The organism is Synechococcus sp. KORDI-52, assembly GCF_000737595.1.
Classification (GTDB): domain Bacteria; phylum Cyanobacteriota; class Cyanobacteriia; order PCC-6307; family Cyanobiaceae; genus Parasynechococcus.
The window spans coordinates 732238-1623404 of the sequence record NZ_CP006271.1; the positions used below are offsets into that span (position 1 = coordinate 732238).

Here is an 891167-nt window from a genome sequence, read left to right on the forward strand (position 1 = left end):
AAGCTGGTATCCGCCTTCATATTGATGACTTTGGTACTGGTTTTGCTAGTCTTTCCAGTCTTCTTTCCTTGCCAATTCACTCCCTCAAGCTTGATCAGAGTTTCGTTGCAAATATGCATTCTGCCAATCACAGAGAGCATAGTTCATCTGAACCTGCAGAACCTTCTGTCGCTATCTTGAATGCGAGTCTTGCTCTTGCATCGTCGATTGGGGCTTCTGCGATCGTTGAAGGGGTTGAGACCGCAGAGCAATTCAGTGTTCTTCGCGACATGGGATATCAAGTGTTTCAGGGCTATTACTTTTCTCGGCCAATCGAGTTTTCTGAATATTGTCTGCTTCTGGAACATCAGACCGACAAAGCCTTGCTTTTTTCTTTGCCTGAAGATGGAGCAAATAACCAGAGTTGATGTGACTTAACTTGTTGTTCGGCTCATGTAATTTAGTTGCCACTTTTGTCATGAATTTTGGACTTCCTGTTTTAAGTTGATCGCTAGACCGGCTTGTTGTGACTTGATCTTTAGGCCTTGTTGTCTAATAGCTGTATTTGGCTTGGCTTGAGGCGTTCCTCGGATTCTGTGTTATTCCGTGCTGATGCTTACATTGTTTTGGCAGCATTGAGGAGCTCCTCCGTTGGAGACGCTATTGAAAATTGCGTTTTGACTGGCATCGGTTTCTAGTGTGTTCTGGGCATATCTCGTGGCTCCGGTTTCAGTGCAACGGGATACAGCCTTGAATAATATTTGTCTTTCCAGGTTCTTGATCGGCGGAGCCTGGTAAGGCCAGTTTGTCTGCTCGTTTTGGTGTTGATGGGCAGGGGGTGGCTCTGAGTATGGTTGATTTGGTCCGGCTACAGGGTGTGCCTTGGACAGGCTAAAGGTTATTACTCCGATAGCAGTGATTAGACCAGTAATGCCAATAATCAATCCAGTCGTGCTGTTAACTATCCAGTAAGCCCTGATGCTTCCTGGGTTTTTTCTCATCGATTGCCCCCCCCCCCCCCCCTGTAGGTATGGGTGGGCTTTGGATTGGTGTCGAGAACACTTGTGCGCCGCCTCTGTTTATTGAATTGCATTAATGGTGTTTAGCTATGTTGTTAATTCTTCTGCGTTAAGGATTTTTGTGCATTTGGAGACTCATGGCAAATAATTGTCTCTCCTGGGTTGGCTTTCGAGATCTTCGCATTGTGTTTTCCATCTGTCGCTTCGTGCCTGACCTTTCTCCACTCGAGGCAATAACTGCTTAGGCTTTTTTAGGCGCTTTCTCGCCACCAGTCTGCTATGTCGTTTATAGGCGTCTGTGACGTTCTTTCTCGCACAATTGTCGTAAGGCTTTGTGAATGTTGCTGTTCATCGGCTGACGTTGATCGCCCGTATGTTCATGGTTATGGAGTCGTGATTCATCGGATTTGACGCTCATGGGGTTGTACCCGTTAGCACTGGCGACGTTCAGTATCGACAGTGTTTCCGCTCTCATCGTTCCTTTTCTGTTCAAACTTCTCGGTGCTGCTGCCCTTTGGATTGTTGGCGGCTGGCTGATCGGTTTGGCGATCCGTCTGCTTCGCCAGTTCTTCAGGAAGGGTGCACTTGATCCCACTCTTGTGAATTATCTGTTGAGCATCATCGGTGTGGTGCTCAGGGTTGTTCTTGTTGTTGCCATTCTCGGCTTCTTCGGCATCGAAACCACCAGTTTTGCCGCTCTGCTCGCTGGTGCTGGTATTGCCATTGGTGCTGCCTGGAGTGGGATGCTGGGCAATTTTGCCGCTGGGGTCTTTCTTCAGTTGTTTCGCCCGATCTCCGTTGGTGACTACATCGAGGGCGGAGGAGTGGTTGGTACTGTGAAGGAGCTAGGCATGTTTGTTACTTCGATCACTTCTGACGACAATGTGGTGAACATTGTCGGTAATGCCAAGCTGTTCGGAGACACAATCAAGAATTATTCAGCGACGCCATACCGTCGCGTTGAGCTTGTTGCGCAACTCGACAACAGTGCCGATGTGCCGCAAGCGATCAGTGTGCTGAAGGCTGGTCTCAAGAACGTCCCGAACCAAGCCAGTGGCGTTGATGCTGATGTTGAAGTTCTTGAGTTCAGCGAGCGTGGGCCCCGTTTGGCCGTCCGCCCTTACACCCACACCAGCAATTATTGGCAGGTTTATTTCGATACCAATCGCATGATTGTTGATGTGCTGGGTCAGGCTGGGTTTCCCGTGCCCCGAATTCCTGTGGAGATGCAACGCAATTCATTGAACTAATCCGTCTCTGGTCTTGAAAGCATATTTCTTTGCTCCAGGATGATGCTCAGCCGCCCCGGGCGATGCGTGCCGTTGCTGGAGCCCCGCTCCAGGGGCTCCCGACATTTGATCCGATTGAACTGACGATCTGCCACGTCGCTCAAGCGTTTCATGTCTCCATGTCATCCCGATGATTGGCGCTGTTCAATCGCGCCAACATTGAGGGTGGGCCCAGTTGGTTCAAGTTGAACTGTGATCCATAGCTTGGCGTCGCTCGCTCTGAGAAAAAGCGTCGTCTCCTGGGAGTTCTGAACTGGCGAGTTGCTCTCAGGATGAGGCCGCGGTACTGGAGTGCCATTCGAACGGTTTTGCTTTGCCACTCAGGTGCCTTTGGCCAGTTGAGGCTCCGCAGTGTCTTTGGATCCAGCAGGCTGCACACAATGGATCGCAGCCATGGATGCATTGGAGCGGGCCAGGGGGTTAGCAGCATCGTTACCGTGGCATCCGCGATGTGTTGGTTGCTTGCAGCACAGCCAAAGAGTTCAACATCGGCGTTCTGATTGAGCTCCATCAACTCCCGCAGACTGCGTGGACGTTGCTCGATCTGCATCAGGCTGCCCACATGATCCCAGAACAGGAACAACGCCTTTTGTTCCTCCGGCTGTAGAGCTCTCCAGCCGTAATTCTCGATCCAGCGAATGGGCTCGGCCACGAAACCTGAGAGCACGTAGGCGTAATCCGACTGGCGAATGGCGTAGCTGCCATGAATTCGATTGAGGCGCTGGATGATGGCCTTGCCCCCGGGACTGTCCGGACCGAGCCGTACCAGTTCTGCCACGATCAGGGCCGTGTCGTCGTAGCGCTTTCGAGGGCGTTGTTCGAATTCGCCGGTCTGGTGCAGCAACCCTGAAATCGATGGAAGACAGAAGGTCTTCAGCAAGGCCAGCTCCAGTGCCCGGTTCATGTCCCACGGGAAGAGGAGCCCCACCAGATCCCTGCACCGTTCCAGAATGATGGGATCCAATGTCCTGTCCATGTCTTGATCCGAGCTTCGCTCTGACCCAGAACGCGTCATGGAAAGGATGTTCGTAACCCGCCTGTTCACAAGCTTTACTCTAACGATATGTGCTGGCTCTAGTGCAAGAAAGATCTGGCAGTTTCTTTCTTCAGGTCGCTTTTTATTTTCGGCAAAGCTCTCTTTTGTTTCAAGTGTTGAGTTTCTGGAGGTGGTTCTTCGAGTCTGTATTTGTCAGCCTTTTTCTCCATAGGACTCCGTCCGTTTGTGTTGCTGGTAACTGTTTCATGTGGCTAAGATAGCATCTTTTACGTTTTGCCTGGAGTTATATCCTAATGCGGGACGCCAGCATGCTGGTCTTCTCAACATGGATGGTTTTAAATTTCCATCCCCTGTTCTTGATTCCCTCTTGGATTGAGCGGTTCGAAGCTTCGCTCTTGAATGCCTTTCGTCTTGATCAGATGCTTCACTGTTGTCAATGTGTGCCTTGCTGTGTTCGAAGACCAGCTCTTCAGGCTCCTCAAGTCTTCTTTGTTCAGCGGTCCCGCTTTGCTTCCCATAGGAAAAATCAGCGGCCGCGTTGGTAGCGCGATCCGCTGATTGCTTTGACATGTTGGAATCAATCTCGATTCACCTAAGCCAGGACCTATCGCTGGCCGATGCGCCGCACAGTCCCATCGAATGTCGGCACAGAGAGAACAAAGGGGTCTGTCTTGTAGCAGAGGGCTTGTTCTTCGAGGATGCCCAAGGCAATTTCCTCTCCCAGTCGTAGGCTGTCGTAGTAATCCGAGAAGTAGTGCACCCCGGCCATGTTGCGGCCAATGGAGATGTTTGCTGCCAGCTTGTTGAGTTCACCCTCCAGGGTCAGAGGAGAGCAAGGTTGGTTGGCTTGCCCATCTGGCTTGAATGTGGCGTACTTTTCATCGTTCAACTGGAACGAACCACAGCGTTTGAACTCCAGTCTCTTGCCGCAGTCTGTGACTTGATAAGCCCCTGCTTCGACTGAATCACCACACTTGAGGCGAGCAATGATGTGTTGCTTGCTGTAGAAGCCAGCTGCGTCATTGATCTTGACGAACAGTGCGGACGTGTTGAAGAAAGCTTTCAGAATGGTCACACAAGCACCGGCAACGGTGGCATGTCCGGCCCCATAGGCAGGGTGCATTGGCGAACCTTCCGCGAAGGCCATCGGCAACAGGGCCGTGGCCTCTCCAGCGAGCGTCTGGTTGTGATCGCGAATCAACGCCACCGTCTCGCCCAACGCCCTGGCCATCCCGCTGAAGCAACCACAGGCCTCTGGGAAGCGGGTTTCAATCTCCTGCGCTTTTTCAATTCGTGCAGCCAAGGCTTCCGGGCGCAGACGCAGATGATTGTTGAACTTCTGGTAGCGCACGGCCTTGAGTCCGCGTGTTGCCACCTCCGTCACCAGGCTGAGCACATGGGGGCCGCCCCAAAGGGCAAAGCCACCGGCATTCAAGGCAACTTTCTGCCCACTGGCAGGGTCATGCAGCAGGCCTTCTCCGCCACCCGAGAGACGATCGAAACCTGGATCAAACGGTGTTCCGTTGCCAAGCAACAGCAGGCAGGCGTTGAGGTAGGCCTGATACAGCGCATCCACGTGCACATAGGTCGCCAGATCACGGGGGGTGTGAATGAAGCGACGCTCGCCCGTGAAGGCCTGCCCTGCAGTTTGGGGTTTGCAGGGATCGAAACGATCGGATCGGACGTCATAACCCTGCTGAACCCGGTGCCATTCAGCCCACCTCATCATGTAGTCGTCGTGCTGCTTCGCCTCCAGCACGCGCTGGTCGATCCTCTGGGCACCGAAGTTGATAAAGCCTTGCTCCGGCGTGATGCCCTCACTCGGACTGGCATTGCCGATGAGCATGAATTGGGAGAGGTAGGGGCCGCGATCCACTCCCGGACTCGAACCGCGAAAGACGGTCTGTGCGTCGAGCTGATCGCTGCTGTTGGTGGTGCGCGGCCTGCTGTTGAAGCCCTCCTGGGCGTAGGCAAGGCTATTGAGGCGTGTGGTCGCACCAGTCAGTGCAGCTGAGCCACCCCCCGCAACGAAGGCGTTGAAAGGCACATCGCGCAACAACGCGAGTTCGTAAACCTCCGCCATTTCAAAGGTCAGTTCATCGCTGCACAGTGCTGGAGCAGGCGGGATGGTGACCGCCTGGGGGTCAGGCCCTTGAAGTTCGTAGACCGTTCCCGCCGTGGGGGCCTCCCATTGACGGCGCGGTTCATCACGTGGAACCGCCACCTGACGGGTGAAGTCTTCGGCAAAGCCGTTGTCGATCGCGGAACGGAACGCCTTGAAATCACCTGATCGCTCCACCAAGCCAGTTGTGACGTCGTGAGCAAGCCCTTTGGTGAAGCTCATCGGGTAGTGCGCGGATTCATAGCGCTGCTCATCGCCGTTCGCTTGATGGAGTGGATGATCGCGGCGGGCAGCGAGATCGGTCGCGTCCTGCCGGACCCGTTGCGCCGTCAGCTTGCGTTCGTCTGTCATTTTCAAAAGTGCAAATGGTTGAATCGAGCGGACGTAATGCCCCGCTGCATGCACCATTGCTGGTTCAAATGATCACTTGATGATCCCAATCAGTGCAGGTTGTGATTCTGCTCACAGGGGTAATCGAACATAGCTCTTGAGATGAGTCGTTCTTTTGCTCTCTGTTCGTTGGCTTGGAAATGGCACCCATAAACATATTCTTTGTTCAAAAGTGAGTGGCAGAGTCCATCTGCAGTGCTGTGCTTTTAATACGTGCTTCTAACGGTTCATGAAATTCTTTTCGTCATAAGGTTGCCAAATTGTCGTTCGCTCGACGGCTTCGGCAGGGCTTGGCTTTGGTGAGCGGTGTGATCTTTCTTGGCAGCCATGTCTAAAAGCCTCAAGTCCAGCTTAAAAGCACCCCCAGAGAATCCAGTGAGAGCCATAAGGTGGTTCCGGATGGACAGTTGTTCAATTTTTCACCTGATGGGCTTAATGCCCTTACGTACTACGAGGACGACAACCAGTATGTCTTGTCGAACCCTTCTTTGGATCGCTAGCCGCTCAGTAGGTTGAGCTATCTGATTCAGTGCCCTGGGAAAACGATCGGCTTTCCTGTTGCATAGTTGATTCGATCGAGCGACTCTCCTTTGTATTGGTCAACCAGCAAGTTGACTACCTGATCTCCATATTGCTGAAACCAGAATTCACCCATATTTCTTAGTTTCGTGATGTTTTCTGGGGTCACTTCGTCCATTTCTTCTTTGGGGGCGTCGTCGTCGTGCAACCCATGATGATATTTGATCTGCGAATCAACCCGAATGTAACTTCCTGGCTCGGCAATTGTGATGGCCTGATAGGCCACAACGTGCTCATCACTCAGGATGTCGAGAATTTTCCCTCGCGTAAACCATCCTATTGCTCCCCATCTCTGAGATTTTTTCCCGTCAACTGTTTTCGATCGATGGCCTGTTCCAATGGAAACCACTTTCAGCTGTTCAAGCGGAAGCTTCCAGGTCCGCTTCGCTTCGGCGATGGCGCACATGGTCGGATTGTTGGCGGTCACCCCACCGTCAACCAGCCAGGTGCTCTCGTCTTCGTGTGATAGTTGAACTTCTTTGGTTGGGAAAAATGTTGGAGCCGCGCTTGAGGCGTCTGCGGCTTGATAAGCAGCCAATCCGTGATATTTGTCTTTCGTTGACTTGATGACCTTTGGCCTTCTGTCCTCGAGAGAGTACGCCATGACGAGGATGTGCTTGCCTTCTTCCACTGAATTAATTGTGCGATCACCCAGGCATTCTCGAAGGACTCTTGTCTTCCCTGATGCTTTGTATTTAGGCATTGAATAACCTCGGCTGACCAGTCGACGTGCAAAAATCTCAGAGGCGTTGTTATAGCTGTAAAGTTCATCGATTTTTCTGGTGGAAAGATCTGTGGTCGCAAGCGCCAGCGCAATGATGCTGCCGGTGCTGGTTCCCGCATAGAAATCAACGCAGTCGCGCAGCGATTTGTTGTGGTCTGCCTCAAGTTTTTCCTCCACTCGCTTGAGGAACCGTGCGCTTGCTGCTCCCCTGATTCCACCCCCATCCAGCGACAGGATCAGTTTGCTTGTCACGCTCAATTGCGAATCTGAATGTTCTTCTTTAATCGCCTTCGTGTCGATGCCTTCTTCGTCTAAGAAATTTTTTAGTTTCTTGATTGTCTGATCTGGCTAGCTGATTTTGAACGTCTCCTGTTCGACGACTGCGTCGCTCCCGCTTCCACCGGCTGACTTGATCCTTGGATCCTCATTCCTCCAGGCTGCTTGGCGGACCGGGCGCACTGTTCGTCGGCAAGACACTGCTTCAGACTTCCCATGATGGGCGACTGCACCGATGGCCATGCCTGAACCTGCCGCGACTGGGGGCACCTCTGCTGAGCCTGGTAAGTGCGTTCCCCCGGCGCGTCCTGAGGTGGAGCGGCTGAAGGCCTATAGCGCGCCGTTGGAGGGGCGTCGGGGCATGTTGCGGCTTGATTTCAACGAAAACACGATTGGCCCCAGCCCTCTGGTGGCCCAGGTGCTGCGCAACTTCAGCACCGAGGAGATCGCCGTTTATCCCGAATACGACGGACTGCGGGAGGCCTTGGTCCAGAACCTGCTGGAAACCGGCTGCCGCCCCGGTCTGCTGCCCGAGCAGGTGGGCCTGTTCAACGGCATTGATGCTGCCATTCACGCCGTGTTCCAGGCCTATGGCTCTGCCGGAGAGACGTTGCTGACAACATCACCCACCTTCGGCTACTACACACCCTGTGCCGGCATGCAGGGCATGACGATCGAGGCGATCCCCTACCAAGGCGAGACGTTCGACTTTCCCCTGGCTGCAATTCAGGAGGCATTGGCGGCTCGTGCGCCGCGGTTGCTGTTGATCTGCAACCCCAACAATCCCACTGGCACGCGTCTGCCAGCGGATCAGCTGATTGCTTTGGCGGCCTCAGCTCCGGGCTCGTTGGTGGTGGTCGACGAGCTCTACGAGGCCTTCACTGGAGACAGCGTGCTGCCGTGCGCTGATTTCACGGCCACACCAAATCTGCTGGTGTTTCGCTCCCTAGCCAAGACGGCCGGTTTGGCGGGTCTGCGTATCGGTTTTGCCATCGGCCATGCCGATGTTGTTGATCGGGTGAGCCGTGTCACCGGCCCCTACGACGTGAACAGCGTGGCGGTGGCGGCGGCCTTTGCCGCCTTGGCCGATCAGCCCTATGTGGATGCCTACGTGGCGGAGGTGTTGCGGGCCCGCGACTGGACCCTGGAGGCGCTGCGCCAGGCCGGTGTTCGCCACCACTGCGCTGGTGGCAATTACCTGTTGATCTGGCCCCAGCGCCCGGTGGCTGAGGTTGATGGGGCCCTACGTCGTGAGGGCATCCTGATTCGCCCCATGGCGGGCAAGCCACTGATCGATGGCTGTTTCCGGGTGAGCATCGGCACCACCAGCCAGATGCAGCGCTTCATGGCGGCCTTCCTCCCCCTGGAGCGATGAAGCGCCTGCTGCTGCTTGCCACCGGCGGCACCATCGCCGGCTGCGCCGACGACCGGGCAACGCTGAACAACTACACCGCGGGCGTGCTCGGGGGTGATGCCCTGCTGGCAGCGGTGCCTCAGCTTCGGGAGCTGGCGGCGATCGACGTGGAGCAGATCGCCAATGTGGACAGCGCTGATCTGCTCTTCGAGCATTGGCGCCTGCTGGTGGGGCGCATTCGTGAGGCCTTGGCAGCAGACCCTGAGCTGAGCGGGGTGGTGATCACCCATGGCACTAACACCCTCGAGGAAACCGCTTGGTTGCTGCAGTTGTTGATCGAGGATCCCCGGCCGGTGGTGCTGGTGGGGGCCATGCGACCGGCCACCGCCCTCAGCGCTGATGGTCCGTTGAATCTTTATCAGGCGGTGCAGGTGGCCCTGAGCCGTGAAGCCCGCGGCCATGGTGCGCTGGTGGTGATGGATGGCCAGATCCATGCTGCTCAGTGGGTCAGCAAGCTGGCCACTCAGGGGGTGGGCGCTTTTGCCAGCCCCGGCAGCGGGCCTTTGGGTTGGGTGGATGACGTTGGCGTTCATCTGCCCATGGCGAGCGGATCCCGGCAGGTGCCCTTCGCCAATCTTGATTTACCCGAGCAATGGCCCCAGGTGCCGATTGTCTATGGGTGTGTGGAGCCCGAGCCGCTCCTGCTCACGGCATGTCTCAATGCCGATGTTGCGGGTCTGGTGCTCACCGGCACCGGCGCCGGCCAGTTGTCGGCGGCTGAGCGTTCGGCTCTTCAGGATTGGTCAGGACGGCGGCCGTTGATGCTGCGGGCCAACCGCTGTGGGTCTGGCCCCGTGCACCACCATCCCGGGGATGAACGTCTTGGGCTCCTGCCCGCAGGCAGTCTCAATCCCCAGAAAGCGCGGGTGTTGCTGCTGCTGGCGTCGATCGCAGGCTGTGATGGTGTGGCTTTGGCAGGGTTGATTGCTCAACGTCAGCTCATCAGCTGATGCCCGGCAGTGGCCAATGTTGAAGGTACCGCCGCAGGACTGGGGTCTGGAACTTGAAGGCATCGGCTGGTTTTTTTGTATGGAACAGCGCTGGAGCGCGAGGGTGAGGCGAGCCTGCCGGTGGGCCATGAAGTTGCTGAAAAGTTGTGCAAGATAGATGTCTCTAAGTCAATGGAACTTTCGACTCGACCTGGATAATGTGATCAACTGAAAAAAGATGAGAACACATAAGGCTGAAATTCCAGCTAGCCCTGCAATAGGCTTGTTCTGCGGACCAATTAGCCATAAGGGAGTGGTGGGTGACCAATCAAGAAGTCCAGATTGAAGTGCATGCCATCCTCCAGCTAGTCCTCCATGGAGCCCTATGGACCCCCAAAGAGAGTATTGGTTTTGACGTCGTCTGATAGCCAAAACCATTGCAAATAGAAAGAGTCCAACTATAGATCCCAGCTTCCAAATTCCTTGTATGTTGGGATCGGTGAAGAACAAACTAAAGATGATTGCCTGGGCTGGTAATGCACGCTGCGGCCCAATTAACAGGTTGAGCTCGCCCCATAGCCAGCCACGGAATACTATTTCTGCGGCCATCCCCATGCTTATTCCCAGTACTAAAGCGTTCACTAATTTAGAAATTTCAATATCGCTGATCCAATTGGCCCAGCTTCCGCCTAGGCCGGCTATGCAGATTTTTAAAAGAAATGCTGCGGCTATGCAAAGTCCCGTCAGGAAGTAAGTTAGTGAGCTAAGGCGAGGAACATTCCTTAATCCCAGTTCGCTCCATGGGTCTTTCTTGTTCCAGCGAATTCGCAGCCAATTGGGTAAGATTAAAGCAAATATCGTAAGGCTAATTGTTTTGCTTAGAAGATCATGATTAGCGGTTGCTATAGAGCTTGAAAATTGAATCGAAATCTTTCTGGCGATTAAATCCAGGGCGTAAAGGGTTGGAAGTGCTGTAGCAATGGGAATCCATCGGGATCTTTGGAATAGCCAACTCGCCCCAATAGACTTCAAGTGCTGGAAAAAAGATTTGACCATAGAGCAGAGGTTTTGCCTCAGGGGGCTTTATTGGTGAAATCTCTGAAAGTGACTTTGCTGAAAGTGGATGAATGAACTCAGTGGCAAATTTGTTCAAGAAATCATTGTGATTGATATCACCCGTGGAGTTGTGCTGATTGGGTTGTTTCTTTGACTCAGAAAAGATGAAGATGGCTCAATAAGCTGCCCGATTGAGGCGCCCCAAGGAATTGCCAGGGAACGAATAGCATTGAAAAAATTAGAACAGAAAGGAGAGTTATTGCGGGGAAAATATTTTCTTTTAGGCGTCCAATTATCGAAAAAGGAATAACAATAAATGCTATTAGGAGTAGATAAGTGATTATTCCGGCTGCGTCGACAGGGGCCTGAGTTGAGGTTGTAAAAGAATGGCCGCTAAGATGAATGAACAAGCATACGAAGCGATATAAGGCTGCAGAGCAAAGCATAATAAAAGCCGAATAAGTGTAATCCAAGTGAGAGGTATAGTTGCCTTTGATTGCCCTTCTAATTGAAGTTATCAAGCAGCCTGATATGATCAGTGGAAGGGCGCCATATGTTACTTGGTTGAAGGGGGTAAGTAGCACATAAATGGTACTCAGGATTCCAGATGCCGCCATGGTCGGGAGAACGATAAATGCTGTGAATGTGCCAATACGTCGATGCCATAGAATAGTTTGGGGGCTCCTATGCTCGCGCAGCATAATGATCCACTGAAAAGTTATCAGACAAGCAAGAAGTATGGCGCTGAATGCGTGGATTGTGACCATGTGCTCGCTATCGATGGGAATGCCCAGTGGATAAACGGTGCGGGAGGGCACGTAGAATTGATTGACACCCCAAACATTTGTGTCATACCAGTGTTTTACTGATGGAATAAAAATGATATTGCTGTACCCGGCTACGCCCATGAAGGCTAGAGCTGTTGGCGTAATGGCTGATCCCTCGTGATTGCCCGACTTTCTCATGGCAATCAAAGTCAGGGGCATGATGATAAATCCTGCAAATCCGAGCCAATGCCACGAGCCTTTGAGGGGAGTAGCCCAGAGCATTCCACAGATAAATATGACGAGCCCTAGATATACGGCCAAGGCTGAGCGCCAGCTTAGTAAAGGCAAAGATGCGGTGGTCTTAGCCATTAGAAAAATAGTATTTATAAATTCAAGCTAATAAAAGGTTTCAGGTAATCAACCTATTGGTTTGAATAAACAACAATGTAAGTGCTGCTAGGTATTAGGTCAGCTCGTGATTGAGTGAACGCTTACCGCTCCATTCAGATCCCGTTATTGCATCACTGTGATCACGGTGGTGTCGTCAAGGCTGCCCGGCAGAGTCTGCGTCCGGCCCACACGGCGCACGGCGGTGCCGCCCATGGCATTGAGGAAGGGTTGCACACCCTCTTGATCACAGCCTTCGGGGGCCTCGCCGTTGACGTACTGCACTGGAATCACCCGCTTGGGATTCAACTGGTTCACCACCGCCGCGGCTTCTTCGGCGTTGTAGATCTTGCTGCCGCCGCCCACGCCGATGATCAGCACATCGGGGTTGCCCAGCAGCACCCGGTCAGCGGCGCTGAGTTCACCAGCGGTGGCACCAAGGTGGGCAAAGCTGAGGCCCCCTTGCTGCCAGCGCCAGAGGGTGGCATTGCCAAACCGACGTCCGCCGATCCGGTCGTGGGGGCTGGAAAAGCCCTCCAGGTTCAGGCCGCCGATGCGATACGACCCCGGTTCCGCCAGAAAGCGGCCGCCGGCGACGTTGCGGGCCCCCTCATCGGCAAGTTCGGAGTTGGCCAGCACAACGCCCGCCGTCAGCCGGGGTTCCGGCAGGCCAGCGGCACAACCCACCGACTTGTAGGGGTTGAGCAGCACCGACTGGCCGCCGCCCTGGATCAGCAGGGCCCGTTGCCCGTAGCTGCTAATCGACACTCCACCGCCCGCGAAGGCCGTAGATGTGAGGCTGATTGCCAGGCCTGCAGCGGCGGTCACAGCGGAACGCAGGACGGACATGGGCGGCAGTGAACTGGCTCTGGACGCTAACAGCGTTATCCCTCGGCTTCCCGCAGAAAGTTCGCCAGCAGTTGGTGGCCCTGATCGGTGAGCACGCTTTCGGGGTGGAACTGCACCCCCTGCAGGTGGTGATGCTCCCGGTGCCGCAGGCCCATGATGGTGCCGTCCTCGAGCCATGCGGTGACCTCGAGGCAGTCCGGCAGGGTGTCGCGTTCGGCGATCAGGGAGTGGTAGCGGGTGGCCGTCAGCGGTTGGGGAAGGCCGGCGAACACGCCGTCGCCCTTGTGCAGCACCGGTGAGGTTTTGCCGTGCATCTGCTGCTGGGCGCGCACCACCCGGCCGCCGTACACCTGGGCGATGGCCTGATGGCCCAGGCATACCCCCAGCGTGGGCACCGTTGCTGAAAGCTCTTTGAGGATGTCGAGGCAGACGCCCGATTGATCCGGGTCGCCAGGGCCCGGCGACAACAGGATCGCGTCCGGCTTCAGGGCACGGATCTGCTCGAGGCTGATGGCGTCGTTGCGATGCACCTGCAGATCCGCCGCCAGCGGATGCTGGGCGGCGAGTTCACCGAAGTACTGCACCAGGTTGAAGGTGAAGCTGTCGTAGTTGTCGATGACCAGCAGCATCAGCGAATCGGGAGTCAGAGCCCCAGGCGGAGCAGGAGCGGCGGAAGCAGGAGAAACAGAGCGATCAGCAAGGAGCTGATGGCAGCTGTCAGCACGGCGGCAGCAGCACAGTCTTTGGCGATGCGGGCCAAGGGGTGGTAGCGCCGGCCGATGGCCAGATCCACCACCGCTTCCATGGCTGTGTTCAGCAGTTCCAGCACCAGCACGGCCGCCACCGTAAGCACCAGCACGGCCAGGCGGATCAGATCCAGTTGCAGCCAGGCGGCCAGACCAAACACCACCACGCCCGTCACCACATGGATGCGGAAGTTGCGCTGGGTGAGGAAGGCATAGCCGAGGCCCTGGGCGGCATAGCGAAAGCTCGCCGGGAGGTCGCCAGCGATGCGCCAGCTGCCCCGTCGTCGCATTGCGTTGGGCACCATGGCCACCTCCTCCGATGCTGCATCTGCGGATGGGGTCCGGGGCGATTCGGTGGTCATCGGAACGGAACTCGGCATCCGCAGGCGCACGCCCGCTGGTTGAAGACTACCCGGGTTGTCCAGGCCATCCATCCGCCAGAAGCCCCTCCTGCAGGGCGAGCATCGCCGCGAGGCTGTCGTCATCGGGATGGTCCCAGCCCAGCAGATGCAGCAGGCCATGGCTCACCAGCCAGCGCAATTCCCGCTGCAGGCTGTGGCCCTGCTCCTGGGCCTGTCGCCGGGCCGTCTCTAGGGAAACGACGATGTCCCCCAGTTCGATGCTGGGGCCTTCCATCCAGTTGCCGGCGTCGTCGAGGGCTGCAAACGACAACACATCCGTGGGGCCTGCTTTCTGGCGCCAGGCGTTGTTCAACGCCGCAATGCTGGTGTCGTCGGTGAAGCGCAGCCCCAGGCTCAGCTCCTCTGCCGCCCGAACCAGGGTTGGGCAGTTGAGGCTCAAATCCCCGCAAACGCGGTTCAGCCAATGCTCCAGCTGCTGGCGCCAGGCCGTTTCATCAAGCAGATCAGTGCTATCGGAGGGTTGCAGCACCGTCCCCTCCAAATCCAGTGCGAGGTCGAGCTCCATGCCTAGCCCGGCAGCGTCGGTCGCCCCAGCCAGGCCACGAGGGTGATGAAGCCGAGGAATCCCATGGCGGTGAGGCCGAAGTGAAACAGGCTTTTGCTGCCCTTGCGCACCATGTTGCGCATGGCCTGTTTGACGAAGCTCGGCGGTGGGGTGCTCTCGCTGGCCATGGGATCAGGAATCGGCGTCGGCGCCGGGGCTGTCGACACCCTGGCGTAAGGAGGCGTCGATGAAGGGGTCGAGGGCCCCATCCATCACCGCTTGCACATCGTTGGTTTCCTCGTTGGTGCGCAGGTCTTTCACCATCTGGTATGGGTGAAACACGTAGTTGCGGATCTGGTTGCCCCAGGCCGCTTCCACGATGTCGCCACGGATGTCGGCGATTTCGGCCGCCCGTTGCTCCTGGGCGATCACCAGCAGCTTGGCCTTGAGCAGGGCCATCGCTTTCTCCTTGTTCTGGAGCTGGGAGCGTTCCTGGGTGCAACGCACGGCCAGGCCGGTGGGGATGTGCAGAATCCGCACGGCGGTCTCCACCTTGTTCACGTTCTGACCGCCGGCACCACCGGAGCGTGAGGTGGTGACTTCGAGGTCCTTTTCGGGAATGTCGATGTCGACCTCCTCTTCCAGTTTCGGCATCACCTCGATGCCGGCAAAGCTGGTCTGGCGTTTGTCGTTGGCATTGAAGGGCGAGATCCGCACCAGGCGGTGCGTGCCCTTTTCGTTGCGTAGATAGCCGTAGGCGTAGCGCCCCTCCACTTCGATCGTGGCGCTTTTGATCCCCGCTTCCTCCCCTTCCGAGAGTTCGTCCACCGTTACCTTCATGCCGCGGTCTTCCGCCCAGCGGGTGTACATGCGCAGCAGCATCTGGGCCCAGTCCTGGGCATCCGTGCCGCCGGCACCTGCATTGATGCTGAGCACGGCACCCTCTTTGTCGTATTCGCCGCTGAGCAGACGCTCCAGTTCCCAGCGGTCCAGCCCCTGACGCAGCTGGTTCAGACCGTTCTGAGCCTCCTGCAGCAGGTCCTCGTCAGGCTCCAGCTCGTAGAGCTCAAGGGTGGCCTGGGCGTCATCGACAGCACCGCGCCATCCGGCCAGCTGAGACAGCTGTGCCTTCACCTCATCCAGACGCCGCATCTGCTTCTGGGCGTTCTGCTGGTCATCCCAGAAATCGGGCTGGGCCGCGAGTTGTTCGAGATCCTGTTGCCTGGCGTTCAGTGCAGGAACGTCAAAGACAGTCCTGGGCATGGCCCAGGCGGTCAGTGAGCTCGGAGAGGTCGCGTTTGAAGTCGGTGAGATCCAGCAAGGACTCGGTCCTGATCAGCCTCTGACGCTATCAGCGCAGTTGCTGCATAGGATCCGACCACTGGCATCACCAACGCAATGGCCAAGGTTGAGATCTACACCTGGCGCACCTGCCCGTTCTGCGTCCGCGCCAAGGGGCTCCTGGATCGCAAGGGGGTGAGCTACACCGAGCACAGCGTGGATGGGGATGAGCCCGCTCGCGATGCGATGGCGGCCCGGGGTGATGGTCGCCGCAGTGTTCCGCAGGTTTACATCGATGATCGCCACATCGGTGGCTGTGACGATCTCCATGCCCTGGACCGCGCCGGTGAGCTCGATGCACTGCTGAAGGCCTGATCGATGCGCCAGCTGTTCGTCCTGGATCCGCTGGGGCAGATCAATCCAGCCAAGGATTCCTCCGCTGCGCTGATGCAGGCCGCCCATCGCGCCGGCGATGATGTGTGGGCCTGCACGCCTTCCGATCTGATTGCCCGGGGCGATGAACCCCTCGCCATCGCCCTGCCGGTGACGCCGGAGCCCTGGATCACGGCTGGGGCGGGCGAACGTCAGGTGCTGGCTGGATTTGACGTGATCTGGATGCGCAAGGACCCGCCGGTGGATGAGGCGTATCTCTACGCCACCCATCTGCTGGAGGTGGCGGAGCGGGCTGGGGTGCGGGTGCTCAACCGCCCCAGTGCGCTGCGCAGCTGGAACGAAAAGCTGGGGGCGTTGCGCTTCAGCCGTTGGATGGCCCCCACGCTGGTGGCGGGGCGGGTCTCGGAACTGCTGCTGTTTGCCCAGGAGCAGCAGGAGATCGTGCTCAAACCCCTGGGGGGCCGCGCTGGGCTGGGGGTGATTCGGGTGAATGGCCAGGCGCCGGGCTTGAAGGCCCTGCTGGAGCTGGTGACGGAGCAGGAACGCCTGCCGGTGATGGCCCAAGCCTTTCTGCCGTCCGTGAGCGAAGGCGACAAGCGCATCCTGCTGGTGGACGGCGATCCCCTGGGGGCGATCAACCGGCGCCCCTCAGCGGGGGAGTTCCGCAGCAATCTGGCCGTCGGCGGCCAGGCGGAGGCCACGGAGCTCACCGAGCGGGAGCGTCAGATCTGTGCTGCCCTGGCCCCGGCGTTACGGGCGGAGGGATTGTTCTTCGTCGGCATCGACGTGATCGGCGGCATGCTCAGCGAAATCAACGTCACCAGCCCCACCGGGGTGCGGGAAGTGGAGCGGCTGATGAACCAGCCCTTGGCCGATCAGACGATCGAGCGGTTGCGTGCGCTGGTCTGAAGCTCCAGCTGGTCCGCCAGCACCGCCAGCTTTAGCCCCACTTCCTGCAGCTCCCGCTCGGCAACGGACCCCCGCACCAGGCCGGCTCCGGCGGTGAGGTCCAGCTCGCAGCCCCGGGCATGGCCGCAGCGGATCGCCACCCGCAGTTCCGCATCACCGGCACTGTCGATCCAACCGATCGGCGCGGCATAGCTGCCGCGTTCGAAGGGTTCGAGGGTGCGCAACCAGGCCATCGCATCTCGGCGTGGCAACCCGGCAACGGCGGGGGTGGGGTGCAGTTGTTCGGCCAGCGCCAGCACGGGCTGGCCCTGGGTTTCCGCCGTGATCGGGGTGTGCAGGTGGGTGAGATTGCCGTGACGGGCCAGTTGGGGTTGGCGGCGGCGGCGCGGGGTCAGTCCGTTGCGGCGCAGTTGGTCGGTGATGGTTTCCACCACCAGCTCGTGTTCGCGGCGGTCCTTGTCGGAGCGCAGCAGCTGAGCGCCGGAATCCCCCTGCCCCGCCGTACCGGCCAGGGCGTCGCTGCGGAGCCATCCGGCGCGCAGGCTGAGCAAACGTTCCGGCGATGCACCGAAGAAGGCATCCCCGGCGTGGCGCTGCCAGAGGAAACGGCAGCTGCCGGCCTGCTGCCGCCGCAGCCGTTTCAGCAGCGGCAAGGGGTCGAAGGTGTGGGCCAGAACAATGCGGTGCCGCACGGCCAGCACCAGTTTGTGCAGGTCGCCGCTGTTCACCAGATCGATCCCGCGGGTGAGGGCTGCGGCGTAGCGCTGCCGCCAGGTTTCCGCTTTCGTCGCCGCCACCAGCGCCTGGGGCTTCAGCGGGCTGGCCATGACCGGCGTCTGGAGCAGCTGCTCGTGCTTGAGCCAGAGCTGTTCGGCCAGCACGCGGCAGTCCGCCGCACTGCCCACCACCCCGTTCAGCCGCAGCCAGCCGCGGCGTCCCTGACGGCTGAGCTGCCAACGGGGCAGCACCGCCTGCACCGATGGCACCACCGCTTCACTGCGGCGGCGCTCGCTCACCTGATCGAAGAAGCGGAAGCGCAGCAGCACCCGGGGGCGCGCATGGGCCGGGCTGCCTACTGCGGTGTCGTGGAGGCGACTGAGGCAGAGGTCGGCGAAGCGCTGGGCCTGCTCAAAGCGACGGCTGCCCGCCAGCTCCAGCTCCTGGCAGGGCCCTGCGGCAGCCAGGCAGAGGCCCGGCGCGCTGTCCCACAGCACCTGCAGGCTTTCCTGTTCCGCCAGCTGCGGCAAGGCCAGAAGCGGGTCGATCCCTTCGATCGGCAGGGCCAGACTGAGCAGCGCTTCATCGCCGTCACAGGCCAACCATCCCCGCTGGGCAGCGGAGAGGAGGGTGCTGAAACAACAATCAGCCGACATCCGCGGCGTTTCCGACCAGGGTTACTGCTCAAATGTATGGGTCTTCGCCCTGTGGGAACGGGTCCTGTCCATGTCTGAGCCGCAGGCTGTCGCATCCCGTTACGCCGACCGGCGCCGTTTGTGGAAGGCAGCGATCAAGTGGCCGATGTATTCCGTCGCCGTGATGCCCGTGCTGCTGGCGGCTGGATGGCAGTTCGGGGTGGCGGGCTCCCTGCGATGGCTGCAGTTGGGGGGCTTTGTGCTGGCGGCCATCCTGCTGTTGCTTTGGGAAAACCTCAGCAACGATGTTTTTGATGCGGCCACGGGTGTGGATGCCACCGGCAAGCCCCATTCCGTGGTGAACCTCACCGGCCGCCGCGACCGTGTCGCCCAGGGAGCGACCGCTGCGCTGGTGTTGGGGTTGCTGGTGATGGGCGGGTTGGCCTGGAACAGCAGCGGGGCGGCGTTGGGCCTGGTGCTGGTCTGTTGCGGCCTGGGTTACGTGTACCAGGGGCCCCCGTTCCGCTTGGGTTACCGCGGCCTGGGTGAGCCCCTGTGTTGGCTTGCCTTTGGCCCCTTTGCCACCGCCGCCGCTCTTGTGGTGCTGCAGCCCATGGGGGCAGCGTCGATTCCTTGGGGCACCGCCTGGGTGTTGGGGGCCGGCCCCGCGCTGGCGACCACCCTGGTGTTGTTCTGCTCCCACTTCCATCAGGTGGAGGAGGACGCCGCCCACGGCAAACGCTCGCCGGTGGTGCGTCTGGGCACGGGTCGGGCGGCGGCGTTGGTGCCCTGGTTTGTGGCCTTGACCTTGGCGCTCGAGTGGGTGCCTGTGCTGCATGGCGACTGGCCCCCGACGGTGCTGTTGAGCGCCGTTGGACTCCCGGCGGGCGTGCAGCTGATGCGTCTGCTCCAGCGCCACCACGACAGGCCGGAGCAGATCAGCGGCTGTAAGTTTCTGGCCTTGCGCTTTCAGGGCTGGAATGGTCTGGGGCTGAGTGCGGGCCTGGCTCTGGCGCGCTTCTGGACTGGCGGATGACGCTCCGGCTGCAGCGTCGCCGCTTCCGCTTTGCCCTGCTGCAGCCGCTGCGCACGGCAGCCGGCGAGCTGCGGGAGCGCTGTGGCTGGTTGCTGCGGCTGGACGACGGTCAGGGCGCCGTGGGCTGGGGCGAAGTGGCCCCGCTCCAGCAGCATCAGTTCACGGCCTGTGAGCAGGCTCTCGCGTCGCTCCCGGACGAGCTTCCGCAGGCTCAGCTGGAGGCTGTGTTGCGGAAGGTGCCAGGGGCGGTCGGTTTTGGTCTTGGCGCGGCGCTGGCTGAGCTGGAGGGCGTTGTGTGCGCTGCCTCACCCCAGGGCTGGCTGAAGGCCCCGCCGCCGGCGCTGTTGTTGCCGGCTGGCGAGGCCATGCTCACGGCCCTGGCGGCTGAGGAGGCGTCGGCGAGTGGTCTGGAGGGACGCACCTTCAAGTGGAAGGTGGCCGCAGAGTCGGATCCTCTGGAACGTCAGCTGCTCGAGCAGCTGCTTCAGCGGCTGCCGCCCACGGCCCGGTTGCGTCTGGATGCCAACGGCGGTTGGGACCGCAGCACGGCCCAGGCCTGGATGCAGCGGTTGCGCGATGACCCGCGCCTGGACTGGTTGGAGCAGCCGCTGGAGGTGGAGGATCTGCCCGGCCTGGAGCAGTTGGCGGCGCTGGGGCCGGTGGCCCTCGATGAATCCCTCGACCAGCAGCCGGAGCTGCGCCGTAGCTGGAGGGGCTGGCAGGTGCGCCGGCCCGCGCTGGAGGGAGATCCCCGCCTGCTGTTGCGGGAGCTTCAGGCGGGGCTGCCCAAACGCATGCTGAGCACGGCGTTTGAAACCGGCATTGCTCGGCGCTGGCTGGAGCATCTGGCCGGTCTTCAGGCCCAGGGCCCCACGCCGGTGGCACCGGGCCTGGCCCCCGGTTGGACACCATCTGGAGCCTTGTTCTCCAACGATCCAGAGCAGGTCTGGGCCGCGGCGGCATGAGCGAGTTCGAGCGGCTGGAGCAGCAGCTGGCGGCAGGGCAGTGGGTGCCCCTCTCGCCTGAGGTGGACGCAGCCCCCATTGCTCAATTGCCGCCGGGGCCAGGGGTGGTGGTGCGCAGTGGTGGCAGCGGTGGCGGCAGCCGTTGCTGCGCCCAACCGTCGCTGCATCTGGATCGTTCAGCCGCCGCCACCGCCCATTGGTTGACGGGCATTGGCGTGGACCCCGCCTCCACCCTGCTGCTCAACCCACTGCCGCTGGCCCATGTGAGTGGTCTGATGCCCTGGTGGCGCGCCCGCTGCTGGGGCGCGGCGCATCAGCAGCTGTCGCCTGGGTTGATGAAAACCCCCACCGAATTGCTCGCGTTCTGTCGGGGCCTGCCCACCTGGGGCAAGAACCCTGCCGTGTTGTCGTTGGTGCCCACACAGCTGGCGCGGCTGCTGGCCCATCCAGACGGCGTGGCTGTCCTGCAGCAGTTGCAGTTGATCTGGATCGGTGGCGCTGCTCTCCCGGCTCCATTGGCGGATCAGGCGCGTGCTTTGCAGCTGCCGCTCGCGCCCTGTTACGGGTCGACGGAGACGGCGGCAATGGTGGCGGCCCTCGCACCGGCACGATTTTTGGCCGGTGAGCCGGGGTGTGGGGACCCGCTGGTGGATGTGGAGCTGCGGCTGGCCGCTGATGGGGCGCTTGAGGTGCGCACTGATCGGTTGGCCCTGGGCCGTTGGCAGGAGGATCAGCCCGAGGGTTGGGAACCGCTCAGGGATGCCAATGGCTGGTGGCGCTCCGGTGATCAGGCCGCGTTGGCCCCAGGCCTTCAGATTGTGGGGCGCATCGATGGCGCCATTCACTCCGGGGGGGAAACAGTGTTCCCCGAGCAGCTGGAGCAGCGCTTGATGGCGGCTCTGCAGGCGATATCGCTTCCGGTGAGTGCCGTGCTGTTGCTCGGTGTTGATGATCCGGAGTGGGGGCAGCGGCTGGTGGCGCTGGTGGGCAGCACTGACGCTGCGGTGCTTCAGCGCCTTGCGGCCCTCACGGGGGCCTGGTCGCCGGCGGAGACGCCACGGCGTTGGCTGTTGTGCCCCGAGTTGGCCCCCTCGGCCTTGGGAAAATGGCAGCGCCAGCGCTGGCGGGAGTGGTTACAGCGGTTGGATTCGGCCGAGGCTTGAGGCTTCCAGCCAACGGTCCACGCCATCGGGCAGGGCACAGCGCCGACGGGTGTGGGCGTCGATGGCCACATGGCGCAGGCAGCCGCAGGCGACCAGCTGGTCCTCCAGCCGCACCTGGCTGTTCACTTCAAAACTGCTGGGATCGAGCCGTTCTGTGTCCAGATGGATCAACAGTTTGTCGCCCACCTGCACGGGGGCGCGGAAATCGGCATGGCAGTGCACGATCGGCAAGGCCACGCTGGGTTGTTTTCCGCGGCCGCCGGGGAAGACTGAACCCGCCGGCAGGCCAAAGCGTTCCAGGCTTTCTTCCCAGGCCTGGTGGCACCAGCCCAGCAGCTGCTGAAAGTGCATCACGCCGGCGGCATCGGTGTCGCTGAAGCGCACGGTTCGGCTCAGCTCCAGCCAGGGGGCAGAGGTCATGGCCATGTGTTGTTGAAGCCGGTGCCGACTGTCACCCTGACAGAAATTCAGCCCGAACCATGGCCGCGCCGATCGCTCATGAGCCTCCGTCCATCCAGAAGGCCTGGCAAGCCTTCCTTCAGCACATCCCTGTGGTGCTGGTGATTTGGGTGGGCTCCATCGTGCTGTCGCTCGTTGGTGTTCTCGCTTATGCCCTGATCATCGTTGTGGTTTCCGCGACCCTTGGCAACAGCGAGGTGGCGCTGGGCTTCGGGGCGGTTCTGGCCCAATTGGTTCAGCTGCCCTTCTCGCTTCTGGTCAGCCTGTTGTCGGTGTTGCTGGTGGCTGTCCCTGCCGTCTACTACGAGCGCGGTGAGGTGGTCACGATTTCGGCGGCCGCTCAGCTGCTCACCGGCCATTGGTGGCGTTATCTCCTCGCAGGCCTGTTCTTTTCGCTCGCCATGACGATTGGCTTTCTGCTCTGCATCCTTCCCGGCATTGCGGTTGCGCTGGTTGCTCCGGTGTTTGTGAATCGCATCTTCGTCACCGACATGGGCATCGGAGAGGCGTTCGCCCAGTCGTTTCAGGTTGTGTATCGCTCGGAGAACGGGTTGAGCTTCGTTGGGCTTGAGGTGTTGACGGGCATGGTTGTGGCGTTTCTGGCCCTGTTGACTTGTGGCCTGGGCGGTTTTGTGGTGATCCCCATGGCCAGCTTCTTCCTGCAGAACGTTGCCTATGAGCGCGGTCTGTTGCGTTGAGGGCTTAGCCGCCGGGCCAGTTGTTGGTGCTCAGGCGCAGTAGCCAGTAGCTGATCAACGCTCCACCAATGATGGGAAGGGGCCAGACGGGCAGGCCCTTGGGGATGATCCGCCGTTGCTTGAGGGCCTGAATACTCCAAACCAACAGTCCCACAGCCGTGACTGGGCCGAAGAGATGCCATTGCAATGATCCGTTCAGATCACCGGTGAGGGCTGCCGCCGTTGCGCGGGTCAGAAAGCAGGTGGGGCAGGGCACCCCTGTGAGCTCACGAAGCGGGCAGCTCAGGCCGGGAAGGCCCGGATGAAGGCCCTTCAGCCATAACGTGCCCGTCAGGGTCGCGGGAAGCACGTAACCCGTGCGTTGCAGTCGACGAAGAAAACGGTTCAGAGCTTGATGCCACTAACCGGTCTTGTCACAGTCTGCTCGGTGCTGCCGCAACAGGTGATGGACGTTCTGATTCGAGCCCTGCTGGCCCATGTCTATGTATGGACCTTGGTTCTCGCCCTACTGCTGTCTGCCCTGCAGACCCGACGGGGCTGGCGGCTTGAGCGATGGGCCGAGGCCTCGCTGCTTTGGATCGCCTTTTGGGTGCTGGGCGTCGCCGGCGTTTATGGGTTCATCGTGCACATTGCCTTTGGCCCCTTCATTGCTGAGCAGATCGGCTGGCCCAACAGTCCCTTCCAGAATGAGGTGGCCTACGCCAATCTGACCATCGGCATCCTGGGCCTCACCAGCTTCTGGTATCGACGTCGCGACTATCTGCTGGCAGCCATGGTCGCTTTTGGCAGCTGGTTCTTTGCCGATGGTGTAGGCCATGTGGTGTCGTTGTTGGTGGACAACAACACCGCACCCTCCAATGCCGGTTCAGTGCTTTACACCGACTTGTTGACCCCTTTGTTGGTGGTGCTTTTGCTTTGGCTCAGCCGGAAAGAGCGTTGCAGGTTGCATTGATCAGCGATCCACGGATCCCATGATCACGTCGATGGACCCAAGAATGGCCATGATGTCGGCCACCTTGTGTCCTTTGAGGATGTGGGGAAGGATCTGCAGGTTGTTGCTGTCGGCAGCGCGGATCTTGAAGCGCCAGGGGGTGACATCGTTGTTGCCCTGGATGAACACACCGATCTCGCCCTTGCCGGATTCCAGGCGGGTGTAGAGCTCGCCGTTCGGAATCTTGAAGGTGGGGGCCACTTTCTTGGCCACGTACTGGAAGTCGAACCCGGCGGCGTCGCTGCCTTTGCCTTCGTTGAGGCGCTTGGCCTCGAGATTTTCGGTGGGGCCGCCGGGGATCATGTCGCAGGCCTGGCGCAGGATCTTGAGCGACTGGCGCATTTCCTCGATGCGCACGCGGTAGCGGGCGTAGCAGTCGCCTTCCTTTTCCCAGGCCACCTGCCAGTCGAAGTCGTCGTAGCACTCGTAGTGATCCACCTTGCGCAGATCCCAGGGCACACCGGAGGCGCGCAGCATTGGGCCGGAGAGGCTCCAGTTGATGGCGTCCTGCTTCTCGATCGTGCCCAGGCCCTCGATCCGGCGACGGAAGATCGGGTTGTTGGTGATCAGCTTCTCGTATTCGTCGATCTTGGGACCGAACCAGTCGCAGAAATCGCGACATTTTTCCAGCCAGCCCCAGGGCAGGTCAGCGGCAACGCCGCCGATGCGGAAATAGTTGTTGTTGATCAGCCGCTGGCCAGTGGCGGCTTCCCAGAGGTCGTAAATCATCTCCCGCTCCCGGAAGATGTAGAAGAACGGGGTCTGGGCCCCCACGTCTGCCAGGAAGGGTCCAAGCCAGAGCAGGTGATTAGCGATGCGGTTGAGTTCCAGCATCAGCACCCTGATGTAGCTGGCCCGCTTGGGCACCGGGATGTCCGCCAGCTTCTCCGGGGCATTCACCACGATGGCTTCGTAGAACATGCCCGCCGCGTAATCCATGCGGCTCACGTAAGGCACGAACATGACGTTCGTACGGTTTTCAGCGATCTTCTCCATGCCCCGGTGGAGGTAACCAATCACCGGTTCGCAGTCGACCACGTCCTCACCATCGAGGGTGACCACGAGCCGCAACACCCCGTGCATCGAGGGGTGGTGGGGCCCGAAGTTCACCACCATGGGCTCCGTGCGCGTTTCCAGCTGCGTCATGGGAGCGGTGGTCCGATCGATGAGTAGATCTTAAGGAGTCTTCGCCTGTGGCTTGTGCCCCCCTTCAGCCATGTGCCCGTGCTGGCCGATGCGGTGCTGGATGCGGCCCGGCAGATCCCGCGGCCGGAGGGCCTTTTGATTGACGCCACCCTCGGTGGCGGCGGCCACAGCGCCCTCTTGCTGGACCAGCATCCCCGCCTGCGCCTGATCGGCCTGGACCAGGACGCCACGGCCCGGGCCGCGGCGGCGCAGCGTCTGGCTCCCTATGGAGATCGTGTCTCGATCGTGGCCACCAACTTTGCCGACTACGTGCCGCCCGAACCCGCCGTGATGGTGCTGGCGGATCTGGGGGTGAGCAGCCCCCAGCTGGATGTGGCGGAGCGGGGCTTCAGTTTTCGCCTCGATGGTCCCTTGGACATGCGGATGAATGCAGGCGGCGCGGGGGAGACCGCGGCTGAGCTGATTGACCGCCTGGAGGAGAACGAGCTGGCGGATCTGATCTATGGCTATGGGGAGGAGCGGCTCTCCCGCCGAATCGCCCGGCGGATCAAGGCCGACCTCAAGGACAAAGGCGCCTACAGCGGAACGGCAGCCTTGGCCTATGCCGTGGCCGGTTGTTATCCCCCCAAAGCGCGGCGGGGGCGGATTCACCCGGCCACCCGCACCTTCCAGGCCCTGCGGATTGCGGTGAACGATGAACTGGGAGTGCTGGATCGCCTGCTCCAGCAGGCTCCCGATTGGCTGGAGCCTGAGGGTCTGCTGGGGATCATCAGCTTCCATTCCCTGGAAGACCGCCGCGTCAAGACCGCCTTCCTGCGGGATGAGCGCTTGCAGCGGATCACCCGCAAGCCGGTGGTGGCCACCAAGCAGGAGGAGGAGGCCAACCCCCGCAGCCGCAGTGCCAAATGGCGGCTGGCCCAAAGGCTCAGCGGTTGCTGAGCAGGCCGCTGTTGTCGTCCTGGCCGAAGAGTTGTCGGTAGGCCGCGCCGGTGATGCAAACGCAAACCGGAGCAGCGGCCACAAGCCCCACCAAACAGGCCAGAACCCCCAGCAGCAGGATCAGCGCCTGAAGGATCAACAGCCCCAGCACTTGCCACCACTGGTCCTGCACCACAGTGATGCCCCGCTGGATCGTGGCGATCGGGTTCAGGTCGTCCAGCAGGGCAATGAAGCCCAGGAAACTTTGGTTCACCTGGATGTAGATCACGAACAGCATCCCGATGGCCATGGTCAGCAACGCCAGGGGGCTGCGGCTGAAATTGAGCCCCAGCTCCAGGGCAGCCGCCCTGCCCGCCTCCGCCAGCTGCGGGTCGTTGGGGTCCACCGTTAAGGCCAGATTCATCCAGGGACCAAGAACGCTCCAGGCATCGGAGGCATTGAGGGTCACGACGATCACCAGCAGGGCGATGGGCAGCAGCAGAAGTGTCAGCGCCACCTGCCGGCTGCACAGGCGCCAGATAGCAGTGCCGTTCCAGTGGGTGAAATCGTTGAAGCTGGGGACGGTGCCCTCCAGGGCCATCCAGGAGCCGCGGATCAGGCCGACGCCGCCCCACAGGTTCACCACAGCCGACAGCAGCGGACCCAGGAGAGGAAGGACATTGGCCACTTGGGCCAGCAGTGAGCTGAGCAGCACAAAACCCACAAAGGTCATGGGGGCCAGGCGAAAGGCATGCCAGCCGTCCTGGACGGCGCTCCCGACGGAGAGTTCGGCCCTGCTGTCCATGGATTCAGATCTGTCGACTGGAAATTAAAGGGATCAGACCTGGGCCGCAGCGGCGGCGTCACCGATCGCCATCACGGCCTGGCGGATGTCTTCAGGTGTGGTGTCGCGCCCCAGGCTGAGGCGCAGGGAGGCTTCCGCTTCGGCACGGGTGCGGCCGATCGCTTGCAGCACGTGGGACGGGGCACCGTTGCTGCAGGCGGAGCCACTGCTGCAGGCCAGCTGCGGGCGCAGGGCCCGGTGCAGACGGCTGCCATTCACCCCGGGCAGGCTGATGTTGAGGTTGTGGGGCAGGCGCGGCTCCATGGCTCCGTTGAGCAGCACGCCGGGGAGCCGCTGCTGCAGGCCCTCCCAGAGCTGATCCCGCAGGCCTTGCAGCCGGCAGTTGCGCTGATCCCGGTCTTGCAACGCGCTTCGGGCTGCGGCCGCAAACCCCACGATCAAGGCGGTGGGCAGGGTTCCGGCCCTTAGCCCCTCCTCTTGGCCGCCCCCCCACTGCAGCGGTTCGATCACGATGCCGTCGCGCAGCACCAGCGCGCCGATGCCCTTGGGCCCGTAGAGCTTGTGGGCACTGAGGCTGAGAAGGTCAACGCCCAGGGCATCGGGGTTGAGCGGCACTGTCCCGAAGGCCTGAGCCCCGTCGCTGTGCAGGGTGATGCCATGGGACCGGCAGAGGGCACCCAGCTGCTCGAGTGGTTGGAGCACGCCGATTTCGTTGTTGGCTGCCATCACGCTCACCAGCCGCGTTTCGGGGGTGATCGCTGCCTCCAGCTGCTGGGGGGTGATCAATCCATCGGGGCCTGGCGCCAGCAGGGTGACGCTGAACCCTTCCCGCTGCAGTTGCTTTAATGGATCGAGCACGGCGTGGTGTTCGGTGGCCACGCTGATCAGATGCCCCTTCCCCAGGGCGCGGGCATGGCCCAGCAGCGCCAGGTTGTTGGCTTCGGTGGCACCACTGGTGAACACCAGCCGTTCCGGCTTCACCCCCACCGCCTCTGCCAGCTGGCGCCGTGCCATCTTCACCGCCGCAGAGGCGCTGAGGCCGAGCCGATGCTGACGGCTGGAGGGATTGCCCCAGTCCGCACTCCAGAAGGGCGCCATCGCCTCTACCACCTCAGCCGCACAGGGGGTGGTGGCCTGGAAATCAAAGGCGAGAGCCGAGCCGCTCAGGACGAGTCAGGCAGATGTTGCGATCATGGTGCTGCATTGCGTACAGCACCGGCATGGGTCTGCGATTGCCGATGGCTCTGCTGGGCTTGGGCTGGCTGCTGAGCGCGCAGCCCGCCAATGGTTTCGATCGTGAGCAGGTGCTGGAGCAGATGCGCCAATCGCGCCCTGCTGATCTCAAGGTGTTGCTTGAACGACCGGCCCCCGTCGGCACCCTCTCGATCGGGATCTACGGGGTCAAGCCAACGCCGTCGGATCCCAACACCCGCAGCTACCGGCTCTGGGAAGAGTCGGCGTCGGATCTGAACGTCTATGTCGAGAGCGTCAACTGTTCCACCGCCAAACCTCTGCGAGTGAAGCGCACGGCGTTGTTGGTCTACGTGCGCACCCTCAACCCCGGCGGCCCGATCACCGATATCAACCGGGAAGATCACCTGGTGTGGTGGGCGGCTTGCGTGCCCGAGGTGGCGGGAACCGACCCTGCCACGTTGCGCCAGAAGGCCCTCGATCTGGGCTTTTCAACCCTGATTCCCGAACGGCAGGAGCAGTTTCCCGCACTGGCCCGTTGAGCTTGCTCTCCATACATTGCAACCAGAGCGATTCCGGCCATGAGCGACGCGCCCACCCCCACCGCTGAATCCGCAGAGGCCGCGGCGCCCGCCCCGCGCCTGTTGCTCGTGGACGATGAGCCGGGGCTGCGGACAGCGGTGCAGGCCTACCTGGAAGACGAAGGCTTTGATGTGTCCACCGCAGTGGACGGGGAAGAGGGTTTCAGCAAGGCCCAGCAGATGCTGCCGGATGTGGTGATCAGCGACGTGATGATGCCGCGGCTCGATGGCTATGGGCTGCTGCAGAAGCTGCGCGCCGATGAACGGCTTGGCGGTACTCCGGTGATCTTCCTCACGGCCAAGGGGATGACGGCTGACCGCACACAGGGCTATCTGGCTGGGGTGGACGACTACATCCCCAAGCCCTTCGACCCTGATGAGTTGGTGGCGCGGGTGCGCAACGTGGCCCAGCGTCAGCAACGGCTGCTGCAGGAAGCGGCCCGCTTTGCCGACACGGATATGGGTCAGATGGCCAAGCAGATCACCGAGATCCGCTCGCTGTTGGCCCAGGCGGAAGCCCTGCCCTCCACCGAGCCCGTGGTGCACAGCTTCACGCCGCGGGAGGCGAGTGTGCTTCAGCTGGTGGCAGAAGGCTTGATGAACAAGGAGATTGCCCGTCAGCTGGAGACCTCGATCCGCAACGTCGAGAAGTACGTGAGCCGCTTGTTCAACAAGACGGGCACCTCCAGCCGCACGGAACTGGTGCGCTATGCCCTGGAGCACCGTCTGGTGACTTGAAGTCTGGCTGGCGCGAGGCCGCGTTCAACGACGGCTGGACCTACCGCGACCGGGTGCCGCTGGCCGATGCCGGCCTGCTGGTGAGTGCATGGCTGGCACATCGCTACCGCCACTCCGATGCGGCGGTGTGGCGGCAGCGGATTGCGGCTGGCGAGCTGGATTGGAATGGTGAGCTTCTCAGCAGCGATCGAGCCTTGCAGGGTGGGGACACCCTCTGCTGGCGGCGTCCCTCCTGGGTGGAGGAGGCGATCCCCGATCAGTGGCAGACCATCCACGACGACGGTGATCTGTTGGTGATCAACAAGCCCTCGGGCTTGCCGGTGATGCCCGGAGGTGGTTTTCTGCGCCACACGCTCACGGCCTTGCTCGAACCAACCGGAGCCCGGCCTGTGCACCGCCTGGGGCGCTTCACCTCCGGTTTGCAGGTGTGTGCCCGCACAGCGCACACCCGCGCCCTCTGGTCGAAGCAGTTCCGTCCGGAGGGTGGTTGCCGCAAGGTGTATCAGGCCTGGAGCCAGCGGGTGCCTGGCTTGGAGCTTGGGCAGTGCTTGAGGGTGTGCAGTGATGTGGTGGAACGGCCGCATCCGTTGTTGGGTTGGATCTGGGGGCCGGAACCGCTCGACAATGGGCCGATCCGTAAGCGGCTCTCCGCCCATTCTGTGCTGGAGTTGCTGGAGCGAACGGCAGCGGGCGATCGCCTGCAGGTGACGATCACCACAGGGCGGCCCCATCAGATCCGCATTCATCTGGCGCAGCTCGGCAGTCCGCTGCTGGGGGATCCGCTGTATCTCCGCAATCGTGAGATTTCAGCAAGCGCAACCCCCGGGGATGGTGGCTACCGGCTGCATGCCTGGAGGCTGGATGGCGGAGAGTTTTCTCTGCAGTCTTCTTTTTCCATCGATTGGGGGATTCTCTAGGTCCGCTCAATCCCTCGCCTGAGGGAAGTTTAATTGCAACTAATATGCGACTCGATTCATATTTGGTCGTATTTATTTAAGTTTATATGGCCTCTTTTAGTGGCTTTTAAGAAAGAATGATGCTTGAATTTTGATGATTTAAACGAGTTAGGAATTGTTGTTTTGGCGCTGCAAGGATCTGTTTCAGGCAGTCTTTATTGGGGAGGTATGTCAGGTCAGTTGACCCTTGTCAACTCCGGTGACACCCCTCTGACGGATTGGTCCTATACCTTTCGTACTACGCAAAAAGATGTTCAGGTTTGGTCGTCCAGCTATGACGTTGTTGATCTGGGGGATGGCACTTACGAGGTGACCGTTCGCCCCCCCGAGTGGGGTGCGTCTATTCCTGCCGGTGACTCCCTCAGCCTGAGTTTCAACGCCGTCAGCGTGGATCTGCCCACCAGCGGACCATTGACGGACGAGATGTTCTTTGCTGATGCATCTGTTGACGTCTCAGTGCCTGAAACTGAGCCGGACACGTCTCCCGACTCTCAGCCCGAACCGGACTCTGCTCACGAGCTCGAGCCCGAATCTGAACCAGCACCTGAGTCCCTGCAAGAGGTTGAAGCTCCAACCAGCGATGCACCAGCGCGCGTCTTCAAGGTGGATGTCTATTCAGGGGAGGTCAGCGACTTCCGCCCCGGCATCGACCGTCTCGACTTTGGCGGTCAGTCTGTTCACAACTTGATCCTCGGCAAAACGGAAGAGGGCTACGTCACGTTTCTCAGCCCCTGGAATGACACCCAGAAGATGACTCTCGTGGGAGTGACCTACGACCAGCTGGCCCTTGATGATTACGGCGTTGTCGGTAACGAGCACCTGCGTCAGGACCTGGGTGGCGTTGTGTCTTGGGAGTTGGGTATTGGCCAGAAGGATCCCAACACCACTTACATCCGTTCGCACGAGTACGGCAAGGTCGAGACCATCACCGACTTTGATCCGACCACCGACAAGATCAGCTTTCTCTATTACGGCACCCGCGAGCGTCTTTCGGTGACGCAGGACGGTGCCGATTTGGTGATTTCAACCGAACCCACCGGGCAGACCTTCATCTTCCAGAACACCAACCTGGCTGACATTCCTGGGGCCAGCCTGGAATTCCACTTCGACCAGATCGTCGAAGACAACCTCGAGATCCCCTTTGGTCGCTCGGTGGACTCGTTGACCCTCAAGGACCGCACGTCTTTGCTGACCCCTGCAGCGCCTGACGGTGAGCTGACGGATGGTTTCCAGACCCAGTCGGGCGATGCGGCGGTGAATGAGCAGCCTCCCCACGACAGCCATTCCATGGGTGACGACGGCTCCATGGACATGGATCCAGAGATGGAGATGGATGGCGAGATGGGCATGGATTCCGGCATGGACATGCCCAGCGATTCCGAGCCATTAAGTCCTGAGCCTTTGGTTGAGACTGAACCCAGTGCTTCCGGCTTGGTGGTGTCCGCCACGATCACTGGTGGTTGGTCGGGGACCTTCGCTGGCAATGTCACGGTGACGAACACCACCGGTGCTTCGGTCGGAACCGACTGGACGGTGAGCTTTGTCTCTGATGCACCCTTGAAGACCGTCAGTAATTTCGAGTTCACCAACACGCTCCGTGACGATGGCCGTTATGTCGTCACCTTGAGTCCCAAGTCTTGGTCAGCTCCTTTGGCCGCCGGTTCGGCCCAGAGCTCCTACTACCAGGGTTCCGGAGACTTCGTTGATCCGAATCAGGTGTTCGACCTCGGCTTCACGAGCGCCGAGGTGCCTCAGCAGCAGGCTGAGTTGGAGACTGATCCGTCTGTGATGGAGCAGCAGCCCGAAGCTCCCCAACAACCCGACTCCAGCGATGGTGTCGAGCCCTTTGATGGCGATACAACGGCCATTGAGGGCGCCACCCCGACCGAAGACACACCTGTAACGGAGAGCGGCACCGTCATCATCGACTACGAACGCCCCAATGGCACGACTGACAAGCGGGTGGTGACCTACTTCGAGGAGTGGGGCATCTACAGCCGTGACGTGAATCTGTCGGACGTCGACGGCCAGTCGATGACCCACATGAACTACAGCTTCTTTGATGTGAGGGCGGATGGGTCGATCACTCTGTTCGACGAATTCGCGGCCCTCCAGAAACGATTTCCTGAGGCCGATCAGGTCAGCCGCACCTTCAGCTCCAGTGAGTACGCCGCCATGGCACCGGAGCTGCTCGACATCTATGAAAATTCAGGGCGCTACACCACCAGCCAGAACGGTGATGCCATCACCGTGACGTCGGTTCCGGTGGGTTGGAACGGCGTTGGTACCAACGATGCCGGCAACTTTGAGCAGTTGCGTCGTTTCAAGGAACTCAATCCGGAGGTCAACCTCGGCTTTGCCCTAGGCGGTTGGACGCTGTCGGATGAGTTCAGCACCGCCTACGCCACCCAGGAGGGTCGCGACAAGTTCGTCAGCGAGACCGTGCGCATTTTCGAGACCTACGACTTCTTCACCGTGGTCGATTTCGACTGGGAATACCCGGGCGGCGGTGGCAAGGCGGGCAATGCAGTCTCCGCCAGCGATGGGGCGAACTTTGAGTTGGTGTTGCGCGACCTGCGCACGGCTCTCGATGATCTCTCGGCCCGCACCGGGCGTGACTTTGAGGTGTCGGTAGCCACGGCGGGTGGCCAAGAGAAGCTGGCCAACCTCAATCTCCAAGGGATCGATCCTTACGTCGATTTCTACAACGTGATGACCTACGACTTCCACGGTGGATGGGAGAACGTCACTGGGCATCAGGCGGCCATGACCGGTGATGCCAACAACTACGACGTCACGGGAGCGGTCGACGTGTTCGAGAACGCGGGGATCGAGCTCAGCAAGGTTGTGATGGGTGCCCCTGCCTACACCCGCGCCTGGGGGAACGTTGCTGATGGCGGAACCTTCGGCTACCAACAGCCCGGCTCCGGGCCTGATTCCACAGGGTCCTTTGAGGCGGGCATCTACGACTACAAAGATGTCCTCAACGACGTCATTACGGGGACGCGCAACCTCTACTGGGACGACGACAACAAGGCGGCGTTCCTCTACGACGGAGACGAGTGGAGCTCCATGGAAACCACCGCCACCATTGCTGGCAAAGCGGCCTACGTGGAGGAGAAGGGGTTGGGCGGAATGATGTTCTGGGCCCTCAGCAACGATACTGAAGGCGAGGCCAGCCTGGTGGAGGCTGCCGATGACCTGCTGCGCAAGGGGGCGAGCTATGCCGAGGTGATCGAACGCGCCCCTGAGTTCGATGCGATTATTGGCGGCAATGGCGATTTCAGCCTGACGGATTTCACCGGCCTGGTTTGATCCGAATCTCCCTTGAGCTGAGGGAGGGTTTTGTTCTCGAGGGGGAGGCTCAGACCTGATCAGGTCTTGCGGAACTCGATCAAGCGCGAGAAGTAGAAGGGAGCTTTGTTCAGGCTGCGGCGCACCAACTTGAAGCCGCAGGCTTCCGCTGCTTTCACGATGCCGTCTTCCTTGAGCGTGTAAGCCCGGGTCGTTTTGCTGGGGCCGGGGAACAGCTGGCCGATCCCCTTCAACAGCGCCAGCAGTGGCGTGTAGGGCGCAAAACTCACGATCAGCCGTTCTTCGGTGAGGCTGCAAAGGTGCTTCACCATCTCCTCGGCCGGTTGCTGGGGGTAGTGGATGAACACGTCCAGGCAGCACACCGTGTGGAAGGAGCCGCTCAGGCTTTCCAGGTCGCTGGCGAAGAAGTTCAGCTTGGCCATGTCGAGGCCGGCCTCGCGGGCCCGGCGCTCGGCTTCCTGGGCCATGGCCTCGGAAATGTCGCTGGCGCTGATCGACCCCGCTCCCATCGCCGCCAGCGGCAGGCTCAGGCTGCCCACTCCGCAGCCGGCGTCGCAGAAGCTCGCCTGGCTGAGTTCGCCGCTTTCCTTGATCCAAACCAGCACTTCATCCACGGTTTTCTGGTGACCGATGCGGATGTTGCGCTGCACCTTGTTCACGTCATCGCTGTCGCTGTAGATGCGGTTCCAGCGGTCGAAACCCGTGGTTTCGAAGTAGCCCTTCACCTCCTTCTTCTCGGCCTGTTTCTGCTCTAACAGCTGATCGGGGGCCATGGCGAAAGGGTTTGCGTGGGCGGGATCCTAAGCAGCGCAGGCCCAGTGCAGATCACCCTCCTTCTGGTGCCAGCGCAGCAGCTGCGTCAGTGGCCGTCCCATCAGGGCATCCATGCACCCCGTTGCATCGCCAATCACCCGCCGCGGCGCCACCGTGGCGCTCCAGATCGCAGCACTGGGGGCGTCACTCCAGCGGGCCAGCCGTTTCACCCCCTCCAGTTGCGGCAGGGTCACCCCCGCCAGGGTGCCGTCTTCGAGCCGGCAGGTGCCTTTCTCCACCAGCAGCAACCGCTCATCCCAGCGGTGCTCCCCATCGGCCAGGCCGTAGGGGGCTAGCGCATCGCTCACCAGCACCGTCTGCTCCAGCGCCAGCCGTTGCAACAGCACCGCCATCGTGGGGTGAACGTGCACGCCATCGGCAATCAGGCCTAGGGCAATGCCTCCGCGCCGGCAGGCCTCACCGAGAGGGCCTGGCGCCCGGTGGTGCAACCCCGGCATGGCATTGAAGGCGTGGGTGAGCATGGCCACCCCCTGATCGAAACCGGCGCTGGCCTGTTCGGCATTGGCGGCGCTGTGGCCGAGAGCCACGCTGATGCCCAGGTCCCGCAGCCGCCCGATCACCGCAGCGGCCCCCTCCAGTTCGGGAGCCAGGGTCACCAGGGCAATCTCCGTTTCGAACCCACCAATGCGTTCGTTCAGGGCCTCCAGGCTGGGGCGGGCCAGGTGTTCACGGGGATGGGCACCGCGGCGGGTCTCTGCCAGAAATGGACCCTCCAGATGGGCCCCCAGCAGCCGGCAACGGCCGCGCCGGTGTTGCTGCCGCGCCTGCCGCAGCACGTCCAGGGCTTGGCGCAGCGGCGCGATGCCGCAGGTCACCAGGGTCGGGGCGATCGCTTCGACCCCATCGCGCCACAACAGCTCGAGGAGTTCCTCCAGCCGGGGCAAATCCATCTCGCTCAGTTCCGGGAAGGCCAGTCCCAACCCGCCGTTAATCTGCAGGTCAACACCCCGGGGGCTGAGCCAGTCGCCGTTCCAGTCCGCATAGGGTTGTTGAGCCTCTTGTTGCGCATCGGCGCCCATCGCGTCGATGCGGCAGATCAGCCCCTGCTCGTCGAGGTCGACGGAATAGCGCTGGTCTCCGTCCCCAGGCAGGGGACCCGGCAGTCGAACGTTGGTGATTCGGTGCATCAACGCAACACTGGCTTCGGCAGCCATGGGGGGAGACGATGGCAGTCTTGCCCCTCTGCGTTGTGCCGCCAGTGCTCCCCCGAGTTGCCGTTGTGATGGGAAGTGACTCCGACTTGCCCACCATGGAACCGGCTGCCCTCATCCTGCGTGAGCTGGGGGTGGAGGTGGAGGTTCGGGTGCTCTCGGCCCATCGCACCCCCCTGGAGATGGTGAGTTTCGCCCAGGCAGCCCGGGATCAGGGATTTGGAGTGATCGTCGCCGGCGCCGGCGGTGCTGCCCATCTCCCGGGCATGGTGGCCGCCCTCACCACGTTGCCCGTGATCGGTGTGCCGGTGAAAAGCCGTGCGCTTTCGGGTGTCGATTCTCTCCACTCGATCGTGCAGATGCCCGGCGGGATTCCCGTGGCCACCGTTGCCATCGGAGGTGGCCTCAATGCAGGTTTGCTGGCGGCTCAGATTCTTTCTGTGGCGGATGCAGGTTTGGCCCAGAAACTTGAGGGTTACCGCAGCACCCTCCACGATGCTGTGGTGGCCAAGGATGCGCGTCTGGTTGAGCTGGGCAGCACGGATTACCTCTCTCAGATGGATTCATGAGTGTTCCCGTTCGTTCCACCCTGCGTTCCACGTTGCTTTGGGCGGTGGTTCCGGCGGCCGTCGTCTATGCGGTCGCCCTGGTCTGGAGCGCCTCAGAGGGGATCAGCGCCAAATTGGTGTTGAAGGATTTGGCCCAGTCCTGCAAGGCGCCTCTGGGGGAGGGCTTCCTCTCCAGCGTGGGCTATCTGCTCTGGATGGCAGCAGCTGCCATTGCCTTGTTTGCGGCTTCCACCCGGCAGATCCAAGGTTCCGTCCTGAACCGTCAATTCGCCTTCTGTGGGGGTGGTTTCTCGCTCTGGCTCTGTCTCGATGACATGTTTCTGGTGCATGACCGTTACCTCGGTGAGGCGTTCCTCTACATCACCTATGCCTTCTTCACCGGGTTGCTGTTGTTCCGGTTCCGTGGGCCCCTCCAGCGCTTCGGCGGTGACACCTTTCTGGCTTCCGTTGTGCTGTTGGGCTTGTCGGTTCTGACCGATGCTCTTCAGGGCCTTTGGCCGAACTCCTACGAGACGGTGCAGATTTTTGAAGAGGGATTCAAGTTCCTCGGGATTGCCGCCTGGCTCAGTTTTTGGTGCCATTACGTCAGTTCCTCCTCCAAATCGTCTCCCCTTGAGCAGCACTGATCGATCTGCGTTTTCGCCTCGATGACGCCCTGGCCGGCCTGGTTGCGACTCGGTCTACTGCTCCCCGTGCTGGGTTTGAACGCCTTTGTGCTGAAAGGTCTGTTGGTGCAGTTCGCGCCCTTCCCTGGGTTGTTCCTGACCGCAGCTCTGCTTGCGTTCCTTTTGGACCTGCCCTGCCGCTGGCTCACCCGGCGAGGCCTGCCCCGTGCCTGGGCCATGGTCAGCGTGGTCCTGGTGACCTTGGGGCTTTTGATCTGGGCAGCCGTGGGCTTGGTGCCGTTGTTGATTGAACAGCTCAGCCAATTGATCAGTGCTTCGCCCACCTTGTTGACGGCTGCCGAACAGTGGATCGACCGCGGGCAGCTTTGGGCGCTGGACCATGGTTTGCCCGCTGATTTCGCTGATCTCAGCAGCGATTTGGTGTCCCAGTTCAGCCGTCTGGCGACGCAGCTGAGTCAGCGCTTGTTGGGGCTGTTGGGGGCAACGGTGGGCACCACGATCAATGTGGTGATCGTGTTGGTGCTGGCGGTCTTCCTGTTGCTGGGGGCGGATCCGATTGTTGAAGGCCTGGCCCGTTGGTTGCCAGACCGCTGGCGGGCGTTGGTGCAGACCACAATCGAGCGCACGTTTCGTGGCTACTTCGCTGGTCAGGTGGTGCTGGCGCTGATCCTCAGCGGAGGTCAGCTGTTGGTGTTCACCGCCTTGAACATTCCCTATGGCGTGTTGTTTGCGGTGCTGATCGGCTTCACCACCCTGGTGCCCTACGCCAGTGCCCTGTCGATTGTCTCGGTCAGTGCGGTCCTGGCGGTACAGGATCCCCGCACAGGCCTTGAACTGCTTGCCGCGGCGATCGTCGTCGGTCAGATCGTGGATCAGGTGATCCAACCGCGTTTGATGGGAAGCATTGTGGGTTTGCAACCGGCCTGGTTGCTGATCGCGTTGCCGATCGGAGCTCGGGTGGGTGCTCTCTATGGAGTGGGGGATCTGCTGGGCCTGCTGTTGGCGGTGCCTGTGGCCAGTTGCATCAAGACCCTGGCTGATGCCGCCAGGGCCGGTGATCTCAGGCCGCCGGAATCACCCCCCGCTCCTGGAGCGCTTTGATCACCAGCTCCACGCAATCGGCCAGATCCTGCTTGCCGGTGTCGATCTTCAGTTCGGGCGCCTCAGGGGCCTCGTAGGGGCTGGAGATTCCGGTGAAGTCCTTGATCTGGCCAGCCCTTGCTTTGGCGTAGAGACCTTTGGGGTCACGGGATTCGCAGACGTCGAGATCGGCGGCGCAGAACACCTCGAGGAAATCACCGTCCTCCACAAGGCCGCGGGCCTTGTCACGGTCGGCGCGGAAGGGGGAAACGAAGGCCGTCAGCACAATCACGCCTGCATCCAGGAACAGCTTGGCCACTTCACCGATGCGGCGAATGTTTTCTTCGCGGTCGGCATCAGAGAAGCCCAGGTCCTTGCAGAGTCCATGGCGGATGTTGTCCCCGTCCAGCACATAGGTGGCAAGCCCCCGCTCGAACAGAGCCGCGTTCACGGCATTGGCCAGGGTGCTCTTACCGGAACCGGACAGTCCGGTGAACCAGAGGATGGCGCTGCGGTGGCCACGCTGCTTCGAGCGCTCGTCGCGGCCCACGGAGGCCTCATGCCAGGCAATGTTGGTGGACGCACCCTTGTTGGTGAGTTCTCCGTAGGTGGGGCTGGCTGTCATGGCCATGGCATGAAGTGGCGGCCATTCTCCCTTAACCCCCAGCCCGTTTCGGCCGGTATCCCTCCTTGCTGAGCAGCTCGAGCGTCAGATCCACCTGATCGCCTTGCAGTTCGATCACGCCGTTCTTGGCGGTACCACCACTGCCGATGCGTGTTTTGAGCGTCTTCAGCAGCGCCTTGAAGCCCGCTGCATCCAGCTCCAGGCCACGGATCACGGTCACGGTTTTGCCGCCCTTGCCGCCGCGGGTGGGCTGGACCCGCACCATTTGCTGAGACTTTGCTGTGGGCTCCGTCGTAGGCCCGCTCGGTCGCTGCAGACTGTCGATGTTGCTGAATTCCTGCCAGCCTCCCTTCGGCATCAACCCGTCGCAACCGCCTTGCATTGTCGATGACCACCGCCACTCCTCGCTGGGCCGATTCCACCCGTGGCCTCGGCCGTCTGATTGAGATGTTGATCGGCATCGGTCTGCTGCGCCGTCCTCTTTTTTTCCAGGCCCGGCAGTTGATCATCCGCACAGCAGAGCGCAACGGCATCCCCTGGCGTGCCCGGCGCCGGGCGCTGCAGCAGGCGGCGGAACCGCTTCTGGCTGCCAGCGCCACGGCCGGGCTCACCCCACCGGCCTATTACCTGTCCCGCTTCCATGCCTATGAGCAGGGCAATCTCTGCTGGCAGGCCGCTGCTGAAGCCGAGCAGGCCACAGATGCCATGGCCCTGCGGGTGTGGCCAGATGAGCAGCTGAAGCCGGCCGAGGCCCAGGCCCGGCTCCGCGATGCCATCCATGCCGTGGCGGAGCCGTTGCTGCCCGCGTTGATCGATCGTGTGGTCGATCTGGGCTGTTCCGTCGGGGTGAGCACCCAGGCCCTGGCCCGCTGGCTGAATGCCCGTGCCGCGGCGAATGCCGTCGATCCTCCAACGCTGATCGGGCTGGATCTGTCGCCGGAGATGCTGTCGGTGGCCCGTGTGCGTGACGGCCAGGGGCTCGTGCAGGACTGGCGCCATGCCGCCGCGGAAGCCACCGGACTGGCTTCGGCTTCGGTGGATCTGGTCAGCCTGCAGTTCGTTTGCCATGAGCTTCCGCAGGCGGCGACCCACGCTGTTCTGGCCGAAGCAGCTCGGCTGCTGCGCCCTGGTGGTGTGCTGCTGATGGTGGATCAGGATCCCGGTTCGTCTGTGCTGCAACGCTTGCCGGCGCCGGTGGCCACATTGCTCAAGAGCACAGAGCCCTTCATTGAGCAGTACTTCGCCTTGGACATGCCTGCCGCGCTGCGGGAGGCTGGGTTCCGGAATCTCAGCATCCGTGCCTGCGACCCACGGCACCGTGTGATCGCCTGCTTACGCTGAGCCGACGCTCCGCCTTGGATCCGTGACCAGCACCCTGCCCAACGCCAGCACTCCGGATCCCTCCAACCTGCAGCCATCGGTGCGTCCTGGAGCCCACGGCCGCTTTGGTCGCTTCGGGGGTCAGTACGTGCCGGAAACCCTGATGCCGGCCTTGGCGGAACTGGAGCAGGCCGCCGCCCAGGCCTGGAACGATCCGGCCTTCACCGCTGAGCTCAACCGCCTGCTGAAGAACTACGTCGGTCGGGCGACACCTCTCTATGAGGCTGAGCGTCTGACAGCCCATTACCGCCGTGCCGACGGTGGCCCCCGCATCTGGCTGAAGCGGGAAGACCTCAACCACACCGGGGCCCACAAGATCAATAACGCCCTGGGGCAGGCTCTGCTGGCGCTGCGGATGGGCAAGAAGCGGATCATCGCCGAGACCGGTGCGGGGCAGCACGGCGTCGCCACGGCCACGGTCTGTGCCCGCTTCGGTTTGGAGTGCGTGATCTACATGGGCGCGGAAGACATGCGCCGCCAGGCCCTCAATGTGTTCCGCATGCGCCTGCTCGGGGCCACGGTGCAACCGGTGACGGCCGGCACCGCCACCCTCAAGGACGCCACCAGCGAAGCCATCCGCGACTGGGTGACCAACGTCGAGACGACCCATTACATCCTTGGCTCCGTCGCCGGCCCGCATCCCTACCCGATGTTGGTGCGCGATTTCCATGCCGTGATCGGTGAGGAATCCAAGCAGCAGTGTCAGGAGGCCTTCGGTCGACTGCCGGACGTGCTGATGGCCTGCGTTGGCGGTGGCTCCAATGCCATGGGCCTGTTCCATCCTTTTGTTCAGGACACCTCCGTGCGTCTGATTGGAGTTGAGGCCGCCGGTGATGGTGTGGCCACCGGCCGCCACGCCGCAACGATCACCGAGGGTCGTGCCGGCGTCCTCCACGGGGCGATGAGCCTGTTGCTGCAGGACGGCGATGGCCAGGTGATGGAAGCTCATTCGATTTCTGCTGGTCTCGACTACCCCGGCGTGGGGCCGGAGCACAGCTACCTGCGGGAGATCGGTCGGGCCGAATATGCGGCAGTCACCGATCAGCAGGCCCTTGATGCCCTGCGCCTGGTGAGTGAGCTTGAGGGAATCATTCCGGCCCTGGAAACGGCCCACGCCTTCGCCTGGCTTGAGCAGCTCTGCCCCACCCTGGCCGATGGCACGGAAGTGGTGATCAACTGTTCCGGCCGCGGCGACAAGGACGTCAACACCGTGGCGGAAAAGCTGGGGGATCAGCTCTGAAGCTCAAGCTTCACGCCAGCATCAATTCCAGGTGGCGGGCTACCCGCTGCACGGCGGCGCGGGCCGTGGCGTAGGCCATACGCATCGGGCCCACCAATGCCACGTGGCCGAGCCCCTCGTTGCAGCGGTAGGGAGCCTGCACCACCGCACAGGCTTCCAAGGCCGGCTGGGGATGCTCGTCGCCGATCCAGACCCGTGCGGATGCACCGCGGCTGATCAAGGTGCCGGGTTGGTCGTCGATCAGTTCCAGCAGCGGCCGAAGGCTGGCCGTGCTTTCGAATTCCGGTTCGCTCACCAGCCTTGAGAGGCCATGCACCACCACCGATGCGGGGTTCGTAGGGGTGGGTTGGTCGAGGGCGTTGCGCAGCACCGAGCCGCTGCGTTGCAATTGCCTCGGCAGCGCCTCCCAGTTCAGCTCCCCCTGCTCGAGCTGGTCTGCGGCCCACCGTTCCATGGCTATGAGTTCGGCGTCTGCCCCATGCGGCAGACGCAGGTTGAGATGGCTGGCGCGGCCATTGGCTTCCACCAGCATCACCAGCAAGCGATCACCGCTGGGCACCAGGCGGATCGTCTCCAGCTGGCGGTTCTCCAGCTGCGGTTGGGTGATCAGGCTCATCAGACCGGTGAAATCAGTCAGCCGCCGGGCCACATGCATCAGCAGGTCGTCCAGGTCGGCCCAACGCAGGCTGAGGCCGGTGAGCTCCCGCTCCAAGTGTTGAACAGCAACGCCGGGTTCCGGCAGCAGCGCATCCACGTAGTGCCGGTACCCCATCGGGCTGGGAATGCGTCCGGCCGATGTGTGGGGCTGATGCAGCAGTCCACGACGCTCCAGAGCCCCCATGGCGGAACGAACGGTGGCGGAGCTGGCGGGGATGCCGAAGCGTTGCACCAGGGTGCGGCTGCCCACTGGTTCCATCGTGTCGACGTAGTGGTGCACCGTCGCCTGAAGCACCTGTTCTTGCCGAAGGGACAGGGGCTTGCTCATCAGTAGCGGGGGACGCTGGGATCCACCTGAAGGCTCCAGGCATCAATGCCTCCCTCAAGGTTCCACACCTCGAGGCCCCAGGGTTGGTCCAGCAGCCACAGACCGAAGTGGTAACTGCGGACGCCGGCATGGCAGACCACCACAACGGCCTGATCGGGCTGGAGGTCCTTTTGCAGGGTCGCCAGCCAGGCATTGGATTGGCTCAGGGGCCGGTGCAGCACCGCGCCGGGGAAGGGGGCGATGGCAATCTCAGCCGCCTCGCGCACGTCCACCACTTGGGGTGACGGTCGTTCGCTTTGCAGCCATTGCTGCAACTCGGGCGCTTGGATGGGTTGTGGTTTGGATTGGCCCATGGCGCCATTCTGCGGTGATGGACAAAGATGAGGCGATCCGAGAACGCCGGCCCATGAAGGCCCGCCCCTTCCTCAGCGCTGCCGGAGCTGCGCTGCTGTCGCTGCTTCTTCTGGCCGCTGGTCTGCTCTGGACCATGGATCGCCAGAGCCCCCTTCAACTGGCAGAGCAGCCGTTGCATCTGCCCCGGGCGGCCCGGTTCGTGCCCCGGGATGCCGATTTGTCCCTTCACTGGCTGGCCGATCCCGTGCGGTTGCCGGCCTATGCCCAGGCTGTGGCCCCTGCCTCCCAACGCCGCGATGCCCGTGATGGTGCAAGGCAGTGGCGTGAAGGGGTCTTTGCCTTGGCGGGCCTGCAGTTCGCTGTTGAGCTGGAGCCCTGGCTTGGAGAGGAGGTCAGCCTCACCCTCACCGATGGGGTCTCCCACGCTGGTTGGGTGTTGGCTTTGACCAGTCGGGATCACGACGGCGCCCGGCGCTTTCTGCAACGGTTCTGGCAGACCCGCAGCCTGGCGGGCACCGACCTCCAGATCAGCAGTTACCGCGGAATCGGTGTGATCAGCGGTCAGGGGGCGTTGGTGGGCCATGACCCCCAACCCCTGGCGACGGCCTTGATCGATGACGATCTGCTTCTGGTGGCCTCAGGCCGGGGCGTGCTGGAGCAAGCCCTCGATGTCTCCCAGCTGCCGGATCAGCATCAGCTGGGGGATCAACGCCTGCAGCGTCAGGTGGCTGAGCTCGGTCAAGGCGTGGCTCTGCTTACGGCCTCTCCCCACGCCCTTGAGCATTGGTTGCAGCTGCCCGAGCGGGTGGCCCAACGGGACGATCTGAGCGGACTTGTGGCATCGCTTCGGCCGGAGGGGGCCACCCTGGCGGTGGATGGGCGCCTCGGATTCCGGCAATCCCTTGGCGCCGACCCCTGGCCTGGCCTGAAGGATCTGACCGCCTCGGCCGGAGGCCATGCCCGCTGGCTGGCTCAGCTGCAGAGTCCAGCCCGTCTGTTGGATCCCAGCGAAAGTCATCCGCTGGCCCAATGGTTCGGTCCGGAGCTGGAGAAGCGCTTGGCGGACCAGCCGTCGGCAGAGGCTGTTGTGGGGGCCGATGACGGTCCTCTGCTTTGGCAGGACCAACCCGAGGGCTGGCTGCTGGCCACCCGCCCGCAAAGCCCCGCCAGGGATGTGGTGGATGCGCGTCTGCAGGAGCAGGGTCTGACCCGCTCTGAGCTGGAAGGCGATGGCGAGGTGTTGAGTGTGTGGACGCGTCTGGTGCGCCAGCGAGGCCGCCAGCCAGGGGTGGATGCCCAGTTGGCCGCGGCTCAGGTCCGCGACGCTTCCCTGAACTGGTGGGGTGAGTCCTTGGTGGCGCTGGCGCAGCGCCAGAACGGCCGTGCCCTTCAGCCCCGCTTGAACCAGTGGCAGGAACTCACAGCGTCTTCCCAACCAGCGCAGGCCCTCCTGCTGGCGGAGGACCCGGCCCGATCCCTGTTGGGGCGATGGCGGCCCTGGGCCCTGCTGCAGGTGATGGCGGGGCGGCCCCTGCTGAACCAGGTCCGCGGGCTGGCGGTTGCCGTTGATGCTGATCGCCAGGAGGAGGGCGGCCCCGAGATTCCGTTGCATGCCCGGCTCCAACTCGGTTGACCTGCTCCTGCTGCGGCATGGCATCGCCGAACCCCGCCTGGCGGGGCGGGATCATCCGGATCGTCCCCTGACCGCCGCCGGCCGTCAGCGCACGCAGCTGGTGATGGCGGCCCTGGTGCGGCGGGGGGTGCGGCTGGATCGTCTGCTGTCCAGCCCTTACCGCCGAGCTCTGCAAACCGCTGAACTGGCCCTGGAGGCGGGGCTTGCCTCAGAGCTTGCGGTGGACGAACGACTCGAACCAGGAGGAGCCCTCGAAACGCTGCTGACGGCAGCCGATGGGCGCCTCGGTCTGGTGGGCCATGAGCCGGATCTGGGCGATCTGGCCTGCGGTCTTCTGGGGTGTGCTCCGGGTGCCCTGGTGCTGAAGAAAGCCGGTGTGATCCAGCTGCGTCATTCCACCGGCCAGTGGCAGGTGCAGGCCTTGCTTCGGCCATCACTGCTGATTGACGATTTAGGTTGCTGTTAGAGGCAATCAGGCGGTGGCCCAGCAGCAGACAGGCGACCTGCGCCATGCGCGGACCGGGATCGAATTGCGTCCAGGCCTGGATGGCGTGCCTGCAACCCAGTCGGCGATCTGCGACATCGATGGAGAGCAGGGGCTGCTCACCTATCGCGGCTACCCGATGCAGGATCTGGCGGCCAACAGCAGCTTCCTGGAAACCGCCTATCTGCTGATTTGGGGAGAGCTGCCCAGCCGCAAGCAGTTGGCGGAGTTTGAGCACGCCGTGCAGATGCACCGGCGGGTCAGCTTCCGGGTGCGGGACATGATGAAGTGCTTTCCGGCCAGCGGCCATCCGATGGACGCGCTGCAGTCCAGTGCCGCCTCCCTGGGGCTGTTCTATTCGCGCCGGGCGATCGACGACCCGCAGTACATCTATGACGCGGTGGTGCGGCTGATCGCCAAAATCCCCACGATGGTGGCGGCCTTTCAGCTGATCCGCAAAGGCCAGGACCCAATTCAGCCCAGGGATGATCTGGCCTACTCCGCCAATTTCCTCTACATGCTCACGGAACGTGAGCCGGATCCCCTGGCGGCGAGGATCTTTGATCGATGCCTGATGCTCCATGCCGAGCACAGCCTTAACGCCAGCACCTTCAGTGCCCGGGTCACCGCCAGCACCCTCACCGACCCCTATGCCGTGGTGGCCTCAGCCGTCGGCACCCTGGCGGGCCCGCTCCACGGCGGCGCCAATGAAGACGTCCTCGCCATGCTCGAGCAGGTGGGCAGTCCCGAGAATGCCGGCGCTTTCCTGGATGAGGCCATCGCAGCCAAGCGCAAAATCATGGGCTTCGGCCACCGGGAATACAAGGTCAAAGATCCCCGTGCCGTGATTCTCCAGGCCCTGGTTGAGGAGATGTTCGCCAGCTTCGGCCACGACGACCTCTACGACGTGGCCCGGGCGATTGAAGAGGAAGCGGCGTCCCGCCTCGGCCCCAAAGGCATCTATCCCAACGTGGATTTCTATTCGGGCCTGGTGTATCGCAAGCTCGGTATCCCCAGGGATCTGTTCACGCCGGTCTTTGCCATTGCCAGGGTCGCCGGCTGGCTGGCCCATTGGCGGGAGCAGCTCGGGGCGAACCGGATTTTCCGGCCTTCGCAGATCTACTCCGGATCCCAGCCACGCTCCTGGATGCCCATTGAGGAGCGCGTCCCGGCTCCGGCCGCCTAAGTTGCACCCACTTCCGTCGACACCATGGTGAGTCCGGGACTGGACCTGGAATTGAGCTTTAGCCAGGCCCTGCAAGGGTTTGGCTTCTCTCCCGAGGTGGCGAGGCTGCTTTGGCTGCCGCTGCCGATGCTGCTGGTCCTGGTGGCTGCGGTGGTGGGTGTGCTGGTTTCGGTATGGCTGGAACGCAAGATTTCCGCCGCTGTCCAGCAGCGGATCGGTCCTGAATACGCCGGTGCCCTGGGCGTGCTTCAGCCCCTTGCTGATGGCCTCAAGCTGTTGGTCAAAGAAGACATCATTCCGGCGCGGGCCGACAGCCTGTTGTTCACCCTCGGCCCGGTGTTGGTGGTTGTGCCGGTGATCATCTCCTGGCTGATCATTCCCTTTGGCCAGAACCTGCTGATCAGCAACGTGGGCGTGGGGATCTTTCTTTGGATCGCCTTCAGCAGCATTCAGCCGATTGGCCTGCTGATGAGCGGCTATGCCTCCAACAACAAGTATTCGCTGCTCGGGGGGCTGAGGGCCGCGGCTCAATCGATCAGCTACGAAATTCCCCTTGCTCTGGCGGTGCTGGCCATCGTCATGATGTCCAATTCGCTGAGCACGGTCGACATTGTGGGTCAGCAGACCGGTGCCGGCATTTTGAGCTGGAACATCTGGCGTCAGCCGGTGGGCTTCCTGATTTTCTGGATCTGTGCCCTTGCTGAGTGTGAGCGGCTCCCCTTCGACCTTCCCGAAGCTGAGGAAGAACTGGTGGCTGGCTATCAGACCGAGTACGCGGGCATGAAGTTCGCCCTCTTCTACCTTGCGGGTTACATCAACCTGGTGCTCTCGGCCGTTCTGGTCAGCGTTCTGTATCTCGGTGGTTGGGGCTTTCCGATCCCTGTGGAGTGGCTGGCCGGCTGGTTGAATCAGCCCATCGATGCTCCCGTGGTCCAGGTGATCACGGGCACCGTCGGCATCGTGATGACGGTGCTCAAGGCTTATTTGCTGGTGTTCGTGGCGATCCTGCTGCGCTGGACCACCCCTCGCGTGCGCATCGACCAGCTGCTCGACCTGGGCTGGAAGTTCCTTCTGCCCCTGTCCTTGGTGAACCTTCTGGTGACAGCAGCCCTCAAGCTCGCCTTCCCGGTTGCTTTCGGCGGCTAGGTTTTCCTACCTAGGATTCTTGCTCTCGGCTCCGCTTCGTTCTCTCCCTTTCAGACCATGTTCGGCTTCCTCAAACAGGTCGGTGATTACACCCGGGATGCAGTCGATGCAGCTCGGAATCTGGCCCAGGGCTTCTCGGTCACCTTCGATCACATGCAGCGCCGTCCGGTCACGGTGCAGTACCCCTACGAGAAGCTCATTCCTTCCGAGCGCTACAGGGGCAGGATTCACTACGAATTCGACAAGTGCATTGCCTGTGAGGTGTGTGTGAGGGTCTGCCCGATCAACCTGCCGGTGGTGGATTGGGTGATGAACAAAGCCACGAAGAAGAAGGAGCTGCGCAATTACTCGATCGATTTCGGCGTCTGCATTTTCTGCGGCAACTGCGTCGAGTACTGCCCCACCAACTGCCTCTCGATGACGGAGGAGTATGAGCTGGCGGCCTTTGATCGTCACAGCCTCAATTACGACAATGTCGCCCTCGGACGCCTTCCCACCAGCGTCACCACCGACCCTTCGGTCGTGCCGTTACGGGAACTCGCCTATCTGCCTGCGGGCGAGATGGATCCCCATAATGTGCCTGCAGATCGGCCCCGAGCTGGCCAATTGCCGTCCCAGGTGCTGGAGACCCTCACCCCTCCAGCCAAGCCCGCTGCCAAGAATGAGGGACAATCCTCCAGTGAGGCCAAGGAGGGCGACGCATGACCATCGCGACCACCACTGAGCTGATCTGTTTCCTGGTGCTGTCCGCCGTTGTGGTGATTGGTGCCCTTGGTGTTGTGCTGCTCAGCAACATCGTCTATTCCGCCTTCCTGCTGGGCGGGGTGTTCACCGCCGTTGCAGGGCTCTACCTGCTGCTGAACGCCAGTTTCGTGGCCATGGCCCAGATCCTTGTGTACGTGGGTGCGATCAATGTGTTGATCCTGTTCGCGATCATGCTTGTCAACAAGCGGGAAGACCTCAAGGCCATCGCCAACCTCACCACCCGTCGGGTGGTGTCTGCCGGCGTCTGCGCCGGTCTGCTGGCATTGCTGGTTCGTGTGGTGGTCACCACCCCCTGGTCGCTCCCCGGTCCTGCCGCTGTGGGTGAAGAAGCCACAGCCCGCATTGGTGAACATCTGTTCACCGATTACCTGTTGCCGTTTGAGGTGGCATCGGTCCTTTTGTTGATGGCCATGATCGGCGCCATCGTGCTGGCCCGTCGTGATGTGCTGGCCACCGATGTGGTCACCGGTGAAGTGGCCGATCAAGGCCTGATTGAAAAGGCCCGAACTCCCCTGTTGATGAATCGAGCGGACTGATGAGCGATTTCCTTGCCACGCTTCCATCCCTCCAGGCCTACCTCCTGGTGGCCGCCATGCTCTTCTGCATCGGCGTCTGGGGCCTGATCAACAGCCGCAATGCGGTGCGCGTGCTGATGAGCATTGAGTTGATGCTCAATGCCGTGAACATCAACCTGATGGCCTTTTCCTCCTTTGTGGATGGTGATCTGATTCGCGGTCAGGTGTTCGCGGTGTTCGTGATCACGGTGGCCGCTGCTGAGGCCGCCGTTGGTCTGGCGATCCTGCTGTCGCTTTACCGCAATCGCGTTACCGTCGACATGGAGCAGTTCAACCTGCTGCGCTGGTAACCCCCGCACACCTGGGTCATGCGTCTCGATCGGGTCTGGGTGATCTATCGGGCCGACAGCCAGCCTGCCCAGCGTGAAGCCCGCCAATGTGCCAAGGAGCTGAAAGCCCTTGGATCCCATGTCGTGACCGCAATGTCCGGCCCTCGTGTGAACCCTTTCCCCGGCTTGCTGGCTGTTGAAGAGTCGTTGCCCGACCTGGCCCTTGTGCTGGGTGGTGACGGCACAGTGCTGGGCGCTGCCCGCCACCTGGCGGTGTACGACATTCCAATCCTGAGCATCAATGTGGGGGGGCACCTTGGCTTTCTCACCCATGACCGCCGGGTGTTGCGCGGCGATCAGATCTGGCAACGCCTTCAGGACGATCAGTTCGCGATCGAACGGCGCATGATGCTTCAGGCGATGGTGGATCGCCGCTCTGCTGAGGACCGTGCGGCCTCCCCCGGTCCGTTGCAACAGCCGGATCTTGAAGACGATGAGGAGCACCATTGGGCCCTCAACGACATCTACCTGCGGGCCTATCGCGATGAGATTTCGCCCACATGCACCCTGGAGCTGGAGATCGATGGGGAAGTGGTCGATCAGGTGCGTGGTGATGGTCTGATCCTCTCCACGCCTACGGGATCAACTGGTTACGCCCTTGCGGCAGGGGGACCGATCCTGCATCCCGGCATCGATGCCATCATCGTCGCACCGATCTGTCCGATGAGCCTGTCCAGTCGAACGCTGGTGGTGCCGCCCAGGGCCAGGTTGGCGATCTGGCCCCTGGGGGCTGGTGATCACCGCATCAAGCTGTGGAAGGACGGTGTGGGCTGCACGGTTCTGGAACCCGGGGAGTGCTGTGTCGTTCAGCAGGCCCGTCACCATGCCCTAATGGTGCTGCTCAATCAAAGTCCTTCGTATTACAGAACCCTGTCCCACAAGCTTCATTGGGCGGGAAGCCTGAATGCGGCGCAGCCGTCCCAGAATTGAGCCATGGCCCTGGAAATTGAACGGCGCTTTCTGGTGCGGTCTGATGCCTGGCGCAGCTGTGCCGGCCCGGCACAGGCGCTGCGCCAGGGCTACCTGGCCGCCAGTGCCGAGGGAGTGACGGTTCGGATGAGATTGCGCGGCACCGATCAGGCCTGGCTCACCCTGAAGGCGGCGGCGGATGCCGCTGGCCTGGTGCGCCATGAGTTCGAATATCCGATTCCGGTGGCGGATGCCGAAGCTCTCTGGGAGCTGGCACCGCACCGGCTGGAGAAGGTCCGCTATGTCCTCGATCACCCTGGCGGAGACTGGGTTGTGGATTGTTTTCATGGGGGGAATGCCCCTCTGCTCCTGGCAGAGGTGGAGCTGGCATCGGCCCAGGTGGATCTGTTGATTCCAGCCTGGTGTGGCGAGGAGATCACCGGACAGTCCCGCTGGAGCAATGCGGTGCTGGCGCAGCACCCTGTTCAGTCCTGGCCGGAGCAGGAGCGCCGCCGTTGGGATCTGGTTTGAAACCGGACTGGATTTGTCTTCAGGTTTCCTTTAGCTTTAAGGAGTTCTGATCTGGTGGCTGTTTCCAGTGGTGGGTCTGTACGACACAACTGGAATGCTCCGCTTTGCGGGCTCAAGCGTTGAAGCGTGCCTTGAATACGCCACGCTGTTTCAGATTCCCGTCGGCCCCACATCCCTGCAAAGTCTGCCGGAGCCGCTCAGCTCCACCATCAGGGTGAGGGGGGATCGTTTTCTGGAAGGACGCAACAGTTGAAACCGTCCCGACAGATCTTGCCGTTGTCCATGGCCCAGTTCAGCAACGCAACCCTGTTCTTGGAACCGGTTTTGGTGAACACGTTGCTTACATGGTTGTCGACGGTGCGTTTGCTGATGGTGAGACGATCAGCGATCTCCTGATTGGTCAGTCCCTCGGCCACAAGCTCGATGATCTCGATCTCCCTTGCAGAGAGGGAGATCTCCAGAGGATCCGTGCCGTCGAGGGAGGACATAATTGACCACCGTTGGATTCATGCTAGTCCGGACGACCGGTCTGATCCTGCATAGTGGGCCGGTGAAATGGAACGAGATTTGAGGACGGCGCTGCAGCGCGCGATTGAGGCCGGGGATCAGGTGCTCACCGCCGAGGTGATGCCTCCCCGTGGAGCCGATCCCTCGCACATGCTGGCCATGGCTGCATCGCTGCAAGGCCGTGTTCATGCGGTGAATGTGACCGATGCCAGCCGGGCTGTGATGCGGATGAGCAGCCTGGCCTCCTGCAAGTTGCTGCTGGAGGCCGGGCTGGAACCGGTGTTGCAGATGGCCTGCCGCGATCGCAATCGCATCGCCCTCCAGGCGGATCTGCTCGGTGCCCATGCGTTGGGGATCCGCAACCTGTTGTGTCTCACAGGCGATCCGGTGCGGGCGGGAGACCAGGCGAATGCTCGGCCGGTGAATGAGTTCGAGTCGGTGAAGCTTTTGCAGCAGGTGGACGCCCTCAATCGGGGCGTGGATCCCGTGCAGGGCACCCTGCCCGATGGGGCGACCACGCTGTTCGCAGGTTGTGCCGCTGACCCGCAATCCAGGAGCTGGAGCGGTCTCCAGCGCCGGTTGCAGCGCAAGCAGGGGGCGGGAGCCCGCTTCGTTCAAACCCAGATGGTGATGGACCCTGAAGCGCTCGAGCGCTTCCAGCGCGAGCTGGCCGGCCCCCTGGACCTGCCCGTGCTCGCTGGCGTGTTTCTGCTGAAGTCAGCCAAGAATGCCCGGTTCATTAACCGGGTTGTGCCGGGAGCCTGCATTCCCGATGCGTTGATTCATCGGCTGGAGTGCGCCGAGAATCCAGCCATGGAGGGTGTGGCCATCGCTGCTGAACAGGTGAAGCGCTATCTCGGCATCGTTCGGGGCGTGCACCTGATGGCGATCAAGTCGGAGGAGCGCATTCCAATGATCCTGGATCGCGCCGGCGTCAGCTCGCTGCCTGGGTGAGGTCGGTGCCCAGCAGCTCCGCCATGGCTTTCTGCTGTGGGGAAGGCTCCACCAGGTCTTGACGACGGGCATCGGTGATCAGCCAGTCGAGCGAGGCCTCCTGCAGATCGAAGTGATCACCGTCCTTGCCCACGCAATAGCGGCCGAACACCAGCTTCTCGAGCAGTTGCACGCCGGGGCCGATGCGTGAGTAGTCGAAGATGATCGAATTGTCGATCGTGGCGCCTTCACAGATGTGGCAGCTGGGGCCGATCATGGTGGGTCCAACGATCGTTGCGCCGTCTTCAATCTTGGTCATGCCGCCCACGTACACGGGGCCGCTGACGTTGATCTTGTCCCAGTTGGCGGCCACATTCAGACCGGTGTAGACACCTGGGAGAACCTCCTTTCCGGGAATGCCAACTTGCCGAACATCGCCCATCAACACGCTGCGGATGGCTTGCCAGTAGTCGGGAACCTTGCCGATATCCACCCATTCGAAATCCATTGGAATGGCATAGAAGGGTGCCCCGAGCTCGGCCAGTTTCGGGAACAGATCCGAGCCGATATCGAAGGACTGACCCGAAGGGATGTGCTCAAAGATCTCCGGCTCGAAGATGTAGATGCCGGTGTTGATCGTGTCGCTGAGGGCTTCGTCGACGCTGGGCTTTTCCTGAAAGCTTGAAATTCTGTTTTGGTCATCGGTGACCACAACGCCGTAGCTGCTCACCTGATCCTTGGGGACCCGTTTGGTGACGAGGCTCGCGATGGCGCCTTTCTCACGGTGCAGACGAACCGCTTCGCTGAGATCAAGATCGATCAGTGCATCACCGCAGAGCACCACGAAGGTGTCGTCGAAGAAGTGCTGGAAATCTTGGATCTTCTTGAGTCCGCCGGCAGACCCGAGGGCACTGCCAATCAGTTCACCTTCCTCAATGCGGCCTTCGAAGCTGTACGCAATCTCAACCCCGAAACGCTGGCCATCCCGAAAGTAATTTTCGATCTCTTCGGCCAGGTGGGAGACGTTCACCATCACCTCGGTGAAGCCGTGCTCCTTGAGCAGTTCCAGCAGAAATTCCATCACCGGCTTCTGCAGGATCGGAATCATTGGCTTGGGGATCACATGGGTGATCGGTTGGACCCGCGTCCCCTTGCCAGCCGCCAGAATCATCGCCTTCATTGGCGTTCGGTCGGGTCAATAGAAGGTAGTGACCATAGACCCGGTCTTAGGCCGCCATGGCCGTCCGGGTCGGCGATGGATCTGGCCCCTGCAGGCTGCTGATCGGAAGTTGTGTTGCGGTGCCACTAGCAGGGATGAATTTCAGCCGCAGCGGGCCATGAAGCCAGCCCTCCTGCTCCAGTTCAACCCGGCCCTGGGAGGAGAGAAACAGCAGGGCCCAGAACACGCCGACGCGGTCGCGGTCCAGGTCTGTGGCCGCGGCGATCTTCCACTGGTCAACGAGCTGATCGAAGCCCACCCAGTCCAGGGCGGTCTCCCAGCTGTTCAAAAACACCCCCAGTGCTGCGGTTGTTTCCGGGAGCTTTTCGCGGTGGGCCAGCCCGGCCACCTGGGCGATGGCTTCACGGTTGCTGTAGCGCTTCTGCCGTTTGCGGCGGCGCGCTTCAAGTTCATCTGATTCCAGCTGCTCAGCAATCGATTCCAGCTGTTCGATCAACTCCCCGAGAGTGACGGGGCGTCGTAACGGTGGTGGCGCCACGGGACGCCGCTGCAGATGGCGTTCCGGCCGTCGCGGCAGATCAAAGGCAGGATCCAGCCAACCTTGCTCATCGAAGTCGGCGTCGAAGTGATCTTCGACCTCTGGCGCAGGGGGCAGCATGCTGGTTTCGAGCATCTCGGCCTTCAGTCCCACGAGCACGGAGGCGGCGAGGAAGGCTTCGCTGCTCTCGGCCAGGTCCCGCTCGTAACTGCCGCCCCGACCGGCCAGGGCGGCCGCCACCTGCCCGGGAACTTCAATGCGTTGCCGCAGTTGATCCAGAAAGCCGTCGATGACGGCAATCACATCAACATCCCAGGGATCGAGATCCCCCCGTTCCGCTGCGTCCTGAAGCAGCCGAATCGCAAGGCGGGCTCCAGCATCAGCGCCGTCATTGGGGGCCACCTGGAGCAAGTCAATTCACCCTCTCCGGGCAAGGTATCGGGCGCAAACGGGTGCTGCCAGGGGGCGTTTAGCGATTGTTCAGCGCCGTCAGCTCTCATTCGGCTGAGCTGCCATCGGCCTCATCGCTATCGCTTTCGGTGGAACGGCTGGTCACCGTGGTGGCAGGCAGGAGACCCAGCTGGGTTTCAACAGTGGAGCGGTAACGGCTGAGGTCGGTCTCCAGCTCCTGGATGCGCACCTGCTGGGCTTCGTATTCGTTCGCCTTGCTGAACTGTTCAACGTTGTTGAGCATGCCGGTCCAGGCCGCGAAGAACCAGGCCGACACGGCTCCCAACCCTGATGCCAGCAGCAGCAGACCCGCCAACGGCAGGGTGTACTCGATCCCCGGAAGCACGTGAACCGTCGTGGGGCTGGTGTTCTCCAGGGTGAAGAACACGGTGATCAGTCCGAAGCTGAAAATCAGGCCGAAGTTGATCTGACGCATGGCAGGGGAGCGCTCTTTCGGACCCTACGGACGGTTGGGTGGGAATGAATCGGAATCGATACGTGATTTATGACGCGCCCACGGCAGGGGCTCGAATCGCCGCTGGAACCGGCGCCTGACTTCGAATCAGGGGGGCCGTTGGTGAGATCACCTGTTCCATCGCACCCAGGTTTCGGCTCACCAGGGCTTCGATCGAGCTGCGGTAGCTGTCGGTCATCAGCTTGGGGTACAGCCCGATTCCGATGATCGGCACCAGCAGGCAGCCGATGATGTAGACCTCGCGAGGCTCCGCATCCACCAGGTTGGTGTGGGACACCAGCTCCTCTTTCTCCTTGCCGAAGAAGATCTCCCGCAGCATCGAGAGCAGGTAGATCGGTGTGAGGATCACCCCCACAGCGGCCAGCCCGCAGATCACCACGCGGAAGGGCAGGGTGTAAGCCTCATCGGTGGCAAATCCGGCGAACACCATCAGTTCGCTCACGAATCCGCTCATGCCGGGCAGGGCCAGGGAGGCGAGGGCACACACCGTCCAGAGCGCGAACATGATTCGCATCTTCTGGCCAATGCCTCCCATCTCATCCAGCTGAAGCGTGTGGGTGCGGTCGTAGGTGGCACCCACGAGGAAGAACAGGCTGGCGCCGATTAAGCCGTGGCTGATCATCTGCAGCATGGCTCCACTGGTGCCCAGGGCACTGAAGCTGCCCACGCCGATCAGCACGAAGCCCATGTGGCTGATCGAGCTGTAGGCGATCTTTCGCTTGAGGTTGCGCTGGGCGAAGGATGTGAGCGCGGCGTAGATGATGTTCACCACCCCCAGCACGATCAGCAATGGTGCGAACTGGGAGTGGGCCGCTGGCAGCAGTTCACAGTTGAAGCGCAGCAAGGCATACCCGCCCATCTTCAGCAGGATGCCGGCCAACAACATATGCACCGGTGCTGTGGCTTCGCCATGGGCATCCGGTAGCCAGGTGTGCAAGGGCACGATGGGCAGCTTCACGCCGAAGGCGATCAGTAGCCCGGCATAGCAGAGCAGTTGAAAGCCCGTTCCGAAGTCTTTGGCCGCAAGAGCGGTGTACTCAAAACTGGGGGTGCCGCCGCCGAAGAAGCCCATGGCCAGGGCGGCCAACAGGATGAACAACGAGCTGCCGGCGGTGTAGAGGATGAATTTGGTGGCGGCGTACTGACGTTTCTTGCCGCCCCAGATGGCCAACAGCAGATACACCGGGATCAGTTCCAGCTCCCAGGCCAGGAAGAACAGCAACATGTCCTGCACGGCAAAGACAGCGATCTGGCCGCCATCCATGGCCAGCAGCAGGAAATAAAACAATCGAGGTTTGAAGCTCACCGGCCATGCCGCCAGGCAGGCCAGGCTGGTGATGAAGCTGGTGAGCAGAATCAGCGGCATGGAGAGTCCATCGGCTCCCACCGCCCAGGTGAGGCCAAGATCCGGCAGCCAGCTCACCCGTTCGGACAGCTGCAGGCCGCTCAGGCTGGGGTCATAGCCGGTGAGGTAGGCCGCAACGGTGATCAGGAAGGTGATCAGCGTCACGATCAGGGCGTACCAGCGCACCTGCTTGCCGTCGCCTTGGTCGGGAACCAGCGGAACCAGAAGGGCTCCAACGATCGGCACCAGGATCGACAGGCTCAGCCATGGAACGGTGGCCTGCACCGGATCGCTGAGACCGGCGACTGCGAATTCGAACACGCTGTGATCCGATCCTCACTGGCTGGATCGTAGAAATCATGGGCGCTGTGTCATCACCTCGATAGGCGATGACACACATGTGTGATGGGCTCAAGCGATTGGACCGCCGATCACTCCGAAGAGAACCACCAGACCAATCACTCCAGCGAACACAATCAGCGCATAGAACTGGGCCCGTCCGGTCTCGAGATATTTGAGACCTTCGCCGCTGCCGAGGGTGAGCAGTCCGGTGAGGTTGACCACGCCGTCCACCACTTTGGCGTCCACCTCGAGAACCTCCCGCGCCAGTTTGCGGCTGCCCCGCACAAACAGCTTTTCGTTCACCACATCGAGATACCACTTATTGGCGAGGAAGGCATTCACCGCCGGGAAGCGTCCTGCCACCAGCTGCCCCAGATCGATCCGACGCAGGGCATAGGCCAGAACAGCCAGGGTGATGCCGGCAACGGAGATGGCCACGGAGGCGCCAGCCAGAGGCAGAAACTCGCCCCAGCTGAACTGTTCCGCCATTTCAAGGGCTTCCTCAGGATTCAACAGCTCTGCGAAGCGGCTGTTCCAGGGGGTGCCCAGCAGGCCAATCAGCACGGAAGGCACCGCCAGCACCGCCAGAGGGGCCGCCATGGGCCAGGCCGACTCATGCACGCTGCCCCCATGGGCATGGTGCTCGGAAGGATCCTTGCCGGCTGCGGTCAGCAGCTGGGCTTGTATGGCGGTGTCGTTGCCGCGGAACTCCCCTTCAAAGGTGAGGAAATAGAGGCGGAACATGTAGAAAGCGGTCATCCCTGCCGTCAGGAAGCCCACCACCCAGAGCAGGGGATAGCTGTTGAAGGCCTGGCCAAGAATTTCATCCTTGCTCCAGAAGCCGGCCAGGGGCGGAATGCCGCTGATGGCGATGCAGCCGATGAAGAAGGTGATCGAGGTGACGGGCATCTTCTTGCGCAGGCCGCCCATCAGGCGCATGTCCTGGGCGAGGACGGGCTCGTGGCCCACCACCTCCTCCATGGCATGGATGACGGAGCCTGATCCCAGGAACAACATCGCCTTGAAGAAGGCGTGGGTCACAAGGTGGAAGATGCCGGCGACCGGGGCACCGCAACCCATGGCCAGCATCATGTAGCCGAGCTGGGAAACGGTGCTGTAGGCCAGACCCTTCTTGAGGTCCATCTGGGTGAGGGCAATGGAGGCTCCCAGGAAGCAGGTGATCGTGCCAACGACGGCGATCACGGTTTGAACGACGGGGAACTGGGCGTAGAGGGGATCAAGGCGAGCCACCAGAAACACCCCTGCGGCAACCATCGTGGCGGCGTGAATTAAGGCTGAAATCGGCGTCGGGCCCTCCATGGCATCGGGCAGCCAGACGTGGAGGGGGAACTGGGCCGACTTGGCCATCGGACCCATGAACACCAGCAGGCAGAGCAGCAGCGCAGCCCATGGCGCCACCGTTCCAGTGCTCAGGCCGTTCTGCAGACCATCGGCGATTCCCTGGAAATCGAAGCTCCCGGTGGCCCAGAACAGGCCAAGGATGCCCAGCAGCAGGCCGAAGTCACCCACCCGGTTCACCACAAAGGCCTTCTGAGCAGCGTGGGCGGCACCGTCGCGGTCGTACCAGAAGCCCACCAGCAGATAGGAGCACATCCCCACCAGCTCCCAGAAGACGTAGATCTCGAGGAGATTGGGGCTGATGATCAACCCCAGCATCGAGCTGCTGAACAGCGCCAGGTAGGTGAAAAAGCGCACATAACCCTTGTCGTGAGCCATGTAGCCGTGGGAATACACCAGCACCAGCAGCGCGATGGTGGTGACCAGCGCCAGCATCACGGCCCCTAGGGGGTCCACCACGTAGCCCATCGGCAGGACGAAGCTGCCGGCACTGGCCCAGACGAAAAGATGCTCGACCGGTGGGGCGCCATTCAGCTGGTTGAACAGGATGCTGTAGCTGAGGGCCGCAGCTGCACCAACACAGGAGATCAACAGCAGCGCAACGGGTTTGCGCAATCGGTTGATCGTGCGGTTGAAGCTGATCAATCCCAACCCGGTCAGCACAGCGCCGAACAGGGGTAGAACGGGAATGAGCCAGGCGAGTTCCTCGGCCGAGGGCATCCGCAAACAGCAGGTTGAAGCGAGTGTAGGCAGCTCAGCCCAGCAGGTTCTGGAGTGCTGAATTGCGCATCAACTCGGCAGCCGTAGGAATGAAGCGATGGGCCCACCAGAACACGCCGACGGCGATGGCGATGCCCAGTTGCGCTGGTCGAACGAATTCCTGCCACTGCAGCTGCTGGCGTCCATCCAGCACCGCCGCGAAGGGCACGATCGAGGTGCTGGCCTTGAGCTCATCAAAGGCCTCGCCGAAGCGGGCCTTCAGGCGCCGGTCGCCATGCCAGACGGCGAAGAGGTGATGGCCGATCAGGCCCACGCAGGTCACCAGCATGAAGCTGCTTCCGATCCAGAGGGCGTGGGTGAGGCACCAGAGAACTTGGCCGATGGCCTGGGGATGGCGGCTGATGCGGATGATCCCTGTGGCGTAAAGACGCACCTGCGGCTTCAGCACCGCCGGGATCTCCAGCAGGTTGTACGTGGCGGGATACAGGAACAGAAAGCTGATGGCGGTCCCGATCCAGATCAACGGAATCACCCCCGGCACGCCCTGGACGTTCCACAGCCGCACCCCGTCATAGCGATGGGCCAGGAACCATCCGATCACCACCACGGCCGAGGGAATGCTCACCGCCGCGAAGATCAGGCGCCAGGCTCGTGCTCCGATCAGGGCCTCAGCGCGGCTGCGCAGGGCTGCGCCACCGCTGTGAATCACCGCAAACAGGATCAGCAGCACCAGCATCACGATGCTGCTGTGGTGGGTTGAGGCCATGGCCGCTGCATTGGGAGGGCGTGATTCTGGCTGGCGACCCCGGCAGTCCTACATTTCAGCTGTTCCTCCGGGTGTCCCGCGGTGGCCGACCTGCCGTTCACCCTCGACCAGCTGCGGATCCTTCGCGCGATTGTGAGTGAGGGCAGCTTCAAGAAAGCCGCCGACAGCCTCTACGTCACCCAGCCCGCCGTCAGTCTTCAGATTCAGAATCTGGAGAAGCAGTTGGAGGTCTCGCTGTTCGACCGCGGTGGGCGCAAGGCCCAGCTCACGGAAGCCGGCCATCTGCTGCTGAGTTACTGCGATCGGATCCTCAGCCAGTGCCACGAAGCCTGCCGGGCGCTGGATGATCTCCACAACCTCAAAGGAGGATCCTTGATTGTGGGGGCAAGTCAGACCACGGGCACTTATCTGATGCCCCGGATGATCGGTTTGTTCCGCCAGAAGTACCCGGAGGTGTCGGTGCAGCTCCAGGTCCACAGCACCCGGCGCACCGGTTGGAGTGTGGCTAATGGCCAGATCGACCTGGCGATCATCGGTGGTGAATTGCCGGCGGAACTCAACGAACTGCTTCAGGTGGTCCCCTACGCCAGTGATGAGCTGGCGCTGGTGTTGCCGGTGAAGCATCCGTTGGCCCGACTGGCTGAACTCACCAAGGAAGACCTGTATCGCTTGGGTTTCGTCTGCCTCGACGCGCAATCCACCACCCGAAAGATGGTCGACCAGCTCCTGGCCCGCTCCGGCCTCGATGTGCAGCGCCTGCGTATCGACATGGAGCTGAATTCGCTGGAGGCCATCAAGAATGCTGTTCAGGCGGGCCTTGGTGCCGCCTTTGTTCCGGTGGTGTCGATCGAGCGGGAGTTATCGGCCGGAACGATTCACCGGCCCCAGGTGGCTGATCTGCAGGTGCGCCGCCAGCTCAAGTTGATCACCCATCCCGCCCGCTACTGCTCACGGGCTTCGGTGGCTTTCCGCAATGACGTCTTGCCCGTCTTCGCCAGCGCGGACAGCCCGATACGACAGGCACCGAAAGCCGTACCTGGGGCGATCGGGGAGCCGCTGATTCAGAACTGATCGGCTTCCGGAGTCAGACCAACCGTGTCGTCAGCCACGCCTCGGGTCAGGAATTTGTTCTGACTGATATCAGTTTGGTAGACGCAGCGCACCACAGGTTTGTCCCGAACGGAGCCGATGTAGGCAAAGGTGTTCATCCGTTGTTTGCATTCCCGCTCCTGTTCGGAGGTGATCGCTCCTTCCTTGCGCAGCACCGACCAGTTTTCCCGACGGATTACGCAACCCGGTTGCAGCGTGGGCTGGGTCACGAAGCTGCTGGAGGGGTTGAGCGTCGTGTACATCTCGATGTCCATGACGAAGGCGCTCGCCCCCCACTGCCGGCAGAATTCCGGATCGGGCACAGCCATGTCCAGTTGTTGGGAACTGGCGATGTTGCCCTGGTCGCCCTGGGTGGTGCTGGTGACAGCGCTGCCGATGCCAATTCCCACCACAAGAACCCCAGCCAAAACGGCCACGGTGAGGGTGCTGAATTGGAAGGGACCTTGCCCTCCAGCCCCAGGCGGTGGGCCGGGAGGACGGCCGTATCCGCCCCGGGGTGGAGCGTCATAACGGTCACGCTCACCGCGGTCGTAGCGGCCATCCCGTGGTCGGCGGCCGCCGCGGTCGTAGCGCGAGCCGGTCACAGCAGTTCAGGGGTGCGAGGCAGGCCCATGGAGAAGTTCTGCACGCGTCCATCGGGGTTGTAGCTCAGTTCGCCGGCCTGAAGCAGTTGCCTGATGAAACCCTCCAGGTCGGTGCCGATGCGGCGCAGGGTGTAGTCACTCAGCTCGCCGCCGGCCGCGCCATCCACCAGCTCTTTGAATCGACCTTGAACCTTGGTGAGGCTGGCGTCGTCCCACAGAAATTCGTTGTCGGGATCCAAATCCAACGTCAGCTGGTCGTCCGAAGGAACCAGGTCTTCGTCCTGCAGGGCTGCTGTGAATAGGCGCACGTGGCGGGTGGTGCACTTGAGAAGGGTGTCAGCCAAGACGCGCCCACGGGAAAGCTGCCAAGACTTTAAGAAGCGAACGGGGCTCAAGCCCTTTTAAGGTTGGTTTCACTTTTGAGACGGCCGCATGCGCGTCGCTATCGCCGGAGCTGGTCTTGCCGGGCTCTCCTGTGCCAAGTACCTGGCGGATGCCGGCCACACCCCAATCGTTGTGGAAGCCAGGGACGTGCTGGGCGGCAAGGTCGCAGCCTGGAAAGACGAGGACGGCGACTGGTACGAAACCGGCCTGCACATCTTCTTCGGGGCCTACCCGAACATGTTGCAGCTCTTCAAAGAGCTGAACATCGAAGAGCGGCTGCAGTGGAAGAGCCATTCGATGATCTTCAACCAGCCCGAGGAGCCCGGCACCTACAGCCGCTTTGATTTCCCTGATCTGCCGGCACCGGTGAATGGTGTGGCGGCGATTCTGGGCAACAACGACATGCTCACCTGGCCGGAGAAGATCAGCTTTGGCCTTGGACTGGTTCCCGCCATGCTCCGGGGCCAGGGTTATGTCGAGGAGTGCGACAAGTACTCCTGGACTGAGTGGCTGCGGATCCACAACATCCCAGAGCGGGTGAACGATGAAGTGTTCATCGCCATGAGCAAGGCGCTGAATTTCATCGATCCCGATGAGATCTCCGCCACCGTGGTGCTGACGGCTCTGAACCGCTTCCTGCAGGAGAAAAATGGCTCCCAGATGGCGTTCCTGGATGGTGCACCGCCGGAGCGCCTCTGCCAGCCGGTGGTCGAGCACATCGAATCACTGGGTGGTGAAGTGCACCTCGACAGCCCCTTGCGGGAGATCAAGCTCAATGCGGATGGTTCCGTGGCGGCCTTCCACATCGGTGGTGTGAAGGGCAAGGAGAGCTTCGATCTCACGGCCGATGCCTATGTCAGTGCCTTGCCGGTGGATCCCTTCAAGCTGCTGCTGCCTGAGCCCTGGAAGCAGATGGAGGTGTTCCAGAAGTTGGATGGCCTCCGGGGTGTCCCCGTGATCAACCTGCACCTCTGGTTCGATCGCAAGCTCACCGACATCGACCATCTCTTGTTCAGCCGCTCCCCCCTGCTCAGCGTGTATGCCGACATGAGCATCACCTGCAGGGAGTACGAAGACCCCGACAAGTCGATGCTCGAGCTGGTGTTTGCTCCCGCCAAAGACTGGATCGGTCGTCCCGACGAAGAGATCATCGAGGCCACCATGGGCGAGCTCAAGAAGCTGTTCCCGATGCACTTCAGTGGTGACCATCCCGCCACCCTGCGCAAATACAAGGTCGTGAAGACCCCGCTGTCCGTTTACAAGACGACCCCCGGCTGCCAGGAGCTGCGCCCGGATCAAACCACCCCGATCAAGAACTTCTTCCTTGCGGGCGACTACACGATGCAGCGCTATCTCGCCTCGATGGAGGGCGCTGTTCTGAGCGGCAAGCTCTGTGCCGGTGCGGTGGACCGCAAGACAGGTCAGCTGGCATCATCGTCCTCATCCAGTGAGCCAGTGACGGCCTAAGCCATGCCCCTCGCCTCCCCGGATCTCGACGCAGCCTTTGAGGCCTGCCGTCGGGAGACCGCCGAGTGGGCCAAGACGTTCTATATCGGTACCTTGCTGCTCCCTCCGGAGAAGCGGCGGGCCATCTGGGCGATCTACGTATGGTGCCGGCGCACCGATGAGTTGATGGACAGCCCGGAAGCCCAGGCCCGTCCGGTGGATGAGCTTGCCGATCGGCTCGACCGCTGGGAGGAGAAAACCCGGGCTCTGTTTAAAGGCCGGGTGGAGGACGACCTGGATGCGGTGATGGTGGACACCCTGGAGCGCTTCCCCCAGGGCATTCAGCCTTATCTGGACATGATTGAGGGCCAGCGGATGGACCTCACCTGGACCCGCTACCCCCGCTTTGAAGATCTCAAGCTCTACTGCTATCGCGTGGCAGGCACCGTGGGCTTGATGACCCAGGGGGTGATGGGTGTCGACCAGGCCTACACCTCAGCCCCCTGGAGTGATTGCCCCGACACCTCCGATGCCGCCGTCGCCCTGGGGATCGCCAACCAGCTCACCAACATCCTCCGTGATGTGGGTGAGGATCGGGGCCGTGGTCGAATTTATCTTCCACAGGAGGATCTCAAGCGTTTCGGCTATTCCGAGGATGAGCTGATGGCTGGAATCCTCAACAACTCCTGGCGCGCGCTGATGCGTTTCCAGCTCGAGCGGGCGCGCGATTGGTTCACTCGCTCCGAAGCTGGAGTCCGTTGGCTGTCCGCCGATGCGCGCTGGCCGGTGTGGACGTCGTTGCGGCTGTACCGCGGCATTCTGGATGAGATTGAACGGGTCGATTACGACGTGTTCAATCACCGTGCCTACGTGGCCAAGGTGAACAAATTGCTCGATCTGCCCCGGTCCTTTCTATTGGCCCAGTCACGCTAAAACCCCCAGCCGCTTCGACCGGCTGGGGGTGATTGGTGTTTGTCTCGATCAGATCACCGACGGATCAAACGGCCGTCTTCTGGTTGGCCAGCAGATCTTTGAGCTTGGAGAGTTCACCGGCCCAGCGGGGGTCAGGAGCTCCCTCACTCTTTTCGTCGCTGTGCACCACCTTGTTCACAGCCTTGCGAGCCACCTGAGGCTGGCCTGCTGCATTGAGGCCTCCACGGCGACTGCCACCGACGTTGTTGTCGCGTCGCTCGGAGCGCTCGACCCGCAGGGAGCTGCCACCGAACTCCTTGCCGTTCAGCGCTTCAATCACGGCATCGGCGAGCTTGGGATCGTCGACGTTGGCGAAGCCGAATCCGCGGCAGCTGCCGGTTTCGCGGTCGAGAACTGATTTGAACCGAATCCCCTCTCCCACTGACTTGAGCAGAGCCACCAGCTCCTGTTCTTCAAAGGTCTGCGGCAGGTTGCCGATGTACAGGCGGATGCTCATGAAAGAAAGAAAATGCGATCTGTCGGTGTCTGACCGTCATCATTGACACCTGCAAAGTTAATCACAGAGCGTCGCTCTCACGGGTTAAAAAACGTTGGGCCTCTCCAACCGCCTCGGCTTTGGTCTGGATTCGCTCGAAGGCATGTTCCAGCTTCAGATGATGCAGCAGCCGTCCCAGACGAGGCCCGGGTTGCAGTTCCAGGGCCTGGACCAGGCTGTTTCCATCGATTGGGGCTCTGGGATGGAAGAGGGGATCCTCAGCATTCCGCCATCGTTCCAGCCAGATCTCCCTCACGGGCTTGGTCAGTTGCAGGGCCAGGGCGGGGAGATCCTCGTCCAGCTCTTCATGCAACTGCAGCCGATCGCTCTCGGCTAACGATTCCGGTGCCTGACCGAGGCGCTGCTGCCAGACCCGCAGCCGTTTGCAGCGTTGACGCAGGCCGCGACTGGCGCGGAGTTGGATGAGGCCCTCATCGCTCACCAGGGCCGTCAGCCTCGCCAACGGCACCGCAGCGGCGGCTTCTTCGCTGCTCAGGCCTTCGATGTCGGCGGGTGCGGGGGGTTTCCCCCCGGCGGCCCAGGGGCGTAGCAACGGCCCCCTCCTCAGGATTGCAATAGCGGTATCGGCGTGGTTGCCCCGCACCAGGCGCTGCAGTTCCGAGAGGATCCGCTCCGGTGCCGCCTCCGGCAGCCGAGCGGCATGGCGCTCAATCCAGCCCATGGTCTGGCTGCAGATGGTGAGCGGGATCTCCGCCGCCAGCCGCACTCCCCTCAGCAGCCGCAGAGGATCGTCGGTGAGGTTGGCTTCCGAGACGGCTGTCAGGCGTCCCTGCCGGAGATCGTTCACTCCTCCTGTGGGGTCCCACAGCTGTCCCCAGGGCTGGAGCGATACGGCGATGGCATTGAGTCGGTAGTCGCGCCGCCAAAGGTCGTCTTCGATGCGGTCTCCGTCCTGGCGGGCGATGTCCACCGTCCAACCTCCAAGCACCAGCCGGGCGATGCTGCGTTCTTCGTCGAGCACCACGCAGGTGCCGTGCAGCTCTTGGGCCAAGGCCTTGCTCAGGGCGATGGCATCCGTCGGGACCACGAGGTCGAGATCGGGTTCATCCGGCAGACGATCCAGCAAGCCATCCCGCACGGCGCCGCCCACCAGCACCGTGCCTTGGGGGAGTCGTGCCAGCGGCAGTGGCCATTGCGCGGGGGCCAGTCGTGCTCGCAGTTGTTCAAGCAGGGCGTCGCTGGAGCCTTGGGCCATCAGAATGGGGGAATGATCGGCCATGGGAGGCATGTGCATCTGCGTGGATTGCAGCTGGGTCGACCGTTGTCAGGCCTATCACGCAGTTGAGCGTCAGCATGGTGTTCCGCACCTGGCGGAGTTGCCGGATTTTGAGCCAGAGGCGCCCCGTATTCACGTGTCGGTGATGGACCTCCCCGATGGCCAGGCGGGGATTGAGTGGGATGTTCGCTCCTGCTCCAGCTTTCAGGCGGATCCCGGACGGTGGCAGCGTTGCTGTCCTGGCCAGGAGCTGCCCCGATGACGGCTCTGCCGCTGCTGCTCGCCCTCCACAGCTGTTCCGACGGCTTCGGCCTGGCGCTGCTTGATCCCCAGCAACCTGGAGACGGCCCTTTGGTGCAGGTTCATCCGGATGGCCGGGGTCTGTCGAACAGTCTGATTTCGCGGGTGCAGGCGCTCCTGCCCCCTGAGCGTTGGTCTCAGTTGCAGGGTCTTGCCGTGGCGACGGGACCCGGCGGCTTCACCGGCACCCGCCTCACGGTGGTGATGGCCCGCACGCTGGCTCAACAGCTGGATTGCCCCCTGCTGGGGGTGAGCAGCTATGCCCTGATGGCACCACGCCTGGAGCGGCAACTGCCGCACTCCAGGCAGGGGAAACCGTTCTGGATCACCCAGGAGCTACCGCGTCGGGGGGTGGTCGGTGGTCAGTACCGGATCAGCGAGGGCGCAGTTCATGAACTCAGCCTGCCGGCGTTGCTGCCTCAGGGATCTTCCCCTCAGCCTGCCGTTGAGGCGCAACTCGATGTGGCGGAGGATGTGGCGCGGTTGTTGCAGTTGTTGCAGCGCAGCCATGGGGCTGGGGCCGCGATGCCTTGGGCCGAGGTGTTGCCGATCTACCCCACCTCTCCCGTCGGACAGGTCTGATGGCGGGCGTGCGTGCAGGGCTGCTGTTGGGTGCTGGTCTGATGGCTTGGCTGTTGGGGCCAGGTCCGCTCTCGCCCTATCGGCGGGCACTGTTGGACCACAGTCCACCGCAGCTGGTGCTGGTGCTTGGGGGGGATGTGGACCGGGAACGGATGGGAGCCCGGTTGGCACGTCAGCTCGATCTGCCTCTGCTGGTGAGCGGAGGCAGCAATCCCGAGTACGCCGAATGGATGCTCAGTGAGGAGCGCTTCAATCCCGACCGCGTCACCTTGGATTACAGGGCCCGTGACACCCTCAGCAATTTCACGTCTGTGGTGGATGAGCTGCAGGCGGATGGCGTTCGCCACGTGCTGCTGGTGACCAGCGAAGACCATTTGCCCCGCTCCATGGCCGTGGGCCAGGTGGTGGCGGGCAGCCGCGGAATTCAGCTCACCGGAGTCCCGGTGGCCTGCCGCGAGGACTGCACTCAGGAGGGGCCCCTGAAGCAGTGGAGTGACTGGGTGCGTGCCGTGGCGTGGGTGATGACCGGTCGCGATCTCAGGGATGCTGCGGACCCTGATCCAGCAGAGCGTTGATGCGCTCCTGCAGCAGGGCGGTGGTCGCATCCAGATCGGGCCTGCGGCGACTGGCGGGAGCTGGGATGGGATCACCGATGCGCAGCTGAATCGGCACAAGGCGTGGCCAACTGCGCCCGGTTCCCAAGGCACGGTGGCTGTTATGGATGGCCACCGGCAACAGCGGGGCTCCCGTGCGTGCGGCCAGCAGGGCCGCTCCAGGGAGTGGGTTGTTGATCCGACCGTCGCTTTGTCGGGTGCCGTCCAGAAACACGCCGGTGGCCCAGCCCTCCTCGAGCCGTGCCGTTGCGGTTCGGATCGCCTCGCGATCACTGGCTCCCCGCCGCACGGGGTAGGCACCACAGGCCCGGATCACGCGGCCCAGCAGCGGGATGTTGAACAGTTCAGCTTTGGCCATGAAGGCCACGGGGCGTCCCAGGGCATGGCCCAGCAAGGGTGGGTCCAGATGGGAACCATGGTTGGCGACCACCACGAGGGGCCCTTGCATGGGCACCCGGTCGTTGCCGGCGGTCGATCCGCAGAACAACAAGCGAAAGACCGGGAACACCAGCAGACTGCTGACCAGCCGGTAGGTGAGGCTCGGCTTGGGGGTGCGGACGAGGCTGGAGTGACTCACTGACCGAGATCTCCCGCTCCGGCGATCTGGGCGGTGGTGACCCCCCTCATGCTGCGTTTGGCCAGGCCACTGAGCACGTTCCCCGGACCGATTTCCACCAGGGTGTCCACGCCGCTGTCGGTCATCGCCGCCATGGTTTCGCGCCAGCGCACGCCTGTTGTCATCTGCTGTTTCAGGCGCTGCTTGAGCTCGTCCGCGCTGGTGCTGGCGCTGGCGGCGCTGTTGCTGAGCACCGGAACGCGGGCATCCTGAAATGGCACGTTGTTCAACTCTGCGGCGAAGCGTTCAGCCGCGTCTGCCATGAACGGGGAGTGGAAGGCTCCGGAGACGACCAGAGGGATGGCGCGCTTGCATTTCAGGGCTCCACTCACCCTCTCCACGGCCTTTGGAGAGCCGGAGATGACCACCTGTGCATCGCTGTTGTCGTTGGCGATGCTGACGCCGTCCGTGGCGGCCACCAGGTCGTCCAGCTGAGCGCGATCGAAGCCGATCACGGCCGTCATGGCCCCGCCCCCGGCGCTCGCCATCAGTTCTGAGCGGGTTTTCATCAGCTGCAGACCGGTCTCCAGCCCAAACACCCCTGCGCTGTAAAGGGCGACCAGCTCGCCCAGGCTGTGGCCTGCCACCAGTGCCGGCTCGCGGCCCTGCTGCTGAAGGTTGTCGGCCAGCACCGATTCGATCACGAACAGGGCGGGCTGGGTGTTGCGGGTGTCATTGAGATCATCCGGTCCCTCACCGCTGCCGCTTTCCCCTTGGCAGATCGCCAGCAGGTCGCGTCCCAGCAGCTCGGAGGCCATGGCGAAGCGCTCGCGGGTGCCATCGATGCTGAGCAGCGCTTCTGCCATGCCCACCTTTTGAGAGCCCTGACCGGGAAAGACCCAGGCGATCGCCATTGCTGTGTTGTGCTGACCGTGCCGGAGATTACGCGGGCCCGCTCCAGCGGAAGAGGGCTGCACCCCAGCTCAAGCCCGCTCCGAAACCGCTGCTGGCGATGCGGTGGCCGGGTTGGATGCGTCCATCGCGTACGGCTTCATCCAGCATCAAAGGGATGGTGGCCGCGGATGTGTTGCCGTAATGGGCCAGGTTGCTGAGTACTTTCTCGGACGGCACCGAGAAGCGTTCGGCCACCGCATCGAGGATGCGCTGGTTGGCCTGATGCAGCAGCAGCCAATCCAGGGAATCTGCGGCGACACCACCCTGAGCGAGCAGCTTCTCGAGAATCGCCGGCACTTCGCGCACCGCGAATTTGTAGACCTCCTGCCCATTCATCTGAATGGGGTCGAAGCCGCCGCACTGATGGGTTGCGTCTCCCACCAGGGGCTGCCGCTGGCTCACCTGGGGAAGCTGGAGCACCTCGCCGCGGCTGCCATCGGAGCGCAACAGGAATCCATCGAGATCGTCCTGACCGTTTTCTGAAGCCTCCATTACCACGGCACCGGCCGCATCACCGAACAGAACACAGGAGCGTCGATCGTCCCAGTTCACCCAGCGGCTGAGTTGATCGGCCCCCACCACAAGAATGCGGCGCATCGCACCACTGCGCAGGTACTGGGAAGCGGTGACGACAGCAAAAAGAAAGCCACTGCAGGCCGCGGTCAGATCAAAGGCCACGGCATGGGTGGCACCGAGGCGAGCCTGCAGTCGTGGCGCGGAACCGAACAGGTCGTCCGGGGTGGAGGTGGCCAGCAGAATCAGATCGAGGCTGTCGGCAGACCAGCCGGCCATTTCGAGAGCCCGTTCCGCCGCCAGTCCGCCCAGCTCAGCAAGGGATTCATCGCTGTTGACCACCCGACGCGCGGCAATCCCAGTGCGACTGCGGATCCAGTCGTCACTCGTTTCCACCCGCTTGCCGAGTTCAGCGTTGCTGATCGAGCGGCTGGGCGTTGCGCTGCCAGACCCTCGGAACAACACCCCGCTGGTTGTGCTGAGCGGCTCGACCAAAGCGGAGGTTGATTGACGTCGCGTCAGTCAATCACAACCCTGTTGCAGCGTGGCGAGATCCTCCATCACCCCATGGCTGGCCGCGGAGTGGGCAATGCGCAGGGCACTGACCACCGAGAGGGCCTTGCTGCTGCCGTGACCGATCACGGAGATGCCGTTCACCCCGAGGAGCAGGGCGCCGCCGTGCTCGGCATGGTCCAGCCGCTTTTTGATGCGTTTGAGGTTGCTGCGCAGAAACGCTGATCCCACCTTGCCTCGACGGCCGCGGGGCAACTCCGCCCGCAGCACCCCCAGCAGAACACTGCCAACGGACTCCAGGAACTTCAGCAGCACATTGCCGGTGAACCCATCGCAGACCACCACATCGAAGTCGCCCGAAAGCACATCCCGGCCTTCGCAGTTGCCGGCGAAATGGAGCCTGGATTCGTCCCGCAGCAGTTCGTGGGTTTTTAAGGAGAGATCGTTCCCCTTGCATTCCTCCTCACCGATGTTCAGCAGCCCGATGCGCGGGCGTTTCACCTGCAGCACATCCCGGCTGTAGATGTTTCCCAGCAGGGCGAACTGGTGCAGGTAGGTGGGTTTGCAGTCCATGTTGGCGCCGACGTCGAGCACCAGCACCGGCTGGCCCGGATCCTTGGTGGGGAACAGGGCGCCGATGGCGGGTCGGTCGATGCCCTTCAGCCGCCCCAGCCGAAAAATCGCCGAAGCCATGACAGCCCCGGAATTGCCGGCGGAGTAAACCGCCAGGGCCTCGCCTGTCTTCACGAGGTCCATGGCCACATTGATGCTGGCGTCCCGTTTGCGCCGCACCGCCGTGGCCTCGTCATCCATGCCGATGGAGGGGCCACTGGCCACCAGATCGAGATGTCCGGCGGCCCGCGCACTTTCCAGAGATTCGCGCAGGCCGAGGCTGTTGGCGGCGGCCATCACCCGGTCGATTTCCCCCACGAAGCGGATCTTCAGAGGCAGCCGGTCAATGGCGTCCAGGCATCCCTCCAGGATCGGTCCCGGCGCGTGGTCACCGCCCATGCCATCGACGGCGACCCAGAGGCGCTCCGCATCGTCGATCTCATCGGTATCGGCGCCCCCCTGCAGCCAGCGCAGGGGATCGAACACCAACGGTTGAAGCACGCTGCTGGCCACCGTGCCTGCTCCTGACACCACGGTTTCCGCCACGGTGCCGGCCATCGAACCCGCTGCCGTCGCTGAGTTGGCAGCGCCATCAACGATGGTTGTGACGGCGGCATTGCGCCGATACCAGATCACCAGGCGACGGATCGCCCGAGGACGGTTGGTCTTGTGCCGCGGCTGAGGGGCCGGGGTGGGATCAGGGACCTTCTGAGGCAACGGAATCGACGATGCGCTGGAACAGGTAGCCGGTGCCCCGAGCCGTGAGGATCAACTCGGGATTGGCAGGATCATCCTCCAATTTGGAACGCAGGCGAGAGATATGAACATCAACCACCCGGGTGTCCACGTGGCGCTCTGGGGTGTAACCCCAGACCTCCTTGAGGATCTCGCCGCGGTTGAACGGTTCACCGGAACGGCTCACCAGCAGTTCCAAAAGGCTGAATTCCATCCCCGTTAGGCGGATGCGTTCATCACCGCGGAACACCTGGCGTTTGTTGGTGTCGATGCGCAGGTCGCTGACCTGGATGACGCCGGAGTTGGGAATGCCAGCAACCTGCTCCTTCTCGACCCGGCGCAGCACGCAGCGGATGCGGGCCTCCAGCTCCTTCGGGCTGAAGGGCTTCACCACGTAGTCATCCGCGCCGAGCTCAAGGCCTGTGATCCTGTCGGCCACGTCGCCGAGGGCCGTCAGCATCACGATGGGAACGTCCGATTCCTTGCGCAGCTCCTGGCAGACGCCATAGCCGTCAAGCTTCGGCATCATCACGTCCAGTACCACCAGGTCAGGCATGCAGGTGGGGAACAGTTCCAGAGCTTCGGTGCCGTCACAGGCGGTCACGACGTTGTACCCGATCATGGATAAACGGGTTTCCAGGATCCGTCGGATCGATGCCTCGTCGTCGACCACGAGGATCGTTTCCTTGGTGGGAGCCGTGGCCGTCATGGGCACCGAGGCGTTAGTCACTTCTCGCCACAAATAAAAGGGCAGCCCCCTGCTCCGTTCATTCAACGGCAACTTTCTTCACAGTTCGCAGTGCCCAAGTCCACCGCTGTTTTCATCTGTCAGGCCTGCGGAGCCCGTGCCCGACAGTTCTTTGGTCGTTGCCCGGAGTGTGGCAGCTGGAACTCGTTGGTGGAACAAACCCAGCCTGCCGCCGATGGTCGTCGTCGCCGCAGTGCCCCGGATCCAGAGATGGCCGCTGCACCACGACGCTCCACGGCCATGGCCTCCCTGGAGGATCAACCGCTGCAGCGTCTGGCTACGGGGTCGGCGGAATTTGACCGCGTCCTGGGGGGTGGCCTGGTTCCCGGTTCGCTGGTGCTCGTGGGAGGTGATCCGGGCATCGGCAAGAGCACATTGCTGCTGCAGAGCGCCTCTGCGATGGCGGCCGGAGCATCGGTGCTCTACGTGAGTGCTGAGGAATCAGCGCAGCAGGTGAAGCTGCGTTGGCAGCGGCTCGCTGGAGGGGTGTCGGAGCTGCAGTTGCTGGCCGAAACCGATCTGGAACTGGTGCTGGAGGAGCTGGAGGCGCTGCGCCCCGCTGTGGCGATCATCGACAGCATTCAGGCGTTGCATGACGCCAATCTCACCAGTGCTCCGGGGTCAGTCGGCCAGGTGCGCGAATGTGCGGCTGCCCTGCAACGGCTGGCCAAACGCCAGAACATCTCCTTGCTGTTGGTGGGGCACGTCACCAAGGAAGGCATGCTGGCCGGCCCGAAAGTGTTGGAACACCTTGTGGATGCGGTGCTCACCTTCGAGGGAGACCGGTTTGCCAGTCATCGCCTGCTGCGCGCTGTCAAGAACCGCTTCGGCGCCACCCATGAGTTGGGCTTGTTCGAGATGCAAAGCGGTGGCCTGGCCGAGGTGGGCAACCCCAGTGAGCTGTTCCTCAGCGATGCCCGTGCCTCCGGTGTCGCCACGATCGTGGCCTGTGAGGGCACCCGTTCACTGGTGGTGGATCTACAGGCCTTGGTGAACGTCACCAGCTACGCCAGTCCGCGTCGCACGGCCACAGGGATCGGCACCAACCGTCTGCATCAGATCCTTGCAGTGCTGGAGAAGCACATGGGACTGCCGTTGTCCCGCTTCGACTGTTATCTCGCCGTCGCGGGGGGGCTTGAGGTGGAGGAACCGGCGGCGGATCTGGGGGTTGCTGCGGCGGTGGTCGCCAGCTTCAGAGACCTCACCCTGCCTGCGGGCACGGTGTTGATCGGCGAGCTCGGTTTGGGGGGACAGCTGCGCCCTGTGGGGCAGCTGGAGCTTCGGCTTCAGGAAGCGGCCCGCCTGGGGTTCCGGCGAGCTGTCGTGCCCGGGGGCAGTGGCCTGGGGGATCTGGCCTCGGGGCTGGATCTGGAGCTTCTGGAGGCCGACAGCGTCACCGAGGCCCTGGTGCTGGCGCTCGGTGAGGCCATGCAGCCCGACCAGGACTGATTCAGAAGTAAACGTCGACGTTGCTGCGGCCCGTTGACTTCAGCCAGTTCTCGATGTCGAGATAGCCACCGGGATTGAGGCGCACGGCCTGGGTCCAGACGTCGGCCGCCTGGTCAAACCAGCGATCCGCCTCGTCCTGCTGACCACCTTCCTCGGCGATGCGGCCCCACTTCTCGTAAATCAGACCCATGTTTTTCAGGCATGAGGGTTGCTTCGGGTTTTCCTCGAGAGCCTTGCGGTAGGTCTCGATCGCCCGGTCTTCCTCGCCGTTGGACATGTAGATGATGGCCATGTTCTTGAGGGTTTCGCTCCGGTCGGTGGAGTTCTCCTCAAGCTTCAGGGCCTCCTCGTAGTTCTCCAGTGCCTCGGCGTAGTCACCATCGTTCTGGGCGGAGAGGCCATCGCGGTAATACACGTAGGCCTCCTTCGAGCGGGCATTGATCGGCAACAGCTTGACGATCAGGTCCGCCATCACCGTGAAGCTCTTGTCAATGAAGTTGTCGTTGCGGTTGCTGCGGGGCACGGCGCTCCGGCGGACGGACCCCCATCCTGACGGGACCGGAGCCCGACCTAGCCTGCTCGTAAAGATCCCTGTTGCGTAAACACCTGTGAGCCCTGCGGTTCAGACCGTCGTCCTGGATGTGGAAGGGATGAAATGCGGCGGTTGCGTCCGCGCTGTTGAAACCACATTGCTGGATCAGCCCGGTGTCCAGCGCGCCGATGTGAATCTGGTCACCCGCTCGGCCTGGCTTGATCTCACCGCCGGTGAGAGTGATGTGAATGGTGTTCTGAAAGCCCTCGCAGAAAGGGGCTTTCCGGCCAAGGAGCGCTCGCTGGATGACCCGATCGGAGGGCTGGCTACCGCGCCGGCGCTGCCGGGCTGGTGGCAGCAATGGCGACAGCTGATGGTGGCCCTGGTGCTGCTGCTGCTGTCGGTGCTGGGGCATCTCAGCGAGGCAGGTCAACTTTCGCTTCCCCTGATCGGCTCCTTGCCGTTTCACGCCACGCTTGCCACGGTGGCTCTGCTGGGGCCGGGCCGTCCGATCCTGGTGGGTGGTGTTGCGGCAGCTCGAGCAGGGGCTCCCAGCATGGATTCCCTCGTGGGCCTGGGGGTGAGCAGTGCCTATGTGGCCAGCCTGGTGGCCTTGGTCTGGCCCCAGGTGGGTTGGCCCTGCTTTTTCAATGAACCTGTGATGTTGCTGGGGTTCGTCCTGCTGGGACGTTTCCTCGAGGAACGGGCCCGTTTTCGGACCGGTCAGGCCCTGCAGCAACTGGCCCAGCTCCAGCCGGACAGCGCACGCCTGCTGTTGAGCGACGGGACGATTCGTGAGGTGCGTGTTGGCGCTCTGAGGCCAGGCGAAACCGTGCAGTTGCTGGCCGGTGACCGCATTCCAGTGGATGGGGTGGTGCTTGAGGGGGCCTCGGCCGTTGATGTGTCCCCCCTCACCGGTGAGCCCTTGCCGCTGCAGGCGGAGCCCGGCACGGAGTTGTCGTCCGGCAGCCTCAATCTGGAGGCCACCCTGGTGCTGAAGGTCACCCGCGTTGGTGCCGAAACCGCCCTGGCCCGGATCATTTGTTTGGTGGAGCAGGCCCAGGCCCGTCGAGCCCCCATCCAGGGCCTGGCCGATCGTGTGGCGGGCCGCTTCTGCTTTGGCGTCATTGGCTTGGCCTTCGCCACATTTCTGTTCTGGTGGTTGTTCGGTGCCGAACACTGGCCCGAGGTCCTGCAGGCATCAGCTCCTGGAATGCCCACGACCCATGAGATGAGTCATGGCATGCATCACGGCGGTTTGGGCAGTGGAGCCAGCACCCCGATGGGTCTGGCTCTGCAACTCTCGATCGCGGTGCTGGTGGTCGCCTGCCCCTGTGCCCTCGGCCTGGCGACCCCCACCGTGATCACGGTGGCCACCGGCCTGGCGGCGCGGCGCGGCTGGCTTTTCCGTGGTGGTGACGTTATCGAAACCGCCGCCCGTTTGGATCATGTGGTCTTCGACAAGACCGGCACTCTCACTCTGGGTCGCCCTCTGGTGACCGATGTGTACGGGGACGACCCGGATCATTTGTTGCAGCTCGCAGCCAGCCTGGAGCAAACCAGCCGGCACCCCCTGGCCTACGCCCTGCTGCAGGAGGCTCAGGGCCGGGAGATCGCTCTGCTGGAGTGCAACGAGGTGCGCACCGTTTCCGGTCAGGGGCTGGAGGGCCATGTGGACGGTGCATCGGATCGGGTGCGTGTGGGCAAGCCCGACTGGTTGGTCGAGCAGGGTGTTGCCATCGCCCCTGATGCCCAGAGCTGGCTCTCCGCCGCAGCAGGCTCGGTGGTGGCTGTGGCGGTTGGAGATGCCCTGATGGGTCTGGTGCAGATCGAGGATCAGCTTCGTCCGGATGTAGCTCCGGCACTGCAACGCCTGCGCTCTCATGGTCTGGCGCTTTCGGTGTTCAGTGGTGATCGGCAGGCCGCTGTGCAGCGCCTTGGTCAGCAGCTGGGCTTTGCTGCCCAGGATCTGGGCTGGCAGATGCTGCCGGAGCAGAAGCTGCAACGCCTCGAGCAGCTGCGGCAGGTGGAGCGGGTGGCGATGGTGGGCGACGGCATCAACGATGCTCCGGCCCTGGCCGCGGCTGATCTTGGGATTGCCATTGGCACCGGCACCCAGATCGCTCAGGACTCCGCTGGCCTGGTGTTGCTTGGCGATCGCCTCGACAACCTGCCCGAAGCTCTCGGCCTGGCCCGCCGCACCCTGGTGAAGGTGCGGCAGAACCTGTTCTGGGCCTTCGGTTACAACCTCATTGTTCTCCCGGTCGCCGCCGGTGCTCTGCTCCCCAGCCATGGGGTGCTGCTGTCGCCTCCGCTGGCGGCCCTGCTGATGGCCTTGAGTTCGATCACCGTGGTTTTCAATGCCTTGGCTCTGCGGCTGCCATGACAGGTCGTTTCATTGTTCTCGAGGGCATCGATGGCTGCGGCAAGACCACGCAGATCCAGCATCTGGTGGACTGGTTGCCCAACAGCGGTCTGATGCCTAAGGGCGCTGCTCTTGTCTGCACCCGTGAGCCCGGCGGCACTCCCCTGGGGCGCTCGATCCGTGAACTCCTGCTGCACACGGCAGACCAGGAAGCACCAGCTCCCACCGCTGAGCTGCTGTTGTATGCCGCTGATCGGGCTCAGCATGTTGAAACGTTGATCCGCCCGGCTCTTGTGCGTGGCGACTGGGTGATCAGCGATCGTTTCTCGGGATCGACCCTCGCTTATCAGGGCTATGGCCGTGGTTTGGATCGGGACCTGATTCAGCGGCTGGAACAGATCGCCACCACGGGGCTGCAGCCGGACCTCACCCTCTGGCTGAGACTTTCCATTCGAGAGAGCCAGCAGCGCCGCCTCGGGGACAAGGACGACCGCATCGAAGCCGAGGGGGCCGCATTCCTGGAACGGGTCGCACAGGGTTTTGCCCAGTTGGCCGAGCAGCGCTCCTGGTGCACCATCGCTGCAGACCAGTCAGCCAGCGCTGTTCGTGCTGCTCTGGAACGTCAGCTTCAGGAGCAACTGGCTTGAGCGCGCTGTTCGAGGATCTGATCGGCCAGCCCCTCGCCGTTGATCTGCTGTCTGCAGCCCTGGCCCAGGAACGCGTGGCTCCTGCCTACCTCTGTGCCGGTCCTGAAGGGGTGGGGCGTCAGTTGGCGGCGGTGCGTTTTCTGGAGGGGCTGCTGGCCAATGGCCAGCCCTCTGCAAGGGAGCGTCGACGCCTGCTGGAGCGCAATCACCCTGATCTGCTTTGGGTGGAACCCACCTATCAACACCAGGGCCGTTTACTGACCCGCGCCGAAGCCGAGGCAGCGGGGCTTAGCCGCCGCACTCCGCCCCAGTTGCGCTTGGAGCAGATCCGCGACATTGGCCGTTGTCTCGCCCGGCAGCCGGTGGAGGCGAAGCGCGGCATGGTCGTGATTGAGGCTGCCGAGGCGATGGCGGAGGCAGCGTCCAACGCCCTGCTGAAAACGCTGGAGGAACCTGGACATGGGGTGTTGATTTTGTTGACGTCAGCCCCCGAGCGGCTGCTCAGCACGATTCGGTCCCGGTGTCAGTTGATCCGGTTCCTCCGGCTCAACCAAGAGGCCATGGCACAGGTGCTCGAGCGCACCGGTGCCATGGCTCAGGATGCCCCCGAACTTCTGGCCCTGGCCGCCGGGTCTCCAGGCGCTCTAATCCACCATCGCCGCAGCCTGGCTGGTCTTCCTGAAGAGTTGGTTCAGCGCCTCGATGCCCTTCCTGCCAACCCCATGGAGGCGCTGGCGTTGGCACGCGATCTCTGCGAAGCCCTCGACGGCGAGCAGCAGCTGTGGTTGATCGGCTGGTGGCAGCACCGGCTCTGGAGTTCCGGCAGTTCCGCAGCAATTCTCAAGCGCCTGGACACGCTGCGGGGCCAGCTGCTTTCGTTCGTTCAGCCGCGATTGGCCTGGGAGGTGGCGCTGCTCGACCTCACACCATCCGTCTCCTAGGCCGCCTGACGGCGATCATGCCGAGGCGCGATCGCCTTGTTGCTTGCGTTCTTCGCGGGCCATGGCCACCACGTCTTCAAGGCCATCCATCTGGGCGCTGGTGGGCAGTTCGAGGCAATAGCCCGCTCCGTACACCGTTTTGATGAAGCGCGGCTTGCGGGGATCGGGTTCCAGCTTGGTGCGCAGGTGCCTGACGTGCACGCGAATGGTCTCGATGTCGTCATCGGGCTCGTAGCCCCACACCTCTTTGAGGATCAACGAGGGCGCCACGGTCTGACCATGACGCTGCAGCAGGCAATGGAGCAGTTCGAACTCAAGGTGGGTGAGTCGTACCGGTTGGTCGAACCAGATGGCCTCAAAGCGCTCGGGCACCAGCGTGAGGGGGCCGTAACTGAGGATTTCGTTGTGATTCGTGGATCCAACAGGGGCACGGTCGCTGCGTCGCAGCAGAGCCTTGACCCGCGCCTGGAGCTCCTCCAGATCGAAGGGCTTGGTCAGGTAATCATCGGCTCCAGAGTTGAAACCGCTCACTTTGTCTTTGGTACCTCCCAGAGCGGTGAGCATCAGGATTGGAATGGCCGCTGTGCGGTCGTCGCGCCGCAGGCGTTGACACAAGGTGAGACCGTCCACCTTGGGCAGCATCAGATCGAGCAGGATCAGATCCGGGGTGTATTGCAGGGCGAGGGCCTGACCTTTGATGCCGTCGTCAGCGCGCTGCACGTCGAAGCCGCTGTGCTCTAGGTGACCACTCACCAGGTCGCGCATGTCCTGGTCATCTTCGATTAGCAGGATGCAGGGCTTCATCGGTTCGGCGGCAATTCGGCTTGAAAAAAAGGAGCGCTTGTCTGTAGGGATTAACGCTGAACGGATTCTCTCAAGCTTTTCAACTGTCTGCAGATTTCCGAAGACGAGCCTGAGATGCTCATGGTTCGCGCAGATCAATTGCGGTGACAGCGATGCGGAGGTTTTTTGAGTTCTCTTCCGCCGTCAGCTGTTTAGGAAGTCTTCCGCTTCGGGCAATCCCCCGTCACGAAATTTCTCTTTTGGTCAATAAAAAAGCCACAGCTTTTGCTGTGGCTTCAAAGCTCCCCGGGCGGGATTCGAACCTGCGACCAATCGATTAACAGTCGACCGCTCTACCGCTGAGCTACCGAGGAATGCGACCCGAAGAGATTACCTCTCAAATGTGCCGCCCTGCAAGCGCCGCTGCAGTTCTGTTCCTCGGGTCAATGGGCCAATCCGACCGTCCTGCATGCGGGCTGCTCCATCGGCGAAGGCCAATTCACCCAGCCTGTGAGTGATCCAGAGTGCCGTGATTGGGTTGAGGGGGTCTTTGCACAGCCGTTGCACGGTGGTAAGCACCGTGGTCTGGCTGTCGGGATCCAGGAGAGCTGTCGGTTCATCCAGCAGCAGCAAGCCTGCGTCACTGGCCAGGGCTCCAGCGATCGCCAGGCGTTGTTTCTGGCCCCCGCTGAGGCTGTGAATGGGCCGGTTCTCCGTTTGGGCAAGGCCGAATTGGCTCAGCAGGTCTCGCACGGTGTTCCGGCGGTGCTGCTGAGGTCCTTCAGGATCCATGCCCAGCATCAGGTCGCTGCCGCAACTGGGAAGCAAAAGCTGGTGGTCGGGGTTCTGGAACACCAGAGCTGTTTTCGTGTGGCAGACCATGCGTCCGCTCTGCGGTTCCAGCAACCCGGAGATCAGGCGGAAGAGCGTGCTCTTGCCGCTTCCGTTGCTGCCCACCAGCATCCAGAGGCCTGGGCCAGGGATAACCAGGTTGCATTGATCGAGAGCTAGTTGGCCGTTCGGCCAGCGGTGGCTGACGGCCTCAACGCTCAATACAGCGGTTGAGATGTCAGGAATCAAGGGAAAAGCCGGGACGCTTGCTACCACCCGACGCCGAAGCTTTCTCATAAAGCTGAACGGCGAGAACCTCACTGACCAGCAGCGTCACTTTCTTGCCTTCCACTTTCTCGCAGGTGAGCTCCAGCAGGCGAGGCTGACCGTTTTCGAGGGCCTGACGGATCTGCTGATACAGCGCATCAGCATCCGCATGTTCCTTGCGCTGAACAGACACCGGGACAGGACTCATGCGCAGGGCCAGTTCGATGACGTACACAGCGTTGGAAAACAGTGATGCGTCATCTTCGCGGAGGGGACAGCAACCCGTCGGTACAAAAATGCGCATTTCTACTTATCGCCTCCAAATGGGTGCGGAGAGCCGCCCCATTTCCGTGATCAGCCCCTAGGCTCACCGATGTAACGGATCATGAAGTTCCTCTCATGACGATCGCTGTAGGACGCGCGCCTCAGCGGGGATGGTTCGACGTCCTCGATGACTGGCTCAAGCGCGACCGCTTCGTTTTTGTCGGCTGGTCCGGCATTCTTCTCTTCCCAACGGCCTACCTGGCCATCGGTGGCTGGCTCACCGGCACCACCTTTGTCACCTCCTGGTACACCCACGGCATTGCCTCTTCGTACCTGGAAGGTTGCAACTTCCTCACCGCTGCTGTGTCCACCCCCGCTGATGCGATGGGTCACAGCCTCCTCCTCCTCTGGGGTCCGGAAGCCCAGGGTGACTTCGTTCGCTGGTGTCAGCTCGGCGGCCTCTGGGCCTTCGTGGCTCTGCACGGCGCCTTCGCGCTGATCGGCTTCATGCTCCGTCAGTTCGAGATCGCTCGTTTGGTCGGCATCCGCCCCTACAACGCCATCGCCTTCTCCGGCCCGATTGCGGTGTTCGTCAGCGTCTTCCTGATGTACCCCCTCGGCCAGAGCAGCTGGTTCTTCGCGCCCTCCTTCGGGGTGGCTGCGATCTTCCGCTTCCTCCTCTTCCTCCAGGGCTTCCATAACTGGACCCTGAACCCCTTCCACATGATGGGCGTCGCCGGCATCCTCGGCGGTGCACTGCTTTGCGCCATCCACGGCGCCACCGTGGAAAACACCTTGTTTGAGGACGGCGAGCAGGCCAACACCTTCAAGGCGTTCGAGCCCACCCAGGAAGAAGAGACCTATTCCATGGTCACCGCCAACCGCTTCTGGAGTCAGATCTTCGGAATCGCCTTCTCCAACAAGCGCTGGCTGCACTTCTTCATGCTTTTCGTGCCTGTGATGGGCCTGTGGACCAGCTCCATTGGCATCATCGGCCTGGCCCTCAACCTGCGCGCCTACGACTTCGTGTCCCAGGAAATCCGCGCTGCAGAAGATCCCGAATTCGAGACCTTCTACACCAAGAACATCCTTCTGAATGAAGGTCTGCGTGCCTGGATGGCACCGGCTGACCAGCCGCACGAAAACTTCGTCTTCCCTGAAGAGGTTCTGCCCCGCGGCAACGCCCTCTGATCAAAAGTTCACAATTTCCTTTCACCGCCCACTTGGGCGGTTTTTTTTTTGCTCATTGACGGTCTGATTCTCTGATCAGACGAAACGTGAGGGCGACACTGCCGTTTTGGTCAAGCAGCTCTCGCAACAGCGCATCAATCAGCAAGATGATTCCGAACAGTTCCAGCGTTTCTTCCAAGCCTGTGATGGCGCCGTACCACGGGCTATGCAGGCGGATCAGGCTGGATCGAACCGCAAAGCTGCCGATCATCTCCATGCCGATGGCGCCGCCGATGTAAACGGCACCTGATTGCAGCAATCGTGATGCCGTTGCTTTGGAGATTGAGCCGAGGAAGCTGCGAAAGCGCCACAGCAGGATGAGGGCGAGAACGGCATAGGGCACCACCCAGGTGGAGGCCAATGCCGGGTGCACCTGGTGCCGCAAGCCCGGAATGATCAGGATCTCGTGAATCTGCAGTGCTTCGTCGAGCGCCAGAAAGATGAAAATCTTCGCCAGCAGGCGCCAGTCCCGGCCAGGGACGTGATCGCTGCTTGTTCCCAGCCTCTGCATCAACACAGCCGCCATCAGCAACAGGGCGCTGCTGAAAAGGGTGGGCAGGTTGAGTTCCCGGTCCATGTTGAGGCTCTCGAGCCAATGCTTCTTGGCTCCGAAGCCGTAAATGCCCACTTGAACGACGCTGTGGGCCATCAGAAATCCTGCGGTGATGCTCGTCAGCAGCTTGCGGATTGCCTTTGGTGTGAGCGGGATGATCCCGATCTGGCTTGGATCCGCTGCAGTGGGTTGCTGAATCACGGTTGGCTTGTGCGGAGGATGAACCCCGGTTTCAGACCTCGGTTCTAAGCCTCTGCCTAACCTGCGCTTCGCGCGTGGGAAGGCTTGGTGGCTGTGATCTACACACGGGGTCGCGACCTCAAGACCGCCATTGCTGGCTTGTTTGTTGTGGTCGCCGCAGCGTCACTGCTGACGGTGCTGGCGCAACTGGTGATTGCAGCGTTTGGAGGATCTCCCCTTGATCGGGGCTGGGGTGTCGTGGCTGGGGTGAGCACGGGCCTGGCGGTGTGGGCCACCCGTTCCCAGGGGCTGATGCGCTTGCTTTCGGTTGCTGATCCTTTGGCCCACCAAGGTCGTACCCGCGCCGTTTGGGGTCTGCTCGCGCTTGTGGTTCTGCTGGTTGTGGGCTTGAAAACCGGCTCGGCGGACCGTGACGCCTACAAAAATCTGGTGTTTGGCGAGGGTGGCCTGGTGGAGTGGAGCCAGGTGCTGGTGCTGGTGCTCGCCACCCGGACGGCCTGGTTGATCGGCTCCGATTTGAATGCGCGTTTGCAGGAACGCCGTCCCGGTCGGCTGTTCCAGTTTGGAGCAGGATGCCTGGCCCTGGTTTTGATGGAGGAGCTCGCCTGGGGCCAAGTGATCTTCAGTTGGCGGACCCCGCCCTTGTTGAACGAGATCAACGCGCAGAACGAGACGACCCTGCACAACATCGGTTGGTTTCAGGATCGACTGGATCTGGGCACCTTCCTGGCGACCCTTGGAGTTTTGGCTGTTGTGGTTCTCGCGCCTCGCTGGATGCGAGCGCTCACCAGGAACTGTTCTCAATCGATGGCGGCCGTGACCCGGGCCCTCACTCCTGCGTTCTACAGCTGGCCGCTGTTCCTGGCGGTTTCTGCCCTGGCGTTCTGCATTGCCACCCGCACCTTATCCGATCTGATCCTCAATCGGGATCAGGAGTGGGGTGAGCTGGTGCTCTACGCCTCCATTTATCTGTTGTTGCTGCGGACGCGGGTGCTGCTTGGCCCCGTGCAGCACGATCCTTAACCTTCCCGAAATCCTTCAAGGACGGCTGCATGCGTCGACCCAGCGGCATAGATGCGCCCTCCCCAACCCGGTGGCCACGCAAGGTGTTAGCGATGGCGGGTCTGTTTGCCCTGACCTGTTTTGGGCTTCAGGCCTGGCGGCTCTTCAGCCTCAGTGCCACCTATGACCAAGCCCTGTTTCTGCAGGAGCTCTGGGCGACCGCGCAGGGGAGGCCCTTTGAAAGCAGCCTCTCATCGGTGTTGTCGGGGGCGGTGGTGGTCGGCGATGGCCTCCCGTCCATCGATTACCTGCACCTGGGGCAGCATGCCAACGTCTTGACCGTGCTCATGGCCCCCCTGGTGGCTGGGTTCGGGATGTGGGCGTTGCCTTTGCTTCAGGTGGGCCTGCTCGCTGGCGCAGGTCTGGTGCTGTGGAGATTGGCCGACTCCCGACTTCCGCGGCCCCTGGCTGAGCGAATCACCCTCGCGTACTTCCTCAGCGGTGCGGTGATAGGCCCGGCTCTCGAGAACTTTCACGATCTGGTCTGGCTGCCCTTGTTGGCGTTTCTGGTGGTGGGAGGTCTCCTCGACGGCTGCCATTGGCGGGTGTGGCTGTTTGGTGCTCTGTTGCTGTTGGTGCGAGAAGACAGTGGGCTGCTGTTGTTTTCCCTCGGGCTCTGGGCCCTGGTGCGTCGTCCCGGCCAACGGCTCACCGGAGCCTTGCTGATGGGCGTCTCCTTCGCCTGGGTCGTGCTGGTCACCGGCTGGATTCAACCGATGGTGGACTCCTCCTTGTCGGATCGCTTCCTGAAGGAGAAGTTCGGCCATTTGGTGGATGACCCGTCGGGGGGAACGGTTGCTGTGCTTTGGGCCATGCTGCGCCAGCCCTTGGCGTTGATCGAGGCGCTGGTGTCGCCGCCGGGGGCAACACTCGGCTTCGTGCTGGCGTTGAGTTTGCCGCTGGTGCTGGTGCCCCTGCTCTCGGTGGATGCCGCTTTGCTGATGCTGGCTCCGCTGTTGATTGCCTTGCTCTCCCAGGGGCGATCCGCCTTGTCCGTCACCCTCCGCTATGTGCTGGCTTTGGTGCCCGGCCTTTATCTCGGTGCTGTGCTCTGGTGGCAACGGCACCCGGAGGGATGGTCGAAGCCATGGCTGCGCCGCTGTTGGACCGCGGCCCTGTCTCTTGGCCTTGTGCTCACGCTGGTAGGGAACCCCCACCGCACCCTCTCGGCCGTCATCCCCGACAGCTTTTCTCCTTGGGCGTACGTGTCTCCTCAGCAAATGCTGAACCGCCGCCAGGCGGCGGTTCAGGCCGTGGCGCTGATTCCAGCGGATGCCAGCGTTGCTGCCGATACGCCTTTGCTGCCGTTGTTGGCCCAACGGGAGGCGGCGATTCGTTTCCCTCGGCATGTTCAGTACCGCGATCGCCAGGGACACGTTCAACCGGTGGATTGGGTGGTGGCCCTGCCCGGCTATCACACGCCATTGGCTCCAGTGTTCAAAGGGTCCCGCAACAAACAGCAGCGCATTCAGCGGGAACTGCGGAAGCTCAAGGCGTCGGGCGACTATCGCTTGGTGCAGTGCCAAGGCGGCGCTGTTGTTTTGCAGCGGCAGGTGCCCGACACAGCTCCAGGCCCGATGGCCAGCTCCGGCAGCTCCAATTCATGTCCCTGGCTTGAGTGAGCAATCGTTCCTGCACCTTGCGGCTTGATCCCCAGCCCGGGTCAGTGGGATTGAGCAGCAGCACGTTCCAGGGGCCAGCCTTGGGCAATGGACTCACTTTTTTCTTGGGGAAGCCGATGCTGGTGCGCTGGCTGAGCTGAGGCACCAGGTAACTGGTGGTGAGCACGGCGTCCTGCGGTTGGATCAGAGCCTGGGCCTCATTGACCCCTTGCAGCTGGGGCACTCGGGTCAGGTAGGGCCCGGAGAAGAACCAGGGCTTGGCCAGCGCCAGCCAGCAGGCCATGGCCCAGCACAGCATCCAGGGAAAGCCCCGCTGGGGTTGGGGTCGCCCCTGCAGGCCATCGATGCAGGCCACCACGGCCACCACCGCCAGGGGCAGGCTGTAGTGATGCACCAGGGTGCGGTAGCTGGCGGATGAAGAGAGCAGATTCACCAGCACCAACGGCAGCCCGATCAACAATGTGGTGAGGGAGTTCCGCCGCCAAAGGGCGATGCTGGGCAGACAAAGCAGCAGCAGATATTCCGCACCGCCGCCCCAATCCAGGCCACTGACAATGGTTAGCGGATCACCGTTCAAGTGGCTGAACATCCGCGCTGCGGCCTTCGGGCCGTCCCCATTTCGAAGCAGTGGATAAAGCCAACGGCTGAGCAAGAGCAGCCAGCTGGCGCTGAGGCCCCCCGCCGCCAGGCTCCACCGCCAACGCCGGCGCCAGGCAAGATCGATGGCCATGCCTGCTGTGATCAGCACCAGGCCATCGCGGCAGCCCAGCATCAGCAGCAGCAAGCCAAACCAGAGCCGTGGTCGGCCTTCTCGCTCGGCCCAGACCGCGAAAGCGAAGGCCGGCATCACCCAGGTTTCGGGGTGGAAATCAAACAGAGCGGCGTTGAACACCACCGGCTGCAGCCACCAGAGGCCGCAGGCCAGCCAGCACTGCCGTGATCCCAATCCCGCCTGCTGCGCCACCCACCAGATCGGCAGCGCGGTGCAGCTCAGGGCCAGGGCCTGACTGGCCAGGAGCCACTGCAGGCTGGGCAGGATCCGATAGGCCCCGCCCGCCAGATAGAGCATCCAGGCTCCGTGGTCGGCCAGCACATGCACCTGCTCCATCGAGGAGATCGGTGCCGCTCCCGATCCGATCAGCCAGGCCCACTGATCGAACAGCCCCAGGTCGTAGGCATTGCTCTGTAGCAGCCCATGGCGTACCGCTGCGACGCCCCAGAACAGCAGGCCCAGCCCTGCGGCCAGCACCAGCAACAGCGGGGGACAGACCTGCGGGCGCGATGGCCGGGAATCAGCGCTGGGGCTGGAGGTCATCGATCGGAATCAGGTAGGTCTGGCTGCTTGGGTCCACCCAGGCACGGGGGCTGGCCTTCACCATCTCCCGCAGGAGTTGTTGCCGTTGTTCCGGCATCGGCCGGTAGGTCTTGTCCCACACGAAGCTGCCGGCCAGATGGCTGGCTCCAGCCCGTTTCCAGCGCTGCAGTCGCTCCGGCGTCAGTTGTTTGCTGGAGATCAGCCAGCCCTGACGGCGGGCCAGGTTGAGCAGGGTGGGATCGGTGCTTGTGACGCTCACAATCTTCGCGTCGCTGGGCAGATCCCTCCGGATGGTGAGGGCCAACGGCAGCCAGGCTTCTCGTTGCCGATGCTCCACCGCCCAGTAATCCACCGACAGCACCGTGAGGCTCACCAGTAGGGCAAGGCCGAGCAACAGCCGAGGCTGCCAGCGGGGCCGCCGCTGACGCCAGCTCTGCCAGCCCAAACCGATCAGTGGGGAGCTGAACAGCAGCAACGGCAGCTGGTAATACTCGTGAATCGTGCTCGAGCGCATGGTGGCGATCGTGCAGAGCAGCACACCCACCAATCCGCTGATGGTGATCTGCCCGCCGCCGCTGCGCCAGCTCGCCCCGAGTCCGATCAGCAGGAACGGGACCCCCACCACAGCCAGGAGCCGCAGGCTTACCCGCAGCAGCAGGTTGATCCAGCCGTTGAGGTCCAGCAGAAGACTGAGGCTGCTGCGATCGGCTCCCGAGCCCCAGAAGCCGAAGCTCAGTCCACTGGCCTGTCCCAGTTGATGGGCATGCCAGTACCAGCCGGCGATCGCCATCAGGCTGCTGCCCACGTAGATCCAGAAGCCCGGACGCCCCAGCAGACGAAACATGCGCCAGGGCAGGGTCTGGAGGGGCGCGGCCTGGTCTTCAGGGTTGGAGGTGAGTTGCACCATCAGTAGGGGCAGCCCCAGCCAGAGCAGCGGAATCACCTTGATCAGGCCAGCGCTGGTGAAGCACAGCCAGCTCAGAGCCAGGGTCCAGGGCAAGCGTCGCTCACGCCAGAGGCTCAGGCTCTCCAGCGCGCCTGCGGCACAGAGCAGCAATAGGGCTTCGCCCTGAAAGGCGCGCCCGAAATACACCCCCAAGGGTGCAATGGCAAAGGCCAGGCCCGCCCACCAACCGGCTTCGGGGTTGAACCAACGCCGCCCCAGGCGCATCACCAGCCAGATGGTCAGTGCGCTGAAGAGCACCGAACAACCGCGGCCCAGCCATTCCTGCACGCCCATCAGGCCGTACAGGCGGCTCACCAGAAACGGGTACAGGGGAAATTCCGACTCCACGAAGCCGGCACTCGCACCGCCCCAGTCGATCTGCGGCAGCCAGATCGGTGTGCCCGCCTGGCTGAAATGCCTTGCCATGGCCGCGGTGTCGGCCTGCCGCCAGCTGTGAACACCGAGCACCGGCATCCAGATCTGCACCATCCGCAGCAGGCTTCCCAGGCCGATGGGCAGCCAGATCGGCTTAGGGGCTGTTCCAGACAAAGCGGGATGAGGCCGCATAGTTCCAGACGTAGACGACAACAATGCCCGCGAGTTGGGCCCAGAGCGCATGGGCCTGGATCAGGGTGTAGAAACTGGTAGCCAGGCCAACGTTGGCAAGGGCCGGTAGCGAGGCCACCAGCAGAAACTTCAGCAGCCCCCGGATCAACTGCCGTCCGCTCTGGCGCCGGTCGCGGAAGGTGAGGGCGTTGTTCACCAGATAGTTCGAGCTTGCGGCTGTGATCACGGCCACCGGAAGCGCCTGCTGAAACGCCAGGTTGAACAGGTCCATCAGCAGTGCGGTGGAAAGCAGTTGAACCACCACGCCCGAGGCGCCCACAAGCCCGAAGCTGATGGCCCGCCGCGGCAGCAACCGCAGGGTTGCGGTGTGAATCAGGGACACCACGAAGTCCCAGAGGACGGCGAGATCGAGCTTGGAGCTGCCATGCAGCCGTGGCTGGAAGCTCAGCGGAATTTCTCCCACCTGCAGGCGGCCGTGGCTGATGGCCAGGAGCTCGTAGAGGAATTTGAAACCGTTCACGTCCACCTGACGCACCAGCGGCAGGCAGCGGTTGAGACGCAGCACGATGAAGCCGCTCATGCAATCGGTCAGGTGCTTGTAGGACCTTGGCAAACTCCAACGGGCCAGACGGTTGGCGAGGGTGGAACCATCAGTGCGTCGATCGCTGAGGCCTCGGATTTCGGAGCGGTCGAGGAAGCGACTCCCCGCCACCAGGTCCAGTCGTTCGCGCTCCAGGAGTTGCACGGCCTCTCCAACGGAGGCAGGCTCGTGCTGGCCATCGCTGTCCATCACCACGGCGGTGGGATACAGGGCTGCAATCAGACCTTCCTTGATGGCGCTGGCCAGTCCAGAGCGTCCCACCCGTTGAATGATCCGGATCCTGGGGTCCTGGCGGGCTAAAGATCGCACCAGATCAGGGGTGCCATCCCGGGAATCGTCATCAACGACCAGGATTTCGAGCGGGTGATTCGTGCCCAGGCGCAGCAGGGATCCGATCACCTGACGGATGGAGCCGCCTTCGTTGAAGGTGGGCAGCACGATGGACAGGCCGCTGTGGCTTGTCGGTCCTTCACGGCCCTCGGTGGACGACACAGTGCGCTCCAGTCGGGCTCAGGCTACCGACAGTCGGCCAGGGTCCATCGCCCAGCTTTGCTTTTGATACTGCAGTTCTCCTGGGGTTTGTCGCTGAGACGCCGCCCTGGGCCCCCTTTGAACCGTGGGATGCGTTGTTTGGCGTACCAGTTCAGGCTGGGACGTTCGTCGTAACCCTTAAGTGTCAACGCAGCTCCCGGGTTGTTTCTGGCCAGGGCTGCTACTGGTTGCACGGGCCAGGTTTCGTTGAGTTCCCACAGCCACAGGGGCGAGTGAAACAACAGGGCCAGTGCTGCCAAATTGCCGCAGCTGAGGCTGATCACCCCGAGGCGTCGCCGCTGCGGTACGGCGGAGCGCAGCCACCATCCACCGCCACACCAGCCGAGGCCCAGCACAACCGCCAGGCCGCGATAGGGCACAAGGCTGCTGCCGATGCTGCTGAAGCTGGCCAGCCCCAGCAGCAGGAGCAGCAGTCCGAGCCCGCACCAGAAAATCGGAAGCCGCAACAGCAGCCAGCGGCAGGGGGGATTGGGGCTCTCCGGTGCACGTTTGGAAGACAAGGGTCGCTCCACCAGCCAAGCGAGCAGCGGAGCGCAAATCAGGGCCAACGGCAGCCAGAGCGGGTGGCTGTACCAGGGGAGTTGGGTGCGCAGCGGAAGAATGGCCCCGGCCAGGGTGAGCAGGCAGGCCAGGGACCAGCGGCCCCAACGGCTCTGACGCCATCGCCAGGCCCAGATCAGGGCGAAGGGGATCAGCGGCAGCCAGGGCCAGCCCCCCTCCAGCACTTCGATCATGGGGACCCGCCAGCCCAGGTCACTGCCTTCGCCGGCATCCAGAAGAACCCGCCCGGCGCCATCTCCACCCCATAGCCAGAGCGCTTCGCTCCCCCGGATGTGGGCATGCCAGAGATGCCAGCCGACTCCCGGTGCCAGGCCCAGCAGCATCCCGCAGCCAGCCGTGGTGCGGTTGTTCCAGGTTCTCCATTCCCGGCCCCAGGCCAGCGCCAGTCCGGCGGCGGCCCCCGCCGGCACCAGCAGAGGGGCCTTGAGCAGCAGCATGGCGCTGGCCATCAGGCCGGCGACGGCTCCCCAGAGGCCGCTGCAGCGGCTGCGGTTCAACTGCAGCAAGGCCAGCCAGAACAGAGCCATGGTCGTCAGCTGGGTGCCATCCAGCATTGCCAGACGCCCGTGCCGGGCCACCGGCAGCAGCGTCAGCAGGATCACACTGGTGGCGATGGCGCTGGAGCGATCCCCTGGCCGCAGCGTCCATTGCAGCCAACCCCCTAAGGGGACGACCAGGCATGACAGCAGCGCCGGTGCAAGGCGGATGCTCCACTCCGCAGGGAGCTGTTCGGGCCGCGTGGTTGCGCCGATCACAAGGGCGATCAGGCTGTGCAAGCCCGGCGCCTTGTTGAGGTACGGCTTGTCCCAGAGGGTGGGCAGCAACGGGGCGTCCCCGAGCCCGTGGCGAAGTTCGAAGGCCACTCTGGCCACGGTGGCTTCATCGAAGTCCCGCAGAGGAAGATCACCGAGCCCGATCAGGGCCAGGCCGGCGGCGGCCAAGCCGAGCCCAATCCATGCGTTCCAGGGGGCTGCGTCAGGAGCGGAGCCGGAGCGCATGCTTCCCCTCATTACATCAAAAACTGAGTATGGTCCGGGTGTTCAGGATGCAGTGGCGTGGAGATGTGAGTGCTTCCTTAGGGGGGTGGTTACAACTCCGAAGGCGTTGCCGGCATTCACAATCCTTCAGGAGGAGGTGTCCATGATTTCCAGTTGTTTGATCCAGGGTCTGCTGATCGCGGAGAACGCCGGCTGAACGGCGCCTTCTGACTGATCATCCGGTTCCGCGGCAAAAGCGGACCCGGCGAGAGCCCCCGTCCGGTTATCCGGTCGGGGGCATCGTTTTGGCTTGTGTGCTTCTCAATAGTCTTGATTGATACATGTCGATGTAGGGACCGGCACACGTCGACTTGGGTCTTGAGTGACCACCCCCCACAATCTGGAAATGGCGTAGTTGCGCCTATTTCCTGTGTGAGGAATCCAATGAAGCTTTTCCAGCAACTGCTGGTGGCTCCTGCCGCCCTTGGCCTTCTGGCCACCGGCGCCAATGCCGCCGAGCTGAACATCAACGGTGTTTCTGAGTACGCATCGGCTGACCAAGTCACCAGCGTCACCCAGTTCTCCGACGTCTACCCCACCGACTGGGCCTATCAGGCTCTGGCCAACCTGGTGGAGCAGTACGGCTGCGTGGCCGGCTACCCCAACGGCACCTTCCGTGGCAACCGGGCGATGACCCGCTACGAAGCGGCTGCCCTGCTGAACGCTTGCCTCGACCGGATCACCGAAGTGACCGACGAGCTGCGTCGCCTGCTCAAGGAATTCGAAACCGAGCTGGCCATCCTCAAGGGTCGCGTTGACGGCCTCGAGGCCCGCGTCGGCGAACTGGAAGCCACCCAGTTCTCCACCACCACCAAGCTCAAGGGTGCAACCCAGTGGGTTCTCGGTGCTGCTGCCTTCGACGGCAAGCGCAGTGGTTTTCTCACGAGAACTTCTGGCGGTACTTCCTTCAGCTACAACCTGAAGCTGGACCTCGACACCTCCTTCACCGGTAAGGATCTGCTGAAGACGCGTCTGCGTTCCGGCAACATGGCCAACGTCTATGGCGGCGACGGCCTCTTTGCTCAGGAGTACGGCTTCGACTCCGACAAGGCTGTAGTCATCAACCGTCTGTACTACAGCTTCCCCATCGGCGACTCGTTCACCGTTGTGGGTGGTCCCGTCGTTCGTATGGACGACATGCTGCCGGTGTGGCCCAGCGCCTATCCGTCTGACATGACGTACGACTTCTTCACCTATGCCGGCGCACCTGGTGTTTACAACCTGGCCCTCGGCGGCGGTGCTGGTATCTACTGGAAGTCTGAAAACGGTTTCAGCATTTCCACCAGCTACCTGTCCACAGATGCTGAGCTGAGTGACCCCAACTTCGGTGGCATCGGCACCGATGGCTCCGGTGACAGCGCAACCACCCAGATCGCCTATGCGGCTGACAACTGGGGAATCGCTGGTGGTTTCACCTATGCCTCCGGTAACGAAGGTGGTGGTTCTCTGTACATCGGCAACGCCAACCTTGGTGCTGCAGACCTGTCCCAGAGCGGTACCACTTACAGCTACGGCCTGAGCGCCTGGTGGATGCCTGAGGAGTCCGGTTGGATGCCTTCCATCTCCGCTGGTTGGGGCCTTTCTGACATTCCTGATCCCGCGATCAAGAACATCAAGAGTGCTACCACCCAGTCCTGGTACGTGGGTCTTGAGTGGGACGACGTCTTCCTCGAAGGCAACTCCCTGGGCATTGCCACAGGTCAGCCCACCTTCATCACCGACATCGACACCAAAGGCAAGACCGGCGGTTTCTACAAGACCGGTGGTGGCTGGGCCTGGGAACTCTTCTACAAGTTCCAGGTCACCGACAACATCACTGTCACCCCTGCTCTGACCTACCTCACCCAGCCTTTTGCCAACAGCACCAGGCTGCGCGGTATCGATGCAGTCAGCGGTCTCGTCAAGACCACTTTCAAGTTCTGATCACTGGCTTGAGGTCCCTTACGGGGCCTCTTTCCTCTCAGATTCTTCAGCTCTCCACTTCGGTGGAGAGCTTTTTTTGTTTCTGCGGTTGGTCTTAACCGATATATAAACGACCCTTGGTGAGCCCTTACCGACACTGCGATGTCACGGCCGTAGCGTTGAGCCGCTGGCATGTCTTGCCGGCATTTTCTCTTGGTGTGAGAACCCCCATGAAGCTTTTCCAGCACCTGCTGGTGGCTCCTGCCGCCCTTGGCTTGATGGCCAGTGGCGCCAATGCCGCCGAGCTGAACATCAACGGCATTTCTGAGTACGCATCGGCTGACCAGGTCACCAGCGTCACCCAGTTCTCCGACGTCTACCCCACCGACTGGGCCTATCAGGCTCTGGCCAACCTGGTGGAGCAGTACGGCTGCGTTGCCGGCTATCCCAACGGCACCTTCCGTGGCAACCGGGCGATGACCCGCTACGAAGCGGCTGCCCTGCTGAACGCCTGCCTCGACCGGATCACTGAAGTGACCGACGAGCTGCGTCGTCTGCTCAAGGAATTCGAAACCGAGCTGGCCATCCTCAAGGGTCGCGTTGACGGCCTCGAGGCCCGCGTCGGTGAACTGGAAGCCACCCAGTTCTCCACCACCACCAAACTCAGCGCCAAAACCGTTTGGGTGACAGGTGGCACCCAGGCGATTGGTGATAACTACAGGACCGGTGGAGCGAAGCGTGCCCGTTCTGCGTATAACGCTGAGTACGGTGCTTTTTCCTTCAGTTACGACCTCCGTTTAGGCCTGAAGACCTCCTTCAGCGGAAAGGATCTGCTTTACACCCGTCTGCGCGCCGGTAACCAAGGCGATACCAGCGTCTGGGATGGCAATGGCGTGAGTCTGAACAAGCTCGATACGGCAGCCCCGGGCGGCAACATCGTCGAGGTTGATCGGCTCTATTACCGTTTCCCACTCGGCGACAGCTTCATCATCCAGGCCGGTCCTTTGACCCGGAACACCGAGATGATGGGCTACAAAGCCACGGCGTATGCCAAGGGCGGCACCAAAGTTCTTGATTTCTTCGGTGGTTCCTTGGGAACACCCGGCGTGTGGAACAAGGAAACCGGCGGCGGTTTCGGTGCGATCTATACCAACAAAAAGCAGGTTGAGAAGGGCAACCCCTACTTCACCGTTGCTGCCAACTACGTGGCTGATTCCGGTGAGGCGAACGACAGCAACCCCAACACGGGTGGCTTCATGACGGATAACTCGGAAGGCAACATCACCACCCAGATTGCCTATGGCAACAAGCAGTGGGGCTTGGCCGCCGGTTACCGCTACGGCCAGTGTGGTGCCAAGTTCCGCACCGGCACGGAGTTCGCCGTTGATGACAAGTTCGGTACGCCGTGCACCGTCGCCAACAACAAGCGCACCGACGCTGACAGCCACAGCTGGTCTGCGCACGCCTTCTGGCGTCCTGAGGAGTCCGGTTGGATGCCGTCGATCAGCGCGGGTGTCGGTGCGTCGTACCTCAACGGCAACAAAGCGTGGGAGAACAACACCACCAAGCGGGCGATGGCCAGCTGGATGGTGGGTCTCACCTGGAACGATGTGTTCCTGGAAGGGAATGCTCTGGGCTACGCGGTGGGTCAACCCCAGTTCGTCTATGAGGTCGACAACAACAAAGGCGACTTCGTTGCTGATGGGGGTTACGCCATGGAGCTCTGGTACAGCTTCCAGGTCACTGACAACATCCAGATCACCCCTGCGGTGTACTGGCTGAGCCGACCCTTTGGTGACAACACCCAGAATGTCAATGGCAACTACAAGTCTCTCGGCGTCTTTGGCGGCCTGGTTCAGACCACCTTCAAGTTCTGATCTCTTGGCCCGACTTCGGTTGGGCCTTCAGAACAACCTTCCTCACCTACACCCACCAAGCCCTCCCGATCTGGAGGGCTTTTTTTCTGGGCGATCTCCGGGCAAGCTTCAGCCATGGGCATCGCTCCGGACATCACAGCTTTGATCGGCGGGACGCCTCTGGTGCGCTTGAACCGTCTGCCCCAGGCCTGCGGTTGTCAGGCCGAGATCCTGGCCAAATTGGAGAGCTTCAATCCATCCGCCTCGGTCAAAGACCGCATTGCCAGCGCCATGGTGCTCGAGGCGGAGCAGGCCGGCACGATCGTTCCCGGCCGGACGGTGCTTGTTGAACCCACCAGCGGCAATACCGGAATCGCCCTGGCCATGGTGGCGGCGGCCCGGGGGTACCGGCTGATTCTCACCATGCCAGACACGATGAGCACCGAGCGTCGGGCCATGCTGCGGGCCTATGGCGCCGAGCTGCAGCTCACCGACGGTGCCCAGGGCATGAAGGGGGCAATTGCCCTCGCCCAGGAGTTGGTCGCGGAGATCTCCAACGCCTATCTGCTTCAGCAGTTCGACAATCCCGCTAATCCAGCCGTGCATGAACGCACCACGGCTGAAGAGATCTGGCGCGACACCGAGGGGCAGATCGACGCTTTTGTGGCCGGGGTGGGCACAGGCGGCACGATCACCGGTTGCGCCCGTCTGCTGAAGGAGCGCCAGCCGCAGCTTCAGGTGATTGCCGTGGAGCCGGAGGCCAGTGCTGTTCTATCCGGCCAGCCCCCAGGGGCCCATCGCATCCAGGGCATCGGGGCGGGCTTTGTGCCTGCGGTGCTGGATCTGGAGCGGATTGATGCGATCCGCACGGTGAGCGATGAGGAGGCGATGCAGGTGGGACGGCGGCTGGCCAGGGAGGAAGGTCTGCTCTGCGGCATCAGCAGTGGTGCTGCCATGGCAGCGGCTCTGCGCGTTGGCCAGAACCCCGCCATGGCAGGCAAACGGCTGGTGGTGATGCTGGCTAGTTATGGCGAGCGATACCTCTCCACCCCAATGTTCAGCGCCGCGTCCCAGCTTCCTGCCCGGAGGGATGGCCAGCTGTGAGCGACCCCTATGCCGTGCTTGGAGTCAGCAGCACCGCCAGTAACGACGAGATCAAGGCGGCCTATCGCCAGCTGGTGAAGCAGCACCATCCTGATGCCGGCGGAGACGATCAGCAGATGCTGGCCCTCAATGCCGCCTGGGAAGTGCTGGGTGATGCCGAACGGCGTCGAGCCTTTGATCGCACGCGCCCCCAGCCGGGCCGTGCCGCATCACCGTCAGATCTCCGCCGCGCCAGCCGCGCCCATGACCGTGCTGTGGCGGCGGATGATGCTCTGGTGGAGTGGCTGCGGCGGGTCTATGCCCCGATCGACCGCATGCTCGGTGAGGTGATCAATCCCTTCCCCAAGCAACTCAAAGCCCTGTCGGCTGATCCCTACGACGACGAGCTGATGGAGGCGTTCTGCAGCTATCTCGAGGCGAGCGGACGCCGAATGGAACGGGTCAAGCAACTGTTCCAGTCGTTGCCCACGCCGGCCTCGGCCCGTGGCTTCGGTCTGAGCCTCTATCACTGCCTTTCTGAGGTGGAGGACGCTCTCGCGGAGCTGGAGCGCTACACCATGGGCTACGTGGACGGCTATCTCCACGATGGTCGTGAGATGCTGCGGGAGGCCAAGCAGCGACGCAAGCGGCTCCAGGATGAACGGCGTCGGTTGGAGATCGTGTGAAGCAGCGCTGGCGTTTCTGGGCTTCGGTGGCCTTGATCTGGGTGCTCTCAACCCTGGTGGACCGGCTCTGGTGGACGCTGCAGACCGGTGTTCCCGCCTGGGATCAGGCCGACTACCTCAACAGCGCCATGGACCACGGCCGCGCCTTGGGGTTGCTGCCCGGCGGTGGTTGGCAGGGTTGGCAGGCGTTGCTGGATCTATCGCCGAAGATTCCTCCCCTCGCTTCGCTGGTGAACGGCAGCGTGATGGCCTTCAGTGGCGATGCCCCGGCACAGGCGGCCTGGAGCCTCAGTCTCTGGCACGGGTTGCTCCTGCTGGTGATGGCAGGCTGGGGACGGCGGTTGCAGGGGGATGGCTTGGCCCTGATCGCTTGCCTGTTGGCGGCATTGACGCCGGCCTTCCTTGATCTGCGCACGGATTACGTGCTGGAGATGGCCCTGGTGGCAAGTTGCAGCCTGGCGATCTGGCGTCTCGGGGTTTGGTGTGATCCTGAGAGTGGAGGGCGCTGGGGGCAGGCCTGGGGTTGCACCCTGGCAGCCATCGCTGCAGTGCTCGTGAAGCAGAGCGCCCTGCTTGTGCTTGTTCCTGCGGGGCTCTGGGCTGCGTGGATGGCGTTGCGGCGGGGCGGTCCTTGGTTGCGGCAGGCCCTGCTGCTGCCTCTGCTTATGGCGGCGTTGATTGGTCCCTGGTTACGTCACAACTGGATCACCAGCCTCGGCGGCACCAACCGGGCTGTGTTCGAGTCGGCGGCCCGGGAAGGGGATCCCGGCGTGTTCAGCCTGGCCAGTTGGTTGTGGTACCCGCGCCTGTTACCCGAGCAGCTCGGCAGCATTCTGTTGCTGGTGGGGTTGTCGGGGCTGCTGCTTTGGTGCTGGCAGCGCCGGCAGCCCTCCACCGACGATGCCTGGTCCTGGCGCTGGCTCCTGATCAATCTGGTGGCGGCGTGGCTGCTGACCACGTTGAGCCCCAACAAAGGCGACCGCTACATCGCCCCTCTGCTCCCCTCCCTGTTGTTGCTGCTGGCCCGGGGTTGGTGGCAGTGGGGGCACTGGTTGCAGGCCAGGCGTTCCGTCTTGGTGTGGCCCCTTTTCGGTGCTGGGCTGCTGGCCTGTGTTCCGGCCGGCTGGGCCCATCAGCGGCATCGCTTTGACGACCGGCCCCGTGGTCCGGTGGAGGCGCTGGTGAAGGCTGCCGGTGGTGGAGATCCCAACACGCCTCCCTCCACCTTGATCGTGGTGCCCAGCACCTCCGATCTCAACCAGCACAACGTCAGCTTCTATGGCCGTCGCCACGGCGGGCAGACCGTTGGCAGGCAGCTGGGGGGCAGCCGCCAGGACCGTGAGCCTGTGCTGGCGCGGGCGCAATGGGTGGTGTTGGCGGAAGGGAACCAGGGATCGGTGCGCAAGGCGGCGTGGCGTCTGGATCAAGCGGTGCGCAGCAGCGGCGTGTTTGAGCTGGTGCATCAATTTGAGCGTCCCAAGGGGGGGAGTTATTCCCTCTGGCGCCGCCGTGCCACGGAACCGATTGCAGGCCCGTCCTTTGCGCAGCGCTTCCCCGACCTTGCCGCTGGCTTGGCGGCGGGGCCGATCGGGCTGGATCCGGTGTTCGCTGCGGTGGGGCAGGAGCACATGCTCGATGGTCATTTCAGCTATCGGGAGCCTGTGCGCTCCAAAGCTCTGGAGGCCTTGGCCCAGGATCCCGATGCTGTACAACCGCGTTGGACCCTTGCGTTGCTGGCGGTGCTGGACAACCGCCCGGTGCAGGCAGCAGAGCAGTTCGAGGCCCTGCAACGGCTGTTGCCCGATAACCCCTGGCCAGCGGCTTACCGCAGTGTGGTCAACCTGGCGGGTTGGAACCCCTGGCAGGCCGCCGCTGCAGCTGATGGGGCCAGCGTTTCGAATCCTGTGTTGGCGGCGCTGGGGGATCTCAGCGGCGTGCTGTCCGGTGCTGTTTGGCGCATCCCCGCCGCCATCACGTCAGTTCCAGCGGCCGTCACGTCCGTGGAGGAGGCCCTGGAGCCCGCCTCCCACCAGGATCAGGAGCAGGCTTCGAGCTGATCCATGCGCAGCCACACATCGGGCACCGGACGGTTCCAACGCACCTGGCCGTAGTCCCCCTTCACCACCAGCAGTTCGCCGGGGCCTTCGAAGATGTAATCGGGAGTCGTGGGGTCGCTGGCCCCAGCTTCAAGGCTGGCGCTGTAGGCGGCCTTGTTCACCTTGACCAAGGCACCTTTGCGCAGCGCAGCAGGCTTGGCCTTGGCGGGGGCAGCGGCGTCGGATTCGGCCATGACAGGGGAAGGTGATGGCACCAGGCTAAAACCAATCACCCATGAACCCCCTTAGCCTCCCAGCCGCACCGCCCCCGCTTTCATGCGTCTGCTGCTGTTTGGTTGCACTGGTTTTGTTGGCCGCGAGCTTCTGCCGCTCCTGCTCCAGGCCGGGCATCAGCTCACGGTGGTCAGCCGCCGCCTGGCCCGCGGCTACGACGCTGAACGGGCGGACGGTCGACTGACCTGGATGCAGTTCGACCCCGCCAGCAGCAGCACCTGGGCCGATGCCGGGCTGCTGGATGCCCTGAACCAGGCCGATGCGGTGGTCAACCTGGCGGGAGAACCGATTGCCGAGAAGCGTTGGACCCCGACCCACCGCCAGCTGCTTGAAACCAGCCGTCTGGAGACGACCTCCAAGTTGGTGACAGCGATCCAGGCCTGTGCGACGCCACCGAAGGTGCTGGTGAATGCCTCGGCCATCGGCATCTACGGCTCCAGCCTTGACAAGCGTTTTTCCGAATCGAGCACCCCAGGCGACGACTTCCTCGCAAGCCTGTGCGAGCGCTGGGAGGCGGCTGCGGCGGCGGTGCCTTCTGCGGTGCGGCAGGTCACCCTGCGCATCGGCATTGTGCTGGCGGCCGACGGTGGCGCCCTCGGGAAAATGCTTCCGGTGTTCCGCACAGGGTTTGGCGGTCCGATCGGCAGCGGCCGGCAGTGGATGAGCTGGATCCACCGCAGTGACCTCTGCGCCCTGATTCTTCAATCCCTCACGGACGAGCGCTGGAGTGGCGTGATCAATGCCGTGGCTCCAGAGCCTGTCTCGATGACGGCCTTCTGCAAACAGCTTGGGCGCAGCCTGGGGCGTCCCAGTTTGTTGCCGGTGCCAGCTCCAGTGCTGCAGGTGCTTCTGGGGGACGGCGCCAAGGTGGTGTTGGAGGGCCAGCAGGTTGCTTCGGAGCGGCTTGACACCCTGAACTTCAGTTTCCGCTACCCCGATCTGGCTTCAGCACTCGCCGCTGCCACCAGCTGAAGATGCCGCTCACCAGGGCGGCCATGATCAGCAGGCTGATGGCTGGGGCGAACAGGGGTTGCCACAGCACTTGAACCTGGTCCATCAGCCAGTCATGGCCCTGGCCCTGTTGCACCACGGCAACGGCGAAGACCCCTGCACCGATAAACACCAGCAGCACATTCACCATCAGCAGCCTGTCGAGCCAGCGCTTCCAGGCCGGTTCCGAAGGGGCACTCATGGCAGCAGGGCATCGATCGCTGCTGCCATTCTCAGGCCTCCACCAGCTTCCCCGAGGCGCCATTTGGCCTCCTCTCGGCATTGCTGTTGCAAGCCAGGATCCCGTCGCGCACGATCCAGCAGAGCCATGGCCAGCTCCGCCGTTTCCTCCAGAGCCTCACGGCTGCCACTCTCTCCGTTGGCGCAGAACACCGTGGGCCCCAGCAGGCGCCGTTGGGCTTCAGCGAATGCCGCTGTGAATTGCGGCCCTTGGCCCGGCACCTGCAGCACTGGTTTGGCCAGGCCCACGGCCTGCTCGATGGCGGTGCCCGCCATGCCGATCACCAGATCGCTGTGCTGCAGCACGGCACGGAAGGCCCCGCGGCGAACGTTGATCGCCCGGGCCCCCTCACGTTCCAGCACGCTGTTTTCCAAGTGCCAACCGCTCCTGTGGCTGAGCCGCTGCAGGCTGTTGTCATCCAGGCTGGACACCAAGGCCAGATCCACGCTGCAGATCGGAGAGGAGGGCATCAGCTCGATCAGCAGCAGCAGTTGCTGCAGGTTCTGCTCCAGTTCCGGTCGGCGGCTGCCAGGAAGCAGCGCGATGCGCTGGGTGCTGCTGGGCACCGGGGCGTCCGCTGTGAGCACCGAATCCATGAATGGATTGCCCAGGAAGGTCACCGACCTTTGCAGTTGCCTGCTGAGATCCTCGGCGGTGCGTTGATCGCGGCTGTACACCGCTTTGAACCGGCGGCTTTTCAGCAGCGTGGCGCAGGGCCAGGGCAGGCGCAGCGTTCCTTCGTAATGGCTGGAGTAGGCCACCAGGTAAGTCGCCACAGGACGGCGGCTGAGCCATGCCGCCATCACGGGAATCACATCTCCCACAACCAGGATCAGATCAAAGCGACGCCGGTGCCGCAGCAGACGCGTCAGGCGTCGGAGCAGATACAGCACTTGCCCCTGAAAGATCTCGGTGAGGCGACCGCGAAGGCTGGTGTAACCAATGCCGCCAGTGCTGAATTCATGGCTGCGTCCCAGCAGTGGCACGCCGGCTTTTTGGTAGGCGCTGCCAAGGCCCACCAGTGGGAGCGCCTGCACCCTGTGGCCTTGCTGCTGAAGCTCCTGGGCCAGCAGGGCGCCGGAGAGGTCTTCGCCATGGCCATTGCTCAGCAGCAGGATGCGTGCCATCGCCGAAGAGCCCCTCACCACATCCAGGTGCTCGGGTCCGGGATGCCGTTGGCGCGCCTGGCCAGTTGCAACCGTCGCGCTTCGCCGGCCAGGCGTTCCTGCCGCAATAGAGCCGAACGATCCGCTGGAGGCCGCACGCGAACCTGGGACGGCAGACGGGTGATGGTCCAGGTGGCTGTCATGCAGGGGCTGTCATGCAGTCAGAGTGAGCTTTTGGATCAGAGCTCTAGCCAGGCTTTCACTTTTTCGAGGGCCTTCCAGCCGGGTTTGCGCTCGAGCCCGTCGGCGATCGAGGCTTTGAGTTCGCTGGACACCTCTGGGGCCAGGGTCATCACCTGCTGCACCACCTGGATGTGGTCGCGCACGCCCTTGGATTGGGTCTCCAGCAAGGCAAGGCTCAGGTTGATTCTGGCCTGGGGGTCCTGGCCGTTGAGTTTCACAGCGAAGCGTGCTGACCGCAGCGCTTCCTCCGGCTGGTCGCAGAGCAGCTGCAGCCAGGCCAGACAGGTCCAGCCCGCCGATTGGCGAGGAGCAGCTTCGACGATGCGGGCGAAATCAGGGAGCACCTCGTTGGCAGCGGCGCCGGCCTGATAGCGCGCCATGGCCTGCTCAAACAGGCTGTCCTGGGAAGTCTCCATCAGCAGGGAGAAGGCAGTGGTCTCCCCTCAGATTCCCATGTGGCTTCGCTCACACGGCGAAGGAGCTGCCGCAGCCGCAGGTCTGGCTGGCGTTGGGGTTGGTGAAGTTGAAGCCGCCACCGATCAGGGCGGTGCTGAAGTCCAGCTGCATTCCGTAGATATAGAGCAGGCTTTTCGGATCGCAGATCACCCGGAAGCTCTGGCCATCAGCCGCCACGTAGTCGTAGGTCTCGTCGTCGTCGAGGGTGTCTGAGGCGGGCACGAAATCCATCGTGTAGCTCATGCCGCTGCAGCCTCCGGAGCGGACCCCGACGCGCAGCACCTGGTTGTCGCCCTGTTCGCCGCACAGCTTCGCCAGCTGCTGCATCGCCGGTTCGGTGATCAGGATGCCCTTGCCGTCTTTGGCGGTATGGGCCGGCGCGGTTTCGGGGGTGGAGGTCATGGTCGACGCAGGCTCGTGTCCTCACTCTATGAACGCTCATACATAGAGTCGCTTCAGTTGACCAGATCTTGTGCAGGTCGCGATCGTTGGTTCCGGCCTCGCCGGTCTTTCCGCTGCAGTGGACCTCGTGGACGCAGGCCATGAGGTGAATCTCTACGAAGCCCGCCCCTTCATGGGCGGCAAGGTGGGCAGCTGGGTGGATGAGGGGGGCAACCACATCGAGATGGGGCTGCACGTTTTCTTCTTCAACTACGCCAACCTCTTCGCGCTGATGCGCAAGGTGGGGGCGTTCGAGAATCTTCTGCCGAAGCAGCACACGCACCTGTTCGTAAACAAGGGCGGCGACTTGCGGGAGCTGGATTTCCGCTTCCCCATCGGTGCGCCGTTCAACGGCCTCAAGGCGTTCTTCACCACCCCGCAGCTCAGCTGGATTGACAAGCTGCGCAATGCCCTGGCCCTGGGCACCAGCCCGATCGTCCGGGGTCTGGTGGATTACGAAGGGGCGATGCGCACCATCCGAGCTCTCGACTCCGTCAGCTTTCAGGATTGGTTTGTGGGCCATGGCGGCAGCCCAGAAAGCATCCGGAGGATGTGGAATCCCATTGCCTACGCCCTGGGCTTCATCGACTGCGAGGCCATCTCCGCCCGCTGCATGCTCACCATCTTCATGATGTTTGCGGCCAAGACGGAAGCCTCCAAACTCAATCTGCTGAAGGGATCACCCCACCGCTGGCTCACGGGCCCGATCCTCGATTACATCCAGAAGCGTGGCGGCAAGTTGCATCTGCGTCACCGGGTGAAGCAGGTGGAGTACAGCGAGGCTGAATCCCCTGAAATCACTGGCCTTCTGCTGGGAACGCCCGAAGGAGACATCCGTGTTGAGGCCGATGCCTACCTGGCAGCCTGTGATGTCCCCGGGATCCAGAAGCTGTTGCCCGAGGCCTGGAACCGATACCCCCAGTTCGAGGCGATTCATCAGCTGGAGGCCGTGCCGGTGGCCACCGTTCAGCTTCGCTACGACGGCTGGGTGACCGAGCTGGGCGATGGTCAGGACGCCCAGCGCCGGGATGTGGCCACACCCACTGGGCTCAACAACCTGCTGTACACGGCTGATGCCGATTTCAGCTGCTTTGCCGATCTGGCTCTGGCCAGTCCGGAGGACTACCGCAAGGAGGGAGAAGGCTCCCTGCTCCAGTGCGTGCTCACCCCAGGTGATCCCTGGATTCCAAAGTCGGTGGATGAGATCGTGGCCCACACCGACCGTCAGGTGCGTGAGCTGTTCCCCTCGTCCCGCAACCTCAAGCTCACGTGGAGCAATGTGGTCAAATTGGCCCAGTCGCTGTATCGGGAAGCTCCGGGCATGGAGCCCTACCGCCCTGCGCAGCGCACGCCGATCCGTAATTTCTTTTTGGCCGGCAGCTACACCCGCCAGGACTACATCGATTCGATGGAGGGAGCCACGATGAGTGGGCATCTGGCGGCGGCAGCCATTCTTGATCAGCCTGTGAAGCTGGCCACCAATGCGGCGGTGGCCTGATGGGACGCTGGCTCGAACACACGGTCACCGCCGAGGTGCGGGCACCGGCCGCCAGGGTCTGGGAGGTCTGGAGTGATCTCGAAGCGATGCCCCGTTGGATGCGCTGGATTGAGTCGGTCAAGCCCCTTGATGATCCCGATCTCACCGACTGGACTCTGGCGGCTCAAGGTTTCCGCTTCAGCTGGAAAGCCAGGATCACCCAGCGGGTCGAAGCCCAGCAGCTGCATTGGGAATCCGTGGGGGGACTCCCCACCAAGGGGGCCGTGCGCTTTTACCCCGAAGCCGACGACCGCACGGTGGTCAAGCTGAGCGTGACCTACGAATTGCCGAGGGTCTTGGCACCGCTCATGGAACCCAGCATCCTGGGGGGAATTGTGACCAAGGAGCTGCAGGCGAATCTTGATCGTTTCCGTGACCTGGTGGAAGCAGGCGTCTAAGCGCTGTTTGGCTCCTGTTGCTGCGCTGGTTTTTTTGGGTGGCTGTGGACAGGACACCCCAACGGCCACCGCACTGCCTCCGGCGCCAGTGCAGCCCGCGTTGCCCGAAACATCCGCTCCCACAGCCCCAGCTATCGGGCTGATTCCTTTGCCTTCGATCGCAGAGGTGCAGCAGGCTGCACCCGGGGGACGGGCTGATCCGTTCAGTCCCCTCTCCATGTCTGATGGGCAGGCCGATTCGACACTGACCCTCACGGGCATTCTCACTGTGGGGAATCAGCAGAGAGCTCTTGTGACCTCCGCCGCTGGTACTGGAGTGATCTGCGTTGGCGCTCAGGGCCGCTGCGGGGCGGACGTTCCAATGGTTCTTCCAACAGGATTGTCGGTTCTCAGCATCGATGTGGAGCGGGGCTGCATCCACCTGGCGCTCAATGGTGAGCCTCAGGCTCCCGTCTGCATGGCCTGAGCACAGGCGTCGGCCAAACCCTCGAGATCGTGGGGATCGGCCTCAGCATCCACCCGGCCGAAGCATTGGCGGCAGCTGCGGCTGGTCTGGGGGCCAATCGAAATCACCTTCACTCCCTCCAACCGTTCAGCCCAGCCTGGGCCGAAGCGTTGTTCCAGCAGCTGCGCGGTGTGCTCCGCTGTCTTGCCGCTGCTGAAGGCGATGGCATCGACCTTGCCTTCCTCAAGAGCGATCGCTGTTGGCTCCGGCATCGCGGCGGGGCAGCCGGACTCATAGGCCGCCACCTCCACCACCCGCACCCCCGCTTCACCAAAGGCGTCCGCCAGCAGGGTGCGACCACCGCTCTGCACCCGTGGCAGGAGCATCTTGAGACCCCATCCCGACACTGGGAAGTGATCGATCAAACTGTCGGCCACGAAGCTCGGCGGCACGAAATCAGCGGCCGCCCCTAGGTCGTCCAGCACTTGCGCTGTTTTGCGGCCCACCGCCGCAATCTTGAGACTGGCGGGGCGCCTGGCCAGGCAACGGCCAAGGCGTTGCAGCCGCTGTTCCACGGCCTGCACGCCATTGGCACTGGAGAACACCAGCCAGTGAAAGCTCTCCAAGTCCTCGAGGGCGTCATCCAGCGGCCCCCAGTGGTCGGGGGGGGTGATCACAAGGGCAGGAAGGTCCAGCACCGTTGCTCCCCGCTGCTCCAGAAGTTGGCGCGCGGCCCCCTGCTGGTCGGCCGCGCGGGTGACGACCACCGTTCGGTTGTGCAAGGGATGGCTCAAGCGACCGCCTCCCCGTCCAGCTTCACGACCCCCTGCACCTGTTCCCGGAGCTGGTCGGCCGCGTCGGATTGGCCCTGTGCCTGAAGCAGGCTGATGGCGCGGATGAAGCTGCTGCGGGCGGCATCAATGTTGCCGCCCAGCAACTGCGCAACGGCATTGTTCTGATGGCACGCAGCGTTGTTGGGATCCAGAGCGAGTGCGCGCCCGTAGGCCTCCAGGGCCGAGGCGAGGTCGCCGCGCCGCCGTTGCATCAGTCCCAGGTTGTACCAGGCGAGGGCCACTTCTGGAGCCCGCTGGGTGGCGGTTTGGGTGAGGCTGATCGCTTCCTCCAGGTTGCCCTGCTCCATCAGTCGCGCCGCCAGGTTGAGGCGGGCTCCAAGACTCACCCGTGTGTCCAGGGGAATCTCCAGGGCTTGCCTGTAGCAGCTCACCGCCTGGTCGGGATCACTGGAGGTCAGGGCCAATCCCAGGTGCAGCAGCAGTTCATAGCGTTCGGCACCGGCTGAACCGCACTGCTTCAGGCCGTTTTGAAGCAAGGGAATGGCGTCTTCGTTTTTGCCCTCACTGATCAACAGTCCCCCGAGCTTGGCGCTGGCGTAAGGATCACCGGGACGCTCCTGCAGATCAGCTTCCATGGCCTGCCGCAGCCGATCGGCCTTGTCGCTGCCCGCCAGCAGTTCCGGTCGGTAGCCGTCATGGAGGATTGCCGGCTCACTGCAGTCGGCGATGCGCCATTGGGGTTCCGCGTCCAGCAGGGCGCGAACGCTGTCGTCGATCATCGAGTGGTAAGGGCGGCTCCACCGGATCGAGGGGTGGCGGCGGAACAGACGACTGACGCTGGAATAGGGCGCCATTGCAGCTCCGACCTCGTAGCGCAGCAGGTTGATCACCAGCACATCGGGCTGGGCCATCAGGGCTTTGAGTGCGGGGATGGCCTCAGGACGAAGCTGCTCGTCCGCGTCCAGCACCAGAACCCAGTCACCGTTGAGAAACCCCAGGGCCTGGTTCCGGGCTGGCGCGAAGTCCCCCGGCCAGCTGATCTGTTCAACCCGGGCTCCAGCCGCCTCGGCAATGCCCACCGTCGCATCGGTGGAGCCGGTGTCCACCACCACCATCTCGTCGGCAAAGCCCTGCACGGAGGACAGACATTCCCCGAGACGCGCTTCTTCATCGCGCACGATCATCGAGAGGCTGAGCATGACCGGCCGGCTGGAAGTTGGCGCGAGATTAGATGCGGTTGGCCGGTGCGGTTGGTTGGCTGTGGTCAGTCGGTGAAGGCACCGCCGCCACCCCCCGCTGTAGCAGTAGGGAACAGTGCGGTGAGCACCTGGCGCTGGGCTTCCTGCATCTGGCCGGCGGAATAGGCGGCAGGGCAGCTGTTGGGCAGAAGCGGCTGCAGGCTGTCCCAGAGGTAAGGGCTGCCGTAGACCACCACTCCGGCCAGGCGGTTGAGGTCGGCCAGTTGTTGGATCGCTGCGGCCCAGGGTTCTTGGGCATCCCGCCCGGCGCGGAAGGGGTTGCCCCGCAGGAACAGCTGCAGCAGCACCGCTCCGTCGCCGAAACGGTCCAAAGCCAGGGGGGCCTCCGGCTGGCCGCTCCAGGGCGACAGGCCCTTGCCATGCAGCACGATCGAGCGAAATCCTTGTGCTTCCGGGATGCGCAGGGCCGGTGACCAGCCGCTGAGGGCGGCTGCGCTGGGCACCATGGCATCCACACGCACCAGGTTGATTCCTGCCTGCGGGTGAACTGCTGCATCGCTGACCGTGATGCTGTGGCGCACCAGCTCAGCCTCAAGGGCTTGCTCGGCTGCGGTGGCCATCGGATCTGAAGGGGTGATGGTGGGGCTCGATGCCAGCGCATCGGCCCGGCGCTGCAGGCTCTCCTCCAACCTCGAGAGGCAAAGCCGCCCACTGCTGAAACCGTCGCAGAGACCATCGATAGCGGCATCCGCATCCCCCGGCATCAGGATCAGGTCGGCCCCGGCTTCAAAGGCCAACACAGCTGCTTCGGCAGCGCCGTGCCGTGCGCTGATCGCTTCCATCACGAGGGCATCGGTCACCACCAGCCCGTTGAACCCCATCTGGCGCCGCAGCAGATCGGTGAGTACGGCTTTGGAGAGGGTCGCCGGCTGCTGTGGATCCAGTTCCGGCAGCACCAGATGGGCCGTCATCACGCTGTCCACACCGGCGGCAATGGCGGCCCGAAAGGGCGGCAGTTCGATCTGATTGAGCCGTTCGCGGCTGTGGGGCAGCACCGGCAGGTCCAGGTGGGAGTCGCTGGTGGTGTCGCCGTGACCGGGAAAGTGCTTGGCGCATCCGAGAACACCCGCTTGCTTCAGGCCCCCCAGGAAGGCCACAGCCAGGGCGCTGGCACTGTTGGGATCTTCGCCCCAGGCCCGCACATTGATCACCGGGTTGGCGGGGTTGTTATTGACGTCGCACACCGGGCCCAGCACCCAGTTCAGGCCACAGCGGCGAGCCTGTTCGCCGGTGCAGCGGCCATAGCGTTCACTCAAAATCAAGGCCCGTTCGGGGTCCCGCTGGTGGAGACGCCCGAGGGCCAGGGGCGGCACCAGCCAGCTGGCCCCCTCGAAGCGCTGACCCACGCCCTCTTCCACGTCGGCGCAGAACAGCAACCGATGCTCACTCCAGCCCTGCAGTTGCTGGGTGCGCTGCTGCAGCTCCACGGCGCTGCCCCCCAGCAGGATCACGCCGCCAACACCTTCCTGCAGCAAACGCTGCAGTTCGCTGTTCGGAAGCTCCCACTGCGGGTAGCGACGCTGCTGGTCGCTCAGATGACCACTGGCCCGAAGCACCAGCAGCTCCGCCACTTGGCGCCGCAGGCTGTCTGCCCCTGGATGGTCAGTCGCCGGGCTGTTCATCATTGCCTGGCTGTTGATCACTCCCCGGTGGAATGTCGCCCCGCTGCTGCCGTTCGTCTTCGAGGCGATTCAGCAGTCCCAGCACAGAGGTGCCGCGCTCCAGCCCTCGATCCAGCTGGAACACCACTTCGGGGGCGCGCCTCATCTGCAGCCGTCGCCCCAGTTCTCCCCGCAGGAAGCCGCTGGCGGCCTGAAGCCCCTCGAGCACCTGGTCGCGCTCCTGAGCTTCCCCAAACACGCTCACGTAGATCTTGCAGTGCTGCAGATCGCCGGACACTTCCACTTCGGTGATGCTCACCATGCCTTGATGCACCCGTTCGTCCCGGATGCCGTTGATCATCAGTTCACTGACTTCTTTGCGGATCAGGGCGGCCACCCGCTCCACTCGACGCCCCTGTGCCATCACGCCATCGGTGTTGAATTCACCATGGCACGCAGCACCAAGGTGAGGCTGATTCCACCGCTGATCAAGGCGCCGATCAAGGCCACGGCCGTGACGGGATTGCTCCGGCGTGCGGCCAGGGGTTCGGCGACGGAGTTCATCACTCCAAGGGTGAAGGCCACCAGGTAGCGCGGGTAGCGGGAGACGTTGAGGAAAAACTCCCGCATGGTTCTGGCGCGCTCGCAAATCTGCTGGCTACTCTGCCGGGCCCATGGCTGTTTTGGACATGTTGGAGCTGCATCAATTCCGCCATTCCGCGTTTTGTCTCAAGGTGCGGATGGTGTTGCAGGCCAAGGGGTTGAGTTTCCGCACCGTGGAGGTGACCCCCGGCGTCGGTCAGGTGGCCGTGTTCCGGCTGTCAGGCCAACGGCAGGTTCCCGTGCTGGTGGATGGGGATCAGGTGATTGCCGATTCCAGCGCCATTGCGCTGCATCTGGATCAGCGGGAACCGGATCCTGCCTTGATTCCTGCTGATCCGCGTCAGGCGGCCCAGGTGCATCTGCTGGAGGACTGGGCCGACACCACCTTGGCAATGGCTGGCCGCTCCTCTCTGGCTCAGGCTGCGGCACTGGACCCTGAGCTGCGGGTTGCTCTGCTGCCAGACGATCTGCCGGACCCCGTGCGTTCGGTGATGGGTGTGATCCCAGGCGGTTGGGTCAGCAACATCACCGAACTGGTCAACCAGAAGGAGCGCACCGAGCTGCTGGCCAGCCTGGAGCAGCTCGCCACATCCGTGCAGGCCAGTCCCTGGTTGGTGGGCGACAGCATGACCCTGGCCGATATCGCCGTTGCCGCTCAGTTGTCTCTGCTTCGCTTCCCCTCCTCTGCGGGTTCGGCCCTGGCCGGCAAAGGGGTGCCTGGGCTGAGCGATCATCCCAAGCTCCGGCCGCTGTTCCAGTGGCGCGACCAGATCGAACTCAAATTGATGGAGCGGACCCTGGAAGAGGTGTGAAGCGCAACTGGTAGTGGTGCTGGGCGATGGCCTGATCCCGCAGGCTCTCGCCCGGTGAGGCATAGCGTCCTTGCCACTGCTCGGCGCAGATGTCCTTGCCGCAGCGGTTGTAACGGCTCAGAGTTTCGATCCGGCTCAGCCGCGGTGGGCCGGGGGCATGCAGGATCTGTAGCACCAATTCATCGGCCAGGAAGGTGTTGTCGCTCGGGCTCTCCTGCCGGCGGCCCGTCACCGTTGTTTCGAGATAAAGATCGCCCTTGAGTCGGGCGATCTGTCGGTTGGCGGAGTCGGGGTCTTCTTCAACCCTCAGCAGCTGATCGCCAAGCACGGCATGGCCGATGGCCGTGGCGTTGAAGCTGCGGTCGCCGATCAGTCGACCGCGACGGTCGGCTTGAAACCGTGCTTGATGCAGCAGGGGCGGCTCGTCGGGGGCATCGAGATCAACGCTCTCCACCTGCCAGAGCCCGGCAAACCAGTCGGGATAGATCAGGTCGTCCCGATTTGAGGGCCGCGGCAACGGTGCCGGCAGGCTCCACTCGGGCCAACTGTTCAATCTCTGCTCAAGACCTGTCTGTGCCCAGGCGGGGCCGCCGCTGAGCAGGATGGTGAGGCCGATCAGCAGCATCCACAACCACCGTTCCATGTCTGATCCCCTAATCCGTGCCCTTGATGACTATGTGGTGCTGGAGCCCGGCAAGCCGGAGCAGCTGCTCAGCGTTGCCGACACGTTGACATGGTTGAGCGGTTGGTTGCGCAGCCTTGATCAGTTGCCGGCTGATCTGGTGGATCAACCTGATGTGGAATCAGCGGCGCAGCGGTTGATCGATACGGCCTGTGATCTGGAGATCAGCCCCGGGGTGACTTTGCAGTGGTTTGCGGTGCGGTTGGAGCCGCCCACCGCTTGAGATCAGTCGGTTCGGCGTTGGGCCGGATCCTTCAGCAGGCTGGGCAGCAGTTGCAGGATCCCTTCAGCGACGGCCTCTGGAGTTTCGTCGTTGATCACCACCGTGAGATCGGCTTCGCCATAGAGGGGGCGGCGCTCGTTCAACAGCGCGTTGAGAGCCGCCTCGGGATCGGTGGTCTGCAGCAGCGGACGGACGGTTCTGTCGGCGTTCAGCCGGTGCAGCAACTGATCGGGAACCACATCGAGCCAGATCACGATGCCGCTGTGCAGCAATCCCCAGTTCTCCGGCTGGGTCACCACACCTCCTCCGGTGGCCACCACCAGGGAGTGGCGTTGACTGATCGCACTGAGCACCTGGCTTTCCAGGCTGCGGAAGCCTGCTTCGCCATCCCGCTCAAAGATCTCCGGGATGCTGCAGCCAGCCGCCTGTTCGATCACGGCATCGGCATCCACAAAGCCGTAGCCCAGGCGTTCGGCCAGGGGACGGCCCGTGCTCGTCTTGCCGCTGCCCATCATTCCCACGAGGTAAAGGCTGCGCCCGCTGAGGCGTTGCTTGAGGGTGGGGGTGGAATCCGCCATGACTCGGAAATGGCATTAGCTCATTAGGATGCCTCGCGGCCGGAACGTCACATGACTGAAACGAAGTCACCAGCACGGCACGGCCAGGGTCGTGGTTGTGTCATCACCAGGCGGGCCTGTTTCAGTGCCAGCCATCGCTATTGGCTGCCCGAGCTGTCTGCCGATGACAATGCTGCCCGTTTCGGGCCCTGCGCGTTGGCTCCTGGCCATGGCCACAACTACGAGCTGATCGTGTCCATGGCCGGTGGTCTGGATGCCGACGGCATGGTGCTCAACCTCTCGGAGGTGAAGCATGCCATCCGCAACGAGGTGACGGGCCAGCTCGATTTCCGTTTCCTCAATGAGGCCTGGCCGGAATTTGACGTTTCCACCCCTGCAGGTTGCCTCCCCACCACCGAGGCCCTGGTGCGGGTGATCTGGCAGCGCCTCAGCCCTCATCTGCCGATCACGGCGCTGCGCCTCTACGAACAAACGGGCCTTTGGGCCGACTATCTCGGACATCCCATGGACGCCTTCCTCACCATTCGCACCCACTTCGCCGCCGCTCACCGACTTGCCCGCCCGGAGCTCAGTCAGGAGGAGAACGAAGCGATCTACGGCAAGTGCGCCCGTCCCCACGGCCATGGCCACAACTATCTGGTGGACGTGACCGTGCGCGGTGAGATCGATCCCCGCACCGGCATGGTCTGCGACCTCTCCGCGCTGCAGCGCCTCGTGGATGATCTGGTGGTCGAGCCCTTCGACCACACTTTTCTCAACAAGGATGTGCCCTTCTTCGAAGAGTGCGTGCCCACGGCCGAGAACATCGCGCTGCACATTGCCGACCGTCTCTCCAGTCCGATCAAGGCCATCGGCGCCAGCTTGCACAAGGTGCGGCTGCAGGAGAGCCCGAACAATGCGGCCGAGGTTTACGCCGAAGCACCTCAGTTGGAGATGTCTCCTGCCGCGCTCGATGCCGTGGCTGCCGTCTGATCGACGGTTTGATACCTCAACGCTCCACCGCTGTACGCCCCCTCGTCCGGCTGGTGCTGGCCATCAGCCTAGATGGCCGCTTGGCGCCGCCCGAAGGAGGTGCAGCCCAGCTGGGTGGTGAAGGCGACCGTCGCGCTTTGGAGCAGGCGCTCGCCTGGGCGGATGCCTGCCTGATCGGTGCCGGAACCCTGCGGGCCCATCAGTCCACCTGCCTGATCCGCAGCCCTCAGTTGCTTCAGCAACGCCGAAGCGAGGGGCGTGCCGAACAGCCAGCCGCTGTGGTGGTCAGCCGATCCCCCGACTTTCCAAGCACCTGGCTGTTTTTTGATCAGCCGCTTCAACGTTGGCTGCTGGCTCCTGAACCTGTGGATCAAGGTTTCGATCGTTGGTTCCCCTTGGCACCAACCTGGCCGGAGCGGCTCAAGGCGCTTGGAGCGGCTGGGATTCAGCGTCTGGTGCTCCTGGGTGGCGCCCAGCTCAGTGCCGATCTGTTGCAAGCCGATTGCGTCGATGCGCTCCAGCTCACATTGGTGCCCCAGCTCCTAGGCGGCCGCTGCAGTTGGTTGCCTTGCACCGACGCGCCGTTGCCAGTTGCCCTGGCGCAACCGGGTGCTTGGCAGTCCGATGGCGCTGAGGACTTAGGGGGCGGTGAGTGGCTTGTTCGCTACCGACGGATCCGACCTGGTTAAGGTCGTCGCACATGGGCCTATGGCACCGTCGCAATGACGTCACTCACGGCCCGCTGGCACCGCTCCATCAACGAAATCCCGGAGCAGCAGTGGAACAGCCTGGTGGGAGCCGATGCGATTCCCTTTTACCGCTGGAGCTGGCTGGAGGCTTTGGAAAGCTCAGGCAGCATCATTCCCGAGCAGGGCTGGCAGCCCCTGCATCTGGCCCTCTGGCGTGAGGACACTCCGATTGCGGTGGCTCCGCTGTTCCTCAAGGGCCACAGCTATGGCGAGTTTGTGTTCGATCAGACCTTTGCCCGTCTGGCGGCGGATCTGGGGCTGCGTTACTACCCCAAGCTCCTGGGCATGAGTCCGGTCAGCCCAGTGCTGGGCTACCGCTTCCATGTGCGATCTGGAGAAGACGAAGCTCTGCTCACCCGAGAGTTGCTGCGGGCGATCGATCGCTTCTGCGAACAGAACGGCATCCTCAGCTGCAATTTCCTCTATGTGGATCCGCAGTGGCGACCCCTTGCGGAGGCCGCCGGCTGTGCCGCCTGGCTCAACCAGCAGAGCCTGTGGAGCCGCGGTGACGACCAGACGTTTGAGGATTACCTCAAGGGCTTCAATGCCAACCAGCGCCGCAATATCAAGAGGGAACGCAAGGCTGTGGCCAAGGCCGGGATCACCGTGACACCCCTCAGCGGCGATCAGCTGGATCTGGCGCTCTTGCAATCCATGCATCGTTTCTACGAGCAGCACTGTGCGCGCTGGGGACCGTGGGGCAGCAAGTACCTGGAAGAGGGCTTTTTTGAAGCGTTGGCACGGCTGCACCGCGACCAGTTGGTGCTTTTTTCTGCTCACCGCGGTGACCCGCGCGATCCGGTGGCGATGTCGATGTGCGTACAGGACGGTCGTCAGCTCTGGGGCCGCTACTGGGGCAGCCACGAGGAGGTTGATTGTCTTCACTTCGAAGTCTGTTATTACGCTCCGATCGAATGGGCCCTGGCCAACGGCATCGTCAGCTTTGACCCTGGAGCCGGTGGCAGCCACAAACGCCGGCGAGGCTTTGTGGCCCGTCCTCACGCCAGCCTGCACCGCTGGTACGAGCCCCAGATGAATCAGTTGATCCGCACCTGGTTGCCCAAGGTGAATGGCTTGATGCTGCAGGAGATCGACGCCATTAACGCGGAGCTGCCCTTCAAAGCAGAACCCCCGGCCTTGGCTTTGTAGGTTGAAGGCATGACCACAACCCCGGAAGCACCGGCATCCACCGCTGCGGCGATGGATGCTCTTGATCAGCGCCTGTCTCAGCGGTTCATCGCTCTGGATCCCAGTGGCTATTTCTTGATCAAGTTGGATCGTGATGCCGCCGAACTGGTGCTTGAGCACTACGGCAACACCATCGACGACAAAGGGTTGGCCCGAGATTCTGAAACCGGTGAGGTGTTGCGCTGCGACGGGAGCAGTGCTCCTCGGCGCCCTTCAGCCGTTTACCGAGGCAGTACGGCCAAACAGCTGGGTATCCAGCTCACGGAAGGGGAAGCCCCACACCCGGTCAGTCGCCTCGACCATGCCCTCTACCTGGGGCGGGAGTTGCAGAAGGCCGAGCAGTGCCTGCGTGACGGCACGCTCTACGTGCAGGACTGAGGATCAGGCCGGCTGCAGCTCTTTGGCTGCCGTGGGTTCTTCAGGGGGCAGTGATTCCAGCTGTTCGCGGATCTCCTGCTGAACGATCGAGCGGTATTCGAGGAAGTGCTCGTTGTGGGCCAGCACCGAGAGGAACTGTTCAAGCAAGGCGGGGTTGTTGCGGGCCATGCCGAACAGGTAACGCCAGAAACGGGTTCGGGTGTTGCGCTTGATGCCCTGCCGCCACACCACGATGCTCAGCGCCTTGAGGTCCACCAGGCTGGGCAGTTTGGCCGCGGCTTTCCAGCGGGGTGCGCCCATTTTCAGGTAATAGCTGTAAACCCGGTCCATGTAGGCATTGGGTTCGTACAGCGCGCAGAACGCGTCCACGTACTCGTTGGCAATGTCGCGGATCGGTCGGGTGGGCTTGAAGTTCAGCAGGTTGGTTTGGTTTACGCCCCTGGCGGCGTCTTCCCCTTGAATCAATCGCCCTTCCCGCTCCAGCCGAGCCCAGAGGGCTGTCTTGGGCAGGGCCTGCAACATGCCCATCATCGCGGCGGGGATACCGGTGCGGGTGACAAAGTCCACGATGCGGTGGCCTGCGCCATCCTTCTCGCCGTCGAAACCGATGATGAAACCCGCCATCACGCGGATTCCGTTGGCGGTGATCCGGTCCACCGCGGCATCCAGTGGGTTGCGCGTGTTCTGCACCTTGCGAGCCGTTTCCAAACTGGCTTCGTCCGGGGTTTCGATGCCCAGAAAGACGCTTTCAAAGCGGGCGTCGTGCATCATCCGCATCATTTCCTCGTCGTCGGCCAGATCCACAGAGGCTTCGGTGGAGAAGCTGAAGGGGTACCCACGCTCCTCCTGCCAGGTGCGGATCTGCGGCAGCAGCAACTTGGCGTTGCGCTTGTTGCCGATGAAGTTGTCGTCCACCAGAAAGATCGAGCGCCGCCAGCCCAGGTCGTGCAGATATTGCAGCTCTGCCACCAACTGCTCGGGGGTCTTGGTGCGGGGCTTGCGGCCGTAGAGAACGATGATGTCGCAGAACTCGCAGTTGAAGGGGCAGCCCCGCGAGAACTGCACGCTCATCGAGTCGTAGGCCTCGAGTTGCAGCAGATCGAAGCGTGGAATCGGGGTGGCGGTGACATCTGGCTTGTCTCCCTCGGCGGTGAAGCGACCACCGGTTTCTCCCCGTTCCAGGGCATCCAGGAACATCGGCAGGGTGATTTCCCCTTCATCGAGGATCTTGAAATCCGCCAGATCCAGTTCCGGTGCATCCGGTGTGGAGCTCGCGAAGGGGCCACCAACGGCCACTGGCAGGCCTTTCTGCTTGGCTTTGCTGATCTGCGCGGCCATGTCGTCCTTTTGGACGATCATTCCTGAAATGATCACCAGCTCGGCCCAGTTCCACTCCCCGTCCGTCACCTCACGCACGTTCCGGTCCACAAGTTTCATCTCCCACTCCTGCGGGAGAAGTGCTGCCACGGTGACCATCCCCAGGGGAGGCAGCAGCACTTTGCGGTTCACCAACTCGAGAATCTTTTCGTAACTCCAGAAGGTCTTCGGGAATTCGGGATAAACGAAAAGAGTGCGCATGGCGTCGGGCGTTGGTGGATGGACGTCCGGTCAGCCCGGCTGGAGATACCTCTCAATCGGTATCAGCTGTTCACAAACCCTAAGCGCAATGGCCTGAACCCAGGCCAGTGTCTGATCTAATGGTGGTCACCTCCGTACTTGCACATGGGCGTCGGCATCTATTTCGGCCTGGTTGGTTCCGGTCTGGTGACGGCTTTTGTGCTCACCAAGCTGCTGAAGGGAATCAAGCTCATCTGAGCGGTTCCAGCGTCTTCGTTCCTCGCTTTCGCATCCAGAGCAAAGCCACAGCAGCGCTGAGGCCCCCGGTGAGGGCGAAAGCGGTGGAAAGGTTTGTGGTCATCACCAGCAAGGCCACAATCAACCCACTGATCCCGCCTCCGCCCAGGAAGGCGATCTGGCTAAGGCCGGCCATCCGACCACGCATCACCTGTGGTGAGCCGATCTGACTGATCAGGTTGCAGCTGCTCAACAGCCCGGCTGTGCCGGCGCCGATCAGAAAGGCCATCGCCAGGCTGAAGACAGGCCCCGGCGTTCGGGCCATTCCCAGCTGGGCCACTGCGGTAATCAAGCCAAAGCTCCCGAGGGTGAGGAAAGGGCGCCGGCAGAAACGCTGACTGTTGCGTTGCAGAACAAGGCCGCCCACGATGCTGCCGCCCGCCAGCACGCTGGTGAACAGCCCCAGATCCGTGGGCTTGGGCCCCAGTTGATCGAAGGCGATTAATGGGGCCAGTCCAGGGTGATAGAACCCGATCAGACACAGCACAGCGGTGAAGCTGAGCACCCCCTGCAGGGTGCTGCCGCAGTGGTGCCAGGCGTTGAGCAGGCTGGCGTCGTCGCCCCCGCTGCTGCGCACCTCCCGATCCCGATTGGGGTTGAGCAAGAAGATCACACTGGCGATGGGCAGCAGATAGCTCGCCGCATCAATGCCCAGGGCCCAGGCTGGGCCAGTGGCCGCCAGCAACAACCCGCCGATCGGGGGGCCCACCAGCTTGCCAACGTTGAAGACCACCGAAAAACTGGTGAGGTAGCCCGCCAGCTGTTCCGGCCGCTCCACCAGGATCGAGCAGTACTTGTTGCGGGCCGTTAACTCATAGGCACCGGCGATGCCCACCAAAAGGGTGCTGCAGAGCAGCAGCAGCACCTGGGCCGTGCCCTCCAACAGGGGAATCGCCAGGGCCCCCAGGCCAGAGGCAGCCAGCAGTGCCCATTGCGCCTGCACCAGCACCCGTTCACAGCCAACCCGGTCGGTGCGCACTCCTGCTGGACCACTCACCAGCAGGGTTGGAAGTGACAGAGCGGCGAAGTTCAACGCCAGCACAAAGGGGTCAACGCCCCCTTTCATCAGAATCCAGCCCTTGGCGGTGATGCCGGCGAAAGAACCCGCCGTGCTCACGCCGGAGGCGATCAGAAAAAGCTGGCGTTGCTGTTCGGCCCGCAGTTGGAGAAGGGTCAACCCTGGCGTCTCGCTGCGGCCACCATGGCGCGGGCACCAACAATCCGCCCGCTGAGGTCGTAGATGTCGGCCCCGGTGATCTCCACCGGCACCAGGCTGCCCGGCGCGGCCTGCTGACCATCGGCGCCGGGTAGCACCCGAACTTCACCGTCCACTTCGGGCGCAAAGCGGGCGCAGCGACCGATCATCTCGCCGGTTTGCGGATTGTGCTGTTCGATGAGCACGTCAACAGTGCGCCCCACCCAGCGGCTGTTCCGTTCCGCCGAAATGGGTTGTTGCAGAGCCATCAGGGCATCCTTGCGGGTTTGGGCTATCTCGGGATCGACGCGATCAGGCAGGTCCGCCGCTGCCGTGCCGTCCTCCGGCGAGAAGGTGAATACCCCCACGTGATCGAAGCGTTGGCGCTCAAGGAAACGCATCAGGTGCTGGAAGTGCTCCTCGGTTTCGCCGGGGAACCCCACGATCAGCGTGGTGCGCAGCACCGCGTCGGGGAGTTGGTCGCGGATCTGATCCAGCAGGCGGTCGTTCACATCCGCTTGCCAGGGTCGGTTCATCGCCCGCAGCACCTCCGGATGGCTGTGCTGCAACGGCAGATCCAGATAAGGCACCACATTGGGCACTTCCCGGTAAGCCGCCAGCACGTCTGGGGTCAGCCCGGTGGGATAGGCGTAGTGCACCCGGATCCAGGGGATTTCAACCTCGCCCAGGGCCCGCAGCAGATCCGCCAGCTTGGGTTTGCCGTAGAGGTCCAGGCCGTAGTTGGTGGTGATTTGGCTGATCAGGATCAGCTCCTGCACCCCCTGTTCCGCCAGTTGGTGGGCCTCGGCCACGATGGATTCGATCGGTCGGCTGCGCTGATCCCCCCGCAGCTTCGGAATGATGCAGAAAGCGCAGCGGTAGTCGCAGCCTTCGGCAACCTTGAGGAAGGCCACCGCCTGGTCGGTGGTGCGTTGGCGTGGCAGGTGTTCGTCACCCACAAAGGTGGGAACGGCGCTGACCTGATTGACACGCTCCCCCGCTTCCACCCGCTGCAACACATCCACGATGTGCTGGTAGTCGCCGGTTCCCACGATGGCTTTGGCCTCGGGGATCGACTCCAGCAACTCCTCCTGGAAATGTTGGGCCAGGCATCCCGCGATGATCAACTCCTTGCCCTGTTCCGCCAGTCCCACCAGGGTGCGCACCGATTCCTCGCGGGCGTCCTGGATGAAGCTGCAGGTGTTAACCACCACCACGGCGGCATCGCATTCATCGGTGCTGACGCCGTAGCCCGCTTCCGCCAGCAGCCCCACCATGTGCTCGGTGTCCACTCGATTTTTCTCGCAGCCCAGGTGGGCGAAGGCGACCGTCGGTTTCGTCGGGGTGCTTGTCATCACGTCGCCGGCAGGCCAAGGATCAGCCTACGAAGCGGCCTGATCACGCCGGAACTGACAGAATCCGATCACTTGAAGATCAAGGATGGGCACCACCCGTCTCGTGAGCCGACGACGCCAGGATTCCGGCGCCAAATGGGCACGCATCGCCATGGCGGTGCTGGCCACTGCGGGGCTGATCGACACCGGTTCGATCACCCTGAAGCGCTGGGGTTTGCTCGGCAATCTCACCTGTCCGATGGGGGCCGACGGTTGCGACAAGGTGCTCAACAGTGCCTGGGGGACGGTCTTCTCAGGGATTCCGTTGTCGATGGTGGGGGTGCTGGCCTACGGCGCCGTGCTGCTGATGGCCTTGCTGCCCTTGCTGCCGGGCTTGCAGGAAAACAAAAGTGACCTGTCGCGCCGCACCTGGTGGGGCCTGTTCACGGTCTCCCTGGCCATGGCTGTTTTCAGCGGCGTGCTGCTGGGGGTGATGTTGCTCAAGATTCAGGCCTTCTGCTTCTTCTGCGTTCTTTCTGCAGGCCTTTCCCTGGCCTTGTTCGTGTTGTCCATCGTTGGTGGCGGTTGGGACGACCTGGGCCAGCTGCTGTTCCGAGGTGTTCTCCTGGCTCTGGCGGTGCTGCTGGGGGGCTTGATCTGGGCGTCGGTGGTGGATCCGAATCGACCCGAGGCCGTGGCCAGCGGATCCCGGGCTGCTCCGCTCGTCACCACCGAAAGCACGCCCGCCTCGATCGCCTTGGCTGAGCACCTCACCAGCAGTGGTGCCGTGATGTATTCCGCCTACTGGTGCCCCCATTGCCATGAGCAGAAGGAACTGTTCGGCAAGCAGGCCTCGAAGCAGCTCAAGGTGGTGGAGTGCGCGCCGGACGGTGAGAACAACCAGGCCGATCTTTGTCGCAGCAAAGCGCTGGAGGGCTTCCCCAGCTGGGAGATCAACGGCAGCATCGATTCCGGTGTGAAAGGGCTCGACACCCTGGCGGAACTCAGCGGCTACAAGGGTGACACCGACTTCTGAATCAGGGATGTCCTAGTCCCGGACGGCACGGGTGATGATGGCCTTCTGACGCTGCTGCCGCGAATGCTGGCGCCATTGCGGCAAGGGCGCAGGTGCATCACTGCGGAAGTGTCCTCCACGGCTTTCGCCGCGAAACAGGCAGGCTTGCAGCATCAAACGGCTGGTCAGCAACCTGTGGTGGAGATCCAGCAACAGGTTCAGATCGCGTCTGCTGTTCTCCGCTAACAGGCGGGGTGCGCTGGGCTCCTGCTGCAGCAACGCCTGCAGCAAAGCCTGTTGCTCTAACCGCTGTTCGTCCTCCTGCACCGTGGCCAGTGCCTCACGCAGGCCAGCGGAGGATCGCTCCACCCCAGCCCGTCGCCAGCAGAGTTGTCGCAGCCGTTCGATCGCGTCGATCAATTGCGAACTGCTGCTGCCGTCGAGGTCCAAGGTGAGCGGCTGCACTGAGCTTGTGGCGAGGGCCGTGGGGGCGGGGCCGAGTTCGATCTCCTTGAGACGATGGGCGAACACCAGGCACTCCATCAGGGAATTGCTCGCCAGCCGGTTGGCGCCATGCAGGCCGGTGCAGGCCACTTCTCCTACGGCATAGAGACCAGGCAGCGTGGTGGCGGCCTGCAGGTCTGTGGCCACCCCTCCCATCCAGTAGTGGGCTGCTGGGGCCACGGGGATCGGCCGTTCCAATGGATTGAGTCCGAGTTCGTCGCAGCGGTCCAGGATTGTTGGAAAGCGTCTCTCCACCTGGTCGCGCGGGATGGTGGCGAAGTCGAGCCACATCTGTTTCACGCGCTGCCGCTGCATGGCCTGCATCAAGGCCCGGCTCACCTGGTCCCGCGGTGAGAGGTCGCGTTGGGGCAGGTGGGCCACAGGGCTGCCCCCCTGGGCATCCACCAGCACCCCGCCCTCACCGCGAACGGCTTCGGAGATCAGAAAGCAGGGGGCGTCATCCAGGCGGATGGCGGTGGGATGGAACTGCACGAATTCCAGATCCTCCACGGCTGCGCCCGCTTGCCAGGCGAGGGCGATGCCTTCGCCGCAGGCCTGGGCAGGGTTGGTGGTGTTGGCGAACAGATGGCCGCCGCCGCCACTGGCCAGTACCACGGCCCGGGCTTCGATCCCGTGCAGATGTGCTCCATCCAGCACCTGCACGCCGCAACAGCGCCCATCGCGCACCAGCAACTGGGTGACGCGAACGCCGCGACGATGCAGCAACCCTGGCCGTTGCTCAACACGGTCTCGAAGCACATCCACGAGCGCCCGTCCTGTGCGGTCCTGCACGTGCAGCACCCGTCGGTGGCTGTGGGCCGCTTCCAGCGTGGTGGACAGACCGTTTTGATCCCGGTCGAAGGCCATGCCCAGTTGCCCCAGGCGTTCCACGCAATGGGGTGCCTCCTGCACCAGCAGCCGTACGGCATCGCCGTCGCACAGCCCTGCCCCTGCCAAGACGGTGTCTTCGGCATGGCTCTCGGCGCTGTCTTCCTTGCGGGTTACCGCAGCGATACCCCCCTGGGCCCAGCGGCTGGAAGAGCGTCGCCCCGTGTTGCGATTTAGCAGAAGGACCTTGAGCCCAGGGGGCAGGTCAAGGCAGGTCATCAAGCCTGCAGCCCCGGCACCGATCACCACCACGTCCCAAGGACCTGAAGGGATGGGATCAGAGCTGCGGGGCTGGGCCATCAAGGGGACAAAAAAACCGCCGGTTGTCCGGCGGTTCAAACAGTCACAGTCAATGTGACGGAGTCATCAATCAGCGGTACTGGCCATCGTTGATGCGGTCGTCTCCTTCATTCAACGCAATGGAGGGGGGTGTGACGGTGAAGTTGTCGCGGTATTTGGCGAAAAGTTCCTGCTGACGCTCGGTCAGATCAAGAGAGAGCACGTCATCCACGCTGTCATAGGGACCGCCGAGAACGATTTTTCCAGCCATCGTCGGGTACATCCCAGGGAATTGCTGGAAGCGCCGTACGGAGGAATTGTTCAGGTCGACCTTGCCTTCACGTTCAGCAATCTTGTCGTCAACAACGTTGCGGATCACGTTGCCGGAATACTTGTCGCGAAGGTCGTCGTCGGCATAGACACTGCTTGGAAGCACAAGACCTGCCATCAGACTTGCCATCAACAGTGCGCCGGTCAGCCAGCTCAGAAGCCGCTTCATCTCAACTCTCGATCAGGGGTCAGAACGGGTCGACCGGCAATGCCGGCAGAGGAAGACTACAAGTCCTAGCGCCCCTGCCTCCCCTGCTCGGAGGTAGTTTTTGCAGTTCGTTTCACTCGATCAGGCCACTGAGCCCGGGTTGCACCAATGCTGAGAGCAGGAACAAGCCATCCACCCAAAGGGTGGTGATCAACACAGCCGCCGCCATGGTTCCGGCCCCAGCCACCAAGCTCTGGCTGCTCCTGTTCAGCCAACGCCCGGCCATCAGAACCAGACCGGCGGCCACGACAAGGATGGCCAGAGGAAGGGGGTGAAGAAGATGTAAGCCTGCTTGATGCAGAAGCAGTGGTGCTTGGTCAAGAGAGGCTGTGACCACCTCCGGCCAGAACTGCATCACTCCGGTGGCCGCCATCGCCAGATCCGTGCAGGCTGTGCCCACCAGAGAGGACAAATAAAACGTCGCTGCAAGGCGCCAGCGTCCCTGAAGGCCGCCTAACGCCAAGGGCAGAGCGAAGGCTTCCACCGGGATGTGCAGGACGGGGTGGGCTCGCAGCCATCCCCAGAAAATGCAACCCGCCAGCCAGCTGCCGCTGAAGCCGATCAAGATGGAACCCAGCTCAGAGGTCGTTTCTGAGCGGCTCTGATGCATCACCAGGCCAGCTGCGATCAAGACGCCCGTGAACAAGGTGGCCGAAAAAGGATTCAGACGAACCCAGGGGGCCTGTAGGAACACCGGCAGCACCACCATTGCAGCGGCAATGCGAGCCACGGGGAAGGACCACGACCGAGCGGGGGCTGTGGTTTGCCAGGTGCCGCCGATCAAGTCCCTCTTGTGAAGAAAGTCCCGGAACCTTAGAAGACATCATCAAGTGGCGCGGCTGACATTCCCTCCTCGTGCGCTGGGGATACCGTCAGGGCGACATCTGTTGTGTTGATGGCGGACCCCTCTGCATCCATCACTCTGCTGGAGGCCTGCTGGCGCGATCTGGTGTTGGGGGTGGTTCAAGGACTCACCGAATTTCTGCCGATCAGCAGCACGGCCCACCTGAAAGTGGTTCCTGTGCTTTTGGGGTGGGGCGACCCGGGTGTCTCCGCGACCGCCGCAATCCAGCTGGGCAGCATCGTTGCCGTCGTTGCCTATTTCCGCATTGATCTCTGCCAGGTCCTGCGGGGCATCAGTCGCGCCATTCGCCATGGCCAGTGGCGGGAACCCGAGGCCCGTCTGGGACTCGCCATGGCCGTCGGCACCCTGCCGATCCTGGTGGTCGGTCTTGCGATCAAATTTGCCTGGGCCGGGGGTTACGAACAGTCGCCGATGCGCAGTGTTCCCTCCATTGCCATCGTCTCGATCGTGATGGCGTTGCTGCTGGCCCTGGCTGAACGGGTTGGGGCGCGGCGCAAGCCCCTTTCAACCGTGTCGGGCCGGGATGGCCTCATGGTGGGGTTGGCCCAGGCGTTCGCCCTGCTCCCGGGGGTGTCGCGCTCCGGCAGCACCCTCACGGCGGCTTTGTTCGACGGTTGGCAGCGGGCCGATGCAGCACGCTTTTCCTTTCTATTGGGCATCCCCGCCATCACCATTGCGGGGCTTGTGGAGCTCAAGGATGCTCTGGCTGCCAGCCCTGGCACTGGGCCCCTGCCGTTGCTCGTCGGAATTGTTTCGGCTGCGGTGGTGTCGTGGCTGGCAATCGATTGGTTGCTGAAGTTTCTGCAGCGCAACAGCACGCGGATCTTTGTTGTTTACCGGCTGCTGTTTGGGCTGCTGCTGCTGGTCTGGTGGGGCGTTCACGGCGCACACTGAGTTCAGATGAAGCCGGCTTGTGTGGAATGAGCCATCCGCCGGGGTTGCTGTTGCAGCTCTGGATCCAAACAGCAGTGGTCGTCAACCGCAGCCCGCGGTTGTGGCCTCCGTGGAAGCCGACTCGATCGGGGAGGAGCTGGGTTTTGAACCGGGCGATCAGTTGCTCAGCATCAATGGAATCCGACCGCGGGATCTGATCGATTACCGCTACCTCTGCGTGGACGAGGAGCTTTGCCTGGAGGTGCGTGACGCGAAGGGTGCGTTGCATCGGGTGGAGTTGGAGAAAGACGCCGATGACGGTCTCGGCCTGGCGTTCACCGAGGCTCTGTTCGACGGCTTGCGCCAGTGCAACAACAACTGTCCGTTCTGTTTCATTGATCAGCAGCCTCCAGGTCGGCGCGACAGCCTCTACCTCAAAGACGACGATTACCGGCTGAGTTTTCTTTATGGCTCTTATCTGACCCTGACCAACCTGGGCGAGGCCGACTGGCAGCGGATTGAGGAGCAACGTCTGTCGCCGTTGTTTGTTTCGGTGCATGCCACGGATCCCGAGCTGCGCTCTCGCTTGCTTGTGAACCCGCGTGCCGCCCAGGTGATGGATCAGCTCGCCTGGTTTGACCAGCGTGATCTTCAGATCCATGCCCAGGTTGTGGTCTGCCCGGGGCTGAATGACGGTCCTGCCCTGGAGAGAACGCTTAACGACCTGGCCTCCTTCGCGGCTGGCCCTTGGCCGGCGGTGCTGTCTGCAGCGGTGGTACCGGTGGGACTCACCCGTTTCAGGCCTGCGGACGATGGCCTTGTTCCTGTCGATCCCGCCTGCGCCCGCAGGGTGATAGCTCAGGTTGAACCCATGCAGCAGCGCTTCCAGAAGGTTTTGGGCACCCGTTTTGCCTGGCTTTCGGATGAGTGGTACCTGGTGGCGGGGTTGCCATTGCCGCCCAGGGATGACTACGAAGATCTTCCGCAGCAGGAAAATGGCGTGGGCAGCATCCGCGCGTTCCTCGAAGCCTTGGACGTTGCCACTGAGGATTTGCCCCGTTCAGTTCCCCAAACCCGTCGTTGCAGCTGGGTGGTCGGTCAGATCGTGGCTCAGGCGTTGCAACCCGTGGCCGATCGGCTGAATGGCATTGAAGGTGTTGAGTTTCATCTGATCGGGCTGCCGAGCCCCTACTGGGGGCAGGAGCAAGTGGTGACCGGCCTGCTGACGGGCCAGGATCTGCTCAGTGGCTTGCAGGGCCGTGATCTGGGTGATGAACTACTCCTGCCGTCGGTGATGTTGCGGCAAGGGCAGCCCCTGTTTCTGGATGACATGACCTTGGAATCCTTGGCCGCGCAGCTCCCGGTTCCCATTCGGATCGTGAAAGGGGCGGCTGATGTCGTGGCCTCTGTTCTGGGCGCCGTAGGAAAAAGTCCTTATGCTCCGTGAAATTCTTCAAGTCTTGTGCGTCGGATCACCGCTGGTATTTGTCTCATTGCAGGCGTTTTCTCCACAGGTGTTTCCCCTGCTCTCAGCGATGAGGTCACTGAAGATCAATCAGCGTTGACGGACCAATCCACACTGCCTGATGCCATCGAGTTGAAGGGTGGTCGGCCTCAAGCCGATCCATCCGTCGTGGCACCGCCCCTTGATGTTTTGCCGCCTCCTCTCGACCAATTGGCGGCTCCCCCTTCCCTGGCGCTCCCTGATGAAACGTCTCAGGTGCGCATCAAGGAATTGCGTCCTCTCACCCTGGAGGAAGTTCTGCAGCTGGCCGAGGTCAATAGCCCAACCCTGAAGGCGGCCGCCAGCCAAGTGGATCAGGCCAAGTCTTCTTTGCGCGAAGCAATTTCCGCTTGGTATCCCACCATTGATCTCACGGCCTCCGCTCTTCCTGAATATTTCAACTCGTATTCCTACCAAAATCCGGATTTCGTTCCGGACCGTGTTGTCAGGAAGCCCACAGGCCGGGTGAATCCTGTCACCGGTGAGGAAATCACCCGTCCCGTTAGGAAGGATGGTTTCAATGAGCGTTACGGCCGTGAGTGGCGCGTTAATGCCAGCCTGGAAGTGAGATGGGATCTGATCAATCCCCGACGGGTTCCTCAGATTGCTGCAGCTCGGGATCGCTTCGAGCGGGAGAGGAACACGTATCTCATCGCTTTGCGTGATCTTCGGCTTGACACGTCGACGGCTTACTTCGATCTTCAGGAAGCCGATGAAGGGGTACGCATTGGTCAGGCAGCCGTCAGATCGTCTTTGGTGAATCTTCGCGATGCGCGTGCTCGTTACAACGCAGGTGTGAACACGAAGTTGGAGGTTCTGGAAGCGGAGACCCAGTTGGCTCGCGACCGCAACACCCTGACCACCAACCTCGGCAGGCAGGATTTGAGCCGTCGCAATCTGTCAAGAGAGCTTGATCTCCCTCAGGACATCACTCCAACCGCCGCGACACCTGCACGACCTTTCGGCCTCTGGGAGCCCTCTCTCCAGGAAAGCATTGTTGCTGCCTACAACTTCCGAGAGGAACTCGATCGCTTGATTCTGGATATTTCGATCAACAACAGCCAAGCCAATGATTCTTTGGCTGCGGTACAGCCCGTTCTCAGTTTCGTTAATACCACCACGGCTTCCCGCAATGAGGGCCAAACCAACCAGCCATCCCGTAGTGACATCGACATGGGCGATTTCACCTACGGCGTTCAGAACGCCACGGCATTGACGGCGTCCTGGCGATTGTTTGATGGTGGTCGTGCTCGCGCCGGTTACCGACGTTTCAAGCAGGCCGCTGAACAGAGTCGCTTCAATTTCGCTAACACCCGTGATCAGATCCGCTTTGAGGTAGAGGAAAGCTTCATTGGTTTGCGAACCGCCATGCAGAACATCGAAACCACCTCCAGCGAGGTGATGTCCTCACGGGAGTCTCTGCGTTTGTCCCAGCTTCGGGTTCAGGCTGGCGTCAGCACGCAGCGTGAAGTTGTGGACAACCAGCGTGATCTCACCCAAGCAGAGTTTCGTTACGCCGGGGCGATTCGCGACTACAACACCAACCTGGCTCGGTTGAGACGCCGTACAGGTCTGGATGCCTTGATTGCCTGTGATGCCGTGTCGAGACCTTCCACCAAGCCTGAACCTGGTCAACTATCGATTCCCATTGAGCCAACACCACTGAAGTCAGCCTGCCCCTTGGCGATCGCTCCAGAGTCGTCGCTCAATCAGAATGAGAGCAGTCCTGTTCAGCCTCTGTGGTGACGTTGGTGCTCAGTGACGATCAACTGAGCGCCGTCCATCTTTTGCTGGATCGCATTCGTGCCCGTCAGCTTGATGACTTTGGCCAGATTGGATCCGATGTGAAGCCAGACGGTTCCCTGATCACCGACTGTGATCGTTGGAGTGATGCGGCTTTGGTTCAGGGTCTGGCCAGGATTGCGCCAGGTGAGGGGGTCCTCAGCGAGGAGGGCAGCAAACTAGTTCCGAACACGCAGGCGTACTGGGTGGTGGATCCCCTGGATGGCACCACCAACTTTGCGGCGGGTATTCCCTATTGGGCGATTTCGGTGGCTCGCTTCACTGAAGGCCGTCCCAGTGAGGTGTTTCTGGATGTTCCAGCACTGGGGCAGCGCTTTGTTGCATTGCGGGGGCGTGGCGCCACACGAAACAATCAACCGCTCACAACTGAGACACGGGCGTTGACCACCAGTGCCTGTGTTTCCCTGTGCAGCCGCTCGATTCGTGTCTTGCAGCGCAAACCCGATCAGCGATTTCCCGGCAAAATTCGTTTGTTGGGTGTCGCCAGCCTCAATCTGGTGAGTGTGGCCATGGGGCAGACCATCGCTTCATTGGAAGCAACTCCAAAAATCTGGGATCTGGCGGCAGCCTGGTTGGTGCTGGATGAACTGGGCTGTCCGATTCGCTGGTTGGATGCGGATCCAGCACAGCTGTCTGCAGGCGAGGATGTTGCTGAACGTGGTTTCCCCGTTCTGGCTGCCGGTTCGTGGGCCCAGTTGGCGCGTTTCCTCCCTTGGGGTGAGGCTCTGTTGCAGCCTTGAACAGCGCCCATTGCGCAAGCGTGGATATTGGTGTTAGTGTTTTGTCTTGCGCAGGAGCCGCGAGGCTGTTGTGCAAGCCGAAGCGCTAGAGGCGAAAGTCTTGAGGTGTCTGAGGCGTCTTACGAGACCAAGAGGGAGCGATCCCACGGTGTTGTAAGTTCTTCAAGCGGTCGCGAGAGGCCGCGATGACCAGCCAGCCGAACTCCTGAGAGGGAGTGAAGACAGGTTTGGTCGTACCTGGACAATTGAAAAGTTTAGGAACTGACGCTTTCATCGCGTTTGGTTCTGAGCCGAGCTGCAAGGTGAGGCGAGGGACTGAATGAAAGAGCGATGAAGGTGTGAGGTCCCGTCAACAATTTTTTTGTTGCTGAGAAGCAGTTTGCTGCAAGGGGAAGTTTTTCACGAAGCTTCTTTTTGCCGGTGTGCAAATTGTGGAGCGACAACCGGATCTGAGATCCTGGAAAGTCATTGACAGAGAAATCTAGAGATGCACTCTTAAGAACCCTTTTTGTGTCAGCGAAGAGGAGGCCTCAACTGTTGCCAGTTTGAACTGAGTGATGGGTGATGCAAATCATTTTGAGAATGTGAAAGCATTCAAGAGGGAATGATCTACAACGGAGAGTTTGATCCTGGCTCAGGATGAACGCTGGCGGCGTGCTTAACACATGCAAGTCGAACGAACCTTCGGGTTAGTGGCGGACGGGTGAGTAACGCGTGAGAATCTGCCCTCAGGAGGGGGATAACGGTTGGAAACGACCGCTAATACCCCATATGCCGCGAGGTGAAATGAATTTCGCCTGAGGATGAGCTCGCGTCTGATTAGCTAGTTGGTGTAGGTAATGGCTCACCAAGGCATCGATCAGTAGCTGGTCTGAGAGGATGATCAGCCACACTGGGACTGAGACACGGCCCAGACTCCTACGGGAGGCAGCAGTGGGGAATTTTCCGCAATGGGCGAAAGCCTGACGGAGCAACGCCGCGTGAGGGATGAAGGCCTCTGGGCTGTAAACCTCTTTTATCAAGGAAGAAGATCTGACGGTACTTGATGAATAAGCCACGGCTAATTCCGTGCCAGCAGCCGCGGTAATACGGGAGTGGCAAGCGTTATCCGGAATTATTGGGCGTAAAGCGTCCGCAGGCGGCCCTTCAAGTCTGCTGTTAAAGCGTGGAGCTTAACTCCATCATGGCAGTGGAAACTGTTGGGCTTGAGTGTGGTAGGGGCAGAGGGAATTCCCGGTGTAGCGGTGAAATGCGTAGATATCGGGAAGAACACCAGTGGCGAAGGCGCTCTGCTGGGCCATCACTGACGCTCATGGACGAAAGCCAGGGGAGCGAAAGGGATTAGATACCCCTGTAGTCCTGGCCGTAAACGATGAACACTAGGTGTCGGGGGAATCGACCCCCTCGGTGTCGTAGCCAACGCGTTAAGTGTTCCGCCTGGGGAGTACGCACGCAAGTGTGAAACTCAAAGGAATTGACGGGGGCCCGCACAAGCGGTGGAGTATGTGGTTTAATTCGATGCAACGCGAAGAACCTTACCAGGGTTTGACATCCTGCGAATCTCTTGGAAACGAGAGAGTGCCTTCGGGAACGCAGTGACAGGTGGTGCATGGCTGTCGTCAGCTCGTGTCGTGAGATGTTGGGTTAAGTCCCGCAACGAGCGCAACCCACGTCTTTAGTTGCCAGCATTCAGTTGGGCACTCTAGAGAGACCGCCGGTGATAAACCGGAGGAAGGTGTGGATGACGTCAAGTCATCATGCCCCTTACATCCTGGGCTACACACGTACTACAATGCTACGGACAAAGGGCAGCAAGTTCGCGAGGACAAGCAAATCCCATAAACCGTGGCTCAGTTCAGATCGTAGGCTGCAACTCGCCTACGTGAAGGAGGAATCGCTAGTAATCGCAGGTCAGCATACTGCGGTGAATACGTTCCCGGGCCTTGTACACACCGCCCGTCACACCATGGAAGTTGGCCACGCCCGAAGCCGTTACTCCAACCCTTGTGGAGGAGGACGTCGAAGGTGGGGCTGATGACTGGGGTGAAGTCGTAACAAGGTATCCGTACCGGAAGGTGCGGATGGATCACCTCCTAACAGGGAGACAACACAATGATTTTGATGCCTGAGTGCTTTTATTCTTAGGCCGAAATCCTGTCACCTTAGGTCGATCGGTACCTCAGCATTAAGAGCAATGATTGATGAGCAATCATCAAAAGATTGAAGGAGATGTTCAGTTCCTAAACTTTGTCTAGGTCACACCCCAAAAGGGATGAGACTCCTGGGCCATTAGCTCAGGTGGTTAGAGCGCACCCCTGATAAGGGTGAGGTCCCTGGTTCAAGTCCAGGATGGCCCATTCGGTGTTGGGGGTTTAGCTCAGTTGGTAGAGCGCCTGCTTTGCAAGCAGGATGTCAGGAGTTCGAGTCTCCTAACCTCCACTGACCGAACTTGATTCCCATCTCCAAATATTTGGAGTTGAGCTCGATTGGGTTGTGATTTAGATGTGTCCGCTGGATGACCCCAGCTTCCTGTCATTCCAAGTTTTAGGTGTAGAGCCTTGAATTTGGTTGATAAGATGCTGGGCTCAGATCAAGTGATCAAGCAATTGATGATTTGATTTGAAGTTCTAGCAGAACCTTGACAACTGCATAGGTGAGTCTGGAAAAAAACAAAGCATCTTACAGATGCATTGTTTTGAATCTGATCTTCTGAAAGGGAGATTAGATCCAGGACAATGAAAATTCTTTTGAGCAAGAGCCGAGACTCTTGAGCGTTCTTTGATTCGTGTCGAGCGAATCAGAGTTTGATCTTGTTTTAGGAGTCAGCAAAAGTTGATGATTAAAACTTGAGAATCTGCTTTCAACGGCGGTAAGCGTTCAGGAGGTTAATTGGTCAAGCTACAAAGGGCTCACGGCGGATACCTTGGCACACAGAGGCGATGAAGGACGTGGTTACCTGCGATAAGTCTCGGGGAGCTGGAAGCACGCTTTGATCCGGGAATTTCCGAATGGGGCAACCCTTAATACGGCCAGCTGAATCCATAGGCTGGCACGAGCCAACCCAGCGAACTGAAACATCTTAGTAGCTGGAGGAAAGGAAAGTAAAAACGACTCCCTAAGTAGCGGCGAGCGAACGGGGAAGAGCCTAAACCGATACTTTCGAGTATCGGGGTTGTGGGACAGCAACGTGTATCAGGGAAGTTAGGAGAAGTGCTTGAATGGCACGCCACAGAGGGTGAAAGCCCCGTAACCGAAAACTGAACTGAGCTAGCTGTATCCCGAGTAGCACGGAGCACGTGAAATTCCGTGTGAATCCGCGAGGACCACCTCGTAAGGCTAAGTACTACTGTGTGACCGATAGCGAAACAGTACCGCGAGGGAAAGGTGAAAAGAACCCCGGGAGGGGAGTGAAATAGAACATGAAACCGTGAGCCTACAAGCAATGGGAGCCCTACTTATAGGGTGACCGTGTGCCTGTTGAAGAATGAGCCGGCGACTTATAGGCACTGGCGGGTTAAACCGGAAATGGTGGAGCCATAGCGAAAGCGAGTCTGAATAGGGCGTTTGTCAGTGTTTATAGACCCGAACCCGGGTGATCTAACCATGGCCAGGATGAAGCTTGGGTGATACCAAGTGGAGGTCCGAACCGACTGACGTTGAAAAGTCAGCGGATGAGCTGTGGTTAGGGGTGAAATGCCAATCGAACCCGGAGCTAGCTGGTTCTCCCCGAAATACGTTGAGGCGTAGCGTCTCGTGCTCCAGCAGGGGGGTAAAGCCACCATTTCGGTGCGGGCTGCGAGAGCGGTACCAAATCGAGATGAACTCTGAATACCCTGTGTGTAGCGAGGCAGTCAGACTGTGGGGGATAAGCTCCATGGTCGAGAGGGAAACAGCCCAGACCGCCAGCTAAGGTCCCCAAATCAACACTAAGTGATAAAGGAGGTGGGATTGCATAGACAACCAGGAGGTTTGCCTAGAAGCAGCCATCCTCAAAGGAGTGCGTAATAGCTCACTGGTCGAGCGATCCTGCGCCGAAAATGAACGGGGCTAAGTGTTGTACCGAAGCTGCGGATTTTTATGGTAGGGGAGCGTTCTATGTGGGGCGAAGCGTTAGCGTGAGCGGGCGTGGACTGCATAGAAGTGAGAATGTCGGCTTGAGTAGCGAAAACATGGGTGAGAATCCCATGCACCGAAACCCTAAGGGTTCCTCCGGCAGGCTCGTCCGCGGAGGGTTAGTCTGGACCTAAGGCGAGGCCGAAAGGCGTAGTCGATGGATAACAGGTCAACATTCCTGTACCGGTCATGTTTTGGGAAGAGGGACGGAGAAGGCTAGCCAAGCCAGATGTTGGTTACTGGTTCAAGCGTTCGAGGCGTTGAGGAGCGGTGAAAACGTTCCGAGCTGAGGCGTGAGTACGGGCTGCTACGGCAGCGAAGTTGGTGATGTCAAGCTTCCAAGAAAAGCTCTATACCCGTTAAGGCATGACTGCCAGTACCCGAAACCGACACAGGTGGGGTGGTAGAGAATACCGAGGTGCGCGAGGTAACTCTCTCTAAGGAACTCGGCAAAATGGCCCCGTAACTTCGGGAGAAGGGGTGCCACCGCAAGGTGGTCGCAGTGAAGAGGCCCTGGCGACTGTTTACCAAAAACACAGGTCTCCGCTAAGTCGCAAGACGATGTATGGGGGCTGACGCCTGCCCAGTGCCGGAAGGTTAAGGAAGCCGGTCAGCGTAAGCGAAGCTGGCGACTGAAGCCCCGGTGAACGGCGGCCGTAACTATAACGGTCCTAAGGTAGCGAAATTCCTTGTCGGGTAAGTTCCGACCCGCACGAAAGGCGTAACGATCAGGGCGCTGTCTCGGAGAGAGGCTCGGCGAAATAGAATTGTCTGTGAAGATGCGGACTACGTACACCTGGACAGAAAGACCCTATGAAGCTTTACTGTAGCTTGGTATTGTGCCCGGGCTCTGAATGCGCAGGATAGGTGGGAGACGTTGATCTCATGCTTGTGGGTATGAGTTAGTCACTGGTGAGATACCACTCTTTCAGAGCTAGGGTTCTAACGTTCACCCGTTATCCGGGGAGCGGACAGTATCAGGTGGGCAGTTTGACTGGGGCGGTCGCCTCCTAAAAGGTAACGGAGGCGCGCAAAGGTTTCCTCAGGCTGGTTGGAAATCAGCTGACGAGTGCAAAAGCAGAAGGAAGCTTGACTGTGAGACCTACAAGTCGAACAGGGACGAAAGTCGGCTTTAGTGATCCGACGGTTCTGAGTGGAAGGGCCGTCGCTCAACGGATAAAAGTTACTCTAGGGATAACAGGCTGATCTCCCCCAAGAGTTCACATCGACGGGGAGGTTTGGCACCTCGATGTCGGCTCATCGCAACCTGGGGCTGAAGTCGGTCCCAAGGGTTGGGCTGTTCGCCCATTAAAGCGGTACGCGAGCTGGGTTCAGAACGTCGTGAGACAGTTCGGTCCATATCCGGTGTACGCGTAGGAACATTGAGAGGATTTCTCCCTAGTACGAGAGGACCGGGAGGAACGCACCTCTGGTGTACCAGTTATCGTGCCAACGGTAAACGCTGGGTAGCCATGTGCGGAGTGGATAACCGCTGAAAGCATCTAAGTGGGAAGCCCACCTCAAGATGAGTGTTCCCATGGGGTAACCCAGTAAGGTCACGGGAAGAACACCCGTTGATAGGCTCTACGTGGAAGTCCAGTAATGGATGCAGCGGAGGAGTACTAATAGACCGAGGGCTTGACCAACAATTTGGTTCTTGCCTGAAGACTCAAAACTTTGTTTGATTCAGACGTGCAGCGTAAGCTGTAGATCCTATGCAGTTCTCAGGGTTCATCCCTTGAGAATGTTGAACTATCCTGGTGTCCATGGCGGTGTGGTCCCACTCCGATCCATCCCGAACTCGGTTGTGAAACGCATCAGCGGCGACGATATTTGGGGGGTAGCCCCCTGAGAAAATAGCTCGATGCCAGGTAAAACATTCTCTCCATAGGTTGATGATGTGCTGATTGCTGAAGCAATTACCGTCACCACCCCCGAAGAAGCCACCTCATCATGAGGTGGCTTTTTTGTTGGTTATTTGACTTGAGTAAATCTCTCCTGTTGAGATTTAAGGCATTACTCTTCTAAATAGATACATCGTGCAGAGATTGAGGCTTCTTTACCGTTCAACTTGTATCTGTCGCCAGATCGTCCTGCAGTGTTGTCAGATCCGTGTTTTATAGCGACGGGCGTTATGGTTTCTGCCTGCAGAAGCTTCTGGTAAAGCTGCAGCTGCTTATGGCTGACCATCAATGCATTGCCGCTTCAGCCAGCGTGGATTCTTGTTTTCTCAGTCACGCTGGCTGAAGCGGAACGGCGTCGCCATTCTTTGATGGCTCGAGGCTGCAGCGCTGTAAAGCGAACCCTTCCATAAGGTGCCTATCGCGCTCAACAACGCAATATCTGATGCCATGGATGAGGCTTTGCTGTAGTTGTCTCAGTATCCCTGGCAACGAGTTCTGGTTGCTGGACAGGGTGCCTTGATTGCGTATGCAGGCGCTTAGCCCCGTTTTTGGGAAACATCTCGTCTTTCTTTTCTGTGCTTCGCCGTCTGATCAGATCTCAAATTTGTGTGTTGAGCGCCCTTCATGAGTGTTCGCTTGCCTCCGGTTCAATCCTCGCTTCGTTCAATTTCCGTGCTGTTCGGTGGCCCTGATGTGGTGTTGGCATGGATCGCGTTGCAATGTTGTTCGTTCCACCACTTCCCTGTCAGGCCAGGCTTTATGAGCGGTTTCTCGTTGTACTGCACTCACGGACATCTCCAATTGGTTGACCTAGGCCAGTCGTGGTGTTAGTGTTTTGTCTTGCGCAGGAGCCGCGAGGCTGTTGTGCAAGCCGAAGCGCTAGAGGCGAAAGTCTTGAGGTGTCTGAGGCGTCTTACGAGACCAAGAGGGAGCGATCCCACGGTGTTGTAAGTTCTTCAAGCGGTCGCGAGAGGCCGCGATGACCAGCCAGCCGAACTCCTGAGAGGGAGTGAAGACAGGTTTGGTCGTACCTGGACAATTGAAAAGTTTAGGAACTGACGCTTTCATCGCGTTTGGTTCTGAGCCGAGCTGCAAGGTGAGGCGAGGGACTGAATGAAAGAGCGATGAAGGTGTGAGGTCCCGTCAACAATTTTTTTGTTGCTGAGAAGCAGTTTGCTGCAAGGGGAAGTTTTTCACGAAGCTTCTTTTTGCCGGTGTGCAAATTGTGGAGCGACAACCGGATCTGAGATCCTGGAAAGTCATTGACAGAGAAATCTAGAGATGCACTCTTAAGAACCCTTTTTGTGTCAGCGAAGAGGAGGCCTCAACTGTTGCCAGTTTGAACTGAGTGATGGGTGATGCAAATCATTTTGAGAATGTGAAAGCATTCAAGAGGGAATGATCTACAACGGAGAGTTTGATCCTGGCTCAGGATGAACGCTGGCGGCGTGCTTAACACATGCAAGTCGAACGAACCTTCGGGTTAGTGGCGGACGGGTGAGTAACGCGTGAGAATCTGCCCTCAGGAGGGGGATAACGGTTGGAAACGACCGCTAATACCCCATATGCCGCGAGGTGAAATGAATTTCGCCTGAGGATGAGCTCGCGTCTGATTAGCTAGTTGGTGTAGGTAATGGCTCACCAAGGCATCGATCAGTAGCTGGTCTGAGAGGATGATCAGCCACACTGGGACTGAGACACGGCCCAGACTCCTACGGGAGGCAGCAGTGGGGAATTTTCCGCAATGGGCGAAAGCCTGACGGAGCAACGCCGCGTGAGGGATGAAGGCCTCTGGGCTGTAAACCTCTTTTATCAAGGAAGAAGATCTGACGGTACTTGATGAATAAGCCACGGCTAATTCCGTGCCAGCAGCCGCGGTAATACGGGAGTGGCAAGCGTTATCCGGAATTATTGGGCGTAAAGCGTCCGCAGGCGGCCCTTCAAGTCTGCTGTTAAAGCGTGGAGCTTAACTCCATCATGGCAGTGGAAACTGTTGGGCTTGAGTGTGGTAGGGGCAGAGGGAATTCCCGGTGTAGCGGTGAAATGCGTAGATATCGGGAAGAACACCAGTGGCGAAGGCGCTCTGCTGGGCCATCACTGACGCTCATGGACGAAAGCCAGGGGAGCGAAAGGGATTAGATACCCCTGTAGTCCTGGCCGTAAACGATGAACACTAGGTGTCGGGGGAATCGACCCCCTCGGTGTCGTAGCCAACGCGTTAAGTGTTCCGCCTGGGGAGTACGCACGCAAGTGTGAAACTCAAAGGAATTGACGGGGGCCCGCACAAGCGGTGGAGTATGTGGTTTAATTCGATGCAACGCGAAGAACCTTACCAGGGTTTGACATCCTGCGAATCTCTTGGAAACGAGAGAGTGCCTTCGGGAACGCAGTGACAGGTGGTGCATGGCTGTCGTCAGCTCGTGTCGTGAGATGTTGGGTTAAGTCCCGCAACGAGCGCAACCCACGTCTTTAGTTGCCAGCATTCAGTTGGGCACTCTAGAGAGACCGCCGGTGATAAACCGGAGGAAGGTGTGGATGACGTCAAGTCATCATGCCCCTTACATCCTGGGCTACACACGTACTACAATGCTACGGACAAAGGGCAGCAAGTTCGCGAGGACAAGCAAATCCCATAAACCGTGGCTCAGTTCAGATCGTAGGCTGCAACTCGCCTACGTGAAGGAGGAATCGCTAGTAATCGCAGGTCAGCATACTGCGGTGAATACGTTCCCGGGCCTTGTACACACCGCCCGTCACACCATGGAAGTTGGCCACGCCCGAAGCCGTTACTCCAACCCTTGTGGAGGAGGACGTCGAAGGTGGGGCTGATGACTGGGGTGAAGTCGTAACAAGGTATCCGTACCGGAAGGTGCGGATGGATCACCTCCTAACAGGGAGACAACACAATGATTTTGATGCCTGAGTGCTTTTATTCTTAGGCCGAAATCCTGTCACCTTAGGTCGATCGGTACCTCAGCATTAAGAGCAATGATTGATGAGCAATCATCAAAAGATTGAAGGAGATGTTCAGTTCCTAAACTTTGTCTAGGTCACACCCCAAAAGGGATGAGACTCCTGGGCCATTAGCTCAGGTGGTTAGAGCGCACCCCTGATAAGGGTGAGGTCCCTGGTTCAAGTCCAGGATGGCCCATTCGGTGTTGGGGGTTTAGCTCAGTTGGTAGAGCGCCTGCTTTGCAAGCAGGATGTCAGGAGTTCGAGTCTCCTAACCTCCACTGACCGAACTTGATTCCCATCTCCAAATATTTGGAGTTGAGCTCGATTGGGTTGTGATTTAGATGTGTCCGCTGGATGACCCCAGCTTCCTGTCATTCCAAGTTTTAGGTGTAGAGCCTTGAATTTGGTTGATAAGATGCTGGGCTCAGATCAAGTGATCAAGCAATTGATGATTTGATTTGAAGTTCTAGCAGAACCTTGACAACTGCATAGGTGAGTCTGGAAAAAAACAAAGCATCTTACAGATGCATTGTTTTGAATCTGATCTTCTGAAAGGGAGATTAGATCCAGGACAATGAAAATTCTTTTGAGCAAGAGCCGAGACTCTTGAGCGTTCTTTGATTCGTGTCGAGCGAATCAGAGTTTGATCTTGTTTTAGGAGTCAGCAAAAGTTGATGATTAAAACTTGAGAATCTGCTTTCAACGGCGGTAAGCGTTCAGGAGGTTAATTGGTCAAGCTACAAAGGGCTCACGGCGGATACCTTGGCACACAGAGGCGATGAAGGACGTGGTTACCTGCGATAAGTCTCGGGGAGCTGGAAGCACGCTTTGATCCGGGAATTTCCGAATGGGGCAACCCTTAATACGGCCAGCTGAATCCATAGGCTGGCACGAGCCAACCCAGCGAACTGAAACATCTTAGTAGCTGGAGGAAAGGAAAGTAAAAACGACTCCCTAAGTAGCGGCGAGCGAACGGGGAAGAGCCTAAACCGATACTTTCGAGTATCGGGGTTGTGGGACAGCAACGTGTATCAGGGAAGTTAGGAGAAGTGCTTGAATGGCACGCCACAGAGGGTGAAAGCCCCGTAACCGAAAACTGAACTGAGCTAGCTGTATCCCGAGTAGCACGGAGCACGTGAAATTCCGTGTGAATCCGCGAGGACCACCTCGTAAGGCTAAGTACTACTGTGTGACCGATAGCGAAACAGTACCGCGAGGGAAAGGTGAAAAGAACCCCGGGAGGGGAGTGAAATAGAACATGAAACCGTGAGCCTACAAGCAATGGGAGCCCTACTTATAGGGTGACCGTGTGCCTGTTGAAGAATGAGCCGGCGACTTATAGGCACTGGCGGGTTAAACCGGAAATGGTGGAGCCATAGCGAAAGCGAGTCTGAATAGGGCGTTTGTCAGTGTTTATAGACCCGAACCCGGGTGATCTAACCATGGCCAGGATGAAGCTTGGGTGATACCAAGTGGAGGTCCGAACCGACTGACGTTGAAAAGTCAGCGGATGAGCTGTGGTTAGGGGTGAAATGCCAATCGAACCCGGAGCTAGCTGGTTCTCCCCGAAATACGTTGAGGCGTAGCGTCTCGTGCTCCAGCAGGGGGGTAAAGCCACCATTTCGGTGCGGGCTGCGAGAGCGGTACCAAATCGAGATGAACTCTGAATACCCTGTGTGTAGCGAGGCAGTCAGACTGTGGGGGATAAGCTCCATGGTCGAGAGGGAAACAGCCCAGACCGCCAGCTAAGGTCCCCAAATCAACACTAAGTGATAAAGGAGGTGGGATTGCATAGACAACCAGGAGGTTTGCCTAGAAGCAGCCATCCTCAAAGGAGTGCGTAATAGCTCACTGGTCGAGCGATCCTGCGCCGAAAATGAACGGGGCTAAGTGTTGTACCGAAGCTGCGGATTTTTATGGTAGGGGAGCGTTCTATGTGGGGCGAAGCGTTAGCGTGAGCGGGCGTGGACTGCATAGAAGTGAGAATGTCGGCTTGAGTAGCGAAAACATGGGTGAGAATCCCATGCACCGAAACCCTAAGGGTTCCTCCGGCAGGCTCGTCCGCGGAGGGTTAGTCTGGACCTAAGGCGAGGCCGAAAGGCGTAGTCGATGGATAACAGGTCAACATTCCTGTACCGGTCATGTTTTGGGAAGAGGGACGGAGAAGGCTAGCCAAGCCAGATGTTGGTTACTGGTTCAAGCGTTCGAGGCGTTGAGGAGCGGTGAAAACGTTCCGAGCTGAGGCGTGAGTACGGGCTGCTACGGCAGCGAAGTTGGTGATGTCAAGCTTCCAAGAAAAGCTCTATACCCGTTAAGGCATGACTGCCAGTACCCGAAACCGACACAGGTGGGGTGGTAGAGAATACCGAGGTGCGCGAGGTAACTCTCTCTAAGGAACTCGGCAAAATGGCCCCGTAACTTCGGGAGAAGGGGTGCCACCGCAAGGTGGTCGCAGTGAAGAGGCCCTGGCGACTGTTTACCAAAAACACAGGTCTCCGCTAAGTCGCAAGACGATGTATGGGGGCTGACGCCTGCCCAGTGCCGGAAGGTTAAGGAAGCCGGTCAGCGTAAGCGAAGCTGGCGACTGAAGCCCCGGTGAACGGCGGCCGTAACTATAACGGTCCTAAGGTAGCGAAATTCCTTGTCGGGTAAGTTCCGACCCGCACGAAAGGCGTAACGATCAGGGCGCTGTCTCGGAGAGAGGCTCGGCGAAATAGAATTGTCTGTGAAGATGCGGACTACGTACACCTGGACAGAAAGACCCTATGAAGCTTTACTGTAGCTTGGTATTGTGCCCGGGCTCTGAATGCGCAGGATAGGTGGGAGACGTTGATCTCATGCTTGTGGGTATGAGTTAGTCACTGGTGAGATACCACTCTTTCAGAGCTAGGGTTCTAACGTTCACCCGTTATCCGGGGAGCGGACAGTATCAGGTGGGCAGTTTGACTGGGGCGGTCGCCTCCTAAAAGGTAACGGAGGCGCGCAAAGGTTTCCTCAGGCTGGTTGGAAATCAGCTGACGAGTGCAAAAGCAGAAGGAAGCTTGACTGTGAGACCTACAAGTCGAACAGGGACGAAAGTCGGCTTTAGTGATCCGACGGTTCTGAGTGGAAGGGCCGTCGCTCAACGGATAAAAGTTACTCTAGGGATAACAGGCTGATCTCCCCCAAGAGTTCACATCGACGGGGAGGTTTGGCACCTCGATGTCGGCTCATCGCAACCTGGGGCTGAAGTCGGTCCCAAGGGTTGGGCTGTTCGCCCATTAAAGCGGTACGCGAGCTGGGTTCAGAACGTCGTGAGACAGTTCGGTCCATATCCGGTGTACGCGTAGGAACATTGAGAGGATTTCTCCCTAGTACGAGAGGACCGGGAGGAACGCACCTCTGGTGTACCAGTTATCGTGCCAACGGTAAACGCTGGGTAGCCATGTGCGGAGTGGATAACCGCTGAAAGCATCTAAGTGGGAAGCCCACCTCAAGATGAGTGTTCCCATGGGGTAACCCAGTAAGGTCACGGGAAGAACACCCGTTGATAGGCTCTACGTGGAAGTCCAGTAATGGATGCAGCGGAGGAGTACTAATAGACCGAGGGCTTGACCAACAATTTGGTTCTTGCCTGAAGACTCAAAACTTTGTTTGATTCAGACGTGCAGCGTAAGCTGTAGATCCTATGCAGTTCTCAGGGTTCATCCCTTGAGAATGTTGAACTATCCTGGTGTCCATGGCGGTGTGGTCCCACTCCGATCCATCCCGAACTCGGTTGTGAAACGCATCAGCGGCGACGATATTTGGGGGGTAGCCCCCTGAGAAAATAGCTCGATGCCAGGTAAAACATTCTCTCCATAGGTTGATGATGTGCTGATTGCTGAAGCAATTACCGTCACCACCCCCGAAGAAGCCACCTCATCATGAGGTGGCTTTTTTGATGTAAAGTTTACAAAGTCTTCCGCGCAACCTCGTGCAAAGACGCTCCTTTTCTCGACAATTCAGTACGCGCATTTGGCGAGCCTGTCAGCGATGGAATAACGCTGAATGTGTAGATCTGAGTGCCGCATTTGCCTATTACGTCCTTCAGTCTTTTTTCCCTCTGCTACTCATTGCTTTGTCTGTGGCAGCCAGGCTTTTTGGGCGACCTGACAGTTTGGATAATGTATTGGCTTCGGTGACGCAGGTGCTGCCACCGTCCGTCACCACTCTGGTGGATTCCACCTTGCGTGGCTTGGTTGAGCAAGGTTTCGGGGCTGGAATTCTCGGTGTTGTCGTTCTTCTGCTCACTGCAAGCAATGCTTATCTCACCCTTCAGCGTGGTGCGGATCGGCTTTGGTCTGAGATTTTGCCTGAGCCTTCCACAACACGATCATGGTCGCAGCAGCTGCTGTTGTTTTGCCGAAACCGCATCGAAGCGTTTCTTACGGTTTTTGCAATCTCAATTTTAATTGTGATTGAGCAGTTGTTGCTGAGCGTCCAACGTCTTCCCGAAGGCATTCTGAATGTGCTGGATGGCTTCATTCCTGGGTTGATCAGTCTGGTTAGAAGTAGTCCGATTCTTCCCGTGGGGCGCATTCTGATTCCCGCCTTGATCCTCTCCTTCTTGGCGTTGCTGCTTCAAAGTCTGTTGCCGAGTCGGAGAGTTCCAATCATGCCGCTCATTCCCGGTTCATTGTTGATCGGGTTTGGTTTGGCTTTTCTCAATTCGACTCTTAGCCTAAGTATTGTTTCGCTTGGGAATCGTTTTCAGGCCTACGGTGTGATTGGTGGTGTTTTGGTGTTGACATTCTGGGTGTGGTTGGTCGGTGTCATTCTTTATTTTGGCCAATGCTTAAGTGTTGAACTTGCTGAAGTTCGACTGAATCAATCTCGGCCCGGGGAACCGAACAGCCTGATGCCTTGAACTTCGTTTCAACTCTGCGAAGCTGAATTGACGGACGCTTTCCGTTGATGTCAATGAATCGACCACCAGCAGTGTTGTGGATTGCAGTCGTCTTGCTGCTCCTTGTGCCAACAGCTGCTGGACGCTTGTTGCTGGACCTGGCAGGCGGTCTGTTGCTTACCTTGCTAGCCCTCCCCTTGATTCTCTCCGGTCTGGGTTGGATTGGTTGGAAACTCTTGCAATCCAGGCTGATCATTTGTTCAGCTTGCGGCGCCACCGGCTTCAAAGGTTCACCGGTCTGTGGAGTCTGCGGAACGCCCTTCGCCGCAGGTGTAGACGGCCCAGGAGCATCGTCCGTCGCGTCGACTCCGGCCAGCGACTGCACGATTGATGTGATCGCTCAGGACGTGGATTCCGACTCCTGAGCCTGCAGTTGCCGTTCCCGCAAGAACAAGAAAAACGGAGCAGCACAGGCAAACGCCACGCCGAAACTCAGGGGTATGGCCAGCCACCAGCCTTTGATCTTCTGGCGTGGCCCTTCCACGCAGATCCAGAGAGTGACGGCACTTGCACCCACCAGCAGATCAGCGCTCAACGAGCGCGATGCCGCTGTACTGCTGGCATCGGAGATGAACCGCGCCAGATCGAAAGCCTGTCCACCGCTCTCAGCGATGAATTCCAGGTTGGCCTTCCAGGGCAGGATCGCTCCCAACAGGGCCAGCAGTAGATAAATCCAAGGCAGGGCTTTACGCATCGTTTGTGGCTTTCAGGGTTGTGGGATCGAGCTCGACAATCGACTGTTCCACGCTGTCGAGCAGGGTCTGGCAGCGGCACAGATACACCTCGCCGTGGAGCACTTTTTGCTGCAAGTCCGCCAAAGGAACACTGTCGTTCTGCAGCTCAGCAAGCAGCAGATCCAGAGCCTGCATGGCTTCTTCGTAGCTCAGGCCTTCGGCATCCTTGCGCCACGCCTCGATGCGATCACGCTGTTCTTTGTTGACTTGGCGCTTGCTCATCAGGAGTTGGTGTTGGGTGCACTGCGCTGGATCTGATCGACCCGGGCCTCAAGGCTTCCGTCGCTCATTCGAATGTTGAGCTGATCACCGATCTTGACGGATTCCAGGTCTGAAATGGGATCGCCGGCGTTGGTGCTGACCAGGGCCAAGCCGCGTTTCAGCCAGCGTTCCGGTGAAAGCGCCTTGAGCAATTGGTGCTTCTGGGCTAGTGCCTGCCGATGGCGTTTGATCTTCTCCAGTGGAGACTGTTGCTGAAGGCCAACGGCCCGATCCTGCAGGCGCTGACGCTCCCGAAGGATTCTCCCCAGCAGCGCGTCTTTCAATCGGTTTTGTCGTTGCGCCAGTCCCTGGCGTTCCGCCTCGCGGTCAGGCAGCAGCGCCACGATCGCTGCCGTGGGTGTGGCTGCGCGATGGTCTGCCACCAGATCGGCGACGGTGAGATCGTCCTCATGCCCCAGGCCTGTCACCACAGGTATGGGGTAGTTCGCCAGGAGGCGGCAAAGCACCTCGTTGTCGAACACCGCGAGGTCTTCCCGGCTGCCACCGCCGCGGGCAAGCACCAAAGCTTCCAGTCCCAACTCGTCTGTGCGCTCGGCCAAGGCTTCCAGGGTGCTGATGATCGCCGGTGCCACGGAACCCTGCACCGGAATCGGCACCACAATCAGTTGCGTCAGGGGCCAGCGTTCTGCCGCGGTACGGAGCATGTCGGCCAGGGCGGAGCTCGGCACGCTGGTGAGCACCGCGATGGAGGCAGGTTGGCTTGGAAGCGGCCTTATACGGCTGGGGTTGATCACCCCCTCCTGTTCCAACACTTGCCGCACCCGTTCAAAGTCGCGGAGCACCGTGCTGAGGCTGGGGCGGATGTCCAGCGCCTGAACCGTGAGGCTGGCCCGCGCTGCCCAGAAATTGAGCTTGCCCACCACCGTGACGCCGTCACCGTCCTTGGGTTGATAGCTCAATTGGGCCAGTTTCGAAGCCCACACCACACCGGAAATGCTGGCGGAGCCGTCCGTGAGGGTGAGCCAGAGGTGGCCCTTTTTGAGTTGAGGTCGGGAGACAGTGGCTTCCAGTAAAAAACGCGGCGCAAAACCGCGTTCGAGCAGGCTTCCGATGGCTGTGTTCAGCTCAGCAACGGAATAGGTCGGAAGACGATCAACGCTCAAGGCGGCTGTAGGCGTAACCCCAGTAGATGCAGACAATGGCCGAGATGCTGGTCAGCAGAATGCCCCAGTGCTGGTGGATCTGGGTGGCACCAATCGTGCAGATCACCAAGGCGCTGCTGAGCAGCCTTGATCCATCACGTCTGTTCTGAACGTAAAGCGGTGCCAACGATTGCCTCGGTGGAATCCTCCCCACTGTGATGCATCAGCGGTGGCTGGTGGAGAGGCAACAAAAAACCCCCCGGCGAGCCAGGGGGTTCTGTGAATCCGCGAAGCGGAATCAGCCGAGGCCGATCTGGGACAGGATGCCTTGGCCGGTCAGGAGCTCGGTGCCGAGGCCGATCACGATGCCCAGCATGGCCAGACGACCGTTCCAGGTTTCAGCGAAGTTGACGAAGCCGAAGCGTGCGTTGTCAGACATGGATGGGAACCAGTTGGGTTGGGACAAATGTAACAAAGGTTGGAGTTTTGTTGAGTGTGTTAACGGCTACGTGCCGGGCTTTTCCTGGTCAGGGTTGCTGGCCGCTCGACCGACGTTTGGTTCGGGCCGTCGGCAGCGCTTGCCGGGGATCGTCGGGCCAGGGGTGCTTGGGGTAACGCCCCCGCATCTCCCGGCGTACCTCCTGGTAGCTGCCTTGCCAGAAACCTTTGAGGTCGCGGGTGCGTTGCAGGGGACGTCCGGCTGGTGAGAGCAGTTCCAGCGTGACGGGGATGCGGCCATGCAACACGTGGGGGCCATTGTCAGATCCGAACATCTCCTGCAATTTCACGGCAAGGATCACCTCGTCAGCGGTGTAGAGAAGTGCCGCTTGCCGGCCGGAGGGGATCGGGATGCGGCGCGGCAGCAGACCATCCAGCTGTTGCCTGAGGCTCCAGTCCAGATCGCCCCAGAGTGCTTCTTCTAAGACTGTCGCGCTGATGTCGCTCCAGCCCAGGCAGCCCTCCAGGCTCGGACCAAGCCAGATGTCGGCCTGCTTCAGCAGCGTTGTCAGATCGCGATCAGGCCAAGGGGGGCCCACCTGTTGGTGCATCCATGCCAGCCGTTGGCGCAGCTGAGTGCTGCTGTCCGTCCAGGGCAGCACATCAAGGTTGCCATGCCTCTCCAGCTGCTCGATCAACAGGGTGCGGCACAGCGCTGCGGATGGCGAAGCCTGTGGCGTGCGGCGCACCACCAACGCCCCTAGTTGGAGCAGGCGTTCGGCACGGACCCGCTGGCGTTCGGGATCCCAGCTGGCCTCGTCCTGCCAGTGGCCGTCGCGCTCAGCGATGCTCTCTAGGGTGCTTTGGCTCAGGGCCACGGCCATCTGGATCCGCGTGTCCCGGCCGCCCATGTCCACCCTGGCGACGGCCAGGGCAGGACTGCCTTGGAGCGGATCCCAGGGCAGCAGGGTTGCTCCGCGGCCCTGACGCAGCTGATAGCGACCGGTTTGCTGCGGGCGCTGTTGCGCCAACCATTCCGGAAAGGCCGCCAGGATCAGATCGCCAGCATTGACGGCAGCCTTTCGCTCCTTGGGTGAGGTGCCCAGTTGCTTCAGTTGGCGGCGGAGTTGCTGACTGAGCGTTCGCAGGGATGGATGGCGCTGGATGCTGTTGAGCCGGGCCTCGAGATCGCTGCCGATCTGGCGGCGATCGAAGGGATCCCGTTCGCTGAGGATGGCCGCCAGATCACATCCCAGCTGGGGGGCGCCCTGTTCATGGGCTTCCAGCAGCAGCATGCCGAGACGGGGGTGAACGCCAAGGCTGCTGATCAGGCGACCCCGTTCACTGATGCGGCCGTCCTCTTTCAGTAGCCCGAGCTGCTGCAGCCCGTGCTGTCCTTCCTTCATGGCCGCTGCTGGAGGGGGATCCAGCCAGGGCAGGTCGTCGCCCAGTCCCGCTCCCCACTGGGCCAGTTCCATCAGAACGGGCTGGGGATCGGCCAGCAGCAGGTCAGGGGGGTGAAAGGGTGGCCGTCGCTGTTGCTCCGCGGGAGACCAGAGGCGGATGCAGCGGCCCGGGCATTGCCGGCCTGCCCGGCCCCGGCGCTGCTCCGCACTGGCCAGGCTGGAGGCGGTGGTTTCCAGGCCCTCCATGCGGGTGTTGGGGTCGTAGCGCAGTTGACGGCTGAGGCCGCTGTCAATCACCAGACGCACCCCGTCGATCGTCAAGGAGCTCTCGGCAATGGCGCTGGCCAGGATGATGCTGCCGTCCTGGTTTGGGTCGCAGCGGTGCAGAGCTGAACTCTGCTGCTGCAAGGGCAGTTGACCATGCAGCGCCTGAATCTTCCAGTTCTGCAGTGATGGGGCGGCCGTCAGGGTCTGCCTGCAGCGTTCAATCTCCGCCAGTCCCGGGAGGAAGACCAGAACACCGCTGCCTCGTGGTTGGTCGAGGGCGTGCTCTTCGATGGCGCGTAACACTTGCTTCGGCAGGGGTTCGTCCGGCCGTGGTGGTTGGTGGTGGGTGTCCACCGGGTAACAGCGTCCTGGGCTTTCCAGCACCGTCGCTTCGGGCAGTCGTTCCTTCAGATCGGAAAGATCCAGCGTGGCTGACATCAAGATCACGGCCAGGTCTGGATTCAGCAGCGGGCGTGCTTCCCGCAGCAGGGCGAGGGACAGATCCGCATCACGCCCCCGCTCATGAAATTCATCGAAGATCACGCACCCCACCCCATCCAGCGAGGGGTCGCGTTGCAAGCGCCGCAGAAAGAGCCCGTCTGTGATCACCTCCACCTGGGTGCGGCTGGATCGCTTCTGTTCCCCGCGCACCGCGTAACCAATGCGTGCGCCAACCTCTTCTCCCAGGCTCGCGGCGAGGCGGGCGGCTGCGGCTTTGGTGGCGAGCCGTCGCGGCTCGATCATCCAGATGTTCTTTTCATGCCCAAAGACGCTTGTTCCTTCGTTGACAGCTCCGATCAGCGCCAGGGGAACGCGTGTGGTCTTGCCTGCCCCTGGGGGTGCCTGCAGCAGAACCGTTTGCCCCGGCCGAACTTCGGAACAGATCCGTGCCAGCAGGGCGTCAATCGGAAACTGACTCAAAGCGGTGAGGCCGCTCGATTCACGGCACGAGATTCATCAGGCCCAGCAGAAGCAGGCTGCTGATGGCGCCGACGGCAGCCAGCAGCCGCACCAGGGGACCGATGGAAACAGCAAGGGAGGCCATGAAGGGTTTCTTAAAGGCCGGAGTGACTCCGGTCTAGCCCCCTTGCCTGTCACGCTGCTGCATTCATTCGCACGCCTTCACACAACCCATGCGCTGGATCAGCGCACGTGGCGGGTTCCATCCACGGGGTGGTACTCCTCCCCGGTGAGCTCTTCAAACACGATCGCCGGCAGGCCAGTCTCGAACATGGTCTGGAGCGCTTCTTTGAGATACGGGTTCCAGCCTCCAGTGCTCACCTGGCCGTGGCGGACGGTCCAGTCCCAGGTGCCCTGAAGGTCACGGGGGATGCGACCTTCCCGGTCGCGACGGGCCACCAGGTCGAGTGATTCCACAAGCCCCACGGTGATGGGGTCTTTGCCGTAGGCCGGGGTCAGACTCAGTTCCAGGCGAACTGGATCTTCTTTCATCAGCCGAAGCCGAAACCGGGGAGGCAGTTTGAGGCCCTTAATGACCGCAGCAACGATGCGTGTTCTCTGATCCACTCAGGCGACCCCTGTCGACTCCAAGCGCCCAATTTATTCAGTGTCGGGTCCGGTGGCTGTCGAGGCCTCGTCATCGTCACTGCCAAAGCGCACCGTCAGCAGGGCTTCTTCAGTAATGCGCCCATCGCTGTCCAGCAGCTCCGGGTGGACGGTGACCTGGCCGGTGCGATCACTGGGGCTGTCGCCGATCGGACCGCTGGCAGCTCGAAAACCCTTGCCCATCACCCGGAAGGCCTGCCACAGCAAGGCCACGAACAACGCTCCGTAGATGAGGGGAAACAGCGAACCGATCATGACCCTCCTATCCGACTGAACCTCTGCATTCTCACGCTATCGGGATCCCGGTTGCATGCGGTCACAGCTTTGACATGGACCGGGGCTTTCTGGCGATCTGGACCTACGTAGCGTCGAGGCATTCGATCGCTCTGCAGCTGTGATCTTGTCCCAGTCCCGTTCGCTCGTCGCCTCCGCCCTGGCGGGGGGATTCCTGGTGGCCGGAGTGTCGTCGATTCCCCTGGTTGTGCGTCCTCAAGAAGCGGTGGCACGTCCGGCGATCCATCGCGACTCGTTCGTGGCTGACGCTGTCAAGCAAAGCGGGCCGGCTGTGGTCACCCTGGAGACGTCTCGGACTGTGAACCAGTCCACTGCTGCAGGTGTCCCCCCTGCCCTGATGCAGGATCCGTTGTTTCGCCATTTTTTCGGCATTCCACGCTCCAGTGGAGCGCGCTCCAGGATCCAACGCGGTCAAGGGAGTGGGGTCATCTTCGATGCCAAGGGCCTTCTCCTGACCAATGCCCACGTGGTGGAGGGTGCTGATCAACTCACCGTGGGCCTCTCTGATGGCAGACGTGTGTCTGCTCGGGTGGTGGGCAAGGACGAACTCACCGACCTGGCGGTGGTGCGTCTGGAGGGATCTGGTCCATGGCCGGTCGCGGCTCTCGGAGATTCCGATCGGCTCAGTGTGGGCGATTGGGCGATTGCCGTTGGCAATCCGTTCGGCTTGGAGAGCACGGTGACCCTGGGAATCATCAGCAACCTCAACCGCAACGTTGCCCAGCTTGGAATTTCAGGCAAGCGTCTCGATCTGATTCAGACCGATGCGGCGATCAATCCCGGTAATTCGGGTGGTCCACTGCTGAATGCCGATGGGGAGGTGATCGGGATCAACACCCTGGTGCGATCAGGGCCTGGAGCGGGTCTTGGTTTTGCTATCCCCATCAATCGCGCCCGCACCATTGCAGAGCAGCTGGTGACCCGGGGCAAGGCTCGTCATCCGGTGATTGGTATCCGTCTGTCTCCGGTGCCAAGACCCACCCCCACATCCCCGGTGCCGCCAGGAGCAGTGATTCGTTCGGTCCAACCCGGGGGGCCGGCCGACCGTGCCGGACTCAAGGTTGATGACGTGATCACCAGTTTTGATGGTCAGCCTGTAGCCGATCCCGCAGCTGTGGTCAGCGCCATCGAACGGCGCGGCGTGGGTGCCACGGTTGCGCTGGAGGTGAAGCGTGGTCTGGCGCTTGTCACGCTTGACGTCAAGCCGGTCGATCTCTCGGAGTTGGCCCCCGGTTGAAGGCTTGGCGTCAGGCGTCTTCGGCGTCCCTCAGTTGTTCAACGCACTGGGTGATGCAGTCGCCATCGTCGAGCGAACAAGTGGTGATGCACTGGAAATAGGTTTCTACGGCGTCCGAGATGTGCTCATGGGGTGCCGGGCCTTGGGCTGATGAACCGACAAGGGGTTCGCTGTTGCCTGGGCCGGAAACCATGCTCATCGGGGCTGCGGGTCAGTTTTGTCAGCCTATGCAGACGAAAACAGCAGGTAAAGAGAAATAAGTCTTCCTGCCTAAGGCTGTGTGAAGTTTTCGGTGCTGCGCTCTGATGCCAGTCAGGCCGCCTTTTTACGGCGGGCGTCCCGTGCCTTCTGCTTCTCCTTGTTCGCCTTCCGCTTGGCCTCCCGTTCTGCAGCCCGTTCTTTCTCCTTGGTGGCTGCCCTTTCCTCCTCCTTTTTCTCGAGGTAGTAGTTGTAATCACCCCGATACATCACCAGTTCGCCGTCCCGCAGTTCAACGATCCGGTTGGCGACGCGGGAGATGAAATAGCGGTCGTGGGAGACCAGCAGCGCTGCTCCTTCGTAGACCATCAAGGCGTCCTCGAGCATTTGCTTGGCCGGGATGTCGAGATGATTGGTGGGCTCATCCAAAACCAGCAGATTGCAGGGAGTGAGCAGCATCAGGGCTAGGGCTAGGCGAGCCTTCTCGCCTCCGCTCAGCTTCCCGACCTCCTTGAACACCGTGTCGTTGCTGAAGCAGAAACTGCCCAGCAGTGAACGAACCTGGGTCTGGGTCCAGTCGGGAACCGCTTCGTACATCGTGTCGATCACGGTTTTGGACAGGTCCAGGGCTTCGGCCTGGTTCTGTTCGAAATATCCCGCAATCACGTTGTGCTCCCCAAGCCGAGCACTGCCTTCATCGGGGGTTTCAACCCCCATCACCAGACGCAGCAGGGTGGACTTGCCTGCACCATTGGGGCCGACAAAGGCGATGCGGTCGCCTCGCTCGACTTCCAGATCAGCCCCCAGGAACAGGATTTTGTCCCCATAGCTGTGGGTGACGTTGTCGATCAGGGCGACCTGCGCTCCGGATCGCGGGGCAGGTGGAAACTGAAAACTCGGTCCGGCCACGGATTCAATCGGTGCTTCCACCCGTTCCACCTTGTCCAGTTGCTTCTCGCGGCTTTTGGCCTGGGTGCTGCGGGTGGCACTGGCGCGGAAGCGATCGATGTACGCCTGTTGGGTGGCGATCTCCTTCTGCTGCCGTTCGAAGGCCGCCTGTGTGGCCTCCTGCTCCAGTTGTTTCTGCTCCAGGTGGGCGGTGTAGTTGCCGAGGTAGCTGCGGGACACCCCCCGTTCGGTGGAGACGATCTGATTGCAGACCCGGTCCAGGAAGGTGCGGTCGTGGCTGATCACCACAAGGGCTGCGCTCTGCTCCAGCAGGTAGTTCTCTAGCCACTGGATGGTCTCGACGTCGAGATGGTTGGTGGGTTCGTCCAGCAGCAGCAGATCCGGTTCCTGCAACAGGATTTTTCCCAGGGCGATTCGCATCTGCCAGCCCCCGGAATAGTCCTTCACCTGCAGCTCAGCGCTCTCCGGGGTGAAGCCGATCGTGGGCAGGAGCTTGTCGATCCGGGCATCGAGTTCGTAGCCATGCAGCGCTTCGAAACGGCTTTGCAGCTGTCCCAGTCTTTGGATCAGCTCGTCCAGATGATCGGGATCCTCCGCAGCCCGTTCGGAGCCCATCGCTTCTTCCACCTGCTTCTGCTCATTCATCACCTCGGCCGCTTCGCCGAAGGCTTGAAACAGCTCCTGGCGCACCGTGCGCTCCAGGTCCACGTCGAATTCCTGCTGGAGGTAGGCGATACGGGGCTCCCCTTGCCGGACCACCTGGCCGCTGGTGGGCTCTTCGTGTCCGGCGATCAGACGCATCTGGGTGGACTTGCCAGCGCCGTTCACCCCCACCAGGCCGATTCTGTCTCCCGGTTTTACCTCCCAGGTCACGGCCCGGAGCACTTCTCCCGTGGGGTAAATCTTGCTGACGTTTTCGAGTCGCAGCACCGGCGGAAGGCGTGATGCCTCCCATCATCCCTGTCGGCACACTGGTGAGGGTTCCCGAAGGCTGGTCACCATGCTGAAACTGGAGCAGCTGGCCGCTCTCGTGGTGGCCGCAGGTTTGGCGATTGTGAGTTACCTGCTCTTCTTCAGTTGGGCCGGAGGTGGCGGCTATGAACGCCGTGAGCGGGCTGCGCCCCAGGCGTTCCTGACGTCCGACGCTTCCGAGTTCAAAGGCCGCCTCTCGCCTTGACCAGCCAGCGCTTGCTGTCGTCATCGTCGAGGCTGGCCAGATGCTCGCGCACCTCCTGGGTTGTGACGGGTAGCCCAAGTTGTTCGCCCAGGCTGCAGATGCTGGCCATGGCGCCGTTGGGATCCTGCAGCGCCTGACGGAACAGCGCCTGGGTCTGCTCCGGATTGCTGCTGATTCGGGCGTACAGCGATGCGGCGTTGGAAGCCATCGCGATCAGGGCTACTGCTTAAACGCTATTCAGGGCTGAAGGTCTTGTCAGGCGGCTTGTTCGATGCCGTCATCGTGTTGCCCCAGAGCCGAGGCGTCCTTCATGCTGCGGGCATCCATGCAGAGCACCTTGCGCAGTTGGGCGTAGTTGGCGGCCTGGGTGCTTCGCCCTTCCTGGGAGGCGCCGTATTCGGCCCGTTGCAACACGTGGTGCAGGTGGGTCAGCAGATAAGTGCTGATCACGGCTGACACCAGCACGTCGCTGTTTTCAGCGCTGCGGCGGGGGCGTCGGGACCGAGCGCGGGATCCGGCTGGGCTGCGACGGGAGCGGGGTGTGGCTTGTGTCATGGGGTACTCCGAGGAGGACCAATGCCCCCACCATAGTCATGGATACTACCCTTGACCATCTCTGTACACTTTTTAGTAGCAGAGCCTCTCCCAGGGGATCCGGTCGTGCCCACCCGTCAGACCTCATCCAGCGGGAAGCCCAAGTCCCCGAGAATTCAGGTGGTGTTGCCTGAGGATCTCTGCGCACGTCTCACGGCGATGGCGGAGCTGGAATCCCGCACGGTGAGCAACATGGCGCGGGTGCTGATCCAGCAAGGCGTGCAACGCCATGAGCAGGAGTTGGAGGCGTCCACTCCGGCCTCGACTCGCGAGGAGCGCCTGCGCTCTGCCTTGGAATCACAGCAGCCACGCCGTCTGCGCGGTGCCCCCCGGCGCTTGCGCTTGCACAGGCCCGGTTAGGCCGGATTCACCCGCACGCCAAGCACGCTTTCACGGCAAGCCCCGGTGACGGAGGGCGCATTGCCGGGATGCTCCCTCTTGTGCCACCAGGCCAGCAAGGCGAAGACCAGGGCTTCTCGGGCCTCACTCGGTACCCCCAGGCTGCTGCTCTCGTCCAGGTGTACACCTCGGCAGCGCCGGCGTAGCTCATCGATCAACACCGGGTTCTGGCTGCCACCTCCAGCGATGATCAGTTCGATCGGTGCGATTCCGCATCTCTGGCGCAGCTGCATCAGATCCTGGGCAACCACAGCCGCGGAAAAGGCCGTCAGGGTCGCGATGGCATCGGCCGCTGAGGCTCCACCGAGCTGATGCAGGCGCCGGTTGAGGTTGTCCTGTCCGAAACACTCCCGTCCGGTGGACTTTGGGGGTGCCAACTGGAAGTACTCCTCCTGGAGCCAGCGCTGGATCCAGCCCTCATCCGCACGGCCCTGCGCTGCCATCGCTCCACCCTTGTCGAAGAGTTGGGCTCCATTGGTGAAGTGGCGCATGCCCAGGTCGATCAGGCTGTTGGCCGGTCCGCAGTCCCATCCCAAGACCGTGGCATGGCGGTCGCTTCCACTGCAGGGTGGGATCAGGGTGAGGTTGGCAATGCCGCCCAGGTTCAACAGTGCCCGCCAGCCCTGTGTGCTTCCCAGCAGCGCCGCATCGGCCCGAGGCACGAGCGGTGCTCCCTGCCCACCAAGCGCCAGATCAGCAGCGCGGAAGTCATGAACCACCGGCCTCTGCAGCCGATGGGCCAGCAGTGGGGCCTGCAGCATCTGCCAGCTGGCCCCCCGTGCCCCCTGGGCCGGGGGGCGGTGCCAGATGGTCTGCCCATGGCAGCCGATCAACTCAGCTTTCCCATCAGGGTCACAGGCCCATGCTGCTTCTGCTTGCTCCTCCGTGATCGCTTCCGCCAGCTCCAGCCAGAGGGCTGCCGGCATGGGTGCGCCCTGGCCGGCAGCCACCACCTGCTGCTGCAGTTCGGGCGGATAGGGGTGATGGTGATGGCGAAGCAAGGACCACTGCGGCCGCTGGGCGGCCCCGTCGAAGTGCGCCAGCACGGCATCGACACCGTCTGCACTCGTTCCGCTCATGAGCCCGAGGCAGTGCATCAGCTCAGGTCTTCGGCAACCGTTGCAGGTCGTCCACCAGTCCCATCACCACCAGCAGGTGCCCCTCCTCCAGCACGTGGGATGCCGGTGGGTTCACCATCAGGCTGCTTTGAGGGCCTGCCGCCAGCACATTGACCCTGAAGTTCTTGCGCAGATTCAGATCCCGGAGCGACCGCCCCACAAACGGTTCAGGAACCTTGATCTCCTCGATGCAGTGCTGTTCATCCAGGGCCAGCCGCTCCATCAGGTTGGGGCGCACCAGTTCAAGGCCCAGGCGCTCACCCTGCATCCGCGAGGGAAAGATCACCCGGTCGGCTCCCACCCGCATCAGCATTTTTTCGTGGAGGTCGCTCGTCGCCCGTGCGATCACCTGGCGTACGCGGCTCCCCTCACTGTCTTTGGCGATCAAGGTCGCGGTGATGCTGGCCTCAATCGGTTCACTGATCGCTACCACGACGGTGCCCATCTCGAGCACGCCGGCCTCGCGCAGAGCCTCTTCGTCGGTGCAGTCCACGACGCGGGCCTCCACGCTGGGCTCCACTTGACGCAGTTCCTCCACCGCTCGCTTCGAGCGGTCCACAGCCAGAACATCTGCTCCGTTCTGGAGCAGTTCCCGGCAAACGGCAATGCCGAAACGGCCCACGCCGATGATCGCGAAGCCCAGTCGATCGCTGCCCTGCTGGGCTGGGCTCCACTGCCACCATTCCTTCATGGTTCGATCCTCGGCTGATCGCCTTCAGACATACAGATCCTCGTCGGGATAACCGATTCGATTCTGGCGATTCAGGTGGATTTGTTCCTGGGTCATCGCTTCCCAGATCGCACTCAGCAGCAGCAGGATTCCCAGCCGTCCCACAAACATCCCCACCATCAGCACAGCTTGGCCGAAACGGGGAAGTTCAACAGTGACTCCGAGGTCCAAACCCACTGTGGCAAAGGCGGAGATGCAGGTGAACAGCATTTCCATGAAGGTGAAGGAATCCTTCCCGTTCAAATTGCTGGCGATGCTGATCAGCATCGCCATGGCCATTACGAACAGCAAGGAGCCCATCGTGATTCCGACGGCCCGGAGCACCACCTTGTCGCTGATGGTTCTGTTGCGGATCACCACCACCTCCCGTCCCCGCAGGGTCGTGCGGGTGGCCGCCATCAAGGCAGCCACGGTGGTGGTCTTGATCCCACCTCCGGTGCCGCCGGGGCTGGCCCCGATGAACATCAGCACCATCAGCAACAGCAGGCTGGATTCGGTGACGGTCTCCAGCGACAGCGGAACAGTGCTGAAGCCCGCCGTTCGCGCCGTGACGGATTCGAACAGGGCCGTCAGCCAACGTTCAGACCAGGGCATGCCTGCGAAGATGGCGCCCTGGTTCAACCATTCGGTAAGGGCCAGTCCCACCCCCCCGACGCCGATCAGCAGCACGGTGGTGCGGAGCACCAGCCGGGAGTGCAGGCTCAGGCGACGACGTCCGCGCCGTCGTCTGAGCAGCTGCGTGCTCAGATCGCTGGTCACCCGCCATCCCAGGCCGCCGGTCACGATCAGCAGCATCACCACGGCATTCACAACACCGTTGCTGCGGTAGCCCTCGAGGCTGTCACTCCACAGCCCGAACCCCGCGTTGTTGTACGCCGAGATGCTGTGGAACAAAGCGGCCCAAAGGCGTTCGCCGGGGTTGGGAATGTCATCGAAGCCGAATTGGTACAGGATGACGGCACCCACCAGGATCACCAGGGTCGCTGTCAGGGCAATGCCGCGAAAGGTGCGCCCCACGCCTCCCACGCCGAATTCATCGAGGGTCTGGCCCCGGTCCAGGCGGCGCCGCAGGGCTGTTCCCTGCACCACAAATCCCTGTAGAAACGTGGTGATCGCCATCAGGCCAAGGCCCCCCGCCAGAATCATCAGGGCCAGCACCACCTGGCCCAAGGTGGTGAGGTCGGTGCCGATATCGATGATCGACAGCCCCGTCACGGTGATGGCGGACGTGGCGGTGAACAGCGCTTCCCAAATCCCAACGCTGCTCGAGGAGCACAGCGGAGTGGTCAGCAGCAGCGTGCCGATCAGCACCACTAGCAAACCAGTCACCACCGTGAACTGGGGAACTGTGAGCCGACGATGCCAGCCCTGGCTGCGTTCGATGGCCCTTCCGATTGGCACAGGCGTGTGCGGGATCTGACCAGTGTTGTTCAGGATCCGCCGTAATGCCAGAGGATCAAGGCCGGCACAAGGATGGTCATGATCAACGTCAGGCCAAGCCCGTAGCGGGTGACATCCAGAAAGCGATAACGGCCCGGGCCGAACACCATCAGATTGGTTTGATACCCAACTGGGGTGAGAAACGACTGACTGGCGCCGAACAGCACCGTGATCAGCAAGGCGGTGGGAGAAAGCTGCAGTGCGGGAGCCAGTTGCACCGCTACAGGGGCCAACAGAGCCACCGAGGCGGCATTGCTCATCACCTGGGTGAACAGCGTGGTGCCGATAAAGACCACCATCAAGGCGGCATAGCTCGGCCAGCCCGCCAGCCCCCGCTGGAGCATAAGGGCGAGGGCATCGGCCAGGCCTGTGCTCTGCATGGCAACACTGAAACTGGTCAGGGACCCCAGCAGCAGGATCACGTCCAGCCGGATGGACCGCTGCAGTTCGCCGAGACGAAGACAGCCTGTGGCCACCACGCTCACCATGGCCAACAGCACAGCTGCCACCAGAGGGATGGGGGTCAGGCTCGGCAGAAGCAGCATCGCCAGGGCGATGCTGACGGCCACGGGCTTGCGCCGCACGGTGGGCAGGTCGTCCTCCAGGCGATCCAGAACCAGGAGGTCATTGCTGGCCTGCAGACCGCGGATGGAGTCAGTCGGAGCCTGCAGCAGCAGCACATCGCCTTCCCGCAGGATCACCTGGCCGAGGCGTTCCTGGACGGTTTCCTGGCCGCGGCGCAGGGCGAGCACTGTGGCGTTGTGACGTTGCCGGAACCGCAATTCCCGCAGGCTGGCGCCGGCCAGGGTGGAGCCAGCCGGCAACAACACTTCCACGGTCTTCTGACCGCTGGCCTCTTCGCTGTTCAGGCTGAACCCGGCGTTTTGGCCCTGGGTTGTGAGCTGAATCGTGTGGTCCTGCTGGAGACGCAGCAGATCCGGGCGGGTGACCCGCAGCAGCAGATGGTCGCCGGCTTCAAGACGACGGTCCGCCAGGGGTGGCAGCAGTCGCTCTCCACCGCGTTGCAGTTCCAGCACGTCAACGTCGAAACGACGTTGCAGTCGACTGTTCAGCAGTGAGCGGCCCACCAGCTCTGAGTCGGGAGGGATGCGCACTTCCGTGCAGTAGCTGCTGGTCGTGGTGGCGTTGCCCAGGTCATCCGAACTGGCACCACGGTCCGGCAGCAGCACCCTGGGAGCCATCACCAGGTAGAGGGCCCCGGCGAGCCAGACCGGCAGGCTGACCAGGGTGAAGCTGAACAGATCGAGGGAGCCGTAGCCCAGTTGCTCGCTGATGTCGCTCACCAGCAGGTTCACGGAGCTGCCGAGCAGCGTCAGGGTGCCCCCCAGAACCGTTGAAAACGACAACGGCAACAGCACCCGGGATGGAGAGATGCCACGCCGTTGGCACCAGCCCTCCACCACGGGCAGCAGCGACGCCACCACGGGCGTGTTGGGCACAACCCCCGACACCGGGGCGATCACGAAGGCCATCAGGGCGATCAGACGACGCGGGGAACGGATCCGCTCCGAGGCGATCAGGGCCCGCAGTCGATCAAGGGCGCCGCTTTTGAACAGTGCAGCGGAGACAGGAAACAGGCCCAGCAGGGTGATCAGGGCAGGACTGCCGAACCCCGCCAGGGCCTCCTGGGGCTGGAGCACCCCCGTGGCGATTAACAGACCCAGGCTCAGCAATCCGGTGAGCTCAGGTGCAATCACGCCGGTGATGAACAGCACCACCGCCAGCCCCAAAACGGCCAGGGTGATCAACGCTTGAGGGGTCTGAAGAGCGCTGCTCAGCTCGGCCATGGCGGCGAGTCGCCGGTTGTGAATTGCGGCGATTCTGCCCCGGGATCAAAAAATTGCTCGCGCAGCCACTGCTGCAGGCCCTGCAGTCCGTCCCCGCGCATGGCGGAGAGGAAGAGGGCATCGGCTTCCCTCTGATGAATCGCCTCGATCGCGCTCGCCTCGCAGCGGTCGATCTGATTAGCGATCACCCGGCGCAGGGCGGTGCTGCCAAGGTCATCGAGCAGGCGATGCACGGTGTCCAGATGGCCCTGCCAGTCGGGGTCGGCAAGATCCACCACCAGCAGCAGCACATCGGCGTCCAGTGCCTCCTCCAGCGTTGCGCGAAAGGCTTCCACCAATGGGGCGGGGAGATCGCGGATGAAGCCCACCGTGTCGGTGAGCAGCAGCCGTTGGGGGCGCGCTCCGGGGCAGGGCAGGTCGAGTTTGCGGGTGGTGGGATCCAGGGTGGCGAACAGCTTGTTCTCCGCCAGCACGCGGTCGCTGGCCCGTTTCCCACACAAGGCGTTGAGCAGGCTCGATTTGCCCGCGTTCGTGTAACCGACCAGGGCCACCCGCGGTAGACCACGCCGCTGATCGCGCAATCGGCTGCGGTGGGATTGAAGTTGGCGCTGATCCCGCAGCAGCCGTTCGATGCGTCGGCTGATGGCCCGACGGTCTTTCTCCAGTTGTGTTTCGCCCGGGCCACGCGTGCCGATGCCGCCGCCTTGCCGCGAGAGGCTGCTTCCGCGTCCCAGTAGGCGCGGCAGTCGGTAGCGCAGCTGAGCAAGTTCCACCTGAAGCCGCCCTGCCGCACTGCCGGCCCGCTGGGCAAAGATGTCGAGGATCAGCTCACTGCGGTCGGAGACCGGGCAGCTGAGCAGCCGCTCCAGATTGCGGGCCTGCACCGGGGTGAGCTCCCGGTCGGTGATCACCAGGGAGGCCTGGAAACGGCGGATCTCGAGAGCGGCTTCCTGCAGTTTTCCGGAGCCCCAGAGCGTCTGAGGATTGGTTTGGCCCCGTCGCTGGCTGGTCCGGGCCACCGGCTCGGCGCCGGCACTTCGCACCAGGCCTTCCAGCTCGGCCAGATCCCGCTGGTCGCGCTGTTCATCTCCGCTGGTCAGCGTGAGCAGAAGTACCCGCTCGTTTCCGGCCGCGGCGCTGATGCTTTCGGGTTGGGGTTCGTCTGGTGTGAGGACGCAAAGATCCCTCAGGTCGCCCTGTTCAAACGTCCTCCAGCCATCGGTTTGCGCCGGGTCAGGGATCAACAGCTCGGCTGGGCGGGCTCCATCGGCAGCCGGGCACGGTGCAAAGCGCAGCCAGTGAAGAGGCGCGATGTCGAGGGCAACCACAGCGTCTCGGGGATCGTGGGGCAGCCCTTTGCGAGCGAAAGGGCAGCTGATCAGTCGCCAGCCCCCGCTGCTCCGCCGCGGGGTTGCCGGCAGATGCTGCAGCAGCGAATCGCGGCCGCTGAGTGGCCCCAGCCAGAGCAGGCGGCAAAGCCCACGGCCGTCGAGCACCAGATGCAGTGGCATCTCCAGATCCAGCACCAGATCGGCCAAGCGTTCGAGGCTCAGCAGATCGGCGCCGCAGTCTTCGGGATGACGGCGATGGCTTAACCGATCCAGCTGACGTTGCTGGCTGGGGCGCAGACCACGGCAACGCCCGCCGAGGTGGGATTGTTTCAACGGTTCAGCAACCAGGCGCCTGCCGAGCGCAGACCCAGGGAGAGCCCTGGCAGGCGTGTGAGATACGTGGCCCGTCGAAGTTGAAAGGCCAAGGGGCCAGCCAGGGTGAGTCCCATGCCCGTGAGGGTGGCGTCCCCGACACCGAGGCTGAGCATTTCGCCTCGGTCCTCGAACTGAAAGGGTTGAGGCTCTTCCTTCACCCGCAGCTTCGTGATGGCTGCGGCAGTGGCATCGCCCTGTTGCATCGCCACCTGGGCGCTGGCGGGCCATGGGCTGCCGGGCCGGGCTGAGAGATCCCCGAGGGCGAACGTGTTGGCGTTCCCCACAAGGCGCAGGTCATCGTCAACGGCCAGACGCCCCCGCTCCAGCACAGGTGTGGGTGAGATGGCGGGGATGGAGGGGCTGCTTCCTGCGGTCCAGACCAAGCCTGCGTGACGCAGAACAGCACCATCGGCAAGAACAGCAGTGCTGGATTTCACTTCGCTCACGCTGGTGTTGAGTTGGAGCACCACCCCTTTGCGTTCCAGCGCCGCTTGGGCCCTTTCCCGATTGAACGCCGTGCTTCCGGGAAGGATTTCATCGCCCGTCTCCACCAGTTGAACGCTGGCAGCACCGTCGATCAGATCCGCCAACTTGCAGGCCAGCTCCACGCCGGTGGGTCCCGCGCCGACAATGATCAGTCCGGCCTCTCCACCCCCTTGCTGGTGCAGGTTGTTCAGCCATTGCTTGAGGCGCCTCACATCGCTGAGGTCGCGGAAGCCGGAGCTGTGTTCCTTGACGCCTGGAATGCCGAAATCATTGGCTTTCGAGCCCGTCGCGAGCACCAGTTGAGCCCAGCTCAATCGGTCTCCGGAGGCCAATTCGATGCTTTGGCTGGTTTGATCGATCCGAACAACGCTGTCTTGGATCCAGCAGATGCCGTTGTTCAGCAGTTGGTCATAGCGGGGAGCAACCTCCCAGCCTTGAAGTTCATCGCTGAGCAGTTCGTACAGCAGCGGTTGAAACAGAAAGCGATCCCGCGGTTCGATCAGAACGATGGGGCAGTTGGGCTGTCGTCGCTGAAGAGCCAGTGCTGTGAACAGTCCTCCGAATCCACCGCCAACGATCACCACGGCATCCGAAGGGGACGAGGGTGAACGCATGAAGAGAACTGCCGGTTTCCAGACGATAGGAACCACACCCGGTCCCACGACAGGGGAAGATGGCGTGATGACGGAGGCTCCCGAAGCCATGGTGCCCATGGCGGTGCAAAACGAGTTGCTCGAAGGGCGCAAGCTGCTGGAGTCGATGGAGCCGCAGCAGCGTCTGGCCTGGGGGTTGGAGCAGTTCGGTGAGAATTTTGCTCTCACCACGAGTTTTGGGATCCAATCGGCTGTGCTGCTGCACATGTTGAGCACCCTCCCGGGGGGTGATGCTGTGCCGGTGATCTGGATCGATACCGGTTATTTACCTCCAGAGACCTACACCTATGCCGCTCAACTCACCCAGCAGCTCGGGATTCGTCTGGTGGTGAGCCAGAGCGAGATGTCCCCGGCTCGGATGGAAGCCCTGCATGGGCGGCTTTGGGAGTCCGGTCGCGTGGACGATCTGGAGACCTACCACCGGATCCGCAAGGTTGAACCCCTGGAGCGAGCGCTCAACGACCTCGAGACGCGCTGCTGGGCCAGCGGCGTGAGGCGCGGGCAGACCGATCACCGCCGCTCCATGACCGCGTTGGATCCCATTCGGCAGCGTTGGTCCCTCAGGCCTTTGCTCGAGTGGACGCAGCGCGACGTTTACTACTACATGCAATCGAACAACCTCCCCCAGCATCCGTTGTTCGAGCAGGGCTATTCCACCGTTGGCGATTGGCATTCCAGCGGCCCGGACGTGGGAGATCTGAGTGGCCGCGACACCCGTTTCGGCGGGTTGAAGCAGGAGTGTGGAATTCATCTGCCCCAGGAGGCCAATGAAGGCCTGATGGGTGAAGGCATCTGAGTGACGGGGCTTGAACGGGGTGGTGCTCGCGCTCTGCTGATTGGCAACAGCCGTTGGCATTGGGCTCAGTGCGATGGCCACGCTGTTCATGTTGACCACGGATCTCCAGACCCTGGTCGCATCGGTGCCGACCCTCCGATCTGGGCGGCGGTGGGGCCTGTGCCCAAGCAGCTCATGGCTCACCAGGATCTCCGCATTTCCCTGGGGGATGTGCCCTTGCGGCAGGCGCCACCGTGGTTGGGGGTGGATCGGGCTCTCGGGGCCTGGATGGCCTGGCGCTGCAGTCAGGAGCGACAGCTCGACTGTTCCAGGGGGTTGCTTCTGGTGGATGCCGGCACCGTGTTGAGCCTCACCCGGGTCACGGCAGATGGTTGTTTTGGCGGCGGCCAGCTGATCCCGGGCTATCGGCTCCAGCTTCGGGCCATGGCCGCGGGAACCCTTGGCTTGCCATCAACCCCTAAGGAGCTCACTAACGACGCTCTGCAAGAGGTCTTTCCACAACAGACCGTGGCTGCCATGCAGCGCGGTGTGCTGGAGGCGATGTTGGCCTCCATTGCAGCGGCTCAGCAGCACGCCCAGGGCTTGCTGTGGATCTGCGGTGGTGATGCTGCCCTGTTGAAGAAACATTGGGCCGGTGCAACGGAGCTGTTGCAGCCAGAGGTTGAACTTCAGTTGCAGGCGCTGCTGAGCCTGGGTGCTGGGCTCAGCTCAGGCCGAGATCGCTGATCAGTGTGTCGGCCATGGTGGCCGCTTTCACCTTGAGATATATCCGCTCAAGTTTTCCCTCCTCATCAATCAAGAAGGTGTGACGCATCATTCCCATGTATTCGCGCCCCATGAACTTCTTCAGCCCATAGCTCCCATAGAGGCTGGCCACGGCACAGGGCTCCTCGTCGGTGAGCAGGGTGAAAGGGAGCTCATGCTTGTTGATGAATTTGCTGTGGGAGGTGGCTCCGTCCTTGCTGACTCCCAGAACATTGATGTTGTTGGCTTTCAGCAGATCCCAGCGATCGCGGAAATTACAGGCTTCCTTGGTGCATCCAGGAGTGTCGTCCTTGGGATAGAAATACAGCACAACTTTCTTCCCGCGAAGCGACGAGAGACTGACGGAATCACCGTTCTGATCGGGAAGGGTGAAGTCGGGGGCGGCGTCGCCGATTTGCAGACTCACTGGGTGGATTGAGGCGGTGGCGGCAGCGTACGGCGTCCAGGACAAGACTGTCTGTGGTGCCTACGTTGCGACCAATCTGAAGCTGTTGGGTCATGGTCTCGCGGACCCGGTGTAACCAGATCGGACGTTCCTTGGCAGCTCTTGGACTGTTGGCCATGGGGGTCAGTGCATTAGTCGCTCCACGTCATGGCTTCTTGCTGGATCACGGAGTTCTCCCCCATCCCAAGGCGAATCTCAGCCGCCAGCTGCTGCAACGAGAAATCACTCTGCATCAACGCAGCGAAGCCGAAACCCTGCTCATGGACTTCACTCGTGCACAGATGGCTCGTCATTACTGGGGGGAATTCGCAGGTTCCCTGCAGGACCTTGGACTGTCTGTGGAGCCGCAGCTTGGGGCAACGGTGGATCGCGATGACTTTCGGACCCGGCTGTGGCTTCAGCCTCATCGCGGCACGGAGGCTTACCTGGCCGAGGTGGAACGATTGGATGGTCGCCTGCGGATGCGGCACTGCCGCGGTGATCAGCACAGCGGAGACCTGACCCATGCTGGCCGTTGTCCGGATGGATGGCAGAGGATCCATTTGAACTGATTGTCGATTTCCCGCCTCCTGAGACTTGGAAAGGTACAAAATGAGCTGAAATATTGAGTCTCACGGGACGCCTGATGTGAAAGTGAGCCGCAGGCTTGATGTCTGTTTTTAGGGCAAATCGATTTTTTTGGCTGTTTTTTCTTTCGAGGGCTATTTTTTAGTTGACGTCCTCTTTTGTCGTCCGTGTTTTCTCGTCTCGCCGCTGGTCTTCTGGCCGGCGCCTCCCTCGCCGCTCTGGCAGCTCCCGCTGAAGCCGGCACAACCCGTCCCGTTCGTTGGAACACCGGCGGTGCCGTGTGGACCACCACCTCCTCTGAATTCAAAACCTTCCTGAGCACCGGTGACGTCACCGACCGTGCTCTGGATGCCGGCATCAACAACTCCGGTTGGACTGCCGAGGAAATCCAGGAAGGCATGACCAAGACCTATGCCGTCGACATCGTCGGTGTGTCCCGCTTCCTGTATTCCGACGACGGCGTCAAGTTCCTCAAGGATCAGACCCGTTCCTACTTCCCCTACTGGAAGATGAAGTCCACCTCTGTGGTGGCCCTGCGCTCCGCGATCATCGCCGACTCCGTCGACGGAGAGATCTCCTCCGCCAGCATCATGGCTGAGCTGCCCGTCGACTTCCGCCTGGCTGACACCTGCGGCACCTACGACGGCATCCAGAACGTCTGCGCTCCCGACAAGTGCGAAGGCGACGCCCAGTGCACCTCCTTGCTGTCCTGGTATGTCTTCCTGCCTGCTTGTGTCCAGGCCAACTCCGTGCTGCCCGAGCCCGCTCCTCGCGCCGTCACCCCTGTTCCAGCTCGTCCCCTCTGGTGATCAGGCTCTGAGCTTGATGACCTCACCCCGGCCTCGGCCGGGGTTTTTTATGGCGTTTTTCGCCGGCCCTGGATCAGCTGATGGCGCATCGGCAGTCGCAGGCCGCCGTCGCCAAGGCCGTTCAACGACCGGCGTAATTCTTTCAACACTTCAGCCTCGATCTCCCCCATGGCCCGCCGGTAGGGCGACCCCTCGGCGAGCCATCGATCGGCCAGTTGCGAGCCACCAGGAAGGGTCAGGTGTTCCAGCCACTCCTCACAACGGAGCTGCCAGCCCGCATCCGCCAACAGGTTCTCCGGTCGCTGCTGCCGCTCAAGCCAGTGTTGTTCCTGGGCGACAAGTTCGTTGAACAGCTCCGCTGCAGCTCCGTTTTTCTGGAGAGCACCGGCCGGACCCAGCTCGGCGCGGCTCACCAGCAGTCGTAAGCCTGTTGTCGGGTGGGTGTGCCTGTTGATTGCCTCCAGCAGCACCATCCAGTTCTGCCCTTGCAGGTCGGCCGCGGCGAGTCGTCCCCCGATCCAGTCGAACACTTGGCTCGATGGAAGGCCATCGAGGTTTCCCGTCAGCAGGTCAGGTCGATGCTCCGGTTCGAGCAGATCCATCTGTGCTTCTAACCGGCTGCGGTCCGCTTCGTCGTCGCAGAGCACAGCCACGCCCCCCTCCGGTGCGGCTTGCAAAGGATCGAGGACCCAGATCAGCGATCGCATCCCCAACAGCAGCACCCGATCCCTGCGGTTCCAGGGGGTGTCGCGCCAGAGTCGTTCGCGCAGGCGTTGCAGCCGTTCCCCTTCTTGGCCGAGTTGGCGCTGCACCCAGCGATCCACACCGGGACGGTCGGGTCCACTGCTGAGTAGCAAAGGCTGGTCCGCTGCCAACTCTGCGGCTGCGGCGAGTTGGGCCGCTCGGCGTTCCGCCATTCGGTCTCGTCGTTGCCCCTCCCATCCGAGTTGACCGGGCTGCCAGAACACTTCCCCCTGCAGTGCGGAGGGGAGGTATTGCTGCTCCACCCAGTGCTCGGCGTAGGCGTGGGGGTAGCGGTAGCCCGCGCCATCGCCAAAGGCGGCTCCATCCCGGTTGGCATCCCGCAAATGTCCGGGCACGTCCTGTTTTTGCGCATCGCGCACGGTTTTGAGAGCATCAAAGAAGCCCAGAACGCTGTTGCTTTTTTCGGTGCCTGCCAGGTAAAGAGCGGCCTGGGCCAACGGATACAGCCCCTCCGGAAGACCCACCCGTTCGAAGGCCGCGGCACAGGCTTCCACCACAACGATGGCCTGCGGGTCGGCCAGGCCGATGTCTTCCCCCGCTGCGATCAGCATCCGCCGGAAAATGAAGCGCGGGTTCTCGCCGGCCTCTACCATCCGCGCCAGCCAGAACAGCGCCGCATCGGCATCCGAGCCCCGCAGGGACTTGATGAAGGCGCTGATGGTGTCGTAGTGGGCGTCGCCGTGCTTGTCGTAGAGCACAGCCCGCTGCTGGATGGATTCCTCGGCGATGGCCAGATCGATCTGAATGACGCCATCGCCATCGGGCTCGGAGCTCTCCACTGCCAGTTCCAAGGCATTAAGCAGGCTGCGGGCGTCTCCTCCCGCCACATCCACGAGGTGGTCGGCGGCATCGCTGTTGATGGCGATCGACCGGTTGCCGTAGCCCCGTTCTTCATCGCTGAGGGCGCGTTGCAGCAGCCGTTGCAAATCGGCTGGTTCCAGCGGCAGCAGACGAAACAGTCTTGAGCGGCTGACCAGGGCTTTGTTGACTTCAAAATAGGGGTTTTCCGTGGTGGCACCGATCAGGGTGACGGTGCCGTTTTCCACCCATGGCAACAGGGCGTCCTGTTGGGCACTGTTGAAGCGATGCACCTCGTCGATGAAGAGGATGGTTCGCAAGCCATGCCGCTCCAGCCGTTGGCGTGCTCCATCCACCTCGATCCGCAGATCTTTGACGCCCGCAAGCACCGCGTTGAGGCTGCTGAAGTGAGCGCGGGTGTGGTTGGCAATGATCCGCGCCAGGGTGGTCTTGCCGACCCCCGGTGGCCCGTGCAGGATCAGGTTGCCGACCCGATCGGCCTTGATGGCGCGGCGCAGGAGCCGTCCGTCGGCCAGGATCCCGCTTTGACCCTCGAATTCCTCCAGCGTGCGTGGACGCATTCGGTCGGCCAGGGGGGCCAGCCGTCGCCGTTGTTGTTCACCGTGAAAAGCGAAGAGGTCCTGACCCAACGGACGATCGGCGTTGACCCAGTGTCCATTACGTTCTGAATCTGCGCTGAAGTTGGTCCGAATCGAACGTTTTTGACGTGCCGGTTTGGCCAGATGTCAGCCTTTTGGGCCAAGGCGTCAGCACCGTTGCATAATCCCGTTCAAAGCGTTTTTGCCGTGCGTCATCCGCAGCGACTCCTGCTCACTCTCGCCGCCTTGATCACGGTCAGTTCCTGCAAGGGTGAGGCCACGAAGCAGCCGCCGCCGCCGAAAGTGCAGGCTGTTTCCACCCAAATGGCTGACTTCACCGAGGGTGTCGACACCGTCAGCACATTGGAAGCCAGCAACCTCGTCGAGCTCGCCGCCCAATCAGGAGGGCGGATTCTGGAGTTGAAGATTCGTCAGGGCGATGAAGTTGAAGCCGGCCAGCTGCTGGTGGTTCTCGATCAGGAGCAGCAACGGGCACTGCTAGCGGAAGACAAAGCAAAGGCGGACACCGCCAAGGTGAACTACGAGCGATATCAGTATCTCGCCCAAACCGGAGCGGCCTCTCAGAAGGAGCTGGATTTTTATCGGACGCAGTTCATTGCGGCCCAGGAGAAGGTGAAATCCACAGAAGCCACGTTGAGCTACAACAACTTGATCGCCCCTTCAGCGGGGATGGTGGCGGACGTCACCGTCAAGGTCGGTGATGTGATTCAGCAGGGGCAGGTGTTCACCAGCCTGGTGCAGAACAACGAACTCGAAGCCCGTGTTGAGGTGCCCGCAGTGTTCTCCTCGCGTCTGTCCCTTGGACAGCCCGTGCTGTTGAGTGCACCGGGCAGTTACGAGCTGATTGCCACTGGATCAGTGGGCTCGATTGATCCCAGGGTCAACAAGCAGACCCAGGGTTTGCTGGTGAAGGCTGTTTTCCCGAATGAGGATGGAAAACTGCGGGATGGTCAGCGCCTGCGCACGCGGGTTCAGATCAAGGCCCAGGAAGAATTGGCTGTTCCCTTTGCCGCCGTCACGCAGACCTCAGGCCAGAGCTTTGTCTTCCGCCTCGGCACCTTTGACGAGCTCAAGCAGAATCCCGGCAAGGCTGATGTTGAGAAGTTGGAGAAGGGCATCAAGGCAGGCAAGCTTCCTGCGGATGCCATGTTCGCCCTCCAAACTCCCGTCACGGTGGGGGAGCTGGAAAACCAGCTGTATCCGATCACCAAAGGCTTGGAAGCCAATCAGATGGTGGTCACCACCAACTTGCTCAACCTGAAACACGGTATGCCGGTTCAGGTGCAGCCCGCCAAGGCGAACTGAGGTTGAACGATGTCTGCTTCCAATAACTTCATTACCCGGCCGGTTCTCAGCACGGTCTGCAGCCTGTTGATCGTGATCGTCGGTTTGATCGCCATTCCGATCCTGCCGATCGAAAACCTCCCGGATATTGCTCCCCCCACGGTGAAGGTTCAGGCCACCTACGTGGGCGCCGATGCCGTTGCCGTTGAGCAGGGCGTGACCTCCGTGCTCGAGCAGCAGATCAACGGGGTGGAGAACATGGACTTCATCACGTCCAACAGCTCGTCTGATGGTGTGAGTTCGATTTCCGTGTCGTTCGACAGTGGCACCGACGGCAACATCAACCAGGTGAACGTGCAGAACCGCGTTTCCTTGGCGGAGCCTCAGCTGCCCGAGGAGGTGCGCAAATCGGGTGTGACGGTGAACAAGGCCTCCAACTCGATCCTGCTCGTTTACAACTTCGTCAACGAAGACACCTCCAAAACCGAATATTCGGTGGAAACGATCAGTGGGTATCTCGACAAGAACCTCACCGATAACGTCAAACGGGTGAAAGGTGTTGGCGACGTTACCTACTTCGGCAACAGGAAGATCGCCTTTCGGCTCTGGTTGGACCCGGAGAAACTCGCGGCCAATAACCTTTCGGCCACCGATGTCGTCAACAAGCTGCGCAGTCAGAACCGTCTTGTGGCTGCCGGCAAGATCGGCGGTGCCCCTGCACCTGAGGGCCAGGAGTACACCTTCACTGTTCAGTTGCAGGGACGTCTGACCAGCACCCAGGAATTCGAGAACATCATTCTCAGAACCACCGGTGCCGGAGGCTTGGTTCGGTTCAAGGATGTAGGTCGAGTTGAGCTTGGCGGTGAGACCTATGGCATTGATGCCATGGATCTCAAGGGCACACCTTCGGTCGGCATCGCGATCTACCAGCTCTCCGGAAGTAATGCCATTGAGGTCTCCAATGGCGTCAAGCAGGTGCTGAACGATTTCGAGCAAACCCTGCCGGTTGGCCTCGGGGTCCAGAAGATTTACGACACCACCGACTTCATCAACCAGTCGATCAAGGGTGTGACCAACTCCCTTCGGGACGCGGTAATCCTGGTGGTGCTGATCCTGTTCCTGTTCCTGCAGAACTGGAAAGCCACGTTGGTTCCTGCCATTGCGATTCCGGTGGCCTTGATCGGCACCTTTGCTCTGGTGCTGGCATTCGGCTTCTCGCTCAACCAGCTCACCCTCTTCGGCCTGGTTCTGGCCACCGGTTTGGTGGTTGATGACGCCATCACGGTGGTGGAAGACACCTCCGCCAAGAAGGCAGAAGGCATGACCTCGGTGCAGGCCGCCATGGAAACCATGGATGAACTGTTCGGGGCTGTGATCGCCACCTCCCTGGTAAAGATGGCGGTGTTCCTTCCGGTGCTGTTTTTCCCGGGTGCCACCGGCACCATTTACAAGCAGTTCGCTGCCACGATCCTTTTCTCGATCGGCATCTCCACCTTCAACGCTCTGACCTTCTCGCCGATGCTGTCGGCTTTGTTGCTGTCCCGTGAGACCAAGGAGCTCAGCCGCAATCAGTACGCCACGGCCGGTGTGGTTCTTGGTTTCATTTACGGCTTGCTCAGTGCTGGCAATGGAGCCGCCGCAGCGCTGATCCCAACCGTGATTGGTGCGCTGATTGGCTTTATCGCCGGCAAGATCAGTGGTCTGCCCCTGCGTCTTCCCTTCACTGCTGGTGGTGCCGCGGTGGGTCTTATCACCACGGGGGTGATCTTCAGCAATCCGATTCCGGTGGTGTTGTTCACCGCCATTGGTGGCGGTGTTGGCTACTTCATTCCGGTGATCTTCACCAACTTCAATCGCCTTTATGGCGGTTTCGAGAAGCGCTACGCCACGATCCTCGATGGCGTTCTCAAGGCGCGCCCGATCGTTATGGCAGCCCTGGCGGTCGGCATCCTGCTCACGGGATTCGCCTTCACCCGCATTCCTGGTGGGTTTGTGCCGATCGAAGACCAGGGCTATGCCATCGGTTTTGTTCAGGCTCCTGAGGGTGTCTCCAACGAGAAAACCTTGGCGATCAACCGTCAGGTGGCGGAGGTGCTGCGCTCGGAGGAAGACATCGCATCAGCGGCCCTGTTCAGCGGCGCCAGCCTTGATGGCAACGCCCCCAACAAGGGTCTGTTCTTCATCGGCATGAACCACTGGGATGAGCGCCCCGGTAAGGACCACACCGTGGGAGCGGTGGTGAAGCGTCTCAACGCGAAGTTGTACGGCGCGATTGATGGGGGTCGTGTGTTTGTTGTGGAGCCTCCGTCGATTCCCGGTTATGGCACCGGTGGTGGATTTGAGTTCCAGCTGCTCGACCAGAGCAGCGGTGTGTATTCGTTGAATGAGTTTTTCGGATCTGCCCAGCAGATCATTCAGACGGCGAACACCGATCCCGTTCTCAATCAGGTTTACACGCTGTTTTCCCCCCAGGCTCCGCAATACAAGATTGATGTCGACAGGCAGCAGATGGCCTCGCTCGATGTCGATTTCGGTTCAGCCATGTCTGCGTTCAGCGTCAACTTCGGTGGTGCCTACGTGAACGACACCTTCCAGGAGGGCAAGGTTCGCCGCGTCTACGTTCAGGCCGATGAGGTGAGCCGGGCCACTCCACAACGGCTGTCGGCCATCTACGTCGCCAATGCCAAGGGCGAGCAGATTCCCCTCTCTGAGTTCTTCACCGTGAAGCAGACGGTGGGCCCCAGCGTCATTCCCCACTTCAACCTCTACCGCTCGATCAAGATCGACGGAACTCCCAAGGAGGGCAACAGCTCCGGACAGGCAATCGGAGCGATGAAGCAGATTTTCAACGCTGGCAGTTACCAGGGTCTTGGTTTCGACTGGACCGGTATCTCCCGCGAGGAGGTGAAGGCCGGATCTCTGGCTGTTGTGATCTTTGCCCTGGGCATCCTTGCGGTGTTTCTGGTGCTTTCCGCCCAGTACGAGAGCTACACCGATCCGATCATCATTCTTCTGACGGTCCCGACGGCCTTGCTGGGAGCTCTGGTGTTCCTCGGCGGTGCCGGCCAGGTGCTCAACATCTACGCCCAGGTGGGCCTGGTGATGCTCATCGGTCTTGCGGGCGGCAACGCGATTCTGATTGTCGACCTGGCGAACCAGAAGATGGCAGAGGGTGAGTCGGCTTTAGAGGCCGCCAAGTTCTCAGCCAAGTCGCGACTGCGGCCCATCCTGATGACGGCGATTTCTTCCCTGACCGGTTTCCTTCCCTTGATGCTCGCCACCGGTGCCGGTGCGCAGAGCCAATCATCCCTGGGCTTGGTGGTGTTCGGTGGTCTGCTGGTGGCGACCTTCCTATCCACCCTGGTGGTGCCAGTGTTCTACGTGGTGATGAAGAGCCTGCTGGGAGAAGCCGACGCCAAACCGCCTGAAGACGGCCCCACACCAACTCCTCAACCGAGCTGATGCCTGAGCAGAAACCCGAGGTGAATCAGCGCAAGCCCTTCAGTGGCATGCGCGTCTTGATTGCTGTAGCCATCGGCGCCAGCTTCGGTCTTGCTGTGGCCTATTTCCTCAAGGTGCTCATCGACAACACCCCCGCCGAGATCGATCTGAGCCGGTTGCGTCTCTTCTACCTGATGGTGATCACTTCGGGAGGTCTCGGTGGATTTGCTTTGGAGACCATGCGTCAGCTGCAGGATGAGGCCACGGATCCTGCCTATCGCCACAACAACCCCCATCGTGGACGTCGTCGCTGAGGGTTAGCAACACAACAGCCATCAAAAAAAGCCACCCCGAAGGGTGGCTTGCGCTTGTCAGGCGTGTTGCCCAGATTCAGGTGATCACGGTGGGCTGATCCATGCCCGTGCGTTGCTGGATCTCCGCCAGGTCATTGATGGCACTGATCATCTCGGCCAGGGCGACCTGGGGATCCTGGTTGAGGTCGCCGCTGCTGGGCACGTAGCTCTCCAGGTAGACGCGAATCGTCGCTCCCTTTGTGCCTGTGCCGGAGAGCCTCACCACCACCCGGCTGCCGTCGTCCAACAGGATGCGCAGACCCTGTCCCTTGGTTACGGACCCATCAACGGGATCGGTGTAGCTGAAGTTGTCCGCTGTGCTGATCTTGCGCCCTGCAAAGGATTGGCCCACCAGGCTCGGCAGCATGGTTTCAAGGCGGTCGTAGAGACCGTGGGCGGCGTCGCTGGCGACGGCCTCGTAGTCGTGACGGGAGTAATAGTGGCGTCCGAAGCGCTTCCAGTGCTCGGCCATGATTTCGGCGACGCTGCAGCGGCGCACGGCCAGGATCTGCAGCCAGAACAGCACGGCCCAGAGCCCGTCTTTCTCGCGCACGTGGTTGCTGCCGGTGCCGAAGCTTTCTTCCCCGCAGAGGGTGATCTTGCCAGCGTCAAGCAGGTTACCGAAGAATTTCCAGCCCGTTGGGGTTTCGAAGCAGTCAATGCCCAGCTCGTTGGCCACCACATCCACCGCAGCGCTGGTGGGCATGGAGCGGGCCACACCCGCCAAGCCTGAGGCATAGGCCGGCGCCAAGGTGGCGTTGGCAGTGAGCACAGCCAGGCTGTCGCTGGGGTTCACGAAGCAGCGCTGGCCCAGGATCATGTTGCGATCGCCGTCTCCGTCGCAGGCGGCACCGAAACGGTAGTCGTCACCCTCCAGAAGCAGGTCGGCCAGGTCGTGGGCGTAGGTGAGGTTGGGGTCGGGGTGACCGTTGCCGAAATCTTTCAGGGGTGTGCCGTTGCGCACGCTTCCCGCCGGTGCACCCAGCAGCCCCTCGAACAAGCGAGTGGCGTAGGGCCCGGTGACGGCATGCATGGCGTCAAAGGCCAGCGGGAAGTCGCTGCGGATCAGGTCACGGATCTGATCGAAGTTGAACAGCTCCTGCATCAGGGCAACGAAATCATCGACGCCGTCGATTACCTCCACTTGCATCGCCCCGATGCTGTGCAGACCAGGGGCATCCAGTGGGATTTCTGGAGCTTCAACAATCGTGTACTGCTCCAGGGTCTTGGTGCACTCGAACACCGCATCAGTGAAGGAGGCGGGGGTGGGGCCACCGTTGGCGCCGTTGACCTTGACGCCAAAGTCACCGTTCTCACCACCCGGGTTGTGGCTGGCGGACAGGATGATGCCGCCGATGGCCTGACGCTGCCGGATCAGGTTGGAGGCGGCAGGCGTGGAGAGGATGCCGCCCGTGGTAACGATCACCTTGCTGAGGCCGTGGGCGGCGCCCATCCGCAGGATCACATCGATGGCCCGGCGGTTGCCGTAACGGCCGTCGCCCCCCACTACCAGGGTGCCGCCCTGCACGCCAGGCAGGGTGCGCAGTGACGCTTCGATGAAGCTCTGCAGGTAATGGGGCTCCTCGAACTGGCGACTGCTCTTGCGTAGGCCGGAGGTCCCTGGCTTCTGATCGGTGAAGGGGGTGGCCAGGGGCACCTGGCGTTGGGTCGGTTCCGCAGGGGCCGAGGTGGTCATCACGACGGATGGGGGGTGTATGGGGAACCTAAACATGGAAATCCATTCCCATGGCGTCGGTCGCGACCAGTTGACGCCGCTACCCTTTGGCCCGCACCAATTTCGACGACCATGCATCGCTGTCTGCTGCTGTTGTTCGTCGGAATGGCATGCACAACCTCTTCAGTTGTTGCATCACAGAGCTGGAAACGGGCCCTACCCCTGCCGGAGGCCACTGAGGAGGCCGTGACTGCCGCCAATGCTGTAATCAATCAGTCAGGTTCGGAAGAATGCCTGCGCGGCAAGCTTTCCAATGCCATCGTGCAATTGTCCAACAGTTGCGATGTCTCCGGCCACTCCTCCACGGCGTGTGAGCTGGCCTCCGAACTTGCTGGTCAGGACAGCGAACTCAGCCTGGGCGAGATGCTCGCTACATCCAAGACGCTGCTTGATCTGCTCGGTGAACCGGCGACATCCCGCTGATCTCCTCTGTTTCTTCGATGGACGTCACCCATCCCGGTTCCAAGCCCCTCGACGCTGATCAGAACATTCTTCTGGAGAGTTTCCGCAGGAAGGTGGATTCCCGGATTTCAAGTCATGGGCTCACCGCTGCTGATGTGCAGATGTTTGTCGATGAGATCAAGAGGCACCCTGATGTGAGCGTTTCGCTCCTGGATGCTGTTCGCGGGGAGGTCGCAACGCTGATGCAGGGCCAGCGCTTCAGCTTTGATTTTGATTGAGTTGCAAGCAGGCTCAGGCCTGCCGTGATTGGGTCTTCTCATTGGTCTTGACCGGTTTGGCGCAAACCCCTGGAATGCGTCGAGCTGTTTTGGTGATGGAGTCTTTGCGTCGGAAGTCGTTGTTGGTGGCCACCTCGGCTTCGCCCATCAAGGCCCACAACACGTCTTTGCAAAGCCCAGGCAGCCTTTGATGGTCCATCAGAGGATCGGCGAGCTCACGAACGCGCGCGCACGCTTCGCGTGTGTTGTCACGCGAGCAGGCATAGGCGGCTTGTTCGATGCTGCGCAACTGGTCCTTGCTTGGCCAGGGCACGAAGGGCTCGGCGGCCATGGATGGAGTGGCCATGGCCAACACCAAACCGACGGGAATCAGACGAGGGCATTTCATGCTGACCATTGTCTCCCGTGTGACCAGGATTTCAGCCCCTTGTCACCCCATCCCCGCATCGGATTTTTTGACGGTCGAGTTTGCGTTGGATGTGCGGTGTGATCCCCAGTTCAGCGGTGTCCCAGAGGCGATCCATTTCTCGGGTGAAGTGTTGGGCGAGTTGGGGTGAGTGGATCACCAGCAGGGTTTCGTCATTGATGTGAGCGGCAGAGGGCGACCAGTTGAAGGATCCCGTGATCACGGTTTTGTTGTCGATGACGGCGAACTTGTGATGCAGCTTGTCGCCGCGCGCGAGGCGGGGGGTGCCGATCGCATTCAGACCCTGCTCCAGGGGGTGATTGCCAGCTTCCACCTTGCAGGCGTGATCCGGCAGGGTGACCCCAAGTAGATCGAGCACTTCCGAGAAGGGGCGGCTCGCAAAGCCAGGATCCGCGACCAGCCGGATCGTTACCCCTTGCTCGATCTGTTCTCGCAGCACGTTCGTTAATTGCTGTGCGGAGAACACAAACAGGGCCAGATCAATGCGCTTCTTTGCTGTTTTCAGCTGCCTGGTCAACAGGTTGAGCCCGTGATTCCGATCTCTTTTGGGATGGGGGGAGAACAGCACCTCCACCGGGATGCCACCGACCTGCAGCCTTCGCACGCCTCCGCCTGCCTTCTGCAGTCCGAAGCGACTGTCCTGCTTACCACCGGGGCCATCGCCCCACATCTGGGCGAATTCCTGCCGGAACAACGCAGCCAGCTCAGAGCTGTTGAGCCTCAGCAGATGGTTCACATTGCCGCGGCTGGAGGGTCGCCCCGCATCACCGTGCAGGCCGGAACTGGTGAGATTGGCGCTGCCTGTAATCACTGTTGTTTGGTCAATTACCAGAAACTTGTGGTGCATCAGGCCGCTGCCGCTGCTGCCGTCTTCGGTGTCATCCAACAGTGGAATATGCGCGGCTCGCAGCAGCGCAACGGCATCACCGCGGAAGGCTTCCTCCGGACTCGTGCTGCCATCCCCATCGCTGTCGGCGAGGCGGTTCAGTTGATGCCAGCGCTGTCGGTCCCGCTCGTTCAACCCGCTGGGCCGTTGTTCGCTCCAGGCAGGGCTGTAGTTGTTTTCCAGCAGCACAGCAACGTGTACGCCTCGTTGTTGTGCTGCGATCAGCGCTGCGGCAATCCTTGACAAGCTGAGCTCCTGCACAGCCACCAGCACCTCTTCATTGGCGGTGTTAATGGCTGTAATCAGCCACTGCTCCAGGTCATCGCCATTGCGCCAGGAGCCTGTAAGGGGTGAGCGGTATCTCGATGTGGCGTGGTGATTGAAGACCACGTCGATCTGGTCGGGCAATGCCAGGTCGGCAGGGCCATGGCCTACGACTGAGCCTGCTTGGCTGCAACCACCGCAAAGGAGGAGCGATGCGATCAAGCCCAGCCTGCTCTGCAGCATCCACACCAAGAACGTTGCCTTGATTCAGAGTTCCCCGGTTTTCAGTGGGGCATCTCCGATGTCTTCAGCATCGCCACAAACCAGAGTGCACTCAACACAAGGGCTACGCCGACACCGGCTCCAATGCCAACCCGTGCCATCACCAAAGGCACCACCAATGGAAACACCATCGCCCCCGCGAGGGGGGTGATGGCCACGAACCAGCGCAGAGAGGCTGGAGCTTTGGAATCAGTATTCAGAACCACTCGGCGCGGGCTTCGCTGGCGGGGTTGCTGTTGTCTTCGGGTGTTTCACGCTTGAAGTTGAGCGTGATGTTGCGCTTCTGTTCTCCATCGGAAGCCGTGGCCTCGATGGCGTACATCTGCTCGCCATCGCGGAAGGGGACTTGAATCCGGAAGGTGCCGTCGGTGGAGAGAGGCACCTCCTCCCCGCCAATGGTGAGGCGAGCAGAGGGATCAGTGGCGCCATAGACGATCAGTTCGGCGTCAGCCACAAGCCAGAAGGAGCGTTGGCGAGGTGCAACACCACCAAGTCCAGATTCGCTGCGTCCGCTGGCCCAGAGACCAACACCCGAATCATTCAAACCAATGCTTTCGCCCGACGTGTCGAATCCTTCCTGGAATTCTTCGGAGCCGACCCGGCGCCGGCGGAAGTGAACCGTGGCGCTTTGGTAGAGGCGTTCATGCAGGCCGCTGTTGCTGGATTCGATTGGTGCGACGGGAGCAGCTGCCGGTTCTGCTGGGGCGGTGTCGAGGCTGAAGGGCACGAACTGATCAAGAATCTGTTCGCTGGGGTGAAGTGCCGGCACGCGGGCCACCGAGGAGAAGGCCAGCGACATCCAGGTGGCGCCGATGCGATATCCCAGTTCGACCCGGTAATCCCGGTCACAGAGAGGTACTGGCAGGTACCACTCTGTGCTGTGGCTGTCGACGGGCACTTCCTGGAGGGTGTGCGGATGGGCATTGCCGTCCTGCATGCCCGTGACGTCTGCCAGGCGCAGGCAGAGACGGCTGGCACCTTCCTTTTGCGCCATGTTGCGATCGGCGTCCGAGATCTCCCAGAACACATAGGCCCATTGGGGATCACGAGGGAGGAACACAACGCGGGTTTCCGTTGTGTTCACCACAGGAGCGGTGAGCTCCTCCTTGATGGCTTTCAGGTCCCCACCCCGCTTCTGCTGGCGCTGGGCAACCTCATCAACGAGGGTTTCCTTGCTCTTGCGGCTGTAAAGCGGCACGCCCAGGTCACTGGCGATCTGACGCAGTTGACGAAGGGTGAGACGTGCCAGTGATGAAAGGGTTTGGGACACGTCCAATAACTCCAGGTTTCGTTTGGGATCATTGTGATCCGAAAAATTCCTTTTCGAAGCGTGAAGGGTCCAAGGGTCAGTGGATGCTGACCGCTGTCTGCGACGCGATCCCGGGGATCACTGTCTCTCACACAAAAAAAGCGGAGCCGAAGCTCCGCTTTTTGGAACATGGTTGGTGTCGGGATCAGCGGCCGATGGTCCGGTAAGGCACCTTGGCCAAATAGTCCATATCGGCACTGGTGCTCGGTCCGATTCGGCGGGGATTGCCGATTTCGCTCACCCATGCCACGTAGTCCTGCGGAGAGCCACCCTTCTTGATCTTCGCGCGTTCCGGCAGTCGCTTGGCAGGCCCACCAATGAAAACGAGTTGGGGGAAGCCAAGAATGTTCCGGTAGTACTCGTCGTAGCGGGGGGTGGTGATGTTGAAGGGAGTGTCGCCGAGTTCGCGGCCAGGAAGTACGCGGTTGCGTTGGTAAGGAACCGTGTCGTAGCCGAAGGCGTCGAGATACTCGGCGCTGTCGAGCAAAACATCCACCAGGCCTTCTAGGCCTTTGGTCGCAATCACGATGGACCAGGAGAGCTCTTCGCCCTTGCCGTTCACTTTGCGGCCGAGGATCCGCTCGCAGAGGTGACGGACAACTTTGTAATTACTGTTGAATCCGTAGAAGGTGCGCTTGAAGGTGTCAGAGAGCACCAGGCTGCGAATGAAATCGCGAACGGTGATCTGGCCGTCCTTCAGCTGGGACTCAAGGTTGACGTCCCGATCGGTTTTGAAGGCGTGGAAAAAGATCTGCCGATAGCCGGCTTCCACGACGGTGTCGAAGTTGTCGCGATCGTCTGCGATTTCCAGGGAGTAAGCCCGGGATCCCTCATCGGAGCCGACACGAAGGTTCGGAACACCTGATCTCAGAGAGTTCTGAGTGATCGGTGCGTACTCCAGAAGAGGAATGGCCACGCGAGCTACAGCATCCACTGAGGGCGATCGTAGAAGTGCTGGGTCGTGCCCCCTTCAGCTGCTGTTGCAGCGATTACATGCCGTAATACTTGCTGTAAGTATTTGTGCTTACCAGCCGAAGGGGGCGAGAGCGGCTCCGTTCGAAGCCATCGCTGGGCTGGTCTGATCAACATCGTCCAGTTGACGGGTCTCGATGCAGAAGGAGGCGTTGTTGGAGAGTCCTTGCACCGTGCTGGTGCGCAGTCGCACGTTCTCGCCGGCGAACCAGAAGCGCTCCAGGGAGCTCATCATTTCGTAATCCGTGGTGAGGATCAGGCCGTTTTCGTCGTCCATGCGGAACTGGCCCGCCACCGGCGCTTTCTCGGCGTAGCCGCGATCGCGCAGCAGAAGTCCCCGTCGCCCGGAGTCGTCCTCGGGGATCAGTCCGAACATGGTCTGGTCTTCATGGGATTCACCGGCCCGATCCCAGGCCATCGATCCACTCCAGCGCACCCAGCATCCGCCCACGATCTGCTCGACGCTGGCGTTGTTGCGCTTGGCGATCTCCGCGAGCCGCTCGTCGCCCTTCAGCAGCTCCTCCACCACGATGAAGGAGGCGCCGGCTTCGGCGCGGCGATGCAGCAGGTGGTGTTGGCTGCGCTGTGAGGTCCAGCGGCCACAGCTCAGGCGAAAGAAGCTGAGGGCGTCCGAGATCTCAAGCATCGCCGGCGTTGAGGAAGTGGATTGATGATGGCAGCCCGACCTAGTCATTCACGACAGCCGAGTCATTCACGACAGCCATGTCAGCCACGGCAGCGGGCTTCGGCGGCATTGATCAGATCATCGAGGGTCAGCGCCAGGGGCGACTTGCCCAGTTCAAGCGCCAGTTGATCCAGCTGATCGGCAGCAGCGTTGAGCTGAAGCAGCAGGGTGTCGAGGAATGCCGGATCGTCAGCGACCACGGGTTGCTGCTGGCACCAGCGGCGCCGTTGGGTCTCGTCGGGGATCGCGCCAGTGCTCTCTGGCGCAGCCATGACTTGAAAGCTGTCCAGGCAGTGGCTCAGCACCCTCAGGTGATGGCGATCCAGCTGGGGCAGCAGGGTGGAGTCGATGCGTTCAATGGTTGCCCTGTCGATGGCCATCAGCCCTGCGCCAGCGGGGTGATGCGGAAGCCGCAGGCGTGGCCTCCCTCGAGCCGCCAATGCACCCGTTCCACCCGGCAGTCCGGCACGGTGCGGCGGATCAGCAGCAATTCCTGGTCGCACACCGCAGGAAACTCTTCGGCGATGCGCTGCACAGAACAGTGGGCCTCCTCGAGCCGCCAGCTGATGCCGTCGTCATCCCGGCTGCAGACGGTGACATAGCCCTCGTCGCGCCGCAGCCGTGCCAGATGTTGGATGCGGGTCTCCAGGGAGGCTTCGCCGATGCTTTGGCGGTATTGGCTGGCCTTCGACTCCGCCTGCTGGTTCAACAGCTGGCGCAAGGTCGCTTCGGGGAGATGGCTTCGCATCGAATCCAGCAGCCCCAGAGCGAAGCGACCGCTCCCGTCGGGAAACTGGGCCCGTCCTTTGTCCGTGAGGCACCAACGGTTGCTCGGGCGCCCCGGTCCGCTGGCGTTGCTGCTGGCGCAGACCAGGCCGCTGTCAGCGAGGGAGCGCAGATGCCGCCGCATGGCCTGAACTGAAATGCCCACGGCGCCGGCCAGGGTGCCAGCGTCCTCCTCCCCACGCTCTAGCAGCAGGGAGAGCACGGCGTCGCGGGTGCTGGCGGGGGCCGAGGCGCTCATGACGAGGCGAAACCTCCCCACACGATGCCATCGAATTGCCTCGGCATGCCGGCCGGGTTGAGGGTCACAATGGGGAGCCCGCTCACCGGAGGCCTGTTGGCCTAGGCTTCCAGTAAGGAAACCGCGGGGTTTCGTAATCCGCCGCTCCCTCCACTTCCATGTCCGACGCCCCTCAAGAGCCGACAGCAGAAAGCCTGGAGGTCATCCGCAAGTTCGCTGAAACCTACGCACAGCGCACCGGCACCTATTTCTGTGCGGACCCCAGCGTCACCGCCGTTGTACTGAAGGGTCTGGCGCGTCACAAGGACGATCTGGGGGGAGCGCTGTGCCCTTGCCGCCATTACGAAGACAAGGAGGCCGAGGTCTCCCAAGCCTTCTGGAACTGCCCATGCGTTCCGATGCGCGAACGCAAGGAGTGCCACTGCATGCTCTTCCTCACCGAGGACAACCCCTTCGCTTGCCCTGAGAAGACGCAGACCATCACCACCGAAACGATCAACGCCACCGCCGGCTGAGCTGAATGACCAGTACCTCCACACGGGATCTCGTCAGCCAGCCGTACAAGTACGGCTTCGTCACCGAGATCGAGACCGACAAGATCGCCAAGGGTCTCAGTGAAGAGGTCGTTCGCCTGATTTCGGCCAAGAAGGAGGAGCCGGACTTCCTTCTGCAGTTCCGGCTCAAGGCGTTTCGCCACTGGCTCACCCTCGAGGAGCCCGACTGGGCTGCCCTGGGTTATTCAGAGATCGATTACCAGGACATCGTTTATTACGCGGCTCCCAAGCAGCAGGAGAAGAAGGCCAGCCTCGATGAGGTGGATCCGAAGCTGCTGGAAACCTTCGACAAGCTCGGCATCCCGCTGAGCGAGCAGAAGCGCCTCAGCAACGTGGCGGTGGACGCTGTTTTCGACAGCGTTTCGATTGCCACCACTTACAAGGAGAAGCTGGCGGAACACGGGGTGGTGTTCTGCTCCTTCAGTGAGGCGGTCAAGGAGCACCCCGAGCTGATCGAGCGCTACCTCGGCACGGTGGTTTCCAGCAACGACAACTATTTCGCCGCCCTGAACTCAGCCGTGTTCAGCGACGGATCCTTCGTCTTCATTCCGAAGGGCGTCGAGTGCCCGATGGAGCTGTCCACCTACTTCCGGATCAATTCCGGCGACACCGGACAGTTCGAACGCACCTTGATCGTGGCCGAAGAAGGTGCCTCGGTGAGTTATCTCGAGGGATGCACGGCACCGATGTTCGACACCAACCAGCTGCATGCGGCGGTGGTGGAACTGGTGGCCCTCGACGACGCCTCAATCAAATACTCCACGGTTCAGAACTGGTACGCCGGTGATGAAAACGGCGTCGGCGGGATCTACAACTTCGTTACCAAGCGCGGCCAGTGCCGCGGTGATCGCAGCCGCATCAGCTGGACCCAGGTCGAGACCGGTTCGGCCATCACCTGGAAGTATCCAAGTTGCGTGCTGCAGGGTGCTGATTCGGTGGGTGAGTTCTATTCTGTGGCCCTCACCAACAACTGCCAGCAGGCCGACACCGGGACCAAGATGGTCCACGTCGGACCACGCACCCGCTCCACGATCGTGAGCAAGGGCATCAGTGCCGGGCGCTCCAGCAACAGCTACCGCGGGCTCGTGCAGATGGGGCCCAATGCCAAAGGTGCCCGCAACTACAGCCAATGTGATTCGATGCTGATCGGCGATCAAGCGGCTGCGAACACCTACCCCTACATCCGTTCGCAGCAGCCGCAGGCGGCCATCGAACATGAGGCCAGCACCTGTCGCATCTCCGAAGACCAGCTCTTCTATCTGCAGAGCCGTGGCATCGGGTTTGAAGAGGCCGTCTCGATGATGGTCAGCGGCTTCTGCCGCGACGTCTTCAATCAACTGCCGATGGAGTTTGCCGCTGAGGCCGACAAACTGCTGGCCCTCAAACTCGAGGGGTCCGTGGGCTGATCCCCTCCCGACCTTGTCTCTGTTTTTTTAACGACGCCTTCCGTGATTCGCCCTGACGCTGAGCTGCTGCTCGACATCCAAGACCTGCATGCCTCCGTTGAGGACAAGCCCATTCTCAAGGGGGTGAATCTGCAGGTGCGGGCTGGTGAGGTGCATGCCGTGATGGGCCGCAACGGCAGTGGCAAGAGCACGCTCTCCAAGGTGTTGGCCGGGCACCCGGCCTATCGGGTCACGGGCGGCACCGTTCGTTATCGCGGCCAGGATCTGTTTGAGCTGGAGCCCGAAGAGCGGGCGCGGCTGGGGGTGTTCCTCGGATTCCAGTACCCCGTTGAGATCCCTGGCGTCAGCAACTTGGAATTCCTGCGGGTTTCCACCAATGCCCGGCGCGAGAAACAGGGTCAGGAAGAGCTCGATACGTTTGCCTTTGAGGACCACGTGAACGACAAGCTCAAGGTGGTGCAGATGGACCCTGCTTTCCTCGAGCGCAGCGTGAATGAAGGCTTCTCCGGGGGCGAGAAAAAGCGCAACGAGATTCTGCAGATGGCGCTGCTGGAGCCCGTGGTGGCGATCCTGGATGAAACCGATTCCGGCCTGGATATCGATGCCCTGCGCATCGTGGCCGGTGGTGTGAACCAGCTGGCGACGGAAGACAACGCCACGCTGCTGATCACCCACTACCAGCGTCTTCTCGATGAGATCACACCGGACTATGTGCATGTGATGGCGGCAGGCCGGATCCTGCGCACCGGAGGCCGGGAGCTGGCCCTTGAGCTGGAGCAGACCGGATACGACTGGGTGGATCAGGAACTGGCCGCCCAGGGAGCAGCTTGACCATGGCGAGCAGTGTGCTGGCGCCAGTGCAGGAGCGCGGTCGAGCCGCGCTTGAACAGCTTGGTCTGCCCAACCGCCGCCAGGAGCCCTGGCGTCTCACCGACCTCAAACGGCTTGCAGCTGTCTCGGAATTGCCCGCCAGTGCCTCGCCACTGTCTGAGCCCCTGCCGGCCAGCCTTGACGGGGTGACCCGTCTGGTGCTGAATGGTTTTGATGATCCCCTGGCCGGCCAGATTCTTCCGGAGGGAATCACGGCGCTGAATGCTGAAGAGCTGGAGCAGGCCCTCGGCCACACCCTTGATCGCTGCGGTTGTGCCCAGGTCTGGCCCGTAGAGTTCAACCATGCCAAAGCCCAGCAGATCCTGGCCCTCAGGGTGCGGGGACGGGTCGGCCCGTTGGAGCTGGTGCTGGCTGCCGGTGCCGGCTTGAACGCCACGCGGGTGCTGCTGCTGCTGGAGGAAAAAGCTGAACTTGAGTTGATGCAGGTGCTGCTGGCTGAGGGGGCATCGGCCCACAGCCATGTGCTGGAAGTGCATCTGGGGCAGGAAGCCCAACTGCGCCATGGCGTGCTGGCCACGGCGGATGGCGCGTCATCGCTGATGGCTCATCTGGCTGTCGAGCAGGAGCCCCGCAGCTCCTATGCCCTTACTTCGGTGGTTCAGGGTTGGAACCTGGGACGGGTGGAGCCTCGGGTGGTGCAGGTGGATGGCCAGGCAGAGACCGTGCTCAAAGGTCTGGCTGTCACCGGCGCCGAGCAGCAGCTGGCCACCCACACCGCGGTGCGCTTCGACGGGCCGGAGGGGGAGCTGGATCAATTGCAGAAATGCCTGGCCGGCGGCCAGTCCCACGCGATTTTCAACGGCGCCATCAGTGTTCCCCGCGATGCTCAGCGCACCAACGCTGCGCAGTTGAGCCGCAACCTGTTGCTGTCTGATCGGGCCCGGGTGGACACCAAGCCCGAGTTGGAGATTGTGGCTGACGATGTGCGCTGCGCTCACGGCGCCACCGTGTCGCAGCTTCAGGACGACGAGCTCTTCTATCTCCAGAGCCGGGGCATCGCTGCGGGGGATGCAACGGCGCTGCTGCTGCGCGGGGCCTGCCAGGAGGTGATCGCCCAGCTTCCTGCTGCTGCGCAGGTTTGGCGCCCCCTGGAGCGCGTGATGGAGAGCCTCGCCCCATGACGATCGCCGCCGAGGCACGATCCAGTGCTGATTTCGTGGATTTATCGACGCGATATCGTGCCGACTTTCCGATTCTCGAGCAGCGGGCCCCCGACGGTCGGCCGCTGATCTACCTCGATCACGCGGCCACCAGCCAGAAGCCCCGTCAGGTGCTGGAGGCTCTGCAGCATTACTACAGCTGCGACAACGCCAACGTGCATCGTGGTGCGCACCAGCTCAGTGCCCGCGCCACCGATGCCTTTGAGGCGGCCCGAACCACGACGGCGGCTTTCGTGGGCGCTGCCAGTTCCCGCGAGATTGTCTTCACCCGCAATGCCAGTGAAGCGATCAATCTGGTGGCGCGCACCTGGGGTGACGCCAACCTCAAGCAGGGGGACGAAATTCTCCTCACGGTGATGGAGCACCACAGCAACCTGGTGCCCTGGCAGCTGTTGGCGCAGCGCACCGGCTGCGTGCTGCGCCATGTGGGCATCACCGAATCCGGTGAGCTGGATCTGGAGGATTTCCGGGCCCAGCTCAACGAGCGCACACGGTTGGTGAGCCTGGTGCACATCAGCAATTCCCTCGGTTGCTGCAATCCCCTGGATCAAGTGATCCCCGCGGCCCATGCCGTTGGTGCCTGCGTGCTCGTGGATGCCTGCCAAAGCCTGGCCCACAAGCCGATTGATGTGGTGGCCCTGGATGCCGACTTTCTTGTCGGCTCTTCCCACAAGCTCTGTGGTCCCACCGGCATGGGATTCCTCTGGGCGCGGGAGTCGCTGCTGGAGGCGATGCCTCCCTTCCTGGGCGGCGGGGAGATGATTCAGGACGTTTTTCTGGACCACAGCACCTGGGCGGTGTTGCCCCATAAGTTTGAAGCGGGCACCCCTGCCATTGGTGAGGCGGTGGGCATGGGGGCTGCGATTCGCTATCTGCAGATGGTGGGTCTGGAGGCCATTCAGGCCTGGGAGGCGCAGCTCACCAGGCATCTGTTCAACCGGCTGCAGGCGATTGATGGCGTGCGTTTGCTCGGGCCCACGCCGGATCAGCAGCCCGAACGCGGTGCGCTGGCCACATTCCTGGTGGATGGCGTGCATGCCAACGACATTGCCGCTCTGATCGATGCGTCTGGGATCTGCATCCGCAGTGGTCACCACTGCTGTCAGCCCCTGCACCGTTTGTATGACGTGACGGCTTCAGCGCGGGCCAGCCTCAGCTTCACCAGCACCTTTGAAGAAATCGACCGCTTCAGCGATGAGCTCGCTTCCACGGTCGCTTTCCTGCACGAACACAGCTGATCTTGCTTCTTGCTGTTCCAGCTTGATTGGCACGTCGACCAACATATCGTTGCCAATCAACTTCGTTGTGGTTTTTGCCCGTCAGGAAAGCCAAATGGCCGAGCGAATCTTGAAGTTCAACTGTGGACCCGCCACTGCAGAACATTCGTCTTCAAGGTTGAGTGCTTTTGCTGTGCCGTGAAAATATCTTTTCCTCCAGGCTTTTGATCAACACATACATCGGTGGTACAACCAGCAACGACAGTGTTGTGCCCATCAAAAGGCCTCCAAAAACAACAGTACCAATGGATTGTTGGGCATTGGCACCCGCATTTTGAGCAATCACAAGAGGAAAAAAACCAGCCAGCGATGCGATGGATGTCATAAGAATAGGCTGAAGTCTTTCCCGACCTGCCGCTGCAGCGGCATCAATTATCTCTGCATCACTGGCGACATGCTGGTCTGCTGCTTCGACAACAAGAATTGAATTTTTGGCGGCCAGTCCGATTAGAATCAAGAGGCCAACCTGCGAGTAAATGTTGTTGTCTATTGATCGTGCCTGAAGAAAGATAAGGCTGCCAAATATTGCGATTGGCACGGTGATCATGATGGTGATCGATGTGATGTAGCTCTCGTATTGAGCTGATAGCACCAGAAATACAGCCAGTGCAGCCATCAGAAATAGGAAAAGGATTTGATCGCCAGAATTTTCCTGAACCCTGGATAGGTTGGTGAATTGATAGCCTACATCTTTGAAGTTGAGAGAAGTGAAAGCATCTTTGGCTGCCTGGATAACCTCTCCAGTTGAATAGTTTGGGTTGGGTGAGATTTTGTATTCAATTGAGCGATTAAAGTTAAAATGGTCGATGGTTGCTGGACTTGTAATCAGCTGATAGTCAGACACCTCTCTTAAAGTTACAAAATCTCCATTGGAGTTTTTGATCGCATAATTCATTAATTCATCGATTGTACTTCTTTCTTCGGGTTGACTGATAATGACCACATCTTTAGGCCCTCCCTCTAGTGATGTTTGGTTAACGCGTGTGCCGCCAGCAAAGGTATTAACTGTGCTGACAACATCTTTGTATTCAAGGCCAAGAGATCCAAGCAAAGAACGGTCGATATTGATTTGATAAGATGGGTTGTCAGGAGAAAATTGCGTTTGAATGGTCTGAATTGATGGTTGTTGTGAGGCTTTGGCTGAAAACTGCTGAGTCAAAGCAAAAAATTCATCAATTGAGTATCGGCTATTGCTTTCGTCGGTTAAAGACAGTGTGATGGAGCTGTCTTGGCCAAAGCCTGGAATCATTGGTTCTTGGAATATTTGTGGAGGAAACCTTGTCGGAAGGCCTGCAAGACGTGCCGATAGATTTGAGGATATTTTTTCAATTTGTTGGCTTGCTTTGCGGCGTTGATCGAGGGGTAAAAGCTGAATGTAAAAATAAGAATATCCCTGATTGGAGTCAACCACTAAAAAATCAGATATCCCCGATGACTCTTTTTCTTTTACTTGATTTAAAATACTTCTTGCCTGTTTGCTCACAGGCTCATAGCTTGTAATTGATGCACCGGGGTTCAGCTGAAAGACGCCACTCAAGGTTGCCATGTCCTCCTGAGGAATTAACCCCTGTGGCACAATCTTGAACAGGAAAAATGTTGCGATTGCAAGAGGTAACAATGAAATACAAACGAGTTTTCGTTGCTTTAATGACCAATCCAGCAATTTTGAGTATGTGGAGGCCACCTTTGAATAGAACTGTTCAAATGTCTTGAAAACTGCTTCGAGATTCAGCCCAATCAAAGTAAACACTGCTGTGCTAATCGGAAGAGCCAAATTTCCAAAACTAGATTTAATAAACCAACCCATTAAGAATCCAACTGCGGCACCTAAGGTTGTTGTCAACCATTTAGGCATTGGCCCCATTTTGTCTGAACGGAGCAGCAATGCTGACATCATTGGCGAAAAAGTCAGCGCGTTAAATGTAGAGATTGCAATCGCACACATGATTGTAATTGCAAATTGAATATAGATGTTTCCAATGGGACCGCTGACCAAGGCAACTGGGAGAAACAAAGAAATCAGCACCAAAGAAGTGGATATAATTGCTCCGGACAAATCATTCATGCATGTAACTGCCGCTTCTTTTGCAGACATTCCTTTTTGAATATTTGCTGTGACAGACTGGACGACAAGAATCGCATCATCAACAACTAGGCCTGTCGCCAGCACAAGAGCCGTCAGAGTCATGAAATTCAATGTGTATCCGAAGAGCTGTAAGAATCCAAATGTTCCAACAATTGAGATGGGAATCGCGAGCCCAGGGATTAATATTGTGCGCCAATTTTGTAAAAATAACAGCAGGACAAGAATGACTAATATGATGGCCAATCCCAATGCATCTTGAACATTGGAGATTGAATCTAGGATAAATGCCTTACGATCTTTGAATTGTACAATTTTGATTCCTGGGGGTGCCATTGACTTGAATTTTTGAATGAGTTGATCAACCTGATCCCCAACTTCAACAGCATTGCTGCCAGCCTGGAGAGAAATATCGATGAACACACCTGGGAATCCGCTGCTTGATTTAATCGAGGACTCAGGGCTTGCTATGTATTTAACAGTGCCAATATCTTTGATTCGCAGAACAGCTCCCGAATTCAACCGTTTAACAACAATGTCTTCAAAACCCTCTGTCGATTGAATAAAGCCACTCCCTTCAATGATCAATGAATAGTTGTATGTTGATGAATCGCCCACACGGCTCGCTCCTACGGATCCGCCAGCTGCGGGGAAATTTGTTGCTTTGATTAAATCATCGATGTTTTCGACGGTTAAACCATAGGAGCGCATCAAATTTGGATCGATTGAAATTTCAAAAATAGGTTTCTGTGGGTATAGAGTTAAGTTGCCAACTCCGTCGATGAGTTGGAGTTGTTTTTGCAGTTGATTTTTGGCCAGGGAGCTTAAATACGCAGAGTCGTATTGCCCCTTGGTTGACGTGATTAAGTACGAGCTGAGTGATGTATCTGTTGTCTGTGAGATATTGATCCCTTGGCTTTGGGTTTCGGCTGGTAAATTTGACTTGGCCTGTTGTACGCGATTTTGTACATCTAATGATGCCGTATCCGCTGACGTGTCAGGTTCAAGGTGCAGGGTGATTGACGTTGTACCAGTGCTCGAGGTTGAGGTGATGTAATCAACTCCCGGCGTATCAGATAATATATCTTCCAGCTGCTCTGTAATCGATAGCTCCACGAATTCCGCATTTCCGCCCGGATATGTTGCTGTTACAACGATTTGAGGTTGTGCAATATTGGGTAGAAATTCAATGGGGAGATTGCCAAAGGATTGCCAGCCGAGAATAAATATCACCAAGCTGCATACACTTGTGAGGACTGGCCTTGAGATGAATCGATCGGATAAAGACATTGCTCAACTCGTTATGATTCAGTTCAGTTTCCAGGCTTAATGGACACTGGCGTGCCATTTGTAAGCATCAAAGAGCCGCTAAGCGGAATTAAGTCCCCGGCCTTGAGGCCAGCTTGCACCGGAAAATAATTGTCTTGTATGTCTCCGAGCTTGAGAGGTGTCTCAAGCGCGATGAGCGTTCCTGAGGGTAATGAGTTCATTGTTTGTTTTTTCTGAGGGTTGATATCTATATTTTCGAGGAAGGTTTTGACGGGTACCAATTTATATGTGTAGGGTTGCTGCGCTTTGAATAACGCTGCTTCTGCTGGTAGGCCAGGATATTGGTTGTTGCCAATAATAATTTGCGAACGAATCAATTGATTGGGGCGTAAGCCCGCTGACTTGTTAACAAACACTGCCCGCACTCTAATCGTATTTGAGGCCTGATTGGTTTCACTGTCTAAATCAAAATATGGGGGGATGAATGCGATTTTTCCTGTTCCGATGGGATTTTTCTTAGTCTCATCAAACATTTTGACGTCTTGATTGATCTTGACTTGTCGTGCCAGCAGTGCAGGGATGGACAGATCAATGGAGAGATTTTCATTGTTGACGACAACGAATTGCGTCTTTCCCACCTCTGCATATTGCCCAGGGTTAATGCCGCTCAGATCTCCAACGACACCATCAATGGGAGAGCGCATTGACCTTTTGTCGAGCGCTTCTTGTTTTGAGACGGCCTTGCTCTTGGCGCGAATAGCGTTGATCTGCATCTCTTCGGCTTTCTCTTTGTCGGCGGCGCCAACTTTCTCCAAGTAGATATATCTTTTAGCTTTGATGAGTGCCTCATTCAGTTCTGCTTGGGCTGTCTGCAGGTTGGCCCGTTCTTCCCTATCATCTAGAACAATCAGTACATCCCCAGCTTTGACAAGGTCGCCTTCCTTAACCAGTACTTGGGTAATCAAGCCACTTGTTTGTGGTGTCACTCTGATGTATCCAGGATTTGCAAGTGTGCCCTCGGCCTGAATGGCTTCTACAAAATTTCGGGATTGAATTGTTGTCGCGTCAATCGGAAGAATAAAAGGAGCCTGTGTTTTTTGATGACAGCCTGCTGCCAAGTAAATCAGCCCGCCTGCCATGCCTGTTGCAAGTGCAAGCCGCGTTTGCGTGCCGAGAATAGGCAAGATTGCGGAAATAATTCAATGCAATCTAGTTCGTTGATGCTGCTTTGTGCAGTCATCAGTTCCGCACTTCATGTTGTTAGCGCATGCTGACAACATCGCTTGTTTGACGTTCCTGTGCCCTGGAAAATTCGTTGAGTCTGTTGCAGGGCATCAATTCTCATCTCTTCGGACACCGCTGTTCTTTGATTGCCACTGCTGGAGCTCGCGTCACTGATGTTTTGTCCGTTCAACTTGCTGTGTTTTTGGCCGTGCTCAGGCCTGTATGCGGGGAGTCGCTGATTGGATTGATTTTTTGGTTTGACCCGCTCTCAGTTGTGGATTCTTGATGCTCCCGTTGTTTCGGTGGCGACGGTTGGCGATTTGTATCGCTCCTGATTGGGTGATCTTTCTGCTGTTCAGTGCGGTTGTTCCTTCAGTCCCAATTCGCGTCGGAAAAAGGCCTCGGTTTCTTCCAAAACCGCGATCTGGGTGGCCTGGTCGCGGAATCCATGGCCTTCCTCCTTGAACAGCCGCACTTCCACCGGGATGCCGTTGCGGCGCAGGGCCTCGGCCATGCGTTCCGTCTGCTCCGGAGGCACCACCTTGTCTTGTAACCCTTGAAAGAACAGCACCGGACAGCGAATTTGATCGGCATGCAGCAGTGGCGATCGCTCTTCGTAGAGAGGACGTTCTGCTGGCCATGCGCCCACCAGACCATCCACATAGCGGGCCTCAAATCTGTGGGTGTCTTCGGCCATGGCTGTGAGATCACACACCGCATAACGGCAGGCTCCGGCGCGAAACACGTTGGTGAAGCAGAGGGCCGCCAGGGTGGTGAAGCCGCCGGCGCTGCCGCCTTCTATGGCGATCTTGCCGGGATCGACTCGACCGGCCTCAACCAAGGCCTGGGCTGCTGCGGCGCAGTCATGGACATCCACCACGCCCCAGCCCCCGTTCAATCTCTCCCGGTAGTCCCGGCCGAAGCCCGTTGAGCCGCCGTAATTCACATCCACCACGCCCCAGCCCCGGGAGGTCCAGTACTGAATTGCCAGGCTGAGGCCGCGGCGGGCCATGGCCGTTGGTCCGCTGTGGCTTTTCACCAGCAGTGGCGCTGCGCCTGAAGGCTTGCTGCTGGGGGGGTAGTACCAGGCATGGGTGCGTTCCCCCTGGTGGCCGTTGAACCACAGCGGTTCAGCCACGCTGATTGCTTCAACCGCCAAAGGCGAAGCAATGGCGGGGCTGTGGCTCCAGAGCGGGGTGGCTGGCCGCAAATCGAGCTCCAGCAGCCCGGCCACGCTGTTGCTGTTGCTGGCCACGGCCACGGCGCGGCCATTGCAGGCGCTCAATCCCGCCAGGTCATCAAAGGGTTGCGGCAACGCCTGCACCGTTCCATCCAGGCTCAGCCGTTGCAACGACCAGGTCCCGCGGCTGCAGACGGCAGCGATCAGCTGCTCGCCATCCCACGCTGTGGTGCTCATCCCATAGATCCATTGGGGCATGGCCGTTTCAGCAGCCATTGGCCAGGGCCTCTCCCAAGTGGCGTCGGCGCTGGACTGGAGCATCAGGTTCCACCAACCCGTGCTGTCCTCCGCCACAACCAACTGCCCGTCAGGCAGCCACTGAGGTTGAAACACCGAGACGCCCTCGCCTCCGGCCAGCTGACGGGGTTGGAGCAGCTCGCCCGTGTCGCTGAACTCCGCGCACCAGAGACGGCTGCTGTCCCAGGGCATGGCGGGTTGCTGCCATTCCACCCAGGCGAAACGGTGACCATCGGGGCTCAGGCAGCCGTAACCGGCAAAGTCCGTCGGCTGGTGAAGCAGCAGCGGTGTCTGATCGGTTCCGCTCAGCGCCAGGCTCACCAGCTCGTCACGGCCCTCGATTTCACGGATTCCGATCCAGCGCTGCCTGGGCAGATCGAGCACGCCATCCGCCAGCTCCCAGTCGCCCTCCCGGCTGAGCCGTTGGGCTGCTGTAAGTGGGGTGGGTCGGTCTGTACGGGGCTGGGGCAAGCGCCAGTCCTGACGCCAGAGGCAGCCGTGCTCGATCCAGGCCAGGATCAGCCTGTCCTGCTCCACAGCGGTGGCGAGCACGCCGCCGCCGTAGTCATGCACGCGACTGCGCAGATTGCTAGGGGCCGGCGTCAATTCCGTTGGCGTTGTATCGGAATCGCCGAAACGCCGGATCAAGGCTGTGGTGCGGCCGCGTTCCTGGGGGCGCTGCTCCAGCCAGATCAGCCACACCGTTGCATCGTGCCCGCTGACCAGTGCCGGTTCCTTAAGGCCCGGCAAACGGCCGACGGCGTGTTGCGCGGATAACGGAATGGCTCCCATGACGGCTGAATCAGGCCGCTTACCATGCTGAATCAACGCGGCGTTGGTCTTGGCTGGAAGCTTTGCAGAGTTGGCCCGTCAGGCCGACAAGGCGCGGGACACGATGCTGGTGCCCAAGACCGCTCTTGAAACACCGCCACTGGAGATCCACACCTTGGGCAATGAGGTGTTGCGGCAGCCTGCCCGTCGCATCGGCAAGGTGAATGAACAGGTGCGGGACCTGGCCCGCGACATGCTGCGCAGCATGTACACCGCCAAGGGCATCGGCCTGGCGGCACCCCAAGTGGGGATCCACCAGCAGCTGCTGGTGATTGATCTCGACCTTGAGAATGCGGCCACCCCTCCCCTGGTGTTGATCAACCCAGAGATCACTTCGGCCAGCGCCGGCCTCGATACCTACGAGGAAGGCTGTCTCAGCATCCCTGGTGTGTATCTCGATGTGGTGCGCCCGACGGCGATCGAAGTGAGCTTCCGCGACGAGATGGGTCGGCCCCGCAAGATGAAGGCCGATGGCCTGATGGCCCGCTGCATTCAGCACGAGTTGGATCATCTCAATGGCGTGTTGTTCGTCGATCGCGTCACCGATGAAGACGGTCTTCGGAAGGAACTGAAGGAGAAGGGCTTCGAGCGCCAACATGTTCGGAGCGTCGCCTGAGCCATGCCGATGAAACCCCTCGCCGGCGTTTTTCTGGCCCTTGCCTGTGTTCTTGGCATTGCCAGCACGGGTTGCGTGTTTGAACTGGCCTACGGCGATCCCGATCTCGGGGTCAAAACCACCAGCTGGATCCTGGCCCTGGCGGCTCCCGGGACCGTGGGGACTCTCCTGGTTGCCATACGCCTGAACAAACCGGCCTGATCGGGGGCGACCGATCGCGGCATCACTTTTACGATCCGCTCAGTTCCTCCATGGACGTGATGGCACGCTTTCGAATCGTGGCCGCTGTCAGCCTCGCTCTCGCAGCGACCTCAATACCCGCTGCTCTGGCGCAGGGTTCGCTCTTTACAGCGGTGCCTGTGGAGATGAGCAATTTCATTTTGGTGTCGGCCCCGATCGGCCAGGGCCAACGCTCTCAGTTGAACATCTACGAGCAGCGGACCACGAAACGCCCCTGTTATGCAGTGGATGCGGGTGTGCCAGCCCAGGTGGATCCCCTGCTGTCCACATTTGATTTCACCGGGGTCTGCAACCGCTACATCGATGGCAACGGCTACTCCCTGCGCATCGGTGGTGATGACCTGGGCACCCGTTATCGGCTCAGCGTGGTGAACACCGGTCGTGATATCGAACTGCTGGCGACACCCACGCGTAATCCCTCCCAGCCGACCTTGTTGGTCGCTCGGGCTGGCGGTTCCGCCAGTGGTTTCATTCAGCTGAAGCTCGAGCCTGGATGGACCTTGAAGCGACGTGCCTACGGCAAGAAAAGCCTGGGTCACCTCTATGTGTATCGCGATCATTCACCGGCAAGCAGTGCACCAGCGGCTAATGCAGCACCGGCCAGTTCCAGCACAGTACCGGCTGAGACGGCACTGATCGAACGTGCACCAATCGACACTCCAGCGCTCGACGATCCAACATCCGACAACGTAACGACTCCGTCGTACTGAGCTGGGCGCAGAACCGGTGAAAACACCTGTTGTCGTCCCGTGTCAGTGATTTCACACTGAAGGAAGACCCAGGAGGATGTGATGAAAACAATGGTTGCGCAGTGGTTTCAGTGGTTCGGTGAAGCGATGACCCATGCGCTTGGGTCGTTCAACGATCGCCATCTCCAGCCCCCGCCGATTGGTACCCAGCCCTACCGAGACACCCCGGATAAGCGGGCCCGTGACTACTGAGGTCCAGGCTGCTTGAGCAGATCGGTGCAGCGGTAGCAACTCGCTTCCGCCACCGTTTGGCGATCGACCGTGATCCGGTCATTCAGATCGGCAATGGTGCGTGCCACGCGCAACAGCTGAAGACTGCTGCGCATGCTCAGGCCGCGCTGTTCGATCAGCTGTTCCCAGAGGTTGAGGCCTTCTGCTTCGATGGCCCCGCTTTGGCGCAGCGCTGACGCCGACAGTCTCCCGTTGCTGGCTCCGCCAGGATTGCGTTGTTGCATTCGCTGCCGGGCCCGTTGTATTCGCGCGGCGTTGCACCAGAACGCTGAGGCTTGCGTTGGGCTGGCCTGCTTCAGCACCGCTGTCATTGCCTTGGCGGAGCGCCGTTCCAGCCGCAGTTGAAGATCGAGTCGATCCAAAAGCGGGCCCGACAGCCGCTGCCAGTACCGCCGGCGTTGGTTGATGCTGCAGCGACAGCCGTGGTCCCGGTCGCCATGCCAGCCGCAGGGGCAGGGATTGGTGGCTGCCACCAAGGTGATCAAGGCGGGGAAGACCGTGCTCTGTTGGGCACGGCTGATCCGCACGGCACCGTCCTCCAGGGGCTGCCGCAATTGATCCAGCACCGTACGCGGAAATTCCGCCAGCTCATCGAGGAAGAGCACTCCACCGTGGGCCAGGCTGACTTCACCAGGACGGGGTGAGCGTCCGCCGCCCAGCAAGGCGACTGCGGAGCAACTGTGGTGGGGCGATCGAAAGGGACGCTGCTGCTGCAGTTGATCAATGCCATGCAGATGGCCGGCGACGGAATGGATGCGCGTGATGGTGAGCGCCTCCTTTCGGTTCAGGTCCGGCAGCAGTCGCGGCAGATGGTGGGCCAGGCGGGTCTTGCCGCAGCCGGGGGGACCCACGAGCAGGAGATGGTGGCCGCCGGCCGCCGAAAGGGCCAGGGCCCGTGAGGCCAGGCTGTTGTCCAGGCAAGGCCAGGGCTCCGGGTTGGCTGCGCGCTTGAAGGGTTGGGAGCGGCTGCCACTGATCACTGGCCAGGCTTGCTCGCCTTTGAGCTGCTGAACAAGAGCGCGCAGGTTGGGCGCGGTGCGGACCGGCAGCCCATCTATCAAGCTGGCTTCAGGGGCATTCTCAGGAGGGATCACAAGGGCCTGGGCCTGCTGCTGATGGGCCTTTTCGGCAAGGGAAATCACCCCGCGGCAGGGCCTGAGGCTCCCGTCGAGCCCCAGTTCGCCCGCACACCAGAGGCCCTCGAGTTGGGGGCGGGCGAGCTGCCCGCTGGCCACCAGAAGAGCCAGGGCGATGGGGAGATCAAACGAGGGGCCTTCCTTGCGCAGATCCGCAGGTGCCAGGTTGATTACCACGCGCACCAGAGGGCCGCGGAAGCCGCTGTTGCGCAGGGCGGAGCGGACCCGCTCCCTTGCTTCCTGAATGGCCTTGTCCGGCAGGCCCACCAGCTGGACACCCGGCAGGCCTGGGGCAAGGTCCACCTCCACCACCACCGGTCTGGCCTCCAGGCCTTGCAGGGATGCACTGAGACAACGTGCCAGCATTCTGTGGTGGGTGACGCAGGACATTCATGCCCCTGCTGTCACACCGGTCCGGCTGTTCCGTTGTTCTCAAGGCCCATGGCAGACGACACCATTTTCGGCAAGATCCTTCGAGGCGAGATCCCTTGCGATGAGGTCTACAGCGATGAGCAGTGCCTGGCCTTTCGTGATGTCGCCCCCCAGGCTCCGGTGCATGTGCTGGTGATTCCACGCCAGCCGATTGAAAGTCTGCGGTCCGCTGCCGCTGAGGATGCGGCCTTGCTGGGGCATCTGTTGCTGGTGGCTGCGCGCGTGGCCAAGCAGGAGGGGTTGGACGACTTCCGCACCGTGATCAACAGCGGCGCCGGTGCGGGCCAGACCGTCTTTCATCTCCATGTGCACGTGATCGGTGGACGTCCCCTTGCCTGGCCCCCCGGCTGAGCCTGAGCTGGTCAGAATGGGCCTATGACTGTTTCTGCAACGGGTTCGAGCGCCGGGCTTCGCGGCCAGCTCAACAAGCTCCGCAACCTGGCTCAACCCTTCTTTCTCCCCCTCGATCAGGCCACGGGGAGGCAATTCACTGGTCTGTTAATTGCCCTGCTGTTCTGTGTGGGCGGCCTTGTGCTTGTCGCTCTCACTGGGTTGACAGGCTTATCACAACAGATACTCCCGGATTTCACCGACAAATACTTCGGGGGTGTCGCTGAAACGATCAACACGATCTGGAGTGGTTGGTGGGGAATTGCATTCAGCGCTCTTTTCCTGATCGGCGTCGCTTCATTCATCGTGATGCGTCAGCAGCTGCGTGGTCGTCGTTGGCTGCACTGGCTGATGCTTGGTGCGATTGTGCTGATGCTGCTCACTGTGAATGGGATCAATGCAGGAATTGGCTTTATTGCGCGTGATTTGACCAACGCCCTCGTTGCGAAGCAAGAAGAGGGTTTCTATCGAATTCTGATTATTTATGCCTGCTGCTTTGTCGTTGCTCTCCCGATTCGCACGGCGCAGATTTTTTTCACGCTGAAGCTTGGTTTGGTTTGGCGTGACTGGCTTTCGCGCAGTCTTATTGGTGATTACATGCGTAATCGCGCCTACTATGTACTGAATCCAAACGATGAGCAGGCGACTGATCTTGACAACCCAGACCAGCGCATAACTGATGATACGCGGTCTTTTACTGCCCAAAGTCTTCAATTCACGCTTGGGATCTTCGACGCGCTTTTGACCTTCTCTCTGAATATTTTGATTCTGTGGAGTATCAGCCAGAAGCTCACTCTTGCCTTATTTGCCTACGCCATAGTATCGACAACAGTTCTTGTGGTTGCGGGTCGACGGTTGGTCAGGATTAACTACGACCAGCTGCGCTACGAAGCTGATTTTCGATATGGTCTTGTCCATATAAGAGATAATGCTGAATCCATTGCTTTTTATTCGGGTGAAGAGCCTGAGCGGCAAGAGACAAGCCGGCGTCTGGGTTCAGTTGTCCGCAACTTTAATCTTTTGATTGTTTGGCAGGTCATCATCAGCGCGATGCAAAGATCTGTTGGATATGCGGGTGTGTTCTTCCCGTATTTGGTGATGGCTGGACCATACTTTTCTGGTGAGGTTGATTATGGACGATTTATCCAGGCAGGTTTTGCCTTCAATATGGTTGAGGGCTCCCTTTTGTTTGTGGTCAATCGAATTGATGAATTGGCCCAATTCACTGCTGGTGTAGGCCGTCTTGAAGGTTTTCAGAGCAAAGTCGAGCAGGTCGGTCGTGAGGTCGAACCTGCTGTTTCAACGGGATCAGACGCCATCGTCGTTCGACATGCGGATCTCACGCCTCCAGGGGGGCAGCAGCCGATTCTCCGGGATTTGAGCTTGAGCATTGGAGAAGCAGACCGTCTTTTGGTGGTCGGTCCATCCGGTTGTGGCAAGACGTCCTTGCTGCGGATGATCAGTGGTTTGTGGGCGCCCAGCCATGGATCGGTTGAGCGCCCGGAAACAGGCGAGCTTTTGTTTATCCCGCAAAAGCCTTACATGCTGTTGGGCACGTTGCGGGAGCAGCTCTGTTACCCCACGGATGAAACCCGCTTCAGTGATGACCAGCTGCATCACGTTTTGGAAGAAGTCAACCTCGGGAGTCTCCTGAAGCGCTATCCCGATCTGCAGGTCAAGCAGGATTGGCCTCGGATTCTCTCTTTGGGCGAGCAGCAAAGGTTGGCCTTCGGTCGCCTCCTGCTCAATGCTCCCCGCTTTGTTGTGTTGGATGAAGCCACAAGCGCCTTGGATGTGGCGACTGAAGAGCATTTGTATTCCTTGCTCCATCAGCGGGATCTTGCTGTGGTCAGCATTGGTCATCGCCCCACGCTGAAGTCATTTCATGACTCGGTTCTTGAGCTGAGTGGACATGGAGACTGGCGGCTGATCCCGGCGACCAGCTATGACTTCGGGCGTTCCTGAACCGGCCGGATGACCTCCACCCGCCAGACCCCTGACACCACGTCCGTTCCGGAGACGTCTGCCACCACCAACGATGTCCCGGCCTTCGGCTGGAGTGGCTACGCCGAGCGGGTGAATGGCCGCTTCGCCATGGTGGGTTTTGTGGCGGTGCTGCTGATCGAGGTGCTCAGCGGAGACACCTTTCTGCACTGGGCGGGGCTGCTGCCCTGATCAGGGCAGCCGGATCAGATCCACGTCCCAGCGTCCGTTGCGGCTCACCTGCACCGCCAGTCGCCGCCCGGATCCGTCCAGGCTGACGCTGCGGGGCACACCCGGTGGATCCAGGGGCAACCGTTGCGTCGCCCCGGCGTCGCGCCGGTAGAGCACCAGTTCCGTGCGGTCCTCCCGTTGCTGGACCACGGCCAGGCGTTGCCCATCGGCACTCACGCTGACGCTGATCGGTTGAGCATCAGCACGGTTGAGGCCCGGCAGGGGCACGGGGCTACGGCGGCGCAGGTCGATCAGTTCGACCCGCTCCCGTCCGTTGCGTTGGCCCAGGCTGGCCAGCCAGCGTCCCCCCAGGGAGGGATCCCGCCGGCTGTTCACGGATTGCCGCAGCAGGCCGTTGAGATCAGGCCGGGGGGTGGGCCTGGGGCTGCTGCATCCGGTCACCAACGCCAGGCTGAAGAGCAGAGCTACGCGGATCATGGCTCTGATGGCAAGACCGGTGTGGAGAGGCTCTGCCCCGGAGGACGGTCCGGCTCGAGCAGATCACTCAGATCCAGCAGCTCCACGCGCCACCGGCCCTGATCCGTCACCTGCAGGGCGATCTGCTGGGCATCCGGCGCCAGGCTGAGCTGCACTGGGTCTCGGCCCCCCGGCAGCGGCAGGGGGTGGATCCGTCCGTTCAGACGGTCAGTTACCACCGCAAGTCGCCGACGCCCCCGCTGGGTAATCGCTGCGAGGTAACGACCGTTCCAGCTCAGGGAGGGGGAGCTGTGGGGCTGATGACGGCTCAGCTGAGGAAGAGACACCAACGATCCGTCGCTCAGGCGGCGGAGCTGCACCGTGAGCCGGCCGCCGCGATCGCTGACAACCGCCAGCCACTCACCACTGCCACTCAGGGCTGGGGCCTGCTGACTGGCGGCGAGTAAGCCACCACCGGCCCGTTCACTGCGACCGTTGCAGCCCGCCAACGCCAGGCTGGCGAGCAGGATGAGCAGTGGGCGAGGCAACTGGTTCAGTCGTCGAAGCGGGAGCTGTTGTCCCGCGGTCGTTCAGACGCGGGCCGTGAGCTGCGGGGGGGTTGGCGGTTGCTGCTGGGCCGGTTCGAGGCCAGCGGCGGCTCAGCGGATCGTCTGGAGTCGTTCCCGGCGCCTGGGCTGGAGCTGGGGCGTCCGCGGTTTGGCGCTGTGCCGCTGCGGCTTGGGCTGAAGGCTGCATCCTCAGCTCCGGACACAGCAGGCTTACCGGCGGGCCGTTCGGATCGGCCCAGTGGACGGCTGCCGCGGCGTTGATCGTCCCGTTCCGTACGCCTGGATCCGAAGTCGGGTCGACGCTCATCTTGAGCTTCACCGGCCCGGAAGCGGGCCATGCGGCGGGAGCGTTCGTCGTCTTGGTTCCAACCGGTATCGCCTTGCTCGCGTCCTGAGGAGCGACGGCTGGCCGCTTCCTCTGGAATGGCTGCACGGCTTGTGCGCCGTGGTCTGTAGAACTCCTCTTCGGGCCTTTCGTCGGCGTCGTTGTCTCGGCCGGAGAAGCGCCGCCGCACCGGCTGGGGTTCGTCAAAACGGTCGTAGCCACCGTCATCCCAGCCGCCTCTTAGGCCTCCTGGGTTGTCGCCGCGGACCGGGGCGGGTTCGTCATCGAAATAGGCGGAGCGCCGCGCCTGTTCGGTGGCGACGCCGCGCAGGCGCACGCTTTCGTAGGCAAAGAACACCGTGGTGCCTGCAAGCAGGAACTGGCCGAACTGAAGAATCGGGTCGAGGCGCCATCCCTGGAAAAAAAGGATTCCGCCGCACAGCAGCCCGATGGCGGCGAAGAAGACGTCGTAATCCCGTGCGAGGGCGGGCTTGAACGACCGCATGAAGTAGAGCAAAGCACCGCCAACGGCCAAGACAATGCCGACGATGCTGGCCCAGTTGAGACTGGCGTTAACCAAAGCTCTGCTCCCGCTTGGGACTCAGTCTACGAGGGCCGCCAGGGGCGGATCAGAGCTTGCGGTCGACGCGGTCGGTCTGGCTCAGCAGGATCAGGGCGATGGTGGCGGGAATTACGACGATCACACCTCCCCAAACGAGGCTGCTCAGAAAGTTGGAGAGGGAGGGGGTCATGGGGTTGCTTCTGTCTGCGTCAAAGCCGCGATGATCTTAAGGAGCGATGCCGTCTTTCTACGATGAGGGGACGATTTGCTTTGAGGTTTGTGACGCCGCTGCTGCTCCAGGCCTTGCCAGCCCTTCATCTGATCCTGGGCATCCTGTTGACGGCCTGGACCCTGGCCTTCCTGCTACGCATCGTGCTCACCTGGTATCCCCAGGTCGACCTGAGCCAGGGCTCCTGGCCCCTGGTGGCCTGGCCGACGGAGCCGGTGCTCTCGCTCAGTCGTCGGATCATTGCCCCGATCGGTGGAGTTGATGTCACTCCGGTGATCTGGGTTGGATTGATCAGTCTCGTGCGCGAGCTGCTCGTCGGTCAGCAGGGCCTGCTCTCTCAAATCCTGATGCATGCCCAGGCGGTTGCCTGAGCTCAGGGCAGCATTTCCTGCTCCACGAACTTGGTGTGTACATCGCCGTTGATGAACTCCGGCCGATCCAGCATCTCAAGATGGAACTCCACTGTTGTGGGAATTCCGGTGACTGCACACTCATTCAGGGCCCGCTTCATCCGTGTCATGGCGTGTTCGCGGTCCTTGCCCCAGACGATCAGCTTGCCGATCAGCGAGTCGTAGAAGGGAGGGATGTCATATCCCGTGTAGACGTGGCTGTCGACCCGAACGCCTGGACCTCCGGGCGGTAGCCATCCCGTGATGCGTCCGGGGGCGGGACGGAAGTTGTGCCGGGCATCTTCGGCGTTGATCCGGCATTCGATCGCATGGCCGCTGAGCTGGATCTCCTCCTGTCGGACACTGATCGGTTCGCCACCAGCAATGCGCAACTGCTCGGCGATCAGGTCAACACCGGTGACCATTTCGGTCACCGGATGCTCCACCTGGATCCGGGTGTTCATCTCCATGAAGTAGAAGCCACCGCTGCGATCCAGCAGAAATTCCACCGTTCCGGCACCTTCGTAGTTGATGCTTCGGGCGGCAGCAACGGCGGCTTCGCCCATGCGGCGGCGAAGGTCGGGATCCAGGGCCGGGCTGGGGGCTTCCTCCAGCAGTTTCTGGTGACGGCGCTGGATCGAGCAGTCCCGTTCACCAAGGTGCACCACGTTGCCATGGCGGTCGGCCAGCACCTGCACTTCCACGTGGCGGGGCCGATCGATGAATTTCTCCATGTAGAGGCCTGGGTTGCCGAAGGCGGCTTCCGCTTCGCCTTGGGCTGCTTTGTACAGGCTCTCCAGCTGACTGGCGTCTGGCACCAGGCGCATGCCGCGACCACCGCCGCCGGCGGTGGCCTTGATCATCACGGGATAGCCCATCTCCTCGGCCAGGGCGGCGGCTTGGTTCGTACTGCTGAGCAGACCTTCACTGCCGGGCACCGTGGGAACGCCCACCGATTGCATGGTCGTTTTGGCGGTCGACTTGTCCCCCATCGAGCGGATCGCGTGGGGTGACGGTCCAACGAAGGTGAGGCCGTGATCCCGGCACATTTCGGCAAACTTGTCGTTCTCCGCCAAGAAGCCGTAACCGGGGTGGATGGCATCAGCTCCGCGGGAGGTGGCGGCCGCCAGGATGTTGGGAATGTTGAGGTAGCTCTTGCTGCTCAGGGCCTCGCCCACGCAGACCGCTTCATCGGCGAGCTGCACGTGCAGAGCGTCCTTATCAACGGAGCTGTACACCGCAACCGTGGCGATGCCGAGCTCGCGGCAGCTTCGAATGATCCGGAGGGCAATCTCGCCGCGGTTGGCGATCAGCACTTTGCCGATGGGCATCCCGCAGCATGTTCAGGCTTGACGCCGGATCGTATCAGCGACGACCGATGAACCAGAGGGGGGCTCGCCCCCGCCCGGTATGATCTGGTCTCGACGACGCCCGAGCGGCGCAGTCGACCACGCGGATGTGGTGGAATTGGTAGACACGCACGTTTGAGGGGCGTGTGGCTTCGGCCTTGCGAGTTCAAGTCTCGCCATCCGCATTTTTTCCTTTGGTTCGTCCCCACGCACCTGAACCAGGACCGGCCGTTGTTCTTGTTTCGAACGGTCCTGGTGAACTGAGCACCTGGGTCCGCCCCCTGGCCCAACGGCTGCACGCCAATCTCCGTCTGCGCCCCCGGTCGTCAAAGGCACCAGCATCCCTGCATCTGGTGTTGGTGCCCTGCCCCAACGCCACCGGCCAGGAGCGGGCAGCGGCGGAACCCTGGGGCTTGTTCGAGCGCATCGTTCCGGCAGGACGCTTCTGGTCGCTGCTGTTGCGCCCGCAGCGCTATGGCCCTTGGCCGCAGAAGGGTGTGGTGGTGTTCCTGGGTGGTGATCAGTTCTGGACTGTGCTTCTTTCGGCTCGTCTCGGTTACCGCCACATCACCTATGCCGAGTGGGTGGCGCGTTGGCCGGGCTGGAACGATCGGATTGCGGCGATGTCGGACGCGGTGCGGCGCCAGCTGCCGGTCCGTTATCAGCACCGATGTCGCGTGGTTGGTGATCTGATGGCGGATCTGTCGTCCTTCGCGCGCCGGGAGGATCCTTTGCCGGAGGGCCAGTGGGTGGCTCTGCTGCCTGGATCGAAGCCGGCCAAGTTGAGCGTCGGCATGCCGTTTCTGCTTGATACCGCTGATCGTCTGGCTCGGTTGCAACCCGGATGTCGCTTCCTGCTGCCGCTTGCCCCCACCACCAGTGTTGATGAGTTGCTGCGTTTCGCTAGCACATCCAACCCGATTGCTGCCCGCTACAGCGCCTCTGTGGCGTCGGTGGAGCAGGGGGAGTTGGTGACGGGGGTGGGGACGCGGATTCGTCTGCTGGAGCAGCATCCGGCCCATGGCCCCCTGAGCCAGTGCGCTCTGGCCCTGACCACGGTCGGTGCCAACACGGCCGAGCTCGGCGCTCTTGCCGTGCCGATGATCGTGATTGTTCCCACCCAGCACCTGGAGGTGATGCAGGCCTGGGACGGCGGGCTGGGGCTGCTGGCGCGTTTACCGGGTCTGCGGCATCTGATCGGGGTTCTCTTGACCCTCTGGCGTCTGCGTAACAACGGGTTGATGGCCTGGCCCAACATCAGTGCAGGCCGTGCTGTGGTGCCGGAGCGGGTGGGGGCAATCACCCCTGAGGAGATTGCGAGGGAGGCCTGCGATTGGCTGGACGCCCCCGAGCGGCTTGACGGCCAGCGCCAGGACCTGCAGGCCTTGCGGGGGGAACCAGGGGCGGTGGCGGCATTGGCCGCTGAGGTGAGGGGGTTGCTTCCCCGAGAGCTGAACGCTTCCTAGGCTGCGGTGACACCTGGTTCCGACGACCATGTCCCCGTCCAATCCGGCCGAACGCAGCGCCGAGGAGTGGAAGCAATCCCTGACGCCGGAGCAGTTCCAGGTGGCCCGCTGCGGCGGCACGGAGCGGGCCTTCACAGGGGCTTACTGGAACAACAAGGCCACGGGGATGTACCACTGCGTCTGCTGTGGTGCGCCGCTGTTCAGTTCCGACACCAAGTTCGATTCGGGCACGGGCTGGCCCAGTTTCTGGGACGGTGTGAGTTCCGAGGCGATCACCACCAAAGAGGATCTGACCCACGGCATGGTGCGCACTGAAATCAACTGCGCTCGCTGTGACGCCCATCTCGGACACGTCTTCTCCGATGGCCCTGCCCCCACAGGCCAGCGCTACTGCGTCAACAGCGCATCGTTGGATTTCAAGGCGTCCTGAGCCCCTGCCAGCCCCTCAGGCCCGATCACCAGGGATCGTCGAGATCCCGGTCCTGCCGTTGGGGAGTTGCATCCTGCATCGGTTCAACATCCAAAGGCTCGTCGGACTGTTGAACAGCACGGCGGGAAGCAGGCATGGCCCGCCTCGGCGGCTGTTCGTCATAGACAGGCTGTTCTGCATATGCAGGCTCCTCGTCGTAAGGCGCTGGTTCGTCGTAGGCCCGTGTTCGCTCAGGCGGCCGCTCCTCGTAGCGGGCAGGTTCGCTGTAGCGCTGCTCGTCGTACCGCTGGGGCTCGTCAAGGTAGCGGCGTTGCGGCATGGCCTCCTGACGCCGATCCTCCAGTTCCACGTATTCCAGTTCTGCATCGGCTTCAAACCGCTCGGCCTGGGAGGCCTGGAGGCGCCGTTGTTCCTGCTCCTGGGGTTGTCCCGAGGTGAGCTGGTTTTCCACGGGGACCAGGTTCACCCTGTAGCGCTCCCGCTCCTGCTCTTCCCAGCTGGGACCACCAACCCCCAGTTTCTCCAGCACGCCGCTGTTCAGCTGTTTGAGCTTGTCTTCGGCTCCCTCGTAAACAATGATCCGATCCGGGCCGCTGCTCACGATCTCCTCCACAGGCATCTCCCAGGTGCTCAGCACCCCTTCCCCCAGCAGGGGTACGCCGAGGGCCCCCATCACCAGGGTGGTCAGTTCCCCGGTTTCGATGTCGAATGCAAAGCCGAGCACCCGCCCCAGCTGCTCGCCTGACTCGGTGATCACCTGGCAGTTGATCACCCGGCTGTAGCGCTCAGGGTTGAAGTTCTCACTGAGGGAGTCGGCGGAATCCACCAGGATCACGTCGCCCACCTGACGGATCCGGTCCAGCGGCATCCACCGCGGCAGGCCCGGCAGAAAACGGGTCAGAGGGTTGTCCCGCAGCCCCACGGCCACCACTTCACGGCGGTCGATGTCCACGATCACCTCACCCACCACCCCCAGGCGGCGGCCGGTGTCACGGGTGATCACCTGGGTGCCCATCAGTTCGGAGCGCAACCAGAGGCGATCGCTGGGTACGCCAGTGGTGATGGCGTCGTTGGGGGTAGGGGTCGGGGTCAAGCGCGGGCCCTCGGCCATGGACATTCAAACCATTGTGGCGCAGGGGTTCCGCCTGTCACGTTCAGATTGCACAGCGAAAACCCCGATCGTTCAGGCGGCATCCGGTAGACCCACCACCTGGGTGTGTGCACCTCGGGCCTGTGTGACGCCAATGGTGCGCTGGGCTGCACCGATCATCGGGCGGCGGTGGCTGACCACCATGAACTGGGCTGCCTCCGCCTGACGGGCGATCAGGGCGGCGAGACGCTCCACATTGACGCCGTCGAGGAAGCTGTCCACCTCATCGAGCGCATAGAACGGCGACGGCCGGAAGCGCTGCAGGGCAAACAGAAAGCTCAGGGCGGTGAGTGATTTCTCCCCACCCGACATCGAGGCCAGACGCCGCACGGTCTTGCCCTTGGGATGCGCCACCAGGGTGAGGCCACCCTCCAGGGGCTCATCCGGGTTCTCCAGTTGCAGGTGCCCATCACCATCGGAGAGCGAGGCAAAGATCTCGCGGAAGTGGCCATCCACGGCGGTGAAGGCTTCCATAAAGGCGTCCTGGCGCAGGGTGGCCACGGTTTCGATGCGCAGCAGCAGTTCCTCCCGCTCGCTGTTGAGCACCTCGAGCCGCTCGTTGAGTTCATTGAGGCGCTCATCCAGGGCCTCCAGTTCTTCGAGGGCCAGCATGTTCACGGGTTCCAGCGCTTCCATGCGTTGCTGGATCGCCTGCAGATCGGTCTGCAACGCCTCCAGGCCCGCAAGGCGCAGAGCCTCAGGGATCTCGGGTCTCGGGTCCGGCAGGGCCTGCTCCATTTCCTGCAGGCGCACTACACCGCTGCGCTGCTCTTCGATCAATCCTTCGCGGTCTTCCTTGAGCCGTTCCAGATTCCACTCAGCCTGCTGAAGGGCCTGACGCTGCCGGCCCACCTCGGCTTCCGCGGCATCCCGGGCCCGGCGTTGGCTGCCGAAACGCTCCTGGAGGTCGGTCTGCTGCCGCTCCAGTTGTTGTCGCTTCTCCTGGAGGTCGCTCTGTTGCTGCCGCCAGTTGCCATGGGCGCTGGCCAGGGCCTTCACCGCCTCCTGCAGCCGGGCTTCTTCGGAGGCCAGGGCCTTTTCTTGGTCCCCCAGGCGTTCGATCGCCAGCTGCCGCTCGCGGCGGGCGTTCAGCAGCTGGTCACGTTCGCGGCGGGCCGCCTCCAACCGTTGGTCGGCGGCTTCCTGTTCCGTCTGCAGTTGGGCCCAGGCGGCGGCATCGTCGTTGTTGCCGCTGTTGCGCTCCGCCTCATCCAAGGCCTGGAGCTCCGCGGTGAGTGGGGTGAGTGCAGCGCTAATGGCTTCGAGCCGCTGCTGTTGCTCGGTCTGATCCTGCTGCAATTTGCTGAGCCGTTCGGCCCGCTGGCGGCTGCGCTCGAGCAGAGGGCCGTGGTTACGCCGGGCGGCATTGCGCTCGGCGATCAGGGCCGCCTGTTGCTTTTCCAGTTCGCGCAGCCGGGGTTTCTGCTGCTCGATCAGTTGGGCCAGCTTCGACTCCTCCCGCCGGCAGGCCACCAGGGATTCCCCCAGTTCCAGCAGGCGCCGCCGCAGGGGTTCGGCTTCGTCCTGATCGCTGCTGCGGCCGAAGCTGAGGCTGCTGCTGCGCTGGGAGAAGCTGCCGCCGGTCATGGCGCCGCTCTTTTCCAGCAGCTCCCCATCCAGGGTCACCGCCCTGGAACGGCCCAGCTGTTGGCGGGCGCTGGCCAGGTCGGAGAACACCAAGGTGTCGCCGAAAACGTAGGCAAACACCTGGTCATAGACCGGCTCGAACCGCACCAGTTCCACGGCCCGGCCGATCAGTCCAGCGCCGCTGTCGCCACCGGGGCGTGCTCCCCGTGCAAAAGCGGCGGATGATCCGCCGCCCCCTGGTGCGCGGATCTTGTTCAGCGGTAGGAAGGTGAGTCGGCCGGCACGGCGGCTCTTGAGCAGGTCGATGGCGCGGGCGGCGATGCGGTCGTCGTCGACCACCACCTGACCGAGACGGGCCCCCGCGGCCACTTCCAGGGCGAGGCGATGGCGGTCCTCCACCTCCCCCAGCTGGGCCACAGGGCCATGGATGCCATCGAGGCCGGCCTCCAGCAGCAGGCGCAGGGCCCCTGTGCCCCGGCTTTCCTGAAGGGCATCCCGCCGGCTCTCCAGACGCGCGATCTCCCGCTCCAGGCGGGTCTGCTCCTGCTCCAGCCGGCTGCGGGTTCTCTGCTGGATGGCCAGGGAGTCGGCGGTCTGCTGAAGCTCCTGTTTGCCGTCGGCAATGGCTTGCAGCAGGGTTTGCCAGGTTTCCTCCAGGGTGGCGAGTTGCTGCTGCACGGCGTCACCATCGGCGCCGTCCTGGTGCTGCTCCTGGGTGAGCTCCTCCAGCCGCTCCCGTTCCTGGCGCAGCCGTTCCTGCAGCTGCTGCTGTTCTTCCAGCAAGGGGGCGACGCTGCTTTGCAACTTCTGACGGCGACCACTGCGGCGCTTCTGCTCCTCCACCCAGGCTCCGGAGCGGCCCGCCACATCCGCCAGCCGGCGGCGGGACATCTCCACCGCCGCTTCAGCGGATTTGCAGGTGTCGTCCGCGGCGGTCAGGGCGTCCTGATGGGGATCGCGTTCCAGCTCCCGTGATTGCAGCTGCCATTGCTGGCGACGGGTGGCGAGGTCATGGCGCTGCGCCTGCAGTTTCTGGCCTTCCTCCTGGTGGAGGTTGGCCTGGCGTTCCAGTTCTCGGCTGCTGGTGTCGAGGCCAGCCAGTTCCGCCTGAACCGCCAGCAGCTGGTCTTCCCCAAGGGCCTTCACCTGCTCCTGCAGCAGCTCCAGTTCGGCCACAGCCCTGTTCAACTGCTCCCGGCCGCTGGCAATGGCCGCGGCATCTCTCTGCTCCTGGGCCTCCAACGCCTGTTGGCGTGTGGCCAGATCCTTGAGGGCCTGCTGAGCGGCTTCGTAGGCCAGCACCATTTCCTGGCGGCGGCCCAGTTGCAGCCGTTCCCTGAGGTCCTGGTACTGCCGGGCCTTGGCGCAGTCCTTCTCCAGGCGTTGCCGGCTAGCCAGCAGTTCCTGCTCAATGATCCGGCAACGCTCCTGGCGCTCCTGCACGTCATCGAGCTTGCGGCGGGTCTGTTCGATCCTGGTGTCGAACAAGGCAACACCGGCCAGTTCATCGATCAGGCCGCGGCGGTCCCGGTTGCTCATCGAGACGATGCGGGTGACATCCCCCTGCATCACCACATTGCTGCCCTCGGGATCAATCCGGAGTCGCCGCAGTTGGGTCTGCAGCTGCTGCAGATTGCAGGCCTCCCCGTCGGCGCTGTAGCTGGAGCTGTAGGAGCCCCCCGGCATCACCCGCAGTTTGCGGGTCACCGTCCATTCCCTTTGCCCCGGCTGGATCCAGGGGCCTTCTGCAGGTGCCTCCAGGCCTTCTTCGGCGGCATCAGGCGTCCAGTCGCTCAGATCGAAGCGAACACTGACGATTGTTTCTGCGGCCTTGCCGGCCCTGAGCATGCCGCTGTTCACCAGGTCCGGCAGGCGGTCGGCCCGCATCCCTCGGCTGGTGGCCAGGCCCAGGCAGAACAGAACACCATCAAGAATGTTGCTCTTGCCGGAGCCATTGGGGCCGGTGACGACGGTGAATCCCTCCTCAAGAGGGATGGTCATCGCCCCACCGAACGACTTGAAGTGCGTCAACCCAACCTGATTGATGTGAACCAACAGGATCTGGGGCTGTCAGCAGATTGAAACTAGCGGACCTCACGAAAAGCTCAAGGGTTCGATAAGCAGCAGTAACCCTCTGCGATGTGAAGGCGGCCTTGAAGGTCCCCTTTGAGCTGCAGGGTGACTGCAGCATCCGTGGCGATGGGGAGCACGCCGCTGTAGCTGCCGGAATGGATCCGTTCAGCCCATCCCCTGTTGCCTGAAACGGCAGCACTGCGTGGTTCCAGCCAGACCAGCCGATGCGGCGGCAGGGGAACTGCCGGTTGCCGCTCTCTGTTCAACAGCGGCACCGTCACGAGCCGCCAGGTTCGGCAGGTGTCCCCATCCTCAAGCAGCAGATCGACATGGCATCCAATGGGGTCGTCCGGTGCTCCGGTGTGACGCAGGAGGGCGTATCGCGGCAAAGACTTTCCCTCAGGCTTCAGTCTCCCTACCCTTTTAACGGTTTCTGCCAACGGTCTTTATGGCCTCGTCACCTCCGCAGTCCAACGGCAGATTCGAGCACCACTTTCGTGAGCGGTTCGACAGCCTGCTGCCCACGATCCAGGAGCGCTGGCCTGATCTGGCCCATCACACCCTGGAGGCCACACGGGGAAGTGTTGACGAGCTGGTTCGTCTTATTGAGCAGAGCACAGGCCTGACGCCCCAAGGGGTGCGCGATCAGCTTGAGGAGCTTCTCCATGGCGCGGGTGATCGCAGCCGTGACTGGTCCGACAGTCTTGATCCCCTGGAAGAGCAACTCGAACAGCTTCTGGATGAGTTGAACAGCACGCTGCGGCCGAAGATCGAGGCGCCCGTACGCCAGCGACCACTCCTCGCCGTGGGAGTTGCCCTTGGCGTTGGTTTGCTGCTGGGCAGCATGCTTCGCGGAGGACGGCGCGCCTGATGGCCGATCAGAACTCTCCACGGGGATTCGGAGCAGCAGCCCGGGTGACGGCGTTGGCAGCGTCAGTCATGGATCTGCATGTGCGGATTGCCTTACAGGAAGTGGATCGGGAGAAACGTCGACTGATCAGTGGTGGTCTGTTCCTCGTCATCGGCGGAACAGCCATGTTCCTGGCTTTGCTGGCGGGGGAAGCGTTATTGCTGCTCTGGATTCAGGCCCAGTGGGAGTTGGACTGGATGCGTGCTTTGCTGACGCTCTGCATGGCCAATCTGTTGCTGGCCGGCATCAGCTTGCGCATTGGCGGACAGGTGTTGAAAGGACCGTTCCTGCCTCAGACGCTGGAAGGAATCAGCCGAACGATGAGGGCTGTGTTGGGGCGCTGAGTGCTCTGCAAAGAGGAGCAATTGAAATTCCCTGAAACAGAAGATTGAGGATGACAACAATGAAGATAATGCCCTGCGAATTCTGTGCCAGCTGGGCCGCGGCCAGCGGTTCCAGACTGGGGTAGGTGGAAATGGCCTCCTGCACATTGAAGGACAGCGCAAGGGGGACAGCCCCGCGAAGTCCGCACCATGCGATCAAAACTGACTCTCTTCGATTGAAGGGTGAAATGCTCTGAAAGCAGACAACACTTATTGGCCTTGCGATCAGCATCAGTGCTGCAGCGGCGGCCAGCCCTGCAGGAAGACAAGGAGCAAGATCAGCGGGGTGAATAAGGAGGCCGAACAACAGAAAAATACTGATTTCTGTCATCGTGTTGAACGGAAGGAGCACGTCCTGAATGCTTTGGTGGTTGAGTTCCGGATCGTTGTAATGCAGGTTGGCCATGAAGGCTCCTGTGACGTAGACCGAAACAAAGCCTGAGCCACCCAGAAAAAAAGAACTCCCGTAATCTATTAATGCGATAGACATCGCAACGATCAAAAGTTGTTCTTTGTCTATGACGAAACTGTCGATTGTCAGTTTTGAGATGTAGCCGAAGGCAATGCCGATCAGAAGACCAGACCCAAGTTTCTGCAGCAGTTCGCTCGACGCTGCGATGGCCAGTGATGGGAACGAATCGTGAGTGTTGTTTGAGGCGATGAATAGGCTCAGAAAAATGCTGAAAATGATCAGTGCCGAGGGATCATTCAGGGCGGATTCAAATTCCAGCAGCTGCAGCACCTTGCGTGGAATATGGCCTCGAACTTTGCGTAGCACGCTCAAGGTTGCGCCAGCATCGGTTGATCCAAGGCAGGCTGCGATCAGGAATGCAGCCCCAAGGGGCATCGTTTCACTGATGCCCGGAGCCAGTGCAGTGCCTGTTGAGGAACTCAACCAGTAGATCGAGATCCCGAGAAGGATCGTGCAGATCGCCACTCCTCCGACGGCAAGCAACAAACCGTATTCCAGAAATCCCCGGATCGATTTCAGGTCTGTTTTGAGTCCTGCGTAGAACAGAAGAAGCGCCAGGGCGAAGGTGTGAAGGTTGTCAACTTCGGCATGACTGACATCCAGAACATGAATATTGATCATCAAACCAAGGGCTAGCACCCCCAGGATTGCTGGGATGCCGATACGGATTGAAAAACGGTTGATGATCAGCGTGCCGAGAAAGATCGCTCCGATAAACAGCAGTTGTGCTTCGACGGGCACGCTGTGCAGCGATGACGGGCCTGCATGCGCAGCTGTTCCAAAGGGCAGCAGCAGAGGAGGCATATGAAGATGTGACCAGGCGTTCATTGTGACCAGGTTGTTGATGCGCTTTGCTCAGCGCACCTGGTACTTCAGCCAGCGGCAGTCGATTCCCCCATTGTTGACCGGGAATTTGCGAGAGGCTTTCATCCGCAGTGCACCAGTTACTTCAGCATTGCCGCTCAGCACCCAGGCCTCCCATCCCGAGGCCTGGTCTTTGAAGGTTCGGCCCAGGTCGCCGTAGAGAGCATCCATTTGATTTCGTTCGCCGATCCGAACGCCGTAGGGGGGATTGCAGACCACCGTGCCTTGGGCACCGGGGAAGACAAGCTCGCGGAAATCGCCGCAGCGGATGGTGATGCAGTCAGCCAAACCGGCCGCATCAACATTGCTGCGGGCCTGCGCTGCGATGTCGGGATCCTCCTCATTGCCAATGATGGGAGGGAGCTGTCGTTGATGGTGTTGGCGGCTTCTGGCGCGTTGTCTCTCCTGTTCCCAAAGCTCAGGTTGGAAATCCGCCCAGCTCTCGAAGGCAAAGCCTCTCTCCAATCCCGGGGCTTGCTGCAACGCAGCCAGGGCGGCTTCGATCAAGAGCACTCCGGATCCACAGCAGGGGTCAACGAGGGGCCGGCTTCCATCCCAGCCCGTCAGGCGGATCAGGCCCGCAGCCAGATTCTCCTTCAGGGGGGCGGTTCCCATCGCGGCTCTGTAGCCGCGTCGGTGCAGGCTGCTGCCACTGCCATCGAGGCTGAGCTGTGCCTCTCCCCGGCTCAGATGGAGGTGCAGGGAGAGATCGGGGTCGTCGAGATCGATGGAGGATCGCTCTCCCCAAAGATCCCGTTGTGCATCCACAAGGGCGTTTTTGACCTGCAGGGCCGTGAAATGGCTGTGGTTCAGACCGGGTGCCGTTCCGGTCACATCCACCCGAAAGCTCATCGACGGATGCAGCCAACGCTCCCAGTCGAGGGCTCGGCGGATTCCCTCGTAGAGGTCGTTCCGGCCTTGGCAGGGAAAGCGCGCCACCTGTCGAAGTAAGCGGAAGGGCAGCCGAGCCTGAAGGTGCAACCGGTAGAAGCAGGCCAGGTCGGCCTCGAAGCTGACGGCACGCCTGCCGGGTTTTACGGCGCGGGCCCCGAGGGCGCTGAGTTCCTCGCCGCCAACTGCTTCCAGGCCCTGGGGAAGAACGGCAACAGCAGATAGCCGGTTTGTTCGACCCAAGGGCGCTGTGCTCCTGGTCACCACTCCTGTCAGAATGACAGGGTCCGGCTTCGCTGGACTAGGTGATCCACACCAGTGTTTCGGACAGCGGTTCGATTCCGCTCAGCTCCATTCTCCCCTCAGGGGGCTGCAATGGTTTCGACGGGGCATGAGGAGGGTGACTGAAGCCTGCTCGGTAAGAGCAAACCCGTAACTGCGAACAACATCGTTCGTTTCTCCCGTCAAGCAGCCCCTGTTGCTGCCTGACCCTTTAAGGGAGATGGGGTGAAGTCAGCCTTATCACCCAATTGACTCACGGGGGCTGGAAGGCCCCCTCAACAGCTTTCAACAAGGGATCTCAGAGATTCGCTCCTCGCCAAGGTGCCCAGCACAGGCGCATTGTGGTGGCCACCATTTCAGCCTCGCCAGACGCTCTGTCATCGACCCATGCTCCCCTCAGGCTTATTCGATCGGACAGACCCTGCCGGCCCGTCGTGACGACGTTGCCCCGGCCTGAGGCCTCATAAGGAGAGGGATGGCTGGTGAGTCCTGAGCAGCAGCTGAAGTGACAGTTCAAACCCGAAACGGCGGCGTTTCACAGCTTCTTCGGTAAGTACGTGATGGGTTATGTCAGTCTTTGCAAGCTATCTGAATATGCCACCCAGTAAAAAGTGAAAGCAGATATACAAAGTAATCCCAAGTGAGAGCGTTGGAATGGTGAATCCCATGGACATCTTTCAAGCTGTCTCGACCTTGAATGGGCCGGCTCAGTAGATTCTGTGTCAACGGGCACGTAAAAATACAAGCAGCATTATTGCTTAGCTTGATTGCCGAGATTTCTGATGCTTGCTGGTGGCATTTGGCACATTTATTCCGTGCTCACCGGAGCCATGATTTCTGTATCAATGGTTGGTTGACCCATGGACTTCCCGCAAAAGGAATGCCACGAGCTGAGCAAACAGCTCTCCGTCTATCGGGCGTTCAACAATCAGAGCGCAGTAGCAGCAATCTTGCGTCAGATGGCCATCTCACACTGCCCTGTTGGAGCATCGAAGCCTCAATGAGAGACGTTGGCTCGGTCTTGAGCGCCCAGTGCATGCGCCGATGAACCTTTTGGTCTCGCGGCAACCAACGCGCGGAAGCGGAGAGGTGCCCATCTCTCCTAAATTCAGGCCACGGAAGGGATCAACATGGAACCCATCACTTGGCTCGTGATCACCTGGGCGACCTATGGCGCCCAGCGAACCACCGCTGCACTGGAGAAGATCCCCCAGGCATCGATGGAGCAATGCACAGTGAATGCCGGCTTGATCACTGAGTGGCAACCCAAGGCGAGCGTCAAGTGCATCGAGGGCATTCGCGGCTTCTGATTCAGTAACTCAGTGAATCGAGCCCCAGTCCCCCTGCTTCGAGAGAAGCCCCCTGTGAAGCGTGATTGAGGTAGTCAGGCCCTGCAGGCGAACAAAGGCATTCCTTCTGACAGAGGTGGACCAAACGGAATGGATTAAGACCTCAATCTCTTCATTTCAGCGTTGATCTCATCCTCTTTAATTGGCCTTGGGCGATGGTTGAACGAAATCGCTTGCCAGATCAATGACATCCCCCAGAAAGCGATCGACCAGATTGGCCAGAAGTCACCACCTCCAGAGAGGCCCCAAATCACCACAAGCGTGATGTTGGTGATGGCGTAAATCTTGAGCTGCTTCTCAAGCCCCCGCCGATGCTTAAGGCGTCCGAGGGCAGCCTCTCTCAGATTCTGGTCGTTCATTGCTGAGGGCACCCATTTTGTTCAGAGGTATAGCAATGGTCGACTCATCTCATATGGCTACCACCCCATTGATCCCCGAATCGCCCATGAATGTGCAGCTTGCTGTTTTGCCAAGCAATCCATAGATCGTTTGAACTCAAACCCTTTTGGTCATTGATTCGGCTGTTCTGCTCCTGTTCAGCATGTCCTGTCCTGTGAGGCTGGTCCTCCAGAGCTCCACAGAGGTGATGGATCGGAGCGGGTTGCTGCGAAGCAAAGCAGCGGTTGCTCCCTTTGACGCTGAGGATGATGGAGTGAGGTCAGTGTCGAGGGTCTCAAGCGAATCAATGGACGGCAGTTGAGATTCGCAAGGTCACTGGGGGCAGCTCAACAGCTGACCGAGATGTGGGGGCTCCACCTTGATCGGCAATTCAGGGTCGGTATAAATCGCTCGGTGCAGACAAAAAACCGCCCCACAATTGGAGCGGTCTTCTAAGCCGTAGTAATCCCCATCACCCGGCCATCTGCACCACACAATGATGCGTTGCGCAAATAGTACTCATAGACCACCTAGATGTGGTGCTCTCAACAGTCACTTAAGACTTTGGTGGTTCGGATTGCCAATGCTTCTCAGCCATCTCCAGCACTGCATGTAGCGGCTTCTGAGACTGTTTTTCGTTCCCCATCACCCGGCTTGCTCCGGGAGTGGTTTTTTTATGGCTCGACACCAGATGTGGTGTGTCTGGATTGATTGACAAATGATTGACTACCTCAAGACAGAGGAAGAGGCCTTGTTTCCTTGGGTACGGTCCCCCTACCCCTCCAATGGAGTCGCCCTTCATGGGACGAGTGGACACAGAAGTATTCGGCTCTCCTGTTGCTAGGGCAGATTTCAGAGTGTCACCGATCACGATAGACATCGAAATCCACTCAAGAACCCTGAAGCATCTCTCCTTATGGCAACCACCAGGGGAACGATCCGCGTGAAATCAGCAAGCCGAATTGTTTTCTGCCTGGCTGTGGTATTTGGAGCTTTGCCCTCAATTGTTTGGTTTCCCTGTTGCCATACGGGGGGCTGTCCATCATCCTGAAGTCACCATGGCAGCACTGGCTGCCTCTTGGAGTTGGGTCCGAATGAACAGCACCACACTCATCTCTGTTGCGCTGACATTCGGATCCCTTGTCGCGCCCATTCATGTCCACGCGCATGAAGTCGAACACAAGGATCAAATCGCTTCAGAAGTGTTGCTTCAGGCAAGTCAATCATGGAAAGGGGATAAGTATCAGTATCCCCAAGGCACACCCTTGATCACTGTAAAAACAGTTGTTTTTCAGCCAGGAGCTAAATCCAAGCCGCATTCCCACGATATGCCTGGTGCGGCATTGATCCAAGAAGGAGAGCTTCTATGCCAGGTTCCGACGACGGGTCTTTCCAAACTCTTTGTGAAAGGAGATGTTCTCCCCACTACTTTTAAAAATGATCTGCACACCTGTGAAAATAAAGGAAGTGTTGTCGCTAAGGCGTTGGTTTTTTATGCCGGTGCCGTAGGTCTTCCAACCTCGTACTACATTCAAAAATAAATTGCTTTTACCTGCAAGGCAATGAATCAAGGCCAAGTGGTCCGCGTCACATGCTCTGCGCCAAGCCTTGCCGATAGAGATGACATCTGCCGCGACGCCACCCAGGCGATGTGAGCTGCTTGTATCGACAGCGTGTTCTGGGCATTCATCTTTTCCCGCGTTGCCCTTGTCTTAGAAGGGTGGGATGATTTACGAACCCGGTGGATTCTGATTTTGACTCCTATCCATCGTTGACCTTCCACAGCTACGAGCTGAAGCGGATGCTGATTTCGATGGTTTGGTCGGCAGGGGATAGCCGTGTACCAAGAAGTCAGAAAACACAATTGGTTTTTCATTCTGTGACTCAAGAACTCCTCTAGCTTTTCTCTTTTGCATTAGTAGATGTAATTTGATGCTTGGTTGTCTGTCGTTCTCTGTCGTTGTCCGTCATTCGTTGACGTCTTTGCAGCGGTCTGTTTAGGCTTGGTTGTAATTGTAATTTTGTGCTTCTATATGCTGCTATGGTATGGCGGTTTCTATTCAAAGTTTTTGGTGCTAGAGGCACTAATAGCTTTTACGCAAGAGGTTGTTTAAAAATCAAAGTTACTCCTGCTGCCCGTTGCATTGTCCTGAATGTAGTCCATTTGATGACAGGGCTTTGTTGCTCCAGTTGTAAAGGGTATTTCTTTTTCGCTGACCATATTTTGCTCGCACTGGAAGGCAAGTCTTGTCCACTCCATACACTCCGGGCTTGAGGATGAACAGACACGGTTAATCCCTCGCCGTTCGATAAGTCGACTTTTCATGTCTTGGTGTGTCAGGCCTTTTTCTTGGGTGGTCTGTACGCAGCCGCTGATAAACAAAAGGCATGATGTGAGGATCAGGCGAGTCATGGCTTGTTTGCCCTCTTGAGGAAATTTCAACACGCTTGGTGTATAGCCATGATTGCATCAGAACTCGAGAAAAACTTGAATTGATCACCCTTCGCTGTCGGGCTGATGTCTGGATTCTTTGCGCCATTGGCAGCACGCCTTAATGAATGTGCGGGTTTGCTTGGTGTAATTTCATATTGAGGTTATTTTTTCTTGTGAGGCATCTGTAGGTTCGTCCATCATTTTTGAATGTGATTCATGTTCTTCGGTTTGGTGATTTTTAGTGACTAGAATCCCCGTCTTGACCTATGGCCCATCCGTTGGAGATGGCTGGCTGTTCAGCATCTTGTCGTGAATCCTGATCGCAAGATTTTCAATTTCAGGATCGCTGAGTCAGATCTGGTGGCCCTTCAGGTGAAGAACCACGATTGATGAGTGAGCCCTCGCGATTACAGTTAACACAGGGTCGATTCTGGTGAACAGTTCACGAAGCGCTGAGGGCTCATGGCCTGAGGTCCGGACGTCAGGAGGGTTCCTTTTCAGTCTCGTTGTCCTTGGAGTCATCCGTCACGGGATCGTCCTCCACATCAATGCAAACGGTGGTCGCAGCCAGCTGTTCGCGCGCTGCCAGAACCGGTGCAGCCTTGCCCTTGAGTTGCTCTGCAGCTTCAGCAAGAGTGAGAGTTTTGTCTTTTTTAACCTCTTTGACGGCTTCGCGGAAAATTTCCACCTGGTCGCGGTATTCCTTCACCTCCGCCTTCACCAATTGCTCCTCTGCCATGTTCAGTGAAGACAGGGCCTTGTCAAGTTTTTCACCCGCTTGTTCAGCATCGGCAACGGTGGATTCGGGTGTGAGGGCATTCACAGCAACAACAGCCGCATCCACCTCAGCCTGGGCGGCGCAAACCATTTCAATGCCATTGATCACTTTCACTTCATCCGTGGTCGCCTTCTTCTCGGCGGACTGGCAAGCAGCCAGTGCAACGCCGAGAGCCAAGGCCGCTGGGAAAGCACGCAGTGAGGACATGGGATCGTCCGATGAACTCTTGAAATGTAGTCACGATGACAGCTTCAGGCCATCATGGTTCTCAGTCCGCCTATTGTTTCTGTTGAAGTTAGTCTTTTCAATTCAACCCCTACGCGTTGAGCAGAGAGTGTGAGTTGGCGAAATATAGAGAAGGGAAATTATGATCCATGGGCAAAGCAGATCATGTCTTCATCGAGATGATCAGTATCAATCTGTTGTGATTAATTTTCATTGTTTATCTTGTAACTGTGCTTGTAGTTGTGAATTATTGTGGGTTTAAGGGGGTGCCAGTCCTAAATGGATATTGTTTTCTCAGGCGCGGTGTCGACGGATGTTGTTCGCAGTATCCTTCCAGTTACGTTATGGAGGTTGAATGAACAGAATCCCAGGTCGCTTGCTCAGCACGATGTAATATTCTGAAAACAGTGATTGTTGAAAATATCCAGAAGTATATTTTCGTTGGATGAGGATTCTCTCGTTCGTGCTAACTCGGCCTTTTATCTCTTGCCTGCGCGGGCGTCGTGTGAGCCCAGGGATGGCCAGAAAATCCATCATTCAACAGGTCTGCAGGCAGGGCGCAAACCCCTTGGTCACCGCATCAAGCACCATTCGTTCCTGTGCTATTTGCAGATTGTTGATACGGCCAGCCACAACACGACAATCTTCAATTTTCGCAGTCATTGGCATCGCATCACAAATCTGAATGCTGTCAGAAGTCCAATGGATTGATCTGTCTTGCGTGGTGTGCTGGCGATGCTGTGTGCCTTCGCGTCTTGGTCGAAGGCATTCCGCTCAGGCTTAGGCTCATTTTGCGTCTGGTGCGTCCCGTTTGCTGTTTTTTCGTCTCCTGCTCCCCGCGGCGCTGCTGGTTGGCTGGAATCCTTCTGCTGGCGCTGCATCGCCTTCCGCGCGCACGGATCTTTTGATGGATCAGCTTCAGCAGCTCGGTGTTGTGATCGATCGTCTCGACCGTTGTGGCCCTGGGGCCGAGCAAGCGGCATACAACATGGGTGTGAACCGTCTTTGCTTGTCCGAGGGGCTCAAGGATGAGCCAGGGCTTCAGTTAGACGTCCTCACCCATGAGGCCATCCATGTTGTTCAGGATTGCCTTGATGGCTTGGAGACACCTTCTTCGTCCACCATCAGTTTGATGCTGCAGAAGCACGGTGGCTTCAGCCGTGCTCAGGTTGACAGGTTTTTTGCTCATTATCTGGATTCGTCAACAGCTGAGCACGTTCTGCGCGTGACCCAGTCGCTAGGGCCGCTGCAGCGCCGACGTGAACTTGAGGCCTACGCGCTTCAGGGCCAGACCGGCATGGTCGAAACCATGTTGGCCAGGCATTGCTGAAGCAGGGGGAGGGGCCATCCCTTGGCCTGCCATGTTGTTCTAAATGCCATCGCTAATCTTTTCGCAGCCGCCGGCACATTCAGGTGAAGCAACAGTTGACTGCGATGCTTTTGCTGGCTCCGATCGTGTTGTTGCAGGCGCCACTGCTTGCACAATCGTTGTTTGATCGTCCTCCAACGCGGGTGATGATTCATAACCCTGAAGCCACCGAAGGGAAGCGAAATCGCACCACGATCACCGTCGAGGTTCCTGAGGATGCAGGCAATGCCTTGGCATCAATCGTTTTGACGCAGCTGCCCAACATTGATCAGTGGGACTGGGGCCGCTCGGAACCCCGGGTCTACATCGGTGACTACTCACTTCGCGGCAAAGGAGTCAACGGCTTGGCCTCCGCTGTTGTCTCAGATTCTGAAGGGGTCGTGAGCATCCAACTCACTCCAGCGGTTTCGCCAGGGACGACCGTGAATGTGGTGTTTCGGGGCTTTAATCCCGAGGCCGGCATCTATCAATGGTCTACAGAACTTCTGGCCGAAGGCGACCAGCCTGTTCGTTACGACGGGCCAACCTTGCGGTTGACCGTGTATGAGCAGGACCCTTTTCACTAGTTGCGAAGGTCTAGAGCATGTTGGGGTAAGCATTGAAGACACCCCAGATCACAAGTGCGGTGATCGACGCAAAGATCACCGCTGTCCATGCCGCAAGATCAGCACTGGTGCTGGACCCCTGCAGAAGCTGAAGTAGGCGGGCCATCCGGACAAATGCAAGCCCTTCGGTTCTGGCTCAGGTGACTGACAAATTCCAGCCTTGTTTGCGACTCCTCATCGGCCCAGAAGATCGAGCAGATTCAAATCGTTGCGTCTCAGCAGCGCGAATGTTGTTCCTGCGTTTCCACGACAAATCCGTAGCTGCTCATCCAGCACGGTGATGTCGAGCCAGGCCGGAGTGCTCTGCTGAACCTGTCGCATCAGGCTCAATGGATGGCGATTCGGCAGGGAAGGCCCCATCCAGCCCCCCTGTCGAAAGCGCACCTCGACCCGCTTGCTGTCGGCGATCTCCAGATCGGCCTGCACGCTGATGCCTCCAAGGGCGGAAAAGGGCCCCCGGAGCCGCAGCAGATTGCAGCCGCGCCCTTGCTCTGGATCCAGGATTTGGAGGTTCTCCAGCCCGGCGGTCTGTTTCAGCCAGGGTTGCCGGGAACTGCTCCAACGCAGCTCCCAGACCCCACGCAACAACCCTGCTGAGCTGCTGAGGTCAGTGGGATTCTCGAGTTCCACACGGTTGACCAGCCCGTGCAGTTCTGGATCGCTCGGTCTCGCCCGAAGCAGATTCACCAGTTGGTTGCGGTGATAACCCACGGGATGGTCGGCAACGCTGCAACAGTTCTAGTGGTATTCGCCGGGATGCTGAATCTTGGTGACGCTGACGCCCGAGGCACTCTGGCCGGAGAACCGCAGCAGTTCATCGCCGGACACTTTGTAGCCCAACTCCTGGGCAATCAGGGCCGCAGCGTCGGCACTCACGGCCTGCAGCACCTGTTCCTTGAGGGAAGGATCTCTGGAGATGTGAGCAAAAAAATTGCCGGAGTTGGTCCGTGCTCATGTGGCTTGGGATATCAGTCTGATTCTGGCTGGCCTGATCTTGCCCCTTGACTGTTGACTGGTGTATCGATCAGCTCCGATGAGATGACCCAACTGGCTGTGTCAGGCGCCTCCGGCAAAACCGGCTGGCGCGTTGTGGAGGAGGCGCTCCAGCGCGGTCAATCGGTCCGAGCCATCGTTAGGCCCGCCTCCGTGCTTCCCCATGCCTTGGCCCAAGCTGAGCAGGAGGGGCGCCTTGAGATACGACGGCTGGAGCTGGATTCAGCGGAAGCTTTGCTTCATGCGTTGCAGGGCTGCACGGCTTTGGTGATCGCCACAGGTGCTCGTCCTTCGATCAACTTGGCGGGACCCTTGCAGGTGGATGCCTGGGGGGTTGAGGCCCAGGTGCAGGCCTGCCGCTCTCTGGGTTTGAAGCGCGTGGTGCTGGTCAGTTCCCTCTGTGCAGGCCGGTGGCTGCACCCCCTCAACCTGTTCGGCTTGATTCTGGTCTGGAAGAGGCTGGGTGAGCGTTGCCTGGAGCGGAGTGGTTTGGATTGGACCGTGATCCGACCCGGAGGCCTCAGTGAAGACGACAGCCGGAGCCTTCTTGAGGGTGTGCTGGTGACCGACGCGGATCAACAGCAGAGCAACAGCATTCCCCGGCGCCTCGTCGCGCAGGTCTGCCTGGACGCTCTGGAGCAGCCGCGTGCTTTCGGGCGAATCCTGGAAATCACCAGTTCCCCTGCGCAGCCCCAGCAATCGCTGGGCCAGTGGTTGGATCAGCTCGGTTGATCCAGGCGTGGCGTCAGTCCCAGGACCATGTGTTGCCGGGCCGGCCTGTGGCCTTCAGGAAGCGTTCGCTGTCGGGGCGAATCAAGTCAATCGTTTGTTGCTTGAGCTCATCGCTCCAGGTGGGTGTCGCCACATCCCGCCGCCCCTTGGATCCCGCCGGATTCATCAGCGGCAGTTCGCCCCTTTCCAGTAGCCCGGAGCTATCCGGCGTAGCGCCGATGAAGCGCAGGATGCGATGCAGGCTCGTTTGGGGGTGGGCACTGAGTTCCTCGGTGGTGATGCTCAACATCGACTGCAGCGGAAACCAGCGCCTGTAGCGTTTCCATTGCTGGTGGTAGAGCGAGGCATCCACAACGCGTTGCCTCAGGCGAGGTGAGCGCAGCAGCTGATCAAAAGCCGGGCAGTCCTTGATGCGTCCATGCCAGTGGCGCCAGTGGGATTCAATCCGGCGCAGGGGGTGGCGCACCAGATAAATCAGCGGGATAGGGCCGAGGTGGTGGCGGATCAATTCCGGAGTTCTGATGTAGGAGCCATACGACGATGAATACATCGTGCTGGCTTCACCCCGCAGGGGGCGCTGCGGATCCGCTGCGAACTGATTCGCGTACCATTCCCAGCCGCGGAGATAGTTGCGGCCGAAGAATTTCGGCTCCATCGACCTGCTGATCTGGATTTCGGGATGACGTTTCAGTGCCGTAGCCAGGCTCGTCGTGGCCGACTTCGCTGCTCCGATGATGATGAAGTTGGGCAACTGAGTGCGGTAGACCTCCGCGATCCGATCATGGTGCCCCTGCAGGCTGTGATGGATCTGTCGCTGGCAACGCCAGCGTTCAAGCCAGCTGCTCCGATCAGCCCCAGAAGCCATGGGATCGGAGCCAGTTCGACAGCTTGAGCCCCTTGCTGTGGAGAGGGTTGATGGCCGGCAGCGGTGTGTTTTGGATCAGATCCTCCACAGAAACATCGTTGTAAAAAAGATGTACGTCGTCGCCGTAAATTTGCATTGTTTTATTGATTAGTGAATCGTTATTAAAGTAATTCTGCAGGCTTCCGCGATCGCTGCGTCGTACATTTTTCTGCGGCAATGACTCCATCACTTCGATTCCGCGTCGGGCCAGAATGTCGCGAAGTTCAGCCCAATGTTCATTGATTTGTTCAACGCGTCCTACGAATTTCGGCACGATCTGATTGCCAATGCAAAGTAGTTGGTTCTGGGGTAGAACATGAACGTCATAGTGCTTGAACGGCGTCTCAATCAGGACGTCGAGAAAAGTGTCAAATGACATGCCATGGGTGATTCCCATGTTCTGCATGGGCAAAGGTGGCTCCTCGATTTCAATCACTTTGTTGTTGTAAGCGGCGATCAACCGGTCGAATGGGTTGCGCACGAAGCTGAAGCTGAAATGGCTGCGCCGGTACTTGCGGGCGCGGCGCAGGGTGATCAGTTCGGTTTCCTGATTGGTTTCGTGTTGCCAGAACCTGTCCGATGTCGTTTTGGTCCCCTTGGGGGGCCTTTCGCTGAGCAGACGGCAGAGGGCTGCCTTGATCGAGGAATTCGCTGCCTTGGGAACCCGCCCGTAGAGCAGGTTGTGGCGTTTCATGCGGATGAAGTGATGCGGTTGAGCCATGGAATTAACGGCTTTTGGCGAAATTTTTTTCCAGGAATTTTCGAAACAGCTTCCATTCGCTGCGCTTGAACAGGGGGCGCGCCTGGATAGCCAGTTCAAGCCCCCGTTCGTTAAGGCCCGGATTGGTGGTTTTGCTCAGGTTGCCGTTGTCTGTGTTCGCTTTCAGCTGCTGCTTGAGCAGATCAGCCTGCTGGGGCAGCGCTTGTTTCAGCACATTCCATAACAATGTGCTCGGCTCTTCAGGGTCGCTGGCCTGTTCATAGTCGATGACCTTGATCTGAACATCGCGTTTGCTGCTCAGTTTCAAGAGAGCGTGCTGCAGTGTTCGGGGATCGGTATGGGAGAAATCGGCTGTTTGTCGGAAGGTCTCGAACTGGCCCGTTTCAGGCGTGTGCCGCCCTTCCTTGAGCAGCTGGGTGTGGCAGGAGCGGATGAAGCCCTCTTGATCTCTGCTGGCAAACAGCACAGTCCAGGTGATTGATCGATGCCCAAGGCCGTCTTCCAGCCCGATCATCAGCCGTTTGGTGCGCGATTTGGCGTAGCGATACAGGCCCGCCTTGTGTTCCTTGTTGCGTGGTGGTCGGCGTGGTGGTTCGGCCAAGCCGCTGCGCAGCGTTCCGAAAAGGGCTTCGAACGACAGAACAATGGTGTGGATGGATTCTGGATGCTCCCCCGCCAGCTCCAGCAGGGTGGCTCTTGTTTGTGATCTCAGGCGTTTGGACGTTGGGCAATCCCAGCGACCCCATTGCAGGTGTTTCCACAACTCGGAGCAACGCTTTTTGAAGGTGTTGGGCCCGAGGTAGAGCACCCCCTGCTTCAGCAGCAGCTCGCGGTTGGTCTGCAGGTTCCGCTGGATGTAGGTGCTGCCTGTTTTGTGCAGCCCGCAATGCAGAACAATGCGGTTCGGCTTGAGCTGACTCACGCGACCTGCCGTTGCGGGGTGGTGGACTCGACACAGCCTTCCAGGCGTTCGAGGGCGAGCCAGGCGCCTTCGCCGTTGTTCTTATGGCCCTGCCAGATTTCGGGGATGAAGCTTGCCTTGGGGGCGAGCTGGTCCATCAGGGCAAACAGCTGGATCCAATCGATTTCACCATCGTGGATCTGCAGGCCTTCTCCATCGACGCCCTTGGCGTCGGCCAAGTGCAGGTGTGCGGTGAACGGAAGGATGGCCTTGAGGAACCCACTGAAGGAGCCATTGAGGTGGGTGCAGGCGAGCTTGGAGTGAGACACATCCAGGCAGACGCGCATGCCGGTGTCTTCGCAGAACTGCCTGATGAAGTCGGTGTCGACGAACAGGTTGTGATAGCGCTGACCGCCGAAGTGCCAGGGGAAGGGGGGCATGGTCTGGGGAATGATCTCCACCTCGCCAGCGCTGTCGATCTGCTGCAGGCTGTCGATCAGGCGTTGCCGCAGCGGCTGCAATTCCCGTCGTTCGAGATGGTGGTGCTCGGAGAAGCCACCGACGTTGGTCACCAGCAGAACGGGATCGGGGCAGTCGAAACGACGGCGCAGGTCACGGGAGATGTCGACCACGCGCTGGAGTTCTTCAATCGAATGGCGGCGGTAGTCGTCATCATCGCTGCATAAATCGAGGGTGTGATCGCCGGCGAAGAGTTCGGGGGCATGCACCACCAGTCCGATCTGCTGCTTTCTCGGCAGCACCTGATCAAGGTTGACCTCGAGATCCTTGTAGCTGAGATGGATTTCAACAATGTCCAGATTGCTGCTAGCAGCAAAGCTCTCAATGTCGTGGTAGCGAACCGGTAGGCCAAAGCGGTGTTGGAATCGATAGGTGCGCGGGGTGGCAGCGGGGGTCTCGAGATCGGAGGGGAAGAAGAAGTCGCCGGCCGCTTTGCTCACCGGCAAGGTCTTGCCGATGAGGTCGCCCAGGCGATTGGGCTGCAGCCCCTGCCCGGGGCTCTGGATGCCCACCATGACCTCGGTGATCTCCGTGCCGGCGGGGACGTCGCATGTGGCGACCAGGCTCTTGGCCAGCACCTCCCGGTTCATCATTTCGCCCTGGCTGATGCTGCGTTCGCCGCTGCTGCCCATCGATTCCTCCACCCGGCGAATGCCTTGGATCATCTGGGTGAATTCATTGGGCAACAGGCTCACCTTGTGGTCGTTGCCCTCCATCGAGCGATCCAGGGTGATGTGTTTCTCGATCACCACCGCGCCGAGGGCGGCGGCGGCAATGGGCACTTCGATGCCACGCTCATGGCCGGAATACCCCACAGGAGCCTCGGCCAGGTCGCGCAGCCGCTCGAGGTAGCGCAGATTGACGTCCTTGAACGGGGTGGGATAGGTGGAATTGCAGTGGAGCAGCACGTAGCCGGCACCTTCGTTCTGCAGATGACGGATGCCGGAGCGGATCTCCACTTCTGAGGCCATGCCGGTGGAGCAGATCAGCGGCTTGCCGGTGGCTGCCAGGCTGGAGAGCAGGGCGTGGTTGGTGAAATCCGCTGACGCCACCTTGAAGCCTTCCATCCCCCAGCGGTTGAGCTTGTCGAGGCTGGCTTCATCCCACGGGGTGCAAAGAGGAACGAGGCCTTTGCTGGCGGCGTGGTCGAAACAACGGAACAGTTCGTCGTCACTGAGCTGAAAGCGCTCGAGCAGATCCAGGGTGTACTGGGTGCCCAGATCGGAGGCCATGTCGTTGCTGTCGCCAGCATTGCGGTACAGCCGGCTCATGTCCCGCATCTGGAACTTGGCGCAGTCCGCTCCCGCGGCGTGAGCCGCATCAATCAGTTGGAGCGCGATGTCGAGATCGCCGTTGTGGTTGTTGCCGATTTCGGCAATCAGGAAGCAGGGGGCGTCATCGCCGATGCGGCGTGAGCCGATCTGAAGCCCATCGGTGGCGCGTCGGGCCACCGCAACAATGCGGCCGTGGCTGTCCAGCAGCGGCAGCGCCGTGATTCGCGAATTCAGCAGGGCGTTCAGGTCACCAGCGCTGGTGCCTTCGGCGGCCGAGCGGCAGTTGGAATTCATCGCCGCGGTGACCGGCCGGTTCAGGTCGATCTCGCCGCAATTGGCAATCCAGCGGCGGAAGTCGCCATCAGTGAGCACGCCCTGGAGGATTCCGCTTTCCGAGACAACGAAGATCAGCCGCGACTGGTTGGCCGTGATCTTGCTGAGCGCTGAAAGAATGCTGTCTTCTGCGAAGACAACGAACTGGGTGAAATTTCGCTCAATCAGGATGCCTCTCACCGTTCTTTCAGGCCGCCTGGGTTGAGTCGCCGTTGAACCTACTTCAGATCTCTGTAGGAGATCAGGAGTGCCAACTGTCGTAGCAGCGGGTTGGGCTGGCCGACGGCCCAATGGCGGTAGGCGACACCGCGGTGGAGCGGGCGCATCGAGGTCGCCTGGCAAAGCAGTTCCCGCGCACTGCTCCAGTCGCCATTGGCAATGGCGGTTTCGGCTCCCAACCGCAGTTGGTTGAAGCTGGATTGAGCATTCCCCGGATAGCCGATGCTGCTTGAAAGGGGCTGCCGCGGTTGCTGTTTGAGTTCGATCAGGGCCTCGAGCAGGGCGGAGGGGCTGAACCGCCCTCCGTAGCCCATCCATTCCAGCCAGTGTGGATCCGGGAATGGCCCTTCGGCATCAAGGGCATCCAGGTGGGAGATGGCCTCGAGGGACCGCCACACGCCGCTGCCGGCATAAACGTGGCCTCCATAGTCCGGCTGCAGGCCCAGGTCGCTGATGGCAATCGCTCGGCAACCGAAGTCGAGGGCGTCGAAAAAAGCTGTGGAGGAAAGGGTGGCAAGCAGCCGGGCCTGTTTCAACAGCACCGGCAGGGGGCGATAGTCCAGCCGCAGATTGGCGGGAGGCACCCCCAGGGTCTGCTTCAGGGTCGTGCTGATGTGGGTGTCGACGTCATGAAAGGTGGCGTCACCGGGGGCGATGCGGGGTTTGATCAGCACCTCCCAGTTGGGAGAGCGGCTGGCCAGATCACTCAGGAGCCGTACGAGTCGGGCCCGTTCGCTGGGCGACGCGGGCATGATCACCTGCTCGGCGAACACAAGGCGCCGCGGACGTTCGGAGACCGGGGGCAAGTCTGTGCTGGGGGCGTTGCGCCGGAGACCGGTGAGCACGGTGCGTTGCTGGTCAAACGGGGTCCCGCTGATCAGTTGGGCCAGCGTCTCCTGATCGCGCGGACCGCTGAGGCAGATGAGGTCATAGCCCAGCCGCCAGCTCACCCCCTCGATGAAGTGATCCAGCACCACGCCGTTGAAACCACAGAACAGCAGGGGGCGCTGACGATCCTGTGCCAGAGCGAGCCGGATGTCATTGAGCTTGCTTCCCGTCAGGAACACGCCGATGGCATCAAAGCTCTGCAGGCGTCGATTGCGCAGGAGCTGAGCCAGGTTCTGATGGCGGAGAGTGGCCTGCCTGGACAGGCGTTGCAACAACGCCTCGGGGGTCCCATTCCGTGGAATCACATTGATGCTCCAGTGCACGGCCACTGCGCTTGGAGCACTGCAGAGGGCCTCGCAAGCCAACAGTTGGCTGTCACTGTCGGCGATCAAAAGCACGGTGAGATTGGGCCTGGTTGGGGACGTCGTCATGACTTCTCCCGTCGCGGAAGTTTGCGCAAGGCTTCGATCAGGCGGTTTGGGCCGTCGGTGATGTCAGCGCCCATGCCGTCGAGCCAGGTTTGGTTCGCCGGGGGCAGTTCGCTGATGGCGTCGAGGTGGGGGATGCTGCGCAGACGATGCATGGCCCCGCACCCGAAGAACCCCGTCGTGTTCTGTTGATCGTGGATTCCGTAGTCGCCCACGATGATGGGGATCCGGCCCCATGTCATCGCCGCCAGGCTCCAGGGTGAGCTCACCGTCAGGCAGGCGGTGCAGGATCCGATCAGTGGCAGCAGCTGTCCGGGGGTGGCTTCCAACAGGTTGTCGGCCAGGGTGTCGTCGCTGGGCATCAGCGGGGTTGTCGTGGTCCAGCTGTGGTCGCGTTGCAACATCACGGTCCAGTCCGGTCGTTGTCTTGCCCAGGTGTTGAGTTGGCGCAGCAGTTGATCGCGGGCACCGATGTGGGTGGGAATCTGCTCCTGGATCAATGCGAGCAGGAGGTGCTCTGGGGCGGGAGCGCAGGGTGCAGCCTGAGGGAACCAGAAGCCTGTGCTGATCATGGGCGGCACCGGCAGGCTGGCGGGCCAGTTAAACGTGAGCGATCGCAGCTGACGCCGTTGGTGTTCGCCGCTCACCAGCAGCAGATCACAGCCCTGGCGATGGGTGAGATCGCGGATCAGGGCATCCCCCACCAAGGGAACCAGGGCGCCACTGAAGATTGTTGCCGCAGGCCGACCGCGCATGCCGCAGAGGGCCCGATAGGCCCTGACGAACTGCTGCACCTGCTCTGCGTTCTGCAGGAACAGGCCAATGGCTGAGACTTGGTCCAACACGGGGTGTGCCGGTAGTTGTCCCAGGTCGATGGTCAGCTGCGGTGCAGCAGTGACAAGGGGTTGATGTCCGTGGAGCCATGGCCCTGCTGTGATGCAGCGCTCACCCTGTTGTTCCAGGGCATCGGCCATCAGCAGGCAGGCGGAACGCTCCAGCCCTCCGTCGCTGATCAGCAGGAGGGTCATCGTTCCCGCAGCAGTTTGGAGAGCCAGCCAAACCCCACCACGCCGTCGCGCAGGCTGCGCAGCAGGCGGCGGGTGCGGTGACGTTTGCGTTGGCTGGATCGGGCGCCTCCACTGCTCAGCATCCTCCGGCCCCCGTTGCGTAAGGCAGCCTTCTGCCAGGCACTGCTGCCCCAGCTCAGGGGACCATGGCTGGAGATCCCGAGGGGTTGAGCCGGGCTGTTCAGTCGGTCCACCAAGGCCGTGATGAAGCGATCCTCACCGTCCCGCTGCAGACCTTGCCGCTCAAGCCACTGAGCGTCATGGATGACCTCGAAGGGGTTGGCCTTGATCTGCGCGAAGCTGCTGATGGCACCGGAACTCGCGAAGAAGTGGTTGCCGAGGGTTTCGGTCACCCCCAGATCACCGACGATGCGGGTGCTGATGCCCATTGACATCGATTCCATCGCGGCCGTAGACGAGACGGTGATGGCACAACCGCAATGCCGCAGCAGTCGGGTGGCGGGCTTGAAACTGAGGCGCAGATTCGGTTGATCACGCGTCATCTTGTCGATCACGCTGGCCATTTCCCCGTGGCGCCGATGCAGGGTGCTCTCGATGCTTGATGTTCGGGGTTTGAAGATCACCTGGTGATCGGGCCAGGCCGCGGCCAGCTCTTTGAGCTGATCACAGAGAAACCGGCGCTGCAGTGGGTGCACCGGAATTGAAGGCTGTTCGAAGAAAACGATGGAAGGGTTTGGAGGGGCTTCCGTGCGGCGTTTTGTGCGCCAGAGAATCGGCAGGCCCGTGACCAAGGCGTTGCTGCTGTCAAGGCCCAGGGCCTTGCGTCCACGGCCATACAGGGCCAAGTCGTCTGCACTGTTGAGGCAGAACAGGTCGGCTCCCGAGCGATCCATCATCCCCTCGAGGCCGAAGCGAAACAGGATGCCCGGGTAAGCGCTGATCAGGCGTGGGCGTTGGTCTTGATCCGCCCAGATGTTTTTCAGTCGCAGCAGCGCGTCGCGGCTGCGCTGGCCATCCAGACCGAGGATCAGGGCGTCGACCTTCCCCGCCATGGCGCTGCAAAGTGATGGCAGATCGTTCCAGTTGTGTTTTTCGATCCTGGTCTTGGGGTCGATCCGTCGAATTTCGAGACGTTGTCGCCGGGAGAGAGACCTGTTGTTGAGCTCCAGCAGCAGCAGAGTGGTTTCGGCTCCCTCACGCCGGCAAGCGGCCAGCATGGTCATCGCCAGCTTGCCGAAGGAGTCGAAGCAGGCGACGGCAGTGACCTTCCGGCCGATGAGGCGCTTGGATTCTGCGGACGCCATCGACACCGACACTGTGCTGAGCAAAATTACTCGGCCTTAAGGGCGGCAATGCGGCGGCAGAGGGCAAGATCCTCGGGCGTGTCGATTTCTGGTCCCACCTGCTCCAGCACCACAGGATTGGTTGGTGGGCAGAAGCGGCTGCCGCAGCGCCGGAAGTCCGCGAGGTTCATGGTGTAAATCGCGCCGGTCTCCAAAAATGCCGGTTCCAGGTCCTGGCGTCGTTGGCGGGGTTTCCCAGGGTCGTGGTTGATCCCTCTCCCATCGGCCCGCCAGAGGAAGCCGTGCCAGGGGGTGACGGCGAAGCTGCTGTTGCAGTGCCCCGGCTTGAGTGCGGCCAGCACCGCATCGATCTGAGCTCCGGTCGTGAAGGGGGAGGTGCATTGCAGGAACACCAGCTTCGCTTCGAGTGGTCCCTGTTGTTCCAGTGCATCGAGGGCATGCAGCAGCGCCGATTCCGAGCTGGCCGTGTCGCCGGCGATGGCTGCGGGGCGTCGAATCACGATGGCGCCTTCGGCGGCGGCAGCGGCGGCGATGGCGTCATCGTCGGTGCTCACCACCACTCGGCCCACGCCCTTGCTGGCCTGGGCCGCATGGATGCTGCGGCAGACCAGGGGCACACCGTCCACCATTTGAAGGTTCTTGCCTGGAATGCCCTTCGATCCACCGCGAGCGGGGATTAAGGCCAATGCGCCATGGGGGACTGCCATCGGTGAGGATTCAGTGCGTCATGTCTTACCCGATGACCAGGCCTGCTGCTCTGCGGCTCGGTGTTCCGGCCCGGGGGATGCTTGCGCACCGCACACTGGCGCAGTTGCTGGCACCGGACCGTTTGGTGCCGGGCCGCCGCCGCGATGTGAACGTGCTGTTGGCCTGGGGACGGCGGCCCAGTGCGCTGCGAGTGGAGCGCCTCGCTCGTCAGTGGGATCTGCCGGTGTGGCATCTCGAGGATGGCTTGCTGCGCTCGGTGGCCAAAGGTCGAAATCATCCACCGCTTGGTCTGCTGGTGGATGAGCTTGGAGTGCATTTCGATGCAACTGTTCCCAGCCGGATGGAGCAGTTGATCGCCACGCCGATCACGATGGCTGAGGCCAACCGCGCGCGAGCCCTGCAGAGGCTCTGGTGTGAGCAGCGTCTGAGCAAGGTGAACCCTCCAGCGGAGGCGGTAGCTCCGCCGGAGCCCTTCGTGCTGGTGGTGGATCAATCCGCTGGGGATCGATCGATCGCGCTGGGCTTGGCGGATGGCAGCTGTTTTCAGCGCATGCTCCAGGCGGCCTTGGTCGAGCATCCGGAGTGCACGGTGGTTCTCAAGGTGCATCCGGATGTGATTGCCGGCCGCGCCCGGGGCCATTTCAATGATTCGGATCTGAGACACCCCCGCGTTCGCCTGAGTGCGGATGCTGGTCACCCCGCGGGGCTGCTCGAGCGGGCCCGGGCGGTGTACGTGGTCACCTCCCAGATGGGGTTTGAGGCCTTGCTCTGGGGCCGCCCCGTCCACTGCTTCGGCATGCCCTTCTACGCCGGGTGGGGGCTGACCCATGATCATTGCCAAGCACCGGTTCGGCGATGCCGGGGCGCCAGCCTTGAGGCCTTGGTGCATGCCGCCTTGGTGGGAGCCTGCCGATGCATTGATCCCCACCGGCATCAACCTTGCAGCATCGAAACCTTGATGCGTGCGATCGGTTTGCAGCGGCGCCTCCAGGGGCAACAGCCACGGCGGTGCGTGGCGTTCGGCTTCACCCCCTGGAAACAGCGCAGTCTGCGGCGCTTCCTGGCGGGCAGTCAGCTGAGATTCCGCGCCCCTTGGCGGCGGATTCCGCTGGGGGTTGATGCCGTGGTGGTCTGGGGACGGCGGGCCCGGCCGCGGCTGCTGGAAGCCGCTGCGCGTCGGAAGTTGCCGGTGTTGCAGGTGGAGGACGGCTTTCTTCGTTCCGTCGGGCTCGGGGCGGATCTGGTGGATCCGGTGTCCTGGGTGGTGGATCACCAGGGGGTTTATTACGACGCCACCCGGCCCAGCGATCTGGAAACATGCCTGGCGACGGGGCAGTGGACGCAGGCCCAACGCCAGAGGGCCGCGGCGTTGCGTCAGCGGTTGGTGAAGGAGGCGATCACCAAATACAACCTCCAGGCTGAGCCATGGGTTCGCCCTGCTGGGCAGCGACGGGTGGTGCTGGTGATCGGTCAGGTGGAGAGCGATGCGTCGATCCGCTACGGCGCCCCTGGGCTGCGCAGCAACCGAGCTTTGTTGTCAAAAGTGCGGTCGGTGGAGCCGGAGGCTTATCTCCTCTACAAACCGCATCCAGATGTGGTGGCCGGGCTCTGCCGTGCCGGTGCCGGTGAGGACGATGCCGCTGCGCTGTGCGATGAGGTGTTGCCGCAGGGGTCGATTCAGCAGCTGTTCACCCAGATCGATGCCGTGCACGTCCTCACCTCGCTGGCAGGGTTTGAGGCATTGCTGCGGGGGCTGGAGGTGCATTGCTGGGGCTTGCCCTTCTATGCCGGCTGGGGCCTCACCCAGGATCGCGAGCGTTGCTGTCGTCGACAGCGTCAGCTGTCGCTGGATGAGCTGGTTCATGCCTCCTTGATCGACTATCCCCGCTATGTCAGCCGCGACAGCGGCTGGTTCATCACGCCGGAGCAGGCCATCGATGAGCTGGTGGCCTGGCGCGCCGCGCCACCACAGCGACGCACGCTCGTGCAGGCCCTGTTCCGCCACTGGGGCAGGCTGCGGCGCCGTTGAGGCGTGCCAGGATTTCGCCCATTGATGGGCGGGACGCAGTTTGGGAAGAGGTCGGGCGCCAGCTCTGGTACAGGTGCGGATCGACGGACCAGTGCTGCTGTTGATGGGCCCAATTGGTCTGTTTTTCGCTCGTTTTTGCCGTTATCTACAGGGATGTGGCATTCCCGTCACCAAGGTGGCCTTTCCATTGCGGGAATTCGGCTTCCCGGCCGATGTATGTGTGCCGTACAGCAAGGGGATGGATTCCTGGCGTCCTTTCCTGCGACGTTTGCTGGAAGAACGGGGAATTCGCCACATCTTCATGTACGGCGACTTCATCATTCCCCACCGGATTGCCATCGAAGAAGCTCGCGACCTCGGCATTGAAGCCTGGGTGTTTGAGCTGGGGTATCTGCGCCCCAATTACGTGACCTTGGAACGGGATCGGGTGAATGCCCGCTCCAACCTCAACAAGCCAGCGGCTTTTTACCGGGGGCTGCCCGAATGTGATCAGCTGCCCCAAAACATCGTGCTGGATCCAGGCTGGCGCTGGCGCAAGGCCTGGAAAGCGCCGACCTTCATTCAGCACGCTTTCACCCGATACCCAATCATCGAAGGTGAGCACAAGCTTCAACCGTCCCCAGGTTTTCTTTGGTGCCAGGTGCGCGGCACCTGGCGTTACTGGCTCTACCGTTGGCAGGAGCGGCTGCTGAAGCAGCGGTTGCTGGAACACTTCTCCTTTTTCCTGGCGGTTCTGCAGGTTTCCAGTGATTCCCAGATTCAGATGGGGTCGCCTTACAGAGGCATGCACGACTTCATTGAAGATGTGATCAGATCCTTTGCTGGCCATGCCCATGCTTCAGACCATCTGGCCTTCAAGCACCATCCTCGGGATCGTGGTTACAACAACTACGCCGCTTTGATTCGGCTGCTGGCTCAGCAATATGGCGTCTCCGGCCGGGTTCACTATTTCCATGACGGCCCCCTCAGCCGCTACCTCAGGACCTGTCGAGGGGTGATCACGGTGAACAGCACCGTGGGGCTCCAGGCGTTGTTTCATGCCGTGCCCACCAAGACGATGGGGGACACCTTCTACAACTTGGAAGGTTTGACGGATCAGAAACCACTTGATGCATTTTGGTGTGATCCCCAGCCCAGTGATCGAGCTCTCTTCTATCGCTTCTACAACCACTTGGTGCTCACCACCCAGGTCAATGGAAATTTTGACGGTGATTTCCCCTTCAGAACCACGTTCCCGATTGGTCAAGATGCCCGTCAACTCCCATCCAACTTCAGGGTGCCCAGCTTGAAGCTCGAGGTATCCGTGAACCCCTTGCAATTGCTGGGGAGGATCGTTGTCCGTCTTTACTGGGCGATCTCTGCCCTCATCTTGGATCTTTTGCAGTCTGCACTGTTTCGGATGGGATTGATAAAAATCAACAGAAAGCTCATCAGCCTGATTCCTTTGTCCGCACTGAGAGCGCTGGGTGTTCGCGTGATTGTTGATGACAGCCAGCCCAGTGAAGAAAAAGGAAATCTCGTGATTCATGTTCACGACGACTCTCACCCTATTGATTTCCTCATCGGTCGAGCTTTGCTGGGCTTGAACTCATCGGTGGCCGCATCGGGTTGTCTGTTCTGGCAGGGTTTGTTTGATCAAGATTGCAGGCTGAAAGGATTTGAAAACAGTGAAGTTGGTGCGGAAGTGCTTTCGAGAACTGGTCAAATTGTTCTTCCGATTTCAGCTTTTTCTTCTCCACTATCTTTGCTGGCCCGGTCCACTGTGCGGGGCCAGGTTTCGATTGTGCCTTGGTTTTTTTCCTATGATAAAAGTGGCAGTATTTTTGTTAGTGGACATTGTGGAATTCTGAGAATGTTTTTTATACGTCTTGCTTCGCCGATCTTGGTGGTTCGGTGCAAGCGTGGGCGTTCATTTCTGATGGGAGGCAGCGGGGCTGTGTTGGAGCAAGAGTTGTCGGCTAAGGTTCACGACCTATACCGGTCATGGGGCCGATAGGGATGGCTTGGTTGAGGCGAATTGAACGTATTTTGTTGGGTATTGGGGCTGTGACTTTTAGATTGATTTGTCGTTTCTTTTGGCTTTTCAGTGCTTATTTGAATTACTTTTTGCAATTTCCTGCGCTGCTTTTGGGTAGAAAAAGGTTAGCTGCGCTGTTGCTTTCGGCGTATTGCCGTCAGTTGTTGAAGTTTTTGGGCGTGAGAGTGCTGCTGCGCAGTGATTTCGATTGGGAGAATTCGAGGAAAGGCATGGTCCATATCTGGAATCATGAAAATCCTCTGGATCTATTTGTTGTGCAAGGTTATATAAAAATTCCAAGTATCACGACGGGAGGGTTGCATCTAGGTGTGGTTATGCCTTTTTTTCGTCTTACTGCGAGTAATGCTGGTCACATCATGCTTGATCATAGGGATGCATCGTCTAGAAGGCGATCAGTCTACAAGTCGTTTGAAACTATGGAGAAATATGGCGAGATGATCATTGCTCCCAATGGTTCTCTTGTGACGTCGATTTATCAGCGTGCGTCGAGGAGTCCTCAAATGCTGGCGAAGCGATTTTCGACATGCATTGCTCCATGGATCTTTACCTATGAAGGTTCTCAAATCATGCCGGAAGATCTCTACAGCCCACTTTCCATACTTCTCAAAAGGCTTGTTGCGCCTACGGTGACGATTACGTGTTCTTTGTGGAGTGAGGATCTAGACGCAATACCTGTTGATTCGGATAAGCAATTGTTTGAAGGCAGCGTCAAGAATTTCTACAAATTGCGGAAATTATCAGGCTGATGTTGTGGCCTCCAAAGCCAAATGCATTTTTCAGCATCACCAGTTCTGATCCTGTTTTTCCTAATTCAATCTGCTTGGTTGATGTGACAGCAATGTCGATGTCTTCGTCGAGTGGATCAGCATTCATTGTTTTCGGCAAGACGCCCGCTTGAAGCGCTTGAAAACTGATGATTGTCTCCACAGCCCCTGCTGCACCGAGCAGATGCCCCAGTTGCCCCTTGGGGGCATAGACGGGGATGTGGTCGGCGGCAGGGCCAAGGCTTCGCCGAAGTGAGCGCGCTTCAGCCAGATCACCCAGCTTGGTCCCTGTGGCATGGGCTTGAACAGCGCACAGGTCTCTGGCTTCAATTCCAGCTCGATGGAGAGCATCTTCGATGGCACGACTGGCCTGAATACCCTCTGGTTCCGGAGCAACGATGTGATGACCGTCGCTACTGCTGCCACAGGCCAGCTGCCAGCCCAGAGCAGCTCCGCTGGGAGTGTCCTCCTCACGCATCATCGCCAGCACGCCGGCCCCTTCGGACAGCACAAAACCGTCGCGCTCCTTGCTGTATGGCCTGGAGGCCTGTTCAGGGGCGTCGTTCCGGGAGGACAGAGACCGCATGGCTGAGAAGCCAACGAGTCCCAGCCGGTTCACCGGTGCTTCGGTGCCGCCGGCCAGCACGAGATCAGCCCGCCCGTCGTTGAGCAACATTTGGGCCAGCATCATCGCTTCAGCCCCTGATGCGCAGGCTGAAACAGGGGTATGTGCACCTCCATGCAGGCCCAGATCGATGGCGACTTGGCCTGCAGCCGCATCGGGAATCAGCATCGGTACCGTGAGTGGGTTGACCTGGCTGGGTCCTCCAGCTGCCAGCTGATTGTGCTGTTCATGCATGGTGTGGAGCCCGCCGATACCGGTGCCCAGCACCACGGCGACCCGATCTGGATCAAGTCCAGTGATGGATCGATTGGCCATCCCCCAGGCCTCTCTGGCGGCGAGGAGGCCTAGCTGGGTGCAGCGGTCGGAGCGCCTCAGCAGTAAAGGCCCCAGGGATTGGGTGGCTGCATCGGGCACTCGGCCCGCAATGCGAACCGGCAAATCATCGCTCCAGGGCGCTGTCAGGGCTCGGATGCCGGAACGGCCCGACAACACACTCTCCCAGGTGGATGCTGCGTCGCTGCCCAAGGGGGAGACGGAGCCCCAGCCGACGATCGAAACACGCTGGGAGCGTTGCTGCCGAACTGCCACGGTCAGGCTGTTGGAGAACTGGGGGGGACGAGGTCCAGTGACTCCAGATGGCGCTGTATGTCTCCCACCGTTTTGAATTGCAGAAGCTGGTCCTCCTGAATGCGGATGCCGAAGCAGCTGTCAGCTTCAATCAGAATTTCGTAGAACCCCAAGGAGTCGATTCCGACGTCCTCCATCAGACGCGCCTCGGGAGTGATTACAGCAGGATCTGCGCCGGAAATGCGATGCAGGATCTCAACAAGGCGTCCCTCCACATGCTGCTTATCGGGGCTTCCCTCGGTCAATACCCACACCCATCTGATCCAGCCAAAGTACCAGCGTGGTTACGTTTTCCTGTCGCCCCGGTACCAGCTGAATTGCTGGTAGACGGGGTGGTGATCAACGTCAATGAAGAAGGAGAGCCGATCGTTCGGGAGACTAGAAATGTCGGCGGCCATCAGGATTTCCGTGATCTGGTTGAAATCCCGAGCCAGAGAGAGGTCGCACACCTTGGCCTCCATCAGATTGAAGTACTGACGGAGCAGCACCGGCAGGCGGAAGTTGTCGTTGTGCTCCTTTCGGATCGCCACTTCCAAGGCCTGAACGTTTGCGATCGGATGGGCGGTGTCGTTGGGCTGAATGCTGTTGATCGGGTGACGCGGCGGCGGCAAGGCTGGACTCGTTCTCCTGTAAGGAGGCCTCATCAAGGCACTGAGAAAGGCTGTATTGACCTCATCGCTATGGGCGAAGTGGTTATACGAAACCAGTCCGTGCAGGATGCTGAACCCCGAGCGGGCCGCGATCAGGAGTCCTCCCCGGAACAGGGCCATCAAGGAATGCGGTTGGCGCTGGAAGCGGGGAGCCAGGGCGACTCGACCAATTTCCACATGGTGGGATCGCTCCGCCAGCATGGCTTTGATGCCGGGATAGACGTGCTCCAAATAAGACTGCTGACTGCCGGGTAGCTCATCAACTGCCATGAACTGAGGAACGAACTGCAGCCGTGCGGATCCCGCCAGAGCCCCACTGCAGGGTTCCACCAGGATCAGATGCTCGTAGGCCGCATCACGGCCGTCCAGGTCCCTGGCGTTGCCGGAGCCGGACAATTGCTTCCGGTAGGTCGACTCCCGCAAGGTGCCGACGGCATCCGCGACGGCTTCAAATCGCGACCCGGGGATCAGGTGAAGCTCAAGACCGTCGAGGCGGAACAGAAGGCTGTCGCCCTGGATGGTTTCGCTCCAGTCCTGAGGAAGCAGAACGTCATGTTGTGCCGCTGGTCCGTTCTGCGTCATGGGCTATGTGCCTGGACCGCATTATGCGGGAAGATTGGCGTCCATTTGGCTGCTGTTTCAGTTCCACCCATGGTTGTGCCCTCAAGGACCGGTCTTTCCGCAGCTGTTTCCGCAGCGGTGGCGTTGTCGGCTCCCGTGCTGCTGGTCGGTGAACTGAATGCTGAAGAACGGATCAACTGGCTGAAGAGTCCAGCGCAATCCACCACAACTCCCCTGCAAGCGCCTCCGCCGCTGCCCGTCCCGCCAAGCCTGCCACCACAATCTTTCCGTTATCGCCTGGGGCCTGGGGACCAGTTGGTGACCTCAGTGTTCAAGATCGAGGGTTATGAGGCTCAGGTTCAGGTGTTGGGCGACGGCACCATCAACCTGCCGAGGCTTGGCACCGTTGAAGTCTGGGGGCTGACCCTTGAGGAAGCGCGTCAGAGGATCACCGATGGCTATCGCCAATTTCTGCGACGCCCCTTGGTGTATCTCGACCTGGTCAAGCCGCGTCCGGTTCGGGTCACCGTGACGGGGCAGGTGCTGCGGCCCGGGGTCTTCACCCTGCCTGTCGACAGTCAGGGATCTGTAGATTCATCTGGCGATCCCACCGCCGTCGGTTCCGATGGCGGTGGTTGGCCATCCATGGTGGAAGTGATCCAGAAAGCTGGCGGCATCTCCGCGACTGGGGATCTGGGTCATCTGGAACTGCTCCGCCCTTCCCCCATTCCTGGTGGACCAACCCAGAGCTACGTCTTCGACTATCTCACCGTGCTCAAAAACGGAGGATTTGCCCCCAATCCCCTGATTTACGACGGTGACAGCATCCGAGTCCGCAAGTCAACATCTCCCATCAATGTGGACCTGCTGACGACCGCAGCCTCAAACTTCGCCCCGGCGGCGATCAATGTGCAAGTTGTGGGGGAGGTCTTTTCCCCAGGAGTCGTTCAGGTCGGTTCCAATGCTCCCTTGTCCAGTGCGATCCTCGCCTCCGGAGGAGTCACCCGCCGTGGCAGCGTGAAGAGGGTGGATCTGATCCGTGTGGACCGCCAGGGACGCAGCATGGTGAAGCAGCTGCGCTACGACCCCCATGCCGTGCTGAGCAGTGCCAACAACCCTCCGCTGCGCAATGGGGATGTGGTGGTTGTGGACCGCAACACCTTCACCAAGGTCACGGACACGATGACCGATGCCATGCTTCCGTTTGAGCCGATTGTGGATGCGGTCTCGGTTTACCGGTTGCTCGGTCTGCCGGCTCCGACAAGCGTTGGTCGCTGATCAGATCCCCAGTCGCTCCCAGATCACGCCCAGGTTCTCCTGATGCAATGCGGTGCTGAAGCAGTCGGCCAGCTCCGTTGCGGAGAGCCGGCTGGTGACATCACCATCCGCTTCGAGGTTGGCGCGGAAGTCGCCGCCGGCGATGTTCCAGGCCGTGTGGGCATTGCGCTGGACGACTCTGTAGGCCTCCTCCCGGCTCATGCCGGTCCCCACAAGAGCCAGCAGCACCCGCTGGCTGAACACCACGCCGCCATACACATTCATGTTGCGGCGCATGTTCTCGGGATAGATCCCGAGGCCCTTCACTACGCTGGTCATCTCCCGCAGCATGAAGTGCAGGGTGACCGAGCAATCGGGAAGCATCATCCGCTCAGTGGAGCTGTGGCTGATGTCGCGCTCGTGCCAGAGGGCCACGTTCTCAAGGGCAGCAATGGTGTAGCTGCGCAGCACCCTGGCGAGACCGCTGATCCGTTCGCTGCGGATCGGGTTGCGTTTGTGGGGCATGGCTGAGCTGCCCTTCTGGCCCTTGGCAAAGTTCTCTTCCACTTCCAGCACGTCGGTGCGTTGGAGGTTGCGGATCTCGGTGGAGAAGCGTTCCAGGGAGGCCCCCACTAGGGCCAGGGTCTGGATGTAGTCGGCATGGCGATCGCGGGAGATCACCTGGGTGCTGGCGGTGTCGGGGGTGAGGCCGAGGATTTCGCAGGCGATAGCTTCCACCTGGGGATCAGTGTTGGCGTAGGTGCCCATGGCACCACTCACCTGGCCCACGGCCACATCCTGCTCAAGCCGTTCCAGGCGGGTGCGGTTGCGTTCGGTTTCCGCCAGCCAGCCGGCCACTTTGAAGCCGAAGGTGATCGGCTCACCGTGGATGGCGTGGGAGCGGCCGATCATTTCGGTGCCCTTGTGGGCCCGGGCCAGGTCGCGCAGGGCATTTGCCAGGGCATCGAGTTCGGTGCGCAGCAGGGCCACGGAGCGTTTCAGCTGCAGCGCCACGCCCGTATCCAGCACGTCGCTGCTGGTCATTCCCACATGGATGTGGCGCCCGGCGTCACCAACGTGTTCGTTCACATTGGTGAGAAAGGCGATCACGTCGTGGCGCACCTCGGCTTCGATTTCGAGGATGCGCTCCACTTCGAAGCTGGCCTTGGCTTTGATGGTGTCCAGAGCCTCCTGTGGCACCCGGCCGAGCCGGCAATTGGCCTCGGTGGCGGCGATTTCCACATCGAGCCAGCTCTGGAATTTCGCCTGCTCACTCCAGACGGCTCCCATCTCAGGAAGGGTGTAACGCTCGATCACCGGCGCGCTCGGTTGAACAACCCGACAAATCTATGGGGCCGCCTCCGTGCCCGAACATCAGCTCAGGAACCGTGCGCGTTCCGATGTGACGCATAATCCATCGCTGTTGCCGTGGTCATCCCGTTCAGTAGGACGGCCCTGGGCTTGGGATGGCCGCCGTTACCGTGTGCTGATCAGGGTCATGAAGCCAGCCCCAGGTTATGCAGATGGCATACCGGCTCAGGTGGGCTGGCTGTTATTTCAGCTGTGGCGTCAGAGCAGCTCAGAGGGCCGTGCTGTCGCGGTCGCCGGTGCGGATGCGAATAACCGACTCCACTGGGCTGATGAAGATCTTGCCGTCACCGATTTCACCGGTTCGTGCGGCATCGGCGATCGACTTGACCACCTCTTCAACGCGGTCGTCCTCGACCACCACTTCAATCTTCAGTTTCTGTAGGAATTCCACGGTGAATTCCGAACCTCGGTAGCGCTCCACCTGACCTTTCTGGCGGCCGAAGCCCCGCACTTCACTTACGGTCATGCCGATGATGCCGGCCTCCACCAGCGCCACCTTCACGTCTTCCAGCTTGAAAGGACGAATGATTGCTTCGACCTTTTTCATGGGGGGAGTATCGAGCTGGTTTCAAGGATGACGCGGTTCCCAGAGCCGTGCGTGGCCGCTGTTACAGAACGCTGCCGAAGCTTGACTTCCTAGGGTCGCCGATCAGAACTGGACCACTCAACCCCTTGACCCAGACCCCCCTCTACGGCGAACGCGCTATCGCCGAAGCTGAGCTGATCTGCTTTGACAATCCCCGGCCTGGGCGACCCTATGAGGTGTCGATTGAGTTGCCGGAATTCACCTGCAAATGCCCCTTCTCCGGGTATCCGGATTTCGCGGTTCTACGTCTGATTTACCAACCTGGGCCGCGGGTGGTGGAGCTCAAGGCGATCAAGCTGTACGTGAACAGCTACCGCGACCAGTCGATCTCCCATGAGGAGGTGACCAACCGCATCCTCGATGATCTGGTGGCGGCCACAGCCCCGGTGTGGATGCAGCTGGAAGCTGATTTCAACCCCCGTGGCAATGTCCACACCGTGGTGCGGGTGAGTCACGGCACCCGTCAGCCCTGCTGATCGGTTGTTGGTGCAGTGTTGACGTCTGGAGCCCTCACCTGTTGGAGCAGCTGAGGCAATTCAGTTGCAAAGGCCGCGAGATTGCGGTTGCAGAGGCCGCCCACGCTGAGGGTTCCATCAGCAGCGATGGCCCACAACTGTCGGGTGGCCACGAGGCTCAATCCGCCTCCCACCAGCAGCACCGCGAAGCCTAAGTACACCAGTGGTACACCAGGATCACGCTTGAGTAGCAGGCCGCTGGCCGGCAGCACCGCGTCCACCCGCATCGGTAATCCCTTCACGTCGACGGCCGGACCACCCGGCCGCAGTCGAGCGATCTGCTGGCCGTCTGCGTCGAACACTGTGGCGGGCCCTTGTTCACTTTCCAGGCTCAGAAACACCGGTTCGCTTCCATCAGGGCGGGTCGGCAGGACCAGCCCCCATATTTGATCTCCAAGCTCTGGATAGGCCTGTAACGGCAGCTCCAGCACGGGGCTGCGTCCGATCTGCAGGCTAATCGTCGCCAGCGACCAGTCAGCCTGGTAGATCGTGATGCCCCGGTGGCGCAGGGGGTGATTAACGCTGATCTCCGCATTCAATGCCTGACTGCCCCCTTGCAGGTGCAGAGCGGACCGGAACTGTTCGGTGCGGCCAGCTGGATCGCGATCGATGGCGAAACGGTCGAGAGTGATGGTCAACTGACTGGTGCCATCACGATCCAGGAGGTCGAGGCTGCGGCCGGGGGCGAGAAAGCGCTCAAGGCGGTTACCGGCAAGGGCGCCCCAGGCGGCTCCAAGCATCAGCAGCACCAATCCGGTATGCACAAGCAGCGGCCCCGCCCGTCCGATGACTCCGCGCCGCGCCGCCAGCCTCTGCGGCTGGCGTTGTACCTGCCAGCCGTTTGTTCGTAGCACTGTTTCCAGTTGAGCTAAGCCTTGATTGCCGTTCGGACAAGGCAGGCTCTCGGCGATGGCCAATTTGCTCAGCTGGCGCGGGGTGCGGTAGTCGATCCACCGCCGGGCTGCCACCAGGGCCGGCCACTGGCGCCGCCAGCTGCAGAGGATCAGGGCGAGGCCGAGCCAGGCCAGCAAGGCCAGAAACCAACTGCTGGAATACACATGATCGAGCTGCAGCTGCAGCACCTGTTCGCCGTGAAGCAGGCCTAGCCATGGAGTGCTGCTGTAGGCATCGATGTAACTGACGGGGGAATCACCCTGTGGGATCGCGGTACCCACGGCACTGGCGAGGGCGATCAGCAGCAGCAGCACGATGGCCAGCCTCAGATCGCTGAGCCAGGCTGCCAGGCGTTTCAGCGGGGCCATGGCCATCAACTCCAGCGGGCCAGAAGGGTAAGCAACCCAGTGGTGAGTAGCACCAGACCACTGGCTGGCGGAACCCAGCGGCTGATGCCCCGTAGGGCCAACAATTTCGGAATGGTTGCTGCAAAGGTGCCTGCGAGCAGCAGGGGCAGCACCTGGCCAATGCCGAAGCTGCTGAGCAGGGCCACTCCCACCAGGGGACGACCGCTCTGGGCAATCCAGCCCAGCAGTACTGCCAACACCGGTGTGGTGCAAGGTGAGGCCGCCAGCCCAAACGCCAGTCCAGCCGCGACCGGCGCCAGTGGGGTCGGCACCTTCTGGCGCCATCGTTCTGGATCTGGACCGCTGGGGAGCGGAATGCGCAGCACTCCCAGCAAGTTGAGACCCATCGTCACAGCCAGGATGGCCACCAATGTGGGGATCAGTGCCGGCACCTGGCCGTAGATCCGGCCCAGCAGACCGCTGATGCTCCCCAGCACCACCAGGGCACCGACGATCCCGCTTGAGAAGGCCAGGCTGCGCTGCCAGGGCTGTTGGCCATCGTCAAAGCCTGCGAGATAGGCCAGGGTCACCGGCAACAACGACAGCGAACAGGGCCCCAGGCTGGTGAGGGCACCGCCAACGAACACCAGCGCCAGGGTCAGGGGGCCAGGATCCTCCAAGGCGCGTTTCAGCAGCTGCTCGCTGCTCTGGGCCAAATCGGAGAGCAGCAGCAGGTCCACGGGTGCCCTTGAGTACGCCAAGCCTATCCAGGCAAGACGATGGTCAGACCAGGCTCAGCGTTGGCGCAACGACCGTTGTCGCCTGTTCGGGCGTCCCCCGATCAAGCCGGTGGATTCCAGCGAGCAGCGGATCAACAGCCCCATGATCACCAGGCTCGACATCAGCGAGTTGCCGCCATAACTGATCAAGGGCAGCGGCAGACCTGTGGTGGGCATGGCTCCGGAAGCCACGGCGATGTTCAGGATCGACTGGCCCACCAGGATCGTGGTGCAACCGATGGCCACTAGCCGTGCCTGATTGCTGCGACAGCGCAGAGCCACCCGCAGCCCGACCCAGGCCACCAGCATCAGAAAGAGCAAGAGGAGTATTGAGCCCACAAAGCCGAATTCTTCTGCGAACACCGCATAGATGAAATCGGTGCTCTGGATCGGCAGGTATTGAAGCTTTTGGGTGGAGAGACCGTAGCCCTGCCCCATCCATCCGCCGGATCCAATCGCCAAAAGGCTCTGCACGAGTTGATAGCCATCACCCATGGGATCGTTCCAGGGATCCAGAAACGACACCACCCTTAAGCGTTGATACTCGTTGATCAGGATGCTGGCGGTGCCCAGAAGCGAACCGGCCAAGGCGGTGCCCAGCAGGCTGCGCCAGCGCAAGCCTGCCCCCATGGCCACCATCCAGAGCGTGAGTCCTATCAGGGCGGCGGTGGAAAGATTGGGTTGCTTGAGGATCAGCAACAACAATCCGCCGAAGCTGCCGAGCCAGAGCAACTTCTGGTCCAGGCTCATCCGACCCCAGGGTGCGAACAGGTTGGCAGCCTGCAACACCACAAAAGGTTTCACCAGTTCCGACGGCTGCACTTGCAGCGGGCCCAGCACCAGCCAGCGGCTGGCGCCATTGACGGTGGTGCCCATCACCAGGGTGGCGGCGATCAGCAGGCAGCCCATCCACAACCCTGGGCCTGACCAGCGCAGCCACTGCCGCATGTTGGTGGAGATCGTGATGCCGAGCAGGCTCCAGCTGACGATCAGCCAGAGCGCCTGTCGTTTCAGATAAAAGCCACCGTCGCCCATTTCCCGCAGGGCCACCCACCAGCTTGCGGATGCCAGCACGACCAGGCCTGCCACACTCCAGAAGCCGGCAAGTCCAATCAGCAAGCGAGCTTCCGACGGCCAGAGCTGCCAGGGAAGCGGCAGCAGTCGCTGAAACCGTGCTTTGTTGCGACTCCCGCTCTTCTGACCCCTGGTGGAGATGGACTTGTGCGCTGTGGCGTTCACCTGGGCTGAACAAGGGGAATCGGTATGACCCATTGAGCCGTGAAAGCGTTCCTTTGCCAAGCCAAACGTTCTGCCCTCTAGGCAGATCTCAGGCGTTCATGCTCCACTTCCCATTGCACGTGAGACCCCCAGGATTGCTGGCGCACCCAGCAGCGGCCCCCGTGACAGCGCAGCAGCTGGAACGGCGGAAGATCGGAGGGCTGGTTATCGAGCCGCACGAAGCTGCCTGGCTGCAAAAGTGCTACCACCTTGGCGGGTTGGGGGCGGTGGCTGGACACGAGTCTCAAATCTTGTTGGACAAAATCCTCCCGGGAGAATCGGTTGCAACCGCTGGATCGCCGGTTTTCTTCGGGATCGGTCTGCTTTTATGTCGTAATGGCGTCCAAACAGCGTCTTGATCTGGAACTCCTGACCCGTGGCTTGGTCAGTTCACGGCAACAGGCACAGCAGCTCATCCGTGCAGGCAAAGTGCGCGACGGCGCTGGCATGTTGCTGGACAAGCCCGGAACGGAAGTTACGCCCGATCGGGAACTGCAGGTGGAACAGCCCCCCCGCTTCGTCTCTCGGGGTGGCGAAAAACTGTTGGCCGGCTTGAAGGCTTTTCCTGTGAGGGTGGAGGGTCGCGTCTGCCTGGATGGCGGCATCTCCACGGGGGGGTTCACCGACTGCCTGCTGCAGCACGGTGCCACACGTGTTTATGGCGTTGATGTGGGCTATGGCCAGACAGCCTGGAGCCTGCGTACTGACGACCGGGTGGTGCTGCGGGAACGCACCAACCTGCGGCATCTCCAGCCTGATCAGTTGTATGGCGAGAACGATCACTGGCCCACCCTGGCGGTCACTGATGTGTCGTTCATTTCCCTGCGGTTAATCCTTCCGGCGTTGCGCCGGTTGTTGCGGGGCTCCGACACCGATGCGCTGGTGCTGGTGAAGCCGCAGTTTGAGGTGGGCAAAAGCCGCGTTGGCAAGGGGGGCGTGGTCCGTGATCCAGCAGCCCACCGAGATGCCATTGAATCAGTCATTGCAGCGGCGAGAGAGTCGGGTTGGCAGCCCAAGGGCCTGGTGGCTTCCCCGATCACTGGACCTGCCGGCAACCACGAGTACGTGCTCTGGTTGGGGGAGGGAAATGCCGCTGTTTTGCCGGATCTCGATGCTTTGGTGGCGCAAACCCTCCAGAGTTGACGGCCAATAAAAAAGCCCGGTGTTGAACCGGGCTTGAAATTTGCTTTGGAGCAGAGTTCAGTTGCCGACGTTGACCTGCCGACCCCCGGTGCAGAGCTCCACCTTGATAATGCGGCCACCCTGCTTTTGGATGCGCTGTTGTTCAGCGAACCAGCTGTCGTAGGGCACCCACTTGGTGAAGAAGGTGTTCTGCAATTCGCGTTGCGTCCGAACCTTTTCAGGGCTGGGGATGCAAGCGGTGACTTTGAACAACCGCATGGGGCTCAGTTGCCGAGACCGGAGCAGATGTAGTCGAAGTAGACACCCATTTCCTTGCCGGCATCAGGGCCGACGAGTCCGGCTGTCACTTCCTTCATGGCCTGGATGGCCTGAACGGTGGCGCCGATGGGAACACCCAGTGAGTTGTAGGTCTCCTTAAGGCCGTTCAGAACACGCTCGTCGAGGATCGAGGTATCGCCAGCCAGCATTGCGTAGGTGGAATACCGCAGGTAGTAGTCCAAGTCGCGGATGCAGGCTGCGTAGCGGCGGGTGGTGTACATGTTGCCGCCGGGACGGGTGATGTCCGAGTACAGCAGAGCCTTGGCCACAGCATCGCGAATGATGGCCGAAGCATTGGCGCTGATGGTGGCGGCAGCGCGCACGCGCAGTTCACCGCTGGCGAAATACGACTCGAGGCTGCCCATCGATGCCGTGTCCAGGTAGAGACCCTGGACGTCCGACTTGTTGATGACGTTGGTGATGGCGTCTTGCATGGATCCGTGAGGAGGCGAGGGAGAAAATCAGCGTGCGGTTCAGGCGAGGGCGCCAACCACATAGTCGAAGTAGGTGCCGGCTTCCTCTGCGTCGGCTCCTGTGAGGAGGCCCATGGCGACGATCTTCATTTCGCGCACGGATTCAGCCAATGCTTCCAGGGGAGTACCCAGGGAGCGGTAGAGCTCTTTCGCGCCAATCACACCGATCTCTTCGATCGGAGTGACGTCACCGGCAACGATGCCGTAGGTGACGAGACGGAGGTAGTAATCCATGTCGCGCAGACATGTGGCAGTCATCTCTTCGCCGTAGGCATTGCCGCCGGGGGAGATGACATCGGGACGCTTCTGGAACAGCTGACCACCAGCCTGCTTGACGATGCGCTCGCGGCTCTCGCACAGGACCTGGGCCACGCGCAGACGGCGTTGACCGCCGGTGACGAAGGCTTTGATCTGGTCGAGTTCGCCAGGGCTGAGGTAGCGGGCTTCGGCGTCCGCGTTGATGATCGAGTTGGAGACGATGCTCATGCAGTTCTGCCTCGAAACAAGCGGCCGCCCGTAGGAGACCGGTATCCGGTGAATAAGGGGTGATCCCGAGGGATCGCGTCTCAGACTAAAGGCTGGGACAGGGGGTCGAAGCGTTGGGAGTGAGACTTGTTCACATCGGTCAACACTGACCGGGGTGAGCTCGCTCCTTTGGATTCGGCTGATGCATTCTGCGCTGACGATGGCCAGGGAAATTTGGCCAGGTAACAGTTCTTCACGGCGCATCTGTTTTGAGGAGAAGCCCTGGCATTACTGCGATCTGCGAGATCGCCCCTGATGTGGTTACGACGCACAAAAATGATCCCGATGAGGCCTTACTTCACCGGGATCGGATCACAAAAAACACCGTGATTTGTGGGGGCTGTTTGTCAGCGAAATGGAAACCTGAGGATCAGATCGCGTCGCCCGTGGGGGGATTCAGGCCGGCATTGCCGCGGTAAAGCGAGGCCGTGCGCTGGATGGTGGCTTGGTTGACCCCTGATGCGGTCGCCATGCCGTCGATGCGGGGCACCGTCGTGCTGATCCGTTCCGCCAATAGTTCAGTCACGGCAGCGCCATGACCCGCTTGAGCGCGGGTGATCAGGAAGCGGCTGGTTTCCGCTGGGGTTGTGGCCCGTCCCAGCAGAGCCAAACCTGCCGCGGACGCGGCCCGAAGGGGCGCCATCGTGGCGATTCGGTTCTGGAACGCTTCGCTCATCGCCACTTCAGCAATGAACTCGGTCAGGTCAATGTCTTGATTGCGCAGCCGTGATTCCGCGCTGATCAGACGCTCATTCCCTGTGGGGACACGGTTGAGAAGTTGCTTGTAAGTTGCATTCACAGCAGTCTGGAGCTCATCTTCGCTGCACGGCTGTTTCAGCTCCAGCGTTGCGGGAAGTCCACCCCGCAAGCGGAATCCTGCAGCCCCTCCCGTGACAAGAGCCATTCCCATGCGTGGGAGCGCTTGCCCGCTCCGCGCATTGGAAGAAATCAGCTCAACGCTCCATGTCCGGCCACCAATGCTGCTTGGCGTTGAGTTGCTGGCTCGCCGCATCGGGAAGCCAGTCTTTTTGGACGCAAGACCTTGTTGACGCACCATCGACAGCCAACTGGGCGCTGCGGCGTTTCCGAACGTCGTTGTCGAGAAGTCTTGGGTGGCTGTCTTTTGCGTGTCCGGCAGGTTGCGTGGCGTTACATCGCCACTGCTGCGGAATGCTTCGGACCGCTTTGTTTCAGGACGGCTTCCGAGGCTGAGGTCAGCGGCAGCTTCAAGCTTGAGAGCACGTGACCAGCCTGGAGTTCGGCGTGCAGTCACATCACCGGGTGTGATGAAACGTTCGTAGGGGACTGTGTCGGCCCCAAAAGCTTCGCCGTAGTCCTTGCTGTCGATTAATGCATCCACCACTCCATAGAAACCTTGGCGTGCGGCTGTATCGAAAAGCGCGTCGATTTCCCAGCGACCGAAGGTGGGTCTGCCCAGCAAACGGCGATGCATCACTTCGATCGCCTTCACGATGTAGAGGCCGCTCCAGTAGCGGCGTCGGAAAGCATCGGATTTGGCGACTGCCCGAACAAAATCCTTCAGCGAGATATCTCCGTTTTCGAGGCGGGCTTCATCAGAACTCATGCGCTCTCCCGCATAGCCGCCGTTGCCGAGCACTTGCACGTACACAGCCTTGATCACGGCTTGGGTGCTGGCCTCAGTCGTGCGAACGCTGGGCTGACCACCTCGCCCTGGATTCACAGTGCCACCCGTGGCGATCTGCTGAAGTCGCATCACGCGTGGACCACCCTTGCGGGGGCGGCTTTTGCGGAAACTGTCGCTGTCCAGTTGGCCAGGGCTGTTGAGGCCGTTGCTCACGAGCAATCGGCGGCTGTCGTAGCCGTAGGGGGCTGGTCGGGTGGCCACTGAGGCGGTTCCACTCGGGAAGATGGCTCCGAATTTGTTCGCCACCGGATCATTGCCACCGCCGTAGACGTGCTGGTCGGCAAAGGGCTGGCGGTAGGAGGCGTAAAGGGTGACGTATTGCGGCGCGCCATCGAAGGGAGCGCTGAAGTTGAACAGCTTGCGGTTGGAGCCCCATCCGGCACTTTCCTGGGCCTCGGTGCCGAGATCCCGCAGGTAGGGAACGGTCTCCTCCCCGAAGGCTTGGGCGTATTCGGAGGAATTCACCAGCACATCCACGAGACCATTGAGGCCTTGGTCGCTGAGGATCGCGAACGACTTGCGGAATTCCTCAAGGGAGCTGATGCCCCGGCCAAGGAAGTGGCGGTAGGCCAGTTCCACCACGCGACTGTTGACGAAACCGTCGTGGAATTGCTGGCGGTATTCCTTGCTGCGGCCAAGGGCGCGAATGAATTCGCGCATTGAGATCTGGCCTTGGGCAACGGCGCTGGCCTTGTCCGAACAGGGGGTCTGGGAATAGCCCTTGGCGATGTCGCGCTCAAACACCTGGCGGTAGGCGGCGCGGATGATTTCCGCCTTCTCGGCACCGGAGAGACCCGGCCGCATCTCAAACAGCTGGCGTCCCTCGGAAGCCAGGGCGTAGATCGCCGGCAGCTGCAGACCTTGTTGAACAGGGCTTCCCTGACGTTGCTTGGTGCTGGGGGTGGGGATGGCCAGCTCCTGCAACAGCACGTTGAAGCAGTCGATGGTCATCTGACGCGCTTCAGGACGATCGCGCAGCAGCTGGGCTGAGGCGGCGCGCATCTCCTGAAGAGCCACGTTGGTCGCGGCTAGAGAGCAATTCTCGAGAAGGATGTCCCGCAACCCGCGGGTGTTCACCGCAAGGATGCTGGGGTCGCCGGCGACCAGGGCGTAGCCCACATAGCGCAGGAACCAGCCCATGTCGCGTACCGACTTGCGCATGAACGCCGGGCCGTATTTGGCCACGCTGATGGCGTTGAAGCCAGTGGGGAGCACCACACGAATATCGGCATCCCCGCCGGCCCCTTCGAAAAGACGGGTTAGAAAGTTTCCTCTTTTTGTAGTGCCGCTGTCGCCAGTGAAGGTACGTACCGATTGTTCAAAAGCAGCCTGGTCAGATGCCATTGGTGTTACTTCCCGGCCACTGGCACGTCCGGTCTCGCCCGTCGTCAAGGGCGCTTCCAGGAAGGAGAGGGGCGTGCCGCCCACAAAAATTCTGTTAGCGGCACGGGCCACGATGGCCTCGGCGTTGGCCGCAATGATTCGGGACGCTTCGATCCGGTCCTGACCGGTGCGGAAGAAGGTCACAAGACTGTCCAGTTCCCCATTGTCAGGGAAACGGTCCTGCTGCTCTGCCTGACGGACGCTGGAGAGCGGCAGCGTGTCGAACAGTTGGGGAGACACGCGCGGGCTGCCGCTGCTGGCGGTCACTGTCATCGACGAAAGCAAGCCGGATCGCGCCACGTTACGGCTGCCGGGATGGTGCTCCGTGGCCCCATGAACAAATGTTTGCAGGCGTTGAGGGGCCGCTGCTGCTCGACGGGTTTGGCGTGAAAAGCTCGCAGGCGCGAAATCTGCGCTGCATGACCCACTCCAACCCCAGTGATGCTGCGACCCCCGTGGTGAGTGCGTTCTATGACCGCTTTCCTTTTCCGGGGGATCCGCTTCAGGACGGACCGCCACCTGGATACAACTGGCGTTGGTGTCACCGCAGCGTTCTGGCCGCGGTGCACGGATCGATCCCAGCTGGCATGGAGGTGCCGCGGATCCTCGATGCCGGTTGCGGCACCGGCGTTAGCACCGACTACCTCTGCCATCTCAACCCGGGTGCAGACGTGCTCGGGGTGGACATCAGTGATGGGGCTCTGGCGGTGGCGCGGGAACGCTGTCAGCGCTCTGGAGCGGCCCAACAGGTGAGCTCTTTGCGTCAGGAGCAGCGCAGCCTGCTGGACCTCGATGGGGAGGGTTCCTTTGACTACATCAATTCGGTGGGGGTGCTGCATCACCTGGATCAGCCGGAAGCGGGCCTGCGCTCCCTCGCAGATCGCTTGGCACCGTCCGGTCTCCTTCACCTCTTTCTTTACTCCGATGCGGGGCGCTGGGAGATCCATCGGACCCAGAAAGCGCTGAGTCTTCTGAATGCCGGCACAGGGTCGGAGGGCCTGCATCTGGGCCGGGAGCTGTTCGAGACCCTGCCCGAGGGCAACCGCCTCGCCCGTCATCACCGCGAACGCTGGGCCGTGGATTGCGCTCCTGATGCCAATTTCGCCGACATGTACCTGCACCCGCAGGAGACCAGCTACAACCTCGAGCGTCTCTTCGCGTTCATCGAAACGGCGGGTTTGCATTTCGCCGGCTTCTCCAATCCGGAGGTCTGGGATCCCGCTCGCCTGTTGAAGGGTGAGTTGCTGGAGCGAGCCCAAGCCTTGCCGCCGCGTCAGCAGTGGGAGCTCATCGAGCAGTTGGATCCCGACATCAGCCATTTCGAGTTCTTCCTGTCTGCTGCGCCCGTGGAGCGAGCTCGGTGGAGTGATGAGGCCCTTGGTCTGGCCAGGGCCTTGGTTCAGCCCTGCCTCTGGGGGGAACCCGATCCAATTCTTGGTCGCAACATGGAACCGATCCAGCTCAGCGATGCCGACCGCACTCTGCTGCGGAATGTTGCTGAACAGCCAGAGCAAACGCTGGGGGCCCTTGCATCCCCCGATCTGATCCGCGATCTTGTGGATCGCCAGCTGCTGCTGCTGAAGGAATAACAGCAGCGAACGCGTGATAGATTCCGCGCGCCATTTCAGGCAGCGCTTGGAAGATTTTTACCGTCTTCAACGTCGCCTGCTGTTGGCCACCGTTCTGGTGTCTCTGGTCACGGTTCCGATCGTGGCCCTCACCATGAATATCTCGGTGGCCAGCAGTGTTCTTGTGGGTTCCTGCGCCGGACTTCTGTACGTGCGCTTGCTGGCTCGCAGTGTGGCCCGGCTCAGTGACCAGTCCCGTGGACTGGGGCGTTTTCAGCTCATCGTTCCAACCCTGCTTGTGGTTGGTTCGGCCAAGCTGCCTCAACTCGATCTGTTGCCGGCCTTCCTGGGATTCCTTCTCTACAAGCCCGCCCTGATTCTTCAGCACGTTTTTGACGACCGCTGAGTCTGAGCACTTTTCTCTGCACCCATGGCTTTGTTGCCCCTACCACTCCCGTTCGCAGAACTGGAAGTGGGTCACCACCTGTACTGGCAGATCGGCGATCTGTATCTGCATGGCCAGGTGTTCCTGAGCTCCTGGATCCTGATCGGCATCCTTCTCGCTGTGGTGCTTGTCGGCACCCGCGGGATGAAACGTGACCCGATCGGTCTGCAGAACCTGCTCGAATTCCTCTGGAACTTCATCCGCGACATTGCCCGCGACAACATCGGCGAGAAGTACTACCGCGACTGGCTGCCGTTCATCGGCACCCTGTTCCTGTTCATCTTCGTGAGCAACTGGGGTGGAGCCCTGATCCCCTGGAAGATCTTTGAACTCCCTGAGGGTGAGCTCGGCGCTCCCACCGCAGACATCAACACCACTGTGGCGATGGCTCTGCTGGTTTCACTCGCGTACTTCTATGCCGGCCTGAGCCGTAAGGGTCTTCGCTTCTTCGAGCTGTACGTGGAGCCGACCCCGATCATGCTCCCGTTCAAGATCATCGAGGAATTCACCAAGCCTCTCTCCCTCTCCTTCCGTCTGTTCGGAAACATCCTTGCCGACGAATTGGCTGTGGGCGTGCTGGTGTACCTGGTTCCGCTGATCGTGCCCCTGCCTGTGATGCTTCTGGGTCTGTTCACCAGTGCGATTCAGGCTCTGATCTTCGCGACCCTGGCGTCCTTCTACATCGGTGAAGGCCTCCACGAGGCCCACTAAAAACCGATCTCCTCTATCGCCTGAGAACGGCGATCTGCTAAACACATCCGCGCGCAGGTCCGGCATTGCACCCGGGCCCGTTCCTTCGGGAATGTCCCTGCGCGGGGGGAACCGATCCCCAAGTCCATTCCGTACAGCGCTCCCCAGCGCTTCCCCTTACACCACCCAACATGGATTCCATCACCTCCGCCGCTTCCGTTGTGGCTGCTGGCCTGGCAGTCGGCCTCGCCGCCATCGGCCCTGGTATCGGTCAGGGCACCGCGTCCGGCGGCGCTGTTGAGGGCATCGCCCGTCAGCCCGAAGCCGAAGGCAAGATCCGCGGCACCCTGCTGCTGTCCCTGGCGTTCATGGAATCGCTGACCATCTACGGCCTGGTGGTGGCTCTGGTGCTCCTGTTCGCCAACCCCTTCGCCGGCTGATCAGTGCAGGGGGATCGCTGATCCCCCTCCTGAACTCCTTGTATCGATTCCTTCCCAGCGCACCTTTCCATGACCTGGCTTCTGCTCGCTGAAGCAGGTGTTCCGGAGGGAGGTCTTTTTGACCTCGATGCCACCCTTCCGCTGATGGCGGTTCAGGTGGTTCTCCTCACCTTCCTGCTCAATGTCCTCTTCTTCCGTCCGGTCGGCAAGGTCGTGGAAGATCGTGAGGGCTACATCTCCACCAGTCGTGCTGATGCCAAGCAGAAGCTCGCCCAGGTTGAACGCCTGGAGGCTGATCTGGCTGAACAGCTGAAAGGTGCCCGTCAGGCCGCTCTGGCCGTGATTGTTGAGGCGGAACAAGAAGTTGACCGTCTTTACCGCGAAGCTCTGGCCCAGGCGGAAGCTGAAGCCAACCGCACCAAAGAGGAAAGCCGGCGTGCCATCGAGGCCGAGCGTGAATCTGCCCGCACCCAGCTCAAGGGGCAGGTGGATCAGCTGAGCTCCACGATCATCAACCGTTTGCTGGCCGCGTGATGACCCTCAATCTCAATCCGCTCGAAACTAATCTGGTCAACCTGGTCATCGTGATCGGGCTCCTGTTTTGGTTCCTTCGCGGTTTCCTGGGAGGAATCCTGGAACGCCGCCGCGCCGCCATTCTTCAGGAGTTGCAGGACGCTGAGTCCCGCCTGAAAACCGCCACCGAAAACCTGAGCCAGGCCCAGTCCGAGTTGGCTGCTGCCCAGCAGAAAGCCGAGAAGATTCGTGCTGATGGCCAGGCCCGCGCTGCAGGCATTCGTGCCGAAGGCGAGAAGCGCACCATTTCTGTGATGGCAGCCATCAAGGCCGGTGCTGATGCTGATGCAGAGGCCGACGCTGCTCGGATCAAGGACAGCCTGCGTCGTGAGGCCGCTCTTGAGGCAATCGACAAGGCCCTTGCAGAACTGCCGGGTCGTCTTGATGCCAGCGCTCAGGCCAAGTTGATCGATTCCACCATCAAAAATCTGGAGAACGCCTGATGCCTCTCCTCAACTCTCTGGCCACCCCCTACGCCGAAGCCCTGCTTCAGGTCACCGAGGCCCGTGGTGAGTCTGAAACCGTTGCCGATCAATGCAAACAATTGCTTGTGATCTGGAACGACTCGCAAGATTTCCGCCACGCCATGGTGTCCCCGGTTCTCGAACCGGACGCCAAGAAGAAAGCTCTCAAGGTGTTGGTTGGTGAGGATGTAACGCCTTCCGTTCTCAACCTTCTCAAGGTGTTGGCGGATCGGCAGCGACTCCTTGCCTTCGATGCGGTATTGCTTCGCTACCTCGAGCTTTATCGCGAGCAACAGGGCATCACCCTGGCTCAGGTCCGCTCAGCCCAGGCTCTCAGCGAAGAGCAGCAAGCTGCTCTTTCCAAGAAGGTGCAGGCCATGGCCGGCACCAACAAGGTCGACATCGACCTCAGTGTGGATCCGTCCCTAATCGGCGGTTTCGTCGTGAGTCTCGGATCTCAGGTGATCGACGCCAGCCTGTCTGGCCAGGTTCGTCGCCTTGGTCTGGCACTCGCTAAGGCGAGCTGACCTCACCCCTTCCTCCACCGCTCCTTCCTCCCCCACTCCCAGCTGGGATCACACGCCATGGTTTCCATCCGTCCTGACGAGATCAGCGCCATCCTCAAGAAGCAGATTGAGGACTACGACAAGTCGGTTTCCGTCAGCAATGTCGGCACCGTTCTGACCGTGGGCGACGGCATCGCCCGCGTTTACGGCCTGCAGCAAGCCATGGCTGGCGAACTCATTGAATTTGAGGACGGCACCGAAGGCATCGCCCTGAACCTCGAAGACGACAACGTCGGCGCGGTGCTGATGGGTGAGGGATACGGCATTCAGGAAGGCAGCACGGTGAAAGCCACCGGCAAGATCGCCGCTGTGCCCGTGGGTGAAGCCATGCTGGGCCGGGTGGTGAACTCCCTGGGCCGCGCCATCGACGGCAAGGGCGAAATCGCCACCAGCGAGACGCGCCTGATCGAATCCATGGCGCCCGGCATCATTCAGCGCAAGTCGGTGCACGAGCCGATGCAGACCGGCATCACCGCCATCGATGCGATGATCCCCGTCGGCCGTGGCCAGCGCGAGCTGATCATTGGTGACCGCCAGACCGGCAAGACCGCCATCGCGATCGACACGATCCTGAACCAGGCGGATCAGGACATGATCTGCGTTTACGTCGCTGTGGGTCAGAAGGCTGCTTCCGTGGCCAACGTCGTTGAAGTTCTGCGCGAGCGCGGTGCCCTCGACTACACCGTGATCGTGGCGGCCAACGCCTCTGAGCCCGCTGCGCTGCAGTACCTGGCTCCCTACACCGGCGCCACCATCGCCGAGTACTTCATGTACAAGGGCAAGGCCACCCTGGTGATCTACGACGATCTGTCCAAGCAGGCTGCTGCCTATCGCCAGATGTCGCTGCTGCTGCGTCGTCCGCCCGGTCGTGAGGCCTACCCCGGCGACGTCTTCTACTGCCACAGCCGTCTGCTGGAGCGTGCAGCCAAGTTGTCGGATGCCATGGGCAAGGGTTCCATGACCGCCCTGCCGATCATCGAAACCCAGGCCGGTGACGTTTCGGCCTACATCCCCACCAACGTGATTTCGATCACGGACGGTCAGATCTTCCTCAGCTCCGACTTGTTCAACTCCGGTCTGCGTCCTGCAATCAACGTGGGTATCTCCGTGAGCCGGGTCGGCGGTGCTGCCCAAACTAAGGCCATCAAGAAGATTGCCGGCACCTTGAAACTGGAGCTGGCCCAGTTTGACGAGCTGGCCGCCTTCTCCCAGTTCGCTTCTGACTTGGACGCCTCCACCCAGCAGCAGCTGGAGCGCGGCAAGCGTCTGCGTGAGCTGCTCAAGCAGCCCCAGTTCAGCCCCCTGATCCTGGCTGAGCAGGTCGCCATCGTTTACGCCGGTGTGAAGGGCCTGATTGACGACGTCCCTGTCGAGAAGGTTGTCGATTTCTCCCGTGAACTGCGCGAGTACCTCAAGTCCAACAAGGCTGAGTTCATCACCGAGATCCAGGAGAAGAAGGTGATGAGCCCTGAGGCGGAGGCGATCCTCAAGGACGCCATCACCGAAGTCGTGTCCACCATGGTCGCTTCCGCGGCCTGACGGAGCTGCCGACATGGCGAATCTCAAGGAAATCCGAGACCGAATTAAGTCGGTTAAAAACACCCGCAAGATCACCGAGGCCATGCGCCTAGTGGCTGCGGCCAAGGTGCGCCGCGCCCAGGAGCAAGTGCTCCGCAGCCGTCCCTTCGCGGATCGTTTGGCGCGGATCCTGGAAAACCTCCAGTCCCGCATGCGTTTCGAAGATGCGGCATCTCCCCTGATGCAGCAGCGCGATGTGGAGACCATCACCCTGGTGGCGGTCACCGGCGATCGCGGCCTGTGTGGTGGCTACAACGCCAACATCATCAAGCGCACGGAACAGCGTTTTGCTGAGCTGAAGGGCAAAGGCTTCGATGTGAAGCTGCTGCTGATCGGCACCAAAGCCATCGGCTACTTCACCCGTCGGGACTACCCGATCCAGGCCACCTTCTCCGGCCTGGAACAGGTGCCCACCGCCGATGAAGCCAACACGATCTCCACAGATCTGCTGGCTGAATTCCTGGCTGAAAGCACCGATCGCGTTGAACTGATCTTCACCAAGTTCATCAACCTGGTGAGCTGCAAGCCTGTTGTTCAGACCCTGCTGCCCTTGGATCCCCAAGACATCGCTGATCCAGAGGATGAGATCTTCCGTCTCACCACCAAGGATGGCCTTCTCACCGTTGAGCCAGGTGCAGGCCCTGCCAACACCGAGCCGAAGATTCCTTCGGACATCGTGTTTGAGCAGACTCCCGAACAGCTGCTGAATGCACTGCTTCCCCTGTATTTGCAGAATCAGATGCTGCGTTCCCTGCAGGAATCGGCAGCCTCCGAGCTGGCCAGCCGGATGACGGCCATGAACAACGCCAGCGACAACGCCAAGGAGTTGGCCAAGACCCTCACCCTTGACTACAACAAGGCCCGTCAGGCTGCGATTACCCAGGAGATCCTGGAAGTTGCAGGTGGTGCTGCCGCTGTTGGCTAACGATTTCGGCTGATCCTTTCGATCGATTGATCCATCCATCGAATGCCGGTCCTTCGGGGCCGGCTTTTTTGTGCCGTGTTAACGGTGAAGCGGAGCGGTTTGAGGGTGTGGGCGTGCTTCAGCTTCATCAGCTCTTCCCCACCGTGGTGGCAACAACGCAACTGCCTCTCGACGCCCTGCAGCAGGCGTCTTGCATGCAGGCTCTGCTGGAGCTTCGCGGCGAGGCCGAGGGCAACCCCAGCGAGGGTTGTGCCTGGACGGGAGATCTGCAAGGGGTGTGGCAGTTGCATCAACAGCAGCCCTTTCAGTCCCTGGCCCAGCTGGTGGCCGATCAGGCCTGGAGCTATCTCGATTCGCTTGGGTTTGAGCGAAGCCAAGTGGCCATGCATCTGCAGCGTTGCTGGCCTGTGATCAGTGATTGGGATCAAGCGGTTGGCCGCCATCACCACCCCAATGCCCATCTCAGTGCTGTGCTCTACCTCACGGGTACGGGCTCGGGAGAGGAGGGCGTGTTGCGGCTGCATGCGTCCCAGCAATCCAATGAGTTGGTGCCGGGTTTGGCGGTGGGTTATGGCGGCCCGATTGCTGAAGGCCACCTGTTGAACCAGTCCCACTGGGATCTGGCCCCACGCCCGGGGTTGCTCGTGTTGTTTCCGTCGAGCCTGCAGCACAGCGTTCTGCCCAACGACGCCCCAGACGAGCTGCGCTGTTCCATCAGTTTTGATTTCGTGCTGACTGCACCAGTGCAGGGTGGTTCGCCGGAGTATCTGGCGCCCCATCCCTGCCATTGGGACTCGCTGGCCGAGCCCATTGCCTGAGAGAATGCGGCCTCTTCCTTGATGAGCCCGGCATGACCGACGTGGCCACATACACCGTCCGCGCCGAGTTCGAAGGCGAAACCCACAGCTTTTCCTGCCGCGCCGATCAGACGGTGCTGAATGCTGCTGAGGCCGCTGGCATCACCCTTCCCAGCTCCTGCTGTTCCGGGGTGTGCACCACCTGTGCTGCGGTGATCAGCGAGGGCAGAGTTGAGCAGCCCGATGCCATGGGTGTGAAGGGTGAGCTTCAGCAGCAGGGCTACAGCCTGCTGTGTGTGGCTTTCCCGCGGGCCGATCTCACCCTCAAGGCGGGGCAGGAGGATGCGCTTTACGAAGCTCAGTTCGGTCAATACCAGAAGTGAGGCTCATCAGCCTGCAACGCCAATTCCTCTGGCCTGCTGATGTGCCATTGGTGGAGCTGCGCAGCTGGATTCGCCAGCAGTTGGCGGCAGATGGTGATGTGTTGCGTTGGGCCCTCACTTCGGTTCGCTCCAGCGCCGATGGTGGCCGAATTGTTGACGTGGAGGCGGTGATCAGCGCATGAGCTCGGCCCCGATGCCAACGCTGATGCTGGTGCCGACGGGCATCGGTTGTGACATTGGCGGCTATGCCGGTGACGCCCTGCCGTCAGCGCGTTTGCTGGCTGCAGCGAGTGGCTGCCTGATCACCCATCCCAATGTGATGAACGGGGCTTCGCTGTACTGGAGCGATTCCCGCGTGCACTACGTGGAGGGCTATGGCCTCGATCGTTTTGCCATGGGTGAGTGGGCCCTGCGGCCGGTGCGGAGGCAACGGATCGGTTTGCTGTTAGATGCCGGGATCGAGCCCGAGCTGGCTCATCGCCAGATTCAGGTGGCCGAAGGCTGCCGCGCCAGCTTGGGACTGGATATCGGTCCGGTGATTTCAACGGATGCACCGCTCGAGGTGACGCTCGAGCGTGGTGCCAGTGGTGCCAGCTGGGGACGATTGGGGTGTCCCGATGCCTTGCTGCGGGCCGGTGAACGCTTGAAGCAGGCTGGGGCGACGGCGATTGCGGTGGTGGCCCGCTTCCCGGAGGATCCCGAGAGTGAGGAGTTGGCGGCTTATCGCCAGGGCAGTGGCGTGGATGCTCTGGCCGGTGCTGAAGCGGTGGTCAGCCACCTGCTGGTGAAGCACCTGCAGACCCCCTGTGCCCACGCGCCAGCTTTGGACCCATTGCCCCTGGATCCTCAGCTTGATTCGAGGGCGGCAGGCGAGGAGCTCGGCTACACCTTCCTGGCCTGCGTGATGGTGGGGCTGAGCCGGGCACCGGATCTGGTGAGCGGCGATCGGCAGCCCGGCGATGTTGACGCGGAGCAATTGGGGGCGGTTGTGGTTCCCGAAGGCGCCCTGGGGGGCGAGGCGGTCCTGGCCTGCGTGGAGCGCAATCTGCCCGTCGTCTGCGTCGCGAATCCATCGGTGCTGTCGGTGACGGCCGATGCTCTTGGCTTGAGCCAGAGCGTTCTTCAGGCCAGCAGTTACAGCGAGGCCGCCGGCTTGGTGCTGGCGCTGAGGGAAGGATTGAGTCCGGTGGCCCTGGGCCGCCCACTACCAGCGTTGCAACGGTTGGATTGATGCCTGGCGGTTTCGGTGGAGCCCTCGATCAGAGCCCTTGCCCCTGTGGGGGTGGTGCTTATCGCAGCTGCTGCGGGCCCCTGCATTGCGGTGAGCAGCGGGCTGAAACGGCTGAACAGTTGATGCGCTCCAGGTATTCAGCCTTTGCGCGCAGCGACGTCGACTATCTGCTGGCCACCCATCCTGAGCCTGATGTTCCAACACAGCAGCGGCGCCGTTCCCTGGAGCGGAGTTGCCGGCAGACCCGTTGGCTCGGCTTGACCGTGCTGGCTGTCAGCGCGGGCGGCCCGCGTGACCTGGAGGGAACGGTGCAGTTTGAAGCTCGCTACCGCGGTGGGGTGTTGAAGGAAACATCCCTGTTTCAGCGCAGTGATGGCGCGCGCGACGGTCCATGGCTCTACGTGGGAGCGCTCAGGCTGGAGGGCTAACGCAGGCAGGCCATTGGATGCCGTGGAGGCAGGCCAAGAGCTTTGGCCACGCCGGGATGACACACCGATCCCTGCACCGTGTTCAGGCCGGAGAGCAGTTCCGGACGTTCCGTCACCGCTTCCTCCAGGCCTCGCCCTGCGATGCCCAGGATGTAGGGGAGCGTCACGCTCACCAGGGCTTCGGTTGAGGTGAACGGCACCGCTCCCGGCATGTTGCCCACGGCGTAGTGCTGCACGCCGTGGATGGTCACGGTGGGAGCACGGTGGGTCGTTTCCTGGCTGGTGGCGATGCAGCCGCCCTGGTCGATGGCCACGTCCACGATGACCGATCCCGGGCGCATCTGCTGCACCATGTCCTCGTCCACCAGGGTGGGGGCGCGCCCGCCGGGGGTCAGCACGGCACCGATCACCAGATCCGCCGTTGGCACCAACCGCTCCAGCAGCCCGCGACTGCTCACCACACTCATCAACCGGCCGCGCCGGTCGGCCTCAAGGCTGCGCAACCGCTGGGGCGAGCGGTCAAGCAGCAGCACCTCGGCATCCATGGCAGCGGCAATACGAGCGGCGTTCCAGCCCACGGTGCCGGCTCCGAGTACCACCACCCGGGCCGGTTGCACGCCGGTGCAGCCCCCCATCAGGACTCCGCGGCCGCCGTGGGGTTTCTCCAGCAGGTGAGCTCCCACCTGGGCGGCCAAGCGCCCGGCGATTTCGCTCATCGGTGCCAGCAATGGCAGGCTGCCGTTTTCCAGCTGCACGGTTTCGTAGGCGATGGCGGCGGTGCCCGCCTCAAGCAGGGCTTCGCCAACGCTGGGATAAGCGGCCAGGTGCAGGTAAGTGAACAGCACCATGTCCTTCCGCAGGTAAGCGAATTCCTCCGCCTGCGGTTCCTTCACTTTCACCACCAAGTGGGCGCCCCAGGCCGCGTCGCGGCTCACCAGTTGGGCACCGGCGGCGGCGAAGGCGTCGTCACCGATTCCAGCTCCGGCTCCAGCTCCGGTTTCGATGCGCACCTCCAGGCCCTGGCTTACCAGCTCCCGCACCGCATCGGGAGTCAGCGCCACGCGCTGCTCATCGAGCTTGATCTCCTTCGGCACACCGATGCTGGCCATCGGGGCCGAGAGGACGGAGGCGGCCATAGCGGCTTCAAGGGGATCTCTTCAATGTGGCTCCGCCGCGCGCAACCCGCCACATCTCACGGGCGGGACTGCCTTAGGCCGCTGCAATGGGCAACCGCCAGCCGCTGCCGAAGGCCTGGGGACTCACTTTGAGCAACGGTGCTGCTTGGCGCCGCTTGAACTCGGCCCGTTTCAGCAGCCGTTCCACCCGCTCCACCAGGTCGGGATCATGGCCGGCGTTCACCAGGGTTGTTCCGGACTGGCGCTCCTGGATCAAGGCTTTGAGCAGGGCATCCAAGGCGTTGTAGTCGGGCAGGGAGTCGCTGTCTTTCTGGTTGGGCCGCAGCTCGGCGCTGGGGGGTTTGCGTCGAATCGCTTCCCCCACCAGATCCCCCTGCTGCGGCAGCCCCAAAGCCCGGCGGCAGTTTTGGGCCGCAGCGCTGTCGAGCCAGTCGCACAGTGCAAACACGCTGGTTTTGTAGAGATCGCCAATCACCGCCAGCCCGCCGTTCATGTCGCCGTACAGGGTGCAGTAGCCCACGGCCAGCTCGGATTTGTTGCCGGTGGTGAGCAGCAGTTGGCCCTGCTGGTTGGCCACGGCCATCAGCAGGGTGCCGCGAATCCGTGATTGCAGGTTCTCCGCCGTCACGCCCTGGGGCTCTTCCCCCAGCGGTGCGGTGAGGGCCAGGTCGTAGCCCTCCATCAGGCCAGCGATGGGCACCGTGTTGCTCTGCAGCCCCAACCGTGCGGCCAAGGCCAAGGCATCATCAATGGATCCCGCCGAGCTCCAGGGGGAGGGCATCAACAGGGCTGACACCGCTTCGTTGCCCAGAGCGGCAGTGGCGATCACTGCCACCAGCGCCGAGTCGATGCCGCCGCTCAACCCCAGCAAGGCCTTTTTGAACCCGCATTTCTGGGCGTAGTCGCGCACCCCAAGCACCAGGGCTCGGAACAGCCGTTCCAGGGGATCAATCGGCTGGAACTGGATCGGGGCCGGCTGGTCGCTGTCCCAAACCGCAAGATGCTCCTCACAAACGGGAAGCTCAAGCTGCACACTGCCACCGGCTCCCACCACAAAACTGGCCCCGTCAAACACCAGCTCGTCATTGCCCCCCACTTGATTGAGGTAAATCAGTGGGCAGTTCAGGCGTCGCGCCGCCGCCGCCGCCAACTGTCGGCGCAGGGCCGGCTTGGCGGCATCGAAGGGGGAGGCCGCCAGATTGATCACAAGATCCGGCTGTTCGGGGATCAGCTGATCGATGGGGTCCGGCCCGGCCAGGCGCTCGCGCTGCAGGCCGTCATCCACCCAGAGGTCTTCGCAGATGGTGAGGCCCAACCGTTCTCCGCTGGGCAGGGTCAGCAGGCAGGGCCCATGGCCAGGCCGGAAGTAGCGCCGCTCATCAAAGACGTCGTAACTGGGCAACAGCTGTTTGTGGGCAATCGGCCGCCAGCCCAGCCGGTTCACCAGCACCACACCATTGAGCAGCCGTGGACTACGGGCATCTTCTGCCGGTAGCGCAGCACCCACCAAAAGAGTGACGCTGCTTTTGAGTTGGTTCACCAGCCACTGCAGCACCGTGTCTTGCTGCTGAATGCGGCTCGGCTCAAGCAACTGGTCACGGGGCGGGTAGCCCCAGAGGGAGAGTTCAGGGGTGAGCACCAGCTCAACGCCCTGCTCTTCTGCCTTGCGTACGGCCTCCAGAATCCGCTTCGCATTGCCCTCGAAGTCGCCGACCACGGGATTGAGCTGGGCCAAGGCAATGCGCATCAGCAGGGGCTCCCTGAAAGGCCATAAAGATTGTGCTGGAGCAACAGGGGCCACACCGCTTCAGGGATCTGAGCTTCATTGGGCTGCTGGCGTAGCTGCGAACTGGCGGTGGCGGGAACCTCGAGATCCAGCAGGTCCACCCGTCCGCCCAAGTCGCGCAGGGCCTGCACCGTGGCGTCCTCGAGGGGCCAACCTTTACGGGGGGCGATCGCCAAGCGGCACTGCGGCAGCCAGCAATCGCTCTGTTTCCAGCGGGGAATCTGGCCGGCGAGGTCACTGCCCACCACAAACACCAGGTCGCGATCAGGCCAATGTTTGGCTGCCCGTTGCAGGGTGATCAAGGTGTAAGGGCTGCTCAGATGCTGGGCTAGTTCCAGCCGTTCATCCTGAAGCTGTTGCACCAGATGGCCCAGCAGCATCGCCCGTAACTTCAGAGGAGCATCGTGCTGTTTCAAGGGGTTGTCGCTGGCCCAGGTCGCTACGTGGCCATAGCGGTTCAGCAGCCCTTCCAGCAGCAGCTGATGGCCGCGGGTGGGTGGATCGGCGCTGGTGCCCAGCAAGGCGATGGCAGCAGCAGACATCTCAGGGCAGGAGTGGTTGGAGATCTTGCTCCAGGGCTTTGGGCCAGCGCAGCAGCCAGTGGTGCACCACGGGATCCCTTTCGGCCAGGCGCTGCAGTAGCGCTCCGGGTTGACCGCCACGTCGTCGCAGCAATTGCTGTGCCACCAGACGCCCTGTTTGGCGGCTGGCGTGCACCGCCAGGGCCGCCTGGGCCAGGGCCACGGGAGCGGCTGGAGCCAAACTGCCGCCTCCGCTCACCGGCACCAGCAGCAACAGTGCCTGCTTGAGGGCCGCCAGCCCCAGCTGAACGCCGCCGAGCAGGGCGTTGTGGCTGGAGAGTCGGGTGAGCAGCACTCGTGCCGCTGCTGGCGTCATCGGCAGGTTGTACAGGCGGCTGAGCTGCAGCACCAGGGCGGTGTCACAGGCGATGCCGCCGGCCATGTCCAGGGCCATCACCGGGTTCACGGCCACACCGGTGGCCTTGGCGGCCGCGTAGCGACCGATCAGACTCTGGGCCGTGCGGCGGTGCTGCTGCAGCCGCAGTTGTTGGCAGGATCCCTGAAAGCGATCGGCCTGGCGCAGCGACTGGATTGCCAGCAGCAGGGTGCCTTCGTTCTCCAGCTGTTGGCAGAGCTGCTGGCGCAGCTCCTGCACTCGCGGCGCTGTGATCGTGCTGCGTACCCGGCCATCGGCCTGGAGCTGGGGACGACGGGGCGCCGCGGCTGCGGCGGTGATCGGGAGATCCGCCGGCAGGCGGGCGCGAATGCTGCGCAGCAGCTCAGCACGCTCGTGTTCCGGCCATCGGTCACTGCGGTTCAGCACCAGCTGCAGGGGCTTGCCACTGTCCAGCAGCGTGCCCAAGGCCTCCAGGTCGGCCCTGGTGAGATCGCTGTCCACCACCAGCAGCACCAGATCGGCTCCCATGGCCACGCGGGAGGCCAACCGCGCCCGCCCGGCGGCATCAATTTCGTCGATACCAGGGGTGTCCACCAACTCCACCCTTGTCAGCCCTGAAATCTCTACGGGCCAGTCCACCGCCTGTTGCCGCCGGGTGCTGCCATTGGCGACATCGGTCTTCAACAGCGGCCGTCGGATCAAGGCATTGATCAGGCTGGATTTGCCAACTCCCACCCGTCCAAACAGGGCGACGCGCAAGCGCCGTTGCTGCAGCCGTTGCAGCTGACGATTCAACAGCTGCAATTCACCCCCCAGGAGGCCCCGCTCGCGGGGGCTCAGCTGGAGCTGGCTCTGCCAGCGCTCCAGCAGCAGCTGGCAGCGTTCAACCGTGTGGGGCGGGGTTGGTTGCATCCCGCTCATGCTGCCGGCTTGCGCCACCACCCGGCCAGTACTGCTAACACTGATTCGGCGCCGATCACGCCAACAAAGCCCCCGAATTCATCCACCACCACGCGCACGCCACCGCTGTCGCGTCGGAAGCCCGTCAGCAGCCGATCGGCACGAATCATCTCCGGCACGTATTCCACCGGCTCGCAAAGGTCAACGGGGGTGAGCAGTCCGCGGTTCTCCAACAGGGCGGTGAGCACCCGCTCGCGGCTGGCCACGCCAAGCACCTTGTCCACTTGATCGCCGAGCACCACCCACCAGGGGTCGTTGGTGCTCATCAGCTTGGCCCGCTGGGCTTCGATGCTCAGGCCGCCGTCCAGGGTGGGAGCCGCCACCCTGGGCGTCATCAGGTCGCGGGCGGTGAGGTCGTTCAGCTGAAACACCTTGCCGATCATTGCTGCTTCGTCGGCTTCGATCTCTCCCTTTTGGGAGCCCAGGCGAGCCAGCAGTCGGATCTCTTCTTCATTGGTGCTGAGCTCAGCCTCGGCCGTGATGGCCGGCAGCATCCGTTCCAGCAGCAGCACCAGGGGCCGCAATGCCAAACCAAGCCAGTGAAGCAAGGGTGCGCTTGCCAAAGCAACCGGCAGGGCCAGGCGGCTGCCGAGGGCCTTGGGCAGGATTTCCCCCAGCAGGATCACCAGCACGGTGAGCCCCACAGAAAACACCGGCAGGGCCACACCACTGATGTTGCGTTGCTCGAACACCCAGGCGGCATAACCGCCCAGCATCAGGCTGCCGAAAATGTTGAAACCGTTGTTGGCGATCACCAGCGCCGACAGGGTGCGTCCCAGGCGCTTGCGCAGCTGGGCAAGCCGCCGTGCCCCCGCCACGGGGCGATCCCGGGCCGCCAGCTCGTGCACCCGGATGGGGCTCACAGTGAGCAGGGCCGCTTCCACGCCGGAACAGAGGGCCGAGCCCAGCAGCACCACCAAAACCAGCAGCAACAGCACCAGGAGATCGGAGCTCATTGCCGTCTGAAACTCCTTGCATCGTAGAGGCCCTGGCCAGTTCGGCCCTGCCAACTGCCATCCTGTTTCCTTCAATGCTTTGCTGTTGTGAACGGCTTCGACTCCGGCATCCACGCGCGCCGTCGCGCCCTGTTCCTGGAGCAACTCGGTGCCGCGGCTGCGGTGATTCCGGCCGCGGCGCTGGCCACCCACCACGCCGACTGCGAGTGGCCCTTCCGGCAGGACAGCGATTTCTTTTACCTCACCGGTTTTGATGAACCGGATGCGGTGGCCCTGCTGCTGCCGCATCGGCCTGAGGGTGAGCGTTTTGTGCTGTTCGTACAGCCCAAGGACCCGGCTGCTGAGGTTTGGACCGGTTTCCGCTGGGGCACTGAGGGAGCGGTGGAGCGCTATGGGGCGGATGTGGCCCATCCGCTGGATCAGCTGGGCGAAAAACTTCCGGAGTACCTCGCTGGTGCCGAAGCCATCGCCTTTCGTGTTGGCCGCCACGCATCGGTGGAGTCGAAGGTGCTTGGGGCCTGGGGGCGACAGCTTGATACCTATGCCCGCACGGGTACGGCGGCCCTGGGCCTGGTGGCGCCGACGCCGATCCTGCATCGCCTGCGACTGCGCAAGGAGCCCCACGAGCTGGAACGTCTGCGGGAGGCCTGCCGCATCTCCGCCGAAGCCCATGAGCTGGCCCGTTCGATCACCCGGCCGGGCATGAACGAAGCCGAGGTGCAGGCGGCGATGGAGGCCCATTTCCGCAGCAACGGGGCTCGCGGTCCGGCTTACGGCTCCATCGTTGCCGGCGGCGACAACGCCTGCGTGCTGCACTACACCGCCAACACGGCCCCGTTGCAGGACGGCGACCTGCTGCTGATCGATGCCGGCTGTTCCCTGGAGGATTACTACAACGGCGACATCACCCGCACCTTCCCGGTGAATGGCCGCTTCACGGCCGAACAGCGGGACCTCTACAGCCTGGTGCTGGCGGCCCAGGAAGCGGCTGTGGCGGTCGTGGCACCCGGCGGCACCGCTTCAGCGGTGCATGCCACAGCTCTGAGAATTCTTGTTGAGGGGCTGGTAGACCTGGGCCTGTTGATCGGGGATCCGGACGGGATCATCGAGCGGGGCGACTACCGCCACCTGTACATGCATCGCACGGGCCATTGGTTGGGCCTGGATGTGCACGACGTGGGTGCCTACAGGCTCGGTGAGCAGCCCGTGCCGCTGGAGCCGGGCATTGTGCTCACGGTGGAACCGGGCCTCTACGTCAGTGACCGCCTCAACGTGCCGGAGGGTCAGCCGGAGATTGACGATCGTTGGAAAGGCATCGGCATCCGCATCGAAGACGACGTCGCTGTCACCGAGACCGGCCATGAGGTGCTCACCGCTGGCGCCCTCAAGAGCGTTGCCGCGATGGAACGCTGACCTCACTGACCTCACTGACCTCAATCGCTGATCGAGGTCAGCTCACAACCTGCAGAGCCACCCAGACCACGCCCACGGTGAGCAGCATCAGCCCATCCATTTCGCTGACGCGTCCACTGATCGGCCGCACCAGGATCAGCGTCAGCACCAGCAGCACCGACTCCAGTGGATCCAGCCCGAGGATCACATCGGTGCCCGTGAATTCGCCGATGGCCAGCACCGCCGGCACCGTCAAGCAAAGGGTCGAGAGGGACGACCCATAGAGGGTATTGAGCGACCGCTGCAACTCTCCTTTCCCAGCAGCCTGAAAGGCATTCAGAGCTTCCGGTGCCACCACCAGCAAGCCCACCAGCAAGCCCCCCAGGGAACTGGGCAGGCCAAGGTCGCTGATGCCGGTTTCGATCAGGCTCCCCATCGATTCCGCGATCAGCACCAGCACCAGCAGCCCGGCCGCCATCAGGCCTCCGTTTTGCAGGATTGAACTCTGCTGTTCGTCCGGCGGTGTGGGTGCTTCCGCAGGGCCATCAACCAGGGACACCGTCCCGGAGGCCTGTTGCTGGGGGCTTTCAACGAACAGGTTGCGGTAGCGGCCAACCTGGCCGCGCAGGAAAATGCCGTAGAGGCTGATCGACACGAAGGTCAGCAACCAGTTGATCGGCAGGGAGAAGTTGGCCTCGAGGCTGTCCTGGCTGAAGTTGGGAAGCACAAGCGCCAGAACGCTGATGGTGGTGATCAGATTGATGTAAGCACTCGAACCGCTCTGGTTCACAGCCGCCAGGTCTTCCAGCTGCATCGGTTGGGTGCGCCCCTGACGCTGCACCCTGGCGGCCACGATCAAGGTCAAGCCCTTGATCCCCGTCAGCACGATCATCAGCACCGAGAACATCGAGTCGCGGGCCAGGGTCGGGTTGCTCTCACCCGTCAGCATCGTGGAGGCGATCAGGGCCAGTTCAATCACGATCACGGACCCCGTCAGCACCAGGGTTCCCAGAGGCTCCCCGAGGCGCTCCGCCAGTTGATCGGCGTGGTGTGCCACCCCCCGTGCCATCAGCAGCACCAACAGGCTCAGCAGGCCCAGGCCTGTTAGCACATGCAGGGCGGGCTGGAGCAGCAGCCAGTCGAGCAGGTTGGTGGTCTCCAGGCCGATCAAGGCCATGATCCCGATCAGCAGGGGGGCCTCGCGCAGTACGGCCGCCCTCATGCCGCCGCTCCCTCCCAGCTCAAGACCGCTGCGGTGTTGCGCAGCACCCGATCAGCGCCGGCCTCCTGCAGCCGTTGTTCATAGATTCTTCGGGCCGGCGCCTGCTCTGCGGTCTGCAGGTGCGGTGGAACCACCGCAAGACTGATGAACGTTTGTTCCGGCCAGCTTTCCCGGGCTTTCATCACGGTATGTACATCGGCCACGGTGTCGCCGAGATAGGCCACCTGTGCCTCCTTGCCCTCAGCCCCCAGCGCTTTGGCCAGGTGGATCAAACCCTTGGGGTCCGGTTTGTCGGGGGCATCGCCCATGGCGATCAGGGGCGGATCCACAAGCCCCAGGCGCTGCTCCAGCACGAAGCGGGCTGAGGGCGGTTCAGCTCCACTCACAAATCCCCAGCGCAGCTTCCGCTGCGTCAACGTTGCGAAAAAGCTGGCGTCCACCAGCAGCGGCTCATCGCCGATGAATCCGGTCCACTGGCTGGGGTCCCCCTCCGGATCACCGCCGAAGTAGAAGGCGCTGAACACGTCGATCAGTGCGGCACGATCCGGTAGGTCAGTCCCATGTCGCCGCAGCAGTTCAAGGCTGGCGTCCCAGTCGTTGTTCCAGGATCCTTCGGCCTTCAGCGCATCGATCTCAGCGCTGCTGGGCTGCCAACCGCAGTAGTGCTGAACGGTGCATTGCAGGGCCCGTCGGTAACTGCCCGCTACATCGCGGATCACACCATCGATGTCGAACAGCAGGATGGTTGGAGATCCCAGAACGTCTGATGGGGAGCGGCTGGTAGGTTAGTTGTTTGTATTTCTGTCTTGAGCGCTGACACCATGACGGTCACCGAAGGCGCTGCCCCCACCGACCAGGAGGTCGCGACTCCGTCCGCCGACGCGGCTGAAGGCGCCACCCAGGCAGCTGAAACCACTGAACAGCCTGCAGCCAGCGAAGGCGAAGGCCGTCCTGTTTTGAAGGGCGCAGCCGCGGCTCTGGCCACGGCCACCATCGATGCTGATGGTGTTCCCTCCGGCTACACCCCCAAGGCCGATGAGGGCCGATTCCTGCTGAAGATCCTCTGGCTTCCCGACAACGTCGCCCTGGCTGTGGATCAGATCGTTGGCGGTGGCCCCAGCCCCCTCACCTCCTACTTCTTCTGGCCCCGTGAGGACGCCTGGGAAAGCTTGAAGACCGAGCTTGAAGGCAAGAGTTGGATCACCGACAACGAGCGTGTTGAAGTGCTCAACCAGGCCACTGAGGTGATCAACTACTGGCAAGAGGAAGGCAAGGGCAAGAGCCTCGACGAGGCCAAGGCCAAGTTCCCCGACGTCACCTTCTGCGGTACCGCCTGATTTTTCCCCTCAGTTTGTCGATTCAAACCTGCCTTCCGGCAGGTTTTTTTGTGCTCTTCTGAAGGGTTTGGCGTCACTGATCATCGTCATCGATCACAGAGCCACCATGAAAAAAGCCAGAGGCGGGAGCCCCTGGCTTTTGAAACGTCAACCGTTGGACAGCGGATGAATCAGTCGGCGGTTTTACTGGCCTGCAGGCGAGCCCGGGCTTCATTCATCTGTTGCTGTGCTTTGAGCTTTTCCGGAGAAGCCGGTTGGCCTTCCATGCCTGCCACCACGGTGGAGGCCTTCTGGAAAGCGGCTTCAGCGGCACCGGCATCGATGGCGCTGCCCAGTTCGGCCTTATTCACCAGAACGGTGACTTCATCAGCGTCAACCTCGGCGAAGCCACCCATCAGTGCGATGGAGTTCCAGGCACCGTTGGTACGCACGCGCAGTACACCGATGTCGATGGCGGTGAGCAACGAAATGTGGCCTGGCAGGATGCCGAGTTGGCCGGTGGTACTGGGCAGGATCACCTCGTCGGCGCTGCCATCAAAGACGTTCTGGTCTGTTGCCAGCACGCGGAGGGTGAGGGACATGAACCTTGGTTCGAAAAGAGAACGGACTGTCGATAAACACGTGATCGGGGGTGTGAATCACCCCCGCAGCGATCACTTGGTTTCGGCGGCGATCTTCTCGGCCTTGGCTTTCACTTCCTCGATGTTGCCCACCAGGTAGAAGGCGGCTTCGGGAAGGTTGTCCAGCTCACCGGAGAGGATCTGGTTGAAACCAGCGATGGTCTCGTCCAGCTTCACGTACTTGCCGGGCATGCCGGTGAAGATCTCAGCCACGAAGAAGGGCTGTGAGAGGAACTTCTCAACCTTGCGGGCACGATCCACGGTGCGGCGGTCGTCTTCCGACAGTTCGTCGAGACCCAGAATCGCGATGATGTCCTGGAGTTCCTTGTAGCGCTGCAGGGTGGACTGCACGGCGCGCGCCGTGCGGTAGTGCTCATCACCCACCACAGCCGGCTGCAGCATGGTGCTGGTGGAATCCAGAGGATCCACGGCTGGATAGATGCCCTTGGAGGCCAGGGCACGGTTCAGCACCGTGGTGGCATCGAGGTGAGCAAAGGTGGTGGCGGGAGCGGGGTCCGTCAGGTCGTCAGCAGGCACGTAGACGGCCTGGATCGATGTGATCGAACCTTCAACGGTGGAGGCAACACGCTCCTGCAAGGCACCCACATCGGTGCCCAGGGTGGGCTGGTAGCCCACAGCGGAAGGCATGCGGCCCAGCAGTGCAGACACCTCAGAACCCGCCTGCACGAAACGGAAGATGTTGTCGACGAACAGAAGCACGTCCTGCTTGTTCACGTCGCGGAAGTGCTCCGCCATGGTCAGAGCGGAGAGACCCACGCGCATCCGGGCACCGGGGGGCTCGTTCATCTGGCCGTAGCAGAGAGCCACCTTCGACTTGGATAGGTCATCGGCGTTGATCACGCCGGATTCCTTGAATTCCTCGTAGAGATCATTGCCCTCACGGGTGCGCTCACCCACACCACCGAACACCGACACACCGCCGTGCTCCTTGGCGATGTTGTTGATCAGTTCCTGAATCAACACGGTCTTGCCCACGCCGGCTCCGCCGAACAGGCCGACCTTTCCGCCTTGGCGGTAGGGAGCCAGAAGGTCAATCACCTTGATGCCGGTCTCGAACACCTTGGGCTTGGTTTCAAGCTCAGTGATGTTGGGGGCATCCCGGTGGATGGGAGCGGTGGCTGTTGTGTTCACAGGGCCCTGCTCGTCGACGGGCTCGCCCAGCACATTGAAGATCCGGCCGAGGGTGCCTTCGCCCACGGGCACGGAGATCGGTGCACCGGTGTCGACGGCTTCCATGCCGCGAACCAGGCCATCGGTGCCACTCATGGCAACGGCGCGAACGCGATGATCTCCCAGAAGCTGTTGAACCTCAGCCGTCAGGGCTACGTCATCACCAGCTGGGTTTTTACCCTCGATGCGCAGGGCGTTGTAGATCTTCGGCAGTTTCCCTGCGGGAAATTCCACGTCCAGAACCGGGCCGATCACCTGACGGATCACACCCTTGGTGCCAGCAGATGCAGGAGCAGAAGCGACCATAGGAAGGAGAAATGCGGGAACAGGCGCAGCGCGCTCGGACCCATTCAGAGCGGCGCAACCATACCACTGCTGTGGTTTGCCCCCACCGGTTCGGTCACCCGCACAGCTTGAGGTCTGGCCCGAGGGGTGGTCGGTTGCATACGTTGGCACTCATCGGCATCGAGTGCCAACTCGCGTCGATGCGTGGCGCTTTGCGCCCTGTCCCTGCTCCTGCAAGTACCCATGGCTGCTGTTTCTCTCAGCGTCTCGACTGTCAAACCCCTTGGCGATCGCATCTTCATCAAGGTGTCCGCTTCTGAAGAGACCACTGCCGGCGGCATTCTTCTGCCTGACACCGCCAAAGAAAAGCCCCAGGTGGGTGAAGTGGTTCAGGTGGGCCCCGGCAAGCGCAACGACGACGGCAGCCGCCAGGCTCCCGAAGTCGGTGTGGGCGACAAGGTCCTCTACAGCAAGTACGCCGGCACCGACATCAAGCTCGGCAGCGATGAATACGTGCTGCTGTCCGAGAAGGACATCCTGGCCGTCGTCAACTGAGATCAGCCCCGCTGCATTGCGGTCTGAGCCTCGGCTCAGCTTTCCCTTTTCATCCTCTTCACTAGGAACCGCCTTCCATGGCAAAGCGCATTATCTACAACGAGAACGCCCGTCGCGCACTCGAGAAAGGCATCGACATCCTGGCCGAATCCGTCGCGGTGACCCTCGGCCCCAAGGGGCGCAACGTGGTGCTCGAGAAGAAGTTCGGCGCTCCTCAGATCATCAATGACGGCGTCACCATCGCCAAGGAGATCGAGCTCGAAGACCACATCGAGAACACCGGCGTAGCCCTGATCCGTCAGGCCGCCTCCAAAACCAATGACGCCGCCGGCGACGGCACCACCACCGCCACCGTCCTGGCTCACGCCATGGTCAAGGCCGGCCTGCGTAACGTGGCTGCTGGTGCCAATGCCATCACCCTGAAGAAGGGCATCGATAAGGCCTCCGATTTCCTGGTCAGCAAGATCGAGGAAATGGCCAAGCCCATCGCCGACAGCAACGCCATCGCTCAGGTCGGCACCATCTCAGCCGGTAACGACGAGGAAGTCGGCAAGATGATTGCTGATGCCATGGACAAGGTCGGCAAAGAAGGTGTGATTTCCCTGGAAGAGGGCAAGTCCATGGAGACCGAGCTTGAGGTCACCGAGGGCATGCGTTTTGACAAGGGCTACATCTCCCCTTATTTCGCCACCGACACCGAGCGGATGGAAGCCGTCCTAGACGAGCCCTACATCCTGCTCACCGACAAGAAAATCGGTTTGGTGCAGGACCTGGTGCCCGTCCTCGAGCAGATTGCCCGCACCGGTAAGCCTCTGCTGATCATTGCTGAGGATATTGAGAAGGAAGCCCTCGCCACCCTGGTGGTGAACCGTCTGCGTGGCGTGCTGAATGTGGCTGCGGTGAAGGCCCCTGGTTTTGGTGATCGCCGCAAGGCCATGTTGGAAGACATGGCTGTTCTGACCAACGGTCAGCTGATCACCGAGGACGCCGGCCTCAAGCTGGAGAACGCCAAGCTGGAGATGCTGGGCACCGCCCGCCGCGTCACCATCAACAAAGACACCACCACCATCGTTGCCGAGGGCAACGAGGCGGCTGTCGGCGCCCGCTGCGAACAGATCAAGAAGCAGATGGACGAGACCGACTCCACCTACGACAAGGAGAAGCTGCAGGAGCGTCTGGCCAAACTGGCCGGTGGCGTTGCTGTGGTGAAGGTGGGTGCGGCCACCGAAACCGAGATGAAGGACAAGAAACTCCGTCTCGAGGATGCCATCAACGCCACCAAGGCGGCTGTTGAGGAAGGCATCGTTCCTGGCGGCGGAACCACCCTGGCGCACCTGGCTCCGGCCCTCGAGCAGTGGGCAGCCTCCAGCCTGTCCGGAGAGGAACTGATCGGCGCCAACATCGTGGCGGCTGCTCTCACCGCACCGCTGATGCGCATCGCTGAAAACGCAGGTGCCAACGGCGCTGTTGTGGCTGAGAACGTCAAGGCTCGCGCTGGTGCCGAAGGCTTCAACGCTGCCTCCGGCGAGTACGTCGACATGCTGGCTGCTGGCATTGTCGACCCGGCCAAAGTGACCCGCTCCGGTCTGCAGAATGCCGCCTCCATCGCTGGCATGGTGCTGACCACCGAGTGCATCGTGGCTGATCTGCCTGAGAAGAAGGAAGCAGCTCCTGCCGGCGGCGGCATGGGTGGCGGCGACTTCGACTACTGATCGATGCGTGGGTGGTCCAGCGACCACCCGATCACTTCAAATCAAGTCATAACAAGAGGCCCTGCGGGGCCTCTTTTTGTGCAACCCACGCGTCTTGTAAGGTCTAGATTCTGCAAGACATGTGACCAGCGAGGGCCAGCGTCAGTTGCAGGGCATGAAGCATTTGAGGTGCAGGCGTGCAGCGGCTAGGGTCTTGTTGTGTATTGTTGAGTCGGGACAAATGCCCCAGCGCCCCGGTGCTTTTGCTGCTCAGTTCGCCCCTGAGACGCTGCAGCGTTTTAAAGCTCTCTGTCGACAGCAGGACAAGGCTTATTCCAAGGTGTTGGAGCGTCTTGCTTTGCTGTACGTCGAAACGGAGGGAGGAATTCTTTCAACAGCCGGCTCTGCCGGACCTCCATTGAAAGGCGCCCAAAAAAGGCAAGTCCAGGTTGAATCTCTGCAAAACAAGTTGTTGGAAGATCTGTTGAAGCGGGTTGAGATCCTCGAAAAGAAGGAAACAAAAACGTTGTACGAATTAGATCGACTTCACAAGGACCTTGCCTTTTTCACGTCAGGATTAAAAGAGCCAGAATCTTGATCAGGTCAATTCTCAATGCTTAGCAGTTTCACATTGCTTGAATGCAATGGTTCATTTTTTTAACGTCAACATTTGTATGATCATGTCGATGACGATTTGAGTATTGATGCTGTAGCTGATAAGTCCAGATCCAGCCTTCTGGACTTGTGTATTATTTGCGAACAAATTTCCTACATCTTTAACAAGAGATTTGTCAACTAGTTTAACGGAAGTATTGTTAATGCCCGTCGGGAAAACGCAATGCTTCTCATTGGAATGCAGAATCCCTGGCTTTCTGCAAAAACGATGCGGAACAAGTTGCCCGGCACCTGCATTCGCAATGAAAAAATCGATAAATTGGCATTGTTGGATTTTTTCTCGGTAGGTTTGACCCACCAAGCTCACAATTGAAATATTTGAATAAGGCAATAATTTCTCTCGAATAGAATCGACCACTTCAAGATCTTGGCAGACTGGTGTCGCTTTGCTTCCACGAAGGGGAATTTGACTTGAATTTTCGTATTCGGTAAAGCCGTCAATCAAGAAGACAAATGAATCAAAGTATGGTGTTAGTTGTTCTACGAGTGCTGGGAGAAAGTCTTCTTGTTCGACCCATATTCTTTTCTGGCCTGAGATTCCAAACCAGAGAGTTAAGGTTTTGTTGCCTCCAGCTAAAGACCTCAATTTTTTGACAACTTTCCCCCAGATTCTGGTCGCTAACTTTCCTCGGCATTCATTATATACGGCGTTTTCCATCTCTTCAGTATATTGATCTAACTTCATTCCCAGTTGATTGGATCCAATAATGGTAGGAAAGACTGTAATTCTAGCGATATCTTTGGTTCTAGGGTGGATTTTTTTGCTTAAGCATTTAGGGCTGAAGAAAGATTTTTTGCTTAAAATCGGCTTTTTGTCTTGTAGGTAAATAAACCATTTTAGCTGGTCATAAAAGTGATGATATGGCCTTAATTGATCGAGCAAATAGCCGCCCATTATTGCTTTTTGGGGCTCAGGTTGTTTTGAACTTTTTTTAATTTCATTCCGCATGATATTTCGTAATGGGTTGAGTATTGTTTCGTCGCTTATTGAAGATTTGTGCTTTCCTGAAAATGTGGTCGAAAAAATAGCATCTACAAATGAAGTGCATTGACACAATATCCATTTGTTTTTTCCTTTTGAGTCATAAAAGAAGATGAAATTGCACATTCCTTTTCTTATGCTTTTGGACGCAAATGTTTCCAGGCTTTCCATAAAAGGGTGTGGCATGCAAAAAGTGCCTTCTTGCTTGTATATCGGCTCTATGATGTCGACAAGTGTTTTGAGGTCGCGTTTTTCGATTGAGTTGATAATCTTTATCCATAATGGATTGCAGACTTTTTGAGCAAGAGAACTGGGTAGTTTTTTTGATGGAATGTTGAACTTGTTTTTGGTCGGCTTCTTAGGCTCTTGATTCTTTCGCACTTGGCTTGTTTGTTTGCATCCTGGTATTCTACATGCCTCTATGCATGTTCAAAGCATATGTTGTTTTCAAGCATAGAGTAAGTAGAGCATGCGCTCAAGTTCTTATGGAAATTTAGTGGTATTTGGCACATATTTTTCGTCTAAGTAGTTGCTTTGGACGAGAGCTGCGACAAGATTTCTTGGCATGGATTCATGCCGAACAACCCTCTCTCTTGCTTTGCTTTGTAACATCAAGCGTGTTTAATTGATGTTTCTGAATGATTTTTGATGTTATGGCTTTCCACTAGCGAGTTGTGCCTTTGCTCGCTCCAGAAGTTTGGCTAATTTTTGCCCTTGGGGCCGATTTTCTTTAGCCACGTCCAGCAATTCTACCTCTGTGACTTTTGACACTTTCCCGGATTGGCTTAATGCAATGATGGCATCGACAGTTTCGTTTGAGAGTTTACGCTTTGACTCATGGGTGAATGCTTGAAGCAGTTCATCTCCGATGAGTTGCAAGGATATAGCTTCTTCTTGGCGAATTCTGTGAGCTTGCTCTGGATTGATAAGTTGTGATTTGGGTTCTTTGAGGGTTGCGATCGAAGTTAGTTGTTCGTTTGGATCGAGACTTGCATTGATGATTTTTAGAAAGCTATCATTTTTTTCGTAAATTTTTTCAAGCTGCTGCTTGTTGATTTTGCATTGCTTCGCTTCGATTTTTGGTTGACTTTTGATCAATGCATCTGAAATCCTTGTGCTAATCCATGGGTATTTGTTGTAGTATAGAGCATTGATAATGATTAGGATCTCAAGTTCTTTCCCGCTAAGACTCCGGTTGATGATGGCTTCTGAAACCTGATCTTCTGGATAGAGTTTTTCGGCACCGATCAATTTGAAAATTAATTTTGAAATATCTCGTTTATGCTGGGAGTAGTTAATGATTGTATTTGAAATGTTCGCTTGAGACATTAGTGAGATGATCTCGGCGGCTTTTTCGTGATGGGATGAGATAAAATGTCTTGCGCGAATAAATTGCTCTAACGGCATTGAATCGCCGTGCCGCTTGACGCGTTGTTGGTATTCAGAAGACAGCATCTCCTCGATCTCTCGTACTGCCAGGATGATATGCAAATCAATATACTTTTCCCAGTTGCTTTTGTTCTGGATCAGCTCTGGGACTAACCAAAATAGTGATTCTGAGCTCAGGATTGTTTTTGATTGATCGTGATTGCTTTCGCCAATCGCGATCAATTGATCACTCAGGCTCGCCTCAGGATTCGGCTGCCAATTCCCAGATGTGATTTCGAGGCGCGATGCTCGATCTCGTAGCGACGGATCAATGGGATAACTTATCCCTTGCTTGTTTAAATCGTCTGATGCGATTGCTAGTGAAGATTGAATGGCTGAAGTGCCCGTTTTTCCGTGGCCAATGTGCAGGAAAAGTTTTGTTTTCTTCACTGCACTCCCTGATGATCCAGTGACTTTACCATTATTTCTGCCATTGGCCTATGCATGCTGCAGCGAAAACTTTAGCCGTCGCATGAAGTCACTATCCTGATCTAGTCTTAGGGGAGGTGGTCAGTTCCGATGTTTAGGCGGTCCCGAAGGCTTGTCATCCACATTGGAGCTCAGAAGTGTGCGTCTTCTTCGCTGCAAGCTTCCCTTGAGCTTGTTGCAAAGGCGGCAAAAGGTCGCTTTTGCTTTTGTCATCTACAGTCCGAGCTGCTTCGGGGTGTCAACCAAGCCTTGGAAGATAAGGATGGTGAACCCTTTGGATATATTGACGGTGTTCTTTCCACTCAGGATGCTTATCAGGTTGTTGTTAGCCATGAAATGATGGGCAATCGTCCAAAATTGGTGTGTGCAATTGCGGGTCGCGCTTTAGAGAAACATTCTTTTAATCATGTGGTGATATCGGGTTACTCAAGGTTGCAGTCTAGTTATTATATTTCTGAATTCTCTCAATGGGGGTTTAGAGGCAGAGCAAAGCTATATGCCGATATGGAAGCCATGTTGGCACATAATTTAGATTGGCGAAAGTTTACAGCTCTTGAGCGCAGCCTTTTAGCTTTTTCTCTTGAGGGAAATGACCGAGATTGGTTCGCTGACTATCAAGGCTTTTGTCGAGCTTCAGAACTTTTTGGGGAATCTGTCAGTGTAGTGAGTTGTCATATTCCAACTCGCCATCATCCCTATTCATTGTTGAATCATTTCATGTCTTCCTGTGGCCTGTCTTTTGGTCTCAGCGATCTAGAGTCATTGGATGTTCGTGAAAATCTTTCGTTTCAGCCCCTGTTGATTCATGCAATCTCCAGTCATCTGTGCGCATTGCGGCCATGGCGGCAGTCGTTTTTCCCTAGGCCCCACGCAGGAAATCAATGGCTCTTTTCCATTGGCAAGCGTATGGCTGGTGCGAAGAATATGTTGCTTGAATTCAATAAGTTATTTTCTTGTGATCTCCAGCGAGCTTTGGTTGGTCACCTTGACTGCCGATCGTCTGAGAGTAATAAAAAATACTGTGATCTGATGTCTGTAAATTTTAATTACTTTCAGCCTTCGGAGGGCGCGTCGTTGTTGTCAAAATCGGAATTGTTGTCGCTTGCGAGGCAAACCACTCAGGATCGAGATCTTGAAGACATAAAGCATCTCAATCGCAGGATCGAAGACGCTTGCATGCAGAGTATTCAAGCTGAAATTGAGTGTTCTTAATTTGATTCTTCTAGGCCAACCAGCCAGCACTCAGGATCACGGCTAAAGACAGGAAGAGAGCCAGGCACGTCCATGTCAGTCGATTCAATGTTGCTTCTGCACTGCTGGCGCTGCTGAACATCGAGCTGCCGCTGGCGGCCAATCCACCCATGCCATCACCCTTGGGGCTGTGCAACAACACCAAGATGATCAGCAGGATGCCTGTGCCAATCCAGCTCCAGGACAGAATTGAGGTCAGCATCAGACGGAAAGAGGCAAGCGAGCGGTCATGGGGGTGGGGTCCATGTTGGAGATTGGAGCGATCAGACTGACACCAGTCATCGCCTCCGGCTGCGGCAGATCAAGAATCTGAAGCAAGGTTGGTGCGATATCAGCCAGCCCTCCGTTTTCACGCAGCGTGATTCCGTTGCCGTGGCCAGGCAACTTGCGCCGCTCCCCCTCGATCAGGATCACAGGCACCGGATTGGTGGTGTGGGCTGTCCAGGCCTGGCCATCCGGACCCTGCATCAACTCTGCATTGCCGTGATCGGCCGTGATCAACATGGTTCCTCCCTGGCGTCCTACGGCATCCAGCAAGCGGCCAATGCAGCGGTCAACCGTCTGGATGGCTTCCATCGCGGCATCCATCACACCGGTGTGACCAACCATATCGGGATTGGCGTAGTTGATCACAATCAGCGCATAGTCTGCTTTTCCGATAGCTGCGATGCAGCTGTCGGTGAGTTGCTCGGCAGACATCGCCGGTGAGAGGTCATAGGTGGCGACCCTCGGTGACGGCACAAGGTGGCGCTCTTCCCCCTCCAGTGGCTGTTCGATGCCCCCATTCATGAAGTAGGTGACATGGGGATACTTCTCCGTCTCTGCTGTGCGGTACTGCTTCAGCCCCGCGTCGGCCACCACCTGGCCCAGCAGTTGATCGAGCGGCTCTGGAGGGAAGGCGACCTGGACGGGCAGGTCCTGTTCCACCTGGGTGAAGGTCACCACGTCCAATGTCGGAACGTGGCTGCGCTTGAACGCCTCGAAGTCTGCAAGGCACAGCGCTTGCACAATCTGGCGGGCACGATCCGGTCGGAAGTTGAACACCAGAACACTGTCGCCGTCCTTGATCACGCCGTTCTGCAGGCGGACCGGTTCGAGGAACTCGTCGGTGATTCCCTCGGCATAACTGGCCGCCAGCACCTGCTCGGGCGTTCGGTTGTCCACCGCGATGGCAGGGTCGGTGTAGAGGTTGTAGGCCTTCTGGGTTCGCTCCCAGCGCTGGTCTCGATCCATGGCCCAGTACCGGCCGCAGAGGCTGGTGAGCTGGCCCACGCCGCATTGGTTCAAGGCGGCTTCCACCTGGCTGATGTAGCTCGGTGCGCTTTGGGTGGGGGTGTCGCGGCCGTCGGTAATGGCATGGACGGCGAGATCGGAGATGCCGCTGTCGGCAGCCCAGCGGATCAGTCCACAGAGGTGGTCCACATGGCTGTGAACACCGCCGTCGGAACAGAGGCCCAGCAGGTGCAGTGTTCCTCCCCGCTTCTGGATCCGTTCCGCCAGTGACGTCAGCACGGGCATGTCCCCCAGCTGGTTGCTGCGTACGGTGTCGCTGATCCTCACCAGCTCCTGGCGGATGATCCGGCCCGCACCGATGGTCAGGTGACCGACCTCGGAATTGCCCATCTGCTGATCGGGCAGCCCCACATGGGATCCGCTGGCCTCAATCAGCGTGTGTGGATAGGCATGCCACAGGGCATCCATCACCGGTGTTCCGCTTTGCTGAATGGCGTTGTGCTCGCTTGCGTCCCGATGCCCCCACCCATCCAGGATGGTAAGGACCACAGGTGCCACTGAGCCGGAGCGACCTGAACCGTTGGTTGTGTTTTTCCCCACGTTCACCCGCGACCGACGGTTCTTAAGGACTTTTGCAGAATCAACCTAACGCTCCGTCAGCCCTCAGGCTGCAGTTTCGTCCAATCACCACATCCCCGCATCGCTTGCTGTCCATGGCCGACACTGACCGGATCGAAATTCTTTCGGCGCGAGAGCTTGGCCTCACCCTGGCCCGCTTGGCGTCACAGGTTCTGGAAAGTGCTGAGGACAGCCGAAAGCTCATCTTGCTGGGCATACCCACGCGCGGCGTTCAGTTGTCAAAGGTCCTTGCACGGGAATTGGAGCGGCTGACGGGCCATGCGATCGCGCAGGGCTCAATTGATCCCACATTCCATCGCGATGACCTGGAGCGTATCGGTACTCGACTTCCTCAGCTGACCACATTGCCCACAAGCATTGAAGACCGTTTGGTCATCCTGGTGGATGATGTGATCTTCACTGGTCGAACGGTGCGTGCAGCGCTGGAGGCCCTTCAGAGCTGGGGACGTCCGCAACGCGTGATGCTTTTGGCCATGGTGGATCGTGGCCATCGTGAATTGCCCATCCAGCCCGATTTCTGCGGTCGCGTTGTTCCTACCCGACGCAGCGAAAGCATCGAGCTGCGCCTGCAGGATGTGGATGGCGAAGAGGGAGTGTTCCTGAATCGGGCTAGTCGATCATTTTGAGTTCATCGGCGCGGAAATGGGCCTTGTAGCGGCCGAAGGCAACGATCACTGGAAGCGTTGGGCTGATCACACGTCCCTTCCAGTCGTTGAGCACATTCACCACGTCACCGCACTGGCCCTTCATGTCGAAGGCTTTACCCCTGTGCTCGGGATGGTTGAACACCACGACGGATGCCTCAACCGTCACCCTGTCGCCCGCCTTCATCGCACCTGAATCATCCACGGGCTCATCTTGTCACGGGCTCGGGGATGAACGCCTGCAGAAGCTCTCAGGCCCATCTTCCTCAATGCGTCCACCGAGGTTGCTGCATCCCGTGGAAAAAGCTGTCCAGGGGTCCAGCCCTCGGCGTAATTGATCCTGCACAGCGGCATCCAGCGCGTCACCACTGATGACGTCGGGATGCGCCGCGGGATGCTGTTGATGTTCCTGGGCCGTGTCGAGAGCCCGTATTGCAGTCTCCACCTGTTCTCGGGTGGCAAGGGCCTGCTTTTGCCACCAGGGATGGTCGAGTTTGTTGAGGCTGTCGAGGGCCTCCCACCAGCGTTCCTGTTCGACCAGTTGGACCAGCCGACGCTGTTCCAGACGATTGCGGTTCCAGATCTCCATCAGCGTTGCACTGAGTTGGCTGATCGAACTGCGCGCATGGCCTTTCAGGGGGTCCAGCAGGTTGAGTGCCTTCTGAAGTTCCCCTTGGCGAAACAGAGCAACTGCCTGATCCTTCAGAGCTTCTTGCCAGCTTTTGAGCGTCTCGCGATGAGCATCGAGGTCGCCATGTCCCGATGCGACCAGTTGTTGCTGCAGCGCAATGGCGGCGATGAGTTCACCCTGGTCCCAGAGCTCTTCGGCGTGCTTTTGGCGGCAGAAAGCCTGCTCTTCCGGTGCTCCATCTCCCAACCAGCGCAGGGCTGCCAGTTGCTCGCTGGTGCGAATGCAGGCTTCGTAATCCTTGGCGATGAGGGTGTTCTGCAGCCGCTCTGGCAATTGTTTTTCCCACCAATAGGCGCCTGCTGCCATCGCAAGCACCAGCCCAAGGGTCCCCAGACCCCAGAGCCGCAGCAACAAATGGCGCGGTGCCGCCAAGAACCCATGAGCCAAGAGCTAAGTCTGTTTTATGGATGGACAGCTGCTGTTCCAGGGACCTGTGGACGGACGTGCTATCGGACGGCACCCAGCGTTGGGTAAGCCCACGCTTGTCCGGAGCGCAGGTCGTTGATCTCAAGTTGGAGCTGCGCCTGCCCATCAATGCTCCAGCGCAGCCTCAGGCAATCCTCACCCCGTTCGCCGGCGGGGTCCAGAGGTAGGACCAGGGGGGCGCCGGGCCAGGCTTGATGGGAGACCTCCCCTGCGGTCTGCTCCTGAAGGGTTGGCAACCCATCGATGAAGACCACGCTGTGGCTGCCCTGGGGGCTCGGTTCCCCCAGCACCAGCTCCAGGCTCCGTTGCCCGGTCTGGCTGGCGGCCAGCACGAGATCGAGGGGGGAAGGGCTCGGCCAGGGTTGCCCTGCAACGAACAGTGGATGCCAGCGGTGGCTGTTGCTGCGCTGATCCCAGAAGCGCAGGGAAACACCGTGCTGGAGCACATCCCGGATGGCAACGCCGGGGGTGAGTTGCAGGGCGCCGAGGGCCACGGCCTCCACTGGTGGGGGGGTGAGCAAGCGTGCTGGAGCCGTGTTCTCGGAGAGCCATTGGCGCAGGAAGGGCAGCTGGGCTCCGCCTCCGACGGCCACAACCCCCTCAAGATCCTCAAGGCTGCAGTTGTTGCGGCGACCGCCAGCCAGGCAGCTCTCCAGCAGTCGTTCGAGCGCGTCTCCGAATCCGCGCTTCAGCAGCAGCGTGTTGAGGTCGCTGCGTGCCAGGCGAAGAACATGCTCATGGTCATCCACCGCCAACTCCATGAGCTTTTCGCGTTCGCCCAGAGTGGTGTCGCTCAGCCGGCATTTGAGTCGTTCGGCGGCATTGAGCAGAGGGGCGCTGGCGGCTTGTCCCGGGCAACAGTGGTCCACGATCCAGCGATCAATCTCGCGGCCACCGAGGCGCAGCCCTGCCTTGCCCAGCACCTTTGCCGTGCGCAGCATCTGTCGGCTGTTGTCCCCCAGGCTGCGTCCCCCCAGCCGCAGTAGTTGTGCGATTGGTGCTGCACGACCTTCGCCGCCTTCCAGGGCCACCAGGGCCAGATCCAGGGTGCTTCCCCCCAGGTCGACCACCAGCAGGGTGGATCCTGCCGGGAGGCCTGCGCCCATGGCTGCTGCGGTGGGTTCATCGACCAGGGCTATTTCGTCCACCGGCAAGGCTCTGCAGGCCTGCAGCAACCAGCTTCGGTAAGTCCGATAGCACTCCACTGGGGCGGTGAGCACCAGGCGTTTGATCGCGAGGTCGGGGGGGAGGCGGCTCCAGATCTGCTGGATCAGCTGCTCTCCTGCCCAACAGGCTTCGTCCTGATCAGGGGCGTCTGCTTGACCGATACGGCCCTTGAAGTCCCGATGCAGTCGGCCGTCACGGCTGTCGCATAACCCCGATTCGACCACCTGCCGACCGATCAGCGGTCGTTGCGTCGCCCTCCACACAAGGCTGGGAATTTCACCGGGCCGGCTGCAGATCGCTGACAGGTTCAGCAGCTCGGGTTTGGTTGATGTCGAACCTTGATAGGCCACCACCGTGGTGGTGCTGCCCAGGTCGATGGCGAGTGTTCCGCCCCGATGGTCCGAATGCTGAAGCTTTTCTTCGCCCACGCGATCTCTGACCGTGCTCTGGGCACGGTGAAGTCAGGATGAGACTAAAGGGACTGGAGGCGATGGATCGATTGCAACAGCTGATCTTTTCCTTCTACCGGGAAGATCCTGAACTGCAGGAGAGGCTGGAGCCACTGCGGAGCTGTCGCATGCGTCGCAGCTGGGGCAGCATCCGCATCGAATGCCTCGATGAAGCCCATCTTGAGGAGTTGAGTGGACTGGTCGCTGATCTGCGTTTGCCTCTGGCGGCCTTGGGGATTGGGCGCCAGATCGTGTTGCGGGTTCCAGGCTCCCGTCAACGGGCCTATCCCATGCACGTGCCCTTCCACACCGATCAGCTGGCCTGAGAAGGCTTGCAACTAGCCTGGAGCTGTTTGATTCAAGCCTGTGCTTTCTGCCGGAGTGAACCCCAAGGACCTCGCCAAACGTGGCGAAAGTTTGATCCGTCAATCCAGTAATCGTTATCTGACCACGGTGCGGATTGCCTTTCGGGCTAAACAGCGGCGTTTCGACGACTTCGATGGTCTGCTGGAGGAATCCAGTGTCAAGCCGGTTCAGCGGGCCATCGTGGAATTGAGCGACGAACAGGACCAGCCCGATCTGCTGCCTGGTTGATCGATCGGGTGTGATTCAGCAGGAGGGAGCCGGTTGGCGTTTGTCTTTGGATCCCTCCCGAGGGCAGTACTGCGTTCTTGTTGGCGGAGAGCGCTGGGCGTTTGAGTTGACCGAGCCGGAGTGGCGGGATCTGGTGGATCTCGTGGCGACCCTGGAGCAGCAGCATCGGGGCCTGGTTGACCAGCTGATGCCGGAGGAAGTGATTGAGCTGGAGTTAGACCGTGACCTCTGGTGGGGATGTTTGAGCGGCGATCGCCACCAATGGGAGTTGCGCATCCTGCTGACGCCGCTGGAGGGGCGGGCTGCTGAGGGTGAATGGCCTGCCCCTGCAGCAGCAGCGGTGGTGGCTGCGATGAGAACGTTGTGGGACTCGCAGCATTGATAAGCGTGGCTAATTGTTTCTGGGCTATTGATTTCCCCCGCCCATCGCCGGCGGCTCTGCACAGCTTTTCCACAGGCTATGGGTCGCGAGCGCCGTTGTGGCGGGCTGCTGTGGAAAACGGCTGGTTTTTGTTGTTTTCGCTTGACGATGGTGGCGGGCTGCGCGGATCCGTCTATGCCTGCGTTGCGGCCAGTGCAGGAGACGCTTCCAGGCAGGAATCTCGCCTGGAGATGAATGAGAATGAGTCCATGTTGCTGGTCCTTGACGCTGGCGCCGCGATGTGGAGAACTAGTGGTCGTTTCGTAAAGACAAGATGCCGGAAGGCCTTGAGCAAGCCGCGGCTGAGACCAGTGTTGTGAGTTTCCAGTCGGAACTTCCACAGCCCCTTCAGCAGGCCATGACCCAGTTCATCGAGGGGCATCCGAATTGGGATCAATACCGATTGGTTCAGGCGGCATTGGCCGGTTTTCTCGTCCAAAACGGCAAGCCCTCACGAGAGATCACTCGGGTTTATGTCGGAAACATGTTTCGCCGGGAGTCATTGCTCAATGGGGTCTGAGGTCTGCAGCAGGCCATCAGCACCAGGGCGCTGAAGGGGAGGCTGAGCAGGAGTCCCAAGGTGGCGCCGATCAGCCCCAGCAGGTTGATCCCCAGCAGCATCCCCAGCAGCGCCAGAACCTGGAAGCCATTACGGTGCACCAACTGGCGGCTGAGGTCCATCGCCTGAAGTGCGCGGCAACGCTCGTGGACCAGCAAGGGAAGGGCCATGATCTGGCTGAACAGCCAGCTCAGCAGAATCAATCCACCCAACACAACGCTCAGGCCGGCCAGGGCGGTGCTCCAGCGTCCGAGCATCCAGCTCAACGACTGAACCAACCCGACACCACCCAGCACGAGCAGCAGTTCCAGCAGCACCAGGGTGAAGGCTTGCCGCAACAGCCGTCGCCAGCTCTGCTTGGGCCGCTCGCCGCGTCGATCGGGGAGCAGACCATCCGTGAACTGCAGCAAAGCCAGAATCGGCAGCAGGGGAAGCACCAGACTCACCAGCACAGAGAGATCCCCAAGTCGGTTCAGCCATGGGGATCCCGCCAGGCGCAGGTCGTGACCGACCACCGCTGGGCCACTGGCGCTGATCAACACCAACGCCGCCAGGCCGACACACCGCCAGGGCCCGCGGCTGAAGCCGATCCATGCCCGGGGCAGCAGGGTGACCAGTGGGATTTCAGTGGAACTGGCCAAGCCGTGAGAGGAGGTCGTTGGCGGTGTCGACGGGAACCGGAAGGATCGAGAGCCTGTTGCCGCGTTTGATCACGGGCAGCTGCTCTTCGGTATAGAGGTCCCGCAGCTGATCGAGACTGAGCAGAGTGTCGAACTCTCCAAGAAAGCGCAGACGGGCGCAGTCCCAGCGCGGTTTCTCGGGGGTCGACTTGGGGTCGTAGTACTTGGCTGTGGGATCAAATTGAGTGGGATCCACCAGACCGGTCTCCATCACGTCCATCAGCCCGATGATCCCGGGTGGTTTGCAATTGGAGTGGTAAAAAAATGCTTGGTCGCCCACCTCCATGCTGCGCATGAAATTGCGCGCCTGGTAGTTGCGAATGCCGTCCCACAGCGTGGTGCCCTCGCGACGCAGATCATCGATCCCGTAGGCGTCGGGTTCGCTTTTCATCAACCAGAAGGCCACGTCTCATCGCTTGTTTCCCACCATCATCGGACCGTCAGGCCCGGATTCATCCCATTGCGTTCGTTTGGTCTCAGGCGACGTCCAGCAGGGGCTGGATCAGGGCGCGGAAGTGTTCCCCTCTGGCCTCGAAATCCCGGTATTGATCAAAGCTGGCACAGGCCGGTGACAGCAGCAGCGACGAGGCCTGATGCCGCTGCACGGCCTTTTCAGCCAGGTTGACAGCGCTTTCGAGCCCTGGGCACTGCAGCAGTTCGCCTGGGTATCCAGCCGCTTTGGCAAGATTGGCCAGCTCATCGGCCCCCGCACCGAACAGGATCAGGCTGCAGGCCTTGGTGTGCAGCTGCTTCATCCATCCACTGGCATCACCCTGTTTGGTCTGCCCCCCGGCCAGCACCACGACGGGGCGCTGCACGGCCCTCAAGCCCACCTCGGCTGCGTCGTAATTGGTGGCTTTGCTGTCGTTGAACACGCTGGCTCCCGCCAACGTGCCCAGCTGTTCAAGCCGGTGTGGCACGCCCGGAAACGTGCGCAAGGCGTCGGCAATCTCCTGGGGGGATAGGCCCACCTCCAGGGCGGCAGCGGTCACCAGCAAGAGGTTTTGGCGGTTGTGGCGGCCCGGCATCGCCAGGACATCAGCCGCAAACAATCTCGTGGTGTTGTTGCGCACCATGCCCTCGTCATCAATCCAGAGGTCGACGGGCTGGTTGTCCGGACGCGCCCCCTCACTGCTGACCCAGGTGCCGCGGCCCCAGCTGCTGCGTTGCTTGCGCAGGTCTGGATCATCGGCATTGAAGAGGGCGCACGCTGAGCGTTCGAGCAGCCCGCGTTTGATCGCCCGGTAGGCCTCAAGGGTGCCGTGGCGCTCAAGATGGTCTGGGGTCAGCGTGGTCCAGATGCCGATCTTGGGGGCCACAGCGGGCGCCGCCTCGATCTGGTAGCTGCTCAGTTCCATCACGAGCCAATCGGGGCGGGGTGTGGCCCCTGAGCTGATCTGGCAGGCCAGCTCTGCTGCGGAGAGGCCCATGTTTCCCCCCATCGGTGCCATGAGGCCTGAGGCCTCCAAAACGTGGCTGAGCAGATGGGTGACCGTGGTTTTGCCGTTGGTTCCTGTGATGCCGATCCAGGGGATCTGCTGGAGGGCATCCCAGGCCAGATCCATCTCTCCGCGCACCTGGACGCCCTCGGATCGCAGCTGGACCAGAGTTGGGTGATCCCAGGGAATGCCAGGGCCGATCACCACAGCGCCCAGGTTGTCTCGCCAGGTGTCAAAGCTTTCCGGGGTGAGGGGCTGCCCCAGGACCACCTGAATGCCCTCTTCGGCGAGTGTTTTGGAGGTGTGTTGGAGGGCTTCGTTATCGCCCCGTTCGAACACAATGACGTCGAGATTCTGCTGCTTGAGCAGACGTGCAGCCCCCAAACCTGAACGACCCAAGCCAACGACAATCGTGCGTGTCATCGCAAGGTTTGAAGCTCGTAAACGCAGTTCCAACAGGGAAAGTGGGCGATACTGGATTTGAACCAGTGACTCCTACAATGTCAATGTAGTGCTCTACCCCTGAGCTAATCGCCCGACCTCGATCAAGCTGAAATCTTGTGATTTCATCGACCGAGGCTGAACAGTAGCAGCTGGTGGGCAGCTCAACTCAACTGCGGCGCAGTTCGACGCGCCAGCGCTCCCGTTTGGTGCGGGTGAGTGAGAGCACCTCCACAGAGCCGCGATCCTGCAGCTGCAGCCGGTCGCCCACCACCAGTTCACGGCTGGCTTGACGCACGTTGTCCCAGTTGAGCCGTAAACGCCCAGCTTTGACGTGGGTCACGATCTTGGCCCGGGACAGCCCGAATCCTGCAGATGCAATCGCATCCAGGCGACAGGAGGCCTCCACCGTCTGCAGGGTGCGGACGCTGCGTTGCACAGGGTGCTGCAATTGCTCCATAGGGCGGGATTCGCAGCGAATCTCCACCTCGCGCACGGCCCCCAGGCGGCCATGCAGGGCTTCGGCAGCGCTGGGGGTGCAGACCCCTTGCCCACCGCGATCGCCGCGCACCCAGAGATCGCCGATGTTGTCTGCGTCGACGCCCATGGCCTGCAACGCTTCGCGCAGATCCTCGGGGGAAAGGGGGTCGAAGAGGAAATTGCCTTCGATCAGCAGGCCTTGAACCGGGGCCGCTACATCAGGGTTGTCGTCGCGACGGTGGCAGAGCAGCCGTTGGCGTTCGGCGCCTGGATAACCACCATCACTGACCCAGGTCAATTCACTGAGGCTGCCCAGGCGAGCCAAGGCTTCCTCCCGCAGCGGTGCACTGAGGAAGGGGCTCCAGGCCGGTTGCCAGGTGCGCAACACCTGCTCCGCGAGATCGACGAGGAGCGTCAATCCTTCCGGGTTCTGGGCCCCCTCTAGCAGCTCCTCCCTGGGCAGCATCACAGGTCGTCGAGGCGAACCACCTGTTGCGGCCGCGACTTTTGAATCACTTGCCAGGGGGCTTCGATGCCATTGGGGGTTTCCAGCAGCACCAACCAGCGTCCTTCGTCGCGGCGGTTGCGCAGGATCCGCACGCCTGCATCGTTGTCTGAATCCACACTGGCGGCCGCGGCGTAGCTCCCCATCAGGCCGGAGCCCATGCCCAGCAGGCCACCGATCAGCGTTTCACCCCAGGGGCCAAAGCTGGCGAAGGTGGTGAGGTTGGTGATCTTGGTGAAGGTCACTCCAGCCAGGAAGCCGAAGGGCATCAGCCAGCGGGCCATACCCCGTTGACGTTGCTGGCGGGTCAGGTTGGGGTTCAGCAGGGCGACTTTGTCGATCGCATCCCCGTCAGGGGGAATCATCAAACATTTGAGCAGCGGCAGATCGGTGTCCCGGAGCCGCTGGATCAGGCCCTCTGCCGCTGGGGCATCGGTCATCACCATCACACAGACGGGCATGGGGCATTCAGATCCAGTGCGCTGAATTCTGAACCCTGTGCTTCGAACTGGAGGGGGTGGTGGGTGTCGATCTCTACAGTTCTCCGCGGCAGTTCTGCGCCTTTCGATGACGAAAGTTCTTGTCTCCGATCCGATCGACCAGGCCGGGATCGACATTCTCGGCCAAGTGGCGCAGGTGGATCAGCGCACCGGCCTCTCGGAGGAGGAGCTGATCGGGATCATCGGTGAATACGACGGATTGATGATTCGTTCCGGCACCCAGGTGACCGCAGCGGTGATCGCTGCGGCGAGCCGGCTCAAGATCATCGGCCGCGCCGGCGTCGGCGTGGATAACGTTGATGTTCCTGCGGCCACCCAGAGGGGTGTGCTGGTGGTGAACTCCCCCGAGGGCAACACCATCGCAGCCGCGGAGCACGCTCTGGCGATGATGTTGACCCTCTCGCGGCACATTCCCCAGGCCCATGGCGGCATGCGGTCCGGCAAGTGGGATCGCAAGAAATACGTCGGCAACGAGCTCTACAAGAAGACCCTTGGGGTGGTCGGTCTGGGCAAGATCGGTTCCCACGTTGCCCGGGTTGCCCAGGCCATGGGCATGGAGGTGATCGCCTACGACCCCTTCATCGCCGCCGATCGCGCCCAGCGGATGCAGGTGAAGCTGCTCGAGTTGGATGAGCTGTTTCGCGCCGCCGACTACGTCACCCTGCACATCCCCCGCACCAAAGACACCGAAAATCTGGTCAATGCGGAGCTGCTGCGCACGATGAAGCCCACGGCGCGGATCGTGAACTGCGCCCGCGGTGGCGTGGTGGATGAGGCGGCGATCGCTGAAGCCATCAACAACGGGGTGATCGCTGGTGCTGGCCTGGATGTGTATGCCAGTGAGCCCCTGGCGGAAGACTCCCCCCTGCGGTCGGTGGAGCGTGGTCTGGTGCTGACGCCCCACCTCGGTGCATCAACGGAAGAGGCCCAGGAGAATGTGGCGATCGACGTGGCGGAGCAGATCCGTGATGTGCTTCTGGGTCTGCCGGCCCGCAGCGCAGTCAACATCCCCGGCCTCAGCGCCGAGATCATGGAGCGGCTCAAGCCCCATCTCCAGCTTGCTGAAACCGTCGGTCTGCTGGTCAGTCAGCTGGCCGGCGGTCATGTGAAGGAGATGGAACTGCGCCTGCAAGGTGAATTCTCCAGCCATCCCTCCCAGCCTCTGGTGATTGCTGCTCTGAAGGGTCTGCTCAGTGCTGGCCTTGGCGACAGCATCAACTTTGTGAATGCCTCGCTCGAGGCCAAGGCCCGCGGCATTCTGGTGCTGGAGGTGAAGGATGAGAGCAGCCGCGACTTCGCCGGTGGCTCACTGCAAATCACCACTCGCGGCGATCAGGGCAGCCGTAGCGTCACCGGTGCCGTCTTTGCCGATGGGGATCTGCGTATCACCAGCATTGATGCCTTCCCGGTCAATGTGACGCCGAGCAACCACATGCTGTTCACCCGTCACCGGGACATGCCCGGCATCATCGGCCACCTGGGCTCGCTGTTGGGTGAACACAACGTCAACATCGCCTCGATGCAAGTGGGCCGCAAGATCGTGCGTGGTGATGCAGTGATGGTGCTCAGCATCGATGATCCGATCCCTGCCGATCTGTTGAAGACGATCACGGCGATCGAGGGCATTCAGGAAGCCCACCCGGTCACGCTCTGATGTGGTGGCGTCTGACACTCCCGTGTCCTCCGGAGCTGGAGGAATCGCTGGTGTGGAAGCTGACGGATCTGGGCCTGCACCGCCATGCGGTGCAGCATGCGCCTGAAACGCCTGACCGCAAGACGCTGTTGGTCTGGCTCCCGAAGCCGGAGTGGCCGGAGCCTCAGCGGCGGGAGCTGATCGCCAGCCTGCAGCCGCTGGCGGAGCCCTTTGGTCTCAGCCTGCCCGATGGGCACTGGGACGATGTGGCGGATGAGGATTGGAGCCTCAGCTGGAAACAGCACTGGCAGGCCGATCCTGTCGGTGCTGGGCTGTTGATCCTGCCGGCCTGGCTGGAGGTTCAGCCGGAGCATGCCGACCGGCTGGTGATCAAGATGGATCCGGGCAGTGCCTTCGGCACTGGAAGCCATCCCACCACCAGGCTCTGCCTGGAAGCTTTGGAGCAGTCGCCTCCTTTGGGGTCGCTTGTGGCCGATCTGGGCTGCGGCAGCGGGGTGCTGGGCCTTGCTGCGCTGGGCCTGGGGGCGGAGTCGGTGGTGGCCGCTGACACCGATTCCCTGGCGGTGCGTGCCACGGCGGACAACCGCGGCCTCAACGACCGATCGGAGGCTGAGCTTCAGGTGGCTCTCGGTTCAGTGGAGACCCTGAGCGAGCTGCTCGCCCCCCGCCGCGCTGATCTGCTGCTCTGCAACATCCTGGCTCCGGTGATTGAAGCCCTCTCCCCGGGGTTTGAGGGGCTGCTTCAGCCCGATGGGCGCGCTCTGCTCAGTGGGCTCCTGGTGGATCAGGCACCGCGCCTGAAGGAGGTCCTGGGGGGTTTGGGCTGGTTGGTCACCGTCGAGGCGGCACAGGGCCGCTGGGGGCTGTTGGAGATCCGCCGCCGCTAGGCCTGCCCGTATAAGCCAGGCTTATCAGAGTGGGGTCTCCGATTGGTCCTCTTCCCTAGTGGCCCAGGAATCGTCAGGTTGAGCACCTATTTGAAGTAAAAATGTGGCGTTCTGCAGGACCGGGTTTTCCGGAACCCTGTACGCATTCATCAATCATGGCTTCCTACAAGGTCACCCTGGTCTCCGAGAGCGAAGGTCTGAACAAGACCATCGAAGTGCCCGACGACCAGTACATCCTCGACGCTGCTGAAGAGCAGGGCATCGACCTCCCCTACTCCTGCCGCGCTGGCGCTTGCTCCACCTGCGCCGGCAAGATCACTGCTGGCACCGTCGACCAGTCCGACCAGAGCTTCCTGGACGACGACCAGATCGAAGCTGGTTTCGTGCTGACCTGCGTCGCCTACCCCACCAGCGACTGCACCATCAAGACCCACGCCGAAGAAGAGCTCTATTGAGTCTCTGTCCTTCAACATGTGGACGAGTCCTCAACCACCCCTGCGGGGGTGGTTTTTTTTGGTCTGGTCGTCTTCCATGCGTGTCCCTTGTCTTCTCCTGCCGTGAGCCGCCCCGAAGTCGACGATCTTCTGGAGCCCGGCAGTGTTCACACCAGCCCCGGCGGTCAGTACAGCTTCCGCGTGATCGGGCCCTGTTGCCGGTTGTTTGACCGTGAAGAACTGCCCTGGCCCTGCTGTCGTCTGGCCTGGCGCAGCAAGGAGCCGAGCTGGAGACGAATCGGACGTCGGTTTGTGCCCGACCTGGCTGCCCGGCGCTGCCCCTCCTACGCGGTGGAACTGCTGCAACCGGGCGGACGACCCACGCCCACGGTGCTGACTCTGTTCTCCGTTCGCTTCAGCCGGGATCTGCAGGAGTGGTGGTACAGCCGCCATCCCAGCTCCATGGCCCCTGAGCATGTGAGTCCTGAACAAAAAGCCCCGATGGCCTAAGGCCACCGGGGTCGATCGCTGGCTGAGAGCCGGATGGAATCAGAAGTAGATCTTTCCTCCTCCCCAGGCACTGCCCTGGACTTTGGGTGACACCAGGATGTAGCCGGCCATCAGGCGGAGATCTTCATCGTCAAGGTCGCGCATGGCGGGGTACAGCTCGGCGTCGCGCATGCTGGGGTGAAGGTCGGCAATGCTGTATTCACCGTCGTATGACGTTGGATCCTTCATGTAGTCAACCAGGGCCTCGACGTTGTCTCGGGCCGGGGTGGCCAGGGCCAAGGTTTCCGGATCCAGGCCGACGTTGTGGTTGGTTTTGGTGATGCCACCGGCGTGGCAGGTGCCGCAGCTGGTGTTGAACACCTTGCGGCCGGCATCGATTTCGCGATCGGTGAAGGTCACCTCTGATCCGGACGGGTCAGCCGGAACGGTAAGGGTTTCGGCGTCCCACTGGGCCGCCTGAGCCGGGGAGATGACGCTGAGACCGATCAGCACCGGGACAAGGATCAGAAGGCCCTTCAGGGACCGTCGCAAAGAAGAGAACACAGTGGCCATGAAGGTGTGGGGGGTGTGACGCATTCACCGCACCAAGCTCTTGTATCACGGGGAAGTGACCCTCCGAGGCCGGATCACAAACTGTTGCAGCGTGGTTTGACCTCAATGCTGAGGAAGTCCTTGGCCAGCAGCGTGTTGGGGAAGATCGCCTTGGCCTCGTCCAGCAGGTTTTGAGGGGTCACAAGATTGCCCGGTGCATAACGCGGGCTGAGGTGGGTCAGCACCAGCTGCCCAACACCAGCTTCAGAGGCCGTCTGGGCGGCCATGGTGCTGGTGGAGTGCTGTTTCTGGAAGGCCATCTCTGCCTCCCCATGGGCAAAGGTGGATTCGTGGATCAGCAGGTCCGCGCCTTGGGCGAGCTCCACGGCCGCATCGCAGAACACGGTGTCGGTGCAATAGACGACGCTCACGCCGGGTCGTTCTTCTCCGCAGAGGCTGGTGCCGTCGATGCTGCGACCGTCCTCAAGGGTCACCGTTTCGCCCCGCTTCAACTGGGCGTAGACCGGGCCGGGAGGAATGTTCAGCTCCCTGGCTTTCTGAATATTGAACCGTCCGGCCAGGGGCTTCTGATCAATGCGATAGGCGTAGGCCGGCACGCGGTGGGTGAGCGGGGTGCAGCGCACGGTGAAGTCCTCGTCCTCGAACAGCAGCGTGCCCTGCTCGGCGGCAGCCCTCACCCGATGCACCTCCAGGGGATAGCCAATGCGGGTGGAGCTGCTGCGCAGCACCCCGTTCAGGTAGCTCTCCAGTGGATCCGGTCCATACAGGTCCACCCCTGCGGGGCTGCTGCCGGCAAGGCCGAGGCTCGCCAGCAGCCCTGGCAGCCCGAAAATATGGTCGCCATGCATGTGGGTGATGAACACCCTGCGCAATTGGGACAGTCGCAGGTCACTGCGCAGGAATTGATGCTGGGTCCCCTCACCGCAGTCGAACAGCCACATCTCAGAGCGCTGCGGCAAGCGCAGAGCCACAGCTGAAACGTTGCGGGCCCGGGTGGGCACCCCTGAACTCGTACCGAGAAAAGTGACCTGCAAGGCCGGTGCTCCTCAGGGCTCATGCTGCCATCTGGCTGAACGTGGGATCAGGCGGCACACTGGGTCGCCTTTTGATTCTCAGCGTGCGTTGCACCTCCGTTGCCGTCGGGCTGGTGCTCGTCGCTTTGATCGCTCCAACACCAGCGGCGTGCGCCCGCGGTCGGGAGCCACAGATGCGTGTTCTGCTGCTTGAGGACACCCAGCTCAGCCTTCGTTCCGACGGTGCAAAGCCCTTGCTGGTGCAGGGGCTCCCCGGCGGCGAACGACAACCGCAACGCCTGCAGCTCAGTCTTCAGGGCAGGCGTCTGAGCGCCACGGTTGATGGCCGTTCGATGGCGCTGGGATCCAGCACCCTGCTCACGGTGCAGAACGATGATCCACGGGGCATCTGGCTGGGCTCCCGTCGTTACCGCGGGGTTCTGCGCATCAGTGGGCGGGGCGGAAGCCTTCGGGTGGTCAACAGTCTGGGAATCGAGACCTATCTCGCCAGTGTTGTGGGCAGCGAAATGCCTCATCGCTGGCCTCTGGCGGCCCTGCAGGCCCAGGCGGTGGCGGCCCGCACCTATGCGCTGAAACAACGCAGCCGTGGTGGCGCCTGGGATGTGAAGGCCACGGTGGCGAGTCAGGTGTACCGCGGCGTGGAGTCCGAAACCCCAAGCACCCGGCAAGCGGTGGCCAGCACCCGTTCCCTGGTGCTTGTGCATGGCGGTCGCCTGATCGATGCGGTGTTCCACAGCAGTTCCGGCGGGGTGACCGAGGCGAGCGGAATGGTTTGGCGCCGGCAGCACCCCTATCTGGTCAGCGTTCCCGACCACGACCAGCACAGTCCCGTGCACCGATGGGAGCAATGGTTTGATCCGGCTGGCCTACGCCAGCGGCTGCCGGAAACCGGTGGGCTTGAGGCTGTTGAGGTGCTAAGTCGGTCCGATAGCGGTCGCGTCCGGCAGGCCCGGTTGCGCGGACCACGCGGATCGCTGGTTCTCAGTGGTGGTGAGCTGCGCAAACGGTTGGGTCTCAAAAGCACCCTGGTGAGCTTCGAGATGGTGAGCGGGGCTCAGCGGCCGCCCGTGGATCTTCCAGTGGGGAGCGTGACCACACCCGCCAGCAATGCATCCCGGATCAGTCGGATCACAGCGTCCGTGGCGCGTCAGAAGCCACGATGGCGGCCGCTCCTGGTGGCTCCGCCGCCGCTGCTGGTGAGCAAGACCTCGATCCGTCGTTGGTCTGCCGGCGGACTCCAGCTGCTGGTGAAGGGCCAGGGCTATGGCCATGGCGTCGGCATGAGCCAGTGGGGGGCCCACGGTCTGGCGGAGCAGGGCGCGGACTTCCGCGCGATTCTTCAGCACTATTACCGCGGTGCGGAGCTCATGCCCTACCGGCCGCATTTCGACCCGTCGCTGGCGCTGAAGCCTCCGATCAAGCCACTGTGGAAGGAGACTCCGGTTTTGCCCTTTGGCACGGTTTCCCTGTCATCTGCAGCGTCATTCCAGTGACACGGATCTCTGCGCTGTACTGGCGGCTCATCTGGAGCGTCATTTGCGCAGCTGGCAGGGGCCTCACCTCCTGAAGCCGTTGGGTCTGGCCACGGGGCGAACCATGGAGCCGCTGTACCGGACCCTGGTGGAACGGCTGCTGTTGTGGTCTGCCGATGAGCTGGAGGGGCTGCGTGCCCGTTGGTGCAGTTTCAACCTGGACGAATATCTCGGGCTGTCCGCCGAGGATCCCCGGGGGTACAGGGCGTACATGACCCACCACCTCGCTGCACCGCTGGGGTTGCCCCCTTCAGCGGTGCACCTTCCCGACAGCACCGCCGCTGACGGAGAGGCTGCCGCACAGCTTTACGGGGAGCAGCTCACGCGCTGCGGGGGCATCGGACTGCAGCTGCTGGGGCTCGGCAGCAATGGACATGTCGGTTTCAATGAGCCGCCTTGTTTACCCGACCAGCACTGCCACGAGGTGGTTCTGACGCCTGCAACGCGGCATCAGAACGCGGAGCTTTTTGACGGTTGCGTGGAGGCCGTGCCCCAGCGGGCCATCACCCTTGGTCTTCAGGAGATTCTTGAGGCTGCTGAGATTCATCTGGTGGTGACTGGCGCCGCCAAGGCAGGCATCCTCAAGCGTTTGCTGGCCCTGACGGAGCCTGACTCTTCGCTGCCCGCCAGTTGGCTGCTGACCCATCCGAATGTGTGGCTCTGGTGCGATGCGGCGGCTCTAGCCTGAAGAGCCGAGATCACAGGCGATGGGCATCGACCCCGTGGAACGGCGTCTCGAACAGAACTTTGAAGCGGAACGCTGGACGCGTTTCATTCAGGACTGTCAGGACCTTGAGCAGTTGCGCGAGACGGCTCTTGCGCTGGTGCAGCAGCTGGCCCAGCAGAAGGCGGCCAGTGCCTGGATGGCCACCCGGGCCTCTGAATCGGAAAACGCCAAGTTGCAGATGCTGGCGCGGATGATCCGTCAGCAACCCGATGGCGAGGAGGAGAAGGCGACTGAGTCCCCCTAAGGGGGCTCCAGCCGCCGGCCTGGTCAGGTGTCAGTGTTCCTTTTGCCAGCGGCTCAGGTGGGCCGGTGAGAACTTGTGACCGTGTTTGGCTCCGACCTTGACCACGCATGAGTTGTCCTTGCCGCAGCGCTGCACCTCATCGCGGATTGAATCGTTGCTCTGCACCCGCGACATGAACGTCTCCAGCTGTTTCATGGACATGGTGATCCTCCAGAAGGGATGTCTTCGGCCTAGCGGTGGGGATGCATGGGGCTCAGGGACGCAAGCTTTCGTGCGGATTTGCTGACAATAAACTTCAGATCATTGCCAATCGCTCTCCAGTACTGTCGGGATAGCGAGGTTGGAGCTGAAGCTCCGCCTTGTCCAAGGTTTGGCTGTGACCCTGCTCCAGTCCCAAAAGCCGAAGTTCTGAGGGGCTGTCTTTGTCATTGGAGGAGGTGTCGATCCATCCATGGCAGTCGTCTTGGAGAAGAAACTCTGCTGATTGGTTCAGGACATCCATGCGTCGCGGGGGAGCTTGCCGAAGAAGCGTGTGGGGGTAATTGAGGTCACACCCAGATGGAGCAACATCAGTCGCCGCAGCTTGACTCTGCCGATCCCTTGGTGATGTGCTTCAGCCCACCAGTTGTTTGTTGGCCTTGGCCTTGGTCAGGGCAGATCGCAGGGGTTGATTCTGGTGCCATCGGGTAGAGGTCACGGTTGCTGTGGCGGCGATGATGATGACGTCTTCTGACCACCAAATCTTTCAAATGATATTGATGCAATTGATTTTTTTGGTAAAAAGAATCGCATGGTGAAAACTGTCCTAGCCTGAGGTTGATGGGCGGAGTCATGCCATCTTCAAAATTTCAACGGTGAATACATCATCCACTTGTATTTGTAGGTATCCGCGAAAAGAATTGGAGAGCTGAAGCACCGGCTTGGTTGTCTCTTCAGGGCATGGGAGGACGTCAAAGTGGTCTACTCCACCATTGATCTGAAACTTAAAAAGCAGTCAGCAAGTGTGTTTGCCGTTCTTTCAAGGCTTTTTATTTTTTTATCAAAAATCTACAGCTATTTCTAGGCATATTTAGTTGTAAAGCGGCTTCAATGTCAGCCCCGTCTTTTGTCTCGGGGTGTCGTTGACGGTTTCTTCTGTTCCCCTTTTGTTTGTAGGTAGACACTTTTTGCTGCGAGAGTTGGGATTGTTCTCGTTTAGACAAGAAACCCAATGGGGTAGTGGATGCATCTCCAGGGCTCGGTTTTAGCTCTCGGATCACACCACATCCCGAAGAAACCCACCTACGCTGCTAAAGGTGATCCGGCGATCAGGACCAAATTCAGCATCACGAGTCGGCGAAGCTGTCCTTGGCGAGCCTTTATATTTTCATCGAAATGAGTTCAAGTCGCATCCCCAAAAAGGACGAGACGATGACCTCCATGCGCTCCTCCAGGAGACGGTCCAGCAACAGATGTTCACTGAATATTCCCCTTGCTGTTGCACAGCCACAGCTAATCATGGCTTCAACAGCGCAGGGTCGTTTGCTTTTAGGGCAGTCATCTGTTCTCCGGCCAGAAACAGAGCAACGCGGGTGTTTTGAGCTACGGGTTGGTCGTGACTGCCTTGAATAATCTCCTTTTGTGGGCTCGAACAAATGCTGCTTCCATTGTCAGCTCCCCCCTGCGCAGCCGTTCCATTCGTTACAGGGTCTTTCCCAGAACACTCTCAGCTGCCCCCTTGGTGATTTGAAGACAAGTCCACCTTCATCGGCAACGCGCTCGTAGCTTTTGCCATCCTGTTCAGAAGCGAAGAAGTAATCGACGCTGCCGCGATAAACCCTGACATTGCCTTGTCGTTGGCTGAAGCCGCACGGCTTCAGTTCAGTCGGTGGGAACCCATTCTCCTGGGTGAAACACCAAACATCAGCAGTGTCGGCTTGTGCTGGTGTAACCAGGGCACCGATGGCGATGGTGGTGGCGGTAAGTGTGGTGCGAATCGCTGCTTTGGCTCCCCTGATGGACATGGGCAGTTCGAGTTTAGAAATCATGTTCAGTTTTTACTTGAAGTAAATTTAGGCATAAGCTAGTGATGAACAGCTAGAAAAACCAGCCTCCAGGTCCGAAAAGGCCCCCACAGGTTGCAATCCGAGATGAATCAGCGCGGTTGCCACAACAAGAGCTGCCAGAGACGTGATAGTGGCTGGAAAATATTTTCTTTTTTGCTTGAAGTGCGCCCATGGATGCTTGCAGATCAGGCAAGAAATCGGGGCGGCCCAAAGGACCAGGGGCGTTAGAGGATTGTTTTTTCGCCAATGGTTGGACCAGTCCACATTAAACCCATAATTAACTTGTATAAAATTTTCTTTGGTATATCGATGTTGTTTGACCGTCTTAACACGTTGCTGAGGAAGATGTTGTTTGCATGAGGGCAATGTTGTTCTGAAAAAAATCAGATCCCACCTTTACCGGTTGATCAAGTGCTTTGGTTTTGTTTTTCCGCCGGAAACGCAGTTTTCTGGTCATTGTTCGCAGCGTTGCGTCTTGTGCCTCCAGGCTCACTGCTACGGCCTGATGGAGTGCAGGACTCAGCCAGATCCAGGCTTCGACGGTTTCAGGTCCAGGCAGGCAATAAAAAAGGAAAGGGCCCTCAGCCCACCCCTCTTGGGGTCGACGCATTGAAGGAACAACTTTTCTTCTCCCAAATCTGCCTCAGAGGCCGCCTCGCTTCTGTGTATTCCGCACCAAATTAGGCATTTCAGCCTAGTGGGCATTCTTTCCGGATCCCTGATGATTCACAGGGCGCGAGCACCACTTCAAACGCTTTGGGAGCTGGAATGATCGCGGGTTCCCTAGCCCGCTTCTCCCTCAACATCTGATTAGAGATATGCGCCTCGCCATCCTTCGCCAGGGTTGCTGAGAGCGACCATCGCTTCCGAGTCGGAGGAGCCGACCACCTCGATGTCAACTGAACGTTGATTACGTCTGAACCATCTGCTCAGCCCTTGGGAATCGAAGGCTTTTGAGAGGATGGTTGCAGCTCTGCCTCAAGGCCCCAGGCCGTCAAAATCCGGTTTCGGCGATAGAGCTGCTGATGCCCGCTAGACCTCTGCTGCCTTGCACCAGGCAGGGTTTTTCAGCAGTGTCCAGCCCTGCCTTTGGAGTGACTGCCACAACTGGTCGGCAGCTTCTTTGCCGAGGTAGCGGCGTTCTTTGAGCAGCGGTGGGCCATCGGGCATGGTCCGCCCCCGATCCGCGAAGACCTTTGGGTCACGGATCCATGCCTTCTCGTCGCGGTGGAAGCGCCAGATCCAGTAGTTGTCGCGGTCGATCAGCCAGCCTTCGCGCATCAACCATCAAGCAAGTACGCCCGTACTAGCGACGGGTGTGGTGGCGCTGCAATGCTGTCGCCTGAAGAAAACCTGTGGAAGTGTGCCACCACCCACCAGCTGCTGGCCATGGTGATGGTGTGGGTCTGGCAGGGAAACCGGCCGCCACGCGGGGATCGAGGCCTAACGGACTCTCCCCAACCCTGAGGGGGATCGAGGACCACCTGGACTCTCCCCCACAGCATTCACTGTCGAATCAGCCGCAAATATCGTTTGATTCCGATGACTTGCCTCTGTTTCTGGTTTTCAGTACTCCGGAAGTGATCTGCGTGAGTGAAATGACGTGAGTTATTGATCTGCATCCTCGTGTGGACAGTTTTGGCTTCACGTTCCGTGCGATCTGGTGCCAAGGTCATTGCCCTGTCCCTGCTGAGACACGTTGTCCAGGCAGGGACGGGGCAGTACAGGCGTTGTTGGGTAAGGGTGCAGACATTTTTGATATGAGTGTTCATGCTTCGAACCAGCACAAGCCTGATTTGATGTGAGAAATGGATTGGGAGTTTTTGATTTTAGTTATTGGGTCTTGGTCTTAGTTTCCAATTATCATCACAATAAGTTCGATGCTGACTACTGCTATTAAAAGGAAATAAATCCACTTTTTAATCCAAGGTTGTAGGGCAACTTTTGCTGCCCACCATGACCCTAAAGCGCCTCCAGCGGCTAATGTGATGCCAGGTACCCAGTCAATCTTGCCTTCTAAAAAGAAGATGGGGATGGAGAGTATTGAAGCCGTCAGCAGAAATACTGCCTTTATGGGATTTGCTTCGGTAACATCCATGGAGCCAAGCATCACCAATGCAAGAATCATGTATGTGGCGGAGTCTAAGACTATGAATCCAGTCCAAAAGCCCACCAGGAAAAGTGCTGGAAGTATGAAGCGACTTTCTTTGTCTTGACGAGATTCTTTTAAAAAAATAAATCTCTTTGATCCAATGACAAGAATGGCCAATGCGGTAAATATTGCGATATTGATCACAAGCTGTATTCTGTCGTCATTCAGATATGTTGCAGCTCTGGCCCCTAGGATTGCTCCTGTCGCGAGAGGCGCCGACAGTACGAGGGTTTTTCTCCAAGGTATAGATTTTGCTTTTTGAAAGCTGATTACAGCTGAGAAAGATCCGAGTAAAACGCCAAGTCGATTCGTCCCGTTGGCGATGCCGGGCGGCACTCCCAGTAAAATCAGAAGAGGAAGCGTTATCGCTGATCCGCTGCTGGCAAGGGTGTTGAGGGCTCCTGCAAATGCTCCACCTATGAGAAGCATTGGTATCTCCCATGCGTTCATTCCCTGTCTCCAGATGTTCAGTAGACCTTCTGGTAGCAACATTTGGTCGCGCGCGACAATGAATTTAACTTTTTGAATCTTATGAGGTTTGTGCGCTCAGTCAGGTGATTGGTCTGTGCTCTTGGTGTGATGTTGAATTTGAAGAATATCTCTGTAGATGCTTCGGGCCTGCTCAGCACCAAATGCGTCAGATTCGTCGTTTCGACGTGTTGCAATCAGTCCTCTCGGCAGGAACGCAATGCGGTAGTTGCCGGTCATGGGTTCAGATATTTCTGAGATGAGGGTTCCCTACTTCTCTCAGGCGAAAAAACAGATTGCCTTTAAAGCCTGGGTTACATCACTCCTTGCTCTTTCAGTGGGCGAGCATTGATGAGATTTGTTCTGATGCTTCGATGAGAGTTTTGTTGCTTCAGACCGTCTCAGCTTTGTTCACGAGCTTTTTTGGCTGCGAGCCCGGCTTCCACTGATGTGCCAGCAGCGAGGGCGACGGGTCCAAGTAAGCCAATCAATTGGTTTTGGATGTCTCCGGCGCCCTGTGCTCCTTCTCCAAGCACTGCACCAAGGACAAACCAGGTCATTGCCAGAGCACATGTGATCCAGTACGCCTTCCAGCGGCGCTGGTGCAGGTACCCGGCGCCTCATCCCGGAATCACGTTCAAGGTGATGACCACCCAGCCTGCTGATGCTGCGCTAATCACGCCTTGCTGTCCTCTGCACCCTGAGGTTCAACACCGTCAACTCAAAGCCGAAGCCATGATCCGCGAGCAGGGCGAAACGTCCCCGTTCATGAGCCATAGGGTCCAAATCGCGTTGCACAGGCGGCACCACACTGGGCGCCCAAGGCGATGGCCTTCGCCAAGGACCAGCGCGCAGCAAGGCCGGTGACCACCCCCGCTGCAAAGCTGTCACCGCAGCCGTAGCTCTCCACCAAGGGCCCGTGGAGGAGGGCAGGGGCATAGCGACCGCCCGGATGGCTGAAGCCCCCTGCGGCACCTTCGGTTTGAATCAGCGTGTGGGGGGCTGTGTTCAACTGTTCCGGCTCCACCCGCTCATCCGGATCAAGGCCACTGCCAATCAGGGCGTCGAGGGCTACACCGGCCTCCTGAAGCACAGGCAAACCAATCCGCGGAGTCGCGGCCAGGACTGCAGCCGACCGGCAGGCTTTCAATAGAGGCGCATCAGCTGCGGTGGCGAAGAGGCCGTCGCATTCGCCGAGGGCCTCCCAGGGCAGGTCATCGTCGAGCGTTGGGGTCAGCCGCTCGCCGATCACGGTGATCGCCCGGTCCCCTTCGCGATCCACCAAGCTCAGACCTCGCCGGGTTGGTGCCTCCCTCCAGGCGACATGAACATCAAGGCCCAGATGTTCGAGCCGCTTGATGCAGGCTTCGCCGACCGAATCGCGACCCAGGGCCGTAAAGAACTGGACGGGCTGCTGCAGCAACCGCGCCATCTGCACAGCAACGACGGCGCCACCTCCAGCAGGTTCCTGCAGGGTCTGCAGGGCGTGACCAATGGCCCCGGGACGGGGCCACTGATCCACCGCCAGAAATTCCACCCACTCGACATGGCCGACGACGGCCAAGCGCAGGGGCGGCAGGGCGGAGGCGGAAGACAACGGCAGTCCATGACGGCTGAAAACCCATCAAACTCCCCCAACGGGATGCCCAGAGTCTTTGGGGCCTGCAGGCCATTCCCAACGGGTTGCCTATGACGCTGGCCGCGGCCGTGAATTCATTGATGTCAGTCGATCTGCAGGTCTGGCGCCAGTTCGAGATTGGCGCTGACGCTTCGCACGTCATCGAGTCCATCGAGGGCGTCCAGCAGCTTCAGGCAGCTTTGAGCGGTTTCGGGATCACTGACTGAGACGCTGGTCTGGGCGGACCAGTGATGACCCCATTCCCGCACATCCCAGCCAGCCCGGTGCAAGCCGTCCTGAAGGCTCTCGAGAGCTTCAAAGGAACCGTGCACCAGTACGGCTTCGTTCACCATTTCATAACCATCGGCGGCCAGCTCCAGGAGGCTGTCCAGCAGCCGCTCCTCGTCGTCGGGGCCGGCATTGAGGATCACTTCGCTGCGGTGTTCGAACAGATAGGCCACGCAGCCGTTTTCGCCCAGGTTGCCGCCGTTCTTGCTGAAGGCCAGCCGCAGATCCGCCGCGGTGCGGTTGCGGTTGTCGGTGAGCGCCTCCACCAGCACCGCCATGCCACCGGGGCCATAGCCCTCGTAGCGCACCTCTTCAAGCTGGGCTCCATCGCCCGCCTGGCCTGAACCCTTGGCGATGGCGCGTTCGATGTTGACGGCGGGGACTCCCGCCGCTCGGGCTTTGCTGATGGCCGTTCGCAACTGGAAATTCCCGGCGGGATCGGCTCCGGCCCTGGCCGCCACCATGATCTCTCGCCCCAGTCGGGTGAACACCGCACCCCGTTTGGCGTCAACGACGGCCTTGGTGCGTTTGATCTGGGACCATTTGCTGTGGCCAGCCATCGCGTCAGCTCAGCGCGGGATGAGCTCGGAGAGTACTGAGCGATCGGGTGTGTTCAGCCTGCTGCATCGAACACCACTTTGGGTCGCAACAGATCCTCGTCCTCTCGGTGGCCGATGCCGGCCAAACTTCCATCCGCATTGCACACCACAACAGTCTCCCCAGCACCACGCTCCATCGCGATGCGCCGGCCGCAGCGCCAGTCGATTTGTTCGTTTTCGCTGAGATTGCGCCGGGGCAGAGCGCCCAGAGCCAGCAGTGGAGAGACGGGATCGGGCGGCGGAGCGTCTCGCTCCGGCAAAGGATGGGCCTGGTGCGCATGGAACCCCAGGGCCTGGGTGCGACGCAGGGAGGCCAGGCAACCTCCACAGCCGAGGGTTGCCCCGAGATCCCTGGCAATCGAGCGGATGTAGGTGCCGGCGGAGCAGTGCACCTCAATGTTCAGTTGCCCCAGCGCGGCATTCCAGTGCAACAGCTTCAGCCGGTGCACGGTGACGGCCCGCAGCGGCAGCTCCATGGCTTCGCCGCGCCGGGCTCGGGCATAGGCCCGTTCGCCATTCACATGGATGGCGGAGACCTGCGGTGGACGTTGTTCAATCGCGCCCCTGAACGGCTCCAGGGCGGCATCGAGCTCGTCTGTGCTGAGGGAAGGCCAGACCTGTTGTTCCAACAGCTTTCCCTCCAGGTCGTCGCTGTTGGTGCGCCTGCCCAGCTGGATGACGCCCTTGTAGGTCTTGTCTCCGGGGAGGTATGGCAGCAGTCGGGTGGCCGGCCCCAGGGCGATGGGGAGCACCCCGGTGACAGCAGGGTCGAGGGTGCCGCCATGGCCCACGCGCTTGAGGCCGTAACTGCGGCGCAGGCGGCTGACGCAAGCGTGGGAGGTGAGGCCTGCGGGCTTGTCGATCACCACGAAGCCGAAGGGGCCGTTCACCGATGCTGGAGCGGGATGCCCTGACTGTTGCATTCCGCCGGCTGCGTAGGTTGGCCGCGCCCTGACGTTCATCCATGCCCCAGCTCCGCAGCAGCACGGATGTGGACGTTTCCGCCTTTCTGGAGGACGGGCTGGGCATCAAGCAGCACCTCAGCCGTTATCTCGATCTCACGACGGAGCAGCTGGAGCAGCGTCTGCCCAGCAGCACCGACGAGCTGGCGGATCTGCATCCCGGTGCGTTCCGTCCTGAGGATGCCACCGCCTTCTACGAAGACACAGTCGGAACGGGGCACCTGCTGGAGCTGGCGGCCTGGCATCTTTCCAGTGCGGACTACATCGCCGACACCCTGCGCTTGCAGGGCATGGCGGTGCAGGGCCAGGTGCTCGATTTCGGTGGTGGCATCGGCACCCATGCCCTCTCGGCGGCGGCGCTGTCGGAGGTCGATCACGTCTGGTTTGTGGATCTCAATCCCCACAACCAGGCCTTTGTCCAGCAACGGGCGCAAAGCCTCGGTCTGGCGGACAAGCTTTCGGTGCATCGGGACCTCAGCAGCACGGGCGATGTGCGTTTCGATGCAGTCGTCTGCCTCGATGTGCTGGAACATTTGCCGAATCCCTCGGCGCAGTTGCAGGAGTTTCACCAGCGCATGGCTCCCGGGGCCATTGCTCTTCTCAACTGGTACTTCTTCAAGGGCCATCAGGGGGAGTACCCCTTCCACTTCGACGATCCAGCCCTCGTGGACGGGTTTTTCAGCACCCTGCAGGCCCAGTTCCTGGAGGTGTTTCACCCCCTCTTGATCACGGCCCGTCTGTACCGCCGCTCCTGAGGGTCAGGCAACAAAAAACCCGATGCCACAACGGCATCGGGCCTTGAATTCGTGCTTGAGACGAAACTCAGACTGCTGCGGTGATGTTGATGCGCTTGCGATTGCGCAGGCCGCGGCGGATCGATTCGAACTTAACGACGCCATCGGTGAGGGCGAACAGGGTGTCGTCCTTGCCTTTGCCCACGTTGATGCCGGGCAGAACGGAGGTGCCGCGCTGGCGGATCAGGATGGATCCGGCGGTGACGGTTTCGCCGCCATAGGCCTTCACGCCAAGGCGTTTGGCGTTTGAGTCGCGGCCGTTACGGGTTGAACCTGTGCCTTTTTTATGTGCCATGAGAAGAAAAAGGAGGTGGGTGGGGCGGTCGATGAGGCGAGCGGGAGCTGTCAGCTGATGGCCTTGCCGCCCACGGAGATGGACTCAACCATCACCCGGGTGAGTTCCTGCCGATGACCATTCTTGCGGCGAGTTTTCTTTTTGGGGCGCATCTTGTACACGATCACCTTGGGGCCACGGCGATGGGCCATCACCTTGAGGGACACAGAGGCGTCCTTGACGTAGGGCTGGCCCAGGGTGGTGCCCTCGCCATCCTTCACGAGCAGCACGTTCTCAAGCTTGATCGTGTCGTCCACCTCGGCCTGAAGCCGGTCGATGTCGTAGTAGCGGTTGGGCTGCAACCAGATCTGGGTGCCCGACGCCTCAACGATGGCGTAGGTCCCGCTCTGTTCCGCGGCTGGTTTCGTGTCGGCCATAGGGTGAAAAGACGCGCTCAGGCTCGGCGAACCGATTCAGGCCTGAGCCGCAATCGAAAGACAAACAAAGATCTTCGGCTCTGAAGCGCCCCATCGTCAAGATCTAGATACGTCGACGCTTCGGACGCTCGGATGGCCAGGCCGGCCCTCACTGTTGCTCTCGTCCTGGGTAGCCCTGCTCTGGTGGACTCCTGCCGCCAGTGGCTGCCATCCAACCGTTATGAGCACGTTGTTCTGACTGTTGCTTCCGGGGAGACTCTGGCCGTTGTTCTCGGACCCCGGCAGGACGACGTTGATGCTGTGGTGATTGAACAGACCCTGCTTGATGCTGAGGCCAAGGAGCAACTGCTGGCGTCAGGTCTGCTCTTCCCCGCCGTGATCGTTGGGGAGGTTAAGGGGCAAGTGGATTACCACCCCGAGGAGCTGCATCTTCCACACGACCAGCTGGCCCAGCTGGGATACAACGTGGATGCGGCCATTTCCCGCTTTCTACGCCAGGGCCGCGCCGATGGCCGCCAGGAGGACAGCAGTTCCTCATCACGCGCCGTCAGCAATCTCTCCGATCGTCTGCAGGAGCGGCTGGGCTACCTAGGGGTCTTCTACAAACGGGATCCATCCCGCTTCCTGGGCAGCCTGCCCCCTGAGGAACGCCGGGATCTGCTGCTGTCGCTCCAACGCACCTACCGGGATCTGCTGGCGAGTTACTTCAGCGATCCGGCGACTGCGAATCAGGCGCTGGAAAGCTTCGTGAACACCGCTTTTTTCAGTGATCTGCCCATCACCCGCACCGTTGAGATCCACGTGGATCTGATCGATGAATTCTGGAAACAACTGAGTCTGGAGGGTCACAAACATGACTTTCTTCAGGATTACCGCCTTGCGCTTCTCGACGTGATGGCGCATTTGTGTGAGATGTACCGGCGCTCCATTCCGCCGGACCTTCCTCTGTCGGGCACGGCCTCCAGCCGTGTACGTCGCCCGACGGATCAGCTCGATGCCTCGGAGGAGTCGTCATGAGTCCCCGCAAGACCTACATCCTCAAGCTTTACGTGGCGGGTAACACCCCCAACTCGATGCGGGCCTTGAAAACGCTGCGCAACATCCTCGAGACCGAATTCCGCGGCGTCTATGCCCTCAAGGTGATTGACGTGCTGAAAAATCCGCAATTGGCGGAGGAGGACAAGATCCTGGCCACGCCCACGTTGTCCAAGATTCTTCCTCCGCCGGTGCGGCGCATCATCGGCGATCTTTCCGATCGGGAGCGGGTGCTGATCGGCCTGGATCTGCTCTACGACGAATTGTCCGACTCGGCGCTCAACTCGACCCTGATCGACGCGATTGATGAGGAGGTCGACACGGCGATTCCCTCAGATCCTTAAGCGACATGGTTCTCTCCAGCACAGTCCATGTCCTGCTCACTACGGTCCAGTCATAGGTGGTTGCCATGCAGTTCCCTCCGACCAGCGGTCAGCCTCAGATGCAGGTTCAAAAGCTCCCGACAGGGATCGAGGGCTTTGATGATGTGTGCCAGGGCGGCCTGCCGATCGGCCGCAGCACGCTGATCAGTGGCACGTCCGGCACCGGCAAGACGGTCTTTTCACTGCACTTCCTCCACAACGGCATCAAGCAGTTCGACGAACCCGGCATCTTTGTCACCTTCGAGGAATCGCCCCTCGACATCCTTCGCAACGCCGCCAGTTTCGGTTGGAACCTGCAGGAGATGGTCGAGCAGGACAAGCTCTTCATTCTTGATGCCTCCCCGGATCCCGACGGTCAGGACGTGGCGGGAAGTTTTGATCTCTCCGGTCTGATTGAGCGAATCAACTACGCCATCCGCAAGTACAAGGCCAAGCGTGTCGCCATCGACTCCATCACGGCGGTGTTCCAGCAGTACGACGCTGTGTTTGTCGTGCGTCGTGAGATCTTCCGCTTGATCGCCCGGCTCAAGGAAATCGGCGTCACCACGGTGATGACGACTGAGCGCATCGACGAGTACGGACCGATCGCTCGTTATGGCGTTGAGGAATTCGTCTCCGACAATGTGGTGATTCTGCGCAACGTTCTCGAGGGAGAGCGGCGGCGGCGCACCCTTGAGATTCTCAAGCTGCGGGGCACCACCCACATGAAGGGTGAGTTTCCCTTCACCATGGGGGCTCACGGCATCAGCATCTTCCCGCTTGGGGCCATGCGCCTGACTCAGCGGTCGTCCAACGTTCGGGTCAGTTCCGGTGTGCCCCGGCTCGACGACATGTGCGGCGGCGGCTTCTTCAAGGATTCGATCATCCTGGCCACCGGTGCCACTGGCACGGGCAAGACGATGCTTGTCTCCAAGTTCATTGAAGACGCCTGCCGCAACAAGGAACGAGCCATCTTGTTTGCCTATGAGGAATCGCGCGCTCAACTGCTGCGCAACGGCACCAGCTGGGGGATCGATTTCGAGCAGATGGAGCAAGACGGTCTGCTGAAGATCATCTGTGCCTACCCCGAATCCACAGGCCTCGAAGATCACCTGCAGATCATCAAGACAGAGATCAGCCAGTTCAAGCCCTCGCGGATGGCGATCGACTCCTTATCAGCCCTGGCACGCGGTGTGAGCCACAACGCCTTCCGTCAGTTTGTGATCGGGGTGACCGGTTACGCCAAGCAGGAGGAGATCGCGGGCTTCTTCACGAACACCTCCGAGGAGTTCATGGGCAGCCATTCGATCACCGACTCCCACATCTCCACGATCACCGACACGATCCTGCTGCTGCAGTATGTGGAGATTCGCGGTGAGATGGCCCGCGCCTTGAATGTGTTCAAGATGCGCGGCTCCTGGCACGACAAGGGCATCCGGGAATTCGTGATCACGGGCAATGGACCTCAGATCAAGGATTCCTTCTCCAATTTCGAGCGAATCATCTCCGGTGTGCCCCATCGGGTGACCACGGATGAGCGAAGCGAGTTGTCACGCATCGCCCGAGGCGTGTCCAGCGAAGACTGAGTTAAGGGTCGACGGCTTCGGCGATGGCATTGCGGCTGCGTCGTTCTGCCTGCAGCTGAAGCTCATCTTGGTCGGCTTCCGCCAGGGGCAGGTCAAACCAGAAGGTGGTGCCAACGTCGGGCTCACTGGCCATGTACACCTTTGAACTGTGTTTCTCAAGAATGCCCCGCACGATTGAAAGGCCCAGTCCGGTGCCCACTTCCGTGTGAACGGCATTTTCGACCCTGAAGAAGCGATCGAAGATGCGTTCCTGGTCGGCATTGCTGATGCCGCAGCCCGTGTCGGCAATCTCAATCCTCAGTTTGGGCAGCGGTGAAGTGAGGGCACATGTGGGTCCGTCACTGTCGCTGATCGCCATTCCCTGCACCGTGCAGGCATCGGGCCAGGGATAGGCACGCAGGGCTAGAGGCCCTCCGGGGCGGCTGAACTTGAGGGCATTGCCCACCAGGTTGTCGAGCACCTGGAGCAGAAGGTCCCAATTGCCCAGCACTTCAGGCAGATCTTCAGGAACATCCAGCACCAGCTCCACCTGACGATCATCGGCATTCAACCGGTAAGTGCGCAGGGTCTGCTCCATGGCCGGGCGCATGCTGATCGGTTCGAATTGCAGCGTTCGCCCCGACTCCAGTCTTGAGAGATCCAGCACGTCGTTGACCAGTCGGGTGAGCCGATCGGTTTCGTCGTTGGCGACGCCGAGAAACTCCTTCTGTTCGTCGGGGCTGAGCTGGTCGCCCAGGTCGTGCAGGGTTTCGACATAGCTCTTGATGTTGAACAGCGGAGTGCGCAGCTCATGGGAGACGTTGCTGATGAAACGGCTCTGGGCCGCATTCAATTCCACCTCGCGGGTGAGGTCCTGAATGGTGACGGCGATGCCTTTGAGGCTTTCTCCGTTGGCATCACGCACCGCCTGCAGAACGATGCGCAGGGTGCGGGCCGGCTCCCCAACGCTGCAGCGCAGATCTTCACTGTCTGCAGAGCCACCAAGCAGGGCATCGAGGGGGCTATGCAGTTCCATCGCCAGAAGTTCGGGCAGTTCCCCCACCAGCTCATGGCCTTCCAGGCTGCGTCCTTCCCAGCGGAACAGGCGTCTCGCCGTGGGATTGGCCAGAACGATGCGGCCGTCGGAATCCAGCAACATGGCGCCATCGGCCATGGTGGCGATCAACGACTGCTGCTTCACTTGGGCTGCCGTGAGCTCCTCGATGTTGGCCTCGTCGTAGGCCTCGAGCTGGGAGGCCATGGCATTGAAGCCAGTGAGCAATTCCCCCAGCTCTCCGCCCACCGGCAGGTCGACACGGGCTCGGAAGTTGCCAGAGGCGACGGAGCGCACCCCCCGCAGCAGCTCTTTCACCGGGCGGGTGATGGTGAGGGCGTTGAACACCGCACCCAGAATCACCAGCACCCAGATCGAAATGAACACGGCCACCGTCACCTCACGGGTGAGAGCTGCACTGGCCAGTGCGGTCTCGTTCGGGTTCACCCCAAGGCCGAGAACGCCGTAGTACTGGCCTCCCCGGATCAGGGGAACAAACACATCGGTAACGGCGCCCTGGGGCGTCAGATGTTGCCGCACCAGTGGATTCTGGGGGCGTCGACGCAGCTCTTCGGGGAGCTCGAGCCGTCGGTTGAGACGCAGTTCACCGTCACCATTGCTCGGGGTGCCGCTGATGGGAATCCCCAGGTAGACAACACCATCCGGATCGGCGAAGAAGATGTAGCGAACGCTGCGGCTGGAGCGCCAGAATTTTTCGGCGACATTGGCCAGCTCCCGGTCCTGCCCCTGTGCCACCAGTTCGGTGACATTGCCGGCGAGCAGCAGGCCCAGATCCCTGGCGTAGCGCGTGTCGTTCATCACGGCATCACGCTGAATTCCGTTCAGAGCAAAAAAGGTGATGCCTGTCATCATCAGGCTCACCACCAGGGTGGCAATCGCCAGCAGCTTGGTCTGGAGGGTGAATTCAGCCCACCAGGCGGTAATGCGGTCCCAGAGGCTTTGATCCTCACCAGGTGGTTGACCGTTGGGAGGAAGGGCCCAATCAGCGATTGCTGCTCCGCTGCCGCTGCTCATCTGCCCGAGCGCACTTGATGGCCGATATCGCGACGGTAGGTGATCCCGGCGTAGTCCAGCTGATTGAGACCGTCGTAGGCCCCGGCAAAGGCCGCATCGAAGTCATCGCCCTGGGCGACGACGGCCAGCACCCGGCCCCCTGCTGTCCGCAGCTCGCCAGAGCTGTCGCGGCGGGTGCCGGCGTGAAACAGCTGATGATCAGGGTTGGGCGCGAGGTCGATGCGGATGGCATCGCCTTTGCGCGGGGCCTCCGGGTAGCCCTCTGCGGCGGCTACAACGCAGGCGCTGCAACGCTGGATGATGCTCAGCTGCGGGGCCAGATCGAGGCGGCCCAGGGCGCAGGCTTGAAGCACCGCGGCGATTTCGGGGCCGAGCAGGGGCATCAGCGTCTGGCATTCGGGATCGCCGAAGCGACAGTTGAATTCGATCACCTGGGGCCCATCGGAGGTGAGCATCAGGCCGGCATAGATCACGCCTCGGTAATCGATACCGCGTTGGCGCAGGGACTTCAGGGTGGGCTCGAGCACGATGCGCCGTACCTCCGCCAGACCGTCTGCATCCAGAAGTGGAGCGGGGGCATAGGCACCCATGCCGCCGGTGTTGGGCCCTCGATCGCCTTCGTTGAGCCGTTTGTGATCCTGCGCCGGTGGCAGCAGCACCATCCGCTCCCCATCGCAGAGGGCGAACACCGACACCTCAGGACCTTCGATCCGCTCCTCCAGCACCAGCTGGGAGCCTGCAGCACCGAAGCGCCCTTCGAAGGCTTCGTGGATGGCGGTTTCCGACTCCTTCACCGTGTTCGCCACCGTGACGCCCTTGCCGCCGGCCAAGCCATCGGCCTTGACCACCAGGGGGCGTTGCACCTCACGCAACACCGCCAGAGCCTCCGCTTCATTCGCCACCGCCCAGTGGCCAGCCGTGGGGACCCCTGCGTCTTGCATCAGCTGCTTGGCCCAGGCTTTGCTCGCCTCCAGCTGGGCACCCTCCGCTCCAGGACCGAACACAGCAAAGCCCGCATCGCGCAGGGCATCGGCGACGCCAGCGGCCAGCGGCGCTTCCGGACCCACCACCACCAGGTCGACGGCGTTCTGCTGGCAAAGCGTAATCAACCCCGCGCGATCGGTTTCGCCCACCGCCATGGCGCTGCCTTCAGCGCCGCCGTTGCCAGGGGTGATCCAGACCGTCTCCAGGCCGGGGCAACGGCCCAAGGCCCAGGCCAGGGCCTGTTCCCTGCCGCCACCACCGACGACGAGGGCACGTTTGAGGGCGGGCAGCGTGTTGGGACGGGTGGTCGAAATGGCCATGGTTGCGGGAGGAACGGTTTGGGCCTCGTAGGTTTTCCTTTGTAGACCGCAGCCCGCCATGGGGACTCCCCTTTTCCCCTTCGCCCTCACCCTTCTGGCTGCTGTCACGGCAGCCCCTGATCCGCAGGTGATGCGCGAAGAACGCTTTCAGAGCGTTCTCGCTGAGATGGATGTGGCCGCGGCGGAGCAGGCCTGTCTTGACCCCCGCATCGCGAACTCCGATGGCCGTCGGCAGGCCTTGCGCGATCGGCTTCTGGCGCTTCATCCGGTCATCGACTCGTTGGCGCTGTTGCTGGCGAACGCCGAAGCCCTGATGAGCTGCGGTGCACCCGAAGCTTCAGCAGTGGTGATGAACCGCTACAGCCCCGGGACGGGAGATGAACGGCGGCAGTGGTTGTTGCTGCGCTGGCGTGCTGCCGCAGCGGCCCTGGATCATCGCCAGGCGGCCCTTGCGTTGCGGCGCCTGGTTGCCGGAAACCTGAGCGCCCTGGACGCGCCACTGTTGCCAGGTCAGGCCAACGGCTTGGATCAGCTGGCTCTTCACGAGGCGGCCCAGGGGCGTCGTGCTGTGGCCGTGGAGGTGCAACTGCAGGGGGTGCTGGCGGGTGTGCCGGGGGCAAGGCGGCTGGCGCGGGCTGCCCAATGGCTCGACGCCGATCAATTTGAGCAAGCCGATCAATTGCTGGAAACCGCCTTGGAGCAGGCGGCGGCAGGGGAAGCCTGGGGCTTGGCCATGGAGCTGTTGCGTCAGCAGCTGCAACTGCAGCTGGCGGCAGGGGGTGATGGTGAGCGGCCGCGCCAGCGGATGCAGCGCCTGGCCACTGTTCTCGATGACCGCTATGCGCTCCAGCAGCTGCAGCCTGAGGCCGAACCCGATCCCCTGCTGCGCTCACCGCGGGATCCTGGAGGCCATGCTGATGTAAGACCATCAGCCGTTGCACCGTCGCCATGACGCCCGATCACGGAGAGCTGCTGTACGAAGGCAAGGCCAAGCGGGTGTTCGCGAGCACGGATCCCGAGCGGGTGCTGGTGGAGTTCAAGAACGATGCCACCGCCTTCAATGCTCAGAAGAAAGCTCAGCTGAATGACAAAGGTCGGCTGAACTGCCAGATCTCAGCGCGGTTGTTCGAGCTGCTGGAGCGTGAGGGGGTGCCGACCCACTACTGCGGTCTGGCCGGTGAGACCTGGATGCTGGTGCGACGGGTGGAGATCATTCCCCTGGAAGTGGTTCTTCGGAACATCGCCACCGGATCGCTCTGCCGTCAGACGCCGATCGCGGAGGGCACCTCCATCGATCCAGCTCTGTTGGATCTCTATTACAAGGACGACACCCTTGGTGACCCGCTGCTGACCGAGGCCCGCGTGCAGCTGCTGGGGGTGGCGGACTCCGCCCAACTGTCAGCGATTGAACAATTGGCCCGCCGCGTGAACGCGGTATTGACTTCCTTTTTTGCAGAAATTGATCTGCAGCTGGTCGATTTCAAACTGGAGTTAGGGCTGGTGTCCGATGGAACACTGCTGCTTGCCGATGAGATCAGCCCTGACACCTGCAGGCTCTGGGACCGCCGCAACAGCAACGCCGAAGACCGAATTCTGGATAAGGACCGTTTCCGCAAGGATCTCGGCGGAGTGATGGAGGCCTACGGGGAGGTCCTCAAACGGGTCCAAGGCACCTGCCCGAACCCCCGCAACTGCCTGTAAGGTCGGCGCACGTTTTTGTGGCTTCGGCCCAGCCTGCGCCTCGATGACCCGCCGTTCGTCCCACCGCTCCTCGGTTGCCGTTCGTCGCACGGTGTTGGGCCTGATGCTGGGGATACCCCTAACTGCGCCGTCCATGCTGGCCCAGGAGGCCACCCCTGTTGACGGCCCTTTCGAGGAATCAATCACGGAAACCGAGACCTATGAGGTTGAGGAGACCGTGGTGGAACAGCCCCGGGTCTTGATCTCTGAGGTGCTAATTGAGGGGATTGAGGGCCATCCGGAAGAAGAGCGTCTCCAGATTTCCACCTACGACGCGATGCAGGTGCGTCCGGGCATGCGTGTCACCCGGGAGGAACTCCAGAACGATCTAAACAGCATTCAGGCCACAGGTTGGTTCTCTGATGTGCGGATCGTTCCCCAGGACGGTCCCCTGGGCGTTCAGCTTGTTGTTCAAGTGGAGCCTTTCCCTCCGCTAACGGCTGTCGATGTCAGCGGCGACGAAGGTGATCTTTTGTCGGATGCAGTGGTGGAGGAGACGTTCGCGTCGGATTACGGCCGCACCCTCAACCTCAACGACCTGCAGCAGCGGATGAAGTCACTCCAGGCTTCCCTTGCCGATAGGGGCTTTTCTCTGGCTCGGGTGTCTGGTCCGGAGAGGGTCAGTCCGGAGGGAGTGGTCACGCTGAAACTGCTTCAGGGTGGCGTGGCTGGCATCGAGGTCAAATTCCTCAACAAAGAGGGTGACGACACCGATGAGAATGGCAATCCCATCAGGGGCAAGACCAAGGAGTGGGTGATCACTCGGGAAGTCTCGATTCAGCCGGGTGATCCCTTCAACCGCACCCAGTTGGAGAGCGATATCAAGCGCTTGTACGGCACCCAGTTGTTCAGTGATGTGAAGGTGACCCTGCGTCCTGTGCCCGAGCAGCCTGGGGATGTGGTGATTGTTCTTGGCATCGTCGAACAGTCCACCGGTCAGCTCTCCGGCGGTCTCGGCTACAGCCAGAGCCAGGGCGTGTTCGGTCAAGTGCAGCTGCAGGAGACCAATCTTCTGGGCCGTGCCTGGAATCTCGGAACGAATGTCAACTATGGCCAGTTCGGCGGCTTGGCCGATCTCAGCTTTTCAGACCCCTGGATCTACGGCGACAAGCACCGCACCAGTTTCCGCACCTCGGTGTTCCTAAGCCAGCAGGTTCCTCAGGTTTTTCAGAGCGAAGACAACGGCAACATCCGTACAGCGAAGGATTACGTCGATAACAACACCAAAAATGCTTATCGGACCGGCCGGAAGTTTGGCTTCACAGACGGAGATAAGGCCCCGGGCAGCGTCAACAAAGCCGATAAGGAATATCCCAATCGCAGTTGGTTCGACTACGAGGGTGACACCGTCGTACTGCGCAAGGCCGGCGGAAGTTTCTCATTTGCCCGTCCCTTGAACGGTGGTGATCCGTACAAGGATGCCAAATGGAATGTTCTGGCCGGCATGTCCTTCGCTGAGGTGCGGCCGATCAACTTTGCCGGTGATTCAAGGCCTTACGGCGTCTCCACCAAAAAGCTGGGTAAAAAAATTAAAAACGACAACGTCATTTGCGTTTCATACAACTGCGCTGATAGCAACACCCTTGTGGGGATGCGTTTCGCTACCACCTACAACAACTTCAATAACCCCCGGAATCCAACCAGCGGCAACTTCTTCACGGCTGGCACTGAACAGTTCCTGGGGGTTAACAACGATTCGCCCACCTTCAATCGGCTGCGGGCCAGTTACACGCAGTTCTTCCCTGTGGATTGGCTCAAAATCCATAAAGGTTGCCGTCCCAAGCCTGGTGAGGAGGCCGATTGCCCCCAGGCCATCGGTGTGCAGGTCAAGGGCGGAGCCATCATGGGTGAAGCTCCCCCCTATGAGGCGTTCTGCATGGGCGGCTCCAACTCAATCCGAGGTTGGTTTGACTGTGATCTGGCGGTCTCCACGGCCTTCACCGAGCTCACGATCGAGTACCGCTTCCCCCTGATCAGCATCTTTTCAGGGGAGGTGTTCATGGATGCGGGTACTGATTTCGGCACCCAGAAGAATGTGCCCGGCAAGCCAGGTCTGCTGCTGGACAAAGACGGTTCAGGTGTCTCCGTCGGTACTGGCGTGATCGTCACCACCCCGGTTGGTCCGATCCGCCTTGAAGTTGCCAGCAAAGACTTTGCCTCCGACTGGCGCTTCAATCTTGGAGTTGGCTGGAAGTTTTAGTGACCAGCTGGCCTGAGGATTACTCCGCAGCCTGGACGTTGGCTGCAGAGACATCACGTTCCGGCGTCGGCCTCCACACGGGGGTTGAGGCCACCGTGCTGCTTCGGCCGACGGACCATCCGGGGTTCCACATGCGTTTGCCCGGGATGGATCAACCGATCCAACTGCGACCGGATCAGGTGCGTGACAGCCCCCTTTGCACCACCTTGGATCTGGGTTCCAGCAGGGTGGCCACCGTGGAGCATCTCCTGGCTGCCCTGGCGGGTTGTGGCTTGAGTCATGTTGAGATCGAGCTCAGTGGCCAAGAAGTCCCTCTGCTTGATGGCTCGGCCCTGGGCTGGGTGGAGGCCATTTCTGCTGCTGGGTTGGTCCCCGCTGCTACGCCGAAGCCTGCTTCACCACAGCTGAAGCAACCGCTGCTGCGCACTCGTGGCAGGAGCGTGATCACAGCCACTCCATCGGAGCGCTTTGGTGTGGTGGGCATTATCGATTTCCCTCAGGCGGCCATTGGCCGCCAGCACTTCGCGCTGGAACTCACACCCAAGGGGTTTGTCGATCAAATCGCCCCTGCACGCACCTTCGGCTTCCGGGAGCAGGTGGAGCAGCTTCGTGATGCCGGTTTGATCCAGGGTGGTGCCCTGGACAACGCTCTGGTCTGTGATGGAGACCGCTGGATGAATCCGCCGCTTCGGTTCGCCGATGAACCGGTGCGCCATAAGCTCTTGGACTTAATCGGCGACCTGGCCCTCGTCGGTTTTCCCCAGGCACAGGTTCTTGTGTACAAGGGATCCCATGGTCTTCACACTGATCTCGCAGCCGCTTTGTGACTGAATCCTCCACCCCAGATGTTGTGCTCACCAGCGAGCAGATCGCCGGTCTGTTACCGCACCGTTACCCTTTCGCTCTGGTGGATCGGGTCATTGCCCATGAGCCTGGGGTCTCGGCCACAGCGATCAAGAACGTGACCATGAATGAGCCCCAGTTCCAGGGGCATTTCCCAGAGCGCCCGTTGATGCCTGGGGTCCTGATCGTGGAAGCCATGGCGCAGGTGGGCGGATTGATCGTCACCCAGATGCCCGATCTGCCGAAGGGCCTGTTCGTTTTTGCCGGCATCGACGGGGTACGCTTCCGGCGCCCTGTGGTTCCAGGAGACCAGCTGGTGATCCACTGCGAACTCCTCAGCCTCAAGCGGAAACGCTTCGGCAAGGTCAAAGCTGAAGCAACAGTGGACGGCGATCTGGCCTGCTCCGGCCAGTTGATGTTCTCCCTGGTGGATTAGGCGCGATGTCGCAGCAGACGGCGTCACAGCAGATTCACCCCACGGCCGTGGTGGACCCGAAAGCCAAGCTCGCCCCAGGAGTGGTGATTGGGCCTGGTGCCGTGGTGGGTCCCCAGGTGGTGATCGGAGAGAACACGACGGTTGGCCCCAACGCGGTGTTGGATGGTCGCCTCACCCTGGGCCGCGATAACAAGGTGTTTCCGGGCGCTTGCCTTGGTCTGCCGCCACAGGATCTCAAATACCGCGGTGCTGAGACTGAGGTGGTGATTGGAGATGGCAATACCCTTCGGGAGTGCGTGACGATTAACCGTGCCACCGAAGAGGGCGAGGTGACCCGCATCGGCAACGGCAATCTTTTGATGGCCTATTGCCATCTGGGCCACAACTGCGATCTCGGCAACAACATCGTGATGTCCAATGCCATTCAGGTGGCGGGCCACGTGGTGATCGAAGACTGTGCCGTCATCGGTGGCTGTCTGGGCATTCACCAGTTCGTCCACATTGGTGGGATGGCGATGGTGGGCGGCATGACCCGGGTCGACCGTGATGTTCCGCCCTACTGCCTGGTGGAGGGGCATCCGGGACGCGTGCGGGGGCTGAACCGGGTTGGCTTGCGTCGCAGCGGTCTGGCCACCAACCACGATGGCGCTGAACTCAAGCAACTTCAGCAGATCTGGACCCTGATGTATCGCTCCGACCTGGTGATTGCCGATGCGCTTCAGCAGGCCCGGAGCCAGCTTTTATTGCCGGCTTCCGAGCACTTCTGCCGGTTCCTGGAGTCCTCCACCGGTCAGGGTCGACGGGGCCCGATGCCGGTGCAGGGTCGCTGATGGTTCGGCTGCTGATCAGCACCGGGGAAGTGTCCGGTGATCTGCAGGGCAGCCTGTTGATTCGCGCCCTGCGCTCGGAGGCGGAACGGCGGGGGCTGAAGATTGAGGTGCTGGCCTTGGGTGGGCCGCGAATGGAGGCTGCCGGTGCGGTGTTGATCGCCGATACTGCGCCGATGGGGGCGATCGGCCTATGGGAGGCCGTGCCGCTGATTCTCCCCACGCTGCGGCTGCAGGAACGGGTGGATGCGTTGCTGCAGGAACGGCCCCTGGATGGGGTGGTGCTGATCGACTACGTGGGCGCCAATGTGCGGCTGGGCACTCGATTGCGGCGGCAGCGGCCCGAGTTGCCGATCACGTATTACATCGCCCCCCAGGAATGGGCATGGCGCTTCGGTGATGGCAGCACCACCCGTCTGCTCGATTTCACCGACAAGATTCTGGCGATTTTTCCGGCGGAGGCCGAGTTCTATGCCGCCCGTGGTGCGGATGTGGACTGGGTGGGCCATCCCCTGTTGGACAATTTTCAGAACCTTCCCGAGCGCGGCAGAGCCCGCCAGCAATTGGGCCTGGATCCTGAGGTCCCGGTGCTGTTGCTGCTGCCGGCCTCGCGTCCTCAGGAGTTGCGCTACCTGATGCCATCGTTGGCTCAGGCGGCTGCCTTGCTGCAACAGCGTCACCCTGATCTGCAGGTGCTGCTGCCCGCTGGACTGGCGACGTTCGAAAAGCCTCTGGCTGCGGCGCTGCAAGAGGCCGGCGTGCGCGATGGCCGGGTGATTCCCGCCGCTGAAGCCGATGGGTTGAAGACCACTCTCTGTGCTGCAGCTGATCTCGCTTTGGGAAAATCCGGCACCGTGAATCTCGAACTGGCCCTGCAGGGGGTTCCCCAGGTGGTGGGCTACCGCGTGAGCCGACTGACGGCATGGGTCGCCCGCCACGTTCTGCGGTTTCATGTGGACCACATCTCTCCAGTGAATCTGCTGCTCAAACAGCGTTTGGTGCCGGAGCTCCTGCAGGACGAACTCACGCCAGAAGCTCTGGTGGAGATGGCTCTCCCTCTGTTGACCGATACCCCAGAACGACGCGCCATGCTTGAGGGCTATGAGCGGCTACGGGCCAACTTGGGGGATCCTGGGGTCACCGACCGAGCTGCTAAAGCTATTTTTGATCAGGTGATCGGATGACACGAACGCTGCTGCTGCTGGTCACCTGCCTGGTTCTGCTGTGCGGGCCCCGGCCCGCCATAGCCGAGCTGGAGACCGCGGTGTTTGCAGGAGGCTGTTTCTGGTGTCTGGAGCATGACCTGGAGGATCTCCCTGGGGTACGGGATGCCGTGAGTGGCTACAGCGGCGGGCACGTGGAACGCCCCACCTACCGACAGGTGAGCAGTGAGACCACTGGGCATCAGGAGGTCGTTCAGGTGCGTTTTGATCCGGATCAGATCAGCTATGCCGAGCTGCTGCGCAGTTATTGGCGCAATGTGGATCCCCTCGATGGCGGTGGCCAGTTCTGTGACCGTGGGGATTCCTACCGGCCTGTGATTTTCACCGCTGATGCCGCCCAGGCCCGAGCTGCTGAAGCCAGTGCTGAGGCGGCGGCCCGAGAGTTGAAGCAACCACGCTCCGCGCTGAAGGTGGAGCTCAGGCAGGCGGCACGATTCTGGCCTGCTGAGGGCTACCACCAGAACTATGCGGAGAACAACGCGATCAAGTACAGCTTCTACCGCTTCAGTTGTGGGAGGGACCGTCGATTGGATTCGGTCTGGGGCAATGAGGCGCGAGGCGGTCGTCCATGGCGTTGATCCATCAAATTCCGACGAATTCCTTAAGAAACAAACACTCAACCTGTTGAAAAGATTAAGCGGGATGACCTGATTGATTCAGCAAGTTCTCAGTGAACAGAAGGGTTCTCCCTAATCGACCTAACTTATGCCCATGCTTACGATCAGGCAGTAAGAGGAGAGTTGTATGTATCTGCTGACCATTAAGGATGGTCTTGGCACCCGTCACATCGGTCCCTACCCGTCGCCTAAGCATGCGTCGGATGATCTTGATCGGGTGTTGGAAACCTGCTCTGAACGAGCACGGTGGCAGATCCATGCGCTTGAAACCCCAAACCGTTCGCTCGAGCTTCAGGCTGTTGCCTCCTGATCAACTCTGACCTCGCCCAGGAAAACCTCGGCTGAGCCCACTGTCGATCATCAGGCCGATGCCGGCGTTGATGCAGATCAAGCTGAGGGTTCCGTACCAGAACCAGGGTCCTCCGTCCTTGCCCAGCATCTGAACCACCTTGCGGCTCACAGCTTCGCCGAACAGGCAGAGACCCACCGGGAGCAGAAGCACCCCCAGTTGGGCCTTGATGTACCAGCGCACCGGGGAGCGGCTCATGACTGGGCAAGAACCCAGTTCACCAGGGTCCGCACGCCGTAGCCCGTGGCGCCAGCTGGGTTAACGCCTTTTCCTTTGTCACTCCAGACCGGCCCGGCGATGTCGATGTGGGCCCAGGCTGTGTCCTGGGCCACGAACTCCTTCAGGAACAGCGCGGCCGTGATTGAACCCCCCGGCCGTGGGCCGGTGTTCTTCATGTCGGCCAGCAACGATTTCAGGCCGTCCTTGTAGGAGTTACGCAGCGGCATGCGCCAGAGGCCTTCACCGCCCATCTGAGCAGCGGCATCCAGAGATTTCGCAAGGCCGTCGTTGTTGGACCACAACCCGGCCATCTCATCACCCAGGGCGATCACACAGGCTCCGGTGAGCGTGGCCAGATCCACCACCGCATCAGGCTTTTGCTCGCAGGCATAAAGCAGGGCATCGGCGAGAGTCAAGCGGCCTTCCGCGTCGGTGTTGTTGATCTCGATCGTCATCCCGTTCGCTGCCGTGACGATGTCGCCGGGGTGAACGGCAGAACCGTTCACCATGTTTTCGCAGGACGCCACCACCATATGAACCTCAACCCCGGACGGTTTGAGTTCAGCGATGCTGCGCATGGCGCCCAGTACGGCGGCGCTCCCACCCATGTCGAACTTCATCATGTCGATCTGGGCTGCGCCCACCTTGAGGTTGTATCCGCCGGAATCGAAGGTGAGACCCTTGCCCACAAGAGCGATGCGGTGTTTCACCTCGCCCTCTGGGCGGTAGATCAGGTGAATGAACTTGGGGGGCAGATCGGAGCCTTGGCTGACGGCCAGAAAGGCCCCCATGCCCCTGGCTTCACAGTCGCTCCGCTCGAGCACCTTGAGCTCAAGGCCATGGTCCCCAGCGATACCGGCGGCCGTGTCTGCCAGAGCGGCTGGAGTGACAACATTTGGGGGTGCGGCCACCAGCTCCCGGGCCAGCTCCACGCCGGCACAAGTGGCATTGACCGCCGCGAAACCGCTGATGGCGGCGGGGTCGAGGTCGATCAGCTCAAGGGCATCGGGGCTCCTGCGCGGATCTGACTCTTTCCTGAAGCGTTGATCTGTGTAAAGGCAAAGCCGTACGGCTTCAGCACTGATGCGGGCGGCTTCCGCGTCTGCGTCGGCTGTCCCCGTCCACGGCAGCTGAAGTCCCAGAGTGCCGTCACAGCCGATCGATGCCTTGGCCGCTCGGGCAGCGGCGCCCCGCAGGCTGTCGGCGTCGATCCCATCGGCGTCTCCCAGGCCCAGCACCACAAGGCGTTGAGGACCCTCACTCAGGGGCGTGATGACGAGTTGATCACTCGGCTTCCCCTTGAACTCCTGCTGCTTGAGAATTTCGGTGATCCCAGCAAAGCGTCGTTCAAGAGCGGTTGCGGTGGAATCGACATCGCCCTTGGGCAGCCCCACCGCCAGCACATTGCCATTCCACTCCTGCAGACCGGTGGAGGACAGGGAGAAGCGCATGACTGGGGGCATGAACAGAAAATGAGCGTAGCGATCCTGCGCGATGGGTTTCCCCTTCGCTCATCAGGGTGAACAGCGCTGGTTCAGGGCGTTGATGATCAGCTGCTCGGCATCCGGCTGGCTCTGGATGACGAAAGCTTCCTGTTCCAGGGCGACGCTGTTGGGTTTGTAGTGGTTGCGCAGCAGGTAGCGAATCTGGCTCCCCACGGCCGGATCGACCGGGCGTTGCACGCCGATCAGCGAGAGCGCTCCTGTGGGACAGCTCTGGGCGGCATGCACCGCTTCGTGCAGCAGCACGGGGCGTGTGATGCCGAGCTCCCCCACGAGTGGCGAGATCTCCAGCCGTCGTTCTGCGGGGATAAAGCGTCCGTAGGCCCGGCCCGGGGGCTGCTGGACGTCGATCGTGAAGCCATGGCGAAGAAGACTTCGCTGGAGCTGGACGAGGTCGGCTGCGGGGGCTGGCAGGGCCAGCAGCAGCAGGGCGACAGCTGCTTTCACTGGAATCACAGCTCGGCGGTGAAGGGGGTGGCCCAGCGTTGGCGGGTTTCCTTGTTGAACGGCGGCCACCAGCGTTGAATCAACTGCTGTTCTAAGGCGCGCCTGGCCCGGGTGGCCCGGGGTACATCACAACTGAAGCGGATGCTCAGTTGGGCACTCAGCTCACAGCTCTGCAGGGCTTCGCCGTAGGCGGCGAGGTAGGCCTTGCAGTCGTGATCCCCTTTCCAGCGGCGCTCGGCGGCCAGGGTTTCGCCCACATAGAGCAAAAGCGGCTGCTCCAGCTGGGCTGGCCTGTCCATCACCAGATAGATCGCTGCCCCGCGGTGAGACGGTTCCGGCCAGCGCCAGAAACTCATCGCCAGGGGGGTCAGGGCCAGTGGATCGATGGCCGCAGCGTCGTCGTCGGGGCTGCCGCCGAACAGATCTCCCTGGGCAGCGCCGGCGCTTTCTCCGCGGAACAGCGGCGCCTGATGGGCATGCAGCCGCTGTTGCCAGGCGAGCAGCTGCTCCCGTTGCAGGGGCAGGTCGGGCCCGTTGCTGACGGCCAGCGCACCGGTGGAGAACAGATCCCCCTGCATTAGGGCAGCGGCAGGCTGGGCCCGGCACGGCGGTTGCCAAAACTCACCCGGCCGATCAGGGCTTCCACGCTGCTGGCAGGAAGGCAGAGCCGGTCCTGCAGATCGGCCAGATCCTTGAAACCGGCGTGTCGGCGCTCCCGCATCAGGTTGGCCAGCCGTTGTTCTGGCCAGCCAAGCAGCGCCAGCTGATCGGCGCTGGCGTTGTTGAGGTCGATGGGAGCGGCCTGAGGCTGCGGTGGAGTGTCCCCATGCCACCGGAAGACGAGATGAGGGGTCCAGATCCTGACCAGATCGTTCGGGAGCTCCAGCAGCCGGAAGAGATCATCGGCGCAGGCGAATTGCACACCACCTTGTTGCAGTCGCACCAGCAGATCGGCCGTGTCCTGGCTGCAGCCTGGCAGCTGCAGCCACTGATCGCGGCTGGCGCGATTCACATCCATCACCCACGCAGGAGGCTCGGGCGCGATCGGTTCAGGCTGCGGCAACGCCGGCCGGGGTGGCGCTGGCAGCTGCCCAGTGGCCTGCAGCACCCTCCTGGCCAGGGGATCCAACCAGTGGCTGCGGGGCATGCTGCTCAGCAGGAGTGGGCTGACATTAACGAGGGCGCAAGGGCTGCGTCAGCGCAGCTGGCGCACGAGATCCTCACAACCCCCCTGTTCGTCGATGTAGCGGCGCATCAGATCGTCGTAGCCCGGAGCGCTTTGCACCTCCTCACGGTCAGCGTCGCTCACTCCTTTGCTGGTTAAAAAGCGATTAGCGATGTCTTGGGCCTGGACGGCCTTCATTTGATTGGTTTCGATCAGGCAGCGGGCATTGGCCTCAGCGATGGTCACCAGGGCGGTGGTGCGTTCGCTTGCGGCGAAGACTGCCTGTTGAATGAGGCTGCTGACGCTGAGAGCCACCAGGGCTGCGGTGGCGGCGCGTTGGACCATGGCGTCAGGACCGCTCGAAGTCCCCTCAGGATGGTCCTTCAGGTGGAGGGGGTCCAGCGGGGAATCGGCAGTGGTGGATCTACCAGGTTCCGCTGAAACGCCATCAGCACCGCCTGGGTGCGACTTTTGGCATCGAGTTTGCGCAGCAGCCCAGTGACGCAGTGCTTGGTGGTTTCAACCGAGAGGTGCAGCTGATCGGCAATCTCCCGATTGCTGAGGCCTTTGCAAAGACCGCGCAGCACGTCTTCCTCCCGCAGGCTCAGCACATCACTGAGGGGATGACCGACGCCTTTGACGCAGCGGTCGTGGTTGGCCACTCCGGCAATCACTGGATCCATGTGGCTGCCATCGCTCTCCATGGCGCGCAGAACGCTGAGCAGCCCGCCATTGCCGATCCGCTCATGGCTGCAGAGCCCCTCGCATTGCGCCTTGGCCGCGGCGTGAATTGTGCTGAGTAACGGCCGTTGAATCAGCATCAGGCAACGCAGGGACGGCTGCTGGGCCTTGACGGCCGCCACCAGGGAGGGGCCATTACCGCGCTCGAGCTGGTCGCTGCAGATCAGCAGATCAGCGGCCGTGCTGCTGAGGCAGGCGAGGGCTTCCGCTTCGGTGCTGGCGGCTCCTACCAGGGAGCCGATGCCATCGAGGCTGTGCACCAGGCCGCTGATCAACACGCGATCGGCGCTGGCAACCATGATGCGACGCCCCTCTAACAGGGGTCGGTGACGCTGGGGAAGCTCACGCATCGCGCCGAGCTGAGCTGTGAAGTCCACATCCTGAGGGCGGCCCGAAACTCACCATGAATGGGATGCCGCCGGAGGGTGGTGCGGGTCAGCAAGACCGTACAAAACCTCTCCGCTGATGCCAAGACAAGGTGCGGCGATCACCCCCGTTGCCGCTGGTGAATCCTTGGCAGACTTCCCTGAAGCAGTGCGCGACGCCGACGATGGCCTTCTTCGATTCCGACATCGTTCAGGACGAAGCCAAGCGCCTGTTCAGCGATTACCAGCAGCTGATGCAGCTGGGCAGCGAGTACGGCAAGTTCGACCGTGAGGGCAAGAAGAAGTTCATCGAGACGATGGAGGAGCTGATGGGCCGCTACCGGGTGTTCATGAAGCGCTTTGAACTCTCCGAGGATTTCCAGGCCAAGCTCACCGTGGAGCAGCTGCGCACCCAGCTCAGTCAGTTCGGCATCACCCCTGAGCAGATGTTCGACCAGATGAACTCCACACTGGAGCGGATGAAGGCGCAGATCGAGCAGCCCCCCTCCAGCTGAAACTGCCCCAGCTGAACCAGCACTCGTACGATCGCCAGCACCCGCTCGCTGCGCCCCCCATGCCGGACTCCACCCCGTCGTTGCCGGATTGGCTGTCGCGGGGCATGGCCGACCTCTTCCCGGCCGGGGATCCCAGTGATGCGGATCAGGCGCTGGCAGCCCGGTTGGCCCAGGCCGAAAAGGAAGGCCGGCCGCTGCGGGTGAAGCTGGGCATCGACCCCACCGGCAGCAACATTCATCTGGGCCACAGCATCCTGTTCCGCAAGCTGCGGGCCTTCCAGGACGCGGGCCACACGGCGGTGCTGATCATCGGTGATTTCACGGCGCGGATCGGCGATCCCACGGGCAAGAGCGCCACGCGGGTGCAGCTGAGCAAGGAGCAGGTGGCCGCCAACGCCTCCACCTACCTGCGTCAGCTGGGGCAGGACCAGCCGAAGGAAACGGCGCTGCTCGATTTCGAGACCCCGGGCCGGCTGGAGGTGCGCTACAACTCCGAGTGGCTGGAGGGGATGGACCTGCCGGCGGTGATCGGCTTGCTGGGCACCGGCACCGTGGGCCAGATGCTGGCCAAGGACGACTTCTCCAAGCGCTACGGCAGCGGCACCCCGATCGCCCTGCATGAGTTCCTCTACCCGCTGCTTCAGGGCTACGACTCAGTGGCGGTGAATGCGGATGTGGAGCTGGGCGGCACCGATCAGAAGTTCAACGTGGCCATGGGCCGCGACCTGCAGCGCCACTTCGATAAGGGCACCCAGTTCGGCCTGCTGCTGCCGATCCTGGTGGGCTTGGACGGGGTGCAGAAGATGAGCAAGAGCCTCGGCAACGTGGTGGGGCTGGAGGAGGACCCGCTCTCGATGTATTCCAAGCTGGAGAAGGTGGGCGATGGGGCGATCGATGACTACGTCACGTTGCTCACTGACCTGGACCTGGCTTCGTTGCCGGAGAACCCACGCGAGAAGCAGAAGGCGATGGCCCTGGCGGTGACCGCCAGTCGCCATGGCCTGCCGGCAGCCCAGAAGGCCCAGAGCGATGCCGCTACCCTGGTGGGCGGCAGTGGTGATGCTGGCGCTGATGTGCCCGAGGCGTCGCTGGCGGATGTGAATTTCCCGGCCAAGGCCTTTTATCTGTTCAGTGCGGTGGGGATCTGCGCCAGCAGCAGCGAAGCCCGCCGTCAGATCAAGGGCGGTGCGGCGCGGCTGGAGGGGGAGAAGATCACCGACCCCAATCAGGAGTTCGCCTCAGCAGCGGAACTGGAGGGCAAGGTTCTGCAGCTGGGTAAGAAAACCTTCCGCCGCCTGGTGGCTTGAGTCGCCGGATCTCCCCCTTTTGGGGGATCCGCCGCAAGAGATCTGGCGCGATGGTGCGTTCATCCGAGCGAAGAACGATGCCAGCGCTAGCCCTTGAAACTGAGTTCAGATCCGATCAGCAAATCACTGCTGATTTCTTGTCTTACATGCAATCGAAATCGTCAGGCCGCGTCGCTTATGACGTTGAACCGTCGCGGCTGACCGGGGGGTTCGATGCCCGGCTGTATCGCTTCAAGCTTGTTGGTCAGGAACCAAGAGTGCTTCGGATTCTGCGTCCAGCGCGTGAGGTGGAGGAGCTTTTGCATCATCAGGTTGTTCATCAGATCCTGAATCAGCAGGGCCTGAAGGTTCCTGTGATTCATCACGTGTGTGCAGATCAATCAGTCCTGGGGGGTGTCTTTGCGGTGATGGATCTGGTGCCGGGTGACCCGTTGTTTGAGCAGAAACCGGAGGTCTTTGCCTCGATCTTGGGGGAGTCGATGGCCCGCATGCATGAGCTGGATGTGAGGCCTATTGTTGAGTCGTTCAGGCGGGCTGGTGTTCCGGATGAGCGGTTTCTAAGCCCTGTTGTTCATCAAAAGGCATTGGATTTTGTTGAGCAGACGACCCCCTGGGCTGCTGATCTGATGGTTTGGCTTCGTGATCATTTACCCCTCGATGGTGACGATCTTGCTGTGATTCATGGTGACTATCACGCAGGTAATGTGATGTTTAGAGATGGTGCTGTTTCAGGCTTGCTGGATTGGGACTTTCGGATCTCTGATCCTGCTTTGGATCTGGCCTCGACGATGAATATTCATCTGATTTTTACTCGCCAGATTGATCCGACAGTTTCACCTCATCTTTGTGAACAGTTCGTTGATGGAGTTCTTGGGGCGTATCAAGTGATCAGGCCCCTGAATCATCAGCGCATCAAGCTTTTTCGTGTTTTTCACATCTTCCGGGTGTTAGCCCTCGGTGTGGCTGGTATCGGCCCCGAATTCCTGCGCAAGCCGTCATCACAATGCGAGTATCTGGCCTTCATTGAGCGAATGACCGGCCTCACGTTGTCACCATTAGCCTGACTATCCGGTGAGATTGAACAACCGTTGAGATGCGCTGGTCGGCGCGACAGGATGGACTTTGGATCATTCGCTTGCCTTGGCTCCGTCGCTCTCTGCTGACCCCGCCGATCGGATCATCGTGGCCCTCGATGGAATGGCCCCGGATCAGGCGCTGCGCTTTGCCGCCCAGGTGGATGGGCTGCGCTGGGTGAAGGTGGGCCTGGAGCTGTTCGTGCAGGCGGGGCCTGAGGTGGTGGCCCAGCTGCGTGAGCAGGGGCTGCGGGTGTTCCTCGACCTCAAATTTCACGACATCCCGGCCACGATGGCCGGTGCTTGCCGGCGGGCAGCGGCGCTGGGGGCCGAGCTGATCACGGTGCATGCCTGCGCCGGCAGGGAAGCGCTCCAGGCAGCCCAGGCCGCGGCAGAGGAAGGAGCCCAAGGTGCCGGTCAACCCGCACCCACCTTGCTGGCGGTGACGGTGCTCACCAGCTGGGAGGAGCAACGGCTGCAACGGGAGCTCGCCATTGCTCAGGGCATCGCCGAACGGGTGCCGGCGTTGGCGCAGCTGTCGGCGACTGCCGGAATCGGCGGTTGTGTGTGCTCACCCCTGGAGGCCGCGGTATTGCGGTTGAAGCACCCTGAACCGTTCGCGCTGGTGACGCCGGGGATTCGTCCCAAAGGTGCTGCTGTTGGTGATCAAGCCCGGGTAATGGCGCCGGCTGAGGCGATTACCGCGGGGGCCAGTCAGCTGGTGATCGGCCGGCCGATCACCAAAGCCGACGACCCCAGCGCCGCATTTGCAGCCTGTTGTGGGGAGCTTTGATCGGCGCGCTCCAATTTGTTGTGTGAGCTCGTTGTGATCAAGGAGCCAGCTCAGCCCTTGGCTTTCGCACCAATCTTGGGTTCGGTGCCCGCCAGCAGCCGCTCGATGTTGCTGCGGTGGCGCCAGAGCACCATCAGGCTGGCCACAAGCGACACCGCCACATAGGCGCTGCCGCCGCCGGAGAGCCCCATCATCACAGGCAATCCGATGGCGGCCACAACGCTGGAGAGCGACACGACCCGGAAGATCGAGATTACGGCCATGAACAGGCCGAAGCAGGCCAGCCCCACCGGCCAGGCCAGGCCCAGGAACATGCCCAGGCCGGTGGCCACCGCCTTGCCCCCCTTCCAGCCCAGCCACACCGGCCAGATGTGACCCGCCAAGGCCGCCAGGCCCGCCAGCACCTGCACCCAGTCGTTCAAGCCAACGGTTTTGGCCAGCAGCACCGCCAGGGTGCCTTTGCCCACATCGATCAGGAACACCACCAGGGCGGGCCCTTTGCCCACGTTGCGCAGCACGTTGGTGGCGCCGGTGCTGCCGGAGCCGCAGTGGCGCAGGTCGATGCCTTTGAGCCAGCGGCCGGCGAGGTAACCGCTGGGGATGGCTCCCAGCAGGTAGCCGATGGCCAGGAGCAGCAGTGAGGTTAGAGCTGTTTGGATCACAGCAGATCGTCGTCGTCGAGGCGTTCACCCGGTCCGGCCGCGAAGGCCAGCCAGAGGGGGAACTGAAGCACAGGAATGTCCACGCTGCGCTCTGCGGCATCGATCAGGATCAGCGGCACTTCGCCCCGCTCCTCCAGCCTGTCGGCCCGTTCCACCAGGGCTTCGGGGCGTTCGAACAGCACGATGCCGCTGCTGGGGCCAAAGTCTTCTCGGCCAAGGCCGAGGGCGTCCTGAAGTCCGCGCCGCCATTCACCGAGCCGTTCGGGCCCACCAGCCAGCACCAGGCACTGGAACTGATCGCCGTAGAGCTCACCGATCACCGCGATCAGGGCGGCACTCACCAGGATGTTGCGCGGCCGGGTGCCGCGGCTGGGCTGGGCGCCACGTCCGCCTTGATTGAAGAACCAGTCCTCCAGCAGGGTCGTGTCGCGCGCGTCGATACTGCGCCGCAGGTTCCACGGGTCGGCGTAGACGTCGGGCTGTTTGAGGAACCGCTCCAGGGTCTGGCGGATCAGGGCTTCGTCGGGGCGGAAGGTGTCCGCCACCGCTGGAGGTGGTGTGCTCTCAGCGGTATTGACCGGCGTCGTAGTGCTGCCTGCTGCCTGATCCAGAGGCGAGGGCTGCACCACCATCGGCTGCACCACCAGCTCCAGGTTTTCCACGCTCTGCACCAGGTCCTGCAGGGCGCCACCCAGGTACTCCTGGAAGCCCTTCACGCGGCGCGCAATGGCATCGGATTGGCCGGCGAAGTTGGCCTTCAGTTCGGTCTCGAGTTGCTCTTTGCGGGAGGTCAATGCAGCGATCTCCGCCTTGAGGGCATCACGGCGCTCTTGCAGATCGTTGAGCGCCAGCTCCATCACAGGATTGGCTTCTGCCGCGGTTGGATTGGAGTTGGTTTCGAACGGTGCTCCGCTGCTGGATTGCGCAGGGGCCTGCTCCGGCTCGGGTTCTGGCGCCTGAGGTGTCAGGTCGGTGTTGTCGGGCATTGCGTCAGCTGCCGTGCTCTCCATCCCTCCATTCCAGCCGACCAGACCGCAGAAAAACAGCTGGCATCACAACTGAGATATGGGTGCACGAAATTGGATGGATATTCTCACGAATTCAACACGAAATCGTGCTATTGCTGGCTTGCGTTCGTGTTGTCTTTCGGCACTTCCAGTTTTCCCACCCGCAGTTCCAGCTGTTCCCGCAGCTCCTTGGAGCTGAACAGGATCGGCAGGAAGTGAATGCTCTGGGTTTCGCGGAAATAAAAAAGGCCCGGCAGCCAGGGGGCGAACAACCGCCAGCTCAGCCATTGGTCGTAGGGGAAGCGGCGCAGCTCGCGGCTGTTCTGCCAGACGACCAGAGCATCCTCCTTGAATTCCAGCCGCAGGCTGGCGCTCTGGATCAGCAGAAACAGGCCGAACAGAGCCACCACCAGGGTGGGCCAGGGGGAGAGTGGCAGCGGCAGCAGGGCCAGGCCAAGGGCTACAACCAGCAGCGGCAGCCGCATATCCGGTTCGAGGGTGACGGGGGCGGGGGGTGAACTCATGCTCCGAACAGCACCTGGGTAAGAACAACATCCATCAGGGCCACCAGAATCAGGATCATCACCACCGCACCGGTGGTGCTGGTGCCCACCTCCTTGGGGCCGCCTCGGGTGGTGAGGCCCCAGCCGCAGGCCACCGTGGCGATGATCAGCCCGAACACAATGGCTTTCACCAGCATGAATGGCAGGTCGAGCGGGTCCATCCAGGTGCGCACCGAGGTCCAGAAGACTGCCGGAGGGATGTTGTAGAGGGCCGTGCTGGTGAGTTGGCCCGACCACACTGCCACGAGAAAAAAGAAGAAGCACTGCACCGGTGCCATCACCACCATCGCAATCATCCGGGGCACCACCAGGTACTCCACTGGATCGGTACGCAGCATCGTGATGGCATCGATCTGTTCGGTCACCTTCATCGTGCCCAGCTGCGCGGCGTAGGCGGTCGCCACCTTGCCCGCCAGAAGGCAGGAGGTGAGCAGGGGGGCAATCTCCCGGGCCAGGCCGATTGCCAGGATCCCCCCCACTGTTGATCCCGCTCCTTGGCGGGTTAGTTCTGCGGCCACCTGAATGTTGAACACCGAGCCTGCGGCTACGGAGATGATCAGCACGATCAGCACGCTCCCTGGGCCTGCCTCCAGCAATTGATCGAAAAGCTCGCCACGGTTGATTCGGCCGCGCAGGGTCGCGGCCACGGCCTGGCCCCCGATCAACAGGCTGGAGCCCAAGCGTTTGATCGAGCGTGGCGTGTTCATCCGGCAACCTTCTGCAGGTGAGCTCCACGGTCGGGCCAGCCTCGCATCACTGCAAGGCCCAAAAGCACAAAAATGGCCGGCAGCAGACCCATGCAGATGCGGATCGCCAGCAGGGCTGAATCCGGTTGCTCGATGAAACTCAACGCGCCGCTGCAGTTTCCGTCCTTGGCAGAGATGTACCCCGTGAGAGAGAGAAGACTGCCGAACACCGACATGGTCAGGCCGATAATCAGCTTTTGGGCGAACACCATCCAGGCGGTGTAAAGCCCGGCAGGTTTGCTGGGATCGGCGTCGATCGCGTCGGGCAGAAGCGACCAAGGAATCAGGTAAGCGGTGGCGGCACCCACCCCCACCAGAGCAATCAATCCCACCAGCGGCAGAAGTTGCAACAGGCCGGGGTCGGAGGGGAGGGGAGGGAACACCATTGAAAGAAGGCAGGCCGTGATCCACAGCCCCGCGCCCCAGCGCAGCGTGGCGACGCGGCCATTGCGGTTGCTGAGGGTGCTCCAGAGCTGAAGGCCCAGCAGTGCGGAGATCTGGAAGGGCAGGAGGATCCAGGTGGACAGGTTGGTTGGCACATGTACCACCTGCACCAGCCAGATCAGGGCCACCACCTGCATCAGTTGCAGGCCGAACCAGAGCAGCAGATACAGCCCCAGCACCTGTCGGAAGCGCGGGTTGGCCAGCACCCGTTTCAATTGCTGCATGGGCGCCTCTCTGTTGGGGACAGGGCGCTGGGCCTGCTTGGCATAGGGGGCTAGGCCCCAACAGCAGAGAAGCGTGGCGGCGGCGGCGATGCTGCCCGTGATCCGGCCCATGGCCAGATACCCTCCGCCTCCATCGCTCAGCACCACGGAGGCCACGATCAGGCCGCTCAGGCCCGCAAGAATCGATCCCGTGAACCGCGCTGCATTAAGTCGGGTGCGAATGGCGGTGTCCGGCGTCAGTTCGGTGCTGAGGGCGGCGTAGGGCAGATTGACGCTGGTGTAGGCGCTCATGAGCAGGATTGCCATCAGCACGTAGTACCCCGTGCGTTGCCAGGTGTCCCCCGGGGGGACCCACCACATCGCCGCCAGGCTGATGCCCAATGGCAGGGCTGCGGTCAGCATCCAGGGCAGGCGGGGACCCCAGCGGCTGTGGGTGTGATCGCTGAGCCAGCCGATCAGCGGGTCATTCAGCGCGTCCCAGACTTTGATCACCGTGAGCAGGGAGCCGGCGACGATGGCCGGCAGGCCTGCGGCGCAGGTGAAAAAGGGAAAGAGGTAAAAGCCCAGCTGGGTTGCGGCAAGCCCGGTCCCGGCATCCCCCAGGCCGTAGGCAAGCATCAGCCTGCGGCGGGATCCCTTCAGGGATGCGTCGGTCGGTGTCACGCGGAAGCTTGGAGCAGGCGGATTGCCATAATGAATGCGTGCTTACGACACCACCAGTCCAGAGGGGGCAGTGGTTTGTTTGTACTACGCGGGTGTTGTGTAATGGTAAGACCTCAGCCTTCCAAGCTGATGACACGGGTTCGATTCCCGTCACCCGCTCTGAATCACAACGGAAGGCCAGTCGTCTCCTCCTCGGCAAGCAGTAGCACCAGGCTCCGGCTCTGCAGGGGGATCTCCACGCCGCTGAAACTGGCCGGCTCCGTGGGGAAATCCTTGGGGCTGGGCAATGAGGTGTCGATCACTCGCTTCCAAGGGGAGGCGGGAATCGGCAATTCAAAACTGAGGCTCTCCTTGTAGGCGTTGAAGCCCATCCACAGCAGGGCACCGCGGCTGCCGCTGTGGAGGCTCGTGGCTGTGGTACGGCTCCAGGCCGCCCAATCGGGTTTGGCCAGGCTCACCCCGTGCCATTGACGCCAGAGATCGCTCTGCTGCTGCGTTGCTTTGCGGTTGCTTTCGCGCGGCGGCACCAGCGGATTGAACAGCTGTGGCAGGGCCTGGCGCAGACGCAGCAGCCGCTGCAGGAACTGCTTGAGCTCCATGTCGCAGTGGTCTTCATCCCAGACCATCCAACCGAGTGGGCTGTTCTGGCACCAGCTGTTGTTGTTACCTCCCTGGCTGCGGCCCACTTCATCGCCCATCAGCAGCATCGGCACGCCACGGGCCAGCAGGAGCGAGCAGAGCAGGTTGCGTTGCTGTCGCTGCCGAAGGGTATGTATCAGGGGATTGCTGCTGGGGCCTTCGATGCCGTGGTTCCAGCTGTTGTTGTGGTTTTCGCCGTCGCGGTTGTCTTCACCGTTGGCCAGGTTGTGCTTGCGGTTGTAGCTCACCAGATCCGCCAGGGTGAAGCCGTCGTGGGCGGTGATGAAGTTCACCGAACGCCCCAGGGCCACGGGCTTGCCGTCATAGAGATCGGGGCTGCCTTTGAACCGTTGGGCCAGCGTCCAGGTGCTGTGGTCGTCCCCTTTCCAGAACCGCCGCACCCCATCGCGGAAATGGCCGTTCCAGGTGCCGATCCGCTCGGCGGGGAAATCCTCCAGGCGATACAGACCGCCGCAGTCCCACGGTTCGCTCACCAATTTGAGGTCGCTCAACTGCGGGTCGGCCTCCATCGCTGTGAACAGGGGCGGATCATTGAGGGGCTTGAGCTGGTCGCCGCGGCTCAGGGCGATGCCCAGGTCGAAGCGGAAGCCATCCACCCCCAGTTCCAGGGCCCAGCAGCGCATGGACTCAAGGATCAGCTGGGTGCTGATCGGTGCATTGGCGGCGATCGAGTTGCCACAGCCACTCACATCCTGATAGTCGCCAACGTCGTTCTGGTGGTAGTAGACGTCATCGGCACAGCCGCGCCAGCTCAGGGTGGGGCCATGCCGGTTGCCCTCGGTGGTGTGGTTGTAGACCACATCCAGCAGCACTTCGATGCCGGCGTCATGGCAGGCGGCCACCAGTTGGCGCACCTCATGGCGGGCCTGCAGCGGATCGCCACTGCTGCAGTAGCCGTGGTGCGGTGTGAACCAGCTCAAGGGGCTGTAGCCCCACACGTTGTCGCGCCCCGGGGGGGCATCGGCCGGGTCGAAGCAGAACACTGGCAACAGCTCTACAGCTGTGATGCCCAAATCCTTGAGGTAGGGCAACTTCTCGATCAAGCCCAGGTAGGTGCCGCGGTGTTCCACGGCGACCCCTGCATCCTCACGGCGGGTGAAGCCCCCAACGTGCAGCTCGTAGATCACCGTGCGTTGCCAGCTGTGGCGCGGCCTGGGATGGGCCTGGAAATCGAACAGATCCCGTTCGCACACCACCGCCTTGAGGCAGGCATGGGCGTTGGGTGAGGGGCCGGTGGCCAGCACCCGGTCGTAGACGTCCCAGCCGCTGATGGCGCGCGCGGCTGGGTCCAACAGCACCTTGGAGGGGCGGAAGCCGTGACCCCCGGGAGCCAACGGGCCGAAGACGCGGTAGCCGTAACAGGATCCTTCCCTGAGACCCTCCACCTCAACGTGCCAGTAGTTGCCCGAGCGGTGACGTCGACCATCCAGTTCGATCACCCGTGTCGGACTCCGATCGTTGCCGTTGCTGTAGAGCAACAGTTCAATCCTGGCGGCCCCGGGCGCTGCCAGCACAAAGTTCACGCCGCGACTGGTGAGGCTGCTGCCGAGGGGCCAGGGGGAACCGGGGTGAATGCCACTCAAGGCCTGCTCGGGCATCTCGACTTCAAACTAGTGGTTTGGTCCGTTGTTTGAACCAGTGGCGATGACCACCACACTTGAGGCCGGTCGGCCACCGCAGCAGCTGCGTGACGACCTCTGGTTGTTTCCACCCAACCGCGACAGCCAGGGCGGCAGTTCCTGGTGGTTGGATGTGGATCCGGAGCCGGTGCTTGTGGACTGTCCGCCGTTGACGGAGGCCAGCCTCAACGCCCTGTGCCAGCTAGCGGGAACGCGCCGTCCCAGAATCCTGCTCACCAGTCGTGAAGGGCATGGGCGCCTGCGTCGCCTCCAGGAGCGCCTGGGATGGCCGGTCCTGGTGCAGGAACAGGAGGCCTACTTGCTGCCCAATGTTCAGCCGTTGGAGACCTTTGCTGAAGAGCACACCACCACCAGTGGTGTGCAGCTGTTGTGGACGCCGGGGCCAACGCCAGGAAGCTGTGTGGTGTTCGCGCCGGCACCAAATGAGCTGTTGTTCTGCGGGCGTTTGCTGACGCCATGGGCTCCAGGTCAGCTCGCACCCATGCGCCATGCCCGCACCTTTCACTGGCCCAGACAGCTGAACAGTCTGGCCAAACTCAGAGGATGGATCCCCCCAGATGCCAGTCCACAGCTGCTATCTGGGGCTGCGCTTGGAGCACTGCGTGGGGAGAGGCTTGTGCCTTTCCAAGGGTGGAGTGAAGCGGCTCAGAACGGCTAATGCGTTGCGGCACAAGACATTTCGCTTGCAGCAACCGGTTGCTCTCCATACGATTGGGCCGCTTGGGGAAGGCAGCGGCGAGCCCACGACGCCGTATCTGAGCCGTCTCCCGCCTCCCGACTCTCTCGAACCAATGAACAAAGCTGATCTGGTGAATCTGGTTGCTGCTCGCACCGAGCTCACCAAGACCGACGTTTCCATGGTTGTTGACGCCGCCATCGACACCATCATCGACTCCGTCGTGGAAGGCAAGAAGGTGTCCATCCTGGGTTTCGGTTCTTTTGAACCACGTGAACGCTCCGCTCGTCAGGGTCTGAACCCCAAGACCGGCGAGAAGATCGCGATTCCCGCCAAGCGCGTTCCCGCCTTCACTGCCGGCAAGATGTTCAAAGACCGCGTTCAGGGCTGATCACGCCTTTGCCTCGTTCTTCAGGCGGCCCAGTGGGTCGCCTTTTTTGATGGCTGTTCCGGAGCATCTGCAGCAGCATCTGACGGCGGGTCGGGTCCTGGCTGCCGCCTATGGCTACCGGGACCGTTTCGCCCCGTCGCCCACGGGGGTGCTCCATCTGGGCAACCTGCAGACCGCCCTGCTCTCTTGGCTGGCGGCTCGGCAAGCCGGTGGTGGCTGGATGTTGCGCATCGACGACCTCGATACACCACGCAATCGTGCTGGGGCAATCGAGGCGATCCAACGCGATCTGATCTGGCTGGGTCTGCATTGGGATGGCCCCCCCGTGTTGCAGAGCGAACGACGTGGCACTTATCACTCTTGGTTGTCCTGGTTACGCCGTTCCGGTCGGCTTTTCGCCTGTCGCTGCTCCCGGCGGGAGCTGGCCGGTCAACCGATTTATCCTGGCGTCTGTCGGCAGGCTCGCCACTCCTGGGGCATGCAGCAGCAGCGGCTCCCCAGTTGGCGCTTGCGGGTTGCCGATGACGACCCCCACGGCAGTGGCGATGTGGTTCTTCGCAGGGCCGATGGGTTCATCGCTTATCAGCTCGCCACGGTGATCGACGACATCAGTTTCGGCATCACCGATGTTGTGCGTGGCGCCGATCTGCGCGAAGCGTTGCCGGCTCAGCACAGCCTGTTCGCGGCCCTTGGGGAAGATCCGCCCAGGTTTCGGCATGGGCCGCTGTTGCGCGATGCCCGTGGCCGGAAACTCTCCAAACGTGAGGCCAGTGCAGGCCTCGAACCACTCCGTGCCGCAGGGATGGATGCGCCCGCGGTGATCGGATGCCTGGCTTCAGGTCTCCAGCTGGTGCCACCCGATGCACGACTCAGTGCAACAGAATTGCTTGACGACTTGACGCATAAAGACATCACTGCATTGATTTCTTAAGAAACACTTCGGGATCGGTCGAAGGTTTTCGCCCCACACTGACTGCATCGTCTGATCCTCTGGATCATGTGCACGTGCACTGTGTGTGGTGGCAGTGGAATGCAGCGGGTTTCGGGGGACCGATTCCGTACCTGCATCGTATGCCTTGGAACCGGACAAATCAGCTCAGCTGTGCAATCCGCACCGCTGAATCACCAGCCACTCAATGCACCTGGCCTGGCCAAAATCAGTTGTCCGACCCGGCCGATCGCTTGATTTGTTTGGAGTTGAAACTCAGCCCAGAGGCGTTTTCTGGTCGTTCTGGATCACGAAATATGTGGCCGTTGCCACGACGATCAACAGAGGTACAGCGGTGAACAGCAGTAGGGCAATGGCAGACCAGTCGGTGTACACGGCAGGGTGATTGATCGAGATTGCGGCATCATCTCAGTAAATCGTCCCCCTGAACCCTGCTCGCTCGCTCCGTCACACTCCTGTTGGCCCTCAGCATGGCGTCACCCGGGGGCAAAGCCTCGCCCTTGGCCGCCTTTCAGGCTCGAGCCCAGCGTTGTCTTGAAGGCAGCAACGATCAGCTCTGCGAACAGGCCTTGCTTGAGGCGGAGGCACTGCAGAGAAGGGCCTCCGCTCGCAGTGCTTACCCGTGTCAGTCCCTCCTGCTGGGCGTCCAGGCGGATCTTGTGATGCAGCAGCTGAAGGCAGGTCGTGGAGCCCAGGCGGTTGCCGATCTGCAGGCAGCCGCCCGTGGCTGCCCAGGGCTCTGAAGGCAAGAGGCTGGTCTCCACCATGGGACCCAAGCCTTCAGCGACTGACTCATACTGACGTTCAGTCTCGACCCGCACTCAATCGACCGGCGATGAAGCCAACGCTGCCGGCGACCATGGCAGCCTGCAGTTGCCAGATCAGTTGGCGGTTTCGCCAAGCGGTGCGGTTGATCCAGATTCCGCTGCCGACCGCCAGGATCAGCAACATGATCAGACCGGCTCGGCTGAGGGCGTTCATGGATGCTCAGCTTCTGCTTTCTCGGTGCATCCAGCTGATCCAGTCCGCTGAAATCTCCTGCGGACAGACCGCCTCGCATTCGAGGTTGCTGCTGCAGCTGCCAAAGCCCTCTGCCTCCATCTGGCGTTGCATGGTGTCGGCGCGGCGGGCCCGTTCCGGTTGTCCTTGCGGTAGTTGCCCCAGGTGCGCCAGTTTTGCGGCCACGAACAGGCTTGCTGAGGCATTGCGGCAACTGGCGACGCAGGCGCCACAACCGATGCAGGTTGCCGTGCTGAAGGCGCTGGTGGCCTGCTCCCGGCCCACGGGCAGGGCGTTGCCATCCGGTGCCTGTCCGGTGCCCGTTGAGCAGTAGCCGCCGGCGGCGATCAGCCGGTCAAAGGCGGAGCGGTCCACCATCAGATCCTGGATCGGAGGAAAGGCCTTGGCTCGCCATGGATCCAGGGTCAGCACCGCACCATCGTTGAACTCCCGCAGGTAGAGCTGGCATACGGAGGTGGCGGCCCGCGGTCCATGGGCCTGGCCGTTCACCAGGAAGCCGCAGCTGCCGCAGATGCCTTCGCGGCAGTCGTGCTCGAAGCTCACCGGACGTTCTCCGGAGCTGATCAGTTGTTCGTTGAGCTGATCGAGGGCCTCCAGCAGAGAGAGGTCGGGGGAGACGTTCTCCAGCTGATGGCTCTGGTAACTACCAGGTTGATCGGCGCTGCTCTGGCGCCAGATGCGGAGGGTGAGTTTCATTTGTAGCTCCGGGTGCTGGGTTGCAGTGCCGTGAACTGCAACGGTTCGCTGTGGCGGATCGGCTCACCGTTGGTGTTGTGCTGCCAGGCGGCGATGTGGGCGAAGTTCACGTCGTCGCGCCTGGCTTCGCCGTCGTCACTTTGGTGTTCCTCGCGGAAGTGAGCACCGCAGGACTCCTCCCGGGCCAGGGCATCCCGCAGCATCAGCTGGGCCAGCCCGAAGAAGTCTTTGACCCGTAAAGCCTTCTCCAGCTCGGCATTGGGGCCGCTGGCTTCGCCGGGTACCCGCACTTCGGCCTCGAACCGCTCCTCCAGTGCCTTCACCTGCTCCAGCCCCACCCGCAGACCATCGGCATGGCGGCTGATGCCGCAGCGGTCGATCATCACGCTGCCCAGCTCGCGATGGAAGCTGTCGACAGGGGTCTTGCCTTCGCTGTTGATCAATTGGCTGATGCGGCGGCGGGTGCTCTCCAAGGCCTCGCGGCAGGCCGGGTGATCGGTGGCTACATCCTGCGCAGGGTTGCCCGCCAGCCAGGCTGTGACCGTGGACGGCGCAATGAAGTAGCCATCGGCGAGCCCTTGCATCAGGGCGCTGGCGCCCAGGCGGTTGGCGCCATGTTCGGAGTAGTTCGCTTCCCCCAGAACAAACAGGCCGGGGATGGAACTCATCAGGTGGTAGTCCACCCAAAGGCCGCCCATGGTGTAGTGGGGTGCGGGATAGATCCGCATCGGCTTCCTGTACGGGTCATCGCCGCTGATGCGCTCGTACATCGTCATCAAGTTGCCGTAGCGGGCGGCAATGGCGTCTTTGCCTTCGGCTCTGATGGCATCGGTGAGGTCGAGGTAAACAGAGCGTCCCCCTGGGCCTACACCCCGCCCCGCGTTGCAGAGTTCTCTGGCCCGCCTGGAGGCGACGTCCCGCGGCGTCATGTTGCCGTAGGTGGGATAGAGCCTTTCGAGGAAGTAGTCGCGTTCCTCTTCCGGTATCGCATCGGGTTGGCGTGTCTCGCCGGTGTTCTTGGGCAGCCAGACGCGCCCGTCGTTGCGCAGGCTTTCGCTCATCAGCGTCAGCTTGCTCTGGAAGACATCGCCACTGGGAATGCAGGTGGGATGAATCTGGGTGAAGCAGGGATTGGCGAACAGCGCCCCTTTCCGGTGAGCCCGCCAGATCGCACTGGTGTTCGACTTCAGTGCATTGGTGGAGAGAAAGTAGACGTTGCTGTAGCCACCGGTGCAAAGCAGAACCGTGCGGGCGGTGTGCACCTCCAGCTCACCGCTCAGCAGATGGCGCGCCACCACACCACGGGCCACCCCATCCACGGTGATCAGCTCGAGCACGTCCCGGCGGGTGAGCATTTGAACGCGGCCCAGCTCCACCTGGCGCATCAAGGCCTGGTAGGCGCCATAAAGCAATTGCTGACCGGTCTGCCCCCGGGCATAGAAGGTGCGGCTCACCAGGGCTCCGCCAAAGCTGCGGGTGGCCAGGCTTCCTCCGTATTCGCGCGCGAACGGCACCCCCTGGGCCACGCATTGATCGATGATGCCGCTGCTGATCTCCGCTAGCCGCTGGCAGCCCGCTTCCCGGGCTCGGAAATCGCCGCCTTTGAGGGTATCGGTAAAGAGGCGACTGACGCTGTCGCCATCCACCGCCACAGAACGAGCGGCATTGATGCCCCCCTGGGCCGCCACCGAATGGGCACGCCGCGGGCTGTCATGAAAGCTGAGCACCGTGACCCGGTAGCCCTGTTGGGCCAGAGTCGCCGCGGCGGAAGCGCCCGCCAGGCCGGTGCCCACCACGAGCACGTCCATCTGCCCTTTGCGCAGAGGGCTGATCAGCGGCAGTTCTTCGCGGGTCCGTCGCCAGGCATCGGCGAGCGGACCCGCGGGAATCCTGGGATCAGGCAGTCCGTTGCTCATGCCAACCCTCCGAGGGCCAGTCCCAGGCTGATCAGCAGGAAGCCTCCCCCGATCCCCGACGCCAAGAGGCGACCTCCCCAGCGGATGCTGGAGCCATTGGCCGGGCTGAGCAGACCCAGGTTGCGGTGGGCTGCTTCCGCTCCGTGGAGCAGATGCAGGCCGATGGCCAGGCTGCCTGCGGCATAAACCACCAGGCTGATCGGTTGCAGCAACACCTGCTGCAGCACCTCCCGTTCCAGCCCATCGCTCGGGCGTGGCCAGCGCAGTTGTTGCAAGTGCAGGGCCAGAAATCCAAGGGTGATCACACCGGCCGCCATCTTGCTGCGGCTGGCCAGAGCCTCGAGTGGTCGACCGCGACGGCTGCGTAGAGCAGCCGCATTCCCCGCACGACGATTCCGAAGTGTTTTCGCGACGGTGAAGATCAGATGAATGGCGGCAGTGGCGGCCAAACTGACCTCCAACACGGGGAGCCATTGCTGGTGGTGCAGCCCCGTGGCGTAGAGCTCGAACTGGCTCGGTGCGATCACGGCGGGCAGCAAACCGGCCAGATGCACAACGAGGAACAGAACCAGGAACAAACCGCTGAGGGCGGATCCAAGACGCATCAGAGTTGATTCCTGCACCAATCCAAGAACACAGGATTTCGACTTAGATGATACCTTCCTCGATCTATTTTGCCGGTATCGGGTTTGGCTGAATCGAACCTATTCGTCTGCATGGTTGCTGAACAGCTGTCATGCTTCTTGTTGCGTTCTCTTTAACATCCGCCCTGGCTGGCTTTCATGCAAAGTCCTTAGTGAGTCTGGGCAGTAGCACACTTGATGAATGCTAGTACTGTATGAATGCCTGAATGTTTCGTTTTAATTGACGCTTTGAAGGCGTCTTCTGCAGTTGATTGGTGAAGAGCTCGTCGTCAGCGAAAGGCATTAGTATCATGCGCACCTCAATGTTTTCAGTCAAGCCGAGTATGCATTTGCTCGTATGGTTGATTTTGGTTGTCACGAACTTTTCGTATTTGTACTGCCTCGTCGAAAGCTTGATGGGTGTTGAGTGTCTTCAGTTCTCGCTGCTGTTTGATAGTGTTGGCTGGTCTTGGTATTTGCTACGAAGTATATGCGTTCAGGGGGGAAGGGCGATTGATGGCGAGGGATTGGTGTCTTCAGATGGGGTTGCTGTGCCGTCGGTAATGGTTTAGAGGATCGTGAGCTGTCTGGATCAGAATTGACTTTGACAATGGTGTTGATGGGTGGAGTTGGGTGGTGACGTAAGTTGAAAATATTTGCTAAAAGAAAATACTTTCACTCTGTTTTTTTGATCATTTCGTTTTAATTTAGAATCTCAAGAGGTGTTCCGATCTTGACGACATTAAACAGCTTTCGTATGTCTTTGTTGAGCATTCGGATGCAGCCATTGCTGACTGCGGCTCGAGTTTCGACCCAGATTGGCCAGCGCGTTCCGTGGATTGCAAAGACTCCTCGATCATTGCGGTGAAACTCCAGGTAACGATCTCCGATTGGACTGGTAGGGCCTGGCGCGTGCCGGATCTTTTCCCCTGATTTGGTTACTGCATAAACAGGATTAACAATCTTCTTGGTGATTTTGAACTCTCCGTATGGTGTTGGTGTTCCGGGTGCCCCAATGGCTACAGGCCATGGGCCAAGCTGCCAGCGACCTTTCATGACCTTGATTTCGCGATTTTTCAGGTCAAGAACGATGCGTGGAGCCTTCGGGGTTGAAGGGCGAGTCCCAGCATCAATGGTCTGCCCAGGAGTGATATGGGCGATCGCCATCAGGAGTGAAGTAAGGGTCAGGTCAACACTTCGGTGGATTCTCATGGATTATTTGTTGATGCCAATGCTTGATGGGGTGACCGGAAAAGGTTTTGCATGTTCTGTGAGTCCTGCATCAGTCTTAATGGGCCTGTCGTATTCGTTGGTCTTTGTTCCCGATAAGACTGGTATGGGCTCCATTTGAGGCGAGTGATGAACCTTGTCTCGTTATGGCTTTTGTCATGTGCTCTGCAGGCTTCCATGGTTTTGTTTCACCGCATCGTAGACAGGGCGGTATTTAATCATGTGCTCCAGTCTGGCCTGCGTTGTCTGCGTCTGATCAATGAGCCCACTTCAGCCTTGCTCTGGGCATGTCCAACAAAAGGTGTCTATAGAGGCGATCAATCGCCTTGCCGGCTCAATGTTGTTTTCATTGCTTATCAGTCTTTGACAGTCAAGATGTGACCTGTCTCGGGCTCACGTCAAACTTTTGTCTGATGCTTCTGGGATTCTCTTGGATTCTTATAGGCCAAGCTTTGTGTTTTTTCGGCTTTTGTTTGGCATATCAAAGTGCCGAGCTTTGTCATCGGAATGGTCTCCGCTATGGATTCACTGCTTGGATCTGGAAATCTCGAGAATGTTGACGTTTTCATCATTTCCAGTTCGATAATGTGCTCAAGACATTTCGGATGGCATCAATCCTTGTGGCCATTGCTGGCTGCTCTGGGCCGAGTCGTTGGCTTCGCTTCGGGTTGCTTTCCCATGATCTTGAGTGAAGGCATTGGCCGCAAAAGACCTGAGTTCTCTCAGTTGATGCAGCCCTTTGCTCCATGCTCCAGTTGATTCAATTCCGACAGCTTCCGCCTGCAGGCGTTAGCACATACATCCGTTGCGCGCGATTCAGTAACCAGTCAGGTGCGTTCTGGCGCTGGGGGGGGAGTCAAGTCGTGGCCAACTTCAGCGGCCATCTCTGGTCATGCTGGGCTCAGCGGGGAGTGACGTTGTGATCAGCGGGTTTTTGGGTTGCTGATCGTCAACTCCCTCGATCGGATCGCCAGGATGGCCCTTCAGTGAGCTTTGTTGATCATGGCTGAAATCCTCCTGTTATCGGTTCCGGTTTTCGGTCACGTCAAGCCCATGTTGGCCATCGCTCGAGAGCTGGTCCGTCGAGGTCATCGGGTGCGCTGGCTCTCAGGTGCAGCGTTCCGGGAGCGGGTGGAGGGTACCGGTGCGACGTTCTGTGGCTTTGTTGAGGGGTTCGATTACTCCCGCTCGGAGCTGGTCCCTGCTCGTTTACAGGCTGATCGTGATCGCCTCAGCGGCATGGCCAAGTTGCGCTTTGATCTGGCGACATTCTTCATCGAACCCTGTGAGGGGTTTTGCAGGGATTTGCTTCGGCTCCATCGGGAAACTCCTGCGGACATGTTGATCTGCGACAGCTTTTTGATGGCTGGTGCCTGGTGGGCGGAAAAGACCAATCGGCCCTGGTCTCAGTTGTCCTGCACGGTGCTCACCTTGCCCAGCAGAGCTCTGGCGCCATTTGGTTTGGGCCTTCAACCCGATGATTCGTGGCGTGGGTGGATCCGAAATCGACTCTTGAGGGTCTTGACGCGGTCGGTGCTCTTTCGTTCCCTGCGGCGGCGTGCAGATCAAGCGCGCCAGGCTCTGGACCTCCCGCTACATCGCCCTTGGCTTTTTGATGTGGTTTCACCGCATCTGGTGATCAGCAGTTCGGTGCGCAGTTTTGAGTACCCCCGGCCCGATTGTCCGCCTCAGGTTGTCTATGCGGGCCCGTTACTGGAGCACAGCAATGAAGCGTTCACCCCTCCGCCTTGGTGGGCAGATCTTGATCACACCACGGTTGTGCATGTCACCCAGGGCACCATCAGCAACGACCCCACTCAACTGATTGGCCCCACGCTGGAGGCCTTGGCTGATGAGCCTGTGTTGGTGGTGGCTTGTACTGGGCGGAGCGATGGAGGGCTTGAAGCGCTTGGATCGTTGCCGGCCAATGCAAGGGTTACGGGATACATCCCCTACGGAGCACTGCTGCCGAAAACCTCTCTTGTGATCACGAATGGGGGGTTTCAGGGGGTGCAGGCTGTTCTGTCTCATGGGATCCCGATGGTGACAGCCGGACAGAGTGAGGACAAACCAGAGGTGTGCGCGCGTCTGCAGCGAACCGGTGCTTCGATTGATTTGGCGACTGCGAATCCGGAACCGTCAACAATTCGCGCCGCTGTCCGTAGGGTGCTCAATGAACCTGGGTTCCGTTCAGCCGCTGTCGCGATTTCCAGGGAGGCCGAGGCTGCTAAGGGGGCCGTGGGGGCCGTGGATGCGATTGAGGCTGTGCTCAATCGCTGATTCCACTGCACATCTGGAAGGTGCCTGAAGATGATCCAAGCCACATTCATTGCTGCAGTCATTCTCGGTGGAGCTCTGGTTTGTCCTGCTCAAGCAGATAGCGCCGTGGCTTATTGCATGACCAGTTTTCACAAGCTGCGTCGTGGGCCAACACCGCTGCGGGCCTGTCACTTCGCCCAGTATCAGGGCAATACCTACATTCGGCTTGCCGATGGCACGCGTTATCAGTTTTCAGAGAAAGACCAGGGGACAAGCACTACCGTCAAGCCACCATTGATGCCATTGCCTTCACGATCCCGTACGACCGCACCATCCATGTGATCTGGCCCGATGACGGCATCAGCTGCAGCCTCGAGGAGAGCTGAGGTCGATTGGTCGTTAAGCTGAAGGTCTCATTGCGCTTGAGCGGGCTTGGGGGCTCTCGCAGCATCCGCCGTTGCCTCTTGTGTGTCGGAGTGATGCATTGCTGTATTGCGTTGTCAACATGCATCTCCTGGACCCGGGCATCAGCCATGAAGGAGCATTTGATGGGAAAAGATCTGATGATGAACAGTGAAGTGCTCGTTTTTGGGCTAAACAGTGTTTTTAATCAAACCTATGTCGTGGCAAAGCTTCAACAAGCAAATTGCACTTTGGGTGACGGAAAAAGTAGGCACAATGTGGTGTGCGTATGCGTTCTGCTTGTTGGCATTTATTTCGCTGCCTGAAGCGCTAGCTTCAGAAGACCCCCTGAAGATTGTTTCCTGGACTGCGCAGACGTTTCTTCAGTTGGTGCTTCTGCCCATTATTATTGTGGGTCAAAATATTCAAAGTGAGATTGCAGAACGTCAGGCTGACACTGACAGTAAAACGTTGGTTGCTATCAGGCGTCTGGCCGAGGAGATTCATGAGGCCACCCGTAAGTCGGATCGCTCTTGAGCATGAAGAATAAAAATAATATTTTAAGCCCAACTGTAGTGAGATTGTCCGTTCGGGTGTTCAAATGTCATCCAGAAATGAAATGACGAGCTGCTCCGAAGGGGCTTGACGGTGTCAGTCAGGTTGTTGTTGCCCTGGGCCAGGGCCGCTACAACTGGAGTCCTGATCAAGGTTGAGATGTCAAAAGCGCGTGACATGATTAATGCCCATCTTTTCCCCGTGCTGGGAATCGTGGCTACGGCCAGCGTCACCTCCATCGCTATCTCCTTGTTGCCTGTTGCCAGACATTCGGAGCGGTGGAATGTTTGTTATGACGACGCTATCGCCTGGTACGACGCCGCCAAGCCCGATTGGACTGTTCAGGATAAAGAGGTTTTCGCTTCGAATTTCTGCAATGGGGGTATTCCTGTCAAGGGAGGTCCCGGGTTCAAGTTGGCTCTCTAATTTGGGCCGTTCTGATGGGGAGAAGACGGAGCTGATCTCCTGTCATTAAAATTCCTGCTGCAATGAAAGCCAATGACCTGACTTGAACAGGCGACCCACGCTTTACGAAGGCGTTAGGGAGCCTAGCCAGGGACTGAAGAATCCAGTCATAGAGTCAATCTTGGTCAACGCTGCCAGCTCCTGCCGGCACGGTTTTCGCCAAAAGTGGGCACGCGTGCCCACTCTCTGAGACCCCTGTAGTGGCACCGTTTGGCACGGTTGACGCCTGTTCTGCGAGCAGGGAAAGCACCACCAGATCACGTTGCAACAGGTGCAGCGCAGCACCCATTCGAGCCACTCCTTCGGGGAGGTTTTGTTCAGCGATCAACGTGAGGGCTCTGGCGATGTCCAGGTGCTCAGCCCACATACGCCACGTGAATCAGCACTCAGTCTGATCCGGCCAGACAACCTGGTAGCCACCATCCCGTAGCAGCTCGCAGGCCATGGCCAGCAGGTCGTCATCAGTCGATTGATCCAGCAGCTCCAACAGCTCATGCGCAGTGGGTTGTTGTCGAGACCAGGCCATTTCGGGGCTGTGGTCAGCCAGTCATCAGACGCATGCTGCGCCATAACGCCATCGAAGCCTGGGGGACTATGCAGAAGTCAGGTGGCTGGTTAAAAGCAGTGCCCGCCCAGGCTTGAAATTCCAGGAAGTGTGAAGAGGTTAAGCGAGTTCAACTTCCTGGAATAAACGCTACTACCGTATTCATAGCTTGACCGTCAGGTAGTGTCTTAGATCGGCAAAATAGAGAAGTGGCAAATCGATCTTCTTTGACTGAGCAAGTGGAATTTAGAAGGAATTTAGATGCTCCTGACGCGCTAACAACTCGAAGGCCACTGGAGCTATTTGTTATGTTGACAGTCCCAATTAAATCCTGTTTTTCAAGATCACACCCTAATCCTCCGCAGCGTGTATATCTGCCCAGAGGGTCTTTGTGAATTGCGCGGTAAATTGAAATCTTTTCTCCTACAGGCTCTAAAAAAACAACGCTCTTATAAAGGACTTTGTTGTCCTCAGCTCTGCCCAGTAAGTATGTATAATAACCTGTGATAGGAAGCAATGGCTTCGCGACAGCCGTGACGCCAATCACGCTTAAAGCAAGCGAACTAATTAACGAGGCTTTCATAGCAAGCAAATGCATGATTGATAGTCATATCTTCCCATCTTGTAGTCACAAAGCGATTGATCAGCAGCTCCTGCAGCTCATTGCGCAGGTGTTTGGTGTTGTCGCTCATCGGTACTCCAATCGAATCCACAAGCATCAACTGCGCACCCCTGAAATACCGAGCCGTAGCAGGGGTTTAGTCACCTACCTGGGCGTAGGGGGTCAAAGCTGCAGCTCAGCCTCAATTTGATTGGCCAACTCACGACCCTTCTGGGTCAGCACCAGAATCTGCCGTCGCCCATTGCTTGGGTCTCGGATCTTCTCGATCAGCCGAAAGCCCTTTTTGTGCTCTAGCCGGTGATTGCGACTCAGCCAAGCTGTGATCCGTGAGCCTGACGCGGGCGTTAGGTCTAGATCCTGCTCAAGAGCTTGTTTATGGCAAGCGTTGTGACTGCTGATGTAGAGGAACGAGGAGACCACTTGGCAGGGCAGATCTACAGGGTGTAACTCCCTAATCAGCTCCACCGCTTTCATCCCCCTGAGCAGCGTGTCGTTGGTGATGGCTCGGTTGAGCGGATCCATTGCAGCGGTGTGACTGCCGAGGATAATGCCGAGGCATGCCAACCATGGCTTCGGGGTCCGGCTGTGGGTTGGCGTAAGGCTCACCAAGACACATGGCCCCAGCCGCTTTCGAGCAGCGGATGGTGGCCAGTGGCCACGCAGAGATTTACTGGAAGTACGCCCACCAGTGCCCGTGGACACGATGATCAGAACAACACTGGTCCTCATCGGTTTAGCCGCTGCATCACTTCCAGCTGCCGCTGCTGGTGAGGTGGCACCTGAAGTTCACAACCTCTGCCTGCAAGCTGCTGACTATCGCGGCTGTGTTGAAGCCCAGGCTGGAACTCCCGAATACCTCGGCAACAAATGCCCGAAGCAGTACGCCTACATGGGCGCTGGCAACTGCCAACAGGTCGTATGCAGCTACACCGGCATCGGTGGTGGTGATCGCCACAATCCGATCATTGCCGGCAAGTCCACTTGGAAGTGCGGTAATCGCATCAACTGGTGGAGTTACGCAGGTATCGACAAGGGGCATCTGAAGCTCGGAGCCATTGCCCCTGTTCAGCAGACCGATGACTGCCCTTCGGTCGAACCAGAGATTGGCTGGAACAGCAGCTGTGAAAACGCCAAGCCTGGCTGGAGAGCAGCTGAAGCTGAAGCCAAACGACCTAAGTGCTCGAAGAGGCTGGCTCCGTTTGAGTGCGACTGGAATGCCTACCTGGAAGCCAACCCGGGCATGAAGGCATGGGCTGAAGCCAACCCTGGAGCTGCCGAACAGCAGCGCATCAAGTTGACCGCCGATCCGCTGAAGAACTGATCAGAACCACATTGGCTGATGGTCAAGGCCACCAACAGATCACCATCGGACACGGCCCCAGTCGTTGGCAGGGCTGATTAAACGAAGCGGAGAACACTCAAGACGGTTGATCGCGTAATTCTCAGGCAGCAGTGAATCCCCCATTTGGGGGAGGTGCTCACCCCGTCGATGCGGGGATGCTGTCTTCATCTGAATCGAGTCCATGAAAAAAGATGAGCTCACGGGATACGTCGGAGGGTTGGTGCTTTGCGGCTCCATCGGCATGGTGTTTCTGACGTCTTTCGGTATGTCGCCAGCTCGATCAGCGAAGTTGACGTTCGCCAGTGCATCAACGAACCAGACGCTGTTATCGCCAACAGACAGTGGCAGGAAACCTCCAATACCTGCTTGATTCGGTGTGCCAGCACCTTGCAGCGCCCCTTGAAAACCAAAGGCGGGATTGATCACATCTTTAAGGCTGATGCTCATCACACCAAGGTCATCAGCACTACCCTCTTGAGCAATGGCAGGCAGAGCAGCAATCGAGATAGCAGAAGCCAGTAGCCCTAGGGAGAGGCAACGCAGCATAACTGAGAACTTGGTGAGAGGCTCACGTTGTCTTACTCCTAACGGTGATGCCCGCTGGAGTAGCCAGTTTTAGCCTTGCTTATAGTTAATTGATAACAGATTTCAATTAAGACGCTTTGATATTTTAATTGTTTGTAGTAGGTTTTCCAAGTCTCTAAAAGAGTCCTTGATTCATAAGCTTGAAAACTAAATCTAATAAAGCCTGAGGCAGTGAATTAAGGGTGTATGAAAGGCATTGCGGAAGTTCAGGCAGCTACTCTGACACCGCGCAAACAAAGTCAGACAGTAATATTCCCGCAAAATTAAGTAGTGATAGGCAAAGATCTTGGAAAGGATCATCATGTATACGTACATCCCTGTTGCTTGGCGGTGCTGTTAAGGCATTGATCACAGGTTGTTGCTGAACTTCCTTGCGCTGTGCTGTTGTGCTAGCACCACCAAAACGAACTTTAAGGTCTGCTGAAACTCTGGTCTCGAATGCCTCGTCGTAGGAGATATTCACTCCCGCTGTTAAGCCATTGCTGATTTCATAGGCAACTCGTCCAAGCACACCAGAACCATCAGCCGTACCTAGATCACCATTTTGGTAGTAATAACCAAGTGAAGCATTCAGCTCTGGAGTGATGAAATACCCCACATCAAGCCCGTAGGTATCCAGTGCACCGCCTTGGTAATACCAGTTCAGTGGTTGCTCGGTATCACCAACAGGAATCAAGGCATAAGCGTTGAAATTCCAGTCATTGGAAACAGCCTCAGCATTGACTGCGACCTGCTGGAAGAAAGCACTCTTTTCCGTTCCAAACAACGGAATGCCGGTATCGGTTCCACCTGTATTCATTGGGCGACTGTCGTAACCAGCATTCAGCCCATACATCCAAGAGCGGTCACCATTGAGCCAGCGGTAACCAAGCCGCGATGAGGTGCTGATTGTGGTGCCAGCTACCTTGGTGTTGATGATGCTGCTGTTGTTCTCGTAATCAGCGAAGTTGATATTGGCGAGGACATCAAGAAACCAGACACTGTTGTCGCCAACAGAGAGAGGTAAGAAACCACCAATGCCTGCCTGATTCGGAGTACCCGCGCCTTGCAGCGCACCTTGAAAACCAAAGGTGGGCTTGACTACATCCTTGAGGCTGATGCTCATCACACCGAGATCATCAGCACTGCCCTCTTGAGCAATGGCAGGCAGAGCAGCAATCGAGATAGCAGAAGCCAATAGCCCTAGGGAGAGGCGACGCAGCATGACTGAGAACTTGGTGAGAAGCTCACGTTGTCTTACTCCTAACGGTGATGCCCGCTGGAGTAGCCAGTTTCAGCTTTGCTTATAGTTAATTGATGGTGGAGTTGACGCAGTCCATTGTGCCGAAGCGTTGTGCGCTACCTTGTTATTTATTGTCAAGGAAAAGCAGGCCGATAAAACAACACTAAGGCGAACACTCTGACATCGATAGACAACTACAGATCTGAGACTAGTTGTCAATCAAGCCTTCGGTCGACCCACAGGAAAAGATCAGGAAAGGACCCTAGAAGAGCACGCAAGTGAGCCATTTAGAGAAAACATCAAAACAAAGCCAATTCCTTAACTATCTTTTAGGTCAAACTCCTAACCTACCCCTATGCAGTAGTCGGGTATTCGGTCTGTGCCTGGGTCAGGGTCACATTGTCCGTCATGCACCCTCACATCCCGGTTGCTTGGCGGTGCTGTTAAGGCATTGATCACAGGTTGTTGCTGAACTTCCTTGCGCTGTGCTGTTGTGCTAGCACCACCAAAACGAACTTTAAGGTCTGCTGAAACTCTGGTCTCGAATGCCTCGTCGTAGGAGATATTCACTCCCGCTGTTAAGCCATTGCTGATTTCATAGGCAACTCGTCCAAGCACACCAGAAGCATCAGCCGTACCTAGATCACCATTTTGGTAGTAATAACCAAGTGAAGCATTCAGCTCTGGAGTGATGAAATACCCCACATCAAGCCCGTAGGTATCCAGTGCACCGCCTTGGTAATACCAGTTCAGTGGTTGCTCGGTATCACCAACAGGAATCAAGGCATAAGCGTTGAAATTCCAGTCATTGGAAACAGCCTCAGCATTGACTGCGACCTGCTGGAAGAAAGCACTCTTTTCCGTTCCAAACAACGGAATGCCGGTATCGGTTCCACCTGTATTCATTGGGCGACTGTCGTAACCAGCATTCAGCCCATACATCCAAGAGCGGTCACCATTGAGCCAGCGGTAACCAAGCCGTGATGAGGTGCTGATTGTGGTGCCAGCTACCTTGGTGTTGATGACGCTGCTGTTGTTCTCGTAATCAGCGAAGTTGATATTGGCGAGGACATCAAGAAACCAGACACTGTTGTCGCCAACAGAGAGAGGTAAGAAACCACCAATGCCTGCCTGATTCGGAGTACCCGCTCCTTGCAGCGCGCCTTGAAAACCAAAGGTGGGCTTGACCACATCCTTGAGGCTGATGCTCATCACACCGAGATCATCAGCACTGCCGTCCTGTGCCTTCAAAGGCAGCGGGGCGATGGCAACAACATAAGCCAGTAATCCAAGCGACAGGTGGCGGAACATTGGGCTGGCGTCACTGCGCGCATGATTCCAGGCTTTGCTTAATGGTGCTACCCAGCGCAATTGACTGTCACCACTTCGGCTGACAAAGCTCCCAGCCTCCTGATCGACAGACCCGATATTCCGTAAGCCCTAGCCAGCGGAGAACACTCAAGACGGTTGATCGCGTAATTCTCAGGCAGCAGTGAATCCCCCATTTGGGGGAGGTGCTCACCCCGTCGATGCGGGGATGCTGTCTTCATCTGAATCGAGTCCATGAAAAAAAATGAGCTCACGGGATACGTCGGAGGGTTGGTGCTTTGCGGCTCCATCGGCATGGTGTTTCTGACGTCTTTCGGTATGTCGCCAGCTCCAGCATTCTTTATCGCTGCCGCATTCTTTGAGTTGTCGTCTAGCTCGGGGAGGAAGTGCAAAAGAACAAAGGGAAGGGTTGACTGATGAACGACTTCATTAACGGGTGGAGCAGTGTTTGTCTCGATGCTGTTGCTTGCGTTGTTCTGGGTGCGGCGTCGTTTTTCGCCGTCGAAGCCTTGATGCCCCGACAAGGAAATGCCCAGTGGCTGAACGAAGCAGGTGGAAACATATACGGGGACTCGAACATCAATCCCAACGCGGATCCCACTATCAATCCGATGGCTGATCCCTTCATCAATCCGATGGAGGACCCAACCATCAGCCCTTGTGGGCTCTACGGCTGCTGAAGCTCACCGGAGCGAGCAACAGGGCATCACAGTGCCCGTTGGGTGCGAGCTGCGAGTTGTAAGTGTTGTTGGGGAGAGTCCGTTAGGCCTCGATCCCCGTGTGGTGCCTGCCACCCCATGACAGCCACACCATCAACATGGTCAACAGCTGTTGGGCGGTGGCGCACTGCCACAGGTTTTCTTCAGGCGACAGCGTTGCAGTGTTCACAAATCCATTGCTAGTACATGCGTACTTGCTTGATGGTTGATGCGTGAAGGCTGGCTGATCGACAGCGATGACTTCTGGATCTGGCGGTTCCACCGGGACGAGAAGGCATGGATTCAGGATCCAAAGGTCTTCGTTGATCGGGGCCGGACCATGCCCGATGGCCCACCACTGCTCAAAGAGCGCCGTTACCTGCGCAAGGACGCTGCCGACCAGCTGTGGCAATCACTCCAGAGCCAAGGCTGGAAACGGTTGCAGACCCCTGCCTGGGGTGAAGCCATAGAAGTGTGAAGCTGCCATCCTGAAGGGATGAAGCAAACACCGCCTGAGAAGGAAATCGAGCGCATTGAGCGAGAACTTGATGCACCGAACCCGCCTGCAGGCAAGCCACCTGTGAAGAGCGGCGGAGGCGATCGGCATGGAAAGCCGCACAAAGGCAGTTCTTTTGATGCTGTTCTTGTTGCGGCTGCCCTTCTGTTTGTAGTCGCGGCGTCGCTGGCTTTTGCGGGGCGACTCAGTACCGCCCAAAGGCAGCAACTCACCGCTGGTTCCGTTGGAGGGGCTATCGGCCTGTTAATCGGATATGGCGTCGGCCGCATCCGCCCCTGAAATGCATTCTTCCAAGAGCGAACCGTTCGTTCTTATCCTCTCTTCTGGGGGAGCGTATTCATCAAGTCCTCACTGAATTCACCCCAAATAGGGGAGGTAGTTTTTCGTTGAATCGTTGATTGTGGGTTGAAGGGGGAGCTTCACACATCCAGATAGGTCATGACAGATTTCTCGAATTCTCTTACTGCTTTTAATTCAGCATTAGCAGCTGCATCGGCTTACGGCTTGAGGCAGCAACAGGAGGACTATGCGCAAGAAGCGTGGGAGCGGGAAGAGGCAAGAAAAGAGCGAGAAGCCGAAAGAAGTGCTGAAAGAGATAGAAAGCAAACTGAGAGCGACGAAAAAAAAGAGAGGGAAATGAGGTGGGACTATGAGACTGAGGGAATCAGAGGTGGCATCGAATCAATATTGAAATATCGGGACCCTCTATTTAGGTTGAAGTTGCTGGAGTGGCATAAAGAAGGACAGTTGCGCACTAGCGGAGAAATCGAAGCTATTAATAGGCTCTTGTCAGGCATCGGTGACTCAATTATCAATGAAGAGCTGCAGAAAATTCTCGGCGGTGAATACGATAATTCTTCGAATGATAATGAAGATAATACCGATCTTTCGCTCTATCTTAGGATTCATCGCCTTAGCTTGCTAACGCAGCACGAAGTTGTCGACAAAGGATATTACAGCGATGACGTCGCAACACGATTCACCGAAGTGATTGATCAATACAAAGAACATCATGATCGCCTTGATGCTAAAAAAACAAAGCAAATGCTTCTGGAAATCAACAAAGATTGCCTTGGCCGTTTAATTAGTTATAGAAAATTCCCGCACAAAATAGTTGGCGGTGTTGTTGGGTGGTCTTGCCGGGACTCGCTGAATGAAAGCAAAAAGTGGTGGGTTAGGGGCTTATTTATTGTCTTTCTACCCAGCTCATGGTTCGTTTTTGTTCCCGCTTATTTGTTGTGTTGGATTTATGTTTCTCAGAAATTAAATCAGGATATTAAGGATATGAAACGTTCGCTAAGAAGAGCTTTACTCGACGCAGGTCATTGAATTAAAAAGCCGGGAAGCCTGATGCCTTTGGGCTGAAAGCTATACAAGACCCGCAAGGGAAAAGCAGGGGGCGCATGTGTCGCTATCCATCTCCCGGCAGAATTTACAGGCTCAGGCTATTTGGTAATTTTCTTCCAGATTTATGAACCTTAAAATTGCCACAGCATTGGCTTGCATTCTGATGGCATCCTGCTCAAAGACTCCCTTGCCATGGAAGCCAAGTATTCAAGACAAGCAAACAGCTGAGCTATGCATTGCCGATGAAAGTTATGCGGGCGTCTGCTCGAAAGGCGATATTTTTACGGTCATCGCGATTTATCAGGGTTGTGTAGGACTAGAAAATTTTGATAGGAATCCTTATGACTGTGACGAGCACACCACTTGGCTTCCAGAATTTTCATTAAAGGTAGAGGCAGCAAAGAAAAGAAAGGCAGAGAAGATAAAAACAAGTAGTGTTGTCGATCCAATAGAAGCTTGCCGTCGGGAGGCTCATCTAGCAGGTAAGCGTGGTGGAGCATCAACATACAGACGTGCTAAGGCGCATACCGCTGATAACGCAAAACTGGTCTTCATGAACCAAGGTGTTCAATGGGAAACTAACTATTTTTGCGATTAAACGTGTAAGGCCTGGCAAAAGCAAAAAGCGTTCACTATTGCCATCCATCTCCCGGCCGAACATTCACCCCGTCAGCAATGGCTGTTTTTTGTTGGCCTCTCCCACAGGGGAACACTCATGGCAGTCACGACTGACCCATGACCCAAGACACCCGCATTGCCCTGTTCCTCATGGGAGAGCTGGTGACTGCTCTACGGGCCAATGACCCTGACCTCTTCAAGCGTTGGGTTTTAGGTGGGGTGCAAGACCTTGGAGTGCCAGTAGTTGAGGAGCTGCTGCTGGACTGGCTTGACCCGTTCCTGACGGTGGAAGAACACGACAGGCTCCTGGCCTGGCATCTGGGGGTGAGCCTCTAGTCCTTTCGAGGCATACGGCTCACGAAAATCTCATCAAATTCTCCACCAAATAGAGGACGTGATCTCCTGCTGGAAGTGAGATTATCTGGCCACGGGGCGAAAGCCTCTCGACTTAATGAAGTGAGCTACAAAAAAGTCTTCACCGCAATCGCATTCGCTGTCGGCCTCGCGGCAGCATGTGCGCCTGAAAGCTTTGCGCAATTGTCAGGCAAATATGACAGTAAAGAGACGCTAGCTAACAGAATGTACAATTCAGCTCAATACAACAATGGTGTGAATGACTTCTCGAGGTACTTCGTTGACAACGAAAACAAGGTGTTTCAAGTCTATAACTTAGCCGCTGACGGATTCCGCTACGAATTCATGGGGTATGTAGGGAAGAAAATTAAAGGAGGCACTATAGGATGCGACATTCTGAAGGATGAGTCTGTTGATTATTATGTGGAGTTCCAGGTTGAGGGGGATACGCTCATCGCGCACGGCCAAGAAGTTCATTATGACTGCAACAATGCAAACACAAAAATATTTAATGGACAAGCGAGATTTACGTCTAGAACCTTCGAATCAAGATAATTGGTCGAATTATTATTTATCGGAAAGCTAGATGCCTTTGGGCTGAAAGCTTTACAACTCCCTTCAGGGAAAAGCAGGGGGAGTATGTGTCGCTATCCATCTCCCGGTAGAACATTCACCCCGTCAGCAATGGCGGGTTTTTTGTTGGCCTCTCCCACAGGGGAACACTCATGTCAGTCACGACTGACCCATGACCCGCGACACCCGCATTGCCCTGTTCCTGATGGGGGAATTTGTTACAGCGCTACGGGCCAATGACCCTGACACCTTCAAGCGTTGGCTGTGTGGAGGGGTGCAAGACCTTGGAGAACCAGCGGTAACTGAGCTTCTCCAGTACTGGCTGGATCCCTTCCTCTCCGAAGCAGAACAAGACAGGCTCCTGGCCTGGCATCTGGGGGTGAGCCTCTAACCAGATGGGGGAGAAAGCCCGCTGAAAAATCCCTCAACTGGGGGATTCGTGGGAGCAGCTGCTCCAGCGAAATTAGTGATGCCACCAACTCATGATGACTGACCCGCAAAAAGACATCGACCGTCTCCAGCAAGAGATGGATCAAGCCCGCACCGATGCGGCCAATGCAGGCACAGGCGAAGTGGTGAAAGCACAGAAAAATCAGAGCCTTGATGCCGTTGTGACCGGCGCAGGGATGCTGCTGGTGCTGGGCTTGGCAGTTGGCTTCGCTTCACGTCTTACGGCCAAGCAGGTGACATCGCTGACGGCTGGAAGTGTTGGAGCTAGCGCGGGACTGGTCGTTGGTTATTTCGTCGGCCGCAGGAGAAATGGCTGATGAGACGTCTACTCATCCCATTCCTGGCCCTTGCCCTCTGCCCGCCTGCTGAGGCGACCGCCTACTGGTTCAACGTCAAAGCATGGGATCAACCGAATTGGTGGAAATGCGATGACACACCAGGACTCATCAGGCTGCCACATAGACCCAAAGATTATATGAATGAATCTTTCTGCGTTCGTCCCTTAACATTGATCAAGACATACGGGGGCGCAAGAGTTCAATATCAAACACGATCCGTCTGGACAGATGTTTCAGGGATTAGCCCATGGCTCAAAGAAAAATTTAACAGCACATCATCTGTAGGAGACAAATCCGGTGAATACGGATGGCTTGAAGTCGACTGTCAAATGATGGAGAGCAGGAAAATGCAAATCACCCTTGTCATGACAACATCGCAACGAATGGGGCCGATGTGGTCAAAAATCTCTTGGCAGCCAAATGCCTCTATTGCAGGTGGCAACGACTGGACAGAGATGAGGCCACTACTGAGGCTTGGCCCCGTTGAAAAATGGATATGCCAGCAATGACTGACTCCCAAAAAGAACCAGCTTTAACCCCAGAGCAAGTTCTCGAAGACCTTGAAGAGGAACGACGACGTCTTCACCATCTTGAGAAGCGCTTACACACCGAGGCCTACGACAAGGTCCACAAGATCAACCGCGAGCTGACTCAGCAGCGATACATCACGAGAAATCGTGAAAAGGAGATCGCTCGTCTGGAGGCTGCAAAGCCATGGGCATCCATGCCGCTTCTGATCCTGATGACGACCTTCGCTTTTGGTCTTGGTCTTCTTGTGGGTCAGCGGCTTTAGCTGACAATGTGAGCTGCTGCCAGCTCTACGAGCCAATGACCCTGACACCTTCAAGCGATGGTTGTCTGGTGGGGTGCAAGACCTGGGTGAACCAGTAGTCGAGGAGCTGCTTCTGGACTGGCTTGACCCGTTCCTGACGGTGGAAGAGCAGGACAGGCTGCTGGGTTGACACCTGGGGGTGAGCCTCTAGCTCAAATTTGGGATGTGGGGTGATTGCGCTTAAATCGGCGGCGTTGTCGCGCCATGACTTCTGGCTGGTCATGCCTTTTTAAGAGCAATATCTGTGGGTCCAAGTAGCAGCCTCAGCGGCTGATTCCTCCTTGCAATCCTGCTCCTCGGGCTGAATCTCTGCTTGCTGCTCAGTCTGCTTTTTGCTCTCAGGTTCTGCTTCTTTCTGTTGTCCAGGCTTTCCCCTACATTACAGAGTCCTCGGGTTGGACTTGCTTTGCGTGGATCACTTTCAACGCTGACGTGTTGTCGTGCCTCTCATTATGAGATATGCAAATAAAGCATCATGTCGAGCTATGTAATTTATTGGTTTCATTGAGTAATGCGCTAAATCCACCATATGGTGTTCTAGAGTCTAACAAAAATAAATTGGAATATGTACAATAAATTATATCCAAGTCGGGATTTCGATTAGAGACGATATCAAGACAATGCTCACTGCATTCCGATCTTATTGTGTTGAGTATATTTAATATATGTAAATAATTTATTAACTGCTTCTCGTTGGTATATCCCCAATCCGCAGGCTTCTTGCTGCCTTTGTAGTAATTAATACATTCTTTAGACCATGCCTGGTATGCAAAGCAGGTTACGATAGTGATTTTTTTAAAGGTATTTTTTTGCGAAATAGCATTTATATTGTTGGCGAGCTTTTGGGGAAAATGCTTCTCGGTTTTTTTGAACCATTCATTCGTAACTATGTCGCCTAGGCGCAAGTGAATTACAAGTTCGTCACTACTTGGTACTTTTATATTTTTCCTTTTGCTTTTAAAGTCTTTGATGCACTCGTAAAAAAGTGATATATTTAGCTCATTTTTTGGGTTTTTGGTTAAGTAATTTTTAAGAATAGAATTATCGTATTTTGTGTCCTGAAGAACCATCTTCAAGCTGTGCTCCCAGCGCCTGCCTCTTTTATTTATAATATCGCAAATTCTGTAATCAGAGTTTGTCTTAAGAGTTTTTATGTTATTGATTAATGGATCAATCACAATTGACACTCCCTCTTGATTTGTCATGGTATATTTGTTTAATATGGTATGCTATCATAAGCAAAATATAATGCACAATGGGATCTTTTTACAGAGGTAAAAAAGTTCTTGTAACTGGTGGGATGTCTTTCATTGGAAGTCATTTGGTTGAAAGTCTTATTGATGAAGGCGCCTTGGTGACTGTAGTAGACGATCTGTCAAGTGGTAGTTTGTCAAATGTTTGTTCTTTTCTTGATCGATTTGCCTTTGTGAATGGTGATTTAAGAGACAGTAAAATTGCAAGATCCTCAATTTTCGGTCAAGATATTGTTTTTCACCTTGCCAATATACATGGTGGGCGTGGATACATAGAAACTCATCCAGGTGATTTGTGCCAAAACTTTTTAATAGATGGCAATGTTTTCCGATTTTGCAATGAATTCGGGATTAGTAAAGTGTGCTTTGCTTCATCAGCATGTGCCTATCCAACTTCATTGCAAACTTCTAATAAACAAACCCAGGCTCGCTATCTCAGCGAGGAGATGGCTAACCCCTTCAAAGAGAACTGCGCTTTGGCTGATGGAGAGTATGGTTGGGGAAAATTTATGGGTGAAATGGCCTTAAAGGCCTATAATAAACAATACGGATTGGAAGGTGTTTCATGCAGATTATTTACAGTCTATGGCCCGCGCGAGAACGAATCCCATGCGATCATGGCTTTTATAGCAAAAGCGTTCACAAAACAGGATCCATATGAGATCTGGGGTTCAGGGAAGCAAGATAGAAACTTTACGTACGTATCTGATGTGGTTGACGGTCTAAAGTTGGCCACAGAAAAAATATCTGACTGTAGATCTGTCAATATTGGCACAGATGAGATAACAAATATTTCTGATGCTGCAAGTTTGGCTTGTCATATCCTTGGACATACGCCTGAAAAATATTTTTACGATATTTCAAAGCCCGAAGGTGTTCATGCAAGAGCCGCTTCGGTGGAAAATCAAAAGTTATGGCTGTCATGGCAGCCTAAAGTGAAATTTCGTCAAGGGCTAGAAAAAACTATTCAATGGTATGTAAATAATTGCTCGCTATCTGAAGCAAAGGAGTCTATAAATTCTAAGTTGTTTGAGAGATAATTTTTTTCCTTTTAGCTTCTCCTGCTAATCAACACACCATTCCTCTCCCCATACTCCCGCAGCTCTGTTGGTGTCATTAGCTAAACCTTGGGCCGCGGCCAACCTTGTACGGCTTATGCACATAATTCGCTGCATATCGCCACGTATCAATGCAGTGGGTAATCGCCGTTACGTCCAATAACTCACGCTTCTTTTGGTCTCTCGCCAACAACGGTGTCAACTCTCAAAATGCACGGCACCTCCTCGATGCCTTCAGCCATGGATGACGTTCATCTCGATCCGTCGCGTGCATCATGCTCCTCAATCTGCTCAGCCCTGCTTCCTCACTCATCGCAGCTTTCCTCGCTCGCTCAAATGGCACTCCACCCCTCTGAAACTCATGCGCAATCGTGTCCGCATGACCCGTTCGGTTCCAACACGCGTCATCAGCAATCCATCTGATGGTGTGCAATGCAATCGGCCAACGGCTGATCCATTCCCGCAATATCTCTGCCTGCTGCAGGTTGCTCGCTCCTAACCCTGCATTCCAATCAGGTTCACCAGCACGGGTTGACTTGCTCAGATAACACTCGTCAATGGCAAAGAGTGAACCCTTCGGCAGCATTGGGTGATTCGTGATGAACAACGTCGCGCAGCTCGGTGCAGCAATGCCCCAGTCGAAGCTGATCAGATACTGCGCATTCGCCGGCAGCACCAAGCATTCATATCCAATGACCACCTTCAACGTTTGGGTGCTAGTGATCCTGCTGTTTCCACTGAATCCGCTGCTGAATGATGTTGTCGGTCATGAATCAAGCTTTGCCAGCTTTGACAACGTATTCATCGCACCAATGGCGTTGTGATACTGCCCAGCCTTCATTGACTGCTTTATGATTGTCTTGCAGGTATGAATACATTCCGCCAAGACTTGTGGTCGCTCTTGGTCGATGTCTTGAATAATGACCTTCCTAGCTTCTGCGATGTAATTCTCAGCCATCCTGGAGGTAAGCCCCCATTCGACCGAAGCGTACCGAATCAGATCTGAGTTGACAGCACCGTTCGAGATAAGGCGCACGAAGGTATCAACGCGCCTTGCTTTTTCGACTTTGGTGCACTTCTTAGCCATCGGTTACATCATGCCTCGGACGTTCAGGCGTTGGGGTCGATGTCTTGGTGTTTACCGAGTACGACAGCTTCCGCGATGAGTTGAGCGTTGTAGGTAGCGATGTGGACGACCTTTTCAATGCCGTGGCGCATTGCACCTCAAGGTGTTCAGCGTCCAAGAGGTCAAGGTTGCTGAGCATCAGCTTGAGCTTTGCCTTATCAGTTTCAGAATCAGGTGATGTGGCGCTGTTGAATCCAGAGGCAATGCTTCCGTACATGACCAAGCGGTCGTGAATTTCGCGTTTGAGTTGTTGAAGCTGTTTGGTGGGGTCAGTCATTGATCGAGGGTGAGGGTGAGGTCGAGGGGGCTCTGCTGCCTGTGGGCTCTGTCCGCCGCTATCCGGCATTGGTATTGGCGGTCAGATTCGTTAGGTCGTAGTCGGGAGGGTGGAGTGAGGTTTAGGGGTTGCATGAGGAAGTTGAAGCGTGATGAGAGTGGCTGCCGGCGAGAGATCACCATCCAGGGCACTCCTCGGCGTTATCCGCCGACTCAGCCCAATCAGGTAATTCCTCGCGCGTAGATACGCTTTCGTACCGAAACCCCTCCTCTAATCCCTCTCTCTCACTGGGATCTCTCTCTGTACTGAAAGTGTGCTATTTGTACTGATTGGTGTCTGTATCTGAGGGATTTTCAGCAGTATCAGTACAGGTATTTATGGGGGAACTTCCGGCCCAGAAGTAGAGGTAGGCGGGTCGACCACCGCTTGGGTTACCGAGTTTCCGGCCAACAGGGACTGATGGCTTCTCGAACAGCTCACGACATAACCGTCGTGCGTAATCGGCATTGCCGAGCTGAAGCCGGTCATTAACCGTCTTGGGGTCTAGTGCTGCGCCATTGGCTCCACGGAGATAGGCGACAACACGATCACGGGCTGACTTGATCTGATTGAGCGTGATGCTTTGACCAGCCATGCCTCGATAGGTGAGGCGTTTGTCTTCGTCGTTGCCCTCGAATTGATAGGTGACGCGACCATCAACCAGACCGCTGCGTGATTTGAGATTGCGGAGGTTGAAGACTGGTTCGGGGTTGCCGCCTTCACGGGCCTGCCAGAGGCCCCAGGCCTCAGACGAGCCGTTGTAGACGTAAGCGGTGCCGAAGATGTCTTCCTTGGTGATTTCGGTGCGTTTGATGTTGCCTTTGACGACGTGGTGAAGGCAGATGATCGTGAGGCCAAGTTCAGCAGCGAGCTGATTAAGCCGATAGATCAGGAGACCGAATTCAGCGTCCTTAGGGCTGATTTGACCACCAGCGATGGTCATGAGGGAATCAAGGACGAGGAGCTTTGCGCCGGTCTCTATGACCCACCCACGCAGCTCGGGAAACATCATTGGGCTGAATTGCCATTTGATGGTCAGAGCACCTTTCTCGGGACGTAGGCCGAGCACTTTGAATTTGCGCTTGGCGTCGGTCTTTGATTCATCCATTTGGATGATCAGTGCCGGTGCCTTTTGGCATTGGAACTGGCCAGCGAACTTGGAGCCGTTAGTGACGGCTTCAGCGATCTGATACGCGGTGTTGGACTTACCGGCGAAGCCTTCAGCAGCGATTAGGACCAGACCAGAGGGAAAGAGGTCGTCAACCAACGGGGCTAGGTCTTCGTCGTCTTCAGCCATGAGGTCATCGAATGATTCCTCGGCTTTGGGTGCCTTGGCTTCAGAGAGCTGACGGACCAAGGTTTCAAATTCCGTTCGACCTAGGTCCAGCTCTGAACGCAGCGTGATGAGAGCCACGGAGCGTGTGGCCACATCGGGGATGGCATCGATTTGATCCAGTCCACGGTCGAGACGTTTTTTGAGTGACTCGGCATCGCGGAGGAACTCATCACGGATGTCGCCCTGCGCTTCGCCTGATGGCTGCGCTACGGGCTTGTCGCCAATGCCCTTGAGGATGTGATCAACAGTGGCGCCGGTTTGAATCCAATCAGCAATATCCAGACCACCGGTTGATGGCATGGAGCCATTCCATTCAGCGGTGTTAGGGAAGGGGAAGAGCCATTGGCAACCAGGGTGTGCCTCGGCCACCTGTTCCATGTGAGCCATGCCGGGTTTATCCCGATCAGGGACCAGCACGAGGCGATCCGCAGGGATATGACCTGCATCACGTTCTGGCTTGAACTTGCCTGCTCCGCCGATGCTGGTGATAGCGAACAGCCCCAGCGCACGAAGAGCATCAACACAGGGTTCACCTTCAACCCAGAAGATGTGTGGTGTGCCGTCCTGGAGGGCTTGCAGTGCTTCGGGTAGGCCGTAAGGCAGGACCTTGTCTTTGACCTCTGCAGGGCCATATCCGTTGATCAGTGATTCTTGCCAGATCTTGCGTTTGCCTTGCCCGTCATCAGTGCGATGGACGGTTAGGGCCGGTTCATTGCGTTCAAGGGTGACTGGGGTGAAGTAATCCCAGCTGCGGCGTTGCGCGGGGCGGACTGATTTAGTGCTGACCTTTGATTGGCTTACAGCTGGCGAGAGAGTTTCACGGACCTTGCGCTTACCGGCTTCGGTGTTGGCGCAATCGCAGCTGAAGGTTCCCCATCGCCCGTAGGAGTCGGACTTGGAGTTGAGGTTGACCTTGAAATTCGGGGCGCCGCAGGCAGGGCATTTGAAGGAGTGATCACCGCGTGGGTCGTTCTTACCGCCATCAGGTTCGAGCGCATCCCAGTGATCAAGGATGTTGAAGGCGCCCATCAGATGACTTCCTCCCGCAGGGCTGCGGGGCGGTATTTCTTGCCCATGGCCTTGATGCGTTGGCCATCACGGTCGGAGTCGAGAGTCATCTGGCCGGTGAGCACCAGATGCTTCTGGACGGAGATGCCGTGCCAATCGGCTGAAGCCTTGCGGGCTTCGATCAGTGCAGTGGTGTCGTTCATGCGCCCACCTCCGCAGCCCATGCCGCTGTGGTGCGTTGCAGGTGCCATTGCCATGGCGCTTGATCGGCAGGTGTCTTGCGGCGGTAGTGCCGGCCCTCGATCAGGAATTCGTGCTTGAGGCGGTAGTGCGAAAGCGTCCTAGGGGAAAGCCCCAGCGCCTTCGCCATCTCCTGGGTGGAGACCCAGGTCCGGTCTTCGGACATTGTTGAGGTTGCGGATGTCGACCGCATTGCCCGGTCTCTGACCTAGGGCGAGCAGGGGCCACGGACCCCAGTTGCTTGTGCTCGGCCAACAGTTCGACTCAGCTCCCGAAGGCGGTTGGGGCCACGGACCACCAATCCCAGAAAACTGACCGAGTCGCTTATCAGCTGTTCAAACACTAACCAGGCTGCCAACTCCGGCAACTCTGTGCCGGCATAGATGGCAAAAAGCATGAGCGATGGGTCAGATGTGCTCCAACACATCCTCTGCTTTGCACCACTCGTAAGAGTCGATATGCGTCTGAAGGCTGTGGCCCATCGCCACGCTCATTGGTTCAGGGTGACGTCCAACGCGGTGCCCGCGAAGTGAGTAGGCGTTACGGAAGGAATAGCCACGCAGCCATTCACCGCAATCGGCGTACTGCTTTTTCAGTTCCACCCAGACCGGCTGACGGTCAAGGAAAGTGCGCAGGGCGTACTTGTTCCCGACCATGTCTGGCAGAGGCAGCTGGCCAATCGACATAGCGCCAACCAGGTTCCACTCCACCTGATCACCAGATGTGGCAGTGAGAGGCAGAGGCATCAACCAGCGAGGCTTGGTCTGCCCTTTTTTGTTGACCTTCACGCGTGGGCAATAGAGCGCAGGTTCACCGGTCGTTGGGTGCTCACGAACCACAACGCTGTTGACCTCAACCGGGCGAAGGCCATACAGGCTCATCAGAGCAATGGCATTCCACCAACGCTGTCCAGCGTCAGTCTCCGGGAGTGAATCCATCAGGCGAAGAATTTCAGTGTCTGATGGACAAGCAACCTCCCGACGTTTGGCAGCAGGACCACGAAGCGTCTTGGCGGCACGATCAGTCAAGGTCCAACTTGCAGCCGGCATGTGGTGATCTTCAACGCAAAATTCGAGGAACTTGCGCAGAGAATCAATTGCTTTTTTGCGTTCACCGGGCTTGTCTGGCCAGGTCTTCACCACAGCGCCGACCAAAGCCTTGGCATTAGGTGGAGCGTTGGCGCCGGTCAGTAATTCAATGGCGCGATCCAAATAGGGCTTGTAACCGCGCTCCCAGGTCACGTCTTTGATCTGACTCAGGGCCATCAGATCAGCATGGAACTTTTCAGCCAGGGCTGGCCATTGAGATGCAGAGCTGTGCTGCGTTGCAGGGGCAGAACCAAACTCGCGGTCCAGCGCATCGGCCAGATCAACACCGGACTCCACGGAATCGTGAAGGCGAGTGATCAGGGCAACGGCTTCGGCCACTGTGTCGGCGGCCCAGGCAAGGGGGAGAGTCTTGGAAACACCGTTGGCGCCGCCGGCACCGGAACGAACAGAAAGGCGAATGGAGCCGCGGGAATCCTTGACTGACCAACCCTTGGGACAGGCAGCACGAAGGCGGGCCACCCACTTGGGTGAATTGGATTGAGACATAGAACAGGGCCGGAACGGATCCGGTCGTGTCTCCGCCACTGACGCGGGCAGAGGTCGCGCGAAGCAACTATGCCTCAAAAAGTGGGCACAACGAAGCGTGGGTCATTAATTCTCATAAGAAACTCAGCCGGGGTCTGTTCCCGGCCCAGGTGGGCACAAAGTGGGCACACAGCCCGAACAGCTGGTTTTATGGTCTGGACCGCGATGCTGTGCATCCCCTTGGATCCTCGTCCAGGCCTGGAGTCTTGAGAAAGCCGATGACCTGACTTGAACAGGCGACCCACGCTTTACGAAAGCGTTGCTCTACCGGCTGAGCTACATCGGCAACCAATCCAATTTAACATTGGCCCTGGATCCCATTGGGTCGTTTGTCCGATAATCAGCGTTCAAAAGCAAGTCTGGATCCCGCCATGCGGGAGCGCTTGCTCAAGGAGTCACAGACCCCCTGGCGTGGGCTCAGACGGCTCGTCTGGTTCGCTCTCTTCGCGTCCGCCGGGCTTGGTTTGTTCACGATGCTCTTCCGTGCTTCTGCCGGCAACACCATCGATTTGACTGATTTCGCCATCCAGGGGAGTGCACTCCTGATTTTCTCCGGGTTGCTCTGGTTTGACCGGCAGAGAGGTGGCAGCGGCAATGGATGATTCTTCGGCGTCGTCCGCACTGATGTCTTCCGATTTACCGTCTTGTGCTTCTGCAACGACGGGCTCAAGAGGAGCTTCGGACTCGGCGTCATCAGACTCCTCAGCGGTCGCTGGGTTAATGACTGAATTTGCGTCCTCTGGGTCTTTGTTCCCAGAGCCGTCGTCAATTGAGCTGACGTCGTCAGTGCTGGCTTGAGCTTGATCAGTGCTGTCGTCCGTTCCCAATTCTGTGGGTGCCGCGCCGATGGCCTCATCGGCTTCCTGATCGCTCGTTAGAGCCGTCTCATCAGCGCCATCAGACTCCTCAGCCGGCGCCCGGTTGATGGCTGCACTCTCGTTCTCTGGCTCTTCGTTTTGAGTACCGGCTTGATCAGTGCTGTCGTCCGTTCCCAATTCTGTGGGTGCCGCGCCGATGGCCTCATCGGCTTCCTGATCGCTCGTTAGAGCCGTCTCATCAGCGCCATCAGACTCCTCAGCCGGCGCCCGGTTGATGGCTGCACTCTCGTTCTCTGGCTCTTCGTTTTGAGTACTGGCTTGATCAGTGCTCTCGTCCGTTCCCAATTCTGTGGGTGCCGCGCCGATGGCCTCATCGGCTTCCTGATCGCTCGTTAGAGCCGTCTCATCAGCGCCATCAGACTCCTTAGCCGGCGCCCGGTTGATGGCTGCACTCTCGTTCTCTGGCTCTTCGTTTTGAGTACTGGCTTGATCAGTGCTCTCGTCCTTCTCCGATTCGGTGTCTTCTACGCCCATGGTCTCATCGGGCTTTTGCTTGATCGACTCCATCGCAGGTTCCGGCCACTCCAGGACGGGGAGGTTGAGCAACTGCAGGCCAAGGCTTGTGCGCTGGCTGGCAACAGCGTCAGCACGTAGGGCTGAATCGGTGGATGCAACCGTTGCTGCTGAACCCAACAACTGTGTAGTGGCCTGTACAACCTGCTGCACTTGCCAGACAATCAGCGCCAGCAATGGAATGGTCAGCAGCAGGGTGACCAAGCGGGACTGCCCCGCGACCGGGGAAAACTCACTCGCCAGCACCGCTGAATCATCCAGCCCCCAGAGAACGGGCAGCAGGATGATCGCGGCCACCACCACCGCAACGCGGCCGCCGAGTCCCCCGTGTGAAGCACTGATGCGAAGTTGATCGCTGCTGCGGCTGGCCAGCGGCTGACGCATCAGCAGCAAGGACCCCCAGTCGGCGGGCCGTCGCCATAGCGCGAAGGCTGGCGCCAACACCCCGACGCCCCAGATCAGAAATCGCTCAACACTTGGCGCAGGGCCCGGATCAGCACCGGCCAGAACCAGGCGTATCAGTAGCAGCTCAAGGGGGATGGCTCCAAGAGCCAGGCACTGAAGCCAAAGCAGGGGCTCGCTGCGGGGCTGCACGATCGCTTAGGGGGTCAGGTGGTGAGTTTGCGGCGTTGGGTCACCATCTTGAAGGCTTCAATGCGATCGCCTTCTTCCCAGTTGGCGAACCGATCGGTGCCGACACCGCACTCGAAGCCCGTGGCCACCTCCTTGACGTCGTCTTTGTTGCGACGCAGGGAGTCGAGATCCCCTTCGTAGACCACCTGTTTCCCACGGTGCACCCGCACCCGGCAGTTGCGATGGAGTTTGCCGGTGGTGACGTAACAGCCAGCGACGGCGCTCTTGCCGATGGTGAAGACCGCGCGCACCTCGGCTTCGCCCAGGGCTTCCTCCACCAATTCCGGCTCCAGAAGACCTTCCATGGCCATCTGGATGTCTTCCAGAAGCTTGTAGATCACGTCGTAATCACGCACGTCCACGCCGGTGGCATCCGCTGCTTTCTTGGCACCAGAAGCCATGGAGGTGTTGAAGCCCACGATCACCGCACCGGAAGCGGCCGCCAGGTCGACGTCTGTTTCTGTGATCTCGCCAGGCGCAGACAGCAGAACGCGCACCTGAACCTCGTCTTTCGGTAGCTGCTCGAGCGATCCGAGGATGGCTTCCACAGAGCCCTGAACGTCAGCCTTGAGGATCAGGTTGAGCTCCTTGAGTTCGCCGTCATTGGCCTGGCCGGACATGGCCGTGAGGGAGACCCGTCGTGACGCCATCTGCTGTGCGAGACGGGTGGCACGGGCATCGGAGGCACGATCGCCCACCACTGCCCGGGCTGACTTCTCGTCGGGGTACACCTCAAATTCATCACCGGCTGTGGGCACCTCGCTGAATCCCAAAGCCTCCACGGCAAAGGAAGGACCGGCTTCCTTGAGACGTTGGCGGTTGTCGTCCACCATGGCTCGAACCTTGCCCAGCACCGGACCAGCGGCGACCACGTCGCCGGTCTTGAGGGTGCCGTTCTGCACCAGCAGCGTGGCCACAGGACCTTTGGCCTTGTCGAGGTGTGCCTCGATCACGGTGCCGCGGGCCAGACGATCCGGATTCGCCTGCAGGTCCTCCACTTCGGTGACCAGCAGCAGCATCTCCAGCAGCTTGTCGATGTTCTCGCCCTTGATGGCGCTCACGGGCACCATCACCACATCTCCACCCCAGTCTTCCGCCAGCAGGTTCTGTTCAGACAGCTCCTGCTTCACCCGTTCGGGCGATGAACCCTCCTTATCAATTTTGTTGATCGCCACCACGATCGGAACTTCAGCGGCCCGGGCATGGCTGATGGCTTCCAGGGTCTGAGGACGGACCCCGTCATCAGCAGCAACCACCAGCACGGCCACGTCGGTCACCTTGGTGCCGCGGGCCCGCATGGCGGTGAATGCCTCGTGGCCTGGAGTGTCCAGGAAGGTGAGTTTGCGCGCTTCGTTGTTGTGCTCGATTTCAACCTGGTAAGCGCCGATGTGCTGGGTGATGCCGCCGGCCTCGCCTGCAGCGACGCGGGCCTGGCGAATGGCATCCAGCAGGCTGGTTTTGCCGTGATCGACGTGGCCCATCACGGTGACCACGGGTGGACGACGGATCAGGTGAGCCTTGTCGGCTTCCTCGATCATTTCGACGGTCTTCTTTGCTGCCTCCTCCACGTCGTCCTGGAGCACCGGTACGCCGAATTCCTCGGCAACGGCCTCGATCGTGGGCATGTCAAGGGTCTGGGTGACCGTGGCGATGATTCCCTTGAAGAACAGGGATTTGATGATCTCTGAGCTTTCGACGCTCAGCATGTCCGCCAGCTCCTGCACCGTGAGGTTGTCCTCCGGCACCACGATCATCTCGGGCCGCACCTGCTTTGCTTCCCGGGCTGCCCGCAGTTCCATGGCACGACGGCGCTGCCGTTGACGGGCTGTTTCCTTTCTGCGCTTGCGCATTGCCGCAACCGGCTTGGGTGCCGTGCGCTGCTGCGATTTGGGCTTGGCGGGACGAGCCAGGCTCGCCGAGAGAACCATGTTCTCCTGTTCGCCGGCGAAGCCACCGGTTTGTGCTGCCAGGGAATCATCGTTCTCGCCGATGATGTGTACCTTCTGGCGCTGCTTCTGTGGCGAGCGGCTGCGCAAGGCCTCCAGCTTGGCGCTGTCATCCCAGTCGGGACGTCCGGGACGTCGTTGGCCTCCGGGGCCGCCCGGACGGAAGCTGGGACGGCGGGGAGCCGAGGGGGCATTGGGACGTGCCACAGGTGGGGTGGCTGTTCCCGCTCCTGCGCCGGCTTTGGTGGGTGCGTCGGGCCGGCGGGGGGCTGGTGCGACGGGCCGGCCGACCGGCTTCTGAAGCTGCATGAGCTCACCGGGAGCCACCGGTTTGCGCATTCCAGCGGGCATTCCCGGACGGGTCGGAGCTCCGGGTCGGGTGGTCCCCCCGGATGCACCTGGTCGTCCACCGCCAGTGGTGCTGCCGTCGCGACGAATTGGCTTGCCGACCAGTTCGAGGGTGTTGCCACTTCGCGGGGGCATTCCTGGGCGACCCTGTCGGGTGGGGGCTCCAGGTCGGCTTGGACCGCCTTGGCGTTGCGGCACACCGGTGCCGGCCGGCCGGCGCGGCACCGGCTTGCCCACCAGTTCAGGTCTGGGTGTGGGGCGTGAGGGTGAACCGGGCTTGGCGGGGGCGCCGGCGCGGGTTGGAGCACCCGGCCGTGAGGGAGCGCCGGCACGGATGATCTGGGGTTTCTGCTGGCCCGGGGTGGGGCGTGAGGGACTTCCAGTTCCCGCTGGCCGCGGGGTCGGGCGAGCCGGAGTGGGCCGTGGCGTGGGAGCGGTCGGTTTGGCGGCCGCTTTGGGCTTGCCCACCAATTCCGGTTTGGCTGCTTGAGGCTTGCTGACGGCCTGAGGCTTCGCGGCTGCTGGCCGTGGCGTGGGGGCGGCAGCAGGCCGAGGCACAGGCTTGGCCGCTGTCGCCATTGCTCGTGCCGGGGCTGCGGCAGGCTTCTGGGGTGCAGCAGGCCGTGCAGGAGTTGCCGACGCTTTCGCAGGAGCCGCCGCCGGTTTGCTGATGGCTGGTTTGGGTGTTGCTGCTGTGGGTGGTTTCGGGGCCGCTTGCGGTTTGGCCACCAACTGGGGTTTGGCTGCCACAGGCTTTGCCGGTGCGGACTGGTTCACGCCAGGGGTTGGCTTGCTCGGTGCGGCTGGGGCTGCCTTCTTCACCGACAGGATGGATTTCCCTGCTGCAGGTTTGCTCGGTGCCGCTGCGCTCGGCTTCGCACCATTCACGCCCTTGCCAAGCATCGAACGGATCTTGCCGGCTTCGGCGTCACTGATCGAGCTGCTGTGGCTTTTCGCAGCGATCGACAGCTTTTCAGCCGCATCCAGCACGTCCTTGTTCTCAAGGCCGAGGTCCTTGGACAGCTCGTAAATTCTGACTTTGCCGCTGCTGGTCATTCAGTTCGGGTCTCCGATCGGTCCGGGCATGAAATGCCGCGGTGGCCACTCACATGGAGGGGCCGATGTTCAGTCTGCCTCAGCGGATTCACCAGTGGTCTGGTTGAGCCGCTGTTTCAACATCGCAAACACGGTTTCGGGCACCTGACAGCGCAGGGCTTTCTGCAGACGTTTGCGACGGGTTGCCTCCTCAAGGCAGTTGTCCTCGGGGCAGAGATAGGCCGATCGGCCCATCCCTGCATCGAGAAGAACTCCGTCCTGATGGTCGCGGATCACCCTCCATAACTGGCGGCGATCCAAGAGTTGGCGGCAGGCCACGCAGCGACGCAGGACGGGGCGCTCACTCACCGGACCTGCTCCTGATCGGGATCTGCATCGGCTTCAACCGTTGCGTCTGTGGCATCAGCTGCGGTTTCGGCGCCGGCTTCCACCTCAGCAGACTCCTCTTCAGAGAACTCCTGCTCGGGTTTCTCGTCGCCGTAGTCCTCGTCGTCTTCGGGCAGCGGATACAGCTCCCGCAGACGGGCATCCTCTTCCGCCCGAGCGGCCTGTTCGGCGGCCAGTCGTTCCTCGGCTTGCTGCTGGAGCGCTTCCTCCTCCTCCCGTTGGGAGATCAACTCCGCTACGACGGCATCCTCGGCCTCCTGGTCGTACTCGGTGGAGTTTTTGATGTCGATTTTCCAGCCGGTGAGTCGGGCGGCCAAACGCACGTTCTGGCCTTCGCGACCGATGGCCAGACTCAGCTGATCGGGGGGCACCAGCACGTGGGCGTGCTGGCCCACGGGATCCACGAGGCGCACCATTTCCACGCGAGCGGGGCTCAGGGAATTGGCGATGTACTGGCCTGGATCCTGGGACCAGCGGACGACATCGATTTTTTCCCCACGCAGTTCGTTCACCACCTGCTGGATCCGGGAACCACGGGCGCCGATGCAGGCGCCGACGGGGTCGACTTCACGTTCAATGCTGTCGACGGCCACCTTGGTGCGGGGGCCCACCGAACGGGAGGGGGGATTGGCTTCGCGGGCCACGGCCACGATCCGAACGGATCCCTCCTGAATTTCGGGAACTTCGTTCTCGAACAGGTAAACCACCAAACCGGCATTGGATCGGCTGACGAACAGCTGCGGCCCCCGCCGGGGAACTTCGCTCACCTCTTTGAGGAAGACCTTGAAGGTGGCGTTGGCGCGGTAGTTGTCGTTGGGCAGCTGGTCGCGACGGGGGAGTTCGGCTTCGACTTCAGGTCGGCCCAGCCCCGAGCTGACCGCCATGATCACGGACTGGCGTTCGAAGCGGATCACGCGGGCCGTCAGCACCGGATCTTCCAGATCAGCGAACTCCTCCTGGATCATCCGGCGTTGCTGATCCCTCAGCTTCTGGGCCAGCACCTGCTTGGTGGTGGCAGCGGCCATGCGGCCGAAATCCTCTTTCTCCGGGGTGACATCCAGAACCACGGTGTCGCCCACCTGGGCATCATCGGCCACCTGCATCACCTCGGCAATGGCGATCTGGTGGTCTTCGCTCTCCACCTCGTCAACAATGATCTTGCTCGCGAGAACCCGGTAGCCCTCCTCCTCCAGGTCGAGGCCGACGTCGAAATTGCTGAAGTACTCCTCATCAAAGGGGTCTTCGCTGATTCCGATGTAAAGGGTGCGCCGGTAGCGCTCATAGCCCTTCAGCAGGGCCTCACGCAAGGCTGCCTCCACCACCTGGGGCGGCAGCTTCTTCTCTTCACTGATGTCGTCGATCAGGTTGCTGAGACCGGGAAGCAGGACGAGAGCCATCGGGTTGAGTTAGTGGGAAGAGTTGAGCGGTTGCAGGGGTGAACGCTGATTTCAGCCGCCTGGACTGGTGAGGCGGACGCCGATCACGCCATCCCGGGGAATCCGTTTGATTCGCCCGCGAATGTTGATCTGCAGCGTGTCGGCATTGCGTTCGAGCAGAAGGCCCTCCAGACGTTGCTCGCTGTCGTCCTTGTCGCGGTGATGCACCTCCACGGGGAAGCCCCGGAAGGTCTCAAAGTCGCGATCGCTGGACAGCTGGTCGCCGATTCCGGGACTGCTGATCTCCAGAACATACGCGTCAGTGAGCAGGGAAGAGGCCTCAAGGGCATCTCCCAGCACGCCACTGAAACCCGCGCAGTCGTCGAGGCTCACATCTGATCCGCTGCTGTGGCGGATCTGCACTTCCAGGGTCATCGGGCTCATGTGGGTGAGCAGCTGAATGCCGCAAAGGTCAAAGCCCTGGCTGGCGGCCACATCGGTGGCCAGCGTTTCGAGATCCGGAAGCAGAGGATGAGGCAACGCAAACTGAAGTCGGACGTCGGCCCGACGTGCATATCAGTTGTGACCGATCTCCCGCGGGGAGATGCCCGTCGGACACCCCTTCAATGTACGGGACCGTCGGCCCGTCGTCAGGTGTTGCCCAGGTCGATGGATGGTGCGTCGGGGAAGGCGTCGCCCGGCTGCTCGCTGCCGCGACCTTCGGAATCCTTGTTGATGCAGAGTCGCTTCCGCTCTGAATCGGTCACGTATTGACAGACGCGACTCCAGAGTTTGCTGCGGCTGCCCCGGGGGCCATTGCTGAACGTCACCACATCGGGAAGACCAGGCCGGTCTTCGATCACGACCTGGCAGAGCTCACAGCGTTGTGAAGCAGCGGATGCGCTCAAGGATCGAGATCACAAAACGGGGCGACCTTAAGCAGGGGAAGCAGGTCCTGCTGTGCGATCAGTGGCAGCCCTGAACGGAGATGCGGTAACTGAATCCAGTGGCTTGCGGGTCTTTGTTGGCCCCGATCCGGAAATTCACTTGGCTGATGTTCTTGCCTTCCACCTGCTGGAAGGGGCCGAACATGCGACCGGTGCCCACGGGCGGCTGCAGTTGTTCATCGGCCACCTTGCTGTTGCTGCCGTCGCTGAATTTGAGGAAGGCCTGGACCGGATAGCTGCTGGGGTCGCTGGAATCGGCGGTGAAAAACAGCTTGAAACTGCGGTAAGGCTGATCCACCACGAAATCGGTGTTCCAGTTGGTGCGGCCGACGGCTTTGCCGATCAGCCCCTTGGGACGCTCCACCTTCTTTTTCACAATCGGGTCGCCGCCGCCCACCGGGGGCAGAAAACTGCAGGCGGCCTGGGCCTGGACTGGGATGAGCAGCAGGCCCAGGGCTGGCAGAACAGCAACGGAGCGCATGGAAAACCAGATCAATTGGACGTAAGAGACGTCAGGGGAGGCCCCTCTTCAAACCGTTCCAGCAGAACCTGAGTCGGGATCTGAGTGCCGAAGCGGCAGGCATTGGTTTCGCTGGAGGCGAGGGTGCCGTGTTCCCAGAACTTGTTGCTGCCGTTGCCTCCGCCACAAAGGCCGAAGTATTCGCAGCTCTTTTGGCAGGTGTCCACGCCGCTGGTCATGTCGGCCATGAGCCGACGGAACTGCTCGGTGTGGGTGGACTCCACCAGCGACAGATCCTTGAGATTGCCGAGGTTGAAGCTGCCGTAGCGATCGCTGGCCACCGAGAGCAGCTCGGGATCGAAGGTGGAGAAATTGCCTTCCCAGTCCACGCTGAGGATGGAGAACGGGCGATTGAGCTCGTTCTGGGTCATCCGTGCATTGCCTTGGATCAGGCTGATCACCTGCTCGAATTCGCGCAGCACCACGGGATAGCCGTCCTGCTCGCTGAGCCGCCAGAAGGCCCGCAGGAAGTCGCGGTACTTCTCCTCCATCGCTGAGCCCTGCATCGATGAGGTGGTGTGGATCCCCTCCTGCTCCTCAACGTTGAAGCCCACATCGGTGATGCCGTTGTCGCGGAAGAAGCGGTACATCCGCTCCGGTTGCTCCATGGCATCGGCGGTCACCACCGAGATGCAGTGAAAGGGCACATCGTTGCGATGCAGGGCTTCAATCCCCTTCATCGCCATGGCATGGGAGCCGCGCCCGTTGCGGAAGCGCCGGTGGGCGTCGTGGATGTCTTCAGGGCCATCCACACTGATCCCCACCACGATGCGGTTGCGCCGGAAGCAGTCGCACCACGCGTCATTGATCAACGTGGCGTTGGTCTGGACGTGCTGGGTGAAGTCGAGCCCCTGGGCGTTGAACTGCTCAAGGCTGCGATAAAGGATCGCTGTCGCTTCGTCGTACCAACTGGTGGGCAGGGTGAGCGGTTCTCCGGCGTGCCACACCAACGAAAATTCTGGCCCTGCATAGGGGCTTTCCAGAATTCGCTGCATCAGCAAGGGCAGCAGATCGAGGTCAAAGACCCGCTTCTTTTGGCGATCAGGCAGATAGCAATACGAGCAATCGAGGTTGCACAGGGAGGTGGACTGCACAACCACAAGGCCGATGGGCCCGAACCGGTTGAGGTCGGGCCCGACGTAGGGAGAAGAAACGATCACCAGTTGACGAATCCGCCGCCACCGTTCTTCCAGCCGCCACCACCGTTGCGCCAACCGCCGTAGTAGTTGCCATTGCCCCAGGTGTTACGGCTGTTGCCCCACTTGTTGCCGCTCTTTCCGTTGCCCCATTTGCCTTTGCCGCGGCTGTTGCCGAATTTCTTGCCCTTACCGTTGCCCCACTTGCTCTTGGCAACAAGCTCATCTTCGATTTCAGGATCCTGAAGCAGGCTGCCCCAGTCGGTGTTCCGCACGGCTTCAATCCGAGCTTCGATGCTGTTGGCTTTGGCCTGGCCGGTCAGTTGCTCGGGAGCGGTGTAGGTGGAGCTGGCTTCGGCGGTTTGGCAGAGCACAGCGCTGGAGGCCAGCAGTGCTTGAAAAGCAATCAGAGAACGCTTCATGACTGGTGATGGATAAAGGAGCTATGCAATTGGAGAGGTGTCAGATTCCCGGTGTCGCAGGTGTGTTGATTTCTGCTGTGATGCTGAGGATGAGGCCGTAGAGAGATCGAATTGCCTCCTGACGCAGTCCCACGTCACTCTCAGGACCAATCCAACGGTTGATCATGCGGCGCGTTCCCGCATCACCATCCATGTAGGCCTGCATCATCTGGCCCAACGCGATGTTGGTGGAGGAGAGCAGCTTGCCATTGTTTTGATTGACGATGCAGCTGATGCCGGAGCGGCCGTAGGGACGGAAGGGCAGCAGCGCCGTCTTGTCGATTCGGCTGTTGGCGGCCAGCCACAGGGTTCCGCCCCCAAGGATCGGAACTTCACCCGAGTAGAAGGCGTCCAAGGCTTCCTTCGGGGTGTTGAAGCTCTTCAGGGTGGCGCCGGGTACAACGCTTTTCAGCACCTTGGCGGACTGGGAGTCTTTCACCACACCGATGGTTTGGCCCTCCAGTGAGGCCGGGGTTCCATCAATGGTGGTGTCGTTGGCCATCAGCAGACGGGTGCCACCAACGCCGAAGGGAAGGCTGTAGCTCACCTGGCTGGAGCGGCCCCAGTTGAAAGCCACGCCACAGGCGATGTCTGCTTTGCCGGTGATCACGGCGCCGATGCCGTCATTCACCGACTTCGCCACCCGGTAGTCCACCTTGCGGCGCTTGGCTTGAATCCGGATCTGTTCAAGAACGTCAACCCCGAGGCCTTCGTAGCCGGCATCTGTTTTTTGATACAGCGGCTTGACCTCCTCAAAGATCACCGCCTTGAGCGTTGTGCCCTCGGCGGAGGCTTGAGGGGTAAGGGCAACCGGGCCAGCCAGGGCAAGCAGAGCTGCCGCTGGAGCCAGAAGTGCACGCATGCGAAAACTGCGTTTGCTGATTTGTTAGCTGCGATTTTCTGAGTTGTCCGCGCATCGCAAAGGGCGTTGTGAGATTGCGATCGATTTGGACCAGGGCCCGTTTCTCGGGCTGGATCCGATAAAAAGAAGGCAATTACAGGTCTTGTGTTGCGGTACGCCCTGCGTCAATTGATGGCCGTGCTGGTGGCCGTGGTTTTTCTGGTCGGTGAAGGGGCCTCAGTGCAGGCCCTCGAGCACAGCTTTGTGGCCGATGCCGTTCAGCGGGTGGCCCCGGCGGTGGTTCGTATCGACACCGAGCGCACCGTGGAACGTCAGCCGTTTGACCCCACACTGCTTGATCCCCTGCTGCGGGATCTGCTGGGCGATCCTCCGGCAGGTCCGGAGCGGGAACGGGGCCAAGGCTCCGGTGTGGTGATCGATGCCAAGGGCCTTGTGCTCACCAACGCCCATGTGGTGGATCGGGTGGAGTCCGTCAGCGTCACCCTGGCCGACGGCGAACAGCGCGATGGCCAGGTGGTGGGCACCGATGCGGTGACGGATCTGGCCCTGGTGCGTCTCGAGGGGGATCAACTGCCGCCACGGGCTCCCTTGGGTGATTCGGAAGCCATGCAGGTGGGCGATTGGGCGATCGCCCTCGGCACCCCGTTCGGATTGGAGAGAACCGTGACCCTGGGCATCGTCAGCAGCCTGCATCGCAACATCAGCAGCCTTGGCTTCGCCGACAAACGGCTGGAACTGATTCAGACCGACGCCGCCATCAACCCCGGCAATTCCGGCGGGCCGTTGGTGAACGGCGACGGTCAGGTGATTGGCATCAATACTTTGGTGCGGTCGGGCCCTGGTGCCGGCCTCGGTTTTGCCATCCCGATCAACCTGGCCCGTCGGGTTGCCGATCAGCTGCAGCAGCAGGGTGAAGTGGTGCATCCCTACATCGGGCTGCAACTGGTGGCGCTCACACCGCGTATTGCGCGCGAGCACAACAAGGACCCCAATGCCCTCGTGCAGCTGCCGGAACGCAGCGGTGCCCTGGTGCAAGCCGTGCTTCCCGATGGCCCTGCTGAAAAAGCAGGACTGCGCCGCGGCGATCTGTTGATCACAGTGGATGAGCGCGACATTGCTGACCCTCAGGCGCTGCTCGAGGTGGTGGATGCCGCCGCCATCGATGTTGCCCTGCCCTTGAAGGTGTTGCGGGCGGGCCGCGAGCTGACCCTGTCCGTCAAACCTGAGCCCCTGCCTGGGATGGCCTGAAACCCCTTGCTACGGTCGCGCCCAACGGACGTGACCTGATGGCTGATCTACAGACCCAGATGAAGCAGTCGGTGGCAGATGCCGCCGTGGAACAGATCAAGGACGGCATGGTGCTGGGCCTGGGATCAGGCTCCACCGCCGCCCTGATGATTCAGGGCCTGGGGGCCAAGCTCGCCAGCGGCGAACTTAAAGACATCGTCGGTGTCACCACCTCCTTCCAGGGAGAGGTGCTGGCTGCTGAGCTCAACATCCCTCTGCTCAGTCTCAATGCCGTCAGCCGTATTGATCTGGCCATCGATGGTGCCGACGAAGTCGACCCTGGCTTCCAATTGATCAAGGGTGGTGGCGCCTGCCACGTGCAGGAAAAACTCGTGGCGGCAAGGGCGGATCGTTTTGTGGTGGTGGTGGATTCCACCAAACTGGTGGACCGTCTCAACCTTGGTTTTCTGCTGCCGGTGGAAGTGCTTCCAGGGGCCTGGCGCCAGGTGAAGCAGCAGCTGGAAGCCCTCGGGGGCAGCGCTGAGCTGCGCATGGCCCAGCGCAAGGCCGGCCCTGTGGTCACCGATCAGGGCAACCTGGTGCTGGACGCCAAACTTGACGGCGGCATCAGCGATCCAGTGGCCTTGGAGCAGACGATTAACAACATTCCCGGTGTGCTTGAGAACGGCCTGTTCGTCAACATCACCGATGAAGTTCTGGTCGGCGAGATCACCGATGGCGTTGCGGGTGTCCGCAGCCTGGAGAAGCGCCTCAGCTAAGGCGCCGCCGCACCGATTCAGCGTGGCTGTGCAGGCCTTCACTGGTGGCCAGCTCCTGCACAGCTGAGCCCGTTGCTTCCAGTGCAGCCCGGTTGAAACCGATCAGCGAAGTGTGGCGCATGAAGGTCTCAACGCTCAGGGCTCCGCTGAAGCGCGCGGCTCCACAGGTGGGCAAGGTGTGGTTCGGGCCTGCCAGGTAATCCCCCACGGCTTCCGGAGACCATGGCCCCAGGAAAATGGCTCCGGCGTTCTGAATGCGATCCGCCAGGGGTTCGGGCCGCTCCACCAGTAGCTCAAGGTGTTCGGGGGCGAAGCTGTCGCTGAGGCGGGCACAGCTCTCGAGGTCGTCGCAAACCACGACCAGCCCCCAGTCCCGCAGAGCGGCTTCGCAGATCTCCTGGCGGGGGTGATCGGCCAGCTGTTCGGCCACTGCGGCGTTGATTCCGTCGGCCAAGGCAGGGTCGGTGGTGATCAGCACCGCCGCCGCCAGGGGGTCATGCTCCGCCTGCGCCAACAGATCTGCTGCCACCTGATCGGGCTTGGCGGAGTGGTCTGCGATCACAAGCACTTCGCTCGGTCCCGCCAGGGAATCGATGGCTACCTGGCCATACACCGCCTGTTTCGCCAAGGTGACGTAGAGGTTCCCTGGACCACTGATCACATCCACCTTCGGCACGCTCTCGCTGCCGTAGGCCATGGCGGCGACAGCCTGGGCACCTCCGAGGCGGAACACCGTTTTCACGCCGGCCAGGTGGGCCGCTGCCAGCACCACGGGGTTCACCGCACCATCACGTCCGGCGGGGGAACAGATCACCACGTCTTTGACGCCGGCGACCCGGGCTGGCACCGCATTCATCAGCACGGTGCTGGGGTAAGCCGCCCGTCCTCCGGGCACGTAGAGACCCGCCCGCTCCACCGGCCGCCAGCGCCGCCCGAGCTGTTCGCCGTGGGGGCCCGTCACAGCCAGGTCGGCGGGACGCTGGCGTTGGTGAAAGTCGGTGATGCGGCGGTGGGCCAGCTCCAGGGCATCCCGCAGGTTGGTCGGCAGCGACGTCCAGGCCTGTTCGAGGGCCTCGGGGGACAACGCCATCGGTTCGGGCCGGAAGCCATCGAACCGTTCGGTGAAGTCGGCAATGGCGGCGTCACCGTGGTCGCGCACCGCTGCGAGAATGGCTTCAACCCTTTCACGGGCTTCACCCTGCTGGTTTTGTGTGGTGCGGCTCGACAACCGTTTCAGCTCCGTCTGGGCCCGGTCCAGATCCCGCACGATGCGAAGGGGAGCAACGGCCGGCTGGCTCACAGACAAAGGAACAGTGGGAGATTTCAGTCAAGTTAGGACTCCGCAACTCAGGGAAGGGGGTCCTGTCGAGGAGTAAGGTGATGGATTGTTCGCAACGTTGAAGCCTCAGTGGCCAATAACAAGTCAGCCAAGAAGCGGATTGAGATTGCTGAGCGCAACCGTCTGCGCAACCGCACCTACAAGTCGTCGATGCGCACCCTGATGAAGCGCTGCTTTGCCGCCTGTGACGCCTACAGCGCCACCCCTGGTGATGAAGCCAAGGCCAGCGTGCAGACCTCCATGCGTGCCGCCTTCAGCAAGATCGACAAGGCCGTGAAGGTTGGTGTGCTGCACCGCAACAACGGCGCCAACCAGAAGTCGCGCCTCAGTGCGGCCGTGCGCAAAGTGCTCGAGCCCGCCAGCTGATTCGGTCTCAACCGGCAGAATGGGCCGAAAGCGCGTTTCGGCCCAGCTGTGTCCCCCACCCCGACGTTGATTGACAGCCACTGTCACATCGTCTTCCGCAACTTTGACGACGATCTCGATGAAGTGGCCTCACGCTGGCGTGAGGCTGGGGTCGGTGCACTGCTGCATGCCTGCGTCGAACCCTCCGAGATTCCGGCGATCCGCGCTTTAGCTGATCGGTTCCCGGAGATGCGTTATTCCGTCGGTGTCCATCCACTGGACACCGAGCATTGGAGGGATGACACGGTGGCGGTGCTGCGCCGGGCGGCCCTGGAGGACGATCGGGTGGTCGCCATCGGCGAACTCGGACTCGATCTCTTCCGCGACAAGAATCTCGAGGAGCAGCTTGCTGTTCTGCGTCCTCAGTTGGACCTGGCGGTGGAGCTGAACCTGCCGGTGATCATTCACTGCCGGGATGCCGCTGAGCCGATGCTGGAGGAGCTGCGGGCCCGAAAGGCGCAGGGCCGTTGCCCTGGAGGGGTGATGCATTGCTGGGGCGGCACTCCCGATGAAATGCACCAGTTCCTGGAGCTCGGCTTCTACATCAGCTTCAGTGGAACCGTCACCTTTCCCAAGGCGGAGCCCACCCATGACTGCGCCCGTCAGGTGCCGGAGGATCGCTTCCTGGTGGAAACCGATTGCCCTTTCCTGGCCCCTGTTCCCCGCCGGGGCAAGCGCAACGAGCCGGCCTTCGTGGCCTCCGTTGCCACGCGGGTGGCTGAGCTGCGCGGCGTGGATCTCGACAGCGTGGCCTGCAGCAGCACCGCCAACGCCCGGCGTTTGTTCGGACTCCCTTAACCGGAGTTCCAATTGTGTCGAGTCCATATGTAAGATGTTGTATTGGCCTGGCCATGCGCAGGATTCCGTCTTGTGTGTGGTGCCTGAAGCGTCCATTTCCTTCCGGTGCACTTGTCGTCGTCAGCTGATCTGACCCGCGATTTCTGAACAGCAGCAGCGGCGCTGTCGGTTCCGTCCTGGAAACCGTCAGTGCCGCTGCTGCTGTCGAATCGTCCTGTCAGGTGAGCTTCTGCCGTCAATCCAGTCCTCCCCAGTCCCTTCGTCCTCTCTGCCGGTCCCCGCATGAGCAGCAGCGCGATTCAGGTCGCCAAGACCGCCACCTACCTCCCTGATCTGGTGGAGGTGCAGCGGGCCAGCTTTAAGTGGTTTTTGGATCAAGGTCTGATCGAGGAGCTGGAAAGCTTCTCTCCGATCACGGATTACACCGGCAAGCTTGAGCTCCACTTCATCGGTAGCGAGTACCGCCTGAAGCGCCCCCGCCACGATGTGGAAGAGGCCAAGCGCCGTGATGCGACCTTCGCGTCACAGATGTATGTGACCTGCCGTCTGGTCAATAAGGAGACCGGTGAGATCAAGGAGCAGGAGGTCTTCATCGGCGAACTGCCGTTGATGACCGAGCGCGGCACGTTCATCATCAACGGCGCTGAGCGCGTGATCGTGAATCAGATCGTGCGTAGCCCCGGTGTCTATTTCAAGGATGAAATGGACAAGAACGGCCGGCGCACCTACAACGCCAGCGTCATTCCCAACCGGGGTGCATGGCTGAAGTTTGAGACGGATAAGAACGACTTGCTCCACGTTCGTGTGGACAAGACCCGCAAGATCAACGCGCACGTGCTCATGCGTGCCATGGGTCTGTCCGACAACGACGTGCTCGACAAGCTGCGTCATCCCGAGTTTTACAAGAAGTCGATTGATGCCGCGAACGACGAGGGCATCAGTTCGGAAGACCAGGCGCTGCTTGAGCTCTACAAGAAACTGCGCCCGGGTGAACCCCCCTCAGTGAGTGGTGGTCAGCAGCTGCTGCAGACCCGTTTCTTCGATCCCAAGCGCTACGACCTCGGTCGGGTCGGCCGCTACAAGATCAACAAGAAGCTGCGTCTCACCATCCCCGACACGGTGCGCACCCTCACCCATGAGGACGTGCTCTCCACCCTCGATTACCTGATCAACCTGGAACTGGATGTCGGTGGTGCCAGCCTCGATGACATCGACCACCTCGGCAACCGCCGCGTGCGTTCCGTGGGCGAACTCCTGCAGAACCAGGTTCGGGTGGGTCTGAACCGTCTTGAGCGGATCATCAAGGAACGGATGACCGTCGGCGAAACCGATTCGCTGACCCCTGCCCAGTTGGTGAACCCCAAGCCCCTGGTGGCGGCGATCAAGGAGTTCTTCGGCTCCAGCCAGCTGAGCCAGTTCATGGACCAGACCAACCCTCTGGCTGAGCTCACCCACAAGCGCCGCATCTCGGCCCTTGGACCCGGTGGTCTCACCCGTGAGCGTGCCGGCTTCGCCGTCCGCGACATTCACCCCTCCCACTACGGCCGTCTCTGCCCGATTGAGACGCCGGAAGGCCCCAACGCCGGTCTGATCAACTCCCTGGCCACCCACGCCCGGGTCAACGAGTACGGCTTCATCGAAACGCCGTTCTGGAAGGTGGAGAACGGTGTCGTTCTGAAGGACGGCGATCCGATCTACCTGTCTGCCGACCGGGAAGACGAAGTGCGCGTCGCCCCTGGCGACGTGGCCACTGAGGACGACGGCCGGATCTCGGCGGATCTGATTCCTGTTCGTTATCGCCAGGACTTCGAGAAGGTCCCCCCTGAGCAGGTCGACTACGTCGCCCTGTCACCGGTGCAGGTGATCTCCGTGGCAACGTCCCTGATCCCCTTCCTGGAGCACGACGACGCCAACCGCGCCCTGATGGGCTCCAACATGCAGCGTCAGGCTGTGCCGTTGCTGCGTCCTGAGCGTGCCCTGGTGGGTACCGGCCTGGAAACCCAGGTGGCCCGCGACTCCGGAATGGTGCCGATCTCCCGGGTGAATGGCACCGTCACCTATGTGGATGCCAACGCCATCGTTGTCCAGGACGAAGACGGCAACGACCACACCCACTTCCTGCAGAAGTATCAGCGCTCCAACCAGGACACCTGCCTGAACCAGCGCCCGATCGTTCGCTGTGGCGATCCGGTGATCGTCGGTCAGGTGATGGCGGATGGCTCGGCCTGTGAAGGCGGTGAGATCGCCCTGGGTCAGAACGTTCTGATCGCTTACATGCCCTGGGAGGGTTACAACTACGAGGACGCGCTGCTGGTCAGCGAGCGTCTGGTCACCGACGACCTCTACACCTCGGTTCACATCGAGAAGTACGAGATCGAAGCGCGTCAGACCAAGCTCGGACCTGAGGAGATCACCCGTGAGATCCCTAACGTCGCCGAGGAAAGCCTGGGCAACCTCGACGAGATGGGCATCATCCGCGTGGGCGCTTTCGTGGAAAGCGGCGACATCCTCGTGGGCAAGGTAACGCCCAAGGGTGAATCCGATCAGCCGCCGGAAGAGAAGCTGCTGCGCGCGATCTTCGGTGAGAAAGCCCGTGATGTGCGCGACAACTCCCTACGGGTGCCAGGCACCGAGCGTGGCCGCGTTGTGGATGTGCGCATCTACACCCGAGAACAGGGTGATGAGCTGCCCCCCGGCGCCAACATGGTGGTGCGTGTTTATGTGGCCCAGCGCCGCAAGATCCAGGTCGGCGACAAGATGGCTGGCCGCCACGGCAACAAGGGCATCATCAGCCGCATCCTTCCCCGGGAGGACATGCCCTATCTGCCCGACGGCACTCCGGTCGACATCGTGCTCAACCCCCTGGGTGTGCCGAGCCGGATGAATGTGGGTCAGGTGTTCGAGCTGCTCATGGGTTGGGCAGCGTCTAACCTCGATTGCCGCGTGCGCATCGTTCCCTTCGATGAGATGCACGGTGCTGAGAAGTCCCAGCAGACCGTCGAGACCTTCCTCAAGGAAGCCGCCAAGCAGCCCGGCAAGGGTTGGGTGTACGACCCTGAGGATCCCGGCAAGTTGCAGCTGCGGGACGGCCGCACCGGTCTCCCTTTCGATCAGCCCGTGGCCGTGGGTTACTCCCACTTCCTCAAGCTGGTTCACCTGGTGGACGACAAGATTCATGCCCGTTCCACCGGCCCCTACTCCTTGGTCACCCAGCAGCCCCTGGGCGGTAAGGCACAGCAAGGCGGTCAGCGTCTGGGTGAGATGGAGGTGTGGGCCCTCGAGGCCTATGGCGCCGCATACACCCTGCAGGAACTGCTCACGGTCAAGTCCGACGACATGCAGGGCCGCAACGAGGCCCTCAACGCCATCGTCAAGGGCAAGCCGATCCCACGTCCTGGTACACCGGAATCCTTCAAGGTGCTGATGCGCGAGCTTCAGTCCCTGGGGCTCGACATTGCCGTTTACACCGACGAAGGCAAGGAAGTGGATCTCATGCAGGACGTGAACCCACGTCGCAGCACCCCCAGCAGGCCCACCTACGAATCCCTCGGCGTCGCGGATTACGACGAGGACTGACGGATCAACGAACGAACCGATTCCCCGCTCCTTCTTCCTTAACCGTCAATGACCAACAGCAACCTCCGCACCGAGAACCACTTCGATTACGTCAAGATCACCCTGGCCTCACCCGATCGGGTGATGGAGTGGGGACAGCGCACCCTGCCCAATGGCCAGGTGGTCGGTGAGGTCACCAAGCCGGAGACCATCAACTACCGCACCCTCAAGCCCGAGATGGACGGGCTGTTCTGCGAAAAGATCTTTGGCCCGTCCAAAGACTGGGAATGCCACTGCGGCAAGTACAAACGGGTGCGCCACCGGGGCATCGTTTGTGAACGCTGTGGTGTGGAGGTCACCGAGAGCCGCGTGCGTCGTCACCGCATGGGCTTCATCAAGCTGGCGGCACCCGTCTCCCACGTCTGGTACCTGAAGGGAATCCCCAGCTACGTGGCCATCCTGCTGGATATGCCCCTGCGGGATGTTGAGCAGATCGTTTACTTCAACTGCTACGTGGTGCTGGATCCCGGCGACCACAAGGATCTGAAGTACAAGCAGCTGCTCACGGAAGACGAGTGGCTGGAAATTGAAGACGAGATCTACGCCGAAGATTCAGAGATCGAGAACGAGCCCGTGGTGGGCATCGGTGCCGAGGCCCTCAAGCAACTGCTGGAAGATCTCACCCTCGATGAAGTGGCTGAGCAGTTGCGTGAGGAGATCAATGGAAGCAAAGGCCAGAAGCGCGCCAAGTTGATCAAGCGTCTGCGCGTGATCGACAACTTCATCGCCACCAACGCCCGTCCCGAGTGGATGGTGCTGGATGTGATCCCGGTGATTCCGCCCGATCTGCGTCCGATGGTGCAGCTCGACGGTGGTCGCTTCGCCACCAGTGATCTCAACGATCTCTACCGGCGGGTGATCAACCGCAACAACCGTCTGGCGAGGCTCCAGGAAATCCTGGCCCCTGAAATCATCGTCCGTAACGAGAAGCGGATGCTGCAGGAGGCCGTCGATGCTCTGATCGACAACGGCCGTCGCGGCCGCACCGTGGTGGGTGCCAACAACCGTCCGCTCAAGTCACTGAGCGACATCATCGAAGGCAAGCAGGGCCGCTTCCGTCAGAACCTGCTGGGCAAGCGGGTCGACTACTCCGGTCGTTCCGTGATCGTGGTGGGTCCGAAGCTGAAGATGCACCAGTGCGGTCTGCCCAAGGAGATGGCGATCGAGCTGTTCCAGCCCTTCGTGATCCACCGCCTGATCCGCCAGAACATCGTCAACAACATCAAGGCGGCCAAGAAGCTGATTCAGCGAGCCGACGATGAAGTGATGCAGGTGCTGCAGGAGGTGATCGACGGTCACCCGATCCTGCTGAACCGTGCGCCAACCCTGCACCGTCTCGGCATCCAGGCCTTCGAACCCAAGCTGGTGGATGGACGCGCCATTCAGCTGCACCCCCTGGTTTGCCCAGCCTTCAACGCTGACTTTGACGGTGACCAGATGGCCGTTCACGTGCCTCTGGCCATCGAGGCTCAGACCGAGGCCCGCATGCTGATGCTGGCCAGCAACAACATCCTCTCGCCAGCTACAGGCGAGCCGATCATCACCCCGTCCCAGGACATGGTGCTCGGCTCCTACTACCTGACGGCGCTTCAACCCGGTGCCTCCAAGCCCGACTTCGGCGATCGCAGCTGCACCTTTGCGGGTCTGGAGGATGTCATCCACGCCTTCGAAGACAACCGGATCGGTCTGCACGACTGGGTGTGGGTCCGTTTCAACGGTGAAGTTCAGGACGATGAAGAGCTGGATGCACCCAGCAAGAGCGAATCCCTCAGCGATGGCACGCGCATCGAAGAGTGGAGCTTCCGCCGCGACCGTTTCGATGAAGACGGTGCCCTGATCAGCCGCTACATCCTCACCACTGTGGGCCGAGTGGTGATGAATCACACGATCATCGACGCGGTGGCCGCCGCCTGAATCAAGCCAGACGTCCTTCCTCCCTAACTCCTGATCCGCGCGCAGCCATGACCTCGTCCTCGAAATCCCGCAAGTCCAAATCCAGCAAAGCCTCCAAGGCCGCCAAAGAGGCTCCCGTGAGCGCATCGCGTCCGCTCTCGAAGACCCCGCCGCCGTTCCGCAACCAGGTCATCGACAAGCGGGCCCTCAAGCAGCTCGTTGCCTGGTCTTACAAGAACCACGGCACGGCGGTGACGTCGTCCATGGCCGACAACCTCAAGGATCTGGGCTTCAAGTACGCCACCCAGGCGGCTGTGTCGATCTCCGTCGACGACCTCAAGGTGCCCGAGGCGAAGAAGGATCTGCTGGGTCAGGCCGAGGAACAGATCACGGCCACTGAAGAGCGCTATCGCTTGGGTGAAATCACCGAGGTGGAGCGTCACACCAAGGTGATCGACACCTGGACCGAGACCAACGAGCGTCTGGTGGATGCCGTCAAAAAGAACTTTGACGAGAACGCACCTCTGAACTCGGTGTGGATGATGGCCAACTCCGGCGCCCGTGGAAACATGTCCCAGGTGCGTCAGCTGGTGGGCATGCGTGGCCTGATGGCCAACCCGCAGGGCGAAATCATCGACCTTCCGATCCGCACCAACTTCCGTGAGGGCCTGACGGTCACCGAGTACGTCATCTCCTCCTACGGCGCCCGAAAGGGTCTGGTGGATACGGCGCTGCGCACCGCCGACTCCGGATACCTCACCCGTCGTCTGGTGGACGTTGCCCAGGATGTGATCGTCCGTGAGGACGACTGCGGCACGACCCGCCATATCGTGGTGGATGCCGAGGACGGCAAATTCGGCAGCCGGCTTGTGGGTCGCCTCACCGCCGCCCAGGTGGTGAATGCCGATGGCGAGGTGCTAGCCGAGCGCGACACCGAAATTGATCCGCCGCTGTCCAAGTCCTTCGAGGCCGCTGGCGTAAAGGCGGTGAGTGTGCGATCGCCACTCACCTGCGAAGCCAACCGTTCCGTCTGCCGCAAGTGCTATGGCTGGGCACTGGCCCACAACGAACTGGTCGATCTGGGTGAAGCAGTAGGCATCATCGCGGCCCAGTCGATCGGTGAGCCTGGAACCCAGCTCACCATGCGGACCTTCCACACCGGTGGTGTGTCCACCGCTGAAACCGGTGTGGTCCGCTCCAAGGTGGCGGGCACCGTCGAGTTCGGCAGCAAGGCGCGGGTGCGTCCCTACCGCACCCCTCACGGTGTGAACGCCCAACAGGCTGAGGTTGATTTCACCCTCACGATCAAGCCGTCCGGCAAGGGCAAGGCCCAGAAGATCGAGATCACCAACGGCTCCCTGTTGTTCGTCGACAACGGTGCTGACATCGATGCTGACGTCACGGTGGCGCAGATCGCCGCGGGTGCGGTCAAGAAGAGTGTGGAGAAGGCCACCAAAGATGTGATCTGCGACCTGGCCGGCCAGGTGCGCTACGAGGAGGCGATCCAGCCCCGTGAGGTCACCGACCGCCAGGGCAACATCACTCTCAAGGCCCAGCGTCTCGGCCGGATGTGGGTGCTTTCAGGCGATGTCTACAACCTGCCGCCCAACGCTCAGCCCGTGGTCAGCAGTGAAACCCAGGTCACTGAGGGGCAGGTGCTGGCCGAAGCCAGCCAGCGCAGTGAGTACGGCGGTGAAGTGCGCCTGCGCGACTCCATCGGTGATTCCCGTGAGGTGCAGATCGTCACCACGGCGATGACCCTCAAGGACTTCAAACTTCTGGAGGAGTCCACACACTCCGGTGAGATCTGGAATCTCGAGGCCAAGGACGGCACCCGTTACCGCCTCAACACCATCCCCGGCAGCAAGATCGGTTCCGGTGAGGTCATCGCTGAACTGGCGGATGACCGCTTCCGCACCGGCACCGGTGGTCTGGTGAAATTCGCCCCTGGTCTGGCGATCAAGAAGGCCCGTTCCGCCAAGAACGGCTACGAGGTCAACAAGGGCGGCACCTTGCTGTGGATCCCCCAGGAGACCCACGAAATCAACAAGGACATTTCCCTGTTGATGATCACCGACGGTCAGTGGATCGAGGCCGGCACCGAGGTTGTCAAAGACATCTTCAGCCAGACCGCGGGAATCGTCACCGTCACCCAGAAGAACGACATCCTGCGCGAAATCATCGTCCGCAGCGGTGAGTTCCACCTCTGCACCGATGCCAAGGCGCTGGAGCGTTTCGAGGGTGATGGCCAGATGGTCAACCCTGGCGAGGACATCGCCAAGGGGCTGTCCGTTGACACGATGAAGTACGTGCAGACGGTGGAGACCCCCGAAGGCAAGGGTCTGCTGCTGCGTCCCGTTGAGGAATACACCATCCCCAACGAGGCCCAGCTGCCTGAGCTGTCGCATGTGAAGCAGGCCAATGGCCCTCACCTCGGCATCAAGGCCACCCAGCGTCTGGCCTTCAAGGACAACGAACTGATCAAGTCCGTTGAAGGTGTGGAGCTGCTCAAGACCCAGCTGCTGCTCGAGACCTTCGACACCACCCCGCAGATGACGGTGGATGTGGAGAAGGCTCCCGACAAGCGGGCCAAGACCATTTCCCGTCTGCGCCTCGTGATCCTTGAGTCGATCCTGGTGCGTCGCGACACCATGTCCGACTCCAGCCACGGCTCAACCCACACCGAGCTGCAGGTTGAAGATGGCGTGTCAGTGAAGGCTGGCGATGTCGTCGCCACCACGCAGATTCTCTGCAAGCAGGCCGGTCTGGCGCAGCTGCCCGATGCCACGGAAGCCGACCCGGTGCGTCGGATGATCGTCGAGCGTCCCGATGACACCACCACCCTGACCACCTCCGGTACCCCTGTGGTGGGAGTCGGCCAGCGGATTGTCGATGGTGATCCCATCGCCGATGGCGAGATCGCCAGTTGCTGTGGTGAGATCGAATCGGTCGACGGCAACAGCGTCACCTTGCGTCTGGGACGTCCCTACATGGTGTCCCCGGACTCCGTTTTGCACGTGCGCGATGGCGACCTTGTGCAGCGGGGTGATGGTCTGGCCCTTCTGGTTTTCGAACGCCAGAAGACCGGAGACATCGTTCAGGGTCTGCCCCGTATTGAGGAATTGCTGGAGGCTCGCCGCCCCCGTGAATCCGCGATTCTCTGCAAGAAGCCCGGCACCGTCGAGATCAAGCAGGGTGAAGACGACGATTCCCTCGCCGTCAATGTGATCGAAGCCGATGACGCCATCGGTGAATATCCGATCCTGCTTGGCCGCAACATCATGGTGAGCGATGGTCAACAGGTCACCGCCGGTGAACTGTTGACGGATGGCCCGATCAACCCCCATGAGCTGCTCGAGTGCTACTTCGAGGATCTGCGCAGCCGCAAGCCCCTGATGGAGGCCGCCCAGGAGGCGATCGCCAATCTGCAGCACCGACTGGTGACTGAGGTCCAGAACGTCTACAAGTCCCAGGGCGTGTCGATCGACGACAAACACATCGAGGTGATCGTCCGTCAGATGACCAGCAAAGTGCGGGTGGAGGATGCCGGTGACACCACTCTGCTGCCGGGTGAATTGATCGAACTGCGCCAGGTGGAAGACACCAACCAGGCGATGGCGATCACCGGAGGTGCTCCCTCTGAATTCACCCCAGTCCTGCTGGGTATCACCAAGGCGTCGCTCAACACTGACAGCTTCATCTCCGCCGCCTCCTTCCAGGAGACAACCCGGGTGCTGACGGAAGCCGCCATCGAAGGCAAGAGCGACTGGCTGCGCGGTCTCAAGGAGAACGTGATCATCGGCCGCCTGATCCCTGCCGGCACTGGTTTCAGCGGTTTCGAAGAGGAACTGCAGAAGGAGGCTGGCCCCCACCCCGACATCCTGTCGGAGGACCCTGCTGGTTACCGCCGTATGCAGAATCTGCGTCCCGACTACACCGTGGATATGCCTCCTGCCGCCAGTGCCAGCGCTGTGTTGGCCGACCCTAGTGACGCCGACCTTGAGGCCACCCGTACCCGCCACAACATCGACCCCTCGGCGAGCAATTTCGCCGCATTCACCCGCCCAGACGCTGACAATGAGCTGAAGGAAGAGCAGGTGGTTGATGCTGAAGCCGTTGAGGGTCTTCAGGAAGAAGGCCTGCTCTCTGACGAATGAGCTCCGCTCAATCGTTCACCACTGCAGCCCTTTCCATGATTGAGCCCACTGAGATTCCCAAGAGACGCCTGCCCAAATATGGGTTCCACACCCATACCGAGCGGCTGAATGGACGTCTGGCCATGCTTGGCTTCATCGCCCTGATGGCGGTGGAGATCAAGCTGGGCCACGGTTTGCTGATCTGGTGACCCAGGCTCTGCTGGGTCGCAGCGCGGCCGAGCTGCAGGACTGGGCCGTCGCCCAGGGGCAAAAGCCGTTCCGCGGCCGTCAGCTCCATGACTGGATCTATGCCAAGGGGGCCCATTCCCTTGCCGACATCACGGTCTTCCCCAAGACCTGGCGCACCGCTCTGCTCGAGGGCGGTATCGATGTGGGTCGCTTGAAGGAAGTGCATCGTTCGGTGGCCACGGATGCCACCACCAAATTGCTTCTCTGCACAGAAGACGGCGAGACCATCGAAACCGTCGGCATTCCCACCGATCAGCGGCTCACGGTTTGTGTGTCCAGCCAGGTGGGCTGTCCCATGGCCTGTCGCTTCTGTGCGACCGGCAAGGGGGGGCTACAGCGTTCACTCCAGACCCACGAGATCGTGGATCAGGTGCTGAGTGTGCGGGAGGCGATGGACCGACGTCCCTCCCACATCGTTTTTATGGGCATGGGTGAGCCCCTGTTGAACAGTGATGCTGTTTTGGAGGCGATCCGCTGTCTTAATGATGATCTCGGCATCGGCCAACGGCGCATCACCGTCAGCACGGTGGGTGTGCCAAAAACCCTGCCGCAACTGGCGGAACTGGCCATGCAGCGGTTGGGTCGCGCCCAGTTCACCCTTGCTGTGAGTCTCCATGCGCCCAACCAGCGGCTGCGCGAGGAGCTCATCCCTACGGCCCATGCCTACCCCTATGACGCTTTGCTTGAGGACTGCCGCCATTACCTCGAGGTGACCGGTCGGCGGGTGAGTTTCGAGTACATCCTTCTCGGTGAACTCAATGACCAGCCCGAGCACGCCGCAGAGCTGGCGGATCGTGTTGGTGGTTTTCAGAGCCATGTGAACCTGATCGCCTACAACCCGATCGAGGAGGAGGAGTTCAAGCGACCGACCCTTCAGCGGATTGAGGCCTTTCGTCGCGTTCTCGAGAGACGTGGTGTTGCTGTCAGCCTTAGGGCCAGTCGGGGGCTTGATCAAAATGCGGCCTGCGGACAGCTTCGCCGACAGCGGATGAACTCCAGCATCTCGGGCCGCTGAATGGTGGGCTGATGGTCTGTTCCTCAGCAGACTGCTGAGGAACAGGGTCTTCGAATGACAGCAATCGACTGGCTGCTTCTCGTTGCCTACCTCGTTCTCACCCTGGTGTTGGGGTTGTGGCTGGCCCGCCGCAACAGCGGCGAGGCGGACTATTTCGTGGCAGGCCGTCGTCTGAACGGTTGGTTGGCCGGCGCCTCGATGGCCGCCACCACCTTCTCCATCGATACGCCCCTGTATGTCGCTGGCCTGGTGGGTGCCCGCGGGCTCGCGGGGAACTGGGAGTGGTGGAGCTTTGGTTTGGCCCACGTGGCCATGGCCGTTGTGTTTGCCCCCCTCTGGCGCCGCAGCGGTGTGCTTACCGACGCGGCCTTCACCGAGCTCCGCTACGGCGGAGCGGCGGCGGCTTGGTTGCGGGGCATCAAGGCCTTCCTGCTGGCCGTGCCGGTGAACTGCATCGGCATCGGGTATGCCTTCCTCGCCCTGCGCAAGGTGGTGGAAGCGCTGGGGCTGGTGTCGGGTCAACCCGCTGCACTGGGACTGACGGACACGGTCTGGCTCTTGATGGTCGTGGCTCTGCTGGTGATGAGTTATACCGTGGCCGGTGGCCTTTGGGCCGTCGTGGTCACCGATCTGGTCCAGCTTGTGCTGGCCTTGGCGGGTGCCCTGGCCGTGGCCGTCGCCGCTTTGCATGCCGCAGGTGGGATGTCGGCTCTGCTGGAGAAACTGCAGGCCCTGCAACGGCCAGAGCTTCTGTCTCTGGTTCCCTGGACCTGGGATGACGCGGGCTTTCGCTGGTTGCAGGGCAGTGGCATCAGCATCCCGATGTTCACGGCCTACATCGCTGTGCAGTGGTGGAGTTTCCGCCGCAGCGATGGGGGTGGCGAGTTCATCCAGCGCATGCTGGCCACCCGTGATGAGCAGCAGGCGCGGCTGGCGGGTTGGGTGTTTCTGGTGGTGAATTACCTCGTGCGCAGCTGGCTCTGGATCGTGGTCGCTCTGGCGGCCCTGGTGCTGTTGCCGGCCGGTGCTGATCTTGAGCTCGGCTATCCCGCTCTTGCTGTGCAGTTGCTGCCCCCCGTGGCGCTCGGCCTGGTGGTGATCTCTCTGTTGGCGGCATTCATGAGCACCGTAAGCACCTCGGTGAACTGGGGTGCCAGCTACCTCACCCACGACCTGTATCAGCGCTTTGGACGTCCTTCTGCCAGCCCGCGTGAGCTGTTGCTGGTGGGGCAACTCACCACCGTGCTGCTGCTGGTTCTCGGAGTGATCACTGCCCTGATCAGCGACAGCATCGGTGCGGTGTTCCGTCTGGTGATCGCGATCGGGTCCGGGCCCGGTGTGGTTCTGGTGCTGCGCTGGTTCTGGTGGCGGGTCAATGCCGCGGCTGAGCTGTCGGCCATGCTCTGCGGTTTTTTTGTGGGCGTGTTCACCTCGCTGGTGCCCCTGGTTCGAATCGAGGATTACGGGGTTCGCATTGCGGTGATCACCGGCCTCTCCGCCGTGGTCTGGTTAGCGGCGATGCTGCGCACACCGCCGGAATCGGATGCCGTCCTCGAGCGGTTTGTGCGGACGGTTCGCCCCCCGGGCCCCGGTTGGTCACACCTGCGCCAGCGCTTCGGGGTCAGGCCGATGGAGTCGTTGCCTGCCATGCTGCGGCGTTTCGTGTTGGCCTGTGGTGTGCTGTTTGGCGGCCTGCTTGGTACCGGAGGCTTCCTGCTGCATCAACAGTGGAGTGGCTGGATCGGTCTCTCCGTGCTGATCATCTCGGTCTGGCAGTTGCGGCGGCGTGCCGCTGCTTATCCGTCTTAAGCAGAATGGCGCCTTGATTGGCGTGTTCCGGTGTCGTTTTTTCGTTCCACCCTTCTGCCGGCTCTGATTGTGCTTCTGTTCGCCCTGGCGTTGGTGGCTGTGAGTGCCCGCATCTGGCTTCCTGGTGACATGCTGGCTCCAGCTCCCATGGGTTGAGCCCTGAAATGGCTCCCGTAGCATCGGCCTCATGACTGACGATCGCAGCGAAAAGAAGGACCAGGGGCTGTCCAACCTTTCCGTGGATCCTGAGTTGCTGGCGCGTGAGCTGGCGGCGGAAGACGACGTGGATCCGCTTGATGCGATTCAACCTGACGACACCGAGCAGGATTCCTCCCTGGAGATCGCCCGGGCCTGTGACCAGGGTCTGCTCTGGTTGCGTGGCAACCATGGTGAACGGCTGCAGGGTCTGCAGGTGTTCTGTGAACACCGCGATCCCAGGGCCATTGCCTTGCTGCTGCCCTTACTCCACAACTCCTGTCCAGTGGAGCGGATGAGCGCCGTTTACGCCCTGGGCCGAAACCCATCTCCTCCTGCTGTTGAGCCGCTGTTGCAGCTGCTGCAGCTGGATGCCAATGCCTATGTCCGCAAAGCCGCGGCCTGGAGTCTCGGTAATTTCCCTGATGCACCGGTGCTCAATCCGCTGATCCGGGCGCTGCAGACGGATGTGGCTGCTGTTCGCCTCTGGTGTCCAGGTTCCCTGGCGGAGGCCGGCAGCCGTTCCCCTGTCAAAGCCGACCCGGCGGCAGGGCAATTGCTGGTGAGTCTGCGCATCGATAGTGAAGCGGTGGTGCGCAGCAACTGCATCTGGGCTTTGGGCCGTTTGATGGATCAGCTGGTGCAGCCGCGGCAAACCGAGATCGTTGAGGCCCTGGTAAGTGCCCTGCTCCATGACGGCGAGATCTCTGTGCGCGATGAGGCCAGAACAGCTCTTGAACAGCTGGAGGATCCGCTGGTGCTGGAACGCCTGCAGGCCCTGATCGACGACGGTTTCATCATGTAACAGGGCTGTGTAACGAGGAAGGCAACATTCGGGGGAGACCCCCACTAGATTGCTGCGCAAATCACGCTTCTTCAATGCCCCAAAAGACCATTCGCTTCACCATCCGGCCTGATGGTCGTGTTGAAGAGCAGGTCGAGGGTGTTGCTGGTGAAGCGTGCCAGCAGCTCACTGAACAAGTGGAAGCTGCTCTTGGAACGGTTGAACGTCAGGAATCCACATCCGAAGCGTTTCTGAAGCCTGAGGTCCAGTCCCAGTCTCTCTCTGCTCATTTGAACTGATGTCGCATTTCAGCACCGTCAAAACCGAACTGCGTCAGTTGGATCCTCTGGTGAAAGCCTTGGAAGACATGGGCTATGCCCCTGATCAGGGTGAGCGTCCCGTGCGCGGCTACCGCGGCCAGACTGTCACCGCTGACCTGGCCATTGCAGTGCAGGACGGTGGTGATATCGGTTTCCGCTGGAACAGCGCATCTCAGTCCTATGAGCTGGTCACCGACCTCGATCTGTGGAAGCAACAAATTCCCGTGGAACGGTTTCTCTCCAAGCTCACTCAGCGCTATGCCCTGAACACGGTTCTGGCTGCCACCACCAAGGAAGGATTTCAGGTTGCCGAGCAGACCCAAACGGAGGATGGTTCGATCGAACTCGTGGTTACCCGCTGGGACGCCTGAATCCTGGCTGATTCTTCATCCCACGCCTTTTCCGCCCCCGCTCGCCTGCAGGAGCAGGCCACCGGGAGGGAACCGCTGCTCGGGGGTGACATACGAGATCAGGCGGTCTGGGTGGATGAAGCCGTCTGCATCGGTTGCCGCTACTGCGCCCACGTGGCGGCGAATACTTTTGTTGTTGAGCCGCATCTGGGACGCTCCAGGGCCATCCGACAGGACGGTGACTCCACCGAATGCATTCAGGAGGCCATCGACACCTGTCCTGTGGATTGCATTCACTGGGTTCCCTTTGAATCGTTGGAACCCCTGCGTCAAAACCTGATTCGCCAGAATCTTCAACCGCGTCCCCAGGGTTGATGGAGCTTCCCACCCGCCGATTCGGCCGCACGGAGCTTGAGATCCCCCTGTTGTCTCTTGGGGGAATGCGCTTTCAGCAGAGCTGGAGCGACCTTCCTGTTGATCAGATCACGTCTGCATCGCAGACCCAGCTCGAGGCGACCCTGAAGCGCGCGGTGGATCTGGGCTTTCACCACGTGGAAACGGCCCGGCACTACGGCAGCTCCGAGCGTCAGCTGGGTTGGGCCCTGCCGCGCACACCCGACCCCTCTCGTCTGCTGCAGAGCAAGGTGCCTCCCCGGCCCGATCCCGACGCCTTCGAGGCGGAACTGGAGCTCAGTCTTGAGCGTCTGGGGTGTGACCGGTTGGATCTGCTGGCCATCCATGGCATCAACCTGCCGGAGCATCTCGAGCAGACCCTTCAGCCCGGAGGCTGCATGGAGGTGGTGCGCCGCTGGCAGGCGGATGGCCGCATCGGTCACGTGGGCTTTTCCACCCATGGCCCCACGGCGTTGATCGCCCAGGCCTGCGATTCCGGTGCCTTCGACTACGTGAACCTCCACTGGTACTACATCCGTCAGGACAACAGTCCCGCCTTGGATGCGGCCCGCCGTCAGGACATGGGGGTGTTCATCATCAGTCCCACTGACAAGGGCGGCCATCTGCACACGCCGTCCCAACGGTTGTTGGAGCTGTGTGCACCGCTGCATCCCATCGTCTTCAACGACCTGTTCTGTCTCCAGGATCAGCGGGTCCACACCATCAGTGTGGGAGCGGCACGGCCGGAGGATTTCGATCTTCACCTGAAGGCGCTGAAGCTCTTGCCGGATGCAGCGGCCTTGATTGCTCCGGTGGACCAACGGCTGCGGCGGGTGGCCGATGAAGCGCTTGGTCGCGACTGGATGGCCACCTGGTCCGTCGGGCTGCCTCCGTGGCATGCGACGCCTGGGGAGATCAACCTGCCGGTGCTGCTTTGGCTGTACAACCTTTTGGAGGCCTGGGATCTCGAGAGTTATGTCAAGGCCCGTTACGGGTTGCTCGGTTCCGGCGGCCACTGGTTCGCCGGGGCCAACGCCGATGGCTTTGATGGGGAGATCAGTGCCGAAGAGCTGGAGAGCGTCCTGCAGGCCAGCCCATGGCGCGAGCGCATCCCCGATATCCTGCGCAGCCTCAAACACCGGCTGAAGGGGGAATCCCAGATGCGCTTGTCGAGCGTCTGAGCGTTCGTTTTACCCCCCGAGGGGATCACGGCTGGGCATTCCCACAGCCCTTGGATAGCTGCGGGGGCAGGGGGCGGTCGGTTGCACCCGCAGCAGATGCCGGGTGCCGCGATCACTGGGGAGTTGCCGGTGTTGCACGTCCAGCAAACGGGCCTTCAGCAGGTGTAGGGACTTGTTGAACGGCACGGCATCGGTGTCAGTCCACTGGCCCCGATACAGCAGGGCCTGGCCCTCGGGCTTCAGAAGCGGTACGAGGTATTCAGCCACCACAGGAGCTGCCGCCACGGCCCGGGCCACGGCCCGATCGAAGCTGCTGCGGAAGCTGCCATCGCGGCCTGTGGTTTCGATCCGCTCGGTGCGGACCCGCACCCGATCGGCCAGCCCCAGGCTGCTGGCCATGGCCTCCACGGCAGTGGTCTTGCGCCCGACGGAATCCAGCAGGGTCACCCGTGCCTGGGGCAGAGCAATGGCGATGGCGAGGCCTGGGAAGCCTCCTCCGGTTCCCACATCAATCCAATTCAGCGGCTTGTCCGCTGACTGGAGTTCCTCCGCCAGCGGCCAGAGACTGTCGAAGACCTGACCCACCCAGAAATCATCGCCGTCCACCAGGCGCGTCAGGTTGACCCGTTGGTTCCAGGTCTGCAGCAAGCCCTGAAGGGCGATCAGTTGGTCGCGCTGCGCGGGCGATGGCTGCCATCCCAGGGCGTCCCAGAACACCGGCTCAGGCGCGGTGGCGGCCATGGCTGCACCAACAACTCTTTTTAGGATGAAGGACCGGCCGTTCCTTGTGTCCGAAGCCCGCCCCAGCCATTACGAACGGCTTGGCGTACGTCCGGGGGTCGACTCTGAAACCCTGCGACAGGCCTTTCGCCGCCGGTCCAAGGCCCTGCATCCCGACACCACGCAACTGCCGCCCGAGCAGGCCAGCGTGGCCTTTCAGCAGCTCAAGGAGTCCTACGACGTTCTGCTGCGCCAGAGCCAAGCTCCGGTCAACCTGGGGGCGCCGACTGCATCACCGTCATCGCCCCCGCAGAGCCAGTCCCGCCCGGATGCCTGGCAGGGCATCGGTCAACGACGGCCCCTCTCCGGCGGGGAATGGTTCTCACTGGTGCTGTTGAGCATCGCGCTGTTGCTCAGCCTGGTGCTGGGGTTGGGGGTGGCGCTTGCCCAGGGCCGCGACTGGCAGGTGTCACCGAGTTGGCTGGCGGATGAGCAGACTCAGAACACATCCGTGCGTTCGCAACCTGATGGCCGCCCTGCCCCCGGAGAGCACCCCGCTGAATCAGCACTCTCTCCCGGCGCTTGAGGCGTGGCTTCAGCAGCTGGGTGCCGTCCGCATGGACGACAACCCCTGCCAGTGGATGCTCGAGCGCTCTGAGTGGAGGGCGCTGTTGCAGCTCGAACGGGAGGACCTCAAAGTGATCTGGCACCCCGGTTCCCTTGGAGCGATGGTGCAGTGTTCGCTGCCCTATGGCCTCTCCAGGGCCGATGTTGAGGCGGCGATTCAGGCGGGTCCCTGAGGCCACAACGTTCAGAGCTGATCTAGGGCCCTTTCCAGTACCGAATAGCATCGTTCCAGCTGGGCATCGCTGATGCAGAGCGGTGGCAGCAGATAGACCACCTGGCCCAGGGGGCGGAGGAAAACGCCGTTCTCCATCGCCAGCCGTTTCAGCTTCGGCCCCGCCGGGTTGAGGTAACCCGAGCTTCCCTCCACAACGAGGTCGAAGCCGGCCACTGTCCCCGTCAGCCGGGGATGTTGCACCCTCCGATGGCGAGCCAACCGTTCGAGGTGCGGACGATGCCGTTGTTCGAACTGTTGAAAGGCAGCGGGGTTGCGCTCCAGCAGGTCGAGGCTGGCGTTGGCCGCGGCGCAGCCCAGCGGATTGGCCGTGAAGCTGTGGCCGTGCCAGAGGGTCAGGCAGGGGTCGTCACCGACGAAGGCTTCGAACACCGCTTCGCTGGCCATGGTCACGCCCATCGGCAGACAGCCACCTGTTAACCCTTTCGACAGCGCCATCAGATCCGGCCGGATGCCTGCCCGCCGGCTGGCGAACCAGTCGCCGCAGCGTCCGAAGCCGGTCAGCACTTCATCGGCGATCAGCAGTGCTCCCGCCTGACGGGTGCGTGCCTCCACCTGTCGCAGAAACTCGGGACGCACCATGGCCATGCCGCCGGCCCCCTGCAGCAGCGGCTCGAGGATCACCGCCGCTGTCGGTGTCTCCAGCAGGCGCTCGAGCACCTCGAGTGCTGCCGATTCCTTGGACTCCACGGCATCGTCATCCCACCAGGTGGCCGGCCAGGGAACCCGGGCGACGGGAAAGAGCTTGTCTTCGAAAGGCGCGCTGAACAGGTTGCGTTCACCAACGGCCATCGCTCCGAAGGTGTCGCCGTGATAGGCCCCGTCGAAGGCGACGATCTGATGGCGCGGTTGGCCCCGGTTGGCCCACCACTGGCAGGCGATCTTGAGCGCCACTTCCACCGCAGTGGATCCGTTGTCGGAGAAGAACAGCCGTTGCAGACCACAGAGTCCGCTCAGGCGTACGGCCAGCTGTTCTGCAGGCTCATGGGTGAAGTCGGCAAAAATCACCTGCTCGAGACGGGCGGCCTGATCGGCGATGGCCTTGGCCAACACCGGATGGGCATGGCCGTGAAGGGTGACCCACCAGCTGCTGATGGCATCAATCAGCGGCTCTCCCTGTTCACGGATCAGCAGAGCCCCGTCTCCGGACACCACCCGTTGGGAGCTGGCTGCGCTGGCCATCTGGGTGAAGGGGGGCCACAGATTCGGATGGCGGATCGACCCCATGGCAGCGGCGGCAGCTTTTGCCATATTGAATCTGGAGCTGTTATTGATGCCCTGGATGGCTGCCCCACGCACCCGCCGTCAATCCAAGCGTTTTGTTCCCCCTAGCGATCATGCACCGTCGGACATGCGTCGCCCCACGGCGCGTCGTCTCGCTGTTCCGGAGGGTGATTGGCGGTCGATTCGCAGTGATCTCGAACTGCGGGGCTGGTCGTCGTCCCAGCTGGACGTGATTCAGGCTGAACTCAGTCAGGGCTGGCCCTTAAGAATCGCCATGCGACATGCCGCCCTTCGGTTGGGCACCTGTCCCACCGGTTCAAAAGCCCTGGGCTGAATCTTCAGCGGCACATCTCACTGTTTTTTTCAGCCTCGGTGGCGATGGCGCCGCAGTTCACCCAGCGCACCAGCTGGACTTCGATGTCGGTGAACAACACCAGAATGCCCACGCAGAGCGCTGAAACAGCCAGGGTCGCCAGGGTTCGACGTGAATTCACCGGGATGCTCGCTGCAGCGCTTTTCGGAATGTAGTGGTGAGCTCCTGCTCGTGCCAAAGCCGCTCCAGAACTGTTGCTGAGAGCGAGGCCTGCGTTGGAAGCTGCGCCAGAACGGGGACATCACCGAACTGTTCGAGGGTGGCTGGGTTATCGGCATGGAGAGGGCCGTTGAGGATCAGCCCCAGCACCGTGAGATTGCGGTGTCTCAAGGCTTCCAGGCTAAGCAGGGTGTGGTTCAGGGTGCCCAGCCCACTGCGGGCCACCAGCACGATCGGCAACTGCCACTCCACCAGTTGATCGATCTGGAGCCAGCTGCGGGTGAGGGGCACCATTAGGCCTCCAGCTGTCTCTACCACAAGAGCTCCCTGATGCCCGGGAATCGCGAGTTGGGCGGGGTCGAGCGGCTTGGCGTCCAGTTCGGAGGCCCAGTGGGGGGAGACCGGCTCTTGAAAGGCATAGGCCTCGGGCAGCATCCGTTCCGGCGGAAGGTTCAACAGTTGGCGCACCCGTTCGCGGTCACCGCCGCCCTCCAGTCCGCTCTGCACCGGTTTCCAGTAGCTGGCCTGAAGCCCCTGCACGAGCCATGCACTCACCACGGTTTTGCCGACGTCCGTGTCGGTTCCGCACACCACCAGGCGACTGACACTGCCGTTCATCGCTTCACCATCAGGACCCATATCCTCCAGGTCAGGGCAAACCCTGGTGATCGGTCGGCCTGGGGCCAAGCCCGGAAGACGGCCTTCCACTGGCCTGGCAAGAGTCTGCCCCCGTTGGTGACGGAGGCGCCAATGCTGCTCATGGATCGCAGCAGCTGCAACGGATGGGCGGCCTGTTGGGTGAAGCTCAGGCACTCGTCCCGTTGCATCACGCCATCGGGCAGGGCTGCCATCAGTTGCTCCCGCACCGGCATGGCCAAGGCCGTGCAGGCCTGGCTGGCTTCCCGGGCAGCGTGCTGCCATTGCGGAAAACTTCCATCCACCGGCACCGCCAGGGCCAGCCAGCTCCCCTTCGGCAGTGCATCCACCCAACGCCGAAGCTGTTGCGCTGGATCCGGTAACCAATGCAAAACAAAGCTGGAGGCCAGCAGTTGCGGTGGCTCCGGCCAGTCCGGTAACCCGCGGCTCAGGTCATGCCGCAGGGTGCGTGTTCCATGGGGGTGGCTGTTCAACATGGCGGCACTTCCGTCAAGGCGGATCACGTGCTGCCCCGGGTGAGCGGCTTCCAGGGCTGCGGCCAGATGACCGGTGCCGCTGCCGAGGTCAGCCCAGAGGCCGCGTCGGATGGAGCAGCGCCGGCTGAGTTGGGCCAGGCGCCAGGCCATGGCCCGCTGCAGCCGTGCCTCGCCCGCGTAGGTCGGCGCGGCGTGACTGAAGCGCTCCAGCACCTGGTCCGTATGTATCACAGGGCCCCCAGCCATCGCTGCACCACGGAGAGCACCGGTGGTGTGATCAGCGCGTGGCCCCAGTTCGGATCCCGATGGAGGGTCAGCGGCTGCTGCCCAAGGTCATCGATCAGTTGCTGGGCTGATGCGGCGTGCACCACAGCGTCCTGTTCGCCCTGCACCACCAGCACAGGCACCGCTTCAGGCCAGCCCGTCGGCAGGCTCTGGCAGCGCGCCAGAAGCTGTAGATCCTGCTGCAGCCGCTTGCGCCCCAGGGGCGTCAACCCATGCAGCAGGGGAGCTGGGGGCAGGGCACTGCGGGGATGGGGTGAAGCGGCTTTGTTGAGGAAGTGGTCCAGCATCGCGAGTTCCTGGTCGGTGCCCAGGGCCATTTGCATTCCATGCAGAGCGGTCGCTACAGCCCGCCCCGCGCGCCCGTGGGGCACAAAGGCGCTGAAGCTGCCCAGCAGCACCACCGCATCGGCCTGCGCCAGAACAGCTGCCGGCAGCAGATGCAGCCCCAGGGAGTGGGCGATCAACAGGTTGCGTCCTGGACCGGGGGGCCATGCCGGAGCAACGGCCTCACCGCCGCCGTAGCCCCGGTCTGTGCTGGACCATCGCGCTCCCCCATCTTCAAAGCGTTGACGCCAGTGGGACCAGGTGCCGGCCTGGCCAGCCCAACCATGCATCGCCAGGATCTGCATCATCGAGCGCCGAGGGCTGTGAGCAGGAGCTCCAATGTGCCCTCCGGCAGGTCCCGCCGCAGCACGAGGCGCAAACGGGCGGTTCCCTCCGGCACGGTGGGCGGCCGGATCGCCACCGACAGCAGACCCGCCCGCTCCAGCTGTTGCTGAAGGTCGAGCGCGTCCTGGTCGTCACCGACCAACAGGGGGAGCACCGGGCCCTGCCCTGCTGGTTTCGCCCAGCCCCGCTGTCCAAGAGCTGTCCTCCAGCGTTCCGAGCGCTGGCTCAGCTCGCTTCCCCAGTTGGGGTTGGCCTGGATCAAACGCAGGGCTGCCTGCGCTCCAGCCACCAGCGGCGGTGCCAGGGCCGTCGTGTAGCGAAAGGCTCCGCTGGTTTGAAGCAGCCGCTCCATCGTGGCGTGATCCCCAGCCAGAAAGGCGCCTCCGCTACCGAAGGCCTTCCCGAAGGTGCCGCACACCAAGGCCACAGGCTGTCGGAGTCCATGGCAAAGCCCGCGGCCACCCGGCCCCAGCACCCCCAGGCCATGGGCTTCGTCCACCAGCAGCTGTGCACCGTGCTGGGCACAAAGGTCGGCCATGGCCTGCAGATCAGGGCTGGAGCCTTCCATGCTGAAGAGGCTTTCCGTCACCACCAGAGGGGGTGTCGTGGAGCCCTCGAGCCGCTGGAGCCGCTCGCCGAGAGCCTCAAGATCGTTGTGGGCAAAGCGTTGCAGCCGCGCTCCACTGGTGCGGATGCCGGCCAGCAGAGAGTGGTGGATCAGCCGGTCCACCATCACGGTGGTGTGCCTGTCACTCAGGGCCGTTAGGGCGGCGATGTTGGCTTGAAATCCACTGGGGAACAGCAGCACCCGGTCCCGGTTCAGCCAGGTGGCGAGGGCTGCCTCCAGCTCCAGATGGCGTGGTCGGGTGCCGGTGATCAGGCGAGAGCCACCGGCACCGACGCCATCGGAGGCCATGGCCTCCGTTGCCGCTGCGATCACGTCGGGATGGCGGCTGAGCCCGAGGTAGTCGTTGCTCGCCAGATCAATGAGTTGGCCCGCTCCGGCGGGATCCTGCAGCTGCCAGGGCTCCTGGCCGGAATGCAAGCTCCGCAGGCGGCGGCGGCGGGCTGGAGGGATGGGAGAAGCGTGGTCCCGCATCACAACAGTCTGGAATCCGCCTTGATCAAGGATGGCCTCAATCTTCTGATCGTCATGACCTGGGAGCGTTTCACGCTGCTGTTCCCGCTTTGGACGTTGCTGGGAGCTTTGCTGGCCTTGCTTCATCCTTCGATGTTCATCTGGTTCAAGGGGCCACTGATCGCCCTTGGACTCGGCGTGCTGCTGCAGTTCCTGGTGATGCCGGCCCTTGCCGCTGGGATCGCGGCGGCTCTGCAACTGCCTGCGCCGCTTGCGGTGGGCTTGATTCTGGTCGGCTGCTGCTCGTGGGGGACCGTCAGCAATGTGGTGACTCTGATCGGTCGTGGCGATGTGGCGCTGTCGGTGGTCATGACCACGATCAGCACCCTGGCGGCGGTGGTATTGACCCCGCGTCTCACGCAGGTGTTGGCCAGTCAGTACGTGCCTGTGGACGGTTGAGCCCTGTTCCTGGTCGTGCTGCAGATGGTGTTGCTGCCCGTCACCGTTGGGGTGGTGCTCAAGCGGGGTCTGCCCGGCGTGGCCCAGAGGATCGAGCCGGTGATGCCTCCCCTGGCGGTGATGGCCATCGTGATGGTCGTCTCCAGCATCGTGGGCAGCCAGACGGCCGTGCTGCGTCAGCAGGGGCCCGTGCTGGTCCTGGCTTGCCTGTTGCTGCATGGCGGCGGCTTTCTGCTTGGCTGGCTGATTCCCCGGCTGGCGGGGCAGAGCGTGCAGGCCCAGCGCACCATCAGTATCGAGGTGGGCATGCAGAACTCAGGACTGGCCGTGGTGCTCGCCCGCAGTGGCGGGTTCGCCAGTCCCCTCACGGCGTTGCCGGGGGCCATCTCTGCAGTGATTCACTGCCTGATCGGCAGCACCCTTGCCGCCGTCTGGAGGCGCCAACCTCGCAGTAATCGCATGTGATCTGACAGACAAGTGGTTGTTTTCGCTACCGGCGGTGATTGCAACCAGATTGCGATTGGGTGTCAGTTAACTGCCTGATACGCCTTTATGAAATCTCCGGAAGGGCGGCGGCGATTCATAAAAACCCGTTACTTCCAAAGACATGATCACCAGCTGAAACTCGCTGGCTCAACACGCTTCATCTGCCCACCTCGCCACCTTCTGCCAGGTAGTTGTCCAAGGCTTACAACTCCTGAGCATTTGGTAATGATCAGACAGGTTCATCATGGAAGGTGTGCTCAACCAAGGCTCGAAAAAGCTCTTGTTTTTTGTATTCGAGAAATTCTTGCTCCTCTGCAGGTCCGCCAGGCCAATTTCGCAACGCATCGCAAGTCGTCTTGTACTCAAGCTTGAGAGACCGCAAATCAAGGTGAAGGCTCGCAACTATTTCCTCGTGCACTGAGCATAGGCGGCTTCATGGATTATTACAGATGCTCAAAATTGCTTGACGTAGGGGCTTATACAGGTGGGAAGTACTCACCTTTCCCTCTTTCTGCGAGCGGTCTGCTGTGCGGATACCTCCGTCACGGCACAAGGAACAATTTCGCGATGGTTCTTGGGTTGAATTTTTCTGAAGTCAATGACCTCCGAAACCAAGAACTGGGCCGTTGTTGCAGCCGCCATGGAAGCTCAAGGGGCTACCAATAGCCAGATGTACCGACGCGCCAAAGCTATGGCCGAAGGAAAGGCAGATCCGATGCCGACGAGCTATCCCGCTGCACCTCACAGCATCTCTGTTGCCTGAGTTAACGCTCCAAGGCCCCCGCGCGAGCGGGGGTTTACCTTCGTTGCTGCTCAACGGCCTTCTAGGGCTAAGGCTTGATCCATTCTCTTCTCCTCGGCAGTGAGGAAATCGGCCCACATCCCTATGAGAAAGCTCAGAGTGGCTAAGGCCTGGAGCTGTTCTTTCGAGCCAGGGCGGGTGTATTTGAAGTCCATGAACATGCGATCAGCGGCTGATTGCTGTTCTTGGCATCGGGCATCGATAGACATCGTCAGGCCTCGACATCAGTTTGATCGTCGGCTTTTTGATGAACCTCCATGGATGTTGCTTCAGCTGACTTGCTGCGTGGGCAGCCACCAGCGTTGGAGTCGCCAATAAAGACTGCTGAAGTGATGACGGCAGCGATCACGCTGCCACCCAAAGAGGCGAGGTTTGCTGGTGATTTTTTGACATGACCCATAACGCCATACTACAAGTATTCTTTATATTTCGTATTGAACTTGCTTTCGGGCTCTTATGCCTGCCTCCAGTCAAGACCTGATCCTTTTCTTTTGCGGCTTCGGCGTGGCTCTCGTAGCCCTGAACCTCTACCAGCTGGCGCAGCCGGCAAAAGGCTGAGATCAATGTTGAACCCCTAGGGACGATCTGAGTCACTGGATCACTGGTCAACCAATTGGTGACGCCGGAATCGACAATTGGCTTTTTCGCGCGTTGTAGGGCTACTACTTAAAACAGGGTTAAAGGCATCCCCGCTTGGTCAAAAAACTCCCTTGCCGCGTGTGCGGGAAGACAATCGAACTATCTGAAGTTGCTGCGAAGTACGCGGCTGGCTCAGCTGTCCACGCAATATGCGTTCCCAAGACCAAGATCACTCGGAAAGGTCGTTCCTTTAAGAATCTGACTCGCTGGCTGGATCGTCTTATGAGCGCATCCGACTAAGAGGGGGCTAGCTTTTTCATGCTGCCACCGTTTCGCCGCTAACCATGCGGTGCACTGCTTTCCAGTTGAGGGAACCGCTGCCTCCTCCCCTCACGATTAATGAGTCTTCTGACGGGTAGGCCGGCATGCGTTTCTCGCTTATCACGGGTCAAGTCGCCACAAGACCATGGACATGATGTTCTTCATCGGCGTGAACATCGCTCTTCTCGGCTTGCTCGTCTACGGCCTCATGACGGCCAAAGAGAAGATCAAGGCTGGCCGTAAAGAGATCGTCTGACGTATTGGCTAACTGGCTGAGACCTCGGCCTGAGGTGCATGGCCTGCTGTATAAACGCCAGGCGCATTTCCATGGAGGTGACTTTTGGCGACACCTGTTCCATGCATCCATATTGGTTCGCCGGTCTCCTCGTCGATGGTGGGGATCCATGAAGCGGTTGCCGGTGGAGCGGCGCCACATCGGGACGAAAACGTTCAGCTTGTCGACGAGCAACACATCGAGGCAGGCGCATCAAGGCAGGAAGCCTTGATGGTTGGCGACCCTCCGTATTTCTCGATGCTGCTGGTGAGCCAGAGCGGATTGAGCTGATCGCTCCAGGATTGGTTGTTGAGGCACTCCCGTATGTCCAGCATCGAGTGGACATCACCACCAGCTGGCAGCACGGGCCGGATCATATCCAAGGTGCTCACCTCTGCCCTTGCCGCCGTCTGGAGGCGTCGCTCGCCATAGCCGGTCGCCAGTCGGTCGCCCTAGGTCGAGCCCCCGTCGTGGAGTTCGAACAGCAGGCGGGCGGCGAGGCCACGGGAGATGCGTCGTGCCACGAGCAGATCGCAGATCCAGCTGAACAGCGGTGGCGCATCGGTTGTGGAGGCCAGGCGTTGTTCGAGGGCCTTCAGCTCCGTGACGTCGCGGCAGCCCCTCAGGGCATCGATCAGGGTGTCTTCAGCTGGCTGCGGCTTGATGAGCTGAGTGGTGGTCACGGGGTGATGCGTTCGTTCCCTCTGTCATGGCACCGGCGGAGCGCACCTGTCACCCTCTTGGTTTCAGAAAAGCGGACACAAAAAAAGCCCCGGTGGTCTGACCAGGGCTCGAAGCATTCTCTTCAACATTTTTCATGATTCGGCTTGGTCGCGTCAAAGGATGTCGGTACTTCTGATTGCTGGCATTGGCGTGGCTTATCGCTCTCTGGAATAAAGAGAGCTCAGCCAGCCTCCTTAAGATCTATCGATGAACCAGTCGACACCGGCCACGCCCCGATCCGAGCCCGATGTCGATCGCAGCGCCCCACTGAATCCCTCAGAAATCTTTGCCTTCCCGCTGGATGATTTCCAGCTGGAGGCCATGGATGCCCTCAACCAGGGACATTCGGTGGTGGTCAGTGCCCCCACAGGATCCGGCAAAACCCTTATCGGTGAATACGCCATTCATCGCGCCCTGGCCCACGGCCAGAAGGTCTTCTACACCACACCTCTGAAGGCTCTCTCCAATCAGAAACTGCGAGATTTCCGCGACCAGTTCGGTGCGGAGAACGTGGGTTTGATGACCGGTGACCTCAGCGTGAATCGCGAGGCCTCCATCGTGGTGATGACCACGGAGATCTTCCGCAACATGCTCTACGCCGAGGCGGATGAGCACGACGATCCCCTGGCTGATGTGGAGGCGGTGGTGCTCGATGAGTGCCACTACATGAACGACTCCCAGCGCGGCACGGTCTGGGAGGAGTCGATCATTCACTGCCCACCCACGGTGCAGCTGGTGGCGCTCTCCGCCACCGTGGCCAATGCCGGGCAGCTCACCGACTGGATCGAGAAGGTCCATGGTCCGACTACGTTGGTGATGAGTGATCACCGGCCGGTACCACTGCAGTTCAGCTTCTGCAGCGCCAAAGGGTTGCACCCACTGCTGAACGCTGCCGGCACGGGGTTGCATCCCAACTGCAAGGTCTGGCGCGCGCCCAAGGGGCACAAGCGCAAAGGGCGTTCCCAGAGGCCGCCGCAGCCGGAGCCACCGCCGATCAGCTTCGTGGTGGCCCAGATGGCCGAGCGGCAGATGCTTCCGGCCATCTATTTCATTTTCAGCCGCCGCGCTTGTGACAAGGCGGTGCGGGATCTGGGGGTGCAGTGCCTGGTGACCCAGGAGGAGCAGGCCCGGATCAAAGAGCGCTTCACGGCGTACAGCAACGACAACCCCGAAGCCGTTCGGGATGGAATCCATGCTGATGCGCTGCTGCGCGGTATCGCTGCCCACCATGCCGGTGTTCTGCCTGCCTGGAAGGAGTTGATTGAGGAGCTCTTCCAGCAGGGGCTGGTGAAGGTGGTCTTCGCCACGGAGACCCTGGCGGCGGGCATCAACATGCCGGCCCGCAGCACGGTGATTGCGGCCCTCTCCAAGCGCACCGAACGTGGGCATCGCCCGCTGATGGGCAGTGAGTTCCTCCAGATGGCCGGTCGGGCCGGGCGGCGTGGCCTCGATTCCCAGGGCTACGTCGTGACGGTGCAAAGCCGGTTTGAAGGGGTGCGTGAAGCAGGTCAGCTGGCGACGAGTCCCGCCGACCCCCTCGTGAGCCAGTTCACCCCCAGCTACGGCATGGTTCTCAACCTGCTGCAGCGCCATGTTCTGGCCAAGGCCAGGGAGCTGGTGGAACGCAGCTTTGGCCGCTATCTGGCGGGACTTGACCTCGTGGAGGATGAGGAGAACCTGTCCCAACTGCGGCTGCAACTCAGCCAGCTCGAGGGCGTCGCTGGCGACATCCCCTGGGAGGACTTTGAGGACTACGAGAAAATGCGTGGGCGGCTCCGCGAAGAGCGGCGCTTGCTCCGCATTCTTCAGCAGCAAGCCGAGGAGACGCTGGCCAACGAGCTGACGATGGCCCTGCAGTTCGCCAGCACCGGCACCCTGGTCAGCCTCAAATCGCCGCAGCTGCGGGGGCGTGTTGCCCCGGCGGTGATCGTTGAGAAGGTGAAGGGGCCCGGCCAGTTCCCGCTGCTGCTCTGCCTGACCGATGAAAACGTCTGGATTTTGCTGCCGTGTCAGGCCGTGGTGAGCATCCATGCGGAGCTCAGTTGTCTGCAGGTGGATGGGCTGCAGGCACCGGAGTTGACCCGGTCCGGCGAGTTGCGCCATGGCGATCAGGCCAGTGGTGGTCTGGCTTTAGCCGTGGCCCACATGGCCCGGCGCCACGACATGACCACCCCGCAATACGACCTGGCTGGAGAGGTGTTGACCCAGGCCCGTCTGGTGCGGGATCTCGAGCAGGAGCAGGAGCAGCATCCCGCCCACCGCTGGGGAGATCGAAAGCAGCTCAAGAAGCACCGCCGGCGCATGGCCGATCTGGAACTGGAGATCGCGGAACGGCAGCAGCTGCTGCATCAGCGGGCTAACCGTCATTGGGAGACCTTCCTGGCCTTGATGGAGATCCTGCAGCACTTCGGATGTCTCGATGAGCTGGATCCCACCGAGATCGGCCGCACCGTTGCTGCCTTGCGGGGAGATAACGAACTCTGGCTGGGGCTGGCGCTGATGAGTGGGCATCTTGATGACCTCTCCCCCCCAGACCTGGCGGCCGTGTTCGAGGCGATCAGCACTGAGGTCAACCGCCCCGATCTCTGGAGCGGTTTTCCGCCGCCTGCGGCTGCTGAGGAAGCCCTGCAGGATCTCTCGGGCCTGCGTCGCGAGCTGCTGCGGGCCCAGGAACGCGCCGGTGTGGTGGTGCCAGCCTGGTGGGAACCCGAGCTCATGGGTCTGGTGGACGCCTGGGCGCGGGGGACCTCCTGGAGTGATCTGATCGCCAACACGTCCCTGGACGAGGGCGATGTGGTGCGGATCATGCGCCGCACCGTGGATCTTCTGGCCCAGGTGCCCTACTGCGAAGCCATTAGCGATCAGTTGCGCAGCCATGCCCGCCAGGCTTTGAAGGCGATCAACCGGTTCCCCGTGGCCGAGGCCGAGGATCTGGTGCCGTCCTCCGCGGCGCTCAATCCGGCAACGGAGCGGGCGGCCTGAGCTCAGGCGTCCGGAGCGGCCATCGCTTGGGGATTCACCTGCTGATCGAAGTCGGCTTCGGTGATGTGGCCAAGCTCCAAGGCTGCCTGCTTCAGCGTCAGCCCCCGGTGATGGGCATGCTGAGCAATGGCACTCGCTTTCTCGTAACCAATGCTCGGGGTCAAGGCGGTGACCAGCATCAGGGAGCGATCAACGAACCCCTGAATCTGCTCGCGATCGGGCTCCAAGCCCTCCACTAGGTTCTGGCGGAAGCTGGTCATAGCGTCCTTGAGCATCCGGATCGACTGCAACAGGTTGAAGCCGATCAAGGGCTTGTAGACGTTCATCTGCAGATGGCCGCCGGCGCCGGCGGCCGCGACGGCGCCATCGAGCCCGATCACCTGGGTGCAGACCATGGCCATGGCCTCGCACTGGGTGGGGTTGATTTTCCCCGGCATGATCGAGCTTCCCGGTTCGTTGGCGGGCAGCCGCAGCTCGCCCAGCCCAGCTCGGGGACCGCATCCCAGCAGACGCACGTCGTTGGCGATGCGGAGCAGAGCCACCGCCAGCAGGCGAAGCTGCCCCATGGCATGAACGAGGGCGTCATGGCCGGCCATGACGGCGAAGAGGTTGTCAGCGGGACGGACCTTGACGCCAGCGACCCGGCTCAGCTCCTCGGCAACGGCATGGCGGAAGCCCGGCGGCGTGTTCAACCCCGTGCCCACGGCGGTGCCCCCAAGGGGGAGATCGCCGAGGCTGACCAGACAGTCCTCCAGCCAAGCCTGGGCTTGTTTGAGTTGATCCCGCCAAGCGGCCACTTCATCGCCAAGATGCAGCGGCACCGCATCCTGCAGATGGGTGCGGCCGATCTTGACGATTGGCATCCAGGCCAGGGCTTTGACATCCAAGGCCTGCACCAGGGCATCGAGCGCAGGCAGCAGACCATCCTTCAGCTGCTTGGCCGCGGCAACGTGGATGGCAGCGGGGAACACATCATTGGTCGATTGCGACCGATTGACGTGGTCATTCGGATGCACGGGGTGGTGACTGCCGAGGGCATTGCCTGAGGCCTGAGACGCCAGATTGCTGATCACCTCGTTGATGTTCATGTTGGTCTGGGTTCCGCTTCCGGTCTGCCAGACCCGAAGCGGGAACTGATCGTTGTGCTCGCCAGCGGCAATGGCATCGGCCGCCGTGCAGATCAGCTCAACCTGTTGAGGGCTCAGAAGCGCATGCTCGCCGTTCACCGTGGCGCAGGAGCGCTTGATCCAGGCCAGGGCCTGGATGATCTCGAGCGGGATTCGTTCGTCGCTGATCGCGAAGTTCTGAAGCGACCGCTGGGTCTGGGCTCCCCAGAACGCCGCTGATGCCACTTCGACGCCCCCCAGGCTGTCGGTTTCAACCCTGAACGGCTGCGTCATCGGATTTTCGGTGCGATCGAGCGTTGCGTTGATCATCCGTGATCACGGATCAATCAACGTGTCATCGTTCCTCATCAACCGTTTCGCTGGTCTCCAGTGCAGGTTCACCGCTCCCATGCCTTGGCTGTACAGCTGCCCGATGCATCCCTGGCCCAGCTGCAGCGCTACCTGTCGCAGCCTGCACGACCGATGAAGGCGCTTTTGAACCGTAAAAAAGTGGAGCAGCTGGAGGATGGCCGTTTTCTCTACGTCTCGCGGCCTTATCAATTGCTCAATGTGCAACTCCAGCCCGAGGTGGTGTTCCGCACCCACTGGGATGGTGCCCAACTCAGCATCGTGTTTGAGGACTGCAAGATCGATGGACTCGGACAGTTGCAGGGACCGGCTGAGTTTCAGTGCCAAGCATGGATCCGTCCCGAACAGGAGCGCCTGATTGCCAGGGCAGATCTCAGTCTTGAACTGTCTCCAAGGGGAGCAGGGGCCTTTTTGCCGAAGCCGCTGTTGCACCGCACGGGTGATCTTGCCTTGAGTTTGGTGATGGATCGATTGGAAAAGCGTTGTCGCAACGGATTGATGAAAGGTGCTTTGAAGTGGGTTGCACGCCATCCATGAACATGCTTCATTTATGCATAGGTGGTATCGTCAGTATTCCGAAGACTCTCCTGTCGACGTTGTGGTAAGCACGACAAATTCAGTTAATTCAACATTAACATTTAGGAATTTTTCTGTTCGGTGCGATAAAGCAAACCCAAAAATATCCTTCAAAGTCCCATGGGATTTAGAGCTTGTAGTAGGGAAAAAAGTTGCTGTGATTTCGAATAATTCATTTTTGCGGTATCAGCTGATCTCGGCCATTGCTGATCTCGTCCCGCCGGTGTCCGGTGAGGTCATCAGTAATGGAGTGATTGGTTGGCCTGTGGGTGGGGAAGCGGGTTTAGACAGCAAGTTGAGAATTTCTCACGCTCTCAACTTTCTCTCTGCCGTGTATGGTGATTGTCTTGAACAATCCCTAATCAGCGTGGATGAGTTCTGGGGACTGTTGGCTGGAGTTGAGATCGTTCCAGACTTAATCATCACAGATCTCTCCAAGAGCCAAAAAGACTTTTTCTTTTTGGCTCTATCTGTTCTTTTCCGTTTTGATTGTTATTTGATTCCTAAGACAAGATATCTGATGTCTAACGATGCAGAAGTTCTTCGCGATCTTCTGCATGAACAGCTGGAAAATAAAACTCTTGTTAGTAGCTCGACCAACAGTCGATTTCAGCGTGAGTTTTGTACTGATGGCCTTGTGCTGGGACCGCAGGGTCAGATCCTTTTCGCTGGTGGGCTTACGGAAGCGATCCAGTGGGCCGATCACAATCTCTTGGCATCTGATGTGTCAGACTCTGAAGATGAACAGTTTGAGCTGGCCGCGAATCTGAAAAATTCTGAATCTGGCGATGACATTAGTGATTCCGAGATTTTCTGAGGGGGAAATACATCGATGAATTTTTTCCGCAAACTTTACAGTTCAATTTGGCGTCAGGTTGCCATTGTTCTCGCCATTGCCACCTATCAGAATGATAGAAAATCAACAGGCACTTCAATAGGGGCATGGGAGAGCATTGTTTCGCCATTGCAGATCATGTTGTTCTTTATTGCAATGCGCGTAGGCTTTAGTTTTTTAAGGGGCCAAAATCGATTCGCAGCCGGTGGGTCAACGGATATGTATTTCAATATTGTTATTTTTATCGTCTCTGGGTTTGCTCTTGCTTTCATCTTTCGGCAAGGGGCGATCAAGCCGCTTTCTGGCTTGAAATTAAGGGCACCCCTTTACTACAGAAGAATCAGGCCATTGGACATTCTTTTGGCCTTGTTGGTGAATGATATTAGGGCTATTTCGACAATTTCTTTAGCGCTTTTGGGACTGGTGTGGTGCTTCACATGGTCATTTCAGCTTGACAGCCCAGGCTTGGCATTCATTGTCTATATGCTCACGATTGTATTGGCAATTGGCTTTGGCATATGCCTTGTCTTCATCGGCCAATGGAACAAATGGATCACCAGGATCATTAAAAGGCTATTGCAAAGGATAATTATTTTTACGTCAGGAATATTTTTTGCTACTTTTGAGCTTCCTGCTTATACTAGACCATACATAACATGGAATCCTATTCTCCATGCGGTAGAGCTTTTCAGGTATGCAATGAATAACGAATATCCCATTCCGGATATTTCTCTCTCTTATTTGGTCTGGTGTTCAACGATTACGCTCGGCTTTTCGTTGATTCTATATCGAACAAACGAATACTTGCTTCTTGAGGCTAGTGATGATTGACATGTAGTTGTTCTTTCACGCGTCTTGAATTAAATTCTCCCAATGACTGAATCCATCAAGCCCTCCAGCTCTCCATCATCTTTCGAGGATGAGTCGCCGTCGTCATTCTTGATCCCCAGTCCTCTGGCTCCTGATCAGCAAACACCGGCTTGGCGCGAGCGGCTGAACGGGATTGCAAAGCCGAAGATATTGCTAACAGCTTTTTTGGCAACTTCGGCGCTCTACTGTTTTGTGATTGGTCGTGATCGATATACAGCTGTTTCCGAGTTTGTGATTCAGCAGGCTTTGCCCCTTGAGGGAGGATCGGCTTCGGTGTTGGCGGGATCAGCATCGGCCCCCCAGGTGTTGACCTCTCTGGTGGATGGTCAGTATCTTCAGGTTTATCTTGAATCTTCTGCTGTCAAAAATCGCTTGTTCCCTAATGGGAAGACGCTTGAGCAGGATTACAGGCCTAGATTTCCGGATCTTTGGGCTGGATTGTCTTCCAACAGCTCTGTTCCGGAACAGCTCAACTTCTACAGAAAGCAACTGTCTGCAACCCCTCAGCCTTTGAGCGGTTCAGTGATTCTGAGGACATCCGGATTTAGTCCCGAACAAGCTTTCAATCTCAACAATGAGTTGCTGAAACAATCTCGACTTTTCGTTAATGAAGTTAATCAGTCTATCAATGCCGACCAAAATAAATTCGCCAGAGAAGAAGTTCAATTGGCGGAAAACAATCTTAAAGAAGCGAAAAACAAGTTGGAGGCATTCCGTAAAAAGAATGGCAACCTAAGTGTTGAAACTGAACAGGCTGCAGCAAGTTCGTTCATTTCCGGCCTTGAATCTCAGCTTGTTGAGTTGAAAGTGGAAGAGGCTGCACTTCGCCGTCAGTATCGAGATCCAAATGCACCTGAGGTTGCATTTGTCGCTGATCAAGTGAAGGAACTGGAGGTGCAGATTCGTGCAGAAAGGAGCAGAGCTGTCAGCGAAAATGGGAGGGATTTGAACGCTCTTGTGCTTGAAGAAGCAGGGTTGATTTCAGATGTTGAATTTGCGACAGAAACACTGCAAACAGCTCGGCTTGCAGCGGATAACAGTCGTCGGGAAAGCATCCGTCAGTTGAAATTTGTGGTTGTTCTCAGCCAAGCTCAAATGCCTGTTGAAGCCGACTCAAACTGGCGTTGGCAAGCATTTTTGGGATCGGTTGGGATCATTGTTGTTGCCTGGGGCGTGGGTGGATTTATTCTCAACGCGATGCGTAAGGGTTAACGCGCTGATCAACCATCGTTTCCTCAATCAAGGACGTAGGCTTCCATGCCCCTTGGCTGCCAGGTAATACCCACAGGCTCGCGCAAAATGAAGCCGACGGCGTGAAATGAGGTCATCATTGGTGATATCTGGATATAACTCCTGGGCTTTTTTGTCGTTGGCACAAGAGCGTTCAATCATTTGCAAAACCTCTTGTTTGGTTGAAGGCAGCTTTTCGCCGAGGAGCTGGTTGTAAAAATGCCATTCTGTATTGGCACGTATAACGGTTTCACGGAAACCATATTCATGGGAATGGCGAACCACTGCTGTTGATGCATAGGCTTTTTTATACCCCCTCCTGAGAATTTCACGCGCCCACAATTGATCCTCGCCATAAACAACGTCTGGAAGAGGCAGAGTTTCACAAATGGATTTTCTTAGGCAAGAATTGTTGTCGGAGTAGAAGCGTTCATGGCTCGAGACAACACCATTGCTGGTTTGTCGACCTACTTCCAGTTCGATCGGTTGGCGATGGCTTCTGAAAATCCAACGATTGAAATGTTGATCGAGATCATGGGCGGTGAGTTGTCCATGGGTGGTATGCGCCATGTGGCATCCGAAAACACCGGCCACACCGGGGTCTTTCTGGAGGGGGGCGATCAGATTCATCAGCCACATGCGATTCGCAGGAATAGCATCTTGCGTGATGAAGGCGACGTATTCGCCTCGGGCAAGCTTCACCCCCAGGTTACGGGTACGCCCATGGCCAAAATCCTTTTTGCGAATTTTGTGCAGGCGGAGCCGTTCATCCTCTGGTAACCCGTCAAGGCATCCATCGCTGGACTCACTGTCGATCAATAACACTTCAAAGGGCTGATCGAGATCCTGTGCGAGACAAGACTCAACAACGGCTCTGAGCATTGCACCCCCGTTGTAAACGGGAACGACGATCGTCACCAGGGGCACCGCTGGCTCCAAGTGTTGTGATGTTGGCGCGGAGGGAAGCGATTCCTGAATGTAGGCCTCAACCAATTTGTTGGAGGAATCCCAGTTGAGATGCTCAGTGGCGGCGAGCCCTGCTCTTGTGGTGCGTGCCCTGAATGTCGAATCGTTCAACAAAAGGCTCAAGGCCGATGCAAGGTCTGCTGGTGTCGCTTTCGCCAGGACAGCGGTTTCCGGTTGATAGGAGACCCGCGTGTGTTCGGCATCGATATCAACAACGGGCAGTCCGCAGGCCATCATTTCGTTGGGAACCAGGGAGTAATTGGTTCCCGATAGGACGAATCCGACCGTGCACTGGCGATAGAGGTTGGCTAGGTCATCGGCTTCAAGAATCCCAGCGTGCTTCACCTTCACAGGAATTCCAAGATCGGGTAGATCTGTTTCGCCGAAGGTGATGATCTCGAAGTAGTCCCCCAGATCAAACAAAGCTCTCAGGGCAAGAAGCCCCAGTTCATAGAGTCGTCTTGGCGTGCTACGCCTCACATAGAAGGCAATGGCATGACTGCTGCGTTTCTGAGTGTTGTCGGGGTGGTAAACATCGTGGTCGACTGCTAGGGGGAAAGAGATGGCCGAATTGCCAAAGCTTTCCATCTTCTGTTTCAGCCAAGGGCTGGCACAGATGCAGGAAAAGTTATTTTCAGATGCGTAGGATTGTTCGGTGAGGATGCTGGAGCTTCCTCGCGCGAAAAAATAGGCTTCATAGTCCTGAACAAAGTAAAATCTTTTCTGAAACTTTTTCATCCCAAGCACGGGATAGGTGCTCATGCGGTCAGTGGCGATGACAATGTCGCCGCTGACGCGATCGAGGTCGTCCTGGTTGTTGCCCAGCATGTAAACCTGATCTGTTTTGAGTGGAATGAAGGCCTGGTCGATGACACGCTTATGGAGACTGCTGAGGCGACTTGGCTTGTCGTTCCCTTTGAGCTCTGAATGAACCCAGATTGTGCATTGGTGACCACAGCGTTCCAGATAATCAATGGTCCTGAAAATGGTCATGTGGCCACCAAGGCCAGGTGTGAAATTAGGGATGACCCAATGGATGTGTAGGGATTTAGGGTTGGTGTTGTTCTTGAGTGACCAATCTGGATCCAGTTCCTTGGATTTGAATTGAATAACCTTCTCAAACCCTTGAATTTTCAGCTTGTTTCGACCTTCAATAATTGATTTGTCCGTAAGATGTTGTTTTGAAAGGAAGTACCCGCAGTATGTTGTTAGCAGCTTTTGATTGCATATTTCAGTTGTTGACAGCCCGATAAGGCGTTCAATGCTATGGGCGATCGTCCCATCGATCTGACCGCCTTCCTCGTCAAAGTCGTGCCAGCTGAGATTCCAGTCAAGAATCGGCCTGAGCAGGTCTGGCTTGCACCAGAACATCGTTCCTGTTGGGAAGCGGAACTGGCTGTCTCGTGTGATGTGGTCGAGATTGAAACGTTTGAGGAAGGGGCTGGCTTTCGTGTAGTTGCCATCCTCATGGCCCCAGCAGGAATCGTGCTTGATCCCGAGGCTGAGAGCATAGTTCTCGACCGGATAGACAATGCCGATGTCTGGTGATTGAAGAGCCTTGAGGTTGGTGGCTGCAATGGTTTTGCTGCCAATCAGGTTGTCCAGGCAGTGGAGGAACCAGCCGCTGAGGGCGTTGCTGTGGGGGCTTTTTTTGGAGTGGAGCTTCAGGATGAGGTCGTAGTTGGGTATTTCATCCTTGAAGCCAACGATGAATGGGGCAACGTCACGGCCGATATTGCTAAAGTGCCTGACTTCAACCTTCTGCGCATTGTCGACTTGAGAAAAAATGTGCTTCAGAATCTGGATTGAATCTTCTTTTGTGGAAATGAAGACGTCAATTCTGCACGGTATGTTCTTAAGGTATGAGGCGATTGTTTCGCCAAGCTCAGGGTAGAAGATATGCAGGAAAACGCCAACTCTTTTTCCTTTTAGATCGTCTATAATGGAATTTTCGATACTTTTTTCGGCTCGTTTGATGTCGGCCATCTTTCGCATGAAATGGATGTTATCCATCGAAAAGCGGCGTTCGTTCATTCCGAATTTGAAGCAGTGCACCATCGGGTTGAGCCCACTCGCTTTGACGTCGGGATATTTGCTCAAGTAATTTTCTGTTTCGAATAAATTGCTCGGATCTATGCCCTCTCGGCAGCCTGATGTGCAGTAATGAAGAATCACATCACCGATGCTTTGTAGTTTCCCTGCTTCTTCGAGCTCGAGTTGGGATTTGTAGTGTTCAATGTCAAAAACATAAGCGTAGTGAGCTAATTCGCGGAAGTCGCGAACAATCCTCTTGCTTGTACCTTCGCTTTGCAGGCTTTTGATGTATTCCTGCAATTCGGGAGTTGTTTTTTTGCGCCTGTTGTTGGGCTGGTTCTGGTGTTTGTCTTTCCCTAGTCGATTCAGTTGATTTCGAAGCTTTCTGGGTAATATTTTTGATCTGCCCAATGCAGAAGCAGAGCGCATGAATGCCTTGCGTGTCGCGTTGGAGAAAGGGGAGAGCGAGCGACGTTGTTTAGGCATGCCGCTCATCTAGCTGATCTCGAAGAATCACTATGCAATTTATCATTCACACGCTTGGCCTTGCGTTGTTTTTATGCCCAATCTGCTGCCGTCATAGCCCGCTTTCTGACGCACTTTGGTGCACCACTCCTGATTCGTCAGGTACCAGCGCACGGTCTCCGCCAAGCCCTGTTCCACGTTGTGGCGAGGGCTCCAGCCCAGCTCGGAACTGATGCGGCTTGGATCAATCGCGTAGCGGCGGTCATGGCCTGGGCGGTCTGTGACCGGTGTAATCAAATTGGCGTGGGGAGCTGATGCAGGGCAGCTCTGATCAAGCTCTGTGCAAATGGCGTCAACGACTTCCTTGTTCGTGCGTTCCCCGTGGCCACCCACGCAGTAACTGCTGCCGGATTTGCCTTTGCAGGCGGCCAGCAGCAGGGCATCGACGTGGTCTTCCACGTACAACCAATCCCGCACATTCAGCCCATCGCCGTAGAGCGGAATCGACTCCCCGCCAGCCGCTTTCAAGGTGACCACTGGAATCAGCTTTTCCGGGAACTGCCAGGGGCCGTAGTTGTTGGAGCAGTTGGTCAGCACCACGGGCAGGCCGAAGGTGTGGTGCCAGGCCTGGACCAAGTGATCACTGGCCGCCTTGCTGGCGGAGTAGGGGCTGCGGGGGTCGTAGGGCGTTGTCTCCGAGAAGCGCCCTTCGGAGCCCAATGAACCAAAGACTTCATCGGTGCTGATGTGGTGCATCCTGAAGGCGTCCTGGCGTTCACCGCTCAAGCCTTCGTAGTGGCCCCGCACCGCCTGCAGCAGGTTGTAGGTGCCGTTGACGTTGCTCTCGATGAACACACCAGGGCCGGAAATGGATCGATCCACGTGGCTCTCCGCTGCCAGGTGCATCACCAGATCGGGGTCGGCCGCCTGCACCGCAGCCTCAACGGCAGCGGCATCGGTCAAATCCACCTGCTGAAGGTTGTGGCGATCGTTCGCCGCGCCCCCCAGCTCGCTCAGCACCTCCTCAATCGAGGACAGGTCGCTGGCGTAGCCCATCTTGTCGAGATTGAAGACGGTGACTGTGGTCTCCCGCAACAGCCTGCGGACGACGGCACCGCCGATGAAGCCGGCACCTCCGGTGACCAGAACTCTGCGGCGATCTCCCAGCAGGTCGGAGGCGGAAGGCATGGACGAAACCATTGGTGAGAGCGTGGGTGGGGCGTTGTCTGGGGTTGGGGTGTTGAACTCAGTCGCCCTTCATGGCGTTTTGAATTGCTGCAACACGGTCTTCAGAGCTTGCTGCCAGTGCTCGCCGTTGAGGTCCAGGGCGGATCGGGTGGCGGTGCAGTCAAGGAGGGAATAGGCCGGCCGTTCTGCAGGGGTGGGGTAGTCCGCTGTGGTGATCGGTTGAACGGCTGCGGGCGTGTCGATCAGCCCCACGTCAGCACCGATTTGGCCAACGGCCACCGCCACGTCGTACCAGCTGGCGGCGCCGGCATCACTCCAATGCATCACAGCTGGCAAGTCGCTGTCACCTGCGATCTGAAGGGTTTGCCAACAGGCTTGAGCGAGGTTGAGCGTGCTTGTGGGACAGCCCACCTGATCGGCGACAACACCCAGTTGGTCCCGTTCCCGGTGGAGGCGGAGCATGGTGAGGGCAAAGTTTTTGCCTACGGGCCCGATCACCCAGCTGGTGCGCAGGATCAGGCCCCGGCCTTCTGTTCCAAAAATCGATTGGACCGCGGCTTCTCCAGCAGCTTTGCTGGCCCCGTAAACACCGAGAGGGTCGCGGGCCTGCTCGGGTTGATACGGCGTCCCCTGGGTTCCATTGAAGACGAAGTCGGTGCTGATCTGGAGCAGGCGTCCTCTCGCTTGTTGATCAAGAGCGCGGGCGAAGGCTTCCGGTGCCCCGGCATTCACGGCGTGGGCCAGATCGGGCTCCGACTCGGCCTTGTCCACCGCTGTGTAAGCACCGGCGTTGAGGACCCAGTCGGGTTGGTGCTGTTCCACGGCGCTGCGGCAGGCTTCAGGGTCCGCCAGATCAAGCTGCTGACGGCTGGTGGCCACCAGGTCGATTCCCTCAGGGGCGGAAGCGATCAGAGCCTGGCCCAGCTGACCGCCAGCTCCGGTGAGCAGCACCTTCATGGGAAAACGTCTCCAGCTGCTGCAGCGACTTTGAACCCTGCTGCTTTGGCATCTTTGCTTGAGAGGCTTACCTCGGCGCTCTGCAGCCGATCAATCGGCCAGGCAATGGCCAGATCCGGGTCATTCCAGACGATGGCCCGTTCACAGGATTTGTTCCAGAACCCGCGCGCCTTGTATTGCACCTCAGCCACCTCGCTGAGGGTGAGAAAGCCGTGGGCGAAGCCCTCGGGAATCCAAAGCTGGCATTTGTTGTCGGCACTCAGTTCGGCGCCGATCCAGGCGCCGTAGGTGGGGGAGCCGCTCCGGATGTCGACAGCCACGTCGTAAATCGCTCCGACCGAGGCACGCACCAGCTTCGCTTGGGGTTCTGGTGCGAGCTGGTAGTGCAGTCCGCGAAGCACACCCTGGATCGAGCGGGAGTGGTTGTCTTGCGAAAACAGCACCGATTCGCCCACCGCTTCATTGAATTTGTGTTGGTTCCAGCTTTCGAAGAACCAGCCACGGTCATCGCCAAAGGCCTGGGGCGTGATCAGCAGGGGGCCCTGCATCACCGCGCCGGACGGTGTGTTGAGTTGTTCAAGCTGCATGACTCACCTCCAGGCTGGATTGCAGGGCCGCGTGATCGCTCACGCTCTCCTCGAGCATTTGCAGGAGATAGGAGCCGTAGCCACTCTTCTTGAGGGGCTGCGCCAGCTGATTCAACTGTTCTGCGGTGATCCAGCCCTGGCGCCAGGCCACCTCCTCCGGGCAGCCCACCTTGAGCCCCTGGCGATGTTCGAGCGTGCGGATGTAGCTGCCGGCATCGTTGAGGGAATCGCAGGTGCCGGTGTCGAGCCAGGCCATGCCACGACCCATCAGTTCCACCCGCAGCAGCCCTTCAGTCAGATACATCTGATTGAGATCAGTGATCTCCAGCTCGCCACGCGATGAAGGCTTCACCTGGCGGGCCCGTTCCACGACGCTGTCGTCGTAGAAGTACAGCCCGGTAACGGCATAGCGGCTCTTGGGCTTCTGAGGTTTTTCCTCCAGGCTCAGCACCTGGCCATTGGCATCGAATTCGGCCACGCCATAACGCTCGGGATCACTGACGGGGTAGGCAAACACCGTCGCCCCTTGGGCTTGCCCGTTGCTGTTCACCAGTTGGGGCACCAGATCGTGCCCATGGAAGAGGTTGTCCCCCAGCACCAGCGCGGCGGGGTGGCCGGCCAGAAAGTCGGCACCAATCAAAAACGCCTGGGCCAAACCGTCCGGGCTCGGCTGTACGGCGTATTCGATCGTCATGCCCCAGCGGCTGCCATCACCGAGCAAGCGCTGAAAAGCCTCCCTGTCGTGGGGAGTGGTGATGATCAGCACCTCGCGGATCCCCGCCAGCATCAGGGTGCTGAGGGGGTAATAAATCATCGGCTTGTCGTAAACCGGCAGTAGCTGTTTGCTGACGGCCTGGGTGATCGGATGCAGCCGCGTGCCGCTCCCGCCAGCCAGGATTATCCCCCGTCGCTTGGATGCGGTTTTCATCGACTGGCTCACCGCGGTGAAGTCGGCGCTATTACAGCACGAGACCCCTTGCGATCACTTACATTCAGTCGACGGCGCAGCCGTTCAAGCAGTCGCTTTAACTCTGGTTTCGGCCGCAGTTGGCGTTCGATGCTGGCCGCCAGCTGAGGGTTGCGTTGGCCGATCACCTCGCGCCAGCTGTCGACCGGTTGCCGTGTGGGGTTGTCGCGCAGCAGGCTCACCTTGAGGAAGGGGAAGCCCCGTTCCTCAATCAGGTGCTTCCAGTCGTAGTGCAGAACATTTCCGTTGGCGTTGTGGGTGTAGAGGCTCTCGAGCTTCAGTTCCGCTGCGCGCAGCTGCACCGGCAGGCCCACTTCGCATTGTTTGACCAGATCCCGTTTGCGGGGCCAGATCTGCAGGGACTCCCAGAAGCGGTTGAAGGCCTGGCACTTCAGAGCCGCTGGTTTGTAAGCGGTGAAGGCGGACGACAGATGCGGTTCGTACATCAGATCGTCCGTCAGCCCAATCACATCCGCTGTGCTGGCGTGCATGCGTTGGAACAGATCGTCGAGGGGGGTGATCGGTCCCCAGAAGCTGTCGTTGGTGAGCACCAGAAACGCTGCTTGATCAATGTCCTGCCGATACAGGTTCAGTGCTGCGTTCCAGCTGCCGAAGTCATAGCCCTGGTTGCGCCGGATCACGATCGCGGCACAGCGTTGGCGCAGCCGATGCAGAGTTCTCGGGTGCCAGCGCAGCCCGCTGGCTGACGACACAACGATCACATCGGCGAAGCGTCGGTACTCGTCAATCAGGGGGAAGAGGTCGTCCCGAAACCGGTTGTCGGCTGAAAAGTGCGCCAGCACAACGATCGGTCGTTGACGGCTGGGTTGGAAGTTCGGATCCCTCCAGTGCATCAGCACGGCATCGTCCACCGGACCTTTCGAGCGCGGTGCGGGTTCCCGGGGTTGGTAGCGGTTGCTGTGGGGATGAATCCGCTGGCTGGTGAGGGGATCGCCTGCCGCAAACAGCCCGGCGTGCTTGGCCCTCAGCTGACCGGATTCCCGTTGATGCCGAGCCAGCGCAGCGCCTTCCCGATCCTTGCCGCGGCTGATCGATTCGTGATGAACGATCTCCACAAAGGGGGTCACGACCACTGAACCACCGCTCTGCCTCAGGCGCAGGCAGAGATCCACGTCGTTGAACACCACGGCGAGATTTTCATCAAAGCCTTGGATCCGATCGAAATCGCTGCTGCGGAGCATCAGGCAGGCTCCGGTTGCTGCAGTGAACTCCTCCTGCACCAGCAGGGGTGTCAGCGTGGCCAGCACGGGGGGGCTATGCAGGTGTTTGCCGGGCTCCACCACACAGCGCCGCTCTCCCTTCACCAGGGCGACCCCCTGATGCTGGATGCTCCCGTCGGGGTAGTGCAGCTTGGCTCCCACGGCAGTGGTGCCGCGGTAGGCGAAAGAGTCCAGCAGGGCCTGGAGCACCTCGGCGGATCGGAATTCGATGTCGTTGTTCAGCAGCAACAAGTGGCTGCCACGGGCATGGCGGCGGCCGATGTTGTTGAGCCGCGAATAGTTGAACGGTTCGTCCACCCGCACCACGCCCACGTCATCGAGCTGTGCCTGTTCCTCCAGCCAGGCCTTGGTGGCGGCCTCCTCACTGCCGTTGTCGATCAGGATCAGCTCGTAGGCCACAGCTCCGGCACAGCGGCGCAGCGAGGCGACACAGCTTTGGGTGAGATCCACCCGGTCGCGAAATGGGATCAGAACCGACACCAGAACCCTGGGGTCCGCGCGGAGCTGCAGCTGATGGCAGGCGCTCAGCGATTGAGAGGGAGTGAGCTCCCCACCCGGCACCAGGAAGCCTGGGCTGTGCCGCTGGGTGATGGCCAGGATCTCAGCGCTGAGTTCGCCGGACCAGCAGTGGCGGTCGGCCGGGGAGGCAACGTCGGGCACGGTCGGGTTCGCCCGGATGGATCGCTGCAGCAACACCTCCGGGCAGTGGGCAACGGGGTCGCCGCGACGGCAAACCTGCAGCGCCAGATCCAGCAGCAGGGCATGCAACGAACCGGTGGATGCCGGCAGGGTCAGCTGTTGCAGTGTTGACCAGCGGATCGTCACCAGGCCGCCGATGCATCCCCGGCAGAGCAGACGCAAGGGTGTGATCGCTGTCCTGTTCTGGCGATTTCCCGCCGGAATGTCTGGGTCGTCACTCCAGCGCAGGGTTTCATCGCTGGTGAGCAAGACCGCTTCAGGGTGTTGCGCCGCACAGTGGGCCATGCGCATGTCCGCTTGGGGATCCAGCTGATCACTGGCGTGGCAGAAGCTGATCAGGGTGTTGCTTTCTGGGAACGGCGCTCCGATCCATCCAGAGGGATCCTCGAGGGAGGCGTGCCGGATCTGGCCCCACCCTTCCGGTTGTGAGCTGCGGGCCGACGCGGCCTCTGCTTCTTGTCGGGTTGGGTGGAGAACCACCAACACCGTGGCCGCTGAGGGGATGGGCCCATTTGGAGCTGGGTCTGGGATCGGGGGCTGGTAGCGATCGAGATCCATGCCCAGGGGGCGTCGCTGCTGGAAGCGTTGACGGCCGATGCTGCCCAGGTGCTCCAGGGCGCTGAGGGAGCCTTCACGTGCCGCTGGTCTCAACCCATCCCGGTAGGCCTGGAGGTGCACCGGCGGCAGATCCGTGAACAGGCTGCGCTCTCCCAGGGCGATCTCGCCCAGCCGGCCGCTGCTCAGCAGTTGCTTGGTGTCCGTGAGGTCCCGATGGCAGGCCAGAAGATCGACGGGATCCAACCCGCTGTCTTCCGGAGACCACTGGCTCGGGTTGCGCAACAGGGCGATGGGCAGCAAGGAAGGGTCCAGCAGCTCTTGTGGGAGCAAGGGGAGCTGCTGGTGGAGCTGTTGTTGCCAACGCTCGATCTCCTCGGCGCTGGCGCGACCCGACCGCCAGCGCTGCCAGGCCTGGGCATCAAGCGTGCTGTTGTTTTGGCCGCTTGCAGGTTTCACGCCCTGATCGTCGGGGCGTCCAGTCAAGCGGACGCGGCGAGGGCATCGATCTGCTGGGTCAGCAGCTCCCTCGCCTGGGCGGGTGTAGGGGCCCGCATGAGGTCATGACGCAGTCGCGAGGCGCCGGGGAAGCCCGTGCAGGTCCAGCCCATGTGTTTGCGGGCGATCAGCAGCCCATGATCGCCGCGATCCTGCACCAGGCCGTCCAGTTGATCGCGGGCCAGCGCAAGCCGGGCTGACGGCTTGGGCGTGGAGGGGATCGCACGACCGGTCAATGCCGCGTCGATCTGTCCCACCAGCCATGGGGCTCCCATGGTTCCCCGGCCCACCATCACGCCCGCTGCATGGGTCTGATTCAGGCAGCGCAGGGCATCGTCGGGGCTGTTGATGTCGCCATTCGCGATCAGGGGGATGGTGAGGGCTTCTCGGACCTTGGCAATCGCGCTCCAGTCCGCAGCGCCCTTGAAGCCCTGTTCGCGGGTGCGCCCATGCAGGGTGAGCAGTTGTGCACCGGCTTGTTCCAGCTGTTGGCACCAGTGCACGGGATCGGCATCACTGCCGCACCAACCCAGGCGTGTCTTTACGGTGACGGGCACGGCCACGGCGTCTGCCACCGCTTCCACGATCCGGATGGCCAGCTCGGGATCACGGATCAACCCGGAACCCCCACCTTTGCGTGCAATCTTGCGCACAGGGCAGCCCATGTTGATGTCGATCAAGAAGGCACCACTGGCTTCAGCCCGTCGTGCCGCATCGGCCATGGCCTGGGGGCGATGGTCAAACAGTTGCACGCCGATGGGGCCGGATTCCTCGGCGAGCGACTCCACCTTGCAGAGCCCATGCCCCATCTCGAGGCTGGTGGCATTCACCATTTCGGTGAACAGCAGCGCGTCGGGCGCCCAGCGCCGCACCAGGCTGCGAAAGATTCGATCGCTCACCCCTGCCAGCGGCGACTGCAAGACGCGGCAGCGCAGCTGACGCGCGGTCCCATGGCCGGGAAGCTGCAGAGGGGGTGAAGCAATCATGGGTCCATGCTGCACAACGCAATCGACATGCCCTGGCCGCTCAGTCGTTCGTTGCTGTTGCAGATCCTCGAGGACCGCTGCAGCGATCGCTTTGTCTGCGAAAGGATCTGGGAACGTCTGGGTTATCGGCCTGCTGAACCGCAGTGGTGCGCCGGCCCCGAGACGCCGCCGGATTGGGCGGATGCCTTTCCCCAGGCTCCCGAGTTGATCGCCGAGCGTCCAGCCTCGGTTCGATTGACCCGCTCAATTCTCAAGGAACACAAGCAGTTGCTCAAGCAACAGCTCAACTTCGCGGGTTACCGGATCGGTGAGCTGTACCCCCGCCGCACCCGGCGAGCCACAGCCGTGAACTGGCTGTTGGCCTGGCTGGCCCAGCAGGGCGAGCCCCTGCCCGAGCAGGGCCCCCTGGGGCCGGAACTTCCAGCTCCAGCCGATCCAGTGCAGGGGCACCCCGGCGATCTGCCGGTGCGGTGATTCAGGCCTGAATCGTGATCGGCGTCCCCTTTGGAGTGTTGTGGAACAACCAGCGGGCGTGGTTCATCGGCATGCGCACGCAGCCATGGCTGCGGGGCACGCCGAAGGGTTGCCCAGCGTTTTCCTGCCACGGGGCGGCATGGAGGCAGATGGCTTCGTTCGCGCTCACGCACATCGTGAACGGCACCCCTGGAACGGTGTAAGTGCGTCCATACATCGTGGTGGATCGGTACTTCGTATAAACCTTGCTGTTGAAGATCGGTGTTGGGGTTGAGGCTTTGCCGGTGCTGACCGGAATCACACGAACCACCTCCTGTTCGCTGTTGTAAACAGTCAGGCGCTGGTCGGAAAGGTCGACCACAAGGCTGGCAACGAGCTCGAGCATGGCGATGGAGACACACTGATTCCGCCCTAGCCGTCTCGCTTGAGACTCATTTGTCTCGCCCTGAAAGAATTTCGGTTCCGCTGGCGATCGGCACCAGGCTTCGCCGCAGTGGTGCCGGAGCCGGAGCTCCCAAGAGCGCCCGCTTCAGCAGCGCCAGCAGGGCGCGCCATTCCGTCGGCGGTTCACGGTCAACCCAGCAGCCCTGCCGTTGATAGAGCCAATGCTCCAAGGCTTCGCGCTGCTCCGGGGAGGGTTCGTGCCAGGCGAAGCAGATGCGGGACCCCTGCCATGCCATCGGCCGGATTGGAAGCGGTGTTGGTTGTCCGTCCCAGCGCAGGACAGCCTTGCCGGCTGCAGAAGTTGTCGTGCCCGGTTGCAGCTCCAGTTCAGCGCCTTTCTCGCTGATGGCTGAGATGCGGCAGGTCTCTGTCTCAGCTCCTGAATGGCTGATGAATCCTGTTGTTTCCACCGCGAACCAGGGTGTTGGGTCCTCCTGAGGCGGGTCCCAGCAGGCCCGAAGGGCCACCAGGGTTCCCAGCAGGTTCAGCCCACCCCAGACCAGACCCAGCCCCCAGCCCTCTGCGTTCAGCTGCTCGGGTCGGGTCCCTTGGCGCAGAATCCCGATCAGGTTGGCCGCGTTGAGGCCACTCAGCAGCACCAGGGGCAGAGCCAGGGACCAGGTCCAGCCCCCCTGTTGATGCGCTTGGTGCTTGGGGGTGACGCGAAATCCTTTGGGCCGCAGCACAAGAGTGCTCACCAGGGGCACTGTGAGGACCCAACCGGTGAGCTCGCTGAGCAGAGCAGCTCGGCTGCTTCGATTCAGCCAGCCGATGCTGAGCAGAACGGTCCCCCATAGCGGTAGCAGCAGCTCAAGCAGAGCCGCTGCCGAGATTTTGATGGGCACCACCCCAAACAGGCCGATGCACAGGGGCATCAGCATCAGCAGCAGCCTCGGCAGGTTGTTGACCCAATGGATCACGCCTTCCAGATAGGCCAGCCGCACGCCCCAGCTCAGGTTGCGGGCCCGCAGCGGACCCTTGGGCAGTTGCAGGCTCTGCAGGGTTCCACGGGCCCACCGTTGGCGTTGGCGCACGAAATCAAGCATGCGCTCGGCGGCCAGTCCGGCGCTGAGTTTCTGCTGCAGATACAGCAGGCGCCATCCTTTCTCACGCAGGGCAATACCGGTGACGAAGTCTTCGGACAGGGCGTCTTCTGCAAAGCCTCCAATCGATTCGAGGGCCCGACGTCGAACCAGAAATGAGGTGCCTGCACAGACCACGGCGCCCCAGCCGTCCCGCACCGGCTCGATCCAGCGGTAGAAACTCTCTTCATCGGGCAGCATCCAGCGTTCCATGGCCAGGTTGCGCATCACTGGATCGGCGTTGATGCAGTGCTGGGGGGTCTGCACCAGAGCGACCTCAGGATCCATGAGCAGGCCGATCGTGTTCTCGAGGAAGCTCGCCTGGGGAATGAAGTCAGCATCGAAGACGGCAATCAGGTCTCCCTCGCTGATCCGGAGGCCGTCATTCAGATTTCCTGCCTTCGCATTCGCCCGTTCCGGTCGGTGCCGGTAGCGGCATCCCAGGGAACGGGCGAGCTGTTCCACCTCAGTCCGTCCGCTGTCGTCCAGCACCCAAACGGTGGTGTTGGGGTAGCTCTGGCGACGGCAGGCCTTGAGGCTGCGCTCCAGCACCGTGATCGGTTCGCCGTAGGTGGGAACCAGGATGTCCACGCAGGGGCGCCAGGTGCTGGCCAACCAGGCGTGCCGTTGTTGAACGGCCTGCTCGCGCCGGTCGGGATACCTTCGCCAGGCCAGCCAGAGTGGAACGAGGCCTGTCAGCAGCAACCAGCCTTCCGCCATCAGTAAAACCAGGCTGAGCAGCGTGGACAGGGTGGTGTCCAGGTTCAGGCTTGAGGTGCAGCGCCAGTGCAGATAGCGAAGCGTCAGCAGCGTGATCAGCAGGATCAGGCTGCGGCGGGCCCAGATCGGTGATCCCTGCTCAGGGCGTCGTGTCAGCAGCAGAGGCCACAGCAGGAGCAGCAGGCTCATGGACGTTCGGGGCGTCTCTGTAGGGTTAGCGATTGGCCGTTACAACCCTTGGCGCGTCCTGTCGTCGCAATCATCGGACGCCCCAATGTCGGTAAGTCGACCCTGGTGAATCGGTTATGCCGCAGCCGGGAGGCCATTGTCCACGATCAACCCGGTGTGACCCGTGATCGCACCTACCAAGACGGCTACTGGGGGGATCGGGACTTCAAGGTTGTTGATACCGGTGGACTGGTCTTCGACGATGACAGTGAGTTCCTGCCGGAGATCCGGGAGCAGGCGGCTCTCGCTCTTGAGGAAGCCAGTGTGGCCCTGGTGATTGTGGATGGTCAGCAGGGCCTCACGGCGGCTGATGAATCCATCGCTGAATTTCTGCGCAGTCATCGCTGTCCCACGCTTCTGGCGGTGAACAAGTGCGAGTCGCCGGAACAGGGCCTGGCCATGGCCGGCGAATTCTGGAGCCTTGGGCTGGGTGAGCCCCATCCGATTTCGGCCATCCACGGGGCGGGCACCGGAGAACTGCTGGATCAGGTGCTCACCTTCTTCCCTCCGAAGGATCAGGAGGGTGATGAGGAGGAGCCGATACAGATGGCCATCATCGGTCGCCCAAATGTTGGAAAGTCGAGTCTGCTCAATGCCATCTGCGGCGAGCAGCGGGCGATTGTCAGCCCGATCCGCGGCACCACCCGGGACACCATCGACACCAGCATCACCCGTGAAAACCGCCCCTGGCGTCTGGTGGACACCGCGGGCATACGCCGGCGACGCAGCGTGAATTACGGGCCGGAATTCTTTGGCATCAATCGCAGTTTCAAAGCGATCGAACGCAGCGATGTCTGCGTGCTTGTGATCGATGCCTTGGATGGCGTCACAGAGCAGGATCAGCGCCTGGCGGGCCGCATTGAGGAGGACGGCCGGGCCTGTGTGGTCGTCGTCAACAAATGGGATGCCGTTGAAAAGGACAGCCACACCATGACGGCGATGGAAAAGGAGCTGCGTTCCAAGCTCTATTTCCTTGACTGGGCTCCGATGTTGTTCACCTCGGCACTCACGGGCCAGCGGGTGGAGAGCATCTTTGCGTTGGCCGCCCTGGCGGTGGAACAGCACCGCCGCCGCGTCAGCACCTCCGTTGTGAACGAGGTGCTGAAAGAAGCCCTGAGCTGGCGCAGCCCTCCCACCACCCGAGGTGGACGTCAAGGCAAGCTCTATTACGGCACCCAGGTGGCCAGCCGCCCCCCCAGCTTCACCCTGTTCGTCAACGATCCCAAGCTGTTTGGTGAGACCTACCGTCGCTACGTCGAGCGCCAGATCCGCGAAGGCCTTGGCTTCGATGGAAGCCCATTGCGTCTGTTCTGGCGCGGCAAGCAACAGCGCGATGCCGAACGCGACCTGGCCCGTCAGCAGAGTCGCAAAGGCTGATCCATGGACTGGTTGCGCCAGGTCCCCATGGGCCAATACGTCGATGGCTCCTCGGGTTGGCTCCGGCGCTTGGACCCTCGCCTGAAACTGGCCTGGTCCCTGGTTTTTCTGCTCACGCCTGTTCTGGCGGGGCCCCTCTGGCGTGTTGGCCTGGTGGTGGCTCTGGTGCTGATCACCTTCGGCAGTGGTCTGGCCCGGACGCTGTGGTGGCGGTCTGTGCTGGTGCTGACGGCCCTGGCCGTCGTGGTGGGCCTCTTATCGATGCTGTTGCCGGCTGTGGATCCCCCTGCGGCCTTTTCGCTGCGAAATCCGGCCGAGCTTCCGGGGCTCGAGACCGAAGGCCCTACCTGGGATCTGCTGCGTCTCGGCCCGCTTCAGTTGGGCGGTCTCAAACTGGGCCCGCTGGTGGTGGACCGGGCCTCAGCGGTGCTGGGGCTGCGGACGTCGACCCTGATCTTCACGGTGATTCACAGCGTCAATCTGATGCTGATCACGACGCCTCCGGAGGATCTGGTCTGGTCCCTCAATTGGTGTCTGGCGCCTTTGAAGTGGCTGGGATTCCCCGCGGAGCGGCTGGGGTTTCAACTGTTGCTGGCGCTTCGTTTCCTGCCCCTCGTTCAGGAGGAGCTCCAGAACCTGTTGCGCTCCCTCGCCAGCCGTGCCGTCAACCTCCGCCAGCTGGGCTTCAAGGCTGGCTTCGGCCTGGTGCTGGCGGTTGGAGAGCGGCTGCTGGCCAATATTCTCCTGAGAGCTGAACAGGGCGCCGATGCTCTGGTGGCCCGTGGTGGACGGATTCTGGCTCCGTCGTATTTCCGTATGCCTCCTGAACGACCTGCGCCCCTGCTGAACGCCCTGGCGATCGTCGCCTTGATGGTGGTGATCGGGCTGCGTGGTCAGTACGGTGCTCTATGACATCTGATGACGGCATGGCGTCCGAGCGATATCTGAATCACCCCACCTTCGGGATGCTCTATCGCGTGGCTCCTGCAGGGGAAGGTCGTGATGTTTACGCCACGTTGTACGCCCAGAGAATGTTTTTCCTGGTGACCCTGCAGCCCCGTGGCGCCCAGTTTGAGGTGATCCCCTACGGCGACGCCCGTCACCACGCTGAGGTTCACCTGGGCCGTTGCCGGCGGGATCGAGCGGACGACCTCGACTCTTGGAGCCAGCTCTTCGATCAGACGTTCATCTGAACCCTTGAACGATTCCTTCGCTGCGCGTTGGCAGGCGCTTCATCTTGACCGCCCTTGCTCCGCGAAACTTTTGGCGGTGAGCAAGGGACACCCAGCCGCTTCCTTGCGTTGCGTGGCCAAGTTTGGACAGCGTGACTTCGGCGAGAGCCGCCTCCAGGAGGCTCTGGCGAAGCAGAAGGAGCTCGTCGATCTGAAGTTGCGCTGGCATTTCATCGGTCGCCTGCAGAGCAACAAAGTTCGGCCCGTGGTGAAGGCCTTTGATGTCATCCACTCCGTTGATTCCTTACCGTTGGCCGAACGGGTGTCGCGCATCGCCCTGGAGGAGGCCCGGAAGCCCGAAGTGCTGCTTCAGGTGAAACTCCGCCCCGATCCCAACAAAGGGGGCTTGTCGGCAGACGAACTCAGTGCCATTTGGTCAGACCTGCAAGCTCTGCCGGGATTGCGGATTTCCGGTCTGATGACCATGGCGCCGCTCCACATGGCCGTCCAGCAGCGCAAGGCGTTGTTTTCCGACTGCCGTGCCCTGGCGGATCAGCTTGCGTTGGCGGAGTGCTCCATGGGGATGAGCATGGACTGGCAGGAGGCGGCAAACGCTGGAAGCACCTGGCTCAGGATCGGCTCGGCACTGTTCGGCCCGAGATTGGTGTCAACAGAAGCTGCGAATTGACTTGCCCCGCCGCAGCGAAAACGGTATCCAGGGACATGGTTTTCGAACCACATTCAGACCGAGAGGAATCCCAAGGTGTCGCTGATCTCCCGTCTCCGTGCTGTCGTTGCTGGCGATGACTATCTCGATGGCGAATTGGATGACTTCGCTTACGACGACGAGCAAGACGAGCAGGACCAACGCGCCACGCAAGCCGATGGCGGTGCACTGGCCACCATCGGCGACAGCAATCCGTTCGAGCTCGGTGGTGATCTGCCCAGTTCCAACGTGATCGGGATGCCTGGCATCAGCAACTCCGCGGCTGAAGTGAACGTGATGGAACCCCGCAGCTTCGATGAAATGCCTCGGGCCATTCAGGCTCTGCGGGAGCGCAAGACGGTCATCCTCAATCTCACGATGATGGAGCCCGATCAGGCGCAGCGTGCCGTTGATTTCGTCGCTGGTGGCACGTTCGCGATCGATGGCCATCAGGAGCGCGTCGGCGAAAGCATTTTCCTGTTCGCCCCCAGCTGCGTCACTGTCACCAACACAGGCCATGACGAGGCTTCAGCTCCCACCGTGGTGAGCCGTGACGTCGATGTGGCTGAGGTGGATGAGTCCGCCAGTGCGCCTTCGCCTGCCTGGGGCGCAGCTGCCCTCTGAGCTGATCTGTGCAGCCCTCTTTCGGTGTTATCGGTCTGGGCCGCATGGCCCAGGCGCTCTTAACCCCTTGGCTTGAAGTCGGGTTGCTGCAGCGGGATCAGTTGCAGCTTTCCGTGGCTTCTCAGGCCTCTGCCCAAGCCTTGAGTGAGCGTTTTGGTTGCCGGGTGCACACCGAGCCAAGCGATTGTTTGACGGCGTCGGAATTGCTGTTGGCCCTGAAGCCCCAACAACTCGGTGGCTTGGTGGAGCAATTGGGAGGCCGCATGGCGATTGCAGCGGCTGCGGCTGAGCGAGCTGAGCCGCCATTGCTGATCTCGGTGTTGGCGGGCGTGGGCTCAGAGCGCCTGCAGGATTGCTTTCCGGGCTGGCGCGTTGTGCGAACCGTGCCCAATACCCCTGCTCTGGTGCGGCAGGGGTTGGTGGGTTTGGCGTTTGGTGATGGGGTCAGCCCTGATCAGCAGCAGCGCGTGCAGTCGCTCTTTGCCGCTGTGGGTGAGGTGCTGGAACTGCCCGAAAGCCAGCTGCCCGCGTTTCTGGCCTTGACCTCCTCAGGCCCGGCTTTTGTGGCGTTGGTGGCTGAATCACTCGCTGATGGAGCGGTTGCCGCCGGATTGCCTCGCGCCCGTGCCCATCACCTGGCCCATCGCACGCTCGCTGGCACAGCGGCGTTGTTGTTTGAGCAGGAGCTGCATCCCGGCGAACTCAAGGACATGGTCAGCAGTCCGGCCGGCGCAACGATTGCGGGCATTCGTGTGCTCGAACAATCGAACTTGCGTTCGGCATTGATCGAGGCGGTCGTCGCGGCTGCGGAACGCAGTCGGGAGCTGGCCTAGGGCAGCACCTCCGGCCACCCTTGACGAATGAGCAGCAGGGAGAAGTAGGGGCGTGGTTCGGCCGCCATGGCATCGGCTGAACAGATGCGCTGGTCCGGCCAGCCGACCCGTTCGGCGAACAGCGCTTGCTGCAGCAGACCATGTTGCTTCAGCAGAGGTTGAACCCAACTCCAGCGTCGTCCCAGTTTCAGCAAGGCCAGAACCTGTCCTGTCGCTGCGGCGTTGTCCAGCACCTGCTCCAGCTCTTCGGGGGTGTCAGGGCAGGGGCGCAGCAGCAGTTGATCCTGCTGCAGGGCCAAAGGCCAGAGGCCGGCAGCCGCGGCTGCTGAGCAGGAGGTGATGCCCGGAACCACGCTGATGGGACATTGGGGCCATTCATGGCGAAGGGCCAGCAGCACGTAGCTGCAGCTCGCAAAAAGAGACGCATCTCCTTCGCAGAGCAGCGCCACCTGCAGGCCGGAACGGACGGCCTGTTGCAGCTGTTGCGCCGCCGTTGCCCAGGCGGCCCGACGTGGTCCGGCAGCGTCAACCATCGGGAACAGCAGCGGCAGGCGCTGATGGTCGCTGCGGATCCAGGCGGCAGCGATTTTGGCGGCCATGCTGTCGGCCTCAGGACGGCCGACCGGATAGGCCACCACCTCTGCCTGGCGGATGGCGTCAACCGCGGCGAGGGTCAGCAGTGAAGGATCGCCGGGGCCGACTCCCACCAGCGTGAGTCCCCCAGTCGTGCTGGGATCGATGATGGTCAGCAGTCGATGCGCCCGGGGGCCGGACGATGAGTCGTCTCAGCATCTTTCCAGACGAAACAGCATCTGATGCTCCGGATCGGCATGTGCTTCGGTTGGAGAGTCACGACCCGGCGGTGATTCAGGCGGAGCTCCGCCGCCGGGGCATTGGGTTCGAGCAATGGCCCGCGGAGCAGGGTCTGCCGGAGGGGGCCGACAAGGCCACGATCCTTCAGGTTTATGCCACTGCGATTGCCCGGGTTCAACGCGATGGCAGTTACGCCACGGTTGATGCGATCCGGATGACACCGGATCATCCCGATCGCGAGTCCTTGCGTTGCAAGTTTCTGGAGGAGCACACCCATGCCGAAGACGAAGTGCGCTTTTTTGTTGAAGGGTATGGCTTGTTTGTGCTGCACATCGGTTCCGAGGTGCTCAGCGTGCTGTGTGAACGGGGCGACCTGATGCGGGTCCCGGCAGGGACCCGTCATTGGTTTGACATGGGCTCTCAGCCCCGGTTCTGTGCAGTGCGCTGGTTCAACAACCCCGAGGGTTGGGTGGCGCAATACACCGGCAGCAGCATCGCCCAGCGATTTCCCAGGCTTGACTGAGGGTGCTTTCAGACGTCTTGATGCGCCTCCACCGCTCCTTTCCTGCGCTGCTGCTGGGTTTGCCCATGGCAACACCCATCGCTGTTGCTGCCGAGGATGCAGCCTTGGCCCCCGAGGTTCAGCGGCGGGTTGCCGTGGTGGTGCTGGCGCGCCGAATTCGCGGCTACACCGCCATGGCCAAGGCCAGCAGCGATTGCCTGGTGGAGCAGGGTCGTCTTCAGCGCCATCAGGCCAATCAAGCCCTGGCGATTTCGCTTGAGGAGTTGGGCATCAGCCGGAGCATGCTGGCGAATCCCCTGGTGGTCGCCGTCAGTCCACGCTTTCAGCGTCTGCTGGATGACAGCTGCGCCCTGGATCCGACCAAGGAGGCGGAAGCGCTGCAGCTGGCTGAAAACGAACTCTGACCTCTTCTCGAAGCGTGTCTCAGAAGGGGACGGTGAGAGCGCTGGCTTTTATTTCTTCAGCGAATAAAAACCACCCATAGGGTTCCGGCCTTCTGGCCTGGCTGCTGTGGTCGTTCGCTCTTGTCTTGCGGTGAATCTGCTGGCGCTGTTGGCGTTTCCCTGTTCTGCGGCCGAGTTGGATCTGGCCTCGGCCTCCACGCTTCCAATCCCCTCGCCATCGACGGATGAGTCGGTTTTGGTGCTGAATCGCACCATGCGATCGCTCCCGCGTACGGGCGATCCCATCTGGAGTCTGCGTCTGGAAACCCCGGGCAAGCCCGTGCAGCATTTTGATGCCGTCAGTGGTCGGGCCCACCGTCAGAACGCCGATCGCCATCGTTCCGGCACCCGTGCGCCGCTTCCCGCCGGTCGGTACAGCCTTGGACCGGTGGAGGCGCTGGGCCCCGCTGATCCAAGTGAGCTCGGGCCGATCTGGATCGGGATCGAACCGCTGTTCCCCACCGGTCGAGGGCACCTGGGCATTCATCTCGACCCCAGTGCCAACCGCAACGCCAACAGCGGCACGCTGGGCTGTGTGGGCTTGATCCGCTGGGACGACATGCAGGCCCTCGCGGGTCTGGTGCAGCGGCGTAACGTCCGAACATTGGTGGTGAGTGACTGAATGTTCTCGGATTGGGGCTTCAGTTGGGGCGGCTGGTGGGACAACCGCCGGGGTGAGTGGTGGCTGCTGGCCCAGCTGCTCCTGATCACGGCCCATCTGCTGCCGGTCTGGCCTGCTCCAGCCAGCTTCGGTGTGGCGATCTGGCCCCAACCCTTGTTTGGCTTGGGCCTGCTGCTGCTGGCTTTCGGCCTGTTTCGGGCCTTCGAGGCGTTTCGCTGCCTCGGGGCCAGCCTTTCGCCGCTGCCCGCGCCCAAGCCGTCGAACCAGCTCATCGCCACGGGCTCCTATGCCATCTGCCGGCATCCGTTGTATCGGGCCATCCTGCTGTGTTCCGCGGGCGTGGTTCTGGCCACCGGCAGCCTGCTGCACCTGTTGTTGTTGATCAGCCTGGCGGTGGTGCTGCGGGGCAAAGCTCGCTTTGAGGAGCAGGCCTTACGGGCGATGCATCCGGAATACGGCCACTACGCCGCTGTCACTCCGGCGATTGTCGGTTGGGTTCCTGGTCTGGATTGGCGTTGATCGGCAGGGTCAGGCGGCGACCGTGCCGGTCATCGTCAGGTCGGCGTACAGCTGTTCGAGGGCGTCGATGTTGCTTGAAATGGTGTAACGCTCCAACGCGCGCAGGCGGGCTTTGCGGCCCAGCTCCGCCGTCAGGACCGGCTGGTCCCTGAGCACCGGCAGCAGCGTGCGCAACTGGGTGGTGACGCCCTGGGTGCTCAGCACGATCCCCGCCCCTTGCGCCAGCACCTCTCCATCGGCGCCGGCATCAGTGGCCACGCAGGCGGTTCCGGTGGCCATCGCCTCCAGCAAGGCCAGTGACAGGCCCTCCACAAGGCTCGGCAGGATGAAGACCTCAGCGCACTGCAGCAGGGCAACTCGGGTGTCCAGGTCCGGTTCGTGGCCCCACCAGAGGATTCGGTCGTCGTTGAACTGGTTCATCAGGCTGTTGCGCAGCGGGCCATCGCCGACGATCACCAAGCGGCAGCCCTCCGGTGAAACAAGGCGCCAGGCCCGCAGCAGGGCTTCGACGTTCTTCTCCGTCGCCAGGCGCCCCATGTAAAGCACGATCCTTTCCCGGCCCAGCCGTTGCCGCACCTGTTGATGCATCAATGAGAGGGTGCCAGGGGTGGTGGGGCTCCAGCGGTCGGTGTCCACACCATTGGGAATCACCGTCAGACGATCGGCTGGAACGCCGAGGCGCTCAAGAAAGTCCGCCTGAAGATTGGAGAACACGATCACCCGGTCGTAGCGGGTCAGGGCCGGTGCATACAGCTGGTACGTGAGCTGCTGGGTTCCAGCCGTCAGGTTGCGCAGGCCTGCATCGAAGGGGGGATGAAAGGTGGCCACCAGGGGAACGCCCAGCTGCTGGCAGAGCTCCGGCAGGCGGAAATCCAGGGGGGAGAGGGTGAGGCTGGCGTGCACCAGGTCCGGCTGCAGCCGCTCGAGGGATTCCCTTAACTCCCGTTGCGCCCCTGGGGACGGAATCGTGTAAACCTGCGATTTGACCAGGTAGGGCAGGCTGACGTCCGGGTCGTTGGCCAGCAGTGAGGTGTTGTCGCGCTCGGGGCTGCGCGGGTTATCGAAGTGAATGAAGTGCACCTGATGGCCGCGTTTTCGCAGCGCATCAGTGGTGCTGATCCCGTAGGACACATTCCCGCAGAAGGGAGACTTCTTGCCGAGCCACGCAATCTGCGCCAAGCGGGTTGGGCCTCCTCAGGCGAACCGGCAAGTTAGCAGCGTTGCCACGGTCGTTCGATCAACGCCGCCACCAGCGCCATCGCAGCCAGGAGCAGCAGCACCGGTTGGAGGCCAATGCTGCTCACCAAAGTGCCTGCCAGCACGAGCGGTAGACTCAGGGCGATGTTGATCAGGTTGTTCTGAAGTCCGAACACCCTGCCGCGTTCGGTCTCGGGGGTTTCCTCCTGAATCGTGGTCTGAGCCGGAATCGCCACCAGCGCTGCTCCGATGCCGAGGATGCCGCAGAGGCTGAGGGTGAAGGCCAGGGATCCCCGCAGCTGGCTGAGCAGCACCAAGGTCCAGGTGATGGTTCCCAGGCCTGCCGCCGTGAGTCGCCGGCGGCTGAACCGATGACCCAGTTGCGCGATCACCACCGCTCCGATCGCCATGCCCAGACCACTCATGGCCAGTAGGGCGCCAAAGCCTGAGGCCCCCAGGTTGTCAATCAGGGCTGCGAGCTGAAGGGCCAGCACGTACAGGGCCGCCAACAGGCTGTAGAGCAGCACCAGATGGACCATGGCTCCCCGCACCGAGGGAACCCGGCGCAGCACCTGTAGACCTTCACCGATCTCCGACCACACCGAGGTGTTGGAGGCGGGCTTGGGGGATTCCTGCAGCTTCAGCCGCGACAGGCTGAGGGCTGCGAGGCCGTAACAGAGCGGAAGCAGCAGGAACTCGCCGCCATCGATGCCGAGGGACGCCAGGCCACTGTGCAGGCCGCGGAGAATCGGTTCCCCCAGGGCGAAGCCCAGGATCGTGGCTCCCATGCTTGTGGCCTGATAGAGGGAGTTGGCGGCCAGCAAGTGTTCTCCAGGCACCACAACAGGAATGGTGGCCTGTTCGGACGGTGCGAAGAACTGGGTCAGGATCGACTCAAGGAAGGTCATGCCCACCAGCCCCCAGTAGCCCCAGGGGAGTCCCAGCCACATGGGCCCAGGCAGCAGACAGAGCGGTGCGAACACCACCAATAAGGCTCGGATGGCGTTGCTGGCCACCATCACCCGACGTTTGGGCCAGCGGTCAGCCCAGACCCCAGCCACCGTTCCCAGCAGCATGGCCGGGATGGTGTTCGCCACAAAGATGCCTGTGGCCAGCAGGGTGATCACCTGGGTACGGGTGCTGATGTCCAGGCCGTACTCCGACGCCATGTCCACCAGCACACCACTGCCCTGACCCTTCAGCAGCAGATGCTGATCGATCAAAAAGACCATCAGCACGATGTAGAACTTGTCCGCCAGCTGGGAAAAGATCTGACCCAGCCAGAGCTTGCGGAAATCGTTCAGTCGCAGCACAGCCTCCAAGCCGCGCTTCCCCTCTGGGTTACTGCCGGTGGGCAGGGCGGGTTCAGGGGTGGTGAGGCTGGGTCCGCTCAAGGGGCAGTTGCATCGCGGCCATGATGGCTCACGCCCCTGTCAGCAGCGTTTCCCGCAGCATGGCCAGGGCTTTGCTGGGGCGGTTGAGATGTGTCCGGCTCCAGACCTCGACAACCCGCAGCAGCCGGCGCCACACGGCCGGGGGACCCATCAGTTCACCGTCATGGCGACGGGGGAGCTCGGCACGGGGCAGCCGCTGGAGCAGGGCCAGTTCGGAGGGATTCAGCTGGATGGCCGCCCCGGGTTGCTCGTCGATGGCAAAGCCATCCTGCGGAAGCAGGCTGCAGCGCCAGTCCCACTGGCCCAGTGGTGGTTCCAGTGGATCGCCCGTCAGGCAGCAGGTCTGCAGCGGTAATCCATAACCACCCAGGGTGAGCAGATGGATGCAGGCCTGCACGGTGCCGGCCAACACCAGCTCCGGATCGGCTCGGTGCTCTTCCAGACGTTCAAGGTGCACTTGCATGGTGGCCAGCAGCCCCTCCACGGGGTCCTGGGCCGCCAGTTGAAGGCATAGATCACACAGCGCCTGTGCCGCAGCGAGGGTTTCCAGCTCTTGCCCGAGACCGGAGAAACTGCGCAGCACCCGCAGTTGACGCACCCGGGCCAGGCCGCGGCGTCCTCCCACCTGCAGCTCCAGCAGGGTGAGGGGGGCCGCGGCGGCAAGACTGCTCTTGGGCCGGCGAGCGCCAGGAACAGCGAAGCGGCTGACGCCTTCTGCATCACTCAGCAGGCTCAGCAGGCGGTCATGTTCGCCGAGGGGGCCAACCTTGAGGGCGAGTCCGGTGAGGCGTCGTTCTGCCATTCAGGCTGCTGGGCGCCGTTGGGCCTGCAGCAGTGCCGGGGCGCTGCTGGTGCCCAGAAGATCCGCCCCCGCCAACAGCAGATCTCCCGCGTGGCTCAGGTTGTGGATGCCCCCGGCCCCCTTGATGGCGCAGCGTTTGCGGATCAGCTGTTGCAACGCACGGATCTGATCGGCATGACATGGCGGCCCAAAGCCGTTTCCGGTCTGCAGTCCGGCAGCGCCAGCATCGATGGCGGCCTCCACGGCCAACTCCAGTTGTTCGGTTTCAAGGCGCGCCATGTCCAGGATGGCCCGCACGGGACACCCCAGGTCGCAGAGGGCGGACAGTTCCTCGGCAAAGGCCCCTGAATTGCCGTTCACAAGGGCACTGAAGTCGGGAACGACATCGAACTCCTGGGCACCATGGGCGGCACACCACTCCGCCTCCGCCAGCTTGAGTTCGGCTGGAATCGCACCGAAGGGGAAGCCGATGGCCGCCACCAGGAGTGGGCCCGAGTCGGTGCCTCCGATGCGTTCCCGCAGCAGCGGCAGGTGTTGTGGTGTGGTGCAAATGGCACGGACCCCCTCCTGCACCCCGGAATCACAGAGGGTCTGCAGCTGCTCCAGGGTCAACAAGGGGTCCAGGATCGCCTGATCCAGCCGCGGCGGCAGGTCGGGGAGCTCTGGGGCTGGATCAGCCATGGAGGGCCAGGGAGTCAGTCACGAGCCTGAATCACGCCATACCCCCCGTGGTTGCGTCGGTAGATCACCTGCAGTTGATCGCTCTCCTTCTCCCGGAACAGATAGAAATCGTGGTCGATCAGATCCAACTGCCGGCGAGCCTCATCCAGGTCCATGGGCGGCATGGCGAAATATTTGCGTCGCACACCTGGGTTCGGCAGCTCCGCCTCACGCCCCTGCAGCAGGGAGGCTTCAACGGGCGATGCATCGTTGACCACATCCGTGCTGGGGGTGTGGCTGGCGCTGTGGCCATGGCTGTGGTGGTGATCGCTGTGGCGTTCCTTCCAGCGGCGCAGCTGCCGGGCCAGTTTTCCAGCGGCCAGATCGATGCTGGCGTATAGGTTTTCACTGCGTTCCTGGGCCCGGATCACGGTGCCGTTGGCAAAGACCGTCACTTCGGCGGTCTGCTGCGGCACTCGGGGATTGCGGGCCACGGAGAGATGGACGTCCGCTTCGCGAACAGCATCACCGAAGTGCGCTGTGACCCGTGCCAATTTGGTTTGGGTGTAATCCCGCAAAGCCGGCGTGATCTCGAGGTTGCGACCATGGATCAGCAACTTCATGCCTTGCTCCTGTGCCGGTTGATATCGGCAAGCTAGATACGGAGCACGATTCGGCCCACCCCCGGCGTGCATTTCTTTTCGAGCCCGGTGATCCGGTTCGATTCGATGTGGCCTGGTCGGCGCAACGGCGCTGGCAAAACAGGCTTCTGGCCGACCCATCGGCTCCGGAGGCGGTCTGGATCCTGCAACACCAGACTTGCTACACCCTCGGCCGCGGTGCCAGTGAAGAGCATTTGCATTTTGATCCCGCTGACCCACCGGCACCCCTGTACCGGATTGATCGTGGCGGGGAGGTGACCCATCACCTACCCGGCCAACTGGTGGCCTACCCGGTGTTGGACCTTCGGCGCCGCACTCCCGATTTGCACTGGTATCTGCGCCAGCTGGAGCAGGTCGTGTTGGATGTTCTGGCGGAGTTGGGCCTGGAGGGTCAGCGTCTGCCGGGGTTGACCGGCCTCTGGTTGGACAACCGCAAGGTCGCTGCCATCGGTGTGGGTTGTCGTCGCTGGATCACCCAGCACGGCTTGGCCCTGAACGTTGACTGTTCGATGCAGGGGTTCGAGCAGGTCACCCCCTGTGGGCTCAACGGACGTGCGGTCGGGCGGCTCGCGGACTGGTTACCAGGGCTGACGTCGGCTGAGGTGCAGCCGCTGTTGCGGCACGCCCTGGTTCATCGTTTCGGTCTGGTCTGGGAGGAGGAAGCGAGATAAACCTGAGTGGTTTGAACCCCTGTCTCGGATGACGGCCAGCTGGAGCCCGACAGCCCGCGAAACGGACGCCCTTCAGCGTCATGCCCATGTTCAGAGGTTGTCGAGGGTGGATGCGGTTTGGCCCTGGCTCGCTGACCGCCATGGGGCGATTGCCGCCGTGGATGCGCCCCATGCGGCGCATCCCGAACGCTTCAATTTCGGTGAACTGTCGGAGCGCATAGCCACCGCAGCCGCTGCGTTTCGGCGCCATGGTGTGACGGAAGGGGATGTGGTGGCGCTCTTTGCCGAGAACAGCCCCCGTTGGCTGGTGGCCGATCAGGGCCTGATGCGGGCCGGTGCCGCAGATGCCGTGCGCGGAGCGTCGGCCCCCGTCGAGGAGCTGCGTTACATCCTCATGGATTGCCAGGCGACGGCCCTGGTGGTTCAGAACGCTGAGGTTTGGCGTCGTCTGGCCCTTTCCCCAGGGCAAGAGACGCAGCTGCGTTTTGTGCTGCAGCTGGAGGGTGAGCCGGCTGAGGGCACCACCGGCTGGGAGGCATTTCTGGCGTCGGGTGCCGGCTCTGATCCCGTCCGCCCGGCTGGGGGCAGGGAGGCGGTGGCCACTGTTCTTTACACCTCAGGTACCACAGGTCAGCCCAAGGGTGTGCCGTTGACCCACGCCAACCTGCTGCATCAGATGAGCTCGCTGGCCTGTGTGGCCTATCCCGAGCCGGGTGCTCCGGTGCTGAGTGTGCTGCCCATCTGGCATGCCTACGAACGCAGTGCCAGCTACTACTTCCTCTCCTGTGCCTGCACGCAGACCTACACCACCATCAAGCAGCTGAAGAAGGATCTGCCGCGGGTCCGGCCGATCGCGATGGCCACCGTGCCGCGGCTGTGGGAGGCGGTTCAGGCCGGCTTTGAGGATGTGCTCAAGACCTTCCCCCCGTCTCGGCAGCGCCTGCTGCGGGCAGCGTTGGCCAACAGTGCTGCCCAGCGCAAGGCCGTGCGAACGGCGCGCAACCTTCTGCTGGAACCGGTCTCATCAGGAGGCCGGCTGCGTGCCTTCGGCTCCGCTGCCCTGCGCTGGCCTCTGCATGCCCTGGCGTCGACCTTGATCTGGCCGAAGCTGCGGCGCCAGCTCAGCGGCGGCCAGCTCGCCTATCCCATCAGCGGTGGTGGTGCCATCGCGCCCCACATCGATGCCTTTTTTGAAGCCGTGGGGATTGAACTGCTGGTGGGCTATGGCCTCACCGAAACCAGCCCTGTGGTGAGCTGTCGGAGGCCCTGGCGCAACATTCGCGGCAGTTCCGGGCTGCCCATGCCCCAGACCGAATTCCGGATCGTCGATCCCGACAACGGCCAGCCCCTGGCCTTCCGGCAACGGGGGCGGGTGATGGTGCGGGGGCCCCAGGTGATGGCGGGCTATCTCGGCAAACCTGAGGCCAGCGCCAAGGTTCTCGATGCCGAGGGGTGGTTTGACACCGGTGATCTCGGGATGCTCCTGCCGGACGGGTCCGTGGCCCTCACCGGCCGTGCCAAAGACACGATTGTGTTGAGCAGTGGCGAGAACATCGAGCCCGGCCCCCTGGAAGAAGCCCTGGTGGCCAGCCCCCTGATCGAGCAGGTGACGCTGGTGGGTCAGGACGAACGCCAGCTCGGTGCTTTGCTTGTTCCCCGTGCCGAGGCGATCGTGGCCTGGGCGGCTGAAGCCGGCATCAGCGTGGCTCCAGATCTGGGTGGGCAACCCGGTGATCCCGCCCTGCTCCGCCTGTTGATGCGCGAATGCAACAGCTTGCTCAAGCAGCGGTCGGGTTCCCGTGGTGATGAGCGGCTGGCCGGCGTGGTGTTCGTGGATCCCTTCAGCATCGAGAACGGACTTCTGACCCAGACGCTGAAGCAACGCCGTGATCGCATCACCAGCCGTGACCAGCACTTGATTGATGCCCTCTACGGACGTTGAAGGCGGCTCAAGAGGCCAGGAGGGTGGTCGGTTGTCCGGTGATTGACCCCATGCGATCGGGCTGACAGCCTTTGGTCGTCTACCAGGAATTCATGTCCGACGGCACCTCCCTGACGATCAAGCGTCCGATTACCGTTCGCGCCGTCGTGACGCCCACTTGGAAAGAGGAAGCAGAGCGAGAGCTCAGCAATGGCATTGCCACCGCTGACCAACAGCTGGCTCAGCTCGAGCAGGAAGGCCAGGACGTGGTGGACCAGGTGCGGCGTCAGAGCGCCAATCCTCTTGATCCCCGGGTGCAGGATCAGGTAGCGCAAATTCAGCAACAGGTGGCGGCCAAACGTGCCGAGCTGGAGGAGCAGAAGCGCAATCTGCTCCAGCAGCAAGCTCAGGTGCGTGAGCTGGAGATGGACCAGATCGTTGAGCAGGGGCAGCTGGAGAGCAGCTGTGAGCTAAAGGTTGGCGACAACCTGGTGCAGAAGATGCAGGTTGCCATCGTTGTCAAAGATGGTGTTGTCCAGTCGATTGAGGCAGCCTGATTGGCTGCTCAAACGTTGTCTTGAGTCTTGAGCCCGGATTAATATTCAGGAGTCTTCGGATTCTGAATATTAGAGCCATAAATATTATTAACTACCCGCCTTAAAAATGATGACGTCGATTAAGGCGGCAAAATATTTTTTGATCTTTGAAAAAAGAGAGTCACGTGGGTTAGGTCTGGCTGTGACTCGGATTATCCAGCTTTAATGGAAATTCACATTGTCAGAAAGGGGGCGAATTTCCTGTTGCATTGAGCTCTCGAGGCGCATTGAAAAACATGGCCGTGAATCAAATGGACAAGAATTGTTTTATGTTTAATCGATTTTGGTTTTATCAGCCATATATGTTTCCCTCTAGGCGCTTTTTCGTTGCTAAGCGATTACAAAGCAGAATGGATGCGAGATAATGATGTGTTGTACTTCTTGCTCTATTGCCACCCAAGATACAAATCAGAAAAAATATTAAACACCTCTTGAGTTGTTGGAGAGTAGAGAAAGCTGTGATGGTTATTGGCTTTTTCCTGGGAAGTAGGACTTTAGGGCTGGCTTTCGTGATCCATTGATTTTTAGTGGGCAGTGAATTAAGCATTTGCTTGTCATCTTTGCCCTCAGCAGTAAGTAATTATTCTTACTTTAAGCGTAGGGCTTGCTTCATGGTTCTCCTTTATGGGGTGGAGGACAAGGCTGTGGCTAGTTGATTTTTCCCTTGCCGAAAGATAAATATCTGAATCAATGCACTAAAAAAATGATGCAAGCTGCAAAGCTTCAAATGCGGCAATTAAAGAATGAGGTTTCGCTATCCCAGTAAAGACAGGGGATTTAAAAAAGCGAAAAGCTTCTTTTGTGCAAAAGAGCTGTCCAACAAAAAAGTTTGTAAAAGAGTAAGTATTCAGAAGACAAAGGTAAGTTGAATAATCCAGGGTGAAAGCTGTAAATGCACATCCGCACAGATGTCCAGATGGACAAATGTGTGTGCCACCTTTTTCAATTTTCAAAAGGATTTCAGTTATGGCCTCGCAACCAACTTCCAATGCCTCCGCCAAGAACAAGGAAACCCATGCCTTGAAAGATGCGGATATGACCATCCACGGTGATGGAATTTTGAATGCGTTTGTTCCTGAGGTCGGAACCAATTCTGTCTTGGCTCACGGAGTCAATACCAACGGCGATGCGAGTGCAAAAGCCAAGAGCAAGGCATCGGCAGCGATCATTGAATCAGACTTAACCAGCAAAGGTGATGCGACAGTCAATGCCCGTCAGCAACTTGCTCTAATTGCTGATGCTGATACCACGAACGGAGATGCTATCGCTAAAGCAAAAAATGATATCAATAGCGAGGAAACGGGCGGAATAATTAACAGTAATCAAAATATCAAAGGTGCCTATGTTCAAGATGTAGATGTCAAGAATGCTACTTCCGCCGAAGCCACAACAACTTCAGGGGTTTCAACTGCAAAAGCGATCGAACATAGTACCTATGGTGTGTTTAATAGCGATCAAAGGAGTAAAAGTACATATGATGCAACCGTCATCAACAAGAACAGTATTATCTCTGATGCAAAAACTACAACAGGTGAAACCTTTAGTGGTGATTCAGGCACGAACGCGAAGAGCAAGAGTGGGGAACGCACGGGTATTCGCTTTGGTGATGCTGAAACAGCTTCTGCTGGAGAGTCAATTGAACTGAAGACGGGTGGTGATGCTCATATTTCAGTTGATGTTGGCACTGCTGATGATCCGAATGTAGTCAGTGCTTCTGCCAAAACAAAGGGTTCCGGTGATGCACATGCATCACTTGTTACGTCCAACAATTACGGCATTACTGGTAAATCTTTTGAGACAAAGGTAACTCCTGGTGAGCCCGAAGTACTAGAATATGAAGCTCGTCCTAGCCAAAGTACTTCAGTTAATCCTGGAACAAAGAATAGGTTATTTATAGTATTTGACGAACCATATACTGGAGACACAATTACACTTAAAGGAATTCGACTAGCAGACTCCGATCCTGATATTGCAAACTATACATTCAAGTTCAAAGATCCTAGCGGCGCTGAGGCTCAGCCAAATGAAAGACCTATAAAAATTACAAGTGGAGGTGGGACAGCCCCAGGACCGGATAATGACATCGTCTTGAATGCATCAATAGGTTATACAAATATCAAGGAAATTAAAATCTTTGGCGAGGAAGATGGGACAAATGGAGGAGATAAAGGGTCAGGACTATTAGGCATAACTTTTACAGGCCCCGTTCAAGTACTTGGCGATACCGGTGAACCAATAAGCGTCAATGTTGTTGTTGATGGATTCAACGCGACGATTAAGGGTAACGCTAACATCGTCGCAACAGTGGCGAATGATTACACTTCGTCTGCTAAAACGACGACGGGAGATGCAAGTGCCAGCTCGTCGACATCTGGACGAAATGGGCAAGGAGAAGTAATTGCTATTGATGCCAATGCTGTCAGTGTCAAAGGAACGGGAATTATTGCTGGAAGTGTAGAAAACCATCAATCTACATCAGCCAAGACGACTACAGGTAGAGCCGAAGCAGAGTCGCAAGATGGTCTTGTGAAAGGCGTCAGAGCTAATGATCTTTTGATTAACGAGACTGCCACAATCACAGGAGATGTAAAGACTGATGTCGTAGCAAAAGCAGTCACCCATGGAGGAGGAGATGCAGAGGCATCAGCGAATTCATTCAATCCAGATGCCAAGAATTCTTCATTTGGTGGGGAGTCAGTTGGTGCAGATATTGAAACGGTTGTAGCCAAACAAGCGTTGAATATAAATGGAAGTGTCGAATCAAAATTCGATGTTGATGCCAAAAATAATCACGGTGACGCTTCTGCATCCTCGGCAGAACTTCAAGTCACGGGTGTCTTAATTAAAGACACTAAAGGAGCAGATGTTGACATCGAAGGTAGTGCAACAGTTGAGCAAGATGTGTTTGCTAAAACCGTTGGGGGTGGGAATGCAGAAGCAACAATCACCTCTGGTCCTGATTTTTCAGAAACAGTTCCGCTAAAACTAGATGGCATCACTGGTATTGCCAGCACCTCTGGAATCAATGCCAAAGGGATGCTGAATGTTCACGGTGTTGTTGAGTACGACGGCACCGCTGTTGCGAAGAACACGACTGGTAATGCCAAGGCCCGAGTTGGAACAGACGACCTTCCTTTGCAGGATATGGTCGGCACACTGCTTGTGAATTCTGGTCCGAAGAGCGGCAGTGCCGGCATGCATGTGAGTGGTAAATCAACCGCAGATACTGTTGCAAAAGCAACCACACATTCTGGCAAAGCTGTTGCTTCTGTGGATTCTGATCCTGTCAAAGGTGTCAAGAGCAATGCCGGAACGCTTTATATGTCGAAAGGAGATCTTTCGGTTGATGGTGATGCGACATTTACGGCAGATGTTGATTCTCGATCGACTGGATCGAGTGGTTCAGGAGGTAAGTCTTCTGCATCTGCTGATGTCTCGAATGTGGTTGGTGTTGATCTTTCCCAGCTTGATAGTAGAGAGAAAGCAAGTGCGAATCAGCTTAAAGCAGCTGGTCATATCGATGTTGACGGTCACGTTGACACAACGCTCAATGCGCAAGCTGTCAATACAACAGGGCGATCGACTGCATCAACAACAACCAGTCTGCAAAAGGGTGTTTTGATCAGTGACAACGATAATTCTTTCCCCCCTTCTAACGATAGTACGGTTGTTCGAGGCAGCTCTGTCGATATTGAGGGTGGTGTCATTAGCACATCAATTGCCAATGCAGTCAGCCATGGTGGTGGAGGTGCATTTGCCAGTGCGGATGCGGTTAACCCTAAGAATGTTGATGTTAGGGATAGAAACTTCTCAACATTTGGCGGTGAGACTGTTGGTGTTGATGTCGACAAGGTTGTTTCCAAGTCTGACTTGAAATTAAACGGCAGTGTCGAAACAAAATACGATGTTGATGCCAAGAATACCCACGGGAAAGCGCTAGCTTCCTCGGCTGCACTTCAGGTGACGGGTGTTTTGAACAATGTTGCCAAAGGAGCAGATGTTGACATCGACGGTAGTGCAACCGTTGAGCAAGATGTGTTTGCTAAAACCGTTGGTGGAGGGAATGCGAAGGCAACAATCACCTCTGGCCCTGATTTCCCATCGAAGGCACCTGGTCCAAAGCTTGATGGCATCACTGGTATTGCCAGCACCTCTGGAATCAATGCCAAAGGGACGCTGAATGTGGACGGTGTTGTTGATTACGACGGCACCGCAGTTGCGGAGAATACGACTGGTAATGCCAAGGCCCGAGTTGGAACAGACGACCTTCCTTTGCAGGATATGGTCGGCACACTGCTTGTGAATTCTGGTCCAAAGAGCGGCAGTGCCGGCATGCATGTGAGTGGTGACTCCACCGCTGACACTGTTGCCAAAGCAACCACACATTCTGGCAAAGCTGTTGCTTCTGTGGATTCTGATCCTGTCAAAGGTGTCAAGAGCAATGCCGGAACGCTTTATATGTCGAAAGGAGATCTTTCGGTTGATGGTGATGCGACATTTACGGCAGATGTTGATTCTCGATCGACTGGATCGAGTGGTTATGGAGGTAAGTCCTCTGCGTCTGCTGATGTCTCGAATGTGGTTGGTGTTGATCTTTCTCAGCTTGATAGTGCACCATCGAGATTCTCGAAGAAGTCAGTACCTGCGAATGAACTGAAAGCAGCGGGTCATGTCGAAGTCGACGGCCACGTTGACACAACGCTCCATGCGCAAGCCGTCAATACATCAGGGCGATCGATTGCATCAACAACAACCAGTCTGCAAAAGGGTGTTTTGATCAGTGACAACGATAATTCTTTCCCCCCTTCTAACGATAGTACGGTTGTTCGAGGTGGCTCTGTAGATATTGAGGGTGGTGTCACTAGCACATCAATCGCCGAGGCAGTCAGCCATGGTGGTGGAGGTGCATTTGCCAGCGCGGATGCAGTTAATCCGAATAATGTTGATGTTAGGGATAGAAACTTTTCAACATTTGGTGGTGAGACTGTTGGTGTTGATGTCGACAAGGTTGTTTCCAAGTCTGACTTGAAATTAAACGGCAGTGTTGAAACAAAATACGATGTTGATGCCAAGAATACCCACGGGAAAGCGCTAGCTTCCTCGGCTGCACTTCAGGTGACGGGTGTTTTGAACAATGTTGCCAAAGGAGCAGATGTTGACATCGACGGTAGTGCAACCGTTGAGCAAGATGTGTTTGCTAAAACCGTTGGTGGAGGGAATGCGAAGGCAACAATCACCTCTGGCCCTGATTTCCCATCGAAGGCACCTGGTCCAAAGCTTGATGGCATCACTGGCATTGCTAGCACCTCTGGTATCAACGCCAAAGGGACGCTGAATGTGGACGGTGTTGTTGATTACGACGGCACCGCAGTTGCGGAGAATACGACTGGTAATGCCAAGGCCCGAGTTGGAACAGACGACCTTCCTTTGCAGGATATGGTCGGCACACTGCTTGTGAATTCTGGTCCCAAGAGTGGAGGCGACATGCACATCAGTGGTGACTCCACCGCTGACACTGTTGCCAAAGCAACCACCCATTCTGGCAAAGCTGTTGCTTCTGTGGATTCTGATCCTGTCAAAGGTGTCAAGAGCAATACCGGTACGATCTATAAGTCGAAAGGAGATCTTACGGTTGATGGTGATGCGACATTTACGGCAGATGTTGATTCTCGATCGACTGGATCGAGTGGTTATGGAGGTAAGTCTTCTGCGTCTGCTGATGTCTCGAATGTGGTTGGTGTTGATCTTTCTCAGCTTGATAGTGCACCACCGAGATTCTCGAAGAAGTCGGTACCTGCGAATGAACTGAAAGCAGCGGGTCATGTCGAAGTCGACGGCCACGTTGACACAACGCTCCATGCGCAAGCCGTCAATACATCAGGGCGATCGATTGCATCAACAACAACCAGTCTGCAAAAGGGTGTTTTGATCAGTGACAACGCTGCTGGAGGCCCACCTGTTAATGCTCAACAATATTTGATTGCAAGAGATGTTGTGGCTCCGGGCTATGGAGATGGCTCGCCGAATGAGACATCATCGCCAAGCACGGTTGTTCGAGGTAGCTCTGTAGATATTGAGGGTGGTGTCACCAGCACATCAATTGCCAATGCAGTCAGCCATGGTGGTGGAGGTGCATTTGCCAGTGCGGATGCGGTTAACCCTAAGAATGTTGATGTTAGGGATAGAAACTTCTCAACATTTGGCGGTGAGACTGTTGGTGTTGATGTCGACAAGGTTGTTTCCAAGTCTGACTTGAAATTAAACGGCAGTGTCGAAACAAAATACGATGTTGATGCCAAGAATACCCACGGGAAAGCGCTAGCTTCCTCGGCTGCACTTCAGGTGACGGGTGTTTTGAACAATGTTGCCAAAGGAGCAGATGTTGACATCGACGGTAGTGCAACCGTTGAGCAAAATGTGTTTGCTAAAACCGTTGGTGGAGGGAATGCGAAGGCAACAATCACCTCTGGCCCTGATTTCCCATCGAAGGCACCTGGTCCAAAGCTTGATGGCATCACTGGTATTGCCAGCACCTCTGGAATCAATGCCAAAGGGACGTTGAATGTGGACGGTGTTGTTGAGTACGACGGTACCGCTGTTGCGAAGAACACGACTGGTAATGCCAAGGCCCGAGTTGGAACAGATGACCTTCCTTTGCAGGATATGGTCGGCACACTGCTTGTGAATTCTGGTCCTAGAAGTGGAGGTGATATGCACATTGGTGGTGTATCCACTGCTGAGCTTGTCGCTGACGCAAAAACAGGAACTGGTTCGGCGAAGGCTTTAGTGAATGCAGATCCTGTTAAAGGTGTTAAGGGAAATCCAGGTGTTCTGTTTAGAGCAAATGGTGACCTTCACGTTGATGCAACTGCCGAAATTATTGTGCAAGCTAATTCGTTTGCCGTTGGTGGTAGTGGAGAGAGGAGTGCAGCCAATGTTCAGACAACGAATGTGATCGGCTTCGATTTAAGCCCTCTTGATTCAGCACGTTCCTCTTACGAGCCTGCACGTGCCAACGCTAAAGGTGATATTCATCTTGGTGGAGTTGCCTCCGCAGACCTGGCCTCAGATTCTGAGATTACAACGGGCAATGCAAGTGCAGATGTTGCTAGTGAATTAGTGGTTGGTGTTAATGCACAGAGCATCCTTTCAAAGGGATCAGGCACTATATCCGGTAGTGCAATCAATGTATCCACAGCCTCTTCCTCAACTACTACAGGTAAATCTGATGCTTCGGTGCTCAATATAAAAACGTCTGGAATTAGTCTATTGAGTTCCAATGACATTTCGATTAAAGGTAATGGCAGTGTTGAAGGTGATGGCATTGTGAGCGGGTACAGTGATGCCTATGCGGTCACTGGTAACGCGACTTCTGATGCTCAAATGAGTGCAAATGGTATTGACCTTGGCTATGAGTCGCAAATTAGGATTAAAGGGGAAGGTGGCGTTACAGGCAAGGGATATGTTGGAGAGCCCATCTATGAATATGAGGACTACTTGGTTCTCTCACCGTTCATTATCTCCTCGGAGACAACAACAGGAAATAGCGTATCTACGTCAGATTTCTCTGCTTCCGGTATCAGTGGTGATGACCTTAGTTTGGTCAAGGTGTCTAGCGGAGATGTTAAGGGTACTGGAGCAGCTATTGTTAACACAAGCAGCTCTACTCATCACGGGTCAACTTCTAGTGCAACTTCAGATTTGAGTATCTTTGGCATTAAGAATGTAGATAATATTACAATTAGTTCGCCTGGTGCTATAGAAGGTCGGGCTCTTGGAATTGCCGAGACTGAGGCATTGAATGTTACCGGTGATGCTCATGCTAGTAGCACAATCAGTGCTATTGGTATTGATAGCAGCACAATCCATTCAAGTGGTGAGATTAATGGTGTTGCTACTATCAGTCAAACCGTTACTGCGAAAACTGTAACGGGCAGTGCTTCGGCTCGTGCGATATCAGGACCTATTATTGGCATTAATTCCAGTACGATCAATAGCAGAGGAGATCTAACGATTACTGCTACAGCTTCTTTGGATACTGTTGCCTACTCGGAAAGCATTTGATTATTTCTCGTGTAGTGCGTGAACCGTATGGATAAGGCCCTTTGGTTCTGATTCGTTTGTTTTTAGCCCCTGCATAAAGCGGGGGCTTTTTGTTGCTGTATTGCCCAATCGACTTTTGGCGTGGGTTGCATTCCCGACCAAAGTCGGAACACCTGCAAATCCATGCATCTTTTTTGGCTATCAACAGGAGTGCCCCTTCTTAAGGAGATGCTGAAAAAAACTCTCGACATGGATTAGTGGATATCATTCTCAATGAGGCAGTAGGATCTCTCTATGCGTTAGAGAGGAAGAAAGGTTTTATTAGTGAAGTTGAATCCAAAGTTTAGTTTGAGCTTTGCTTGCTTCCAAGGCCGAGCAGCGTTTTTTCGACGTCACGTAATCTTTCCCCTTGAAGTGCCTTAAAATATCTGGATAAAAGGCCATATTCGCTCGTGGACGCTGACTTTCGGGATCTGTTAGACAAATTTACTGCCTTGGGAGGCATTGCAGATAATGTTTATCAAAGAGTAGGACAGTATGGGCGAGGTGTATTCCCCATTGATTCATCACGCATGGCGAAGATTATGACGCCTAAGAATCTTTTTGTTAATGTTGACAACTTATGCCTCGATGGTGATCATGTTGTGATTAAAGACGGCAGTTGCTATACCGCTAAAGAAATTGCGTTTTTAGAATTATACTGGAATAATTATTCTTGGGGCAATGGTGGCAACAATGACTCTTTTTCTTTTTTGAAGTTCATTGAGTTGTTGCAGGAGCCGATTAAGAAACAGCTTTTGGCTAACGGTTTTGTTGACGCAACTCTTCTTAGTTATCGTGTAGACAATGATTCCTTGTTGAAAAGATTTGTCAGTGAAAGATGTGTCAAATTTGAAGATCAGATTGTTATTGCTCCCGTATGGGAATTCGTGAACCATAGCTCTTTTGCTGCTCCGCTAAGAATAACTCCTTGTGGTGTGGAAACTCCACCAATGGAGCCTAGTTGCGAAGAGATATTGCTTAAATATAGTGTAGAAAATAGCCCAATGAGTATGTGGATGAAGTACGGTTTTGCATGTGAATGTATTGTTGCATATAGTATTCCATTCAACATTAATATAGGTGATCAGGCGCTCGCTATCAGATGCGCTGGTCGGTTTGCCTTAGATTCTAAGGAAAAAACAAGCTTCTCTGTGGATGGCGATGTTCTTTCGATTAAGTTGCTGCCCGTTGGGTGTTTGTCTAATGCTCTTCCGCGGGAAAACTTTAAGTCGATTCTGTCTTCTGTTGGCTTGTCAGCTGATGTAGCGAGTAGCTTATTCGCCAAGATTCGCGAAGTGAATATACAAGCCAGGCGTGATCTGATTGATTCTCTCCAGGAATCGGGTTTTGGCGAAAAAGATCAACTGTATAAGGCTTTGATGTACGAAATTGAGTTGATCGAAAATTCACCGATTGATTGACTCTGCCGTGGAGATAATGTTTTTTGCGAAATCTTTTCCTAGTGATGAAATTGCTTCTATGTACGTTAAATCATTTAGAATCTCTTGGTCATGCTCAAGTGCTCTACGAGCCGTAGATTTTAGGGCTAGAAGATCTCCTTCTCCGTAGGAGCTGAATAGATTCATGAGGGCATCAGGATTATTAGGTTTGAGCTCGAGTGATTTGAGAGTGGAGGTAAGAGCCTGATCGAGGTTGCCGAGTTCTTTGTAGATGCCGCCCAGATTCATGAGGGCATCAGGATTATCAGGTTTGAGCTCGAGTGATTTGAGAGTGGAGGTAAGAGCCTGATCAAGGTTGCCGAGGTCTTTGTAAATGCCGCCCAGATTCATGTGGGTAGTGGGGTGATCAGGTTTGAGTTCAAGTGATTTGAGAGTGGAGTTAAGAGCCTGGTCGAGGTTGCCGAGGTCTTTGTATATGCCCCCCAGATTCATGTGGGTAGTGGGGTGATCAGGTTTGAGCTCGAGTGATTTGAGAGTGGAGGCAAGAGCCTGATCAAGGTTGCCGAGGTCTTTGTAGATGCTGCCCAGGTTCATGTGGGCAGTGGGGTGATCAGGTTTGAGCTCGAGTGATTTGAGAGTGGAGGCAAGAGCCTGGTCAAGGTTGCCGAGGTCTTTGTAGATGTCGCCCAGATTCATGCGGGCATCTGGATTATCAGGTTTGAGCTCGAGTGATTTGAGAGTGGAGGCAAGAGCCTGGTCAAGGGTGCCGAGGTCTTTGTAGATGCTGCCCAGATTCATGAGGGCATCAGGATTATCAGGTTTGAGCTCAAGTGATTTGAGAGTGGAGGCAAGAGCCTGGTCAAGGTTGCCGATAGCTATGTGTAAGCCTCCTAAGTTGGTGTAAGCATCTGGGTGATTAGGGTCTATTTGTATAGCTTTTTTGTAAAGCGAGATTGCTTCTTCCGTGCGCTGGCTTGTTTGGCAAATAATCCCTAGATTTGAAAATAATGCGATATTTAAGATTCCGGAATTAATAGCTGCTCTGTAAGCCTTCTCGGCGTTCTTTAGGTCTCCCTGAGCGTGGTGGTTAATTGCGTTCTTCAGAAGACTGTACCCATTCGTTTGTGGCTTTTGCTGAGGTCTTTTCTTCTTACTTTTTTTTTGATCTCCGAATCCCGCCATCTGTCGCATTGTCTATTTACAAATCCTAAGCCAACTATCAAGCCACTTTCATTTCTTCTCGATCTGCTTAGTCGTTCTCCAACCCATCTCCGCAACGGATTTCTGGCGATCAAGTTTTTGTCGGATGTGTAGTGACCGAACCCTGAACAGTCCTCACCACCACTTCTGACGGTTCTCCCGCCCCACAGCGCAGAAGTTGGTCGAAGCCTGGGATGCAGACCCAAACAACAACTCTCAGTTGGAAGAGGGGCTATCCGAGTTGAAGGCTGAACGGTAGAAGTTCAAGGCCTAAGAGCAGAGATTCCCGCTGATCCATTGCGGCGACTGGGGAGTCCGAAATCGTAGAGTTAGCTGATTCGCTGGCCATCCGTTCTACAGACGGTTGGCCAGCATCCTTCATCCCCACGCAAACAGGACCTGATGGCGACCACAGACATCTTCATGCCTGCCCTCAGTTCCACCATGACGGAGGGGAAGATCGTGGAGTGGTTGAAGCAGCCTGGCGACAAGGTCGCCCGGGGGGAGTCGGTTCTTGTCGTTGAGTCCGACAAAGCCGACATGGACGTCGAGTCGTTCCAGGATGGCTACCTCGCTGCCGTCTTGATGCCTGCGGGTAGCACGGCACCGGTGGGCGAAACCATCGGTCTGATTGTTGAGACCGAAGCTGAGATCGCCGACGCTCAGGCCAAGGCCCCCAGCGCACCTGCTGCAGCTTCGGCGCCCGCCCCGGCTCCGGCACCGGCTCCCACGCCAGCTGCGGTCCAGGCCCCAGCGCCGACCCCCGCCCCGGCTCCGGCTCCTGTCGCCCCCCCAGCGCCATCGGCACCGGTGGTGAACGATGGCCGCATCGTGGCGAGCCCCCGGGCCAAAAAGCTGGCCTCCCAGATGGGAGTGGACCTGGCCACGGTGCGCGGCAGCGGCCCCCATGGCCGGATTCAGGCGGAAGACGTTGAGCAGGCCACCGGGCAGCCGATCTCCGTGCCCCGCGTTGCGGAAGGAACAGCTCCCGCAGCTGCCGCCGGTGGCGCAGCGGCTGCAGTGGCCCCGGCAGCTCCGGCGGGCAACAGCTTCGGCCGGCCCGGAGAGACCGTGGCCTTCACCACCCTGCAGGGTGCTGTGAATAAAAACATGGAGGCGAGCCTGGCGGTTCCCTGTTTCCGTGTCGGTTACACCATCACCACCGACAAGCTGGATGCCTTCTACAAACAGGTGAAGCCCAAGGGCGTCACGATGACGGCGCTGCTGGCCAAGGCTGTGGCCGTCACCCTGGCGCGCCACCCGCAGGTGAATGCCGCCACCACCGCCGCTGGTATGGCCTACCCCGCCGACGTCAACGTTGCTGTTGCCGTTGCCATGGGAGACGGTGGCTTGATCACACCGGTGCTGCGCAATGCCGATCGCACCGATCTCTACGAGATGTCGCGTCAGTGGGGGGATCTGGTCAAGCGCTCCCGCAGCAAGCAGCTGCAGCCTGAGGAATACACCACGGGCACCTTCACCCTCTCCAACCTCGGCATGTTCGGTGTTGATCGCTTCGACGCGATTCTTCCCACCGGCACCGGTGCCATTCTCGCCGTCGCCGCATCACGCCCCACGGTGGTGGCGGGCAAAGACGGCTCCATCGCCGTCAAGCGTCAGATGCAGGTGAACCTCACGGCGGACCACCGGGTGATCTACGGCGCCGATGGTGCCGCGTTCCTGAAGGATCTCGCTGAGCTGATCGAGACCCGCCCGGAAAGCCTGGCGCTCTGATCGCTCGCCTGCATGGCAGATCCCAGGGACCATCAACTCAGCAGCTACGACTACCTGCTGCCGCCCGAGCGCATCGCCCAGGCACCGGTGGAACCGCGGCACAGTGCCCGGTTGTTGATGGTTCCCCCCCAGGGGGAACCCCCCTCGGCGGCAGGCCATGGCCAGGTGTGGGACCTGCTCGAGCTCCTGCAGCCCGGTGATCTGCTGGTGGTGAATGACACCCGGGTGCTCAAGGCCCGCCTGGCGGTACGCCGTTCCGGAGGTGGGCTGTCTGAATTGCTGGTGCTGGAGCCGCGGGGGGAGGGCCGCTGGCTGTGTCTGGCCCGCCCCGCCAAGCGCATGCGGCCCGGTGACCGCCTCACGATTGATGGCACCGAGATCAGCCTGGAGGTGATCGCTGAAGATCCCGCCAGTGGTGGCCGGGTGGTGCAGTTCCCAAGCGATTGCAGGGATGCCGAAACCATTGAGGGCTTGCTCAATGACGTGGGCGAGGTACCGCTACCGCCCTACATCGAACGGCACGATCCCAGCGACAGCCAGCGTTATCAGACCCGCTACGCCGATCGCCCCGGTGCGGTGGCTGCTCCGACGGCCGGACTGCACTTCAGCGATGAGCTGCTGGCGGGCTTGCAGCAGAACGGGGTGGATCTGGCCCGGATCACCCTGCATGTGGGGCTTGGCACTTTTCGCCCCGTTGAAACGGAGGATCTCACCGCCTTGGAGCTTCACAGTGAATGGGTTGATGTCAGCCCCGCTGTGGTGGAGGCCGTGCAGGGGTGCCGAGGCCGTGTGATTGCCGTGGGCACCACAAGTGTTCGCGCCCTGGAGGGAGCCGCTCAAGCCCATGGCGGTGTTCTCAAGCCCTACACGGGGCCGGTGGATCTGGTGATTCAGCCGGGTTATCAGTTCAAGGTGATTCAAGCCCTGCTCACCAACTTCCACCTGCCCAAAAGCTCCTTGCTGTTGTTGGTGAGTGCCCTGATCGGCCGGGACACCCTGCTGAAGCTCTATGCCGAATCAATTGAGAGGAACTATCGCTTTTTCTCCTATGGCGATGCGATGTGGATTGATGTGGCCGCCGTCCAGCCCCAGGCCCGCCCATCGGCACGCTGAGGCCTGAACAGTTAACGGTGAGGACATAAAAAAGCCCCGTCAACGACGGGGCCAAGGCCTCTGCTTGGGGTAGCTCAGACCGCCACCGGTTGCTCGATGATGCCGGTGGGCACATCAGCGAACATCACCGAGGAGAGGTAACGCTCAGCCAGGTCGGGCAGCACCACCACGATGGTTTTGCCGGCGTACTCCTCCTTCTCCGCCAGACGAATAGCCGCTGCGGCGGCGGCTCCGCAGGAGATGCCCACCAGCAGGCCTTCCTCCTGGGCCAGGCGCAGGGCCATGGCAACGGATTCTTCGTTGGTCACCTGCTCCACCTTGTCGACCACGGAGAGGTCGAGGTTTTGGGGGATGAAGCCGGCACCGATGCCCTGAATCTTGTGGGGCCCGGGCTTGACGGCCTCACCATTCATGGTCTGGGTGATCACCGGGCTGTTGGTGGGTTCAACGGCCACGGATTCGATCGCCTTGCCCGCTTCATTTTTGATGTAACGGGAGACGCCGGTGATGGTGCCACCGGTGCCGACGCCGGCCACGAGCACGTCAATGGCGCCATCGCAGTCGTTCCAGATTTCAGGACCGGTGGTCTTGAAGTGGATTTCGGGGTTAGCGGGATTGTCGAACTGGCCGGGCATGAAGTATTTAGCCGGATCGCTCTCGGCGATTTCCTTGGCCTTGGCAATCGCACCGGGCATGCCCTTGGCGGCCTCGGTGAGGATCAGCTCGGCCCCGAGCACGGCCATGACGCGTCGCCGCTCGATCGACATCGACTCGGGCATCGTCAGGATCAGTTTGTACCCACGGGCGGCGGCGGTGAAGGCCAGAGCGATGCCAGTGTTTCCGGAGGTGGGCTCAACAATCACCTTGCCTTCGGTGAGTTTGCCGCTCTTTTCTGCGTCCCAGATCATGTTGGCGCCGATCCGGCACTTGACGCTGTAGGCGGGGTTGCGCCCCTCAACCTTGGCCAGCACTGTGGCCTTGCAGTTTTTGGTGACGTTGTTCAGCTTGACCAGCGGGGTGTTGCCGATGGCCTGGCTGTTGTCGTCGTAAATGCGGGACATGAAGCTGATGTAGAGGGGCCCGAAGAAATCAAACTAATGATCAAAAGCCTCTCCTCACCCGGTTGTTAAGGGCTTTTTCAGAGTCTCACCGGACTCTGCGTCAGCAAACGCTTGCTCAAACCGCATCCACAGCGCATCGGGGTCTTCCAGCCCCACCGACACGCGGAGCAGATCCGCCGGCACACCACACTGCTCGGCCCAGCTCAATTCGTCGTAATGAGCCAGTTGGGTATATGGGCAAACCAGGCTGAAATGGGTGCCAAGGCTGGGCCCCTTGCTGATCCGAAGGGCGTCGTAGACCCGCTTGGAGTGCTCTTGGCCTCCCTTCAGTTCAAAGGAGAGCAGGCAGCCGTGGCCGGCCCCGCTGCGCATCAAGGCGCGGAAGTTGGGGCAGCTCTTTGGATGCAGCACCCGTTGCACGGCCGGATGGCTGTCAAGCCGTTCCGCCAGAAGCAGGGCGTTCGCATCGAGTTGCGGCACTCGCTGGAGCACATCCCGGCTGGCGATCTCCAGGGCGATGGCATCGGCATCGCTGAGGGGGGCGATGGCTGGAACCGCCGCCAGCAGGGAGGCCGCCCAGGGCGATTGCGGGCTCACCAGCACACTGCCCGCCATCACATCACCGCGGCCGGCGAAGCTCTTGGTGAGTGAGGTGAAGATCAGATCGGCGTAGGGCAGGGCGTTGAGGTTGATGCCGGTGCCGATCGTGTCATCGGCAATCACTGGAATGCCGCGGCTGCGGGCCAGGGCCGACATGCCGGGCAGATCCACGCAGCGCAGCAGCGGATTGCTGGGCAGCTCCACGATCACGGCCGCCGGCTGGAGCTGATCCAGGGCCGTTTCCACCTCGGTGAGGCTCTGCGGTTGCAACAGCTCGCCTCCGTGAAACACCACCTGCGGCTGCTTCAGCACATCCACGTAGGGAAAGCCCAGCTGCAGGGTGGGCCGACCCGGCCGCAGCGTCTGGATGGCGCTGAGTGCCGCATACAGGCCGGCCATCCCCGCTGGATGCAGGCTGATCTGCTGGCCATCGACGCCATGGATGCCAGCCAAGCGCTTTCGAATCAGCTCGCGGGCCGCGTCGCCGGATGTGCTGCTGGGGGATGTCTCTTTCCCCAGGGCGATGGCGGCCTGGCGGGAGGAGAGGCCCAGGCCGGTGTGCTGCCAGAACGCTTTGGCATGGGGGCTTGCCGCTGCATCACTGCGCAGGCAGGTCACCCCAGCAATGGCAATCAGCTCCGAGCGGCTCTCCGGTGCCTTGCGTTGGCAGTGGGCCAGAGCTGCCTGGGCTGCCGCTTCGGTGGGGTAGGGCCAGACCGTGGTGCCTGCAAGCTCCGAAGGCTGAACCAGTTGTTGGATCAGTGGATGCAGGCCGAAGCGGGGATAGATCGTCTGCAGGGCATCGCGGCAGGCCGGATCCTTCTCCTCGTAGGCGATCACATCGCGCCAGCGCGGCAGCGCCACAGACACCGCATGGGGGGAGTCGGGTAAGGGATGGCCGAGATCAGAGCCCTGCCAGGCCGGATCGTTGAGCAGATTGCGGGGACTCACGCCAGCAGCTCCAGGGCCTGGTCCAGATCGGCCTGTAGATCGGCGAGGTCTTCGCAGCCCACCGAGAAGCGCACCAGGCCATCGTCGATGCCCAGCTTGGCCTTCACCTCGGCGGATACCGCGGCGTGGGTCATGGTGGCGGGGTGGCAGATCAGGCTTTCGATGCCGCCCAGGCTTTCGGCCATGGTGAACCAGCGCAGTTGTTTGCAGAGGGCATAGGTCTGCTCCTGGCTGGCGTTGAAGCTCACCGTCACGATCGCGCCGCCGGCGCTCATCTGACGGATCGCCACCTGGTGCTGCGGGTGATCGCTTCGTTGGGGGTAACGCACCCAGTTCACCTTGGCGTGCCCCGCCAGTTGATCGGCCAGGGCTGCGGCATTGGCCATCTGCTGCTTGAGCCGCAGCGGCAGGGTCTTGATGCCCCGCGTGATCAGCCAGCAGTCAAAGGGGGAGGGCTGCAGGCCCAGGGCCTTCTGGGAGAACACCATCTTCTGGTGCCACTCAGGATCGTTGGTGCAGACGGCCCCACCGAGGGCATCGGAATGGCCGTTGATGTATTTGGTGGTGCTGGTGAGCGAGAGGGTGGCGCCCAGCTCCAGAGGGCGCTGCACCAGGGCGGTGGCAAAGGTGTTGTCCACCACCACGGGGATGCCGAGGGGTTGGGTGATGGCGCAGACCGCCTCCAGGTCGATCACCTTGAGCAGGGGATTCGTGGGGCTCTCCAGCCACACCATCGCCGGCTTCTGGGCTTGGATCTGCTCCAGTGCGGCCGGCTGGGTGAAGTCCACCCAAGCGGTTTTCAGGCCGAACTTGGCGAACACCTGCTCGAACAGCCGTACGGTGCAGCCGTAGAGGTTCTCTTCGCAGAGCACCAGATCACCCTGCTTCAGCTGGGACACCACGGCGGTGATGGCGCTGACGCCGGAGGCGAAGACGGTGGCGTGGGCGCAACCTTCAACCGAAGCGAGCACCCCATCAAGGATGCGGAAGTTGGGGTTGCCGGAACGGGTGTAATCAAATCCGCCAGCGTTGCCATGGGCAAAGGTGCTGGTGGGGAAGATCGGCGGCATCACCGTGCCGGTGTCTCCCGCAAAGCTGTCGCCGTGGTGGATCACCCGGGTGTTTAGGCCTGTGTTCACGGACGATCCATCGATTCGGACAGGCTAAGAAATCGCCTCTCCCATCCCAATAAAAAACCCCCGCCGTATGGCGAGGGTTGATGACGATCGTTTGGGTTGAACCGTTGGATCAGTCGAGGTCGGGCATGCCGAGCACAGGCTCTGCCTGACGGTCGATGCCTTTCTCGAAGCCAGCAGCAGCAGCGCGAGCGCGGCCGGCGTGCCAAAGGTGACCAACCAAGAAGAAGAATGCGAGCACGAACTGCGCTGCACCCAGCCATTGGCGGAGGTTCACGTAGTTCACCGAATTGGGTTCGGTGATGATGCCGCCCACGGAGTTGAGAGACGCGTTGGGAGCGTGGGTCATGTACTCAGCCGCACGGCGCACTTGCCAGGGCTGAATGTCGTTTTGCAGCTTGTCGAGGCTGAGACCGTTGGGGCCACGCAGGGGCTCCAGCCAGGGACCACGGAAGTCCCAGAAGCGCATGGTTTCACCGCCGAAGATGATTTCACCGGTGGGTGAGCGCATCAGGTACTTACCCAGGCCGGTGGGGCCCATGGCGGAACCGATGTTGGCGCCGAGGCGCTGGTCACGCACCAGGAAGGTGAAGCTCTGAGCCTGGGATGCCTCAGCGTTGGTGGGGCCCCAGAACTCGGAGGGATAGGCGGTGTTGTTGAACCAGATGTAGGCCGAAGCGATGAAGCTCATGAAGCTCAGAGCGCCAAGGCTGTAGCTCAGGTAGGCCTCACCGTTCCAGATGAAGGCGCGACGCACCCAGCCGAAGGGCTTGGTGATGGCGTGCCAAATGCCACCGAAGATCAGGGTCAGACCCAGCCAGATGTGGCCACCGATGATGTCCTCCATGGAATTCACACCGATGATCCAGCCCTCGCCACCGAAGGGAGCACGGAACAGATATCCGAAGATCACGCCCGGATCGAGGGTGGGGTTGGTGATCAGGCGCACATCACCTCCACCGGGGGCCCACGTGTCGTAAACGCCGCCGAAGAACATGGCCTTGAAGACCAGCAGCAGGCAGCCGACGCCCAGAAGGATTAGGTGATAACCAATGATGTTGGTCATCTGGTTCTTGTCACGCCAGTCCTGGGAGAAGAAGGAGGAATAGTTCTCCAGGATCTCCGGACCACGCAGGGCGTGATACAGGCCGCCGAGACCGAGCACGGCGGAGCTGATCAGGTGCAGAACACCGACCACGAAGAAGGGGAAAAGATCAGTGACCTCACCGCCGGGGCCCACGCCATAGCCAAGGGTGGCGACGTGGGGCATGCAGATGAAGCCCTGCTCATACATGGGCTTGTCGAAGGTGAAGTGGCTCACCTCGAACAGCATCATCGCGCCGGCCCAGAACACCATCAGACCGGCGTGGGCCACGTGGGCACCCAGCAGTCGGCCGGACAGGTTGATCAGACGGGCGTTGCCAGACCACCAGGCATACCCGGTGGAGGGGAGGTCTTTGCCGCCAGTGGCGCCAAGACCGGGATTAGAGAGCGTTACCACGGGGCAGAACCTCTTCAGGGAAGACGAAGTTTTCGTGCGGCTGGTCAGCCGGTGCCATCCAGGCACGCAGACCTTCATTCAGAAGGATGTTCTTGGTGTAGAAGGTCTCGAATTCGGGATCTTCTGCAGCGCGGATTTCCTGGGACACGAAGTCGTAGGCGCGCAGGTTGAGGGCCAGGCCGATGATGCCAATGGAGCTGGTCCACAGGCCCATCACAGGCACGAAAAGCATGAAGAAGTGCAGCCAGCGCTTGTTGGAGAAGGCGATTCCGAAGATCTGACTCCAGAAGCGGTTGGCGGTGACCATGGAATAGGTCTCTTCTTCCTGGGTGGGCTCGAACGCCTTGAAGGTGTTGGCCTGCTCGCCGTCCTCAAACAAGGTGTTTTCCACGGTGGCGCCGTGGATGGCGCAAAGCAGTGCACCGCCGAGGATGCCGGCGACGCCCATCATGTGGAAGGGGTTCAGGGTCCAGTTATGGAAGCCCTGGAGGAAGAGGAGGAAGCGGAAGATCGCAGCCACCCCGAAGGAGGGCGCGAAGAACCAGCTGCTCTGGCCGAGGGGGTACATCAGGAAGACGCTGACGAACACCGCAATCGGGCCGGAGAAGGCGATGGCGTTGTAGGGGCGGATGCCGACCAAACGAGCGATCTCGAACTGACGGAGCATGAAGCCGATCAGCGCGAAGGCGCCGTGCAGAGCCACGAAGGCCCAGAGGCCGCCGAGCTGACACCAGCGAACGAAGTCACCCTGGGCTTCCGGACCCCAGAGGAGGAGGAGGCTGTGACCCATCGCATCAGCGGGGGTGGACACAGCAGCGGTGAGGAAGTTGCAACCTTCCAGGTACGAAGAGGCAATGCCGTGGGTGTACCAGGAGGTGACAAAGGTGGTGCCGGTGAGCCAGCCACCGATGGCCAGGTAGGCCGTTGGGAAGAGAAGAATGCCGGACCAGCCGACAAAAACGAAGCGGTCGCGCTTGAGCCAGTCATCGAGGACGTCGAACCATCCCCGCTGAGGCGCGCGTCCTACAGCGATCGTCATGAGAGGTGAACGGTGCGGAAAACCGCAGGCTGTGGGATACGCCGAGACCTTAACAATCTTCATGGGCCCTGCGGGGCGCATTTGCTTGAGCTGAAACCCCTCGTATTCCTTTATTTCTTAGGGATTTTTTCTTATTCAGGCGCCCGGGCCACTCTGCGGTCACAATGGCGCTTCGTTCAGGCTGGGTCATGTCCGCAGCAGTGCTCGAGCAACCCGTGCTCGGCTCCCGTCGTCTCTCGAATTATCTGGTGGCCTCGGCCGTCACCATTGGCGGTGTGGGCTTCCTCCTGGCTTCGCTGTCGAGTTACCTCGGCCGCGATCTCCTCCCCCTGGGCCATCCCGCTGCTCTCGTGTTCGTCCCGCAGGGTCTGGTGATGGGCTTGTACAGCCTCGCTGCGGCATTGCTGGCCACCTACCTCTGGTACGTGATCGCCGTGAATGTGGGCGGCGGCAGCAACCGTTTCGACAAGGACGCTGGCGTGGTGACCATCAGCCGCCGTGGTTTCCGCAAGCCCGTGCTTGTGGAGATCCCCCTCAAGGATGTGAAGGCTGTGAAGGTGGAAGTGCGTGATGGTTTCAATGCACGACGTCGCATCGCTCTGAGAATTCAAGGACGACGCGACATGCCGCTCACCCGTGTTGGCGAACCCCTGCCGCTTGCTCAGTTGGAGCAGGACGGCGCCGAACTGGCGCGCTTCCTCGGCGTCAACCTCGAAGGGCTTTGATCGATGCGTCAATTTCGTTCCTGGTTGCTGTTGCTGGTCGTCCCCCTGCTGGTGAGTTGCAGTCCCTCACCGCGTGCCTCCGTTGTGACGGGCTGCGCCGATGCCCAGGCGGCTTGCCTGCAGGGGCTGGCCACCGTCATCGTGCAGACGAGCCAGGGCGAGTTCACGATCGAAGTGAATGGCGATGCCGCTCCGCTCACCTCCGGCAATTTTGTTGATCTGGTGCAGCGCGGCATCTACGACGGAACGATGTTCCACCGGGTTGTGCGTGAGCCCGTTCCCTTTGTGGTGCAGGGGGGCGACCCGCAATCCAGTGATCGATCGGTTCCCCTGGGGCAGCTCGGCACAGGCAACTTCGTTGACCCCACGAACGGCCAGGCGCGGATGATTCCCCTGGAGATCAAGTTTCGATCCGAACAGCAGCCCCGTTACAGCCGGGTCATCACCAACCCCGCAGAGCTGGATGACCTGGTGCTGCGCCATGATCGCGGGGCGGTGGCCATGGCCCGCTCCCCGTCTCCCGATTCCGCCAGCGCTCAGTTCTATGTGGCCCTGCGTCCCTTGCCGGAACTCGATGGTCGCTATGCCGTTTTCGGCCGAGTGGTGAATGGTATGGAGGTGGTGGATGCGATTCAGCAGGGAGATCGCATCATCAAGGCCGAAGTGAAGCAGTGAACTCAGGCCGGCACGCGGCTCTGGCTTGGGGACACCTTGAGCATCTCCGTGTTCACGCCTGAGGCCCGCTCAAGAGCCACCTTGCCGGTGCGGGCAATTTCGAGAATGCCAAAGGGAGCCATCAAGCGTTCAAGGGCCACCAATTTGCCTGGATCCCCCACCACCTCAAGGGTCATGGCTTCATCGGCCACGTCCACAACCTTGGCCCTGAACACCTGAACGAGTTCGAAAACGGCGCCGCGGGATGCCGCCGGTGCTGAAACCTTGAGCAGCATCAGCTCCCGTTCCACCGCCGGGCGCTGGGTCAGATCCAGCACCTGAAGCACATTCACCAGTTTGTCCAGCTGTTTGGTCATCTGCTGGAGGGTCTGGTCATCACCCTCAACGACCATGGTCAGGCGCGACTGCCCTTCGGCCTCCGCTGGGCCAACAGCGAGGCTGTCGATGTTGAAACCGCGTCGGGCGAAGAGTCCTGCAATCCGGCTGAGTGCGCCGGATTCGTCCTCAACCACCACCGAAAGGGTGTGTTTCATCGCCGCTGGTCGTCCCCTGCCGGTCTGGTCCTCCCAAGTTACGGTCCAGCCAGGGCAACACCACAGCAAGGAAGCAATCGGTTGCTTCGTCATGGGGGCAGTGACCGCAATGCTCCAGCACGCGCAGCTCGAGTTGTGGGTGGGTGGCTGCCACGGATTCCCCGATGCCCAGGGGCACGAATCGGTCCTCACGGCCCCAGATCAGCAGCATGGGCGCCCGAAGTTGCTCGAGCAGGGCGGGGGCGGTGGCGCCTCGGGGACGCAGCGCCATGCCCAGGCTCATGCCTCGGAGAGCCTGGGCTGCTGTGGGCCGTCGGGCAGGACGGGCCATCAGCTGAAGCAGCTCCTGATCGGATTGGATCGAACGGCAGTAGGCCCCCTGAAGCCCCGCCTTGAGCAGACCTGTGCGTGCGATCAAGGGCACCACAAGTTCAAGCGGCAGCAGGTGCAGCACCACCCAGAGCAGGCGCCGTTGCCAACGCCGTCGCCAGGGCGCCCGACGTTTCGGCAGCGGTTGGATCAGGGCGGGGTCCGGCAGGGGCGCCGCGACCACGGCTTGCACCCTCTCGGGCGCGAGCACCGCTGCGGTGAGTGCGGTCAGGCCCCCCAGGGAGTTGCCGATCACCACTGCCGGGCCTTGCACCACCTGGTCGAGGAACGTGCAGACTTGCTGCCCCCAGAGCCGGTTGTCCATGGGCCGCGCCGGTTGAGCGGATTGGCCGAAACCCAGGAGATCCAGGCTGTAGACCCGCCAACCTTGAGCAGCCAACTGCGGCCCGCAGTGGCGCCAGTGTCCGCTGGCGGCACCGAAACCGTGCAACAGCAGAACGGCGGGTGCCGCTTCCGGGCCGCTGACACGCCAGTGGCAGGGCCAGCCTCTCCACTCCCAGGTGCTCTGCACGCCCCACTCGGCAGTCTGGATAGCAGCAGACGGCACCCTTCTGAGCTCAACCGAACACCACTATCGCGAAGGTCTGGCTGAGCTCAGCCTGGGCCCCGGCTTTTTCAGGGCTGAGTCGCGTCCGGCCCGGGATCTGTCGGTGTTGCTGGCGCGCCATCAGCGCTCACGCGCAACGCGTTCCCTCCGCTGGCTTGATCTGATGGCCGGTTGCGGGATCCGGGCCCTGCGCTGGGGCCTGGAGGCCGTGGGCGGCCATGCGGCTGAGACAGAGCTCTGGATCAACGACGGGGATCCCGATCGCTTGGCGCTGATCCAGGCCAATCTGCAGCCGCTGCAGGGTGCAATCCGGCTCACGGCTGATGCTGCAGACACATTGCTGCACGGCGCGATTCTTAAGCGAAAGCGGTTCGATTTCATTGATCTCGATGCCTTCGGGGCGCCAGGGGCTTTGATCCAGCCGGCCCTACAGGCCTTGCGCTTCGAGGGCCTGTTGTTTCTGGCGTCCACGGATGGCCGTTCCCCCACCGGTCATGACCGTGTTGGCGCCATCCGCAGCCTCGGTGCCGCCGCCCGCGCCCATCCGGCCAGCTGGGAAATGGCCCTGCGGCAGCAGATCGGTTTGGTGGCGCGGCAGGCCTGGATGCTGGGGCACGGCCTGCAGCCGCTGTTCAGCTTCAGCGAAGGCCGAACCTTTCGCCTCGCCCTGCGCCTACGGCGCCGGATCCCCGCCGGTGATGAGCGGAATCTCGGGCTCGTGGCGCGTTGTGAACGCTGCGGTGCACAACGGTTTCAGCCTCTGCTGAAGCTCAGCGGTTGGCCGGCCTGTTCGTGCGCGGATGGTCAGGGGCGGTGGAGCGTCAGCGGCCCGTTGTGGATCGGCCCTTTGCAGGAGCCGCTTCTGCTGCTGCAGCTGATGGCCGATGCTCAAGAGTTGAATCGTCAACAGATCAGCCCCATTACCTTGCGCCTGATGCAGCGTCTGCAGGCTGATCCCGGCGATGGCCCCACGGTCTGGTCCACCGATGAACTGGCTCGGAGGCTGGGTCTGGGCGGACCGCCGGCCCTGGGCCGATTGGTGCGGGCGCTCCAGGCCGCCGGCCACCGCGCCAGCGCCAGCGGCGTCATGCCAGGCCAGGTGCGCACCGATGCTGAGCTGCCAGAGCTGTTACAGATCTGCACCAGCCTGCGGGGGGAAGGCCTTTAAATGGGCGGGTGATCGCTTTGCCCTGACCATGGCTGCTGAGATTTTTGGAACTGCTGCGATCTTCTGGGTGTTGATTCCCATCGGCCTCGCTGGCGGTGCATTGCTGCTGAAACTGCAGGGAGACGACTGAAGCAGCCGCTTGCAGACGGAGACCATTAGGCTCCTCGCTTCGCAAGGAAGGCGTTGATGCAACTGCTTGTGGTGGGTGGCACGGGCACCCTGGGACGACAGATCGCCCGTCGTGCCATTGATGCCGGCCACCAAGTGCGTTGCATGGTCCGGGTTCCCCGTAAAGCGGCCTTCCTTCAGGAATGGGGGTGTGAGCTGACCCGAGGAGACCTGCTGGAGCCCGACAGCCTCGATTACGCCCTGGAAGGCATGGATGCCGTGATTGATGCATCCACAAGCCGCCCCAACGACCCCCGCAGCATTTACGAAACGGATTGGGACGGGAAGCTCAACCTGCTCCGGGCCTGTGAGCGGGCCGGGATCAAGCGTTTTGTTTTCCTCTCCCTGCTGGGGGCGCACCAGCACCGCGATGTGCCCTTGATGGACATCAAGGCCTGCACCGAGAAGTTGCTGGAATCATCGGATCTGGATTACACGATCCTGCAAGGTGCAGCCTTCATGCAGGGGGTGATCAGCCAGTTCGCCATCCCGGTTCTGGAGAGCCAGACCGTGTGGGTCAGTGGCAGTCCCACGGCCATCGCCTACATGAACACCCAGGACATGGCCCGTTTCGCGGTTGCGGCCCTCGAGCGGCCGGAAACCGTGCGCAGCACGTATCCAGTCGTTGGCCCCAAAGCCTGGAACACCGGTGAGCTGGTGCAGCTCTGTGAGCGCTGCAGTGGCAAGACGGCCCGCGTGTTCCGGGTTCAACCTGTGCTGATCAACCTGATGCAGGGCATTGCCTCCTTCTTTGAGCCGGCCGTGAATGTGGCGGAGCGCCTGGCCTTTGCTGAGGTCACCGGCAGCGGTCAGACCCTCGATGCCCCCATGCAAACCAGTTATGCCGCCTTCGGGCTTGATGAAGCGGAGACCACAGGCATGGAGGACTACATCCGTGAGTACTACGACACGATCCTGAAACGGCTTCGTGAGATGGAAGCCGATCTGGACAAGGACGCCAAGAAAAAGCTGCCCTTCTGAACCTTGAACTGGCTTGGTTCTTTTGTACTGTTTCACTCATTGATTGTTTTCTGATGGCTGTCGCTCAGCTCAAAAACCTGCAGCGGCGTCTGCAGTTGTTGTCGGACGAGGCGGAACAGGGCCTCAACCGCGTCTGCGGCCATGAGCTGTGGAAGTCAGTGGGTCCTGATGCGGTGGATGGTGTGGCTGATCCGGATCGTCGGGCGGAAGCCAACTATTGGTATGGCCAGTGGAACGTGGTGCGCGAGCTGCAGGAGGCCATCGGCTGATGGCTGAGGCATGTTGTTCATCTCCGGAGCCCCAGTCTCTGGATCAAACCCAGGCGGTGCAGGCCCGCTATGGCGCAGCTGCGCAAGAGCAGGAAGCTTGCCTCTGCACGCCGGTTGGCTTTGATCCTGCCCTGCTTCGTGTGATTCCGAAGGCAGTTGTCGAGCGTGATTACGGCTGTGGTGATCCCACCCGTTGGGTGAAGCAGGGGGACCGCGTGCTCGACCTGGGCAGTGGCAGCGGCAAAAACGCTTTCATCTGCAGTCAGATTGTTGGTGCAACCGGGAGCGTCACCGGTGTTGATCGCAACGCCGACATGCTGGCCCTGTCCCGTGATGCGATTCCTGCCGTGGCCTCAGCCATTGGTTACGACAACGTTCGTTTCGTGGATGGAGCCATTGAGGCCCTCGATGCGCCTGATGCCACAGGAGAGCCCCTGATCGCGGATGCCTCCATCGATGTGGTGCTGAGCAACTGCGTGCTCAACCTGGTGAATCCATCGGCTCGAGAGAGGCTTCTCGCCAACATTCGCCGGGTCCTCGCCCCCGGCGGTCGCGTCGCCATCAGCGACATCGTCTGCGATCAGGCTGTGCCGCTGCGGTTGCAGCAGGACCCCGATCTCTGGAGTGGCTGCATCAGCGGTGCCTGGCAGGAGCAGGCTTTTCTGCAGGCGTTCGAGGCCCTTGGCTTTGAGCAGGTGCGCTACGTCGATCGCAGCGAGACGCCCTGGCGTGTGGTGGAGGGCATTGAATTCAGGGCGGTCACCCTCGTTGGGGCCCTCCCCGCCGGAGCCCAGAGCTCGAGCTGCTGCTGATCAGGCGGTTGAGCCTTTTCAGTTCGGCCGCGGTCACCTCACGCCACGCTCCCGGTTGAAGACCGGTGAGGTCCAGCGGAGGACCGTTGTCCATCAAGTCGATGCAGCAGCGCACCAAGCGCAACGTCGGCAGGCCGACAGCCGCCGTCATCCGGCGCACCTGCCGGTTTCGCCCCTCAGTGAGGGACAGCAGCAGCCAGCTGGTGGGGATGGCAGCGCGATAACGAATCGGAGGTGTTCTCTCGGGCAGCTGCGGTTCGTCTGGCCCTTGAAGCCAGCGTGCCTGCGCCGGCAGGGTGCGACGCCCCTGAACTACAGGGCCATCGCGAAGCTGTTGCAGTTGATGGGGGTTGGGGGTTCCTTCCACCTGGGCCCAGTAGCTGCGCCAGTGTCCAAAGCGAGGGTCGGTGAGGCGTTGTTGCAGGCGCCCGTTGCTGGTGAGGATCAGCAGGCCTTCACTGTCGGCGTCGAGGCGTCCGGCGGCGTACACATCGGGTACATCAACAAGGTCCCCCAGGCAGCTCCATCGGCTTCCGGCCTCCGGTGTGAATTGACTCAACACCCCGTAAGGCTTGTTCAGCAGCAGCGTCGTCAACTCAGCCTGCGTTTTCCCGCATTCTCCACAGGTTGACCACACCAATGGAGATCAGAAGCAGACCGATATCCATGCTCAACGGTGGAAGAATCACGGCAGGGGAGTGAGAGGTCGGCGTCGGAGCTTAAGGGCTCTGTTCTCTCATCGGGGTGCGAGTGGCCTTCTAAACTGGCTCCAGCAAGACAGATTTGGCTGCCGGCGCATGATCGAAACCTCGGGAGTGATCGAGAAGGAACAGGGCAACGGGTTCTATCTGGTCACCCTCGAGCAGCCTGCTGGCCACCAGTGCCTGTGCAGAGCCGCTGGAAAGCTCACCAAGTTCCGGATCAAATTGTTGGCTGGGGACAAGGTGCTGGTGGAGATCAGCCCCTACGACCTCACCCGCGGCCGGATCACCTATCGCGAGCGCAATGCTGGTGCTCCCGGCGGTCGTCCCGGTGGCAACCGCCCCGGTGGCCCCCGTCGTCGTTGATGCCCACCGCCCTCAGGCTGCTGCCTGAAGGCAGGATTCAATCGCTGCTTTGAATTCGCTGCGCTGCTTCACGCCCCGCCATTGCTTCACCATGGCTTTGTGGTGGAACAGCTGCACCGTGGGTGTGCCGTTGACACCAGCCTGTTCGGCAATCTCCTGGTCCGTTTCGATGTCGATGACGACGGCCTGGGCGGATCCATTCAGTTCGTCAATCACCCGCTTCAGCTGGGGCTTCAGCACATGGCAGGGGCCGCAGCTGGGTGAGGTGTAGATCACCAGCAGCGGCTTCGAGCTGTCGTGATAGAGCTTGCGCAGGGCAAAACCACCTTTCTGCCAGAGGCCTTGAGGGTCGTAGGTCGCCTCAGTGGTGACATCCACGTTCAGCGGGCGTTCGGCGACCGCCGGCTCCACCTCCTCACGCTGCACCCGGGTGGCCAGGTTGTGATGGCTCAGCCAGCGCTCTGCTGCCAACGCTGCTTTGCAGCCACTGCCGGCCGCAGTGATGCCCTGTCTCCATTCAGCGTCGGCCACATCACCTGCCGCGAAGACGCCCTCCCGGGAGGTTTCCGGTCGCCCCGGTTCCGTTGTCAGGTAGCCCTTCTCGTCGAGATCCAGTTGCCCCTGCAGCAGATCTGTGTTGGGGGTGTGACCGATGGCATAGAAGAGCCCCTTGACGGAGAGGGTGGTTGAACTGCCCTCGATGCGATTGCGCAGGGTCATCGACTGCATCCAGTCATCCCCGCTCACGTCGTCGATCTCGCTGTTCCAATGCACCGTGATCGCGTCGTTGGCCAACACCCGATCAGCCATGGCGGCACTAGCGCGGAGTTTGTCGGAGCGCACTACCAGATGCACATGGCTTCCGTATTTGGTCAGGTACACCGCCTCTTCGCAGGCGGAGTCGCCGCCGCCGACCACGGCCAGCTCTTCGTTACGGAATTGAGGTGTAGCGCCATCACAGATCGCGCAGGCGCTGATGCCCTTGCTCCAGAACGTTTCTTCAGAGGGCAGTTTGAGACGGTTGGCACTGGCGCCGGTGGCGATCACCAGGGCGTGGGTGTGGATGGTCTCTCCATCCACCTCGATGCGATAGGGCTTGGAGCTGAGGTCAATGCTGTCGGCATCAGCGTCCAGCAGGTGGGTGCCCCAACGCACTGCCTGGGACTTCATCAGATCCATCAGGTCGGGTCCGAGCACACCATCTGGAAAGCCCGGGAAATTCTCCACGTGGGTGGTGGTCATCAGCTGACCGCCGGGAATGCCGCCGCGCTGAAACCCGGTGATCAGCAGAGGTTGCAGGTTGGCGCGGGCTGCGTAGATGGCCGCGGTGTAACCGGCTGGACCTGATCCAACGATCACCAGGTTTTCGACATGATCAGAACGGTCTTGATCCACCGCTTAAGCGAATTGACTATGAGTTAAATCTAAATCCCGCTTCGAAGTTGGCGTGAACAAAAACTCAATAAAAGATGAGAGGTATTCATGAGAATTTAAGAAAATTTTTAGATTTCAATCTGAGAGTCGTTGGACGTGGGGTCGTGTATCGGTCGCCGCTTGCTTGGATTGCGTGGAACCGCCAGAACATTGGCTTCAAGCATCTCCATGTTTTCCCCGATGCAGGTGATCCATTCGCAGAATTCTTGCGTTATCGCATAACTGTCTTCATAGCGCTCTTCCTTGTCCAGCACTGCCATCCGCGTGGATGCCCAACCGCTTGCAACGATGACCCGGCGCTCCATTGCGGCATCCATGACGACTCCTCGATGTTGATCAGGTTGGCGGATCGGGGGCCGCTTCCGGCCGTCCAATTCGCACAAATTCGCATTTTCCTCTGGGCAAGGCTGTGCTCAGCGCTGCAAAAAAGCCGGCAATTCAGGCGTTTTCAGTCGGATTACGGCGCCAGCTCCGTCTTCCACGGCCTCCAAGGGAAGGCTTGGTCCGCGCCATGGACCAGCGCCTGAAAGCTCCTCTTCGGTCTCCTGCTCCTGAGAGCGCAGCACGTAGGGCTCGGCCACCGACCACGACCTCGCAAAGTCCATCAGCAGCGGGTCTGCCGGCGCGAAGACAAAGGAAGGCTCCCTGGGAATGGCTTCGCGGGCGGCCAGGTCTGGGGTCATCCGCACGGCCCGCGTGATGCCTTGTACAAAGCGGCTGCGGGTCACAACGGTTGTGAGGTAAGCCACCACCCGCAGGCGTGGCGCATCAAAGCCCTCCGCGCACATGTCGATGCTCACCAGCCAATCAGCCTCACCGCCCTGGAAGGCCTTCAACCGTTCCGTCGCTTGGGGGCTCTGGGAATGAATCAAGTCCACCCGGCTGCCGTCGTCGATCAACACCCGGGTGATGGCCTCGGCGTGGCTGATATCACGGGCGATGACCAGGCCAGCGGCCTGGGGTTGGCGCTCGCGCAGCTGATTCAGCTTCTGTTGGGCTCGCAGCAGCACCTGCTGACCAATGCTGCTGCTGTCGGCCAGGCGAATGGCGCGACGCAGGTTGCGGGCACGCCAGCTTTCCCGTTGTTCGGCAGATAAAGGGGAGACGTCGCGGTCGGGGTGCCCTTCGCGGCTGTGTTCCACCCAACCGTCCTGGAAACGAAACTCCAGGGGGCGAACATCACCAGCTGCGATCAGGTCTCTGGGTTCCACGCAAAGATCCGGACGGATCTGCTCCACCCATCCACCATCGTCCAGTCGCACGCGGATGCGTCGGGCCGCGCAGAACGCCAGGTTGTCGGCACGAAAGGGGGTCCCTGTCAGTCCCAGGCGCAGTCGGGCCGGGCTGGTCAGGTCCAGAAAGGTCTGCCCCCAGGCGGTGGCGTCCGGTTCGTCGGGGTCGACACCGAGATGGTGGGCCTCATCGGCGATGGCCATGCAGGCGCTCAGGCCCCATTGCTCGAGCCGTGCCCCCAGAGCCTCGCGCTGGCGACCGGCACCCTGGTAGGTCACCAGCAGGCCATCGGCTCCCTGGTTCTGGTTCGGCGGGCAGGGCCACTCCTCCAGCCGCAAGCCAAGACGCGACGCGGCAGTTTTCCACTGATTCAGGATGGACGTGCGGTGGCAGAAGACCACGAAATGGCCCAACCGGCCTTGATCGCGCATGGCGCGGAATCCCAACAGGGCCCCGAGGGTTTTGCCTGCCCCCGGTCCTGCAAACACCAGCAGGTCGCGGCTGCTGCCCTCAAGCTCTAGCCGGCGCCGCAGCAGCTGGATCAGCTGTTGCTGCCACTGCCGCGGTTGGACAGCACCTGGATCTGGCGCGGCATCCTGCCTGGGCGGGAGGTTGAAGCTGACGGCGGAGATATCACCTCCCGGGAAGATGAGTCTTTTTAACCATTCTTTTGTGCTGTGGCATCTCTACTCTCCGGCCATCAGCTCCATCGGGATCGGGTCCCGCCCATCGCCATGGCCCAAAGTCGTTTCTTCAGCAGCCCCCTCGATCAGCAGCGCGATCAACTCGATGACTGCTGGGACCTCGATTGCGATATCGATCCTCTGATCCTTCGTGCCCGCGTTCTTCATCGCCGCGGAAAGGCGGACTGGGCCCTTGGCCTGGAACAGGAAGTGCTGCCGATCGTTTGATCCGGCAGCACGTTGTTGCTTCGGCGCGCCGGCCTAGAGGGCTTCGGCGTGATTAACCACCAGATGCTCCACTTCCAGCAAGGCCTCTTCTGAGGCGGATCGGGCGGCCGTGAAATCTCCCTGGGCCGACTCCAGCAGCTGCTGAGCGAGCCGATCCAGCAGCTCGTCCCGCCGTTCCTCCAACATGGCCACGATTTCGGTCTCCACCAGGGCGCGGACCGCCTGAATGCGCAGGTCATCGTTGTCGGCTTCCGCGAAGGTGCCCTGCACAAGTTCCTGGATGAACAGGCGGTGCACTTCGCTGCTGCGCAGAAAGCTTTCCGTGGCGTTGATCATCCCGTCCACCAAGGTGCGATCGGGCTCGCTTTCGCCATCGTTCAGCTTGAATTCCCAGTCAAGGTGTCGCCGCTGCCAGCCGGCTGTGTGCAGGCTCGGCATCACACTTTGCGAGAAGGTGTCGACGGAGATCTCATAGATCCGCTCCGCCAGCCGTTCACACCAGTCCTTGCCGTGCAGCTGGAGGGTGGACTGCATGGTTTCCCGTTCGACGGCATGGCCGCCGTGGTGGCTGTGACAGAGGCCGTCGGGACACTCGATTGCGCTGAGACCCATGGGGAGCACAGAGGGTGCACTTCACGTAGCAAGAGCGACAGAACGGAGGGCCTTTCTTCAGGAAGCTTCCGGATCGCGAGAGGTCGACCTCGTAACCTGGCTTGGGTCGGTGGTTGTGTTCGCCTTGCCCAGACTTCTGATACCGGTGGAGTCGACACCGGGAGAAACCCGGGTCGCGGCAACGCCCGACACGGTCAAGAAATTCATCTCGTTGGGCTGCAGCGTCGCAGTCGAACGGGGAGCCGGAACGGCTTCCGGCTATCTCGATAACGCCTATGCCGCCCAGGGTGCGGATCTGGTCGAGACTGGGGATGCGTCGGCCTGGAGTCAGGCGGACGTTCTGCTCTGCGTTCAAACGCCGAGCGCGACCAGTCTGGCCCGCCTGCGCCAGGGGGCGTTGGTGGTGGGTCTGCTTTCCCCGTACGCCAACGATGAGCTGACGGCAGCCCTCAAGCGGAGCGTGCTCTCCGCCATGGCTCTGGAACTGTTACCCCGGATCAGCCGGGCTCAGTCTGCGGATGCGTTGTCGTCCCAGGCCAACATCGCCGGGTACAAGTCGGTGCTGCTGGCCTCAGCCGCGCTCGACCGTTACTTCCCGATGCTGATGACGGCAGCGGGCACCGTTCAGCCGGCCAAGGTGGTGATTCTCGGAGCGGGCGTGGCCGGCCTCCAGGCCGTGGCCACGGCCCGCCGTCTTGGCGCCGTCGTTTATGTCAGCGACATCAGACCGGCGGTGAAGGAGCAGGTTGAATCCCTTGGGGCCCGTTTCATCGAGCCCCCTGAGATGGAGGACAAGCCTTCGGAATCCGGTGGCTACGCCAAACAGGCCTCCGATGCCTTCCTGGCGGCCCAGCGCCAGCAGCTGTCGGATCAGCTGGCTGAGGCCGATGTTGCCATCTGCACCGCCCAGGTGCCCGGTCGTCGTGCCCCGCGCCTGATCAGCGCAGACATGCTGGATCGGATGCGCCCAGGCTCTGTGGTGGTTGACCTGGCCGTGGCCCAGGGCGGTAACTGTGCCGACACCGTTCCTGGCGAGACCGTGGATCGCAAGGGTGTGAAGCTGATCGGCGGCAACGACCTGCCCTGCAGCGTTCCCAATCACGCCAGTGCGCTTTACGCCCGCAATCTTGTGGCCCTGCTGGAGCCCACCCTTAAGGACGGCGTCCTCAGCCTCGACCTCGAGGATGAACTGATCGCCGGCTGTCTGATCGCCCAGGACGGCACCATCCGTCGTGGCGATGTCCTCACCCCAGGTGCCAACTGATGTTTGTTGAATTCCTCTGGGTTCTCCTGCTTGGCAGCCTGCTTGGGCTGGAGCTGATCGGCAAGGTTCCCCCCACCTTGCACACTCCGTTGATGAGCGGAGCCAATGCCATTTCGGGCATCACCGTGCTGGCAGCCCTCACCGCCATCATCAAAGCCGGCGATAACACCGTGCTGTTGCTGCTCGGTTCCGTCTCGCTGGGCTTTGCCCTGTTCAATGTGATCGGGGGCTTCCTCGTGACCGATCGCATGCTGGCCATGTTCAGCCGCAAGCCTGCTCGCAAGGAAAACCGCTGATGACTGACCTTCTCAAATACGCGATCGAGCTGGTTGCGGTTCTGTTGCTTGCCCTTGGCATTAAGGGGCTGTCCAAGGTGCGCTCCGCCCGTGGAGCCAATCAGCTGGCTGCTGTGGCCATGGGCCTCGCCGTGCTGGGCCTGCTGATCAACTACCTCGGCACCAGCGGCATCAGCAGCGTGGCCTGGACATGGATCATCGCCGGAACCTTGGTGGGTGGTGTGCTCGGTGCCATCACCGCCCAGCGGGTGCCGATGACCTCGATGCCCGAGACAGTCGCCCTCTTCAACGGCTGCGGCGGCATGTCGTCGCTGTTGGTGGCCCTGGCGGCTGCGCTGTATCCGGCAGCCCTTGATGCATCAGGCCCCGTGGCCGTGGTGTCGATCGTGGTCTCCGTGTTCGTGGGGGCGATCACCTTCACCGGCTCGATCGTTGCCATGGCCAAGCTGCAGGGCTGGCTGTCCACGCCGGCCTGGATGCAGAGCAGGGCCCGCCATGCCGTGAACATCGCTCTGGCGGTGGCATCGCTGGTGGGTGCCGTTGAGATGCTGCGCAACGCTGAGTCGGGCACAGGCCTCTGGCTGCTGGTGGTGGCCTCGGGCCTGCTGGGGATCGGGGTGACGCTGCCGATCGGCGGCGCCGACATGCCCGTGGTGATTTCGCTGCTGAACAGCTACTCCGGTGTGGCTGCTGCCGCTGCCGGTTTCGTGGTGGGCAGCCAGTTGCTGATCGTGGCCGGTGCCATGGTCGGTGCTGCAGGCTTGATCCTCACCCAGGTGATGTGCAACGGCATGAACCGTTCCCTGGTGTCAGTGTTGTTTGGTGGCGCCCTGGGTGCCACGAGTGCTACAGGCGGTGGCGGTGGTGAATACACCAACATCACCAGCTGCAGCGTTGAGGAATGCGCTCTCACTCTCGAAGCAGCTGAACGGGTGGTGATTGTTCCGGGTTATGGCTTGGCTGTGGCCCAGGCGCAGCACACCCTGCGGGAAGTGACCCGGGTTCTTGAGAGTGCAGGCATCGATGTGGCTTACGCCATTCACCCCGTGGCAGGCCGCATGCCGGGGCACATGAATGTGCTGCTGGCTGAGGCGGATGTGCCCTACGAGCAGCTCCAGGAAATGGACCAGATCAATCCCGAGTTCCCCGCCACCGACGTGGTGCTGGTGCTGGGGGCCAACGATGTGGTCAATCCTCAGGCCAAGAACGACTCCAGTTCGCCGTTGTACGGCATGCCCGTGCTCGATGTGCAGGATGCCCGCACGGTGTTTGTGGTGAAACGGGGCATGAGCGCTGGATATTCCGGCATCAAGAACGACCTGTTTGAGCTGGCCAACACGTCGATGTTGTTCGGCGATGCGAAAAAGGTGCTTGGCGACCTTTTGGTGGAACTCAAGGATCTGGGCCTGGGCAAGAAGTGACGGTCCGCGGCGGTGATCACCCCCAGCTGCTTCAGCGGCTGGGGCTTCCGTCGTTTCAGCAGCGCTGGCCGTGGATCGGTGGCGATCTGCAAACCCTTCGCGACACCCTGCGCGAGGTCGATCTGCCCCATGAACAAGGGGTTCCGATTGAAATCCCTGTGCCCGCCCTGCCCAGTGGAGCGGCGGATGCCGGGGCCTTGCTGGCCTTGCTCGATCAGCCGCAAGGGGAGTCCAAGGGCCTGGTGCTGTTGCTGCACGGCCTGGGGGGATCCAGTTCCCGGGAAGGCCTGAGGCGGATGGGTGTTGCCCTGCAAGTCGCAGGTTTTGCGGTGCTGCGCCTGAATCTGCGCGGTGCTGATCCAGGCCGGCATCTGGCGGGTGGAACCTACGCAGCGCGCTGCAACAGCGATCTGTTGCCGGTGATCGCGCGGGCCAGAACCTTGGCGGCGGGCCGGCCGCTGCTGGGGGCCGGCATCTCTCTGGGCGGCACGATGTTGCTGAATGCCTGTCTGGCTTTGCCTGGCGTGCTCGATGGCCTGTTCTGTGCCAGCAGTCCCCTGGATCTGGCCGCCTGCAGTGCCTCGATCGAGCGGCCGCGCAATCGCATCTATCAACGCTGGCTGCTCAAGCGATTGGTGCGGCAGACCCTGGCGGACCCCTTTGGGGTGAGCCGTGAGGAGGAGGTCACGCTGCAGGCGACCCCTCCCCGTTCGATCCGTGCCTTCGACAGTGCTTTGACGGCTCCCCGTTGGGGCTTCGCGAACGTGGAGGCCTATTACCGCGAGGCGTCCCCCTTGCAGCACCTGGTGACCGCCTGCGATGCGATGCCGCCCACGCTGCTGCTGCAGGCCCTCGATGATCCCTGGGTTCCCGCTTCCTCAGCGATGCATCTCAGCGAGGCGTTGCCGCTCGAAGCACCGATTCGCCTCTTGTTCACGCGTCATGGCGGACACAATGGATTCCATGGGCGTGGGGGCTGCTGGGGGGATCAGCTGGCGGCGGCCTGGCTCAGCGCCATCACCGACCGCTGAATCAACCAGTCATCAATGGGATGCCCCCCGACCACATGTTCGGTGAGGATCCGATCGATGCGCTCCGGCGTCACACCGCCGTACCAGCAGCCATCGGGCCAGATCAGCAGCACCGGACCGTTGCTGCAGATTCTGAGGCAGTCCGCTTTGCTGCGCAGCACGATGCCCTGGTCCCGTTGTGGGTTCTCCAGATCCAGCCGTTGGATGCCCTGCTTCAGTGCAGCCCAGCTCTCAGCACCAAGCTGAGGGTCGCAGCACTTGGCTTTGCTGGCCGTTGCGCAGAGCAGGAGATGGTGGCTCACCCGGTGGATCGTCAAACGGCGAGCGCTCCCATGGACAAACGGGTGACACCGCGAGCCACCTGTTCGCGCACAGCGGTGCGGGCCCACTGATCCACCCGCAGCACGTCGTCCAGCTGCGGTTGAGCCATCAGGTCGGGCTTGTGCCGCTCACAGGCGGCCTCGATCACTGCAGGGATATCGAGGAAGTGGATCCTCTCCTCAAGGAACTGCGCGACGGCCTCTTCGTTGGCGGCATTCATCACCGCGGGCATGGTGCCGCCGGCGCGTCCTGCGGCGTAGGCCAGTTCCATGCAGGGGTACTTGGCGGGATCGGGGCCTCGGAAGCTGAGCTGGCCCACTTCGGTGAGATCCAGGCGGCGCCATGGCGTTTCCAGCCGAGACGGCCAACTCAGGCAGTAAAGGATGGGCAGCTTCATGTCGGGCCAGCCCAGCTGGGCCAGAACGGACGAATCCGCCAGCTCGACCATCGAATGAATGATGCTCTGGGGATGGATCACGATCTCGATGTGGTCGTAATCCAGGCCGAAGAGATAGTGGGCTTCGATCACCTCCAGGCCCTTGTTCATCAGGGAGGCGGAATCCACGGTGATCTTGCGGCCCATGCTCCAGTTGGGATGACTGGTGGCATCGGCCACGGTGGCCTTTTCAAGGTCGGCGGCCATCCAGTCGCGGAAGGCGCCGCCGGAGGCCGTCAACTGAATCCGGCGCAGCCCAGGTGTGGGCACTCCAGTGGACAACCGTGCGTTTTCAGCCCAGGGGGTTCCCTGCAGGCACTGGAAAATGGCCGAATGTTCCGAATCAGCCGGCAGCAGTCGGCTGCCGCTCTTTTTCAGCTCCGGTAACACCACAGGGCCGGCGGCAATCAGTGTTTCCTTGTTGGCCAGGGCGAGGTCCTTGCCGGCCCGGATCGCTGCCAGGGTCGGCAACAGGCCGGCGCAGCCAACGATGCCCGTCACCACCAGGTCGGCGCTGTCCCAGGCGGCAGCGATATTGAGGCCGTCCGGTCCACCAACCAGCTGCGGTGCCTCGGGGGCTGCAAGGCCTGCCAGCTTCAAACGCTCCTGCAGTTCAGGAAGGAGATCGGCATCGGCCAGGGCCACCACGTCAGGGCGATGCCTCTGGATCTGTTCCACCAGCAGGTTCAGATTGCGGCCGGCCGTCAGCGCCACAACGCGGAACTGTTCCGGAAACTCCTCAGCGATCTGAAGGGTCTGGGTACCGATGGAGCCCGTGGATCCAAGCACGCTGATGGCTTTCATGCTGATCCTGCAGTTGCGACAAGTCTCCCACCAGGACCGTTAACCGCTGGCAAGCTGGCGGACAGCTTGTGGAGAGCGCATGGCGAAGGAACAGTGGCGATCGGGGCTGGGTTTTGTCTTGGCGTCTGCCGGCAGTGCCGTTGGACTGGGCAACCTCTGGGGCTTTGCTTACCGCGCCTCCCAAGGCGGTGGCGGCGCCTTTCTGCTGCTGTATGTGGTGGTCGTGCTGTTGGTCTGCCTGCCGGTGCTGGTGGCTGAAATGGTGTTGGGGCGCAGCACGGGGCAAAGTCCCCTTTTGGCGCCCGTGGCGGCAGCCGGTCGGCGCTGGCAGCCGATGGGCTGGCTGTTCGTGCTGGCGGCCAGTGGAATTCTGGCCTTCTACGCCGTGCTGATGGGCTGGACCGTGGCGACGCTGGTGCAGACGCTGACCCAGGGGCTTCCGGCGGATATCGCCTCAGCTGAAGCGTTTTTCGCCGGTCTCAGTGGCGGCCGATCTGCCTTGATCGGCCATTTGCTGAGTCTGGCGGCCACCGCTGTTGTGGTGGCCGCTGGCGTGCGCGGAGGAATCGAGCGGTTGTCCCGCTGGGGCCTGCCGCTGTTGTTTGTTCTGTTGATCGGCCTTGCGGTCTGGGCCGCAGGTCTTGACGGTGCCTCAGAGGGTTATCGCACGTTTTTGCTGCGCTGGGACACCAGCCAGTTGCATAACCCCACCACAATTCGCAATGCCTTCACCCAGGCCTTCTTCTCGATCGGCACGGGAATCGGTTGCATTTTGGCCTACGCGGCCTACCTGAGCCGGCGGGCCCATCTGCCGCGGGAAGCCGTGGCCGTGGTGGGCATGGACACCGCTGTTGGCTTGCTGGCCGGCATGGTCACGTTCCCCGTGGTGATGAGTTTTGGCCTCAAGGATGTGATCAGCAGTTCCACCCTGGGCACGATCTTCATTGCCCTGCCCACAGGCCTGGGGTCGCTTGGGTTCACCGGACAAGTGGTGGCTGTGCTCTTCTTTGCCCTAGCCCTGATTGCTGCGATCACTTCAGCGGTGTCGCTGCTGGAGGTGCCGGTGGCTTGCTTGATCGATCGTTTGGGGTGGAGCCGGTCGCGGGCCGTTTGGGTGGCCACGGCGTTGATCTTCGTGGCCGGACTGCCGGCCGCCACCTCCACGGAGGTTCTGGGCTGGATGGATTCCGTGTTCGGGGGCCTGTTGCTGATTCTGGGTGGGTTGCTTCTGGCCTTGCTGCTCGGTTGGGTGCTTCCTGATCGCTTTCAGGAGGAGCTCACCCGCTCCGGTAGTCCCGTTTGGCTAAGGCGCTTCCTGCTGGTGATGCTTCGTTGGATTTCGCCGCCTGTGGTTGCCGTCGGTTTGGTGATCAGCGTGGTCGATCTGCTTCCGAGCTGAATGATTCTTAGGGCCCAAAGCTGGCCTGCAACTGCTTGGAGGCAAGGATGATCTCCCGCAGAAAGCAGAGTGCTGCCCAGGTGAGCATCAGCATGGCGGCCACGAACAGCGTCGCCACAAGCATCGAGAGATTGATCTGCAGGACCACCGTGAGAAAGATCACGGCCACAACCATCGAAATCAAAAGGATGGACAGGGTGAGCAGCGCAATGGCGCGCACCACCAAACGGATGCGCTGACGAATCAACCTGAATTCAGTCGTCTCATCGTCGTCCAGATCCTCGCCGCGATGTTTCAGGTCTCTGGCGCGATCCACACTGCGGCTCAAACGGCCCGACAGCACGTTCATCATCGCCCCGATGCCAGCCAGAAGAAACACCGGCGACACCGAGAGCTGAATGGCTTTCAGCAGGGTCTCCGCTGGTGCAGCACTCATGGCTGACCAGGCGGATTCAGCATGGATTCCATCTTGCGGATCCGCAGCAGCATCTTGTTCCACACCTCAGCCTTCCAGGCTTGCTCCGCATCGCCGCTGGAGTCGGCCAACTGCCGCTGATGGGCGAGCTTGACGTCAAGGTCTTCGCCGGCATCAAGGGCTTTCATCAGCTCCATCTCCAGCTTGGCGGTTTCCATGAAATTCAGCTTCTTGAGCCAGAGCATGGGGAGGGAGCGAGGGCATTCGCCTGCAGTCTGCCGGGATCAGGCCCGGATCCACTCCGTCACCCCACCGGGTTTGTCGATCAGCTCCACCCCCTGGGCCGTGAGTTCATCCCGGATCCGGTCGGCCTCGGCGTAATTCTTCGCGGCTTTTGCGGCCTTGCGCGCCGTGATGGCTGCATCAATGGCGCCGTCGTCGAGGTTGGATGCTGCTTCGGCTTCCGCGCGCAGTCCCAGCACCGCCGCCAGGTGCCGCAGCAGCTGCCAGCGCCCCTCCAGACCGATCAACTCCGCCTCAGGCAGGGCAGCATCTTCCCCCCGTTCCAGCCGGTTGGCGAGGGCCCGGAGGGGCTTGGCCAGATCGAAGAGCACGGCCAGTCCGCCCGAGCTGTTGAGGTCATCGTCCATGGCGCTGATGAAGCGTTGCTCCAGCTCCACCAGAGCGGTGTCGGCTAAATCTCCATCCGCCGTCATGGCGCCCTCCGTGAGCGCTGCGGCTGTGCTCCAGTCCAGGCTGTCGCCATGGCGATCGCCAAGGCTCAGGGCTGCATTCAGACCCTTCCAGCCGGTGGCTGCGGCCTCAAGGGCCTCGGCGGTGAAATCAAGTGGTTTGCGGTAGTGCGCCTGCAGCACAAACAGGCGCAGGGTCATCGGCGAGATTCCACTGTCCAGCAAGGCGCGGATGGTGGTGAAGTTGCCGAGCGATTTGGACATCTTGGTGCCACCGACATTGACCATGCCGTTGTGCATCCACAGCTTCGCCAGGGTTGTGCCATTGGCGGTTTCCGACTGAGCGATCTCGTTCTCGTGGTGCGGGAACACCAGATCTCCGCCACCGAGGTGAATGTCGATGGTTTGCCCCAGTTCCTGGCGCACCATCGCTGAGCATTCGATGTGCCAGCCCGGGCGGCCTGGCCCCCAGGGGGAGTCCCAGCTGGGTTCTCCGGCTTTGGCCCCTTTCCAAAGCGCGAAATCAAAGGGATGACGCTTGCGGCTTTCCTCTCCATCGGCGGTTCGACCGCTGGCTCCCTGCTGCTGGTCGTTGGGGTCGCGGCCGCTGAGCTTGCCGTAATTCCTGGCCTTGGAAATGTCGAAGTAGACATCACCATCCGAGCTGTAGGCGGCTCCTTTGGTTTCCAGTTCGCTGATCAGTGTCTGGATGCCTTCGATGCAGCTTGTGGCCCTTGGCATTCGGTCGGCTGGGAGGATATTCAGGCGCCCCATGTCGATCTCGAACGCTTCGATGTTGCGTTCGCTCACCGCCTGCATCGTGATGCCCTCCTCATTGGCGCGATTGAGGATCTTGTCGTCGATGTCGGTGTAGTTCTGGACGTAGGTGACGTCGTACCCGCGCCAGATCAGATAACGACGCAGCACATCCCAGTTGATGTAGCTGCGGGCATGGCCTAGGTGGCAGAGGTCGTAGACCGTCACGCCGCAGCAATAGATGCTGGCTTTGCCCTCGGTGAGGGGCTCGAACGCTTCGGTGCGGCTGGTGAGGCTGTTGGTGAAGCGCAGGGACACAGCTGATCAGGAGCTCAGGATGAGGCTACGGCCTGTTCGGTTGCGTTTATTTCGCCTCCATCCAGTTCGCGCCCACGCCGGTCTCCACCACCAGGGGAACACTCAGCGCAACGGCCTGTTCCATGGTCTGCACCACCAGCTCTCGCGTGGCCTCCAGGGCATCCGGTGCCACCTCGAGCACCAGTTCGTCGTGCACCTGCAGCAGCAGCTGGGCCGCCAGCCCCTGACGCTGCAAAGCGTCTTGCAGCTGCACCATCGCCACTTTGATGATGTCGGCACTTGAGCCCTGAATCGGAGCGTTGGCGGCGGCCCGCAGTTGCTGCGCCTCCATGCCACCGCGGCGGGCCACATCCAGGTCGATCTCCAGGGGGTCCTTGCCCAGCAGCCGCCCCAGGCCGTTGCGATCGAAGTGGAACGGCCGCCGGCGGCCGAGGATCGTTTCCACGTAGCCGCGGCTGAGGGCGAGCCGCTCCTGCAGCTCGAGGAAGGCGAACACCTTTGGGTAGCGCTGCTTGTACTTGGCCAGGAACTCCTTGGCTTCGCTCTGGCTCACGCCGGTTTCCCGGGCGAAGCGCTGGGCTCCCATGCCATAGATCACTCCGAAGTTGATGGTTTTGCCGAGCCGGCGTTCGTCCGAACTGACCTCGTCCTTGTCCAGCAGCAGCCTGGCGGTCAGCGCGTGCACGTCATCGCCGCTGCGGTAGGCCTCTTGCAGCACCTCTTCTCCCGAGAGGTGGGTGAGGATGCGCAGCTCGATCTGGGAGTAGTCGGCGCTGAGCAGGGTCCAGCCCTCCTGCGGCAGGAAGGCCTTGCGGATGCGCCGGCTGTACTCGGTGCGCACCGGAATGTTCTGCAGGTTGGGGTTGCTGCTGCTCAGCCGTCCCGTTGCCGTCACCGCCTGGTTGAAATCGGTGTGCACCCGCCCGGTTTCCGTCTCCACCAGCTGCGGCAAGGCGTCGATGTAGGTGCTCTTGAGCTTGCTGAGCACCCGGTGCTCCAGCACCAGGGGCACCACCGGGTGGTCGTTGCCGAGTTTCTCCAGCACGGTGGCATCAGTGCTGAAGCCGGTTTTGGTGCGCCGGGATTTCTTGCGATCCAGCCCAAGGGTGTCGAACAGAAGTTCTCCCAACTGTTTGGGTGAGGCCAGGTTGAACTCCACCCCGGCGGCTTTCTGGGCGTCGGCTTCCAGCCGCTGCAGGGTGGTGCCCATCTCCTCGGAAAGGCCCTGGAGATAGGGCACATCAATGCGGATTCCGGTGGATTCCATGAGGGCCAGCACCGGTTCCAGCGGTTGCTCCACCTGGTTCAGCAGCGGCAGCAGCCGTGGACCCATGGCCTCCAGCTGATGGCGCAGCAGCAGGGCGAGGCGGCGGGTGACGTGCACGTCCATGCCGCAGTAGAGGCTGGCGGGCTCCAGCGGCACATCGGCGAAGGTTTGCTTCTTGCCCACCAGATCAGTGAAGGCGGTGGGCTGGAAGCCGAATTCCCGTTCGGCCATCAGCTCCAGGCCGTGTTTCGCTGCGGCATCCCGCAGGTAATCGGCCAGCAATGTGTCGATCACGACGCCCTCCAGGGCAACGCCGTGACGCAGCAGGATCAAGCGGTCGTACTTGGCGTTCTGCAGGGTCTTGGGGTGGTTGCTGCTGGCCAGCCAGGGGGCGAGGGCGGTGAGCACGGTTTCCAACGGCAGCTGCTCCGGGCTGCTGTCGTCGCTGCCTTTGTGGCCCAGGGGGATGTAAGCGAGCGCGTTCAGGTCCTCTCCCCAGCAGATGCCGATGCCCACAAGTTCGGCACGGAACGGGTTGAGGTCGGTGGTCTCGGTGTCGAAGGCGACAGGAAGGCTGCTGTCGGTGCAGGCCATCAGCCTCTGCACCAGGGCGTCCAGGGCTGTTTCGGTCTGGATCAGCTGCGGTTTCAGGGCCGGCAGCCCCACGTCGTCGTTGGTTGCCGGTGCGGTTGCGGCCTCTGCAGCTGCGGGCTCTGTGCTGGCTGAGCGGCGAGAGGTCTTGGCTTCAGCGGCCTCCGCATTGGCCCCATAGCCCCCTTGGGAAAAGGCCGCCACGAAGCCCTTCACCTGGCGCAGCAGGCTGTTGAGCTCGAGGTCCTCCAGGCAGCGGCTCAGGCCATCGGCATCCACCGACGACAGCGGCAGGCTGGGTTCCTTGGGCAGGGGAACATCCACAAGAATCTCGGCCAGCTTGCGCGAGAGGTAGGCGTTGTCGCGGTCGGCGCGCAACTTCCCTTTCAGTGCACCTTTGATGGCGCCCCGACTGGCTTTCGGCCCTTCGGCCTCCACCTGCTCGAGGGTGGTGTACACCGCGTCGAGGTCGCTGTTGTCTTTCAGCAGGTTGATGGCTGTTTTGGGGCCAACACCACGCACGCCGGGGATGTTGTCGGAGCTGTCACCGGTGAGGGCCTTGAGGTCCACCACCTTGTCGGGCATCACGCCGAGCTTTCCGAGCACCCCCTCTTCGCGGATCAGCGTTGGGCCACTGTTTTTGGCATAGGGCCCGCCACCCATGTAAAGCACTGCAATGTCGCGGCTGTCATCCACCAGCTGGAACAGGTCGCGGTCTCCCGAGAGGATCCGAACGCCCCACCCCGAGTCGGCCGCTCGGTTCGCCAGGGTTCCCAGCACATCGTCGGCTTCGAAGCCTGGGGCCATGCAGAGGGGGAGCTGCAGGTGCGTCTCGAGGATCTGCTGCAGCTGCTCAAGGTCCTGGAAGAACACCTCAGGGGCCACATCCCGGTGGGCCTTGTAATTGGCGTCAGCCTTGTGGCGAAAGGTGGGCTCGGCCGTGTCGAAGGCGATGGCGACCCCTTCGGGCTTCAGAGATTTGCTGTTGTCCAGCAGGGCTTTGAGGAAGCCATAGGTCACGCTTGTCGGCCTGCCGTCTCTGGTGGCAAGGCCACCCTCACCTCCTTTGCTGAAGGCGTAGAAGCTGCGGAATGCCAGGGAATGGCCATCAACAAGCAGCAGGAGGGGCTTGGTGGTGGCCTCGGGCATGACGGTGATGAAAATGTGGGGGGATCAATCGCGGCGATCAGCCCAGGGAGGCAGATCGATGAACACGCGGGTTCCCGTTTCGAGACCGTCCAGGATTGCAGTCTGGTCGCCGCTGCTGTTGCCCAGTTCCACCGGCTGGAAACGTGGTTCCTGGTCCTGACCCACCAGCAATACGCCCGGTTTGCCGTCTTCCATGGTGATCGCCACGGTGGGCACCAGGACTTTCGGTGCACTGCGTCCAGTTTGGAAATTGATGTCGGCGGTCATGCCGATCATCAGACGGTCCGGGTTGACGAGGTTCAGCCGCACTTCGAAGGAGGTGACGTTGTTCTCTTTCACCGCGCGGGGGGCAATTTCACTCACCATTGCCTGGAAGCGTTCATCGGGGTAAGCATCCACCCGGATCTCGGCGTTCTGGCCGGTCTTGATGCGTCCGATGTCGCTTTCCGGAACGAGGGCCCTGACCTCAAGGCCCTGCGACAGTTCGACGATCGATGCGCTGGTGGCACCGGCTGTTGCTGAGGCGGCGGTGGTTGGGGTGACAAACGACCCCGGTTCGGCGTAACGCGCCGTGATCGTTCCGGCGAAGGGCGCGCGGATGGTCTGCTCACGTCTTTCCTGTTCCAGTTGCTCCAGCCGTTCTCGGGCTGCCACCAGGCCCGCCTGCCGGGCCAGCATCTCGAAGCGCGCCTCACTGAAATCGTCAGCGCTGATCACGCCGCTGACATACAGCTGGTTTTGACGCTCGAAGTCCTCCTGTTTGCTCTTGAAATTGGCTTCGGCCTGGCGCACAAGTGCCCGGCGTTCCTGCAACCGATCATCGAGATCGCCGCGATCCATCACCGCCAGCACCTGGTCTTCCTTCACCACATCCCCTTCATCCACCAGCAGCTCATCGAGCAGGCCCTGCTTGCGCGGACTCACATTCACCTTTTGCAGGGCCTGCAGTTCCCCACTGGCGGTAATCACCCCGGAAAGTACACCGCGTTCAGCGGTGGTGGTGAAGGGCGTCAGATCCCGTTGACGGTTGCTCCAGGGGCCGAAGCGCAGCAGCAAGGCGCCAGCGCCGGCAAGGGCCAGCACCATCAGCCCAACGGTCGCGGGTTTGGGCCGCCTGGATCGCGCTCTCGCCACAGTTGCAAGTTCTGCTTCAGGTGATCGGGGCGCGGGGGAGCGCAAGGACTGCAGCATGGGCCCACAAAACTTCATAACAGTCTCGCCGTTGGCCGGTAGATTCCGCCGATGCTTAAAGCCGGAATTGTCGGCTTGCCCAATGTCGGCAAGTCCACCTTGTTCAACGCGTTGGTGGCCAACGCCCAGGCTCAGGCTGCCAATTTCCCGTTCTGCACGATTGAGCCCAACGTCGGCACCGTGGCGGTGCCCGATGAACGACTGGATCGGCTAACCGAACTCAGCAAGAGTCAGGAGACCATCCCGACCCGGATGGAGTTCGTCGATATCGCTGGATTGGTGAAAGGGGCCAGCCAGGGCGAAGGTCTGGGTAACAAGTTCCTGGCCAATATCCGCGAGGTGGACGCGATCGTTCACGTGATCCGTTGTTTCGAGGACGACGACGTCATCCACGTCTCAGGATCCGTGGGGCCGTCCAGGGATGCGGAGGTGATCAATCTGGAGCTGGGTCTGGCGGATCTGGCTCAGATTGAGAAGCGCCGGGAGCGTCTAAAGAAGCAGATGCGCACCAGCAAGGAGGCGCAGGTCGAAGACGCGGCGCTTGAGCGGATTCAGGCCGTGCTCGAGAACGGCGGCGCCGCTCGACGTGTCGAGTTGAGCGATGAGGAAGCGGCGATGATCAAGCCCTTGGGGCTGTTGACGGCCAAGCCGATCATCTACGCCACCAATGTGAGTGAGGATGATCTGGCGGAGGGCAACGGCTTCTGCAAGGAGGTGATTGAACTGGCCGCTGGAGAAGGCGCCGAAACGGTGCGGATCTCTGCCCAGGTGGAAGCGGAGCTGGTGGACCTGGGTGATGAGGAAACCGCGGATTATTTGGAGGGTCTCGGTGTAACAGAAGGAGGTCTGCAAAGCCTGATTCGGGCCACCTACCGGCTGCTGGGGCTGCGCACTTATTTCACCACCGGTGAAAAAGAAACAAGGGCCTGGACGTTCAAGGCTGGGATGACCGCTCCGCAGGCCGCTGGGGTGATCCACACCGATTTCGAACGAGGCTTCATCCGCGCTCAGACCATCGGTTGGGAGAAGCTGCTGGAAGCCGGATCACTGTCGGAGGCCCGCAACAAAGGTTGGCTCCGTAGTGAAGGGAAGGAGTATGTGGTGGATGAAGGCGATGTGATGGAGTTTCTGTTCAACGTCTGATCACGACTCCAGCCACATCTGGTGTGTTCGTGGTGTTGTTGTCCTGAATCTGCCGTCATCTTCCTTGTGAGATTAGCTCAATTAATCGTCTCAGCGGTGGGGCTGGTACCAACGATTGTTGTCGCTTGATGCGACTCAACAAACGATGTGCAATAGCATGCATGCGAATTTCGTTTTCGATGCTTCCTGGGGCGTAAACAGACCGCCTGCGATGGTGAGCTTTGTTTGTAATAGAGAAAGCTTCATCCCAGCTGCAGTTCCAAGCTGCTTCAGCAAATTTGGCGTTGTTGGCCTTGAAGTGTCGCGTCACTTTTTTGGTGAGTTTGCGTGAATATCCCCAGAAAGATGGATCACGCCAAAGCTGTCTTCGCTCTTCGTTTAAGATGATTCGAGATGAATTCTCAATTGTTTTAGGGGAAATGCGATTTTCCCTGAGAAGTTGGCTGAGCACCCGCGCCAGCCAGACCCCTCGCGTTCCAGGACTGCGGTTGTAATGCTTCTTGGGGCAGGGTTTCCAAGGGAGTTCAGGTGAGAGATTGATGGTGAGCATGAACTGCTCAAAGGGATCGCGGCCACCTTGGCGGAACGGGAGGAAACTCACCTTCAAGCCCTTGTCTTTTGCATTGAGTAAAGGTTGGAAATAGTTCCAGAAATCAAATACGTCTTGGCGCCGTTTGATTTTGCCTCGCTTGGATTTCTCGTTTTGAAGTTGTCCCTTCAGAGCGTCTTCAACAAACTGCTCAAAAGTTTGGTGGTGATAAAAACGTCTCAGCGAATAGATGTAGCGAGAATTGATGTAATCGAGCTGGCTGCGGATGAAAATCACGATGTGCAGCTCATAGCCTGCTTCATCTGCCATCGCCTCCAGTTGCCGGATGCAGTCGGGGTCGGTGAGCGGTACGGCGAATTGCTCGGCGCTGAGCAGGCGATGGGGGCCGTTCGGTTGTTGCTTGAAGAACGACGTCCAGCGTTTGCACCTCCGTTTGCACAGTTCGGCGGCGAGTTTCTTCGGTTTGGGTCTGTCGACCAGTGGGTCCTGCAGGCTCACCCCTTGGCTGCTCAGCAGGTCACGATTGCGATGGAGCCGTTCCTGGATGTAAGTGGAGGCCGTTTTGTGCGTGCCGGCGTGCACGATCAGCTGAGGGCGTTGGCTGTGCAGGGTCTGTCGCTCCCGGCCTGATCTGCTTTCCGTCATTGGTTGGTCTCATCCTTAGGATGCTCGCGGGCAGGCTTTCGACCTTGATTGCAGGGTCATTCTCCCTCGTCCGGCTGCAAAAAAGAGCCGTCAGGCCTCATCACCGCAGCTGGCGTGAGCGGCCTGCCAGAACATCCCGATGTTGTTGCTGTTGTTCCGGAAGGACTCCAGTGGCATCGGGTCCGCTCGTGCGGTAGCGCGGTTTGAGGGTGCGCAGGGTGGGGGTCACAATCAAACAGGCCCCGCCCATCACCAGCCAGAGCAGGAGTCCGTTGTTCCGTAGGTCCAACAAGGCTCCTCCGGCGAGGGGGGCCACGATGGCGCTGACGGCGAAACACTGCGAAAACAGCGCCATCGCCAGACCCCTGTGTTCCGGTGGTGTCTCCTCAATCACGGCTTCGGTGGCCGTGGGCAGGAACGCGGCCTGGGCAAAGGCCAACGGCAGCAGCCCTGCCAGCACGAGTGCTGTTCCGCTTTCGAACAACGAGGAAAGGGCGATCAAAACGCAGCCAGCACTGAACCCCGCCAGGCTCAGGCCGAGGCCGAAGGCAACGCTGCGTTCTGAAAGCCAACGGCCAACTGGCCACTGAAGGCTCACCAGTAGGGTCAGCTGCAGGGCGATCAGGGCACTGCTGTGGCTTTCGCTTAAAGCCGGTCGCAGCACTCCGCCCCGCACCAGGTCGAGGGGAAGTGCACTCTGTTGAAGGGCCAGGATTCCTGTGGCCACCACACTGATCAACAGAACCGGCAGCAGGGGCAGCAACCACGGCAGCCGGGGTGTTGGCCGTGGCCGTTGACCAACCGACTCTGGGCTGTTGCTGCTGAGGCTGCGATAAGGCGGACCATCCTGGAGGGGATGAAGGCTGATCAGCACCAGAACAGTGGCCATGCACACCGCCTCAACGCTGTACACGGTTCGCAGAACGCCCAAGGCCGCAGCAGCGGTCCCGATCAGGGTTCCAATGCCGATGCCGAGGGCATCGGCACTGCGTACCAAGGCGTAGCCACGGCTGGAGGGGAGTTGGCCGCAACTCAAAGGAACGGCCAATTCGATGGCAGGCCAGTAGAGACCAGCTGCACAGCCAAGTAGCAGTTGTCCGACCAGATAGCTGTTGTAGTTGTCGGCCTGAAGAAGGATCAGATCGGCCGCGATGGCCAGCAGCGTTGTGCCCCGGATGGGCCAGGAGCAACGGATGCCTCGATCCAGCAGTGCACCGCTCAACAGGCGCACCACCGTGCCGATCAGGGCTGAGACGGCCAGGCCACTGCCTACTTCACGCGCCGAAAAGTCGATCGCATGAAAGATGAGCGGCGTCATGAACATGACTCCTCCAGCGCCGATGGAGGCGAGAAACCTCAGTCGGGTGACATTTCTCAGGGGTGATGGAAACTGGTTCCACCACCGCAGAGGGTCAGGCGTTGCTGCGCGGACGCTTAACAGGACGATGCATCGCGATGGGCTTGATGGGCAGTCTGCTGCTCAGCACGGGCGGATCGTGGCCTGTTCGCTCCGCAGAGCGTGTGGAGGTCAAGATCGACGGCGTGGTTCTCCCGGTTTCGGTGAATGAACTCGGCTCTTTCGTCCGCTCGCCGACGGGCGATCCATCTCAGCTCTCGCGATCGGAGCTGTCCACCTGGATGCGGCTTCTTGCTCCCGCAAGCAAAGAGGGGCTGATCCGTCTGCTGCAGGCTCCGGTACTCACCCGGCGCAGCCTCGGGCGTCAGCTGCTGAGCAGCTGGGGGGCCGGTCCACTCCTGGATGCGCTGGGGGAATTGATTCGCGTGGAAGACGGAGAACGCATCAATCGTTCGCTGGTTCTCTCCACGCTGGAGCAGCTGCTTGAACGGCAGGAGACCGTTTCGACACTCGATCTGCTGGAGGCGTTGCCGACTCAGAACCTCCGTCTTGACCTGGATGCACTGGTGGGTTCTGCCAACCGCTGGCGGCTGGAATTGCAGCGGCACCAGACCTTGATGAGGGCTTTGGCTCAGGAAGAGGTCCGCCTGCAGCCCCTCAACCGGAGTGAGCCTTCTGCCTTCTCAGATGTCCCCCGGTTGTCGACACTGGTGGTGGACCATCGTTCGCGTCCATTACGGGTGGAACGCTGGATTCCCCAGTCGCCCCGTGAGGATCGGACCTGGATCTTGATGATGCCAGGGCTTGGCGGCGATCCCAATCACTTTCATTGGCTTGCGCGCTCGCTCATGCAGGCGGGGTGGCCCGTGGCGCTGCTCGAGCATCCCGGCAGCGATGCCGCTGCTGTTCAGGCGTTGCTCGAGGGGCGTCAGTCCTTTGATGGCGCGGCGGCCCTTCGTCAGCGGACGGCTGATCTTGCGGCGCTCTTGGACGCCCAACGGCGGGGTGACTTGAACATCCCTGGGGACGAGGTCGTTCTGATGGGGCACTCCCTGGGAGCACTGACAGCGTTATTGGCCACTGGGGCGGAAGTGGTTCCAGGGATCGATCAGCGCTGTGAGAGCGCCTTGGCTGGCTTGCCCCTCACCAACCTCTCGGAATTGCTCCAGTGCGAACTGGCCGCAGGGCGTGTGCTCGAGGGCCATGCCATGCGTCCCCTACCTCGGGCGGTGGTGGGGTTCAACAGCTTTGGCGGTTTGATCTGGCCGCACCGTTCGAGCCCGGCGTTGTTGCCTCCCTTGCTTCTGGTGGGTGGAACGCTCGATCTGATCACCCCTCCCCTGGACGAGCAGGTGGCTCTCTTGGCTGGATTGGCACGGCATCCCGCCAGCCGGGTGGTGGTGGTTGAGGGAGCCAGCCACTTTTCGCCGATTCGAGTGGATGGCCAGGAATCGGCCTCGCAGGGGGACGATCTCTTCCGGCTTGGCGAGGAGCTGGTGGGCGTCAATCCCCTCAGCGTCCAAAGGGTGATCAGCCATGAAGTCATCCGCTTCCTCGATTCCATCAGCACCGAGACACCCCGCCAAGACGCCGTTCACCTCATGGATCCCAGCTCAACGACGCGGTGGCATCGCTTGGGCCGCCGCAGGGCCCTGCAGCTCCTGGATCAGTAGCGCACCCGCGGATCGAGGGCGGCTACCAAAAGGTCCACGGCAACACTCACGAGCACCACCAAAGCAGCGATCACAACAACGATCCCTTGAACAACGGGGTAGTCCCTTTGATTGATGGCTTCCTGCAGGCGCAGGGCAATGCCTGGCCAGGAAAAGGTCACTTCAATCAAAAGAGCCCCACCGATCAAGGAGGCCACGGTGATGCCGGCGATGGTGAGTACCGGCAGCAAGGCATTGGGGAGGCCGTGGCGCAGGATCACCTGACGCTCATTCAGGCCGCGGCTCCGCGCCGCCTCCACGTAGTCGCCGCGCAGGCTGCGTCTCAGATTCAGGCGCAAAGCGGTCGTGAAGGTCCCGCTGAGCAGCAATGCCAGGGTTCCTGCGGGAAGGATCAAGTGTCGAATGGTGCCCTGGAAGGCGGCCCAGTTGTTTTGAAGTGCACTGTCCAGCAGGAAAAATCCACTTCCCTCGGGGGGCAGGAGGCTGGGGGGAAATCGTCCACCCACGGGCAGCCAGCCCAGGCTGACGGCGAACACCAACTGCACCAGCATGGCGACCCAGAAGGGCGGCAGGGCATAGGTGCCCAATCCGTAGAGGCGACCGCTGAGATCAACCGTCCCCTCGGGCCGGGCGATGCCGCTGAAGCCAATGCTCAGCCCGATCACTGCGGCCACCAGCAGGGCGATGACACTCAGTTCCAGACTGGCGGGCAGGGTTTTCCCGATGATGGTCCGAACCGGCTCCTGATTGATCAGGGCTTGCCCCAGATCACCATGGATCAAACCCTTGAGGTAACTGAGGTACTGATCCAGCAATGATTGATCCAGGCCCAGCCGTGCGCGCATGGCGGCTTTGGCCGCAGCCGGTGCCCGGCTGCCAAGAACCGCATCCACGGGATCTCCAGGGGCCACGCGCAGCAACAGGAACACCAGGCTGGCGATCAACCACAACATCAGCGGCGCCAGGGCGAGGCGGGTGGCGCTGTAGCGGGCAAGGTCTCGAGCGCGTCCCATCAGTTGGTCGTCCTCGTCTTGAAGCGGCGCTCCAGGTCAGCGAGCATCAACTGACCACTGCCGTCAAATTTTGGAGGCCTGAGGTTCAGTTGGGCCCAGGCCCGGGGGGAATCGAGCCAGATGGGGATGTAGGCCGCACCGTCGGCGGAGAGCTGTTCGACGCGATCCAGGGCCTTTAGCCGTGCGCCTCCCATCAAGGTGTCTGATTCCAAGAGGGCGTTCTGCAATCCGGGGGCGCTCCAGAAGCTGCCACTGATCGCAGCTTCTCCCTCAACACAGGTGTCGCCTGTCTCCGTTGTGCAACTCAACAGCGGCGTCAGATAGGCCTCGGGATCGGGGTAACTGCCGCGCCAATCCAGCATCACGGCCTTGAAGGCACCCTCCCCCAGCTGGCGGTAGATGGTCGTGGACTCAACGCCATCGAGATCCAACACCAGGCAGTCGTGGAGGTCTTGTTGCACCTGGGCCTGCCAGGTGAGGGCCAGCAGTTTGTCAGCGGGCACATTGGAGCGGAAGGTGAGGGGAAAGCGCAGTGGGCTGCCGTTGCAATAGCCAGCCGCCTTGAGCAGCTCGCGGGCCTGCCCGGTGTTGTGTTGCGGCCATGAGGCCAGGGCTCCGCCGGGAAGGCTGGGGGGCACCAGGGCCCGCAGCGGACGGCGCAGCCCGTAGCTCACCCGTTCGCTGATCTGCTTGCGGTTGAGACTGACGGCCAGGGCCTGTCTCAAACGTTGATCCTGGAATGGCTTCTGGTTGCTCAGCAGGGTGATGTAGCCGATCTCCATCGCTGGACCCACGGACTCGTGCAGGTCTCCGGCGATGGCCCGTTCATGCAGGGCGTAGCGCTGGTCTTCGTCGATGGAAGCGGAGAGCAGCAGATCCACTTCGCCACTGAGCAACGCCCCGTACAGCGCCGTGGAGTTGCTCAGCGTGATCAGATCCAGGCCGTTGTTCCGAGGTGCTTCACCCCAGTACTGCGGAAAGGGTTTTAGCCGCTGCTGATGTTCGCTGAAGTCGGTCAGCTTGTAAGGCCCTGTTCCGACAAAGCGGTCGTGCAGAAAACGGTCCTCGTAGCTGCTGTAGGCCGTCGGTGAGATGGGGGTGAGGTTGATCGACGTCAGCAGGCCCTGCAGGGATGTGGATGGTCGATTCAGGCGCAGGCGCAGGGTGTACGTATCGGCCTCTTCCACCGAGGCGATGCGGTCGCCCACCACGTAGCTCAGGGTTCCGATGTTGAGAAAGCGCCGCAGGCTGAAGGCCATGGCCGCGGCGTTAAAGGGCGTTCCATCGTGAAACAGAACATCGGTGCGCAGCGGAATCGTGACGATCCGACCGTCGTCACTCAGAACCGGAGCCGCTGCCGCCAGACGGGGTTCCAGCGATCCATCACGCTTGAGGCGATAGAGCGGATCGCCCAGGGCGCTGATCAGCTGCATGGCGCTGAGGGTGCTGGCCTGGGCTGGATCCAGGGAGCTGATTCTCCCCGCTGAAGCCACCGTGATGCGGCTTGTGGGTGGCGGTGCCTGACAGCCCATCTGGACGAAGGCCAGGACAAGGGCCACGAGAACGCCACCGAACGTCCATCGTGTGGGGCGATCGATGTGATTCAACGGGCCTTTGTCGACAACAGGTCGGCCCATTCAACAGCGAGTCACCCGACCTGGCGAATCCTCTCCAAAGAGATTTCGAACACAGGCGACCCCTCGTTGCTTTGCAGAGGCCAGCGGCGGACCCAGCAACGGTCGTGGTCGCCATCCACGCCGATCACTTGATAAGTGTCGTCATCACTGTCGAGGTTGACGCAGTCCCCTTGGTGGACAGACATCAGGTTGAGTCCCTCCTGCAGAGAGCAGCCTTGACCCGGACTCGGGTGCATGAGGTTCTGCATGAACCGTTTTGGGCACAGAACTGAGAATTCAGACCTGTGCCGTGAAAGTTCTTGACACTCTGACGCACGCCCGGGGGGGTCTGCCAGTGCCGCAGGCCTCCCTAGAGGCAGCCGAGGTGAGCTTCCAGGCCGGAAACGTCCGGTAGGGCCTGGATGGCTTCGAGGGCCTCGTTCATCTGGTGCTGGCTCACTTCATGGGTGATCACAACGATCTCGGCGCCGGCGTCGCTGGCATTGAATTGAACGATCGACTGGATGGAGACGTTGCGTTGGCCGAAGCAACCGCCCACGTTGCCGATCACGCCGGGGGCGTCTTTTGTCTTGAAACGCACATAGTGGCGTTGGCGAATGTCACCCGAATTGACGAGGGCACAGGGCCGCCAGCTGCTTGCCGCCAGCAAGGGATCCACTTTCCCAGGGTCGTCGCTGGCCTGGCGGATTCCTGCGATGTTGAGAATGTCGGCCACCACGGCAGAGGCGGTGGGGCCGGCCCCTGCTCCGGGGCCGTAGAACATCACCCGGCCGATCGGGTCTCCTTCCACAAGGATGGCGTTGTTGACACCGTTCACACCCGCCAGGGGGTGGTCCTTGGGAACCAGCGTTGGCTGCACCCGCAGCGAGAGCGGCAGGGGATCGCCACCGTCCGCCATGCGCTCGGCCACCGCCAGCAGCTTCACGCCATAACCGAGTCGGTTGGCGTAATCCACATCCACGCCCTGGAGGCCACTGATGCCGTCGGTGGGAACTTCGGCGCGATCAACGCTGCCGCCAAAGGCCAGGGTGGCGAGGATTGCGATCTTGTCCGCCGCATCGAGGCCATCCACATCGGCTGCGGGATCGGCTTCGGCGTAGCCCAGCTCCTGGGCATCCTTGAGCACTGCGTCGTAGGCGGCCCCCTCCTCAGCCATGCGGGTGAGGATGTAGTTGGTGGTGCCGTTGATGATCCCGCTGACCCGGTTGATGCGGTTGCCGCCCAGGGACTGCTTCAGCGGTTCGATGATGGGAATACCGCCACCAACGGCGGCTTCGATCAGCACGTAGACCCCTGCTGCGGCTGCGGCTTCAGCGATTTCCTGACCGTGACGTGCAATCACGGCCTTGTTGGCGGTCACCACGGATTTGCCGGCTGCAATCGCCTGGAGAATCAGGCTGCGGGCCGGTTCCAGGCCACCGATCACCTCCACCACCACGTCCACGGCTGGGTCTTGGATCACTGCCGACGGATCGGTGGTGAGCAGGCTTTCGTCCAGAGCCACGGGGCGCGGACGGTTCAGATCACGGACGGCAACACGGATCAGCTCCAGTTCACCCACCATCGGGTGGCGTTCGCCTGGACTCTGGAGGATCGAAGCGACTCCACCGCCAACCGTGCCCAGCCCCAGCAGACCAACGCCGACCTTTGCTGCCATTCCCTGAGATCCGTGTTGGAACGATTTCGAGCGACTCTATGTAGTGACGTGATTTCGCTTGCGTTCTTCCTCTGATCAGGCTTCCAGCTGCCGGGCCTGCTCCTGCATGGCCAGAAGAATGTTGAGAAAGCCATTGGCGCGGGAGGGCGTCAAGCTGGCCTGCAGGCCTGTAGCTGCCATGAAGGCCGGGTCCACCGCCTGCACCTGGGCCGGCGTCAATCCATCCAGACCCTGGATCAACAACGCCAGCAGTCCCTTGGTGATCAGCGCATCGGAGTCTCCCTGCCAGCGCATCACCCCGTTATCGAGGGCACCCCGCACAAACACCTGTGACACACATCCCTTCACCTTGATGTCTTCGGTCTGCAGCTCGGCCGGCATGGGAGCGAGTTTCTTGGCCAGCCAGAGCACGTATTCGTAGCGGCGTTTTGGATCGGCGGTGCTACCCAAGCGCTCCACCATTCGGTCGAGGGCATCACTGCCGGTGCTGGTGGCCATGCGGGGCTCAGTCGTTTCGACGTCGCACGCTAACCAGCAGCCCCATCATCACCAGGCTGAAGGGGAACACGACCACCTCGTTCAGATCAACTTCGCCGTCTTGAACGGGGAGTTCGAGGTAGTCGCGGTGGCCTGGACCACCGTCCACCTGGAGATCAACGGTGCCGTTGTCCACGCTGCTGAGATCGAGGCTCAGGCGTCCCTCGGCATCGGTGTGGCCCAGTTCCAGCCCTGGAGTGCCATCGGCATTGAGCAAGCGAACAACGGCCCCTTGGGTGGGTTCACCGTTGGAAAAGCTGCTGCTCAGTTGCAGATCGCCATCGAGATAGTGCAGAGCGCTTTCGATCTGATGGGCCTTGGCGGGAGCCAGCACCGCGCTGTGCAGCACCGAGCTGAGCAAAAGTAATGGAGCCAGCACACGCAGCATGGAAGGGCGGTCAATCGAGTCCATGATGCGGCCCCTCAGGCGGGACGACCAGCACCCTGCTCCGTGATCCAGCCTGTAAATGGAACATCCCAGGGCTCCCGGGGCAACGGTTCGGCCACGAGGCAGGCTGAAGGCAGCACCACCCAGGCCGGCACGGCAGCCCAGGCGGGATCGGCTCTGAGACGGTCGTAGTAGCCACCGCCGTAGCCCAGGCGGATCCCAGTGCCGTCCACCGCCAGCGCCGGCACCAGCAGCAGCGCCAGCTGATCGGGCTTCAGAGCGTCTCCCGCGGCAGGCGCGGGAATGCCGCAGCCATCGGGCTGAAGCGGCTCCTCATCCCAGTTCCGGTAGATCAGAGCGCCGAGGCCATCGGCCACCGGCAAGGCCAACGGTGGATGGGGGCTACACCGCAGCGGCCGTAAATTCGCCTCCCCCGGCAGGGGCCAGTAGATCCCCACATGGCGGTTGCCGCAATCGGAGCGGTCGATCAGTGCCGCCACGGCGTCTTGGATGGATCGCGTGGCCGCCTCGTCCAGATGACGCTGGGTTTTGAAGTGACGGCGCAGGGTTGGCTTGGTGCTCATCGCTGTAACCAGGCCGTCAGCGCCACCGCCAGGGCATCGGCAGCATCATCCGGGCGGGGCGGTTTCTCCAGGTTCAACTCCCGCATCACCGCCTCCAGAACTTCGTCTTTTTCGGCATGGCCGAATCCCGCCACGGCGAGCTTGATCTGCATGGGAGGGAATTCCACCATCGGGATCTTGAAGCGGGCCAGGGTCATCACCACCACGCCCCGCGCTTGCACCACGTTGATGGTGTTGCTTGATCGGTAGAAGAAGAACTTCTCCACCGCTGCCAGTTCCGGTCGCCAGATCCGAATCAGCTGGCGCAGGTCTCCAGCGATCTCCACCATGCGGTCACCATCGGAGCTGCCGGAGTCGGTTTGGATGATGCCGCAGTCGAGCATGCGCTGGCATCCATCCTGGATGTCGATCACCCCATAGCCCACGCGGGCCAGGCCCGGGTCGATGCCGAGGATCCGCATGGGCTGATTGTGGGGGATCAGGCGGCGAGGGCCAGCTCGAAATCAGCGCGGTCGCTGCTCTCGCTGCGTTCAAACACCTTGCAGAACACTTTCACCACCCGGTCGCCTGAATCCACCTGCTCCAGGGGGTCCTTGCGCAGACGGTGCCGCAGGCAGCAGGAGGCCACACGCGCCACGTCGTCCTCGCTCACGTCCATGCGACCCTCGAAGGCGGCCAGGGCCCGGGCAGCACGGTTGGTGACGATGTCACCCCGCAGGCCATCCACATCAAGTTCGCCGCAGACGGCGGAGATGCGCAGACGCAGATCTTCGTCGATGCTCACCTGGTCTAGGCGTTGCTGGGCCTCCACCACCCGTTGTTGCAGTGCGTTCTGATTGCCTTCCACGGCGGTGCTGAAGCCGTCGGGATCGCTGTCGAAAGCGGTGCGCTGGTCCACCACCTGCACCCTCAGCTCGGGATCACGCACGGTGCGCACCTCCACGCTCATGCCGAAACGGTCGAGCAGCTGGGGGCGGAGTTCACCTTCCTCGGGGTTCCCGGAGCCGATCAAGACGAAACGGGCGGGGTGGCGCACGGAGACGCCTTCCCGTTCCACCGTGTTCCAGCCGGAAGCGGCGGAGTCGAGCAGCACGTCGACGAGGTGATCATCGAGCAGGTTCACCTCATCCACGTAGAGCAGCCCTCGGTTGGCTTTGGCCAGCAGACCCGGCTCAAAGGCGCGCACGCCTTCGCTCAGGGCTTTCTCGATGTCGATGGTGCCGCAGAGGCGGTCTTCGGTCGCGCCGAGGGGCAGGTCCACCATCGGCACCTGCCGCGGTTCGGTGCTCAGGGTCTCCCCCTGTTGCATGCGCTCGCGCACCTCACTGCTCTGAAGGTCAGGATCGCTGGCCGAGCTGTTGTAAGGATCGCCGGCGACAACGTCGATGTCCGGCAGCAGATCGGCCAGGGCACGGATCGTGGTGGATTTGCCGGTGCCGCGGTCCCCCATGATCATCACGCCGCCGATCCGCGGATCGATCACGTTGAGAAGCAGGGCCAGCTTCATCTCCTCTTGACCGATCACCGCAGTGAAGGGGAAGACCCTGCGCTTCCGGGGTGCAGTCACGAGCAATTCTCAAGGCGTGCTCAGGATTGTTTCACAGGCTGCACGGTGATGACCTGCGGTGGCGTTGCATCGGCGGGGTAAACCAGCCGAACGCGCACCTGCTTTTCTTCCCCGGGCTTGAGGGTCAGCTGTCCCAGGGCCGGCCCCTGCTGCCCCTGGCGCAGCACCAGATGCTGCGTCTGGCGTCCATTGGAAACACCCTCTGGATCTTCCAGACCCGTGGTCTGGATGGGGCCGCGGAACATCACCGGGCCGTTGAGGTCATCGCGGAAGCGCAGGAAGGACGTTGTGCTGTTGCCCTTGAGGGGCGAATCCAGCGACAGCTCCAGCGTCACCGGGGCTGAGCCGGTGTTCTTCAGCGGCAGGGTGAGGTCGTATTCCACCCCGTAGTTGCCATGGGCCGCCCAGGCGGTGCCGGGATAAAAGTTCTTCAGTTCGGCGGTCTGCACCTGATGGGTGGAGAGGCTGCCCCGCTCCAGGCTGCTGATCGGCCAGGAGATGGGGGCCTTGGGTGCGGCCAGCACCGGGCTGCCCGGATCGGTGATGCGTGCCCGCCAGCTGCTGCCGATCTGCACACCGCTCACCCGGGAGTAGATGATCTTGCCCTTGCTGCCCCGTGGGGTGGGTTGATGCTCCTTGCTGCTCATGCGCTGGTCCTTCAGCAACTGCAGCCAGTGCTGATCATCGGGAGCCTTGCCGTCCTTGCCATGGGCGGCCAGGGTGGCGATCGCCACCGGGCCGGAGCTCTGGAAGCGCAGTTGCAGGTTGCGGCCGTTCAGCAGCGGGTCGAGACCGGCCACGGGAATCGGCAACAGCACCACCTGCGTCGCTGCGCCTGGGGTCAGGCTCCATCGGCGGTTGGCCAGTTCCGGCGCACGGCGACCGGCCAACAGATCGCCGGCCACACGGCTGCCAGGTCCTGCCGCCACAACCTCGGTGGTTTCCTTCATCAGGCTCGGCAAGGGCAGGAAGGGGGCCTGGGTCTGGCCGGGTTCCGTCGCTTGGGAGAGTGACGTGCTGCCTGCGAGCAGATGCAGGGTCACGGGAGCGTCTCCGAGGGGAGCGGCCAGTACCGCCAGCCATAAGGTCGACGTTGGGCTGCCCTGCGGATCGCCGGCGTACACGTGGTGGCTGAACAGGTCAAAGCGGCCGTTCAAAACAACGGGAACTGATGCCTCATCTCCATCGGGGAAGGTGGAGATCAGGATGCCGTCATCCTTGATGAGCTCAGGGTTGTTGTCATTCACCATCAACACGGTGTCGAGAGCTCCCGGTAAAGCTCGAACGCTCTGTTGACGTTCAATCACTCCCGCAGCAACGGGCAAGGCCGAAACCGCGGTCATGGCTCCATAAGCCAGCCAAGCAGCAGACATCAAAGGGATGAGCTTCATGGCTTGGGCGGGGCAGGGTTGGGTTTCAGGTGCGGTGCCATGGCGGCGGCAAGCCGACGAATCAGTTCGGTGGATCTGGGGTCGTTGAAGGGGCCCTTCACCAGAAATCCCGCCACAGCGCGTCTGCCATCCGGCAGTTCGATCAGCCCTGCGTCGGCGTAGGCGATGCCGATGTCACCGGTTTTGTTGTAAATGCGGTACCCCTTGCGGGCCAGACTGTCGTCTGGTCTGCCCTGAGCTCCACCCAGTCCGCGCATCAAGCCCTTGGGGAGAAGCGTGTTGGTGACCGATGTCCCCATCACCTCGCGAAACAGATCCCGGCTTCGGGGGCCGAGCACCTCACCGCTATCCACCAAGGCAATGGCCCGGCTCAGATCCCGTGCACTCGTGGTGTTGGTTCCGTCGAGGTCCGGCAGCCAGTTGTTCACCACTGTGGAGGGAAGATCCAACGCCTCAAAGCGCGCATTGATCTCGTCCATCCCTCCGGCCCTGGCAATCATCAGATTGGTGGCGGTGTTGTCGCTCACCCGGATCATCTCCGTGGCGACTTCATAGGTGGGGAAGCGGCTGCCCAGGGGCCGAGAGGCCATCCAACCGGCGCCTCCACCCACCAGCTCCTCGGTGAGTGTTAGTGGTTCGTTCCATCGAAGCGTTCCTTGATCCAGCAGTTCCAGCACCGCGAGCAGGATCGGCGTCTTGATCGAACTGGCGGCGGGCATCGGGACCTCGGCCTGCATCGCTGCAAAGCGTCCGTCGTCGAGTATCAGCATGTAGGCGCTGGCGTCCAGATCGCTCTGTTCCTCGGCCAGCTCTACCCACCGCTGGGACAGGGCCTGGATTTCCTGCTTGGGGGCAAATCGTGCCTGCCCAAGGCCCTCCGCCTTGGCGGGCTTGGGCTTCTGCTCCTGCCTGGTGGTCTCCTCGATTGGGGGCTCCACGGCTTCACCGAGCAGCGAGGTGATCACCGCCTGATCAGCCAACCAGCTGGGAAGTGAAAACTTCTGCTGCTGAACCTGCGGTGCCAGCAGCCGCAGGCCTGTGCCTGTTAGCAGGCCGAGGCCCACACCCATCAACACAAGCCGCAGGATGAGTTGGAGCGGTTCTCTCCAACCGGCGGAGCGACGTGGCGAACGACTGCTGGACAACCTTTCAGCCGTGACTGTTCGGCAGAGATTAGGGGCGTTCGGCGCGGATGGCCCAGCGCAATTGGCGAACCATCCCCCGCAGCAGAGCCACTTCTTCGGCGCGCACCGTGGCGCGTTGCAGCAGATCTCGCACCTTGGCCATGCGCGCTGCGGCGGTGTGCTCCAACAGGAAACCGGCCTCGAGCAGCAGATCAGTGGCGTCGTCCAGACACGCTGAAAGGGCTGTGGCGGCTGCCGGGTCCGGGGATGGTGGATCGATGCTGCGGCTTCCTGTTGTCCCGTTGTTGAGACGGGCCAACTCATGCAGCACTACGGCCACGGCGTGGGAGAGATTCAGGGATGGATAGGCCTCTGCGCTCTGCAAACACAGAACCCGCTGGCAGAGCCTCAACTCACTGTTGCTGAGTCCGCGGTCTTCACGACCAAACACCAGAGCCACGGGGGACTGGGTGCCGGAGCTGGTGTCATCGCTGGCCAGCAGCCAACCCAGGGCCTGGTCTGGCGTTTGCAAGGGAATCTCTCCATGCTCGAGTCGACCGCAACTTCCCACGGTGCGCCGGCAATCGTTGATGGCCGTCAGCAGGTCGGGCACCACCGCGGCTGCCTTCAGCAGTGCTTTCCCGTGCACAGCCATCTGCAGCGCCTGTTCATTGAGATGGTCACAGCGGGGAGCCACGAGTCTCAGTTCGCTCACACCGAAATTGGCGCAGAGCCTGGCGACGCTTCCGATGTTCAGGGGGCCGGCCGGCTCCACCAGTACAACGACGGCATTCAAGGCAGTGGCTCAGCTGAGTGTGTGCAGGTAGGCCAGCAGGTCGGCCATCGATTGTGGTTCCATCTCAAAACTCGGCATGGGTGGTGTTTCGCCGCTGATGATCTGGTGAACCAGGGCAGGGTCCTTGTGGTGATTGCTGACGCCTTGCAGTCGAGGCCCGACCAAGCCTTGGCCGGCTAGGCCATGACAGCCGGCGCAATTGATCCGGAACAGCTGGCCGCCGTGGTCAACGGCCCCTTGCAGTTCAAGGCTGGCCTTGATGTAGGGATCTTGCTGGGCGCTCCCCAAAACCCAGAGCACCAGGACGACGCATGCCGTGGCAGCCGACACAACAAGGGCGGCGATCAGGCCGCGACCTCGATCGTTTGCATCAGCTGGAGCCGATTCGGCCGCAATTCGTGACGGCTGGACCACAGAGCTGGAGTTCCAATGAGAGAATTCTGCTTAATTCTGAATGTTGACGCGACGCCATGATCGAACCTCTGCTCTGCGGCATCGTTCTTGGTCTGATCCCTGTCACGTTGATGGGTCTGTTTGTGGCGGCTTGGAACCAATACCGCCGTGGTGGCAGCGCTCTGGGGGGCTGAGCAGCAGCACGCTGCTGATGCCGTAGCGCCGCTGATCCACAACCGTCCAATCTGAGCTTTGTACAGGGTTCAGATTGGAGCGGTGTTCACACACCACAAGCGAGTCCTGGTGCAGCCAATTCCCCTGGCCCAAGGCGATCAAGCAGGGCTCGTAGAGGTCTTGGTCGTAGGGGGGGTCGAAGTAGACGATATCGAAGGGCTCCTGGCTCCAACCTTTGCGCAGCCACCGGATCAGTTCCCGCCGTTCAGTGCGGATCTCGGGAACTGGTGAAAGACCTGAGGCCACAGCGCTGAGATTGGCGTGGCTGACCCGGATGCACTGTTGGTCTTGATCCACGGCAACCACGCAGCGTGCACCTCGCTGCAGTGCCTCACAGCCCATCACGCCGCTGCCGCTGCAAAGGTCGAGCCAGCTGCAGTCCTGCAAATGCGGAGCGAGGATGTTCATGACGGCCTCCCGCACTCTCGAGGTGGTGGGCCGAGCTGTGCGTCCCCCTGGGCTCAGCAGACGTCGCCCACCGCTGAGTCGCAGGTGCCCACCACTACTCATAGACAGGGCTCAGCCCCGTTGTGCAACCACGTCAGCCAACGTTTGAGCATCTGTTCTCCAGCATCGGACGACTTCTCCGGATGAAACTGGCAGGCACCGACTCGGCCCCGCCAGACGACAGCAGTGACCTCTTGATCGCCGAAAGGAGCCGAGGCCTTCAGGTCATTCGTATCGGTGGGAACTGCGGCGTAGCTGTGAACGAAATACACCCATTCCGAGGGTGCATCGCTGCTGAGCAGGGGGCAGGTGCCGTGGTGCTTCAACGGGGCCCAGCCCATGTGGGGGATGCGTTCGCCGCAGTCTTCAGGAAGGCGTTGCACGCGTCCGGCCAGAAGTCCGAGGCCCGAATCATGCCCTTCATCGCTCTGTTCGAACAGCAGCTGCAGGCCGAGACAGATGCCGAGCAAGGGGCGGTCGGCCTGCCCCCATCGCAGCAGGTGAGGCACCAGACCGGTGGCCTTGAGGTTGACCATGGCCGGGTCGAAAGCACCGACCCCGGGCAGGATCAGCGCATCAATGCCCTCAAGGTCCTTGGGCTTCTTCACCAAGGAGCAACCTTGACCGAGCCGGCCAAGGCATGTCTCCACAGAGTGGAGATTGCCCATGCCGTAATCGATTAACCCGAGGTTCAGACTCAACCGGTCGCTCCCTTCTGGAAACGGATGTCAGAGATACTTGGAAATGGTGCCCGACAGCGTTGCCTTAGGAACTGCACCCACCACGGTGTCGACCTTCTGACCACCCTTGAACACCATCAGGGTCGGAATGCTTCGGATGCCGTACTGGCTGGCGACGTTTGGGTTTTCGTCTGTATTGAGCTTGAACACCTTGATCTGGCCGTCAAATTCCTTGGCGATCTCTTCAACGATGGGAGCCACCATCCGGCAGGGGCCACACCAGGGAGCCCAGAAGTCCACCAGGACCGGCACGTCGCTCTGGAGCACGTCCTGCTCGAAGGAGGCATCGGTGACAGCAGCAGCGCTGGACATATGAGCAGGGAGATTTAGGGAGAATTTAGCAACCGTTTCAAGCGAAAACACAGCACTTCCCTGCCGAGAAGGGAACTGTGACAGTCGCTCTCCATCAAGAGTGAAAGCCCGAACGCGCCGGGCCGGGGGGTGTGAGGAGTGTGTGGGCCGAAACCCGCACACGCTTCAGCCTAGCCCCGCTCTACTTGCCCATTCCGAGGTGCTGGGCCTTTTGGTAGACCTTGCCTTCCGTCAGCAGGGAGGGAGCCACGACCACCTCCACCTGCTGCATCTGCTTGATCGTCTGAGCTCCCAAGGTGCCCATCGATGTTTTCAGGCAGCCCAGCAGGTTGTGGGTGCCGTCGTCCAATTTGGCCGGACCACGAAGGATGCGTTCGATGCTGCCGGTGTTGCCCACATTGATGCGGGTTCCGCGGGGCAGCACAGGGCTCGGTGTGGCCATGCCCCAGTGGAAGCCCCGGCCGGGGGCTTCCTCAGCACGGGCGATGGGGGAGCCGATCATCACGGCGTCGGCGCCGCAGGCGATGCACTTGCAGATGTCACCTCCGGTGACGATGCCTCCGTCGGCAACGATGGGTACGTAGCGACCACTCTCCTTTTCGTAGTCGGCCCTGGCGGCGGCGCAGTCGGCAACCGCTGTGGCCTGGGGAATGCCCACACCGAGAACACCGCGGGAGGTGCATGCGGCGCCTGGTCCGATGCCAACCATCACGCCCGCCGCACCAGCACGCATCAGTTGCAGGGCAACCTCATAGGTGACGCAGTTGCCGATCACCACCGGGACGCCCATGTCACGACAGAGGGCTTCCAAATCCAGCGTCTCCTGGCCTTCAGGACCGATGTGGTCCGTCGAGACCACGGTGGCTTGCACGAAGAACAGATCGGCTCCTGCTTCGGCGATGGCCTTGCCAAAACGCAGGGCAGCCACCGGAGTGCCGCTTACGGCAGCGATGCCTCCTTGGGCCTTGATGTCCTGGATGCGTTTACGGATCAGTGCTTCTTGAACCGGTTGGCTGTAGATCTCCTGCATCAAGGGGACGAATTCGTCCTTGCCGACGGCGGCAATGCGATCCAGAACCTGGTTGGGGTCGTCATAGCGGGTCTGCACGCCCTCCAGGTTCAGCACGCCCAGGGCACCCAGCTCAGACAGGCGAACGGCCATGCCCACATCGACCACGCCATCCATGGCGCTGGCGATGATGGGGATCTCGCGCTCGATGCCCCCCAGAGTCCAACGGGTATCCGTGACCTCGGGGTCAACTGTGCGACCCCCAGGCACCAGAGCGATTTCATCGATTCCGTAGGCCCGGCGAACGGTCTTGGAGCGTCCGAGCTGAATGTCCACCGAGCGACGTCAATAAAGTCAGATCAAGCTACCAATCGGGATGATCGCCTCAGCTGGATCGGCCCGTCACACGGCTCCAGGTCGAGCGCGTGCTCGCGATGAATTTGTCCCGATCGCTGTTGCGGATCAGGTTGCGCAGGGCGAAGTTCACCAACCAGATCACGCCGGCGAGCTCCAGCAGGCCCGGCACCAGGGGAAGGCTGTTGATGGTTCCGAGCACGCCGGAGTAGATCGTCGCCAAGAGGCTGAACACGATCAGGCCACCAACCACCTTCAGGGGCAGCTGGGCCTTGGTCCAAAGCTCAGCGAGATCGTTCTGCTCGAGCCAGTCCTTCACCTTTCCCACCAGTAGATCCCACTCGCCACCGTCCTGATCGGAGCTCTCCTGGGCGGGGATGGACACGGTGGAGGCGATCACAGGATCCGGTGTTAGAGCAGCTGCGGGCGCGGGAGTCGGGTCTTCAGTCGATGCCGGGGACGGCGCAGGTGTTGGAGCAGCTGCGGGCGCGGGAGTCGGGTCTTCAGTCGATGCCGGGGACGGCGCAGGTGTTGGAGCAGCTGCGGGCGCGGGAGTCGGGTCTTCAGTCGATGCCGGGGACGGCGCAGGTGTTGCAACCGGAGCCGTAGTGGATTCAGGGGTCGGCGTGGGGTCACTGCCTGGGGTGTCGGCTTCAGGGCGTGGCTCGTCGACAGGACCCATCACGTGAATGGAAAGCGGTTGGGACTTTATCCGGAGTTTTCAGATTCGATCCACTGTCCGAGATAGACTGTTAAAGGAAGTCTGATGCACGTATGACGGATTCTGTGGGGCCTGGCAGCGGCGGTCCCGGCGATTCCGACGATCGGATCATTCAGACGGATCTACGCAACGAGATGTCGCGCTCCTACTTGGAGTACGCGATGAGTGTGATCGTGGGTCGGGCGCTGCCCGATGCCCGCGACGGCCTCAAGCCGGTGCATCGCCGAATCCTGTACGCGATGTATGAGTTGGGCCTCACTAGCGACAGGCCTTACCGCAAGTGCGCCCGTGTCGTGGGCGAAGTGCTCGGCAAATATCACCCCCACGGCGACACCGCCGTGTACGACGCCCTGGTGCGCATGGCCCAGGACTTCTCCATGTCGATGCCCCTGATCGATGGGCACGGCAATTTCGGCTCGGTGGACAACGATCCACCGGCGGCCATGCGATACACCGAATCGCGATTGCGGGCGCTGACCACCGACAGCCTCCTGGAAGACATCGAGGCGGAGACGGTTGATTTTGCCGACAACTTCGATGGCTCCCAGCAGGAGCCAACCGTGCTTCCTGCTCGGATCCCGCAGCTGCTGCTGAATGGTTCAGCGGGCATCGCCGTGGGGATGGCGACCAATATTCCGCCCCACAACCTCAATGAGCTGATTGATGGCTTACTAGCGTTGATCGCGAACCCGGAGATCACCGATCAGGACTTGATCCGGCTGATCCCTGGTCCAGATTTCCCCACCGGTGGTCAGATCCTTGGGCGGGAAGGCATCCGCGAGACCTACCTGGGCGGCCGCGGCTCGGTGACGATGCGCGGAGTGGCCAATATCGAAACGCTCGAGGTGCCGGGACGCCCCGATCGCGATGCCGTGATCATCACGGAGTTGCCGTATCAGACCAACAAAGCGGCGCTGATTGAGCGCATCGCAGAGCTGGTTAACGACAAGAAGCTCGAGGGTATTTCCGACATCCGTGATGAAAGCGACCGCGATGGCATGCGGATTGTGGTGGAGCTGCGCCGCGACGCTTACCCGCAGGTGGTGCTGAACAACCTGTTCAAGCTCACCCCGCTGCAGAGCAACTTCAGCGCATACATGTTGGCGCTGGTGAACGGCGAACCGATCCTGCTCACCCTGCGCAAGATGCTCGAGGTGTTCCTCGACTTCCGGGTCGAGACGATTGAGCGCCGCACCCGGTATTTGCTTCGCAAGGCCGAAGAGCGCGACCACATCCTGCTGGGCCTGCTGCTGGCGCTCGATCAGCTGGATCCGATCATCGCCTTGATCCGGGCTGCTCCCGATACGGCTACGGCACGGCAACAGCTGCAGGAGCGCCATGGCCTCTCCGACATCCAGGCCGATGCCATCCTGCAGATGCAGCTGCGCCGTCTGACGGCTCTAGAGGCCGACAAGATCCGGCTCGAGCACGAGGATCTGGTCACCAAGATCGCTGACTACAAGGACATCCTTGGCCGGCGTGAGCGTGTGTTCGGAATCATCCAGGACGAGCTCGGTCAGCTGCAGGAGCGCTACCAGACGCCTCGTCGCACCGAAATCCTCGACCTCGGCGGCGGCCTGACCGACATCGACCTGATCGCCAATGAGCGTTCAGTGGTGCTGCTCACCGAGACCGGTTATCTCAAGCGGATGCCGGTGAGTGAATTTGAGGCCACCAGCCGCGGCACCCGCGGCAAGGCCGGCACCCGCAGCCAGGGTGAAGATGCGGTGAAGCTGTTCATCAGCTGCAACGACCACGACACCTTGGTGCTGTTCAGCGACCGCGGAGTGTCGTATGCCCTGCCGGCTTACCGCGTGCCCCAGTGCAGCCGTGCGGCCAAGGGAACGCCGGTGGTGCAGCTGCTGCCGATCCCTCGGGAAGAGGCGATCACCACATTGATTCCGGTGTCGGAGTTCAGCGACGACACCGACCTGGTGATGCTCACCCGAGGTGGCTTCATCAAGCGCACCCGCCTTTCGGCCTTCAGCAACATCCGCTCCAATGGCCTGATCGCCATCAATCTGGAGGACGGTGATGCCCTCACCTGGGTGCGCCTGGCGGTGCCTGGCGACAGCGTCTTGATCGGCTCCAAAGCCGGGATGACCATCCACTTCCGCCTCAGTGATGAGGAGTTGCGGCCCCTCGGCCGCACGGCCCGCGGCGTGCGTTCGATGAACCTGCGCGATGGTGATGCCCTGGTGAGCATGGATGTACTGCCCGTGGAACTCGCCGATCAGGTGGCCGCCAGCGCCGACGATGAAGAGGATGCCGCCAGTGAGGGGCCCTGGGTGCTCGTGGCGTCGGCCTCGGGTCTGGGCAAGCGGGTTCCGGTGACGCAATTCCGCTTGCAGAAACGGGCTGGAATGGGGTTGCGGGCGATGAAGTTCCGCACCGACGCCGATGAGCTGGTGGGGCTGAGTGTGCTTGGTGCCGGTGAGGAGTTGCTGCTGGTGAGCGAGAAGGGGGTGATCGTGCGCACCAGTGCCGATGCCATCCCCCAGCAATCCCGGGCCGCTACGGGTGTGCGTCTGCAGAAGCTCGACAAGGGCGACCGGCTGCTCAAGGTGGTGCTGGTGCCGCCAGAAGCCGAAGACGAAGCTGCTGCCGATCCCGAAGCGAGTGGGACCGAAACAGACGCGCAGGACAGCTGATCTTGGCCGAGCCGGTGGATGTGCTGGTGTTGGGGGGCGGTCCTGCTGCCCTCTGTGTCGCCTCGGAACTGAACCAACGGGGTGTGTCCGTTGCTGGCATCGCCTCGGATCCGGTCGACGCTCCATGGCCGAACACCTACGGCATCTGGGCCGATGAACTCAAAGCGGTGGGGCTTGAGCAGCTGCTGGAGCACCGCTGGAGCGACACCGTGAGTTTTTTCGGCGAAGGCGGCTCAACGGCTCAGGATCGGAGCCATGCCCACGGGATCGACTACGGCTTGTTTGATCGCGCTGTTCTCCAGCGCCATTGGCTGGAGCGGGCCGACGGCGTGGTTTGGCATCAAGACACTGCCGAACGGGTGGAGCTGAAGGGTTCAACCACCCTCGTCAGCTGCGCATCGGGAACGACCATGCAGGCGCGGTTGGTGATTGATGCCTCCGGTTCGCGTACGCACCACATTCGCCGCCCCGATCAGGGGCCTGTGGCGGGCCAGGCGGCCTACGGGGTGGTGGGGCGTTTCTCCAAGCCGCCGATTGAGCCGGACCGTTTTGTGTTGATGGACTACCGCTGCGATCATCTCAGCGAGACGCAGCGCCAGGAACCACCCACGTTCCTGTATGCGATGGATCTGGGCGATGGGGTGTTCTTCGTGGAGGAGACCTCCCTCGCTTTGGCGCCGGCGGTTCCCTACGACGTGCTCCAGCAACGGCTGCAACAGCGCCTTGATCAGCGCGGTGTGGAGATCACCGAGGTGATCCATGAGGAGTTCTGCCTCTTCCCGATGAACCTGCCGCTGCCGGATCGGCGTCAGCCGCTGTTGGCCTTTGGTGGTGCGGCGAGCATGGTGCATCCAGCCTCGGGCTACATGGTCGGTTCGTTGCTGCGGCGTGGCCCTGATCTGGCCCAGGCCTTGGCCGAAGCCATCACCAATCCAAGCCTTGGCTCAGCAGCCTTGGCCCAACGGGGTTGGCAAGCGCTTTGGCCATTGGAACTTGTGCTGCGCCATCAGCTCTATCAGTTCGGTTTGGGCCGGTTGATGGGGTTCAACGAAGCGCTATTGCGCACTCACTTCGCCACCTTCTTTGCGCTGCCGCGGGATGAGTGGTTCGGCTTCCTCACCAACACCCTTCCCTTGCCCCGGCTGATGAGCGTGATGCTGCGTTTGTTCGCCCTTGCTCCGTGGGAGTTGCGGCGGGGGTTGGTGTTGGGAGCGCCCCCGTCTCAGTCGCCGACCTGGACCCAGTCCAACGGCTGAATCAAAGGGAACAGACAGTCGTCCGTCTGCACCTCCTCGAGCCAGCCCTCCGGCAATTCGGTGGTGCCGTCGATCGCCTGCATCAGCTGCCAGAAGCGTGCCAGGTGACGTTGCACCCGTTCCCGGGCGAGTTCGGTCGTGGTGCCGGCCCGCAGGATGAAGCTCCAATCGGATGACTGGGCGAGCAACAGTTCTCGCGCCGCCTGCTGCAGCCACTGCATCGCCTGCTCGCTGCCCACCCCGCGGCTGCAGCGCCGCACCATCGCGGCACTGGCCTTTTCCCACTCAGGAATGATCCAGGCGTTGCTGTCGTTCAGCCAGTAGTCGTGATAGCCCCCCTGTCCCCAGCTGGAGGGGCAGGGATCACAGAGCTGCAGTTGGCCAACGCTGTTCAGCACATCTCGAAGCCGGGCGAAGGCCACGCCCTCATGAGGCGCCTGCTGGAACAGCTGGCTGAGAAAAGCCGGTCCTTCAAACCACCAGTGGCCAAACAGTTCGGCATCGAAGGGGGCCACCAGCAGCGGCGGCACCTCCATGGCACCGCCCAGCTGATCCAACTGACGGCGACGGCCCTGCAGGTAATCGGCTGCATGCTCTTTCACCCGTTCAGCAGCGACCCCCGGTTCGTAGGGACGTTTCAGGTCCAGCGGTGCGCTGTGGTCGGTGACCCGATGCAGCTTCAGCCCGAGCGGACGCGGTTGGTCGAGCCCAAGGGGCTTGAGCTCTTCGATGGGCAGATCCCAGCCCAGATCGCGATGGAATTCCCGGTAATGGGGATCTCCGGGATAGCCGTCCTTGGCCGACCACACCGGCAGGGTGGCTTCACTGTCACGCCCGAAGAAGGCCACCCCGTTGCGGCTGCAGATCGGCGAGTAGACCCCGTAGCGGGGCCTCGGCCGGCCGTGCAGCAGCCCATGGCCGTCCAGAACGGCGTAACGCAGCCCCGCATCGCGCATCCAGTGGTCCAGGCCTTCGTAATAGGCGCATTCCGGCAACCAGATCCCCAAGGGCCGTTCCCCCACGAGGCGTTGGTGTTCCCGCACCGCCGTGCGCAGTTGACCGCGCACCGCTTCCGGGTGATGGCGCAGCAGGGGCAGATAGCCGTGGGTGGCTCCGCAGGTGAGCAGGTCGACCACCCCCTGGCGCTGCAGGAGGGCGAAGCGCTGGATCAAAGCGCCGTCACAGTCCTGCCAGGCCCGCTGATGCCGTTCGATGGTCGCCGCCAGATGATCGGCACCCTCCCGCAGCTCGGGAGCTGCCTTCGGCAGCAGCGCCAGCCGTTCGTTCAGCCAGTGGGGAAAACGCTGCTTGAGGTCCTGATCGCTCAGCAGCGACAGCAGCGTCGGCGACAAGCCGATGGTGAGTTTGGGGTGTTGGTTGGGATCGGCGCTCGCGCCCTCCAGCGTTTCTAGAAGGGGGAGGTAGCACTCGATCAGAGCCTGAAAAAACCAGTCCTCCTCCAGAGAACCTGGTCTTGCCGATCGCACATAGGGCAGATGGGCATGCAACACCAGGGCGACAGCGCCTTTGGTCACGAACAAGCCCGAACGGTGGCTGAATTTAATCCGATTCCACCTTCAGGGCTGAACTAAGATGTGCTAACTCATAGTCATTCCGACTAAGATCACTGAGGGAGCCTTTTCCATGGCCAAGGACCCTGGTCGCGTCCTGATTTTTGACACCACCCTGCGGGATGGGGAGCAGTCGCCTGGGGCGAGCCTCAATCTGGAGGAGAAGCTGGCCATCGCTCAGCAGCTGGCGCGCCTGGGTGTGGATGTGATCGAGGCGGGATTCCCCTTCGCCAGCCCTGGTGATTTCGCCGCTGTGCAGCGGATCGCCCAGCAGGTGGGTGGTGAGAATGGTCCGACCATCTGCGGCCTTGCCCGTGCTTCGCGGGCCGACATCAAGGCCTGTGCCGACGCTGTCGCACCAGCGCCGCGTCGCCGCATTCACACCTTCATCGCCACCAGCGACATCCACCTCGAGCACAAGCTGCGCAAGAGCCGTGCTGATGTTCTCGGCATCGTTCCCGAGATGGTGAGCTACGCCCGCTCGCTGGTGGACGATGTTGAGTTCTCCTGTGAAGACGCTGGCCGCAGCGATCCGGAGTTCCTCTACGAGGTGATTGAGGCGGCGATTGCCGCTGGCGCCACCACGATCAACATTCCCGACACCGTTGGATACACCACCCCGTCGGAGTTCGGTGCATTGATCGCGGGCATCAATCAGCACGTGCCCAACATTGGCGATGCCGTGATCTCGGTGCACGGCCACAACGATCTCGGCCTGGCCGTGGCCAATTTCCTCGAGGCGGCCAAAAACGGCGCCCGTCAGCTCGAATGCACGATCAATGGCATCGGCGAACGGGCCGGCAATGCCTCCCTCGAGGAGTTGGTGATGGCGCTGCATGTGCGGCGGCGCTACTACAACCCCTTCTTCGGGCGGGAGGAGGACAGCCCCACGCCGCTCACCGCCGTGCGCACCGAAGAGATCACCAAGACCTCAAGACTGGTGTCCAACCTCACCGGCATGGTCGTGCAGCCCAACAAGGCCATCGTTGGTGCCAATGCCTTCGCCCATGAATCCGGTATCCACCAGGACGGCGTCCTCAAGAACAGGCTCACCTACGAAATCATCGACGCCCAGACGGTGGGCTTGTCCGACAACCGCATCTCCCTCGGCAAGCTGAGCGGCCGCAGTGCCGTTCGCGCCCGCCTTGAAGAGCTGGGCTACGACCTCACCCGTGAGGATCTCGATGAGGCCTTCGCCCGCTTCAAGGAACTCGCTGATCGCAAGCGCGAGATCACCGACCGTGATCTGGAGGCGATCGTCAGCGAACAGGTGCAGCAGCCGGAAGCTCGCTTTCAGCTCAAGCTGGTGCAGGTCAGCTGCGGCAGCAGCCTGCGCCCCACCGCCACCGTCACGCTCCTGGATGAAGAGGGCAGTGAGACCACAGGCTCGGCGGTTGGCACCGGTCCGGTGGATGCCGTCTGCCGTGCCTTGAATGAACTGGCGGGTGTGCCCAATGAGTTGATCGAGTTCTCGGTCAAGTCGGTCACCGAGGGCATCGATGCCATGGGTGATGTGACCATTCGCCTGCGCCGCAACGGTGCGCTCTATTCCGGCCACGCTGCCGACACCGATGTCGTGGTGGCGGCGGCGATGGCCTTCGTCAATGCCCTCAATCGCCTGGTGGCCGGTGAGGAGCGTCAGTCGTTGCATCCGCAGAAGGATCCTGTTGTCCTGGAGGCCCGACCAACGCTCTAGAGCCGACGCCATGCGCACGTCCATTGCCCGGGCTGTTCAGCTTGTGCTGCTGATTCTTCTGGCGTTGCTGGTGCTCACCCCGCTGCTCTGGCTGGTGAGCACGTCGCTCAAGGGCCCGGCTGAAGACATCTTCAGCAGTCCTCCGGCGTTGTTGCCTGCAGACCCCAGCTTGGATGCCTACATCCGTCTCTTTCAAGACAATCCCCTCACCACCTATCTGTTCAACAGCACCGTTGTGAGTGGCTTGGCGGTGCTGGCCAACCTGCTGTTCTGCTCCCTAGCCGCCTATCCACTGGCCAGACTTCGCTTCCCTGGCCGAGGCCTGGTGCTGGGCCTTGTGGTTGCCACGATTCTGATTCCTTTTCAGGTGGTGATGATTCCGCTGTACCTGCTGATGGTGCAGTTGGGCTTGCGCAACACCTTGCTGGCCTTGGTGATCCCCCAGGCGGCCACCGCCTTTGGTCTCTATTTGCTGCGCCAAAGTTTTCTTGGTGTTCCCAAGGAGCTGGAGGAGGCGGCACGGATCGATGGCTGCAGTCGTCTGGGGGAGTGGTGGAACGTGATGATCCCCGCCGCTAAAGCCGATCTGATCACCCTGGCGATGTTCGTGTTCATCGGCACCTGGAGTGATTTCCTCTGGCCGCTGGTGATCCTTGACGACCCAGCGCTCTACACGCTCCCCCTCGGTCTGCAGCAGCTGTCCAGCAGCTTTTCGCTGGATTGGCGGATCGTTGCCGCCGGATCGGTGGTCTCAATCCTGCCGGTGTTGCTCTTGTTCGTGCTGTTGCAGCGCTTCATCCTGCCCAATGCCAGCGGCGATGCTGTGAAGGGATGAGGGGGGCGACGAACGCATGGCTGCAATGGCATCGATGCGTTCCTGCATCAAACCCATCTGTTGGCTCAGCAGATCGCTGTGGGCGTTGTTCGGGGTGCGTTTCTCGAGCTGATCAATCCGGTCCTGCAGGGCGTGGATGCGCTGGTTGTGTTGATTCAACCCCTTCACCAAGGTGACCACAAGAACGCTCACCAGCGCGAGGCTGCCGCAGCTGATCAGTTTCAACAGCATGCAACCTCCCCATACAGGCCGATGCTGACTTGAATGGGAGCCATCAACAAGAGGTGCTGGGATGTCTCTCGAGGATCTGGATCGGTTTTTAACGCTTCGGGACAGTGATCCTGATCTGGCCAAGGCCCTCGCGCAGCCCATGGATCTTGAGCGGTTTCTCGCTCTCGCGGCCGATCACGGTTATGGGTTGAGCGAGGCGGATGTTGTTGCAGCCCAACAGCGTGAACACCACGCAAGAACGGCAGCTCAGCTTCAGCAGGATCAGGCTGTGGAATCACGGCGCCTCCGCAATTTCATCCACGGCTGATCCTCACCACGTCATTTCTTCAGATCCAGCTTCACCACGTCCGGTGTTTCCCCATGCACCTCGCCGATCCAGCGCGCATGGGTGACGGCACCCTCGTGGGTGTGAAAGATCCAGGCGTTGTCGGGGGACTGTTGCTGTTCAATCTGTTGATCCACGTCCCTGACGCCGAGATAGCCGCCGGCTGAACAGGACCGCAGCACGTAGCGTTCGGCGTACTTGGTGAGCATTGGCTGAGAGGGCTCTATCTGCTGGCTAGCGGTGCGTTCCTTGGGCTCAGCGTGTTCTGCGGAATTCTTTTCACTTTTCTTCCTTGAGGGTTAATAAGATTTGCTGTTGCCAGGCCAGCCCCGTTGGCGCTGCAAAGCGGCTCTGATGACCGCCCTCCCGGAACCACGGGGTGTTGAGGGCTGTGACATCCAGCTCGTTCAGGTTGAGATTCCAGGTGTCTTGGAGGTAGAGGCGCAGTTGCTCCGGTTCGGCTGGCTGTGGCTGTTGCCAGTGCACCACGGCCAGTTGGCCCGGTCGTGAGCGGAGAATGGCCAGACGGTGATTCGGGTCGCCATCATTTGCAGGCTGAATCGATTCTTCAAGCTGCTCATCGCAGACGTAAAGACGCAGAGGGATGGTGCTTGTGGGTTGGGGAAGTGGATATTTGTTGAGATAAAGGGACCGCGCTTTTTGAAATGCTGCCCCCGGGGCCTTGACCATCAAGGCGTTGTAAGCCTGCTGCAGCTGTTCAGTCATGCCGTTTCCGCCACGTTCGTGGTCCCAGTGTGTTGATGACGCTGGGCGGCGAACATGGGAGAATGGTGACACTTCCGGGATTGGACTGCGATGGCCAAGCATCGCTCCCGCTACCGGTTGGTTGGCCTGGACGGTCAACCGCATCCGGTGCTCGACGCCCCCTATGACACATTGGAACTGGCCCTCGCTGAGGCCAGTGATTGGTGCACGGGACAAGGGTCCCGATGTCCCATGGGTCAACAGGGCATTGCGGTTGAAGTGCGAACCGACAGCGGCAGCTGGCGCACCATCGACTACCCCGTGAGTTGTTTGCGTCGATCCAGCGAGATGGCGGGTTGATGTGGGTCAGCGTTGACCTCTGCGTTGTGCCGATCGGCGTTGGCGTGAGCCTTTCCCCCTACATCGCCGCCTGTGAGCGGGTCATCGCTGCCACGGGCCTGATGCATCAGCTGGGTCCCAATGGCACGGCGATCGAAGGCCCTTGGGATGAGGTCATGGACTGTGTGCGTGCTTGTCATGCCGAGTTGCATGGCATGGGCGCCCCGCGTCTTTACACAACGCTCAAGCTCAACACCCGCACCGATCGGCAGCAGTCGTTCTCTGAAAAGGTCGCCTCCGTTGAGCAGCAGTTGGCTGGGCCGTTGCCGAAGGGCTGAAAACCTGTAGATCTCCGGTGGGTTTCGATCCGGCTCGAGCCGCTTTTGAGACCAATGAGATCGCCCTGTGATGCCCCGTTCCCATGGATCGTGGTTTTAGAGCAGCGTTGTTAGCGCTGCTCGTCATGCAGCTGACGGGCAGTTCTGTTCAGGCATCAACATGGGATCGCATTGGCAGTTATCTGCGGCTGCTGCAGCGGGCAGGGGTCAAAGCGCTGGTGGCGCGGGATTGCCCGGTGGGCTTGCTGGGGGCTTTCCATGAAGGCAAACAGGCTCTCTTGATGTGTGGCAACAACCTGCCCGACGATCCGTCGGTTGTTTGGGTTGTTCTGGCCCATGAATCCGCCCATGTCATGCAGTCGTGCAACGGCGGAAACCTGATGCAGGCTGCCTTGTTGAGCCGAGAGATGGACGAGGCTCGACAGCGTCAGCCGGACATGTTTCACGAATTGAGGCTTTATCACTCCAGTCAGCACCACGTTGAGGCGGAGGCCCGGCTGATTCAGGCCCTGCCGCCGGAACAGGTGGTGGTTTTGTTTGAAAAACACTGCGCCAAGCGATTGACCCCTTGAAGCTGCTGCTGCTCGACCCCTGGCTGATGGTGGTCGATAAGCCCGCCGGCCTGTTGACGCAACCGGGGCTGGGGCCGGATCAACAGGATTCCGTGATCACCCGATTGCAGTGCCAGGAGCAGGGTTTGCGACTGGTCCACCGCCTGGATCGCGACACCTCGGGAGTGCTTCTGCTGGCCCGACGTGCCGACGCTCTGCGGCGTCTGAGCTCTCTGTTTGCCGCACGTCGGGTCAACAAGCTCTACCAAGCCGATGTGGAGGGGGGGCTCGAGGGACGCGGCTGCATCGCCAGCCCCCTGGCGCGCCTCTCGCGCCAACCGCCCCGCTACGGCAGTCACCCCGATGGACGTCTGGCGCTCACCATCTGGAGGGTCCGCGCTGCTTGTTCGAACAGCACGCGGCTCTGGCTGCGTCCGCTCACGGGCCGCTCCCATCAGCTCCGGGCTCATCTGGCCGAACTGGGCCACCCCATCGTTGGTGATCCCATCTATGGAGATGCCGGTCGCGCCCGCCGAATGCACCTGCATGCTCGGGCCCTCAGCTTTCGCCATCCCTTCACAAAGCAACGCGTCCGTTTGATCGCGCCGGATGCTCGTTTTGATACAGCGTGTTGAACGCGCTGAGCTCAGCGTCGGGCCGGGATCGGATAAGGGATGCGCCGGTGGCGCATCCGTCGCCATACCTGCACGAAGGCACGGATCACAAGTTCCACTTCGCTGCGGTTAAGGCTGCTTTTGCGCAGTTGTCCATCCCGCTGCCGCGCTTCCACGATCCGCCGCACCGTGTCGACCGCCTGCACATCGGAGGTGTCGGGAGGGAGGGATCGCAGCGCTGCCTCGCATCCGTCGGCCAGCATCAAGATCGCTGTTTCCTTGGAACGGGGTTCCGGGCCCCTGTAACGGAAGCGGCGCTCCTCCACCTCTTCGCCGCGTTCCCGAGCCTTGTGGAGGAAAAAGCCCATCTTCAAGGTGCCCTGGTGCTCGGGTATGAAATCGGCGATGGGCCGCGGCAATCGGTGGCGCCGCGCCAGCTTCAGCCCTTCATCCACGTGGGCTTGAAGAACCGCTGCGCTTGCCTGGGGGTCGTCCAGGGCATCGTGGGGATTTGGGCCATCCTTCTGGTTTTCAATGAACCAGTCCGGTGCGTGCAGCTTGCCGACGTCGTGATATAGCGAGCCGGTCCGGATCAGATCCACATCTGCACCGATGGCGCGCGCTCCCTCTTCCGCCAGGCCGCAGATCATCAGGGTGTGTTCAAAGGTGCCTGGGGCTTCGCATGAGAGGCGTCGCAGCAGGGGGCGTTCCTGATCGGCGAGTTCCAGCAGCCGCGCCCGGGTGAGCAGACCGAAGGAGCCTTCCAGAACCGGGATCAGCAGCAGGCTGAGCATCAGCAGAACCCCGAGCAGCAAGGTGTCGGTGGCTAGTTCATCCAGGCTGGGATTCAGACTTCCCCAGAGACGCAAGCCGGTGAAAGGTTGCAGTTGCAGCAGCAGCCACTGGCCCACGAGGGCGCCGATCGGAAGCAACACAGTGAGTTGCAGGAGCTGTCCGCGGCTGCGTTGACGGCCTGCGATCAGGGCTCCAGCGGCGGCCACGGTTGCCGCCACCAGAAGGCGACCATCTCCCAGCCCCTGCACAGGTTCGGGCCAGAGCAGAGCGGCAACCCCCATCCAAACCATGCCGCAGCCGGTGCCCAACCCCTCAGCCAGCACCAGGGTCGGTGCCACCAGTACGGCCAAAGGGCTCACGGCTCCTTTGAACCACAGCTTTGCCACTTGCACCAGCAGCAGCAGTCCCACCGCCAGCAGGGCGTGGCGCACCTCCAGACCCGGCCGTTCCCGCCGCATCACCAACAGCATCACCGCGCAGGCTGCAGCCGCTTCAACAAACCGTTGGAACCAGATCAGTGGTTGGGGTTCGCGCCGCACGCGGCCGAAATAATCCAGCACGTCATAGGCCTGGGGACTGATCGGTTCGCCTTTGCGGGTGATCAGATCCCCTTTGCGGACCTGGATGGTGGGGATGGCCTGTTTGGTGAGCTGTTCCTCGATCAGCTGTTTGCTGAGGTTCGGGTCGGTGCGTAGGTTGCTGCTTCCGCGCAGGGCGCTGGTGAGCACCTTGCCGGCCAGGGAGTGCGCTGCTGGCGGCTTCAGCCCGACGGCGTTCAGTTGCAGGTCGGCAGCCCGGCGCAGTTGCTCAACGGCCAGGTTGCTCACCAGGCCTTGGCTGAGCATGCGATCAGCGGTGCTTCGCACCGCGGCGTCCCAGGCGAGATGCTCCTGTTCACTCCGCTGTTCAAGCCATGTCTCCTCCTGTTCAGACAGGTTGACCGGCCCGATCCGGGCCCCTGACCCGGTATCGGTGACCTCCTGCAGCTGGAGAAGCTGCTGATTGAGACGTTGTTTGAGCTGTTGGTTTTGCTCCTGATCGATGACCTGCACCACCGATCGCGCCACAAGAGAGGCACGCTGCTGCTCGAGCGCGGTGCTGTCTTGAACCAGCACATCCTTTGGAGCGATGGCATCAAACGGGGCCAGTGATCCCGGTTGGAGTTCCGGTTTGATCAGCCAGGGCAGGCTTGAAGCTGCTGCCACGGCAAGGCACAACAGCAGAACGAGCAGAGATTGCAGCCGCGTCCATCGCAGCAATCGTGCCCCTGGGCCCTCGAGCCGCAGCCAGTTGCGCCAGAGGCTGATTCGCCGTGGAACGCCAACCAAATAGGACCCTGTATCGACTTCACGCTAGCTCTCTCCAAAGGGCATGCTGGATGGAGCGGACTGAGACGCCATGGCCCTGCGTTTGGACGGCAAGGTGCTGGCAAGGGATGTGGAGCGGCGTCTGCAAATCCTGATCGAGCGGCGCCTGGCCGAGGCGGGGCGACCTCCGGGTTTGGCCGTGCTGCGTGTTGGCGATGATCCAGCCAGTGCCGTCTACGTCGCCAACAAGGAAAAGGCCTGTGGCCGGATTGGGGTGGCCAGCTTCGGCGACCACCTCCCTGGCGATACGCCTCCGGCGGAGGTGCTTCAGACCATTGAACGGCTGAATGCCAATCCCGAAGTGGATGGCATCCTCCTGCAGTTGCCACTACCGGCCGGCCTGGACGAGGGGCCGCTGTTAATGGCCATTGATCCCGAAAAGGATGCCGATGGTCTGCACACCCTCAATCTCGGCCGGCTGCTCAAGGGGGAACCGGGCCCGCGCAGCTGCACCCCCGCCGGGGTGATGGCGATGCTGCGCAGCAATGGCATCGATCCAGCGGGCAAGCGCGCTGTGGTGATTGGCCGCAGCATTCTTGTGGGGCAGCCGATGGCTTTGATGCTGCAGGCGGCCAACGCCACCGTCACCATCGCCCACTCCCGCACGGCCGATCTGGCGGCCCACACCCGGGAAGCCGACATTCTTGTGGTGGCAGCCGGCCGTCCTGAGTTCATCGGGGCCGAGCACGTGCGGCCTGGGGCGGCTGTGGTGGATGTCGGCATTCACCGCAAGCCGGAAGGCGGATTGTGCGGGGATGTTCGCGCGGCTGAAATCGAACCCATCGCTGCTGCGCTTTCCCCCGTCCCCGGCGGCGTGGGACCGATGACGGTGACGATGTTGCTGGTGAACACCGTTATGGCGTGGTGCAGACGTCACAACCTTGACCATGATCTGGACGATCTTGTGCCCTGATCGACCCCATGGCGCTGCACTGGCTGTTCCCGACCCCGGTTCTGCAGGTGGACCTTGAGCCGGATGCCGCCACGGCCGCAGCCATGCAGCAGCAGCTGGAGCAGTTCGATGCCCAGGTGTTTCAACACCCTGAGTTCAGCGATCGCAACAATCTCACCGGCGATCTGTTGGGCCATGCCGGCCTGGATCAGTTGCACCGCATGGATGCGTTCCAGTGGCTGAACGGGCAGTTGGCTGAGCATGTTTCGGCCTATCTCCGATCGCTGTTAGGCCCGGATCACGGCCTTGTGGCCCACATCCAAAAAGCCTGGCCCGTGGTGTGTGCGAGGAATGGCGGCACGGTGGATCTCCACAGCCACCGCAACGCCCAGTTGAGCGCGGTGTTCTACGTGTTGATGGATCCGTCGAACGAGAGCGGGGAGCTGGAATTTGAGGCGCCCGACGATTACTTCAGCCATGTGATGGCGATTCCGTACCGCGACGCGGCGGTTTCCGGTGGTGTGTTCGCGCCGCTGCCCCACCGTCTTCTTCTGTTTCCATCGGACCTGCGCCATCGGGTGCTCCCCTATGAAGGAAACGGCCCCCGCTATTCGGTCTCCTACGACCTGGCCATCACCACGGCGCCGGGCAAGGGGCGCGAAATGCGAACACCCCATCCGATGGACTGGGTCCCCCTCGGCAGCTAAGGGCTCGGCCTGAGAGAATCCCGCCAGCCAGGGTCCGCCCATGAGCGCCGAGTTCGATTTCAAGGCCTATCTCGGCAAGGCCAAGGAACAGGTGGAAGCGGCCCTCGATGGATCCCTCGGTCCTGAGCGGCCGGAGTCCCTCCGCGAAGCGATGCGCTATTCGCTGCTTGCCGGTGGCAAGCGCCTGCGCCCGATTCTCTGCCTTGCCGCCTGCGAGTTGGCGGGCGGTGAGGCGAAGCAGGCCTTGCCCACGGCGGTGGCGCTGGAAATGATCCACACCATGTCGTTGATCCATGACGACCTGCCGGCCATGGACGACGACGACCTGCGCCGTGGTCGTCCCACCAACCACAAGGTGTACGGCGACGCCGTGGCCATCCTTGCCGGTGATGCTCTGCTGACCCGCGCCTTCGAAATGGTGGCGCTGCGCAGTCCGGATGTGCCGGCTGAGCGTCTGCTCAAGGTGGTAGGAGAACTGTCGTTGGTGGCCGGTGCCCCAGGCCTTGTGGGCGGCCAGGTGGTGGATCTGGAAAGCGAGGGCAAGGAGGTTGATCTTGAAACCCTCGAGTACATCCACCTCCACAAAACCGGAGCCCTGTTGAGCGCTTGTGTGATCACTGGGGCGATAATCGGCGGCGCCGATGAGGCGCTGATCAAGGCCCTGCGCACCTACGCCAGGGGGATCGGCCTCGCTTTCCAGATTATCGACGACATCCTCGACATCACGGCCAGCAGCGAGGTGCTCGGCAAAACCGCCGGCAAGGACCTCATCGCCGACAAGACCACCTATCCCAAGCTTCTGGGGCTCGACGAGTCCCGCCGCCGGGCCGATGCGTTGGTCAACGAAGCGAAAGAGGCGCTTCAACCCTGGGCAGAGAAGGCCATTCCCCTGCTGGCCTTGGCCGACTTCATCACCAGCCGCGACCGATGATCGATGCCACGCCTTCCCATGCGGTGCTGCGGGAGTTCTTCGACAACAGTTCGCTCACCTGGGGCTTGATGGCCTGTGGCGTCGCCCAGCTGTCCAAGTTGTTCCTTGAGTTGCTCCTGCATCGCCGTTGGCGTCCGGCGGTGCTGATCGAAACCGGCGGCATGCCGTCGAGCCATTCCGCTCTTGTGACGGGGACCGCGGCCTGTGTGGGCTGGACCCTCGGCTTCGATCACCCCCTCTTCGCTGTTGCGGCGATGGTGGCGTTCGTGGTCATGTACGACGCCAGTGGCATTCGTCGTGCTGCCGGGCTGACGGCGGAACGGGTCAATGGCCTGCCTGATTCGCTCTGGCCAGATGCTCCGGAGAAACCCCTCAAGGAAAGCCTGGGCCACAGCCGGCTCCAGGTGCTGGTGGGCAGCCTGATGGGTCCCGCCATTGCTCTGCCTGGTCTGGAATTTGTGGGATCACCGCTGCATCTGCTGTCGGGTCTTGGAGCCGGGCTGGGGTGACCGCCACCGCGGACCTCACCGTTGATCAACAGGCAGCTGCGGACGCCTTTGCAGCTTGGCTCAAGCAGCCCGTTGATGGCACGCCCTTCGTGCTCAGTGGTTTTGCCGGCAGCGGCAAGACCTTTCTCTCCATGCGTCTGCTTCGGCAGGTGGAAGCCAGTGGTTTGTGTTGGACCGTCGTGGCTCCAACCCACAAAGCGGTCGGTGTCTTACGCCAGGCGTTGGACCTGGAGGGTCTTCAACCCACCTGGTATCCCTCCACCATCCATCGCTTGTTGCGGCTCAAGCTCAAGCGCTCCGCCGACGCTGAACTCTGCGAGCCCACCGAGCAGACGGCCATGGCCCTGGAGAACCTGGGCCTCGTGCTGATCGACGAAGCCTCGATGGTGGACAGCACCCTCTTGGGCATCGCCCTCCAGTGCGCCCATCCGTTCAAGACCCGTCTGGTGTTTGTCGGCGACCCCGCCCAGTTGCCTCCGGTGGGCGAGCCGAACAGTCCCGTGTTTGCGATGCAACGGTCCTGTTCCGCCAGCTTGACCCAGGTGGTGCGGCATCAAGGTCCGGTGCTGCAGCTGGCGGCGGGTCTGCGCGAGGGGCGCCTGCCCTGCCAGATGCCGCCGCTGCTGCCGCCGATTCGTTCCCCGCAAGGGCAGGTGTGCAGCCTGGTGCAACGGGATTGGCTGGATCAGGCCCGTCGTGCGTTGCGGGACGCCGCGGCGCAAGACAACCCCGATGCCGCACGCATCCTCTGCTACACGAACCGCACCCTGGATCGTCTGGTGCCCCATGCGCGACGGGCCATCCATGGGGAGATGGCCGATCAGATGCCGGTGCTGCCCGGTGAGGTGTTGATCAGTCGCACCGCGGTGATGGCACCGGCCTCAAGGGACGGAGAAGAGGCCGGGGAAGAACCCGACATGGTGCTCGGCTCCAACCGCGAAGTGATCGTGCGTGATGTCACGCCGGAGGCCTGTGATCTGGCGGATTTCGGCCTGTCGTCTGCCGATGGGCCTGTACCCGTGATTGAGACCCTCTCCGCATCGGTGAATGCGGGGGATCTGGAGCTCACCCTGCGCCTGCAGCCACCCCTGGGCAGTACCGGACGTCAGGAGCTCGATGCCGTGATGCAGCGGCTGCGCAAGCAGGCCCGTGATGCGGGCAAGAAAAACGGTCGCGCGATCTGGCGGCAGTATTTCTTGATTCGCGATGCCTTCGCCTCCTTGGGCCCGGCGGCGGTGCTCACGGTGCACCGCAGTCAGGGAAGCAGTTTCGGAGAAGTCTTTGTGGCTCCGGATGTTTTCCGTGCCGATCCCTCGATACGGCAGCAGCTCTGTTATGTGGCCGTGTCCCGAGCCCGTACTGGTGTCTGGTTGCTCGGAGGTGAGACCTCGTCCGACCTGCGCGCCTCCTGGCAGCGTGAATTGGACACCACCAGGGAGTCGTTGTGAATCAGTTGATCATCAGACCGCTGATGCCTTGCCAACCCAGATAAGACCCGAGCCCGACACTGAGGCTTCCTACCACCAGTTCCCCCCGGCGAAGCAGGGCGATTTTGCCGCTTTGCAGAAGGGGAAGTACCCGCTGACGTCCGATCAAAACAGCCAGAAACGGAATCAGAAGCAGCACACTGGTGGCGGCGCTGAATCCGGCGCTCCAGGCAATTTCCGCCTGCAATGGCAATTGCGCGGCAAGGATCACAGCTGCACTCTTGGCGAACAGCAGGATGTCGTCGGGACTGATGACCTCGGTGACACTGCTGATCAGCAACAGCAAGGGGAGTGGCATCGCTGCGAAACGATCCACGGCGCCGCTCCAGGCTGGAGCCTCTCCGCCATTCAGCACCCCTCGGATCAGTTCACGCCCGCCCAGGGCGATCAAGGCTCCGCCGCCGATCAGGTCCAGCCCGGTGCGGTGGTCGGATCCCTGGCTCATGTCCAGCAGCAGTCCATGGCCCAGGGTCAGGAGAGCGATCACCACTAGGGCACTGGTCAGCAACCAACCGCCCACAAACAAGCCTCCGCGCCGCAGGGGTGACGCACCCAGCAACAGCAAAAGCAGAAGCACGAGATGGATGGGCGAGAGCGCTATCCCCAGCCCGTAGGTCAGCAGTTCTGTCCAGATCCTGGGTTCTGCCATTCAGGCGACACGTTTTGCAGGGGCATTCCAGCGCTGAATGGCTCGGATGTCCCGTTCCCATCCCAGGATGCTCACGGTGGCTGTTCCGAGGGGCAGGAGCTGGCCGCCGCAGGCTCCCAGACCCAGCCAAGTTCCGGCGAGGGCTCTAAGGATGTGGCCGTGGGCGAACAAGGCAACATCCCCTGCTTCTAGAACAGCGAGTGCTGTGTTGATCGCTCTGACGCAGCGAACCTCAACCTGTTGTGCGTCCTCTCCGTTGGGACAGCCATGGCTCCACACCGTCCACTTTGGAACGGTTTCTCGAATCGTTGAGGTTGTGATTCCTTCGTAATCCCCATAGTTCCATTCGACAATGTCTTCATTGATCTGCATCTGTTCGCCAAGACCAGCCAGTTCACAGGTACGTCTTGCTCGTTGGAGGGGAGAGCTGAACACTGCTGCGAAGTGCTGTTGACCGAGAACCTCGGCGAGGGCACGGGCCTCAGCTTCACCCTCAGGCAGCAACGGTAAATCCGTGATGCCGGTGTGCCGACCGTCGAGAGCCCACTCCGTTGCTCCGTGGCGCAACAACCAGAGCTGGCGTGACATCTGCCTGTGATGACGACGACCACCACAGCGTGGGGTGGGTTGGCTGACGAGTCAGCAACCTGCATCACAACTTCAGGATCAGGGCAGCCAGGCCGATACTCATTCCCAGACTCACGACGCCGAGAAGGGCGCGCCAGAAGGCTTTGTCTTTGGTGTTGAGGAAATTGTTCAAGAAATGCCGCTGTATTCAGCCGTCAGTTTTGCCCTCTGGCAGCAGATACGGAAAGGTGCGATTGATCGGGCGATGCAGTGACCGCAACGTTTTGTCGTAGTGCACATCAGCCACCACGCTGTAGCGGCGCCCCAGCACCAGTGCGTGGTCCAGATCGGCTTCGCAGCTGCGGATGTCGGTTTGCACAAGCCGCGCTTGTGTTGACACCGGTGCAGCAGCAGGAATTAGTGCAGAAAATTGCCCTTCCCTTTGCCGCCAGCTTTGACAGGCGTCAAGGGCTTCTGATGGCGAATCGAACACCTGCTTCGTGGTTTCCTGTCGTGTGCTCGTCGCCTCCATGCCCAGCAGGGGCAGCGCGGTGAGCAGCAGGACAAATCCGAAGCGGAGCATGCGACAGGCGCGAAGGTCCTGCTTCAGCCGTAGCGAGATCAGCAGGGCATGGAACCCTTCTTCCCAATCTTTTCGCCTGTGGGTCTCAGTAGCGCACTTCGAACCAGTCGTCGCCCGTGACGGGGAGCTGGCTGGGGGTCACCCGAACCACCCTGGCGCCCGGCGGCCCGACTTCACACCAGGCCCGCAGTTCAGACAGGGCCAGTGGTGGACCTTCGGCCTGCACTTCCACACGGCCGTCACTCAGGTTGCGCACCCAGCCGCTGATGCCGAGATCCAGGGCTCGCCGATTGCAGCTGGCGCGGAACCCCACCCGCTGAACGCGGCCTTCAATCAGCCAGCGCCAGCGTTCGACGAAGGCTTGGATCCTTTGGGGTGACTGGCGGCTGACGAAGCGTTTGGCAATCGTCTCTCCCCGGCTTCGAGCGCGGCGCGCCATCGGGAGCAGATCGTCGTAGAGCTTGCCCAGTGCAGGTGAACCCAGCTCGCGTGAACCGTCTGATCGACCCATCCTTCCGAATGTCGATGGACTTTCCATCCCTCAATGTCCCACAGCACTGACCTGTCGGAGGACGGCCGGTTGGTGTGCAGCTCCCAACGGTGAAATTCATGGCCCACCAGCTGCTGACCGCTCACCACCACAGGGCTGTTCCGCCGCGCCTGCAGGCGGCGGTAACCCACCTGTAGCGGGCCGCGCTGGGCTGTGAAGGGCAGCAAGCCCGCCATGCTGTGACTGCTCCCATCGAGGTCGGTCAGCTTTTCTCCCAGCATCAACATCCCTCCGCATTCGGCGTAGAGCGGCCGCTGTTGCACGAACGCACGCAGAGAACTCAGGCTTCGCTCACAGCCGCTGAGCTGGGCGGCGTGCTGCTCGGGGAAACCGCCCGGCAGGATCAGCCCTTTGGCTTCGTTAGGGATGCTCTCATCGGCCAGCGGACTCCAGTGGAGCAGGGGCATACCCATCCGCTCGAGCAGTTCGCTGGTTTCCTGGTAGCGGAAATGAAAGGCGGCATCACTCGCCAGTGCCACCGGCAGGGGCTGTTCCTGTTGCAAAGGGATGTCGGCCAGGGGGTGCGGCCTGGGGTGGGGTGCTCGCAGTAGGGGTTCCAGGCGTTCCAGGTTCAGGTGCTGGCTGGCCAGAGCGGCCCAGGCCTGGCGCCGTTGTTCGGGCGCATCCAATTCATGGGCCGGGGCAAGGCCGAGATGCCGGCCCGGCAGGGCCAGGGCTTCGCTGCGGGGCAGGCAGCCCAGCAATGGCACCTCCAGGCGCTCCAGCACTTCGGCGAGCAGCTCCCGGTGCCTGGGGCTGCTGACTTTGTTGAGCACCACGCCAGCGATCTGCAGCTGGGGATCGTGATCACGGAATCCCCGCACGAGGGCGCCGAGGGAGGCAGCCTGACCGCCGGCATCCAACACCAGCACCACCGGCAGATCCAGCAGGCGGGCCACCTCAGCGGTGCTTCCGGTTGTGCTGCTGCCGATGCCGTCGAACAGCCCCATCACTCCCTCCACGAGGGTGAGCTCAGAGGCTCCTCCATAACCGTGAAAGGCCTGATGAACCCAGGTTTCCCCGCAGAGATTGAGATCGAGATTGCGGCAGGCCTGGCCGGAGGCCTGGCTGAGCAGCTGGGCATCGAGGTAGTCGGGGCCCACCTTGAAGGCCTGGACCCGCCGGCCCTGCTGCTGCGCCCAGCTCAACAGCGCCAGGCTCAGCAGGGTTTTGCCGCTGCCACTGGCGGGTGCAGCGATGACGGCGGCCATGGGTCAGACGCGGCTCAGCCGAGCAGCCTGGCAGCCAGCGGAGCCGCAGCGGCCAGCAGGGGGTTGGTGCTGTCGTGACCGCCGCCCAGCAGGCGGGCTACATCCATTTCAGGGGTGTCGTGCTGCACGGGCACCACCTCTTCATGCAGCTCGAGGTTGGCCATGCCGCCCCCTTCCAAACGCATGCAGCCCCCGGATTCAGCGCAGAGAATCACACACACGCCCTGCCCGTTCTCCGGTTCAGCGATCAGCCGAAGCCCCACCATCTGGCCGGCGTGCACGTTGGGCTGTCCTGTCGGCACAGCCATCAGTTGGAAGCTCACCTCCGTGCCATCGGACCGCTGGAACAGGGCGGAGGTGCCCTCCTCGATTGCCGTGGATGACACCAGGTTCCAGCCCAGTCGATCGGCGATCCAGGCGGCCAGCAGCATCCCCTGGGCGGGGTGATGGCCCTCAACATCGATGTCCAGACGGGTGATGTGGCTGAGGGCATCACGCCGTTGCGGCGGGTCGAACACCATGGCGAGGGTCTCGCGCCAGCTGCGCAGGCGAAGCCAGTTGAGATCGTTCACCGCCTGGCCGCTCTCCACGCGGCGACGCAGCAGCTCAAGGCACTGATGGGGATCCCCCAAAGCGGTGTCGATGATCAGGCGCCGGGGTGCGCTGGTGAGCCGTTGCATCAGCTCCGGTGATTCGTCGATGCAGCCGTTCCACCAGACCCAGGCCGGCATCGACTCCGGCAGCAGGGGGTCGAGAATCGAAAGGCCCTCATGCAGGGCACCATGGCCGCCCCGCAGAACCACCACATCGCCGCAAGCGGCAGTACCACCCCCTTCTTCAGGCAGCGGGCAGTAGGCGGCCACGAGTGTTTCCAGGGGCTGCGCCGCATCGATGGTGGGCGCCAGGGTGATCAGGCGCCGAGGCATCAGCGCACTCAGGGCCGGATCGATGTACTGCCCACGCAGGTCTTCGGCGCTGGCCTGCCCCTCAAAATCAGCCACCGCCTTGACGACGGCTGGATCCAGGGGCGGCGTGCTCAGGGGAAGGTCGGCATCCTGCGCCGCTTGGCGCCCCGCAGCGATCAACGGGTCGGACTGCTGTCCGGTGATGGGCCCAGGCAGACGACCACTGCGGATCAAGTGCTGCTCGGCCCAGGCGGGTTGCCAGATCAGCAGACAGAAGGTGTTGGCCCCGGTGCCCGTGCTGCCCTGCTGCTCGGGGGACCAGAGCTGTTCGAGGTAATGGGGGACTTCCGCAGGTGCAAGTTCCAGCGGGGTTTGCAGGGTGAGCTGAGGGGACATGGTGACGGTGCTGTCAGGAGTGCCGTGAACAGTGGAGAGCGGAGAACCAGGGCCTTAAGAAGTGGCGCGATCAGGGGCGTCGCCAGAGCAATCCGTCTTTCGCCAACAGGGCATCCGCTGCGGCAGGCCCCCAGGTGCGGGATTCGTAGGGATGAACCGGCAGCTGCCAGGGGCTGTCTTCAATCAGTTCCAGCAGCGGGGTGTAAAGCCGCCAGGCGGCTTCCACTTCATCGCTGCGGGTGAACAGGGTGGGATCACTGAGCATGGCGTCAGCCAGGAGCCGCACATAGCCTTCATCGGAGGGTTCCCCGAAGGATTCGTCGTAGGAGAACTCCATGTCGATGGGGCGGCTCCGCATGCCAGATCCGGGTGACTTCACCTCAAAGCGGAATTCCGCCCCTTCATCCGGCTGGATGCGCAGGATCAGCTGATTGGCGGTGGGGCCACCGGTGGCCGCGTCAAACAGATGGACCGGTGCTTCACGGAAGGTGAGCACCACCTCGCTCGTGCGCTTGGCCAGTCGTTTGCCGGTGCGCACATAGAACGGAACCCCCTGCCAGCGCCAGTTGTCGATGAACAGTTTCATCGCCACGTAGGTCTCGGTGGTGCTGTTGGGGTCCACGCCGGGTTCGTGTCGGTAACCGGCCAGGGGCGAATCCGTTGACCCCCCGGGTCCGTACTGGCCGCGGATGCAGCAGTTCCAGGGTTCGAGTTCATCGGCCAGGCGCGCGGCCTGTAGCACCTTGGCTTTTTCGTTGCGGATGGCTTCCGGATCAAAGCGCCCGGGTGGTTCCATGGCGGTGATCGCCAGCATCTGGGTCAGGTGGTTCTGCACCATGTCCCTCAGGGCACCGGCCGATTCGTAGTACCCGGCGCGTTCCTCAACTCCGACGGTTTCCGCGGCGGTGATCTGAACACTGGAGATGTAATTGCGATTCCAGATCGGCTCGAAGATGGTGTTGGCAAATCGCAGAACCATGATGTTCTGGACGGTTTCCTTGCCCAGGTAATGGTCGATGCGAAAGATCTGGTTCTCCTGACCGCAGGCCTGAACCACTCGATTGAGGGCCTGGGCACTGCCGTAATCGCGTCCGAAGGGTTTCTCGATCACCACCCGGCTGCGTTTGGGATCCTTCAACAGGCCCGCGTCGGCGAGGGAGCGGCAACCACTGCCATAGAACTTGGGGGAGACGGAGAGATAAAAGGTGCGGTTGCCGCGGGTGGCGCACTGTTGATCGATCTGCTCCAGCCGACCGCCCAGCCGCACCACATCTTGGGGTTGTTGAAGGTCGACCGGTTCGTAGAAGAGTTTGCCGACGAACTGGTCCCAGGCCTGGGGATCGTCCTCGATCGTGCTGGCCAGTGCCTCCGCCATCTTTCCGCGGAACTCCTCGTCACTCCACGGCCGTCGCGCACAGCCCAGCAGGGCGAACTCACTGGGGAGACGCCGTTGCTTGAACAGTTCAAACAGGGCTGGCACCAATTTGCGGTGGGTCAGATCACCGCTGGCGCCGAAGATCACCAGACACTGCGGCGCGATCACGCGCTCCTGACGCAGTCCAACCCTGAGGGGGTTCGTCATCGTGGCAACCATGGAGCGTCCAGGCTTCTGACGCTGGTTTAGGCACGGAACCGGCAACAGACATGGACTCGCCACTTTGTTTCCGTGTTGGTGTCAGCGTTTGTTGCTAACCCAAAAAAAAGTCCACCCCTAGGGGTGGACTGGAAACGATCGATGGCTGATAGATCAGCGCTTGATCGATCAATAGGTTTCAACGTGCCAGCGGTCAGCTTTTTTGAGCTGGGGACGCAGTTCGGCCCAATCGAGCCCCTTGGCGGCCGCGGCGGCGGTCATGGCCTCGTCGATGCCTGGCTCCATCCCGCGCAGACCGCACATGTACACATGGGTTTTGGGGTCTTCGATCATTGCGAAGATCTCTTCAGCGTGCTCTAAAACGCGGTCCTGGATGTACATCCGGCCGCCCTTGGCGTTCTGTTGTTCCCGGCTGATCGCCTTGGTGTAGCGGAAGTTGTCGGGGTACTCCTTCTCGTAGTGGAGGAAGTCATCGTCGTAGAGCAGGTTGGCGGTTTTGGGTGCGCCCATGAACAGCCAGGCTTTGCCGCGGAATGTCCAGCCGTTGGCCTCCTGTTCGCGGGGCTCGAACATGCGACGCAGGTAGGTGCGCATCGGAGCGATTCCGGTGCCCGTCGCCAGCATGATGATGTTGGCGTCTTCGTCGTCAGGGAGAAGCATCTCCTTACCGACCGGACCGGTGATCTTCACCTTGGTGCCGGGTTCGATGTCGCAGAGGTAGGTGGAGCAGACGCCGTAGATCTGCTCACCGGCGTCATTCTTGTACTCGAGCTGGCGAACGCAGAGGGAGACAGTGTTGCCTTCGAGGTTGTCGCCGTGGCGGGTGCTGGCGATGGAGTACAGGCGCAGCTTGTGAGGTTTGCCCTTGGCATCTTCCCCTTCGGGAATGATGCCGATGCTCTGGCCTTCGATGTACTTCAGCTGCGGGTCGCCGCCGGCCAGATCAAAGGTGATGTGCTGAACACGGCCGATGGCACCGTCCTTCAGCAGGGAGTAGTTCTCCGTGACCGTGCCCATGAACGGTGTTTTGGGCTTGTAGGTGTTGACCGGAACGTCGGCGTGGGGCTTCTTCTTCGGGGCGCTTGACGTCACGGCTTTCTTGGCGGGTTTTTTGGCGGTTTGTTTGGCAGGTGCCGGGGTGGTGGCAACGGGAGAGGCGTGTCGCTCTACTTCCACACCATTCACAGACAGAATTTTGGCGCCAGAGGCCCCCAATCGTTTGAAAAGTGCGGAAAACTGGTTCATCCCAACGGTGTAGGTCTGAACCACAGACGGTTGTGAGCCGACATGGGGACCACTTGCCACGACAGTGAACAGAGCCTCATTGCAGTGCTCTGTCGCTGCATTGGACACCCGCATAGAAATCACCTGCTATTTGTGGCGCGACTATAGGCGTGGCCTTTGATTTCACACAAAAAGGTTGCTGTTCGGAACAGAATCTGATGTGATTCGGGCAACCTCCTTAAGATCCTCAGGTTCGGCCCCTCATCTCGGCGTCTCTTTTGGTTTTCCCCCAGACAATGTTTGGACGAGGGCTTCAAACCTCCGCAAATTCAGGGACTGCGATCGAGCAGACCATGGAACGGCTGCCCCAGGGGACCCGTCGTCTGGCAGCTGAACTCAAATCTCCACTGCCTGTTCAGCTGCTCTGGGATGTGCTGACGGATTACGAGAATCTGTCCCGTTTCATTCCCAACCTCAGCACCAGTGAGCTGATTCAGCGCCAGGGGCAGACGGTGCGGCTCCAACAAGTGGGCAGTCAGCAGCTGTTGGGGCTTCGCTTCTCGGCCCAGGTTCAGTTGGAGCTGACGGAATACCGCCAGGACGGACTGCTGAAGTTCCGCATGATGAAAGGTGATTTCCGACGTTTTGAAGGGTCCTGGCAGATCCGTCAGCGTCCCGATGGCAGCTCACTGCTTTATGAGCTGACGGTCCAAGGCTGTCTTGGCATGCCGATCGGTCTGATCGAGGAGCGGCTGCGGGACGACCTCTCCAGCAATCTCAATGCTGTTGTGCAGGAAGCCCACCGCAGAAACAGCTGATTGAGAGGTTCGGCTGGGAGTTGGATCTCGGCCTGGATCCGATTGGACCTAATTTCAGGAGTGACGACACAGCATGTCCCAGCGATCTGGACGGTCTCAGGCCTGAAAAAACAGCAAAACAACCAATTAAGTATTCGATTTATCGCCAAAAAGCTTGGCGATAACGTCATACCCCCAAGGGGATTCGAACCCCTGTCGCCTCCGTGAAAGGGAGGTGTCCTAGGCCTCTAGACGATGGGGGCGAGGCCGTAACCAGCGAGCGATCTGTGCTCCTGATCACTTGTGAACACTAGGGCTTGGTCGGACCCTCCGTCAAGACAGCTTGGCCCCATTCGATGCCTTGCCCCTGCCAGATCGGCACTGTGAAGGTGAAGCAGGCACCCTCTCCAGGGTCTGAGACCACCCAGATCTTGCCGCCGTGCACTTCGACGATGCGGCGGCAGACCGCTAGCCCCACGCCGTACCCGGTGGTTTGGTCGGAGGTTTGAGGCAGGCGCACCCGATCCATAAAAATTCGCTGCTGTTCCTGTTCCGGAATGCCGGGACCGCTGTCACAAACACTCACCTCCACCCGCTGGCTGGTGCGGTGCAGCATGGTGAGAGAGATGTGGCCGCCATCGCCGGTGTACTTCAGGGCGTTTTCCAGAAGATTCAGCATCACCTGACGCATGCGGCGTTGGTCGGCGAACACCTTGGGTAGGTCAGCGGGAATGTCGGTCTTGATTTCGACGTTGCGGCCCAGCCACAATTTTTCGAGCTCGAGGATCACTTCGGCTGAAACGCTGGCCAGGTCAAGCCGCTGGGGGTTGAACAGGGTTTCCCACCGGGTGGTTCCCACCTCCAGCAAATCCTTCGAGAGCGCCTCCATCTCTTGCAGGCGGCGGGTGATCACATCCTGAAAGCGATCCATGTCGATCTGACCCAGCTTCTGGCTTTGCAGGGCCAAGGCCGCCGCTGTCAGCGGTGTTCGCAGTTCATGGGCCACCATGCGCAACAGTCGTTCCTGGGCACTGACGCGATCGATCAGGGTCTCGTTCTCCTGCCGCAGCACCAGCAGTTGATCCTCCAATTGGAGTTCCTTCTGGGTGCGACTTCCGTCAAGTTCCGTTGGTCTGAGGCTGAGGCCAAGGCCGCTCACCACCCCATCCTGTTTCCAGCGCGGCACCCAACCCTTCAGTTGCTGCAGGATGTTGCTTCCGGCAAACACCTGTTTCGGGTGGGGCGCCAGTTTGATCAGTGCAGGCGTCACCACAAGGCGATGAAGTTCCAGAAGCTCTGGTTGTTGCGAGGGGTCGGCCACCTGGAGGGTGACGTCGAAGCCCAGGTCTTCCCGTTCCAAGAACTGCACCAGGGTGCGGAGGTCCTGGCCTGAGAGGTGATGTCGCGCTGCCACAAGCAACAGCTTCAAGGGTTGACGTGTCTTGGAAACGTCCTTGACCACGCGGACTTCAAGACAGCAAAAACCGACACTTACCTTATGGGTTTTTGACTGGATCGCCATCAGCGCTAAGACGATCAAGAACACTCCGTTGCGTCATCGACGCGGTCTATGTCGCTCTTTTCCGGGCAAAACCGTGTTCCTCTGACCGTTCCTGGTACGGCTGCCGCCCAGCCGACGATTCAGGTCGACAGCAACCTGCGTCGTTGGTTCAGCCGCAATCTCGGCGTGTGGCGTTCCCGGCGGCAGTACACCTTCAGTGACGACCAGGTGCTTCATCTGGACATGAACCTGAAGATGGAGGCCTTCTCGCAACCTGAGGCCGGCGAGAGTCGCTACCGCTTCAGCTGGTGGTCCGATCAGGACGACCAGCATTCCGACGAATTTTTTGCACGTAAGCCCTGGTTTGAGCGCAGTGGGGTGATGGAAGCCACGCTCTGGGGCCATCAGCTCCAGAGAAGTCGCGGATACCTCACGGGAGACCCGGTGCGAACCCGGCTGCGTCAAGTGGATGAGCACGAAACCATCCTCGAATCCCACTATCAGCAGTGGGACATCCTTGAGCACATCCGCCTTGTGGATCAGGACCGCTACCGCTACCGGGCCATTTACAGCTGGGAGAATGGCGAGCTCTCGATCGTTGAACACCACCATGAGATTCGATTGTCTGACCCCCTGCCTCTGATCGAGGACTGATCCCGGACGCTTGATCGAGGAGGGCAGAACGGTTTCGCTCTGCCAATGTCCCAGTTCAACAACCGCGCCATAGCGTCGTGATGACCTGGCTGGGGCGTTAAGTTGCGAAAATTGAAGCTGTTTGAACACCTCGGTGATTCGTCGTTCGCTCGCTGCTGTAGCCCTGTTGATGGCAAGTCCGTTGTTGTCTCCAACAACGGCTCTGGCCCAGGCCTCCACAGACAAACCCACTCCTGCAACGCCCATGGAGGTCAACACCTATGGGGTGATGTCGATCGCCACATTCTGCGAGGCAAGAGCCCAGTCGATCGATTTCAGCAAGTCTCTGGCGGTGGCTCTCGCTGGTCAGTTGCACGTGATCTACGGCAAGCACGGAGGTCTTCTTCCCGGTTCCTCGACACCTCTTCCTGAGAAACAGTTTCTCAACAATGCTGGTTTCATGATTGTTGGCGGCGCTTTGAAGTTCTGCCCCAAATCAGTCCCCGCTGCAGAAAAAGAACGCTTCGAGAAGGCGGCTGCTTCATTGAAATCCACGAAGAAATAGGTTCACTTCAGTCCTTGTGAGTTCAAAACGTCTGGCCGATTAAGGTCAGACTTTTTTTTTGGAGTCTGTTTCTCTGCTCTGATTCAATTGGCTGCCTGACGGCTGGCACCTTGTGATGAGCGGCACCTTGGCTGAAACGTCCCGGTTTTGAGCTTCGTCCGTCAAGATCATTCGATCCTTGCCTGGTTAGGTCATGGCTGCAGCTGCTTCGATTCGTCTGGCGGACTACACGCCATGGGCTTTTGAGCTCCCCACCATCGCCCTGGACGTGACCATTCAGGACGACCATGTCGTCGTTGCCTCCAGGCTGAGCCTTGAACCGCGTCGGCCTGGTGAGCCTCTGGAGCTTTGCGGTGTCGATTTGGCGATCGAATCCCTGGAGATCGACCAGGAGCCGTTGCAGCCCGAGGATTACAGCTTCACCGACGGACGTCTGACCATCCCCAAGGTGCCGGGTCAGCCGTTTGTGCTCGAGACCCGTTGCCGCCTGGATCCCTACTCCAACAGTTCACTCGAAGGCCTGTATGCCAGTGGTGGTCTGCTGAGCACCCAGTGCGAGGCCGAGGGGTTCCGGCGCATCAGCCTTCACCCCGATCGTCCGGATGTGCTGAGCCGCTGGCAGGTGCGTATTGAAGCCAGCCGCAGCAGCTGCCCTGTGCTGCTGAGCAATGGCAATGCGGTTCAGGAGGAATCCGTTGGCGCTGATCGTCATGCGGTCACGTGGGATGACCCCTTCCCCAAGCCCTCTTATCTGTTTGCACTGGTGGCTGGAGACCTCAGGGAAATTCGTGATCACTACACAACGGCATCGGGCCGGCAGGTCACCCTGCGCTTGCATGTGGAGGAGGGGGATGAATCCTTCACGGCCCACGCCATGGCCTCGTTGAAGCGATCCATGCAATGGGATGAATCGGTTTATAACCTTGAATACGATCTTGATGAATACAACATCGTCGCCGTCCGTCACTTCAACATGGGCGCAATGGAGAACAAGAGTCTGAATATTTTCAACTCAAAGCTTGTTCTTGCTGATGCGGAAACAGCTACCGATGCTGAACTTGAACGCATCGAAAGTGTGATTGCTCATGAATACTTTCACAACTGGAGCGGAAATCGCATCACCTGCCGGGATTGGTTCCAGCTTTCGCTCAAAGAGGGCCTGACGGTTTTCCGTGATCAATGCTTCACCGCAGATCTGCATTCCAAAGCGGTCAAACGCATTGAGGATGTTGCGATGTTGCGCAACACCCAATTCCGTGAGGATGCTGGCCCTACAGCTCACCCAGTTAAGCCAGCGGAATACCAGGCGATCGATAACTTCTACACAACAACCATCTATGAAAAAGGTGCAGAGTTGATCCGCATGTTGCACACCCTGGTTGGACCGGAGCGGTTCATGAAGGGAATGGAGGTGTACGTGCAACGTTTCGATGGCACGGCCGCCACAACGGAGGACTTCGTTCAGGCGATTGCCGATGGTGCCACCAGTCAGGGCGAGCTCCTTGGCTTTGATCTGGAACGCTTCAAGCGCTGGTATCACCAGGCAGGAACTCCGGAACTCAGCATTGAACGTCAGTGGAACCCTGAATCGGGTCAGCTGACGGTCGACTTGCACCAGGTGACGCCTCCGACGCCGGGACAAGCTGACAAACAGCCCCTGGTGCTGCCGGTTGCCATGGCCCTGGTGGGTGAACAAGGCCGTGTTGGTGACGAGCAGCTGCTGGTGATGGAGGCTGAGCGCGCCAGCATCACCCTGCAGGGTCAGCCCGGTGAAACCCCTCCTGCCCTTTCGGTGCTGCGCCGCTTCTCGGCGCCGGTGCACGTGCGTCTCGAGCAGCCGCTGGAGGAGTGCCTGCAGCTGTTGGCTTCCGACGATGACTCCTTCTGCCGCTGGGATGCGGCCCAGTGCCTGGCACGCCAGGTGTTGTTGGCGCGGGCTGAACACCAGCCGAAGCCTGCGGTGGAGGCGGCACTGATTCAGGCCCTCGATCAGCGGATCTGCGCTTACGACGGTGGTGATGGCATGGGCCTGGCGGCGCTGCTGGCGCTGCCGGGAATGGCGGAACTGGAGGCGTTGCAATCTCCGGTGGATCCGCCGGCGCTGGATCAAGCCTTCCGGGCGTGGACCCAGGAGCTGGGCGTTCAATTGCAGTCGTCCTTGCGACGACTCCTGGAGCTGGCCCGGGCGGACTGGACCCTGGCCTGGCCGGCTGGCCAGGGCGGCCGTGCCCTGACGGCCTTGGCCTGGCGCTGGCTTGCCGCAGCGGGCGATTCCACGGTGAAAGCGGATGCGTTGGCTGCTGTTTCCGGTCCCTCGATGACCCTGGCGCGGGGAGCCCTGCGGGCCTTGCTGCCGCAGGAGAGCGCTGAGCGTGAGCAGGCAATGGCGCTTTTTTATGAGCGTTGGCAAGACAAGCCCGTGATCCTGGATGCCTGGTTTGCGATGGAGGCATCAGCCCCCAGATCCAACGCCCTGGAGCGGGTTCAACAGCTGTTGGACCACCCACGCTTCGATCCCCTGGCACCCAATTCCCTGCGCGCTGTTCTCGGTGGATTCACCGCCAATGTTCAGGCATTTCATGCCGCCGATGGCAGTGGTTACCGGTTCATGGCGGAGCAGATTGCAGCGGTCGATGCCCGCAATCCGATCACTGCATCACGGATGGCCAAGGTGTTCAGCCGCTGCGCCAGTTACGGCCCCGAGCGGCAAACGGTCATGCGTCAGGCCATCAACCAGTTGGCCGCCAAGCCCTTGTCGACGAACACGGCCGAGGTGGTGCAGCTGCTCACGACGTGACCACCACCAGCACGATCACCGCGATCAGCAAGATCACCAGCCAGCGCTTTCCGTTGCTGCGCCGACCGCTCCGTGGCGACGCTGCCCGTCCGGCTCGGCTTCCGGCAGGAGTGCCGCAGTCCTGACAGACCAGCCGACCGCCCATGGATCGGTCGGCGCGGAACCGACGGCTTCCGCAGTGCTGGCAGACGGTGACGGCCAATGTCTCTGATTCGTCGTCACACCAGCTTGCCTGGCGTTCGTCAGTGGCACAGACAGCAAGTCAGTCCCGTCCCCAGCCATCGCACCCTGCCTTGGCGCGTTGGCGTTTCGTGCGTCGGTAGCTCTCGTTCTGCTGGGCCAGGGCTTCGCTGGCAACCGCAACGGCTGTGCTGTCTTTGCTTTCAGCGATGATCGCCCGGTTGATCGCCATGGCATTGCCGAGCCGACTCAGAACTTGATTCATCAACCGGCACTCATCGAACTCGGCACGCCCCGCAGCCGGCAGCCCCAACAGCAGCAGGGCCCAACAGGGGGCAAGCAAGCTTTTCATAGATCAGCCGTGCGATACGCGACCGTGAACCGGTAGCGGCTGTCGAAGCCCACATCCATGCTTTTTGCAGCGAGTGTCGATGATTGTTGTCCCTTAGGCCTCTAAGACGTGGCGTGGCCATCGTCAAAGCTACAAGTCGCATCTTGAATCTCCAAGGTTCTGGGTTCAGCAACCGCCTCGGCACCCACCCTGGCGTCGAGGTGTGGGCTCGACTTGAGCCGCAGTGTCTGATCTCCAGGCGGGCACTGGAGGTGGGGGCAGTACTGCTGCCGGCTTGACGGGAACACGCCGCGATCCCCATGCGGCATCAAAGGGAACCACCACGAGGGGAACCGGTTCCGCAGCGTGAACCGGAATGGTCAAAGCGCAGGACGCGATGAGTGCTGTCAGCAGATGTCTCATCACCCCATTGTGCTGATCCCTGACCGTCAAGCCGTCGTCCTTGTGGCTCCTCTTGGTGCGGGATGCGCCCTGATTGGGTCCACAACGTGGCCATTCGAAGGGATCGGACCTGTTCATGGCGATGGCTTTTCCGATGCCTTCTCCGATGCTTGTTGAGATGAATCATTGGTGGTGCTGAGGTTGCTTATGACCGCGTCGATTTGTTGCCACACCTGGTGAGTTGATTGCAGGGCAGAGGGAGGATGGCCATGCCCTCAAGGGCTGAATCACAACTGGGGGCCTGCAAACTTGCATGTCATCAGACTTTCCTGGTGCTGGATGAATCAAGGTGGAGTTGAATTGTTGATCTTGGCGTTCTTTTGTTGTCAAAAGGCGAGGTGGTTTGAATCGATTTGGACTTGCTTTTTTTGTACCTGATGGAATTATTTTGCTGGTTTTTTGTATCGTCCCGTTTTTTGCGGGAAGACGCCGTTGTTACATCTGGTTTTGCCTGAGTCTGTAATTATTGATTCAATCAATGAAACGTGCCCTTCTCAGCAATATGAATTGGCGAAAAAACACGTATTGGTTCAACTGTTATGCAAGCAGCAGTGCAACGGTGGTTGCTTTGATTGGACACTTTCTGCGTGATCGAATCTCATCCAATTTGCTGGAAGCCGCGCCTCGCGTGAAACCGTTGACGCTCGCTGGTCGCACCTGGGGTGAGCCGCCCTTTGAGAAGGTGGTTGGAGGCCATCAAGAGCTTGAATGGTTGATACGTCATCCGGAGTCGTATCGGAACGCGGTTTGCATTCTTGAGCCTGCTGAGCACGTTGGTCAGAATTCAATTCGTGAAAATGTTCGCGCGTCCAGTAACATTGCGCATCTATCTCGCTTAATTGCTGATTGCGATTCGGTTCTTTTCCCGCTTTGGAAGACTGGACCCTTGAATCAAGAGATGTTGGGGCATGTCCTCGAAACATCTCTCGCTGTTTTTGTTGAAGGTGGGCATCCAACGGCTAAGGATGCATCCAGTTTTGATCATCAGGAAATTGGGCTTTCTGAGCTTCACGAAGTTGTTGAGTCCTTGCTTCTTTCTCGGAGTCATAAAAGTGCTCCGCATATCTTTATTTGTATTGGTCATCAGTTGGTGGCCCAGTCCCACGTCAATCTGATCAAAAAGGCTGTAGTTGATGTGCGGAAGAAGTTAGCGAATGTTCTTGAGGTTGAGTCATATCAATATCAATTGATGATGGAATTGTGTGATGAGATTGAGGCTGTTGGGACAGGCTTGAAAATCCTCAAGGATGGCCATGTTGTGGCGACAGGTTGGAATGATCCCCTTTTTGCTGTTGCTTTGAACGAGCAGCCGGAGGTGGGTCATTGTGAGCTCCAGCACTATTCCCATAGTGGTGTTCACCCTTCGGAGGCGATGAAAAGGCTTCTCATCAAGCATGATGAAACCAGCGATCGGTACAGTGGGATTGTCGAAGAGTCGATTTCGTATGAGAAAAATCTAAACATAGTTATGTTTCACAGCGACGAAGTTAATGAAGAAGCAATTCTTTTTGTGAATTGGGCCTATTCGCGGTTGCATGAGATGTTGCTTTCTGCGAGGAGGACGGTCATTCTCTCTGAGTTGTCTTGGTTGCTTGATCTCCCTACGTCGGTAGAGATTCTCTGTTCTACCAGCTCGGACGGCAAGACGTGTACAGAGGTTGCTGCTACCTGTATCAGCTACGTTGATGATGAAACGCGAAAGGTGCGTCGTTCATTCAGTTTTCAGTTCCATCCGGAACTCTTGGATGACCTTCGGGAGTTTCATCTCGTGGGTGAAGCTGATTACTCTAAGTTGAAATCTGATGATGGCGTCCGGATGTTGATGAGAGTGCTTCAAGAAAGCATGATGGATTGAAGACTGAATATTAAAGTTTTGCCTGATGATTGAAATTGTGCTGTTGCATTTTGCTGGGTCTGGCCTGATTGGTTTTCCAAGGGACTGCTGGGCTTCTGCAGGTCTTATCTTTTGCTATATGGCTCAGCGGTTGAATCAATTTTCTTGCTGCTGCAGCGTTGGCATGCAGATATTCTGTCTTTGTGATGCTCCGGCAGGGTCAGCCGAAAAGGATCAACGTCAAATTCGTAGCCGCATGAACATCGTGCATGGAACTTCAGCTTTTTTGATTTTTTGAGTCGTTTCAAAAGAGTGACGTTTCCAAAGACTTGATCCGGTTTGAATCGCTCTAGCTTTGTGCGTTCTTCGGGAGCATGTTTGACCCGTGCCTTGTTCAGTGCGTTACGCACGGAGTTTTCACTGCCTCTGCCCAGGATTTTGGGAATTTGGAGGATAGACCGTCCTTCCTGCAAATAGAGACGCTTGATCTCCTCGATCTCAGCACTGGTGAAACCAGATTTCTTGCCCACCTGCTTCCTTCCTTTGGTGTGAGTCTCTCAGGTCGTGTGTCTGCTCACCCCTGACCGAACGCTTTCAGAACAGCCATTGCGGTTTGTGATCCACTGGCGATGGCCCCTTCCATGAAGCCCCGTCAACCGTCCCCATGGTCTCCGGAGGCAAAGAACAGCTTGTCTTCTCTGAGGGGAAGAGCTTCGGCGAAGCGCGTCACCGACCTGGGCGGTTGTTGCACCAACTGCCCTGCGACAACGGGTCCGTTCCCCAGGGGTGTCCGAAGGTGCGGATGATCTCGAGCTCAGGCAGGTACGCCTTGAAGATGGATTGCCACTCCTCGACGGGTTTATCCAGTGCATTGGGTTCCAAGCTGAAGCCTGCCAGTCGGGATTGATGCTCGCCGCGGTGATAGGTGAAGCTGCCAATCAGTGCTGAGTCCGCGCTGCGAGCCAAGGTCATCACATTCGAGTCCATAGCGTTCTTTTTCTGCCCAGATGAACGGTTGCGTCCAGTGAATCAACGTCCCGCCCAGCTCAACTGGGCAACCCTCATCCTCGACGGTGTAAGTCCGACCGCCAAGGCGATCGTTGGCTTCAATAACGACAGTTCGAAGTCCACGTTGCTGGAGGTCGCGGGCAGCTGTGATTCCTGCAAGTCCACCGCCAATAGTGACAACACATCAGGGCTGAAAATGCGTTCGATTTGGACCATGTTGATTTGACCTGATGATCTTTGGTTGCGGCTGACTTGTGATGCGTGAATGAGATGGCTCGATCATCCAGCCGAGTTTCTTTCCAGCCCAGGTTCCCTGCTTCGAATCGATCTGTCTGCAAGGCCTGCTGGTCTTGGATCAGATCTGCAGCGGTCCGCTTGAGGTGTTGGCCTTTGCCAGGCTGTCGCTCACAACAGCCCCCTTGTGTTGATCGGGTTGTCAACGCGGTCCCATGATTCCCCTTCAGCCCCTGCTTGATCGTCTCTCCGCAATCCCCGGTATGGAGAGCGGCTGCAAGCGCCTTGTGGTTGTACTCGGCCAGCTTGGGGATTTCGATTCGATCGAATACGCCCAGGCGTTGGTGCCGAGGCTTCCCGAGTTGACCACGGCTGGGGTCAAGGTTCAACTGTTCGGCATCGGCAATTCCGCCAGCGCCGAGCGCTTCGCTGCCTTCACCGGGTTCCCTCGGCAGCAGCTGATCGCCGATGCATCGCCGGTGTTGCATGAAACTCTAGGTTTGGAATCCGGGTTGCAGCTCCCCGGTGGGCCCTGGCCTGGTTTTCTGTTGATGTGCGCCGGCGTGGGCTCACCAGGCACGCTGGGCGAGGTGCTGCGCGGCTACACGGGGGATCGCTCGGCTGCCCAGATCTTCGAGGACGACGAGTGGGTCGAGGCGTTTCCACTGCCGCGCTTCCGTGGGGCTCTCTTCCGCCGGGCCGGTGGTGCGGGGTTTCAGCGACCGTTTGAGCTCGCCACCAAGCGTCTGCGCAACATGAATGAAGTGCTCCGGCACTGGCGCACCTACGTGCCCTGTGATGACTACATCACCCAGCGCGGCGCCACCGTGCTGTTCGATGTTGATGACAGCGTGCTCCACTGCCATCGCGATCAATCTCTGTTGGGCTACTCCGCCACCATGAATCGCCCCCTGGCGTTTCTCGACATGGTCCTGTCTCCGTCCTGAATCAATGGGCGGTGGGCTCGCGATACACCGCCAGTGCCGCCAACAACCCACCGATGAACCCTGCGCTGTGGCCGATCCAGCTGACGCCGGCGGGTGAAATGCCGGGAATCAAGGCGATCAGCGCGGAGCCGTACAGCCAGAACGCCACGAGCCCCAGGGCGATGGACAGGATGCGACGTTCCAGCCAGCCGATCAACAGCAGGTAGCCCAGCAGTCCATACACCACGCCCGAGAGTCCATGGCTGCGGGCAGGCCAGAACAGGGCGACCGGAATGTTGATCACCAGCACCGACAGCCAGACGCTCAGGTAATCGCGCATCCCCCGGCTGAGGACGAGCCAGCTCAGGGGCAGAAAAGCCAGGCTGTTGGAGATGAGATGCCCGAAACCCGCGTGACTGAACGGGGCGGTGATGACCCCCCACCACGGTTGATCTGGCCCCATCGGCAGGTTCCACTGCCCCGCAAAGAGCAGTTGATCGATCAGCTCCTGAGCCCAGGCCACGGCCAGGATCAGCAGGGGGAGCAGCAGTCGAGCGCGCATCGTCTTGCGCCAATGACCACAATGATGACGCGGATGCTGAGCGGATGATCAGAAGTGACGTCGACGTTCTGGTCATCGGCAGCGGCATCGGTGGACTGTGCGCCGCAGGTTTGTGTGCCCGCGCCGGCCGTGAGGTGCTGGTGCTGGAGGCCCACCACCATCCCGGTGGGGCCGCCCATGGCTTTCAACGCCAGGGCTATCACTTTGAATCCGGGCCGTCCCTGTGGAGTGGCCTTGGGCAATGGCCCAGCAGCAATCCACTGACCCAGGTGCTGCGCGCCCTGGGGCAGACCGTCGAAGTGATCCCTTATCGCACCTGGGATGTGCTGCTGCCGGAAGGCGATCTGCGCATCGCCGTGGGGCATGACGATTTTGAGGCTGTGGTGCGCAGCCTGCGCGGCCCCGCGGTGGCCGCGGAATGGCGACGTTTTGTGGAGGCACTGCGGCCGATTGCCGCCGCCGCTGATGCTCTCCCCCTTTTGGCCCTGCGGCCTGGGGTGGATGGCATGGCGCAACTGCTGAAGCGCGGCGGACGCCTGTTGCCGCACCTGGCGGCGATGCGTCACCTCTCCGGTTCCTTTGGGCCCCTGGTGGATCGTCATCTCCGTGATCCCTTCCTGCGGCATTGGGTGGATCTCCTCTCCTTCCTGATCAGCGGCATGCCGATGGGAGACACCAACGCCGCAGCCATGGCCACGCTGTTCGGCGAGTGGTTCGAGCCGGAGGCCCACCTCGACTACCCCGTTGGTGGCAGTGCCGCTGTGGTTGAGGCCCTGGTGCGTGGCCTGCAAGCCCATGGCGGCAGCCTGCACACGGGCACGGCGGTGCAACAACTGCAGGTGGAGGGGGATTGCGTTGTGGGTGTAACGCTGGCGGATGGAACGCAGATTGCGGCGCGGCAGGTGATCTGCAACGCCGACATCTGGTCCACCCTTGCGCTGCTGCCGGCGTCCGTGGCGCCGAAGTGGCAGCGTCAGCGCCGGGCCACGCCAGCTTGCAACGGCTTCCTGCACCTGCACCTGGGATTCGATGCCGCGGGGTTGGAGGATCTGCCGATCCACACCGTCTGGGTTGATGACTGGGAGCGTGGGATCGATGCAGAGCGCAATGCTGTGGTGCTGTCGATCCCATCGGTGTTGGATCCCTCCATGGCGCCGGCGGGTCACCATGTGCTGCACGCCTACACCCCGGCCAGCGAACCCTGGGAGGTCTGGGCTGATCTGGAGCGCGACAGTGCGGCGTATCAGCAGAGAAAACACGAGCGATGCGCTGTGTTCTGGCGGGTGCTGGAACGCCGTATCCCCGACATCCGCCACCGCTGCGAGTTGATCATGGAGGGAACGCCGCTGACCCACCGCCATTTCCTCAATGTGCATCAAGGCAGTTATGGCCCTGCGCTTTCAGCGGCTGAAGGCCTCTTTCCTGGCGTGACGACCCCCCTCGCCAATTTCTGGCTTTGTGGTGCCAGCACTTTCCCGGGGATCGGAATCCCTCCCGTGGCGGCGAGTGGCGCTATGGCGGCCCATGCGATCCTCGGCCGCGAGCCACAAAACAGTCTGCTGCGTGAACTGGAGCTTTGAAACAGCTGCGTCATAACCTCCCTTCGGAAAGCCGTCGCAGCCCATGAATTCCAACGCCCGGATTGATTCGCTGCAATTGATGTTGACCGATCTGCGCATGCGCAACGAGCCGATCCGTCACAAGGCGGCATTCCGTGGTTGCCAGCCGGAATTCCAGGCCTTGGTCAGCCGTCTGATTGAGCAGCTGGAGGGGGAGCTTCTCCAGGAGAAGCAGAGTTTTCGAGAAGCCTCACGCCAGGGTTGAGCCCGAGAGCAGGTCGCTCCAGGTTTGATCTCTCGGTTCCCGTTCAACAGCTGATGTTCAGGATGTCAACCGTTCCGCTCCGCTGCGGATCGGTAGGCGGCGGGGACGAGCACTAGAAACAGCAACCACCAGGCCAGCACGCCCAGGGCCAGAGGAAGGCTGATCCAGAGGCGATGCAGCAGGGCCCAGGACCCGCTAACCATCAGCACTCCTGTGACGAGGATGGACCAGGGCTGGCACCACCAAGGTTTGAGCGACCAGAAGGGTGGTTGTTCCCGAGATTCAGCGGAGGGCGTCGAGTTCACCGGCGGCTTGCATGGCAGCGAGGGTGTCGTAGCCACCAATCACGGATCCGTCGATGAACACCTGGGGGAAGGTGCTCATTCCACTGCGTTGTTGCACGGCTTGGAAAGCGTCGTCATCGTTGATGGTGGTGACGCTGTGGGGCAGATCCAGGGTTCTGAGGATGCGCAGGGCACGGCTGCACCAGGGGCATCCGGGAAGAACGGCGATCTCCACCCGTGGCGCTGATGTTTGGCGCCCGGGGCGGCCTTCGCGTTGCTCCAGCACACCAATCAGGAGGTCGACGCCCTTCTGCACGATGGTGCCGGGCTCCAGGTGGCCGCCCCACACCTGGCAGGCTCCATCCGAGAGGCTCAGGTGCAGATGCACGCCCTCAGGGGAGAAGGTTCCGTTGAGGGTGATCACCTCAAGATCCCCCTCCAGCACGGTGGGGTTGGCCTGCCCCGGGCACTGAAACGACGCTTTGGTGAGATTGCCCACCACGCCGAGCACAAAGCCGTTGATGCCGTCCCGTTGGGCCAGCTCTTCGAGGCTGAGGCGCAGGTCACTGCCGGGAGCGAGCTTCAGCGGCAGGGAGTGCATGGCGCCTCAAAAAGTGTGCTCAAGATTACGCAACCTTGTCTTGCACGATATTGGCTATATATTGTGAATATTTTTTCACGAAATCGTGTCTCTCCTTCAGGATCTGGTTCAGGAGCTGCAGCAGCGGCTCGAGGGCCAGGCCGCGGCGCCCAGCACGGCTGCGGTGGCGGACGCCGCCGGTTCGGAGCGCATCAACGTCACCCTGCCCCGTGGGGTGATGGATGACCTCAAGCGCCATGCCCTTGCCGAGGGGCGCAGTTGCGGCAATTTGGCCGCCTATCTGCTGGAAGAGGCCCTGCGCCGGCATCGTTCCCTGGGGTGAGGCTTTCGCTCAATTCAGCAGCCGGTTGGCAATCTCTTCGACATGACCCCGCCGTTGAAGTCTGAGGATGGAGACGTCCATCGGAGTCCGCAGGGGATTGTTCGGTTTGATCACGAATCCGTAGGTCTCTTCGGCAAGGGTGAAGGGGGCGAGGCGAAGGGCGAGATCGGGATTGTTTTTGAGGTGATAGCGAAGGGCGGGTCGATCGAAAATCAAGGCATCGGCTTGTTTCTTGGTCATGAATTGAATGGCTCCCTTGAGATCGGGTGCCGCCACGATTCGCATGTCTCCGCGTTGGGCAAGTTCCATGCCGCTGGTGCCTTCCACGACGGCGATACGACGCCCGTTGAGCTGATCAGGTCGGCTGATCGCCGTTTCGGTGGCGCCGGAGAGAAACAATGTGAACGCTGACGCGAGGCTCGCGGTCAGGGACGACACCGCGACTAACGAGATCACCATCCAGAACCCCGTGATCCCCCGGCCTGTTCGTGTGATGGGTGCTTTGTCGCCATATCCCACCGTGGTCAAGGTCACCAGGGCGAACCACATGCCGCTGCTGATGCCGGGAAGCCAGGCCCGCGGGAACTGCTCACTGTTGTGGTTCCGTTCGGCCATCCAGATCAGGCTGCCGACCACCAGCAGCACGCTGATCAGCACCAGGACCGAAGACATCACCGCCCAGCCGAAAAACACCCCGACGCGGCTCAGGATCGACGGTGGGTTCAGCGGGAGCAACACCCCCGCCTTGCCCAGGTAGTACGGCTGGGTGAAGTCGATTCCGGGGATGGCCAGGCGGCGGGACGTGATGCTGATCGGACCGACCAGAACGTCAATGCGTCCCTTGTCCACAGCTTCAATGCCGGCTTGGGGTGATGGCTGTTGAATCAGCGTGTAGCTGAGGTTGTTGTCTTCAGCGACGCGACGCCAGATGTCGAGGCTGATGCCGCTGCTGGTGTTGCCGTCCTCGATCACGAAGGGGGCGGAGCCACTGATCCCCACCTTCAGCTGGTTGGCCTGCAGGGGCGGTGCGCTGCTGAAACAAGCGAGCGCGAGGACGACGGACCAGCGTCGAACCGTTCGCATCAGCGTTGTTCCAGGCGCCGCACAATCACGGCCATGGCCGCCAGTGAACCCGCCAGCGCGATCAGCAGGGCGATGGTCATGGAAAAGTCAGGGAAGGGATGGTGCGATCAGATTGGCATCCCCGGCACCGAGCAACCAGTCGGCCACTTCCATCCTCAGGGCATAGGCACACTCGTAGCGGCCGTGGGCTTCCAGAAAGTTCAACCGTTGTTCCAGTGATCGCAGGGTTGAACCTGCGAGCTGGTGTGGTCCCTTGCCACGCGCCACAATGCGTTTTCTGAAGTGCATGGAGCTTGAGGCACGACGTCGGACATCGGATGCAGCCAGCGCTACAGATCCTCGATCTGTCCCGTGGATGACTGGCATGGAATGGGCTTGGGGAGACAGCCCGCTGACGTTCCTGCCCGAACGGGCGCTTTGGCGCGCTGAGGGGCGCGAGCTGTTCGTCGCCGACCTGCACCTCGGCAAAGCCGAGGTGTTTCAGGCCCATGGCATCCCCATGCCCAGCGACGGTGATCAAGGAACCCTCAATCCACTGCTTGCCCTCTGCCATGCCCGCTCGCCTGAGCGCTTGTTTGTTCTGGGTGATCTTGTACATGCCCGGTTGGGCATCACCGCTCCGCTGCGCGACACGTTGCTGGCTCTGCCCGATCTCTGCGGTTGCCCTGTCGTTCTGATCGGTGGAAACCATGACCAAGGCAGTTGGATTGAAGGTTTGCCCCAGCAGCCCTCCCAGCGTCTTGGCAATCTCTGGTTGAGCCACATGCCTGAAAGGGTTCCAGAGCCGGGTTTGTTGAATGTGTGTGGTCACCTTCATCCCACGACACGGATTCGAAGCCGTTCAGATCAGTTGCGTTTGCCCTGTTTCGCCTTCGATCCGGATGGTCCGCGTCTGGTGATTCCTGCCTTCGGGCAGTTGACGGGAGGCCATGACTGCGGCGAGCGTTACCAGCAATGGCTGGTGGCCGACGGCTCCATCGTTCCTTGGTTCGATCCTCTCCCCCACAACCGAGAGCGAAGACTCGCGTGACTCAGCCTGCTGAGCGGCGACCCCGAGCCAAGCGGCGCCTTCGGCTGCGCAAGCGCTGGCTGCTTCTGGCGATGCCATTTGTGGTGTTCGGTGGCTTGATCGGGCTGGCGCCTGTCGCACCTGAGCATTCCGATCGTGAAGTGCAGCAGGTCGATCCTGCCCAGCAACGCCGGCGGGATGCCGAGCCCTTTCTCTACATCCCGGATGACGAGGTCTACGCCCTGGATCTCGATCCAAGACGGGTGCGGTTCGGGTTGCTGGAAGGTTGGGATCGCGAACAGGATGCCTACGAGGACAGTGCTGCTCTGGCCTATGTGTCAGGCCCGATGTACGAACGCCATGTGGACAACGCTGGACGTGAGATCACTGTTCCTCTGGGTGATCTCAAGTTCGGCAGCAAGGTCTGGCGAGGGCGTAACCGCACGGCCTCCCGCCAGCGGGCCTACGTCGGCATCCGCCACGACGGCAGCATCGATTTCGGCTATGGGGAGCTGACCGATGCCCGCAGCCAGGCGTACGACACGTTCATTGGTGGCCTCCACAGCCTCTACAACGACATCGAGGCCCCGCCCGACAGCTACAAGGGGGCTTACAGCATCAGCATGGGCCAGAGGATCCGGTATTACCTACCGCGGATCCGCATGGTGATGGGCCTGCGTCAGGACGGTCATATGGAAGTTTTGATGAGCCGTGACGGCCTGACGTTGGAGCAGAGCAAGGAGCTGGCCCGTCGCCGGGGTTACCTGGCGGCCTACATGCCAGACCATGCATCGAAGAGCCGCTTCATCATTCCTGGGGTGAAGGGATTCACCGAAGAAGATGCCAACTGGATCAGTGGCGGGGCAACCAGCTTTGTGCATGTGCCCTACATGCTGCGGTTGAGTCGGCGTCAGATCCCTCTGCAGGGAAATCTGATGGCGGGTCTGACGCCACGGTTCGTGATGGATGAGGCCTGTGATGGCCCCGTTGACTGTGTGAGCTCCTTTGGCAACCATCTCGTGGATCGCGCCCTGGCGGGCTTGAACCGGGTGATGGAACAAGGTGTCGAACCTGTGGCCCGGATGATCTGGGGGCCCTCAAGCTCCACCAAGCCTGGGGTGCCCGCGGATGCAGGCGGCGGCGTGGATCTGGATCGCGCGCCGTTGCGGGAACCTCCGATCACGGCGGATCCGTTGGTCCTGCGGGAGCAGCCGGCCTTGATCCGGGAGCTGGAGCCGGCTGAACCCGATCTGGACGACAACTGGACGGAGCCGCAGCCATTTGCGCCGTTACCCCCCGATCTGCCACCGCCGACCTTTCTCGATGAGCCGGCGGCCAATCCAGCTGAGGTTCTCCTGGCTGAACCGGTGGATGCCGTTCCGCCTGACCTGCTTCAGGAGGCTCCCCCGCCGCCGGATCTTCCTCCCCTGCCGCCCGCTCCTCTCCCGGTTTTGCAGGATTGAGTCTTGGACGCTGTTTGCTCCTGGTGGCCGATCCCTGGCACCCAACGCCGGGTCTTGGTGGCGCGCCTACCTCAGCCCGCGACGCGTGTTGTGCAACGTGCCTTGAGTGACCGGCTCACCTGCCGTTTGTTCGCCGATGCAGGCCACGCCATTGCCGTGGATGACATCGGCCGCACGATCTATGGCAAGCCGCAGTTGCGTGATCAGTCTTTGCACCACAGCATTTCCAACACCCGCTCGCTCACCATTGGCGTGTTGGGGCCTGATCCGATTGGCATCGATATCGAGGCGCTTGACCGGCCGTTGCGGGTGGCTCCCGAGCTCCTGGCTCACAGGTTGTTTGCCTCGGCGGCTGAAGCGACGGTGTTCCTGCGGCATTGGTCGCTGATTCAGGCCTGGACGGCGAAGGAGGCTGTGTTGAAAGCAGCGGGCCTTGGGCTGGGTGGTGGACTCGCCCATGTGAAGATTGCGCCCGACGGTGCTGAGGCATCGCTGCATGGCTCGCGCTATGCCCTCTACCTGTGGGAACAGGAGGGTTTCAGCGTTGCTGTCGCTGAATGCATCCGTTGCTAAGGGAAGGAATGGAGCCTCCAGCAGCGGTGTGAGATTTCGTCTTCAGGAACGCATCGCCGAGGCCAACAATTTCCAGAAAGCGTTGATGACGTCTCTTCTGGCCTGGGTGGCCTTGGGGGGCTGGAGCTATCTGATCGTTGTTCCGATCCTCTCAGCTGCAGCGTTTCTCTGGCTTGGGGTGACAGGTTGGCTCGTTTGGCGGATCTGGCGTAAGTCAGATCGCTGAAGCTAACGATTGCAGGCCAACAACATAGAATCCTGGACGGTTTTTAGTTCGACTTCAGTGGAGTTCACGTTGGTGATTCTCAGTGAGCAGGTTGGTTCCTATCCAACAATTAATTGGACGGAATGGAAAGATCGCAACCGAAAGCAGATGAAGAGCCAGGGCGATCTTTGGTCAATGGCTACACTTTCTGGGGCAACAATCTGGGACTGCTTGGACGCCAACCAGATCGACCGCTTGCATCTCGTGCAGTGGAAGCCAGCCGACGACACGATGTATCGGGTCAGCCTTCCTCGGCGCTGAAGCTTGCTTTGGCTTCGGTGTTGAGGGCCTTGCCCGTTCGCCAGGAGCCTTGAGACGCCGCGTAAAGATCCCTCGAACGGGTGATGTGCCAGGTCGCGGGACGGGCAAGACTTCTAGTCATCAGGCACGAGCCAAACAACCCATCCCACGCCAATATCACAGATCTATCGCGTTAAAGAGGGAAGTCAACTCGCCGGCGTATGTTCCGGGTTGGAGGCTGCGGGGAAGGGTTCTGCGGCTGGCTGGAGGCTTCTTTTTTTAGTGGGCGGCTTTTTTACCTTTTTCCCAATTGTTATTTACTTCGCCTTAGCTCTTGCGTGGCCCATGGCCAAAACGAAAGAGATGGCTGCAGGCAAGGCAGGTGTGAACAGCGTGAATCAAATCTCTGAACTTCCGGGGTTGGAGGCAAATTTGATGAAGCTCGTTGAGATGAAAGAAAAGGGTCTGATTTCAGAGGTCGAGTACGCAAAGATGAGAAAAAAAGAGCTCGGAATCGATTGATATTGTGAGGTTGTAGTGCCGGAAGCAAGGGGTATGAAGTCTTCTCGATATCAATCAAGATAAATTGGCTGTAAGGGATGTTTCATTGATTGTTTCGTTATGGCGTGCCCATCAATCCTTCGACCGCTGCGATGGTTTTTAACATTGATGAGAGACCTTATCGTTCACCCACTGAGCGATGGGGCTTGACGGGCTCCAGGCCTGGTGGAGGAGCCGGGCTCACGTTTCGAGGCTTTAGGACATGTGTCTGCCTGCAACGCCCATGAGCAACCCAGTCGCCAGCTTCATTGGCTGAAGAGGTTTGTTGAGTAAAAACCGTGGATTCGAGCTTCTTTGTTTTGTGGGGTCTACCAATGAGTGCAAAGCATTCGATGACAGATGTCTCTGTTGCATACCGCAGTTGGTGTGTTCACCATTGCCAATCCAATAGGAAACCTGCCGATCTATCTCTCTTTCACCAACGGTAATCCTCGCCAGGATCGTGCGATTGCCCGCAGCGCAGCCTTCACATTCATCGTCGCCCTGCTGCTGTCCACATGGATTGGAAACAATCTTCTTGCGTTCTTCGGCATCAGCCGTGGGGCTTTTCAGATTGCCGGTGGCGTGATCGTGGTCTTGATTGGACTTTCGATGCTGCGTTCCAAGACGCCTCCAGAGCACCACGACCCGGAGTCAGTCGTTCGCGACCAGTCGTCATCTGTTAAGGGTGTCGTTCCTCTTGGGATTCCGCTTCTTGCTGGTCCGGGAACCTTAACCGTTGTGATTGCTGACCCAATGGCTGCAAGCCTGAGTGGTCGGCTGGGCATCAGCTTGGTGGTTCTGTTGCTCGGCTTGGTGGTGTATGTCGTCTTTGCGGCTGGAGATCGTATCGCCAGTCGTATCAGTTCATCCGCGTTGCAAGTGCTAACGAAGGTGATGGGATTGCTTTTGACCGCCATCGCCATTCAGATGTTGATTAACGGTCTTGTGTCAGTCTTCCCATCGCTGAGCCAAACAGCGGCGTGAATCTGTTCCACGATTGATTGAGGCAGCGTAGGCCCATCACAGAGTTCTCGATGGGTTGATGTGTTCTGCAACGGGAATGGCCATCGTCAACCGTCTGGAGATGGTGCTTCGGATGCATCCCCATTCAGATGATTCTCATCGGATTATCCAGCCTCCTACATAAAGGGGCTCGCCAAACAAAGGCATATTACTGATAAGGCAAAAGCCTCACTTTGGATATGGGTTATGCAATTTAAAGTTCAGGTGACGATGGGCCATCGTCAACGAGAATTAACCTTGAATGCGGAGAATGAGGCTGATGTCAGGAGGAAACTGAGATCACGTGGATATTCGGAGGCGACTTCTGTGATTGAACAGGTGGATGCTGATTGTCAGTCTCCAAAGCCAATTCAATCGTCTCGATTTTTACCAAGAACTCTACTGATTTGCCTTTTTCTGGCCCTTCCTGTTGCAGGAGTAACAGCGGCTCTATTCTCTGAGCCATTTGATCCTGATGTTTGTAAAACAGAGGCAGGGCGGTTGCGACATCTTCAGCAATGCGTGTCTGTTCTCAATGATGATCAATATGCATGGAGCCATCGAGACTTGTCGCCTGACACGTGCAAACGTTATCTAGGGTCAATTCTGGGACATGATCCATCGATTATGAGAACGGTAAACTGGGATTCATCAATCGTTCGCATTGATTACACGCGACAGGATGATGGTAAAAAGTTTATGTATGAATGTTCTACGCTGGGAGATGAGATTATTTGGAGAGGAGTTGATATTTTCCGTTTGGGTGATGGTCCTGGTAGGTGGAGGTATGAGGACGCTAGATCAATTTCAAATTTTCAATGAAGCGTGCTGCTCTCGGTATCGGTTCATTCATCCTGCTGCCTGGCCCAGTCAATGCACAGAGCTAAGGGTGGATCAAGGAGCACCTGAGTTAGCGCCGGTTGATCAGCTATTGGCCGGCTTTGTCAGCTTGTAGAGGTTCAAGGCAAAAAGGGCCATGCCGAAGCTGCCAAAAACGATGAGAAGGTCTTGGGTGTCGAATGCCATGGGCGTAGTTGCATTTCTTTGTAAACAACTATAACGAAGCCTTGCTGCTCCGTCGTCGACCCATGCATTAAGGCCAATGGCGGTACTGGTGGTTTGCCTTGCCCCTTGATAAGGCTCGAACGTGTGAAGTCGATTGGTTGGCATTTCGCCCATACTCATGGCCCAGAGCAAGATCTCCCCATGGTGGTGCTTGGACGCAAAGCCATTCTTGAGGCGATTGACGATGGATTGATCGCGATTACTCCCTTCATCGCCGACCACGTTGGGCCTGCATCCGTGGATCTCACCCTCGCTTCTACCTTCCGGGTGTTCCGAAAGGTGCATGAAGTCATTGATGTCCGCGAGCACACCGACTACCGCGAATTCACTGACAAGCTTGAGATTCCGGATGGTCAACACATTCTGATCATGCCGGGGGAGACCGTCTTGGGAATCACCCGCGAGCGACTCAAGCTTGGCCCGGGCCTCTGCGGCTGGCTTGAGGGTCGCAGTCGTTTTGCTCGTCTAGGCCTGATGGTGCATATCAGTGCACCGTTTATGGGGCCGAGGATCGACAGTCAGCAGGTGCTTGAGATCAGTAATTTCGGTCCGGCACCCTTGGCGGTGGTGCCGGGAACGCCCATCTGTCAGTTCATTTTTCAGCGGATGGATGGTGCAGAGCACTACGAGGGCCGCTTCGCCGGACAGAGCCAGAGCAGTTTTTAGGGATGTGCTGAGGTGTCCCAGTTCGTCATTTGGGTTCCCTTGTTGAAGGGGAATCAAGGCTTTCAATGCTGGTGTTGAGCTGTTGGCTGCACTGCATCGGGCTTGCTGCATTCATTGGGGATGCGCACCGTCGGGATTGTTGCCGTGCATGATGCGGTCGATGTCATCCACGTGCTACTCAGCTTTCTTATGAGTCAGCCTGAGCAGCGTCGCTTCATGAATGTGGTGATTGGCCGGTCCAAGTCTTGATAGAACTTGTCTGCCGGTGCTCCCAGGTTGTGATCTTCGTCATTGCTCACGCTATTGGAGTGTGAGGTAGTAGCGGCTACTGCATGGCCTGCCATCCCTGTCATCCTCCCCTTAGCGGATCAAAGTCATGACACTCGAGGAGCAATACATCACTTTGATGAATGCGGCTGGTCGCGTACCTGATGAGTGGTGTCGAGACAAGTTCGTTCAAGAAGCAGACAATGTGCTCATGCACATCAAGAAGCAGAGTCTGAGCAACGAGCAGGATTTCAAATCTATGGCTGCCTAAAGCCGTTCTGCTGCAGGCCCAGTCGGTTGTCAGAGGTCCTCTTCCGCCTCACCCTTGATTTGGCAATCGCTTGTTGGATAGGCGACACATAGGAGGGCAAACCCCTGGGCGATTTGTTCATCGTCCAAGAAGCTCTGATCCGATTGATCAAGAGAACCAGTTGAAATTTTGCCCGCACAGGTGGAGCATGCACCGGCTCTGCAGGAATAGGGAAGATCAGCACCAGCTTCTTCTGCTGCATCGAGGATGTATTGATCTGCAGCACACTGAAAGCTGGATGAACCCTCTGATGTGGTGATCGTGACTTGATAAGAGGTCATTCGATTGAATTGACTTGAATCAATGCACTTATGAATACGTTGATTGAACACTGGTGCTGATGGTTTCAAGAAAGATTTCGGGATCGAAGTAGCAATTCATGCAAAATTGATATTGATGTCACTGATCTCTGATCTGGTCGATCAAATCCGTGTCGCTACCACATCCAAACCATGCATCGCTACGGCCAAACCTCAACGATGCAAGTCGGTGCCATTGTGTTCTGAGTCAGCCCAGGGCGAAATCGACATCGATCGCTCCGAAGCCAATGGGTGCTGTTGTGATCAGGACCCAGGCAACCAATCACAGCCACGGCGATCTTGGGGCTTTCAAGGCTTCGTCGTGTTTTTCATCCCGTAGCGCAGCCTCTGTGATAGCTTCCATCGTCACGACAGCAATAGTCTCAGTCTGAAGACGTTGCTTCAATCAAGGTCTGCCAAAAGGGGATGGGGCTCGGGCTCTCATCTGAACGGTCAGCCTCTCCAGCTCGGGGCGACGTTCAGACCTCGAGAACTCCTAATCTCCATCTCAAAGCTGTATGTGCCCTGCCACAGAAGTGGCAGGGCTTTGATGAAGCAGGTTTGGAGGCAACGTCCTCCTCACTCCTCAACGGCTTCAGCAGCTTCGCTGTGCTCTGCAGCCGCACCTGTGGGGATCAGGCGAATTGCTTTCTTTCCGAGTTTGATTTCAAACTCATCGCCGGCCTCCAGATTCAGCATCGCCGTATAGGCCTTGCCGATCAGCAGATTGCCATTGCCCTGCACTTTCGCGATGTAACTGAGCTTGCGTCCGCCCTTGCCGATGGCCGCTCCACCAGTGGTGAAGTTGATCCCCTTGGCTTCGAGTAGAGCCTCGTAGAAGGCGGTGAAATTCAGGCGCTCGCCGCCATCCTTCTTCTCAGATACATAGCCGCATGACCGCACAAGGTCAGACTTGGAGACGTCACCAAGATCTTTCACCTTCGACAGAAGATCGCTGCCAGTGAGCATTGGATTGTTTCTCATCAGATCACCATTACATAGCTGTTTTCGTTGATACCTGTCAACAGTTAGTGGCAAATCAACGGACACTGGTCTTACGAGCAGCTCTGGCTTGATAAGTGCTTACCCGAGCAAAGCTGCTTCATCAGAGCGCTCAATGACCTGTTTCGGTGTCCCTCGAAGTGTCGTCCACGCCTCGTATGAATGCCCTGCATACTTGGGGCTTGAATGCTGATCTCGCGTCAGGGTTCTCGCCTCGTTCAGTTTTCCAGCAAGAGCGTGGCTGAAGAGGGTCTCTCGAGATCGACTCAGATGGTGGTTCATCTCTTGTCTTGGTATTCCTGCACCGTGGCTATGTCACTTGATGTGATGTCTTGAGCTGGTTATCTCGCCATAGCCGTTGGCCTTTCGTACTCGTGGAGGCCAATGTTTTGACCTGAGGAGTTGACCATATCGTGTCTCTCTCCCATGGAGCCAACGGTTGGAGCAGAGGCGAGACAGCCACTCTATGGATCGATCATGATGTAATGGAAGAACATGGAGTTTTGTGTGATTGATTGACTGATCTTGAAGGCACTTTGTGAGTGAATCTGCCTGGACATCTCTGTAGATTTTTCTGGGCAAATAAAAAGTCTGGAAAAGACGGCAAACCTCTTTTCTTGTCTGCAAGAAAGCCGACTCACCGAATTACTTGGATTTGCCTGACAGCTTGATGCATCTAAGGAAAAACTATTGCATGAGCAGGCCTTGGCCAGGTTCCGGCTCAGCCAGCAGTCAGAGGTGAATTCAGAGGTGAATTCTTCGCCTGACCCTGCACTCATGCACTGCAACGGATCGCTGTTATGCCCTCAACTGCAAACGCCGAGAACCATGCCGCCAACGCGGTCGATGGCTCTCCTCAAGAGGTTCAGGGCGACCAAACACTGATCGCGAACGCACCTGAAAACGGCGTGAACACCGTCAGCGCGGATGCCGACAACACAAACGGCCCCGCCAGTGCCACAGCAGACAGTGGAGAATCTGCTGCTGTGATCGACTCCCCGGTCACTGCTGGAGGCAATGCCACTCTCGTTGCCCGTGAACTTTTGAGCGTTACCGCCGATGCGGAAACGACCACCGGAGATGCCACAGCAGACGCCCATAACGATTCAAACGGAAGGCCAGCTCCCAGAGCGCGAACCGGTGGCCTGATTGACAGCGATCAAGCCATTGGTGGCGACTATGGCCAGACCATTGTCGTTGACAACAGCACCGTTGCTGTGGCCGGCACCGAGACAGGTAATGCTGATGCCGCTGCCGACGAGTTCAGCACATTCGGCATCCGCAACAGCACCATTGATGTTGAGGGCGACTACAACAGCACGGTTGATAACGACAACACCATCAGCGCCAGTGCTTCAACAACCACTCATAACGCTACCGCTGAGAGCGAAAGCACTGAGCGCACCGGTGTTGGTATTAGTAGGGATGTTTTTGATGTTGAAGGCGATGCTGATCTCGCCGTCACCGTAGGTACGGAAGACGACCCCAACACGATGAGCGCATCCGCCATTGTGGTGGGTGATGGTAACGCCGCTGCATTTGTAGGCGCTACATATAACTACGGTATTACCGCTACTGGGGGAGTGACACCTGATGGCGATGTCGTGCTTGATGATGTGGAATCCATCCTTGGTGGTGCATCGATTGCTGTCTCTGGTAATGCCAACATCACGGCTGAAGTTGACAATGTTTACAGCTCAGTAGCATCTACCTCAACCGGTGATGCGAGTGCCACAACCAATACTTCTGACAGGTTTGGCATTGAGGGTGCCATCGGTTCTGGCGAAACCATTGGCATCGATGCAGCTGTGATTGAAGTTGGTGGCGATGCCGCCATCCTTGAAGGCACTGTTGATAATGAAAGCGGAACAACAGCCGATGCCAAAACAGGTGATGCAACAGCCGTTGATTCCAGTGGCTTGCGCGCGGGTATCCGTGCCAACACGCTCGATGTGGCAGGCACCTCGATCATCACAGGCTCCGTTGTCAATGACCAAGCAGCCATTGCATCGTCTGTCACTGAAGCTGATGGTGGTGATGGTGCAAAAGCCAGCGTCACGGCGGGCGACGATAGGGATGAGGCTATTGACGCCGATATCACCGGCGTTGATGCAGACAACCTCCATCTTGGAGGTGTCTCAACGATCGCCGGTTCTGTTGCACTTGGCTTAACCGCTCAGGCCGATATCACCACCGGTGGTGCTGAATCTCTTGGTGAGCTCGGTGGAGATGTAACCGGTGTGCTCAATTCAAGCCATGCTGAAGCAGGCGCTGATCTCACTGTTGATGCCGATGCGTCAGTTGTTGTTGAGTCCAGTGCCAGCAACACGAAGGGTTCCGCCGCTGGCGTAACAAGTACCGCTGTTCAAGCTGGATCTGTGATTGGCTTGGATCAATCCACCAGCGAAGAAGGTGAATTTAGGGTTAATGGTTATTTGGATGTCGATGGAGATGTATTCGTAGCACTGGATTCAAGTGCGAAGAGTGTTGATGATGATTCGATATCAAGAGCTCGTTCTGTTGGTGAAGGGTCTGAAAATAGCAGTCAAGTCAAGGGTGTTGTTCTTGATGCTGAATCTCCAATAGATCTGAATGGTGGGGCTTCCATTGTTGGCGATGCGTTGGCTGAATTATCAGCAGTCGCTGAGTCCAAAGCAGGTTCTTCAACTGCTGAATCTCTTATTAATACTGGTAAAATTGTTGGTTTTACGGGCGTCAATGTTCAGCAGAATTTAGACGTCGAAGCGGATGTGCTGCTTGATGGCTCGGCTGATCTGTCACTGCATGCAAATGCATTCACCGTTGGTGGCTCAACGGAAGCATTGGCCACGTCTGGTGATTTCGTTCAAGGTGTAGAAGTTAAAGGATCGGCAGCACTGGTCGATGTATCCGGTGATGCTGTTATCGATGGCGAAGCTGACGTGGTGCTATCTGCTGAAGCAGCAGGTACTGGCGACTCATCCGCTGATCGCGCGACAGCTGATGCTGAACTTATTGGAGGATTAGGGAGCAACTTCAGTTCAGTCGGTGGTGGTTCTGGACTGAATGTTGATGGAAATCTGGATGCCGATGGTGATGTACAAGCTTTATTGAGCAGTGTCGCGCGAATCAAAACCGGTAGCGCCCGTGCAGATTCAGACCTTACGCGTAAGGCCGTAGGCCTTGTCTTTGGTGGTCGCCAATCATCTGGGGACTCTGCCACAGTTGGAAAAGACGCCAACCTTGCAGGTCGTGCGGATATATCTCTTGTTTCAGTTGCGTCTTCGACCACTGGTGATGCAGAGGCTTCCTCAGATGCAGAAGGTAAGAATGCTGCCAAGCCTGGTCTGGTTCAATCGGTCGATGTCGCAGATCTTTCTGTTAATGCTGATGCGGTAATTACCGCTGATACTGATCTTTTTATTCAGTCTGATGCATCAACTGTCACTGGTGATAGCGCTGCTGATTCAACCACTGACGAAATCAACGGACTCAATATCGAGAATCAATTAACTTCGGGCGGACAGTCAACCCTCAAGGCTGATGTTGATGCCACCTTGGCGGCCTCTGCCGGCACCACCAGCGGTGATGCCGATGCGGGCGTTCAAGGGGCAGAGGGGGTCAGGGCAATTGAATCCAATGACATTGATGCTGCTGGCGCTTTCTCTGCCAGTGGCACCATCGATTTGGTCGGCACCGCCTACGCCGAGACTGTCAACCCAGATGGCGACAACTCAGGATCTACAGCTGAAGTCAGCTTTGTGAATGAGATTCAAGCCGTTGAACTCGATCATACCGATGTTGAAGCTAATGCTGAAATTGTTGGTGTAGCCGATGTTGATTTAGAGGCATCGGCCATCAGTGTGAACACCAACGCCAATGCCGATACCCGGCAACGTTTCGACGAGGATCTTGAGGACCAACTTGAAGGTGTTGATCTTGATGATCTCCTTGATGCAGAAGGCAACATATCGGTTGAAGGTCGTGCTGAACTCTCAGCAACTGCCATTGCCAAGACAACCCACGGAGAAGCAGATGCAGCGGCTGAGTCGGGGGGATTGAACGGTATCGATTATGAGACTGTTCAGGGGGCTGATGTTGTACTTGATGGTGATGCCGTTCTCGATCAAACGGCATCAGCCATTACAACTGAAGGCCTTGCAAAGGCAACGACATTTCAACAGACTCAGGTCGCTGGTGTGAATCAGCGCGGTGGAGAAGGATTGGCCACGGAGGCTTCTGGCTTCGTGGGCGTTGACGGTGCAGCCGCCAGCATTGGCTTAGCCAATGCTGGGACCATTCATGGCAATGCTGAAGCCAGCTTTCAAGCTGATGATGAGGTCGTTGGCGCAGAATTCTCTGATGCTTTGAAGAGTTTCGGTGACATATCTGTCACTGGTAATGCTGCGCTTGATGACACTGCATTGGCAACGAGTGGCTCGGGTTCTGCTAATGCTGATGTAGAGGCTTTTGGTGCTGAGGGCGTTGAATTTGATGCCGATGTTACTTCTGGTGGAGATGTCAGCCTCAGCGGTAGTGGTTCGGCCGTAACTCGGGCCGTCGCATCCAGTACTGGTGATCAGTCATCAGATCAAGCTCATGCGAAGAGCAGCCTTACTGAGGTCATCGGCATCCATCAAGGTGGCATCACCATCAATAGCGACACGGTACCGAACAATGCCGACCGCGTTAGTATCCTTGGTACGTTTGATGGACACATAGTCTTCGAAATTCAGGACGACAGAGCTAGTGAAGGGATTGAAGCCCCCAGTAGTCAACAGCTTGTTTTGTCAAAGAGGACAGCCAGACCGATCACTGACGAAGTTATTGCTGATCAGAAATTAATTGTTTCTCCCCCATTCGATTTCCCTCTTTCGTCAGGAGCGGCCAACGATCTCAGCCCCGATATACAGACTTCGGACAGTGTAAATACATTTGCCTTTCTTTCTCTGCAGGACGTTGAAAACTTTGTTGCCGATAAGGGTAAATCTTTTATTTATACACGAAACACCGATACCGGTGAAGTGGCAATGGGTCAACCGACCCGTATAAGACTCAATGCACAAAAACTAGATAATCTGTCTCCTTTGACGTCTGATCAGATTGAACGTGTATTCTCTGGCGCCTTGATCACTATCAAGGGTGATTTTGGTGCTACTGGAGATGCCTCTGCTCTTCAATCTGCCCATGCAGACATCAGCACCGGCGATGCAACTGCCGAGATCATTGCTGATGTCGTTGTTGGTGCTCATTTTGACGACAATCTGATTGGTGCCGGTTCAGACGGGATCGATGTGGCTGGCGATGCCAAGGTCACCGGTGATGCTGTGGTCAACAATGACGCCACTGCATCGAGCACCACTGGCGATGCCACAGCCAATGAATCTGTTGATCAAACCACGGGTCTGATTGATGACCTCAATGTTGGTGGTGATGCCGATGTTGCAGGCACAGCCAGCGTTGTTGGATCCGCATCGGCAACCACCGTCACCGGTACCGCTGATGCAGACAGCGGTACTTACGACAGTGACGTCACGGGTTACGACGTTCAGGGCCGCGTTGATGTTGGTGGTGATGCAGCGCTCACCGGTGGCGCCTCCAGCAGCAACACCTCGTTTGCTGCAGCCACCACCGGCGGTGCTGATGCAACGTCGGTGCAAGGTGAAGTCAACGGCATCCTGATCGACAGGGAATCCCACTTCCAAGCACATCCCGACATTGATGTCGCCGGTGATGCCGAGGTCATCGCCACCGCTGCCAGCAACTCCTTCGCAGAAGCTGCCACAACGACAGGCGATGCAACAGCTCAGGCCGACAATCTTGCCACCGTCGGTTTTGAAATTGGTGACAGTGCTGATGAACCCGCTCTCTCCGTCGCCGGCGACAGCGTCCTGCGCGTTCAGGCCACCAATGTCGGCACCGCCGATGCATCAGCCACCACGAACAATGCAACAGCTGAGGTCAATGACGAGGGCTCGAATGATGTCACCGGCATCAACAGTGACGACAACACACTGGATCTGAATGGTGATGCTGATGTCAATGCACTGGCTCGGAGCACCCAAACGGCCAACGCATCAACCACCACTGGTGATGCAAGAGCAAAGACCGCTTTCCGTGACGACGTTGTTGGTAGCGATGACACCAGTTACGACATTGAAGGCAATGCAACGCAGTTCGACAGCCGCGGTGAACTGACGGCCAGCTCAGGCGCCAACGCCGTCACCGGTGATGCTGTTGCCAAAGCGGGGATTCGATCAGAAGCCATTGGTTTCGAGAATGGATCTGTTGATATTGCAGGCAATGCCACCGGTGAGTTTGGCCTGACCGACGACGGCATTCTCAGCTACGGCAACTCCGTCCTCACCACGGAAGCTGAAACGGGAACCGGCGATGCAAGCGCTGAATCCACAAGCGTCAGGGTCAAAGGCGCTGAGGGCATGGACCTCGACGTCGCTGGCAATGTGGACGGCCCTTGGGGCGCCCGTGCCCTCGCGGTTGGCGATTTCAGCGCCAGCGCCCAAAGCGTCAACGGCGAGACAACGGAAGCTGTTCTTGAAGCTGAGGCCAGAGGCTTTGATGCTGACGGCGAAAGCACCTCCGGTGACATCGACATCCTGGGCAACGGCAACGTCACCCAGATCGCCCAGATGGTCGCCGACGCTGAGGCGATGACCATTGGCGACAGCACGAATGACGGGGTCCAGGCCAGCGTCAATCTTGATGCCATTGGCGGTGACTTCTCCGAGACCGATGGAGATATCACCATCAACGGTGACGGCAACGCGCTCGCCGATGGCGTCAACCAAGGTTCTGCCTTCGCCTATGGAGTTCACTCAATCGCTTTTGCCAGCAGCAACGTCAACTCGGAGGGCTTCAAGCTCGGCGACAACAACATCGAAATTGGTGGTGCGGGTGATGTGAGCGGCCGTGGTTTCATCGGCGACTGGGATCAATACGGTGACGCCTACCTCATTGATGACGCATTCAGCGTCAGCGCTGAAACCACCACGGGCAATGCATATGCAGCCGCCGGTGGTGGAACAGGCTCGGCCACGTTCACCGCTATCGGTATTGGTGGTTTTGGTGGAGCAGACGGGGGAGATGCGATGGTCACCGCCGGACCCTCCGGTGGAGACATCACGGGTACCGCCAATGCTGCCGCTGATCTCTCAGCCACCACCACCACGGGTATCGCTGTCTCTAACAGCATGGCTGAACTCTTTGGTATTCAGAAAGTGAACCTGCAAGGCGGCCTTGATGGTGAAAGCACCATCGATGGCCAAGCTCAAGGCATCTTCAACACCAGTTCCAGCAGTGTGAATGGTGTTGCCCAGGCCACATCAGACGTCACTGGCATCGGCATGGATGGTCTTGTTAGCAATGCAATGGTCAACGGCAACATCAATGCCGTGGCGGACATCAGCAACACCGTGCTGGCCTCCACCGTCACCGGCAGTGCCATTGCCACCGCCACCGGCAATGCCGTTGGCATCCAGGACTACACCATCACGATGGAAGGTGATGGTGTCATCACGGCCAATGCCAGCACCAACATCGTTGCTGTGGCATCCACCGTGACGACTCTAGATGATGGTTAACAAGCAGGCTTACACAACACAGATTAATCCTTCTGGTCGCCCCATGGCTTCATCGTGCCGACAGGGCTTCGACGTACTGAACAATTCCATTGATGGACTTTGATATGGAAATTGTCCAAAGCCATTGGCCACATTGGCCCACTTGATCTCAATCATCCCGTCCATTCGCGTGAGGCGTAGATGCAAGCAAGGATGAGGGTGGGGATGAAAACGAGTGTTCCCATGAGAGGTGCCGCAAGCATCAGGCCAAAGGAGATGCCCAGAGACCAGGCGAGTGCTGAGCGCACATTTTTTCTCGAGGCTTGACGCTTCTTGATGCTTTCTCTTCTGGAGCCACCCCGCATCAGCCTGTTGAATTCACTCATGGAAGAGGTCGCCGAAAGTTGTAGTAATGGAACGTAGTTCCGTTGGCTTGCACGTCTTGATTGACAGCGTGCGTCACCAGCTCCCAGCCATCTTTCCCTAGTGCCTCAAACATCTCCGGCAGGGTTGGCACCTCCTTGCTTGAGCCCCATCCCCGTACTCGCTCGCCATCGATATCGAGAAGATTGATCTCCTGCGTGATTCCACGCCCTTTGTAATCAAGGCGGATGCTTTTGTACTGCCACTGGCGCATTCGCAGTGATGCGACTGTCGAAGTGGTAGCTGCACGGTTCAGAGATCGCTGCATTTTTGACATCTGGAGTGCAGTGCAACTCACGGGACGTCCTAAATGCGGAGGCCAGGCAAGCCTTTTGCCTGTTCTTTGACGCGTCGCCTCTTGGTAAGCCAACCGTCTTGGTCACCACCATGCTGGGGTGATCCCCCGTCGACGATTGATGCAACTGTCTCTCGGAGCCTCCCTCATCCTGCTGTTTCTTCCGGCATCAGGTTTTGCGCATCCAGTGATTCCCCAGCACGCGTCGACCGATGTCATCCCCGCCGCAGAGCATCAGGCCCCACCTGGGCTGGCGCCGCATCAGACACGTGATGTGTCCACCAAGGATCTCGGTGCTATTGCCCTTTCCCAGGAGTTCAGATCGCTGAACGACAGGGTGTTCCGAGCGAGGCTGATCACGATTGAACCTGGTGGATCGGTGGCCTGGCATGAACATCGACAACGCCCCGGGGTGGCGTATCTTCTCAGCGGTTCACTGGTGGAGATCCGTGACGACGGGCAAGGGCCAAGGAGGATTCTTCGCCGGCAGGGGGATGCCGTGTTTGAGCAAACAGGAGTTCGACATGGTTGGACCAACACATCAGCGCTGCCTGCTACAGCTCTGGTCGTGGATGTGATTCCAATGCCGTGAACCCTTCGATCGCTTCCCCTCCTGGTGCTGAGCCAGAACCTGAACGACATGGCTCGGAACAAGTGACTGGAGACAAATCTGCGTGATCAGAACTGTTGCCTTTCTTCTTTTGATGTTTGGACCTGCTCACGCCGGGCCCAGAGTGACAATCGCCTCCTGCCAGGACGGGGAGACCTGTACAAGTACAACAGGTGAATCGATCAGGATTGCCTGTATTGATGTGCCTGAAATGAAAGAACAACCTCGGCTGCGACCCACGTCAATGCAAGCTGTCTTGCTTCCTAACAACCGTGCCATTCGTGCAATCGATCATTTAAGCCAATACGTTGTCGGGAAACAGGTTTTCATCCAACGCATGGCGATCGACCGCAATGGTCGAACTGTGGCCGAGCTCTATGTTGATGACATCAATGTGGGGCAGGACCTCGTGAGACGTGGTCACGCCGACATCGATCGGAATCATGCCGGATCATGTGTCTGGACCCGATGATCCTCGCCGTTTCACGGCAATTGAGATGGCCCGTATGCGCTCTTTCCTCAGCAGCCCACTCCAAACAGCTTTAGCTGCACTTCTTTCAATGGGTTTAGCTCAATCTCTTCATTTGCCAGACCCATATTGGGCACCGATTTCCGCCATCGTCTGCTCATTGGATGCTTTCGAAGGTGTAGTTGCAACAGCTCGTCGCCGACTTTTTGGGACTCTTCTCGGTGTTCTTCTGGCGGGATTGCAAGTTAGTTTTACGGATTACAACCTCATCAACTATGGGATTGCAATTGTTTTGCTGGGCCTGCTCTGTACTGCTGCAAAGCTGCATCCGAGCTCACTTCGATTTGGTGCGATCGCCCTGACGGTCGTTGTCAGTGATCCTGATCACACTGACGTCTGGTTCACAGCTGGAGCACGGTTTGTTGATGTCGCGCTCGGTATAGCAGTTGCTCTCTTTGTGGCGAGAGTGTGGCCCACAGCAAGGCATCAATGAGTCAATGCTCTGGTGGATCTTTGAGTGGGCTGTTCGCGTGTTGACGGGCTGCCTCGGAACCAGGCTGTGTTGTGAGATCTTCCAAAGAGATGGATGGCGCGTTGATGGGCACGTTGAACCTCAGCCTCGCGAGGTGCCCTTGACAGATCAAGTGCTGCCGAATCGCCATGGGGTATTGACGTCTCTTTTATGCCCCTCTCCTTTGACGAGCCGCTGTTCCAGCCCAGAGTCCATCTTCACGACGATGGCAAGTCGCTGGGGATCGCAAGGTTGCTGGGTTCAGCTCAACAGCTGACCGGAGAGTGTTGGCGTCGCCTTGATCCCAGATTCTGGGTTGGTATAAAGAAGCCGGTGCAGACCAAAAAACCGCCCCCCTTGGAGAGCGGTTCTTCGATGCCGTAGTAACCCCCATCACCCGGCCATCTGCACCAGATCTTGATGCGATGGAAGAACAATACCCGTGACACGCCAGATGTGGTGGCCCGCAAGAGTCACTTAAGACTGTGATGTATTTGCGTAACGAATGGCTCTCAGTCGACTCCTGCGCTGCATTTAGTGCCTGCTAAGGCTATTCTTAAAAACCCCATCACCCGGCCCGCTCCAGTAGCGGGCTTTTTCGTGCCAAAGCGCTAGATGTGGTGCATTGTGTCGTGTTGGCAGCAGGTGATCATCAGCTTTGGGTGCGCGTGAATTTTTTTCTCTTGACGACGCAACCAGCAACTCCGCAGATCACTTCGTAGGTCTCGTCGCTCAGTTCGCTGAGGCTGGGTGGATCAATGGATGCCAGGCGCTTGCCAATCCTGCGAGCAGCAGTTAGCCATTGAATCGTCATCTGCGTCGTGGCGGTTCTTTCAGTCTGCGCGTTTTTGATGCATCGGACATCAGCCCAAAGGCTCATTGCCATGGGGTCGCCTGATCACAGCCGTGTTGAGCTTGCCAGCCTGATCAAAAGAAAGGGGTAGGACACCACTCCTACCCTCCAGCGCACGGTTCTCTGCTTCCGTGCACGCTTGATTCTGTATCTCAGCGCTACAAAAGCAACCTGTTTGTTGGATCTTGCACGATCTCCGCAAGCTCATTCCCCCTGGTCTGTCCGGTCAACGCATTATTTGGGCCATGAGCAGTTGGATCCTGGCGGTCTGTTGGATGTTCGTTGAGTGATTGATTCGCCGGCTGATGAAGGTTTGGTGTGATGCTTCTGCTGGAGCTCAGCTCCTCTTCTGCTACGTCAACCAAGGCAGTTGGCGTGGAACACTCACATGATCAAGACAGTCCAAGTGTTCGTTATCGAGCTGCCATGAAACCAAGGCTGCTCTCGTGATCCTGACAAGTCATGCCATTAAAATCCTGCATGGTGCTCCTGGCGGGACACGTTATGGGTTGGGCATGCTGTCATTCTTTGATCACGATCGATTTGTTGAAGTCTCTGAAATCATCTCCAGATTTGAGGTGGATAGCGATTGCTGGGCCATCCACACTATTTGCGAATTGTTGACAGCTGTCTGTCAACCGCCAGCTGACAACATCAAAAAACTCCTGTTGCACTCAGGCAAATCAGAGTGGTGGCGAGCAGGACCCAGGCAACCAGCTGAAGCCACTGCGTTAGGGGCGTTCCCATCGTTCAATTGAGTGGGTCGTCCCAAAGCGGTGGCTCATCAAATTCTTCCAAGAGGGAGTTGGCTTCGAGATCCTTACCCATAAGAAGCAATCTCATAATCCTGTCCCAGACGAAACGGGTCAAGTGTTCGCGCTCGATTCCCTGATGCCCGATTTCGAACTTGATTGGAGGAACATCGCCAGCGTCATCGTGGAACCGTGTAATAACTGACACGAGGTGGATGGCAGTGGTTCTTGTGTCGTAACTCCTTTTGCTTGTGAGAAGAAGTATCAACGCACCCCTTTCGATCTGCACGTTGTCAGCGCTGGCTTGGTGGCAGCCGACGTGCTTCTGCTCTCGCTCTTAGCGCTTGAACACGCCGTTGCAGTCCCCCGGGGCAGGTGTCACAAAGCAGTGACCCTCCGGTGACCAGTACCCCAGGGCAGGAAATGCAAGGCCTTGGGCCCTGGCTTCGGCATTGACGGCATCAACGCCTTGAGCCTGGATGAGCACGTTTCCCTCGCCATCAACGAGGTCGAGGAAATCGTTTTCTTCGATCTCCGCTGTGGGCATGGCTTGGCCTTGGACAGGTACAAGTGCCATCACACAGGCGATCAGGACAAAACGAAGCATTGGAGCTCAGAGCGAAAACAATGGATCAGTTGCTGGTGACGAGCACCGGTGTGCCGACCTTGATGCGGTTGTACACCTGAATCACATCGCTGTTCAGCATCCGAATGCAGCCCAGGCTGACGGCGGCCCGCAATTTCACCCAGTTCGGCCAGGCCGTGCCATGGATGGCGTATTCGCCGGTGCCGATTTGCACATAAGCCACGTAACGCACTCCCACAGGGTTTTTCGGCCCTGGTGCAATAACTTTGCCTTTCTTGTGATACGTCGGCTGAGGATCCATTTTGGTCACCGCATATGTGCCCGGCGGCGTCGGAGATTCCGGTGCACCGATGGCCACGGGGTACTTACCGATCACCTTGCCGTCGTCCAGGAGGGTGAGATATCTCGTCTTGAGGCTGATCTCGATCGAAGTTTCGGCTTGCGCTGGAACCGCGGACATGGCCCCTAGGCCCAACGCTGCCGTCAAGAGGATTGAACGAGGCTGCATGGGCGTGTGCAACAGGCGACCGCAGGCATTTTGACCCATTCGAAAGGGGCTAGCGTCAACCCGTTGCTTGGCCGGAGCCTGAACCATGTCCCGCTGCTCTGGAATCAGCCCCGTCCTGGCCGCTGGGGCGGCTGCCGTGGTCTCAATCCTGGGGTTCAACATGCCTGCCAGGGCTGGATTCACGCCCGAGCAGCTGGCTGGTTTTGAACTCACGCATCTGCGCGGCGTTGTCAATGCCGTTCAGCCGGAGCAGAAGGTGATAGAGGTCATCGATCCGGAAGGTCACCAGGAAATCGTCACGGTCGGCATCGACATGGCTCCCCTGCGACTCCGCAAGGGCGATCGCGTGGATGTCTCGCTGTTGGATGGTCTGGTGGTGGACCTGGAGCGCAGCAAGGAAACGACGCTGAGTTTTGATCGCGAAGACATCATCATGCCGATGGATATGGGGCCACTGAAAAAAGGTATGCGGGTGGCCCTGGCCTCAGGAACAGCACGGGTTCTGAAGGTGTCGGCAACCGACCGCAGCCTCAGCCTGATGGGACCGCTCGGAGGCATCCACAACCTTGATGTTGTGATGCCCGGTGATGATGATCTCTTCCCTGCGCTGCAGGCCGGCGATCTGGTGGATTTCCGTTTGATTCAGCCGGTGGCGGTGGGGATTGAACGCGTCTCCACGCCTGCTGCCGAGGCGGGGGCAACGCAGCAACAACCCCTGCACAGTGCTGTCGCCGATCGCCGCACAAGCTTGAAGGCTGAGTTGCTGGAGGCGTTCGAGCTCTCGCAGGTGAGGGGCACCTTGCTGCAGTTCAAGCCCGACCAGCAGGTGATGGAGGTGCAGAGCCCCTATGGACACACCCTGTTGATCACCATGGGCGGCGGGCTCCAAACCACCGGTGTCAGCAATGGTGATGAGGTAATCATCGATATCCTCGATGGCCTGGTGGTGGATCTGCGCAAAAGCCCTGCAAACAGCCTCAGCTTTGCCCGCGAGGACGTGATCCTGTCGGAAGACTTCGGTGAGGTGCGCAAGGGGGCTCGGGTGGCGATGGCAACCGGAACCGCGGAAGTGGTGAAGGTCTCGGAACAGGACCATGAACTCAGCCTGAGGGGGCCGTTCGGAGGCGTTCACAACCTCGATGTTCGTGATGGGCTCAACGGCAATCCGCTCGCTCAGCTCAAGGTGGGCGATGTCGTCAGCTTCCGATCGATCCAACCCGTCGCGATCGGAATTCGACCGGCTCTCTGAATCAGCCGCCTTGATGGGAGGCGAGGGCACGCACCACATCACCGCGGGTGATCACCCCGACGGGATGGTCGTTCTCGTCCAGCACGAACAAGCGTTGCGTTCCTCGCTCATGCAGCTGGGATGCTGCCTTGGGGAGGGGTAGGTCAGTCCCGCAGCTGTGGGAGTCCTTGCGCATCAGATCGCTCACGTTGGTGCCAAGCACCTGGTGCACCTGCTTGTCCCAGTTCAAGGGATTGCGTAGGTAGATCACGCTGTCCAGCAGCATCACGTAAGGGCCAGCATCAACACCGCTTTCCCGCACCATCAGATCCTGTTCGGTCAGTTCGCCGATCAGACGCCCGTCTGCATCCACCACTGGCAAGCCACTGACGTGGTGCTCGCTGATCATCTGAACAGCCTGCTGCAATGGCGTGTCGGGCGTGACCGTCAGCACGGGTTGGGTCATCACATCAGCCACCGTGAGCTGCAGGACCATGATCAAGGTTCAGCTGTCCGCATTCTGAGCGTTGTCTCTGCCTTTGCGTTCGATCGCCAACGGACTCACCGTGGCGCGAGCCATTGCCGGTTTACCGCTGATCCTTGCCCTGCAGTTCGGCTGGCAGGGCTGGGCCTGGTGGCTGCTGCTGCTGGCCGGCCTCAGTGATGCGGCCGATGGCTGGCTGGCTCGCCGTGCCGGTGGTGGCAGCAGCTGGGGTGCCCGCGTGGACCCCCTCACCGACAAGGTGCTGATCGCAGCACCGTTGCTCTGGCTGGCGTCGTCCGCTGCGCTGCCGCTCTGGGCGGTCTGGTTGCTGCTGGCCCGCGAGTTGTTGATTTCAGGCTGGCGCTCCCAGGCCAGCGATGGAGGGCCGGCCTCGCGGTTGGGCAAAGCCAAGACGATCCTTCAGTTCCTCAGCCTGTTGCTGATGCTCTGGCCTTCCTCTTGGATTGGTGCTGCCGGCCTTCAGAACCTGGGCTGGTGGCTGTTCTGGCCTTCCCTCGCCCTGGCTCTGCGCTCAGCCCTGGGCTACATCACGCCCCGATCAGCGCATCGTCAGAACTGAAGTCTGGGGCTGCGGTTAGGTTGAGGGCGTAGTCGTTGCTGTAGCTGTCAGCCAGGCCCTTGGCCAGGTCGAAGCTGGGTTGCCAGGCCAGTTCGCGTTCCACCCGGGTGATGTCGGTGAGGAAGTGATTGAGCCGCAGCGGGAAGGCCTTGCGGGCCTTGGGGTCCAGATCGCTGGGGTTGAAGCTGCGCAGCTCGAGGCCATCGGGATCGCGGCCGCAGGCCACGGCTGCGGCGCGGATCAGGCCCCGGAAGCTGATGCCCTGTTTGCCGGAGCAGTTGTAGATGCGGTTGGCCGCAGCATCCACGTCGATGCAACGGGCCATCGCTTCTGCCAGATCCTCCACATGGCCCAGTTGGGTGATCGTGCTGCCGTCGCCGGGGAGCGGAATCGGGCGGTTGTGAACGATGCGATCGAAGAACCAGCGTTCCACCGGGTTGTAGTTGCCCGGGCCGTAGATGTAAGTGGGCCGGAAGCTGGTGAAGGGGATGCCCTCCTTGCGCAGCCAGGCCTCCGTGTCGGCCTTGCCGGCGTGACGGCTCTGCGGATCGGTGGGGCTGGATTCATCCAGGGGCCATTGCACCGAATCGGCGTACACCCCGGCTGAACTCACATACACAAAGCGATGGCTGGGGGCCCCGGTGATGGCCACCACGCGGCTGCTGTCCTCCTGCTTGCGTCCCGAACTGTCGACGATCACATCGAAGCTGCGGCCCTGCAGCGCCCTCAGGCCTTCATCGCTGCTGCGATCACCACAGAGGTGTTCCACGCCGGCGGGGACGGGGTTCTTGCCGCGGGTGAACAGGGTCAGTGCATGGCCCTGGGCCTGCAGGCGGGCCACCAGGGGCCGGCCCACGAAGCGGGTTCCCCCCATCACCAGGATCTTCATGCACTTGGGCCCGAAAAGCGCAGCCATTGAAGCGTGGCGCTGCAGGATGGAGGGTCTCTGGTCCGACCCCGATGGAGATCATTCCCGCCATTGATTTGCTCGATGGAGCCTGCGTTCGGCTCCACCAGGGGGATTACGACCAGGTCACACGATTCAGCGAGGATCCTGTCGCTCAGGCCCTTAGTTGGCAGAGCCAGGGGGCAACCCGTCTGCACCTGGTGGATCTCGATGGCGCCAAGCGGGGTGAGCCGATCAATGACGCCGCCGTGCGGGCCATCACCAAGGCCCTCGACATTCCTGTGCAGCTCGGTGGTGGTGTGCGCTCGCTCGAGCGCGCCGAAGAGTTGATCGACTGTGGCCTGGATCGCGTCATCCTCGGCACGGTGGCGATTGAACAGCCGGCGTTGGTGCAGGAGTTGGCCCAACGCCATCCCGGCCGCATCGTTGTCGGCATTGATGCCAACGACGGCCGGGTGGCGACCCGGGGCTGGATCGAGCAGAGCGATGTTCTGGCCACCGATCTGGCCAAGCAGTTCAGCGCCGCTGGCATCGCGGCGATCATCACCACCGACATCGCCACCGATGGAACCCTTGCCGGCCCCAATCTCGAGGCCTTGCGAACCATGGCGCAATGCAGTGCTGTTCCGGTGATTGCCTCCGGTGGCATCGGTTGCATGGCTGACCTCCTCTCGCTCCTGCCGCTGGAGCCGCTTGGTGTTTCAGGGGTGATCGTTGGTCGAGCTCTGTATGACGGCCGGGTGGCCCTGGCTGAGGCCATGGCCGCGATCGGAGAGGCAAGACTTCAAGACGTCACCGCCGTGGCGGCAGACATCGCCTGAGCTGGTCTTGGGTCTTATTGTTGAGGGAGCAGGCCCCTTTTGTGGTAAGACCAGCCGCAAGCAAGAGCAGCACGCCGTCCCCTGCGGGCAGCTTGCAGGAGGTGTTTGAGCAATGCCGACGGCTGGGGATGCGCCTCAGCCGTCAGCGGCGCATGGTGCTCGACCTGCTCTGGACCGAAAAAAGCCACCTCAGTGCACGTGACATCTTCGAACAGTTGAATCTGAGGGGCCGCAGCATCGGCCATACCTCGGTGTATCAGAACCTCGAAGCCCTGCAGTCGGCAGGTGTGATCGAGTGCCTCGACCGTGCCAGTGGTCGCTTGTACGGCTATAGGAGCGATCCCCACAGCCATCTGGCCTGCCTGGACAGCGGTTCGATCGAAGACATCGATGTTGTTCTCCCCGACGACCTGTTGCGTCAGATCGAACGGCGCACCGGCTTTCGGATCGAGTCGTACACCCTGCAATTGAACGGCCGGCGCACCCTGGAGAACTGAGCAGAAGCTCGTTACCTTGAGCCCAATTGCTTGGTTTCATCGCTTGGCTTCCCCTTCAACGGTGCGGATGTTGCTGCTCGCTCCGGATCTGCTCGGGGAGTCGCTGGCGCTGAAACTCACCTCTGCCCGGGACGATTGGGAGGTGGTGCTTCGCCCCGAGAGACTGACGGGTGCTCCGGCTTTGGTGATCTGGTCAATCGACCGCATGGCCTCACTGGCGTCGGTTCAACAGGAGCTGTTCGCCTTGCAGGAGCGCTGGCAGCCCGCCCCGGTGCTGCTGCTGTTGCCCAGCGACATTCGCTTGTCGCGCGAGCAGCTGCTGGGCTTGCCGGCGGCAGGCTTGCTTCAAAACATTGATGTTCAGGACCTGCAGAACGCCATCGACACCCTGCTGAAGGGGGGGCGGGACATTCGCCTGGAGGCCCCATCGGAGGCCGAGGGGCAAGAGCAGACCATGGGCCTGGGGCAGTGGTTGCTGGTCAGTGGCTTGCAGCAGGTGAGTCGCGACCTGGAGCTGGTGGAGGCCATGCTCAATCCGCCCCCGGAGCATCCACTGCTGTTTGCTCTGCTGCGGGGACGGCGCCGCGAACTTCGCGTTGCCAAGGGGTTGCTGCTCTGGATCTGGGGTCCGCTGCAGATGGGGCTCGAGCATGCAGAACCCCTGGTGCCCTCATCTCCATCTCCCAGCCAGGGATCGCCCTCGACCACGGCGATTAGCCTCCGGGAACGCAATGCCGTCGCCGTATGGGATGCCATCCGCGACCGCATTGATGGCTCGGTTCAGGCTGGATTAACCAATTCCACCGGTCGTCTGCTGGCGATTGAGGGCCTGCATCCGGATCGCCGCCGGGAGTTGCTCCTGGCCCTGCTGCAACAGCTCGATCAGGTTTTGCAGCGCCTGCGCAGCCGCCAGGACGGCATGGCGATGGCCCAGGCCTGGGATGCGTTGCAGCCCGAGTTGCGCCAGCAGGCGCTCACCGCTCTGGCGGGCAGTTATGTCCAGATTCCCTGCAACGGGGAGCTGCAGCCGGTGGTGGCCTCATTGCTGAGCCGTGCTGATCTCAGCGGCGAAGATGGCGAACTGCCGGATCCAACGGGGATGCTGGCGCCGCTGGTGTCCGATCAACCGATGCTGGTGAACGGCCTGCTGCTGCCGGCGGACGATCCCAGGGCCTTCCTGCAACTGGAAACCCTGGTCAGCAATTGGCTGGTGAGGACGGCGGAACTGATTGGTGCCGAACTGCTCGATGCCTGCGGTGACTGGCCGGAGCTGCGTCGTTACCTGCTGCGGGACCCCCTTCTGGCGACCCGGGAGCTCGACCGGCTCAGGAACCGTTTGAACACCCAGCTGCGTTGGGCTGATTGGGTCGAGCGTCCCATTCAGCTCTACGAGAGCCAGCGCACCTTGTTTCAGTTGCGCTCGGGTCGCATCGAACCGCTGCTGCTGACGGAGCCCCGTGACAAGGAGCTCAATCAGCTGGGTTGGTGGCAGCGGCAGGTGGCCTTGCTCCTGGAAGCCCGGGATGCTCTCGCCCCGCAGGTCCAGGCCCTGGTGCGCCGAATTGGAGATCTGGCTGTGATCCTGTTGACCCAGGTGCTGGGTCGCGCGATTGGTCTGGTGGGGCGGGGTATCGCCCAGGGCATGGGTCGCAGCCTTGGCCGCAGCTAGGCCCCTGGGTCCACAATGGCGATCCGTTGCTTCGGCTTGATGCTCGCTTTGGTGCGCTGTCTGATCACCCTATCGATCGCGCTGCTGCTCCATGTCTCCCCAGCCGCCGCTGTGTTGAACAGCGACAGCTACGACGGCAACATCTATGCCCTCTACGCCGGCAACGGTTCGTTGGTTCCTCCCGCCAGCACCCTGGAAGAGTCCCTTGCCGAGGGACGCACCGCTGTGATCGTTTACTACCTGGATGACAGCGCCGTGAGCAAACGCTTCGCTCCCGTGGTGTCGGAACTGCAACGGCTTTGGGGGCGCAGCATCGATCTGCTGCCGCTCTCCACCGATCCGCTCCAGGGACGCGAAGCGCTGGGGGCTGGTGACCCAGCCACCTATTGGTCCGGAACCATTCCTCAGGTGGTGGTGATCGGCACCGATGGCCGGGTTGTTCTTGATCAGAACGGTCAGGTTCCCCTGGCAGCCATCAACGACGCCATCAGCGCTGCCACCGGTCTTACGGCTCCTGATCTGGGTCGGATCGATCAGGAAGGCAGTTTCAACGAAGTGAACATCGAAGTCACCGCCAACTGAGACGCCCACCGCCATGGCGCCTACGCTGCCGGCCAGTTGTACCGGTCGTTGAGCCGGATCCGCTGTGTCGCTGCTGCTTGCTCCGCTAGGCCTTGGACTCGCTGTGGCCTGGCTGGAGCTCCGTCATCGCATGCGGCCAGCCTCGCCGTTGCGGATGACCCCCCTCGACTGGCGCGTGGATGATCTGGGGGAATGTCTCCGCATCGAAGGCGTGCTGGAGATCAGCAACCCCCATCCCCGGATGGAGGTGTTTGTACCGGAGTTGCGGATCGAACCTGTGCTGCTGGGCTCCTCCGATCCTGCGGGTTTGGAGGTGACCACGCGGGTCATTGCGGACCATCCCGATGAGGAGACGCGAGCCGACGGCTATTGGGCGGCTTACATCGTCAAGGGACGCAAGACCACGCGGGCCCGGGTTTCGATCGAGATCACCGGTCCGACGCCATCGGCCCGGGTCGACAGCCTTTGGGTGGATGCGCACTGGGTGAATTACGGGCCTTTCGGTCGCTTGCAGCGTCGCCAGGGCGTGTTGGTTCCGCTGCGACGCCCTCAACCTCTGCAGCCCGAACAAGCCCGCTTCACCCCAGGGGAGGGGTGCCGCGTGTTGCCACTGCGCACCCACTTGCTTGGCCCCCTGGATGACGCCATTGACGTCTTGCGGACCTATGCAGCCGACTTGATCCAGCCCGGTGACATTCTCACCATCGGCGAGACCCCCGTGGCTGTGATCCAGGGGCGCTACCGCCATCCCAGTGAAGTTGAACCCGGCATGGTGGCGCGTCTGGCCTGCCGGGTGTTCCACCCCACCAGCAGCCTGGCGACGGCTTGTGGGATGCAGACCCTGATCGATCTGGTGGGCCCGACCCGGGTTCTCGCCGCCTGGCTGGGGGGGCTGATGATGAAGCTGGTGGGCATCCCTGGAGGGTTCTATCGCCTCGCCGGTGACCAGGCCCGCTTGATCGACGACATCACCGGCACCACACCGCCCTACGACCAGACCATTGTTCTGGGACCATCCTGGGCTGAGCAGTTCTGTCGTGAGGCCTCGTCCGCGCTCGGCGTTGATGTCGCCATCGTTGACGTCAATGACCTCGGCCGTGTGAAAGTTCTGGCCTCCAGCCCAGGTTGTGATGAGGGATTGCTGGGCCGGGCCCTGCGCCCCAATCCCGCCGGCAATGCCAATGAGCGCACCCCCCTGGTGTTGGTGCGGCCAGGCCTGGAATGAGCGATACATTGTGAGCAGATGGGGTTGGAGGTTGTCCGGTGGAAGAATCCAAAACAACCTCGCTTCGCATTGAGCCCCTCAACCCCGCCCATCTGGCGCGTTGGACCCAGGGTGCGCCCTTCAGTCAGCTCTCTCGTTTTCAGGGCTTTCTGATCGGTGAATGGCTCTCCAACGTCGAGCAGCGCTTCCCTGACCTTCTTCCCAGTCGCTCGCCGCGTTGCCTGGTGGCCCTCGATGGGGACCGCCCGGTGGCCAGCGTTGTGGCCCGGCCGTTCAACCGCCGCGGCAGCTGCTGGATCCTCCACCTGCCGGAGCTGCTGGGGTCGGCGGACGATCACAGCAATCGCGCCGTTCAGCAGGCCTTGCTTCAACAGGCGCTGCACTCCTGGACCGCCCAGATCTGCAGTTGGGTGATCCGCTGCCCGTCCACGGATGCTGAGGCCATCGCACTGCTGCGGGAGCTTGGCTTCCAACCGCTTCGCCCTTATCAGTGCTGGTGTCCACCAGATGCCGAGGCTGAGCCAACTGGCAGCGATCAGCTGCCTGCGGGGCTGCGCTGGGCGGCCTTGAACCGCCGCACCGCGCAGTTGCTCTGGCCGATTGAGCAGGGCGGCAGCCACAGCCACCTCCGCCAGATCACCGATCGTCATTGGCTGGATCTCTTGGACCGCCATGGCCCGGGTTGTGGGGTGTTGATGGCAGGAGAGGTTGTCCTGGCCGGCTGCATCCGCCTTCCAGATGCCGGAGAGCCCGGACTTGTGGAGCTCATGCGGGATGTGGCCTGGGATCCCCGTCTGGATCAGGCGCTGCCAACGGTGCTGAATGGAATCATTCGGCGAGGGCGTCCCAGAGGATTGCTCACGGCCTTTGACGATGCACCCCTGAGCCTGATCCTGGAGGCGGAGGGCTGGACCCGCGGCGACGAGCAGCTGCTGCTGGGACGCAGCATGTGGCGGCGTCAGTCACCCCAGCGCAACCTGCAGCTGACCCGATCGCTGGATCAGGTGCTGGGGCGCCTGCGGCCCCAGGGCACACCCCTGCCGACCCCAAGCCTGGGCGATCGGCGTTGATGCGGCCGCGACCCTGTTCGATTCTCAGCCTGGATGTGGGCCGGAGGCGCATTGGTCTGGCTGGCTGCGACCCCCTTGGCATCAGCGTGACGCCACTCACCGCGTTGCGTCGCGGTCGTTTTGATGCTGATCTGATCGTTCTGCGGGCCCACTGCTCTGAACGCTCGGTGCAGGGTCTCGTGGTTGGGTTGCCTCTGGATGCCGCTGGCCAGCCCACGGCCCAGGTGGAGCACTGCCAGCGCTATGGCCTGCGGCTGGCTGCCGCCCTTGATTTGCCACTGGCCTGGGTGAATGAGCACAGCAGCACCTGGGCTGCTGGTGAGCAATTCGGCTTGACGGGGGACCGCAGCGGACGTCTCGACAGTGCAGCCGCTGTACTGCTGCTGGAGCAGTGGCTGGCGGAGGGTCCGGAGCTCAAACCGGCCCAACGCCGTGCGTCAAGGTCGGGCGCCGGGGCGGCCGATGGTGGATCCTGAGCCCAGTCAGAGCCACGTCGATGTCTGAGTCGGGACCTGGAAAGAGCAGCGATCACCCCACCCTGCTGGTCCGCGATCGCGAGGGCCATGACCTGCTGTGTTTCCTTGAACACCTGATCCCGCTCGACGGCCAGGACTACGCCCTGCTGTCGCCCGTTGACACACCGGTGTCGTTGTTTCGGCTCAAGGATGATGCGGAGCCGGTGCCGATCACGGAAGTCGCCAGCAGTGAGCCCATTTTGTCGGTGGCTGATGTAGTGCTTCAGGAGCACGATCTGGTGTTGGTGCGATCGGCGATCACCCTCACGGTGAGTGGTGAATTGGATGAGCCGGATCAGGATGACCTCGATGAGCTGGAAGAGGACGACGACGTTGACGAGGATGCCGAGACCTTTGAGTTGCTGGTGAGCTTCATGGTCGACTCGGAGGAATACGGGCTCTACATTCCGCTCGACCCGTTCCTTGTGCTGGTGCGGATGGTGGATGGTCAGGCGGTGCTGCTGAGCGACGATGAACTGGACCGGGTTCAACCCCTGATCGAGGCGGAACTGGAGGAACGTGAATGGCCGGATTGAGGGAGCAGCACTGGTTGAAGCCTGATTGGGAGCCCGGTCTGACCATTGCTCAGCTCTCGCTGCCTCACCTCACGGCCCATGGTCTACGGGCGGCCGTCATCGACGTCGACCGCACCCTCCTGCCCGGACGTGATGTGACTCTGCCTGGGCCTGTGAGCGACTGGCTGGTGGATGCCGGCCGCCGCATGCAACTGCATCTGTTCAGCAACAACCCCTCCCGCGAACGGATCTCCGCCGTGGCCGAACAACTGGGGGTCAGCTTCACCTCCGGTGCTGGCAAGCCTCGCCGTGGAGCTTTGCGCAGCGTGGTTCGCGATCTGGCGCTGCCACCTGAAGCGATCGCGATGATCGGCGACCGCCTGTTCACGGATGTGCTCTGCGGGAATCGGATGGGGCTCTACACGGTGTTGGTTCGACCGGTTCGGGCGGACGGCAAGCCCTGCCGCCATGACCGTGTGCAGCGGCTCGAACGCGCCATGGCCCGCGCCATGGGGGCCCCTTCAATATGACCCTGTGGGTCGTTAAAATCGGCACCAGCCTGCTCAGGGGGGAGACCGCCGCCTCCATTGAGGGCTACGCCCGCTGCTTTGCCGGCGCCATGGCCCGTGGCGACCAGGTGGTGCTGGTCACCAGTGGTGCCGTGGGGCTGGGCTGCCAGAGGTTGGCCCTGTCCAGCCGACCCGACACGGTGGTGGCCCTGCAAGCGGCAGCGGCCATCGGCCAGGGCGCGTTGATGGCTCTGTATGAGCGGGCGATGGCCCGCCACGGTCGTTCCGTGGCTCAGGTGCTGTTGACCCGCTCCGATCTGGCCGATCGCCGTCGTTATCAGAATGCCTCCGGCACCTTGCGGCAGTTGTTGAGCTGGGGGGTGCTGCCGGTGATCAACGAGAACGACGCCCTGTCGCCGGCGGAGTTGCGCTTCGGCGACAACGACACCTTGTCGGCGTTGGTGGCCGCCGCCGTTGAGGCACAGCAACTGATCCTGCTCACCGATGTTGATCGCCTCTACTCTGCGGATCCGCGGGTCGATGCCAACGCCGAGCCCATTTCGGATGTCCACCATCCCCGCGACCTGGATCAACTGGAAGAGGGGGCTGGCGACGGTGGTCGCTGGGGCACCGGGGGCATGACCACGAAGCTGGCGGCAGCCCGGATCGCCACCGCCAGTGGCATCACCGTGCAGCTTGCTGATGGTCGCGACCCCAACCGCCTTGAGGCCTTGCTGCAGGGTGGACGGGGGGGAACGGTGTTCCATCCCCACCCCGAACCCCTGGGGAATCGACGCAGTTGGCTGGCCCATGTACTGCGACCTGAGGGTGAATTGCAGCTGGATGCCGGGGCCTGCGCCGCGCTGAAGCACCGAGGGGCGTCATTGCTCCTGGTGGGTGTCACGGATGTGCGGGGCGACTTCGCCGCCAATCAGGCCGTTCAGTTGCTGGACCCCGATGGTCTGGATGTGGGCCGTGGCCTTTGTTCGATGGCCAGCGATCAGCTGCAGGCCGCCATCAACGCTCCATCGTCGGGTGGGCCCTCACCGGTGGTGGTGCATCGCGATGTGCTAGTGCTGCGCGGCCGGTAACCACGTCTACGATCCGCCCGAATGCCCTGGCTGCCATGCGTTTCAGCACCCTGATCAAGGTTCTGCAGACCGGGGATGCAGGCTTGCGCTGGAGCCAGGCCGGCTTGGATCCATGGCTTGAGGGTGCCGCTTCTCTCGACCAGGCCTCAGCAGCACAACTCAGCTTCCTGGAGAAGGGCAATGCCCTGACAGCCGCTTTGGGCGCCAGCGGCGTCGGCGCTCTGTTGCTGCCTGACCAGCAGGATCTGATTGATCTGGCTTCTGAGCGTGGCATCGCCTTTGCGGTCTTCGCTGATCCGCGTCTGGCCTTTGCCGAAGCCCTGGATCAATTGCATCCACGCCGTCGACCGTTGGCGGAGATCCATCCCTCGGCGGTGATTGCTGATCGCGCCGTGGTGGGCCCGGGCAGTGCTGTCGGTCCACGGGTCTGCATCGGAGAGGGAAGCTGTGTCGGTGCTGACTGCATCGTTCACCCCGGGGTTGTGATCTACGACGACGTGGTGGTGGGGGATGGTTGCGAGCTGCACGCCAATGCAGTTCTGCACCCCGGAAGCCGCCTCGGGCCCGGCTGCGTGGTGAACTCCAATGCCGTTGTCGGGTCCGAGGGCTTCGGCTTCGTGCCGACGGCGAAGGGATGGCGAAAGATGCCGCAGACCGGCCAGGTGGTTCTTGAAGAGGGCGTTGAGGTCGGTTGCGGCACCACCATCGACCGCCCCTCTGTGGGGGAGACCCGCATCGGTGCCGGCACCAAGATCGACAATCTCGTCCAGATCGGCCATGGCGTCACCACCGGGCGTGGCTGTGCCTTCGCGTCCCAGGTGGGGATCGCCGGGGGGGCCCGGATCGGGCATGGGGTGATCCTGGCAGGCCAGGTGGGGGTGGCCAATCGCGCGGTGGTGGGTGACCGTGCCATCGCTAGTTCCAAGAGCGGGATTCACGGTGAGGTGGCCTCTGGTGAGGTGGTGAGCGGTTATCCCGCGATCCCCAACCGCCTCTGGTTGCGTTGCTCTGCCGCCTTCAGCAAGTTGCCGGAGATGGCCAAGACCCTGCGGGAGCTCAAACGCGACTCCCCTCAGTAACCTCAGCGGTCGACCTGCCGCACGCACCGTCATGGCTCAGCACCGCGTTGTTCTCCTGCCCGGTGATGGCATCGGCCCCGAGATCACCGCTGTCGCCCGCCAGCTGCTGGAGGTGGTGAGCCAGCGCCATGGGTTTTCGTTGAGCTTCGAGGAACAGCCCATCGGCGGCAGCGCCATCGATGCCACCGGAGAGCCACTGCCCTCCAGCACTCTGGAGGCCTGCAAGGCAGCGGATGCGGTGTTGCTGGCGGCCATCGGCAGCCCGCGTTTCGACAGCCTGCCCCGCGAGAAACGGCCGGAAACCGGTTTGCTCGGCCTGCGCGCCGGCATGGAGCTGTTTGCCAATCTGCGGCCGGTCAAGATTGTTCCGCCCCTAATTGACGCCAGCAGCCTCAAGCGCGAGGTGATCGAGGGCGTGGACCTGATGGTGGTGCGGGAGCTCACTGGAGGCATCTACTTCGGTCAGCCCAAGGGACGCATCGAGGCCGAGGGGGAGGAGCGCGGTTTCAACACCATGACCTACTCCGCCTCGGAGGTGGATCGGATCGCGAAGGTGGCCTTTGAGATCGCCCAGGAGCGGCGGGGTCGCCTCTGTTCGGTGGACAAGGCGAATGTGCTCGATGTGAGCCAGCTCTGGCGGGACCGCGTGGATGCCATGGCGCCCACCTATGGCGGTGTGGAGGTGAGCCACATGTATGTGGACAACGCGGCCATGCAGCTGGTGCGTGCTCCCCGCCAGTTCGATGTGCTGCTCACCGGCAACCTCTTCGGCGACATCCTCAGCGACGAGGCGGCGATGCTCACCGGCTCCATCGGCATGCTGCCGTCGGCGTCCCTCGGCAGTGAGGGCCCTGGTCTGTTTGAGCCTGTGCACGGGTCGGCCCCCGACATCGCCGGTCAGGACAAGGCCAATCCCATGGCCATGGTGTTGTCGGCCGCGATGATGCTGCGCATCGGCCTGAAACAGACCGCGGCTGCTGATGATCTTGAGGCTGCTGTCGATGCCGTTCTGGCCGGCGGCTTCCGCACCGGTGATCTGATGGCAGAAGGCTTCACCCAGCTGGGTTGTCGCGCCATGGGTGCGGAATTGCTCAAGGCTCTGTAGGCCGGGGATTGGTGCAATCGGGCCCTGATCTGGCAAGATCGCCGAGCCAGTAGTCCCTGCGTCGATGTCGAAGCGTCATCCGGTTGTCGCTGTTACCGGTTCTTCCGGAGCTGGAACCAGCACCGTCAAGCGCGCCTTCGAGCACATCTTTGCGCGGGAGGGAATCACCCCTGCAGTGGTGGAAGGAGACAGCTACCACCGCTACGAGCGGATGCCCATGAAACAGGCCATGGCGGATGCCCTGGCCAAGGGTGAGAACTTCTCCCACTTCGGCCCTGAGGCCAACCTCTTCGACAAGCTCGAGGAACTGTTCCGCACCTACGGCGAGACCGGTGCCGGCCAGAAGCGCTACTACCTCCACAGCCCTGAAGAAGCGGCCGAACACAACGCCCGTCTCGGCGTCAACCTCGAGCCGGGACAGTTCACCCCTTGGGAAGACATCCCCTCGGGCACTGATGTGTTGTTCTATGAGGGCCTTCACGGTGGTGTGAAGGGTGCGGGGTACGACGTCGCCGCCCTGGCCGATCTGTTGGTGGGCGTGGTGCCGATCACCAACCTCGAGTGGATTCAGAAGATCCATCGCGACAACGCTGAGCGTGGTTATTCCGCTGAGGCGATCGTTGACACGATCCTGCGCCGGATGCCCGATTACATCAATCACATCTGCCCGCAGTTCAGCCAGACCGATATCAACTTCCAGAGGGTTCCCACGGTGGACACCTCCAACCCCTTCATCTGCCGGAACATCCCGACGCCGGATGAAAGCTTCGTGATCATCCACTTCCGCAAGGGTGCTCGTGAGAAGTGGGGGATCGACTTCGGCTACCTGCTGAGCATGATCCACGATTCCTTCATGTCCAGCCCTACCAGCATCGTCGTGAACGGCGGCAAGATGGGCTTCGCCATGGAACTGATCCTCACCCCGATCATTCACCGCATGATCGAAGAGAAGAAGAAGCTCAGCTGAACGCTTCTCGACACAACAATCATCTCTACAATGGGCCCATCTGAGTGATCAGGTGGGCTTTATTTCTTGGTCAACGCCCTCCTTTGAAATCCGTGGAGCCTCGGGGGGGCCGCCCGTTCCACGCTGGGATCGGATTGACAGCCGCTCGCTGATCGCCCAGGCCCGTCAGATCTATTTCGCCTATCTCTCCAGCACTCCCGCAGGGCCTGAGCCCCTTGGTGTCGTTGTGGATCCGCAGGACCCCGATGGGCGTGTGGTTTTCGAAACGCCAGTGCTGCTGCCGGACGAGGAATTCATCGCGATCGATCTGATCCGGGGGCGTACGAACCGTGGTCGGAACCGATGGAAGGGTTGAACTTGACCTGGATGGCGCTGGTGGGCGCCTTCGTTGGCAGTTTCACCAACGTGGTGGCGTGGCGCTTGCCCCGCGAGGAATCGGTGGTCTTCCCCGGTAGCCACTGCCCGAAATGTGGCCATGCCATCCGCTGGCACGACAATCTGCCGCTGTTCGGTTGGCTGTTGCTGAGGGGGTGCTGTCGCGATTGTGGGGCCTCGATCAGCTGGCGCTACCCCGCTGTGGAGATCCTGAGTGCTGGCCTATGGATGTCGGCGACGTTGGTCTGGCCAGGTGCTGGCGGGGGCCTGCCTGATCTCTGGCTGCCGTGGGCTGGTCTGCCTCTGATCGCGTTGCTGCTGCCGCTGGTGTTGATCGATCTGGATCACCTTTGGTTGCCGGAGCCCTTGTGCCGCTGGGGGGTGGTGCTTGGTCTGCTCGTCAGCACTGCTGCTGGGATCCCTGTGCTTGCCAGCCATTTGATCGCTGCTGTGCTGGCCTTGCTGCTGTTGGAAGCGCTCAGTGCTTTGGCCGAAAGGCTGTTGGGGCAGCCTGCGCTGGGTCTCGGCGATGCCAAGTTGGCGGCGCTGGGTGGGGCATGGCTCGGCCCAGCAGGCATCGCTGCCGCCATGGCCATTGCGATTGTGTCGGGCGCCCTGGTCGGAGGCACGGCTCGTCTGATGGGCCGTCTGGGCCCCAGGGAGCCCTTCCCCTTTGGCCCCTTCATCGCCCTGGGGATCTGGTTGGTCTGGCTGACCGGTGCACTCTGGTGGTGGCAGGCCTGGTTGCTGCTATCGGGCGTCTGAGCCGGCCGCCGGAACCAGGTCCGGCTTTTAATGGTGGGAGCTGACAGCCTTGTGTGTCTCTGTTCGACTGGTTCGCTGATCGCCGCAAGGGTCAGTACGTCGCCAACGTCAAACAGGAACCGGATGAAGGTGATGGCCTGTGGAGCAAATGTCCGGAGTGTGGCCAGGTCGTTTATCTCAAGGATCTGAAGCTCAATGCCAGTGTCTGCGCCAACTGCGGCTACCACCATCGGATTGACAGTGCCGAGCGCATTGCACTGATCGCTGATCCAGACAGTTTTCAGGTGCTGAATGCCGATCTGTCGCCGGTGGACCCCCTCGGCTTCAAAGACCGGCGGGCCTATGCCGACCGCCTGCGTGAAAGTCAGGCTTCAACGGGGTTGCGAGATGGTGTGGTGACAGGTCTGTGCCGGGTGGAAGGCATTCCCATGGGATTGGCGGCGATGGATTTCCGCTTCATGGGGGGGTCAATGGGATCGGTGGTCGGCGAAAAGATCACCCGTTTGATCGAGGAGTCCACCGCTCGAAAGCTGCCGCTGCTGATTGTCTGTGCCTCCGGCGGTGCCCGGATGCAGGAGGGGATGCTCAGTCTGATGCAGATGGCCAAGATCTCGGGCGCGCTGGAACGCCACCGCGATGCCGAGCTGCTCTACATGCCCTTGCTCACCCACCCCACCACCGGTGGCGTCACAGCAAGTTTTGCCATGTTGGGCGACCTGATCCTGGCGGAGCCTAAAGCGTTGATTGGCTTCGCTGGACGCCGCGTGATCGAGCAAACCCTGCGGGAGAAGCTTCCCGACAATTTCCAGACGGCTGAATATCTGCAGGAGCATGGGTTCGTGGACACGATCGTTCCCCGCACCCAGTTGCGATCCACCCTGGCCAATCTGCTGCGTTTGCATGGCTGTAAACCGATGGAGCTCACCAGCGCATGATCAGGTTGGGTCTTGCTCTGATGCTGGGGTGGATCTGCTGGGCAGCCCCTGTGTTGGCAGCTCCCGTCGAATGGATTGAGGTTCCCGTCACTGACGCGGGTCAGCAATGGTGGGATCGCGGCAGTGTGCGCATGGATCGGGATGGTTTTCGAACGGTGCTGAGCCGGTTCACACCGGCGGCGACAGACGACGGAAATCAGCCTCCTGGGGAGCTCTATGTGATGCAACTGGACTGCGCGCAGGGTCTGTATCGCGACAAACAGGTGAATGGGTTGCCGCGCTTTCGTGCCCAATGGCAGCCTGCCGGGGACGACGGGCTGATCACGTCGGTGATTGAGGCTGTGTGCACCGAACCCCTCTCCAGCTGACATGTCTCCACAACCCATTGGTGTTGCCGTTGCCGGACTTGGCTTTGGAGAGAAGGTGCATCTTCCGGCCCTTGCCGCAGCATCTGATCTTCAGGCGGTTGCGCTCTGGCACCCTCGGCAGGAGCGGCTGGATGCCGCCACGGCCGTTCATGGGCTGAAGGGGTACACCGACTGGGACGCGCTGTTGGCTGATCCCGCCGTGGAGGCGGTGGTCATTGCGACTCCCCCGGCACCACGCTTTGGCCTGGCCCGTCGCGCCCTTGAGGCGGGCAAGCACCTCATGCTGGAGAAGCCCATCGCCCTGCATGCCGATCAAGCCAGGGAGTTGCAGCGGCTGGCCATGGCACGGGGACTGTCGGTGGCTGTGGATTATGAATACCGGGCTGTTCCCTTGTTCATGCAGGCCGCACGCCTTCTGCAGGCCGGTGCTGTCGGCACGCCTTGGCTGGTGAAGCTCGACTGGCTGATGGGCAGCCGTGCCGATCCTCAGCGCGGCTGGAATTGGTATGCCCAGGCCGATCAGGGCGGAGGTGTGATCGGAGCTTTAGGCACCCATGCCTGCGACATGCTGAATTGGTTGATCGGCCCCATGGAATCCCTCCAGGCCGTGAACAGCGTCTCGATCAAGCAACGCCCACAGCCTGGGGGCGGCCTGGCGGCTGTGGATGCCCCCGATGTGTCGCTGCTGCAGGCCGTGTGCCATTGGCAGGGAAGGCCGGAGCAGCCGGTGCCGGCTCAGGTCAGCCTCAGTTCCGTGTCGCGCAACGGTCGCGGGTTCTGTCTAGATGTGGTGGGGGCCTCGGGATCGCTGCTGCTCAGCAGCACCAATCAGAAGGACTACGTCCATGGCTTTGAGCTGCAGCATGCCCCGCTCGGTGAGCCCTTCCGCTCGCTGGAGCCGGATGCCGACCTCACCTTCCCGGAAACCTGGTCGGATGGCCGCATCGCCCCTGTGGCTAGGGTGCTGGGCTGGTGGGCCGAGAGCATCCGCACGGGCCAGCCGATGGTTCCTGGCTTGAGCGAAGGTGTGATGAGCCGGGACGCATGCGATCGGGTTGAAGCGTCAGTTGCTCACCTTTGATTGCGCAAAATGATGCAATCTTCTGGTTTCAATTCAAGGACCTTTCTGTAACCAAAGTGCCTTTGTTTTTAGGTTTGTTTTGAAGAATTGGCTTTGTTCGGACCGACGCGATGACTCTTGCGGATTACAGCTCGGAACTGATGGCCACAGCACAAGCCCTTGCTACCCCTGGCAGGGGGATCCTGGCTGCTGATGAATCGACCAATACGATCGGCAAACGTCTTGGCTCCATCGGGGTCGAGAACACGGAATCGAACCGTCAGGCCTACCGCGGAATGCTGTTCACAACAGCAGGCTTGGGTGAATTCATCAGCGGGGCCATCCTGTACGAAGAGACCTTGTTCCAGAGCCACCCCGATGGTGACTCCATGATCGACAAGCTGGGCAAGCTTGGAATCATCCCGGGAATCAAAGTCGATCAGGGTCTAAAGCCCCTGGCGGGTGGCAACGCCGTCGAAACGCTTTGCACCGGCCTTGATGGGTTGGTGGAGCGTGCAGCCGACTATTACGCCCAGGGTGCTCGGTTCGCCAAATGGCGTGCTGTGCTGCAGATCACGGCAGATGGCTGCCCCTCAGCACTCTCTGTCCGCGAAAACGCTTGGGGCCTGGCCCGTTATGCCCGTTCCGTGCAGGAATCCGGCTTGGTACCCATCGTGGAGCCTGAAATCCTGATGGATGGCAACCACAGCATCGAAACCACCGCTCGAATTCAGGAGCGCGTCATTCAGGAGGTATATCACGCCTGCTTCGCCAATGGAGTCTTGCTTGAGGGCACGCTGCTGAAGCCCTCAATGACCGTTCAAGGTGCGGATTGCCCAGAGAAGGCAGCCCCGGAAACAATCGCAGCCATGACGGTGCGAACCCTGGAGCGCAGTGTTCCTGCCAGTGTCCCCGGCATTGTGTTTCTCTCTGGAGGCTTGAGTGAGGAAGCAGCTTCGATCTACCTCAATCAGATGAACAGCATTGAGCGCAAAGCCAAGTGGAACCTCGGCTTCTCCTATGGCCGTGCTCTGCAGCACTCCTGCCTTCAGGGTTGGGGTGGTTCCAACGTCGAAGCCGGCCAGAAAGCACTGATTGCAAGGGCTCAGGCCAACTCTGAAGCCTCACGCGGCCAGTATGTGGCTGGCTCTCAGCCGTCGTCGGACGAGCAGTTGTTTGTCGCCGGATACACCTACTGAATTCGTTTCACCAAGCGGTTCGGTGCGTTCGACTGAGTTTGGTGACAATTTGAACACAACTAGGTAAACTCGTCGCCCGGCGGAATCTTTTCCGTCAAGGTTCCGTATCAGACTTTTCCTATGGCGCTCGTTCCGCTTCGGCTTTTGCTCGACCATGCCGCTGAAAATGGCTACGGCATTCCTGCGTTCAATGTGAACAATCTGGAGCAGGTCCAGGCGATCATGGAAGCGGCTGATGAGACCGACAGCCCTGTGATCCTCCAGGCCTCCCGTGGAGCCCGTAGCTACGCCGGCGAGATCTTCCTGCGTCACCTGATCCTGGCCGCCACCGAGACCTATCCCCACATCCCCGTGGTGATGCACCAGGACCACGGCAACGCCCCTGATACCTGCTACTCCGCTGCCATCAACGGTTTCACCTCCGTGATGATGGACGGCTCCCTCGAGGCTGACGCCAAGACCCCCGCGAGCTACGACTACAACGTCAACGTCACCAAGCAGGTTGTGGACTTCGCCCATTCCGTGGGTGTGAGCGTTGAGGGTGAGCTCGGTTGCCTGGGTTCTCTGGAAACCGGCAAGGGTGAAGCGGAAGACGGCCACGGTTTCGAGGGCGAGCTGTCCAAGGACATGCTGCTCACCGATCCCGCTGAGGCTGCTGACTTCGTCGCCAAGACCAAGTGCGACGCCCTGGCCATCGCCATCGGCACCAGCCACGGTGCTTACAAGTTCACCCGCAAGCCCACGGGTGAAGTGCTGGCCATCAGCCGCATCGCTGAGATCCACAAGGCCATCCCCAACACCCACCTGGTGATGCATGGCTCCTCCTCCGTTCCCCAGGAATGGCTGGAGATGATCAACAAGCACGGTGGTGCCATCCCCGAGACCTACGGCGTTCCCGTCGAAGAGATTCAGGAAGGCATCCGCAACGGTGTTCGCAAGGTAAACATCGACACCGACAACCGTCTGGCCTTCACCGCTGCTGTGCGTGAGGCTGCCATGGCTGACCCCTCCAACTTCGATCCCCGCCACTTCAACAAGCCGGCTCGGAAGTACATGAAGCAGGTCTGCCTGGACCGCTACCAGCAGTTCTGGGCTGCCGGCAACGCCAGCAAGATCAAACAGGCCAGCATCACCCACTATGCCGGCCTCTACGCCAAGGGCGCGCTTGATCCCAAGGCAGCTGTAGCCGCCTGATTCACGGATTCATTTCGTTGTTTGGGGGCCCTTTGGGCCCCCTTTTTTTGTGGATGGCTGATGCCGATGATGACGGCTTATGGATTCTGGATCTGCAGGTCGATTCGATTGTTGTTCTTACGGTTTTCCGCTTCGATCACAATCTCTTCAGGATCTGCGATCACGGTGATCAACTGTCTGCCGCTGGGGAGTGGCAATGACAGGCTGAACTCTTCGCTTTCGCCCGCATTTAACCAAGGGATTCTGATGTAACGACGACTGCTGAAGCGGTCATTGATCACAACGACAACGCCGACATCACTGACGTCCATTTCGCCCGCATTCACAACACGAAAACGAAGGATTTCATCGTCGTAGCTGATCTTTTCGATGGCCATATCGCTTCCCAGGGCCCTGAGCGACTGGAGCGGATAGAGCCAGAGGCGTTCGAGTTGTTTGAGTCGGGTTGAAGCATGTTCATGGTGAAGGTGCCCCCCAAAGCTCAGGTCGGTGCTGCATCCGTGGAGATGCAAGTGGGCACCCGGCTGTGGAACGGTGACACGCCCGAGCTCCGGTTCTGTGTCAAAAAAACCACAGCAATCCCAATGCATCTTGCTTCCCAGATATCGGATTGCATCGTTGGTGCTCTCTGGGGGCTGCGACGACAGTCGGTAGTGCTGGAGCATGTCGTAGATGCTTTGACCATCTCTTGATGCTCCGGCTTCACTGGTGGCGACCGTCATGTTGCGCCGCTGCTGGCCCATGCACAGCTTTGAGGCCACGGTGATCACCAGTTCATGCCAGTTGGTCAGCATCCGCACCCCGTAGATGGGTGCGGCCTCGAGGGTTCCGGACCGTTGCCCCTGGGCAATCGCTTCTGCCACCAGGGTTTGGAGCGCTGTGTTTTCGGAGGGGCCGAGCGATTCAATGGCGACGGGACGTCGCAGGCTGGTGGCATCCCTTGTGAAGCACACATAGGGGAAGTGGCCACTCCCATCGCCGGAGGAGAGTTTGACGATGCTGCCGTCATGGGCGACGCAACGCCAGATGGCCGATGTGGATGCGTTCTCCAGAAGAAAGCTCAGTTCACCGTTGTCAACGCTGGTCGTGGTCCCAAGCCCCAGCACGTCGCCTTGCAGAGGAATCCGTTCCAACGGCAGATGTTCGCGGACATCGCCCTGAATCAGATCGGACACCGTGTTCGCGATGGTGAGGTCGGCCACGACGTTGAGCTGCGCTGGTCCACCGCTAGCGGTAAAGCACACGAAGCACCACGGCTTTACCCCGGGATCAAGCCATCAGGCTGAGCAGACCACGCCCTCCATCCAGTTGCGCCTCGGCCCCCAGAGGCAAGGCCTGGTTGGGGCGTCCGTGGCCCACTGGCACATTGAGCACAAGCGGAATGCCCAGATCGCCCAGGCGTTCCTCCAGGATCTCCTCCATTGTGAAATCACCGGGCAGGATGTCGTCCTTGGCCCAGCTGAAGCGTCCGCAGGCTACCCCCGCCAGGTCTTGCAACAGCCCAGCGCTTCTCCACTGGGTCAGCATGCGGTCGACCCGATAAGGCGCTTCTCCAACGTCTTCCAGCACCAGGATGGCGCCCTTGAGGGTGGGAAGCCAGGGTGTGCCGATCAGATGGGTCGCCACGGTCAGGTTGGTGACCACCAGGGGGCCACGAGCGATCCCCCGCCGTCTTGGTTCGCCTTGCAGTGGCGCCACCGGACGCCCACACAGCAGATCCACGGTTCGTTGCCACTGCGCATCCGTGCCGCCGCTTGAACCATGAATGGCCCCCGGCAGGCCAGCGGCCCACTGAGCCAGCAGCAGGGAGCTGGTGTCGGAGAAGCCGAGGCTCCATTTGGGCCGTCGCGGAAAGCGGAAACCGGCTTCGAGCACACGGGCAGCCCCCCAGCCACCCCCCAGGGTCAGCACGGCGTCAACCGTTGGATCATTCCAGGCCGCTGTCAGATCGCTGACGCGCTGCCGGTCGGTTCCGGAGAAGTAGCGCCATTGACGGGTGACTCCTGCGGGGATCTCCAGCCGCCACTCCTGCTCATGGCAGCGGTCGAGCAGCGGTTGCAGATCGGTCTCTGGATCCATCCATGTGCCGGGGTTCACAGCCCGGATGCGTGATCCCGGTTTCAGGGGGGCCAACCCCTGCTCTGCTCCCCTGGCCATGGGGGAGAGGAGGGCCGTGGTGACGGTGGATGCCCCTGAAATCAGCAGCGAGCGGCGGGTTGGCATCAACCCACCAGGGCTTCGAGCATGCCTCGACCGTCGGTGCCTCCGGTGGCTGGATCACAAGCCCGTTCCGGGTGGGGCATCAGCCCCAGAACCGTGCCGCTGGTGTTGGTGATGCCAGCGATGTCGGCCACGGATCCATTGGGGTTGTTCCCGTAGCTGAGGGCAATGGCGTCGTCGTCCTGAAGCTGTTTCAGCGTGTCGTCACTGCACTGGTAACGGCCTTCTCCATGGGCGATGGGCAGGGTGAGCCTCCCGCCACACTCGGCGTACTTCTGGGTCCAGGCCGTGCGCTGACTCACCACCTTGAGAGGGGCGTCTTCACAGATGAAGTGCAGGTCCCGGTTTCGGGTGAGGGCACCGGGCAGCAAGCCCAGTTCTGTCAGCACCTGGAATCCGTTGCAGATCCCGAGCACGCGGCCGCCCTTGGCTGCAAAATCAATCAGCGACTGCAGGGCTGGTGCGAAGCGGGCAATGGCACCGCAACGCAGGTAGTCGCCATAGCTGAAACCGCCCGGCAGAACAATGGCATCCAAGCCACTCAGGTCGGTCTCTTCATGCCAGACCCGGCGGGTGCTCATGCCCAGGCACCCCTCGGTGGCCCACTGCACATCCCGATCGCAGTTCGAGCCGGGAAAAACGATCACCCCGATGCTCATGAGTGCTGCAGCTCCAGCGTCCAGTCTTCGATCACGGGGTTGGCCAGCAGACGATCACTGAGCAGTTCCAACCTGCGGCGTGCCTCCGTTTCATCGGGAGCCTCCAGCTCCATTTCCACGGCTTTGCCGATCCGCAATTTGCTGAGGCCCTCCACCCCAAGACGTTCAGCGGCACCGCGCGCGGCTTCTCCGGCAGGATCGAGCACGGAGGGGCGCAGACGCACAAGGACGCGGGCTTGAAAACGCGGCACGATCAGCAACTGGTCTGATCGAATCCTGACAGAGACCAAACCCTCACCCAACCCTGAAGAGTTCCGGTGCTCCTCGCGGGCGTGACCATCGCCTGGTCGCATGGTGAAGAGGAGGCCTCTGGCCACCGTGCTGCCCTGGGCGTGTCTGTGCTTCGCATCCAGTTTTGGACCCTTGTGCTGCTGCTGTTCGGCAGTGCTGCAGGCGGCGTCTCCGCCGCCGCGGCCACGATGCGTTGCCGCATTGGTCAGCAGCCCTGGAGTCCCTGCCGCATGGTCGTCGCGCGTTCAGGTCAGCGCTGGGCGTTGACCTGGGATCAGCAGCGCGTCGACTTCGTCCATGACGGCAGCGGTCAGATGATGGTGCGGGTTGGTCGGAATCAAGCCTGGCAGCAGGTGCAACCCTTCTGGACGGCGGATCGAAGTCTCTGTTGGGGTTCTGTCTGCGCGACCGGTGCCATCCCGTTGGAGTGAGGGCGAAGTGATAAATCTGTTGCGGAATCATGTTGCCAATGGCTGTTTTTTCTCTCTCCTGTTCCACCTGCGGAACAGCCATTGAGATTCCAGGGCGATACGGCTTCAAGTTGAAAAACGCCGGCATCACCAACACGGTGTGCACCAGCTGCCGCCAGGGCTCTTTTTTGGAATCAAGGCGCGACAACACGTCCCATCAGGGAAGCCTCGGGGTGAGCCCTGCTCAGCGTCACCTGCTGCCCTTCGCCGCTGCGGTTGCGGGACTGGCCCTGTTGATCGGTGGTGTTCTCTGGCGTTCGGCAGCCCTGCCCCCTCAGGATGCTTTGCCGGTGAGCGAATCGCCCTCCAGATAAAGCGTCTGGCTCGGGAATGCAAATTGGATGCCCGCTTGGGCAAAGGCGTCCATGATCCCGAGATTGATGGCTTGCTGTTCGTTCAGTGCAACGGTGAAATCGCGTGTATCGATGTAATAAACCAACTCAAAATTGAGACTCGAATCGGCGAATTCCGTGAAGTGGCAGCGGTCGAAGCGGCTGTGCTCCTGAGCATCAATGATGGATTGAATCAAACTGGGCACAGCCTTCATCTGATCCAGTGATGTGTCGTAAGTGACGCCAATCGAATAGATCATGCGTCGTTGTGCCATTTTGGCGAAATTGAGGATGGTGGAGCTCGTCAGCGATGAGTTGCTCATGACGACTTGTTCACCACGCAGGCTGCGAAGATGGGTGGAGCGCACACCGATTCGTTCAACGGTTGCTGAAGTTGACCCCACTGAAATGAACTGACCCACCGAAAACGGTTTGTCCAGAAGAATCATCAAATAGGCAAACAACTCCTGCGCCGGCTCCTTCAGGGCCAGGCCGAGGCCGATGCCGCCTGCACTGAGCAAGCCCCAGATCACCGTCATCTTCACGCCCAGACTCTGAAAAAGCACCAGGGCACCGATGCCCCAGACCACCGCTCTGAGCAGTGGCAATAAATTCTGAAGCAACTGTTCGAGATCTGAAGCGCCAGTTCGTCTGGCAACACCTGTGAGGAACCGTGAACCAACCCGATTCACAAGACGAATCAGAACGATAGTTCCAATAACCCTCAGGGCCGTGTCATAGACCCACTCCACGTTGATGGGTAAACCAAGTTCCTCCATGTTGAGGATCAGCACCATGACAACCCCGAGTGGTATCAGCGAATCCGCCAGGGCATTCAGAACAAAGTCGTCAAAGCTGGTTTTGCTTTTCTTGGTGAAGCGAGGCAAAACTTTCCGGCATAACAACGACAAAAACAGGGTGACGCTGATGCCGATCAGAACCTTGACCAAGAACACACCCAGATTCATGTCGTCTGCCGTTTTGAGGCTGAATTGTGTAGTGGATGGAGGAGTCTGGCAAGAACCCTTCCGCTCACGCGCGCCGAAGCACCAGGGTCAGGTTGTTGGCGGGCATGGAGACCACGTCGTTCAGCTGGAAGCCAGTGCTTGCGGCCATGGACGTGATCGTGTTGACGTCGCGTAGCCCCCACTGGGGGTTCCGGTCTCTGAGGGATCGGTCGAAGGCGGCGTTGCTCACGCTCGTGTGGATGCCATGACGCGTGAAGGGGCCGTAGATGATCAGCGGGGCTCCGCTGGGCAAGAGCAGAGCTGATTCCTCAAGCACGGCCTCGGTGCAGGGGGCTGGACTGATGTGCAGCAGGTTGATGCAAACCACAGCATTCAGTGACGTGCGCATGCTCTGGGGCAGGGGCCAGGGTCGCCTCTGAACATCGAGGTAGAGGGCTGCTGGCATGACATGGCTCAGCCCCTGGTGCTGGATCCAGGCGTTGATGCTGGAGCGATGCTCCGGGTTTGGATCGCTGGCCTGCCAGCGCAGATAGGGAAAGCGCTGCTGAAAGAAGACGGCGTGCTCACCACTGCCGCTTGCCAGTTCGAGTACGGCCCCTGAGGCAGGCAACATCTGGTTCAGCAGGTCTCCGATGGGGCCGCGGTTGCGTTCTGTGGCCGGGAAAAAAAGCCGTTGGTCCATCGTCAGCTCGGGCAGGGGGCAGCGCTCTGGCTGCAGTGGCGGCGCAGCTCGGCCAGCCAGGCTTCCAGTGCTGCCAGGGCATCCGGCTGCAGGCGGTAATAGATCCAGCGGCCGCTCTGGCGGTCCGTCAGCAGCCCCGCCTCTCGAAGCACCCTGAGATGAAACGAGAGCTTCGACTGGGAGAGGTTGAGATCACTGGTGAGGTCACAGACGCATCGTTCGCCCTGCGCCAGTGCATGGATCACGTCGAGGCGGATCGGGTCGGCCAGTGCTTTGAGCAGTTGCCTCGACTGCTCCACATTGAGGGTGTTCTGGATCACAAGAGCCGCGCCGCCCGATCTGCTTGGATCAACATAATTTGATGGATGGTTGGGGTCGGCATGCGCATCGGCATCAATGGTTTTGGGCGCATTGGCCGCCTGGTGTTCCGGGCTCTCTGGGGCCGGCCCGGGATCAACCTGGTGCATGTCAATGATCCCGCTGGCGACGCTGCAACGGCGGCTCACCTGCTGGAGTTTGATTCTGTGCATGGTCGCTGGGACCGGGGGATTACCAGTCGTGCTGATGAATTCAGCGTGGAGGGAGCTGCACTCACCTGGTCCAGCGAAAAAGACCCCACTGCTGTGCCCTGGAGTGATCGGGGGGTGGAGATGGTGCTCGAAGCCAGCGGCACGATCAAAACGCCGGAGACCCTCAACCCCTATTTCGAGCAGGTGGGTTTGAAGCGCGTGGTGGTGGCCTGTCCTGTGAAGGGTGTGGTTGCTGGCGAGGACGCGCTCAACATCGTTTACGGCATCAACCATCACCTCTATGAACCGGTGCGGCACAAGTTGGTGACGGCCGCCTCATGCACCACCAACTGCCTGGCGCCGGTGGTGAAGGTGGTGCACGAGGGCTTCGGCATCGAACACGGCCTGATCACCACCATTCACGACATCACCAACACCCAGGTGCCGATTGATTCCTTCAAGAGCGACCTGCGGCGGGCGCGCTCCGGTCTCACCTCATTGATCCCCACCACCACCGGCTCGGCCAAGGCGATCGCGATGATCTTCCCTGAGTTGAAGGGCAAGCTCAATGGCCATGCCGTCCGTGTTCCTCTGCTGAATGGATCGCTCACCGATGCGGTGTTCGAGCTCAAGCAGAGCGTCACGGTGGAGCAGGTGAATGCTGCCTTCAAGGCCGCGGCGGAGGGACCGTTGCAGGGAATCCTGGGGTACGAAGAACGTCCGTTGGTGTCCTGCGACTACACCAACGACAACCGCAGCTCGATTGTCGATGCCCTCTCGACGATGGTGGTTGATGGCAACCAGCTGAAGGTGTTTGCCTGGTACGACAACGAATGGGGCTACAGCTGCCGCATGGCTGACCTCACTTGCCACGTGGTTGCGTTGGAGGCATGAAGCTCTCCCCCCTGCAGCAGTACGGCATCGTCACCGTCAATTACTGGGCCTTCACGCTCACCGATGGAGCCCTGCGGATGCTGGTGGTGTTCCATTTCCATCAGCTCGGCTACACCACCCTCGAGATCGCGTTCCTGTTTCTCTTTTATGAGTTGTTTGGGGTGCTCACCAACCTGTACGGCGGTTGGATCGGTGCTCGCTACGGGCTTCGGCTCACCCTCTGGGTGGGGACGTTGCTGCAGATTCTTGCGTTGTTGATGCTGATGCCCGTCGCCGCCAGTTGGCCGAAACTGTTGAGCGTGATCTATGTGATGACTGCTCAGGCCATCAGTGGCATCGCCAAAGATCTCAACAAGATGAGCGCCAAGAGCGCCATCAAGACGGTGGTTTCGGAAACTCCGGAGGATCAGCAGCAGGGGCAGCAGCAGCTGTTCAAGTGGGTGGCGATCCTCACGGGATCCAAGAACGCCCTCAAGGGTGTGGGTTTCTTTCTCGGTGGGGTACTGCTCACCGCCTTTGGCTTCAATGCTGCCGTGGGCTGGATGGCGGCAGGCCTCGCCCTGGCCTTCCTGCTCACGCTGGTGCTGCCTGGGGAGATCGGAAAGATGAAGTCCAAGCCGGCCTTTTCGGCGCTGTTTTCCAAATCTCAGGGCATCAATGTGTTGTCCCTGGCGCGCTTCTTTCTTTTTGGTGCCCGGGATGTTTGGTTCGTGGTGGCCTTGCCCGTGTTCCTTGAGGCCTCCCTGGGCTGGAGCTTTGGGGACATCGGTGGCTTCCTCGGTCTCTGGGTGATTGGCTACGGCATCGTCCAGGGATCAGCGCCGGGTCTGAGACGGCTCTGGGGGCAAACCACATCCCCGGGTGTGTCTGCTGTGCAGTTCTGGAGTGCCCTGCTCACTGCCATACCTGCCCTGATTGCGGTGGCGCTGTGGCACCAGGTGGATGTGGCAGTCGCCATCACCGCAGGCCTTGCTGCTTTCGGCGTGGTGTTCGCGATGAATTCGTCGATTCACTCCTACATGGTGCTGGCGTACACCGATGCGGAGAACGTCAGCCTGAAAGTGGGGTTCTATTACATGGCCAATGCCGCCGGACGGTTGGTGGGCACGTTGCTCTCGGGGGCGGTATTCATGCTCGGCAGAACCGAAGCCGCGGGCATGCAGGCCTGTCTCTGGGCTTCATCCCTGCTGGTGTTGTTGTCTTGGCTCAGCAGCCTCAGACTGCCGGCTGTGCGACATGTCCCTGGATGAAGAGAATTGCTGCGGCGCTGTTGATGGCCCTGGCCCTGCCGTTCTCCAGTCGTGCCGAACTGCAGTCGGTTCGGGTGCTGAGCATCAGCAACGCGCAGCAGCTGCTGGTGGAGCTGGAAGGTCAGGGCAGAGCGGTTCGGCTGGCTTGCCTCCAGGCACCGCGACGCAGTCAGACGCCATGGTCAACGCAGGCATCAGGGGCGGTCCATGCGTTGGTGAAGGTGGGAGACCCGGCGTTGTTTGAGCTTCGCTCCCGCGATGTGTATGGACGCCTGGTGGGACGCCTCCTGATCGACGGAGAGGATCTCGGGGCTGCCTTGATTCGGCAGGGCGCGGTTGTTGCCTGGGATGGCTTCCTTGGACGTTGCGACGATCTCGACTATTCCACCCTGGAGCGGGAGGCCGCATCCGGGGGGCGCGGGGTCTGGTCAGCGCAACCGCCGTTCGAGCGTCCCTGGGATGTGATGGAACGCGAAGGCGATGGTGAACCCTGAATTTCTGCTGAATATCGTCGTGTTGGTAGGCATTCAGACACCCGAAAACCGGGATTGTCTGCTGAATGGTTTTATTCGCTCCTGATCTGATGCGTGATGAGCCTGGCAGTCCCGATTGTCGTTTGGTGATCGACGCCAAGCAATCCCTGGAGGATGTGCTGCGTTTGATCGCAGATCTGCCCCATACCGATCACATGCGGCGGCAGCTGCTGTCGGTGTACAACCAGCTGGAGGGCATGCATGATCTGAAACGCAGTGGTGGTGCCAATGTGTCGTTTCGTTCGGCCGATTGGAGTTCCTCGGCGAAGTGATGCGGCTCGCACCGATAGGGTCGGATGTCGCCTGTTCGCTGTTCTGAGTGATGTTTGAAAACGACCGACGTCCCGCCTGGTTGAACTGGGTGTTTCTAGGAATGTTTCTGTGGTCGTCGTGGCAGCTCTTTGGCTTCTGGTCTCAGAGGCTCAGCGGTTGAGCCGCTGCAAGGTTGATTGACGGGGGTGTCTTAAAACAGCGTGCTGGTCAGACGCAGAGTTCCCCACAGGTCAAAAACGCAAAAAATCAGGCCGATCACAATGATGTCCCAGGCTTTGTGACGCAGGGCCCAGGGCGCCAGAAACAGTTCTGCGACTCCGTGGAGTGCTGTGCCAACCGCGATGTGCTCGAGCACCAGCAGACCATGGGCCAGCAGGAACAGCGCACTGGCGATGCATCGCATTAGCACTTGCCAGGAACCGAGCAAACCTGCAGGACGGGATGGTTCGACACCCTAGGGCGTGTTGACGTCTTGACTCAAGTCCGCAGCATGTGTGAGTCAATGCTTTCAGGGAATGTCTTGATGGTTGAGTCAAAACTTCTGATCGCTAAGTTGCAGGTCTTGTTCCGTTCAGTTCTCTGATGCAACTTCAAAGCTGGAAAGCTGGATTGGCAGGCAACTCAGGAAGCGCAAAGAGTTGCTTTATAACCTCGGTGCGATTTCGTCCTATGCATCGATGCTCACATTTTTTTGGTAGGCATCGACATGTGGCTCACCAAAGAGGATCCCAAACATACCCTGGTGATGTATGCGGCTTTGAAGTTTTTTACGATAGTGGTGATGGCTCCCTATAAATGGGGCAAAAATGGATGCGCATTAAAACATCGGTTGGCATGCGGGTGTTCGGTATGTCGCTGGTGATTTATTTGTACTGTTGGATTGTGTATCGATGAAATGTCTTGATCTCATTTGATATGTTTGCGCTGCTTTGATTCTAATATCTTGAACTCTCTGTTGGTTGTCTCAGGAAAGCTGGGGGAAGCTCTCATTCATTTCCCAGAGTTGTTCGGCTGGTACATCGTTGACTTGGCATTGATTAAGGCCCATTTGCGTGAACAGCGGAATCCATGGATTTGGTGCCCCCGCTGCCCGCCGCGCGTCGCGTCTTGTCTTGATGGGACTTGTCTGCGGTTTGATTGCTCCTTGCATGGCTGGATTGGCCCTGAGCCAGAAGCTTCATCGCTGGCCCGTGGGCGAGGCGAATTTCAGGATCTGGTGAACCACGGGATCATCGAGGGGCGATCGATCGGGACGGCCCCTCTGGGATGACATGAAAGGGAACAAGCTCCAGGGTTGTGGTGCTGTTGTGATCTAATCGCTTAATCCTTGTAGGGATAGTTGTTGGGAACAAAGAACTGTTCGTTAAAGGGAGGGCGCTTGTAGCTGCCCTGCTTGGGGCGTTTTGGCATTTTGATCGGTGGTGGTGTCATGTCTTCATAGGGCACTTTGCTGAGGATATGGCGCAGGCAATTCAGACGAGCACGACGTTTGTCGTTGGCTTCCACCGTGAACCATGGAGCTTCTGGGATGTGCGTTTTAGAAAACATGGTGTCTTTCGCCTTTGAGTACTCCACCCAGCGATTGCGTGACTCGATGTCCATCGGACTCATCTTCCAGCGTCGCTCTTCGTTATCAATCCGTTCCTGAAAACGCTTTTCCTGTTCGTCATCATTGATTGAGAACCAGTATTTCAGCAGCAGAATTCCGTCCTGCACCAGCATTTGTTCAAACTGCGGGCAGGACACATAGAACTGCTCCACCTGTTCGGGAGTGGCGAAGCCCATCACCTTTTCCACCCCGGCCCTGTTGTACCAGCTCCGATCGAAGACAACGATTTCTCCAGCACTGGGGAAATGCTCCACATAGCGTTGGAAATACCACTGGCTTTTCTGATGCTCTGATGGCGTGCCGAGGGCAACCACCCGACAGCCCCTTGGGTTCAACGGTTCCGTCAGCCGTTTGATCGATCCTCCTTTGCCTGCGGCATCCCGGCCTTCAAACAGGACGATCATGCGAAAGCCCGTCGCTTTCACCCAGTACTGCATCTTGACCAGTTCCGTCTGGAGTTTGGCCAACTCCTTTTCGTAGACCTGTTTGTTCAGTCGTTTGTGTTTGTTGGAAAAACCCTCCTGCAGTTCCAGCATGAGCTCCTGCGGACGATCGAGATCTCCATCGCTGTAGTGATCGATGGCCTCAAGAACAGCCGTGACGTCGTGGTCGCTTGATTGGCTCATGCTGCCGATGAATCTGTTCTTCTGTTTTGCCAGAGATGCAATCTCTGGGCATGGTCTGGACCTGTTTTTTACGGAATTTCGGGCTGTTTTGTCTCTTGAGACGGGAGGGTGATGATCACGGCAAAGCGTCCTGGATCACCGTTCCCCTGCCGGAAACCGATCCTCCCGGCGTGGGTGCGGACCACATGGTTCACGATGGCCAGCCCCAGACCGCAATGGCCTTGGCGGCCTCGTGCTGAATCGAGGCGTTGAAACGGTTGTAGGGCACGTTCCCATGCGCTGGCGGGGATCCCTTGACCCTGATCCCAGACCTCAATCGTCACCTCCGCTCCTGTGCGGCGCAGCCGAACAACAACCGGTGCTGTGCCATGGCTGAAGGCATTGTCGACCAGGTTGCTGACGGCGCGGCCCAAGGCCACCGGTCGAATCCGCAAATGTACCGACGTGAGTTGCAGTTGCAGCTGCTCCTTGGGCTGCCCTGCCACGGTTTCGGCCAGCCACTGATCCAGTGGACAGTCCACGCACGCTTCCCGGTCACCGCCTCCGGCGTACATCAGAAACTGGCCCGTGATGCGCTCGAGTGCATCAAGATCGCTTTGGCAGTGCGCACGTTCCTCGGACTTCAGCTCCGGCATGGACAAGCGGAACTGCAGCCGCGTCAGGGGTGCCCGTAGATCGTGGGCGATTCCAGCCAGCATCGTGGCGCGTTCCCGTTCGCCGTCAGCGAGCCGTCGCACCATGGCGTTGAAGCGTCGCGAGATGCGTCGGACCTCAGGAGCTCCTTGTTCAGCGACAGGATCGCGGTTGATGTCTTCGCCCACACGGGAGACCGCGTCTTCAAGCTTGCGAAGTGGACGGGCGACATCGAGCAGCAGATACAGCACTCCGGTCATCACCACCGCGCTCACCAGAGCGAGCAGCAGGAGCATCGGTTGCGGTGGCCAGGCGCGTGCCATCGGCAGAGGAGTGCGCAGCCAGACCGGTTCCAGTGGAGAAAAGAGCTCAATCCAAACCTCCGGCGTGCCGGTTCTGCTGGGTGCCGGCCGGAGCTCAGGGCATTGCATCAAGCGAGAGCAGAGCACCTGCTGGAGGTCCTGGCGACGCTGGGCTGATGCCTGCGTTTCTCGACTTGGCCCCGCTGGTTGATCACCGACCCGGAGCTCCAGACCGGTGAGCTCGCTGATCAGGGCGGGGGGATAGCGCTCCAGGGTCAATTCGGTGAGTCGCACGTTCAACGCCAGATCGCGTCCCAACTGCTGCGTTTGAATCCGTTCCAGTTGTCGGCCGAACAGCACCTGAAGCAGCAGCAGGGCCAGCATCCAGCTGGCCAGCAGGGCCGTACCCCAGGCACCGAAACGAGCCAGCCCCCGTGTCAGCCCCCGTTGTCCTGGCATCTCAGCGGGATCTTGGCGTGCCGTCAGGCACGAATACATAGCCATAGCCCCAAACCGTCTGCAGGTAGCGAGGGCGGGTTGGATCCGGCTCCACAAGCTTGCGCACCCGCGACACCTGAACGTCCATGCTGCGGCTGTCGGTGTCGCTGCCGGGCCCTCGGGCCAGTTCGATCAGTCGCTCCCGCGACAGTGGGCGATGCGGATGGCAAACAAAGGCGGCCAGAAGACTGAACTCACCACTGGTGATCACCACCGGCTGGTTGTTCTGCAGCAGAGTGCGGGCGGAAAGGTCGAGCTGGTTGTCGCCAAAACGGACGCATTCCCCTCCTTCCACAGGGGTTCCCGCAGGCATGGCGTTGCGCCGCCTGAGCACGGCTTCGATCCGGGCCGTGAGTTCCCGGGGCAGGAACGGTTTGGCGAGGTAGTCATCAGCTCCCTGTTCGAGCCCGATGATCCGATCAACGCCATCGGCGCGTGCCGTGAGCATGACAACGGGCAGATCATCCCCGGCATCCCGCAGCCTCCGCAACGCCGTCAAACCATCATCGCCCGGCAGCATCAGATCAAGAACCACCAGGTCTGGGCGTTGGCACTCCAGACGTGCCTCGAATTGCTTCACATCGCAGAGACTGCGCACCTCGTAGCCCTGGTCGATCAGGTAGGTGCCGACCATCTTTCTCAGCTCTGGGTCGTCATCCACCACCCAGATCATGGTGTTCTTGGCCATGGCCATCAGCGGTTGGGCTGATGGTATGCAGTGGCCTGGTCTCTGTCTCTCCCCGGTATGACCCAGTCACAGCTGAACAGACGTCGGTCACCCATCAGTCATCGTCAGAGTTGATCTGGCTCCATAGGCTGGAGTCATGACTGCGCCATCCGCCATCCGTGTGCTCGGGCCGTTGGCATTGGCGGCGACTCCCCTGGCGCTGCAAGCTGCCCCGGGGGATCAGCCCTTGCGGGTTTACAGCGCCAGGATGGAGACCCTGTTCATCCGCCTGGATGTCAACCGAGACGGTCGGCTGGATGCCTCTGAAGTGCAGGGGCGACGGGTCTTGAATCGGGTGCTCCAACGCCAGAACAATCGGTCTTATTTGTTGCTGGAGGATTTGCGTCTCCCGGATGCATCGCCCAGTGGGCCACGTCTCAAACACCATTTCAGCCTGGCGGACCGCAACCGGAACCGGCGCCTTGATCCTCAGGAAGCCAAACGCATCCCCTGGATCAGCCGCAACTTCAAGGCTTTGGATCGTGATCGGGATGGAACCGTGACATTGCAGGAGTTGTGGACTCACCAGCGCTCCCTGGCTCCACCTCAGCGCCGGCCCTGATTGGGGGGAGCCATCACCAGCCTGATGACGCGAATCAACCTCCAGAGCGCACCAAGCAACAGGACGCCGGCCAACACCACCATGGCGGCGATCAGCAGGATGGCGGCGAGCCCGAGTAGGGCTTCCAGCAACTGCTGCACGCCGCGGATCAGATCGGCGATCGCCTCGCTGAGCAGCACCATGACGTCAACCTGCTGCGGCAACTGATGCAGAAGCACAGCGATGCCTGCAGCAGCAGACAGCATCAGCAGGACCACCAGGGCCTGACGCAGGACAGGGCCGTAGGGGAAGCGACGGCGACGGCGAAAGACCCGTCGTTGATTGAGTGTGCGAGTCCGGCGCACCTTGTTCATGGCATGGAGCGAATCAGGGTGCCAGCACTTCGAGGATTCTGAAGCGTGTTTCCTGCACGTCAACGATCCGTCTGTGTTTCTGCCTCTGGTTCTGGCTCAATGTCCGGCCTGTCCAAGGGTGCTGCTGCTGGTGAGGATTCCTTGATCTCCTGAGGCAAGGGAACAAGCCATGCCGTGGCCAAGGAACAGGCGAGGGCAACCCCGGCGAGAAGTGGAGGTCCGAGCCGTTTCTGCAAAGGAATGCGATCGATGATCTCCTGCCGCTGGAGGGGTTGCTCCTCGGGGAAGGCCCAGGTCAGTTTGACCCGGCTGTCGAGCCGCAAACGATCGAGGCAGCGCACCAGGTCGGCAAATTCGGCATCATCGAGCTTGAGCTGCAGCGGCTCAACGCCGTCCCGACTGCTGCGCAGTTCCAATTGATGGTGGGCCTGATCCGGCCCAATGCACACAAAACCGCTTTCCTGGCCAAAACGGCGCTGCACGCCCGACAAGCGATGTCTGGCGTAGGGCATCACCGCAGCCATCAGGGCCTCGAGGTGGTCCCGGGTTCCTTCCAGCTCCGGGGCCCCCACCAGTTGCAACCGCCAGGCCGACAGGATTCCGATCGCATCACTGCTGTGGCCGGCCGAGAGGTCGGGAAAGCCCTCCACCACCAGCCGCGCCGCCGTTTGTTCGTATTGGTACGTCGTTTTCAACATGGTCTGCCTAAGGGGTGGGGTCGAGCAGAGTGGCGCGGAGACGATTGATTCCACCCGGGCCTGCACAGAAGGCCAGGGTGCTGATCAGCTGGCGCTGCTGAGGTCCCGCAGGATCCATCCTGAGCAGGCGAACAACCGCTTCACGCCTCAGATTCATGCGCTCCTCAATGAGATCGCGCAAACGCTCATGCAACAACTGCCAGCGCTGTTGAGTGAGCTGTTCCGGCTCGCGGCTCGACAGGAGTTGGTGGAGCATTGGATACAGCCGTTCGGCCATGGCACAGACCAGGCAAATCAGGGATTCGGCATCCACGGGGTTGAGCTGGTCCCGACACGTGGTGCGTCTGAGGGGGTTGTGACAGCGTCGCTTCCAGAGCTCAACGCGATTGGGGAATTGCGCCTGTAAACCCATCTGCTGGCTGGTCCACACCATCGCCTCGCCGCCATTGAGGTCAAGAGCCTCGACGGTCAACAGCAGCAGATCGAGCCGCTCGACCCCCCGTCGGCTGAGACGTGCCCCCCCGTTGTGGACGGTGGGTGATGGAGCTTCAGTCATGGCTGCGATGATGGCAGGGGCCCAGCCATTGCGTCACCCGAATTTGGACTTTCAGTCGCACATTCGTTCAATTCCCGACTTTCCCAAGCCTGGAATCCTGTTCCGAGACATCAACCCGCTCCTCCGATCACCAGAGGCCATGGCCGAGGTGCTTGGGCAGCTTGGTGGGGTGTGCGACCAGTTGAAGCCCGATGTGATCGTGGGGATCGAGTCCCGGGGCTTCCTGTTTGGTGTCCCTTTGGCCTGTGAACGAGGGCTTGGTTTTGTGCCCGCACGGAAGCAGGGAAAGCTCCCTGGTGAGGTGATCGGTCGGGACTATGTCCTGGAGTACGGGACCGCTCGGGTTGAGATGCAGGCCGACGCCTTTGAGCCGTCCCAGCGGGTTCTGGTGGTGGACGATCTGCTCGCCACGGGCGGCACCGCTTCGGCCACGGCAGCCCTGGTGAAGCAGGCCGGTGCCTGCTTGGTGGGCTTTGCTTTCGTGATTGAGTTGGAGGGGCTGGGGGGACGCAGCGCTTTGCCCGCAGGCCACCCCGTGGAATCGTTGGTGCGTTACGGCTGATTGTTCTGCCAGTCGAAGACCTCTTCGAGCTGGTTCAGGCTCAACAACCCGAAGCTCCACAGCACAATCGGGAGCGGGGCCTGCTCCAGTTCCGCCTGGCGTAGCCCCAGCTCCAGGGCGCTGGGGCTCACGCCGAGACGGCGCTGGAGAAAGTGCAACAGGGCCTCGGCTGGCGGGGGTTGCCGCTGGCTGGACATCACCATGGTTGCGACCGCAGCTGTGGTCAGTTTGGCAAGGCCCGCCACAGCTGCATGGGGCCGTCACTCATGGCCCGCAGGCTGAGTCTGCGCAGCCCAGAGAAGCGTTTCAGCAGATGGAGCGCCATCCGCCGGAGCGGCAGCAGCAAGGGTTGCCGGTTCGAAAACAGTCGCACCAGCAGATCCGTCGCCAAGCCCACCTGGAGCACATCCAGCCAGCGGCCCTTGGCATAGTTCTGTGCGATCGATGTGGCGCTGCCGCCCCGCTGAACGGCGCGGATCAGACCTTCCACATCCCGCCAGCAAAGATTGAGCCCCTGGCCTCCGACGGGATGGCAGCGGTGGGCGGCTTCACCGATCAGCACGCCCCGTCCACGGTGAAAGCTATGGGCCAGAAGCCACTGTTGAGGAAAGGCTCTGGGGTGGTCGAGCAGACGGTCGGGCTCCATCCCTGGGGGAAGAACGGCGGCCAGCTGATCGAGAAACGCACTGCGCGGCAGCGTGCTGCGCTCTTGGCAACGCCGCCAGGGTGCGCTCCACACCACCTGGAAGGTTCCCTGACCCAAGGGCAGCACGGCGAAGGGACCTTCCGGACGAAACAACTCACAGGCCCTGTCGTGCGGGAGACCCCGCAGGACTACCTTGGCGGTGAGGCATCCCTGTCGATAACGAATCCCCCAGTAACGGATCCCCCAGGCCTCCCGTGTGGGGGAGCGGGGTCCATCAGCGGCAACGATCAGAGCCCCGTCGCCGGGCTCTGGGCAAGGGGCAGCCAGATGAAGGTTTACCGAGCTGGATGCCTCCAAGCGGGCCAGCAACAGCTGCATCAAGGGTCGGTGATCGAGGATCCAGCCAATGCCGTCCTGGTTCCGGTTGGCGGTCGCGAGATCGTCCAGGCCGAACATCACCTGGGCGTTGGTGGCGGCATCCCGTAGATCCAGATCACGGAAGGGAACCAAGGCCTCGCGGAGGTCATCCCAGAGCCCCAAATTCGACAACAGCCGACGGCTGGAGTGGGTGATGGCGTAGGCCCGGCTTCTGGCTTGAAGTTCCGATGCCGTCAGCGGGTCATGCAGGACCACGCGCTGACCATGGTGAGCAAGGGCAAAGGCTGTGAGGGCACCGGTGGGGCCGGCACCCAGAACATGAATTTCAGGAAGGGATGGAACCATTCAGTGAGTCTGGCCAGCCATCCCAAGCCAGTGCGAGGGGATCAACCCAGGCCGAGCAGTCCGTGGACGAAGGATTCACCGCCCAGGGCCAACTCGGTGGCGAGCAGGGAAATGAAACCAAGCATGGCCATGCGGCCGTTGAGCTTTTCGGCGCGATCGTGGAAACCCCAGCCCTGTTCGGCTTCAACCACTTCCATGCGGGGTTCCGTGGCGAAAGCGTTCAGACGACCACCGTCTTCCATGGTGACTGTTGCACCGCGGACGACGGGATTGGAGGACGACGACTGAGACATGGACGCTTCAGCGAATTGCTAAGAAGTGTAAACCAACTTTAAGAACTGTTCAGCGCCGGCTGGTCAGGCGGCGTTGGCACAGCTCCTCAAAGGCGGGCCGCAGCAGGAAGGGGTACTCGCCAACCCACATCCGCAGGCCCGGCAACCAGGCATCGCTGAGGGCGCCGATCTTTGAGAAATCCTTGCGCTCGCTGAGCACCAGGCAGCGGATCAGGCTGCCGCGGCGGATCGACTGGTGCTTTTTCTCCATCGGAAAGGCCACCCGGCCCAGATAGCCCTCCTCGTCTTCCAGTTCGAGCAGCATCCAGGTGCGGCGGTTCTCCACGAGCTCAAGCCGTCCGCGGCTATCGGCTTGCTCATGGCGGTTCTCGACCCGCTCCCGGGTGATCACATCCGCCACTTCCCCTTCGAACAGGGCTGCTGCTGGGTAGCGCCGCAGGGTGGCGTTGCGTTGACCGGCCTGCAGGATCGGTCCCCAGAGCACATAGAGCAGAAACACCACGCCAGCCACCAGCCAGAAGGGCCCCCAGCGGCTGGACATCTGGCTCTGACTGATCAGCAGGGTGATCACCCCGCCGATGGCGGCGATCATCAGGCGTTGCAGCACCTCCCGGGGGTTGCCAAGGGAGACGCGGAACTGGTTTCCGGTGGCAACGGCGGGGATCAGCCGCTGCAGTTCACCGGGGCGGAGGGGAATGAGCATGGTGTCGCCTTCAGATCAGGCGCTCAAGGCCATAGACCAGGCTGCCGAGGCTGCCCACCTTGCGCACCGTGAGCAGCACGCCAGGCATGTAGGCGGAACGATCGATAGTGTCGTGGCGGAGGGTGTAGGTCTCCCCCGGCGCGCCGAACATCACCTCCTGGTGAGCCACCAGGCCCGGCAGCCGCACGGAGTGCAGCCGCAGCCCGCTCTGCCGCTGTCCGCCGCGGCACCCCGCCAGGGATTCGTGCTCCTCCACGTCCTCGGGATTGAAGCTTTTGCCCAGCTCCTCCATGAGCTCTGCGGTTTTGATGCAGGTGCCGCTGGGGGCATCCGCCTTGCGGTTGTGGTGCAACTCCGTGAGTTCCGCGTGGTCGTAGAACCGGGCCGCTGCTGCTGCCGCCTGCTGCAACAGCACCATGCCCACCGAGAAGTTCGGGATCACAGCCCCACCCACTGAAGCTTTCACCGAAAACTCCGTGAGGTCGTTGAGTTGCTCAGGGGTCAATCCCGTGGTTCCGATCACGGGGTGAACGCCATAGGCGATGGCTGCCCGGGTGTGCTCGTACACAACGGAGGGGTGGGTGAAGTCCACCAGCACGGCTCCGCCGTCGCTGTCGCGCACCGATTGGCTCACCGCGCACAGACAGCCCTCGAAATCTGCGGTGACAGCGACCTCCAGTTCACCGAGACCCAACTCCAGGCCGATGTCGGCACCTTCCTTGCCGGGGGTGTTGTCGATCGCTCCAGCCAGCTTGCAGTCGTGGCTGCCCACCACCGCCTTGATCACCTCCGCGCCCATGCGTCCAAGGGCACCCGCCACAACAACGGAAATCGGGGTGCCCGCAGGAGCGTTCATCGGTTCAGTCGGCAGTCGTTAGGAGCCTATCGACGTGGGCTGATCCGGCACGTTGATCGCCGCCAGCAGGACGGCGTCATCGACCGCATCGCGCTGCTCGGCCTGGAGGAACTGTTCGGCGTAGCGGCGGTGCAGACCCTGCTGCACGAACAGGCGAAACAGGTCGGGATCGAGATGATGCTGATTGACCATCCCCACCATGATCCGCATCACCACCGACAGGGGCTTGGCAGGTTTGTAGGGGCGATCGGCGGCTGTAAGCGCTTCGAACACGTCGGCGATCGCCATCATCCTGGCCTGCGGGGTCATCTGATCGCGGCTGAGCCCCATGGGGTACCCGGCGCCGTCCATCCGTTCATGGTGCCCCCCGGCGATCGCAGGAACCGATGCCAGATGCCTCGGCAGGTGCAGTGATTCGAGAATTCGGATGGTCTCCACGATGTGGAGGTTGATCACGGCACGTTCTTCATCGTTGAGGGTGCCGCGGCGGATGGTGAGATTGTGAAGCTCACCGTTGTTCTGCAGCAGCTCGGGAACCGGCAGGTTGAAGCGCGGATCTGAGGCGCTCGTCTTGGGACGTCCCTCGGGGCGTCCAATCCGGTGGATGGTGCGGTCGGCCAGCAGCGGTTCAGAGCAGGGCAACGGACGCGGCGGTTCGGCGTCCGCCCGTTTCTGCTCATCAATCGAGAGGCCGAGCCTGTCATCGAGGCTGCGGCTCCAGGTGCGCGCCGCAATCTGCTGGAGCCTCTCAAAATCGGCATCGTCCATCGATTCTCCGCCCTGGTTGCAGGCGGCGACGAAGGCAAAGTCTTCGTCCAGCTCCTGCAGGGATCGCTGCAGCTCTGTCCGCAGTGGCTCTTCAGGGGCTCCGCTGCAGCGCTGCCTCCAGAACTCCGTTTCCGCCTGGGCCTTGAGCAGCTCGAAGCGCATCCGCACCTCGTGGATGCGGTTGTAAATGGTCTCCAGCTTGGTGGCTTTGTCGACCACATGCTCTGGGGTGGTGATTTTGCCGCAGTCGTGCAGCCAGGCCGCAAGCCGCAGGGCTTCCCAGTCGTTTTCTGACATCTGGAAGGAGGCGAAGCTGCCCTGATCGGCGCTGCAGGCGGCTTCCGCCAGCCATTGGGTGAGCTCGGGCACCCGGGAACAGTGGGCGCCGGTGTAGGGACTTTTGGCGTCGATCGCGCCGGCCACCAGGGTGATCAGGGACGCGAAGAGATCCTTCTGGGCCTGAATCAGGCTGGCGTTCTCCAGGGCGACGGTGGCGTTTCCTGCCAGGGCCTCGCAGAAGGCGATTCGTTCCGGCTCCGGCGGCTGGGCGAAATAAAGCGAGAGCTCACCTTTGAGGTCACCATCCCGGCTGCGCAGCGGGATGGTGACCGGCTCTCGATCTGGTTTGAAGCTTTCAGGGAAGGTGACCAGTTCCGGGTCACCTTGCTGCTGTCCGGACATCCCGGCCCAGGTGAGCACGGCCCCCTCGGCAGCGCTGCTGGTCACCGCACTCTCCACCAGAAGTTCCAGTAGAGCTTGGATGTCCTGTTCTTCCGCCAGCGCTTTGGAGCTGGTCAGGAAGCGCTGAATGGTCTGGCGCATCAGCGCCAGGGTGGTGTCGAGCTCGCTGACCTCGGCAATCACCGATCGGGCCGGTGCCTCCGCGCTGAAATCGAAACGACGGATCGCCCTTGTCTGCCGGCTGAGGGCTTGTAACGGCTGGGTCACCGATCGGGTCAGCAGCCAGACCAGCGGCAGCGTTGTCAGAACTATGGCGATGGTGATCGCTTGCGCCTGGCGGACGGAGGCCATCGGCGCGGCGTAGATATCAGCCGCCGGAATCGCCAGGACCAGCAAGGAAGCTTCCTCCTTCAGGCCGATGCCCGGCAACTCCGCAATGCTCAGCAGCCAGTCACCCCCGCTGACGACTGATTCCTCAATTTGTACGTTGTCTTTGAGGTTGTCCTGGTCGCGTCGCTTCAGATAGTTGCGAATCAGGGGTTGAAGGCTCTGGAGAAATAGGTCCTGGGTGCGCTCAAGGGTGATTCCGATCTGCCCGGGATCAGATGTTTTGTCGGTGACCCAGATGCCTCCCTTGAGATCCAGCAGCAGAAGGCGGGACTTCTCGCTGAGCTTGAGCGTACCCAGCAGATCCTGGAGCTCGGCCAGCGGAACGGACATTTCGATCACGGCCCCGGTCGGGGTCTGTTGGCCGAGCGTCAGCAGTGGACCCAGAACGGGGTGCAGATCGGTTTTTGACAACACGGGTTTTTGTTCGCCCGCACGTGCCGTAGCGATCGAGGCGCGTTCGCGTGGATCATCATCGTTCCACTGGCCAGGTTTCGGTGACCAAGCCGCCATTCGCTCGAGCTTGTCATCGAAGAGGGTGAACCTTGGTTCGCGCTGATTCGGTCCGTACCGCTCAACCACAATGCGCGTGCCGTACGGCAGGGCAAGTCCTTTGAGCAGCCGAGCGTTATGGAAACGAATGAACTGGTCGTTGGTTTTCAGCACATCGACGCTGGCGAGATGGGAGGCCTCGTCAAACAGCTGGGCGCCTTCGATCAGCACCTTCCGGCGCACATCCACGCCGGGATTTGGGATGGCTGCGACAAGCCCATCGATGACCTCCAAGTGGGTGAGGGTGCGCTCCGGATCCACAATCCGCCCCCAGCGTTTGCGGATCACCGCCACGTCGCTCTTCAGTTTGTCCTGCGAGGAGGCCAGTGCGAAGGCGCGCATCCGCTGCGCCATCAGCGAGGAAATGATCAAGCCCGTGCCGGCCACAACGGGCACGAAAACGGCGAGAAGAATCCAGCGCAGTGGAACGTTTCTTCCGGCCAGCATCCGAAGCGCTTCGGCGAAGTACTCAGGCTAAAGACAACCTAAATCTCGAACCGAGACGTCTGGTTTTTTAAAGCAAGCACTTCTACTAAGGGGAGCGTCCCCGTTCGCTGCAGCGTCTCGTCGAACCGCAGGCTGCAGCAATCTTGTTACGTGAGCCTTAGATCTTCGCGCTGGTGCGGCCAGTCGCCGTAAGGTTCTTCACATTGCTCAAACTGCGCAGATGTTCACACAGGTCCGCTCCGCCGATCGTCGCGTTGCTCCTGTGGAGGGTCAGAACCACAAATCCGTGATGAAGGCGGTGTACGTGGTGCTTGAGCCGCAGTACCAGAACGCTCTGACCCAGGCGGCGACAGCTCTTAATGCCGCTGGCGGTGACCTGGGCATTGAGCTGAGCGGATACCTGATCGAAGAACTGCGCGACGACGACAATTACGCCGGCTTCTGTGCAGATGTGGCCGAGGCCGATGTCTTTGTGGCCTCTTTGATCTTCATCGAAGACCTGGCCCAGAAGGTGGTGGATGCCGTCGCCCCCCATCGCGACCGGCTTAAGGCCGCCGTGGTCTTCCCCTCGATGCCCGAGGTGATGCGGCTCAACAAGCTGGGCAGCTTTTCCATGGCTCAGCTCGGCCAGAGCAAAAGCGCCATTGCCGGCTTCATGAAGAAGCGGAAGGAAGCAGGAGGTGCCGGTTTCCAGGACGCGATGCTCAAGCTGCTGAACACGCTGCCCACCGTTCTCAAGTACCTGCCCGTTGAGAAAGCGCAGGACGCCCGCAGCTTCATGCTCAGCTTTCAGTACTGGCTGGGGGGAACTCCCGACAACCTGCGGAACTTCCTTCTGATGCTGGCCGACAAGTATGTCTTTCCAGCCGCTGAGGGCGAGGAACGTCCAGCGATGGAGGTGGCTGAACCTGAGGTGTTTCCTGACCTCGGCATCTGGCACCCCCTGGCTCCCTCAATGTTTGAGGACCTGAAGGAATACCTGAACTGGACCTCCAGCCGCACCGACCTGTCTGAGGACGCGCGCAAAGGACCGGTGATCGGCCTTGTACTGCAGCGCAGCCACATCGTCACCGGTGATGACGCCCACTATGTGGCCACCATCCAGGAACTGGAGTTCCGTGGTGCCCGCGTGATTCCGATCTTCTGCGGCGGACTCGACTTCTCCAAGCCGGTCAACGCCTTCTTCTACGACCCGCTGAATCCCGAGCAGCCCCTGGTGGACGGCATCGTTTCCCTGACCGGCTTTGCGCTGGTGGGTGGCCCGGCCCGCCAGGACCATCCGAAAGCGATTGAATCGCTGAAGAAGCTCAACCGTCCTTACATGGTGGCGCTTCCCCTCGTCTTCCAGACCACCCAGGAGTGGGAACAGAGCGACCTCGGCCTTCACCCGGTGCAGGTGGCCCTGCAAATCGCCATCCCTGAACTGGATGGCGCCATCGAGCCGATCGTTCTCTCGGGCCGGGATGACGCCACCGGCAAGGCCCATACGCTCCAGGATCGGGTTGATGCCATCGCTGAACGTGCCATCCGTTGGTCGTCGCTGCGGATCAAACCCCGCATCGACAAGAAGCTGGCGATTACCGTGTTCAGCTTTCCTCCTGACAAAGGCAACGTCGGCACGGCCGCTTATCTCGACGTCTTCGGCTCCATCCATCGGGTGATGCAGGAGATGAAGGCGAAGGGGTACGACGTGCAGGATCTGCCGTCGACCCCGCGCGAGCTGCTGGAGGCGGTGATCAATGATGCCGATGCCATGCAGGGCTCACCGGAGTTGTCCATCGCCCATCGGATGAGCGTTGAGGAGTACGAGCGCTTGACGCCTTACTCCGAAAGGCTGGAAGAGAACTGGGGCAAGCCCCCCGGCAACCTCAACAGTGATGGTCAGAACTTGCTGGTTTTCGGTCGTCACTTCGGCAATGTTTTCGTCGGCGTTCAGCCCACCTTCGGCTACGAAGGTGATCCGATGCGACTGCTCTACTCCCGCAGTGCAAGCCCCCATCACGGTTTTGCTGCCTATTACACCTACTTGCAGAAGATCTGGAAGGCTGACGCGGTGCTCCACTTCGGCACCCACGGCTCCCTCGAGTTCATGCCCGGCAAGCAGATGGGCATGAGCGAAACCTGCTACCCCGACTCCCTGATCGGCGCACTTCCCAACCTCTATTACTACGCCGCCAACAACCCTTCCGAGGCCACCATCGCCAAGCGACGGGGTTATGCCTCGACGATCAGCTACCTCACCCCTCCTGCTGAAAATGCAGGCCTCTACAAAGGGTTGAAAGAACTGGGTGAGCTGGTGGGGTCCTATCAGCAGTTGCGGGAGGGAGGCCGCGGCGTTCAGATCGTCAACACCATCATCGAGACGGCGCGTCAGTGCAACCTGGACAAGGACGTTGATCTGCCGGAAGACGACGCCTCCACCCTTGAGCTGGAGGGACGCGATGCCCTGGTGGGCGCGGTTTACCGCCAGTTGATGGAGATCGAAAGCCGTCTTCTGCCCTGTGGTCTGCACACCATTGGCAAGCCACCGACGGCAGAGGAAGCCATTGCCACCCTGGTGAACATCGCTGCGCTTGAGCGTGAGGAGGATGGCTTGCGCTCACTCCCCGGCCTGCTGGCCGAGGCAATGGGCCGCTCCATTGAAGACGTTTACAAAGGCAATGACGAAGGTGTCCTCGCCGATGTAGAGCTCAACCGCACGATCACGGAGACATCCCGTGCTGCGATCGGCGCCATGGTGCGCACGCTCACTGGTCGTGACGGTCGGGTGAGCCTGCGCAACAGCTTCGGCTGGTTCTACGACCTGCTGGCCAAGTTCGGTTTCAAGCTTCCTTCCCCTTGGCTTCGGGCTTGCTGCAGCGCTGGTTTTGTGCAGATCGACTCCACCGAGCTCGACAAAGTCTTCGCTTATCTGCGCTTCTGCCTTGAGCAGGTGTGTGCCGACATGGAGATGGAAAGTCTGCTGAAGGCCCTTGATGGTGAGTACATCCTGCCGGGCCCCGGTGGTGACCCGATTCGTAATCCTGGTGTGCTGCCCAGCGGCAAGAACATCCACGCCCTCGATCCGCAGGCGATCCCGACCCGTGCCGCGGTGGCTGCAGCCAAGAGTGTTGTCGACAAGTTGATTGAGCGTCAGCGCGAGGAGCAGGGCACCTGGCCCGAGACCATTGCCTGTGTGCTTTGGGGAACCGACAACATCAAAACCTACGGCGAATCTTTGGCTCAGATTCTCTGGTTTGTCGGCGTCAAGCCCATGCCGGATTCCGTGGGTCGGGTGAACAAGCTCGAGCTGATTCCGCTTGAGGAGCTTGGCCGTCCCCGTGTTGATGTGGTTGTGAACTGCTCCGGTGTGTTCCGCGATCTGTTCATCAACCAGATGGCCTTGATTGATCAGGCCGTCAAGATGGCTGCGGAAGCTGATGAGCCCTTGGATCAGAATTTTGTGCGCAAGCACGCGCTCGAGCAGGCCGAAAAAGAGGGAACCTCGTTGCGGGATGCAGCCTGTCGGGTGTTCTCCAATGCCAGTGGAAGCTACAGCTCCAATGTGAACCTCGCGGTGGAGAACAGCACCTGGGAAGAAGAAGGTGAGCTGCAGGAGATGTATCTCTCCCGCAAGACCTTTGCCTTCAACGCCGACAACCCCGGTGAGATGAACCAGAAGCGCAAGGTGTTCGAGAACGTGATGAAGACGGCGGATGTCACCTTCCAGAACCTGGACTCCGCGGAAATCTCCCTCACCGACGTGAGCCACTACTTCGATTCCGACCCCACCAAGCTGATTGCTGGCCTGCGGGAGGATGGCAAGTCTCCCACCAGCTACATCGCTGACACCACCACGGCTAACGCTCAGGTGCGGTCGCTCAGTGAGACGATCCGCCTGGATTCACGAACCAAGTTGTTGAATCCGAAATGGTATGAAGGCATGCTCGATTCAGGTTACGAGGGTGTGCGTGAAGTGGCTAAGCGCCTCAACTTCACTCTGGGTTGGAGTGCCACAAGTGGCGCCGTAGACAACTTCGTTTATGAGGAAGCCAACGAGACCTTCATCAATGACCCGGAAATGCGGAAGCGTCTATTGGAATTGAACCCCAACAGTTTCCGCCAGATCGTGGGCACGCTTCTTGAGGTGCATGGACGCGGTTACTGGGAGACCTCCGATGAGAACATTGAACAACTGCAGGAGCTGTATCAGGAGGTGGAAGATCGAATCGAAGGTGTAACGGTCTGAACTCACCGTCACTCAACAGTTTGTTTGATCGTCTGATTGATTTCAGGTATACATTGAACCTTTGTTTGGGGTCGCGTTGCTCCTTCCCCTTATATATAGTCCGTAGTTTTACTGAGTAGTGTGCAAGTCCAGGGCTTTTAGTGATGAGTATAACCATTAACGATATTCAGCAGTTTGCCGGGAAAAATTTTTATCCCCCCCTTCCTGGAGACTTGGTTGTTAACTTGAATCATAATCTCAAGAGAGCTGGATTTGATGACGTTGTTTTTTTGCCATTCAATAAACCCGAAAATCACAAAATATATGATTTCCTCAAAGGCAAACATCGGCTGAACGTTAAAGCTCTGATAGCCGATCGAGAGCATCCTGTCGTTGATGCCCTTACAACCCCCAAGTTGTGTGTGGATGATGCCTACGACCTTTATCGACGTTTGGCAAAGCTGGCACGATCCAGATTTGAAGGAGAGATGGTGATGATTATTGGTTCTGCTGGCAAAACAGCATTAAAAATATATTTAAGTCAACTTATGTCTGATGCCAAACCGTGTCATGCAGCAGTTGATAGTAAAAATCGTACACGTTCCATCTGTAGAACTCTCACCAGTATTCCAAAAGGCACGGATGTGTGCCTGGTTGAAGCCGCCACAGCAGATCCATCTTCAGTGATCAAAAGAAGCGAGATCATTCAGCCTACAATCATACTTGCCTCAGAGTTTCTAGAAGAGCATATGAAATACCATCCCAATATGAATACCTTAGTCGCCACGAAGCTCAAATCTTTGAATTCATTGCAAGGAGATAAGATATTGATCCATCAATATCAAGAGCACTTGGATTCATGCATCCAAAAAGCTGTTCAAGCTGCGTGCATTGATCGAGTTTTTACATATGGTTGGTCTGATCGATGTGATGCTTGTATTAATGCAATAAGCCTGTCTCCAGAAGGTCAAACTGTATCTGCAAATGTGTTGGGCGTTGATTTGCAATTTCAAATCCCTTTCATGGAGAAGCATGCTGCGCTTCAAGTTACAGCAGCCATGTTGCTTTGCAAGCTTTTTGGTCTTGATTTAAATCAATTAAAGAACAAAACCAGCAGGCTGACGAATTATGAAAGTAGTGGTAATATGCACCTACTGCAGAATAAATCTGGGATCAAGCAAATTCATTTGTATTCTTGCTGTGATCGAGGCAGCTTTCCCTCCTTTTCTGCGCTCATCGAAACTTTGAAGTCGACAAAAGACTTGCATGACGGTAGAAGAGTTGCAATTTTCTCAAAAATGAGAGATTTTCATTACAATAAATCTTATCAATTTAATGATCAGAATTTGATTGACTCGCTTAACCAATCGGGTATCGATTTGTTGATTACGTTATGGGATTTTTCATTGGTTCATGACGTTTCCAGACTGTCAATCCCAGTGATCCACTACGACACTTTGCTTGATCTCAAATCAGATCTTCTGGGAATCATCCAAAACAACGATATGGTTTACTTGAAAGGCACATGGACCGTAAATGAATCTTTAAAGACAATTAGAGACCTACTTTTCTCTGAATTTGAATTTAAACGTAAACTGTATTAAGGTTCCTTTTTGATTTTGAGGGTGTGTTGCTATTGCTTATCATGTTAGAATTTAAGTTGAATGATCTTGACTTATTTTGTCATCATTAAAGTTTTCGCTTTATACCTTTGAATAGATCAAGAAGAGTTGCTGTGTATAATTTTTTCAATGCTTTCTTGCCTCGATTGGTGTTGAAGACCTTTGAAAGTTTACTGGATCGAGACTTTTTGTGTCCAATTTTAGTCGTCCAATCAGTGCAGATGCACTGATTGTTGGAGTAAAGACCACCATCTTTGCCCACTGATGTGAAGATTATTTTTGACGGCTTCAAGCGGTAAATATTTTCATTCCACGCTTTATACATCGCACGATGTTCCGATGCATAAGTTTTTAATCTCGTTGATGATTTTATTTTTTTGCCTTGATATCGCCTTTGTTTTTTTTGCAAATAGCTTGTTTTATAATCAGTAACCACTGTATTGATAACGATACGCTTAAATCTCGAGAAGAACTTATGTTCAAGGAAGCTTGATACCATTAAATCGCAGATTTTTGGATCCACCCTGTTCTTTCGTGGTACAGGAACTTTGGTCAATGATTTAATTTTTCGTTTATTGTTTGCAGATGCAGCACGGTATCCAAGAATCGTTGTTAAGAGTTTTAAATCGATATGCAGTAAAATATTTTTTGGAACTGCTTTGTCACTGTGTAATTCACCTAATAATCGCCCTTCGAATGTTGAGCCATTCAAAGTGGCTTCAGAGTAACGATTAAATTCTTGATAGGGAGACTCAGTCCATGTCTTTTTGAAAACGTCATGAAACTCTTTGCCGTAAAGTTTGATATCAAGGGCATGGCTATATTTGACAATGGTTGATTTTCCTGCTCCAGAAGATCCGGCAATGATCAAACATGTTTCTAAATCTTTCTGAGCGCGGCTTATTTTCTTTTGGACCTCGTGTTTTTCTTTTGCCACTTTGCGTGGGCACATCAATTTGTATAATATACTACCTTAATTACTTCTTAATGTCCAGCGTCGGATGGGCCTATGTTGAGATCGTTTCTGCGTTTGGTGTTTACACCGTAGCGGTCGTATGATGTGTGACTTCAATCTATTGATAATATTTCAACGTCTAGCCTCCTTAATAGTTCAGTAAGCAAAACTTTCATTCTTTAGGTTTATAATGTTCTGAGTAAGGTTTTGAATATTGCGCCTGATTTTGGGATTTGGTTTGTAGATTTTGTCTGATTTGGTTATTGCAAAATCACGGTTCTCAGCTTTTCAAAGCTCAACCTGCTTGATGTGTTCTGATGAAGGGTGAGCTGGACAGGGTTTTGTACTTTTTATGGTTGTTTGATCTTGTGTTGATTGGAACATTTGAGCCGTTTAAATGGTGGATTGATGAGATGGCCATCGGCTTTCCAATGATGTTTTGAACGAGATCCTCTCATTGCAACGGGCTGCTGCACCATCCCTTGCGGTCTTGGCGAATGCTTTTTCAAAGTACTCTGGAATAGCTTGCAATTGGTGCGGGGACAGATTTGCTAACCTGAAATCACGTTGGCGAAGTCCAGAGAATTCTCTTGACTTCTTGATGCTTCGAATTAACACTTCCATTGGCCTTCATTTGAGTGACTTGCTTTCTGCTCTCCTACGGCCTGAGATCGATTGCTGTGAGTTGTTGCGAGTAGTGATCGCTTCCACCATGCGACCGGCGAATCCTGGACGTGATGAACCATTCCTCGGGTGCTCAGCCAGATCTAAAGGTGATCATCCCAACGACCAGCGCACATCAGGCGTTGCTGGATGGTCTGGCTGATGGAGAGGCTTCTCGTTTCCCTTTATGAATTAGCAAAGTACGCTGATCTGTTGTGAAATCATTGACCACTTGTTTTGTCTACAGATGTTCTAGCCGGGAATGTGTCTCACTCACATGATCGAGTGGTATCGACCTTGTCGATGCGATACACATTATACGATGATCATAAATGCTAAATTCTTGGCAGTCGGCTTGTCTAGGGGGTGAGGTAAATCTGTCTGTTTGATCCAAACCAATCATTTCGTTGATCATGACTGCCATTCAAGATGAACAAGAGGCGATTCTTTGTCGATCCTGTGGAATGTGCTGCAGAGGGGCTTTTTTTGTTAATATTAAAATCTCAGAAAATGAAATTAACCCCTTAAATCAAACGACAAGGCTAAAGCCCTTCGCTAAAAAAAATAAATTTTACTCTCCTCAACCTTGCCCGGAACTGGGCACTCATGGTTGTTTGATCTACGATCGTCGCCCAATTGATTGTAAAAATTACGAGTGCCAACTGCTGGATTGCTTAAAATCTGGCATCAAGTCGCTTGATGAATGCTTATCAGATGTGCATTTGCTCCAAAACAAGTATGATGAATTATGCAGATTTATGCTGAAGCAAGATTCTGCACCCTCCATTGATGTTTTTAACCTTCGGTTCGAGTTGGCCCGGTTCTTAACTTCCAGCATGGCTCATGTTCAGAGTGATATCAATATCGACGGTTTGCCTGCTCGCGAACAGCTTATTCTGATTTATGACTATCTTAAAGTCGTCAATGATAAATTCAGGCAGACAAAATTGCTGCCTAAGATGACTGAGCTAATGGCGTTGGTATGGATTAAACGTTTGCGATGACTTGTGTTTCAGTATCTGCAACTTTGGTCGTCCCTATTTTGGACCTGAGGTGATGACGTCACCATCAAGTTCCATCGAGATTGAATGCCGGGTCAACGCATTGCTCAAGCTCGTGAGCGTCGCTGACCAATATTCAGTTCGATGCTTGGATTCCTCCGGCCATGAACTGTTTTTATTTTCATACTCCAGCCTTGAAGAGCGAGCAACTGTTGTTTCATTTAAGGCCAGAACTTGTGAGCACCTTCGCACTCAAATTCTAAATTATGTTTCTGATTTGTGCTCTCGTAAGGGGCAAAAGAGTTTCAACCTGATCAAGCTTGAGCGAGTTGTTGATTATACCAGCGTGTCCTTAGATCATTTTGCGCAGTTGCTTGCCAATACAAGGCGAAACTATTTTCCTCATGGAATTGGTTTTGATCAAAACATGGAAACCGTTGTGTCTAGAGACGAAATCAATGGATGGTGCCTGCTCTATTCCAGTGATACGAAATCTTGCTTTTTTAGAAAAGATAATTTCAAAAACTACTTTAATAAAACTGGTAAAACAAATGTTTTTAGGGACTCTGATGATCCTTCGTGTATTTATCTTTTCAATACTATAGCTGGCTTCTCTGATCCTGAAGGTGTCAGCAAAATTGTTCGGGCGAATTCATACAATTGCCTTAGAGAAGATTTTGTAAGTCCTAACCTTTCAACAATACAGCAGGTGGTTCACAGAGCAACCGAATACCTTGCGCGTCAGATTGATGCTTCTGGTAAGTACACCTATGGACGGTGGCCTTGTTTTGACAAACACATACCCTCCTACAACATGTTGCGCCATTTCAGCTCTACATATGCGCTGATTGAGGGATGGGAGCTCAGCGGCAAGGACGTTCACCTCAACAATGCAGCCAGGGCTATTGATTGGGGGATTGCTCATGGCTTTTATCAACAGAAGGTGAATGGCAGAAAGACTTGTTTTTTGAAAGAAGGCAATGATGAGCTGAAGCTTGGTGGAAGTGCGCAAGCAATCATCGCCATTTCCAAATATATGCTGGCTTCTCAGGACAGACAATATGTCAAATTTTTACCCTCCATGTTGAGGGGTTTGCTCTATTTTCAAGCTGAAGGTGGTATACCCAATCACGTTTTGCACTGCTCATCTCTTGAGGTTAAGGATAAGTTTCGGACGATTTATTACGACGGTGAGGCTTTATACGCTCTTCTTATGGCCTTTAAAGTCTTAAGGGCTGATTGTTTGCTTGTATGCGCCAAAAATCTTGCCCAATCATTTATTGATCGCGATTACTTTCAATATCGCGATCATTGGCAGGCTTATGCATTCAGAGATCTTTATCTAATCACTGGCCATGCAGACTATTTGAATTTCTTGGTTAAAAATATATCAGGTTATACGGGGTTTGTGAAGGACAGAATCACGACGTATCCCACCCTGCTTGAGTTGTGCGTTTCAAGCTTTCAAGCTTTTGATGAGGTTCGTCGGAGTGGCTGTCTGCCCAAGTCTTTCAACAGTGAAGGATTTATCAGTGCAATGATCAGCCGAGCAGAGTATCTGCTTAATGGCTTTTTTGCGCCGGAGCTCGCCATGAACTTCAAAAATCCTGATAGTATCGTTGATAGTTTTTTTATACGCCATCATGGATTTCGAACGCGTATTGATGATAATGAGCACTACATCTCCGGTCTCGCTGGTTACTATAATCTAATCAGAAAGTATTTACAGGCATTTGATCAGTCTCTGTTTCGCAATCGACCTTTTACTCTGAATGATCTTCGCATTGTAAAGCTGTCTTTTAATCACAAATCCCTTGTTGCTCAATTCCGGCCTACCTCCACGCATGTTCGTTCGAGCACTACTGTTGCCATCAAGATCACTCCATTCAAGCAGTTGCCGTTTCAAATGTATCAATATTTACGGCATCATCCAGTATCTTTTGAGAGTCAATACCAATTTTTGATCCCATCCATTCATGCTTTAGAGCAGCATGGAAAGACAACTTATGTTGAATCAGACTGGTTGGAGCTGAAGCAACGCCGTGAAGCAAGGCTACATCACTATGATCATTCACGTTTGCTCGTTGAGGCGATTGCTGACTTTGAACATTTTTTCTCTCAAGGTTTAACTTTCACTGGAGCAAAAACAAGCTATCACAATAGGCAGATTTCGCTATCACGCGAATTACTCCAGCAGCTGTTTGCTGATGACGATCAGGCTATTGATATCTCTAACATCTTCAACAGTATCCACTATTTATTTGCCAAGGTTGTGCATTTTGCTGTTACCCACGTGAATCCAGATTTGATATGTATTTGTCATAATGATATGGCTTCTTCCAATGTGCACCGCTTTGGCAATGGCTCTGATCTGCTGCATGACAAACTCGTCATTATTGATCTTGACGAAGCATTGACTGGGATCTGGGGGCAGGATCTACGATTTTTGATTCGATATAACTTAAATGAGAAGCAGCTTAAATCCAAGCATCTTGCTGCTTGTGAACAGTATGTAAGTCGTCTTCGCCAGCATGGACGTTCTTTATCGGTGGAGCATGTGTTTTATGCCTCCGTCTTTGAGTATGCCTACAAAAACTTCAATATTCATCGTCAAAAGCCCCAACGGCAAAAATTAAAAGCATTGATTGAGTCAATTAACGCTGTTAGGTTGCTGCTTGAATAGTTCTTCCTTGAATCGCCATTTGTTGCTCCTGTCGCTTTCCAATTCTTGAGTTTATCTTTGAAATTAATCATTGTTTTCTTTCTTTCGGCGATAAGAACAATTGTTCTGCCCATGGTTGTTGCTATTTGAGCAGATAGCCCATCCCGCGTACGGTTTGAATTAGCTTGTCGTGCCCTGGTCGTTCGATCTTTTTGCGTAGATAGCGGATGTACACCTCCAGGAGGTTGTCATCCCCAGTCCAGCTCTGTCCCCAGACCGCATGAAGGATTGCTTTCCTGGCGAGAGTTTGCCCGGGGTGTTGTAAAAAATACATCATCAGATCATATTCTTTAACAGTAAGCTTTTTAATGATTCCAGCCCGATTCACTTCCCGTGTTTCCGTGTTCAACTCCAGGTCGGCATGCTTACGAAGCGCACCCTCGAGATGATCCGTCTCCATGCCGACTCGGCGGATCAGTGCTTCGATGCGGGCATCCAGTTCCTCCAAGGCGAAGGGGAACGACAACACATCGTCTGATCCGGCCTGTAATGAAATCACCCGTTGGCGAAAGTGATCGTTATTAATCAGATGAATCAACGGCAGTGACGATTTCTGAGAACGGATGGAAGCCAGCAGTTCCACTCCATGCTCGAAGCCCTCGCCTTCGCTGATGATCACACCAAGATCTGGCCGGTCCTCCAGTTGTTCCCTGAGATTGGCGCCGATCTTGTTTTGGATGATCAGATGGCAGCCCTTGCTTCCCAAATGTTTGCCGATAAGGGTGGTTGAATCTGACGGACGTGCAAACAGGAGAACCCTCCGTTCAGACCCCACGCGGCTGATGCAGAAACCTCATCATTTTAGGAATTCACGCTTCAGCCATCAAGGCCAACTGGATCTACTGATGTGACGCTGTCGTGCAGTGCATGGTCTGTGATGGACAGATCCAGTGCGGCGAGCACTGAATCAGCTGCGAAGTTCCCCTCGTCATCAGGACTCAGTTGAAGGCTACCGCCATCGGCTTCCTCGAGCGTTAATTCTTCAGCGATCGATTTCAGCACCTGTTGCTCCAACAGCATGAACTCATCGCTGGACAACTGATGTTGATCGAGAAAATCGCTCACCATGCTGTCGAGCTCGTACATCAGCCCCGCTTGTCGCGTTGATGGAGCCTCGAGTTCACCCACTGGAGAGCGAGCCCGGTCGAGAAATTCAGTGACCAGCTCTCCGATCGATGCTGTGAGCGGTTCCAGCGCGGTTGTGAATTCAGCCATGGTTAGCTCCCTGAGGAGTAATCGTCATCACTGGCATCCACAACATGAATGTCCATTGTCTCGCTGATTGTGCTCTCAGCAAGTTCCAGGTCGCGATCAAAACTGTCGTCTTCTATCTCAACAGACGCTTCTTCTGCACCGGCAACTGACTCCACGCCCGTGGCGTCAGCGTCCTCAAGGTTGGCTCCATCGTCTTGGGTCATGAGCTCGTGCTGCACCTCGGCGATCACGCTTTCATCGACTGGATTTTCATCCATGAATTGATCCACCATCTCAGCGGTCGACAAATCGTCGATCGGATCTGGATTGATCGCATCGGCCTCAGGGGCGGTTGCTTGTGACTCAGCGCCGGCAGCCGTCTCTTGCTCTGGCTGTGGTGGTTGCTCCACTGCATCGCTGTTGAGGCCGTTGCCTTCAGCGATCTGGTTGAGGTTGCCCGTGAGATCCAGCAGTGCATCACTGCTCAATTCAGCATTGGCGACCTGCGTCAGCACGTCGGTGTAGTCGCCCTGGGTGAGAACCTGCACGGCGCTGACGGCATCCACCGCATCGTCATCGGGCGTGAGGGGAAGAATCGCACTCTCAATGGCCAGTTGGCTGGAGGAGAGGAAGTCGACAACGTTGGCATCGATGCCATCGAGGCTGAGCTGTTCAGTCACATCGTTGATGAACTGCTTGTCTGCCAGCTGGATGGGACTATCTGCAGCGTTGGCCACGATCTGATCGGCCAGGGCGGTGAACACCTCAAAGGACACCTCTGCAGGAGAGCTCTGCTGCTGTGCAGCACTGAGTTCCGCCAGTTGCACGGCGAGTGTCATCACGCCTGCGGTGGTGGCGAACACCTCGGCTGTGCTGGTCATGGGGTTGAGGGCCGTGATTGGTGTCTCCGTTGGTAGATCCAGGGCTTGCTGCAGGTCGGCCTGGGCCGACGCTCGTTCGTCACCGTTTTCGATCCGTGCCTGCAGGAGACTGGTTAGTGGTGTGATCACACCGCCTGCGGCTGGTCCAAACAGGTTGATGGCGTAACTGAGGCCTGTTTCGGTGTCCGTACCGCCGGTCTGTACGGCGCGGGCCTCACCGAGGGTGAAGATGCCGTCTTGATTGACATCGAGATCTGCCAGGGGGATCTGCCATGCCACTTCACCGTTCGCATCGGTGACCCCGATCAATTCATCGGCGTCGATGGATCCATCGAAGTCTTGATCAAGGAAGAGTTGTGCACCTGCGATGGGCCCATCCAAGGTTGCGGAATCAGCTGCGATGGTGATGTTGGGTGTGTTGCTTCCGCTCGATGCCGTTTGCCCGCTGGCTTGCAGGCTTCCTGTGGGCACATCAACGTAGAAATCCTCGTCGGCTTGTTGGTCTGAATATTGGACGGCGATTTTATAGACAGTGCCACCAATCTGAGAGGCTATACCCGTCTGTGTTACGGCTACTTGGCTGATGTTGTCGCCGACGATTGAGATCGTGTCGTTGTCTCCATTGGCCCGGAAATCGTCGATAATATCGATTTCATTAGGAGTTGGATTGACGATGTTGACTTTGACATTGTCAAAGTATATTTCATCAGTACTTTCCCAGTTTCCACTTGATTTGAATCGAACTGAGAACGAGAGGCTGGCATTTCCGCTTATGTTGTTTGTGAAATATTGTGTGAGGTCAAGTGTTTGGCTTCCGCTGCCACCAGATGTTCCCGTGACCCTAAAGTTGGTGGTTGTTTCATTGTTTCCTGGGCTCACAAGATACACTTCGACGTATTCATTGGCTTGGTTTGCGCTATCAACCCAGTCAAATGAGAGATTGATTACGCTGTTTTGATTGATGTCTGATTGATTGATGGTGATCAGGTCACTGGTCAGGGATTTGTTGTTATCAGCGTTGTCGAATCGAATTGCGGTGCTGGAAACATTGGTGTCATTGACTGCTCGAATAACTCCAGTGTCGGCTCTGCCTGTGCCGTTGTTGGCATTGCCATCACTATCTCCACTTTCATCCCACTGCCCCCAGTTTCTGCCATTAGCGGATAGTTGTGTTTCGGTGTCGAAATCATCAAAGAACACCTTGGTGGGTACGCCTTGGCCTTTGAAGAATCTGAATTGATCATCTCCGCTACCGCCGGTCATCGAATCGCTGCCTGTGCCCCCTGTGATTTCGTCGTTGCCATCTCCTCCAGCAATGGTGTCATCACCTTCTTGTCCATAGATCTTGTCGTTGCCTAGGCCGCCGTTGATATCGTCGTTTCCATTGGCGCGTGTTCTCCCATTGACTTCTGTTTCTTGTGCAACTTGGTCTGAATTAGATCGTATGTAGTTGATCGTGTCTGTTCTTGTCCAGTTGGTTCCTGGTGCCGTCTCGAGATAATTAAAGATTTCCCATCCTGATCCCACTTCAAACCCTTGATTTGTTGTGGCATTGTATGGAGGGATGAAAATCCCTCCTTGCGTTGTTCCAATCAAGTCGTCTGTAAATGTTACATCTCCGAAGATTAAATCGTCACTTGCTTCGCCATTAATGTCATCATCGCCTGCGGCTATTAGTGATGTAAATCCGCTGATATCTCCCAGGACCTGCTCAAGTTGATCGCCAGATGTGACGTTAATGGCTTGACCACCTCCTTGGACAAGGCTGAGGTTGGCGAGCTGTGATGAACTAACGTCAATTCCTACCGCTTTGATGTCAAATCCTGGATTGACGTTGGAGTTTGTTATTAATGCACGTTCGTCAATGGTATCGTCGTTAGTGGTTCCGCCTTGATTCCAGTTTCCCTGAAAGTTGCCAATCGCGCGATTAATCTGGAATTGAGTTGTTCCAGTATTAACGTTGCTAGTGTTGCTTGTGCTAACGATATTTCCTATGTAGTTTGCATTGGGTTCTCCGTCTGATATGAAGATTACGGTGTTTTGATCTGTGTCGTTGGTGTCGAATGGATCTGGCTGGTAATTGTTGACCACCCCTGAACCATTCTCGTTGATCCACCCTGAAGCCCTTTGTAAACCGCCTTCGTAATTGGTGAATTGAGTATTTTGTAGGCCGGAGCGAATATTGTTTATAACAGTTGTGGCTGCCTGAACTACTGGCATATCATTCCCTGCTCCTGCTTGGAATTCAAAAACCCCGAGACTCTGCGCTCCAGTGCCAAATCTTACAATTTGAACTCTTGCGGCAGCTCCACTCTCGTCAATATCTTTAAGAAGGTCGATGACACTCCTTTGTAGAGCCTCCAGTCTTGAAATGGTTTGGCCGCCAAAGCTTATATTTTCACGGACCATGCTTGTTGATATATCAAGCACCAATGAGAGATTGACTTTTTGATTGACTCTTGATGAGCCACCGACGTCTCCAATTAAAATATCTTCCCCTGTTGTACCGTTGATGGTGCCAGATCCTGGGGGATTGATGTCGGTTTGAGTGATTAAATCGTAGTCAACTTCGTATGGTGTGCTTGAGCTAGGAATGTCATTGACATTTTGACCGACCTTTAGAACCGCTGCCGGTGTTGCTGCCGTCCAGGTGACGTCAAAGTCGGCGTCAACAAAGTCAAGATCTCCGTCTGTTAATTTGACGTTAAAGTTTAACGTTGTATCAGTTGCCCCGTCTATTGTTGCGTATTCTTGGACGGTGTAATCCGGCTGGCTTGGGTCGAGGGTGATTGTGAAAACATAGCCTGCGGCTAACGGGTCCGCTTGTTGGGCAGGCGTTAGTAAACTCCAATCGAGGGCTGTCTTTGTCGATGCAATCAGTTCTGTTCCATTGTTGATTAGGTAATAGCGAACGACATTTCCTCCACTTGTTATTCCAGCGTCATCACCATCAGTGATTCCAGTGAATGTCACTGACCCTAACTCGTCGGCCCCAGGATCAAGCGCTGTTGCTGTAGGAGTGTTCAAATCTCCTGTTTCAGCACTTGATCCGTCATTGTTGAGTGTTACATCTTCAGGCGTGAAGTCAGCTGGGCCGTCATCAAAGAACTGGAAGTTTCCAGCGACGTTGCCTGAGGAGACGTCTTGAGTGAGGAAATCGCCGTCGGAATCGGTGGTTTTGACATCAGCGGAGATTTTGATGTCGAGGGAGCCGTCACCGAGGGTGACCTTGTCATTCGGAGTGGTGCTGTAGGTGCCTTCTGTGACGGTGCCACCGTTGAGAGGAGGGACCCCAGTTGTGCCTGTGCCATCGGTGATGACGGAGTGTTCGAAGGCCTCGAACTGGGTCTGAGTGATTTCTCCAGAGGTCTGGTTGATGGTCAGAGAGAAGACCGGATTGCCGCTGGTGATGCCAGTTGAATCGGTACGGCCCTCGATGGTGCGTGAGTCAGGTGAGAGATAGGCGTAGACCGGAGTTGCAGCGTTATCGGAGAGTGTGAGCCCTGTTGTGAAAGCCCCATCAGAGCCGATGGAAGTGCCAGAGAGCTGGAAGGTGAAGCCACTACCAGCGGGATCAATGACAACGTTTGCGGGAGGATCTGAGTTATCGGCGCCGTAGTCGGGAGTGACGGCGTTAATGAAGGCGTTGGCGAGAGCGGCAGAGGTAACAGAGGCAGGAAGTGCCTTGTCATTGCCGTCGACAGCGTTGGGAGGGACGGCCGTTGTTGAGAGACCGCCATCACCGGTTTGGAGTGTGAAGCTGGCGAGAATTTTGGCGGGGACATCAGCAGCTTCTGCTGGGCCGTCATCAAAGAACTGGAAGTTTCCAGCGACGTTGCCTGAGGAGACGTCTTGAGTGAGGAAATCGCCGTCGGAATCGGTGGTTTTGACATCAGCGGAGATTTTGATGTCGAGGGAGCCGTCACCGAGGGTGACCTTGTCATTCGGAGTGGTGCTGTAAGTGCCGGGTATAACGGAGCCATCGGGATTCAGGGATGGCGTGCCGTTGGTGATGACGGAGTGTTGGAAGGCCTGGAACTGGGTCTGTGTGATTTGGCCGGTGGACTTGTTGATGGAGAGAGAGAAGACCGGATTGCCGCTGGTGATGCCAGTTGAATCGGTACGGCCCTCGATGGTGCGTGAGTCAGGTGAGAGATAGGCGTAGACCGGAGTTGCAGCGTTATCGGAGAGTGTGAGCCCTGTTGTGAAAGCCCCATCAGAGCCGATGGAAGTGCCAGAGAGCTGGAAGGTGAAGCCACTACCAGCGGGATCAATGACAACGTTTGCGGGAGGATCTGAGTTATCGGCGCCGTAGTCGGGAGTGACGGCGTTAATGAATGCGTTAGCGAGAACGTTTGAGGTGTCTGTATCAGCAAGTTGTTTGTCGTTGCCGTCTGAGAGACCGCCATCGCCTGTGAGCAGTTCGAGCCCACTGAGAATGGGTGAGACGGCGGAGGTTTCGGTTGGGCCGTCATCGGCGAACTGGATGTTTCCACCAAGATCGATCGAGGCATCGGCACTCAGACTTTGCCCGGATGCATAGGTGTCGGTGACCGTTGCGGTCAGCTGAATCTGGTTGTTAGCCAGAAACATTTTGTCGAGCAGTGTTGCTGCATTGCTTGTGGTTGTGTCAATCCCGTTGACGTGTTCAATGGGTAAGAACTGTTGGAATGTCAGTATTCCGTTTGAAGAATCAATCGATACGGTGAAGACCTTTGTGCTGTTATTGATGTTTGAAAGTGAAGTTGTCCCAATGATGACCCCATTATCTTCGATGATAAAAATGTCGTTGGTTCCGCTTTTTAGGGCCGCAGTTTGAGATTTCTCGTTGTCTCCATTGAGTTGTGTTCCTTCGGGAACCTTTAATTCGAGGCTGTAGGAGATGTCTCGGGAGATTAATCCCGGCGCATTGTTTGGTTTGACGGTGAAGTTGGCAGCAAAGCTGACGACAGCGATTGCTCCCAATCCTGTTGGGCCGACGATTGAAGGAACATTTTTAGCTTGATCATCGCTGGATTGAGCCCCAACAAAATTTCCGTTGTTCAGGCCACCATCGAAGACCAATACATCACCGAAATCCTTTGCGGTGATGCTTGGGTCTGTCGGCTCTGGCGACGGCCCAGGTGTCGGCCCAGGTGTCGGCCCAGGCGTCGGACCAGGTGTCGGACCAGGTGTTGGTGTTGGCTCCGGTGTGGGCTCTGGAGCTGGTTCGGGCGTCGGTTCTGGATCAAGCGCTTCCTGCCTGGCTGGGTCGTCATCGAATGGGACGCCATCAAGAATTGCCTGTGCCAGCACTGATGGCACCAAAACAACCACATCACCCGGTGCAAATGCCTGGTCTTCCGTCGGTAGATCACCCCCACCCAAGCCGGAAGGAGAGAGAAGCGGATCACCGGCAATCAGAACCCGAGCGTCTGGTGGCGGTAGCTGTTCAACAGTTTCTGAATACCCCAGATAGTCCGTGAGTGGCACCGGCGTGTAACCCTCAGGATTTGGGGTTTGGCCTGCAGCTTGATAATCCTGTGCAGATTTCAGTGCTCCCGCGAGCTGGTTGCTTGTTTCCTGGTCTTGGGCATTACCGAGGAGCTCTTCAAACATCTGCTGACAGAGGGATCTTGATCAACAGCTAGACGCGCCCTGTCTGCTCCCCTTACCGAATTACTGCTTGTGCGCAAGCGTGTTTGTGCCACTACTCTTTTGCGGTTCGCAGAGCCCTTGCTGCGCAGTCAGTTTCGCGGCTGAGAAGATTCTGAGACTTTCATGGGAATTAAGGGCTTTTGAGTTCAGGAGAGTTGAGTTACTTCTTGAGTTGGCTCTTAGTTTTTTCTCACTTTTTTCTCAGTCAGCCTCTTGGCATTCACTGGTGCGGTGCACTCTCAGTACCGATGCAGGGGCGCTGCGGATGCCCCAATCCGGTGGACTGTCTTCGCCATGGCTGGATGTGGTTTGAGCTGTTGGCTGCGCGAGGCCCTTTGCTGCCGTCGCTGACGACGGCCCTCATCCATGCCTTGGACCCTGGTGATTCCTTTGTTACGACTGCAGATCTGATCGTTTTTGCGAGGAACCACGTGTTGTTGTCGTGATCAGATCGCCCACCAGCATTGGGGACACAAGGTGCTTTCGCAACGAACGCAAGACGTCTCTTACGGTTTGGATCTGAATCGGCGTCAGCCCCTGGATCAGATCATCCATCAGCATGATCCAGTTGTCGCCGATCAGCTCTGGGGTTGTTGACCAAGGCTGGCCATGAAGCTCTATCACGCTTCACCGTCCATGCAGGGCTCGACAGGTGGCCGGCACTTCAATGTGTTCTTTGATTTCTATCCAAGGGCCCCTGCAGCAGATCAGCCATCCATGGCGTCAACACCAAATGAACTGCTTGGTGCTTCCACTGAGGCCTCCATCAGTGTCATGTCCAGTGCAGAGAACACCGATCCGGCATCAAAATTGCCCAATTCATCCTGATCCATCTCCAGGGCATTGGTTTCTGTTTCCTCGTTGATCAGGTCTTCGGCAATGGAGTTGAGAACCTGTTGCTCGATGCTTGAGAATTCATTGGCATCGAGCTGATTCTCATCTAAAAAATCACTGACGAGTGAATCGAGTTCATACATCAGATCTGCTTGCCTGGTTTCAGATCCGGGGGGCTCGTTCCCACCGTTTCGCGCAACCTCAAGAAATTGATCAACCAAATCCGAGATTGAGTGTGTGATGTCTTCTATTGAAGGATTAAGATTGGCCATGGCTCAAACAGCGGCGGAGGAATAGTCTTCCCCAACATCAGGTGAAATTGTCTCAAAGCTATCGTCCATTGAAATTTCAATCATTTCAACCTCAAGGTCGAGATCGTCTTCGCTGACTTCTTCAGTTCCGCGTTCATTCAATGTGGATTCTTCCCCTTCCATCTCATCTCCCAATGAATCCGATTCGGATTCCATGGACATCAGATCCTGTTCAACCTCGGCAGCTATCTCATTCCCCACAGGATTAGTTTCCAAGTACTGGTCAACTAACTCTGAAGTTGAGGCAGTGCTGGATGCGTCAGCCTCGGCAGCTGTCTCATCCTCCACAGGGCTTGTTTCCAGGTATTGGTCAACTAGCTCGGCTGTTAATGCAATGCCTGATGCTTCACCCCTCGCAGTTGACTCTGTCCCCAATTGATCACTTTGATTGTTGTTTGATGATTGATCCTCTTCCAGTACTGTTCTGGCAAAGGTTGTATCCTCTGCCAAACCCACCGAGCCGTCCTCATAGTTGATGTTCGCCTGGCCTAACACCGTGACATCGCCATCGGCATCGCTACGTTCTTGACTGGATTCCCTGTATGTTAAATCGATGCTTTCAATGCCTAGCTCTGAAAGTGTGAGGAGTTCCCCCTCATCAGTCTTTGCGTCAGAATTCAAGTCTTGCCAGACTGCAAAGTTGGCGAATTGTTCGTCTTGCTCACTCAATACACCATCTTGATTGGTGTCGAATACCTCAGCGACCGCTTCAAGATCAGTTTTGGCCTGATCACTCCATTCGGTGAAAGCAAATTCTTTGGTCTGATTGATCGTTCCAGATTGATCTGCATCAATCACCAGTAATCCATCATCAGGAGCAACCCAGGCGATATTGCTCACTACATTCGTTTCAACATCTTCAAAACTTTGACCTTCTCCACGAGATAGGTAGTTAATCTTGCCGTCGCTGTTCAAATCTATGCTGATTGGATTCACATTGGGAAGGATAGCTAAGAAACTCGTTTCTACGAATTCTTCGAGTGAAACAATCGTGAAGTTATCAATCCTCAATGTTTCGCTATTGGAGCTTGTGAGAACGTGAATTTCTACTTGAAGTTCACCATTTGTGTTAAGCGTAGCTTGAAAATTAAATTGTTGGTTGTTGTTTCCGGCAGGCTGGAGAACGGTCGATCCGTTGGCACGGACTCTGAATCTGTCATTTTGGCCGCCGAATGTTTCCCAGTTAGTTTGAGTTTCTGCGTCAAAACTTACTTCGACTTGTTTGCCTGCATTGTCTTGGCCAAATTCAAAGGTTTTGGTTGCTTCGCGGGAGTTCCCACTTCTTATTTCGAGTTCACCGTTATTGTTGATAATACCGCCCTGTGATGACCAGCTGCTATTGCTGTTCTCAAACTCATCTCGATATAGTTGCGTATTAGCGGGGATAGTGTTTGCGTTTGCAGTGCCCAGCTCGATATCGAATTCAATTGAGTCAATGTCATCGTCGCCATCTTTTACTTTTAGATTGAACTCAATATCTTCTTGTTGACCCGTCGCTATGATCTGCAGAGAATCATTCGCGGTAACGTCTGAATTGAGATTCAGGACGGCAACTGCGCTTCCTGCTTTAGAAATTGTCAGTTCAACGTTTTGTGCAGTCGCCCCCTGGGATATTACACCTGTATATCCTTGGGTTATAAACTCAATGTCATAGCCGGCCAGGGCGTTTATGCCATCAGCGCCGAAGTTCCATGAAGCTAGGTTTTGATTAGCATATGTTGCGTTTATGTTTTCAACTTGGATTAGCACCGCCCCAGGCAGTTGTGGGCCCGTAAGTTGCACATTGCTAATGCCTTCGATTGTTGCAATTTCACTTTTTTGAGTTGTTTCGCCGCCAACCCAGAATTCAAAGTCTCCGTTGGAGTCCAGGGTTCCTGTTACCTGTGCTGTATGGCTAAAGGTGAAATTTGTATTGACATTGCTTGGCGGGGCATAGGTAATTCCTTGGGTCGCTAAATTATCGTAAAACGGCTCGTCTTGAGGGTATCCTGTTGCTCCTGCGTTAGCGTTATAAAAGAAGATCTCATCGGCTGTTGCGCTTGATCCAGGCCCGCCATTTAAGCGCCAAGCCGCTTCCTGTATTGGGTTGTCTGGTATGAAAATGGACCAATTGTCATCGAAGAAGTTTGCAAACACATTGCCACTGCTATCCCCAACGCCGTCATAATTCCAGGATCCGCTGATCTCTACATCTAGGTCAATAGTTATTGTCTGGTTGGCGTATATGGAATCAAAGTTTAGTGCAATTCTGCTGAAATCACTGTAGTTGAAATTGGGTGTTCCGTCGATTTGATTGTCTCCTCTATCGTCTCCAACAACTACATTGAATTGCAGTTGCTGGCTTGCTGTAAATATCCCTGCATCGATCTCTGGGCCGTCATCACCGAATTGGATGTTGCCGCCGAGATCGAGAGAGGCTGTGGCTGTGGAGGAGGAATCGCCGTCGGAATCGGTGGTGGCTGTGGCGGAGGCGTTGAGTTGGATCAGGCCGTCGGCGAGCGAAGCGAGGTCTTCTGGGGATGAGATGTAGGCGCCGTTGTAGGTCTGTGGGAGTGGGTGATCAATCGCGAGGGATTGGGTCAAGGTGACCACGCCCGTCGTGGAATTAACGGCGAGGGTGAACGCGGTATTGCCGCCCGCGGAACCTGTGATTACACCGCCGGATTCGGAGAGGGTGATGGCGGTGCCGCCACTGGTGAGACCAGAGTCGGTCGGACCTGTGAGAGCGAGTGCATAGGAGACGGTGCTTGCGGAGCCAGGGCCATCGGCGCCGTAATCAGAGAGGTTGCCTGGGGTGAAGGCGGAGGAGAAATCAACTTCCGCAATGACAGGAGATGCGTTGGTGTCACCCGCGAGCTCCGCGCCGACGAAATTGCCGGCGGGGGAGAGGCCACCGTCGAAGGTCAAGGCGATGGGTTCGGTGCCGGAGACCACCAAGGTGGGATTGCCGGGGCCGTCATCACCGAATTGGATGTTGCCGCCGAGATCGAGAGAGGCTGTGGCTGTGGAGGAGGAATCGCCGTCGGAATCGGTGGTGGCTGTGGCGGAGGCGTTGAGTTGGATCAGGCCGTCGGCGAGCGAAGCGAGGTCTTCTGGGGATGAGATGTAGGCGCCGTTGTAGGTCTGTGGGAGTGGGTGATCAATCGCGAGGGATTGGGTCAAGGTGACCACGCCCGTCGTGGAATTAACGGCGAGGGTGAACGCGGTATTGCCGCCCGCGGAACCTGTGATTACACCGCCGGATTCGGAGAGGGTGATGGCGGTGCCGCCACTGGTGAGACCAGAGTCGGTCGGACCTGTGAGAGCGAGTGCATAGGAGACGGTGCTTGCGGAGCCAGGGCCATCGGCGCCGTAATCAGAGAGGTTGCCTGGGGTGAAGGCGGAGGAGAAATCAACTTCCGCAATGACAGGAGATGCGTTGGTGTCACCCGCGAGCTCCGCGCCGACGAAATTGCCGGCGGGGGAGAGGCCACCGTCGAAGGTCAAGGCGATGGGTTCGGTGCCGGAGACCACCAAGGTGGGATTGCCGGGGCCGTCATCACCGAATTGGATGTTGCCGCCGAGATCAAAGTCAGCAGTGGCGGTGGTTGTATCACCGTCGCCATCGGTGAGAGTGATGGACTGCTGAACGCTGAGTTGGCTGTCGGCGAGGGTCAGATTGTCATCGCTGTAGGGCTGAGCGGACTCAGGCCCATCAGAAGCACCAGCAGCAGTGGTGTGATCGAGATTTCTAAATTGTCTGACAGTAACTTTGCCGTTGTTTGTATTGATTTTGATTTGGAAGACCTTGGTGCTCGATCCCTCGAGGACTCCTGCGTATTTTGTGCCTGAATCGATTTCGCTCCAAACGACGTTGGTGCCATCGCTGGTCCAACCGGTTCCGGCGGTGCCGGAGAGATCGTTGACCTGTTTTCCGATGTTGTTGACATCGAAGACCAGCTGGTAAGTGGGTGTACCTAGTGAGCCGCCATCGGTCCCAGGATCTGAGGTGGTGGAGAAGACAGCCTGGACGTTTGCGGCGGCCAGTGTTGCGGTGTCAGAGTTGCCCGGGGTCGCAGGTATATCAATTCCGTTCCCACTATCAAATTGATAGTTGCCGTTTTTGGTGGTGTTTCCGTCGTAGGTGATGGCGACGCCAAGCGAGTTCTCGTCAGCGTCGATAGAGAGAATTGGCCCATCGTCCTGGATGGAGAAGACTGAGAAGCCGTCTGTGCTGGTGGAGCCACTGAGATCAGCTGTGCTCGAGGCGAAATCACCATCGGCATCCGTGACGGTCTGTTGCAGTCCGAGGGAGCCATTGGTGACGATGAGACGTCCGCTGTTGGCGGTGGGACCGCCCTCATCAAAATTGTTGGTGTCGTTGTGCCAGACGTTTTTCTGCTGGCTGAAGGTGACGCTGGTGCCTGTATTGGCGATGGTGAAGTAGCTGTCGGCTGCGTCCGTTGCGGCAGGGAGGACGCCATAGATGGTTCCGACGTCTCCGCCCGTGAGGGTGGAGCCTTCAACGAGGATCAGCTGCTCGCCTTGTCCGTAGCCATCGACAGTGGTTTCCGTATCTGTGGGATCGAGTGCATAGATGCCGGAGAGGATGTCCCCGGATTGTGAGGATGTCTGTGTGAGCGTCAGTGCGTAGGCGACAGAGCCTGGACCATCGGCGCCGTAGTCGACCTGAAGCCCAGCGGTTGCGGAGTTCGCATCGGTGAAGACGCCGGCGAGATCTGCCGAGGCGGTATCAGTGCCCGGGGGATTTTCTGCGTTTTCGCCGTTGGCGGTGTCTGCTCGATCGTCTCCGACGGGCCTGGTTTCGTCGAGGATGAGGCTGTCAGCGAGGGCTCTCAGAACAGCAGTGGGATTGGAGACGGTGCTGGAGATTGGACCGTCATCCCCGAACACGAAGGCGCTGGCGACATCAGCGGAGGTGACGGAGTCATTGGTGACGACGTCACCGTCAGCATCGGTGGTGGTGACGTCGGCGGTGATGGAGAGATTCAGACCACCATCAGCGAGGTCCACGCGATCATTGGAATATTCACCGTCGACGTTGGCCAGACCTGAGCCGTCTTTAAGAATGTTCGACTGCGCAAGTGCCTGGAGCTGAGTTTGTGAGACCTCGCCTGTGGCTCCATCAATCTGGATGGTGAAGGCAGTGTTTGCCGGTGTGATCGAACCGTTGGCATCTGTGCTGCCGGTAAGGGTCTGCCCGTCGGCAGACAGGTAGGCATAGACGATGGTGGTGCCATCGGAGAGGGTCAACCCTGTATCGACGCCAGTGGTGTTGCCTGTGGTGAGACCGGTTGTGGAGGAGGCGAACTGGAAGCTGGAGGCAGATTGCGAACCAGGATTATCAGCGCCGTAGTCGGGAGTGACGGCGTTGATGAACAGCTGAGCGACATCAATGCCATCGGCGTTATCGGAAGCGGGTAGAGCGGTGTCGTTGCCGCCGGGCAGCCCACCATCACCGGTGAGCAGATCGAGTCCGGTGAGGTCTGCGGTGACGGCTGTGGTTTCGAGCGGACCATCGTCGGCGAATTGAATGTTCCCGCCGAGATCAAAGAATGCAGTCGCTGTTTGGACATCACCGCTTATTGATGTTTCTGTAACCGTCGCGCTGAGGATGAGGGCTCCATTCTCAAGCAGCATTAAATCTAAATTCGTTGCTGCATTGCTCAGGGTGTTATCGATGCCATTGGTGTGATCAATGGGCTTGAACTGTTCAACAATGACGATGCCGTCTCTTGCTCCAACGCTGACTTCGAAGACAACATTTTGAGAATTACTGCTTGTATCGTTTGGATCAAGCGAACCGAAATAGCTGTTATTTGTTGCGTCGAAAATCAGGAAGACCGGTGAGCCGCCACTTGTGAGCGTTAGTTGATCGCCGTTGTTGAAACCCTGCGCAAAATCAATGCTGTAGTTAACGTCTTGTATTGCACCAGGAGCGGCACCACCGATACTGAAGTTGTTTGAGAAGTCGACTTTGGAAATGAGTGGGCTGCCATCCGAATCTTCCCGTGATTGCGTGCCAACAAAATTCCCGTTGATTCCACCGTCAAACGTTAAGAGCGTTCCGAAATCTTCAGCTTCAATCCTGAGGGGGACGGGATCTGGATCAGGAGTTGGTTCGGGAGTTGGTGTTGGATCGGCGTCGGCTGCAGGAGCCACTGCAGGATCGACATCCACGTCCAGGTCTTCAAGAGCCGCTTGAACGGCTGGGTCTTCGTCTTCGAACGCAACACCGTTATCGATGGCCGCTGCCAGCGCTTCCGGCACGAAAACCAGCGCACCCTCTGGGGCCAGTGCCAGGTCTGCCGCCGGCAGATCCGCTCCTCCCAATGTGGCGGGTACCAGAACTGGATCAGCCCCGCTGATGAGCACATCAAAAGCTGGTGGGGGTAGTTGTGTAAAACTTTCTGAAAATCCCAGGTAGTCGTTCAGGGGAACCCCTTTGAAACCAGCGGGAGTTGGGCTTTGGCCAGCACTTTGATAATTCTCTTCCGAACCCGAACCGACAGACAGCTGGTTTGACGTTTCCAGACTTTGGGCTTGGGCGTCGAATTCGAATTCCATTCGCTATCTCAGTGATCCTGATCAAAGATTACGAATGGTTCGCGAGTTTCCTCAATCGCATCAACCTCGCTTTTCAAGTTTGATGGCTTCACACCCTTGCGTGCAAAGCAAAGCCCTTGTGGTGCAGTTGTTTTCGAACCTGAGAGAATTCTTAGACTTTCGAATCAGGCTTGCTTTTTTGCCTCGTTAATTGTACTTTAGTCCCCTCTTAATTTGACTTTCAGTCTTCTCTCAGGCAGTTATCAGTTTCTCTCGCGGAACGCGGAACCGATGGTGCGGGTGAAGGGCTGAATGATGTACTGCAGCAGGCTGCGCTTTTCACCTTTGATATCCCCCACTAGTGGCATTCCCGCTTGAATGGGTAATTTTTTATTTCCAACTTTTATATTCTGTTCTTCGAGTTTCACCCGCGTTGCGTAGTAGTAACCGCCTGTCGTGGGATCCTGCACCGTGGTGCCGGCGATGGCACTCACCTTGCCCGGCACTGTTCCATAGGTGCTCGAATCAAAAGGCAACAGATTCACATCCACGTCCTGCCCTGTGCTCACAAAGCCGATGTCTTTGGAGGGAACACGTAGCTCAACAATTTTCTTGCCTTGATTCGGAACCACCTGAAGCACCACAGCCCCTGGGGCGACCACAGCTCCTGGGGCCTTGTAGCGCAGATCACTGATCACACCATCCACCGGAGACACGATTTTGGTACGTTCCAGCCGATCGCGAATTTGCTTGATGTTTTCGCTGATCACAGCCTCTTCTCCCACCAACTCAGCAATTTTCGAGTTGTTTTCGAAGGTCAGGCCTGACTTCAGCCCCCTGAGGTTGGCCTGGGCTTGAAGCAGTGCCTTTCGGGCTTCATTGCGCGCCCCCACCATCTCGGCCAGTTTTCCTTCCGCTGTGACTAACTGCAGCCTTGAGGAGGCACCAGAAAACAACAGTTCAGTCCACATCGCCACTTCTTCGCGCTGCAGCTTGATCTGCTCATTCAGCCCATTCACTTCAGCCTTCTTCTCCTGCACCGACGCTTCTGACGCAGCGATCTGATCGGCCGTGTTGTCCATGCGGCTCGTCAGCAACTCCTGCTGGGAGTTCTCCACACGCTCATTCGTTCCTGATGCATCGGCAATCTCAAGCTCCTTTTTGCCCTCGATCGCAGCTTGCAGCTGCTTCTGCTGGATGATCAGATTTTCCAGCTCCTGTTCGGAGGCGTCGTAGGCACTGCCCACCAGCTGGGGATTGAGTTCCAGCAACACCTGGCCTTTTTTGACCTCCTCGCCATCGAGCACATTCACTTTCGCCACGATTCCACCCTCAAGGTGCTGAACCACATTCACCGACCCCTGGGGCACCACCTCCCCGGAGGCCTCCACCACCTGGGTGATCGGTGTCAACGCTGCCAGGGGCACGAACAGAATTGCAGCGCCCCCCAGCAAGTAAAGGCTGAGGCGCAGGTAGCGATTGTCTGGTTTTTGTTCAAGATCAAGGGCCTGCGACAGCCTTTGCCGCCCCACCAGAGCATTGAGATCGGATTGCTCAAAGCCTGGGAGTTTCGTCAGCCACGAGCCCGGAGTTCCATTGGACCCTGTTGTGGCGAGCGCTGAGTCCTGGTTTGGGGTTTGATCGGTTGATGCTGAATCAGAGGAGCTGGTCATGGTGGAAAAGGGGTGCGATGTCGAAGTTGAGGGCGGATGCGGGTTGGTTTGTTGGTTGCGCTACGGGGTTCTTTGCTGCAGGCGTTGACGAAGATCCTCAGCCGTGCCTTGGAAACTGGTGACTCCTTTATCAAGAATGCAGATCTGATCCACTTTTTCGAGCAACAACTTGTTGTCAGTGGCGATCAGAACGCTGCGCAACTTGCCCGAAAAATGAGACTTACGGAATGTGGGCAGAACATCAATGAAGGTTTGGAACTGATCCGGCGACAGCCCCTGGCTCAGATCATCGATCAGCAGAATTGGGGTGTCTTTGATCAGCGCCTGGGCCAGGGATAAAAGACGCAGAACACCCTGCGGAAGCTGATAAACCACGGCTTCATCGAGGGACGTGGACAACCCTTCGGGCAACGACTCCAGATAATCCAGAATCTTCAACTCAGCCAGGATCTCGCGCACCTTCTTGAGGGTTGCATCCGGGTTCATGGCCTGAAGATTGGAGAGGATGGTGCCCGGCAGAAGTTCCGTGGTCTCCATCACAAAGGCGATGTTGTTCTGGATGAGGTCGGTGCTGAATTGCCGGTGATCACGGCCGTCGAAGAGGAGTGTGCCGCTGGTGAGTGGATAGATCTGATCGATCACCCGAAGCGAAGCGCTTTTGCCGCAGCCCGCCTTGCCGGTGATCGCCAGGATCTGGCCTGGGTCAATGGCGAGTGATGTGCGGGTCAGCACCAGGGCATTGTCACGGCCAAGACGGCTCGCAGCTGAATCGAGCAGCACCGCTCCGAAGAGACGTTGCGATTCATCGGCGGATTTGGGCCGGGATGTCTGCCGCAGCTTGAGGAACTGATTCAGCCTCGTGAACTGTTTGCGCATCGTGTCGAACCGCACCATGGCATTCATCAACTGTTGGAAGGGCGTGAACACCCTCCACACGAAAAACATCGCGGCGATCAGCGTTCCGAGCACCGCAGTGTTCGATGGGTCCGAGTAGGCGATCCACACCCCAGCTGCCAGGGTGAGCACCCCAGCCAGCTGGGCTGCCGTACTCACAATCACCTGAAGACGACCCAGTTGACGATTGACAAGCAGGGAGCTGGTGGTGCTCTGGGCCGACAGACCGCGCAGTCGCTGAAGCCAGACCCATTCCAGGTTCGACTGCTTGACTTCGAGGAATCGCCTCACCAGCTCTTGCTGAGCCTGGGCCACCCCGAGTTCACTGGAGAGATTCATCTCGGTGGCGATGTTGTAAAAACGTCCCAGCACCAGCACGAGCACTGCGGTGATGGCCATCAACACCATCGGAATCAGCACCAGCGGCCCTGCAATCAGATAGATCGCCGCGAGGTAGATCACAACAAAGGGGAAATCCAGCAGTGCCAGCGCCAAGGGTCCCTGCAGATACACCAGCAGGGCATCAAGATTGCGTTGTTGGTTCTGGAAATTTCGGGGACCCAGGACGGACACCTGGTTGGAGTCCAGTTCCAGGGTTTTCTCGACCAACCGCAGCCCGATGAGGGCGTCGATGCGTGCTGCCAGGCTTGCGAGTTCTCGGCTCCGCCATTGCCTCAGCAACCAGTCGGCGAAGAACAGCAACACCACACCGATGTACAGCCCGGTGCCCGTAAATCCACTTTCACTTGGAATCACCAGGTTGTAGACGGCCCGGATGTAAAAGGGCACCACCAGGGCCAGCAGCGCCATCACGAAACTGATGGCGTAGAGGAGCGTGAGCCGGTTGCGGAACCGATAAAGCACCTTCTGCAGCATCGAGCTGCGATCGGCGGTGGATGCTTCCTGGAACAGGATCAGATTGCCGCCTGCCCTGAGTGTGTTCAGCTCAAGACGGCCATCGGTGTTCGCTGCGATGACGTCTTCCTCATCGCCGCGGATCAGCACGTAGGCCTGCTGCTCAGGATCGACGTAGAGCGCCGGCAGGTTGTGGGTTTCCAGCTGTCGCCAGCTTTGAAGAGTCTCCTGGGTGCTTGTGTATCCCAGCCGCAGCATCAGATTGCGGGCATCGACCGCATCCATGCCGCGAGGATCGTTTCCGAAGAGCTCAAACAGCCGCTCTTGTCGGCCCGTCCAGGCCAGTTGTTGCAGCAGCAACCGAACACAGAAGGCCATCGGGGCCTCAGCTGTGAGGGTGAGATCCCGCACCAGTTGGGTGCGCGCGAGCGGTTTCGCCTGTTGCTGAGGGTTGATCGTCATCAGATGGCCTCCTTCAATGCTGCTTGCAGATCAACTTGTTGGTCGACAAGGCGCTCCATCACCAGGCCACCGCCTCCGATCAGCACCGTGATGTCGCCATGGCAGCGCCGCAGAATCCGTTCCAGTGCATCCACGAAGGCTTTGCCGTAGGAGCAGTCGGTCAGATCCAACAGCAACACCTGAGGATGTCTGCTCAAGGCCGTCACCACCTGGGCCAAGGCCTGGGCATCGCGGGAGAGGCCACTGGACACGCTGCCTCCCATCGCCGTTGTGTACCCCTGGGGGAGATTTTTCACCTGCTGATCCAGGCCAGAAAGGTAAGACCAGAACAAGGCACCGCGTCGGTGGCGGCTGGGTTGAAAGCCGGTGAGGTTGTCCAGAAGTGTGCCGTCAAAAAAAGATCGCGCTGGATCGACGTAGGCCACATCCTGACGGAGCTGATCTCGCTGGAACTCCTCCACTGCAAGTCCGTTCAGCTCCAGTTGCTGCGTCGGTTTGATCTGAATCAGTTCAAGGAACAGCTGCCGTGCATCCAGACCAAATTGACTGTCCCGCAGCAGAACCGAAGCCCCGCGCTTGACGGAAACAATGGTTTGACCTGCCCGCTTGATGTTGAGTTCAGGCTGGGCCTTCATCTCGATCAGTTTCTCCCCGCCGCTGGGTTCAACGGGCAGTGCCATCAATGTGTCGTACTCATCTCTTGAGTGGGCAAGACGGCGATAACTGTTCCACAGCCCGATGGCTTGCTGCCATGGGGAGAGAATTTTGCCCAGCAGCAGTATCGAGGCTGCCAGGGCACCCACCGAGAGCCATCCATTCACCACCAGCACCGCTCCCCAGGTGACACCGGTGGCGAAGGTGATCTGACTCATCAAGGAGCCGAAGGCCTGATAGCTGCCGGAGAAGCTGTTATGAATCAGCCGTTGATGCGCCTGTTCCTCCTGGTAGCGCTCGTTGGCCACCAGCAATTGATCTCTCAGCCCATTGGCTTTGATCAGATCAGAAGCATCAATGAGCCGGTCTTGGTAGGTGCGCGTCTCCAGCTCGATTCGATCCCGCTGGCGGGACAACTGTTCGAAATCCCTGGAGAAAACGATGGCACGCAGGAGATACACCACGATGGCCAGCACGGCCACAAGACCAATGGTGCCGCCGATCAGAAACAGCACCAGGATGAACAACACTGAAAAGGCAAGGTCAATCGCGGTGGTCAGCGATTGCAGTGCGCTTTCATCCCGCAGCAGGTTGATGCTGGTGAGGCGCTGTAGATGCTGACCCGGGGCAATGCGCAGAAAATCCGGTAGCCCGAGTTGAAGGAAATGGGACACCGCTTCCAAGCGTTTGTGATGCTCGATGCGGGCTCCATCTGCTCCTGTTAGCTCCAGCCGGACTGATTTCAACCAGCCACCCAGCAACATCAGCACCACGACGACCGCCGAGAGCACGATCAGGCTGGACATCGATCCGGACGGAAGAATCGATGTGTAGACGATGTTGATGTAGAGCGGAGACGACAGCTCGAGGAGATTGATCAGCACCGAAGCGATCAAGATCGGTTGAAGCTGATATTCGTTCCAGTCGACATCCTTGAGCGACTGAAAATAACGGTTGTCTCGGGCTTCACGAACAAGCTCAAGGCAGAGACCGGGCAAGCGTTTCACGGCTTCGGTGAAACGTCTCATACCACGAAGTGTCCGACTCCTAAGGTCCGAGCCACTTAGGCTGGCCACCATTGATTCATCAGTTGTCGCTAAAAATTACATTAGCTTGAACGATAGTTGTCGCTTCCAAATTAAGGATTGCAACTCATTTGAGCCTGTGCTGACCCTTTAGAGAGGCGTCAGACATTTTTAAGCACTTGCTTAGATTTCTCAGCCATCCCTGACTAAGATAATCATACTCGGGATCAGCTCCTGTGATTCAGCTTCGCCTGCCGACTGAAAGTCACCATGTGGATCTAGTCGCCAATGATATGGCGGCCAACGTCTCATTTCAGGTTTTGGGTCCAAATACCGAAGTTGCCTTTGTTGAGGAGCTTATCTGTCAAGAATTCGGTTCGCTCAAGGTTTCGCCCAATCAATTGTTTGAATTCTTGAAGACGGATGCCTGGGTCAACGACATGTTCGGCCCTGTGGCACTGCTCCGTGGCGATTTAAATATCAATGCTGATCAACACAAAAAAAATCGTTTTCAAGACCAGCCACTCGGGATCAAGCTTGTCGAGGCAGGTCTTCTGAGCCAAAAGGAGCTGGATCAGCTTCTGATCGATTATCAACCCTTCGCTCAGCAACAGCGATTTGGTGAATTTCTCCGTCTTAACCTTGCTGTTTCGGCAGAGGTGATTGATTTCCTGCTCAATCCCGCAGCGTCCTTTGAAGACGGTTTTAACGAGAAGCGCCTCGGCGAAAGGCTTGTTGAGCTTGGCTTGATTAACGCATCCATCTTGGATCAAGCTCTTGAGCAGCAAAAAACCAGCGGCCAGCGTCTGGGTGAAATTCTGTATGAGGCTGGCGCTCTCTCCCCACAGGCAGCCAAATTCTTCTCAGATGTCCATGTTGATCAAGCTGGTGTCATTACGTCTAAAGGTTGATCGAGCAAGATTTAATACTTGTTTTTTGAATCTTTTTTGTCGTTTAAGAGTTTCTTCTTGTAGTCTCCTCGAGCCGGTTGAGTTTCCTCCGAGTATTTTCTACAATTTCGTTTCCAAAACTTGACCTAGCGATACCGCTGCCGTTTGCCTGGGGCTGGCCAAGACTTCAAATTCTTTGACTTTGATGGCTTTCGACCAGAGCCATCCTTGACCTTCGTCTACTCCAAATCGTCGGCATAGTGTGAGTTGGGATGCTGTTTCAATGCCTTCAGCACACACGGTGACATTGATGCTGTGGCTTCCCGCCACCAGCCATTCTAAAAACTTCTGCTTTGTGTCGCTGAAATCAATTCCTTTGATGATTTCCTTGTCGACCTTGATCTTGGAAAAATTAAGATCAAGCATGTTTTTCAGGGGGGAAATTCCTGAACCAAAATCATCTATTGCAATTTCATGTCTATCGCTCAGGTATTGAAGGAATTCAAGCTCGTTAGATTTCATCACGCACTTTTCTGTCAGTTCTATTTTTAATCTTTTGCCAATTTGTCTTCTGATTCTGTCCAGGTCTTCAACTTCTTTGGACAGGGTTTTCATGAAGTTCTTTCCATCACCCATAAATTTGGGAGATATATTGATTGAAAGCCAGACGCTCGATTGAATTCTGCTGAGTAAATTTAAGCTCAGTAGAAATGCTTGTTTTGTTACTTCTAAATTCAAGGTTGGATCATTGTCTAGCTCTTCTAAGATTTCTTCTGTTAAATTTTTGCCATCTGGACGGTAGAGAAGTTCTCCTCCGCATACACGGTTGGTCTTGATATCGACAATCGGTTGTATTTTAAAATTCTTGTTGTATAGCATCTATGCGGCCCTAGGGTAGTGTTGCTCTACTGTGTATCTTTTTACATTACCTCGGGATTTTTCTTGTTGCAGGAGAGGGCGATAATTTTTTAAGTATTCGCGCAGAAATTTTTCTTTTTGGGTCATTGCGAAAGAATTTTGATAAGTTTAGTTCGCGCTTTTTGGGGTGCTAGTGATTTTCAGCTTAGTTTTATTTTTCGGTTAAGTTCTTTGCTCCATGGCCGGACCATGGGCAAGCTTCCGCGCTGTGGATTGATGCTTCTTCGATTGAGGGGCCGATTCTAGGGATGTTCGCTGGACTTTCGGAATCGTGCTGACTGATCACACGCCCTGTTCCAATTCTTGTTGTTTGATGCGTTGACCTCTTGGGTTTTGACTATCTTTTGATGCCGCAGAATTTTTTATCTTTAATTCTTGCTTTAGATTATGGCCTCTTTTTGAGAAGAGAGAAGAGCTTTCCGTTCCCAGTTGCTGCAAGCGATTTTGTTGTTGATGAGTAAGTGCCCGGATGAGTTGACGCTCGTAAACAACATTTTTTCGGGTTTTAGTAGGTGAATATTTCGTTCCCAAGAGTTGTACGCTTCTTTGTGAAATTTCTGAGCCAGTTCGACTGTCTTGAAGCCGAGGTTCTGCTAATTGTTCGAGATTCTGCGTTGGCTTCCCTTGGAGCGAACGCGTTCCAAGAGTTGATTGGAGTTGCGTCTGAAATCTGTGTACACAGTGTTGATCAGGATTCTCTTGAATCGTCTGAACAGTGGATTGCTGAGATAGCCTGAAATCATTAGGTCGCATATCTCTGGATCAGCCATCTGCGATTGGGAGAGAGGTGTATTTGTTTTTTGTCTGATGCTTTGCCTGTAGGGCTTGGTCGCCGCCGTATGACCCAGCTCCCTTACCACCCCTTTGAGATCAATGTGCAGGAGGCATGAGTCTGGTGGGGACGGATCGCGTTTCAGTTGTCTCAGGTGAGCAGCCTGAAAGATTGATCCATGCGTGATGGCATCACCGTATTCATCGTATTCCTCGAAATCTGGGCTCGTGCAAGTTGTTAAAAATTTCTTGTGAAAGTTTTCTCCAAACAGATGAATGTTGTGGCGATATGCTGATTTGATGATGGTTGATTTTCCAGAGCCGGGGCATCCGGCAACAATAAATAAGGTGTCTAGCTTCTCTTTTTTTGGATGTTTTCTAGAGCAATGCTTTTTGAATGGGTTATTTATGAAAAGCATTGTTTTGGCTTGGGATTGATTTTATTTCCGGGATAGATGTTTTCTTGGCTTGGAAAGTGGCGACTTAAGTTTTCATTAGCCGAATCTTAACCTTTTTCCGACCCATGGGCCCGTTCCCTTGCGTCACCCTGGCCAGAGTGCCGAGGCCATGCGGAGCGTCTGACTGATGGGGCCCACATCGTGTACCCGCAGCACGGCAACACCCGCTTGAGCGCATCGGCACGCCACGGCGGCTGTCCCCCAGAGCCTGGCTTTCGGTCTCGGTTCATCGAGCACGGCGCCAATGAAGCGTTTGCGTGAAGGGCCGATCAACACAGGCCGTGGTCCTTCGGTGAGCTTTTCCAGATCCCTCAGCAGTTGCAGGTTGTGCTCGTGGGTCTTGGCAAAACCGAGCCCCGGGTCCCAGATGATCTGGTTCTCCTCCACCCCTGCCTGGCTGGCGGCCTCGCTCCGCTCCAGCAACGCCTCTTTCACGTCAGCCACCACATCGCTGTAAGCCGTGAGCTGGTCCATGGTTTGGCTGTTACCGCGGCTGTGCATCAGCACCACTGGACAACCTGCATCGGCGACCACCCGCAGCAGATCGGGGTCTCGGCTGCCACCGCTCACATCATTGATCCAGTTGGCCCCGGCTTCCAGTGCTTTGGCAGCCACCGGTGCCAGAAACGTGTCGATGGAGATCAGGGCCTCCGGACAGTGCTCACGGATGGCCTTCAGTGCCGGCAGGAGGCGGCGCAACTCTTCTTCTGCACCAACCTCCTCCGCGCCCGGACGGGTGCTTTGGGCCCCCAGGTCCAACACGTCGGCCCCCTTGCTCAGTTGCCGCTGCGCTTCTGTAAGGGCCCGTTCGCTCGCTAAAAATCTCCCTCCATCACTGAAGGAATCGGGGGTGACGTTGATCACCCCCATCACTGCTGTGCGTTGGCCCCAACCCTGAGGCCAGCCGCCTGCATCAAGCCACTTGGTAGTTGGCAATCCGTCCAAAGCTTTCTGGTTCTAAGGAAGCACCCCCCACCAGCACTCCGTCGATATCACTCATGCTCATCAACTCATCAATGTTGGAGGGTTTGACCGACCCGCCGTACTGGATCACCAGATCAGGGGAGCCCACCCAGCTGCGGATCAGGCCACAGATGCGGTTGGCTTCCTCGGCCTCACAGGTTTTGCCTGTGCCGATCGCCCAGATCGGTTCGTAGGCCACCACCAATTTCTCGGCATCGAGACCCTCAAGGCCCTGTTCAATCTGACGACGAATCACCCGTTCGGCTTCGCCGCGTTCTCGCTGCTCATCGCTTTCCCCAACGCAGACGATCGGAATCAGACCGTTGGACTGGGAGGAGCGGGCTCGATGGTTGATCTGCTCGTCGCTTTCACTGAAATATTTCCGCGGTTCGCTGTGCCCGACGATGGTGTGGGTCACCCCATGCTCTTTGAGCATCGTAGGAGAAATCTCGCCGGTGAAGGCGCCTTGTCCTTCCCAGTGAACGTTCTGGCTTGAGAGGCAAAGACGGGTGTTCTGACTGAGTTCCGCCATGGTGGACAGCGCTGTGAAGGGTGGTGCCAGCACCAGGTCGCGGTCGTCAGGCGTGTCAGCAACCAAAGGCAGGAAGGCCTCCATGAACTCCCGCGACTGGGCACAGGTCATGTGCATCTTCCAGTTGCCAGCGATCACCGGTCTGCGCACGCCTTACGTCCCCATGGAATGTGGCAGCCAACTTACGGCCCGATCGCGTTTTCACTCTCCACAACGGACTCCTCCCCAGAAAGCACAACCCGATCTCCCGGGGACAGCTGACGTCCTCGCCGGGTTTCAACCCTTCCATTCACCTCCACCTCACCCATCTGAATCCGTTGCTTCGCTTCTCCGCCGGTGGAGACCCAACCCTTCCATTTCAGGAACTGATCCAGCTTCATCGGAGAGAGTTCTGAGCTCACCATTGATACTGTGCCGCGATGCTGACCCCATCCCAGGCCGGTTTCCGCCGGCTGCTGCCGCTGCTCCGCCCCCACCTGCGGGAATTGATCTGGGGGGGCGTCTGCATGTTGGTTTACGTCGGCAGTTTTCCGCTGCTCGTGCAGTTGGCCGGGGACCTGTTCCCCGCCCTGGGATCGGGTGATCTTGCGCGTGTGCTTCAGCTGATTGGGCTGGCCCTGCTGATCTTTGCTGTTCAGAAAATCGCCCAGTTCGGTCAGGACTCCCTGCTTGCCGGACCTGCATTGCTGGTGAGCCAGGACCTACGGCGCGACCTGTTCCGCCGCCTGCAGACCGTGGAGCTCGGTGCATTGGAGAAGCTCTCGGCCGGTGACCTCACTTACCGCTTCACGGAAGACGCTGATCGGGTCAGTGAGGTGTTGTACAAAACCATCCACGACACGGTCCCCAGCGTTCTGCAGCTTCTCGCGGTGCTCGGGATGATGCTGTGGCTCGACTGGAAACTCACGCTGGCCATCCTGTTGCTGGCGCCGGTGATTGTCTGGCTGATCAGCTTGTTTGGTGCTCGCGTGATGGCGGCCACCGAACGCAGCCAGAACAAGGTGAGTGAACTGGCCGGCCTGCTCGGAGAGGCCATCGAGGGTCTGCCCCTGGTGCGTGCTTTTGCGGCTGAGCCCTGGTTGCAGGATCGCTTTGAGACCGAAATCGACCAGCACCGCCAGGCCCGCCACCGCACCTACAGCCTCGTGGCGCTCCAGCATCCGGTGGTTGGCATCATCGAGGTGGTGGGCCTGTTCGCTGTGTTGGGCCTCGGCGCCTGGCGGATCCAGACCGGTGATCTGAGCATTGCCGGCCTGAGCAGTTATCTGACGGGACTGATCGTGCTGATCGATCCGATCGCCCACGTCACCAACAACTTCAATGAATTTCAGCAGGGTCAGGCGTCGCTGAGGCGTCTGCGTCAGATCGAGCGCGAGCCCCAGGAGGCTGCCGATCCCGTCGATGCACAGCCCATCGGTGCCTTGCGGGGAGATCTGGTGTTCGATCACGTGAGTTTTGGTTATGACCCTGCCGAGCCCGTTCTGCATCAACTGGATCTGAGGGTGGACGCTGGGCAGGTGCTGGCCATTGTTGGCCCCTCCGGTGCCGGGAAAAGCACGCTCCTGTCGCTGTTGCTGCGGTTCAACACCGTGCAACAGGGTCAGATTCGTCTTGATGGAACGGATATCAGCCTGATGCGTGCCCGTGAGCTGCGTCGGCAGGTGGCCCTGGTTCCTCAGCGCACAACTGTGTTCTCCGGAACCATCGCTGAAGCGATTCGGTTCGGGCGGCGTGCGACGGATGACGAGGTGCAGGAGGCGGCACGGTTGGCCAATGCAGACGATTTCATCCGTGCCTTACCCCATGGCTATGACACCCTGCTGGAGGAGCGGGGCACCAATGTTTCCGGTGGACAACTGCAGCGGATCGCCATTGCCCGGGCGGTGCTGGGCAATCCAGCCCTTCTGCTCCTCGATGAAGCCACCAGTGCCCTCGATGCTGAAGCCGAGGCGGCGGTGCAGCTCGGTTTGAAGCAGGCGATGAAAGGCCGAACGGTGTTGGTGATCGCCCACCGTCTGGCAACCGTGCAGGAGGCCGATCGCATCGTGGTGCTTGAGCAGGGTGCTGTGGTGGATCGGGGAACCCACGATGCGTTGATGCAGCGCGGAGGGCGTTACCGCGAGTTGTGCGAACGGCAGTTCATTCGCGATCGGCAAAAGTCCTGAATTCTTCTACGATCTTCCATGGGTTCAACGCCATCCCGGCAACACCGATGACTGACTCTGCAGCCAACAACCCTGTCCTGACGTTTGAGGGCAAGCGTTACGACCTCAATACGCTTCCCGATGAGCTCAAGGAGCTTGTGCGAGGCATGCAGGTCGCCGATGCACAGCTGCGGATGCATGAGGACACCCTCAAGGTTCTGGCTGTGGGGCGCCAGAGCTTGGCGATGCAGCTCAATGAAAAGCTGCAATCAGTCACTCCCTTGCCGGATGCTCAGGGCTGATTTCACAGACAGGTCATGAAAAAAGGGGGCCAAAGCCCCCTTTTTTCATAGGGAGATGTTCCTGGCTCAGTCGCTGAAGGCGTAGGCCCTGGTGAGTTTGATCACGGTTCCGGACAGCAGGATCAAGGCGATCAGGTTGGGCAGAGCCATCAGGCCATTGAGCGTGTCGGCAATCGACCAGACCACGCCGCGATCTCCGGCGACAGCGCCGATCACGATGACCGCCACCCAGACCAGACGGAAGGGGATCACGGCGGAATCGCCGAACAGATAGGTGGTGCAGCGTTCGCCGTAGAAGCTCCAGCCCAGAATGGTGGTGAAGGCGAACACCACCAGTCCCAGAGTGACCACCACACCACTGCCGGAGATGCCGGAGTTGAAGGCTGCAATGGAGAGTTCAGCGCCACTCAACCGTTCACCTGCTGCATCAAGGACCTGATTGGCTTTGGTGGTGATGATCACCAGAGCGGTCATCGTGCAGATGATCAGGGTGTCGATGAAGGTGCCCAGCATGGCCACCGTGCCCTGGCGAACGGGGTCGTCGGTTTTGGCAGCAGCGTGAGCAATGGGGGCGCTGCCAAGGCCTGCTTCGTTGGAGAAGATGCCCCGTTTAAATCCCATCAGCACGACCTGACCAAGAGCACCGCCTGCGGCTGCTTTGCCGGAAAAAGCGTTGGAAAAAATCGTGGCAAAGGCTTCAGGCACGCCTCCCAGATTGAGCAGCAGCACCTGCAGGCATGCCGCCACGTAGAGGATTGACATCAACGGAACAATGGCGGACGCCGCATGGGCAATGCGCTTGATGCCGCCGATCACCACAGCGAAAACCAGCGCCGCCAGAACGATTCCGGTGACCAGCTTGGGGATGCCGATCATGTTCAACGCAGACGACACCTCAAAAGCTTGCACCCCATTGCCGATCCCGAATCCCGCCAACATGCCGAAGAGGGCAAACAGCCCTGCCATCCAGCTCCAGCCGCTGCCAAGGCCATTGCGTATGTAGTACATCGGGCCACCGACATGGTTCCCTTCCCCATCGGTTTCACGGAACTGAACAGCGAGGACGGCCTCGGAATATTTGGTCGCAATCCCGAAGATGGCGATCACCCACATCCAGAAGACCGCTCCAGGGCCGCCAACGGCGATCGCACCGGCAACTCCGGCAATGTTCCCCGTGCCGATCGTGGCCGACAGGGAGGTCATCAACGCCTGGAAGGGAGTGATTTCACCCTCGGCTTGGGATTCCGCGGGACGGAGCATCATCGCGAAGCCGTAACCCAGCCGATGCAGCGGCATGAAACGCAACCCCAGCATCAGAAGAATGCCTGTTGCAGCAATCAGAATGACGGTGGGCCACCCCCAGACGACGCTGTTGATCGGACCATTGATCGCCTGAATGGTCGACTCGACTCCGCCCATACTCCACAGGAAGAATGGGCGGATGGTCTCATAGCCGGTTGGAACCGGCAATCCACTTAAAGCGATTCGAGACCTTCAAAGCGGAAGGTCTGGTGTCCCGCGGGGGTGTCGCCATGGGCTGCGGTGGCAATGACCCGTTCGGTCAGCACCCAGGGGCCATCCCCGGGCAGGGCAGCAAAGGTGTCCCGGAAGCTGCTGCAGCCGCCCCGTGCTTCTCCCGTTGCGGGGTCGGCGTACTGACTGGTGTAGGTGTGGCTGAGGTAGCCCGCACCCGTGTCGGTGACATCGGTGGTGTAGATCGTCACGACGGTGCCGTGGATGTGCCGGTGCACCATGGTCACCACGTCATCTTTGATGCGGTACCTGTCGCCCTCTCCCTTGCCACCGACGACAACTTCCGTGCCCACATCGTTGGTGTCACCGGCGGTGAAGGTGTTCTCACCATGGGTCTGCTCGAAGCTGCGGCGCACCCGATGGATCGCCACTTCCCAGAGCTGGGAATTCACCGCCTTGAGAATCGCTTCGTCCTCAATGCCGTCTACCTTGGCCTTGAGGTCGGCTCCGATTTCAAACTGGCCCTCGACCCGTTGATCGCCCTGCTGCCAGATGCAGCGGCCGCGGTAGCCGGTGAATCCAGGAGCCCAGGTGTAGCGGTTTTCGTAGGCGCGACGGAAGTCATCACGCAGATCGCTTCCTGGTTTCACGGGAACGGAGGCTGTCACAGCGGTGTTGTTGCTGCTGCAACCCTACCGATGGCTTAACGCTGCATGGCGTGAACGTCCTGCAGGGCATGGATGCTGAGGCTGGGCTGTTGCTGGAGCGCGGAGATCGCCTCCACCGCCGCCCGCGCGCCCGCCAGGGTCGTCACCGTTGGCACCGCGTAATCGAGCGCCGCCCGGCGCAGGTACTTGTCGTCATGGGCGGCTTGACGGCCGATTGGTGTGTTGATCACCAGCTGCACCTGATTGGAGCGGATCTGGTCCTCGATGTTGGGTCGCCCCTCATGCACCTTGAGGACGGGTTGAACCTTCAATCCCGCGTTGGCGAGCGCTTGGGCGGTTCCTGAGGTGGCCGTGACCGCGAACCCAAGTTCGATCAGTCGCGCCGCGATCGGCACCAGTGCCTGCTTGTCGCGATCATGGGTGGACAGGAAGACCGTCCCTTGGGTGGGAAGCGCTTCGCCAGCACCGAGTTCGGCTTTGGCATAAGCCATGCCGAAACTGTTGGCCGATCCCATCACCTCACCGGTGGAGCGCATTTCCGGCCCCAGCACAGTGTCGGCTCCCGGGAAGCGCCGGAATGGCAGCACCGCTTCCTTGATCGATTGCAGCGGCGGCTTCGGCTCATGGGTCAAGCCGATGTCGTTGAGGGTTTCCCCCGCCATCAGACGGGTCGCCAGTCGCGCCAGAGGTTGACCTGTGGCCTTGGCGACGAAGGGCACGGTCCTGGAGGCGCGGGGGTTGGCTTCAATGATGTAGACGACTTCCGAACCATCGGTGTTGCGCTGCACGGCGAACTGGAGGTTGATCAGTCCACGCACCTCGAGGGTTTGGGCGAGGGATCGACTCCAGTCGCGGATGGTGTTCAGCGCCGCCTCCCCGAGGGAGACCGCGGGCAGACAGCAGGCGGAGTCTCCGGAATGGATTCCCGCCGGTTCGATGTGTTCCATCAGTCCACCGACGATCACGGCACCGGTGTGATCGCAGAGGGCATCCACATCCACTTCAACGGCGTTCTCCAGGTACTGGTCAATCAGCACCGGATGGTCGGGCTCCACCTGCACGGCTTCGCGCATGTAGCGGTTCAGTTCCTCTTCGTCGAACACCACCTCCATGGCCCGTCCGCCTAGCACGTAGGACGGCCGCACGACAACCGGATAGCCCACTCGTGTGGCGACGGCCCGTGCTTCCTCCTCGCTGCGTGCCAGGCCATTGCGGGGTTGGCGGATGTCCAGGTCGCGGAGGATGGCTTCGAACTGTTCGCGGTCCTCGGCCCGGTCGATCGATTCCGGCGATGTTCCCCAGATGCTGGTGCCCGTGGCGCGCCCCTCCTCACTGTCCAGCCAGCGCAGCAGCGGGATGGCGAGTTTCAGAGGCGTTTGTCCCCCGAACTGCACCACCACGCCATCGGGACGTTCCGCTTCGATCACGTTGATAACGTCCTCCAACGTGAGTGGTTCGAAATACAGGCTGTCGCTGGTGTCGTAATCGGTGGACACCGTTTCGGGATTGCTGTTCATCATCACGGTGGTGATCCCCTGGTCCTGCCCGGCAAACGAGGCATGACAGCAGCAGTAGTCGAATTCGATGCCCTGCCCGATTCTGTTGGGCCCGCCGCCGAGAATCATCATCTTGCGGCCGCCCTCGCGGCGACTCACCTCAGTCGAAGCGGGAAGGGGTTGGAGGGATCCGTCCGCCTGCAAGGTCTGCAAGGGGCGCTCGTAGGTCGAGTAGTGGTACGGAGTGGACGAAGCGAACTCAGCAGCGCAGGTGTCGACGGTTTTGAACACGGCCCGCACACGGAGCTGATGACGCCGCTGACGCACTGATAATTCGTCGCTGTTGGTGTGCCAGGCGATCTGTCGGTCTGAAAAACCCAGCTGCTTGGCTTCAAACAGGTTGTCGGCATCGAGCTGCTCGAGGCTTTTGCCTTGGAGCAGCCGTGTTTCGGCATCGATGATGCGTCGCAGTTTGGCCAGAAACCAGGGATCAATCCGGCTGATTCGATGAATCTCGTCGTCGCTGCGTCCGCGAACCATGGCCGTTCGCACGCTGAGGATGCGCTCCGGTGAGGGGGTCCTCAGCTGACGATCCAGCTCACCGTGGCTGAGCTCCGGTTCCTCCCGGTCGCCTCCCCAGCCCGACAACCCTGTTTCCAGGGATCGCATGGCTTTCTGGAAGGATTCTTCGAAGCAGCGGCCGATGGCCATGGCTTCGCCCACCGATTTCATCGATGTGGTGAGCACGGCTGGACTGCCGCGGAATTTTTCGAAGGCGAAGCGGGGGATTTTGGTGACGACGTAATCGATCGTCGGCTCGAAGCAGGCCGGCGTTTTGCCGGTGATGTCGTTGAGGATTTCGTCGAGGGTGTAGCCGACGGCGAGGCGCGCGGCGATCTTGGCAATGGGAAAGCCGGTGGCCTTGCTGGCCAACGCCGATGATCGGCTCACCCTGGGGTTCATCTCGATCACTACCACGTCGCCGTTGTCTGGGTTGATGGCGAACTGGATGTTGCTGCCGCCCGTTGCAACACCGATCTCGCGAATGATGGCGATGGACTGGTCGCGCAGCCGCTGGTATTCCCTGTCGGTGAGGGTCTGGGCCGGGGCCACTGTGATCGAATCCCCTGTGTGCACCCCCATCGGGTCCAGGTTTTCGATGCTGCAGACGATCACGACGTTGTCTGCCAGATCGCGCATCACCTCTAGCTCGAATTCTTTCCAGCCCAGGAGCGATTGCTCGATCAGAATCTGAGACACCGGGCTGGCCTCGAGCCCGCTCTTGCAGATCGCGGCGTATTCCTCGGGGTTGTAAGCAATGCCCCCGCCACTGCCACCCAAGGTGAAGGCTGGTCGGATGATCCGGGGGAAGCTGCCGATCGCCGCTCCAACGGCTTCAGCTTCCTCCTGCGATGAGGCGATTCCTGAAGGACAGACCTTCACGCCGATGCGCTCCATGGCCTGCTTGAACAGCAGACGGTCTTCCGCCTTCTGGATCGCCTTGAGGTCGGCACCGATCAATTCAACGCCGAAGCGCTCCAGCGTTCCGTTTTCCGCCAAGGTGACCGCCAGGTTGAGAGCGGTCTGCCCCCCCATCGTGGGAAGCAGCGCATCCGGCCGTTCCTGTTCGATCACTCGGGAGACGACGTCCGGCGTCAGCGGTTCGATGTAGGTGCGATCCGCCATTTCCGGATCGGTCATGATCGACGCCGGATTGGAGTTGATCAGGATGACGTCATATCCCTCAGCTCTGAGGGCTTTGCAGGCCTGGGTTCCGGAGTAATCGAACTCGCAGGCCTGGCCGATCACAATCGGACCAGATCCCAGCAGGAGAATGCGACGCAGGTCAGACCGCCTCGGCATGGGAAATCGTCCTTTGCCAAACAGCTCAAGCCTCTCACGTGGCCTCGCCCCGGCTGGTGGACTCGGCCTCGCTACCGTGAAGACAGATCAGCACCCGAGTTGCGATGAGTGAGCTCCAGCGCCTGAAGGGGCTGCTGCCACCGGAGATGCAGAGCTGGGTGTTCGTTGAATCAGCTGCTGCAGTCGATCCCCCGTTGATCACCCTTGAGGAGATCGGTCGGGATGAAGTGGAGATCCAGGTGGACCTCGACGAATGGGACGCCCTCGCCCTGGACCACCGCAATCTGCTCTTCTGGCATGAGGTGGGCCGGATTCAGAACGACACCATTCCCCGGGATGGCTGGGAGATGGCCGCTCTGGCCATCGGCCTCGGTGGTGCCATCGGCGAATTGTGGGTGCAAGACGGCCTGCTGCTGATGATGGCCCTCGGCCTCTCCGGCTTTGCGGGATACAGGCTGTATCTGAAGAACAATTCCGAAAAGCGTCTTCAGGACGCCATCAGTGCTGATGAACGCGCCATCGATTTGGCGTGCCGGTTTGGTTACAGCGTGCCCAACGCCTATCGGAGTCTGGGGGGGGCGCTGAAGGAGTTGGTCGAAAAGACCCGTAAGAAGCGGCGCCGCAGTTATTACGAAGATCGTCTCGAGGCGCTGCGCAAGAGTGCCAGCAAGGCCAGAGCTGAAATGGCTCAACAGGAGGGCTCACGCAGCTCCGTTACCAGCGAGAACGTTTATGGATAGCGAGAAGCTCGCCGAATTGGTGGCCGATGCCTGCGATGACCGCAAGGCCACCGACATTCGCTTGATCCGCGTCGATGAGGTGTCCAGCCTGGCCGATTGGATGGTGATCGCCGGTGGTCAGTCCGACGTTCAGGTGCGTGCCATTGCCCGGTCGGTTGAAGACCGCCTGGAGACGGAGGCAGACCTGCTTCCCTTGCGCAAGGAAGGGCTGAATGAGGGTCGCTGGGCTCTTTTGGACTACGGCGATGTGATCGTTCATGTGCTGATGCCCGATGAGCGCGGTTACTACGACCTTGAGGCGTTCTGGAGTCACGGTGAAAGCCGAACCTTCTTACCGTCGGTGAAGTAGCCGCTTGACCCATGACAGAAGCGGCGTCCTGCCCTGTTCCTCCGGAGCAGCGGCCTCTTGAGGAGTTTCAGCAGCTCTGCGAGTCATGGTTCTTCTCCTGGCCAGCGGGCCAGGAACCTCGCCTGAGCCAACGCCTTGCCGGCTTTTGGTTTTTGATGCTGCCGGTATGCAGCCTGATCGCCAGCGGTAGTTGGACGCTCAAACAGGATCCACCTCGGCTGGTGGCTGCTGCAGCTGTGGCCGCCCTGGTGCTTCCTCTGCTACTGCTGGTGCGGCAATGGTTGGGATGGACCTATGTCATGAAGCGTCTTCTGCGGGAATCCGTCGACTACGAGGAATCCGGCTGGTACGACGGGCAGACCTGGGAAAAACCCCTGTCCTGGCGCGAGCGGGATCTGCTGGTGGCCCGTCATGAAGTTCGTCCGATTCTGGGGCGTCTGGGCCGTGCGATGGCCACGTCGGCGGGTTTGATGCTGGCTGGGGCCAGTCTCTGTCAGGCTCTTTGAACCAATCGGGGTGACCGATGACTTTGCCCTCGGGCTTCAGCCCCGCAGCCCGGTCTGGATCAGCGCCTCTTGAGGTCAGCCTCCGACGTGGATCGATCATGGAATCGGTGCATCGCGTCCATGCCGTGGTCTGCGATGGCCGTGGTCGGGTGCTGATGTCGGCCGGCAACGTCGGCTTGCAAAGTTTCATTCGCTCGGCGCTGAAGCCGTTTCAGGCCCTGCCGTTCCTCAGCAGTGGAACGGCTGATCAGCTGGAGGTCGATGACCGGGGCATCGCCATCAGCTGCGCCTCCCATGCGGGCACCAACGCCCACGCACGCGAAGCGTTCAGGTTGCTCTGGAAAGCGGAGTTGGATACGGCGTCACTTCAATGTCCGGTGCCGGAGGGTGCTGACAGCCCGCTTCAGCACAATTGTTCCGGCAAGCATGCTGCGTTTCTGGCCACCAGTCGCAAGATGGGCTGGCCGATCGAGACTTATCTGCAGAACGATCACCCGCTGCAGGTTGAAGTGAACCGTCGGGTCGCTGAACTGATCGGGCTTCCCGCGGAGGAATTGGTTGCCGAACTGGATGACTGTGGCGCTCCCACCCTGGCGTTGCAGTTGGCTCAGATGGCCCTGCTCTATGCCCACCTCGGTGCTTCACAGCAGCCTGAATTTGAGCAGATCAGCCGGGCGATGTTGAGCCACCCCGATCTGGTGGCTGGCGAGGGGCGTTTTGACACGGAGCTGATGCGACGCAGCCATGGTCTGGTGTTGAGCAAAGGGGGAGCGGAGGGCATCCAGTGCCTCAGCCGCATTGGTGAGGGGCTTGGGGTCGCCATCAAGGTGGAAGACGGCTCCCGTCGCGCCAAGCAGGCTGTGGCACTGCATGTTTTGCGTCAACTTGAGTGGCTCACACCCATGGGGCTCGATGAGCTGGAGGAGCAGGTGCTGGTTGTGAACCCGAGCGTCAAGCTCACGGTGACCGGTGCGCTGCACACCTGACCTCTGCTGTCGTTGGCGACGCCGACATGTATGATTTTTGGGTCACCGCGGGGTAGAGCAGTCTGGTAGCTCGTCGGGCTCATAACCCGAAGGTCGGGAGTTCAAATCTCCCCCCCGCCACCACTTCTGATTGAATGATCGATCCCCCTCTGGGGGGATCTTTTTTTTGTCTTTGATCGCTCCATGAGCCGTTGCTCCCTGAACTGCGATGGCCCTTGGGACGCCATCGTCGTTGGCTCTGGAGCGAGTGGAGGCATCGCGGCCATGACGCTGGCTGAAGGGGGAGCCCGGGTGCTTGTGGTGGAGGCCGGCCCTGACCTCACCCGTGCGCAGGCCTTCGGGTCCGAACCCGGAAATCTGCTGCGACGAATTGCGGGCCTGACCAGCGGCAGCCATCGCCGTCAGTCCCAGCATCCCGGCTACTGGAAAGCCAACCCACGCCTGTATGCCGATGAACGGACCCATCCGTATGAGCACCCGAAGGATCAGCCGTTTCTGTGGACGCGAGGGTTGCAGGTTGGCGGCCGCAGCCTCACCTGGGGGGGCATCACCCTGCGGCTTTCCGATCAGGATCTGGCTGGGGTGGAGCTGGATGGTGAACAGGTGGGTTGGCCTTTGCGCAGTAGGGATCTGACGCCGCATTACGGCGAACTGGAGCGCTGGCTCGGTGTTCATGGCGGGCACGACGGTTTGGACCATCTGCCCGATGGAGACACGCAACCGGCTCTGGCCGCGACCTCGGCGGAACAGCGCTTTGCCGAGGCTGTGCGGAAACGGTTGGGGTACCCCGTGATCCGCTCTCGCGGCTTTGGTCCGGCGCCGCAGCAGGGGCAGGATCCCGCCTGGCCGCGCTCCAGCAGTCGAGGCAGCAGCCTGCCTCGTGCCCTGGCCACAGGACGTGTGCAGCTGCTCTCGGAGCACGTGGTGGAGCGTCTGTTGATGGATACGGGTGGAGACAAAGCCACGGGTGTAGTTGCCATTGACCAAGCCAATGGCAGCCGCAAGGAGTTGAGGGCGGATCTCGTGGTCTTGGCGGCCTCCACGATTCAGACCCTGTCCATCCTGTTGCGCTCCCGTCGTTGTGAGCAGAGCAACGGTTTTGACGACCCTTCGGGACGTCTCGGCACTCGCCTGATGGACCATGTGTCCACATCGCAGTTTTTTGCCTTTCCTGAGCCTGAAAGCCTTCCTGCGGATCAGCCCCCGCTTACGGGCGCTGGAAGTTTTTTCGTTCCGTTTGGCCGACACCTGCAATCGGCTGATTTTCAGGGAGGCTATGGCCTCTGGGGCGGCATTGGACGGTTTGATCCGCCGCGATGGTTACGGCGTCGCCCCTCAAGCATCACCGGGTTCCTGATTGGTCACGGCGAAGTCCTTCCCCGGGCTGACAACAGGGTGACCCTGAGTGAGCGCACGGATCGCTGGGGCATGCGTGTCCCCTCGATCGCCTGCCGTTGGAGCAACAATGAATTGGCGATGGTGGCGCACATGCGCGGCTCAATCAAGGCCTGCATCGATGCGGCCGGAGGCGAGGCCCAGCCGATCAAAGACCTCTTCCACCTCCCGTTGGTTGAGCCTTTCTTGGACGGTGCTGTTGCGCTGTCTGAAGGCGCAGCCCCACCGGGTTATTACATCCATGAGGTGGGAGGGGCTGCGATGGGGGAAAGCGAGATCTGCAGCGTCGTTGATTCCTCCAACCGTCTTTGGCGTGCTCCCAACGTTCTTGTGGTGGATGGCGCTTGTTGGCCGACCTCGGCCTGGCAGAGCCCAACGCTGACGATGATGGCCTTGAGCCGTCGGGCCTGCTTGTTGGCCCTCAGTGGTCGGGGCGGATGAACAGATCGTTGAGGTAGCGCTCGGTCACGGCGCGGTCCTCACAGCCGTTCTGAAACAGAAAATGAGCAAGGGCGGAACTCATGACCCGGTATTGGTCCCAGGTGGGGTTCTCCCCGATGAAATCCTTCATGCCTCGGTAGAGCACTTCAGGGATTTCCGTTTCCAGGCTCACGTAGCTGGATCCTCCAGCAGCGTCCTGCTCCACCGTTCCCGTCCCATGGCATCGCTCAAGATGATTCCGATCCATACCGGCCAACCAGTTCCTGCCTCACGCCCACCCAGAAAGCCACACAACCGTCGCTGGCGTCAAAGCCGCCGATCGTTGTCGCATTTCGGATGAGACGAGGCGAGACCGCAGTCTGGGACTTGGTTTGAATGCACCAATGGTGGCGAGGCAGTGTTGGTGAAGGGCACGGACCTGGACTGTCAACCCCATGGCGCCCTTTCCATGGAAATTCACAGGGTGACCGTTTCAGCCTGTGAGCCAGCGCTTGGCTGTGGAAACAGGCCGTGTTTTCTGTGGAGAACGCGGGTGAAGGAATTTCAATCAGAAAAACTGATCTTCATCCCGTCGCTCCTGTCGCTTGCGAGAACCGAGAAATTGAAGGCAAGCCGGCCTCAGGTTCCCTTTGGATCCATGGAATCAATCTTTAGCTGTGTTGCTGTTGCGTTTCAGCGTGGTAGGCCCCAGGGGATGTTCAGCGTGGGGGTAAGGGGGGTGGTGATGGTCATGGCTGTGATCTGATCCATGGCTGTGGTCCAACCCATGGCTGTGGTCCAACCCATGGTTGTGATCTGACCCATGGCTGTGGTCTGAAGGGTGGTTGTGGTCATGGGAAATCGGGATGCCGTCGGGTTGGCAGGCCCCGGTGCACTCCAGTTCGCAGAGCGTGCAGCTTTCCGCGAGTCCCTCCACGTGGTGGTGGTGGCTTTCCTGCGCTCGTCCAACGTCCTGCTCGAAGCCCAGCACCTGGGCGCGGTACTTGCAGAGTGAGCAGTTCATGGCGGTGTCCCCCCGCAGCACCTCGTCGACCCGTTCTTTGAAGGTGTCCACCACCAGAGTGTGGTCGCCCAGATAGCCCGCCGAGAGAAACTCCACCTCGGGGTGATCGGCCGCCACCAGCTCGGTGTGTTGGCGGATTCGGCTTACCAGCACCCCTGAAAAGAGGAAATAGGGCACCACCACCACCCGGCGGAAGCCCAGCTTCACGGCGTGACGCAGCCCCGGTTCCACCAGGGGGAAGGTCACACCCGAATACACCGTTTCTCCCCACCCGAAGCCAAACCCCTCCACCAACAGGCGCGTCACCTTGGCCACGTTGGAGTTGGCGTCTGGATCGGAGGAGCCTCGACCTACCACCACGAGCAGGGTTTCGGCCAGGGGAACGTCGTGCTTCGCCGCATCCAGGCACTCCTGAACGCGGGCCCCGGCGGCCGACACCATCAACCGGTCCACCCCCAGCTCCCGGCCGTAATCAATTGGTAAGCCCGTTTCAGCCGTGTAGGTGTTCAGAACAGAGGGGATGTCGTTCTTGGCATGCCCTGCGGCGAAAAGCATGGCGGGAATGGCCAGCACCTTGGTGACGCCCTGTTGGCGCAGCGCTTCAAGGCCGTCGCGAAGGATCGGTCGGGCAAATTCCAGGTAGCCATGCTCCACCTGCATCGGAGCAAGCCGAGGCCGCAGGGCGTTCACCATCTGGGCGAACTCCTCGACGGCCAATCGGTTGCGGCTGCCGTGGCCGCAGATCAGAACGCCAAGACGCTCCTTGCCGGTTTCCGTGTGCTGTTCGGCCAAAAGGTCGCTCTGCTGTTCCAATGGTTTGACGATATCGGTCGCATCGTAATGGATTCAGACCGTCCCGTTTTCTTCAGTGCGCAGGCAGCTGATGCGCGGCGATCCGGTCTGGTCTCCCCCCGACCAGCGGAGTTACCGGCCTTGATTCAGAACTGGAGCGGCCCCCGGCCTCTGCGTCTCTGTGGCGGGGGCACCACATCTCGGGCCGCCGTGGCCGACCACTGGACCGTCGATCTTCAAACCCATTTCAAACGTCTTGATTGGCAGCCCGAGGACCAGTCGGTGTGGATCGGCGCGGGCTGCCGCATGGGAGATGTGCTCGAGGCCTTGCTGCCCCACGGCCGAACCGTGGCTGCTGGTTTGTCGGGCCTGCCCGGACTTGGCTACGTGCTCACCGGCGGAATGGGGCCGCTGAGCCGGCAGATGGGGCTCGCTGTCGATCAAGTGCTCGAGGTCCATGGGGTCTGGGGCGACGGCAGCCCCTTTGCGCTGTCTCGGGCTGACGATTTCGGTTCGCTGGAGTGGAGGGGGCTCTGTGGAGCAGCCCCGTTTCTGGGGGTGGTGAGCGAGCTGCGCCTCACCACTCACCCGCTCGAGGCGCTGTGGGTGGAGCAACCCGTGGTGTCGCCCGATCAACTGCCTGAACTCATGCTCCAGGCGGAAGCGGCCGACTCGCGCGCCAGCCTGCAGTGGCATTGGCAGAGCGGTGACGCGGTGCTCTTGCTCCGCATCTCTGCTGTTGAATCCGCAGGAGCCCAAAGGATCGAGGGGCTTCATCATCTCCCATCCTTGAGAGGCTCGACCCCGATGCCTCCCCGATGTCATGCGGAGATTGTGGGTTTATTGGGGCCCGCCTGCGCTGGGGCATGGGGCCCGTTGATGCCGGAGCTGGGCCGTTTGCTGCAGCAGCGTCCACATCCGGGCTGCAGCCTGGCCTGTCAGCAGCTTGGCGGGGCGACGCAACGGGTCCCGGTGGAGGCCACGTCGTTTGTGCACCGCAATGCCGCATGGAAACCCTGGATCACAGCCGCGTGGACGCCGGGGGATGCCTCGGGTCAGATGCGCAGCCTTGCTTGGCTGGAGCAGGTCTGGCAGCTCCTCCAGCCGGTCTGCCCTGGCGTGCATCTGGCACAGTTTCATGACCATCTGCCCTTTCATCAAAAGGAGCTGGAGGCAGCGTTCGGACCCTGGTTGCCGGGGTTGCGTCAGCTCAAAGAGCGCCTGGATCCAGCAGGCACCCTGCCGACCCTCTGATTTACGGTCGCCGCTAAACGGCAGCCGTTGATGGCCAAGCGATCCCATCCAACCCTGGTGAATCAGTGGTTGGACAACCCCAGCAAAGACCTGCTTTCTGGTCTGGTGGTGGCTTTCGCGATGATTCCTGAGGCCATTGCCTTTTCGGGGATCGCTGGGGTGGACCCCAAGGTTGGTTTGTTTGGAGCGTTCTGCTTGGCGCTGACGATCGCCGTCGTGGGTGGTCGCATGGCCATGATCACCTCAGCCACCGGATCAACCGCCCTGTTGATGACCGGTCTTGTGGCCACCGGCGAAGCCCGGGGGCCAGGCCTGGGTGTCCAGTACCTGATGGTGGCGGGGCTGGTGACGGGTCTGCTGCAGATTCTCTGGGGATATTTACGGTTGGCCTATCAGATGCGCTTTGTCCCCCAAGGGGTGCTGAGCGGGTTTGTGAATGCGCTGGCCTTGTTGATCTTTCAGGCCCAGTTGCCCCAGCTTGGTGTGAATTTCCATGCTGGAGAGGTTGATCATGGGGCCTCCTCGTTGCTCCCCCATGGCGGGCAGATTCCCATCGTCTGGGCCTTGGTCCTGCTGGGCCTGGTGATCATCTATGGCCTTCCCCGGCTCACCAGGGTGGTGCCATCACAGCTGGTGGCCATCATCGTGATCACAGTGATCAGCGTGGGCTTCAGCTTCGACATCCCCACAGTCAGCAGCCTCGGCAACCTTCCTGCCGGTCTGCCCACATTCCAGCTTCCCTTCGGAGAGGGCGGCGTCCCCTTCAGTCTCGACACCCTGGGTCTGGTGCTCCCCACAGCCTTGGCCATCTCCCTGGTGGGGCTGATGGAAACCTTCCTGACCCAGGACATCCTCGACGACAAGACCGACACCACCAGCAACAAAAACGTTGAGGCCCGTGGCCAAGGCATCGCCAACATTGTGTCGTCCTTGTTCGGCGGCATGGCTGGTTGTGCGCTGGTCGGCCAGTCCGTGATGAATGTGGACAACGGCGGTCGTACGCGACTTTCAACCCTGTTCTCGGGGGTGAGTCTGCTGGCGATGATTCTGCTGGCTGGGCCCTGGCTCAAGCAGATTCCAATGGCGGCTCTGGTGGCCGTGATGATCAGCATCGCCGTAAGCACGGCTGACATGAATGGTCTGCGCAACCTGCGCCGCATCCCCAAGAGCGACACCTCGGTGATGCTGATGACCTTCGCCGTCACCATGCTCACCACGCCGCACAACCTGGCCCTGGGTGTTTTGGCTGGTGTGGCGCTGGCGGGAATTCTGTTCAGCCGCAAGGTGGCCAAGGTGATTCAGGTGGAGGCCATCCAGATCAGCGACCAGGAGCGTCTGTATCGGGTTGTGGGGCAGTTGTTCTTTGTCAGCAAGGTGTATTTCCTTCAAGGATTTGATCTTCACGATCATCCCGAGCGCATCACCCTTGATCTCTCCCAGGCTCATATCTGGGACCAGAGCGGCGTGGCTGCGCTGGATCAGGTCATTCGTAAATATCGCAACGCTGGTTCTGTAGTGAGCGTCGTGGGCCTCAATGAGGAAAGCCTCGATCTGTTTGAGCGGATCGGCGGGCAGGAATCAGCCCATGGCTAAGGCGCAGCTGCGAAATCACCGTCTTGAATCGGCGTCGCTCGCCTGCTCTAGCTTTTTCAAGCAGACGTCGAGGTCCTGGCGCATGTCTCGCAGGCGAATCTGAATCTGGGCATCTTCGGGGGCAGCGTTCAAGTATTGCTCGGTCACATCCCTGCTGATGCCGATCAGCAGGCAAAGCGTTTGAAGGTCACCTCCTGCCCGCTGATAAGCGCCCTCCAAAAGAACACCCAGGAGGGCCATCTTGTTGTTGTACTCGGCGCGATCGTCGCTTTCCCAGGCGAAGGACGCAGGGGAGATGGTTCCAACGATCAATCCGGCCAAGAGGCCAGTTAAGACCCTCATCGATGCAGGCCTTTTGAGCGAGAACTTAGATCGAAAGGGGTGGATGTGCGCGGGATCTGGGACAATCCCACCCGATTCGTACCAACGCTGATGTTCCGATCCCGTGCGCGTGTTCTGATCGGTGTGTTGGCCGGGTTGTCTTCTCTCCTGGCGTCATGCGCCTCCTTGGACAGTGCAGGCGGATCGCGACTGGATCTTGTCAAAAGCCGTGGGGAGTTGCTCTGCGGGGTGAGCGGGAAGATCCCAGGCTTCAGTTTTCTCAGTCCTGATGGGCGTTACACCGGCCTGGATGTGGACATCTGCCGTGCCATGGCGGCTGCTTTTGTTGGCGATGCTGAGAAGGTTCAGTACCGGCCTTTGACAGCGCCCGAGCGGTTCACGGCCTTGCGATCGGGCGAGATCGATCTGTTGTCCCGCAACACCACCCAAACCCTGAGCCGCGATGCGGTGGGGGGCAACGGGCTGCGCTTTGGACCTGTGGTCTTTCACGATGGCCAGGGCTTGATGGTCAACGCCGACAGCGGAGTGCGCTCTCTTGCTGATCTGCGCGGCAAGTCCATCTGTGTGGGCTCGGGCACCACGACCGAACAGAATCTCAACGACGCCTTCGCCTCCCAGGGGCTGCCCTACACACCGATCAAATATCAGGATCTCAATCAGGTGGTTGGCGGCTACCTCCAAGGGCGCTGCGAAGCCATGACGTCTGATCGGTCACAACTGGCGGCAGCGCGCTCTGGTTTCAGTGATCCCCAGAAGCATCTGATCCTTGACGACCGGATCAGCAAGGAGCCCCTGGCTCCAGCCGTGGTGGGGGGGGACCAGCCCATGGGTGATGCCATGACCTGGGTGGTCAACGCCCTGATCGAAGCCGAGGAGCGGGGCATCACCCAAGCGAATGTGGATGCGGTGGTGAAGCAAGCCGCCGCAGACCCCTCCCAGACCGCTCTGAGGCGCTTCCTGGGTGTGGATCCGGGTCTGGGTCGCAAACTCGGACTCGCCGATGACTTTGTCGTTCAGGTGATCCGCTCCACCGGTAATTACGGAGAGATCTACAACCGCCATCTCGGCCCCGATAGTGCCGTGGCGATTCCACGGGGGGCGAACCGCCTGGCCGGTGAAGGTGGTTTGATGATTTCCCCACCGTTCACCTGATGCGGCAGCGTCGTCTTCTGGTTCAGGTTGGTTTCGCGGCTGTTCTGATGGGCCTGCTGGCTCTGTTGGTCAACAACCTTGCCGTCAATCTGATTCGGACGGGCTTGGGACTGGGTTTTGGCTGGCTGGGTCGACCGGCAGGTTTTGCTCTGGCGGAAACAGCTCTCCCCTATGCCCCATCCGACAGCTACCTCTGGGCCCTGACCATCGGTTGGCTCAACAGCCTCAAGGTGATCGCGGCTGGTCTGGTCTTGGCCACCGTCCTGGGTGTGGCTGCTGGTGCAGCCCGCAGCAGCAGCAACCGTCTGCTGCGCAGCCTGGCCGGGGGCTATGTGGCGTTGATTCGTCAGGTTCCTCTGCTCCTGCAGTTGCTGTTCTGGTACTTCGTTGCCTTCCTTGGCCTTCCGTCGGTGCCGATCGGTGGGTTGATCCGGCTTTCGAATCAGGGCATTCAGTTGTTGGGCCTGAACCTCAGCGTTGAATTTTGTGCGGTTCTTGTGGGGCTCACGGTGTTCACGGGTGCATCGATTGCCGAGATCGTGCGAGGTGGCATCAACGCGGTACCGCGGGGCCAGTGGGAGGCCTTCCGCAGCCTTGGGCTTGGGGAAGGGCTTGGGTTGCGTCGCATTGTGTTGCCCCAGGCGCTGCCGGCGATTCTTCCAGCACTCACAAGCCAGTACCTCAATCTCGCCAAGAACAGCACCCTGGCGATTGCCGTGGGCTACGCCGATCTCTACGCCGTCAGTGACACCACCATCACCCAAACCGGCCGCGCCATTGAAGGCTTCCTGCTGTTGTTGCTCAGCTTTCTGCTGCTGAATCTGTTGATCAGCGGCGGTATGGCTGCCTTGAACCGTGCCGTGCTGGGTCGTCTTAACAGGAGCCGCTGATGAACCGTTGGTTGGATCGTGGCATCACCCTGCTGCTGCTGGCTCTGCTCGGATGGACTGGCTGGTCAATGCTGCATTGGCTGCTGGTTGGGGCCGACTGGTCTGTGGTGACCACAAATCTGCCGCTGTATGCGGTGGGCAGTTTCCCCGCGGATCAACGTTGGCGTCCGCTGCTGTGGATGGCTGCACTGATCACGCTCACGCTGCTGACCATCGCCGGCCCGAAGCGTGGCTGGGTTCGCCGTTGGTTGCCGTTGCTCTGGATCGTGATGGCACCGTTGGGGGTCTGGCTCTTGGCCGGAGGTTTGGGCTTGCTGCCGGTGGGGACGCGCAGTTGGGGTGGTCTGACGCTCACGCTGCTGCTCACGGGAGGCAGTGGAGCTTTGGCGCTTCCGTTGGGGATCCTCCTGGCCCTCGGCCGGCGCAGTGAGCTGCCGGTGCTGCGTTGGAGCAGCGCCGCCTACATCGAGTTGATGCGGGCTGTGCCGTTGATTGCGGTTCTGTTCTTTGGACAACTGCTGATCCCGTTGTTCCTGCCGCCAGGGCTTGAGATCAATCGAGTTCTGCGGGCGGTCGTGGCCTTCGCCTTGTTTGCAGCGGCCTACATCGCAGAGGATGTGCGCGGCGGTTTGCAAGCGATTCCTCCCACCCAGCGGGAAGCCGCAGCCGTGCTGGGCCTGTCGCCACGCCAAGTGCTGCAACTGGTGGTGCTGCCTCAGGCGCTGCGGGTTGCACTTCCATCGCTCACCAACCAGGCGGTGGGTCTGCTGCAAAACACAAGCCTGATGGCCATTCTCGGTTTGGTGGAATTGCTGGGCATCAGCCGCAGCCTGTTGGCGAATCCTGCGTTCATCGGCCGCTATTTGGAGGTGTATCTCTGGCTTGCTGCGGTTTACTGGCTGGCGTGTACGGCCATGGCGCTGCTGGCCCGCCACCTGGAAGTTCAGCTTGACCCTGCCCGCTCCGCTTCATGACTGTCGCCATTCGAGCCACTGATCTGGTCAAGAGCTATTCCCAGGGGGTGAGAGCTCTCGATGGCGTCACCCTTGAGGTGAACAGCGGTGAAGTGCTTGTGGTGATGGGGCCTTCCGGGTCCGGCAAGAGCACGCTGATTCGTACGTTCAATGGTCTGGAGTCGCTGGATGGCGGAGCTCTGGATGTGCTCGGCGTTCCCTTGGATTCCACCCATGGGGAACGTCAGGTGCGGGCGATTCGCAAGCGTGTGGGGATGGTGTTTCAGCAGTTCAACCTGTTTCCCCACCTTTCCATCCTCGACAACATCACCCTGGCTCCGATCAAGGTGCAACAGCGCGCCAAGGCTGATGCGGAGCAGCGGGCCATGGAGCTCCTTGACCAGATGGGCATTCGCGAGCAGGCCCACAAGTACCCGGCGCAACTCAGTGGTGGTCAGCAGCAGCGGGTGGCGATCGCCCGAGCTCTGGCTTTGGATCCTGAGGTGATGCTGTTTGATGAGCCCACCAGCGCCTTGGATCCGGAGCGGGTGAAGGAAGTGCTGGATGCGATGCGCCAGTTGGCCAAGGGCGGTATGACGATGGTGGTGGTGACCCACGAACTGGGTTTTGCTCGTGAGGTGGCGGATCGGGTGATGTTCATGGATCGGGGGCAGGTGGTGGAGACCTCCGACCCCGAGACGTTTTTCACAAATGCCAGAGAAGAACGCAGCCGGAGATTCCTGAACCAAATGCAGCACTAGAACAACGTTGCTCTTTGACGAAGCGCTTTGACGACTGCCGTCAGGCCGAGAGGCGTTGTTTGCGGGCGTTCTCAGGCTTTTCGCTGTTCCCTTGGGGGAGAGGTTGCTTGGTTGTTGATCGCCTCAACATCCGTCTGTGTCCTTGTCCCTTCCAGTGCAAATAAGCGGTGACACTGACCAACCAAAACGCCACAAAAGCGAGGGTGAGCGCCAGGCCGTGCATCTGATAAAAGGTCAGCACGATGTGGATGGACAGGGCAGCGGAGCCCAACAACAGGAGCGTGTTGCTCAAGAGTGAAACGATGGCTGCTTTGAATGACTTCAACGCTGCCGCCTCGTTCCGCCTGACGTTACCGAGCCTGATTGTCTTTGCCATCCCCTGCGATGTCCTGTGGACCACCTTCACTTGGCTTGGTTGACCTCTCGACAATTAAAAAACCCCTCCCTGCAGGGGAGGGGATGGCTAGAGGTTCGATGCCTCAGCCGATGAATCCGCAGCTCACTCGTCCACCTGATCGGCGGCTTCGCTGTGCTCTGCAGCTGCACCGGTGGGAATCAAACGAATGGCCTTTTTGCCGAGCTTGATTTCAAATTCATCCCCGGGCTCCAGGTTCAGCATGGCGGTGTAGGCCTTGCCGATCAGAAGATTGCCGTTGCCTTGCACCTTGGCGATGTAGCTCAGCTTGCGACCACCTTTGCCGATTGCGGCACCGCCGCTGCTCAAATTGACACCTTTGGCTTCGAGCAGCGCCTCATAGAAGGCTGTGAAATTCAGGCGATCGCCGCCGTCTTTCTTGTCAGAGACGTAGCCACAAGCTCTCACCAGATCGGATTTGGAGACATCTCCAAGATCTTTGACCTTGGCGAGAAGCTCTGAACCAGTCAGCATTGCGATTGCAACTCATTGGATGAGTAATTCATAACTGATTGGCGTGCTGGGTGTCAATCAGATGGCTCAATATTTTTGTGGCTAAGTGGCCTCTTTGTTGGTCATCTGGAGTGGGTCTCTGTGGTCTGACTCTTGAGACTGCTCTCCTGTCATGAACCTTGAGGGGGAAATCTTGCGTCCTGTGCCGTGTTTTCAGCGGCTGGATCATTCCAGGGGCTGTTGTATCCCTATGCCTTTCGGACTGTTTCAGGGCTCGCCAATGATCGTGTAGTCGACACGATCATCGTCAGAACAGCAGAAATCGGCGTAATACCGCTCAAGTTCATCGTATGCAGCGTCGTAGCTGGCGAAACGCAGCCGCGTCAGATGGTCTTCCGTTCCGTCGCTGCGCACGATGCGATGGCCTGAAGCTGGGAGCATTGACTGAGTGAATGGAGACGGTGGTTTTGATAGCGCTGATGCGTGAGCTGCCTCGGGTTTCTAGGGTCCTGATCTGAGGTGGAGATGCCGATGCTTCGGTTTTTGCTGGAGCTTGTGCCCTCTCTGCTGATTGGGTTTTGGGCTGGACGACACCATCAAACCCTCTCCACCCGCTTTGCATCACCGTTGGTGAGGTTCGGGGTCCCGATCAGTGTGATGGGCCTGCTGTTGAAGGGAGGGCTGAGCGGTGACATGTTGCAGGCCGCAGGGCTTGCGGTTCTGGCCATGGGCCTGGTTCTGGTGGGGGCTTCGCGTGTGCCGGGATGGGATCAGCTGGCCTCTCCCACACTGCGTTTGGGCTGTTGCACGGGCAACACGGCCTATTTCGGGGTGCCTCTCGCCTTGGCCTTTCTGCCCGACGAGGCCCTTCCCATCAGCATTGGTTACGACCTTGGGGCAACACTGTTGATCTGGAGCCTTGGGCCGATGTTGATCGCGTCGCAGGCCGACGGATCGCAACGGCTGCACGATGTGCTGCGCAACGTTGTGGCCAGCCCGGCAACCCGAGGTCTCATCGGGGCTCTTCTGGTTCAGGCAACCCCCTGGTCTGCACGGGTGGCCGACGCCTTGTGGTGGCCTTCCCGCCTGGTGATCATGCTGGCTCTGATCGTGGTGGGCATGCGCCTCGGCTGCATTCATCGCCAGGGAATCACTCCGGCAGCTCGTCCGTTGCAGCTGCTGAGGCCACTGATGGCCAAACTTCTGCTGTATCCGTTGCTCCTGCTGTCGCTTGCGTTTCTGCTGCGGTTCGATCCGCTGATGGTGCAGGCGGTTGCCTTGCAGGGGGCGGCGCCGACAGCAATTTCACTGCTGTTGATTGCAGAGTCTGTGGGAGCTGATCAGGAGCGGGCTGCCGGTCTTGTGTTCTGGAGCACGCTGCTGGCGTTGTTCACCGCGCCCGCATGGGGCGTGCTGCTGGCATCTCAGTTCTGAAAACGGCGGAAGGTGAGATTGATTCGCATGGTCTGCACTTTTCGTCGTTGGGGCACGCAGTGCATCCATCGGCTCTGACACCCCGGGTGCATCACCAGCAGGTCACCATCAGCCAGCGGCACCGACATCCGATGTTGGGGAATGTTGCGATGGCGGAGCTGAAAATCCCGCGTTGCTCCGAATGAAAGGGACGCAATCGGAGCCCGCTGATCAATTTCAGGCTCGTCGTCTGCGTGCCAGCCCATGCGGTCTTCCCCATGGCGATACTGATTAAGCAAGCATCCGTTGAATTCGCACGTACAGGTGTCATTCACCCGGTTCAGCAATGGCTGGAACCATGCAGGCCAGCCACAGCCGCTGTGCAGGGTGCCGCTGTACCGATATTGGATTCCTTCGCTGGCTAGAAATGCCGTCATTCGGGGAACGGGGTGGCGCTTGCCAAAGACCCTCACGACCGGCTGTTGCCACTGGAGTTGTTGTTCAAGTTGGTGGTGCCAGACCCTTGCTTCATTGGTCTGAAGCCATCCCTGATGCAGCGACCAGTCCGTGTCAAGAGCGGCTGGATTGACGTTCATTCGTGACGTCGGATGACGAGGTCGGTTCCTTAACGAGACTGTCCCATACATTCGGAGGCATGGGAGCCCGAATCAGCCAAGACGAATTCCTCAAACGCGCTGCTCAGCGTTTCGGCGATCAATTTGATTACAGCGAGATTCGTTGGCGCAGCTATAAAAGTCCTGTTCAAATCCGTTGCAAGGCCCATCCGGTTCAGTTGATCACAATCACGCCGGAAAAGCACCTCCAAACCCTGGGTGGATGCCGTCACTGCCTTCGCGAGAGGCGCATTGCCTCCTTGGAGCGGGAACTCAATCGCAAGGCCGCAGAGCGTCCGGATTCCATCTCAGTTGATCCATCCGCACATCTGGAAGCCAGCCCGAAACGGAACAGCTAACACCCCTTCTGATGAGGTGTCTCAGGTGCATGGGACGGATCAGGCCCCCAGGCTGACCCGCTGATAACAGAACCAGAGCCACTGTTGAAACAGCAGGTTTCGGTGGGACCGCCAGAGGGTTTTGGGTTGCTCGGGATCAAAATTCTCGGGAGGTGGCACATCACCCCTGGCCCGGTCGCGTTCCATTTCTCCAAGGATCCGCCCAACGTTGTATTCGGGATGACCCAGATGCATCAGTTGCCGCTGATCCGGGGTTTCGAAAATGGTGTACCCCACCTGCTGCCCGTGGGCGAGCAGACGAAGTCGTCCATCACGTTCAGCAGCTTCCATGGCGGCATCCGGCAGTCCGGCATGACGGCTTTGGGGGCAGACGAAATGGTCGTCTTGGGTTCCCATCAACGAATGCCCCGGAACGAGGCTCCGCATCGGGTAAATCCCGAACAGCTTCTTCGAGAAGGCGATTTTGTCGACGCCAGCCAGGTAGGCGAGGGCGAAACCGGCCCAGCACAGGCCGAGGGTGCTGGCACAGGTGTGTCGCGCCTCCTCGATCAGCCTGACCAGTTCGGTCCAGTAGCTGACCTGTTCAAAGGGCAGGTGTTCCACGGGGGCGCCGGTGATGATCAAGCCATCGAGTGGACCTTGGGACAAGGCCTCATCCCAGCTCACATAGAGCTGGTCGAGATGGTTCTGATCCCAGCTCTTGTAGATATGGGAATTGAGTCGAATCCAAATCGGTTCGATCTGCAGCACTGAAAGGCCCAGTGGATGCAGCAGGTTGAATTCATACTGCTTGCCCAGCGGCATGATGTTGAGGATGCCGATACGCAGGGGCCTGATGTCCTGGCGTTCGGCCTGTTCAGGCTCAATCCAGGAGATCCGGTTGCGTTCAACCTCCGCGATCTTGTGGTAACTGCCAGGAAGAATCAGCGCCATGGATGCTGGGTTGCCATTCAGCTGAGAACGGCGAATGCCTGCTCGAAGTCGGCCTTGATGTCCTCGATGTGTTCAAGGCCCACAGACACCCGCACCATCGTGGGTGTCACGCCAGCGGAGGCCTGTTCTGCCTCACTGAGTTGCTGGTGGGTCGTGGATGCTGGGTGAATCACCAGCGTTTTCGCGTCGCCCACATTGGCAAGGTGGCTGGCCAGTTTGAGGCTGTTGATGAAACGCACGGCATCGTCATAGCCGCCGTTCAGAGAGAACATCAGCATGCATCCCATGCCCCGGCCTGTCAGGTATTTCTTCGCTGCAGCGTTATAGGGATCGCTCGCCAGACCGGGATAGCTCACATGGGCGATGGCGGGGTGCGCCTGCAGCCAGGTGGCCAGAGCCATGGCGTTTTCGGTGTGGCGTTCCACACGCAGGCTCAGGGTTTCCAGACCTTGCAACAGCAGGAAACTGTTGAACGGACTCACGGCCGGCCCCCAATCCCGCAACCCCTCAACCCGGGCCCGCAGCGCGAAGGCGATGTTGCGGTTCTCGGGTAGGCCCAGCATGTTGCACACATCGCTGCCGAAGCCAAAGGCATCCCAATGCACCAAGCCGTGGTAAGCCGCACTGGGTTCGCTGATCAGGGGGAACTTGCCGTTGCCCCAATTGAACGTGCCGGCATCCACAATGACGCCGCCCAGGCTGGTGCCGTGGCCGCCGATCCATTTGGTTGCACTTTCCACCACCACATCAGCGCCGTGGTCAATCGGTCGCATCAGAGCACCACAGGCCCCCAGGGTGTTGTCGACGATCAAGGGGATACCGTTCTCTTTGGCGAGGGCTGAAAGCCCTTCGAAGTCGGGAATATTGAAGCGGGGATTTCCCATCGCTTCGACGTAGAGCGCCTTTGTTTTGTCGTCAATCTGCGCCGCGAAGCTTGCGATATCGTCACCTTCGGCAAAGCGCACGTCGATTCCCAACCGCGGAAACTGAACCTTGAACTGGTTGTAGGTGCCGCCGTAGAGGTATGAGGTTGAGACGAAGTTGTCTCCCGCCTGCATGCAGTTGGTGATCGCCAGAAACTGAGCCGATTGTCCTGAGGCGGTGGCCAACGCTGCCACTCCGCCCTCCAGGGCAGCGACGCGTTTTTCGAACACGTCGGTGGTGGGATTCATCAACCGTGTGTAGATGTTCCCGAACTCCTTCAGACCGAAGAGGTTGGCTCCGTGTTCGGCGTCATTGAAGACGTACGAACTGGTCTGATAGATGGGAACCGCCCGCGCGTTGGTTGAGCTGTCAGGCGATTGTCCGGCGTGTAACTGCAGGGTCTCGAAACGGTGAGACATCGTCCTCGGCGGGGGCCACTGCCTCCGTTCTAATCGTCAGCGAGTTCTGGTTTGTCGGTTTCCGCCAGAGAAGGGAACGTGCTGCGAATCACCTCCTGAAGATCACGGTGAGCTTCGCTGCGGAATCCAGCCACGCCGTCGGCGCTGAGCAGGGGGTAAGTGCGATCACTGGCGTCCACCTCGCGCAGGTGCTTCCAGCGGTTGCTGCTGTCTTCCTCTTTCAGCGAAATGAGGGGCGCCTGGAAGTCGTAGGCCTTGGTGTTGCCGAGAGCAGCCACTTGGGCCGTGAGCTTTTCACGCACAGGGCTGAGGGCTTTGGCCTTCAACGTGTCGGGCAAGCCGAGCACGGGCTCGTAATGGTCGAGCAGGCGGAGTTCAGCCTCCAGCAGCACCGGCCATGCTCCGCGTTCACCGTCGCCAAGGCCCATCCCCGCCTCGGCTTCGGTCATCGCATCGAGATGGAAGCGCAGCCAGCGGTAGTAAGTCTTGTCTTTGATTGATTTCTTGGCGGCGGCCCGTCCAGTCACAATCGCCGGCAGAGCTTTTTCGGCTTTGCGCAGGAACAGGCGATCCTCGCGCTCCAAATTCATGGCCCCCCAGCGCTGCCGGTATTCCCAGAGCTCGATGTAGCGAGCCACATCAGCCTCGGACCAGCCGAGGCCCTTCAGTTCATCACCGCGATGGGAGGTTTCCTTGGACACCCGCTTCCTGGATCACGCCAGGTCTCAGCGTAGGTGTCGATGCTCACCGGTTTGGTGATCTGCTGGCGGGGTTGGCCTGCAGATGCTCCTGGACACTGATGCGCTGCGGCTGGTTGTAGCCCACCGGCAACCAAAGATCACCGTCCGCTGCATTGAAGTGGATCTCCCAGTGATACAAACCGGTGTAGGCGGCAGGGTCCTCCCGCATCAGCGAGGCGTAGAGCAGCACCGCTCGCCCGTAGTAATCGCTGTTGTTGTAGCCCCAGAGGCCGCGGCGAATGTCCTGCAGCCCCCCCCGCCGCACCAGATAGCGCGCTGCCGCCTGGATGGCGTCATGGGGATCGCGGATGTTCCCAGCGCCAATCCCCGCTTCGGCCCAGGTGGTGGGCAGGAACTGCATGGGGCCCTGGGCATTGGCCACGGAGACGCCGTCGATGCGTCCCATGCCGGTTTCAACAAGGTTCACGGCCGCCAGAACCTCCCATTCGATCCCCGTCGCTGCCTCGGCCTTGCGGTAGTGGCTGAGAAGCTTGTCCGCCGGTTCCGGCTGAATGATCCGCCAGGCGGGGAGCATGGTCGGTCCACGGCCACGGCTCATGCGCACGAATTCGCGTCGTGCCGCCAGATGACGTTTGGCCACGTTGCGCCAGCGCGGGGGTAAGGCCTTAACGACCTGCTGGGATCTGGGTTGGTCCGTCGACAGGACCCGGTAGATCACCTGCTGTTGATGGCCGAGATCGGGCAGTGCCTCCGTCGGTGTGGCTGGGTCCCTCAGCGCCCGCTCAACCTCAGCCAGCAGCGTTGCCAGCTCGACAGGGTCGGCGGGCGCCACGGGGTACTGCCTGCCGTCTCGCGTTTTGGGCTGGCTCGCTTGGGCTGGGAGCATAACCGCCTCGATCGCAACCGACTCGGTCACCGCCCCCTCGGCTTCGGCCCGCGGCTGTTTCGGTTTGAGCCACAGCGCCGCCAGCAGGGTTGCGGTGAGAGCCGAGACAACCAGCACGTTGCGGCTGTGCATGGTGAGGCGGGGGCACTGTGCAGACCCTACCGGTGCAGTTCAGGCAGCAAGGAAGGTGCTGCGGTCATGAAAGTCCGCTTGACGGCCGTGACTGAGGGCCCAATGGCTCAGACCGTCCTGCCCGCGGTCGATCACGGCCGTCAGTCCCATGTCCGGGCACACACCTTGCGTCCACCAGGGGGCCAGAGAGATCCTGGCGTCGAGCCGCATCGAATGGGCTCCGCGTTGCAGCCGCAGCCTGGGGGGCATGCTCAGCTCCTGCCGAGTCTGACCGCTGCGGTAGTCATCGAAGCGATAGATCGCCCAATCGCCATTGGCCGCCAGATTCACTTCCCAATAGCGTTGCTCACCAGGGGCGGCGAGAAAGGCCTCGAAACATGTGGTGGTCCAGAGATCATCTTTCCGCTCTCCCTGTTGAGGACCATCCTTCAGCCCCGTTGGCAGCTTCAGGGCGCCAATGCCCTTGGCAGCTCGGGTCAGAACCCCGTAGCTGAGATCCAGCCAACCCTCCCGCCTCCAGACCAGCTCGGCGTTGATGTCCACCCCTGCAGGAATGGACCGTTCAAACGGGATCAGGCGGCAGGCCTGACACAGCATCACGGCAGTACGCGCCATGTCAGTGGCCCGGTTTCTGCTGATGCTTCAGCCGCGCGACCAGCTGCTCCAAGCCGTGGAACTGCTCTTCCACGGCTTCGGTGAGACGAAACTGCACCAGGGCCCGCTGGAGATTGTGACCTGGCTGATCGCAGCGGAAATAGACATCGCCTTCCAGATGATCCGTCAGGAACCGCAGCCCCAGTTCCAGGGGGATCAGACGGATGCAGTGGGGCAGATAGTGCAGGTCCCAGTCACTTAAAAATCCACCAGCCACGGACAGATAACCCGTGAGAATCGCCTCGCAGAGTTCCATGTCGAAGCGCACATCGTTGAGGCTGAGCGGGTCTTCGCCGGCTGGATTGCAGCAGGAGCGCAAGCAGTCGCCGATGTCGTAATGAACGAGTCCCGGCTTGACGGTGTCCAGATCGATGAGGCCGATCGCCTGACCACTGGCCTCATCGATCATCACGTTGTTGATCTTCGGGTCTCCATGAATGGGGCGGTGTTGGAGTTCGCCGCGGGCGAGCGCTGCTTCCAGAACATCCACCCCGTGGCGACGCTCCTCAATGAAGGCCCAGGCGTCTCGTTCAGCCGTGCCCATGCGGTTGGTGGCCGCGGCGACGGCATCGAAACGGTCGAGGTAAGCCGGGGTAACGTGGAAATTTTCCAGGGTGTCTGCCAGCTGATCGGTGGGGAGGTCGCTGATCAGGTGGTGGAACATCCCCAGCCCGTAGCCCACTTCCCGGGCGTGGGCACAGTCCCGGATGACATCACTGGTGGTAGCAGCTCCGATGTAGGTGATGGAGCGCCAGAACTCTCCGTTTTGCTCAATCCACGGGGATGCCTGCTGGCGACAAGGCACCACCTTCGGCACTTCCCAGCGTCGACCCTGCAGTTGCGGGGGTGGAGAGGCGAGACGGCGTTCCACGTGGTCACCCAGGGCCTGCAGGTTCTGCATCACCAGGTCAGGACGATCGAACACGCTTGTGTTCAGGCGTTGCATGACAAAGGCACCGTCCTGTCCCTCATGGGTCACAAGGAAGGTCTCATTGATGTTGCCCGAGCCCAGGGAGCGGATGGCTTTGATCCCCTCACGAGGATGGAAGCGATCGGCGATGGCTTCCAGGGCCTCGGTCATGAGCGGTCGCATGGGTCTCAAGCCGCACCATGCCGCCCTGTCGGCGTTCTGGCCTGTTCAGGTGTGCAGAACAGCAGCCGACTCAGGCCTCGAGCTGGCTTTCGATCATGTCCATCAATTCCAGGTAAGCCGGCATCCCGGTCTCATCGTTCTCGTTGAGTGCCATCTTTCTGCCCATGGCCTGATTGGCATTGTCAGCAATCACAGCGTTCACCACCAGGTCGAGAGCTTTCGGCAGATCGAGGTTCTGAAGGGCTTCCGCGTAGCGACGGCTGTGGCTAGGGCGTACGGATTCCTGGCAGTAGCTGGAGAGTTCACGGCTCTCAGTCATCACCCGGTAGGCGGTGTCCTTCACGCCTGCCCGCCCGTAAATCGCCATGTACAGCAGATTCACCATGGAGGCGTCGTTGGCCGGGATGGCGTATTTCCGGGCGATCTGAGGCCAGTAGCGCAGTGATTTCAGCCCTTCCAGCCCCCCTTTGCGCAGGCCTTCGGCTTCACACCACTGTTCCAACTCCTCCATGGAATGGGGGCAGCGGCCCTGCTCGCGCATGGCCTTGGCCATCACTTGCCCGGCTTGGAAGTTCCGGGTCGGACTGCCGGAAACTGGAATCATCATGCTGCCGCGCACATCGGCAACCATGGCCGTGAGCTGGCTGAAGGTGTGGTCGCGCACCCGCTCGAAGTCGCCGTCGCGCACCAGCGTGGATTCGATCCTGGGGACGGCGTAGCCCAGTTCCGTAAGGGGAAAGGGCTGACGGTGGTAGAGCCGTTGGCGGTCGGGACGTGCCATGGACACAGTGGCCGCCTGGTCCAGGCATTGGTTCAGCAGCAGGGTCAAGAGCGTTGGCAACACTCCGGGATTGTCCTGATGGAAGCCGTAGCCAAATCCTGCGAACACTGAGGCCATGTTTTTGGCGGCCTTGATGAACTGCCCCTCCACGTTGTGAACACCGGCGGAGACCTGGATGTTGGGGGAGAGTTGGTCCATCAGCTGGGCCCCGAGCATGGCCGTCAGGGCATTGGGATGGCAGAAGTTGGCCGTGAAGCTGTCGAAGGGATTGCGCAGAGCTCCATGGCGATGAAAGCCGGAAAAGAAGGCGAGCTCAGGTTGCTGTTCGCACAGCACATAGGCACTGTTGCTGATCGGGTCATGGCTGAAGGATCCCGCCAGGCAGGCCAGCACCACCTGCTCCCGTTGGAGCTCTTGCCGCAGGCGGCAGGCTTCGTGGAGGTCTTCCTCGATGTGATTGCTGTTGGCGCTGAGCACCACGAGGTCGCAGCGCTCGATCAGATCACTCAGGGTGTTGGCTACCAGTTGGCCGCCGCTGCGATGGGAACCCATCTCGAGCACGGTCTCCACGTGCTCGTCGTCCATCGTTGCAATCGTGTCGCTCGGGAACGCCCCCAGAAGCTTCCGACCAGGGCGTGGAGCCAGTAGCAGACGACCTTCCGCGTTCTGCATGGCGCAGTTGTAGGCCAGGGAGGCGGGATACAGCCCGACGCTGTAGAACCCCACCTTCCCGGCCGACAGGTCCAGAACGCGCCGCCGGATGGCTTCGGCATCCAGGCTCTGATCGAAGAAGGAATTGCGCATGCGGCAAGACTAAGCAGCGCTCTCGGTGGAACTGTTGATGGCAGTCAGTTGTCGAAGCCCTCTCCCCTGGGCGTTTTTTTGAATGAGTCCTTGGTCAAAAGAGGGGGATGGTGTCTTGATTCTTTTGGCCTGCTGATTGATTGCAATTTTGATGGATCATGTTGTCGCGCGTTGGGTCTTGACCTCCGAGTACTTGGTTGTGAGCGCACTGCAAAAAGCTTGGATCAAAGACCCATGATGTGTCTGTAATTGTGATTGGATCGGGTTCGTTCATTCAATGCTTGGATTGCTGGGTAAGCCGACAGGCTTTCATTCGGATAAAAAATGGGGAGATAGCCGAGGTAGGCATTCACGGCGCAGTCGGCCGCTGTCCAGGATTCACCCACAAGAAACTGTTTCTTGCTGTAGAGATCGTTGAGTGTTGTCATCAGTCGAGGAAACTCACGTTCCTTGTTGGATGGAACAAATAAGGCAATGGCCAAGGTGGAGTTAGCAAAAAGAATCCACTGGCTAATGGAGGCGCGTGTTGCAGCATTTTTTACCTCGTTGGTATAATTCTCTGACAGGTATTGAAGAATGGCGCCGGATTCAAACAGGGTTAAACCATTGGTGTCGTCCTTCAGGGCGGGAAGTTTTCCAAACGGATTGATGTTCAGATAATCGGGTGCCAGGTTGTCGCCGGCTGATAGGTCAATGTTGACGTACTCATGGTCAATTCCTTTCTCTGCCATGTACCACTTCGGCATCGAAACACGGGTCTTGGTGCCACCGTAGAGATAAAGCGTCATAACTATTTTTGATGATGGTTATTCTAGCTTTATGAACAGTTCTGGACGTCGCGTGCTCTGAACTGGCCCTTTTTGTTCAGGCTCTAGGCCGCTGTCTTGGGTGACGTTGGGATCCCAAGAATGCAGTGTTTTGCTTGGCTCTGACGAGCCGCAACATTTGACGATATCGTTCTTTGATGTTGCGTTTGAGAGTCTTCTCTGCGCTGATGCCCCTGGCGAAAGGATCGAGTCGCCGTGAATGTGCCGCTGCGGGCAGGCCTGAGCCAAGCGCGCTGTAATGCATTCAACTCACTGTTCGCATGCCCGTGTCCAGCCGTGACCTGCTGATGGCGTACCGATGGCCTGCAGCCGTCGTCTTGTCCAGCCTTATTCTGGCGGTCAGCGCAGCCAAGTTGCTCAGCAGGCCCATTCCCATTGCGATTGAGGGTGGCTTGCAGGTGGACAAACTGGTGTTGCCGCCAAGCGTCACCATTCGGTCCGATGCCGCTTTGCCGGTTGTGGTGCAGGAGCCGGTGACCATCAGCGGAGATGCGCCTCTCGCGATCGAAGGGCCCGTGTCGGTGCGTTCAATCGCGGGGTCCGTCTCGGTGAATGCCGAGGCACGGGTCAGAGAACTTGACGGGCAGGTGACGGTCATGGCAGATCAACCTCTCCCTGTTCGCGCTGATGTGACGGTCGAAGACCGAATCACCATTGGCGGCAAGGTCGACATTCAGGGCAAGGTGAAGCCGACCTTGCTTCCCGTTCCGGGGCTCTGATCAGCGGTTGCGGGGGGCTTGGCCGCTACCGACCGTCAGCCCCTGCTCCCATCGGTTGAGTTGCCGCAGTGCCAAGGCCGACAGTGCTGCGGTCACCCAGCCGGTGCTGCTCCAGGCACTGCCTTGTTCGATGCCCACAAGAACAGCGGATCCCCAGAGCAGGGCCCAGGCCCACGGACGGGCAGCCCGAATCCGTCTCAGTGCTGCAGAGCAGCTGCGGCAGTGGATGGTGTGGCTCATGTACCGATCCATCAGCGCCGTGGTGGATTGCCGCGGAGGTAGGGCGTGTCCTGCAAAGGGCTCGCCGCCGTTGGCGTTCAACCAGCGATGCAGGGCCGCCGCGTAAACGTCTGAAGTTGTGGGCATGAAAAAACTGCGTTCCACGGCAGGGCTGCCACCGGCCCGCTCCAGCACCCGTTCCTGCCAATGCAGGAACACCTGATCGTCTTCCAGCACCTTGTGATTGCCGATGTGCTGCAGCCAGCGGGGCCTTAATCCGATCAGCAGCCGGGGGACGGCGGATTGGAACTGGAAGGGGAAGCGGGCAAACAGGCGGCACTCGCCGCGCCTGATCGGAACGGCGTACACCACCGTGAGGATCCGCCCGAAGCCCTTGGCGGTGAGGTCATGCCACATCAACTGCGGGGCATGAAAGCGGGTGGATTGGGCGCCGAGCTTGCCCCGACGCGGCCCCTCCTCCCAGTAGGCCGTGAAGCCGCTGGCGTCTTCCCCCGTGATTGATGCTTCCACTGGCGCAGCGTTCTCCCGTTTGCCCACGGTTTTGTGGTGGGTGAAGGGAACGTGGCTCACATCCAGCACGTTCTCCAGCAGGGTCACCGCATCCATGGGTAGATCGCGGAAGGTGTCTTGCACCGTCCAGCTGTCTGGGGTCTCCTCCAGGGCTGGCACCAGAGGGAGCCGACTGGGGTCCGCGGCATCAGGCGCCCCCATCCAGACGAACAGGAGTCCCTGCCCTGTGGCTGTCGGCAGGCTGGCGCAGCGGGACCGGCGGTTGTTGGGCTGGGTGTTGTCGAGGGCCTGCGGCACGCGCTGACACTGGCCGCTGCCGTCGAAACTCCAGCCGTGGTAAGGGCATTCCAGTAGCCCTTCCTCGTTGATCCGCCCTTCGCTGAGGGGAACCAGGCGGTGGGGGCAGACGTCAGGGAAGACCCGCCAGCTCGATGCGGCGCGATCCCACCAGATCACCAGATCCCGCTCCAGCAGTGTGAACCGGCTCGGTTGTTTGGGGTCGAGGTCCTGCACATAGCTGATCGGCCACCACTGTTCGGTCCAGGTGGGGTGCATGGCAGGAGCATCAAGGCCGTCATGTTCGCTGGCCGGAAGGCTTGGCTGCGGTGTTCCGCTTGTCATCCGTGCTTCTGACTGCCTCTCACCACTGGACTTCTTACGGGTTTGGCACTAATGAGTTGCGCGAAGAAAGTGCACCGCTGTTTCGCCGGCTGCAGCGACCTCCCTGAACCTCAATGCCCCGTTTGACGCCCGACCAGTTGCTGCAGGAGCTCACCGGTGCTGAAGACCTGCTGATCGTGCAGGACCTGGACGGCGTCTGCATGCCACTGGTGAAGGATCCACTGACGCGACGTATGGATGCTGCCTACGTGGATGCCGTCGCCGCTCTGGATGGTCAATTCGCAGTGTTGACCAATGGTGAGCACGAAGGCCGGCGCGGGGTGAACCGCCTCGTGGAGCAGGCCCTGGGGGATTCCGATCTCCCCAGACGTGAAGGGCGTTATCTGCCAGGCCTGGCGGCTGGAGGGGTGCAGCTGCAGGATCGCTTTGGCGACCTGAGCCATCCCGGGGTCTCGCCGGCGGAAATGGCCTTCTTGGCTGCAGCTCCTACCCGTATGGAAGCTCTGCTGATGGAGCGGCTCCCCGCCCTGCTGCCGCAGGTGGGTGTGGATGCTCTGGCTGAGGTGGCCAAAGCCGCGGTGTTGGACACCCAGGTTTCACCAACCATCAATCTCAACGGGATTTTTGAACTCGTCCCCGCTGATGTCACCACGCAGCAGGCCCTGCAGACGATGCTCTCGGAGCTGATGCATCAGTTGCTTGCCGAGGCTGCCGACCGGGGCCTGGAGGAATCGTTCTTCCTGCATGTGGCTCCCAACCTGGGCCGTGATGCACAAGGTCAGGAACGGATCAAGTCTGCTGCTGCTGGAGATGTGGGAACCACCGACATTCAATTCATGCTCACCGGATCGATCAAGGAGGCCGGCCTTCTGGTGCTGCTCAATCAGCACATCCAGCGCCGTTGGGGTGAATCTCCCCTGGGTGAGAGCTTCAATGTGCGAACGGCTCCCCACGATCCCCAAGCGCTGTTGGCGTTGGCGCAGCAGCGCATCCCCGCGGAACGGATGCCACTGCTGGTGGGGGTGGGAGACACGGTCACATCCACGGCATCGGCTGATGGCACCGGTTGGCTTCGTGGAGGGAGCGATCGCGGTTTCCTCAACCTTCTGCAGGACCTTGGCCGCTGGTGCGGTCAACCCAATCGCGTTGTTCTCGTTGACAGCAGCCATGGAGAAGTGGACCGGCCCAGCCATGCCGATGGGAGCTTGCAAGGCATCACCGATCCGGAAGATCCCCTGCGGCTTGACGCGCTCATGCCCGATGGCCCGGAGCAGTACATCGCCTGGTTCCGTCAGCTCTCCAAGCGTCGCCGGGTGGGTTGATTAGCTGCTTAGCAGCGGAGCATCTGTTTCTCTCGCCTGGAGCTGTTCTGTCTGGAAGAATCAGCCTCATCCGCGTAGATCCGGTGGCTGTTGTTGAGACCGTTTTCCCGCCCCTGAAGCGCGGACAGCTCACAACATTGCAGGTGAATCTCGGCTACCGCTGCAACCAAAGCTGTGCCCATTGCCATGTCAATGCAGGGCCCACCCGCACCGAGATGATGGCTGCGGATCTGCTGGCGTTGATTCCGCAGATCCTTGAACGGCATTCCATCTCCTGCCTCGATCTCACTGGGGGGGCGCCGGAGTTGCACCCTGGCTTTCGCGCGTTGGTGCGCCAGGCACGGTCGCTCGGCACCGCCGTGATTGACCGTTGCAATCTCACGATCCTCAGTGAACCCGGCCAGGACGATCTGGCTGAATTCTTGGCGGAGCAGGGGGTTTGCATCACGGCCTCCTTGCCCTGTTACAGCGCTGAGAACGTTGACCAACAGAGGGGTGATGGCGTGTTTGATCGCAGCATCAGCGGGTTGCGTCAGCTCAATGCCCTGGGCTATGGAACGGGCGATCCAAACCGGCAGCTGGATCTCGTCTACAACCCTCTTGGGCCGGTTTTGCCTCCCCCCCAGCAAGCCTTGGAGGCGGATTACAAGAAGGTCTTGGGGGGGTTGGGGATTCGCTTCGATCGTCTGCTCACGTTGGCGAACATGCCCATCCAACGTTTCGCCAAGCAACTGGAACGCAGTGGCGATCTGCAGCGTTATCAGACCCTTCTTGAGGATGCACACAACCCGGACAATCTGAGGGCTGTGATGTGCCGTCAGCTGATCAGTGTGGATTGGCAGGGCCATCTCTACGACTGTGATTTCAATCAGCAGCTCGGCCTGCCCTGCCCCGGTGAGGTGCGTCACCTTCGTGATCTGATTCAGCTTGAGGCCGTTCCACTGGATCAGCCCATCCACACGGCCCCGCATTGTTTTGGCTGCACCGCTGGCGCCGGCTCAAGTTGTGGCGGGGCGCTTCAGGGCTGATCAGCGCGTTATGGGCATAGTGGGTGGATCTGTGAAGAGGCCATCCCGTTGCAACGCATCTGTTTTGCTGTCGCCGCGTTGATGTTCACGGCAACAACGGCCATGGCCGGATCCCACGGCAAGCCCAAGCAGGCGATGTTCAAAACGCAGGCTGAAGCTGAGGCGGCGGCCCCAGGTTTTGGCTGCACCGGTGCTCACCAGATGGGCGAGATGTGGATGGTCTGCGACAAGCACGGTGATGCGGATCACCAGGGAGCCCACTGATCTATGACTGAAGGCGGGCATTGCGGCAGCAAGCCGAAGCGAATCGCGATCGGAGTGGCTCCCCTCGGCACCATCTCCATCGGTATCGTGCCGATGGGGGTGATCTGCATCGGTGTGGTGCCGATGGGCGTGGTTTCGATCGGGGTGGTAGCCATGGGGGTGTTTAACGCCGCCATCGTTGGGATGGGGTTGGTGGCTGTTGGTGTCAACACCATGGGGGTGATCACCGCCGGCCCGATGAGCATGGGCTTGATTCAGCTTCGCTCCACCACCAATCCCCGCTACCTCGCCTATCCCAGTCGCGAGGAGGCGGAGGAACAGGCTCGACAACTTGGTTGTGAGGGCGTGCACCGCATGGGCGATCACTACTGGATGCCCTGCAACGAGCATCCCCAGTAAGCAGCCCGTGCGTTTGCTTCACAAAAGCTTCGGAAGACTTGTGTTGCTAACGCCTTTTCAGAGGCTGTGCTGCTGGCGACAGTGTGCAAAACAGGGCGCATCTGATGTCACCATCGTCGCCACGCCAGCGTGTTCAAACCCTGCTCAGTGCCCGATGGTTGGAGATGGGTGAAGTGTCATTGATGCATCACCGCCAGGTTCAGATCTTGCTGAACAGCTTGAGACGCGAAAAAGAACTGGTGTCTGTGCAGCTGATTGAGCTTCTGATGGCTGATCTCTACGACAAGGAATTTCGCTCCGAGTGATTCCGTGCTTCAGCTCTACCCCTGACACTTGGGGCAGATCGCACGCACGTTCAGGCTGGATTCAATGAGCTGAAATCCAACATGGGCGGCGGCAGCTGCCCCTGCTGCCAACACGGGTTCACTTTCGAATTCCTCGGTGCGGCCGCAGCGGATGCACACCACATGGTGATGTTGGCGGTGATCTTCTACGGCAAGCTCGAAACGTCGACCCCCTTCACTGAGTTCCAGCTCCTGGAGCAGCCCCATGTCGGCCAGCAGGCGTAGGGTGCGATACACGGTTGCCAGGGACACCTTCATCTCCAGTGCCGCCAGCTGCTGGTGCACCTCTTCAGCGCTGAGGTGGCAGCCGGAGCCACAGCGTTTGAACAGCTCAAGAACCCGTTTGCGCTGCGGGGTCAGGCGGCGTCCGCCCTGGTGCAGCCCCTGCTGCAGGGTGATGTCCGTTGCAGCAGGCGCGGAGGACGATGTCACAGCTTCTCCTCGCTCATTCTCAAGAGTAGGCCTTAATGAGAGTGCTGTCTCGCCCTCGGGACAGAGCCCTGGTCGGATCCCATCGGTTGCCGATCAGGGCGATGAATGTTGGTGATAGCGTCCGCCGGCGCTGTTGTTCTGGTCGATGGAAACCCACGTGCTCACCTTCACCATCACCAAGTCATTTGCTGAATGGGTCATCACCTATGACGCATCCCTGCCGCTTCAGAACATCGCTGGCATCACCTCGCTCTACCGGGGAGTCAGCAAGGACGACCCCACCAAGGTGTGTGCGGTGATGCAAGCTGCTCCAGGTGTGATGGAGCAATTCATCGCCGACAACACCGACATGATTGCGGCTTCGGGGCACGTGATTGAGAGCACCGTGAGTCAGGTGTTCCTCGCCAGCTGATGGCCTGGCGTCCTGCCCGGGCCTGGACCAGCCAGCTCCCGGTGGCCGGGTACCGCCATTTCGAGCTGATCACGCAAGGCGGCCGTGGTCCGCTGCGGTGGGTTGAGTTGGCGGCTGTGCTGGCTCCGTCGCATCGCGAGCGTGTGCTCTGGAGTGAGCTCAGGGATCCAACCCGTTGGAGCAGCGGCTGGCAGTCCATTTCGGAGAGTGATGAGGATTCTTCAACTCAGTGATCCACACCTGGTGGCCGCTGATCAGGGGCTGGTGCGGAGACGGCCGGCCCTGGCTCACTTCGAGCGAGCTCTCCAGGTGGGTGGCGCCTTGAACCCCGATCTGGTGCTGGTGACGGGGGACCTTTGCCAGGACGAAAGCTGGGGTGGTTATGCCCGGCTGCGGCGGGCCCTGATCCAACACGTGCGCTGCTCGGTGGCTCTGCTGCCCGGCAACCACGATCACCCGCTGCTGCTTGATGCGGTGTTGGGGAGAACCTGGACGACGGCTCCCGCAGATCTGTTGGTGCAAGGCGTGAGAGTGTTGCTGCTGAGCAGCCATCGGGTGGGTTCAGCTGCCGGTGCGCTCGGCTCGCTTCAGCTCCAGTGGCTGGCGCAGCGCCTGCAGTGCCCGGAGCGCCGTGATCTGCCCCTGGTGGTCGCTCTTCACCATCCACCGATCCCCATCGGCGATGCCGGTATGGATGCGATCAGGCTCCTCGATCAGGCATCTCTTGAGAAGCTGTTGCGTCCTCATCGGGTCCTGCGGGCGGTGCTGTTTGGACACATCCACCAGCATTGGCAGGGCTCCTGGGCCATGCGGCCTGACGTGTTGCTGCTCGGATGCCCTTCCACGCTATGCAGTTTCAAAGCGGTGCAGCCCTGCCCCCTTGGTCGTGCCGATGATCCGGGGGGCAGGTTGCTCGATCTGACGCCTGATGGAGCCGTTCAGCACCGGGTGCTGCGCTGGAGCAGCGTCTGAATTCAGCCCATTCCCTTCTGCGACTCGCGGAAGGCCTTGAGTTTGTCGATGTCCTTCTCTTCGTCGATGGAATAGTCCGTCAGGATTAAGGCCTTGCCGATGGTCCCGAGGGCATACTCGATCCGGTCGAGATCGCGGCGTCCGTCGTCATCCAGTCGTGCTGCACGAATTACCTCAGGGCGCAGCTGGTCGGCCAGCTGCTCCAGCGCCGCTGCGATCGCTTTGGCCTGCTGAAGCGGCTCGGAGTCACCCATGAATCCTGAACAGATGCAATCGGAAGACTCTGACAGTTCTCGTCAGAAGCCCTTGGCCGTGGGCCGCTGACTCGAGAGCGAGACGTTGCCCAGGGGTTGTTGCTGGGGGGCGGGCTGCTGCATCGCTGTGGGCGGAACACCGGGGGCCGCCACCACATTGAACGCCAGCGACCAGCGTTCCCCATCTCCGCGGAAAGGCATCACCGAATGGGGTTGCCAGGCCGGGAACACATAGAAATCACCGGGCACAGGCAGCACGTAGTGCGCCATGCCGGTACGGAATGACTGAATGTGCCAGTCTTCCGGGCCGTGGAAGCAAAGTTGGCCGTCAAAACTGTTGGCGTTGATCTGCGGTGGCACCTTCAGAAAGATCACTCCAGAGAAGCTGCCGCCGTGGGTGTGGGTGGGGTTGTAGTCACCGGCCGTCTGGCAATTGAGCCAGAGGTCAATCATCTGCAGGCGGTAGCGACCGGGAACCCAAGGGCCGCGCCCCTGGGGAGGCTGACGATCCATCACATGGCGGATCCAGCGATCACAGGCCGGCAGCAGGTGATTGTTGCTGAGCTCCTGCACGCCGGGTTGATCAGGCCTCAGTTCGCGCTGCTGACGCAGTTGACCCGCCAGCTTCGCTGAAGCATCGGGGCTGGACTCAGGATGGGCGAGAACGCTTTCGCTCAGCCCAATCAGCTGTTGGAGCAGAGGATCTGGAAGGGTGTCCCGAAGGATGGAGCGGGGAAACAGATCGAGAACGTCCACCAAAGCTTGGTCTGCTGCAGGCCATCGTGGCAGCCCCAAAGTGGGTGCACCGTTCATGATGATCCTGATGCTGCGCCACGTCCTCCTGGTGCCTGTGCTGCTGGGCAGCGGCGTTGCTGCAACGGCTGCTGATCTCCCTGGGCAACAGGGGCCAACGACGGCGCTGCTGCAGGGCGGTCCACTGCAGCTCAGCACCCGTCGTACGGCCGAGCTGTTCCCGGACGGCAACCGCATCTGGAAGGTTGAACTGCATCGCGGCCCGCGTTTGCTGGCCAGCTGGCCAGCGGCCAGTGGTGTGGCCCGGCGCCAGAGTGCTGATCGCCGCTGGAGCCCCGGCAATGCAGCCCCTTTGCCCGCTGGTGTGTACAGCCTGGGGCGTCCGGAACCGTGGGGAAATGATCTGTGGTTTGACCTGACCCCTCGCTTCGACACCACCCGAAGTGCTCTGGGCATCCACCGCTGTTATCCCGGCACGGGTTGCATCTGCATGCCCGAGAGAGCTGATATCGACGCACTCGCCAGTTGGGTCAAGGCGTCTGGGATTCGGACGTTGCAGGTGTTGAACTGATCGCTGGGCCTTGAGGTGCAGCAGTCCCAGGTCGGTGTGGAGGCGTCGTGGATGACCGTTCGTCCTTAAGAGAATTGGACACGTGTCGATCAACACTGGTTCATCCGTCAAGGTGGTCATGTGGTCGAATCGCTCCGGTGGTGCATCACCGTCGACCACACAACATTCCTGAATCACCTTCGTCTGGGTGGCCTGGAGCACCTTCGTTCCGCCTGGGGCTCAGTACAACTGAGGTCATCCACCAGATGGATCGGATTCATGGTCGTCAGCGTCTGGATGATCGTCGGCTTTCTGTTGGCGGCCTATTCCGTTGTGGCGAACGACTCGCTCCAGACCCTCGGCACCTACCTTTCCTCCAACCGGAATCGCACGCCGAAGCTGACGCAGATGCTGTTCATCTGCACGGTGACGTGTGGAGTTCTGCTGTTGGGCTGGGTGCTCAACAACGGTGATCCCGCCTGGGGGCGGCTCACTGTCCCAGGCAAAGAATTTCCGTGGCCTGAGCCCTTCACCTGGGTCTACTTGCTTCCACCGCTCGCTGTCGTGGCCCTGACTCAGTGGGGGGCACCGGTGAGCACCTCGTTTCTGGTGTTGTCATCGTTCATGCCGGCCAACATCGGGAGGCTGCTCAGCAGCTCTCTGACGGGGTACGGTCTTGCTTTCGGGGTGGGCCTGGCGGCCTACATCCTCGGGTTGTGGTTGCTCGAGCGATGGGTGTTCTGCCGTACCCGGGACGGCGACGACCCCAGCACAGTCTGGTACGGCCTGCAGTGGTTCTCCACCGGGTTTCTCTGGTGCATGTGGCTGGTACAGGATCTGGCCAATATCTTTGTATTCCTGCCGCGCCAGTTGAACCTCGTTCCGATGCTCATCTGCACGTTGGTGCTCTGCGTTGGTCTCTGTGTTCTGGTGGCCACCGGGGGTGGGCCGATCCAGGCTGTGCTCCGCACCAAGACCAACACGTCTGACCTGCGTTCGGCCACGCTGATCGACTTGTTGTTCGGTCTCTGCCTGCTCTACAAGGCCTTCCTCTCCAGCTTCCCCCTCAGCACCACTTGGGTGTTTTTAGGCCTGATCGGCGGCCGTGAGTTGGCCTTGCGGATCAAGCAACAAACATCAGACGTTCTGTTCACCAGCCGGGAGTCGGGCAGCCTGGCCAGAGTCATTGGCACGGATCTTTGGAAAGCTGCCGTCGGCGTTGTGGTGAGCGTGGGGATCGCCCTCAGCATCCATCCCCTCGCTCAGATCACTGCAGGTTGACCGCTTAATCCCATGGCATCGTTCGGCTCCATGTCCAGAGATTCCAGTGGTCGCTTTCGGGCCAGCAAGGAACCCAAGGCCAAGCCGGTGCAGGTTTGGTTGAAGCCCGATGTTCTGGAGCGGCTTGACACCTACTGCGCGTTTTATGGGATTGGGCGTGGTAAGGCCATCGGTCATCTGCTCCAAGGTGCTCTGCCTGATCCCAATTGGTTACCCCCGGTGATCGATTTGCTCAAGGACGCTGAGCCGGTTGTTGAGGGAGACAACCGGCTTCCCCATCCCCAAAATGAGCAGAGTGAGGCGTCGAAGCCGGCGCCTCGTTTCCAAGCGGGCGATCGTGTGGGGAACAAGGCCAGCGGTCGTTGCGGTGTGATTGATGATGAGCCCCTGCTGTGGATCGAGCCCGGTCCATGGCCCACCGGAATGCCCAGGGAAGGGCACTGGAGTTATTCCGTTGCCTGGGACGGTGAGCTGGGATTGACCATCCGATATGCCGAAGATCTGCTGGAGCCAGAGGATGCGGCCCCAGTTGATTGATCCTGTGGTCAGCGGATCGATCCATGGCTAGGGCTGAGAGGGATGAGGCCCACCATGGGACGTTTTGTTCTCTTGTCGCTCCTGTTGCCCTGGTTCATGGGTGGGTCGGCGTTGGCGCGCCCTGAGCCGCAGCTCAGTGCCAGACAGACCATCCTCGAGGCGAACCGGCATCTGATCGCCGATGGTTGGCGACCCGCCCCCGAAAAAAAACCAACGCCAGAGGAGCGGCGCTGGTCGTCTGTTGCGCTCAAAAGCCTGTCGGCCTGTTCTGGTACTGGGGTTGGCTTCTGCCGTTTTGACTACCGCCGTGATCTTCAGCGGCTGTCGGTGGTGACGGTGCCCAGTGAACCCGGGCGCCCGTCCGTCGGTCGCGTTGAACGTTGGTGGTGATCAGGGGTTCAGAGGCTGCTCCCGCCAGAGCGTGTCTGCGTTCCAACGCGTTCGTTGATGGGGATGGGGCCCCAGGTTGAGGCGCTCAACGGTGTTCACCCGCATTTGTAGCACCACGAAATGCTCCGGCAGTTTTGCGGTTTCACGGAGCCGTTCTGGGAAATCCGCGGATGGATCCAGAGGATCCGCTGGTGTCGGCCAGCCCCAGACAGCGCGCCCCGTCTCGGACAGCTGTTGCCAGCGCTGCTGACAGAGCTCAGGTTGCTCGGAGGCTGGTATCAGCTCCACCAGGCCCCGTAGCCGGTATTGCTGGCGGGCTTTGGGGAACAACCAGCACAGTTCAGAGGCTGCAACGTCAGCGAGTTCCTTCACTTTTTCGCTGCGCTGATCGCTGAACAGTTCAAGCAGGTCTGCCCCGGCCCAGCCGCGGAACACCAGGGTCCTCACCCGGGGCGCTCCGTCCCGTCCGGTTGTCGCCAGTTGCACCCAGCGGGCGGCAACGGAGCGTCCCTCCCGCTGCATGGCTGCCCGCAGCAGCGGTCTCCAGGGGGGGATGGCCTCAGTCATGGCCTCAGGGATGGCAGATCGAACAAGCGAGCCTGCTCGGCAGCAGCACGCACCACGATGGCGTGGCGCTGCACCAGGGGGGTGAGGGCGTCATAGCCGCCGCCGATCACCGTCGCGGTTGGAATCCTGCGGCGGAGGCAGGCATCGAGCACGAGTCGGTCCCGCATCTTCAATCCCGCATCGCTGAGGACCAGTCGGCCGAGCCGATCATCGCGATGGGGATCGACCCCTGCGTTGAACAGCACCAAATCCGGCGCGATGGTGTCCAAGGCATCAGGCAACCGGTCAGCAATGGCAGCGAGATAATCGTCATCACCGGTGCCATCGGCAAGCGGAATGTCGATATCCCCCTGCACTTTGCGCAAGGGAAAATTGCTGGCGGCGTGCACCGAAAGGGTGGTCACCCTGGGATCGTCTTGGAAACAGGCTGCTGAACCATCCCCCTGGTGCACGTCGAGATCGACGATCAGAATTCGCTTCACCTCCCCCATCCTCAGCACAACCCTTGCAGCGACTGCACAGTCGTTGAAGATGCAGAAGCCGCTCCCGTAGTCGGGATGGGCATGGTGGGTGCCCCCCGCCAGGTGACAGGCCAGTCCACGCTGAAGAGCCAGGCGTGCCGTCAGCAGGGTGCCGCCCACCGCGAGCCAGGTGCGTTGCACCAGCGGTCGTGTCGCTGGAAGCCCGATGCGACGTTGCTCCGGGCGGGTCAAGCGGTCGCGGCTGAAGGCTTCGTGATAACTGCGTGGATGCACGCACTCCAGATCTTTGCGGGCGATGCTCAGGGGGCGATGCACCTGATCGGGCTGGATCACGTTCTGCTCCAGCAGGAGTTGATGCAGCAGCCTGAATTTCGCCATCGGAAAACGATGGGTGCTTGGAAGCGGCGCGGAGTAATGCGGGTGGTAGACGACCGGTAGCGTCAAGGAGCTGGTCTCACCCAGGAGGTTTCAGCCCCATTCAAAAGGCTCAGGCCGGCTGCTGTTGAAGCAACCAGTCGTTGAACCCACTGGTGTTGAGCTCACTGATGCAGGTCTGAATTTTGCGGAGGTGGCTCTGCTTGATCTGGGTGAGCCGTTGGCCCTCTTGGGTTGAGGGTCCGACATGGATGCGCTGCTGGTTGAGCAGGTCCATTTCGCGATCCAGATGGTCCATCAGGTGGAGCAGCGCATACCCCTGCTTGATTTCCTGCGCGCTGAGCTGCCTAGCGAAGCGTCCCATCCAGCAGCCCTTAAGAATCCCTTAATTGTCTCACGGTGAGACGTGTTGGCCTCGAGGTTTGTGGCCATGAAAAAGGCCCCCGGAGGTTCCGGAGGCCTTGGGTCCGCGTGTGAGGGGTGTCTCATCCCCCGAATGGAGTTTGGTCTCGGCTCGGGGCTGGACAATGACCAGGATGTGGCGAGGGCATGTCAAGGTGTGACTACCCCTCAGATCCAGCTGCATGGCCTGGCTTCAGTTCGGGACTAGCTGGTCGGTGGAGACACACCGGGCCCAGCCGGTTTTCGGCAGTTCAGGGTTCTCACGGTCAGCAATTTTGTAGATCAACTTGAACTGGCAAAAGCCAGCAGCATCCTTCATCGGTGGAACGTGAACACGAACCTCCGGTAACTGCAGCAGAAGCTCTGGTTTGGCTTGTGGTTTCGAGTAGAAGGATGTTCCTGGTTTGACAGAAAACACAGCTGCCTCCCCTGCCTGGACCAGCGTGCAAAGCAGCCATCCAGCTGTCAGAAATCCGCGCATTCCGCTGGAGTCATTCCGGGAAAGTTAAAAAGCGTCGATTCAGCCGTCAACGTCAGGCTCCAAACGAGCTGGTCGTCGTTATGGTCGATCTTGTTAATGACTCAATATGGGCGACTACGGAACAGCGATCTGGGTCACCATCGGATTGGCGGTCATTCTCACTATTCCTGTGGTTTGGCAATTTCTGCAGCCAAACGATGATGATTTCGGAGATCTCACCCGCAGAAAGTGAGCCAACACGACTCCGTCACCATCCGTTGCTGGCAATACAAGGGTGAAACTGCCCTTGAAGACATGGTTCTCGGGATTGATGAACGCGCCGTTCGTGATGGGAACAACGTGTTGTCGTCCGACGACTTTGACGCCTGCCTGGCCATCGTTGTTTGCCGCATGGGGCCGAATGTCTTCGCACACCTGTCTCAGGTGGTGGGGCATTACAAGGGCGAGGCCAGCTGTATCTGGGACCGCAGTCAAGGAGGTGGTGCTCCTGAGGGCACGGCCTATGAGATCAAGCCCATCAGCCGTATTCACCGTGTTCCCGAAGCCTTGATTGGTCCCGAGTCTCCTGAGGGGATTGCCATGTCCCATCGGGTCGCTGTGATGCACTACCTGCTCGATATGGGCTAATGATGCGACCTGTTGAAGAGGTTTCGACCTATCCCCGCCCTCCCCTGATCGAGCTGGTGTCCGGCTCTGTGGAGATCTGGATTGCGGAGCAGATGATCGCCCGGGATCAGCGCTATGTGCGGGTGTGTGAGACATATCACCCCCCAACGATCTATCTCGACCCTTCGGCATTTCAATCCGGCACGCTCCACCCCTCAACGGGGCGACCTTCCTTCTGTGAATGGAAAGGCGTTGCGTCGTATTGGGATGTCAGCGCTGATGACGGAACCAACCGTCGTGTTCGTGCGGGCTGGAGCTATTCCAATCCAACGCAACCTTTTGCTTTATTGGCCGGTTGGATCAGCGTTTATCCAAGCCGTGTTGATGCCTGTGCGTTGGATGGACAGATGGTTCTTGCCCAGCCGGGTGAGTTCTACGGAGGATGGATCACCCCCTGGATTCGCGGTCCCTTCAAGGGGGATCCCAACTATCCGGAGTTGATATGAACAGGACTTGTCAGTCGGCTTGGACCATGGGATTTTGATCTGCATCCAACATGAATTGGTTGCTGAAGGTGTTCATCAAAATGTCCCAAAAGCCCGGTTGATGAGCCAGTTCACGCGTCGCATCCTGGATGGCTTGGTCTTTTTGGAGCTCCGTTAGTTCGAGAACATTGATCAATTGCTCGAATGCCTTTCGCTCTGCTGAGTTGACAGGAAATCCGTAATCTTCCCGGCTTGAGGAAATCACCATGTACGCAAGTTTGGCGGCCAAGGGGCGATCGGAAACTGCGATCTCTTGAGCGATCTCCTGGAGATCCGATGGGTTATGAAATGCATCATCCCAGCTCTTGATCTCTGAAAGTTTGAGGTACTGCTTGCTCAGTCTGTCCAAGATTGAACGTTCCTCAGTTGCAAGGACCCCGTCTGCCATGGCCATCAGTACAAGGGTGCGTAGCAGTGCACCTGAGGAACGAAGATCCACGGCGGGTTGTGCTCCAGTGTTCTTCTCATCATGAGTGACCTCCAAGGCAGGGGCCATCTCATGCTGCTTTGTGAGACGCGTGGGGTGTTGTCGTTAAGGTTTGGGTCGGTGGAAAGGGGCTGCAGACGACTCGAGCTTGGCGTGGGCTTTGTCGGCTTTTTTCAGGATCTTCTGCGCTTCATCTCGGGTGAGGCACTCTTCAGCTGCAAGTTGGAGGGACTCGAGCTTGGCGTGGGCAGTGCTTGTCTTCATCTCTTCATAACCAATCCATAACCTTTTACCGGAAAACGCTCTGAAGTTCAAGAGTCATCGCCCTCGAAGGCCTTGGTTAAGCGAAATCTCAGCCTGGACCAAATGTTGGATGTGGCTTTCAGGTCCCGTTTGGCAGCTTTCACAGCAAGCTCACGTTGGTCTTCAGTCAGCTCAAGGTGATTGACCAAGGCGTTGAAGGCGTAGAGCTCTGGTGGGTTGACTGGGAAACCCCGTTCCTCTCCACAGGCTGCAATAACCATGTAGGACAGCTTCAGGGTGAGCGGTCGCATGTTTTTGGGAATGGCTGAAGCAGCTGTCTTGAGATCCATTGCACTTGTCAACGCTTCTTGCCAAGCAGCAGGACCGCTCACACCGAAATGTTCATCCCAAAGCTGTCGAGCCATCTGCTGCTCTCGAAAAGCGACAACCCCATCAGCTCCTGCCATCAAGGCAAGAATTCTGAGCAACGCTGCCTCCTCTTTTGTTTGCATCAGGCCAAGTCCACCATCAGTGATTGTCCCCACCAAGACGAAACACTGAGTGCTGCGATGGAATTTTGTTGAGGTTTGAACCCCTCAGTGGTGGTCTTCAAATGAATCCAGATCAGTTGCAGCCGAAGACGCCGAAGCTGATCTGGCTGATGATTCCGTGGCCGGTCAGGGCTTCTGTGAGAACGCCCACCACAAAGCCGAGCATTGCAGTACGGCCGTTGAGCAATTCCGCACGTTCCAACCGCTCACTGCGGATTTGTGCGGCAGCCGCATCTTGAAACCAGTCGTTGTTGTTCGTAGAGGAAGCCATGGAACCCTTGGTTTATTAAAAAACATTAAGTTGTCAGTGACGTTTTGTAAAGCAGCCCTGCCAGCACAGCTCGCTAAGAAGCGTCAACGACTGAGGCCAAAGCCCCTGCTGTGGGTGCAAACCGGAGAAAGGTCCAATCCCCCTCAGCCATGTCAATCTCACGGAATCGAGCCAAGCCACGCCTTTCAGGCCGTCGGATGGATCAGGAGCTCCAGGGTGCCCAGGATGCCTTCATTGCATTTGAGGGGTATGCCCCTGATGGGCCGATGCTCCATTCCTCGGCATTGCAGCGGCCTGCCATTCGGGATTCAGTCACCTGGTGGGACAGGGTGATCGCCCAGGTCCGTCAACGTGTTGCTGGAATCATCTTCCGTGGTCGATGACTGACCCAATGCACTCTCTCGACCTCAATAAGCAAAGGTGAAGCGACACAGATGAAGGCTGTAAAGCGATTAGTCCCAGTGACGGCAAAACCAATGCCTGCCGTGCCCCTGCGTTGCCTAGGCTTGAAGGCTGTTTACAAACTCTCCATAACGCTGAACCAGGGGACAGAACTCTGTAAATAAGGGCTCGTTGATCTCAAAGAGCACGAACTGCTCAGCTCGAGCCAAGCAGCAACGTATCCCGCACGATTGAGCCATGTAGTGGGCACAGGTCATGGGCTGACTCCACACCCATCAAATTCTCTTGGCGATGGTTGCTGCACTAATGAGTGTGGAAAGAGGATTCTCTGAATCTCAGATGAGGCACCTGTTTTCAAATTGTTCATGTTGCATCCCAACAAAGCAACAATTTGATTGAATCCGTTGTGTTTATATTAAGAGAAATGCTTCTTGTCGAGAACACATGTCTCAAAATCTCGGATTCAGTTAGCGCTTTTACCGCTTCATCGGCATCGGCCCAGGCGAGCAGCAGCCTGTTGTTCAGATCTTCAAGAGAAAGGGGCAACGAGCAACTTATTCTCCCAGCTTTTGATCATTCGGTGCTCCTTGATTGCGTTCATTGCTTTGCTGGATAGGTGAAGTTCGCATGGCACTTTTGTGCCGTGGCGCTTCGTCAAGCAGAATGTAGGTTCTCAATAAACTTAATCCGGCGGTTAGGTATAAAAGAAATTCGGCCCATTCTTGGTCGATGTTAATCACAAGGTTAGTGCCTGATTCTGTTGCAACAAAATATGATAATCCTGCGGCGCAGAAGAGTAGGGGCCAGAAGTATTTGGGGATCACGAATGCGTTAAGTGGCATTGTCTTTTTGCTATTCATCTTGTGTTTATGTAAGGGAATCGGGGGTCGCCAGAGCACCAAGGCAAGGGCTACGACCGAAACCAAGAAAAGATTGAGGTCAAGGTGGTTTTGGAAGAGCTCGAGATTATGAAGTGTTGTTTGATTTTGAGCGTTAACAGCAGCGATGCTGTTTGGCGTTTTCCATCCAAATAAAATTTGTCCCCAAGCAATTTCTTCGAGGCCAACAAAAAGCATGAGGCAAGAAGTTATTCCATAAACCACAGCATGTAAATGCATTGCAAAACGCTTTCTTAGGTCTTTTGAAATTAGCCAAGAGACCCATGCAGATGTAAAAAGAATCAAAGCTTGTAAATACTCCAGGATGCCCCCCTCTCCGAGAAGGCGTTTATAGCGATAAACATCTTGAACAGAAACCTTGAGCAAAACAACACAGCCCATAATGCTCAATGCAAGCACAAGCATGAGAAAGGACCGTCTTGCTTGAGCCTTAGGGCTGATTTCTGAAAGTAAGGACGTCAAAAGAGCTGACGTTTGGAACACCCGTCCTAACGCAACCAAGATCAAACCAGCTGCTCCAAGCTGCAACTCGGGCCAGGGGGAAACATCAAGCCAGAAAGCGCTAACAAATTTGTAGAGTGATACTCCAAGAACAATGAATCCAAAACATACGAAAGTTCGCCCGCAGATGTTCTGTAAAGTCTTTTGTCTGATCAAGCCCTCAGATGGTCGGTCTGCATCGGAATGATCAACCTCAGAATCTGGGCTAGGGGGGCGTTTCACGGGGCAGTGACCTGCTGTTTAAGGCGAGGTTATGACGTTGACCCTTTGGTTGGGCAATGCCATAGGGTTCCTTATCCGGTTGAAAGGAGCAGCCCTTCGCTGTTGAACCGCTTTCCGGATCGACAGGCCATTCCATCTTCTGATCTCAAGAGATCAGAGCCGATGTTGAGGGAAGCTGAGTCTCAGCCAGTCATCCTTGCTTGCCGAATCGATTCGATGTCGAATCCCATGACCTTCGTCAAATAAAAATAAGCACCCCAGGCAATGAGATTAAGCACAAGAGCCCAGATCAACAGCGTTCGTCTGGATTGTTTTGTTTCGTCGTTCACGCGTTATTTCCGGTTCAGAAGACACCAAGCACCATAGATTGCCAATCCCAGCAGAATCCATGGAAAGATGGCACGCAGCAGAGTTAAACCGATCACAACAACCACGAGCGTGATTGCGGAACGTCTCACCATGGCTTTGCTGCTGTCAGTCATGTACTGCCAGCGGGGGATCAGGGCCATAACAACAGGAACCTCGCAATGAGTTCTAGGTGACTTGGCCTCAGATTGCCAATCCGTCTCTTTAGGGGTCCGGTTTCCTTCCTTAGGCTGTCCTGAGCAGACAGAGTCTTTTCGCTGATTCCGAATCGGTATTGTCTGGCCACAGCACTGCAACGGCTTTGTGCTGGATCAAGCCCTCAGCAGTCATAGTCGAGATTAGATTTCTGCTCCCGTGTCGCGCCATCGGATTCCATCATCTGCGCTTCGTCGTAGGCCATTTCGCTATAAATCCTCGATGGTGACGAGTGTCTTTTCAAACGAAGAGCGGTGATGCGTTGTCCGAGAAGTTCGAATGACCATTTTGCCGCAGAAAGAACTTTTCCCATGACGCCGCTTTCATTCTCTGTCTATGTGATAGCTCACGTCGATTGATCGAGCACTAGAAAAAATACTTATTCTTTGATTTGTTGATTTAAAAGTTTAAGTTTAACCGACTGATGAATTGACCTCTTAATCGTCCACCCGGCTATTGGCGTTCTGTTGTAAAGCCTGTTGACGACGTGAGAATTCACAGCTCCGGCACTCCTGCATGTCTAAGCCAAAGAAATTCAAGGGTTTGACGTTGCCACAGCTGGAGCATTGCCGTCCCTCTGCTGGAGGAGCTTCAAACGCCATGGACGTATCCCACTCGTTCAATACATCACAAGATTAACGCGGCTTGTTGGCTTGTCTCCAACCGTTGTAACCGGCGGCCTCATTCGTCGTCGCGGTGATCAGAGGTGCTGAGCGATGCTCTTTGTCGCCTTGATCGGATCCGCCTTTGTCTGTGGGTCCCATGCTCTGTGCTGTGCTGAGGTTTGAAGGCTGCTCTGGTTTCTTTCCTGCCTGTTGCACTGGGGGCAGTCTCCTCTCAGGCTCGAGTGCATGTGACCGCAGTGCGCACAACAAATCAGTGCCATGGCTGTTGTTGCTGATGCACCACGCTGATCGTTCAGGATGCGCCAAGCATCGGTATTTGTTCCTAGTCCCTCTTAAACGGTGGAGTGATCAGGATCTGTCAAAGATCTTTTGCAGTGCAGTTCTCTCTTTTTGGAGTGTATTGGCCCTCATGGGTCGACCAAGTGGTCTGGGCTGTCGAGATCGGTTCAGAACAACCGTGCTGATCCACCAGACCTGAAGCCCGACAAACGCAATGGAGAGGAACGCCAGTTCAGTTGCTCCCTGCATCAGTAGTGTTTGCCGCGGTTTTGGATCGCATCTGTTTTAAAGCACTCCAGCTCTTCAGGGGTGTGCAACGGGGGCCTCTCCCGCTTGCCAGCCAATCGCAGAATCAGTTTCAGCAGCCGTTTCATCCTTCAGTTGTGAACCATCAAATGTTGTTTTGGCATGACGTCAGGGATCGGAACAGCAAAGATGATTGATGATTCGGTCAAGACAAACCGATGAGAACGTCCATGATTACACGAGGCGTACGAGAAGATAATGATTGATCAAGGGCGTTTTATCAGCTTGGTGCCAGTTTCAATCAACAATAAATAACATGTGAAAAACTCTGCCTGGACATCAGATATGAGAGCTGTTTTGCTTCATCCTTTGCTGAAACTCGTGACCAAATGGGCTGTTCGACTAAGGAACTCATTCTGCTTGTTGATGCATTCATTTGGGTGGCCGCTTGAGGTGTGAAACCATCAAGAGCCGATGGTTCTATCAGACACCCGGTTGATGTCGTCCATCCCCGCGCAGCTGCTGCTATTGCTTCAGATCAGATGGGGTGTGAGAGAGGCAGTAGGTCGTGACACCACCCACCAAATCGAGCAACCACGCCCGAAAGGGTCTCCCTCTCACGTCGAAACCATAGGTGTTCATTGAGCGTTCCGCATCCATCTGGTGAAGCCCAGGTATGACGGGACTGGAGTCTCAGAACCAATACTCAGACCGATTGGCGACGTGGCAGAACCCCAGTGATGATCACCACTTCCGATGCGAACACTCCCATGTCCCTACTCCAGACCAAGGCTGATGGAGCTATGGAGCTGTTCTCTCGATTTCAGGAGGGCCTCGACAACCCCTTCAACGTGAGGAAGCCAAGTTCGCTTTCGCTGCTTTCAAGGCTTCTTCACAGGCAGCTCTGTCGTCGTGATCGATTTCGCCTTGACTGCCGTTCAATCTGGCCTCAAGAAATGCGATCTCATCGATCCAGTAGTTCTTGTCCTTGTTTTGCTGATCAAACATTCGCTTGGAAGACTCCACTCCATCAACGATTTACGAATGTATTCCCTCCTGAGATGGAACGACTTCTCTGTTGTTTGTTGGACCTGGCTCGTCGGGTTGTGAAGTCACAATGTCAGGTGGCTTTCAATTTCGCCTCCTGTGAATCGTTGCTCCCATCAGCTGGAGGCTGATGTTGATGTTCAGCGTTTCACTTGATGCCATGAGCTTTTACCTGTCATGCGATCGACCCGTGTTCACGTTGCCTCAGCCCAACAGGTGCAACGCCACCAAGAATCCCATGGCTGTTTGAATTGCGTATTCCGAAAAACTCACAATCCCCAGTGGTGTTTTGCTGTTGCCGCCAATGCAGGCGCAGTTGAGAGCCAGCTTGTCCACGTAGACCGCTTTAAGCACAGAAGCCATTCCAGGGAGTCCCACAAGCAGCGCAACCCAACCAGCAAGTGGTGATGGAGGTGTCAGCAAAAATCCCAAGCCGATCAGCAGCTCAACACCTGGATAGATCCGTGCCCACAATTGCCAACGTTGGCTGATCAGATCGTATTTGATAAAGCTTGCGGCAAAGGCGTTCACATCCATCAGCTTCAGCATCGCCAGTGTGCAGATCGAAAAGCCCATGAAAAGACGCACCACATCGATGTTCAGGACCAGAGCCATCAGCAGCGTGGTGCCAAATACTGCTATCACAGGGACATAGGACGTGTCGGTGGGGTCTGGCTTCACACCCAGATGCTTGGCTAGATCGGTATAACCGCCAATTCGCTTCGTGCCAAAGAAGATTTGTGGTGTTGTGGCCACGTCATGTTTGATCTTGAAGTCATCAACGTCGTCCTGGGTTGTGAGACGGTGGTCTTCAAACTTGATCTGACGATCCTCAAGAAGCGCAATTGCCTTCAAGCCCCAGGGACATTCGTGCTCGGGTAGAGACATGCGGTAGATGTGTACATCGGTCAAAACATGTTCTGAGTTCATGGTTTGGTTTGCTGATGGTTGAAGACTCAAACAGTAGCTATCGCAAATCTGATTACAAGGCATGAAGGACTGGTAAAACTTTTCAACAGCATCCATGCGATTATCCACCAACTCAGCCCCTTCCTCATCATTTCAGAACAGCTCTTGTTCAGCCATCGTCAAGGGCTATCTCCAATCGCATCGGCAGGAACTCCTGCAGCTGAACTGGGTTGAATTGAAGACTTGACTGCTTCAGCAATTCCTGATGAATCGCTGTTTCGAACAGGAGTGTCTCCTGTTCTGTTGCGCCTTGCTTCTTTCCCTCTAGCCCGGGGCTGATTGCCCTCGCCGGCTTTTGGAGGAGGTGGATGACGCCGAGTCGTGGGACGCTTGATATCACACCCCAAAAACATCCTTTTACTATTTTAATAGTGGGATGCTTGGTTGGGGGGGGGGGGGGGGCGCAAAATCTTTGCGGATGCTAAAGATCTTATTCAGGGTTTGTGCCGCTGGCTAGACATTGCTAGAGCTTGATTTTCAACTTGAACAAAACAGGGAAATCTTTCGCCGTCATTGCTGGTACGGCTCTTTCTTGGACCATTTTCGGAGGAACGTTCATGGCGACTGAAGCCAGTGCCAAGCCTCATCATCACAGTTTGAATCTGATGTCGGTCAATAACAAGGCTGAACTTCAGCGGGCGATTTGCATGGACTCAGGTGCAACAACTAAGTTGCTCATCGCGAAAATGCATGTGATGAAGCATGCGAAAAGTGTCAAGTGCAAAAATGGATCTGCTGCGGTTCGGTTCCGAGAAGATAAGTCGGACCCTGGTCATGTTTTAGTGAATATTGATCCGCCGAAAGGCGGTAATAATGGTTTGGACTGTGACGGTAAAGCTGATCTAGGTTTGCACTTCATCGGTATTAATTGCTTGAATTCAAATCTTGAATCAGCCTCCCACAACTAGCCCCGCGTCATCAATGTGTGGCCAGGTTCAATCATCAGTTCTGCTCCCTGGTTCTTGCTTTGAGTGTTGTCCGTGTTGAGTCGCTTGACTCAGGCAGCAACGACATCATGTCCACGGCTGATGAGCAGCTTCGTGCCGCAGAAAACGGCGGGTCTCGAGCGGTGCTGGCCTCTCCAGCATCGCCTCGACATGTCTTTGGTCTGTGCCGTCGACGCCGTTGAAGCATGCTTCAGCCGAACCTGCTAAGGGTCTCTCCAATAGACCGATTCCATGAAACTCAATCTCAAGGAGCGTCTCCAGGGCCTGAAGCTGGTTGCTGGTCTGGCCAGCTCCCTCAACAATCCTGACTCTCTCGACAGTGTCTTCGCTGTAGCCGCAAGCTTGAACGACAGCCCCCTGAGTGATCAGATGGTGCGGCACCTCCTGGCCGATCCTCAGTTCAAGGCACTGGTCAACGATGGCTGGCGGCCGCAACCGATTGATCTTCATGAATTGCAGACCTTGCCACCGGCCAGTCTTGGTCGTGCTTATGCAGATCAACTCATACGTCAAGGCACACGCCAGACACCCTGATTGATCCGTCGCCAGTGACGAATGCCCAGGACTTTGCAGTGCACCGCTTCAGGGAAACCCACGACATCATCCACGTGCTTACGGGCTTCGGTATTGACGGTGTAGGTGAGCTCGGGTTGCAGGGTTTCAACTTGGCGCAAAATCGTTCACCACTTGCCGCGATGCTGATCTTCGGTGGCATCCTGAACAGCCTCCAGAAGGGTGAAGCTCTCGAGCCATTGCTGCAGGATTTGGCGCGTGGTTTCCAGATGGGTGTAAACGCCGACCTCGTCATCGCCAGCAAACATGAAGATGACTGGGAACGCGCTTTGTTGGAATGGAGGCAACAGTTGCGGTTGCCTGTGCATCCTGACCGTTAACGCCCACAGGTAACTAAAAAATTGATGTCTTGGATCAAGTGTTGATTCGTTTTGTGGTGATGAAAGTTGCTTGGTGTCATAGGTTCAGTCCTATGCATTCAGGATTTTCTCTGTGTTGTTGATGCTGTGCTCTCGTTTTAATGGCGATTTGGTGAAGCTTTAGTGCCTTGGTTTTTTCCGCTTATCGTTGGTCTATTCCATTATCTGTATCTGTTCGCTTCGCCTTTTAATGCTAATAGCTTTGCTTTCAGCTTTGATTCTGGCTTGAATCTTAATTGGTGCTGCGAGTATATTTAAGCTATAAATCATGTTAGTCCTGAGAGGAATGGAGGCTTTGTTATGTATTTTGTAGGGAACTATGTTCGGTCTGTAATCTTTCAAGGCTTCCGCTTTAATGCTTTATGCGCCCGGTAGAGTAAATCCCTCAGTCCTATGGTTGCACTTGTCTCCCCTGAAGTAAGGCGAGCAGGGTCTGATTTTTCTGTTGCAGCGTTGTGCCATGCCGCTGGCGTGCGTTAGTGGTCGATTTGTGTGGGATGGAGCGGGCCAGTTCTTATGTCTCAAGCTATGGCTTTGACTCCATTCTTAGAGGTGTTTCGCTCTTGGTTGATTGGTGTTTGCGAGGAGCTTAAAATTGCATCTGATTAATTATTGCTCCTCTTATATTTGAGTAATACGAATAACTTTCTTGGTCCTCTTGCATCAGCCATAGTGGTAAAGGCTGCCAGTCGGCCTCTGTCTTGTCAAGCACATGGAGCATGAGTTCAGCTGGCAAACCCTTGACGCAGAAAACATCCCCGTCAATCAGGTATTCATTTGAGTTGATCTCTTTCAGCTTGGTTGAAGTGGATGTCATGGTCATGCCTCAATGGGTTAAAAAGTGAGCCTGTCGCTTGTGTGGTCTATTGGTCGGTTTGGGTGTAACTGCTCTGTAATCAGAATGGCCTTGCTTGTTTTCGGAAGTGTGAGTTGTCTCTGAGAGCTGAACTAAAAAATGCTTGTCGATCAGGAACAGTTGGCAGAGGAGTGATTTTTTCTTCCTTGAAAAAATTGTTTTTTTCATAGAAGAGGTGTGTCTGCATCACCTGTCAGCTTCAGTGCCTCAGCGGCTCTTTGCTCGCTTCTGCTCCCTTCAATCGACATCAGGCATGGGTGCGTCACGAGGCCCGACAGGTCGCTGGTGTGCAACGCCAGGTTCGGCTTCTGAGGTTTGTGCCTCCTTGACAACCCCGAAGCGCTTTGGCGGCCAGCCGTCCCTGCCGATCGAGGGCTTGACGGCCCACCGCGGCCAGTGGCTGGGAGGCTTCTGGTGTTCGGCGCTTCCCTCGATTGAGACCCTCTCTCCCCTTTCATCCGATGGGATGGTTGATGCGTTCGTCACCAGGGCTTTCCATGGGGCCATCTCGAACCTTGAGGACAGCAACTTGCGCCAGAATCGTGAAGTGGATGTGATGGACCGATCCTTCCCTCCGGCAGTGAGTGAGCGCCAGTGTTGGAAGCACGAGCTGGTGCGATCAAACCGGCCCTGATCCGGTCCCCCTTTGGTTGCTGGCGGGAATCAGGTCATCGATGATCACCTCCAGTTAGATCCCATCCCTGGACTCAAACTGACTTTGTGCATGTTGTGAAACGGCCACCAATTTCGCCGTTGTTCCTGTCTTTTGGGCTCATCTTGGTTGAGCCAAGTTGCCAAAGGGGCTTGGAAGCCGGGCAGAGCGATGTCTGATGAGACCTGTGATTTGGCCTCTGTTGAGGCAGGAAGCAAATCCGTTCTTTCATCAAATGTTTGTTCTATTAAGGAATCATCCAGCGACTGCACCAACATTTAATCGTGGTCGAATCGCTCGGTGTTGCATTGTTATCGACCAGTTGTTTGATTCAGTCGGTCGGGTCTTCTTTTGGTCTGTTTGACGGGCCGTGCCTGAAGACAACAACCATTCCCATAGCTCACGGTAAGGTTGCTCTTGTACATCGTTGTGCAGGGTCCAGCACTGTGCAACCTTCAGCGACATGGCCTCAGGGGTGGTGTGGATCTCAGTGTGTTCTTAAAGGCTTTTTTCTGCGAGGTTGCACCTTCCAACCCTTGGAGCTCCTTTCGACTTTGACATCAGCAGGCATGAAGTGAAGGCCTATGGGTCTCATGATTGACGACAGCCGCTGTGACAAGGGGATGTGGCGATGTGATCTACATCAGGCTTGTAAGACGCGCTGAATGAGATCAACAAAACATCAGGAATTCCGAAATGGCTCAGAGCCCGATTGGTTTTGGAGGGTCCAGTGCAGTTCGGAGTTGGATCGCGTTTTCAACGACCGGAGTTGTTGCTCAACTCATCAAGATCTGAGCCATTCACTGGAGCAATGAATTGCGCATTGGCACGGACCACGCAGGTGCTGAAGCCTGGGGATTTCCTTGAGGCAATTCGCCAGTTCGGCAGACGGATCCGCAACCAGGTTTTGTCATTGTGGCGTTCCACAGCTTGTTTGAGCCCTCCCCGAACCGGTGTGTCTGTCTCCAGAAGGTCGCCGTAAAACAGCTTGGTCAGAGGTCGCATCCCTTTGCGTGGATCCCGGCAGTTGGTGCCGTTTGGATCGGCCTCCACCACGAGCCAGTGGCGCACTTCATAGAGCCCACGGTTGCCGGTGGTTTGACTGCTGTTGAAGTTGCCTGCGCGATCAGGGAGTGGTGGCTCGGCGCGCTGGGCCCGTGCGTGACCTGCCTGGATCAGCAGGCTCAGTAACAAGACGAATACCGACTTCACCAATTGAATCGAGCTGCTCAGCATCTCCAGCTTCTCAGGTGCCAGGCTGTTTCCCAAACCACACTTGAGGCAGCGCTCGTTTGAAACACTGCCGGATGTTGATGGTTACAAGTCTTCGCTTGCACTCGGTCTTGAGCCGCTTTGGAGGGATGGTGCTGCTGAGGTTGAATCGGAATGGATGCATGGATGAGGACTCTTTGGCTTGAAGACGAAATGGACGGGCTGATGGCTTTGCCCCTGGGAGTGAATTCCCACCAAATAAAGATGAAATGTTGTTATTCGTCTTTGAATTGTTGCCCTTTTCTCTCTCCCCTTTTACCCCGTCCGTAGCTATAGCTGATCAATTGATCACCTTGTCCCATGAGTGACTTGATCGTCGTCGGTTTCCCCAAGATCGAGGAGGCCGAGCAGGTGCGTCTGGAGTTGGCCAGCATCCAGCAAGAGCATCTGATCTCGCTTGAGGATGCGGTGGTGCTGGAGCATGGCGATGACGGTCACGTTCATCTTCGCCAAGCCATCAACTTGGCGGCCGCCGGTGCCGTGAGTGGCAGCTTCTGGGGCGTGCTCGTGGGACTGCTCTTCCTCAACCCACTGTTGGGTGCAGCTGTCGGAGCAGGTGCAGGCGCTGCTTCAGGAGCCCTCTCCGATATCGGCATCAATGATCAGTTCCTGCGGGAGCTGGCGGAAACCCTGCCGAAGGGAAGCGCTGCCCTGGCTTTGCTGGTGCGAGATGGCACGCCTGATCGTGTGGTCGAACGTTTGCGCCGCCACGCCCCCAAAGCGCGTTTGGTGAAGACCAGCCTGAGTCATACCGATGAGGATCAACTCCGCGACTTGCTGAAAACAGCTGCTCAGCAAGCCGAGGCGCTGCGTCTGTCCTGACAGGCGTTCGCTGCAGCTTCGATTGCGCTGCTGCCCTCCCTCGCATCCAGCAGATCTGCAAGCGGTGAGTCGGCGGTCTGCACACCCTTGCTGCACCAGCACAGAGCGCCGATATCTCCAGCCGTCATCAACACCGGCGACACGACTTGGAGATACAACTCCTTGCCTGTCCTGATGAACCTGCGGGCTTGCTTTGAAGGCAAGCTCCCGTGTGATGGTGGAGCGTTGGAGATGGAGTGATTCAATCAACGGTTAAAGGGTTCATGGGATGCCTTAGACCTTCCCTCAGACGCTCCATGGCATCCTGAATTGGGCAGTGCAGCGTTGACATCTCAAATCCAACGCAACGGCTGAGCTCGTGGCAACGGTCAATGTCTGATTGATGCAGTCAGGCTCAATCCAGCGCCACAAGGGCGTTCCTCAGGGAAAGGCTTCCACTGCTCAACACAAACTGTCGTCCTTTGGGGGACATGGGGTTGGGGATTTGACGGCGTCGACAAGACAGACCGCTTCATCATTGGCGCCAGGCGATGTGCGGAAGCTGCAGCATGAGACGTCTCAAAAACTGACGGCGCTTGAGCCAGTGATTTGGCTCAAGTTGAAGCGAGGTGAGCGCCCCTGGAAAAAAGCAAGGCGTCCTAGGGAACTGCTCACCTGCGCTTCAACAAAGGAGGAGGCCGCCCCTCCCAGGTGGAAGAGACGGCCTAACTCGCTCGTTTATGCATTGCAGTCGACCTAATCAGTACGTGTATTGCCGTTGGGGATCACCGTGGCAATGGAACTGAAAGAGGGAGGTCGAAGCGTCTGGCTTGTGGCAACCCTGGGGCCATTGGGTCGAGTGTGAAGCGTGACTCCTGCGGGGCACCTCGACGAACGGTGCAGAGGAGTGTCGACTGATCAGACGACCATCAGTGTCGTCACAGACGAGTAGCCCACGGTTGGGTTGAAAAGTTGGAGCAGGGGCCAGAACAGTCAGGCTGCTTCTGCGATTTGCTCAGGTGGAGTGTCGGCCGTCATGGGCGCCTCCTATTTCGATGGACTTACTTTCGTCAGCGGACGCGCATAAGGCAATCAGCTGTCGTGCTCATTGCCTTCTGGGGCGAATCGGTCGATTGTGGGTCCGACGTGCTCACTGAGGGCTGTGTTTCATCTCAGTGCAGCGGAACGACGTTTTGCTCTGACTTCGTTTGCCATCAAGGTGGCGATCTTTTGGATGGCTCAGTTGGTCGTCTGTGTGATGGATCCGCGGCGGCTGGTGTGCGGCTTCGTGGAGAAGGGGTTTCTGCCTTGTCTTATTAGCTTCTCGGTGATGGATTTTCTGGTGATTCCTCCGCTACGACGTCGCTGGGAGCGCTAACCCGTTGCCGAAACCAGCCCCTCGCGATCAGTGCGGATGTGGTTGAGGCGAGGGCGTGGAGGAGTGAATGGTGTGAGTCATGAAAACAACAGCCATTGACCTGTTCATCAAGTCGGGAAGGCGAGCGAAACAGGCCGGTTGTCCTCATTTGTATTTCTGTTTGGCAGATCTAAACCAGGTTCAGACGAACGGAGACTCAGATGCTTTACACCCTGTTCCTAGTAGCAGCAGCGTGCGCTGCAATGGTTGGCGTGATGGTTCTCGTCTACGGCACTGTTCGGTCGATGCAGAACACCCAGTGACTTCGAGCGTTTTTAAGCGCCTCTACGGCTCGATTTTGGCTATTCCCGCGTATGTCTAAACCCGCTGACCCTGTTGCGGCTCAGGAGTAGACCCACAACATTGAAACAGGTTGCCGGAGTGACTCTGAAGACATGATTCGCACCACTTTCACCGCCATTGCATCGGCTGCAGCACTCTTCGCTGTCAGTGATCCCATCGATCCACCAGTGGCTATGGCTGACACCGTGAAGGACTGCCTCTGCATTCTCTCCAGGCATGACGATTCGATCGCTCGGGAGGAGTTCCGCTGTGACTTCACTCAGACCATGGGTGCCGCTTACGTCGACAGCAAGCGTTGGGCTTTTGTCTTTCCCCACTCCGAACAGGACAAAACCTTCACCCGGCAGAACACCGAGGACTTCATCCGCTGGACCCGCGAAGGGCAATACGCACTGACCATGTTTCAGAGCGGCGAGAAACCGAACGAGCCAGGCGGGTTCTAAGTCGACTGAACATGTCCACAGCCGCCTTCGATCAGCTCCGACGCTCTGACGTTTGGTCCCTGGAGTACGGCTGAGAGATCAAGCAAAGGGTTTGTTGAGGAGCCATAAAACAACCGCAAATATTGAAGCGGTTATTGCTGAATTTCGGTTGACGCAAGCGATTTTGCCGGTGAGTGCTGCGCCATAAGCTGCCCCGTAAACAAAGCAAAAAAGCACTGTGTAGAGGAGTAGGAGCAAGGGGTTCACGTATGCCATGAGCAACTGACCTGAGATCTAGCAACACCACCGCCAGTCCGGCGTCCGTCACTGACGGAGTAAGTGGGGCTCGCTTGCGCTTGGCTTCTAAAACGGCTTGATCTCCACGTTCTCCACTCTGAACACCCATTCGCCTCCTTGGTGAATCCTGAGCGATTTCATCAATTGAGCTTTCACCAGCATTGGTGTTGTTATCACTGCCATCTCCAGCAGGGTGATCGAGGCAGGCATAGCCAGCTTCAGTCAGTCGTCCTTGGTCATTGATCTCAGGAGTTGACTCCTCTTCAGGTAGCAATGGCTCATCCATGGCTGTCACCAAATCCTTGGGCGTCGTCAGATTCACTACAAGGCTTAGAAGGGCGCTCAAGGTGACGCTTCCCCTTGCCAACCAAGCCACCAGGAATCGTGTGGCATCGAACCATTCCCTCTCCTTTTCAGGGACATGGGATTTGACGGCGTCGACAAGACAGACCGCTTCATCATTGGCGCCAGGCGATGTGCCGAAGCTGCAGCATGAGACGTCTCAAAAACTGACGGCGCTTGAGCCAGTGATTTGGCTCAAGTTGAAGCGAGGTGAGCGCCCCTGGAAAAAAGCAAGTCGTCCTAGGGAACTGCTCACCTGCGCTTCAACAAAGGAGGAGGCCGCCCCTCCCAGGTGGAAGAGACGGCCTAACTCGCTCGTTTATGCATTGCAGTCGACCTAATCAGTACGTGTATTGCCGTTGGGGATCACCGTGGCAATGGAACTGAAAGAGGGAGGTCGAAGCGTCTGGCTTGTGGCAACCCTGGGGCCATTGGGTCCAGGTGTGAAGCGGGACTCCTGCGGGGCACCTCGACGAACGGTGCAGAGGAGTGTCGACTGATCAGACGCACATCAGTGTCGTCACAGACGAGGCGCTCACGGTTGGGTTGAAAAGTTGGAGCAGGGGCCAGAAAAGTCAGGCTGCTTCTGCGATTTGCTCAGGTGGAGTATCGGCCGTCATGGGCTCCTCCGATCTCGATGGACTTACTTTCGTCAGCGGACGCGCATAAGGCAATCAGCTGTCGTGCTCATTGCCTTCTGGGGCGAATCGGCCGATTGTGGGTCCGACGTGCCTTGTGCTGGGACCAATGCGATGCGCAAGTTGTGTTCGGACGGCCATGCCTGATCCAAGTCATGTGTTGAGTCCCTGACAAGATTTGTGTGTTTTTGATCCCGCGACAGAAAAAGGATCCCAAGGTGAGTTGACCCAATAAGGAGGGTCACATGTACGAAGGTTTCAAAAATCCTGTCGATTGCACCCTGAATACCTGCATGAAGTGGGGCGCAGACGGAACCCTGTCTCCCCACGATCAAGACGGCTTAATGAGACATCTCTGCGCTACCGATCCAGCCTTGGCCGACAGCGAGGCGTGCGAGATTTACAAAAACGACAGCTAGGTGTTCAAGGCTTTTCTGCTGAGCGAAATGCCACCGAGGTTGCAGCCACCACCCGAGAAAAGTTTTTCGCCCGCATTGACTACACCGCAGTTTTCGACTGGCTGCACGGCAAATTCACAGAGGCCTACGAAGCCATGTGTCTTGCCAAGGAAGCCGAGAAGAAAGGCTGATGGATAAATGCGCTCTATAACTCGTCCTCGATCACTACAGCGGTGCCGTCAAAATCGGCAGTAGCAAGCACCCTCAGATACGGCTAAAGCAGATCGCCGCTCATTAGGCCGTCGGCAGGTTCAGCATCATCCAGACCACTAGGTTCACCACCCGCGATGCCGCACGCAGCTGGGAGTCAAACTTTCATAAGCGCTACGCCATCCACCGATCACCAGAGCAAGCTGGGCGTGAATGGTTCGACCTTACAGATCAGAAGATCAAAGGCTTTGTGGAGTGGATGGAGGCATCCACCAGCAAACGAGCCATCAAAGTTTTGACCGTAAAGGCTTCTATTAATAAGAACCCCGATCAACTTTTGCGTGATCGCTTTGTACGCGGTGCTCTCGCCATGTTTTACTCCATCGGCCTAGTTCCTGGTGTGGCCTGGGCCATGACCAAGAACTGTTATGCCACCGTGGCGCTCTGGACTGGCTTCGGCGCAGCAGTTGGTATGGGAGCCAAGAAGCAAGAAGAGCAGTCGTCCAGTTACACCCTTGATGGCCAACCGCTCAGTAACTACGCACTAAAGCGTGAATACCAACGAGCCAGAGATTGGATGGAACAGCAGCTTCGAGCACGCAGAGGACAACTGGCGCGCCATTGAGGTTGAAGCCAAACGACCTAAGTGCTCGAAGCGGCTGGCACCGTTTGAGTGCGACTGGAATGCCTACTTGGAAGCCAACCCGGGCATGAAGGCATGGGCTAAAGCCAACCCTGGAGCTGCCGAACAGCAACGCATCAAGTTGACTGCCCATCAACGCCTTCCTCCCATGTTCCGCACCACCATCACCGCCATCGCATCTGCTGCTGCCCTGCTGGCCGTCAGCGAGCCCATGGATCCACCCGTGGCCATGGCCGACACCGTGAAGGACGCGCTCTGCGTGCTCTCCCGCCATGACGATGCCCTACCTCTGGAGGAGTTCCGCTGTGACTTCACCCAGCTGCGCGGCAACGTCTACGTCGACAGCGTGCGCTGGGCCTTCGCCTTCCCCGACGCTGAGAATGGCACCACCTACACACGGCAGAACACCGAGGACTTCAAGCGCTTCACCCGTGAGGGCCAGTACACGCTGACCGTCTTTGAATCCGGCGCCAAGCCCAACGAACCCGGCGGGTTCTGATCCCACCGCACATATCCCTGGCCACCCTCACGGGGGTGGTGTCCCGGCTTTTTTATGCCTGGTGAAGTGATCATCTGACCACTGCCATCGCGTCATCTGAACGTCACTGAAGCTCAGCCAGTGTGATGGTGTCAGAGGAGGTTCTGCCGCAATGGAACGTCCATCCAGTGGTTTCTCCAATGACCACTGGGCGCTGATAACACCACTGACTCCTCTGTCATGAGCGATCCGAGGAGTCAGATCAGCGTTATGTGACGGGTGGTGAGCATTGTCGCCAACCTGACTTCTGCATCGTTTCTCTTGCCTCTGCTGGTTCATTTTTGGCTATGAAAAACCCTGCTCATAAGAGCAGGGTATGCATAAATCAATATCGGACTATGTCACGGAATAGCAGGTGGGTCGAGTCTAATCTTGTCGCATGGAATTCCTTTCACGGTTGCTTGCCACACCTTTTGCACGCTACCAACACCATTGCCGTTCCAGCCATGATTAGGAACGTAAATTTCCTTTGATCTAGTTTGAATAGATTTTGAAGCTGCCGAATTCCATGAAATGTTGTTTCCCGGATAAGCAAAGTGAGCTTTAGTTTCCCATTCCTTTACTCCAGCTTGTCGAGCTTCTCCGCCAGAGCTGTGATTGTATTCAGTTACCGCTACAACTAGGGAATCATCACATTTTAAATTAGTAGGGGTTGTTAATTTTTGGTTAAAAACCCTGCTTCTGCGGAAATCTTGCCCGCGGTGAGATTGGCTCAATTCTCTTAATTTCGGAATAGTTGTTAATTGCTGTCTCTTAAGCCTGCTTACGGGGAAAACTTGTCCGCGTTGAGATTGACTCAATGCTCTTAGTTTTGGAATAGTTGTTAATTGTTGTCTCTTAAGCCTGCTTGCGGGGAAAACTTGTCCGCGTTGAGATTGACTCAATGCTCTTAGTTTTGGAATAGTTGTTAATTGTTGCCTCTTAAACCTGCTTGCGGGGAAAACTTGTCCGCGTTGAGATTGACTCAATGCTCTTACTTTCGGAGCAGCATGGGCTTCGGCGGTAACGCTTGCCAAAGTAATCATTGGCAAGATGGCAAGTGTTCCAATTTTTTTGAGGGAGAAATAAGCCATGAGATTAGAGGTGAGATTTGGAGGCTTTGGTTGCCCCCTGTGAACTCACCATCTCGGAATTCAGGAGTTGACTCGGTGCCCTTGCTCAACAGCAGTTGTGATTTTGTTCACACCTAAAAGCCTGATCACCATCTGGGCGGGCATCGCTCCACCAGACTGACTTCTGCATCGTTTCCCATGCCTAGAGGCGCTTGTTTCGCAGACGCCCTATTAGGCGTTAATGCTTAGTACTTATAAGCACAAAAAAACCTAGGTTTGACCTAGGTCCGTTCAGCGCTTCGTTTTGAAGTTGGCCTGATCTGTTGGGGGCCGCCGCCAAGCTCGCCCCCTCCCAACCTCAGGCTTTCGAAGGCTTGCTGGTCAAAGCTGCGGACATGGCAGTGGCCAAGAGCATGCAACCAGCAACGGCGAGGAATCCCATCGGTCTGAAGTGACTGAAGGAATCATTCACTTTTGACGGCCCCCTCGCCTGTCTCGGTTGCGACAGAACTGATCAAAACCACATTGGCTGATGGTCAAGACCACCGCCGATTCACCATCGGACATGGCCCCAGTCGTTGATAGGGCTGATTAAACGAAGCGGGGAACACCCATGGCAGTCACGGATGAGCCATGACCACCGACACCCGCATTGCTCTGTTCCTGATGGGAGAGCTGGTGGCAGCTCTAATGGCCAGCAACCTTAATCACCTCAAGCGCTGGTTGTCTGGTGGGATGCAAGACCTTGGGGGGCAGCGATGGAAGAGCTATTGCTGGACTGACTTGACCCCTTCCTATCCGTGGAAGAGCAGGACAGGCTGCTGGGTTGGCACCTGGGGGTGAGGCTCTAGTCACTAAGGGGTAGTCATCAGGGAGCAAGACCCCACGAACGGGTAATTCGATTTGAAGGCAGAACAGTGATGGCGAAAGACCTGGCCTTGCTCGCGGGCACCTTCCCCTTAGGGCTTGGAGCCTTGGAAGCAGTCCTTGCTTTCTTTTGCATTTAATCCACAGGCCAGTGCTTCCACTCAGCGCCATCAGGTATCTCGGGTGACGTTTTCAAGTCCTTGGGTTCATGCCACGACACGCGCCACTGCGGCAGACGGAAGTGCACATAGTCGAAGTGTTCGCATCTGATGCCGCCAAGGGGCCCAATAGACCCGTGCCAGCCCGCCATCCACCTGCCGTCGTCAGCTTCCAGTGGGTTGCCCTTGAACCAGACCCAACACTTCTGTCCGCCTCTTGCCACTCGGTATCCATTGACCAGAGCAGTTTGACTGGTAATCGAAGTCGTACAAGCCAAGGTTTTCAATTAGTCGTTTTGGTCTTGCACGGCTTCAGGCCCCGATCCTCTATCCCTCATGAATTTATTCAGCCAACTCTTGCTTTTGAGCTGAGTTCTTTAAGCAGCCTCTGCTTTAGTGCTGTCTACGGTTGACTGAGCGTCTTTTAAGACCTGATCAGCCTTTTGCATCAACTTGTAGTAGGTGTCTTTGTCTGTGGCGGTATACGCAGCTTCCATCAAGAGGTCGTACTTCTCTTCTGGAGACATCTGCCAGACCCGATTCAGCGAATAATCTTGTAATCCTGAGGTTGCGCAGTAGCCAAAAATGCTTAATCCCTGCCCACTAAATGTATAAATAGCTACTCAGGCAAAACACTGGAAACCTGAAGGCTCTTCAAGCAGCACTCGGCATCCCATCGGTCAGCAAATTCCAGGCACAGCCCACTCGACACGCAGACAACAAAGCGCTTGTCCCCAAGCTGATGAACTATCGGTGGAGGCCGAGAAATCATGCTGAATTCTTGGATCATCTCTCTTCTGCTTTGCCTGATTGTCCGCTAATTCCTCGCTTTTAAATGCATCAAGTGGCACATATTGCCCACGACTGGCGGAAACGTGATGAGATGTGTTATCAAAATCTTATGGACACAGAATTACTCAAACAATCCTGGGCCAAGTTGACCCAACGTGGTTACACGCTGAATAGCCCTGCTCCTGAAGTGGTGAACATCATCACGCCGACGGGTTACTCGACTCAGATTCGTTTAAAGCGACTGCCGAGCTACGCCCGATACGTGCGGTGATTTCCCACCAATTTCTGATCTGACGGCTTCGAAATGGTGTGGGGAAGAGTCCTTGCGGTCCTCGATTCCCCTGTTGTTAGGGAGGAGGTCAAGTGGTCCTCGACTCCCAGGTGCAGAACCCCCTGGATCTGCAGGCTCAAGATGCGCTTGCTGTGTAAGTGGTCTACCGAAGCCCCCTGTTTTCTTCAGGACCCAGGAGAGAGGACTGAGAAGTGGAAGGCAGATAGCGCTTGGTCGCATCCTCACGAAATGGGGCGAGCCAAACAGCAGCCAGCAAGAACAAGGCAAAAGCCAGATGGCCCTTCACCTCAATGAACCAACAACGATGGCCTCAGCGTTGGCTCAGATGGTTGATTGGAGCTTGCTCGGGCCTGTCGTAATCACCGCCCATTGGGGCTGAGGGGGCTGAGCCATTGCCGAACCTCCTTCACCTGAAGTAGTGCAGGCGTACTGATGCGGAGCGTTGTGGAGAAGTGGGGCTTCATTCATGAGCGAGGCCTGCAGAGCTGGAAAGGCGGCGTGGTCTGCATGACCTGCCAACACTTCACCTATGGAGTGGATCAGCACTGTCACACGATGGTGGGCTGCAACCTTCGCCAGAAGCAGCTCCAGAAGGGTGAACACCTGAAGAAGCCCTGCAAGCTCTGGGCACCGACGTGGCAGAAGGAAGTGGGCTGGGCTCCTGAGGCTGGCTAAAAGAGGTCTGTCGCGAATGAACGCCAACTAGGTCATGACTGAGACAACTGTTCTGGATTTCAAGCTCAGCAACACGTTTGAGGAATATCAGGCACATATGAATGCGCCTGAGCAACAAGCGATGTTTGCCGAGATGGGAGTCAAGACCTTCTTTATAGGTGTCTGCAAGGATGACTCCAAAAGAGCGACAGTGATGTTTCAAGGACCCGAAGATATCCTCTACAACATCTTCACGAACCCAGAGACCAAGCCGGTTGTTGAAGCTTCTGGTCATGTCTATGAAGGCACCGTAATCACTCGTTGGCTTGCATGAATCCCTCAACTCCCCTTTGTCATTTGTCAGGATGATGGCTTAGTTGGGGGAAGCCCTCATCTGGGTTTCGTCATTCGAATGCTTTTTTAGACAAGCGAAGCCACCGCCTGCACGTAGGTGACTTCGCCGCTCCGGATCAGTGCAAATCAACTGGAGCTCCTTTGTCGTAACCCTGCTTCGACAGGGCATGACGCATCACTTGACACCTAATGAGAGAGGGATGTCCTGAATCGATGAAACAGAGATGCACAGCAGCTGAACGTATCTACCTTCTGAATTGACCTTGAGAACCATTCTTGGCATGTACTTCATCGAACGTCGAGGGTCTGACCGTAAATGGATCAGGGAATTAAACTTCAAGACTGAGTTCAAGGCTTTGATCGGTGCTCGAAGCAAGGCAATTTCAACCTTGGGTACCTATCGGATTGTCCATGCGCTTTGGCCGAACCAGGTGGTCTGCTACGTGGATGGACCTGAACTGGTCAAAGGGAAAAGGAAACAAAGGGGTGACCGCTCTGCAATGCACACCCTCTGAGATCGAACTCATCTTGATGAGCTCAGACGGAGTTGATGGGCTAATTCGATCCGATATGCAGGATCGGCATACCGAGGTGAATGAGGTGAGGCCTCCATTCGAACTATTGGCGACGCTTTGCCTCTCTTCCGCCTCTCACCACCGCAGGTTTCAATGGGCAAGCCAATGCGCGAAATGGCTTGTGTCGTCCATCAAGGATGAGTTCGCCAAGTGATTGAGCGTGGTGAAGATGAATCTCCATCAGATCTCCTACCAACTTCCTTGGTGTAACAAGACCTCATTGCGGGTCAAGTGTCATCTGCTGCCATTTCGGCATTGCTTCTGGTTCTGCCTCGTGGTCCGTTGTGAATGCTGGGGGGGCCGGGAAAGGTTTGAAGACCTCAATCCTTAACTAGTTGAAGAGAAACCAGCAGAAACGAGAACACTCAAGGCAGTCACGCATGAGCCATGACCCGTGACACTCGCATTGCTACACGATGGTGGGCTGCAACCTCAGGCAGAACCAGCTGCAACAGTGCGAGCACCTGAGGTGGCACTGCAAGCTTTGGGCACCGACGTGGCAGCAGGAAGTGGGCTGGGCTCCTGAGGCTGGGTAACTAGGGAGACGCGGGCGAGGGAACCCGCGAGTTTCATCTCCTAAGACGTGGCAGTGGTGCATGCGCCTAGTCCATCCTCACAGCCAACCTGAGAAAATCTGGATAGTCATCAATGCCTAATTAGGTGCATCTGATACCCGGCGAGAGCCCGTCCGTCAGCGAGGATGGATGAGAGGGCAGAGGTGCCTTCAATGCGTCGTTTGGGGGTGGGCTGAGGGGCCTGCCTCTTTTTTGTTGCCAAGAGAAAAAACGGCTGGAGGCGCTGCCCCCGCCTGTGCGCTGATCAATAGCTGCTGCGAAAAACAGTTGCGATAACCGAGGCGAAGGTGGACAGGAACAAAGCCGCAAACAGAAATTCCACGAAAATCGGGAGGTCGTATTCCTGTGATGGCTCAGGAGCGTTTGGTGAAGAGGTAGCGGTTTTGACCTGCCCAATGGATTGAGTCAAATCACTCAGGTTTATGGGCCAACATCTGGCATAGAACCTTTTCAGGCACGGCCCACGATTTAGGGCTTCGATGCCTTGGGGGCGGACATGAGACGCCGCCCCTCCACAAACGGCAGCTACTGCTGTTGCTGCATCTGGCGGCTGGTCAGTGATGCGGTGAGCTTGGCGTTGGCTGCACTGAAAGCAGCATCGAGGCCAGCCTCATCAGTCCATTGCCAGTAGTGCTTCATATGGGTGCGCACGTCGTTGCCCCTGGATGCAGCGAGCTGTCTCAGAGGTATGCCAGCTGTTGGCCCATAAACCTGAGGTTTTTGTGCAATTCAATTCAAGCGTTTGGTAGCAAATTTCACTGAATCGACTGGTAAGGCTTGAGTTCAAGAAAAGGCCCTAGAGGTGACGCGCGGCCACAGCTCCACGGGAACCACGGCTAATCACTCTCTTGCTGAGCGTGGTGAGAGTTCATCTCTCCGGCTGGGTTGATGGATCCTTCTGACGAGGAGCTGGCCAAGCAAATCGAGACCAACATCGGATGGTTCGGTCTTGAAGGGCAATGAGCGTTAAGGCTGATCACCTTGTGCGTGCTCGCTGACAAGAGTGAATCCATCGAGATCGGAGGAGCCAATGACGGCAGACACTCCACCTGAGCAATCCGTAAAAGTCGCCCGACTTTTAGGTCCCTGCTCCAACAGTTTCCACCCAACCGTGGGCTACTCGTCTGTGACGACACTGATGGTCGTCAGAACAGTCAACTCTCCTCTGCACCGTTCGTAGGTGCCCCGTAGGAATCCAGCCCATCACCTGGACGCAATGGCCCCAAGAACCTGAAAGCCCGACACTTCGCCCGCCGCCAGCAATGGCATACGGCATCGCCCCTGTTCCGTCATCACAGGGATGTCGGGAGCGAACAATAGAAGAGGTCACCCCATTCCTGTCGTAGATGGGCTGGCCTCTCAACCCCTGATCACATCACGGGTTTAATGATGCACAAGCGAGCGAGCTAGGCCGCCTCTTCCACCTGGGAGGGGCGGCCTCCCTCCTTGTGCCTACACAGAATTAGACTATTCCTACACCCCCAACACATCGCCCCCTCACTTTTTCTATTGGTAACAACGGCGCCAATCGTTAATAACTAGCTAGAAAGTCACATTAGTCAATTACCCATGAATACTTCTCAGATGCTGATCGCATTTCTTGCGTTCGGTGCTTCTGCAAGTTCCATAGTCGCTTGGCGTTTTGCCGCTTCAAAGCTTCGGAGAGACGAGCCATGATTCCTGTCTCCACCTCAGTGCTGATGGTGCTTCTCAAGCCATTGCAAGTTCTTTCGGCCGTGCAGTGTGTGCTTGGCTTCGGACCATGTAAAGCCAACAGTAATGAATGTGTGAAGCCTAAGCTTTAACTATTTTTGAGTTCCCTTCTCTCGCTGTAACTGGTCTGCGCTTCTCTGACGCTTAATTGGCTTTTTGCTTACCGCTTTGGATTTTTGACAGTTGTTCTGTTGCGGTTCGGTTATCTCACTCAAGTAGTGCTTTTAAGACTGGCGAACGTAGTTGTTTCATTTCAATCAATCCAATCACCACCGAAATTCGTAACTGGGTTGTTGTTGCTGCCTCGATGCAAGCTCAAGGACCAACTAATAGTCAGATGTATATCCTTGCCAAATCACTGGCAGAGGGTAAGTCCGACCCTGTGCCTACTACTCCCAGCGGCTCCTTTCAGCATTTCGGCTGTTTGAAACTAAAGCAACTCGTGGCCTGACTAACCATCAGGCATTTCCCTCCCATACTTCTCGTGACAAATCACCATCTTTCGCTTGAGCAGAGATTCCATCTCGAAGCTGCATTGCGCGAGATCGAAGCCTGCCAAGACTTAGAGAAGCTTCGCGAGGTAACTAAACAGATCATCACCGCACAGGAAAATGAGAAGGCCTTTGCTCGCGAGGCGATGTCTCAGCTACGCAAAGAAATCGAGTTTTCCGCATCAAAAAAATTCGGTTTTAACTGGGGTCAAAGCTGAACTATTTTTAGATTGGTTGGATTGCATAAGCCTTGAGAGAGGTCTTCAGTAGTGGACCCTTGAATGGGTTCTTTTGGGCTAACCCAATGTGGGTCACACGAACGCGCGGTCTTTATCTAGCTGTGGTTGCCAAAACAGTGAACGATGAATACGTCTGCCTCTATCATGTCCCAGGTAGCAAAAAAGCCCGCATATTAACCACGTCTTTATTTCAGTAAATGGAGGAGAAATTGATAACTATGATATTGACTGTAACGACCCCATCGGTCTAGGTGCAAGCGACTCCATTCAACCAGGATTTCGCTCAAAATGGAATAATATTTCACTACTATAACTTCATGCGTGTAAAGAAAGCAATTCAACCAGACCGAGTATTTGCACCTCCACGACAAGATAAAGCTCTCGCCTTTTCGTTCATCGATTCATTTGGTGCTTAAAGCCCCGTAAGTTCTCAGCTGCGTTGCCCTATAAAAAGAGCATTGTTAAATGTGTTGTTGTTGCCGCCATCCATCTCCCGATAAAATATTCACCCCTTCATCAAGGCAAGGTTTTGTCGGGGTCTGTGGTTTGCCAGCATGTGAGCCCAACTTTAGTTTTTCAGCTATATCGTCATGAAAATCTGTTAGTCATGCTTGCACAGGAGTTAGGTATTGTGCGGAGATCAGGTTATTTGCGGACTTTAATGCTGAGCCTGGCTACAAGAAGTAAATCCTGCTTTGTCTCTTTTGCAGCACTATTTGATTGTTTGGAGCTTCCCTACCGTTGAAGGTGCTTGGGAGTCTTGTCCTGGTTTCGCTGACTACATTAATTCTGGTGCCCCTGGAGACAAGTTCGAAGGGTTTGAACTGAAGTGCCGAGTCTGTGAACCGATCAGTGGAAGTGGTGTTGCTATTGCAGAGGCCAGTGACATTGGGAAAGTCTGGGCTCACCTCGGTCCTTGGATCAAAGGATATGGAATTGAATTCGATGTGACAGCTGTTGTTTCCGATGCTCAATTCGCTGCGATGTGGCCTGGTGTAGAAGCTGCGGCTGCTGCCGAATAACAAGCCTTTCCGAAATTCAGTCGCCACCCATCTCCCAACAGAGCATTCAGCCCGCCAGTAATGGCGTGATTTTTGTTGGCCTCTCCTCTCCCACCGGGGAAGACCCATGGCAGTCACGTTTGACCCATGACACTCGCATTACCCCGTACCTATCCAGGCTTTCGAAACCAACAGGAACGCCAATGAGTTAAGAATCTACTTCTGGCGTAACGGGCGATAAACCCCTGGATTTACTCTCACCAGAAAAATAAAGTTATGTGAATAGTGTATCGATATCTGTAGGTACTTGAACTCAAGTACATGAAGTTTCCGTTACATCCAATGAGACACTGGCTTCTGTGACAAGAGGTACTTGTTTGGAATTGCAGAATCCCTTAATCTTTTTCGCGTCGCTCATTATGGGCTCCGCCCTGCTTCCAATGGCTTCATCCAAGAAGGAACTCGCGCTACTAGGTGGCACGTTCATCTTTGGCTTGAGTGCTCTTGAGATGGTTCTGCGAATTGGCGGATATTGAGCAGAGGACTGTCCTCTGCCTGTGAGCAATAACCCGGCATCAAACCAAGTTGGTGGCACCTGAAGAAGCTTGTATGGAAGAGGTTTGTCTTAGGTCACCCAGTTGGGGGAAGAGGTTGCCTGAATAAATCCCTCGAATGGGGGAGGTGGTTCCCAGCTGGAGCGGAGATGGTGTGTGTTCATGGGACGAATGCCTCAAACATCAAAAGAAACAAAAATGGCCTAATACTGGACAAAATATTGATACCCCTGCCAGCTCAGCAACTAAAGAAGAAAGTCGTCTAATCAAAGCCCTCGCAGATATAGGACAAAATCTGAGCCTCAGGGAAGCAAGAGAAAAGCTACGCGTGGGAAAACTGATCAGAAACTTTGTGTTTATCCCTTTCGTCGGGCTTTCGGCTATTGCTATTTTTGTGGCGATGATTATGCCAAAGGCACCTGAGATTGCGAAAGAGTCCAACAAAGATGAGTTGGAAAATTGATATATAAAATATTTGCGCTTGACCGCTCAGTTGATTACGCCAGACCAGGGCTCAAGCATGTTTGCGTAGGCGCAAGTAGACAGTCCTGATCAAGCAATACTGAATTTTAAGCATCCGAAAAGTGCTCAGCCCCTGGACTTGACACAATCAGGGGCCTTTCTGGCCACAGCGGAGGGGAGGCTCACGGCTGCCTCCTTTCCCTGGAAATGGTGACATCCGAGAGAATCACTTCCATTGCTTCATCGCCCAGTGAAATTCTCCTGAATCCCAACTGCACAGATCAAAGGTGGCTCCAGCTATATCATCGGCAGCACTCATTAGTAAGGCTGCGTAGTGCATTACCAAGGCACCTGGCGTAATTTCGATTTCAGCCGAAGAGATAACAAACCTGTTGCGCAGTGATCGCCAATCTCAGCGGACGCTCAAGCGTCGGACTTTTCGCAACTGCTGCAAGAAGTTGTTCAAGCTTGGATGCAACAGAGTTGATTTGATCGCTTATACCTGCAACTTTTCGTTCGGGTGAATAGTAGCATCGAAATGGTGGTCACCCCTACTGCCCACCCTCAAATTCAACCCCAGGCCCGACACTAAAAAAAATTGCAAGCAGTTTGCCTTGTACGGAGCAAGGGCATGACTCTGGTCTTGTTTCTGCTCCAGCTTCGGACCAACCAGCAAAAACCAAGTACTGTTCTCATTGCAGGTCATGATTCATTTTCTCGCTTCAGCGCGACCATCCCATTTCGGATTTTACGTGCATGATCTAGATCTCATGAAGAGTTTTTACGTCAACAAATTAGGATTTATTATCACCGACTCTTGGGAATTCCAAGCATCTCGGATGCTGTTTTTGAGCAAAGACCCGAAGGAGCATCACCAACTTGTCTTGGCAACAGGACGGAAGGCCAATGAAGCGAGCCAGTTCAATCAAATTTCTTTTGAGGTCGACAGCTTGAAAGTTCTCCACGAGAATTTTGCAACCATTCAAGCCATCGCACATGGTGAGGTCATGGCGATGAACCATGGCGGAAGTTGGTCGGTTTATTTCAGCGACCCAGAAAATAATCCGATTGAATTTTTCGCATACACGCATACATACGCGCCACCGATTGCCACCATCCCTATTGATATGACACAACCATTCGAGAAGTTAGTAGCAGACACCGAATCGCTTGTTGAAAAGTTCCCTGAATGTGAAGCTTGGAAGGAATGGAGAGAACGTTTTAGCAAAATAATGTCTAATTTTACCGCTGAGTAGTCAGCACTTATGACCGCGCAGGCAGGTTGTATTCCTGAAAAAGCGCTGCATCCACTGGGCTCCTACATTGCAGAAGGAATGGGGTAGTTGCACGAAGCAGAGTTTCAACCAACAACTTGCTGTGTATCCGCACGAACGACACAGGGGTTGACGCTCCCCCTATAAAGGATGCGTAGCAACCGCTACTAACAACGTTCACCTCGCTTCTGCGAGGCGCAGATCACCAGGCCACGGAACGGGGACCTGGACTTCTGAGGAACCACAAATGACCCTGACCTATCGCGGCCAGAAGTACGACCAGCAAAAAGTGGCTGGCGCCTCCAACAAGCCTGTAATGACCTACCGCGGCGTTTCCTACGCCAAGTGATCACGGCTTGATTCTTCGCAAGGCCCCTGCTTCTGCGGGGGTTTCTTTATGCCTACTAATTCAGTGCCGACCTGGCAGAAGTAGGTGGGCTGGGCGCCTAAGGCTGGAAACAGGGCTGGCTGACGACCGAAAGCCGCGACGACTGAAGAGAAGAAGTCAAGGTGGACTGAAAAGCCTTCCGTTGTTGGTCCCAAAAGAATGAGGCTGCGTCTTCGCTATGCGCCACTTGTGACACGTTGCTATTCAGTGGTAGCACACTGAATTGATTCGTCTTGAAAAGAGTCGTCAGCCTGTCGGCAGGATTTCTGGTGAGTTCACTGCTGCTGTCTCCCGCCTTTGCCCAAAAAGTTTCAAAAGAAAACGTCCGTGCGATTAACACCGCCAGGATGCGTGCTGAGTCAATCAATGGCGGACTCAACAATTACAGAGCCGCGAAATGCATGTACGCCACAGGGAAGGGAGGTGGTGACTGCTTGAAGGATGCAAGCGATGGCTTCCTGTTCGTGTTTGATGGTGGGTCTCCAGGCTGGCAAGAGGCGGGAAGTCCGCCCACAGTTGAAACTGAGATCCTGGTCTCACCAGATGGGAATTCTGTTGCAGATGTTGTTTACAACGGTTCCCCCCGCTAGCTGAAAACTGAGGTAGGAGCTTGGCTGCATGGCCCCGCTTGCTAGGTGGGGTTTTTTATTGCTTGAGCTGAGCGGGAACACTCAAGGCAGTCACGTCTGACCCATGACCCGCGATACCCGCATCGCCCTGTTCCTGATGGGTGAACTTGTTGAAGCACTACGCGCCAATCCCCCTGACCTGTTCAAGCGTTGGCGATGCAATGCCTTGCGCAATGGGAACAGGGCTCACGGATGCATCAGACGAGCCGTCAGAAGCTCTATGGCTTCCTCAACTCGGCAGTGCAGCGTGGGCATCTAAAGCCCATTTACACCCCCCCCTGCAGCGCTTCCTGAGGTGCTGGAGCCCAAGCGCATTGGCTACCCCCTCAGCGATGCACAAATCCTGCAGCTGCTGGACAACCTGCCTGAAGGTGACGTGCACGACCGCAGGCGATTTGCCATTCAGTTGTATGCCGTCTTCGGCCTCCGCCCTGAGGAGTTGCGCCACCTCCGCATCAAGGACGGGGCCGGTGGGGCAGAACTCTGCACGATTTATCAGAAGTCGATGGGGGACACGAAGGGAGCCAAGACAGAACAGCGGCGGCTGCACCCCCTACTGCTGCGTGATGCCGATGGTGTCGCCATTGATTGGAGGCTCCAGGCACGCTTGCAGGTGGGCGAACAACTACCGCCTTTGAACCGTGAGGGTGATGGTGGCCAGGCGCTGAATCAATACCTGCGCCGGCGCAAGGTGTGGATGGCGCTGAAGACTGAAGCCGAGCACCAGGGTGAGCAGCTCACCCCCTATTCATTCCGCCATCGGTACGCCAAGGGGATGCACGCCGCGAACATCCCCATCGCCAACATCTGCGAGGCCATGGGCCACACCATCGAGGTGCATCTGAAGAGCTACGCACGGTTCAAGCCAAATGCGACGGCAGACCTCGTGGCAGCGGTCAACGTTTGACTGATTAGCCAGACTGCGCGCCATGCCGAATAAGGACCACACCGTTAATCCGCCACTGCAAAACATGCGTTTTCAGTGCAACTGGCTGCTCACAGCGAATGGGTGGGTCTTCGAACCCATTTGTTGGGATCAATAGAGACTCCACGCCATGGCGAACAAGGGTCGCAGCTTTCACGAGGCGCCAGAAAAGGCAGGTTGTGAAGGGTGGCTCCACTCCGAACAGCAGCTGTTAACCATTTGGAACCGGTTCTCAGATGGACGTGTAGCTCAGTACACAGTTTGTGTTGTTGAGTTCAGCACATTGATCCCATTGGACCACGGCAATTTAGAAATTCGTGCATGGTTGTCTGGACTTTAGCCGTAATATGGTGACTCCATATACCTGGTCAGAAAATTATCAAGCGGACATCGCAATGCGTCAGCTTGAGGATTGTGGTGTTCCTTGCGAGTGTCCCCGTTGCGTCTCTGCGTATTACCGATTGCAGAGGATTCAGCAAGAAAAGGAACAACGTGATCTTCGCAGGCCATCGCGGGACCATGTCCTTTACGACTAGGGGTTGTTATGGAATATTCCTACCGCGACTGCCTAAGTGAAGAGATTGAGATTCTTCAATTGATGCTTTATAGAGATGAGTTTTTAGGCCAAGATCCAAAGGCTTGCAAGCATTCAGGCCCTATCTTGATCAAAATAGCCGAGAATATTAAAGAGCTATCTGATCTTGATGATCATTCGGCTGCTTAGCGATTGGCTTAATTTCACGCCGGATAGAATTTGTCGACATTGATTCTTTGCTGGAGAGGCTGCGTTGCATCTCCAATTGTTGGCTTGACAGCCTTTCCCTTCGCAAAGCCGTGACCGGATTAGTACGTCAAGTCAAGACTGAGAGTCAGCCTTGTACTGCCAGCGCTCAACGCTCAAGTCGCCTTAATTCCATGATTTCCAGCCGTCTTCTGTTGGTTTCAATTTCAGCCTCACGTGCCAAATGTCCAAGTTGAGCATTTGTGCGCTTTTGATGTCGTGAAGATACAAAAGACATGGGGGTATGGAATTCGATGCGTTGAAGTTAAAAGCCACTGTAAATTGATGTGTGAAAGCGATACCCAGCTACACCAATTCATGTAGTTAAGTAACGCCTTGTGCTGTATGCAGGGGCTATGGACTGAGCTGCAGTTGAGGACGCTGCGCAACATGATTGAGCTGGTTGAGGACAGCTAACGCCTAGTGCGTTCAACATTCAGCGCAAAGAGGGCGTTAAGGGTGCGTTGATGCTCCAACACCAAACCCGGGAGAGTTGCGACAGAAGTCACTGAGTCTCGCCTTGTGTCTAAAGCATCCTTTTTTGACGAAGGCCGTCTGCCCTACATCGCTGAACTGGCAGCTCTCTCTGCGTAGGTCTTCTTCAAGCGTTTGTAGTTTTGCGGTCAAGGCTGCCACTTTCGCGCTGTGACCAATGGAGGAGAAATAGGCAAGCCGATAAGCCTCCCACCGAAGACCGAACTCCAGCCTTTCAATTGGAGTTTTGGCTGCTCGCATCTCACTCCTTATAAATAGAGTAAAAAGCTAAAAAGAAAAAATTGGTCGACGTGGGGAATGTATCTGCGAGCGTTTAGTGATTATCGCCCCGCCCGCCAGTCCCTCAGACCCGCCGGCGAATGCTCAGGCACAACGCCGTTGCGGCCTGTGACAAGATGCCAAAAACAGCTGGGCTGCGTTGCAGGGCATCAGTTCGTGAAGAGCAATCTTTTTTCGCTAAGACAGACAGACCTAGCAGTTTGCCGCTGACTTGGGTCCGCGTCCCGCCCGGAGCCCTCCAGAAAGGGACGCACACCAAATACGCCAGTAACACCAGTCGATTCAGCGTGAATTGATACCGACCAAGGCATTTTGTCACCAGCAGAAAAAAAGGGGGGCAGAGTGTCGTCATGAGCAACACCAATGATCTGCACGCATGGGATGAGGGCCTTCGTCGGCCAATGGGGGGTGACCCTCTGCAAGAACCCGTCATGGCGGCGATCTTCGGCTACAGGTTCAACGACGAGTTATGGCGACTTAATGACCAGGGCTATCCAGAACCTTTGTTAGAACCCATGCTCGGCCGGTGGGAACAGCTGCACGATCCCGAGGGTTGAACCTGAAGATGGTGCTCACCAGGTTCCAGCCTGCGCTCACGCCGCATGGTTCTAAGGGTGTTCTGCTTGAGCGCCAGATGCTTTGCAGCCTCGGGCTCATGCACTCATTCGGGCGTATTCATTAGTCAGTGGGATCCGCAAACCCAGCGAGGACCTGTCCTCTCCCTGCTGGTGAATGCCTTTCCATCCTTTGGCTATCTGGGTGGGGCTTGCCAGGCCTGATTCCATCCCCCTCACTGATCTGGCCCCTGAATGCGCGACGGGACCGCAGTGAGGTCTCGAACCGTCGCTCGTTTGTAAACCCAGAGCCATTCAGGCGGTAGCTGGGATGGTCGGTATCTAGGAGGTTCCGATTTTGATGAATTCAAGCTGTTACGCAGGCGGAATGCTGTCAATACGCGTTCCCTGCTGTCCAGGAAATTCGTGCCAAAGGCATGAAAAACCCGATGCCGTTTGGCACCGGGTTGGCACGAGCGGTTTGGGGAATCGCTCAGATTGCAGTCGGGGAGACAGGATTCGAACCTGCGGCATCTTGCTCCCAAAGCAAGCGCGCTACCAAACTGCGCCACTCCCCGGCGCCCTCAAAGGTTAGCTGGCAGCGTGCAACTGTTCAGCGAGGTTGACCCCGCTGCGGATGGCGCCTTCAGCGGTGCCGAAGCCAGGGCCTTCGATCCAGTCGCCGCAGAACCCCACTTCGCTTGTGGGGCACCATTGCAGCTCCTGTGGCAGAGGGTGGTTGAGGGGCCTTGACGCGCCCCAGCGCATCACCCCCACTGGCGTCGCCTGGTTCAACGCAGCTGAAACAACCGGCAGGCTCTGCAGCAGCTGGGGCAACAGGTCCACCAGACGCTGTTGCTCCTGAGCCAGCAGGCGGCCCTGGCTTTCGGGCGTGATCGCTTCTCCGGAATCCAAGCCATGCACCACCAGCCCCCAGCGACCATCGCTTTGTGGCTGGAGCACGAGGCGTTCCACTTTCCAGCGCGCTTTGGCGGCGTCGTTCAACCAGATCTGTGCCGGGAGCTGTTCACCGTTGAGCGCGAGCAGGCCCAGATCCACCATCAGGTTCCAGCGCACCTCGGCTTGGCTTTGGTGCAGCAGGCTCAGCACTGCATCGAGACGAACGTCCACTCCCTTTTCAACGGCTGAACGCAGAGGCACGTCGTCCCAGGCCAGCATCTTCAGGGAGCGGGGGTGGGCCAGCAGGGTCCCACTGAGCACAAGGTGCTTGGCCCTTAGGCTCCAGCTCCGATTCTCGCTCTCCAGCAGCCAATGATCCTGGCGTCGCTCCAGCCAGCGCACGCGGGTTTTGAACTGTCGGCTCAGTTGCACGGAGCCAGCACCATCGAGCAGCGCTGAACAGATGCTGGCCATGCAGGGAAACCCATGCCACCAGCCCCCGTCAGGGCAGGCTTCATGGCTCGTGGCGGGGCACAAACCTGACTCGGCATCGAGGGAAAGCACAGCTCGCTCGTCACGCTGGAGAACACCCGCTGATCTCAACGGCGCAAGCAAAGCTTCCGTCTCCTGCGGCATGGATTCACTCAGGCCAAAGCCCGGTGCTCCATGGTTGAGCAACCAGCCGCTCTGCTCCCGCCTCCTGCGGGTGGCCGTCCTGCCTCCAGGTCCCCTGCCGGCCTCAATCAAAGCGATGTTGAGGTCTGATCCCAGCTGCTGGAGCCGTCCAATCAGGCTGCAGCCAGCCAGTCCTGCGCCGATGACGGCGAGATCAACCTCAGCCACGTTCGCTGAAGCCTCCGCCGTTGATCACATCCAGTAACGCTCAGCAGCGACACGAGAGAACAAACCGCCCAGGAGAGCCAGAAGAATCGTGACGCCAAAAAATGCGAAATACGCCATCTGAACCGTTGGCCTGATCAGGAGTTCAGGGCTTTCTAACAGCCGCCAGGTGATCGGCTCGACTGAGTCACGAGACGACATCAAAGCGTTGATATGGGTCGCCTGAGATTCGAACTCAGGACCAGCCGGTTAAAAGCCGGATGCTCTACCGCTGAGCTAGCGACCCGTGCCCGCTTGGGCATGCCATTTTGGCACCAATTGAGGTTATCACTCGGGTCGCCGGGGAGACTGGGGGCTGACGAACCATGGCCATGACTGGCTCGAACGCCTGGCCCGATCCCCAGATCGATGCAGAGGCCTGGGTAGCTGAATCCGCTGTGGTGATTGGACAAGTGCGAATGGCAGGAGGCAGCAGCCTCTGGCCCACGGCTGTGGCGCGTGGTGATCTGGAACAGATCAGCATCGGCGCTGGGAGCAATGTTCAAGATGGCGCCGTGCTCCATGGTGATCCGGGACAGCCGGTGCTCATCGGCGCCGACGTCACCGTGGGGCATCGGGCCGTGATCCATGGCGCCACGCTTGAAGATGGATGTCTGGTGGGGATCGGCGCCATCGTTCTCAATGGCGTCACCGTTGGTGCCGGTGCCCTGGTTGCCGCCGGATCTGTGGTCACCAAGGATGTGCCCCCCGGCACCCTGGTGATGGGCGCGCCAGCGGCAGTGAAGCGGAAGTTGTCGCCGGAAGCCATCGATGAACAGCGTTGCCATGCCCAGCGCTATGCGCAATTGGCGGCAGCCCATGCCCGAGTCACACCTTGAATGCAACAGCCTGATTGCTGCGAATTCGATCAGCTTTGAATGAAGGTCGTGGGATTAACGGAGAAGTCCGTAAGATCGGCGACACAGATTTCCGTTTTCAAGAATGGTCCGAGTTGCCATCGGTCTGGTCCTCATCCTGGTGATCGTCGGTTACTCGGCCTTCAGCGTGATCACCACGGGCCAAGTGCTGGGGATTGATGCCCGCCTGTTCCTTGTGGTTGCTCCGGTTCTTGCCGCTGTTAGCTGGGCCGCCTTCAACATCGGCCGTGCGGCAGTGGGTCAGCTGCAGCTGATGCTCAAGCGCAGCCGCGCCTGATCCAGGCAAGCGAGCTTCGTAGGCTGAAGGCTGCTTGATGCACCCGTTTGTCTCAATCTCCCCATGTCACCGTTCTAGGTGCCGGTCTGGCTGGCACCGAGGCGGCCTGGCAGGTCGCCCGTGCAGGAGTTGCGGTCACCCTGGTGGAGATGCGTCCGATTCGACGCTCCCCGGCTCACCACAGCAGTGATTTCGCTGAGTTGGTGTGCAGCAACAGCTTTGGAGCCCTGAGCAGCGACCGTGCTGCGGGCCTGCTGCAGGAGGAGTTACGTCGTCTTGGTTCTTTGGTGATCGGCACGGCCGACACCCACGCTGTGCCGGCCGGCGGAGCTTTAGCCGTTGATCGCGGTCGCTACAGCGCCGCTCTCACTGAGGCTCTTGACCAGCATCCCCTGGTCACGATTAAACGGCGCGAGCAGCAATCCCTGCCGCCGGCCGATGCGATCACCGTGCTGGCGACGGGGCCGCTCACGAGTGAACCGTTGGCGGAGGATCTGCGCCAGTTCACCGGCCGCTCCGACTGCCATTTCTTTGATGCGGCCAGTCCGATCGTGCATGGGGAGAGCATCGATCTGTCGGTGGCCTTCCGCGCCAGCCGCTACGACAAGGGCGATGCGGACTACATCAACTGTCCGATGGACAAAGAGCAGTACCTGGCGTTCCGCCAGGCTTTGCTCGAGGCGGAACAGGCGGAACTCAAAGACTTCGACAAAAACGACGCCACCTTCTTTGAGGGTTGCCTGCCGATTGAGGAGTTGGCGCGTCGTGGTGAAGACACCATGCGTTATGGCCCCCTGAAGCCGATCGGGCTCTGGGATCCCCGTTGGGGCGATGTCAACGATCGCGATGTGCGCCGGGCCAAGCGCGCCTACGCCGTGGTGCAGCTACGGCAGGAAGACAAGGACGGGCGCCTCTGGAATCTGGTGGGTTTCCAGACGAATCTCAAATGGGGTGAGCAGAAGCGTGTTCTGCAGATGATTCCCGGGCTGGGCCAGGCGGAATTTGTGCGTTTTGGGGTCATGCACCGCAACACCTTCCTGGAGTCGCCGCAGCTACTGCAGCCCACCATGCAGTTCCGCCAGCGCCCCAACCTCCTGGCAGCAGGCCAGATCACAGGCACCGAGGGCTATGCCGCCGCCGTGGCCGGTGGCTGGTTGGCCGGCACCAATGCGGCTCGGCTGGCCCGGGGCCTGGTGCCCATTGATTTGCCGGCCACCTGCATGAGTGGAGCCCTCACCCATTTCGTCAGCGAGGCGCCCACGGCCAAGTTCCAGCCGATGCCCCCCAATTTCGGCCTCTTGCCGGATCTACCGGAACGCATTCGCGACAAACGGGCCCGCTACGGCGCCTACCGGGATCGTGCCTTGCAGGATCTTGAGCCGATGCGGGCTCTCCAACCGGAGACCGTGACGGCATGAACACCGCTGCGGAGGCTCGCCGGATCGAACAGCGCTCCCTGCGCTTCGGGATCGGTGCCAACGCAGTGATGGCCTTGGCTGGGTTCTCCGCCCATGTGCTCACCGGATCCTCGGCCCTGCTGTTGGACGGCCTGTATTCCGCCGTGTTGGTGGGGTCGTCCTTGATTGCCAGTCGCATCAGCCGCAACGTGGTGCGGCCGCCGGATCGAGCCTGGCCCTACGGCTACGAAGGTCAGGAAGCCCTGTATGTGCTGTTTCGCTCCCTGGTGCTGCTCGGGGTGATCGGCTTTGGCGTCGGCAGCTCCTGCTCCACCTTGATCGACTGGTGGCGGGGGAACAGCATTGCGCCGTTGCATCTGGAGCCGGTGGCGCTCTACACCGCGCTGATGACAGCGCTCTGTGGTCTGCTGGCCTGGCGGCACCGCCGCGACTGGCGCCGCACGGGGAGGGTGTCGCTGCTGCTGCTCACCGAGGCCCGCAATGCCCGGATCGATGCGGTGATCACCCTGGCCACCGGTTTGGCCCTGCTGGCGTCGCCCCTGCTCTTGGCAACGCCCTTCTCTCCCCTGGCCCCAATTACAGATGCGCTTTTGGTGCTGGCGGTGAGCCTGGCCTTGCTGCGCGAACCCCTGGCGGCGTTGCGGGATGCCATGGCTCAGGCAGCGGGCTGTGCCGCCGATCCGGATGTGCTTCAGCGCACGCGCATCGTGTTGATGCAGGAGCTGGTGGGGCTTCAGCTGCAGATGATGGATTTCACGGTGCAGCAGCTGGGCCGTACGGCCTTTGTCGTGGTCTACATCAATCCGCTGCAGCCCATGGAAAGTCGGGTGATTGATGGCCTGCGCCATCACATTGATGCCCGTTGCAGTGCTGAACTCGGACGTCCGGTGCGTTCTGAGGTGATCCTCACGGTGATGCCGCCGATCCACCGCCAGGATCCAAGGCCGCAGACGGCCCCTTAGCGTCACCCCAAAGAAGCGATGTCATGAGTGAGAACCAGCAGTGGGATGCCGTTGTGATCGGTTCCGGCATCGGTGGTTTGGTCACCGCCAGTCAGTTGGCGGCCAAGGGAGCCAAGACCCTCGTCTTGGAGCGGTATCTGATCCCCGGCGGCAGTGGTGGTGCCTTCAAGCGTGAGGGCTACACCTTCGATGTGGGGGCCTCGATGATTTTCGGCTTCGGCAAGAAGGGTTTCACCAACCTGCTCACCCGGGCCCTTGCTGATGTGGGGGAGCACTGCGACACCATCCCCGACCCTGCCCAGCTCGAATACCACATGCCCGGTGGGCTGCGCATCGCGGTGGATCGCGACTACGAGCAGTTCATCGCCGATCTCACGGCGCGGTTTCCCCATGAGGCTGAAGGGATCCGCCGCTTCTACGACACCTGCTGGCAGGTGTTCAATTGCCTCGACGCCATGCCGCTTCTCTCGCTGGAGGATCCGGCCTACCTCACCAAGGTGTTCTTCAAGGCGCCACTGGCCTGTCTGGGGCTGGCCCGCTGGCTGCCGTTCAATGTCGGTGCTGTCGCCCGTGAGCACATCAAGGACGAGCAACTGCTCAAGTTCATCGACATTGAGTGCTTTTGCTGGTCGGTGATGCCGGCGGATCGCACACCGATGATCAATGCCGGCATGGTGTTTTCCGATCGCCATGCGGGGGGGATCAACTACCCCAAGGGAGGCGTCGGCGTGATCGCCGAAAAGCTGGTGAAGGGATTGGAACGCCATGGCGGCGCCATCCGTTACAAGGCCCGAGTCACCGAGGTGCTGATCGAGAACGATCAGGCGGTTGGTGTGAAGCTGGCCGATGGTGAGGTCATCCGCGCCAAGCGTGTGATCTCCAATGCCACCCGCTGGGACACCTTCTCCGGAGCGGGTGATGAGCAGCGCCGCTCTGGCCAATCCCTGGTGGATGCCGCCCACACGCCGGGCAAGGAGCAGTTCTGGCGCAAGCGTTATGTGCCTTCCCCCTCGTTCCTGTCGCTGCATCTGGGGGTTCGGGCTGACCTGATTCCGCCCGGTACCCACTGCCATCACCTCCTGCTCGAAGACTGGAACCGGATGGAGGACGAGCAGGGGGTGATCTTCGTGTCGATGCCCTCGCTGCTAGATCCGGATCTGGCTCCGGCCGGGCATCACATCGTTCATACCTTCACGCCTTCATCGATGGAGGCTTGGCAAGGACTGACCCCCAGCCAGTACCGCGAGAAAAAGGAGGCGGATGCGGCACGGTTGATCCAGCGTCTGGAGGCGATCCTTCCCGGCCTCGCCAATGCCATCACCCACAAGGAGATCGGCACGCCCCGCAGCCACAGGCGTTTTCTGGGTCGCTTTCAGGGCAGTTACGGCCCGATTCCGGCCATGCAGCTGCCGGGACTGCTGCCGATGCCGTTCAACCGCACCGGGTTGAAAAATCTCTATTGCGTAGGGGATTCCTGTTTCCCCGGCCAGGGCCTCAACGCTGTGGCCTTCAGTGGGTTTGCCTGTGCCCATCGTGTTGGGGCTGACCTAGGCCTGAACCCCTGGGCGCTGCCGGCCTGATCTTCTGCCTAGCGTGGTTATCCGTAGGAGTTGGGATGCCGCCTGAGTTTCAGCCGTCGTCAAAAGATCTGGCCCGCTACCTCGAGCAGAGGGGCGAGCTGACCAAGCCTTGGAATCTGCAGATGCTGCGGCTCAAGAAGCTGAAGGAAGCCAAGGACTCCATGGATCCTCAGCTGTACCTCGAGAAGGTGCAAGAAGCCCATGCCGATCTGATGCGTCTTGGCCAGTTCTGGAAAGGCCGTGAGCAGGAAGTGTTTGGTGGCACTTATCAACCCCCACAACTGATCGAACCCCTGCCGGGTTCTCCGGACGACCGATGACCGGCAAGGACTGTTTCGGCTTATCGCCGTTGATCCGCTTCACCCTGCTCAGCCTGTATGGGGCCTTGGTGCTGCCCTTGCCGTTGCTCGCCCCTGCGGAGTCGCGCTGGCTGATGGTGGCAGGACTGTTGCTGGGCTTGGTGTTGGTGATCGGTCTGTTGAGTGAACGGGTTGAGACCGATGCCGAGGGAATCCAGGTGCGTTATCCGTTATGGATCCGCTGGTTGTTGCGCCGGGGCTGGTCCATGCGTTGGCAGGACATTCGGGCCCTGGTGCCCGTTGGCACCAGTCAGGGGGGAACGGTGTATTACGTGAAGGCAGCCGATCTACGCCACCAGCTGTTGCCGCAACGCATCGAGCGCTTCGATCGATTTCTGGAGCTTCTGGCCGCCAACACCCCTGTGTCGATCAAGGGAATCGGCCGACTCACGCCGCCCTGGACGTATCAGCTCTTGGCTGGATTGGCCGTGCTGATGATTGCCGGCGAACTGGTCACGTCTCTGGCGCTGGCTCAGGGCTGGATCAGTTTGCCGGCGGGTGTTCCGGGCTGAAGAAAGTTGATGTTCAGGTTTGGCGAATATTTTTCAGTATTATGGACTTGTTTGCCCCAACGTTGAGACAACGTCAGTTGCACAGTTGCAACATAGATTTCGGCTGCTCATCTGCAGGATATTGATTGAATATCCAAAAAGACGTATCTTTTGTGAGCAGGGCCAAGGTGAGTGTTGTTGGTATGAGAGACGCTTTCATTGTTTATTGGTCTAAATGCGAACGCTTGCCGTGCTAAAAGTAACTGCATTTTTTCAGGGAGTATGGAAAACCGATTGTCTCTTGTTTTCTTTATTCCGCTAGCTGTTGCCAGTCTTCTTTCCGCGTGCTCGCAGGTGCCGAAGGGATGTGAAATCAACGGCGAACCGAGAGAGAGCTGCTCGATATCTTGGGTGACAGATGCCAAAGGGAAGCTACTCATCATCACTTGGCCGGATGGAGAAAAATCAACGATTCGGCCGTCCTCTCGTCCTGGCTCTGAGATGGTTGTTTTGAACGAAAGGGATAATGGTGCATTGATCGATAATGAGAGCTTTTATAAATTTAAGAATTTTCGTACCGGCAGTGTCATCTCGGTTGCACCTGCCCTGGTTGGTCATGCTTGGTCCCCAACCCATGTTGACCTTGCTGCAATGAGGGCTGAAAACGAGGAACGAGCCCTTCATAAAGCTGAGGATGAGCGGAGAAAGAAGAAGGCCGAGGCCGAACAGCAAAAACGAGTTGCTGAGCAGCAGAGGCGGGAGGCTGAGCAGAAGAGATTGGATGACGAGAGGCGTTTTGCACAGGAGAGATGGGAAGAGCGATATAAAAATCCAATCGCTTTTGTGTCTGTTAAAGAGATATCTGAAGAGTTTGAATCTAATTCAATTGTCGCGGAAGAAAAGTATGCCGATCAGATGGTTGCAGTTACTGGAGTGGTTGATTCGGTTGATGACTCCATGTTCGATCAAAATGCTGTCACCGTGAGTATTGGAGTCCCCGATGGGTATCAATGCTTTGGAGAATTTGGTTGTACTCGTATGCCGGATATGAGTTTTGCATCCGTATCGTGCTCGCACAAGAGGTCTGATCCAGTTATCAGGTCTTTGAAAAAAGGTATGAATCTGGAGGTCAGGGGTATTGTCTACAGTGAGTCAACTGGAATTAGGTTGAAGAATTGTCGTTATTATGAGATTTAAAAAAGATTGGTTTGTGTGGCGCGAATGGATTGTTTTTTATTGTTCTGCCAATCCAGTAGTTTGTGTCGTTCTTCTTGGATGATGGCCCATCAGTGCACAGGTCTTAAGTATCAGACCGGGATTTCCGCTTCAATCTCCCAGCCTTCTTTGGCCAGCTCTTCAGACATCTTTTTGGCATCTTCAGAGGCCACATCAACGAGGAGAAATACTTCTCCTTGGTTGCAATAGAACCGGGTTAATCCGATCACGACGGGGGCTCCCGGGTGTCGACTTCACCATCTTGACCTCCCTGTACCGATCAAGCAACGAAAAGGGGTCACGGATTGACGAAGAACTCGTGGTTTTTTCCAGAAGTCTGTCGTTCGTGACGAAATCAGGTTTTGGCCTCGACTCGCTTGTGTTGACCGGCTTCAGCGAATGCGTCAATCACTACAGCGGAGCAGTTCGAATCACAGTCTGTGCGACTTACTTGTTGAAACGGGTAGAGGTCTTCAAAGAGCACCCTGCAGGCACCACTTTGAATAACGGGGCCTTGACCTATGTGAATCAAGTGTCTAGTTGGAGTCAATCCATTGATCTAGTTGTTCGGGAGATTGTCGAGGCTGAAGCGGTAGCCCCGTTGACGCACGGTGGTGATTCCACCGCCTTCTCCAAGACCGGCCTGTTCCAACTTGCGGCGCAGGGTAAGCACCTGGGTGTCAACTGATCGAGGTCCACCGCTGAAGGGCGGCCAGGCCATTCGCAGCAGTTCCTGCCGGCTGCGAACCAACCCAGGCGGCATCAACAGTGCACAAAGCAGGGCAAATTCTCGGGGGCTCAGCTCCACGGGTTGCTCCCGAAGCGTCACCTGTCGCAGGAGCAGATGAACTTCAAGAGGCCCAACGGTCACCCGTTCCTGCAGGCCACTGTGCCCCCGCTTAAGCAGGGTGCGGCAACGGGCGGCCAATTCTTCTAATCCGAACGGTTTGCGGAGAACATCGTCGGCGCCGTCGTCGAGAAGACCCACCACCGGTTCTGCCCCGGTGCGTGCTGTCAACACCATGACAGGAGATCGCAGCTGCTCGGCCAACCGCAAGGCGGAGCTGCGCTCCAGCAGTTCTGCGCTTACCAGAAGATCAGGCGCTTGATCCTGACAAACCTCCAATGCCTCAGTGGCATTCGCCACAGCGGCGGTGAGATGTCCGTCTTGACGCAGCCTCTGTACCAACACCGTGCGCAGGGTTGGATGCGGCTCGACCACCAAGACCCGTGAAGGTTCCTGTCCAGTGCTTGAGCTGGGCATCGTCACCGGATCGGAGCTGGCTGCAGATGCTTCCGCCGTGAGGTCGTGGGGGGTGGAGGTCACTGGATCGGCCCGGGCGCGTCTACGCTAAGCCGAAAATCTTGGCAGGCTGGTAACAGGGGCTGCTTTTGCATCTCATGACATCACTCGACGACCCTGAAGCCATTCGTCATTTCCAGTCGCTCTGCGATGCCTGTCAGGAGTTGACAAGCCGTTATCACACCCCGTCAGAGCTGCGATTGTATTCCGATGGTTACCTCCATGCCCTGAGGAAGGCTGGATCGCTGGATCCTCGTTCTCAGCATCGCCTCGAGCAACTGATCGATCGCTGGATCATGGATCCTTCCAGTTTTGTAGGCCCTGACGGGGATGTAAGCACGTTGTACATGCGCCACCCGCAGGGCTATTGAGTTAGCTGGCGAGGGCAATTTCCAGCTTTTCGCGCAGTTCTCCGGAGTTGTACATCTCAATCAGGATGTCAGAACCGCCGATGAATTCCCCTTTCACGTACACCTGAGGGATGGTGGGCCAGCTGGAAAAGTCTTTGATTCCCTGACGAATCTCTGGATCAGAGAGAACGTCGAATGTCTCGAATGCCACACCGAGGGAGTGCAGGATCTGCACCACATTGTTTGAGAATCCGCACTGGGGCATCAACTTGGAGCCCTTCATGAACACGAAGATCGGGCTGGAAGCGACCAGGGTTTCGATGCGAGCTTTGGTGGAGGGGTCCATCGTTGAGTGTGAGTTAGGCGTTATGCGGACGCAGCGTCCGAGGGGGTTGAGGTGTTGAGGGCGAGGGCGTGAATCGCTTCGCTGGCCAATTCCTGCTGCAGCGCGCCGTACACCATCTGATGCTGCCGGATGCGTGAAAGGCCAGCAAAAGCGGACGACACCACGGTCACCTGGAGGTGATCACCGCCACCGGTGAGGTCTTCAACGGTGACGTTGGCGTCAGGAATAACGTGCTGAATCGCGGCTTCAACGGCATCCGGCTGCACCATGGTGACGGTTGTGCAAAAAGGGACTGGCTCAGATGCTGACAGACCGGCTCATTGGCCGGCTGCAGATGCACCCCGGAATTCCGTTTCAACAAAACCTAGTTCCAGAAGGCTCTGATAGGCCTTTTGACCCTGAGGTTTGGCCGGTGTCATCAGTTTGACCACTTCGACCAGCACTGGAACAGCCACTTCGGGTTGGTTCTGACGGCGGAACAGGGCAGCCAGGCGGAGGTTGGTTTCCGCCAGCAGTTCCAGGGCTTCACGGCCTTTGGTGTCCATCTCGCGGGGGATGCGGGCATCCAGTCCGCGGAAGGCACCACTCAGGTCGCGGTAAAAGGCAAGCAGCTGCTTGGATGCTTTGCGGGCCTTGTCATAGTCAGCCCGCGCCTCCGCAAGGTCTCCGCGGCTGGCAGCTGCATCGCCTGCGGCAAGCATCGAACGGACGGACGCTGGGTTGAACCCACCCTGCGCCTGAGCCAGAACGCGGTTTCCTGCTGATGTTTGGGCGAAGCCAGGAGCGGCGGTCACGCCCAGGGTTGCCACAAGTGCAGCAGCCGTCAGCAATGCGCGACAACCCATGAGACCAGTAGGAAAACGTTGGCGGACTTTAGAAGCTCTGCAGCGGTCGGCCAACGGCAGCACGGGCCGCTTGTTCAGCCGCATGCATCGCAGCAGCAAGATGGATGTTGAACTGTCGTGTCGCCTCGCGATCTCCCTTGGCTGGAACGCTGAGCGGTGCTCCGAAACAGAGTGCTGCCCGGCTGAAGGGCCGTGCTGGGGCCTGGCTGTAGCCCAAGCCAACGGGAACCACCGGAACGCAAACGCCGCGGCTCTGCGCCAATTGGGCCAGACGCACCAGGCCGGGTCGCAGCTCAATCGCCGCGTCCTGCCGATGAATCCTGCCTTCGGGGAACATCACCACTTGCTGTCCGTCGGCCAACAGGTCGATGGCCAGACGCAGGGTGGTCATCGAGGGCCGTCCCTGGTCCACCGGGAAGCAGCCAAGCCGTTGCAGAAACCAGCCCTGCAGTCCCCGCATTTCGGTGGTGGTCACCATGAAGCGGCAGTCGCGGCCACTGACCCGACGGCCGGCGGCCATCGGCAGCATCAGGGCATCCCAGCGGGCGCGGTGCGTCGGTGCCAGCAGCACAGGTCCCTGATGGGGGAGATGCTCTGGGTTGAGCACCAGACGCTCACGGAATTGAAAGCGCAGCGCCAGATCCTGGGTGGTGAACATCGCCAGGGGGGCCCAGAAGCTGTCGATACCGACACGCAGGCTGTTTTCTCGGGTCGCCAGGGCCGCTTGCAACGGGCTGATCGAATTCGATGCCTGAGAACCTAAATCCCTCCGGCAAAGCTGCATAGGATCCGGCCAACGACTGCCCCGTCATGGCCAGCCTCGGCGTCAATATCGACCACATCGCCAACATCCGTGAGGCCAGGCGGACCGTTGAGCCGGACCCGGTATCGATGGCACTGCTGGCTGAACTCGGTGGGGCTGATGGGATCACCGTGCATCTGAGGGAAGACCGGCGTCACATTCAGGATCGGGATGTGGAATTGCTGCGCCAAACCGTGCGCTCCCGCCTCAATCTGGAAATGGCCGCTACCGAGGAGATGGTGGCGATTGCGCTGCGGATCCAGCCCGACATGGTCACCCTGGTGCCGGAACGGCGGGAGGAGGTCACCACGGAGGGGGGCCTGGATGTGGCCGGACAAGAGGCCTCCCTGGGGGGCATGGTGCAAACCCTTGAAGCCGCCAGGATTCCGGTGAGCCTGTTTGTGGATCCGGAGGCCACCCAGCTCCAGGCCTGCAAAAACACCGGGGCTAGCTGGGTGGAATTGCACACGGGGCGCTACGCCGACGCCGATTGGAGCACCCAGCCCCAGGAGCTGGCCCGCTTGCAGGAAGGCACGGCCATCGCCCGGCAGCTCGGTCTGCGGGTCAATGCCGGCCATGGCCTCACTTATCAGAACGTTGAGCCCGTTGCGGCCATCCCTGGGATGGAGGAACTCAACATCGGCCACACGATCGTGGCCCGCTCTGTCGCCGTCGGACTGCAACAGGCTGTGCGGGATATGAAGGTCTTGGTTCAGAATCCCCGCCTTGACCCCCTTTTCGGACAGGCGCCCGGATGACCACTTATCACTTCGTTGCAGCCAGCGAGCGCTTCCTCACCATTGAGGAGCCGTTGGAGGAAGTGTTGCGGGAGCGCCAACGCAACTACGCCGAAACCGGCAAGACCATCGATTTCTGGCTGGTGAAGCAGCCGGCTTTCCTGTCTTCTCCTGAGCTGGCTGAGCTCAAGGCAACCATCCCCCAGCCCGCTGCCGCTGTGGTGTCCACCGATCCCACCTTCATCACCTTCCTCAAACTGCGTTTGGAGCACGTGGCTGTGGGGGCCTTTGAGGCACCGTCCGCGGGGATTCCCGATGCTCTTGCCAGTGCCGTCTGATGAAACCCAGTTCCCTTCCCGTTCAGCAGCGCATTGCACTTCTGGTGCAGGCCCTCGATGGTGCGGAGAAAACCAACAAGGCGTTGGCCACCTGTGCCGATGGGGACGCGATGGTGGACATCCTGCTTGGGGCTTCGGCCAAGCTGGGGTTGGGGCTGACCCGCCGGGATCTCACGGAGACGCCGCCGATTCGCGACTGGATCTGGTTCAAAAACAACGATCCCCTGGTCACCGTTGGGGATGCCAAGCCCCGCTACCGCCGCGAAACCCCCGAAAAACCCAAGCCAGACCCGAGCCAACCCAAGGAACGCAAGCGCTTTCTCGGTTTGTTCTGATCTGAATGCCGGATTCTTGGCGCTGCCGGGCTGAGCATCAGAATTGACACATCTCCAGGTTGTTGCTTTGAACCTGCGAAGCCGCCGGCACTGGGTGATTGGAGATGTGCATGGCTGCTATCAGCCCCTTTGCCATCTGCTCGCCACCCTGCCGCCGAACGACCATCTGGTCTTCTGCGGGGATGTGATCAACCGTGGTGAGGCCATTCCCGCAACGATGGATCTGGTCTGGGATCTGGTCCAGGCCGGCCGTGCCTCATGGCTGCGAGGGAACCATGAGCAAGACCTCATTGATGCCCTCGACTCCCAGGATGGCTTGAGTCAACACGCCACCTATGCCCAGTTGGGCGACAGCAACGCTCGCCGATGGTTGCCGCGTCTGCAACAGCTTCCGCTCGTCTATCGCGGTGACGGTTGGTGCGCCACCCATGCCGGGTTCGATGCAGCGGGCCAACCGGATCTCTCCATTCGTGATCCTTTCTGGGAGGCCTATGACGGTCGTTTCGGCCAGGTTGTTGTGGGCCATACGCCACGTCCCCAGGTGGAACGTCTTGGCGCGATCGTTCTGATCGACACCGGTGCGGTCTACGGCGGTTGTTTATCGGCCTACTGCCCGCAAACGGATGCGGTCGTTCAGGTTGAAGGAGCTGCAACCGAGGCCGTGCTGGCTGGAGTTGGCCCTTGCTGACGGTTTACCGAAGCAACAGGGCTGAATTTCTGGCTCGCTTGCTTTCCCGTCAGTTGATCGAGCAGCAGCCCGGCCCTCTTGAGACGGTGGAGGTGATGGTCAACACCTGGCCGACCAGTCGATGGTTGGGGGAACAGCTGGCCACGGCCAATGGCATCAGTTCCCTGGTGCGGTTCCCCTTCCCGGGCAGTCGTCTGCGGCAGCTGGTGCGCCAGGTGTTGCATCTTCCCGCGCAGGAGGACGATCCCTGGCGGGCGGGCCAGCTGGTGTGGGCTGTGCTCGAGCTGTTGCCGGAGCTATTGGAGCAGCCCGTCGCCCAGCCGTTGCAGGTCTGGCTCAACCAGCGTGAAGGAACCGCCTCGGGGTTGACGCGGGACCGTTGGCAGTTGGCACGCACCATCGCCGATGCCATGGACGATTACGCCCTCTACCGCCCCGATCAACTGGAGCAGTGGAAACGGCCGCGGCCCGATGACGACTGGCAGCCCCTGCTCTGGCGACTGCTGGCCCAACGGCTGCCCCGGGCTCCCTTTGGCCTGCAGGTGCGTGAGGCAGTCGATCGTCTCCGGCGAGGAGACGTTGATCCAGCCCTGCTGCCGGAGCGGCTGCGGCTGTTTGGCATCAGTGCCCTGGCACCGGTGCAGGTGGATCTGATTCAGGCCTTGTCCGGTCTGCTGGAGGTGGAGATCTACCTGCTCACCCCCTGTCCGGATCTGTGGCAGCGCTGCGGCAGTCGGCGTGCCTCGCTCGGGGATGACTGGCTGGTTCCGCCCGATGGGGGCTGGTTGGCCGAGGCGCCGCGCCTGGAGGCCGTTCTTGGACGGATGGGTGCCGAATTTCAGCAGTTGCTGGAGGGTTCCGGTGAAGCGCAGCTGGGGGAGCGACGCGAGGGGGATCTGTTTGCAGGTTCCCTGCAGATCGCCGATGCGGAAGAGCGCCAACCCACCCTGCTCGATCAGCTTCAGCAACAGCTGGTGGATGCCGACAGCGTTCCCGCACTGGAGCGTTCCACAGACGATCAGTCGCTGCTGTTTCAAGCGGCACCGGGGCCTTGGCGGGAGGTGCAACTGGTGCGTGATCGCATCCTGCAGTGGCTGGAGGCCGATCCCGATCTCGCGCCCCGCGATGTGCTGGTGATGACGCCGCAGATTGAGCGCTATGCACCGCTGCTCAGCTCCGTGTTCAACGACACGGCGGCCATCGGTGTCGATTTGCCCTGGCGCCTCACCGACCGCAGTCAGCAGAGCAGTCCGGGGTTGTCGATGGCAATGTTCACGCTGCTGGAGCTGGCGGCCACACGCCTCACCGCCACGGGGCTGGAACGTCTGCTGGGCAATCCGGCCCTGCAGGGCCAGCAGGGACTCACGCCGGAGGAGGCGGTGCTGATGACCCAGACGCTGCAACGCAGTGGTTTTCGCTGGGGGTTGGATGCCCGCGAGCGTGGCGGAGAGGAGGTGCACAGCCTGCGTTGGTGTCTCGACCGTTGGCTGCTGGGGCTGGTGCTGCCGGTGGAGCCGGGCTTGGCTCCAGCAGGTGCGGCACCGTTCCAGCAGGAGCTAGATCCCGATCGCCTGGTGCGCTGGTGGACGCTGCTGGACCGTTTGGCGCGGATGTTCGATCGCCTGCGACAGCCCCGGCCGTGCCATGACTGGGTGCAGCTCCTGCAGTCCCTGTTGCAGGAGCTGTTCGCTGAGGGTGGGGCCTGGGCCGATGAGGCGCAGAGCTGGGCGGCGGCCCTTGAGGAGTGGCGATTGCGGGCCCATGACTGCCCCCTGGACCTCGATGCAGCCGTGGCCTTGGAGGTGCTGCAGGAGGCCTTGTCGGTGGACAGCGGTCGCTTCGGTCATCGCAGTGGCGCCCTCACCATCAGTGCCCTGGAGCCGATGCGGGCGATTCCGCACAAGGTGGTGGTCTTGATGGGCCTCGACAGCGCCGACTTCCCTCGCCCGAGCCGCCGTCCTGGCTTCCATCTGCTCGAGCAGCAACGGCGCCTGGGGGATCCCCGCAGCAGTGACCAGGACCGCTACGTGCTGCTGGAGGCCTTGATGTCGGCACGCCGTCATCTGCTCATCAGCTGGTGCGGGCGGCTGGAGCGCACCGGTGAGCCCCAGCCGCCTGCTGCGCCGGTGGAACAGTGGCTTTCAGTGCTGCAGGAGCAGTTGCAACGGGCCGGTGCCTCCACGGAGGGGTTGTTGGTCACTCCGGCGGCCAACCCCCTCTCCCGTGAAAACTTCCGGCCGGAGGCGCCGCTCAGTTGTGATCGGCGTCAGCTGGAGGCCCGGCGCTGCCTGGATGCTGCTCCGGCTTCAGTCCCGAATCCCCAGGGGTTGGCCTGGGCATCGCTCTGGCAGCCGAAGATCAACGATGACGAGGCCGATGGACGGGACGGAGACGATCTGGCCCTGGACGCTGAAGTGTTGCTGGCCTGGATGCAGCAGCCCCAGAAGGCCTGGTTGCAGGCGCGGGGGTTGCGACCTGGGGAAGGCATTGAGGCGGTGGAGGATCTCGAGGCGCTCGAGTTGGATGGCCTGCAGCGCTATCTGCTGCTCAACCAAGATCTTGAAGAGCACTTCATTCTCGGATCGGCTCCGGATTGGACGGCGTCGCTGGCGGGCCAGGGTGTGCTGCCGGCGGGGGCTGGTGCGGCCCTTGAGCAGGAGGAGCTGCAGCAGCGGTGGCAGGCCCTGCAACGGCAGCTTGCATCGCTTGGTGACTGCCGCCGGGAGGTGCCGGTGCTCGCCGGCCTGCCGATGCCCCTGCTCTACGCCGGCGACACGCAGGTGGTGGTCCAGCCCGGGATGCTCACGGCCGCGGCGGTGATGCGCGGCTGGTTGCAGCACCTGTTGCTGTGCGCTGAGGGATCGGCTCCTGCTGCCGGTTCAGCGGTGGTGGCGCGCAGCACCCGGGTTGCCGGCGCCGAGGTGCACGTGCGCTGGTCGGTTTTGCCGACGGTTGAGGCCGAGGACCAGCTGCAGCAGCTGGCGCGGCTGGCACGACAGGGGCTGGAGCGGTGCTGGCCGGTCCCCCCCAAGAGCGGCTGGCAGATGGTGGCCAAAGAGCGGCGCAAACCGGGGGAGGGGCAGCAGGACTTCCGCAAGGCCTGGCAGGACGAAGGGTCCACCCCGGTGATGCAGCTCTGCTTCGGCACGGAGATCGCTGCGGAGCAATTGATGGATCAGGCCGGATTTCAGCAGGCGTGTCAGCTGCTGTACGGCCCCCTTGTGGCGAACCTGCGTTAATCGAACAGCTCGTCGAGCATTTCGCGCATGCGTTCGTTGGAAACCACCATCGGCTCGCCGGCCTGCCGGCGGAAGAAGTAGGCCCGATGTTCCTGGCTGATGCTTTCAACAGCGGCGGCCTTGCGCACCAGCAGCTGGGCCAACTTCTGACGACGTTCGGGGGACACAACAGGCCGGAGGCTTCCACCAACGTGTTGACCTGATGGCATCGCACACGCACAAGCCCCTGTTCTCTCAAGGGTTGGGTTGCATCCGTTCACAAGCCGATAAAAAAAAGCGAGGGTTCTTCAGGCCCCCGCTCAGGTCGTCTTCTGTTCTGGGGTGTGACATCACCCAGTCCAGTTCGCAGCTTTCGCCGGCTGCTTCATGGAACTTAACACTGGTTTTGAGGTCGGAGTTGAGCAGACTCCATCCATGGCTCAGCGCTTCGATGCCAACACCTATCCCCTCGACCCTGGGGTCCGCCTGCTTGAGGCCAGCGCTGGCACCGGAAAAACCTTTGCCCTGGCGCATCTCTGTCTGCGGCTGATTACGGAGGCCGACCACGCCCTCGAGGCGTTGTTGGTGGTGACCTTCACCGATGCGGCGGCTGAAGAGCTGCGCTCACGCATCGGCCAGCGGCTGCAACAGGCGTTGCAGGGCCTCGAGCAGCTTGACCAGGGGATGGAGACTTCTGCTCCGGACCCCGTCCTGGCGGACTGGCTGGGGGGTTCCGAGCCAGGGGAGGCGCGTCAGCGGTGGATTCGGCACCTGCTGGTGGCCCTCGAGCAGTTGGACCGGGCCGACATCACCACCATCCATGGCTTCTGTCGCCGCAGCTTGCGCCGTCTGGCCCTCAGCAACGCTGCGGCGATGGAGCCCCAGCTGGACACCGACGCCACCGCGCTCCAAGCCGAGGTGGTGCAGGACCTCTGGCAACAGGAGCTGCTCAGCCTGCCGCCGGATCAGTTCAAGGCGTTGCGTCAACGCGGCCTCTCGCCCCAGACCCTGCGCAGGGGGTTGGCGCAACTCGATGGCGAACAGCAGCCGTGGTTCAGGGGCGCTGATGGGGCGATCGATCTGGACCAGCCCCTCGCCCCGCAGCTGGAGCACTGGCTGGCGCAGCTCTGGCACGACTTCGTGCCGCTCTGGCAGCGGGATCATGCCGCTCTGGATGCCGGGTTCCGTCAGGCGGCCGAGCAGTGGAAAGCCCAGGGCTGTGGAGCCACCACCCCTTATTCCGCCAAGCCCAAGAGCGATCGCTGCGCCCAGATCAACCAGTGGCTGGATGGGCAGACCTCAGTGCCATCGCTGCTGGAGATTGCCGCCCGTGAGAAGCCGCTGAAGGAGTACTTCCACCCCGGCAGTTGGTGCAAGGTCGCGCGCAAGTGCGGTGAGACCGACCCCAGCCTGGTGACGCCGGCTCTTCAGGCCGCCGTTGCGGCGCTCTGGGATGCACCGATTGAGCGCACCTGGCAATACCTCCTGGAACGGGGCTTGCAGGAGCTGGACCGCCGCCGTCGCCGCCGCGGGGTGATCACCTTCGGCGGCTTGCTGGCCTCTATGGATCCCGGCGATGGCGATGTTGCCTGGCTTGCCCCTCTGCAACAGCGCTACCGGGCTGTGATGGTGGATGAGTTTCAGGACACAGACCCCGTGCAGTGGCGCCTGTTGCAGCGCGCCTTCGGTGCTGGTGAACGCCACCTGCTGCTGATGGTCGGGGACCCCAAGCAGGCGATCTACCGCTTCCGTGGTGGTGATCTGGCTACCTACATGGCAGCGCGGGATCAGGTGGAGCGGATCGATCACCTGCTCGACAACTTCCGCACAACGGCACCGCTGATGGAGGGGTTGAACCGCTTGATGGCTCCGGGTCTCCCCCGATCTGAACTGCCGGTGCCCGCGGTGCAGCCTCGCAGCTCCGCCACCCCACCGCAGGATGCCCCGGCGTTGCAACTGCTGCTGCTGTCCACAGAGGCGCCCTCCAGCCGCAGTGCCCTGGAGGCAGAGCTGCCCCAGCGGCTCGCCGCGATGGTGCTGGAGCAACTGCAACAACGGGAGGACCTCACCCCCGCAGATCTCTGCGTGCTGGTGAGTCGTCATCAACAGGCGGAAGACCTTCGCCGCGCCCTTGGGGTCTGCGGACTCCCCACCCGCCTGGTGACCCAGGGGGATGTGCTCGACAGTGAAGCCGCCTTGCTGTTGCAGTGGTTCCTCGATGCCCTGGCGGAACCGGGTGATGACGCTCGCCTGCGCCTGCTGGCCTGCTCGGGACTGATGAACATTGCGCCCGATGCCCTGGAGCCGGGGCGGTTGGATCAGCTGGCGCTGCAGTTGCGCGGTTGGGCTGATGAGATTCCGCGGCTGGGCCTGCTCGGGGCGCTGGCCGATCTGCTCAAGGGCGAACAGATGGCGGGGCTGTCGGAACGGGGCCGAATGCTGGGGGATCTGCAGCAGGCGGCGCGGCTGGTGCAGGAGGCGATGCACCGTCAGGGGCTTGATGTGGCCACTGCGGCGGATTGGTTGCGGCGGGAGCGGTTGCACCCCAGCCAGCCGGTGCCGGAGGCTCGTCAGCCCCACAGCGATCAGGCCGACAGCGCCATCGCCGTGGTCACCGTGCACCGCAGCAAGGGTCTGGAATATCCGGTGGTGATCTGCCCCTACCTCTGGCAGTCGCCCCCAGCCGTGGCCGGCCCGCTCTGGCGTGACCCCCGCTCAGGAGAGTGTCTGGCGCGGGTGGATGTCCACTGGGGGGAGGGCTGGCAGGCGGCGCAACAGGCGCAGCAGGACGCTGCGGCCGAGGCCGAGCGGCTGGCTTATGTCGCGGTGACCCGAGCCCAAACCCAGTTGATCCTGATCTGGGCCAGGGCCAACGGCCAGGAGGATTCCCCGTTGCCTGCCTGGTTGTTCGGTGCTGAGGCCGCTGGGGATGCGATCGATAGCCTCACCGATGAGCGGCTGAGCCAAGCCCTGGCGGAGCGACAGGTTCCGATCAGCATCGATGGCCTGGTCGAGAGCCTGCCCAGCGGCAGGCGTTGGCGGCCCCCGCTGCTGGCTGAGCCCTTGGCCCTTGGTTCCATCCCCAAGCGGATCGACCGGAGTTGGGGCCGGGCCAGTTACTCGGCCTGGATTGCCTCATCCGACGACGTTCAGCTGCATGAACAGGGTCGCGATCGCGATCCCGGCGCTGAGGAATCGATCCTGGTCGGGGCAGAACCGGCATGGTCCGAGACAGGGCCGCTGGCGGCTTTCCCGCGCGGGGCCGGGGCCGGGGACTGTCTGCACCGGATCCTCGAACAGTTCCCCTTTTCTGAGGCGGAGGCCGCTGAGCCCCGCCAACGGCTCGAGCTGATCGCCGCCGAGTTGCGCCGGGCCGGACTTGATCCCGATCTTCAGAACGATGTGTTGACCGGGTTGGAGCAGGTGTTGCAGACGCCCCTGGGGGGACCGCTGGGTGCATTGTCGCTGGATCGGCTGGGGCCGCACCAGCGCCTGCCTGAACTCAGTTTTGACTTACCAGTGCAGCATGTGCGCACGGCCGATCTGGTGGCCGCCTTCGGTTGTGATGCCGAGGCCCGTTTCGGCCGCACCTACAGCCCGGCGCTGGCGTCGCTCGCGATCAACAGTCGCGGGTTTCTCACCGGTTCCATCGATCTGGTGTTCCAGGACCCCCAGCACCAACGCTGGTGGGTTCTCGACTGGAAGAGCAACTGGATCGGTGAACGGCGCACCAGTACTGAGCTGGGACTCTGCGGACCGCATCACTACTCCCAGGAGGCGATGGAGGAGCAGATGTTGCACCACCACTACCCCCTGCAGGCCCACCTCTACCTGGTGGCCCTGCACCGCCATCTGCGTTGGCGGCTGCCGGATTACAACCCGCAGCAGCATCTGGGGGGCTACGTCTACTGCTTCCTGCGGGGGATGCCTGGAGCGTTGGCTGCTTCTCCAGAAGGTGCTGTCGGACCGGGGCGCATCGTTGAACCCGTGCCCCTCCATCGCATCGCAGCCCTGGATCGAGCTCTGGGGGAGGTGCCGGCGTGACGGAGTTGCTGCCCCCGGGAACCAGCACCTGGCCCTCCAGCTTCATGGCGGGCCTTCATGCCGCTCTGCGCCGTCGGATCCCACCCCAAGTGGATGGTCCCGCCCTGGAGGAGCTCAGTCGCGACCTGGTGCTGGCCTTGGAGCAGGGGGAGTTGACGGTGGCGCTGACTCCGGAACGGCTGGCCGTTGCCCAAGCCAGCGGCTGGCTGGAGGGTGATGCCTCCCCCCTGCTGCTTCAGGCTGATCGGCTGGGCTGGCGCCGCTGGTTGCAGGCCATGGAGCAGGTGGTGGCAGAGCTGGTGGAGCGGGCCCATGCTCCGGTTCCCAAGCCCGTCAAGGCTGTCGATCCCGACCTGTCGGATCGTCTCAACGCTGAACAGTGCGCCGCCGTGCGTGCCCTGGATCAGGCCTCGGTTGTGCTGCTCAGTGGTGGTCCGGGTACGGGCAAAACCAGCACGGTGGTGGAGATTCTGGCCCGGGCGGAAGCCCGCTATCCCGGCCTGCGCATCGGTTTGGCGGCCCCCACCGGCAAGGCGGCCCGTCGCCTTGGGGATGCGGTGCTGGCGCAACGGGCTCCGTTGCCCTGCAGCACCCTCCACCGGTGGTTGGAGGCCGGCAGCCATGGCTTCGGCAGGCACCGCCAGCGCCCCTTGGAGCTGGATCTGCTGGTGATCGACGAGATGTCGATGCTGGATCTGGCCTTGACCCAGGCCCTGCTGGAGGCGTTGCCCAGCGGTTGCCGGCTGCTGTTGGTGGGGGATCCAGCCCAGCTGCCGCCTGTGGGCAGTGGAGCGGTCTGGCACCGGCTTCAGCAGCCGGACGTTCGCAGTCGCTTCGGTGAAGGGGCGGTGCATCTCGAGCGCACCTACCGCAACCGCGGTGCTCTGGCCCAGGTGGCGCAACAGCTGCGCCAGGGGGATCTGGCAGCGTTCGCTGCGGATCTGGCCGCCTTGCCAGAGCTGGCCAATCTTCAGGTGCATCCCAGCCCCCTGCGTCGTTTTCCAGCCTTGGTGCGCCAGCAATGGATTCAGCGCCTCCAGAAACTGCAGGTGCTGACGGTTGATCTCGACCGCTGCACCGAGCAGGAGCTGATGGCGGCGTCCCGGCCCTTGTTTGCGCTGCTCGAGCAGGACCTGTTGCTCTGTCCACGGCGCCGGGGGCCTTGGAGTCTTGATGATGTGCACCGCACGCTGCTCGGGGCCAATGCCGCCAGCAAGGTCGAGCGTTGGCCGATCGGCTTGCCGGTGATCTGCGGCAGCAATCAACCGGAACTCGGCTTGGCCAATGGCGACCTCGGGGTTGTGATCGGGTCAGGCTCTGAACGACGCCTGTTGTTCCAGGTGGTGGATCCGGACGGCCAGCTGCAGGTGCGCCGTTTGCACCCAGCCCGTTTGCGGCGTCTCGAACCCGCGGTCGCCCTCACCATCCATCGGGCCCAGGGCAGTGAGGCGGATCGGGTGATCGTGCTCTGGCCAGATCCCCTCGAGGATGGCCCAGCTGCTGAGCATCAACGCCGTTTGCTCTACACAGCAATCACGCGTGCCCGTGCCAGCCTTGACCTGGTGACGCTGATCTGAAGCGGGTGGACTGATGCGGGTTGAGCGTCCCTGGGGCTGGTACGAAACGCTGACCCAGGGGGACAACTATCTGGTCAAGCGGCTGCTGGTTCGTGCCGGGCAGCAGTTGTCGCTGCAGCGGCATCGTCATCGCAGCGAAAGTTGGACCGTGGTGTCCGGCTCGGGGGCTCTGCTCTGCGGAGAGACCTGGCATGCCGCCAGCGCGGGCGCCATGCTCTCCATCCCCTGCGGCACGGTGCACCGCGCCCGGGCCAACGGTTCAGATCTGCTGATTCTGGAAGTTCAGCATGGCGATGATCTGCGGGAAGACGACATCGAACGTCTCCAGGATGATTACGGCCGGGTGATAACTTGAGGGCCAACCTTTGAAGCGTAGGCAACACAACCAGAGCGCAACTCTTACGTTGCAGGGAGGTTGTGAGCCTGATTTCAGAGATCAATCAGGCGAAGCCACCTTTCATGACTGAACAGCAACAGCAGCGCGACGATTCCTCCTGCGCAGTGGATCTTTCTGCATCCGCGCTTCCGGAATCCAACCCGAATGCTGAGGTGTTCACCACCACCATCACATCGGCCGAGCCGGAATCCGGTTTCGCCGGCTTCGGTTTCAGTGAGGCCCTGCTCCGCACCCTGGCCGACAAGGGGTACAGCGAACCATCTCCCATTCAGAAGGCGGCCTTCCCCGAGCTGATGCTCGGCCGCGATCTGGTGGGTCAGGCCCAGACCGGCACCGGCAAAACAGCAGCGTTTGCGTTGCCGTTGCTCGAGCGTCTCGAGAGCGGCCAGAAGACACCCCAGGCCCTGGTTCTCGCCCCCACACGGGAGCTGGCGATGCAGGTGGCCGAGTCGTTCAAGGCCTATTCCGCCGGCCATCCCCACCTGAAGGTGTTGGCTGTCTACGGAGGCACAGATTTCCGCTCTCAGATCAGTGCCCTCAGGCGCGGGGTTGATGTGGTGGTGGGCACCCCCGGACGGGTGATGGACCACATGCGTCAGGGCACGCTCGACACCAGCGGTCTGCGCAGCCTGGTGCTCGATGAAGCGGACGAAATGCTCCGCATGGGCTTCATCGACGATGTGGAGTGGATCCTCGATCAGCTTCCTGAGCAGCGCCAGGTGGTTCTGTTCTCCGCGACGATGCCTCCTGAGATCCGTCGCCTGTCCAAGCGTTATCTCAAGGACCCGGCTGAGGTCACGATCCGCACCAAGGATCAGGAAGGCAAACGGATCCGCCAGCGTTCGATCACGGTGCCGATGCCGCACAAGCTCGAGGCCCTGCAACGGGTCCTTGACGCCTGTGGTGGTGAGGGCGTGATCATCTTTGCCCGCACCAAGGCAATCACCCTGACCGTGGCCGAAACCCTTGAGGCCGCTGGCCATCAGGTGGCGGTGCTCAATGGCGACGTTCCCCAGAACCAACGGGAACGCACCGTGGAGCGTCTGCGCAGTGGATCGGTCGACATCCTCGTGGCCACCGACGTTGCAGCGCGGGGTCTCGATGTGGAGCGCATCGGCCTGGTGATCAACTACGACATGCCGTTCGACAGCGAGGCCTACGTGCACCGCATCGGCCGGACGGGTCGGGCTGGACGCACCGGCGAAGCGGTTCTGTTCGTGACTCCACGGGAACGACGCTTCATTCGCAACCTCGAGCGGGCCACCGGTCAGCCGATCGAAGCGATGGAGGTGCCCGGCAACACAGCCATCAACCAGGGACGTCTGGACAGGCTGCGCAAGCGCTTGAGTGATGCGGCCCAGGCGCAACGACCTGATGCCGATGAAGCAGCCCTGCTGCAGGAGTTGATGCAGCGGGTGGCCACGGAGCTCGAGCTCAGCCCCGAGCAGCTCGCCATGGCTGCACTCAACCTGGCCATCGGACCCGATGCTCTGCTGCGAAAGGGCGACGATGACTGGATTCAGAACACCCGTCGCAACGATCGCGACCGCGATCGCCATTCAGGAGACCGCCGTGAGCGGCGCGAGCGTCCTGCACGGGCCCCTGAGGAGAACATGCAGCGCTACCGCGTTGAGGTGGGTCACCGCGATCGCGTCAAGCCGGGCAACCTGGTGGGCGCCATCGCCGGCGAGACCGGTCTGCAGGGCCGGATGATCGGCCGCATCCAGATCTTCGACAATCACAGCCTTGTGGATTTGCCCAAGGGCATGCCCGAGGATGTGTTCAACAGCCTTCGACGACTGCGCGTGATGAACCGCGAACTTCAAATCAGGCAGGCCTCCTGATGCGCTTTCTTGTGGCTGTTGCTCTGGCTTCGGTTCCTGTTGCAGCCGCCGGCTCAGACAACAGCCTGATCACCCAGTTCTGCAGAACGGCCGTTAACGCCGAGCTTCAGAGCGCGGGGAAAGTTCCCCCAGAGGGAATGGTTGAGGACACCTGCCGCTGTTTTCTGGCAGAGGTTCAGGACGGTGCCGGCATCCAGGCAGCACAGGCCACCTGCAAGGCCGAAGCGGCAAAGACCTACGGACTCTGATCCACAGGACTGCTTGGGTTAGGGACCGCTCACCTGAACTGTGCCCTCAGACTGCGGCAGGGACAGCTGCTCCATCGTCTGAATCCACTCGAAGTGCTCGTTCGGTGTGGCCTGCCGAATCAAGTCGCTAAGCAGTGCAAACTTGTCAACCGGGTCCAGTTCGCCGTCGGCGGTCCAGCACAGGGCTTGGAAGCAAAGGTCATTGAACGTCATTTTTTCCAGTGTCAGGGTTGCCTGACACTGGAGTAGATGGCTTGGTCGCGGGCCAGTCTCCGCGATTGCTTCCTGTTTTTGTGTTGTTTCGTGCGACAGCCCTGTAACGTCATCGGGTTCACGCTTGAGCTCTGGCCCTTTCCGAGAATTCGGAGCCAGCTCAGGATGTCGAGCACGTTCAACGGTTCCACGGTCCATGACCATCTACATCGGCAATCTTTCGTTCCAGGCGGAGCAGGAGCACCTCTTCGATCTCTTCAGTGAGTACGGCGAGGTGAAGAACTGCAGCCTGCCCCTGGATCGTGAGACCGGCCGCAAACGCGGTTTCGCTTTCGTCGAGATGGTCAACGACGCCGATGAACAAAAAGCCATCGACGATCTTCAGGACGTGGAGTGGATGGGCCGCATGATTCGTGTCAGCAAGGCCACCCCCCGGGAGCGTTCCGGCGGCCCCCGTGGTGGTGGCGGCGGTTACCGCGGCTGAGGCTCAGGCCTCGGCCTCCAACAGGTCCAACTCCACTTCACGCCGGCTCAGCCGACGCAGCGTTGAGGCGCAGCTGTCGGCTGAATTGTCCTGATGTTGATGGGAGTCCTGGAACTGTGGCAACACAGCCCGCAGGCCGCGGCGCTTCTGGCGCGCCAGATAACGGTGAAAGCGGTTGAACGACCTTGATCGGCTCATGGCACCTCCTTCGGTTGTGATTCCGTTGTAGTGCGTCTTCAGGGGTGAAAACCGTGTTGGAACGAACCCTCAGAAAAGTTTCAGCAAACCGCTCCCCCTTGATGCGGCTGTTGCGCCATCTCGCTCCCCAGCGCCGTCTTGTGGTTGCAGCGGTGTGCTGCTCCCTGCTCAACAAGCTGTTCGATCTGACGCCGCCGGCCTTGATCGGTCTTGCTCTTGATGTGGTGTTGAGCGGTGAGCAGTCCGTCCTTTCCGGATTTGGTCTGAAGACGCCGGCCCAGCAGCTGTGGGGTCTGGCTCTGCTCACCTTCGTGGTTTGGGCGGCGGAATCGCTGTTCCAGTTCCTCTACGACCTGCTCTGGCGCAATCTGGCCCAGACCACACAACACAGCCTTCGACTTGAGGCCTACGAACACCTGCAGAAGCTCGAGCTGGCCTTTTTCGAGCACGACAGCACAGGACGTCTGCTGGCGGTGCTCAGCGACGACATCAACCAGCTGGAACGCTTTCTTGATCGGGGTGCCAATCAGATTCTGCAGTTGATCACCACTGTTCTCGTGGTGGGCACCGGCATGGCCATGGTGGCACCGGAGGTGGCCCTGTTTGCCTACCTGCCGATGCCGGTGATCCTCTGGGGATCTCTGCATTACCAACGACAGCTGGCGCCGCGATACCGGGATGTGCGGGCCAGGGCGGGTGACCTTGCCTCACGGCTCGCCAACAATCTGGGGGGGATGCTCACAATCAAGAGCTTCACAGCCGAGGCTCTGGAGCTGGAGCGTCTGCGCGCTGAAAGCCTCGCCTACCGCAAGAGCAACGCCGGGGCGATCCGCCTTTCGGCTGCCTTCATTCCCTTGATTCGCTTCGCGATTCTGTTCGCTTTCCTGACGATTCTGTTGGTCGGTGGCTTCAAGGCTTTGGCCGGTGAACTCCCTGTGGCGACTTACACCGTGCTGGTCTTCATCACCCAGCGTCTGCTCTGGCCCCTGACCGCGATTGGCCGAACCCTTGACGAGTATCAGCGCTCGATGGCCTCCACGCAGCGGGTGCTTGATCTCATCGACACGCCGGTGACAATTCAGGGTGGAATGTTGCCTTTGGAACCGCAGCGTTTGCGCGGTGAGATCCGCTTTGAATCGGTCGATTTCGCCTATGCCGGCCGTTCTGCTTTGCTGCAGAGCTTCGATCTGACGGTGCCAGCCGGCTCGACCCTGGGCATCGTCGGTGCAACCGGCTCCGGTAAGAGCACGGTTGTGAAACTGCTTTTGAGGCTTTATGAGCGTGATGGCGGATGTATCCGCCTGGATGGGGTCCCCATCGACACCCTTCAGCTGCAGGACCTGCGCCGTTGCATTGCCCTGGTCAGTCAGGACGTCTACCTCTTCCACGGCACTGTGGCCGAGAACATCGGCTATGGCGTGGCTGATCCCGATCCGGGGGCGATTGAACAGGCTGCGCGTTTGGCGGAAGCCGCTGGATTCATTGACGCCTTGCCCAACGGCTACGACACTTTGGTGGGTGAACGGGGGCAGCGCCTCTCGGGCGGGCAGCGCCAGCGCATCGCCTTGGCCCGCGCCATCCTCAAGGATGCCCCGGTGCTGGTGCTCGACGAAGCCACCGCTGCCGTCGACAACGACACCGAAGCCGCCATCCAGCGCTCGTTGGCGCAGATCACCCAGCACCGCACCACCCTGGTGATCGCCCACCGGTTGAGCACGGTCCGCCATGCCGACTGGATTGTGGTGATGGACCAGGGCCGGATTGTGGAGCAGGGCTGCCATGACAGCCTGGTGGCTCAGGGCGGGATCTACACCAACCTCTGGCAGGTGCAGGCCGGGGAAGGGGTTATCTCTTCCTAAAGCAGCTGTTGTTGGCTGCAGATTCGCTGACCATGCTGGGTCCGCAAGCGGGCGGTGCAGCCATGGCCATGCAGGCCTCGATCAGCCACGTCATGCATCACCCTCTCGGGGTGTTTTCGCTGTTGGTGGCGATCAGTGCGGCAGTGCCGCCGTTCATCCGGCGGCTGGGGCTGCCCGATCTGGTGGGGTTGCTGGCGGCTGGCGTGGTGGTGGGCCCCCATGCCTTGAACTGGGTCGACAGCAGCAGTGAAACGGTGCGGCTGCTCTCCGATCTCGGGGCGGTGTATCTGCTGTTCACGATGGGGCTGGAGATTGACCTGGAGGAGTTCAACCGGGTCAAGCGTCGCTCCTTCATCTATGGCCTGCTGATCCTGTTGATCGGTGTGGGAACGGGCGTGTCGATCGGCCTGATGGCTGGCTTCGCCTCGGTGTCGTGCCTGTTGCTCGGTGCCCTGATGGCCACCCACACCCCCCTGGGTTACCCGATTGTGCGCAGTTACGGCGCCCAGAAGGACGAGTCGGTGGTGGTGAGCGTGGGCAGCACCATCTTCACCGACATCGTGGCCTTGCTGCTGCTGGCGGTGGGTCTGGGCCTGGGCCAGGGCAGCCTCAGTGGCCTGGGCTTGGGCCTGCTGCTGCTCAAGATCGGTGGCTTCGCTCTGGTGGTGGTGCTCGGCATCCGTTGGCTGGGCCGGCGCCTGGTGCTGCGGGGCATCAGCGATGAAAACCGGATGGTGCTCGCTGTTTTGGTGGCCCTGTTCCTGGCCTCCCTGGGGGCTGAGCTGGCCGGCGTCGAGAAGATCGTCGGCGCCTTCCTGGCTGGTTTGGCGGTGAATTCCGTACTGCCCGAGGGCCGGGTGAAGGAGCAGGTGATTTTTGTGGGTGGCGTGCTGTTCATCCCGATCTTCTTCATCGACCTTGGATTGCTGCTGGATCTGGGCAGCCTTGGCCAAAGCCTGGGCAACTTTCACTTCACCGCGCTGATGCTGGTGGGCGCCATCGGCGGCAAGGGATTGGCGTCGTGGTTGAGCGGACGGCTGTTCGGTTATCGCCGCGCTCAGATCCTGATGATGTGGTCGCTGACGATGCCCAAGGTGGCGGCGACCCTGGCCACGGCCTTCATCGGCTTCCAGGCGGGTCTGCTCAATCAGACTGTGCTGAACAGCGTGCTGGCGGTGATGGTGGTGACGGCCACCCTGGGACCGATCCTCACTGAGCAGTCGGTGACCCGGCTCAAGGATCCCAGCCCCGATGCGGTGCCGGTGAGCTTCGGTGAGGAGGCGGCGGTGCTGGATGGCGTCAATGAGGTGGTGCAGCGCCCCCTGCGCATCGTGGTGCCGGTGGCCAACCCCAGCACCGAGAAGGGGTTGTTGCGTATGGCGGCCCGCCTGGTGCAGGGCTCCTCCGGAGCGGAAGGGCTGTTGCTTCCCCTGGCGATGGTGAACCCCAGTCTTGAGGAGATGCGCGGTGGTTTGAACCGTGCTGTTGCTGCAGCACGCCGACGCCTCAGCACGGCGGAAAGTATCGGTGCCCAGTTGGCTGTGCCCACCCGCAGCCTGCTGCGGCTGGATGAAGACATCGCCGGCGGCATGAGCCGCACAGCCTTGGAACAGGCCGCGGATCTGTTGCTGATCGGTGCAGCCCGCAGCGACCAACTCCGGGCCTGGCTGATGGGCGACATCGTTGATGGGGTCTGCCGCACGGCCCACTGTCCGGTGGTGGTGGTGAACCTGGGCCGTGAGACCGATAGCGCACTGGGCCGGATTCTCGTTCCGATCAAAGACCTCTCCGCCAGCGCCCGCGAGCAGTTTGAACTGGCGCTGCGGGTGATCAACTCAGCCCCGGAGGATCAGCGCGTGCGGATCACCCTGCTGCATGTGCATGACCCCCGCTTCAGTGGTCAGGACCGTCACTGGATGGAGCAACAGCTGATCCGCTGGCGACCCTCAGGTATTCCGGAGGAACGGTTTCACATTGTGATCGTGCGGGGGCCTGGCATCGACGGGGCGATCCATCGGCTCAGCCGTGAACATGATCTGGTGATCCTGCGTACCCAGCGCAGGAGGGTGGCCGGTCTGCCGATCCCCGGCAGTGATCGCACCAGCAAGTTGATCCGCCAGCTGCCCTGTGCGGCGATGGTGATCAGTGATCCCTTGGTCTAGGCGGGCGTTCTCAATCTCCCCTTCCGCAGACGGGATCGGCACGCGAAGATGCAACTCAGCGTTGACCCCATGGCAGAAGATCCCTCCGCCAAATCGTCCTCAGAGGCCAACAAATGGCCGATCGCTTCTGCTGTGGTGGTGGGTCTCAGCGGTGGTTTGATGCTGTCTGTGCCCCTGAGTCGGTGGATCAACACGGAACTGCCCAGCACGGCAGATCAACCGCTGGTTTTGCCGCAGCCCACGCCACTGACCAATCCATTCGCCGGCTGGACTGGCTTCGGTGCCAGGGAAGTGGTGGTGCTGGGGCGGGATCGCACAGGTGATAACACCGATGTGATCTTTACGGTGCGGGTGAACGGCACCACCACAACGATCACCCAGATCCCCCGCGATAGCTACATCGATGCCGAGGGTTTCGGAGGCATGAAACTCAACGCCCTGATGGCCTATGGCGGTGTGGAGGCGGTGGAGCGGGAGTTGTCGCGTCTGATGAACCGCCCGATCCACCATCACATTGTGGTGCGCCTGGATGCGATCGAAACCCTGGCCAATCTGGTGGGGGGCATCGAGGTGGATGTACCCAAGCGGCTTTACTACCACGACCGCAGTCAAAACCTGCTGATCGATCTGCAACCGGGGCCTCAGCTGTTGAAGGGCAAGGACCTGGAGGGCTTTCTGCGCTGGCGCAACGATGGCCGTGGCGATTTCGGGCGCCTGGAACGGCAACAGTTGGCGCTGAAAGGCCTGTTCGAGCGCATGAAACAACCGCAGAATCTCATTCGCCTACCCGCCTTGATCAGTGCTGCAGGGCAGGCGTTGGAGACGGATCTTGGACCGATGGAACTCGGCGGTCTGATCACCGCAATGGGCACCACAGACCTTGACGCCTCCAGCCTGAGTGCGGTGCCGTTCTATGCGGATGGCATTAGTTATCTCGACACGGAGTGGCCCGCCAAATCGAGTAGTGGAGCTGAGGCCACTGAGGCCAGCAGCCAACGCTTCCGCTTCGTGTTCTGATCAGATCAGAAGGTTGAGTGAGCGAACCACCCGGCCGCAGAGATCACTCACTTTTGTCCAGCGGTCTTCGTTGACACTGGTGGCCAGGGTATAGAGCCTGCCGCGGTCAACCACCACTGTCGCCAGCTCGTGGCGGTCGCGGTCTTCCAGATGCACGACGTATTCGAGGTCATAGAAGGTGTGGCCGTTCACCTCGCGCTCCTGAGCTTCCACCAGCTCTGCAGTGCGGCCGCTACCGGCGGTGGCGATCACTTCACGGCGAAGGCGCTCTCCAACGGCGACGGCGCTGCCCAGTTCACTCAGCTCGTTGTCTTCGTTCACCTTGTTGACCATCAGGCTGACGGTCTCATCGCTATGGATGAGGTCGTGAAACACCACCCGCGGCCCGTTGCTCACCTGCACTTGGGTCCAACCGGTGGGATAAAGGAAGGCGAAGCGACCATCCGGGCTCTGGTACGACTGCAGTCCAGCTGTCGGACCCGCTGCACAGGCTCCAAGCACCAGCACCAAGACGCCGCAAACGATCACGCGAGCCAGAGACTGGAGGAGCTGCATGAACCGAGCGATCATTCCACGGGCCATTCTGCCGTTGCGGCCTGATGGGCGTGACCCCCCCGGCGGCAAAGGATCTCCGCAACTCCTAAATTCCCCGAATTGGCGGCAGACCACTGAGCGGCTTCACCCGACCGTTAGCCCGACTGATTGATCAGTTCGAGCGTCTGCCCGGCATCGGCCCGCGCACGGCTCAGAGGCTCGCCCTGCATCTGTTGAATCAGCCGGAGGAGCAGATTCATCAGTTCGCTGATGCTCTGTTGGCGGCCCGCACCCAGGTGGGCCAGTGCCAGACCTGCTTCCACCTTTCCGCTGATCCCGAATGTGAGATCTGCCGCAACCATGAGCGGCGCAATGGCGTGATCTGCGTGGTGGCGGATTCCCGTGATCTTCTGGCCCTGGAGCGCACCCGTGAATTTCAGGGGCGCTACCACGTGCTCGGTGGTCTGATCTCACCCATGGATGGAATTGGTCCGGAGCTGCTGCATGTGACCCCATTGGTGCAGCGCATCACCAATGAGGAGATCAGTGAGGTGATCCTGGCCCTCACCCCCAGCGTGGAAGGGGACACCACCAGCTTGTATCTGGGGCGGTTGCTGAAGCCCTTCTGTTCGGTGAGCCGGATCGCCTACGGCCTGCCGATGGGCAGTGAACTGGAATACGCCGATGAGGTCACCCTGAGCAGGGCCCTTGAAGGGCGCCGGCCGGTATGAGCAAGTACAGCGCCATCCCTCCCGCCGAGCGACTGCCGGACTGGCTGCGGCGGCCTATCGGCAATGCCTCTGAGTTGGAGCGGGTGCAGGGGCTGGTGAAGCAGAACCGCCTCCACACCATCTGTGAGGAGGGGCGCTGCCCCAACCGCGGCGAGTGCTACGCCGCTGGTACGGCGACGTTTCTGTTGGGCGGCTCGATCTGCACCCGCAGTTGTGCCTTCTGTCAGGTGGACAAGGGCCAGGCCCCGATGCCGGTGGATGCCGCGGAAGCCGAGCGGGTGGCCGATGCGGTGGAAGCGATGCAGCTCCGTTATGTGGTGCTCACGGCGGTGGCCCGCGACGATCTCGCCGATCACGGCGCCAGTCTGTTCACCAGCACCATGGCGGCGATCCGCGCTCGCAATCCGCTGATCGCCCTTGAGGTGCTCACCCCCGATTTCTGGGGGGGCGTGGCGGATCAGGCGCGAGCGGTGACGGCTCAACGGGAGCGGCTGACTACGGTGCTGCAGGCTCAGCCGGTGTGCTTCAACCACAATCTGGAAACAGTGCAGCGGCTGCAGGGGGAGGTGCGCCGCGGTGCAACCTATGAACGATCCCTGGGTTTACTGGCGGCTGCCCGTGAGCTGGCGCCGGAGATCCCCACCAAAAGTGGCCTGATGCTTGGCCTGGGGGAGACCCGCGATGAAGTGATCGCCACCCTTCAAGATCTCCGCAGTGTGGATTGCCAACGGATCACCCTGGGGCAGTATCTGCGCCCCTCGCTGGAGCACATTACGGTGGCCCGCTACTGGACGCCGCAGGAGTTCGATGAGCTGGCGGATGTGGCCCGAGAGCTGGGCTTTGCCCAGGTGCGCAGTGGCCCGCTGGTGCGCAGCAGCTATCACGCCGCCGACTGACGCCAGCTCCGCAGACTGCGCTCCAGCACGGTGGAAAGATCACCACTCATCAGGGCCCCGGCGCCGCCCCAGACCATGCGCAGGGGCAGATCCCAGAGCGCTGCTTCCACATCGCGGGATTTGCTGAAGCCGCGTTGGCGGAAGTAGCGCACCAGCCGGCGGTGCTGTTGTTCGTCGTCGCGGATGGCCAGCAATCGGGCCCGTGAGCAGGGGGTAGCCTCCTGGGCCCAGGCCATGGTGGCGGCCCAGATCAGATCACCCACACCCGCAGGCGCTGTCGGCATCACCCGCATGGTGTCGAGCTGCAGGCCGGTGGCGGCGGGATAGGCCCATCCTTTCATTTCCCCCAGCAGCAGCAGGCTGCCGCTGGCGGCTTGCCGGGCCACCACCAGGCGCAGACTCCACAATCCCAGGGGGCGGCTCACCTTCAACCTCAGCAGCAGTTCCCGTTTGCGGGCTTCGGCTTCCAGTTGCTCAAGCATTGATCGGGATCTGGCCGTTGTTCATGGTGCTTACCGAGCGCACCGCCTTCAGCGGTAGCTGCCCGTAGAGATGGGGGAACAGTTCGCCGCTGGGGATGGCATCGGCCCGCAGGGGGGCGTTCACAGTGGCGGGATCAATCTCCAGCAGCAGCACCTCGCCAGCGTCGGTGTAGAACCGCTCAAAGGTGGCCTTCACCTGCTCCTTCCAGGAGCAGTGGATGAAGCCCACCTGCTCCAAGCTCATTCCCCGGGTGGAGATGCGGTAGCTGCCGCTGGCCTGGGCGGCCTGCCAGTCGGCCTTGAGGGCCAGGTGAAACAGGGGTTGATCCAGGGGCACCGCCACGGCATCGGCGGGGAAGTGGTGTTGTTGTCCCCCGGCACTCCAGGGGTCGGCCCGCTGCATCAGCCGCTCGAAGCGGGGATCCTCAAGGAAATGCTGGAGCCAGTGGCGCAGGGCCTCCAGGGTGTTGTCGTTGTCGAATCCCTCGGGATCGGCGATGCGCCACTGCCGCACGAACGGCCAGAGGGCGGCATCCGCCAGCGAGCAGTGCTCGCCCAGCAGCCAGCCCTGATCAGCGATCCTCTGGTTCCAGCAGTGCAGGATCGCCAGCCCGGCGGCGCGTTGCTCTTCTTTCTTGGTGCCGGGGTAGCGATCGTTGTATTTGAACCGGTCCAGATGATGTTTGAAAGTGCCGTCGTTCTGCTCGATCAGTGCTGAGGCATCGCCGGCGTTGCTCAGCTCGCGAGGGTCCGCCTGATCAAGGGCCCAGTGCATCACCGCCAGGCTTTCCTCGATCACATTGCCGTCCGGCAGCACCAACACGGGCACGGTGCCCTTGGGGGAGACCGTCAACATCTCAGCCGGTTTGGCCTTCAGTGCGATCTCTCGCCACTGAACCAACAGTCCTGCCTCCAGCAGGGCCCAGCGGGCGCGCATGGCGTAGGGGCAGCGGCGAAAGCTGTAGAGGATCGGCAGCACGGCATCGGGGTGGTCCCTGGCAGGGATTGTCCGATGCTGCCTGCACGCCTCAGGCCTGCTGCCGCTCGATGTTGTGTTGATCGATCTGGCGTTGCCGCATGGCGAAGCGTTCCCGGTCGGCATCGCTGAAGCGATCCACGCAGTGCACGCACTGCACCCCCTTGATGTAGCTCGGCAGCTCGCGTTGTTCGGCTGAAACCGGCAGGCCGCAGGCGTGGCAAAGGCTGTGCTCTCCAGGTTCCAGCCGGTGGTTCAACGCCACCCGTTGATCAAAAACAAAGCACTCCCCTTGCCAGCGGCTCTCGGCTTCCGGAACCTGCTCGAGGTACTTGAGGATGCCGCCGCGCAGGTGGTGCACCTCCCCGAAACCCTGTTGCTGCAGGTAGCTGCTGGCTTTTTCGCAGCGGATCCCGCCCGTGCAGAACATGGCGATGCGCTTGCTGCCCTGCTGTTCGATCAGGGGACGCAGCGTTGTCTCTGCCCATTGTGGAAAGTCGCGGAAGCTCTCGGTGCTGGGGTCGATGGCCCCCTCGAACGTGCCGATCGCCGTTTCGTAGCTGTTGCGGGTGTCAATCACCAGGGTGTCGGGATCATCCACCAGGGCATTCCAGTGTTGGGGTTCCACGTAGGTACCCACACTGCCCCGGGGGTCCACGCTGGCCATGCCGATGGTCACGATCTCCTTTTTGCGGCGAGCCTTGAAGCGGCGGAACACCGGTTTTTCGGCCCAGCTGCGCTTCACCTCGAGCCGGGCATAGTGGTTGTCGCCCAGATCCAACGAGGCGCGCAGGTGATCAAGCACCGCATCAACGCCCTTCTCTGGTCCGCTGATCGTGCCGTTCACCCCTTCATGGGCCACCAACACTGATCCGAGCACGCTGCCTTCGTGAGCCAGGGTCGGCAAGCGGGTCAGCAACGCCTCCCGACGCTCGTTATCCAGGGGCGTGAAGGCATAAAACGCGGCCACCAAGAGTCGGCTGTTCTTCGCCAGCACAGGCTCCGGGCTGCTCGGGTTCACGATGCACCAGCTTCAAGACCCCTCCAGCCTGCATCAGGACGGTAAAGGGCTCGTCTCTTCAGGCTTTTCGTTTGATGAGCACCGAAGCAGGTCGCAGTGGACACGCCAGGGCATGGAAGGGCTTGTGCCCCCCCTCAAAGATGAGGCTTCCCATGGGTTGAGCGTTGGAGCTGTCGATTTTCATGGCTGAGCCTCTGACCCATCCGGTGTAGCTCAACAGAGACGGCACCCACAATGAGTCTTCTTGCAGTGGTCTGGTCGGCCTTGGAGTTGAGTGGATTCAAGAACCTGCTCGAGCTTGGTGGCCCTTGAGCCCGGTCAGTTCTCACAGACGGCGATGGTGATGACGCTCCCGGTCGTCTTTGATGACCTCAAGGATCACCGACAGAACAAACAGGCCAAACAGTGATGGAAGGATGATGGGATCAATCACGGCTTCTCATCGGAGGTCTGTTTCCGGTCTAGCCCTGCGCCGGGCCTCCTCATGTGACAGTGGAAGGATTGTTACAAGGGTCTGCTGGTCAGCCTTTGCCTCTCGTCGTTCAAGCCATCTCGATTCAGCGTTCACCCACGTGATGGAGATGGTTTGACGTCGATCCGATTCGAACGTTCTGAGATCCGATCAAGGCCTGGTTGGTTGCTGTCTAAGCATTCATCCTGAGTGGCCTAGTGGTCGATGCCATCCGGACCCAGCACCTCGTAGAGGGCTGGGGCTGGCTGTTCACCCTTCGCCCCAACCAGCACAGCTGGTTAGGGGGGAGAGCAACTGGCGGCAGAGGCTTCCTCGTTCTGCCAGTTGGCCGTGACTCCGGCATCGGCGAGAAGTTGGCGGTCGGCTTCCACATCCGGATTGCCCGTCGTGAGCAGAACATCGCCATAGAAAATCGAATCGGCACCGGCTTGGAGGCAGAGGATCTGGGCTTCCCGGCTCATCGATGCACGTCCAGCGCTCAAACGCACCCGCGCACGGGGCATCAGGATTCTGGCGGTCGCCACCATCCGCACCAGCTCAAGTGGTTCGAATGGAGCTTGGTCCTCCAATTTGGTGCCCTCCACTGCCACCAGTCCGTTCACCGGCACGCTTTCGGGGTGGGGGGTCATGCTGGCCAGCACCTGCAGCATCGAGGCCCGATCCCGCAGGGTTTCGCCCATGCCGATGATGCCGCCGCAGCAGAGCGTGACACCTGCATTTCGAACCCGTTGCAGGGTCTCCAGGCGTTCCTGATACGTGCGAGTGGAGATGATCCGGTCGTAGTGCTCGGGGCTGGTGTCCAGGTTGTGGTTGTAGGCCGTCAGCCCGGCATCGGCCAACCGTTTCGCCTGTTGATCAGTGAGCATCCCGGCGGTCACGCAGGCTTCCATTCCCATGCCGCGAACGCCCCGCACCATTTCGAGCATCGCTTCAAAGGGGGCGCCGTCGCGGATCTCCCGCCAGGCCCAGCCCATGCAGAAGCGGTCAGCGCCGGCCTCCTTGGCGGCATGGGCGCGCTGCAGCACCGGTTCCACCTGCATCTGTGCTTCGAATGCCGTGATGTCACTGCTGTTGTGGATCGATTGGGAGCAATAGGCGCAATCCTCTTCGCAGCCACCGGTTTTCACGCTCAGCAGTGAGGCCAGCTGAACGTGATAGCCCGGATTGGCTTCCCGATGCACGGTCTGTGCACGCCAGAGCAGCTCCATCAAAGGGAGCTCCAGCAGCGTCTGGATCTCCTCCGTGGTCCAGTCGTGGCGAATGCAGAGCGTCATGGGCTGATCGGATCGAGGCCACCGAAGCGGCGGTTGCGGCGTTGGAAATCGAGCAGGGCCTCTTTCAACGCCATGGCATTGAAGTCGGGCCACAGCACATCGGTGACGTGGATCTCCGCGTAAGCCAGCTGCCAGAGCAGAAAATTGCTGATGCGGTGTTCACCACTGGTGCGGATCAACAGATCGGGATCCTGCTCCCCAGCGGTGAACAATTCGGCTCCGATGCTGTTCTCGTCGATGTCGTCGGGATCGAGTTCCCCTGCCGCAGCGCGTCGGGCCAGGCGCTGAGCGGCCAGCACCAGTTCCCGTCGTCCGCCGTAGTTGGTGCACACGTTGAAGTGAATGCCTGTGTTGGATGCAGTGCTGGTCGTGGCCTCGGCGATCAACTGCTGCAATTTCTGGGGCAGGGCTTCCAGATCACCAAGAAACCGGATACGCACCTGCTCCGCTTCCAGGGCCTTGAGTTCGGCCTGCAGGACCCGTTCGAACAGGGTCATCAGGAAATTCACTTCCTCCCCCGGGCGTGACCAGTTCTCCGTGGAGAAGGCGTAGGCCGTCAAGGCCTGGATGCCCCAGTCGCTGCAGAGCCGCAGGGTGGATTTCAGAGCTTCGACGCCAGCACGGTGCCCCATCATCCGGGGCAAACCACGTGATTCGGCCCAGCGACCGTTGCCATCCATGATCAAGGCAACGTGCTGCGGCAGCCGGTCAGGATCGAGGTTCGCTGGAGGTAGCGAACGATCGGTCCTGTCAGTGCCGGTGGCCGGAGGGCGGCTCAAGACAGCGATTCGGACGAAGCATTACCCACCGTACGTCGTGCCGGCGGCATCGATTCAGCAGTACTGAAAAGCTCCTGCAGCAATTCCTTGAGGCGTGAACTGGTGATCGGTCGTTCCAGCTTGCCCTGGTTCGCTAGCGACAGCGTCCCGGTTTCTTCCGACACCACGATGCAGATGCAGCGATCGAAACGTTCGGTGATGCCGAGGGCCGCTAGATGACGGGTGCCGAAACGGCTCACGCTGTGCCTCGACAGAGGAAGAATCACCCCTGCCGACTCGATTCGATTGCCCCGCACCAGCACCGCACCGTCGTGGAGGGGCGTGTCGGCGGCAAACAGGTTGAGCATCAGCTCGCGACTCAGCACAGCACCAATGGGAATGCCGGGATTGAGAAAGTCCTCAGGCCTCAGGTCGCTTCCCAGGTCCACCACGATCAAGGCCCCACGTCGCAGCTGCGACAGGCGGCCTGCGGCCTCGGTGATCTGGTTGACGGTGCCCGCCGAAGCGCGGAACTCTTTCTGGGGATTGCCCAATAACACGGCCAGACGACCGGTCCCCAGGAGCTCCATCAACCGACGCAGCTCCCCTTGCCAAAGGATGGCCAGAGACAGCGAACAGGCCATGACGAGCGCGTCGACCAGCTTTGTGGTGAGAGGCAGGTTTGCGAAGCGCTGGACAAACCAGGCCATCGCCACCAGAAACAACCAGCCACGAAGCAGCCAGAGGGTGCGCTGTTCGTTGACACGCGAGAACAGAAGAAAGCCGATGGAGGAGGCAAAGAGGATGTCGAGCACCAGGCGCGGATCCACCACCGCCATCACGTTCACTCAGCCCTTTGCACCGCTGATCTCAACGTACCGCGTTGAATCGTTCCGGCAAAACGTCGTAGCGCAGCAGGTCATCCGGCTGCTCCCGTTTCTGCACCAGCTCCGCTGACCCTTCGTGCACCAGAACTGCAGCGGGCCTTGGGATCCGGTTGTAGTTCGAACTCATCGAGGCGTTGTAGGCACCGGTGGCAAACACAGCGACAACGTCTCCGCTCTCAGTGGTGGGCAGGGGAAGGTCCTTGAGCAGTACATCGCCCGACTCACAGTGTTTGCCCACCAGGTTCACGCTTTCGTCTGTGTTGGCCAGGGGTCGATCGGCCAGGCAGCAGGTGTAGAGCGATTGGTAGGTGATGGGGCGGGGGTTGTCGCTCATGCCACCGTCGATGGCCACGTAAGTACGCACGTTGGGGATCGTTTTGCGCGAACCAACCGTGTAGAGGGTCACCCCAGCGGTCGCCACCAGGGAGCGCCCCGGTTCACACATCAACCGTGGCAATTCGAGCCCACGCTCACGGCAGGCCTCAGTGACGGCTTCGGACACCACCTGGATCCACTGCTCAATGCTCGGCGGATCATCGGATTCCACGTAGCGAATGCCAAGACCGCCCCCGATGTTGAGGTCGGTCACGGGATGGCCGAGATCGCGGGCCAGCTTCATTTTATCGGCCATGACTGCGGCCAGATCCCGGTGGGGTTCGAGTTCAAAGATCTGGGATCCGATGTGGGCGTGCAGGCCGGTGAGTCGAGCCCAGGGTTGTCCGACCAGGCTGCGCAGCACCGGCTCCACCTGTTCGGGATCAAAGCCGAACTTGCTGTCCAGGTGTCCCGTGCGGATGTATTCGTGCGTATGGCACTCGATGCCGGGGGTAAAGCGCAGCATCAGGCGTGCCGGTGGCTTCTCTGTGGGCACCAGCTGGGCCAGGCGATCGAGATCGTGTTGGTTATCCACCACGATCGTGACGTTGTTGGCGTAGGCGAGCAGCAGTTCATCGTCGGATTTGTTGTTGCCGTGCAGCACCATTCGCTCCCCGGGCATCCCTCCCCGCAGCGCCGTCAGCAGTTCACCGGCGGAAACAGCATCCAGGCCCAAGCCCTCGGAGGCCACCAGGCTGCTCATCACCAGGGAGCTGTTGGCCTTGGAGGCATAGATCGGCAGCGACGGACCTGAGTAGTGCTTGTCAAGGGCCTGGCGGTAGGCCCTGCAGGTCGCCCGTACGGTCGCCTCGTCCAAGACGTACAACGGTGTGCCGTAACGCTTCGCCAGATCGCTGAGATGGCACCCCCCTACCACCAGGCGGTCGGAACCGTCGAGTTCGGTGGTGATCGGTGTCAGGTTGCGGTTGGGGCTCGCCGTGTCCCGGTTGACCTCAAAGGGCCGTTGACTGGTGATGGTTGGGGTCACGGAGTGGCGGCGTCGGAGGGCAATCTAGGAATCGACCCTGCTGAGGGTGCCTCGACGCCGCGCATCCTGCGTCTGGACCCTTCGTGGCAGCAGGCCTGTCTGGCTCTGGATCAGCGCGCGCTCAATGGACTGTGGACGGCTGAGCAATGGCACCGTGAGCTGGACGATCCGCGGCGCCTCTGCATGGGTCTTGTGCACCCCAACACCACCCTGTTGGCGGTGGCCTGCGGGTGGATGGTGGCCGATGAACTGCACATCACTGCTGTGGCCGTGGATCCCGACAGACGTCGCTGCGGCCATGGAGGTCTGCTTTTGCAAGCACTGTTGCAACGGGCACGACAGCAGGGCGCTGTGCACGCGACTCTCGAGGTGGCAAGCGACAACGTTGCCGCTTTGGCCCTCTACGCCAGGACCGGTTTCCGCACTGCAGGCACCCGGCCCGGGTACTACTCCGATGGTCGCGATGCCTTTATTCAGTGGTGTCGCATCCCGTCTCCGCCCTCGTCAACGTCAGTGGGCTGATGTTGTTCGGTTTTCCGTCCGTGGAAGACACAAAAATCAGTGAATCTTGCGGGGTTCATTGTTATTTTTCATGCGCTTCAAACCAGTCTCAGACTGGCAAGTGACCGTACAAACCGAACCATCGCAGTGATGCCTTAACCCTGATAGCTTGGTCCCATCACTGCATTGGCCCAGCGATGTTCGAACGCTTCACCGAGAAGGCCATCAAGGTGATCATGCTTGCCCAAGAAGAGGCTCGCAGACTTGGTCACAACTTCGTCGGTACCGAACAAATACTCCTTGGCCTGATCGGCGAAGGGACAGGTGTGGCTGCCAAGGTTCTCAAATCCATGGGCGTCAATCTCAAGGATGCCCGTGTGGAGGTTGAAAAAATCATCGGACGCGGGTCAGGTTTTGTCGCCGTCGAGATTCCCTTCACTCCCCGAGCCAAAAGGGTTCTCGAGCTGTCTCTGGAAGAAGCCAGGCAGCTCGGTCACAACTACATCGGCACTGAACATCTTTTGCTCGGCCTGATTCGAGAAGGTGAAGGAGTAGCAGCCCGGGTTCTGGAGAACCTCGGCGTCGATCTGGCCAAGGTGCGCACTCAGGTGATCCGCATGCTGGGTGAAACCGCTGAGGTGTCTGCCGGTGGCGGTGGTGGTGGTGCCAAGGGTTCCACCAAGACTCCAACTCTCGACGAGTTCGGCAATAACCTCACGCAGCTGGCCACCGAGGCGAAGCTTGATCCCGTTGTCGGTCGTCACAACGAGATCGATCGCGTCATCCAGATCCTGGGTCGCCGCACCAAGAACAATCCCGTGTTGATCGGCGAACCGGGCGTTGGCAAGACCGCTATCGCTGAGGGTCTGGCACAACGCATTCAGCAGGGCGACATTCCGGACATTCTCGAAGACAAGCGCGTCCTCACGCTTGATATCGGCCTGTTGGTGGCCGGCACCAAGTACCGCGGTGAGTTCGAAGAGCGTCTTAAGAAAATCATGGAGGAGATCAAGGCGGCCGGGAACGTGATCCTCGTGATCGACGAGGTGCATACCTTGATTGGTGCCGGCGCGGCTGAGGGGGCGATCGACGCCGCCAACATCCTCAAGCCGGCTCTTGCTCGTGGCGAGCTCCAGTGCATCGGCGCCACCACCCTCGACGAGTACCGCAAGCACATCGAACGGGATGCCGCACTGGAGCGCCGCTTCCAGCCGGTGAATGTGGGTGAGCCATCCATTGACGACACCATCGAAATTCTTCGCGGCCTTCGCGAGCGTTACGAGCAGCACCACCGCCTCAAGATCACCGACGATGCCCTTGTTGCTGCAGCAACCCTGGGTGATCGCTACATCTCGGACCGCTTCCTGCCCGACAAGGCCATCGACTTGATCGATGAAGCCGGTTCCAGGGTGCGTCTGCTCAATTCGAAGCTGCCCCCCGCAGCGAAGGAAGTCGACAAGGAGCTTCGTTCTGTTCAGAAGGAAAAGGAGGATGCCGTCCGCGATCAGGACTTCACCAAGGCCGGTGAACTGCGCGAGAAGGAAGTGGAACTGCGTGAGCAGATCCGTTCTCTGCTTCAGGCGAATAAAGACGAGGCCAAAGCCGACGCCATTCCTGAATCCGGTGAAACGGCGTCCACCGAGACGGCGGCCTCAGACAGCTCACCGATGGTGAATGAGGAAGACATTGCCCAGATCGTTGCCTCCTGGACCGGTGTTCCGGTGCAGAAGCTCACCGAGAGCGAGTCGGTCAAGCTGTTGAACATGGAGGAAACCCTCCATAAGCGTCTGATCGGCCAGGATGAAGCCGTCAAGGCGGTGTCCAAGGCCATCCGCCGTGCCCGAGTTGGCTTGAAGAACCCGAACCGCCCGATCGCCAGCTTCATCTTCTCCGGCCCCACCGGTGTCGGTAAAACCGAGCTCACCAAAGCTCTGGCCACCTACTTCTTCGGCAGCGAGGAGGCGATGATCCGCCTCGACATGTCGGAATTTATGGAGCGCCACACGGTCAGCAAGCTGATCGGGTCGCCTCCGGGTTATGTGGGCTTCAACGAAGGCGGTCAGCTCACCGAGGCGGTGCGTCGTCGGCCTTACACCGTCGTGCTTTTCGATGAGATCGAAAAAGCGCACCCTGATGTGTTCAACCTGCTCCTGCAGCTTCTTGAGGACGGTCGTCTGACCGATTCAAAGGGACGAACGGTCGACTTCAAGAACACTTTGATCATCATGACCTCGAACATCGGTTCGAAGGTGATCGAGAAGGGAGGCGGCGGCCTTGGCTTCGAGTTCTCCGGTGAAAGCGCAGAAGAGTCGCAGTACACCCGGATCCGTTCCCTGGTGAATGAGGAGCTCAAGCAGTATTTCCGACCTGAATTCCTCAACCGTCTCGACGAAATCATCGTCTTCCGTCAACTCAACCGCGAGGAGGTCAAGCAGATTGCCGAGATCATGCTCAAGGAGGTCTTTGGTCGCATGGGCGATAAGGGGATCACCCTTACGGTGTCCGATGCGTTCAAGGAGCGCCTGGTGGAAGAGGGTTACAACCCCGCCTACGGAGCACGTCCGCTGCGTCGTGCCGTTATGCGTCTTCTCGAGGATTCACTCGCTGAAGAGGTGCTGTCGGGTCGCATCAAGGACGGTGACCATGCCGAAGTTGATGTCGATGAGAACAAGAAGGTGGTGGTCCGCCACAAAGGTCAGGTGGACACAGCACCGCAACTCGCCGGTGCCAGCGTCTGATGGTTCCATCCATCTCGTCCCATGCCATTGCCCCCGCCACTGTTGTGCGGGGGGATGGGGCCTGGGATGAGGCCTTGCCTCAGATCAAATCTCTCTGTTCATCTCCGCTGGTGCTGGGCCGCAGTTCTTCCACTGCGGATCAGCGTCGGTGCTTGGTGTCGGATCTCAAGGCCCAGGGGCTCAACCCCCTTCAGGCTCAGCTCCAATTCGACTGCTGTGAGCAGGATCTCCAGAGGGTGGCTGCGGACGCCCAGGGCTGTGACGCCGTTCTGGCCGCTGGGGGCGGAAAAGTGCTGGACGCCGGCAAGTTGCTGGCCCACCGCCTTTCCCTTCCCTGCATCACCGTGCCGCTGAGCGCCTCCACCTGTGCAGGCTGGACGGCCTTGGCCAACATCTATTCCGCTCAAGGTGCTTTCGAAAGGGATGTGGCGCTCGATCGCTGCCCCGATCTTCTGGTCTTCGATCACGGCCTGGTGCGCCAGGCGCCACCGCGCACCTTGGCCAGTGGTGTCGCTGATGCCCTGGCCAAGTGGTACGAAGCCTCGGTGAGCAGTGGCGACAGCGTTGATGGTCTGGTGCAGCAGGCCGTGCAGATGGCTCGGGTGCTTAGGGATCAACTGCTGATCGACAGCCTCGCGGCGCTGCAGGATCCAGGCAGTGAAGCCTGGGTGCGCACCGCCGAAGCCTGTGCCCTCACCGCCGGGGTGATGGGGGGGCTCGGCGGCGCCCGTTGCCGCACGGTCGCGGCCCACGCCGTTCACAACGGCCTCACCCAGCTGGAGGCCTGTCACCACGTTCTGCATGGCGAGAAGGTGGGTTTCGGCATTCTTGTGCAGCTCCGCCTGGAGGAACGTTTGGGTGGCAACCGGCTTGCAGGCCAGGCGCACCGTCAGCTCTTGCCTCTGCTGCGGCAGCTGGGCTTGCCTGTCAGCCTGGATGATCTGGGTCTGGTCCAGGCCAGTCTCAGTGAGTTGCAGGAGGTGTGTCGCTTCGCCTGCCGCGAGGGTTCCGATCTGCATCATTTGCCCTTCGCTGTGACGCCTGGTGCTTTGCTGGAGGCCCTTGTGGGTGCTGCGGAACTCAGCCCCATCAACCTTTGAAGACGCTTCTGGATCAATTGCGGCCGGCTCTGCTTGACCCGCAGGCCGAATGTCTTGCTGATCAGGTGCAGTGGTGGAATCTGCCTGGTCTGGGTGTGGATGATCCCTTCCCAGTGGCGGTGCTTGGCCAAGGCTCTCCGTTGTTGCTGCTGCATGGTTTCGACAGCAGTTTTCTCGAATACCGGCGCCTGGCTCCCCTCCTGGCCGATCGCTTTCAGCTGTTCATCCCCGATCTGTTCGGTTTTGGTTTCTCGCCGCGTCCCCTGGGCCTGACCTACGGGCCAGAGCCTGTGTTGCGGCACCTCGATGCCCTGCTGAAGCGGCTTCCCACCGAGGCTCCTGTGGGATTGATTGGTGCTTCGATGGGTGGCTCCGTGGCCGTGGAATCGGCCCGGCGTCACCCCGAGCAGGTGGGTTCTCTTCTCCTTCTGGCTCCAGCCGGTCTCACGGGGCGTCCGATGCCTGTGCCCCCCTTGCTGGATCGTTTTGGGGCCTGGTTTCTGGGTCGCCCTGGTGTGCGGCGGGGGCTGTGTCGCCAGGCTTTTGCCGATCCCGATGCCGATGTGGGCGCTCCGGAAGAGCAAATTGCGTCACTGCACCTTCAATGCCCTGGCTGGGCTGAGGCGTTGGCGGCCTTTGCCCGCAGTGGTGGTTTCGCTGGATGTGGCGACCCCCTGCCCTCCCAATCACTGCATGTGATCTGGGGGGAGAATGATCGGATTCTGCGTGCTCCGCAGAAACAGGCGCTTCAGGCCTTGCTGGATCATCCTGTGGAGACCTTCCCCTCCTGCGGCCACCTCCCCCATATCGATCAGCCCAGCAAGGTGGCTGAGCGTTGTCATGCGCTGTTGCCCCATGGCTGATCCGGTTCTCAATGTGCTGGCAGGGGCCCTGCGCCGTTGGATTCGCAGCCAATGCGACAGCCTCGGCAGCCTCGAACTGGCCCTGAACGGCTCCACCTGGTCCCTGCTACGGGGGCGTCTGGATGGCGTGACCCTGAAGGCGAGGGATGTCTGTTTCCAGGGGTTGCCCTTGCAGAGCGTGGAGTTGTGCAGTGGTCCGATCGCGGTGGACATGAAGTTGCTGAGTCCGGGTCAGATGCTGGCCTTGCAGCAGCCGTTCCAGGTGGAGGGCGAGGTGAGCTTCAACGGTCGTCAGCTCAACACAGCTTTGCTGAAGGAACCCTGGCGTTGGTTGGGCGATTGGATGGCCGAGCAACTGATGGGTCTCAGTCCGTTGGGGGCACTGCGCATCAACGCGGATCTGCTCGAGTTGCAGGTGCCTGTCACGGCCCTTCAGGACCCTGTTTGCCGTCGCTTCCGCCTCCAGGCTGAGCAGGGCACCTTGTGTTTCCGGCCGGAGACCGCCGATGAACCCTTCTCCTTGCTGCCCATGGATCCCGCCATCCAAATCGAGTCTGCGCAGCTGGGGGGGGGGCAGTTGGCCCTGAAAGGCAAGGCCAGTGTCACGCCTTAGCCGGGTCATGGAGACAGCAGCGGTCGGCACAGGGCGATCGCGTAGTAGACCACGGCCGGGGTGAACAGATAGCTGTCGATCCGGTCCAGGATTCCGCCATGGCCGGGAAGCACATCACCGGAATCCTTCACGCCTGCATCACGTTTCATCATCGATTCCGTCAGGTCTCCCACCAAGGCGAACAGAGCGATCAGTGCTCCCAGCAGTAGGCCCGGCAGGCCATACAACACCCAGCCCATCAGCTGGCCGCAGATCAGGCCCATCAGCATCGCCGAGAGGAATCCACCGATGGCCCCTTCGATGGTTTTGCCGGGGGAGATTGGCGACAGGGGCCTACGGCCGTATCGGCGCCCCACGGCCCATGAGCCGATGTCGGTGGCCACGATCATCAGGCAGGCCGAGAGGGTGATCGCCCACCCGTCGTTCAGACCCCGAAGGCTCAGCCAATGACTGGGCAGAAAGCCGAGGTAGAACAAGCCGAAAATCGATGCTGCGATGTCAGCGATCGACCCTGTCACCGGTTGCAACAGCAGCCAACCACAAATGGCTGCTCCAGACAGGGGCAGGACGGCATGGGACACGTCAGGCGGTAGCCCGCCCTGAATGGCCCATTGGGTGGTGAACAGCAGCAGTTGACAGGCCACCAGGGTGGTTTTGGTGGCGGGGCGAATTCCCTTGAATTGCGCCATCCGGAAGAACTCGAGCAGGCCGAGATGCACCATTCCCCCCAGCGCGGCGGTGAACCACCACCCCCCCAGGCTCACCACCAGCAGTCCAAAACCGCCCACACCCAGGCCACTGATCAGCCGTTTGCGCAGGGCTGCACCGGCCGCTGGCGCCTGGCTCTGATCGAAGGCAACCTCACGGATCACGCTGATGGGAGGCTTCCTCAAATCAGGCTATCAATCGTCCTTAGCGAGGATTTCGAGCTTCACCGGCACTTCCCCCGCCTGCATCATTCTGAGTTGGGATGCGGCGCCATGGGCGAGATCGATCACCCGGTGGTAGCGAAACGGTCCACGGTCGTTGATCCGCACCACCACACTTCGACCATTGCTCAGGTTGGTGACACGCACCTTGGTTCCGAAGGGGAGCGTGCGATGAGCTGCCGTCAGAGTCCCCTTGCGGAAGCGCTCGCCATTGGCAGTTTTGCGACCGTAAAACCCCGGCCCGTACCAGCTTGCGGCGCCCTGAACCACCTGGATCAGCTTGCTGGGTACGGGGTTGTGTTCGGCAGTCGTTCTGGGGGGAGAGGCTGGCAAGGGCTTGATCGAGGCAGCTTTCTGGAGCCCTGTGATCTCTTCGCTGTCCTGAATGGGCTCGATCACGAATTCTTCGGCATTGGGGCTGGCCCCTACGGAGGGGACAAGCAGCAGCGCCAACACCAGCCAGGCCTGAGCTTTCATCCACGACAGCCGAATGCCTGGATTGAAGCGGCTCTGGTGCTGGATTTCACCCCTTGTTGATCACAGACAAGGTGTCTGGAATCTGGTCTCCCCACAACAGCTGCTGGCGTTTAAGCCACCCCTGCCTGGCTCGATCAAGACGTTCACCGGGAATCAGCAGCGGGATGCCAGGGGGGTAAGGACAGAGCAATTCAGCCGCCACGCATCCCTCCGCCTCCTTCAACGCCACCCGGTGACGCTCGGCATGCCAGGCTTGGCTGGGTGACTCGTCTGTGGTGGTCACCAGCGGAAGCGGAGGCGCTTCAAGGGGCGGCAGGGGCTTGCGATCGGGGCAGGCGCGCAGCAGTCCATGCCAGTGGCGTCTGATCTTGCGATCCAGTCCCCGGTGCCGTGCCAGCCCGAGGCAGAAGGTGAGGGTCGCTGGTTCGGGCAATTCGCCCACCAGCCCTCTGGGTAGAAACCAATCGTCGGCAGCCAGACCGGTGATCCCGGCCTTGCCCGTGTGCAGGACCAGCCGAAGCGGATCCTGGTTGTTCAGCAGGGGAACTCCGCTGTTGCGCAGGCCATCGGCGAGCTCTTCAGCCTCCTCGAGACGCTGCAGCAGTTGTCGTCGTCCCTTGCGGCGCCGCCAGTGTTGAAGCGCTTCTTCGCAGGAGGCCAGCAGCAGCGCACTGGGACTGGTGGTCTGCAGCAAGCCCAGACTGCGTTGCACGCGCAAGGGATCCAGACGCTCCCCCTGCAGCCAGAGCACTGCGGTTTGGGCGAGGGCTGCCGCTGATTTCTGCAGGGAATGCACCACGAGATCGGCGCCGCAGTGCAGGGCGCTGGGGGGCAGTGGATGATCCACGCCTGCGGCGAAATGACAGCCGTGGGCTTCATCCACAAGCACGCAACAGCCCCTTTGCTGCAGCCGCTGGATCACGGCTGTTGGGTCATTGGCGTAGCCCTGGTACGTGGGGTGCACAAGAACCGCTGCACGGATGGGGGCTTGATCGCAGGGCAAGGCCTCCAGCACCCGTTCGATCCAGGTAGCGTCCACCGGAGCAGGCTGGCCTCGGTCGCTCTGAAAGGGGAGATCGAATAGCACCGGCCGCAGATCCCCAAGAACGCAGGCCTGGATCAGGCTGCGATGCACATTCCGGGGGAGCAGCACCCGTTCCCCGGGGCGGACCATGGCCAGCAGGGCGGCCTGCAGCAACCCCGTGGCCCCGTTCACCCCGTACCAGCAGCGCGCCACACCCATCCGTGCGGCGGAGGACCGTTGGCTGGCGGCGACGGCACCGTCCGGTTCCAGCGGACCACCGAGGGAGGGCAGTTCGGGCAGGTCCCAAAGACCAGCCCGTCGGCGTAACAGCTGACGGAGTCCATCCGGAAGCGCAGCCCCCCGTCCATGGGCTGGCAGAAACAGAGGCTGACCGAGGCGACGGGTGAGCTGGGGCAGCAGCGCCATCGAATTCGCCTGATCTCCTTAAAGTCTCCCTCTGTACTCAGGCGATGCGATGCGATACGACCCGGGGCGGGATCTGGGCTGGTTGTTGCTACGTCCCTGGGTCGCCATCCCGCGCCTGGTTCAGGTGCTGTGGTCCCTGGCGGGGCTGGTGCTGGTGCTGCTCCTGCGTGGAGGCAGCAGCGACGCTGATGTTCAGCGGGGTTTGGCGCGCCGGATTCTCAACACCCTCACGGGTCTTGGGCCTTGTTTCATCAAATTGGGGCAGGCCCTCTCCACCCGACCCGATCTGGTGCGTCGGGATTGGCTGGAGGAGCTGACCCGCCTTCAGGATGATCTGCCGGCCTTTCCCCATGCCACCGCCCTGGCCTGCATCCGCGAAGAGCTCGGTGCTCCCGCCGAGGAGTTGTTTGAGGAGTTCCCCGACACGCCGATCGCCGCTGCCAGTCTCGGGCAGGTCTACAAGGCCCGTTTGCAGGGCAACCACTGGGTCGCGGTGAAGGTGCAGCGCCCTAACCTCACGTTCATCCTGCGGCGGGATCTGGTGCTGATCCGGACCCTGGGCGTGCTGACGGCACCGCTGCTGCCGCTCAACCTTGGCTTCGGGCTGGGCGGAATCATCGACGAGTTTGGCCGCAGCTTGTTTGAGGAGATCGACTATGGGATGGAGGCGGCCAACGCCGAGAGGTTTGCCGCTCTTTTCGCTGACAACGATGCGGTTTACATCCCGAGGGTGGAGCGGATGCTCAGCTCCACCCGGGTGCTCACCACCACCTGGATCGACGGCGCCAAGATGCGTGACAGTGACGAGCTGCGCTCTAAGCGGCTCGATCCGACAGCCCTGATCCGCACTGGTGTGATCTGCGGACTTCAGCAACTGCTGGAATTCGGGTATTTCCACGCCGATCCGCACCCCGGCAACCTGTTTGCCCTGCCGGGGCGAACAGGGGACCTCGGTCATGTGGGCTATGTCGACTTCGGCATGATGGATTCCATCAGTGACAGCGACCGCCTCACCCTGACCGGCGCTGTGGTGCATCTGATCAACCGTGATTTCTCCGGGCTGGCTCGGGACTTCCAATCCCTTGGCTTTCTCAGCCCCACCGCTGATCTCACGCCGATCATCCCAGCCCTTGAGGAGGTTCTGGGCGGAAGCCTTGGCGACTCGGTTGGATCGTTCAACTTCAAGGCGATCACGGATCGTTTCTCGGAGCTGATGTTTGATTACCCCTTCCGGGTTCCGGCGCGCTTCGCCTTGATCATCCGCGCGGTCGTCAGTCAGGAAGGACTGGCCCTGCGTCTTGACCCCAACTTCCGGATCATCGCCGTGGCCTATCCCTACGTGGCCCGTCGACTGCTGGCGGGAGACACCAGCGAAATGCGCGAGAAGCTGCTGGAGGTGATCTTTGATGAATCAGGCCGCCTGCGCCTGGATCGACTTGAAAGTCTCCTGGATGTGGTGGGTCAGGACGCTCCCGCTCCAGGCAAGGAACTGATCCCTGTGGCCGGCGCGGGTCTGCGTCTGCTGCTCAGCCGCGATGGTGCTGACCTGCGTCGGCGCTTGTTGATGACGCTGATCCGTGATGATCGGTTGCACACGGATGACGTGCGAGCCCTGGTTGGTCTGCTCGGCCGCACCTTTGGCCCCGGCAGGTTGGCCGGTGGGTTGCTTCAGCGTCTCAACCCCCTGGCGGCAGCGTGATCCAGCAGCCAAAAACGCTGATGGAACTGAAGATCACAACAGTGATGGGCCAGAGCTCATCCAGCTGCTCCAAGCGCTGCTGTTTCCGATCCCTGGCCTCGCCTTCCGGCATGGCCTCCAGTTCCCCATAGCGTCGTCCGATGAAGATCACAAGGATGAACGCCAGCAATGTGACCACGTAGGCGATCACATACACCTGATCAAGAAACGTGAGGTAAGGCAGATCAGGAAGTTCGTCCCGGTAGGTCTGCTGCAGGAACACCAGGGTCAACAGAACGGTGACCGGGATTCCTGCGCGTGCGTCCTGTTCATCTGCTCGGACTTTGAACACCAGCAGAACCATCGCCATCACCACCAGCAGAGGCAGGATCAATCGCCAGAACGCCGACCATGAGGAGGTGCCGAAGGAGATGTCGAAAATGACCAGGCTGTAGTCATCGGCGCTTCCCCCCAGCCCGAAGTTCGTGGCGTAGTTGTGGCGGTATTCAGCAATGGACCAGCCTCGGTTCAGCCAGCCGATGATTCCTGCGAACAACCCCATCCCACTGTTCTGGATGTCGGGTTCGAAGCGGAAATTGGGATAGTCCAGTGCGCCATTCACGTCTTCCATTTCGAGGACAAGGGGCAGGCTCACCGTCACGAAGGGGAAGTGCCTGAAGCTGGCCTTGTCGATGTAAAAGCGACCGATGTAGCTGAACAGCTGGTAATACGAACCGTCCTCGTTGTGCACAGGGGCCGAGGACATCGGCGTCAGGACCGGATCGGCATCGGAGAGCAAGCCATTCACCAGGGTGACCCCCTGTTCAATCGTTTGATCCCTTTCGCTCAGGTAACGCTGAAGGTCCTCCCCCCATCGCATCCAGACATACCCGTTGGAGGAGTAACTGGGGATGCTCAGATCCAGGTCATAGGTGCTGGTGGCGTAGATCCCCACCTGCACGTGATGCGCGGCTTCGTTCAGGCCCTGTTGATCCAGGACCGCCTCCTGGTCGGACAGCTTTTCACCCCGCAGGGGACTCCAACCGCTACTGGCCATTCGTCGACTGTCCGTCGTGAGCGCCCGCGATGCTGAGGACAACCGCAGTGCATCACGGCTGGGGACACGACCCACATCAAGCTGGTTAATGCCGGAGAAGGCCAGAAGACCGGCGAGCAGAATTGAAACAACGGCAAGGATGTTCCAGTGCTTCTGTTTCTTGGAGGCCATCTGCGGCGCCGTTCTGGTGTCACTCTGACGTGCTGGGCGCTACTCAGCAGTGGCCTGGTGATGCTCTTGTCACCACGCCCTGTCGACGCTCGGCCACCTGACAGCGGGCAATCATCCAAGGTTTTGGTGCTTGGGCAGTCGTTACCGCTTTCCGGACCGTCGGCGCAACTCGGTCAGGAGTATCGACGCGGGGCCTTGGCCTGGTTTGAAGCCGTGAACCGTGCGGGAGGGATTCACGGACGCAAGATCAAGTTGATCAGTCTCGATGACAAATACGAGCCGTCTCAGACGCTGATCAACACGCGCCAGCTGTTGAGACGCCGTGATCTGTTGGCCTTGTTCGGTTACGTGGGAACGCCCACCACAAAAGTGGCTTTGCCGTTGCTCGAAGCTGCCGAGGTGCCGTTGGTGGCTCCGCTGACGGGGGCCAGTCTGCTGCGACGACCTGACCTGCGCATGGTGTTCAACATGCGCAGCAGTTACCGCCGGGAGATTGCAGCGATCGTCGACGAGCTTGTGCGCGATGCCCACCACCGCATTGCAATCGTCTACCAGGACGATGCCTTTGGTCAGGATGGTCTCGATGGTGCCCTTGCCGCTCTCAGCAGCCATGGGCTTCAACCCGTGGTGGTCACCACTGTGAAGCGCAACTCAGCTCAGGTGGGGAAAGCGCTTGGTGATCTGATGGCGGTCAATCCCAATGGAATCGTTCTCGTTTCTGCCTATGTGAGTTCGGCGGCCCTGTCCACCGCGCTACGGGCTGAGGGAAGCAGCGCTCAGATCATGAATGTGTCCTTCGTCGGGACCCAGGCCCTGCACAAGGCGATGCCGGTGGGTGAAACCAATGGCATCGGTGTGGCTCAGGTGGTGCCATTCCCCTGGAATCGATGGATCCCCGTCGTGGCTGACTACCAGCGGTGTCTGCGGCTGCGTGATCCGGCAACGGGGTTTGGCTTCACCAGTTTTGAGGGGTATCTCGCGGCGCGGATGATCACTGAAGCGCTGGAGCGCACCGGAAAGAACCCGACGCGTCAGTCCCTCGTCGAGGCTCTCGAGTCGATCCGTGACCTCGATCTGGGGGGCTTCCAACTGCAGATGGGGCCCAATGATCACAATGCGAGCGAATTTGTCGAACTTACCTTTCTCGGCTCACAAAGCTGGGAACCTTGAGCTGGGGATCGCTAAGGTCGCAGTCCTTCATGAACGGCGTCGATGCCTGAGGAGATCAGCGCCCAGGAGCTTGAACAGCTGCTCCAGATGATGACCTTGCCCCAGCCCCCTTACCTGCTGGCTGGCATTGGTTTGTTGATGGGTGTGCTCTGCGGCCTGACCTTCGGCCGTCAGGTGCAGAACAAACTGGACGGCTGGAAACAGGACCGGCTCCCCCTGCTGCCTCTGGGCACAGCCGAGATCAACCTCAGCTACGCCGGCACCCTGATTGGTGTGACCCTTTTCATCGGCTGCTGCCTTCAGATCTTCGGGTTTGCCTCCGGCGCTGCCCTGCTGGTGGCTCTGCTGCTCTCGCTGCTGACCGGCGGTGCCTTGTTCTCTCAGCTCGAGCGCCTGATGCAGCAGGTGGAAGCTGGCAACTTCAAAGCGGTTGATTTCGACAACTTCGACGAATTTTTCTGAGCCTTGTTTCGCTGGGCCTTTTCATTTGTGATCTGAGCCCTTAAGCGAAGCCGCTGTTCTGCTCACAAGGCATTGGCGGCCAGGCAAGATGGAGCTTATCCATTCTTTTGGACGTGACGACCCTGTCTGCGGCTGTCTCCACCCGTCGACTCCTCGTGGTGGAAGACGACGACAGCATCCGGGAAACAGTCGGAGAGGCCCTGCGCGCAGAAGGTTTCGAGGTGCAAACTTGCGCCGATGGCGCCTCAGCCCTCAATCTGATCACCGCTGAAACTTCAGATCCGGTGGATCTGATCGTGCTCGATCTGATGCTTCCGGGTTTGGGGGGGCTTGATCTGTGCCGCGAGCTCCGTCGCATCAACAACACCACCCCGATCTTGGTGATCAGCGCCCGTGACAGTGAGACTGATCGGGTTCTTGGTCTCGAAGTCGGCGCCGACGATTACCTGGTCAAACCCTTTGGGCTGCGCGAGCTGGTGGCACGCTGCAGGGCCTTGCTGCGGCGGTCCAGTCAATCGGAGACGTCGACTTCTCAACCGCATTCCTTCGCTTACGCCAACCTTTGTCTGTTTCCCAGTGAATGCAGGGTCACCCGGGATGACACGGATCTGACCCTCTCTCCCAAGGAATACAAGATCCTTGAGCTGTTCATTCAGAACCCCAAGCGCGTCTGGAGTCGCGATCAGCTGCTGGAGAACATCTGGGGTGTCGACTTCATCGGTGACACCAAAACCGTGGATGTTCACATCCGCTGGCTGCGAGAAAAGGTTGAGAACGAGCCCTCATCCCCCAAGTTGATCCGTACGGTTCGCGGCTTCGGGTATCGCTTCGGCTGAGGTGGCTGTGGTGATTTCTGCCGCACTCGGCTTTGCCGCTGGCATCGGGATCACGCTTCTGTTGCAGCGTCGACGCCGTGCGGTGCTGTCCAAGCGAACGCCGAAGGAGAGCTCCATCGTCTTGAACGCTCCCCAGCTGCTGGCATGGATTGATGCGGCCACCCAGGGTTGGATGATCCTGGCCCCGGATCACTCCATCGCCTACATCAACGACCGGGCCGAACGGCTGCTGCACATCCCCTCCAATCGCCTGGTTCGTGGCATGAAGCTCCGGGATGTCCTCGACATTCCTGCCTTGGAGGAGTTGCTCTTCACCAGCCGCTATCAGCTGCGTTCCCAGCGTTGTGAATGGGACCAACAGGGGACCCCACTGGAGGCGGTTGTCCTACCGGGCAGTGACGAATGCTGGTTGGTGTTGATCCAGAGCCGTCAGTCCCTCGAAGCCCAGCAACAGCAGCAGGAACGCTGGGTGAGTGATGTGGCCCATGAGCTCAAGACTCCCCTCACTGCCCTGATGCTGGTGAGCGATCGGCTGGAACTGGCCGTCAAGGAGGAAGACACGGCTCTGGTGGAACGGCTGCAGAAGGAACTCCGGCGTCTTCAGCTGCTGGTGGAGGATCTGCTGGAGCTTTCGCGGTTGGAGAACAGCCTGCCTCAGGACGACAGTGAGCATGTGCCCCTCACCCTGGAGGATCTGGTGGAGAGCGCCTGGGGTTCCATTGGCCCTATCGCGGAGGAACGGCGGGTGACGCTGCAGCTGGATCGCAGTGAATCCGGGCCCCTGCGTGCTGATCAGCGCCGGTTACACCGTGCGCTGCTCAACCTGCTCGACAATGCACTGCGCTACTCCCCTGATGGGAGCAGCATCAACGTCTCCGTGCGCCAAAGCGGTGGCTGGTGGTTGCTCAGCATTCGTGACCATGGCCCTGGCTTGAGTGAGACCGATCTCATGCGCATGTTTCAACGCTTCTATCGGGGGGATCCCTCCCGCACCCGCTCCAACCGCAGCGGCAGTGGCCTTGGACTGGCCATCGTGCAGCAGATCGCCGTCAACCATGGCGGCCGCATTGAAGCCCGCAACCATCCCGCCGGTGGAGCCTGCATGGATCTGCTCCTCCCCCGGGAGCCCCTGGGATGACGCGCCAGCGTCTGCAGAAACTGATCGCTGCTGCCGGTCTCTGCTCCAGGCGCCGGGCTGAGGAATGGCTGCACGCCGGCCGCGTGACGGTGGATGGTGAGGTCGCCCGGGTTGGCGATCAGGCCGATCCGCAGCAGCAGACGATTCGGGTGGATGGCCAGCTGCTGCCATCCCGGGGTGCGGCGCGGGTGCTGCTGCTGAACAAGCCGAAAGGCGTGATCTGCAGCTGCGATGACCCGCAGGGGCGGCGCACGGTGCTTGATCTGCTGCCCCCGGAGCATCGGGCCGGACTCCACCCCATTGGCCGTCTGGATGCGGACAGTCGTGGTGCCCTGCTGCTCACCGATCTCGGTGAGCTCACCTTGAAACTCACCCACCCGCGCTACAGCCATATCAAGACCTACCGGGTGTGGGTGGAGGGTGTGCCATCTGAGCCGGTTCTGGACCGCTGGCGTCGGGGTCTGCCATTGGATGGGCGCCTGACCCGCCCCGCCAGCGTGCGCCGGTTGCGGGCCCGGGGCGACCGTTCGCTTCTTGAGATTGAGCTGCGGGAAGGTCGCAACCGACAGATCCGCCGGATGGCGGACGCCCTTGGCCATCCGGTGATCGACCTTCAGCGCACGGCGATTGCCGGGCTGCCGCTTGGTGATCTGGCTGAGGGGTGCTGGATCTGGGTGAGCGAGGGAGAATGGAAGGCCATGCTCAACCGGGCTTCTCCTTTGGATCTGCCCCACAGCCCATGCGACTGAAGCGTCCAGGACTCTGGTGGCGACGCCCCCGCCGTCGCTCCAGCTCCGATGTTGTGGTGGCTGGCACCCAGGAGCAGCTCCGTCAGGACCTGGAACGGATGCTGCGTCAGCGAAGGGAGGAACTTGGCCTCTCGCTTCGGGATCTGGCCAATGAGACCCGGATCACAACCCCCGTGATTGAAGCCTTGGAGCGGGGCTGGCGTGATCGCCTGCCCGAGCGGGCCTATCTCGCCTCCATGCTTCCCCAGATCGAGCGTCGTCTGGCGCTTCCCATTGGATGCCTCGATCCCTTGCTTCCCCAGCAGCAGGTGTTGCCCCACCGTGGACCTGCCAAGGCGGGTCCGCGTCGCTTCACTCTCGGTCATATCGATGTGTTCACCACCTGGCAGGGCACGGTGGCTTACGGGGTGGTGATTGCGCTCAGCCTGTTGGGCATCAACCGCCAACAGCATGACCTGGCCTTGCGCAACAGCCTCAGCCTCGAGCCTGTGCGGGCTGATGTGGAGGCGATTAACCGTCGTCCGAACCCGGCTGGCTCCGATGACCGCATTGCCGCTCTTCGCCCGCTGGAACAGGTTCAGCAACGCACACCTCAGCAGTGGCTTGAGCTGGTGCGTGGTGCCCTGACCGAGTCCCAGGGGGTTCTTGAGGTTGTTGTGGCTGAGCCCAGAGCCCTGCAGCTCTCCAGCAGTGGGGGAGACAGGGTTCAATTCAAAGCGAGTGCCGGTACATTGACGCTTCGGTTGCAGGCCCCGATCGAGGTCCGCCTGGATCCTCCCGCTGGTGCTGGTGATCAAGTGCTCTGGAATGGAGAACCGTTGCCTGTGGATCAGCAACGGCCGGGGATCTACCGGGTCAACAAGTCGCCTGCTCCGGAGAGCGATCGTCCCCAGACGGCTCCCCTAGACCCATAGCCGCAAAGAGCATTCTCCAGATCTGCATCAAAGCGGCGAAGCCGCCAGCACCAGTTGCCTTCACAGGTCCCGGGTGTGTTGAATCTGGCCCGGTCGTCCAGGTGCATGAGGTCCTGCAGTGGGGCGATCACCAGTCCTGCGGTCGTGGCAAAGGCCATATCGAGCAGATGCCAGGCTGGAGCCGTGATCTCACCATTCACCCGCGTGGCGATGCGGGCCCGGCCGTCGGCATCCAGTGTGTTCCACCAGCCCAGGGTTGTGGGGTTGTCGTGGGTGCCGGTGTAAACGACCCAGCGATGTCCATCCGTGTTTTCCGGGAGATAGGGGTTGTCGCGTTGGCCATCGAACGCAAATTGCAGCACCTTCATGCCCGGCAGCCGGAAGGCATCGCGGAGTTCTTCCACATCCGGTGTGATCACACCGAGATCCTCGGCAATCAAGGGGAGAGAACCACCGGCATCACGGCGCAGTTGGCGCAACAGGGCGTGACCTGGAGAGGGCTGCCATTGCCCGTTTTCAGCGGTGTTGTCGGCACCGGGCACGGCCCAGAAAGCGGCAAGAGCCCGGAAGTGATCAAGACGGATCAGATTCATCAACTCCCGCTGGCGCGCGATGCGTCGGCGCCACCAGTGGAACCGCGTGATCCGATGCTGTCCCCAGCGGTACACCGGTGAGCCCCACAGTTGACCGGTCTCCGAGAAGTAATCGGGCGGCACACCGCTCTGGGTGGTGAGTTCTCCGTTTTCTTTGACGGTGAACAACGAACGGTTGCTCCAGACATCGGCGCTGTCACTGCTCACATAGAAGGGCAGATCGCCAAACAGCTGGATGCCCAGCTCATCGGCCTGTCGGCGAATGGCCTGCCACTGCCGGTGGAGATGCCACTGGATCAGCCGCTCCCGCAGCAGGGCCTCAGCGTTTTGATCTGCCCAGGCCCGCAGCGCGTTGCGGTCATGCCGGGCCAGGGGGAGGGGCCAGTCCCACCAGGCCGTGCCGTGCTGGTCATGCAGAACACGGAATAAGGCATGGTCGTCGAGCCAGGGGCGTTGCTGCTGGGTCCAGGTGATGAAGTCGGCATGTCGCGCCTGATCCTGATCACGCCAAGCCTCAAGCAGCGCATCCCCGAGGGCATCGGCCCGCTGTTGAGCGCGTTTGAAATCCACCCGCTCGTCTCCCTCCAGCGGCGCTTCCGCACCCGGCGCGGCCCTGAGGGCTCCATCGCGGATGAACCCCTCATTGGCCAGGTCCTGGCCGTCGAGGAACCAGGGGTTCAGGGCATTGCAGGATGGAGAGCTGTAAGGAGAGCCAGTGGGATCCGGCGGGGCCAGGGGCAACATCTGCCAGACCCCGATGTCATGGGCGGCCAGCCGGTTGAGCCAACGCCGACAGGGTTCGCCGAAGCTGCCGCAGATGGGGCTGCCCGGCAGGGCGGTGGGATGCAGCAGCACCCCTGTGCTGCGCCCCATCCCGGCCTTGGCCGGGTCAACGGTGGACTGATCCATGGGGGGGCCTTGGTCACCCAAGGATGGCGGCTTCAGAACAGCGCCGCATCCCCCAGGTCCTGCCCGGCCATGCCCTCCAGGGCCACGCGCTCAAAGAACTGCTCCAGCGTGTCGGTTCCATAGGACGGTGTGGCATCGGCGTCGTAGCGCTGGTTCTCCTCATCCCAGACGAGCATCGACTCGCTGGCGTAGTAGCGGCCGATGCGCCCAAATTCCGCCGTGTCGTTGATGCCTGGGAACAGCCGCGCCAGACCATCCAGAACGGCGATGGGAGCATCCATCAGGGCAAGGGGGACGGAGAGCATCCGCTGGGGTTTGTTCAGGGCGCGGAAGAGCATTTCCCCCTGCTCCCGAGCGCTCAGCGCAGGACCCGGTCCCCCGATGGGCAGCACCTGGTTGCGTTTGGATTCGTCATGGATGCAGTCCGCCATGAACCGGGCCAGATCGGCTTCGCTGATCGGCTTGCAGCTGGCCAGGGTGCCGCCGCCGAACATCACGTAGGGGCCACCCTTGCGGCAGCTTTCCACTTGGCCCCCGAGGCTTTTGAAAAAGGCGGTGGGGCGAACGATGGAGTGGGTCATCTCCTCATCCGCCTGCAGCACGGCTTCGAAGGCCAGCTTCGCCTTCTGAAATTCCAGCAGTGGCTTCTGCACGCAGATGGCCGAGAGCAGAACGTAGTGGGCGACCCCGGCTGCCTTTCCCTGCTGGTAGGTGTTGAGGGTCGCTGCATGGTCAATGGCCCAGGAATCCCTGCGGCCGCCGGTGCGGGAGGCCAGGCAGCTGACCACCACGTCCGTCGGTTGATCGAAAGCCTCGGCCGCGATCGAGGCTGGATTGGTGACATCCCCGAAGCGCACCTCCGCTCCAGGGAAATCGGCGATGACCTCGTCCCTGCTCTGACGGCCGCCGATGCCACTGCGTTCCCGTGCAAAGGCAACAACCTGGTACCCCCGTTCGACGAGTTCCTTCACCACAAAGCGGCCGATATATCCCGTGGCTCCGAAGACCACCACGCGCACCTTTTCGGCTGGTCTGTTGCGGTAGTCGTGGCGGAGGGACATCGAAGACGGCTTCACGGGACCCAGGCTAGGAACTGGAGATCTGGGCGAAACTAAGCGTCACTGCGGTTGGTCCAGCGCAATGAACTGGTTGTCGCCCCCCCGAGTTCGCAGCGCGTTGCGGATCGCCTCTGCGTTGCTTGGGCTTGGTGTCACCGGGTTGTTGCTGGCGACGCTCTGGCCGGAACCCGATCGCGTTGCCCAGGGAGCTCCGCTGAGTGCGGATCAACCCGAAACCCTGGCTCCCCTTCCTGAGGCCCCAGTCACGGTGCTGGTGATCGGTCTCGATGCCGATCGTCTGGGTGCCGCTTCCAATCAAGCCGCGCCCGAGGGGCCCGCCAATGCTGATGCTCTTCTGATGCTGCGCATCGCCTCAAAGGAGCCGCTTCAGGTGCTCCAGATCCCCACGGAGCTCGGCGTCCGGCTTCCTGGTGAGAAGGATCCAGGCAGCCTGGCTCAGCTTTGGCGACGGGGCGGCGTCAGTCTTGTCAGCGATGCGATCCGCGACATCGTCGGACTCGACGCAGGTGACCCCAAGCGCTACGTGGTGATGCCCCGTGCAGCGCTGCGCCGCCTCGTGGATGGACTGGGCGACGTCGATGTGGTGCTTGGGCAGTCGTATCAGCGCGAGGACAAAACGCAGGGCTTCAATGTCAACCTTCAAGCCGGTCGACAGAGGCTGAACGGAGTCCAGGCAGAACAACTGGTGCGACACCTGCCCGACCCCAAACACTTGTCCCAACGCCGTCAACGCCAGACCATTTTTGTTGAGGCTGTGATTCAACAGGTCAAGGCCCCCAGTGGCATCGGGACCATCGCCGATCTTGTCGACCAACTGGATGGTGAGGTGGAGACCAACCTCAGCCGTTCGGAACAGCTGAGCCTGGCCGCGGCGATCATTGCCAGCCCTGAACCCGTGGCAGTCAGCCGGTTGCCCCTGGCCGAACGGGCCGGTGAGCAGGTCTTGCGTCAGATCAGACCTGGCTCGAGCCTCCCGCTCTGGCCTCAGCCTTGACGTGGGTTGCGGTATTGCAGTCTCCGGGCTAGGGCGTTGAGGCATTCAGCCTGATCCGGATGGTGTAGGTCGGGAATCCATCCCAACCAACTGAGGCCATCCCGGCGTCGCGCTGGGCCGTTCCAGGGGCCCTGAAGCTGCACAAGGCCGAGCAAGGGCACGCTGAGTTCCCGGCAGAGGGCGGCGTAGGCCGGGGCTGTGCCGGGGATCGTGCCATCGCTGTCGGCCATCGTCAGCAACAGTACCGGCTGACGCCAGTCGGCCAGGGCCTGCAGCCAGCTGGCATCACCATCAGGTGTTGGTCGGGCCGCATCACCGCTCAGCCGCACAAGGCCCGTTCTTGCGGGTTTGTTCTGCAGCACAGCTGCGGGCGAGTCCCCGATGGCCACAGTGGTCAAATGGCACTGACAGGCCTTGGCCAGGGCTTCGCAGGCCTCGCGCATTTTGAGTTCAGGCAGGGGGCCAGCACCCACCAACAGTGGGAAACCTGTGGACATGAGGGCACTGCTCACCTTTACCATCGGATTACAGCAGAATTCGTTCCGCGGGCGCCGTGACCAGTTTCCTGACAGCTGCCCGTGCCGAACAGGAGCAGATGACCCCTGACAGCAGGCGCTTGCGTCTGTTCAGCGGCACCTCCAACCCTGCTCTGGCCAAGGAGATCTCCAGCTATCTGGGGGTGCCTGACGGTCCTCGCGTCTGCAAGCGTTTTGCTGACGGTGAGCTCTACGTGCAGATCCAGGAGTCGATCCGGGGCTGTGATGTGTTCCTGATCCAGCCCACCTGCGCGCCGGTGAACGACCACCTGATGGAACTGCTGATCATGGTGGATGCCTGCAGACGGGCCTCCGCACGGCAGATCACGGCTGTTGTGCCCTACTACGGCTACGCCCGAGCGGATCGCAAGACTGCCGGTCGTGAATCGATCACGGCCAAGCTCACGGCCAACCTGCTGGTGACCTCGGGTGTTGACCGCGTCCTGGCGATGGACCTGCACTCCGCCCAGATCCAGGGCTACTTCGATATCCCCTGCGATCACATCTACGGATCCCCGGTCTTGGTGGACTACCTCTCCACGCAGGATCTCGGAGATGTGGTGGTGGTGTCTCCGGATGTGGGGGGCGTGGCGCGGGCCCGGGCGTTTGCCAAGCAGATGAACGATGCTCCGCTGGCGATCATCGACAAGCGCCGCACCGGTCACAACATGGCCGAAAGCCTCACGGTGATTGGTGATGTGGCCGGGCGAACGGCGATCCTGATCGACGACATGATCGACACCGGCGGCACGATCTGCGCGGGGGCACGGTTGCTGCGGGAAGAAGGGGCCAAGCGGGTGTTGGCCTGCGCCACCCACGCCGTGTTCTCTCCCCCCGCCAGCGAACGCCTGTCCGTTGAGGGCCTGTTTGAGCAGGTGGTGGTGACCAACAGCATTCCGATCCCACAGGACCGGGTCTTCCCTCAGCTGAAGGTGCTCTCCGTGGCCAACATGCTGGGGGAAGCGATCTGGCGCATCCATGAAGAGAGTTCCGTCAGCTCCATGTTCCGCTGAACGTCGATCCCCAGAACGTCGTCTGCTGTGTGGGATGGACTGTTGAACGAGCGGGCTTGCTGCGGCTGGTTTGCGGTTGGTTCGAGCGACCCTAGGGATGCGGTGTTTCAACGGCGTTGGCTCAGCGGTGGAGGCCACTGATTGGTGTTGCTCTGGCCAGCCTGATAGCGGGGGTTCCGACCCCTCTGATGGCCGAGTCTCGGCTGGACCGGTTGCTGCGAAACCGCAGCACGATGGGGGTTTGGCTGACCAACAGCCCCAGCAAGCTCTATTACGACCGGAAGCGCATCAACGCGGCGATGCAACAGCTACAAGATGCAGGATTCAATCGCGTGGTGCCCAACGTCTGGAGCCGCGGCACCACGTTTCATCGCAGTGGGTTCGCTCCAGTGGAGCCGCCGCTGCAGAAGGCTGGGGTCGGTCTTGATCCCATCTGCACTCTCGCCGCTGAGGGGCGGCGCCGGGGCATCAAGGTGATGCCCTGGTTTGAGTACGGCTTGATGGAGCCGGCCGATGCATCCGTTGTGCGCGACAACCCCAGCTGGGTGTTGGCCAAAGCGAATGGCCAGCGTTGGATGACCATGCACGGAAACCATCGGATGGCCTGGCTCAACCCAGCCCATCCGGAGGTTCGTGCCCGCTTCATCGGGTTGGTGGTGGAGACCTTGAAGCGTTGCCCGATGGATGGTCTGCAATTGGACGATCACTTCGCCTGGCCGGTCCAGTTCGGCTATGACCCCACCACCGTTGCGCTGTACACCCAGGACACGGGAATGGCGCCACCGCGGGATCACAGCGATCGACAGTGGATGAAATGGCGCCGAAATCAACTCACCTCTCTGCTGCGTGAGTTGCGTCAACGGCTCAAGCAGGAACGACTCTCCACACGGATCAGCCTGTCCCCTGGCCCCTTCCGTCAGGCGTACAACCTCTGGCTTCAGGACTGGGAGCTCTGGGCTTTAGGGGGTCTGATTGAAGAGTTGGTGGTGCAGAACTACGCCTACTCCGTTCAAGGGTTCGCCAAGGACCTGGATCAACCTGCCCTGCGCAAGGCCCGCAGCTGGGGCATTCCTTCTCAGATCGGAGTGTTGGCGGGATTCGGCAAACGCACAACATCCATGGCCGTTCTCGAACAAAAAGTCCGCCTGGCCCGCCAGCGTGGTCATGGCGTGATTTTCTTCTACTGGGAAGGGCTATGGGGCCGGCATGTGGCGGAGCGGTATCGAGATTCTCGTCGCGCAGCATTCACCAGACTTGGATCTGATTGACCAGCAGACCTTGATTGACACTACTTTTAGGGCTGCATGAAACAGTTCACCGAAACCAGTTCCGAACCCTATGACCGTCACCACTACCGTGTCTGGTTGCGTGATGGGTCGTTTAAGGATGTCGAGAGCTATGACGAAGCTCAACGCGTTTGGTATTCCAGTAAGACACGGCCAAAAACGATTGAGGTGATGCAACCGAAGCGACGAAGCAGTGCCAAAGGCTTTTAGGGATTTTGATGAACCTGCTGGTGATCAATCGTTTGGGTCGCTTGAGGCGACAGCGGTTAGCTTGCGGCCACGGAAGGGCCACGACGAGACTTCGGTATCGCTAAGATAGTGAAATTAAGTTTCTCGGTCGGCTCTGTTAAAAGATGGTTGGAGTTTTCAGCATTGATTAACGCGCAGTGGGAATTCAATAATCATGACTGCAAAGTTGTGAGGTTTTTGAATGATGAATCAGTTTGAACTCAACCAGATCCGTTCCAAGCTGCGTCGGCTCGATCTCGATGATCAGTTCATCGAGCGGTATCTCGAGAAGTTGATCCGGAACAAAGAACCGTTTGCGACGGCATCGAAGGCTATTGATCGTTGGGACAAAAAAGATTCAGGTCAATTTCTACTTCAAGCGCTCGCCTGTGGGCTGATCGCAGCCCTTGCTGGTGGTTGGTTGGCCGTTGTTCAGTAGTGGGTTGAATGGACCAATGAGCGATGCAGGTTTGATTGCCCTCTTCAGTGTTGGGATGGCCTCAACGCTGACTGTTTTGTTCCTGGCCTTTCGGCGCACTTTCCGCCAGGAGCAAGAACGCACTTTGATGCGGAGTGTGAGGCGACGTCTTGATTGGATGTTTTTGAAGCAAAAGCCATAAAAATGGCCTCCCCCATCACTCTCGCTCTGCGGTGTTGGCCTTGTAGGTGAAAAGAAGCGCCAAGCACAGTGTTCCGATCAGTGGGCCCGGTGGCAGATCAACAGCAACCGCCAGCATCATTCCGCCGCCACACAGAAGCAGTCCCGTGCTCGCGCTGCGCAGCATGAGTTCCTTCAGGCTCCGACTGCGTTCCACGTTCATCAGCACCGGTGCACAGAGCAGTCCAATCACCAGAATCACGCCCACGGCGGTGATGGCGCTGATCACAACCAAGGCCGTAATCAGGCTGCTGATCAGCCGAATCAACATCACGGGGCGTTGGGCGACAGCGGCGCCCTCGGGATCGATGCCGATGAACACCAGGTCGCGGTAGCCCCAGGCCACCATGGCGACAAGGGCGCCGGCCGCGATCGATGTACGGATCAGGTCTGCTGAATTGGCCGCCAGCAGATCACCGAACAGAACCGTCTCCAGATCAACGCGTGCTTCCAGCAGGGGCACCAGCAGCACCCCCAGTGCAGTGAAGCCGGCCAGAACGGTGTTCATGGCACCTTCTTCTCTGCCTTTGAAGCGACGGTTCAAGCGCTCGGCCACCAGGGCACCCAGCAGTCCGCTGATCAGTCCACCGATGCTCGGGTCGATGCCGATGGCGAGGGCGATCACCAAGCCGGGAAGAACGGAATGGGCCATGAGATTGGCCAGCAACACCCGGCGCTGGGTGATCAGCAGTGCTCCGGTGGCAGGACAAATCGCTCCGATCAACAAGGAGATCGTCAGCGGCAGAAGCCACCAGATGTCGAGCTCAGCCACAGCAGGTGCTCCCCATCATGCAGGTCAGGTCGCTGAGTTTTTCGCGAACGGTTTTGGGTGAACCGTTGGCAAGGATCTGGCCATCCATCACCACAACATGGTCGTAGCTGTCCAGGGCGCTGCCCCAGTCGTGGCTGCTCACCAGGAGCGTCTGGCCTGCGTCAGCCTGATCCCGCATGACCTTGAGCAGGTGCTCCCGCGTTGGTGGATCGATGGCGCTGCAGGGTTCATCCAGCAGCAGGATGTCGGTCTGCTGCATCAGTGCTCTCGCCAACAGGATTCTTTGCTGCTGGCCGCCGGACAACTGACTCAGGCGCCGGGATCCCATGGCGCCCATGCCGACGCGTTCCAGCAGCTGATTGCAGTCGTTTTCAGATGTTGTGTTGCCCTTGCCCGGCATTCCCAGCCGCACCATGTCCTGGGCGGTGATCGGAAACGACCAGTCAATCGCTGCTCGCTGGGGCATCAGGCCGATCGGCTTGTTGGAGTTGATCGATCCATCGCTGGGCTTCAGTCGCCCTTCAAGCAGGTGCAACAGCGTCGACTTGCCGGCTCCATTCGGCCCCACCAGCGCTGTGAGCGTTCCCCCATGGAGCTCCAAGTTGACATCCTCAACGATCCTGCGACCCCCATAACTGAAGCAAAGCCCTGTGGTGCTCAGGACGCACGACGATCCGCTCATGACCCTTCAACGCCCGAAGTTGGGCCACCTTTTTGTTTTGCACAACCCATGCTGGCCGCGAATCACGTAATTGGCTAAACGATAATCATTCTCACTTTTTGTTCATGCCTCCTGTTCTGGCTCGATCGGCTGGGGTCAGTGTTGCTCTGGCTCTTGGTGCCGCCCTTGTTCCGGCCCATGCGGCTCAACCTGTCGTGGTGGCCGTCGACGGCACGCTGTGTGATCTCACCAAGACCCTGGCAGCCGGTGCCGCTTCGGTGACGTGCCTGATCCCTCCGGGCGGTGATCCCCATTCCTATCGGTTGAAGCCCAGTGATCGCAGCCAGTTGGCCAAGAGTGACCTGGTTTTGCACATCGGTTTCGGATTGACGCCCTCCGCTCAAAAACTGAAGACTCCGGGAACGGTTGTCGCCGTTGGGGAAGTTGCTCTGCCGTCCTATCGCGGCAGCGACCCGCACGTTTGGCACGACCCAGCCAATTCTGCTGCGATGGTGCGGGTGATTTCCCGTGCTCTTTCACCTGTTCTGCCATCCAGTGATCGCGCAGGCTTGCAGCAGCGCACGGCTCGTGCAGTCGCTGTTTTTGATGCACTTCAGAGGTGGGAAGCCAAGCAATTCAAGGCTTTGCCGGCTCAGCAACGGGTCTTGGTCACCGATCACAAGACCTACAGCCATCTCGCCGATCGCTTCGGATTGGTTGAGATTTCGATGTTGGACAGCCACACCACCGGGGGTGTTCTGCGGCCATCCAGTCTTCAAACAATCACTCAGGAGGTGAAATCTTCTGGCGCCAAAACCATTTTTTCTCCTTCAGCAACCCCGAACAAAACCCTGAAGCGCATCAGCAAAAACACAGGCTTGCCGATTGCCACAACTCCCCTCTACGGGGAAGGAATCGCTGCTGGTCGCAATGCCGTTTCCACGGCGACGCTCAATGTCTGCACGATTGTCAACGGTCAGGGTGGATCCTGCGATAAGGCCGGAGCCAGCGCCTTGAACTCCCAGTGGTCATCGATCCGCTGACATCACTCATACATCTTCTTCCGATTCTCTTTTCCCTCGTCTCATGTTCCGTTCTCGTCTTCTGCTTCTGGCTCTTCTGCTGAGCCCTTTCGCCTCCATCTCGCCTGCCCTGGCCCATGGCTCCCACGGTGGTGGAGGAGAAGCTGTTGAAGCAGGTGAATTCGACTTCACGCCCATCATCACCATCGAAGGGCACGGTGGATTTGAACCCAACCTTGAAGGGGATCCCAAGCATTACGCCATTGATGGCATGTTTGGTGGTGTTTTTGAGTGGGGCCTCGGCAATGGCGGGTCGTTCACGATTGAGGCCGCTGTGGGTCCAGCCCTTGTGTGGGGTGAGGCTGAACACTTCTATGGCAAGGTTCACGTCGATGATCACGACGATGACCACAAAAAGGGTCATAAAAAAGGTCATAAAAAAGACCATGAAGATCATGACGATCACGACGACCACGATGATCACGGCGGCCATGACGACCACGATGATCACGACGAGCATGATGATCATGGCGGGCATGACGACCACGATGACCACGGCGGTCATGGCGGCCACGGTCATGATCATGGTCATGACACCGACTTCAAACGTACGGATATCAAGGGCTTTCTTCAGGCCCGTTATGCACCGAATGACCGTTTGAGTTTCGAACTCTCCTGGAACCCTTATTACGTCACCAAAGATCAAGGGGAAGACATTCAGGGTCTCAAGAATGAGCTGGGCGGCAATGTGACCTGGGCCCTTGGAGATGGAGATGTGAATTTCGGCCTTGGGGACGGCATTGAAGATCTTGTGGATGGTGTCTATTTGTCACTGGACCACCGTCAGGGTTGGGAGTCGGATGGGATGTATGTAGGCAACTACACCGATCCTCGTGTCGGCCTGGGATTCAAATTTGGCCGTGATGAAATCTCTCTGATGATTGAGGCTGGTCCACGTTTTTACGTTCCAGGGAGTTACGCAGGATTAGATCAGCGCACAGATTTTGCTGGCGAACTTGAGCTGTCTGTTCCCGTCGGCGATGCCACGTTGTTCGTGCACTGGAAGCCCACCTACAGCTGGGAAAATGCTCCGGGCTGGGGTGAAGGTTGGCAGCACCATGTCGGCACGGGTGTCACCTTTGCCTTCTAGGTTTCCTTGATCGATTCACTGGTGAATGGTCTGGAGGGCAGAGATGCCCTCCTTTTTCTTGAGCCATCACGGCTTGCTTGTTGTGTTGAGTGGTGAATGTGTGACTCAGCCAGCAGGCAGCCATTGGGCCTCGCCGATGGGGGCACTGAGAACCTTGATGATCTGCAGGCTGTCGGCATCGAACAGACCAGCCCGCGCATCGGCTTGCTCGGGTTGCGTCAATGTCATCAGCAGCTGGTTCGTCACCGGGTTCCATTGAACGGGGCCGCCCGCTTTGAGTGTCCATGGCGCGAGGGCTTTGCGTTGTGTCAGCTCCCCCTCTGCGCTGATCAGCACCAGTTCGTGCTGTCCGCTGTGCTGCTCCCAGCGGCCCAGCACGGCCCAGATTCGCTCACCGCGGTTGTCGCAAGCCACCCCCAGGACGGCTTGATCGCCAAGGTGCAGTTGTTTCGGCGCTTGCCCCGGAACCACCAGCTCGATGGATCGTCGGTAATCCGGCCAGTGCCGGATCAGCACGGCTCGTCCGGAGGCGCCGCAGAAGGCTCCAAGCTCTCTGCTCCCTGGAAGGATCTGCGGCTGTTGTTCGCTCGTCTCCAAGGCGCGGAGGGTTAGGCCATTGCTGGTGGGCATCACAACGCCACCCCCAGCCGGCAGCAGCTGCATCGGCCCAGATGGTTTCAGGTCCAAGGTGCGTCGTTGGCCATCGGCTTGCACCAGCAGGACCTGATGGCTTCCAGGGCGGAACCCACCGCTTTGCACCAGCAGGTCGCCGTTGAGATTGCTGCTGAGATGGGCGAAGAGCACCTCCCTCTTCAGCAGGGGCTCGGTGTTCCGCCGTGTAGGCGCCCCTAACGTCGCTTGGCTGGAGGCGATGCTGCGGGGCCTGAGTTGCTCCCACCACACCTGTTCGGTGCCGTTCTGGTTCTGCACCACCATGGCGATGCCCTCACCGTTGCCCAGGGGAACGACGCTGAGAATGGCGGGCCAGACCCGACTGATCGGAATCCAGCCTTCTGAGCGGGTCTGCAGTTGAAGCTGCTCGCCTCCCTCCACCGGCTTCGTCGCCATCAGCCACGGTCGCGGATCCCACCACCATTGCTGCCGAGCCAGTGGGAGTTCGCGTTGGTCTTCGCCAGCAAGGAACAGCTCGATCGGGCCTTCCAGCACAGCATCCGCATCGAGCACCATCCTCAGGGGTGTGGCCTCTCCAAGCCACTGATGGGGGATGGCCGGCTTCAGCCGGGTGGCTTCGCTCACACTGAGCCGATCCATCGGTCGACTGAACTGCAGATCCAGAGCCGCGCTACCGCTTTGCACCTGTTGCGGCACCAGGTTGATCAGCCGGGGTCGTTGGCGCAGCAGCAGCTGTTGCTGCGCCAGAACCGCAGTGCAGGCCATGCCCATCAGCATCAACAACCGGCGCGTCATGGCTCCAGGGGCCGCTCCGGCCTCGCAATCGGTGTGATGCTCGAGGGAACGACGACGGGGATGCGCCGTCCATCTTGACGTTGCACGGACATCGTTCCCTTCAGGGCCAACCATTGGTTGGTCTTCGGCGTGAACCCATCCGGCCACGCCACCGCCAGACCAGCCGGCGTGGCATCGGCCAGGCAACAGCGAACGGTGAGCCTGGCGATCAGGGGTGAGCCCTGCGGCTGCCTCCACACAAATCCGCTGATGCTTACGGGGTTGCCGTCCACAAGATCCGGGTCGGGCTGGCTGCGCAGGTAACGAACCCATTCCGTCAGGCTGCGTTGATCCGGCGGCAGCACAAAGGCCAACTCCGGTGGGTCCGGCAGGCCCTGGGGGCGGTTGCTGGCCAGGTCACTGAAGGAGGGATTCGGCGGAACGATCAACACCAGTGCAGCCATCAACCCGCTGAGCAGCCAGGGCCAGCGCCATCGCTCCTGTGGCTGACTCCGCTTCAGCAGAAGGGCCACACCAAACATCACCAACATCAGGCCCGTGAACCCCACCAGCCCGTGAAACACCCCCCGCAGCAGCAGATCAAGGCGACCGCTGTGGAAACTCCACAGCAGCGTCAGGCCCCAGAGCAGCAGCAGGGTCCCGCGCATCAGCACCACAGGACCCTCACAGCTGCCACAGGTTGATCCACTGACCGATCAACAGCACGCCAAGACTGGCACTGATTGCCGTAACCAGGATGGCCCGTGGGCGCATCAGGACGGTGAACAGTCCCGCCAGTTTCAGGTCCACAACAGGGCCCAGCAATAGAAAAGCCAGCAGGGCTCCAGGCGTGATCTGAGCTGCAAACCCCAGGGCAAGAAAAGCATCCACACTGGAGCAGACCGACACCACGACGGCCAGCAGCATCAAGGCCAGGATCGACGCCGTCGGTGCCCCTCCCACGGCCAACAACCAACTGCGCGGCAGCCAGGTCTGCACCAGGGCTGCGATCACACACCCCAGCACCAGCAGGGCCAGCAGATCGAGAAATTCGCGGCAGCTTTGATCCAGCACCTGCCACCCCTTCAGCCGCCTGCCGGTGCCGGGTCGTGTTGGAGTCGGTGATGCGCCGATCACACCACTGCTGCGCTGCAGCAACCCCAGATTGTTGAGGGGCTGGTTCATGCGGCGTTCCTCCAGAAGCGCTGTTGCCAGCAGCTGCGTTTCCGGCAGTTGCACCAGCAACAGACTCAGGAGGATCGCCAGCACAAAGGCTCCCAACGGCCGGGCCACCAGAAGCCAGGGCTGATCTGGAAAGGCAGCCCAGGTGCTGGCCAGGACAATGGGATTCAGCACAGGGGCCGCAAACAGAAAGCCAAAGGCGGTGCCCATCGGTCCCCCGCTGGCCAGCAGACGGCGGGCTACCGGGACATTGCCGCATTCGCAGGCCGGCAGGGCGAACCCCATCAAGGCGCCAATGATCGTCGCCAGCACGGGGTTCCTGGGGAGCCGGTCCATCCATGCGCCCGGAGGAACAGACCAACGGGCCAGTCCCGCGATGGCGACGCCGAGCAGCAGGAAGGGAATGGCTTCCAGCAGCAACCCCTGGAAGATCGCCCAGGCCGTGGCGAGCTTGTCCAAGCGTTCGGGTGGCAGATGCCTTTCAACGTTCCCAGCTCAGGCCGCCGATCGGGGGGCACCGATGCGGTTTGTTGATCGGCCTCCACGGCAGGCTGGAACAACGTTGGCCAGGGCCTTGCGATGGGTTGGTGCTTCTGGGTGGATCGTGGGGGCACCTTCACCGATCTGATCGGGCGCGATCCAGAGGGACGGCTGCACGTGCGCAAGGTGCTCTCGGAGCAGGCCGGGGAAGGAGATCCTGCGGTGTGGGCCATGACTGCGATGTTGGCGTCGGCTTCACCGCCCGTGGATCTGGTGGACGTCGAGGAGGTGCGCCTCGGCACCACCGTGGCCACCAATGCGCTGCTGGAGGGCCAGGGGGCGCCGCTGCTGTTGCTCACCAATGCGGGCCTGAGGGATCAGCTGTGGATCGGCGATCAACATCGCGACGATCTGTTCGCGCTTGGTCAGCCCCAGCGGCCCTTTCTGGCGCAAACGGTGCTGGAGCTGGCCGGTCGGCTCGATGCCCGGGGTGAGGAGGTGGAGCCCCTGGTGCTGGATCAGCCGCTGCGGCATCGACTCGAGGAGCTGCGCCGTTCCGGCCTGGACGTCGCCGTGGTGGCGTTACTGCATGCCCAACGCAACCCAGCCCATGAGCTGCGCTGCGCCGCACTGCTGCGGGAATTTGGCTTTCGCACCGTGGTCTGCTCCCATCAGGTGAGCGTGATGCCCCGACTGGTGCCGCGGGGGCAGACGGTGTTGGTGGAGGGTGCCGTCCATCCGGTGCTGGATGGCTACCTGCAGCAGGTGCAAGGAGCGCTGGGCGCCGCCACTCCCCTGCGGGTGATGACTTCCAGCGGAGCGTTGCAGGCTCCAGACAGGCTGCAGGCCAAAGACACCATCCTTTCGGGGCCCGCGGCGGGGATGGTCGGGGCGATCGCTGCGGCGCGGATGGCCGGCTTTGAGGGGGTGCCGGTGCTCGGCTTCGACATGGGGGGCACGTCGACGGATGTGTTCTGCGTGGCTTCCGCCGATGCGCAGGCTTTGCGGCACGTGAAGGAGCAGACCGAGATCGCCGGTTTGCAGTTGCTGGCCCCCCGCCTGCCGATTGAAACCGTGGCGGCTGGAGGCGGATCGGTGCTGGAGCTGGAGGGGAAGCGGCTGCGGGTGGGGCCCCGCTCCGCCGGAGCGCAACCGGGCCCGGCCTGTTATCGCGCCGGCGGACCGCTCACCATCACCGACGCCAACCTGCTGCTGGGCCGGCTTCAGGTGGATCGCTTCCCGGCGGTGTTCGGCCCATCCGGGGATCTGCCACCGGATGTGGAGGTGGTGCGGCAGGGCTTCGCCAAGCTGGCTGCTGCGCTGGGGCAGACCCCGGAGCGGGTGGCATCCGGGGCGTTGCAGTTGGCGGTGGAAACCATGGCCGCTGCGATTCGCCGGGTTTCCCTGCATCGCGGTGAGGACATTCGCGGCGGGGTGTTGGTGGCCTACGGTGGGGCTGGTGGTCAACACGCCTGTCGCCTGGCGGATGAACTGGGACTGACCACGGTGCTGTTGCATCCCATGGCCGGCGTTCTCTCCGCCTTTGGCATGGGCCAGGCCCGCCAGCGCTGCCGGCGGCAGCGGCATCTCGGCGCTGCCCTCTCACTAGATCTGCTGGCGTCTTTGCCGGATCAGGTTGAGCGGCTGATGGCTGAAGCACAGGAGATCTTGCGTCGCCAGGGGGATCGCGCTGATGGCGATGCGGGGGAGTCGGAGGTCTGGGTCAGCCTGGCCCTGCGTTATCCCTCTGCCGAGCAGACCCTGGTGCTCGCCTGGTCCGCCGAGCAAGGCGTTGATGCTGTGATCTCGGCCTTCCAGGCGAGCCATCAGCATCGCTACGGCTACTGCATTGATGCCGATCAGGCCTTGATCGTCGAACAGCTCAATGTTGAGGTCACCGCACCCCAACAGTTCGATGCCACAGCAACGGCAACAGTTGCAGCTGAGATGGCCGAACCAACGCCAGAGGTGGAGACATCCCCGCCGGTGTCGATGCACCTGGAGTCGAGCGGATGGACGCAGGTTCCGTTGCTGAACCGCAATTCCCTGCTGTTGAACCAGCGGATTGCAGGCCCGGCCCTGATTGCTGAAGCCACCGGTTGCACGGTGCTGGAGCCAGGCTGGCAGGCCCAGGTGACGGAAGGGGGAACGTTGTTGCTGGAGCGCCGGCAACCCGTGCTCGGATCACCCGCGCTGGCACAGGGTGATGCCCATGACCCGTTGCAGGCGGAACTGTTTCGCCACCGCTTCATGGCGATTGCTGAACAGATGGGGGAACAGCTGCGGCAGAGCAGTCGCTCCGTGAACATCCGTGAGCGTCTGGATTTCTCTTGTGCGTTGTTCGATGCCACGGGTGCCCTGGTGGCCAACGCCCCCCACATCCCGGTGCACCTGGGATCGATGGGCGACAGCGTGCGCGACCTGCTGGCCCAGGTGGCGACCGGTGATGTCGCACCGCTGCAGCCCGGCGACACGCTGCTCAGCAACGACCCTTTCCATGGCGGTACTCACCTGCCCGACATCACCGCCATCTCGCCGGTGTTCTGCAACGGGGATCAGCCCAGCTTCTTTGTGGCCAGCCGTGGCCACCATGCCGATGTGGGTGGCATTGCTCCTGGGTCGATGCCGTCCTTCAGCCGCACCATTGCCGATGAGGGCCTGCTGCTGCGCAACCAGCTGTTCGTGCGCCAGGGTCGGGTTCTTGCCGCTGATCTGGACGCGGTATGGAGCGGCATGGCGACGCCCCCTCGCAACCCTCCGGAACTCTTGGCCGACCTGCAGGCGCAGGTGGCCGCCAACCAGGCGGGGATTGTGGCGCTGCAATCCCTCGTGGAGCGGGAGGGGCAGACGCTGGTGCAACGGCAGATGACCCTGCTGCAGCAGGACGCAGCCCGCAGTGTTGAACGGCTGCTGTTGCGCTTAACAGACGCCCGGCATCAGGTGGCCCTTGATGACGGCTCCTGCCTGGTGGTGCAGGTGAGCCTTAACCCGCAACGCCAACGCTTGCGCCTGGATTTCAGCGGTACATCCCCTCAACGACCCGGCAACTTCAATGCCCCCCTGGCGGTGACGCGGGCCGCCGTGTTGTACGTGATCCGTTGTCTCCTTGACAGCGACATCCCCTTGAACGAGGGCTGTTTTGCGCCGCTCGATCTGGTGGTGCCCGCGGGCTGCCTGTTGAATCCGCACTCCCCCGCTGCGGTGGTGGCCGGCAACGTGGAGGTGTCTCAGGCCCTCTGCAATCTGTTGCTGGCTGCCTTCGGTGCTCAGGCGGCCAGCCAGGGAACGATGAACAACGTCAGCTTCGGGAATGGCAGCTGCCAGTACTACGAAACGGTGGCCGGTGGTGGTGGTGCCGTTGAGGGCTTTGCCGGATCGGTGGGCCTGCAGTCGCACATGACCAACTCGAGGCTGACGGATCCCGAGGTGCTGGAGAGCCGTTTTCCGGTGCGGTTGGAATCCTTCGCGGTGCGCTCTGGCAGTGGCGGCCGAGGCCGTTGGCCCGGGGGCGATGGGTTGGAGCGCACGATCCGTTTTCTCGAGCCGATGCGTGTGTCGTTGATCAGTGGGTCACGGCGGGTCCCACCGTTCGGTCTCAACGGTGGGGGCAGCGGTGCCTGTGGCGTGAACCTGCGGCTGGACCGTGATGGAGGGGTCCATACCCTGCCGGGTTCCGTGCAGCTGGAGCTTCAGGCGGGTGAGGCCATTCGGATGCTTACCCCCGGGGGTGGCGGCATGGGAGGTTGAGCGGGGATCTTTCCTGCCTGGGGATGCCGATGTGAGCACTGGGTTGGTTGGTGGCCTTGCAGATGGGCTGCAGCCTCACGGGCCCTGTTCAAGCCAAGATCCTGGATCAGCAGGTGTACCAGTTGCAGCTGGTGATGGATCAGATCCGTCGGTCTTGCAACAACAGCGTCCGGGCCTGAATCACGCCGTCTTGCAGAAGCAATTCTGTTGGGATTTGACGGCTGCTGAAGCCGTTTTTCAGCGGTTGCGAAACAGGAATGTTGGATTCAGACGACGTCTCCGCTGGGCTTTTGCAGAAGCTTCAGGGCTGAGGAGAACAGGGTGATCCCAAACAGTGTTCCCAGCGCCCAGACGCTGTCGCTGGGCCATTCCAGCACCAGCAGCAGGCCGATACCTGCGGAGAGCAAGCCATCGAGCAGCACCAGACCAGCCATCGGGGCTTTCGAGCTTGCTCCTGCGGCCAGTTCCATGATTCCCTCCACCAGCACCACCACGCCGGTGAACAGGGTCAGGCTGATTTCTCCTTCGATCGGATCAATCAAAATGAACAGCGCTCCACCGATGTAGAGCAGGGCCGTAAGCAGCCGGAACAGTTGTCCGCCGGCCTGGTCTTGGCCGAGTCGGAGCAGCTGACTCACCCCTACTGAGAAGGCGATCCCACCGAGGGCAAGGGTCAGCAACGTTGCAGAGATGAAGGGGAGCAGGATTGCTGCCACCGCCCCCAGAATCAACAGTGCTGCTGCAAGTTGCCGCTGGCGTTCGGAGGACATGGTCAGCAAGGCGTCTCGATCGACCCTAGAGCTGATCACTGAAAATCAGCATGACGACCCATTGTCGATGGGCAAGGGTGGATTCATCCTGAATGCAGTCAAGCTGTCGGCATGGGTCTGCTCCAGACACTCCAGGGACGTTTGCTTCAGTACGACTCCCCGTCGCGCCAGGTGCAGCAGGCTCATTTTGATGCGGCCCGACGCCTGGCTCAAGCCCAATTTCAGCTCGCTGATGCTCAATTAAGCCAACGCCTCTGGCAGAACGTGGCGGATCGTGATCTTGATGTGGATCGGATCATCAACCTCCTTTACAGCTGTTGGTTCCAGGAGGATTCAGCGGCACTACGCGCTGCGGATGCTGAGTTTCAGGCGCGTCGTCAGCAGGAGTCGATCCCCGGCGTGTTTGAACACTGCTGACGGTGCGGAGCCTCTGATTCAGGCCGCGAGCGTGGTGTTGAGGTAGTCCTCAAGACGTTCTTGGGGCACGATCTGGTTGGTGATCCCTGTGCCGATGGGCAGCAACATCGGCGTTGTTTCAGGATCTTCGTTGCTAAGCGCGAGCAGAGGTTGCCGGTCCACTCGCATGACCTTGCCAATTTTCTGCACGCAGAGCAGTTCCACCATGCCGTCGTTGTTGTGACGTTCGTACAACTTGGCGTTCGCGATCGATCCCAGTTCGGAGGGGCGGAAGCCATGCCCCGCCACCACATCACTGAGTTTCATCGGCCAGCCTCCGCTGCCGCGGCATCGAATGCCAGGGCTCGCCGGATCTCATCAGTGAGCTGACGGATGTGCTGCTCCATGGATAACGCCCGATGAAAGGCTCCCTCCTGTTGTGCAGCATCTTGTTGATCCCAAAGATCCAGTCTCTGGCTCAGGAGTTCGGTGAGGTTGTTGTTATTGAAGGTTGAGGTTTGTTGTTGCATACCAACAGTGTTATGCAGCACGTCATTGATTCCAACTCTCGCTTTGGAGTAAACACCGTCAGGATGAGTTCGGTTGACCCGCTGCAAGGGCTGGCGTCCTAAAGAAGAGCTGGATGTGATCAGTCAAACGTGCCTCTGCCATGAACATCGTTGTTTTGAACCGTTCGGATTGGCGGGATGGACACCTTGTTCGTCTCGTTGATCGTCGGGCTGATCACATTCGGTCGGTGCTTCGGGCTGCGGTGGGCGACAGCATCCGGGTTGGTGAGCTCAATGGCGATCTGGGGCTGGGTCGCATCTGCGCGATCGATGAGCGTGCCGTGATGCTGGCCGTTGAACTGAGTCAGCCACCGCCGCCCCGCCATCGCTTTGACATCGTGCTGGCGCTGCCGAGGCCCAAGGTTTTGCGCCGGCTCTTGCGCACCGTGGCGGAATACGGGGTGGCCAATCTGCATCTGATCCACTGCGCCCGCGTGGACAAGAGCTATTGGCAGTCGCCTTTACTGGCGCCCGAGAAGGTCCACGATGCGCTGCTTTCGGGGATGGAGCGGGCCCGTGACACGGTCGCTCCCCGGGTGCATCAGCACCGGCGCTTTCGACCTTTCGTCGAAGACGGGCTGAAGCTCATCTGTGCTGGGCGGCCCTGCTGGATCGCACAGATGGGGGCCACCCTTGCGTTGCGCCATGCCCCTCCGGGGGATGCCGTGGTGATGGTGGGGCCGGAGGGTGGTTTTGTTCCTTTTGAACTGGACTTGGCCCAGGCGGTGATCGCGCAGCCCGTGCACCTCGGATCACGCACATTGAGTGTGGATACGGCCCTCACCACCGTTCTGGCCCAGGGATGATGGGAGTGCATGTGGTGCTTCAACGGCGACGGCAATGAACGATCTGGCTGGATTGCAAGCTCTTGTGGAGGACGTTGGGTCCGGCAACGTGATTGATGCCGAACTGCTCGAGGGGTGTCATGTGGAGGCCCATGAACTCGATGACATGGATGCGTCCCAGGCTGCACAGGTGGCCGCCCACTGTTTCGGGCTGCTCTTTGATCACAAGGTGCAGCAGCTCGAGGGCGGGGAGGCGGATCTCGATGCAGGCCTGTGGACGGGAACTGTTGATGGCTTCGGGTTCCAGATCAGCCGTGATGACGTCGGCGATCTGATGATCGATTTTTCGAGCCAGCAGGCGTGACAGTTGATGAGTTGCGCAGCGACCTGACGGCCCGGCTTGGTGAGCAGGTCGAGCAGGTGTTCACCCGGGATGGATCCCCTGTCGACGACCTCAGCGAGCTCTACCAGCCATCCCCGGCCGGCTTTGGCGGCCAGCTGCGGCTGAAACGGGGGCGGTGCCTGGCCTGGGAGCTATGGCTGGAAGACGGCGACTCCTGGAACTTTCACGCAGTCGACCTGGTTGATTGAGCAGGCTGATCAAAGCGTCTGCGGATCGAGGCGACTGGGGCGATAGGAGAGCAGGAATTTCTGCTCGTCATTGCCTTTTCGTTTCACAGCGGTGATCAGGTCTTCGCCGGTGTTCCAGACCCAGATCTGATCGTTGTGGTCAGTCTCTTCAATGCTTGTGCTCAGCGGCGCACCATGGCGGGCCCGCAATCCGGCCAGCACTTCCGTCATGTCATCCATGGAGAACTCATAGGCGAGCCACTGCAAGCCCTTGTGCTGGCTCAATTCGAAGGTGACCCGGGAGACCGGCAGTCGATCCAGCAGCACATCATGCGCTTCGAATCTGACTTGCGGTTGCGCTCCGATCGGTTTGGCCTGGCCTAGATGAGCATGCACCTGCTCCAGCGGCATACCCCAGGCCAAACCTTCCACGCAGGCTGAGGCAGGGCTCCCCTGAAGGACCACGACGATCACCGCCATCAGGGCAATCAGGAGAAATCTCACTGGTGTTTTGCCCCGTGACGCGTTGAACCCATTGTGCAGAGATTCCCAGGGCGCCTCACCAAAGAGAGTTGAAGAATCGTGTTCGACTGATGCCCTTGCTGATCCTTTCGAACGAAGCTGCATGAGTCAAATGACCTACCGATGCGTCACTTTCTTTCCCTTGCTTTGGCCGCTTTGATCGCGTTGTTCTCGCCGTCCATGGTTTCAGCGGCAGATGTGGCGCATGGTGAGCAGGTGTTTTCGTCCAATTGCGCGGCATGCCACATCGGCGGCGGCAACGTTGTCAACGGTCAGCGCACGCTTCAGCAGGATGACCTCAAGGCCTACCTCGCCAATTACAACGAGGGTCATGAAGAAGCCATTGCCTATCAGGTCACCAACGGAAAGAACGGCATGCCTGCATTTGGTCCAAACCTGAGTGAGGCCGACATTGCTGATGTGGCTGCCTACGTCGAGTCCAAGTCGGTGAACGGCTGGGCCTGACCTTCAGCTCTTCAGAGCTAAATCTCTGAGAGATCATCAGTTTTGAAACCCCCTGATTGGATCATCGATCAGGGGGTTTTTTTAGTTATTAATTGGCGTCTTTTGCAGCGATCTGTAGTGTGGTTCTCTGGTTTCAGCGGGGATCAGCCGCTGAAGGAAACGGGGAAAGCGCGGTGAGAATCCGCCACTGTCCCGCAGCTGTGAACCATCGGCCTAACGCCGAGGTCAGTCAGAACGCCCGCCAGACCTCCAAACGACGCGGATCGTATGAACGCACTTTCTAAAGCCAGCCCCGTGCTGAGGGCTGGTGTGATCTCCACTGCGGGATTGCTCGGGCTTTCCCTGTTCAACCCGGCTTATGCCCATCACCCTTTCGGGATGGGAGAGAGCACCGCTCTGACTCCATGGCAGGGCTTGCTGAGTGGAATCGGTCACCCTCTGCTTGGACCAGACCATTTCTTGTTTCTGCTGGCCATCGCCTTCATCGGCTTGCAACGTCCCCGGGCCTGGGTGATTCCTCTGCTGGCAGCTGGTTTGGGCGGCAGCGTTTTGTCTCAGTTCATCCCCCTGCCTGAGGCTGTCGCTCCCTGGGCGGAAGCATTGGTGTCCCTCAGCCTGGTGGTGGAGGGTTTGATCGCTCTCACCGTGGCCTCCACCCGTTGGTTGCTGCCGCTGGTGGCTCTGCACGGTTTTCTGCTGGGCAGCACCATCGTTGGCGCGGAACCCACCCCGCTGCTCACCTATTTCCTGGGCCTGCTGATTGGCCAGGGCGCGCTGCTTCTGTTGGTGACCAGCTGGTCCAAGTCCCTGCTGGAGCGCCTCGGCTCCCAGGGGCAACGACTTGGTGCCGGAATCTGGATCGGCATCGGCATGGCATTTGCCTGGGTGGCCCTGATCGACTGATCGCAGGCACGTCCGCTTACTACCGATCACCCCAGAGATCACATCTGGGGTTTTTTTGTCTCTTCCTATCCATGAAGCATCTCCAGCACCTGCTAGTGGCTCCTGCCGCTCTTGGCCTTCTGGCTAGTGGCGCCAATGCCGCCGAGCTGAACATCAACGGTGTTTCTGAGTACGCATCGGCTGACCAAGTCACCAGCGTCACCCAGTTCTCCGACGTCTACCCCACTGACTGGGCCTATCAAGCTCTGGCCAACCTGGTGGAGCAGTACGGCTGCGTTGCCGGCTCCAACGGCACCTTCCGTGGCAACCGGGCGATGACCCGCTACGAAGCGGCTGCCTTGCTGAACGCCTGCCTCGACCGGATCACTGAAGTGACCGACGAGCTGCGTCGCCTGCTCAAGGAATTTGAAACCGAGCTGGCCATCCTCAAGGGTCGCGTTGACGGCCTCGAGGCCCGTGTCGGCGAACTGGAAGCCACCCAGTTCTCCACCACCACCAAGCTCTCTGGTCTGGCGACTTTTGTTGTGGGAGCCAATCGCTTCTCTGGCTCAGCGTCGAGACTTCGTTCAGACAGCAATGCCGAGTTCGGCGGCACCGTCTTCAATTACGACCTGCAGCTGGCTCTGGAGACCTCCTTCAGTGGCAAGGACCAGCTCACCACCGTGCTTCGTGCGGGCAACTTTGATGGTGATCGGAATGTGTTCGGCAGCGGTGGGCCGTCAGGGCTTGCCACGCTGGAAACGGCCTATCAGGAGGGTGATCAACCGAATCAGCTGGCGATCGACAAGCTGTTTTATTCCTTTCCCGTTGGGGAGTCCATCACCATCACAGCGGGTCCGTTGGTGGGGCAGGAAGACATGCTCCCGGTGTGGCCCAGCGCCTATCCCAGTGACCCGATTCTGGATGTGCTGACCCTCAACGGAGCACCTGCCGCCTACAACAAGAACCTGGGTGCCGGTGCAGGCATCTCCTGGGCTGTCTCCAGTGGATTGCGTGCCTCAGCCAACTACGTCTCGGCCAATGGAGCACTGAGCGATACCCGCAGCGGTGGTTTCGCCACTGATGAAGCGGCGGGCACTGGCACGGTCCAGTTGGGATGGGAGGCAGAGACTTGGAATGTGGCGGCGATCTATTCCCATATTCAGAACGGTCAGGATCTGATCGCATACGCCACACCGTTCACGCAGGACACGCTGGGTTCCCGTGGTGTCACCCATGCTTTTGGTCTTGGTGGTTCCTGGTCTCCGGATGACAGCGGTTGGCTTCCCTCGGTGTCTCTGGGATGGGGCATCAATCAATCCGACACCCAGCGCAAGGGCCAGGTGAGCACGAGTCAGTCGTGGACGGTGGGGCTTGATTGGAACGACGTGTTCCTGGCGGGAAACAATGCCGGTATGGCTGTGGGTCAACCCGTTTTCGCGACGGATCTGCGTGGTGGTGACACCCCGGACGATGGTCAGTTCATCTGGGAGTGGTGGTATCAGTTCCAGTTGACCGACAACATCAGCATCACCCCGGCGCTGTTTTATCTGTCGCGACCCATGGGTGAGCTCACACCCAAGGGCTCAACGTTCCAGCAACTGGGTGGTTTGATCAAGACCACATTTGTGTTCTGAGCGATGGATCAATGATGACGTCTTTGCGTTGCAACAGGTCAACCCTGATGGGACGACTCCGTTGAACCTGGCATTGCCCAGCGATTACGCCAATGCTTCGGATTCAGGGAGACGTCCATTTGCTCCGCACGCTGCTGCTGCATGCCAACGCTCAAGCGTTGGCTGCAGTTGAGAAAAGCCCCCATCCCAGGACTCTTATTGAGAATGACTTGCAATATCGACAGGGACTCTGTACTGTTGCGAGTAATTCTCAATCGCGATAGGTCGTGACGGCATCTGCTTACCGTTTTCTGTCGGACAACCCGACTGCTCCTCTGAGCATGCCTCGGTCGCAGACCGTGCTGATTGATCCCGCAGGCCGTGATCAGGCCACTGTTCTTGAGGTGATTGAAGGGGCGTGCCGAGTGTATTGCCCCTGTGAAGAAACGGAGGGAATGACCCTGGCGTTTCTGCAGTCGGGAGATCGCCTGCGGACCGATCGTCTCTGCAGTGATGGCGTTTGCATTGAGGCGCTTACCGCCTTGAAATTTCGGCGTGATGCTGTCTCAGCCGACGAGCTGGGTCTTGACGCAGTGAATGAATGGACATTGCAGCTCCTGCGAGTCCGCCATCTCGGTCAGGCAGAGCAGCGTCTTCACGCTCTTTTGGCCCTTTTGGTGAACCGATTAGGTGTGCGCTGCAGCGATTGTTATCAGCTTCCTTTCCGTCTCACTCATGATCGCTTTGGTGAGCTGATTGGTGCTACACGGGTAACCACAACGCGTCTTCTCTCGAAATGGCGACAAGCAGATCTTGTGGCCATGGCGTCTGGAGATGTCACCATGCGGATTTCACCTGAGCTCATCAATTCTTCACCACTCCAATTCTGAATGTCGTGAACTCTTGCGGTTTGCTTGGTGACCTTTGCAGAGAAGTTGAATGGATTTGGCGGCGTATACAGTGCGCCAGCCGTTCCATCCAACGATGCCAGGATCAGCGATTAGAACAACGTCTCGTTGCAGAGATATCTATTCACCGTAATAGGTGTTTAACCATAAAAGGTCTTTTGCCTGAAATAAATTACTATTTCAAATCTCATTCGATTCAAACGTTTTTGCTTGAAGAGTTGCTTCGGCGATGTCTGATTGCAACTCAAGTTGCTTGTTAGATGCACTGAATAAAGTTAGAGAAACACTTGGATTTGTTGGGATTCAATCGGGCTTGTTTTATTGGTTTCTACTATCCTTAAAGAGATGCAGGTTTATTGTTGCCTTGATCAAGCTCGTTGTCAATCAGCAGCAGGGCTGCTGATTGATTGTCTGCAAACTTTACTCGTCCCAGTAGGTGTGCAAATTCATGCTCTGATTGTGTCTGCATCTCCACCATTGAGTCAAGAAACACTGTTGTTCTTGTGTCGTTTGTACGCTCCGCCATGGAATACAGCTGTTGTAAAGAGGCTGTGACGTCAACTTCCATTTGGAATGCCGACGCCATTACATCAGCTGGAGATGACCAGCTTTGCAAGGGGGCATCCACTACTTTCAATTCAACGCTTTGTCCTCTCGCGATGATGTATTCGGCAAACTTTGCAGCGTGCTCATGTTCACTATGGGACTCGTCGCGGAAGAATCTTGAGAATCCCCGTAATTCACGTTCAGCAAACCAGATTGCTGCCGCGAAATAGGACGCGTGGGCTTGCCTCTCCATATTGAGATGAGCCTGGATAGCGTTCAGCAGATCAGTATCAATTGCTTCGGCAATCGCCCGGCCTGCTGGACCGCAAACAATCGAAGATACAGGGCTTGAATTAGATGTTGGAAGCATTTCTTACCCGTTAAAAATTGGATGATACACACAAGCAAATTGAAATGCATGCTTGACGTGCCATATGCACCAAGTTAAATGAGAGTCATTATCAATAGTTAATCACTCTCAGGGTTTGCTTCTGAAGCTGGCTTAAAATTGATCCTTAATGCCAGCCGGCCTGCGCCATGATGGCCACCGCTTTCTTCTGGTTGGCTCCGATGGCGCTTATCGCAACGTTGTCCGGAGTGAATCCCCCGAACTCTTTCAAAACCGTTGATGAACCCTGACTCTTCAACGGGTATTCATAGGTGGGGCCTGCGAGGGCTTTGCTTCCTTGGGGAGATGAAAGAAATTCAATCAGCTTCAGCGCTTCGCTTTTGTTTTTGGCTGACTTGGCAATTCCAGCAGCACTGATGTTGACATGGGCTGGATTGGGCATGATGAGCTTGACGTTTTGAGCCAGTTTTTGATCACCACTGCCATTGTCACCTGCCTTCATTCTCGCCAGGTAATAATGATTGACCACGCCAACCCCACATTTGCCTTGGCCAACAGCACGGATGAGAGACGTGTCTCCTGAGAAGAAGGGCTGCTTGACGTTACTCACCATCTTTTTGACCCAGCTGGATGCTCCAGCTTGCCCTTTTAAAACAATCTGGTCGGCAACAAGAGATTGGTTGTAGACATTCTTTCTTTTACGCAGGCAAAGTTTTCCTTTCAATTGCGGTTGGCCAAGGTCGTCGTAGGTGCGGATCTTGGAGGGATCGACGATGTTGGGGTTGACGATGATCGAGCGCACACGTCGTGTTAACCCAAACCAGCGGTTGGAAGGATCCCGATATCGCGCTGGGATGTTCGCTTGAAGGCTGCTGCTCTGAACAGACTGCAGCAATCCTGCCTTGGCCGCATCATTGATGCGTGCGGCATCCACCAACAGAATCAGATCCGCCTTTGAATTGCTTCCCTCACGTTTTAAACGTTCCACCAGCGAAATCCCGGTGGCCTCAATGAGCCGAACCTTGATACCGGTTTTTTCGCTAAAACGTTTAAAAACCTGTCGGTCAGTGTTGTAATGGCGGCCTGAGTAAACACGCACTTCCTGGGCACGAACAGCAGCGCATCCCATGATGGGAACGACAAGGCACAGGCCAGTGAAGACCTTCAACATTGCTTCTCTCTTCATTTGACCATCATAGGTCTTGGAAGTGATCTCCCTGAGCCATTTTGTTTGTCGCTTTTGTATCATTTGGGCGACTGTCTAGGGTATGGACAACGTTGTGCCCTTGTTACGGATGGATCATCTTGTGCGTCCATTGCTTTCACAGGCCAAGACTGACTCCATTTGTCAACAACTGAGTGCCACCGACCTGCCTTGGCTGGACGGGAAACTGACGGCAGGGGAACAAGCAGCCTCGGTCAAAAAGAATCATCAACTCGATCCTGAATCCCCTCTAGCGAATCAGGTAGCCCATACGGTATCTGAGGCGTTAAAAGCGGATGCTTTGATCAGGAGCTTTGCCTTGATTCGTAAGGTCCACAGTGTCTTGATCTCCTGTAGTGCCTTGGGTGATGGATATGGGTGGCATGTGGATAATCCGTTTTCTCGCTACGGCCGGCGAGACCTATCTTTTACTGTTTTTCTAAGTGATAAGTCGTCTTATCAAGGGGGTATTTTGCAATTGCAGACTGGTCAGAATGGTGAGGAATTTCGTTGTTCAGCCGGTGAAGTGGTTGTTTATCCAAGCACCTGCTTGCATTGCGTTTCCCCGGTAACCGAAGGGACGCGGTACGCCTGTGTGGGTTGGATTGAAAGCTATGTCAAATCCGCTGAAGACCGTGCGTTGTTGTTCAGTCTTGATGCGGGAGCACGTGGACTCTTGGCCAAGCACGGACGATCCGATGAACTTGATCTTATGTTCCAGGCCTATTCCAATGCTGTGCGCCGTCTATCCAATTGATGGTGTTGCAAATGATCATTGATTGTGACTCATCCGAGCCGCCACGGGTGCGAGTGTTGCATAGGATTGATTTTTGGATTGTGAGACATGCCCAAGCCCTCTGCGATCTCTGTGTTTCTGGCTGCGTCTTCTTTGCTGTTGGCGACAGCAGATCTACCGCTCGTCCAAGCCCAGGATGGCGGAGGCTTAAAGGAGTGGTCGACTGATCAGGACGTCGATGAGGACAGTGTGATGAATGATGAGGCGAAGGTTTTGGACCAAAAATCAAAACAAGAAAAGATTTGTGTTCCGATCGGTGAAGGTGAGAACTGCTGGTGATTCTTATCCCTTGGTCCAGGTTGACAGGGATCGAAGCTTCTTTTGAGTAAAAAAAGCGCCCCGAGGGGCGCTTTTTGTTTGATGAGACGATGATCAGAATTTGAAGGTCGTCTTGACCAGACCACCGAATTTGTTGGCTCCTTTGATTTGATCTCTACCCCTGGCATCATCAACCCAAAACACCGCGGGTGTGATGGTGATGTTGTCGGTTACGCGGAAGTCGTAGTAACCCTCGATGGCAAAGTTTTGATCGCCTGGGTCGTCATTGCCCTTGATGTTTGTGGCATAACTGGAGTAAGACCCTACGCCAAGTCCCAGCTTGTTGCCTTCGATAAAGGCGTCACTCCAATTCAGGCCAACCATCCAGCCAAACACCTCTTCGGCGTTCCCACGCTTGTCAGCATCAGCCCAGCCGAAGTCCACACCAGCACTGATGGTGGGGATGAAACCGCTCTCTTCAGGAGACCAGTAACCGCGTAGGCCCACGGCATTCAGAGGATTGGCCAAATCCTTGGCCGTTGGCGTGGAAAAGCCCATTGCAGCATTGGCGGCATTTCCACCTTTCTGCCCTGCATTCTTCCAGGAATACAACCCTGACAGATACCACTTCCGATTGCCGTACCCAATTTGGCTGAGCACGTATCCATCGGTTTTCTTGCCGAACAATCCCTTTTTGTTCGTGCTCTTCGCGCCGTCACCACCGTCAGCAACATAGTTCAGCGCGATGTTGAATGCTGGGTCACCAGGATCGACATCCTGACGCCATTGAACACCAAAACCTTGACCTGTGCTGGCACCCAATACAGCACCATAACCACCCAGCTTGAATGCCTTCAGAATCGGCTTATACCGGGTGGGTGTTTCAACCATGTAGTAGTTCTCGATCAACGCACCCACGGTGACCTTGAACTCGTTGCCAAGAGGGAAGCTGTACCAAAGTTTGTCAACTTTTATGGTGTTATCGCCTTTCTTTGCATCGTTTAAGAACGAGTCTGATTGTGTAAAGACGTTATTCATGTTGCCCGTGCGAAGACGGGTGTATAAACGATCTTTACCGGTGAAGGAGGTGTCGAGATTCAGCGTGTATCGATAGGAAAAGCTGAATCCGTCATCCGTGCAGTTTCCACCCTTTTTGTTGCACAAGTCACTATCCGAATAAGCAACAGCACCGGTGAAGAAGTCAGCCTGGCCACGGAGTTTGGTGGTGGTGGAGAACTGGGTGGCTTCCAGTTCGCCGACGCGGGCCTCGAGACCGTCAACACGACCCTTGAGGATGGCCAGCTCGGTTTCGAATTCCTTGAGCAGGCGACGCAGCTCGTCGGTCACTTCTGTGATCCGGTCGAGGCAGGCGTTCAGCAGGGCAGCCGCTTCGTAGCGGGTCATCGCCCGGTTGCCTCGGAAGGTGCCGTTGGGGTAGCCAGCCACGCAGCCGTACTGCTCCACTAGGTTGGCCAGAGCCTGATAGGCCCAGTCGGTGGGGTAGACGTCGGAGAACTGGGTGACGCTGGTGACTTGGTCAGCCGATGAGTACTCAGAAACACCGTTGATGTTGAGATCGGCGGCATTGGCGCCACTGGCCATCAAGCCAAGGGCGGCAGGAGCCACCAGCAGTTGCTGGAAAAGCTTCATTGGATTCCTCACACAGGAAAGCCCGAAACGGGCGACCCTATTCTGCTCTTTCGTTGTGTTGTCCGTTACTATTTCCCTTCATTTAAAAGTATCTTTCTATACATCTAGGAGTTCTTTTGATCCAACTCTTTGCTGATTCTCTCGATGCAGGCCAGCACTCTATGCCGGCCGTTGGTCTGCGTTGACTCGCATTCGATGACTTGCGACCTTGTGTCTTTTGTTACGCTTTCAAGGTGGCCTCTGTCTTGCAAGGGCCTGTATTGTCTTGGGATAGATTTTCTGAGACCTTGGCTGAGCCTTCCGAAAAGCGTCTTTCAGTAAATAAGAAAAAGGGTTGTAAGAAATCCAAATGCTCTAAGTGGAAGGGCGGAACATGCCGTTGTGGGCGTTAATTAGTCCATAGGTAAAAGGATCTGATTTTTTAATTCATCAATGTAAATTTTTTTGGTCTTTTTGAGGGTGCTTATTGTTCTTGACACTGTTGATCTCGTGGATCCAATGATTTCAGCAATTCGTGCATGAGACAGGGTGTGCTCCAGTAGAAGTCCTTCCGCTGTTCGCTTGCCTAGTTTGGTCAGCATTAATTTAAAAAATTTCATCAGCCGACTTTCCAACTTTGCTTCATGTCTTAGGATATGCAATTGAATTATCCAGTCCATGATGGCGTCGCTGGAATTGAATTCTGTTTTGTTTTTCGATTCAACGAAATAGGTTGTGTCTGTTATGGCTTCTATTTTGATTTCCAGATCTGCTGGATAGCGGAATTTGAAAATATCTGCTCTGCATGCGAAAGCTAGTGTTAAATCTTCTGCATAATTGTATTTCTTGCCTGCAATCCTTATGACACCATTTTTTACTGTTATTTCTATTTCTTCCTCGGCTTGAGGCCTTTCTAGTGGAACTATTTCGGAGGAGTTAAGGGATATCGGCTTTCCTCTCATGGATCGATCGTAGTGCTTAGTATTCATTGACGTGTCGGCTTGTTCTTTTTGTTACACCACTTTGTAAGTGATTTTCTTATTGGCATTTTCTCGCTATGTATGAACTGATGGTGCTGGATTATTCGTGTTTAATGTCTTTTATAGCACGATGTGGCTTCTTGGTGTTGTCTGTCCTTGTGATATTTGCTCTCTTCGAGGTGAGATATGACACACTGCGTCGGTGCGATAATGATGCTGCATTCGTACGTACTAAATCCATAGCGTTTTTTCGAGCCTGATGTTGCGGAGTGTTTCCATGTGCTCTTCCGTTAGTGCTTGTGCTTCGTGCTCTTGACCAGTCAGTGAAAGGTGGGATGCGCGTTGGAGGCACCATGCATTGATTTCGCGAAGCATCTTGTTTCTAAGCTGATCGCTGTTGCTCATCTTTTTGAGATGCTGCTCTGTTTATTCTCCGTTCTCTGATTGATTTGTGATGAATTTATTTGCTTTTGCTTGTTTCATATCGTTTCTTGTGTTGTGATTATTTGCCTTTCTTTTTTCGATTTCCTTTGTTCATTTTTGCTGTTTGTGTTGATCTTTTGATGCCAGGTTAACCTGCTGGCATGAGAATCGTTCTCATTGATTTCAGCGATTTTTGTGAGCTGATCCGTTTTTTTGGAATCTTTTGTTGATTGTGTCTATAAGTAAGTTAGTTGATTTTTTGTCATGGCTCTTACTACTCCTTGTGCCTGCCCTCGTTGTACCTGTGAGGTGCAAGCTTCTAGAGCCGTTTTGCGCGATGGACAGAGTTTTTGTTCTGAGGCCTGTGCTAAGGGCCACCCCAACCACGAGCCCTGTCATGGTTCTGGCTCCTGTGGTTGTACCTGCGCTGAGTGAGCCTATGGGGTTGATTCACCCCTCTTTTGTTCGGGCTTGCCTGAGCAGCATCGACAGCCCAGAAACGGTCACTACAAGGGTTAGAGCTCCTAGCAGGATTGGGTACACGGGTTGAAGGTTGATCCATCCGAACTGTCCCGTGTGCAGCTTGATCAGCCAGAACGCGTCAATGTTCTGCTCCAGCAGCAGGCTGTAGAGGGAGCCGGTTCCAGCGGTGATTAGCAGCGGCGCTGCGGTGATTGGCACCAGCCAGCGATGGATGCGCCGCGCCCGTCGACTGTTTGTGCCTGAGGGCTTCATTGCTTGCGGAGTTGCCGGTGAAGCTCCCGTTCATCAGCGCAAGGCATCCAGCGTCCGTTGTTCTCGTGAACGGTGGTGCAACCGATCTCAGCGGCGCGTTGCTGGGCCTCGGCTTCGGTGGCGTAGAGCCCCTTGCCGTGGGCTAATCCCGGCGTTTGGTTCATCAAGATACTCAAGACACAGACAACAAGAGCCGTTAACGGTCGGATCGCGCGCATGGGGTCAGAAGCCTTCGCAGTGTTCGACCGCTTTTAAATAGTTCATTTTGCCGGGAGCAGTGTCTCCCTTGGGGTTGATGCTGGCCCTCATGGCGATCTGTGCATCGATGCAGCGGTTGTAGCGATGGTTTTTGACCGCTTGCGGAATCGATAGAACAGCGATGCTGAGGAGGCTGAGGCTGCTGACCGCCGCCAGTACGGGGTAGGCGTGGGCTCGCACCATCTCGCGAGCCGTGAGCTGTTGTTGGCTGTGATCGACCATGCGTCGCTTGTGTTCTGCTCCAGCGTATGGACAGCCTTGTGCCGTGAGTGGTCTTGAGCAATAGGCCTGTCAGCCAAAACCCCGCCCCGCTGCATGGGCGGGTTCTCCCGCACTTCGAAACTCGATGTGATCCGTCGCGGGGTCGTAGAGGGTGTAGTGCCTCCCCCCGCCAACGCCGATCACGCTTCGCTTGGGCACAGCCTGTTCGCTTTGTTGCTCACCGGCATGGTCTTTGACGTGGGATTGGATGGATCCACCGCAGAGCTCCAGCTGGAACTGTCGTCGGCAGCGTGCCGTGAACAGACGGTTCACATCCAGCCGCGTCAGCCGATCCAGCAGCACCAGGGCTGAGGTGTCTTCCGTCAGCCGGTCGCCGACGTCAGCGGAGCTGCCATGAATCAAGGCGCAGTCGAGTTCGATGAAGCCGAACTGCAGCGATGCCAACCAGTTGAGATGGTCGGCGTCCACCGCAGCAAGAAGATCGCCGACGGCAGCCTCGCCCTGTTCTTCCCTGAGGCTCTCCGCCTTCCGCTCTCCGCGGTATCCGCACTCCGCCAGGAGCTGCTCTTCCCACCAGCCGTAGATGCACTCGGGCTGAAGATCAGCGCGCTGCGGTTGTCTGAGCCGCTCGAGCAGCGCATTGCAGCTGCGTTGTGATCCGATCAGATCACCAAGCACAAAGAGGCTGGCAACACCCCGCTGTTGCTTCAACTCCTTCTGGATCTGCTCGTAGAGGTCCAGGTCTCCTTGGAGACCACTCACCAGGGCCCAGCGTTCCATCAGCGCTCACACACGTGGCTGGCGTCTTCAGCCCGCTCTGCGTATTCGAAGCCGTGGCTGAGCCTCCAGGCAAACACTTCCGGTAAGCCCGCATCAACGATGGCCTGACAGGTTTTGGCCACGTCGTAGTCGACCTCTCGGATCGTCACTTCCCCGGTGCTGTCGTTATGGATGACGTAAGTGGCTTTGGTGCTCCCATGGCGCGGTTCCCCCACAGAACCAGCGTTAACGATCCGCCGCATCGGCAGTTCCAGCTCCTGTTCTGTTGGTGCGCCTTGATCGCGTTGTTGCACCTTCACCCGAATTGATCCCTGCTGTAGTTCGCGCACATAGGGCTGGTGGGTGTGGCCGCAGAACAAGGTTTCCGCTCCTGCTGTTTCCACCCGTTCAAGGGCCGCAAAAGCATTCATGTCAGGCAACAGATATTCGTGCTGACTGTTCGGACTGCCATGCACAAACAGCAACTTGTCGCGCCGCAGTGTCATTGGAAGTTCAGCCAGAAAGGCTTTGTTCTCCTCGCTCAGCAGCTCGGCCGTCCAGTGATGGGCGCGATGACCCCGTCGTTCCGCCAGCTGGGAGGGATAGCTGCATTCACAGGCATTCAGACCGTCAATGATGTCCTCGTCCCAGCACCCCTGGCAGCTGGGAATCCCGCGCTGACGCACCAGGTCCACCACTTCATTGGGCTGGGGTCCGTAGCCCACAAGGTCGCCAAGGCAGGTGATGGTTTCGATGCCCTGGGAGTCAATGTCGTTCAGCACGGCCTCCACGGCGGCCAGGTTGGCGTGCAAACAGGAGATGACGGCGTGGTTCATGTCAATCAGCCTTGCGATGGGGGTTGGTGTTGCTGGAGCTGTTGTTGCTGCATGGCGAGTACGTCATCCGCGAGCAGGCAGTCATTGATGGTGGCTTGAATACCGTCCGGGTTGAGTGCCTTTCCCTGAACAACGAGCTCTGAGGTGCGACTCGGGCGACCATGCGGCGGTGATGTGGTGTCCAGGGGCAGGAACTGGGATGACTGCTGGCTCACCATCCAATTGCAGAAGAACGCTCGCCCGTCAGGACAATTCATCAGGCCTTTGGCGCGGTACACATCGCCGTAGGCACCGTTGACGAGTTCAAACCAGAAGCTGCTCAGGCTGTTGGGATCCCAGACACAGCCCAAGAGAGAGGTGTGCCAGGCCTCGAGCTTGCTGAACTCCAAGGTGTCCTGTGCAGGCAATTCAGGGTCTCGCCCGAAGTGCAGAACTTGGTCGGGCAGCAGCTGCAAGGCCTCCAGTTTGGAGCGAACCTTGCCTCCGAGGCCCTCAATGCCCTCCTCTCTGGGGTGGTGGAACTGCTGCACTTCGATCAGGGTCAGTGCATCGTTGTCCTGCTTCAGTTCCGCAGCATTGGATGGCGTCGGCTCGTGAAGTCTGGGGACCTGGTCCTTGAGCCAGGTCAGGTCGATCCCATGGTCTGCCCCCTGCTCCAGCCCCGCTTCGTTGTCCCCCTCCAGTCGCAGATAGGCGCAGGGGCCTGGATGCTCCTGAAGCCTTTGGAGCGCCCAGGTTGTTTTCCCGCACCCTGGGGGGCCTGAAATCAGGCACACCTGGCCCATCACACCCCCTTGAGGCTCGAGAATCGTTCTCATTATGGTTCGTCGGCACTCTCCTGTCCCTCCCCGATCGAGCCACTGGACGCCTGGCTTGGTATCGCTTGCTATGGGCGTCGTCTCCGTCTCTCGCTAGGGTCAACCAATCCCGGTTTTGACCTATGCAGGCCCTTGAGTTCCTCGCTCTCGTGCTGGTGAACTTGGCTCTTGTTGTTTATCTGTTTGAGAAAGGGTTCAACGTCTGGAGGGAGAAGCGCCGCCTGGGTCGACTTGTCAATCAACATCCCGAGATGAAGGGAGTTCATCCCGAGGAAGATGGTCTGTTTGTGTTTGAAAGCGATGATTCCCTCAAGCTGCTGGTGCTTGAGAATGATCAACCTGGAGCGGATGAACCGTTTTATGTGACTGAAGAGGATCTTGAAGAGGATTGAACGCAACCTCTTGATGGTGTTTTGGAGGGTGATTGAGTGGTGCAGGAATGGAATGACGAATTCATCACTCAAGCTCAACATGAGCTCAATGCCGTGGTTGCCGACTGGAAATATGACTACGGCGTCAGCGATCGCGACTGTTCGGCCATGTTGCTGTGGATGCTGATCAAACTCAATCCAGACATCACGATTGATGCCGGACTGCTTGATCATTAAGGAGCCCGATCGGGTTGCGGACTGTTTGACCCATTGTTAAGTGGAATCACCGATGCCGTTTGGTTCCTGGCGATACACACTAAAGGGGTACCCCCGCTCAGAACAGGGGACTCTGCGTCGAACCTGGGGAGGGAATAGGGGACCCTCCCTTTTTTGTGCGTGGCCTGTGATCGCTTTGCTCCGTGATCAGACAACAACAGGCGGACGCTCGGTTGGTTGTGGCTAAACAGTCGTGGTGCTGGAGAGACGAATGTGTCGCTCACCGTTGCCAGTGCAGTTGTTGCTTTGCTGCGGGAATGCTTCGGCTCAAGCTCAGCGCATTGCTGAGACCCAGGACCATGCTGCACCCTGTTGGTCCGCAGACCCGATAGACGTGATTCCCGATGGATTCAACCGTTCCGTTGCCTTGAACGGGATACGGCAGATTCAGGATCTCGGCCATGGGATCGTCCTTGACGTTGGAGCTGTCCTAGGGATCCGCCGTTGGACCCGAATGCGACCTCTGATACAGATTTGCCTTTCTTTGTGTCTCTCATTCTTTCTTAGGGTCGTGAACAGCTTTGGGTCGCCATCCGATGCGGCCAACGCAGTCCCTTTAACGTGATGTGACCGTGAGGTTCCGATGAAGGTTCTGCAATCCGTTCTGGCGTTGCTGTTTGTGGTGGTGCTGGGTTGTGCAACAACCTCAACGGCGTTTGCCGCAACGATTGAGGAGTCAGCCAGCGGAGATCTGATCGCCACGCTGGAAAAGGCGCGGGATGTGCGCGAGCAGGCGGACTTCAAGATCCGTGAAAACCTCAAACTGATGGCGTCCAGTTGTCTCTATATGAGTGATTCGTTGAAGGAGTTGATGGCTCTGGAGAATCAGTTTGAAGACCGCCAGATCGACGATTTCACGGTGGGAATGGCGGACGCCGTTGAACTGGAATTGCTCGATGAGGAGTCTCGGAAGATCAAAGCCCTTTACCGCAGGTCCCACTGTGATGATCCGATCATCCTGAGGGAACAATTGCGGCAGGCCGATCAACATCGCAAGTCCTGAGCATCAGCCGCCTGCCGTTCCCTGTGATGGAGGGTGCGGCGGGGCTCAGGGCACCTGGGGCGGTGCAGATGGAGTGCCTTCGCAGGGGACAACCCGCTGAAAGCAGGGCTTGTGTGGCTGCGAACTGATTAACCTGAACCACCGCGCGTGGCTGATGACCATTCCCTTCGGCACGCCAGAGCCTTCTGACGGTCTGCTGAACAAGTCGGTGTCGTCCACACGACTGCGCTCCTGGTTGAATACACGTCTCCGCCAGCTCGCCTCGGGTCAGCGGATTCAGGATGCACGTGCCTTGCGCAGCGAATTTCTACTGGAGTGATCGTTCAGCGATCAACCCAGCTCGAGGCAGGCCAGGCCATAAACGTTGCGGTCGTGGCCCTGGGGCATCACGCCCCTATACATCCGCACCGTTGAGGCCATGGGTTTGAAGCCCCTGGCGCTGAGGATGGATTTCGCGCTCGGGTTGTGGCCGGGGGTGTCGATCAGCACGACACCACTGTGGTGGTCCAAGGCGTTGTTCAGCAACAGTGAGGCCATGCCGGGATCTTCGGCGAGCCATGGGCCCACCCGCCATCCCTCGCCGATCGGCAGCAGGCAGGGCCGAATGCGCACGTAGCCATGGCATTCCCCCTCGGCATCCCTGGCCACAAACACATGTCCTGACCTATGGCGAAGCCATAGGTCAAGGAAATGGGGCCGTGGGCTGATCTCATGACGTTCGTCGTAACGCTGAATCGCCTCGAGGGACACCTCGCTCAGGGGAACGACGGCAATGTCGCTGCGTTGGCTCGGGCTTGAGACCTGCGATGGATGATCGCTCCGGCACAACATCTGCTGGCGTTTGGTGATGCAGTCCTTCTGAAATCCGGCTTTTTCGTAGAAGTCCATCATCTGCACAGCTGCTTCAAGCCCGATGCACTGCACGCTGCTGAGGGTCTTCAAGGCGTGTTGCCAGAGGTGCCGGCCGATTCCCTGGCCCCGATGCTCCGGCTTCACCACGAACAGGCCGATGAAGGCGTAGGCGGGGGTGTAAGTCACCGCTGCGATGCAGCCCACCGGCGCGTTGTCCTGCCATGCCAACCAGATCCCCTGGCGATCGGTGTTGGCGTAGATCTCAATATCGCCGACTCCCGGCGCGAAATCCTGCTCACGGGCCAGGTCCGTGACGACGTCGAGGTCGGATGGGGTGAAGGGTTTGATCTCCAGCATCGGCAGCCCAACCCATCCCGTTTGCGCTCAACTCCGTCTTAACGCCTTCGGACGTTGATCTCCATCCCCCTCAGGGTCTGACCGTTGCCACCCAGGGGAGATCCGAACGGTTGCGGGCGGTCCTCCTCTTCCCGGTCCTGCCGTCCCGAGGCGAAGCTGAAGCGGGACGGATGTTCATGTGGGGACCAATCCCTGAGGCCCACCCCTCAGGGGTTTTTTATGACTTCTAGGTTCTGACCGTCGTCGGTCATTCTCTCTCGACCCATAGTTCAGATTTGCAAGTTCGCATGCTTAAGGATGAGATGTTTCGCATTACCAGGACTAAGTATTGGGCCCGCGCAAGGTCAATCCACTGGTTCCGCTTCGCCGTTGTTTTTCCTTGCTCTTGAAGGAAGGTTTCTAGGTGAACCGTCTCATGGTTCAAGCAAGTTGTCCGCCGTTCAGCCCTCTCAACTGCTGGGGGTTCTATTGCGCCAAGTCGAGGAGTATCTTGGCAATACCTGGCGAAATGAGAAGCGTTATGATTGGAAGTTCAGTAGAAAATGCTTCTTTTAAGTACGGCTTGCGATGCGCCGCTAGCAGGCCCAGCATCACCAGATAGGTTGGTACCCAAAACTTTATAAAGCCCCATGTCGAAAATTTGCTGGCGATTTGAGTTGGGCAGGCTCAAGCATGAGTAACAGCTTGATGTTTGATTTTACCCTTCCTTTCCCAGCAGTTCCCGTAGCTTTGAAGCGGCATTGATCAGGTGCTTGGCTTCTCTTCTGCTGGTGGTTTCTTCTGCTCTTTGAAGCAGGCCCGCCATCGCTTGATTCAACTGGTCATCTGTTTGTTGGTAGTTCATTTTTAATTCCGCGTTTCAGCAAATGTTCTTTTGTTGGCTTCGTGATGGGGTGCGTTTTGATGCCACCAAAGCTAGCTCTTCTATCGTTTTAAGGGTGGTTTTTGCTGTGTATGCGCAAAGGCTCATTTGTTGTATTAGTGAATCAGTGGCTTAAAGGGCTTGCTCCTCTAGCATTGTTTCTGACTTTCAGTTTTTTGCGGCGGTTGATGCTTTTGATTGGAGCGTTGCAAGCCTTATGGTTTGGATCGCTAGGGTTGATGTCTGTATAGTCTGCTGTTGATTGATCTATTCCTTGGGCTGCCTTTCAAGCTTTTGCTTTTGAGGATGTTTGTCAGCATTCCTCAGGTATGTGTTTTAGGAGCTGGAGGTTGTACCGATCGTGCGGCTCCCGGCGAGTGTTTAAAGCGGCGTCAAATCATTGCCGTGAATTGGTTGAACGTGGCTGGGGCAATGTGTGTTGACGAAGACATAACCGATTTGACAGCGCAACCCCGCCATTGCTGACGGGGTCAAGGAGTTGGCGCAGATTTTCGCTTAGTCCTCCATGTTCATGCAGGTTTCAGAGAAAGCCATGCAAGTCACCCCAGTCATCAAGTTCGGGAGGCGGATTGGAAGCGCAGGCATGACATGGCTAGGTTGCACATAAGGGCGAGGCATGATCGGTCTCACCCCAAGAGCGTCGCGGCAGCTTTTGGGCAACACGTTGTAGAGGCCTTTTTCCTTTCTTGCTGCGCAGAGCTCGGCCCAGTCGCTTCGCTTCATGCAGGCTGGCAACAAAGCCATGCATGTAGGACCCTCGTGGTCATCCGGCAGGAAGTGTGTTCCAGGATCAGCGTAGACATGGCTACGGGAGCTGATTGCATCTTGGCAACTCTTGGGCCATGGGTGGTGCATCGGGTAGGTCGATCGGCAGTGGTTGGCCCACTGTTGTTTGGTCATGCACCCGGGCTTCAAGGCGCGGCAGGCAGGTCCGCGATAACCCTCTGGTAAGAACCGGGTGGTGCCAGTGGCGTGGGCCTGATCCGCTGGAGCGAGCAGCAGCAAAGCCTGAAAGGGAAGCACAACCAGAAGATGTCTTGGTGCCATGGTTTGCGTTGGGTGTTTGGACTGCGTTGTCGGGCGGATCGTTGGGCTGTGCCTTCCCGATATCAACACGATCGATGCGTTCAGTCGGTCAGTTGATGACCCCAGACAAAGCTGCATGTGAGCTGGATCACACCCCAGCAGTTGTATTCAACTGGCCTGCTCTGTAGGCAGCTCAGTTGAGTGATGTCGTCTTTGAGAAGTATTTGCTTAGAAGCTCACGCCCAGGTGCTAACCCACAAGCCTGTCCTCTTCTTCCGTGATCAGGAACGTGTCTGGCCAGTCGAGCAGGAGCTTCACCACCAAGTGCTCACTGAGGCCTTTCACTCCCCTGGACAGTCATTGCTTCATAACGACAGGGTTGCTTGCATGGAGTTCTGCTCAGTGTGAAGCCTTGATTCGTGGCAGACCATTCACATCTTTGTTCGCCTCATAAATGCTTGGATTAATATTTCTTATTCCAGCATTTGTTGTTTTTGGATTGGGATTTCTTCTCTCAATCGTCGCTCTTTGCTTTTTGGGGCGAATTGGACCATGTCGAGTCACGAGTGATTCGACTTGCTTCCTGATGATTGTTTTAGGTGTTTTCGTCTGGTTGGTATTGGTTTCATCAATCCCCATTGGAAACCTTCTGCGAAACTACGAAGAGGCGTTTCAAGGACTTTTACGATCTTCATTCCTGGTTGGATTGACACCCATAGCTGCACTTCCTGCACTTATGCTTTATGGGCCTGGAAAAAGTGATGCTTGTCAGCGGTTCATGCCGCTTGCGTGTTGTTCTGATTCCAGTCAAAGCAGCGATGGAGTGCACTTTCGGGGGAGGCTTGTTTCATAGCAAGACATCAGGCTCCTCTTCAATAAAAATTTTTCTCCAATTTGTTTTCAAGGCCGACCAGATCGCGCCAGCACAAGTACCACTTCAGAATAATCAGCTGCCCTTAGATGTCTCGCTGTCGGTAACACCTCCTTCTGCCAGATAAGGGAAGATTTTTTACTGGATTGGGTCGAAAAGCTGCTCGCCGGTCGTGCTGTACATCAATTTCCCAGGATGGGTGCAACTCCCGGTCTGAAAGCCTTGTCCGCAAGGGGTTTTCGCTGTGATGGCCAGGCGTCAGCCAGCGCGAGGGATCAGGGCAGGGCCAGAGCTGTTCCCTCGCGGCGTGGATCAGCCGCCCCCTCCCAGACACCATTGAACCTTTGCACCAAAGCGGTGCCGCTGCCGATGCTTTGACGCCGCAGTGTCGCCTCTGTTGTGATCCGCCCCATAGGGATCGGCCACGGCAACGGAGGGTCGTTTTCCAGAACCAACATGCTGCCCCGCCGGGACAGATGGGGCAGGGCCACCGCCCGAGCTGGTGTTTCGTTCCAGGCCAGTGACGCCAGCAGCACACGGCTGAGCAGATGGGGGATGCTGCGGCCGCCGGGGCTGCCGAGGGCCAGCACCGGTTGGCCGTTGTGAAACACCAGCGTCGGTGCCATGGATGACATCGGTCTCCGTCCAGGCAAGCGGCGGTTCGCCACCGGTTTGCCGCCAAGGCTGGGCCTGAAGGAGAAGTCGGTGAGCTGATTGTTCATCACCATGCCGGCCACCAGGTGGCGACTCCCGAAGATCGTCTCCACCGAGGAGGTATAGGAGACGATGTTGCCGTCGCCGTCCACGATCGTGATCTGGCTGGTGCCCTGCTCGATGCTCTGATCCGGTTTGCCAAACGGATACCTCTCGATTCCTGGGGGTAGCCCGGGTGCTGGCCCTGCGCCATCGGTATGCTGCAGCGCTCTGGCTCGGGTCGTGATGTAAGCGGGATCCAGCAGGGCTGCGGTAGGGACCGCTCCATCGCGAGGGTCGTGCACCCAGTAGAGGCGGTCGGTATCGGCCCAGGCCTGGGTGCGGGCCAGCAGCGTCCAGATCTGCGGCTCGCCAGCGCTGGTGCCGAGCAGGTTGGTGCTCTGATTGAGCAGGGCCAGCGTTTGCAGAAGGGCCAGCCCGCCACTGCTGGGGGGTGGCATGGTGCAGATCCGATGTTGCAACTGTTGGCTGCAGAGGGGGGCGCGCCGGACCACGGCATAGCTGGCGAGATCGTCGGGGCTCCAGCCTCGGAAGTTGGGCTCGTTGGTTTGCAGGGCGTTGATCCGGCGAAGGATTTGCTGCGCTAACGGGCCTTGATAGAAGGCCCTGCCACCGCCGTTGGCCAGCAGCTGGAGGGTCCGGCCCAGGGCGGGGTTGCGGAAGGGTTGATCCGCAGGAGGTGGATTGCCGCCGGGCAGGTAGAGCGCCTGAAATTCAGGGCTGTGGCTGACGCCGAAACGCTGGGCGAGACGAATGGAGCGCAGCAACCGCGGGCTGGGCCGGAAGCCGGAATTGGCCAGCCGGATCGCCGGTTGCAGGGTTCGGGCCCAGGGCAGATTGCCGTGGGTTTGATGGGCGTCCCAGAGCAGGGCCACAGTGCCCGGAATTCCGATGGCGGTGGCCTGGGTGGTGGCCTGCTGCCAGGGCAGGGGATCACCGGAGGTGTCGATCAGGTCGTCAGGCCGGCTGCGTTCGGGCGCCATTTCACGGCCATCCAGCACCTCAAGGTGGCGCTGTTCTTCATCCCAGTAAAGGAGAAAACCCCCGCCAGCGAGTCCGGAACTCTGCGGTTCGACCACCGCCAGCACCGCCTGCGCCGTGATCAGGGCATCGATGGCGTTGCCACCGTCCTTCAGAACCGTCAGGGCCGCCCTGCTGGCCAGGGGATTGGCGGTCACCACAACCGCTGATCCCCTGGCCGTGGAGATGCCCGTGCGGCGAGGGTCGGTCGATTCCGGATCATCGCGGCTGATCGGTGCCGCCATGACTGGGCTGCAGCTGCAGAGGCTCAACGCCAGCAGCAGCGATCTGAGCAGAGGGAATTGGCGCCGCACGCAGAGACGTTGGTGTCCGCCACCAGCTTGGCTGCAGCGGTTCAGGGCGTTGGCTTCAGCAACGTCTCGAGATAAGGCTTGAGCTGAAACACCCGTTCATTGCGGTAGGTGATGTCGGCGATATGCCATTGGCCTGCCCCGTCGTGTTTCAGTTGGTACACCAAGCGGCGCGGTGTTCCGCTGGCTGGGTTCCGCAGACCCGCCTGCACGTCCACCGCCGCTTGGATGCTGTTCCCCTGAGCTTCGCTGCAGCCGGTAACGGCCGCCCCGAAGGTCCGGACCTGGGTGTTGCTGAAGACGTCGAAGTCGAGGTATCGACCATCCTGTGCCGGGGTGAGTTGCCGGGCCTTCAGCAGCAGGTTGAAGAGCTCGGGCGTGAAGCGGTCGCTCTGGCTGGCCAGCCCAGCAGCTGGGCTGTTCGGTTGGGCCATGCGCTGCAACTGCCAGCGGTAGAGGCCATCAAGCTGATGGCGTACACCCTTCGGACAGGTCAAGTTCAGTGGTGATGCGGCTGCTGGAGCATCAACGGCGACCAGGCTGGCAGCGAGCAGCGGCAGCACGGCGGCAATTCGGCTGACAGCATTCTTTTGTCTTGTGATGTGTGCAGGAACCATTGCAAAAAAAAGAGCCGGCCCCTCAGCCCGCTCCTGCTAGACGCATTGAAGGCCTCCAAGCCTTCAACTCAACAGTGGCTCAGCTGCTCGCAGAGAGGTAGCTTCTCGAACGCTTCTCAGGTAACTCTCAGGCATGGAATTGGGGCCTGTGCCGATCAAGCTTGTTCTGAAGCTGAATGTCTTGACTTAAGGACTTTTTAGGACGAGATGTATCCGCAGGCCCACCTACGGGATACATCGCCATCCTGTCTAAGAACTTACAGAGAAAAGGTTCGCCAAGAGCCCATTCTTCGGGAACCAAGCGTGCATGCGGGAAGAACTTCATGCTGTGCAATCTCCCTTAACAAGGGGTGGTTGCGCAAAGTTTGAGAGGGGTCGGTCTCGCGTTGATGTGCAGGACGTTGGGCCTCATTGGGCTTCACTGGCCGCTCACAAAAAAGCCCTGCTTTTGGCAGGGCGTTAAAAGATGGCTTGTTTGGGGCTGATTGGATCAGAGGCCGAGGAATTTTGCGGGGATGCCATCGAGGCTGTTGTTTCCCAGCATCTGGAAGATGACGTTGATCAGCATGCCTCCGATGTGGAAGGCTCCGACCAGAGCCAAGCCCCGCCAGAGCTTCTCAAAGGCCGCTGGGGGCTGGTTGTTCACCCAGGTGCCGGATCCGCTGGTCATCACTTGATCGCAACTTGGATCACGCTGGCGCTAATAGGTGCAGAGGGCCAGCACTCGTTACTGAGATTCATCAGCGCAAGGGCGGCGAGCAGCGACGCCAACCTGTTTTCAGCATCGTGTTCCAGGCCTCGATGGCGTTGTGCCTGAGCATCCGCCGACGGGTCTGGGGCACAGGTGGCCTGGGCGGTATCCAGCTGTAGGTGCGCACCGCGATCCACTGGGCGTGGGCGCTGGCAGCGTCTGGCTTGAACTGCACCACTTTCTGCTGTTCAGGGCTGACCAGCCAGCCTTCGCCACCTGGCTTTGACGGCGGTTCGTGGGTGGCGCTGTAACGGGGCAAAGTGGGTGGGGCGACGACAACAGAAGACAGCTCTGCAAAGCACCTGCTGCCGGAGCGATGCCCCGGTCAAGGATGGCGAATCTCAGCTGAGGGGGTGGGCCGGATCGAGGGAGAAGCGCTCAGATCGCCGGATCACAAGGGTGATTGGGTCTTGTGAGCTTGATGCTGATGCACAGCTGCTGCAGATCAGGTGGAGCATCGATGGCGTGGAGCGTCACCGGCTCCCTGCGTTCAATCAACGCCACGGCACCACAGCAGAAGGATCAGTGTGAATTGATCCCCGTGAAGTTTTCGTCACTTTTGAAGAGGCTCGCCACCTCCCCAACCCTGTCAGGTGCTCTTAATGGCTCGAATGATTCTGATCTCGAGGGGCGACATCAAGCCCTGATCGAGGCAATGTGATCGTGCTGACTCAGGACGACGGTTCATCAACCACTGGCTTTTGATGATTTCATCTTTAGCAAGCAATTTATTGGTTAGGCAGCGCGGATCAGCGTGTTGTGCTCAGCAGCAAGGTTGGAAATATTTACCTCAATTAGGCTTGGCGGACCTTCGCGCCGTTAGGGTCATTGTTTGTATGGTTTTAGGCGATTACCGATCAGGCTGTATCCCTGCATCCCTATTTCAAGATGAAGCCTGGCTGTGAATCTTCGTTCAGAGATAGGTGTGGTCAGATGGTTTCACAGACAGGTGCAGAGAAGGGATGCATTAACTATGGAATTTCTTTTTTTGGGCAAATAGTTTTTGCCGAGAGTCGTATGTCAATGCTGAGGCAGCCTGGCTTCAACTGAACAATGTCGATGGATTGTTGAATCAGGCCTTGCAGTTTGCTGATATGTTCCGACTTGAAATTCATGGCAATTCTGAACAATTAGAGATCCTGAAAGATGTTGTTTATCCATTTCATCCTGATCTCTTCACGCTTGAAAAGGGCTGCAGGGATTAAAGACGGGATCGCCACTTAAAAGTCATGCTTGAAGCGGATCCTTTGGGCCCTACTGTTTCATATGTTGCCGGATCCCGAAGCTGGAATGATGGCGGCTCTGCCTACATCGCTTTGCCGGGTTGGAACCTCCAGCGGGTGCAGGTCAGCCATTCGGAGGTCGATCCTCCCTTCCGTCTGATCCTTGAGGGATGAGGCAGGGAGATGTTGTGGAAGGCAGCAGAAGCCGGTCATCAATACAACCGGCTTTGACATGGATTGGCGGCAGCGTGGTGGTTGTGCTGCGAGAGCGAAGCAATATGGAGTTTCACCCTCCATGGCCATGACGTGCCTTGATTTAGACGATTTCATCGGGGTTGATTCAGGCCGTTAATGGCTGTTGCTTCAGCGATAAGCGGCCGCCAGGCATCGAGTTATGAACCAGATCTTCGGCATAGCGGCGACCTGCCTGTTGGGCTTCTCGAACGCTGTTGAAGTTGCCTACAAAATCATATTCCTTCCCATCTGCGGTTGCTGCTACCGCGTAAAGTTTGTCGGCAACCTTGCTTACAGACCATCGCAAAAAGCATGAAGGGGAGTTCGTCTGGCCGTGCATACTGTCCTCCATAAATGACCGGACGAATTAAGCACTTGTCTGCTTCTGGAATTCACAAGCTTTATATATCGACAATAGGTAATTATTTTCTTTTTATTATTTGCTCATCAAAGTCTCATTTGAGGTCCAGGCACGACGTGGATCATCATCCGGCTGATGCAGCGCACTGAGTTGCTTTGCGATCAACTGGAGTTCTCCATCGTGCCCGGAGGTGAGGCTTCTGGTCTGCCTCAGAATTTATTGGCCCGTATCCAGCCAATCGTTCCAGCTTGTGCATGGCTGGAAGCCGTTTGGCTGCTTTGGTTTTGCACAATGCGGACTTGATACCAAAGTCCCCGTTGTCCTGAACGATTGCGTATCACGGTCTGCAGCAGTTCGACTGTTGAGCCAGTGGCCACAAAACCCTTGGCACGGTTTGGACATTCCTTGCTGACTGATTGCACGGAAGCTGGTGTTTGTGCTCCTGGTGTTTGTGCGCCGCAGTTGTGGAGGAACGCCGCCGACTTTGTTTTCAGTTGATGCTGGCTGTGGTCTGACGATGGGTGAGCGACTGCAACGCCATGAAGACGTGTTGTCGCCGTGAGGCCCCTAACGATTGCTTTGTGCAGGGAGTGAATCAACTGAGCCATGCTCCTGGTGATCGATCGACAGGGACGTCGTGCGCCTGACGCTTGGTTTCGGTCAGGCTCTGTGGTCAGAACTGTCTTGTGAGGGCGTTTTTGGATTGTTCTGTTGCGCGTCCTCGCCTGGTTTACAGATCAGACATCTAGGCAGGCACGCCGTCCCAACATTCGATCGTTTATGCCGTCAAGGCAATGCGCCTTAATGCCGATGACGTTGTGAGCTGGAGGAACAAAACTAGGTGCATCGAGATCGGAGGAGCCCATGACGGACGACACTCCACCCCAGCAGATCCAAGAAGCAGACTGACTTTCTGGCCCCTGCTCCAACAGTCTCAACCATGACCTGGGTTGGTCCTTTGGCGGGCACGCAATGGTCCGCCACGCCAATCGACGCTCCACTTGCACCGTCTCAGGTGCCCTCGGAGACAACGACCCGATACCTCGAGCCCATGGCCCCAGGGCGCCTCGAGCCAGACGCTTCGACCCTCTCTCTTCTCTAAAGCGATGGGTTGAACCATGCACAAACGAGCGAGCTAGGCCGTCTTTCCATCGGGAAGGGCGGCCTTCCTCTTTGGTGTGATAAGTCGCTTCAGGATCTCTGGCATTCGATTTCAACGGAGCTGTTCTCAACACAGTGGCTTGACTGGCGTTGCTTGTCAGGTTCTCTTAAGGATTGAGGGCCGCAGCTTCCAGTCACTTGCGCGATATTGGCTTGACGCGAATGGGCCGTAAGACCACGACGCGAGATCTGAATAACAGGAGCATTCCAATGAGCAGACGAGGACTTCATCCCCTTTTGATGGGGTTGGACAAGCCCGGGCGCCAACCGGTTGAGCCGCCGAAGCAAAGTGACTTATCTGGCAATGAATCCGCTCAGCGCAAGCGCTTCATCCGGTCCGAGGATGAAAGCTCAGGCAACCAGCAGGCTGCTTGATCATCCATAACACTGGCGATCAGAGCGAGGCTAGGTCTATTTCCATCTTCACGACCCTCTAACCGTTCTTCCTGTGTGAAGAGCGGTTTTTCTTTGTGTAAAGGAATGAGTTAAGTACCTATTGATTCTGCGGGTGAGGGGAGTAGAGATAAGTCAGCGACAAGGAGAGAGATGGTCACGATCTGTTCAAGTTTTTTCGATCTATGGTTCCCGCTCAACGCATCTGACAAGACTCAGCCAAAGCAGGCTGATGAACCCATGCATGCGATGAAATCTCAGCACGATATGTACTGGGATGAGCGTTGTGGCAAGTCCCCCACTGCGCCGGGATGCAAGATCTACGGCGACTGAGTTCAGCGCAGTTGCGTTGAGCCAAACGAGGTAATTCAAGGAATTGCCTTCTGAGCAAATAACACCCCTCGGTTGTCTTACTTCGGGTTGTTGTTTGCTCTCTTGGAGGTCTCATCGTCTGCCACCGATACAACTACAAGGGGCGCTAAAAGCTGATCTTTGATCAGGAAAGCACCATGTTGTTGCTTTTTGTCGTGCCTCGAAGCCCTTGGATTGGCGTTAAAACGCTGATCAACATTCCGGTGCGAAATCTCATGAAAGATAAAATTGTCGTTCTCGACACGAATGTGCTACTTCACGATCCTGAAGCTCCACATCGCTTTGGAGATCTGCGGGTTGTGATCCCCATGCAGGTGGTCGAAGAAATTGACCGCTTCAAAAAAGATCATTCTGAAAAAGGCCGGAACGCTCGGCGGATTTCAAGGCTTCTCGATTCCTATCGAGCTCGTGGAAGTCTTGCTGACGGTGTTCCTATTGAGGGTACGAACAACGGCCTGCTTCAGGTGGTTTTCTGTCAGGCCCAAGCCCTCAACGCCTTACCAGCAGAGCTTCAGGGCGGCGGCGGCGACAACAACATCCTTGCCGTGGCTCTGGAGCAGATGCGGTGCAGTGGGCTGAAACAGCCCCCAGAAGTTGTGCTGATCAGCAAAGACATCAACCTGAGAATCAAGGCCGATGCGGTGGGACTGAAAGCTGAGGACTACGTCAACGACAAGGTTTCGATTGAAGATCTCTATTCAGGTTTCCGTGAAATCAGCACCGATGCGGAGACGATCAAGATCCTGCATGACCAGGATGAGCTGCCTGTGGAGGCTGTCACCGATCCCGACCGGCAGCATCTCCAGGCCAATGAAGGCGTTGTACTGGTGGATCAGCACAACAACAGCCATACCCTGCTAGCCCGGCACCACCCCAACAGCAACACGATCAAACCGCTGCAATGGCTGAATCGAGCCCATTTGGGCCGCATCAAAGCGAGAAACCGTGAACAGAGCTTCGCGCTGGATCTGCTGCTCGATCCATTCGTCGCGCTGGTGACCCTGGTGGGCAAGGCAGGCACAGGCAAAACGCTTCTGGCCATCGCTGCTGGTTTGCACCAGGTGGCCGATACCCATCACTACGCTCGTCTTCTGGTGACGCGTCCGCCAATCTCCCTCGGCAACGACATCGGCTATCTCCCCGGCACTCTTGAGGAAAAACTCGGCCCCTGGATGAAGCCGATCATTGACAACATTGACTTCATCACCGGTTCATCCACTCGCGAGGACTTTGAGCAGACGAAGAAGCAGCGGCACCGCGAACCACGCAACGCCTGGGCCGACCTGCAAGGCATGGGCTTGTTGGAGGTTGAAGCGATCAACACCATCCGCGGCCGATCCATTCCCAATCAGTTCCTGGTGGTGGATGAGGCGCAGAACCTGACACCCCTTGAAGTGAAGACGATCGTCACGCGGGTGGGCGAAGGAACCAAGGTTGTTTTCACCGGTGATCCATATCAAATCGACAACCCCTATGTGGATGCCGACAGCAATGGGCTCACCTGGCTCGTGGACAAACTCAAAGGTCAGCCCCTGGTGGGACACATGACCCTTACGAAAGGCGAGCGCAGTGAACTGGCTGAATTGGCGGCCAACATCCTCTGAGGCAAGACGACACAGCCGAAAACAATGAAAATTGGACACATGACTCGATTTACAGCAACTTCAACACCTGAGCACGTCAATCTGGATGCCATTCTGAATTCCCCCACTTACACAATTGCTCATGAAGATCAAGACTTGTTGAACAGCAACGAAATGCGTGGTGTACGCATGCTGCTTGAAATCACCAAGCCGGATCTGCATCTCGACATGGCCGGGATTGAATCGACGATCATTGTTTTTGGTGGTGCCAGGATCGTCGACAAAGCCACAGCTGCAGCGAAGCTGGTAAAAGCCAAGAAGTGCCTGAGCGAAGATCCTGATTCTCCAACTCTGAAAAGAGCATTAACCCATGCCAAACATTTGTTGCACCTGTCTCGTTTTTATGAGGCAGCCCGACACTTCGCTTATCTGGCTTCCCAGCACGGGCGGTGCACTAAGGGACAAAGCCATGGCTGCTCATCCCATGTGATCGTGACTGGTGGTGGGCCGGGAATCATGGAAGCTGCCAACCGTGGTGCCTTTGAGGCCGGCTGTCGCTCGATCGGGCTGAATATTACGCTTCCATTTGAGCAACATCCCAATCCCTACATCACCCCCGATCTTTGTTTCAAGTTCAATTACTTCTCTCTTCGCAAATTCCATTTTGTGATGCGCTCCGTTGGAGCCATTTTGTTCCCAGGTGGTTTCGGCACCCTTGATGAATTGTTTGAGCTGCTGACCTTGAGGCAAGTGGGCACCAAGGGAAGCATGCCCATTGTCCTCTTTGGAACAGATTTCTGGACCAAGCTTGTCGACTTTGAGGTCCTCGCTGAGATGGGATTGATCGCAGACGATGACCTCGACCTGATTCATTTTTCGGATACTGCAGAAGAGGCCTGGGAGTTCATCCGTCGTTGTACCTGTGCCGAGCCTGAGGACAGCTGACGAGGACGAGATGAAAATTGATGTTCTCGGAATGTTGATCAGAACATCGACATTGCCTTGATCTTCCCCAGCTTCAATTGGTTGAGACCATAGTGAGGAGTCCGGGAAGATCTGGCGAGCTTTATTGAGCGTGAACATCCAGGACGGCGGGATGCGCTTGATCAGTCCGCGCCTCAAGCGAGATTCAGCACCCTCAAGCCGGATGACACTCCTACATCCCGCTGCTGAGCGGGGTTCAGCTTTTACTTATCCAGGGTTTGGTTCTGACTCCGCTGGGCCTTCTGGGCCAGATCAAGCACTACAGGATCACAACTTGGGCTGAACTTCGCAAGCCTGCTTGCGGAACAGGCCTCCGAGGTAGTGCTGTACAACGGCGCGCTCCTGGCAGCCCTGCTGAAAGAGGAAGCCAGCAATGGCTGCCTGAACGAGGCGGTACTGGTCCCAGTGCGGATGCTGGTCAATGAAAACGCCCATCGCACGGTGCAGATCCTCCGGTAGCTGGTTTTCCACACTCACGTGAACTGGCATCGCATCAGGTGTCTCGTTCAACTCGCCCCATTGCTGTCAACCCATCCATAAGGCCATGTGGGGGAGGTCGATGTCAAAAACATGGATTCGCTTCGCTTTGCTCGGGCGCCAAGCTGAGAATCATTGCTGTCACTGGGTTTTATCCCTTTGGATGTGCCCGTCGATACAGCATCGAGCCGCCCTGGATCTGTCTGTCAAGTGGAGGACCGTTTTTCCCCGGGATGGCCTTAAGTGATGAAGGAGCCTGGCTTAGGAGCTCCCGGGTCTGTGGAAAAGTTGTGGAAATCTTGTTCTCGATGGTGGATTGATGCCTTGTTCAAGGGTGCTTATCGGTCTCCTCTGTGGCTGCAGGAATGCCAATTCCCCTTGCCAGTCGGAGCGGCTTTACCCCACGCATTGACCTGGCGTGCATCATCCATATGGCATCGATCTCTGTTGATGCCGTTGTTTCAGCCCTAGATGGAACCAGACTCGAACAGGTGGTCCATCAAGGCTGCATAGAGCTGGGTCTTCATGTTCAACAGGCAGGCTTGCTCGCTGGCATCACCACCCGGCCAGCTGTCATGAGCCTCAGCAACAACCCGGTGCAAGAGACGCAGGGCTTCAATTTCCACCGACATGGTGGTGATCATTGGATTGTCTTCCATGGCTTCTGGGTATGGAATGAACTGATTTCAGAGGCCCTGGGACTGGCGGATGATCCAGGCTGATGCGGCTTGCTGTTGTTTCCACGCCACCAGAAGCTCTTTGGCAATGTGGCGGAGAGCTGGTAGATCATCCGAGTTGTCGATTTCTCGAGAGAATTTTTCAATCTCAAATTTCTGACCCAGAGTCAAAGCAATTGGTTCCATTGTTCTTTGGCTGTGTCACCGAAACGTATCCCAAATTTTTTTGAACGGCAATTTCAATTCGTAGTGATTGCAACCGTTTCGAAGGAAGAATGATCAGCTCAATACATTGCTGTCATTACAGAACATTTCTGAATGCGACTGATCGCTTCGATCGCCAGGGCTAATGGTCCTAGAAAGTGCTGACAGGACAGGGATTAATGCATTTTTCCTGGGAAAAACATCTGGAATTGTCCCGGAATGTAGCTGTTGCTTCAGACAAAAATCAGGGCATTGCTCTGGCTCTGATGGGCATTGCCCTCACGCTTCTGATCAACGATCTTCTGGCCCATGAAATGCTCGTTACGGCCTTGCCCTCATCCAGGGACTGAATCAAAGAAAGTCGATTTCATCCGTATTGTCGTCGTCTTCTCTCGATTGGATCCACAGGGCCGAGAGCGGAAAGATGAAGCAGCCGACAATCAGAAATTCCATGGTGTGCTGAAGGTGAATCAGCACAATCAAGGAAGCCAGGAGTCAAATCTGTATCAATGGTTGATGTTTGTCTCGCATTTGGTCGCCAATGAATCAGTTTGATTCAGTTGAGCGATTGTGCTCAGTCAGCCCAATCTGAGCGAGGGCACCCCTGCAACAACAGCTGCATGAAGCACAAACAAGCTTGATGTCATCGGTTGCCTGTTGCTTTGATCAACGCCCTCAGCGTTGAGGTTGATTCAGCCCTCACTGGCTAGCGTCAGATGACTCTTTTGATGTTGGCGGGCGTGCGCAGAGGCAAGCGGATCGTTGCGTTTCTGGCTGGCCTGCTGAGCGTGTGTTTGCTCTCCGGGCTGCCGCTCTGGGCTGGTTTTCAACACCAGGAGCATCAACTCCTGGATCAGCGTTATGCCAGCTCCCAACCGGTGATTCCGCTGGAGCAGCAGCCCTTCCATGCCGAACTGGAGCGGCGGGCTGATCTCTGGCGCCACACCCCCCTCGGCCGGGTGGTGGGCGACTCACCGCAGGACACGCTGCTCAACTTCTACGCCGTGATGGCTGATGTGGGCCAGCTGATTGAAGACGTTGAGGCGTCGCATCTCAACGATCGCGGCCTGTTCTGGAATCGCCAGGCCCGCGCTGAGATGGCGGAGGTGGAGGTGCTCTTCGATGCGGCGGTGGCGTCGTTGGATGGCTCGCTCTTCCCGCTCGGTGTTCGTCCGTACCTCAAGGACGAAGCCGCGATTCAGCTCAAGCACGTTCTCGACTTCATCTTCAACAGCAGCCGGCAGGTGGTCACCATCCCCGATGCCGCCGCGATGAAGGCGATGAATGACGAACGCTCCAAAGACACCCAGTCGTGGACGCTGCCCGGATCCTCGATCGTGCTCACCAGCCAGGTGCTGGAGGATCCGGCCAACAGCAATTTCTACTTCTCAGCGGCCACGGTGGCCAACGCCTCGGCCATGTACGCCCAGGTGAGCCGTCAGGTGGAGGATCTCGGTGATCAACCCTTTTTCACCCGCAATTTCTACGCCGATTTCATCCACACTCCCGGCCGGTTGTTTCCGCCCAAGTGGTATCTGAATCTTCCGGCTGGCCTTCGCGCCGGCCTTGAAACGGAGGTCCTGTTCGGCCAGACCCTGTTCCGACTCGTGCTGTCGGTGCTGGCGATCGGTTGTCTGCTCGTGCTGCTGGCGGTGTTGTTCCGGAAGCTGATTCATTCGTTTCGATCGGATTCCGGTGAGGCGGTGGGGATCTGGTTGCGAGATTCGCTGGCCTGGACGCGGTTCCTGATCGTGCTGCCGATGGTGATCGCCACCAAGGCCGCTGAGTTGTTTGTGGATGACTACCTCAACTACACGGGCATGCCCCTGGTGGTGCTCACGGTGCTGTTCGAAGTCGCTTACTTCAGCCTGTTCGTGCTGCTGGTGTTTCTGTTTTTTGAAGCCCTGGGGCGTTCGGTGTCGGAGGGCCTGGTGCGCCTTTCCGGTCGTGAGGACGTCTGGCGCCTCTCGCGCACCAGCAACCGGGTGATGCCCACCTGCCGGATCGTGTCGGGGGTGGTGGCTGTGGCCCTGATCTACAAGCTGCTGCTGCAGCTGGGGCTCTCGCCCACCCTGGTGCTCGCCCTCTCCACGGTGCCCGGCCTGGCGATCGGCCTCGGCGCCTCGAAGCTGCTAAGCAATCTGTTCGCCGGCCTGTCGCTGCAGACCGACCGGCCGCTGCGGGTGGGGGAGTTCTGCGAGATCGGCGACAAGCGGGGCTTCCTCACCAAGATCGGCCTGCGCTCGGTGGAAATCGAAACGGTCACCGGCCGGATCACGATCCCGAATGCGGTGGCGGAAGACTGCATCGTCAACAACCTCTCTCGCCATGGACCTGTCGCCGGCGCTTCGCAGCTGCAGGGCCTGGAGCTGAGCCTGGAGCTGGACGCCGATTCCCCGTTCAGCCCGGATCAGATCGCCGATCTGCTGGCGCTTGCCCGCCGCTACGCCGACGAGCGGACCGACCTGATCAATCCATGCCTCACCGTGGAGCTGGAGCCGGGTTCACCGCAGCGGCTGCTCTGCATCGGCCTGATTCACGTCGTGAACTGGCGCGATTACATCGATCTGCAGGAGTCCCTGACGCTCGCGTTGAATCAGCTGATCTATCGGGTGGATCTCTCCCACTTCGTGCTCTCGGTGTCGTACGACACCACCGATCAGCAGTTGGCGGCGATCCCAGCGCTGGTGCAGGGGATCATTGATCGCACGGCGGGTTTCGAGCTGAAGGCCTGCCGGCTGCTCGTCATCGGAGAGTTCAGTTACGACTTCAAATGCCATCTCTTCTCGGAAGGGCTCAGCTTCATTCAGTTCAAGGATTCGATCGACTGGATCAACCGCGAGCTGTTGCGGGAGCTGGCGGTGGCGGAGATCGTGATCCCCTTCCCCACGGCAATCGAGATCAAGGGGTGATGGAGAGGGTGATTTCGTTCCGAGGCTGATTCGATGTTCGGCTCGTTCGAGACGACAGAGAGACCCGTTGCACCGGGAGCTGAAGACATCGCCCATGGCTTTCGGCTTCCTTCCTCTCTTCAGCCTCGGCCAGGGAGGAGTGTTTGCAGGTCATGGGCCAAGTGCATTGAGAGGGTGACCCTTTGGGCTGAGGTTGCCAGCAGTTCTTGTCTTGCTGCTAACGCCAGCGATGGGCATGGGCGTGATCCTTGTTTCTGGATCGGGCTCAGCCCCCTGGCAGGCCATCTCCTTCGGCCAGGACTTACGTGCTGCTTGCACATTCAAAAGGTGCTTGTGGTCGACGGGGGTCTACCTGGGCGGTCCTGAAGGCCCTTCAGAAGGCGCAGAAGCGCACATCCACCGGTGCCGCTGTCATCACTCTGTAGATGTACCGGCCCCCGCGGGGCGTATGCAGGCGTTTGCAGGCCGCCGGTTCGATCACGGCGAACTCCTCCTCCCCCGGCACCAGCAGCATCACCTCAAGGGACGGGCTGTTCGGTGCAGGTGTGGATCGATGTCGACGGTCTGCGCTCCGGCCAGTTGCAGGGTGAGGTCCACCGGCCCGCGCCCCACGAAAACCCCGCAGCTCGAGCCCGGTGCGAACTGAATCGGTACAACCGGAATGGCAGCCAGCAGCAGGGGGAAGGATCATGATCTGCTGGTTGATGCCCTCAGTCTGGCTCCGGCAGATGGGGGGATCATTCAGCGACTGATGCCGGCACCCAGATTGCAGCGGTGTCATCCCCCAGGCCAACGGTTCGGCCTTCGAGGTATTCGAGACCGATCCAGGCGCAGATCAGGCCATCGAGCATGTCTTCCACTGGCTTGAGCGACGCCAGGGTTGTCACTTCGCAGGGATCGGGGATGAACTCCGGGATGCCGCGGATGTGTTCATCCAGGCCGTCTTTGATTGCGTGGAATTGTTTGAGCAGCCGTTGTATGCGTTCACTGCGTGTCAGCTTCTCGTCTTTCCAGTACTGGCCTGAGCGGCTCACCTTGTAGGGCACGCGGTAGTCCCGCTTGAGTAAGGCCAGCAGGGCGACATGGGGATAACACTCGATCAGAGCCTGGGTTGTCTGTTTGCTGGCGTTGGTGTGAAGGATGACCCCAAGGGCGGCGAAGTCGGCGCGCAGCTGATCGGCCATGCCGCCAGGGCGTTCGGCGGATGGGCTATGAACCGCGCAGCCGCTTGGCCCGAAGCGGCTGGAGATGGCGGTGTCCGCCGCCCGTCGGCTGGTGATCGGTGTGGTGGCCAGGGGCATGTCGACTGACACGCAGCTCAGCTCTGCACCACTGATCTGTTTGGAGGCTTCGAGCAGTGCTGCTGGGTCGGGTCTGCTACCGGTGGCCTTTTGCTCTGGATCCCAGGCTTGACCTGATGCCTGTGCGATGAAAGCTTCGTAGCTGGGGGCGATGGCCAGACAGCTCCATCCTGTCGCCGTGTTCTGCACCAGGGCGATGCCGCTGGGCTGATGGGCCGTCCAGGCGGCGTCGATGCCGAGGACGCAGGGTCCGTTGCCCGGATCAGATCGGCGTGCCATCGAACTACCAGAGATTGACCAACTTCAGGCCAATGGGATCGAAGTCTGCGGTGTTGCGGGTGGCCAGTTGCCCGTCATGGGCGAGAGCCGTCGCCGCGATCACGACTCAAGGCTAGGTGCTGATGGCTTGTCGCTCCTGGATGGCAACTCCAACTCGGCGCTGCCGGAGCCGATCGCGCACGGTGTCGTCGAGCCTGCGGATCGTTAGGGTGGCCATGGTGCTGACGTTGCCAGCAGTGCTGTCATTGCTAGCAACGCTAGCGATGGGCATGGGCGGGGTCTGTCTGCGGGTCTGTTGGATCCATGCCCGGGCTGTCCCATCTCTCAAGGTCGGCACGCATTGCTGCATTTATGCCGCAGGGGCGCCGTTTTGCCGATCTGGCGGGGCAGAACGGCGAGATCGATCTGAGTGATCAGATTGATGAGGTGGTGCGGGAGATTCAGAATGGCGATTGACAGGCCGCTGTCGGTGATGACTGGCCCTCAACGCTGATGTATCTGCCTCTGTATGCCCAAATGCTGGCGGTGCCGCGTGATGTGATCACGATGGCCAGTGCCAGTGGCGATGCAGTTGCGGCACAAATGATCATGGATTCCCATGATTTTGATGTTCTGCCGGTGGCAACCGATCGTCCCGGCGGATTGATTGCCTCTTACTGGTATCGCCGAGAGCGTTCTGGCCTGCCGCAATGCTTCCCCGTGCTGGCTGAAGACATGCTTCCGGGCCAAACGCCGATCGAGGTGGCTTTGGATGTGATTCTTCGCTCCGACAAGCCTTTTGTGTTCATCCGCGATCGGCTGCGCGTGACGGGGTTGCTGGGCTTGTCAGACTTCAATGGCAACGCCTTTCGCGTTTATGTGTTCTCTCAGGTGGTGATGCTGGAAATGCTGTTGTCTCGCTTTGTGGAGCACAAGCTCGGCAACGACGTTGTGGAACAACAGATCTCCCAGCCAGGGAGGGAACAGCTTCAAAAGGATAAAGATCAGGGATTGAACTATTCACCTTGCCACTATCTCTATTTCAAGGATTTGTTGAATCTCTGCGGAGAACGCCGGCTTTATACCGATCTGGGTTACCCCTCAAAATCGCAGTTCGAGAAGCTGAATTCTGTAAATTTGTTGCGAAACAGTGCTGCCCATTCCACCAAAACTTTGATCCGCAACCGATCCGAGGCCGAAAAACTTCTCGAACGCCTGCGCAAAGTTGATGATCTCAGTTTCCGCATTCGTGGATCAGGTTTGCCGGATCACTGCTTCCTCCAGGTGAATCAAGGTTGAACAGAGGGTTGTGTGTGCGGGTTGCTCGCATCGTGGGGGGGGGTGTGCTGGGCTTGCTGGGGACTTGTGAAGCCCTGAGCACTTGGTGAACATCCTTTGAAGAGCGCGAGATCGTGCTCCTGAGTGCTCCATGCTCAAGGATGAGATGAAGGGGGTTGATGACTACTGCCTTCCCGTCGACTGGGGATTTCCTTGCCGAGCGCGGCACCCTTGAACGTGAAGAACTCGATGCGGCGTAACTGGAGCTGCGCCGGGTGAAGGAGGAGCTGTCCACTTGCCAGCTTCTGATTGTGCTGGTGCTTGAAATCCAGGCCGTGGTGCAGGAGGTCATGCAGGCCTTCGCCGATGCGGAGATCTTTAAATCAAGCCTTGGCACAGGCAAGGGTGATGTCGTTCCAGCACTCCAGTCCCTCTCTGATTCTGCGTCTGCAGCTCCTCACACCAGGCCCCGATCACTGGGCTGATGCTGAACAGCGATAGCTGGCTTGGCCTGATCAGGCTGGTGGGCATGGGCAGGTCGATCCCGTTCAACCTTGGCTGAATTCAGCCGAGTTGCACGCCCAATGCGGTTAGGAACTGCAAAGTTTGGAGCATCTGCTGTGCTCCTCTCGGCTGCTCCATCGATGTGTGCGGATATCTGAGCTCTCCAACCACCAGTTTCGGCCAGAGTTGATCCGCCGGCTGCTTCGGGAGATCAAAACCAAAGTCGTATCTGGTGCCCTTGATTGATATCCAAGGCATCACTTTGTTGAAGATCGCTCCACAATTTGATGATCGATTCGATGGTCTCCGGCATCCAACGGCTTGGAATACCGAAGCATCAATGGACGCAATGAAGTTTTGAACACCTCGGCTTGCGATGCCGCAGAGATTCATCAAAATTGGCCAACGTGTCCACACAATTGATGTTCTCCCGCCTGAAAACGTCAGCTGCCCTGGTGACCCTTCTGCTGCTTGGTTCGGCTGCCCATGCGGACACCGCCCAGTCTCTGCTGAACAAGCTACCGGCCTCGATCAGGGAGAATTCCCAGTCGATGTTCAGTGCCAACACCATCGGCCAGGTGGCCTTGAATGGCCAATACAGCAAAACGTCCCTCAACGATCTCCTCGCCAGGATTCGCGCTGATCTCACAGCGGCTGGTTACTGCGAAGAACCGATTCGCACGGTGGTGAGTCGCGGCGGGTTCTCAGCAACCTGGGCCCCTCCCAAAGGAACCAGCGTTGATGGTGTGGCGCCGGGCAACTATGGAGTGCTCGCCACCCAGGCAGTGATGCTCGGCCAATCCACGGTGAACCTCAACACCAGCTTCAGGGATGTTCTGGCGGGTGATCAAGCCGTCACAACCGCTTGCTACCAGGACCCCTCCAAGTCGACATCAACGACGCCCAGCCAATCCGAGGCCTCTCCCAAGCCATCGGCGGCCCCATCCAAGCCCTCGATCAAGATGAAATTCTTTTGATCTGTGTTGATCACGCCTACGGCCTGGCACTAGCAGGCTGAGCGCCGCGGTGGCCGCCCTACGCCTGTGGCGTAGCCGTCGTTGCATCGGAGATGGCTCGGCGATCGCCTCAGGGGCTGCTCACCGTGATCCGGTTGCCGTTGCCGCCGATCTCCTCGAGTTCGAAAGAGTGATGGCCGCTCATCGACCAGCGCTGGCCTGAGCCATCCACCATCTCCCGGCTATCGGTGGTCGGTGCGCCGACGGGCGTGAAGCTGAACATCGGACCTTCGCCGTGGGAGAAATAGAGCCTGAAGCCGTCCTTCGCTGCAGGCTCGGTTCTGCAGGTGGAGGCGATGCCATTGAGTGTGCAGGCGAGCGGCCATGTCGCTTTGTCCTGAATCGGGGGCAGTTCCGTGAGGTCGGGAAAGTTGCCGCGGGTGGAGCCCTGGGCGTCGTAGGTCACCACCTGGAGGGAACCGGATCCATCCAGCGGCTTGGCCAGCTGGACCATGGCAACGCCGCTGTCGCATGGCCGTGGTTGCAGGGTGAGCCTGACGACGCCGTACACCAGGTCTGTTGGTTCAGATGGAGGAATCAGCTGATCGGGGAAGCGGCCATTGCGTCCCCAGGGGAGTTGCTCAACGCTGTAATCGCTGTCGCAGATCCCATTGGCGGCGTTACCCCACCGCACCCGGTTCGGTTCGACGCTTAGCACATCAATCACAGCGCGCCCGGCCGTGCTGTTGCCCTGCCAGCGGCCAAGAAAAAAATTGTCGCTGTCCCAACCCCTGGGTTTTTCAGGGTTCGCGGCGGGTTGTTCAGCGTCCGGGGCCGGTGCCGACGTGTTGGCTTGGGGCTCACTGCAGGCCCCGAGCAGCACGGCAGCAAGCAGAGCAGTGCGGCCGCCGGTGATCTTGATCATCGTGCCCAACCGCTGAGGGCTTCGTCATAGCCATCATGCGCTGCAAAACCAGCCACCCGAGGCAAAGGTTTGCGCGATGTCTCCCCCGATGGAGGGATGTGGAATCCCCTGTCTTGTAAGTGAATACGGGGACTCGTTCTCAGCCGTATGTCACCGATCTATGAATTGATCTTCAAGCATCAGGGCCAGCTGATGACCAAAACAGTGCAGGTCGCTGACGCCTCCCAGGCCTGGCAATTGGGGAGACAGCGCTATCCCCATGGCATGAGAGATGTCGTCTGCCTTGATGCTGCTGCAGCTGAACCCGATCAGCAGCGCTAAAAGGAGGGCACCTGATCGGCATCAGATGGAGCTGCGGCTCGAGTCGCCCGCGTTGAGCGCGGCCATCGAAACGACGGCGCAGTTCTTCCGCAAGCAGCGGGTGGTGGCCTGCTGCGGCGATCGCTTTGCACTCGCCTGCCTCTGCCTGGCCGAGCCGATCCGCCGTGCCCTGGTGGGTGCCGCTACCACCGAGGCGGAGGGGGTGCAGCTGGTGCTGCGCACCCGGCCGAGCCTGTTGATCTGCACGTCGGATCTGGAGACGGGCTACGGCATGAATCTGCTGCGGCGGGTGAAGGCGGAGCTGCCCACCTGTCAGTTGCTGATCGTGCTGGAGCGTGAAACCCAGGCCGTGGTGCAGGAGGCGATGCAGGCCCATGCCGATGCCGTCATCTTCAAATCAAGCCTTGGCACGGGAAAGGGCGATTTCACCCAGGCCCTTCACACCCTCGCCGAAGGCGGTGTGTATTTCCCCGAAGAGATTCGCCGGCTTGCCGCCGCTGAGCTGCCCCACCCGAACCTGCCTCCCTTGATTGAACACCTCACCGAGCGGGAACTCGAGGTGGTGGCGGGGGTGGCCCGTGGCCTCACCAACCAGGCCATCGGCAGCAGGCTCGGCATCTCGGTGGAAACGGTGAAGACCCACGTGATGAACGCCAAAGACAAGTTGGCTGCGGCTGATCGCACCCAGCTGGCTGTGATGGCCCTCCTTTACGGCCTGATCGATCCCCTCGGCTGATTTCTGGTGGGGGGCTTTTGGGTGATCGCCAGTTCGGTGATCACGGTCGTGATCTCGCTTCGATCCCTAACGCTTGATGCATAGGGTCCCCACGTTGCTTTTGTGTGATGTCCGAGGGAACCACCACCCAGCAGTCCTGCGGCGGCAAGAAGCGGTCGATGCTCGCCTATGGCCTGGTTCAGATCTCCGCTACCGTGGTGTCCGCCGTGTCGTTGGCGGCCATTGCCGTTGGTCTGTGCGCCGTGAAGCAGGAGAGCCGCCTGTTCAACGGCTGCGTGGAAACCGTTGCGGCTGATGGCCGCTCCCAAGCTGTAGCCGTTCGCTACTGCAATGGCGGCTGAGATTCAAGACCAACCCTTCCAAAGGGTTGTTGCCAACACCCCTGGTTGAGCCTGCGTTTTGGCCGAGATCAGGCTTTCGTTTTGGTCTGAACCAATGAATGTCTCTTGCTGCTGCAACGCAGCTTTTAACTATTACTAAGTTCATCTCCATAGATGAAGCGATCGCCATATCTTTGATCTGATTTCACTGTTTCCTCGGATGCCAGCCCTGAAGTACAAGCGGGATTTCACCCACGAACAGCGGGTGTCGTTCGCCTTTGCGAACTCCGTGGATGCAGCCAAAAGTGCCAGCTCCAACAAGGGCAAGGCGGCATCTACACCTGCTGAGTACAAACAAAACCAGTGCGCCGCCATGGGCATTGGTATGGGCCCTCGGATCCATGAGGAGTGCCCCTTCTCGGCGATCAACCACTCCTATGCCTCAACAGGCAGCCAGGCTCTGGAATCTGCCATCTCCGCTGGCTACAAGCAGGTGTTTGGCAACATCGGCATCTCCGACAACCAGCGTCTTGTCTCGCTGGAAGCCTTCCTTTGTGACGGCCGCATCAATGTGCAGGGATTCATGGCGGGCCTGGTGAAATCTGAGCTGTACAAGCAGAAGTTTTTCCACGCCGTGTCACCCATGCGCGGCATCGAGCTCACCACCAAGCACCTGCTCGGTCGCCCTCCGATCAATCAGAAGGAAGTGAGTGCTGGCATTCAGCTGATCGCTGAAGAGGGTTTCGACGCTTTCGTTGACAGCCTCGTCCGCTCAGAGGAGTACCTCGAAACCTTCGGAACCGACACGGTTCCCTATCTTCGTGGTTTCAAGTCGGAAGCACGGGCTTCCTGCTCCACCTTTGTTGGCATGGCCGAAATCACTCCGGCCAATGCCAGCTCTGAAAACGCCATGTACACCGGCCCTTCCCTGGTGAAGCGTTTCAGCATGGATCTCAATTCCTTCGCAGCAGCTGCTGTTTACTCAGACGACAGCGACCGTGGTGGCTTCTCCTATACGAACGCCGTCAGCAACCCCCGCAACGCTGCTTACCGCCGCATGTACGGAGGCAAGTTCAACTACGGCCGCTTCTGATTCATTGCTGCCTGCAGCGATGAGATGAGCAGAAAGGCAGGAGGGGCAACCCTCCTGCTTCTTTATGAGAGCTCCAATGATTGGCACAGTATTTGCGTGAGTATTTATGCTCATTGCGAATGATTCTCGGTTTTGTAAAGTCTCGTCGCTTTGAATCGGGCGATGCATTACTTCGGGTTATTGGTTCACGAAAGCGGCCAGGTAACGCCTCTCTTTGGTACTGAAGTCCTTGAAGTTGCTGTCTCTAAATTCTTTGAATGCTGTCTGAGAGCGGGGTACAAGCCGATTGATGTTCACTTGCGGCTGATCAAATCGGCGTCGCCACAATTTCCGGCCGAGATCTGTCTGGATAAAAATCTGCTGGTGTCGGCTTACAACCTTCAGGTGGAAAACTATCAATAACCCGTCAATGATTTTGGCTGAGGCTGCTGGATTTGGTGCCAAGGTGGGGTAATATCCACTGACTCATCGTGGCCAGCCCCGCCGACGCCGACGCCAACCTCAAGCGGGCTCTCGAGCAACTCAATGAGAACGAGGCCGCCGTGGCCGAGGCGATCAATGAAGCCCGCGCCGAGCACGCCCGCAGTGAACCGCCCCTCACCGGGCCCTCCCTGATCGAGCGCATCGATCAGCTGGCGAGCCAGCGCTCCCTCGACAGTCAGGACGCCGCGATCCTCTGCCACTGGCCCGACGCCGCCTCCATCGGTCAGGCCTGGTTCGAGCTCAAGCACCCCGGCAAGAGCGTGCCCAGCCCAATGCTCGTGCTCGATGCCTACCTCGTCGGTGCCCCGCCTTTTCTCAGCAAGGCCCAGCGGGATCTGGTGGGCGACTGGTACCGCAGCAAAGTGAGTGCCAATCCCGAGTACACCGACGCCGTCACCGGGGCGGCCAAGGCCTTCGTGCTAATCGGCGACCTCAATGCCAGCGCGGCCGGCATGGCCTGGCAGACGATCATTCCCGACCTGCTTGAGCAGGGCCATGATCTTGAGTTCAACGTCACCAAGGAACAGGTGACAGCGGCGGCAGCCCGTTGGATTGTTGCGGTGGCCGACACCTTCACGCCACCATCGCTGGATTGACACGAGCGATCGATGGGTCTGCAGCTGGTTTCCGCCGACTACCTCCATGAGGACGGCATCATCTACCGGATCCGCCGCGACAGCCTCGAGCAGGACTTCACGATTGAGGAGAAGCGCGACGGCGCCTGGGTCGATTGCGGCCTGGATCAGGCTGTGAAGGATGTGAACTTCGCCGAGTTCAAGCGCCTCGGCCTGCTGATCAAGAAGGTGATGGATGCCGATCAGTGGCTGGCGTGAGTCGATCCATGGGGGGAGGCTCAATCGAGACCTAAAACGGAAGAGAGCAACCAGGTTGCGCCGGGATTCACGCCATGATGCACGTCTCAAGCGTTGACGATGCACTGACCACGGAAGACCTCTGGTCCTTGATGCGGCGCCGTGTGCCCCCGATCGTCTCGGAATATTTCCGCGGTGGTGCCGATGACGAAATCACCTTGAAGGGCAATGTGAAGGCGTTCCAGCAGACGGTGCTCAATGCCTGTGGTGCGACTCGTGTCGACAACCTGAACACGACCTCTCAGGTGCTGGGTCATCAACTGGCGGTGCCCTGGTACATCACCCCGGTGGGCAGTCTGCGCACCCTTCACCCCCGCGCTGAGGCGGTTGCCGCCCGCGTCGCCGGACATTTCGGCACGGTGATGGGGCTGTCCACACTCTCGGGCACCCCCATGGAAGAGGTTGCCGCCGCGTCGTCGAGCCCATGTTGGTTTCAGCTCTATCTCTGTGGAGGCCGCGACACCGCTATACGCGGTATCCATCGGGCTCGAGAGGCTGGTTTCAGCGCCTTGCTGCTCACCATCGACACGGGGGTCTCCGGTCAGCGCCGCCTGCACGAACGGATGAAACCCCTGGAGGCGATGCGCTCCCGTCAGGGATTGAGCACCCGCGACACCATCGGCTGGTTCGCCAAGCGGCTTCAGCTGACACCTCAGATGGCAACGCGCTTGCCCTGGCTCGTGGAGTTCTGGCGGGACCAGGGCGTGATGGAGTTTGTGAATGTGATCGATGCCAACGGCCATCCCATGCCTTTCACCGACATCGGCCGTCAGTTGGCCCAATCCGCCATCACCTGGGCCGACCTGCAATGGATTCGTGAGGCCTGGGGACCTGAGCGACCGATCATCGTCAAGGGCGTCCATTGCGCGGATGACGCAAGCCGGGCGGAGGACGCGGGTGCGCAAGGGGTGATCTGGTCCAACCACGGAGGACGACAGATGGATCGCGTTCCTCCGTCGCTGCACATCGTGCAGACAGAAATGCCGAAGTTGAAGGAGTCCAAACTCACCTTCCTGATGGACGGCGGCATCCGCAGCGGTACTGACATCCTGATCGCTCTCAGCTACGGCGTCCAGGCGGTGGGGATCGGTCGCGCCATGGCGGCAGGCCTCGGAGCGGGTGGCGAAGAGGGACTGATCCGCACCTTCACGATTTTGAAAGAGGGCCTGGAGCGGGCCATGCGGCTCACCGGCGTGAGCTCCATCGCCGAGGTCCAGGCGCTGGGTGATGAACTGAGGCGTCCGTCGTTGCTGCACGGAGACAGCCATCTGCCTCCCTTCGTTTACTGAATTCCACCCATCGGCAGTGGGAGGCTTCGTCTCAGTGCGGCACGGAACCGCGAGGAGAACAGTGTTCTCCCCGAGCGATGCGGACTCCGCATCACCACCTTCCTTGCCTGGAGAACACTCTTGGCAAATGCCCGCATTCTTTTCGGAGATCTGAAGCGCGCAGAAAGCGCCCTCAACCATCGCTCCTGGTTGAGGGCGCTTGGACCGCCAGCCACCGAGTCGCTCTCTCGATGCTGCCTGGCTACTACAGATGGTCTGCAGGGTCAGCCAGGACACCAAATATGGTGGATGACCGCTGAATGTGCAGCGTTTTTCAGAGAGGTCTCGGTTTCCGGACTTTTCTCGTCGATCGCTGTTGGCCAGGGGCTGGGCACGCCATCCCCACAATCGTTCGATCAGCGTCAGATGGCAATGAGTACGACAGCTGATTGCCGGGCGCTCCGTCGCTGACGAGAGTGTGTGCATCGAGATCGGAGGAGCCCATGACGGCCGATACTCCACCTGAGCAAATCGCAGAAGCAGCCTGACTTTTCTGGCCCCTGCTCCAACTTTTCAACCCAACCGTGAGCGCCTCGTCTGTGACGACACTGATGTGCGTCTGATCAGTCGACACTCCTCTGCACCGTTCGTCGAGGTGCCCCGCAGGAGTCCCGCTTCACACCTGGACCCAATGGCCCCAGGGTTGCCACAAGCCAGACGCTTCGACCTACTCCTTTCAGTTCACTGTCGTTCGATCGAGCATCACGCTTCACAGAACCAGCTCCACTGATCAGGTCGATTGCCATGCACAAACGAGCGAACTAGGCCGTCTCTTCCATCCGGGAGGGGCGGCCTTCCTCTTGGCTGAACCCTTTGTGATGCCCTTGGGGCGCACGACGTCGCGACTGCCGGCAGGACGCGCCAGGATGTAACGAATTCGTTACATGCCTCTCATGACAGTTGGAGAAATCTTTCTGGAAAGCCTGTCCACCGGGGTGATCACAGAGCAGGAGGTGGATTGGCTGGCCTCGCATCAGACCAGCTTTGATCGTCCGGAGGAGGCTGCCGCCATTCGGCTGGGGCGCCTGATGGATCAGGGGCAGGTCAACCTCGGCTGTCGCCTGCCGGAGCCGTTGCTGCGTCACAAGGAGGTGCTGGTGGATTGGATCGAACCCCTCGGCCGACGCCGTCACCGTGCTGTGGCCTGAACCAGCAGACCATCCTTCGGCGTAGGGCTGGGCAACCGCTGCAGCCCCAGATCCTGCTCCGGCTCCAGCTGCAGCTCAACTGACTGCAGCAATCCCGTTGCCATCAGGCGGATTTCCAGTTCCGCCAGGGCCTTGCCGAGGCAGACCCGCTCACCACCACCGAAGGGCAGCAGTGTCTGCCCGAAGGTTCCATCCAGGTGGCGTTGCGGCCGGAATGCCGCGAGATCAGCGTCATCCTCAGGCGCCGCTGATCTCAACACCACCTGAACCACACTTCCCTGCGGGAGGGCCACATCGGCCAGGGAGATCGGCTCCAGGCAGCGTCGATAGAACCCCCCAACAGGAGGTGTCAGTCGCATCACCTCCAGCACCGTGGCATCCAATCGCTCCGATGTTGTGGATTCGGCCAGGCCCTCCCGTACCCAGGTCTCCACCTCCGGGTGAAGCAGCAGTGCCCGGAACAGGCAGCTCAGCGACGAGGCGGTTGTTTCGTAACCGGCGAACAGCAGCAGCAGCAGTTGTTCGGCCAGATCGTCGTCGTCCAGGGGGATACCGGCTTCATCCAGCCCGCCACTCAACAGATCCAGTCCCCCCGCCTTGTCAGCCCGCTGCAGTTCCGTCTTGATTCGCTCCAACAGCCGTTGGCGTGCAGCCATGGCCCTGGCGAAGGGGGTGCCCGGAATGGCCAGCGGCACCGAGAACAGAGCCTTTGTCCACACCTCGAAGTCGTTGAAGAGAGCGTCACGGCTGGCGCCATCCAGCCCCAGCACCGTGGTGGCAATCACCGAAAAGGCGAAGCGCCTCATCCGGGGTGCCAACGGCAGAGCCGCGTCGCTGGTGACCAGCTCCAGGATCAGCTCGTCCACCAATCCCTCAATCGACGGCCTGTAGCGCGCCAGCGCAGCGCTGGAGAACAGTTGCCCCACCACCCGGCGGCGGGCCTTGTGGCCGGGGCCCGTGCGGTTGGCCAGCGACTTGCTCCCCAGCAGCTGTTTCACACTTTCAGGCCACCATCCCTCCAGCACATCGCTCTGCCGGAACAAATCGCTGATGGCCTGCTCGCCCTGGATGAACACCATCCGCTGGCCCAGCAGTTTGGTTTCGAACACATCGCCGTAGGTCTTGAACCGCTGCTGGGCGAAGTCAGCTCGGGTGAAGAAGGCCAGGGTTTCCCCCAATCCGGTCACGGCGCCCGTGCTGGGGAGGGTGGAGGTGGTCATTTCAGCTCCGGGTGAACCGTTGTTCTAGGGCTGACAGCGCTGGAGCTGCTGGCTAGTTCAGGGTGTGTTGCGACTTCCCCGTGGATCTCAAGTTCCTGCTGATGGTGCTGGTCTCCCATGGGATCAGTGCCGGGTTATCCAAGACCGTCGCCGCACAGAAGGCGCGCAACAGCAACCGCTGGCTGTTGGCCGGCCTGCTGTTCGGTCCGCTGGGACTGATCGCGGCGGTGGGACTGCCGGACCGCCATCAGATCGTCTATCTCCGCTATCTGGCTGAACAACAGGGCTACCAACCACGCCATGTCTGTGGAGGGCAGAAGCCCGATACCGAGGCCTGAGGACGCGGCGGGGCAGCGCTCAGCTGCAGCGCTGAAACTGAACAATGCTGCGTGTCAGGCCTCTCTCCGGCCAGTTGGGCATCACCCGCCAGGGGGTGTGCACCGTGAGCAGGTCGCCGTCGATCGCGAAAAAGCGGGTCTGTTCCGTGCCAACCCACTCAGGATTCCAGGCCACATCCACCTGGGTGATCCAGCGGTCACCGTCCAGGCGGTAAACACCTGTGTAAGCAATCATGCTGCTCAGCAAGGCCGAACGTTCCTCGGCGTTGGATCCCGGTTGTCTCCCCTCCGCCGACAGCATGAATGAAAGCCGTCCTTCCGGGTGAAGATCACATAGCCGCTGGGGGATGTCCCCATGGGCGTGAAGGTGTCGCCGTTGGACTGCTGTTCGACCACGTAGCTCAACAGCTGCCAGGCGCCATGCACCGTGGGGGACGTGATGGCTTGGGCGGGTTGAACCGAACTGACGTTCACAACTGGACCTGTTCCTGAACAGCAAACTATCGATCGTGATCAGGCGTCGACAGGATCGATCAAGGCATTTCCGCTGAATTGATGCCAATGGCTGCCAATCCCGTAGCAACAGCAACCAAACGAGCAGGATGGCGGTCAGACGTCAGTAGGTTGGGCTGATCACCTTGATCGTGATTTCAAAGGTTGGCGTTGATGGGTCTGTTCAATGATGTTGTTCAGCTGATCACATTTTTGATCACGTCCGCTGGTTTGAAAGACGCTCGAACGATTCAACTGAATTGAGCTCTTTTTGCTCTTGTTCTTTTGAAGATATGGGCTCTAATACAGTTGTCACGTCTTCACCGACCCATGCTTACTGGAGCTGATTTGCTCAACCGCGTCAAGGAACTTGGCGACTGCGCTAAAACTGATCTAGCCAAGGGCTGTGGTTACGTCGTAACGAAGAAAGACGGCTCTGAGCAAGTGAAGTTCACGGCGTTTTACGAGGCTTTGCTGGAAGCCAAGGGCCTGTCCTTCTCCACCGGCGGATCTGGTGTGGGGAAAGGTGGCCGCAAGCTGTCCTACAAAGCTGTGGTTCAGGGCAATGGCAATCTTCTGATCGGCAAGGCCTACACCGCCATTCTTGAGCTGCAACCTGGCGACGAATATGAGATCAAGCTGGGACGCAAGCAGATTCGCCTGATTCCTGTGGGCGGTTCTGAAGAAGAGGATTGATATCCGGATCAGCGGAAACAACATTCACCCCACGGCTCCTTTAGGTTCCGTGGGGAATTTTTTTGATCCGATGCCCTATCACCCCACCAAGGAGCATCTGGACCAGCAGATTCCAGCCACCTTCAAGACCATCAACAACCTGATGCGTCAGCTCAAGCGGGACATCGGCATGGATGACCGCTACATCGCCCTGATGCTCGATGCCCTGTCGCGGGAGTATTCGGCGAAGCAGCCCAGCCGGGATGGTTTCGGCTTCCGCTGAAGTCCGATGCGTTGGGCCAACCACCTCGTGCTACCAACCGGTGAACGGCTCGTCCTTCATCGATGAAACGACTCCTTCTCGTCCACAACCTCGTGCATGGTCAGAGTGTCGTGCATGAATTGGACAACAGGGATTTCGCTGTTGAATTGGTGGAGGGCGACCCTGAGCACAATGAGCAGGGAGAGATGGATGTGGAGAGCCGCTTTTTCATCCGCGTTGATTCCGAATGAGGACGTGCCGGTGAGCAGCTCAGCACAGAGCTGATCGGCTCCGCCCGTTCAGCGCTATCGCGACGTCAGCAGCGGCTCAAGACGATGACGACGCGTTATGTGCTCCGCACGGGAGACATCATCCATTCCGACCGCAACCCTGACGAGCTCGATGTCTACTGCTACCGATCGGGCACCAACCCCCCCACCTGCCTGCTTCTCTCCGAGCAAGCCGAAGCCGACTTCCTGCTCCGCTACGGATCGGAGGAATTGAACATGGCCTATCCAGGCTGACGTCAGCTTGGACCTTGACGCTGCCTGGATCCTGGCCTGAATGGGTTGGCATCAAGGCAATTCCATGGATGACGTCAGGCTGCAACGGCTGCTACAGGAAGCTGAAGACCATCTCCGGTCCCGCAGCTGCCGTCAACGCTATGAACGCGCAGTGGTCCGTCTTCCCGACAGCCGACGCGGCATCTGGTTCGGAGATGACAAACGTTCTGCCTGATTTTTTGATTCGATGCTGAGTTTTTATCCCCAGTTCTGGACCCGTGCCTTCGACTTTGAAGGCCGCACATCCCGGATCGATTACTGGAAGATTTTTGCCGTCAACCTGATCCTTGGCGTCCTGCTGTCGTGGCTGGCTCCCAACGCCCTACACATCGTCTTTGTCGTGGCCTCCATCTGCCCGGGCCTGGCGATGAACATTCGCCGCATCCGCGACACCGGACGTTCATGGGCCTGGATTTTCATCGCTCTGATCCCGTTGATCGGCTTCCTCTGGTTGCTCTGGATTGAGCTTCAGCCCTCAGCCGACGGCTGAGGGAATGACCGCTGAGGAGCGAACCGGCTCGAGGGGTGCATGCAACAGCTCGAAAACGGAATCAATGCGCTCGGCTTCCATCTGGGAGATCGAGAGCATTAGAGCCAGCAGATCGAGCCGGCGCCGCTCTTCTGCTGAGTAAGGCCCATCGGAGCGCATCAGTTCCGAGGCCATGGCGTAGGCGGTGAGGGCCTGCTCGGCCGTCAGCGCCTTGGCCGCCTCCAGCATCAGAGCCTTGTTTCCCCGCTCCAGACGCATGGCGAGCACGGTATCCATCAGCAGCACCACCTCCTTGTCATTCATCCGGCAGTACGGCTCCCGGTAGTCGAGGGCATGCCGGAACGCCCTTGCCCCAGCGCGGCTGAGGCTGTCGTCCCACGACACCGCAGTGAGACCAACGGCTGCGAAGGCAGTGACGACATCCATTGGGAATGGCGCAATCGTTTCACAAATTTCGACGAACCGGCCGGATCCCTGTTGTTAAAAGCGCAACAGAGTCAGACAGATGAGTCGATTCCCCTAGTGGGGCATGGCCCTCACTCCGGCAGCCGTTCCACCGCCACATGCATGAACCGCTTCACCATGGCGATCGGCCAGCCTTCCCGCTGCAGCTCTTCAGCAATCTGACCGATCTGATAAACGATCTCCTCCGCCACCAGCTCCTCCAGCAGCTGATTCGAGTGTTGTGTGGTGGTCATGGGTCAAGTGCAATGCTTCGGGGCTAACCCATCCCGGGGGGGTTGTGCCACACCGTTGCCCCATGGCTGCCGGTGTGATCTCTTGCAGGTTCCGGGCGCTGTTGCCAGGTTGAAGGGATGAAAGCGCCCTTCCTGCTCCGACGTATCGGCACCTATCTGCTCGGTCTGGTGGACGAGTACTGGGCGATGCGACGGCCCTGGCACTACGGCGCCAAGCAACCCCAGTGCGGGCTGCAGTGCGATGGCGACCACTGCGAACGGGCCGACTGAGTCAGCACAATGCGCGATTTCACGGGTTGCGGTCCTTCGTCGTCCCCACAACAGTGAGGTCAGCGCTTGGAGATGGGATGGAGTTCAGAAGTCGCATTTTTGCCACCTCGCGAGGGTCCACCATCGACGCCATCGGTGCAGGCAGGTATCTGGTCTGCAATGCGACCGATTGCTTCATGGTGCATGGCCTGCGCCAGGCCCATGAGGCCGTGCAACGTCAGGAAAAGTCCGCACTCTGAGCCATGGCGGAGTACCGGATTCATTGCAAGCACTGCGGCTACGAAGGCCAGGCCAACTCCCGTTGGATCCCCTTCGTGCAGGTGGAGAAGCGGGGACAGGATTGCCCCCATTGCGGTCGCCCGACCCTGCTTGAGCCCTGGTGCACGCTCAGGGCTGAGGCGTCCATGCCGGACTACTGACCCGACTACTGACCGGACTACTGAAAGGTCTGCCAGCTGCTGGTGAGCCACTGGGGAGCCAGGCTCCACCAGATGGCCGTGGCCACAAAGATGGCGGTGAGGCCGATCAGGCTGGTGATCAGCTCCTCCTGCCGAATATCGCCTCGAAGTTTCCTGGTTTTGCCCATGGGCCGCTTGGATGCTTCCCTCGGTGTAAGGCCTCGACTGGCGCCTGGCCATCGGTCAAAACACCCGGCTGCAGCCCTGGCGATGATGGGGTCAGCTGCAAGGCCCGATGAGCACCGCCACGTTTGCTGAGTTCGCCGAGCGGGTCGACTACTCCCTGCTGGAAGCCCTCACGATGGATCCGCAGGCCACCGCGGATGGGGAGGACCATCAACCGCGCCAGGTGGTCTCCGGGCATTACGTGCCGGTGACACCCACGCCGCTCCCCGAGCCAGAATACGTGGCGCACAGCCACGCGTTGTTCAGTGAGCTCGGCCTCACGGATGACCTGGCCCGGGACGCTCAGTTCCGTCGGATGTTCTCCGGAGATCTCGGTGTTGCCACCGGTCCGATGCGGCCCTGGGGCTGGGCCACGGGCTATGCCCTCTCGATCTACGGCACGGAATACACCCAGCAGTGCCCCTTCGGCAATGGCAATGGCTACGGCGATGGCCGTGCCCTGTCGGTGTTTGAAGGGGTGTTTGAGGGGCGCCGCTGGGAGATGCAGCTCAAGGGGAGTGGTCCGACCCCCTACTGCCGTGGTGCCGATGGTCGCGCCGTGCTGCGCTCCAGCGTCCGTGAATTTCTGGCCCAGGAGTTCATGCATGCCCTCGGCGTGCCCACGTCACGCTCGTTGACGCTCTACGTCTCCCACGCCGAGTCGGTGCGTCGCCCCTGGTATTCCGAGCACTCCCGCTCCCTGGACCCGGACGTGATGGTCGACAACCCGGCGGCCATCAGCACCAGGGTGGCGCCATCGTTTCTGCGGGTGGGTCAGCTGGAGTTGTTCGCCCGCCGTGCCCGCAAGGATGCCCATCCCCGGGCGCACCAGGAGTTGCACCAGATCGTGGCGCATTTGATCGAACGCAACTACCGCCAGGAGATCGATCCCCGCCTGCCGTTCAGCGACCAGGTTGTGCTGCTGGCGCGCTTGTTCCGTGATCGCCTCACGGCTCTGGTGGCCAACTGGATCCGTGTGGGCTACTGCCAGGGCAATTTCAACAGCGACAACTGTGCCGCCGCTGGCTTCACCCTCGATTACGGGCCGTTTGGGTTCTGCGAGCTGTTCGATCCGCGCTTTCAGCCCTGGACGGGTGGGGGCGCCCACTTCAGCTTCTTCAACCAGCCGGTGGCTGCAGAGGCCAACTACCGCATGTTCTGGACATCCCTGCGCACGCTGATGGAGGGCCAGACGCAGGCCCAGGCCCAGCTGGACCAGTTGCTGGAGGGTTTCCCCGCCGCCATGCAGGAGGCGATGCAACGGATGTGGAGTAGCAAACTCGGCCTGCCCCATGCCGACGACGCCCTGGTGCAAGAGCTGTTGCAGCTCCTGGTCGACTCCAGCGCTGATTATTCGATGCTCTTCCGTTGCTTGTCGGAGCTGCCTGAGCAGATCGATCCGCTGCGGGACTGTTTCTACCTGCCCCTTTCGGCACCCCTCGAATCCCAGTGGAACGACTGGTTGCTGCGCTGGCGTGACCAGTGGCCCAGTGGCGTTGATCCGGCTCTGATCTCCGCTGGCATGCGGCGGGTCAATCCGGCACTCACCTGGCGCGAGTGGTTGATCGCTCCGGCTTACCAGCAGGCAGCCCAGGGCGACACCACACTGATCGCAGAACTGCAGCAGCTGTTCAGCGCGCCCTACGAGCCCCTGTCCCCCGAACTGGCGGCCCGCTACGACCGCTTGAAGCCGCGGGAGTTCTTCAGTGCTGGAGGGGTATCCCACTACAGCTGTTCATCCTGATCGCCACCGCTGGCGCCCAAGCTCGGCGCGGAGTTGCCGCCACCGTCGCAGATGCTGGCGGCGCTGGGATGTACTGAGACAGGCATGGGCAAGCCGTTGCTGCTGATCCGCCATGGCCTCAAACACCATGGCCTGATCGGGATGCTTCCTTGCGGCACGCCGGCAGAGACCCGGGAAGCTTTCCCCCGGCAGCGGCCTGACGCCCCAGAGCGCCAGAAGCCGCAAGGACTGAGCCAGGGGTGAGCGAGGCCGGAGGCCCACGCGCAGCAACAACCATCCAGCTGCGACAGCCACCATGCCACCGCCAACGATGGCCACGCCCAACCAACGCAGCTGAGCCCCAAACAGCATCTGCAACCAGACCAGTTGATTGGCTTGGTCAAAACTCAACCACCAGCGAGTCCAGATCAGATCCAGGCCCCACCACTGCCACTGGAGCCATCGCCACCAGAGCACCTGGCCTTCCTGGCGCTGCGTTGGCGGCCCAGGCACCGCACCGGCCTGCGACCCAGTGCTCGCGGCCCAGAGGCTGGCATCCACCCGCTGCCAACCATCCCCCTCCAACCAGACTTCCACCCAGGCGTGGGCATCGCTCTGGCGCAGCTCGAGAAAGGGACTGCCGCTGAGTGGCTTCACCACACGGCCTCCCTGATAGCCGCTGATCACACGGGATGGCACATCAGCAGCCCGCATCAGGGCCGCCACGGCACTGGCGTAGTGACCGCAGAACCCCACCTGTTGATCAAACAGAAAAGCATCCAGATCAGCCACCGCACCGGGTTGAAGGCTGTACCGGAAGGGCTGGCTTCGAAACCAGGCTTCAACCGCCTCCAGACGTTCCCGTCCGGTGGGCAGCAGGCGCAGCTGTTGCGCCATGGCGTTCAGCCTGGGCGATGACGCCGGTAGCGCTTCCCGTTCACGCAGCACCGGAGGACGCTGCTGCCATGCCGCTTCGTCGGCACTGGACTCAAGCCGAAAGGATCGGCGCTGGCGTGCGCTGGGACCCACCAGCAGTTCCCCGTCCGACGTCACCCGTTGATCCGGTGCTGTCGGCAGGGCGAAGCCATCCCAGGGGACAGCCCTGATGGCCGAGGGGTCCACCACCCACCACTGACTGGGCCCTTGCCCGACCCCTCGATCATCGCCAGTGCGCTGAACAACGGGGGGGGCCGGCGTTGCCACCGGCGGCCGTCGAATTGGTCATGCACCAGGACCCGCCAGTAGCCATCCCTCTGAAGGGTCTGCCCCTTCGGCAACAACAGCCGCGCTGCCGAGTCATCCACCAAGGTCAGCTCGGCGATGCTCAGTGGATCCAGCTCTGGAGACAATCCCGAGACGGCTCCGCGCGTGGCGCCCAGTTGTGTGGTCCACAACGGCGGAACCCTGGGCACAAACACAAACAGCAGCAGAGCCAGGGGCAACGCCGCCGCCAGCAGCTGAACGCTGCGCTGCAGAACACCACGGAACGTCAGGGCGCCAACCAGTTCATGACCGAGCAGACCGGCAAGGCTCAGCATCACCGTCAGCAGCTGGAGCACAGTCGCCAACAGACCCTGCAGTTGGGCTGCCAGCAGGCCGGTGGACACCAATTGCAAGAGAGCGACGAGCCGTTGCTCGAAGGGCCGCCGGCATTCCCGCAGCTTGACCATGGTGGCCATCACCAATGCCCATGACGGCAACGTGAGTGGCGCAGACCAATTCAGCACGAGGCACTGCAGCACCAGGGGCAGCAGGGCCCACCAGGCAAGAGTCGTCGCGGTTCGATCCCGGCTCATACCGTCGCCAACGCCTCCAGGCAGGCATCGCGATGGCGAACCCCCTTTGATGGCGCCAGGTTGAAGGACTGAATCTGCAGGCCGTAGCAGGCGCCGCTGTGGTGCAAGCGCCAGATGCGATCCGCCAGGTGCTCGCGGGCCGTGTCCAGGGCAAGGCCCGGTGCAGGGGCGAGAATCAGTTCAGGCTCCTCAGGGTCGTTGAACACCTTGGCCTGCAACGGTTTGCCGCGGGCGACGCTGGACCAATCCACCAGGGCTGGACGTTCACCCTCGCGCAAAGGCCTGAGGTCATGCCATTCCTCCAGTCCATCCCTGGCCCGTGAGGGTTGCCGTTCGGAGACAGGGCCAGGTCGGCGGCGAGGCCAGATCAACTGCGGCTGTTTGGGCTGCCAGCGGCCCCAACAGATGAACAATCCGAGGGGGGCAATGGTCTCGATCGTTACGGGAGGCGGCAGCTGCCAACCCCTGTTTTCGGCCACCCAGGGAAGCAGGAGGTTGGTGCTGCCTGCGGCCAGATGATCACGCACCACAACGGCATGCCCTTGAACACGCAAGCTGCAACGGGGCCGGGCGGTTGGGCTCTCCAACGTCAATGGATACGTTGCCGGCTCGCAGGCGAACATCGGTGAGGGCTGATCACAACGCAGGGTGAGGCCCTGGAGGGTGTCGTGGGTCAGAAACATCGCCAGCAACATCAGCCCGAGCATCACAAAGGCCAGCAGCAGGGTGCTGTTGCTCCCCGTCTGGATGGCCACCAGCAGCAACAGGCCAGCACCAGTGATCCAGAGCGCCCCGAAGCGACTGGGAACGATGTACAGGGTTCGCTGCCCGAGTTTCAGATCAGCGCAGGGCCGGGACGGCCTGGAGAAGGGATTCGCTGTGCGGCGCTCCATGACGTGCGGGACAACCGGCATCCATTCGATGCTCCACCACTGCTGGCAAAACGGCCTGGACGTCGTCAATCACCACGTGATCACGACCCTCGAGCAGGGACCAGGCCCGGGCAGCCGCCAGGAGTCCCTGACTGGCCCGCGGCGAGAGACCGGGATGTCGTTGACGACTGACCTCGACCAGATCAAGGACGTAATCGATCAGCAGCTCAGAGCAATGCTGGTGGCATGAGCGGTGCTGCAACTGCTGCAGCACATCGTGGCCCAACTGCGGCAGGTTCTCGGATGCTGAATCAAATCCGGCGTGCAACATCGCCCGTTCCGAGCGACGATCGGGGAATCCAAGACTGAGACGCATCAGAAAGCGATCGAGCTGGGCCTCGGGCAATGGACTGGTGCCCACCTGATCAAGGCTGTTCTGCGTCGCGATCACAAAAAATGGCTGCGGCAAGGCTCGGCTCACACCATCGACGCTGACGCGACCAGCTGCCATCGCTTCCAGCAGAGCACTTTGGGTGCGGGGGCTGGCGCGATTGATCTCATCAGCCAGCAACACCTGAGTGAACAACGGTCCGGGCTGAAAACGGAAGCTGGCTTCCGCCGGGTTGAACACATTCAGGCCCGTGAGGTCTGCCGGCAACAGATCACTGGTGAAGCTGACCCGCTTGAAGGCGAGTGCAAACATCCGCGCCAAGGCTTCCGCCAGGGTGGACTTGCCCATGCCCGGGCGGTCCTCGATCAGCAGATGACCATCGGCCAGCAAACAGCTGAATGCCAGGCGCACCTGATGCTCCTTGCCCAGCAGCACCCGACCGACGGCATCGATCAACGGCAACAGCTCATGTGCAGCCAAGGAATTGCAGCCGAAGGCACCCTCACGTTGACAGGTTCGTCAGAACAACGCTTGGGGGTCACGTCCATTGCTTCATGGCCCAGAGCAATTCCCCCGCGTCCCAGCTGCACAGGTCAAAGTTCTGAACGGAAACCTCGTCTGAAGCCGAGAGAAGTCGATTGGCATAGTGTTTAACAACATCAGCGGGTCTTAATTCGATGCCTGCTGAAGAAGCAACCTCGCAGATGGCACTTGCTGTGGTTGCCATTTTTAACTGCCGCTCAAGCGAGGGATTGTTGGCAACCGCTTTCAGCAACTGTTCAAGCTTGGATGCAACGGAATGTGCTTGATCCGTCATGGTGGTGACTGCTTGGCTTGGGTGCCATTCAATCTCTCCATTCAATCTCTCCATCCAACGTCCCGAGCGCGATGCACGGGATGTCATCCCTGAGAGGGTCCTGCTGTTGCGTCGCTTAGTCGGCTTCGTCGGCCATTAACCGAAGCGCAGCATTCATCACGGCGACTTTGACGTCCCGTCGCTCAAGCCCTTGACGTTCAAAATGCCGGACAATTCTCGACAGGTCCCACCAGACGGCGACTTCAACTTCATCCATTGCGTTGGCGACGTGAAGAGCCATAGCTGTGTTGCGTCCTCTTTCTGCTGTAGCCCGCTGCCAGACCGTCCCAGGCCTCCTGCTGAATGACTGCTGAATTCAGTCGCACTTCAATGCTTCAGCCGACGATGACGCCTGAACGACACAGCGGAGTCTGATCATGTCGCTTGCCTTGCTTGAGCCTCTGTTGTTTCTCTCTGCGGCTCTGGCGGCTTCAGCGGGGTTGTTGATTCTTCAGCTGGGATTGCAACGGGTGTTTGCTGTTGCCCCTCGCTTGAGGTCGGCCCGGGGGGCTTCTGCCCCGGACACCTCTTTGACTGTGGTGATCCCCGCCTTCAATGAAGCCCACAACATCGCCTCCTGTGTGGGCTGTGTGCTGGCCAGTGCGCCCCCCTGCCGGGATTGGTCGGTCCTGGTGGTGGATGACGAATCAACCGATGCCACCGTCCAGAACGCCATGGGTGCCGGTTCAGCAGACGCGCGCTTTCGGCTGATTCAGGCCGGTCCTCGGCCGGTTGATCAGCGCTGGGTCGGTAAGAACTGGGCCTGCAGCAAGGCCGCTGAGCTGGTCAAGAGCGATTGGCTGCTGTTTATCGATGCCGATGTTCGTCTCCAGCCGGACGCGCTTCAACGGTCCCTGGCTCAGGCCATCGATGAGAACGCCGATTTGCTGAGCCTGGCACCGAGGCTCAGTTGCGGATGCCTGGCGGAATGGATGGTGCAGCCGATCATGGCCAGCCTGCTGGGCCTCGGCTTTCCCATCCTCGAAACCAATGACCCGGTATCGCCGGTGGCGTTTGCTGCGGGTCCCTTCATGCTCTTCAAGGCCTCCACCTACAGGTGGATCGGTGGCCACCGGGCCCTGGCTGGTGAGGTGGTGGAAGATCTCGCTTTAGCCCGTGCCATCAAGGCCGGCGGTCATCGGCTTCGTTATCTCCTCGGGCTTGATGCGGTCGATCTGCGGATGTACAGCGACCTCGCGGCGCTTTGGGAGGGCTGGACCAAGAACTGGTTTCTGGGCTTGGACCGCGACCCCATCAAAGCCCTCGGTGCTGCCTTGGTGGTGGTGTTGATGTTCACCGTGCCCTGGCTGTTGTTGCCTGCATCGCTGGTGCTGCTCTGGCTTCAACCCCTGCTGTCCGTGGTCTGGTGGTGGCTGATGGCGTTGTCGGGTCTGGCCATCGTCCAACAGCTGTTGCTGCGGCTGTGGATCCGCAGCAGCTTCGATATGCCACTCAGCCATTGGTGGCTGATGGGTGCCGGTGGATTGCTGGTGGGTGCGATCGGACCTGTATCGATCTGGCGTACGCGCACCGGTCGGGGCTGGACCTGGAAGGGCCGACCTCTGAATTAGGGGTGGCGTCCCTGTTTTCGAGCATCTTCCGCCCGTCTCCGCAGTGCAGCATGGCGGAATGCTTTTTCCAGCTTGGTCAATCTGGGCTGTTTGTCCTGCAAGGCAGCTTCCCCGCGTGCCTTGGCTGCATTGATGAAGTCGTCTGATTTGGTACCGCTGAGTCCATTCATGTCAAGCATTTCAACCACCTGAATCCTGGTCGCGGTCAGGCTTGATTTGGCTCGAACAAAAGGCCTTCTATGGAATTCGGCCCGGAACGGAGCCTGACTTAAGGGCCTTGTGGCGCCATGGCGTTGCACCCTTCCATGGGTCTGGATGACCGTGTGGGTTTCTGCCGAGCCGATCAAAGCAGGGACGGCCGATCAACCCCTGTCGGCTCATGTGCGAAGGTAAAAGATCTTGATCCATTTTTTTTTGACGATCTTTATTGGAAACCTCTCCTGGGACGCTGAGCGGGAAGATCTGATCCATCTGTTCGGACAGTACGGAGAAGTGAGCAAATGCTCCCTGCCCCTCGACCGGGAGACAGGCCGCAAGCGTGGTTTCGCTTTTGTGGATCTCAGCAGCGAAGCCGATGAGCAGTCGGCGATTGATGATCTTCAGAACGTTGAGTGGATGGGGCGTGCCATCTCGGTTCGCAAGGCCGAACCCCGCCGCTGACCTTTGGGGTCAATCCCGGGCTGAAACGCCGGTGAGTGCTCACCGGCAGCCCCGGCTTGCATCCACCCCTGGTTCTGTTGGCCAATCTTGCCTTTAATCTCCAAAGCCTCGTTCGCTTGTTGCCGACGGTTCTTTGCGGTGCTTGGATTTCGGCTGTTGCTGTTGTGAGGTCTGGTTGAAACGGCTGTCGATCCAACGTGAGATCACATAAATTCCAATGAACATTGGGATGTAGATCGGATATACGTTCGCTTGGTCAAGCTCCAGCTGATTCACCACCTTGACCGCAGCCGTACTCAGCACGATGTAGATCCCGACGCGTCGTAACAGGGGTGACATCAGCAAACGTCAAACAGGGTCTGAGAGTCTCATCTTTACTTGAGTCGGTAAACAGCGAAATCGCGCGATCGCTCGCGCGAATTTGTGTCATGCGGGTCTAAGGTTGAGACACGATTGGGAGCGGAGTTGTGGTCGGTCTGATCGCGTCGGGTGTGTTCCTCGTGCTTCCATCCTTTCGCGGAGCTGACCTTTCCCTGTTTCGTCAGCTGAACCGTGAGCTTGGAGCGCTTTGTCAGGAGCCTCCCGTTCAGGCGCTCAGGGTGTGTCGCCTGCATGCGCGGTTGGTGAACCGCTGAATCAGCGGTCAGTCAGCGACCACGCCACAAGCGATCCGTGCTCCACCTCCTCCGAGGGGAGGCTCGTCTCTGTAGGTGTCGCCCCCTGCATGAACAATCAGCGTCTTGCCCCGCAGGTCGGCTGTGCTCAGCCGTGGAGCAACAACGCTGGTGTTGGTGTTCCCGTCGCCATCGACAACCAGTCGGCTCAGGTCGCCGCGGTGGCCGTTGCCGAAGGGGCCGAGGTGTTTGCCTGTGCCGTCAGGGTCCCAGTGCCCACCAGCTGCCAGGGCGGCAACGTTGGTGCCCTCTGCGGTTTGCCCTGGATCACAGCTGCCGATGCTGTGGAGGTGGAAGCCATGTTCTCCTGGCATCAGCCCCGATAAAGCGGGATAGATCACAAGGCCTTGATCGGTGTCCTGTGCTGTGATGCTGCCGATCGATTCTCCGATGCCGTCGACGTCAACACGGTTCAGCGTCACGTCCAGCGCTCCGCACCAGCCTGGTGTGGCCGTGAGCAAGCTGACGACCAGAAGGCACTGGGCAAGCAAACGCCGCATCACAGAACTGCATGTTCTTGAATTGTGCCCTCCGGACGGCGCCTTCTGCGTGACAATGGTGCGTCCTTCGGCCGACTCTCCGTGATGCGATGGGAATACACCCAACTTCGCTTTGTGCCCCGTGGAAAGTCGTGGACCGGCGAGATTGAGGAGCTTTGGCTGGATGATCGTCAGTTGATCTCCCGCAGCCATCCGCAGCGTGATGTCACCCTCGTGGGGCTGATGAATGAATTGGGTGATCAGGGCTGGGAGCTGGTGACCTACGCCCAACCCTTCACTGGATACCACGGAGGTTGTTACACCTTCAAGCGTCAGATGTGAGCAGAGGCTTTCAGATTGGATGGGTATGGATGTGCTGCACCATTCCCATGAAACCCATCACGAGAAGAGCGATGGCAACAGTTGATGCGATTGAAGCCAGGCCCATTTGTGCTTGATTATTCAGGGTTCTCATGCTTCGACCTCATTTTTCAGATGCACCAGAATGCATTGCTCATAGCAATGACCATCGTCAAGATTGCAAAGCGTTAGACACTCAAAGTAAGCATTGACTTGTGATTCAGTGACGCAAGCATGACCTGCATCTGGACATTCAAGGTGGCTATTCATCTTGTTTGTTACTGGCTCGCCAGGCGACACTATGCTGATTATTCTTTTTGAGCAACAATATGATTGCGGCGGGTAAATACCTAGATAAAATTACCTATAGCTGGACAAATCACTGTTGATCGATTTCCCGGGCTCTTTAGGCTGATGGGATGAGCAACCGGAATCCCACGGAGCGGCTGGAGCATGAGCTCGATCGCGCCAAGATGCGTGGGCGCTGGCTCAGCGACGATGAGCAGGCTGACCTCGACCTTGAGGCTGCTGAAGTCGCCACTCAGGTTGAGGCCAAGCGTCGGCGTGATCGAAAGCTGGTGATTCTCACGGCGGTTTGCCTGGTCATCCCTCCGCTATGGCCCTTGGCGCTCGGCTTGACGTTGTTCCTTCTGTATCCAGACACCATGGCCAGGGTCGGTCTGGCTGCAGCTGTGGCTTGTCTGGTCGGCGGTCTGATGCTGGCGGTGGTGCTGGGGGTTGCCATGGTCTGGCTGATTCAGCTCCTGTTCTGATCACTCCAGGGCTTTGGACGTCACCACGGTCATGCCGACAGGAGCCAGGGCGATCAACGCCAATTTGATGTGCTGGATGCCAAAAGGGATTCCGATGATCGTGACAAAACATGCCAAGGCGCTGCTCAGGTGACCCAGGGCCAGCCACCAGCCGGCCACAAGAAACCAGAGAACGTTGCCCACCACGCCGAGGGGGCCGGTTCCCAGGTCGCCTCTCCCCCTGAGTTGACGACGGTTCACAGCCTCGGAGCCGAAAGGCCAAAGCGAGAAGCATCCGATCACCCAGCACGACCGCGCCCAGGGCAGGCCAACGATGGTGATCGCACAGATCAATGCCGCGAACCACCAGCCCAGCGCCATGGGCAGTCCCCCGAGAACAACCCAGAGGAGGTTGAGGGCAATGGACAACATGTCTCCATTGTGACGCCATGGCCAGTGATCCTTCGTTAACTTCTGTGAAATATGTTTGACCAGGCATGGCTGGACGTCTCGGGATTATTGGATGCGGATATGTCGGCTCCGCTGTGTCCCTCCATTTCAGGCGTCAGGGTCATGAGGTGGTAGGCACCACCACCAGCCCCGCCCGGTTGGCTGAACTCTGTGATGTGGTCGATCACCCGAGGATCTACAGGGCTGAAGACCCCATGGCAGATGCCAGCTTCCTGGATCATCTCGATGGTGTTCTGATCGCGATGGCGCCGACAACTGACAGCTTTGAGGAGGATCAGTACAAAAAGGTTTACGGCCAGGCTGTGCCCGCCCTGGTGAATGCCCTGCGTCAACGTCAAGGCCGCAGACCGCTGCATGTGAGCTACCTGAGCAGTGCAGGGGTGTATGGAGATCAGTCCGGCGCAATCTGCAATGAACAGACGCCCCCCGACTGCTCCAGCAGCACCAACGCTCTTCTGGCCAGCGGTGAGTCTGCCGTTCTTTCATTGAACGACGCCTCAACTCAGGCCTGTGTGCTGCGGCTCGGGGGCATTTATGGTCCCGGCAAGGACATTCCCTCCTACATCCGCAGTGCTGCTGGCCAGTCGGTCCGCAAAAACGGCAACCACATCAACGCCTGGGTTCATCTGAAGGACATCATCCGCGGCGTTGATTTCGCATTCGCCAAACGTCTCCAGGGGATCTACAACCTGGTGGATGATCTCCAGCTCACCCGTCGTCAGTTGTCCAATGCGCTCTGTGACCAGGATGGTCTTCCTCCGGTGATCTGGGATAACCACGATCGCCCCGGTGCCCGCATCTTCAATGCCCGTGTCAGCAATGCGAGCTTGCGTGAAATTGGTTTCCAGCCCAGCATTTCCTCCATGCTTGAGCCAGTGGTTGCCTGAATCTCATTCGGATAGCGCTTCGGTTTGTCTGATGTGACTGATTTGATTTTTCGATACATGCCCATCTTATTTGCCCGATTGTTCGTGTTCATGTAAAGCGGGATTGCAGGATCCACGATCGGCAGGCTTTGTTGATTAGACACTCTGCATTCCAAGCCGTTACGGTGTGAAAGACGAGTCTTTCTGTATCGAATTCGCCACGTCTCTGGCTGTCATGCTTCTTGAGCTCAATGCCGAGTTGCTTGAACTGGCGGAACAAGACGGTGACGTCTTTCCGGTGAATACCGCTGTTGAATTCGAGCGATCTTGCTGAAGCACAAACGGCGTCTTTGGATCAGTTCCGAGGTGTGGACATTCTTCATCACTTCAATTCCGTTCGAACCTGATCAGCCCTCTGCACCCCAACAGGTGTTCTCTTTTGCTCATCCTTCCGCGTAGCGAAGTGCTTTCAGCCCCATCACCAGGTGGGTCCTGAAACTTCCCAGCGCCATCACCTGTTTTGGCGTTCGTGTGTCGCTCACAGCATCCCCCTGGGTTTCAATCCAACGAAGCAACTCCTGGGTTTGATCAGCCCACGCACTCAGTGCTGCTCGAAGCAGTTCGTCCTCGTTGAGTTGGCCCTCTGGAGTGGCAGCCGGTTCCATCGCCGCTTTCAGCAAGGCGTTGAGCTGCTGATGGCTTAACGCGTCGGGAACGAAGGGATCAGGGTCGATGCTTAAGGAAACCTTTAGGCGGTGCTTCGACGGTAGACGAATGGTTCGACGCTGCCCATCCGTGATTCAACCCATTGATTCAGCCCATCGGCTGTTCGTCCGGATCAACGCTCATGCCACGTGATGCCAGGGCCAGGCGCCGGGCCGCCAAGAGAGCCGGGTAAGCCAGTGCTGATCGTTTGTCGTCGCAGAACAGTTTCGCCATCAACTTCAGCAAGGGATCGCTGGGCGTCATGCGACGGCAGAGTTCTGCAATCGCTTCGCTTCCATGCCATCGATGGTCCCCTTCGATCAGAACGGCGCCGTTGCGGAGAGGCAGGCCAAGGGCGTTGAGGTCCTGACGGATCTTGTGATCTGTGCGTCCGTCGACAATGCGCAGGTGGGCGAGGCCCGCCTTGAGTTCACTGCGCAGGGCGAACTCCCGGCAGAATGGGCATCCGCCGTCGTAGATGAGGGTTAACAGCATTGCTGAATTCTGTCGCCAAAGGCCTTGGCCTGGCGTTGCTCCTGGCTTGCTGGTTCGTGATTTGTCCTCAGCCGTGTCGCGCCGATTGGATCTGTGACGGTGATCGGCTCAGTGTCGAGATCACCCGTGGACCCGTCGATGTCACTGGTTTGAAGGCGGCAATCCCCAACGCCATGGAGGGAACCCTGCCTGGAGATGGTGTTCTCATCCGTTGGGGTGATGTTGTTCTGCAGCTGCCACGCACCAATAACGCTGGTTCGCCCAGCTACACCGATGGCCGTTGGTGGTGGCGCCCTGAGGATGTTTCTGCGCCGGAATTCTTTGAACGCCGCGGCACGCTGATTCGCCATCAATGTGCATTGATCGAAGCCTGAATCCCGTTAACTCCGTCGGCGCTTGCGTCGGTTCGCTTTTCGCGTTCCTCCATTGCGATAACCAGGTTCGCTTCGAATGGCTGACCAGCAAGCTTCACACACCAGGATCCAGTTCGTCCTTCGGGTCGTGGTGACCCGGAAGTGCACATCTCCGGGCTCTCTGCACTGTTCACAACACCACTGATCGTTTTCCACAATTTCAGGCGCTATTGCCGAGACTTGCTTCACTTTGGAGGTCCAGCTGAGCATTCTGAACCCAAAATCCGGTAATGATCACGTGCTTCTGGTTCGATGCTTGTCCAGAATCACGCCGCTCGCTCAGCGGTTACATCTGTTGCAATCACTACAGTTCTGGACGCTGCTCCCTGCGGGCTGTCATCCCAGGCAGGCTTATGCGATCGGTTGTGCACGCTGAACGCCACATTCATCACTCCGGCTTGGATCGTTGGCTGGAGTCCTGTGGAAAAGCTGTGCATAACTCTACGACGTCTTTGGGATTGGAGCGTGAATGGAGGCTTTCAGGGCTGCCATCTCATGGACGCTGAGGTGCTCATCGATGGCCTCAGGGTTGTTGTTCAGATAGTGAATCCAGGCTTCGTAACACTGGTCCTGAGTGGGGATCGCGTCCCGTGCCTGTTGTTCCCTCGCGTTGAGCAGCAGCGCCTCGATGGTTTCCAGCCGCATTTCAATGCGGCTAAGGCGTATGGCGATGGAGTCGTCTGGTTGCGTCATCTCTGGAGCGACGGAAGCTTCCGTGATTGTTGCGGACCCCATCCGGGTTGACGCAGTAGTACAAGCGCACTAAAACAGATGTACTGCTTTGTTGCTTATGTCTGCAAGTTCCCCTTACGCCACTTTCCGTGCTGATGAGTGGATGCGTCACTCCTTGATTCGTCCACGAAAGGCTTTGTCATCTGCTGGCGGGAGCTCGAAAGCTCGTGTCGGGCCCGCTGCTGCAGCTCGCGGTTGCGATGCCGTTCAGGGCGAATTGTTCCTTTTTCCGGTTGTGATCTGTTGAGCTGATTCTCAATCCTGACGACGATCTCACCCGATGGTGGTGGCCCTGCCGTATTGATTTGGTTGCCCATCCCCTCTGCGTTGTGGCCGACGGACTTGCTTTGAAAATCCGCTCTGGCCTGAGCGATATCAAAGTCTCATATAACTTCTCTTTGAGCATCGTTTGACGAGAAGAAGACCGTTGGATCTCTTTGGGTACATCAAGCCAGCCTTCAGTTCCGTTGATGCGAAGATACTCTTGAGCGCTGATTCATCATTGTGATAAACACGTGTACCACCCTTTTTTGTATCCATATGAGTCCCTTTCAAAAGTGATCTTTTCTTCAGTCCACGTGGGTGCCTGAGAAAAGGTGATTCCCGTGCTTGGCGACGTCCAGTTGCGGACACTTGCACCAGCAGAGCGAATCAGCTTGACTTCGCTGCCAGAGGGCAATGTGAGAACAAGGAAGTCAGACCATGGAGAACGAAGACTGTCTTCATTGGGTGTCGCCTCCGTGATCTTAATCCGTCCCAAGGGCGAGCAATTGAATCGAACAGTCTTGAGCGCACTGGCGTGAACATCCTTTCCTGTCAATACAGCAGCCAGGGAGCTGAGTGCAACCAAACTGCTGACGATGGCAACACCCTTCATCGTCGTAAGTGATGGAAGGTCCAATCATTCCACACCGGCATCTTGGGATGGTTTGCCCGGGTACGCCTTGAATTATTGCTGCAGCTCATCTCCATTCTGTTCGATGATGGTTTGGCACGCAGCTGCTTCGTTGGGCCTTAACTGCGCTCAGAGCAAGTCTGATTTGTCAAAACTCAGGTTCTGATTGGCAGTGGGCATGCCACGCCATCAACTTCTCCGCACCCATTGGGGGGAGCCTTGAAACCACTCGCCCAGGTCGTCTTGTGATCCGTTGAAATGGTCTTCGCTGGTTTGCCCTGGAAGATTCATCTGCTGCATGAATCCACCAACGGATTGCTGGTCCAAGTGACCTTTTGCTTGTATAGAACGGGCTTTGCGGAGCCAGTGCCAGACCGTTGAGTTCCTGTCTGCGTGCTTCTGAACAAGAATTCTTTCATCAAGGCTGACAAACTCGTTTCTGGACAGACGTGTGAGAATGTCTTGAAGTTTCAGCCTTGTTTTGGTGCTAAGCATCGGAATAAATCCGTTGTGAATATCCTGGCCATCTAGAGACATTTGTCCATAAAGTTCTGGATATCCATACACATCCTTGCTCTGAAGTTTCGAGCACTACAGAACCATTTGAAATGTCTTCATCGCTACTTACTCAAGATTACAGCTTTACCCCGTCACCGGAAAACTGATTACCTCAGTTGAAATGGAGATTATTTCGGGTCAGGCGAGAGTCTTGATCTTCAAGTGACAGGATTGTCCACGTCCTTGCTTGAGAAGGGGGATGAGCCGTGCGCTGTCATCGGTCCCAGAGCAGTTCCCGCTCCAAAAACCCAGTCGTATCAGGGCGTGTTGCATGACAAACATTTGCAGATGCCGCTGATTGCCCCTTCTTCTGCCAGGCTGGCAGGCGGTGTTTTTTGCCAGATCATGCTGTTGTTCGCCTCTCAAACAGCTCAGGGTGGGCCTTCTGTCATTCTCCCGGCACTGTTGATCACTGGCCTGCTCGTTGCGGCATCCCAGGCTTTTGTTCCCAAGGGCGACGACCAGAACTGAGTTGCCTGGCTCAGCGAAGGGCTGACAGAACGTCAGCCCCAAAGGCATTTCGATCAAATCCAGGCTTCTTCGGCGTCTGTCCCAGGCGCACGATCACGGCGCGTTGACTAGGAGCCACCAACAGCAGTTGTCCCTGATAACCCTCTGCAGAAAAACTGTCTTTGGGGAAGTCTGGCCGAGATTTGCGTTTGCTCAGCCACCAGTGCGCCCCATATCCCCCCCTTGCACCGCGCGATGGTTTGCGGGCATGGCTGACCCAGTTCTTGGGCAACAACTGACTGCCGTTCCAGCGGCCGTCATCCAGGTAAAGCTGACCAAATCGGGCCCAATCGCGAGCGCTGGCCCACACCAACGATGAGCCGACAAAGGTTCCACTGTTGTCGCGCTCGAAAAAAGCTGTCGTCATGCCCAGGGGGCCAAACAGTTCCTGGTAGGGAAACGTCCTGTAGCGCTGATCGTCGTCGATGGCGTGTCTCAGGATCCGGCTGAGGATGTTGGTTGTCCCGGATGAATACCTCCACTTTTTGCCCGGTTTCTTCATCAGTGGTTGGCTGGCGGCGAACTTTCCCATGTCTGCTTCCTGGGTGAGCATCAGCACGAGATCTGAGTTCAGTGCTGTCGTGGCTTCCTCAAAGGCCAGTCCGCTGTTCATCCTCAGGAGTTGATCCAGGGTGATGGCACGGCGTGGGTCATCTGGGTCGCTCCACTCGGGCACGGTTGCTGGGCGTTCCAGCTCCAGCAGTCCTTGTTTGATGGCCAATCCGATCACGGCATGGGTGATGCTCTTGCTCATCGACCAGCCGATCAGAGGCATCTCCGGAGCGATTCCGTTGGCGTAGCGCTCAGCGACCACCCAGCCATCCTGAACCACCACAACGGCTCGGCTTCGCTTCGGAGTGGAAGGATCCTCCTCGCGAAAAGCGCGATCGAGCACCTTGTTCAGCGCTTGTCTGTCGATCTCCGGCGGGTCAGGACTTGCCGTGGCGACAAGGGGCCAGGGTTCAGTGGATGGGGTTTGATCTGTGGTGAACGGATGGTCTGGGTGGGGGCGACGTGGCTTGGGTCGACCACTGATCCGTTGGGTGCATTCCTGCCCGCCATTCTGAACGGCCTCCGCCTGGATGAGTCCGAACAAGGCACTGGCTTCAACCCGGCCACCTGCTCTGTCGATCGTGGTCTGAATCAGCCCCTCTCCGATCGCCAGGTCTTCGTTGAGCATTTGATCCGGATCCATTCCAGCGATCAGGACGCCAGTGCACAGTTGCTTGGCGCTGAAACTTGTTCCAGCCTTGGCGAAGTGGATCAGGTTCCGCAGCGTTGGGTCCAGACCGGCCGTAGTGCTGAAGGCCACCGCCGATGCAGTGATCAGCAGATAACGCCAAGGGATCGTTGTCACTCTGAACGGTCATGAAAAAAGCGGGGAGATCCCCGCTTCAATCATGGAGGGTTCAGGCTGGCTCAGTACACGTCGTAGCTGACGCCGCGGTAGCGCAGTTCCTGTCCGCCGGTCGGATGCTGCTGCTGGTCGACCTGTTGGTAGGCAACGCCCCGGTACCGCAAGACCTTTGCTTTCACTCCGATGGGCGTGTGCACCCGGTCGGTATGGACGGGATGGCGGAAGGCCTTGGCCATCTCAATCCTGGCCGTTTCGATGGCCTGGGTACGCACAGCCCGAGCCTTGATCAGTTGAAGTGTGTTCATCTCTCTCTTGCGCGGTGCCCACACCCCCGTTGCCTGGCGTGGGTCTGACTGCTGCCTGCCGAAGAGGCTCAACGTCCTTTCACTATAACCAAAATTGGTAGCAACGGCTACTGTTTTGCTGATGGTTGTCGCTGCCGTTGCCAGCGTGGGGCCGGTTTAGGGATGCCTTTGTCTGAAGCCGTTCCACCTTTGTAGGGGAAGAGCGGCAACCCTCGCAGCTGGGTAGTCCCCCCTGCCAGAGCTCAGAGAAGAGCCGAGGCGAGTGGGGTTCTCCCAAGCCCAGTCCACTTGGGCGATGCGGCCTGAAGCTGTCTGGGTTGCCTAAGTCTTTGGCAAGACCTTTTTGGCTTTCATCGGATCACATCAATCTTCCTTGCATGTGCCTGGCAGGCCTCAAGTGCATTGGCTCCGCGATCAGCATGGCTGTCCTTGAGTTCTGAGCCCAAGGATCAACTCAATCAACAACTGAAGGAGTGTATTTCGCACTCTATTGCAGACGGATCGTGTTCCTGCTGCATCGAATCCTCTTGTCGATCAGACGAAAGACGTTTCGATTGATAGGTTCACCTGTTGAGTTCATCTCGAACCATTCGACTTAATTGGCAGCCCCTTTGGAGTTCTCAAGTGTCCAGCCTTGTTCAAGAAGTCTGCTCACTTGGATGAACGACCATTTTGATTATCCAGCTGGGACCAGGCTCGATGTCCCCAGTGCGCATCGAACGCCGCTTGTTCAGGCAGATCCTGCTCATCAGCCTTGGGGCTTGAGTGCATGCCAAGCCTGACACCCACCAACACATGCACATGTGATCAAGCATTCGAGATTTCGCTTCATCATGCATGAAATCAGTAGGCGTAAATATGCTGATAGTCTGTAATTAGTGCGTAAATTGAATGCACATTCCCTATATCTAAGGGATCTGAATTATTGGATTTTTGAACTTCAGTCACCAGCAAAGGCTTGAGTCTGCAACTCCTTTGAGTGGTGGGCTGACATTATATTCTTCCCGAATTTGGGCCAAAGGCATCGTCGCTAATTCAAGATGATCGATTGTGCTGAAGTCCTTGCTGCAATTCATGCCTCGATTAAAGGCGTCGGCCAGCATTTCTGGAGCTCCATCGAGAGTCATAACACCTCGTTTGCCTTCTAAGCCATCAAATGGATCACCATCAGCACCAAGTGGTTCATACTGAACATTATGACCTGGTTTGAAAATGCCAGCTTCGTGAATCAAAAAATTGGTCAAAGACGCCATCCAGTTGGCATCAGAATCATTCATCCCTAGCTTAAATGCACCTAAGCATATTTCTCCAATCCCCGTTGGTTCGTAGCCAGCGATGATGTGATTCATGTCATGACAGACATAATACCCAGGATTTATTGAATCTTTGGTTGGTATTTTCATGCCATTGCGTTTGTAAAACTCTGCAAATTTCCGACCTAGGGTTTCCTTGTGCATGGATGAACAAGATTCCAAGATCTTGAAAAATTGCTCATCATATTGTCGTGCGCCATGATTAAATGATTCTGGTCCATGCTTTTCTTGCAGAGATAAGAAGTAGCTTTCGTATCGCCTGATGTAATCAGTTGTGGTATCTACAGCTGAATGATCTATCATTTTCCGGCATACAGCAAGCACATCGCCTTCCAGTTCCAATTGCAGTGCAGCTTTATCCAATTTGCCAAGCTGTTGGGATGATCTTGGATGTCTGCATAGTTCGAGCATCACACCCAATTGAATGTATCTTCTTCGAAGGGATTCATCGCCAACACATTGAGAAAGTTTGTCTTGATCAATGGGTGTTAGATTTTCAAATGAGTCGGGCGTTAGTTTTAATATGCTTAAAGCTATGGCCTGAAGAACGCTTCTTTGTTCAATTGTGCCTCGGTCCCCACAGTCGATTAAATCCTTGAGCCCCGCGGCAAAGGCTAGGCAAGTCTGTCTGTCGAGCATTTGATTTTTGCAGTTGTCCCATTAAACACTATTTGTTTTGGTTTGCCTTGGTTTGTCTTGATTGCAGATTTTGGGTCTGGCCTTTGTCTTCAAGTTCATGTGGAATAGTTTGCTGTTGATGTGATTTAACTTGATTTCAAGGCAGTGCATCAATCCACTTCGGTAAGGTTTTGTTTGGAACATTTGCAGCTAAGACCAGTTTGGATGAAGCCCCTGGGAAGTTGTTATTTGTGGTTCGGTGAGCTAAAGCAGGTTGCCATTTGAATCGTAGTTGCTCATTCTTTGATGTTGATTCGCTGTATGGTGCGTCCAGACTTCTTTTACAGATAATTTGTTCAGCTGGTGAAGATCTACTGATCCGGTGAATGGCCCCTCATTTTGTCTATTGATTGACGGCATCATTTCCGTCTTCGGATTATTTCTGATGCTCAAATGGAGCTGAGAATTTTCGATTCGGATATGTCCCCGACCATCGCTGCTCCGCATAATTTTTATTATGTATTTCTTGTCTTGATATTTCGCTCAACATCAATGTTCTCCATATTCTTGCACTGTGAATTGATTAGTGGCCCAAGTGTTCTTGAATTCATTGATGGTTGGTGATTGATAGGCTGTGACGGTATGGTGGTTTTTTACTTTTCTTTGGCACGCTTACGCATGTTGGTTGCGATGTTGCTGCTGGCTTTCTTTGACGTACCTGGCGATTCGTGGCTCCAGGAATTTTATAGATTTGTACGCACTTCAGAGTGATCGCGCGCTGATGCTGTTGAAAGCGCTGCCTGTATTAAACAAATTAATGCTTGCATTCCTCAATATTTGGCACCAAAGAGTGTTCGGCCTGAGATTGATGTTCATTCCTTCGCCGCGTGTGCTTTTGTCGACGGCTACAGAATTCATGGACTGCTGCATGCCAGCTTCTTGATTCGCTTGTAGACCGGTGAAAAGACGTCCGTCGTGTTGGTCGTGGCTGCTGGGGAGCGAGCTTCCGGTTGGTTCCCACAGGGACCCACCAAGAGGGCGGGGGATGCAAGCAAAACTGTGCCGATCGTTTGCATCTGCGGTCCTTCCGCTGCTGGAAAAACAACCTTTGCTGCCGACCTAGCTGGACGGTTGCGGCTCAGCGGAAGGCTTCCGCTCTTGATCGCCTGCGACGACTATTACCGCAGTGGTTGGACCCCTGTCTCCCGCTATGGGTTTGACACGGTTGATGCCATTGATGCTGATCAGCTTCGGTTGCAGCTCAGCGCCCTTCGCTACAGGCAGCTGGATGCTCTGCGCAGCTACGACATGCGCACCCGCAAGGTTGGATCGACGTGCTTGAGCCAGCCTTATGACCTGATTCTGGTTGAGGGTTCCTACGGGCCGCAACTCCTGCTTGACGCTGTGCCGTTATCGCTTGTCGTTTACATCGATGCACCGCTTGTGCAGCGTCTGATCAGGCGTCTTTGGCGTGATGTACGTGACCGTCACCGTCCGGCGGGATATGTGATTCGCCAGATGCTGCGGGAAATGCTGCCTGGGGAACGTCGTTTCGTTGCTCCGTTGAAGTGCAAGGCCGACGTGATCGTTCGTGATGTTGATCCAGGGTTGGCGACGGTTCTTGAGCGAGTGGTGTGAGTCCCTGTTTCCTTGTCTTGTCCAAGCAAAAAGAAACCCCCGCCGAAGGCAGGGGTTTCGAACATTTCTCGGGAGTGTTGCCTTGTTTCCACCCCGTGAAGCGTTTTTCCTCACAAAATAAATATGCCGACTCGAAGCCTGCCGCGGTACAGGTGATGGACACCCTCCGGGTTGGCTGGGTCGTCGTCTCGAGCAGCCTGTTGATTCATGACTTGGCTCTGAGCTTCGGCTGTCTCTTGATGCCCTCGGCTAGCTGTTTGGAACGATGTGGGTCACGAGGTCGGCACAGACCCAGCGGATCACCCCCGAATCCACATCGGCCACTTGAAATAGGGTTGGAACCTTGGGGTCTCTGGCTCCACCGTCCACGTGAATCACATCGGCCATCCACCAGTCGTCGGAGTCGGTGCTGCCACAGATCACGGTCATTCCAGTCTTCACGGAAAGAAAGACGGGCTCCTGGGCGATGGGCTCTTGGCTCACGGTGGCGACTGAGCAATCCGCAGGCAGCATCTGTTTGTTGGTTCTTATGTACTACTGACGCTAGCTCCGCTTGCAAGGGGCGGCTGGCTTTGGCGCGAATGGTCTGATCCAGCTACCAACCCTTCAGGACCTTCAGAGTCATGGCCTCTTTCAACATCAGCATCGAGGGTGGTGCCAGCTTTTCGTGCCCTGATGACGTCTATATCCTCGATGCGGCCGATGAGGCCGGCGTGGATCTGCCCTATTCCTGCCGGGCAGGAGCGTGCTCAACCTGTGCTGGACGCTTGGTGAGTGGGTCGGTGGATCAGACCGATCAAAGCTTTCTTGACGATGAACAGATGGGTCAGGGTTTTGCCCTGCTTTGCGTGAGCTATCCCACCGCTGATTGCGTCATCCAGGCCAATGCTGAAGAGCATCTGTCCTGATCAGGGCTTGCGGGTGATCACCGGACGGCGTCGGTTCGGGTAGAGCTCTCGGCACATGGAACAGACGGTTCCGTCACAGCCCCGAGCCGTGCAGAACTCGCGACCCCAGAAGATGATCTGAAGGTGCAGCCGGTTCCAGTGTTCCTTCGGAAACAGGCGCTTGAGATCCTGTTCCGTACGGGCCACGTTGCTGCCGTCGCTCAAGCCCCAGCGTTGGGCCAGCCGGTGAATGTGCGTGTCAACAGGGAAGGCCGGAACACCGAAGGCCTGGGCCATCACCACACTGGCTGTCTTGTGCCCCACTCCGGGTAGGGCCTCAAGCTCTTCAAAGCTCTGGGGCACGTCGCCGTTGTGAGCCGCTACCAGAATCTGGGCGAGGCGGCGGACATTTTTGGCCTTGGTTTTGGCCAGACCGAGTTGCCTGATGTAACCAAGGATCTCCTCCTCGTCCAGTGCCGCCATGGCTGCAGGAGTTGGCCCAGCCCTAAACAACGCCGGAGTGACCTCGTTCACTTTCTTGTCGGTGCACTGAGCACTCAGCAGCACAGCGATCAGGAGGGTGAATGGGTCGCTGTGATCTAGGGGAACCGGCGTTTCCGGGTATTGCTCGTGGAGGCGCCGCAGGATCACCTCCACCCGCTCTGATCTGCGCAAGGGTTCATGGTGGGTTGTGTGATCTTGGCGCCTGGGGGATTGCATCGCTTCGTTGCAACGCTTTTCAGCCGCCACCGCCGTTGTTTTAGGAACAGAGGGTTGGATCCTTGGGTTAGAGAGGTCAGTCGACGTTGCAGCACTTCGGTTGGAGACGCCCCGCGGCAGCCATGCTGGTTCTGGTGAGTGTTTTGCTGTCGTCGTGCCGCAGCCGCGACCAGGAGAGAGCCACCGATTCCCGGCCCCAGGTGCTTACAACCTTCACAGTTCTGGCCGACCTGGCCCGGAATGTGGCTGGTGATCGATTGCGGGTGGCTTCGATCGTCAAGCCCGGCGCTGAGATCCATGGTTACCAACCCACGCCGAGTGATATCCAACGCGCCAGCCAGGCCGATCTGATTGTTGAGAACGGCCTGGGCCTGGAGTTGTGGGCCCAGCGCTTCACGGCCGCAGCTGGAGATGTTCCCACAATCACCCTCTCGGAGGGGATGGAGCCTCTGCTGATCACCGAGGACGCTTATTCCGGCAAACCCAATCCCCATGCCTGGATGTCCCCCAGACGCACCATGGCTTATGTGGACCATCTGGAGCGGGCCTTCAGCCAACTTGATCCAGCCGGTGCAGAGGTGTATGCGGCCAATGCCTCCGCCTACAAAGCCCAGCTCAAGGCCCTTGATGACGAGCTGCGCACGGCGATCGCCGCGCTGCCTGCACAACAACGGTTGCTGGTGAGTTGCGAAGGGGCTTTCACCTATCTGGCCACTGACTATGGGCTTGAGGAGGCCTATCTCTGGCCGGTGAATGCCGAAAGTGAGATCACTCCCAAACGCATGGCACGGTTGATCAACACCGTTCGCGAGCGACAGGTGCCGACAATTTTTTGTGAGAGCACCGTGAGCGATAAAGCCCAACGGGAGGTGGCGGCGGCCTCAGGCGCTCGATTCGGGGGGACGTTCTACGTGGATTCCTTGTCCTCCCCGGACGGGCCCGCCCCCACCCTGTTGGACCTGCAGCGGCACAATGTGGATCTGATCCGTAAGGGCCTGAACCTGTCGGAGAGCAACCGCTGATGCGTATTGAGGCTGACCAGCTGTGTGTGGACTACAACGGCACCGTTGCCCTGTACGACGCCAGCCTGCATCTCCCTGCGGGTTGCATCTGCGGTCTGGTGGGCATGAATGGTGCCGGGAAATCAACCTTTTTCAAAGCACTCACTGGTTTTGTCCGCCCTTCGCGGGGCAGGATCCGGATCAACGGCAGCAGCGTGGCCGAGGCGCAGCGTCATCAGGCGGTGGCCTACGTGCCTCAGACTGAAGGGGTGGACGCCCAGTTCCCCGTTTCGGTATGGGACGTGGTGATGATGGGCCGTTATGGCTCGATGAATCTGCTGAGGATTCCCCGCAGTTCGGATCGCGTGGCCGTGCGGGATGCGCTGACGCGTGTTGACCTGCTCGAGCTGGCCGATCGTCCCCTTGGCACCTTGTCCGGGGGGCAACGCAAGCGCACGTTCCTGGCGCGAGCCATCGCCCAGCGTGCCGATGTGCTGCTGCTGGACGAACCCTTCAATGGGGTGGATGTGCGAACCGAGCAGCTGATGGCCCAGCTGTTCCTTCAGTTCCGGGACGAGGGCCGCACGATTCTGATCTCCACCCACGACCTAGGCCACGTCCGTGATTTTTGCGATCTGGTGGTTCTGATCAACAAGACCGTGCTCGCCTATGGGGAAACCTCGGAAGTGTTCACCCCCGAGAATCTCGCCATGACCTTCGGCGGCGTGCCACCCGATCTGCTGACGGGCAACAGCTCCCCGGAAGACGCCATCTAACAAGAGACTTCTTGGTTCAGTCGCTGACGTCGACCGCTTCTGAGAATTCCACCGGCAGCTTCAAGCCCGTGGATTTCTGAAATTGCTTGAGCAGGGTGGCGATCGTCAGGGTTGTTCCTCCTGGTTGCTCACCCACCAGGCTGACCTCCTCCACCTCCACAGGCTGCACCGTATCGCTGAGCATCGTCAGCAACGGCTCCAGTTTCTGCAGCAGAAACAGGCGCTTGGCGTCATCCCCGGAGCGTTTCAGTGACTCCACCAGATCCCGCAGACCCTCGGCCTGAGAGCGGCCCTGCTCAATGATCGTGGCGGCCTCCCCCTTGGCCTCAGCCATCATCGTCTGACATTCCGATTCCGCCGGCGCCACGATGTCGGCCTGCAGTTGTTCCGTCACCTTCTTGATCCGCTCGGTTTGCACGGGCAGTTCAGCTTCGGCTCGCGCCAGTTCGGCTCCCACGCTGGCCTCCACTTCGGCGACGAGAGCCGCACGCCGTGTGAGGGCATCGGTGGTGCGTTTCTCTGCGTTGGCGGTGGCGATGGCCAGGTCTTTATCCAGGCGCCGCAGATCTGTGATGCGCTGGTTTTCCGCCTGCTGCACGGCGGATTGTGACTTGGCTTCTGCCTCGGCAATGCGCGAATCCCGCTTCAACTCCACCAATTGCTTCCGCCCGATGGAATCGAGGTAGCGCACATCATCGGAAATGTTCTGAATCTGCAGGGTGTCCAGCACCAGCCCGAGGCGCTGAAGATCGTCCTCGGCTTCCTCAAGGAGGGTGCGGGCGAAGGTCACTTTGTCCTCATTCAGCTGTTCGGGGGTCAGGCTCGACATCACGCCTCTGAGATTTCCCTCCAGGGTTTCCTTGGCGATGTGTCGGATCTCGTCTTGGCTTTTCCCGATCAGCCGCTCGATGGCGTTGTGAATCCCCGGCTCATCTCCGGAGATCTTGATGTTCGCGACACCGGAGACGTTCAACGGTATGCCTCCTTTGGAGTAGGCGTTCTCGACCCGTAAATCGATGATCATGTTGCTGAGATCCAGCCGCATCACTTCCTCGAGAACCGGAATCCGCAAGGCGCTGCCACCACGAACCGTGCGGTATCCCACGTTTTGGCCACTCCCGGTGCGTCGCCGCAGTCCGGCGAAGATCAGCACCTCACTGGGCTGACAGATGTAGTAGAGCTGGCGTAACAAAAGGATGAAGGCCCAGAGACCGGCAGCACCGGTAAGGCCGACAGCAACAAACATCAGAGGTCTCCTGAATCACGAAGGGTCGTTGTGCTGCTCAAGGTGGCCAACAGATCAATACCGAGGATCTGATGCACCTGGTCGAAGAACTGACGCACCACCCGGTGGTTGAGCTCCACAAGGCTGGCCAGGCTGGAGGCGTCATTCCCATCCAGCGTTGTGATGCGCTTCAGCTGGATGCGGCTGGGCAGTTGCGTTGCCTGGTTCAGCACCATCTCAATCTGTTGAAGCAGAAACACGAGTTCGGCGGTGCTGCCGGCTTCGTTCCAGACGGTGGTGAGCAGATCATTCACCAGCGCGCTGGCTTTCACGTCTTCTGCTGTTGCTGCCGCTCGGCCCCGGGCCCGCAACTCCTTGGCCTGTTGATTGGCCTGGGCTGGGAGAACCTCCTCCGCCTGGAGTCGTAATCGCTCCAGTTGTGCACGCACCTGTTGCAGTTTCTGCTCAGCACGGGCCCGCGCCTCGAGCTCTGCGGCAGCGGTGCGTTCCTCTTCGGATCGTGCCTTCTTTTCCATTTCCGCGATCTGGGTGCGGACGGCGTTGTCTTTCTGCAGCACCGTGGTCTCGGCTTCGGTGCGGACGACTTCAGCCACTTCTTCCATTTCTGCCTCCACCCTCTCGGCCTGACCGATCGCTTCCGCTTCGGCGATTTCCGCATCCCGCACGATCTGGGCAACGCGTCGACGGCTGATCGAATTCAGATAGTCAACGTCGTCCGACACGCTCTGAATCTTGAGGGTGTCGAGCTGAAGGCCCAGTCGCCGCATGTCTGCACCGACATCCTCCGCGATCTGTTCAGCAAACCGCAGCCGGTCTTCATTCACCTGTTCCGGCGTGAGCTGAGCAAGCACGCTGCGCAGGTTGCCTTCCAGGTTCTCTTTCGCCACCTGCACGATCTCGTTCTGGTGATGGCCGAGGAAACGTTCAATGGCGTTGTTGCGGATCTCAGGATCCGTGCTCACCTTCACGTTGGCGATCGCCTGAATGTTGAGGGGCGTTCCCCCGTGGGAGTAGGCGTTGTTGACTTCCACCACAACCGGCAACAGGGTCACATCCATGCGCCGTGCTGTTTCCAGGATTGGTTTGACGAAGGTCCAGCCACCATTGGCCACCACGCGATAACCCTTTGTTCCCTGGCCCTGGTTCGAGCGCGAGCCGGTGACCACAAGCATTTCGTTGGGCCTGCAGATCCGGATCATCCAGCGGCTGATCAGGTTCAACGCCACCAGGGTGACCACCACAAAGGCGGCTCCCCCCATGATCAATTCACCTTGGTTGCGGGTGCTGAAGGAAAGAGGTGGAGCTCCGCTCTGGGCTTGGAGCAACTGTCTTGGCATCAGCGCCGAAAAAATCCATCTCCTGCTTAGCGGCGGAGCCCTGAGTCGACCATCAACGTGATGGCTGTAGGGCTTCGACTTGCAGGGTGTGCTCGTCGCTGGCCACCACCACCACGCGGGTGTTGGCGGGCAGAACTCCTTTGGGACTGATGGCGGGTCGGCGCAGCAAACTCCCTTTCACCGTCACTTCCACAAAACCGCGACGTTCAGCATCCATCGCCAGAGTCACCACCCCCTCGAGGCCGGTCAAGTCGTCGCTGCGCACCAGGCTGTCGGCCTCACGCCGACCAATCAGCCGCAGCAGACGGGTCGCCGCCAGACCCATGCCACAACCCAGGCCCAGGGCCACCAGGCTGGAGGGCCAGCCGGCGCCGTTGCGCATCAGCAGTTGCATCAGGAGTCCAGACAAGCCAAAGCCTGTGAGCCCAAACGACCAGAACGGAGTGCTGAACATCAGGCTCAGCGGCCCACCTTCGCCATCGCTGACGCCGTCATCACTCAAAGAGAGGCCGATCAGCAGCAGCCCGGCGACAAGACAGAACAGATAGGAGTTGAGCATGGTGCGCGCGTTCAGAGGGGGGCTTCGGGCATCACCGCGACGAGAACCTGCTCCAGGTCCTGCATGAACAGCTGCATCGCCTCACGTCGATTGCTGCGGTATTGACTCAGTCTGGGTCTGACGGGCAACGCCTGCCCAAGACGCAGTTCCACCCGTTGCGCTCCGAGGCTCGGCTGTCCCCTCCAGGGTTTGTCTTCGATCCAGCCGATCGCCTCCTCAACCAGCAGCAACATCTCGGCAAAACGGTCGAAGTCGGGTCGATCGCTGATGTAGTGGCCACTCACGCTGGTGAAATGCTCCACCAGTCGCATGCGCGTGAGCTGGAGGTCGGCTTCGCGCGCCTCCCAGTCGGCCAGGCTCCGCTCCAGGGGCGGGATTTGATCAACACCTTCCCTGTAGATCCGATCCCAGGCCGCCTGTTCGATCCGTCGGCAACGTTCCTGAAGATTGCCGACGGCACGCAGGCCGAAATGGGCCTCGGCTTTGGCCAGGCCTTGCAGGCGGTAGGCCTCGATGCGTTCGCTGAACGTTTGCTCTTGATTGGGTTTCAGCCGCTCAAGTTGTTCAAGGGCGCTGAGCAGATTCATCCCGATCTGGATCAGCCGGTCGCGCCGGTCTGTTTCGGGAGTCCCGGAGCTGCCAGTGGCGCTGGCAATGCCGAGATGGCGTTCCAGGGCTTTCAACCTCACATCAAGGACCCCCCAGTTGTGTTTCCTCCAGCTGTAGTGAATGCCCACAGGCAAGACCTCCAGTTGCCTCTCATCGCCTGCTTTCTCCAGGTCCTCCGCGGCCCAGAACGCCAGTTGAGCGACCCCCGGTTCCAAAGGCGCCATCTCTCCTGACAAGTTGTTCGTTGCCCCTTCCGGCGCCACCACCAAGGGGTATCGCCCCTGGGCGAGAGCCGCGCGGGCCTGGGAGAGCGCTGGGCGGTCCAGGCGACCGCGATGGATCGCGATACCGCCACTGCGCTGGAGCAGCCAACCGATCACGGGGCCAGCCCAGATCGGAATGCCGCGGTCGTAGAGAAACCGCAGCTGGATGGGTCGTGCCAGCGGCAGATTGAGCCGACGGGCGGCCCGTGGAACACGGTTCCAGAACAAATCCGCCAGCACCACCGGATCGCGGGTGCTGGGGTGGCGAAAGGCAATCAGCAGATTGCAGCGTCCCGACTGCTGGGCCGCAAAAGCTTTGGCCAGGCCATCCGCCGCATCGCGATGGCTGAGTTCGAGCCCCTGACTGCGGAAGAGCAGAGGCAGCAGCCGGCTGACCATGGCCTGCACCATCCGGCTGGGGCGGGTGGGCAGCCGCCGCAGTGCGGGACGGGCGTTCTGGGTGAAGGCGCGGGGCATCGAACCGGCAACAGCGCGCCCATACTGATCCGATGGACCTCTTGCTGGAACCCCTCAGTCACGCCTTCATGGTCAAGGCCTTGTTGATCAGCGCCCTCGTCGGGGGTGTTTGCGGGCTGCTGTCCTGTTTCATGACCCTGAAGGGATGGGCCTTGATGGGAGATGCCGTCTCCCATGCCGTTCTCCCCGGCGTTGTGGTGGCCTACGCCCTGGGTCTCCCGTTCTCTCTCGGGGCCTTTGTCTTCGGTGTCGGTTCCGTTGCTGCCATCGGCTTTGTGAAGCAGAAGTCCCGGGTGAAGGAAGACACCGTCATCGGGTTGGTCTTCACCGGTTTCTTCGCCCTGGGTCTCGTTCTCGTCTCCAAGACGCGCAGCAACATCGATCTCACCCACATCCTGTTCGGCAACGTTCTGGGGATCTCGGCGGGAGACGTGCAACAGACCCTGGTGATTTCGGCGCTGGTGCTGGTGTTGCTGCTGCTGTTCCGCAGGGATCTGATGCTCTTCTGTTTTGACCCCACCCACGCCCGTTCGATCGGCATCAACACAGGACTTCTTCACTACATGCTGTTGGGGCTTCTGTCCTTAGCCGCCGTCGCCGGTCTGCAGACCGTTGGCATCATCCTGGTGGTGGCCATGCTCGTGACCCCTGGTGCCACGGCTTATCTCCTCACCGATCGGTTTGACCGGATGACGTTGTTGGCCGTCACCAGCAGTGTTTTCTCCAGCGTCCTCGGGGTGTTCATCAGCTACTGGACCGACAGCTCCACCGCCGGTTGCATCGTTCTGGCCCAGACCGCGCAATTCATCCTGGCCTTCCTTCTGGCCCCGAAGCAGGGGGTGCTGCGACGTCTGTGATCGCTGGATCAGTCCTCGTCGTCGTCCCAGTCAACGATGTCGTTGAAGCGCTGAACACCGGCTTCCCGGAAGTGAAACTCCTTGGCGGAACGCCCCTGGTCGGATTTCGGTTGCTGGGAACCGTCCTGGTCCCACGGCTCGCTGTAATCAAGGTCGTCCCGCATGTCCTGGACCGGCTCAGGAGGCTTCGCTGTCATCCCACTTGGCTT

Annotated in this window: 949 protein-coding genes, 13 tRNA genes, 6 rRNA genes, 8 pseudogenes and 1 riboswitch (2 of these 977 only partly in view); of the genes and pseudogenes, 484 read left to right on the forward strand and 492 right to left on the reverse strand. The window is 59.7% G+C overall.

Annotated elements, in window-relative coordinates:
* Both KR52_RS13530 and KR52_RS03630 read left to right on the forward strand, forming a co-directional pair.
* Positions 1-407 carry the end of a bifunctional diguanylate cyclase/phosphodiesterase gene (locus KR52_RS13530; protein ID WP_071840164.1) on the forward strand. Its footprint begins 1426 nt before the window's first position, so 407 of the gene's 1833 nt are visible here — the last part of the coding sequence; its start codon lies beyond the left edge, outside the window; it ends in the stop codon at positions 405-407.
* 1007 nt (positions 408-1414) lie between these two features.
* Positions 1415-2248, forward strand: a complete 834-nt coding sequence (locus KR52_RS03630) for a mechanosensitive ion channel family protein (protein WP_038552582.1) — start codon at positions 1415-1417, stop codon at positions 2246-2248.
* A gap of 148 nt (positions 2249-2396) precedes the next feature.
* Here the strand turns inward: KR52_RS03630 and KR52_RS03635 are convergent, their stop codons facing one another.
* The 3 genes from KR52_RS03635 to KR52_RS03645 all read right to left on the reverse strand — a co-directional run bounded on the left by KR52_RS03635 (position 2397) and on the right by KR52_RS03645 (position 7351).
* Entirely contained in the window at positions 2397-3251 is an 855-nt protein-coding gene (locus tag KR52_RS03635) for an oxygenase MpaB family protein (RefSeq protein ID WP_253912445.1), read from the reverse strand.
* Between the two features lie 637 nt (positions 3252-3888).
* The gene (locus KR52_RS03640; protein WP_038552588.1) at positions 3889-5757 is read right to left on the reverse strand and encodes a hypothetical protein; all 1869 of its coding nucleotides are present in this window, start codon (positions 5755-5757) and stop codon (positions 3889-3891) included.
* Positions 5758-6322: 565 nt separating this feature from the next.
* On the reverse strand, positions 6323-7351 hold the full coding sequence (locus tag KR52_RS03645) for a patatin-like phospholipase family protein (RefSeq protein WP_038552592.1): 1029 nt from the start codon (positions 7349-7351) through the stop codon (positions 6323-6325).
* 259 nt (positions 7352-7610) lie between these two features.
* Between KR52_RS03645 and KR52_RS03650 the strand changes: the two genes are divergently transcribed.
* Together KR52_RS03650 and KR52_RS03655 are read left to right on the forward strand one after the other, a co-directional pair.
* Entirely contained in the window at positions 7611-8750 is a 1140-nt protein-coding gene (locus KR52_RS03650; protein ID WP_038552595.1) for a histidinol-phosphate transaminase, read from the forward strand.
* On the forward strand, positions 8747-9739 hold the full coding sequence (locus KR52_RS03655) for an asparaginase (RefSeq protein ID WP_038552598.1): 993 nt from the start codon (positions 8747-8749) through the stop codon (positions 9737-9739). Before KR52_RS03650 ends, KR52_RS03655 begins: the two co-directional genes overlap by 4 nt.
* Positions 9740-9907: 168 nt before the next feature.
* Here the strand turns inward: KR52_RS03655 and KR52_RS13535 are convergent, their stop codons facing one another.
* The 8 genes from KR52_RS13535 to prfB form a co-directional block, all read right to left on the reverse strand.
* Positions 9908-10774 carry a CPBP family intramembrane glutamic endopeptidase gene (locus KR52_RS13535; RefSeq protein WP_084221940.1) on the reverse strand — a complete coding sequence of 289 codons (867 nt, stop codon included), beginning with the start codon at positions 10772-10774 and terminating at the stop codon, positions 9908-9910.
* A gap of 155 nt (positions 10775-10929) precedes the next feature.
* Positions 10930-11910 (reverse strand): hypothetical protein, encoded by a 981-nt coding sequence (locus KR52_RS03660; protein ID WP_156957577.1) that lies wholly within the window; start codon positions 11908-11910, stop codon positions 10930-10932.
* A 144-nt stretch (positions 11911-12054) separates the two neighbouring features.
* On the reverse strand, positions 12055-12777 hold the full coding sequence (locus tag KR52_RS03665) for an MBL fold metallo-hydrolase (RefSeq protein WP_038552605.1): 723 nt from the start codon (positions 12775-12777) through the stop codon (positions 12055-12057).
* Between the two features lie 35 nt (positions 12778-12812).
* The gene (locus KR52_RS03670; protein ID WP_038552608.1) at positions 12813-13406 is read right to left on the reverse strand and encodes an aminodeoxychorismate/anthranilate synthase component II; all 594 of its coding nucleotides are present in this window, start codon (positions 13404-13406) and stop codon (positions 12813-12815) included.
* A gap of 14 nt (positions 13407-13420) precedes the next feature.
* A complete protein-coding gene (locus KR52_RS03675; RefSeq protein WP_253912467.1) occupies positions 13421-13828 on the reverse strand; it encodes a diacylglycerol kinase family protein in 408 nt (135 codons plus the stop codon).
* Between the two features lie 103 nt (positions 13829-13931).
* Positions 13932-14450 (reverse strand): rRNA maturation RNase YbeY, encoded by a 519-nt coding sequence (ybeY, locus tag KR52_RS03680; RefSeq protein WP_038552610.1) that lies wholly within the window; start codon positions 14448-14450, stop codon positions 13932-13934.
* Positions 14451-14452: 2 nt separating this feature from the next.
* The gene (locus tag KR52_RS13540; RefSeq protein WP_071840165.1) at positions 14453-14617 is read right to left on the reverse strand and encodes a DUF3285 domain-containing protein; all 165 of its coding nucleotides are present in this window, start codon (positions 14615-14617) and stop codon (positions 14453-14455) included.
* A 4-nt stretch (positions 14618-14621) separates the two neighbouring features.
* Positions 14622-15750 (reverse strand): peptide chain release factor 2 gene (gene prfB / locus KR52_RS03685; protein ID WP_156957578.1). Its coding sequence is split into 2 segments (ribosomal slippage): positions 14622-15674 and positions 15676-15750, totalling 1128 coding nucleotides; the frame shifts between segments, so codons are not numbered across the junction.
* A 77-nt stretch (positions 15751-15827) separates the two neighbouring features.
* Between prfB and grxC the strand changes: the two genes are divergently transcribed.
* Positions 15828-16085: a glutaredoxin 3 gene (gene grxC / locus KR52_RS03690; protein WP_038552616.1), complete on the forward strand. Its 258-nt coding sequence runs from the start codon at positions 15828-15830 to the stop codon at positions 16083-16085.
* A gap of 3 nt (positions 16086-16088) precedes the next feature.
* Positions 16089-17012, forward strand: a complete 924-nt coding sequence (gene gshB / locus KR52_RS03695) for a glutathione synthase (protein WP_038552619.1) — start codon at positions 16089-16091, stop codon at positions 17010-17012.
* Here gshB and KR52_RS03700 read toward each other — a convergent pair.
* A complete protein-coding gene (locus KR52_RS03700; RefSeq protein WP_038552622.1) occupies positions 16979-18385 on the reverse strand; it encodes an isochorismate synthase MenF in 1407 nt (468 codons plus the stop codon). The genes gshB and KR52_RS03700 overlap by 34 nt on opposite strands.
* A 70-nt stretch (positions 18386-18455) precedes the next feature.
* Between KR52_RS03700 and menA the strand changes: the two genes are divergently transcribed.
* Genes menA through KR52_RS03715 form a run of 3 tightly spaced genes read left to right on the forward strand, consistent with a single transcriptional unit; the run spans position 18456 to position 21528 of the window.
* Positions 18456-19400, forward strand: coding sequence for a 2-carboxy-1,4-naphthoquinone phytyltransferase (gene menA, locus KR52_RS03705; RefSeq protein ID WP_038552625.1), 945 nt, complete (start codon positions 18456-18458; stop codon positions 19398-19400).
* Positions 19397-20365 (forward strand): o-succinylbenzoate synthase, encoded by a 969-nt coding sequence (gene menC, locus KR52_RS03710; protein WP_038552628.1) that lies wholly within the window; start codon positions 19397-19399, stop codon positions 20363-20365. Before menA ends, menC begins: the two co-directional genes overlap by 4 nt.
* Positions 20362-21528 (forward strand): AMP-binding protein, encoded by a 1167-nt coding sequence (locus KR52_RS03715; protein WP_038552631.1) that lies wholly within the window; start codon positions 20362-20364, stop codon positions 21526-21528. Before menC ends, KR52_RS03715 begins: the two co-directional genes overlap by 4 nt.
* Here the strand turns inward: KR52_RS03715 and KR52_RS03720 are convergent.
* The gene (locus tag KR52_RS03720; RefSeq protein ID WP_038556799.1) at positions 21499-21948 is read right to left on the reverse strand and encodes a thioesterase family protein; all 450 of its coding nucleotides are present in this window, start codon (positions 21946-21948) and stop codon (positions 21499-21501) included. The two genes, KR52_RS03715 and KR52_RS03720, sit on opposite strands and share 30 nt — an antisense overlap.
* A 59-nt stretch (positions 21949-22007) precedes the next feature.
* On the opposite strand from KR52_RS03720, the gene KR52_RS03725 reads away from it, so the two are divergent.
* Positions 22008-22685: a hypothetical protein gene (locus KR52_RS03725; RefSeq protein WP_038552634.1), complete on the forward strand. Its 678-nt coding sequence runs from the start codon at positions 22008-22010 to the stop codon at positions 22683-22685.
* 4 nt (positions 22686-22689) lie between these two features.
* Here the strand turns inward: KR52_RS03725 and KR52_RS03730 are convergent, their stop codons facing one another.
* Positions 22690-23034 (reverse strand): DUF2752 domain-containing protein, encoded by a 345-nt coding sequence (locus KR52_RS03730; protein WP_253912446.1) that lies wholly within the window; start codon positions 23032-23034, stop codon positions 22690-22692.
* A 78-nt stretch (positions 23035-23112) separates the two neighbouring features.
* On the opposite strand from KR52_RS03730, the gene KR52_RS14895 reads away from it, so the two are divergent.
* Positions 23113-23637 (forward strand): DUF6790 family protein, encoded by a 525-nt coding sequence (locus KR52_RS14895; RefSeq protein ID WP_216725536.1) that lies wholly within the window; start codon positions 23113-23115, stop codon positions 23635-23637.
* Here KR52_RS14895 and KR52_RS03740 read toward each other — a convergent pair whose 3' ends face one another.
* Entirely contained in the window at positions 23638-24822 is a 1185-nt protein-coding gene (locus KR52_RS03740) for an NAD(P)H-quinone oxidoreductase subunit H (protein ID WP_038552639.1), read from the reverse strand.
* 54 nt (positions 24823-24876) lie between these two features.
* On the opposite strand from KR52_RS03740, the gene rsmH reads away from it, so the two are divergent.
* Positions 24877-25761, forward strand: coding sequence for a 16S rRNA (cytosine(1402)-N(4))-methyltransferase RsmH (rsmH, locus tag KR52_RS03745; RefSeq protein ID WP_038552642.1), 885 nt, complete (start codon positions 24877-24879; stop codon positions 25759-25761).
* On the opposite strand, the gene KR52_RS03750 is transcribed toward rsmH, so the two are convergent.
* Together KR52_RS03750 and KR52_RS03755 are read right to left on the reverse strand one after the other, a co-directional pair.
* On the reverse strand, positions 25748-26545 hold the full coding sequence (locus KR52_RS03750; protein ID WP_038552645.1) for a hypothetical protein: 798 nt from the start codon (positions 26543-26545) through the stop codon (positions 25748-25750). The genes rsmH and KR52_RS03750 overlap by 14 nt on opposite strands.
* A 33-nt stretch (positions 26546-26578) precedes the next feature.
* Positions 26579-27643, reverse strand: a complete 1065-nt coding sequence (locus KR52_RS03755; RefSeq protein WP_038552648.1) for a cysteine desulfurase family protein — start codon at positions 27641-27643, stop codon at positions 26579-26581.
* A gap of 83 nt (positions 27644-27726) precedes the next feature.
* Between KR52_RS03755 and KR52_RS03760 the strand changes: the two genes are divergently transcribed.
* From KR52_RS03760 to KR52_RS03775, 4 genes are all read left to right on the forward strand, one after another.
* On the forward strand, positions 27727-28278 hold the full coding sequence (locus tag KR52_RS03760) for a hypothetical protein (protein ID WP_051834264.1): 552 nt from the start codon (positions 27727-27729) through the stop codon (positions 28276-28278).
* Positions 28279-28317: 39 nt separating this feature from the next.
* Positions 28318-29055, forward strand: coding sequence for a response regulator transcription factor (locus KR52_RS03765; RefSeq protein WP_038552655.1), 738 nt, complete (start codon positions 28318-28320; stop codon positions 29053-29055).
* A complete protein-coding gene (locus KR52_RS03770) occupies positions 29052-29972 on the forward strand; it encodes an RNA pseudouridine synthase (RefSeq protein WP_038552658.1) in 921 nt (306 codons plus the stop codon). Before KR52_RS03765 ends, KR52_RS03770 begins: the two co-directional genes overlap by 4 nt.
* 207 nt (positions 29973-30179) lie before the next feature.
* Positions 30180-33326, forward strand: a complete 3147-nt coding sequence (locus KR52_RS03775; RefSeq protein ID WP_051834265.1) for a glycosyl hydrolase family 18 protein — start codon at positions 30180-30182, stop codon at positions 33324-33326.
* Between the two features lie 59 nt (positions 33327-33385).
* Here the strand turns inward: KR52_RS03775 and bchM are convergent, their stop codons facing one another.
* Both bchM and KR52_RS03785 read right to left on the reverse strand, forming a co-directional pair.
* The gene (bchM, locus tag KR52_RS03780) at positions 33386-34099 is read right to left on the reverse strand and encodes a magnesium protoporphyrin IX methyltransferase (protein WP_038552661.1); all 714 of its coding nucleotides are present in this window, start codon (positions 34097-34099) and stop codon (positions 33386-33388) included.
* 27 nt (positions 34100-34126) lie between these two features.
* Entirely contained in the window at positions 34127-35314 is a 1188-nt protein-coding gene (locus KR52_RS03785) for an N-acetylglucosamine-6-phosphate deacetylase (protein WP_084221941.1), read from the reverse strand.
* Positions 35315-35325: 11 nt separating this feature from the next.
* Here KR52_RS03785 and purE point away from each other — a divergent pair, with 11 nt between their 5' ends.
* Genes purE through KR52_RS03800 form a run of 3 tightly spaced genes read left to right on the forward strand, consistent with a single transcriptional unit; the run spans position 35326 to position 37607 of the window.
* Complete coding sequence (gene purE / locus KR52_RS03790; protein WP_051834266.1) at positions 35326-35880, forward strand: 5-(carboxyamino)imidazole ribonucleotide mutase; 555 nt, start codon at positions 35326-35328, stop codon at positions 35878-35880.
* The gene (locus KR52_RS03795) at positions 35877-36506 is read left to right on the forward strand and encodes a hypothetical protein (protein ID WP_038552664.1); all 630 of its coding nucleotides are present in this window, start codon (positions 35877-35879) and stop codon (positions 36504-36506) included. The genes purE and KR52_RS03795 overlap by 4 nt, the downstream gene beginning before the upstream one ends.
* A gap of 21 nt (positions 36507-36527) precedes the next feature.
* Positions 36528-37607 carry an AI-2E family transporter gene (locus tag KR52_RS03800; protein ID WP_038552666.1) on the forward strand — a complete coding sequence of 360 codons (1080 nt, stop codon included), beginning with the start codon at positions 36528-36530 and terminating at the stop codon, positions 37605-37607.
* Here the strand turns inward: KR52_RS03800 and cysC are convergent.
* On the reverse strand, positions 37567-38211 hold the full coding sequence (cysC, locus tag KR52_RS03805) for an adenylyl-sulfate kinase (protein ID WP_038556813.1): 645 nt from the start codon (positions 38209-38211) through the stop codon (positions 37567-37569). The two genes, KR52_RS03800 and cysC, sit on opposite strands and share 41 nt — an antisense overlap.
* A gap of 31 nt (positions 38212-38242) precedes the next feature.
* Entirely contained in the window at positions 38243-38569 is a 327-nt protein-coding gene (locus KR52_RS03810; RefSeq protein WP_038556816.1) for a translation initiation factor, read from the reverse strand.
* A 29-nt stretch (positions 38570-38598) separates the two neighbouring features.
* On the opposite strand from KR52_RS03810, the gene KR52_RS03815 reads away from it, so the two are divergent.
* Positions 38599-39552, forward strand: a complete 954-nt coding sequence (locus KR52_RS03815) for a class I SAM-dependent methyltransferase (RefSeq protein ID WP_156957579.1) — start codon at positions 38599-38601, stop codon at positions 39550-39552.
* Positions 39553-39574: 22 nt separating this feature from the next.
* Positions 39575-40831 carry a tryptophan synthase subunit beta gene (gene trpB, locus KR52_RS03820; RefSeq protein WP_038552671.1) on the forward strand — a complete coding sequence of 419 codons (1257 nt, stop codon included), beginning with the start codon at positions 39575-39577 and terminating at the stop codon, positions 40829-40831.
* A gap of 10 nt (positions 40832-40841) precedes the next feature.
* Here trpB and KR52_RS03825 read toward each other — a convergent pair whose 3' ends face one another.
* Positions 40842-41816: a heat-inducible transcriptional repressor HrcA gene (locus KR52_RS03825; RefSeq protein WP_038552673.1), complete on the reverse strand. Its 975-nt coding sequence runs from the start codon at positions 41814-41816 to the stop codon at positions 40842-40844.
* The gene (locus KR52_RS03830; RefSeq protein WP_038552675.1) at positions 41816-42169 is read right to left on the reverse strand and encodes a rhodanese-like domain-containing protein; all 354 of its coding nucleotides are present in this window, start codon (positions 42167-42169) and stop codon (positions 41816-41818) included. The genes KR52_RS03825 and KR52_RS03830 overlap by 1 nt, the downstream gene beginning before the upstream one ends.
* Before the next feature lie 17 nt (positions 42170-42186).
* Between KR52_RS03830 and KR52_RS03835 the strand changes: the two genes are divergently transcribed.
* Genes KR52_RS03835 through KR52_RS03875 form a run of 9 tightly spaced genes read left to right on the forward strand, consistent with a single transcriptional unit; the run spans position 42187 to position 49728 of the window.
* A complete protein-coding gene (locus KR52_RS03835) occupies positions 42187-43803 on the forward strand; it encodes a DUF3352 domain-containing protein (protein ID WP_038552677.1) in 1617 nt (538 codons plus the stop codon).
* The gene (sixA, locus tag KR52_RS03840) at positions 43781-44269 is read left to right on the forward strand and encodes a phosphohistidine phosphatase SixA (protein ID WP_038552679.1); all 489 of its coding nucleotides are present in this window, start codon (positions 43781-43783) and stop codon (positions 44267-44269) included. The genes KR52_RS03835 and sixA overlap by 23 nt, the downstream gene beginning before the upstream one ends.
* A gap of 13 nt (positions 44270-44282) precedes the next feature.
* A complete protein-coding gene (locus KR52_RS03845) occupies positions 44283-45473 on the forward strand; it encodes a citrate synthase (RefSeq protein ID WP_038552682.1) in 1191 nt (396 codons plus the stop codon).
* A 27-nt stretch (positions 45474-45500) separates the two neighbouring features.
* Positions 45501-46619, forward strand: a complete 1119-nt coding sequence (gene nuoH, locus KR52_RS03850) for an NADH-quinone oxidoreductase subunit NuoH (protein ID WP_173402239.1) — start codon at positions 45501-45503, stop codon at positions 46617-46619.
* 57 nt (positions 46620-46676) lie between these two features.
* Complete coding sequence (gene ndhI / locus KR52_RS03855; RefSeq protein ID WP_038552689.1) at positions 46677-47324, forward strand: NAD(P)H-quinone oxidoreductase subunit I; 648 nt, start codon at positions 46677-46679, stop codon at positions 47322-47324.
* Positions 47321-47920, forward strand: coding sequence for an NADH-quinone oxidoreductase subunit J (locus KR52_RS03860; RefSeq protein ID WP_038552703.1), 600 nt, complete (start codon positions 47321-47323; stop codon positions 47918-47920). Before ndhI ends, KR52_RS03860 begins: the two co-directional genes overlap by 4 nt.
* The gene (gene nuoK / locus KR52_RS03865; RefSeq protein WP_038552705.1) at positions 47920-48249 is read left to right on the forward strand and encodes an NADH-quinone oxidoreductase subunit NuoK; all 330 of its coding nucleotides are present in this window, start codon (positions 47920-47922) and stop codon (positions 48247-48249) included. Before KR52_RS03860 ends, nuoK begins: the two co-directional genes overlap by 1 nt.
* 18 nt (positions 48250-48267) lie before the next feature.
* Positions 48268-49218: an NAD(+) kinase gene (locus KR52_RS03870; protein WP_038552707.1), complete on the forward strand. Its 951-nt coding sequence runs from the start codon at positions 48268-48270 to the stop codon at positions 49216-49218.
* Between the two features lie 3 nt (positions 49219-49221).
* Positions 49222-49728 (forward strand): CYTH domain-containing protein, encoded by a 507-nt coding sequence (locus KR52_RS03875; protein WP_038552709.1) that lies wholly within the window; start codon positions 49222-49224, stop codon positions 49726-49728.
* A gap of 209 nt (positions 49729-49937) precedes the next feature.
* On the opposite strand, the gene KR52_RS03880 is transcribed toward KR52_RS03875, so the two are convergent.
* Positions 49938-50216 carry a helix-turn-helix transcriptional regulator gene (locus KR52_RS03880; protein ID WP_038552711.1) on the reverse strand — a complete coding sequence of 93 codons (279 nt, stop codon included), beginning with the start codon at positions 50214-50216 and terminating at the stop codon, positions 49938-49940.
* A 67-nt stretch (positions 50217-50283) separates the two neighbouring features.
* Here KR52_RS03880 and KR52_RS03885 point away from each other — a divergent pair, with 67 nt between their 5' ends.
* Complete coding sequence (locus tag KR52_RS03885) at positions 50284-51189, forward strand: methylenetetrahydrofolate reductase (protein ID WP_038552713.1); 906 nt, start codon at positions 50284-50286, stop codon at positions 51187-51189.
* On the opposite strand, the gene KR52_RS03890 is transcribed toward KR52_RS03885, so the two are convergent.
* The 6 genes from KR52_RS03890 to KR52_RS03915 all read right to left on the reverse strand — a co-directional run bounded on the left by KR52_RS03890 (position 51170) and on the right by KR52_RS03915 (position 58343).
* Positions 51170-52348, reverse strand: a complete 1179-nt coding sequence (locus tag KR52_RS03890) for an NDP-sugar synthase (protein WP_038552716.1) — start codon at positions 52346-52348, stop codon at positions 51170-51172. The two genes, KR52_RS03885 and KR52_RS03890, sit on opposite strands and share 20 nt — an antisense overlap.
* A gap of 46 nt (positions 52349-52394) precedes the next feature.
* On the reverse strand, positions 52395-53297 hold the full coding sequence (locus tag KR52_RS03895; RefSeq protein WP_038552719.1) for a segregation/condensation protein A: 903 nt from the start codon (positions 53295-53297) through the stop codon (positions 52395-52397).
* An 85-nt stretch (positions 53298-53382) separates the two neighbouring features.
* Positions 53383-53772, reverse strand: coding sequence for a lipopolysaccharide assembly protein LapA domain-containing protein (locus KR52_RS03900; protein ID WP_038552722.1), 390 nt, complete (start codon positions 53770-53772; stop codon positions 53383-53385).
* 67 nt (positions 53773-53839) lie between these two features.
* A complete protein-coding gene (locus tag KR52_RS03905; RefSeq protein WP_038552725.1) occupies positions 53840-55477 on the reverse strand; it encodes an NAD(P)H-quinone oxidoreductase subunit 4 in 1638 nt (545 codons plus the stop codon).
* Positions 55478-55567: 90 nt separating this feature from the next.
* On the reverse strand, positions 55568-57577 hold the full coding sequence (locus KR52_RS03910; protein WP_038552728.1) for an NAD(P)H-quinone oxidoreductase subunit 5: 2010 nt from the start codon (positions 57575-57577) through the stop codon (positions 55568-55570).
* 34 nt (positions 57578-57611) lie between these two features.
* Entirely contained in the window at positions 57612-58343 is a 732-nt protein-coding gene (locus KR52_RS03915) for an NnrU family protein (RefSeq protein ID WP_038552731.1), read from the reverse strand.
* An 81-nt stretch (positions 58344-58424) separates the two neighbouring features.
* Here KR52_RS03915 and KR52_RS03920 point away from each other — a divergent pair, with 81 nt between their 5' ends.
* Entirely contained in the window at positions 58425-59414 is a 990-nt protein-coding gene (locus tag KR52_RS03920; protein WP_038552735.1) for a LysR family transcriptional regulator, read from the forward strand.
* Here KR52_RS03920 and KR52_RS03925 read toward each other — a convergent pair.
* Together KR52_RS03925 and KR52_RS03930 are read right to left on the reverse strand one after the other, a co-directional pair.
* On the reverse strand, positions 59405-60037 hold the full coding sequence (locus tag KR52_RS03925) for a DUF3172 domain-containing protein (RefSeq protein ID WP_038552737.1): 633 nt from the start codon (positions 60035-60037) through the stop codon (positions 59405-59407). The genes KR52_RS03920 and KR52_RS03925 overlap by 10 nt on opposite strands.
* A complete protein-coding gene (locus tag KR52_RS03930; RefSeq protein ID WP_173402187.1) occupies positions 60034-60381 on the reverse strand; it encodes an NAD(P)H-quinone oxidoreductase subunit M in 348 nt (115 codons plus the stop codon). The genes KR52_RS03925 and KR52_RS03930 overlap by 4 nt, the downstream gene beginning before the upstream one ends.
* Before the next feature lie 88 nt (positions 60382-60469).
* Between KR52_RS03930 and pds the strand changes: the two genes are divergently transcribed.
* Positions 60470-61888 (forward strand): 15-cis-phytoene desaturase, encoded by a 1419-nt coding sequence (pds, locus tag KR52_RS03935; protein WP_038552743.1) that lies wholly within the window; start codon positions 60470-60472, stop codon positions 61886-61888.
* Between the two features lie 3 nt (positions 61889-61891).
* Entirely contained in the window at positions 61892-62800 is a 909-nt protein-coding gene (locus KR52_RS03940; RefSeq protein ID WP_038552746.1) for a phytoene synthase, read from the forward strand.
* Between the two features lie 64 nt (positions 62801-62864).
* On the opposite strand, the gene KR52_RS03945 is transcribed toward KR52_RS03940, so the two are convergent.
* Positions 62865-63296 (reverse strand): RNA-binding protein, encoded by a 432-nt coding sequence (locus tag KR52_RS03945; RefSeq protein WP_038552749.1) that lies wholly within the window; start codon positions 63294-63296, stop codon positions 62865-62867.
* 61 nt (positions 63297-63357) lie between these two features.
* A complete protein-coding gene (locus KR52_RS03950) occupies positions 63358-64584 on the reverse strand; it encodes a CCA tRNA nucleotidyltransferase (RefSeq protein ID WP_038552752.1) in 1227 nt (408 codons plus the stop codon).
* Between KR52_RS03950 and KR52_RS03955 the strand changes: the two genes are divergently transcribed.
* From KR52_RS03955 to KR52_RS03965, 3 genes are read left to right on the forward strand one after another with little or no spacing between them, the layout of a single operon-like run.
* Complete coding sequence (locus tag KR52_RS03955) at positions 64583-64834, forward strand: Ycf34 family protein (RefSeq protein ID WP_038552755.1); 252 nt, start codon at positions 64583-64585, stop codon at positions 64832-64834. The genes KR52_RS03950 and KR52_RS03955 overlap by 2 nt on opposite strands.
* Complete coding sequence (gene tsaB, locus KR52_RS03960) at positions 64831-65454, forward strand: tRNA (adenosine(37)-N6)-threonylcarbamoyltransferase complex dimerization subunit type 1 TsaB (RefSeq protein WP_038552758.1); 624 nt, start codon at positions 64831-64833, stop codon at positions 65452-65454. The genes KR52_RS03955 and tsaB overlap by 4 nt, the downstream gene beginning before the upstream one ends.
* Positions 65454-66029, forward strand: a complete 576-nt coding sequence (locus KR52_RS03965) for a YdcF family protein (protein ID WP_038552761.1) — start codon at positions 65454-65456, stop codon at positions 66027-66029. Before tsaB ends, KR52_RS03965 begins: the two co-directional genes overlap by 1 nt.
* Here KR52_RS03965 and KR52_RS03970 read toward each other — a convergent pair.
* Genes KR52_RS03970 through rpaB form a run of 5 tightly spaced genes read right to left on the reverse strand, consistent with a single transcriptional unit; the run spans position 65992 to position 70660 of the window.
* On the reverse strand, positions 65992-66645 hold the full coding sequence (locus tag KR52_RS03970) for a 1-acyl-sn-glycerol-3-phosphate acyltransferase (protein WP_038552764.1): 654 nt from the start codon (positions 66643-66645) through the stop codon (positions 65992-65994). The two genes, KR52_RS03965 and KR52_RS03970, sit on opposite strands and share 38 nt — an antisense overlap.
* Complete coding sequence (gene fabD, locus KR52_RS03975; RefSeq protein ID WP_038552768.1) at positions 66642-67538, reverse strand: ACP S-malonyltransferase; 897 nt, start codon at positions 67536-67538, stop codon at positions 66642-66644. Before fabD ends, KR52_RS03970 begins: the two co-directional genes overlap by 4 nt.
* Positions 67539-67566: 28 nt before the next feature.
* On the reverse strand, positions 67567-68586 hold the full coding sequence (locus KR52_RS03980; RefSeq protein WP_173402189.1) for a beta-ketoacyl-ACP synthase III: 1020 nt from the start codon (positions 68584-68586) through the stop codon (positions 67567-67569).
* Between the two features lie 27 nt (positions 68587-68613).
* A complete protein-coding gene (gene plsX, locus KR52_RS03985; protein WP_038552774.1) occupies positions 68614-69933 on the reverse strand; it encodes a phosphate acyltransferase PlsX in 1320 nt (439 codons plus the stop codon).
* Positions 69914-70660, reverse strand: a complete 747-nt coding sequence (rpaB, locus tag KR52_RS03990; RefSeq protein WP_038552777.1) for a response regulator transcription factor RpaB — start codon at positions 70658-70660, stop codon at positions 69914-69916. The genes plsX and rpaB overlap by 20 nt, the downstream gene beginning before the upstream one ends.
* Before the next feature lie 90 nt (positions 70661-70750).
* Between rpaB and radA the strand changes: the two genes are divergently transcribed.
* Positions 70751-72148, forward strand: a complete 1398-nt coding sequence (gene radA / locus KR52_RS03995) for a DNA repair protein RadA (protein ID WP_038552780.1) — start codon at positions 70751-70753, stop codon at positions 72146-72148.
* A 1-nt stretch (position 72149) separates the two neighbouring features.
* On the opposite strand, the gene KR52_RS04000 is transcribed toward radA, so the two are convergent.
* On the reverse strand, positions 72150-72671 hold the full coding sequence (locus tag KR52_RS04000; protein ID WP_038552783.1) for a photosystem I assembly protein Ycf3: 522 nt from the start codon (positions 72669-72671) through the stop codon (positions 72150-72152).
* 85 nt (positions 72672-72756) lie between these two features.
* Between KR52_RS04000 and KR52_RS04005 the strand changes: the two genes are divergently transcribed.
* From KR52_RS04005 to KR52_RS04015, 3 genes are read left to right on the forward strand one after another with little or no spacing between them, the layout of a single operon-like run.
* Positions 72757-75066 carry a cation-translocating P-type ATPase gene (locus KR52_RS04005; RefSeq protein WP_038552786.1) on the forward strand — a complete coding sequence of 770 codons (2310 nt, stop codon included), beginning with the start codon at positions 72757-72759 and terminating at the stop codon, positions 75064-75066.
* Positions 75063-75692: a dTMP kinase gene (gene tmk / locus KR52_RS04010; protein ID WP_038552789.1), complete on the forward strand. Its 630-nt coding sequence runs from the start codon at positions 75063-75065 to the stop codon at positions 75690-75692. The genes KR52_RS04005 and tmk overlap by 4 nt, the downstream gene beginning before the upstream one ends.
* Positions 75689-76633: a DNA polymerase III subunit delta' gene (locus KR52_RS04015; RefSeq protein ID WP_038552792.1), complete on the forward strand. Its 945-nt coding sequence runs from the start codon at positions 75689-75691 to the stop codon at positions 76631-76633. Before tmk ends, KR52_RS04015 begins: the two co-directional genes overlap by 4 nt.
* Before the next feature lie 15 nt (positions 76634-76648).
* Here KR52_RS04015 and KR52_RS04020 read toward each other — a convergent pair whose 3' ends face one another.
* From KR52_RS04020 to KR52_RS04035, 4 genes are all read right to left on the reverse strand, one after another.
* Positions 76649-77437 carry a response regulator transcription factor gene (locus KR52_RS04020; RefSeq protein WP_038552795.1) on the reverse strand — a complete coding sequence of 263 codons (789 nt, stop codon included), beginning with the start codon at positions 77435-77437 and terminating at the stop codon, positions 76649-76651.
* Positions 77438-77718: 281 nt separating this feature from the next.
* Positions 77719-77790, reverse strand: a tRNA-Asn gene (locus KR52_RS04025).
* 16 nt (positions 77791-77806) lie between these two features.
* Positions 77807-78496: an ABC transporter ATP-binding protein gene (locus KR52_RS04030; protein ID WP_038552799.1), complete on the reverse strand. Its 690-nt coding sequence runs from the start codon at positions 78494-78496 to the stop codon at positions 77807-77809.
* Positions 78486-78749: a hypothetical protein gene (locus tag KR52_RS04035; protein ID WP_038556818.1), complete on the reverse strand. Its 264-nt coding sequence runs from the start codon at positions 78747-78749 to the stop codon at positions 78486-78488. The genes KR52_RS04030 and KR52_RS04035 overlap by 11 nt, the downstream gene beginning before the upstream one ends.
* A 164-nt stretch (positions 78750-78913) precedes the next feature.
* Between KR52_RS04035 and psbD (KR52_RS04040) the strand changes: the two genes are divergently transcribed.
* Positions 78914-79969 carry a photosystem II D2 protein (photosystem q(a) protein) gene (gene psbD, locus KR52_RS04040; RefSeq protein ID WP_006041823.1) on the forward strand — a complete coding sequence of 352 codons (1056 nt, stop codon included), beginning with the start codon at positions 78914-78916 and terminating at the stop codon, positions 79967-79969.
* A gap of 52 nt (positions 79970-80021) precedes the next feature.
* Here psbD (KR52_RS04040) and KR52_RS04045 read toward each other — a convergent pair whose 3' ends face one another.
* Positions 80022-80762 (reverse strand): hypothetical protein, encoded by a 741-nt coding sequence (locus KR52_RS04045; RefSeq protein WP_084221942.1) that lies wholly within the window; start codon positions 80760-80762, stop codon positions 80022-80024.
* An 87-nt stretch (positions 80763-80849) separates the two neighbouring features.
* Between KR52_RS04045 and KR52_RS13245 the strand changes: the two genes are divergently transcribed.
* Together KR52_RS13245 and KR52_RS13550 are read left to right on the forward strand one after the other, a co-directional pair.
* Positions 80850-81785: a hypothetical protein gene (locus tag KR52_RS13245; protein WP_156957581.1), complete on the forward strand. Its 936-nt coding sequence runs from the start codon at positions 80850-80852 to the stop codon at positions 81783-81785.
* A 92-nt stretch (positions 81786-81877) separates the two neighbouring features.
* A pseudogene (locus tag KR52_RS13550) lies at positions 81878-83305 on the forward strand (DUF2079 domain-containing protein); the annotation flags it as partial.
* Between the two features lie 7 nt (positions 83306-83312).
* Here KR52_RS13550 and KR52_RS04055 read toward each other — a convergent pair.
* The 4 genes from KR52_RS04055 to KR52_RS04070 are packed head-to-tail and all read right to left on the reverse strand — an operon-like array spanning position 83313 to position 88986.
* Entirely contained in the window at positions 83313-84761 is a 1449-nt protein-coding gene (locus KR52_RS04055) for a DUF2079 domain-containing protein (RefSeq protein ID WP_084221943.1), read from the reverse strand.
* The gene (locus KR52_RS04060; protein ID WP_051834268.1) at positions 84739-86274 is read right to left on the reverse strand and encodes a glycosyltransferase family 39 protein; all 1536 of its coding nucleotides are present in this window, start codon (positions 86272-86274) and stop codon (positions 84739-84741) included. The genes KR52_RS04055 and KR52_RS04060 overlap by 23 nt, the downstream gene beginning before the upstream one ends.
* Positions 86237-87367, reverse strand: coding sequence for a glycosyltransferase family 2 protein (locus KR52_RS04065; RefSeq protein WP_038552801.1), 1131 nt, complete (start codon positions 87365-87367; stop codon positions 86237-86239). Before KR52_RS04065 ends, KR52_RS04060 begins: the two co-directional genes overlap by 38 nt.
* 23 nt (positions 87368-87390) lie before the next feature.
* Entirely contained in the window at positions 87391-88986 is a 1596-nt protein-coding gene (locus KR52_RS04070; protein ID WP_038552807.1) for a glycosyltransferase family 39 protein, read from the reverse strand.
* Between the two features lie 423 nt (positions 88987-89409).
* On the opposite strand from KR52_RS04070, the gene KR52_RS04080 reads away from it, so the two are divergent.
* From KR52_RS04080 to KR52_RS04100, 5 genes are all read left to right on the forward strand, one after another.
* Positions 89410-90948: an iron uptake porin gene (locus tag KR52_RS04080; protein WP_038552813.1), complete on the forward strand. Its 1539-nt coding sequence runs from the start codon at positions 89410-89412 to the stop codon at positions 90946-90948.
* A gap of 209 nt (positions 90949-91157) precedes the next feature.
* The gene (locus KR52_RS04085; protein WP_038552815.1) at positions 91158-92804 is read left to right on the forward strand and encodes an iron uptake porin; all 1647 of its coding nucleotides are present in this window, start codon (positions 91158-91160) and stop codon (positions 92802-92804) included.
* 114 nt (positions 92805-92918) lie between these two features.
* Positions 92919-93887, forward strand: coding sequence for a cysteine synthase A (cysK, locus tag KR52_RS04090; RefSeq protein ID WP_038552818.1), 969 nt, complete (start codon positions 92919-92921; stop codon positions 93885-93887).
* Positions 93884-94552 (forward strand): J domain-containing protein, encoded by a 669-nt coding sequence (locus KR52_RS04095; protein ID WP_038552820.1) that lies wholly within the window; start codon positions 93884-93886, stop codon positions 94550-94552. The genes cysK (KR52_RS04090) and KR52_RS04095 overlap by 4 nt, the downstream gene beginning before the upstream one ends.
* Positions 94549-96609 carry a phospholipid carrier-dependent glycosyltransferase gene (locus KR52_RS04100; RefSeq protein WP_038552823.1) on the forward strand — a complete coding sequence of 687 codons (2061 nt, stop codon included), beginning with the start codon at positions 94549-94551 and terminating at the stop codon, positions 96607-96609. The genes KR52_RS04095 and KR52_RS04100 overlap by 4 nt, the downstream gene beginning before the upstream one ends.
* Here the strand turns inward: KR52_RS04100 and KR52_RS04105 are convergent.
* Positions 96588-96842: an NAD(P)H-quinone oxidoreductase subunit O gene (locus tag KR52_RS04105; protein ID WP_038552827.1), complete on the reverse strand. Its 255-nt coding sequence runs from the start codon at positions 96840-96842 to the stop codon at positions 96588-96590. The two genes, KR52_RS04100 and KR52_RS04105, sit on opposite strands and share 22 nt — an antisense overlap.
* 82 nt (positions 96843-96924) lie before the next feature.
* Between KR52_RS04105 and KR52_RS04110 the strand changes: the two genes are divergently transcribed.
* Complete coding sequence (locus KR52_RS04110; RefSeq protein ID WP_038552830.1) at positions 96925-97854, forward strand: TIGR01777 family oxidoreductase; 930 nt, start codon at positions 96925-96927, stop codon at positions 97852-97854.
* Here the strand turns inward: KR52_RS04110 and KR52_RS04115 are convergent.
* The 5 genes from KR52_RS04115 to KR52_RS04130 are packed head-to-tail and all read right to left on the reverse strand — an operon-like array spanning position 97802 to position 100320.
* A complete protein-coding gene (locus KR52_RS04115) occupies positions 97802-98074 on the reverse strand; it encodes a hypothetical protein (protein WP_038552833.1) in 273 nt (90 codons plus the stop codon). The two genes, KR52_RS04110 and KR52_RS04115, sit on opposite strands and share 53 nt — an antisense overlap.
* Positions 98071-99240: a lipid-A-disaccharide synthase-related protein gene (locus tag KR52_RS04120; RefSeq protein WP_038552836.1), complete on the reverse strand. Its 1170-nt coding sequence runs from the start codon at positions 99238-99240 to the stop codon at positions 98071-98073. Before KR52_RS04120 ends, KR52_RS04115 begins: the two co-directional genes overlap by 4 nt.
* A gap of 14 nt (positions 99241-99254) precedes the next feature.
* On the reverse strand, positions 99255-99422 hold the full coding sequence (locus tag KR52_RS14715) for a hypothetical protein (protein ID WP_173402190.1): 168 nt from the start codon (positions 99420-99422) through the stop codon (positions 99255-99257).
* Positions 99423-99458: 36 nt separating this feature from the next.
* On the reverse strand, positions 99459-99878 hold the full coding sequence (locus KR52_RS04125; protein ID WP_038552839.1) for a hypothetical protein: 420 nt from the start codon (positions 99876-99878) through the stop codon (positions 99459-99461).
* Positions 99879-99927: 49 nt separating this feature from the next.
* Entirely contained in the window at positions 99928-100320 is a 393-nt protein-coding gene (locus KR52_RS04130) for an iron-sulfur cluster assembly accessory protein (RefSeq protein ID WP_038552842.1), read from the reverse strand.
* A 70-nt stretch (positions 100321-100390) separates the two neighbouring features.
* Here KR52_RS04130 and zds point away from each other — a divergent pair, with 70 nt between their 5' ends.
* The 3 genes from zds to KR52_RS04145 are packed head-to-tail and all read left to right on the forward strand — an operon-like array spanning position 100391 to position 102760.
* Positions 100391-101857, forward strand: a complete 1467-nt coding sequence (gene zds / locus KR52_RS04135) for a 9,9'-di-cis-zeta-carotene desaturase (RefSeq protein ID WP_038552845.1) — start codon at positions 100391-100393, stop codon at positions 101855-101857.
* Positions 101857-102294: an SRPBCC family protein gene (locus KR52_RS04140; protein WP_038552847.1), complete on the forward strand. Its 438-nt coding sequence runs from the start codon at positions 101857-101859 to the stop codon at positions 102292-102294. Before zds ends, KR52_RS04140 begins: the two co-directional genes overlap by 1 nt.
* Entirely contained in the window at positions 102257-102760 is a 504-nt protein-coding gene (locus KR52_RS04145; RefSeq protein ID WP_156957582.1) for a hypothetical protein, read from the forward strand. The genes KR52_RS04140 and KR52_RS04145 overlap by 38 nt, the downstream gene beginning before the upstream one ends.
* On the opposite strand, the gene KR52_RS04150 is transcribed toward KR52_RS04145, so the two are convergent.
* The 5 genes from KR52_RS04150 to KR52_RS04170 all read right to left on the reverse strand — a co-directional run bounded on the left by KR52_RS04150 (position 102736) and on the right by KR52_RS04170 (position 107023).
* A complete protein-coding gene (locus KR52_RS04150; RefSeq protein WP_038552851.1) occupies positions 102736-103533 on the reverse strand; it encodes a uroporphyrinogen-III synthase in 798 nt (265 codons plus the stop codon). The two genes, KR52_RS04145 and KR52_RS04150, sit on opposite strands and share 25 nt — an antisense overlap.
* Positions 103530-104732 (reverse strand): glycosyltransferase, encoded by a 1203-nt coding sequence (locus KR52_RS04155; RefSeq protein ID WP_038552853.1) that lies wholly within the window; start codon positions 104730-104732, stop codon positions 103530-103532. The genes KR52_RS04150 and KR52_RS04155 overlap by 4 nt, the downstream gene beginning before the upstream one ends.
* Before the next feature lie 65 nt (positions 104733-104797).
* Entirely contained in the window at positions 104798-106414 is a 1617-nt protein-coding gene (locus KR52_RS04160) for a glycoside hydrolase family 3 N-terminal domain-containing protein (RefSeq protein WP_038552856.1), read from the reverse strand.
* Entirely contained in the window at positions 106395-106817 is a 423-nt protein-coding gene (rbfA, locus tag KR52_RS04165) for a 30S ribosome-binding factor RbfA (protein ID WP_038552860.1), read from the reverse strand. The genes KR52_RS04160 and rbfA overlap by 20 nt, the downstream gene beginning before the upstream one ends.
* Positions 106817-107023, reverse strand: a complete 207-nt coding sequence (locus tag KR52_RS04170; RefSeq protein ID WP_038552863.1) for a DUF751 family protein — start codon at positions 107021-107023, stop codon at positions 106817-106819. The genes rbfA and KR52_RS04170 overlap by 1 nt, the downstream gene beginning before the upstream one ends.
* A 59-nt stretch (positions 107024-107082) precedes the next feature.
* On the opposite strand from KR52_RS04170, the gene KR52_RS04175 reads away from it, so the two are divergent.
* On the forward strand, positions 107083-107808 hold the full coding sequence (locus KR52_RS04175; RefSeq protein WP_038556829.1) for a glutathione S-transferase family protein: 726 nt from the start codon (positions 107083-107085) through the stop codon (positions 107806-107808).
* Here the strand turns inward: KR52_RS04175 and KR52_RS04180 are convergent.
* Positions 107774-108451: a DUF6816 family protein gene (locus tag KR52_RS04180; RefSeq protein WP_038552866.1), complete on the reverse strand. Its 678-nt coding sequence runs from the start codon at positions 108449-108451 to the stop codon at positions 107774-107776. The two genes, KR52_RS04175 and KR52_RS04180, sit on opposite strands and share 35 nt — an antisense overlap.
* Between KR52_RS04180 and KR52_RS04185 the strand changes: the two genes are divergently transcribed.
* Positions 108450-108713, forward strand: coding sequence for a chlororespiratory reduction protein 7 (locus KR52_RS04185; RefSeq protein WP_038552869.1), 264 nt, complete (start codon positions 108450-108452; stop codon positions 108711-108713). The two genes, KR52_RS04180 and KR52_RS04185, sit on opposite strands and share 2 nt — an antisense overlap.
* Positions 108714-108715: 2 nt before the next feature.
* Here KR52_RS04185 and KR52_RS04190 read toward each other — a convergent pair whose 3' ends face one another.
* Positions 108716-109291, reverse strand: a complete 576-nt coding sequence (locus tag KR52_RS04190) for a shikimate kinase (RefSeq protein ID WP_038552872.1) — start codon at positions 109289-109291, stop codon at positions 108716-108718.
* A gap of 51 nt (positions 109292-109342) precedes the next feature.
* Here KR52_RS04190 and KR52_RS04195 point away from each other — a divergent pair, with 51 nt between their 5' ends.
* Genes KR52_RS04195 through KR52_RS04210 form a run of 4 tightly spaced genes read left to right on the forward strand, consistent with a single transcriptional unit; the run spans position 109343 to position 112578 of the window.
* The gene (locus tag KR52_RS04195; protein ID WP_038552874.1) at positions 109343-110263 is read left to right on the forward strand and encodes a 6-carboxytetrahydropterin synthase; all 921 of its coding nucleotides are present in this window, start codon (positions 109343-109345) and stop codon (positions 110261-110263) included.
* A gap of 11 nt (positions 110264-110274) precedes the next feature.
* Positions 110275-110952 (forward strand): dihydrofolate reductase family protein, encoded by a 678-nt coding sequence (locus tag KR52_RS04200; RefSeq protein WP_038556831.1) that lies wholly within the window; start codon positions 110275-110277, stop codon positions 110950-110952.
* 33 nt (positions 110953-110985) lie between these two features.
* On the forward strand, positions 110986-112161 hold the full coding sequence (locus KR52_RS04205) for a GNAT family N-acetyltransferase (protein ID WP_038552877.1): 1176 nt from the start codon (positions 110986-110988) through the stop codon (positions 112159-112161).
* Positions 112162-112170: 9 nt separating this feature from the next.
* Entirely contained in the window at positions 112171-112578 is a 408-nt protein-coding gene (locus tag KR52_RS04210) for a DUF4346 domain-containing protein (protein WP_038552880.1), read from the forward strand.
* A 3-nt stretch (positions 112579-112581) separates the two neighbouring features.
* On the opposite strand, the gene KR52_RS04215 is transcribed toward KR52_RS04210, so the two are convergent.
* Positions 112582-114156, reverse strand: a complete 1575-nt coding sequence (locus KR52_RS04215) for a B12-binding domain-containing radical SAM protein (protein ID WP_038552883.1) — start codon at positions 114154-114156, stop codon at positions 112582-112584.
* 144 nt (positions 114157-114300) lie between these two features.
* Between KR52_RS04215 and KR52_RS04220 the strand changes: the two genes are divergently transcribed.
* Entirely contained in the window at positions 114301-114393 is a 93-nt protein-coding gene (locus KR52_RS04220) for a hypothetical protein (RefSeq protein WP_038552886.1), read from the forward strand.
* Here KR52_RS04220 and KR52_RS04225 read toward each other — a convergent pair.
* Both KR52_RS04225 and rimO read right to left on the reverse strand, forming a co-directional pair.
* Positions 114386-115609 carry an MFS transporter gene (locus KR52_RS04225; protein ID WP_038552889.1) on the reverse strand — a complete coding sequence of 408 codons (1224 nt, stop codon included), beginning with the start codon at positions 115607-115609 and terminating at the stop codon, positions 114386-114388. The genes KR52_RS04220 and KR52_RS04225 overlap by 8 nt on opposite strands.
* The gene (rimO, locus tag KR52_RS04230; protein WP_038552892.1) at positions 115606-116982 is read right to left on the reverse strand and encodes a 30S ribosomal protein S12 methylthiotransferase RimO; all 1377 of its coding nucleotides are present in this window, start codon (positions 116980-116982) and stop codon (positions 115606-115608) included. The genes KR52_RS04225 and rimO overlap by 4 nt, the downstream gene beginning before the upstream one ends.
* 85 nt (positions 116983-117067) lie before the next feature.
* On the opposite strand from rimO, the gene KR52_RS04235 reads away from it, so the two are divergent.
* A complete protein-coding gene (locus tag KR52_RS04235) occupies positions 117068-117997 on the forward strand; it encodes a vitamin K epoxide reductase family protein (protein WP_038552895.1) in 930 nt (309 codons plus the stop codon).
* 12 nt (positions 117998-118009) lie between these two features.
* On the opposite strand, the gene nadB is transcribed toward KR52_RS04235, so the two are convergent.
* The 3 genes from nadB to KR52_RS04250 all read right to left on the reverse strand — a co-directional run bounded on the left by nadB (position 118010) and on the right by KR52_RS04250 (position 120969).
* Positions 118010-119668: an L-aspartate oxidase gene (gene nadB / locus KR52_RS04240; protein ID WP_038552898.1), complete on the reverse strand. Its 1659-nt coding sequence runs from the start codon at positions 119666-119668 to the stop codon at positions 118010-118012.
* 70 nt (positions 119669-119738) lie between these two features.
* On the reverse strand, positions 119739-120146 hold the full coding sequence (gene psbU / locus KR52_RS04245; RefSeq protein WP_038552901.1) for a photosystem II complex extrinsic protein PsbU: 408 nt from the start codon (positions 120144-120146) through the stop codon (positions 119739-119741).
* A gap of 112 nt (positions 120147-120258) precedes the next feature.
* Positions 120259-120969: a DUF3120 domain-containing protein gene (locus KR52_RS04250; protein WP_038552904.1), complete on the reverse strand. Its 711-nt coding sequence runs from the start codon at positions 120967-120969 to the stop codon at positions 120259-120261.
* Positions 120970-121080: 111 nt separating this feature from the next.
* Between KR52_RS04250 and KR52_RS04255 the strand changes: the two genes are divergently transcribed.
* The 16 genes from KR52_RS04255 to KR52_RS04330 all read left to right on the forward strand — a co-directional run bounded on the left by KR52_RS04255 (position 121081) and on the right by KR52_RS04330 (position 140234).
* Positions 121081-121944 carry an undecaprenyl-diphosphate phosphatase gene (locus KR52_RS04255; protein WP_038552906.1) on the forward strand — a complete coding sequence of 288 codons (864 nt, stop codon included), beginning with the start codon at positions 121081-121083 and terminating at the stop codon, positions 121942-121944.
* A gap of 19 nt (positions 121945-121963) precedes the next feature.
* Complete coding sequence (locus tag KR52_RS04260; protein WP_038552910.1) at positions 121964-123370, forward strand: TIGR03279 family radical SAM protein; 1407 nt, start codon at positions 121964-121966, stop codon at positions 123368-123370.
* Positions 123371-123385: 15 nt separating this feature from the next.
* Entirely contained in the window at positions 123386-125173 is a 1788-nt protein-coding gene (locus KR52_RS04265) for a TolC family protein (RefSeq protein WP_038552913.1), read from the forward strand.
* A complete protein-coding gene (locus KR52_RS04270) occupies positions 125167-125970 on the forward strand; it encodes an inositol monophosphatase family protein (protein ID WP_038552917.1) in 804 nt (267 codons plus the stop codon). The genes KR52_RS04265 and KR52_RS04270 overlap by 7 nt, the downstream gene beginning before the upstream one ends.
* A gap of 611 nt (positions 125971-126581) precedes the next feature.
* Positions 126582-128067, forward strand: a 16S ribosomal RNA gene (locus KR52_RS04275).
* A 186-nt stretch (positions 128068-128253) separates the two neighbouring features.
* A tRNA-Ile gene (locus KR52_RS04280) sits at positions 128254-128327 on the forward strand.
* Positions 128328-128336: 9 nt separating this feature from the next.
* Positions 128337-128409, forward strand: a tRNA-Ala gene (locus tag KR52_RS04285).
* Between the two features lie 452 nt (positions 128410-128861).
* Positions 128862-131729 (forward strand): 23S ribosomal RNA (locus KR52_RS04290).
* Between the two features lie 110 nt (positions 131730-131839).
* Positions 131840-131956: ribosomal RNA gene (gene rrf, locus KR52_RS04295) — 5S ribosomal RNA — on the forward strand.
* Positions 131957-133392: 1436 nt separating this feature from the next.
* Positions 133393-134878: ribosomal RNA gene (locus KR52_RS04300) — 16S ribosomal RNA — on the forward strand.
* A 186-nt stretch (positions 134879-135064) separates the two neighbouring features.
* Positions 135065-135138 (forward strand) — tRNA-Ile (locus tag KR52_RS04305).
* 9 nt (positions 135139-135147) lie between these two features.
* Positions 135148-135220, forward strand: a tRNA-Ala gene (locus KR52_RS04310).
* 452 nt (positions 135221-135672) lie between these two features.
* Positions 135673-138540, forward strand: a 23S ribosomal RNA gene (locus KR52_RS04315).
* A 110-nt stretch (positions 138541-138650) separates the two neighbouring features.
* A 5S ribosomal RNA gene (gene rrf, locus KR52_RS04320) occupies positions 138651-138767 on the forward strand.
* Together the 16S, 23S and 5S rRNA genes with 4 tRNA genes alongside form the textbook arrangement of a ribosomal RNA operon.
* A gap of 169 nt (positions 138768-138936) precedes the next feature.
* Positions 138937-139830 carry a YihY/virulence factor BrkB family protein gene (locus tag KR52_RS04325; protein ID WP_371257703.1) on the forward strand — a complete coding sequence of 298 codons (894 nt, stop codon included), beginning with the start codon at positions 138937-138939 and terminating at the stop codon, positions 139828-139830.
* Between the two features lie 53 nt (positions 139831-139883).
* Entirely contained in the window at positions 139884-140234 is a 351-nt protein-coding gene (locus KR52_RS04330) for a hypothetical protein (protein WP_038552923.1), read from the forward strand.
* On the opposite strand, the gene KR52_RS04335 is transcribed toward KR52_RS04330, so the two are convergent.
* The 8 genes from KR52_RS04335 to KR52_RS04365 all read right to left on the reverse strand — a co-directional run bounded on the left by KR52_RS04335 (position 140210) and on the right by KR52_RS04365 (position 145899).
* The gene (locus tag KR52_RS04335; RefSeq protein ID WP_038552926.1) at positions 140210-140563 is read right to left on the reverse strand and encodes a DUF2834 domain-containing protein; all 354 of its coding nucleotides are present in this window, start codon (positions 140561-140563) and stop codon (positions 140210-140212) included. The genes KR52_RS04330 and KR52_RS04335 overlap by 25 nt on opposite strands.
* Entirely contained in the window at positions 140556-140825 is a 270-nt protein-coding gene (gene xseB, locus KR52_RS04340) for an exodeoxyribonuclease VII small subunit (RefSeq protein ID WP_038552929.1), read from the reverse strand. Before xseB ends, KR52_RS04335 begins: the two co-directional genes overlap by 8 nt.
* Positions 140825-141988 (reverse strand): exodeoxyribonuclease VII large subunit, encoded by a 1164-nt coding sequence (gene xseA / locus KR52_RS04345; protein WP_038552932.1) that lies wholly within the window; start codon positions 141986-141988, stop codon positions 140825-140827. Before xseA ends, xseB begins: the two co-directional genes overlap by 1 nt.
* On the reverse strand, positions 141978-142154 hold the full coding sequence (locus KR52_RS14720) for a hypothetical protein (RefSeq protein WP_173402191.1): 177 nt from the start codon (positions 142152-142154) through the stop codon (positions 141978-141980). Before KR52_RS14720 ends, xseA begins: the two co-directional genes overlap by 11 nt.
* Before the next feature lie 111 nt (positions 142155-142265).
* Positions 142266-142406: a chlorophyll a/b-binding protein gene (locus KR52_RS04350; RefSeq protein WP_011365253.1), complete on the reverse strand. Its 141-nt coding sequence runs from the start codon at positions 142404-142406 to the stop codon at positions 142266-142268.
* Positions 142407-142494: 88 nt separating this feature from the next.
* Positions 142495-144999, reverse strand: a complete 2505-nt coding sequence (hrpB, locus tag KR52_RS04355; protein WP_038552938.1) for an ATP-dependent helicase HrpB — start codon at positions 144997-144999, stop codon at positions 142495-142497.
* Positions 145000-145221: 222 nt separating this feature from the next.
* Positions 145222-145605: a hypothetical protein gene (locus KR52_RS04360; protein WP_006851931.1), complete on the reverse strand. Its 384-nt coding sequence runs from the start codon at positions 145603-145605 to the stop codon at positions 145222-145224.
* Between the two features lie 33 nt (positions 145606-145638).
* Positions 145639-145899 (reverse strand): DUF2973 domain-containing protein, encoded by a 261-nt coding sequence (locus tag KR52_RS04365; protein WP_038552943.1) that lies wholly within the window; start codon positions 145897-145899, stop codon positions 145639-145641.
* Between the two features lie 142 nt (positions 145900-146041).
* Between KR52_RS04365 and KR52_RS04370 the strand changes: the two genes are divergently transcribed.
* Positions 146042-147175, forward strand: a complete 1134-nt coding sequence (locus KR52_RS04370) for a trypsin-like peptidase domain-containing protein (RefSeq protein WP_156957757.1) — start codon at positions 146042-146044, stop codon at positions 147173-147175.
* A gap of 10 nt (positions 147176-147185) precedes the next feature.
* Here KR52_RS04370 and KR52_RS04375 read toward each other — a convergent pair whose 3' ends face one another.
* Together KR52_RS04375 and KR52_RS04380 are read right to left on the reverse strand one after the other, a co-directional pair.
* Positions 147186-147374: a hypothetical protein gene (locus KR52_RS04375; protein WP_156957583.1), complete on the reverse strand. Its 189-nt coding sequence runs from the start codon at positions 147372-147374 to the stop codon at positions 147186-147188.
* Positions 147375-147487: 113 nt separating this feature from the next.
* The gene (locus KR52_RS04380) at positions 147488-149212 is read right to left on the reverse strand and encodes an ATP-binding cassette domain-containing protein (protein ID WP_038552949.1); all 1725 of its coding nucleotides are present in this window, start codon (positions 149210-149212) and stop codon (positions 147488-147490) included.
* Between the two features lie 70 nt (positions 149213-149282).
* Between KR52_RS04380 and KR52_RS14725 the strand changes: the two genes are divergently transcribed.
* On the forward strand, positions 149283-149459 hold the full coding sequence (locus KR52_RS14725) for a hypothetical protein (protein WP_173402192.1): 177 nt from the start codon (positions 149283-149285) through the stop codon (positions 149457-149459).
* Here KR52_RS14725 and KR52_RS04385 read toward each other — a convergent pair.
* Positions 149437-149667, reverse strand: a complete 231-nt coding sequence (locus KR52_RS04385) for a hypothetical protein (protein WP_038552951.1) — start codon at positions 149665-149667, stop codon at positions 149437-149439. The two genes, KR52_RS14725 and KR52_RS04385, sit on opposite strands and share 23 nt — an antisense overlap.
* Before the next feature lie 47 nt (positions 149668-149714).
* Complete coding sequence (locus KR52_RS04390) at positions 149715-150014, reverse strand: hypothetical protein (RefSeq protein WP_038552953.1); 300 nt, start codon at positions 150012-150014, stop codon at positions 149715-149717.
* Positions 150015-150119: 105 nt separating this feature from the next.
* Here KR52_RS04390 and KR52_RS04395 point away from each other — a divergent pair, with 105 nt between their 5' ends.
* The gene (locus KR52_RS04395; protein WP_038552955.1) at positions 150120-150413 is read left to right on the forward strand and encodes a hypothetical protein; all 294 of its coding nucleotides are present in this window, start codon (positions 150120-150122) and stop codon (positions 150411-150413) included.
* Here KR52_RS04395 and KR52_RS04400 read toward each other — a convergent pair.
* Genes KR52_RS04400 through KR52_RS04425 form a run of 6 tightly spaced genes read right to left on the reverse strand, consistent with a single transcriptional unit; the run spans position 150410 to position 158354 of the window.
* Positions 150410-151549, reverse strand: coding sequence for an anhydro-N-acetylmuramic acid kinase (locus tag KR52_RS04400; RefSeq protein WP_038552958.1), 1140 nt, complete (start codon positions 151547-151549; stop codon positions 150410-150412). The two genes, KR52_RS04395 and KR52_RS04400, sit on opposite strands and share 4 nt — an antisense overlap.
* A 4-nt stretch (positions 151550-151553) precedes the next feature.
* Complete coding sequence (locus KR52_RS04405) at positions 151554-152261, reverse strand: TrkA family potassium uptake protein (protein ID WP_038552962.1); 708 nt, start codon at positions 152259-152261, stop codon at positions 151554-151556.
* 24 nt (positions 152262-152285) lie between these two features.
* Complete coding sequence (locus KR52_RS04410) at positions 152286-153701, reverse strand: TrkH family potassium uptake protein (RefSeq protein WP_038552965.1); 1416 nt, start codon at positions 153699-153701, stop codon at positions 152286-152288.
* A 29-nt stretch (positions 153702-153730) separates the two neighbouring features.
* Entirely contained in the window at positions 153731-155548 is a 1818-nt protein-coding gene (locus KR52_RS04415) for an SLC13 family permease (RefSeq protein ID WP_038552967.1), read from the reverse strand.
* Positions 155536-157212: a GTPase HflX gene (hflX, locus tag KR52_RS04420; RefSeq protein ID WP_038552970.1), complete on the reverse strand. Its 1677-nt coding sequence runs from the start codon at positions 157210-157212 to the stop codon at positions 155536-155538. The genes KR52_RS04415 and hflX overlap by 13 nt, the downstream gene beginning before the upstream one ends.
* Positions 157209-158354, reverse strand: coding sequence for an NAD(P)/FAD-dependent oxidoreductase (locus KR52_RS04425; protein WP_038556834.1), 1146 nt, complete (start codon positions 158352-158354; stop codon positions 157209-157211). Before KR52_RS04425 ends, hflX begins: the two co-directional genes overlap by 4 nt.
* 67 nt (positions 158355-158421) lie before the next feature.
* Here KR52_RS04425 and KR52_RS04430 point away from each other — a divergent pair, with 67 nt between their 5' ends.
* A complete protein-coding gene (locus tag KR52_RS04430; RefSeq protein ID WP_038552973.1) occupies positions 158422-159189 on the forward strand; it encodes a phosphoadenylyl-sulfate reductase in 768 nt (255 codons plus the stop codon).
* Complete coding sequence (locus tag KR52_RS04435; protein ID WP_038552976.1) at positions 159190-159915, forward strand: type III pantothenate kinase; 726 nt, start codon at positions 159190-159192, stop codon at positions 159913-159915.
* Here the strand turns inward: KR52_RS04435 and bcp are convergent.
* A complete protein-coding gene (gene bcp / locus KR52_RS04440; protein ID WP_038552980.1) occupies positions 159893-160360 on the reverse strand; it encodes a thioredoxin-dependent thiol peroxidase in 468 nt (155 codons plus the stop codon). The genes KR52_RS04435 and bcp overlap by 23 nt on opposite strands.
* A 131-nt stretch (positions 160361-160491) precedes the next feature.
* On the opposite strand from bcp, the gene KR52_RS04445 reads away from it, so the two are divergent.
* Positions 160492-160950, forward strand: a complete 459-nt coding sequence (locus KR52_RS04445) for a thymidylate synthase (RefSeq protein ID WP_162175605.1) — start codon at positions 160492-160494, stop codon at positions 160948-160950.
* A gap of 183 nt (positions 160951-161133) precedes the next feature.
* On the forward strand, positions 161134-161775 hold the full coding sequence (locus KR52_RS04450; RefSeq protein WP_156957584.1) for an alpha/beta hydrolase: 642 nt from the start codon (positions 161134-161136) through the stop codon (positions 161773-161775).
* 47 nt (positions 161776-161822) lie between these two features.
* Here KR52_RS04450 and KR52_RS04455 read toward each other — a convergent pair whose 3' ends face one another.
* The gene (locus KR52_RS04455; RefSeq protein WP_038552989.1) at positions 161823-163988 is read right to left on the reverse strand and encodes an AAA family ATPase; all 2166 of its coding nucleotides are present in this window, start codon (positions 163986-163988) and stop codon (positions 161823-161825) included.
* A 156-nt stretch (positions 163989-164144) separates the two neighbouring features.
* Between KR52_RS04455 and KR52_RS04460 the strand changes: the two genes are divergently transcribed.
* Genes KR52_RS04460 through KR52_RS04470 form a run of 3 tightly spaced genes read left to right on the forward strand, consistent with a single transcriptional unit; the run spans position 164145 to position 168997 of the window.
* Positions 164145-165263 carry an efflux RND transporter periplasmic adaptor subunit gene (locus KR52_RS04460; protein ID WP_038556836.1) on the forward strand — a complete coding sequence of 373 codons (1119 nt, stop codon included), beginning with the start codon at positions 164145-164147 and terminating at the stop codon, positions 165261-165263.
* A gap of 9 nt (positions 165264-165272) precedes the next feature.
* Positions 165273-168704, forward strand: a complete 3432-nt coding sequence (locus KR52_RS04465) for an efflux RND transporter permease subunit (RefSeq protein WP_038552992.1) — start codon at positions 165273-165275, stop codon at positions 168702-168704.
* Positions 168704-168997: a hypothetical protein gene (locus KR52_RS04470; RefSeq protein WP_038552996.1), complete on the forward strand. Its 294-nt coding sequence runs from the start codon at positions 168704-168706 to the stop codon at positions 168995-168997. The genes KR52_RS04465 and KR52_RS04470 overlap by 1 nt, the downstream gene beginning before the upstream one ends.
* A gap of 76 nt (positions 168998-169073) precedes the next feature.
* On the opposite strand, the gene KR52_RS04475 is transcribed toward KR52_RS04470, so the two are convergent.
* The gene (locus tag KR52_RS04475) at positions 169074-170732 is read right to left on the reverse strand and encodes an alpha-D-glucose phosphate-specific phosphoglucomutase (protein WP_038552998.1); all 1659 of its coding nucleotides are present in this window, start codon (positions 170730-170732) and stop codon (positions 169074-169076) included.
* A 111-nt stretch (positions 170733-170843) separates the two neighbouring features.
* On the opposite strand from KR52_RS04475, the gene KR52_RS04480 reads away from it, so the two are divergent.
* Together KR52_RS04480 and KR52_RS04485 are read left to right on the forward strand one after the other, a co-directional pair.
* Positions 170844-171194: a hypothetical protein gene (locus KR52_RS04480; protein ID WP_038553000.1), complete on the forward strand. Its 351-nt coding sequence runs from the start codon at positions 170844-170846 to the stop codon at positions 171192-171194.
* Positions 171195-171211: 17 nt separating this feature from the next.
* Entirely contained in the window at positions 171212-171451 is a 240-nt protein-coding gene (locus tag KR52_RS04485; RefSeq protein ID WP_038553002.1) for a hypothetical protein, read from the forward strand.
* A 13-nt stretch (positions 171452-171464) separates the two neighbouring features.
* On the opposite strand, the gene KR52_RS04490 is transcribed toward KR52_RS04485, so the two are convergent.
* The 8 genes from KR52_RS04490 to KR52_RS04525 form a co-directional block, all read right to left on the reverse strand.
* Positions 171465-171839, reverse strand: coding sequence for a hypothetical protein (locus tag KR52_RS04490; RefSeq protein WP_051834396.1), 375 nt, complete (start codon positions 171837-171839; stop codon positions 171465-171467).
* 31 nt (positions 171840-171870) lie between these two features.
* Positions 171871-173271: a phospholipase D-like domain-containing protein gene (locus tag KR52_RS04495; RefSeq protein WP_038553009.1), complete on the reverse strand. Its 1401-nt coding sequence runs from the start codon at positions 173269-173271 to the stop codon at positions 171871-171873.
* A 41-nt stretch (positions 173272-173312) separates the two neighbouring features.
* Complete coding sequence (locus tag KR52_RS04500; protein ID WP_038553012.1) at positions 173313-173516, reverse strand: hypothetical protein; 204 nt, start codon at positions 173514-173516, stop codon at positions 173313-173315.
* Positions 173507-174580, reverse strand: a complete 1074-nt coding sequence (locus KR52_RS04505; protein ID WP_038556837.1) for a DUF4912 domain-containing protein — start codon at positions 174578-174580, stop codon at positions 173507-173509. Before KR52_RS04505 ends, KR52_RS04500 begins: the two co-directional genes overlap by 10 nt.
* Before the next feature lie 184 nt (positions 174581-174764).
* Positions 174765-175553: a phycobilisome rod-core linker polypeptide gene (locus KR52_RS04510; protein ID WP_038553015.1), complete on the reverse strand. Its 789-nt coding sequence runs from the start codon at positions 175551-175553 to the stop codon at positions 174765-174767.
* A gap of 90 nt (positions 175554-175643) precedes the next feature.
* The gene (locus tag KR52_RS04515; protein WP_038553018.1) at positions 175644-176237 is read right to left on the reverse strand and encodes a phycobiliprotein lyase; all 594 of its coding nucleotides are present in this window, start codon (positions 176235-176237) and stop codon (positions 175644-175646) included.
* An 80-nt stretch (positions 176238-176317) separates the two neighbouring features.
* Positions 176318-176656: a hypothetical protein gene (locus tag KR52_RS04520; protein WP_038553021.1), complete on the reverse strand. Its 339-nt coding sequence runs from the start codon at positions 176654-176656 to the stop codon at positions 176318-176320.
* The gene (locus KR52_RS04525) at positions 176656-177300 is read right to left on the reverse strand and encodes an ArsR family transcriptional regulator (protein WP_038553024.1); all 645 of its coding nucleotides are present in this window, start codon (positions 177298-177300) and stop codon (positions 176656-176658) included. The genes KR52_RS04520 and KR52_RS04525 overlap by 1 nt, the downstream gene beginning before the upstream one ends.
* 158 nt (positions 177301-177458) lie before the next feature.
* Here KR52_RS04525 and KR52_RS04530 point away from each other — a divergent pair, with 158 nt between their 5' ends.
* From KR52_RS04530 to KR52_RS04550, 5 genes are read left to right on the forward strand one after another with little or no spacing between them, the layout of a single operon-like run.
* Positions 177459-177815 (forward strand): ferredoxin-thioredoxin reductase catalytic domain-containing protein, encoded by a 357-nt coding sequence (locus tag KR52_RS04530; protein ID WP_038553034.1) that lies wholly within the window; start codon positions 177459-177461, stop codon positions 177813-177815.
* A 5-nt stretch (positions 177816-177820) separates the two neighbouring features.
* Positions 177821-179260: a Fe-S cluster assembly protein SufB gene (gene sufB, locus KR52_RS04535; RefSeq protein ID WP_038553037.1), complete on the forward strand. Its 1440-nt coding sequence runs from the start codon at positions 177821-177823 to the stop codon at positions 179258-179260.
* A gap of 42 nt (positions 179261-179302) precedes the next feature.
* Complete coding sequence (gene sufC / locus KR52_RS04540; protein WP_038553040.1) at positions 179303-180091, forward strand: Fe-S cluster assembly ATPase SufC; 789 nt, start codon at positions 179303-179305, stop codon at positions 180089-180091.
* 2 nt (positions 180092-180093) lie between these two features.
* Positions 180094-181272 carry a Fe-S cluster assembly protein SufD gene (gene sufD / locus KR52_RS04545; protein WP_038553043.1) on the forward strand — a complete coding sequence of 393 codons (1179 nt, stop codon included), beginning with the start codon at positions 180094-180096 and terminating at the stop codon, positions 181270-181272.
* Positions 181269-182549 (forward strand): SufS family cysteine desulfurase, encoded by a 1281-nt coding sequence (locus KR52_RS04550; RefSeq protein WP_038553046.1) that lies wholly within the window; start codon positions 181269-181271, stop codon positions 182547-182549. Before sufD ends, KR52_RS04550 begins: the two co-directional genes overlap by 4 nt.
* A 151-nt stretch (positions 182550-182700) precedes the next feature.
* Here KR52_RS04550 and KR52_RS04555 read toward each other — a convergent pair whose 3' ends face one another.
* The 3 genes from KR52_RS04555 to KR52_RS04565 form a co-directional block, all read right to left on the reverse strand.
* Complete coding sequence (locus tag KR52_RS04555) at positions 182701-185961, reverse strand: efflux RND transporter permease subunit (protein ID WP_071840170.1); 3261 nt, start codon at positions 185959-185961, stop codon at positions 182701-182703.
* Between the two features lie 23 nt (positions 185962-185984).
* Complete coding sequence (locus KR52_RS04560; protein ID WP_038553051.1) at positions 185985-187124, reverse strand: efflux RND transporter periplasmic adaptor subunit; 1140 nt, start codon at positions 187122-187124, stop codon at positions 185985-185987.
* Positions 187125-187519: 395 nt separating this feature from the next.
* Complete coding sequence (locus KR52_RS04565; protein WP_038553053.1) at positions 187520-189433, reverse strand: prolyl oligopeptidase family serine peptidase; 1914 nt, start codon at positions 189431-189433, stop codon at positions 187520-187522.
* A 49-nt stretch (positions 189434-189482) separates the two neighbouring features.
* Between KR52_RS04565 and def the strand changes: the two genes are divergently transcribed.
* From def to KR52_RS14730, 4 genes are all read left to right on the forward strand, one after another.
* On the forward strand, positions 189483-190088 hold the full coding sequence (gene def / locus KR52_RS04570; RefSeq protein ID WP_038556839.1) for a peptide deformylase: 606 nt from the start codon (positions 189483-189485) through the stop codon (positions 190086-190088).
* 3 nt (positions 190089-190091) lie between these two features.
* Positions 190092-190289, forward strand: a complete 198-nt coding sequence (locus tag KR52_RS04575; protein ID WP_038553055.1) for a hypothetical protein — start codon at positions 190092-190094, stop codon at positions 190287-190289.
* Between the two features lie 50 nt (positions 190290-190339).
* On the forward strand, positions 190340-191038 hold the full coding sequence (locus tag KR52_RS04580) for a DUF3747 domain-containing protein (protein ID WP_038553058.1): 699 nt from the start codon (positions 190340-190342) through the stop codon (positions 191036-191038).
* Between the two features lie 81 nt (positions 191039-191119).
* The gene (locus KR52_RS14730; RefSeq protein ID WP_173402193.1) at positions 191120-191269 is read left to right on the forward strand and encodes a hypothetical protein; all 150 of its coding nucleotides are present in this window, start codon (positions 191120-191122) and stop codon (positions 191267-191269) included.
* Here the strand turns inward: KR52_RS14730 and KR52_RS04585 are convergent.
* Entirely contained in the window at positions 191263-192810 is a 1548-nt protein-coding gene (locus KR52_RS04585; protein WP_038553061.1) for a YifB family Mg chelatase-like AAA ATPase, read from the reverse strand. The genes KR52_RS14730 and KR52_RS04585 overlap by 7 nt on opposite strands.
* A gap of 75 nt (positions 192811-192885) precedes the next feature.
* Between KR52_RS04585 and KR52_RS04590 the strand changes: the two genes are divergently transcribed.
* The 3 genes from KR52_RS04590 to KR52_RS04600 are packed head-to-tail and all read left to right on the forward strand — an operon-like array spanning position 192886 to position 195441.
* Positions 192886-193227, forward strand: coding sequence for a histidine triad nucleotide-binding protein (locus KR52_RS04590; RefSeq protein ID WP_038553064.1), 342 nt, complete (start codon positions 192886-192888; stop codon positions 193225-193227).
* A 24-nt stretch (positions 193228-193251) separates the two neighbouring features.
* Positions 193252-195231, forward strand: coding sequence for an ABC transporter ATP-binding protein/permease (locus KR52_RS04595; protein ID WP_038553067.1), 1980 nt, complete (start codon positions 193252-193254; stop codon positions 195229-195231).
* Positions 195232-195240: 9 nt separating this feature from the next.
* The gene (locus KR52_RS04600; protein WP_038553070.1) at positions 195241-195441 is read left to right on the forward strand and encodes a chlorophyll a/b-binding protein; all 201 of its coding nucleotides are present in this window, start codon (positions 195241-195243) and stop codon (positions 195439-195441) included.
* Here KR52_RS04600 and KR52_RS04605 read toward each other — a convergent pair whose 3' ends face one another.
* The 4 genes from KR52_RS04605 to psbX are packed head-to-tail and all read right to left on the reverse strand — an operon-like array spanning position 195442 to position 197543.
* Positions 195442-195918, reverse strand: a complete 477-nt coding sequence (locus KR52_RS04605) for a hypothetical protein (protein ID WP_038553073.1) — start codon at positions 195916-195918, stop codon at positions 195442-195444.
* Positions 195915-196445: a hypothetical protein gene (locus KR52_RS04610; protein WP_038553076.1), complete on the reverse strand. Its 531-nt coding sequence runs from the start codon at positions 196443-196445 to the stop codon at positions 195915-195917. Before KR52_RS04610 ends, KR52_RS04605 begins: the two co-directional genes overlap by 4 nt.
* 5 nt (positions 196446-196450) lie before the next feature.
* Entirely contained in the window at positions 196451-197371 is a 921-nt protein-coding gene (locus tag KR52_RS04615; RefSeq protein ID WP_038553079.1) for a Ycf66 family protein, read from the reverse strand.
* A gap of 49 nt (positions 197372-197420) precedes the next feature.
* Positions 197421-197543, reverse strand: a complete 123-nt coding sequence (psbX, locus tag KR52_RS04620) for a photosystem II reaction center X protein (protein ID WP_038553082.1) — start codon at positions 197541-197543, stop codon at positions 197421-197423.
* A gap of 89 nt (positions 197544-197632) precedes the next feature.
* On the opposite strand from psbX, the gene KR52_RS04625 reads away from it, so the two are divergent.
* Positions 197633-197953 (forward strand): YggT family protein, encoded by a 321-nt coding sequence (locus KR52_RS04625; RefSeq protein WP_038553085.1) that lies wholly within the window; start codon positions 197633-197635, stop codon positions 197951-197953.
* A gap of 2 nt (positions 197954-197955) precedes the next feature.
* Here the strand turns inward: KR52_RS04625 and accC are convergent, their stop codons facing one another.
* Positions 197956-199302, reverse strand: a complete 1347-nt coding sequence (gene accC / locus KR52_RS04630) for an acetyl-CoA carboxylase biotin carboxylase subunit (RefSeq protein WP_038553088.1) — start codon at positions 199300-199302, stop codon at positions 197956-197958.
* Between the two features lie 121 nt (positions 199303-199423).
* Between accC and KR52_RS04635 the strand changes: the two genes are divergently transcribed.
* The 3 genes from KR52_RS04635 to msrB all read left to right on the forward strand — a co-directional run bounded on the left by KR52_RS04635 (position 199424) and on the right by msrB (position 201216).
* A tRNA-Leu gene (locus KR52_RS04635) sits at positions 199424-199505 on the forward strand.
* A gap of 9 nt (positions 199506-199514) precedes the next feature.
* Positions 199515-200786, forward strand: a complete 1272-nt coding sequence (locus KR52_RS04640; protein ID WP_038556840.1) for a hypothetical protein — start codon at positions 199515-199517, stop codon at positions 200784-200786.
* 28 nt (positions 200787-200814) lie between these two features.
* Positions 200815-201216 (forward strand): peptide-methionine (R)-S-oxide reductase MsrB, encoded by a 402-nt coding sequence (gene msrB / locus KR52_RS04645; RefSeq protein ID WP_038553091.1) that lies wholly within the window; start codon positions 200815-200817, stop codon positions 201214-201216.
* A gap of 25 nt (positions 201217-201241) precedes the next feature.
* Here the strand turns inward: msrB and KR52_RS04650 are convergent, their stop codons facing one another.
* The 3 genes from KR52_RS04650 to KR52_RS04660 form a co-directional block, all read right to left on the reverse strand.
* Positions 201242-202309, reverse strand: a complete 1068-nt coding sequence (locus KR52_RS04650; protein WP_038556843.1) for a PRC-barrel domain-containing protein — start codon at positions 202307-202309, stop codon at positions 201242-201244.
* Between the two features lie 90 nt (positions 202310-202399).
* Positions 202400-206008, reverse strand: a complete 3609-nt coding sequence (gene smc, locus KR52_RS04655; protein ID WP_038553094.1) for a chromosome segregation protein SMC — start codon at positions 206006-206008, stop codon at positions 202400-202402.
* A gap of 50 nt (positions 206009-206058) precedes the next feature.
* Complete coding sequence (locus KR52_RS04660; protein WP_038553098.1) at positions 206059-206415, reverse strand: hypothetical protein; 357 nt, start codon at positions 206413-206415, stop codon at positions 206059-206061.
* A gap of 59 nt (positions 206416-206474) precedes the next feature.
* On the opposite strand from KR52_RS04660, the gene KR52_RS04665 reads away from it, so the two are divergent.
* Both KR52_RS04665 and KR52_RS04670 read left to right on the forward strand, forming a co-directional pair.
* Positions 206475-206897, forward strand: coding sequence for a YqjD family protein (locus tag KR52_RS04665; protein ID WP_038553101.1), 423 nt, complete (start codon positions 206475-206477; stop codon positions 206895-206897).
* Positions 206897-207280, forward strand: a complete 384-nt coding sequence (locus KR52_RS04670; protein ID WP_038553104.1) for a phage holin family protein — start codon at positions 206897-206899, stop codon at positions 207278-207280. Before KR52_RS04665 ends, KR52_RS04670 begins: the two co-directional genes overlap by 1 nt.
* On the opposite strand, the gene KR52_RS04675 is transcribed toward KR52_RS04670, so the two are convergent.
* On the reverse strand, positions 207246-208595 hold the full coding sequence (locus KR52_RS04675; RefSeq protein WP_038553107.1) for a cation:proton antiporter: 1350 nt from the start codon (positions 208593-208595) through the stop codon (positions 207246-207248). The two genes, KR52_RS04670 and KR52_RS04675, sit on opposite strands and share 35 nt — an antisense overlap.
* Before the next feature lie 51 nt (positions 208596-208646).
* Positions 208647-209789, reverse strand: a complete 1143-nt coding sequence (locus KR52_RS04680; RefSeq protein WP_038553110.1) for a class I SAM-dependent RNA methyltransferase — start codon at positions 209787-209789, stop codon at positions 208647-208649.
* A gap of 1169 nt (positions 209790-210958) precedes the next feature.
* Here KR52_RS04680 and KR52_RS04685 point away from each other — a divergent pair.
* Positions 210959-211138, forward strand: coding sequence for a hypothetical protein (locus tag KR52_RS04685; RefSeq protein WP_038553113.1), 180 nt, complete (start codon positions 210959-210961; stop codon positions 211136-211138).
* Positions 211139-211272: 134 nt separating this feature from the next.
* Here KR52_RS04685 and KR52_RS04690 read toward each other — a convergent pair whose 3' ends face one another.
* Positions 211273-211536, reverse strand: a complete 264-nt coding sequence (locus tag KR52_RS04690; protein ID WP_038553116.1) for a 2TM domain-containing protein — start codon at positions 211534-211536, stop codon at positions 211273-211275.
* 981 nt (positions 211537-212517) lie between these two features.
* Here KR52_RS04690 and KR52_RS13250 point away from each other — a divergent pair.
* A complete protein-coding gene (locus KR52_RS13250) occupies positions 212518-213096 on the forward strand; it encodes a cupin domain-containing protein (protein WP_156957586.1) in 579 nt (192 codons plus the stop codon).
* 569 nt (positions 213097-213665) lie between these two features.
* On the opposite strand, the gene KR52_RS14100 is transcribed toward KR52_RS13250, so the two are convergent.
* Positions 213666-213968, reverse strand: a complete 303-nt coding sequence (locus tag KR52_RS14100; RefSeq protein ID WP_156957587.1) for a hypothetical protein — start codon at positions 213966-213968, stop codon at positions 213666-213668.
* A gap of 502 nt (positions 213969-214470) precedes the next feature.
* Positions 214471-214974: a hypothetical protein gene (locus KR52_RS04705; RefSeq protein WP_038553122.1), complete on the reverse strand. Its 504-nt coding sequence runs from the start codon at positions 214972-214974 to the stop codon at positions 214471-214473.
* An 829-nt stretch (positions 214975-215803) separates the two neighbouring features.
* Between KR52_RS04705 and KR52_RS04710 the strand changes: the two genes are divergently transcribed.
* Together KR52_RS04710 and KR52_RS04715 are read left to right on the forward strand one after the other, a co-directional pair.
* Positions 215804-216322 carry a hypothetical protein gene (locus tag KR52_RS04710; protein WP_051834271.1) on the forward strand — a complete coding sequence of 173 codons (519 nt, stop codon included), beginning with the start codon at positions 215804-215806 and terminating at the stop codon, positions 216320-216322.
* A 104-nt stretch (positions 216323-216426) separates the two neighbouring features.
* Positions 216427-216927, forward strand: a complete 501-nt coding sequence (locus KR52_RS04715) for a DUF2808 domain-containing protein (protein ID WP_051834272.1) — start codon at positions 216427-216429, stop codon at positions 216925-216927.
* 10 nt (positions 216928-216937) lie between these two features.
* On the opposite strand, the gene KR52_RS15225 is transcribed toward KR52_RS04715, so the two are convergent.
* The 3 genes from KR52_RS15225 to KR52_RS04725 form a co-directional block, all read right to left on the reverse strand.
* The gene (locus KR52_RS15225; protein WP_256382197.1) at positions 216938-217072 is read right to left on the reverse strand and encodes a hypothetical protein; all 135 of its coding nucleotides are present in this window, start codon (positions 217070-217072) and stop codon (positions 216938-216940) included.
* 68 nt (positions 217073-217140) lie between these two features.
* Complete coding sequence (locus KR52_RS04720) at positions 217141-217677, reverse strand: PAP/fibrillin family protein (RefSeq protein ID WP_038553129.1); 537 nt, start codon at positions 217675-217677, stop codon at positions 217141-217143.
* Between the two features lie 27 nt (positions 217678-217704).
* On the reverse strand, positions 217705-217854 hold the full coding sequence (locus KR52_RS04725; RefSeq protein WP_371257694.1) for a hypothetical protein: 150 nt from the start codon (positions 217852-217854) through the stop codon (positions 217705-217707).
* Positions 217855-218004: 150 nt separating this feature from the next.
* Between KR52_RS04725 and KR52_RS04730 the strand changes: the two genes are divergently transcribed.
* Positions 218005-218691 carry an SDR family oxidoreductase gene (locus KR52_RS04730; protein ID WP_038556850.1) on the forward strand — a complete coding sequence of 229 codons (687 nt, stop codon included), beginning with the start codon at positions 218005-218007 and terminating at the stop codon, positions 218689-218691.
* 13 nt (positions 218692-218704) lie between these two features.
* Here KR52_RS04730 and KR52_RS04735 read toward each other — a convergent pair whose 3' ends face one another.
* Genes KR52_RS04735 through KR52_RS04770 form a run of 8 tightly spaced genes read right to left on the reverse strand, consistent with a single transcriptional unit; the run spans position 218705 to position 227917 of the window.
* Complete coding sequence (locus KR52_RS04735; protein ID WP_038553135.1) at positions 218705-219556, reverse strand: sulfotransferase domain-containing protein; 852 nt, start codon at positions 219554-219556, stop codon at positions 218705-218707.
* Complete coding sequence (locus KR52_RS04740; RefSeq protein WP_253912449.1) at positions 219540-220415, reverse strand: sulfotransferase family protein; 876 nt, start codon at positions 220413-220415, stop codon at positions 219540-219542. Before KR52_RS04740 ends, KR52_RS04735 begins: the two co-directional genes overlap by 17 nt.
* Positions 220321-221238, reverse strand: coding sequence for a hypothetical protein (locus KR52_RS04745; RefSeq protein WP_038553141.1), 918 nt, complete (start codon positions 221236-221238; stop codon positions 220321-220323). The genes KR52_RS04740 and KR52_RS04745 overlap by 95 nt, the downstream gene beginning before the upstream one ends.
* On the reverse strand, positions 221235-223523 hold the full coding sequence (locus KR52_RS04750) for an N-acetylneuraminate synthase family protein (protein WP_173402195.1): 2289 nt from the start codon (positions 223521-223523) through the stop codon (positions 221235-221237). Before KR52_RS04750 ends, KR52_RS04745 begins: the two co-directional genes overlap by 4 nt.
* A gap of 38 nt (positions 223524-223561) precedes the next feature.
* Positions 223562-224881, reverse strand: coding sequence for a DUF6716 putative glycosyltransferase (locus tag KR52_RS04755; protein WP_038553144.1), 1320 nt, complete (start codon positions 224879-224881; stop codon positions 223562-223564).
* Positions 224878-225906 (reverse strand): DUF6716 putative glycosyltransferase, encoded by a 1029-nt coding sequence (locus KR52_RS04760; RefSeq protein ID WP_038553147.1) that lies wholly within the window; start codon positions 225904-225906, stop codon positions 224878-224880. Before KR52_RS04760 ends, KR52_RS04755 begins: the two co-directional genes overlap by 4 nt.
* Positions 225903-227210 (reverse strand): DUF6716 putative glycosyltransferase, encoded by a 1308-nt coding sequence (locus tag KR52_RS04765; RefSeq protein ID WP_038553150.1) that lies wholly within the window; start codon positions 227208-227210, stop codon positions 225903-225905. Before KR52_RS04765 ends, KR52_RS04760 begins: the two co-directional genes overlap by 4 nt.
* Before the next feature lie 26 nt (positions 227211-227236).
* Entirely contained in the window at positions 227237-227917 is a 681-nt protein-coding gene (locus KR52_RS04770; protein ID WP_038553154.1) for a cytidylyltransferase domain-containing protein, read from the reverse strand.
* Positions 227918-227949: 32 nt separating this feature from the next.
* On the opposite strand from KR52_RS04770, the gene KR52_RS04775 reads away from it, so the two are divergent.
* From KR52_RS04775 to KR52_RS04785, 3 genes are all read left to right on the forward strand, one after another.
* Positions 227950-229947: a capsular polysaccharide biosynthesis protein gene (locus KR52_RS04775; RefSeq protein WP_038553156.1), complete on the forward strand. Its 1998-nt coding sequence runs from the start codon at positions 227950-227952 to the stop codon at positions 229945-229947.
* Positions 229948-230020: 73 nt separating this feature from the next.
* Positions 230021-231943 carry a capsular biosynthesis protein gene (locus KR52_RS04780; protein WP_253912450.1) on the forward strand — a complete coding sequence of 641 codons (1923 nt, stop codon included), beginning with the start codon at positions 230021-230023 and terminating at the stop codon, positions 231941-231943.
* 2 nt (positions 231944-231945) lie between these two features.
* The gene (locus KR52_RS04785) at positions 231946-232731 is read left to right on the forward strand and encodes a hypothetical protein (RefSeq protein ID WP_038553158.1); all 786 of its coding nucleotides are present in this window, start codon (positions 231946-231948) and stop codon (positions 232729-232731) included.
* Here the strand turns inward: KR52_RS04785 and KR52_RS04790 are convergent.
* The 3 genes from KR52_RS04790 to KR52_RS04800 are packed head-to-tail and all read right to left on the reverse strand — an operon-like array spanning position 232694 to position 235233.
* Positions 232694-233962 (reverse strand): beta-ketoacyl synthase, encoded by a 1269-nt coding sequence (locus KR52_RS04790; protein ID WP_038553162.1) that lies wholly within the window; start codon positions 233960-233962, stop codon positions 232694-232696. The two genes, KR52_RS04785 and KR52_RS04790, sit on opposite strands and share 38 nt — an antisense overlap.
* Positions 233963-233964: 2 nt before the next feature.
* Positions 233965-234255 (reverse strand): acyl carrier protein, encoded by a 291-nt coding sequence (locus KR52_RS04795; protein WP_253912451.1) that lies wholly within the window; start codon positions 234253-234255, stop codon positions 233965-233967.
* A 30-nt stretch (positions 234256-234285) separates the two neighbouring features.
* Positions 234286-235233, reverse strand: coding sequence for a GNAT family N-acyltransferase (locus tag KR52_RS04800; protein ID WP_038553167.1), 948 nt, complete (start codon positions 235231-235233; stop codon positions 234286-234288).
* Between the two features lie 69 nt (positions 235234-235302).
* Between KR52_RS04800 and KR52_RS04805 the strand changes: the two genes are divergently transcribed.
* Entirely contained in the window at positions 235303-236490 is a 1188-nt protein-coding gene (locus tag KR52_RS04805) for a polysaccharide biosynthesis/export family protein (protein WP_038553170.1), read from the forward strand.
* Here the strand turns inward: KR52_RS04805 and purB are convergent, their stop codons facing one another.
* Positions 236491-237786 carry an adenylosuccinate lyase gene (purB, locus tag KR52_RS04810; protein WP_038553174.1) on the reverse strand — a complete coding sequence of 432 codons (1296 nt, stop codon included), beginning with the start codon at positions 237784-237786 and terminating at the stop codon, positions 236491-236493. It abuts the gene before it with no gap.
* Between the two features lie 262 nt (positions 237787-238048).
* Positions 238049-238387, reverse strand: a complete 339-nt coding sequence (locus KR52_RS04815) for a P-II family nitrogen regulator (protein WP_038553177.1) — start codon at positions 238385-238387, stop codon at positions 238049-238051.
* A gap of 125 nt (positions 238388-238512) precedes the next feature.
* On the opposite strand from KR52_RS04815, the gene queF reads away from it, so the two are divergent.
* Positions 238513-238902: a preQ(1) synthase gene (queF, locus tag KR52_RS04820; protein WP_038553180.1), complete on the forward strand. Its 390-nt coding sequence runs from the start codon at positions 238513-238515 to the stop codon at positions 238900-238902.
* Here the strand turns inward: queF and KR52_RS04825 are convergent.
* Genes KR52_RS04825 through KR52_RS04840 form a run of 4 tightly spaced genes read right to left on the reverse strand, consistent with a single transcriptional unit; the run spans position 238890 to position 242478 of the window.
* Positions 238890-240203 carry a cytochrome c biogenesis protein ResB gene (locus KR52_RS04825; RefSeq protein ID WP_051834273.1) on the reverse strand — a complete coding sequence of 438 codons (1314 nt, stop codon included), beginning with the start codon at positions 240201-240203 and terminating at the stop codon, positions 238890-238892. The two genes, queF and KR52_RS04825, sit on opposite strands and share 13 nt — an antisense overlap.
* Positions 240204-240208: 5 nt before the next feature.
* Positions 240209-240922 carry a cytochrome c biogenesis CcdA family protein gene (locus KR52_RS04830; protein ID WP_038553183.1) on the reverse strand — a complete coding sequence of 238 codons (714 nt, stop codon included), beginning with the start codon at positions 240920-240922 and terminating at the stop codon, positions 240209-240211.
* 54 nt (positions 240923-240976) lie between these two features.
* Entirely contained in the window at positions 240977-242233 is a 1257-nt protein-coding gene (locus KR52_RS04835; RefSeq protein WP_371257695.1) for an FtsW/RodA/SpoVE family cell cycle protein, read from the reverse strand.
* 44 nt (positions 242234-242277) lie between these two features.
* Positions 242278-242478, reverse strand: coding sequence for a hypothetical protein (locus tag KR52_RS04840; RefSeq protein ID WP_038553188.1), 201 nt, complete (start codon positions 242476-242478; stop codon positions 242278-242280).
* A gap of 97 nt (positions 242479-242575) precedes the next feature.
* On the opposite strand from KR52_RS04840, the gene KR52_RS04845 reads away from it, so the two are divergent.
* Positions 242576-243382 (forward strand): TlyA family RNA methyltransferase, encoded by an 807-nt coding sequence (locus tag KR52_RS04845; protein WP_038553191.1) that lies wholly within the window; start codon positions 242576-242578, stop codon positions 243380-243382.
* A gap of 57 nt (positions 243383-243439) precedes the next feature.
* Here KR52_RS04845 and KR52_RS04850 read toward each other — a convergent pair whose 3' ends face one another.
* The 4 genes from KR52_RS04850 to KR52_RS04865 form a co-directional block, all read right to left on the reverse strand.
* A complete protein-coding gene (locus tag KR52_RS04850; RefSeq protein ID WP_007098856.1) occupies positions 243440-243640 on the reverse strand; it encodes a phycobilisome linker polypeptide in 201 nt (66 codons plus the stop codon).
* 5 nt (positions 243641-243645) lie between these two features.
* Entirely contained in the window at positions 243646-244134 is a 489-nt protein-coding gene (gene apcB, locus KR52_RS04855; protein ID WP_006849956.1) for an allophycocyanin subunit beta, read from the reverse strand.
* Positions 244135-244173: 39 nt separating this feature from the next.
* Complete coding sequence (locus KR52_RS04860) at positions 244174-244659, reverse strand: allophycocyanin subunit alpha (RefSeq protein ID WP_006849995.1); 486 nt, start codon at positions 244657-244659, stop codon at positions 244174-244176.
* A 409-nt stretch (positions 244660-245068) separates the two neighbouring features.
* Positions 245069-248020 (reverse strand): phycobilisome rod-core linker polypeptide, encoded by a 2952-nt coding sequence (locus tag KR52_RS04865; protein ID WP_038553194.1) that lies wholly within the window; start codon positions 248018-248020, stop codon positions 245069-245071.
* A gap of 146 nt (positions 248021-248166) precedes the next feature.
* On the opposite strand from KR52_RS04865, the gene KR52_RS04870 reads away from it, so the two are divergent.
* The 14 genes from KR52_RS04870 (at position 248167) to KR52_RS04935 (ending at position 257835) form a co-directional block, all read left to right on the forward strand.
* Positions 248167-249336: a class I SAM-dependent methyltransferase gene (locus KR52_RS04870; protein WP_038556857.1), complete on the forward strand. Its 1170-nt coding sequence runs from the start codon at positions 248167-248169 to the stop codon at positions 249334-249336.
* Between the two features lie 46 nt (positions 249337-249382).
* Positions 249383-249721, forward strand: a complete 339-nt coding sequence (locus tag KR52_RS04875) for a hypothetical protein (protein ID WP_038553197.1) — start codon at positions 249383-249385, stop codon at positions 249719-249721.
* 24 nt (positions 249722-249745) lie between these two features.
* Positions 249746-250471, forward strand: coding sequence for a F0F1 ATP synthase subunit A (atpB, locus tag KR52_RS04880; RefSeq protein ID WP_006852023.1), 726 nt, complete (start codon positions 249746-249748; stop codon positions 250469-250471).
* A 170-nt stretch (positions 250472-250641) separates the two neighbouring features.
* Positions 250642-250890 carry an ATP synthase F0 subunit C gene (gene atpE, locus KR52_RS04885; protein ID WP_006851467.1) on the forward strand — a complete coding sequence of 83 codons (249 nt, stop codon included), beginning with the start codon at positions 250642-250644 and terminating at the stop codon, positions 250888-250890.
* A gap of 69 nt (positions 250891-250959) precedes the next feature.
* A complete protein-coding gene (locus tag KR52_RS04890) occupies positions 250960-251424 on the forward strand; it encodes a F0F1 ATP synthase subunit B' (RefSeq protein WP_038553199.1) in 465 nt (154 codons plus the stop codon).
* Positions 251424-251906 (forward strand): F0F1 ATP synthase subunit B, encoded by a 483-nt coding sequence (locus KR52_RS04895; RefSeq protein ID WP_038553202.1) that lies wholly within the window; start codon positions 251424-251426, stop codon positions 251904-251906. Before KR52_RS04890 ends, KR52_RS04895 begins: the two co-directional genes overlap by 1 nt.
* On the forward strand, positions 251906-252454 hold the full coding sequence (gene atpH, locus KR52_RS04900; protein WP_038553204.1) for an ATP synthase F1 subunit delta: 549 nt from the start codon (positions 251906-251908) through the stop codon (positions 252452-252454). The genes KR52_RS04895 and atpH overlap by 1 nt, the downstream gene beginning before the upstream one ends.
* 57 nt (positions 252455-252511) lie before the next feature.
* On the forward strand, positions 252512-254032 hold the full coding sequence (gene atpA, locus KR52_RS04905; RefSeq protein WP_006849812.1) for a F0F1 ATP synthase subunit alpha: 1521 nt from the start codon (positions 252512-252514) through the stop codon (positions 254030-254032).
* Between the two features lie 13 nt (positions 254033-254045).
* Positions 254046-254996: a F0F1 ATP synthase subunit gamma gene (locus KR52_RS04910; protein WP_038553207.1), complete on the forward strand. Its 951-nt coding sequence runs from the start codon at positions 254046-254048 to the stop codon at positions 254994-254996.
* Between the two features lie 107 nt (positions 254997-255103).
* Positions 255104-255814 (forward strand): TIGR02466 family protein, encoded by a 711-nt coding sequence (locus KR52_RS04915; protein WP_084222029.1) that lies wholly within the window; start codon positions 255104-255106, stop codon positions 255812-255814.
* Positions 255815-255846: 32 nt separating this feature from the next.
* Entirely contained in the window at positions 255847-256176 is a 330-nt protein-coding gene (locus tag KR52_RS04920; protein WP_038553210.1) for a 2Fe-2S iron-sulfur cluster-binding protein, read from the forward strand.
* On the forward strand, positions 256173-256358 hold the full coding sequence (locus KR52_RS04925; RefSeq protein ID WP_038553211.1) for a hypothetical protein: 186 nt from the start codon (positions 256173-256175) through the stop codon (positions 256356-256358). The genes KR52_RS04920 and KR52_RS04925 overlap by 4 nt, the downstream gene beginning before the upstream one ends.
* A complete protein-coding gene (locus KR52_RS04930) occupies positions 256355-257407 on the forward strand; it encodes a DUF3326 domain-containing protein (RefSeq protein WP_038553214.1) in 1053 nt (350 codons plus the stop codon). The genes KR52_RS04925 and KR52_RS04930 overlap by 4 nt, the downstream gene beginning before the upstream one ends.
* Positions 257407-257835 (forward strand): YchJ family protein, encoded by a 429-nt coding sequence (locus tag KR52_RS04935; protein WP_038553217.1) that lies wholly within the window; start codon positions 257407-257409, stop codon positions 257833-257835. Before KR52_RS04930 ends, KR52_RS04935 begins: the two co-directional genes overlap by 1 nt.
* Here the strand turns inward: KR52_RS04935 and ald are convergent.
* The 5 genes from ald to KR52_RS04960 all read right to left on the reverse strand — a co-directional run bounded on the left by ald (position 257832) and on the right by KR52_RS04960 (position 263591).
* The gene (ald, locus tag KR52_RS04940) at positions 257832-258971 is read right to left on the reverse strand and encodes an alanine dehydrogenase (RefSeq protein ID WP_038553220.1); all 1140 of its coding nucleotides are present in this window, start codon (positions 258969-258971) and stop codon (positions 257832-257834) included. The two genes, KR52_RS04935 and ald, sit on opposite strands and share 4 nt — an antisense overlap.
* Before the next feature lie 73 nt (positions 258972-259044).
* Positions 259045-260718: an NAD+ synthase gene (locus KR52_RS04945; RefSeq protein WP_038553222.1), complete on the reverse strand. Its 1674-nt coding sequence runs from the start codon at positions 260716-260718 to the stop codon at positions 259045-259047.
* The gene (locus KR52_RS04950) at positions 260718-261299 is read right to left on the reverse strand and encodes a nicotinate-nucleotide adenylyltransferase (protein ID WP_038553225.1); all 582 of its coding nucleotides are present in this window, start codon (positions 261297-261299) and stop codon (positions 260718-260720) included. The genes KR52_RS04945 and KR52_RS04950 overlap by 1 nt, the downstream gene beginning before the upstream one ends.
* A 1-nt stretch (position 261300) precedes the next feature.
* Positions 261301-262596 carry a GTP-binding protein gene (locus KR52_RS04955; RefSeq protein WP_038556861.1) on the reverse strand — a complete coding sequence of 432 codons (1296 nt, stop codon included), beginning with the start codon at positions 262594-262596 and terminating at the stop codon, positions 261301-261303.
* The gene (locus KR52_RS04960) at positions 262593-263591 is read right to left on the reverse strand and encodes a CNNM domain-containing protein (protein WP_038553227.1); all 999 of its coding nucleotides are present in this window, start codon (positions 263589-263591) and stop codon (positions 262593-262595) included. The genes KR52_RS04955 and KR52_RS04960 overlap by 4 nt, the downstream gene beginning before the upstream one ends.
* Positions 263592-263678: 87 nt before the next feature.
* Here KR52_RS04960 and KR52_RS04965 point away from each other — a divergent pair, with 87 nt between their 5' ends.
* On the forward strand, positions 263679-265004 hold the full coding sequence (locus KR52_RS04965) for an aminopeptidase P N-terminal domain-containing protein (RefSeq protein ID WP_038553230.1): 1326 nt from the start codon (positions 263679-263681) through the stop codon (positions 265002-265004).
* Between the two features lie 37 nt (positions 265005-265041).
* Here the strand turns inward: KR52_RS04965 and KR52_RS04970 are convergent, their stop codons facing one another.
* Together KR52_RS04970 and KR52_RS04975 are read right to left on the reverse strand one after the other, a co-directional pair.
* Positions 265042-266205 carry a calcium:proton antiporter gene (locus KR52_RS04970; RefSeq protein WP_038553232.1) on the reverse strand — a complete coding sequence of 388 codons (1164 nt, stop codon included), beginning with the start codon at positions 266203-266205 and terminating at the stop codon, positions 265042-265044.
* Positions 266202-266924 carry a TIGR01548 family HAD-type hydrolase gene (locus KR52_RS04975; protein ID WP_038553235.1) on the reverse strand — a complete coding sequence of 241 codons (723 nt, stop codon included), beginning with the start codon at positions 266922-266924 and terminating at the stop codon, positions 266202-266204. The genes KR52_RS04970 and KR52_RS04975 overlap by 4 nt, the downstream gene beginning before the upstream one ends.
* A 102-nt stretch (positions 266925-267026) precedes the next feature.
* Here KR52_RS04975 and KR52_RS04980 point away from each other — a divergent pair, with 102 nt between their 5' ends.
* The gene (locus tag KR52_RS04980; protein WP_038553237.1) at positions 267027-267542 is read left to right on the forward strand and encodes a 30S ribosomal protein PSRP-3; all 516 of its coding nucleotides are present in this window, start codon (positions 267027-267029) and stop codon (positions 267540-267542) included.
* A gap of 170 nt (positions 267543-267712) precedes the next feature.
* On the opposite strand, the gene atpC is transcribed toward KR52_RS04980, so the two are convergent.
* Together atpC and atpD are read right to left on the reverse strand one after the other, a co-directional pair.
* Positions 267713-268123 (reverse strand): ATP synthase F1 subunit epsilon, encoded by a 411-nt coding sequence (gene atpC / locus KR52_RS04985; RefSeq protein WP_038553239.1) that lies wholly within the window; start codon positions 268121-268123, stop codon positions 267713-267715.
* Between the two features lie 72 nt (positions 268124-268195).
* Positions 268196-269659: a F0F1 ATP synthase subunit beta gene (gene atpD, locus KR52_RS04990; RefSeq protein ID WP_038553242.1), complete on the reverse strand. Its 1464-nt coding sequence runs from the start codon at positions 269657-269659 to the stop codon at positions 268196-268198.
* Between the two features lie 222 nt (positions 269660-269881).
* Between atpD and groES the strand changes: the two genes are divergently transcribed.
* From groES to KR52_RS05005, 3 genes are all read left to right on the forward strand, one after another.
* Positions 269882-270193, forward strand: coding sequence for a co-chaperone GroES (gene groES, locus KR52_RS04995; RefSeq protein WP_038556864.1), 312 nt, complete (start codon positions 269882-269884; stop codon positions 270191-270193).
* A gap of 77 nt (positions 270194-270270) precedes the next feature.
* Entirely contained in the window at positions 270271-271905 is a 1635-nt protein-coding gene (groL, locus tag KR52_RS05000; protein ID WP_038553244.1) for a chaperonin GroEL, read from the forward strand.
* A 220-nt stretch (positions 271906-272125) separates the two neighbouring features.
* Positions 272126-272482 carry a hypothetical protein gene (locus tag KR52_RS05005; RefSeq protein ID WP_038556865.1) on the forward strand — a complete coding sequence of 119 codons (357 nt, stop codon included), beginning with the start codon at positions 272126-272128 and terminating at the stop codon, positions 272480-272482.
* A gap of 51 nt (positions 272483-272533) precedes the next feature.
* On the opposite strand, the gene KR52_RS05010 is transcribed toward KR52_RS05005, so the two are convergent.
* Both KR52_RS05010 and KR52_RS05015 read right to left on the reverse strand, forming a co-directional pair.
* A complete protein-coding gene (locus KR52_RS05010; RefSeq protein WP_253912452.1) occupies positions 272534-273922 on the reverse strand; it encodes a hypothetical protein in 1389 nt (462 codons plus the stop codon).
* Positions 273923-274192: 270 nt separating this feature from the next.
* Positions 274193-275359, reverse strand: a complete 1167-nt coding sequence (locus KR52_RS05015; RefSeq protein ID WP_038553248.1) for a hypothetical protein — start codon at positions 275357-275359, stop codon at positions 274193-274195.
* Positions 275360-275647: 288 nt separating this feature from the next.
* Here KR52_RS05015 and KR52_RS14105 point away from each other — a divergent pair, with 288 nt between their 5' ends.
* Complete coding sequence (locus KR52_RS14105; protein ID WP_156957588.1) at positions 275648-276610, forward strand: hypothetical protein; 963 nt, start codon at positions 275648-275650, stop codon at positions 276608-276610.
* 10 nt (positions 276611-276620) lie between these two features.
* Here KR52_RS14105 and secG read toward each other — a convergent pair whose 3' ends face one another.
* Together secG and gpmI are read right to left on the reverse strand one after the other, a co-directional pair.
* Positions 276621-276851 (reverse strand): preprotein translocase subunit SecG, encoded by a 231-nt coding sequence (gene secG / locus KR52_RS05030; RefSeq protein WP_038553255.1) that lies wholly within the window; start codon positions 276849-276851, stop codon positions 276621-276623.
* Positions 276851-278488: a 2,3-bisphosphoglycerate-independent phosphoglycerate mutase gene (gene gpmI / locus KR52_RS05035; protein ID WP_038553257.1), complete on the reverse strand. Its 1638-nt coding sequence runs from the start codon at positions 278486-278488 to the stop codon at positions 276851-276853. The genes secG and gpmI overlap by 1 nt, the downstream gene beginning before the upstream one ends.
* A 107-nt stretch (positions 278489-278595) precedes the next feature.
* Here gpmI and pyrR point away from each other — a divergent pair, with 107 nt between their 5' ends.
* On the forward strand, positions 278596-279147 hold the full coding sequence (gene pyrR, locus KR52_RS05040) for a bifunctional pyr operon transcriptional regulator/uracil phosphoribosyltransferase PyrR (RefSeq protein ID WP_038556867.1): 552 nt from the start codon (positions 278596-278598) through the stop codon (positions 279145-279147).
* On the opposite strand, the gene KR52_RS05045 is transcribed toward pyrR, so the two are convergent.
* From KR52_RS05045 to KR52_RS05055, 3 genes are all read right to left on the reverse strand, one after another.
* Positions 279131-279352 carry a ferredoxin-thioredoxin reductase variable chain gene (locus tag KR52_RS05045; RefSeq protein WP_038556868.1) on the reverse strand — a complete coding sequence of 74 codons (222 nt, stop codon included), beginning with the start codon at positions 279350-279352 and terminating at the stop codon, positions 279131-279133. The genes pyrR and KR52_RS05045 overlap by 17 nt on opposite strands.
* Positions 279353-279382: 30 nt before the next feature.
* A complete protein-coding gene (locus KR52_RS05050; protein ID WP_038556871.1) occupies positions 279383-280228 on the reverse strand; it encodes a hypothetical protein in 846 nt (281 codons plus the stop codon).
* A 74-nt stretch (positions 280229-280302) separates the two neighbouring features.
* On the reverse strand, positions 280303-281877 hold the full coding sequence (locus KR52_RS05055; RefSeq protein ID WP_038553259.1) for an Hsp70 family protein: 1575 nt from the start codon (positions 281875-281877) through the stop codon (positions 280303-280305).
* Between the two features lie 62 nt (positions 281878-281939).
* On the opposite strand from KR52_RS05055, the gene KR52_RS05060 reads away from it, so the two are divergent.
* From KR52_RS05060 to KR52_RS13560, 4 genes are all read left to right on the forward strand, one after another.
* Positions 281940-282224, forward strand: coding sequence for a hypothetical protein (locus KR52_RS05060; RefSeq protein ID WP_038553262.1), 285 nt, complete (start codon positions 281940-281942; stop codon positions 282222-282224).
* Between the two features lie 40 nt (positions 282225-282264).
* Positions 282265-282492 carry a DNA-directed RNA polymerase subunit omega gene (locus tag KR52_RS05065; protein ID WP_038553264.1) on the forward strand — a complete coding sequence of 76 codons (228 nt, stop codon included), beginning with the start codon at positions 282265-282267 and terminating at the stop codon, positions 282490-282492.
* Between the two features lie 10 nt (positions 282493-282502).
* Positions 282503-282874 (forward strand): DUF1818 family protein, encoded by a 372-nt coding sequence (locus KR52_RS05070; protein ID WP_038553266.1) that lies wholly within the window; start codon positions 282503-282505, stop codon positions 282872-282874.
* A 313-nt stretch (positions 282875-283187) separates the two neighbouring features.
* Positions 283188-283433: a DUF2811 domain-containing protein gene (locus KR52_RS13560; protein ID WP_071840173.1), complete on the forward strand. Its 246-nt coding sequence runs from the start codon at positions 283188-283190 to the stop codon at positions 283431-283433.
* On the opposite strand, the gene KR52_RS05080 is transcribed toward KR52_RS13560, so the two are convergent.
* The 6 genes from KR52_RS05080 to KR52_RS05105 form a co-directional block, all read right to left on the reverse strand.
* Positions 283385-284113: a hypothetical protein gene (locus tag KR52_RS05080; protein WP_038553270.1), complete on the reverse strand. Its 729-nt coding sequence runs from the start codon at positions 284111-284113 to the stop codon at positions 283385-283387. The genes KR52_RS13560 and KR52_RS05080 overlap by 49 nt on opposite strands.
* Positions 284097-284543: an EVE domain-containing protein gene (locus KR52_RS05085; protein WP_038556874.1), complete on the reverse strand. Its 447-nt coding sequence runs from the start codon at positions 284541-284543 to the stop codon at positions 284097-284099. Before KR52_RS05085 ends, KR52_RS05080 begins: the two co-directional genes overlap by 17 nt.
* A gap of 85 nt (positions 284544-284628) precedes the next feature.
* On the reverse strand, positions 284629-286014 hold the full coding sequence (gene murD, locus KR52_RS05090; protein ID WP_038553273.1) for a UDP-N-acetylmuramoyl-L-alanine--D-glutamate ligase: 1386 nt from the start codon (positions 286012-286014) through the stop codon (positions 284629-284631).
* Positions 286015-286056: 42 nt separating this feature from the next.
* Positions 286057-286128: transfer RNA gene (locus KR52_RS05095), tRNA-Val, on the reverse strand.
* A 73-nt stretch (positions 286129-286201) separates the two neighbouring features.
* Positions 286202-286978 carry a photosystem II S4 domain protein gene (locus KR52_RS05100; protein ID WP_173402196.1) on the reverse strand — a complete coding sequence of 259 codons (777 nt, stop codon included), beginning with the start codon at positions 286976-286978 and terminating at the stop codon, positions 286202-286204.
* Positions 286978-287478 (reverse strand): hypothetical protein, encoded by a 501-nt coding sequence (locus KR52_RS05105; RefSeq protein ID WP_038553278.1) that lies wholly within the window; start codon positions 287476-287478, stop codon positions 286978-286980. Before KR52_RS05105 ends, KR52_RS05100 begins: the two co-directional genes overlap by 1 nt.
* Positions 287479-287584: 106 nt before the next feature.
* Between KR52_RS05105 and serA the strand changes: the two genes are divergently transcribed.
* The 4 genes from serA to KR52_RS05125 all read left to right on the forward strand — a co-directional run bounded on the left by serA (position 287585) and on the right by KR52_RS05125 (position 291002).
* Positions 287585-289171, forward strand: a complete 1587-nt coding sequence (serA, locus tag KR52_RS05110; protein ID WP_038553281.1) for a phosphoglycerate dehydrogenase — start codon at positions 287585-287587, stop codon at positions 289169-289171.
* Positions 289171-290058: a 50S ribosomal protein L11 methyltransferase gene (prmA, locus tag KR52_RS05115; RefSeq protein WP_038553282.1), complete on the forward strand. Its 888-nt coding sequence runs from the start codon at positions 289171-289173 to the stop codon at positions 290056-290058. Before serA ends, prmA begins: the two co-directional genes overlap by 1 nt.
* Positions 290059-290213: 155 nt before the next feature.
* Entirely contained in the window at positions 290214-290513 is a 300-nt protein-coding gene (locus KR52_RS05120) for a ferredoxin (protein WP_006043345.1), read from the forward strand.
* A gap of 102 nt (positions 290514-290615) precedes the next feature.
* A complete protein-coding gene (locus KR52_RS05125; protein WP_038556876.1) occupies positions 290616-291002 on the forward strand; it encodes a hypothetical protein in 387 nt (128 codons plus the stop codon).
* Between the two features lie 39 nt (positions 291003-291041).
* On the opposite strand, the gene psbV is transcribed toward KR52_RS05125, so the two are convergent.
* Positions 291042-291554, reverse strand: a complete 513-nt coding sequence (gene psbV / locus KR52_RS05130; protein WP_038556878.1) for a photosystem II cytochrome c-550 — start codon at positions 291552-291554, stop codon at positions 291042-291044.
* A gap of 74 nt (positions 291555-291628) precedes the next feature.
* Positions 291629-292588: a ribonuclease Z gene (locus KR52_RS05135; protein WP_038553285.1), complete on the reverse strand. Its 960-nt coding sequence runs from the start codon at positions 292586-292588 to the stop codon at positions 291629-291631.
* A gap of 41 nt (positions 292589-292629) precedes the next feature.
* On the opposite strand from KR52_RS05135, the gene KR52_RS05140 reads away from it, so the two are divergent.
* Genes KR52_RS05140 through KR52_RS05150 form a run of 3 tightly spaced genes read left to right on the forward strand, consistent with a single transcriptional unit; the run spans position 292630 to position 295091 of the window.
* Complete coding sequence (locus KR52_RS05140; RefSeq protein WP_156957589.1) at positions 292630-294081, forward strand: SpoIID/LytB domain-containing protein; 1452 nt, start codon at positions 292630-292632, stop codon at positions 294079-294081.
* Positions 294041-294808, forward strand: coding sequence for a glucosamine-6-phosphate deaminase (locus KR52_RS05145; RefSeq protein ID WP_051834275.1), 768 nt, complete (start codon positions 294041-294043; stop codon positions 294806-294808). Before KR52_RS05140 ends, KR52_RS05145 begins: the two co-directional genes overlap by 41 nt.
* Positions 294809-294827: 19 nt before the next feature.
* Entirely contained in the window at positions 294828-295091 is a 264-nt protein-coding gene (locus tag KR52_RS05150; RefSeq protein WP_038553288.1) for a hypothetical protein, read from the forward strand.
* A gap of 30 nt (positions 295092-295121) precedes the next feature.
* On the opposite strand, the gene KR52_RS13565 is transcribed toward KR52_RS05150, so the two are convergent.
* From KR52_RS13565 to truB, 11 genes and pseudogenes are all read right to left on the reverse strand, one after another.
* Complete coding sequence (locus tag KR52_RS13565; protein ID WP_071823080.1) at positions 295122-295292, reverse strand: Nif11 family protein; 171 nt, start codon at positions 295290-295292, stop codon at positions 295122-295124.
* Between the two features lie 94 nt (positions 295293-295386).
* Positions 295387-295593, reverse strand: a complete 207-nt coding sequence (locus tag KR52_RS05155) for a hypothetical protein (protein ID WP_038553290.1) — start codon at positions 295591-295593, stop codon at positions 295387-295389.
* Positions 295594-295660: 67 nt separating this feature from the next.
* On the reverse strand, positions 295661-295924 hold the full coding sequence (locus KR52_RS14110; protein WP_156957590.1) for a hypothetical protein: 264 nt from the start codon (positions 295922-295924) through the stop codon (positions 295661-295663).
* An 816-nt stretch (positions 295925-296740) separates the two neighbouring features.
* The gene (locus tag KR52_RS05160; RefSeq protein WP_253912453.1) at positions 296741-297118 is read right to left on the reverse strand and encodes a hypothetical protein; all 378 of its coding nucleotides are present in this window, start codon (positions 297116-297118) and stop codon (positions 296741-296743) included.
* A 1050-nt stretch (positions 297119-298168) separates the two neighbouring features.
* Positions 298169-298417, reverse strand: coding sequence for a DUF1651 domain-containing protein (locus KR52_RS05165; protein WP_038553293.1), 249 nt, complete (start codon positions 298415-298417; stop codon positions 298169-298171).
* A 568-nt stretch (positions 298418-298985) separates the two neighbouring features.
* Positions 298986-299738 carry a sulfite exporter TauE/SafE family protein gene (locus KR52_RS05170; RefSeq protein ID WP_038556885.1) on the reverse strand — a complete coding sequence of 251 codons (753 nt, stop codon included), beginning with the start codon at positions 299736-299738 and terminating at the stop codon, positions 298986-298988.
* Positions 299739-299834: 96 nt separating this feature from the next.
* Positions 299835-299996, reverse strand: coding sequence for a hypothetical protein (locus tag KR52_RS14115; RefSeq protein ID WP_156957591.1), 162 nt, complete (start codon positions 299994-299996; stop codon positions 299835-299837).
* A 161-nt stretch (positions 299997-300157) separates the two neighbouring features.
* Positions 300158-300436, reverse strand: a pseudogene (locus KR52_RS15065) (hypothetical protein).
* Between the two features lie 86 nt (positions 300437-300522).
* Positions 300523-301359 (reverse strand): PfkB family carbohydrate kinase, encoded by an 837-nt coding sequence (locus KR52_RS05180; RefSeq protein ID WP_038553295.1) that lies wholly within the window; start codon positions 301357-301359, stop codon positions 300523-300525.
* 119 nt (positions 301360-301478) lie between these two features.
* Entirely contained in the window at positions 301479-302222 is a 744-nt protein-coding gene (locus KR52_RS05185) for a YebC/PmpR family DNA-binding transcriptional regulator (RefSeq protein WP_038553298.1), read from the reverse strand.
* Between the two features lie 53 nt (positions 302223-302275).
* Positions 302276-303184 carry a tRNA pseudouridine(55) synthase TruB gene (truB, locus tag KR52_RS05190; protein ID WP_038553300.1) on the reverse strand — a complete coding sequence of 303 codons (909 nt, stop codon included), beginning with the start codon at positions 303182-303184 and terminating at the stop codon, positions 302276-302278.
* Between the two features lie 41 nt (positions 303185-303225).
* On the opposite strand from truB, the gene KR52_RS05195 reads away from it, so the two are divergent.
* On the forward strand, positions 303226-303978 hold the full coding sequence (locus KR52_RS05195) for a cyclopropane-fatty-acyl-phospholipid synthase family protein (protein WP_038553303.1): 753 nt from the start codon (positions 303226-303228) through the stop codon (positions 303976-303978).
* 67 nt (positions 303979-304045) lie between these two features.
* On the opposite strand, the gene rpmA is transcribed toward KR52_RS05195, so the two are convergent.
* A complete protein-coding gene (gene rpmA, locus KR52_RS05200; RefSeq protein ID WP_038553305.1) occupies positions 304046-304312 on the reverse strand; it encodes a 50S ribosomal protein L27 in 267 nt (88 codons plus the stop codon).
* A 50-nt stretch (positions 304313-304362) separates the two neighbouring features.
* Positions 304363-304728 carry a 50S ribosomal protein L21 gene (rplU, locus tag KR52_RS05205; protein WP_038553308.1) on the reverse strand — a complete coding sequence of 122 codons (366 nt, stop codon included), beginning with the start codon at positions 304726-304728 and terminating at the stop codon, positions 304363-304365.
* Positions 304729-304860: 132 nt separating this feature from the next.
* Between rplU and KR52_RS05210 the strand changes: the two genes are divergently transcribed.
* The 3 genes from KR52_RS05210 to kaiC all read left to right on the forward strand — a co-directional run bounded on the left by KR52_RS05210 (position 304861) and on the right by kaiC (position 307711).
* Positions 304861-305745 carry a circadian clock protein KaiA gene (locus KR52_RS05210; RefSeq protein WP_038553310.1) on the forward strand — a complete coding sequence of 295 codons (885 nt, stop codon included), beginning with the start codon at positions 304861-304863 and terminating at the stop codon, positions 305743-305745.
* Positions 305742-306107 (forward strand): circadian clock protein KaiB, encoded by a 366-nt coding sequence (gene kaiB, locus KR52_RS05215; RefSeq protein WP_038553313.1) that lies wholly within the window; start codon positions 305742-305744, stop codon positions 306105-306107. Before KR52_RS05210 ends, kaiB begins: the two co-directional genes overlap by 4 nt.
* 65 nt (positions 306108-306172) lie before the next feature.
* On the forward strand, positions 306173-307711 hold the full coding sequence (kaiC, locus tag KR52_RS05220) for a circadian clock protein KaiC (protein WP_038553316.1): 1539 nt from the start codon (positions 306173-306175) through the stop codon (positions 307709-307711).
* A gap of 1 nt (position 307712) precedes the next feature.
* Here kaiC and KR52_RS05225 read toward each other — a convergent pair whose 3' ends face one another.
* Both KR52_RS05225 and purD read right to left on the reverse strand, forming a co-directional pair.
* Positions 307713-309779, reverse strand: coding sequence for an ATP-binding protein (locus KR52_RS05225; protein ID WP_038553318.1), 2067 nt, complete (start codon positions 309777-309779; stop codon positions 307713-307715).
* Positions 309776-311083 (reverse strand): phosphoribosylamine--glycine ligase, encoded by a 1308-nt coding sequence (purD, locus tag KR52_RS05230; RefSeq protein WP_038553320.1) that lies wholly within the window; start codon positions 311081-311083, stop codon positions 309776-309778. Before purD ends, KR52_RS05225 begins: the two co-directional genes overlap by 4 nt.
* Before the next feature lie 58 nt (positions 311084-311141).
* Here purD and KR52_RS05235 point away from each other — a divergent pair, with 58 nt between their 5' ends.
* From KR52_RS05235 to KR52_RS15070, 9 genes are all read left to right on the forward strand, one after another.
* Positions 311142-312035 (forward strand): hypothetical protein, encoded by an 894-nt coding sequence (locus KR52_RS05235; RefSeq protein WP_038553323.1) that lies wholly within the window; start codon positions 311142-311144, stop codon positions 312033-312035.
* Positions 312032-312784 carry a phosphoribosylaminoimidazolesuccinocarboxamide synthase gene (gene purC, locus KR52_RS05240; RefSeq protein WP_038553325.1) on the forward strand — a complete coding sequence of 251 codons (753 nt, stop codon included), beginning with the start codon at positions 312032-312034 and terminating at the stop codon, positions 312782-312784. Before KR52_RS05235 ends, purC begins: the two co-directional genes overlap by 4 nt.
* Before the next feature lie 43 nt (positions 312785-312827).
* Entirely contained in the window at positions 312828-315023 is a 2196-nt protein-coding gene (locus tag KR52_RS05245) for a BamA/TamA family outer membrane protein (protein ID WP_038553328.1), read from the forward strand.
* Entirely contained in the window at positions 315023-315850 is an 828-nt protein-coding gene (gene lpxC, locus KR52_RS05250; protein ID WP_038553332.1) for a UDP-3-O-acyl-N-acetylglucosamine deacetylase, read from the forward strand. Before KR52_RS05245 ends, lpxC begins: the two co-directional genes overlap by 1 nt.
* On the forward strand, positions 315847-316302 hold the full coding sequence (gene fabZ / locus KR52_RS05255) for a 3-hydroxyacyl-ACP dehydratase FabZ (protein WP_038553335.1): 456 nt from the start codon (positions 315847-315849) through the stop codon (positions 316300-316302). Before lpxC ends, fabZ begins: the two co-directional genes overlap by 4 nt.
* 5 nt (positions 316303-316307) lie before the next feature.
* Entirely contained in the window at positions 316308-317132 is an 825-nt protein-coding gene (lpxA, locus tag KR52_RS05260) for an acyl-ACP--UDP-N-acetylglucosamine O-acyltransferase (RefSeq protein WP_038553338.1), read from the forward strand.
* Positions 317132-318313: a lipid-A-disaccharide synthase gene (lpxB, locus tag KR52_RS05265; RefSeq protein WP_038553340.1), complete on the forward strand. Its 1182-nt coding sequence runs from the start codon at positions 317132-317134 to the stop codon at positions 318311-318313. The genes lpxA and lpxB overlap by 1 nt, the downstream gene beginning before the upstream one ends.
* Positions 318310-318930: a peptide-methionine (S)-S-oxide reductase MsrA gene (gene msrA / locus KR52_RS05270; protein ID WP_038553343.1), complete on the forward strand. Its 621-nt coding sequence runs from the start codon at positions 318310-318312 to the stop codon at positions 318928-318930. The genes lpxB and msrA overlap by 4 nt, the downstream gene beginning before the upstream one ends.
* Positions 318931-319096: 166 nt before the next feature.
* Entirely contained in the window at positions 319097-319279 is a 183-nt protein-coding gene (locus tag KR52_RS15070) for a hypothetical protein (protein ID WP_038553346.1), read from the forward strand.
* Here KR52_RS15070 and KR52_RS05280 read toward each other — a convergent pair whose 3' ends face one another.
* The 7 genes from KR52_RS05280 to KR52_RS05310 form a co-directional block, all read right to left on the reverse strand.
* On the reverse strand, positions 319280-319516 hold the full coding sequence (locus tag KR52_RS05280; RefSeq protein WP_038553349.1) for a hypothetical protein: 237 nt from the start codon (positions 319514-319516) through the stop codon (positions 319280-319282).
* Positions 319513-320988 carry a leucyl aminopeptidase gene (locus KR52_RS05285; RefSeq protein ID WP_038553352.1) on the reverse strand — a complete coding sequence of 492 codons (1476 nt, stop codon included), beginning with the start codon at positions 320986-320988 and terminating at the stop codon, positions 319513-319515. The genes KR52_RS05280 and KR52_RS05285 overlap by 4 nt, the downstream gene beginning before the upstream one ends.
* Positions 320989-321051: 63 nt before the next feature.
* Positions 321052-321486 (reverse strand): hypothetical protein, encoded by a 435-nt coding sequence (locus tag KR52_RS05290; RefSeq protein ID WP_216725537.1) that lies wholly within the window; start codon positions 321484-321486, stop codon positions 321052-321054.
* Positions 321487-321491: 5 nt separating this feature from the next.
* Positions 321492-322064 (reverse strand): hypothetical protein, encoded by a 573-nt coding sequence (locus KR52_RS05295; RefSeq protein WP_038553355.1) that lies wholly within the window; start codon positions 322062-322064, stop codon positions 321492-321494.
* Positions 322064-322633: a hypothetical protein gene (locus KR52_RS05300; protein WP_038553357.1), complete on the reverse strand. Its 570-nt coding sequence runs from the start codon at positions 322631-322633 to the stop codon at positions 322064-322066. Before KR52_RS05300 ends, KR52_RS05295 begins: the two co-directional genes overlap by 1 nt.
* 48 nt (positions 322634-322681) lie before the next feature.
* On the reverse strand, positions 322682-322996 hold the full coding sequence (locus tag KR52_RS05305; protein ID WP_051834277.1) for a hypothetical protein: 315 nt from the start codon (positions 322994-322996) through the stop codon (positions 322682-322684).
* 38 nt (positions 322997-323034) lie between these two features.
* A complete protein-coding gene (locus tag KR52_RS05310; protein WP_038556890.1) occupies positions 323035-323742 on the reverse strand; it encodes a response regulator transcription factor in 708 nt (235 codons plus the stop codon).
* Positions 323743-323942: 200 nt separating this feature from the next.
* Here KR52_RS05310 and KR52_RS05315 point away from each other — a divergent pair, with 200 nt between their 5' ends.
* The 4 genes from KR52_RS05315 (at position 323943) to pyrF (ending at position 327445) form a co-directional block, all read left to right on the forward strand.
* A complete protein-coding gene (locus KR52_RS05315; protein WP_011365051.1) occupies positions 323943-324272 on the forward strand; it encodes a DUF1825 family protein in 330 nt (109 codons plus the stop codon).
* 59 nt (positions 324273-324331) lie between these two features.
* Positions 324332-325579, forward strand: a complete 1248-nt coding sequence (tyrS, locus tag KR52_RS05320) for a tyrosine--tRNA ligase (protein WP_038553361.1) — start codon at positions 324332-324334, stop codon at positions 325577-325579.
* Between the two features lie 50 nt (positions 325580-325629).
* Complete coding sequence (locus tag KR52_RS05325; protein WP_038553363.1) at positions 325630-326643, forward strand: phosphotransferase family protein; 1014 nt, start codon at positions 325630-325632, stop codon at positions 326641-326643.
* Between the two features lie 76 nt (positions 326644-326719).
* Complete coding sequence (gene pyrF / locus KR52_RS05330; protein WP_038553366.1) at positions 326720-327445, forward strand: orotidine-5'-phosphate decarboxylase; 726 nt, start codon at positions 326720-326722, stop codon at positions 327443-327445.
* A 50-nt stretch (positions 327446-327495) separates the two neighbouring features.
* On the opposite strand, the gene plsY is transcribed toward pyrF, so the two are convergent.
* The 5 genes from plsY to KR52_RS05355 form a co-directional block, all read right to left on the reverse strand.
* The gene (gene plsY / locus KR52_RS05335; protein WP_051834278.1) at positions 327496-328107 is read right to left on the reverse strand and encodes a glycerol-3-phosphate 1-O-acyltransferase PlsY; all 612 of its coding nucleotides are present in this window, start codon (positions 328105-328107) and stop codon (positions 327496-327498) included.
* Complete coding sequence (locus KR52_RS05340; protein ID WP_038553368.1) at positions 328104-329117, reverse strand: DUF3086 domain-containing protein; 1014 nt, start codon at positions 329115-329117, stop codon at positions 328104-328106. Before KR52_RS05340 ends, plsY begins: the two co-directional genes overlap by 4 nt.
* Before the next feature lie 107 nt (positions 329118-329224).
* Positions 329225-329638 carry a DUF3119 family protein gene (locus tag KR52_RS05345; protein ID WP_038553371.1) on the reverse strand — a complete coding sequence of 138 codons (414 nt, stop codon included), beginning with the start codon at positions 329636-329638 and terminating at the stop codon, positions 329225-329227.
* Positions 329635-330384 carry an ABC transporter permease gene (locus tag KR52_RS05350; protein WP_038553374.1) on the reverse strand — a complete coding sequence of 250 codons (750 nt, stop codon included), beginning with the start codon at positions 330382-330384 and terminating at the stop codon, positions 329635-329637. Before KR52_RS05350 ends, KR52_RS05345 begins: the two co-directional genes overlap by 4 nt.
* Positions 330381-331709, reverse strand: a complete 1329-nt coding sequence (locus KR52_RS05355; protein ID WP_038553377.1) for an MFS transporter — start codon at positions 331707-331709, stop codon at positions 330381-330383. Before KR52_RS05355 ends, KR52_RS05350 begins: the two co-directional genes overlap by 4 nt.
* Positions 331710-331842: 133 nt before the next feature.
* On the opposite strand from KR52_RS05355, the gene KR52_RS05360 reads away from it, so the two are divergent.
* Positions 331843-331913, forward strand: a tRNA-Gly gene (locus KR52_RS05360).
* Positions 331914-331918: 5 nt separating this feature from the next.
* Here the strand turns inward: KR52_RS05360 and KR52_RS05365 are convergent.
* Positions 331919-334012 (reverse strand): glycogen-debranching protein, encoded by a 2094-nt coding sequence (locus KR52_RS05365; RefSeq protein ID WP_038553380.1) that lies wholly within the window; start codon positions 334010-334012, stop codon positions 331919-331921.
* 46 nt (positions 334013-334058) lie between these two features.
* Here KR52_RS05365 and KR52_RS05370 point away from each other — a divergent pair, with 46 nt between their 5' ends.
* The 4 genes from KR52_RS05370 (at position 334059) to KR52_RS13570 (ending at position 336813) form a co-directional block, all read left to right on the forward strand.
* On the forward strand, positions 334059-334712 hold the full coding sequence (locus tag KR52_RS05370) for an MBL fold metallo-hydrolase (protein ID WP_038553384.1): 654 nt from the start codon (positions 334059-334061) through the stop codon (positions 334710-334712).
* Positions 334713-334845: 133 nt separating this feature from the next.
* Positions 334846-335121 (forward strand): HU family DNA-binding protein, encoded by a 276-nt coding sequence (locus tag KR52_RS05375; protein ID WP_006850925.1) that lies wholly within the window; start codon positions 334846-334848, stop codon positions 335119-335121.
* Positions 335122-335170: 49 nt separating this feature from the next.
* A complete protein-coding gene (gene gluQRS / locus KR52_RS05380) occupies positions 335171-336052 on the forward strand; it encodes a tRNA glutamyl-Q(34) synthetase GluQRS (protein WP_038553387.1) in 882 nt (293 codons plus the stop codon).
* 488 nt (positions 336053-336540) lie between these two features.
* Entirely contained in the window at positions 336541-336813 is a 273-nt protein-coding gene (locus KR52_RS13570; protein WP_156957593.1) for a hypothetical protein, read from the forward strand.
* Positions 336814-336874: 61 nt separating this feature from the next.
* Here the strand turns inward: KR52_RS13570 and KR52_RS14120 are convergent, their stop codons facing one another.
* From KR52_RS14120 to KR52_RS05405, 5 genes are all read right to left on the reverse strand, one after another.
* Entirely contained in the window at positions 336875-337051 is a 177-nt protein-coding gene (locus tag KR52_RS14120) for a hypothetical protein (RefSeq protein ID WP_156957594.1), read from the reverse strand.
* A gap of 6 nt (positions 337052-337057) precedes the next feature.
* Positions 337058-337786 (reverse strand): succinate dehydrogenase/fumarate reductase iron-sulfur subunit, encoded by a 729-nt coding sequence (locus KR52_RS05390; protein WP_038553394.1) that lies wholly within the window; start codon positions 337784-337786, stop codon positions 337058-337060.
* Entirely contained in the window at positions 337783-339702 is a 1920-nt protein-coding gene (locus KR52_RS05395; RefSeq protein ID WP_038553397.1) for a fumarate reductase/succinate dehydrogenase flavoprotein subunit, read from the reverse strand. Before KR52_RS05395 ends, KR52_RS05390 begins: the two co-directional genes overlap by 4 nt.
* Positions 339699-340307, reverse strand: a complete 609-nt coding sequence (locus KR52_RS05400; RefSeq protein WP_038556893.1) for a succinate dehydrogenase cytochrome b subunit — start codon at positions 340305-340307, stop codon at positions 339699-339701. Before KR52_RS05400 ends, KR52_RS05395 begins: the two co-directional genes overlap by 4 nt.
* Positions 340308-341027: 720 nt before the next feature.
* Entirely contained in the window at positions 341028-341492 is a 465-nt protein-coding gene (locus KR52_RS05405; RefSeq protein ID WP_156957596.1) for a L,D-transpeptidase, read from the reverse strand.
* A 1065-nt stretch (positions 341493-342557) separates the two neighbouring features.
* Here KR52_RS05405 and KR52_RS05410 point away from each other — a divergent pair.
* From KR52_RS05410 to KR52_RS14900, 4 genes are all read left to right on the forward strand, one after another.
* Positions 342558-343835, forward strand: coding sequence for a glycosyltransferase (locus tag KR52_RS05410; protein WP_156957597.1), 1278 nt, complete (start codon positions 342558-342560; stop codon positions 343833-343835).
* Between the two features lie 30 nt (positions 343836-343865).
* Complete coding sequence (locus KR52_RS14125; protein WP_156957598.1) at positions 343866-344156, forward strand: hypothetical protein; 291 nt, start codon at positions 343866-343868, stop codon at positions 344154-344156.
* Between the two features lie 258 nt (positions 344157-344414).
* Complete coding sequence (locus KR52_RS05420) at positions 344415-344753, forward strand: hypothetical protein (protein WP_253912454.1); 339 nt, start codon at positions 344415-344417, stop codon at positions 344751-344753.
* Positions 344754-344930: 177 nt separating this feature from the next.
* Positions 344931-345197, forward strand: coding sequence for a hypothetical protein (locus KR52_RS14900; RefSeq protein ID WP_038556896.1), 267 nt, complete (start codon positions 344931-344933; stop codon positions 345195-345197).
* 154 nt (positions 345198-345351) lie between these two features.
* On the opposite strand, the gene KR52_RS14905 is transcribed toward KR52_RS14900, so the two are convergent.
* From KR52_RS14905 to KR52_RS05435, 4 genes are all read right to left on the reverse strand, one after another.
* Positions 345352-345603: a hypothetical protein gene (locus KR52_RS14905; protein WP_038553408.1), complete on the reverse strand. Its 252-nt coding sequence runs from the start codon at positions 345601-345603 to the stop codon at positions 345352-345354.
* A gap of 12 nt (positions 345604-345615) precedes the next feature.
* Positions 345616-345762: a hypothetical protein gene (locus tag KR52_RS14130; protein ID WP_156957599.1), complete on the reverse strand. Its 147-nt coding sequence runs from the start codon at positions 345760-345762 to the stop codon at positions 345616-345618.
* 148 nt (positions 345763-345910) lie between these two features.
* Positions 345911-346378: a hypothetical protein gene (locus KR52_RS14135; protein ID WP_156957600.1), complete on the reverse strand. Its 468-nt coding sequence runs from the start codon at positions 346376-346378 to the stop codon at positions 345911-345913.
* A gap of 186 nt (positions 346379-346564) precedes the next feature.
* Positions 346565-347008 (reverse strand): hypothetical protein, encoded by a 444-nt coding sequence (locus KR52_RS05435; protein WP_156957601.1) that lies wholly within the window; start codon positions 347006-347008, stop codon positions 346565-346567.
* A gap of 97 nt (positions 347009-347105) precedes the next feature.
* Here KR52_RS05435 and KR52_RS05440 point away from each other — a divergent pair, with 97 nt between their 5' ends.
* Positions 347106-347723: a hypothetical protein gene (locus KR52_RS05440; protein ID WP_038556899.1), complete on the forward strand. Its 618-nt coding sequence runs from the start codon at positions 347106-347108 to the stop codon at positions 347721-347723.
* Between the two features lie 291 nt (positions 347724-348014).
* On the opposite strand, the pseudogene KR52_RS13575 reads toward KR52_RS05440, so the two are convergent.
* From KR52_RS13575 to KR52_RS05455, 3 genes and pseudogenes are all read right to left on the reverse strand, one after another.
* Positions 348015-348290, reverse strand: a pseudogene (locus tag KR52_RS13575) (carbamoyl-phosphate synthase); the annotation flags it as partial.
* Positions 348291-348543: 253 nt separating this feature from the next.
* Positions 348544-349533, reverse strand: a complete 990-nt coding sequence (locus KR52_RS05450; protein WP_253912455.1) for a carbamoyl-phosphate synthase — start codon at positions 349531-349533, stop codon at positions 348544-348546.
* A 360-nt stretch (positions 349534-349893) separates the two neighbouring features.
* On the reverse strand, positions 349894-350862 hold the full coding sequence (locus KR52_RS05455) for a carbamoyl-phosphate synthase (protein ID WP_253912456.1): 969 nt from the start codon (positions 350860-350862) through the stop codon (positions 349894-349896).
* A gap of 434 nt (positions 350863-351296) precedes the next feature.
* Here KR52_RS05455 and KR52_RS14605 point away from each other — a divergent pair, with 434 nt between their 5' ends.
* The 11 genes from KR52_RS14605 (at position 351297) to KR52_RS05505 (ending at position 356568) form a co-directional block, all read left to right on the forward strand.
* Positions 351297-351560 (forward strand): hypothetical protein, encoded by a 264-nt coding sequence (locus KR52_RS14605; protein WP_038553418.1) that lies wholly within the window; start codon positions 351297-351299, stop codon positions 351558-351560.
* Positions 351561-351807: 247 nt separating this feature from the next.
* Positions 351808-352056 (forward strand): DUF1651 domain-containing protein, encoded by a 249-nt coding sequence (locus tag KR52_RS05470; RefSeq protein ID WP_038553420.1) that lies wholly within the window; start codon positions 351808-351810, stop codon positions 352054-352056.
* Positions 352057-352074: 18 nt separating this feature from the next.
* Positions 352075-352374 (forward strand): hypothetical protein, encoded by a 300-nt coding sequence (locus KR52_RS05475; protein ID WP_038553423.1) that lies wholly within the window; start codon positions 352075-352077, stop codon positions 352372-352374.
* A gap of 159 nt (positions 352375-352533) precedes the next feature.
* On the forward strand, positions 352534-353424 hold the full coding sequence (locus tag KR52_RS05480) for a PspC domain-containing protein (RefSeq protein ID WP_156957602.1): 891 nt from the start codon (positions 352534-352536) through the stop codon (positions 353422-353424).
* 142 nt (positions 353425-353566) lie between these two features.
* The gene (locus KR52_RS14145; protein ID WP_156957603.1) at positions 353567-354040 is read left to right on the forward strand and encodes a hypothetical protein; all 474 of its coding nucleotides are present in this window, start codon (positions 353567-353569) and stop codon (positions 354038-354040) included.
* A 137-nt stretch (positions 354041-354177) separates the two neighbouring features.
* The gene (locus KR52_RS05485; RefSeq protein WP_038553429.1) at positions 354178-354396 is read left to right on the forward strand and encodes a hypothetical protein; all 219 of its coding nucleotides are present in this window, start codon (positions 354178-354180) and stop codon (positions 354394-354396) included.
* A gap of 120 nt (positions 354397-354516) precedes the next feature.
* Positions 354517-354969: a hypothetical protein gene (locus KR52_RS05490; RefSeq protein WP_038553432.1), complete on the forward strand. Its 453-nt coding sequence runs from the start codon at positions 354517-354519 to the stop codon at positions 354967-354969.
* A gap of 190 nt (positions 354970-355159) precedes the next feature.
* Entirely contained in the window at positions 355160-355378 is a 219-nt protein-coding gene (locus KR52_RS05495) for a hypothetical protein (RefSeq protein WP_038553435.1), read from the forward strand.
* Positions 355379-355472: 94 nt separating this feature from the next.
* Complete coding sequence (locus KR52_RS05500) at positions 355473-355754, forward strand: hypothetical protein (protein WP_156957604.1); 282 nt, start codon at positions 355473-355475, stop codon at positions 355752-355754.
* The gene (locus tag KR52_RS14150) at positions 355754-356284 is read left to right on the forward strand and encodes a hypothetical protein (protein WP_156957605.1); all 531 of its coding nucleotides are present in this window, start codon (positions 355754-355756) and stop codon (positions 356282-356284) included. Before KR52_RS05500 ends, KR52_RS14150 begins: the two co-directional genes overlap by 1 nt.
* Positions 356281-356568 (forward strand): hypothetical protein, encoded by a 288-nt coding sequence (locus tag KR52_RS05505; protein ID WP_156957606.1) that lies wholly within the window; start codon positions 356281-356283, stop codon positions 356566-356568. The genes KR52_RS14150 and KR52_RS05505 overlap by 4 nt, the downstream gene beginning before the upstream one ends.
* Positions 356569-357080: 512 nt before the next feature.
* Here KR52_RS05505 and KR52_RS14155 read toward each other — a convergent pair.
* Complete coding sequence (locus KR52_RS14155) at positions 357081-357677, reverse strand: hypothetical protein (RefSeq protein WP_216725538.1); 597 nt, start codon at positions 357675-357677, stop codon at positions 357081-357083.
* Between the two features lie 185 nt (positions 357678-357862).
* Between KR52_RS14155 and KR52_RS13580 the strand changes: the two genes are divergently transcribed.
* On the forward strand, positions 357863-358900 hold the full coding sequence (locus KR52_RS13580) for an NAD-dependent epimerase/dehydratase family protein (RefSeq protein WP_071840177.1): 1038 nt from the start codon (positions 357863-357865) through the stop codon (positions 358898-358900).
* A gap of 617 nt (positions 358901-359517) precedes the next feature.
* Positions 359518-359742: a hypothetical protein gene (locus tag KR52_RS14160; protein ID WP_156957608.1), complete on the forward strand. Its 225-nt coding sequence runs from the start codon at positions 359518-359520 to the stop codon at positions 359740-359742.
* A 255-nt stretch (positions 359743-359997) separates the two neighbouring features.
* On the opposite strand, the gene KR52_RS14165 is transcribed toward KR52_RS14160, so the two are convergent.
* From KR52_RS14165 to KR52_RS05540, 6 genes are all read right to left on the reverse strand, one after another.
* A complete protein-coding gene (locus KR52_RS14165) occupies positions 359998-360321 on the reverse strand; it encodes a hypothetical protein (protein ID WP_156957609.1) in 324 nt (107 codons plus the stop codon).
* A 316-nt stretch (positions 360322-360637) separates the two neighbouring features.
* Entirely contained in the window at positions 360638-362725 is a 2088-nt protein-coding gene (locus KR52_RS05520; protein ID WP_038553450.1) for an AAA family ATPase, read from the reverse strand.
* Positions 362725-362907 carry a hypothetical protein gene (locus KR52_RS05525; RefSeq protein WP_038553453.1) on the reverse strand — a complete coding sequence of 61 codons (183 nt, stop codon included), beginning with the start codon at positions 362905-362907 and terminating at the stop codon, positions 362725-362727. Before KR52_RS05525 ends, KR52_RS05520 begins: the two co-directional genes overlap by 1 nt.
* A complete protein-coding gene (gene xisR, locus KR52_RS05530) occupies positions 362904-363110 on the reverse strand; it encodes an excisionase family protein (protein WP_038553456.1) in 207 nt (68 codons plus the stop codon). The genes KR52_RS05525 and xisR overlap by 4 nt, the downstream gene beginning before the upstream one ends.
* Positions 363111-363351: 241 nt before the next feature.
* Positions 363352-364512, reverse strand: a complete 1161-nt coding sequence (locus KR52_RS05535) for a hypothetical protein (RefSeq protein ID WP_156957610.1) — start codon at positions 364510-364512, stop codon at positions 363352-363354.
* Positions 364513-364791: 279 nt separating this feature from the next.
* Positions 364792-364864: transfer RNA gene (locus KR52_RS05540), tRNA-Thr, on the reverse strand.
* 85 nt (positions 364865-364949) lie between these two features.
* Between KR52_RS05540 and KR52_RS13585 the strand changes: the two genes are divergently transcribed.
* Complete coding sequence (locus KR52_RS13585; protein WP_173402240.1) at positions 364950-365180, forward strand: DUF3493 domain-containing protein; 231 nt, start codon at positions 364950-364952, stop codon at positions 365178-365180.
* A gap of 822 nt (positions 365181-366002) precedes the next feature.
* Here the strand turns inward: KR52_RS13585 and KR52_RS15075 are convergent.
* From KR52_RS15075 to grrP, 10 genes and pseudogenes are all read right to left on the reverse strand, one after another.
* Positions 366003-366563: pseudogene (locus KR52_RS15075) on the reverse strand (low-complexity tail membrane protein); the annotation flags it as partial.
* Between the two features lie 14 nt (positions 366564-366577).
* A complete protein-coding gene (gene infB / locus KR52_RS05555) occupies positions 366578-369952 on the reverse strand; it encodes a translation initiation factor IF-2 (RefSeq protein WP_038553462.1) in 3375 nt (1124 codons plus the stop codon).
* A 69-nt stretch (positions 369953-370021) separates the two neighbouring features.
* On the reverse strand, positions 370022-370300 hold the full coding sequence (locus KR52_RS05560; RefSeq protein WP_038553465.1) for a YlxR family protein: 279 nt from the start codon (positions 370298-370300) through the stop codon (positions 370022-370024).
* The gene (gene nusA, locus KR52_RS05565; protein ID WP_038553468.1) at positions 370297-371736 is read right to left on the reverse strand and encodes a transcription termination factor NusA; all 1440 of its coding nucleotides are present in this window, start codon (positions 371734-371736) and stop codon (positions 370297-370299) included. Before nusA ends, KR52_RS05560 begins: the two co-directional genes overlap by 4 nt.
* 51 nt (positions 371737-371787) lie before the next feature.
* Positions 371788-372255: a ribosome maturation factor RimP gene (gene rimP / locus KR52_RS05570; RefSeq protein WP_038553471.1), complete on the reverse strand. Its 468-nt coding sequence runs from the start codon at positions 372253-372255 to the stop codon at positions 371788-371790.
* Positions 372256-372365: 110 nt separating this feature from the next.
* Entirely contained in the window at positions 372366-372623 is a 258-nt protein-coding gene (locus KR52_RS05575; protein WP_038553474.1) for a hypothetical protein, read from the reverse strand.
* A gap of 58 nt (positions 372624-372681) precedes the next feature.
* Complete coding sequence (locus KR52_RS05580; protein WP_038556909.1) at positions 372682-373143, reverse strand: hypothetical protein; 462 nt, start codon at positions 373141-373143, stop codon at positions 372682-372684.
* 11 nt (positions 373144-373154) lie between these two features.
* The gene (gene grrM / locus KR52_RS05585; protein ID WP_038553476.1) at positions 373155-374342 is read right to left on the reverse strand and encodes a cyclophane-forming radical SAM/SPASM peptide maturase GrrM/OscB; all 1188 of its coding nucleotides are present in this window, start codon (positions 374340-374342) and stop codon (positions 373155-373157) included.
* Positions 374339-374740 (reverse strand): GrrA/OscA1 family cyclophane-containing rSAM-modified RiPP, encoded by a 402-nt coding sequence (gene grrA, locus KR52_RS05590; protein ID WP_038553479.1) that lies wholly within the window; start codon positions 374738-374740, stop codon positions 374339-374341. The genes grrM and grrA overlap by 4 nt, the downstream gene beginning before the upstream one ends.
* Before the next feature lie 40 nt (positions 374741-374780).
* On the reverse strand, positions 374781-375641 hold the full coding sequence (gene grrP, locus KR52_RS05595; protein WP_038553482.1) for an extracellular substrate binding-like orphan protein GrrP: 861 nt from the start codon (positions 375639-375641) through the stop codon (positions 374781-374783).
* A gap of 171 nt (positions 375642-375812) precedes the next feature.
* On the opposite strand from grrP, the gene KR52_RS05600 reads away from it, so the two are divergent.
* Positions 375813-376889, forward strand: a complete 1077-nt coding sequence (locus KR52_RS05600; protein WP_038556911.1) for a trypsin-like peptidase domain-containing protein — start codon at positions 375813-375815, stop codon at positions 376887-376889.
* Between the two features lie 38 nt (positions 376890-376927).
* Positions 376928-377647 carry a ribose-5-phosphate isomerase RpiA gene (gene rpiA / locus KR52_RS05605; RefSeq protein WP_038553485.1) on the forward strand — a complete coding sequence of 240 codons (720 nt, stop codon included), beginning with the start codon at positions 376928-376930 and terminating at the stop codon, positions 377645-377647.
* Here rpiA and hisD read toward each other — a convergent pair.
* Entirely contained in the window at positions 377640-378947 is a 1308-nt protein-coding gene (hisD, locus tag KR52_RS05610) for a histidinol dehydrogenase (protein WP_038553488.1), read from the reverse strand. The genes rpiA and hisD overlap by 8 nt on opposite strands.
* 108 nt (positions 378948-379055) lie before the next feature.
* Between hisD and rpsT the strand changes: the two genes are divergently transcribed.
* From rpsT to KR52_RS05675, 14 genes are all read left to right on the forward strand, one after another.
* Positions 379056-379352: a 30S ribosomal protein S20 gene (rpsT, locus tag KR52_RS05615; protein ID WP_011365018.1), complete on the forward strand. Its 297-nt coding sequence runs from the start codon at positions 379056-379058 to the stop codon at positions 379350-379352.
* Between the two features lie 48 nt (positions 379353-379400).
* Positions 379401-380189, forward strand: a complete 789-nt coding sequence (locus KR52_RS05620; protein ID WP_038553492.1) for a TatD family hydrolase — start codon at positions 379401-379403, stop codon at positions 380187-380189.
* 282 nt (positions 380190-380471) lie between these two features.
* Entirely contained in the window at positions 380472-383765 is a 3294-nt protein-coding gene (gene rpoB, locus KR52_RS05625) for a DNA-directed RNA polymerase subunit beta (protein ID WP_038553495.1), read from the forward strand.
* A 48-nt stretch (positions 383766-383813) separates the two neighbouring features.
* The gene (locus KR52_RS05630) at positions 383814-385718 is read left to right on the forward strand and encodes a DNA-directed RNA polymerase subunit gamma (RefSeq protein WP_038553498.1); all 1905 of its coding nucleotides are present in this window, start codon (positions 383814-383816) and stop codon (positions 385716-385718) included.
* Positions 385719-385765: 47 nt separating this feature from the next.
* On the forward strand, positions 385766-389854 hold the full coding sequence (locus tag KR52_RS05635; RefSeq protein WP_038553502.1) for a DNA-directed RNA polymerase subunit beta': 4089 nt from the start codon (positions 385766-385768) through the stop codon (positions 389852-389854).
* A gap of 35 nt (positions 389855-389889) precedes the next feature.
* Positions 389890-390042 (forward strand): high light inducible protein, encoded by a 153-nt coding sequence (locus KR52_RS05640; RefSeq protein ID WP_038556913.1) that lies wholly within the window; start codon positions 389890-389892, stop codon positions 390040-390042.
* Positions 390039-391097: a 23S rRNA (adenine(2503)-C(2))-methyltransferase RlmN gene (gene rlmN, locus KR52_RS05645; RefSeq protein ID WP_038553505.1), complete on the forward strand. Its 1059-nt coding sequence runs from the start codon at positions 390039-390041 to the stop codon at positions 391095-391097. Before KR52_RS05640 ends, rlmN begins: the two co-directional genes overlap by 4 nt.
* A gap of 54 nt (positions 391098-391151) precedes the next feature.
* Positions 391152-392906, forward strand: coding sequence for a sodium:solute symporter family protein (locus KR52_RS05650; protein ID WP_038553508.1), 1755 nt, complete (start codon positions 391152-391154; stop codon positions 392904-392906).
* 30 nt (positions 392907-392936) lie between these two features.
* Complete coding sequence (locus KR52_RS15230; protein WP_255444647.1) at positions 392937-393062, forward strand: hypothetical protein; 126 nt, start codon at positions 392937-392939, stop codon at positions 393060-393062.
* A 31-nt stretch (positions 393063-393093) separates the two neighbouring features.
* Positions 393094-393906: a HEAT repeat domain-containing protein gene (locus tag KR52_RS05655; RefSeq protein WP_038553512.1), complete on the forward strand. Its 813-nt coding sequence runs from the start codon at positions 393094-393096 to the stop codon at positions 393904-393906.
* Between the two features lie 74 nt (positions 393907-393980).
* On the forward strand, positions 393981-394184 hold the full coding sequence (locus KR52_RS13590) for a DUF2997 domain-containing protein (RefSeq protein WP_038553516.1): 204 nt from the start codon (positions 393981-393983) through the stop codon (positions 394182-394184).
* Positions 394184-394576, forward strand: a complete 393-nt coding sequence (locus tag KR52_RS05665) for a DUF1257 domain-containing protein (protein ID WP_038553519.1) — start codon at positions 394184-394186, stop codon at positions 394574-394576. Before KR52_RS13590 ends, KR52_RS05665 begins: the two co-directional genes overlap by 1 nt.
* A gap of 3 nt (positions 394577-394579) precedes the next feature.
* Positions 394580-394930, forward strand: coding sequence for a ferredoxin (locus KR52_RS05670; protein ID WP_253912470.1), 351 nt, complete (start codon positions 394580-394582; stop codon positions 394928-394930).
* Positions 394930-396129, forward strand: a complete 1200-nt coding sequence (locus tag KR52_RS05675) for an aldo/keto reductase (RefSeq protein WP_038553526.1) — start codon at positions 394930-394932, stop codon at positions 396127-396129. Before KR52_RS05670 ends, KR52_RS05675 begins: the two co-directional genes overlap by 1 nt.
* Before the next feature lie 9 nt (positions 396130-396138).
* Here the strand turns inward: KR52_RS05675 and rsmG are convergent, their stop codons facing one another.
* Positions 396139-396870 carry a 16S rRNA (guanine(527)-N(7))-methyltransferase RsmG gene (gene rsmG / locus KR52_RS05680; protein ID WP_038553529.1) on the reverse strand — a complete coding sequence of 244 codons (732 nt, stop codon included), beginning with the start codon at positions 396868-396870 and terminating at the stop codon, positions 396139-396141.
* Positions 396871-396895: 25 nt separating this feature from the next.
* Here rsmG and KR52_RS05685 point away from each other — a divergent pair, with 25 nt between their 5' ends.
* Both KR52_RS05685 and KR52_RS05690 read left to right on the forward strand, forming a co-directional pair.
* On the forward strand, positions 396896-397435 hold the full coding sequence (locus tag KR52_RS05685) for a J domain-containing protein (RefSeq protein ID WP_038553533.1): 540 nt from the start codon (positions 396896-396898) through the stop codon (positions 397433-397435).
* Positions 397377-397649: a DUF3143 domain-containing protein gene (locus KR52_RS05690; protein ID WP_253912457.1), complete on the forward strand. Its 273-nt coding sequence runs from the start codon at positions 397377-397379 to the stop codon at positions 397647-397649. Before KR52_RS05685 ends, KR52_RS05690 begins: the two co-directional genes overlap by 59 nt.
* An 11-nt stretch (positions 397650-397660) precedes the next feature.
* On the opposite strand, the gene bioA is transcribed toward KR52_RS05690, so the two are convergent.
* Complete coding sequence (bioA, locus tag KR52_RS05695; RefSeq protein WP_051834283.1) at positions 397661-398959, reverse strand: adenosylmethionine--8-amino-7-oxononanoate transaminase; 1299 nt, start codon at positions 398957-398959, stop codon at positions 397661-397663.
* Between the two features lie 31 nt (positions 398960-398990).
* Here bioA and KR52_RS05700 point away from each other — a divergent pair, with 31 nt between their 5' ends.
* On the forward strand, positions 398991-399266 hold the full coding sequence (locus KR52_RS05700) for a hypothetical protein (protein ID WP_156957611.1): 276 nt from the start codon (positions 398991-398993) through the stop codon (positions 399264-399266).
* Between the two features lie 4 nt (positions 399267-399270).
* On the opposite strand, the gene KR52_RS14735 is transcribed toward KR52_RS05700, so the two are convergent.
* Genes KR52_RS14735 through KR52_RS05720 form a run of 5 tightly spaced genes read right to left on the reverse strand, consistent with a single transcriptional unit; the run spans position 399271 to position 402650 of the window.
* A complete protein-coding gene (locus KR52_RS14735) occupies positions 399271-399426 on the reverse strand; it encodes a hypothetical protein (RefSeq protein WP_173402197.1) in 156 nt (51 codons plus the stop codon).
* Positions 399423-400082, reverse strand: coding sequence for a dethiobiotin synthase (gene bioD / locus KR52_RS05705; RefSeq protein WP_038553540.1), 660 nt, complete (start codon positions 400080-400082; stop codon positions 399423-399425). Before bioD ends, KR52_RS14735 begins: the two co-directional genes overlap by 4 nt.
* On the reverse strand, positions 400079-400843 hold the full coding sequence (locus KR52_RS05710; protein ID WP_038553544.1) for a methyltransferase: 765 nt from the start codon (positions 400841-400843) through the stop codon (positions 400079-400081). The genes bioD and KR52_RS05710 overlap by 4 nt, the downstream gene beginning before the upstream one ends.
* Entirely contained in the window at positions 400825-401496 is a 672-nt protein-coding gene (locus tag KR52_RS05715; RefSeq protein WP_253912458.1) for a serine aminopeptidase domain-containing protein, read from the reverse strand. Before KR52_RS05715 ends, KR52_RS05710 begins: the two co-directional genes overlap by 19 nt.
* A 14-nt stretch (positions 401497-401510) precedes the next feature.
* A complete protein-coding gene (locus KR52_RS05720; RefSeq protein ID WP_038553552.1) occupies positions 401511-402650 on the reverse strand; it encodes an 8-amino-7-oxononanoate synthase in 1140 nt (379 codons plus the stop codon).
* Between the two features lie 54 nt (positions 402651-402704).
* Here KR52_RS05720 and KR52_RS05725 point away from each other — a divergent pair.
* Both KR52_RS05725 and KR52_RS14740 read left to right on the forward strand, forming a co-directional pair.
* Positions 402705-403553, forward strand: a pseudogene (locus tag KR52_RS05725) (bile acid:sodium symporter family protein).
* Between the two features lie 619 nt (positions 403554-404172).
* Positions 404173-404337, forward strand: coding sequence for a hypothetical protein (locus KR52_RS14740; RefSeq protein ID WP_173402198.1), 165 nt, complete (start codon positions 404173-404175; stop codon positions 404335-404337).
* Between the two features lie 50 nt (positions 404338-404387).
* Here KR52_RS14740 and KR52_RS14910 read toward each other — a convergent pair whose 3' ends face one another.
* Entirely contained in the window at positions 404388-404585 is a 198-nt protein-coding gene (locus KR52_RS14910) for a hypothetical protein (protein WP_038553558.1), read from the reverse strand.
* A gap of 2 nt (positions 404586-404587) precedes the next feature.
* Complete coding sequence (locus KR52_RS05740; protein WP_038553561.1) at positions 404588-404776, reverse strand: hypothetical protein; 189 nt, start codon at positions 404774-404776, stop codon at positions 404588-404590.
* An 891-nt stretch (positions 404777-405667) separates the two neighbouring features.
* Here KR52_RS05740 and KR52_RS14170 point away from each other — a divergent pair.
* Positions 405668-405841: a hypothetical protein gene (locus tag KR52_RS14170; RefSeq protein WP_156957612.1), complete on the forward strand. Its 174-nt coding sequence runs from the start codon at positions 405668-405670 to the stop codon at positions 405839-405841.
* Positions 405842-406002: 161 nt separating this feature from the next.
* Here the strand turns inward: KR52_RS14170 and KR52_RS05745 are convergent, their stop codons facing one another.
* Positions 406003-406233: a hypothetical protein gene (locus tag KR52_RS05745; RefSeq protein WP_038553563.1), complete on the reverse strand. Its 231-nt coding sequence runs from the start codon at positions 406231-406233 to the stop codon at positions 406003-406005.
* Between the two features lie 247 nt (positions 406234-406480).
* Here KR52_RS05745 and KR52_RS05750 point away from each other — a divergent pair, with 247 nt between their 5' ends.
* The gene (locus tag KR52_RS05750; protein ID WP_038553565.1) at positions 406481-409255 is read left to right on the forward strand and encodes an RNA helicase; all 2775 of its coding nucleotides are present in this window, start codon (positions 406481-406483) and stop codon (positions 409253-409255) included.
* Positions 409256-409257: 2 nt separating this feature from the next.
* On the opposite strand, the gene KR52_RS05755 is transcribed toward KR52_RS05750, so the two are convergent.
* Positions 409258-410691, reverse strand: coding sequence for a class II fumarate hydratase (locus KR52_RS05755; RefSeq protein WP_084221948.1), 1434 nt, complete (start codon positions 410689-410691; stop codon positions 409258-409260).
* Between the two features lie 60 nt (positions 410692-410751).
* Here KR52_RS05755 and KR52_RS05760 point away from each other — a divergent pair, with 60 nt between their 5' ends.
* The 4 genes from KR52_RS05760 to KR52_RS05775 are packed head-to-tail and all read left to right on the forward strand — an operon-like array spanning position 410752 to position 414223.
* A complete protein-coding gene (locus KR52_RS05760; RefSeq protein ID WP_253912459.1) occupies positions 410752-411267 on the forward strand; it encodes a DUF1997 domain-containing protein in 516 nt (171 codons plus the stop codon).
* Complete coding sequence (locus tag KR52_RS05765) at positions 411251-412123, forward strand: hypothetical protein (RefSeq protein WP_156957613.1); 873 nt, start codon at positions 411251-411253, stop codon at positions 412121-412123. The genes KR52_RS05760 and KR52_RS05765 overlap by 17 nt, the downstream gene beginning before the upstream one ends.
* 15 nt (positions 412124-412138) lie before the next feature.
* Positions 412139-412972, forward strand: coding sequence for an ABC transporter permease (locus tag KR52_RS05770; protein WP_038553571.1), 834 nt, complete (start codon positions 412139-412141; stop codon positions 412970-412972).
* Positions 412973-413014: 42 nt separating this feature from the next.
* The gene (locus KR52_RS05775) at positions 413015-414223 is read left to right on the forward strand and encodes a sugar ABC transporter (RefSeq protein ID WP_038553574.1); all 1209 of its coding nucleotides are present in this window, start codon (positions 413015-413017) and stop codon (positions 414221-414223) included.
* Positions 414224-414250: 27 nt separating this feature from the next.
* Here the strand turns inward: KR52_RS05775 and KR52_RS05780 are convergent, their stop codons facing one another.
* Genes KR52_RS05780 through dusB form a run of 7 tightly spaced genes read right to left on the reverse strand, consistent with a single transcriptional unit; the run spans position 414251 to position 425384 of the window.
* Complete coding sequence (locus tag KR52_RS05780) at positions 414251-417736, reverse strand: rhamnan synthesis F family protein (RefSeq protein ID WP_038553577.1); 3486 nt, start codon at positions 417734-417736, stop codon at positions 414251-414253.
* 33 nt (positions 417737-417769) lie between these two features.
* Positions 417770-418906, reverse strand: a complete 1137-nt coding sequence (gene rfbB, locus KR52_RS05785; RefSeq protein WP_038553580.1) for a dTDP-glucose 4,6-dehydratase — start codon at positions 418904-418906, stop codon at positions 417770-417772.
* 57 nt (positions 418907-418963) lie between these two features.
* Positions 418964-419851 (reverse strand): dTDP-4-dehydrorhamnose reductase, encoded by an 888-nt coding sequence (rfbD, locus tag KR52_RS05790; RefSeq protein WP_038553582.1) that lies wholly within the window; start codon positions 419849-419851, stop codon positions 418964-418966.
* On the reverse strand, positions 419848-420438 hold the full coding sequence (gene rfbC / locus KR52_RS05795; protein ID WP_038553584.1) for a dTDP-4-dehydrorhamnose 3,5-epimerase: 591 nt from the start codon (positions 420436-420438) through the stop codon (positions 419848-419850). The genes rfbD and rfbC overlap by 4 nt, the downstream gene beginning before the upstream one ends.
* Positions 420428-421366: a glucose-1-phosphate thymidylyltransferase RfbA gene (gene rfbA, locus KR52_RS05800; protein ID WP_038553586.1), complete on the reverse strand. Its 939-nt coding sequence runs from the start codon at positions 421364-421366 to the stop codon at positions 420428-420430. The genes rfbC and rfbA overlap by 11 nt, the downstream gene beginning before the upstream one ends.
* A gap of 8 nt (positions 421367-421374) precedes the next feature.
* Positions 421375-424386, reverse strand: a complete 3012-nt coding sequence (locus KR52_RS05805) for a rhamnan synthesis F family protein (protein WP_038553587.1) — start codon at positions 424384-424386, stop codon at positions 421375-421377.
* The gene (gene dusB, locus KR52_RS05810; RefSeq protein ID WP_038553590.1) at positions 424383-425384 is read right to left on the reverse strand and encodes a tRNA dihydrouridine synthase DusB; all 1002 of its coding nucleotides are present in this window, start codon (positions 425382-425384) and stop codon (positions 424383-424385) included. Before dusB ends, KR52_RS05805 begins: the two co-directional genes overlap by 4 nt.
* A 6-nt stretch (positions 425385-425390) precedes the next feature.
* On the opposite strand from dusB, the gene KR52_RS05815 reads away from it, so the two are divergent.
* Positions 425391-425858, forward strand: a complete 468-nt coding sequence (locus KR52_RS05815) for a DUF1823 family protein (protein ID WP_038553593.1) — start codon at positions 425391-425393, stop codon at positions 425856-425858.
* Between the two features lies 1 nt (position 425859).
* Here the strand turns inward: KR52_RS05815 and KR52_RS05820 are convergent, their stop codons facing one another.
* Together KR52_RS05820 and KR52_RS05825 are read right to left on the reverse strand one after the other, a co-directional pair.
* Complete coding sequence (locus KR52_RS05820; RefSeq protein ID WP_038553595.1) at positions 425860-426243, reverse strand: L,D-transpeptidase; 384 nt, start codon at positions 426241-426243, stop codon at positions 425860-425862.
* Positions 426244-426289: 46 nt separating this feature from the next.
* Positions 426290-428293 carry a glycosyltransferase gene (locus tag KR52_RS05825; protein WP_038553598.1) on the reverse strand — a complete coding sequence of 668 codons (2004 nt, stop codon included), beginning with the start codon at positions 428291-428293 and terminating at the stop codon, positions 426290-426292.
* 48 nt (positions 428294-428341) lie between these two features.
* Between KR52_RS05825 and der the strand changes: the two genes are divergently transcribed.
* From der to proC, 6 genes are all read left to right on the forward strand, one after another.
* Positions 428342-429709, forward strand: coding sequence for a ribosome biogenesis GTPase Der (gene der / locus KR52_RS05830; protein ID WP_038553601.1), 1368 nt, complete (start codon positions 428342-428344; stop codon positions 429707-429709).
* Between the two features lie 3 nt (positions 429710-429712).
* On the forward strand, positions 429713-430621 hold the full coding sequence (locus KR52_RS05835) for an energy-coupling factor transporter transmembrane protein EcfT (protein ID WP_038553604.1): 909 nt from the start codon (positions 429713-429715) through the stop codon (positions 430619-430621).
* Positions 430622-430635: 14 nt separating this feature from the next.
* On the forward strand, positions 430636-430902 hold the full coding sequence (locus KR52_RS05840) for a PipX family protein (RefSeq protein WP_038556922.1): 267 nt from the start codon (positions 430636-430638) through the stop codon (positions 430900-430902).
* 4 nt (positions 430903-430906) lie between these two features.
* Complete coding sequence (locus KR52_RS05845) at positions 430907-431569, forward strand: YggS family pyridoxal phosphate-dependent enzyme (RefSeq protein ID WP_084221949.1); 663 nt, start codon at positions 430907-430909, stop codon at positions 431567-431569.
* 75 nt (positions 431570-431644) lie between these two features.
* Positions 431645-432211, forward strand: coding sequence for a cell division protein SepF (locus KR52_RS05850; RefSeq protein WP_038553611.1), 567 nt, complete (start codon positions 431645-431647; stop codon positions 432209-432211).
* Positions 432212-432219: 8 nt separating this feature from the next.
* Positions 432220-433044, forward strand: a complete 825-nt coding sequence (proC, locus tag KR52_RS05855) for a pyrroline-5-carboxylate reductase (RefSeq protein WP_038553614.1) — start codon at positions 432220-432222, stop codon at positions 433042-433044.
* Here the strand turns inward: proC and cobI are convergent.
* Positions 433041-433751, reverse strand: a complete 711-nt coding sequence (gene cobI / locus KR52_RS05860; protein WP_038553617.1) for a precorrin-2 C(20)-methyltransferase — start codon at positions 433749-433751, stop codon at positions 433041-433043. The two genes, proC and cobI, sit on opposite strands and share 4 nt — an antisense overlap.
* Positions 433752-433819: 68 nt before the next feature.
* Here cobI and KR52_RS05865 point away from each other — a divergent pair, with 68 nt between their 5' ends.
* The 4 genes from KR52_RS05865 to KR52_RS05880 all read left to right on the forward strand — a co-directional run bounded on the left by KR52_RS05865 (position 433820) and on the right by KR52_RS05880 (position 435964).
* On the forward strand, positions 433820-434380 hold the full coding sequence (locus KR52_RS05865) for an acireductone dioxygenase (RefSeq protein WP_038553620.1): 561 nt from the start codon (positions 433820-433822) through the stop codon (positions 434378-434380).
* A gap of 20 nt (positions 434381-434400) precedes the next feature.
* Positions 434401-434784: a hypothetical protein gene (locus KR52_RS05870; RefSeq protein WP_051834286.1), complete on the forward strand. Its 384-nt coding sequence runs from the start codon at positions 434401-434403 to the stop codon at positions 434782-434784.
* Positions 434785-434890: 106 nt separating this feature from the next.
* A complete protein-coding gene (locus KR52_RS05875) occupies positions 434891-435445 on the forward strand; it encodes a L,D-transpeptidase (RefSeq protein ID WP_371257698.1) in 555 nt (184 codons plus the stop codon).
* Positions 435446-435964, forward strand: a complete 519-nt coding sequence (locus KR52_RS05880) for an isoprenylcysteine carboxylmethyltransferase family protein (protein ID WP_038553623.1) — start codon at positions 435446-435448, stop codon at positions 435962-435964.
* 9 nt (positions 435965-435973) lie between these two features.
* On the opposite strand, the gene KR52_RS05885 is transcribed toward KR52_RS05880, so the two are convergent.
* Genes KR52_RS05885 through hpf form a run of 5 tightly spaced genes read right to left on the reverse strand, consistent with a single transcriptional unit; the run spans position 435974 to position 440640 of the window.
* A complete protein-coding gene (locus KR52_RS05885; RefSeq protein ID WP_038553626.1) occupies positions 435974-437143 on the reverse strand; it encodes a glycosyltransferase family 4 protein in 1170 nt (389 codons plus the stop codon).
* Positions 437144-437175: 32 nt separating this feature from the next.
* Positions 437176-438555, reverse strand: coding sequence for an MFS transporter (locus tag KR52_RS05890; protein ID WP_038553630.1), 1380 nt, complete (start codon positions 438553-438555; stop codon positions 437176-437178).
* A gap of 28 nt (positions 438556-438583) precedes the next feature.
* Positions 438584-439357, reverse strand: a complete 774-nt coding sequence (gene recO, locus KR52_RS05895; RefSeq protein ID WP_038553633.1) for a DNA repair protein RecO — start codon at positions 439355-439357, stop codon at positions 438584-438586.
* The gene (locus KR52_RS05900; protein WP_038553636.1) at positions 439358-440038 is read right to left on the reverse strand and encodes a deoxyribose-phosphate aldolase; all 681 of its coding nucleotides are present in this window, start codon (positions 440036-440038) and stop codon (positions 439358-439360) included. It abuts the gene before it with no gap.
* Between the two features lie 14 nt (positions 440039-440052).
* Positions 440053-440640 (reverse strand): ribosome hibernation-promoting factor, HPF/YfiA family, encoded by a 588-nt coding sequence (hpf, locus tag KR52_RS05905; RefSeq protein WP_038553640.1) that lies wholly within the window; start codon positions 440638-440640, stop codon positions 440053-440055.
* Positions 440641-440651: 11 nt separating this feature from the next.
* Between hpf and lipB the strand changes: the two genes are divergently transcribed.
* From lipB to KR52_RS05940, 5 genes are all read left to right on the forward strand, one after another.
* A complete protein-coding gene (gene lipB, locus KR52_RS05910) occupies positions 440652-441350 on the forward strand; it encodes a lipoyl(octanoyl) transferase LipB (RefSeq protein ID WP_038553643.1) in 699 nt (232 codons plus the stop codon).
* A gap of 28 nt (positions 441351-441378) precedes the next feature.
* The gene (locus tag KR52_RS05915; protein ID WP_038553646.1) at positions 441379-443292 is read left to right on the forward strand and encodes an AMP-binding protein; all 1914 of its coding nucleotides are present in this window, start codon (positions 441379-441381) and stop codon (positions 443290-443292) included.
* Between the two features lie 92 nt (positions 443293-443384).
* On the forward strand, positions 443385-443828 hold the full coding sequence (locus KR52_RS05920) for a YlqD family protein (RefSeq protein ID WP_038556928.1): 444 nt from the start codon (positions 443385-443387) through the stop codon (positions 443826-443828).
* A 1005-nt stretch (positions 443829-444833) separates the two neighbouring features.
* Complete coding sequence (locus tag KR52_RS14180; RefSeq protein ID WP_162175606.1) at positions 444834-451931, forward strand: hypothetical protein; 7098 nt, start codon at positions 444834-444836, stop codon at positions 451929-451931.
* A 431-nt stretch (positions 451932-452362) separates the two neighbouring features.
* On the forward strand, positions 452363-453373 hold the full coding sequence (locus tag KR52_RS05940; protein WP_156957616.1) for a hypothetical protein: 1011 nt from the start codon (positions 452363-452365) through the stop codon (positions 453371-453373).
* On the opposite strand, the gene KR52_RS05945 is transcribed toward KR52_RS05940, so the two are convergent.
* Positions 453359-454534: a tetratricopeptide repeat protein gene (locus KR52_RS05945; protein WP_162175607.1), complete on the reverse strand. Its 1176-nt coding sequence runs from the start codon at positions 454532-454534 to the stop codon at positions 453359-453361. The two genes, KR52_RS05940 and KR52_RS05945, sit on opposite strands and share 15 nt — an antisense overlap.
* A gap of 420 nt (positions 454535-454954) precedes the next feature.
* Between KR52_RS05945 and KR52_RS05950 the strand changes: the two genes are divergently transcribed.
* Together KR52_RS05950 and queA are read left to right on the forward strand one after the other, a co-directional pair.
* Complete coding sequence (locus KR52_RS05950) at positions 454955-456286, forward strand: dihydrolipoamide acetyltransferase family protein (protein ID WP_038553660.1); 1332 nt, start codon at positions 454955-454957, stop codon at positions 456284-456286.
* Between the two features lie 12 nt (positions 456287-456298).
* Positions 456299-457399: a tRNA preQ1(34) S-adenosylmethionine ribosyltransferase-isomerase QueA gene (gene queA / locus KR52_RS05955; RefSeq protein WP_038553664.1), complete on the forward strand. Its 1101-nt coding sequence runs from the start codon at positions 456299-456301 to the stop codon at positions 457397-457399.
* 74 nt (positions 457400-457473) lie between these two features.
* On the opposite strand, the gene cysK (KR52_RS05960) is transcribed toward queA, so the two are convergent.
* From cysK (KR52_RS05960) to psbD (KR52_RS05980), 5 genes are all read right to left on the reverse strand, one after another.
* Complete coding sequence (gene cysK, locus KR52_RS05960) at positions 457474-458460, reverse strand: cysteine synthase A (RefSeq protein WP_038553667.1); 987 nt, start codon at positions 458458-458460, stop codon at positions 457474-457476.
* A gap of 54 nt (positions 458461-458514) precedes the next feature.
* Positions 458515-460011 carry a PLP-dependent transferase gene (locus KR52_RS05965; protein WP_038553670.1) on the reverse strand — a complete coding sequence of 499 codons (1497 nt, stop codon included), beginning with the start codon at positions 460009-460011 and terminating at the stop codon, positions 458515-458517.
* A complete protein-coding gene (locus tag KR52_RS05970; protein ID WP_038553673.1) occupies positions 460008-461150 on the reverse strand; it encodes a PLP-dependent aspartate aminotransferase family protein in 1143 nt (380 codons plus the stop codon). The genes KR52_RS05965 and KR52_RS05970 overlap by 4 nt, the downstream gene beginning before the upstream one ends.
* Positions 461151-461259: 109 nt before the next feature.
* Positions 461260-462648, reverse strand: coding sequence for a photosystem II reaction center protein CP43 (gene psbC / locus KR52_RS05975; RefSeq protein ID WP_038553676.1), 1389 nt, complete (start codon positions 462646-462648; stop codon positions 461260-461262).
* A complete protein-coding gene (gene psbD / locus KR52_RS05980) occupies positions 462632-463687 on the reverse strand; it encodes a photosystem II D2 protein (photosystem q(a) protein) (RefSeq protein WP_006041823.1) in 1056 nt (351 codons plus the stop codon). The genes psbC and psbD (KR52_RS05980) overlap by 17 nt, the downstream gene beginning before the upstream one ends.
* 188 nt (positions 463688-463875) lie before the next feature.
* On the opposite strand from psbD (KR52_RS05980), the gene KR52_RS05985 reads away from it, so the two are divergent.
* Both KR52_RS05985 and KR52_RS05990 read left to right on the forward strand, forming a co-directional pair.
* The gene (locus KR52_RS05985) at positions 463876-464412 is read left to right on the forward strand and encodes a photosystem I assembly protein Ycf4 (protein ID WP_038556932.1); all 537 of its coding nucleotides are present in this window, start codon (positions 463876-463878) and stop codon (positions 464410-464412) included.
* Positions 464413-464415: 3 nt separating this feature from the next.
* Positions 464416-465087, forward strand: a complete 672-nt coding sequence (locus tag KR52_RS05990; RefSeq protein WP_038553679.1) for a peptidylprolyl isomerase — start codon at positions 464416-464418, stop codon at positions 465085-465087.
* Between the two features lie 2 nt (positions 465088-465089).
* Here the strand turns inward: KR52_RS05990 and ilvN are convergent, their stop codons facing one another.
* Together ilvN and KR52_RS06000 are read right to left on the reverse strand one after the other, a co-directional pair.
* Positions 465090-465620, reverse strand: a complete 531-nt coding sequence (ilvN, locus tag KR52_RS05995) for an acetolactate synthase small subunit (RefSeq protein ID WP_038553682.1) — start codon at positions 465618-465620, stop codon at positions 465090-465092.
* The gene (locus KR52_RS06000) at positions 465592-466557 is read right to left on the reverse strand and encodes an alpha/beta fold hydrolase (protein ID WP_051834401.1); all 966 of its coding nucleotides are present in this window, start codon (positions 466555-466557) and stop codon (positions 465592-465594) included. Before KR52_RS06000 ends, ilvN begins: the two co-directional genes overlap by 29 nt.
* 97 nt (positions 466558-466654) lie before the next feature.
* Here KR52_RS06000 and KR52_RS06005 point away from each other — a divergent pair, with 97 nt between their 5' ends.
* The 5 genes from KR52_RS06005 to KR52_RS06025 are packed head-to-tail and all read left to right on the forward strand — an operon-like array spanning position 466655 to position 469955.
* Complete coding sequence (locus KR52_RS06005) at positions 466655-467725, forward strand: N2,N2-dimethylguanosine tRNA methyltransferase (protein WP_253912472.1); 1071 nt, start codon at positions 466655-466657, stop codon at positions 467723-467725.
* A 28-nt stretch (positions 467726-467753) separates the two neighbouring features.
* Entirely contained in the window at positions 467754-467855 is a 102-nt protein-coding gene (gene petM, locus KR52_RS06010; protein ID WP_038553686.1) for a cytochrome b6-f complex subunit PetM, read from the forward strand.
* Between the two features lie 56 nt (positions 467856-467911).
* Positions 467912-468874 (forward strand): NAD(P)H-binding protein, encoded by a 963-nt coding sequence (locus KR52_RS06015; protein WP_038553688.1) that lies wholly within the window; start codon positions 467912-467914, stop codon positions 468872-468874.
* A 53-nt stretch (positions 468875-468927) separates the two neighbouring features.
* Positions 468928-469143 (forward strand): hypothetical protein, encoded by a 216-nt coding sequence (locus tag KR52_RS06020; RefSeq protein WP_006851288.1) that lies wholly within the window; start codon positions 468928-468930, stop codon positions 469141-469143.
* Positions 469143-469955 (forward strand): methyltransferase domain-containing protein, encoded by an 813-nt coding sequence (locus tag KR52_RS06025; RefSeq protein ID WP_038553692.1) that lies wholly within the window; start codon positions 469143-469145, stop codon positions 469953-469955. The genes KR52_RS06020 and KR52_RS06025 overlap by 1 nt, the downstream gene beginning before the upstream one ends.
* Here the strand turns inward: KR52_RS06025 and KR52_RS06030 are convergent.
* A complete protein-coding gene (locus KR52_RS06030) occupies positions 469903-470550 on the reverse strand; it encodes a pseudouridine synthase (RefSeq protein WP_038553695.1) in 648 nt (215 codons plus the stop codon). The genes KR52_RS06025 and KR52_RS06030 overlap by 53 nt on opposite strands.
* A 202-nt stretch (positions 470551-470752) precedes the next feature.
* Here KR52_RS06030 and infA point away from each other — a divergent pair, with 202 nt between their 5' ends.
* Complete coding sequence (gene infA / locus KR52_RS06035) at positions 470753-471022, forward strand: translation initiation factor IF-1 (RefSeq protein WP_006041809.1); 270 nt, start codon at positions 470753-470755, stop codon at positions 471020-471022.
* 12 nt (positions 471023-471034) lie between these two features.
* On the opposite strand, the gene trxB is transcribed toward infA, so the two are convergent.
* From trxB to KR52_RS06050, 3 genes are all read right to left on the reverse strand, one after another.
* Positions 471035-472381: a thioredoxin-disulfide reductase gene (gene trxB, locus KR52_RS06040; RefSeq protein ID WP_371257699.1), complete on the reverse strand. Its 1347-nt coding sequence runs from the start codon at positions 472379-472381 to the stop codon at positions 471035-471037.
* 143 nt (positions 472382-472524) lie between these two features.
* Positions 472525-472773 carry a hypothetical protein gene (locus KR52_RS06045; protein ID WP_038553702.1) on the reverse strand — a complete coding sequence of 83 codons (249 nt, stop codon included), beginning with the start codon at positions 472771-472773 and terminating at the stop codon, positions 472525-472527.
* A gap of 96 nt (positions 472774-472869) precedes the next feature.
* A complete protein-coding gene (locus tag KR52_RS06050; RefSeq protein WP_038553705.1) occupies positions 472870-474225 on the reverse strand; it encodes a DEAD/DEAH box helicase family protein in 1356 nt (451 codons plus the stop codon).
* A 141-nt stretch (positions 474226-474366) separates the two neighbouring features.
* Between KR52_RS06050 and KR52_RS14185 the strand changes: the two genes are divergently transcribed.
* A complete protein-coding gene (locus tag KR52_RS14185) occupies positions 474367-474600 on the forward strand; it encodes a hypothetical protein (RefSeq protein WP_156957617.1) in 234 nt (77 codons plus the stop codon).
* A 33-nt stretch (positions 474601-474633) separates the two neighbouring features.
* Here KR52_RS14185 and KR52_RS06055 read toward each other — a convergent pair whose 3' ends face one another.
* Positions 474634-475212, reverse strand: coding sequence for a hypothetical protein (locus KR52_RS06055; RefSeq protein WP_038553708.1), 579 nt, complete (start codon positions 475210-475212; stop codon positions 474634-474636).
* 124 nt (positions 475213-475336) lie between these two features.
* On the opposite strand from KR52_RS06055, the gene KR52_RS06060 reads away from it, so the two are divergent.
* The 4 genes from KR52_RS06060 to KR52_RS06075 are packed head-to-tail and all read left to right on the forward strand — an operon-like array spanning position 475337 to position 479224.
* Entirely contained in the window at positions 475337-476476 is a 1140-nt protein-coding gene (locus KR52_RS06060) for a Re/Si-specific NAD(P)(+) transhydrogenase subunit alpha (RefSeq protein WP_253912460.1), read from the forward strand.
* Positions 476476-476772: an NAD(P) transhydrogenase subunit alpha gene (locus KR52_RS06065; protein ID WP_011364925.1), complete on the forward strand. Its 297-nt coding sequence runs from the start codon at positions 476476-476478 to the stop codon at positions 476770-476772. Before KR52_RS06060 ends, KR52_RS06065 begins: the two co-directional genes overlap by 1 nt.
* A complete protein-coding gene (locus tag KR52_RS06070) occupies positions 476772-478193 on the forward strand; it encodes an NAD(P)(+) transhydrogenase (Re/Si-specific) subunit beta (RefSeq protein ID WP_038553713.1) in 1422 nt (473 codons plus the stop codon). Before KR52_RS06065 ends, KR52_RS06070 begins: the two co-directional genes overlap by 1 nt.
* Positions 478190-479224, forward strand: a complete 1035-nt coding sequence (locus KR52_RS06075; RefSeq protein WP_038553716.1) for an alpha/beta fold hydrolase — start codon at positions 478190-478192, stop codon at positions 479222-479224. Before KR52_RS06070 ends, KR52_RS06075 begins: the two co-directional genes overlap by 4 nt.
* On the opposite strand, the gene KR52_RS06080 is transcribed toward KR52_RS06075, so the two are convergent.
* Positions 479182-479535, reverse strand: a complete 354-nt coding sequence (locus KR52_RS06080; protein WP_371257704.1) for a ferredoxin — start codon at positions 479533-479535, stop codon at positions 479182-479184. The genes KR52_RS06075 and KR52_RS06080 overlap by 43 nt on opposite strands.
* A gap of 2 nt (positions 479536-479537) precedes the next feature.
* The gene (locus tag KR52_RS06085) at positions 479538-480785 is read right to left on the reverse strand and encodes a 1-deoxy-D-xylulose-5-phosphate reductoisomerase (RefSeq protein WP_038553722.1); all 1248 of its coding nucleotides are present in this window, start codon (positions 480783-480785) and stop codon (positions 479538-479540) included.
* 79 nt (positions 480786-480864) lie between these two features.
* On the opposite strand from KR52_RS06085, the gene KR52_RS06090 reads away from it, so the two are divergent.
* On the forward strand, positions 480865-482184 hold the full coding sequence (locus KR52_RS06090; RefSeq protein ID WP_038553725.1) for a sodium-dependent transporter: 1320 nt from the start codon (positions 480865-480867) through the stop codon (positions 482182-482184).
* Between the two features lie 7 nt (positions 482185-482191).
* On the opposite strand, the gene KR52_RS06095 is transcribed toward KR52_RS06090, so the two are convergent.
* The 5 genes from KR52_RS06095 to KR52_RS06115 are packed head-to-tail and all read right to left on the reverse strand — an operon-like array spanning position 482192 to position 488563.
* Positions 482192-482620, reverse strand: coding sequence for a DUF2721 domain-containing protein (locus KR52_RS06095; RefSeq protein ID WP_038553728.1), 429 nt, complete (start codon positions 482618-482620; stop codon positions 482192-482194).
* On the reverse strand, positions 482617-482844 hold the full coding sequence (locus KR52_RS06100) for a hypothetical protein (protein WP_038553730.1): 228 nt from the start codon (positions 482842-482844) through the stop codon (positions 482617-482619). The genes KR52_RS06095 and KR52_RS06100 overlap by 4 nt, the downstream gene beginning before the upstream one ends.
* Before the next feature lie 39 nt (positions 482845-482883).
* The gene (gene cysS, locus KR52_RS06105; RefSeq protein ID WP_038553731.1) at positions 482884-484365 is read right to left on the reverse strand and encodes a cysteine--tRNA ligase; all 1482 of its coding nucleotides are present in this window, start codon (positions 484363-484365) and stop codon (positions 482884-482886) included.
* A 46-nt stretch (positions 484366-484411) separates the two neighbouring features.
* Entirely contained in the window at positions 484412-487372 is a 2961-nt protein-coding gene (polA, locus tag KR52_RS06110) for a DNA polymerase I (protein WP_038553733.1), read from the reverse strand.
* 24 nt (positions 487373-487396) lie between these two features.
* Complete coding sequence (locus tag KR52_RS06115; protein WP_038553734.1) at positions 487397-488563, reverse strand: efflux RND transporter periplasmic adaptor subunit; 1167 nt, start codon at positions 488561-488563, stop codon at positions 487397-487399.
* A gap of 51 nt (positions 488564-488614) precedes the next feature.
* Between KR52_RS06115 and ychF the strand changes: the two genes are divergently transcribed.
* The gene (gene ychF / locus KR52_RS06120) at positions 488615-489706 is read left to right on the forward strand and encodes a redox-regulated ATPase YchF (protein ID WP_038553736.1); all 1092 of its coding nucleotides are present in this window, start codon (positions 488615-488617) and stop codon (positions 489704-489706) included.
* Positions 489707-489761: 55 nt separating this feature from the next.
* Here the strand turns inward: ychF and KR52_RS06125 are convergent, their stop codons facing one another.
* On the reverse strand, positions 489762-490754 hold the full coding sequence (locus KR52_RS06125; protein ID WP_156957618.1) for a hypothetical protein: 993 nt from the start codon (positions 490752-490754) through the stop codon (positions 489762-489764).
* 3 nt (positions 490755-490757) lie between these two features.
* Between KR52_RS06125 and KR52_RS15235 the strand changes: the two genes are divergently transcribed.
* On the forward strand, positions 490758-490886 hold the full coding sequence (locus tag KR52_RS15235) for a hypothetical protein (RefSeq protein WP_256382198.1): 129 nt from the start codon (positions 490758-490760) through the stop codon (positions 490884-490886).
* 115 nt (positions 490887-491001) lie between these two features.
* Here the strand turns inward: KR52_RS15235 and KR52_RS06130 are convergent, their stop codons facing one another.
* Positions 491002-492219, reverse strand: coding sequence for an MFS transporter (locus KR52_RS06130; protein ID WP_051834403.1), 1218 nt, complete (start codon positions 492217-492219; stop codon positions 491002-491004).
* A 65-nt stretch (positions 492220-492284) separates the two neighbouring features.
* Between KR52_RS06130 and KR52_RS06135 the strand changes: the two genes are divergently transcribed.
* A complete protein-coding gene (locus KR52_RS06135) occupies positions 492285-493931 on the forward strand; it encodes an alpha/beta hydrolase (RefSeq protein WP_253912462.1) in 1647 nt (548 codons plus the stop codon).
* Here the strand turns inward: KR52_RS06135 and KR52_RS06140 are convergent.
* From KR52_RS06140 to KR52_RS06200, 13 genes are all read right to left on the reverse strand, one after another.
* A complete protein-coding gene (locus KR52_RS06140) occupies positions 493925-494944 on the reverse strand; it encodes an ABC transporter permease (RefSeq protein WP_038553738.1) in 1020 nt (339 codons plus the stop codon). The genes KR52_RS06135 and KR52_RS06140 overlap by 7 nt on opposite strands.
* Positions 494944-496476, reverse strand: coding sequence for an ABC transporter substrate-binding protein (locus tag KR52_RS06145; protein WP_253912473.1), 1533 nt, complete (start codon positions 496474-496476; stop codon positions 494944-494946). The genes KR52_RS06140 and KR52_RS06145 overlap by 1 nt, the downstream gene beginning before the upstream one ends.
* Before the next feature lie 116 nt (positions 496477-496592).
* Entirely contained in the window at positions 496593-496766 is a 174-nt protein-coding gene (locus KR52_RS06150; RefSeq protein WP_370624134.1) for a hypothetical protein, read from the reverse strand.
* Positions 496767-496930: 164 nt separating this feature from the next.
* The gene (locus KR52_RS06155) at positions 496931-498238 is read right to left on the reverse strand and encodes a homoserine dehydrogenase (RefSeq protein ID WP_038553742.1); all 1308 of its coding nucleotides are present in this window, start codon (positions 498236-498238) and stop codon (positions 496931-496933) included.
* A gap of 75 nt (positions 498239-498313) precedes the next feature.
* Complete coding sequence (locus KR52_RS06160; protein WP_038553744.1) at positions 498314-498736, reverse strand: SufE family protein; 423 nt, start codon at positions 498734-498736, stop codon at positions 498314-498316.
* 7 nt (positions 498737-498743) lie between these two features.
* Positions 498744-499187, reverse strand: coding sequence for a hypothetical protein (locus tag KR52_RS06165; RefSeq protein ID WP_084221952.1), 444 nt, complete (start codon positions 499185-499187; stop codon positions 498744-498746).
* An 11-nt stretch (positions 499188-499198) separates the two neighbouring features.
* Positions 499199-499747, reverse strand: coding sequence for a 5-formyltetrahydrofolate cyclo-ligase (locus tag KR52_RS06170; RefSeq protein WP_038553746.1), 549 nt, complete (start codon positions 499745-499747; stop codon positions 499199-499201).
* Complete coding sequence (gene ruvC, locus KR52_RS06175) at positions 499744-500208, reverse strand: crossover junction endodeoxyribonuclease RuvC (protein WP_038553748.1); 465 nt, start codon at positions 500206-500208, stop codon at positions 499744-499746. The genes KR52_RS06170 and ruvC overlap by 4 nt, the downstream gene beginning before the upstream one ends.
* 17 nt (positions 500209-500225) lie before the next feature.
* Positions 500226-501314, reverse strand: coding sequence for a magnesium chelatase ATPase subunit I (gene bchI, locus KR52_RS06180; protein WP_038556950.1), 1089 nt, complete (start codon positions 501312-501314; stop codon positions 500226-500228).
* 20 nt (positions 501315-501334) lie between these two features.
* Positions 501335-502705, reverse strand: a complete 1371-nt coding sequence (locus KR52_RS06185) for a DUF3370 domain-containing protein (protein WP_038553750.1) — start codon at positions 502703-502705, stop codon at positions 501335-501337.
* Positions 502702-503850 (reverse strand): serine hydrolase, encoded by a 1149-nt coding sequence (locus KR52_RS06190; protein ID WP_038553752.1) that lies wholly within the window; start codon positions 503848-503850, stop codon positions 502702-502704. Before KR52_RS06190 ends, KR52_RS06185 begins: the two co-directional genes overlap by 4 nt.
* 28 nt (positions 503851-503878) lie before the next feature.
* Positions 503879-504625, reverse strand: coding sequence for an RNA methyltransferase (locus tag KR52_RS06195; RefSeq protein WP_038553754.1), 747 nt, complete (start codon positions 504623-504625; stop codon positions 503879-503881).
* A gap of 9 nt (positions 504626-504634) precedes the next feature.
* Positions 504635-505039 (reverse strand): cytochrome c, encoded by a 405-nt coding sequence (locus KR52_RS06200; protein ID WP_038553756.1) that lies wholly within the window; start codon positions 505037-505039, stop codon positions 504635-504637.
* Positions 505040-505095: 56 nt separating this feature from the next.
* Here KR52_RS06200 and petG point away from each other — a divergent pair, with 56 nt between their 5' ends.
* A complete protein-coding gene (gene petG, locus KR52_RS15080; RefSeq protein ID WP_071823076.1) occupies positions 505096-505212 on the forward strand; it encodes a cytochrome b6-f complex subunit V in 117 nt (38 codons plus the stop codon).
* A gap of 13 nt (positions 505213-505225) precedes the next feature.
* Here the strand turns inward: petG and rsmD are convergent.
* From rsmD to KR52_RS15085, 5 genes and pseudogenes are all read right to left on the reverse strand, one after another.
* A pseudogene (gene rsmD, locus KR52_RS06205) lies at positions 505226-505762 on the reverse strand (16S rRNA (guanine(966)-N(2))-methyltransferase RsmD); the annotation flags it as partial.
* Positions 505759-506400, reverse strand: coding sequence for an imidazole glycerol phosphate synthase subunit HisH (gene hisH, locus KR52_RS06210; protein ID WP_038553760.1), 642 nt, complete (start codon positions 506398-506400; stop codon positions 505759-505761). The gene hisH and the pseudogene rsmD, both read right to left, overlap by 4 nt.
* Before the next feature lie 27 nt (positions 506401-506427).
* Complete coding sequence (gene trxA / locus KR52_RS06215; RefSeq protein ID WP_006851354.1) at positions 506428-506751, reverse strand: thioredoxin; 324 nt, start codon at positions 506749-506751, stop codon at positions 506428-506430.
* Between the two features lie 181 nt (positions 506752-506932).
* Positions 506933-508096 (reverse strand): GuaB3 family IMP dehydrogenase-related protein, encoded by a 1164-nt coding sequence (locus tag KR52_RS06220; protein ID WP_038553762.1) that lies wholly within the window; start codon positions 508094-508096, stop codon positions 506933-506935.
* Between the two features lie 49 nt (positions 508097-508145).
* Positions 508146-508514 (reverse strand): CAAD domain-containing protein, encoded by a 369-nt coding sequence (locus KR52_RS15085; protein WP_253912463.1) that lies wholly within the window; start codon positions 508512-508514, stop codon positions 508146-508148.
* 8 nt (positions 508515-508522) lie between these two features.
* Between KR52_RS15085 and KR52_RS15090 the strand changes: the two genes are divergently transcribed.
* The 3 genes from KR52_RS15090 (at position 508523) to crtL (ending at position 512742) form a co-directional block, all read left to right on the forward strand.
* Positions 508523-508723: a hypothetical protein gene (locus tag KR52_RS15090; protein WP_253912464.1), complete on the forward strand. Its 201-nt coding sequence runs from the start codon at positions 508523-508525 to the stop codon at positions 508721-508723.
* Positions 508724-508888: 165 nt separating this feature from the next.
* The gene (gyrA, locus tag KR52_RS06230; RefSeq protein WP_038553766.1) at positions 508889-511486 is read left to right on the forward strand and encodes a DNA gyrase subunit A; all 2598 of its coding nucleotides are present in this window, start codon (positions 508889-508891) and stop codon (positions 511484-511486) included.
* Positions 511487-511488: 2 nt separating this feature from the next.
* Positions 511489-512742 (forward strand): lycopene beta cyclase, encoded by a 1254-nt coding sequence (gene crtL / locus KR52_RS06235; protein WP_038553769.1) that lies wholly within the window; start codon positions 511489-511491, stop codon positions 512740-512742.
* Here crtL and KR52_RS06240 read toward each other — a convergent pair.
* Positions 512709-514277 carry a glycoside hydrolase family 57 protein gene (locus tag KR52_RS06240; RefSeq protein WP_038556952.1) on the reverse strand — a complete coding sequence of 523 codons (1569 nt, stop codon included), beginning with the start codon at positions 514275-514277 and terminating at the stop codon, positions 512709-512711. The genes crtL and KR52_RS06240 overlap by 34 nt on opposite strands.
* 109 nt (positions 514278-514386) lie before the next feature.
* Between KR52_RS06240 and KR52_RS06245 the strand changes: the two genes are divergently transcribed.
* The gene (locus KR52_RS06245; protein ID WP_038553772.1) at positions 514387-516009 is read left to right on the forward strand and encodes a 2-isopropylmalate synthase; all 1623 of its coding nucleotides are present in this window, start codon (positions 514387-514389) and stop codon (positions 516007-516009) included.
* Between the two features lie 10 nt (positions 516010-516019).
* Positions 516020-516844, forward strand: coding sequence for a carbohydrate ABC transporter permease (locus tag KR52_RS06250; protein WP_038553774.1), 825 nt, complete (start codon positions 516020-516022; stop codon positions 516842-516844).
* Here the strand turns inward: KR52_RS06250 and KR52_RS14190 are convergent.
* Positions 516761-517075, reverse strand: a complete 315-nt coding sequence (locus KR52_RS14190) for a hypothetical protein (protein WP_156957619.1) — start codon at positions 517073-517075, stop codon at positions 516761-516763. The genes KR52_RS06250 and KR52_RS14190 overlap by 84 nt on opposite strands.
* 61 nt (positions 517076-517136) lie before the next feature.
* On the opposite strand from KR52_RS14190, the gene KR52_RS06260 reads away from it, so the two are divergent.
* The gene (locus KR52_RS06260) at positions 517137-517382 is read left to right on the forward strand and encodes a Nif11-like leader peptide family natural product precursor (RefSeq protein WP_038553778.1); all 246 of its coding nucleotides are present in this window, start codon (positions 517137-517139) and stop codon (positions 517380-517382) included.
* An 11-nt stretch (positions 517383-517393) separates the two neighbouring features.
* Here the strand turns inward: KR52_RS06260 and KR52_RS06265 are convergent, their stop codons facing one another.
* Both KR52_RS06265 and KR52_RS06270 read right to left on the reverse strand, forming a co-directional pair.
* Complete coding sequence (locus tag KR52_RS06265; protein ID WP_038553779.1) at positions 517394-517609, reverse strand: hypothetical protein; 216 nt, start codon at positions 517607-517609, stop codon at positions 517394-517396.
* A gap of 70 nt (positions 517610-517679) precedes the next feature.
* Positions 517680-518126 carry a hypothetical protein gene (locus tag KR52_RS06270; protein WP_038553781.1) on the reverse strand — a complete coding sequence of 149 codons (447 nt, stop codon included), beginning with the start codon at positions 518124-518126 and terminating at the stop codon, positions 517680-517682.
* Positions 518127-518216: 90 nt separating this feature from the next.
* Here KR52_RS06270 and KR52_RS06275 point away from each other — a divergent pair, with 90 nt between their 5' ends.
* The 4 genes from KR52_RS06275 (at position 518217) to KR52_RS06290 (ending at position 519968) form a co-directional block, all read left to right on the forward strand.
* Positions 518217-518465, forward strand: coding sequence for a hypothetical protein (locus KR52_RS06275; RefSeq protein WP_038553783.1), 249 nt, complete (start codon positions 518217-518219; stop codon positions 518463-518465).
* On the forward strand, positions 518465-518782 hold the full coding sequence (locus KR52_RS06280; RefSeq protein ID WP_038553785.1) for an MTH1187 family thiamine-binding protein: 318 nt from the start codon (positions 518465-518467) through the stop codon (positions 518780-518782). Before KR52_RS06275 ends, KR52_RS06280 begins: the two co-directional genes overlap by 1 nt.
* 83 nt (positions 518783-518865) lie before the next feature.
* Positions 518866-519354 carry a hypothetical protein gene (locus KR52_RS06285; RefSeq protein ID WP_051834289.1) on the forward strand — a complete coding sequence of 163 codons (489 nt, stop codon included), beginning with the start codon at positions 518866-518868 and terminating at the stop codon, positions 519352-519354.
* A 26-nt stretch (positions 519355-519380) separates the two neighbouring features.
* Positions 519381-519968 carry an RluA family pseudouridine synthase gene (locus tag KR52_RS06290; protein ID WP_051834404.1) on the forward strand — a complete coding sequence of 196 codons (588 nt, stop codon included), beginning with the start codon at positions 519381-519383 and terminating at the stop codon, positions 519966-519968.
* 11 nt (positions 519969-519979) lie between these two features.
* Here the strand turns inward: KR52_RS06290 and KR52_RS06295 are convergent, their stop codons facing one another.
* The gene (locus tag KR52_RS06295; protein WP_038553791.1) at positions 519980-522070 is read right to left on the reverse strand and encodes an HDIG domain-containing metalloprotein; all 2091 of its coding nucleotides are present in this window, start codon (positions 522068-522070) and stop codon (positions 519980-519982) included.
* A gap of 70 nt (positions 522071-522140) precedes the next feature.
* Between KR52_RS06295 and folD the strand changes: the two genes are divergently transcribed.
* Genes folD through KR52_RS06320 form a run of 5 tightly spaced genes read left to right on the forward strand, consistent with a single transcriptional unit; the run spans position 522141 to position 526596 of the window.
* Positions 522141-523022: a bifunctional methylenetetrahydrofolate dehydrogenase/methenyltetrahydrofolate cyclohydrolase FolD gene (gene folD / locus KR52_RS06300; protein WP_038553793.1), complete on the forward strand. Its 882-nt coding sequence runs from the start codon at positions 522141-522143 to the stop codon at positions 523020-523022.
* Positions 523023-523030: 8 nt separating this feature from the next.
* Positions 523031-523708, forward strand: coding sequence for a TIGR02466 family protein (locus tag KR52_RS06305; RefSeq protein WP_038553795.1), 678 nt, complete (start codon positions 523031-523033; stop codon positions 523706-523708).
* Between the two features lie 40 nt (positions 523709-523748).
* Positions 523749-524639: a geranylgeranyl diphosphate synthase CrtE gene (gene crtE, locus KR52_RS06310; RefSeq protein WP_038553797.1), complete on the forward strand. Its 891-nt coding sequence runs from the start codon at positions 523749-523751 to the stop codon at positions 524637-524639.
* Complete coding sequence (locus KR52_RS06315) at positions 524636-525148, forward strand: divergent PAP2 family protein (RefSeq protein WP_038553799.1); 513 nt, start codon at positions 524636-524638, stop codon at positions 525146-525148. The genes crtE and KR52_RS06315 overlap by 4 nt, the downstream gene beginning before the upstream one ends.
* On the forward strand, positions 525145-526596 hold the full coding sequence (locus KR52_RS06320; protein ID WP_038553801.1) for an AAA family ATPase: 1452 nt from the start codon (positions 525145-525147) through the stop codon (positions 526594-526596). Before KR52_RS06315 ends, KR52_RS06320 begins: the two co-directional genes overlap by 4 nt.
* A gap of 1 nt (position 526597) precedes the next feature.
* On the opposite strand, the gene KR52_RS06325 is transcribed toward KR52_RS06320, so the two are convergent.
* From KR52_RS06325 to KR52_RS06360, 8 genes are all read right to left on the reverse strand, one after another.
* Positions 526598-527284 (reverse strand): GAP family protein, encoded by a 687-nt coding sequence (locus KR52_RS06325; RefSeq protein ID WP_038553804.1) that lies wholly within the window; start codon positions 527282-527284, stop codon positions 526598-526600.
* Complete coding sequence (locus tag KR52_RS06330; RefSeq protein ID WP_038553806.1) at positions 527285-527872, reverse strand: histidine phosphatase family protein; 588 nt, start codon at positions 527870-527872, stop codon at positions 527285-527287.
* Between the two features lie 187 nt (positions 527873-528059).
* Positions 528060-528434, reverse strand: coding sequence for a hypothetical protein (locus KR52_RS06335; protein WP_038553808.1), 375 nt, complete (start codon positions 528432-528434; stop codon positions 528060-528062).
* 85 nt (positions 528435-528519) lie between these two features.
* Complete coding sequence (locus tag KR52_RS06340; RefSeq protein ID WP_371257705.1) at positions 528520-528840, reverse strand: acylphosphatase; 321 nt, start codon at positions 528838-528840, stop codon at positions 528520-528522.
* Entirely contained in the window at positions 528768-530195 is a 1428-nt protein-coding gene (locus KR52_RS06345) for a cobyrinate a,c-diamide synthase (RefSeq protein ID WP_038553810.1), read from the reverse strand. Before KR52_RS06345 ends, KR52_RS06340 begins: the two co-directional genes overlap by 73 nt.
* Positions 530196-530209: 14 nt before the next feature.
* The gene (locus tag KR52_RS06350) at positions 530210-531496 is read right to left on the reverse strand and encodes a glucose-6-phosphate dehydrogenase assembly protein OpcA (protein WP_038553811.1); all 1287 of its coding nucleotides are present in this window, start codon (positions 531494-531496) and stop codon (positions 530210-530212) included.
* 70 nt (positions 531497-531566) lie between these two features.
* The gene (gene zwf, locus KR52_RS06355; protein ID WP_038553813.1) at positions 531567-533090 is read right to left on the reverse strand and encodes a glucose-6-phosphate dehydrogenase; all 1524 of its coding nucleotides are present in this window, start codon (positions 533088-533090) and stop codon (positions 531567-531569) included.
* A 168-nt stretch (positions 533091-533258) separates the two neighbouring features.
* Positions 533259-534449: an FAD-binding oxidoreductase gene (locus tag KR52_RS06360; protein ID WP_038553815.1), complete on the reverse strand. Its 1191-nt coding sequence runs from the start codon at positions 534447-534449 to the stop codon at positions 533259-533261.
* A gap of 161 nt (positions 534450-534610) precedes the next feature.
* On the opposite strand from KR52_RS06360, the gene KR52_RS06365 reads away from it, so the two are divergent.
* Positions 534611-535132, forward strand: a complete 522-nt coding sequence (locus KR52_RS06365) for an SRPBCC family protein (protein ID WP_038553817.1) — start codon at positions 534611-534613, stop codon at positions 535130-535132.
* A gap of 169 nt (positions 535133-535301) precedes the next feature.
* Here the strand turns inward: KR52_RS06365 and KR52_RS06370 are convergent.
* Together KR52_RS06370 and KR52_RS06375 are read right to left on the reverse strand one after the other, a co-directional pair.
* Positions 535302-535374 (reverse strand) — tRNA-Glu (locus tag KR52_RS06370).
* A 47-nt stretch (positions 535375-535421) separates the two neighbouring features.
* Positions 535422-536573, reverse strand: a complete 1152-nt coding sequence (locus tag KR52_RS06375; protein ID WP_038553820.1) for a histidine kinase — start codon at positions 536571-536573, stop codon at positions 535422-535424.
* 108 nt (positions 536574-536681) lie between these two features.
* On the opposite strand from KR52_RS06375, the gene KR52_RS06380 reads away from it, so the two are divergent.
* The 3 genes from KR52_RS06380 (at position 536682) to pepN (ending at position 540607) form a co-directional block, all read left to right on the forward strand.
* Complete coding sequence (locus KR52_RS06380; protein WP_051834290.1) at positions 536682-537266, forward strand: hypothetical protein; 585 nt, start codon at positions 536682-536684, stop codon at positions 537264-537266.
* 133 nt (positions 537267-537399) lie between these two features.
* Complete coding sequence (locus KR52_RS06385) at positions 537400-537810, forward strand: hypothetical protein (RefSeq protein ID WP_038556959.1); 411 nt, start codon at positions 537400-537402, stop codon at positions 537808-537810.
* A 193-nt stretch (positions 537811-538003) separates the two neighbouring features.
* On the forward strand, positions 538004-540607 hold the full coding sequence (gene pepN, locus KR52_RS06390; protein WP_038553822.1) for an aminopeptidase N: 2604 nt from the start codon (positions 538004-538006) through the stop codon (positions 540605-540607).
* Here the strand turns inward: pepN and KR52_RS06395 are convergent.
* Positions 540597-540809, reverse strand: coding sequence for a hypothetical protein (locus KR52_RS06395; RefSeq protein ID WP_038553824.1), 213 nt, complete (start codon positions 540807-540809; stop codon positions 540597-540599). The two genes, pepN and KR52_RS06395, sit on opposite strands and share 11 nt — an antisense overlap.
* A gap of 60 nt (positions 540810-540869) precedes the next feature.
* On the reverse strand, positions 540870-541139 hold the full coding sequence (locus KR52_RS06400) for a hypothetical protein (RefSeq protein WP_038553826.1): 270 nt from the start codon (positions 541137-541139) through the stop codon (positions 540870-540872).
* A gap of 223 nt (positions 541140-541362) precedes the next feature.
* Between KR52_RS06400 and KR52_RS15240 the strand changes: the two genes are divergently transcribed.
* On the forward strand, positions 541363-541488 hold the full coding sequence (locus KR52_RS15240) for a hypothetical protein (protein ID WP_256382199.1): 126 nt from the start codon (positions 541363-541365) through the stop codon (positions 541486-541488).
* 570 nt (positions 541489-542058) lie between these two features.
* Positions 542059-543435, forward strand: a complete 1377-nt coding sequence (locus KR52_RS06405) for a hypothetical protein (protein ID WP_038553827.1) — start codon at positions 542059-542061, stop codon at positions 543433-543435.
* A gap of 104 nt (positions 543436-543539) precedes the next feature.
* Here KR52_RS06405 and KR52_RS13605 read toward each other — a convergent pair whose 3' ends face one another.
* The 3 genes from KR52_RS13605 to KR52_RS15100 all read right to left on the reverse strand — a co-directional run bounded on the left by KR52_RS13605 (position 543540) and on the right by KR52_RS15100 (position 544594).
* The gene (locus KR52_RS13605) at positions 543540-543944 is read right to left on the reverse strand and encodes a hypothetical protein (protein WP_071840185.1); all 405 of its coding nucleotides are present in this window, start codon (positions 543942-543944) and stop codon (positions 543540-543542) included.
* Positions 543945-544140: 196 nt separating this feature from the next.
* Positions 544141-544380 carry a hypothetical protein gene (locus tag KR52_RS15095; RefSeq protein ID WP_253912465.1) on the reverse strand — a complete coding sequence of 80 codons (240 nt, stop codon included), beginning with the start codon at positions 544378-544380 and terminating at the stop codon, positions 544141-544143.
* On the reverse strand, positions 544274-544594 hold the full coding sequence (locus KR52_RS15100; protein WP_084221953.1) for an FAD-dependent oxidoreductase: 321 nt from the start codon (positions 544592-544594) through the stop codon (positions 544274-544276). The genes KR52_RS15095 and KR52_RS15100 overlap by 107 nt, the downstream gene beginning before the upstream one ends.
* Before the next feature lie 277 nt (positions 544595-544871).
* Between KR52_RS15100 and KR52_RS06420 the strand changes: the two genes are divergently transcribed.
* Positions 544872-545603 (forward strand): AhpC/TSA family protein, encoded by a 732-nt coding sequence (locus KR52_RS06420; RefSeq protein ID WP_038553833.1) that lies wholly within the window; start codon positions 544872-544874, stop codon positions 545601-545603.
* A gap of 1 nt (position 545604) precedes the next feature.
* Here KR52_RS06420 and KR52_RS06425 read toward each other — a convergent pair whose 3' ends face one another.
* Positions 545605-546144 (reverse strand): rhomboid family intramembrane serine protease, encoded by a 540-nt coding sequence (locus KR52_RS06425; RefSeq protein ID WP_038553835.1) that lies wholly within the window; start codon positions 546142-546144, stop codon positions 545605-545607.
* Between the two features lie 44 nt (positions 546145-546188).
* Between KR52_RS06425 and KR52_RS06430 the strand changes: the two genes are divergently transcribed.
* Entirely contained in the window at positions 546189-547724 is a 1536-nt protein-coding gene (locus KR52_RS06430) for an NAD(P)/FAD-dependent oxidoreductase (RefSeq protein WP_038553836.1), read from the forward strand.
* Between the two features lie 43 nt (positions 547725-547767).
* The gene (locus tag KR52_RS06435; protein ID WP_038553838.1) at positions 547768-547968 is read left to right on the forward strand and encodes a hypothetical protein; all 201 of its coding nucleotides are present in this window, start codon (positions 547768-547770) and stop codon (positions 547966-547968) included.
* Positions 547969-548033: 65 nt separating this feature from the next.
* Here KR52_RS06435 and KR52_RS06440 read toward each other — a convergent pair whose 3' ends face one another.
* Both KR52_RS06440 and KR52_RS06445 read right to left on the reverse strand, forming a co-directional pair.
* Positions 548034-548309, reverse strand: a complete 276-nt coding sequence (locus KR52_RS06440; protein WP_371257700.1) for a DUF6737 family protein — start codon at positions 548307-548309, stop codon at positions 548034-548036.
* Positions 548251-548853 (reverse strand): PCC domain-containing protein, encoded by a 603-nt coding sequence (locus KR52_RS06445; protein ID WP_038553841.1) that lies wholly within the window; start codon positions 548851-548853, stop codon positions 548251-548253. Before KR52_RS06445 ends, KR52_RS06440 begins: the two co-directional genes overlap by 59 nt.
* An 85-nt stretch (positions 548854-548938) precedes the next feature.
* Here KR52_RS06445 and KR52_RS06450 point away from each other — a divergent pair, with 85 nt between their 5' ends.
* A complete protein-coding gene (locus tag KR52_RS06450; protein WP_038553844.1) occupies positions 548939-549175 on the forward strand; it encodes a CopG family transcriptional regulator in 237 nt (78 codons plus the stop codon).
* 9 nt (positions 549176-549184) lie between these two features.
* Here KR52_RS06450 and KR52_RS06455 read toward each other — a convergent pair whose 3' ends face one another.
* Both KR52_RS06455 and KR52_RS06460 read right to left on the reverse strand, forming a co-directional pair.
* A complete protein-coding gene (locus tag KR52_RS06455) occupies positions 549185-550258 on the reverse strand; it encodes a transporter substrate-binding domain-containing protein (RefSeq protein ID WP_038553845.1) in 1074 nt (357 codons plus the stop codon).
* An 87-nt stretch (positions 550259-550345) separates the two neighbouring features.
* The gene (locus KR52_RS06460; protein WP_038556961.1) at positions 550346-550525 is read right to left on the reverse strand and encodes a hypothetical protein; all 180 of its coding nucleotides are present in this window, start codon (positions 550523-550525) and stop codon (positions 550346-550348) included.
* Positions 550526-550613: 88 nt separating this feature from the next.
* Here KR52_RS06460 and pdeM point away from each other — a divergent pair, with 88 nt between their 5' ends.
* The 5 genes from pdeM (at position 550614) to KR52_RS14915 (ending at position 553829) form a co-directional block, all read left to right on the forward strand.
* Complete coding sequence (gene pdeM, locus KR52_RS06465; protein ID WP_038553848.1) at positions 550614-551288, forward strand: ligase-associated DNA damage response endonuclease PdeM; 675 nt, start codon at positions 550614-550616, stop codon at positions 551286-551288.
* A gap of 71 nt (positions 551289-551359) precedes the next feature.
* Positions 551360-552730: a hypothetical protein gene (locus KR52_RS06470; protein WP_371257706.1), complete on the forward strand. Its 1371-nt coding sequence runs from the start codon at positions 551360-551362 to the stop codon at positions 552728-552730.
* Between the two features lie 3 nt (positions 552731-552733).
* Positions 552734-553303: a 4'-phosphopantetheinyl transferase superfamily protein gene (locus KR52_RS06475; RefSeq protein WP_038553852.1), complete on the forward strand. Its 570-nt coding sequence runs from the start codon at positions 552734-552736 to the stop codon at positions 553301-553303.
* Between the two features lie 28 nt (positions 553304-553331).
* Positions 553332-553529: a hypothetical protein gene (locus tag KR52_RS06480; protein WP_038553853.1), complete on the forward strand. Its 198-nt coding sequence runs from the start codon at positions 553332-553334 to the stop codon at positions 553527-553529.
* A 9-nt stretch (positions 553530-553538) separates the two neighbouring features.
* Complete coding sequence (locus tag KR52_RS14915; RefSeq protein ID WP_371257701.1) at positions 553539-553829, forward strand: hypothetical protein; 291 nt, start codon at positions 553539-553541, stop codon at positions 553827-553829.
* Here KR52_RS14915 and KR52_RS14195 read toward each other — a convergent pair.
* Positions 553810-553950 carry a hypothetical protein gene (locus KR52_RS14195; protein WP_156957620.1) on the reverse strand — a complete coding sequence of 47 codons (141 nt, stop codon included), beginning with the start codon at positions 553948-553950 and terminating at the stop codon, positions 553810-553812. The two genes, KR52_RS14915 and KR52_RS14195, sit on opposite strands and share 20 nt — an antisense overlap.
* 41 nt (positions 553951-553991) lie before the next feature.
* Between KR52_RS14195 and KR52_RS06490 the strand changes: the two genes are divergently transcribed.
* From KR52_RS06490 to KR52_RS14200, 3 genes are all read left to right on the forward strand, one after another.
* On the forward strand, positions 553992-554330 hold the full coding sequence (locus KR52_RS06490) for a PspC domain-containing protein (RefSeq protein ID WP_256382203.1): 339 nt from the start codon (positions 553992-553994) through the stop codon (positions 554328-554330).
* 378 nt (positions 554331-554708) lie between these two features.
* The gene (locus KR52_RS06495; RefSeq protein ID WP_038553857.1) at positions 554709-555335 is read left to right on the forward strand and encodes a MarC family protein; all 627 of its coding nucleotides are present in this window, start codon (positions 554709-554711) and stop codon (positions 555333-555335) included.
* Positions 555336-555560: 225 nt separating this feature from the next.
* Positions 555561-556175 carry a hypothetical protein gene (locus KR52_RS14200; protein ID WP_156957621.1) on the forward strand — a complete coding sequence of 205 codons (615 nt, stop codon included), beginning with the start codon at positions 555561-555563 and terminating at the stop codon, positions 556173-556175.
* A gap of 102 nt (positions 556176-556277) precedes the next feature.
* Here KR52_RS14200 and KR52_RS14920 read toward each other — a convergent pair whose 3' ends face one another.
* A complete protein-coding gene (locus KR52_RS14920; RefSeq protein WP_216725510.1) occupies positions 556278-556538 on the reverse strand; it encodes a hypothetical protein in 261 nt (86 codons plus the stop codon).
* A 21-nt stretch (positions 556539-556559) separates the two neighbouring features.
* Here KR52_RS14920 and dcd point away from each other — a divergent pair, with 21 nt between their 5' ends.
* The 3 genes from dcd (at position 556560) to KR52_RS14925 (ending at position 557622) form a co-directional block, all read left to right on the forward strand.
* Positions 556560-557084, forward strand: a complete 525-nt coding sequence (gene dcd / locus KR52_RS06505; RefSeq protein ID WP_038553860.1) for a dCTP deaminase — start codon at positions 556560-556562, stop codon at positions 557082-557084.
* A gap of 120 nt (positions 557085-557204) precedes the next feature.
* Positions 557205-557333, forward strand: coding sequence for a hypothetical protein (locus tag KR52_RS15245; RefSeq protein WP_256382093.1), 129 nt, complete (start codon positions 557205-557207; stop codon positions 557331-557333).
* 127 nt (positions 557334-557460) lie between these two features.
* Positions 557461-557622 (forward strand): hypothetical protein, encoded by a 162-nt coding sequence (locus tag KR52_RS14925; protein WP_156957623.1) that lies wholly within the window; start codon positions 557461-557463, stop codon positions 557620-557622.
* Positions 557623-557651: 29 nt separating this feature from the next.
* Here the strand turns inward: KR52_RS14925 and KR52_RS06510 are convergent, their stop codons facing one another.
* Together KR52_RS06510 and KR52_RS06515 are read right to left on the reverse strand one after the other, a co-directional pair.
* The gene (locus KR52_RS06510) at positions 557652-557942 is read right to left on the reverse strand and encodes a 2Fe-2S iron-sulfur cluster-binding protein (protein ID WP_038553863.1); all 291 of its coding nucleotides are present in this window, start codon (positions 557940-557942) and stop codon (positions 557652-557654) included.
* Positions 557943-558539: 597 nt separating this feature from the next.
* The gene (locus tag KR52_RS06515) at positions 558540-558929 is read right to left on the reverse strand and encodes an AbrB family transcriptional regulator (RefSeq protein ID WP_038553864.1); all 390 of its coding nucleotides are present in this window, start codon (positions 558927-558929) and stop codon (positions 558540-558542) included.
* Positions 558930-559762: 833 nt separating this feature from the next.
* On the opposite strand from KR52_RS06515, the gene KR52_RS06520 reads away from it, so the two are divergent.
* Entirely contained in the window at positions 559763-566542 is a 6780-nt protein-coding gene (locus KR52_RS06520; RefSeq protein ID WP_038553866.1) for a hypothetical protein, read from the forward strand.
* Between the two features lie 361 nt (positions 566543-566903).
* Here the strand turns inward: KR52_RS06520 and KR52_RS06525 are convergent, their stop codons facing one another.
* Entirely contained in the window at positions 566904-567158 is a 255-nt protein-coding gene (locus KR52_RS06525) for a hypothetical protein (RefSeq protein WP_051834292.1), read from the reverse strand.
* 202 nt (positions 567159-567360) lie between these two features.
* Between KR52_RS06525 and KR52_RS06530 the strand changes: the two genes are divergently transcribed.
* The 3 genes from KR52_RS06530 (at position 567361) to KR52_RS13620 (ending at position 568811) form a co-directional block, all read left to right on the forward strand.
* Entirely contained in the window at positions 567361-567831 is a 471-nt protein-coding gene (locus tag KR52_RS06530; protein ID WP_051834293.1) for a cupin domain-containing protein, read from the forward strand.
* 229 nt (positions 567832-568060) lie between these two features.
* A complete protein-coding gene (locus KR52_RS13615; protein ID WP_253912476.1) occupies positions 568061-568321 on the forward strand; it encodes a thermonuclease family protein in 261 nt (86 codons plus the stop codon).
* Complete coding sequence (locus tag KR52_RS13620) at positions 568293-568811, forward strand: aromatic acid exporter family protein (RefSeq protein WP_253912329.1); 519 nt, start codon at positions 568293-568295, stop codon at positions 568809-568811. Before KR52_RS13615 ends, KR52_RS13620 begins: the two co-directional genes overlap by 29 nt.
* Before the next feature lie 670 nt (positions 568812-569481).
* Here KR52_RS13620 and KR52_RS06535 read toward each other — a convergent pair.
* From KR52_RS06535 to KR52_RS06550, 3 genes are all read right to left on the reverse strand, one after another.
* Positions 569482-569715, reverse strand: a complete 234-nt coding sequence (locus KR52_RS06535) for a hypothetical protein (protein WP_038553868.1) — start codon at positions 569713-569715, stop codon at positions 569482-569484.
* 1056 nt (positions 569716-570771) lie between these two features.
* Positions 570772-571041, reverse strand: a complete 270-nt coding sequence (locus tag KR52_RS06545) for a hypothetical protein (RefSeq protein WP_173402199.1) — start codon at positions 571039-571041, stop codon at positions 570772-570774.
* Between the two features lie 25 nt (positions 571042-571066).
* On the reverse strand, positions 571067-571528 hold the full coding sequence (locus tag KR52_RS06550) for a L,D-transpeptidase (protein WP_038556971.1): 462 nt from the start codon (positions 571526-571528) through the stop codon (positions 571067-571069).
* An 85-nt stretch (positions 571529-571613) separates the two neighbouring features.
* Between KR52_RS06550 and KR52_RS06555 the strand changes: the two genes are divergently transcribed.
* A complete protein-coding gene (locus KR52_RS06555; RefSeq protein ID WP_038553871.1) occupies positions 571614-572777 on the forward strand; it encodes a hypothetical protein in 1164 nt (387 codons plus the stop codon).
* 1 nt (position 572778) lies between these two features.
* Here the strand turns inward: KR52_RS06555 and KR52_RS06560 are convergent, their stop codons facing one another.
* Positions 572779-573252, reverse strand: a complete 474-nt coding sequence (locus KR52_RS06560) for a CBS domain-containing protein (protein ID WP_038553873.1) — start codon at positions 573250-573252, stop codon at positions 572779-572781.
* 31 nt (positions 573253-573283) lie between these two features.
* On the opposite strand from KR52_RS06560, the gene KR52_RS06565 reads away from it, so the two are divergent.
* Complete coding sequence (locus KR52_RS06565) at positions 573284-573820, forward strand: CDP-alcohol phosphatidyltransferase family protein (RefSeq protein ID WP_038553875.1); 537 nt, start codon at positions 573284-573286, stop codon at positions 573818-573820.
* Here KR52_RS06565 and KR52_RS06570 read toward each other — a convergent pair.
* Positions 573789-574709 carry an NAD-dependent epimerase/dehydratase family protein gene (locus KR52_RS06570; protein WP_038556973.1) on the reverse strand — a complete coding sequence of 307 codons (921 nt, stop codon included), beginning with the start codon at positions 574707-574709 and terminating at the stop codon, positions 573789-573791. The genes KR52_RS06565 and KR52_RS06570 overlap by 32 nt on opposite strands.
* A gap of 71 nt (positions 574710-574780) precedes the next feature.
* On the opposite strand from KR52_RS06570, the gene hisA reads away from it, so the two are divergent.
* The 20 genes from hisA (at position 574781) to fba (ending at position 592268) form a co-directional block, all read left to right on the forward strand.
* The gene (gene hisA / locus KR52_RS06575; protein WP_038553877.1) at positions 574781-575548 is read left to right on the forward strand and encodes a 1-(5-phosphoribosyl)-5-[(5-phosphoribosylamino)methylideneamino]imidazole-4-carboxamide isomerase; all 768 of its coding nucleotides are present in this window, start codon (positions 574781-574783) and stop codon (positions 575546-575548) included.
* Positions 575549-575676: 128 nt separating this feature from the next.
* Positions 575677-576045, forward strand: coding sequence for a Fur family transcriptional regulator (locus tag KR52_RS06580; protein WP_253912477.1), 369 nt, complete (start codon positions 575677-575679; stop codon positions 576043-576045).
* Positions 576046-576112: 67 nt separating this feature from the next.
* Positions 576113-577714 (forward strand): DUF3685 domain-containing protein, encoded by a 1602-nt coding sequence (locus KR52_RS06585; RefSeq protein WP_038553879.1) that lies wholly within the window; start codon positions 576113-576115, stop codon positions 577712-577714.
* Positions 577715-577729: 15 nt separating this feature from the next.
* Complete coding sequence (locus KR52_RS06590; RefSeq protein WP_038553881.1) at positions 577730-578296, forward strand: thylakoid membrane photosystem I accumulation factor; 567 nt, start codon at positions 577730-577732, stop codon at positions 578294-578296.
* Between the two features lie 64 nt (positions 578297-578360).
* Complete coding sequence (locus tag KR52_RS06595) at positions 578361-579521, forward strand: F420-0--gamma-glutamyl ligase (protein ID WP_038553882.1); 1161 nt, start codon at positions 578361-578363, stop codon at positions 579519-579521.
* A gap of 38 nt (positions 579522-579559) precedes the next feature.
* Positions 579560-580591 carry a hypothetical protein gene (locus tag KR52_RS06600; RefSeq protein WP_038553884.1) on the forward strand — a complete coding sequence of 344 codons (1032 nt, stop codon included), beginning with the start codon at positions 579560-579562 and terminating at the stop codon, positions 580589-580591.
* Positions 580591-581067: a Holliday junction resolvase RuvX gene (gene ruvX / locus KR52_RS06605; protein WP_038553886.1), complete on the forward strand. Its 477-nt coding sequence runs from the start codon at positions 580591-580593 to the stop codon at positions 581065-581067. Before KR52_RS06600 ends, ruvX begins: the two co-directional genes overlap by 1 nt.
* A gap of 20 nt (positions 581068-581087) precedes the next feature.
* The gene (locus KR52_RS06610) at positions 581088-581642 is read left to right on the forward strand and encodes a DUF3727 domain-containing protein (RefSeq protein WP_038553888.1); all 555 of its coding nucleotides are present in this window, start codon (positions 581088-581090) and stop codon (positions 581640-581642) included.
* Positions 581630-582151, forward strand: a complete 522-nt coding sequence (locus KR52_RS06615; protein WP_038553890.1) for a YqeG family HAD IIIA-type phosphatase — start codon at positions 581630-581632, stop codon at positions 582149-582151. Before KR52_RS06610 ends, KR52_RS06615 begins: the two co-directional genes overlap by 13 nt.
* Positions 582148-583221 (forward strand): glutamate 5-kinase, encoded by a 1074-nt coding sequence (proB, locus tag KR52_RS06620; RefSeq protein ID WP_038553892.1) that lies wholly within the window; start codon positions 582148-582150, stop codon positions 583219-583221. The genes KR52_RS06615 and proB overlap by 4 nt, the downstream gene beginning before the upstream one ends.
* 35 nt (positions 583222-583256) lie before the next feature.
* Positions 583257-584300 carry a UDP-3-O-(3-hydroxymyristoyl)glucosamine N-acyltransferase gene (lpxD, locus tag KR52_RS06625; RefSeq protein ID WP_038553894.1) on the forward strand — a complete coding sequence of 348 codons (1044 nt, stop codon included), beginning with the start codon at positions 583257-583259 and terminating at the stop codon, positions 584298-584300.
* Positions 584301-584331: 31 nt separating this feature from the next.
* Positions 584332-585405, forward strand: a complete 1074-nt coding sequence (leuB, locus tag KR52_RS06630; RefSeq protein WP_038553896.1) for a 3-isopropylmalate dehydrogenase — start codon at positions 584332-584334, stop codon at positions 585403-585405.
* Positions 585406-585469: 64 nt separating this feature from the next.
* Complete coding sequence (locus tag KR52_RS06635; protein ID WP_038553898.1) at positions 585470-586372, forward strand: phosphoribulokinase; 903 nt, start codon at positions 585470-585472, stop codon at positions 586370-586372.
* Positions 586373-586433: 61 nt separating this feature from the next.
* Entirely contained in the window at positions 586434-586727 is a 294-nt protein-coding gene (locus KR52_RS06640; protein ID WP_038556977.1) for a hypothetical protein, read from the forward strand.
* Positions 586715-587512: an A24 family peptidase gene (locus KR52_RS06645; protein WP_038553900.1), complete on the forward strand. Its 798-nt coding sequence runs from the start codon at positions 586715-586717 to the stop codon at positions 587510-587512. The genes KR52_RS06640 and KR52_RS06645 overlap by 13 nt, the downstream gene beginning before the upstream one ends.
* Before the next feature lie 53 nt (positions 587513-587565).
* A complete protein-coding gene (accD, locus tag KR52_RS06650) occupies positions 587566-588447 on the forward strand; it encodes an acetyl-CoA carboxylase, carboxyltransferase subunit beta (RefSeq protein WP_038553902.1) in 882 nt (293 codons plus the stop codon).
* Entirely contained in the window at positions 588444-588815 is a 372-nt protein-coding gene (locus KR52_RS06655) for a hypothetical protein (RefSeq protein WP_038553904.1), read from the forward strand. The genes accD and KR52_RS06655 overlap by 4 nt, the downstream gene beginning before the upstream one ends.
* A 1-nt stretch (position 588816) precedes the next feature.
* Entirely contained in the window at positions 588817-589896 is a 1080-nt protein-coding gene (locus tag KR52_RS06660) for a Gfo/Idh/MocA family protein (RefSeq protein ID WP_038553907.1), read from the forward strand.
* A gap of 110 nt (positions 589897-590006) precedes the next feature.
* Positions 590007-591074 (forward strand): class I fructose-bisphosphate aldolase, encoded by a 1068-nt coding sequence (locus KR52_RS06665; RefSeq protein WP_038553909.1) that lies wholly within the window; start codon positions 590007-590009, stop codon positions 591072-591074.
* Between the two features lie 120 nt (positions 591075-591194).
* Positions 591195-592268 (forward strand): class II fructose-bisphosphate aldolase, encoded by a 1074-nt coding sequence (gene fba / locus KR52_RS06670; RefSeq protein WP_038553911.1) that lies wholly within the window; start codon positions 591195-591197, stop codon positions 592266-592268.
* 77 nt (positions 592269-592345) lie between these two features.
* Here the strand turns inward: fba and KR52_RS06675 are convergent, their stop codons facing one another.
* Genes KR52_RS06675 through purS form a run of 4 tightly spaced genes read right to left on the reverse strand, consistent with a single transcriptional unit; the run spans position 592346 to position 595398 of the window.
* The gene (locus tag KR52_RS06675; RefSeq protein ID WP_253912330.1) at positions 592346-593512 is read right to left on the reverse strand and encodes a CARDB domain-containing protein; all 1167 of its coding nucleotides are present in this window, start codon (positions 593510-593512) and stop codon (positions 592346-592348) included.
* Between the two features lie 25 nt (positions 593513-593537).
* Positions 593538-594491: an LD-carboxypeptidase gene (locus KR52_RS06680; protein ID WP_038553916.1), complete on the reverse strand. Its 954-nt coding sequence runs from the start codon at positions 594489-594491 to the stop codon at positions 593538-593540.
* The gene (gene purQ / locus KR52_RS06685; RefSeq protein ID WP_038553918.1) at positions 594491-595147 is read right to left on the reverse strand and encodes a phosphoribosylformylglycinamidine synthase subunit PurQ; all 657 of its coding nucleotides are present in this window, start codon (positions 595145-595147) and stop codon (positions 594491-594493) included. Before purQ ends, KR52_RS06680 begins: the two co-directional genes overlap by 1 nt.
* The gene (gene purS / locus KR52_RS06690) at positions 595144-595398 is read right to left on the reverse strand and encodes a phosphoribosylformylglycinamidine synthase subunit PurS (RefSeq protein WP_038556979.1); all 255 of its coding nucleotides are present in this window, start codon (positions 595396-595398) and stop codon (positions 595144-595146) included. Before purS ends, purQ begins: the two co-directional genes overlap by 4 nt.
* Positions 595399-595464: 66 nt before the next feature.
* Here purS and KR52_RS06695 point away from each other — a divergent pair, with 66 nt between their 5' ends.
* Both KR52_RS06695 and KR52_RS06700 read left to right on the forward strand, forming a co-directional pair.
* Complete coding sequence (locus KR52_RS06695; protein ID WP_051834294.1) at positions 595465-595869, forward strand: hypothetical protein; 405 nt, start codon at positions 595465-595467, stop codon at positions 595867-595869.
* A 38-nt stretch (positions 595870-595907) separates the two neighbouring features.
* Positions 595908-596222 (forward strand): hypothetical protein, encoded by a 315-nt coding sequence (locus KR52_RS06700; protein WP_038553920.1) that lies wholly within the window; start codon positions 595908-595910, stop codon positions 596220-596222.
* Here the strand turns inward: KR52_RS06700 and KR52_RS06705 are convergent.
* The 3 genes from KR52_RS06705 to KR52_RS06715 all read right to left on the reverse strand — a co-directional run bounded on the left by KR52_RS06705 (position 596183) and on the right by KR52_RS06715 (position 598210).
* Positions 596183-597196, reverse strand: a complete 1014-nt coding sequence (locus KR52_RS06705) for a mechanosensitive ion channel family protein (RefSeq protein ID WP_371257707.1) — start codon at positions 597194-597196, stop codon at positions 596183-596185. The two genes, KR52_RS06700 and KR52_RS06705, sit on opposite strands and share 40 nt — an antisense overlap.
* Positions 597197-597272: 76 nt before the next feature.
* Entirely contained in the window at positions 597273-597890 is a 618-nt protein-coding gene (locus tag KR52_RS06710) for a DUF938 domain-containing protein (protein ID WP_038553924.1), read from the reverse strand.
* 2 nt (positions 597891-597892) lie between these two features.
* Positions 597893-598210 carry a metalloregulator ArsR/SmtB family transcription factor gene (locus tag KR52_RS06715; protein ID WP_038553926.1) on the reverse strand — a complete coding sequence of 106 codons (318 nt, stop codon included), beginning with the start codon at positions 598208-598210 and terminating at the stop codon, positions 597893-597895.
* Between the two features lie 60 nt (positions 598211-598270).
* Here KR52_RS06715 and KR52_RS06720 point away from each other — a divergent pair, with 60 nt between their 5' ends.
* The 4 genes from KR52_RS06720 to KR52_RS06735 all read left to right on the forward strand — a co-directional run bounded on the left by KR52_RS06720 (position 598271) and on the right by KR52_RS06735 (position 601348).
* A complete protein-coding gene (locus tag KR52_RS06720; protein WP_038556983.1) occupies positions 598271-599293 on the forward strand; it encodes an ArsJ-associated glyceraldehyde-3-phosphate dehydrogenase in 1023 nt (340 codons plus the stop codon).
* Positions 599290-600543, forward strand: a complete 1254-nt coding sequence (gene arsJ, locus KR52_RS06725; protein WP_038553928.1) for an organoarsenical effux MFS transporter ArsJ — start codon at positions 599290-599292, stop codon at positions 600541-600543. Before KR52_RS06720 ends, arsJ begins: the two co-directional genes overlap by 4 nt.
* Positions 600540-601037 carry a thermonuclease family protein gene (locus KR52_RS06730; protein ID WP_038553930.1) on the forward strand — a complete coding sequence of 166 codons (498 nt, stop codon included), beginning with the start codon at positions 600540-600542 and terminating at the stop codon, positions 601035-601037. The genes arsJ and KR52_RS06730 overlap by 4 nt, the downstream gene beginning before the upstream one ends.
* 89 nt (positions 601038-601126) lie before the next feature.
* A complete protein-coding gene (locus KR52_RS06735) occupies positions 601127-601348 on the forward strand; it encodes a hypothetical protein (protein ID WP_038556985.1) in 222 nt (73 codons plus the stop codon).
* A gap of 191 nt (positions 601349-601539) precedes the next feature.
* Here the strand turns inward: KR52_RS06735 and KR52_RS06740 are convergent, their stop codons facing one another.
* The 4 genes from KR52_RS06740 to KR52_RS06755 all read right to left on the reverse strand — a co-directional run bounded on the left by KR52_RS06740 (position 601540) and on the right by KR52_RS06755 (position 605705).
* Entirely contained in the window at positions 601540-601752 is a 213-nt protein-coding gene (locus tag KR52_RS06740; protein ID WP_038556987.1) for a hypothetical protein, read from the reverse strand.
* A gap of 917 nt (positions 601753-602669) precedes the next feature.
* Complete coding sequence (gene ppk2, locus KR52_RS06745; protein ID WP_038553932.1) at positions 602670-603584, reverse strand: polyphosphate kinase 2; 915 nt, start codon at positions 603582-603584, stop codon at positions 602670-602672.
* 68 nt (positions 603585-603652) lie between these two features.
* Complete coding sequence (locus KR52_RS06750; RefSeq protein WP_038553934.1) at positions 603653-604978, reverse strand: ATP-binding protein; 1326 nt, start codon at positions 604976-604978, stop codon at positions 603653-603655.
* Between the two features lies 1 nt (position 604979).
* Positions 604980-605705, reverse strand: coding sequence for a response regulator (locus tag KR52_RS06755; RefSeq protein ID WP_173402200.1), 726 nt, complete (start codon positions 605703-605705; stop codon positions 604980-604982).
* 136 nt (positions 605706-605841) lie between these two features.
* On the opposite strand from KR52_RS06755, the gene KR52_RS06760 reads away from it, so the two are divergent.
* Positions 605842-606306, forward strand: a complete 465-nt coding sequence (locus tag KR52_RS06760; protein ID WP_038553936.1) for a hypothetical protein — start codon at positions 605842-605844, stop codon at positions 606304-606306.
* On the opposite strand, the gene KR52_RS06765 is transcribed toward KR52_RS06760, so the two are convergent.
* The 3 genes from KR52_RS06765 to KR52_RS06775 are packed head-to-tail and all read right to left on the reverse strand — an operon-like array spanning position 606291 to position 607913.
* Positions 606291-606659 (reverse strand): hypothetical protein, encoded by a 369-nt coding sequence (locus KR52_RS06765; protein ID WP_038553938.1) that lies wholly within the window; start codon positions 606657-606659, stop codon positions 606291-606293. The genes KR52_RS06760 and KR52_RS06765 overlap by 16 nt on opposite strands.
* A gap of 59 nt (positions 606660-606718) precedes the next feature.
* The gene (locus KR52_RS06770) at positions 606719-607357 is read right to left on the reverse strand and encodes a DUF4335 domain-containing protein (RefSeq protein ID WP_038553940.1); all 639 of its coding nucleotides are present in this window, start codon (positions 607355-607357) and stop codon (positions 606719-606721) included.
* 7 nt (positions 607358-607364) lie between these two features.
* Positions 607365-607913, reverse strand: a complete 549-nt coding sequence (locus tag KR52_RS06775) for a DUF3038 domain-containing protein (protein ID WP_038553942.1) — start codon at positions 607911-607913, stop codon at positions 607365-607367.
* 7 nt (positions 607914-607920) lie between these two features.
* Here KR52_RS06775 and KR52_RS06780 point away from each other — a divergent pair, with 7 nt between their 5' ends.
* A complete protein-coding gene (locus KR52_RS06780) occupies positions 607921-608475 on the forward strand; it encodes an adenine phosphoribosyltransferase (protein ID WP_084222033.1) in 555 nt (184 codons plus the stop codon).
* On the opposite strand, the gene KR52_RS06785 is transcribed toward KR52_RS06780, so the two are convergent.
* From KR52_RS06785 to KR52_RS06810, 6 genes are read right to left on the reverse strand one after another with little or no spacing between them, the layout of a single operon-like run.
* The gene (locus KR52_RS06785) at positions 608466-608678 is read right to left on the reverse strand and encodes a DUF2949 domain-containing protein (protein WP_038556993.1); all 213 of its coding nucleotides are present in this window, start codon (positions 608676-608678) and stop codon (positions 608466-608468) included. The genes KR52_RS06780 and KR52_RS06785 overlap by 10 nt on opposite strands.
* A gap of 20 nt (positions 608679-608698) precedes the next feature.
* The gene (locus tag KR52_RS06790) at positions 608699-609844 is read right to left on the reverse strand and encodes an FAD-dependent monooxygenase (RefSeq protein WP_038553944.1); all 1146 of its coding nucleotides are present in this window, start codon (positions 609842-609844) and stop codon (positions 608699-608701) included.
* Between the two features lie 41 nt (positions 609845-609885).
* Complete coding sequence (locus KR52_RS06795) at positions 609886-610137, reverse strand: hypothetical protein (protein ID WP_038553946.1); 252 nt, start codon at positions 610135-610137, stop codon at positions 609886-609888.
* Positions 610138-610186: 49 nt separating this feature from the next.
* Positions 610187-610840: a hypothetical protein gene (locus KR52_RS06800; RefSeq protein WP_038553949.1), complete on the reverse strand. Its 654-nt coding sequence runs from the start codon at positions 610838-610840 to the stop codon at positions 610187-610189.
* Between the two features lie 10 nt (positions 610841-610850).
* Entirely contained in the window at positions 610851-611696 is an 846-nt protein-coding gene (gene dapB / locus KR52_RS06805; RefSeq protein WP_038553950.1) for a 4-hydroxy-tetrahydrodipicolinate reductase, read from the reverse strand.
* 18 nt (positions 611697-611714) lie between these two features.
* Positions 611715-614531, reverse strand: coding sequence for an HD domain-containing phosphohydrolase (locus KR52_RS06810; protein ID WP_051834296.1), 2817 nt, complete (start codon positions 614529-614531; stop codon positions 611715-611717).
* 220 nt (positions 614532-614751) lie between these two features.
* Here KR52_RS06810 and KR52_RS06815 point away from each other — a divergent pair, with 220 nt between their 5' ends.
* Both KR52_RS06815 and KR52_RS13625 read left to right on the forward strand, forming a co-directional pair.
* Positions 614752-618759 carry a magnesium chelatase subunit H gene (locus KR52_RS06815; protein WP_038553953.1) on the forward strand — a complete coding sequence of 1336 codons (4008 nt, stop codon included), beginning with the start codon at positions 614752-614754 and terminating at the stop codon, positions 618757-618759.
* A 143-nt stretch (positions 618760-618902) separates the two neighbouring features.
* Positions 618903-620342: a Mur ligase family protein gene (locus KR52_RS13625; protein WP_084221957.1), complete on the forward strand. Its 1440-nt coding sequence runs from the start codon at positions 618903-618905 to the stop codon at positions 620340-620342.
* A gap of 85 nt (positions 620343-620427) precedes the next feature.
* Here the strand turns inward: KR52_RS13625 and KR52_RS14215 are convergent, their stop codons facing one another.
* On the reverse strand, positions 620428-621297 hold the full coding sequence (locus KR52_RS14215; protein WP_156957625.1) for a hypothetical protein: 870 nt from the start codon (positions 621295-621297) through the stop codon (positions 620428-620430).
* A gap of 335 nt (positions 621298-621632) precedes the next feature.
* On the opposite strand from KR52_RS14215, the gene KR52_RS15250 reads away from it, so the two are divergent.
* The 3 genes from KR52_RS15250 to KR52_RS13265 all read left to right on the forward strand — a co-directional run bounded on the left by KR52_RS15250 (position 621633) and on the right by KR52_RS13265 (position 625662).
* The gene (locus KR52_RS15250) at positions 621633-621758 is read left to right on the forward strand and encodes a hypothetical protein (RefSeq protein ID WP_256382096.1); all 126 of its coding nucleotides are present in this window, start codon (positions 621633-621635) and stop codon (positions 621756-621758) included.
* A 633-nt stretch (positions 621759-622391) separates the two neighbouring features.
* Positions 622392-622982 carry a YkgJ family cysteine cluster protein gene (locus tag KR52_RS06830; RefSeq protein WP_084221958.1) on the forward strand — a complete coding sequence of 197 codons (591 nt, stop codon included), beginning with the start codon at positions 622392-622394 and terminating at the stop codon, positions 622980-622982.
* Positions 622983-623127: 145 nt separating this feature from the next.
* The gene (locus tag KR52_RS13265) at positions 623128-625662 is read left to right on the forward strand and encodes a hypothetical protein (RefSeq protein ID WP_156957626.1); all 2535 of its coding nucleotides are present in this window, start codon (positions 623128-623130) and stop codon (positions 625660-625662) included.
* Between the two features lie 121 nt (positions 625663-625783).
* Here KR52_RS13265 and KR52_RS06840 read toward each other — a convergent pair whose 3' ends face one another.
* From KR52_RS06840 to KR52_RS06885, 8 genes are all read right to left on the reverse strand, one after another.
* Positions 625784-626407, reverse strand: a complete 624-nt coding sequence (locus tag KR52_RS06840; protein ID WP_156957627.1) for a response regulator transcription factor — start codon at positions 626405-626407, stop codon at positions 625784-625786.
* 110 nt (positions 626408-626517) lie between these two features.
* A complete protein-coding gene (locus tag KR52_RS06845) occupies positions 626518-626916 on the reverse strand; it encodes a hypothetical protein (RefSeq protein ID WP_038553966.1) in 399 nt (132 codons plus the stop codon).
* 2 nt (positions 626917-626918) lie between these two features.
* Positions 626919-633374, reverse strand: coding sequence for an S-layer family protein (locus KR52_RS06850; protein WP_156957628.1), 6456 nt, complete (start codon positions 633372-633374; stop codon positions 626919-626921).
* A 746-nt stretch (positions 633375-634120) separates the two neighbouring features.
* Entirely contained in the window at positions 634121-634519 is a 399-nt protein-coding gene (locus tag KR52_RS06865; RefSeq protein ID WP_156957629.1) for a hypothetical protein, read from the reverse strand.
* A gap of 3 nt (positions 634520-634522) precedes the next feature.
* Positions 634523-641125 (reverse strand): DUF5801 repeats-in-toxin domain-containing protein, encoded by a 6603-nt coding sequence (locus tag KR52_RS06870; protein ID WP_038553976.1) that lies wholly within the window; start codon positions 641123-641125, stop codon positions 634523-634525.
* 242 nt (positions 641126-641367) lie between these two features.
* Positions 641368-642777, reverse strand: coding sequence for an HlyD family type I secretion periplasmic adaptor subunit (locus tag KR52_RS06875; protein ID WP_038553978.1), 1410 nt, complete (start codon positions 642775-642777; stop codon positions 641368-641370).
* A 60-nt stretch (positions 642778-642837) separates the two neighbouring features.
* Positions 642838-644988 (reverse strand): ATP-binding cassette domain-containing protein, encoded by a 2151-nt coding sequence (locus KR52_RS06880; protein WP_038553980.1) that lies wholly within the window; start codon positions 644986-644988, stop codon positions 642838-642840.
* Entirely contained in the window at positions 644988-646670 is a 1683-nt protein-coding gene (locus tag KR52_RS06885) for an ABC transporter transmembrane domain-containing protein (protein WP_253912332.1), read from the reverse strand. Before KR52_RS06885 ends, KR52_RS06880 begins: the two co-directional genes overlap by 1 nt.
* 233 nt (positions 646671-646903) lie before the next feature.
* Here KR52_RS06885 and KR52_RS06890 point away from each other — a divergent pair, with 233 nt between their 5' ends.
* Positions 646904-647578 carry a hypothetical protein gene (locus KR52_RS06890; protein WP_156957630.1) on the forward strand — a complete coding sequence of 225 codons (675 nt, stop codon included), beginning with the start codon at positions 646904-646906 and terminating at the stop codon, positions 647576-647578.
* A gap of 99 nt (positions 647579-647677) precedes the next feature.
* Here the strand turns inward: KR52_RS06890 and KR52_RS06895 are convergent, their stop codons facing one another.
* From KR52_RS06895 to KR52_RS06910, 5 genes are all read right to left on the reverse strand, one after another.
* Positions 647678-648436, reverse strand: coding sequence for an EAL domain-containing protein (locus KR52_RS06895; RefSeq protein ID WP_038553986.1), 759 nt, complete (start codon positions 648434-648436; stop codon positions 647678-647680).
* Positions 648437-648757: 321 nt separating this feature from the next.
* On the reverse strand, positions 648758-649228 hold the full coding sequence (locus KR52_RS14220; protein ID WP_156957631.1) for a hypothetical protein: 471 nt from the start codon (positions 649226-649228) through the stop codon (positions 648758-648760).
* Between the two features lie 560 nt (positions 649229-649788).
* On the reverse strand, positions 649789-650640 hold the full coding sequence (gene folP / locus KR52_RS06900) for a dihydropteroate synthase (RefSeq protein WP_253912333.1): 852 nt from the start codon (positions 650638-650640) through the stop codon (positions 649789-649791).
* Complete coding sequence (tpiA, locus tag KR52_RS06905) at positions 650618-651349, reverse strand: triose-phosphate isomerase (RefSeq protein ID WP_038553990.1); 732 nt, start codon at positions 651347-651349, stop codon at positions 650618-650620. Before tpiA ends, folP begins: the two co-directional genes overlap by 23 nt.
* 32 nt (positions 651350-651381) lie before the next feature.
* Complete coding sequence (locus KR52_RS06910; protein ID WP_038556999.1) at positions 651382-651579, reverse strand: RNA-binding S4 domain-containing protein; 198 nt, start codon at positions 651577-651579, stop codon at positions 651382-651384.
* 39 nt (positions 651580-651618) lie between these two features.
* On the opposite strand from KR52_RS06910, the gene KR52_RS06915 reads away from it, so the two are divergent.
* Positions 651619-653364: an ABC transporter ATP-binding protein gene (locus KR52_RS06915; protein ID WP_038553992.1), complete on the forward strand. Its 1746-nt coding sequence runs from the start codon at positions 651619-651621 to the stop codon at positions 653362-653364.
* A 47-nt stretch (positions 653365-653411) separates the two neighbouring features.
* Positions 653412-653645 carry a DUF6447 family protein gene (locus tag KR52_RS06920; RefSeq protein ID WP_038553995.1) on the forward strand — a complete coding sequence of 78 codons (234 nt, stop codon included), beginning with the start codon at positions 653412-653414 and terminating at the stop codon, positions 653643-653645.
* A 66-nt stretch (positions 653646-653711) separates the two neighbouring features.
* Here KR52_RS06920 and KR52_RS06925 read toward each other — a convergent pair whose 3' ends face one another.
* Genes KR52_RS06925 through carB form a run of 3 tightly spaced genes read right to left on the reverse strand, consistent with a single transcriptional unit; the run spans position 653712 to position 659145 of the window.
* Positions 653712-655064, reverse strand: a complete 1353-nt coding sequence (locus tag KR52_RS06925; RefSeq protein WP_038553998.1) for a sodium:alanine symporter family protein — start codon at positions 655062-655064, stop codon at positions 653712-653714.
* 56 nt (positions 655065-655120) lie between these two features.
* Complete coding sequence (locus KR52_RS06930) at positions 655121-655786, reverse strand: DUF3386 domain-containing protein (RefSeq protein WP_038554001.1); 666 nt, start codon at positions 655784-655786, stop codon at positions 655121-655123.
* A 35-nt stretch (positions 655787-655821) separates the two neighbouring features.
* On the reverse strand, positions 655822-659145 hold the full coding sequence (gene carB / locus KR52_RS06935; protein ID WP_038554004.1) for a carbamoyl-phosphate synthase large subunit: 3324 nt from the start codon (positions 659143-659145) through the stop codon (positions 655822-655824).
* A gap of 104 nt (positions 659146-659249) precedes the next feature.
* Here carB and KR52_RS06940 point away from each other — a divergent pair, with 104 nt between their 5' ends.
* The 6 genes from KR52_RS06940 (at position 659250) to KR52_RS06965 (ending at position 663562) form a co-directional block, all read left to right on the forward strand.
* Positions 659250-659885: a DUF3318 domain-containing protein gene (locus KR52_RS06940; RefSeq protein WP_038554007.1), complete on the forward strand. Its 636-nt coding sequence runs from the start codon at positions 659250-659252 to the stop codon at positions 659883-659885.
* Positions 659878-660234, forward strand: a complete 357-nt coding sequence (gene rsfS, locus KR52_RS06945; RefSeq protein ID WP_038554011.1) for a ribosome silencing factor — start codon at positions 659878-659880, stop codon at positions 660232-660234. The genes KR52_RS06940 and rsfS overlap by 8 nt, the downstream gene beginning before the upstream one ends.
* A gap of 11 nt (positions 660235-660245) precedes the next feature.
* Positions 660246-660740, forward strand: a complete 495-nt coding sequence (locus KR52_RS06950) for a CGLD27 family protein (protein WP_038554014.1) — start codon at positions 660246-660248, stop codon at positions 660738-660740.
* Between the two features lie 17 nt (positions 660741-660757).
* On the forward strand, positions 660758-661726 hold the full coding sequence (locus KR52_RS06955; protein ID WP_038554017.1) for an asparaginase: 969 nt from the start codon (positions 660758-660760) through the stop codon (positions 661724-661726).
* 46 nt (positions 661727-661772) lie between these two features.
* Positions 661773-661849 (forward strand) — tRNA-Met (locus KR52_RS06960).
* A gap of 60 nt (positions 661850-661909) precedes the next feature.
* Entirely contained in the window at positions 661910-663562 is a 1653-nt protein-coding gene (locus KR52_RS06965) for a GMC oxidoreductase (protein ID WP_038554020.1), read from the forward strand.
* Here the strand turns inward: KR52_RS06965 and KR52_RS06970 are convergent.
* Both KR52_RS06970 and KR52_RS06975 read right to left on the reverse strand, forming a co-directional pair.
* The gene (locus tag KR52_RS06970) at positions 663543-663809 is read right to left on the reverse strand and encodes a DUF2811 domain-containing protein (protein ID WP_038554023.1); all 267 of its coding nucleotides are present in this window, start codon (positions 663807-663809) and stop codon (positions 663543-663545) included. The two genes, KR52_RS06965 and KR52_RS06970, sit on opposite strands and share 20 nt — an antisense overlap.
* Before the next feature lie 396 nt (positions 663810-664205).
* Positions 664206-665378 (reverse strand): sirohydrochlorin chelatase, encoded by a 1173-nt coding sequence (locus KR52_RS06975; RefSeq protein ID WP_253912334.1) that lies wholly within the window; start codon positions 665376-665378, stop codon positions 664206-664208.
* A 27-nt stretch (positions 665379-665405) separates the two neighbouring features.
* Between KR52_RS06975 and KR52_RS06980 the strand changes: the two genes are divergently transcribed.
* Positions 665406-666611 (forward strand): FAD-binding oxidoreductase, encoded by a 1206-nt coding sequence (locus KR52_RS06980; RefSeq protein ID WP_038554026.1) that lies wholly within the window; start codon positions 665406-665408, stop codon positions 666609-666611.
* A 30-nt stretch (positions 666612-666641) separates the two neighbouring features.
* Positions 666642-668204, forward strand: a complete 1563-nt coding sequence (locus tag KR52_RS06985) for a SulP family inorganic anion transporter (RefSeq protein ID WP_038554029.1) — start codon at positions 666642-666644, stop codon at positions 668202-668204.
* Positions 668205-668219: 15 nt separating this feature from the next.
* On the opposite strand, the gene KR52_RS06990 is transcribed toward KR52_RS06985, so the two are convergent.
* Positions 668220-668546 carry a hypothetical protein gene (locus tag KR52_RS06990; protein WP_038554031.1) on the reverse strand — a complete coding sequence of 109 codons (327 nt, stop codon included), beginning with the start codon at positions 668544-668546 and terminating at the stop codon, positions 668220-668222.
* Positions 668547-668636: 90 nt separating this feature from the next.
* On the opposite strand from KR52_RS06990, the gene KR52_RS06995 reads away from it, so the two are divergent.
* From KR52_RS06995 to KR52_RS07010, 4 genes are read left to right on the forward strand one after another with little or no spacing between them, the layout of a single operon-like run.
* Positions 668637-669698, forward strand: a complete 1062-nt coding sequence (locus tag KR52_RS06995) for an amino acid ABC transporter substrate-binding protein (protein WP_038557002.1) — start codon at positions 668637-668639, stop codon at positions 669696-669698.
* A complete protein-coding gene (locus KR52_RS07000) occupies positions 669698-670588 on the forward strand; it encodes an ABC transporter permease subunit (RefSeq protein WP_038554034.1) in 891 nt (296 codons plus the stop codon). Before KR52_RS06995 ends, KR52_RS07000 begins: the two co-directional genes overlap by 1 nt.
* Positions 670588-671562, forward strand: a complete 975-nt coding sequence (locus KR52_RS07005; protein WP_038554037.1) for an amino acid ABC transporter permease — start codon at positions 670588-670590, stop codon at positions 671560-671562. Before KR52_RS07000 ends, KR52_RS07005 begins: the two co-directional genes overlap by 1 nt.
* Complete coding sequence (locus tag KR52_RS07010) at positions 671559-672302, forward strand: amino acid ABC transporter ATP-binding protein (RefSeq protein ID WP_038554040.1); 744 nt, start codon at positions 671559-671561, stop codon at positions 672300-672302. Before KR52_RS07005 ends, KR52_RS07010 begins: the two co-directional genes overlap by 4 nt.
* Before the next feature lie 40 nt (positions 672303-672342).
* Here the strand turns inward: KR52_RS07010 and KR52_RS07015 are convergent, their stop codons facing one another.
* From KR52_RS07015 to KR52_RS14745, 3 genes are all read right to left on the reverse strand, one after another.
* A complete protein-coding gene (locus tag KR52_RS07015) occupies positions 672343-672594 on the reverse strand; it encodes a hypothetical protein (RefSeq protein ID WP_156957633.1) in 252 nt (83 codons plus the stop codon).
* Positions 672595-672801: 207 nt separating this feature from the next.
* Positions 672802-673191: an AbrB family transcriptional regulator gene (locus tag KR52_RS07020; RefSeq protein WP_038554046.1), complete on the reverse strand. Its 390-nt coding sequence runs from the start codon at positions 673189-673191 to the stop codon at positions 672802-672804.
* Positions 673192-673437: 246 nt separating this feature from the next.
* Positions 673438-673611, reverse strand: a complete 174-nt coding sequence (locus KR52_RS14745; RefSeq protein ID WP_173402201.1) for a hypothetical protein — start codon at positions 673609-673611, stop codon at positions 673438-673440.
* Positions 673612-673695: 84 nt separating this feature from the next.
* Between KR52_RS14745 and KR52_RS07025 the strand changes: the two genes are divergently transcribed.
* Positions 673696-674604 carry an AEC family transporter gene (locus KR52_RS07025; RefSeq protein ID WP_084221960.1) on the forward strand — a complete coding sequence of 303 codons (909 nt, stop codon included), beginning with the start codon at positions 673696-673698 and terminating at the stop codon, positions 674602-674604.
* Here KR52_RS07025 and KR52_RS07030 read toward each other — a convergent pair.
* Positions 674595-675179: an alpha-ketoglutarate-dependent dioxygenase AlkB gene (locus tag KR52_RS07030; protein ID WP_038554049.1), complete on the reverse strand. Its 585-nt coding sequence runs from the start codon at positions 675177-675179 to the stop codon at positions 674595-674597. The two genes, KR52_RS07025 and KR52_RS07030, sit on opposite strands and share 10 nt — an antisense overlap.
* Positions 675180-675238: 59 nt before the next feature.
* On the opposite strand from KR52_RS07030, the gene KR52_RS07035 reads away from it, so the two are divergent.
* Positions 675239-675556: a hypothetical protein gene (locus KR52_RS07035; protein ID WP_038554052.1), complete on the forward strand. Its 318-nt coding sequence runs from the start codon at positions 675239-675241 to the stop codon at positions 675554-675556.
* Positions 675557-675595: 39 nt separating this feature from the next.
* Here KR52_RS07035 and KR52_RS07040 read toward each other — a convergent pair whose 3' ends face one another.
* From KR52_RS07040 to KR52_RS07075, 8 genes are all read right to left on the reverse strand, one after another.
* Entirely contained in the window at positions 675596-676489 is an 894-nt protein-coding gene (locus KR52_RS07040; protein WP_038554055.1) for a homoserine O-succinyltransferase, read from the reverse strand.
* Positions 676490-676506: 17 nt separating this feature from the next.
* Complete coding sequence (locus tag KR52_RS07045) at positions 676507-677832, reverse strand: O-acetylhomoserine aminocarboxypropyltransferase/cysteine synthase family protein (RefSeq protein ID WP_038554058.1); 1326 nt, start codon at positions 677830-677832, stop codon at positions 676507-676509.
* A 29-nt stretch (positions 677833-677861) separates the two neighbouring features.
* Positions 677862-678533 (reverse strand): hypothetical protein, encoded by a 672-nt coding sequence (locus KR52_RS07050; RefSeq protein ID WP_038554062.1) that lies wholly within the window; start codon positions 678531-678533, stop codon positions 677862-677864.
* A gap of 43 nt (positions 678534-678576) precedes the next feature.
* Positions 678577-679551: a lytic transglycosylase domain-containing protein gene (locus KR52_RS07055; protein WP_038554065.1), complete on the reverse strand. Its 975-nt coding sequence runs from the start codon at positions 679549-679551 to the stop codon at positions 678577-678579.
* A 39-nt stretch (positions 679552-679590) separates the two neighbouring features.
* Positions 679591-680166: a DOMON-like domain-containing protein gene (locus tag KR52_RS07060; RefSeq protein ID WP_038554068.1), complete on the reverse strand. Its 576-nt coding sequence runs from the start codon at positions 680164-680166 to the stop codon at positions 679591-679593.
* A gap of 1 nt (position 680167) precedes the next feature.
* Positions 680168-681298, reverse strand: a complete 1131-nt coding sequence (locus KR52_RS07065; protein WP_173402202.1) for a phosphotransferase enzyme family protein — start codon at positions 681296-681298, stop codon at positions 680168-680170.
* 70 nt (positions 681299-681368) lie between these two features.
* Complete coding sequence (locus tag KR52_RS07070) at positions 681369-682883, reverse strand: hypothetical protein (RefSeq protein WP_038554075.1); 1515 nt, start codon at positions 682881-682883, stop codon at positions 681369-681371.
* A 224-nt stretch (positions 682884-683107) separates the two neighbouring features.
* Positions 683108-683671, reverse strand: a complete 564-nt coding sequence (locus KR52_RS07075) for a glutathione S-transferase family protein (protein WP_038554078.1) — start codon at positions 683669-683671, stop codon at positions 683108-683110.
* 299 nt (positions 683672-683970) lie between these two features.
* Between KR52_RS07075 and KR52_RS07080 the strand changes: the two genes are divergently transcribed.
* Positions 683971-684429: a hypothetical protein gene (locus KR52_RS07080; RefSeq protein ID WP_038554081.1), complete on the forward strand. Its 459-nt coding sequence runs from the start codon at positions 683971-683973 to the stop codon at positions 684427-684429.
* Here the strand turns inward: KR52_RS07080 and KR52_RS07085 are convergent, their stop codons facing one another.
* Positions 684430-685734: a Rieske 2Fe-2S domain-containing protein gene (locus tag KR52_RS07085; RefSeq protein WP_038557005.1), complete on the reverse strand. Its 1305-nt coding sequence runs from the start codon at positions 685732-685734 to the stop codon at positions 684430-684432.
* A gap of 179 nt (positions 685735-685913) precedes the next feature.
* Here KR52_RS07085 and stpA point away from each other — a divergent pair, with 179 nt between their 5' ends.
* The 5 genes from stpA (at position 685914) to KR52_RS13925 (ending at position 689118) form a co-directional block, all read left to right on the forward strand.
* Entirely contained in the window at positions 685914-687122 is a 1209-nt protein-coding gene (stpA, locus tag KR52_RS07090; RefSeq protein ID WP_038554084.1) for a glucosylglycerol 3-phosphatase, read from the forward strand.
* Positions 687123-687205: 83 nt separating this feature from the next.
* A complete protein-coding gene (gene arsS, locus KR52_RS07095) occupies positions 687206-688150 on the forward strand; it encodes an arsenosugar biosynthesis radical SAM (seleno)protein ArsS (RefSeq protein WP_173402203.1) in 945 nt (314 codons plus the stop codon).
* 48 nt (positions 688151-688198) lie between these two features.
* Positions 688199-688414 carry a DUF3721 domain-containing protein gene (locus tag KR52_RS13630; RefSeq protein WP_253912335.1) on the forward strand — a complete coding sequence of 72 codons (216 nt, stop codon included), beginning with the start codon at positions 688199-688201 and terminating at the stop codon, positions 688412-688414.
* 3 nt (positions 688415-688417) lie between these two features.
* Complete coding sequence (locus tag KR52_RS07105) at positions 688418-688813, forward strand: GLTT repeat protein (RefSeq protein ID WP_038554090.1); 396 nt, start codon at positions 688418-688420, stop codon at positions 688811-688813.
* 104 nt (positions 688814-688917) lie between these two features.
* Complete coding sequence (locus KR52_RS13925; protein ID WP_084221961.1) at positions 688918-689118, forward strand: hypothetical protein; 201 nt, start codon at positions 688918-688920, stop codon at positions 689116-689118.
* Between the two features lie 15 nt (positions 689119-689133).
* Here KR52_RS13925 and KR52_RS07110 read toward each other — a convergent pair whose 3' ends face one another.
* Positions 689134-689589, reverse strand: a complete 456-nt coding sequence (locus KR52_RS07110; protein WP_038554093.1) for a Fur family transcriptional regulator — start codon at positions 689587-689589, stop codon at positions 689134-689136.
* A 145-nt stretch (positions 689590-689734) separates the two neighbouring features.
* Here KR52_RS07110 and KR52_RS07115 point away from each other — a divergent pair, with 145 nt between their 5' ends.
* Genes KR52_RS07115 through KR52_RS07125 form a run of 3 tightly spaced genes read left to right on the forward strand, consistent with a single transcriptional unit; the run spans position 689735 to position 690973 of the window.
* Complete coding sequence (locus KR52_RS07115; protein ID WP_038554096.1) at positions 689735-690001, forward strand: DUF3764 family protein; 267 nt, start codon at positions 689735-689737, stop codon at positions 689999-690001.
* Entirely contained in the window at positions 690001-690234 is a 234-nt protein-coding gene (locus tag KR52_RS07120) for a TIGR02450 family Trp-rich protein (RefSeq protein WP_038554098.1), read from the forward strand. The genes KR52_RS07115 and KR52_RS07120 overlap by 1 nt, the downstream gene beginning before the upstream one ends.
* The gene (locus KR52_RS07125) at positions 690212-690973 is read left to right on the forward strand and encodes a metallophosphoesterase (protein WP_038554102.1); all 762 of its coding nucleotides are present in this window, start codon (positions 690212-690214) and stop codon (positions 690971-690973) included. The genes KR52_RS07120 and KR52_RS07125 overlap by 23 nt, the downstream gene beginning before the upstream one ends.
* A gap of 2 nt (positions 690974-690975) precedes the next feature.
* On the opposite strand, the gene KR52_RS07130 is transcribed toward KR52_RS07125, so the two are convergent.
* A complete protein-coding gene (locus KR52_RS07130; RefSeq protein WP_011364726.1) occupies positions 690976-691227 on the reverse strand; it encodes a hypothetical protein in 252 nt (83 codons plus the stop codon).
* Positions 691228-691269: 42 nt separating this feature from the next.
* The gene (locus KR52_RS07135) at positions 691270-692040 is read right to left on the reverse strand and encodes a putative 2OG-Fe(II) oxygenase (protein WP_253912336.1); all 771 of its coding nucleotides are present in this window, start codon (positions 692038-692040) and stop codon (positions 691270-691272) included.
* A 10-nt stretch (positions 692041-692050) separates the two neighbouring features.
* Here KR52_RS07135 and KR52_RS07140 point away from each other — a divergent pair, with 10 nt between their 5' ends.
* The 4 genes from KR52_RS07140 (at position 692051) to KR52_RS07155 (ending at position 694738) form a co-directional block, all read left to right on the forward strand.
* Positions 692051-692551, forward strand: coding sequence for a L,D-transpeptidase (locus tag KR52_RS07140; protein ID WP_038557009.1), 501 nt, complete (start codon positions 692051-692053; stop codon positions 692549-692551).
* Positions 692552-692809: 258 nt separating this feature from the next.
* Positions 692810-693811, forward strand: coding sequence for a hypothetical protein (locus tag KR52_RS07145; protein ID WP_051834298.1), 1002 nt, complete (start codon positions 692810-692812; stop codon positions 693809-693811).
* Between the two features lie 30 nt (positions 693812-693841).
* On the forward strand, positions 693842-694348 hold the full coding sequence (locus KR52_RS13270; protein WP_051834299.1) for a hypothetical protein: 507 nt from the start codon (positions 693842-693844) through the stop codon (positions 694346-694348).
* 54 nt (positions 694349-694402) lie between these two features.
* Positions 694403-694738, forward strand: a complete 336-nt coding sequence (locus KR52_RS07155; protein WP_038554108.1) for a hypothetical protein — start codon at positions 694403-694405, stop codon at positions 694736-694738.
* On the opposite strand, the gene KR52_RS07160 is transcribed toward KR52_RS07155, so the two are convergent.
* Genes KR52_RS07160 through KR52_RS07170 form a run of 3 tightly spaced genes read right to left on the reverse strand, consistent with a single transcriptional unit; the run spans position 694739 to position 696526 of the window.
* Positions 694739-695305 (reverse strand): pyridoxamine 5'-phosphate oxidase family protein, encoded by a 567-nt coding sequence (locus KR52_RS07160; RefSeq protein WP_038554111.1) that lies wholly within the window; start codon positions 695303-695305, stop codon positions 694739-694741.
* On the reverse strand, positions 695302-696231 hold the full coding sequence (locus KR52_RS07165) for a histone deacetylase (RefSeq protein ID WP_038554114.1): 930 nt from the start codon (positions 696229-696231) through the stop codon (positions 695302-695304). Before KR52_RS07165 ends, KR52_RS07160 begins: the two co-directional genes overlap by 4 nt.
* Positions 696232-696274: 43 nt before the next feature.
* On the reverse strand, positions 696275-696526 hold the full coding sequence (locus tag KR52_RS07170; protein ID WP_038554117.1) for a hypothetical protein: 252 nt from the start codon (positions 696524-696526) through the stop codon (positions 696275-696277).
* A gap of 747 nt (positions 696527-697273) precedes the next feature.
* Between KR52_RS07170 and KR52_RS07180 the strand changes: the two genes are divergently transcribed.
* A complete protein-coding gene (locus tag KR52_RS07180) occupies positions 697274-697672 on the forward strand; it encodes a hypothetical protein (RefSeq protein ID WP_038554123.1) in 399 nt (132 codons plus the stop codon).
* A 2-nt stretch (positions 697673-697674) separates the two neighbouring features.
* Positions 697675-698157, forward strand: a complete 483-nt coding sequence (locus tag KR52_RS07185) for a DUF427 domain-containing protein (protein ID WP_038557013.1) — start codon at positions 697675-697677, stop codon at positions 698155-698157.
* A gap of 10 nt (positions 698158-698167) precedes the next feature.
* On the opposite strand, the gene KR52_RS07190 is transcribed toward KR52_RS07185, so the two are convergent.
* The 3 genes from KR52_RS07190 to KR52_RS07205 form a co-directional block, all read right to left on the reverse strand.
* Positions 698168-698692, reverse strand: coding sequence for a hypothetical protein (locus KR52_RS07190; protein WP_051834300.1), 525 nt, complete (start codon positions 698690-698692; stop codon positions 698168-698170).
* Positions 698693-698934: 242 nt separating this feature from the next.
* Complete coding sequence (locus KR52_RS07200) at positions 698935-699411, reverse strand: hypothetical protein (protein ID WP_156957634.1); 477 nt, start codon at positions 699409-699411, stop codon at positions 698935-698937.
* Between the two features lie 79 nt (positions 699412-699490).
* Positions 699491-699688, reverse strand: a complete 198-nt coding sequence (locus KR52_RS07205; protein ID WP_038554131.1) for a chlorophyll a/b-binding protein — start codon at positions 699686-699688, stop codon at positions 699491-699493.
* A gap of 149 nt (positions 699689-699837) precedes the next feature.
* On the opposite strand from KR52_RS07205, the gene KR52_RS07210 reads away from it, so the two are divergent.
* Positions 699838-700071 (forward strand): hypothetical protein, encoded by a 234-nt coding sequence (locus tag KR52_RS07210; RefSeq protein WP_071840196.1) that lies wholly within the window; start codon positions 699838-699840, stop codon positions 700069-700071.
* Between the two features lie 573 nt (positions 700072-700644).
* On the opposite strand, the gene KR52_RS15105 is transcribed toward KR52_RS07210, so the two are convergent.
* The 7 genes from KR52_RS15105 to KR52_RS07220 all read right to left on the reverse strand — a co-directional run bounded on the left by KR52_RS15105 (position 700645) and on the right by KR52_RS07220 (position 705401).
* Positions 700645-701712: a pectate lyase gene (locus KR52_RS15105; protein WP_253912337.1), complete on the reverse strand. Its 1068-nt coding sequence runs from the start codon at positions 701710-701712 to the stop codon at positions 700645-700647.
* Between the two features lie 332 nt (positions 701713-702044).
* Complete coding sequence (locus KR52_RS14930) at positions 702045-702221, reverse strand: hypothetical protein (protein ID WP_216725511.1); 177 nt, start codon at positions 702219-702221, stop codon at positions 702045-702047.
* Positions 702222-702397: 176 nt separating this feature from the next.
* Positions 702398-702586, reverse strand: coding sequence for a hypothetical protein (locus KR52_RS14230; protein ID WP_156957635.1), 189 nt, complete (start codon positions 702584-702586; stop codon positions 702398-702400).
* Between the two features lie 322 nt (positions 702587-702908).
* Complete coding sequence (locus KR52_RS15255; protein ID WP_256382099.1) at positions 702909-703037, reverse strand: hypothetical protein; 129 nt, start codon at positions 703035-703037, stop codon at positions 702909-702911.
* A 389-nt stretch (positions 703038-703426) separates the two neighbouring features.
* On the reverse strand, positions 703427-703552 hold the full coding sequence (locus tag KR52_RS15260; RefSeq protein ID WP_256382100.1) for a hypothetical protein: 126 nt from the start codon (positions 703550-703552) through the stop codon (positions 703427-703429).
* Positions 703553-704270: 718 nt separating this feature from the next.
* The gene (locus KR52_RS14750; protein WP_173402204.1) at positions 704271-704432 is read right to left on the reverse strand and encodes a hypothetical protein; all 162 of its coding nucleotides are present in this window, start codon (positions 704430-704432) and stop codon (positions 704271-704273) included.
* A 243-nt stretch (positions 704433-704675) separates the two neighbouring features.
* Positions 704676-705401, reverse strand: a complete 726-nt coding sequence (locus KR52_RS07220; RefSeq protein ID WP_038554137.1) for a MauE/DoxX family redox-associated membrane protein — start codon at positions 705399-705401, stop codon at positions 704676-704678.
* Between the two features lie 521 nt (positions 705402-705922).
* Between KR52_RS07220 and KR52_RS07230 the strand changes: the two genes are divergently transcribed.
* The 3 genes from KR52_RS07230 to KR52_RS15335 all read left to right on the forward strand — a co-directional run bounded on the left by KR52_RS07230 (position 705923) and on the right by KR52_RS15335 (position 707280).
* Positions 705923-706348, forward strand: coding sequence for a hypothetical protein (locus tag KR52_RS07230; RefSeq protein WP_156957636.1), 426 nt, complete (start codon positions 705923-705925; stop codon positions 706346-706348).
* Positions 706349-706618: 270 nt separating this feature from the next.
* Entirely contained in the window at positions 706619-706921 is a 303-nt protein-coding gene (locus KR52_RS15330) for a hypothetical protein (RefSeq protein WP_371257673.1), read from the forward strand.
* Positions 706922-706935: 14 nt separating this feature from the next.
* The gene (locus KR52_RS15335) at positions 706936-707280 is read left to right on the forward strand and encodes a Coq4 family protein (protein WP_371257674.1); all 345 of its coding nucleotides are present in this window, start codon (positions 706936-706938) and stop codon (positions 707278-707280) included.
* 628 nt (positions 707281-707908) lie between these two features.
* Here the strand turns inward: KR52_RS15335 and KR52_RS07240 are convergent.
* Positions 707909-708142: a hypothetical protein gene (locus KR52_RS07240; protein ID WP_038554143.1), complete on the reverse strand. Its 234-nt coding sequence runs from the start codon at positions 708140-708142 to the stop codon at positions 707909-707911.
* Positions 708143-708500: 358 nt separating this feature from the next.
* Here KR52_RS07240 and KR52_RS07245 point away from each other — a divergent pair, with 358 nt between their 5' ends.
* Complete coding sequence (locus KR52_RS07245; protein ID WP_038554145.1) at positions 708501-708809, forward strand: hypothetical protein; 309 nt, start codon at positions 708501-708503, stop codon at positions 708807-708809.
* Positions 708810-709583: 774 nt separating this feature from the next.
* On the opposite strand, the gene KR52_RS07250 is transcribed toward KR52_RS07245, so the two are convergent.
* Positions 709584-710063: a hypothetical protein gene (locus KR52_RS07250; protein ID WP_156957637.1), complete on the reverse strand. Its 480-nt coding sequence runs from the start codon at positions 710061-710063 to the stop codon at positions 709584-709586.
* Between the two features lie 336 nt (positions 710064-710399).
* Here KR52_RS07250 and KR52_RS07255 point away from each other — a divergent pair, with 336 nt between their 5' ends.
* The 3 genes from KR52_RS07255 to KR52_RS07265 all read left to right on the forward strand — a co-directional run bounded on the left by KR52_RS07255 (position 710400) and on the right by KR52_RS07265 (position 713063).
* Positions 710400-710921: a DUF1269 domain-containing protein gene (locus KR52_RS07255; protein ID WP_038554151.1), complete on the forward strand. Its 522-nt coding sequence runs from the start codon at positions 710400-710402 to the stop codon at positions 710919-710921.
* Between the two features lie 1213 nt (positions 710922-712134).
* A complete protein-coding gene (locus tag KR52_RS15110) occupies positions 712135-712278 on the forward strand; it encodes a hypothetical protein (protein ID WP_253912338.1) in 144 nt (47 codons plus the stop codon).
* A 434-nt stretch (positions 712279-712712) separates the two neighbouring features.
* A complete protein-coding gene (locus tag KR52_RS07265) occupies positions 712713-713063 on the forward strand; it encodes a hypothetical protein (RefSeq protein ID WP_051834301.1) in 351 nt (116 codons plus the stop codon).
* Positions 713064-713094: 31 nt separating this feature from the next.
* Here KR52_RS07265 and KR52_RS14235 read toward each other — a convergent pair whose 3' ends face one another.
* Entirely contained in the window at positions 713095-713715 is a 621-nt protein-coding gene (locus KR52_RS14235; RefSeq protein WP_216725512.1) for a hypothetical protein, read from the reverse strand.
* Positions 713716-714710: 995 nt separating this feature from the next.
* Here KR52_RS14235 and KR52_RS14240 point away from each other — a divergent pair.
* The 3 genes from KR52_RS14240 (at position 714711) to KR52_RS14935 (ending at position 716069) form a co-directional block, all read left to right on the forward strand.
* Positions 714711-714908, forward strand: a complete 198-nt coding sequence (locus KR52_RS14240) for a hypothetical protein (protein WP_038554156.1) — start codon at positions 714711-714713, stop codon at positions 714906-714908.
* A 278-nt stretch (positions 714909-715186) separates the two neighbouring features.
* The gene (locus KR52_RS14245; RefSeq protein WP_156957639.1) at positions 715187-715552 is read left to right on the forward strand and encodes a hypothetical protein; all 366 of its coding nucleotides are present in this window, start codon (positions 715187-715189) and stop codon (positions 715550-715552) included.
* Positions 715553-715637: 85 nt separating this feature from the next.
* Positions 715638-716069 carry a hypothetical protein gene (locus KR52_RS14935; protein ID WP_216725513.1) on the forward strand — a complete coding sequence of 144 codons (432 nt, stop codon included), beginning with the start codon at positions 715638-715640 and terminating at the stop codon, positions 716067-716069.
* 380 nt (positions 716070-716449) lie between these two features.
* On the opposite strand, the gene KR52_RS14250 is transcribed toward KR52_RS14935, so the two are convergent.
* Positions 716450-717181, reverse strand: a complete 732-nt coding sequence (locus KR52_RS14250) for a hypothetical protein (RefSeq protein ID WP_156957640.1) — start codon at positions 717179-717181, stop codon at positions 716450-716452.
* A gap of 612 nt (positions 717182-717793) precedes the next feature.
* Between KR52_RS14250 and KR52_RS07280 the strand changes: the two genes are divergently transcribed.
* From KR52_RS07280 to KR52_RS07295, 3 genes are all read left to right on the forward strand, one after another.
* Positions 717794-718003: a hypothetical protein gene (locus KR52_RS07280; protein WP_038554160.1), complete on the forward strand. Its 210-nt coding sequence runs from the start codon at positions 717794-717796 to the stop codon at positions 718001-718003.
* 1710 nt (positions 718004-719713) lie between these two features.
* Positions 719714-719944, forward strand: a complete 231-nt coding sequence (locus tag KR52_RS07290; protein WP_038557020.1) for a hypothetical protein — start codon at positions 719714-719716, stop codon at positions 719942-719944.
* A gap of 34 nt (positions 719945-719978) precedes the next feature.
* Positions 719979-720257, forward strand: coding sequence for a DUF3764 family protein (locus tag KR52_RS07295; RefSeq protein WP_038554163.1), 279 nt, complete (start codon positions 719979-719981; stop codon positions 720255-720257).
* Positions 720258-721952: 1695 nt separating this feature from the next.
* Here the strand turns inward: KR52_RS07295 and KR52_RS15265 are convergent.
* On the reverse strand, positions 721953-722078 hold the full coding sequence (locus KR52_RS15265) for a hypothetical protein (RefSeq protein WP_256382102.1): 126 nt from the start codon (positions 722076-722078) through the stop codon (positions 721953-721955).
* A 1546-nt stretch (positions 722079-723624) separates the two neighbouring features.
* Between KR52_RS15265 and KR52_RS07310 the strand changes: the two genes are divergently transcribed.
* The 8 genes from KR52_RS07310 (at position 723625) to KR52_RS14255 (ending at position 731215) form a co-directional block, all read left to right on the forward strand.
* Positions 723625-723849, forward strand: a complete 225-nt coding sequence (locus KR52_RS07310) for a hypothetical protein (protein WP_038554167.1) — start codon at positions 723625-723627, stop codon at positions 723847-723849.
* A gap of 725 nt (positions 723850-724574) precedes the next feature.
* Positions 724575-724892, forward strand: a complete 318-nt coding sequence (locus KR52_RS07315) for a DUF3303 domain-containing protein (RefSeq protein ID WP_038554168.1) — start codon at positions 724575-724577, stop codon at positions 724890-724892.
* A gap of 660 nt (positions 724893-725552) precedes the next feature.
* A complete protein-coding gene (locus tag KR52_RS07320) occupies positions 725553-725888 on the forward strand; it encodes a hypothetical protein (protein WP_156957641.1) in 336 nt (111 codons plus the stop codon).
* Positions 725889-726591: 703 nt separating this feature from the next.
* The gene (locus KR52_RS07330) at positions 726592-727143 is read left to right on the forward strand and encodes a VOC family protein (RefSeq protein WP_038554176.1); all 552 of its coding nucleotides are present in this window, start codon (positions 726592-726594) and stop codon (positions 727141-727143) included.
* 265 nt (positions 727144-727408) lie between these two features.
* The gene (locus KR52_RS13655) at positions 727409-727510 is read left to right on the forward strand and encodes a DUF4278 domain-containing protein (protein ID WP_071840202.1); all 102 of its coding nucleotides are present in this window, start codon (positions 727409-727411) and stop codon (positions 727508-727510) included.
* Positions 727511-727782: 272 nt separating this feature from the next.
* On the forward strand, positions 727783-728139 hold the full coding sequence (locus KR52_RS07335; protein ID WP_051834303.1) for a hypothetical protein: 357 nt from the start codon (positions 727783-727785) through the stop codon (positions 728137-728139).
* A 334-nt stretch (positions 728140-728473) separates the two neighbouring features.
* Positions 728474-729085: a site-specific integrase gene (locus KR52_RS07340; RefSeq protein ID WP_253912339.1), complete on the forward strand. Its 612-nt coding sequence runs from the start codon at positions 728474-728476 to the stop codon at positions 729083-729085.
* Between the two features lie 1923 nt (positions 729086-731008).
* Entirely contained in the window at positions 731009-731215 is a 207-nt protein-coding gene (locus KR52_RS14255) for a hypothetical protein (RefSeq protein WP_038554183.1), read from the forward strand.
* A 501-nt stretch (positions 731216-731716) separates the two neighbouring features.
* Here KR52_RS14255 and KR52_RS07355 read toward each other — a convergent pair.
* From KR52_RS07355 to KR52_RS07365, 4 genes are all read right to left on the reverse strand, one after another.
* A tRNA-Pro gene (locus tag KR52_RS07355) sits at positions 731717-731790 on the reverse strand.
* 13 nt (positions 731791-731803) lie between these two features.
* Positions 731804-732955 (reverse strand): NAD(P)-binding protein, encoded by a 1152-nt coding sequence (locus tag KR52_RS07360; RefSeq protein WP_038554186.1) that lies wholly within the window; start codon positions 732953-732955, stop codon positions 731804-731806.
* Between the two features lie 24 nt (positions 732956-732979).
* Positions 732980-733153, reverse strand: a complete 174-nt coding sequence (locus KR52_RS14260) for a hypothetical protein (protein WP_156957642.1) — start codon at positions 733151-733153, stop codon at positions 732980-732982.
* 13 nt (positions 733154-733166) lie between these two features.
* Positions 733167-733238: transfer RNA gene (locus tag KR52_RS07365), tRNA-Lys, on the reverse strand.
* Between the two features lie 85 nt (positions 733239-733323).
* Here KR52_RS07365 and KR52_RS07370 point away from each other — a divergent pair.
* From KR52_RS07370 to KR52_RS07405, 8 genes are all read left to right on the forward strand, one after another.
* Complete coding sequence (locus KR52_RS07370; protein ID WP_253912340.1) at positions 733324-733830, forward strand: gamma carbonic anhydrase family protein; 507 nt, start codon at positions 733324-733326, stop codon at positions 733828-733830.
* A gap of 193 nt (positions 733831-734023) precedes the next feature.
* On the forward strand, positions 734024-734146 hold the full coding sequence (locus tag KR52_RS14755; protein WP_038557025.1) for a photosystem II protein Y: 123 nt from the start codon (positions 734024-734026) through the stop codon (positions 734144-734146).
* 47 nt (positions 734147-734193) lie between these two features.
* A complete protein-coding gene (trmFO, locus tag KR52_RS07380) occupies positions 734194-735564 on the forward strand; it encodes an FADH(2)-oxidizing methylenetetrahydrofolate--tRNA-(uracil(54)-C(5))-methyltransferase TrmFO (RefSeq protein ID WP_038554192.1) in 1371 nt (456 codons plus the stop codon).
* Entirely contained in the window at positions 735561-736526 is a 966-nt protein-coding gene (locus KR52_RS07385; protein ID WP_038554195.1) for a cation transporter, read from the forward strand. The genes trmFO and KR52_RS07385 overlap by 4 nt, the downstream gene beginning before the upstream one ends.
* Before the next feature lie 23 nt (positions 736527-736549).
* Positions 736550-738106, forward strand: coding sequence for a carotenoid isomerase (gene crtH / locus KR52_RS07390; RefSeq protein ID WP_038554198.1), 1557 nt, complete (start codon positions 736550-736552; stop codon positions 738104-738106).
* 35 nt (positions 738107-738141) lie between these two features.
* Complete coding sequence (locus KR52_RS07395) at positions 738142-738426, forward strand: hypothetical protein (protein WP_038554201.1); 285 nt, start codon at positions 738142-738144, stop codon at positions 738424-738426.
* A complete protein-coding gene (locus KR52_RS07400; RefSeq protein WP_038554203.1) occupies positions 738423-738977 on the forward strand; it encodes a hypothetical protein in 555 nt (184 codons plus the stop codon). Before KR52_RS07395 ends, KR52_RS07400 begins: the two co-directional genes overlap by 4 nt.
* 261 nt (positions 738978-739238) lie before the next feature.
* A complete protein-coding gene (locus tag KR52_RS07405) occupies positions 739239-740153 on the forward strand; it encodes a hypothetical protein (RefSeq protein WP_156957643.1) in 915 nt (304 codons plus the stop codon).
* 110 nt (positions 740154-740263) lie between these two features.
* Here the strand turns inward: KR52_RS07405 and KR52_RS14760 are convergent, their stop codons facing one another.
* Entirely contained in the window at positions 740264-740401 is a 138-nt protein-coding gene (locus KR52_RS14760; RefSeq protein WP_173402205.1) for a hypothetical protein, read from the reverse strand.
* 329 nt (positions 740402-740730) lie between these two features.
* Entirely contained in the window at positions 740731-741498 is a 768-nt protein-coding gene (locus KR52_RS07410) for a response regulator transcription factor (protein WP_038554209.1), read from the reverse strand.
* Positions 741499-741572: 74 nt separating this feature from the next.
* Between KR52_RS07410 and KR52_RS07415 the strand changes: the two genes are divergently transcribed.
* Positions 741573-741845, forward strand: coding sequence for a DUF6761 family protein (locus KR52_RS07415; RefSeq protein ID WP_038554212.1), 273 nt, complete (start codon positions 741573-741575; stop codon positions 741843-741845).
* 1 nt (position 741846) lies between these two features.
* Here KR52_RS07415 and grxD read toward each other — a convergent pair whose 3' ends face one another.
* Genes grxD through KR52_RS07435 form a run of 4 tightly spaced genes read right to left on the reverse strand, consistent with a single transcriptional unit; the run spans position 741847 to position 743799 of the window.
* Positions 741847-742170 carry a Grx4 family monothiol glutaredoxin gene (gene grxD / locus KR52_RS07420; protein ID WP_038554215.1) on the reverse strand — a complete coding sequence of 108 codons (324 nt, stop codon included), beginning with the start codon at positions 742168-742170 and terminating at the stop codon, positions 741847-741849.
* Positions 742171-742190: 20 nt separating this feature from the next.
* The gene (locus tag KR52_RS07425; RefSeq protein WP_038554217.1) at positions 742191-742439 is read right to left on the reverse strand and encodes a BolA family protein; all 249 of its coding nucleotides are present in this window, start codon (positions 742437-742439) and stop codon (positions 742191-742193) included.
* A 48-nt stretch (positions 742440-742487) separates the two neighbouring features.
* Positions 742488-743015: a hypothetical protein gene (locus KR52_RS07430; protein WP_038554220.1), complete on the reverse strand. Its 528-nt coding sequence runs from the start codon at positions 743013-743015 to the stop codon at positions 742488-742490.
* Positions 743016-743043: 28 nt separating this feature from the next.
* Complete coding sequence (locus KR52_RS07435; protein ID WP_084221963.1) at positions 743044-743799, reverse strand: 1-acyl-sn-glycerol-3-phosphate acyltransferase; 756 nt, start codon at positions 743797-743799, stop codon at positions 743044-743046.
* A gap of 26 nt (positions 743800-743825) precedes the next feature.
* Between KR52_RS07435 and KR52_RS07440 the strand changes: the two genes are divergently transcribed.
* The 5 genes from KR52_RS07440 (at position 743826) to KR52_RS07460 (ending at position 749154) form a co-directional block, all read left to right on the forward strand.
* Positions 743826-744575, forward strand: a complete 750-nt coding sequence (locus KR52_RS07440; protein ID WP_038554223.1) for a pyridoxine 5'-phosphate synthase — start codon at positions 743826-743828, stop codon at positions 744573-744575.
* A complete protein-coding gene (locus tag KR52_RS07445) occupies positions 744572-744892 on the forward strand; it encodes an MgPME-cyclase complex family protein (protein ID WP_038554226.1) in 321 nt (106 codons plus the stop codon). Before KR52_RS07440 ends, KR52_RS07445 begins: the two co-directional genes overlap by 4 nt.
* Complete coding sequence (locus tag KR52_RS07450; protein WP_038554228.1) at positions 744892-745227, forward strand: hypothetical protein; 336 nt, start codon at positions 744892-744894, stop codon at positions 745225-745227. The genes KR52_RS07445 and KR52_RS07450 overlap by 1 nt, the downstream gene beginning before the upstream one ends.
* Positions 745228-745294: 67 nt before the next feature.
* The gene (locus KR52_RS07455) at positions 745295-745915 is read left to right on the forward strand and encodes a metallophosphoesterase (RefSeq protein WP_038557030.1); all 621 of its coding nucleotides are present in this window, start codon (positions 745295-745297) and stop codon (positions 745913-745915) included.
* The gene (locus KR52_RS07460; RefSeq protein ID WP_038554231.1) at positions 745909-749154 is read left to right on the forward strand and encodes an exodeoxyribonuclease V subunit gamma; all 3246 of its coding nucleotides are present in this window, start codon (positions 745909-745911) and stop codon (positions 749152-749154) included. Before KR52_RS07455 ends, KR52_RS07460 begins: the two co-directional genes overlap by 7 nt.
* On the opposite strand, the gene KR52_RS14615 is transcribed toward KR52_RS07460, so the two are convergent.
* The gene (locus KR52_RS14615; protein ID WP_216725514.1) at positions 749151-749321 is read right to left on the reverse strand and encodes a hypothetical protein; all 171 of its coding nucleotides are present in this window, start codon (positions 749319-749321) and stop codon (positions 749151-749153) included. The genes KR52_RS07460 and KR52_RS14615 overlap by 4 nt on opposite strands.
* A 247-nt stretch (positions 749322-749568) precedes the next feature.
* Between KR52_RS14615 and KR52_RS07470 the strand changes: the two genes are divergently transcribed.
* The 5 genes from KR52_RS07470 (at position 749569) to KR52_RS07490 (ending at position 757243) form a co-directional block, all read left to right on the forward strand.
* Positions 749569-753177, forward strand: a complete 3609-nt coding sequence (locus KR52_RS07470) for a UvrD-helicase domain-containing protein (protein ID WP_038554237.1) — start codon at positions 749569-749571, stop codon at positions 753175-753177.
* A complete protein-coding gene (locus KR52_RS07475; RefSeq protein ID WP_038554240.1) occupies positions 753174-754754 on the forward strand; it encodes an ATP-dependent RecD-like DNA helicase in 1581 nt (526 codons plus the stop codon). The genes KR52_RS07470 and KR52_RS07475 overlap by 4 nt, the downstream gene beginning before the upstream one ends.
* Before the next feature lie 13 nt (positions 754755-754767).
* Positions 754768-755109, forward strand: a complete 342-nt coding sequence (locus KR52_RS07480; protein ID WP_038554243.1) for a phosphomannose isomerase type II C-terminal cupin domain — start codon at positions 754768-754770, stop codon at positions 755107-755109.
* 104 nt (positions 755110-755213) lie between these two features.
* Positions 755214-756995 (forward strand): DEAD/DEAH box helicase, encoded by a 1782-nt coding sequence (locus KR52_RS07485; RefSeq protein WP_038557033.1) that lies wholly within the window; start codon positions 755214-755216, stop codon positions 756993-756995.
* Complete coding sequence (locus KR52_RS07490) at positions 756995-757243, forward strand: hypothetical protein (RefSeq protein WP_038554247.1); 249 nt, start codon at positions 756995-756997, stop codon at positions 757241-757243. Before KR52_RS07485 ends, KR52_RS07490 begins: the two co-directional genes overlap by 1 nt.
* Positions 757244-757261: 18 nt before the next feature.
* On the opposite strand, the gene KR52_RS07495 is transcribed toward KR52_RS07490, so the two are convergent.
* Positions 757262-757456, reverse strand: coding sequence for a hypothetical protein (locus KR52_RS07495; RefSeq protein ID WP_038554250.1), 195 nt, complete (start codon positions 757454-757456; stop codon positions 757262-757264).
* Positions 757457-757652: 196 nt separating this feature from the next.
* On the opposite strand from KR52_RS07495, the gene KR52_RS07500 reads away from it, so the two are divergent.
* Positions 757653-757940 carry an RNA-binding protein gene (locus KR52_RS07500; RefSeq protein ID WP_011364605.1) on the forward strand — a complete coding sequence of 96 codons (288 nt, stop codon included), beginning with the start codon at positions 757653-757655 and terminating at the stop codon, positions 757938-757940.
* A gap of 3 nt (positions 757941-757943) precedes the next feature.
* Here KR52_RS07500 and KR52_RS07505 read toward each other — a convergent pair whose 3' ends face one another.
* Positions 757944-758138, reverse strand: coding sequence for a hypothetical protein (locus KR52_RS07505; protein ID WP_038554254.1), 195 nt, complete (start codon positions 758136-758138; stop codon positions 757944-757946).
* Positions 758139-758239: 101 nt separating this feature from the next.
* On the opposite strand from KR52_RS07505, the gene KR52_RS07510 reads away from it, so the two are divergent.
* From KR52_RS07510 to KR52_RS07520, 3 genes are all read left to right on the forward strand, one after another.
* Complete coding sequence (locus tag KR52_RS07510; protein ID WP_051834304.1) at positions 758240-759997, forward strand: ABC transporter ATP-binding protein; 1758 nt, start codon at positions 758240-758242, stop codon at positions 759995-759997.
* Between the two features lie 62 nt (positions 759998-760059).
* Positions 760060-762159 carry a cation:proton antiporter gene (locus KR52_RS07515; RefSeq protein WP_038557037.1) on the forward strand — a complete coding sequence of 700 codons (2100 nt, stop codon included), beginning with the start codon at positions 760060-760062 and terminating at the stop codon, positions 762157-762159.
* A gap of 69 nt (positions 762160-762228) precedes the next feature.
* The gene (locus KR52_RS07520; RefSeq protein ID WP_051834409.1) at positions 762229-763176 is read left to right on the forward strand and encodes an LCP family protein; all 948 of its coding nucleotides are present in this window, start codon (positions 762229-762231) and stop codon (positions 763174-763176) included.
* On the opposite strand, the gene psbP is transcribed toward KR52_RS07520, so the two are convergent.
* On the reverse strand, positions 763177-763758 hold the full coding sequence (gene psbP / locus KR52_RS07525; RefSeq protein WP_084221964.1) for a photosystem II reaction center PsbP: 582 nt from the start codon (positions 763756-763758) through the stop codon (positions 763177-763179).
* A gap of 86 nt (positions 763759-763844) precedes the next feature.
* Between psbP and recR the strand changes: the two genes are divergently transcribed.
* Together recR and lipA are read left to right on the forward strand one after the other, a co-directional pair.
* Complete coding sequence (recR, locus tag KR52_RS07530; RefSeq protein ID WP_071840204.1) at positions 763845-764441, forward strand: recombination mediator RecR; 597 nt, start codon at positions 763845-763847, stop codon at positions 764439-764441.
* Positions 764438-765337 (forward strand): lipoyl synthase, encoded by a 900-nt coding sequence (lipA, locus tag KR52_RS07535; protein ID WP_038554259.1) that lies wholly within the window; start codon positions 764438-764440, stop codon positions 765335-765337. The genes recR and lipA overlap by 4 nt, the downstream gene beginning before the upstream one ends.
* Here the strand turns inward: lipA and KR52_RS07540 are convergent.
* The 7 genes from KR52_RS07540 to lysA form a co-directional block, all read right to left on the reverse strand.
* Entirely contained in the window at positions 765322-765819 is a 498-nt protein-coding gene (locus tag KR52_RS07540) for a hypothetical protein (protein ID WP_038554262.1), read from the reverse strand. The two genes, lipA and KR52_RS07540, sit on opposite strands and share 16 nt — an antisense overlap.
* Positions 765812-766798, reverse strand: a complete 987-nt coding sequence (locus tag KR52_RS07545) for a DUF952 domain-containing protein (protein WP_038554265.1) — start codon at positions 766796-766798, stop codon at positions 765812-765814. Before KR52_RS07545 ends, KR52_RS07540 begins: the two co-directional genes overlap by 8 nt.
* A gap of 49 nt (positions 766799-766847) precedes the next feature.
* A complete protein-coding gene (locus tag KR52_RS07550) occupies positions 766848-767816 on the reverse strand; it encodes a rhodanese-related sulfurtransferase (protein ID WP_051834305.1) in 969 nt (322 codons plus the stop codon).
* A gap of 750 nt (positions 767817-768566) precedes the next feature.
* Positions 768567-769562: a biotin synthase BioB gene (gene bioB / locus KR52_RS07555; RefSeq protein WP_038554268.1), complete on the reverse strand. Its 996-nt coding sequence runs from the start codon at positions 769560-769562 to the stop codon at positions 768567-768569.
* Positions 769559-770341, reverse strand: a complete 783-nt coding sequence (locus KR52_RS07560) for an isoprenyl transferase (protein ID WP_038554271.1) — start codon at positions 770339-770341, stop codon at positions 769559-769561. The genes bioB and KR52_RS07560 overlap by 4 nt, the downstream gene beginning before the upstream one ends.
* Positions 770338-771168: a diadenylate cyclase CdaA gene (gene cdaA, locus KR52_RS07565; protein WP_038554274.1), complete on the reverse strand. Its 831-nt coding sequence runs from the start codon at positions 771166-771168 to the stop codon at positions 770338-770340. Before cdaA ends, KR52_RS07560 begins: the two co-directional genes overlap by 4 nt.
* Positions 771169-771190: 22 nt before the next feature.
* Complete coding sequence (gene lysA, locus KR52_RS07570) at positions 771191-772570, reverse strand: diaminopimelate decarboxylase (protein ID WP_038554277.1); 1380 nt, start codon at positions 772568-772570, stop codon at positions 771191-771193.
* Between the two features lie 3 nt (positions 772571-772573).
* Here lysA and KR52_RS07575 point away from each other — a divergent pair, with 3 nt between their 5' ends.
* The 5 genes from KR52_RS07575 (at position 772574) to KR52_RS07595 (ending at position 778385) form a co-directional block, all read left to right on the forward strand.
* Complete coding sequence (locus KR52_RS07575) at positions 772574-773092, forward strand: GNAT family N-acetyltransferase (protein WP_038554280.1); 519 nt, start codon at positions 772574-772576, stop codon at positions 773090-773092.
* A 176-nt stretch (positions 773093-773268) separates the two neighbouring features.
* Positions 773269-775809 (forward strand): ATP-dependent Clp protease ATP-binding subunit, encoded by a 2541-nt coding sequence (locus KR52_RS07580; protein WP_038554285.1) that lies wholly within the window; start codon positions 773269-773271, stop codon positions 775807-775809.
* Entirely contained in the window at positions 775809-776909 is a 1101-nt protein-coding gene (locus KR52_RS07585) for an iron-containing alcohol dehydrogenase family protein (RefSeq protein WP_038554288.1), read from the forward strand. The genes KR52_RS07580 and KR52_RS07585 overlap by 1 nt, the downstream gene beginning before the upstream one ends.
* The gene (locus tag KR52_RS07590) at positions 776906-777772 is read left to right on the forward strand and encodes an alpha/beta fold hydrolase (protein WP_038554291.1); all 867 of its coding nucleotides are present in this window, start codon (positions 776906-776908) and stop codon (positions 777770-777772) included. Before KR52_RS07585 ends, KR52_RS07590 begins: the two co-directional genes overlap by 4 nt.
* Positions 777765-778385, forward strand: coding sequence for a DUF2993 domain-containing protein (locus tag KR52_RS07595; RefSeq protein ID WP_038554294.1), 621 nt, complete (start codon positions 777765-777767; stop codon positions 778383-778385). Before KR52_RS07590 ends, KR52_RS07595 begins: the two co-directional genes overlap by 8 nt.
* 5 nt (positions 778386-778390) lie before the next feature.
* Here KR52_RS07595 and KR52_RS07600 read toward each other — a convergent pair whose 3' ends face one another.
* The 3 genes from KR52_RS07600 to KR52_RS07610 are packed head-to-tail and all read right to left on the reverse strand — an operon-like array spanning position 778391 to position 781241.
* Positions 778391-779257: a phosphatidate cytidylyltransferase gene (locus KR52_RS07600; protein ID WP_038557047.1), complete on the reverse strand. Its 867-nt coding sequence runs from the start codon at positions 779255-779257 to the stop codon at positions 778391-778393.
* A gap of 30 nt (positions 779258-779287) precedes the next feature.
* Positions 779288-779791 carry a septal ring lytic transglycosylase RlpA family protein gene (locus KR52_RS07605; protein WP_038554297.1) on the reverse strand — a complete coding sequence of 168 codons (504 nt, stop codon included), beginning with the start codon at positions 779789-779791 and terminating at the stop codon, positions 779288-779290.
* A gap of 46 nt (positions 779792-779837) precedes the next feature.
* The gene (locus tag KR52_RS07610) at positions 779838-781241 is read right to left on the reverse strand and encodes an aminotransferase class I/II-fold pyridoxal phosphate-dependent enzyme (protein WP_038554301.1); all 1404 of its coding nucleotides are present in this window, start codon (positions 781239-781241) and stop codon (positions 779838-779840) included.
* Between the two features lie 49 nt (positions 781242-781290).
* On the opposite strand from KR52_RS07610, the gene KR52_RS07615 reads away from it, so the two are divergent.
* Entirely contained in the window at positions 781291-782940 is a 1650-nt protein-coding gene (locus KR52_RS07615; RefSeq protein ID WP_038554304.1) for an AarF/ABC1/UbiB kinase family protein, read from the forward strand.
* On the opposite strand, the gene KR52_RS07620 is transcribed toward KR52_RS07615, so the two are convergent.
* Positions 782918-784147, reverse strand: a complete 1230-nt coding sequence (locus tag KR52_RS07620; protein WP_038554307.1) for a hypothetical protein — start codon at positions 784145-784147, stop codon at positions 782918-782920. The two genes, KR52_RS07615 and KR52_RS07620, sit on opposite strands and share 23 nt — an antisense overlap.
* Between KR52_RS07620 and KR52_RS07625 the strand changes: the two genes are divergently transcribed.
* The 6 genes from KR52_RS07625 to KR52_RS07650 all read left to right on the forward strand — a co-directional run bounded on the left by KR52_RS07625 (position 784124) and on the right by KR52_RS07650 (position 789416).
* Positions 784124-785317 (forward strand): ABC transporter substrate-binding protein, encoded by a 1194-nt coding sequence (locus tag KR52_RS07625; RefSeq protein ID WP_253912341.1) that lies wholly within the window; start codon positions 784124-784126, stop codon positions 785315-785317. The genes KR52_RS07620 and KR52_RS07625 overlap by 24 nt on opposite strands.
* A 42-nt stretch (positions 785318-785359) precedes the next feature.
* Positions 785360-785779, forward strand: coding sequence for a hypothetical protein (locus KR52_RS07630; protein WP_038554311.1), 420 nt, complete (start codon positions 785360-785362; stop codon positions 785777-785779).
* 107 nt (positions 785780-785886) lie between these two features.
* Positions 785887-786615: a response regulator transcription factor gene (locus KR52_RS07635; RefSeq protein WP_084221965.1), complete on the forward strand. Its 729-nt coding sequence runs from the start codon at positions 785887-785889 to the stop codon at positions 786613-786615.
* A 7-nt stretch (positions 786616-786622) separates the two neighbouring features.
* A complete protein-coding gene (locus KR52_RS07640; RefSeq protein WP_038554315.1) occupies positions 786623-787753 on the forward strand; it encodes a cell wall metabolism sensor histidine kinase WalK in 1131 nt (376 codons plus the stop codon).
* Positions 787750-788502, forward strand: a complete 753-nt coding sequence (locus KR52_RS07645) for a pseudouridine synthase (RefSeq protein ID WP_038554318.1) — start codon at positions 787750-787752, stop codon at positions 788500-788502. Before KR52_RS07640 ends, KR52_RS07645 begins: the two co-directional genes overlap by 4 nt.
* A complete protein-coding gene (locus KR52_RS07650; RefSeq protein WP_038554321.1) occupies positions 788493-789416 on the forward strand; it encodes a RodZ family helix-turn-helix domain-containing protein in 924 nt (307 codons plus the stop codon). Before KR52_RS07645 ends, KR52_RS07650 begins: the two co-directional genes overlap by 10 nt.
* Here the strand turns inward: KR52_RS07650 and malQ are convergent.
* The gene (malQ, locus tag KR52_RS07655; RefSeq protein ID WP_038554325.1) at positions 789350-790918 is read right to left on the reverse strand and encodes a 4-alpha-glucanotransferase; all 1569 of its coding nucleotides are present in this window, start codon (positions 790916-790918) and stop codon (positions 789350-789352) included. The two genes, KR52_RS07650 and malQ, sit on opposite strands and share 67 nt — an antisense overlap.
* A gap of 32 nt (positions 790919-790950) precedes the next feature.
* Positions 790951-791979 carry an NAD(P)-dependent oxidoreductase gene (locus KR52_RS07660; protein WP_038554329.1) on the reverse strand — a complete coding sequence of 343 codons (1029 nt, stop codon included), beginning with the start codon at positions 791977-791979 and terminating at the stop codon, positions 790951-790953.
* Positions 791980-792058: 79 nt separating this feature from the next.
* Between KR52_RS07660 and KR52_RS07665 the strand changes: the two genes are divergently transcribed.
* Positions 792059-792991 (forward strand): LCP family protein, encoded by a 933-nt coding sequence (locus KR52_RS07665; RefSeq protein WP_038554333.1) that lies wholly within the window; start codon positions 792059-792061, stop codon positions 792989-792991.
* On the opposite strand, the gene KR52_RS07670 is transcribed toward KR52_RS07665, so the two are convergent.
* Positions 792982-793488 (reverse strand): hypothetical protein, encoded by a 507-nt coding sequence (locus KR52_RS07670; RefSeq protein WP_038554336.1) that lies wholly within the window; start codon positions 793486-793488, stop codon positions 792982-792984. The genes KR52_RS07665 and KR52_RS07670 overlap by 10 nt on opposite strands.
* A gap of 56 nt (positions 793489-793544) precedes the next feature.
* Between KR52_RS07670 and KR52_RS07675 the strand changes: the two genes are divergently transcribed.
* The 3 genes from KR52_RS07675 (at position 793545) to KR52_RS07690 (ending at position 796493) form a co-directional block, all read left to right on the forward strand.
* On the forward strand, positions 793545-794540 hold the full coding sequence (locus tag KR52_RS07675) for a ribose-phosphate pyrophosphokinase (protein ID WP_038554339.1): 996 nt from the start codon (positions 793545-793547) through the stop codon (positions 794538-794540).
* Between the two features lie 188 nt (positions 794541-794728).
* Complete coding sequence (locus KR52_RS07680; protein WP_253912478.1) at positions 794729-795808, forward strand: glycoside hydrolase family 10 protein; 1080 nt, start codon at positions 794729-794731, stop codon at positions 795806-795808.
* A gap of 451 nt (positions 795809-796259) precedes the next feature.
* Entirely contained in the window at positions 796260-796493 is a 234-nt protein-coding gene (locus KR52_RS07690; RefSeq protein WP_038557052.1) for a hypothetical protein, read from the forward strand.
* A 196-nt stretch (positions 796494-796689) separates the two neighbouring features.
* Here KR52_RS07690 and KR52_RS07695 read toward each other — a convergent pair whose 3' ends face one another.
* Both KR52_RS07695 and KR52_RS07700 read right to left on the reverse strand, forming a co-directional pair.
* Positions 796690-797484: a metal ABC transporter permease gene (locus tag KR52_RS07695; protein ID WP_038554348.1), complete on the reverse strand. Its 795-nt coding sequence runs from the start codon at positions 797482-797484 to the stop codon at positions 796690-796692.
* Positions 797477-798166, reverse strand: a complete 690-nt coding sequence (locus KR52_RS07700) for a metal ABC transporter ATP-binding protein (RefSeq protein WP_051834307.1) — start codon at positions 798164-798166, stop codon at positions 797477-797479. The genes KR52_RS07695 and KR52_RS07700 overlap by 8 nt, the downstream gene beginning before the upstream one ends.
* 104 nt (positions 798167-798270) lie before the next feature.
* Between KR52_RS07700 and KR52_RS07705 the strand changes: the two genes are divergently transcribed.
* A complete protein-coding gene (locus KR52_RS07705; RefSeq protein ID WP_038554351.1) occupies positions 798271-799188 on the forward strand; it encodes a metal ABC transporter substrate-binding protein in 918 nt (305 codons plus the stop codon).
* 43 nt (positions 799189-799231) lie between these two features.
* A complete protein-coding gene (locus KR52_RS07710) occupies positions 799232-800317 on the forward strand; it encodes a hypothetical protein (protein WP_038554354.1) in 1086 nt (361 codons plus the stop codon).
* 105 nt (positions 800318-800422) lie between these two features.
* Here KR52_RS07710 and KR52_RS07715 read toward each other — a convergent pair whose 3' ends face one another.
* Genes KR52_RS07715 through KR52_RS07725 form a run of 3 tightly spaced genes read right to left on the reverse strand, consistent with a single transcriptional unit; the run spans position 800423 to position 803365 of the window.
* Entirely contained in the window at positions 800423-801745 is a 1323-nt protein-coding gene (locus KR52_RS07715) for a hypothetical protein (protein ID WP_038554356.1), read from the reverse strand.
* Positions 801742-802395, reverse strand: coding sequence for a TIGR03943 family protein (locus tag KR52_RS07720; RefSeq protein WP_038557056.1), 654 nt, complete (start codon positions 802393-802395; stop codon positions 801742-801744). The genes KR52_RS07715 and KR52_RS07720 overlap by 4 nt, the downstream gene beginning before the upstream one ends.
* A gap of 13 nt (positions 802396-802408) precedes the next feature.
* Positions 802409-803365 (reverse strand): permease, encoded by a 957-nt coding sequence (locus tag KR52_RS07725; RefSeq protein ID WP_038554359.1) that lies wholly within the window; start codon positions 803363-803365, stop codon positions 802409-802411.
* A 120-nt stretch (positions 803366-803485) separates the two neighbouring features.
* Here KR52_RS07725 and KR52_RS07730 point away from each other — a divergent pair, with 120 nt between their 5' ends.
* Both KR52_RS07730 and KR52_RS15270 read left to right on the forward strand, forming a co-directional pair.
* Entirely contained in the window at positions 803486-807133 is a 3648-nt protein-coding gene (locus KR52_RS07730) for a hydantoinase B/oxoprolinase family protein (RefSeq protein WP_038554362.1), read from the forward strand.
* Positions 807134-807180: 47 nt separating this feature from the next.
* On the forward strand, positions 807181-807312 hold the full coding sequence (locus KR52_RS15270) for a hypothetical protein (protein WP_256382107.1): 132 nt from the start codon (positions 807181-807183) through the stop codon (positions 807310-807312).
* A gap of 87 nt (positions 807313-807399) precedes the next feature.
* On the opposite strand, the gene KR52_RS07735 is transcribed toward KR52_RS15270, so the two are convergent.
* Complete coding sequence (locus KR52_RS07735; protein ID WP_038554366.1) at positions 807400-807903, reverse strand: HdeD family acid-resistance protein; 504 nt, start codon at positions 807901-807903, stop codon at positions 807400-807402.
* Positions 807904-808014: 111 nt separating this feature from the next.
* On the opposite strand from KR52_RS07735, the gene KR52_RS07740 reads away from it, so the two are divergent.
* Positions 808015-808320 carry a hypothetical protein gene (locus KR52_RS07740; protein ID WP_038554370.1) on the forward strand — a complete coding sequence of 102 codons (306 nt, stop codon included), beginning with the start codon at positions 808015-808017 and terminating at the stop codon, positions 808318-808320.
* A gap of 18 nt (positions 808321-808338) precedes the next feature.
* On the opposite strand, the gene KR52_RS07745 is transcribed toward KR52_RS07740, so the two are convergent.
* Together KR52_RS07745 and KR52_RS07750 are read right to left on the reverse strand one after the other, a co-directional pair.
* Positions 808339-808626, reverse strand: coding sequence for a hypothetical protein (locus tag KR52_RS07745; protein WP_038554373.1), 288 nt, complete (start codon positions 808624-808626; stop codon positions 808339-808341).
* Positions 808623-808850 carry a hypothetical protein gene (locus KR52_RS07750; protein WP_156957644.1) on the reverse strand — a complete coding sequence of 76 codons (228 nt, stop codon included), beginning with the start codon at positions 808848-808850 and terminating at the stop codon, positions 808623-808625. Before KR52_RS07750 ends, KR52_RS07745 begins: the two co-directional genes overlap by 4 nt.
* Positions 808851-808969: 119 nt before the next feature.
* Here KR52_RS07750 and KR52_RS07755 point away from each other — a divergent pair, with 119 nt between their 5' ends.
* From KR52_RS07755 to KR52_RS07765, 3 genes are read left to right on the forward strand one after another with little or no spacing between them, the layout of a single operon-like run.
* A complete protein-coding gene (locus tag KR52_RS07755) occupies positions 808970-809674 on the forward strand; it encodes a 16S rRNA (uracil(1498)-N(3))-methyltransferase (RefSeq protein WP_038554379.1) in 705 nt (234 codons plus the stop codon).
* A gap of 34 nt (positions 809675-809708) precedes the next feature.
* Positions 809709-810017, forward strand: a complete 309-nt coding sequence (locus KR52_RS07760; protein WP_038554383.1) for a hypothetical protein — start codon at positions 809709-809711, stop codon at positions 810015-810017.
* Positions 810014-810244 carry a hypothetical protein gene (locus KR52_RS07765; RefSeq protein ID WP_038554385.1) on the forward strand — a complete coding sequence of 77 codons (231 nt, stop codon included), beginning with the start codon at positions 810014-810016 and terminating at the stop codon, positions 810242-810244. The genes KR52_RS07760 and KR52_RS07765 overlap by 4 nt, the downstream gene beginning before the upstream one ends.
* Positions 810245-810253: 9 nt before the next feature.
* Here KR52_RS07765 and KR52_RS07770 read toward each other — a convergent pair whose 3' ends face one another.
* On the reverse strand, positions 810254-810727 hold the full coding sequence (locus tag KR52_RS07770) for a hypothetical protein (protein WP_038554389.1): 474 nt from the start codon (positions 810725-810727) through the stop codon (positions 810254-810256).
* A gap of 141 nt (positions 810728-810868) precedes the next feature.
* Between KR52_RS07770 and KR52_RS07775 the strand changes: the two genes are divergently transcribed.
* From KR52_RS07775 to KR52_RS07790, 4 genes are all read left to right on the forward strand, one after another.
* Positions 810869-811210, forward strand: coding sequence for a c-type cytochrome (locus tag KR52_RS07775; protein WP_038554392.1), 342 nt, complete (start codon positions 810869-810871; stop codon positions 811208-811210).
* A 111-nt stretch (positions 811211-811321) separates the two neighbouring features.
* A riboswitch (cobalamin riboswitch) is annotated at positions 811322-811471 on the forward strand.
* Positions 811472-811477: 6 nt separating this feature from the next.
* The gene (locus KR52_RS07780) at positions 811478-812113 is read left to right on the forward strand and encodes a HupE/UreJ family protein (RefSeq protein WP_051834308.1); all 636 of its coding nucleotides are present in this window, start codon (positions 811478-811480) and stop codon (positions 812111-812113) included.
* 71 nt (positions 812114-812184) lie between these two features.
* Complete coding sequence (locus KR52_RS07785; protein WP_038554395.1) at positions 812185-813729, forward strand: iron uptake porin; 1545 nt, start codon at positions 812185-812187, stop codon at positions 813727-813729.
* A gap of 320 nt (positions 813730-814049) precedes the next feature.
* The gene (locus tag KR52_RS07790; RefSeq protein ID WP_038557060.1) at positions 814050-814598 is read left to right on the forward strand and encodes a Crp/Fnr family transcriptional regulator; all 549 of its coding nucleotides are present in this window, start codon (positions 814050-814052) and stop codon (positions 814596-814598) included.
* 355 nt (positions 814599-814953) lie between these two features.
* On the opposite strand, the gene KR52_RS07795 is transcribed toward KR52_RS07790, so the two are convergent.
* Both KR52_RS07795 and KR52_RS07800 read right to left on the reverse strand, forming a co-directional pair.
* The gene (locus tag KR52_RS07795; protein ID WP_038554398.1) at positions 814954-815532 is read right to left on the reverse strand and encodes a ferritin; all 579 of its coding nucleotides are present in this window, start codon (positions 815530-815532) and stop codon (positions 814954-814956) included.
* Between the two features lie 145 nt (positions 815533-815677).
* The gene (locus KR52_RS07800) at positions 815678-816682 is read right to left on the reverse strand and encodes an extracellular solute-binding protein (protein WP_038554401.1); all 1005 of its coding nucleotides are present in this window, start codon (positions 816680-816682) and stop codon (positions 815678-815680) included.
* Between the two features lie 124 nt (positions 816683-816806).
* Here KR52_RS07800 and KR52_RS07805 point away from each other — a divergent pair, with 124 nt between their 5' ends.
* Both KR52_RS07805 and KR52_RS07810 read left to right on the forward strand, forming a co-directional pair.
* Entirely contained in the window at positions 816807-817472 is a 666-nt protein-coding gene (locus tag KR52_RS07805; protein ID WP_038557062.1) for a Fe2+-dependent dioxygenase, read from the forward strand.
* Positions 817473-817559: 87 nt separating this feature from the next.
* The gene (locus KR52_RS07810) at positions 817560-817790 is read left to right on the forward strand and encodes a hypothetical protein (protein ID WP_038554404.1); all 231 of its coding nucleotides are present in this window, start codon (positions 817560-817562) and stop codon (positions 817788-817790) included.
* A 93-nt stretch (positions 817791-817883) separates the two neighbouring features.
* On the opposite strand, the gene KR52_RS07815 is transcribed toward KR52_RS07810, so the two are convergent.
* Both KR52_RS07815 and KR52_RS13280 read right to left on the reverse strand, forming a co-directional pair.
* Positions 817884-819419, reverse strand: coding sequence for an iron uptake porin (locus KR52_RS07815; RefSeq protein WP_038554408.1), 1536 nt, complete (start codon positions 819417-819419; stop codon positions 817884-817886).
* Between the two features lie 392 nt (positions 819420-819811).
* Positions 819812-820387: a helix-turn-helix domain-containing protein gene (locus KR52_RS13280; RefSeq protein WP_084221966.1), complete on the reverse strand. Its 576-nt coding sequence runs from the start codon at positions 820385-820387 to the stop codon at positions 819812-819814.
* Positions 820388-821065: 678 nt separating this feature from the next.
* Between KR52_RS13280 and KR52_RS13660 the strand changes: the two genes are divergently transcribed.
* Positions 821066-821236, forward strand: a complete 171-nt coding sequence (locus KR52_RS13660; RefSeq protein ID WP_071840208.1) for a conjugal transfer protein TrbI — start codon at positions 821066-821068, stop codon at positions 821234-821236.
* A 15-nt stretch (positions 821237-821251) separates the two neighbouring features.
* Here KR52_RS13660 and KR52_RS07825 read toward each other — a convergent pair whose 3' ends face one another.
* The 6 genes from KR52_RS07825 to KR52_RS07850 all read right to left on the reverse strand — a co-directional run bounded on the left by KR52_RS07825 (position 821252) and on the right by KR52_RS07850 (position 824396).
* The gene (locus KR52_RS07825) at positions 821252-821536 is read right to left on the reverse strand and encodes a hypothetical protein (RefSeq protein ID WP_038554410.1); all 285 of its coding nucleotides are present in this window, start codon (positions 821534-821536) and stop codon (positions 821252-821254) included.
* On the reverse strand, positions 821533-821700 hold the full coding sequence (locus KR52_RS07830; RefSeq protein ID WP_253912343.1) for a DUF3721 domain-containing protein: 168 nt from the start codon (positions 821698-821700) through the stop codon (positions 821533-821535). The genes KR52_RS07825 and KR52_RS07830 overlap by 4 nt, the downstream gene beginning before the upstream one ends.
* Positions 821701-821758: 58 nt before the next feature.
* Positions 821759-822016, reverse strand: a complete 258-nt coding sequence (locus KR52_RS07835) for a hypothetical protein (protein WP_038554416.1) — start codon at positions 822014-822016, stop codon at positions 821759-821761.
* Positions 822017-822085: 69 nt separating this feature from the next.
* Positions 822086-822796 carry a hypothetical protein gene (locus tag KR52_RS07840; RefSeq protein WP_038554419.1) on the reverse strand — a complete coding sequence of 237 codons (711 nt, stop codon included), beginning with the start codon at positions 822794-822796 and terminating at the stop codon, positions 822086-822088.
* Positions 822796-823611 (reverse strand): metallophosphoesterase, encoded by an 816-nt coding sequence (locus tag KR52_RS07845; RefSeq protein ID WP_038554422.1) that lies wholly within the window; start codon positions 823609-823611, stop codon positions 822796-822798. The genes KR52_RS07840 and KR52_RS07845 overlap by 1 nt, the downstream gene beginning before the upstream one ends.
* 5 nt (positions 823612-823616) lie before the next feature.
* Complete coding sequence (locus KR52_RS07850; RefSeq protein WP_038557066.1) at positions 823617-824396, reverse strand: GTP-binding protein; 780 nt, start codon at positions 824394-824396, stop codon at positions 823617-823619.
* 155 nt (positions 824397-824551) lie between these two features.
* Between KR52_RS07850 and KR52_RS07855 the strand changes: the two genes are divergently transcribed.
* Positions 824552-824821 carry a hypothetical protein gene (locus tag KR52_RS07855; protein WP_038554425.1) on the forward strand — a complete coding sequence of 90 codons (270 nt, stop codon included), beginning with the start codon at positions 824552-824554 and terminating at the stop codon, positions 824819-824821.
* Between the two features lie 39 nt (positions 824822-824860).
* Positions 824861-825037 (forward strand): hypothetical protein, encoded by a 177-nt coding sequence (locus KR52_RS07860; RefSeq protein ID WP_253912344.1) that lies wholly within the window; start codon positions 824861-824863, stop codon positions 825035-825037.
* Positions 825038-825296: 259 nt separating this feature from the next.
* Here KR52_RS07860 and KR52_RS07865 read toward each other — a convergent pair whose 3' ends face one another.
* On the reverse strand, positions 825297-825479 hold the full coding sequence (locus KR52_RS07865) for a hypothetical protein (RefSeq protein ID WP_038554431.1): 183 nt from the start codon (positions 825477-825479) through the stop codon (positions 825297-825299).
* Positions 825480-825659: 180 nt separating this feature from the next.
* Here KR52_RS07865 and KR52_RS07870 point away from each other — a divergent pair, with 180 nt between their 5' ends.
* A complete protein-coding gene (locus KR52_RS07870) occupies positions 825660-826079 on the forward strand; it encodes a hypothetical protein (RefSeq protein ID WP_038554432.1) in 420 nt (139 codons plus the stop codon).
* 154 nt (positions 826080-826233) lie between these two features.
* Positions 826234-826398 carry a hypothetical protein gene (locus KR52_RS14765; protein WP_173402206.1) on the forward strand — a complete coding sequence of 55 codons (165 nt, stop codon included), beginning with the start codon at positions 826234-826236 and terminating at the stop codon, positions 826396-826398.
* Positions 826399-826409: 11 nt separating this feature from the next.
* Here KR52_RS14765 and KR52_RS07875 read toward each other — a convergent pair whose 3' ends face one another.
* The 10 genes from KR52_RS07875 to KR52_RS14275 all read right to left on the reverse strand — a co-directional run bounded on the left by KR52_RS07875 (position 826410) and on the right by KR52_RS14275 (position 835907).
* Entirely contained in the window at positions 826410-827288 is an 879-nt protein-coding gene (locus tag KR52_RS07875) for a GNAT family N-acetyltransferase (RefSeq protein WP_038554435.1), read from the reverse strand.
* Positions 827289-827985: 697 nt separating this feature from the next.
* Positions 827986-828132: a hypothetical protein gene (locus KR52_RS14265; protein WP_156957645.1), complete on the reverse strand. Its 147-nt coding sequence runs from the start codon at positions 828130-828132 to the stop codon at positions 827986-827988.
* A 1464-nt stretch (positions 828133-829596) separates the two neighbouring features.
* Positions 829597-829836 (reverse strand): hypothetical protein, encoded by a 240-nt coding sequence (locus tag KR52_RS14270; protein WP_156957646.1) that lies wholly within the window; start codon positions 829834-829836, stop codon positions 829597-829599.
* Positions 829837-830343: 507 nt separating this feature from the next.
* Complete coding sequence (locus tag KR52_RS07885) at positions 830344-832116, reverse strand: gamma-glutamyltransferase family protein (RefSeq protein ID WP_038554440.1); 1773 nt, start codon at positions 832114-832116, stop codon at positions 830344-830346.
* A gap of 41 nt (positions 832117-832157) precedes the next feature.
* The gene (locus KR52_RS07890; protein WP_253912345.1) at positions 832158-832676 is read right to left on the reverse strand and encodes a DUF3828 domain-containing protein; all 519 of its coding nucleotides are present in this window, start codon (positions 832674-832676) and stop codon (positions 832158-832160) included.
* Between the two features lie 544 nt (positions 832677-833220).
* Positions 833221-833400 carry a hypothetical protein gene (locus tag KR52_RS07895; RefSeq protein WP_038554444.1) on the reverse strand — a complete coding sequence of 60 codons (180 nt, stop codon included), beginning with the start codon at positions 833398-833400 and terminating at the stop codon, positions 833221-833223.
* A gap of 70 nt (positions 833401-833470) precedes the next feature.
* The gene (locus KR52_RS07900; RefSeq protein WP_038554447.1) at positions 833471-833740 is read right to left on the reverse strand and encodes a DUF1651 domain-containing protein; all 270 of its coding nucleotides are present in this window, start codon (positions 833738-833740) and stop codon (positions 833471-833473) included.
* Between the two features lie 119 nt (positions 833741-833859).
* Positions 833860-833985 carry a hypothetical protein gene (locus KR52_RS15275; protein WP_256382110.1) on the reverse strand — a complete coding sequence of 42 codons (126 nt, stop codon included), beginning with the start codon at positions 833983-833985 and terminating at the stop codon, positions 833860-833862.
* A gap of 1059 nt (positions 833986-835044) precedes the next feature.
* Complete coding sequence (locus tag KR52_RS13670) at positions 835045-835278, reverse strand: hypothetical protein (protein WP_071840271.1); 234 nt, start codon at positions 835276-835278, stop codon at positions 835045-835047.
* A gap of 230 nt (positions 835279-835508) precedes the next feature.
* Positions 835509-835907, reverse strand: coding sequence for a hypothetical protein (locus KR52_RS14275; RefSeq protein ID WP_156957647.1), 399 nt, complete (start codon positions 835905-835907; stop codon positions 835509-835511).
* A 1533-nt stretch (positions 835908-837440) separates the two neighbouring features.
* Between KR52_RS14275 and KR52_RS07915 the strand changes: the two genes are divergently transcribed.
* Positions 837441-838829, forward strand: coding sequence for a PhoH family protein (locus KR52_RS07915; RefSeq protein WP_038557070.1), 1389 nt, complete (start codon positions 837441-837443; stop codon positions 838827-838829).
* A gap of 39 nt (positions 838830-838868) precedes the next feature.
* Positions 838869-839753, forward strand: a complete 885-nt coding sequence (locus KR52_RS07920) for an LOG family protein (protein WP_038554454.1) — start codon at positions 838869-838871, stop codon at positions 839751-839753.
* A 306-nt stretch (positions 839754-840059) separates the two neighbouring features.
* Here KR52_RS07920 and KR52_RS07925 read toward each other — a convergent pair whose 3' ends face one another.
* The 3 genes from KR52_RS07925 to KR52_RS14770 all read right to left on the reverse strand — a co-directional run bounded on the left by KR52_RS07925 (position 840060) and on the right by KR52_RS14770 (position 841132).
* Positions 840060-840281, reverse strand: a complete 222-nt coding sequence (locus KR52_RS07925; RefSeq protein ID WP_038554457.1) for a DUF2811 domain-containing protein — start codon at positions 840279-840281, stop codon at positions 840060-840062.
* 455 nt (positions 840282-840736) lie between these two features.
* Positions 840737-840928 carry a hypothetical protein gene (locus KR52_RS07930; RefSeq protein ID WP_038554460.1) on the reverse strand — a complete coding sequence of 64 codons (192 nt, stop codon included), beginning with the start codon at positions 840926-840928 and terminating at the stop codon, positions 840737-840739.
* 27 nt (positions 840929-840955) lie between these two features.
* Positions 840956-841132, reverse strand: coding sequence for a hypothetical protein (locus tag KR52_RS14770; protein ID WP_173402207.1), 177 nt, complete (start codon positions 841130-841132; stop codon positions 840956-840958).
* A gap of 227 nt (positions 841133-841359) precedes the next feature.
* Between KR52_RS14770 and KR52_RS14620 the strand changes: the two genes are divergently transcribed.
* Positions 841360-841500 (forward strand): hypothetical protein, encoded by a 141-nt coding sequence (locus tag KR52_RS14620; RefSeq protein WP_162175596.1) that lies wholly within the window; start codon positions 841360-841362, stop codon positions 841498-841500.
* A gap of 366 nt (positions 841501-841866) precedes the next feature.
* Positions 841867-844062, forward strand: a complete 2196-nt coding sequence (locus KR52_RS07935; protein WP_253912346.1) for a mechanosensitive ion channel family protein — start codon at positions 841867-841869, stop codon at positions 844060-844062.
* A 373-nt stretch (positions 844063-844435) separates the two neighbouring features.
* Here KR52_RS07935 and KR52_RS14280 read toward each other — a convergent pair whose 3' ends face one another.
* The 3 genes from KR52_RS14280 to KR52_RS13680 form a co-directional block, all read right to left on the reverse strand.
* On the reverse strand, positions 844436-844753 hold the full coding sequence (locus KR52_RS14280) for a hypothetical protein (protein WP_156957649.1): 318 nt from the start codon (positions 844751-844753) through the stop codon (positions 844436-844438).
* Between the two features lie 46 nt (positions 844754-844799).
* A complete protein-coding gene (locus KR52_RS07940; RefSeq protein WP_038554463.1) occupies positions 844800-845642 on the reverse strand; it encodes a DUF429 domain-containing protein in 843 nt (280 codons plus the stop codon).
* A gap of 112 nt (positions 845643-845754) precedes the next feature.
* Positions 845755-845913, reverse strand: a complete 159-nt coding sequence (locus KR52_RS13680) for a hypothetical protein (RefSeq protein WP_156957650.1) — start codon at positions 845911-845913, stop codon at positions 845755-845757.
* A 32-nt stretch (positions 845914-845945) separates the two neighbouring features.
* Between KR52_RS13680 and KR52_RS14285 the strand changes: the two genes are divergently transcribed.
* From KR52_RS14285 to KR52_RS07955, 3 genes are all read left to right on the forward strand, one after another.
* Positions 845946-846098, forward strand: a complete 153-nt coding sequence (locus KR52_RS14285; RefSeq protein WP_156957651.1) for a hypothetical protein — start codon at positions 845946-845948, stop codon at positions 846096-846098.
* A 36-nt stretch (positions 846099-846134) separates the two neighbouring features.
* On the forward strand, positions 846135-846920 hold the full coding sequence (locus KR52_RS07950; protein ID WP_038554466.1) for a hypothetical protein: 786 nt from the start codon (positions 846135-846137) through the stop codon (positions 846918-846920).
* Positions 846921-847174: 254 nt separating this feature from the next.
* Positions 847175-847384: a hypothetical protein gene (locus KR52_RS07955; RefSeq protein ID WP_038554469.1), complete on the forward strand. Its 210-nt coding sequence runs from the start codon at positions 847175-847177 to the stop codon at positions 847382-847384.
* 79 nt (positions 847385-847463) lie between these two features.
* On the opposite strand, the gene KR52_RS14290 is transcribed toward KR52_RS07955, so the two are convergent.
* Positions 847464-847796 (reverse strand): hypothetical protein, encoded by a 333-nt coding sequence (locus tag KR52_RS14290; protein ID WP_156957652.1) that lies wholly within the window; start codon positions 847794-847796, stop codon positions 847464-847466.
* A gap of 29 nt (positions 847797-847825) precedes the next feature.
* On the opposite strand from KR52_RS14290, the gene KR52_RS13285 reads away from it, so the two are divergent.
* Positions 847826-848380, forward strand: coding sequence for a hypothetical protein (locus KR52_RS13285; RefSeq protein ID WP_156957653.1), 555 nt, complete (start codon positions 847826-847828; stop codon positions 848378-848380).
* A gap of 109 nt (positions 848381-848489) precedes the next feature.
* Here KR52_RS13285 and KR52_RS07970 read toward each other — a convergent pair whose 3' ends face one another.
* Complete coding sequence (locus tag KR52_RS07970; protein ID WP_156957654.1) at positions 848490-849284, reverse strand: hypothetical protein; 795 nt, start codon at positions 849282-849284, stop codon at positions 848490-848492.
* A 147-nt stretch (positions 849285-849431) separates the two neighbouring features.
* On the opposite strand from KR52_RS07970, the gene KR52_RS14940 reads away from it, so the two are divergent.
* From KR52_RS14940 to KR52_RS08010, 9 genes are all read left to right on the forward strand, one after another.
* Positions 849432-849605 (forward strand): hypothetical protein, encoded by a 174-nt coding sequence (locus tag KR52_RS14940; RefSeq protein WP_216725515.1) that lies wholly within the window; start codon positions 849432-849434, stop codon positions 849603-849605.
* Positions 849556-850341 (forward strand): response regulator transcription factor, encoded by a 786-nt coding sequence (locus KR52_RS07975; RefSeq protein WP_253912347.1) that lies wholly within the window; start codon positions 849556-849558, stop codon positions 850339-850341. Before KR52_RS14940 ends, KR52_RS07975 begins: the two co-directional genes overlap by 50 nt.
* A 107-nt stretch (positions 850342-850448) precedes the next feature.
* Entirely contained in the window at positions 850449-850682 is a 234-nt protein-coding gene (locus KR52_RS07980; protein ID WP_038554480.1) for a hypothetical protein, read from the forward strand.
* 199 nt (positions 850683-850881) lie between these two features.
* Positions 850882-851754: a phycobilisome rod-core linker polypeptide gene (locus tag KR52_RS07985; RefSeq protein WP_038554483.1), complete on the forward strand. Its 873-nt coding sequence runs from the start codon at positions 850882-850884 to the stop codon at positions 851752-851754.
* A gap of 162 nt (positions 851755-851916) precedes the next feature.
* On the forward strand, positions 851917-852156 hold the full coding sequence (locus KR52_RS13685) for a hypothetical protein (RefSeq protein ID WP_071840212.1): 240 nt from the start codon (positions 851917-851919) through the stop codon (positions 852154-852156).
* A gap of 68 nt (positions 852157-852224) precedes the next feature.
* Complete coding sequence (locus KR52_RS07995) at positions 852225-852833, forward strand: hypothetical protein (protein ID WP_038554488.1); 609 nt, start codon at positions 852225-852227, stop codon at positions 852831-852833.
* A gap of 12 nt (positions 852834-852845) precedes the next feature.
* A complete protein-coding gene (locus KR52_RS08000; protein WP_038554491.1) occupies positions 852846-853070 on the forward strand; it encodes a hypothetical protein in 225 nt (74 codons plus the stop codon).
* Positions 853071-853147: 77 nt separating this feature from the next.
* Entirely contained in the window at positions 853148-854398 is a 1251-nt protein-coding gene (locus KR52_RS08005) for an alpha-hydroxy acid oxidase (protein ID WP_162175610.1), read from the forward strand.
* A 932-nt stretch (positions 854399-855330) separates the two neighbouring features.
* Positions 855331-855585 carry a hypothetical protein gene (locus KR52_RS08010; protein ID WP_038554494.1) on the forward strand — a complete coding sequence of 85 codons (255 nt, stop codon included), beginning with the start codon at positions 855331-855333 and terminating at the stop codon, positions 855583-855585.
* Here KR52_RS08010 and KR52_RS08015 read toward each other — a convergent pair.
* Positions 855567-856805 (reverse strand): cytochrome P450, encoded by a 1239-nt coding sequence (locus KR52_RS08015; RefSeq protein ID WP_038554497.1) that lies wholly within the window; start codon positions 856803-856805, stop codon positions 855567-855569. The genes KR52_RS08010 and KR52_RS08015 overlap by 19 nt on opposite strands.
* An 80-nt stretch (positions 856806-856885) precedes the next feature.
* Between KR52_RS08015 and KR52_RS08020 the strand changes: the two genes are divergently transcribed.
* Complete coding sequence (locus tag KR52_RS08020) at positions 856886-857143, forward strand: hypothetical protein (protein ID WP_253912348.1); 258 nt, start codon at positions 856886-856888, stop codon at positions 857141-857143.
* 19 nt (positions 857144-857162) lie between these two features.
* On the opposite strand, the gene KR52_RS08025 is transcribed toward KR52_RS08020, so the two are convergent.
* Positions 857163-857558: a lipocalin-like domain-containing protein gene (locus KR52_RS08025; RefSeq protein WP_371257708.1), complete on the reverse strand. Its 396-nt coding sequence runs from the start codon at positions 857556-857558 to the stop codon at positions 857163-857165.
* Positions 857504-857617, reverse strand: a pseudogene (locus KR52_RS15340) (hypothetical protein); the annotation flags it as partial. The gene KR52_RS08025 and the pseudogene KR52_RS15340, both read right to left, overlap by 55 nt.
* Before the next feature lie 348 nt (positions 857618-857965).
* On the opposite strand from KR52_RS15340, the gene KR52_RS08030 reads away from it, so the two are divergent.
* The 6 genes from KR52_RS08030 (at position 857966) to KR52_RS08045 (ending at position 859625) form a co-directional block, all read left to right on the forward strand.
* Positions 857966-858331 (forward strand): AbrB family transcriptional regulator, encoded by a 366-nt coding sequence (locus tag KR52_RS08030; RefSeq protein WP_038557083.1) that lies wholly within the window; start codon positions 857966-857968, stop codon positions 858329-858331.
* A gap of 49 nt (positions 858332-858380) precedes the next feature.
* Complete coding sequence (locus KR52_RS08035; RefSeq protein ID WP_156957655.1) at positions 858381-858593, forward strand: hypothetical protein; 213 nt, start codon at positions 858381-858383, stop codon at positions 858591-858593.
* A gap of 62 nt (positions 858594-858655) precedes the next feature.
* Positions 858656-858823, forward strand: a complete 168-nt coding sequence (locus KR52_RS14775; protein ID WP_173402208.1) for a hypothetical protein — start codon at positions 858656-858658, stop codon at positions 858821-858823.
* Positions 858824-858907: 84 nt separating this feature from the next.
* Positions 858908-859096, forward strand: a complete 189-nt coding sequence (locus KR52_RS08040; protein WP_038554508.1) for a hypothetical protein — start codon at positions 858908-858910, stop codon at positions 859094-859096.
* Positions 859097-859160: 64 nt separating this feature from the next.
* Complete coding sequence (locus KR52_RS14295) at positions 859161-859310, forward strand: hypothetical protein (RefSeq protein WP_156957656.1); 150 nt, start codon at positions 859161-859163, stop codon at positions 859308-859310.
* A gap of 12 nt (positions 859311-859322) precedes the next feature.
* Positions 859323-859625 carry a DUF805 domain-containing protein gene (locus KR52_RS08045; RefSeq protein ID WP_038554511.1) on the forward strand — a complete coding sequence of 101 codons (303 nt, stop codon included), beginning with the start codon at positions 859323-859325 and terminating at the stop codon, positions 859623-859625.
* Here the strand turns inward: KR52_RS08045 and KR52_RS08050 are convergent.
* Together KR52_RS08050 and KR52_RS14780 are read right to left on the reverse strand one after the other, a co-directional pair.
* Positions 859611-860051 (reverse strand): tellurite resistance TerB family protein, encoded by a 441-nt coding sequence (locus tag KR52_RS08050; protein ID WP_038554515.1) that lies wholly within the window; start codon positions 860049-860051, stop codon positions 859611-859613. The genes KR52_RS08045 and KR52_RS08050 overlap by 15 nt on opposite strands.
* Positions 860052-860161: 110 nt before the next feature.
* The gene (locus tag KR52_RS14780) at positions 860162-860323 is read right to left on the reverse strand and encodes a hypothetical protein (RefSeq protein WP_173402209.1); all 162 of its coding nucleotides are present in this window, start codon (positions 860321-860323) and stop codon (positions 860162-860164) included.
* A 117-nt stretch (positions 860324-860440) separates the two neighbouring features.
* Between KR52_RS14780 and KR52_RS14785 the strand changes: the two genes are divergently transcribed.
* The 3 genes from KR52_RS14785 (at position 860441) to KR52_RS14300 (ending at position 861012) form a co-directional block, all read left to right on the forward strand.
* Positions 860441-860593 (forward strand): hypothetical protein, encoded by a 153-nt coding sequence (locus KR52_RS14785; RefSeq protein WP_173402210.1) that lies wholly within the window; start codon positions 860441-860443, stop codon positions 860591-860593.
* 77 nt (positions 860594-860670) lie between these two features.
* Positions 860671-860832 carry a hypothetical protein gene (locus KR52_RS14790; RefSeq protein ID WP_173402211.1) on the forward strand — a complete coding sequence of 54 codons (162 nt, stop codon included), beginning with the start codon at positions 860671-860673 and terminating at the stop codon, positions 860830-860832.
* A 3-nt stretch (positions 860833-860835) separates the two neighbouring features.
* Entirely contained in the window at positions 860836-861012 is a 177-nt protein-coding gene (locus tag KR52_RS14300) for a hypothetical protein (protein ID WP_156957657.1), read from the forward strand.
* Between the two features lie 17 nt (positions 861013-861029).
* Here KR52_RS14300 and KR52_RS14795 read toward each other — a convergent pair whose 3' ends face one another.
* Positions 861030-861179, reverse strand: coding sequence for a hypothetical protein (locus KR52_RS14795; protein ID WP_173402212.1), 150 nt, complete (start codon positions 861177-861179; stop codon positions 861030-861032).
* Between the two features lie 107 nt (positions 861180-861286).
* On the opposite strand from KR52_RS14795, the gene KR52_RS08055 reads away from it, so the two are divergent.
* Positions 861287-862960 (forward strand): protein adenylyltransferase SelO family protein, encoded by a 1674-nt coding sequence (locus tag KR52_RS08055; protein WP_038554517.1) that lies wholly within the window; start codon positions 861287-861289, stop codon positions 862958-862960.
* Here KR52_RS08055 and KR52_RS08060 read toward each other — a convergent pair.
* From KR52_RS08060 to KR52_RS14305, 6 genes are read right to left on the reverse strand one after another with little or no spacing between them, the layout of a single operon-like run.
* A complete protein-coding gene (locus tag KR52_RS08060) occupies positions 862952-864064 on the reverse strand; it encodes a transglutaminase family protein (protein WP_156957658.1) in 1113 nt (370 codons plus the stop codon). The genes KR52_RS08055 and KR52_RS08060 overlap by 9 nt on opposite strands.
* Positions 863989-864735 carry a DUF3488 domain-containing protein gene (locus KR52_RS08065; protein WP_038554522.1) on the reverse strand — a complete coding sequence of 249 codons (747 nt, stop codon included), beginning with the start codon at positions 864733-864735 and terminating at the stop codon, positions 863989-863991. The genes KR52_RS08060 and KR52_RS08065 overlap by 76 nt, the downstream gene beginning before the upstream one ends.
* Entirely contained in the window at positions 864732-865649 is a 918-nt protein-coding gene (locus KR52_RS08070; RefSeq protein WP_253912349.1) for a hypothetical protein, read from the reverse strand. The genes KR52_RS08065 and KR52_RS08070 overlap by 4 nt, the downstream gene beginning before the upstream one ends.
* The gene (locus KR52_RS08075) at positions 865576-866478 is read right to left on the reverse strand and encodes a MoxR family ATPase (RefSeq protein ID WP_038554524.1); all 903 of its coding nucleotides are present in this window, start codon (positions 866476-866478) and stop codon (positions 865576-865578) included. Before KR52_RS08075 ends, KR52_RS08070 begins: the two co-directional genes overlap by 74 nt.
* A 58-nt stretch (positions 866479-866536) precedes the next feature.
* Positions 866537-866902, reverse strand: a complete 366-nt coding sequence (locus KR52_RS08080; protein WP_253912350.1) for a Nif11-like leader peptide family natural product precursor — start codon at positions 866900-866902, stop codon at positions 866537-866539.
* Between the two features lie 28 nt (positions 866903-866930).
* The gene (locus KR52_RS14305; RefSeq protein WP_156957659.1) at positions 866931-867095 is read right to left on the reverse strand and encodes a hypothetical protein; all 165 of its coding nucleotides are present in this window, start codon (positions 867093-867095) and stop codon (positions 866931-866933) included.
* A gap of 136 nt (positions 867096-867231) precedes the next feature.
* Between KR52_RS14305 and KR52_RS08085 the strand changes: the two genes are divergently transcribed.
* The gene (locus KR52_RS08085) at positions 867232-868425 is read left to right on the forward strand and encodes a glycosyltransferase family 2 protein (protein ID WP_038554527.1); all 1194 of its coding nucleotides are present in this window, start codon (positions 867232-867234) and stop codon (positions 868423-868425) included.
* Here KR52_RS08085 and KR52_RS14310 read toward each other — a convergent pair.
* The gene (locus KR52_RS14310) at positions 868422-868772 is read right to left on the reverse strand and encodes a hypothetical protein (protein WP_156957660.1); all 351 of its coding nucleotides are present in this window, start codon (positions 868770-868772) and stop codon (positions 868422-868424) included. The genes KR52_RS08085 and KR52_RS14310 overlap by 4 nt on opposite strands.
* A gap of 67 nt (positions 868773-868839) precedes the next feature.
* Between KR52_RS14310 and KR52_RS08095 the strand changes: the two genes are divergently transcribed.
* A complete protein-coding gene (locus KR52_RS08095) occupies positions 868840-869085 on the forward strand; it encodes an RNA-binding protein (RefSeq protein ID WP_006850138.1) in 246 nt (81 codons plus the stop codon).
* A 93-nt stretch (positions 869086-869178) separates the two neighbouring features.
* On the opposite strand, the gene KR52_RS14630 is transcribed toward KR52_RS08095, so the two are convergent.
* Positions 869179-869424 (reverse strand): hypothetical protein, encoded by a 246-nt coding sequence (locus KR52_RS14630; RefSeq protein ID WP_038554531.1) that lies wholly within the window; start codon positions 869422-869424, stop codon positions 869179-869181.
* A gap of 128 nt (positions 869425-869552) precedes the next feature.
* Here KR52_RS14630 and KR52_RS14945 point away from each other — a divergent pair, with 128 nt between their 5' ends.
* The gene (locus KR52_RS14945; protein WP_156957661.1) at positions 869553-869720 is read left to right on the forward strand and encodes a hypothetical protein; all 168 of its coding nucleotides are present in this window, start codon (positions 869553-869555) and stop codon (positions 869718-869720) included.
* 8 nt (positions 869721-869728) lie between these two features.
* Here KR52_RS14945 and sodC read toward each other — a convergent pair whose 3' ends face one another.
* The gene (sodC, locus tag KR52_RS08110) at positions 869729-870259 is read right to left on the reverse strand and encodes a superoxide dismutase family protein (RefSeq protein WP_038554537.1); all 531 of its coding nucleotides are present in this window, start codon (positions 870257-870259) and stop codon (positions 869729-869731) included.
* An 84-nt stretch (positions 870260-870343) separates the two neighbouring features.
* Between sodC and KR52_RS08115 the strand changes: the two genes are divergently transcribed.
* Both KR52_RS08115 and KR52_RS08120 read left to right on the forward strand, forming a co-directional pair.
* Positions 870344-870580: a hypothetical protein gene (locus KR52_RS08115; RefSeq protein WP_038557090.1), complete on the forward strand. Its 237-nt coding sequence runs from the start codon at positions 870344-870346 to the stop codon at positions 870578-870580.
* Between the two features lie 437 nt (positions 870581-871017).
* The gene (locus KR52_RS08120) at positions 871018-871371 is read left to right on the forward strand and encodes a hypothetical protein (protein ID WP_038554540.1); all 354 of its coding nucleotides are present in this window, start codon (positions 871018-871020) and stop codon (positions 871369-871371) included.
* On the opposite strand, the gene KR52_RS08125 is transcribed toward KR52_RS08120, so the two are convergent.
* Complete coding sequence (locus KR52_RS08125; RefSeq protein WP_038554544.1) at positions 871372-871782, reverse strand: YccF domain-containing protein; 411 nt, start codon at positions 871780-871782, stop codon at positions 871372-871374.
* Positions 871783-871847: 65 nt separating this feature from the next.
* On the opposite strand from KR52_RS08125, the gene KR52_RS08130 reads away from it, so the two are divergent.
* Complete coding sequence (locus tag KR52_RS08130) at positions 871848-872708, forward strand: NAD-dependent epimerase/dehydratase family protein (protein ID WP_038554547.1); 861 nt, start codon at positions 871848-871850, stop codon at positions 872706-872708.
* A gap of 422 nt (positions 872709-873130) precedes the next feature.
* On the opposite strand, the gene KR52_RS08135 is transcribed toward KR52_RS08130, so the two are convergent.
* Together KR52_RS08135 and KR52_RS08140 are read right to left on the reverse strand one after the other, a co-directional pair.
* Positions 873131-873367: a hypothetical protein gene (locus KR52_RS08135; RefSeq protein WP_038554550.1), complete on the reverse strand. Its 237-nt coding sequence runs from the start codon at positions 873365-873367 to the stop codon at positions 873131-873133.
* Positions 873368-873500: 133 nt separating this feature from the next.
* Complete coding sequence (locus tag KR52_RS08140; RefSeq protein WP_038554553.1) at positions 873501-873887, reverse strand: DCC1-like thiol-disulfide oxidoreductase family protein; 387 nt, start codon at positions 873885-873887, stop codon at positions 873501-873503.
* Between KR52_RS08140 and KR52_RS08145 the strand changes: the two genes are divergently transcribed.
* Positions 873887-874261 carry a hypothetical protein gene (locus tag KR52_RS08145; RefSeq protein WP_084221967.1) on the forward strand — a complete coding sequence of 125 codons (375 nt, stop codon included), beginning with the start codon at positions 873887-873889 and terminating at the stop codon, positions 874259-874261. The two genes, KR52_RS08140 and KR52_RS08145, sit on opposite strands and share 1 nt — an antisense overlap.
* Before the next feature lie 480 nt (positions 874262-874741).
* On the opposite strand, the gene KR52_RS08150 is transcribed toward KR52_RS08145, so the two are convergent.
* Both KR52_RS08150 and KR52_RS14635 read right to left on the reverse strand, forming a co-directional pair.
* Positions 874742-875035 (reverse strand): hypothetical protein, encoded by a 294-nt coding sequence (locus KR52_RS08150; RefSeq protein ID WP_038554556.1) that lies wholly within the window; start codon positions 875033-875035, stop codon positions 874742-874744.
* 1081 nt (positions 875036-876116) lie between these two features.
* The gene (locus KR52_RS14635; RefSeq protein WP_253912351.1) at positions 876117-876464 is read right to left on the reverse strand and encodes a hypothetical protein; all 348 of its coding nucleotides are present in this window, start codon (positions 876462-876464) and stop codon (positions 876117-876119) included.
* Positions 876465-876656: 192 nt separating this feature from the next.
* Between KR52_RS14635 and KR52_RS08160 the strand changes: the two genes are divergently transcribed.
* Positions 876657-876956, forward strand: a complete 300-nt coding sequence (locus KR52_RS08160) for a hypothetical protein (RefSeq protein WP_156957662.1) — start codon at positions 876657-876659, stop codon at positions 876954-876956.
* A gap of 10 nt (positions 876957-876966) precedes the next feature.
* Here KR52_RS08160 and KR52_RS08165 read toward each other — a convergent pair whose 3' ends face one another.
* The 3 genes from KR52_RS08165 to KR52_RS08175 form a co-directional block, all read right to left on the reverse strand.
* A complete protein-coding gene (locus KR52_RS08165) occupies positions 876967-878352 on the reverse strand; it encodes a serine hydrolase (RefSeq protein WP_038554562.1) in 1386 nt (461 codons plus the stop codon).
* Positions 878353-878414: 62 nt separating this feature from the next.
* On the reverse strand, positions 878415-878657 hold the full coding sequence (locus tag KR52_RS08170; protein WP_173402213.1) for a hypothetical protein: 243 nt from the start codon (positions 878655-878657) through the stop codon (positions 878415-878417).
* Positions 878658-879601: 944 nt separating this feature from the next.
* Positions 879602-880333 (reverse strand): hypothetical protein, encoded by a 732-nt coding sequence (locus tag KR52_RS08175; RefSeq protein ID WP_253912352.1) that lies wholly within the window; start codon positions 880331-880333, stop codon positions 879602-879604.
* Between the two features lie 1239 nt (positions 880334-881572).
* On the opposite strand from KR52_RS08175, the gene KR52_RS08180 reads away from it, so the two are divergent.
* Positions 881573-882226 carry a uridine kinase gene (locus tag KR52_RS08180; RefSeq protein WP_253912353.1) on the forward strand — a complete coding sequence of 218 codons (654 nt, stop codon included), beginning with the start codon at positions 881573-881575 and terminating at the stop codon, positions 882224-882226.
* 249 nt (positions 882227-882475) lie between these two features.
* On the opposite strand, the gene KR52_RS08185 is transcribed toward KR52_RS08180, so the two are convergent.
* Complete coding sequence (locus KR52_RS08185; protein WP_051834313.1) at positions 882476-882739, reverse strand: DUF3104 domain-containing protein; 264 nt, start codon at positions 882737-882739, stop codon at positions 882476-882478.
* 110 nt (positions 882740-882849) lie between these two features.
* On the opposite strand from KR52_RS08185, the gene KR52_RS08190 reads away from it, so the two are divergent.
* Complete coding sequence (locus KR52_RS08190; RefSeq protein WP_038554571.1) at positions 882850-883134, forward strand: 2Fe-2S iron-sulfur cluster-binding protein; 285 nt, start codon at positions 882850-882852, stop codon at positions 883132-883134.
* On the opposite strand, the gene nth is transcribed toward KR52_RS08190, so the two are convergent.
* A complete protein-coding gene (gene nth, locus KR52_RS08195; protein WP_038557100.1) occupies positions 883135-883788 on the reverse strand; it encodes an endonuclease III in 654 nt (217 codons plus the stop codon).
* A 167-nt stretch (positions 883789-883955) separates the two neighbouring features.
* Here nth and KR52_RS08200 point away from each other — a divergent pair, with 167 nt between their 5' ends.
* Entirely contained in the window at positions 883956-884855 is a 900-nt protein-coding gene (locus KR52_RS08200) for a metal ABC transporter substrate-binding protein (protein ID WP_038554574.1), read from the forward strand.
* Positions 884855-885610 carry a metal ABC transporter ATP-binding protein gene (locus tag KR52_RS08205; protein ID WP_038554576.1) on the forward strand — a complete coding sequence of 252 codons (756 nt, stop codon included), beginning with the start codon at positions 884855-884857 and terminating at the stop codon, positions 885608-885610. Before KR52_RS08200 ends, KR52_RS08205 begins: the two co-directional genes overlap by 1 nt.
* A 16-nt stretch (positions 885611-885626) precedes the next feature.
* On the opposite strand, the gene KR52_RS08210 is transcribed toward KR52_RS08205, so the two are convergent.
* The 4 genes and pseudogenes from KR52_RS08210 to KR52_RS08225 all read right to left on the reverse strand — a co-directional run bounded on the left by KR52_RS08210 (position 885627) and on the right by KR52_RS08225 (position 890101).
* Positions 885627-886856: a flotillin family protein gene (locus KR52_RS08210; RefSeq protein ID WP_038554578.1), complete on the reverse strand. Its 1230-nt coding sequence runs from the start codon at positions 886854-886856 to the stop codon at positions 885627-885629.
* Positions 886856-888193 carry a flotillin family protein gene (locus KR52_RS08215; protein ID WP_038554581.1) on the reverse strand — a complete coding sequence of 446 codons (1338 nt, stop codon included), beginning with the start codon at positions 888191-888193 and terminating at the stop codon, positions 886856-886858. Before KR52_RS08215 ends, KR52_RS08210 begins: the two co-directional genes overlap by 1 nt.
* Before the next feature lie 291 nt (positions 888194-888484).
* A pseudogene (locus KR52_RS15345) lies at positions 888485-888541 on the reverse strand (hypothetical protein); the annotation flags it as partial.
* Positions 888542-888763: 222 nt separating this feature from the next.
* The gene (locus tag KR52_RS08225) at positions 888764-890101 is read right to left on the reverse strand and encodes a 1-acyl-sn-glycerol-3-phosphate acyltransferase (RefSeq protein ID WP_038554588.1); all 1338 of its coding nucleotides are present in this window, start codon (positions 890099-890101) and stop codon (positions 888764-888766) included.
* Between the two features lie 32 nt (positions 890102-890133).
* Between KR52_RS08225 and KR52_RS08230 the strand changes: the two genes are divergently transcribed.
* Positions 890134-890958 (forward strand): metal ABC transporter permease, encoded by an 825-nt coding sequence (locus KR52_RS08230; protein ID WP_038554591.1) that lies wholly within the window; start codon positions 890134-890136, stop codon positions 890956-890958.
* An 8-nt stretch (positions 890959-890966) separates the two neighbouring features.
* On the opposite strand, the gene KR52_RS14315 is transcribed toward KR52_RS08230, so the two are convergent.
* Together KR52_RS14315 and KR52_RS08235 are read right to left on the reverse strand one after the other, a co-directional pair.
* Positions 890967-891122 carry a hypothetical protein gene (locus KR52_RS14315; RefSeq protein ID WP_156957663.1) on the reverse strand — a complete coding sequence of 52 codons (156 nt, stop codon included), beginning with the start codon at positions 891120-891122 and terminating at the stop codon, positions 890967-890969.
* Positions 891123-891135: 13 nt separating this feature from the next.
* On the reverse strand, positions 891136-891167 hold the 3' end of the coding sequence (locus tag KR52_RS08235; protein ID WP_038554594.1) for a hypothetical protein. The gene runs 169 nt beyond the window's last position; the window shows 32 of its 201 coding nt (coding positions 170-201); its start codon lies off the right edge, out of view; the stop codon is at positions 891136-891138.

Coding starts and splice junctions, on each gene's coding strand:
- murD (WP_038553273.1), bottom strand. CDS start 286,014: ATGACACGCACGATTGTCGTTGGCTTGGGTCGTTCAGGTTTGGGGGCT.
- KR52_RS06020 (WP_006851288.1), top strand. CDS start 468,928: ATGGCTGTCGCTCAGCTCAAAAACCTGCAGCGGCGTCTGCAGTTGTTG.
- KR52_RS06580 (WP_253912477.1), top strand. CDS start 575,677: ATGCGCCTCAGCCGTCAGCGGCGCATGGTGCTCGACCTGCTCTGGACC.
- KR52_RS06895 (WP_038553986.1), bottom strand. CDS start 648,436: ATGCTATACAACAAGAATTTTAAAATACAACCGATTGTCGATATCAAG.
- KR52_RS03740 (WP_038552639.1), bottom strand. CDS start 24,822: ATGACGCAGCTGGAAACGCGCACGGAGCCCATGGTGGTGAACTTCGGG.
- KR52_RS05700 (WP_156957611.1), top strand. CDS start 398,991: ATGGCTGCCCCACGCACCCGCCGTCAATCCAAGCGTTTTGTTCCCCCT.
- KR52_RS14775 (WP_173402208.1), top strand. CDS start 858,656: ATGAAACGACTCCTTCTCGTCCACAACCTCGTGCATGGTCAGAGTGTC.
- KR52_RS04805 (WP_038553170.1), top strand. CDS start 235,303: ATGGTTGTGCCCTCAAGGACCGGTCTTTCCGCAGCTGTTTCCGCAGCG.
- atpD (WP_038553242.1), bottom strand. CDS start 269,659: ATGGTCGCTTCTGCTCCTGCATCTGCTGGCACCAAGGGTGTGATCCGT.
- KR52_RS04120 (WP_038552836.1), bottom strand. CDS start 99,240: ATGGCACGCATCCTGCTGCTGAGCAATGGCCATGGCGAAGACCTCTCC.
- KR52_RS07800 (WP_038554401.1), bottom strand. CDS start 816,682: ATGTTGAAGGTCTTCACTGGCCTGTGCCTTGTCGTTCCCATCATGGGA.
- KR52_RS04180 (WP_038552866.1), bottom strand. CDS start 108,451: ATGGAACGGTGGTTGTGGATGCTGCTGATCGGCCTCACCATCCTGCTC.
- KR52_RS06530 (WP_051834293.1), top strand. CDS start 567,361: ATGCAACTGTCTCTCGGAGCCTCCCTCATCCTGCTGTTTCTTCCGGCA.
- KR52_RS04590 (WP_038553064.1), top strand. CDS start 192,886: ATGGCAGACGACACCATTTTCGGCAAGATCCTTCGAGGCGAGATCCCT.
- KR52_RS05155 (WP_038553290.1), bottom strand. CDS start 295,593: ATGGATGTCCTGAACCAATCAGCAGAGTTTCTTCTCCAAGACGACTGC.
- crtE (WP_038553797.1), top strand. CDS start 523,749: ATGAGCGCCGAGTTCGATTTCAAGGCCTATCTCGGCAAGGCCAAGGAA.
- KR52_RS06325 (WP_038553804.1), bottom strand. CDS start 527,284: ATGGCAGAACCCAGGATCTGGACAGAACTGCTGACCTACGGGCTGGGG.
- KR52_RS07895 (WP_038554444.1), bottom strand. CDS start 833,400: ATGACCAGCGGATCCGGCACCTGGGTGAACAACCAGCCCCCAGCGGCC.
- bioB (WP_038554268.1), bottom strand. CDS start 769,562: ATGACGCTCTGCATTCGCCACGACTGGACCACGGAGGAGATCCAGACG.
- KR52_RS07005 (WP_038554037.1), top strand. CDS start 670,588: ATGAACCGTTGGTTGGATCGTGGCATCACCCTGCTGCTGCTGGCTCTG.
- KR52_RS07865 (WP_038554431.1), bottom strand. CDS start 825,479: ATGGCCGAGATCCTGAATCTGCCGTATCCCGTTCAAGGCAACGGAACG.
- KR52_RS05600 (WP_038556911.1), top strand. CDS start 375,813: ATGGCCGTGCTGGTGGCCGTGGTTTTTCTGGTCGGTGAAGGGGCCTCA.
- KR52_RS06445 (WP_038553841.1), bottom strand. CDS start 548,853: ATGCACTCCCTGCCGCTGAAGCTCGCTCCCGGCAGTGACCTGCGCCTC.
- KR52_RS04675 (WP_038553107.1), bottom strand. CDS start 208,595: ATGCCTCCTCTGCTGCTGCCCTTTGGAACAGCTGCGCATGCAGGCCCG.
- KR52_RS06920 (WP_038553995.1), top strand. CDS start 653,412: ATGACTGACTCTGCAGCCAACAACCCTGTCCTGACGTTTGAGGGCAAG.
- KR52_RS05120 (WP_006043345.1), top strand. CDS start 290,214: ATGGCTTCCTACAAGGTCACCCTGGTCTCCGAGAGCGAAGGTCTGAAC.
- KR52_RS07715 (WP_038554356.1), bottom strand. CDS start 801,745: ATGACGCGCCGGTTGTTGATGCTGATGGGCATGGCCTGCACTGCGGTT.
- KR52_RS07985 (WP_038554483.1), top strand. CDS start 850,882: ATGCCAGCCCTGAAGTACAAGCGGGATTTCACCCACGAACAGCGGGTG.
- KR52_RS07170 (WP_038554117.1), bottom strand. CDS start 696,526: ATGGGACGCTTCGCTAGGCAGCTCAGCGCGCAGGAAATCAAGCAGGGG.
- KR52_RS08215 (WP_038554581.1), bottom strand. CDS start 888,193: ATGCCAAGACAGTTGCTCCAAGCCCAGAGCGGAGCTCCACCTCTTTCC.
- grrP (WP_038553482.1), bottom strand. CDS start 375,641: ATGCGTGCACTTCTGGCTCCAGCGGCAGCTCTGCTTGCCCTGGCTGGC.
- cysK (WP_038552818.1), top strand. CDS start 92,919: ATGGGCATCGCTCCGGACATCACAGCTTTGATCGGCGGGACGCCTCTG.
- KR52_RS14230 (WP_156957635.1), bottom strand. CDS start 702,586: ATGGGAAAAGTTCTTTCTGCGGCAAAATGGTCATTCGAACTTCTCGGA.
- KR52_RS06265 (WP_038553779.1), bottom strand. CDS start 517,609: ATGCTCACCAAGTACGCCGAACGCTACGTGCTGCGGTCCTGTTCAGCC.
- arsJ (WP_038553928.1), top strand. CDS start 599,290: ATGAAGCTCTCCCCCCTGCAGCAGTACGGCATCGTCACCGTCAATTAC.
- KR52_RS05580 (WP_038556909.1), bottom strand. CDS start 373,143: ATGCGCTCCGTTGCTGTTCTGCCAGCCCTGGGCCTGCTGCTCATCCCA.
- KR52_RS06610 (WP_038553888.1), top strand. CDS start 581,088: ATGTCTGAGTCGGGACCTGGAAAGAGCAGCGATCACCCCACCCTGCTG.
- KR52_RS06915 (WP_038553992.1), top strand. CDS start 651,619: ATGCTGACCCCATCCCAGGCCGGTTTCCGCCGGCTGCTGCCGCTGCTC.
- KR52_RS14260 (WP_156957642.1), bottom strand. CDS start 733,153: ATGTCGTCTCGTGACTCAGTCGAGCCGATCACCTGGCGGCTGTTAGAA.
- KR52_RS04080 (WP_038552813.1), top strand. CDS start 89,410: ATGAAGCTTTTCCAGCAACTGCTGGTGGCTCCTGCCGCCCTTGGCCTT.
- KR52_RS04765 (WP_038553150.1), bottom strand. CDS start 227,210: ATGGCGTCCGCAGAATCCAAGCGCCTCATCGGCCGGAAGGTCACTGCC.
- KR52_RS14925 (WP_156957623.1), top strand. CDS start 557,461: ATGACACTCGAGGAGCAATACATCACTTTGATGAATGCGGCTGGTCGC.
- KR52_RS03750 (WP_038552645.1), bottom strand. CDS start 26,545: ATGGACAGCAGGGCCGAACTCTCCGTCGGGAGCGCCGTCCAGGACGGC.
- KR52_RS05285 (WP_038553352.1), bottom strand. CDS start 320,988: ATGCGCTTCTCCCTGTCCTCCACCGGTCTGCAGGAGTGGAATGGCAAT.
- KR52_RS07495 (WP_038554250.1), bottom strand. CDS start 757,456: ATGACGTTCAATGACCTTTGCTTCCAAGCCCTGTGCTGGACCGCCGAC.
- KR52_RS06790 (WP_038553944.1), bottom strand. CDS start 609,844: ATGGTTCCATCCCTTCCTGAAATTCATGTTCTGGGTGCCGGCCCCACC.
- KR52_RS05295 (WP_038553355.1), bottom strand. CDS start 322,064: ATGCAGGGGGATCTGTTCTCCACCGGTGCGCTGGCCGTCAGCAACGGG.
- KR52_RS04735 (WP_038553135.1), bottom strand. CDS start 219,556: ATGGCTTCTGGGGCTGATCGGAGCAGCTGGCTTGAACGCTGGCGTTGC.
- KR52_RS07615 (WP_038554304.1), top strand. CDS start 781,291: ATGCGATACGACCCGGGGCGGGATCTGGGCTGGTTGTTGCTACGTCCC.
- KR52_RS04760 (WP_038553147.1), bottom strand. CDS start 225,906: ATGACCCTCCTGCTGATCAGCGACGGAGGGCTGGAGCGTTCCGCCTGC.
- KR52_RS06400 (WP_038553826.1), bottom strand. CDS start 541,139: ATGAAAAGCTTGCTTGCCCCCTGTTGGGCCCTGCTGCTGTTGGGGCTG.
- cysC (WP_038556813.1), bottom strand. CDS start 38,211: ATGACAGCCAGCCCCACCTACGGAGAACTCACCAACAAGGGTGCGTCC.
- KR52_RS06570 (WP_038556973.1), bottom strand. CDS start 574,709: ATGAAGATCCTGGTGATGGGGGGAACCCGCTTCGTGGGCCGGCCCCTG.
- KR52_RS06435 (WP_038553838.1), top strand. CDS start 547,768: ATGAATTCCAACGCCCGGATTGATTCGCTGCAATTGATGTTGACCGAT.
- tyrS (WP_038553361.1), top strand. CDS start 324,332: ATGCCGGACTCCACCCCGTCGTTGCCGGATTGGCTGTCGCGGGGCATG.
- pyrR (WP_038556867.1), top strand. CDS start 278,596: ATGGCCGACACTGACCGGATCGAAATTCTTTCGGCGCGAGAGCTTGGC.
- KR52_RS04255 (WP_038552906.1), top strand. CDS start 121,081: ATGGCGGACCCCTCTGCATCCATCACTCTGCTGGAGGCCTGCTGGCGC.
- grxD (WP_038554215.1), bottom strand. CDS start 742,170: ATGGACCCCTCCACCAAAGCTCGCATCGAAACCCTGGTCGCTTCCAGC.
- KR52_RS04070 (WP_038552807.1), bottom strand. CDS start 88,986: ATGCGCTCCGGCTCCGCTCCTGACGCAGCCCCCTGGAACGCATGGATT.
- KR52_RS05185 (WP_038553298.1), bottom strand. CDS start 302,222: ATGGCTGGCCACAGCAAATGGTCCCAGATCAAACGCACCAAGGCCGTC.
- KR52_RS04220 (WP_038552886.1), top strand. CDS start 114,301: ATGGGCGTCGGCATCTATTTCGGCCTGGTTGGTTCCGGTCTGGTGACG.
- ald (WP_038553220.1), bottom strand. CDS start 258,971: ATGGCCGCCTCCGTCCTCTCGGCCCCGATGGCCAGCATCGGTGTGCCG.
- KR52_RS04215 (WP_038552883.1), bottom strand. CDS start 114,156: ATGCGCACTCTTTTCGTTTATCCCGAATTCCCGAAGACCTTCTGGAGT.
- KR52_RS07055 (WP_038554065.1), bottom strand. CDS start 679,551: ATGCACAGCCGCAACGTGCTGGTTGTCTCGGCTCTCACCGCAACCCTG.
- KR52_RS05950 (WP_038553660.1), top strand. CDS start 454,955: ATGGCGACCACAGACATCTTCATGCCTGCCCTCAGTTCCACCATGACG.
- KR52_RS05195 (WP_038553303.1), top strand. CDS start 303,226: ATGCCCCAGCTCCGCAGCAGCACGGATGTGGACGTTTCCGCCTTTCTG.
- KR52_RS06710 (WP_038553924.1), bottom strand. CDS start 597,890: ATGGACCAACGGCTTTTTTTCCCGGCCACAGAACGCAACCGCGGCCCC.
- KR52_RS04910 (WP_038553207.1), top strand. CDS start 254,046: ATGGCGAATCTCAAGGAAATCCGAGACCGAATTAAGTCGGTTAAAAAC.
- KR52_RS14290 (WP_156957652.1), bottom strand. CDS start 847,796: ATGAATCTCTGCGGCATCGCAAGCCGAGGTGTTCAAAACTTCATTGCG.
- KR52_RS13570 (WP_156957593.1), top strand. CDS start 336,541: ATGGCGTCACCCGGGGGCAAAGCCTCGCCCTTGGCCGCCTTTCAGGCT.
- KR52_RS07855 (WP_038554425.1), top strand. CDS start 824,552: ATGCAGGCCCTTGAGTTCCTCGCTCTCGTGCTGGTGAACTTGGCTCTT.
- KR52_RS06680 (WP_038553916.1), bottom strand. CDS start 594,491: ATGCCAACCCGCCGCTCGCTGCTGATTTCAGGGGCATCCACCGTCACC.
- KR52_RS06070 (WP_038553713.1), top strand. CDS start 476,772: ATGACTGACCTTCTCAAATACGCGATCGAGCTGGTTGCGGTTCTGTTG.
- KR52_RS14790 (WP_173402211.1), top strand. CDS start 860,671: ATGGAGTTCAGAAGTCGCATTTTTGCCACCTCGCGAGGGTCCACCATC.
- KR52_RS07705 (WP_038554351.1), top strand. CDS start 798,271: ATGCCTCCTGTTCTGGCTCGATCGGCTGGGGTCAGTGTTGCTCTGGCT.
- KR52_RS05395 (WP_038553397.1), bottom strand. CDS start 339,702: ATGAGCAACGGACTGCCTGATCCCAGGATTCCCGCGGGTCCGCTCGCC.
- KR52_RS08150 (WP_038554556.1), bottom strand. CDS start 875,035: ATGGGGTCCGCAACAATCACGGAAGCTTCCGTCGCTCCAGAGATGACG.
- KR52_RS06665 (WP_038553909.1), top strand. CDS start 590,007: ATGACTCTTGCGGATTACAGCTCGGAACTGATGGCCACAGCACAAGCC.
- KR52_RS04775 (WP_038553156.1), top strand. CDS start 227,950: ATGACCAGGCCTGCTGCTCTGCGGCTCGGTGTTCCGGCCCGGGGGATG.
- KR52_RS07030 (WP_038554049.1), bottom strand. CDS start 675,179: ATGAACGTCAATCCAGCCGCTCTTGACACGGACTGGTCGCTGCATCAG.
- KR52_RS06555 (WP_038553871.1), top strand. CDS start 571,614: ATGTCCCGCTGCTCTGGAATCAGCCCCGTCCTGGCCGCTGGGGCGGCT.
- KR52_RS07130 (WP_011364726.1), bottom strand. CDS start 691,227: ATGGGTGACTCCGAGCCGCTTCAGCAGGCCAAAGCGATCGCAGCGGCG.
- secG (WP_038553255.1), bottom strand. CDS start 276,851: ATGCTGACCTCAATTCTGTCCTGGAGCTGGATTGGCACAGGCATCCTG.
- KR52_RS07000 (WP_038554034.1), top strand. CDS start 669,698: ATGCGGCAGCGTCGTCTTCTGGTTCAGGTTGGTTTCGCGGCTGTTCTG.
- KR52_RS06405 (WP_038553827.1), top strand. CDS start 542,059: ATGAAACGTGCCCTTCTCAGCAATATGAATTGGCGAAAAAACACGTAT.
- nuoK (WP_038552705.1), top strand. CDS start 47,920: ATGAGCGATTTCCTTGCCACGCTTCCATCCCTCCAGGCCTACCTCCTG.
- KR52_RS08210 (WP_038554578.1), bottom strand. CDS start 886,856: ATGTTTGTTGCTGTCGGCCTTACCGGTGCTGCCGGTCTCTGGGCCTTC.
- psbV (WP_038556878.1), bottom strand. CDS start 291,554: ATGGCCACTGTGTTCTCTTCTTTGCGACGGTCCCTGAAGGGCCTTCTG.
- KR52_RS07485 (WP_038557033.1), top strand. CDS start 755,214: ATGACTGAACAGCAACAGCAGCGCGACGATTCCTCCTGCGCAGTGGAT.
- fabD (WP_038552768.1), bottom strand. CDS start 67,538: ATGGCGATCGCCTGGGTCTTTCCCGGTCAGGGCTCTCAAAAGGTGGGC.
- KR52_RS03810 (WP_038556816.1), bottom strand. CDS start 38,569: ATGCCGAAGGGAGGCTGGCAGGAATTCAGCAACATCGACAGTCTGCAG.
- KR52_RS13685 (WP_071840212.1), top strand. CDS start 851,917: ATGCATTACTTCGGGTTATTGGTTCACGAAAGCGGCCAGGTAACGCCT.
- KR52_RS14165 (WP_156957609.1), bottom strand. CDS start 360,321: ATGACTGACCCCACCAAACAGCTTCAACAACTCAAACGCGAAATTCAC.
- KR52_RS07045 (WP_038554058.1), bottom strand. CDS start 677,832: ATGTCTCACCGTTTCGAGACCCTGCAGTTACACGCCGGACAATCGCCT.
- KR52_RS07920 (WP_038554454.1), top strand. CDS start 838,869: ATGACTCGATTTACAGCAACTTCAACACCTGAGCACGTCAATCTGGAT.
- KR52_RS07140 (WP_038557009.1), top strand. CDS start 692,051: ATGCTGCGCCACGTCCTCCTGGTGCCTGTGCTGCTGGGCAGCGGCGTT.
- KR52_RS05160 (WP_253912453.1), bottom strand. CDS start 297,118: ATGATTTCTAAACTCGAACTGCCCATGTCCATCAGGGGAGCCAAAGCA.
- KR52_RS04110 (WP_038552830.1), top strand. CDS start 96,925: ATGCGTCTGCTGCTGTTTGGTTGCACTGGTTTTGTTGGCCGCGAGCTT.
- KR52_RS05990 (WP_038553679.1), top strand. CDS start 464,416: ATGCGTCAATTTCGTTCCTGGTTGCTGTTGCTGGTCGTCCCCCTGCTG.
- KR52_RS04585 (WP_038553061.1), bottom strand. CDS start 192,810: ATGCTGGCACGTTGTCTCAGTGCATCCCTGCAAGGCCTGGAGGCCAGA.
- KR52_RS06990 (WP_038554031.1), bottom strand. CDS start 668,546: ATGAGGGTCTTAACTGGCCTCTTGGCCGGATTGATCGTTGGAACCATC.
- KR52_RS04405 (WP_038552962.1), bottom strand. CDS start 152,261: ATGAAGGAATGGTGGCAGTGGAGCCCAGCCCAGCAGGGCAGCGATCGA.
- KR52_RS06735 (WP_038556985.1), top strand. CDS start 601,127: ATGCGTGATGAGCCTGGCAGTCCCGATTGTCGTTTGGTGATCGACGCC.
- KR52_RS07160 (WP_038554111.1), bottom strand. CDS start 695,305: ATGACTGAGGCCATCCCCCCCTGGAGACCGCTGCTGCGGGCAGCCATG.
- pdeM (WP_038553848.1), top strand. CDS start 550,614: ATGACTGGCATGGAATGGGCTTGGGGAGACAGCCCGCTGACGTTCCTG.
- KR52_RS08200 (WP_038554574.1), top strand. CDS start 883,956: ATGCTGGTTCTGGTGAGTGTTTTGCTGTCGTCGTGCCGCAGCCGCGAC.
- KR52_RS04670 (WP_038553104.1), top strand. CDS start 206,897: ATGGCCGATCAGAACTCTCCACGGGGATTCGGAGCAGCAGCCCGGGTG.
- KR52_RS05280 (WP_038553349.1), bottom strand. CDS start 319,516: ATGAGCCGCTCCCCGGTGCGCTGGTACATCAAGGCCCAACTGGGGGTG.
- KR52_RS14745 (WP_173402201.1), bottom strand. CDS start 673,611: ATGCTCCCAGCTTCAGGCCATCGCATCGTGCGCAGCGACGGAACGGAA.
- KR52_RS07400 (WP_038554203.1), top strand. CDS start 738,423: ATGACCGGCAAGGACTGTTTCGGCTTATCGCCGTTGATCCGCTTCACC.
- psbD (WP_006041823.1), top strand. CDS start 78,914: ATGACGATCGCTGTAGGACGCGCGCCTCAGCGGGGATGGTTCGACGTC.
- rplU (WP_038553308.1), bottom strand. CDS start 304,728: ATGGCCGACACGAAACCAGCCGCGGAACAGAGCGGGACCTACGCCATC.
- KR52_RS04115 (WP_038552833.1), bottom strand. CDS start 98,074: ATGAGTGCCCCTTCGGAACCGGCCTGGAAGCGCTGGCTCGACAGGCTG.
- KR52_RS04375 (WP_156957583.1), bottom strand. CDS start 147,374: ATGAGCATGGTTTCCGGCCCAGGCAACAGCGAACCCCTTGTCGGTTCA.
- KR52_RS05770 (WP_038553571.1), top strand. CDS start 412,139: ATGAATTTTTTCCGCAAACTTTACAGTTCAATTTGGCGTCAGGTTGCC.
- KR52_RS05985 (WP_038556932.1), top strand. CDS start 463,876: ATGTCCGCAGCAGTGCTCGAGCAACCCGTGCTCGGCTCCCGTCGTCTC.
- KR52_RS05480 (WP_156957602.1), top strand. CDS start 352,534: ATGACAGATTTCTCGAATTCTCTTACTGCTTTTAATTCAGCATTAGCA.
- KR52_RS07825 (WP_038554410.1), bottom strand. CDS start 821,536: ATGAAGCCCTCAGGCACAAACAGTCGACGGGCGCGGCGCATCCATCGC.
- KR52_RS08005 (WP_162175610.1), top strand. CDS start 853,148: ATGCACGTCTCAAGCGTTGACGATGCACTGACCACGGAAGACCTCTGG.
- KR52_RS03800 (WP_038552666.1), top strand. CDS start 36,528: ATGACGCCCTGGCCGGCCTGGTTGCGACTCGGTCTACTGCTCCCCGTG.
- lipA (WP_038554259.1), top strand. CDS start 764,438: ATGAGCAAGTACAGCGCCATCCCTCCCGCCGAGCGACTGCCGGACTGG.
- KR52_RS05525 (WP_038553453.1), bottom strand. CDS start 362,907: ATGAACGACACCACTGCACTGATCGAAGCCCGCAAGGCTTCAGCCGAT.
- KR52_RS04825 (WP_051834273.1), bottom strand. CDS start 240,203: ATGGCCCCGCTGAAACGCCTGGCAGCCTGGCTCAGCGATCTGAGGCTG.
- KR52_RS07970 (WP_156957654.1), bottom strand. CDS start 849,284: ATGATCAAGATCACCGGCGGCCGCACTGCTCTGCTTGCTGCCGTGCTG.
- atpC (WP_038553239.1), bottom strand. CDS start 268,123: ATGTCCCTCACCCTCCGCGTGCTGGCAACAGACCAGAACGTCTTTGAT.
- polA (WP_038553733.1), bottom strand. CDS start 487,372: ATGCCCGAGGCCACCACCAAGCCCCTCCTGCTGCTTGTTGATGGCCAT.
- KR52_RS07445 (WP_038554226.1), top strand. CDS start 744,572: ATGACCACTTATCACTTCGTTGCAGCCAGCGAGCGCTTCCTCACCATT.
- KR52_RS04055 (WP_084221943.1), bottom strand. CDS start 84,761: ATGACCTCCAGCCCCAGCGCTGATTCCCGGCCATCGCGCCCGCAGGTC.
- KR52_RS04175 (WP_038556829.1), top strand. CDS start 107,083: ATGTTGGAGCTGCATCAATTCCGCCATTCCGCGTTTTGTCTCAAGGTG.
- KR52_RS03650 (WP_038552595.1), top strand. CDS start 7,611: ATGGCCATGCCTGAACCTGCCGCGACTGGGGGCACCTCTGCTGAGCCT.
- KR52_RS05350 (WP_038553374.1), bottom strand. CDS start 330,384: ATGAACACGCCACGCTCGATCAAACGCTTGGGCTCCAGCCTGTTGATC.
- KR52_RS08205 (WP_038554576.1), top strand. CDS start 884,855: ATGCGTATTGAGGCTGACCAGCTGTGTGTGGACTACAACGGCACCGTT.
- KR52_RS03655 (WP_038552598.1), top strand. CDS start 8,747: ATGAAGCGCCTGCTGCTGCTTGCCACCGGCGGCACCATCGCCGGCTGC.
- KR52_RS07630 (WP_038554311.1), top strand. CDS start 785,360: ATGCCTGAGGAGATCAGCGCCCAGGAGCTTGAACAGCTGCTCCAGATG.
- KR52_RS13270 (WP_051834299.1), top strand. CDS start 693,842: ATGTCCAGAGATTCCAGTGGTCGCTTTCGGGCCAGCAAGGAACCCAAG.
- KR52_RS04935 (WP_038553217.1), top strand. CDS start 257,407: ATGCCTGGCGGTTTCGGTGGAGCCCTCGATCAGAGCCCTTGCCCCTGT.
- KR52_RS14725 (WP_173402192.1), top strand. CDS start 149,283: ATGCTGAAACTGGAGCAGCTGGCCGCTCTCGTGGTGGCCGCAGGTTTG.
- KR52_RS08085 (WP_038554527.1), top strand. CDS start 867,232: ATGTCGCTTGCCTTGCTTGAGCCTCTGTTGTTTCTCTCTGCGGCTCTG.
- KR52_RS14750 (WP_173402204.1), bottom strand. CDS start 704,432: ATGTTTGATCAGCAAAACAAGGACAAGAACTACTGGATCGATGAGATC.
- KR52_RS05750 (WP_038553565.1), top strand. CDS start 406,481: ATGAACCAGTCGACACCGGCCACGCCCCGATCCGAGCCCGATGTCGAT.
- nusA (WP_038553468.1), bottom strand. CDS start 371,736: ATGGCTCTCGTCCTGCTTCCCGGTCTCAGCAACCTGATCGACGACATC.
- KR52_RS07935 (WP_253912346.1), top strand. CDS start 841,867: ATGACTCTTTTGATGTTGGCGGGCGTGCGCAGAGGCAAGCGGATCGTT.
- KR52_RS06165 (WP_084221952.1), bottom strand. CDS start 499,187: ATGGACTCGATTGACCGCCCTTCCATGCTGCGTGTGCTGGCTCCATTA.
- KR52_RS07740 (WP_038554370.1), top strand. CDS start 808,015: ATGGGTCTGCTCCAGACACTCCAGGGACGTTTGCTTCAGTACGACTCC.
- KR52_RS13625 (WP_084221957.1), top strand. CDS start 618,903: ATGAGTATAACCATTAACGATATTCAGCAGTTTGCCGGGAAAAATTTT.
- proB (WP_038553892.1), top strand. CDS start 582,148: ATGACCCTGTGGGTCGTTAAAATCGGCACCAGCCTGCTCAGGGGGGAG.
- lpxD (WP_038553894.1), top strand. CDS start 583,257: ATGCGTTTCAGCACCCTGATCAAGGTTCTGCAGACCGGGGATGCAGGC.
- KR52_RS04330 (WP_038552923.1), top strand. CDS start 139,884: ATGAATCGACCACCAGCAGTGTTGTGGATTGCAGTCGTCTTGCTGCTC.
- KR52_RS14285 (WP_156957651.1), top strand. CDS start 845,946: ATGCCCGGGCTGTCCCATCTCTCAAGGTCGGCACGCATTGCTGCATTT.
- KR52_RS06980 (WP_038554026.1), top strand. CDS start 665,406: ATGGATTCAGACCGTCCCGTTTTCTTCAGTGCGCAGGCAGCTGATGCG.
- KR52_RS04865 (WP_038553194.1), bottom strand. CDS start 248,020: ATGACAGTGACCGCCAGCAGCGGCAGCCCGCGCGTGTCTCCCCAACTG.
- KR52_RS03910 (WP_038552728.1), bottom strand. CDS start 57,577: ATGCCCTCGGCCGAGGAACTCGCCTGGCTCATTCCCGTTCTACCCCTG.
- KR52_RS08015 (WP_038554497.1), bottom strand. CDS start 856,805: ATGACCACCTCCACCCTCCCCAGCACGGGCGCCGTGACCGGATTGGGG.
- KR52_RS04170 (WP_038552863.1), bottom strand. CDS start 107,023: ATGCGGGAGTTTTTCCTCAACGTCTCCCGCTACCCGCGCTACCTGGTG.
- KR52_RS03955 (WP_038552755.1), top strand. CDS start 64,583: ATGTGCATCTGCGTGGATTGCAGCTGGGTCGACCGTTGTCAGGCCTAT.
- KR52_RS13660 (WP_071840208.1), top strand. CDS start 821,066: ATGGCTCTTACTACTCCTTGTGCCTGCCCTCGTTGTACCTGTGAGGTG.
- KR52_RS06720 (WP_038556983.1), top strand. CDS start 598,271: ATGCGCATCGGCATCAATGGTTTTGGGCGCATTGGCCGCCTGGTGTTC.
- KR52_RS04575 (WP_038553055.1), top strand. CDS start 190,092: ATGCCGATGAAACCCCTCGCCGGCGTTTTTCTGGCCCTTGCCTGTGTT.
- KR52_RS05085 (WP_038556874.1), bottom strand. CDS start 284,543: ATGAAAAGCGAACCCGACGCCTACGGGATCGATGATCTGCGTCGCGAG.
- KR52_RS04425 (WP_038556834.1), bottom strand. CDS start 158,354: ATGCGTTCACCCTCGTCCCCTTCGGATGCCGTGGTGATCGTTGGCGGT.
- KR52_RS06045 (WP_038553702.1), bottom strand. CDS start 472,773: ATGGATGCCGCAATGGAGCGCCGGGTCATCGTTGCAAGCGGTTGGGCA.
- KR52_RS06140 (WP_038553738.1), bottom strand. CDS start 494,944: ATGGGACGCGCTCGAGACCTTGCCCGCTACAGCGCCACCCGCCTCGCC.
- KR52_RS06455 (WP_038553845.1), bottom strand. CDS start 550,258: ATGCGAACGGTTCGACGCTGGTCCGTCGTCCTCGCGCTCGCTTGTTTC.
- KR52_RS05300 (WP_038553357.1), bottom strand. CDS start 322,633: ATGCCCCGCAGCCACTGGTTGGATCCCCTGGCCAGGAGGGTGCTGCAG.
- KR52_RS05820 (WP_038553595.1), bottom strand. CDS start 426,243: ATGCTCGAGCTCGTTGCCAGCCTTGTGGTCGACCTTTCCGACCAGCGC.
- groES (WP_038556864.1), top strand. CDS start 269,882: ATGGCTGCTGTTTCTCTCAGCGTCTCGACTGTCAAACCCCTTGGCGAT.
- dusB (WP_038553590.1), bottom strand. CDS start 425,384: ATGATTGCTTCACCCCCTCTGCAGCTTCCCGGCCATGGGACCGCGCGT.
- KR52_RS06145 (WP_253912473.1), bottom strand. CDS start 496,476: ATGGGCTGTCAGGCACCGCCACCCACAAGCCGCATCACGGTGGCTTCA.
- KR52_RS04190 (WP_038552872.1), bottom strand. CDS start 109,291: ATGGCGGATTCCACCCCCACCCTCAAGCAACGCCTCAGCGGGCGCAGC.
- KR52_RS06100 (WP_038553730.1), bottom strand. CDS start 482,844: ATGCTCTGGCTCAAGAAGCTGAATTTCATGGAAACCGCCAAGCTGGAG.
- KR52_RS06910 (WP_038556999.1), bottom strand. CDS start 651,579: ATGAAGCTGGATCAGTTCCTGAAATGGAAGGGTTGGGTCTCCACCGGC.
- KR52_RS04210 (WP_038552880.1), top strand. CDS start 112,171: ATGACCACAACCCCGGAAGCACCGGCATCCACCGCTGCGGCGATGGAT.
- KR52_RS07040 (WP_038554055.1), bottom strand. CDS start 676,489: ATGGCGCTGATTCTTCCTGGCAGTTACCACAAGATCGCGGAGGTTGAA.
- KR52_RS03890 (WP_038552716.1), bottom strand. CDS start 52,348: ATGAAGGCGATGATTCTGGCGGCTGGCAAGGGGACGCGGGTCCAACCG.
- KR52_RS05355 (WP_038553377.1), bottom strand. CDS start 331,709: ATGCTTGCCTACGGCCTGGGGGATGCCGGGACCGGGCTTGCCGCAACC.
- KR52_RS08225 (WP_038554588.1), bottom strand. CDS start 890,101: ATGCCCCGCGCCTTCACCCAGAACGCCCGTCCCGCACTGCGGCGGCTG.
- KR52_RS04195 (WP_038552874.1), top strand. CDS start 109,343: ATGACTGAAACGAAGTCACCAGCACGGCACGGCCAGGGTCGTGGTTGT.
- KR52_RS13620 (WP_253912329.1), top strand. CDS start 568,293: ATGCCGGATCATGTGTCTGGACCCGATGATCCTCGCCGTTTCACGGCA.
- crtH (WP_038554198.1), top strand. CDS start 736,550: ATGAGTGAGAACCAGCAGTGGGATGCCGTTGTGATCGGTTCCGGCATC.
- KR52_RS03915 (WP_038552731.1), bottom strand. CDS start 58,343: ATGGCCTCAACCCACCACAGCAGCATCGTGATGCTGGTGCTGCTGATC.
- KR52_RS04845 (WP_038553191.1), top strand. CDS start 242,576: ATGGCGTCCAAACAGCGTCTTGATCTGGAACTCCTGACCCGTGGCTTG.
- KR52_RS06380 (WP_051834290.1), top strand. CDS start 536,682: ATGTCGCTCTTTTCCGGGCAAAACCGTGTTCCTCTGACCGTTCCTGGT.
- KR52_RS03670 (WP_038552608.1), bottom strand. CDS start 13,406: ATGCTGCTGGTCATCGACAACTACGACAGCTTCACCTTCAACCTGGTG.
- KR52_RS07940 (WP_038554463.1), bottom strand. CDS start 845,642: ATGGCACGCCGATCTGATCCGGGCAACGGACCCTGCGTCCTCGGCATC.
- KR52_RS07470 (WP_038554237.1), top strand. CDS start 749,569: ATGGCTCAGCGCTTCGATGCCAACACCTATCCCCTCGACCCTGGGGTC.
- KR52_RS07870 (WP_038554432.1), top strand. CDS start 825,660: ATGAAGGTTCTGCAATCCGTTCTGGCGTTGCTGTTTGTGGTGGTGCTG.
- KR52_RS05150 (WP_038553288.1), top strand. CDS start 294,828: ATGGGCATCGACCCCGTGGAACGGCGTCTCGAACAGAACTTTGAAGCG.
- KR52_RS14265 (WP_156957645.1), bottom strand. CDS start 828,132: ATGAACTACCAACAAACAGATGACCAGTTGAATCAAGCGATGGCGGGC.
- KR52_RS08000 (WP_038554491.1), top strand. CDS start 852,846: ATGGGTCTGCAGCTGGTTTCCGCCGACTACCTCCATGAGGACGGCATC.
- KR52_RS05390 (WP_038553394.1), bottom strand. CDS start 337,786: ATGAAACTCACCCTCCGCATCTGGCGCCAGAGCAGCGCCGATCAACCT.
- KR52_RS06845 (WP_038553966.1), bottom strand. CDS start 626,916: ATGGCTGAATTCACAACCGCGCTGGAACCGCTCACAGCATCGATCGGA.
- serA (WP_038553281.1), top strand. CDS start 287,585: ATGACGAAAGTTCTTGTCTCCGATCCGATCGACCAGGCCGGGATCGAC.
- KR52_RS05105 (WP_038553278.1), bottom strand. CDS start 287,478: ATGCCCGTCTGTGTGATGGTGATGACCGATGCCCCAGCGGCAGAGGGC.
- KR52_RS07930 (WP_038554460.1), bottom strand. CDS start 840,928: ATGGAAGACAATCCAATGATCACCACCATGTCGGTGGAAATTGAAGCC.
- KR52_RS06290 (WP_051834404.1), top strand. CDS start 519,381: ATGGTGGTCGATAAGCCCGCCGGCCTGTTGACGCAACCGGGGCTGGGG.
- KR52_RS14220 (WP_156957631.1), bottom strand. CDS start 649,228: ATGCGACCTAATGATTTCAGGCTATCTCAGCAATCCACTGTTCAGACG.
- zwf (WP_038553813.1), bottom strand. CDS start 533,090: ATGGTTGCCACGATGACGAACCCCCTCAGGGTTGGACTGCGTCAGGAG.
- gluQRS (WP_038553387.1), top strand. CDS start 335,171: ATGGCTGTTCCGGAGCATCTGCAGCAGCATCTGACGGCGGGTCGGGTC.
- KR52_RS07520 (WP_051834409.1), top strand. CDS start 762,229: ATGGCAGAAGATCCCTCCGCCAAATCGTCCTCAGAGGCCAACAAATGG.
- KR52_RS04920 (WP_038553210.1), top strand. CDS start 255,847: ATGACCGACGTGGCCACATACACCGTCCGCGCCGAGTTCGAAGGCGAA.
- KR52_RS07480 (WP_038554243.1), top strand. CDS start 754,768: ATGCGGGTTGAGCGTCCCTGGGGCTGGTACGAAACGCTGACCCAGGGG.
- KR52_RS06985 (WP_038554029.1), top strand. CDS start 666,642: ATGGCCAAGCGATCCCATCCAACCCTGGTGAATCAGTGGTTGGACAAC.
- KR52_RS04895 (WP_038553202.1), top strand. CDS start 251,424: ATGACCCTCAATCTCAATCCGCTCGAAACTAATCTGGTCAACCTGGTC.
- KR52_RS05310 (WP_038556890.1), bottom strand. CDS start 323,742: ATGCGTGAGCTTCCCCAGCGTCACCGACCCCTGTTAGAGGGGCGTCGC.
- KR52_RS07840 (WP_038554419.1), bottom strand. CDS start 822,796: ATGGAACGCTGGGCCCTGGTGAGTGGTCTCCAAGGAGACCTGGACCTC.
- stpA (WP_038554084.1), top strand. CDS start 685,914: ATGCCCCGTTTGACGCCCGACCAGTTGCTGCAGGAGCTCACCGGTGCT.
- KR52_RS05665 (WP_038553519.1), top strand. CDS start 394,184: ATGTCGCATTTCAGCACCGTCAAAACCGAACTGCGTCAGTTGGATCCT.
- KR52_RS07505 (WP_038554254.1), bottom strand. CDS start 758,138: ATGAGCCGATCAAGGTCGTTCAACCGCTTTCACCGTTATCTGGCGCGC.
- KR52_RS07700 (WP_051834307.1), bottom strand. CDS start 798,166: ATGAGCGGATCGTCGTGCGTCCTGAGCACCACAGGGCTTTGCTTCAGT.
- KR52_RS03640 (WP_038552588.1), bottom strand. CDS start 5,757: ATGACAGACGAACGCAAGCTGACGGCGCAACGGGTCCGGCAGGACGCG.
- KR52_RS14250 (WP_156957640.1), bottom strand. CDS start 717,181: ATGGCTTATTTCTCCCTCAAAAAAATTGGAACACTTGCCATCTTGCCA.
- KR52_RS06245 (WP_038553772.1), top strand. CDS start 514,387: ATGGCCAAGGACCCTGGTCGCGTCCTGATTTTTGACACCACCCTGCGG.
- KR52_RS05400 (WP_038556893.1), bottom strand. CDS start 340,307: ATGCGTCTTGGATCCGCCCTCAGCGGTTTGTTCCTGGTTCTGTTCCTC.
- lpxB (WP_038553340.1), top strand. CDS start 317,132: ATGGTTCGGCTGCTGATCAGCACCGGGGAAGTGTCCGGTGATCTGCAG.
- KR52_RS07220 (WP_038554137.1), bottom strand. CDS start 705,401: ATGAACTCAGAACATGTTTTGACCGATGTACACATCTACCGCATGTCT.
- KR52_RS14135 (WP_156957600.1), bottom strand. CDS start 346,378: ATGCATTTGCTTGCTATGAAAGCCTCGTTAATTAGTTCGCTTGCTTTA.
- KR52_RS06280 (WP_038553785.1), top strand. CDS start 518,465: ATGTGGGTCAGCGTTGACCTCTGCGTTGTGCCGATCGGCGTTGGCGTG.
- petM (WP_038553686.1), top strand. CDS start 467,754: ATGGCTGCTGAGATTTTTGGAACTGCTGCGATCTTCTGGGTGTTGATT.
- KR52_RS04415 (WP_038552967.1), bottom strand. CDS start 155,548: ATGGCCGAGCTGAGCAGCGCTCTTCAGACCCCTCAAGCGTTGATCACC.
- KR52_RS05500 (WP_156957604.1), top strand. CDS start 355,473: ATGACTGACCCGCAAAAAGACATCGACCGTCTCCAGCAAGAGATGGAT.
- truB (WP_038553300.1), bottom strand. CDS start 303,184: ATGCAACAGTCAGGGCATCCCGCTCCAGCATCGGTGAACGGCCCCTTC.
- KR52_RS06260 (WP_038553778.1), top strand. CDS start 517,137: ATGTCTCTCGAGGATCTGGATCGGTTTTTAACGCTTCGGGACAGTGAT.
- KR52_RS15225 (WP_256382197.1), bottom strand. CDS start 217,072: ATGGCCCGCCTACTTCAGCTTCTGCAGGGGTCCAGCACCAGTGCTGAT.
- KR52_RS07075 (WP_038554078.1), bottom strand. CDS start 683,671: ATGACGCTTTATCTCTACGGTGGCACCAAGACCCGTGTTTCGATGCCG.
- KR52_RS04140 (WP_038552847.1), top strand. CDS start 101,857: ATGGGACGCTGGCTCGAACACACGGTCACCGCCGAGGTGCGGGCACCG.
- KR52_RS06510 (WP_038553863.1), bottom strand. CDS start 557,942: ATGACCTCTTATCAAGTCACGATCACCACATCAGAGGGTTCATCCAGC.
- KR52_RS07430 (WP_038554220.1), bottom strand. CDS start 743,015: ATGGGTTGTCGCGCATTGCTGACGGCTGCTGCACTTGTGGCAACCCTG.
- KR52_RS04530 (WP_038553034.1), top strand. CDS start 177,459: ATGTCCGACGCCCCTCAAGAGCCGACAGCAGAAAGCCTGGAGGTCATC.
- KR52_RS14195 (WP_156957620.1), bottom strand. CDS start 553,950: ATGACTAGAAGTCTTGCCCGTCCCGCGACCTGGCACATCACCCGTTCG.
- KR52_RS05775 (WP_038553574.1), top strand. CDS start 413,015: ATGACTGAATCCATCAAGCCCTCCAGCTCTCCATCATCTTTCGAGGAT.
- KR52_RS04870 (WP_038556857.1), top strand. CDS start 248,167: ATGACCCACTCCAACCCCAGTGATGCTGCGACCCCCGTGGTGAGTGCG.
- KR52_RS06770 (WP_038553940.1), bottom strand. CDS start 607,357: ATGTTGAAAACGACGTACCAATACGAACAAACGGCGGCGCGGCTGGTG.
- KR52_RS04860 (WP_006849995.1), bottom strand. CDS start 244,659: ATGAGCATCGTCTCCAACTCGATCATCAACGCGGACGCCGAAGCCCGC.
- KR52_RS06305 (WP_038553795.1), top strand. CDS start 523,031: ATGGCGCTGCACTGGCTGTTCCCGACCCCGGTTCTGCAGGTGGACCTT.
- KR52_RS04785 (WP_038553158.1), top strand. CDS start 231,946: ATGGCTTGGTTGAGGCGAATTGAACGTATTTTGTTGGGTATTGGGGCT.
- KR52_RS07145 (WP_051834298.1), top strand. CDS start 692,810: ATGGTCGTCAGCGTCTGGATGATCGTCGGCTTTCTGTTGGCGGCCTAT.
- KR52_RS05900 (WP_038553636.1), bottom strand. CDS start 440,038: ATGGCTGATCCAGCCCCAGAGCTCCCCGACCTGCCGCCGCGGCTGGAT.
- KR52_RS04960 (WP_038553227.1), bottom strand. CDS start 263,591: ATGAGCTCCGATCTCCTGGTGCTGTTGCTGCTGGTTTTGGTGGTGCTG.
- KR52_RS14270 (WP_156957646.1), bottom strand. CDS start 829,836: ATGGGGATTGATGAAACCAATACCAACCAGACGAAAACACCTAAAACA.
- hisA (WP_038553877.1), top strand. CDS start 574,781: ATGGAGATCATTCCCGCCATTGATTTGCTCGATGGAGCCTGCGTTCGG.
- KR52_RS14730 (WP_173402193.1), top strand. CDS start 191,120: ATGAAAACAATGGTTGCGCAGTGGTTTCAGTGGTTCGGTGAAGCGATG.
- KR52_RS06740 (WP_038556987.1), bottom strand. CDS start 601,752: ATGCGATGCATCGCCAGTGCGCTGTTCCTGCTGGCCCATGGTCTGCTG.
- KR52_RS06520 (WP_038553866.1), top strand. CDS start 559,763: ATGCCCTCAACTGCAAACGCCGAGAACCATGCCGCCAACGCGGTCGAT.
- KR52_RS04730 (WP_038556850.1), top strand. CDS start 218,005: ATGACCCAACTGGCTGTGTCAGGCGCCTCCGGCAAAACCGGCTGGCGC.
- ilvN (WP_038553682.1), bottom strand. CDS start 465,620: ATGAAACACACCCTTTCGGTGGTGGTTGAGGACGAATCCGGCGCACTC.
- KR52_RS13560 (WP_071840173.1), top strand. CDS start 283,188: ATGCCGGAAGGCCTTGAGCAAGCCGCGGCTGAGACCAGTGTTGTGAGT.
- KR52_RS15260 (WP_256382100.1), bottom strand. CDS start 703,552: ATGAAACGGCTGCTGAAACTGATTCTGCGATTGGCTGGCAAGCGGGAG.
- psbP (WP_084221964.1), bottom strand. CDS start 763,758: ATGGCCCGTGGAATGATCGCTCGGTTCATGCAGCTCCTCCAGTCTCTG.
- KR52_RS05635 (WP_038553502.1), top strand. CDS start 385,766: ATGACCTCGTCCTCGAAATCCCGCAAGTCCAAATCCAGCAAAGCCTCC.
- ndhI (WP_038552689.1), top strand. CDS start 46,677: ATGTTCGGCTTCCTCAAACAGGTCGGTGATTACACCCGGGATGCAGTC.
- KR52_RS05650 (WP_038553508.1), top strand. CDS start 391,152: ATGACAGCAATCGACTGGCTGCTTCTCGTTGCCTACCTCGTTCTCACC.
- KR52_RS15255 (WP_256382099.1), bottom strand. CDS start 703,037: ATGGGACCCACAGACAAAGGCGGATCCGATCAAGGCGACAAAGAGCAT.
- KR52_RS05815 (WP_038553593.1), top strand. CDS start 425,391: ATGCTGCACAACGCAATCGACATGCCCTGGCCGCTCAGTCGTTCGTTG.
- KR52_RS04060 (WP_051834268.1), bottom strand. CDS start 86,274: ATGCGGCCTCATCCCGCTTTGTCTGGAACAGCCCCTAAGCCGATCTGG.
- grrA (WP_038553479.1), bottom strand. CDS start 374,740: ATGAAGCGTTCTCTGATTGCTTTTCAAGCACTGCTGGCCTCCAGCGCT.
- KR52_RS13670 (WP_071840271.1), bottom strand. CDS start 835,278: ATGCACGGCCAGACGAACTCCCCTTCATGCTTTTTGCGATGGTCTGTA.
- KR52_RS06775 (WP_038553942.1), bottom strand. CDS start 607,913: ATGACTGAAGCTCCATCACCCACCGTCCACAACGGGGGGGCACGTCTC.
- KR52_RS04950 (WP_038553225.1), bottom strand. CDS start 261,299: ATGTCTGCTGCTGCCATCGCCTTGCTGGGCACCAGCGCCGATCCACCC.
- KR52_RS07500 (WP_011364605.1), top strand. CDS start 757,653: ATGACCATCTACATCGGCAATCTTTCGTTCCAGGCGGAGCAGGAGCAC.
- KR52_RS05870 (WP_051834286.1), top strand. CDS start 434,401: ATGCGCCTCCACCGCTCCTTTCCTGCGCTGCTGCTGGGTTTGCCCATG.
- psbX (WP_038553082.1), bottom strand. CDS start 197,543: ATGACCCCCTCCCTCTCCAACTTTCTGAGCAGCCTCGTTTGGGGAGGT.
- KR52_RS07135 (WP_253912336.1), bottom strand. CDS start 692,040: ATGAACGGTGCACCCACTTTGGGGCTGCCACGATGGCCTGCAGCAGAC.
- KR52_RS07440 (WP_038554223.1), top strand. CDS start 743,826: ATGGCCAGCCTCGGCGTCAATATCGACCACATCGCCAACATCCGTGAG.
- KR52_RS06755 (WP_173402200.1), bottom strand. CDS start 605,705: ATGGCCAAGAACACCATGATCTGGGTGGTGGATGACGACCCAGAGCTG.
- KR52_RS07370 (WP_253912340.1), top strand. CDS start 733,324: ATGACTGGCTCGAACGCCTGGCCCGATCCCCAGATCGATGCAGAGGCC.
- KR52_RS07190 (WP_051834300.1), bottom strand. CDS start 698,692: ATGGCCCCTGCCTTGGAGGTCACTCATGATGAGAAGAACACTGGAGCA.
- KR52_RS14160 (WP_156957608.1), top strand. CDS start 359,518: ATGAACAACGTCGCGCAGCTCGGTGCAGCAATGCCCCAGTCGAAGCTG.
- KR52_RS07810 (WP_038554404.1), top strand. CDS start 817,560: ATGCCCAAGCCCTCTGCGATCTCTGTGTTTCTGGCTGCGTCTTCTTTG.
- KR52_RS14630 (WP_038554531.1), bottom strand. CDS start 869,424: ATGTCACCCCTGTTACGACGCGTCGGGATCTACATCGTGCTGAGTACG.
- KR52_RS15110 (WP_253912338.1), top strand. CDS start 712,135: ATGGCTCAGTTGGTCGTCTGTGTGATGGATCCGCGGCGGCTGGTGTGC.
- KR52_RS14280 (WP_156957649.1), bottom strand. CDS start 844,753: ATGATCCTTCCCCCTGCTGCTGGCTGCCATTCCGGTTGTACCGATTCA.
- KR52_RS03715 (WP_038552631.1), top strand. CDS start 20,362: ATGAGCGAGTTCGAGCGGCTGGAGCAGCAGCTGGCGGCAGGGCAGTGG.
- KR52_RS07035 (WP_038554052.1), top strand. CDS start 675,239: ATGGGAGCCCGAATCAGCCAAGACGAATTCCTCAAACGCGCTGCTCAG.
- pds (WP_038552743.1), top strand. CDS start 60,470: ATGCGCGTCGCTATCGCCGGAGCTGGTCTTGCCGGGCTCTCCTGTGCC.
- KR52_RS03945 (WP_038552749.1), bottom strand. CDS start 63,296: ATGAGCATCCGCCTGTACATCGGCAACCTGCCGCAGACCTTTGAAGAA.
- KR52_RS07680 (WP_253912478.1), top strand. CDS start 794,729: ATGGCCGAGTCTCGGCTGGACCGGTTGCTGCGAAACCGCAGCACGATG.
- KR52_RS07585 (WP_038554288.1), top strand. CDS start 775,809: ATGGTTCCATCCATCTCGTCCCATGCCATTGCCCCCGCCACTGTTGTG.
- KR52_RS06815 (WP_038553953.1), top strand. CDS start 614,752: ATGTTCACACAGGTCCGCTCCGCCGATCGTCGCGTTGCTCCTGTGGAG.
- KR52_RS06185 (WP_038553750.1), bottom strand. CDS start 502,705: ATGAAGCTCATCCCTTTGATGTCTGCTGCTTGGCTGGCTTATGGAGCC.
- fba (WP_038553911.1), top strand. CDS start 591,195: ATGGCGCTCGTTCCGCTTCGGCTTTTGCTCGACCATGCCGCTGAAAAT.
- menA (WP_038552625.1), top strand. CDS start 18,456: ATGTCTGAGCCGCAGGCTGTCGCATCCCGTTACGCCGACCGGCGCCGT.
- atpH (WP_038553204.1), top strand. CDS start 251,906: ATGCCTCTCCTCAACTCTCTGGCCACCCCCTACGCCGAAGCCCTGCTT.
- KR52_RS06550 (WP_038556971.1), bottom strand. CDS start 571,528: ATGCAGCCTCGTTCAATCCTCTTGACGGCAGCGTTGGGCCTAGGGGCC.
- KR52_RS05655 (WP_038553512.1), top strand. CDS start 393,094: ATGACTGACGATCGCAGCGAAAAGAAGGACCAGGGGCTGTCCAACCTT.
- rpmA (WP_038553305.1), bottom strand. CDS start 304,312: ATGGCACATAAAAAAGGCACAGGTTCAACCCGTAACGGCCGCGACTCA.
- ybeY (WP_038552610.1), bottom strand. CDS start 14,450: ATGGAGCTCGACCTCGCACTGGATTTGGAGGGGACGGTGCTGCAACCC.
- KR52_RS06955 (WP_038554017.1), top strand. CDS start 660,758: ATGACTTTGCCCTCGGGCTTCAGCCCCGCAGCCCGGTCTGGATCAGCG.
- KR52_RS03870 (WP_038552707.1), top strand. CDS start 48,268: ATGCGTCTCGATCGGGTCTGGGTGATCTATCGGGCCGACAGCCAGCCT.
- KR52_RS06515 (WP_038553864.1), bottom strand. CDS start 558,929: ATGCTCACTGGCAGCGATCTTCTGTCGAAGGTGAAAGATCTTGGTGAC.
- xseB (WP_038552929.1), bottom strand. CDS start 140,825: ATGAGCAAGCGCCAAGTCAACAAAGAACAGCGTGATCGCATCGAGGCG.
- KR52_RS05720 (WP_038553552.1), bottom strand. CDS start 402,650: ATGCGGGACCACGCTTCTCCCATCCCTCCAGCCCGCCGCCGCCGCCTG.
- KR52_RS04595 (WP_038553067.1), top strand. CDS start 193,252: ATGACTGTTTCTGCAACGGGTTCGAGCGCCGGGCTTCGCGGCCAGCTC.
- KR52_RS07875 (WP_038554435.1), bottom strand. CDS start 827,288: ATGCTGGAGATCAAACCCTTCACCCCATCCGACCTCGACGTCGTCACG.
- KR52_RS06350 (WP_038553811.1), bottom strand. CDS start 531,496: ATGTCCCCTCAGCTCACCCTGCAAACCCCGCTGGAACTTGCACCTGCG.
- KR52_RS06560 (WP_038553873.1), bottom strand. CDS start 573,252: ATGGTCCTGCAGCTCACGGTGGCTGATGTGATGACCCAACCCGTGCTG.
- purC (WP_038553325.1), top strand. CDS start 312,032: ATGACGCCCGATCACGGAGAGCTGCTGTACGAAGGCAAGGCCAAGCGG.
- KR52_RS04705 (WP_038553122.1), bottom strand. CDS start 214,974: ATGTCCTCACTGCGTGCTTTCCCAGCGGCCTTGGCTCTCGGCGTTGCA.
- KR52_RS04365 (WP_038552943.1), bottom strand. CDS start 145,899: ATGATCGGTTCGCTGTTTCCCCTCATCTACGGAGCGTTGTTCGTGGCC.
- KR52_RS05225 (WP_038553318.1), bottom strand. CDS start 309,779: ATGAGCAGCGGCAGCGGAGCAGCAATCGCTGATTGGGCCCTTCCTCCC.
- KR52_RS03830 (WP_038552675.1), bottom strand. CDS start 42,169: ATGGGCCAATCCAAACCACAACCCATCCAAGCGCCCGAGTTGCAGCAA.
- KR52_RS04205 (WP_038552877.1), top strand. CDS start 110,986: ATGACGTCACTCACGGCCCGCTGGCACCGCTCCATCAACGAAATCCCG.
- KR52_RS04155 (WP_038552853.1), bottom strand. CDS start 104,732: ATGCTCAGCCTCTCGATGATCGTGCGCGATGAAGAAGCGCGTCTCGGG.
- KR52_RS05740 (WP_038553561.1), bottom strand. CDS start 404,776: ATGGGTCATGTCAAAAAATCACCAGCAAACCTCGCCTCTTTGGGTGGC.
- KR52_RS14200 (WP_156957621.1), top strand. CDS start 555,561: ATGCAATTTAAAGTTCAGGTGACGATGGGCCATCGTCAACGAGAATTA.
- KR52_RS06025 (WP_038553692.1), top strand. CDS start 469,143: ATGGCTGAGGCATGTTGTTCATCTCCGGAGCCCCAGTCTCTGGATCAA.
- KR52_RS13285 (WP_156957653.1), top strand. CDS start 847,826: ATGTTCTCCCGCCTGAAAACGTCAGCTGCCCTGGTGACCCTTCTGCTG.
- KR52_RS08030 (WP_038557083.1), top strand. CDS start 857,966: ATGCTTACTGGAGCTGATTTGCTCAACCGCGTCAAGGAACTTGGCGAC.
- KR52_RS14900 (WP_038556896.1), top strand. CDS start 344,931: ATGTCAAAAGCGCGTGACATGATTAATGCCCATCTTTTCCCCGTGCTG.
- KR52_RS08040 (WP_038554508.1), top strand. CDS start 858,908: ATGACGACGCGTTATGTGCTCCGCACGGGAGACATCATCCATTCCGAC.
- KR52_RS07975 (WP_253912347.1), top strand. CDS start 849,556: ATGTCGTCTGCCTTGATGCTGCTGCAGCTGAACCCGATCAGCAGCGCT.
- rpiA (WP_038553485.1), top strand. CDS start 376,928: ATGGCTGATCTACAGACCCAGATGAAGCAGTCGGTGGCAGATGCCGCC.
- KR52_RS06635 (WP_038553898.1), top strand. CDS start 585,470: ATGTCGAAGCGTCATCCGGTTGTCGCTGTTACCGGTTCTTCCGGAGCT.
- ruvX (WP_038553886.1), top strand. CDS start 580,591: ATGCGGCCGCGACCCTGTTCGATTCTCAGCCTGGATGTGGGCCGGAGG.
- KR52_RS05365 (WP_038553380.1), bottom strand. CDS start 334,012: ATGCCCGAGCAGGCCTTGAGTGGCATTCACCCCGGTTCCCCCTGGCCC.
- KR52_RS04955 (WP_038556861.1), bottom strand. CDS start 262,596: ATGAGCGGGATGCAACCAACCCCGCCCCACACGGTTGAACGCTGCCAG.
- KR52_RS15070 (WP_038553346.1), top strand. CDS start 319,097: ATGTATCTGCTGACCATTAAGGATGGTCTTGGCACCCGTCACATCGGT.
- KR52_RS04930 (WP_038553214.1), top strand. CDS start 256,355: ATGAGCTCGGCCCCGATGCCAACGCTGATGCTGGTGCCGACGGGCATC.
- KR52_RS14255 (WP_038554183.1), top strand. CDS start 731,009: ATGAGCAACACCAATGATCTGCACGCATGGGATGAGGGCCTTCGTCGG.
- lpxA (WP_038553338.1), top strand. CDS start 316,308: ATGTCGCAGCAGACGGCGTCACAGCAGATTCACCCCACGGCCGTGGTG.
- KR52_RS05630 (WP_038553498.1), top strand. CDS start 383,814: ATGACCAACAGCAACCTCCGCACCGAGAACCACTTCGATTACGTCAAG.
- rpaB (WP_038552777.1), bottom strand. CDS start 70,660: ATGACGGCCACGGCTCCCACCAAGGAAACGATCCTCGTGGTCGACGAC.
- KR52_RS06055 (WP_038553708.1), bottom strand. CDS start 475,212: ATGGGTCTCAGCGCAATCGAGTGTCCCGACGGCCTCTGTCACAGCCAC.
- KR52_RS14120 (WP_156957594.1), bottom strand. CDS start 337,051: ATGAACGCCCTCAGCCGAGCCGGTCTGATCATGTTGCTGATCCTGGCG.
- KR52_RS14190 (WP_156957619.1), bottom strand. CDS start 517,075: ATGCTGTTGAAACTGATCAGCTGCGGCAGCCTCGCGCTGGTGAGCGTT.
- KR52_RS05715 (WP_253912458.1), bottom strand. CDS start 401,496: ATGCATGGTTGGGCTGGCCAGGCCGGCACCTGGTCCCACTGGCGTCAA.
- apcB (WP_006849956.1), bottom strand. CDS start 244,134: ATGCAAGACGCCATCACCAACGTCATCAACAAGTCGGACGTCCAGGGT.
- KR52_RS06425 (WP_038553835.1), bottom strand. CDS start 546,144: ATGCGCGCTCGACTGCTGCTCCCCCTGCTGATCCTGGCCGTGGCCTGG.
- KR52_RS06270 (WP_038553781.1), bottom strand. CDS start 518,126: ATGACTGAACAGCTGCAGCAGGCTTACAACGCCTTGATGGTCAAGGCC.
- KR52_RS04430 (WP_038552973.1), top strand. CDS start 158,422: ATGACGGAGGCTCCCGAAGCCATGGTGCCCATGGCGGTGCAAAACGAG.
- KR52_RS04520 (WP_038553021.1), bottom strand. CDS start 176,656: ATGGCCATCGACAGGGCAACCATTGAACGCATCGACTCCACCCTGCTG.
- KR52_RS07580 (WP_038554285.1), top strand. CDS start 773,269: ATGTTCGAACGCTTCACCGAGAAGGCCATCAAGGTGATCATGCTTGCC.
- KR52_RS07845 (WP_038554422.1), bottom strand. CDS start 823,611: ATGAACCACGCCGTCATCTCCTGTTTGCACGCCAACCTGGCCGCCGTG.
- KR52_RS06115 (WP_038553734.1), bottom strand. CDS start 488,563: ATGCTGCAGTCCTTGCGCTCCCCCGCGCCCCGATCACCTGAAGCAGAA.
- KR52_RS06170 (WP_038553746.1), bottom strand. CDS start 499,747: ATGAGCACCAAGCCAACCCTGCGCCGTCACTTCAAAACCCAGCGTCAT.
- KR52_RS07205 (WP_038554131.1), bottom strand. CDS start 699,688: ATGGCTTCCTCTACGAACAACAACGACTGGTTTCAAGATGCGGCTGCC.
- KR52_RS08065 (WP_038554522.1), bottom strand. CDS start 864,735: ATGAGCCGGGATCGAACCGCGACGACTCTTGCCTGGTGGGCCCTGCTG.
- KR52_RS06535 (WP_038553868.1), bottom strand. CDS start 569,715: ATGGCAATGAGCCTTTGGGCTGATGTCCGATGCATCAAAAACGCGCAG.
- rfbB (WP_038553580.1), bottom strand. CDS start 418,906: ATGGTTTCGTCCATGCCTTCCGCCTCCGACCTGCTGGGAGATCGCCGC.
- KR52_RS07925 (WP_038554457.1), bottom strand. CDS start 840,281: ATGCCAGTTCACGTGAGTGTGGAAAACCAGCTACCGGAGGATCTGCAC.
- queA (WP_038553664.1), top strand. CDS start 456,299: ATGGCAGATCCCAGGGACCATCAACTCAGCAGCTACGACTACCTGCTG.
- sixA (WP_038552679.1), top strand. CDS start 43,781: ATGCCCGGCTCCAACTCGGTTGACCTGCTCCTGCTGCGGCATGGCATC.
- KR52_RS03765 (WP_038552655.1), top strand. CDS start 28,318: ATGAGCGACGCGCCCACCCCCACCGCTGAATCCGCAGAGGCCGCGGCG.
- KR52_RS06155 (WP_038553742.1), bottom strand. CDS start 498,238: ATGGCAGCAAAGGTCGGCGTTGGTCTGCTGGGGCTGGGCACGGTTGGC.
- KR52_RS07660 (WP_038554329.1), bottom strand. CDS start 791,979: ATGTCCCTCCGCCACGACTACCGCAACAGACCAGCCGAAAAGGTGCGC.
- KR52_RS14125 (WP_156957598.1), top strand. CDS start 343,866: ATGATCCAAGCCACATTCATTGCTGCAGTCATTCTCGGTGGAGCTCTG.
- dapB (WP_038553950.1), bottom strand. CDS start 611,696: ATGAACGCTCCTGCGGGCACCCCGATTTCCGTTGTTGTGGCGGGTGCC.
- KR52_RS08125 (WP_038554544.1), bottom strand. CDS start 871,782: ATGTTGTCCATTGCCCTCAACCTCCTCTGGGTTGTTCTCGGGGGACTG.
- KR52_RS06085 (WP_038553722.1), bottom strand. CDS start 480,785: ATGAAAGCCATCAGCGTGCTTGGATCCACGGGCTCCATCGGTACCCAG.
- bchM (WP_038552661.1), bottom strand. CDS start 34,099: ATGGCCCCCGATCAGCTGTTAGAGCAGAAACAGGCCGAGAAGAAGGAG.
- KR52_RS06765 (WP_038553938.1), bottom strand. CDS start 606,659: ATGAACAAGGTGCGCCGGACTCGCACACTCAATCAACGACGGGTCTTT.
- KR52_RS08115 (WP_038557090.1), top strand. CDS start 870,344: ATGCGATGGGAATACACCCAACTTCGCTTTGTGCCCCGTGGAAAGTCG.
- KR52_RS06875 (WP_038553978.1), bottom strand. CDS start 642,777: ATGACCAGCTCCTCTGATTCAGCATCAACCGATCAAACCCCAAACCAG.
- KR52_RS07405 (WP_156957643.1), top strand. CDS start 739,239: ATGGAAAACCGATTGTCTCTTGTTTTCTTTATTCCGCTAGCTGTTGCC.
- KR52_RS04475 (WP_038552998.1), bottom strand. CDS start 170,732: ATGACCACCTCGGCCCCTGCGGAACCGACCCAACGCCAGGTGCCCCTG.
- KR52_RS05685 (WP_038553533.1), top strand. CDS start 396,896: ATGAAGGACCGGCCGTTCCTTGTGTCCGAAGCCCGCCCCAGCCATTAC.
- KR52_RS07490 (WP_038554247.1), top strand. CDS start 756,995: ATGCGCTTTCTTGTGGCTGTTGCTCTGGCTTCGGTTCCTGTTGCAGCC.
- accC (WP_038553088.1), bottom strand. CDS start 199,302: ATGCCCATCGGCAAAGTGCTGATCGCCAACCGCGGCGAGATTGCCCTC.
- KR52_RS07915 (WP_038557070.1), top strand. CDS start 837,441: ATGAAAGATAAAATTGTCGTTCTCGACACGAATGTGCTACTTCACGAT.
- KR52_RS06925 (WP_038553998.1), bottom strand. CDS start 655,064: ATGGGCGGAGTCGAGTCGACCATTCAGGCGATCAATGGTCCGATCAAC.
- atpE (WP_006851467.1), top strand. CDS start 250,642: ATGGATTCCATCACCTCCGCCGCTTCCGTTGTGGCTGCTGGCCTGGCA.
- KR52_RS03815 (WP_156957579.1), top strand. CDS start 38,599: ATGACCACCGCCACTCCTCGCTGGGCCGATTCCACCCGTGGCCTCGGC.
- KR52_RS04555 (WP_071840170.1), bottom strand. CDS start 185,961: ATGTCTTTATCCGATCGATTCATCTCAAGGCCAGTCCTCACAAGTGTA.
- ychF (WP_038553736.1), top strand. CDS start 488,615: ATGCTTAAAGCCGGAATTGTCGGCTTGCCCAATGTCGGCAAGTCCACC.
- recO (WP_038553633.1), bottom strand. CDS start 439,357: ATGGCAGAACGACGCCTCACCGGACTCGCCCTCAAGGTTGGCCCCCTC.
- KR52_RS14130 (WP_156957599.1), bottom strand. CDS start 345,762: ATGGCCTGGTCTCGACAACAACCCACTGCGCATGAGCTGTTGGAGCTG.
- KR52_RS07395 (WP_038554201.1), top strand. CDS start 738,142: ATGCCGCCTGAGTTTCAGCCGTCGTCAAAAGATCTGGCCCGCTACCTC.
- KR52_RS07760 (WP_038554383.1), top strand. CDS start 809,709: ATGAACGATCTGGCTGGATTGCAAGCTCTTGTGGAGGACGTTGGGTCC.
- KR52_RS07730 (WP_038554362.1), top strand. CDS start 803,486: ATGGGTTGGTGCTTCTGGGTGGATCGTGGGGGCACCTTCACCGATCTG.
- KR52_RS07645 (WP_038554318.1), top strand. CDS start 787,750: ATGACGCGCCAGCGTCTGCAGAAACTGATCGCTGCTGCCGGTCTCTGC.
- KR52_RS08070 (WP_253912349.1), bottom strand. CDS start 865,649: ATGCCGGTTGTCCCGCACGTCATGGAGCGCCGCACAGCGAATCCCTTC.
- KR52_RS04580 (WP_038553058.1), top strand. CDS start 190,340: ATGGACGTGATGGCACGCTTTCGAATCGTGGCCGCTGTCAGCCTCGCT.
- KR52_RS06065 (WP_011364925.1), top strand. CDS start 476,476: ATGTTTGTTGAATTCCTCTGGGTTCTCCTGCTTGGCAGCCTGCTTGGG.
- KR52_RS04020 (WP_038552795.1), bottom strand. CDS start 77,437: ATGAAGCCCTGCATCCTGCTAATCGAAGATGACCAGGACATGCGCGAC.
- KR52_RS08120 (WP_038554540.1), top strand. CDS start 871,018: ATGAGCAACCGGAATCCCACGGAGCGGCTGGAGCATGAGCTCGATCGC.
- KR52_RS15250 (WP_256382096.1), top strand. CDS start 621,633: ATGAAGGGTGAGCTGGACAGGGTTTTGTACTTTTTATGGTTGTTTGAT.
- KR52_RS06810 (WP_051834296.1), bottom strand. CDS start 614,531: ATGCTGGCCGGAAGAAACGTTCCACTGCGCTGGATTCTTCTCGCCGTT.
- tmk (WP_038552789.1), top strand. CDS start 75,063: ATGACAGGTCGTTTCATTGTTCTCGAGGGCATCGATGGCTGCGGCAAG.
- KR52_RS07010 (WP_038554040.1), top strand. CDS start 671,559: ATGACTGTCGCCATTCGAGCCACTGATCTGGTCAAGAGCTATTCCCAG.
- KR52_RS03775 (WP_051834265.1), top strand. CDS start 30,180: ATGTCAGGTCAGTTGACCCTTGTCAACTCCGGTGACACCCCTCTGACG.
- KR52_RS14305 (WP_156957659.1), bottom strand. CDS start 867,095: ATGGCTCTTCACGTCGCCAACGCAATGGATGAAGTTGAAGTCGCCGTC.
- KR52_RS06365 (WP_038553817.1), top strand. CDS start 534,611: ATGTTTGGACGAGGGCTTCAAACCTCCGCAAATTCAGGGACTGCGATC.
- KR52_RS03860 (WP_038552703.1), top strand. CDS start 47,321: ATGACCATCGCGACCACCACTGAGCTGATCTGTTTCCTGGTGCTGTCC.
- KR52_RS04980 (WP_038553237.1), top strand. CDS start 267,027: ATGACGGTCACCGAAGGCGCTGCCCCCACCGACCAGGAGGTCGCGACT.
- KR52_RS05945 (WP_162175607.1), bottom strand. CDS start 454,534: ATGGCGGGATTCGGAGATCAAAAAAAAAGTAAGAAGAAAAGACCTCAG.
- KR52_RS06970 (WP_038554023.1), bottom strand. CDS start 663,809: ATGGATCGGAATCATCTTGAGCGATGCCATGGGACGGGAACGGTGGAG.
- KR52_RS05165 (WP_038553293.1), bottom strand. CDS start 298,417: ATGCGCGAAGGCTGGCTGATCGACCGCGACAACTACTGGATCTGGCGC.
- KR52_RS05325 (WP_038553363.1), top strand. CDS start 325,630: ATGGTGCGTTCATCCGAGCGAAGAACGATGCCAGCGCTAGCCCTTGAA.
- KR52_RS08010 (WP_038554494.1), top strand. CDS start 855,331: ATGACAGTTGGAGAAATCTTTCTGGAAAGCCTGTCCACCGGGGTGATC.
- KR52_RS04525 (WP_038553024.1), bottom strand. CDS start 177,300: ATGAGCGCCTCGGCCCCCGCCAGCACCCGCGACGCCGTGCTCTCCCTG.
- KR52_RS14275 (WP_156957647.1), bottom strand. CDS start 835,907: ATGGCTCAGTTGATTCACTCCCTGCACAAAGCAATCGTTAGGGGCCTC.
- kaiC (WP_038553316.1), top strand. CDS start 306,173: ATGCAGTTCCCTCCGACCAGCGGTCAGCCTCAGATGCAGGTTCAAAAG.
- KR52_RS07295 (WP_038554163.1), top strand. CDS start 719,979: ATGACTGAGACAACTGTTCTGGATTTCAAGCTCAGCAACACGTTTGAG.
- rimO (WP_038552892.1), bottom strand. CDS start 116,982: ATGACAAGCACCCCGACGAAACCGACGGTCGCCTTCGCCCACCTGGGC.
- KR52_RS08050 (WP_038554515.1), bottom strand. CDS start 860,051: ATGGATGTCGTCACTGCCTTCGCAGCCGTTGGTCTCACTGCGGTGTCG.
- KR52_RS04755 (WP_038553144.1), bottom strand. CDS start 224,881: ATGACGACGTCCCCAACCAGGCCCAATCTCACCGTGCTTTTGATCGCC.
- KR52_RS08230 (WP_038554591.1), top strand. CDS start 890,134: ATGGACCTCTTGCTGGAACCCCTCAGTCACGCCTTCATGGTCAAGGCC.
- KR52_RS04715 (WP_051834272.1), top strand. CDS start 216,427: ATGCTTTTGCTGGCTCCGATCGTGTTGTTGCAGGCGCCACTGCTTGCA.
- KR52_RS04470 (WP_038552996.1), top strand. CDS start 168,704: ATGCCTGAGCAGAAACCCGAGGTGAATCAGCGCAAGCCCTTCAGTGGC.
- trxA (WP_006851354.1), bottom strand. CDS start 506,751: ATGTCCAGCGCTGCTGCTGTCACCGATGCCTCCTTCGAGCAGGACGTG.
- KR52_RS06995 (WP_038557002.1), top strand. CDS start 668,637: ATGTTCCGATCCCGTGCGCGTGTTCTGATCGGTGTGTTGGCCGGGTTG.
- KR52_RS07665 (WP_038554333.1), top strand. CDS start 792,059: ATGAACTGGTTGTCGCCCCCCCGAGTTCGCAGCGCGTTGCGGATCGCC.
- atpA (WP_006849812.1), top strand. CDS start 252,512: ATGGTTTCCATCCGTCCTGACGAGATCAGCGCCATCCTCAAGAAGCAG.
- KR52_RS06645 (WP_038553900.1), top strand. CDS start 586,715: ATGGAAGGGTTGAACTTGACCTGGATGGCGCTGGTGGGCGCCTTCGTT.
- KR52_RS07435 (WP_084221963.1), bottom strand. CDS start 743,799: ATGCAGCTTTGCCGGAGGGATTTAGGTTCTCAGGCATCGAATTCGATC.
- KR52_RS14765 (WP_173402206.1), top strand. CDS start 826,234: ATGACCATTCCCTTCGGCACGCCAGAGCCTTCTGACGGTCTGCTGAAC.
- KR52_RS06495 (WP_038553857.1), top strand. CDS start 554,709: ATGTCTCTGTTGCATACCGCAGTTGGTGTGTTCACCATTGCCAATCCA.
- KR52_RS07115 (WP_038554096.1), top strand. CDS start 689,735: ATGGAAACCCACGTGCTCACCTTCACCATCACCAAGTCATTTGCTGAA.
- KR52_RS07280 (WP_038554160.1), top strand. CDS start 717,794: ATGACCACCGACACCCGCATTGCTCTGTTCCTGATGGGAGAGCTGGTG.
- KR52_RS07540 (WP_038554262.1), bottom strand. CDS start 765,819: ATGCTTGAGCAACTGGAAGCCGAAGCCCGCAAACGGGAACTGCTGCTG.
- KR52_RS05470 (WP_038553420.1), top strand. CDS start 351,808: ATGCGTGAAGGCTGGCTGATCGACAGCGATGACTTCTGGATCTGGCGG.
- KR52_RS04400 (WP_038552958.1), bottom strand. CDS start 151,549: ATGCACTGCCTCGGGCTCATGAGCGGAACGAGTGCAGACGGTGTCGAT.
- KR52_RS14930 (WP_216725511.1), bottom strand. CDS start 702,221: ATGGCCCTGATCCCCCGCTGGCAGTACATGACTGACAGCAGCAAAGCC.
- xisR (WP_038553456.1), bottom strand. CDS start 363,110: ATGTCCGAAGACCGGACCTGGGTCTCCACCCAGGAGATGGCGAAGGCG.
- KR52_RS03900 (WP_038552722.1), bottom strand. CDS start 53,772: ATGCGTCAGATCAACTTCGGCCTGATTTTCAGCTTCGGACTGATCACC.
- KR52_RS07735 (WP_038554366.1), bottom strand. CDS start 807,903: ATGTCCTCCGAACGCCAGCGGCAACTTGCAGCAGCACTGTTGATTCTG.
- KR52_RS07795 (WP_038554398.1), bottom strand. CDS start 815,532: ATGCTTCCAACATCTAATTCAAGCCCTGTATCTTCGATTGTTTGCGGT.
- KR52_RS04565 (WP_038553053.1), bottom strand. CDS start 189,433: ATGGGAGCCATTCCGTTATCCGCGCAACACGCCGTCGGCCGTTTGCCG.
- KR52_RS14780 (WP_173402209.1), bottom strand. CDS start 860,323: ATGACCACCACACAACACTCGAATCAGCTGCTGGAGGAGCTGGTGGCG.
- KR52_RS14795 (WP_173402212.1), bottom strand. CDS start 861,179: ATGGGCAAAACCAGGAAACTTCGAGGCGATATTCGGCAGGAGGAGCTG.
- KR52_RS05245 (WP_038553328.1), top strand. CDS start 312,828: ATGACCCGCCGTTCGTCCCACCGCTCCTCGGTTGCCGTTCGTCGCACG.
- tsaB (WP_038552758.1), top strand. CDS start 64,831: ATGACGGCTCTGCCGCTGCTGCTCGCCCTCCACAGCTGTTCCGACGGC.
- KR52_RS07155 (WP_038554108.1), top strand. CDS start 694,403: ATGGGACGTTTTGTTCTCTTGTCGCTCCTGTTGCCCTGGTTCATGGGT.
- KR52_RS14110 (WP_156957590.1), bottom strand. CDS start 295,924: ATGACTCCGCCCATCAACCTCAGGCTAGGACAGTTTTCACCATGCGAT.
- KR52_RS04850 (WP_007098856.1), bottom strand. CDS start 243,640: ATGCGGTTGTTCAAAGTCACCGCTTGCATCCCCAGCCCTGAAAAGGTT.
- KR52_RS07650 (WP_038554321.1), top strand. CDS start 788,493: ATGCGACTGAAGCGTCCAGGACTCTGGTGGCGACGCCCCCGCCGTCGC.
- KR52_RS03950 (WP_038552752.1), bottom strand. CDS start 64,584: ATGCCTCCCATGGCCGATCATTCCCCCATTCTGATGGCCCAAGGCTCC.
- ruvC (WP_038553748.1), bottom strand. CDS start 500,208: ATGCGGATCCTCGGCATCGACCCGGGCCTGGCCCGCGTGGGCTATGGG.
- KR52_RS06525 (WP_051834292.1), bottom strand. CDS start 567,158: ATGCGCCAGTGGCAGTACAAAAGCATCCGCCTTGATTACAAAGGGCGT.
- KR52_RS03885 (WP_038552713.1), top strand. CDS start 50,284: ATGGAACGAGATTTGAGGACGGCGCTGCAGCGCGCGATTGAGGCCGGG.
- rfbC (WP_038553584.1), bottom strand. CDS start 420,438: ATGCAGCTTGAACAACTCAACACACCGTCCGGCGCGGTGATGCAGGGC.
- KR52_RS03880 (WP_038552711.1), bottom strand. CDS start 50,216: ATGTCCTCCCTCGACGGCACGGATCCTCTGGAGATCTCCCTCTCTGCA.
- bioD (WP_038553540.1), bottom strand. CDS start 400,082: ATGAACGGCAGTGTCAGTCGCCTGGTGGTGTGCGGAACCGACACGGAC.
- KR52_RS07710 (WP_038554354.1), top strand. CDS start 799,232: ATGTTCCGTTCTCGTCTTCTGCTTCTGGCTCTTCTGCTGAGCCCTTTC.
- KR52_RS06315 (WP_038553799.1), top strand. CDS start 524,636: ATGATCGATGCCACGCCTTCCCATGCGGTGCTGCGGGAGTTCTTCGAC.
- gshB (WP_038552619.1), top strand. CDS start 16,089: ATGCGCCAGCTGTTCGTCCTGGATCCGCTGGGGCAGATCAATCCAGCC.
- KR52_RS07070 (WP_038554075.1), bottom strand. CDS start 682,883: ATGCGCAATTCCTTCTTCGATCAGAGCCTGGATGCCGAAGCCATCCGG.
- KR52_RS07025 (WP_084221960.1), top strand. CDS start 673,696: ATGCCGATGCTTCGGTTTTTGCTGGAGCTTGTGCCCTCTCTGCTGATT.
- nadB (WP_038552898.1), bottom strand. CDS start 119,668: ATGGCCCAGCCCCGCAGCTCTGATCCCATCCCTTCAGGTCCTTGGGAC.
- KR52_RS04835 (WP_371257695.1), bottom strand. CDS start 242,233: ATGGGTCATACCGATTCCCCTTGTTCAGCCCAGGTGAACGCCACAGCG.
- KR52_RS04185 (WP_038552869.1), top strand. CDS start 108,450: ATGTCTGATCCCCTAATCCGTGCCCTTGATGACTATGTGGTGCTGGAG.
- KR52_RS05755 (WP_084221948.1), bottom strand. CDS start 410,691: ATGATCAACGCAACGCTCGATCGCACCGAAAATCCGATGACGCAGCCG.
- KR52_RS14910 (WP_038553558.1), bottom strand. CDS start 404,585: ATGTCTATCGATGCCCGATGCCAAGAACAGCAATCAGCCGCTGATCGC.
- KR52_RS05315 (WP_011365051.1), top strand. CDS start 323,943: ATGGCCTTCTTCGATTCCGACATCGTTCAGGACGAAGCCAAGCGCCTG.
- KR52_RS05880 (WP_038553623.1), top strand. CDS start 435,446: ATGTTCTCGGATTGGGGCTTCAGTTGGGGCGGCTGGTGGGACAACCGC.
- KR52_RS04105 (WP_038552827.1), bottom strand. CDS start 96,842: ATGGCCGAATCCGACGCCGCTGCCCCCGCCAAGGCCAAGCCTGCTGCG.
- KR52_RS07830 (WP_253912343.1), bottom strand. CDS start 821,700: ATGAACCAAACGCCGGGATTAGCCCACGGCAAGGGGCTCTACGCCACC.
- KR52_RS05305 (WP_051834277.1), bottom strand. CDS start 322,996: ATGGTCCAACGCGCCGCCACCGCAGCCCTGGTGGCTCTCAGCGTCAGC.
- KR52_RS06760 (WP_038553936.1), top strand. CDS start 605,842: ATGACTGCGCCATCCGCCATCCGTGTGCTCGGGCCGTTGGCATTGGCG.
- KR52_RS13585 (WP_173402240.1), top strand. CDS start 364,950: ATGCGGGAGCGCTTGCTCAAGGAGTCACAGACCCCCTGGCGTGGGCTC.
- KR52_RS06965 (WP_038554020.1), top strand. CDS start 661,910: ATGAGCCGTTGCTCCCTGAACTGCGATGGCCCTTGGGACGCCATCGTC.
- KR52_RS06780 (WP_084222033.1), top strand. CDS start 607,921: ATGATGGCAGGGGCCCAGCCATTGCGTCACCCGAATTTGGACTTTCAG.
- KR52_RS06545 (WP_173402199.1), bottom strand. CDS start 571,041: ATGCTTCGTTTTGTCCTGATCGCCTGTGTGATGGCACTTGTACCTGTC.
- KR52_RS07515 (WP_038557037.1), top strand. CDS start 760,060: ATGGCCATGCAGGCCTCGATCAGCCACGTCATGCATCACCCTCTCGGG.
- KR52_RS04485 (WP_038553002.1), top strand. CDS start 171,212: ATGGACGTCACCCATCCCGGTTCCAAGCCCCTCGACGCTGATCAGAAC.
- ppk2 (WP_038553932.1), bottom strand. CDS start 603,584: ATGAGCCAATCAAGCGACCACGACGTCACGGCTGTTCTTGAGGCCATC.
- KR52_RS07785 (WP_038554395.1), top strand. CDS start 812,185: ATGAAGCATCTCCAGCACCTGCTAGTGGCTCCTGCCGCTCTTGGCCTT.
- groL (WP_038553244.1), top strand. CDS start 270,271: ATGGCAAAGCGCATTATCTACAACGAGAACGCCCGTCGCGCACTCGAG.
- KR52_RS03665 (WP_038552605.1), bottom strand. CDS start 12,777: ATGTCCGTCCTGCGTTCCGCTGTGACCGCCGCTGCAGGCCTGGCAATC.
- KR52_RS08190 (WP_038554571.1), top strand. CDS start 882,850: ATGGCCTCTTTCAACATCAGCATCGAGGGTGGTGCCAGCTTTTCGTGC.
- KR52_RS06730 (WP_038553930.1), top strand. CDS start 600,540: ATGAAGAGAATTGCTGCGGCGCTGTTGATGGCCCTGGCCCTGCCGTTC.
- KR52_RS04550 (WP_038553046.1), top strand. CDS start 181,269: ATGACGATCGCCGCCGAGGCACGATCCAGTGCTGATTTCGTGGATTTA.
- KR52_RS07185 (WP_038557013.1), top strand. CDS start 697,675: ATGCGACCTGTTGAAGAGGTTTCGACCTATCCCCGCCCTCCCCTGATC.
- rsfS (WP_038554011.1), top strand. CDS start 659,878: ATGGATAGCGAGAAGCTCGCCGAATTGGTGGCCGATGCCTGCGATGAC.
- KR52_RS05440 (WP_038556899.1), top strand. CDS start 347,106: ATGATCAGAACAACACTGGTCCTCATCGGTTTAGCCGCTGCATCACTT.
- KR52_RS14245 (WP_156957639.1), top strand. CDS start 715,187: ATGGAGGCATCCACCAGCAAACGAGCCATCAAAGTTTTGACCGTAAAG.
- KR52_RS03755 (WP_038552648.1), bottom strand. CDS start 27,643: ATGGCGCCCTTCTGGAGTGCGGACTGGGGCAATCCCTCCAGCCGTCAG.
- KR52_RS13590 (WP_038553516.1), top strand. CDS start 393,981: ATGCCCCAAAAGACCATTCGCTTCACCATCCGGCCTGATGGTCGTGTT.
- KR52_RS06660 (WP_038553907.1), top strand. CDS start 588,817: ATGTCTCCACAACCCATTGGTGTTGCCGTTGCCGGACTTGGCTTTGGA.
- KR52_RS06785 (WP_038556993.1), bottom strand. CDS start 608,678: ATGGTGATGTCCAGCCAGCGGCAACCCCCGCCAGCCGAGGCCCTGTTG.
- KR52_RS05780 (WP_038553577.1), bottom strand. CDS start 417,736: ATGAGCGGCATGCCTAAACAACGTCGCTCGCTCTCCCCTTTCTCCAAC.
- KR52_RS07755 (WP_038554379.1), top strand. CDS start 808,970: ATGAACATCGTTGTTTTGAACCGTTCGGATTGGCGGGATGGACACCTT.
- KR52_RS13565 (WP_071823080.1), bottom strand. CDS start 295,292: ATGTCCATGAAACAGCTGGAGACGTTCATGTCGCGGGTGCAGAGCAAC.
- KR52_RS08130 (WP_038554547.1), top strand. CDS start 871,848: ATGGCTGGACGTCTCGGGATTATTGGATGCGGATATGTCGGCTCCGCT.
- KR52_RS14150 (WP_156957605.1), top strand. CDS start 355,754: ATGAGACGTCTACTCATCCCATTCCTGGCCCTTGCCCTCTGCCCGCCT.
- KR52_RS13280 (WP_084221966.1), bottom strand. CDS start 820,387: ATGAATACTAAGCACTACGATCGATCCATGAGAGGAAAGCCGATATCC.
- purQ (WP_038553918.1), bottom strand. CDS start 595,147: ATGAGCATCGGGGTGATCGTTTTTCCCGGCTCGAACTGCGATCGGGAT.
- msrA (WP_038553343.1), top strand. CDS start 318,310: ATGACACGAACGCTGCTGCTGCTGGTCACCTGCCTGGTTCTGCTGTGC.
- KR52_RS14180 (WP_162175606.1), top strand. CDS start 444,834: ATGGCCTCGCAACCAACTTCCAATGCCTCCGCCAAGAACAAGGAAACC.
- KR52_RS13655 (WP_071840202.1), top strand. CDS start 727,409: ATGACCCTGACCTATCGCGGCCAGAAGTACGACCAGCAAAAAGTGGCT.
- KR52_RS04085 (WP_038552815.1), top strand. CDS start 91,158: ATGAAGCTTTTCCAGCACCTGCTGGTGGCTCCTGCCGCCCTTGGCTTG.
- sufD (WP_038553043.1), top strand. CDS start 180,094: ATGGCGAGCAGTGTGCTGGCGCCAGTGCAGGAGCGCGGTCGAGCCGCG.
- msrB (WP_038553091.1), top strand. CDS start 200,815: ATGTCCCCGTCCAATCCGGCCGAACGCAGCGCCGAGGAGTGGAAGCAA.
- KR52_RS07450 (WP_038554228.1), top strand. CDS start 744,892: ATGAAACCCAGTTCCCTTCCCGTTCAGCAGCGCATTGCACTTCTGGTG.
- KR52_RS06750 (WP_038553934.1), bottom strand. CDS start 604,978: ATGCCAGGACAACGGGGGCTGACACGGGGGCTGGCTCGTTTCGGTGCC.
- KR52_RS07950 (WP_038554466.1), top strand. CDS start 846,135: ATGTATCTGCCTCTGTATGCCCAAATGCTGGCGGTGCCGCGTGATGTG.
- KR52_RS14920 (WP_216725510.1), bottom strand. CDS start 556,538: ATGAGTATGGGCGAAATGCCAACCAATCGACTTCACACGTTCGAGCCT.
- KR52_RS05835 (WP_038553604.1), top strand. CDS start 429,713: ATGGACTGGTTGCGCCAGGTCCCCATGGGCCAATACGTCGATGGCTCC.
- bioA (WP_051834283.1), bottom strand. CDS start 398,959: ATGGCAAAAGCTGCCGCCGCTGCCATGGGGTCGATCCGCCATCCGAAT.
- KR52_RS03795 (WP_038552664.1), top strand. CDS start 35,877: ATGAGTGTTCCCGTTCGTTCCACCCTGCGTTCCACGTTGCTTTGGGCG.
- folD (WP_038553793.1), top strand. CDS start 522,141: ATGGCCCTGCGTTTGGACGGCAAGGTGCTGGCAAGGGATGTGGAGCGG.
- KR52_RS07780 (WP_051834308.1), top strand. CDS start 811,478: ATGAACGCACTTTCTAAAGCCAGCCCCGTGCTGAGGGCTGGTGTGATC.
- KR52_RS08185 (WP_051834313.1), bottom strand. CDS start 882,739: ATGCTGCCTGCGGATTGCTCAGTCGCCACCGTGAGCCAAGAGCCCATC.
- KR52_RS07085 (WP_038557005.1), bottom strand. CDS start 685,734: ATGCACCCCACCTGGACCGAACAGTGGTGGCCGATCAGCTATGTGCAG.
- KR52_RS06420 (WP_038553833.1), top strand. CDS start 544,872: ATGATTCCCCTTCAGCCCCTGCTTGATCGTCTCTCCGCAATCCCCGGT.
- KR52_RS05045 (WP_038556868.1), bottom strand. CDS start 279,352: ATGAAGGCGGGCGACAGGGTGACGGTTGAGGCATCCGTCGTGGTGTTC.
- KR52_RS06090 (WP_038553725.1), top strand. CDS start 480,865: ATGGCGAAGGAACAGTGGCGATCGGGGCTGGGTTTTGTCTTGGCGTCT.
- KR52_RS15245 (WP_256382093.1), top strand. CDS start 557,205: ATGCGCACCGTCGGGATTGTTGCCGTGCATGATGCGGTCGATGTCATC.
- KR52_RS04350 (WP_011365253.1), bottom strand. CDS start 142,406: ATGTCTGACAACGCACGCTTCGGCTTCGTCAACTTCGCTGAAACCTGG.
- carB (WP_038554004.1), bottom strand. CDS start 659,145: ATGCCGAGGCGGTCTGACCTGCGTCGCATTCTCCTGCTGGGATCTGGT.
- KR52_RS05060 (WP_038553262.1), top strand. CDS start 281,940: ATGGATCGATTGCAACAGCTGATCTTTTCCTTCTACCGGGAAGATCCT.
- rfbA (WP_038553586.1), bottom strand. CDS start 421,366: ATGAAAACCGCATCCAAGCGACGGGGGATAATCCTGGCTGGCGGGAGC.
- KR52_RS05370 (WP_038553384.1), top strand. CDS start 334,059: ATGACCACCACACTTGAGGCCGGTCGGCCACCGCAGCAGCTGCGTGAC.
- KR52_RS04770 (WP_038553154.1), bottom strand. CDS start 227,917: ATGGCAGTCCCCCATGGCGCATTGGCCTTAATCCCCGCTCGCGGTGGA.
- KR52_RS14315 (WP_156957663.1), bottom strand. CDS start 891,122: ATGCGGGACGACCTTGATTACAGCGAGCCGTGGGACCAGGACGGTTCC.
- KR52_RS07835 (WP_038554416.1), bottom strand. CDS start 822,016: ATGGTCGATCACAGCCAACAACAGCTCACGGCTCGCGAGATGGTGCGA.
- KR52_RS04490 (WP_051834396.1), bottom strand. CDS start 171,839: ATGAAATGCCCTCGTCTGATTCCCGTCGGTTTGGTGTTGGCCATGGCC.
- KR52_RS06850 (WP_156957628.1), bottom strand. CDS start 633,374: ATGTTTGAAGAGCTCCTCGGTAATGCCCAAGACCAGGAAACAAGCAAC.
- KR52_RS04685 (WP_038553113.1), top strand. CDS start 210,959: ATGGAACCCATCACTTGGCTCGTGATCACCTGGGCGACCTATGGCGCC.
- KR52_RS06015 (WP_038553688.1), top strand. CDS start 467,912: ATGCAACTGCTTGTGGTGGGTGGCACGGGCACCCTGGGACGACAGATC.
- purD (WP_038553320.1), bottom strand. CDS start 311,083: ATGGCCATTTCGACCACCCGTCCCAACACGCTGCCCGCCCTCAAACGT.
- KR52_RS08170 (WP_173402213.1), bottom strand. CDS start 878,657: ATGAACACACTTCAACTGATCAAGGCTCGGGCTGTGCGTACCCAGGCC.
- KR52_RS14905 (WP_038553408.1), bottom strand. CDS start 345,603: ATGTGGGCTGAGCACCTGGACATCGCCAGAGCCCTCACGTTGATCGCT.
- leuB (WP_038553896.1), top strand. CDS start 584,332: ATGGCTCAGCACCGCGTTGTTCTCCTGCCCGGTGATGGCATCGGCCCC.
- KR52_RS05340 (WP_038553368.1), bottom strand. CDS start 329,117: ATGGAGAGCACGGCAGCTGACGCAATGCCCGACAACACCGACCTGACA.
- KR52_RS06330 (WP_038553806.1), bottom strand. CDS start 527,872: ATGTCACGCCAGCTCTGGTTGTTGCGCCACGGAGCAACGGAGTGGGCT.
- KR52_RS04465 (WP_038552992.1), top strand. CDS start 165,273: ATGTCTGCTTCCAATAACTTCATTACCCGGCCGGTTCTCAGCACGGTC.
- dcd (WP_038553860.1), top strand. CDS start 556,560: ATGGTGGTGCTTGGACGCAAAGCCATTCTTGAGGCGATTGACGATGGA.
- KR52_RS04970 (WP_038553232.1), bottom strand. CDS start 266,205: ATGAGGGCGGCCGTACTGCGCGAGGCCCCCCTGCTGATCGGGATCATG.
- KR52_RS05405 (WP_156957596.1), bottom strand. CDS start 341,492: ATGGCGATCGCCCATATCACTCCTGGGCAGACCATTGATGCTGGGACT.
- KR52_RS14100 (WP_156957587.1), bottom strand. CDS start 213,968: ATGACTCGCCTGATCCTCACATCATGCCTTTTGTTTATCAGCGGCTGC.
- KR52_RS07670 (WP_038554336.1), bottom strand. CDS start 793,488: ATGTCCACAGGTTTCCCACTGTTGGTGGGTGCTGGCCCCCTGCCTGAA.
- KR52_RS05865 (WP_038553620.1), top strand. CDS start 433,820: ATGAGTCGTCTCAGCATCTTTCCAGACGAAACAGCATCTGATGCTCCG.
- KR52_RS07620 (WP_038554307.1), bottom strand. CDS start 784,147: ATGGCCTCCAAGAAACAGAAGCACTGGAACATCCTTGCCGTTGTTTCA.
- KR52_RS06880 (WP_038553980.1), bottom strand. CDS start 644,988: ATGACGATCAACCCTCAGCAACAGGCGAAACCGCTCGCGCGCACCCAA.
- KR52_RS06135 (WP_253912462.1), top strand. CDS start 492,285: ATGGAAACTGGTTCCACCACCGCAGAGGGTCAGGCGTTGCTGCGCGGA.
- KR52_RS06885 (WP_253912332.1), bottom strand. CDS start 646,670: ATGAGACGTTTCACCGAAGCCGTGAAACGCTTGCCCGGTCTCTGCCTT.
- KR52_RS07210 (WP_071840196.1), top strand. CDS start 699,838: ATGTCAATCTCACGGAATCGAGCCAAGCCACGCCTTTCAGGCCGTCGG.
- KR52_RS06655 (WP_038553904.1), top strand. CDS start 588,444: ATGATCAGGTTGGGTCTTGCTCTGATGCTGGGGTGGATCTGCTGGGCA.
- KR52_RS04125 (WP_038552839.1), bottom strand. CDS start 99,878: ATGGAGACTTCCCAGGACAGCCTGTTTGAGCAGGCCATGGCGCGCTAT.
- menC (WP_038552628.1), top strand. CDS start 19,397: ATGACGCTCCGGCTGCAGCGTCGCCGCTTCCGCTTTGCCCTGCTGCAG.
- KR52_RS04815 (WP_038553177.1), bottom strand. CDS start 238,387: ATGAAAAAGGTCGAAGCAATCATTCGTCCTTTCAAGCTGGAAGACGTG.
- KR52_RS04605 (WP_038553073.1), bottom strand. CDS start 195,918: ATGATCCGCGTAGCTCTGCTCTTCAGCCTGGCGTTGGTGACCGGATGC.
- KR52_RS03760 (WP_051834264.1), top strand. CDS start 27,727: ATGTTGCGATCATGGTGCTGCATTGCGTACAGCACCGGCATGGGTCTG.
- KR52_RS14300 (WP_156957657.1), top strand. CDS start 860,836: ATGGCGGAGTACCGGATTCATTGCAAGCACTGCGGCTACGAAGGCCAG.
- KR52_RS05170 (WP_038556885.1), bottom strand. CDS start 299,738: ATGAACGCATGGGAGATACCAATGCTTCTCATAGGTGGAGCATTTGCA.
- KR52_RS08140 (WP_038554553.1), bottom strand. CDS start 873,887: ATGCTGTTAACCCTCATCTACGACGGCGGATGCCCATTCTGCCGGGAG.
- KR52_RS07850 (WP_038557066.1), bottom strand. CDS start 824,396: ATGGGCCAGGTGTGCCTGATTTCAGGCCCCCCAGGGTGCGGGAAAACA.
- KR52_RS07240 (WP_038554143.1), bottom strand. CDS start 708,142: ATGACCATGACATCCACTTCAACCAAGCTGAAAGAGATCAACTCAAAT.
- KR52_RS05915 (WP_038553646.1), top strand. CDS start 441,379: ATGACGGCCAGCTGGAGCCCGACAGCCCGCGAAACGGACGCCCTTCAG.
- gyrA (WP_038553766.1), top strand. CDS start 508,889: ATGACGGATTCTGTGGGGCCTGGCAGCGGCGGTCCCGGCGATTCCGAC.
- KR52_RS06830 (WP_084221958.1), top strand. CDS start 622,392: ATGACTGCCATTCAAGATGAACAAGAGGCGATTCTTTGTCGATCCTGT.
- KR52_RS13580 (WP_071840177.1), top strand. CDS start 357,863: ATGGGATCTTTTTACAGAGGTAAAAAAGTTCTTGTAACTGGTGGGATG.
- KR52_RS05475 (WP_038553423.1), top strand. CDS start 352,075: ATGAAGCAAACACCGCCTGAGAAGGAAATCGAGCGCATTGAGCGAGAA.
- KR52_RS07805 (WP_038557062.1), top strand. CDS start 816,807: ATGGATCATCTTGTGCGTCCATTGCTTTCACAGGCCAAGACTGACTCC.
- KR52_RS07595 (WP_038554294.1), top strand. CDS start 777,765: ATGGCTGATCCGGTTCTCAATGTGCTGGCAGGGGCCCTGCGCCGTTGG.
- KR52_RS07415 (WP_038554212.1), top strand. CDS start 741,573: ATGACATCACTCGACGACCCTGAAGCCATTCGTCATTTCCAGTCGCTC.
- KR52_RS07255 (WP_038554151.1), top strand. CDS start 710,400: ATGAGTGACTTGATCGTCGTCGGTTTCCCCAAGATCGAGGAGGCCGAG.
- KR52_RS04235 (WP_038552895.1), top strand. CDS start 117,068: ATGGGCACCACCCGTCTCGTGAGCCGACGACGCCAGGATTCCGGCGCC.
- KR52_RS07125 (WP_038554102.1), top strand. CDS start 690,212: ATGAGGATTCTTCAACTCAGTGATCCACACCTGGTGGCCGCTGATCAG.
- KR52_RS06795 (WP_038553946.1), bottom strand. CDS start 610,137: ATGTCTCAGTCGTCGTCCTCCAATCCCGTCGTCCGCGGTGCAACAGTC.
- KR52_RS07330 (WP_038554176.1), top strand. CDS start 726,592: ATGATTCATTTTCTCGCTTCAGCGCGACCATCCCATTTCGGATTTTAC.
- KR52_RS15330 (WP_371257673.1), top strand. CDS start 706,619: ATGAAACTCAATCTCAAGGAGCGTCTCCAGGGCCTGAAGCTGGTTGCT.
- KR52_RS03785 (WP_084221941.1), bottom strand. CDS start 35,314: ATGGCTGCCGAAGCCAGTGTTGCGTTGATGCACCGAATCACCAACGTT.
- KR52_RS13535 (WP_084221940.1), bottom strand. CDS start 10,774: ATGGTCAAATCTTTTTTCCAGCACTTGAAGTCTATTGGGGCGAGTTGG.
- sodC (WP_038554537.1), bottom strand. CDS start 870,259: ATGCGGCGTTTGCTTGCCCAGTGCCTTCTGGTCGTCAGCTTGCTCACG.
- KR52_RS03825 (WP_038552673.1), bottom strand. CDS start 41,816: ATGAGCAAGCCCCTGTCCCTTCGGCAAGAACAGGTGCTTCAGGCGACG.
- rpoB (WP_038553495.1), top strand. CDS start 380,472: ATGAGCAGCAGCGCGATTCAGGTCGCCAAGACCGCCACCTACCTCCCT.
- KR52_RS06585 (WP_038553879.1), top strand. CDS start 576,113: ATGTTGCTGCTCGCTCCGGATCTGCTCGGGGAGTCGCTGGCGCTGAAA.
- KR52_RS03875 (WP_038552709.1), top strand. CDS start 49,222: ATGGCCCTGGAAATTGAACGGCGCTTTCTGGTGCGGTCTGATGCCTGG.
- malQ (WP_038554325.1), bottom strand. CDS start 790,918: ATGGATCAGTCCACCGTTGACCCGGCCAAGGCCGGGATGGGGCGCAGC.
- KR52_RS03700 (WP_038552622.1), bottom strand. CDS start 18,385: ATGTCGGCTGATTGTTGTTTCAGCACCCTCCTCTCCGCTGCCCAGCGG.
- KR52_RS14145 (WP_156957603.1), top strand. CDS start 353,567: ATGAACCTTAAAATTGCCACAGCATTGGCTTGCATTCTGATGGCATCC.
- KR52_RS07120 (WP_038554098.1), top strand. CDS start 690,001: ATGGCCTGGCGTCCTGCCCGGGCCTGGACCAGCCAGCTCCCGGTGGCC.
- KR52_RS03835 (WP_038552677.1), top strand. CDS start 42,187: ATGGACAAAGATGAGGCGATCCGAGAACGCCGGCCCATGAAGGCCCGC.
- KR52_RS04160 (WP_038552856.1), bottom strand. CDS start 106,414: ATGAACAGCCCGGCGACTGACCATCCAGGGGCAGACAGCCTGCGGCGC.
- prmA (WP_038553282.1), top strand. CDS start 289,171: ATGTGGTGGCGTCTGACACTCCCGTGTCCTCCGGAGCTGGAGGAATCG.
- KR52_RS05450 (WP_253912455.1), bottom strand. CDS start 349,533: ATGCTGCGTCGCCTCTCCCTAGGGCTATTGGCTTCTGCTATCTCGATT.
- KR52_RS14155 (WP_216725538.1), bottom strand. CDS start 357,677: ATGGTTCTTCAGGACACAAAATACGATAATTCTATTCTTAAAAATTAC.
- KR52_RS13680 (WP_156957650.1), bottom strand. CDS start 845,913: ATGCCCATCGCTAGCGTTGCTAGCAATGACAGCACTGCTGGCAACGTC.
- KR52_RS06800 (WP_038553949.1), bottom strand. CDS start 610,840: ATGCTCATTCCCCTCCGCCCCGGTGAACTGCAGCGGCTGATCCCCGCC.
- KR52_RS04665 (WP_038553101.1), top strand. CDS start 206,475: ATGGCCTCGTCACCTCCGCAGTCCAACGGCAGATTCGAGCACCACTTT.
- KR52_RS06360 (WP_038553815.1), bottom strand. CDS start 534,449: ATGCGGGTGTCCAATGCAGCGACAGAGCACTGCAATGAGGCTCTGTTC.
- KR52_RS04890 (WP_038553199.1), top strand. CDS start 250,960: ATGACCTGGCTTCTGCTCGCTGAAGCAGGTGTTCCGGAGGGAGGTCTT.
- KR52_RS03965 (WP_038552761.1), top strand. CDS start 65,454: ATGGCGGGCGTGCGTGCAGGGCTGCTGTTGGGTGCTGGTCTGATGGCT.
- KR52_RS04945 (WP_038553222.1), bottom strand. CDS start 260,718: ATGCGCATTGCCTTGGCCCAGCTCAATCCCGTGGTCGGCGACTTCGAG.
- pepN (WP_038553822.1), top strand. CDS start 538,004: ATGGCTGCAGCTGCTTCGATTCGTCTGGCGGACTACACGCCATGGGCT.
- KR52_RS03675 (WP_253912467.1), bottom strand. CDS start 13,828: ATGGTGCCCAACGCAATGCGACGACGGGGCAGCTGGCGCATCGCTGGC.
- KR52_RS04690 (WP_038553116.1), bottom strand. CDS start 211,536: ATGAACGACCAGAATCTGAGAGAGGCTGCCCTCGGACGCCTTAAGCAT.
- KR52_RS13540 (WP_071840165.1), bottom strand. CDS start 14,617: ATGGCCAGCGAGAGCACCCCACCGCCGAGCTTCGTCAAACAGGCCATG.
- KR52_RS13925 (WP_084221961.1), top strand. CDS start 688,918: ATGTCACCATCGTCGCCACGCCAGCGTGTTCAAACCCTGCTCAGTGCC.
- KR52_RS14115 (WP_156957591.1), bottom strand. CDS start 299,996: ATGACCGGCAACTACCGCATTGCGTTCCTGCCGAGAGGACTGATTGCA.
- purE (WP_051834266.1), top strand. CDS start 35,326: ATGGCAGTCTTGCCCCTCTGCGTTGTGCCGCCAGTGCTCCCCCGAGTT.
- KR52_RS05825 (WP_038553598.1), bottom strand. CDS start 428,293: ATGAGCCTGCTGCTCCTGCTGTGGCCTCTGCTGCTGACACGACGCCCT.
- KR52_RS03940 (WP_038552746.1), top strand. CDS start 61,892: ATGCCCCTCGCCTCCCCGGATCTCGACGCAGCCTTTGAGGCCTGCCGT.
- KR52_RS06275 (WP_038553783.1), top strand. CDS start 518,217: ATGGCCAAGCATCGCTCCCGCTACCGGTTGGTTGGCCTGGACGGTCAA.
- KR52_RS05410 (WP_156957597.1), top strand. CDS start 342,558: ATGGCTGAAATCCTCCTGTTATCGGTTCCGGTTTTCGGTCACGTCAAG.
- KR52_RS06150 (WP_370624134.1), bottom strand. CDS start 496,766: ATGTCTGTCCACCAAGGGGACTGCGTCAACCTCGACAGTGATGACGAC.
- KR52_RS13615 (WP_253912476.1), top strand. CDS start 568,061: ATGAAAGAACAACCTCGGCTGCGACCCACGTCAATGCAAGCTGTCTTG.
- KR52_RS04130 (WP_038552842.1), bottom strand. CDS start 100,320: ATGACCTCCACCCCCGAAACCGCGCCGGCCCATACCGCCAAAGACGGC.
- KR52_RS14635 (WP_253912351.1), bottom strand. CDS start 876,464: ATGTCTCTAGATGGCCAGGATATTCACAACGGATTTATTCCGATGCTT.
- KR52_RS07425 (WP_038554217.1), bottom strand. CDS start 742,439: ATGGTGCAGCCGGATGCCGTTGAAGCCGCGATTCAGCACGTTATTCCT.
- KR52_RS04495 (WP_038553009.1), bottom strand. CDS start 173,271: ATGCTGCAGAGCAGGCTGGGCTTGATCGCATCGCTCCTCCTTTGCGGT.
- KR52_RS06615 (WP_038553890.1), top strand. CDS start 581,630: ATGGCCGGATTGAGGGAGCAGCACTGGTTGAAGCCTGATTGGGAGCCC.
- KR52_RS05485 (WP_038553429.1), top strand. CDS start 354,178: ATGACCCAAGACACCCGCATTGCCCTGTTCCTCATGGGAGAGCTGGTG.
- KR52_RS05675 (WP_038553526.1), top strand. CDS start 394,930: ATGGAGCTTCCCACCCGCCGATTCGGCCGCACGGAGCTTGAGATCCCC.
- KR52_RS05840 (WP_038556922.1), top strand. CDS start 430,636: ATGGCGTCCGAGCGATATCTGAATCACCCCACCTTCGGGATGCTCTAT.
- KR52_RS06470 (WP_371257706.1), top strand. CDS start 551,360: ATGCCATTTGTGGTGTTCGGTGGCTTGATCGGGCTGGCGCCTGTCGCA.
- KR52_RS05920 (WP_038556928.1), top strand. CDS start 443,385: ATGTCCGACGGCACCTCCCTGACGATCAAGCGTCCGATTACCGTTCGC.
- KR52_RS06095 (WP_038553728.1), bottom strand. CDS start 482,620: ATGAGTGCTGCACCAGCGGAGACCCTGCTGAAAGCCATTCAGCTCTCG.
- KR52_RS06250 (WP_038553774.1), top strand. CDS start 516,020: ATGCGCACGTCCATTGCCCGGGCTGTTCAGCTTGTGCTGCTGATTCTT.
- KR52_RS05345 (WP_038553371.1), bottom strand. CDS start 329,638: ATGAGTTCACCCCCCGCCCCCGTCACCCTCGAACCGGATATGCGGCTG.
- KR52_RS03660 (WP_156957577.1), bottom strand. CDS start 11,910: ATGGCTAAGACCACCGCATCTTTGCCTTTACTAAGCTGGCGCTCAGCC.
- KR52_RS05520 (WP_038553450.1), bottom strand. CDS start 362,725: ATGGGCGCCTTCAACATCCTTGATCACTGGGATGCGCTCGAACCTGAT.
- KR52_RS14935 (WP_216725513.1), top strand. CDS start 715,638: ATGAAGGCATGGGCTAAAGCCAACCCTGGAGCTGCCGAACAGCAACGC.
- KR52_RS06335 (WP_038553808.1), bottom strand. CDS start 528,434: ATGCTCCGCTTCGGATTTGTCCTGCTGCTCACCGCGCTGCCCCTGCTG.
- KR52_RS05455 (WP_253912456.1), bottom strand. CDS start 350,862: ATGTTCCGCCACCTGTCGCTTGGATTACTGGCTTATGTTGTTGCCATC.
- KR52_RS06285 (WP_051834289.1), top strand. CDS start 518,866: ATGGATCGTGGTTTTAGAGCAGCGTTGTTAGCGCTGCTCGTCATGCAG.
- KR52_RS05210 (WP_038553310.1), top strand. CDS start 304,861: ATGGCCAGGCCGGCCCTCACTGTTGCTCTCGTCCTGGGTAGCCCTGCT.
- KR52_RS06950 (WP_038554014.1), top strand. CDS start 660,246: ATGACAGAAGCGGCGTCCTGCCCTGTTCCTCCGGAGCAGCGGCCTCTT.
- KR52_RS04335 (WP_038552926.1), bottom strand. CDS start 140,563: ATGCGTAAAGCCCTGCCTTGGATTTATCTACTGCTGGCCCTGTTGGGA.
- KR52_RS04385 (WP_038552951.1), bottom strand. CDS start 149,667: ATGGCTTCCAACGCCGCATCGCTGTACGCCCGAATCAGCAGCAATCCG.
- KR52_RS06700 (WP_038553920.1), top strand. CDS start 595,908: ATGGCTGTTTTTTCTCTCTCCTGTTCCACCTGCGGAACAGCCATTGAG.
- grxC (WP_038552616.1), top strand. CDS start 15,828: ATGGCCAAGGTTGAGATCTACACCTGGCGCACCTGCCCGTTCTGCGTC.
- rsmG (WP_038553529.1), bottom strand. CDS start 396,870: ATGGCCGCCACCGCGCCTGAGCCGGTGTTCTGGGACGCCCTGGGATGG.
- KR52_RS05005 (WP_038556865.1), top strand. CDS start 272,126: ATGCCCCAGCGCCCCGGTGCTTTTGCTGCTCAGTTCGCCCCTGAGACG.
- KR52_RS06870 (WP_038553976.1), bottom strand. CDS start 641,125: ATGGAATTCGAATTCGACGCCCAAGCCCAAAGTCTGGAAACGTCAAAC.
- KR52_RS14785 (WP_173402210.1), top strand. CDS start 860,441: ATGAAAGCGCCCTTCCTGCTCCGACGTATCGGCACCTATCTGCTCGGT.
- KR52_RS05640 (WP_038556913.1), top strand. CDS start 389,890: ATGATTGAGCCCACTGAGATTCCCAAGAGACGCCTGCCCAAATATGGG.
- rfbD (WP_038553582.1), bottom strand. CDS start 419,851: ATGAAGGTGCTGCTCACCGGAGCTGGCGGTCAGCTGGGCCAGGCTCTG.
- KR52_RS07610 (WP_038554301.1), bottom strand. CDS start 781,241: ATGGCGCTGCTGCCCCAGCTCACCCGTCGCCTCGGTCAGCCTCTGTTT.
- KR52_RS03725 (WP_038552634.1), top strand. CDS start 22,008: ATGGCCGCGCCGATCGCTCATGAGCCTCCGTCCATCCAGAAGGCCTGG.
- KR52_RS07605 (WP_038554297.1), bottom strand. CDS start 779,791: ATGAAAGCTCAGGCCTGGCTGGTGTTGGCGCTGCTGCTTGTCCCCTCC.
- KR52_RS07745 (WP_038554373.1), bottom strand. CDS start 808,626: ATGAAACTCAGTGATGTGGTGGCGGGGCATGGCTTCCGCCCCTCCGAA.
- psbU (WP_038552901.1), bottom strand. CDS start 120,146: ATGAAGCGGCTTCTGAGCTGGCTGACCGGCGCACTGTTGATGGCAAGT.
- sufB (WP_038553037.1), top strand. CDS start 177,821: ATGACCAGTACCTCCACACGGGATCTCGTCAGCCAGCCGTACAAGTAC.
- KR52_RS04390 (WP_038552953.1), bottom strand. CDS start 150,014: ATGACACAAGCCACACCCCGCTCCCGTCGCAGCCCAGCCGGATCCCGC.
- KR52_RS06865 (WP_156957629.1), bottom strand. CDS start 634,519: ATGGCCAATCTTAATCCTTCAATAGAAGACATCACACACTCAATCTCG.
- KR52_RS07790 (WP_038557060.1), top strand. CDS start 814,050: ATGCCTCGGTCGCAGACCGTGCTGATTGATCCCGCAGGCCGTGATCAG.
- infB (WP_038553462.1), bottom strand. CDS start 369,952: ATGACCAGCAGCGGCAAAGTCAGAATTTACGAGCTGTCCAAGGACCTC.
- KR52_RS07020 (WP_038554046.1), bottom strand. CDS start 673,191: ATGCTGACTGGTTCAGAGCTTCTCGCCAAGGTCAAAGATCTTGGAGAT.
- KR52_RS08080 (WP_253912350.1), bottom strand. CDS start 866,902: ATGACATCCCGTGCATCGCGCTCGGGACGTTGGATGGAGAGATTGAAT.
- KR52_RS06940 (WP_038554007.1), top strand. CDS start 659,250: ATGAGTGAGCTCCAGCGCCTGAAGGGGCTGCTGCCACCGGAGATGCAG.
- KR52_RS14170 (WP_156957612.1), top strand. CDS start 405,668: ATGGTGGGGATCCATGAAGCGGTTGCCGGTGGAGCGGCGCCACATCGG.
- KR52_RS07250 (WP_156957637.1), bottom strand. CDS start 710,063: ATGCTGAGCAGCTCGATTCAATTGGTGAAGTCGGTATTCGTCTTGTTA.
- KR52_RS14605 (WP_038553418.1), top strand. CDS start 351,297: ATGAACGACTTCATTAACGGGTGGAGCAGTGTTTGTCTCGATGCTGTT.
- KR52_RS07065 (WP_173402202.1), bottom strand. CDS start 681,298: ATGCGACCGCTCATGACCGAGGCCCTGGAAGCCATCGCCGATCGCTTC.
- KR52_RS04600 (WP_038553070.1), top strand. CDS start 195,241: ATGACCTCCACCCGCCAGACCCCTGACACCACGTCCGTTCCGGAGACG.
- KR52_RS07080 (WP_038554081.1), top strand. CDS start 683,971: ATGCCCGTGTCCAGCCGTGACCTGCTGATGGCGTACCGATGGCCTGCA.
- KR52_RS07980 (WP_038554480.1), top strand. CDS start 850,449: ATGTCCGAGGGAACCACCACCCAGCAGTCCTGCGGCGGCAAGAAGCGG.
- KR52_RS07265 (WP_051834301.1), top strand. CDS start 712,713: ATGATTCGCACCACTTTCACCGCCATTGCATCGGCTGCAGCACTCTTC.
- KR52_RS05505 (WP_156957606.1), top strand. CDS start 356,281: ATGACTGACTCCCAAAAAGAACCAGCTTTAACCCCAGAGCAAGTTCTC.
- KR52_RS06430 (WP_038553836.1), top strand. CDS start 546,189: ATGATCAGAAGTGACGTCGACGTTCTGGTCATCGGCAGCGGCATCGGT.
- KR52_RS04800 (WP_038553167.1), bottom strand. CDS start 235,233: ATGACGCAGAACGGACCAGCGGCACAACATGACGTTCTGCTTCCTCAG.
- KR52_RS06160 (WP_038553744.1), bottom strand. CDS start 498,736: ATGGCCACCAGCACCGGCAGTGATGCCCTCGACCGAATGGTGGAGCGC.
- rbfA (WP_038552860.1), bottom strand. CDS start 106,817: ATGGCACAGGGGCGTCGAGTGGAGCGGGTGGCCGCCCTGATCCGCAAA.
- KR52_RS05710 (WP_038553544.1), bottom strand. CDS start 400,843: ATGGCTGGGGGCCCTGTGATACATACGGACCAGGTGCTGGAGCGCTTC.
- KR52_RS03720 (WP_038556799.1), bottom strand. CDS start 21,948: ATGACCTCTGCCCCCTGGCTGGAGCTGAGCCGAACCGTGCGCTTCAGC.
- KR52_RS07060 (WP_038554068.1), bottom strand. CDS start 680,166: ATGGCGCGTACTGCCGTGATGCTGTGTCAGGCCTGCCGCCTGATCCCG.
- KR52_RS03630 (WP_038552582.1), top strand. CDS start 1,415: ATGGGGTTGTACCCGTTAGCACTGGCGACGTTCAGTATCGACAGTGTT.
- KR52_RS14740 (WP_173402198.1), top strand. CDS start 404,173: ATGACCTCCGAAACCAAGAACTGGGCCGTTGTTGCAGCCGCCATGGAA.
- KR52_RS06590 (WP_038553881.1), top strand. CDS start 577,730: ATGGCGATCCGTTGCTTCGGCTTGATGCTCGCTTTGGTGCGCTGTCTG.
- KR52_RS06130 (WP_051834403.1), bottom strand. CDS start 492,219: ATGACGCCGCTCATCTTTCATGCGATCGACTTTTCGGCGCGTGAAGTA.
- hpf (WP_038553640.1), bottom strand. CDS start 440,640: ATGAAGTTGCTGATCCATGGTCGCAACCTCGAGATCACGCCGGCTTTG.
- atpB (WP_006852023.1), top strand. CDS start 249,746: ATGGCTTTGTTGCCCCTACCACTCCCGTTCGCAGAACTGGAAGTGGGT.
- KR52_RS07385 (WP_038554195.1), top strand. CDS start 735,561: ATGAACACCGCTGCGGAGGCTCGCCGGATCGAACAGCGCTCCCTGCGC.
- cysK (WP_038553667.1), bottom strand. CDS start 458,460: ATGTCCCGCATTTACGACGACAACAGCCAGGCCATCGGCAACACCCCG.
- KR52_RS14940 (WP_216725515.1), top strand. CDS start 849,432: ATGTCACCGATCTATGAATTGATCTTCAAGCATCAGGGCCAGCTGATG.
- KR52_RS07815 (WP_038554408.1), bottom strand. CDS start 819,419: ATGAAGCTTTTCCAGCAACTGCTGGTGGCTCCTGCCGCCCTTGGCTTG.
- KR52_RS07690 (WP_038557052.1), top strand. CDS start 796,260: ATGAATCAGTTTGAACTCAACCAGATCCGTTCCAAGCTGCGTCGGCTC.
- KR52_RS04480 (WP_038553000.1), top strand. CDS start 170,844: ATGCATCGCTGTCTGCTGCTGTTGTTCGTCGGAATGGCATGCACAACC.
- KR52_RS08045 (WP_038554511.1), top strand. CDS start 859,323: ATGCTGAGTTTTTATCCCCAGTTCTGGACCCGTGCCTTCGACTTTGAA.
- petG (WP_071823076.1), top strand. CDS start 505,096: ATGATCGAACCTCTGCTCTGCGGCATCGTTCTTGGTCTGATCCCTGTC.
- KR52_RS05235 (WP_038553323.1), top strand. CDS start 311,142: ATGGGGACTCCCCTTTTCCCCTTCGCCCTCACCCTTCTGGCTGCTGTC.
- psbD (WP_006041823.1), bottom strand. CDS start 463,687: ATGACGATCGCTGTAGGACGCGCGCCTCAGCGGGGATGGTTCGACGTC.
- KR52_RS07510 (WP_051834304.1), top strand. CDS start 758,240: ATGCGGCTGTTGCGCCATCTCGCTCCCCAGCGCCGTCTTGTGGTTGCA.
- KR52_RS05495 (WP_038553435.1), top strand. CDS start 355,160: ATGACCCGCGACACCCGCATTGCCCTGTTCCTGATGGGGGAATTTGTT.
- KR52_RS06345 (WP_038553810.1), bottom strand. CDS start 530,195: ATGGCCGCCGTCATCGCTGCACCCGCCAGTGGCAGCGGCAAAACCCTG.
- infA (WP_006041809.1), top strand. CDS start 470,753: ATGATCGAAACCTCGGGAGTGATCGAGAAGGAACAGGGCAACGGGTTC.
- KR52_RS14295 (WP_156957656.1), top strand. CDS start 859,161: ATGGATGACGTCAGGCTGCAACGGCTGCTACAGGAAGCTGAAGACCAT.
- KR52_RS05690 (WP_253912457.1), top strand. CDS start 397,377: ATGGCCGCCCTGCCCCCGGAGAGCACCCCGCTGAATCAGCACTCTCTC.
- KR52_RS14715 (WP_173402190.1), bottom strand. CDS start 99,422: ATGACAGCCACCTGGACCATCACCCGTCTGCCGTCCCAGGTTCGCGTG.
- KR52_RS04515 (WP_038553018.1), bottom strand. CDS start 176,237: ATGCTTGAGATCTCGGACGCCCTCAGCTTCTTTCGCCTGAGCTGTGGC.
- KR52_RS05375 (WP_006850925.1), top strand. CDS start 334,846: ATGAACAAAGCTGATCTGGTGAATCTGGTTGCTGCTCGCACCGAGCTC.
- KR52_RS07775 (WP_038554392.1), top strand. CDS start 810,869: ATGCGTCACTTTCTTTCCCTTGCTTTGGCCGCTTTGATCGCGTTGTTC.
- kaiB (WP_038553313.1), top strand. CDS start 305,742: ATGAGTCCCCGCAAGACCTACATCCTCAAGCTTTACGTGGCGGGTAAC.
- KR52_RS14770 (WP_173402207.1), bottom strand. CDS start 841,132: ATGGAACCAATTGCTTTGACTCTGGGTCAGAAATTTGAGATTGAAAAA.
- KR52_RS05100 (WP_173402196.1), bottom strand. CDS start 286,978: ATGCTGCCCAGGGAGGAGCTGCTAGAGGGGGCCCAGAACCCGGAAGGA.
- KR52_RS07105 (WP_038554090.1), top strand. CDS start 688,418: ATGACTGAAGGCGGGCATTGCGGCAGCAAGCCGAAGCGAATCGCGATC.
- KR52_RS08055 (WP_038554517.1), top strand. CDS start 861,287: ATGAGCACCGCCACGTTTGCTGAGTTCGCCGAGCGGGTCGACTACTCC.